Here is a 922,746-nt window from a genome sequence, read left to right as displayed (position 1 = left end):
TATAATGTATGACGAGGTGAAGCCTGACCTTATTCTGATGGATATAAAAATGCCGAATCTGGATGGTCTGGAAGCTACGAAAATCATTCGCGAACTATCTGCAACTGTTCCTATTATCGCTCAAAGTGCTTTTGCTTACGAACAGGATCGGAAGGCGGCACAGGAAGCCGGATGCAATGATTTTATAGCTAAACCGATAGCGCAGGACAAGCTAAAGGCGATGATTAAGAAATGGCTGTCGACATCATAAGAGTGTAGTGTTTCTAATATGCCCCTCTAATATGCAGCCTGCGTGACAGACTGTACGACAGACAGATAAATAATATATTAATAACTAATTGCGGTATACTATTCAATAAACAACTTATAAGATTAGATGAGAGCCTTTTACAGACTATTTTACTACATATCTATCCTGCTGACCGGCGTCTTGGCAGGCGTAACAATAGCCGGTGCCTTTGCAGGCAACGCCACTCCGGACAGTTTCAAATTTATGCCTTTCATCGGTTTAGGTCTGCCTGTGCTTTTGTTGGCAAACCTGGCCATTGCCATTTATTGGACTGCCCGTTGGCGGTGCTGGGTTTTCATTCCTTTGATTGCTATATTTTGCAACTGGGGATATATCAGTAGTGTGCTCCAGTTTCCTCTTTTCAGCCCGGCTTCGAAGCCGATGGTCAAAATGGGGGCATATACTCCGGGAATACTGACCGTGGCGACCTATAATGTCGATGCCTTCAACCACGAGCATACGGGCTATTCATGCAAAGAAATCGCTGCTTACATGAAGAGCCAGCAAGCGGATATTCTTTGTTTTCAGGAGTTTGGCATTAATAGTGAATTTGGTATTGACAGTCTTTGCGTGGCTCTCTCCCACTGGTCTTACCATTACATACCTTCTTCTCCCGAAGGGGAGCAGTTGTTGCAACTGGCTGTATTCAGCCGCTATCCTATCAAAGAGGAGCATCTTATCATCTATCCTGACTCCAAGAATTGCAGTCTTTGGTGTGATATTGAGGTCAACGGGCGAATGATTCGCCTGTTCAATAATCATCTCCAGACTACAGAAGTGAGCCGTAACAAGCGCAAGCTGGAAAAGGAACTTCGTACGGATAATACGCAACGGGCAGAGCGTGCGGCTCTTACTCTAATGGACGGGCTGCATGAGAACTTTGAAAAACGCGCCGTCCAAGCTAATATTCTTAACCTGTTGATTTCAGAATCCCCCTATCCTACTCTGGTCTGCGGTGACTTTAACTCCCTGCCTTCGTCGTATGTGTATCACACGGTGAAAGGTGATAAGTTGCAGGATGGGTTCAAGACAAGCGGACACGGGTATATGTACACTTTCAAGTATTTCAAACATCTGCTGAGAATCGACTATATTCTCCATTCACCGGAATTGAAGAGTATAGATTATTTTTCACCGGAATTGAATTATAGCGACCATAATCCGGTGGTGATGAGGGTGAAGATGTAAAAATTCGGAATTAAACTCATAAATAACACAAAAAAGGCTGCCCTTGCATTTGAAGGCAGCCTTTTGTCTTTATACATATAAAGCCAGTCCTATTAATGGAAAATATAACGAAGGCTGAATTGAACAGAGTATGTTGACCTGAAATCTTTATACTTGGTATATGTCTCTGTCAACCTTTTACCACTACTCTTTTGGAATGTATATCCCTTACCTTCTCCGGTAGTACTATTTCCTTTATCATAAGCCAAAAGATTCGTATTATTTAATGTCTTATACAATCCCCAATCCGAATTTAATAAATTCAAGAAGTTCTTGATGTCTACACCAAATTGGAGAGTATGACGTTTGCCACCTACTTTCAGATAAAAATCTTGCATGAATTTCAAATCTAATTGATGATGCCAAGGCATTGTAACTCCGCCACGTTCCACATACTCTCCTTTGTGCTTTTTCAAATAGCTATCTTGATTGATGTATGCCCAGAAGTCATCTTTCTGCTGATCGGCTGTATAAATCTGACCGTCCAGTTTATAGTCATCATATGTTCTGTTTACACTATTGTATGTTTTTTCCGCAAATGTCCAATTGTTCAACTCTTCTCTTGATGCCGGGACATATAATAAGCTGTTTGCTCCACCATCACCGACTATATTGCCGGCAAATGTGTAAGAATAACGGGCATAGCCATAGCCACCTGCATATCCCATATTCATTCCTTCATAAATGAAGGATAAGGAAGAGGCGAATCTTTTAGCATATTCCAAACGATAACCGGCCGACGCAACAACACGATGAGGAGAAACGTAAGTACCATAACCTGTTTCATGCTCATTAATACCATTTATGGAATATGTATTTGTCTTATAAGCAGAGGTGACTTGATCACCAATACCGTCACTGTATGATTTCGCTTTAGAATGTGTATAAGCCGCAGATAAATATAAACCAAAATCAAATGATTTGGCCAATTGGGCTGTTATTGAGTAATAATAAGCTTTATGACCACCATTCTCTATAAAATAGACATTCTGCTTTCCATCTTTATTAGTCCAGGAAGGATCGGTGTACTTGGAATATGAATTACGCGTATCATTCGGATTAAATGTCTGGGTTACTTCAGAAGGTTTATATGCCTTATTGGAAATAACAGCAGGATTAATATCTTTATTAAATATACTTTCTATTGAAAAATCAATGTCACCGGGAAGTTTGGCGTCGAATGCTAAAGACGTTTTCCATGTAGAAGGCATCTTCAAATCTTTATCAATAATCGTAGGATCTTTCGGAGATGTGATGTCAGTAGTCCTGCCATTCGGATACAATTCATTTAAAACTCCCGACACAGAAGGCTGGAAATAGGGTTTCAAAGCAGCAGTAGCCGCATTTGTGTAATAATACTGATGCTGTCCTACATTTGAATTGCCAACAGCGGACACCAACCATACAAATGGCAAACGACCGACATAGATACCTGTACCACCACGAAGAACGTATTTACGCTCACCGGTAATATCCCAGTTGAATCCTACACGAGGAGATACAGAAATCTTGGCAGAAGGCAACTGATCTGTAGAATAACTGACTCCGCCGAAATCGCAACGCGCAAAATCTTCGTTATAATTATTCTTCAGTGAAGGATACTTAGGCATTTCAAGACGAATACCGGCTGTCAATTTGAAGTTCTCGCTAATATTCATCTGATCCTGCAAATATAATGAGTATTGCATCGTTTTCATTTCTGCCTTAAACTGACTGTAATCAGCGGCATTAGAGTGCGTTATCGCAAAAGCCTTAGGATAATTATTATTTTTGAAGCTATCCCACGATTCATATACATAGAATCCATTGCCGGCTTGCTGAAAACCATTTGTAGCTTTGTTGTATTCAAACTGGAAGCCTGCCAATAAATTATGGACACCTGCTGTATATGACAACTCGTCTGTCAGGACAAATGTCCTGGCCTGAGCTAAATTTCCCGGTGAAAACACATCAGGACCAATACGGGCATATACAGCGCCATCTTCCAGAATATCAATAGTCGGGAAATCGGCTGCGCCGTCATAGCTCCTTGGTTCATCCTGAAAAGAGTAAGTCACACGTGTTACATTATTCAATCTGCCGTCCATCCATTTAGAGTTCCACTCTGAAGCGTATGACGTGAAATTATATTCTTTGAAATATCGAGAGTTCTCAAAATACATAGCGGCATTATGATTCACATTACCGGAACCCTTTGAAGCTGCCGCGCCGCCATCATAAATATCTGTTGCATAGAAAGGGGAAACGGAAGAGGTAGGTCCGCTATTATCTTTAGAATGAGCGCGTGTGAAACGGAAATTCAATTTATTGTTATCGTTTATATTCCAGTCCAAGCGTGCCATCAGCTTATAAGCCGGAGTTTTGATGGAATATCCTTGATAACGTCCCGGATCATAGTCATACTTGTCAATAAAATAATTACGGATTTCATCCATTTTACCTACTGTGGGACGGTTTACATTGGCTGTATTAGCCCCCCAATCATCATTTTCGCTCAAACGCGCTCTACTTTTGGGACCTGCCGTCACATTATCTTCATATTCACCGTTCACAAAGAAAAATAGCTTATTCTTAATGATAGCACCACCAAAACTGGCACCATAAAGATATTTTTGTGATTTTTCGCGTATCAATTCCAAATCGCCTACCTTATTCCCATTCAGGTTCTCATTGTTCAAGTAGGTGTAGGCTGTCGCATAAAAATCGTTTGTACCGCTTTTAGTCACGGCATTAATTGCTCCACCGATAAAGCCGCTTTGACGTACATCAAACGGAGTTACAGAGACAGCGATTTGTTCCAAAGCATCTAAAGAAATAGGAGAACCACCGCCCGGCAAGTTTGAACCGATACCGAATGAATTGCTAAAAGCAGCACCATCGACTGTTACAGACGATTGGCGGTAGTTACCACCACCCACTGCAAAACCATTTCCTGTATTTGCGCCTTGCGGAGTCAAACGCATGATGTCATTCATACTACGCCCTACAGTTGGAATCATAGCCATCTGCTCTTCTCCAATATTAGTTATAGCACCTGCACGGTCACTCTTCATATTGCTGTTTTTAGAAGCCGTCACCACAATCTCGTCCAACAGTTCCGAACTTTCTTTCAAGGAAACATTCAAGACATAATTTTCCCCCAACGCAAGAGTGACACCCCTGTAAATGGCTGTTTGATAACCGACATAAGAGATTTCCACTTTGTATGGACCACCGGTACGCATACCTTGCAGGTTGAATTGTCCGCTTACATTTGTCACAGTACCATAACGAGTTCCTGACGGCTCATGGATGGCTACAACTGTCGCACCGATGATCGGTTCGTCTTGTGCGGTTACTTTACCGCTCATTGTAGCGGTAGTGACTTGGGCACTGATACCCACAGCTGCCAAAAGGGTAATAACCGTAAGAATAAATCTTAATCTTTTTAACATAAGTAGTTTTAATATTTGTCCTCTATTATATTATAACTCTCTAAATCAGCGGCAAATATAAGTAAAATAAGACAGATATATATTATAGTCGTATTACATTTTTTAAGGGTTGAATAAAAAAGGTTTAGAACAAGTCTAAACCTAAAAAAAGCATCGGAGAGGATAAAGACCTCTCCGATGCTATATAATCTACCGGCAGAATGAGCGTTTATTACTCTGTTTTTTTATCTCAATTCTGCTTTTACATCCAGTTATTCCTGAATTGACAGATTCTTGATTTCCGTCGTAGTGGCAACAGCAAGGTCACTTCTATAGCGGAATGCAATGCGAATATTCTGATCCTTATATGCACTCAAGTCAACAGGTGTCACAGTCGAGAAGTCCCATGAGTCTCCTGCCGGCATACCTTCTACTGTCAATTCAGTCCAGTCAGCTTCTGTTACATCACCGGCATAGTTGGTTGATATCATCACATTGAGGTTCTTTGCAAGTTCGCCATCATTCAAGTAGTTGATGGCAATATCAAACTTCAATACCGGTAGAGCCGATTTCTTCAGGCTAATTTCCGGTGAAACAAGCCAACTTTCGGTTACTTTATTACCGCCAGAGTAACCGGAACCTTTCCAACCATAGGCTTTATCCAACTTCCAAATGCTCTTCAAGTCACTCAATTCAATATCTTGGGTAAAGAAACCACCATCATCATCATTCAGGAATGAAGAGGAATAGTAAACTTTTGCTTCTGTCCATACACCTTGTGATTTCAAGAATACAATGACACTCGGTGTAGAAACCGTAGTCTGAGCCCAAGCAGCACCGTCATAAACAAATTCAGTAGCCGTTATTACCAAGTCTGAATTTGAATAATAAACTACTGCCATAATATCGTCTTTCTTAGCATACGGATAGTTCTGCTTCAAGTAGATTGGCAATGTTTCAGCAGGTTTGGATACATAAGTACTGCCTATTGATGTGTAATCACCCGGCTGAAGAACTGCTACACTTGCTACTTCAGAAGTATATGCTCTCCACTTAGAGGTAGTTGCATCGTAACGATAAACTGCGGATGTATTAGGTTTGGAAGTAATAGCACGAGTCATGCCAAAAGCTCTGAGATTAGTTGCTGTTACTTCTGCAACGGATGTAACCATTGTATTGATTGTTTCACTTTTCGCTTCAAGCAGGTATCCATATACAACAACCTGCTTGCCATTGAGACTTTGGTCTATCGCAGCATCATCTGCATATGAGAAAGAAGCCTTGGCAGTAGTGGCACCGTCTATTTCTATATTATAGGAATTATAGCTGCCTTTATTTTCTATAGTCAATAGACCGGTGTAGGTAGCATAAACCACACGTGGAGCAGCTATATAATTATCCATATCCTCACCAGTCATCACCTGAGCAACCAAACCATCAACGGCTGTATTGCCTTCCGACTCCTTAATAACCGACAAGCCATTATTTCCAAACTGCATCAATCCATTACGCGCTGCAGTTGTTCCAGATACAGATACAATATCACCTATCTTAGAGGTCGGAAGTTTATTTTCATATACCAAAATATTACCTGTACCATCAGTCAGCATAAAGCCTCGTGTATAGGTAGCCGCAACCACACCTCTCGCTGTATATGCACCGCCAGCAGACAAAGCTATCAGCCCTACCGGTGTAGTAGCAGTTCCGGAGCCATCAGCAGAAACTACTGACGTAGCGATAGTATTCACAAATTTACCACTACTTGCGCCAACTGCATATCCGGTCACTTTCACTTTCTTACCATCCAAAGTATTATCAATTGCTATCGGATACTGAATGCTACCAACAGCTGTAGCAGTACCTTCAACTGCAACATTAAAGTATTTACCGTCCGAAATAGTTAATGTTCCTTCATAAGTTACATATTCTACAGGTTGAGTAGTAAGATAAGCATCCATATCGGATGCGGTCATATTTTTCGGTGACGTAGGATATGCAAATGTCGTTTTACGCTCTACAACTGCTATCTCTGCATCTTTAGAGAACTGGAACGGAGCACCTTTATATGAACTGATAACACCAGAAACCGTCACCACATCTCCTAAAGAATATGTTGGCAATGCGCTTAGATACACCATTATAATGCCCGTATCATCCTTTACCAGAATACTTTTAGCATTGGCTGCTACAACCTCGCCTTTTACATCATAAGTACCGGCACCTGAATTGATAGCATCAGCAATATTTGTATAGGTAGGTTCCGGTTCTTCACCACCGCCGCCTGTGCTCGGTTCTGTTTCAGAATAAGCATAATTGACCAGACGCATAGCGCCATCAGCAGGATTCTTCACTGCTTCTGCCAGAAGGTCAGGTATTTGTCTTACTGTGGACGGAGACAGGAAGGAAGCTGATACTGTTTCACCCCATACTGCCTTGTAATCGTCAGAAGTCAAGTCGTATTTAGAAACGCTGTTAAAGTCCTTCAGATACTCGGGAAGTTCTTCAAAGTTGTTGTAATTGACAGTTACTTTAGAACCATCGCTCAGATAAGGATGTTTATCGTTGATGTATGCAGGGAGATACCATGCGGCAGGTGCGTCTTCTGTGAAGAATTTATTTTTGCCTACTGCCTCCAAAGCTTTTGCATAAGTTTCTCCTTCTGGGTCTTTCGATAACGCCAGTTCTTTATTTGCGGCAATGCCTGCAATAGTTTTGTATTCGGCGTCTTCGAGCGTTAACGTAACGTTCTGTACATCCGTGGCATTAGTGAGGTCATCATACCCCGGAAAATTGTCTTCGTTGTAGTCGCAACTTGCCAAAAGCAGCAAGCCGGCGCACATACTAAATAATATATTTTTCTTCATAATCTGTCTTGGTTTAGAAATTGAACTTCAATCTTACAGAATAGGTACGACCGAAACCATAGAGTACGCGTGTAGCCGATTCCCAATCATGACTGTTACCGTCACGGGCGTCAGCAATATATTCCTGATCTAAGAGGTTGTTGACATTACCGCTCAAAGTAGCACGTACCTTTCCGAAATCAAATGTGTAGCCCGCACTCAAATCAAAAGTACTGTATGATGGTATCTGCCATGGATTGCTTATCAAAATTTCCTGCCCCATTTTTGCACTTCCTGCATCAATATCATAATCGGCATAGTTGCGTGCAAAGAAGTTCCAGTCTGCCGCAAGGCGCACACCTTTCATCGGACGGAAAGTAACGCCTAATGCTGCTGTAGTCTGAGCGGAACCACCGACATGGACATTGTCCATCTTGATGTTAGCTTTATACTGCTCAGCCTGAGACATATCTATTACAACAGTACCTTCCTTAGGGTCTGACAACATCTGACCCGATGAATTGAAGTAGTAACCGGTAGCATTGCCATTCCAACGCCAATCTCCCCATGAGAACATACCGTTAACTTCCATCCATGAGAATGGTTTGGCCAGAAAGTCCAACTCAATCCCCCAATGGTCTGCATTGGCGCCAATCATATTCAATGTATAGCGTTCGCTGTTTCTCATATCACCGGAGTCATACATAGCCTTGTCCATCCAACGTGTGTAATATGCGTTCAAGTTAGCTGTAAAGAAACCGCTACGGAAACCATAACCTACTTCGAAGGACATGATTTTCTCGTTCTTGGCATCATTGTTACGCGCATGGGAAGTCTGTGAGTTTAGAAATGATGTATCGAACATCGGAGCACGGCTGATATAGCCTGCATTGGCGAATACGTTGTTACGTTCGTTGAGATTGTAGTTGATACCACCTTTGATATTTCCACCTAAATAATTTTTAGTGGATGATTTGGCCTTGTCTTTGCTATAATAAAGACGGTCGTAACGCCAGTAGCCTGTGTTTGAAAGTCCACCGGAAACAAAAGCGCTGAGTTTGTCCTGATTGTATTCCAACTGCGCGAAAACACCTTCCTGCAATACCAGACCGTCATAGTCGCGTCTCAAAACATCTCCTACACCTAACTTGGCATTCTTAAAATTAGGGTCGGAAGCTATTGGGTTATTCTCGGCAGATACATTTTTACGGTTGTATGAATCCACAAAGTATTTACCGCCAAACAAGTCGGTAAGAATATCCTGGTGCAAGCCTTTGTAATAACGAAGGTCGATACCACCATAGAAGTCGAAATATTCACCGAATTTTGTTGTATAAGTAGATAGTAATCCATACCACAAGTGATTGTTCATCATCTTACTCATCACCATCTTTGAGCCTGTGGTGCTTTCTGCATTCATCTTCTCAACCGTATCGTAATCAAACGTTCCGTCGGGTCTGCGGAAATCGTTATTCACCAACCCGTTCGTTGAACCATACCATTTGTTGCTGTAATCGCTATCTCCTGTACCTCTAAAGCCGTCACCACGACCGATTGATACATAAGCAGCAGTACTCAGGCTAGATTTTTGGTCGATTTGCCACAAGTGGTTTAATGAAATCTGCGGTTTGTGATAAGAGTTTCTGGAAGAGTTATAAACTTGCCCGTTTCTATAACCGAAAGTAGAGTTGTACTTATAAGGACTATCATCGCCCATATATTGTTTCACACGCTGCCATTCCTTAATGCTAAGACCATTCTGGTTGCTACGTTGGTTGTGCCACTGGGGAGCGCCGAAAGCTGTTAAAGTCAACTGATGATTGTCATTGAAACGCTTAGCGATACTGGCAAACCAAGTGTAACCTTCAAATTCTGTACCTTGAATGTATCCGTCACCCCAAGTTTTACCACCCAGCAAAGTGAACGCCCATCCGTCTTTGGAAAGGCCGGAAGATACACTGAACAAAATCTTGTTGTAACCGTCATTACCCATACCGTAAGACACGAAACCGCCTTTCTTTGCATCTGTACTCTTGGTTATGATATTGATGGAACCACCGACAGCCGGAGATGAGACTTTGGATGCACCCAAGCCACGTTGTACCTGCATGCTGCGGGTCACATCGGACAGACCTGCCCAGTTGGACCAATATACTTTTTGATTCTCCATACCGTTCATCGGTACACCGTTAATCATCATCGCTACATTTTCGCTCTTGAAACCACGTACATTGGTTTTAGAGTCACCGTAGCCGCCACCGTCTTTTGTGGTATATATACCCGGAGTGGATTTCAGAATCTCAGGAAATTCTTGTGAGCCCAACTTTTCTTCTATGAATACCGGGTCGATTGTAGAGACTGCTACCGGAGTTTTACGCGCAACAGCAACAGAGGAAGTAATCGTGACGTCTGCCAACATCACTGCATCCGGCTGCATCTTAATAATACCTAATTCCACAGAAGCGCCTTTCTGCGTAATTTTCTTTTTTTGATCCTTGTAACCCACATACTTAAATAATAAGGTGGAATTCGAAGCAACGCTTTGCTTGAAATAACCGTCAATGTCGGTTGTAGACCCTTGCGTAGTACCTTCTACCATTACGGCAGCTCCTACCAGCGGCTCACCAGTCTCTGAATCGACCAGCTGACCACGCACTGTAGTTTGGGCGAATGCAGCAGTACTAAATACTGACAGCACAGCAACTAACAGGACTTGAATTAGAAATCTTCTCATAATTCTGCTTTTAGTTAATAGATAATGTTAATCAACCTTTAAAATGTGTTCTAAAGATGCAAATATAGTATTATTAAATAAGATAATCATTACAATTGTACTACATTTTTTTAAGGAGTTAAAGCATTGTTGAAGTTTGTTAAAGCAAAAAAGCTCTGCAATTATCTGCAGAGCTTTCTTTCTATTACAAATGTGAGAAATTTACTTTCAATATAAAACCTAATCCTAGTCAGTCATTAGCTTTCTATAACGAACGCGTTTCGGTTCTTCATTTCCCAAACGTTTCAATTTATTTTCTTCGTACTCTGAATAAGAGCCTTCGAAGTAGAATACATTGGAGTCTCCTTCGAAAGCAAGAATGTGTGTACAGATACGGTCGAGGAACCAACGGTCGTGCGAAATAACTACCGCGCAACCAGCGAAGTCTTCCAGACCTTCTTCCAGTGCACGCAATGTATTTACGTCGATGTCATTGGTAGGCTCATCGAGCAGTAATACGTTGCCTTCTTCTTTCAAAGCCATCGCCAGGTGCAAGCGGTTTCTTTCACCACCGGAAAGGACGCCGCAGAGTTTTTCCTGGTCGCCGCCTGAAAAGTTGAAACGGGAAAGGTAGGCACGGGCATTTACATCGCGTCCACCCATACGAATCAATTCATTACCGCCGGAGATGACTTGATAAACGCTTTTGTTCGGGTCGATGTCACGGTGTTGCTGGTCTACATAAGCTACTTTTACAGTCTCCCCTACTTCAAATTCGCCTTTATCTACCGTATCCAACCCCATAATCAGGCGGAACAAAGTAGTTTTTCCTGCACCATTGGGGCCGATTACGCCGACGATGCCGTTAGGTGGAAGCATGAAGTTCAAGTCGTCAAAGAGAAGTTTGTCGCCGTAGGCTTTGGCTACATGTTTGGCTTCAATTACTTTGTTACCCAAGCGAGGACCGTTCGGAATAAAGATTTCGAGTTTCTCTTCTTTCTCTTTTACGTCTTCATTCAGCAATTTGTCGTAAGAGTTAAGACGGGCTTTGCCCTTTGCCTGACGGGCTTTCGGAGCCATACGCACCCACTCCAGCTCGCGTTCCAACGTTTTACGACGTTTGCTGACTGTTTTCTCTTCCATTTCCATACGTTTGGTTTTCTGTTCCAGCCAAGAAGAGTAGTTACCTTTCCAGGGAATACCTTCGCCACGGTCGAGTTCAAGAATCCATCCGGCAACGTGGTCAAGGAAGTAGCGGTCGTGAGTTACGGCGATAACTGTTCCTTCGTATTGTTGCAAGTGCTGTTCCAGCCAGTCGATAGATTCTGCGTCCAGATGGTTGGTAGGTTCGTCCAGCAACAGGATGTCAGGTTTCTGCAATAGTAGACGACAGAGGGCTACACGGCGACGTTCACCACCGGAAAGATTGACTACCGGTTGGTCTTCGGGCGGACAGCGAAGGGCGTCCATTGCGCGTTCCAGTTTGCTGTCGAGATTCCATGCGTCTGTTGCGTCAATAATATCCTGTAATTCGCCTTGACGGGTAAAGAGGGCGTCCATCTTGTCCTGGTCCTCATAGTACTCCGGCAGACCGAATTTTTGGTTGATTTCTTCGTATTCTGTTAGTGCGTCAACAATAGGTTGCACGCCTTCCATTACTACTTCTTTTACTGTTTTTGTGTTGTCCAAATGAGGTTCCTGTGCCAAGTAACCTACAGAATATCCGGGTGAGAATACTACTTCTCCCTGATAGGATTTTTCCAAACCTGCGATAATCTTCAATAAAGTTGATTTACCGGAACCGTTCAAACCGATAATTCCGATTTTCGCTCCATAAAAGAATGACAAGTAAATGTCTTTCAGCACATTCTTATTGGGTGTAAAAGCTTTGCTTACCCCCACCATCGAGAAGATTATTTTTTTATCGTCAGCCATATGTAAGATTATATATTGTTGATAATGGCACAAAGATAAGAAAAATGTTTGAAATCCTTTGGAGTTCTAAAAAAATGTTCTACCTTTGCACCCGCATTCGAAAGAAAGCAAATAAGGATTGATTCAGTAGCTCAGCAGGTAGAGCACAACACTTTTAATGTTGGGGTCCTGGGTTCGAGCCCCAGCTGGATCACATAAGAACAAAGCCAAACGGCGACAAAAAAGAGACAAGTCCTACAATATCAATGTATTGTAGGACTTTTTTCATTGTTTCAGTCTTGCTTGAAAGGCAAAAAGGGGCACGAAAAGACACACTTTAGTATCCAAATCGTACCCCCTTCCCCCAAAAAACGATTAGGGGTAACAAAAATAAATCACTAATTACCTCAATAAATCAGAACGAAGTTGTTTTATACTTGAACAGATTGACAAGGCAATTCGATTACAAAAGTACTGCCTATACCCAGTTGGGAATCTATCAATATCCGTCCGTTCATTTTATCGACAATAGATTTACAGATAGACAAGCCCAGCCCTGCACCTTGGGCAAAAGAGTCTACTTTCTCAAATCTTTCGAATATCTTTTCCCTCATATTTTGAGCTATTCCACGTCCAGTATCGCTGACGCCGATACGTACACAACAGGAATCTATTTCATAGAATACTTCTATGTGCCCTCGAGTTGTGTTCTTGAGAGAATTCGAGAGGAAGTTGTTCAATATCTGTTTGATACGCAACCTGTCTAAATCCACTAAGAAGTCCTGCTCGGGATAGTTAGTACGAAGTTCGATGCCAGAAGGCACTTGACAGGCATATTCTGCGACGCTCTCGTTAAGAAGTTCTGCCAAGTTAAACCAATTAGGATGCAGTTCCAAATAACCGGATTCTATCTTGGAAAGGTCAAGGACATCGTTTATCAGATTGAGCAAGAGCTCGTTGTTGTGGCTGATGAGTGAATTATATAGTTCTTTCTCCGCCACATCTTCCGTACTTGCCAACAGACTTGAAAAGCCGACGATAGCATTCAAGGGAGTACGTATCTCATGGCTCATATTAGCCAGAAAAGCAGATTTCAGACGGTCGGACGCTTCGGCTTTATCGCGGGCCTTGACAAGTTTCTCTTCCGTTTCCTTCAGTTCGGTAATATCATAGTTGATACCGATTAGCTCGATAATATTATCTTGCGGAGCATATTTCTTGACTAGCAGGTTGACATGCGTCCATGTATATGCACCATCTGCCCTAAGAACACGTATTTCATGGTTAAATTTGACAGCTGCGCCTTTCCGCGCATCTTCCAGAAAACGAATCATTGATTCACGGTCGTCGGGATGAAAATGCCGGTAGATACCAAAGATTTCAGACAATGGCGTGCCGTCCGCTTCACCTATATTCCTATACCAACTTTTTTGGGCATACCCCTGCCCGCTCAAAATATTATAATGGACATAACCCACTTTAGCGTAATCACCGACCAGTTCGAAGAACTCCTCAAATTCCTGAATCTTATTATAAGCGACAGTCGTTTCCGTCTTATCTGCATTAATCAGCAGATAACTTACCGGATTATGATTATCATCATACAGGGTAGTTACTTTTGTTACTAAATCAATCGTTCCTTCTTTCTTCGAATTCGGATAATACTGCCCTACTTTCGAGAAATCATAGCGGAAAGTAAAATCGGCATCTTCATTATTACGCAGCCGTTTTTTCATTTCTTCCGGGAAAATAGGATTGTCGAATATGTTGATGCCCAGGATATCTTCCTTTTTATCGACATGAAACATTTCGAGTTCCTTATCGTTCAGGTCCATCAAAATTCCATTTTTATTGTATAGTTCGATACCTACGGGCAGGTGTTTGAAGATTTTGCGCAGGAGTCGTTCGCTATATTGCAAAGCCTGATATGCCGATGCCATATCGGGAGCGTCCTGTATTTCGACTATGCCGTAAACTATTGTATTTCCTTCTTCGTCCGTTTCTTTAAAGCAAACTTTGCTCCGTACCCATACAGCACCTCTCTTTGTGTCGAGCAAATATACGGATTCCGGTATTTGAAGCACACCTAAAGCATAGATTGCCGTGAGGTGCTGTTCCCCTTTCAGTATGCGTTTATCGAAGTCCTCGAAACTGATAATCCCAGTTTTATCCAAACCTAAAAGTTCTGCTATATGTTCAGAACATTCATAACTCAATGTTGCTAAATTGGCTTTCCACCATCCCATATTAGCGCAAGCCATTAGCTTCGAGAAAAATGTAAAATCTTTCTGTTTATTCATAACATCCACCAATCAGTTCAACATAGTTAAAGCGCGCAAAATTAAAAATTCCAATTAATTATAACTTTCTGAAAACACACTTTTTAGTATATTATAAGAAGATTATGCGTCATTAAACAAAAAAATTTCCGGCTGTAAAGCTCTCGGAAAGAGAACATTACAGCCGGAAATTTTGTGATTATTGTATTTCGTTTTACTTTTTCAAAGCCTGATAAACGGCTTTTGCCATTATTTCAGCTCCCGCTTCGTTCGGATGAATCTTGTCCGGGAAAAGCTGGGGCATTCCGTCCATTGCCGTATGAAGGTCGATAACAGACAGGTTGTTTTTCTTGGCAACCTTCCTTATCATCGGAATGATTTCTTTTGAAATAATATCATCGTTGATATTGTCACCAGTCTGATAAGCTTTGGAAGGATAACAGAGATAAATTTTAGGTTGGACCGGAAGGGCTTTGAAAGCATCTACCATTGTTTGCAGGTCTTTTGTGAAGTCTGCCTTATACTTCCAGTTGAATGATTTGCTGTCGTTCGTTCCAAGTTTGATGACTACGATATTGGGGTTGAAAGCCAATGCGTCCTGATAGGCTTTTTCATTCATATAAGGATGGTCGCCCTTATTTAATAAGGTGCGGGCACTTACTCCGAAATTCTTCACCCAATATGCACCACCCATCATACGTCCCAATACGGCAGGGTAACTGTCGCGGTTGCGGTTCTTGATGCGGGCTCCGTAGGTAATGCTATTGCCGATGCAAGCAACACGAATCGCATCCTTATGAGGTACTTTGAAGCTATTCAGCCAGGAAGTCAGCTCGTTCAGCATTTCATTCTTATAAAGGAAGTTCTCACGGATTCCCCAGCCATGTCCGCCGGAAGGATAGATATGAAGGACGGCAGGGACTTTGTGCTTGTTCAGAGCGAGGTAATAGTTCACTCCGTTGGCGGGTGGAACAGCCTTGTCGTCGTCACTATAAACGATAAAGGCACGGGGCGTATCCTTCGTCACTTGCTTTTCATTGGAATATTCAGCTTCCAGTTCGGCGGACGCATCCTGACCCAAAAGATTGTTGTGAGAACCCATGTGAGTATAAGATTTATCCATCGTAATCACCGGATAGAAAAGAATCTGGAAATTCGGACGGAGTTCGGGTTTGGCATGGGTAGCGATGGTCGATGCCAAGTGACCACCGGCGGAAGACCCCATGATACCAATGTCATTCGGATTCAGGTTCCATACATCCGCACTGTCACGAACTATCTTCATGGCAGCTTCGGCATCTGAGATAGGAAGCGTGCGGTCGCCTTTCGGCATGCGGTATTTCAAGACAATCAGTGCAATACCTTGTTTGTTGAAATACGGTGCCCAGTCATAACCTTCGTGATCGACAGCCAAATGAGAATATCCGCCACCCGGACATGCCACCACAGCACGACCCGTTGCCAGTTCCGGTGCAGGAAGGAATACACGAAGCGAAGGTTGTTCAATATCAAATGGTTTCGGAGCATTTTGAGCTACCACCCGGGAACCTGCCAACAAAAGAAGTAACAGGAAAAAAATAGTAGAAAATTTCTGTTTCATAGTATCTATGTACTTTGATTAATGAATAATTAGATGTGCGAAGATAGTAATTTTGTGTATCTTTGCACCCCATTTTGATTATAAAAAATTATATGCAAGGAATAAAGAATCTTACGCAAGGCCCTATCAACCGTCAACTGTTCAATCTGGCAATGCCTATCATGGCAACTTCATTCATTCAGATGGCATATAGTCTTACGGATATGGCTTGGGTGGGACGACTGGGAAGTGAAGCCGTAGCCGCCATTGGCTCTGTCGGTATCCTGACGTGGATGTCCGGTTCTATCTCCTTATTAAATAAGGTAGGTTCCGAAGTCAGTGTCGGACAGTCCATCGGTGCACAGAGTCAGGAAGACGCACGGAACTTCGCATCTCACAATATTACAATTGCATTGATTATTTCCTTGTGTTGGGGGACATTGCTTTTCGTTTTCGCAGAGCCTATCATACGTATCTATGAGCTTGAAGAGCATATTACCGCCAATGCCGTACAATACCTACGGATTGTTTCGACCGGATTGCCGTTCGTATTCCTCTCCGCCGCCTTCACAGGTATTTATAATGCGGCAGGACGCAGTAAAGTTCCCTTCTTTATAAGCGGCACGGGATTGATACTGAACATCATCCTCGACCCTCTGTTCATATTCGGATTCGGACTGGGAACAAACGGCGCAGCTTATGCTACCTGGATTGCAGAAGCGAGTGTATTTCTTATTTTCATCTATCAGTTACGTCACAGAGATGCCCTGCTCGGCGGATTCCCCTTCTTTACCCGTCTGAAGAAAAAATACACACGGAGAATCTTAAAGTTGGGACTCCCCGTAGCGACTTTGAACACTCTATTTGCTTTCGTCAATATGTTCCTTTGCCGCACAGCTTCAGAGCAGGGCGGACATATCGGCCTGATGACTTTCACCACCGGCGGACAGATAGAAGCCATCACTTGGAATACTTCGCAAGGGTTCTCCACCGCACTAAGTGCCTTTATCGCCCAAAACTATGCGGCCGGACGAATCGAGCGGGTACTTAGAGCCTGGCACACAACCTTATGGATGACAGGAATTTTCGGAACATTCTGCACATTGCTTTTTGTTTTCTTCGGAAATGAGGTCTTCTCTATTTTTGTCCCTGAACAAGCGGCTTACGAAGCCGGAGGTGTATTCCTGCGTATCGACGGGTATTCGCAGCTCTTTATGATGCTCGAAATCACCATGCAGGGAGTATTCTATGGTATCGGACGTACAATACCGCCTGCTGTTATCAGTATCGTATGCAACTATATGCGTATCCCGCTTGCCATCCTGTTTGTACGGATGGGTATGGGAGTAGAAGGCATTTGGTGGGCTGTCTGCGTCACTACGGTTGCCAAAGGACTGATTCTTTTAAGCTGGTTTGTCATCATCAAGAAAAAGTGCCTGAATATCCGTAGTGTGGCCAAAGGATAGCTTTTAGTTCTCCTCATTAACACACAAAAAGAACCGTCCGAGTTATTTTAACTTAAAAAGTACATGCTTGCCAAATAATATGTATCTTTGCGGTGTTATTTATTATACGATGTGATTCGTATAAAACTATATTTATAAACCTATTTTTTTAAAACATCAACATTATGAACAAGATGAAATTTATGGTTCTCTTCATGAGTATAGCCATGATATTTGGTAGTTGTGGAAGTATGAACAACACTGGTAAAGGTGCTGCTATCGGTGGTGGTTCGGGCGCTGCACTGGGTGCAATCCTCGGTGGTGTTATCGGCAAAGGCAAAGGTGCCGCTATCGGTGCTGCCATTGGTACGGCAGTAGGTGCGGGAACCGGTGCTCTTATCGGCAAGAAGATGGATAAGGCAGCGGCGGAAGCAAAACAAATCGAAGGCGCACAAGTAGAACAGATAACAGACAACAACGGACTGCAAGCCGTGAAAGTTACATTCGATTCAGGAATTCTTTTCACTACGGGTAATGCAACTCTGAGTGCTGCCGCCAAATCTGCTCTGAGCAAATTTGCCAACAACGTACTCAACCAGAACCGTGACATGGACGTATCCATTTATGGATATACCGACAACCAGGGTTGGAAGAACAGTACTGCCGCACAAAGCCAGCAAAAGAACCTGAACCTGTCACAGGAACGTGCACAGAGTGTATCCAGCTACCTGTTGAGTTGTGGTGTTTCTACCAATCAGATTAAAGGTGTACAAGGAATGGGCGAAAGCGACCCAGTTGCAAACAATGACACAGCAGCCGGCCGTGAACAGAACCGTCGTGTAGAAGTTTACATGTACGCTAGTGAGCAAATGATTAGAGATGCACAAGCAGCTTCTCATTAAGAAATTACTGCGTTATACGCGCAACCTGCTGATATTCTTCTTTGCATCGACCTTACTGACGGTCATTATCTATCGGTTTATGCCGGTTTATATCACTCCGTTGATGGTTATCCGAAGCGTTCAGCAGATTTTCTCAGGAGATAAACCCACGTGGAAACACACGTGGGTTTCTTTTGATAAGATATCTCCCAACCTGCCGATGGCAGTCATCGCTTCCGAAGACAACCGTTTTGCCGAGCATAACGGGTTCGATTTCGTAGAAATCAAGAAAGCGATGAAAGAGAATGAAACACGCAAACGGAAACGGGGCGCAAGCACCATCAGTCAGCAGACAGCCAAGAACGTCTTCTTATGGCCGCAGTCTTCGTGGGTACGGAAAGGGCTTGAAGTTTATTTCACGTTCCTTATCGAAACATTCTGGTCGAAAGAACGAATCATGGAAGTCTATCTCAACTCTATTGAAATGGGAAACGGCATCTACGGAGCGCAAGCTACCGCAAAAAACAAGTTCGGCACGACAGCCGCCAAACTAACGAAAGGTCAATGTGCCCTCATAGCCGCCACTCTTCCCAATCCGATACGGTTTAATTCGGCGAAGCCTTCGCCTTACATACTAAAACGGCAAAATCAAATCTTACGGTTGATGAACCTGGTTCCCAAGTTCCCGCCGGAAGAGAAAACTACAGAAAAGAAAAGTAGCAAAAGCAAGAAAAAGAAGAAACGGTAGGCAGATACCGTGACTATTCATCTATATCCTTATTATATAAGGAAAAAGAAGAAGGAGCAACGAGAATCTTATTCTCTTGCTCCTTTTATGTCTATAAGCTTGTTTGTATGTGTTATCCTCATTATACGAAGTCCTTCAATTCTTGTTGTAAACGTTGGCGCGTGAAGAAAATGCGGCTCTTCACTGTGCCTAATGGCAAACCTAATTTCTCTGCAATCTCACGGTATTTGAAACCGGATACGTGCATGGAAAAAGGCACCTTATACTCTTTTGGCAATGCATTGACAATGCGGTGCATTTCCTTCAAGTCATAGGCACCTTCCGTGCTTTCGAATCCTGAATCCTGAGGCAGGTTCAAGTGATAATAATTATCGGTGGGGTCTACGAAAGTCTGGTCGCGTACGATTTTCCGGTAGTTATTAATAAAGATGTTACGCATGATAGTATACATCCATCCCTTGAAATTTGTGTCCGGAGCAAATTTTTCCTCATTATCCAAGGCTTTTAAAGATGTTTCCTGCAACAAATCGTTCGCTTCTTCGCGGTTGGCCGTTAGTTTATAAGCGAAACGAAGCAACTCCTCCTGAACTCCAATTAAATCTTTTCTGAAACTTAAACTTTTCATACTTTAAGGGTTTTATGGTTAATATTTCGTTTTTCTCGTCGGTTGCAAGTTTAAAGGTATTTCGCGTCTCACACAGGGGTATTTTAATCATTTCTTAGGGGTTATTTCTATCAAATGATAGTTTTTCGGTGCTTTCTGATAGTTTTCGGGTGGTATTTGAAGAAAAAGCTCCCATTCATTTGCTTAAAAGAATCAAATAGATTACTTTTGATTAACATTAATCTAATAAATTAAAAGACGATGACTATACTTATTGTTGTAGGAATTATTGTATTGTTGGGCATCATTTTTGCATCCATGTACAATTCGCTAGTGAGACTGAGAAACAATCGTGAAAACGCGTTTGCCGACATTGACGTGCAGTTGAAGCAACGCCATGACTTGATTCCGCAATTGGTAGATACCGTGAAAGGATATGCCGCACACGAAAAAGAGACACTCGACCGTGTGATTCAGGCACGTAACGGCGCTGTCAACGCCAAGACTATCGACGATAAGATAGCGGCTGAAAATCAGCTAAGCTCTGCTCTTGCAGGACTGAAAATCACACTGGAAGCCTATCCCGACCTAAAGGCAAATCAGAATTTCCTGCAATTACAGGAAGAAATATCCGACGTGGAGAATAAGCTGGCTGCTGTCCGCCGTTATTTCAACTCGGCTACCAAAGAATATAATAACGCCGTGCAGACATTCCCTTCTAATATCATAGCAGGCATGACCGGATTCCAAAGAGAAATCATGTTCGATTTGGGAAAGAATGAACGCGCTAATCTGGAACAGGCTCCCAAAATCAATTTCTAAATCTCCAGTCACCGTTCACTCACTGCATAAATCAAACACGCGATGCAATACGTCGGAATCCAAACACAGCAAAGCCGGAACAACATACGTTCCGCGTTCCTATTAATCCTTTTTCCCTGTCTGGTAACAGCGCTTCTTTATCTATCCTGTTACCTATTGATTCTTTTCGGATATGGAAAAAGCATGGAAGTCGAAATGATGCCTATGGTCAATCATTTCTTCCTCTCTTCCCTACCCTATACCTTAGGAGTGGTGGCAATCTGGTTTCTTATCGCCTATTGGGCAAATACAAGAATCATTAATTCCGCCACAGGTTCCAAGCCGCTGGACCGCAAGGAGAACAAACGCGTTTACAACCTGGTGGAGAATCTCTGTATGTCTCAGGGCATGAGTATGCCGAAGATAAATATCATTTATGATGATTCACTGAATGCATTTGCAAGCGGAATCAATGACCGCACATATACGATTACTCTTTCGAGAGGTATCATCAAAAAGCTGAATGATGAAGAGCTGGAAGCCGTAATCGGTCATGAGCTTACCCATATCCGTAACCGGGACGTGCGTTTGTTGATTATCTCCATCGTATTTGTAGGTATCTTCTCCATGCTGACGGAAATCACGTTCTATGCCATCACGCATATACGTGTACGCAGCAACAGTAAAGGCAGCGGGGGAATTTTCCTCTTCATGATAGTCGCTTTATTGATAGCTGCCATCGGTTTCCTTTTCGCCAGCTTGATGCGTTTTGCCATTTCACGCAAGCGCGAATACATGGCAGATGCAGGTTCGGCAGAAATGACGAAGAATCCGTTGGCGCTCGCCAGTGCTTTGCGCAAAATTTCTGTCGACCCGGCAATAGAAGCTGTGGAACGAAAAGACGTAGCCCAATTATTTATTCAAAATCCTAAAAAGAAAACAAAAGGGTTATACAGCCAACTAAGTGGTTTGTTCGCCACTCATCCCCCTATTGAAAAGCGGATTGAGATATTGGAACAGTTCTAAGTTCCCTTATATAAGTTTAAATTCTCCTTATATATAAGGTATAGGCAAGACATATCGGGACATAAGGTAAGATATACATTATGGTAAAGGTCAGGATTTCTGTTTAATTTTCATTAAAGAAAAGAGAAGAGTTCCTGACTTTTTAGTATATTTGATTGTTATATATGTATATATCAACCTAAATGCAACTGATATGAAAACGAAGAAACAAATCTTAATGTTGCTGCTAGCCTTGCTAGTAGGCTTCCCAACCCTTTCGGCTCAAAGTAAAAAGGAGAAAAAGGAACAAAAGAAAGAAGCTGTAAAAAAGCTCATCGCATCCGAGAACTACAAGATAGATGTACAGACCGCCCTGCCGATGCGCGGACGTTCCATCCCTCTGACATCTCCCTACTCACTGGAAATCAGAAATGATTCGGTTATCTCTTATCTGCCTTATTTCGGACGGGCTTACAGCATCCCTTATGGTGGCGGAGACGGACTGAACTTCCGGGCGCCCCTCAAGGAATATACCATGGAAATGGATAAAAAAGGGAATGCTGTTATCAAGTTCATAGCCCGAAATCCTGAAGACAGGTATGAATTCAGGGCAAAAGTATACTCCAATGGTTCAACAAGCATTGATGTCAATATGCAGAATCGTCAATCCATCAGTTTTCAGGGAGAATTGGATATAAAAGACGAATAAGTATCCCCTACTCCTCTTTTACATCTTCTTTTATATCTTCCCCACCTTTTAATATAGGCAGGCAGATATGATATTTTACAGCCAGGATGCGGGTCAGGAATACTGCCGAACCGCCAATGAGCTGGCATCCGTACGACTCAAGTCCCGCGACATCGCAAAGCCAGTAGGCAATGCCGCCTACCACACAGGCCATTGCGTAAATCTCTTTTCGGAATATCAGGGGAATTTCGTTGATAAAGACATCACGAATCACACCACCTGCCGCTCCCGTGATGCTACCCATAATGATTGCTACCCAAAAAGGATAGCCCAAGGCAATACTTTTGCCCACACCTACCACAGTGAACAGCGCCAGTCCGATAGAGTCGAAAATAAAGAACGTATTATTGAGCCGGATAAGCCAGCGTCCGAAGCAAATCACCCACAGCAAAGCCAGTCCCGTACAAATCAGATAAATGGGATTTGTCATCCATCCCGGAGTAACATCGAGCAGGACATCACGAAGAGTACCACCGCCGATAGCCGTAGCAAGTCCTACAACATAGGCTCCGAACCAGTCGAAACGTTTTGCCGAAGCAAGCCGGATACCACTAATAGCAAAGGCAAATGTGCCTATAAAATCAAGAATTTGAACGAATGTGGGCATATATTTGTTATTTTGTATGCAAAGTAACGAATAAATTCCGTAAGAAAATGTACATTTGCTTCACGAATTAAACCGAATATGATAGAAACAATATGAAAATAACAATTGTTGCCGGGGCACGCCCCAATTTCATGAAGATAGCTCCCATTACACGCGCTATTGAAGCCGCACGGGCGCTGGGTAAAAGTATCTCTTACCGACTGGTCTATACGGGCAGAAAAGATGATACGAGTCTGGATGCTTCTCTCTTTTCGGATCTCGACATGAAAGCTCCCGATGTCTATCTGGGAGTGGAAAGCAGTAATCCAACGAGTTTGACAGCAGGAATCATGGTGGCTTTCGAACAGGAGCTGACCGAAAACCCGGCACACGTCGTTCTTGTGGTGGACGACCTGACCGCAACCATGAGTTGCGCCATCGTTGCCAAAAAGCAAGGAATCAAAGTGGCACACCTCGTAGCCGGAACCCGTTCCTTCGACATGAAAATGCCGAAAGAAGTGAACCGCATGATTACGGACGGACTATCCGACTACCTGTTTACGGCCGGCATGGTCGCCAACCGCAACCTGAATCAGACAGGAACGGAGAGTGAAAACGTATATTATGTAGGCAATATCCTTATAGATGCCATCCGCTACAACCGCAATCGGTTACTCAAACCAATATGGTTCTCCGTGCTGGGATTGCAGGAAGGCAATTATCTCCTGCTTACTCTCAACCGCCGCGTATTGCTCAATGACAGAGAGAATCTGAAACAACTGATGGAAACAATCATTGAAAAGTCTGCCGGCATACCCATCGTAGCACCGCTGCACACCTATGTGCGCAATGCTATCAAAGAACTTGGTATCGAAGCTCCGAACCTGCATATCATGCCGCCACAGAATTATCTTTTCTTCGGCTACCTGATTAATAAAGCAAAAGGTATTATTACCGACTCCGGCAATGTGGCAGAGGAAGCAACCTTCCTAGGTATTCCTTGTATCACTCTCAATACGTATGCCGAACACCCCGAAACGTGGCGCATGGGAACAAACGAACTTGTTGGAGAAGACCCGATTCTACTCGCCAAAGCAATGGATACGCTGATGAAAGGCGATTGGAAGCGCGGCGAGCTGCCCGAACGTTGGGACGGACGCACTGCAGAACGTATCGTACAGATTCTATCAAGCAAATAACAGTCACCTTACTTGTCCCATTCCGTCACACGGCATGAGACAAGTAGTTTCATGCCGTGAAACTATTAGTTTCTCGGTGTGAAACCAATAGTTTCATTACTTGAAACCAACAGTTTCAAGGCATGAAACAAAAAGTTTCAACGGTTGAAACTAAATCTGAAACCAGGTGTTAAATATATATGCCAAGGTTAATTCGTTTGACCATTGGACGGTATATGCTTGTAAACAACCAAAAACGATGGGTAAAAAAAGTTATATATTCTCTCATCATGAGAGTTATTTGTTAACTTTGCGCCCTACTACGAACGTTATGAGACAACGATATAACAAAATACTTATACTGCTCTTACTTGTATTGGCAGCTTCAAATGCGTTTGCACAGCAAATAAAGGGGGTAGTTACTGATTCAGTGACACATGAACCATTGATGTATATCTCTGTTTACTATCAGGAAAAAAGAGATATGGGTACTATCACCAATATTGACGGGGAATATAGTCTTGAAGCACGCAGAAATGGGGGAACACTTGTTTTCTCCGCTGTCGGTTATGTCAGTAAAACTGTGAAAGTCAGCTATGGCAACCAAACGGTCAACGTGCAGTTAGCCCCGGACAATGTAATCCTGAATGAAGTCGTTGTAAAACCACAAAAAGAAAAATACTCCCGCAAGAACAATCCGGCAGTCGAATTCATGAAAAAAGTTATCGAGCACAAGAAGGCGCAAGTCCTCGAAGTGAACGACTACTATCAGTACGACAAGTACGAGAAGATGAAAATGTCTATCAACGACCTCACCCCGGAGAAACTCGAAAAAGGTATCTACAAGAAATATTCCTTCCTCAAAGACCAGGTGGAAGTGTCGGAAACAACGAATAAGTTGATTCTTCCGATTTCCGTACAGGAGACGGCTTCGCAGACTATCTTCCGCAAAGACCCCGAAAGCAAGAAAACCATCATCAAAGGAAAAAACTCCAACGGTATCGAAGAATTCTTCTCAACGGGAGATATGCTCGGCACTGTATTGAAAGACGTCTTTGCCGATATTAATATTTACGATGATGACATCCGTCTGCTTCAACAGCGTTTCGTGAGTCCTATCGGCAATAATGCCATTTCTTTCTATAAATATTATCTGATGGACACATTGATGGTAGACAAGCGCGAATGTGTACATCTGACTTTCGTTCCACAGAATTCGCAGGACTTCGGATTCACCGGACATCTGTATGTGCTGAACGACTCTACGTATGCCGTCCAGAAATGTACGATGAACCTTCCCAAAAAGACCGGAGTAAACTTCGTCAACCGCATGGATATCGTACAACAGTACGAACAGCTTCCCAACGGTAACTGGGTATTGTCCGACGATAATATGACCGTAGACCTTTCCTGGAGTTCCAACAAAACAGCAGGCGGATTGCAGGTGGAGCGAATAACGAAATATAGTGATTACAAATTCGACCCTATCGAGCAACGACTTTTCCGATTGAAAGGAAGCGTAATAAAGGAAGCGGATATGCTTTCAAAAAGTGATGAATACTGGGCAAGCGTCCGACAGGTGCCGCTGACGAAGAAAGAAAGTACAATGGACGTATTCGTCAACCGTCTCGAACAAATTCCGGGATTCAAATATATCATCTTCGGAGCAAAAGCCCTGATTGAGAACTTTGTGGAGACAGGCAGCAAAGGACATCCGAGTAAGGTGGACATCGGTCCAATCAATACGATGATTTCAAGCAACTACATTGACGGAACCCGTTTCCGGTTGAGCGGTATGACTACGGCTCATTTCGACAAACATTGGTTCTTGAGTGGCTATGGTGCCTACGGTCTTAAAGACGAGCGATGGAAATACAGCGGTACGCTGACTTATTCGTTCAACAAACGTGATTATGTGGTTTGGGAATTCCCGAAGCATTATATTTCAGCAACGTATAGTTATGATGTAATGTCGCCGATGGACAAGTTCCTGTTTACGGATAAGGACAATATCTTCCTGTCATTGAAAACGACGACGGTAGACCAAATGTCTTACATGCGTGACGCGACCATCAACTACGAACTCGAAACGCTTACGGGATTCGGAGTGAAAGCGATGCTCCGCCACCGCAACGACGAGCCTACCGGAAAATTGGAATATCTGCGTAACGACGCTGCGCAAACCCGTGTACATGACGTTACGACTACCGAAGCGAGTCTGACGCTGCGTTATGCGCCGGGCGAGTCTTTCGTCAATTCCAAGCAACGCCGTGTGCCGGTATCGCTGGATGCTCCTATCTTTACGCTTACTCATGCGATGGGATTCAAAGGTGTATTGGGCGGAGAATATAACTTTAACCGTACAGAAGCAAGTGTGTGGAAACGTTTCTGGCTTCCTGCTTCCTGGGGGAAGATAGATTGTAGCCTGAAAGCAGGGGCGGAATGGAATACAGTTCCTTTCCCGCTGTTGATTCTGCCGGAAGCCAACTTATCGTACATCACGCAGCGCGAGACGTTCAACCTTATCAATAACATGGAATTCCTGAACGACCGTTTCGCTTCCATGTCCGTGTCATACGATATGAATGGAAAATTATTCAACCGTATTCCGCTTATCAAAAACTTGAAGTGGAGAGAGATGTTCCGCGTCCGTGCATTGTGGGGGACGTTGACAGATAAGAACAATCCGTTCAAGAGTGATAATCCTGATTTATTCCGTTTCCCGACACGCGATGGTAAATTTACCAGTTTCGTGATGGACCCGAAAGTGCCGTATGTCGAAGCAAGTGTCGGCATCTACAACATTTTCAAGTTACTGCACGTTGAATATGTACATCGTTTCACCTACCGTGACAATCCGGGTATCAACAAAAACGGTATTCGTTTCATGGTATTAATGGTATTCTAAGAATTATGCAACCTTTAGCAGAGAGGCTACGGCCGAAGACTTTAGACGATTATATCGGCCAAAAACATTTAGTTGGGGCGGGTGCTGTTTTGCGCAAGATGATTGATGCAGGACGCATCTCTTCTTTTATCCTTTGGGGTCCTCCCGGAGTGGGTAAAACAACGTTGGCACAAATCATTGCCAATAAACTGGAGACTCCGTTTTATACATTGAGTGCCGTAACTTCCGGCGTGAAGGATGTGCGCGAAGTGATAGAGCGTGCCAAGAGCAATCGTTTCTTTTCACAGTCCAGCCCTATTCTGTTTATTGATGAAATTCATCGGTTCAGTAAGTCACAGCAGGATTCTTTGTTGGGAGCGGTGGAGAACGGAACTGTCACGCTGATTGGCGCGACAACGGAGAATCCGTCGTTCGAGGTTATCCGCCCTCTCCTATCCCGTTGTCAGCTTTATGTGCTCAAATCGTTGGAGAAGGAAGATTTATTGGAACTTCTGCAACGTGCCATTGCTACGGATGCCATACTGAAGGAACGCAAAATCGAATTGAAAGAAACAACGGCCATGTTGCGCTTCTCCGGTGGAGATGCCCGCAAATTGCTTAATATACTGGAGCTTGTCGTCCAGTCGGAAACAGAAGAAACGGTGGTTATCACCGATGAGATGGTGACTGAACGGTTGCAGCAGAATCCGCTGGCATACGATAAGGACGGGGAAATGCATTATGACATTATTTCTGCTTTTATCAAGTCGATTCGCGGAAGTGATCCGGATGGAGCTATTTACTGGCTTGCCCGTATGGTGGAAGGTGGCGAAGATCCTGCTTTCATTGCTCGTCGGCTTGTCATTTCGGCTTCGGAAGATATTGGACTGGCCAATCCGAATGCTTTACTTATTGCGAATGCCTGCTTTGATACGTTGATGAAAATCGGTTGGCCGGAAGGACGCATTCCTTTAGCGGAAGCTACGATTTATCTGGCAACGAGCCCTAAAAGCAATTCGGCATATAGTGCGATTAATGACGCACTGGAGCTAGTTCGTTCTACTGGAAATCTGCCTGTTCCGTTACATCTGCGCAATGCGCCTACAAAATTGATGAAACAATTAGGATACGGACAGGAATATAAATATGCGCATAGTTATGAGGGCAACTTTGTAAAGCAACAATTCTTGCCGGATGAATTGAAAGATAAACGGATATGGCAACCGCAAAATAATGCTGCGGAACAGAAACATACCGAACGGATGATACAATTGTGGGGAGACAAGTTCAAGAAATAAAGCTATCAGTGAAATAAAACAAACTATTATATTAGCGAAAACAAAACAATAAGGAAAGACGTATAACATATTATTAATATAAAAATTGAAATGAAGATTGTAGTTTTAGACGGTTTTGCCGCCAATCCCGGTGATTTGTCCTGGGAAGGTATAAAAGCTCTCGGAGAATGCACGATTTATGATCGTACCGCTCCCGAAGAAGTATTAGAACGTGCAGCCGGAGCAGAAGTGCTTCTGACTAATAAAGTAATCATCAACGCAGACCACATGGCTGCACTGCCCGAACTGAAATATATCGGCGTATTAGCTACCGGATACAATGTAGTCGACACTGCTGCTGCCAAAGAACGGGGAATTATCGTTACCAATATTCCTTCATACAGCACCGCTTCTGTTGCGCAGATGGTATTTGCACATATTCTGAATATCACTCAACAAGTACAACATCACTCTGAAGAAGTGCACAAAGGCCGTTGGACAAACAGCAAGGACTTCTGCTTTTGGGATACTCCGCTGATGGAACTTAGAGAAAAGAAAATCGGACTGGTCGGATTGGGAAATACCGGATACACGACTGCACGTGTCGCCATCGGTTTTGGTATGCAAGTATATGCACTGACTTCAAAATCACACTTCCAGTTGCCGCCGGAAATCAAGAAGATGGATTTAGACCAGTTGTTCAGCGAGTGTGATATTATCAGCTTGCACTGCCCGCTTACTCCTGAGACACACGAAATGGTGAATGCCCGTCGTCTTGCTATGATGAAGCCGACTGCTATTCTAATCAATACAGGTCGCGGCCCTCTGGTCAATGAACAAGATTTGGCAGATGCCCTGAACAGCGGCAAGATTTACGCAGCCGGAGTAGACGTTCTTTCTACGGAACCACCTCGCGCTGACAATCCGTTGCTGACAGCAAAGAACTGCTATATCACTCCGCATATCGCATGGGCAACGCTCGAAGCTCGCGAACGCTTGATGAATATCGCGACCAGCAACATACAGGCATACATTGCCGGAACACCGGAAAATGTAGTAAATAAGTAAGATAGTACAAGGACTGGCAATAAAAGAGAAGGGTGTCAAAAAAGGAAAACCATATTCCTTTTGACACCCTTCGTTTATTTTCATTATTACCTGTTTATCAGGCTTTTCTTCTAGTATGAATGTCCGCCTTCGTCCATCTCTTTCTCCGTAATCTTGTGACGGTCGATGCTACGCCAAGCATAGAAGATATAAGCAATCACAAACGGAACAAGAATAGAAACATAAGCCATTGTCTTCAGAGTAAACTCACTGGAACAGCTATTAGCCAAAGTCAATGAGCTTTGCAGGTCTGTATAAGACGGATAATAAGCCGTATTATTATATCCTGCCACCAACAATAAAGACAAGACTGTCAATACCGTACCAATTCCCGTAAACCAAATACCTTTATCGAACGTCTTTTTGAGTAAAGTCTTTCCAATGCCGAATAGAACCAAAACAACTCCTATCAGAAATAAGACAAGAATTATCGGCATTTCGATAAAATTAGTGAAATATTTGAATGGCTGCATATAAATCTCCTGCGTATCCGGATTCACAGCAAAACCATCGGATACTAACGTACGGATAACGAATGACAAGAAGAATACCAGAAACAAGACTGTATTATTCCGTACCGCACGGCGACACTTGTCCGTCAGTTCCTTATCCGCTATATTATTAATAAAGTAAAGCGCACCCAAGACACGGGCAAGGAAGAATACAGCCAGCCCTAAAATCACATTCCAGATATTAGTCAACGCATCCAGTCCGTGCCATCCATTTCCCCAATGGCTGATAACCGGCATAATGGTATCCGTCATATTTGCTTTATTGATATAGAAATCAGAACCAGTGAAGAAAGTAGCAACTGCTCCACCAAGCAATAACGGTCCTACTACTCCATTTATCACCAGAAAAGTCTGATACGTCTTTTTGCCTAACAGATTTCCCGCTTTACTTTGAAATTCATAGCTGACAGCCTGCAATACAAAACTGAAAAGGATTATCATCCAAAGCCAATAAGCACCACCGAAGCTGGTACTATAAAATAATGGAAAGGAAGCAAAGAAAGCACCACCGAAAGTTACTAACGTAGTAAACGTAAACTCCCACTTACGTCCGGTAGAGTTCACCATCATTTTACGATGTTCTTCCGTCTTACCGAGACAGAACAACAATGAATTACCGCCCTGCACAAACAATAAAAACACGAGGATAGCTCCCAGCAAGGAAACGACAAGCCACCAATATTGTTGTAGAAATATATACATAGTCTTTACGATTAATGGTTAATATTAGCATTATCTCCCGTATCCGGGCCTTTCTTGATGGCCTTTACCATGATTCCGGCACCTGCAATCAACATTACCGTAAACAAGAGCAGGAAGATAAAGAAAGTTATCTGCACGGAGCTTACATCCAGTTTAGAGATAGCGGCCGACGTAGGCAGCATGTCACGGATAGCCCACGGCTGACGACCACATTCGGCAACCACCCATCCGGCTTGTCCGGCAATGTATCCCAAAGGAATAGTCAATAAAGCAATCCAGTGCATCCATCTCATTTTACTCAAATCCTTCTTATAGACAAAGAAAAGGACAACGATAAAGAATAAGATAAAATATCCACCCAAAATCACCATTATACGGAATGCGTAGAAATTCAGGGGAACATTCGGAACCAACTGGTTCACATCTTTAATATATCCGTAACCGAAATAAGGAATATTTTCTTGTAAAACTTTGTAAGCCACTTGCGCATCTTCTTCATTCTTTGCACTCTTGGCGGCACGATAGGCAGCCAAGGCACCGATAGCCGTTTTTCCCCGTTCAATCTTCTCGGCAGCCGAAAGGGCTTTTGTACCGTCTTTCATCTGATAACCGCCTTCGATGATATTTGCGATGCCCGGAACGTAACCGTCTACATCACGCTCAGCAAGGAAAGAAAGCATACTTGGTATTTCAATACGGAAGAGGAATGGGTCTTTTCCGTCGTTATAAGTTTTCTTTTCAGGATTCAGCATGCCGATTCCTACCAGTCCGACATTCGTTCCCCCTTCATACAAACCTTCCACAGCAGCCAACTTCATCGGCTGCGTCTGTGCAATCTGATAACCGGAACCGTCGCCCGTCCAGGCAGACAATAAGGATGCTACTAATCCGAAGATGGCACCGATCTTGATACTGGCAAGTGCAAACTCACGATTGCGTTTCTTCAGTAAATACCAACAACTGATACCGACTACAAAGACCGCGCCAAGTACCCAACCGGACAGCACAGTATGAAAGAATTTATTAACAGCAACGGGTGAAGTTGCCACTGCCCAAAAATCGACCATCTCATTACGAACGGTATCGGGATTGAATTCCATCCCTACCGGATGTTGCATCCATGCGTTGGCAACGAGAATCCACCACGCAGAAATCGTTGCTCCCAATCCTGTGAGCCAGGTAGAAGCCAGATGGAAACGTTTGCTTACTTTTCCCCAGCCAAAGAACATCACGGCAATAAACGTGGCTTCCATAAAGAATGCCAAAATTCCCTCAATAGCCAATGGGGCACCGAAAATATCTCCTACAAACCAGGAATAATTACTCCAGTTCGTACCAAACTCAAACTCAAGGATCAAGCCGGTTGCCACCCCGATGGCGAAGTTGATACCGAATAGCTTCATCCAGAACATCGCGGTTTTCTTCCAAAATTCTTTGCCTGTTTTATAATACAGCGTCTCCATGATGCCCATCACCACTGCCAGTCCGAGTGTGAGAGGAACAAAAATCCAGTGGTACATAGCTGTCATCGCAAATTGGGCTCTCGACCAATCTATCAGCGAAGTGTCAATACTTTCAATCATAATCTTATGTAGTTTAAGAGTTAAAAATCAATTGATTTCTGAGGAAGAGCGCGTTGTATCAGTTCATTGCCCACATAGGTTCCCTTGTCGGCATCCGTAGGATGGTCGCCGAGGAAATCAGGAAAAAAGAACAGTTTGAGGATGAAGAACATGACGAATAATTTCAGCAGAATAATAATCCACAGCGTACGACCGAGTGTCATACTACGGAAACCTTCCAGATAGAAGTTCCAAATAGAAAGTAGTGTATTCTTCATATGTCGGCATTATAGTTTGTAATGAGTACAAATATACAATTTTTATAATTAAAACAAACAAATACCCCGAATTGTTGCAGGATTTGTTGTGTTTTTCTGAAAAAATCGACCTATCGACAGAAAAAAAACATTTAACGGCAAAATTCCGTATTCCGTCTATCGCTTTTGCAGCTAATATAATATGTACGTACCTTCGTTACCAGTAAATCAATAGAAGTATGAATATGATAAATGTAAGAAGATTGACAGTGATGGCATTTCTTGGCGCAGGTATGCTTCCGGGCATATCTGCACAAGAATCTCCGCTGCAAGCCGATACACAGAACGAAGTGAATCTCCCTGCCCAATGGGATTTGCAATCGTGTATCGACTATGCTTTGGAACAGAATATTACGATTCGCAAAAACCGTGTGGCTGCGGAAAGTACACAGATTGACGTGAAGACAGCTAAAGCTGCTTTGTTTCCGAGCCTTTCGTTCTCTACCAGTCAGCAGGTGGTGAACCGTCCGTATCAGGAATCGAGTAGCCGGGTGAGCGGTAGCGAGATTATCAGCAGTAACAGTAAAACCAGTTATAACGGTAATTATGGCCTGAATACTTCGTGGACTATATATAATGGTAGCAAACGGTTGAAGACCATTAAGCAGGAACAACTGAACAATCAGGTAGCCGGACTTGATGTGGCGACTTCCGAGAATACTATCCAGGAATCCATCGCGCAGGTTTACATTCAGATTCTTTATGCGGCCGAGTCTGTCAGAGTAAACGAGAATACGCTGCAAGTTTCCATTGCGCAGCGTAATCGCGGAGAACAACTGCTGAATGCGGGAAGTATTGCAAAAAGTGATTTTGCGCAACTGGAAGCTCAGGTCAGTACCGACCGTTATCAACTTGTGACAGCGCAAGCCACCCTGCAAGATTACAAATTACAACTGAAACAACTGCTCGAACTGGATGGAGAGAATGAGATGAATGTCTATCTCCCCGCCCTGTCCGACGAGAATGTGCTTGCACCGTTGCCCACCAAGAAAGATGTGTATGTAAGCGCCCTCGCCATTCGTCCGGAGATTGAAGCAAGCAAACTCAATGTAGAAGCTTCCGAACTGGGGATTGATATTGCAAAATCCGGTTATTTCCCGACCGTCAGCCTTAGCGCGGGCATCGGGACGAATCATACGAGCGGCAGCGACTTTACTTTCGGTGAGCAGGTGAAGAACGGATGGAACAATTCCATCGGCTTGTCTGTCAGTGTGCCTATCTTCAATAACCGTCAGACAAAGAGCGCGGTACAAAAGGCTAAGTTGCAACGCGAAACGAGCATGTTGTCGTTGCTTGACGAACAAAAGGCTTTGTACAAGACGATTGAAGGCCTTTGGCTGGATGCCAACAGTGCACAGCAACGTTATGCGGCAGCCAACGAGAAGCTGAGGAGTACACAAATCAGCTACGACCTGATTAGCGAGCAGTTCAACTTGGGAATGAAAAATACCGTGGAACTTCTTACCGAGAAGAATAACTTGCTGCAAGCGCAACAGGAACAACTTCAAGCTAAATATATGGCTATACTGAATACTCAGTTGCTGAAGTTCTATCAAGGGGATAAATTAGCATTATAATAAATAAGTAAAAGCATAATAAACGAATGAAAACGAAAAAGATTATCTTAATCGCCGTGGCAGTCGTTGTGGTAGCAGGTGCAGGAATCTGGTTCTTTGCAGGTTCACCCGCCAAACACAAAGTCACATATGCCACTGTTACCGTGAGCAAAGGCGATATTTCCAATTCGGTGACTGCTACCGGAACCATCGAACCGGTGACGGAAGTAGAAGTTGGTACGCAGGTATCAGGTATCATTGACAAGATTTATGTAGACTATAACTCGGCAGTTACCAAAGGGCAGTTGATTGCTGAAATGGACCGTGCCACTTTGCAAAGTGAACTGGCTTCCCAGCAGGCCACTTACGATAGTGCCAAAGCTGAATATGAATACCAGAAGAAGAATTATGAACGCAGCAAAGGGCTGCACGAGAAGTCTCTGATTAGTGATACGGATTTCGAACAGGCTCTCTATAACTATCAGAAAGCTAAAAGTAGTTATGACAGCAGCAAGGCGTCTTTGGCAAAAGCGGAACGTAACCTGTCTTACGCAACAATTACTTCGCCGATTGACGGAGTCGTTATCAGCCGTGATGTGGAAGCCGGCCAGACGGTTGCTTCCGGATTCGAAACCCCGACGCTTTTCACCATTGCTGCGGATTTGACGCAGATGCAGGTGGTAGCCGATGTGGATGAAGCCGATATAGGCGGTGTGGAAGAAGGACAACGTGCCAGCTTTACAGTAGATGCCTATCCGAATGATACGTTCGATGGTGTAGTGACGCAGATTCGCTTGGGAGATGCAAGCAGTACGAGCAGTACAAGTAGCAGCACAAGCACGGTAGTTACTTATGAAGTAGTAATCTCCGCTCCTAATCCCGAACAAAAGCTGAAACCACGTTTGACAGCGAATGTTACTATCTATATTCTTGATAAAAAGGATGTATTGTCCGTTCCGAACAAAGCCTTGCGTTTCGTACCGGAAAAACCTCTGATCGGTGCTAATGACATCGTAAAAGATTGCGAAGGCGAACATAAACTTTGGACGCGTGAAGGAATGACATTCACAGCCCATCCGGTAGAAATCGGAATCAGTAACGGTATGTCTACGGAAATTGTCAGTGGTCTCTCCGAAGGAACGAAAGTAGTGTCCGAAGCTACCATAGGTGCATTGCCGGGTGAAAAAATGGGGGCTGAACCCAATAATGAAAGCAGTGGGGAAAGAAGCCCGTTCATGCCAAGTCGTCCGGGAGACAACAAAAAAAAGAACAATAAGTGACAACCATGAAGAAAGTAATTGAAATACAAAATATCAAACGGGACTTCCAGGTGGGAGACGAAACCGTCCATGCGTTACGGGGCGTTTCGTTTACTATCAACGAAGGGGAGTTTGTCACCATTATGGGTACTTCCGGCTCGGGAAAGTCCACGCTGCTTAATATATTAGGCTGCCTGGACACTCCGACAAGCGGAGAGTATCTGCTCGACGACATTCCCGTCCGCACGATGAGCAAGCCTCAACGTGCGGTACTGAGAAACCGTAAGATTGGGTTCGTGTTCCAAAGTTACAATCTGCTGCCTAAAACGACCGCAGTGGAGAACGTGGAACTGCCGCTGATGTACAACTCGTCCGTCAGTGCTACCGAACGTCGCCGCCGGGCCATCGAATCTTTGCAGGCTGTGGGACTGGGCGACCGTCTGGAACATAAATCCAACCAGATGTCCGGTGGACAGATGCAACGTGTTGCCATTGCGCGTGCGTTGGTGAATAATCCTGCAGTGATTCTTGCGGATGAAGCGACCGGAAATCTCGACAGCCGTACCTCTTTCGAGATACTTGTCCTGTTTCAGAAACTTCACGCGGAAGGACGCACGATTATTTTCGTAACGCACAATCCCGAAATCGCGCAATACAGCAGCCGGAATATCCGCTTGCGCGACGGTCACGTTATAGAGGATACTCCTAATCCGAAGATTCTGTCCGCTGCCGAAGCACTGGCTGCGTTGCCGAAAAACGACGAGGATTAATTATTATTCAATGTGCCGATGCGCTAATGCTCCAACAGGCTACGTAATCATATAGCCGGGAAATTAGTTAATCAGCATATTGACCAATTAGCAAATTTTTTATTATGAATGGAACTAATTTATTCAAGATAGCTCTCCGGGCGTTGGCGAACAATAAGCTGCGTGCTTTTCTCACCATGCTCGGTATCATTATCGGTGTTGCTTCCGTCATCACAATGCTCGCCATCGGACAGGGTTCGAAGAAAAGCATCCAGCAGCAGATTTCCGAGATGGGGTCGAACATGATTATGATTCATCCGGGAGCTGATATGCGTGGTGGTGTACGGCAAGACCCGTCGGCCATGCAGACCTTGAAGCTTACCGATTATGAAGCCTTGCGCGATGAGACAAGTTTCTTGTCTGCCGTGAGTCCCAATGTTTCTTCATCGGGACAGCTTATTGCCGGCAACAATAACTATCCGGCATCTGTGAATGGCGTAGGAACGGAATATCTCGATATTCGCCAGTTGACGGTGGAAAATGGGGAGATGTTTACGGAAGCCGACATACAGAGTTCGGCAAAAGTATGCGTGATAGGAAAGACGATAGTGGACAATCTTTTCCCGGACGGAAGTGATCCGGTAGGCAAGATTATCCGTTTCAGCAAGATACCCTTCCGGGTGGTAGGTGTACTCAAAGCAAAGGGGTACAACTCTATGGGACAAGACCAGGATGCCGTAGTGCTTGCTCCTTATACTACCGTAATGAAACGTTTGCTTGCCGTCACGTACTTGCAGGGAGTGTTTGCTTCTGCCCTCACTGAAGATATGACGGAGTATGCTACGGATGAAATCAGTACGATTCTTCGCCGTAACCATAAGCTGAAAGCAACGGACGATGATGATTTCACCATCCGTACACAACAGGAATTGAGTACGATGCTCAACTCCACTACCGATTTGATGACGACTCTGCTTGCTTGTATTGCGGGTATCTCGCTGGTGGTAGGTGGTATCGGAATTATGAATATCATGTATGTATCTGTAACGGAACGTACCCGCGAAATCGGCCTGCGCATGTCAGTCGGCGCGAGAGGGGTCGATATTCTGAGCCAGTTCCTTATCGAAGCCATTATGATTAGTATCACGGGCGGTATCATCGGAGTGATAATCGGCTGCGGAGCCAGTTGGATTGTGAAAAGCGTGGCACATTGGCCTATCTATATCCAGCCGTGGAGTGTATTCCTTTCTTTTGCGGTATGTACCGTCACCGGAGTCTTCTTCGGATGGTATCCTGCCAAGAAAGCAGCAGATTTAGACCCGATAGAGGCCATCAGATACGAATAAAAAACTATCTTTGTCTTTATGAAACAAACCTTTACATCCGCACGTCGTCCCCTGGAGATACTGATACACATTATCGGCTGGGGGATTATGTTCGGTTTCCCGTTCTTTTTTGTTGAACGCGGGAACGGGAATATTAACTGGATGGCGTATATACGCCATCTTGCCGTACCACTATCTTTCATGATTGTGTTCTACGCCAATTATTTCTTTTTGGTTCCCCGTTATCTTTTCCAAAGTCAGGCTAAAAGATATGTTATCTATAATATTATCTTCCTATGCGTTATCGGACTTTTACTTCATCTATGGCAAAGTCTGACGTTCGACCCATCCTTTGCGCCCAGACCCAAAAGACCGGGTATGCCGCCGGGATGGTTATTCTTCCTCAGGGATATGCTGAGTCTCGTCTTTACCATCGGACTGAGTGCCGCCATTCGTATGAGTGCCCGATGGACGCAGAACGAAGCCGCCCGTAAAGAAGCGGAACGGAATCGTGCGGAAGCCGAACTGAAAAACCTGCGGAACCAACTGAATCCTCATTTCTTGCTGAATACGCTGAATAATATCTATGCTCTGATTGCATTTGATTCGGACAAAGCGCAGGAAGCTGTGCAGGAGTTGAGCAAACTTCTCCGATATGTATTGTATGATAATCAGCAGATGTATGTACCTCTTTGCAAGGAAGTGGACTTTATCCGCAATTACATTGAATTGATGCGTATCCGCCTGTCGGCTAATGTACAGATGACTACTCAATTCGAGATTCAACCGGATAGTCAGACACTTATTGCACCGCTTATCTTTATCTCGTTGATAGAGAATGCATTCAAGCATGGCATCTCCTCTACCGAACCGAGTTTTATCAGTATTCATATTTCAGAGAATGATAAGGAAGTGGTTTGTGAAATCCGCAACAGCAATCATCCCAAGACGGTGGAAGATAAAAGTGGTTCGGGTGTGGGGTTAGAACAGGTAAGCCGACGGCTGGAGATACTTTATCCCGGGGCTTACACCTGGTCGAAAGGCAGCTCGGAAGACGAGTCTGTCTATGAATCGAGACTGAGCATTAAAATCAAAGAGTAGGTAGAGAACGTTTAGTATAAAACTTTAGATATAGAATAGTATGGTATTACGTTGTGCAATTGTTGATGATGAGCCTTTAGCTCTCAGCCTGTTAGAAAGTTACGTGAACAAGACTCCGTTCCTGCAACTCGTGGGAAAGTATTCCAGTGCAGTTCAGGCAATGAAGGAGTTGCCCGATGAAGAGGTGGATCTTCTGTTTCTGGACATTCAGATGCCGGAGCTTAACGGACTGGAGTTCTCGAAGATGGTAGACTCCCGCACCCGTATCGTATTTACTACTGCTTTCGGGCAGTATGCTATCGACGGTTATCGCGTCAATGCACTCGATTACCTGCTGAAACCTATCTCATACGTTGATTTCCTGCAAGCGGCAAACAAAGCGCTTCAGTGGTTTGAACTGGTGCAGAAGCCGGAAGAGATAGACAGCATCTTCGTGAAAAGCGACTATAAACTGGTACAGGTAGACCTGAAGAAAATCATGTATATCGAAGGTTTGAAGGATTACATCAAAATCTATACAGAAGATACTCCCAAACCCATCCTGTCGCTTATGAGCATGAAAGCTATGGAAGAGCTTTTGCCTTCCAGCCGTTTCATACGCGTGCATCGTTCTTTCATTGTTCAGAAAGATAAGATACGTGTGATAGACCGTGGTCGTATCGTTTTCGACAAGACATATATTCCCATCAGCGATAGTTACAAGCTAGTTTTCCAGACTTTTCTGGATGAAAGGAGCTAATGTTGGCTATTTTATCGGTGAAAAGAAGATTTTTGTCGATTATTATTTGTCAAAACCCGTTTTATCCCTACCTTTGCAGAGAACAGAAAGGGATTGTGAAATTCCGAGAATAGAATAGTTTAGTTAAGTCTAGTTTAGTTTTTGTGTTGAGTGCTTCCTCGTCGGCGGACGAACAAGGAAGCACTTTTTATATTTTACAAGAATAATATTGCACAAAATATACATATTTTCCATAACTTTGCAGCGACAAAATATCACACAAATGGAATATGCTGTAGAAGAGTTGAAAAGCGCGTTAATTGAGCTATGCGAAAGTGAGGGAATATTGTATGCAATGGTTGCGGTAGACCGTCGTACAAAAGAGATAATTCTTCCTGATACTTTACAAGGAGCGTTGCAACATCCTGAATACTTCGTATGTACTTGCAAGAAAGTGAAAGATAATTATATAGTAGAGGAGATTACAAAGGCGTAACTCTCCTCTAGTCTTTTTCTATATTTCTTTATTCTTTTATTCGCCAAGTTCCCCTAGCAAATCGTAGGAAGGAACAAAGAATAGTGTTCCCGTTATTGCTGTACTAAAGTCCAACAGACGGTCGGTATTACCCACCGGATTGCCGATAAACATACTTTCCAACATTTGGCGGGTTGTACTGAAAGTACTTGCATAACCGATGAAGTATGTGCCATATTCTCCTTTAGAGGTATTGGCAAACGGCATGTTGGCACGTACAATCTTCAAATCATCACCAATATTGGTAACAGCATTGTGCGCGTTCTGTGGTTTCTCCTCGTCAGAGAGTTCGACGTCGTTGAACTTGCGACGGCCAATCACTTTCTCTTGTTCTTCCACAGGCAACGAGTTCCAGGCAACCATGTCATGGATGTATTTCTGTACAAAGACATAGCTTCCACCTGCGAAACCGGCATCTTCCTCACCTATCACCGCAAAGTGATAAGGATTTTCGTCTACGGCAGGATTTTCCGTCCCGTCCACGAAACCGATAATTGCTTTGCCGTCCATGTATCTGAAGCCATGAGTTTCATCGACAGACTCTACCACACCTTTAAGTTTCTCATCAATAATGGAAGCAAACTCAAAGCATAACCCCATCTGCTTGGCACGAATATGAAATAACAAGTCGCCCGGAGTGGAAACAGCGGTGTACTTCTCTCCTTTTATTTCCTGAAAGGTAACCAGTTCCTTCGGCTTGCCCTGTTCCGGGAAAAGACGGCTCCATGCATCAGCGCCAAATCCCATTGTGCAAGAGAATTGCAGATCGGGGAAACGATTGCGCATACTGCGAATCATTGCCGAGAAATTGGCACACACATCTTTCACCTTGTCAGGCATATCGGGAGACTCCTTCAATTTGTAGACTATAAATATAACGTTCTCCCCTTGCTTTCCTGCTACATCCTGCGGTATGTTACCGTGAAATGGATTTTGATTAGGATTCATATCTTTCTATTTTATCTTTTAGCTGCGCTAACGGATGATTTTATTTTAGTTCACATCCTTTTTACTCTGATCTTCAATATACAAAGCTGCCCCTTTATCCATAAACAGTTCTACATTCTGTGCATGATGGGCAATGTAGGCTGCCGGCCCTGTATCTCCCGAATTGCAGATTTCCTCTACTATATCCGCTTTACTTTTCCCCGTTATCAGGAAAATGACATGACGGGCATTCAGAATAGGATAACCGGTCATTGCAATGCGTTTTTGTCCGTTGCGGGGATGGGTGCTGACTACATAAATAGAACTGGAAGTCAGCAAATTTTCTTGTCCGGGAAAAATAGAGGAAGTATGTCCGTCGTCTCCAGCACCCAACAAGATTATATCAAATTCCGGCCAGCCTTGTTTGAGCGGTACCTGCTGCCTGACTAATTCAGAATAACGAAGAGCTTCCTTCGCCGGTTTTGCTTCGCCGCGAATACGGAAGACATTCTCATATGGAATGGGAGTCAATCCTAAAAGAAGATTGCGCATCATCCCATAGTTACTGTCCGAATCATCGGGCGGCACACAACGTTCGTCCACCCAATAGATATGCATACGATTCCAGGGAGTAATATCCATATACTCGTTCGCCCATAAATCAAACATCAGAGCAGGGGTGTTCCCACCGCTCACCGCAATATTGAACACCTTACCCGGTTCTTCTTTCATAATTTCCACCAAGCGGAGTATCAACTCACGAGACGTCTCTATGGACGAGGGAAAAACTTCTAGTTTCATAATTCACAATATTGATCTGTGTTCGTCAAATTCTTACAAGGATTAGTCCAGTCAGCTCCATGCTCGTGCATCATAGCTTCACTTTCCAATGGCCCCCACGTGCCTGCGGGATAACCGTAAAGAGGTGCGTCGGGATTCTCTTTCCAATAGCGGAGTACCGGATCGAAGAAATTCCATGAGGCTTCCACTGCATCGCTTCGAGTAAATAAGGTCGGATCGCCCTGGATACAGTCGTCTATCAGACGTGCATAAGCGTCGCCGCTAGGCACTCCACCCAACTGGGCATAACTGAAGTCCATCGTCACCTGGCGGACTTCAAAACCTGCGCCGGGAACTTTCATTCCGATCTTGAGCACTATTCCTTCGTTTGGCTGCAAACGAAGAATCAACTTATTCGCCCGTGGACAGTTGCCACTGGCACAATGAAACATCTGATGAGGTGTTTCGCGGAAATGAACTACGATTTCCGTCACCTTTGTCGGCATCTGCTTGCCTGTGCGGATATAGAACGGAACACCGCTCCAGCGCCAATTGCTGATACCCAGCTTCATGGCAATATAAGTTTCTGTACGCGAATCAGGAGATACGCCTTTTTCTTCACGATAACCTTTCTTATTGCCGGAAGCTGTATATTGCCCGCGAACGATATGTTCGTTCAAGTCGACTTCATTCAACGGAGTCAGAGATTCATAGACTTTCACGACTTCATTACGGAAGTTGTCCGCATTGAATACAGCGGGCGGTTCCATAGCCGTGAGTGCCACAAGCTGGATAAGATGATTCTGCACCATATCACGCAGGGCTCCTGCCGTTTCGTAGAATCCGCCGCGTTGTTCGATACCGAGATTCTCAACTGCTGTGATTTCTACGTAGTCGATATAATTCCTGTTCCAAAGGGGTTCGAAGATACCGTTGGCAAAACGGAAAGCCAGTACGTTTTGGGCAGTCTCTTTACCAAGGAAATGGTCGATACGGTAAATCTGCTGTTCGTTGAAGACCGAAGCATAGATTTTGTTCAGTTCACGTGCCGATTCGAGGTCGTAGCCGAAGGGCTTCTCTACGATGATACGTGAATGAGGAGTATTCAGTCCGGCTGCTTTCAGATGCAAGGGTACTACACCGTAAAGTGACGGCGGAGTGGCAAGATAGAACAGCAGGTTGTCAGGGTCTACCTCGTTGGTCAACTCTACCAGCCGTTGACGAAGTGTCGGGTAACCTTCTTCTTTTGCCGGGTCCATTGGCAGGTAATACAAATGAGAGACAAAGGCATCCATCAATGCCGCATCCTGTTCTTCAGACTTCACAAAAGTCTGAAGTTCACCTAATATATATGAACGGTAATCCTCGTCAGAGTAGATTGTACGCCCGATACCCACGATACAATAATCTCCGGTCAACCGCTTTTCACGGAAGAGAGAGTAAAGGGCAGGCATTAACTTACGCTTGGTAAGGTCGCCGGACGCACCGAAAATAATCATTGCAAATTTATCCATTGTCGCTTTTTTATTTCTTATTTATAAAACAATCTTATTACTCATCATATCCTGTTAAACGTTGTACGTGCCCGACTTCGTATCACCACCATGTCCTGTCCAGTTTTCGTGGAAGAACTGTCCGCGCAACTCGTCTTTACGTTCGAAAGTGTGCGCGCCGAAGTAGTCACGCTGTGCCTGTACGAGGTTGGCGGGCAAATCGGCAGAAGTGAGCGAATAGAAATAATTCAAGGCGGAAGAGAAAGCGGGAACGGGAAGTTCTTCTTTCATAGCTTCGGCCACGAGGCTCTTCCAACCGGGGAGCAACGTTTTCATCTCTTCTTTGAAATAAGGAGCCAACAACAAGTGTTTAGGCTTGTCGGTGGCTTCGAAGGCGGCTGCAATGTCGTTCAGGAATATGCTGCGGATGATGCATCCACCACGCCACATACGGGCGATGGAAGCCAGGTCGAGATGCCAAGCGAAAGCGTCGGAAGCGCGTTGCAACACGGCGAATCCCTGGGCATAGGAGACGAGCTTGGAAGCATAAAGGGCAGAGAAAATGTTCTTGACAAGTTCCACCTTATTATATATAGGTTGTGTATGTTGGCACTGGAATTGTTTGGAAGCCAGGCGGCGCAAATCTTTCTGGGCGGAGAGACTGCGTTCGAACACGGCCGTAGCAATCAGTCCTAACGGCATGCCGAGTTCCATAGCATTGATGACCGACCATTTGCCTGTTCCTTTCTGTCCGGCAGCGTCCAGAATCTTATCAATGAGATAACCGCCAGCTTTGTCTTTATGACGCAAGATGTTGGCAGTAATTTCGATAAGGTAACTGCGAAGTTTGCCTTCGTTCCAACGGGCAAAGACGTCTGCCATTTCCTCGTTGTTCAAATCGAGCAGTTTCTTCATTACCCAATAGGCTTCGGCAATCAACTGCATGTCGCCATATTCGATACCGTTGTGAATCATCTTCACGAAGTGGCCGGAACCTGCCGGGCCTACCCATTGGCAGCAAGGAGTACCGTCCGGCGCTTTTGCCGCAATGCTTTGAAGAATCGGTTTCACTTCCGGCCATGCTTGTTCCGAACCGCCGGGCATGATGGAAGCACCGTTCAAAGCTCCTTCTTCACCGCCGGACACGCCACTGCCGACGAAAAGGAAACCTTTCGATTCGGCAAGCTCGACACGGCGGTTGGTATCCTCGTAATTGGAATTACCACCGTCGATAAGAATATCACCGGGTGAGAGCAACGGGAAAAGCTGCTCCATCAGTTCGTCTACCGGACTTCCGGCACGAACCATCATCATTATTTTCCGGGGGGTAGCTATTGAGTCTACAAAAGCTTTTATATCTGTGAATCCTTCGATATTTTTGCCTTTTGCCCGGCCGTTCATAAAACGGTCTACTACTCCTTCTTCCACTCCGGGGACGGTACGGTTATAAACCGATACATGCCATCCCTTACTCTCCATGTTTAAAGCTAGATTCTCGCCCATCACAGCCAAGCCGATAAGTCCGATATCTGTTTTATTCTGATTTGCCATAACTTGTATATTTTGTAATAATGTTTACCATAGTAACAATTGAAATGAACATTTGTTCGATATATTTAGATTAAAATATTATTTTTGCGGGCAACAAATAGAAACAGAAATGAAGAAAATCAAAATCGGTTTACTGGCCCGTATTGTCATCGCTATCATTCTAGGCATTGCCATCGGCACTTTTTTCCCGGCTCCGCTGGTACGGATATTCGTCACTTTCAACGGCATTTTCAGTGAGTTTCTGAATTTCTCCATTCCGTTGATTATCCTCGGACTGGTCACTGTGGCTATTGCCGACATTGGCAAAGGCGCGGGAAAGATGCTGCTCATCACCGCTCTGATTGCTTACGGGGCTACTCTGTTTTCGGGTTTCCTCTCCTATTTCACCGGAGTCACGATATTTCCGTCACTCATCGAACCGGGTGCGCCACTCGAAGAGGTGAGCGAGGCACAAGGGATTCTCCCCTACTTCTCCGTATCCATCCCCCCGCTGATGAATGTGATGACGGCTTTGATTCTCGCTTTCACGCTAGGGTTAGGGCTCGCTTCGCTGAACAACGATGCTTTGAAGAATGTGGCACGGGATTTTCAGGAGATTATCGTCCGTATGATTAGTGCCGTGATTCTGCCTTTATTGCCGCTTTACATCTTCGGCATTTTCCTGAATATGACACATTCGGGACAAGTCTATTCTATCTTGATGGTATTTATCAAAATCATCGGAGTAATCTTTGTCCTGCATATATTCCTGTTAGTCTTCCAATACTCCATTGCGGCACTGTTTGTACGCAAGAATCCGTTCAAGCTGCTCGGCAAGATGATGCCGGCTTATTTCACGGCGTTGGGTACGCAATCATCGGCGGCTACCATCCCCGTAACGCTGGAACAGACGAAGAAAAACGGGGTATCGGCAGATATTGCAGGATTTGTGATTCCACTGTGTGCCACGATTCATCTGTCGGGCAGTACGCTGAAAATCGTAGCTTGTGCACTGGCGTTGATGATGATGCAGGGAATGCCGTTCGACTTCCCTCTCTTTGCCGGTTTTATCTTTATGCTGGGAATCACGATGGTGGCGGCACCGGGTGTTCCGGGCGGGGCTATCATGGCTGCCCTGGGAATCCTGCAATCCATGCTCGGCTTCGATGAATCGGCGCAGGCTTTGATGATTGCTCTTTACATCGCAATGGATAGTTTCGGGACCGCCTGCAACGTCACCGGAGACGGAGCTATTGCGCTGATTATCGACAAAATGATGGGCAAAAACCGTGCTGAACGACTGTGCTGAAAAATAAATGGAAACAGGTTTGCATATGCAGCAAAAAATGACGACATTTGCACCCACATTTTCAATTATTAAATACATAGCGTATGAAAAAAGCCCTAATTTCAGGCATCACCGGGCAGGATGGTTCTTATCTTGCCGAGTTTCTATTGCAAAAAGGTTACGAAGTACACGGTATTCTCCGTCGTTCTTCTTCGTTCAATACAGGACGTATTGAACATTTGTATTTTGACGAGTGGGTGCGCGACATGAAACAAAAACGTACTATTAATCTGCATTATGGGGATATGACAGATTCTAGTTCGTTAATCCGTATTATCCAACAGGTGCAACCGGATGAAATCTACAATCTGGCTGCTCAAAGCCACGTAAAGGTTTCGTTCGACGTGCCCGAGTACACTGCCGAAGCGGATGCCATCGGCACACTGCGTATGCTCGAAGCTGTACGCATCCTGGGACTGGAAAAGAAAACCCGCATCTATCAGGCTTCTACTTCCGAATTGTTCGGAAAGGTGCAGGAAGTTCCACAAAAAGAGACAACTCCGTTCTATCCCCGTTCTCCGTACGGGGTAGCCAAACAATATGGTTTTTGGATTACTAAGAATTACCGTGAAAGTTACGGAATGTTTGCCGTAAACGGTATCTTGTTCAATCATGAGAGCGAACGCCGCGGCGAGACTTTCGTTACCCGCAAGATTTCTCTGGCTGCCGCACGTATTGCGCAGGGCGAACAGGACAAGCTGTATTTAGGTAATCTGGACGCACGCCGTGACTGGGGATATGCCAAGGATTACGTGGAATGTATGTGGCTGATTCTGCAACATGACGTTCCCGAAGATTTCGTGATTGCTACGGGAGAAATGCACACTGTACGCGAGTTTGCGACACTGGCTTTCAAAGAGGCAGGCATCGAACTTCGTTGGGAAGGTGAAGGCGTGAATGAAAAAGGTATCGACGTAGTTACCGGAAAGACAATGGTAGAAGTTGACCCTAAATATTTCCGTCCGTCGGAAGTGGAACAATTGCTGGGCGACCCGACTAAAGCGAGAACTTTATTGGGATGGAATCCGTGCAAGACTTCATTCGAAGAACTGGTAAGTATCATGGTCCGCCACGATATGGAGAAGGTGAAACGCATGATAGCCAACAAACATTAATACTTGTTTCACCACAGATTAACACAGATTTCCACAGAATATGTTCTTTATATCTGTGAAAATCTGCGTTAATCTGTGGTGAGAATAAAAAAAGATAGAATGGAAAAGAATGCAAAGATATACGTAGCGGGACACCACGGTCTTGTAGGGTCTGCTATCTGGAAAAATTTGCAAGATAAAGGATATACCAATCTGATAGGTCGCTCCCATAAGGAGCTTGACTTACTGGACGGTGTGGCTGTCCGCAAATTCTTTGATGAAGAAAAGCCGGAATATGTTTTCCTTGCCGCCGCTTTTGTAGGCGGTATCATGGCAAACAGCATCTACCGTGCCGACTTTATCTACAAGAACCTGCAGATTCAGCAGAATGTGATTGGAGAAAGTTTCCGTCACAATGTGAAGAAGCTGCTTTTCCTGGGTAGCACGTGTATTTACCCGCGTGATGCCGAACAGCCAATGAAAGAAGATGTGCTGCTCACTTCTCCGCTGGAATATACCAACGAACCGTATGCAATTTCTAAAATTGCAGGATTAAAGATGTGCGAGAGCTTCAACCTGCAATATGGTACAAACTATATCGCTGTGATGCCGACCAATCTCTACGGCCCGAATGATAATTTCGATTTGGAACGCAGTCATGTATTGCCTGCCATGATTCGCAAGATTCATCTGGCTCACTGTCTGAAAGAGGGTGACTGGGAAGCTGTGCGCAAGGATATGAACCTGCGTCCGGTAGAAGGTGTCGATGGCGACAGTCCAAAAGAAGAAATCCTTGCTATCTTGAAGAAATATGGTATCAGCGACACGGAAGTGACTCTTTGGGGTACTGGTACTCCGCTTCGTGAATTCCTTTGGAGCGAAGAAATGGCAGACGCCAGTGTATTCGTCATGGAGCACGTTGATTTCAAGGATACCTACAAAGAAGGTGACAAGGACATCCGTAACTGCCACATTAACATCGGAACCGGCAAGGAAATCACTATCCGCCAGCTTGCGGAACGCATCGTAGAAACCGTAGGTTATCAAGGCAAACTGACTTTCGATAGCAGTAAACCGGACGGTACTATGCGGAAACTGACCGATCCTTCAAAGCTGCATGCTCTCGGATGGCATCATAAAATCGAAATCGAGGAAGGCGTACGGAAAATGTACGAATGGTACTTGAAATAAGAAGTAAAAACAATCTGTTGATATGCTATCAGCATCATTATTTTAGCTTATAGCATAATTGATTTTCATTATAGCATATCTGATTTTCATTATAGCATAATTAATTATCATTATAGCATATCTGATTATCATTATAGCATATAAGAATCAGCTCATAGCATATCACAGATTTACTCCCTCTCCCACCCCATTTCCAAAAATTCTTCACTCATAGTTCTTCATTCTTAATTTAATTGCTATATTTGCACAATTTAATACCAAATGTGCAAAAACAATGGAACAGAGTTTTATAGCTTACATTGAAAATAGTATCAAGAATAATTGGGACTTGGATGCCCTGACCGATTACAAGGGTGCCACCCTACAGTATAAAGACGTAGCTCGCAAAATCGAAAAACTCCATATCATTTTTGAGGAAAGTGGAATCCGCAAGGGAGACAAGATTGCCGTATGCGGAAGAAACAGTTCGCATTGGGGGGTAACTTTCCTTGCTACGCTGACGTATGGAGCGGTTATCGTACCTATTCTCCATGAGTTTAAAGCAGACAATGTGCACAACATCGTCAACCACTCCGAAGCGAAATTATTACTCGTAGGAGACATGGTATGGGAAAATCTGAACGAATCGGCAATGCCGCTACTGGAAGGTATCCTAATGATGAACGATTTCAGTCTGCTGGTATCACGCAGCGAACGTCTGACTTACGCCCGCGAACATCTGAATGAAATGTTCGGTAAGAAATATCCCAAAAACTTCCGCAAAGAGCATGTCGCATACCATAAAGACGAACCCGAAGAATTAGCCGTCATCAATTATACTTCAGGTACGACCAGCTATTCCAAAGGAGTAATGCTTCCCTATCGCAGTTTGTGGTCGAATACCAAATTCGCATTCGAAGTGTTGGAATTGGAAGCCGGGGACAAAATCGTATCCATGCTTCCTATGGCACACATGTACGGATTGGCGTTCGAATTTCTTTATGAGTTTGCCGTCGGATGCCATATTTACTTCCTTACCCGCATGCCGAGTCCGAAAATTATCTTCCAGGCATTTGAAGAAGTTAAACCCAGTCTGATTATAGCCGTCCCGCTTATCATCGAGAAAATCATAAAGAAGAGCGTACTTCCGAAACTGGAAACTCCCGCTATGAAGATATTGTTGAAAGTGCCTATCATCAATGATAAAATCAAAGCTACGGTACGCGAGGAAATGATAAAAGCGTTCGGCGGGAACTTTAAAGAAATTATCGTCGGTGGAGCTGCATTCAACCAGGAAGTGGAACAATTCCTGAAAATGATTGATTTCCCTTATACGGTAGGATATGGAATGACGGAATGTGGCCCGATTATCTGCTACGAAGACTGGACAAAATTCAAGCCGGGTTCTTGCGGAAAGGCTGCACCCCGTATGGATGTACGGATTCTGTCTTCCGACCCGGCGAATATCGTCGGAGAAATTGTTTGTAAAGGCCCGAATGTGATGTTGGGGTATTATAAGAACGAGGAAGCTACACAGGAAGTTATCGATAAAGACGGTTGGCTGCACACAGGCGACCTCGCATTGATGGATGCCGAAGGCAATGTAACTATCAAGGGACGCAGCAAAAACCTGCTTCTCAGTGCAAGCGGGCAGAATATCTATCCTGAGGAAATCGAAGATAAACTGAATAATATGCCATACGTAGCCGAAAGTATCATCGTTCAGCAGAACGAAAAGCTCGTCGGTCTTGTTTATCCGGATTTTGACGACGCTTTCGCTCACGGTCTGAAGAATGAGGACATCGAAAGGGTAATGGAAGAAAACCGGGTGACACTGAATACAATGCTGCCGGCGTATAGCCAGGTTTCAAAGATGAAGATTTATCCCGAGGAATTTGAAAAGACACCGAAAAAGAGTATCAAACGGTATTTGTATCAGGAAGCTAAAGGTTGAGGCAACTAAGCTTAGCGTAGAAGAATATAACTTAAACCGAAGATAAAGAGACATAAGAATGAAAATAAAGAAGACAATAATCACGGCAGCTATCCTAATGGCTGCCGTTTGTTTACCAGCACAGAACAAGAGTGCCGGTATTAATATTTCCATTTGGAAAGATATTTGTACGCAACCGCATGACAGTACGCAGACCACTTATGTGAATATCGGTCTGTTGTCTACCATGAATCGTCTGAATGGTGTAGGAATCAATGCATTGGGAAGCGTAATTCACGGTGATATGAATGGTGTTCAGATTACAGGATTGGCCAACCTGGCAGGGGGAACAATGCGAGGCGTTCAAATAGCCGGTGTCAGCAATATCAGCGGAGACAATACGGTGGGATTTTCCACTGCCGGACTGGTTAATATAACCGGTGACGGTACACGTGGAGTAACCATTGCCGGACTTACCGGTATCGGTGGAGATAATAGCTCAGGAGTAATGATAAGCGGTTTTATGAATGTGACAGGAAACATGGCTTCGGGTATTCATTTCTCTGGCGCAGCGAATATCACGGGACAAAGTTTCAATGGTATGATGACTTCCGGACTCTTGAATGTGGTAGGCGAAAACATGAATGGTTTACAAATAGCCGGCATTGCCAATATTACGGCTACAAAATTGAATGGTGTACAGATAGCATTGTGCAATTACGCTACAAAAGTCCGTGGACTGCAGATTGGTCTGGTCAATTATTACAGGGAAGACATGAAAGGACTTCAATTAGGATTGGTCAACGCAAATCCTAATACAAGAATACAGATGATGGTATATGGTGGTAATGCGACTCCTGCCAATATAGGTGTACGTTTCAAGAACCAATTATTCTATACGATTCTAGGAGTGGGTTCCATGTACCAGGGATTGAATGACAAGTTTTCTATGAGTGCGTCCTATCGTGCCGGCCTGTCCTTTCCTATCTATAAGGGACTCTCTATCAGTGGTGACCTCGGATACCAGCATATAGAAGCCTGTGATAATAAGGATGAAGTAATTCCAAGACGCCTGTACGCATTGCAGGCACGTGCTAATTTGGAATATCAGTTCACTAAGAAATTCGGTGTTTTCGCGACAGGCGGCTACGGCTTGACCCGATTCTATAATAAATCTAGTAATTACGATAAAGGAGCGATTGTAGAAGCGGGTATTGTTCTTTTCTAAATTATTCTCTTTTAATAGAAGGAAATAGGCAAACTACAAGTTCCCCAAAAACAAAATAAAAGAATAAGCCCTGTAAGAGTGAAACTTCAATTTCATCGTTCTTACAGGGCTTATTTATGATATAATGTACGACTTTATCTATTACACCTTTTCCTTTATCAAACCGGTACGATAAGCGACAAGTAACTTTTTCAAATCTTGAATCTGCGTCACAAGTTCTTTCCCTTTATCGGTATCCTTCACCATCATCCGCTGGGAGTTAAACTCTAAAACAAAGTTAGTCGATTTTATATCCAAGCCCTCTTCAATAGCTTTCTGACGAGACTGGAACGGTTCATGCTGCACGAGCTGCATACCGTGAGAGTGATAAACAAGCGTATATCCCGCAATTCCCGTTTCCGGCTGATAAGCTTTTGAGAATCCGCCATCAATAACGAAAAGCTTGCCATTGGCTTTCATCGGTTGCTCTCCCTGAATCGTTTTCACAGGTACGTGACCATTGATAATATGCGAATGAGGACCTAAAGCCCCGAACTCAGCCAGTATCTGGTCACATATATCTTCCCGGTTACGCAGCGTATAATAATAACCTTTCTTCTCCTTATGCAACTCTTTGTCGTCCACAAAGTAACGTTCAAAAGTAGCCATTTTATCCTTGTCAAACAAAGGAGCTTCCGGACCACACCACATATACCAGATATAATCCATTGCAAATTCCTTATCCTCTTCCCCGTCTTCATCGAAATAAGCGGTACGAATCAATTGGTCGGCTTTATCCAGCAGCTTGCGTCCCCAGTATTCTTTCCCCCGTATCTTGACATGCTTAAAACTGCCATCTTCATTCAAAGGTACGGAAGCATGATAGAGAAGGTTAGAGTTGGAAACCAGATACATTCCGCCATATGTAAACAGGCAGCGCATATGTTTCTTCAGTTTCTCACTATTCATAAATGAATAATGAATTTTCTCCACCAATTCGCGCTCTTCATCCGTCAAACGATAAGGGTCGGCAGGGTCGATGGTCGGGAAGTTCGTATCGCGGAGTGCATACTCTTTCCCTTCATAAACAAAGATGCCACGCTCAAAATCTATTTTCTCCAGCAGTTTGCGGTTTGCCATTCCAAACTCTGGACGACGGTCGATAATCTCGGCTTCCAGTTTAAACTGGATAATAGTGATAGCTTTGTGCATTTGGGTAATCAGACGCAAAGTCTTCTCATTATAGTGAGTATCCGCAAAATTCATTTTGGGCATGAAGATAGAGCAAGGGTCATCGGCATAAGTATCCATAGCGAAAGTAGCCAATGGAAGCAGATTGATTCCATAACCATCTTCCAGTGTACCCAGATTGCCATAACGCATAGACATACGGATAACGTTGGCGATGCAACTGTCGTTGCCGGAAGCAGCGCCCATCCAAAGAATGTCATGGTTACCCCATTGAATATCAAAGTTATGATAGTTGCACAAAGTATCCATAATAATGTGAGCGCCCGGGCCACGGTCGTAGATATCACCTACGATATGAAGAGAGTCGATAGTGAGACGCTGAATCAGGTTGCACATGGCAATGATAAAATCATCCGCACGCTTTGTAGTAATAATCGTACTGATAATCACATTGATATAAGCATGCTTATTCGGCTCGATGGAAGATTCGTGCAACAGTTCCTGTATGATATAAGAAAATTCGGCAGGAAGGGATTTGCGCACTTTGGAGCGGGTGTACTTGGACGATACATTCTGGCAGACTTTCACCAGTTGGTTCAACGTTATCAGATACCAGTCGTCCAAATCCTTTTCACGCGCTTTCACGAGTTGGAGCTTTTCTTCGGGATAGTAAATCAGAGTACAGATTTCTTTCTTTTCCGCCTCACGGAGAGTATTACCGAATATTTCATTCACTTTACGTTTTACCGCACCCGACGCATTTTTCAGCACATGTTGAAAGGCTTCGTATTCACCATGTATATCTGTCAAGAAATGCTCCGTCCCCTTAGGTAGATTCAAGATAGCTTCCAGGTTGATTATTTCCGTACTTGCATCAGCAATCGTAGGAAAACTTCGGGAAAGCAATTGCAGATAGCGAAGGTCGCTCACAATACTTTCAGGAGTTATATTACTTTGAGCAGTCATTTTATTTTATTACAATTTACTAATTACCAATTATTTTGCTTCTTATGTTCTTTGTTTGGAATCATACGATTCGGTTATTCGTTATAAATATAGTACTTTTTATTCACAAGTCTATTATTTCTCAATTTTTAATTCTCAATTATCAATTTAACAAGAACATCAACAACACTTGCGCGATAATCACCCGCAGAAACATACACAGCGGGTATACTGTCGCATAAGCTACGGACGGATTGTCACCGGGGATTGTATCATTTGCATAATTCAACGCCATCGGATTCGCCATACTTCCGCACAACATACCGGACACCGTACCGAAATCTATCTTCATCATCTTGAAGGCTATAAAGCCTACCAAGACTGTCGGAACAATCGTCAGTCCTGCTCCCAAAGCAATCCATAACAAGCCTTCCGGGCGGAATACAGTATCGAAGAAATGCGCTCCGGCATCCAGTCCCAAACAGGCAAGATACATGGAAAGTCCCAGTGCGCGCAACATCAGATTTGCGCTGCGGGTGGTATAGGTAATCATATGTATCCGTGGTCCGAATGTACCCAAAAGGATACCGACAATAATCGGTCCACCCGCCAATCCCAGCTTCACGGGAGTGCTGACTCCCGGAATGGAAAAAGGAATAGCACCCAATGCCAATCCCAACACGATACCGATAAATATAACCACCAGATTAGGTTCTTTCAAGCTCTTGACAGCATTACCCAGTACTTTCTCTACATTTTGGATAGCTGCCTTCTCTCCTACCACTGTCAAGCGGTCGCCCAACTGAAGTATCAGTCCCGGAGTGGCAAGCAACTGTACGCCCGAACGGTAAACGCGGCTGATATTAATCCCATAATGATTTCTCAACCGGAGAGCGCCCAGTTTCTTTCCGTTCAGTTCAGGACGAGTGACGACGATACGTTGGGAAACCAGTTCGCTGTCAATCGCATTCCAGTCAATATCCTCTTTGTTCCAATCCGTATTTTCCTGCTCCCCGAAAAGAACAGTCAAGGCTAAAGCATCTTTCTCTGCGGTTATCACCAGCAGGCGGTCTCCTTCCTTCAATACTTTATCGGAAGTCGGGATGCTGACATGCCCGTCCCGCCATAAACGGGAGATGACAAACTTCGGGTAACTCATATGAGCAATATCCTTTATACTCTTATTGAAAATAGCAGGATTGTGTACTTGAAACGCTGCAATATAAGTTTTGTTCGCATCATCTTTCTCTTTTATCTCCAAATCTTCTTTACGAACCAGTACTTTACGGATTAATAAAACGGCAAGAATTACGCCGACTACTCCCATCGGATATGCCACCGCACATCCCAGGGCAGGCGTACTGCTCTCCATTCCCATCTGTTTCAAAGTTTGCTGCGCAGCTCCCAATGCCGGAGTATTGGTCGTTGCGCCACAAAGAATACCAACCATATCGGGAAGAGACACACCCGTGGCATAACTGGCTACCACCGTCAGCAATGTTCCTAAAAGAACGACTCCGAGCGCCAACATGTTCAGCGTCACTCCGCCTTTACGAAAAGAGCTGAAGAAACCGGGCCCCACTTGCAGCCCAAGGGAATAAACAAATATGACGAGTCCGAAACTTTCTGCATAATTCAACATCTGCGCATCCACCGAAAGCCCGAAATGCCCGGCAAGAATACCCGCAAAAAAAACAAAAGTGACTCCCAGGGAAACTCCCCAGAAATGCACTCTTCCCAGCCCCAGACCTATTGCCGAAATCAGCGAAAGTACCACAACAGCCTGTAAGGCAGAATGTTCGAGAAATAAACTATATAACCACTCCATGTATATTCAAACTAATAGGGCGCAAAGATAAAAACTATTTAGTCCCATTCAAAACTTTTAGCTTTCATTTCGCGCCCCATATATGGTCTGATTCTTAATATCCTGAAATCTTATTGGCAACCCTTTTACCGCCTTACCTATTATTTTGTTTTTAATCTTTGTAAAACTTCTGTCTTTACTTTATTATCCTTTCTCTTTTTACCCGCATATTGACATTTACGTACTTTTCACCTATTATCCCATTACATATTCTTTGTTATCTTTTCCCCTGATATTCCACAAAGTTATTCCGTCCGTCCAGATAACCGCTCAACCTGTTGCCACCGATATATACGTCATCCAGATATGATACATCATTCGGTCCATAAGACATACGGATAGAGGTCTGTGCGTAGTTATCCCAGCTCCAACGGAATTTATATTCAAATTCCTCTACATATCCGTTGGGATACTTCACCCGTATGTAGTCAATCCCTGTACGATCTAAAAAGAAGTCTAGTTCCTGACGGCAATAGTTACCATCTATATCCCAATAAGAACTCGCCCACGTGCGGCTGCATAAATCGACAGAACGATTGTAATAACCTCCGCTAATATTGTCATCATCATAAAAGCTGTCAATTTCTACTTCGCAAGAAGTAAAGCTTATCATCAATACGGCCATCAAAGCCAAGCCTAAGTATCTGAATGTGTTCGTTTTCATATTCCTTTATTTTTAATGGTTATTTATTATTATCTATCATTTATCTTTCGATATGACAAAAGTATAGAATGAAATTTCCCCATAAAACTGAAAATTCCTACTTGTCGAGAGGAAATCCCCTAAAGCTTCCGGAACTGATAAAATTCGTTTCAAGGAATTATGAAGTTCATTTCAAGGAATTCTTGTATCTTTGTCCCCCACTGACAACACATAAAATCATCTGTCGCATGAAGTCTATCAAATCGCATATCACCCAATTACTAAAGTCTCTCAACGAGGGAGTATTTGAAAAGGAACATACCATCGCACTTTCCCTGCTATCAGCTATGGCAGGTGAGAGCATCTTTCTGTTGGGTCCCCCGGGGGTAGCCAAGAGTCTGGTGGCTCGAAGGCTCAAGCTTGCTTTCAAGAATGCGGACGCTTTCGAGTATCTGATGTCCCGTTTCAGTACACCCGACGAAATATTCGGTCCAGTTTCCATATCCAAGTTGAAAGACGAAGATACATACGAACGCATCACAAAAGGGTATTTACCCACGGCTGCGATTGTTTTCCTGGATGAAATATGGAAAGCCGGGCCTGCCATTCAGAATTCACTTCTGACGGTTATCAATGAAAAGATATATCGCAACGGACAGTTCACGGTTCGTGTACCTCTGAAAGCCCTGATTGCCGCTTCCAACGAACTACCCGCCAAAGGTGAGGGACTGGAAGCTCTGTACGACCGTTTCCTGGTTCGCCAGTTTGTGGGATGCATCGAACAGGAATATGCTTTCGACCAGATGATTTCTTCCACGAAAGAGATGGAACCCGAAATTCCCGGGGAACTCCAGATAGATGATGAGTTATACTCTAAGATACAAGCTGAAAGTGAAAAAGTAGGAATCCATTATACAATCTTTGAACTGATTCATAATATCAAACGGGAAATAGAGCTGTATAACACAGGACGCGATGAAAACACCCCGCCCATCTATATATCCGACCGCCGCTGGAAGAAAATAGTAGGCCTGCTCCGCACTTCCGCCTATCTGAACGAGTCTGCGGGAATCCACTTCTCCGATTGTCTCTTGATGAGTGCCTGCCTGTGGGATGAAGTCTCCCAATTGCCCATTATCGAAGAAATGGTAGAGCAATCCATAACACGGGGTATCAATGCTTATCTGTTAGGCGAAAAAAGGCTGGAGCAGAAACTGGATAGCTTGAAAGAAAACATGAAATCCGAACATAGTTTGCGGGAACTCAGCGACCCGGGAATCCAGGTGGTAGATACATTTTATCATCGCATCGAGGGATATCATATTGCCGGAAACCTGCTTATATTTGCTTCGGACTACCAATCTCTGAAAAAAGACAGCAACCGGCTATTCTATATCCAGCAAGACAAGTTTCGCCCTGTCAACAAAATCCTGAAAGCCTACGACTTTGTAAAAAACAGGAACGTTGCACAAAAGAACATCTATTCTCTCCGAAAAGGAAGACGCTCTGTTTTTGTCAACAACCAAGAGTATCCGCTATTATGCTACGATAATTGCGACCCTCTGCCGGCACAGCAAGATGACAGTACTCCGTTCGAATTCACCTTGCAGGAAGTCATCGACCTGCTCCATCAGATGGAAGTAGAATATAAGACGATTTCAGAACGGGAGACTGCATACACGAAAGAACATCTTTTCCTGAGTCCGTCGCAGAAAAGCAAGATTAGACGGATTTTAGGAGAAACTGCACATATCATCGAAAACTACCGGAACGAGCTTCGCATCATCGCCCATGCCCATGAACAAGAGAACAGAGAGTATTAGGCTCAAACATCTGCAAGACATCTACTACGAGAAATTGCAGGGAATAGCCTACGACGTGTACGATGAACAACTGCACAACCTGATTATCCGCCCCGAAGAACTGGATGCGGATATTCATCAGTATTTTCGCCATACACAACCCTCTTTGCAGGATTTCTATTCCCGTTATGCATCGCAATGGGAATATTTCCACGAAATGGATGAAGCGTCCGATGCCAAGTTTCTTCAATTTATGAAGAACAGCGCTTATCCCTTTTCCATGAAATATCACCTGGTAGACCTGAACGTGAAATATTATCTCCAACGTTTTGCCGTTATCAGCCCCCGTTCCAAGGAATGGAAAGCTCTGCGTGCTCTCTTTTTCGACAAATGGCATACATTTCTCTCGAACAACGAGTTCAACTACCAGATGGAACATATCGGACAGCTCTGTGATGACTTTTACCGCCTTCAACTGTCACTTTCCAAAAATCTTCCGGTACGCGGCGGTTCACGCCTCGTCTGGCTGCTCCGTAACCACAAACAGATAGCGGAGCAAATCCTGGAATACGAAGAAACTATCAAACGGAATCCAGTAATCCGCGAATTGGTGGAGATATTGGGAAAGAAGCATCAAAGCAGCCGGAAACGTTTCAAAATGACTGCGGGCATTCATCGGGAGCAAATCGTATCCCATGCCACACGTAGTGATATTACAGGCATTTGTGAAGGAAACGATTTGAACAGCCTTCTCCCTCTGGAGTATTGCTATCTGGCAGAAAAAAGCCTGCAAACCGTATTCTTCGAACGTTTTATAGAGAAACGGCTTCAAGTTATCGATTACCAATCGCACGAAAAGCAAGATATCAATGACAAGAAAACGGCAGGAAATGAAGTCTCCGAAGAAGTCGAAGGTCCTTTCATCGTCTGCCTGGACACTTCCGGTTCTATGGCGGGAGAACGGGAAAGAATTGCGAAGTCAACCCTACTCGCCATTGCCGAACTGACGGAAGTGCAACATCGGAAATGCTATATCATCCTTTTCTCGGATGATATTGAATGTATTGAAATTACCGATTTGGGAAGTAACTTCGACCGTCTTGTCGATTTCCTGAGCCAGTCTTTTCATGGCGGCACAGATATGGAACCCGTCATCACTCATGCCTTGCGGAAAATCAGCGAGGAAGGATATATGGAAGCAGACATCATCACAGTGTCCGACTTTGAAATGCGTCCTGTCGATAATATGTTAGCCAAAAGCATAGAACGGGCGAAAGCCAAACAGACAAAGATGTATGCCATTTCCTTAGGTGGTAAAAGCGCTGAAGCCAGTTATCTGAAATTATGTGATAAATATTGGGAATATAGCATTCAGAGCGCCGAAAAACTTAATAAAAATAGAATTGAAGAATCAAATATTTAATCAATGTTATAAAACATGCGTTTTTCCTTGTTTTATTTGCTAATTTCACAGAAGTCCGTATATTTGCAATGTGTTTTTCATAGTATTAGATTTAAGGTTAACAAAAAAGATTGGCTGTCTGGGATAGATAGCCTTTTTTTATGCCCTTTCCTCTGCTCTTTTTTTCTGTATTCATCAGATTTACATAAAATCCCTTATTTATTAAAACTCAATAGAAACTGAATATAACATCAATATCCAATCAATTATAGTTCCTGATTTCACAAAGATACTGTTACTACCATAAGCGGATAGCGTTAATATGTTTCAACTTCCTTCCCTATCAACAAAAAAAATCAAAGACACCGAAAAAAAATTTCTCCCGTTTAACATTTGAAACATAGCAGGTTATCTCATTTCCCGAAAAAACGGTAAAAAAAATCTTGCTAAAAGATTTGCATAGTCAAAAACTTCCCCCTATCTTTGCACCGCATTTGAGAGAGAATGTGGGTTCAAGGAAGTTTGGGTGAGTGGCTGAAACCACCAGTTTGCTAAACTGACGTACTCGTAAGGGTACCGGGGGTTCGAATCCCCCAGCTTCCGCAAAATCTCAATATAAAAAAGAGCTAAGTTTTAGGACTTAGCTCTTTTTAAATCAATCAAACTCCGGTGGGTTCGTCTAACGGTTAGGACACATGCCTCTCACGCATGTAATACGAGTTCGATTCTCGTACCCACTACTATCTAATTATTAGCCCCTTACAAGTAGTAAGGGGCTTTTTTATTACCTTATATTTATTTCAAAGTATCGTTTTTAGGCGTTATAAATGGATATTTTCAAAAGAAAAATGCAAATTGTATGCAAATTGTAGTTCTGACTACATTCCCTCTTCTAATTTATATATCTCAAAGAAAGACTCCTTATCAATCCTTAGCCGAATTCTGTCTTCCCGCTTCTGTCCTGCCAGATTCACAAACAAGTTGAAATATAGCTGGCTGAAAGAAAGGTTGGAACGATTATATTCTATGTCGAATGTCCAGGTTCTACGGAAAGAGTCGAAATTGGCAAATGATTGCTCCCCGCCTTTACACATGAAGACTTCCGGGAAAGAGGTAGGCGGATACGGCTGAAACAAGCTCGCCAGTTGAGCATAAACAAAGTCAATCATCCATTCATCCCCTGACAAGGTTAATTCGCCTTTCAGGCGAAGCTTTACTGCATAAGCCGTGGTTACATCCGGCGAGGTATAGACAGGAACCTGGCTTTCTTCCGGATAGTTGCCATCCTTGTAGCCAAGGCTCATCGTCAATCCCGATTTACCGATTCCATTAAACCCGTTTGCTTCCTGACCAGCCAATTGATTTTTCAGATTCACCATAAATGTCAGTTTGCCGAGGGTAGGATTCCCCGGATATTGCGCTACTGTGTCCAGCACATAATCTTCAGCATTATAACTCCGGGCAACCAATTCACCCCTTCCATCTTCCAAAGCCGGACCGCCTTTCTCGACATTCACATTGCCTACCGGATAATATATAGCGTCATTATCCCTCGCACAGCTACAGAAACAAAGCAGTAACACTGCCAATCCTATTATCTTATTCATTCCGTTTTACATATTGATTTTAAAGGGCAAATATACATCTTTTTTGCACCACACTTGATTTATGTCAACCGTTTTTAGTATTTTTGCACACATCAAGACAGAAAAGACATGGATACACTATTAAGAGATACCGTAAATGCCGTTGTAAACTCCCGTTTTCCCGAGATGAGTATAGAAGGAAGGCGACAGATAGAAAGCATGCTGATTCGTGAAGAATTCCCTAAAGGCGCCATCGCGCTGAATGAAGGAGAAGTTGCCCACGAAATCGTATTTGTCGGCAAAGGAATGCTCAGGCAGTACTACTATAAGAATGGAAAAGACGTCACCGAACACTTCTCCTATGAAGGCTGCATCGTCATGTGCATCGAAAGCTTTCTGAAGCAAGTACCTACACGGCTGATAGTAGAAACTCTGGAACCTTCCATCATCTACCTGTTCCCCCGGGACATGATACAGAAACTGGCAAGAGAGAACTGGGAAATCAACATGTTCTATCAGAAAATATTGGAATACTCCCTCATCGTATCACAGGTAAAAGCAGACTCCTGGCGTTTTGAATCCGCCCGCGAACGCTACAACCTCTTGCTAGAAACCCATCCCGAAATCATCAAACGGGCTCCATTGGCGCACATAGCCTCCTACCTGCTGATGACGCCCGAAACATTAAGCCGCGTACGTTCCGGCGTTTTATAAAGACATTCCCATCTGCGATAACGGAATTTCCCGTTATCGACTTTTCCTGTTATCAAAACTTTCTGTTATCGGCTTTTCCTATATTCCTTGGGAGACATGCCCGTATAATGTTTGAAATACTTCCCGAAGAAAGACTGGTTCGCAAAATTCAACCGGTCGGCAATCTCCTGTATATTCATACTTGAAGAATTCAACAGCGCTTTCGCTTCCAGAATAACAAATTCGTCAATCCACTCTCCTACTGTTTTTCCACTAATCTCTTTCACCACGCCCGATAAATGCTTGGGCGTCAGACAAAGCTGGTCCGCATAAAACTTCACACTACGCTCAGACTGATAAGACTCAACCAACGATTCATAAAAACGCTCGAAGATATACTCTTTCCTACTTTTAGTTTTAGGCGCGGCGGCAGCCACAGGAGCATGATTATTAAAGATATTGCACAGTTCGAAGAAAAAGCCCTGCATCAGTCCCATCACAGCTTCCCTGCGGTATGTCCCCTCTTTGTCCCTCAACCGCTTCCTCATAAACACATGATATTCCTTAACCACTTCCTGTTCATGCGGAGTAAGATTGAAACACGGGTAATCCTTCAGATAGAAAAACAATGAAAGCATACTCCCCACTTTAGGCAACGTCTCCAATACATTCTTCGACACGGCAAAGAATATACCTTTATAGTCAGGACTGAAATACCGGTGTTCTATAATCTGATTCGGCAACGCCACCACCATCACCCCCGGCGACAGTTGAAACTCACGTAAACTGATATTAAAAGCCCCCTCACCTTCCAGACAAAGCCCTATCGTCAACACTTCCATCTTGCTGGGGCCATTGTACAAGGAAATAACGCTCTCCGTATCGAAGAGCGCTATATCATTATCGACAACATCTATCTTGTTGAAATCTATATGCTTAGAATGAACTACCGAAGAAATACCAATCTTCGGAACACTTTGAATATCCATGTTCTCTCTCTTTTTTCCGACAAATATACCAGCAATAAATCAGAAATACAAGCCAAGACAGGATATTACAAGACAAAATGAACATTTTTTGCTACTTATTGACCACCCCGAACAAATACTCGGAATCACGCCTGGCAGCAGGCACTGTCCACTCTTCCGGAACGAATTTCCACTGATTCAACGCTTTCGGGTCCATCACTCCCTTCTTCTCGATGTAATTCATCAGATAGAAACGAAGGTCCTTATCCGTAGAAAAAATGATCCGGTCTTTCAACTTCTCCTGAGGAATCCCCGACCCTTTCGTCAACAACTCTCCGCCACCGTTACCCCGGTAAGAGTTCAGTGCTACCTTGTAAATCTTATCCAAATGGAAAGGAGAGCCATCCGCCATACTGACAATCGTCACCTTCTTCCCTTGCGGTTTCGTGACATCTACCGTATAAACAATACCCGAAGCCGAATCGAAATTGAAGCTGAAATTCTGGAAAGAAGCCCTGTCCTCTGCACCCTCACGACGTTTCTCCTTGAACCAGAGTAAATGGTCGTCCGGCGACTTCATCCGGTTAGTCCACATATAATACGACATTTCCAGAAAATCCTTGATTTCTTTTCCCGACAATGTCATCACATACAACATATTCTCATACTTATATAAGTTGAACATATCGCTGACGTACACATCCCCCTTCTTTATCTCCGAGTCGAACGAAAGCGGGGCGGCAAAGGAAATCTCAGCCCCCGTAATGTCAAGCTGCAACGTATGAATCAAGTCGATAAAAGCAGAAGGGCCGAAGAAAGAAGGATGCGTAGAAATATCCTCGGTAAACGTGCCAATCTTCTTGGAGACGAACTTCTGCACCGCCTCATATTGCGGAGCGAAACGCTTCATAAAGTCCTCGCTGACACCATAATCCTTCGTAGCCGTCAGTACTCCCTGAATATCCTTACCCACTACCTTGCCGTCTTTCATTCTGACAGTGACATCAACATTGGACAAAACAACCCCATTGCTTGCCGGGTCGATAACCAATACCGAATCTCCGACAACATTCACCACTTTCTTACATTCACGGGCATGGTCGTGTCCCATCAACACCATATCAAAACCCGGTACATTCTTCGCTACATTCAAAGATGCATTCTCATTATATTTTCCCGACATCTTGAACGCTTCCTGTCCCGCATGGAACAGTCCGATTACCAAGTCCGGTTTTTCCGTTTCACGGATAATCTTCATCCACTTGCGTGCCGTCTCTTCCATATCGTCGAAACGCAAACCCTTCCACAGATTTTCAGAAAGCCATGCCGGGATAGCGGGCGTAATCATGCCAAGAACGACAATCTTCACACCGTCACGTTCCAGCACCTTATAAGGCGGAAGATGCGTCTTTCCCGTAGAAGTATCTATGATATTGGCGCCCAGCACAGGAAAGTCACAAGTACCAATCCAACGGTCGAATACCGCGCGTCCCGTTTCCACATCATGGTTACCCATGTTGCCGGCATCATATTTCATATAATTCATCATTTCCGCGCAAAGATGCGGAGACACGGTATCAATGTAATTATAATAATAAGCGGTAGGCTGCCCTTGCAGAATATCCCCGTTGTCCAACAATATCAAGTTGTCCTTATACTGCTGCCGTTCTTTCTGCACAAACGAGTAGATGCGCGCCAGACTGCCTTTCCACTCCTGGCGGGTAATAAAATTGTAAGGATAATAATTGCCGTGCACGTCGCTTGTTTGTACAATCTTCAGCTTTACTACTTTCTCCTGCGCTGCCACCGACAGCACAAGGCATAAAAGCCAGAAATAAATCAATGTAATCCGTTTCATTCTTTTTCTATTTTTAGCGGATGCGAGAATACGAAGCGAGCCCCACCGGTATAGTCGGAATCAATCCATATAGCACCCTTCCATTTATACACAATCAATTTGCAGATAGACAATCCCAGTCCTGTTCCCTGGGCATACTCGTTCAGCTTTTCAAAACGTTCGAACACAAGTCCTTGCTTCTCTTTCGGGATGCCGCATCCTGTGTCCGTCACTGAGAAGACAGCCATTTGCTTCTCCTCATCTATCGAAAAGTCCAAGGTAATCTTTCCTTTTTTCGTAAACTTATCAGCATTAGACAAGAGATTGATAATCACCTGCTGCATACGCTGCACATCCGTCACCATGCGGTAAGTCTCAAAACTCGAAGTAAACAAGAACTGGTTGTCCGACGACTGCCGCGAGAAACTGACCGAAGCGACAACCTGCCTGCATAACTGCACCACGTCGCACTCTTCCCAAGTCAAAGTCACCCGGTTGGCTTCCAGGCGCGAAAGGTCGAGAATATCATTAATCAGTCGAAGCAACAAGTCCGAGTTCGTTTTGATAATCTGATAATAAGTCTGCTGCTCCTCTTCCGTACTGCCGCCCACGGCAAGCACATCCGAGAATCCGACAATCGAATTCAACGGAGTCCGTATCTCATGACTCATATTAGCCAGGAAAGCACTTTTCAGGCGATTGGATTCTTCCGCCCTGTCCTTCGCCACGCGCAAATCCTTGTCCGACTTCAACAGTTCATCTTTCAGACGCTTGGTACGGAAATAAAAGAAAAGAGAAATGAACAGTCCCAACGTCACTATCACAAACAGCGCACACGCCGACCATATCTGATACGTATATTGCTGATAAAACGAAACCGGCTGATTGACAAGCTGCACATCAAAAGGCAACACTTTCGGATTCAGCCCCCACTCTTTCGCCTTCCGGCTATCGAGCACCGCCTTACAACCGATAATCTCCAGATGTTTCTCCACATCATCGCCCGCTTGACTATCCAGACGGATGGATTCTATAGCCATTTCTCCGCCCACCTTCCGATAATCCGGCAGCACGCCGCCGATAGCCCAATATCCCAAACTCACCGACGAAGGCGTAAAAGCCGGGATAGTAGAAGTCACTTCCATCATCGCGTACGTGGCATTCCTCATGAAATATCCCTCGTTCATATCCACCCGCCAGGTTCCCACCATAATCACCGTATTTTCCGGCAGATGCCTCAGTTCCTCGACAATAGTGTAAATCGTATGCTTCCGCCCGTCCATCAGAATCAAGTCCAAATCGGGAAATTTCTTCATCTCCTTCCGCACTAACGCCTGCATGGTCACCCCGCCGTAGGTATTGTCCGAGATAAAAGCAATATGCTCCGTCTTCGGATAAAACGCCTGAATCATGCGGATATTATCTTCTATATTATAATGGTTGATAAAGCCCGATTTCAATTCGGGGATATTCAGATGGTCATCAAAGATATCGACCGATTCGGGCATCCAGCTATCGAGGTTCGCCATCGTATCCTTCGGCAATATCACTACATTGCTGCTGACCAGGCTGCATATCACAGGCACTTTCACCTGCATCGAATCCCTCTGCGACAAATAAGCCGCCCATGCTTCCTGCCCTAGCAGAATAATCTGAGCCGGATGGTTCTCCCCCTTATATTTAGAAAGAATCTGCGTCATCATATCGCTCCACAAAGGAGACTCGGAGAAACTTTTGCAGTTCATGTTCTCGATGATAATATCTCGCTTCCCGTCCAACTTTTTATACTCTTCCATATAATCGGAAATCGTTACCGAAGTCTGGTGCGCAGCCGGATTATAAGAACAGATAATCAGAATCGGATTCTTATCTTTAGGGGCAGCAAAAGCTTCCATTGACTGTAGAAGCCAAATGAAGAAGATATAAAGATATCCGGAATATCTTGGCATAATCATGCAGTTTTGATGTGTCAATTCATTTATTTAAGCCGCAAATATAATAAAACTTGTCGGGTTTATGAGATTTATATGTATTTTTGTCGCTCATTCATTTTCAAAAAACTGTTTATGGAATTATTTCACAAAATGATTTCCGGACTGCTGGGAATACCGGAAAGACAAATAAGCAGCACACTCCGCCTTTTGGGTGAAGGTGCTACGATTCCTTTTATCAGCCGCTACCGTAAAGAAGTTACGGGCGGGCTGGATGAAGTCCAGATAGAGCAAATCAAGGAGCAACACGATAAGTTGTGCGACATAGCCAAACGGAAAGAGACGATTCTCAGCACCATCACCGAACAGGGAAAGCTGACCGCCGAGCTGGAAAAACGTATCAACGACACCTGGAACCCGACGGAACTGGAAGACATCTATCTCCCCTACAAGCCCAAACGGAAGACACGTGCCGAAGCAGCCCGCCAGAAAGGACTGGAACCGCTTGCCACTATCTTGATGTTACAAAGAGAAAACAACCTCGACGCCCGTGCCGCATCCTTCGTGAAAGGTGAAGTGAAAGACGTGGAAGACGCCCTGAAAGGAGCCCGTGACATCATCGCCGAACAAGTGAACGAAGACGAACGTGCCCGTAATGCCGTACGTAACCAATTCGCCCGCCAGGCTGAAATCAGCGCCAAAGTAGTGAAAGGCAAAGAGGAAGAAGCCGCCAAGTACCGTGATTACTTCGACTTCTCCGAACCGCTGAAACGCTGCACTTCCCACCGCCTGCTAGCCATCCGCCGGGCAGAATCGGAAGGACTGCTGAAAGTCTCCATCACCCCGGACGACGAAGCATGCATCGAACGCCTGGAACGCCAGTTCGTACGCGGCAACAACGAATGTAGCCGACAAGTGAACGAAGCCACCATCGACGCTTACAAACGCCTGCTCAAACCTTCCATCGAAACGGAATTTGCCGCCCAATCGAAAGAGAAGGCGGACGATGAAGCCATCCGCGTATTTGCCGAAAACCTTCGCCAGTTACTTCTCGCGGCTCCATTGGGGCAGAAACGGGTGCTCGCCATCGACCCCGGATTCCGTACCGGATGCAAGGTCGTCTGTCTCGACGCACAAGGAAATCTGCTGCACAACGAAAATATCTACCCGCATCCGCCGGTCAACAAAACCAGTGAGGCGGCAGCAAAACTCCGTAAGATGGTCGAAGCCTATCAGATAGAAGCTATCTCTATCGGCAACGGAACGGCAAGCCGTGAAACGGAAGACTTCATCAGCCGCCAAAGTTTCGACCGCCAGATTCCCGTATTTGTAGTCAGCGAGCAGGGAGCTTCCATCTATTCGGCTTCCAAAATTGCTCGCGACGAATTTCCCGAATATGATGTGACAGTCAGAGGAGCCGTTTCCATCGGACGCCGGCTGATGGACCCGTTGGCGGAATTAGTCAAGATAGACCCTAAATCCATCGGAGTCGGTCAGTACCAGCATGACGTAGACCAGGCGAAACTGAAGAAAGCGCTCGACCAGACCGTAGAAAACTGCGTGAACCTCGTCGGAGTCAACCTGAACACGGCAAGCAGCCATCTGCTGACCTATATTTCCGGTTTAGGCCCGCAACTGGCGCAAAACATCGTCAACTACCGGGCAGAGAACGGCGCCTTCGGCTCACGCAAAGAACTGATGAAAGTCCCGCGTATGGGCGCGAAAGCCTTCGAGCAATGTGCAGGATTCCTACGTATCCCCGGAGCAAAGAACCCGCTGGACAACACAGCCGTGCATCCCGAAAGCTACCACATCGTAGAGCAGATGGCAAAAGACCTGAAATGTACCGTCGACGAACTGATAGCCGGCAAGGAACTTCGCCAGAAGATTAACATCTCCGACTATATCACTCCCACCGTCGGTCTGCCTACCTTACAGGATATTCTGCAAGAGCTTGACAAACCGGGGCGTGACCCGCGTAAAGCTATCAAGGTATTCGAATTTGACAAGAACGTGCGCACCATAACCGATTTGCGCGAAGGCATGATTCTTCCGGGCATTATCGGCAATATCACCAATTTCGGTGCTTTCGTCGATATAGGAATCAAGGAGAACGGACTCGTGCATCTCTCCCAACTAGCCGAACGTTTCATCTCCGACCCGACGGAAGTCGTATCCATCCATCAGCAAGTCATGGTGAGAGTGATGAACGTAGATACCGACCGGAAACGGATTCAACTCAGCATGATTGGGGTACCGCAAGACTGATTGCCTCTCTCTTCTCTCCCCACCAGACTATCAGAATCGTAAATACTATCATAAGTACTGTGCAAATGAGCGAGCCTTCAAAACCGAAGGCTCCGCCATTCAGCACATTTTCTTCGGGCATATGCAATTTCAGCATCGTAGACATGAAATTGTTTCCGCTCACCTGGTAGCCCAGAATCGGGCCTTGTATCCAGTTCCAGAAAAGATGCAACGAGATGGGGAAACAAAGATTCCGGGTATATAAATAGGAAGCTCCCAGCAACATGCCTGCCAGCACAAGATTTATCATCGGCAGGAAGTCTATCTCCGGATTAAAGATATGCAGGAATGCGAATAACGCCGCCGAAATGAACAGTGACAGGAATTTATTTAAACGGGTATGCAGCAGATGTCCGAGAATATACCCGCGCATCAGAATCTCTTCAAACAGCGCGACTAACAGAAAAAACAGCAACGCCCCCAGTAAATCCAACGGCTTGAACTGAAAACCGGTCACTTCCACTTCTCCCATAACCAGGGACAACCCGAAGCCTACCAGATACAGCAAAACAGCCATCAGAAAACCATACCACAACCCTTTGGCATGCCCCTTGACGGACAATCCCAAATCGGAGAACGGACGCCGCTCCAACCGGAGCATAATGACAGCAGCAGTAAGAACAGCCAGCAGCATACTGCCTTCGAGCAGAATATACCCCACCATCCCCGGATGACGTGCTTCCACACCAAGAACCAATGACAAGAACCCGCGAGCTAATGTACCATACAATCCCATAAATACAAAAAACACCACAATGAACAGTGGGATGCACGCCCATACGGGGAGTCTTTTAGGCTCTTTTTTCTCTACAATGTTGTCTGCCGTCATTTTTACAATTTGTTAATCCGGCTACAAAATTAGATATAAAACATAAAAAAACATCATGTAATCTCTATTTTTCCTATATTTGTCAGAACAAATCCGCAAAATTATGAAAATTAAACTACTATTGATAAGCTTCTTATTGGCTGCCAACTCATTAGGAGTCACAGCCCAGGTAAGTAAAACGTATTATGTAAGCAAACCGGGAACACTGATTTCCATGATGACGGAAGACGAAGCCAACGCCGTCACCCACCTCACCCTTACGGGAAAACTGAATGCCGAAGATTTCAGACACCTGCGTGATGAGTTCGATAACCTGAAAGTGCTGGATATTTCGAATGCCGAAATAAAAATGTACAGCGGGAAATCGGGAACCTATCCCAACGGCAAGTTCTACATTTATATGCCGAACTTTATCCCTGCCTATGCTTTCTCCAGTGTAGTGGACGGAGTGACCAAAGGCAAACAAACTTTAGAAAAAGTAATCCTCTCCGAAAAGACCAAGAATATCGAAGACGCCGCTTTCAAAGGCTGCGAGAATCTGAAAATCTGCCAGATTCGCAAAAAGACAGCTCCCAACCTGTTGCCGGAAGCATTGGCAGACAGCGTTACCGCTATCTTCGTCCCTCTGGGCAGCAGCGACGCTTACCGCTACAAGGACAGATGGCAGAACTTTGCTTTCATCGAAGGCGAACCGGTAGAAGCTACTTTGCAGGTAGGACTTATGGGCAAACTGGAAGAAGAGATTCTGAAAGCAGGACTGCAACCCCGCGACATCAACTTCCTGACTGTTGAAGGTAAACTGGACAATGCCGATTTCAAACTTATCCGCGATTATATGCCTAATTTGGTATCAGTCGATATTTCCAAGACAAATGCAACAGCTATCCCCGATTTTACTTTCGCGCAGAAGAAGTATCTATTGAATATGAAATTACCGCATAATCTGAAATCTATCGGGCAGCGTGTGTTCAGCAATTGCGGTCGCCTTTGCGGTACATTGGAGCTGCCGGCCAGTGTGACGGCTATCGAGTTCGGTGCGTTTATGGGATGCGATAATCTGCGTTACGTGTTGGCTACGGGAGATAAGATTACAACGCTGGGCGATAGTTTGTTTGGAGACGGTGTGCCGAGCAAGTTGGTTTATAAGAAATAAGAAGAAAAAGAATTGCCCTGATATAAACTCGTTATTAATGAGTTTATATCAGGGGAATTCAAGATAAGGCACATTCATTTACCAATCTCTAAAAATAAGACATCACAATTACATCGAACCTCTTTTATTTTCTGATAGAGTTCTTCTTTTAATTGAATCAAGTTTATTTTCATCAGACAAATCCCAATACCACCACTTGTCAGGATTGTTTTTTTCTTTCTGAAAACGCCTGTTATATCCTATTTTAAATAAATTCAGAAATAAGACCAGTGCCTTTTCTAATTCATAATCAGGAAGTTCTATGATTTTTCTTAAATTATGATATTTTGTACCGCCTTTTTTCAAAAGTACACAAGGGGTAAAAGTCTCCCTTAGATGACTATTTTCTATTGCTCGTGAAATATCCGAATCTTCAGATTTAGATTGAATAATAAGAGATACCAAATGATTTAAATACATTTTCCTGTCATCTGGTTCTAATATCTTATTATAATCTTCTACCAATGTTTCAATCGGCACAAGGTTCTGACCATATTGGTTGATTAATAGTTCTTGTTCCAAAGTCATAATAACATTTTTTAGACGCTATAATTTATATATGTATTTGTTATCCTCAGCGCACACATATAGTATATCATCTTGGATATTAAAGTTTTCAATTAAATCTGTCTTCATATCTTGAATAATTTTCCCATTAGGATCAATTGTTCTAATATAAGTTTCTTCTAAAATAAGTATTTTATCATCATCTATTTGATAAATGCCAATCAATGGACTTGTTAGGTCTATTTCCTCTATAACTTTACATTCCTTATTATCAATAAAATATACGAAAGAATCAAAACTTACAATTACAATATTCTTATTTATCCAAAAACATATACTTATATTTTCTTTAGTGAAGTCACTGCTAAATGATAATGTAAGCTCTTTTTCTTGCGTAATTGAATTGTAAAACACATAACAATAATACAGTTCTTCATACGTGTTTTCTAGTACTAATTGTTTCTGGTTATTTATATTATCTAAAAACAATGCTTGTTCCTGATATGAGCCAAAACAATATTCTTTTACGTATATGTTTTTTATAATTGTCTTCATATTACTTACAAATAGTTTATAGCTATCAATGTTATTTTCCTATATATTTAGAATTATCTTGATATAAATCAATCCTTAATCAACTTGTATCAGGGTAAGATAATCTTCATGAATTACTTGAAATTTTACTTCCTTCGTCTCCATGAACGGTAATATATGCAATGCTTCTTGTCTATAATCACAGTATCCGACAAATTTAATGAATTATATTCGATTTACCCAATACCCTAACATGAGAATGATTATGTTCTATGTTAGGGTAATTATTATTTGTTATCGCAAAAACATATAAGATGAGATTGCCAACGATATGCAAATTGAAGAAAATGCTTGAATACGCATATCAGTAACTAAAAAAGGCGGGAAGTAGCACGCGTACTTCCCGCCGAAATGCAGGTTACAGATTCATCGCATTACCACCCACAACGCCCAACACTGCCGAAGCCACTGCGATAACTACTTTCAGGATCATGTCCCAAAGGGATTTCTTGACTGCCATAACTTTACACACCTCCTTTCTGATACTTTAAAAGATTAGTTACTCTTTTTCTTAGTCACTCTTGTTCCTGAAAACTCGTCTTTCACCTCAAAGCACGGGCACGCCTTGATCCATTCTTCCGGTTCTATTTCCCCGTTTCCGTTGCGGTCGGGCGAGAGGTCGCGATGGCCGCACACGCGGCAGCCGGGGAATTTCTCAAGCAGCAGATTCACCAGTTGCCACAGCGAAGACCATTGAGCCGGTGTCCGCGTGTCCGCCGGGCATCCCCGGCAGTTCAGACCACCTTCGTAGCAGATGCCTATCGACTGAGCGTTGAAACCTCGGGCGTGTGCCCCGATACGGTCAATCGGACGGGTGAGGTGAACTGTGCCATCCTTGCGGATGTAGTAGTGATAGCCCGTGCCGTTGAATCCGCGGCGGCGGTGCATCGTTTCCAAGTCATCCGGGGTGAGCGAACGGTCTTCGCGTGTGGCGGAACAATGGATCACGATTAAGTCAATCTTTCTCATGGTGTAGCTGATATTTCAATTGCTGATTGCTGATTACTGATTGCCGGTTGTTGATTGTTGATTGCCGGTTGCCAGTTGTTGATTGCCGGTTGCCGATTGTTGATTGTCGGTTACCGATAGCTTATGCTGCCGGATCCGGAGTTTCTCCACCGCCGTCATCGGGGTCAGGTGTTTCGCCGCCACCGTCCGGAGTTCCGCCGCCCTCGTTTTTCGTTTTGGGCGCATCGAGATCCAGAAACTCGATTTTTTCTCCGGCACGGGTAGATGTCAGGTTGGGACGGACACTGCTCGAAGGACGGAAGTTGATATTCACAGCCTTGATGTTTTTCATCGTGCACTTGTCCTTCGTGTCCACTCCCAGCGTGGTGGCGGAAAGGCTGAATACACCGAAGTCACGGATATTGACGGATTTGCCGTCGAACAGTGCCGCACGCATCGCTTCTACGAGATTGGTCAGCACACTCTGGATATCGCCCAGCGACAAGGAACTTTTGTCCTTCATGGTGTAAGCGAGTTTATCCAGGTCTACACTCTGTCCCTGCGTCACAAGTTGCGGGTGAAACTTCACCACCCCGTCAACCTTTCTCGGGTCTTTACGACCCATTCTTTTAAATGGTATTGCCATGATAATTTTTTTAAATTAAAAATTGAGAATTAAAAATTAAAAAATAAATGTTACAGATTGCGGTTGCCGCAATGGGTATCGGGAGAGGTGAACGAGCTCTGTTTCTTTCTCTTTCGATACCTCAAAGGTACTATATCACAGTGGGATGAGATGACGTACTTTGTCTCCGTTTGTCTTACTTTGATTCAGTTTCATTTAGAGTGTATTTACTTTAATTCGGATTGATTTTATTTTACTTATACAGTTGGCTTTCCGGGGGATTTTTCGTATATTTGGAATACGATAAAATCAATTTTCCGAAGACATGAAAGCAGAAAAGGAAGAGGCGGCGGAAGAGCCGTTTGTCATACGACCGTATTTGAAGTCGGAGCTGGCACATCTATACAATCCTTATGTACCGTTGGTGTATGCCATGCGGAAAATGAGGGAGTGGATCAGAAATAACAAGGAATTGTATGACGCAATGTATAGCGGCGGCGAAGGTAAGAATGACCACGCTTACAGCGCAAGGCAGGTGAGGCTCATCGTGAAGTATCTGGATGAGCCGTGAATCTTTTTATAGTGGATTTCGATGGGCCATAATGAAAAAAAATCGACTATAATGAAATTCAGATTAGCTATAATGAAATCCGGATTAGCTATAATGATAATCAGATATGCTATAATGAAAAAAAGATTTGCTATAATGAAACCGGGATTAGCGATAGAAGAAAATAAAAGCGGCTATAATGGAATTCCGTTCAACACATAACGTGTTGAGGACAGGCAGGCTGTGGGGGCCTTATAAAGTGATAGGGAACTTCTTATAAAGCACTGGGGGATTCTTATAAAATGCTGTGGAGTTCCTTATAAGTAATGTACGCGAGCGCGGGCGCGATAGATTACTTTATTTATAAAGAAAAAAGCGTGTATTCGAGGGTGAGGTGCTCACCCTCGAATACACGCTTTTTCCATCAAATAAAATATATAAGAGAATAAACAGGATAAGTAAATGAAAGAAACAAGATAAAACGTACCTTTGCGTCTTTTTAAAACTACATTTTTTAACATCGGACAAAAAACACTTAAAATCATGAGAAAAAAGACATTTTTTCCGAAGGCTTCGTTTACCAAAACAAGCAGGCTGTAACGCTCGAAAAAGGAGAGTTCCCCAAAGTATCCCGGTTCATCACACAAACGCTTGATACTGTCAATAATTTGTATACCAACAGGATAGAGGTTAGCCCGCGCGACCGCAAGGAGTTTCTCCTTCCCATTGTCCATCTCTGCTATAACCGTGACTCTCCCTTTAACATTAAAGGCCCCAAGTTCTTCGCAGAGTGGTTGTTTCTGGCTGTTAATTTCAAGAAATCTGATGATTCGGACGAATCATTAAGTGTGGAAGAGATTGATTGTGAGATACAAAGGCTGAAGAGAACGCTTCTTGATGATTGATGGTTAAGAGCCAAATGTTAAAAAACTGCTTTTTGGGTACAAAAAGCAGTTTTTTTATTCTACACAAAAAGCCGTCCTTTGCAGCGTGTTACTATTGGCACAATTTAAATACATATCAACAAGTAAAATGAAAAATATCGTAATAACCACATACAGAGGACTATCACTCGTATCGGGAAGTATAAGTATCCAGCAATTGTTCGAATTTATCCGGGGGAATGTTTATCGCGACAGAATCCGGAGACTTCGGGAAGCTATGGAAGAGGGAGACACCACGAAGGCAGACCGCATGAAGAAGCAACTGCCCTACCACACCATCACGGCTACCTACATAAAGGAAAGACTGGCTTACAGTCTCGACACATATCAGGACATCATCACGCTTGACTGTGACGACATGCCGGCAGAAAAGCTCCCGGAATTCCGCCGACTGGTGAATGACTGTCCCGACACGTTAGGGGATTTCGTCAGCCCCCGCATGCACGGGCTGAAAATCTTCGTCTATCTCACCGGTGAAGAGGCGGAAGCCTTACGCGCCGAACTGAACGCGCTGGGAACTGTCGACTTCCCCACACTCGAACGATACCATCACCGCATGTACGCCCTGGCAAGCGACAAATACGAAAAGCTGCTCAATACGAAAGTGGATACAAGCGGAAGCGACCCGGGACGCGGATTCTTCGTGTCGCATGACCCGGACGCCTTCCTCTCTCCCGAACGGCTGGAAAACGTAAAGCCGCTCACCGTGAAGGTGACACTCCCCACCGAGGAAGAGTGCAAGAACAAGAAACGCAAGACTCCCCGTGAACGCTCCCCGCTCCTTCCCGTGCAGGAGAACGCGTCGCCCATCGACCTGCAAGTGCAGCTCGACTTCCGCAAGGCACTGGAATACACCCGGCGCAAAGAACGTCTTGAGACGGGCAACCGCGACAATTTCTTCTATTGCCTTGGCACTCAGTGTTACCGTCGCCATATCACGGAACAGGAAGCCGTCAGCCTGGCACACAGTCATTTCGGCGACAACCTTCCCGACTTCGACCTCGAACTCCCCCTGCACAATGCCTACCAATACACCTCAAAGACCGACCGGGCGGAAGAAGAAGAGAAGGAACCGAAAATCTGCCAGATAATCAAATTTATGGACGAACACTACGAAATCAGGAGAAACGTAGTGAAAGAGCAAATCGAGTTCCGGAAGAAAACGCCCGCCAGCCCCGAAGCAGGATTGCCGCCTTTCAACGCACTTCGTGTAAAGGATTTCAACACATTCTATGTCAACGCACATACAAAGAATATCAACTGCACGCAAACTGATTTGAAAGCAGTGGTAGACTCGGACTACGCAGAACCGTTCAACCCGTTTGTCCATTATTTCACCTCACGCAAGGCATGGGACGGGAAAACGGACTTCATCGGCCAAATAACGAAAACGGTGAAGGCGGCAGACCAGGCTTTTTTCGAAGACAGTTTCCGCCGGTGGCTCGTGGGAATGGTGGCGTGCGCCATCGACGACGATGCGCAAAACCACATATTGATACTACTCCACGGTGCACAGGGAAAGGGAAAGAGTACCTTTATCCGCCACCTTCTCCCGCCGGAACTTAAGGATTATTATCGCAACGGTATGATCAATCCCGACAACAAAGACCATCTGCTGCAAATGTCGTCTTGCTTGCTCATCAATCTGGATGAATTTGACACGCTCTCCCCCGAGCGTATGCAGAGCTTGAAAAGTCTTATCACACAAGATGTCGTAAACGAGCGCAAGGCCTATGACATCCAGAACTATACGTACATCCGCCGCGCGTCGTTCATTGCCAGTACCAACAACCCTCACTGCCTGCCGGACATCGGTCAGAACAGGCGTATCGCGTTCAACACTCTTCTGGACATAGACTATCACACGCCTGTCAATCATGAGGGGATATACGCACAGGCATACGCGCTCTACCGGCAAGGATTCCAATACTGGTATGAGAACGAGGAGATTACGTTTCTCAACAACCGCAATGAGGCGTTCCGCCAAAAAGACCCGTTAGAGGAAAATCTTTTCTTCTATTTCCGGGCTGCCAGGCCGAACGATATACATGCGCAATGGTTTCCTGCCGCCTACCTGATGTCGGTATTGAGCCTGAACGGGCGCACACAGTCCAACGCGCAGATGAAACAAATGCTGGTCACAGTACTGGAAAATAACCATTTCCACTCACGGAAGACCGACAACAAGGTGACAGAATATTGTGTGGTGGAGTATACGCCCCAAGAACGTACAGAAAACTCGATACGCCCGCAACTGCCGGTTCAGAAGGGGTTGGAGTTGTAATTTTCCCGTAAGACGGCAGTTTTTTACGAAATGGCGGATGAACGGATAAATTAGTGACATCAAGAGTGCCACATTCATCTGTTTTTCCGTATATTTGCTTCAATTATGAATGATGAATAAAGAAAGGAATCGCAATATGCTGAAGCAAATACCATACGGATTGACGGACTTCGGAGCCATTATTAAAGATGGCTTCTATTACGTGGACAAAACCATGTTTATTGAGAAAATAGAGAAGCAGCCCCGTTACCTGTTTCTGATTCGTCCCCGGCGTTTCGGGAAAAGCCTCACGCTGGCTATGCTGGAAGCTTATTATGATGTCCGGTATGCCGACCAGTTCGACGAATTGTTCGGCAATCTGTATATCGGGAAGCATCCTACGCCGATACATAACCAGTTTCTCATCATGAGATTTAATTTCTCTGAGGTGAGCTCGAATATCAATGAGGTGGAAGAATCTTTCCGGTTGCATTGCTGCGGGAAACTCAGACATTTTCTGCAAAAGTACGAGCATATATTGGGAAAGGAAATCTGGGATGTGCTGAACGCGGAGACACTCGAAGAACCGGGAGCATTGCTGTCCGCTATCAATTCGTACGCTACTCTCAAGGGAGATATCAAGATTTATCTCCTGATTGATGAATATGATAATTTTACGAATACTATTCTTTCAACTTACGGCACGGACCTTTACCGGAAAGCGACGCATGGCGAAGGATATATCCGGAGATTCTTTAATGTAATCAAAGCTGCCACGACGGGAATGGGTTCTGCCGTCAACCGTTTGTTCATCACGGGAGTAAGCCCGGTGACGATGGACGACGTGACTAGCGGATTCAACATCGGCACGAATATCACTACCGACCCTTGGTTTAACGACCTTGTAGGTTTCAGCGAGAAGGAACTACGCGAGATGCTGACGTATTACACAGAGCAAGGGGCTTTGCCTTTGTCGGTAGATGACGCGGTAACTATGATGAAACCCAATTATGACAATTATTGCTTTAGCAGAAACAAATTGGCGGATTGCATGTTCAACTCGGACATGGTGCTCTACTGTATGAAGTCATTGATATTGCACGGAGTTAAGCCGGACGAGATTGTGGACCCCAATATCCGTACGGACTTTAACAAGCTGGCCTATCTCGTCCGCCTTGACCACGGACTGGGAGAAAATTTCTCCGTCATCAAGGAGATTGCGGAAAAGGGAGAGATAGTGACTGATATCGTCACTCATTTCTCTGCATTGGAAATGACGGACGTGAGCAACTTCAAATCCCTGCTGTTCTATTTCGGACTGCTTTCCATCAAAGGGGTGGATATGATGGGACGCCCTATCCTGCACGTTCCCAATCTGGTGGTTCGCGAACAGCTATTCAATTTTCTGATTCAGGGATATGCCCGCCATGATGTCTTCAAGCTCGACGTGAACCGGCTGTTCTCCTTGTTTGAGAATATGTCTTTCAAGGGAGATTGGAAGCCATTGTTCGAATTTGTTGCCGGAGCTATCCGCGAGCAGAGCCGCATCCGCGAGTATATAGAAGGAGAAGCACATATCAAGGGTTTTCTTCTCGCCTATCTGAGTATGTTCCGCTATTATCAACTGTATCCGGAATATGAGATGAACAAAGGGTTTGCCGATTTCTTCTTTAAACCCAGTCCGGCAGTACCCGTAATGCCGCCGTACACTTATCTGCTGGAAGTGAAGTATGCGAAAGCCGGTGCGTCGGAAAAGGAGATTAGGATGCTTGCCGATGATGCGCGGGAGCAGTTGATTCGTTATAGTGGGGATGAATGCGTGGCGGAAGCTCGGGAGAAAGGGGGGCTGAAACTGATAACTGTTGTATGGCGCAGTTGGGAATTGGCGCTGGCGGAAGAAGTAGAGGTATAGGGAGCCTTAATCACACGAGAGGTATAAGAAGACTTAATCACTTGAGAAGTATAGAGAAACTTATCACATGAGAAGTATAGGGAAACTTATCACATGAAATGTGTGAGTGGGGCTTATCAATAAAAATCAGACACGGATTGCTAAATAAAAAATTAGGCGCGGATTACGCGGATTTCACGGTTTTTGTTAATCAAAAATGATTAGTTATCGTGTTATCCGCGTAATCCGCGCCTTAGTTTTATGGCTATGGCTAAGCGTTAGCGTGATTATTTGTCACCGTACATCTTCGCTCTCAGTTCCTTGATATGGTCTGACGTGATATATTCGTCATATTCCATCATCTTGTCGATGATGCCGTTCGGAGTCAGTTCGATGATGCGGTTGGCAACGGTCTGGATGAATTCGTGGTCATGGGAAGAGAAGAGGATATTTCCCTTGTACGTCTTCAAGTTGTTGTTGAATGCCTGGATAGATTCCAAGTCCAAGTGGTTGGTAGGAGTATCCAGAATCAGACAGTTGGCGTTGCGGAGCTGCATGCGGGCAATCATACAACGCATCTTCTCTCCACCGGAGAGTACGCTGACTTTCTTCAGCACTTCTTCGCCGGAGAACAGCATACGGCCGAGGAAGCCTTTCATATATACTTCGTTGCCTTCGCCGAACTGGCTGAGCCAGTCTACGAGGTTGAGGTCGGTGTTGAAGAAGTCGGTGTTGTCCAACGGCAGGTAGGCGGTGGTGATAGTCACGCCCCAGTTGAAGGTTCCCGCATCCGGCTTTATGTTTCCGTTGATGATTTCGAAGAAGGCAGTCATGGCACGCGGGTTGCGTGAAAGGAATACTATTTTGTCGCCTTTCTCTACGTTGAAATTCACGTCGTTGAAGAGCACTACGCCTTCTTCCGTCTTCTTGCTCAGTCCGGAGACTTCCAGAATCTGGTTGCCCGGTTCGCGTTCGGGAGTGAAGATGATGCCCGGATATTTGCGTGAAGAGGGTTTGATTTCTTCTACGTTCAGTTTCTCCAACATCTTCTTGCGGCTTGTGGTCTGCTTGCTCTTCGCTACGTTGGCGCTGAATCGGCGGATGAACTCTTCCAGTTCTTTCTTCTTCTCTTCAGCCTTCGCCTTCTGGTTCTGCTGCTGGCGGAGTGCCAACTGGCTTGATTCGTACCAGAAGCTATAGTTACCGGCAAACATGTTGATTTTTCCGTAGTCGATGTCTACCGTATGCGTACACACGGAGTCGAGGAAGTGACGGTCGTGGCTTACTACGAGCACCGTGTGTTCGAAGTTGGAGAGATATTCTTCCAGCCAGGTCACAGTTTCCATATCGAGGTCATTGGTAGGCTCGTCCAGCAGCAGGTTGTCCGGGTTTCCGTACAAGGCTTGCGCCAACATCACACGAACTTTTTCCTTACCGCTCAGTTCACCCATCAATGTGTAATGCTTGTCTTCCTTAATGCCCAGTCCGCTCAACAGCATGGCTGCGTCACTTTCCGCATTCCATCCGTCCAGCTCGGCAAATCTTTCTTCGAGTTCGGATACTTTCAGTCCGTCTTCGTCCGTGAAATCTTCTTTGGCATACAATACTTCGCGTTGTTTCATTATGTCCCACAACACGGTATGCCCCATCATTACGGTATCCATCACGGTAAAGGCGTCCCACTTGAAGTGGTCCTGGCTCAATACGGAGAGGCGTTCGCCCGGTCCCAGGGCAATCGAACCGGTAGTGGGGTCCAAATCCCCGTATATCGTACGAAGGAATGTAGATTTTCCCGCACCGTTCGCACCGATAATACCATAACAATTACCACTCGTAAACTTCAGGTTTACGTCATTAAACAACACTCTTTTACCAAACTGTACCGAAACATTCGAAACTGTAATCATCTTACCTTTTTCTATTTAACTTTAAACTTTTTCGCTTTGAAGCCGCAAAGGTAGGCAATTAAAATGAATTATGAGCTATCCGGTATGTGCCAATCTGACATAAAAGTGTTACCTTTGCAGCGTTTTTGGCAAAAACGCCAACTTGGCAAAGTTTTTGCTTGGGAAATTGATATTACGAATAAAAATAAAAAAAGATATGAATCCGAAAGAAAAAAAGGTGAAGGAAGAAGAGATGAATGTGGAAGACATTCTGAACAATGGTGCGGAAGACCAGCCGCAGAACGAACAGGCTGAGGACGCGGCTCCGCTGACGCACGAGGAAGAGCTCGCGCAGGAGTTGGGAAAGGCTCAGGAGACGATTGAGGAGCAGAAAGACAAGTATCTGCGCCTGTCTGCCGAGTTCGACAATTACCGCAAACGCACCATGAAGGAGAAAGCCGAGCTGATTCTGAACGGTGGCGAAAAGAGCCTGAGCAGTATTCTTCCGGTAGTGGATGACTTCGAACGTGCCATCAAGACGATGGAGACGGCAACGGATGTGAATGCCGTGAAAGAGGGCATCGAGCTGATTTACAATAAGTTTCTGGCTGTGTTGGCACAAAACGGGGTGAAGGTCATCGAGACGAAAGACCAGCCGTTGGATACGGATTATCACGAAGCCATCGCAGTAATCCCTGCGCCGTCGGAAGCACAGAAGGGCAAGATTCTGGATTGTGTGCAGACGGGATATACATTGAACGACAAGGTGTTGCGGCACGCTAAAGTAGTGGTAGGGGAATAAGATTAATTTGTAATTGACAAAGAAGCATGGCAGAAAAAAGAGATTATTACGAAATACTGGAAGTGACGAAGACCGCCACAGTAGAAGAAATTAAAAAGGCTTACCGCAAAAAGGCGATTCAGTATCACCCTGACAAGAATCCGGGGGATAAAGAAGCGGAAGAGAAGTTCAAGGAAGCGGCCGAGGCTTATGATGTGTTGAGTAATCCGGATAAGCGTTCGCGGTATGACCAGTTCGGTCATGCGGGTGTGAGCGGTGCGGCAGGCAATGGCGGGCCGTTCGGCGGTTTCGGTGGCGAAGGTATGTCGATGGATGATATTTTCTCTATGTTCGGCGATATTTTCGGTGGTCGTGGCGGTGGCTTCGGCGGCGGATTCAGCGGTTTTGGCGGATTCGGTGGCGGTGGCGGCGGTTCACAACAGCGCCGGTATCGCGGTAGTGACCTTCGCGTGAAAGTGAAACTGACTTTGAAGGAAATCTCCGAAGGGGTGGAAAAGAAGTTCAAACTCAAGAAATATGTGCCGTGTGACCAGTGTCATGGTTCGGGTGCCGAGGGTGACGGCGGTTCGGAGACGTGTCCTACTTGTAAGGGTAGCGGCTCGGTGATTCGCAACCAGCAGACGATTCTGGGCACTATGCAGACGCGTGTCACTTGTTCTACTTGTAACGGTGAAGGTAAGATTATCAAGAACAAGTGTAAGAAGTGCGGTGGCGACGGAATCATTTACGGTGAAGAAGTGGTGACGGTGCAAATCCCTGCCGGAGTGGCAGAGGGTATGCAGCTCGCTATGGGTGGCAAGGGTAATGCCGGAAAACATAATGGCGTGCCGGGCGATTTGCTGATACTTGTAGAGGAAGAACCGCATCAGGACTTGATTCGCGATGAGAATGACTTGATTTACAATTTGTTGTTGAGTTTCCCGACGGCTGCGTTGGGCGGCGCTGTGGAGATTCCGACGATTGACGGTAAGGTGAAAGTGAAGATTGATTCGGGTACTCAGCCGGGGAAAGTGCTTCGCCTTCGTGGAAAGGGGTTGCCGAACGTGAATGGATATGGAACGGGGGATTTGCTCGTGAATATCAGTATTTATGTGCCGGAAGCTCTTAACAAAGAAGAGAAAGCTACGCTGGAGAAAATGGATGCTTCGGATAACTTCAAGCCGAGCACTTCGGTGAAGGAGAAGATTTTCAAGAAGTTCAAGAGCTTCTTCGATTGATTTTTTGCTGTTATATATAGATAAAAGGTATAAGTGAGCTGTAATTTTTTTTGCGGCTCACTTATACTTTATATAAGGTAAGGTGAAATGGAAATGACTGGATGAATTAAATAATTTGAAGATATGGCAGAGCCTTTTAAGAACATGTACAATGAGCAGTTTTTCGATAGATTTACGAAAGACTTGAAACTTGTTATCAACGATTTTGACGCCCGCGGGTTTGTGGCCCGGATAATGGATGATGAATGGGAAAAAAGAGAATTAAAACAACGTTGCAGACATATTACGGCTGTTCTGAAAGAGTTTTTGCCGGCTGATTACAAAGATGCAATCGCCAAAATACTCGAACTGTTGGATTATGTAAAAAGTACGTATCCTGACTTCTCGGTCATAGACGATGAGAAGTTCGGGCTGACACTGGAATATGGGGCGATTCTGGATAATTATGTCGAACAATATGGGTTGGACGACTACGAAACTTCTGTCAGGGCGATTGAGAATATCACTCAGTTCACCAGTTGCGAGTTTGCTGTCCATCCTTTTATTATTAAATATCCGGACGAGATGATGAAGCAAATGCTGGTCTGGTCCAAGCACGAACATTGGGGAGTGAGACGGCTTGCGTCAGAGGGTTGCCGCCCGCGCCTTCCCTGGGCAATGGCGTTGCCGAACTTGAAAGAGAATCCTGCGCCAATCATTCCTATTCTGGAAAATCTCAAAAATGACCCGTCTAGGTTTGTACGATTGAGCGTTGCCAATAATCTGAATGATATTGCGAAAGATAATCCCGAAACGGTGATTGACTTGGTGAAAAAATGGCGGGGAGAGTCGAAAGAGGTGGATTGGATTATTAAACACGGCTGTCGGACTCTCTTGAAACAGGGTAATCCGGAAATGATGGAGCTGTTCGGCTTTGACTCTGTTATAGAAAATATCAGTATTGATAATTTCCAAATCCCAACGCCCAAAGTGAAAGTCGGAGATTCGTTGGAGTTTAGTTTTAAGCTGCTGAATCATAATGATAAAAAGGTCAGGATACGACTTGAATATGGCATCTATTACCAAAAAGCGAATGGAACGTTGACGAAAAAAGTGCATAAAATCAGCGAAAAAGAATATGCCGGAGATTCTGTTACACAAATAACCAGAAAACACTCTTTTCGGGTAGTGACAACGAGGAAGTTTCATCTCGGACTTCATCAAATCGCTGTAATAATCAACGGAAATGAGTTTGAAAAGTATAGTTTCGAATTGGTGGATTGAATCAGATGAGGTATAATGATTCTTCAAAGGTATCATAAATAAGTCTCAATTCATTTGCAGATACAATATTAAGTACTTATATTTGTACTTATCAAAAGGAAGATTATGAGAACAACCAATTATTCAGAACTAAGAAATAACCTCAAGAGTTATCTCGATGCGGTTATCAATGACAGTGAACCATTAATCGTTCATCGTTCAGGAAACGAAAGTGTAGTCGTTATTTCTTTGGAAGAATACAATTCTATCAAAGAGACTGAATACATCATGAAATCCCCCGCCATGATGGATATCATCAGAAAGGGAGACGATGAAATAAAAAATGGCGGCGGTACTTCGGTTGATATTGAAAATCTATGGAAATAAAACTTCTTGAACAGGCTAGAATAGACCTTGAGTACTGGAAAAAGACTGGGAACAAAGTCATTATGAATAAAATAACGGCTTTGCTCAGAGATATTTCAGAGCATCCATATACCGGTATAGGTAAACCGGAACCGCTAAAATATGAACTTGCGGGCAAATGGTCAAGACGTATTAACTCAGAACATCGAATCATCTATTCCGTACATGAAGATACGATTGAAATATATGTATTTTCTATGAGATATCACTATATGAAGAAATAAAAGGGAGTGACTCTCCCCTATAAATAATAAAACGCCCCATGAATGTTTGGTAACACATGGGGCGTTTACTATAAATTTCACTTAGTATCCCGGATTCTGCTTCAAATTCGTATTCATTACCCGTATCTTCTCCGGGATAGGAAACACGGTTGTATAGCCGCTTGCTTCATCCGGTAATTGCGGACGGCTGCTGTACGCTCTTGTAAACTTTCCGAAGCGAATCAGGTCTTGACGTCTCCAACCTTCCCAGGCCAGTTCAAGCTGACGTTCGGCAAGTATGTTTTCTAAAGTGGCGGAACGGGGAGCGGCGTTCACACGATTACGGACTTCGTTCAGTTCATTATCGCCGTTTTCACCGTTTCGTACTTTTGCTTCGCTCTTCATCAGTAAGGCATCGGCGTAGCGGAAGAGGACGATGTCGTTTTCCATCAGTTTACCGTCTTTGGTGGCGGTCGGGTCTACTTCGTACTTTTTCATGCGGGCGCCTGCCGTTTGTTCATAAGGGGTGTCGGTGATGTCCAGTTTTACGTCCCAGGGAAGATATTCCAGGACAGTGCCGTCGTCCAGTTTGATAACGTTTCCTTTGAGGTCACGCACGATGCCGGCGAAGTAACAGATGTCGAAGCGGGGGTCTTGGGTTGACTTCTCGTATTCGAAGGTTTCGAGGGCTTCAATCGTTGCGCTAGGACCGTTCTCGCCGCTTAAGCCGTAGGCTTTGGCGTGGTTATAGTGGCGGGAACGGAAAAGGTATTGCATTTGATTGGTGTATAAGGTTTTGTTCATCGGGATGGTGAAGATGTTCTCTATCGACGGTTCGTTGAAGACGGAGAAGTTTGTTTCGTATTTCGGTTCCAGTTTATAGCCGAGGGATTTTAGTTGGTCGCAGTAGTAGATGGTTGTTTCCCAGGCGTTGAGCTCGGTGCCGTTTACGGTGAATTTGATGTTCTTTCCGTCCGGGCGTTGGGTGTCCGTCCAGTCGTTGTCGGTGTAGACTTCGGCGTTCAGGGCTAGTTTGGCTAACAGGAAAGTGACTACGGGACGGGTGATACGACCGTAATAAGGGCCGGATTGGTTGCTGTGCACGTCACTGAGTAAAGGCTCGGCTTCCTGCAATTCGCGGAAGATAAATTCAAAGACGGTTTTGCGGTCGCTTTGGAGTACGTCTTTCATGGCTACGGAAGAAGATTGCACCAAGGGGATGCGGGCGAATAAGTCCATTAGGTAGTAATAGTACATGGCACGCATGGCTTGCACTTCGGCACGGTAGGCGGGGAGTTCCGCGTCGGAGTGGGTTTCGCTGAATTTATCTATTATTTCTAGTGATTTGTTGCTGAGCATTACGACTTTGTAGAGGTATTCCCAGGTGGCTTGGATGGCGTCATTTTCGATTCCCCAGTCATGCAGGTAGAGCCCTTGCCAGAAGCCGCCGTCGTACCAGTCGCCGCCACGTGTAGGGATGATGGCTTCGTCGGTGGTGAAGGTGTTCAGGTCGTAGACTCCCCTACCCGTTCCTTGCAGGCCTTGGCTGTCGCTGTAACCGCCGACGTAGGTGTAGAGTGAGGCTACGGCGTTGAGATATACGTCGGACAGTTTGTTGTAAACATCACCGGCGGGAAGTTTGTCCTTTGGATTTTCTTCCAGAAATTTATCGCACGAAAAGAGAGTCATACACATGATAAGAATAAGTCCTGTTATTCTTGTAAGTCCTGTTATTCTTGTTATTAACGGCTGTTTCATCCTCTTTGAGCATTGTTCTATTTCTTTTGAGCATTGTTCTATCTTCTTTGAGCATTGTTCCATCTTCTTTGAGCGTTGTTCCGTTACTTCGGAAAATTGCTCTATATTTTTCAACTGTTTTTTCATCATGTCGTCCTCTGTTTTTAGAAGTTAATACTTAGTCCCAGTATGTAGGTACGGGCTAACGGGTAGCCGCGTTTGTCGTCCACGCCTAAAGTTGAGTTTACGGTGGAGCTGTTAATCATGGGCGAGAGTCCCGAATAGCCGGAGATGGTCGCCAAGTTGTTGACGGTGAACGCCAGGCGCAGGGAACGGACGTACTTTTTGAGTTTCTGCACTTTCTCTATGGGGACGTTCCAGCCTAGGGTCACGTAGTCGAAGTTGACGTAATCCCCCTTTTCCAGCCAGTAGTCCGTGGCGGTCTGGTCTTTTATGTTCTGCTTCGGGGCTGCTTTCATGACGTTGTAGTCGGGGAAGATATTCATGTTCATGTAAGTCAGAGAAGTTCCGTTGTAGATTTTGTGACCGAAGGCTCCGTTAATCTGGACGGAGAGGTCGAAGCGTTTGTAACGGAAACTGATGTTGGAACCAAGAATCGTTTTCGGGACGGCTTGCCCGGCTACGTAACGGTCTTCGCCGTCTTCAAGGCTGACACCGCCGCCGTTTAAATCAGCGATGCCGTAGGTGTATCCGCCGTTGCCGTCGGATTCCAGTCCTGTGCTATGGGGAAGGTAGAAGACGCCTAGCGGTTGGCCTACCATTTGGTAGACGATGTGGTTGTATCCGCCGTGGAAGCCGGCGCCGTCAAGACTGGCAAGACTTTTGTATTCGGGGGCGGAAATCATTTCGCCGTTGTACATACCGCTCAGGGAGAGCAGTTTGTTGCGTTGGAAGGTGATGTTGGCGTTGATGTTCAGTTCCATGTCCCGGGTTTTCAGAGGGGTGATGCCGATAGCGATTTCAGTACCCCAGTTGCGCATGGAGCCGATGTTCGCCAACAGGGTGTTGTAGGTGAATGGCGGCACGCTGACATTGTAGAGGTAGAGCATATCGGTGGTGCGGGAGTTGTAATAGTTGGCGGAGAGCAGCAGGCGGTTGCCGAACAGGGCTACGTCGATGCCGGTGTTGAAGGTATGCTTTACTTCCCATTTCAAGTCGGGGTTGGTGTTCCGCAAGTCGCCCAGGGAGACGATGGCGGAGTTTCCTACGGGAACGACACCGTTCGGTTTGACGAGGTTCAGCGTTGTGTAGGAGTCTATTCCGCTTTGGTTACCTGCAAGGCCGTAGCCGATACGGAATTTCAGATTGTCTACCATAGGGAGCTGTTTCATGAATTTCTCTTCACTAATCACCCAGGCGGCGGATGCGGAAGGGAAAAATCCCCATTTATTGTTAGCGCCGAATTTTGAGGATGCGTCGGTACGGGCGTTGAGGGTGAGTATGTAACGGTCGGCGTAGGTGTAGTTGAAGCGTCCCATGAAGGAAGCAAGGCGGGGTTGCTCGTAGTAGGAGTTTGTACCTTCCCACAGGCGGAGCGCGCCTGCTTGCAAGTTATTGTAGCCGAATTTGTCGGTGCTGAAGTTGGTTACTGTGGTGTAGTATCCGGTATAGGTTTCTTTCTGGAGTTCGGCGAGGGCGAGGGCGTCGAAGAAATGTTTCTTCCAGTGCTTCTTGTAGGTCAGCATCATATTGCCTAACAGGGATTCACGTTTTTTAGTTCCTTTGTAGGCTTGCCCGTTTGCCCAGACGGATGTGGGGAGATATTGGGAGTTTTCGACGATGTTGTAGGTGTAGGCGCCGAAGAGTGTGAGTTTCAGTTCCTTCATCAAGTTGAATGTCAGGCGGGCGTGGGTGCTGATATGCGAGGTGGCGTCGTCGTCCTGCACTTCCATCCATGCCAGTGGATTGGTGATTTGACTGGCGGTGGTGATGCCGTCCCAAGAGTTGGTGACGGGGTCTTTATGGTTGGGATAAGTTGGGTTGAAGGTGGCTGCCGAGTAGAATGTCTTCTGATAATCTACCAGGTTATGGTTCTTGAGGATGGAGCCGAACATTCCCAGTTCGCAGTTTAAGAAACCGTCGAACATACGCTGGTTCATGTTCATGTTGGAAGTGAAGTTCTTCATGTCTTCGTTCAAGATAACTCCCTGGCGGTCCATGAAACCGAGGGAGACACGATAGTTGGACTCACTGGAACCGCCGTAGAAAGCGATGTGGTGGTTCTGCTGCAAGCCGGTTTGTTCGATTTCTTTTTGGAAGTTGGTGTTGTAGCCTTTGTCGAGGATGGAGATACCACGTTCCGAGGCAACTTGGCGGAATTCGTTGCCGGAGAGCATTTTCAAGTTTTTGTAGACGGTGGAGATGCCGAAGCTGCCATTGTAGGCTACTTGCGTCTTGCCTTGCATCCCTTTTTTCGTGGTGACTTCTATGACACCGGAAGCACCGCGCGAGCCGTACTGGGCGGTTTCGGAAGCGTCTTTCAAGATGGTGAAGCTTTCGATGTCAGTGGGGTAAATAGAGGTCAGCATGCTGAGGTCGCCGAATACTCCGTCGACGATAATCAGCGGGTCATTGCCACTGGTGAGAGAGGTCGTTCCCCGCAGGCGAACAGCGTCGAGGGCGGCAGGCCCGTTACTTCCCCGTTGGATGGTCAGACCGGGGACACGGCCGCGAATCGCTTCCAAAGGATTCGTTATCTGGTCTTTGTTCATCTGTCTTTCCGTGATTTTCTCTACGGAGCCGGAGATAGTTTTCAGACTTCCGGTGGCGTATCCTACCGTGATTAGGGAATCTATGGGAACAGTTACAGGAATCTTCTGCGCAAACAAGCTGCTGCAAGAGGTTATCAGAAGAAGACCGAGAAAAGTTAGTTTACCGTGTCGTCGTACCATGCTGATTAGTTTTTTAAGGTAATATTACAAATATAACAAAAAAAGAGGGAATCTGGTTGAGTAGATTCCCTCTTTTATTCATATATAGTATGAAATTAGGCACGGATTACACGGATTTCACTGTTGTTATATAATACCGATATTCAGATAAATCGTGAAAACTGTGAAAATCGTGAAAACTGTGAAAACCGTGTAATCTGTGTAATCCGTGCCTGAATATCTATTTCACGATTATCTCATCGGTAAATATCCAGCCACCGAACTCTTTTCCGGCTTGTGCCTGATAGCGTACATATCTTCCTTGCGCATTTCCTTCCCAAGAGATGTCCGTGAATTTAATAGGGACTTCTTTGGTTACTTCAAAGGTTTGATGTTTCAACTCGGTGAAGTTGGTTCCGTCATCGGAAATAGAAATCGTGACAGATGCGGGCAGGAATACTTCCGCGCCTACTACTTGCATAAAGGTAGCGATAATGGAGTGGACGGAAACGTCGGCTTCCATGTCAATGGTTACGTCCAGGCGGTTCTTTGAAATAAAACCTTGCCATGCACCGTCACCGTATGTCCAGTCACCGCGTATGCCGTCCGTCAATGTCACGTCGCCTTTCGCCGCATAAGAAGAGTTGTACGGAGCGTTATAAGTCACTTTTTTCCCTAATGCCAAATGCGTAACGGGACAGGTAGATTCCGGGCGACTACCGATTTCGTTTTTAAGGTCGAAAGGATGGTAGCCTTTTGCCTGCAAATCCGATACGGCTTTCAAAGCACGGGCATGGAAGTCCGGCCATGATTTACGTTCGGGAGCCGACCAGGCAACTTCCGCCAACGCCAATGTGCGGGGATATAACATATACTCTACATGTTCGGGAGTCGGAACATATTCTGTAAAAAGGTTAACTTGTGCGCCATACACAAGTTTCGCCTGTTCCGCTGACAATGAAGCGGCAACCGGATTGTAAGCATAGACCTTTTTCAGAGGCAGGTATCCGCCGATGGCTTCCGGCTGGGAGTACGGGGCATCCTGATAACTGTCCAGATAGCAGTGGCTTCCCGGCGTCATGACAGCCCGATGACCGGAAGTAACAGCAGCAATGCCGCCTTCTTCGCCACGCCATGACATGACTGTCGCATTAGGAGCCAGACCGCCTTTAAGTATCTCGTCCCAGCCCAGCAAACGACGGCCGCGGGCGTTCAGAAACTTTTCTATCCGGTGAATCAGGTAGCTTTGCAGTTCGTCTACGTGAGAGAGGTGCTCGTCCTTCATTCTCTTCTGACATTTCGGGCAGGTTTTCCATGCTGCCATACCGGCTTCGTCACCGCCTATATGAATGTATTCGGAAGGGAAAAGTTCGAGGACTTCGGTCAGTACATTTTCAAGGAAAGTGAATGTCTCTTCGTTGCCGACACAGAAGTCCGCATTCTTATAGGGTTCACCCGCACAAGAGAGTTGCGGATAAGCTGCCAGTACTTCTTCCGAGTGGGCAGGCATTTCAATCTCCGGAATAACCGTGATAAAATGCTGACGGGCATATTCTACGATTTCACGGATATCATCCTGGGTATAGTAACCGCCGGAAGCTCCGGGTTCGTCGAAACGGACGTATTTGCGGTCGCCATTCCACCATTTTTTCCAGTTGGCATCGGTACGCCAGGCTGCAAATTCTGTCAGCAGAGGGTATTTCTTGATTTCAATCCGCCAGCCTGCCGCATCCGTGAGGTGCAGATGCAGACGGTTGATTTTATAGAATGCCAGTGCGTCTATCTGTTTCTTCACAAATTCCTTGGTGAAGAAGTGGCGGGATACGTCGAGCATCAATCCGCGATAAGCGAAACGGGGCGTGTCCTGCACTTCAACGGCAGAAACGGTGATGACGCCCGCGCCCGAAGAAACCGATAGCTGCAAGAGTGTCTGAATCCCGTAGAAGAGTCCGGCTCCCGAAGTTGCTTGAATCTGGATTCGCTCCGGTGTGACGGACAGCGTATAACTTTCAGGAGTGGGCAACTGTCCGCTCTTTTCCGTTATCAATAGAGAAAGTACATTCTGCGTATCTTTCTTTTTCCCTTTCTTGAGATGAACCGGCAATGCTTGCAGGCAATTCTCCAGAAGCTGCGCTTCTCCACCTTGTAGGTTTGTATAAAGTTTTGTTTTCTCTGACAGTAAAAAAGAGCCCGTCCCCTGCTCCATTTTCAACGGGACAGGAATGACGGACTGTGCTTTGAGGGAATGTGCGGTCAAGCACATTCCCAATACCCATAAGAAAAGACAAACTTTAGCGTATCTATTTCTTATATTCATTAATCTATCGTGATTTCGTCTACAAACAAGAATGCCGGATTATCTTTGCCACCATGCCATGCTGGTATTTTACTTTCAGACAGGGCAACCACTTTCACGTATTGAGTTTTTACCGGGCTGAATGACAGTTTATGTTCGTAGATACCATTCTTATCGCTTTCTTTCATAGCAGGATACTCCTCGGAAGCGACTTTGGTAAAGTTCTTGCCATCGTCCGAAACTTCTACGGAGAGTCCTCTCGCGTCAAACACCCAGTCGCCCTTCTCCACGCAAGTAGAAATAGCAACGCTCGAAATCTCGGTGGGCTGCTGAAGGTCGATAGTCATATCCATATCGTTCTTGTAGAATGCAATCCAACGACCGGTCTTGTAATTGCCGTTTCCTTTCAAGCCGTCTACCAGTGTAGATTCGCCTTTGAACATGTATTGCTTATTGACAGGTTGGTTGGCTACAATCGGCTTCATGCTGGATTTGCTGAAATTAATCTTTTCAGAAACCACACGGCTGTTTCCGGTAGGACGGACAGCAATGGCAGAGAAGGTTACATTCTCCTTGATTTTCAGCGGGCTTTCATAAAGCGGAGAAGCGGCGGTAGGTTCCGTGCCGTCCAAAGTGTAGTGGATAGGCGCATTGTCGATGGTAGACAAGGTGATGTCCAGCGTACCGTCTGCCGGGTTCGGAGTGTATTCGGCAGTAACGTTGAATACATGTTTACCATAATTGTATCCTTCCGCATCGTACCACTTAATCAAGCGCGGCAGACGGGACAGGAAGTCTTCATAATTCTTCTTTTCGGGAGCCGACCACTGGATTTCGGACAAGGCAGCCCAACGGGGTAATACCATATACTGGGCATGAGAGAAAGTAGGAATGTATTCAGTCCAGAGGTTAGCCTGCACGCCTTTGATATATTTCTGTTCTTCCGGAGTGAGGGAAGCCGGCATCGGCTCGTAGCTATACACTCTTTCAAGAGGCAGGTAACCACCAATACCGAGAGGTTCGTTCTCCGTGTCTTTTGTCTGGTAGTAGTCGAAATACAGGTAAGTGTTCGGTGTCATGATAACATCATGTTTCTGTTTTGCCGCTTCGATACCACCGCTCTCGCCACGCCATGACATGACAGTCGCGTTCGGTGCAAGCCCGCCTTCGAGGATTTCATCCCAACCGATAATCTGACGTCCGTGGTCGTTGAGGAATTTTTCGATATGGTTGATTACAAAGCTCTGCAAACGTTCTTCCTTGCTATGCTTACCATCCGATTTCAAGCCCAGCGCCTTGATACGTGCCTGGCATTTCGGACATTTCTCCCAACGTACTTTCGGACATTCGTCACCGCCTACATGGATATATTCCGACGGGAAGATTTCAATCAGTTCGGCATATACGTCTTCGAGGAATTTCAATACCTGGTCGTTTCCGGCACAGAGCACGTCTTCGGATACACCCCATTGTCTCCATACTTCGTACGGGCCACCTGTACATCCGAGTTCCGGATAAGCGGCAAGAGCAGCCTGCATATGTCCCGGCAGGTCGATTTCGGGGATAACCGTGATATAACGTTCGGCAGCATAAGCTACTATGTCTTTCGCCTGTTCCTGAGTGTAGAAACCGCCGTAAGGTTTGCCGTCATATTCACCGGAGTTGCGTCCGATAACTGTCTCCGTTCTCTTGGAACCGATTTCCGTCAGTTTCGGGTATTTCTTGATTTCCAAACGCCAGCCCTGGTCTTCAGTAATATGCCAGTGGAAACGGTTCATATTGTGCAAAGCCATCATGTCGATATATGTCTTCACTTCATCTACGGTAAAGAAATGGCGGCTGGTGTCGAAATGCGCGCCACGATAAGAGAAACGGGGAGCATCCTTTATCTCTACTGCCGGCAAGGATATATCCGCACCCACTGCAACGGGCAAGGATTTGCGCAAAGACTGGATTCCGTAGAATACTCCGGCTTCCGTAGGACCGGTGATAGTGATTCCGTCACCTGCTACTTTCAACTGGTAGGATTCGGGATTTTCGGCTTCCGCTCCCAATGCCAGTACAATAGCGTTCTTGCCTTCTGTTCCGGCTTCGATGGCAAAGTCTTTTCCGGTAGCTGTTTTCAGATAGTCTGCCAGAAACTTTGCGTTGCGTTGCATCTTTTCGTTACCTTCCGGATAAAGGATTTTCACTCCGCTCTTCAAGATGAAGGGACTTCCCTGAGCTGTAACGATTTCCTGCGGCAAGGGGATGATTTGGTAATCAGCTTCTTGTTGCGCGGATTGGCACGAAGCAAAAAGTCCCGCCACTGCCAGGCATCCGGTTAGTTTTAAAAGTTGTTTCATAAACTAAAAAATTAGGTGTTAAGTTACTAATAGATATTTAATTATAGGTTTCACGAATATGTTTGAGTCTCAATGACAACTCTTCCCCTTTCTTTATTTGGGGAGAAGTGATGACGACCGTTTTACGCTCTCCGGGCAGAAGGTCGAAGAAGTTGTCGCTGAAACGGGCACCCTGCAAAGGTACTTCGATAAAGACATCTTTTGCCAGAGCGGGAGAAAGAAGTGTCAGTTCGCATTTGCCGTCTGTCTGCTTCATCTTGCAGGTGATGGTCGTTTCGGGCAGGAGCAGGTCTTTGGTCTTCTCGAAGAAGTAGACTGTTTCGGCTACCGTATGACCGGCTTTGTCTTTCAAGGTCAGTTGCATGAAGCAATGGCGGAGTGCTTCCGAAAGCCGTTTTTCCACAGAAGATTGAGACGTTTCCGAGGATTTACGCTCTATTAAAGAGAGCAAATCGCCGGGCTTCGCCTTGTACACGCATTGGGAAGTATTTGCCGGAATCGACAAGGATTTCAGTTGTATCGGCTTTCCTGCCTTTTTCCCTTCAAAATCTGTTATCTTCATTTCCAATGTCATCTTCTCCATCGTATCGAGACGGTCTGAAAGAAGATAAACGCACAGGCTGTCATTCTGCCGGATGGGGTTGATATGGATAGGGGCGAAAGCTCGTTTCGCCTGATAATGCAGGGCTTTCCAGTTGCCGTAATAGTCGATGCCCGACCAGGAGACAACAGGCCAACTGTCGTTCAATTGCCAGTATAATGTACCCATGCAATAGGGGCGGTTGCGACGATGGGCTTCCAGTCCGTGGCGCATGCCTTGTCCTTGCAATACAAGTCCGACGTAGACGAAGTCCTCAAATTTCTCAGGTACGATATAATCGCGTTCCATATAGGTACGAATCAAAGCATTGCCGATGCTGCTCTTCTGATGGGAGTTCATCACTTCCGATTCGATTTGGTAATCTTCGGGGGATGCGAATGTGGCAATGGTTTTCATTTCGGGGAAGGACTGGAAACCGAATTCGCTCATGAAACGCGGCAAATCGGTGTCTAAGGATTCAAAGGGTTTCTTTCCATACCAGACGCCCCAGTTGTGGCTATCCCCTATTCCCCATGATTCGGGACGTCCCCAGTTGGCGAGATAGGGAGAGCTGTGGATGTAGAAGCGGTCTGCGTCGAGTTCTTTCACTTTGGCGGGAAGCAACTCACGGAAGAGTTTGTCGTAGCCGGTCATCATTTCCTGGTAGATTTCCGGAGTGTATTTTTTCTGATAGCCCCAGTATTTCAAGGCTTCGAGTATTTCGTTGTTGCCGCACCACATGGCTAACGAAGGGTGGTTGCGGAGACGGCGGATGTTGTAGCAGGCTTCCGCCTCTACCCTCTTCAAGAAGGTGGGGTCGGACGGATAAGGGGTGCAGGCAAACATGAAGTCCTGCCATACCAGTATTCCGTTCTCGTCTGCCAGATTGTAGAAGCGGTCGTCTTCATAGGTTCCCCCGCCCCATACGCGGATGACGTTCATGTTCGCTTCCTTGATGTCGCGGAACAATGTCTGATAGCGTTCGGTAGTCACATTCGTCAATAGCGCGTCCTGGGGTATGTAGTTGGCTCCCTTGGCAAACATCGGGATACCGTTTACTTCAAAATAGAAGGATTCTCCGTCCACGTCCTTTTCGTTCACCAGGCGGACGGTGCGAAGTCCGATTTTGTGAGATTGTTCGGCTACGACGTTGCCTTCGGTGATGATTTGGGCGGAGAAGTCGTATAAGGTCGGAGCTCCCCAGCCGTTCGGCATCCAGCGTACCGGTGAGACGACTTCCGTAGGGATACATATGCGGTTGATTCCGGGTTGCAGGGTGACGGTTTGGGTGATGGCGGATTCCTGTTCCCCTTCGAGCGAGGTTTTTATTTTTATTTCTGCTTGAAGCGGATGGGGAAGTATGTTGTTTATTTCCAGTTCATTGGATAGCTTCGCTACCTGGTCGGTCAGGGATAGTTGCTTCACGTGGTAGTCGCTGATTGAGGCGGCATCGTAGAAGCGGATAGTTACCGGACGCCAGACGCCGCTGGTCACCATGCGGATTCCCCAGTCCCAGCCGTAGCTGTAAGGGGCTTTGCGGGAGAATACACTCAGGTGTTTCTCGTGGTGGTCGTTGTCGGCGGGATAGTTGAATCCGTTGGAAGCGTATTGGGGTAATGTCTGCCGGATGGGCGAATGAAAATATATGTGAAGGAGATTTTCTCCGGAACGAAGGTATTGTTTTACGGGGATTGTATAGCCGACGAACATGTTGTCGGCTTTTAATAGCAATGCTCCGTTGAGGTAGACGTCAGCGTAGGTGTCGAGCCCTTCAAAGGTAAGTTGGGCGTCGTCACGTTTCAGTTGGTCGGGGGTGATTGTGAAAGCCGTCCTGTATTCCCAGTCTTCATTTTCTATCCATTGGATTTTCTGTTCGTTGGTACCGTAGAAGGGATTGGGAATGAGGTTATGATGAATAAGGTCTTGATGTACCGTGCCGGGGACTACGGCTGTGCGCCATACCTCTGTCCCCACTTGGGAAAATTCCCAGCCTGTGTGCAAAGTTAGAACTTCTGAATTGTCATTGCTCTGGGCATAGGCCATGCTGCAACAGCAGAGTAATCCACACGCTATTTGAGCTTTTTTTCCGGTTAAATTAATCATCATAGTGGGGGCATTAGATATTAACGGTGTCAAAGATATTATTTTTCCGCCAATTTTCCCTGATAATTTAACAAAATATAGATTACAAGCGGCATTGTTTTTATTATTCGATTATTATCCTGATTATTTCGGGAGTGCGGACACCCGGCTTCAATTCTCCGTTTATGTTGTAATAAGTTTTATCCCATCCTGCCAATGCTGCTCCGGCACGGGCTGTTTGCGGGGTACGGGCGACTTCCTGCCATGTGTTTTGACTGATATTATATATTAATATACGGTCATTGAATTTGTACCATTCGGCTGGATGAAGAAGATAGTCCTTTTCGGGCTGTCGGAGAGCTGCGAGGAAGATATCTTTATTCACTCCGCCTGTACAGAGAATCAGGTTTTCATTGATGGCGATAGCTGTTCCGCCACCTAAGGAGATGGTTTCACCGTCGTTTCCTGTCGGGGTGGCTATGGAAGTCCATTGCCGGGATGCGGATGAGTAGCAATAGCCGTCGGTGGAAAGTGTTGCCGGTTTGCCATCGGTGGAAGCGGCGAATCCGCCCCATAGGAAGATACGGGCTTCACCGTCTTTAAGCTGTCCGGCACAGACGGCTTGCGTCCGTGCATCTCCGGGAAAATCCGGTAACTCCTGCCAACCGGTCTCAAGATTATCCAAGTCGAGACAAAGGAATGAGTTGGAAGGTTTGCCGTTTTTGTTGCCGCCTGCAACGAACAGTTGCCCGCCTGTCAATGTACCACACATGTTGTCTAGTGTATAAGGCAATGCAGGAAGAGTTTCTATCTTGACTTTCCCTTGCTTTGCAGCCTTCGGATTGTCCCCAAAACAGATTTTATAGACAGATGTCAGCGCATCTTTTCCATCAGTTCCCCCTATGCAGATGATACCGTCCGGACAAGATACAGAAACTCCGTAAGCGGAAGCGACCGGCAACTCTCCTACCTTACGCCAGGCAAGTACCGTATCGGGATTCATCGTTGCCGCATAAATTCCCCGATAGAATTTCTTCTTTCCACCATCGCTGGCAGGAACACCGGGAAAATTGCAACCGCCCGCCATCAGCAGATTGCCGCTCAGGATTCCTGAGTAGCAGGCGGAAACGCCTAGTTTGAAGCCTTTCTCCGATTGGGGGAATCCTTCCATTTTCTGCAAGTGAATGTCCGTAATGAACCGTTCGGGTGCTTCCGCACGAAAGGTTGAAGCCGGCAGGCCTGCTTCATTCACCAGATTTGCCCGTGTGAAAGGCTGCCAACCGTAGCGGACGTATTGCGGATGCTTTACTTGTTCACTATATACTTTTATCCGACCGTCTATTATCTCCGCAACGGCAGGGGAATAAATGCCGTCCGTCTCGGCGACTTCAAACGTGCGCAAAGGATGACCGTCCGAAATCTTTAAGCCTTTGCCGTAATTGAAAGTTAGATATACGGCATTTTCACGAAAATCGGCTTGGTGAAATAACGGGCCGGATGGCAGTATATGGTTCATGCCATACGTCTTATTCAATGCCCAACGGGCAAGACGTTCGCCAATCGGTTTCTTATTTCTAGGGTGTACGTCTAATGAGTCGCCATAATCACTAGATACCGTCATACCCGTATTCGGTATTTCGTTCATCATCCTGCGCTGGCTGTCACGGAACCACGGCCAGGAAGGACGGGTTATACTGGAAAGCTGAACGTAGTAGAACGGCAGTTCTTCATTCTCCCAGTTCTTGCGCCAACTGCTTATCAAGAGTTTGAAGAGTTTCTCGTGCGCTTCGTAATTATGGGCGTTCGATTCCCCCTGATACCAAATCACACCTTTGACCGGATACTGCGCTAACGGACGAATACCGGACTCGTACAAATAACAAGGTTCGTAAGGGTGGCGTTGGAATTTCTCTTTCGATTGTTTGATGTTTAATGCAGCGCGTCCACGTACCCAGTCTTGTATAAAGTCATTGTGTGTCCAGTCTTTCAATATAGCCGGGAAGTGGTATTCCAACGTATTCCGGTCTATCCATGATTCGGTAGGCGAACCGCCGATTGCATTGCATATCAGCCCTACCGGAACTTTCAAGCTATCCCGCAACATCCGACCGAAATAAGATGCTATCGCCGAGAAACGGGCGGCATTGTCGGGAGTACAGGTTTGCCATTCTGTGTCTTTATAATATTGAAGATGATTCAGGGAGTCGAGGACGGAAGCGTCCCATTGTAGCGCGTCCGTGCGCCAACGGGCTTTCATGTCATACAGGCGCAACTGTTCGTCGGCAGCTTGAGGAATGTCTTTTTTGCCGGTAGTGGCTTGGCTCAACATAAATTCCATGTTCGACTGACCGGAGCATAGCCAGACTTCTCCTGCCAGGACGTTGGTGTATTTCAAGGTTCTTTTTGAGGTAGAGATTACCAGTGTATAAGGACCGCCTGCTTTCAACGGTGATAATTTCACTGACCATTTCCCGTCCGGTGTAGTTTTTGTAATCCACTGCTGACGGTCTATGCGGACTGTTACTTGTTCTCCTGCGTTGGCTGTTCCCTGTATCAGCAAGGGGGTATCACGTTGGAGAACCATATTATCCGTGTAAAGCGGGGATAATTTCAAGCCGCCATAATCTCCGGTTATAGCCGAATAAACTGTTTTTGCCATGATGACTGCCCCTTCGGCAGTAGGATGAACGGCATCCGGCAGCAAGAAAGGATATGGATAAAGCGGTTCGTGGAAATCTATCAACTGCACACCGGCATAACGCGCTACTGTTTCGATAGCCGTCTGTATCTCGCCGTGCCAGTCACGGGTTCCCGAAAGGAAACGGTTATGGCGGTCGGCAATCGGGGTCATTCGCGCTATGATAATCCGTACGTCGGGATTGGCTTTGCGGAATGTATCAATCAGACTCAGATAGTCTTTCACAAAGAAATCACGGTAGTTTGCCCAGTCACGGGGGTCGGTATCATTGATTCCCAAATGAATGACGACAATGTCTCCTGCAAAATCCAATGCTTTCTGATATTCTTCCTGCCGGGTATAGGGGCGGTGCCCTTGATTGAGCAGGGTAGCGCCGGGCTTCCCGAAGTTTTCGACTTCATATCGCTCTCCCAGTAGTTTCTGCAACTGTACGGGGTAAGATTGCGTTGCACGGTCGGATAATCCGGTTCCGTAGGTGATGCTGTTTCCGACGCATGCAACTTTCATCCGTTGTTGGGCAGACAGTGCGCAACAAACGAACAGACAGACGGATAGTATCAGAATCTTTTTCATTTATTTTCTTCCGGTGTTTAGTTTTCTCTGATATTTAGTTGTTTCAGATATTTAGTAGTTTCAGATATTTACTTCTTCCCAATGTAAGGTTTCACAATCTCCACCCATTTCAGATAACCTTTTCCGAGAAGATGCAGACCGTCATTGGTGTAGGCAGTGTTCATCTTTCCGGTTTGCCCGTCTATAAAGTGAGAGTACAAGTCTATATAAGTCAATCCTTCCTTCTCTGCGAGGCGGACTAATCCTTTATTGATTTCGGGGATAACCTGCCAACGGGAAGTATGCCCCTTGAACATATTGTAATGGTCGGTGACGGGAAGAACACTTTGCAGATATAACTTTGTCTTCGGAGAATCAGCCTTTATCTTTTGGGCAATCATTCCGATACGGGATACAATCGTATCGGCAGGAGTTCCGCGACTCACATCATTAATACCAATCAGAAGAAATATTTTAGCCGGTTTTCCTTTCAGGATGGCGTCCAGACGGTCATATACTCCCATGCAAATATCGCCGCTGATTCCACGGTTTTTCACGTGTTTATTTTGAAACAGTTCCGCCCATTCGGCACCGTTCGTGATACTGTTTCCGAGGAAAATAATGTCGTTGGAAGTAACAGGTAGTTCTTCAAACAACGTAGCACGCTGGTAATAAAACGTAGAATATTTGCGTTCCTGAGCATGGCATGCCAAAGTCAAGGTCAATATGACCATTAAAAAAAAGTTCTTCTTCATGGCTATCCTTTTTATTTATCAATTAGTATATCCGTTTTTCATTATAGCATATCTGTATTTCATTATAGCATATTTTCTTTTCATTATAGCATATCTTTTTTTCATTATAGCATATTCAAATTAGCTCATGGCATATTCATAAAAGTCCTTCCCTTTATGATTGGTATGTCACTTTAGTGTTTTATCCGGTGAGTAGACGAGTCCGTCTACCGCCTTCTGTCCGTCGAGGGTAACAAAGACGGTGGTGAACATCCATTTTACCAACCGGACTTCGGGAGTAGTAAACTTCCCTACCGGCAATTTCAGCAATACCTTGTTCCACCCTTTTTGCAGATGAACTTTCAAAGGGGGACGTGCTACACAGTTTTCATTGCCCAATGCTATTTCGTTGCTTTTAGTCCGGTGGGTGGCTGTCCAGACTGGTGGGATTATTTCCTGTCCATTTATCCAGATACGGCTTTCTTTATAATCCCATTTTCCCGGCAAGGGTGGCAGGTCTGCTTCGGAACGTCCGTAATTCTGAAATTCAGCCCACAGGCCGACGGTCTGTTCTTTCGGCGAATAGACATAGGTGTAGGCATAGGCCGTATGGTTCTCTTTCGGTTCTTTGTAGAATCCGGGGATAAGCGTGCCCCATACATGACGGAGATAGATTCCCGCACCAATGGCGGGACGTACATTATATGTCTTTCCTGCGTAGCTGTAACTATCCTGCAAAGTTTCTTCCGGTGGAAAAGCCTTTGCCAAATCCCCTTCATTCGGGAAAGGGTCTGTTATGTTCCATTTCACATTTGTCTGACGGACATATGCAAACGGATAGCCGGTAAAAGTGTGTTCTTTATGCCATAATAAGCGACGTTCAAAATCGACAAAGTTCTTGAACAGTTCCGACTGTTCGTCGGTGGGAAGTATTGTGCCGTTCTTATCGAAGTACTCTGTCCCACCGCCTTTCCAGGCACGTTCTGCCATAGCCAGCATATTGGGATAGAAATTATTTTCGATAATCATACCCCATTCGGTATCGACTAACCGGTCATTCCAAATAGCCAGAATCGTGCCTGCGAGGTCGTCACTTCCTTGTTCCTTATTATAAATACGGCTATTGTACAATGCGATAATATCACCGAAGGTATCGAAATGGTTCAGATAATGGAAACGCGAGTCAATGGCGGGAATACCTTCCTGCGCCTTTCCCCGATAACTCCAAAGTTGGGTCATGTCAATTTCTCCGGGTTTATAGTGCCATCCCGGATTCCATGAGATTACTTTCTTGCCTTTGGAACGTACATAGGACACCATTTCCGGTACGAACCGGGGATTGGTAAACTGGACTTCATCCGTACCGATATGCAAATAAGGTACGTCAAACGTTTCACAGACTTCATCCAACAGGAGTTTTAATATCTTCATCCCTTCAGGGCTTTGCATATCATGGCGGAAGGTGCGTATGAATGCGGCGCTGTGTCCGGGCATATCTATTTCGGGAATTAGCGTCATGTGGTGTGCCTTACAGAAAGCGACCAGTTCTTTGGCTTCTTCCAGCGTGTAATATTTGCCGGGCATCCGGGTGGTGTTTACGCTATCATTCAACATCGGGAATATCTTGCTTTCCAAACGCCAGGATTGATTCTCGGTCAGATGCCAGTGGAAAACATTGATTTTGAATTTGGCGAGCGCGGCGATTTCACGCTTGAGTTCTTCCAGAGATATGTAGCTACGTCCTACGTCCTGCATGAATCCACGGATGCGGAAAGCAGGCCAGTCAACGATTTCGGCTCCTTGAATCTGTGTTTTTGAGTTTCTTTTCTCTGCCAGTTGCCGTAAAGTCTGCATAGCCCAATAAACGCCGCGTTCGGTCACAGCCTCAACGGTTATCCGTTTCCTGGTTACATTCAGGCGGTAAGCCTCATCCTGGTTCATCGGTATTCCGGGGAGAGAAGGCAGTAGTTTCACCTCAATGACGGCAGTTGCCTTCGGAGAGACAGTTCCGCCCATTTCAACGATAAAAGCTTCCCACTCCTGTTGAAGCACAGGAGTGGAAAGCATCACCTTATTCACTTGAAAGTTTGTATAAGAGGGGGTAAACTTTTGTGGCTGGGGGAGCAGGTGATTATCACCTGCTTTTGCCACTGAAACTGTGTATAAGTTAATTATAAAGTATATTAATAGTATTAATTTGTTTTTCATGATTACAGGTCGTATGGTAAGTACCAGTTTTAAATGAGTACTTGGTGTCTATTTTATTATATCCCTTAGCCGGACAGCCTGGAAAGTCATGTGAGCTACACTACTTTCATACAATATGCCAACTGTCTCCTTATCAATCATAGTCAGACAAGAATATCCCCATCCATCGGCTTCGTCCAACATTACCTGATGTTCGGGCAGCCATGTGATGCCGCCGTCCAGACTAGCCTTAATCGTGATATGATTACGACCTTTTACCGTATTCGGGTTGGAGAACAAAAGGATATCCTTATTTAATGCATTGTCTTTCGCTTTCACGCTGATTAAACTTGCCATACAAACCGGTTCCTGCAAGGCTTTGCGGGATGAGGGATGTTCTGTCCAAGTTTTGCCGAAATCCTTAGTAGTAGAGATAGCACGGCTACCGCCACGGTTATCTCTCATGTTCAGCATCAACACGCCCGGTTCTACTTCCGCCACTTGGGCTTCTGTTGTATTGGTACGTGCGTAGTTATGGATTTTCCATGTCTCGCCACGGTCTTTGCTGTACATGATTCCCGCATTCGGAACACGGGTAGAGTCGATAAACTGAATCGGGAATACCAATGTGCCGTCTTGCGTAGTGATGCCACGTCCCGGTCCTTGCAGAAGGAAATACCAGGAAGGGTCTTTCACCTGCTCTGTAATATTGATAGGCTTAGACCACGTTTTACCGTCGTCCGTACTCTTTGACAGTACCAACTGGGCTGTATGATTCATATCCATTCCCGGATATGAGCTCCACCAGGCACGTTGATTGCCCATTCCGTGTGTCCAGGCTGCCACCACCCATACTGTGTTGGTCTTGGTATCCACCAGGATGGAAGGGTCGCCGACACCATTCTGCGCAGCAGGCAAATCACCCGTTTCGCCGAAAGCCAAAGGCAAGCGCATCTTCTCCCAGGTCTTGCCACCGTCTACGCTGCGGCTCAAACCTACGTCTACATGCTCCTGCAAATCGACACTACTATTATAGCGTACATCATATACTCCGAGCAATGTTCCCTTATTGGTAGTCACCAATCCCGGAATACGGAAAGCGGCTGAACCGTCGTCACCGGCATGGCGCACGCCTACCCCTACTCTATGAGCTATATTTTCCGGAGAAACTGTGTGTACAAGGGCTTCTTTGTTATCAACTTTAATCGTAGCAATCTTAGCCGAAACCTTATCCAATAAAGAAGCATCCGGCTTCATCTGCAAACTAATCCAGAAATAGTTGATTCCGGGAAAAAGCTTCTGATTAGCTTTCAATGCAACTTTCTGCTTCGGATTATCCACTTGCGACTTATTAATCGAATAAGAAGGATTCGCGGCCAGTGTCTTTCCCGGCGTATGACTGGAAATATAAGATACAGGAGCAAAGAAATTCTTACCGTAGTTCTGTCTGGCTTCCGTACCACTATAATATAACTTAACGGACTGTATATCCGCCATATTAACATCTTTGCCAAAATTCAAAACTACTTCATCCAGGCTACGACTCTCTTTTGCATTCAAACGCAGCATAAACAACACATTATCCTGTCGTTCAATCAAAAAAGGAATCTGAGTTTCACGCACAAATACAGTATCCGATGCGATAGCCTGCAAGGTTCCGCAGACACACAAAAAAAGGATAGACGATAATAAAAGCAGGTTTCTTTTCATGGTATTATTAATTGTTTGGATGCAAAGATATAAATTTATCATATTACTAGCAAATAATTAAATATTTTATTATATACAAGAGCATTAATAAATCCACTTTGATATACCATTTCTTTCTTCAAAAAGAAAAATAAGATAAAAAGCAAGACAGGCAAATTAGCACCTATCCCGCTTTTTATCACAATGTACTAACTTTTATTCCGGCTGCTGCTTATAAGTGTCATATCCCGGCGTCTGATAAATCAGCGGGTCGTTGCCCAGCAGAGTGATATCTACCGGCCAAAGCACTTTATGAGCTTCCGTTTCTTCCTTTAGTACGGGCTGGTCTGTTCCTATATTTCCTTCTTTACAGAAAACCAGATGTTTGCCGCCTTTTGTCAAAGTCATACGGCGAAGATCCCACCAGCGTTGTCCTTCCTGAACAAACTCTTTATCCTTTTCATGTAATATAGCTAACTCATTCGTTGTGAAATCCGCATTTTTATAACCATAAGTTTCTTCATCCCAATTATCTCCATAAGCACGTTGGCGAACTTTGTTTATATAGGCAGCAACGTCTCCTCCCTGCATATTCTCAATTTCAGCAAGAGTCAACCATACCCATGGCAAACGGTAAATAATATAATCGCCACAATAAATACGTGCACCTTGGGCATTTACATAACCGATATTCTTGCATACGTGGGTACCATACAAAGATAGCTCACCAGTCTCAGCATCTTTGTTGTAGGAAGCAATAAACGTAGCATCTTTACGTGTATCTTTATCATCAAAACTATTATAAAGTTCTATTTTATATTCTAACTGCTGGCTGCCTGTATTGCCAATGTTCAATGCATCCAAAAACTTCTCTCCATCCTTTTTGTATCTGTCTTTCGTGCTACCGGTAGCCATAGCATAAGTAAAGAGATTATTACTATTAGTAGCCTCTCCCTCGGCATAACGAACCGCAAAAATTATTTCTTTATTCCCTTTATTATTTTTAGCCTCAAAAACATTCTCAAAGTTATCCATTCTCTCAAGCCCGTAGCTATTTAAAACATTCAGCAAATGCGTCTTTGCTGTAGCCAGATTACTTTCATCGGCAGCATCATTACCAGTAGTCACTTTGGAAATCCAGAGATATACTTCTCCCATCAGACATTCTGTGGCTGCTTTAGACCAATATCCTTTTTTATTCCCTCTGTTATTAGGGTCAAAAGAATTGTTATCTCCAAAACATTCCATAGATTTATTCAAGTCTTTCTTTATCTGCGCCATCACTTCCTGTGGAGTCGCACGTCCTAAATAAAGTTGGTTGGGATCAATTACACCTTCCACCACATCTGCCGTAAGACGCAAAGGCACTCCGCCATACGTGCGGTACAAGTCAAAATAATAAAATGCCCTCAATCCATAAGCCTGCCCCAGATAATACCCTTTCTTTGCTTCATCAATATAAGTAGCGTCCGTCACACGGGCAATAAAGAGGTTGATATTGGTGAGGCGTCCGAAAACATCTCCAAAGCCCGTAACTCCGGTATGAGCCTCATCGAAATTTTGCAGCTTGATATCTCCATATAGCATACCCATGCCATCCGAACTGGTACCGGTAGTAATCAAATTTCCCCCGCGCGCTTCTCCCCATAAAAACGTATGCTGGAATGCAGCATCACGAAGATGCTTATGAATGCCGTCCATATATCCAATCACGTGCGCTTCGGTCTTCCAATATGAACCGCTTCCATAGTAATCAATAGGAGAAAGATCCAACTTGTCAGCGCAAGAAGTACAAATTCCTCCCGCTACTGCAACAAACAGTACAGCAGATAGTATATTCAATTTTTTCATAAATTCTTTCTTTTAAAGTTAGTTACTTAAAACGTCACATTCAATCCGAATAAAAGAGTTCGCGGCAAAGCATAGCCCGAACCGGCACTGGATACTTCGGGAGTTGCCACATTGGCAGCAGTTATATAACCCAGATTCTGTCCGGTAATAGACACATCTACTTTCTGACAAAATACTTTTTTAGCCCAAAGCTCAGGAAGTGAATAAGTGAGAGACAACTCACGGATAGCCAGATAATTGCCCTTATAAGCAAACATCGTAGAGTTACGGGCATAATTGGCATTCGTCAAAACATCGGCATAAGCATACCGAGGATATTTTGCGTTCGGGTTATCTTCCGACCATGTGTTATATACATCCGTTGTCGTATTATAAGTACCTTGCGCACAAGCAAGGAATATCTCCGGAGTAGTATGGTCGTAAATCCAATAGTCCAAAGCAAAGTCGAAACGTCCGTAAAGTTGCAAGTTCTTCCAGCGTAGTGTCGTATTAAAACCACCCGTCCAATGCGGAATAGTATTGCCCAATTCCACTTGGTCGTACTGGTCGATTATTTTATCACCATTGATATCTTTCCACTTCATATCACCAGGCATAATCGGCAAAGCATTCTTTTGCTCCGCTTTTGTCAGTTTTTTCCACGCATCAGGTCCGTACAGTTTCTTTCCGTAATAATTTCCTGACGTTACAACCAAATCACCGGGAATTTCATCCCAGCTACGATATACACCTTCTGATTTATAAACGACCATAGTTCCAGGTTCCATACCTACCTGCGTACCACCAACCCAACGTTTTACATATTCAATCTCACCATTCTCTTTCGTTATTTTTTCTCCCGTATAAATCTGTTGCCCGCCTTGACGATTACGTTCCAGACCATTATCCGGTAAAGATATCACCTTATTCTTATTGTAGGAGATATTGCCCGACATACTCCATTTCCAGTCTTTCGTATTAATAATCTTTCCGGAAAGTTCTATTTCCAAACCTCTGTTACGGAATTCTCCATTATTATTTTTAATAGAAGAAAAACCCGTCGTTGAAGGAAGGCTAAAGTTGGCATACTTATCCGAAGTCAAACGATTATAGAAAGTAAAGTTAGCATTCAATCGATTATCAAAGAAACTCAAATCCAAACCGACTTCAGCCGTTTTCGTTTTCTCCCATCTCAAGCCGGGGTTAGGCAGCGAACCTATCAGGAAACCTGTATTGCCATTGTAAGTAGCCGGGCTATAAGAGCCCTGCAAGGTATAAGCACCGATTCCCGTAGCATTACCATTCACACCATAACTGGCACGCAATTTACCAAACGACAGGAAAGGGACAGCATCTTTAACAAACTGCTCTTGCCCGAAAATCCAACCGGCAGAGACACCCGGGAAGAATCCCCAACGATTATCCCCCAACAAAGAAGAATAACCATCATGCCGGAACACTGCCGAAAGTAAATATTTACCTTTATAATCGTAATTCAACCGTCCGAAGTAAGATAAAATACGATATTGTTCGTGCCAAGAGTCGATAGCACGCTTTCCTTCGCCTTTATCCGTCAAAGCCAAATCCGCGAAATCATCTGTCGGAGCACCGGAACCTGAACCCGAAAATCCACGTTTCTCGTTCGCATAATATTCCATACCCAACATAAGGTTTACATTATGGTCTTTTACGAACGTCTGAGAATAATTCAGTACCGCATTATAGGTCTGCGCAAAATTACGCTCGAATTTAGCAGATGTACTGCGGGTTTTCGTATAATGGTTCGTCAACATATTATCCAGATAATCCTTTGTGAAGCTTTCATACAAACCTTCTGAATAATACCAGTTGGCGGTTCCTTTCACAAATAATCCCTTCATTATATCAATCTGGAAAGATTGAATCATCGTGAACTTATCCGTTTGATTGAAGTTTGTCCATTTCTCCGGTTGGAAAGCCTGATTACCGTCTGCAACACCAGGTCCTAAAGTCGGGTTGCCGTATTCATCTTCATAACGTGACGTAGGAGGCGTAGACATAATACGTCCGAAATAGTTGCCCTCACTCGTATTTGATCCCGGCATATTTTTCCAGTTCGCACGATTATAATTAAAATTAGAAGTTGATGTCAACCAGTCTGTAACTTTATAACTTGCATTCAGAATAAAGCTATACCTCTCATAATAGGTATCAATAGGCAACCCTTCCTGGCGATTATAGCCAATACCGGCATAATAAGCAGCCCTATCTCCGCCTCCAGACATATTCACATTATAATCTTGCGAGAAAGAAGGATTATTCAAGTTATAATCAGCAGGATTAATATCCTTATATATAATTGTTTGTGTCGGGTCAAGAGGATCTGTCATTTCTTTCCATCCATGCTGCTGTACCAGATAAGCATTATCCGCAGTTTTACCCATAACGTTCCATGCCGATTTGCCTAATTCATTGCCCAAGCCAAAAGGAGATGCACTCGTCAGATTACTCAAAGGTGCTATAGAGGCATATTCTCCGTCGCTATAATAATAACCGGACTTTGAATATGTAGTACGCAGAGTCCTAATATATTCCTCTCCATTCAAGAATTCATACGGGTTATTGACATAATTCAACCCCATCTTAACTTTCAGATTGATTTCACGATGTCCTTTTTTTCCGCTTTTTGTAGTAATAAGAATCACACCATTACTTGCACGGGCACCGTATAAAGCAGTTGCTCCCGCATCTTTCAGGACTTCCATCGATTCGATATCCTCTGGATTGATATCACTCAATCCATCACGTAGCTGACCGTCAATAATAACCAATGGAGAACCCGAACCGTTAAAATCCGTACCACCACGAAGGACAATAGTAGGAGTAGCACCCGGACTCCCCGAGGCTTGCGTCACTTTCAATCCGGCAACTGCACCAGAGAGTGCCTGAGCCGGATTGGAAAACAAACCGACTTTCAACGATTCTTCGCTTACTTTAGAAATAGAGTTAGTAACCTTTGTACGCAACTGTTTACCTCCATAACCCGTCACGACCACTTCTTCCAACATTTCAGAATCTTCTTTCATTTGAATTTTTAAAGAAGTCCTTCCCCTTAGATCAATAGTCTGCGCCTGATATCCGATATACGAAACTTTAATTTTTCCATTCGGATTCATGTTTAATGTAAATTTACCATCAATGTCGGTAATGATACCATTTGTAGTACCGACCTCGACAACACTCGCACCAATAATTGGCTCGCCGGTCCCATCCGTCACCACACCGGTAATTGATTTCGACTGCGCCATTGCTCCTATGGAGCAGAAAAAGCACAAGATTAACAAAAGGATGCTTTTCTTCATAAGGATAGTTTTTTAGAATAAATAAAAGGTAATTTAAATAATCGCTTGAGTTCTTTCAGAACTTGGTCAATATCCTTCCCTATCCTTATATCTATATATAGATATTATTGATTATGCATTTTTCTCATAAAATCATTAGATTAATATATTTTTTTCTACCTGGAAAGTTGATATGTTAGTTCAATTAATAAATGGCTTATATTAACGCAATCATTGCTTTTTTTATTTCCACATCGATATATAAATAATATTTTTATTAATTAGTTTGATATTATTAATATTATATTTATATTTGCAGCGAATTACAGAAACAAAGCCTGCATGTTAACCATTTTATATATATAAAAATGAAAAATACTAATAATACAAATAGCCAAGTTCTGAAAGGACTAATTTAGTATTATATCAATTTGTATCAGCTGATGTTATAAAGCAGTTATTAATATCAGTTCAATTAAAGTGGGTAGCACAAAGAGCAGGGTTGTCCCCCTTCTTCCGGTTAATCATAGTATATTGTCAACGCATCCAAATCTTCCGGTAAATTCTCCGAATTTTTCTTTTCCTTTGATATTATTTTATGCAATGAATACGAAATAAGTTCCTGATCTGCCAGCGTAGGATCAACAGGTTCTTCATGTACCTTTATTTCCACTACATATTCATATCCCTCTTCGTAATCAAAACCCTCAATATAAATACAAAAGAAACGCCACTTATCATCTTCCATATTTTTAGCTAAATAATAAGGGGCCAAACTTCCTGTCCCACCAGCGTACCACATCCTCTTTTCCGAGGCAATAGTTAAAGTGATAATTTTATCTTTCTCATCTTCATCTTTACCACATCCGGTAAAGACAATAAAAAAAGGTAGGAGTAAAAATATATATTTCATAAATATTGATTTAAATGTTGAGTCTACCTTAAAAAGTTAGTTCTATCATGAAGTTACTCCCAACTTTCTAAAGCAGACTCAAATGTTGTTAGCTGTAAAAAACGACAATCTTAATACCTATTCCTGTTCATATCCCGGAGTTTGCTCCAGCAATGGATTGATATTCATTGTACTAATATCCAACGGCCATAAGAGTTTATGCTTTTCACTCACACTAATCAAAGGAGAAGTAGCCGGATAGTTGGCTGCTGCGGAAAATGCCAACGAATTGTGAGATGCATCCTGCATACGCACAACATCAAACCATCGTTTGCCTTCCCATACAAATTCCTTATCACGTTCGTGTAATATAGCCAGTTCGTTTTCCTCAAAACTACCATCAGTGTATTCATGTCCGGCATAGTCGTCACCATAAGCACGTTTACGTACATCATTAATATAAGTGCTACAAGATTCACCCAGCCCGTTCGCAACTTCAGCCATCATAAGCAAAGCGTCCGCATAACGATATACGATGACATCTGTATCATAAATACGGTTATTATTAGAATTAATCGAACCGATACATTTCTTCAACACACATCCGAAACTTGAAGGGTCTTTATCTTCTTGGGTATAGTACTCCAGGAATGTAGCATCACGACGAATATCTTTTTCATCATAAGCAGACCAGAAAGCATGAGTATATTCGTGCCGGAATACACCACCAGTCCCCTTTAAATTTAATGTATCCGTTTCTATCCGCTTGCTGTCACGTCCATATACTTGTCCGATAAATACTGCATCCTGATACAGGAACTGCCCTCCCCAGTTAGTTGCTTCGCCATCCGCAAAATGTAAAGTGAAAATAACTTCCTTATTATTACGGTTGGAAGTATTAAATACATTCTCAAAGTCAGACAGCAATTCGAACTTACCTATAATCTGATTCAAAGCAGACTGGGCTACTTTTAAATCCGTTGTTCCGGTAGCCGTATGCCCGGTAATAGAGACTTTGGCAGCCCACATATATATTTCAGCTTTTAGCATCAGAGTAGCGGCTTTAGACCATATCGTTTTATCGTAACCATTTGCCACCGTGACATCCGAATAATTATTCTCAGACTTTACAATATCACCCTTTATGAACTCCAGTGTCGCTTCCGGCGTCGAACGTTCTACATAAAACTTATCAGCCGTCACCTTACCATTCAGTAATTCAACTTCGGTTACAATAGGTACGCCGCCATATGTTTTGTAAAGCATGAAATAATATAACGCTCTTAATCCGTAAGCTTGGGCTAAATAATGTTTCCTGTTTGTATCATCCAAAAAGCTACATTCATTCTCCACTTTTTGAATAAAATGGTTTACTTGCATGATTGGAGAATAAAGCCCATACCAGTTGCTAATGCCCGGTCTGTCCTGATCGATGACGTTCGAACGCAAGTTTGCATAATTCAAGCTAGTATTCTCGGATGAAGTTCCTACACGCTGTGTGCCGCCGCGAACCTCGCCCAAAACATAGAACATATCATAATAACTCCTCAGTTGAGAATGCATACCTGTCATATATCCATCCACCTGTGCTTCATTATTCCAATAGTTTCCACTCCCGAAATAATCTTCAGGAGCAAGGTCCAAAGCATCACACGATGTATAAAGGACAGTAGATACAAATAAAGAAATGATGTATATTATTTTTTTCATAATCTGTCTTATTTATATGTTAGAAAGAAACGTTTATACCAAAAATCACAGTACGAGGCAACGGATAGCCACCGTTGTTATCCGCCTTTTCAGGTGAGAACAAATGCTTCGCTTCTGTCAGATAACCCAGGTTTTGTCCTGTCACGGACAATTCGACATTACTTAACTTAGCCTTTTGCGCCCATATTGACGGCAACCGATAAGTAAGCGACAATTCACGAAGTGCCAGATAATTACCATTATATACAAACATGGAAGAACTACGGCAATAGTTTCTTTTTCCTAACTGATCTGCCCAAACATAGGTAGGGTATTTGGCATTCGGATTATCCGGTGTCCAAGTATCCTTAGTTTCCTGAATAGTATTGTACGTACCTTGTGCGCAAGCCATGATCCACATTGATTTCCAGTCTACTGCCTTAAATCCTAAAGCATAATCGAAACGCGCTGATAATGTCAGGTCTTTCCAGCTCACAGTAGTATTGAAACCACCTGTCCATTTCGGCACTGTATTTCCGACCTTCACCATATCATAATTGTCAATCACTCCGTCTCCGTTGACATCTTTCCATTTCACATCGCCCGGCTGGATAGGCAACGCATTTCCTTTCTGACTGTCTGACAATTTATTGTAACCTTCTGCTCCTCCATATAAAGGTCTGCCAGTCGAACCGTTATTACCGGAAGTTATATCGATTAATCCTGCCGGTATCTCATCTTGTGATTTATAGATGCCTTCAGCAATAAACATATACAAGTCGCCCGGACGTTGTCCTTCCTGATAACCTCCAACCCACATTTTTGCATCGCCATAACCGGTATATACCTGATAGGAATCCTGCCGATTGCGGTCCAGTCCGTTATCCGGCAAAGCCACGACCTTATTCTTATTCAATGCACCATTCCAATTCAAGTTCCATTTCCAGTCTTTCCGGTCAATTATACGGAAAGCCAGTTCAAACTCAAAACCCTGATTTTGGAATTTACCGTTATTGGAAACTACAGAGCCGACGCCTGAAGTGGAAGGTACTGTGATATTGGCATATTTATCACTTGTCAAACGGTTATAATAGGTAAAATTGGCATTAATACGATTTTCGAGGAAACCTAAATCAAGACCTACCTCAAAAGTCCTGGATTTCTCCCACATCAGATATGGATTAGGGATGCTTCCCAAAAGGAATCCTGTAACACCATTATAAGTGTTACTGCCATATGAACCCTGTACGGTATAATTGCCTACAAAATTCTTGTTGACATTACCGTTCAGACCGAAACTTGCACGTAATTTACCAAATGAAAGTATATCGCTTGTGTTTGCCATAAATTCTTCTTTGCTGAAAACCCATCCGGCGGATACACCGGGAAATACTCCCCAACGGTTTTCTTTCGCTAATTTTGAATATCCGTCTTTTCTAAGGACTAACGACAACAGATATTTTGCCTGATAATCGTAATTCACACGTCCGAAGAAAGACATGATACGCTGGCGTGAATGCCAGGAATCAATAGAACGTTTTCCTTCTTCTTTTGAGGTGTATTGCAAATCCATAAAGTCGTCGGTAGGAGCTCCCGAACCGGATGCGTTGAAACCTTTGTTATAAGAATCATAATACTCAAAACCGGCCATCGCATCCAGATAATGGTCTTTATTAATCTGGTAATTATAATTCAATACGGCATTATAAGTTTGATCTAATGTACGGTCATAGGAAGCGGAAGTACTGCGTGACGTAACCTTATTCCCCGGAGAGCTTAGGTAATCTTTATTAAAGCTTTCATCCTTCTCTTCCTGATAATACCAGATTGCACCTAGCTTCAGCGAGAGCCCTTTCATAAAATTAATAGTGAAGGACTGGTTCATTGTAAACTTATCGGTATTTTGATCACGGACAAATTTATCAAAATTGTATTGTTGATTACCATCTCCCGAGTTGGGTCCCAACAACATTTCTCCATCTGCATTATAACCGCGGAAAGTAGGCGGCAGTGACAAGCAACGTGAGAAGTAATTTGCTTCTGCCGTCTGAGTGGCAGGCAGCCCATTCCAGGTAGCGTCCGCAAAATTAAAACTGGAACTGGAAGTCAGCCATTCTTTCAACTTATAATCAGCATTGAAGGTGAAAGTGATACGCTTATACCAGTTGCCGTATGCCGTACCATCACTTTTATTATAGCCTAATCCGGCATAATAACTTCCTTTTTCATTTCCACCACTTACACTTAAATTATAATCCTGAGAAAATGCAGGAGTCTGTACGTTGAAATCCGCAATATTGGTATTCTTATAAATAAGCTTATCTCCATAAATAGGATCAACCATAGTCTGCCAACCCTGGTCGAGCAGAAAAGCCAGATTATCAGCATATTTCATCGTACTCCAAATAGCAGAACTTGTTTTGTTCCCATCCAAAGGAGTCACTCCGTCGTTTGCAAAATAGGCATTACCGGTACCGTAAGGAGTGGCACTTGTCAACCCACTGAGAGAAGACCACGCCTTCACCGCGCTTCCGTCGGGATGTTTCATATCACCCATATAGGCATTCTTATATCCCATGCGCATCCAATAAATATAGTCTCCGGCATCCAGGAACTCATAAGAGTTCTTGAAGTAATTCAATCCGAACTTAGCTTTCAAGGTAACTTCCGCCCTTCCGCTTTTTCCGCGTTTGGTTGTAATAAGAATCACACCGTCGTTAGCACGGGCACCGTAAATGGCAGTTGCTCCGGCATCTTTCAAGACTTCCATTGATTCAATATCATCCGGATTGATATCGCTCAAAGAAGAGCGCACCTGACCGTCAATCAAGATAAGAGGTGAACCCGAACCGTCAAAGTTAGTTCCCCCACGAAGCACTAAAGTCGGGGTACTGCCCGGATTACCGGAAGTCTGGCTGACAGACAAACCGGCAACGGCTCCGGACAATGCCTGACCTGGATTTGAATACAAACCCTGCTTCAATGTTTCTTCTTTTACTTTGGAAATTGAGTTAGTGACTTTAGTGCGTAACTGTTTGCCGCCATAACCGGTTACGACCACTTCTTCCAACATCTCGGAATCTTCTTTCATTTGTATCCGGAAAGAAGTTTTTCCCTTAAGGTCAATCGTTTGCACCTGATATCCGATGTACGAGACTCTGATTTTCCCGTCCGGATTCATGTTTAATACAAATTTACCATCAATGTCGGTAATGGTACCATTTGTCGTACCCACTTCGACAACACTCGCTCCGATGATTGGCTCACCAGTAGCATCGCTTACCACACCGGTAATTGTTTTTGTCTGTGCCACGGCTCCTATGGAGCAGAAAAGACACAACACAAGCAAAAGGATGTCTTTTTTCATTAGTATTACTTTTAGTTAATAATTAAGATAATTTAAATACTTATCCAAGTCCGATTAGAACTAATCTTTCAGTAATACCTCGCCTTCTTACCCCAGACTCTCCTTTAAAATTTTAATCAAAAGCAAAAGCATATTCGTAAAATCAATCTATTTTCTACCTACTTATTATATTATTCTGTCTCTCTATCTGCCGATTTGATAATACATCTTTTCGCATTTAGCAGCATATATAAGAAAATAATTTATTAAATACTTTGTTATTATTAATAATATAGATATATTTGCAGCGATTTAAAATCATACATATTATAATTAACGACCAAATTATCTATAAGATAGAAGAGAATATTAATAAATAACTCAACTAAGTTCTAATCGAACTTATGCATCCATTAATAATCACTACCCATTATTTTAATAATAATACTTATAAAGACAAGCTGTTATTTATTGGCAACACTACACTTATTCAAGTTTCTAGGAGTTATTAGATAAACATAATCAATTACCGGTATGATGACAAATAACATAAGCCAAACAAAGTTTTTGATATAAGTGTAGTAGAAATAGGTATCACAAATGATACAGATTCTTTTAGTTCACCCGATACTTATTGGAGATTAGAAGAACTGTGTCGAAAAATTGCTCATTTCAGTACGTTGTGCTCTAATGTGGGTTCCCTAGCTATGTTGTTTAGGGAAACATAAGTTATGAAGTAAGGAAGTGTTAGTTATCTTGCCTTTATCTTTGCGTTAGGCTGCCGGTATTCTTTCATTAGATTACCGGTATTGTTATCTCACCACGGCCGTGGTAACTATTCGTCACGGCCGTGGTAGGTTCTCTTCACAGCCGTGGTAGGAATTCGTCACGGCCGTGACGAATTAGTGATACCGGTAATCTAACGAAAGGATAACGAAGAGATAACGTTAAAATCCCGTTAGTATATCCTATGTTTTATAGGGGAATGAGATGATAGTACCCTGAGAGTAACTTTTGCTATCAGGGTGCTATCATAACCTGCTCTCATAGCTGAAGCCACGATGAATAAAGGCTTTGAAGATATTTATGAGAGTATGAGGGTAAATCGTGAAAACTTTTGTTTGGAGTGCGTGTTTATTTCTAAAATTGACTTAGTTCATTTTCGCACGAATTTGAACTAATTGCGTGTGCTATTAATCAATATATAAACATCAAATATTTACTCTAAATGTTTCTTTAACCAAGGAAGAACTAATTCCGATTTAAAATAATGATTAGGACCATCTACGTTCACTAATTTATAAAACTCATCTCTATCGAGCCCTTCCGGCAATGCGTCAAAGTCCGTTCGATTATGCGGACTGGCGTACTTAGGATAATGGTGTATCTCGATATTCTCCGGGTGTCCGGCAATCTTATATGCGGCACGTACAAGATTCAAGTCACGGTCCAGTCCTCCTTCCGTCAATATCACAGGACGGGGAGCCAAGGCAGCTACAATATCAGGGAAGTTGAATTTACGCCAAAAGTCAGGTATCAGATGGCGGATAGAGTTAGGGAAAGGTCGTGTGCCATCCTTATCAGGCACGGTCATTACCAATGCGCGTTCTTGTGTTTGGCACAAAAAATCATTGTAAACAAAAGCATAGAGTGACGTATCCAGCGTTCCCAGTACCATTAACGGCTCTGTCCCCAGAGAAAAGCCACTTACGATAATCCGGTCTTTACGGATATAGGTCTGTGCTTTCATCCATTGAAGAACTTGCATATCAAGATAAGAAGTATAACCGAGATAACTCCATCCCAATTCTAACAGAACTCGCGACACCAAATCGTAGTTATAATTTCTTCCGCGTGCATAACGTTCCAAATCCGAGGATTCACCGGCTGCCGGATTATCTACGGCTACCGCCACATAACCTGCTTTCGCAAAATTCCGTGCCATTGTTACCTTGGGATTCTGATAATCATCATTCAGCTTCGGGAAAACGCCCGGCTCGCCCGCCAATCCTTCTTTACTGCCACCGGAACCGGGAATACATAAAACAGCAGGAACTGGCTGCTGCAAAGAATCCGGTATCAATACTAGAAAAGTAGATACACATTCGGGCAAAGGATAAAATTCCCACTTCTCCAGTTTGTAGCCGTCACGTTGTTTGCTGTATAGTCGTTTAGGTGACGGCATGTCCTTTATTTCGGGGAAGTTCATAATTTCCTGCATTGACTTCCGTACTTTATGTTGCCATTCACGGAATTCTTCCAAAGTCATATCCGGTTGAAATGCACATTCCGGTTTTATGTGTGAAAGCATTGCGTGAACAACTCCGTAAGTACTCAGGAAGCGTCCATCCTGTCGTTCTGATTGAATGATATTATGTTCACGACCTATTACTTCCGGAGTTTGGGCGGAAATAACGCTACTGTGAACTGTCAGCATTAATAAACCAGCTATTATACTTTTTCTCATTGTAATGTTGTATTATAAAAAAGGTCACTCCTATCGTCCTATAATGAAAAGAATCCTTGGCATGATTTGGATAAAGCACGCCAAGGATTTATTAAGTGAAAAGTTATTATTTAGTTTGCGGTATTGTCTTTCATACAACGGACACCAAAACCAAATGTGCGCTTATTTCCTTTAGGAGTATTACAATTCGTTGCATCATAATAGAACTGTGTTCCAAAGTCTTTTTTGGTTGCAGCATTACTCCATAAGCTTATGCATCCGTTACTTGCAGGGGCAACCCGCTGCAGTGCACCGTTATTGATAAAACCGGTACTAGGATAAATAGCCGTTCCACCATTAGCGAAAGTAACACCACCCTGTTTCGTTATATCACCAGAAGCACTAGTAGTAACAGCACCTGTTTTATGATTACCGCCACTGACTGTTGATGTAAATCCACTCCATACATAAGGATGAGGAACACGATATCCCGGTGGGCATGGGTCGTAAATTGATTTCGAACCGGTAGAGCCATCTCCACCATTGCTATCATACACGGCCGAATTTCCCCATAAATCATAAGCATCTTCATTCAGCCAATTATCTCCCTTGATATACTTCATCGGATATTTTGCTATATCTTCTCTTGAGAGCAATGTCGCCACTGTAAAGTCCCAACTTACAACCTCATTGTCCTTATCATAAACTGTGGCGTGTACACTTGCAGCGTCATCACTCGGACCAATAATCGGGTCTTTACGTCCCCATTGATAGAATAAGCCGTGTGAACCCTTAGGATCGGTAGCCGTTGACCACAACTTATCATCCGTTGCACCTAAATTACGATCCATCATCATAGGCGACTGGTAATTGAGGAATGCTCCATAATCAGCATGTACAGTATATGTTTGTACCTTAGCGTTCAAATCCACATCTGTTACCCAAATATGCCAACTCCAGACAATAGTTCCTGCACCGTCATAAGCGGCAATAACGGCATTACCTGCTTCCAACGCCGTTTCATCCGAACCGTTCAGGGTAAAGTAAATATAATCATTTTTCAGTTTTACGCCGGATATCAGGCTTCTTTCGCTCTGCCAAAGAATTGAAGCCGATACAGGAGTTAACGGAGAAGGAGTGATACCCTTCTTTGTTTCATCCCCCTCTACTGCCGGAGTAATCGCTCCATTACCCATAACGGTAGCCTTAAAGCGATATTCCTGTCCTGCCTTGCCTGCCACATAGCAGTTTGCAGTTTCTGTCGCGCTTAAATCGATAGACAAGTCTTCCAAAAGTTCGGCAGTCAGATTATCCAGTTCCAGATTCAATGTGTTAATGCTGCCTGCAAGTATATTGATAGAAGCAATCGTACCAGTCAGGCTAAGGTCATCCTCACCGACTTTTTCAATCGCTACTTTTACATTGCATCGTTTCGTCGACAAGTCCATAGGATTCATAGACATATATCCGTGAAAGACCTCGTTCGCAGCAAGTGCCGGAGCATTGTCCACTCTCAACTGTATTTTGGAAGAGCCGTCAGCTATGTTGAATTGCCCGGTAGTAAGGTCAAATTTGTAATCACCGGCTAAAGCAATGCCGTCTTCTGTAGAAAAATCGATAGATTTCACTTTCCAACCGATATACTTGGTAGCCGTCTTGCAACTGATGTCCAAATATCCCAAAGCATGCTTGAAGGTCATCGGAATGGCAGTTTCCACTTCGGCAGACTTAGCTGTCGCATATGTCAGGGCAGTGTTCGTCAAATGAGTGTTCGACGTGCCCGACTGCAATTGTGAGTTACTCAAAACCCCGGCAACAGCTTTCGCTGATGTATTGTCCTTATTATAAGGAGTGTAAGCATAGAAAGTATGTTCTCCTGCTTCTTTGTCCCACGCTACCTGTGTGTAGAACATTCCCTCGGTCTGTCCCACAAAAGGAGCTGCAACTCCCACAGCAAGATTGGTTGTTTTTGTCTGCTCACAGAAGAAACCAATTTTACTATCTGCCGCCCAAGCCGTCTTATTATCACCCAACTGTGACTGGCAATTGAGGAAAATTTGATTTCCCCCCGCCGGACGCGTAAAATCAGTCTGGGTATAGTCATCGTCACTGCATGCAGTGGCAAGAAACGCTGCACAGAGTCCTAAGACCGGAAATATAGATTGTTTTTTCATCTTTGTATGATTTAAATTTTAATGAATGATATGAATCTGACAGGCAGATTAATAACCCGGTGTCTGCTGTACCAACGGGTCTTTCGACATTACAGTAGCATCGACAGGCCATAACAGATGCTTCTCAACAAGGTCGCCCGAAACGCTAATCTGAAGAGACTTAGCCAATTCTCCATCCTTCATACGGCGGATGTCATACCAACGCTTACCTTCACCAACAAACTCTTTAGAACGTTCTTCCAGAATCGCATCTTCTGCTGTTTCACCACTACGGGGGTATTTGTTGGCAGCATAAGCGGAACCGTATGCACGTTCACGGACACTATTGATATATGCAGCAGGATCGCCTCCCTGCAATGCTACGATTTCAGCCAGCATCAACTGCAAATCCGCATAGCGATAGACGGGCCAGTCGTTCGTGAACTTACGTATATCATTGTCCAGTTCTCCTTTATATTTATTCAAGAGTATAGCTGCCGCTCCACCGTCTACCTTATATACATCAAAGAAAGTGGCGCTACGACGAATATCGCTTTCACTGAACGTATCAAAGAACTCTTTTGCATACTGATAGTTGGATGCAGTACCATTCAGTTTCAAAGGATTCACATTATCGCCTTTGTACTCTACACCATCTGCATTCTCGAAACCTACCAGATTGGTATTCGTAGGATACATGAATTTGCTAAAGAAATTTTCTTTCTCATTCAGCATGTAGCGAATAACGAATATCATTTCTTTATTATCTTTCTTCGTTACGTCAAAAACCTCTTCAAAGCTGGTCTTGGAAGCAAAGCCGTACTTGCCGCAATCTATAATATCCTGCAACGCTTGTTTGGCTGCTGCCAGGTCGGCCGGTATATTTTTTGAGTAGACGCTTCCACCGCCAATGGGTTTTACCTCGCATCCCCACAACAGGATTTCGGCTCTCAACATCTTTGTTGCCGCCTTGCTCCAATAAGAGCTTTTGTCTGTGGAATTGATGGAAAATGCATCATCTGCGAAATAATCTTCCGATGCCTTGATGTCTCTTACAAGGAAATTGTAGACTTCTTCTTCCGTAGCCCGCGGCTGATTCAAGTCGGAAGGGGTGAAACCACCGTCCATCACGCGTGCGGTTTCAATCAGAGGAACTCCGCCATAGGTACGGAACAGATGGAAGTAATAGAAACTTCTCAATCCGTGCAACACACCCATATAATAGTTCTTTTCTGTTTCATTCAAGGCAGAACTGCCGGGGACGGACTGGATGGCATGGTTAATCTGCATGATGTCCATATAGAAGTTGCCCCAGTTGCTTATCACATAATTAGCTTCAGTGAGATTGTTTGTCACAGCCGGCACATCACTAATAGTCTGATTGAACAAAGAAGAGTTTGAGCCGTAAAAAGTTCCACCTCTAAGTTCACCCATTTTGAACAGCGCTTCCTGACGCTCGCGAACACGATAATGCAAACCGCGCACAAAGCGTTCCGCCTGATCTTTGGTACTCCAGTAATTACTGATACCATAGGAGTCTACCGGACTCAAGTCCAAATAATCGCAAGACTGCATGACTCCTATCAACAACACTAATAATGTATATTTTATATTTTTCATAATGCTATCTTTCTTTATGATTTTAGAACACGACCTTTAATCCCATCAGAACTGTCTTAGGCAAAGCGTATCCGCCTTTATCGCCGCTAGTAGTTCCATATTCGGGAGTGTAGAGACGATTGTCCGTTATATAGAACAAATTCTGTCCGGTAAGCGTCACTGTCACTTTATCCATCAGGACTTTTCTCGTCCACTGCGAAGGTAAATCGTAGCTCAAAGAAATCTCACGTGCACACAAATAGGAAGCATCTTCCCAGAACAATGAAGTGTTACGGGTATAGTTCTTTTTAAAGTTAGTGTCGTTAGTCATCAATACCGGAAGTTCCGCACCCGGATTATCTTCCGTCCATGTCTTTTTAGCCAAATCCGGGACATTGAAGTGACCGGAAGTGATACCCATGAAATATTGATAACCGCTATTCCATTTCTTATATCCCAGTGCATAGTCGAATCGGGCAAACAAGGTCAGACCTTTCCATGTAACGGACGTATTGAAACCACCCATCCACTTTGGAATTTCGTTGCCAAGCTTCACTTGGTCGTACGTGTCGATAGTTCCGTCACCATTCACATCGTACCATACAGCATCACCCGGAGCTAACTGCTGTGCATTTTTCTGCTGCTCAACTGTCAACTGTGCATAAGCTGCCGGGCCATATACCGGTTTAGAGGGAATCTTGTCCACGTAATAAGCATAGTTTGCCAAATCGGCTTCGTCACGCACGACATTCATCATCTTAAATCCGTAGATATCACCGTAAGACTGTCCTTCCTGTATTCCACCCTTCCACACGGTTTCATTACTACCTTTGCCTTTGTAAACTTCCGTTCCGCCCTGGCGGTTGTTTTCGTTACCGTTATCGGGCAATTGCAGGATTTTGGATTTCACGAAAGTGATGTTGGCGCCTACATTCCACTTAAAGTCCTTACGATCAAAAATGCGGTAATTGACTTCAAGTTCCATACCCTGGCTACGCACAGCACCGTTGTTTGTCGTCATCGAGCCTACACCGGATGAAGAAGCCAAAGGTACATTGGCAATCAAGTCGGTAGTCTTCTTGTTGAAGTAGCCTACGCTCAAGTCTACCTTATTAAATAATCCTAATTCTATCGCAGTATCAAAAGAAGTCGTCTTCTCCCAACGCAATCCGGGATAAGCAATATCGTTAATCAACAGACCGTAAATACCGTTGTAGTTACCGGCATTTGCATAGCTGCCCTGCAATTCGTACAGCCCGATACCGTTCACGTTACCATTCTGTCCATACCCCATACGAACCTTTATGTTGGAAAATATATCCAGATATTTCTCCATGAATTCTTCACGATACACATTCCATGCGGCACTGACACCGGGGAAAAATCCCCAACGGTTGTCTACCAACTTGGAATAGCCGTCGTAACGTCCGGAAAAAGAGAAAAGATACTTGCTCTTATAATCGTAGGTCGCATTTACGAAACCGGACATGATACGCTCCTGTGTATGAGTGGTAGACATGTTACGGGTAGATTTCCCATTGGCATCCAACGGGGCAGTAAACTGCAACCCGATAAAGTCGTCGGAAGTAGCTCCCTGACCTGAGGCCGAGAGTCCGTAGCTATATTTGTCTATTATTTCAAAACCACCGACTGCACTGACGTTATGGTCACCGAATGAGGCATTATAATTAAGAATGGCGTTATAAGTCTGATCCAGTTTGCGCGCATAAGTGGCAGAGGCCTTGCGGGTAGCATTCAACTTACCGGGAGCAGTAGGCAACTCTTTATCAAAAGATTCAGTTTCTTTCATCCAAAGATACCACATACCACTCAGTTTCAGGCTCAGTCCTTTCATCAAATCCACTTGGAAAGAAGTTCCCAACGTGGTCTTATAAGCCGTATTTCTGCGATAGTAGTAGTTCTTCATCTCATTCCAGTTGGCATTCTGGGTATTATTGAGCAGTGTAATAACTGTTCCGTCCAGATTAGCCCCTTTGAAAGTAGGCGGAGCCGCAGCCACCACACTCCAGAAATTAGCGTCGCTCATGTAGTTAGGACTAGTCTCCGAACGTGAAAAGTTTACGAAACCGGAAGCTTTCAACCAACTCTTAATCTTATATTCACCGTTTAAGTTAAAAGACAAACGCTGGTATCCCGACTCCAGTGGGAAACCCGTTTCATCATAATATCCGATGCTTGAGTAATACTTGCCTTTATCGTTTCCGCCGGAGAATGAAACATTATAATCCTGCGTCCAGGCATCCTGTGTGTTCAACTTCATAAAATCAGTTTCCTTGAACAATAGATAATTGTCTGATGCAGGATCTTTCATCGATTGCCAGCCGTAGTCCAGAAGATATTTGTTCTTATCCGTCAGAATAGATGTACTATAGATACCATTGCTGCTTTTATTTCCGTCGGCGGTAATGTCATTTCCTGTACCCCATCCGTTCACCAGATTCAAATCGTCTCCACTACGCTTTGCCGCCATACGCTCCCAATACAGATAGTCACGGGCATTCATAAAATCATAGTTGTCGCGGGCAAAACCTTTACCGATATTTACGTTCAAAGTTACAGTTGTTTTTCCCACATGGCCGCTCTTGGTAGTCACCAATACTACACCATTGTTGGCACGTGCTCCATACAACGCTGTCGCAGCAGCATCTTTCAAGACTTCGATAGACTCAATATCGTTGCTGTTGATATCGTTCATATCGGATTTCTGCACACCGTCGATTATATACAACGGGCTACCGGAACCGTTCAAAGAAGCACCTGCACGTACCTGAATAGAAGGTCCTGCTCCCGGCTGACCGGAAGTTTGTGTAACACGTACACCGGTAACCGTACCTGCCAAAGCTGTCAACGGATTGGAACGTACACCTTTCTCCAAAACTTCGGAAGACACTTTGGATATAGCTGCCGTCAGTTTATCTTTAGTAACGGTTTTACCATAACCCGTGACAATAACTTCCTGCAAACCTATGGCATCATCTTTCAGCACTACCATAATATTCTTACGTCCATCCACCGGAATATTCTGCTGGGCATAGCCTATGTATGAAAAAGCAAGAATCGATTTGCTCTTCGTCAACGTTAACGTATATTTCCCATCCAAATCTGTAATAGCACCATTTGATGTGCCCACTTCCAATACAGAGACACCAATCAAAGGCTCTCCCGCAACATCTTTCACAACACCACTTACCGCTTGCCCGACTTGTGCATACATGCTGCCGATGGAACAAAGCATGGCCACTACCATGAAAATTACTTCCCGGCAGTACTTTAAATGTCTTTTTCTCATATTAAAGAGGTTATTTAGTAGATAATATAAACAGTTCCAATCTCATCCATCCGACCGGACGAGTTGATAGCTTTTGGAATCCCGGCTCATTACCGAGTTCGGCAATAACAGCCATGTCACCATCAGGCAAAAGAGCCATACATGTATACCCTGCTGCTTTGTCATAAAGCACTATCTGACCTGCGGGGTCAAATGTATGCGAATGCCCACCAAAGAATTTAGCTTTAGCCAAATATAATATACCGCGATCATCGTGAGCATCTGTTGCAGTAATCCCTTTCGGTCCGCAATAATACAGCCAGTCATCTTTTACTATAACACTTCCTGCACAGCCTTTGTCAGGAGTAGGTAGTGCTGTCGGAGCATAATCTGAAAAAGAAGGCCATTTGGCTCCACCATCTGTACTTACATAGTTTTGACGGTATCCGTTATAACGGATATTTCCAATCAATGCACCATCAGGAGCTTCCGTAACTGTCCATTCACCGGATTTATTAGGTTGCCCGGTTTCCCATGTCACCCCGTTATTATCCGACCACATAGCTGTATTTCCACCATTTGAAACGGTTCCAGCAGCTTCATCCACTTTGAAAGTGCGTATGGGAACAATCAGACGGTTCTTATATTGTTCACTCGATGTCATTTGTACCCCAGAACCAGGACCGAAGCTACCAATCATTCTTTTCGCACCGCTAAAAACCCCAATTGTCACCTCGTCTGTGAGATCTTTTCTTGTCCAATTTAATCCATCATCTTCCGAAGTGTACATAATAGCTCTATTATTATAACCTTGCTTGGCAGACTCTTTACCTACGGCATCCCATAAAGAGGTAAACAAAAAGATTTTCCCTGTAACTTGGTCAACAACAACAGTCGGATCCATATATGACAACTTTGACGAAGTAGCTTGATTGGTTAAATTCTTTTCAGTCCATGTTACTCCCTTATCAGTAGTACGCTTCATCAGAATATCTGTCCGACCCGCCTTGTCTTGCCAAGTCCCATAGCGAGCTTCACAAAAAACGAGTATGCTACCTTTCTTTGTAACCGCTATGGCAGGAACACGATATGAAATGTCATTACTTGCTTTTGAATTGAATACGGTAATTGTTGGAGAAGTTACCTCCCATACCGGTTCTGAATCAGGGTCAGGATCAGGATTTGGGTCCACAACTTCATCCGGATAAGGTACCGGACTGAAGTCATTAACGTTATCATCTGAGCAGGCATTAAAAAAGAACAATCCAATGCTTAAAACTAGAGCATTAAATAAGTATTTCATAAATAAAAAAATTAAAGATTAATAATAGGCACTAAAATTAAATCTAGCTTCATCCAGTCAGCCGGACGTTTAAGAGGTTTTATATTAGGTAATGATTTACGAGTAAACGATTGCGTATCTGCTGTCTCAAAGATTATCGCCATCCGTCCGTCCGGTAGCAAAGCCATACAGCTGTATCCGGAAGCTTTGTCATACAAAAGCAGACCATCATTCCAAGTTTTCCCGCCATTACAGCTTTTATATAAAGTCAATCCAGCTCTTTCGTCATATTCCGGTGTTTCCGGAATTCCCTTTATTCCAGAGAAATAAAGATGTGCATTTTTCCCTAACACACTAGCTTGGCAGCCTTTAGACACGCCAGGCAGAGCCGGCTCTTTCACAGCTTTACTCCAAGTCATGCCGCCGTCTTTGCTATATGCTACCATACGTGCACCTGATACCCGGGCATTATACACTAAAACTCCATTTGGAGATTCTGCAATCTGGAACTCATTATCTGTATCTCCATTTCCGCCTACTGTCCACGTTTCACCATGATTGTCAGAGAAAATAGCAACGTCATGTGCAGTTTTTCTTTCTGCATCTGAAATACGGGCTGGCAGAATTAAACGTCCTTTGTACTTCTCACCTACCATCTGCAATCCTGCTCCCGGACCAAAACCATATATATAACGTCCATCAGGTATCAAAGATGCAGTAACATCGGCAGGAGTAGACCATGTCTGACCATTATCATCCGAAGTGATAAGGATGGCACGGTTGCCAGCTCCTGAATGATCCTTTGCCGGCCAGAAAGTCGTAAAAAGAAAGACTTTGCCAGTGTTTGAATCCAAAATGGGGGTTGGATCCATATAAGCACCGGTAGTTCCCTTTGTCAAATCTTGCATAACCGACCATGTCTGACCATTATCTGTGCTACGCTTCACTACTATATCTGTACGACTTTTATCTTGCCAACTTTCTCTACGCGCTTCACAAAATACAATCAAAGAACCATCTTTAGCTGTCAATAATGAAGGAATACGATAACTATTCACATTATCATCCCCGGCAGAAAACACGGTGTATTTAGGAAACTCAGAAAAAGTGTTTTTAGCGCCGGACTGCGCTTCTCCTTTCATACAAGAAAAGAGAAGCATAAGTCCTGCTAATAATATGCTTTTCAATATACGCATAGTAATAGTTTTAGATTTTATCTTTAAAAGCTACGTAATATTTCAAAGAAGTTCCTTGCAAAGCATATAACTACGAATCATCATACGAGGTATATGGAAAGGACCTTTAAAGAGATTCCCTTTGGCGGGTTGGGCTACGGTACCGTCACGATGAAGATAACCATACCATTCTCCGTACTCCGTATCGGGGAAAAGAGCATACGTCCAATCACTGATCTGCTTGTGCATCTGAAGATATTTCTCATCTCCGGTAGCTTGATAAGCATATAAAGTAGCAATAATAGCTTCTGTTTGCGGCCACCAGAATTTCATATCCTGAGAATAGTCTTGAACCGGAAGATTACGGCAGTCACGGAAATTGATGATTCCACCGAACTCCTTGTCCCATCCCCATTCCCAAGACCAATCAAGAATTTGAAGAGCCAATTGGAGTAAATCCTTATCCCAGTTGCGATATTTAGCTTCTTCCATGATGAACCAGGCTGTTTCAATACAATGTCCCGGATTTATGAGACGTCCGTTACAAGTATCAATAAATTCACCATTGGGTCCTACCATCTCAAGCAAAGCTTTGAATTCGGGATGGATGAAGTATTGACGCAATGCTGCAATCGAACGGTCGATCTGTTCTGTCAACACCGGGTCATCAACAACCATACGGATTCGAGAAGCTGTGTTTATCAAGATCATCGTTATTGAATGACCTCGTGCTTCCAATGAAGGCAGATATTTCGGTTCCAGCAAACCGGGAGTTTCTAAGAAATGCTGTATGCTCTTGAAAATCTCCAAAGCTCTTTCTGCATATTTTTTATCACCGGTTGCCAAAGCATATTCAGCCATTGCAATAGCAGCAAACCCCTCGGAGAACACATAACGACGTTTACGCAAAGGAGTACCTTCTTCCGTTACTTCAAAAAACATGTGTCCGTCCGTATCAAAGCAATGGGCTTCTATAAAGTCAATACAACTTTTCGAAGCGGAAAGCCATTCGGGATTCTTCTCTATATTATTATATGCAAATGCTGCTATGAAACCAAAACGTCCCTGAAACCATACAGACTTCGTAGTATCTATTATACTACCATCGCGATTGACGCAAGTATAGACACCGCCATGCTTACGATCCAAGCCATGCTTCATCCAGAACGGCATAATGTTATTCATTATGTCGTCCTTATAGGATATAGCCCATTGATTTATGTATTCTGTTACGTTCATGACCTGTACGATTAGAGTTTATTGCAACGTTCGAAAAAATGGATTGCTTCCAATTCTGCTTTCATCTGCGCCTCTTCCGCATCTGTCATATTCTGGAACGGAGTACGGTTCTTACCTAAATCAAGACCTATCAATTTCATGATGCGTTTTCCGCCGACTATATTTCCACGGAAATGGCAGATGACGTTAATCACTTCCTGTGAGAAGTTTTGGCGTTCGCGGGCTGTCTCCAAATCACCGGCTTTCCATGCATCAATAATACCGACTAATTCTTTTCCGTTATAATTGGTAGTTCCGCCAATGCCACCCTGAGCACCGCCCATAGCCAGACAAGGAAGAATCGTTTCGTCCTGGCCATGCAACATATCAAACTTACCATTCTTATATAAACGACACTGATTGTACTCATACATGCTTTCAAAAGTATATTTGATACCCGCGAAATTAGGAATACGTCCGTCTACTGCTTCCAACAGTTTAACCATTGGCAAAAAAGCGCCATTAAATGCCGGAATATGATAATAATAGAAAGGAAGTTCGGGTGCACCGGATGCAATCTCTTCGATGTACTTAACTAATTCTTCAATACGTCCAATCTTCGGAAAGGGTGGAGCCATAGCACCAATCCCCCATGCACCAATTTTTTGTGCATGTTCGGCCAGCATACGGCTCGCCTTCACACAGCAACTACCAACATGCACGATTACTTTAAAACCTTCGGGTGCAACAGATACCCAGCGTTCGGCCAGTTGCATGCGTTCTTCTTCTGTCAGCATATAGCCTTCACCGGAAGATCCATTGATAAAAACTCCTTGCAGCCCATTCTTTACCAACATTTTGGCGTATGCTTCAATTGGTTCTAAATTTATTTCACCATTTTCATAAAAAGGAGTAAACGGTGCATCAATAAGTCCTTTAATTCGTTCCATCATTTTATTTTTTATAAAGTTAGTATTATTCTCAATCTACCATATTATCTGTCTTCGGTCTTAAGAAATAGATTTGAAGTACCAATGCCACAGTCACTACAATACTTAACATGGCAAATCCTTGTCCCAAGCTTCCACCATCTGTCCATTTGCCAAGAAGTTCGGTCACGGCAGCTCCGGCAAATACTCCGGTCATATTCATTATGCCATAAGCAGTTGCACGGTGTTTTGCCGAGACAAACTGACATAGGATAGGCATATTATTTGCATCAAATATTCCAAAACCAATACCAAAGAGCAGACCCGCACCAATCACACTGATAAAACTATGACCAAAACCGAGCAAAAGCAACGCCGGTATAGTCATTCCCAGGCCAATAGCTCCAGTATAAATACGTCCACGAATATTTTTTTGCACCCAACGGTCGGACAATATTCCACCTAGAATAACACCGATAAAAGACGATACTGCAATTGTTATGGTAGAGATCGGACCTGCCTCGGCCATAGGAATATTCAGGCTATCTGCAAACAATGTCGGAAGCCAGTTTTTTGTAGCCCATCCCGGAAGGCTGGGAGCAGCAAAATAGATAAGAATTATCCAAAATGCCCAGTTAGTAAATAGTAAAGAAAGACCACTTATAACAGAGGGTTTCTTCTCTTTAGGAGCATTGCCTATTTCCTTAATAGCAATATTATGGATAGGATTTTCTTTCAAAAATAATATAAGTACCAAAGAATAGGCGATACCAACAATACCAAACCAGTGAAAAGTAGCTTGCCAAGAAAAAGCCGCAGCCGCCGTAGCTCCGAAACCACCGATAGCCTGTCCTACATACAATCCCGTCATATGTACTCCTACCGCTAAAGAACGCGATTTCCCTTCATGCCAGTCAGCAATCAACGACAAAGCCGATGGAATATACAACGCTTCACTGACTCCCATTATAGCACGCAACCAATAAAGTTCGTGAAAATCTTGAGCATATCCCATCAAGAAAGTAACAGCAGACCAAACAAAAAGACTGCCAACCACCAACCATTTACGATTTACCCTATCTGCTATTATCCCGGCAACAGGACTCATAAAACCATATATCCACAAGAAAATAGCCATCAAAGCACCAAAAGCCTCTGCTTTATTCAACTCCACAATATCGACTTTCATAGCTTCTTGCATAGTAGAAAGCATCTGACGATCCATATAATTAAGAAGCGCCACTATCCACAATAAACCAACTACCACCCAGGGATAAATACTCTTGTTTTTCATATAAAGTAATTTTTTATGTTTCACTCGTATTAAACCACTTGCAAACATAGCGACATTTTTATTATTATCCAAACATTTAATTAAATATTTTATTATATAGTCACAGATTAATTAATAAGCAATGCATAACAATAGCCTACACAACTAAAAAGGTAGCGTTACTACAAATAAATAACGCTACCTTTTTTTTGCATTGAAAAGCAAACCAATAGTAAATCAAAGCTTGACTTTAGCTATTAACTTACGAATTTTACCATGACCGATAACCGGCGCATGAGGATCTTCCGGATATACAATCACAAATTGCCCCGGCAGCAGATTAACATAAGTAGTAGGACGATCTGAATATAAGGCACATTCTTCCTCTTTAGAATATGCCTTAACCTCATTTTGCAAATCCTCTAAAGCTTTCCAGCCAATCGTCTCTGCGCCCTCTAACAGAATATGCACATCAATGTAATCGTGATGCAACTCTAAAACCTGCTTATCAGGAGCTACACACTCCGGATTTACATTATTAATAAACAGGCGCTCACCATCAATCTCAATACGCCCCAAATCCGCATGAAGTAAATCATGCGTTTTCACATAATCAAACAGAAGCCCAAACATAGGATGGAGCCCTTCAATGCGCTGACTATTTTGCAGATTAGATACAATCATATTTCTCCTTTCATTTATAGTAAAACAATATCTGCACAAATATAGGGCTAATATTTAATATACACACCTATATTAATAAATTTATTTATTATATCAATTTATGAAACCAGATATTTTGCATTAGTCATTTATGCCAAAGAAGAATACAGAAATGGACATTACAACAAATTCAAATTCGTCAAACGCCTATTAATAAATAAATTTATTATCTTTGTGGAAAAGGTGCGACAAGAGGTCGTCTAAGTAATTGTTCGAGATTACAATCGAACCTATTGTTCCGTCAATAGTAGCCTACGAAGGCGTGCTTAGCTGGTAACGGCTTGGTGCGAAGCCCTTCAGACAACGACATCTTCGATGAGGAAGAATGAACCGTAAGGTACATTCAACAAATACAAATATCCTGTAATTGAGATGGCCAGGCTGACCGATATGAACAACAGATGTGAATCGTTACACCATCGTCACAAAGAAAAGGCTTACGGATATTAATAAGCCTTGACCAAAAGGTAAGCAGACAGGATAGTCCTCTCTTTTTTAGGGCTACACGGATGCAGTTCTGCCGGTGGATAGACGGGTTCTAAGTCGGTCATGAGTTACTTGTACGAAACTTGGTAAGCCCGTATATCTCCTGTTCTTTTTAAGAGCGGGTAAGCCGCCCGTAAGGAACGCCGAATGATATGCGGGTAAAGGATTGCGGAGAAAGCGAATGCCCCCTTGTAATGAGGAGGATAGAGGTTCAAACATCACCTCACGTGAAAACGGGCAGACTTCCGCAAGATAATTCTTTGCTAAAGGAATGTGGAACTTTTGTAATGAAGAAACAGCAAATGGGCGGAGTGAAAACGAAGTGTGCGTCTTCAACCAGAAACGCAAGCGGATGGAACAGTATTGACTGGAACAGATGCGAACGCAAGGTACGAAAGCTGCAAGTCCGCATAGCAAAGGCTCAGAAAGAAAAGAGATATAACAAGGTGCAAGCCCTGCAACATCTCTTGGTTATCTCTTTTGGAGCCAAGGCATTGGCTGTAAAACGAGTGACATCCAATAAAGGAAAACGAACATCGGGAGTGGATAAAGTAAAATGGGCTACTCCTACAGATAAGCTGAACGCAATTCGTTCTTTGAAAAGACGTGGGTATCGTCCCAGTCCGCTGAAAAGAGTGTATATCGCCAAAAGTAACGGGAAGAAACGTCCGCTGGGAATACCGACCATGAGGGACAGAGCCATGCAGGCGCTTTATCTGATGGCGTTAGAACCCATAACAGAAACAACGGCAGACGACAATTCTTACGGTTTCCGTAAGTACCGTGGCACCGCCGATGCGATAGATGCCCTGCATAGATGGTTAAGCAGAGATTGTTCCCCACAGTGGATACTGGAAGGAGACATCAAGGGATGCTTCGACCACATCAGTCATGAATGGCTTCTCGGTAACGTACGAACTGACAAGACCGTACTCAGGAAGTGGCTCAAATGTGGTGTGGTATTCAATAAATTGCTTATCCCCACCGTGGAGGGCACTCCGCAAGGAGGCATCATCTCCCCGACCTTGGCGAACACCACGCTGGACGGAATGGAAAAGCTGCTGGAAGAAAGATATGCCAAAAAGTATATGAATGGAAAGTTATACTATCCGAAAGTGCATCTTGTAAGGTATGCCGATGATTTTTGTGTCACGGCAGATAAACGGAAGACACTGGAAGAGATTAAGGCATTGCTGAACGACTTTCTGGCAGAAAGGGGATTGACACTCTCGCAGGAGAAGACGAAGATTACGCATGTGAAAGACGGTTTTGACTTTTTAGGCTTTAATATCCGGAAATACAACGGAACATTATTAATCAAGCCATCGAAGAAGAGTCAGAAACGGTTCACAGAGAAGCTGCATGATATTATATTTAGTCATAAATCGGTATCACAGCAGGTTTTGATAGAAGAACTCAACCCCGTATTAAGAGGCTGGGGAAACTATTACAAACATGTAGTATCAAAGCGAGTGTTCAGCAAGACAGACCACATCTTGACCTTACAGTTAAAGAGATGGTCATATAGAAGGCATACAAACAAGTCGAGGAAATGGATAAAGGACAAATACTTTATTAAGATAGGTTCAAGAGACTGGATGTTTGGCTTTAATTATGAGGATTGCGATAAAAAGTATACCTTTGTATTATTGAAGTTGGCAGACATATCGATTGAACGGTACATTAAGATAAAGAAAGAAGCCAATCCATTTGACACAACTTGGGATGCCTACTTTGAAAGACGACAAAAGAAAGGTTGGCGGGTTCGTTCCGCGAAAGTGGATACTTTATCGGAAAGCGCATTAATAATGTGACTGAACCGATTTAATTTTGTGAGAATTAAATTTAGAATTATCGGAGCTGTATGCGGGGAAACTCGCACGTACAGTTCTTAATGGGGAAAGCGGGGGAAACCTCGCTGACCTACATAACAATAAAGAAGAACTAAGATGAAACAACATTTACTGAAAGAAATAGAAGCAGGAACCAAAAATGCTCTTCTCAAGAAGAAGATTATTACGCATTATATATATAATGGTAGTTCTACTATTACAGATTTAGCAAAAGAGCTAGATCTTAGTGTCCCAACTGTCACAAAATTCATTAGTGAAATGTGTGAAGAAGGCTATATTAATGATTATGGCAAATTGGAGACAAGTGGCGGACGTTACCCCAGCCTGTATGGTCTTAACCCCGAATCCGGATACTTCATTGGAGTAGACATCAAGAAATTTGCGATTAATATAGGTTTAATCAATTTCAAAGGTGATATGGTAGAATTAAAAATGAATATCCCTTTTAAATCTGAAAATACTTCAGAAGCACTTGATGAGCTATGCAGACTTATTCTTCAATTTATAAAGAAAGTAGATGTTGATAATGATAAAATATTAAATATCAATATCAATGTTTCCGGCAGAGTAAATCCTGAATCCGGTTATAGTTTCAGTCTATTTAATTTCGAAGAAAGACCCTTAGCAGAAGTACTAACTGAGAAAATTGGATTTCGGGTAACAATAGATAATGATACACGCGCCATGACCTATGGAGAATACATGAAGGGATGCGTAAAAGGAGAAAAAGATATTATCTTTGTAAATGTTAGTTGGGGATTAGGCATCGGCATTATTATTGACGGGAAAATATATACTGGAAAATCGGGCTTTTCCGGAGAATTTGGACATACAAATGTCTTTGATAACGAAATCATTTGTCATTGCGGAAAAAAAGGATGTCTGGAAACCGAAGCGTCCGGTTCCGCCCTTCATAGAATATTAATCGAACGTATTCAAAATGGAGAGAGTTCTATTTTATCAAACAGAATCTTATCAAAAGATAATGCATTGACTCTTGATGAAATTATCGCTGCCGTGAATAAAGAGGATTTGCTCTGTATCGAGATAGTAGAAGAGATCGGACAGAAACTTGGAAAACAGATTGCAGGATTAATAAATATCTTTAATCCCGAATTGGTTATCATAGGCGGAACCCTATCATTAACCGGTGACTATATCACCCAGCCTATCAAAACAGCAGTACGCAAGTATTCTCTAAATCTGGTCAATAAAGATTCAGCCATCATGACTTCCAAATTGAAGGATAAAGCTGGCATTGTAGGGGCTTGCATGCTGGCACGCAGCAGAATGTTCGAGAGTTGATTCTATCTTCTGCGCCGAGAGAGAAAGTTATCTATAAAACGAACAATATAGACTACGGCAACTCCGGCAACAACTAAAACAATAATACGGCTTAACATAGATTGTATTTTTATATTTCACATAAAATCCAGACAAAGAAACATTCCTAGTCATACAAAAGGAATTCTGTAAGAAAAACGAAACGCTGATTATTTGATTAATAATCAGCGTTTTCTAATTTGAGAGCCGCTAGCCAGACTTGAACTGGCGACCTACGCGTTACGAAGTCCCGTGTAGCGGCTTTAATACCAAGCTGATTACTAATATATTAGACATCCTTTTCTAAGCTTTTCAAAAAACAATCTACTATACAATTGCTATTTTTAAGGTAGAATTGAAATGTTAATAATATATTTTATAAAGTTGACTAATAAAATTTGAATCCTATTTAAAGTCCCTTACATCATAGCTAGTTCCATCTATAAAGATGGAATTTCCAATTGTAGTGAATGAAACTTGCTCTCTTACCATTCCGCCATACGAATTCTTTGCCCCGTAATCTAATTCCCAATTTACTGTATATTCTCCATCTTTAGTATATTTCTCGTCATATACCGTAAAAGAGTCAGGGTCCTTTAATATATGTTTAAAATACGCTTTGTATATTCTCCTACCATTTGATACACCTTCATCACATGATGATAATGATACTACCACAATAGCCATCATTAACAATAAAATCTTTTTCATCTCGTTTAATTTTTAATTTGTTTGTAAATCATTAAATAGATTGATATACTTCACAGTTTCATGTATTTATTCAATGGATACAGTTGTGTTATTTGCAACAGTTGCATCGAATTCATATCCCATTTTCATTTCCGCTTTAGAACCACAAGGAAGAGGAACACAGGTACAACAGAATATTACCACCGATAAAGGCGTGCGGTTTTTTCCGGTAATATAAACTTCAGAAGAAGTAAAATTCACTATATCCCCAGAGGGCAAGGTTAGAAATCGAACCTTAATACCTAAACGTCCCTTTGTTCCAAACCAAGCAGACCTCTTTGCTTCACTTACAACCCCTTTGGCAATCGTACCTGCCGGAATAGCTACTGTTTTATTAATAAGAATATCTCTTGATACTTTGAAGTCGATATTTTGTCCCTCATGCACCTGGGACGCCTTTACATTACTAATAGCTTCTAACGGAACTATAGTGCCAGCCTTAATAACTATTTCTTGCTTCTCTTGGGCTTTGGATGTTATACATGCCAATGTAACCATCAATAGAAATAAAATCTTTTTCATTGCGCGTATTTATTTAGTTTGTTCTTTAATTCATTGAATAAATTGGGGAACTAATAACTATGTAGATGAAACACTATTTCTTTTTATTACCCCTGTAACTTTGTATATAATTTTAATAGCTGGAATCGGAATTTCAAATGGAGGATAAAAATAGTCACCTTCCATAGGGCCATCTGTATGTTTTATATGATTGTCTGACATGCATATAAGTGCTGTTTTGTCCTTATTGTAATAGAGCCTTTTAATATATCTGTTTGATTCTGTTTGCACAACATATACGCTTCCCGGTTCTATAAAAGATTCATTAAGTGGACGTATTCCGATAAGACTTCCAGGAGGATATCCTGGTATCATACTATTTCCATAAACATACAGAGATGCCTCGCTATCTTTTAGTAAATCTCCGACATTTATCCACCCTGTACGAGAACCGCACATATCTATATTCGCATTACCGGCAGCAGCTTTTGCATTATATACCGGCACGAGTTTCCCTGTATGAGTTGAATTTGTGACAATCTCAATACCCTTCGTAAAGTCTTCGTAGTCTAATTTCATAATTCCTGCTATTTTCGCAGTTTCCTCTTCTGTTAGTGTTGTGAGTTGTTTGTTCAATAGATTTCTTTCTATTTCTTGGTAGTTTAAATAGCTATAATAATCTTTGAAGAAGTCTATAACTGTATAGTCGTACTCAAAAGGTGGAATCACTTGAATAGATGATTCTGTTTTGATAGAGTTGTTTTCAACTGAGGATTCTTCTTGCTTCTTCAATGGCTCCCCTCTACCTGTTAATATGTAGTCGGAGTTTATATCATTTCTATTTTCGCATATAGCAGAAAGGATGTCAGATGGAAGTGATTTATCCTTCCCTCCGGTAGTCTTTCCATCTCTCATCTGAGATATTTTAGATTGAGCAGATTTTACGCCATATTTTTTTTCTATTTCATAAGGGGTTATTCCTGCCTTATCTATTGTCTCAAAAAAACGTTCAATCATTCCCATAATATTCAAAGTATTATTTTGGCTTTATAATTATAAAGTATACATTTGCATCGAAATCAAGTTGCGGATGATTTCAACTAATATGTTTAACTGCTCCCGTAAGGGACTATATAGGCGACTTTACTTCAAACCGCAACTTTGGAGTTGGTCGCTTTACTTTATTGCTTATGGAAAGACCTATTATTCCATTCTGTGAATTGGATAAAGATAATCATATTCCAGATCCACGATCAATCATCCAGATTGCAGTTTCAGATTATAGGAATAGTAATATATCTGATAAAGAACTTTCTGAACATATATGTGATTCTCTTGCATTACTTATGAAAGATTATCAATTGAATATTGAATGTTATAATGATACATCCCACTTAATTTTTAGAGAAAATAAGGATTGAGGCGACTACGATTGATACTATCCATGATACGGCTTCAATATATTGATGTAGGCGTATAATGGATTCCTGATGCCTTATTTTCTTTTTATAGTTCAATTCTTCATTTTGTAATCTTAGGTTTTCTGACATTAACTTATCCAATTCATTCTTTCTGTTAATTTCATCCTCATGCTCCTTTTGTAATGCTTGAAAGCCTCCTATCTCTATAAAATCTTTACCTTTTTGGGTTGCCGTGCATATATAGTGGTCCGGCATGCATAATCGCATTGGTTTTTCGATTAACCCTTCTGGAAATAGAAACTCGTCAATAATAGACATTCCTCTTTTAGTATCAATAGAGATGCAATCTTTTGATATAATCTCTATCAATATATCATCTTTTTCTTTTGCTGAATATATATCCATGTCTCCATATTATAATAAGGTATAAAGTGGCCTAATAGTTAAATGATGTTTAATACTATATAATTCTAAAGCATTTATTGTTATGCTTTAGAATTATATAGTATATTTGCATCATCAATCAATCACGAAGCAAAGGTAGCGTATTGAGTTGAGTAATGCAATAGTACATACATATTAAAATACACGATTATGAGCACGAATTTTAAAAATCAGATGAAAGAGGTCATGAGCCTTGCTTGGCGCTTCTTTAAAGTAACAGGCGAAAGTTTCTCTGAATGCCTGAAAAAAGCTTGGCAAGTTTGCCGGCTTGCCAAAGAGATGAAAACTAAAACAGTTCAATTTTTCTATCAAAAAGTGAATGGTGAAATCAGACAAGCTTTCGGTACGATGAAAAAAGAAAAGATTCACGATAAGATAAAAGGTACTGGTGTGCGAAAGAATGAAGACCTTTTCAATTATTGGGATACCGAAGTAGGTGGCTGGCGTTCTTTCAAGAAGTTTAACCTTATAAAAATAGTATGATTATGACACACTACGAATTAGAACAAGGCTTGAACGCCTTATACAGAGACTTGGATAATGTTCAGAATATGGATGAAGCAACAGCCTGTAAAGTTTACAACGTAGATTGCAAGGCTGATATTATCGAAGTGATGCAAGAAGAAATAGAGACTTACAAAGCAATTCTAGGACTTGATGCTAAAGAAGACGATGGTATGGATTACGATGCCCTCTGTATGGTTCAAGGATTGAGCCGATACGCATAACACCCCTACCCTGCTGACGGATTGAACGGCAGCCGATAGCGAGAATCGGGCAGGGTTCTATTGATTAGTTCTTTGACATTTTGGTTAATACGAAAAGAAATTCAACCATAGCAGAAATGCCGTGACCGGTTGAAGGTTTGAATTAGTTATAAACATCACTTGGAAGTCCGAAAAGTCTTTATCAGTAAGCATATAGCAGGTTAGGCGAGCTATAACGCTATCTAAGTGATTCATCATATAGCCCTATTGACAGCTTGAAACTGGCAACTGATAGTGAGAATCAGATAGGGCACAAATTTTAAATTATACGATTATGTCACATTATTATTCAAAAGTAGATGCTGATAGTTTATTATCACTTGTAAATGCATCTGATTGCGTAGAGTATTTCGATACATCTAGTTTGGTTTCTGAAATGGATGAAACAGAAGTCCTAAATCAGATAAGCGAAGATACTATAATTAGTTATCTCGAAGATAAAGGGTTTAAAATCGAAAAGGAGGATTGAATATGAAACTAATCCAGTTTATTTTATCCATAATTTTAGCCTTATGTGCTATTGGTATGCTATATGGGGCTATTACGACATCTAGCCCCATGAAATTAATGTCTATTGTTATAATGGGTATTATATGTATTGGGACTTTCGTCTTTGTCAGAATTGCCTATATAGAATTACACGAATAAGTTCAAATTAATAGAAAGGAGTAGGATTATGGGAGTATTTGAAAGAAAAGCATATGGATTGTCTTGTGATGTATGCCAGAAGGTGTATATAAATGAATATCTAGACAAAAGTCTTTGGTGGAATGAAAATTCGGCAAAGGAAGATGCAGAAAACAAAGGATGCTGGTTAATAAAAGATGAAAAGTGCTATTGCCCTGCCTGCTATGAGATTGATAAGGATGATAATGTGACTATCAAGGAGAAAAAAGAATAATCAAATAAAGAATAGTAATGAATGAAATTATAATTATTAACGGCTATGAGTATACAAAGGATGAATTTGATACCATAGCGGCATTTATAGGAAGCGATATTAATTAACTAATAACATAAATAAGTATGAATAGAGGGCAAGAAGTCGAACTGGCAGCAAATGCCGAAGTAGATGGTTTGAATGGCTTAGAAGGCTTTGATAGAACCGATATGATAAATATGTTTGGTTCTGGCGTTACTTGGGCAGATGCTCATCCTGAAGAAATCGAAGGGTGTGACTTCTGCAAACAAGAAAGAGTTGCTACCCATAAGTCAAAAGAGTGTGATTTAAGTTACGATGGTGAAACTCTATGCGTAGACATTGATATACCCTTAACTTGGGGTAGTGCAACTGGTTATTATGGCTTTAATATTAACTACTGCCCGTTTTGTGGCAGAAAATTAAAGTAGCTTATGAACTCAATAAACGAAAACGGTTGCAGCGTATGTCAAATAAAGTAATGAATCAAGAAAGAACATTGCCCTTTGGCAAGTACAAAGGACAAGAAATAAAATATATCATACTTACCCACATAGGGTATATCATGTGGTGCTTTGAAAATATTAGTTGGTTTAAGTTAACCGATGAAGAGCAGGCGATATATGATGCAGTTGCGATAATGATTAAGAAAGATAACCTCGAAATGACTTTTCCGGTTGAGTTAATGTATAAGCATATAAGGAATAGAGAAGCATTTGAGCGATTGGAAACACCATTTATTGATAACAATAGCTATACATCCTTTAAAACGATAGACAAAGATAATCCAATTTGCAAAAGTGTAGAAAAATACATAACATCTACAGAATTACATAAGATACCGTCATTTCCTGATTTGTGTAGTGGACTTTTACATTCTATGAATAAAGAGGTTGATAGAGCCTATTGTAACGGAGAGGCTGATGAAGATATATTTGATTATTAAAAAACTAGAAATCCGCAAAAAGGTAGACCGATAATCCGGCATAAGGTTCCTGCAATAAGTCAGTACTGTGAGTAAGGGAAACCAGCCGGGCGGATTCTGAAAAATATAGTAGTTTTATCGTGTTTTATTTTGTGTTTGTGTTGTACGGGTGCGCGGTCTGTGAAGATAGCGCATCTTTTTATTTGAAGGAATGGCGGAATTGGCAGATGCGGTAAAGCTTGGCATTCCCGGTTCGAGTCCGGGTTCCTTCACTAAGTTTATTTTATGTTTAACCAATGATGCCGACGAAAAGGACGTCGTAGGGTTTAAGCCCCTGTATTTATTTGATTTTTAAATGTTCTGCATCTATCCCGGTGTCCGTTGATTCGGTATCCGGGAACAAAGTAGCTCGTGAGAGTGAATGTTTATCAATAAAAGAACAAGAATATCAAAGTCCACATTAGAGCGCTAATGTGGCAATCATGGATAAGTGGCGGAATTGGAAGACGCACGGAACGTATGCCGGGACTCTCGCTTATTGGCAGTAAAGCCCATCCCCGTTCGAATCGGGGCTTATCCACAATCACTAATAAAAACAGCTTATGGAAAAAGTAAGTAGCAAAGAAAAAATGAAAACCATGAAGAAAGGAGCAACAATCAAGTTGCCAATATCTTCATTAGAGACAATTCGTAACAATGTATCCCTTTTGAACGCCAAGCATTACAGTGAAGGCAAGAAATGGAAGTCTGAATCATTCAAAGAAAAAGGCATTGTTATAGTTACCAGAACTGCGTAACCAATCAACTTACACGATTATGGAAAGAGTATTAACAGAACTTACACCTGAATGTGAAGTTACAGCACGAATGTACGCACAGGGGTATGAGAAGAAGGAAATAGCTTCGATGAAATGCAGGGCGTTGAGCACGATAAATAACCAACTGCAAGAGGCTTTCAGAATTCTTCGAATTAGAAACGGAAGAGAGTTGGCGACAATGTTTTATGAACGAATGACAGGAATGAAATTTACTATGGACTTCTCTCCTGTTGCACGTTCTGCAGTTGCTTGCTGTTTTTTATGCCTTTTTTCTTTTTCACTTTATCACGAACAGAGTGATATGAGAAGGGCAAGAAGAACAAGAGTTGAAACTATCGAAAGAGTAAGGAGGTCAGAATGAATGCAGAAGCAAAACTAAATACTCTGTATCGAATAGGTAGCAGAGTTTCTCTCAACAAAGAGCAGGCAAAAGAGTTTGTAGGCGGTCGTTATAGGCTTGAAAAGCTGATAGCAGAAAAGAAAATACGGGCAGAAAAGACCGGAACCACGAAAATGTCTCCTTATGCAATCAATGCTTGTGATGTGCTTCTTTACGCTATTGATTCTAAAGAACAAAGAATATAATTAACCCTTTAATTTTTACGATTATGAATGAAAAAGAATTGGCTATTAGAGAAAAAGAATCTTCCTTCGAGATTCAAGCAGCAGATTTGAGCAAAAATGAACTCCCATCTTTAGAGGATGCTCAAGAGCTTCCGATAGACTTGTGCGGCAATTATTGGTCTCCAGAACATGCGGGAGAATTCAAGAAAATGTTTTTTGCAGAAATCAAACCACAAAAGGTATTGAGTGCTACCAATCCAGATGAATTAATAGATTTGGATTGTGCTTTCTTTTTGGAAAGAAAGGAGGATGGAACAGTTCAAACTATAACCAACGGCTCCCGAAGATTAGTAGGTATTTTGGAGCAGTACATCGAGAATGGTGCTCTCAAAAGAGGTACTCCTCTAAAAATCACCTACATGGGTAAAAGAAAGAATAAGACCAATAATTTCCAGTCAGACAATTGGTCTGTTAAGCCTTTGCTTATAAACTTACCTGTTGCCGGATAATGGAAACGTTTGACTTAAATGTATTTGCAGAAGGGGAAGAACTTAACCCTTCTGCCTATAACCCGGAAGACTATCCCACAAAAGAGGAAATGCTTGATTTCATATATTCAAACTTTCACAAACCACCTATTAATATAGACTTGAAAGGATTAAGTGTTAACGGAGTGGTAAAACGTGACCCGATGGATATGTATTTGAAAAGCAAGCATATTTCTTCTTCTAACCTAAAGAACGCTCTCAAGACTCCCCGCTCATTTTATTATGATTACGAAAGGGTGTTTGAGGAAAAAGAAAAGCCTTGCTTTCAGTTAGGGACATTTGCTCACATGGCATTCTTGGAACCACGTTTATTTGAGCTTGTAAAAGTAGAACCTAAATACAGTCAATCATCCAAAGAAGGAGTGATTGGAATGATTAAGTTCTACAACGATTTACTTTCAAATGATAAAAATTATATTCCAGATGTTGAAGAAGAAATACCTTCTGAAAGATGGAATTTTAATGACTTGAAAGAGCATCGTGACTACAAGAAGCAGAAATGTATAGACTTGGGATATTCCTTTATTAGTGAAGATATGAGCATGGTGATAAAGGCTCTTGAAAGAAACTATTATTGGTATGGCGGTGGTATTATCCCTCAGTTATTGAAAGGGGCTTATTCAGAAGTGTCTTTTTATGGCAAAGATGAAGAAACCGGATTGAATGTACGGGTAAGACCGGATTATTTCAATGTAGAGGAAAACATCGGTGTAAACGCTGTCATTTCCTTCAAGACCACACGAGCCGACGAACTCGGCAAGTTTTATTATGATTGTGGCAAACTCAAGTATGAGTTATCCGAAGGTATGTATCAGGAAGTAATGAGCGGTATCACCTGCCGGAACTTCAACGTAACTATAATGATTATGTTGCAGACAGTAGAACCTTACGATGTGGCTGTTCTTTTCTGGTCTCCTGACGATTTGGCAAATGGGAAATACAAATACCACTATGCTCTTTCGATTGTAAAAGATTGCTTTGATAAGAACTGGTTTCCGGGATACGATGCCAAAGCAGAAGAAGGAGCTAGAGGTATTATTGATATGCAGTTGCCTGAATGGAGTCAAAAGACGCTTCATCCGGTTGCTATTGATGATTTTTAATAATGAATTTATGTAAAACAGATATTCAAATAATAGAGCGTTTACTTATGCAGTGCTCTGATAGAATAGAGAAATACGCTTCCAAAACATCTCCCGACCAGGATTTGTGTAGAAGGTGCAAGAAAATGCTTAAGAAATTAAAAACTAAGAAATAATGATTGATTTAAAAGATTATGTACCGGAGGAACTTAAATTCAAGCTTCCTTCCACAGTAAAATTCCCCGAAGTTATTTTCTCTGATTGCGTCTGTATGGACGACGTTAAAAAGAAGTTGTCAGAGCATTTTGTAACCATCCAAGAAAAAGATGTAATTGCTAACCGGGTGATGGATGATTATGAAATCTCAACTATTCGTGCGAACTATGGCGAGATTGCCGAGGAACAGATGCCGGAACTTGAAGCACAGTTCGAAGCTTTGAAAATCAAGTTCAACACAGAGAAGAAAGACTTTGAGGCAAAGATTTCTGCATTACATACCCAATTCAAAGACCTTGTGAACTTGGCAAAGAAAGGCATTAAGGATTATCCTTTAAAAATGATTGATACCTTCCGTATTCCTGTGATGGGGCATTACCTGTATTATTCATGGGTAAATGATACATTTCGTCTGGCGTTGGTTCAGGAAATACCGAAGCATGAATACAATGACCTTTTCAATTCAGGTGAAATGAATCAGGCAGCCTTTAAAACACTTGGCTATGAATTACCAGATATAGATGTGAAGGATACTAGAAAGAACCTTCGAAAGTTTGGCAAGGATGAAAATATTGTTGAAGTCTGGGAAGAAGATGGTCAGGATGTTTGGTTAGAACACTGGATTGAAGACTTCTTGAATGAAGGTAGTGGTGAGATTGTTCCTATCCAACGCCATGAATGGCATAGAGTACCAATAGAAGAAAGTCCATGGAGAAAGGAGGAAGAAAATGACGAGACTGGCGCACAAGAAGGGGCGACCGACGAAGTATCGGCAGAGTCTGAGAAATAATCCTTATTGGGAAGAGGTAAAACGCAAGGTTAGAATTCGCGATGGTCATAGATGTCAGGTGTGCGGTAAGACATACAATTTGGAAGTCCATCACAAGGTCTATGACATTGCAGGATATTCCATAGTTGGACATGAATTAGAGTTCCTGTATTGTCTTGAGATTTTATGTGAGGATTGCCATCGAATGAAACATGGTAAGTAACTTTGTTAACCTGCCTGCTTGTCTGCAAGATATAGTGGGCAGACATGGAGAAGTGGCAGAATTGGTATTGTTAAGTAACCGCCCGTCAGCGGTGAAAAGGATGGACGTAAATAGCCTGACGGCGTAGAATATCATCCGATTGCGGGTTCGAGTCCCGCCTTCCTCCACATGGGGAACGTTGTTTTTCGCTCTATTTTCGGATTCCTTCAATAAAAACATTGAAATGAGCGCGGTTAGTTTTTGCTGTTTTTAATTCCGTAAATAAAACAGCACACGGGCGGTGTGGTCTGCTATAAGTACCGGTGCACCCTTATAGTTCTGGTTCAAATCCAGACCGTCCACAAACCTTAGAGAGAGAAGCATATAAAAGCGGGAATTCAGCTTATACAAAGTACGGGGGCTGGCTGATGATTGCCGGTGACACGACTGAAAAGAAGCCGAAGCTTTGTATAAGTTCCTGTTAGTAGTGTGTTTCGTTGGAATAAATGTTGAATCGCCCCGAAGAATACGCTTCGGGGCTTTTAATTAGAAACCTATAAATATTAGATATGAAACAGGTAAGCAGTAAACAAGCTCAGAGAAACAGAGAAGTTGCTAAAATAAAGCAGTCACTTTCTCCCTCTTGTGCAATATGTGGTAAGCCGGCTGTAGATGCCGCACATTTGATTCCTAAGAGCATGTATCCGGAACACTACACCAATCCTCAGAACATTGTAGGATTTTGTCGGGAATGCCATAATAAGTACGATAATAACTTGGCATTCAGACAGCGGCAAAAGCGTCTCATAGAGCGTGTGAAGTCTTTTGATGAATGTGCAGCAAATAGATATTTCCGTTTATGAATAGTTATCAACTAATATCCAAGCTCCGAAAGGTTCGGGATGATACCTATCTCACAACAGCCGCCCAAGCTCTTTATCACGAACTTGTAGCCATCTGTAATGAAATGAAGTGGAAGGATGTTTTTAAAAAGAAGAACTCTGATTTGTGTTCTATTCTGAATATGTCAGAGAAAACCTTAATAAAATCAAGGGGTGATTTGAGCGATGCCGGATTACTTTACTTCCAATCGACAAAAGACAAGCGAATAGGTTGTTATTACTCATTTACTACTGTAATATCATCCGTCTATTTTCCAGATGAAAGTACAGATGATTCTACAGATGAAAGTTCAGATGATAATAACGAAGGTGGAGAAATACCACCTGTAGAATCATCTGTAGAAACACCTGTAAAATGCTTAGATGATAATTTGGCATCATCTGAACTATCATCTGGAAAATGTTTAGATGAAACGAAAATTCCACCTATTATAGATATTAAAACTATAAACAAAGAAGAGAGTCTCGCGCATACGCACGAGAATCCCCCACCCGATAAGAAGAAATCCCGAAAGGAAAAAGGAGATGAAACTCCGTTAGTTTACCCTTTCACTTCTATGGCTTTTATATCAGCTTGGGAAGCACTCCGTAAAACTCCGAAATGGAAAAAGAAGCTCAACTACGCCCTTCAACTTTCGCTTGATAAACTTTCCAAGTTTGAAGAAGAGTTTGCCATCCGGCAGATTGAAAGAGCTATTGAATCTAATTGGACTGGGGTTGTATTTACGGGAACTGAACGAGATTATCAAGAATGGTTAAAATTAAAGCATGGAAACAATCAGAAATCAAATCAATCCTCAGAGTGTGCCGTTAAAGTTCGGACGGTCAAGTTATGATGCAGTTGCTTTCAGGAATTCTTCAGCTCTTTTCCGTAGGTGCTGTTTATTGGCATGTCCCGAATTCACTGTTGATGAAAGAAATCGTGATTTTATGAACGAGCTTTTTTTATATCTCATCAAGGGATCGGAAAAACTAGATGGAAACAAAGGTTTATTACTGTATGGTCCTGTTGGAACTGGTAAATCCACGATATTGAAAATTGTCCAATTGTACGACAGGTATAGCAATGGTAAAGACGAAACCGGATATTACTTATCTGGTGGATTTCCTATTGAATCAGCTACATTCATTTCTAATCAATACACCAGAAAGGGAGTTGATGGTATTTCTAAATACGATGGGTTAAACGGAATTGCCCTAGGTATTGACGAAGTAGGGAAAGAACCAAGGGTAAAATACTTTGGTTCTGAAATGGATATAATACAGTATATTCTCCAATCCAGATACGACAATCGTAGGATATGCAAAACGTTTATGACTACCAATATGCAGCCGGAAGAGTTTGAGCCTAAATATGGGGAATATATCGCAGACCGAATCAATGAAATGTTTAATGTAATCGAAATCAAAGGAAAAAGCAGACGATGAAATCACTTAAATACTTATTGGCCGTATTCTCCATCATTGGACTATATGCGGCCTTTTATTTTATCCTTTATTGGATAGTTGAATATTGCTTACGAAATTTAATATAAAGAAAGAAATGAGCAAAAAAATCTCCATAAAAGTAACTGAAGCACAACCGCTTCCTTGCCCTTATTGCGATGGTTTTTACGGTTATCAGTATAGTGATCTGTTTAGAATGAGTTACACGAGTGTGCATAATTCCGACGGCATATATTCCGGTGGGGAATATTCCGATGGGGGTTCCTTAAACAGGGGTAAAACAGCTTATTGTGTGAATTGTGGTGCCAAACTACCTTTTACCCTAATACGTGAAGGTGAGGAACAAGTCGAATAATTAAAAATAAGAACAGATATGAAGAAAATCATGTTCAATGATAAATACGGCTTAACGAAGGCTGTATTGGATGGTCGGAAACGAATTACAAGGAGAATAATTGCGGATAAGAAGCTGAATTACTATGCATCTATCAATTCCAACTTTGTATTAGTTCCTGTTCCTGACAGCCAAAAGACAAATCCAAAGGATGAAAATATCTATTTTGGTATAAAGGATAAGATAACAGATAATTACTTCTGTGATACTATAACTTCTCCACTCCGGATAGGTGAAGTTTTGGTGGTGGCAATGAGCTACGAATATGTTTTCTATGAACTTCATTGCGGTCTGCCTGATAAGTGCAGTACTGGCGCAGGATGGAAAAACAAAATGTTTGTCAAGGCTGAACATATGCCATATAAAATCAGAATTACCAATGTCGGAGTAGAACGTTTACAAGACATATCAGATGAAGATTGCTTAAAAGAAGGAATTGAAGAACATTTAAAGGGTGTACAATACGGATTTACTTCAAATATTGGATATATAGGTCAGTATCCATTTTCTACTCCCCGTGAAGCCTTTGCCGCTTTGATAAACAAAGTATCCGGAAGAGGGACATGGGAACATAATCCTTTTGTTTGGGTGTATGAATTTAAATTGTTTGACTAATAACCGAAATAGATATGAATCTAAATCAAATATATAATGCAGAATGTCTTACTTGGTTGCAATCACTTCCAGATAAGAGTATTAATTGCTGTGTTACTTCTCCACCATATTACGGGCTACGTGACTATGGCAATGAAGCTCAAATAGGACTTGAAAAAACTCCGGAAGAATATATTGAGAAATTAGTGAATGTATTCCATGAGGTTTATCGGGTTTTAAAAAACGATGGTACATTGTGGGTGAATATCGGAGACAGCTATGCTGGTTCCATGAAAGGTGCAGCGCGTTTCCCAGATAATGCAATGAATTATAAGCAAGGAACAAATAGAGGGACACTTGGCAAAGCTACATTGGTAAAACAGTGTACGGGATGCAAAAATAAAGATTTAATAGGCATTCCGTGGATGCTTGCTTTTGCTCTTCGTGCCGATGGTTGGTATTTGCGGCAGGATATCATTTGGAGTAAACCTAATCCGATGCCGGAAAGTGTTACGGATAGATGTACGAAGTCGCATGAATACATCTTTCTCTTATCAAAGAGTAAAAAATACTATTTTGATAGTAAATCTATTCAGCAGACAGCTTCTCAAAGCGTAAAAAGTAGGCTTGGCAAAGTTGAGAATGTAGGATATAAGGCTTTTGCGACTGCTAACAGTTTGGAGGAATCCAATCCGATGTTCCGGAAGAGTACGACACGTGAATATCAGTATGCAGACAAAGCTAATAAACGTTCAGTTTGGCACATTCCAACATCCTCTTATAAAGATGCACACTTTGCAGTATTTCCAGAGAATTTGATAGTTGATTGCATTAAAGCGGGCTGCCCTGAAGATGGTATCGTAATTGACCCGTTCATGGGTTCTGGTACTACGGCCGTAGTTGCCAGGAAGCTCAACCGCTATTATGTAGGAGCTGAGCTTAATCCTAACTATATAGGCATAGCAAAAAAGAGACTAAGTAAAGAATTGGGATTTTTTAAATAATACAAATCAGAATAGAAATGAAAGCAATAACAATAAAACAACCGTGGGCCTCTTTGATAGTCCACGGCATCAAGGATATTGAGAACCGGAGTTGGCGAACAAATTTCCGTGGACGTGTCCTTATTCATGCTTCCGGTTCCCATGGTAGAAAGTTTAGCGTTGACCTAACTGATGCGCAGACAAAGGCAGCATTTGCTACAATAGCTAAAGAAACCATGTTTGGAAATATGCCTTTTGGCTCCATCATCGGCAGTGTGGAGATTGTAGACTGCGTGCAAAACCATCCATCCATTTGGGCGGATAAAGGAGTTTATAACTGGGTATTGGCTAATCCTGTGTTATTCAAAAAGCCTATTCCGGCAAAAGGGAGACTATCATTTTGGGAATATGACAATCTATCAGAGGATGCAAGGAATGTTGTTGATGATGTGATTAAGAAACTTAAATCAGAATAGAAATGAATAAAAAAGTAATATTGCCATGCCCATTTTGTGGTGAAATACCAGTGTTAGAACGTCAATATTTACCTGCATCACTCTGTTTATCATGTAAGAATGATAATTGCTATGTAAATCCTGCTATAGAGATTACTGTATTTTGCAAGAAAAATAGCGACGGTTTTACGTTTGCGCCTCAATTTGAGCAGCATGAAAATGAAATTATTGAAAAATGGAATAAAAGAAACGTTTAAAAGAAAAAAGATATGAGTAAACAGTCAGAAAACAGAGAAAAGCAGGGTTTTCAGAAGAAGTGCCCTTGCTGTGGTAATTGTCTTCACTTTACGAGTGAAATAGTGAAAGAACCTTCTTTTATGCCCGGAAGTTATTGGGAGCGTGAAAAGAATCTCCGTTGTGGAATTGGTGATTTCAAAGTTGGAAAATCAAACTGGTGTCAGGAGCATAAGTTTAATAAATGACAAAAAAGGCGGGCAACTCAATACCCGCCTCTAAAATCCACTAATTTGGTAAATTTTGCAATAAGTGACTGTCTCTCTACAAAATTACAAAAAATACCCAAAAAACCAAGTTGCTAACCCTTTAAAATGATACGACCAAAGCATTATCAGTATTACAACCTGTCCCCACCCGCACAGCGAGAAAGGACTACATTAACCACTTCCGGAGCGAGAAGCCCTTAGAAGGAATCTATTTCACTGACTTCATCCGGGATGTACTTGAAAAGCGAAGCAGACGCAAGTCTGAACACTATGCAGCCGTTTATGATGCGATAATAAAGCACATAGATAACTTCTCATTAGAGTTTGACTGTGATATATTCACCAATTCGGTGACGGCTGAGTTCCTAGACGATTTCATCATTTACCTGGAAGACCAAGGATTAAGACATAACACGATAGTAGGATATATCCTGAAAGTGCAAACACTTGTCCGTAGAGCATCGCAATACAATTATGCAGTAGATGTTACCTACGATGAGATTGATTTGAAATGCGAGCCTACAAATGCGGTTTTTCTCTCAATGAATGAAATCACTAGGATATACTACTACAAGTTTGAGAAACAGGACAAGAGAAAGGCGAAAGAGCGTATCCGTGACCTGTTTGTTATTGGTTGCCTGACTGCGCTAAGATATTCCGACTATTCCACATTGACGGCAACCAACCTGCAAAACGGATACATTGTAAAACGAACCAAGAAAACGAATGTTAATGTGAAAGTTCCGGCACATGACTATGTGAAAGAGATATTCGAGAAGTACAACGGATTTGTTCCTTGCGGCCTCTGTATTCAGTACTTCAACAAGTACCTGAAAGTGATAATGAAAGAAATCGGCCTAAATGATAAAATCACTTTTTCCTATACAGAAGGCGGCGAACTAAGAACTGTTACCCGTGAGAAATGGGAGCTAATCAGCAGTCACACAGCCCGAAGGAGTGCGGCGACAAATATGTATCTGACCGGGCGGATGAAAACACTGGAAATAATGAGGTTAACTGGGCATCGGACAGAGCAAAACTTCTTCCGGTATATCCGGTTGACTGGTGATGATACGGCAAGGTCAATTAGCGGTGATTTGTTTTTTAAAAAGTAAAATCAATAACTAATATGGATAATAATATCGACCAACACTTGTATGCTGAATCAATGCAAAAAGCATTACAGGTTGATTTTCTCATAAATAGTGAGGAACTAAGATTGTATGCAACGTCTATCTATAATGCTTCAATATGGAGTAGAGAAATGGATAAAAGAAATAAAGCAATTCTTAAAAATAGAAGGCTTTTAAAATAGAAAAGGAGAACCAGCGAGCACGACCAAGCTTAATTCTCCCAAATCTTACACGATTATGATGCAAATATACTATTTACTTTTAAAATAATCGTGCTATGGTAAAAGAATTTTCAGTAGTTTCGGAACTCAAGGCTATACGTGAACAAAAATCAAGACTTTCAGAGAGAGAAAATGAATTATCGGCACCAGTGTTGTCGGATTTGGAACTTATCCCAGTGATATATGAATGGTTCAAAGAGGTATTGTCAGAGATGGCCTTCCCACCACAGGTAGAATGTATTACTCAGAGAAAGAAGTTTCTTTTCATCGTTCTTTTCCTCTTTTCCCCCAGTGTATTAGCCGGTGGTCGTATGCCTAATGGAGTTAGAAAGAGCTTGGAAGAAGTGTTTCCTAACGTAAAACCATGCACAATATCGAACAATTTGGCAGATGTTGTTTTTCTCTATCAACAATATAAAGACTTTAGACAGGATATAGAGTATATTTACACCGAAATCGTAAGTCGGTTGAAATTCAAAGGGCTAATCAATTAATGAGCCGGGGCTTAGTGCTCCGGCTTTTCTGTTTGGTTCACAAAATCAAATTTCAAATAAAACTCTTGTCTGAACAATCTTTTTAAGGCTGCTAAATATTTAACCATATCATCATATAGTTTTTCTTCTTTTTCTTTTATGTCGTTTTCAAATTCATTCCTTATTTTCTTCCATTGCTCTATGCTATCTATTGCCATTTTAGATAATGCGGAATTGTTTGGGTCTTGATTGGATAAATCAAAAAATGTCTTCCAATCAGAAAGAGAACTTATAGCATTGCTCGCAATATAACATATAAATGTGACATAATGCTGTGAACTATCTACAAGGTTATTAATGCGTTTTATTGTATACTCATCGTCAATAGAAACCATCAGCAAACGGTTTTCGTGATTTAATTTCAACAATGTTTTGTTCGCATCATTTATCAATGTTGATAGCTTTTCTACTGAATGTTTATCATATAAATAATATAAAAGTTGATTTTTGTATAATTGTAGTTCTTCTGCTAAATGTAGGATTTCTATAAAGCGGGTAGTTCTTTGCTCAATATAGGAATGTTTTCTTTGATTTTCAAAAGATATTTCATTCTTTATGATTTCCATTCCTTTAGTTATTTCTTCAATATCTTCTTTGGTTGCAAGATTTTTGCCTTTTTCGGTTTCATAAGATATACTCTGTGCCGATTCTTTGGTTGCTTCATTTTTTGTTCTTTCTGCTATTAATGTTATTTCGCGTATATCGGATTTAGTAGCCATGTTTTTCCCTAATTCTGTAAGCATTGCGATTTCTTTAGAATCTTCTTTAAGAGCTATATTTTCACCTTTCTTCTCTGCGTAAGATTGATAAAATAAAAAGGCAATACTCCAAATGGCATTTCCTACAAAGAATAGTATTCCAATTATTAAATAGTCCATATTATTCTCCTTTCTCTAATTTAATTTTCTTTCCGCAGTGTGGGCAAGTGATAGCGTTTTCTTCCTTGTCTTCATTCAGCAAATCAGTTATTCCTACACCTAAAGCCTTTGCTATTTCTCCTAACTTCCCAATGGTAGGGTTGCCGGACACGGCGGCATACAGGGCTTGATATGTCACTCCCATTCTTTTAGCAAGGTCTTGCATGGTAATACCCTGCTGTTTGCAGATTTCTTGTACTCTTAGCATGATATTCAAATTATAATTTGATGCAAAGATAGGAATAGTTTTCAAATTATACATAGAATATATAAGAATAGTATCAAAAAATAATTTGAAAATTTTTCTATCAAAATTTGGTTTATTCAAAATAAAGTTTGATATTTGCGTCGTAATAATCAAAACATAGTTTGAATAACAATTAAAAGATATACGATAATGAAAGCAACAGACCTTTTTAATTATAGAAAAGAAGATTTTGAGACTATTGAATCATTCTCAAAGAGGGTATATGAGACAGCAAAGAGATATAGAAGTTCTTTACACTTTACACCGCAAGAAAGCTATCATGTACTAACTATACTCGCAAAATATTATAATGAAAGCGCGTCTGATATTCTTTCTGCTATAAGAGATATTGAATTTAGATGTGCTTCAAGAAAGTATAGAATACAATGGGTTAAATGCTTAGCAGACCATTACTTAGTGATAGATAAAAGATAAGTTTAACCAGCAGGGTGAAAGCCCTGCGTAATATGCACGATTATGAATACAAAAGAAATAGAAATTGGTTTGAGATACAGAGTTTCAGGTGATTTAGCTAACGGTCACTATGCAGATGGCACACCGTGTATAGTACACGAAGATGTAGTAAGGGTGATAAAGAGAGTCACAGATACTCATGTTATTTGCGAGTGCGGTCGTAGATTTATTATTAATGATAATCTCAAAATCGAGAAGTTCTAAGTTTAACCGGTAGCCTTCGGGCTACCACAATATACACGATTATGAAAGCAACAGTCATCAGACAGAGAACAATAGAGAAATTTATTATGTCAGAGTTTGTACAAGGCAATTTAGATACAGAAGAGCAAGTAAGTTGCATGCTTATTCTGATTCAGAAGAAACTAGATATGTCAGTAGAAGAAGCTGGCGAGTTTTTGAGAAATGCAATTGGTATTAACACTTAAATATACGATTATGACAAAACAAGAACTTGAAAACAACATGACTAGGGTAGCCGGTTTGCCGGTTGAAATTACAGTAAGAGGCAAACGTTCATTCACCTTCTCTTTTGAGGGCAAGAACGAAACAGCAGCAATGAAGATACAGCAATACTTTGTACCTGTATCGCTTGAATATGATTACGATGAAGAATGTGACCTGACTTGTTTATATATGAATCTTTAATAACACTCTTATGAAAATAGGTACAATACAGGTGCAGATTTATGCCCCTAAACTTTTGGATTGCCAGCCTGATTTAAACAATCTGCCTTTTGCTACAGATGAACATAATAAAGATAGAGTATTCACCGAAGAAGAATATCACCGTATTTTTAAGAGTTACCCGTATCCATTTGTAGACGGTGTTTATGTACACCGTTTCAAATCAAATGGTTATGATTGTTATACTAAGTACATATTTATCGAACAAATAAATTAAACGATTATGAACTCAATAAACAAAAACGGCTGCAGTGTATGCGCCCCTGGTAAAGAAAACTACTGTACCTACAACACCAAGCTGAAAGGTAAGAAAGTGAGAATGTATCAGTATGACTATCGTACTGAAAATGGTGATTTGTTCGCCTGTTGTGCGCCAAGTTTAGAGGCATGCAGAGAAAAGCGTGATATTTGGCTAAGGTCACGACAATAGCAAACCTTTTATATATTGTTTGTTCTGTATTACCAGATAATTTCGTTATCTTTGGTTGCGGTAGTACCTTTGGGGTACTATCGCGGGTTAGAGCAGTGGGCAGCTCGTCACTTTGACTTGGTGAAGGTCAGCGGTTCGAATCCGTTACCCGCAACTATTTAATTATTAATTTAAAAGACACGATTATGAACGTATTAACGCTTTCGATTAAGCAAAAGTATTTCGATGAAATTTTAGCAGGTAAAAAAACTCATGAATACCGCGAAATTAGACCTACCAACGCAAAGAAGTATATAACTTATTTATGTGGTGGTAAAGAATATAAGGCTGACGAAGAACTTCCCGAAGAGGGTGAAATCGAATTGAAGCCTATCAAGTACGATGCTATTAAACTTCTTACAGGCGAATACAAGGGCAAACGCCCGTATATGATTATAGAGGTAAAGAGTGCAGAAGCAGTTATTCTCACAGACGATAATGGGGATGATATTGTTTATGAGTATCAAGGTGAAGAGTACCTCGCAGCCCAGATGGACTATACTTTAGGCAAGGTATTAGAGAAACATATAGATTGATTGTTTAATTTAAAATTATTGCTGAGTCGCAAGAAGAGTAAACAGAGTAGCCGGACCGCGCAGAAATATGAATGGTGCAGGTGCTGGCGGTAGATTAGTTGCTAATCGTAGGGGGACGGCAAGTGCCACCCAGTTAGGTTCACGTAGACAACGTTACAGTGACCTTCGTGTTTCATTTGGATTATCAGGTGGTTAGCTATGAATAAGGTAGAGCAAGCGAACCGGTATATAGACCTCATTCGGGTAAAATCGAATGAGGCTTTACTGTTTTTATCCTTGGGTAAAGACTCGCTTGTCTTACTTGATTTAATCTATCCAAAGTTTGACCGGATTGTTTGTGTGTTCATGTACTTCGTTAAAGACCTGGAGCACATAAACAGGTGGATTGGCTGGACAAAAGCCAAATATCCAAAGATTGAGTTTGTACAAGCGCCTCACTGGAATCTTACTTACATTCTTCGTGGTGGGCTGTATTGTGTCCCTAATCCAAAAGTAAAGTTACTGAAACTTGCGGATATAGTACAAGCTATGCAGCTAAAGTATGGTGCTTATTACACATTCTTGGGAATGAAGAAAGCCGATGGCATGAATAGGCGTTTGATGCTGAAAGGATATGAAGCTAATGGATATGAGAATAACGGCTTATGTTATCCTTTGGCTGATTGGACGCAGATGGATATTCTTGCATACATGAGACAACACGCGTTGCCAGAACCGGTTAGATATTCTTTAAAAGCTAGTTCAGGAGTGGGTTTTAATCTTGATTGTATGCTTTGGTTAAAAGAGAACTATCCGCAGGATTTACAACGAATCTATCGGGTATTTCCAATGAGTGAAAGAATTTTATTTGAGTATAATAATAAAAACAAATAGCCGAGTCAGAAATAGAAGAAGAGGAAGAATGAAAAGTGCTGCCGATATAGGCGTACAAACTAATCGTTTGAGTAATGCTGCAGCCAGTAATCCAGGAAGGCAGGCAAGAATTAACAGTATCGGTGGTGCCATGTATCGTAATTTAAGCCGTTTAAATTATGCTGGGAATCGAAGTAATTATCAACGATATTCAAGGTCTGCTCGTCAAGGACGCAGTGGTGGATTAGGGTTAAGTAATGGATGATAAGAAAGGAGAATTGCCGAGTCAGAAGAAGAAATAAAACAGCATCACAAATAACAGCTCAAGCCTCTCGATTACAACGAGAAGCTGAAAGTCGGTATGGTACGAGATTTACAAGGCGTAACTTAAGTATAGTGAATGCATATAATAGCACAATGGGAAAACTAGCGCGTAGACAGGTAGCTAATCGTGCAACAGGTTTAAGCAATGGATAACATGGAGCTTTCAAAGTATATCAAAAGTGAATCGGTAGAACTAAATCGTTCTGCCATTCACTTTGCAAATTATAATCCCCGAAAACTTTCCGATGAATCACGAAAGACATTAAAACGTGGTATCAAGAAATTCGGGTTAGTCGGTGGAATTGTCGTGAACAAGCGAACCGGGTTAACCGTAGTTAGTGGACACCAACGTTTGTCTGTCATGGATGAGTTGCAGAAGTTCCCCGATAACGACTACCGCATCCGAGTCGACGTAATTGATGTGGACGAAAAACAGGAGAAGGAATTAAATATTCTGATGAATAACCCAAACGCACAAGGTACTTGGGATTTTGATGCTCTTGCACAGATTGTTCCTGACATTGATTGGAAAGACGCGGGCTTGACCGATGCCGACCTAAACATGATTGGTGTTGATTACCTATTACAAACCGAAGAAGAAAACTCTTTGGCTAATGCTTTGTCAGATATGATGACACCCGTCATCGAACAGAAGGAAGCAGATAAAGCCGCCAAGCAATTAGAGCGTGCCGAAAAGGTAGCCCACATGAAAGATGTCAAACAACAGGTAAAGGAGAATGCACAGAAGCAAGCCGAGGATATGGATGCTTATGTGATGCTATCCTTTGATACCTATGAAGCAAAAGCTGCTTTCTGTGAACGGTTCGGTTATGAGCCGGACATGAAGTTTATCAAGGGAGAGGTGTTTGATGGCCAAGTAGAAAGGATAGATTAATAATTAAAAATTTGGAGGAAAGCTGAGTTAAAAAAAGACAGAGAAGTTTTAGTGAAATCCTTGCAACAACAAAGAGGTTGAGAAGAACCTATGCCACAGGCAGAAATATTGCAAGAAATATTGCAAACAATCAGCGTATCACACGTGCAGGTAGAAATGTAACTCAAAGATTGGCAAAAAACCTAAAAGTAGATTCTTCGTTGCTTTCTTATCCTAATTTTAGAGATAGAAAAGGCTACACATCTGCAAGTAGAGGTTTAAGTAATGGATAAGTGATATGAGCAATAGTGAATCTCAAAATATAAAAGGTCGTGGAGGAAGAAAGCCTAAGTTTGATTATACAAGCGAAGACTTTCTTTCTCTCATAGAAAAGTATGCCCAAAAGGGATTCACGGATAAGGAAATAGCTTTGGCTATTGGATTGTCACCACAAAAGTTCTGTGAGAAGAAAGGGCAATACAAAGAATTAAGTGAAGTATTAGTGCGTGGGCGGGCAACGATTACTGCAGCCGTAAGGGCAAAATACCTTGCAATGGCTATGGGGGGAGTTAAGGTTAAGAGTGAAACCCGTAGATTCATTCAAGAGAAATGTCATTGTATGGGAGAAGATGAAAAATGTCCAGATTGTGGTGGGACTGGATGGGTAACACTTACCGATAAATCCATTGTTCAAGAAACAATAAGCGAACTTGCTCCGAGTTTACAGGCTCAATCAGTTATTCTGTACCACTATGATGAAGACTGGAAGAAAACAGAGCGTAAGCTTGACGAAGAAGCTGACATTCCTACCGACATAAACCACGGTATCAGTATTGATTCATGGATTAAAGACAAACTGAAATGATAGAACCCCAGGCGATATACCACCCTCTGTACACCGATAATGAGAAATTCATTATCCTTATCACCGGTGGTCGTGGTTCCGGCAAGTCCTTCAATGCTTCCACTTTTATCGAACGGCTGACCTTTGAAATGACGGAAGCCGAAAAAATAGTCCATCAAATACTCTATACTCGTTACACGATGGTTTCTGCCGGTATGTCTATCATCCCCGAAATGATGGAGAAGATAGAGTTAGACGGGACAACTAAATATTTCAAGACCACCAAGACGGATATAGTCAACAAGATGACTAAAAGCCGTATCATGTTCCGTGGTATCAAGACTTCATCTGGAAATCAGACGGCAAAATTGAAGTCTATTCAAGGTATCACTACTTTTGTCTGCGATGAAGCGGAAGAGTGGACCAATGAAGAAGAGTTCGACAAGATAATGCTCTCCATTCGTAAAAAAGGTATTCAGAACCGGATTATTATCATAATGAATCCGTGCGACTCCAATCACTTCATCTATAAGAAGTACATTGAGAAAACTAACAAGTTGGTAGAGATTGACGGTGTACAGGTTCAAATCTCCACTCATCCGAACGTACTTCATATTCATACTACCTATCTGGATAACTTAGAGAACCTTTCACCGGAGTTCCTGAAAGAGGTTGAGGATATGAAGGTGAGCAATCCCGAAAAGTATGCTCATGTGGTTATCGGTCGCTGGGCTGACGTTGCGGAAGGTGCTGTGTTCAAGAAGTGGGGCATTGTTGATGAGTTCCCGGTTTGGGCAAAGAAGGTGGCTTTCGGGCAAGACTTCGGTTATACACATGACCCGTCCGCTTCCATTCGTTGTGGTATCGTTGATAACGCCCTTTACTTGGATGAAGTGGATTACCGTACTGGATTGCTTTCTTCTGATATTATCAAAACGCTTCGACCGTGGGGATTGAAGGTTATTGCCGATAGCGCAGACCCTCGTTTGATTCAAGAAATACATAACGGAGGTATCAAGATATATGCGGTGGAAAAAGGTGCAGGCTCCATTAGCGCAGGTATTGATAAGATGCAGGGCATGGAGATATACATAACCAAGCATTCGTATAACTTACAAAGCGAGTTCCGAAAGTATGTGTGGGCGAAGGACAAGGATGGAAAGTATATCAATGACCCCGAAGACCATGACAACCACGGGATAGATGCTGCCCGTTATTATGTTTTGGGTGAGCTTCTGGGAAAGATTCAGAAGCCGAAAGATTTAACTGGAATATTCACACACTAAAAATATAGATTATGCCATTAACGCTTGAAGAAATATTAGCATTGCCTGACATCGGGCAGAAAATAAGCTACTTGAAGAAAGGTAGAAAAACCGAGCTTCCTGACCGTTGCAAATTGTGGGACGACTGGAATCCGGAGCGCCACGAAATCATGGTGGATAAAGAGAGGTATCCGGATAGAAAAGTGCTTGAAAAGGAAGCAGAGAAGGTTTTCGATGAAAAGACCGGCAAGACCTACGAGATTGAAGCGCAATACAAGACCGAACCGGTGAACCGTATCTCCATACCCCTGGAGCAGGACATCGTGAACATTCAAACGGCTTTCACTGTAGGCACCGAACCTTCAATAGATTGTACTCCAACAGATGATGATGAAAAGAAGCTGCTGGATGCTGTCAAGGCTGTATTCAAGTCCAATAAAATCAAGTATCAGAACAAAAAAATAGTTCGTTCCTGGTTATCCGAGCAAGAGGTAGCCGAGTATTGGTATGCGACCGATGATGATTCGTTTTGGGCAAAGTTCTGGAAAAAGGTTAAGACTACCTTTGGAGGCAAGGTAAAACCTACCAAGAAGTTGAAAAGCGTGTTATGGTCACCATTCCGAGGTGATAAACTTTATCCGTTTTTCAACGATGAAGGTAAGATGATAGCTTTCTCCCGTGAGTACAAGAAAAGGCTCATGGATGATTCGGAAATTATCTGCTTTATGACTATTACGGACAAGATGGTTTACCAGTGGGATTTATCCAAGGGTTATGAGGAAAGAACAACTTTCGCTCATGGATTCCCAAAGCTTCCTGTAGATTACGCTTATCGCCCCGAAGCATACTGTACGAAGATTAATACCTTCCGGGTAAGGTTGGAGAAACTTCTTTCTAACTATGCCGATTGTATAGATTATCATTTCTTTCCCATTTTGGAATTGATTGGTGAGGTAATCGGATTCACAGGCAAGACAAAAGATAGAACAGTAAAACTGGAAGGAGAAGGAGCCGGTGCGCGGTATCTGACATGGGACCAAGTTCCAGATACGATTAAATTTGAAGCCGAAACCCTTACCAACATGGCATATGATATGTCAAACACTCCACGCATTTCTTTTGAGACACTAAAAGGTATTGGCAAGGCTTCCGGTACAGCTTTTCGTTTCATGTTTATGGGAGCGCATATGGCAGTCGAAAATCATGCTGAGGTAATAGGCGAGTTTATGCAAAGACGTGTAAATTTCATAGTTTCCGCTTTAGGGGCTATCAATCCATCCGAGTTTAGTAAGGCATCCCAAACCATCGACATTGAAACAGATTTGGTTCCATATATGATTGATGATTTGAATGACAAGGTTACTACTGCTGTTTCTGCTGTCAGTGGTGGAGTATGGTCCAGGCGTGAGGGGATTATGTTTGCTGGAAATGCTGATAGAATTGATGAAGAGTTGAAAGAAATCGAGGAAGAACAGGCAACTAAAAATACTAAAACCGGAGAAATAGGACAGAAAAATGCTTCGTAGTCAGAAAAATCACGAGGGTTATAATTTTAGTACATGAAAAATAGAACATTTTAATCATGGGAAAGAAAAAAGGTTCAAAGAAAAAGGGTAAGGGCTGTTAAGCTCTCCTTTGGGATAGCGGTGACTCGATAGGATTTCCGCTACCACTTTGTTAAAAGTAACAAAAACGTTATTTTTATATGCAATACACTTGCACAATAGTAACAAAAACGTTATCTTTGTGTTGAATTTAAAAGCTCATTGAAATTATGAAAGTATCAGAGTTAGTGAGGGTGCTAACGAAGGCTGGCTGTTTTATTCATCGTCATGGTGCTAATCATGATATTTGGTATAGTCCGATAACCAAACAGACTTTTCCAGTATCAAGACATGGTAGCCAAGAGTTGAGAGATGGCACGCTGAAAAGCATTAAAGAGATGGCGGGGATTTAATCCCTGCCACTCACTACCCTATGAGAACCCATATTTCAGAGCTTTTAAATTTCAAATAAAAACGAAGAGTCATGAAGATACTTGCTATTATTGAAAAGGGAGCAGATGGTTTATACTCCATCTATTCGAATGATATGTTACTTAATCATGGATTGGGTGGATATGGTTCAAGCGTGGAAGAGGCGAAGGCTGATTTCTTTGAAAGTATTAAAGAAGCAAAGGAGATGATAGCCGAAGAAGGTAAAGTTCTTCCTAGTGGAGTTGAAGCAATTGATGTAACATTCAAGTATGACCTCCAGTCATTCTTTAATTATTTTGACTGGATTAATGTAAGCCAGTTTGCCAAGAAGGCGGGAATAAACGAATCAAAGATGCGCCAGTACAAAAATGGATTGGCATTCGCTGGAGAATCAACCACAAAGAAGATTCTCGATACTATAAAGAATATCGGAGCGGAATTACAATCTGCTACTTTATAAATTCAAAGCTTTTAAATTCAAAATGAAAGCCGTGTTCCTATATGGGTTCACGGCTTTTTAATTTTTTACTCCTCAACTAATTTAAGTCTTGTACCACACTTCGGGCAAGTAAGCCCTATTTCCTTCTCAAACAAATCACCGGTGTTGACTCCAAGAATCTCGGAGACTTTATAAAGTGTTTCAACAGTCGGATTTCCGTTCAGCATCTTAGAGAGATTACCTTGTGCCATTCCCATCTTCTCCGCAAGTTCAGTGATAGTAATCTCTTTCTCCTTGCACACTTCTTTCACTCGTAACATATACTATAATATTTTGATGTTCCTATCACAAAGATATTTATTTATATACTATGCGCATATAAATAGCTTTTAAACATATATCATATTATATATTATTAACATTATACATTACCTCGATTATATACTAAAAGCATATATTTGCAATATGAAAATATAATATAATATATAACATATAAGATTATGAAAACTTTAAAAGAACAAGTAGATGAGATTATAAAGAGCAACAAGTCAAAACAGACAAAATCTGTATCATTGGTAAAGTTAGGTTTGTCGCCTTATGAAGTAAGTTTGTTGTTAGGCTCTATCAAGGTTCAGAAAGGGTGCAAGTTCAATGCTAACAATTTGACTTTTGGTGTTGAATGTGAAACTTACAATGTATTACGTGACGCTCTGATAAGAGAGGTAGAGCAAAGAAACATTGCTATTCAATCAGAGGGTTATAACCATAGAGATAATAATCACTACTATAAGATTGTTTCTGATGCTTCTATTGAGGGGGCAAACGGTAATGAGATAGTAAGTCCTATCTTAAAAGGTAAACAAGGGTTAAACAGCTTGAAAATGATTTGTGATTCTTTGAATGCCATCGGTGCAAAGGTTAATAAGTCCACTGGTCTTCATATTCATTTTGACGCTTCAAAAATTGGTGATGCACATTTTGTTCAGATTTTCAAGAACTATCAAAAGTTAGAAGGTGTGATTGATTCATTTATGCCAGTGTCACGTAGAGCGCAAAATAATGGCTATTGTCGGTCTATTCTAGGTCTTAATTACGATGCTTGCACGACTAAATCAGACATTATCAGAGTAAACGGTACACGTTATCGCAAGGTAAATGCAGAAAGCTATATTTCTCATAAAACAATAGAATTTCGCCAGCATTCAGGTACAACCGATTACGATAAGATTGCTAATTGGATAAATTTTCTGAGAAAACTGATTCAATACTCATTTGAAAATGAAATTCAAGAATGCATTTTAATAGAACAAGTGCCATTCTTAACAGAGACAGAGAAACAATATTTTATTAATCGCAGAGAGGCTCTTAATTGAGCCTTTCTTTAAATTTGAAGACTATGTGTGTAATCATTTACAAGCCTGCAGGGGTAGATTTACCCTCACAGATATTACTTTCTAAGGCTCAAAGAGCAAATCCTCACGGGTGTGGTTTATGTTCGCCCACAGTGACTTATAAGGGGCTTTCTTTTAATTCATTTATGAAAGTATTGAAAAGAGTGCCCAAAGAAGAACCTTTGCTTATACATTTTAGGCTGGCTACTCATGGCAGCATAAAACGTTCTAATTGTCACCCGTTCTATGATTCTGAAACAAACACTCACTTTATGCATAATGGGATACTATATGGAATTCGACCATACCAGGATAAAACAGATTCAGAGTGCGCTTTTGAATGCTTTTTGCAGCCTACTATCAAAAAATACGGGCTACATTCTGACGAACTAAGCATGGAGGTGGATAATGTTATAGGATATTCTAAGTTTGCTTTTATGCAAGGCAAAGAAGTAAGATTGTTTGGTGATTTTATTTTTCGTGATAGTCTTTACTTCTCAAATTTGCGTTTTCTGTAATCAACTATTCTATGTGTTTTAGGCTCTACTACTTTGGTTTTAGAGCCTTTCTTGTTTATTATCAAACCTTTTCTCAATTGTTTGGTATCGTTCATCCTTATATTTCAAAAACAGCTACTTACTATCTACTTTTATACCACGAATTTTGATATAATAATTTAATTCATACGGTATGACAATTATAGAACAAATTTTAGCAGGACTTCAAACCAAATTTACTGGGGTGGATGCTGCTATTCTTACCCGAATAGCCACTAAAAAGGCTGAGGGTGTAACGGACGCAAGCCAAGTACCTACCATTGTGGAGGGAGTAGGCTTTACGGACGTGCTAACAAATTATGGCGATTTCCGCGCCGGGGATGCCTCTTTCAAATCAGTTCAGAACTACGAGAAGAAGCATAACCTTAAAGACGGTAAACCAGTCGAGAACCCTAATCCCAATCCTACCCCAAATCCAAAGCCGGAAGACAAATCGGATATAGCTAAAATCATTGCCGATGCAGTGAATGCTGCTGTCAAGCCTCTTTCCGATGAACTCGCTCAGTTTAAGGCTGAGAAGTCACAGGCTACCCGGCAAGAACAGATTTTGGCAAAGGCAAAGGAATACGGTATTCCCGAATCACAAGCAAAACGTTATTCGATTCCTAATGACGCGGACTTAGATACTTATTTCAAGGACGTAAAACAGGAACTTACGAATGAAGGTTTTGAAGGTGTGAAAACTCCTGAGACTGGCGAACAGACTTTGGAGAAAGAGACAAGTGCCATTGCTAAAATGATTAGTGATGGTACAAAAGAGATTGTTGAACAAAACAAGAATTAATTATGTCAGCAGGATTTAAGTATGATTATGCTCCGCCTGTTGAGCTTGAGGAACGCTACGATGTCCAAACCGGTATCCGTAGACGTGGACCATACAAGCTCGACACAACGAACTTGACAGAGGGGAATAACCTCTCCTCTTTTACTCCGGTCTACGCAAATTTAAAAACCAAGTTTGCCTATCCGGTAAGAAACATGAAAGTAATTGAAGCTTATGCTTCCGGTACAGCTATCAAAATAGCTAAAAACTCTTTAGCCTATGTAGGTATGTTTATCGGTAACGGCTCCAAAGGAGCGAAAGTAACCGATATCGACAAGTCTAACAAGGCTTATGACGTATTAACGACCGAATCAGCTTTCGGTGAAGCTATTGCAAAAGACACTGTTCTTTTCGAAGCTACTGCCGTTGATGGAGCGATACAGAAGTATGTGGCAAACTCCGCTCTCTATGAGAGAACGAAAGTAGAAAGCGGTATTGTGTTAGTGGCATTGCTCCGTACAGCCGCAGAAATAGAACCTGACAAGTTAGCGGTGCCGTTCTCCAAGAATGACAAAGAGAACTTGAAAGGTTGGTTTGAATTTAACGAATAAGGAGGTAAGCTATGTTTTTGACTATTGAAACCCTATTTAGTGATGCCGGCATTGTAAGTGCCATCATCCAGCGTGTTAATCAGACACGTAAAGATACGATTTACTGGCAGCAGTATCTTACCTTCCGTCAAGTGACTACCCGCGTATTCAAAGATTATATCGGTCAGATTTCCGGTGTGATGGCTGGTTCTATTAATTCCCGCTTTGGTGAAAAGCCGATTCGTGAACGTAGAAACATCGGCTCCGGATATGGTGAAATCGCCTATTTGGGTGATGCTTATCAGATGTCTATTGACCGTTTGTCTGAATTGCAGGATTTGATTGACAAGTTCAATCAAGCCAAGACTACAGACCAAGCCACTGCCATGAACGAGATTGTGAACTTTATCCAAGATGATTTCCGTCAGACTATGCTTGCAGCTCACAAGCGTATGGATATTGTCGTAGCTTCTCTTATCATGACTGGTTCAGCTACAGTGAAGAATAAAGATGCTGCAAAGGAAAATCAGAATGCACCGGATTTGTTAGAAATCGACCTTCCGTTCAACTTCATTACTCCGGCAGCTTCCGATGTGATTGTTGACTCGAAGAATATGTTTATCTCTTATTTGAGAGAGAAACTGAATGCTATCGCTCCTGACTATGGACGTTATCAGAAGATGATTATGACCCGCGCAACGTTCAATAAGAACATTCTTGGCTCTTCTGAATTTGGAGAAAGCTACAAGATGATTCTTGGTTCCAACGAGATGAACTTGAGCACAGGTTTGATTTCTTCCGCTTTAGCATCCCAGGTATTCACCGGTATCGGTTTGCCGTCCATTGAAATCAAGGAAGATTACGTAAAAGACCAAACCGGTAAGAACGTGCAAATTTATGCAGACAACCGCATCTCCCTGTTGCCTACCGACCAAATTGGCTACATGCGCCATCATACTCCATACGAAAAGACCGACCCGGTACAAGGACGTACTTATAACCAGGCAGACGGTCAGATGCTCATCTCTAACTATCGTGACAAGAACGGTCGTTACATGGAGTACACGGCAGAGTGGATTCCTCAGATTAGCAATCCTAATCTGATTACGAACTTCGATTTGACAACTCTTAATAACATTCCGCAGGGATAAGGAGGTAAAGATGAAAGTACAAGTAATAACAGAGTTCCGTGATAAGTTCACTGGCAAATTGTACCAGCCGGGTGAAGTCCTTGTAATTGAGGATGAAGCCCGTGTAGAAGACCTTGCAAATCGTGAGTTGGCTAAACCTGTCGAGGAAAAGAAAGAGCCGAAAGGCATCTCCCTCTTTGAAAAGGAATTTGAGAAAAAGGCTTTGGTTGATGCGTTGAAGGGTATTGGTGTTCAAGTGACTGGAAACATGGGAGAGAAAACTCTTCTTGATAAAGTTGCTGAACTTGATGAAGAATCAACCGTCAAACTGAAAATTGCTCTTGGTATTGAGTAAAATGTTAGGGTGTGGGAAACTACACCCTGCCAAATGTATAATTTATAAATCAAGAAAAGATGAAAAAATTTATTTGTTTTCTGTTTTGCTCGTTTATGATGCTGTTTACATCTCTAGGTGTGCAAGCGTCCAGTTTTAGTGAACCAATCCCGTCTAAGTCTGTAGATGCGCCTATTAGCTTTGTTGATACGCCTACCGTTCAAGCTGGTATCATTTCTATTGCTCCGATGAACGTTCTTGCGATAAATATCGCTCCACCTCTATGCGGTATTGAAATTATAACCATCGAGAACAGACCAACCGTAGTGCCTAAATGTCCGTTCCGATACTTATATAGGTCGAAGTATTGCACGCATTATAGTTACACTTCCTGTAGCCGACTGATTACACCATATTGACATGACAGTAAACGACTACATACAACAGAGGTTTCAGACTTTCGGCATTCAGGTGTCGGAGGCTGACCTTTTGGATATGTGTCTTAACTCGAAGATAAGCGGAGAGGATGAGATGAATGAGGATAACCGCATGCGGGTGTCGGTGGCTATCGCAAAATTCATCCCCTCTCTCCTACTCCGTGCCACTTCAATCAGTGAAAGTGGTTTCTCTATGTCTTGGAACATCGAAGGGATTAAGCAATATTACTCTTTCCTCTGTAAGCAGTACGGTTTGAAAGACGAATTGAGCAACAAGCCTAAATGCACCTTCTTATGATATCCGCTCCACACATATTACAGGTTAAGGTAATCACCCCGATGGATAAGGATGAGTTCGGTAGACCTATCCCCGGTACCGGTGGTGAAAGCTGGCAAGATGTATGCAAGTGCCGATGTGATGAGAACACTACGAAAGAGTTTTCATCTGACAATGGCTCTGTATATCGACCTAATTTCCATGTGGTGTGCGAGAAGAGAATCACTGTTAAGGCAGGTGATGAAGTCCGTTGTATGGATGGCGATAACGTGCGAGGTCAAGGCGAGGTTTACACGGTGAAGAATACCAATTTCTTTAACTACTCGGAGTTATGGATGTAAGATGTGATGCTGATTTTTCCGATGTTGACCAATTCCTTAAAGACGGGGAATGGGAAGTTGAGAAGAAGAAGATTGATGTGGGTGATGAAGCCGTGAAATACGCAGAGGAACATGGCGATTACAAGGACCATACGCTCACTTTGAGAACGTCCAATGATTACGATGTTGACAAAGACGGTTTGACACTGAAAAACGAAGCGGAATACGCTTCATTCGTGGAATCTAAGGGATATGATGTTTTGAGTAGTGCTGCTTTATATGCGGAGAAACGATTAAAAGAAGAAATTGAATGATAGTAACTACCGACATAGGAAACATTCTCTATCGGGATTGCAAGGCTTTTGGAATCGACATCGTTCCCAATGGTGAAACTCTGACGGGTGAATTGAAGTCCGAAAGAATCGTTATCCACGCAAAGAAGCAACAGCCGGGGACTTATTGGAAAAAATCTTTTGCGGAAGTGAATCTTTGCGTTCCTGATTTAAGCGAGAATGAAGCGAACACCATCCGTTTGAATGAACTCGAAAGAGAAGCCATGAAACGGTTTGATGATGTAGTAAGTTCCTATGACGGCACTCGTTATCGTTATTCAATTGATTCAATCGGTACAGAAGCGGACACTGCTTTGAAGTGTCATTATGTGAATGTGAGAATTTTGTTTGAAGTATTAAATGTAAAGTGATATGATTACAGCAGTAGAAATTGAAGAATTGTATTATTCTGACCCCATAGCAACAGTTGCAAATAAAGCAACAGGGTTGACCGGTGCGGAAATAGCAGCCATTTTGAAAGATGCTAAAACAAAGCAGGTAAAGAATGTACATGGCGATACCTTCCAATATGAGGAATCAGAAGCAAATGTGTCAAGGTATAAAAACGCCTTGAATGGTGAATATTATCGTGAAACATCCGAACCGGGAGAAGTCAAGCTTAACTTCACCATTGGCGAGTATGATTATGCCACAAAGGCTGATTTGCAAGGTGGAACCGCCACTGATAAGTCTTGGGAAAGAGGTAAATATAAACCCATCCATAAATGTATCATCGGTAAAACCAAAGACGGTGTATATGTTGTATTTCCGAAGGCAGCTATTAATGGACGTGGTGCCAATACAGATAAAGCTATTGGCTTGGCAGTATCTGCATCCCCACTGTCTACCGGAGTGGACGGTTTGGCTTCCGAGAAATGGTTCGATGAATCGGAAGTGGTAGTACCGGAAGGTTAAGGTAGTAAGATTGGATAACTCAAAGGGTGGAAGTGGCTTGGTCCACCTTCACCCTTTTTAATTATAGTGATATGAGCGAAGGTTCAAAGATTATATCAGCGTCAATAGTTGGAGCTGATTTTGTGAATGTAATTGTAAACAATAAAATTTACTCCATTTTCCCTCCTACAATACATAAATTAGCTGGTGCAGGGTTATATTTATCAGATTTAGGAAATGAAGAAAGCGTCCGAGATATAATCAAGAGCATTAACGATGCAGATAAACTAGCTCATGCTTTGTCATGGTTTGTAAGTGGGAATGATAATTTGTATAAAGAACTCGTACAAGGCACATTTGATGAGTTGGTCGATGCTATAAGTCAAGCCTATTCTTTAGTATCTGTCGAAAATTTTATGAAGCTATCAACTTTAGCGAAGAACGTAGCGACGTTGATAGCAAATCAGAAGTAGCAGGGAATAACTGTTTACTCGGGCAAATAGCATCGTTCGTTGAAAATCTGCATTTGTCTTATCATGAAGTAGTATATGAAATTCCTTATCGGAATTTAGTTATCATGCAGAAGGATAAATTACATGTTGTGTATGGGAAAAAAGTGAATAAAACTTCTGGAAAAAATATATTAAGGAGGAAGAATAGATGAGTAAATTATATTTTAAAGTCGGTGCTGACTATGATAAAGTTATTAGGCTTCGTGATGAAATCGCCAAATTAAGAAGAGAGTTGCTTTCAATGAATATGGTAGCTAATTCAAGTAACTTCTCCGCTCTTGAGAGACAGCTAAATAGGACAACTCAAGAATTTGACAGGTTGATTCAACAAGCGGCAACAGCCGCCACTCAGATGCAAAATACGACAATTAATATCAATCATACGACCAGTAGCCTTGGCGGAATGAACTCTATGTTGGCGAAGATTGGAGGAACCGTTGCTTTATCAAAACTTGCTTCTGATATTATCCGTGTCCGCAGTGAGTTCCAGGCTGCTGATACGGCTATTCAAACCCTGTTAGGCAGCAAAGAAAAAGCAGATGCTTTAATGAAACAAGTACGCGAATATGCAAAGATTTCCCCACTTGAGTTTTCCGATGTAACTGCGGCTACACAGATGATGCTAGGGTTCAATATCGAAGCGGAAAAGGTTCCTCGTTTCATCTCCGCCATCGGTGATGTTTCTATGGGGGAAGCTCAAAAATTCAACTCTTTAACTTTGGCGTTTTCTCAAATGTCGGCAACAGGAAAACTGATGGGACAAGATTTGAACCAGATGATTAATGCTGGATTCAATCCACTGCAACAAATTGCGCAGACTACCGGAAAATCAATCGCCACACTCAAAGAAGAAATGTCAAAGGGTGCTATCTCTACCGAAATGGTACAGAAAGCGTTCATAGATGCCACGAGTGCCGGAGGTAAGTTCTATCAAATGTCCGAAAATGCGTCCAAGACTATTAATGGGCAACTCTCTATGATGCAAGATGCTATGGATGCGGCATTTAACGAGATGGGGCAAAAGTCGGAAGGTATAATTATGTCTGGTATTCAATTGACCACTTCCCTGATAGAAAACTATGAAACTATAGGTAAAGTGCTTGTAGGAATGATTGCCACCTATGGCGTTTATAAAACCGCCCTTATCACAAACATTGCACTAACTCGTGGCTGGGCAGTAGCAGCACGAGCTGATGCAACAGCAAAAGGAATACAGGCTATTGCAACTAAAGCGCAGACCGTAGCTCAACTAGCCTTGAATGCTGCAATGAAAGCAAATCCTTATGTTTTGGCTGCAACGCTCCTAGTAGGGGTGGCAACTGCTATGTGGGCTTTTAGTGATTCTACTACTGCAGCGGAAAGGGCTCAAAAGAAATACAACAAGACAAAAGCAGATTCTTTACAGAAAGAAGAAGAACATAAATCTAGGTTAGAGGATTTAATAGCAACCATTCAAAACGAATATACCTCTTCCATGAACAGAGTGAAGGCTATAGAGGCCATAAAAAAAGAGTATCCTTCTCTGTTTCAAAAATACATAGACGAGAAAGGGCATATAAAAGACCTTATCGGATTATGGAAAGAGTATAATGAGGAAGTTACCAAAAATAAGGTAGAGACAAATAAAAAGAATCTTAGTGATTCTACAACGAAGATTGAAGAATATGAGAAGATGTTATCACTATGGAAGAAGTTAGGTGAAAACCCTTATTATCGTAAGAAGAGACTATCTAAGGAAGAGTTCGAATTGGCTGAAAAATACAAAGGAGAAACAGAGTCTTCTTTAAGGAGAAAATTAGAACTCGCAAAACCGTCAAGAGACTTGTATCAGAAAGAGGTTCGCTCTGATGAACTAGCACAATGGCAACTTGATTTAAAGAAATCCACAGATATTCAAATCAAAACAGAACTTGAGGAGATGAAACGACTCCAACAAGCTCGAAAAAACAATAAACGGTATTCTTTAAATGTAGGAGTTGGTTCATTGAAAGGCTCAACTACAGAGAGTGAATTGGCTAACAGAATAGACGTTCTCCAATCCGAATACAACTCACGAAGTAAGACCACCTACAAAGTAGATTATGAAAAAGCCAAGAAAGAATGGAATGAAGCCAAAAAAACTTTATCTGAGATAGAAAAAGATAAATCCAAGTTCACCTCAAAACAATATGAAGATGCTAAAAAACGATCGGAGACTACTGAAAAAGCCTACAAAGATTTAGGGGGTGTTACTGGTAGTGCTCTTACCAAGCAAGAATCCGCTGCCGAAAAACGAAAGAAAGAAGCTGAAAAGCAAAAAAAAGAACAACAAAAATCAACCGAAGAACTTCTTACCCTTCGTCACCAAAATCAACAAGATGAAATTAATCTCATGAAGGATGGTACGGAGAAGAAATTGAAACAAATAGAGCTGGATTATCAAAAAGAACTTGATTCCATTAGAAAGCAAGAAAGTAAGTGGAGTAAAGAGCAAGGTGGAAAACTGACACAAGAACAATCTATTGAGATTTCAACCCGTTATACCAATGCTGAGAATAAAAAGGAGAAAGATATTGCCGATGTAACCAAAGAACAACTAAAAGCCGAGCAACAAGCTTTAAATGATTATCTGAAAGACTATGGCACATTCCAGCAACAGAAACTAGCCATTGCCCAGGAATATGCCGAAAAGATTAAAAAGGCGCAAGAAGAAAATGGCATAAATAGTACACAAGTTAAATTGCTGGAAAAGCAACGGGATGTTGCCATACAGAACAAAGAGACAGAAGCCATAAAAGCAAACATTGATTGGGTAACTGTTTTCGGTGAGTTTGGTGGTATGTTTAATGATATGATAAGACCTACACTTGAAGAGGCGAAAAAGTATGTTCAGACAGATAAGTTCAAAAACTCCGACCAAGCAAGCCAAAAAGCCTTGATTGATGCAATAGGTCAAATGGAGAAGTCTCTTGGTGGCGTTGGAGGATTAAACTTCAAGAAGCTAGGTCAAGATATGCAGACATATCAAAATTCACTCCGTGAACTGAACGATGCTAAAAATGAGGAAGCGGAAGCTATCAATAAACTTGTAAAGGCACAAGAAGATTATGAGAAAGCCATAAAAAGTGGCACCGAAGAAGAAAAACAAGCTGCGAAAGATGCTCGTGATACAGCACAACAAAATGCAGATATCGCGTCAGCTAATGTTCAAACACAAACTAATGTAGCCAATGAGAGTCAACAGAATCTTACCGATACAGCAACAAAGCTAAAGGTTAATATGGATAACGTGGTCGAGGGGTTATCGAAACTTGCATCTGGCGGAATAAGTAGTGCTTATCAGGGATTATTACAAGCCGGTTCAGCCATGAAAGGGGCTATTGGTGAAGTAACAAAGAACTTAAAAGATGTTCCTATTATTGGTTGGATAGTAGCTATCATTGATGTTTTCAAAGATGGATTAAGTAATTTAGTCGGTGGGCTACTTGACGCCATATTTAACGCTGTTAGTGGCATCCTTGGCGATATATTATCTGGTGATTTATTTGTAACTATTGGTAAATCTTTAAGAGATGGTATAGGAAATATCTTAAATTCAATCTCCTTTGGTGGTTGGGATTCTCTAATGAATAAGATTAGTGGAAGCAATGCTAAAGAGGTTCAAGAAGCAATTGATAAGTTAACAGACCGAAATGAAACCTTAGGAAAGTCTATTGATAGGCTTACCGAAGTGATGGACAAGGCGGCAGGCTCTAAATCCATATCGGCATATGAACAAGCGTTTAAATATCAGCAGGAGCAGATTACCAACACACTTAAAATAGCCCAGGAACAAGCAGGGTATCATAGTTCACATCATAGTTGGCAATATTATATGGAATGGAATAATGAACAATTAAGTTGGGCTCGTGAAAATGTAGATAAGAACTTTTCTGGTACCGATTCTTTATGGAATTTGACTCCCGAACAGATGCGATTGCTTCTTAGCAATGCCGATATTTACGATGATATTAAAAGTGCTGGTAAAGGTGGATATGGTGGGCGTGTCATGGAGAAGTTGGAAGCGTATGCCGACCAAGCTGGCAAATTGGATGAACTTACAGAGAAGATAAACGAATCACTCATGCAGGTTTCTTTTGATAGCTTGCGTGATAGTTTTTTGGAAGCATTGATGGATATGGATAAAGATGCTAAAAACTTCTCTGAAGATTTTTCCGAGTATATGCAACGTGCTTTACTCAATTTCTCGATGGGAGAGTTATTTGATGATAAATTGAAAAAATGGTATAATGGCATTGCCAAACTCTTGAAAGAACAAAAAGGAAAGCTCACTAATCAGCAACTAGAAGATGCAAGAAAGGAATACGATTCAATAGTCCAGGATGCATTGAACGAAAGAGATACGATTTCAGAAATTACGGGATATGAAGGTGATTCCTCTTCTTCCCAAGAATCTACAAAGAAAGGCTTTGCGGCAGCTTCCCAAGATTCAATAGACGAACTTAACGGTCGTTTTACTGCTTTGCAGATTGCAGGTGAAGAGATAAAGAATCAAAATATTCTTCAATCCCAATCACTCAATATTTTGACCGTTAAAGCTGATTCGATTCTTTCAGTGAATACTGATACTCGGAATATTGCCGACGAAATACGCACTATTCAAGTAAATTCCTTTTTAGAATTACAGGAAATCAGAGAGAATACCGGAGCTATTATTAAACCTATTAAGGATATGGCTGCGGACATTGCAGAGGTAAAAAAGAATACATCAAAATTATAAATTATGGCAGATTTAATCATCAATGGCAGAGACGCTCTTCAAGTGTGGGGTGTTAGAATGGGAGACAAATTTCTTGATGTACTCGGTGCATCGTCACCCATGAAAGAGTATATAGAGAACAAGAGCCGTTTGGAGAATGGAAAGCGTGTCATAGTAGCCAATCCCAAGTTAGATTCTCGTGAAATAACTTTAGGTTTTACGATTGAAGGAGAAACTCCAAGCGATTTTAAAGATAAGAAAAAGCAATTCTATGATGAGCTATACAAAGGAGAGTTGACAATGCAAGTTCCTGAAAATGGGAACGAAGTGTATCGCTTGGTATATTTAGGGAAAAGTGCAACTTATGGGCAAAGCCTAGACCGGACTTTCGGCAAGATTTCAGCGAAGTTTTGTGAGTATAATCCAGCAAAACGTGACGAATAGCAAACTTTCTTTCCCTTGTTTGTAATGGAAGCTCTTATTTTTAGGGCTTCTTTTTTTTATCTCCGAACTTTGGTGTGTTATGCAATTAGTAGACATCAAAGACATATCCGGCAATCTTCGTTTCTCGACACCCATCAATGAGGGTTCGAAAAGACACTTCCTTTTGATGAAGGAAGACTATGTTATGCTAAAGTTTTCTCTTGCCAATCCTATTTATTTTCATTTGGGAGACGGGATAGATAATGAACTGGGGATATTTGAACTGGTAGATTTATATAAGCCAAACTACAATACGACTACTGGTGCATACGACTACGAACTCCGGCTGGATGCCTACTACTGGAAATGGAAAAACAAAAAGTTCTTCTACACACCGGAGACAACCGGGCGGGAAGCTAGTTGGAATCTTACAGCTACCCTTGACACGCACTTGAATGTCTTTCTTGACAACCTGAAAGCACTTGGATACAAGTTCAGAGACGAAAAATTTATTCCCGAGATTGACAGTACAGTAGCAAACACTTCCAAACTCGTTTCTTACGACAACGTGAACCTTATCGACGCACTTACTCAGATGGCGGAGACATGGGAGTGCGAATGGTGGATAGAAAATCATAAGATTCGTTTTGGCCGCTGTGAATACAGTTCCCCAGTTGATTTCAAAGCCGGTGATTTGACAGACACAGAGAATGTGAATGTCAACTCCATGCAGAGAAGTGACAGTCAAGCTACATACGCTACGCGTGTCTACGCTTTTGGTTCTACACGTAATATCCCTGTTAGCTACCGAAAGAGCCTGATATTTGACGTGAAAGAGGTCAAAGGGCGGGATATATCCGATACGGCAAGACCGTTGGATATAAAGTTCTTTCCTTCAAGAGATTTAATCGCTAAAAAAACTGTAAAAGGGGACATTAACATTGATAAAGTTATTGCCCAAGGAAGCCGACAATTTAAATGCACTGTAATAAGTTCATTAACCAAGGGAACTTATTCAGTATTAACGACTTCTGTCCCATTTATGATTAGTGGAATAACAGGTACAGGTTCAAATGAGTACTATCCTCCTAAAGGGACGTATAATTATCAGCTAGATTTATGCTATACGAAGTCTGGTGTATCTCATACAGTGTGCAATGCCAATGGAGAGCACCGCATTACTGATAATACGATAAACGGATTCAAGGATACACTTAATCTTCCTTCTTCCATCGACATTGTGGAAGACGCTGACAGTTTGGAAGCAGTACTGACAGTGAATGTACAAACAGACGCGGCACCTCGTGGCGTTTCTGTATATATTTCGTTTAGCTTGGCATTGGAAAACAAATCAAACTCAGCAAATACTTCTGTGACATTCCTCTCTGGTTCCAATGCCGGACAGACATTTGCGGCTGTTTATAACCCAGATTTACTCACAGGAGACAATTCAAATGTTATCCGGCTACCCGAAGGTATAACAGCTTCCATGGGTGACAGATATACGATTGGCAACATTATCAAAGGCAAAGTACCCGATAACTATTTCAGTAAGGACGATAAAGAACTCACCTTGAACGGTGTTGTTCAGAAACGCCTTATGCTCCCGGAAGGTATTCCCTATGTGGATGCTTACAGATACAGCCCTACAGGGGAAAGAATCGACATCGGAGATGAACGCTACGACAATCCCGACAACGTGGAAATGCCGGAAGAAGAAGCTATTGAAGAGATTGTTACATTTGAGGATGAATACCCCAAGTATATCGGCTCTATATACAGTATCAGCCATGAGGAAAAGGAAGAAATAGATGAAGAAACAAAGAAGCCAACCGGAAACAAGTATCCTATATACACTTTCAAGGATACCGGTCTAAAGAACTTTAATAAGAAAGATTTCGTAATAGATGAACTTCGTTTGATTTTTCAGACAGGTAAGCTAGCTGGACTAGACTTTGCTCTCGATGTAAAAGAGAGTGACAGCACTGGCACAACCGTTGAAATTGTTCGCAATGAAGACTATGGCCGCTATCTCCCAGATGATACGCTATTCCCACAAGCCGCCCACAAGGAAGAAAGTAAAGATGTTCCCGCAGATACATATGTCCTTTACGGCTTTGATACGGCATTCATTTCCGAACAAATGTTACCGAATTCAGAGCAAGCACTTCTGAAAAAGGCAAAAGATTATGTAAAGAAGTCCATGATAGACCCGTCCACCTATGATTGCGAGATGGATGCTGATTTCATCTACAATAACGGTAATATCCGGACATACGAGGTTGGGGCTAAAGTAAACCTGATTAATAAAGCGTTTTTCCCCGAAGGACGGCAATCCCGCATAATTGGTTTTGAATGGCCGCTTGATATTCCTTACGACCATCCAATTTATACAATCGGTGAAACAGCCGCATATTCGCGTATCGGTGAGATAGAAAGCAAGATTGATTCTCTTACCTACAAGGGACAAACTTACTCCGGTTCCGTGGTTGGTGGTGGCGGAACGAGCGTGTATGTTATCGGAGTGAATGACAAAACGCTTCCTTCTGATAAGAATGTTTTTTCAGCAAAGAGAGTACTTCAGGAAATAATAGCATATGCTATCAGTAAGACTAAAGATGATACAGCAGAAGGGCTGATTACATTCCTGAATGGAATTAACGTCACAAATGGTATTGTAACAGATGATATTATCGCAACAGAATTAACTACCAATATCCTAGAGGTATTTGATAAGTTAGTAGCGAAATCAGCTACCTTTTCCGGTGATATATCTTCGAATGATTATGCCGAGGGCTTAATCGGTTGGTTAATCGGTGAAGACGGTCATGTAGACGCTAAATCTCTTCGCCTACGTGATTTCCTCGAAGTTCCCGAACTACGATACAATCGCGTATCAATCATTTCGGGCGAAGAGTGGAACGCTCCGGGCGGTGGAATTATTGAATCAGTCGATTTGGATAATCAGATTCTTTATTTAAAGCTAGAACCGGGCGAATCCGCTCAAATCGAGATTGACGATATTTGCAAAGGTATATTCAACAACCTAACCGGATTTCAAACTACATATTTTCGCATAACGGAGAAGCTAGGCGATTCCACTTTCAAATACGCACTCCGTTCCGGCACGTCTGCACATCCTTGCAAGGCTATGCACTTCGTCGCGTACGGTAACTTCACGAATGAAGAACGGCAAAAATCGAGCTATTCAACGCAAAGTTACATCCGTTATCTTACAGGTGTAAACGGTTGGGAAATAGAATCGCATATGATAGCGATGCAACTTGGTGACCTGTCAAACTTGAAACTGTTTGGCATCGACATGACCGGACACAGCGCGTATCTCCGTAATGTCTACATGACCGGAGTAATCAAGCAGATATCCGGTGACGGAATAACAGAAAGCCGTGTTCCCTGTTTCAAGGGTGAATGGAAAGCCGGGACTTATTACTACTATGACGAAGTAACTCATAACGGTGCATCATGGCTCTGTATCTCCGAGAAACCGACAACGCAGGAACCGGGCGAAGGCGTTGTGGATTGGTTGGAGAAGTCAGCAGCGGGAAAGGATGCTGTTATAGTTAATATAATGAGCAGTAACGGGAACATCTTTCAAAACGGTTCTGTAGCTACCACTTTAACCGCTTACGTGATAAAAGGAGATACGGATATAACAGATAGCGTTCCGGCTTCCCGTTTTTCTTGGGAGAAGGAAAGCAATAATAAAGACACAGATCAAATCTTTAACGAGACGCATGTCGGGCACGGGCATGTGCTTATACTTACCCCGGATGATGTTTGGGGGCGTGCCACATTTAATTGTATTGTTTCACTTTAAAAAATAAGAATAATGAAAACAGAAGTAAAAAAAGAAAATGGAGTATTTGAACTTAATTTTTCAAATATCAAGAATGCCGAAGATGTTAAAGAAGCAATCTGCCAGTGCCGACTTGTAGAGAGTCAATTATCTGGCAGCAGAGGTGATTTATCGGCAAGTAACCGTATTTCTCGTGGAAGTATAGAAATATTGGATAGTAATAGATATGGAGCTATCCTTGTTCCGACTGGCGTATGGCTGTTTGAACCCACATTGAAGAAAACTGATCAATGTGACCACACGTAATACAATTTACTGTGATAACAGGAGCTAGTTTCTGTAAATCATTCAATGCAATGTCTGGATTATTGCGAAACACATTCTCAATTTCATCCACGCATTCGGTTGTAATGCCTAATTGTTTATTCCCACAAATAGGACATTTGTAGTTAATGGTTTGATTAAATTTTTGAAGAAAATTAGCTGAAAGTTCTCTTTCTGTTTTCATAACTATAAAATTTTAAAATTCGACATAAACAAAAGTAGTAATAAAAAGATAAGGGCGCATTCATTTACGTAATAATTTTAAAATTCGACACTTTATTTTTATTCGGATGCGCCCTTTATTAGAAATGAGAAGAAATAAAATTGTTTCACTTTAAAAATAAATTATTATGCCAATCGCAAGAGGACAAATTACCATCGTCGATTTAAATGACGCGAAATCAATGAGTATGTATCTAGGCTCTAATCAGCCTTTAACCCAAATCTTTAACAAAGAAAACAGTTCATATGTACCGAATTGGACGGCTTCACCGTTCTTGGTCGTTACTCCTGAATTGTATGTTTCCGGCACGACTACAAACGTTATCAGCCGCTTGAAAGCCGTACCGACCTATACGATTAATGGTGGGGCTATTAGTGCATTTGGGGGTACGGTTGCAGCTGCATCTCCTTATGCTCTTACTATCAAAAACAACATGACTTCGGCGTCACAGTTGAAGATAGAATGTTCCGGTATCTATGTTGACCCTGATACGAAGTTGGAAACTCCGGTTAAGGCAGTTATCAACTACACCAAAACGGAGAACGCCGGGCAGCTTATTTGTGCTATCGCTTACGCACCAAAGGGGAATGTTTTCAAGAACGACCAATCTTCAACATTAACCGCTCATTGCGACATGTGGCGCGGTAGTAGTATTGACGCTGACAAAGTCTCATACCAGTGGCACAAATTGAAATCTGACGGTACATGGGAATCATTAGCAGCTTCTAATGCTTACGGTATAACCGGAACCACGACGAATGAAATTTCTATTCCTGCTAGTGCAGTGCTCAACTTCGAATCGTTCAAGTGTGTGATTAAAGACACGGATACAGCGAGCGGCACGTATAACACGTCAGTAAGTGATATTATTTCGTTCTCTGACCTTTCCGACCCGTATGTAATCGAGGTGTCTTCTACTACTGGCGACAAGCTCGTCAACGGTCAGGGAAGCACTACCATTAAAGCAACGGTTTGGCAGAATGGAGAAGCCTTTGCGGATAGTGCAGCCGATACGAAATTTACTTTCGACTGGAAGAAGTACAAGAAGGACGGAACACAGGATACCGCTTGGGGAACAAGTGGAGTAAAAACGGGGAAATCTATCACCGTTACAGCGTCCGAGGTAGATGTAAAGGCAACCTTTGTAGTTGAACTTTCATTAAAATAACGGCATGATAGTAGCAAGAGGGCAAATAACGATTAGCGTAACGAAAGACGGGCAATATTCCGTACAAGAATACGCAAAATCCACATCCGGCACCGTTGCGCCTGTAAGTGGGTGGGGTAAAACTCCGCCTTCTTGCGGCACAAATGAATACCTATGGATGCGCACGGGCGTAGTTATTCCCCCGGCTACGTCTCCCACATCGTGGACGAGCGTTCGTATCGGTGCGATAAATGGTGCAACAGGGGCAAAAGGCGAGAAAGGAGATGTGGGACCGACTGGCTCTCAAGGTATTCCGGGTACTTCACAGTATTTTCACGTGAAGTACTCCGCTAACTCAAACGGAAATCCGATGTCAGATACTCCTAATACTTACATCGGTACGGCAGTAACGACAAGCTCGATCGCTCCAACTTCTTATACCTCGTATAAGTGGGTACAGTTAAAAGGCTCACAAGGAGAAAAGGGAAGTCAAGGAATCCCCGGAGCCGCCGGAGCGGATGGGCGAACTTCTTATTTGCACATCAAGTATTCGGATAATGGTACTAGCTTCACCGCTAACAACGGCGAGACTCCCGGCGCTTGGATAGGGCAATATGTTGATTTTGTCGCGGCAGACAGTACTACTTTCTCTAAGTATATTTGGACGAAAGTAAAAGGCGATAAAGGCGAGCAGGGAGATAAGGGCGAACAAGGCGATAAGGGGGAAACTGGGGACAAAGGCGAAACCGGACTCCCTGGCGCTCTAATCCGCCCGCGCGGCGAGTGGAAAGCAAATACTAACTACGTCAATAATACGCAGTATCGGGATACTGTTATCTATAACGGAAATACTTATTCATGCCGGACGAATCATACTTCTGGCTCTTCTTTCGATGCAACGAAATGGACTTTGTTTAACGACTTTGTAAATGTCGCTACGCAGTTGTTAGTAGCTCAAAATGCAACGATCGACATACTCGGTACGTCTGGTCTGTTTATCGGTAATCAAGCAAAAACGCAAGGTTGGTTAATGACAGGCGGTTCGATAAAACACAATGTTACGGGGGTAGAATTGACGGCAGACGGGAAATTATCACTCCCTTCAACGGGCGCGATGCTGGTTGGAAATAAGACGTTTATCAGCAGCGGAAAAATTGTAACGGATTTTATTGACGTTGAAAATTTGAAGGTTAAGAAGTTAGATGGTGCGACGGGAACATTTAAAAAACTACAGGGAATAGATGGCAATAATATTGTTAAATGCGCAATTGGGTTTAGCCCTAGTGATGGAAAGATGTATTTCGAAGGTGACATGCAGCATCAAGGTGTTTACAAAAATCCAAACGGAACAGAAAGAAGTTATAGATTTTACACTTCCGATTTGTGGTGTAGAGGACAATTCGGACATTGGCAACTAACGACTCTTGAACTCTCATTGAGTTATACGAGTAATGTCTATTTTCACCTTTATGGTTCTGGGACAGATACTAATTTTCATAAATATTCAGAACCCGGTAAACCGATAGATTGCATTGTCTGCAAGGGCGATGGAAACTATTATGTTAGGGTTTGCGATTCGGTCAAATACAAGATGATTGTTATTGTAAATTCATCAGAGGTCGATAAAAGAGTAGTATGCAATGTTGATAACACATTCTTGGTGACTGTTAAGCCTTGGAGGTGTCAGCTATTTATTACATCTGAAACTAGATACAATTCAGCGGTTTATGCTTATACCGTAGATTTACTTCCTGTATCTATTTAACAAAAAATACAATTATTCATGAAAATAGACTTTAGAAAAATTCAAGTAAAAGACATCGAAGGAAATAACAGTACCGTCGATATTGCAAAAATGTTAGGTAATACTATCTATCAAAAAACTGCCGATTTGGGCGAGTTAGAACTAGCTCAAGACATCTACAAGAATGGTGAAGTAGAATTATCGCCGGAACAGGTAGAACGCATCAAAGAATACGTAAAAACAAACTTTGTCGCAGTTGTGCAGATTGCGGTTAATGAGGCTTTATCGGCTGAATAAAGAAGAATGTATATGGAAGAAAAAGCAATTCATCAGGCGGTAGCCGGCATATTTGCTCCGATAGCCGGAAGTTTCGTAATAGATAGTTTGCAGATGATGATTCCTTGGCTAATAGCAATGTTCTGCGTGATAATTTGCGACTTGGTAACAGGAGTTAGGAAGAGTTTATTAACGCACGAACATGTAAGGTTTAGCCGGGCATGGCGTGCCACTATGGGAAAGATGGTTACTTATTTCTCTTTCGTGGTGATGGTCGTTATGGTGCAGAAAGCTTCTGGAATGACCATACGTATTGATACTTATGCCTGTCTGTTTGTCTGCTTCATTGAAGGCTGTTCTATAATCAGTAATATATTGAAGCCGAAAGGATATAACTTCAACCTGGCTGCTGCTATTGGTGTATTTGCTAAGAAGGTGTTTAGCGTTGATAAAGAAGATATGGAAGATGTAATAACTAAAAAAGATAATCAAAATGAAAGTACTAATTGATAACGGTCATGGTGAGAACACTCCGGGTAAACGTTCACCAGACGGAAGATTGAGAGAGTGGTCCTATACAAGAGAGATTGCTAATATGGTAGTATCCGGTTTGCGCAAGTTAGGGATTGATGCAGAACGTATCGTGAAAGAAGATACAGACGTTCCTTTGTCCGAGCGATGTCGACGGGCGAATGCTATTTATAAAGAAACAGGGAAGAAAGCTATCCTTGTATCTATTCATTGTAATGCTGCCGGCAATGGCAGTTTTTGGATGAGTGCAAAAGGTTGGAGCGTATTTGTATCGAATAATGCTTCAAGTAACAGCAGAAAGTTAGCTGATTGCTTGGGGCAAGTAGCAGAATGTATTCCGGTTCCCGTCCGAAAGCAGACACCCGGACGGGAATACTGGGAACAGAATCTTGCCATCTGTCGGGATACGAACTGTCCGGCAGTGTTAACAGAGAACTTCTTCCAGGACAATAAAGAGGATGTTGAGTACCTTTTGTCTCGGGAGGGCAAAGAGGATATTGCTCGGATTCATATTGAGGGTATTGTTAAATATCTGGGGCTATGAAAGCCTTGATTTATATAACCATGTTCCTGATGTCGGGAATATGGTTTGCTTCATGCCGAACTCAATATGTACCGGTAGAGACTGTGAGAACCGAATATAAGACACGTGATAGCATCCGGGTTGATAGCATCTATAATCAGGATAGCATTTATGTACTTGTCAAAGGAGATACCATTTACCAGTATAGATATAAGTACCTGTACAAGTATCAATATCTCAATAGGACGGATACAGTGATTAAGATTGATTCAGTGCAGGTTCCTTATCCAGTCGAAAAGCAGTTAAGCCGGTGGCAATCTATTAAACAAGATATTGGTGGTATAGCCATAGGGATGATAGTTGCTTTGCTTTTCATCATTGTCTGGCTACTCCGTCGAAAGAAATAACTACTAAAAAATAACACTAAGATTCATAATAAAAAAACTTTGGAATACCTCGGCTTGGGAAAGTCGGGGTGTTTTACTTTATTTTCTCTCAATTCTTGCTTTATATTTTTTTCTCCATACAATTTGCTAATCCGATATTGATTTGTATTTTTGTAAAAATTAAAATCTAACAATTATGAAAAATGTATTAGCTGTATTATTACTCATATTTTCATTTTCATTGTATGCGCAGGAAGATGTAACCAAATTCCTAGGTATTCCTGTGGATGGGAGTAAATCTGAAATGATAAGCAAACTTAAAGCGAAAGGTTTTCGGAGTGACCCGACAAGTGATGCTTTAATTGGTGAGTTTAATGGTGCAAATGTTAATGTATTGGTGGTAACGAATAACAATAAAGTTTGCCGTATTATGGTAACTGATGCCAATCGTGTTAATGAGAGTTCCATTCAAATAAGGTTTAATAAACTATGTAAGCAATTTGCAAATAATGCAAAGTACGTGTCAGTGCAAGACTATACTATACCTGAAGAAGAAGATATTGCCTATGAAATAACTGTTAATAAAAAGCGTTATGAAGCTGTTTATTATCAACAGCCTGCTGCTATAGATACAGTTACCGTTGTAGAAAAAATGAAATCAATTCTATTGTCTAAATATACGAAAGAGCAATTAGCAAATCCAACAGAAGAGTTGCAACAAGATATTGTTAAACTCTCTACAGAATATGTATTAGAACAATATACTAAAAAACCTGTTTGGTTTATAATATCAGACTATTATGGAAAATATTATATAACAATGTTCTACGATAATGAATATAATCGTGCAAACGGAGAAGATTTATAATTATAGAAAAATTTGTAGTAATAAGTAGTTCAACAAATTGCCTATATCTTTTATCTCATAATTATTTCCCCTTAATATTATTATCATTACCAGTAAATGATAAAATACTTATGATTGAAAGAGGTAGCCGAATAAGCTACCTCTTTATGCTCTCTGTAAAATAGTTGAATCAGTTGGGACTTTCTTAATAAAGTCGCTCTCTATTATATATGCATCCATCTTGTCAGCTTCATAAGGCTGCTTGATATATCTATCTTATGTAATGCTATTTGCTTTTTCATAACTCTGCTTCTTTGCATTAAAACAAAAGAGGTCAGGGTTTGCTCATTGCAGATACTTTTTTTTAATTATAAATAGTCTTTTCCCAATCGTCCAGCACAGTTACATCCCATTTTGGAAGGTCTGGATTAATATAGGTGACAGATTTACCATATACAGAGAAACTTTTCCCAAGAAATTCGCTGATAGCTTCATCTTCTCCTTTCTGCAAGCAGATATTCATAAAGATATGCATTTCATCCCAGTTGGTAGGTCCGATGAATAGAGATTCAATAAGCCTACCTTTAACGGGAGCACCGACAACTTGGTTTTTTATCCGCTCAAAAAGAGATATAGCTTCTTCAAATGTCATATAGATGATTTTCCGGCAAATATAAGAAAAAGGTTTGGTTATCCTTTCATCAACATAATATCTGCCCTCATCTCTATATATTCAGTATATTTTTCTGGATTGTTGGTATAGTCTACCACCCTGTTTATGGCTATTTCTGCTTGCTTCTGCTTTACCTTCGTATAATATCGGATAACTCCCCTACTCTTGTCCGAATGACCAAGACAATAATCTATTACTCCGTCAGGAATACCAAGTTCAGAGGCAAATTGCGCAAAGGTTTTACGAGCAGAATAGAAACACAACGTCTGTTTAATCCCTAAGTGCTCCTTTAGTTCCCTCATGCAAAGATTGATGTACTTTTGCAAATTTGAATAGGTATAAGAATACCCCAAATCCAAAAATCCTCTTTTATTTATGTACTTACTGATAATTGCTTTCGCTTCGCTATGTATAGGTATCGTTATGACTGATTTCCCAGTTTTAGCATGAACAGTCTTGATTCTTTCAAAAGAAAGTATATCCACCGACAAATCAACAGATAATAAATCTTTCAGGTTGATACCGCACAAATAGAAAGATAGTAAAAACATATCCCTACCTAAATTCAATCTTTTCCCTTCGACTTCCGCCCTTTGTATTTTCTGAAATTCTTCTATTAAAAGGTCACATTCCTTAGGTTCGGCTGTTGGTATTTTCGTGTACGCAAATGGGTGCACATCCGTTTTCAGAACACCTGATTTTATCAGCTCGTTTATCCGGGCTTTCAGATGGGTTAATCTCAATCCGATGTTTCCATTAGCATAGCCTTTCTTTATCATCCACTTTTTAAAATGCTCTACCAATAAAGTATTAATTGCAGGAATAGGTACATCTCCTTCCGCATTAGTAAACACCCGTACAGTCTCTTCATTCATTTTGGCATAGCTTTCCCTACCCTCTTCCCTAATTTCATTTATGCGTTGTTTCCAAAACTCCAAAAACGAGATGTGCGAAGGGCGTTCTTTGGACATTATAATCCGTTTTATCTGAATCGCAGAAAAATAGTCTATGCATTCAATAGAATCGAATTTCTCTTTGTATTGTGAAAACACAAATTCAAGCCTTTTATTCATGACGTTCGCATCCTTCCGGTAAGCGACTTTACCGTTATCGAATTCTGCAATATCATCTAACAGAAACTCTGTTTTGATATAGGCACGTTCTTTCTTTTGGGAGATGCAGACTAAGATAGGGAGCCTGCCATCATGTTCCTTAATGGAACTTAAAACTGTTAATCTGATTGTTGCCATAGTTGAATAATCAAAACACAATTCTACTATACAATTTTGTGCAAATATATACGCAGATTTATGTTTTTTTTATTCGGAATTGAATTTTCAGAAAAGAGAAACGCTGATTAAACAGTTAATAATCAGCGTTTTATTTGAGAGCCGCTAGCCAGACTTGAACTGGCGACCTACGCGTTACGAATGCGTTGCTCTACCAACTGAGCTATAGCGGCGTTTGTCTCTCGTTTACGGCGTGCAAAATTACAGCTTTATTTGAGAAAACAAAAAGAATCCGACTATTTTTTGAGTTTAAATTTTAAATCGGCTTTTGTTGACTAAATCTAAAACTTCTCTTTATGGTCAAATTTCCCCTCATCGGTATAGTATTTCCACGTACCTTTAGGTTTGTTATTGGCATACTTTCCACGAAGTTTCAAGGTACCATCTTCGTAATATTCACGATAGCGTCCATGCCGTTTTCCTTCTTTGACTTCCGACTCGCTCTTCAATGCTCCTTCAGGATAAAACTCTCGCAAAACATTTCCTTCGAACTTTTCGACATAGAAACGTTTCAATTCGCTCATCTGTTCTTTTTCGGTTTCAGCATCTTCGTTCATTTCTTCGTCATCCTCATCAGTTGCAACAGCAACAGTCTCTTCAGGCTCATAGGGCGCATAGTCCATAACATATTGCAAAGAAGCCGACTGGCTATCCCCTATCACCTGCATCGTCCAATAAGGGAATGAATACAAAACATCTTTATTAGATTGTATCTCGTTCCATGTACTCGCATTCATCATAGGCTTCAACTGAGAATAGAACTTATGCATATCTGTATACAAGAAAATAGTAGAACTGGATTTCATATATGAAAGTGCATCCTTAAATCCCTGATTATTTTTCAACAAGTTCTTTTGTTCGTAATCCTCTACAAAGGAAAGCAAAGAAGAAGCCTTATTACTGAAAACTACATAATCATCCACGTAAGTATAATATGGCTTCTCAAACTTATCAAATAACTTTCCGAAAAACAGGCGGAAGAAGCCCTTCATCTCGACATAATTGATCTCAAAGTCTTTATAATTAACCGTCTTAACCTTAACCGGAGTACGCCGCTTTATCTTCTTCTCAATAAACTCCATATTTTTACGGGCATCTTTTATACTTTTAGCCCTGACAGCCAAAATAAGTTCAGGATCGTGTCCCAACAAACCCGGTTCAGATTGTGTAATGGCAAATTCGCCAGACATCCAACTCAGAAAGTTATCCTCTAAAGAGATACCAAACAATCCTTCAATCTTTTTCCGGGAACTTTGATAAGAATCATATAACTGTTTATCATGCACAGAAAGCGCATTTTCCAACTCTTTCACAAAAGTCACAGGATTATTGAAACCTATATTTGTATAAAGAGCCGTTCGCCCGGAAAGAATCTCATGCGCCTTCATCTTATGCTTTCCCGAATTCAACAAAGCAGTAACATAGGGATCGGCAGAGTCTTTTCGTAAGGTATACCCCTTCACCTCCATTCTGTCTTTGTTTGCATTCAGATAAAGGCCGGCAAAGTTCATAGAGTTACTAAAGAGATCAACATATTCGTTTCTCGTCCCTAAATAAATAGACATAAACTGAGGAACGCGTACATAATTGATAAAGACTCTTACAAGCCCCTTGCCTGAAACTAATTTCTCCGTTTCGATAAAGGACTGGTCGAGTCCGATTTTGGGTTTATTGCGCGAATCAATAGCCGATTCGACAAGAGTGGATGTATAAGAACCTACCAAGTGATTATCCACAAAAGCTATGTAGAAAATATCACGCGTATCAGGATCGCGCATTTCAAGTATATTGATACCATTATGCATTCGGTTAGTAACCTTAAAGCCACTCATAACCAATACCGTTTCAACCTGATCTTTCAATAAATCCATCTTTGACGCTTTCTGCATATCCAGGATAAGCAGAAAATCCCAATTAGTAGGACGGGTTTTATGAAGTGAAATCAGCATGTCTCTTTCACCGACAAGAGACAATAATACTTTATTGCTTTTTACCACCGAGTCGAGCTTTTCCACACTCGCGGTTACTTCTTCAAAAGATTTCGCTTTCTTCAGACATTGCCATGTCTCACTTCCGCTGAACTTTTCCCAATCTTCAATCGGAGCGGATGACTGTATAATAAATGCAGCATCTTCGGGAACCAGATAAATCTGCTGGATATTACGATCGGGCGAGACAAACAGATAAACTATGGAATATACAACATATACCGCCAAGGCTAATCCTGCCACTAACAAAGTTCTCTTTACTATTTTCTGCGTATTCTTTTTCTTAGCGGGTTCAGCATATTGCTCTTGTTGCCCGTTGTTTAATTCATCCATCATGTTCCGTTATTGAGTTGAGCGGGCAAAATTACTAAAAAAAACGAGATTAATTGATTCGTCCTGATTCATTTAGCAAAATTATGTACTAACTTTACCGCATGAAAAAGAAATTCCAACTCGAAGTTCCCGGCGGAGCCGACAAAATCTTACTTCATACCTGTTGTGCTCCCTGTTCGTCAGCTATCATCGAATGTCTGATGCAACACCATATAACTCCTGTCATTTACTACTGTAATCCCAATATTTATCCACTGGAAGAATACAATATAAGAAAAGATGAATGTACACGCTATGCACAATCATTAGGACTGGAAATTATTGATGCCGATTACAACCACGAGGCCTGGCGATGCCAAATGGCAGGAATGGAGCAGGAACCCGAAAGAGGGGGACGTTGCCTGCGGTGTTTCAAAGTCCGTCTGTTGGAAACAGCCCGCTATGCACACGAGCATGGATTTTCCGTCATTACCACCACCCTTGCTTCCAGTCGCTGGAAAAGCCTGGAGCAGATAAATGAAGCCGGACAATATGCCACGGCACACTATCCCGATGTCACATACTGGGAACAGAATTGGCGTAAAGGCGGACTAAGCGAACGCCGTATCGCCATCATCAAAGAATATAATTTCTACAACCAGCAATATTGTGGTTGTGAATTCAGCATGAGAAAAGAAGAGTAAAACCAACACACCCTTATCACCAACCAATCAATGAATCGAAGTAAAAAAGGTAAAAGCAGAAAATTATTCAAAAAGAAATCACGCTCTAATTATAAATTAGGATGCATTATCGTCCTCATTGCATTTATTCCTATTCTTTATGGCGTCTATTTATATTGTCAACAAATTAACAACACAAAAAAGGAAGAGCCGCAAGCAAACATATCATTTCAAATTCCATCCGGCAAAGAGTTGAAAATTCCGGTATCACTAACTCCGCGACAAGAACAAATAATCCACCATACCGGATACACCGTTTCTTATAATAAAGACTTAAAGCTTCCCAATTGGGTTTCCTATGAGTTAACCCGGAAAGAAACAAAGGGAAAAGAAAAAAGAAACGATCGTTTTATTGCCGATCCGCTGGTAACAGGCTCGATTGCAACTAATGCTGATTATACACGTTCGGGATACGACAAAGGGCACATGGCACCGGCGGCAGATATGAAATGGAGCCCACAGGCAATGAAAGAATCATTCTATTTCAGTAATATGTGTCCGCAACACCCGCAATTAAACAGGAGAGGATGGAAAAACCTGGAAGAGAAAATCCGGGATTGGGCTATTGCAGACAGCGCAATTATCATTATATGTGGGCCTATTGTAGCCAAACAACCAAAAACAATCGGAAAAAATAAGGTTGTAGTACCCCAACAGTTTTTCAAAGTAGTCCTCTCTCCCTTCGTCAAACCAATGCGAGCTATCGGCTTCCTGTTCAACAACAAACAATCCGTAGAGCCGCTTTCCACCTACGTAGTAACCATAGACAGCATCGAACGCCTTACGAACATGGACTTCTTCGCGCCCCTACCCGATGAAATAGAGAATAAGATAGAAGCAGAAGCAAACTATTTCCAATGGCCGAATTAATCAAAAACACCGCATAATTTCTTAAAATCATGTGGTAACCTTACTAGTTTCTTTCCTATCAATTAATGCAATCCTTTCAGTATATTAATAAAATCTACTGGGATATTAAGCTATTACACTTGTGCAACAGACCTGATGCTGTTGTGTAACTTACCAGTTGCACTTGTTCTTTCCCATAGTTACTCCACTGCAACTTAACAAATCGGTATAGACACACATAAAAGCAAGCAATCACCTCATTAACAACACATTGTATAAAAAGTGCAATTTTCTCCTTCAAAAAACAGAAATCATTTAGATGATTTTTGTAAACTTATCTTAAACACACTCTGTTTACGCACATAATCATCTGATTATCAACGCTGCAACATTTTTGTTTTTCCGGGTATAATACTTAATATAAGAGCAAAAATGTTGCAAAGGAAAGATTCATCTCAGAAAGAAATCACTCCTATCCAAATTCTTGTTATCTTTGACGCTGCAAAAAATAACGTCTCATAAGATGAAGAAAAAAAAGAGAAACATTTTATTATCCATTCTGATCGGAGCATTCCTTCTTTGTGCCATTGCCGGAGGAACTGTTTATTATTACCTGTTTGCTCCTCAATTCCATCCGTCTAAAACCGTATATATCTATGTAGACCGGGATGATACAGCAGACTCCATATATAATAAAATAAGGAAGTCCGGACATGTCAATAAATTCACCGGATTTGACTGGATGGCTAAATATAAGGATTTCAAACAGAATATCCATACCGGGCGCTACGCTATTCGCCCGAATGACAATGTCTATCATGTATACAGCCGCTTTTCGAGAGGTTATCAGGAAGCCGTCAACCTCACAATCGGAAGCGTCCGGACATTAGACCGACTGGCACGAAGCATCGGCAAACAACTTATGATAGACTCCGCTGAAATCGCCGGGCAACTGTTTGACCCTACTTTTCAAAATAAAATGGGATACACGGAGACAACCCTTCCCAGCCTTTTCATCCCGGAGACTTATCAAGTATACTGGGATATAAGCGTAGATGATTTTTTCAAGCGTATACAAAAGGAACACGAACGTTTTTGGGACAAAGAACGCCTCGCTCAAGCCACTGCCATCGGAATGACGCCGGAAGAGATAAGTACACTGGCATCCATTGTCGAGGAAGAAACCAACAACAATGAAGAAAAGCCAATGGTAGCCGGACTGTATATCAATCGTTTGCATAAGGATATGCCTTTACAAGCAGACCCTACCATAAAATTTGCCCTGCAAGATTTTGGCTTGCGCCGTATCACCAACGAACATCTGAAAGTTAATTCACCCTATAATACCTATATAAATACCGGATTGCCACCAGGTCCTATCCGTATCCCTTCCAAGAAAGGAATAGACAGTGTATTGAACTATACCAAACATAACTATATCTATATGTGTGCCAAAGAAGATTTTTCAGGAACCCATAATTTTGCATCCAATTATGCCGACCATATGGCAAATGCAAGAAAATATTGGAAAGCACTGAATGAAAGAAAGATTTTCAAGTAAATTTGTGATAAAACGAACTGAAAAGCCTATCTTTGCGCAATAGATTAACAAACTGTGATCAACACTAAATAACAAAAATATATGAGCAAACAACTCTTACTTGGCGATGAAGCCATTGCACAAGCTGCACTGGATGCCGGACTTTCGGGTGTTTATGCCTATCCCGGTACTCCTTCAACTGAGATTACTGAATATATTCAAATGGCCCCTATAACGACCGAACAGAATATACACAACCGTTGGTCTGCCAACGAAAAAACAGCGATGGAAGCTGCATTGGGTATGTCTTTCGTTGGCAAACGGGCATTAGTTTGTATGAAGCATGTAGGCATGAACGTAGCCGCCGACTGTTTCGTCAATTCTGCCATCACCGGCGTGAAAGGCGGGTTGATCGTGATAGTAGCGGATGACCCCAGTATGCACTCTTCTCAGAATGAACAGGATAGCCGTTTCTACGGAGATTTTTCACTGATCCCTATGTACGAGCCCAGCAATCAGCAAGAAGCGTATGACATGGTGTACAGCGGTTTCGAATTCTCTGAAAAACTAGGCGAACCTATTTTAATGCGCATGGTAACACGCCTTGCCCACTCCCGTTCCGGAGTAGAACGCAAAGAGCAAAAGCCACAGAACGGTATATCTTTCAGCGAAGATCCACGCCAGTTCATCCTGTTGCCGGGAAATGCCCGCAAACGCTACAAGGTATTACTCTCCCGCCAGGACGAGTTTATCAAAGCTTCAGAAGAATCACCTTACAACAAATACACAGATGGTCCTAACAAGAAATTAGGAATCATTGCTTGTGGTATCGGCTACAATTACCTGATGGAAAATTATCCTGAAGGTTGTGAATACCCGGTACTCAAAATCGGCCAATATCCGTTGCCTAAAAAACAATTGCATCAATTAATCGAATCTTGCGACGAAATTCTCGTTTTGGAAGACGGTCAACCATTTGTAGAGAAGCAATTGAAAGGTTATCTGGGCATTGGCATCAAAGTAAAAGGACGCTTGGACGGTACTCTTTCGCAAGATGGAGAATTAAATCCCGACTCGGTAGCCCGCGCAGTAGGAAAAGAGAATAAATCAGAATTCGGTATTCCTTCCGTAGTAGAAATGCGTCCACCCGCACTTTGTGAAGGATGCGGACACCGCGATATGTATATCACATTGACTGAAGTTCTTAAAGAAGAATATCCCTCTCATAAAGTATTCAGTGACATCGGCTGCTACACGCTGGGGGCTAATGCGCCATTCAACGCCATCAACTCATGTGTAGACATGGGTGCTTCTATCACTATGGCGAAAGGCGCCGCCGACGGTGGTCTTTATCCGGCCGTAGCCGTCATCGGAGACTCTACCTTCACTCATTCGGGAATGACTGGGTTACTGGACTGCGTCAATGAAAGCTCCAATGTAACCATCGTGATCTCCGACAATGAAACCACTGCTATGACAGGCGGACAGGATTCTGCCGGAACAGGACGCATTGAAGCTATATGCGCAGGTCTTGGAGTAGAACCCGCTCATATCCGCGTAGTCATCCCATTGAAGAAAAACTACGAAGAGATGAAGCAAATCATACGCGAAGAAATCGAATACCGTGGTGTATCTGTCATTATCCCACGCAGAGAGTGTATCCAAACATTAGCACGCAAAAAAAGAAGTAAGTAAGCCATGAAAAAAGACATTATATTATCAGGAGTAGGTGGACAGGGAATTTTGTCCATCGCTACAGTAATCGGCAAAGCTGCCTTGAAAGAAGGACTTTACATGAAACAGGCAGAAGTGCACGGAATGAGCCAGCGTGGTGGAGACGTTCAATCCAATCTCCGCATCAGCGACCAACCGATTGCTTCAGACTTGATCCCTTCCGGCAAATGTGATCTTATCATCTCTCTGGAACCTATGGAAGGATTGCGTTATCTCCCCTACCTTAGCCCCGAAGGCTGGTTGGTGACTAACGAAACTCCGTTTGTCAACATTCCCAATTATCCGGAGGCAGACAAAGTAATGGCGGAAATCAATAAACTACCCCATAAAATTGTATTGAACGTAGACAAAGTAGCAAAGGAAACAGGTTCTGCCCGAGTTGCTAATATCGTCTTACTGGGAGCAACGATTCCATTCCTTGGCATTGATTACGAAAAAATACAAGACAGCATTCGTGAAATCTTCCTGCGTAAGGGAGAAGCAATTGTAGAAATGAATCTTAAAGCATTAGCTGCCGGCAAGGATATTGCCGAAAAGTTAATGCAATAACAGGCATTACCATGAGTACACAATACTGGGAAGAAGAATTAGAAACCATGAGCCGTGAGAAGTTGCAGGAATTGCAGCTTCAACGGCTTAAAAAAACAATCAATATAGCTGCAAACGCTCCTTACTACAAAGAAGTTTTCAGCAAACATGGCATTACCGCAGATAGCATACAGTCATTGGATGACATCCGCAAAGTGCCTTTTACCACTAAATCCGACATGCGCTCCCGCTACCCTTTCGGACTAGTGGCAGGTGATATGAGCAATGATGGTGTACGTATCCACTCTTCCAGTGGTACTACCGGAAATCCAACCGTAATTGTCCATTCACAACATGACCTCGACTCTTGGGCGAACCTGGTTGCCCGATGCCTGTATGCCGTAGGTATCCGCAAGACCGATGTTTTTCAAAACAGTTCGGGATATGGTATGTTTACCGGTGGATTAGGTTTCCAATACGGTGCCGAGCGTCTCGGCTGCCTGACGGTTCCTGCTGCTGCCGGAAACAGTAAGCGACAGATCAAATTCATCAATGACTTTAAAACGACCGCCTTACACGCCATCCCCAGCTATGCTATCCGCCTTGCTGAAGTTTTCCAGGAAGAAGGTCTCGACCCGACAAAAACCACGCTAAAAACGTTGGTTATCGGCGCTGAACCTCATACAGACGAACAACGCCGAAAAATAGAACGTATGTTAGGCGTGAAAGCATACAACAGCTTCGGTATGACTGAAATGAACGGCCCCGGTGTCGCTTTCGAATGTCAGGAACAGAACGGAATGCACTTTTGGGAAGACTGCTATCTGGTAGAAATCATTGACCCTGAAACAGGTGAACCTATGCCCGAAGGAGAAATCGGAGAGTTAGTACTCACCACTCTCGATCGCGAAATGATGCCGTTGATCCGATATCGTACTCGCGATTTAACCTGTATCCTCCCTGGAAAATGTCCCTGCGGGCGTACACATATCCGCATCGACCGTATCAAAGGGCGCAGTGATGATATGTTTATTATCAAGGGAGTCAACATCTTCCCGATGCAGGTTGAAAAAATTCTGGTACAGTTCCCCGAATTAGGTAGCAACTACTTAATCACTCTGGAGACCGTCAACAACCAAGACGAAATGATTGTCGAGGTAGAATTGAGTGACCTCTCCACCGACAACTATATTGAGCTGGAAAAAATCCGTAAGGATATTACCCGCCAATTGAAAGATGAAATTCTGGTTACACCAAAAGTGAAACTAGTAAAGAAAGGTTCTCTCCCGCAAAGCGAGGGAAAAGCCGTTCGCGTGAAAGACTTACGAAACAACAAGTAAACTATTTAAATTGTCTATGTGCTAATATACCATCCGCAACTTTCATTAAACGGAATGGCATATTAGCACATTATTAATTAATATCATATAGCATGCAATTACTTAAAAAGAGAATTCTGCAAGACGGAAAATGCTACGAAGGAGGTATCCTGAAAGTAGACGGTTTTATCAATCATCAAATGGATCCTGTTTTGATGAAATCAATCGGAGTTGAGTTTGTCCGCCGTTTTGCAGCCACAAACGTAAATAAGATTATGACAATCGAAGCCAGTGGTATCGCCCCTGCTATCATGACAGGCTACTTAATGGATCTACCTGTCGTATTTGCCAAGAAAAAATCTCCTAAAACCATTCAGAATGCACTGAGCACCACTGTCCATTCATTTACCAAAGACCGTGATTATGAAGTTGTTATCAGTGCCGATTTTCTCACTCCCAATGATAATATACTCTTCGTTGATGACTTCCTTGCATACGGAAACGCAGCATTAGGAGTTCTCGACCTCATCAAGCAATCCGGAGCTAATTTGGTAGGAATGGGGTTCATAATCGAAAAAGCCTTCCAAAACGGCCGCAAAATATTAGAAGAACAAGGAGTTAGAGTAGAAAGCCTTGCTATTATTGAGGACTTATCTCACTGCTGTATTAAAATCAAAGATCAATAACCGGAATTGGGATTGAAATATTGCCCCTTCCTTTTTGTTCTTTTTCCATATTGCACCGCTTGTTGAGGACATACGTGATAACATGCCAGACAGGAGGTGCAATCCTTTCCCCACACAGGCTTTCCTTCCGAAAGGGTGATATTCTTCACCGGGCAACTCTTCTCACAGCGCCTGCATCCAATACAGGTATCCGTAGCATAAAAGTTCTTAGGTGACATTTGAAAACTATTAAATAAAGGATTGATAATCCTTGTCTTGATAAAAGGTATACTCCCTTCATGGCAGGAAAACACATTCTCTTTCCGACTAATCAAAGTGTTTACCCTTTTAAGGCTTGGGATACTTTCCGCCAACTTCTCCCGTTCCAGTTCCTTGCTATCCACATCAAACCCCGGAAGCAATACATAATTATTAGGCATAGTCACAGAAAAGCCGGCATGACACTCCCATCCTTTAGACTTCAACGCCTTCGTCAACACCTGCTGCGTAAGTCCGGTATCATCTCCACATGAACAGACAAAGAACAAATACTGTTTATTATATCCTTTCAGAGAAAGCTTCTGAATAAAGTTCAATACAATTTCAGGCGGTGCCCATGAATAGATTGGAAACACAAATCCTATCTTCTCATCTTCCTGCAGACAAAACTCCAACGTTTCATTCCTTAATGCGTCGGGAATGAAAACCAATTCTTCTTTCTGTTCCTTGGATAGCTGCAGGGCGATCCACTTGGAATTACCTGTACCTGAAAAATAAAATATCATAGGAAAGTATATAAGAAAGCCGTACCGACGATGTGATGAAACTCTGATAGAACAAGATTTGAGCGCTCGCCCTCTTTGTAATCCACCGGCTTAAAGCTGTCCCGAAGGATGTGGCCCGCCATTGAAGAACGAAGCTTTCTCGGTGCATCAGATTAATTTGAAGAGTTTCCCGATCCAGTCGATACGGCTAATATTTTTGTATCACAAATGTAATAAGAATCCCTGAGATTAGCAAGAAAAAAAAGGATTTTGTTTGCATACTAACATTTTTTTTATTCCCTTTCATCTGCCTAACAAAAGGAAAGTGCCAGTTACTAGCTTAGTAACTGACACTTTGTAAATCGTAAACTGTTGAAACTTAAGCAGCTTTTGCTTTTGCAACTACAGCTTTGAAAGCTTCCGGGTGATTCATTGCTAAATCAGCCAAAACCTTACGGTTTATTTCGATACCGGCTTTGTGCAAACCGCCCATCAATTTAGAATAAGACATTCCTTCAAGACGTGCAGCAGCGTTGATACGTTGTATCCAAAGAGCGCGGAAGTTTCTTTTCTTATTTCTACGGTCACGGAACGCGTAAGTCAAACCCTTTTCCCAAGTGTTTTTAGCTACGGTCCATACATTTTTTCTTGCACCAAAGTAACCTCTGGTTAATTTCAAAATTTTCTTTCTTCTTGCTTTTGAAGCAACATGATTTACTGATCTTGGCATAGTTTTACTTTTTTTGAATGTTAGCGCCGCTACTTCACGCAGCGAACTTCAGGCTAATGCATTCGGTTAATACTTTAATAATACTTTTACGCTTTTGATTACTTCATTGCTAAGAGTTCCTTAACCTGGCTTACATTTGTTGCATCAACAGTTGTAGAGTAGCACAGATTTCTTTTTCTTTTCTTGGATTTCTTAGTCAAAATGTGACTGTGAAAAGCGTGCTTTCTTTTGATTTTACCTGTTCCGGTAAGGGTAAACCTTTTTTTAGAACCGGAGTTAGTCTTCATCTTTGGCATCTTACTTGTTTTTAAATTATTAAATTATATAATGGCAACGCACTATACCTGCGCGTTACGCACTTTTTCTTATTCTTCTCCAGCTTCCGGCTTTTCTGCTTTCTGCACAGGAGCAGCAGGTTTCGTAGCTACCGGCTTTTTAGGAATATCTTTCTTTTTCGGAGAAAGTTGTATAGTCATACGCTTTCCTTCAAGCATTGGCATCTGGTCTACTTTTGCATAGTCTTCAAGGTCATTGGCAAAACGAAGCAGCAATACTTCACCTTGTTCCTTGAAAAGGATGGAACGACCTTTAAAAAACACATAAGCCTTCACCTTATCACCGTCTTCCAGAAATCCTTTGGCATGCTTCAACTTAAAGTTGTAGTCATGGTCATCTGTCTGAGGTCCGAAGCGAATCTCTTTCACATTAACCTTCACCTGCTTTGCTTTCTGTTCCTTCTGACGTTTCTTTAACTGATAAAGAAATTTAGAATAATCAATTATACGGCAAACAGGGGGTTGAGCATTCGGAGAAATTTCCACTAAATCCAACTCTTTCTCTTCGGCCATTTTCAAAGCCTGAAAGATAGGATATACTTTCGGTTCAATATCGTCGCTTACTATGCGAACTTCCTTGGCACGAATCTGTTCATTGATTCTATATTGCCCTTTTAGAGTGTCATTCTTCATTAAAAACGTTTACTTCCTAGTTTGATCTTTTAATTGTTATACTAAATATTTTATTCTGAAACGGCTGCAAAGTTACCATTTATTTATCATATTCTGAACTTCTTCATTCAAAATTTTAGCAAATTCTTCAAATTTCATGGTTCCCTTGTCACCTTCGCCTTGTCTGCGAACAGAAACTTCACCATTTTCAGCCTCTTTCTCACCGACAATCAGCATGTAAGGAATGCGCTTCATTTCATTATCGCGAATCTTACGGCCAATCTTCTCATTACGATCATCTACAATCGCACGGATTTCATGAATCTTCAGATACATCTTCACTTGTTCTGCATATTCATTGAATTTTTCACTGATCGGCAGAATAACCACCTGTTCCGGTGTCAACCACAATGGGAACTTACCGGCAGTGTGTTCAATCAACACGGCAACAAAACGCTCCATAGATCCGAACGGAGCACGATGAATCATTACAGGACGATGCTTCTGATTGTCAGAACCCATATATTCAAGTTCAAAACGTTCCGGCAAATTGTAGTCAACCTGGATAGTACCCAACTGCCAACGACGACCGATAGCGTCTTTTACCATAAAGTCGAGCTTAGGACCATAGAAAGCAGCTTCTCCATACTCAATCTTAGCAGGCAAGCCTTTTTCCGCACAAGCTTCGATAATAGCCTGTTCAGCTTTTTCCCAGTTATCATCGCTACCGATATACTTCTCGCGGTTCACTTTATCACGCAATGATATCTGAGCTTCAAAATTCTGAAAATCCATAGAACGAAACACGATAGATATAATATCCATCACACGAAGGAATTCATCTTTCACTTGTTCAGGACGGCAGAAGATATGTGCGTCATCCTGCGTAAAGCTGCGAACACGAGTTAAACCGTGCAACTCACCACTTTGTTCATAACGGCAAACTGTTCCGAATTCTGCAATACGCAAAGGCAGATCCTTATACGAACGTGGGAAGTTCTTGTAAATCTCACAGTGATGAGGGCAGTTCATTGGTTTCAAGAAGTACTCTTCACCTTCTTCCGGTGTATGGATAGGTTGAAATGCATCCTTGCCATATTTTGCATAGTGACCGGAAGTCACATACAGCAGTTTATTACCAATCGGCGGAGTAATCACTTCCTGATAATCGTAGCGGGTCTGAATACGACGCAAGAATTCCTGCAGACGCAGACGCAACGCAGTACCTTTCGGCAACCACATTGGAAGTCCCTTTCCAACCGTTTCAGAGAACATGAACAATTGCATCTCCTTACCAATCTTACGGTGGTCACGTTTCTTCGCTTCTTCCAGCAATACCAGATATTCATCCAGCATTTTCTTTTTCGGGAACGTAATACCATAGATACGGGTCAGCATCTTACGATCTTCGTGACCACGCCAGTAAGCACCGGCAACAGTAGTCAGTTTGATAGCCTTTATCGGAGCTGTCGTCATCAAGTGAGGACCACGGCAAAGGTCAGTAAATGCACCCTGTGTATACGTAGTAATGTGTCCGTCTTCCAATTCGGAAATCAATTCACATTTATAAGTTTCCCCACGATCGCCAAACATCTTCAAAGCATCTGTTTTAGCAATGCTCTTTCTGACTACATCCTCTTTCTTTGCAGCCAATTCCAGCATTTTAGCTTCAACAGCAGGCAGGTCACTTTCTTTAATCACAGCTTCTCCCGGATCCACATCATAGTAGAATCCGTTTTCAATAGCCGGACCGATACCAAACTGGATACCCGGATAAAGTTCCTGCAAAGCTTCAGCCAGCAAGTGGGCACTTGTATGCCAAAAGGCATGTTTACCTTCTTCATCATCCCATTTATAAAGTACGAAATTTGCATCTTCATTAATAGGACGTCCTAAATCATAAGTTTCACCATTCACGCCACATGCCAATACATCCTGTGCCAAACGCGAACTGATACTTTCTGCAATCTGTAAACCGTTCACTCCTTCGTTATACTCACGAATGGAGCCATCGGGAAATGTTATTTTTATCATAATATGATTATGTTATATTTTCACAATTTGAACGCAAAAGTAACTAAATCTTTTGAGTTTTCCATTTTTTATCAAAAAAATGTTATTCCGTTTGATCCGTAAAACGCTTGATTACATTATAAGCGGAAACAATACCCAGCTCGCCTGCTTTACTTAGATCAGAAATACCCAGCTTATTATTACCTAAGAAAATATGAGTAAGCCCTCTGTTGAAATAAGCATCCGCAAAATCAGGATTCAGTTCAATAGCCTTGTCATAGTCAGCCACGGCAGCACGATAATCTTTCAGCATGGCAGATACATTCGCACGATTATAATAAGCATAAACAAAATCCGGTGCCAAATTGATTACTTTATCCAAATCTTTTCTCACCACTTCATAATCTACCGCAGTAATCTCCTTGCGTTTATCGCCCAAAGTTTCCGTTTCGGCAGCTTGTTCTGCCTTCTGATACTCAAGTTGTTTGCAACGGATAAGAGCACGCATAAAGTATGCCGGGAAAAAATCCCCGTCCAGCAGAATCGTTTGTGTCAAATCGGAAACTGCGCTTGAGAAATCCTGTACCAAATAAAAATCAATTGCACGGGCAAAACGTTTTGGAGCACTCTTTTCATCTGCTACAATAGCCGATGTATGCGTATCAATCAAAGCAAAGTGAAATTTCACCTGTTCTTCCGTCAACGGAGCTTCCATATTCGTTATACGAAGACGTTTCGAAAGTACCCCCGAGCTATTCAAATCCTCAATATATTTGTGGAAATTCACCGAACGCTTCACATCACTCATTTTCTCATAATAAGTCAATGCGAACATGGGCTCCAGTGTAATATTTACGTTCTTATCCTGCACACGTCCACGATAATCGCTCGTGTAGCGTTGATCAGCTTCAGAGTCGTCCGCAATGACTATCTTACGATAGTTATTCATATTCTTATCCGACTTCTTACGGGTCTTTTCTCCCTCTTCGTCTTCTCCTTCTTTTCCTTTATTCTGATTCTGGGCTACATCCTTATTCGTCACACCGTTCTGCTTGTCGATCTGTGCCTTCATGACTTTAAACTCGTCCTGTTCCGCCCCTTTCTTGTCACCAATCTTCCGTCTGGCTTCCGAACGCTGATAATATCCGGCCAGGAAGTTAGGATACTGGTCTATAACAGTTGTATAGTCTTTTATCGCGCCACGATAGTCACCCGTCTGCGCACGAAGCAAACCACGATTAAATATAGCCATCATATTATCCGGCTCCATCTGGATCACAAAGTCGAAATCCTCAATCGCCCGGTTGTCATCACCTACCTGCGCACGAAGCAAACCACGGTTATAATGCCCGATAAAATTATTAGGATCAATATCCAGTGCCAGGTCATAATCGCTCATGGCTCCCCGAAGATTTTTCTGGTGGAATCGTGCCAATGCACGGTTGATATAATTTCCGGAATTCTTGGCACTTAAATGAATAGCCCGATCAAAATCCGACTCAGCTTCCGCATACTTAGACTGCTGCAATTTCACAATTGCTCTTGCAGACCATGCGTCCGGGTCATACTTATCCAGTTCGAGCGCTTTATTAAAGTCATTCAAAGCAGCAATCGTATCCTTTTGCTGCAAGGATACCTCGCCCCTCATCAGGTACGCACGAGTATAACGCGGAGCCACCTTCAGCAAACTCTCCAAATCTTCTTTCGCTGAACTATAATCTTTCTTCTGAATATGGGATAATGTCAGATTATGCCACAGAGTAATGTTCTCCGGATCATAATGCAGAGCTTTCTGATAATCTTCAATAGCTCCGTCAAATTTACTCTGACGAATCCTTGCCAAACCACGAACCTGATAAGCGCCTACTACAAACGGATTCCGCTGGATAGCAGCGTCACAGTCCATTTCAGCACCTTGAAAATCTTCCAGGTTCAGTTTAGCCAGCGCCCTGAAAAAATAAGGTTCATACAGATAAGGCTTCGCATTAATCACCTGATTAAAATACTGAATAGAAAGTACATAATCCTCGAAATAAAGAGCGTTTCGGGCGATAGTCATCACCCGATCCGTATTTATCTGAGCACATACCAGCGTGGGGAACAGTAATAATACTGTTAATATTCTTTTTATCATCGACATTTTATGCTTGTAAACGAAGCAAAAATAATGCTTTTCGTTTACTTAACAGGGATATAAACGTTTTTTATCTTTATTTCACCTGTTTCATCTTATAAGAACTGCGTGCTTTTCCTTTCAGCATCGTATTCAGCTTTCCTTTAATCATCTGCTTACGAAGCGCAGAGATATGGTCAATGAACATCTTACCGTCCAAATGGTCGAATTCATGCTGCATGACACGAGCCAGATAGCCTTCTACTACCTCCTCATGTTCCACAAAATTCTCGTCCATATATTTCACGCGAATCTTATCTCCTCTTTTCACTGTTTCATGGATACCGGGAAGGCTCAAACAGCCTTCTTCCATACTCACTTCTTCACCAGCCACTTCCAGTATATGCGGATTTATATAAGCCTTATTAAAATCCTTAAATTCAGGATAATCTTCCGAAAGCGGATCCAATGTGATGGTGACAACACGGATAGGCAAGCCTATCTGTGGAGCAGCCAGTCCTACACCGTCTGCGTGCACCATTGTTTCAAACATATTCGCTATCAACTCTTTCAAATTCGGATAATCCGGTGTTATGTCCTCTGCCACCTTTCTCAAAACAGGCTGTCCATATACATAAATAGGTAAAATCATATCTTTATATTCTACTGATAAATTAAATTATTCTATTGTCATCTACTAAATAAAACGTTTACTCTCCAAATATGTTTGCAAAATAATCGTAGCGCTTATCTCATCTACCAATGCTTTGTTCTGGCGGTCCTTCTTTTTCAGCCCCGCTTCCAACATTGTGCGATGCGCCAGAACAGACGTAAAACGTTCATCCACATACTCAACCGGAATATCTGGGAAACGCTTCTTCAGTGAACGGACAAAAGGTTCTATATTTTTCATATTCTCCGAAACCTCATTATTCATCTGCTTAGGCAATCCGATAATAATTCGTTCTACCGGTTCTTTCGCTACGTAATCACCGATAAACTTCAGAAGCTCATGCGTAGGCACTGTTGTCAACCCGTTTGCAATCAACTGCATAGTATCACTGACAGCTATTCCTGTGCGCTTTCTTCCATAATCTATTGCTACAATTCTGCTCATGGGGCACAAAAATACAAAAAAGACGCTTCCCGTGAAAGGAAACGTCTCTTTTATTATAATATTTCAAATGTATATTATTCTTCAACAATAGCTACACGGCTCAGTTTAGCGCTGTCATAGAACATATTGCTTACACCACCCTTGTAATCAACCTTCAATTGAGAAGCAGGAACACCAAATTCGTTAACCATCAAGTCACGAACAGCTTCAGCTCTCTTCTTACTCAACTTCATGTTGTACTCAGCAGAACCAGTACCCTTATCAGCATATCCTGTTACAGTATATACTTTACCAGAGTTTTCTTTGATAGCTTTAGCCATAGTCTCGATGTTCATGTATTCTCTCTTAGCGATATTACTCTTACCGATATTGAATACAACAACCAGACGTGGGATAGCAGATACAACTTCTTTCTTAACGATAACTTCCGGTTTCTTGTTACGTGCTTCAACCAAGTCACGTTTCAGAGATTCGTTTTCACCCTTCAAAGAGTTAACTCTGTCTCTCAGGTCGTTCAACTGGCTTTCCGGAACCATCGGTACAGTAGGAACTGCATCCCAACCACGTTTTTTGAACTTATAAGTTACACCTACAGTCACACCACCCATAGCTTCTTTGCTTTTGCCGCCAAATGCGTCCTTCATCAATAATCCACGCAATTCTACGTTAAGATCCAAAGCCGGAGACAAACGGAAACGGTTAATCAAACCAGCGTTAATACCTAAGTTATTTTCTGTCGGTTTTGACCATGAATGTACCAATCCGGCACCTACATAAGGAATAAATGAATAAACACGTTCTTCATTATATCCACAGAACATATTAGACAGATTTAACATTACATCACCATGGAAGTTAGCAACATTCCATTTTTGTTTGTAATATCCGTTAGAGAAAGTACCACCCTTTGCATAAACATCGTTAGCATTAGGAGTAGCGCCTTTAGCCTGAAGGCCATTGTAAGCAATACGCAACCCGATACCCGGAGTGAACCACTTACCTACAGCAATGTCAAGTGCCGGAGAAATACGATCTCCAAAACCTGCCTTGCTGTCATTATCACCGAAGTACATTTGTGCACCCACGCCACCGCTAATAAACCAATTAGCGCCGAACGTATTTGTCTCTACTCTGTAGCTCTTTGCAGCTTTTTCTTTTTCCTGAGCAGGCAGACATACTGAGACTGCTGCCAATAAAATAAACAATAAACCCTTTTTCATCTCAATTTATTTTAGTAAATAATATATTTCAATTGTCTTTCAGAATGACAATAAACCCGAATGTCCATTCCTAACCAAGAGACAATAATGATCGTCCTTTCCTCTAAAATTAATGCAAATATAGATATTTAATATAACACAAACAAAAAATCACGTAAATTTTCATTCGGACATAGTTTTTTATGGAATGATAAAAGTGTCATATAAGTCCAGAAGCCTTCTGAGGGCATTTATTACAGAAGAATCAAAACAAAAAAATAACCGATAGTAAATCATACCATCGGTCATTTCTCATATTTTGGTTGTACCTTCTATTAATATACCAACTTCACATTATCAATCCACAATGAATTTCCCGGCGAACCGATATAGGCACCTCCATGACTGGACGTAAACTGAAGACACATATGAGTCGGAACATCCTCCTCATTTCCCCAAGCCACTTCATGAATAGGCACGCTTTCTCCTTTGCTGTTCACCGTATAACTTTCGGTAGCCTGCAAACGCATCATATGAGCTTTGTATTCCGGCCGTCCTGTAATGTCACCGTACATGATTTCATAAGAAACGTTATTCTTCCAATCCGTTGAATGATAATAGTAGGTCACCATTGTACCTATACGCTTTGCAAACACATTCCCGTCCGCGTCTTCCCAACGCTTCTGTAAAAGCAGGATAGCTGCCGGATAATCTTTACCGGGAACATCCGTTATCTTACTGAAACCGGTAGCACGGATACGATTCTCCCGGTCAGACATCTTCACTTTGTAATCAAACTGAAGGGCAACCGGTTTTTTGGTAAACGGGACACCCGTCTGCAACATTTTCTGCGGATTCTTAGTACCTTTAATCGGCTCATGTACCGAACCGGTAAAAATAGAGCCAGCCGCCAATACTGTAATATTAACGAGTCCCAGCACCTTCACACTTTCCATACGTGTATCCAATCGCGCGCAGTATCCGTCTCCCCTCTTTTCCGGGAAAACCGAAGTATTTGTCTTCGTAACACCTGCCACCTTTGCCATCACATTGGAAGTAGCCCAAGGCGACCCACCCATATTCTTATAAACCTGATCTCCCTTGATTACAGACGTCGGCCCTATCGCATATACATTCTTTGTATTCCCACCAATAATGCCCGATTCCTTTATCTGACGGTCTACCCACTGATCCATGTCTCCAAAAGGAACCATTTCCACTCTATGTTGCGCCATCAAAGACAAGGAAGAAAAAAATGCCACGAAACCTGTCATCAACAGGCGATGAACGATTTTCTGAATCATTACTTTCCTTTCTTTTTTCTTCTTATAAATTATAATTCCATTGCTTCAAAGCAAAATCCCAGTTTTCTTCTACCAATTGAATTGTCCGGTCATCATATTTATACTTATTCTTTTTATACCCCTTCTTGCCGCCTACGTACTTTTCTATATCTCCGCGTGCTTCGGCAAATCCGGGGATGGAAAGAGACTTATAAATATTCTCCGTCATACCCATTGCGTCTGCTTCAAAATCTTCAAACTTCACTTCCATCAAGTTCCCTTCAGGAATAAACTGTTTATCTGATTCATACTTATGATAAAGCTTTGCATAAATAGAAAGGATATTTTCTTCTAATTGTTCATTACTTACATCCTGCAATTTCAGCGGTTGAATCGTATTTGTAAAGAAACTTCGTGTAGATTCGAATACAGTATACGGATTACGCATCAAATAGATAAACTTAGCGTTCGGGAACATTTTCACCAATTCCTTCACCCTGCCTGTATGCGGCGGGTTCTTACTAAGAAACTGCGTCCCCTGCGTATTCCACAAAGAAATCTTAATCAGTTTTGTAAACACCTCCTCAAAAACCTTCAATTCAGCATCCGTAATGTCGTCAAATAGCAGGTACTTATCGGCATACTGCTGTTGATATTTCGGCAAGAACCAAAAATTATAATACGTATATGGCATCATATTCGACAATGCGAATTCCTCTTCCTGGGGAAGATCCACAGCCAGTTCCATATTATCCGTCGGGCGCTTGTCCGGCATCAGCCAACTCATATTCTTCTTGAAGAAAGGCTGTCCCCACATCATCAAATGAGGGAATACAGTCTGATACGTTGTATTATACCCAAAATGCTTGTCGCACGAGAACACGTTATGCACGAAAGTCGTTCCGCTCCGCCAATGCCCCAGAATAAATACCGGGTCATGTTCCAACGGTTGGTTAGCCAACAGCTTTTCATACCGGCTATTTTGCAGTCCGGCCAATGGAGAAAGCAAACGGCATACAGCCTTTGTCAGTCGGTATTTACCCTTATAGGCCGCATCAATTTCACGACCGGCAGTGATTGCCTTAAACGTTTTCCAGTCGGCACCTACCAGTGTATTAATCGGAAGTTTGTTAAATTCGAGTAATCCCATACTATCTTATTTTATTATTTTCACGGCAAATCCCTGGCGTTCCAGCTCTTTCGCCGCTTTTTCTATAGCTTCATAATGTTCCGGCTCAATCCCCAGCTTTGACAAATCCAATACAGGAATATCATCCGTATTGCTCATATCCTTCATCTCCACCCGGTCAATAATCATGCCCACTGCTGAAGTATTATTGGTTATCGGGTCAATCAGAATGAACGAGCCACAAGATTTATTCTTTTTATAGGGGTCAAAGAACAATTCCTTCGCAGTAGTCAGCACCACGCGGGCAATCTGATTCAGTTGCAAAGGCAAAGTTTCTTTTGTCAATTGTCCATTATCCAAAGACAGATGTTCCATTGTGTTCACATCCACCTTGTACTTAATCGCATCAATACGTGTACGGCTCAAATTGGTAGTCTGCTTGATAAAGAACGATTTATTAACATCCATCGGTTCCTCATCCATCCATACCATCATCGTTTCGAAATTACGGTCGACAATTGGCAAGTTGTCAGGATGCACAAGCATTTCGCCACGGGACACGTCGATTTCATCTTCCAGTGTCAGCGTCACAGACTGTGGCGGGAAAGCATAATCCAATTCTCCGTCATAAGTTACAATGCTTTTCACCTTAGACGTTTTGCCTGAAGGAAGTGCCATCACTGTATCTCCCTTACGGATGATACCGGACGCAACTTTACCACAGAATCCTCTAAAGTCCAAATTCGGGCGAAGCACATATTGAACCGGGAAACGGAAATCAGTCAGATTATGGTCATTGTCAATATGGACAGTTTCCAGGAAATCCAACAGGGAAGTCCCTTTATACCACGGAGTGCGTTCAGATAAATCTACAACATTGTCTCCATCCAACGCAGAAAGAGGAATACAGTTCACATCAGGAATTCCCAACGGAGCCACAAACTTCTTGTACTCTGCAACGATTTCATTAAAGCGTTCTTCTGAGAAGTCCACCAAGTCCATCTTGTTGACAGCCAATACCACATGCTTGATACCCAGTAAAGACACCAGGAAAGTATGGCGGCGTGTCTGCGTAATCACTCCCGTACGGGCATCCACCAGAATAATCGCCAGGTTGGCCGTAGAACCACCGGTAATCATATTACGTGTATATTGTTCATGTCCCGGAGTATCTGCTATGATAAACTTACGACCATTGGTAGAAAAATAACGGTAAGCCACGTCAATCGTAATTCCCTGTTCACGTTCCGCTTTCAAACCGTCGAGCAGCAATGCATAGTCGATATGTTCACCCGCATTCCCCACACGTTTACTGTCGCGTTCCAACGCATCCAACTGATCCTCATATAATTTCTTACTGTCAAACAACAAGCGTCCGATCAGCGTTGATTTTCCATCATCTACCGAACCGGCGGTCAACAGTCTCAGCAAGTCTTTCTGTTCATCCTTGTCCAGGAAAGCCTTTATATCTAATTTATTATCTGCCATTTCTAGTTAAAATTAAAAGTATCCTTCACGTTTCTTTTGCTCCATACTACCTTCTTGGTCAAAATCAATCACACGGGTTGTACGCTCACTCTTAGTAGTAGTCATCATCTCTTCCACAATCTCTTCGATGGTATCAGCACCACTTTCTACCGCACCTGTCAATGGCCAGCAACCCAATGTACGGAAACGAACCATTTTCATTTCAATCTGGTCACGATACTTTTCAGGCAGACGTTCATCATCCGCCATAATGATATTTCCATCCAAGTTGATAACAGGACGTTCTTTGGCATAATAAAGCGGAACAATCGGAATATTCTCCAAACGAATATACTGCCAAATATCCAATTCTGTCCAGTTACTAATCGGGAATACGCGGATACTTTCCCCCTTATGCACACGGGCATTATAAATATCCCACAACTCGGGACGCTGATTTTTCGGATCCCACTGATGGAATTTATCACGGAATGAGAAGATACGTTCTTTGGCACGTGACTTTTCTTCATCACGGCGAGCACCACCGAATGCAGCGTCAAACTTATATTTATCCAGTGCATGGAGCAACGCTTGTGTCTTCATCAAGTCCGTGTGTACTTTACTTCCATGCGTGAAAGGCCCTACGCCTGCATGAAAAGCTTCCATATTACTTTCCACAATCAGATTCCATCCGTATTTCTTTGCATATTCATCACGGAACTGAATCATCTCTTTGAACTTCCATTTCGAATCGATATGCATCAACGGGAATGGCACTTTACCCGGATAAAACGCTTTTTCAGCCAAGCGCACCATCACCGAAGAATCCTTTCCGATACTATAAAGCATCACCGGATTCTCAAATTCCGCAGCCACCTCGCGGATGATATGAATAGACTCTGCTTCGAGCTCCTTCAAGTGGCTTAATTTATATTCTTCCATTACTAAAATAATGATTTTATTCTTCTACTAAACATTCTTTTTTACTTTGGGCAAAATCAGCTCCAGCAAACGATTTACCGACTCTTCCAAGCTCAACTTAGAAGTATCCAATGATAAGGCCGGATGCTCCGGAACTTCAAACGGAGCAGAAATTCCTGTAAAGTTCTGAATCTCTCCTTTACGTGCTTTCGCATACAACCCCTTTACATCGCGCTTTTCACACTCTTCCAACGGAGTACTTACGAAAATCTCCAGGAAATCTTCCTTGCCGATAATATTTGCCGCCATTTCACGAATATCGTTATTCGGACTGATAAACGCTGCAATCGTAATAATACCGCTATCCAAAAACAATTTGGAAACCTCGGCTATACGACGGATATTTTCCACCCGGTCAGTCTCCGAGAATCCCAGGTTATTATTAATTCCACTACGGATATTATCACCATCCAAGATACGGCAAAGCAATCCACGCTTATGAAGTTCACGTTCCAGCGCAATAGCGATTGTACTCTTCCCCGACCCGCTCAGTCCGGTAAACCAAATCATCACGCTATGCTGTCCCAGGAGTTCCTCTTTATCCTGCCGTGTCATCATGCGGTCGAATATGGGATATATATGATTCTTTTCTTCCATTTATAAATTAGTTTTATTAAAAGTTCCAAATCATCGGAATCAAAATTACAGAGATCAAGAAGGTAATGATATTAAGCGGCAAACCGATGCGGACAAAATCCGTAAACTTATAGTTACCGATACCTTGCACAATCAAATTAGTCTGATAACCGATAGGCGTAGAGAAACTGGCAGATGCGGCCATACAGATCACGACAAAGAAAGGCGTCGGGCTTACCCCCAATTGGGCGGCAATCGACAGTGCCAACGGGAATGCCAAAGCGGCAGCCGCATTGTTCGTAATCAACTCTGTAAACAAATTCGTGATGATAAACAACATGGCAAGCAATACATGCGGCCCGTAATCATCACTTAACCCGATAATGAACTTCGCTACGCAATCAGCCACACCCGAATTCACCATCGCCTTACTGATAGCAAACGCGCAGGCAATAGTAATCAGGATATCCCACGATATATATTTAGTATATTTACGGGCAGGGAACAGATTCGTCCATGCCATGATAATAGTAGTAATAGAAACAAAGAAAAACATATCCAGCTTGATGTCCGGAAACAATTCCTTCGTTATCGGAAGCTCTCCCACTGTTGCACCGACAATCATCAACACCAATAACAGTAAAGCAAACCAGCGTTTCTTCTTTCCGGTAGTATCCGGTTCATTACCGTTTGTCAGCAGCACGAATACCGAAGACTCACCCCATGTCGGGATAAACGTATCATCCGCCATCACTACCAACGTGTCACCTTCGTGAAGCACCACATCGTCCAGATTATCCACGAACCGCTGTCCGCTACGTGTCTTGATTTCTTTCACTTCGGCACCGTAATGACGTTGGAAATTAAAGTCCTTCAATTTTTTATTGATACCCGGGAAACGGGCACCCAAAACAGCTTCCACCCTGTGCAATTTTTCTCCTTCTTCCACATCTTCATCAGGTACAGCCGTATCCGGACGTGCATCCGGCAACAGGCGTTTAGAGAAAAGAAATATATAAATAATCCCGGCAATTGCGATAAAGATTCCCACCTTTCCAAGTTCAAACATCGAAAAGCCCTCAAACCCGGCTTCCAATATCATCCCGTGCACCACCAGATTGGTAGAAGTACCGATCAGCGTACAAATACCACCCAAAATAGTCACATACGAAAGAGGAATCAAAAACTTAGTAGCAGGGAGTTTTACCGACTTTGCCCAATGCTTGATAATCGGAGCAAAAATAACCACAACAGGGGTATTATTCAGGAAAGCAGAGATAAACGCGACCGAAGGCAAGATACGCAACTGCGCCTTAAACACTGTCGTCTTGCCCTGAGGTAGCAATTTCTTAATCACCTGCCCCAGTGTGCCCGACTGACGAATACCTTCACTTACCAGAAACAGCAAAGCAACAGTAATCATACCCTTGTTGCTAAACCCTTCAAGCATCTCTTTAGGAGTCAGAATCCCGACACACAAAAATAATACCACTACCGAAAAAAGTATCATGCCCGGGCGCATCTTATCCGCAACCAAGGCAGCTACCATTCCTAATAGGGATAATAGTACAAATACAATTTCAAATGTCATATAAACATTAATTAGTGTTCTCTTTTGGGCTCAACGATAAACCACGGATTCAATAAGTCTTCCTTGTTATATCGTAGAGGTTCGTTTTTTCCGGCCTGATACACTTCCATTCCAGCGGCACGAGCTATCGCATGTCCGGCAGCCGTGTCCCATTCCATTGTCGGAGCGAAACGCGGATACACATCAGCCTTTCCTTCCGCAACCAGACAGATCTTGATAGAACTTCCGCTGGATATCAACTCAACGCTACCATGTTTTTTCTTCAAATCTGCGATATATTCTTCCGTTTCCGGCGAGAGGTGCGAACGGGAAGCCACCACTATAAAATGATCGCGAGCATCTTCCAACGGCATCCGCTCCGATTCCTTTATCAACTGTTCCAATGACACTCCGTCATCTTCCAGACTGACAATACCGGAACATTTATAAGCTCCCACTCCTTCAACTGCAAAATAAAGTTCTTTTCTTACCGGTACATAAATAACCCCCATCACAGGTACGCAATTCTGCACCAAAGCTATATTTACAGTAAATTCGCCGTTGCGCTTGATAAACTCTTTTGTCCCGTCCAGCGGATCTACAATCCATAAAGTATCCCATGTACGGCGGACTTCATAATCCAGATGCTTCCCTTCTTCACTAAGAACAGGAAAAGGAGTCCCGTCCAAAATAGCGACAATCGCCTCATGCGCCTTCCTGTCTGCTATTGTCAGCGGAGAGTTATCAGCCTTTCGTTCTATCTCGAAATCCGATGCCGGATCCTCATAAATAGAAAGTATTTCTTTACCAGCTTTTAATGCCGCGTCGATAGCAGCCATTACATATTTTTGTTCCATTCAATCCCTTCATTAATACCTTATTTCCATTAAGGTTGTGAATCATCCAAATTAAGAGTTGACAAAAGTAAAAACTTTATTTGCTATAAAAGTTTCCCCACTATCATTTATAACTTCTTTTAGTAGAATGATAAAAATATCTAAACGGAATGACCCATTTCTCTCTCAATAAAAAAGCAGTAACTTCCCAGTTACCGCCTTCTTATTTGGAAAAAACGTTTGTCCTTTCCAATATATATTACCAAAAAGAAATCAATATACACGATACAGCAACCAAGCTCCCTGGAAATCCGAACGGTTCGGATACTTAGCCTTGAATGCGTCGCGAGCTTCAGCAGCAGCCATCTTATCAGCAAATGAGCTGACAATCACGCGATACATTGCCTTGTCTGCATTAAATGCGATAGTAGAATGATAACCTTGTGCATCCAACCAGTCTTTCAGACCTTCGGCATTTGCCTTTACACCAAAGCTACCAGCCACAATGCTGTAATCTTTCAATCCTTCATTGCCGGAAACCACTGTAACCTTTTCCTGGCGAACGCCGGATGTATCTGCCACTTTAGGCGTTGTCACAGGAGCTGCAACTACCGGAGTCACTTCTACCGGAGCTTCCACTTGCGGTTCTGCCAATTCCTGCTGTTTTGCTTTCTCATAAGCTTTCTTATAGGCACTTTCGCTGGATTTACAAGATGTAAATGCCAGAACCAAGCATACTCCCATTCCTAATACGACTAATTTTTTCATAATCCTATACTCTGTTTTAATTAATAATTCAACGTTCCCGTCTATCTATATTTAGTTTCGGGCAACAAAATAATAGAAATTTTATCATCCGGCAAAGAAATCCGTCAAAAAAACGTCTATTCCTGCTTTTTCTTATACGAAATAGTACCTGTTGCCTGATTTGTTGGCATCAAAAGCACTTCCGCAATCTGAATATGCTCCGGAGCCGATGCTGCAAAATAAACCGTTTCGGCGATATCATCTCCTGTCAACGGACGGATTCCTTTATAGAAATTATCAGCAGCTTCTTTATCACCCCGATAACGCACTACCGAGAAATTAGTCTCCACCATACCCGGCTTGATATTCGTAACCCTCAACGGAGTATCTACCAAATCAATCCGCAAGCCATCCGAAAGAGCTTTCACGGCAGCCTTAGTGGCGCAATACACGCTTCCACCCGGATAAGCGGCATCACCGGCAATGGAACCGATATTGATAACATGTCCCCGTCCGCGTTCTATCATACCAGGAACCACAAGACGCGTCATTGCCAATAATCCCTTTATATTCGTATCAATCATGATATCCCATTCGTCCAGACTACCTTCGAACTCCTTGTCCACTCCGATCACCAGTCCGGCATTGTTTATCAGCAAATCGATTTCAGCCCATTCCGGCGGTAACTCTTCCAGTGACGCCTCAATCTTTTTACGACTACGCACGTCACAAAGAAACGACCACGTCACTACTTTGGGAAATTCTACCTCTAACTCATATATCAACTTCTCCAATTTTGAAGCATTACGGGCGTTCAAAATCAAGTCCCATCCTTCTTTCGCAAATTTACGGGCACAAGCTTTACCAATTCCACTGGTTGCGCCGGTTATTAAAACAATTTTATTATCCATTATGTTTTGGTTTATAATATTCGGTAGCAAAAGTACGCCTTAAGTCATATTGGTTAGTCTCCGAAGCCCGTTAAATAAGATTAAACCATAAAAGAAAAAAAGAATTATAAAACTAAGCACTTTTTTTTCGTTTTCATGAACAACCTTTTGATAAAAATGTTATATTTGTTGTATCGTAATCATTTTAAACATTACAAATTATGAAAGGATTGAATGTATTAGCAGCTTTTTTGGGTGGTGCAGCCGTAGGCGCAGCCCTTGGTATTTTGTTTGCTCCTGAAAAGGGAGAAGATACCCGTCATAAGATCGCCGAGATTCTCCGTAAGAAAGGAATCAAGCTCAACCGCAGTGAAATGGAAAATCTCGTGGATGAGATTGCAGCCGAAATGAAAGGAGAAATAGCAGAGTAAGTGAGTAACAAAGGACTAAAACAGAGCGACCATGTTTGCAGACGATAAAAGTATTGAGAATTTTCAGCAGTTATTTTTCGAGTTCAAGAAGTACTTAGAACTTCAAAAAGAATATACCAAATTAGAATTAACGGAAAAGTTAACCATACTTTTCTCAACGTTAATCATGATATTAGTACTTATTATCCTTGGCATGGTGGCCCTGTTTTACTTGCTTTTCGCATTAGCTTACATTTTGGAACCATTGGTAGGTGGGCTCATGGCAAGTTTTGCCATCATTGCAGGCATCAATGTTGTCCTCATCGCCCTGGTCATTATTTTCCGCAAGCAGCTCATCATCTCTCCGATGGTGAACTTCCTCGCCAATTTATTTTTAACCGATTCAAATAAATAAATTATGAGTGCGCAGACACCACCAAAGAAATTTACGTTAGAAGAGATTGCCGAACGCAAAAAGAAACTCTTGAATGAGATTCATGCTCAGAAAAGAGCCATGACTGCTACGACACGTGAGATATTTGCCCCGATTGCTCCGGCAACTAATAAGGCGGATGCCATCATGCGGTCGTTCAATACGGGGATGGCGGTCTTTGATGGAGTAATGATGGGGATTAAGATTATGCGGAAGGTGCGGGCGTATTTCAGGAATTTGAGATAAATATTTTTTCAATACGGGTATGAAAAACCTAAAATCTTATATTCTTTGGATTCATCTATCCGGTATATAAGGAAAAGCGAAAGGATTTATTTCTATAATTTTAAAACAATGTCTTAGTTCTGAGAGAAATTTTTGCCGCACTTGAAATCCCCATTCCATTAATAAAAAATCAATAACAGAATCAATACATTCTTCTGTTCTAGGAGATATAATGAGATTATACTGGCCCATTATTTATACTTATTCATAAAAGTAGAAACACTACGGCATTCCCCTCTTTTGTATTGTTCTAATCCTATACGGATATCTTCTTTCACATAATCAGGCGCTTCCTTTGTATAAGACATACTGGAATAATAAGCAGTCTCTTGCTCTTTAGCTGTTTTAGGTACAGACTTTCTTTCTTTTTTATGTGAATAATCTTCTGACATTTGCTTCTTTGTTTTTTTGCAAAGTTACCTCTTTTATATTGATTCTAATTTATTTTCCTCTTTTTATTTTATGAAATTCGAAGAATAGTTAAACGCCAAACAGTATACCCTATAAAACGAGTATATCAACCATCTTCACAGACAGTTGATATACCTTACACACATATCAGCTTTCATGCTGACATGAGGGAAATAAATTAGGAATATACCGCTGTATCTTCCTAATCCACATAGTGTAGGGAACTCATAAAGTTATCATGAGTTCAGGGACCTACATATCTTTTCATAATTAGTTATTTATACTCCTCCATACAGATACTTATCTATTCTTATACATATCCTCGTAATAGTTCTCATAGGCACCACTGGTGATATTATCCATCCACTCCTGATTATCCAGATACCACTGCACCGTCTTCTCAATCCCCTCTTCAAACTGCAGACTAGGCTCCCAGCCCAATTCATTCTTCAGTTTCGTAGAGTCAATAGCATAGCGTAAGTCATGTCCCATACGGTCCATTACATAAGTAATCAGTTCCTCACTATATCCCTTCGGATTACCTAACAATCTATCCACTGTCTTAATAATAACATGGATAATATCTATATTCTTCCACTCGTTAAAACCACCGATATTGTATGTATCCGCCACCTTACCATTGTGGAAAATCACGTCTATAGCCCTTGCATGATCCACCACATAAAGCCAGTCGCGCACATTTTCGCCTTTACCATACACTGGTAGCGGCTTGCGGTGACGAATATTGTTGATAAACAATGGAATCAACTTCTCGGGAAACTGATAAGGCCCATAGTTGTTCGAGCAGTTCGTCACCACAGTCGGCATGCCATAGGTATCGTGGAAAGCACGCACAAAGTGGTCACTACTCGCCTTCGAAGCTGAATAGGGCGAGTGTGGATTATACTTCGTAGTCTCCTTGAAGAACTCAGTACCATACACCTCGTGAGCGGAAATTTCAGACTGCATACCTTCGGGATGAGTCAACTCCAATGCACCATATACTTCGTCTGTAGAGATGTGATAAAAACGTTTTCCCTCATATTTTTCAGGTTGAGCCTCCCAATACAGTTTAGCTGCTTGTAGCAGTGCCAACGTACCCATCACATTCGTGCGAGCAAAGATAAAAGGATCTTTGATACTACGATCCACATGGCTCTCAGCAGCCAAGTGAATAATGCCATCCACCTTATACTCCTCCATCAACTTCAACATCATTTCAAAGTCGCAGATATCCGCTTTCATAAAGGTATAGTTAGGTTTATCCTCTACATCCTTCAGGTTAGCCAGATTTCCCGCATAGGTCAGCTTATCCAAATTGATTATGTGATAATCAGGATACTTGTTCACAAACAAGCGTACCACGTGGCTACCAATAAATCCGGCGCCACCGGTAATGATAATATTTCTTTTATTCATAAATTACTCTTTCCTGTGCGTTCCACTTCTTCTACCACCTGCAACAGATATTGTCCATATTGATTCTTCAACATCGGTTTTGCCGGTTCACGCATTTTGTCGGTATCAATCCATCCTTGTCTAAAGGCAATGCCCTCCAGGCAAGCCACATTCACCACCTCGTTGGGGTAGAAATAAAGCCCCACCACCGCATAATTCGATTTCGGCTGTGCCGGCTTCTCCTCAATGCTCAGGCGGTTGCCCTCATCATCAAACTCCGCCACACCATACCGTTCAGGGTCGCTCACCCAGTAGCCAAACACGTAGCTTTCTGCTCCTCTTCCGCTGTGTGCACCGCCTCCTTTAGCATGGAGCTAAAGCCATTGCCGTGAAAAATGTTATCACCCAGCACCAAGCAGGCTGAGTCGTCACTAATAAAATCCTCGCCAATGATAAAAGCCTGCGCTAACCCATCAGGCGACGGTTGCTCTGCATATTCAAACCTCACGCCATAGTCACTACCATCGCCTAGCAAGCGCTTAAACCCCGGTAGGTCGTGCGGAGTAGAAATAATCAATATCTCACGGATACCTGCCAACATCAACACCGAGATAGGGTAGTAAATCATCGGTTTATCAAAAATGGGAATCACTGCTTGCTGATGCCCTTAGTGATGGGGTACAAGCGTGTACCGCTACCACCGGCTAAAACAATTCCTTTCATAAATTATCTAATAATTTCCTTTCACATTTCATAAGATGGTCATTAGCGTTTCAACAATGCTAATACAAACTGTGGGACTTTCCATGCCATTTTCTCTAGCTTTGTCAGCGTAGGAGCCATACCATGCGAAGCATACACCCGTATATCCTCATCCCACATCCTTTTACGCTTAGTTCTGTCAGTAGAAAGCCCGCCCATACGCATCTTTACAATATATTCTTCCAAATAGGTTATCGTGAGTCCACCCGTAATAAGATAACGCAGCAGCAATTCACTATCCGCAGCAATCTTATAACTCTCATTATAAAGACCTAGTCTCATCATTACCTCGCGCCGAATATAACAAGTAGGATGTAATGGAAGCCAGCCATGACGTACCTTCCACAAACGATAATTACCGCCAATCCAGTTACGTACTATCTTGTCAGTATTATCGGGATTCACAAAAAGTCCGTCACCATACAGAAAATCTGCTCGAGTAGTCTTCATATGCTTTACAATGCGGCTTATGACCCCATTATCATAGAAAAAATCATCCGAATGTAACAACCCTATTACATCACCTGTAGCCACACGAATTCCCTTATTGATTGCTTCATACATTCCATGATCAGGCTCCGAAATAATAGTTGAGATACGGCCTTCATATTCTCTAATAATCTCTAACGAACCATCCGTACTCGCCCCATCTACAACAATAAACTCTATATTATTATAATCCTGCGCCAAGACACTTTCTATGGCACCACGAATCGTCGCCGCACGATTAAAGCACGACGTTATTATAGATACTTTCATAAACTTTTATTATACATCAAAGACACTACACATATCAAAAAATCATAAGAATTTCTCTTTCAAATATGTCTTTATCATTTCTTCATTCCACCCACATTGCTTCTTCAGCTCATACACCTTTGCATCCACCAGCATTCTGTACCAAAAACCTTGTAAGATGTGCCAGATGAAACCTTCTTTTCCATCAAGAAAACCGCCTTTCAAAATATAACGGATAGTAAAGTTGACAAAAGGCCGTATGAAGAGAGGTGACTTAATATATTTTATCTTTAGCCAACGTTTGCGCTGTTCCTCCGTTCCAAAAAGTTTAGGTACTACTTCCTGTGCTTTAGCATCCATGGCATACTCCATCATCAGCATATCAGCCATTTCACGAGTTGCATATCCGTTATGCTTTTCCGTCCACCAAGTCAAATCATTCAGATTGGCATCCACCTGATTACCTTCATTCACAGTGATCGCTTTACCATCAAAGAGGCGGATATGCTCATCCATCCATCTATTTTCACAGTCACCATGTCCCTTACGAAACACCTTTAAGTGATATGATGGATACCAACCACCATGTAACAACGGACGCCCCATGAAGTCTATACGTTTACGCACATACACTCCATTTACATCTGCTACACAAATAGCCAAAGTTTTCTTCATAACCTTTCCTAAATCCCCCTCTAAAAACTCGTCAGCATCAATACGCCAAATCCATTCCGATTGAATATCACACTCATATACCCCATAATTAAATTGCGTAGCATAATTCTTCCATGGATTTTTATACACTCGCGCACCCATACTTTGAGCTAATTCACACGTGTTATCTATACTAAATGAATCCACTACAATAATCTCATCACACACCTCTTGTAACGACTGTATGCAACGTACAATATGTTTCGCTTCATTTTTCGTTAAAATGATAGCGGCAATAGTGTTGTTCATATTTATTCAATAAATAAAGAACGTTTACCAGTCAAAATACGTACAAGTTTACCTAAAGCATAAAAAAACTTCACCCCAAGTAACATACGTGCTCCTATTTCTATTCTTTTCTTTATCGACATTGGTAGAAAACGCTTGGCTGCTTTGTCATACCCTTCATTTTTCAAACATTCAAAAAAATCATCCGAGCAAGAAGGTTTTGAAATAGGTACTTTCAAATGAGGTTGACTTGAGGCTAATTCAGCAAAGTATCGCTCCTCATATTGAATTTCCGAGTTCTGTATTAAAACTTCTCCATGTTCATTATTCACCATCACTCCAGTGAAACCAAGTGGACGTTCTTTCTCATGCTCAAATTTTTTCTTATTACCAATATTTCGATAGTCAGCCAGAGTAATATCTGCATATCTTGGCATTGTTGCATATTGACATTTATAACAACTATCGCGAAGAAATACACTAGATATAAATCCATGATAAAAAGAATTATCCTTAAATCGTTCTATCCTAACGCCAGATTTTAGAGTATTAAAAACAATCAATAAATTTGCCTCAACCCCATTTCGCTTATCTCGAAAATTAATATTCACTATATCAGACCCATATTTCGTTTCCATTCGTTTAATATACTCCTCAAACACAAAAGGCGAGGGTACACCATGACAAATAAAGTCTACCGTATAGAGGTTATCATATTGATGATTGCGCAAAAAAGCATATAAACCTGCAATCTGGCAAGGAGTCCCGCTAAATAATACTAATCGTCCATCTTGCAAAAATTTCTTAGCCTCTATATAACTTTTGCCTATATCACTTTGCACATATTTGGAACGACGCAAAGCATCCAACTCCATTCTCTGCGTAATACCGATATGTTTTATTTTACATTTGGTAGTAACAGCAGCACCAAATACCACTCCTCGTTGTTCCAACACATAATCTGCCAATGCAGAGAATGCTCCTCCCGAGCTACTTTTCCACCGTACCTCCATATCCTTGTGCCAAGCTGCTAAAGTGCGTGGTTCTAGCTTATTCTTAACCCATACTGAATTAAGTATTGGACATATAATCTCACATAAGCCACATTCAATACAAGCCTTCTCGTCAACATACGGGTGAATAAATCCATGTTGGTTTTGAATAGGTCGAAGCGCTTGATGTTTACATGCTTGAATACATGCTTGACAACCCGTACATTCCTCATATTTGCAAAGTGTAGGCATACATTATTTTATTAGATTATTCTTAAGATATTCGAATGCAGCTACTTGTAAGGTTCTTAATTTTGTACCCACGGCTGCATAATCAATGACAGGCATTTGAACATTATCAATCTGATCTTCGTCGACCAAACAATACTGAAGGTCGAACAGTTCCAACAAGCTCTCAAAACGAGCCATACCTCGTTGCTTATTGCCAATCACCAAGAAAGGCTTATGAAAAATGATACTAAACACACAAGCATGAAAACTATCCGTAATAACACAATCTGCATCATCGAACGATTTTAACCATTGTTCTACAGGCATTTGTATTCTTTCGAAAGGAGGCAATGATTTATCATCAATATTTGAATTAGTATGAAAACTTTCAAGCCCCTTTGCATTCGATATTTTTTCTACTAATTTGTTTACCGATTCACTCTCATCCAGTACATAACACATCAAACCTTTATAGGTAGTAAGCGTTTTTTTATACGCAGCTACCAATTTCCGATAATCATCAGCCATCAACAATAGAGTGGGGTCAATCAACTGAATAGCATTCACGCCCAAGTCATCTTTGCAAATAGCTATACCTGACTTCTCCCGAACAGATATCGCTTTATATTTTTTCAAAAGTACTTTAACCTCCTCTTTATAGGCTTTCGGATAATCATCAATATTGTCTTTGCCAAACGAAGCCGCATACGAAAGTCGAGTCACATCCCAGTCTTGGGTAAAATCAAGAAAAGTACGCCAGTCAAAAGTACGTTCAAAGTATCGCCATAATTGGTCAGAGCCAGTGATAAAGGCATCAAAATCCGTTGCTAATAGTTTAGATATCGGTTTAGGATAGTAGCTCACATACTTATAAATAAACTGATAGGTATTTTTTGAGATAACAGCCTTACTTAACGGACGATTAATAGCATCCGGCAATCGATAATACATCCATTTCTGCACACCTTTAGGAAGCAAATTCATACATTGTACTAAAGATTGCTGAAGCAGTTTTGCCTTGGGGTAAGGTATAGTCCACCAACACAGTTGGTAACACTTGTGTCCCATATCTTTCACTACTTTCTGTAAAGCGTATGCTTGCAGAACACCGCCCATATTCGCATACGGCTGCAAAGTTATAATTGCAACATTCATCTTCTAATTGTTTTTATCCTTTAATATTCTCTTTTTAAGGAACTTAGCAGGATTACCGCCTACTATCGTCCAAGCCTCCACGTCTTTTACAACAACTGCTCTTGCCGCACATACCACCCCATCGCATAAAGTAACACCCGGTCCAATAAAACAATCAGAAGCGACCCATACTCTATCTCCTAATGTAATAGGCCTAGTGACAAGAGCCATCATAGGATCGGACGTGTCATGCGAAGCTGTGCAGAGATAAGTTCCTTGCGAAACCACAGAATTGCTACCTATTTCGATTTTATCCTTATTATAAATGGTCGTATTCGGACCAATACAAGTGTATTTACCCACCTTGAGATTCCAAGGTGCCCAAATGGTGCACGAAGGATAAATCATACAATGCCATTCGATATCAGCACCAAACAATTTGAGTATAGAGTTTCGTACCCGATACAGTTTTACGCCTGGTATACAACGAAATAAAGTATGATTAATAAAACGCCAAAAAAGTTGCTTCCAACGATATTCTTTTTTCTCGGTATATTGATTTAAATTCATATTCTATTTATTGTTTCACTTTTTCCCAACTAACTGAAAATATTTTATTATATATTAGTGCCATTTACTCCATAGCCACTCAACATCAAGAAAATAGCTACACCTATTTCACGAATTGGGCCAGTCTGAATAGAAGGATTCATAAAATAAATGGTATGTCCCATCACAATAAGAAAGATCGCCAGACCTTTCAGAGCTGTTGTATATTTTAAATCCATTCTATTTATAGCGACTTAAAAAGTGAATACCATTGTTTCATTATGTTCTCAATCAGATAATCTTTCGACTTTTGAAGTGCATTGCCAGCTATCTCTTGCCGTTTACCGTCATCATCCATTAGTGCTTTCAAACACTTCACCGTCTTCTCTTTCGAGTATGGCATGGAAGTGATAAAACCATTTTTACTGTTATCAATAATGTCATATACCGACACATAGCTACCATAAATTACAGGAATCACACCATAGCTCATACCCTCCACGATAACCAAACCAAACCCTTCGAGATCGGATGTCAGCATTAGTACCGATGATTGCTTGTAGTATTCCGTAGGCTCTTCCTTGACGAAGCCGGTAAAGGCAACACTCCCTATGCCATGTTCTTTCACATACTTTTCCAACTGTTTTTTATGGGGGCCATCACCTACCAACACCAATTTCCAATCGGAATATTCTTGATAGAGAACTTCCCAAGCCTCGATAATACGGTTTACCCGCTTATTCTCCATATCCATCCGACCTACATACAGAATTTGCTTCTTCTTACCGCTGATATAATCATTTTCAAAATCTGTAGGAATGGTAATCGGATTACCAATAGAAAGCAATTTAGGCGTGTGTTTTAGTCCAGTATAATCACGAAAAGCTTGTATAAACCCTTTCGAGAGTACTATATATCGGTCACTATGTTTATACACATACCGTATACTTTGCTTTATCACCACATGATAAACAATTAATTTTAGTTTTGCTATTGATTTGGTTATTCCATTCGATGCCGCTTTCACCGCATCTTCTGCTAGAATCACTGTCTTACTTTTGTCGGGCACGCCATGCAATACAGAAAGCAATTTGCAATCCGTCCCCTTGCGAGCTTTGTTAATCATACGAGTCGTAGAGAAAGGCAAACACCATTGATTAAAAATAATGTCAATTTGAGAGTTTCTGATAATATGTGCTAAAACCTCTATATTCTTTCTGTTACTTACAGGATATTCCAAGTAATGCAATTTTATTGCTGGAGCAAGCTCTTCCCTTGATTCAGGATGTGGTTGTTCAAACGATGCAATATGTACATTACATCCCATGCTCGTAAAGTTGTTAGCCAATACAGTCGTTACCTTCTCTGTACCACCATAATTAGGGTATTTACCAATAACAAATAGTATATTTTTCATCATGACACCATTGTTTTATACATTTCTACCATCTCCTCCGCCACTTTCTGAGCAGAATACTTCTTCTCCACAAGTTTACGACCATTACACCCCATCACCTCCAGTTCTGCTTCTTTCAGAGCCAAGAACTCACGCAGTGCGTTTACTGTAGGTTTCGTGCCCACTTCCGTCCACCAACCGCAATGTTCACTCTCCAACTCATCCCAAGGTGTACCTTTCGTGGTTATGACCGGTATGCCGCTTGCTAACGCCTCCGCCACCACAATGCCAAAGTTCTCACTGTGGGTAGGTAAGACGAAGAGATCTGCCTGCCGGAAGAGCTCCCATTTGCGATCACCATATACACCACCCTCGAAATGAATCATAGCACCTACACCACAGCTGGCAGCAAGTTGCTTCAATTCTTCAATATAAGCAACATCCCCTTCACCGGCTATGCGAACTGTATAGTCCTGCATCTCCACTTTCAGTTGTGCCACTGCCTCAATCAAGAAATCGATTCCTTTCTTCACATGTACACGACTTAAAAAAAGAATTTCTTTGTTACGTTTCCATGCTTTCTTCATCACGATACTCTCCACATCAATGCCATTGGCGATGACGGTGATCCGGTCGTTATAACCCAATCGGAGTAAGTTCACTTTCTCGCTCCCGGCCGTGGCATGCAAGTGGTTAGCATTTACAACCGCCGCCTTTTGGTAGATCAACAAAGCTGGTACTTTCTTCGTCCAGTAATGCCGCTTCATAATCCATGGCTCCAACATACCGTGCGGAGTTAAGATTACCTTGTAACCTTTAGCCTGTGCCCACTTTTGTGTAAGAGCACTCCCCGGCATCCAGCAACAGTTTTCATGCACTAGATTGGGATGCAGCATATCCAGTAACGCACACCACTCACGCTTCATCTGTCCTATTTGCTTAATGCCTCCGACGATAAAGTGCAGCTCCGCATTCGGAATTTCGAGCATATTGGGCGACCGGTGTGTCACTACATGCAGCTCGACAAGATTGCCAAGTTCTTTGGCTAGCAATTGGATGTATGCCCCCACCCCACCTGAGGTGCGGTCAATGGAAGGAATATAATGTATTATCTTCACAATCAACTATCTATTTACTATTTGTTGCATAAAGTATTTCGCTACTGCTTTACCTGATATATGTTCTTTGCTCCATGCAATGCGTACATCTGCCGTTGTCCTAATCCAATCACGCTTAGCTATACAAGTACTTATCACGTTATTCAAACTGTCAGCAGTCTCTAAACTGAACACTTTACCTTGTTGCTCCTCTTTAAGTAAATACGAAGCACCACAATGATTACTACAAATGACATAAAGCCCTAACGTCAGCGCCTCATTCACCACTGCACCCCAGCCATCATGTTTCGAAGGAAGAATCAGCACATCATACTCCTGCATGATTTCCGGAATCATCTTCATCGGCTGCATACCATACATCACCACCTTAGCCTTTGCATTCAGTATCATTTGTTCAATGGTGGCACGTTGTTCCCCATCACCCACGATACCTATTTCAAGTTTAGCCTTTTGACTCAACACCTCAAAAGCCGAAGCTACATTCTTTCTATCACTCAAACTACCCACAAAAAGTACCTTGAGCTGCTCAGAAGTAGGAATTGGCAAGGAGCGTTCTTTCCACTCCGTGCAATAGATAAAAGGCGACACCTTCCAATGCTTGCTCCACTTTTCGTAGTAAGGCACAAATCCATCACCCATCACCAATACTTGATTGAAATATTTCACATAGCGCCAGTCTTTCAATGCAAATCTCAGCTTATGTTGCCACAATGGATGATTATAGAGCAACGGAGGCTCCGTAATCATTCCCCGCTTGAAAGGATACTTCAAAGAGAACTTCATCCAAGCCACAATCTCCTTGAAAGCATTAATACCTAAAAAAAAACAATGAGTTTCCGTCCCTTTACATGAGTCATATAGTACAGCTACCTGTTCTAAAGAAGGAGCAATAACAAACTCCACCCCCTCAACATCGAGTAGAGAAGAAGCCTGCCACCCCATCAGCTTTCGGTCGTCATAGTCCACACGAGGCGATACCACAACTACTCTATCCACTTCAGTTATGGCAGGTAGCTCCTTGATATAAGGCATCTGATGCGGACTGACGCAATTCTGTAAGAAAATTAAATTCATTATTTTAAAATATTATTTTGTAAACGTTTGGTTACTACCGACATCGAATAGGCCAAAAGCAAACTAATCAAGATAATCATCGAAGCAGAAACAAAACTCTGTACCGAGCCCAACAGTTGCATATGAACCAAATAAAGTTCATAGGATAATATACCACAAAGAACTAGAAAAGGATTCATAACCCATGGTGTAGGCAGAAGCCATAGAAGAATCATTACTCCCAGTCCCAAAGGTAACTTAATACCAAGCTCCACAGCACTGTAAAGATAGGTACCCATATAAGCACGAATTTCAGGAAGTTGTTTTACAGCCAAGCAAATGATGCCAAAGACTATCAAAGCCAGAGCCCATTTCATCATTCCTCCCCTAGAAGCATGCTCTAGCACAGAATACTTCTCTGAAAGAAGTATTCCTAAAGGAAAACTCAAACATTGTTCTGCTCGTATCATCCCCATTCCGAAGAAGGTATAACAAGAAAAGGCTGCCAATATCCACCAGCGGTATTTATACGCAAAACGATATGCACCCCAGAACACCAAATAGCAACGCAACATGTAATGTACATACCAATAATCATCCTGTCTAATGCTGAACACATTTAAAAAAAAGAGTTTATAATCACACTTTTCGTGCAGGAGATACACCACTACATAAAAAAGAAAGTAAGGCAACCATACCCTCCACAACTTCTTGGTCACAAATCCGTTGATTCCTTTTTTCTTAAAAGATTCGCTAAGACCAAAACCTGAAAGTATCAAAAAAATAGCTACACCGATACCTCCAAAAGGTGTAAACAGATTCGTACCAAATTCTCCTGCACAATGTTGAATCACTACCATTAAGATGGCTACTCCTCTATAAGCGTTCGTTAGATAAATATTGAATATTTTCACCCTTTCCGATGGGATTTTGGAAAAGTAGACAGAAATAATAGTTGTGACAAAGAGAATGCTTATCAACATAAAAGATTGAATCATAACACTGTGTTTTATTTTAATAGAAGATCTTTGCGCATCTGTTCATAAAGGAAACGTTGTCCTTTTTCATTCAAATGGATAACATCACGATACATATCCTCTTTGATACCTCGTTCTAACTCCAAAGTCAAAGGCACACTGTTTTGATGACACCATTGAATAATTTCTTTGCCCTGACTATTATAAGTACCCTTTTGTAACTCACACAATTCAGCATGCAGATAGACATAAAGAGGAATATCCATGCTATCAGCCATGGCTTTGAGTTCATCAAATCCGGGATTAAACCCGACGCCTTTTTTTCTTATCCCCTCTACCACTTTCTGATCGGGATCTAGTTCAGCTTTCTTCAGATTTTTGAATAGAATACCTAATCTTGGCAAAAGATATCTATCCAGCAACTCCCACCATGCGATAGCATACTCCTTATCAGGATATGTAGGATGTACGCCCACAACAGGAGTAAAATCCATAATATCATGAGCATCATGGCTACTCACAACTAAATACATAGCCTTTGCTTTAAAGAAGCCATTTTCCTTAAGATAAGCCGCACAATTATCAGGACCCCAACTTCCAGCTGCAATATTTAGCATTTGCCAATCAGCATCCATCGAAAACAGAGTTGAAGCTATACTATCTTGGTCAATCAAGGTGCCACCATAAAGCACAGAGTCCCCCAAACCAAGAATTTTCTTTTTAGAAGGATCAGGCTCATCACTGCGCTGAGAAAATGAATTGTACCTAGAATGAGCTCGAAATCTAAACCTATTCTGATTTGGAGCTGCTATATATTCATAATTATCACTTACAACGAACAATGGTGCATCACAAAAGCCCCACACCATACGCAATACAAATTCACCAACAATTGCCAATACGACAACTATAGTACAACAAATCAAAACTGTCTTTTTCATTGATGACAAACTAACTTACTAAGCCATTTGGATTTACCACTCAAGATTGGTATATAACGATTTACAATAACAATTGGTACAATCAAAATTACAATTACCCCTACAGCTTCCCATAAGAATATTATTGAATCGGGAAGAAATCCAAGATAATGGACATTTATCCGCTTTAAGAAATCCAACACTTGCTTGTGAAAGAAATAAATAAGTAAGCTATTAGACCCTAAATAAGTTATAAAACGATATGAAGGAATCTTATTATATACGATATACAAACAAGCCAAAGCCATTATAGAACTTAACACAAAGAAGTAGATATCAGAAAAGATATTTAAAGCAAATACCACATTATTGTGCACCCAAGCATAATCTAATGCCACTAATGTAAAATATATGGTGCCTATCATACTAATTACATATTTATTCCTCAAGACAAATGAGAACATCGATTCATACTTTCGGAATGAATATCCTAAAGTCATAAAAAAATAAGCTACAAAAGCAATGTTGATACACCATGCCCGTTCACCAGGAAGCGATAGCGGGGTTAACTTCCATACCAGCAATGAAAATACTCCGCTGCATAAAATAACCTTTGCATTGCGCGAAACACTTAAACAAGCTATCATCAACAATTCAGCACAAAGCAAGCAAGATATAAACCATAACTTTTTACCCTCAACAAATGATTCCATCCAATGAGTAAGTATTGCTATCACAGTTTCGCCTTTAAAGAGTTCAGCTACAACAAACGAAGCTATCCAATAGATTAAGTATGGAATGAGCAAACTTTCAATAAGCCTTACAATCTTTAGCTTCAACAGGAATGGTTTATCTGGATTTTGAAAAAGATAGCCCGAAGCAAAGAAAAATGAAGTAAGAAAAAAAGGTGTAAAAAAACACTCCAACCATAAAGGAACATGTTCAGCATGTGATAACACTACTAAGAACATAGCCACTCCTTTCATGGCATCTAACCAAAATAAATGCTGCATATCAATAATAAATAAGGCCTTTAATAGTTCGAGTTCTATCGTTAGGTAAGGTACGATCGATATTACAGGCTATAACTAGCCATAAAATAAGCGTCAATATTTGACCTGAAGTATTAACATAACCTTCAAAATTCATATGAAATAATATCATAATAAATAACGAAAAGAATAAAAAATCAATTGGATCACCCGTAGACTTTACCTTTCGCAATCCCATTTTAGCACCTTTCCATAATAATAGGATAAATACAAGAAAACCTAATAGACCATTTTGAGAAAGTACTCCCAAATAAGAAGATCCTAATTCAACAACACCTGTTACTGCATCATAAGGATTGAAATATTTATCACTATTATAGATTGTGGTATCTACAGCAAATGATCCGACACCCAATATCGGATTACGTTTAAATTCTTCAATGCGAGTAGCCCATAGCGCGGTCCTACTTGCTGTAAAGCTACCTTTTTCCACACCATACGCCATCTTATTCTCAATGCCTTCTGTATACTCACCTAAGAATGGATAAGCCAGTACAAGAGCTACAACACATACCATCAACACTGAGATATATTTACCTTGTTTTTTACCAAAATAGAATTTAAGGTAGGCAAGGACTCCCACAGCTGTACACAGAAGCGCACTTCTTGATGAAGCCAATAATAAGATAATAAAACTAGCTCCCAGACCAACTATTAAAATCAACGAAAGTTTTTTATTATACTTTCTTCGTTCCGTACGTTTCAATCCTTTCTGCAACAGCAAGTGAGTCAAAAAAATGGTACTAAGCATTCCCAATAATCCTAAGATATTACCGTGAAAAGCAACACCCCAAAAGCCTACTCCTCCAGTCCAAACACCAAAACCACCAACGTAACTCAGAAAAGATAACATTGTCATTATTACAGCTACAGTACATACATTTAACAAAAGAACTCTACGGAAACGTATAGCTTTCCATGTACCCACCAAGGCTGAACAACCAATCATCAAAGCTGTCCAAAGAAGAAACCGTTGCCCGGCTTTAAAAAATACAGGGATATCATTCATCATAATACTCAATAGACCAACAAGAATAAACATCATTGTCATCCTATTGAAATTGCCAAAACACGACAACGTATAGAGTACACAAATACCTAACACGACATAGTGTAATACACTAAATGGCAACAAAGAAATTTGTGATAAAGTCATTATCGCCAAAAGCAATACTGCTAAAAACTTATTCATGACACTTTAATCTGATAGTTTAGAAACCTCATTCAGAAACGCTGGTATCAATTTGTTTATATCATATTCATGAACCAGATGCTGCTCATATTGATGATGCATATATTGCTTTATTAAAGCTGCCAATTGTTCATAATCCCCTACAGGGAATGTCCATTGTGTAGCATCTTTTTCCAGTAGATACTCACAAATGGCCTGACCTTTACAAGCCATAAATGGCACTCCACAGGCATAAGCCTCAGTAAATACACAGCCTAGTCCTTCAAAGAAAGACGGCAAAACAAATAAATCAAGGCTGTTGTAAAAATCGCGCAACTCTTCGTGTTTCACCTCATGACGGAATTCTAAGATATTACTTAATCCATGCGCCTCGACATATGTCTGACAAGTATGTAAATAAGGACCGCTACCTATCAGGACAAACTTGATATATTCATTTCGAAGCAACTCTGCCGCTTTAATCAAAGTAATCTGATCCTTTAGTTCTGTAAAGTTAGCAATACACCCTACAACAAATCCATCATGAGTAATATGAGAATCTTGGTAAAAGATTGATGTATTCACTCCATTATAGAGCAAGCATTCGCTTTTAATCCTTGGATGTGGCAACCCTTTTACCTTTTCGGCTCTATCAATATATTTTTGATACACAATATCTTTAGATACATTGGGAAATAGACGAACTGTTTCAAGCACATGCTCACTTACTCCAACATGACAATCAATCTTAGAGAACAATCCCACCAGCCAGCTGCAATTCATCCTTAAATTCCAACGATAGTTCGATTTATCACTTAAAATGATATTATAAGGATCCAAATCATGATGTTGCAACAAAGTCTTGATTGTAGGATTGGCTTCTTTCAAAACTAAAGCATACATAGCATTATAAGAAACATGTGCATGCGCTATGCCAACCTTGCTTAAGTCAACTCCAACTTGCTCTATGCGATGCAGAAAAGAACGAATATTTCTCTTCGCATAAAAATTAACAATAAAGTTAGCTGGCAGATATTTAGCCTTAAAAGTATATACATTTATACCATCGAAAGTGTATTCATCATCTTCAGATCCAGGTTTAAACACATAGATATTTTTATATCTATGTGTATACACTATGGCTTTTATTTGGTCATAAATAAAAGAGCCTCTAAAACTTTTTTGGGTAGGAAAAAAAGGAGTTATAACAATATAATCCATTACTATTGTTGATCTATGTTATCTAATAAATTCACCCATCTTTCTCCAATAACCTTTGGCGAGAATTTCTGAACAGAACAATAGGCTTTTTCGGCCATTGCATTACGAAGCTCTACGTCTTTCATCAGCAAAGACAATTTGGCTGCATAAGCATCTAAGTCGAAAGGCTCAATCAAAAAGCCATCCACCCCGGTCTCTATGATTTCAGATGCTATTGAATAGCTATTGAAAGCCATCGGAACTACTTTATGCTGCATGGCCTCTGTAAGCACCATACCAAAACTTTCAAAAGAGGAAGTCATACACAAAATAGAGCCGCGTTGATAATAAGAAATAGGATTTTGTATCCCTTCAAATGAATAGTTCTGTAAACCTAACTCACAGGCCATCTCTTCCAGATAGATACGATCATCACCATCACCCACAATCTTCAAATTCCAATCCGGGTGCTCATTAAACACCCGTTTCCAGATATTTAGCAAATAGTCAGCTTTTTTGTGGATGATTTGCATCCGCCCTACAAAAAGTACAGTCTTCTCTTTTGGTAGTATCTCCGTCTTTTCATAAGCATTAAAATTGGGGATTATTACAAATTTAGAAGAATCATTGTTTCGAGTGAAAAACTGGTACTCTGGTATAAATTTCTTAGAGAAAAGAATTATCTTATCACTATCCTGATATACAGTTTTAAGCATTCTACTGATTACCCACTTCCATTTCATCAGTCTCAATTTACCAAAAGGTAAAGTCTTGTACATAGCATAATAAGAATCATGAATCACCGAAATCACCTTAATGTTTTTAGGCACTTTTTTTCGAGGGAGAAATGAAAAGAAGCCAAACTGATTTATGATAACATCAATATGCTTCTCTCGCAAAACAGTCAAAATTTGATTCTTACGTTCTTTCTTATTATCAGTTAGATGTATCTCTTCAGTAACCGTTGTGTAAGGATTGTCTGAAGTTCTATCTTTCACTAAATAAGTAACGGAATAACCATGTTTAATAAGTAATCGAGCCAAAGCATCAGTTACACGTTCAACACCGCCCATAGAGGTGTTAATCTCTCTTGGCGAGTAAATAAGAATATTTTTCATACAAAGAAAGAGATGTGTTTAAGAAATCCAGTTTGCCAAGGAATCAGATGGACCAGTACAATGGTTATAATACTAAATATTACTAAATTCCTCCCATTTATTAATGGATATTCTATCATATTTAAGGTATTTCGTCCTATGTATACACCCAAAACAAAATAGATTTGGAAAACTAAGATGTGGGCCAAAGGGAACAAAGGAACAACCGTATAATATCCCTTTGCATAAAAATAAGAGCCTATAGGGTAAACCAATATTGCCCATCCCAAATAGTACCACTTTAGTCGATACTTATCTATCACATATTGAATCATATTGAATAGGAATAGTGCCACTAAAAACCAAGTAATACTCCCTTTTTGTGCTAAGTCCAACTTCATCAAGAAAGAAGCCGAAGCAAAATCCTTATCATCTCTCCATCCTATCAAAACGAAAGACAATATAGTAAAGTATACGGCAGGCACTAAAAGTGTGCGCAATCTTGAACGCAATAGAGGCATTAACTCCTTCTTTTCACTCCACAATGCTCCAGACAAAAAGAAGAACACCGGCATCTGCACCGAAGCAAAAAGATAGCTGGGTAGTTCCATATGCATCCATACCACCCACAATATAGTAAACCCTTTCGCTATGTCAATATAATCTTTTCGAACTTGTGCCATATTCAGATAGTCTTTAGCAGTTCTTCCCACTCATCAGTAATCAAGTCTATATTATACTGTTTAGAGTTTGCCTTACAAGTTTCACTCATTCCCTCCCACTGAGTATCATTATTCATCAAAGTCACCATCTTATAAGCATAAAGTTGCTTATCGAAAGGAGGAATTACATAACCAGTCTCACCCTCTTGGACTAGGAATTTTGATGCAGAGAAAGTTCCGTAAAGCATAGGCACTACACCATGTTGCATAGCCTCAATTATAACCATAGGACTTCCTTCTTGTATAGAAGAGAGAGTAAGAATTTTAGCTTTAGCATAATATGACGAAGAATCTTTAAATCCTTCAAAACTCACATTTAAAATCTGATGTTTTTTACAATATTCCTGCAGTCTTTCTTTGTCAGGTCCATCGCCTACAATTTCTAACCGCCAGTTTTTAATTTGTTGAGTTACTAACTTCCAAACATCTAGAAGATAATCCACTCGTTTCTGTTCAAAATTAAGCCTACCAACAAATATCACTACATTCTCTTTAATTTGACTATCTTCAGTTTGCTTATAGGTGTTAGGATTTAGCATAGCCTTACAAACATGCCTTTTATCCTCAATTCCAGCTATTTCTAAATAGTCTGACACATAAGAAGGAGCTAACAAAATAACCCTATCAGAATGCTCGTACATATAACAGTACCGCTGTCGGGTATATTTCAAGAGGTTATATCTATTCAAAGGAGCCTTCACCCATTTCAACAGATTCACCATACCCTCCACGGGCTTAAATAATTTGAAAGGAAGATGTAGTGAACGATAAAAGTATTTATATTGCAAATAGGGATTAAAATGCAGATGAGTAATAATCTTCACTTTGGTAAAATGTTCTTTACTAAATAAATAGATATCATCTGTATTTCCCCCTTCGTTGATAATAATATCAATCTGATGTTGGTTAATCAAGTCGTTTATATATGCAATATTACGTCCTGTATTACCCACTTCATCTGGCAAAAAATAACAAGGGATATCATACTCTCCACCGACTTTTCGTCTTGATAAGTAGTAAATGCCGTATCCACGTGTACGTAAAGCATGAGCTAGATTATCGGCTACACGTTCCGTACCACCATACATTGGATTTATCTGATTCTCGAAATAAAAGAGTATATTCATCGTCTTAGTTTACTATCAGAGATATGAAGTATAATAGGATATTCATAGATATCTATATACGATATAAGCAAGGTTGAACATTCCTTTACTCATTAGTATATATTGAAGCCGAAAGCGTCCGCCTGCAATGTTAAGAATTTCCTTTATATAAGCCTTAGTTATAGCATCATTGAAAATTTGTTTGAATGGTTTTGTACGGTCAGTCCATTTCGTAGCATGCAAGGACTGACCAAATACTACAGAAATCTTCGCTGCCATCACGCGCATAACCTGCTCATGAGAATAATCAGAAAGCCCAAGCCTCATATCCATAAGGTCAAGCATTTTAAATAGGCTATTGATGGAAGGATAGAGATCTCTAACCCCTCTTCTAACAACAGGATTGTAATCCAACCCCATACGATAGTGATAGCCAATAAAAGGAATTAAACTAATACTCGACTGATGGCAAAGGCACTGAAGCACGAAATAAAAATCCTCGAAAACAATCATTCCTTTCAAAAATTTCACATTGTGCTGCCGCAAGAAAGAAGCTCTATAGCTCTTCAAGCAACTTGATTCCATGTTCATCGTGTTCAACAAATAGCCTATTTCAGAATGAAGGTTTGCAGATGAAATATGGCGATACACAGGAGTCCCCTTAATCTCTGAATAAAAGATATTACCATTATTGCCCTCATGATCTTGAGTGATGCCTACAATATACATATCAGCATCGTCATCCATATAATTCCTTATTTGTTGCAAATAATCCGGCTCAATCCAATCGTCACTATCCACAAACATCACATATTCTCCTTGAGCTTCAGCTAATCCGACATTGCGCGCATTCGAAACGCCTTCATTAGGTATATGAAAGGCCTTGATGCGGTTATCACTCTTAGCATACTCTTCGATGATTTCCGAAGTGTTGTCTTTGGAGCCATCATCCACAATGATAAGCTCCCAATTAGTATATGTCTGCTTAAGCACACTATCAATGCATTGGCGTATAGCATCTCCTGTATTGTAAGCAGGTACTATGATAGAATGTTTTAGATTGTTCATTTATAATAAATCTTCTAATGCCTTATCTACAAATTCATCGAAGCTCTTGAATGGGGCTTTGTGCTCCTTTTTCCATATATCATGATATCCTGCAGTCTGTTGAGCCACAGAGAACTTCAAACGATGATCATCTTCATCTCCCTCCATCCAAAGCGAAAACTCTTCATACATCTGCTCAACCGTAGGGCGCTTTCCATGCTTCTCATATGTGATGTTATCGTGCGTCAGTAGAAGGAAATTTTCAAGTATTGTACAATTATCCCCAATTTCTACAAGCAAAGGACGAGTTACATCAACACATTTATTTCCTGAAAGCAGTCTCAAAATAAGCCTTTTCCCCCTCTCTATCACACTTCTAATACAACAAAATATCATGTCTCTGATTGAATATAATTACAACTTCGTAAATTTCTGGATTTTGACTTTGAGATACATAGAATAAGGATTATTTTTCCATCCATTATACCATTTTGAGAGATGTTGAAAGTTCTTCTCGCTATACTTCTGTATGATTGTATCTCCAAACCATAACCTCGCAACTTGTGGGGTTAATGGAGCTAAAAGACTTAAAAAGTATGACAACATTAAAGTTTCAAAATCAGAACTACTAACATTAAGTTTTTGGTAATTCTCAAAAATCCTTTTACTAAACAATAATGCATCATTGACATTAAGAGAATACTTCTTCTGGTCATCAATTTCACCTTTCTGCCAATAATAGAAGTATCCATTGCGAACCTCAAGAGAACAGCACTGAGAAAATAATTCGAGCACAAAAACGGTATCTTCTCCAATCTTTTGTCCTTCAATGAATCGAATATTTCCTAATGCTTTTCTCCGAATGAATTTTCCCCAAGGAGTCTTAAACAGACCCTTAGCTAGGTTCTCTTTCAGTACCTTTTCATATTCGGATGGACACGATGCACAAACAGACTGAATAGGCTCATTCATAACATCAGCTCCACTTCCTGTGTGTATATACTTATCAACTACAATAATATCAACGTCTCTACCTATAGTTGCTTCACAATAATTTGCACTGATATAATCGTCAGCATCGACAAAACTGACCCATTCTCCAATAGCTTTTTCTATTCCAAAATTTCGAGCAGAACTGACACCTCCATTTTCCTTGTGAAAAACCTTAATTCTTGGTTCCTTTAATGCATACTCGTCACAGATGGTGCCAGAGTTATCAGGAGATCCATCATCTATTAACAACAATTCCCAATCTTTATAGGTCTGCTTAATGATGCTCTCAATACAACGAGAAAGAAATTTCTCCGCTTTATAAATTGGTACAATTATTGATATCATGATTAAAGTAGATTTGAAGCAATATACTCAGTAGATTTCTTTCGCTCTCTATTTAGTACATCTTCTGTGTTTGTAAAATATTTCATCTTATAACCGATAAATTTCACCCCGGAAGGGGAACCATCCAAAATGATTTTCAAGTGTATCACTTTGGCTGTTTCCATCACGATATAGGAACCAAGACTGCTTAGAGACTTCTTCACGCAAGCTGCGGATCTTATCTGTCAGGTTATAAATTATTTCTTGAAGACGGATCACCTGAGACTACAAGGATTCATTATGTTTCTCAAAAGCTACATTGCACTCCTCAGAAGACTTCATCGAAGTTTTCAGCGGAGAATAAGACTCCTTGTCCAAGGCATGGAGATAATGGATACCCATTATCATCCCATCAAGATCCGTTTCAGAATATTTAAGTAATGCCACTAAATACTTGAAGTCGAGTGGGAAATGAGTGACACAACCATCTTCATATACAGGATGCATAAACTTGTAACCACATTCATACTCCAGTTCATAAAGCATATATACGGTTTTCATATCTGACCAATTTCATCAATTGCCTATTCTTGGACATGAAAGCGAACATATCTCCATTATAAGGATTTGGGAAACGATCCTTTACAATATCTATCAGGTGACGACGCCTCATATGCATATCGTTTATATTGGAGATGAACCAGATATTCATACTACCGGTGATGGCTAACATAGAACTTCCAGCTTCTCTATTATACCACATAAGGACTGATAGTTCAAGTTATGGTGACTAACCTCAAGACCATTCGAAAACACGATATTGACATGAGTGACACTCACGACAGAGGAACAATCATTAAACCAGCAATTATTGGAAAAGAAAAGTAAGTCAAAATCTGTAACTTCATGAAGAATGGTCTCTACACAATCAGGTGCACCCCAATCATCCGAATCAACAAAAGCGATATACTCAGTTTGTGCTTTTTCAATACCTACATTACGAGCAATATTAACCTCTTCATTTTTTTTGTGAATTACTTGGATACTAGGATATTTACCGTTAGCATTGAATAACGCACAGCATATTCATCACAAATAAAACCACTTTTATCAGGAGAGCCATCATCTACAAGGATAATTTCAAAATCTGTTACAGTTTGTTTTATTAGACTTTCAATGCGATCGAGCAAAAAAACTTCCGCCGCGTAAACTGGAACAATAATAGATAGTTGACCTGCCATAATTATCTCTTTCTGAATTCGTTCAGTTTGGCCATAAACAAAGCATACATTCTACTTACAAAAAATTTCATTCCTGATGTGAAGATATAAAACATAGTGAATACTGTTATTACAACCTCTAAAAAGACAGTCAAGCCACATTGTATCAACTTTTCATACGAATCTATGGATTCAAAGTCTATAAAAGAAGTAGCGAAATATAATACTAGAAAACATATTCCAATGATTGCGCAACGCCCTAAAAAGGGAATGAAATAGTTTAAAGAAGATTCTTTTATCCCCTCTGTAAAAAGAAAATAAGGCTTCCAAACCCCGATAAAAATCGATTGACTGATTATACCTCCTAATAGAACGCCTTCTATTCCCCAATAATACCCTAAAGTCACCGATGCAATTAAATTAATAATAGATTCTGTAATCGGAGCCCAAATATCATGAAATAAGCCACTCCCACAAATAAAAGAATCTATCGTAGTCCTATTTGCTACAATGGAGAAGGAAACCAACATGATAATCAACAATTCCTTACTTAAAAGATAATCATCTCCCAACCATACCCTAATGAAAGGCTCTATCAAGTAATAAATGCAAAAAAGAGCCGTAAATGAAATAAATAGTCTAGAATCAAACAATTCCCAAAAAACCTTTTTAATGCGTTCCTTATCACCACTTGCGATAAGATTTCCAATTGCTGCCCCAGTACTTCCAAATACAGTGCTCAACAATTGTGACATTTTAGTTATTACCAATATATAATTACCATAGTATGCAATTATTGTAAAAGAAGTATATGCGTACATTATCAATGGAGCAGCCTGATTTAATATCGTTTCTGAAATTCGATGAATAAATACTTGTTTTGTTTTCTTCATTACATCCGGATATTTATGAAGAAGACTTTTTCCATCATACCCCTTTACCGAAAGCCACGGATATTCTTTCTTCAGTACCTTGTTCAGCCAAACACATCCAAATAGATACCCCACCGTATTGGTTAAAAGATAAAAGACAAAAGGGGATGATACTATTGGCAATAATAATATAAGTAATATTTTTAAAAAGGCACCAGCTCCCTGCGTCACAATTGTAACTTTATATGTTTTTTGATCTGCACCTAATACTATCATTTTATAGTTGATAAAATATCCGAGCATAGAACCAAATAACATCACTAAAAATGTAGCATATACACACCACAAAGGGATAGTAGATTTAGCAAATATCAATGGAAAAAATCCCATTAAAACAGCTGCCGCACATATTATAACATAAGCAATGCGACGATATACCCATCCCTCTAATGCTACGATCTCAGTGACAGTTTTTGTATCATTGTCATACAGTGGTTTATATAAGAAAAATCCAACAGCAGTGCTAATGCCCATTTCGGCAAGATTCAAGAAACTAAGTAAATTAGTTGCCGTTGTATCAAGTCCTAAAATCTCACTCCCTAAATATTCAAAAAAGACTTTTCTCGACCAAAAGCCTAGTATTAGCTGCACAAAATAATAAAACATGGAAATTTGTGCATTCTTTATACTTTTTTGTGTTCTATCTGCCATCACATCAATAGGGTAAAGCGTCTATCTTTATTTAATTCATATAATCGCTCGCCACCAAACGGTACAATCATATAGGCTAATACATCGAAGACACTTATTTTTTATTTTAATTTACTCTATACATTACGCTTCACCAATTCTGCCAGCCCCTGTTCAGAAATAGGCATTTCACCTGCTTTCAGTTTATTGATTTTATTTGCAGCTACATCCACGCAAGTTACAGTGGCATCCATTTCGGCAAAACAAGTGCTAGATACCAAGTCTACATAGCCTGTGTCTACAATTGCTATATTCACATATTGTTATTGTAAAGTTCTTACCTTTTTAGATATTTATTCTCCCGTTACTTTATTCTCTCCATAGCCATAACCGTAACCATAACGCTTGCCATAACCATAATACTTGCCATATTTACCATAACCATAGTAATAACCATATTTTTTCTTCTGAAGATCAAGACCATTGATTACAGTACAAAGGTTCGGGAGTTTATTAGCAGACGCAAATTCATTTACCAAAGTAAACTCGGCTTTCCGTGTATAGTCCGCACGGCAGACATATACAGACAAGTCAGCTACACGACCTATTAATAAAGTATCTGTTACCATACCAACGGGAGCGGTATCTAAAATCACATAATCAAATTCTTTTCTCAATATAGCAACCGCTTTCTCCAGTCCGTCACGTGCAAGTAGCTCGGTCGGATTAGGCGGTACTGTTCCACCGGGAATAATATACAGGCTCTTACTTATATCCGAAGGCTGGACAAAATCCATTAGATTCTTTTCAGGATCAGAAAGATATTGAGTAATTCCCTGCTCCTTTCGAGATATATTAAAGACCTTATTCAAACCAGGTTTACGGATATCAAGCCCAACAATCACCACTTTCTTTCCCAATAAAGATAGACTGATAGCAAGATTGGCAGAAATGAATGATTTACCTTCACCACTGATTGTTGAAGTTACCAAAATCACTTTTTGCTCTTTCTCAAGCATGAACTGAAGATTGGTACGGATATTACGGAAAGTCTCACTCATTAATGTGTTTTGATTCTCAAATACAGCTATAGAACCGGTTTTATCTGTCGTCAATGGCACATCACCCACAATGGGTAGACGAGTCAATTTCTCAATATCGCCACGACCTTCTATTTTAAGTTTGGTCAAGCCAATCAAGAAAATGATACCAACGGGCAGACCTACTCCAACCACCAAAGCAATCATATAAATCATTTTAGGTTTAGGAGAAAGGGGACCACCTGAAGCTACCGGTTCATCAATAATCTTTGCATTATTCGCAGTAGCAGCCAAAGTAATGGCATTCTCTTCACGCTTTTGTAAAAGCATCAGATAAAGCCCTGCTTTGATTTCCTGCTGACGTGCAATACTTACATACTGGCGTTCTTGTCCCGGAGCATCACTGATACGGCGGGAAAAGCGGCCGGCTTCACGGTCCAAATCAGCTTTCATAATCAGCAATCCCTGTAATGTACCATTAATAGCAGCTTGTACATTTGCCTTCATAGCACGAATGCTCGTATCCAAATTTACAATCATCGGATTACTTTCCGTAGAAGTACGAAGCAAACGTTTGCGCTCAGTCACCAACTCATTATAACGTTCTATCTGAGTGGTCAGTCCATTATCCTCCAAACCGATATTACCAGGTAATACCTCATACTCATTTGAGGGATTATTTATGTATTTGGTTAGGTCGCGGACCAAATTTATCTGAGTACCGTTTTCCACACGTTTTTTCTCATATTCCGCATTTCCCGATACAGCCAGTTGGGCGTCGCTGCTAATATCCGTCAATCCCGCATTTCTTTTAAACGCTTCCAGTTTGTCCTCTGTACTTCCCAGTTCTTCATCAATAATCTTGATACGTTCATTGATAAACTCCCTGGTCTTTTCCGCCACTTCATTCTTGTCATTGTTCGTATTCCGGTTATACATCTCCATCAATTTGTTAATGAAGTCCTGAGCACGCTGTATATTCGTATTCATTAATGAGACTACAGCTACAGAAGTTGCCTTAGAAGTCGGAGCTATATTTAATGCCCCCTGATATCCCTTTGCCACTCCGAATGGCTGACTGACTACAGCACTAATATGCCGTTCCCCCTTCTGCCCCTCTATTTTACCATTTGTCAATGAGTCTTTCAACGCAAACCCAAACGTCCCCGCATCCGTAGGTAACACGGCAGGCAGTCTATCGAAATGCTGATTATACTCATTCAAACCAACTTTTAGATTTACATTCAAACCGCCTTCAGGAGAAATTTTCATGTCAATCAAAGCCGCGTCCGGCAGTTTGTCCGCTTCTTGAGCTGTCAGGTTTACTATAACCGGAGACGTCTTATACATCTCTTTTTTCGGAAATTCATCCTCGTCATTATAAGTAATATAAAGCTCCAGATTATTAACGACTTCTTTCAATATCGTTTTTGAGCGTAAGACTTCTATTTCATTATCAATACTCTGTGTAGAAGTAATTACTCCGCCTATTCCCAAGTTTTCCAAATCGGTAGAACCGCCACTCTTCTTATCATCCTTAATCATGATGGAAGCGGAAACCTGATAAACGGGAGTCTGAAAATGTAAATACACCCAGGCTACAATCAAACATAGCATAATAGAAGCGACAAACCAAGGCCAGTGGATGATATATCGAAAAAGAAGTTCCCGATAGTCCACCTTCTCTTCATCCTGTTCACTCATATTATTGTCGTACGAATTTTCTTTCATTATTGGTCGCTTATTTTATTGATTTATCTTAATATACTTATCAGCAGGTTAGTAATCGAGAGCAAAATAGAAACACCGGAAAACCAGAGTCCGGTAGTGGTCCCAATGTCCGAGTTCTTAGCCTTAGCCTTGTTGGGAGTCACATAAATAATGTCATTCTGTTGCAACTGATAATAAGGGGAGAATACCGTTTCAGCCTTGTTCAGGTCAAAAGTTATAATCTCCTGTTTGTTATCTTGACCCGTCCGAATCAGTCGCACGTTATCCCGTCTGCCATAAAGCGTCAGGTCACCCGCCATGGCCAATGCTTCCAACAAATTTATTTTTTCATTGGAAACTATAAAACTCCCCGGTCCATTTACTTCCCCTAATACTGATATGCGATAATTAACGATACGCACAGTGACAAGCGGAACTTCTTTCAAATAAACCTTTAGCCGGTCAATAATCTGATTCTCTATTTCTGTTTTCGTAAGTCCGCCTACATGAATTTCTCCTAACATTGGGAAATTGATATTCCCTTGATTATCTACCAAGTATTGCTGTGGAGCAGAATCAGCGTTTGGATTCACTAAATTAAAAGGCGCCGCCAACTCCGGAGTGGAACATGATACAACAATTGACAATAAATCCTTGGGAACAACCTTCACTCCTATCTGTCGGACCTTTTGTTCCATATGATTCACCAAATTCGTATCCTGCAAATAAGGCACTTGTCTAGACGATCTACATGAAACAAACAAAAAAGTCAGTAACAAACAAAGAGTCAATCCTGTCAATCTTCTCATAATCACTTCTATTTTCAAATTTCAACCTTTCATTTTTAATAAGCCTCTTTATCACCACGAAGCACGTTGTACACAGTTTTATACATGATATATAAATCCAAAAGAAATGTCCAATGCTCAATATACCAGATGTCACGCTGCACACGACCTTCCATCTGCCAAAGTTCTTTCGTTTCGCCACGATAGCCCGTCACTTGTGCCCAACCCGTGATACCCGGTTTAACGAAATGACGTACCATATACTTGTTTATCAAATGGGAATATTCTTCCGTATGCTTCAACATATGCGGGCGGGGACCTACGATAGACATATCGCCTTTCAATACATTTATAAATTGAGGAAGCTCGTCAATATTCGTTTTACGAATCAGATCACCAATACGTGTTTTACGAGGATCGCATTCCGTAGCCTGAAGCGTATCACTTTGAGCGTTCACCCGCATCGAACGGAACTTATAGCACCAGAATTCACGGCCATCTTCACCGCTTCGTTTCTGTTTGAAAAATACAGGTCCCGGAGAACTGATCTTTATGGCCAAACCTACAATGATATATATAATCGGAAAAAAAGTACAGAGGAACAATAGAGAGCAAACAATGTCAAAGCCACGTTTCACGATACGATTTTCCAAAAGTTCAAGCGGCTCACGACGGATAGTAAGAACCGGAACATTTCCCAACATCTCAAAATACATTCTGCGTTTCAGATAGTTCCGAACAGTGGGAACACTAAAGAAACGAACCAGATGATTCTCGCAATAATTAATCAAAGGTATGATTTCCTCACTACGCGCTGAAGGAAGACTGCAATAAAGTTGGTCTACTTTTCCTACATTACATGTCAGATACTCAAGCGCTTCCTTTGGCTTTCCTAAATAAAGGACATTATCAGGATAACGGCTGGATGGAGCATCTTCAAAATATCCCTCTACCCGGTAACCGGACGTCGGATCGTCCGTCATGCAATGATAAAGTTCCTGCATATTCTCATGACTACCTACCAACACTACCTTACGGACATTTTCACCACTCTTACGGTAAAGTTCCAGAATATAACGGAACGTCAGCCGATAGATGATGACAACTATAATAAGAACTACATAAAATGCTCCCAGCCGATGCAAACTAATACATTCGAAATGGAAAATATACGAGAGTCCCAATACCATCAATACAAAAGGAATCATGTTCCGTACCACCCTGAGCATAATCTGTTCCGGACGAACCACCGGACGATGAAGGATCACCCCCGACCGGATATTACAAATCAGATAACACAAACTCATCAGTGCCATGCTCTGGAAAAGAGGCATGGAATACTCAAAGAGAGACCTGTGCCCCAAAAGAGAATCAAATATCCACAACAGCAAGTTCAGTATGATGATGTCCCCTAAAAGGACAAGAGATTTTAGGACTTTATTAAAACGTTGGACTTCCTGCATATTACTATTTATACTTTTGCCGCATCTATTTCTTTTATATCATGTTTCTCCCTATACTTGATATAAAGCGCTTCGAACTCTTGAACTTTCTTATGAAATTCTTCTTTATTAAGGTTATCATAATAATAATCAAGCATTTTGATATAATAACTTATCCGTTTATCAGAGCCCCTTTTATCTCGTAATAAATGCCTGTTCCTATATGTACCTCTTTACACATAGTTCCAATCGCCAGGTTTGCACGCATACGCTGCTCATCAATAAAAAGCCCGAGGGCATAATGATACTCTACTTTTCTCATGTTTCTACTTTTGTAAATTGTTAAAAGTCTATGTTATATGTTATTTTCATTCACAATCTTGCTGACATGTCAGTAAGACTAATTTCCTGCTTTTCCGAAATTCGCCCCGCGTTTTGAATATTCAAGGCGATAATCAAAAAATTAGATATGTTATGACAAACGATTTTAGAATGTCTTATTTCATGCCGCCTATCGCTCCCATCAAGGATGAGCAAGGACGGATTGTTACTCCTGCAACGCTCACTCCTTTCTGCGAAGTCTCGATAGAGCAAGTTTACGAAATGATTACCTGCAACGAGAATCTCAGGATTCTGACCGAACAGGTACGCAATGACGGAGATATACGGGCGGCAAAAGCATCACTGCTACCCTATGTGACTCCTTGCGGCACGTTCACTCGCCGCAGCAGCAAGTGTTTAGTAGCTCCTTCACATCTGGTAGTGGTAGATATAGACAATCTCGACTCCTATCAGGAAGCAGTGGAGATGCGCAGTACATTGTTCAATGACCGTCTTCTCCGCCCTGTACTCACGTTTATCAGTCCCAGCGGAAGGGGCGTAAAAGCATTCGTCCCCTGGTATCACTCAAACATAGCCGATGAAGCAGACTGCATTAGGGAAAACATGAAATGGGCAATGGCGTACTTAGTGTTATTACATGGTACAGGAAAAACTGTTCCTTTCGGAGAAAAGCCCAAAGGCGTAGATCTTTCCGGTAAGGACATTGTGAGATCCTGTTTCCTTAGCCATGACCCGGGAGCATTATTTAGAACCACGAATGAATAATTATCAATTAAATATTATCAATTAAAATTATGACAGATTTTGAGTCTTTACGCCGCCTCACAGAGGCGGTTGAAATTGCGGGAGCAGATATTGCGCCCACGTATGCCGAATATGTACAATTGGCGTTCGCCATCGCAACGGATTGTGGTGAAGCGGGACGCGAGTTTTTTCATCGTTTGTGCCGGGTGTCCGCCAAGTACCAACGCGAACATGCCGAACGGGTATTCTCTAATGCGCTTACGACCCGCCATGGAGAAGTGCACCTGGGCACGGTATTCCATCTTGCCGAAACGGCAGGGGTGAATCTTTCCAAAGAGAACATGGCAGACAACCGGGAAAATACGAAAAATACAGAAAATACACCGTCCAAGAATCTCACACACGCACGCGTATATAATAAGGTGGATGATGACGCTCCGGACGAATCCGAGGAACTGCTGAACGGCAGCGAACCGAACCAGCCATTGCCTACTTTCCCCGATGCGGACTGGCCGAAAATATTGTTGCTTATCATGAGCTATGCCACCAGTCCTATGCAGCGGGATATCATGTTGCTCGGAGCGTTGACTGCTATGGGCGCCAGCATGGAACGATACGTAAGATGCCCTTATGCCGGCAAATACCAATCGCCCTGCCTGCAAAGTTTCATTGTAGCTCCTTCCGCTTCGGGTAAGGGAATTCTTTCGCTTATCCGTCTGCTTGTCGAACCTATCCACGACGAGCTCCGCCAGCAGGTGGCAGAAGGAGTAAAGGCGTACAAGAAAGAAAAAGCCGCTTACGATGTTATGGGCAAGGACCGTGCCAAGGTAGAAGTTCCTCAGATGCCCAAGAACAAGATGTTCCTCATCTCGGGAAACAACACCGGAACAGGTATCCTGCAAAATATCATGGATGCCAACGGCACAGGACTTATCTGCGAGACTGAAGCGGATACCATTTCGGCTGCCATCGGTTCGGAATACGGACACTGGAGCGATACACTCCGCAAAGCGTTCGACCACGACCGGTTGTCGTACAACCGACGTACCGACCAGGAATACCGGGAAGTTAAAAAGAGCTATCTTTCCGTCCTGCTTTCCGGTACGCCCGCACAAGTGAAACCACTGATTCCCTCTACAGAGAACGGACTGTTCTCGCGCCAATTGTTTTATTATATGCATGGCATATGGGCATGGGTCGATCAATTTGAGAGCGGCGAAGCCGATCTGGAAGCTATCTTCACAGGCATAGGAATGGAATGGAAACAAAAATTGGATCTGCTGAAGGAGCATGGACTCCATACGCTCCGACTCACCGATGAGCAAAAGCAGGAGTTCAACGCTCTCTTTTCCGATTTGTTTTTCCGCTCGGGTCTTGCCAACGATAATGAAATGAGTAGTTCCATTGTCCGCCTGGCTGTCAATGCGTGCCGCATCATGGCAGAAGTAGCCATGCTCCGTGCACTGGAATGTGATTATCCCTATCAGTTTCAAAATTATTCCAGTCCTCTGCTGACTCCTGACAAGGAGATTGCTGCCGATAATATCAAGGACGGCATTATCACCCGTTGGGATGTAACCATCACGAACGAGGACTTTGAAGCGGTCCTGGGACTTGTAACTCCTCTCTATCGTCATACTACGCATATCTTGTCTTTTCTTCCTTCCACGGAAATCAAACACAGGGCCAACGCCGACCGGGACGCACTTTTCGCACTTCTGGATACCCAGTTTACCCGTGCCCAACTGTTGGATCAGGCTGCGTTGATGAATATTAAACCTAACACTGCTCTCGGATGGCTGAATCGCCTGATAAAAAAAGGATTGATCAGTAATGCGGACAGCAAGGGTATATATACGCGCACGCATGTGCGTGTGTGTTAAGGGAGACGGGATAAAAGTGTATCTTTTGTATTCGTATAATAACATGGCGTTTTATGAATCCTAAAGCTTAGCTTTAGAGGTGGTAAAGCGTAGCTTTAGCGATTGCAAAGCGATGCTTTATCACCTTAATATATTAACCAGCAAACTGGCAATAGATACCAAAACTGAAAAGCCTGAAATCCACAATGTAGTGCTTTGTCCTATACCTGCGCCTTGCGCCTTGACTTTGTTTGGAGTGACATACAAGATGTCGTTCTGTTGCAACCGGTAATAGGGAGATAATAATAAATCCGCGTCGTTCAGGTTGAGTGTGACAAACTGTTTACGTCCGTCTTGATCTTCGCGGATTAGTTTTACATTATCGCGTACGCCATAAATGGTCAAGTCTCCTGCCATGGCAAGCGCTTCGAGCACATTTATCTGCTCGTTCACCACCGGATAAACACCGGGGGATGCCACTTCTCCTAAAACCGAGACTTTAAAGCCGGACATACGGACTACTACGGTCGGTCTTTCCTTGACATAGGCTTTGAGTCTCTCCGTTATCAAGTTTTCCGCTTCACGGCTTGTCAATCCGCTCATGGATAATTTTCCCAACACCGGATAATTGATGTTTCCCTCATTATCCAGCAAGAATGTATTTCCTTGTGCATTGAAAGGCTGTGAAACGACCGGGTCTGAGGTAGAAACGAGTATGGAGATTTCATCACCCGGCATCAGTTTGGCATCCTGCATAGGCGCAACTTGCGTATTTGCCTGCTTCAAAACTTCCGCATCCTGTAGATAAGGAACTTTCTTATATGACTGGCAAGCAGAAAATAAGAGAGAAAGGAAAATCAGCGTAAAGGCACAAGATGATTTCATATTCATATAAGATTGTGGATAGATGGAATGAGACTAGTTTTTCTCACTGACAGCTTCGACGTAGCCGATAGGCATATTGACGCAAGCGCAGCCCAGCATATTCAAACGAACGGCAATCTTGCTTTTACCATCGACATTGACGAGTTCACCCACAAGTCCTGTCAGAGGTCCTTTGACAACACGGACTTTTTCACCACGCGCCAAAGGGGAGCTGTTCATACAAATAGCTTCTTCGGAATAATCAAGCATAAAACGGAAACGAGCCATCTGCTCATCAGGAATCACCGCCGGCGTGCTCTCACCTCGCATCACCATATAGCGACTAACAGTAGAAAAACCCAGAACCTCTTTGCGTTCTTTCGGGTCAACGTGTACAAATACCATCATTGGAAGAAGGACAGACTCAACCACTTTACGGCGGTCGCTCCATTGATGAACTTCCTGTTGCACGGGAACGAAATGTTCGATTCCCATCTTATCCAAACGCTCGGCTACTTTCTTTTCGTGATGCATACGAACCATAGCTACATACCAGCGTTTAGAGTGTGCTACGCCTTCCCCTGTCCCATTGCTAGGCCCAGCACTAATTGATTTTGGTTTTGTTAAAATCATATTTTTTTACCCCATATGTATCCGTTACTTCTTAGGTAACGGATAATACACACACGAGCAATCAAAATGGAAATTATACATACAGACAGGGCGTAATAAGGAAACTGCCTCATATTCAGCGAGAAAGTTCTTGAATTTAGGCAATAGAAAGTTAGAGCATGAAAAATCTATTATTTCATGTTCGGATAGTTTTTTTGCCCTATGTCTCAGATAAAACGAAAAAAGTGCAGGATTATTTGTTTACTATCTATATTTTTGTCTATCTTTGCGTCAAATTTAATTCCGTTACCTAAGAAGTAACACACATGTTTTATTTCTGTTTATCAGCGCTTTACTATTTTTCATCTGCCTACATAGCAGTTTTTAACGTAAGATAAATTCCCTTTATTCACCTCTGTACGTTCTTTAAGTCCGAAGCCTTTCAAGTAAATTTGCGTAGTTTTTATAGATTTGTGTCCCAATGATTCACTAATCATTTCAATTGTAACTCCCCGATACTTGGCAGTAGTAGCCCAAGAATGGCGAAGCGTGTAGGAAGTGACCGGAGATTTCAAGTGCAATGCTCTCGCCAAGTCCTTCAGGCAATTATTGAACCGCCGGAGAGCGGACTGGTATTCCCGGTAAGCCCGCTCATCCTTCCGTCTCTTATCCCCACGAAGAATATCAAACAGATAATCGGGATAATCGGGTTGTGAATCCTGACTGTTGCGAAGCTGCATAATAATATCCTTGGCACTGTCCAGCACTTCTACGCTCATAGGAGTCTTAGTCTTGATGCGATTGTATCGCAACATATTATTTTCCAAAGCTGATTTCTCCAAATGAGCCAAATCGGCGAACGACATTCCACAAAACTGAAACATCAAAGCGGCGATAGATTGTGTACGACGTAGACGTTCCGACTTCGGATCGTCATACAGAAGCTTATGCAATTCGGCAACAGGCAAGGCTTTTTTCTGCCGGACATCCACCCCCGTATAAACATCATGAAACAATCGAGGCACATAAGGAGCATATCCCCCTTCCACTCCCCGATTGTAAATGCTACGAAGCATACGCATATACGTAGAAATCGTATTGGGCTTCAACCCACTCTCATAAAGATGCTGACCGTAGCATCGTAAACACTCCCGGTTCACTTGCTCGAACGCCACATGTGACGTTCCGCAAAACTTGCTGAAAGAGAAAAGAGCATTCTTGTAGACGTGTGCCGTAGAATGGCGCCCTTCCTTTCGCAAATGACCGATGTAGCGCTCTCCACATCGGCTAAATCCATTTCTGTTCTTCATTTACATCAATTAGTTATTTTATAAATATTGCCACTTGGCAAGCGACAAAAGAACAAATCTTTTTGTGTGTTCAGCGCAAACTTATTGATAAAGATAGTTAAATGATATCTACCAGAATTCTCACTATATACAATAAAAAAGTCATCCGGCTTTGCCCGCCATTATAACGGGACAAAGTCGGATGACCTTAACTATATACAAAATAAGATTACACGTATGTTTCCAGCAGCTTCACATTTCCACCTTCGGGAGTAATAGTGACATCCTGAGTAGTAGCGGGAAGCAGGATAGATTCTCCCGCACTGACTGTCAGCTCGTTACCTTCATTATCCCTCATTTTACATGCACCTTCCATGCAGATAAAAATCACAAATGAATCGAGTTCCGAGTAGTCGCAAGTGATTTCTTCAGTCATGTCATACAAGGAAGTCGTAAAGTAAGGGCAGGCAACCAGTTCTACCGGTTCATCCTTCACCGCATCATATTTAGTGCGGTAGTCATCCAATACTTCGTAGTTGATGGCTTCGCGGGCTAAATCGGTGTGAAGTTCACGAGTTTTGCCGTTCGCGTCCTTGCGGTTGAAGTCGTAGATGCGGTAGGTTATGTCAGAGGTCTGTTGGATCTCTGCGATAAACGACCCCGCTCCGATGCTGTGCACACGTCCGGCGGGAAGGAAGAATACATCTCCCGGATGGACTTCATACTCTTGCAATACGTCGGTAATCGTGTTGTTCAACACACGCTCCTTATATTCTTTCGAGGTAATCTGTTCAGAAAATCCCGAACACAATTTAGCACCTTTGTCGGCATCTACCACATACCACATTTCAGTTTTTCCCATCGAGTTATGGCGTTTCTTCGCCAAGTCGTCTGCCGGGTGCACCTGGATTGACAAATCCTGTTGGGCATCGATAAACTTAATGAGCAACGGGAATTTATTACCGAAGCGCGCATAGTTAGCTTCGCCCACCAATTCCTCGCGATACCTTCTTACCATATCGGCTAAGGTTAAACCTTTATCCGGGCCATTAGCCACTACGGATTCATTGTCTTCAACGCCGGAAATCTCCCAGCTCTCTCCTACTCCTTTCAAGTCTGAGTTCAAATGCTTGAACGGAATAATTTTGTCGCCCCCCCAAAGCGTCTGCTTCAGAATCGGTTCGAATTTTAATGGATACATTTTTGTTTTTCTTGTTATAAACTTAGATTAAATTCGCTCGGATTGTTACAATCCGGGAACAAACATACAAAAAATAGTTTAGTTTTTAAGAAAAGAATCTCGAAATTTCATTTAAGAAAGATTCTTTCTTTTCCATGCGGTTATTTCTTCCGCATCTTCATCACTTTTTCCATCTCCGCAAGATTGTTCCGGGCTGCTTCACTCCCTTTCTGAATAGCTTTATTAAACTCGGCAATGGCTTGTTCGGGCTGACCGTCCAGCAGATAGTAAGCCCCGTTGTTATTGGCGTATTCGGCTGTTTGGGGATTCGATTTATCCAAATATTGCCGGGCGGCAGGCAGATTTCTCGCGGATAAGGCATCGGCTGCCATATTCAGATTGGTATCTTCAGCGTCGGCTTGCGCGGCGACGGTAATATCAGTGGTATAATCGACACGGCAATTCACCTTACGGAGTGCCGGATAGAGTTCTCTTAACATGACACGGTAGGGAGCACCACCATTTACATTTTTCAGTTTCTGTTTCCGAAGGGCGATGTCGGGAGTATGCTCGATAATGTCGAGCAAAGTGGCTTTCTCTTTCAGGGTGGAAGATTCCAATGCTTTCAGCAGTCCGTCCCAGTTTTCTCCGCCGAAAGAGACGTGACAAAGCCCGGCAGGTATCTGTCCTTGTACGGACAGATAGTTTTTCAGCGCTTCGGCACGTTTTACGGACAGTTGTTCGTTGAGTCTCAACGCACCTTCGGGCGAAGCAAAACCTTCGATATAAATGCCTTTGACATTCAGCCCCTTATCATTCAGTGTCTCGGAGAGCATCTTCTGAATATTCTGCAATTCTGATTTATTATCCATATAATCCGGCAGAATGACGGCTTTGTTCACCGGGAATTCAAGGTGGGCTTCGTATTGTTTGCTGCGTACTTCCAGTCTGTCGGCAGGTAACTGGATATGTGACAGTATGGGGTGCAGAGCAGAAAGACGTTTGATTTCGGTGGAGATTTCATTCGGAATCGGTTCTTGCGCCAATACTTCCTGATGACCGCCACAGCCGCACAGATTTTCTTCAAGAGCCAGGGACGCATTTTCCATCCAGGGCTGATATGGAATGACTTGTGTATAGCTCAACACTTCCTTTTTATTAGACGGCACTCCCAGGTTGGTTTCGCTGTTCAATGCCATGGAACGAACATAGGCTTTCTGTCTTCTGCGGCCGTTGATAATGATTTCGGGCAGCACAAGGTTGCGGTCGGCACTCACTAGCATTGGCGTGAGCGTCAGTGTACGGTCGTTGTCGACTTTCAGGTTTCTCATATCTATCTGCATATCTATATAGAGTGATTCCCCCTGTTGCCACAACGAGACATCGGTGATGCCGATAGCACCGTTATAATATTTCTGTGCGGCGACCGGAAGAGCCATAGTCAGGCACAACACAACGTATATCAGTTTCTTTTTCATGACTATCTTATTTTATGGTGTATATAATGTTGATACCCGCCTTGGTAGGGCCAAAGTAATTTTTGTGCCCGCTATTGAGCTTGCTCCCGCAATGACCACAATTATATTTATCATAGTCAATGCGGGCGTAGCCTACTCCGATGGTAGCTTCCATGCTCCAGCGTTTGTTCAGTATCCATTGGTATCCGTAAGAGATACCGGCTCCGTAAAGGTTCCCCTGATAGCGATGATGCCCTAAACCAAAAATATCCAGGTTGCTCACATTAAATTGCGCATAATGGGCATGTACACCAAAAAAATGTCCGTAAAACCGTTCGCACAGCCAGTAACGAAGTTCCGGCTGCACCATCCAATGTTTGATTTGTTTATTATCCGAGAATTTCCACGGATTATAGTTGCCGGATACGTCAAGAGTCAGTTTCTTGCCGAGTCCGACTTCAAACCCGAGATTGGCAGTGGTGGTAGCCCAATACAGCGCATTTGTCTTAATCGCAAATTTCGGCATATAGTAGCTTTTTTCCTGCCCATACATGCCACCGGTGAATGTGAACACCAGGATAGCTATCAGGAGAGATTTGAATATTTTCATATCATTTCGTTTTTATTATTTTAATACAATGGCCGGATGTTGAAGCAGTTCTTCCACCCGGTAGGCAGCCGTATAGCCTTGCAGGGTGAACCTGACGACATCACTGGCTTTAGAACCGGCGGCTATCGTGAACGAATAGTTGCTCCGGCTGTTGACCGTAAAAGTAGGTACAATGCTCGTGTCCGATGAGGTAACCCTGTAATTAGGGATTTGGAGCAGGTAATTGTTCTGATACACCCGGATGGTGTTGGTGACAGCCACTCCATGTGACAGCACCGTCCCGACACCGATGGTCGTAGGACTGAATCCCGGAGCAGAGATGACGATGTTCTCGTCACTTATCGCATTCACGGAAGTAAATGTAATTGTCTGGATACCGGAAGGCTGTGACGCATAAGTGTGCTGGTAACCGCCTTCCACAGCCGTCCATCCGCTTTGCGTCGTATGCAGTTTTTCGGTTGCAATGAACACCGTCAGCGGATAAGTGACCGGGTAATCGGGATACGACGGAACGGCAAACATGACTTGGGCGGTACTGTTGATACCGTAATTCACCAGATTGCTGCCGTTGACAGCCACGTCGGTGAAGTGCCGTGACTTCACTTCTATTTCCTGTGTCTTGAAGATATCATTGGCTATCAGGATAGTCTCATCGCTATTCTCCAGACTCGTACGGAAATTCAGTATCTTGGTTCCGGGTTCGGTTGCCCAATAGACATATTGGTAACCGCCGTCGGTGTACTCTATCTGCAAATTCTTGTTGGGAGCTACCGGATAAAGATTGGCAGTAGTGATAGTACACTTCAACGGATAGAGATAAGAAGGTATGTTGGCGGGGATAGTAAACTGCAACGTCATATCCTGGTCGCGTGCCGTATATACTTCCGGTGACAGGGAAGCGGGAGCAAACTGATAGAGCTCACTCGATACCACGGTGATGGTACGGGACAACACCCCGGCTTTCACGGTGATGGTGGCTCCCTGCTGCCCCGCAATGATGCGGGAGACATCGGTGGTAATTGTGCCGTTGCCGTCATAACTCAGGTTACGGAGTATATTTCCCTGGTCTTCCGCCAGGACTACGCTGATTTTCGAATTATCGGTCACTCCGTTTTGCGTATATTGTGCCGATACGTTTAAAGTACCGCCCCGAACAAACAGGAAATGAAGACGGCTCACTGTCAGCACATTGTTATTATTGTCGGCAATGGTAGGAGAATCCTTGAAAATCTCCGCATATATATTGTTGGAAGATTCCGCACTCTTGGCATCGTCAAAGGTCGTACTTCCGTTGGCGTTTTCACTAAAGGATTTTATCACCACTCTGTAGTGGTAATTTCTGACAATAGAATATGGTTTCTTATTGCTGTCGAGAAGCTGAATCTTATAATATAGTACATCAGTTTTTCCCTTCAGACGACCACTGATGATGATATAAGTCTGGTCGTTGAAATAGTTTTCGTTTTCGAACATATATTTCGGTTCCATGGTGCAGTCGTCAGAAGTCTGACTGGCTTTAGGAGTGGAACCATGCGCCAGGGTCGGTTTGCCGTCTATAATCACAAATGGAGTGACGGCTGCGTCCGGATTGAATGGAGCTGCCGTACCGCTACTTGCATAATTACAGATGGCGTATCCCGTTACTTCAAAATTATCGGCTTCGTTTTCTACGGTCACTTTAGCCTGGTTGCGATAAAGAATGATATGGGGTGAATCACTGGCCGAAGCAAGAACTTGCCTGCCCCAAAATACCATTTTAGTACTGGTGAAAGAAGGAATCAATTCTCTTTCATCTTTCTGCAAAGCGGCACGTTCGTCAAAGCTATCCCATTGGTCATAGTTGGCTATGAGATGGACAATGCCCGTATTATCGGGGATTTCTGCCTGAAAGGCTCCGACTCCACTATCATAACCAATCAGCAGGGACGGATGCACCCGTCCGATGAAAAGTCCGTCGGCATCAAAGGCCATCAGCCAAAGATCATTTACCGTATTTTCACTGCCCGTGGCACGACTAAGTATTGTTTTATAATCGGGTATGTCGACTGAAAAACGAAAAGTAGTCCCGTGCTTTTCCGTTGACTGATTTTCCGGGCTATCCTCGTATGTGCACGAAGCCAGCAGAAGTCCGAAGAGGGTTATATAATAGATAAATCTTTTCATACATTTCTAATTTTATTCCAATTGTTGTGTTACCGGATGTCACGCACACAGCGCACAGCTGCGTTCAGAGGACCGAAACTGTTTCCATTTCCCACCCGGGGATCCATAAAACGGACGGCACTGGCAGCATTCGAACTCCAGTAATAATGTCCTTCCAAAATTGCTTTCACTTCAGCGACTTTAACATTTTGCAGAATGTCTATCAGATAGATTTCCGCTTGTGTAGGCATACGCCAGTCGGAGTAGGTTTCACCGGTGGTGGCGTCTCTTTCCACATAATCACGGCATTTGATTCTTGACTTGGCATATGAATCCGCCGTTGTTGTCCCATATTGCGAAGCAAGCATCATATGCGGAGAGATTCTCCGGTTGTTTTCTTCCGTATCGATACTGGCTCCTTCACTATCCCTCAAAGGATAGCCCAGCACAGCATTGTCACGTATATAGTCTGTATAGGATTTTCCCAATTCAGGATCCGGGTCGTAATGGGAGAAGCCGGTGTCAAACAGTTCGTCAAATTCATCCGGATAGGGAAGCGCAGAGAAATCGGCTACAAACGAGTTTATGATATACATTTTCGTATTGTTCTGTCCGTCGCTTCCACCGGGTACGTCTGCCGATGTATCTGAACCAAGGTATAAAGCCGGATATTGTGAGACGGTAACCTTTTGCGTCAATCCTACTCCATTCTTTACCTGAAAAGTTATCTCTTTCGCCAGAAAATTTTCAGGAAGCGGACTAGTGATACTGATTGTTCCTGATTTCGCATTCGGTGTAGATACGATTTTTATATCTTTGCCCCCATTGGCTACGGAAGCTCCATTCACAGTAATGCTATTTATCTCCACGTCCGGTGTAGAGGACTGGAAAGTGGTAGTGAATTGGGTACTGTTGGGCATGGAAATCTTTGTATCCTTCACGTAGATAAAATTGACACCTTCTACAGATACCAGAACTTCATGGGTAGTCCAGTCCTGTATAGTATAGCTACCATTCAATTGTACGGCAGAATGAGGATCAGTATCTCCTTGCTTATCTATATTTACCAAGATGTCATAGAGATGATTGCGTTCAAGTTTATAGAGGCCTTCTTCCTGCCCGGCAGTTCCGTCCGGCAGACGATAATTGACCGGTACACGATAATAGTTCTGCATTATCGTATGGTTGCCCGCATCTTTTACGGGGACGTTGATAAGCACATACGTTTCGCGGCTGATATCTTTCGTCCAGTCGTTGGCATATGAATATAGGATAAATTGTCCATTATATCCTGCACCTGTATTGAGGGCAGTAAACGAATTCATGGCTTGCAACTGCGGGGGCATTACTGCTCCCTGTGCAATGGATGAACCGTCAGCGGCATAATTTACTATTTTCTTGGAAGGCTGTTCACCGTCCAGCGGAGTGAATCCATTCACATAGTTCAGCGTGATTCTTATCTTAGCGGCAGCGCGCCGGAGAGTGACGGGAATCTCCTTGTTGGTGATGATTCCGTCATTCAAGACCATCGTCTGTTCGCCGTCCATAAGGAAAGTATCTTGTTTTTTATCTGCATCCAATACAGGTGCGGCCAATGCTTTCAGTTGGGTAAGGGTTAATCCGGCTTCGGGAATGGTCGCCGTATGGTTAGCAATAACGTAGACAGTATGTTTCACATTCAATGCAAATCTTTCCTGTGCCACATCGAGTATTTCCAAGTGTTCGCCGGTTCCGGTCAGTTGCGGAGAAAGGGCGAAGTGCTGGTAGAACAGACAGTCGTCTGCTCCTTCCCGGTAAATGAAAACATCGAGTGTTTTTATCGCATTCTCATTCAGCGCGTCTTCGCCGGCTTCTTCCGTAGCTGCCGCCCTGGAAACAACCGGACGTGGGATGGAAAGTTTCAGAGTGATTCCGTTCACGTCTGCTACTCCGGCAGATTCCACCGGAGATTCACTCTCACAAGAAGTGATACCCCAAAGTAGTAAGAGCATGAACGGAAGTATATATAGTTTGTTTTGTTTCATAATTCAAGCTATTTATATTCAGTTTGACTGATTAGTATATCCGTATCGTTATCGCCCGGAAATTGACGGGTACCGTTTTGCAACGGGTTAATTTTAAGTTTCACACCATCTACGGTGATATAGAACAAGGTACGCCTTGCGGTTCCATTCCAAGGTTTGGTGGCACCTATTTTTATTTCGTAGGCGGCATCCCGGGCTATTCCTTTCGAGACAGCCGGAGTTCCGGCTACGGAACCGTTCGTTCCGAACGTAAAGTCGAGGCCGTTGGTCAATGTGGCTGTCCATACGGCACCTACGGGTGCTGTCAGGCTGAAACTATAATCAGCGTAGGACGTTTCATTGCGGGCTTCGCCATTCCATATATACGGGAATTGCACGACTCCGGTAGTGGCTCCGGTATCGTTGCCATTGAAAGGTCGGAGAAGGTAATCGCCTTCCTTCACTTCATGGCCAATTTCGGAAGATACAACGGTCCATGGATAAGGAGTTGTTTTGATTATCAACTGATTATCAGGATGGTCAAGCATAGCCATCACACGATAGACCGTATTATGCAGCAGGCTGTATTTGTTGGCAGTCTGTCCCTGGTCTGTGAGATACCCCCGGTATGTATAACTTATCCCGTTGAATAATGCCGTTATACGGATGTAAGGGGTACTTGCATCCGGTTTACCGCTGGAAACGATATTCCGGTATGTGTAGAACGAAGCATTGGCGTTCGCCGGAATAATTTCCGACAAATCCGACGGCATAGGTTGCAGGGTTCCGTTTTCAGTAATCGGAAAGGTTACATTTTGCAATCGGGCAGTTGCAGGCATTGCCATGCTTCCCGGGTTGGCATAAGTGTCGAGTACCTGGTTGACAAATTCAATCGAGGTCACAGTGACGGTAGACTGTTCCAATCCCTGGTTCTTGAACATATAAATGTCCAGCCGTGCAACCAGCCGTTCCATCGGAATTTCGGCAACGACGTATTCGCTGTTAATCGGAACTTCCTTTTTTCCAACCATCAGGATACTGTTGTCATTGAAGCCATTGCCGGATACAGTCAGGCTTTCCAGTTGCTCCATTGTCAGATTGGAAGCAATGGGGATGGAAAACGCCTTGTCCGGGTCATTGTAATTGGCTATTGCATAAATAATTTTTGTTTGCGGTGATACATTGACTGAGCGTGATAGTTCCTGCAGCCTTTGCGGAGTAAATTCCGGTATCAGTTCCGAATACTCGCAATACCCGTCCGCCTTATTGAATATATAAAGGGCAAGGCTGGAGAAGCTGCCGTCATTTCCTTTGGTCAGCACGCCTTCTTTCGGTGTGGTACTGACCAGAAAATTAAGTCGGGCCTGATTGTTGGTTGCATCTGATACCGGCGCCTCGCTTTCACTACATGAATAAAGAAAGAGTGCAAGGACGAACATCTGTAAACTTAGCCGATATTTTACTATTAGTTTCATATTCTATGTTGGGGTTATTGCCCCGGTCTGATTGTTTCTTCGTCCCAGGGTTTTACTGTTATGGCGGTTCCATTGAAACGGATACGGATTCCCACCGTCACTTCATTGATACCGTCTACGGTAATGTCATTTTCCTTCATGAAGTCTTTCAATTGCAGGGTGTACAGTTTTTCATTGCTCTGTGTATTGTACAACTGAAGATTTACTTCATTCTCATTATTAAATCGTAACACGTTGAACTTCGCGCCAAACTTTTGTGTGCCGGAATTATAATTAAGCACCGGGTAATAAGAGATTTGTTCTTTCGAAAACGATTTGGCGAAATCCACTGTCGGGCTCAAATTCCCCATTTCTATACTGACGGGCGAAACGGCCGTTCGTGTATCGCTGACATCCAGTCCTTCCAATTCTACAAGCATCTTGATATGTGCGCTGCTGAAAGGAACGGTGTCTACCTGATAGTCTTCGTTGCGTATTATAATCTCCTTTTCTCCAAAATACAGGCTGTCATTCGTCGTTATCAGTTCTTTGGTGAAGTAATGGGGGGCTCCGACAAGATTCTCGTTCGGCGAAGCACCTTCATTTATCCGCGTATCGCTAAGGGAGTTTCCCCAACAAACAACATGATATTGACCGCTTGGCAAAGTCAAGGTGGTGCCCTGTTGGCGATGCAGCTCGCTCTTATCGAGGGCAGTTTTCTGCACACATACGTTATTTTCATTGTATATGTACATATCCACCTTTTCTATTTTCTGAAGAAAGATATCCCGTGTTCCGTCACCCAGATAGTCGAAGTACAAAATCGTCTCACAATCATCCAGATTTTCTTTTATACACCCTGTCACCGTTACCAGCAACAAGGTGTACAGCATTATCACCTTCTTCATATTTTTTGTTTATGGTTCTGCCGGAGCTTACTGTTCCAAGTCAAATCCCGGAGTGATTGTTTCTTCATTCCACGGAGCAACAGTGACGTGTACCAGTACGTTATACTGTATATTACCCAGATCATTGTCCAACATCGGTATCAATTCGATTTCCATGTTATAAAGTGTACCAGGCTTGAAGTCAGCAGCCGTTAATTCGGTATTTATACTTTTGTAATATTTCACAATATTGGCGAAACGCGCGGTGTTGGCAAGTTCGGGGTTGAACACTTCCGGATCGGTAGAGGCGAGCTCGCCAATTACCAGGTCGGCAAGGTCAAGATGCAGTTGCGGTATAGCTGTACCCGGGAAAAAGTTGAAAGCATAGCATTTACCGGACAGGTCGAGCGGCAGGTTGCCGTAAGTATCGTCTGCCGAATTATAGATGGCGTAGCTGGCAAAAGGCGCGGCATCGAGAATCGGAGTGGTGTCGAATGTCCACATTCCGGCTTGGATATGTCCTTCGGCGGTTGAATTCAGCAACAGGTTTTCCAATGTTCCCGGTTGGTTGAAAGTGTTATAGAAGTTATTCATATAAAGACCTTTCACGTTTCCGGAGAACTGTGTCCATGTAACGGTTGCCTTCTTATTCGCTCCACCGATAGAACGGGTAAAATCAAAGCTGCCTGCATTCTTGAAGGAGATTTTTGTAATTTGCAGACGGGCTACAACCGGCGCTATGGTCACTTCTGCCGTATAGGTCTTTCCGGCTGTCGGAGTCGGCTCTATCGGCTCGTTAACAATCGGCGTCAAATCGTCGTCCATTCCGTAATAAAGCACCGCACTACCTTGCTGCTCGGCCAGTTTGGTATTGATTACATTATCTTTTACGGCATTTCCCGGATTACCGTAAACGTACACTTTTGAAACAGATTGAGGAATATTGATAAATTTCAACCCTTTGGAAGTATCTGTGAGTTTATTCCAGTCTGAGTTGAGCACATCGTCTTTAGTCACAGATTTGGAAGTGATAACTTTGTCATTGGCATCCGTCAGATTAATCAGAACGCTGTTCACATCCTTTACACTCGATGTGATAATATCCGTCGGAGAAGAAGCTCTCGAACCGACTTCGCTCTTGATTCCGCTCAATGATACCGAAAGGGATTTTATTTCGTTCTGCGCAACAGAGACGTCGTCTTTGTCACTACAGGAGAATAGGAACATACCTGCAACTCCTGCTAATAATAGCTGTTTAATTTTCATGTCTTCTAAAAAATAAATGTTTATAATTTTATCCAAGTCTATTTTTATATACGTACGTCGAGCTTGGATAATTAGAACAACGCCTAAATGGAAAAGTTCCCGCCATCTGTTCTATTTTGGTATGATTCAGGACTAGAACGGGGCTTTTAATGTTTTTTATCCAATTATGTATCCATTACAGTTCGATTCTTCCCCCGAAAAGGAACAATAAGTAAGAAAGCTAAACTTTCCTAAACCACCTCTTATATTTAGTCGGAATAATTTGTGAGTAAGAAAGAATTTCCTTTTATTTGCAGGAAATTTTAATAATACCAGACATGAATAACACATTCCCAACAGAAGGGAATCTTTCAGGGCTCAGCCGTGAAGATTTCCAAAAGGAGATAAACGATAAGAAAACAGATTTATTTATCCTCAAAAACACAAAGGGAATGGAAGTAGCTGTAACCAATTACGGATGCGCCATTCTTTCTATTATGGTACCGGACAAAAACGGTAAGTATGCCAATGTGATTCTCGGTCACGACAGTATCGACCATGTGGTCAACAGCCCGGAACCTTTCTTGAGTACGACTATCGGACGCTACGGTAACCGTATCGCCAAAGGTAAATTCACTCTATTCGGCGAAGAGCACGAACTCACCATCAACAATGGGCCTAACTCCCTGCATGGTGGTCCCACTGGTTTCCACGCCCGCGTTTGGGATGCTATCCAGATTGATGAGAGTACAGTACAATTCAACTATGTTTCTACTGACGGTGAGGAGGGTTTCCCCGGTAATCTCGAAGTAGAAATGACCTATCGGTTGGAAAACGAAGTAAACGCATTGACTATCGAATATCGTGCTACAACAGACAAAGCCACAGTGGTAAATCTGACTAACCATGGTTTCTTCAACCTCGCCGGCATCGCCAACCCTACTCCTACCGTTAACAATCACATTGTCACTATCAACGCTGACTTCTATACGCCCATCGACGAAGTATCTATCCCGACAGGAGAAATTGCCAAAGTAGAAGGCACTCCGATGGATTTCCGTACTGCGCATACCGTAGGCGAACGTATCGACGATAAATTCCAGCAACTGGTATTCGGTGCAGGATACGACCACTGCTACGTACTGAACAAGATTGAAAGCGGTTCGCTCGACCTGGCCGCTACTTGCAAAGACCCGGAAAGCGGACGTATCATGGAAGTGTATACCACCGAAGCCGGCGTACAACTTTATACGGGCAACTGGCTCAACGGATTCGAAGGTGCACACGGCGCCACATTCCCTGCAAGAAGTGCTATCTGCTTCGAAGCACAGTGTTTCCCGGATACTCCGAACAAACCTCATTTCCCATCGGCTACTTTGCTGCCGGGTGATGAATATCAACAAATCACTGTCTACAAATTTGCGGTAGAAGAATAATAATCAAAAAAATAACTAACCTAATTTTATAAACTAACATTTTTTTTGAACCATGAATCAAGGAAAAAAGAACGGTAATCTCATCGCGATTATAACAATGTTCTTCTTATTTGCGATGATCTCTTTCGTGACAAATCTTGCCGCGCCTTTCGGTACCATTTGGAAAAATGAATACGCAGGCTCAAGCACATTAGGTATGATGGGAAATATGATGAACTTCCTGGCTTATCTGTTTATGGGTATTCCCGCCGGTAACATGCTTGTAAAAATCGGCTATAAGAAAACAGCTCTTATTGCAATGGCAGTAGGTGTTGTCGGATTGTTTATCCAGTATCTTTCCAGTGTGATAGGTGCAAGTACCGACGTTTTCGCTTTCGGTGAATATGCCATCAAACTGAACTTCATCATCTATCTGCTCGGTGCATTCGTCTGCGGTTTCTGCGTATGTATGCTTAACACCGTTGTAAACCCGATGCTTAACCTTCTCGGTGGCGGTGGTAACAAGGGTAACCAATTGATCCAGACGGGTGGAGCGCTTAACTCTTTGTCCGGAACGTTGACTCCGCTCTTCGTAGGTGCTTTGATCGGTACGGTAACTGACAAGACAGCAATGTCCGACGTAGCTCCTCTCCTTTTCGTTGCAATGGGAGTATTTGTAGCTGCATTCATCATTATTTCATTTGTTGCCATTCCCGAACCTCATCTTCAGAAAGCAGGAGCTACTAAAGAAAAATTCTCTCACAGCCCCTGGAGCTTCCGTCACACGGTATTGGGTGTAATTGGTATCTTTATTTATGTAGGTATCGAAATCGGTATTCCGGGTACATTGAACTTTTACCTTGCCGACTCAAGCGACAAAGGTGCCGGTATATTGATGAACGGAGCTGCTATCGGTGGTGCAATTGCTGCTATCTACTGGCTGTTGATGCTTGTCGGACGTACTGCAAGTAGCGCTATCAGCGGTAAGGTTTCAAGCCGCACACAGTTGATTGTCGTATCGGTTACTGCTATCATCTTTGTTTTGATTGCTATTTTCACTCCGAAAGACGTAACAGTATCTATGCCGGGTTATTCGGTAGGCGAAGGGTTTATGATGGCTCAGGTTCCTGTCAGTGCATTGTTCCTCGTTCTTTGCGGTCTTTGTACTTCTGTAATGTGGGGCGGTATCTTCAACCTTGCCGTAGAAGGCTTGGGAAAATATACGGCACAGGCTTCCGGTATCTTCATGATGATGGTTGTCGGTGGCGGTGTATTGCCGTTGATCCAACAAAGTATCTCAGATGCTGCCGGTTACATGGCTAGCTACTGGCTGATTATCGCTGCCCTTGCTTATCTGCTGTTCTACGGCCTGGTAGGTTGCAAAAATGTCAATAAGGATATTCCTGTGGAATAATCATATATAATTTATTCACCTTTAAACTATTAATATCATGGATACAGAATACGTAAGAAGTCGATTCATTAAACACTTTGACGGAACTACCGGATTTTTATATGCTTCTCCGGGTCGCATTAACCTGATTGGCGAACATACCGACTACAATGGTGGATTCGTTTTTCCGGGTGCAGTAGACAAAGGTATGATTGCTGAAATCAAACCGAACGGTACTGACAAAGTGAAGGCTTACTCTATCGACTTGAAGGATTATGTAGAATTTGGCTTGAACGAAGAAGATGCTCCACGCGCTAGCTGGGCAAGATATATTTTCGGTGTTTGCCGTGAAATGATTAAACGTGGCGTTGACGTGAAGGGATTCAATACTGCTTTCGCAGGTGATGTGCCTCTGGGTGCAGGTATGTCTTCTTCCGCTGCTTTGGAAAGTACATATGCTTTCGCATTGAACGAACTGTTCGGCGAAAATAAGATTGATAAATTCGAATTGGCTAAGGTGGGTCAGGCTACAGAACATAACTACTGTGGTGTGAACTGCGGTATCATGGACCAGTTTGCTTCCGTATTCGGTAAAGCAGGCAGCTTGATCCGTTTGGATTGCCGTTCACTGGAATATGAGTACTTCCCATTCCATCCGGACGGTTACCGTTTGGTTTTGATGGATTCAGTTGTTAAACACGAATTGGCTTCTTCTGCTTACAACAAGCGTCGCCAAAGTTGTGAAGCTGCTGTAGCCGCTATCCAAAAGAATCATCCGCACGTTGAATTCCTGCGTGACTGTACAATGGCCATGCTTGAAGAAGCAAAAGCTGATATCAGCGCTGAAGACTATATGCGTGCAGAATATGTAATCGAAGAAATCCAACGTGTACTTGACGTTTGCGAAGCATTGGAAAAAGATGATTACGAAACTGTAGGTCAGAAGATGTACGAAACTCATCACGGTATGAGCAAGCTGTACGAAGTAAGCTGCGAAGAACTCGACTTCCTGAATGACTGCGCTAAAGAATACGGTGTGACCGGTTCACGCGTTATGGGTGGCGGTTTTGGTGGTTGTACTATCAACCTTGTCAAGAACGAATTGTATGACAACTTCGTTGAAAAGACAAAAGAGGCTTTCAAAGCTAAATTCGGCAGAAGCCCGAAAGTGTATGACGTAGTAATCGGTGACGGTTCTCGTAGACTGGAATAAGAGATTATTCAAGATTAAATAATTAAGAAGGGCGGCTTCCATCACGGGAGCCGCCCTTTCTTTCTCAAATTAACAAAAACCTAAAACCTATTATCTATTGATTTAACTAACCCTAAATCCTTATTATTCTTTTTACTGTACGCCTTCTGTCGTCATCTGTATCCTTTTCATTGTACCGTCTTCATTATAATACAAACGGTCGATGCAGACGGAACGGCGGAAACTGCCACCGGCGGTGTTGATACCACCATTGTGGTAAATGAAATACCAGTCTCCTTTAAATTCAATGATAGCCTGATGGTTGGTATTGGAGTTACCCGCTATTTCATTCAGGATACCTTTATATTCCCAAGGTCCTGTAATGCTACGGCTCATTGCATAGCAAATCTTTTCAGGGAATTCGGAAGCATAAGAGAGGTAATACCAGTCTCCACGTTTATGTATCCAGGGAGCTTCCGTAAAACGAGGAAGATTGACCGGCATAATCGGGCCGTCCAGTTCGATCATGTTCTTTTTCAGTCTGGCATAATAGCATTGGGTATTTCCCCAACATAGATATGCCTGACCGTCATCGTCAATAAAAACTGTCGGATCAATATCGTCCCACCGGATTTTCGTATATTCGGTAGTCATGTCATTGGTGACCAATGCTGAACCGCGGGCATCTGCAAAAGGACCTGTCGGGGAATCCGAAACGGCTACGCCGATAGATTTACCGGGAATCGTTTTGTGCTCTACTGTCACATACCAATAGAACTTGCCGTCACGTTCAATCACCTGGCTTGCCCACGCCTCGCCTTTTGCCCAACTGAAATCCTTGGCTTTCAAAGGAACGGGGTGTTCCGTCCATGTTTTCATGTCGGGAGAGGAAAAGACACACCATTCATTCAGCAGGTAATGCTCTTTGGGTGACGGACATTCATCGTGTCCGGCGTAGATATATACTTTTCCGTCATGTACCATGGCTCCCGGATCAGCCGTATATTTATATTTAATGATGGGATTGCCATTGGCTATAAAAGTAGTGTCATTCTGCGCTGACAGCCCGGAGAAGGCTGTCAACGCGAATGAGAAAACTACGAATCTAATCTTATTTATCATTTCTTCGTAAATTTATAAACCGCAAATGTATTCGGTTCCAATTCGGCTGTAAACACATGTCCTTCAATGGATACCGGAGTCTCCTGCGGAGTAATGGCAAAAGGTTGTTCAAGCGTATTATCTTTGTCCAAATCAAGTGAGCGAAGCTTGATGCAACGGCCATCCGATAATACGTCTTGTTTCTTCAATCCTGCGAAGTTCAACGAAACAGGTTGGGCAGTATTCGAAGTGTTGGCAACCTTTACAATCATTTCATTCTTATCCTTATCATATACGGCACTGGCAAAGAGTCCGTTCTGTCCTTCGGCACCTGTCACGTTTTTCTTATCCATGGTGAGTGGAAGTACATTCGTACCTTTGTTCTGTGCATACAGTTGCTGCACATAGTAGCTTACGGTACGGACCGAATTCAGATTGTCAAACCAAATCATATCCGGACGCCATTGCCAGCCTTCCACATGGGCGAAAAGCGGAGCATAAGTAGCCATATGGACAATGTCAGCGTTACGTTCCAGTCCGGTCATGAAAGCAGCTTCGAGCAAGGCGGCATTGAAATGGTTCCATTTCTTTCCTTTTCCGTGGCAGGCATATTCACCGGCAAAGACTTTCGGACCTTTACGGTCGTAGTTGTCATAACGTGCGCCTTGGGCTAAGAACCAGCTTTCGGGACGATAGAAGTGTTCGTCCACCAAATCGGCTTTCAGGCGTTTCATTTCGGGCCACAGGTAATCGAATTCCTTACCTTCGGAATTAGGGCCGGAGCTGCCTACAATCTTCATATCGGGATACACCTTACGGATAGCCTTGATAAACGGTTCGAGACGTTCGGGATATTCTTTGCCCCATTGTTCGTTACCAATACCGACAAATTTCAGATTGAAAGGAGCCGGATGCCCCATATCGGCACGGACTTTTCCCCAAGTTGTGTTCGCATCGCCATTGGCAAATTCAATCAGGTCGAGCGCATCCTGGATATAGTGTTCCAAATCGCAGACTGCTACGTGAGCTTTCGGGTCGTCATTCTGATATTGGCAAGACAAACCGCAGTTCAGAATTGGAAGAGGTTCCGCGCCCATTTCTTCGGACAGCAGGAAGTATTCATAAAATCCCAGTCCGTAGCTTTGATAATAATCCGGGAAGAAACGGTGGGTAAAAGTATATTGCCAACGGTTCTCATTCAAAGGACGGTTTTCTACCGGACCTACTGACTTCTTCCAGTCGTAACGGGTTTCCAAGTCTGTACCTTCTACAATACAGCCGCCGGGAAAACGGAAGACTCCCGGATGAATATCCGCCAAAGCCTGTGCAAGGTCTTTGCGGAGTCCGTTTTCATGTCCTTTCCAAGTATCTACCGGAAAAAGAGAAATGTGTTCCAGGTCTACGGTTCCTTTGGAAGTAAGGAAAATGCGGAGCGTGGATTTGGGATTGGTTACTTCCGGTTTCAGGATAATCTGATATTTCTTCCATTCTTTTGAGTCAATGGTAAGATTCTGTGTGGCAAAAGCCTGGCGTTCGCCCATTGATTTGGTATCTACGAGTTCAATCCGCAATGTTTCTTTTGTACTTCCCTGTGGCAGGCGTGCCCAAACAGAGAAACGATACTCCTCTCCTTTCTTGACGCCGATACCGAAAAAACCTTCGTTATCAAGTCCGGTATGCTTATGTGCGTGTCCCGGATCGGAAAGGCGTACATAATGAGGATTGCGTTCGAAAGGTCCGTCGTCCATCAATGACACTTTTCCGTAGGTATTCCATCCCATCAGGTGTTGGGGAAATTCGAATGAACGGTTCTTGACCAGTTCGGCATAGAGTCCACCGTCCGCAGCATAGTTGATGTCCTCAAAAAAGAGTCCGTACATGGTAGGTTGGATTTCCGCTCCCAACTTCTTGGTTTGTATCACCATTTCATTGGTTTGCGCATGAAGTGCCATTCCGGCAGAGATGGCTAATGCAGCCAAGATTTCTGTGTATCTTCTCATGGTTTTCAATATAAAATTATAGTTGGTTTATTTGATTCTTTTTCCCCAGACAGAACGTCCCCGACTATCGAGCCCGGTAAAGAGAATGGTTTCCGTTTCATTCTCCCAATCGTGTCCTGCAAAGATAATCAGATTCTTAATTTCCTCTTTGTCCAATCTTACCATTAATAGGTGTTTTTCGGTCAAAAAGGACCAGTTTCCATTCATTTGCACAATTTTCCATTCATCATCATCCGTTATCTCCCCTTTGCAGGTTCCGTCCTTTAATAAACTGATACGGGTTGAAAGATTCCACTCACCGTCTTTCAATTCACCTTCGCCCCAGAGGATTTGTCCGGCTTCCAACTGACGTTCGTACTTGGGTTCCTGCACACGGATGATTTCCCACTCTCCTGCCAGGTCCGCTTCGGTAAACTTACGGGGAGCTGTCCCTGCATATCTTTCGGGAGAAACGACCGGCCATCCGTCCGGTGTAAAGAACAACTGGCGGATATGCAATACCATTAGTTGGTTTTGCGGAGAAAGACGCCCTTGGTGAGCCATGAAATAGTTTCCTTCGCCATCGGAGAAAACTCCGCAATGCGCTGTGCCTGCCCATCCGGGATGATTCTCAAAACGGTAGGGAGCGGTCAGTATCGGGAAATTGTTGGTCGTATCTTTCACCGCCTTTCCCGAATAATCGACGAACGGACCTTCGGCGACATCCGAACGGCTGACACGTACATTATAGGTTGTCATCAACGGGTCATAGGAAGTAAACAGATAATATTGTTTCAAATCAGGGTTGTACATTATTTCCGGCGCTTCGAGATTATCTTTCCGGTAATTAGCGCGACGGGCTACAAGATGTCCCAAGTCTCCGTTTTTCAGAGGCAATCCGGTTTCAGGATTCAGTTCTACACAGTATAATCCACCAAAGAAAGAACCGTAGTGCATCCACCATTTTCCGGTGACCTCGTCTGCTATGACACTTGGGTCGATGGCGTTCATGGCAGTAGAATCATCTGTCTTTACGGTACAACCGACTTGCGTCCACGGTCCTTCGGGAGAATCGGATTCTGCAAGTCCGATATAGGAAGTCTTGCGCCCGAATGCAGATACGCAATAGTACAGACGATATTTATCTTTGTAGGAGATGATATAGGGAGCCCAGATATTTGTAGCCCCATGTCCGCCCGCATGAGTCTGTACCCACCGGACTGCTTCTTCAGGTATCTCGGGAAAAGCCCATCCTAGAAATTCCCAATGTACCAGGTCTTTGGAACGGCGCATCTGGATATATCCCAAAGGAACTTCTTTCTCTTTGGCTTCCTTCCGGTTTTCACCGAAAATAGCGTCGGTGGAATACATATAATAATAATCGCCCAGCTTACGGCAGGACGGGTCGTGTACATTATATGTTCCCCATTGGCGATAATCTTCCATTTTAGCTACAGATAAATAATTATCATCCCAAGGATTCGCAGAAGGGGTCGGTGTAAACACAGCAGAAGTGCAACCTGCGAACAAGCTGCCTGCTATTAAAAAGACGGGCAAAAACAAGTTTTTCATAACATCAGTGTATTCGTTCATCAATCATGTTACAAAAATACGGCCTGTTTCACCTATTGAAGGTGGACATACGAACACGATTGGTGGACAATCCTGCATTCAGCTGAAAAGAAGCCCGTTCCGCTTTTGCGATTTGAGATTATCTTTTAACTTTGCTCCTATTAATACGTACTCATATGAAAAAACACCTATTATTCTTTAATCTATTTTGGAGTTTTCTATCATTCACCGGAATAATTCCGGCACAAGAACGTTTTGCCGATCGCTACAATATCACTTATGTCACCATGAACGACGGATTGCCTCATAACTTTATCGACGATTTATATAAAGACAGCAGAGGCTTCTTATGGATATCGACAGCCGGCGGTGGACTTTCCCGCTTCGATGGCTATGAATTCGTGAATTATAATCCTAATACTCCTTATTGCAAGCTAAAAAGTAATTTCATACGCAACGTCTGCGAAGATGATCATCAACGCCTTTGGATGGTTTCCGAAGGCGGGACGGATATTATCGACTTATCTACCTTAAAAACGGTTATTCCCCGTAATCCGAAGGGGATACTTTTCAAGATTCTAGAACAACCTGCTACCCGTGTATTCAAAGATACACAAGGCTGCATATGGCTTTACTGTGCCAATGAGCTTCACCGTATCGAGTTCAATGAAAAAGGGGAAATAAAGACAATCTCCACTCTTCATCCTATTTTTCTGAATGGTCCCGACATTGCCCTGCAAGATATTGACGGAGACGGAAAAATATGGATGGGAGCTAATGAAGAAATTCAGAAAGTATCTTTAAACCAACAAGGGGAACTGGCAGCTACCCCCATTGCCGAATGTCTGAAGTTCGCGGCAGGAACTTACATCTCCGACTTTCTTATCAAGGAGAATGAGGTCTGGATCTCTACCGACCGTGGATTATTCCGGTACAACAAAAATGGGAATGCCATCAAACAGTATCAGCATGATCCTTCTGACCCTAATTCGCTTTCCCAAAATTATCTGACTGACTTAGCTATCACTCATGACAAACAACTGGTTATTGCCACTCTCCGCGGTATCAATATCTACAATCCGATGACGGATAATTTTGAGCGTATTGCCAATGATCTTCCTGATAACGGTTCTAACATACTGAACAGTAATTTTATCAATTGCATACTGACAGAAGAGGATCATATTTGGTTCGGGACGGAAACGGGCGGTATCAACCTGTTAAATCCACGGCGTTTATCTATCCGTAATTATCGGCACGATAAAGAAAATGCGTCAAGCCTGTCCCGTAATCCGGTTAATGCCATCTACGAAGATACATATGGTACTTTATGGGTGGGAACAGTAGAGGGTGGATTGAACCGCAAAGAGCGTAACAGCGAACACTTTACACACTACACCCGCGAACATGGCGGATTGAGCCATAACTCCGTAAGTGCACTCACTGCCGACCCCAATAATCATCTTTGGGTGGGAACTTGGGGTGGCGGTATTAATCTGCTTGATAAAAAAAATCCCGGGCAAGTTATCAAAACAATCTCTTCACAGACAGAAGGCGGTTTTCCTATCGACTTCATCGGAGCACTGACTTATGACCCTATCAATAAAGGTATATGGATAGGAGCCAATCAGGGACTCTACTTCTACGATCTCACAAAAGCCCAACTCATTTCTCCACTTGCCGGCAAAGCTGCCGAGAATATACATGGCAGCATCGGTTCCATTATTGACAAAGATGGTAAACTTTGGTTGGGATGCCTGGAAGGAGTGTATATCATCGACCTTCATTCGCGGTCATCGGAAGGAGAATTCCAATACAGACATCTGAATTATAAACTGGATGACCCGAATTCCCGTCTGATAGAAAAAATCACCTGCTTTTACGAAGACCAAGACGGAACTCTATGGTTGGGAAGTAACGGATATGGTATCTATAAGCGGATAATTGATACTCAAGGAAAAGAGCAGTTCATCTCTTATAGTACTACAAATGGATTACCCAACAACAGTGTCCGGGGACTTTTGGGAGATAGTAATGGGAATATATGGATAGGCACCAACAACGGGCTTTCCTGTTATCATCCTACAGAAAACCGTTTTGTCAACTACACGAAACATGATGGTTTGATTGATACTCAGTTCTATTGGAACGCTTCCTGCCGTTCTTCGCATGACCTGCTCTATTTCGGCAGTGTAGGCGGATTAGTCGCAATTGAAAGCAATCGTCCGGGCATGTCTGTTCCTATGGCCAAAGTCCGTTTTACACGTTTACGGATAGGCAATGAAGAAATATTACCCGGAAACGAATATTTGCCACAAGACATTGCTACGACTACAGAAATCAAAATACATGAAAAAGAGAAATCCTTTTCACTGGAGTTTTCCGCACTTAACTTTGAGGCAAGCAATGCGGCTATTTACAGCTACCGGTTAGTAGGATTCGACGATAAGTGGATACAAGTTCCCGGCAACCGCCGTTTTGCCAGTTATACAAATTTGCCACCGGGCAATTATACGCTGCAAGTACGATATACACCCGACGGAGAGAATGAAGGGGAAAACATTACGGAACTTAAAATAACAATCGTTCCTTATCTCTATAAAAGCGCCTGGTTTATTTTGTCGGTAATCATCCTTATATTAATAGGTATATGGCAATTTTACCAATGGCGGATTCGTACACTGAAACACCAAAAAGAATATCTGCACCGCACAGTAGAGGAGCGGACCCATGAACTGGAACAGCAAAAGCATCTACTGGAAGACCAGACCGAGGAACTCTCACGGCAAAACCGGATGCTGACACAACAAAATGAGAAAATCACAAAACAGAAAGCGCAACTTGTCCGCATGTCACGCAAAGTGCAGGAATTAACGTTGGATAAAATTTCTTTCTTTACCAATATCACTCATGAGTTCCGTACACCGATAACATTAATAATCGGTCCCATCGAACGTGCTTTGAAATTAAGTTATAATCCACAGGTTATTGAGCAATTGAACTTTGTAGAACGTAATTCTAAATATCTGTTATCCTTAGTCAATCAATTGATGGACTTCCGGAAAGTGGAATCCGGAAAATTGGAGATTGTAAAGACACGGGGGAATTTCCTGAAATTCATAGATTCGCTGATTACTCCGTTTGAAGTATTCGCCGGAGAACGTAATATCGTTTTAAAACGATATTACCGGATGGAGACACCGGATGTCTTATACGATGAAGAGGCAATGCGTAAAGTAGTCACCAATCTATTGAGCAATGCCATCAAATTCACTCCAAACGGGGGAAGCGTTTCGCTTTATATATCGGCTCTTACTTCTGCAGACGAGCAGAAAAAAATGTATATTTGTGTCAAGGACACCGGTTCGGGAATACCGGAAGATGATCTCAACCGGATTTTCAACCGCTTCTACCAGTCACAGAACCAAGTGAAATATCCGGTTTACGGACAAGCGGGTACAGGCATAGGGCTCTATCTCTGCAAACGGATTGTACAAATGCACGGCGGAGAAATTAAAGCATTCAACAACCGGCATGCCGGTTGCTCATTCCGGATACTCCTTCCCCTGCAGCAAGAAAACGAGAAGGATGATAAAACTATTATTATCGATCATAATAGTATGGAAGCAATCACTCCGTCATCTTCTGATTCTCCCAAAGAGAAAGAGACATTGACCATTCTGGTGGTAGAGGATAATACAGATATGCGGGGATATATACGTTCCATCCTGTGCGAACAATATAATGTTCTGGAAGCTGCAAACGGAGAAGAAGCATTGCATATACTTAGCAGCAATCCGGTAGACTTCATCGTCAGTGACCTGATGATGCCCGTAATGGATGGCATCGAACTGTCGCGGAAGGTAAAAGAGACATTTGCCATTTCGCATATTCCTTTCCTTATGCTGACAGCAAAAACATCTCAAGAGGCACGGTTGGAAAGTTACCGCATGGGAGTGGATGAATATCTGCTGAAACCTTTTGACGAAACACTATTATTGACCCGCATCCAAAATATCCTGGAAAACCGGAAACGGTATCAACGGAAGTTTACGCTGGACATGGACGTGAATGTGTTGAATATGGAAGAAGAGTCCGGTGATAAGAAATTCCTGAATCAAGTAATGGAAGTTATCAAGGAGAACTATAAGAATTCCTATTTTGAGGTCAGCGATTTCAGCGAAGCTGTCGGTGTTAGCAAGAGTTTGCTGAACAAGAAGATGCAAAGCCTCATCGGACAATCAGCCGGACAGTTTATACGGAATTACCGTTTGAACATAGCACGGGAACTAATTCTGAAGAGTCGGGAAACGAAGAATATGAATATTGCGGAAGTAGCTTATGAAGTGGGATTCAATGATCCTAAATATTTCACCCGCTGCTTCACCAAACAGTTCAATGTGACTCCGAGTTCACTACTTAATAAGGAAGAATAGTTTTACCTAAAACAATAATTCCACATAATAAGCTGTATCTTTTTACACTTAAAATACTTTTATCCACCTCTAAAACACGTTTGTCCACCCTCATTTACAATCAATGCCATATTTTTGCCGTGCAATTGGTGCTCAATCCTTTGGGAGAGAACCATGCATTTAAAGTTTATCTAATATTAATATTATGAAGAATGACAAGAAAATGGCTGTCGCATCGTGCATAGCATCGGCTGAATTCAACCTTTCCCCTATTGCACAACAATCTAATCCATCAAATTTACAACCTTAATACTTTTAAAAATGAGGAAACATTTATTTTTTTCCGTAATGCTTAGTCTGTGTACCTTTGGCGGCATAGCGGTGTATCCTACACCTGCAATGGCTACCGTGGCACAATCTCCGACTATCAAGGTTCGTGGTCAAGTTATCGACGAACAAGGTGAACCCATGCCAGGGGCTACCGTCAGGGTTAAAAATGGACAAGGCGGAACCATCACCGACTTAGACGGAAACTTCCAACTGGAGGTTCCCGGAAACGCTACCCTTTTGATAAGCTATGTGGGCTTCAAGGAACGTGAAGTGGCTGTTCGCAATCGTGCCATTATTGAAGGCATCCAGTTGCAAGCCGATAATAAGATGCTTGAACAAGTGGTTGTCGTAGGTTACGGTACACAAAAGAAATCCGACTTAACCGGTTCTGTTGCCGTGGTAGATGCGGAAGCCTTGAAACAGACATCAAACTCCAACATCTCCACCATGCTCGAAGGTAAGGTTTCCGGCGTGCAAGTCACCTCCGACGGACAGCCTGGTGCCGATCCCACCGTTCGCATCCGTGGTGTCGGGTCTTTCGGCGACACCTCTCCTCTTTATGTTATCGACGGTGTTCCCATGGGAACTTCCATTCGCGATTTCTCCTCAAACGATATTGAAACCATCCAAGTGCTGAAGGATGCTTCGGCTGCTGCCATCTACGGTTCGCGCGCCGCCAATGGTGTGATTATCATCACTACCAAACGCGGACAAAAAGACCAACCGCTGAAAGTGGATTACAATGGATACTTCGGTGTGGATAATATCCCTAAGGGTGTCTATGATGTAATGAATGCTGACCAGTACAGCCAGTACATCGGTCAGGCGGCCGCAAACTCCAACACTCCGTTGCCAACGGGATACAAGCTTGACAGCGAAACCGGAAAATACCATTTCCAAGATGACACCAACACTAACTGGTTTGACGAAGTATTCAAAACGGGTATCCGTCAAAACCACAATGTGAACCTCTCCGGAGGTGGTGCCCATAACACCTATAATATATCATTAGACTATTTCAACCAAAAAGGGACTCTCGAAGGTGCCGGCCCTAACTACGAACGTTACACGGCGCGTGTCAACAACACCATGGAGACCAAGTTCATAAAGTTCCATACCAGCCTTGTTTACTCCCACTCCGACCAGGACAACATGGGCTTGTCGAATGCTTCCGAATACGTTCAAGGCTTGTATGGCGATGTAACCAACGTGCTGCGCGGCACCTTACTGATGCAGCCCACCATCAAGGCATACGATTCTTCTACATGGGTACTTGATAACTTGGTGGGAATCGCCAACAACTTCAATTATGACGCTTACGGCTATGGCGTATACTACGATACCGTGCATGGTGACATCTCCGCTTCCAACCCGTTGCTGGTAAATAACCTGCTGAAACGCAACACTCGCGTGGATCGTTTCGTGGGAACCGGATCTGCCGATGTGGATATCCTCAAAATGATTGGCGTTGACAACAAAAATCATAAGCTCAACTATAAAGTCAACCTCTCTTACAGCAAAACCCATTGTAAGGACTTTACTTGGATTCCGGCATGGGTGCAAAGCAACCGTGTGTATTTGGCCAAGAGCAACGAACGACTCACCAAAGGGTCGCGCGACTATTCGGATGCTTTAATAGAGAACGTGATTACTTACGATGGCACGATAGGCAAGCATCATATCAACGTATTAGCAGGCCAGACTTACGAAGAAGAAGATACCGACCTGCTGACCGGATGGGGAATCAACTTCACCGAACCTTATTTCCTACAGCTTCAGAATGCTTCCGATACGTATTCTGAAAGCTACGAATACAAGCATTCAATCCTCTCTTACATCGGTCGTATCAATTACAATTACGATGACAGATACTTATTCTCGGCAACAGTGCGCCGGGATGGCAGTTCCCGCCTGACCAGAAATATCCGTTGGGGAACTTTCCCTTCCGTCTCTGTGGGTTGGCGTTTCGACAAGGAAAAATTCTTCCCTTTCGACCAAAATGTCGTAAACCTGTTCAAGGTTCGTGCCAGCTATGGTGAACTCGGTAACGAGAATATCGGTGAGTATATGTATCAGGCTGTGATGTCACGCAACAACATGACTTACAATTTCAACGGTAACGTAGTGACCGGTTCTGCCGTTTCCACTTTTGTAGACAATAACTTGGCATGGGAGAAAAAGAAGACCTACAACGTGGGTGTCGACCTTGCCTTGTTTAACAATCGCTTGGAATTCACAGCCGAATGGTACAAGAATACCAGCGAAGACCTGCTGTATGCTGTCCCAGTTCCCGAACAGGCCGGTGTATCCAATACCACCGTTACGATGAATGCCGCCTCGATGAACAACTCCGGTTTTGAGTTCTCGGCTACCTACCGTAACCGCGATCGTGACTTCAAGTATGAAATTTCGGCCAACCTCAGCACGTTGCGCAACCGCGTAACTTCGCTAGGCTTTGGTACCGACTCTTACATCTCCGGAGCATACATTACCAATGTAGGCCAAGAAATAGGCCAGTTCTACGGCTGGGCTTATGAGGGCATTGCCCGCACACAGGAAGACTTGGACAACCACGCCACTCAAGAGGGTGCCCAGATTGGCGACTGCCTCTATAAGGACGTAAGCGGACCGGACGGTAAACCCGACGGTAAAATAGACGCCAACGACCAAGTGGTGCTGGGCAGCGGTATGCCTAAGATTCATTTCGGTCTTAATGCCCGTTTTGAGTACAAGCGCTTCGACCTGAGCATTGCTACCTTCGGCGCACTGAACTATCACGTCAGCGACGACATCTACAACTCGCTTAACTCTTGCTACGGCTGGGGAAACAAAGAGGTGGGTATGCTCGATGCCAACCGCTTTAGCGAAGACGGCAGCACTTACCTTTCCAACGTGCCACGCACCTATGTCACCAACAGTGCCAGCTTGGGCTGGAACGACCTCTTCAGCTCACGCAAGATTCAGAACGCAGCCTACTGGAAGATTGCCAATGTAGAATTGGGCTACAATTTCCCCAACGAGTGGTTCGGCAAATATGTATCTGATGTACGTTTATACGTATCAGCACAGAATCTTCACACATTCACCGGCTATCACGGTTATAATGTAGACTATGCAGGAGGAACTTTCACCCCGGGATACAACTTCTGTTCTTATCCTACTGCACGCACTTTCATGTGTGGCGTTCACTTTACATTCTAATCGTTACTATCTAGTACCAAATACTAAAAACATTTCTTATGAAACTAAATAAATATTCACTTGCTCTCATTTTGGGATTTAGCACGCTGTTTTCTTGCAGTGACAGAATGGATTTGTTGAATCCCAACCAGCAAACCTCAAGTACTTTCGGCTTCAATGCCGATGATTTGGAGGAAAGCGTGATTGCTGCCTACAACCACATCCGTATGGAGGGTTCCTATGCCCGTGTAGGCTACACCATCGACGTGTGCCGTGGCGATGAAGCCTGGAACTCTTCACAAGTGTGGTATCTGCCTTTCGATGACCTTAACGCAGAAGTCACCTCGGACATCACATGGTGGCCTTGGCGGGAATGGTACTACACCATCAACGTATGCAACTTCGCCATTTCGCGTTGCGGTGAGGACAACAGCCTACTTTCTGATAAAATGAAACGCATCAAAGGACAAGTGCTTTTCCTGCGCGGCTTGTCGTATTACAACTTGGTTGGTTATTATCAGAATCCGCCCCTCATCACAGATTATGCCACCTATTCTTCATTGGACGGACTTTATACCTCCAACAGCACCTACAATGACGTACTCGACCAAGTGGAAAAAGATTTCCACGAGGCAATGGAATTGCTTCCTTCCCGTGATGAAGGCGGCGAATGGGCCGGTGGACGTGCCACCTGCGGCGCTGCGGCGGGTTATTATGCCCGCGCCTTGATGATGCGCCAAAAATACAGTGATGCACTCACAGTGTTGAAAGATATCATCGGCAAAACATACGGCACCTATCGGCTGATGCCCAACTATGGTGATAACTTCCGCGAAGGTTCGGCATACGAGAACAATGCAGAAAGCCTCTTCGAAGTGCAGTACCTCGACTATGGTTCGCAAGGCACCGACGACGAGTGGACTCCGGTTAATACAAGCCCCAATGCTACACAAGGTTCGGCCATTGAGAGCAACTTTGGTCCCGGTAACTATGGCGGTTGGGCCGACATCTCGGCTTCGCCCTGGCTCTATCAGCTCTTCAAAAGCGAACGCACTACCAATGGTAAACTCGATCCCAGGCTCTATTGGACTATCGGAACCTACGAAAATGACTGGGCGGATTTCGAGTATGGCAATGTAGCTTATACGCATACACTTACAGCCACCGACAATATCGTGACCAACAACACTTACGGCGGTCTGCCGATTGCCAAATTCACGAATCTCCGTACCGGTCTGTACAGCACCATCGTTACAGGATTGCACGATGGCATCAACCTGCGCCTGATGCGCTATTCCGATGTGCTGCTACGTGCTGCCGAATGCGAAAACGAGGTCAATGGTCCCACACAGCAAGCTATCGACTGGATCAACGAGGTGCGTGGCCGCGCCGGTCTGACAGACTTAGAACTCGAAGACTTCGACACAGCTGACAAACTCTTTGAACAGATAGCCAATGTGGAACGTCCTAAGGAGTTCGGCTGCGAATTCGGCCGAGGCTTCGACCTCATCCGCTGGGGCTTCTTCTACGACAGCGGCCGCTTGCAGCAACTCAAGGAACACGGCACAGTACGCCGCTCTACAGTGGGAGTAAAGAATCCTGTGAACTACAGCGATATAGCAAACGATTCTGAGCTGAAGAGCACTTTCGACACCTATATATCGGGACACGAATTCCTGCCCATTGTGCAGCAGTTGATGAACAACAACCCGAATCTGAAAGGCAACTCTGCCAACTATAGTACAGATAATTCCACTTACTTCCGGGAAAGCGGATGTAAAGTGCGTCCGGTTGTAAATTTAAGCAAGTAAACAAACTTAGAAAAGGCTTCAACCCATTACCAATTAAAAATTAAGACAATGAGATTACTAAAAAAAATAGCATACGCTTGTTATTCCATAACCTTTGGGTTACTGGCATTGACAGGCTGTACGGATGGCGAACTTTATGACGTAAACGCCCCCGACTGGATTTCCGATAAGATACAGGAAATTGAAGATTCGAAGAAACAACCGGAAGAGGAGGTGCTTGAGGGGATGCAGGAAGATGTGTACACCATCGGAAATACAGATTTCACCTCCGGTTGGTGGGCTGCTTTCTCCAAGTATTACGTGGTACCCGATGGCGAGAAGTGGAATGCGGTGTTCAACCTCCACATCAACCCGACCGATAACACGTATTACAAGAATTATGCCGTTATAGTCACCAACGATGTGGATCGCGGAGGTACAGGATACACTGAATATGGAGCTATCCGTTTTGACGTCACAGGTAGTCCTGAAACTTACAATTCCCAGTGGGGCGATCATATCGATTACCAGTACATCTCAGGCACGTTGCTTCTCAATCCCGATGAGAACAATGCAGACCCTAACATACAGAAGTTGGGCGGTAAGGTGACACTTACCATAGACCGAACCAGCGAAAGTGCTTTCACCTTAAAGATGACCAACGGTGTAGCCACCAAGACTTACGAGCAACCATACAAGGAAGAAAACCTGAACGCTGATGCAAGCAACACCAACATCCGTTGCTTCTTAGTACCCGAAGGTTCTTACATCGACTTCTTACAAACCAACATCGTCCCTATAGGCGGCCTTACATCTGCCCTAGACAAGATTCCGGTATCGATGGTACTGCAGGACGTACCCGACCAAGTCAATGTAGGTACTCCGCTCGAAGAGGCCATGGCCAATGTCTCGGCCATCGTTACCTTTGAAGAGGGAGTGACCAAAACTGTACCGGCTACCGAACTCACTTTCTCTACCATCCCCGATATGGAACAACCGGGCGTGAAAACTCTTGTGGCCATCTACAACAAGACCTTTAAGGGTGAGAATTGCGATAAGCCGATTATGGCTAATACAACTTTTGAAGTGGTGGAACAGATTGCATCCATCGAGGTGACTACCCCACCCTTGCACACACAATACTTTTATTACACCTCGGCAGCCACCGAGAATTTGGCGAACCGGACGATGGTCTTCGACCCAACAGGTATGGTAGTTACGGCAACTTACACCGACCAAAGTACAAGAATCATTGACAACGCGAGACTCAGCTTCTCTTCCGTTTCTGCAAAGAGCGGCGCTCAGACTGTTACCATTACCGCTGAAGAAGGAATCACCGCAACGGTAGAGGTTACTGTCTCCGAATCTACAGCTTCTGAAGTGAGAAACACAACTAGCATGGTAGGAGCCGCAGACAACTCAACGGGCTTCGGGGCAGCTTTCTCAGACTACTTCAGCATACCTATGGGCAAGACAAAGTCCATCGCCTTCACCAACTACAGCAATCTAGCTAACTTCTGGAACAACTTCGTTGTGGTTCTCCGTAAAGCCAATCATATTGACGAATACGCATTTGTTCGCGCTGACAACTGGGGAACGGGCAACGGATATGATGCCTGCGTTCACAGCGGAACACAAGGCGACTTGAACACTTGGCTTGCCGGTATGAATGGAGCCAAAGTCACGGTCTACGTGACCAACTGCGGTAATAGCACAGCCGACGTTCAAGCAGTGATGGAAGGTACTGCAGGTACAACTTCTACCCAGTACTATTTAGGTATCACCACAGTGGATCCCAGCGACCTAAATTTCGCATTGACCGTTGACGGTTGTCATCTCATCTTCAATGAAAATTAATTTCTTCATCATCCATATCATTCCTCTTTATCAGAAGAATGATATGGTTCTCAAAAACTTACCAATCAAATGAAAAAACTAACATTTTTCTTAATATCCTTGCTGGCGGTCTTTGCTTTTGCAGCTTGCTCCGATGGGCTGGACAATATCGAATACAATAGAAACAGTGATATAGCCATAGCCACTCCCGAAGTAACTGCAACCACAGGTACCTCGCTGGCTGTCACTTCTTTGGTCACCGGTAATCTGAATAACGTAGTCAAGAAGGGCTTTTGCTACAGTGTCAATGCACAGAACCCAACCATCAAAGATAACATAGTGGATGCCGACGAGAATTTCAGCGCCACGATTTCCGGCTTGACGGGCAATACCTCTTACTATATCCGTGCTTATGTCTACGGTAACAGCCGTTATACCTATTCGGATGTGCTCACGGCAACAACAGAAAGCCAAAGCCTTGACGAACAACTCAAAAACTACGTGGCACCCACCTATGAAGACAATTACGTGGACATAGCTGCCTGGAACCAACGCAGTAAATGGAACTTGGCCAACGTTCATGACCCCACAGTGATGAAAGCAGATGACGGATATTATTATATGTATCAGACAGACGCTTCCTATGGAAATGCGCATAGCGGAAACGGACACTTCCACGCACGTCGCTCCAAAGACTTAGTCAACTGGGAATATTTGGGAGCAACCATGAGCGAAACTCCCCCGGCATGGATTAAAGAAAAGCTGAATGCGTATCGTCAGGAAATGGGTTTAGATCCGATTGACAATCCTTCTTACGGATATTGGGCACCGGTGGCACGAAAAGTATCCGCAGGCAAGTATCGTATGTATTACTCTATCGTTATAACCAACTATATCAAAACCGGTAAACCGGAAATTGAAAACAACGGAAACTTCGATGGTTCATGGACGGAACGCGCCTTTATCGGATTAATGGAAACGTCTGACCCAGCAAGCAATATATGGGAGGATAAAGGTTATGTAGTATGTTCTGCCAGTGATAAAGGAATGACGGATTACGGACGTAGCAGTACGGGGGATTGGAATGCATATTTCAAAATCAATGCAATCGACCCTGCCTATATTATAACTACCAATAATGAACATTGGTTGATCTATGGTTCATGGCATAGTGGTATCGCTGCTTTACAACTAAATCCGGAAGACGGAAAGCCACTAAATGCTTTAGGCAAACCCTGGAATATTACGGGAGATGATAACTCCGGCTATGGCAAAATTATTGCTATACGTGGAAATAGCCGTTGGCAGGCTTCCGAAGGTCCCGAAGTGATATACCGTGACGGTTATTATTATCTTTTTCTGGCTTATGGACAATTGGATGTAGAGTACAACACACGTGTTTGCCGCTCTGCCAACATTTATGGGCCTTACGTAGATATAAATGAAAGTTCTGCCATGGGTAGCAGTGAGCTATATCCGATACTGACAGCTCCTTACAAATTCAATAATAGCTACGGTTGGGTGGGTATCTCCCACTGTGGTATATTTGATGATGGAAAAGGCAACTGGTTCTACACTTCCCAAGGTCGTTTCCCAAAAAATGTCGGTGGAAATGAATATTCAAATGCTATCATGATGGGACATGTCCGCAGTATTCGTTGGGATGCCAATGGTTGGCCTCTCGTTATGCCCGAAAGATACGGAGCAGTGCCACAAGTGCCTATCACAGAAGCTGAAATAGCAGGAGATTGGGAACATTTAGCATTAACAACCAATACAGGCAACCAAAGAACTTCTGAGACAATGACTTATGACCTCAGTACCCACAAAATAACTTCCAGTAGCTGGAATAATGTAACATGGACTTTTAATGAAGAGGCACAAACAATAACCACAAGCTCCGGAGTTGTACTTTACCTGCAACGTGAAGTAGACTGGGAAGCAACTCCCAGAACACATACCATCGTTTACGCTGCACAAGGTAATAAAAAGACCTATTGGGGAAAGAAAATCCAATAAACGATCATTGATAATCTTCAAGAAACTGCTTCCGGAATTTTGATACCCGGAAGTAGTTTTTTTCTCTTTTATGCTGCATAACATATAAGAGTGTATTTGATACACCGAACTAAAGTGTTACTTTTACACCCAAATTAAGATAAGCATCTCATTTACATTAAAAATAAAACCATGAAAAAACATTTTCTACTTGCAGGAATTGCAGCGCTGATGCTGTCAGCATGCAATAACAAGTCGGCTTCCGAGCTGACTTTATCCGGTCTTGACCCGGTAAATTTTCAAACAGAAGTGAACAATGCCCAAACGAATCTTTATACATTAAAGAATAAGGCAGGCATGGAAGTATGCATCACTAACTTCGGGGGACGCATCGTGTCTATCATGGTGCCGGACAAAAACGGAAAGATGCAGGATGTAGTTTTAGGTTTTGACAGCATTGCTGATTATATTAATGTACCGAGCGACTTTGGCGCTTCTATCGGACGTTATGCCAACCGTATCAACCAGGGACGTTTTGTCTTAGACGGTGACACTATCCAGTTGCCGCAAAATAACTTCGGTCACTGTCTGCACGGCGGTCCGAAAGGCTGGCAATATCAGGTTTACGAAGCCAACCTTATTGACCCGATGACATTGGAACTGACCCGTATTTCACCCGATGGCGATGAAAACTTCCCGGGCAATGTGACTGCTAAAGTGACTTACCAACTGACCGAAGACAACGCTATCGACATCAAATATAACGCCACTACTGATAAAAAGACGATTATCAACATGACCAACCACTCTTACTTCAACCTGGCAGGTAATCCGTCGAAAGCTTCAACTGATAATATCATGTATGTAAACGCAGACTACTATACCCCAGTAGACAGCACCTTTATGACAACAGGCGAGATAGCCCCGGTAAAAGACACTCCGATGGACTTCACTACTCCGAAAGCTGTAGGACAGGAAATCAATAACTACGATTTCGTCCAGTTGAAGAACGGAAACGGATATGACCATAACTGGGTACTGAACACGAAAGGCGACATTTCCCTGGTAGCAGCCAAACTGACTTCTCCTGAAAGCGGCATTACCCTGGAAGTCTATACCAACGAGCCGGGTATCCAGGTTTACACAGGCAACTTCCTCGATGGAACCGTAACCGGAAAGAAAGGTATCGTCTACAACCAACGTGCTTCCGTATGTCTGGAAACACAGCATTATCCTGACAGTCCCAACAAGGCAGACTGGCCTTCAGTAGTTCTGGAACCGGGACAAACATACAACAGCGAATGTATTTTCAAATTCTCAGTAGAGAAATAATATTAACTTATAAATCATATTTATTGTGGAAGCATTAGATTGGCTAGTAATTGGAGTCTTCTTTTTGGCTCTAATCGGTATTATCGTCTGGGTAGTCAGACAAAAACAAAATGACTCGGCAGATTATTTCTTAGGCGGACGCGACGCGACATGGCTCGCAATCGGTGCCTCTATCTTCGCCTCAAACATCGGTTCGGAACACTTAATCGGACTGGCGGGAGCCGGAGCATCCAGCGGTATGGCTATGGCACACTGGGAAATCCAGGGATGGATGATTTTGATTTTGGGATGGGTATTCGTTCCTTTCTATACACGAAGCATGGTATATACGATGCCTGAATTCCTGGAACGCCGTTATAATCCTCAGTCACGTACCATCTTGTCAGTAATTTCTTTAGTAAGTTACGTATTGACAAAAGTGGCTGTTACCGTATATGCCGGCGGTCTGGTATTCCAGCAGGTATTCGGTATCAAAGAACTTTGGGGAATCGACTTCTTCTGGATTGCAGCAATCGGACTGGTAGTGCTGACCGCACTTTATACAATCTTCGGTGGTATGAAATCCGTATTGTACACTTCCGTACTTCAGACTCCTATCCTTCTGTTAGGTTCATTAATCATACTTGTACTTGGTTTTAAAGAACTCGGCGGATGGGACGAAATGATGAAAGTTTGTGGTGCTGTAACCGTTAATGATTACGGTGATACAATGACTAACCTCATTCGTAGTAATGATGACGCGAACTTCCCTTGGTTGGGTGCACTTATTGGTTCCGCCATTATCGGTTTCTGGTACTGGTGTACCGACCAGTTTATTGTACAACGTGTACTTTCCGGAAAGAATGAAAAGGAAGCTCGTCGTGGTACTATCTTCGGTGCTTACCTGAAGTTGCTGCCTGTATTCCTGTTCCTGATTCCGGGTATGATTGCTTTTGCTTTACATCAGAAATATATCGGTGCCGGTGGTGAAGGTTTCCTTCCGATGCTTGCAAACGGTACGGCAAATGCCGATGCCGCTTTCCCGACATTAGTTGCCAAGTTACTTCCTGCCGGTGTGAAAGGCTTGGTAGTATGTGGTATTCTCGCAGCTTTGATGAGCTCTTTGGCTTCTTTGTTCAACTCATCCGCCATGTTGTTTACAATCGACTTCTACAAGCGTTTCAGACCGAAAACACCGGAAAAGAAACTGGTAGGTATCGGTCAGATTGCAACAGTTGTTATCGTAATTTTGGGTATTCTTTGGATTCCCATCATGCGTAGCGTTGGCGATGTACTTTATACATATTTGCAGGACGTTCAGTCTGTGCTGGCTCCGGGTATTGCCGCTGCCTTCTTGCTGGGTATCTGCTGGAAACGTACTTCCGCCCAAGGTGGTATGTGGGGATTGATTTCCGGTATGGTGATTGGTTTAACCCGCTTGGGGGCTAAAGTATATTACAGTAATGCCGGCGAAGTAGCAGACTCTACATTCAAATATTTGTTCTACGATATGAACTGGTTGTTCTTCTGCGGATGGATGTTCCTGTTCTGTATCATCGTAGTAATCGTAGTCAGCCTGGCGACAGAAGCTCCGACAGCCGAAAAAATCCAGGGACTGGTATTCGGTACGGCTACCAAAGAACAAAAGGCAGCTACACGTGCAAGCTGGAATCACTGGGATATTATCCATACAGTTATTATCCTGGCTATCACAGGCGCTTTCTACTGGTATTTCTGGTAATTAAATAAAAACTCATATTAACAAAACAATGAATAACTATTATAGCTCGAATCCTACCTTTTATCTTGGTATCGACTGTATCATCTTCGGCTTTAATGAAGGTGAATTAAGCCTGCTGTTGCTGAAAAGAAATTTTGAACCGGCAATGGGCGAATGGTCATTGATGGGCGGATTCGTGCAAAACAATGAAAGCGTGGACGATGCTGCCAAGCGTGTACTAGCGGAACTTACCGGACTGGAAAACGTGTATATGGAACAGGTGGGAACCTTCGGGGCGGTTGATCGCGACCCGGGAGAACGGGTAATCTCCGTTGCATACTATGCGCTCATCAACATCAATGAATACGACCGGAAACTGGTAAAGAAACATAATGCTTACTGGGTTAATATCAATGAACTTCCCCAACTGATTTTCGACCATCCCGAGATGGTGGCACAAGCACGGGAGTTAATGAAACAGAAAGCATCTTCTGAGCCAATCGGTTTCAATTTATTGCCGAAACTCTTCACGTTGTCCCAATTACAAAGCCTGTATGAAGCCATTTACGGCGAGGAGATGGACAAGCGGAATTTCCGTAAGCGTGTTGCAGGAATGGACTATATAGAAAAGACGGACAAAATAGATAAACTGGGTTCCAAGCGCGGTGCGGCCTTGTATAAGTTTAACAGCAAAGTTTACCGCAAAGACCCGAAATTTAAATTATAATCAATATGCTGGAAGAACTGAAAGAAAAAGTATTTCATGCCAATCTTGAATTGGTAAAGCATGGATTAGTCATCTTTACCTGGGGAAATGTTTCTGCCATCGACCGTGAAAGCGGGCTGGTAGTAATCAAGCCCAGCGGTGTAAGTTATGATGATATGAAAGCAGAAGATATGGTAGTAGTGGATTTGGAAGGTAAAGTCGTCGAAGGACGGCTGAAGCCTTCCTCTGATACGCCTACTCACGTGGTGCTTTACAAAGCATTCCCGGAAATCGGCGGAGTGGTACACACCCACTCTACTTATGCGACAGCTTGGGCACAAGCCGGCTGTGACATTCCGAATATCGGAACTACTCATGCAGACTATTTCCATGATGCCATCCCTTGTACGGCAGATATGACGGAAGCGGAAGTGAAGGGTGCCTACGAACTGGAAACCGGAAACGTGATTGTAAAACGCTTCGAAGGATTGAATCCCGTACATACACCGGGAGTTCTGGTAAAGAACCACGGCCCTTTCTCCTGGGGAAAAGACGCCCACGACGCAGTGCACAATGCCGTAGTAATGGAGCAGGTAGCCAAGATGGCAAGCATCGCTTATGCCGTCAACCCGAATTTAACAATGAACCCGTTGCTGGTGGAAAAACATTTCAGCCGCAAGCATGGCCCGAACGCTTATTACGGACAATAAATAATTAAAGATTAACAACTTAAAATTGAATAAAGATATGAACGTATTTGACCAATATGAAGTATGGTTCGTAACAGGAGCACAGCTTTTGTACGGAGGTGACGCAGTAATCGCAGTAGACGCACACTCTAATGAAATGGTAAACGGACTGAATGAATCCGGCAAACTTCCTGTTAAAGTGGTATATAAAGGAACGGCAAACTCTTCCAAAGAGGTGGAAACTGTTTTCAAAGCTGCAAATAACGATGATAAATGTATCGGTGTCATCACTTGGATGCATACTTTCTCTCCTGCCAAAATGTGGATTCACGGTCTGCAACAACTGAAGAAACCGTTGCTGCACCTGCACACCCAGTTCAACAAGGAAATTCCCTGGGATACAATGGACATGGACTTCATGAACTTGAACCAGTCAGCTCATGGCGACCGCGAATTCGGGCATATCTGTACCCGCATGCGTATCCGCCGCAAAGTAGTGGTAGGTTACTGGAAAGAAGAAGACACACAGCATAAGATTGCCGTTTGGATGCGCGTTTGCGCCGGTTGGGCAGACTCTCAGGATATGCTGATTATCCGTTTTGGCGACCAGATGAACAATGTAGCCGTAACCGACGGCGACAAAGTGGAAGCCGAACAACGCATGGGTTACCACGTAGACTACTGCCCGGTAAGCGAACTGATGGAATATCACAAAGAAATCAAGAATGAAGAGGTAGATGCACTGGTAGCTACTTACTTCAAGGAATACGACCATGATGCTTCTTTGGAAGACAAATCGACCGAAGCTTATCAGAAAGTATGGAACGCCGCTAAAGCAGAACTTGCAATGCGTGCCATCCTGAAAGCGAAAGGCGCTAAAGGATTCACAACCAACTTCGACGACTTGGGTGATATCGAATACAATGGTTTCGACCAAATTCCGGGATTGGCTTCCCAACGCCTGATGGCGGAAGGCTACGGATTCGGTGCCGAAGGCGACTGGAAATCGGCTGCTCTTTACCGCACTGTATGGGTAATGAATCAGGGACTTCCGAAAGGCTGCTCATTCCTTGAAGATTATACTCTGAACTTCGACGGTGCCAACAGCTCTATCCTGCAATCACACATGTTGGAAATCTGCCCGCTCATCGCTGCCAACAAACCACGCCTGGAAGTACACTTCCTCGGTATTGGTATCCGCAAGAGCCAGACTGCACGTCTTGTATTTACCTCAAAAGTTGGTACAGGCTGCACCGCTACGGTAGTAGATATGGGTAACCGTTTCCGCCTGATTGTAAACGACGTAGAATGTATCGAGCCGAAACCGCTGCCTAAACTGCCGGTTGCTTCCGCTCTCTGGATTCCGATGCCTAACCTTGAAGTAGGTGCAGGCGCATGGATTCTGGCAGGTGGTACTCACCACTCTTGCTTCTCTTACGACCTGACAGCCGAATACTGGGAAGATTATGCGGAAATCGCAGGCATCGAAATGGTACACATCAATAAAGATACTACTATCAGTTGCTTCAAGAAAGAACTGCGCATGAATGAGGTGTATTATATGCTGAATAAAGCGCTTTGTTAATGATTAACGGAGATTAGTTAACGATTAACGGAGTAGTGATTAGTGATTAATGGCTGCGCAATATGTTGCATGGCGTTCATCACTAATCACTAAACACTAAACATTATTCAACATGAAATTAGATGCAAAATCAACAATCGAGACAGGCAAAGCCATTCTGGGCATAGAACTCGGTTCAACGCGAATAAAAGCAGTTTTGATTGACCAGGAAAACAAGCCAATCGCCCAAGGCAGCCACACATGGGAGAACCAGTTGGTAGACGGACTTTGGACTTATAGCATTGAAGCTATCTGGTCAGGGTTGCAGGATTGCTATGCCGACCTTCGTTCCAACATAAAGAACTTATACGGTGACGTAGAAATCGAAAAACTGGCAGCTATCGGTGTCAGTGCCATGATGCACGGGTATATGCCGTTCAATGAAAAAGAAGAAATCCTCGTGCCTTTCCGCACTTGGAGAAATACCAATACGGGGCGGGCAGCAGCAGCCTTGTCCGAACTATTTGTCTACAATATTCCTCTGAGATGGAGCATTTCACACTTATATCAAGCCATCCTGGACAACGAAGCGCACGTCAAAGACATCAAGTTCCTGACAACCCTTGCAGGCTATGTGCATTGGCAGATAACAGGCGAAAAGGTGTTGGGCATCGGTGACGCATCGGGCATGCTCCCCATAGACCCGGCTACCAACAACTATTCCGCAGAAATGGTGGCAAAGTTCGACAATCTCGTTGCTCCGAAGAAATATGACTGGAAGCTGGAAGACATTCTGCCTAAAGTTTTATCGGCAGGTGAAAATGCCGGTGTCCTCACACAAGAAGGAAGTAAGAAACTCGACGTTTCGGGTCATTTGAAAGCAGGAATACCGGTCTGCCCGCCGGAAGGAGACGCGGGAACGGGCATGGTTGCAACCAATGCTGTCAAGCAGCGTACCGGAAACGTATCGGCAGGTACTTCCTCATTCTCTATGATTGTATTGGAGAAAGAATTATCGAAGCCGTACGAAATGATTGATATGGTTACTACTCCCGACGGAAGTCCAGTTGCCATGGTACATTGCAATAACTGTACGTCCGACCTCAACGCATGGGTCAACCTGTTCAAAGAATACCAGGAGCTTCTGGGCATCCCTGTAAATATGGATGAAATTTACAGTAAGCTCTACAATATTGCGCTCACAGGTGATGCCGACTGCGGTGGCCTTCTCTCCTACAATTACATCTCCGGCGAGCCTGTAACAGGTATTGCTGACGGAAGACCGCTATTCGTACGTTCGGCAAATGACAAGTTCAGCCTGGCAAACTTTATGCGGACTCATTTATACGCTTCAGTCGGAGTTCTTAAGATTGGCAACGACATTTTGTTCAACGAAGAGAAAGTCAAGGTTGACAGAATTACAGGACACGGCGGATTATTCAAGACCAAAGGAGTAGGTCAGAGAGTGCTTGCAGCAGCCATCAACTCACCTATTTCCGTAATGGAAACAGCAGGTGAAGGTGGTGCCTGGGGTATTGCCCTTTTAGGCTCTTACCTCGTGAACAATGAAAAGGAACAATCCCTTGCCGATTTCCTGGACGAAAGTGTATTTGTCGGTGACGCCGGTGTCGAAATATCTCCCGTGCCCGAAGATGTAGCCGGTTTTAACGCATACATTGAAAACTACAAGGCAGGACTGCCTATCGAGGAAGCGGCAGCCAAATTCAAATAAGCCCCATCACAGGGCTTCTTCGCTCCTTTCTCAATCATCATTTTAAGTATTAACATAAACTATCCCCATCCCCTCTCCTTTTGGAGAGGGACAAGGGGAAATCTACCATCATGAAAACCACCTCGTTCATACTTGCCCTTATTCTATCCGTTTCATTGGGAAAAGCACAAAACCGGCAACAAGTTTCGTACTTTCCCTTACAAGATGTGAAGCTGTTGGAAAGTCCTTTTCTACAAGCTCAACAGACTGATTTACATTATATACTATCAATGAATCCCGACCGCCTGCTCGCCCCTTTTCTTCGTGAAGCAGGACTGACACCCAAAGCTCCGAGCTACACCAATTGGGAAAATACAGGATTGGACGGGCACATCGGCGGACATTATTTATCCGCACTCTCCATGATGTATGCTGCAACCGGAGACACCGCAGTCTACAACCGTCTCAACTATATGCTGAATGAGCTCCACCGTGCACAACAAGCTGTCGGAACAGGATTTATCGGCGGAACTCCGGGCAGTCTCCAACTTTGGAAAGAAATTAAAGCGGGAAATATCCGTGCCGGTGGTTTCGACCTTAACGGCAAATGGGTGCCCCTCTATAACATACACAAGACTTATGCCGGGCTGCGGGACGCTTATCTTTATGCAGGAAGCGACCTCGCCCGACAAATGCTGGTTGATTTTACCGACTGGATGATTGATATCACTTCCGGTCTGAGTGACAAGCAAATGCAGGACATGCTTCGCAGCGAACATGGCGGTTTGAATGAAACCTTTGCCGACGTAGCCGGAATTACAGGTGACAAGAAATACCTGGAATTGGCGCGACGATTCTCGCACAAAATCATCCTCGACCCGCTAATCAAAGATGAAGACCGATTGACAGGCATGCACGCCAATACACAAATACCAAAAGTCATTGGGTACAAACGGGTAGCCGAATTATCTCAAGATGACAAGGATTGGAACCATGCAAACGAATGGAACCACGCAGCCCGTTTTTTCTGGAATACGGTAGTCAATCACCGTTCTGTATGTATCGGCGGAAATAGTGTACGCGAGCACTTCCATCCGGCAGACAACTTCACACCTATGCTGAATGATGTCCAAGGCCCGGAGACTTGCAATACTTATAATATGCTCCGGCTTACCAAAATGCTTTATCAAGATTCTCCTGAAACGAATTTCGCCGACTATTACGAGCGTGCACTCTATAATCATATTTTAGCGTCACAAGAACCGGACAAAGGTGGTTTTGTCTATTTCACCCCCATGCGTCCCGGACATTACCGGGTTTACTCACAACCGGAGACATCCATGTGGTGCTGCGTCGGCTCAGGACTGGAAAATCATACCAAGTATGGTGAATTTATTTATGCACATCAAAAAGATACGCTGTACGTCAACCTATTCATCCCGTCACAACTGACCTGGAAAGAAAAGGGAGTTACTTTGACACAAGAAACCAGTTTCCCCGATGACGGAAAAGTGACATTACGCATTGATAAAGCACCGAAGAAAGGGTTCACTCTGAAAATACGCCAACCCCAATGGGCCGAACACAGCAAAGAATACAATGTGAAAATCAACGGTAAAAGCGAGACATCTATCATAGGAGAAAACAGTAATTATCTGACTCTCCACCGTAAATGGAAAAAAGGAGATGTAATTACCTTTAATCTGCCAATGAAAGTCAACCTTGAGCAGATACCCGACAAGAAAGACTATTACGCTTTCTTATACGGCCCTATTGTCCTTTCGGCTTCTACGGGCACTGAACATCTCGACGGTTTGTACGCAGACGACAGCCGTGGCGGACACATCGCCCATGGCAAACAAATTCCTTTGCAGGAAGTGCCGATGTTGATTGGGAATCCCGAAGCAATCCGTAATTCCCTTCACAAAAAGGACGGTAACCAGTTAACATTCACCTTCGACGGGAACGTGTATCCTGTACAAGACAAAGCATTGGAACTTGTCCCGTTCTTCCGTTTGCACAATGCCCGCTACGCTATTTACTTCCGTCAGGCAAACGAAGAACAATTCAAAGCCATCCAGAAAGAGATGGCAACAGCCGAAAGAAAAGCAACAGAATTAGCGAACCAAACCGTCGACTTGATTTTCCCCGGTGAACAGCAACCGGAATCCGACCACGGAATCCAATACGAGCAGGCAGAAACCGGAACAAATAAAGACCGCCACTTCCGTCGTGCCAAAGGTTGGTTCAGCTATAATCTGAAAGTAAAAGAAGAGGCAAGCCGGATTACAATTACCATACAGAAGAATGACCGTAACAAGGTAACTATCCTATTGAATAATGAGAAACTGGCAGTCAATCCTACCATCAGCGAAGCAGATAAAGACGGATTTATTACCCTCTCCTGGCTTCTGCCACAGAAATTGAAAGCAGGAAGTTGCCCGATACGCTTCACCCCTGACGGGACAGAGTGGACGCCCGCCATTTATGAAGTACGTTTACTAAAATAAAAGCCACCACAGATTACACGGATTAACACAGATTATTTATATTCCATAACATAATGCTATACCTGAATAAAATATCAATCTGTGATAATCTGTGTAATCTGTGGTAAAAATAATCATTTAAACAAATACCATTTTATGAAAGCAAAACTATTAGCCAGCACGGTCTTTTTGGCAGCGTCAGTATCTCTTTCCGCACAGAAGAGCGCTACCATCACCGTACATGCCGACCAAGGCAAAGAAATCATCCCGAAAGAAATCTACGGCCAGTTTGCCGAACACCTGGGTTCATGTATCTACGGTGGTCTTTGGGTAGGCGAAAATTCGGATATTCCTAATATCAAAGGATACCGCACGGACGTATTCAATGCATTGAAAGACTTGGCAGTCCCCGTTCTCCGTTGGCCGGGCGGCTGTTTCGCTGACGAATATCACTGGATGGACGGTATCGGCCCGAAAGAAAACCGTCCGAAGATGGTTAACAATAACTGGGGCGGAACAATCGAAGACAACAGTTTCGGTACACATGAATTCCTGAATCTCTGCGAAATGTTGGGCTGCGAACCTTACGTAAGCGGAAATGTAGGTAGCGGCACTGTGGAAGAGCTGGCCAAATGGGTAGAATACATGACATCGGACGGCGACTCTCCAATGGCAAATCTCCGCCGTAAGAACGGTCGTGACAAGGCATGGAAAGTAAAATACCTCGGCGTAGGGAATGAAAGCTGGGGATGCGGCGGCAGCATGCGTCCGGAATACTATGCAGACCTCTATCGCCGTTATTCCACCTATTGCCGCAACTATGACGGCAACCGCCTATTCAAAATCGCCAGCGGTGCCAGCGACTACGATTACAATTGGACAGATGTATTGATGAACCGCGTAGGACATCGTATGGACGGTCTTTCCCTGCACTATTATACAGTGACGGGATGGAGCGGCAGCAAAACATCCGCAACCCAGTTCAATAAGGACGATTATTACTGGACAATGGGCAAATGCCTTGAAGTGGAAGACGTACTCAAAAAGCATTGCGCCATTATGGACAAATACGACAAGAACAAGAAAATCGCCCTCTTGCTTGACGAATGGGGAACCTGGTGGGATGAAGAACCGGGAACCGTCCGCGGACACCTTTACCAGCAAAACACACTGCGTGACGCTTTCGTTGCCTCTTTGAGCCTTGACGTATTCCACAAATACACCGACCGTCTGAAGATGGCAAACATCGCACAGATAGTCAACGTACTCCAATCCATGATTCTGACGAAAGACAAAGAGATGGTGCTCACTCCTACTTATTACGTCTTCAAAATGTACAAAGTACACCAGGATGCCACTTATCTCCCAATCGAGCTGAACTGTGAAAAGATAAATGTACGCGACAACCGCACCGTGCCTATAGTAAGCGCAACCGCATCAAAAGACAAGAACGGAGTTATCCATATTTCCCTCTCGAATGTGAACGCTGACGAAGCACAGGAAATAACCGTCAACCTCGGGGATACAAAAGCGAAAAAAGCTGTCGGAGAAATCCTGACCTCAGCCAAGCTGACCGATTACAATTCTTTTGAGAATCCTAATATTGTAAAACCGGCGCCTTTCAAAGAGGTAAAAATCAATAAAGGTACAATGAAGGTAAAACTTCCTGCTAAGTCTATTGTTACTTTAGAGTTACAGTAATTTAGAGGCTGTTACTTATTGTACCACAAACAAGAAGACTGTTAAAATGGTAATAAAAAAGATGGCACTTTTGGATTGTTAAATCCACATAAAGAGTTATCTTTGCCGGAAATCTGACAGAAATCAATTAAATTTTAATGATATGAACGATAACAAACTTATGAATCGTGCAGCGGATAACATCCGTATTCTTGCTGCTTCAATGGTTGAAAAAGCCAATTCCGGTCATCCGGGTGGTGCCATGGGTGGTGCTGACTTTGTAAATGTACTCTTTTCTGAGTTTCTAGTATACGACCCCGAGAATCCCCGTTGGGAAGGACGCGACCGCTTCTTCCTCGATCCAGGGCATATGTCTCCGATGCTTTATTCTACGCTGGCACTGACAGGAAAATTCACTTTGGATGAACTGAAAGAATTCCGCCAATGGGGAAGCCCTACTCCGGGACATCCCGAAGTAGACATCATGCGCGGCATTGAAAACACTTCCGGCCCGCTGGGACAGGGACATACTTTCGCCGTAGGTGCCGCTATTGCCGCCAAATTCCTGAAAGCCCGTTTCGACGAGGTGATGAACCAGACAATCTATGCTTACATCTCCGACGGTGGTATCCAGGAAGAAATCTCCCAAGGTTCCGGACGTATTGCCGGCGCACTGGGACTGGACAACCTGATTATGTTCTATGACTCCAACGACATTCAGCTTTCTACTGAAACGAAAGATGTGACCGTTGAAGACACAGCCATGAAATATGAAGCATGGGGATGGAAAGTAATCAGCATCAACGGTAATGACCCTGACGAAATCCGTGCTGCCATCAAGGAAGCACAGGCTGAAAAAGAACGCCCGACACTGATTATCGGTAAGACCGTAATGGGTAAAGGCGCACGCAAGGCAGACGGCAGCAGCTATGAAGCCAACTGTGCTACTCACGGCGCTCCGCTCGGTGGCGACGCTTACGTAAATACAATCAACAACCTGGGCGGTGACCCTACCAACCCGTTCGTAATCTTCCCGGAAGTAGCCGAACTGTATGCAAAACGTGCAGAAGAACTGAAGAAAATCGTAGCTGAAAGATACGCAGTAAAAGCCGCATGGGCAAAAGCCAATCCGGAACTGGCTGCCAAACTGGAAGCTTTCTTCTCCGGCAAAGCTCCGAAAGTGGACTGGGCTGCTATCGAACAGAAAGCAGGCAGCGCAACCCGTGCCGCATCCGCCACTGTATTGGGCGCACTTGCTACCCAAGTAGAAAACATGATTGTTGCCTCTGCCGACCTTTCCAACTCCGACAAGACTGACGGCTTCCTGAAGAAAACCCATTCTTTCAAGAAAGGTGATTTCAGCGGAGCATTCTTCCAGGCTGGTGTATCCGAGTTGTCAATGGCTTGTATCTGTATCGGTATGTCACTTCACGGTGGTGTTATCGCTGCTTGCGGTACATTCTTCGTATTCTCCGACTATATGAAACCTGCCGTACGTATGGCTGCGCTGATGGAACAACCCGTAAAATTCATCTGGACGCACGATGCATTCCGTGTAGGTGAAGACGGTCCTACTCACGAACCGGTAGAACAGGAAGCACAAATCCGCCTGATGGAGAAACTGAAAAACCATAAGGGACACAACTCTATGTTGGTACTTCGCCCGGCTGATGTGGAAGAAACAACCATCGCATGGAAACTTGCCATGGAAAATATGTCCACTCCGACCGGCTTGATTTTCTCCCGTCAGAATATCGCCAACCTTCCGGCAGGAACCGATTACGAACAAGCAGCCAAAGGTGCTTATATCGTAGCAGGTTCTGACGAAAACCCCGATGTTATTTTGGTAGCTTCCGGCTCTGAAGTCGCTACTTTGGTGGCCGGCACAGAACTGCTTCGCAAAGATGGCGTAAAGGTACGTATCGTATCCGCTCCATCCGAAGGCCTGTTCCGCAGCCAGCCTAAAGAATATCAGGAAGCGATTCTTCCGTCAGACGCAAAAATCTTCGGTATGACTGCCGGCTTGCCTGTCACTCTTCAAGGTCTGGTAGGTTGCCACGGTAAGGTTTGGGGATTGGAATCTTTCGGTTTCTCCGCTCCTTACACAGTATTGGACGAGAAACTTGGATTTACAGCCGAGAACGTATATAACCAAGTAAAAGCAATGCTCTAATGAAAACAATCGGATTAGCATGCGACCATGCCGGCTTTGAACTGAAAGAATATGTTCGCGGCTGGCTGGAAGCAAAAGGCTGGGCTTACAAAGACTTCGGAACAAACTCTACCGCAAGCGTAGACTATCCGGACTATGCCCATCCGCTTGCCCTCGCAGTGGAATCGGGCGAATGTTATCCCGGTATCGCTATCTGTGGCAGCGGAAACGGAATCAATATGACGCTGAACAAGCATCAGGGAATTCGTGCCGCACTCTGCTGGAACGCAGAAATCGCACACTTGGCCCGTCAGCACAATGACGCCAATATTCTGGTGATGCCGGGACGCTTTATCAGCACTGAAGAAGCGGACATGATTTTGACAGAGTTCTTCTCTACACAGTTTGAAGGCGGACGCCATCAGAACCGTATTGATAAGATTCCGGTAAAATAAAGCCTGAAGATAAATCAAACAGATATGAAGCTGTTCTTCTTTTTGAAGGGCAGCTTTATTTTTATACCTGTTTCAAGATTACAAAAGAGAGACAATATCGTCTTTATATAAGACGAACCAAAAAAAAGAAATTATGGGCAAACTGAATATGAAAGAATGGATTAGCCAGGCGGTTCAAAGTAAAGAAACGCTTGCTATTCCTATCATGACACATCCGGGTATCGAATTTATCAGAAAAACAGTGCATGACGCAGTGACAAACGGACAAGTTCATTATGAAGCGATAAAAGCTCTTTGTGATAAATATCCTGCCGCAGCGGCAACTGTTATCATGGATTTGACAGTAGAAGCGGAAGCCTTCGGAGCAGAAATAATCTTTCCTGAAAATGAAGTTCCCAGTGTGTCCGGTCGTTTGCTGGCAGACGAAGATGCGATTGAAAGGCTGGAGATTCCGGCATTAAATAAAGGAAGAATCCCAGAGTATCTGAAAGCGAACATGCTGGCCGCCAAAAATATCACCGACCGCCCTGTGTTTGCGGGTTGCATCGGCCCCTACTCACTGGCAGGACGTTTGTATGACATGTCGGAAATCATGATGCTGATTTATATCAATCCTGAAGCAGCTAATACGTTACTGAGAAAATGCAGTGATTTCATTACCCGTTATTGCATGGCTTTGAAAGCAACCGGAGTAAACGGGGTAGTAATGGCGGAACCTGCTGCCGGATTATTGTCCAATGAAGATTGCCTGCAATATTCTTCCTTGTTTGTCAAGGAAATAGTAGAAAAAGTGCAGGATGACAACTTCACCGTGGTACTTCATAACTGCGGAAACACGGGAAACTGTACGCAAGCTATGGTTTATACCGGCGCGGCGGCCTATCATTTCGGGAACAAGGTTAAGATGGAAGAAGCCTTGAAGGAAGTTCCTTCCGATGCCCTTGCAATGGGTAATTTAGACCCCGTAAGTCTTTTCAAGATGGCAGGGCCGGAAGAGATGAAGCAGGCAACACTGCAATTACTGGAAACCACCCGTGAATATCCGAACTTCGTATTGTCAAGCGGTTGCGATATACCACCCCATACGCCATTAGCGAATATAGATGCATTTTATTCAGCATTGGAAGAATTCAACAAATCCCGGATTCAATAATTATATCCGGTTAATGCTACATAATTAATGCTTGAACAAGAGCTTACTTATAAAGATTTACAAATCCCATCGTCCGAAATCTACGAGGCGATGGGATATAAAGATTCTATGCCTGACCAAATGGTTATAGAAGAAACCGACGCTTTACAACAACGCGTCACTCCCCTTCTCCATCCCCGTTTCTTCTTTTTCATTACTGACGGGACACTTGATGTATCAAAAGAGACACTTACCGTAGAAGATACAGTATTTTCTATCGGCAAAACCATTGCACGCCAATTACGAGGTTCGGAATCTTATGCTTTCTTTGTCGCAACTGCCGGAACTGAATTTGAGGAGTTCCAGCACGTCCTTCAAAAAGAAGACGATATGGTGAAAGTTTATATAGCGGACTCATTAGGAAGCATCATAGCGGAAAAGACAGCAGATTACATGGAAAAGGAGTTGGCGGAATTTATGAAAGATAAAGGTTGGAAGCATACCAACCGATACAGTCCCGGTTATTGTGGCTGGCACGTATCGGAACAACAGAAGCTATTCTCCTTATTTCCGGATGGCTCACCATGTGGTATCCGGTTGACAGATTCCAGTCTGATGGTTCCTATCAAATCTGTGAGCGGTGTTATTGGAATAGGTTCCAATGTCCGCAAGCAGGAATATACTTGCGGACTGTGTACCTATGAAAATTGTTTTCGTAAAAGAAAACATAACTAGCATTTTCCATTCTTAGCTGGAGAGTTTCTGCTAGTGACCATTGAAGAAGACATAAAGTCCAATCATTGTCACTATAAGCAATCCCCACATGACAAGCACTATCCGTGCAGGCTTTTCTTCAATCTTTTCCATATTCAATATCCCCAGTTGAGGAGTTTTATCCAACAAGCTGACCACTATCATACCGATACCGATGAATACAAACAAGTAGAAAGACAACAACATAAAATGCGGCCATGCTGTGTACTCTTCCGCCGGAAACACCCATAGATACAGAACTCCCACTCCGATACTAAAAACGGTTCCCAACGTCAAAGCCATATTAGCAGCCAAAGTAGTCGTGCGTTTCCAAAATACGCCGAAGAGGAATACCGCTGCCATCGGCGGAGCTATAAATCCCAATACAGACTGGAAAACATTAAACAGGTTCAGGCCTTTGATGCTGTCAATAGCTATCGTTATAATGACAGATACCAATGCCCCGACTACTGTAACTACTTGACCAACCCTGATTATCTCTTTCTGTTTTGCCTGAGGTCTGATTTTCTTCACATAGATATCCATAGTGAACACCGTACTCAATGCATTCAGAGCAGAACCGATGGTACTAACCAGCGCTGCCGTCAATACAGCCAATACCAGACCGACCATGCCTACCGGAAACAAATGGGTAACCATCGTCATATAAGCCTCATCCGGATTTTCCAGTTGAGGGAAAAGAGCCAGGCAGATAATACCGGGAAGAATGTAAAGAGGTACGTCCAATATTTTCAGCCATCCGGTAAAGTTCGTTCCCGCCTGACCTTCTTTCAGGCTTTTGGCTGCCAGAACAGGCTGTACCATTGACTGGTCTGTACACCAAAACCAGACTCCCATCACAGGATACCCCAGAATAATAGGCAACCATGGAAAGGCGGGGTCGTCATTCGAACGGAAAAGATTCCAGTAGTCTGCCGGAACCGCATCCACCAATGCTCCTACACCGCCTACCTTATAGATTCCCATGATAGCCAATGTCGCTGATACCACAATTAACAATATCATTTGATAGACATTCGTATATGCCACCGCTTTCAAGCCGCCCAACATCGTAAAGAAGGCGGAAATGACAAGTAACAACAATGCCGACTGCCACATAGGAATATCAAATACCTGGCGAATCAGAACTCCACCGGCAAACAACGTCAGTGCCAGCCATGAAATAAGAATCGTGACAATAGTGTACCACGCCAATATATTACGGGTAGACTGCCCGAAACGTTTTCCCATAAACTCGGGCAACGTCGTGACACGGCTCCCCAAATACCGGGGAGCGAAGACAAAGGCAAGCAGACAGATAAAGACAAATGCATACCAGGCATAATTACCCGAAACGATGCCGGTAGTAAATCCGGCACTTGCGGATGCAATCAACATGGATGGCCCTACATTTGTCCCCCACATGGAGAATCCGATGTGATACCACCTCAACGAGTTTTCCGCAAGGAAAAGACTGCTTCCTTTTTTTCGTTTCGAACTTGCCCATATACCAATGGCTATCAGAATCAGGAAGTAAGCAATCAGAATACCCCAGTCTAATGTATCTAAGAATTTCACGTGCATAATTCAAGTATTAAATAAGTAACGTAAATTTAAATCTAATTTTCTTTTAGGCGCGGATTACACGGATTTCACGGTTTTAAGAGGCTACGCAATTAAGAGCCGTGTTAATCCGTGTAATCCGTGCCTTTTCTTCTATTTTTTATTCCCTATCAGTTCTTTGGCAACTGCCACGGCTGTATTGGCATTATCACTATATCCGTCCGCTCCAATTTCATCCGCAAATCCCTGGCTCACGGGTGCTCCGCCAATCATGACTTTCACTTGTTCACGAATCCCGGCATCTTCCAATGCCTGAATAACGTCTTTCATGTAAGTCATGGTAGTAGTTAATAAAGCGCTCATGCATAATATATCGGCATGGTTCTCTTTCACAGCTTCCACAAACTTGTCACAGGTCACATCAATGCCGATGTTGATTACTTCAAATCCACAACCTTCGAGCATGGAAGCCACTAGATTCTTACCAATATCATGCAAATCACCTTTCACCGTACCAATCACTATTTTGCCGATTGTGGTCGAAGCACTGCCAGCCAGCAACGGTTTCAGCAGTTCCAAAGCACCTTTCATGGCACGTCCCGCCATCAATAGTTGGGGAACAAAAGCTTTCCCATCCTGGAAACGTTGCCCTACTTCACCCATCGCCTTTATCATATAGTTATTGATAATCTCCTGAGGAACTGCTCCGTCGGCAATAGCCTGCTTGGTGACTTCCACCGCAGGTTCCAACTTTCCGGCAACGATTGCTTCATACAGAGGTTTCAGTTTATCCTCTTCTTCGTGTTGTTCTTCTTTTATACAAATGCTCTCCTGCCCGATAGCTAAACCTGTATCCGGTTGAGATTCATTGGTGACAGCAGATGCGGAAGAACCTGTATATTCTTCTATAATCCGCATTGCCTGTTCCACTTCCTTTTCATTATGGAAGTCCATCTCCAAGTGTACACCGTCCGCTCCGATAGTATCCAATAAAGGTTTCAGTTCATCCAATGTCACCCAACAAGCCATCACGCTCTTTCCGCCTGCCAGTATCTTCTTGTATAAATCGTACCATTTCGGAGAGCCCCCTTGCGGTTCACCCACACCGGGAGTCCATTGGATAGCGTTCAGTTCTTCTATTTCAAGCAAGGCAGGCAGATGATGCATGGCTCCTACTCCGTCCAAGTGATAAAGAGTATAGTCAATCTTCTGACATTGCTCACGGATGAACGGTTGTACAAACCGACGGTAGTCATCCTGGCTAATCATGGTCGAAATATCACTTTGCAGCTTGCTCATCTTTCCGGGAGCCCACGATGAGAAATAACAGAAAGCCATCTCGTCCCCCTCACGGATAATATCGTACAATTCATCAAACACTTTGAAATAGATGTCGTTGATTTGCTGCATCTGCTGTTCGAGAATTTCGGGTTGCATTACCGTATCCAGCAATACTTTATCTGTTCCTTTCAATGCCGCCAGGACATCCAGCCCTTCCATCAAGTCGGGCATACCCACAAAGTAGTTGTCATTGGCCTTCGCCTTGCAGGCTTTCAGAAGTTCTTTGTGAAGAATCCAGTTCGGATGCTCGGGATTGAAAATGATTTCATCAGTAAAGTCCGGGTCGGGATGAATCCAGATAGTATCTTCTCCCCCTTCAAAAACACCGCCCAGGATAGCTGCCAAAGAACCGGGGCCCAGTTGGGTATTTGCCACTGGAAGGATATCCGCCATCAAGCTGCTGTGTGCCACATACCAGTCTAAGTATTCCGCTCTCCATTGAGGGTCGAACCACTTCTGCGACAAATCCTTTGCCGGTACGGGCGGTGCAATCTCGGCATGCGGCTGCACTCCTTCCTGGAAGTGCTCCCACATATTGAGAATGATTCCTTTATGATTCCACCAGTTTATATAACGTTGTTTTGTTTCTTCCAAATTAGTTTTCCATGTTTTCATACTCTGCCATTTTTTATTTATTCTATTTTATCTATTCCAGAATCCCTTGTAATTCCTGTCAATGTGTAGGGATATGCTCTTGCTTAAATCCATTTCGTCCGTGCAGTCCACGTCTTCCGGATATATCGGTAGTTCGGCATCCTCACGTACATATACCGGCATTTCTTCCAACGGCACATATACATCTTTCAACCAGCATGCTCCTTCCAGACGTTCGCCCGTAAAGAAGTTCACCCATTTGCCTTCGGGAAGATAGACATCTCTTCGGTTCTCACTATTCATCACCGGAGCGACCAGAAAGTCATTGCCAAAGTAATACTCGTCATCTATATGCCAGCAGAGCTTATCTTCCGGGTGATGCAGGATAAGCGCCTGCAACAATGGATAGCCACTTTCTATGGCAATCCTGCTCTGTTCCACGATATATGGAATCAGCGAATAGCGTAACTTCCACCATTTCTTCACCAACGGGGCAATTGCCGGATAATGCCAGGGCTCGCGTTTGTTGGTTCCGTGATAACGGATATGTGACGTGAATACACCGAATTGCGTCCAACGCATATATACATCGTCCGCTACGATTGAATTCATAAAATTGGGCAATGTATGGAAACCGGGAACATCATGGCTCCAAAAAGCAAAGCCCGACAGTCCGAAATGCAGCCCGCCTTTGAGAGAACCCGCCATTCCGTCCCATGAACTGCACGAATCGCCACCCCAATGCAAAGGATACCGCTGACATCCCGCCCATGCGGCACGTGCCCATACAATGCCATCACCAGTCACTTCTTTCGTTATTTCGTATGCGGCTTTCTGATAGAGCAAAGCATAGAGGTTATTCAGCAATTCCGGTTTCATGCCTTTGTAAAGAGCGTCCATATGGATATTCTCACCGAAATCGGTTTTGATACAGGTCACTCCCATGTCCAAAAGCTGTTTCAATAATCCTTTGTACCATTCGGTTGCTTTCGGATAGGTGAAGTCGATAGTTCCTGCATAATCCAAGGCGGAGAAATTGGAGCCGTCCGTATCCTGCTGTTTCGTCAGCGGGGCGATATAGTCATTCGCTTTCGCTTCGTCAATCTGTTCCGCATTTTCCGCCACATAAGGAAGTTGCCACAAGGAGACACGATAACCATTCCTTTTTATTCGTTGAATGAAACCTTTCGGGTCAGGGAAGCGTTCCTCATTGAATTTCCATTCACAAAGCCAGTCGGTTCTGAACCATCCGGTATCCAGGTGGATTACATCACAAGGATAATGTTCGGCACGCATACGGTCGCATATTTCATTTACTTCATCGGCACTGAAATAAGTCATACGGCTCATCCATACGCCGAAACTCCACAAGGGCGGCATAGACGGATAACCGGTCAGGTCACGGTAGCCGCGAAGAATCTCTTCCATCGTATCTCCGGCTATCACAAATGCATCCAGCAATGCCTGGTCACTCATGAATTGGACGGAACGGGTGGAATGTCCTGCCAGTGAAAGTTTGCTATGGGCACACGTATGATAAAACGTTCCGTACATACGGCTGGATAAGTAGAAAGGTATATTCTTATAAGTACGACGGTTATTCACTCCTTGTCCGTCCTGATTCTTCAGAAAAAGAGTCTGTCCACTTAAATCCATCTTGAAGAAACGTTCGCCCGTACCGGCAAAACATTCATCGGGTTTACATTCGAAAGAAAGGGTTGCACGTTCTTTCCGTCCATCGCGTTTGCAGAAGCCCACAGGCAGCGCATCATAACGAGGGGGTGAGAAATGGTCGTACCCCGCCAGACGGACTTCACGTTTTCCGTCAGGATACAAAGTTATATCCAGTGTTTCCTGCGGGTCGGGCAATAATTCACTCCATCGGTCCAATACTGGTTCTTCTACATTGATGACGACACGTTTGATTCCGTCTTCCGTCGAAAGAATCCATTTGCCTTTCCGCTCTTGTATCAACAAAGGCACTTTCCGAATCCTGCTACTGAATTGCAGCATTTCCGACCGGTCTGTCAACTCATACTCACCGAATCCGATAAATAAACGGGTGATGCCTATATTATACTGACGTATGATTAATGTGTATTCTTCCCGGGATACGGCGGTATCCGCCATCATATCATTAGCCAACTGCTGTTTCTGAAAAGGAACTGTTACATAAATATCTCCATCCTTTTCGTAAACGGCTGTCGGTCTGTACGCTTTCCAAAGCGATTCATCCCTCGACAGTTCGGTATCGAAATCAAGGAAATCAAATAAATGGTAATTTGTGGGTTTCATCTATTATCTATTTTTAGTTTTTATACGTCCTGCGCTGTTCTTTATGCTATCTGCCACTTGAGGGCCGTTATTCTTCCATACATTATTCTTTCCGGGGCGGTTGGAGTCGAAACGTTCCGTCGGACACCAGTTGTTTTCCATTGTATATCCGTCCGTCGCCTCATCCAGATAAATATAAAATGCTCGGTCATTCGTAGCGTATGGTGCTTCAATCAAATGTTCTATCCGGTTATTCCGCATGACGGAACCCGGCTGGTTGGACAACGTATAAAGTCCGCCAGCATCATAAAGCCGACGGGCAAAATGATGGACATAATTCCCTTCGATGCGGTTATTCCGCATGACGCTTTCCGAAGATGTCCATCCCCAGCCGACACAAATCCCCGAATAATTAAGATGGCAGACTTCATTATGAGAAATATCAATGTCCCTGACATACCCGGCACCGATACCGACGCATCCCCAATCCTCATTGGTAACATTGCTTATGAGGTTATTCCTAACAGAAATATTCGTGCATAACTCCCGCTCATTGGAAGGAACAAAAGGAATATGTGTCTCGAACCCGCCGTCAGGAAAAGCCCCCATCAACAGGGCTGTACCACCAATATCCGTAAAGTGGCAATCTTCAACGGCAGATGCAGTGACCGCCCATTCATAATCCAGTCCGGTAGAAGCCAGATTCCGAAACGTACAATGACGGAAATCAATATATTCGGCACCTTTCACCCGTATCGCCGTTTCGGGACGGGCAATCCATGCCTGATTCTCCAGTTCCGCCTTTTCCGGCAGTCCCGGCTCATGCAGTTTATAGGCATCCAGTAAAGGAAATCCACCTTGCAAAGTGACATGTCCCTGGTAAGAAGGGCGCATCCAGGAAGTATGTGCAAAAGTGATTCCTTCAAACCGTACATGTTTTACTGGACGTTCCAACGTGCCGTCTACCGTCATTAAAGTTTCCAAGGCAGGAATAATGACTTCCGCCGTTTCCATAGTATCTTCCGGTCGCGGATAATAGTATATCGTGCCGGAAGGATATTCCTGGAACCATTCACCGGGTTCGTCCAGTAACTCCAATGCATTGGTAAGGCAGAATGATGAGTTACCTTTCTCTCCACTCTCTCCGTTCTTCCCACCGATTATGGGTTGCGGCCAGGGGTGGGCAAATTCCAAATGACTTTCGGGGTCGTGAAAACGAATGACGGACTGCCCGCCTTTCACATCTATACTTTTCACCCGCAAGATGGCAATCGCCCAACGCTGATGAACAATCATTTCCAATTGCCCGGCATCTTGCAGACCAATTATATCTTGTAGCTTTCGGGAATTATCCGTATAAGAAGTGGGAATAGTTATCGTTTGCTCTTTCGGATTAAAATCAATCATCCGTTCCATCATCCCTTCCGGGAATTGTGATGCCCGTTGAGCCTTGTTACCGTTCACCCAAAGCTGCCGGGTTTCTACCCTTCTGTTTCCTACCATCGGGGCTTTGGCAGTCCATATCTTCCGTCTCAAATCTTCGGGAATCCTTGAATCGTCGCATCCTTGCCGCCAACCGGTAACTGCGATTCCACCACTAATCACGGGATTCGCATCATCCCCCACGGCACAAATTACAGTGGGAGAATCGGGCGTACCGCTATCTTCCGGTCTGATAAATAAAGGAGTATATCGGGAATACACACCGTTTTCCAACCGTATATAAATCCCACCTGCAACTTCCGGACGTTTGAGCCGTCGCCACTCACGAGCCTGTTTTACCGCACGGTCTAATGTATAAAAAGGAGCTTTCCTCGTTCCGGGATTCTTATCACTTCCACGGGGAGAAACATAAATCTCTCCCGCAAAAAGAGTAGAAAACAGACCAAAGAAAGAACTAAGGATAAGATAAATAAAAGTCTTTTTCATGTACTATCTCAATGTGCTATTTCAATAAAGACGAACGCACATTGATTTAGTACTCTATTTCAGTACAATAGATATACTATATAGACGAATGTTTTACAACATTAAATTGATTTACCGGACGAGTCCGACTATAAACTGATAGCAGAAATAACCGCAGACAACAAACTTCAGCAAAGTGCCGAGGATGAATCCGAGCAATGAGCCGAACCCGGACTTGAGTGCCTGGGAAAACTCCTTATTCCCTAATAACTCACCAATCACAGCACCGAGAAAGGGGCCGAGAATGATTCCCCAAGGCAAGAAAAGAAGTCCGACCAGCGTTCCGATGATACATCCCCAGTTTCCCCATTTGCTGCCGCCGCTATACTTACTGCCAAGCATCGGCGTGAAGTAATCCAATACCTGCAATACAGCTACAATCAATAACCATACGATTAATTGCGTCGTGGTATATTGCACTTTATCCGTGAAATGGAGAATCACCAGTCCCAGGTAAGCAATAGGTGGTCCCGGAAGAAACGGAAGAATACAACCGGCCAATCCGGCTAGCATACAAAGACCACTTATTATAATCAGAATGACGTCCAGCATAATCTATTTATTTTAAGAGAGTATTTCTTCACACACCCTCATCTCCATACCTTTATATACCACAACGATTTTGTGCAATATGGTGGTACCGACAGCACGTTTCACCGTATCGGTATCGGCATAGCGATTCGCCTGAGCAATACCTTCCGTCCGCAATTCATCCACGCGGCTTTCGGGGTCGCGATACTTGGCGTATTTCAGTTCGATGATGTAGCTGTGCCTCATATCGGGATAGATGTCCAGCAACGGGGAGAGGAAGATGTCGACATATCCCGCCTGCGTATCTGCCTCGGAAATGGGGCGATAGAAGCGGTTCTGTGCTGTCATCGCCAAGGTAAAGCCGTGAACGAAGAACTCGCCCTTCTGCTTGTCGCGCTGCGAGGCGTAACGCTGCAGGCAGGCAGCGATATAATCGAAGTAGGATTGCCAGGCACCGTCATAAGCCAAACTAGAGGCAAGTTCGCTTTTCTCATAACTGCTGAAACTCAAGTCGGCCTCATTATACGTATTCAGCAGATAGGTATAAAGTTGTTCCTGCACCACCTGATTGGGGATAGTAAGTTTGGTCTTTCCCTTATGCATGCCACTGATGGTAAGCATACCGAAATAGTAGAGCAGGCTCACGAAGTTGTCGGGATCCACAATGTTGACGGCTGGGAATCCTTCTTTCAGTTCACCGGTAATGTACCCCTGGCTCACCAAGGTCTGTATGATAGAGGCGTCGTGGGCGAACTCCTTGTCCTTGCGGATGAGCATGCGCAACTTTTCGTAGTCGATGCGGATATTGCTTTCTATCATATTTCTCGGCACTTCACCATACCGGATATAATTCTTGACGAAATAAAGCACCATATTAGAGTTATACAGGGTAGTCTCTCCATAACATCTCTGCGCAAAGCAATAGTTGTCATACCAAGGCTTCATCAGTTCTATCAGTTCGTCGATAGTGTGGTGGAAAGTAGCGGTAGTGGAATAGTAGGTCAGCATTTCGCGCACTTCCTCTTCCGTGAATCCCATCAATTGGTTGAAATCGGGTGTGAGGGAGTAGTTGGTGCCGATGTTGAATCCGCTGGTCAGATCGTCCATCGTCACAGGGCTGACGCCGGTGATGAAGCAGCGCTTGATACTGGAATAGGTTCCGGCCTTCACCTTGTTGAAGAAGGCGCGCAGGTAACCTTCTTTGTGCGTCTCTTCGGTGTATCGGTACAGGCTTTCGGCATCAGAAAGTATGGCGTTGGTGAAGTGGTCGTACTCGTCGATGAAGAGATACATTTGCTGGCCGGCACGGGCACATGCCTGATAAAGAAAATCCAGCTGCTCCACCGCACCTCTTGCCTCACGCAACCCTTCCAAGGTATCTTGCGGCAAGTAGTCGGCATATATCTTGCAGAAATTTTCGAAAGTGATGCCGCAATGCGAGTCCAGCCCTTTGCGGTAATTGTGCAGTTCGCCATCAATGCCGGAAAAATTGAGATACAATACCAGATAACTGTTACGATCTTGCGTAGGATGTTTTCCTATATAAAGGTCACCAAACAAATCATCAAACAAATCTTTTGTATGCACATCATAATAATGTTGCAGCATATTCAGCGTCAGGCTCTTGCCGAAGCGGCGGGGACGGATGAAAAAGAAGAAACGATCCGATTGCTCAATTAGTGGGATAAACGATGTCTTGTCCACATAATAATAATTATCGAGACGAATATCCTTGAAGTTCATCATGCCGTATGGCAGCAACTTTCTGTCTGATGATATATAATCCATAAATCGTTCCATATCAATACATGTTGAATTAGTGAAAACAAAGATACATCCTTTCCTCTACTTTCACAAACAAACGGCTTTACTTTTTTGTCTGATGCTGCATCTGATATGTTATCATAAGTGGTCGAAATATTTTCGACTCCCGACTTTTTTATATTCCATTATTCTCCATTTTATGGGAAACCTCTCACTACATTTATAATAATTAGCGGGAAAGATTGCTGATTATCAACTCTATGAACTATCTTTGCAGAAAGATTGTCACAAAGAACTTGTTAAACCACAGAAAAAGAGATAGCCGTATGAGATATTTAGACCCCAAAGCCGACCTGACGTTCAAACGCGTCTTCGGTGAACACCCCGACCTCGTGATGAGCCTGCTCAACGCACTGCTTCCCCTTGCCCCCGGGCAGGAAGTGACCGAAATAGAATACCTTCCTGTGGAGCTTGTGCCGGACAACCCGCTACGCAAAAACAGCATTGTGGACGTTCGCTGCCGTGACTGTCAGGGGCGTGTCTTCCTGGTGGAGATGCAAATGATATGGTCACCAGAGTTCAAGCAACGCGTACTGTTCAATGCCTCAAAGGCATACGTGCGCCAGCTCAATACCGGAGAGGAATATGAATTGCTGCAACCGGTGTACTCGCTCAACCTGGTAAACGACATCTTCGAATCCGATCTGGCGCAGGAGTACTACCACTACTACCGCCTGGTGCACGTAGAGCATACGGACCGGGTGATAGAGGGTCTGCACCTGATATTTGTAGAACTTCCCAAATTCACTCCCCACAACTATAGTGAGAAGAAGATGCAAGTGTTGTGGCTCCGGTACCTGACCGAAATCAACGAACATACCCGTGAAGTGCCTGAAGAGCTCCTTGCAAACCCGGAAGTAAAAAAGGCGGTGCACGCTCTCGAAGAATCTGCATTTACCGATGCGCAGTTGGCAGGGTATGAAAAGTTCTGGGATATTATCAGCGTAGAGAAAACGCTTTATAACAGCGCTGAACGAAGAGGCATGAAGAAAGGACTTGAAGAAGGCAGGCAAGAAGGCAGGCAAGAAGGACTTGAAGAAGGCAGGCAAGAAGGCAGACAAGAAGGCAGGCAAGAAGGCAGACAAGAAGGACTTGAAGAAGGCATGGAGAAAGAACGTTTATCCAATGCCCGCCGAATGAAAGAGAAAGGATTGGATCCCGCCCTGATTGCCGACATTACCGGTCTGACCTGCGAAGAGATAGAGAAGCTGTAACAGCTTCCCGGTAGAGAGGTCAGACTGTTCTCCCTCACCGTTTTCGTCCCCCCGCCACCACTCACACAACAAGTGGTGGCAGGGGAATTTCTTTGTTTCCATACGACAAGAACAGACAGATTTATAATCATAAGCGTTAAAAAGATTTAATTCGGGATGGATTCCCCAATTATATGCTTGTATTTAGGACGGGTAAAGATATCTATCCAATCGACAACGATAGAAGTAACAAAATATAATTCATCTAAAACTCGATTCGCAGTATCCATTGATATACTAATTTGATTAGAGAGAATAAATGTACGATTTAAATCGAAAGAGACAAAGGATTTTAAACGTTCGGAGAAGACAGGCGGATTATAAATCCTGATACGAAAGACCAGCGGATTATAAATCCGCTGGGACGGGGATAAATTTATAAATAGAAAAATAGGTCAAAAAGCAGACACCGCCCGCACATCGTACGTACGGTCCTTACCGTACCAATCCACGTAGCCGCCGTAGAAGTCCACACGGTACGCGGAGCTGCTGTAGTCCGAGTACTCCGAAGAGGACCAGTAATACCAAATTGTACTGAACCATTTTATATAAGAACTCTCGAGTTTACTACCCAAGGCTTGAATGCGGGCAGCCAAATCTGAACGGTTCTCATATAAGTAACTCAACTGACCGGCTGAAGGTAAAAACCAACCGCTACTATTTGTGGGGGCAGCGTACACCGTCTGCCAGCCATAAAGACTTTGGTCTGTTCCGTATAGCAAGCAACCGTTGGCAGCGGGAAAGTCTGTTATTGCCCAACCGCCACTGTTTTCGGCTACATACTGCTTTATTGCTTGGGTATTACTATAACCGTTCCAATCGCTATCACTAGTGGAAGTACCGACTTGCTGATTGTATTTGTTGTCACTACTCCTGTATTCCCATCTCAGACGGTCGTTACTACCTGTGTTCACATCCGTCAATGCCATCACATAACCATGACATTGCTTTTGACCAATCTTCGTAGTGGAATAGTCAGTCTTATCATCAGGGTGACGACCTACATAAAATACCAAGCCGACACAAGAAGATAGGTTGATGATAGAAACGGCTTCTCCCGGAACGAGATAACCTGTACCGTCATCTGCACGGCAATAAAAATCACCAACGCATGCATTATCTAAACTATAAGTACCAATATCCAAAATCGGGGCGAGTGTATAACGGGTATTAGCTGATAATTCCGTACTTCCCATCGTACCGCTATGCATGGCGCCGCCGTATGCACAAAGCCAACGGGCATCCGTCGTTTGCGGAGAAACAATTATCCGATGGCGGCCATCGTCTGCACAGTAAGGCAAAAGAGGTTCTGTGCCGATGGTGAAACTTGCGTCACTAACTGAGGAAGGGACATAGCTTGTTTCTGCTCCATTGATTTTGCACTTTATCGAAGGCGACAACGAAAGCGAGGAATAAGCATGGGTAAATGCTATCGCCAGTGTCTTTGACGGAGTGCCGGAAAACGTTTTGCTCCACACCAGCAGGTCGGAAGCACGGTAAGCAGCTTTCGTACGTTGGTCGTACTGGGGCGGGAATTTCTCTTTCAGACCGGCTATATCGGTTACGCCATTCGCTTCTTTACTGTACGGGAAGTAAGCAAGGTAAGTCAGATTCACGGCTTTATTGTCGTAGTAGATGGCTGTTTTACCTTCGCTGTTAGTGGCGTCAAAGCTCCATGCGTTGCCGTTGTATTTATAAGGTATATTATCGGATAGCACATTGTTACTGTTATCCAGCACGATGATGCCGATACAGTCGCCATTCTCGAAAGAGGTAATGTTGCCGTTGTCGGTGGCACGGGTAGCGGTGTTGTTGCTGCCGTTACTATTGCCGACATCGCCACGGGTGGTGGCGAAGTCGCTTGCGCTGACTTCGATACGAAGCTCGGCAGACGAAGTGTTGCCGCCACCGTCGCCCGGCAGGGCATCGTTGTCGGGGCTGCAAGCAGAAAGCAGCAACAGCGACAGAAATGTTCCCAAGCCATGCTTGCGGAACAGGGAAAGAGAAGGATATTCGGATAAGAACATATCGTTTTTGTTTTTCGACCCGCCGGGCGGGTTGTTTTTAATAGATAAATTTATAAATAGAAAAATAGGTCAAAAAGCGGACACCGCCCGCACAGCGCCCGTATAGTCCTTATAGCCCCAATCCACGCCGCCGCTGCCGAAGTCCACATCGTACGCGCGGTAGCTGCGGTCCGAGCCCTCCGAAGAGGACCAGTAATAGTAACCTGTACTGAACCATTTTATATAAGAACTGCCGGGTTTACTACCCAAGGCTTGAATGCGGGCAGCCAAATCTGAACGATTCTGATATAAGTACTTCAACTGACCGGCTGAAGGTAAAAACCAACCGCTACTATTTGTGGGGGCAGCGTACACCTTCTGCCAGCCATAAAGACTTTGGTCTGTTCCGTATAGCAAGCAACCGTTGGCAGCGGGAAAGTCTGTCATTACCCAATCGTCACTATGTTCGGCTACATACTGCTTTATTGCCTGGGTATTACTATAACCGTTCCAATCGCTATCACTAGTGGAAGCACCGACTCGCTGGTCGTATTTGTTGTCACGACTCCTGTATTCCCATCTCAGATGGTCGTTACTAGTGTTCACATCCGTCAATGCCATCACGTAACCATGACATTGCCTTTGACCAATCTTCGTAGTGGAATAGTCAGTATTATCACTAGGGTGATGACCTACATAAAATACCAAGCCGACACAGGGGTATTGGTCGATGATAGAAACGGCGTCTCCCGGAACGAGATAACCTCTGCCGTTATCTGCACGGCAGTAGAAATCGCCCACTTGAGCGTCTGCCAATGAATATTCGACTAAGAGGTCGCTTTTCAGGGTATAGGTGGTGCCGTCACCGGCTACGTCGTAAAGCCCTTTTACACCGATACGCGGACCGTTATCGTTGGTGATGCTGACGGCGTTCCCGCCCGACAAGGTGTAAGAGCCATTGCCGTTATTGGTTAAACGGCCGCCGGAAGCTGCCGCTATCGTCACTCCTTTGCTGGGGGCGGTGATGCGAAAGGCGAAATCGGCATCGGGAGTGGTGTCGATGGGTGTGTCCGTCCATGCGGTGCCGTTGCCTGTCACCGTTACGTCGAGTCCTGCTTTCTTCACGGTGATGGTATAGGCGTATTGTTTTCCGGCTACGAGGTTGGCGTCATTATCTCCTGCGGGGGTATAGTAGTAATCGCGGGCACCGATGGTTACTTTGATAAACTGCTGCCCCCGCATCTGCTGCGGGATAAGCAAGGCGGTGTAGGTGGTTGCAGTTGTCGTTTCCGTTTTCGGACTAATCTCACCGTTGCCACCGCTGCCCGTCATGCCGCTATAGCCCAAAGCACCTGCGGTATAGCCCATCAGACGGACGGTAGCGCCGGAAATCTCATCGTCCGTGAAGTCGTTTTTTCCTTCCTCTTTCTTTAGCGTAACCTTCACCTTTGCCAACGCGTGGCGGAAGTTGAAAGCAACGTTGCCGCCGCTACTGTATGTATAGTCCTTCGCCGGGGCATGAAGTATATTCTCCAAAGTACCGAAACCGGAACTCTGGTCGGTGATGTTTACTTCACTGCCGCCGGTGCTGCTGCCGATGGTGCAACTCACTGGATGCCATGCCGCAAGGGTTTTCTTTTCGTTGGACTTCTGCCAATAGAGGGTGTTTCCATCGCCATTGGGAACCATCGAACCGTCGGTTGTATTGCTTATCTTATATTCTTTATGGTTCGCGCCGCCGTCCATGCTGATGGCTACGGGGTCGTTCGCTTCCCACGAGGTTTCTCCATCGGCACTGGTTGTGGCACGGGTAGCGGTCAATCCGTCCACGCTGCCACTGAACATCATGGGATATTTCCCGTCGAGCAGCCGATTGTCGGCATCGCTGTCGTCACTGCACGAGGCACAGGCGAGGCAAAGGATGCCCGCCACCACTAAATGTCTGAATGTAATCAACTTGCCTGTCATATCATTGTCTTTTTTTCTGTTTTCTTGTTTTTGATCCTTTTATCTTTCTCTCTCCTCTATCGTGCCACCGACCACAGCGACGTGGTCAGTGTACTACCTATGCGGGTTATTCACTCCGGGCTTACGCATTGGCGCCCGGCGGTGGCTGTTGCTTTTTTATTGGATTCGTTTATTGCATGGTGGCGTCACCGCTTTCGTTATGCTCTTCTCCCCATCCTTCAATGGTACTACTATTTACCACCAAGCCGGTCTTTTTCACCGTGATGGTGTAGGTGTTGGAAGTAGAAGCAGCAAGAGTCGGAGTGATATCCTTCGCATAAGTCTGTCCACCGATGACTGCCTTGAATGTCAAAGTCGGCTGGTCTTGCGGATAGAATATCATGCTGTAAGTACGTTGGCTATTCGCATCCTGAGCTGTAGCAGTGATTGTCCAGTCATCGGTGGCACTGCCGGTAGCTGTTGCCGTTCCGTCCGCTGTGCCGAAAGTACCGCTATGCTTGATGCCGCTAATGGAATAAGTACCATTTAGTACATCCCCCACCTCGAAACCGTCCGTAGCGGAAGTGGTGATTTTCAAAATCAGGCGGCTCATCTTATGCTTGAAGATAGAAGCTCCCGTGAAGCTGATAGTCGGGCTTGCGTAAGTGGTCTTTGTAGTGGCATACAGGTAATCAAAATCTTTTTGTTGGGTTTGATTTTCGGTTGTTACATCGCTGATTATTCCTGCCGATTTTTTTTCTGTACCGCTAAAAGGATAATAGGCGGAGAAAGTAACTTCTTCCGTTCCTTGGAAGAAGATGCCGCTTTTGGTACCGCCCTCATGGGTGAAAGTTCCGTCACCGGTAGTCACATACCTCATGTTGGCATAATTGGTATTCGTGCTGCTGCAGGAAATACCGATAGCGTCATTATTCTCCCACGATGCGTCCATCGCACGGGTTAATACACCATTGATACCGGCAGTGACTTGTGCGGCCACCGGGCCGTCATAAACTTGGGCTTCAATACCGTCGTTGCCGCAGGAAGTTAATGCTAATGTCAGCATTGTGCCTGCAAGCAGGCTGTAATTTCTTAATTGTTTCATATCCCTATTTTTATTGATTAAGTTTTTATTTTCGTATATAGCTAATGAGTTATCCGGTTACATGCCGGCATCAATTATATGGTTCTTTTCTTTCCACGGGGAAATTGTGGATGTGCCCACGGTCAGACCTGTCTTGTTCAGGTTGACAGTGATGTTGTACTGCGTGCCGGCTTTCAGCTCGTTCACATCGTTGCCGGGGACTTGGCTCAGGTCGATTTCGGCAGAATAGGTATTGCCACCGGTTTCTGCCGCAAAACTCAGGTTACCGGCTGTAGACGGGAATACCTGCGGGAAAAGAATCAGGGTGTATGATACGGAAGATTCCGGTTCGTTCTCAGAAACAGTAGGGGTATTGAATTCTTCTTCGCCCGCTGCTGCGTTGTTGGCGAAAACCCACATTCCACTCGGCTCGCCGGTAGCTGTGGCTATACCTGTCGTGCGGTCGAAAGTTCCTTCATGCAGGAAGTTTTCCAAAGAGCAAGCGGCACGCTCCACATCAGCGTAGGTCATGTCAGCGCCGGCCTTGACGGTCAGCACTAGTTTCACCATACGGTGGGTAAAGTTGAAGTCCACTTTCTTATCCTTTCCGCCCTCTGCCTGAGCGTAGAGGAAGTCGAACTTCTTCTGGTCTGCCTGTCCCCATGTGTCAGCACTGATAGTGGCACTCCCGGTCAGGCTTGCGTTCCACGGGTAGTACGCCGTGAAAGTAACATCCTGGTCATCCTGATAGTAGATTTTATCCCCGGCCGCAGTAAACGTTTCATCACCGCTGCCAGCATAATTGTAGGGGATATTCGTATAGGTCTTACCACCGGTGGTGCCGGAGATACCAATCTGGTCACCGCTTTCCCACGTCTGGTCGAAGGCACGGGTGTGGGCGGCTTCGATGTTGCCTGTAAAAAGGGCGGCATCTGGCTCCCCATTAATCGCATTTCCTGTTTCGTCGTTGCTGCATGCCGTCATTCCCACTAATAAGGCGGTTGCCAACCAATACTCTTTTTTCATTGTTCTATAAGTTTAAAAATTAATAGTTCTATTTTTGTACGCTCGTTAATGGGCGTCGATTATCAGGTCGTTGCATTGTTCCCATCCGCTGATTGTGCCGTGGAAATCGCCGGCGGTGGGCAGTTCAAGCGTGGCGTCAAGCACCAGAGGTTCCATACCCGCGCCTGTATTGAAGTTCCTCAGCACTTCCGACAGGTCGGTGGTGACGGTATGCACGTATCCGTCCGTCAGGGTGATGGCGAGCGTCAGCGTCTGATGCTCTGCGGGCATTACACCCAGCAGGCGAAGGGTGGCAACAAGTGCCGGAGCTTCGGCGGAACGTATATCCGAGCTGTACGTGCCGATGCTAAAAATCGGGGCGACCGTTTTGCCGACGGTAGCGGTAATCGTACCGTCCCTTAAAGCAATGGCGGAAGCGATGCCCGTCAGCGTGGCAGAAGTCGTGGATATACGGTCTTCGTCACCGGGTGTCAGCTTTAATACCAGTGTCAGGCGGCGGATGCGCTGCTCCATGTTCACAGTCACACGCAGGGTGTCGTCTTTTACTATTTCAAGTGACTTCGTTCCCGAAAACAGGTAACCGGGCATGGGTTCCAACGTGCCGTCAGCCAGTGTATTTACCGTGGCGGTATGGCCGGAAAGGGTGATGCCGTCCGCACCGTGGCAGACCAGCAGGTCTTGGCGACCCGGCTCGAACAGTGCGTTGAAAGCGTTGCTTGTTCCGGTGACCGTCTGTTCCTCAGTGCCGATACGCAAGATGTAACTCTGCGGAAGCACAGCGTCTGAAGAGGCGGCCGACCAGTCGGTCGTGATTCGCACCGCTCCCTTGTCGGGATGCGGGGTATTGTAAAGGTCGTCTTTCACGCAGCCGGCCAGTTGCAGCGTGGCGAGTGCAAATATCAGCAACTTGCCGGTGAAGGAAAATTTTATTATTGGAATTGCACGTTTGTCCGTGCGGATGGTCAGTTTGTCCATGTGAACGGTATTTTTATATCATTTTATTAATTTCCATACCAGAGTGATGCCGAGTTGGTTGATGCCCCAGTAGTTTTTCGTTTCGCTGCCTTGGCGGACACGGGTACTTTCCACTACCTTATATTGGTCGTATTCGGAACGGGTGTAGCCGAGGCCTGCATGAAAGTCCAGTGACAAGGCACGGTTAAGGTCGAGCAGGTAGCCGCCTGTCAGTCCCCCGCCCTGGTAGTCACCTTGGCGTCCGGTTTTGCCGAGCTTGTAGTGGAATTCGCCTGTGTGGTACAGGACGCCGAGGAAGCCTTTGCCTTGTTTACCAAGATAATAGCGTACTTCGGGAGAGACTTTCCACAGGGCGTAGCGGCGGTTCTTGTTGTCCCAACTCCACGAAGTCCAACTGCCGTTGACGAGGATGCTCACATGACGGTGGATGCGCCATTCCAAACCGAGGTCGGGGGTGAGGGTAGCCCAACGAAGCAGGTTGGCACGGAGCGAGAAGGGATGAGATGATGGATATGACGAAACAGAAGAGACGTCAGAGGCGGATTGAAAATCCTGATACTCGGAGACGTCGGATTGCAAATCCGACGAAGCTGTTTTCCCCGCTGCTACCGTTTTTCCCGTCTTTCCGCTCTCTGCAGTGGTGGCAATTTTTGCCGATTCGCGTGGGGCGGCAATCTGTACCCGCACCGTCACCCAATTGCCCTTGTCGGCATGGTTATGTGTGACAAAGCATTTTTCCGTCAGTTCCTGATGTACAATCAGTTCCGACTTCACCCGGTTGGCACGTATCCGGGCGATGGCTAAGTTCTGCGATTCATCGGGCATGGAGTTGCAGTAACCGTCCACATAGAGCGGCATCCGCCCGTTTTCTATGGCGTCTTTATGTTCCGCCACGAAGGACGACAATCGTTCCAGCTCCTTATGGTTGTCACCGTAGGGAATGAAAAACATATCTTTCTGCGGTACAAAGCGGAACTCGTACACACGTTCTTTCTTCTCTTGTGCGCCTGTGCACAAAGCAAACAGCAGGAGAAAAGAAGGCAACATTAATTTTTTCAACATATTTTGGATCATTTGAATCAAACATTGTGTCGTTTAGTCTCACAAACTTAGCGCTAACCTAAATACAAACCAAAAAACAGGTACCCCCTAAATTGACAATTGTTGTTTTAGGTGTGTATTTTTGTTGTTTTAATAATGGATTTGTTGTTTCAATAATTATTTTGTTGTTATTTCAAGGCATTCCGGCATTTTTGATGGATAATAAAAACAACGTTTTTGGGATTTTGCTACCTTTGCAGGCGATAGGATTTATATTAAAATGGAAATAGTTTATCATAATATACAACTGGTATCTTTCCCGTTGACATTTGTATACGGGTTGTTTTTTCTGCTTGATCCGGCTCCCGGGGATGTGTTCCGGAATCATGCTTTAGCCCGCCGCCTCTTTGGAGCGACATTGATCATCTGGGCAGTGTATATCGCCATTACCTGGTTTTTAGGCGGGGAATTGAAAGATCCGGTCGTTAAGATATCTGTCAATCTCTCCCGCTTCTATATCTTCGGCTCCCTGCTGGAGATTGCATTTTCAGCCTTGGTAGACAACCGTTTTCCCATTGTACGGAAAACGCGCAACAGGATTATTCTGTGGGGCGTGTTTATGGCTGCCATGGCTTTGAATATCCTGTTTGTGCCGGCACCGGTCCAAAAGTACGTGGTCATAGTGGCCGCGCTCTACTATGCCTACGAGGTTTATGCTATTCTGCGCCGCTATTACAGGGTATATTTCAACATGAAGCGCGATATGGATAATTATTATTCCGAGAATGTCTCCAACTTCACCCACTGGATGCTTCTCAGCTCACATGGTCTGGGAATAATCGGTTTTTCAGGCATCGGCCTGGCATTCGCGCCCACCCTGGGGCTGCTTATATATATGGTGGCGGGGATTATCTTTTTCACCTACATGTCTTATTCGCTGTACCGATACACCCTGTCGGTGGGGCATATCAAGGAGATTGTGATGCCTGCCGAAAATGAGGCGGAAGATAAGGAACAAACGGAAGAGCAGCACCCGCCCGTCGGCGAAGACGCCAATCCGACATTCATCGCATTAGAGGAAAAAGTGAATGCATGGATTGAAAATCAAGGCTATACAGCCCCCGCACTGACCATACAGCAACTTGCGGTGGAACTGGGGACGAACCGGACATACCTGTCCGACTATGTAAACTCGAAGTATTCCCTCACCTTCCGGAACTGGATCGCGCAACTGCGCGTCGACTACTCGAAGCGGCTGCTTATCGGGAGTAGCGCTCTTCCAATCAATACGATTGCCGAAATGACGGGCTACTCCTATAACAACTTCATCACGGTGTTCACCAAAATGAACCGCATCTCTCCCTCGCAGTGGAGAAAGAACCATGTAAAAGAGGAGAGGTAATTGGAATCTCATGATATATTTTCATTTTGTCAAAGTGATATTCTTAACCCTGTATAATCGGCTGGTTGCGGAAGGGGTTGGCAGATTGTGCGAAAAACAGCTTCTTGAGGCAACAGCGTGTGCCGCATTGTTTGAAATATACTATATTTTATAGCATATTGATTGAATATATTGTATACATAGTCTGTTGCGTTTGTATAATTCAGTAATTCTGTTCTTCTTTCTATTCTGTTCTCGTTTGAAAATTGATTGCAATTAGCATAAAAAAAGTGTGTTTTTAGGGATTAATATTTTTCTCGGTGAGTCTCATATCGTTCCTCGGTGAGTTTCTTATCGTTCCTCGGTGAGGAACCGAACTTTTCCCGGTGTCAAAAGTAAGTAATGATGCCGAGATAAATGAATATACATGCACGCAAAACAGCAAATATACAGTATATATTGAATATATTTACACTTATTTATGCAATAGGCTTTCTGGTTGCCTTTTTTTCTTCAAATGTGTGTTAGCAAAATTAGATATATCAACGCAAAATGACACGAAATATTCGTTTTAGAAAACATTACCGGAAAGGGTAGCTCTTTATGAGGAATTTGGAGAGAAAAAGTGAAGAGAATGCTAAAAATGCACAATAAGCTATGCACTTTTTCAATAGAAATGCATATTCTATTGTGCATTTTTGTATATTTGCTTTCTAAATATAGAACAATAATGGAATCACTTTACCGCACTTTTCAGTTACAATTGGAGCATACATCCACAGCTTTTGTCCGCTACTTGCACGACCACATAGCTTGGAACAGTCGTCTTATTGCCATATTGGGAGCAAGAGGAGTAGGCAAAACCACTTTACTGCTACAGCACATCAAGCTACATGAAAAATTGGATGAAACCCTGTTTATCATGGCGGACGACTTCTATTTTACCACCCATCGACTGTTTGACTTAGCTTATCAATTTTATAGCAATGGCGGGAAGAAACTTTATATTGATGAAATCCACAAATACAAAGGATGGTCCAGAGAAGTAAAAAATATCTATGACCAGATTCCAGGTCTTCAAGTAGTCTATACAGGCTCATCCGTACTCGATTTGGAAAAAGGTGGAGCCGACCTAAGCCGTCGTAAAGTGGAATATAAACTACCCGGGCTCTCCTTTCGTGAATATCTCAACATTTCACAAGGCTGGAATCTACCTGCTTATTCCTTAAATGATATATTAACCGGAAAAGTGGAATTTCCTTTCGACAAGGAACGCCCCCTCAAGCTATTCAAAGAATATATAATGTACGGGTACTATCCCTTTTTCAGTGATACGGAATATCTCTTGCGCTTGCGAAGTGTTATCGCTCAAATGATAGAATCGGATATTCCGGTATTCGCTGACATGAACGTAGCTTCAGCTGTAAAGCTAAAGAAACTACTTTACGTTCTGGCACAAAGCGTTCCTTTTAAACCCAACTATGCAAAACTGGAACGCGATTTGGAAATCAGTCGCAATACATTGCCTGATTATGTCACTTATTTAGAAAAAGCTGGTATTATTAATCTACTTCGTGAAAAAGCCCAGGGGCTCAAATTGCTGGAAAAAGTGGAAAAGGTTTACTTGAACAATACCAATATGGCCTACGCTATTTCGGAAGAGACACCGGACACAGGCAACTTAAGAGAAACGGTTTTCTTTTCATGGATGCGCGTGGGGTATTTAGTGACTTCCTCTCCTGTCTCAGATTTCGAGATAGACGGAAAAACATTTGAAGTAGGCGGAAAGAGCAAAACTACCCGGCAAATTAAACAGGTAGCAGAAGGATATGTGGTTAAGGACGATACGGAATATGTCTTCCGTAATATCATTCCGCTCTGGATGTTTGGTTTTATCTATTAAAGCTAATAACTAAATCCATTTACCATGAAATATTTATTGGTATTGTAGAAAGTCCTTATATGGGTAGCTTCAATCCAGCATATATATTGGATGGTACAAATCAAATCATTTGGAATGTAGCAGATTTATTTATTGCAACTTATGGCAAAAAATATTGCGGTGGAGTTAAACTACATTTTATAGATGTCATAAATGAAAATGAAACTTTATGTTTCATCATCAATATAGCAAATTGCGATTTTCGCTTCTCGATAAACATAAAGACAGGAGAAATAGGACGATTAATAGAGACAAGATAAAAGAATGATAGAATAAAAAAAGGGAATATAATAGTCAAACATCAAGCGGATACATAGCTGACGAAATAAAAAAGGCAGTTCTTCAACCGCCCCTTTAAAAGATTGCATCATGCTCTATACTATTCTCTATCTTAGCCATCACATAGCAGGATTTAGCTCAACTGTCATCCCTAAAGCTGAAGCAATACGATAAAAAGTAGAAACTTTAGGTTCCGTCTTTCCCGTTTCAACACGGGAAATATAAGATTTATTAGTTCCTATCTTTTCAGCAAGTTCCGCTTGTGTCATCTTAGCTTTCTTTCTAGCCTCTTCAATTATCTGCCCAGTAAAGAAAGCATTAGCCCTATCCTCGGCAGCTCTACGTTCCGGGGTTCCTTCTTTGCCAAATGCAGCATCTAATTGCGCATCGACATCAAACATCTTTAGTTCTTTTTCGCTCATAACCTTATAGTAGTTTTCGTATGCTATTATCTTTCTGTTCATATAGCAAAGATATGAAAAGTTAATCAGTTGAGCAACTTTTCAGCGGCTATTTTTAGTTTTCTCCTATCCTAATTATTTATTCACCCAATATGCAATAAACTCAAAACGATGCAAATTTCCGTCCACGTTTGCCCCATTTACACAAATAAAAACTATCTTTGCGTTTCAGAATCCCGAAAGACGAAAGAAATGGAGCAAATAGACAACCTAAAAGAGCTTATCAATCAGGGGGACGTGGACACAGCGATTAAGCAATTGGACCAGCTTCTCCAAGACAATTCTGTCGAAAAAGAGAAAGATACTCTTTACTATTTACGGGGAAATGCCTACCGGAAAAAAGGAGATTGGAAACGGGCACTGGATAATTACCAGTATGCCATCGAACTCAATCCTGACAGTCCTGCCGTCCAGGCAAGGAAAATGGCGATAGATATCCTCAACTTCTACCACAAGGATATGTTCAATCAATAAAATCAATAATCGTACTCAAAGATAACGTAATAAATAAAGATTATGGCAAAAATCAAAGGAGCAATCGTAGTCGACACGGAGCGTTGCAAAGGATGCAACCTGTGTGTAGTGGCGTGTCCGCTCGATGTAATCGCCCTCAACAAAGAGGTAAATATGAAAGGCTATAACTATGCCTGGCAAGTGAAAGAAGATACCTGCAACGGATGCAGCTCGTGCGCAACGGTTTGTCCGGACGGATGTATCTCAGTGTATAAAGTAAAAGTAGAATAAAAGAAAAGAATATGGCAGAAGAAGTTGTATTAATGAAAGGAAACGAAGCCATCGCCCACGCAGCCATCCGTTGCGGTGCGGACGGATACTTCGGTTATCCTATTACTCCCCAATCGGAAGTGTTGGAAACGCTTGCCGAACTGAAACCCTGGGAAACAACCGGCATGGTAGTACTTCAGGCAGAAAGTGAAGTGGCAGCTATCAATATGGTATATGGCGGCGCAGGCAGCGGAAAGATGGTACTGACATCATCCTCAAGCCCCGGTGTGAGCTTGAAACAGGAAGGTATCTCCTACATCGCAGGTGCCGAACTTCCTTGTCTGATTGTAAACGTGATGCGTGGCGGCCCCGGACTGGGAACTATCCAGCCGAGCCAGGCAGACTACTTCCAGACAGTAAAAGGCGGTGGTCACGGTGACTACCGACTGATTGCCCTCGCTCCGGCATCCGTACAGGAAATGGCGGATTTCGTTGCATTGGGATTCGAACTGGCATTCAAATACCGCAACCCGGCTATCATCCTTGCCGACGGTGTTATCGGACAGATGATGGAGAAAGTGGTTCTTCCCGCACAGAAACCACGCCGTACGGATGAAGAAGTGATTGCACAATGCCCATGGGCTACCACCGGAAAGGCAAAAGGTCGTAAGCCAAATATTATCACTTCCCTCGAACTGAAACCGGAAGCGATGGAAATAAACAATCTCCGTTTCCAGGCCAAATACCGTGAAATAGAAGAAAACGAAGTACGCTTCGAAGAAATAAACTGCGAAGATGCAGAATATCTGATTATTGCTTTCGGTTCAATGGCACGTATCGGTCAGAAAGCAATGGAACTGGCACGCGAAAAAGGTATCAAAGTAGGTATCCTTCGCCCTATCACATTGTGGCCGTTCCCTACAAAAGCAATTGCCGCTTACGCTGACAAGGTGAAAGGCATGCTCGTTACGGAACTGAATGCGGGACAGATGATTGAAGATGTCCGCCTGGCTGTGAATGGTAAAATTAAGGTAGAGCATTTCGGACGTCTCGGTGGTATTGTTCCCGACCCGGACGAGATTGTAACTGCCTTGGAAGAAAAAATAATCAAATAACGAAACGATGAATCCCGATAAAATAAGAAACGTACTGAACATTCTCTTTATGATACTGGCACTTGCTGCCATTATCACTTACTTCGTCGTAGGAAAGGAAGATTTTAAAATGTTTATCTACGTATGCGGCGCGGCAATCTTTGTCAAGCTGATGGAGTTTTTTATACGGTTCACCAACAGATAAGGAGAAGAAGTTATGACTAAAGAAGAAATAATCAAACCCGAGAATCTGGTTTATAAGAAACCGACTCTGATGAACGATAATGCCATGCACTACTGTCCGGGTTGCAGTCATGGTGTGGCGCACAAGCTCATTGCCGAAGTGATAGAGGAAATGGGTATGGAAGATAAAACGGTGGGAATCTCTCCGGTAGGATGCGCAGTTTTCGCTTACAACTATCTGGATATTGACTGGCAGGAAGCAGCGCACGGACGTGCTCCTGCTGTGGCAACTGCCGTGAAACGCCTGTGGCCGGACCGTCTCGTTTTCACTTATCAGGGCGATGGTGACTTGGCTTGTATCGGTACAGCCGAAACAATCCACGCATTGAACCGCGGCGAGAATATCACGATTATCTTTATCAACAATGCTATCTACGGCATGACCGGTGGTCAGATGGCGCCGACTACGCTAGTAGGTATGAAAAGTTCGACTTGCCCTTACGGACGTGATGTCGAACTTCACGGTTATCCTTTAAAGATTACCGAAATCGCCGCCCAACTGGAAGGAACCGCTTACGTGACCCGCCAGTCCGTACAATCCGTACCGGCTATCCGTAAGGCAAAGAAAGCAATCCGCAAGGCTTTCGAGAATTCCATGAGCGGTAAAGGTTCCAATTTGGTAGAAATCGTTTCAACTTGTAGTTCAGGTTGGAAGATGACTCCTGAAAAATCGAACAAATGGATGGAAGAACATATGTTCCCGTTCTATCCGCTGGGTGATTTAAAAGATAAAGAATAACGCTAAAAGTCAACAGAACAATGAAAGAAGAAATAATTATAGCAGGCTTCGGTGGACAAGGCGTATTGTCTATGGGTAAGATTCTGGCTTATTCCGGTCTGATGGAAGGCAAGGAAGTGAGCTGGATGCCGGCATACGGTCCTGAACAACGCGGTGGAACAGCCAACGTTACAGTAATTGTAAGCGATGACAAGGTTTCTTCACCCATCTTGAGCAAATATGACACTGCCATCATTCTGAACCAGCCTTCACTCGAAAAGTTTGAAAGCAAGGTGAAGCCCGGCGGTATCCTTATTTACGACGGTTACGGTATCATTAACCCGCCTACCCGCAAGGACATCAAAGTATATCGTATCGACGCGATGGACGCAGCCAATGAGATGAACAATGCCAAGGCATTCAACATGATTGTACTCGGCGGTTTATTGAAGCTCCGCCCGATTGTCACGCTGGAAAATGTAATCAAAGGACTGAAGAAAACCCTGCCGGAACGCCACCACCACTTGATTCCTATGAATGAGGAAGCTATCAAGAAAGGTATGGAGTTAATCCGTGAGGTTTGATAAATTAAAAATTGAGAATTGAGAATTAAGAAATAATTGCTCGGTAAGTAAAGGATGCAACATATTTTTCAATTCTCAATTCTCAATTCTCAATTAAAGTAAGTATCTTTGTCCCCAATTATGAGACGAATCTTACTATTATATATACTGCTTTCCGTTATAGGTTTGACAACTGTCCATGCGCAGTTCGATAATGGTCGACAAAGAGTGGACGAAAACGGATACGACCAATATGGTAATCAGGTAGACCCTGCTATGATTCCGGACAAACTGGATAGTGCAAACGTTGAAGTACAGGGACTTCCGCCTACATTATATATGTGGCGTATCAAAAATCAATTGGGTGACCGGACTATCATTCCGGCGGATACAGCCTACCATCACTTTCAAAACACGAACCTTACAGACGGGCTGACCGGACATTATAATTATTTGGGCAATATGGGTTCTCCCCGTATGTCCCGTATCTTCTTTGACCGCCGCGACCCAGAACCGACCATTTTCATGGAGCCTTTCTCCAGTTTCTTTATCCGTCCAACGGAATTCAACTTTACAAACAGTAATGTACCTTTCACTAATCTGACCTATCACAAAGCGGGTAATAAGGTGAACGGTGAAGAACGTTTCAAATCATACTTCTCTGTCAATGTCAACAAAAAACTGGCTTTCGGTTTTAATATAGACTACCTGTACGGACGGGGATATTACAATAATCAGAATACGGCATACTTCAATGCTGCCTTTTTTGGTAGTTACATTGGTGATAAATATCAGATGCAAGCCATATACAGCAACAACTACCTGAAGACAAACGAAAACGGCGGTATTACTGATGACAGATATATCACAGCTCCCGAAGAAATGGCGGAAGGGCAAAGGGAATATGAATCAACCAATATCCCGACCAAACTAAACGCAACAACCAATCGTAATCACGATTTTTATGTATTCCTGACCCAACGCTACAATTTGGGATTCAAACGTGATATTGTACAGGCTGAAAATGACACCACTCCTGCTAAACAGGAATTCATACCGGTCACCAGCTTCATACACACGATTCAAGTAGAGCGTGCACGGCATACCTTCAACTCTAATGACGATATGCGGGAGAAAAACTATTATCAGAATACTTATCTTGACCCCGACAATCCGATTGCCCACGACAGTACCACCTATGTAGGAATCAAGAATACCGTCGGTATCGCTTTGCTCGAAGGATTCAACAAATATGCCAAAGCCGGTCTGACCGCATTTGCTTCCTATAAAATCAGCAAGTACACACTGATGAATATGAATGGCAGCCCGTCTCCCGATAAATATAATGAGAACGAAATATTTGTGGGCGGTGAACTTTCCAAACGCGAAGGAAATGTGCTTCATTATCATGCTATCGGTGAAGTGGGGCTGGCAGGAAAAGCCATCGGGCAGTTCAACGTGAAAGGGGATATTGACCTTAACTTCCCTTTGTGGAAAGATACGGTAAGTCTCATAGCCCGTGGTGAAGTCAGCAATAAACTTGCCCCTTTCTATATGCGTCATTATCATTCCAAACATTTCTTGTGGGACAATGACATGGATAAAGAATTCCGTACCCGCATCGAAGGGGAACTGAGCATTGCCCGTTGGAGAACACGGCTGAAAGCAGGAGTTGAAAACATCAAGAACTATACTTACTTCAACCAACAGGCAACGCCCGAACAGAAAAGCGGAAGCCTGCAAGTATTATCGGCAAGCCTCAGCCAAGACTTCAAGCTCGGAATATTCCATCTGGACAATGAAGTAACCTGGCAGAAGTCCAGTGACCAGACGGTGCTTCCCTTGCCCGACCTCTCACTGTATCACAACTTCTACATGCAATTCAAACTGGCGAAGAAAGTACTTAGCGTGCAGTTGGGTGCCGATGTACGATACTTCACCAAATATAATGCCCCTGCGTATATGCCTGCCATTCAGAACTTCCACCTGCAACCGGCAAACGACCAGGTAGAGATTGGCGGTTATCCGATTGTGAATGTTTACGCGAACCTGCATTTAAAGCGTACACGTTTCTATGTGATGATGTACCACGTGAACCAGGGTATGAGCAGACCGAATTACTTCCTGTCTCCCCACTACCCTATCAACCCGCGTGTACTGAAATTCGGTCTTTCGTGGAATTTCTATGATTAACAAAACCTTTATGGCTTATGGAGACACGCCCCAAATTGAGACTGTTCAGATATTTAGTACCTGTCGTTATTGTACTGGCCATCCTCTTTTCTGCCCGCCAATGCGGTAGTAAACAGGAAAAGCCGTCGGGACACCCGCGTGACTACGCCGCCATTGCCAAAGAAGGGATATTGCGTGTAGCAACCGAATACAACTCCATCAGTTTCTATGTAGATGGTGACACCGTTTCCGGTTTCCATTATGAACTGATAGAAGCATTTGCCCGCGACAAAGGACTGAAAGCCGAGATAACACCTCTCATGAGTTTTGAAGAACGGTTGAAAGGGTTGGCGGAAGGACGTTTCGATGTTATCGCTTTCGGTATATTAGCCACCAGCGCACTAAAAGATTCCCTGCTCCTCACCTCTCCCATCGTACTCAACAAGCAAGTGTTGGTACAGCGGAAAGAAAACGGAGAAGACGATTCACTTTATATTCATAGCCAGTTGGACTTAGCGCAACAAACCCTTCATGTAGTGAAAGGCTCTCCTTCCATTCTGCGCATCCAAAACCTGGGAAATGAAATCGGAGACACTATCTATATTAAGGAGATAGAGAAATACGGTCCCGAGCAATTGATTTCGATGGTAGCTCATGGAGACATCGACTACGCCGTTTGTGACGAAAGCATCGCACAAGCGGTTGCAGATTCTTTGCCGCAAATTGATATTAATACGGCAATCAGCTTTACGCAGTTCTACTCATGGGCAGTCAGCAAACAATCACCCGCCTTACTCGATAGTTTGAATACATGGCTGGATGCATTCCAAAAGGAAGAGGAATATCAAAAGATTTACAAGAAATACTATGATAAAAAATAACCTTATCACCCTATTTACCAAAAGAAAACAACAATATACTTTTTACCTATTTATCTTCATCTCTCTATTGTCTTTTGGTAACTCCCATTCATACGCGGAAGAAAACCGGGCATTCAACTTTTCAACAATTAATCTGAATAACGGATTATCCCAGTTATCGGTACTTGACATCTGCCAGGATGCCAAAGGATATATATGGTTTGCCACCCGCAACGGACTGAATAAATATGACGGAGCCACTTTTACCGTCTATAAACACAGTAACCAGGACGCCAATTCCCTAACGGACAATCACATCACCAAATTACTGCCGGACGATATTCATGGCGGTCTTTGGATTGGTACCAACAACGGACTGAATTATCTGAATCAAAAGACAAACCTTATCACCAACTATCAGATAGCGGACTATCCGTCACTTCCCAGCAATAGCATACTTTCACTCTGCCTGAACAAATCGGGGGAACTATGGATAGGAACCCGCCTGGGACTCTGCCGCTGGATGCCGGACAGCAATACATTCAAACTGATAACCTTTGACGGACAATTGGAGCGGGAACCAATTACCTCTTTATATATGGACAAAGAGGAACGGCTCTACATAGGCACACATAATAAAGGTCTGCTGATATGTGACAAGAACCTGAATATCCTGCAAAAGCTGAATAAAGAGAGTACCCCTTCCCTTTCCGATAATGCCATCAGTTGTATTTTTGAAGATTCACATCATCAGATATGGATAGGTACGGATATGAAAGGGCTGAATAAGTGGAACCCGAACCAACAGACAATCTCCACCTTCCTGGAACACAACAGCGGACTGACCGATAATTATATCCGTTGTATCCAGGAACAAAGCCAACGACTGATTATCGGAACATTCGACGGTTTGAGTGTACTCGACCTGAAGGATGACGCCATCACCAAATACAATACGTTCGAGGCAAACCGCAATAACCTAAGCCATTTCTCAGTCCGCAGCCTGTGTGTAGACCGTGCCGGGACATTATGGGTAGGAACCTATTCCGGCGGAGTCAATTATTACAATCCGCTCAATAACCGTTTTGTATTCTATCATCCTTTAGGAAATAGCGAACAAAAGCTATACAACATTTTCGGCCCGATGGTATATAGCGCAAACTCCCTTTGGATAGCGACAGAAGGCGGCGGGTTACTGCAATTCAATCCGGTCACCAAAGAATACGCCAATTATTTGTTGGAAGAACGTCCTGTCGGGATGCACAACAAGAACATTATCAAATCCCTGATGATGGAAGGAGAAAACATTTGGTGTGGCACGAATAACGGTGGACTGTATTGTTTCCACATTCCTACGAAACGCTTTTCGCTTATCCACCAGTTCAATGAGAAGAACTTAGGTATTTATACAATTTATCGCGATGCCAAAGGAGATATTTGGTTAGGGACTACTTCCCGCCAGGGACTCGTTAAAATCACCAAAGATAAGAAAGTAACCCGCAAGTTCCCTGTTGGAGAAAAAGAAGAAGAAATCAGCTTTTCCAGCATCCGGGCATTTCTGCCGCTTCGCGAGAATGTATATCTGATTGGGACACGCTCATTCGGACTTTACGAATATGATGTAGAAAAAAGAACACTGATACAGTATTCAACAGAAGAGAAAGATCCGTCCCGTAAACTGGAAAACAATTACATCACCAGTATTCTGAGAAAAAAGAACGGTGAGATATGGGTAAGCACTTTTGGTGCAGGGATTTATCAGTATCAGGAAGGGAAAGGAATCGTCCGCCATATCGGTACGGAAGAAGGACTAACCAATGAAGAAGTATATACCCTGGTGGAATATAATCAGAATATATGGGCCAGTATAGATAACGGCATTGCCGAAATAAATACCAAAACGGGACAGGTATATGCCTACGACTGTTTCGCCGGACTCGAAACACTGGAGTTCACACCACAGGGCGGTATCTGCCTGCCTAATGGGGAAGTCTATTTCAGCGGCAGCAACGGATTTCTGTCCTTCACTCCCCGCTCATTGATAAAGAACAATATGATGCCGCCGGTAGTACTTACCCAGTTGACGGTCAACAACAAAGTGATACAACCGGGCGACAAGAGCCGCTTGCTGGAAGCCAATCCCGACGATGCGACAACAGTTACCCTCGCCTACAATCAGAATAATTTCTCTATTGCATACTGCGCCCTGAACTATATTCTGCACGAACAGAACCAGTATGCTTATAAATTACTCGGTCATGATGAAGACTGGAACTATGTAGGAACCCGTAAAGAAGCTTTCTACACCAATATTGCCCCCGGCAAATATACATTCCACGTGATTGCTTCCAACAATGACGGCGTATGGAACTCCCAAGGGAAAACATTGGAAATAGTTATCCTTTCTCCCTGGTGGAAAACAACTTGGGCGTATATTATTTATGCATTGTTGTTTATAGGAATCACCTACACCATCGGATATTATATGTACAGCAAACACAAGTTGGAACTGAACCTGCGGATGCGACAGATGGAAAAGCAACGGATGGAAGAATTTCATCAAACCAAAATCCGGCTTTTCACCAACTTCTCGCATGAACTGCGCACGCCATTGACTCTTATTATCAGTCCTATTGACGAACTGGTGCGTCAGGCAGAAGTTCCCCTTTTTATCAAAACTAAACTAGACTTAGTTTTGAAGAATGCCCGCCGTCTGCTGTTAATCGTCAATCAATTAATGGATTTGCAAAAGAACCAAAGCGGCAGTCTCACGTTGCGATTAACCCATTCGGATTTGAATGCCTTCCTTCTTGAAATCTATTATACCTTCAAGCAGATAGCGGAAAGCAAACAGATTACTTTCCAATACGAAGCTCCCGAAGGGGAAATCTCTGCTTATTTCGACCAAAGCCTGTTGGAAAAGGCCGTATTCAATCTGCTCTCAAATGCTTTCAAGTTCACTTCTCCGGGAGAAACGATTTCTTTAAGGCTGACGGCTGTTCCCAATAAAGAAGTACTCCAACAGGAGTTCAGCACAGCAATATCGGGCGACCCGGCTTTCACCATTCCCGCGGATTCGGATAAACATTTCATCATCCAGGTGGCAGACACCGGAAAAGGAATCCCCGAAGCTGCCCGCGCGCATATTTTCGACCCGTTCTATCAAGTCAGCACTCCGCAGGCAGCCAATGACAACGTGAACGGAACCGGTATCGGGTTGAGCCTGACACAATCCGTCGTGCACTTACACCATGGGGCTATCTGTGTAGATTCCAACCGACCGAAAGGAAGTATCTTCACCATTGTGCTGCCGGACAACGAACATTCGCAACCGGTGGAAGAAAGTGTGAAGAACAATCTATCCGAGGACGAACGGGAAGAACAGGCAGTTGTCGGACAGGTTCTTGAATCCAAAGAAGAACTTCCTTTCCTGGAAGGCAAAACCATTCTGCTGGTGGAAGATAACGAGGACATACGCAGTTATGTGAAAGAACACCTTGAACGCCATTACCGGGTACTCGAGGCAGACAATGGTGCCGAAGCCTTCAATATTGTTCTGAAAGAATTTCCCGATTTAGTCGTGACGGATATTATGATGCCGGGAGTAGACGGGCTGGAACTCTGCTCCATGATAAAGAATGATTTGCAGACGGGACATATTCCGGTGATTCTGCTCACAGCCCGCACGATGGTGATGCACGTCAAAGAAGGTTTCCTTTCGGGCGCTGATGATTATGTAGTGAAACCATTCAATGTAGATGTGCTGCTAGTACGAATCTACAATCTGCTGGTTCAACGGGAGAAACTGAAATCCATGTACGGAAAAAACTTCTCGCTTCAGTCGATGGGCATTGAAGCCAGTTCTGCCGATGATAAATTCATGCAGAAGCTATTCGAGATTATACAGAACCATCTTGCCAATCCGGATTTGAAAGTCGACATGATATGCGATGAGATGGGATTCAGCCGGAGTAACTTCTATCGCAAACTCAAGGCAGTGACAGACTTATCCCTGAACGACCTCATTCGTCACAAACGTCTTGAAGTAGCCGTGCAGTTACTGAAAGAAGCGGACATGAACGTGACGGAAGTTTCAATCGCCACGGGGTTCAGTACCCTTGCCTATTTCACCAAATGCTTCAAGTCAGCCTATGGAGTTTCGCCCACCGAATACATCAAAGGGCAGCTGGAAGAGTAGCTCTAAATTGGTTCTATAAATGGGATTTTTTTAGGCACGGATTACACGGATTTCACGGTTTTTAGAAATATGATTGCATAAAGCAACAGCGTAATCCGTGTAATCCGTGCCTAAAATGACAACATCCCGCAAGGAAACCTTGCCGGGGCGCTACGCCCCTAAATTATCATTTAATTATTGAGTTTGCAAAATCATCCCAAGTTATAAATATCGTTTCAGAAACGATACAGCAACGATTATCCCAATCAAATTGGGATGATTTTGCAAACTTACGGCACTACCAGACAAACCAATTTCATTCAGTTTCCATACATTTGCAACATCACGCTTAGAAATAATAATATGGAAACAAATATGAAACATTATCTTTTAGCCCTTAGTATCGGAGCAGCAACTTTAGCCGGTTGCCAATCTCCCAAAGAGCCAAACCTGGTTGCTTCTAATTTCACTTTTGCTGAACAACAGCTCAAGTACGCGTTCCCTAAAATAGATGAAGCACGCGCGAACGAAGCACAAGAAAGCAGAGACAAAAGAATCGCCAGGCAGTGGGGAGAACTCACCAACCCACGCAACACCGAACCGGACGGTTCTTTACGCCTTGTACCTTCCAAAGACTGGACGAGTGGATTCTTCCCCGGAGAACTTTGGTATGTATATGAATACACGCACGACTCTTTTTGGAAAGAGAAAGCCGAGAAGCACACCGAAATGCTGGAACGTGAAAAGAAGAACGGCACTACACACGACATGGGATTCAAGATGTATTGCAGCTATGGCAACGGTTACCGTCTGACCGGAAACCCTACCTATAAAGATATACTTATCGAATCCGCACGCACGCTGATTACCCGTTTCAAACCGAACGTCGGCTGCATCCGTTCATGGGACCACCACGCCGACCAATGGGAATGTCCCGTTATCATCGACAATATGCTGAACCTGGAATTATTGTTTTGGGCTTCACGCGAAACGAACGATTCCACCTTTTATAATATAGCTGTCAGCCACGCACGTACGACCATGAAGAATCATTTCCGTGACGACTTCAGCACGTATCACGTCGTTAACTACGACACCATCACCGGTAGCCCGATTTGCAAAGTCACCCACCAGGGATATTCCGATGATTCCGCATGGGCACGCGGACAAGCATGGGCGCTCTACGGCTATACCCTATGTTACCGTGAAACCGGACTCCCTGAATTCCTTGAACAAGCGAAGCATATCGAAAGATATATCTTCACCCACCCCAACCTGCCGGAAGACCTGATTCCCTACTGGGATTTCAATGCTCCCGAAATACCCAACGAGCCACGGGACGCATCCGCCGCCACCTGCATCGCTTCCGCACTCTATGAACTAAGCACTTACGTGCCGGAACAGAAAGACCTCTACAAGCAGGAAGCCGACCGGATTTTGGAGAATCTCACCGCCAACTACCGCACGCAACAGAACGGCGACAACGGATTCCTGCTTCTCCATAGCACCGGTTCCAAACCTCACGACAGCGAAATAGACGTCCCTATCGTCTACGCCGACTATTACTTCCTCGAAGCCCTGCTTCGTAAAAACAAACTGGAAAAAGGAGAAAAACTTTAATCATCACAACTCATACAGACCATGAAAAGACCCATTATCTATATACTGACAGCCCTTATAACACTCGCCCTTCCGGCAAGTGCCAGGATTCCGGCCAGCCAAAGAATCCGCCTGACCAACCAATGGGAATACCTCAAAGGTGACCTCGGAAGCATATGGGAAGCTGTACGCGCAGCAGCCCCCGGCTCTTCGGAAGCCGTCCCCATCTGGCAGCCGGTCACCCTTCCCCACTGCTTCAATGCGGAAGATGCCGTAGACCCGGATGTCAACTATTACCAGGGGCCCGGATGGTATCGTACCTTGCTCGATATTCAGAATCCGGCAGCCAACGGCCGCACAATTCTCGAATTTGAAGGAGCCGGACAGAAAACGGAAGTATATATCTATACACAGAAAGTCGGCAGCCACACAGGTGGTTACGACGAATGGAGCGTTGACATTACAGATGCCGTCCAACAAGCATTATCCAACCCCGACTGCCGGAAACGTTTCAACGGCAAAGTTCCTTTGTCCATCCGTTGCGACAATTCGAGAGATACGGAGATGATTCCCTCGGACTTATCGGACTTCAACGTTTACGGCGGACTCTACCGATACGTCAACCTGATTTATCAGCCTGCCCTTTCTTTCAGCAGCTTCAAACTGGAGACTCCGGTACAGAAAGACCTGAAGAACGCAGCCCTGAAAGTGCAGGCCAACTTCTACAACCCGAACGACACCCGCCAGGCCACAGTGCACTTCACACTGAAAGACCCGAACGGTAAGAAAGTAACCGAACAGACAGCCACGGATATTCTTCCCCTGGGAGAAGTGCAACTATTCGACATCGCCATCAAGAATCCGATGCTTTGGAGTCCTGAACAGCCTCAGCTTTATACCTGCGAGTTCACCCTCAAAACTACTGAAGGCGAACAGACCGTAACAGAACAAATCGGCTTCCGTCATTTTGAGTTTGTAGACTACGGACCTTTCAAGCTGAACGGCAAACGCCTGTTACTGAAAGGCACTCACCGCCACGAAGACCATGCCGGCGTAGCCGCTGCCATGACCGAAGAACAGATGGTGACAGAAATAAAGATGATGAAAGAAATGGGCATCAACTTCATCCGCCTGGGGCATTACCAACAATCGGATATCATTCTCCGTTTGTGTGACGAACTGGGTATTCTCGTTTGGGAAGAAATCCCCTGGTGCCGCGGTGGACTGGGTGGCGAAACCTACAAAGCACAAGCCCGCCGGATGCTTACCAACATGATTAACCAGCACCACAACCATCCTTCCGTGATTCTTTGGGGACTGGGTAATGAGAATGACTGGCCGAATGACTTCCCGACTTTCGAGCAATCACAGATACGCGCCTTTATGAAAGAACTGAACGACCTGGCACACCGCCTCGACCCGTCACGCGTTACTTCCATCCGCCGGTGCGACTTCTGCAAAGATATTGTCGATGTATATTCCCCTTCCATTTGGGCGGGCTGGTATCGCGGTCAATTCACCGACTATAAATCCACCTCTGAAAAGGAGATGAAGCGTGTGAAACACTTCCTGCACGTAGAATGGGGCGGCGACTCCCACGCAAGACGCCATGCTGAAGACCCGTTCAAATCCCTGGGTGGTATTCCTGTCGGAGCCGGTGCCGATGAACGGGCGGGCGATTTTTCTCTCGTCGGTGGTGATGCCCGTGCATCAAGAGACGGAGACTGGTCGGAATCCTACATCGTGAAACTGGTAGACTGGCACCTGAAAGAGCAAGAAACCATGTCCTGGCTGACAGGCACGGCATACTGGCCTTTCAAAGACTTCTCCACTCCCCTGCGCCCGGAGAACCCGGTTCCTTATGTAAACCAAAAGGGAGTCATCGAACGGGACTTCACCAGGAAGGAAGTATTCTATGTCTTCCAGTCTTATTGGACAGAGAAACCGATGATACACATCTACGGTCACACATGGCCGACACGCTGGGGAACGGAGAACGAACCCAAAGAAATACTGGTTTACTCCAACTGCCCGGCAGTAGAACTGTTTGTCAACGGTGTGAGCCAGGGCGTCAAGCAACGGAACAGCCAGGATTTCCCGGCAGCCGGACTTCATTGGAAAAGCGTATTGCGCGAAGGAGAGAATCACTTGAAAGCAGTAGCCGTAAAAAGCAAGGAAGCCGTTTCCGATGAAATCACCGTTGCTTATCAAACCGCACAATGGGGAGAACCGAAACAGTTGAAAATAGCGAGTTACCCCGAAGGAAACAATATCATTCGTGTGGAAGCACAGTTGACAGATGAAAAAGGCATTCCTTGCCTGGATGCAGCCAACCTCATTTCATTTGAAATTGCCGGAGACGGAAAGCTTCTCCAAAACCTGGGAACTTCGACCGGCTCGCGCAAGGTACAAACCTACAACGGAAAAGCAATGATACGCGCCCAAGTAACCGACGCTTGCTACGTTTCCGTTCAATCGGACGGAATAAAGACCGTTTTATACTCAATCAAATGATAATTATAATTTAGGCACGGATTACGCGGATTACACGGTTTTAGAAATATGATAACATAAAGCAACAGCGTAATCCGTGTTATCCGTGCCTAAAAATTCCCATTTATAAAACTAATTATGAATAATTATTTAGGATTATTAATAGTACTCTTTAGTCTCACTACGGTGACGGCTAAGGAAGACGTGACCGACCAGATACGTCAACTCCTGCAAGCGGAAACCCTGCAACGGGCGGATGCTGGACTGGAGTCCGTGCCTGTGACCGTCACCGCTACCCGTGCCGAAAGAAGCGCAGGGGGTATACACGACTTTTACTCCGAAGGTGACTACTGGTGGGCGAACCCGCAAGACCCGAACGGCCCGTTCATCCGCCGCGACGGAGAAACGAACCCGGACAATTTTACCGCTCACCGTCACGCCATGATACGATTCAGCCAGTTGGTCGGCGACCTGACTTCCGCCTGGATACTGACAGGCGACAAGAAATATACTGATGCCGCCATGCGCCATATCCGCGCTTGGTTCATCAACCAGAAAACGATGATGAATCCGAACCTGCTGTATGCACAAGCCATCAAAGGAATAGCTACCGGACGCGGAATCGGAATCATCGACACGATTCATCTGATTGAAGTCGTGCAGTCACTCCGGCTGATGGAAGCCCGGGGGATTATCGAAGAAAAGGAACTGAAAACCATCCGCTTATGGTTCTCCGACTATCTGACCTGGATGTCTACCCACCGTTACGGAATCAACGAGATGGAAGCCAAGAATAATCATGGTACCTGTTGGGCTATGCAAGCCGCCGCTTTCGCCTTGTTCACACAGAATGAAGAAATGATTCGTTTCTGCCGTGAACGTTACCGGACGGTATTGTTACCCAATCAGATGGCCACTGATGGCAGTTTCCCCCTGGAACTGGAACGCACCAAGCCTTACGGCTATTCTCTCTTCAACCTCGATGCCATGAGCACTCTCTGCCATCTACTGACAACTCCCGAAGAAAACCTGTGGGACTACACAACAGCAGACGGACGGAATATCGAAAAAGGAATTGCCTGGCTGTTCCCCTTTGTGAAAGACAAAGGTTCGTGGAAACACCAACCGGATATCATGTTTTGGGAAAAATGGCCTGTGGCACACCCGTTCCTGTTATTCGGCAGTATGCACCACTACCGGAAAGATTATTTCCGGACATGGAAGAAGCTGGAACATTTCCCCACCAACGAGGAAGTGATACGCAATCTTCCTATCCGTCACCCTTTATTATGGTTAAACTAATTCGCTTAAAATAGAATCATTATGAGAAACTTACTATTGAGTGCTTTCGCACTGGTTTGCCTGCTTCCGATGAACGCACAGACCGTCAACACCCGCATCTACCCGGCAGAAAAGCTGGCTAAAGTGAAGGCTAAAGCCGATACCCCTACATATGCCCCGGCTATCAAAACTTTAATGAAAGACGCTGACAAGGCAATGAACCTGACTCCACCTTCCGTAATGGACAAGAGCATGGTAGCATCTAGCGGCGACAAACATGACTACATGAGCATGGGCCCTTACTGGTGGCCCGACCCTTCCAAACCGGACGGATTGCCTTACATTCGCAAAGACGGGCAACGCAATCCCGAACTGTCCAAGCTAGACCGTAACCGGTTGGGAGATATGGCAAAGGCTGTCACTACTTTGGGAATCGCCTACTATTTCTCAGGCAACGAGCAATATGCAAAGAAAGCCGCCGACTTCCTGAAAGTATGGTTCCTGGACGCCAAGACAAAGATGAATCCGAACTTAAATTACGGTCAGACTATCCCCGGCCGCAGAGAGGGTCTGGGACGCGGAACAGGTATGATTGATACATACTGCTTTGTAGAAATGCTAGACGCGCTTGCTTTGCTTGATAACTCAAAAGCGATGACACCCGCCATCAAGAAAGGTATGAAAGAATGGTTCACACAGTTCGTTGAATGGATACAGACCAGTCCGGTGGCTGCCGAGGAAAACGCAGCGAAGAACAATCATGGCCTGGCATATGATGTACAGTTGACTGCTTATGCACTCTATATCGGCAAAAAGGAACTGGCAGCACAGGTATTGAAATCATTCCCGGAAAAGCGCCTGTTCTCTCAGATTGAACCGGACGGCAAACAACCGTTGGAACTGGAACGCACCACTGCTTTCGGTTATACTCTCTTTAATCTGACCCATATGCTGGATATGTCTTTCATCGCTTCTACGGAAGGAATGGATATTTATAACGCCGCCAGTGGAGACGGACGTTCCATCACCGCCGCATTGAAGTTTGTCATTCCTTACATCGGCAAGCCTCAGAGCGAATGGCCTTACCAACAAATCAAGGAATGGGACAAAAAACAGGACGAAGCCTGCTGGGTACTTCGCAAAGCCTCTTTCTTCGACCCGAAAGCCGGATACGAAGCTATCGGTGCCAAGCACCGCACGACTTCCGCATCCAACCGTCTGAATTTAATGTATAGTTTAGAATAACCCTTTTTTAAATCCTAATATTATGAGGAATAAATCGTTTTATTATCCTTTAATGATAGCTATACTGCTATTGTTATGTACCCCGTTCGTAACGGTTGTCTACGCACAATCATTTACTGTCACCGGTACAGTAGCCGACAGTCAGGGCGGTGTTCCCGGAGTAAATGTGAAGGTGAAAGGAAGTACCACCGGTACTATCACCGATATGGACGGTAAATTTACGTTGAGCATCCCCTCTTCCAAGTCGGTCCTCGTCATTTCATACATCGGATACGTGACACAGGAAGTGCCCGTCAATAATCAGAAAACACTGAATATCAATTTAAAGGAAGACACGAAAGTGTTGGACGAAGTAGTAGTGGTAGGTTACGGTGTGCAGAAGAAATCCCACCTGACCGGTTCGGTATCCAAGATGGATGTCAACAGCCTGACGGATATTCCCGTGACACAGGTAGACCAACTGCTGCAAGGAAAGATTGCCGGCGTTAATATCCAGAACTCCACTTCCGAAGCCGGAGCCGCTCCGCAAATCCGTGTTCGTGGTATGGGTTCTATCAGTGCCGACAGTTCTCCGCTAATTGTTATCGACGGTTATCCCGTTCCCGAAGGACTTTCCACACTCGACATGGCGGATATCGCTTCTATCGAAGTACTGAAAGATGCCGCTTCCGCCGCTATCTACGGTTCGCGTGCAGCCAACGGCGTTATCCTCGTAACTACCAAAGAAGGAAATGCCAGTAAAGCCAAATACAGCGTGAAAGCCTCTACCGGATTGAAGTGGGCGTACAAACTGCACCCTATCATGAGTTCCAAAGACTATTATAACATGATGGGCTACGAAGCTGCCTTGCAAAACAAAACCATAGCCGCCAATGACGAAGCCTTCGGACTTATCAATAATTACACCGACTGGCAACGCGAAGGTTTGCAGGATACTCCACAGATTCACCAGGTACAACTCTCCGTATCGGGTGGTAAGAAAGATATTACTTACTATGTTTCCGGTAACTACGCACAGGAAGACGGTATCATGATTAACAGTAACTACAAGCGTCTGAATCTCCGTTCACGTATCAACGCGAAGTTATCCAAACGTGTAGACCTCAGCCTGAATATCGCCCCGTCTTACACCAAGACAGAAACTCCGTCGACCAACTTTATCGACTTCTACCGTACGCCGTCATTCATGCCGGTACGCCATACGGCGGAAACGGCCGCCCTCACCGGCAAAGCCATCGGTTCATGGGCACGCGGCAGCGACTTCAGCAATATCATGTACACACGCGAAGACGGCACACAAGTGAAAGCCAGTCCTTTCAACACCAGTAACAACAATCCCAAATCATTGATGGATACCGAAGAGCGCTTCAAAGAAGACTATAACCTGCAAGCCAATTCCTCTATCAATGTGCAAATAATGAAAGGTCTTACCTTTACTACTTCCAACGGTTTCTACATCAAATACCGTCAGAACAACGAGTACCGCAACTACGAATCCCGCAAAGACGAGGAATCGGCTATGGGTACTTACAAAAACCGTCTCTACGTCGACCTGTTAAGTGAAAATACACTGAACTATATCGGCAAGAAAGGCAAGCATGACTATGCCGCCTTACTGGGTTACACCGCACAAACTACATCGGAAACCACTGCGAGTATCGTAGGTTTGGGCTTCCCGACCGATTATGTCCACACACTCAATGCGGCTACTTCTTTTGATGTCAGCCAGACGAATACGGTAAAATTCCGTACCGCCATGATGTCCGCCCTTGCACGTGTCAATTACAGCTATGCAGACAAGTACCTGCTCTCCGCCAGTATCCGTACAGACGGTAGTTCTCTCTTTGCCGACGGTAAGCAATGGGGTTGGTTCCCTTCCGTATCTCTCGGATGGCGTGCTTCGGAAGAATCCTTCCTGAAAGGTATCAGTTGGCTGAATATGCTGAAACTGCGTGCCAGCTTCGGTGTGACGGGTAACAATAATATCCCCGCCAACTCTTACTACAACCTGCTATACGCCAGCAACTACGCACTGGGTAGCGGAACGGGCGCTCTCGTCCCCGGATTGGGCAAGACGACCTCTACGAAAGGTAACTACGACATCACCTGGGAACAGACCTACGAATACAATGCCGGTATCGACTTCAGCGCACTGGACAACCGTATCAGCCTGACCCTGGAAGGTTACTACTCTATCACCAAGCAACTTCTGTTCAAGCAACCGGTCGTTTCCTTCATGGGTTACCGCGATTACTGGAACAACATCGGACGTATCCGCAACAGCGGTATCGAAATCGAATTGAACACGCACAACATTCGCACCAAGAACTTCGAATGGACTACTTCGTTCAACATTTCGTCCAACTTCAACAAGCTGCTCGAACTCTCCGGCGAAGAAAGGCTGATTTCTACCGGAGAGCGTAACGAAACATATTTGGCACAAGTCGGTCATCGCGCTATCTCATTCTTCGGATACAAGACGGACGGCGTTTACCTCAGTCAGGCCGACCTGGATGCTTCACCGCACCTGGCAAGCGCCACTCCGGGCAGTCTTAAAATTGTAGACATCAACGACGACGGTGTCATCAATGACAAAGACCGTACCGTCATCGGCAACCCGTTCCCGAAAGCAACCTGGGGTATCTCCAACACCTTCAGATGGAAAGGATTCGACCTTTATTTCCTGATTCAGGGTGTCAGCGGACTGGATGTATTCAACGGTGACGGATACTACACCGAGTCCAAGAAGTTCAATCGCAACTACGTGAAAGACCGTTGGATTAGTGCCGAATATCCGGGCGACGGACGCACTCCGACAGTAGGTTCCGCCGGAATCTCCTGGGAATTCACCGACTATATGATTGAAAATGGTTCATTCGTTGCACTGCGCGACGTGGTTTTAGGTTATACATTTGATAAGAAGAAACTGAAAAAGGCAGGACTCAACTCGCTTCGCCTGTATGCTTCCGGTCAGAACTTGCTCTATTTCTGGGGAAAAGACTACCGGGGTATCAATCCTGAAGCCCGTGTGACAAGCGGTTCGTACGCTTCACCACTGGTGAACGGATACCAACGCGGCGGATTCCCGATTCAGTCTACCGTCAACTTCGGATTCGAACTTAATTTCTAATCATCTTAAAACGTACAGAAATGAAACTAAAACATACATTTATCGCTAGTCTGTCCGCTTGCTTGCTGGGGCTCTCTTCCTGTGACCTCAACATTACGCCGGACTCCTATATCCCCGACGGTTCGTTCTACAAGAATGAAGCTGAAATGAATACTGCCGTTATCGGCTGCTACGGTGGAATGCAGGCTCCGTTGAACATCGAATGGACGCTTACCGAACTGCGTGCGGACAATACCCGCATGAACAGCAACAGTTCCACCAACGATGCGTTCCTGCAACAGCAGGCGCTTGACCTTGGTACAATGGATGCCAGCAACGCGAACATACGTACTTATTGGGAAGCAACTTACAGCAATATCAACAGTTGCAACAATGTACTCGCCCCTGAAAACCTGGCTGTTGTAGCCAATGAGAAGAAACGGGCACAATTTGAGGGAGAAGTACGTTTCATCCGTGCCTATCATTACTTCAACCTGGTGCGTCTTTTCGGCCCTACTTTCATCGTGACGGAAGAGTTGAGCGTGGCAGAAGCCATGAAGAAAGACCGTAGCAGTGTGGAAGCTACTTACAAGCAGATTATCGACGACCTTCAGACAGCCGTTGACGACCTGGAAGGCGTAACGTATGACGTTGCCGATTTAGGACGTGTCACTCAGGTAGCAGCTCAATCCCTATTAGCCAAAGTCTATCTGACTATCGGGAAATATACGGAAGCCAAAGGATTGCTCAAATCAGTAGTAGACGTAAAAGGTGACCGGTTAACCATCAGTTATTCCGACGTATTCGACATATCCAAGGAAATGAATGATGAGATTATCTTCGCTGTCCGTTACAAATCGGGTAGTCTAGGTATTGGCTCTCCTTTCGCCAATACTTTCGCTCCGACCAAAAGTGGCGCGAATGTAGTGACGGGTGATGGTGACGGACGTAACTATCCGACTACCGAGGTGTTGGGTATTTATCCGGAAGGAGATTTACGTAAAGATGCCAGTGTAAGCGACCATTATATTGACCCGGGCAAGAAAGACCCGGTGGTCATTTCAGACCAGTCAGCGTATATCAAGAAGTTTGTTTCTCCTGTCAGCGTACGCTATGATGCTGAAAACGACTGGCCTGTTATTCGTCATGCAGACGTACTGTTGATGTATGCCGAAGTACTGAACGAAACGGATGGCCCTGCCACCGGACTGCCATATCTCAACGAAGTGCGCCGACGTGCCGGATTGGATGCTATTGATGCTTCCGAAGTACCTGTCCGCTCCGCTTTCCGCGAGAGACTCGAAAAAGAACGCCGTCTGGAACTGGCTTTCGAAAATCAGCGGTGGTTCGACCTCGTGCGTTGGGGAAAAGCGGTGGAAACAATCAATAAACAAATCACGGAAACAGAAGGCTTCTATGACAAGTATGCCTTCACGGTTAATAAGATTGATAACTGGCAATTGTTGCTTCCTATCCCACAAAGTGTGATAGATAATAATCCGAGCATTGTTACCCAGAATCCGAATTACTAATCCATCAAACGAAAATAGTATGAAAAATAAACTATATAATCTATTGGTTCTCTTTGTACTTGTCATGCTGACGAGTTGCAACGAAAAGTTAAATATTGAGACTGAGACACAGGGCGCACCGGAAATCAGCGAGTTTGCTCCCGCAAGCGGGAAAGCCGGTACGGAGGTGACTGTCAAAGGTAGTAACTTGCGCGATATAGTGTCCGCCACCGTCGGTGGTGTGGAAGCACAGATACTTTATAAGCTGTCACAGCAGGAAATTGTTATCGTAGTGCCACGTGAAGGCACAAAGAGCGGAAAGATTGTTCTTTCTACTTCGCGTAAAGACGACTCCAGCCAAGGCGCACGTGCGGAGAGCACACAATCGTTCACAGTGATTTATCCGACTCCAAGTGTGACGAGTTTCCCGAAAAGCGGAAGAGTGGGCAACAATGTTGAAATTCTAGGCAGCAATCTTGATATTATCTCCAAAGTCCTTATGGGCGGAGAAGAGGGAGAAATTATCTATCAGAGTGAAAAAGAGATTGCTGTAAAAGTGCCTTTTATCATTGATGATAATGCAACCGTTGCTTTGAAATATACGAATCAGACAGGTGGTGAATCTGAAGTTAAAGGGGAATCCGACGACTTCGCCGTAGAAAAAGATGAACCGGAAATAGAGAAGATAGACCAGGCAAGCCTGATGGAAAGAAGCCTGCTCACATTGAGCGGTAAATATCTCAACCTGATTGAGTATATTTATTTCGGAGAAGAAAAGTGTGCGCCGGTCAGCCGGGAAGAGAATGTAATTGTGTTCAGAGTGCCGACTTTGGCGGAGACAAGCACAGTGAAAATCAAAGTGACGTATTATAAGGAGACGAAGGAAATTACTCTGTCCGATGCTTGCCAGGTGATTCGCATGAAGAACTTGTTCAGTGCCAATCAGGCGATAGGGACACGTAACAGTAAGTATGGTTATGGCAGTATGCTGAATGGTAATTCTGCCGACGGCAATCCTATCTGTACTCCTTGCGTTCTGAAAGATGAAGAGAATTTTGACAAGATAGACTTTGCGGGTTATGTGAACAGCGGACTGGACTTTGCATTCAACTCACCGGATGCCATTCTTAATCCCGACCCGGCAAATACGAAGAATAATCTGAAGAATTACTGGTGTGGAACGGCTGCTGTACCTAATGCGGAGAACTTCACGATATTCGCACCTTTCACGGCAGTACAAACGAGGTTCTTTGTATTGAACGCAACAACTCATGCAGCGCTTATCGAACAAATCAGGGCAGGAAGAGACCAGTTGGAAATTACTCCATCGCTCTTTACCAGTCTGAATATAACCAAGAGTTCTGCCCGTACACGTAAATCATCAGAAGCGGCGGGTACAGTGAGCGAACAGATATTTGATGCCGGCAGTGTAGTTGTATTCTACAATAACCACAAGGATAAATACGGTATTCTCGACATTCTGGAAGTACACGTAGATTATGGTCAGGCCAACAACATCAATAATGGCGATAAGAATAATCAGGGTATTGCTTACATCACATTCGACCTTTACTATCAACGCTAAAAAAGAAAGAACATGAAAAAAAGAAATTATACATTAACCACCGCATTGACGGCAGCCCTGTGCTGCCTGATATGCCTGCTGAACGGATGTACCCGCGATAATGACATTGACATTCCGCAGACCTCTATCAACACGATAGGAGCAACCACCGTGCAACCGGGAGAGACAATCACTCTGACAGGTGCGAATATGCATCTTATCTCTAAAGTGTATTTCGGTGACGCCACTACGATTGACATCAAGACACCGCAAGCAGAGCGTGACCATCAATCACTCACGGTTTATGTACCTACCGAAGTGTTCGAAGAGACAAAAGTCGTTCCTCTCGCTGTATTGTACAATTCCGTGCATCGTCTTGTCGTATGCGAGGAACTGACTGTTTATATCGCACCTGTTATTCCTACAACTTCCACTACCCTATCGGGTGAAGTGAAACCGGGCGATATTATCACTATTACTGGAACAGACTTAGGTATCATCAAAGCTCTGCAAGCTAACGGAGAGTCGATTACGATTGATAATAAGAAAGCAACGGAAATAACTTTCAAAGCCCCGGAAGTAGATACGGATACCGAATTTACAATCATTCTTGTTTATGATAATTCATTGGGTAACGACCAGAAGTTGGTTGTACCGGGTAAGTTTACGGTCAAAGAGGTTGTTCCCGGCGGCAGCGTAACCAGCGAAACACAGGAAGTAGAAACCGGAAAAGACATCACGATTGAAGGAACAAATCTGAATGTTGTGAAAGCAGTCCGCCTGACAAAAGCGGGTGGCGCATCATCTGACATTACTATTACGAATCCTGAAGCAACCGGATTTACTTTTAAAGCTCCGGAAGTGGAAGAGGATACAGAATTTACTGTGACGCTGATTTATGGAAAGAGTGATAAAGAAAGTGCTTCTATCGGTACGGTGAAGGTGAAGAAAGCCACGGTAGTACTATCTTATTATCATTGGGAAAATGTAACATTAGGAGCTCCGGCAACTGAATGTGCTCTTTTCGATGCTTCTGCAGGCCATACAATTACCCCTTGTGATTTGTTTGATAATCAAGCAAATGTAGACTTTGCCATGGATGCCACTACTACCGCAGCAGCACGTCTGCTTAACCCGGCCAACATCAATGATAATTTCATGAAGGCACAAATATGTGGTGAATCAACCCTTTTCAGTGATGGCAAAGATTATTCAACTGTACGTACTTCGCTAAAAACTCAATTCAAGTTATTAAGTTCGGGCAACACAACAGAAAACGCCTTGATTCAGAAAGTATTGAATGGAGAAATCACAGATATAAAAGAAGATATTGGCAGCATAAATCCCACAACAAACACTCCTACCGTAGCCGAAAATAATGTTCTTGTCTTCAAAAATACGAGCAAAAATAAAATGGGAATTATATGGATAAAGAGTGTTACTCTTGGCGAAAAGAAGGAGCTTAATACTATCTCCATGAATGTATATTACGAAAAATAAACTCCCGAAGACTTGACTTTCGCTTCCGAATGTCGTATCTTTACAGAGTTAATGATAAAGTAGTTTCAATTAAACTACACGTAAAGGCGGGAATTGCCATTCCCGCCTTTCTTTTTTCCCAAAAGGAATAAATCTCCCCTCACCCCGGCTTTCTGCCTTGCTTTCCCCCGGACTTACCGCTTCTCACCCCTGGGTTTACCTCTACTCACCTTCCTTCTTATCACCAATAGAGTGTGTATTCCCCTCAAACAGAGGCTCTGTTCACCCGAAACGGAGTGTCTATTCTACTAAAACAGAACATCTGTTTCAGTGAAATGCAACGTTCATTTCCCAAACTTCTCTTCTAAGTTAATAATCAATAAAGTTGCTCTTGACAAAAAATAGCTTTATCTTTGGGGTTTGTTTAAAACAGGCACAATAGGTAATAACATTATGAGTGAAAAGATTATTAAATGGGGCTTCATCGGTTGCGGAGAAGTTACGAAAACAAAAAGTGGCCCTGCTTTCCAAAAAGTAGACCATTCGGAAGTCGTGGCAGTAATGAGCCGTGACGGTGCGAAAGCGAAGGCTTATGCCAAAGAGAGAGGTATTAAGAAATGGTATGATGACGCACAAGAGTTGATAGACGATCCGGAAGTAAATGCTATTTATATCGCTACTCCCCCTTCTTCACATGCCACTTATGCAATCATGTCCATGAAAGCAGGTAAGCCGGCCTATATTGAGAAGCCGATGGCCGTCACTTATGAAGAATGTACCCGCATCAACCGCATATCCAAAGAAACGGGTGTCCCCTGTTTCGTCGCATATTACCGTCGTTATCTTCCTTATTTTCAGAAAGTAAAGGAACTGGTAGAGAACGGGACTATCGGTAATGTTATCAATGTACAGATTCGTTTTGCCCAACCGCCGCGCGATTTGGATTATAATCGCGAAAATCTTCCCTGGCGCGTACAAGCGGATATTGCCGGTGGTGGTTACTTTTATGACCTAGCCCCGCATCAGATTGATTTATTGCAGGATATGTTCGGTTGTATCCTCGAAGCTAGTGGATACAAGAGCAATCGGGGCGGACTCTATCCTGCCGAAGATACATTGAGCGCCTGCTTCCAGTTCGACAACGGATTGGTGGGTAGCGGTTCATGGTGTTTCGTCGCCCATGATTCCGCCCGCGAAGACCGTATAGAGATTATCGGTGACAAGGGAATGATTTGTTTCTCTGTCTTTACTTACGAGCCTATCGGACTGCATACCGAAAAGGGACGCGAAGAAATCTGCATCGGCAACCCTGAACATGTGCAACAGCCGCTTATCCAGGCGGTAGTAGACCACCTATTAGGTAAGTCCGTTTGCTCCTGCGACGGTGAAAGCGCCACGTTGACCAATTGGGTAATGGATAAGATTCTTGGTAAACTCTAAAAGAACGCCCTGCAAATCTTTATTTAGCATACAGAAAGTGCCGGCCATTTTGCATGATACAGCAACTAGCCGGCACTTTTTTTACACAACTACAAAAAAAATTCTTTTTGATGTCACGTTTTGCTTTCCCTACCGTCTTATCTGTGTAAATGGAACTCAAGCAATTTAAAATAACCGTTCTACCTCTTCGCGACAAACTGTTGAATTATGCCCGAAGATTGACTGAGGATTCTTCGGATGCCGAAGATGCCGTGCAAGAGGTCATGCTGAAGTTATGGAACCTGCGCCAAAAGCTCGATGAATACCGGAGTATCGAAGCCGTAGCCATGACGATGACGCATCATCTTTGCATGGATATGTGGCGGGCCAGGCGTCCGGACACAGTACCGATCGAGCAGGTACAGGCAGCGGCATCCGCGGGTACTCCGGAACGGTTATTGGAAGAAAGGGACGAATTCAAGTTAATGCAGGAAATAATCGACTCTTTACCCACATTGCAGCGAACAATTATTCGCATGAAGGATATAGAGGAATATGAAACGGAAGAGATTGCAGAGATTACCGGATGCAATGCCGAAGCAATCCGAAGCAATCTATCGAGAGCCCGCAAGAAAGTGAGAGAAATCTATTTGCTCACCATACAAGAACGAAAAAAGAGGAACGAAGCATGAAAGATATAGAAGAATTATTGAATAAATATTTTGAAGGCGAAACCACCTGTGAAGAAGAACGCGAATTGCGCCGTTTCTTTACCGAAGGGCTCGTGCCGGAACATCTTCAGATGTATCGTCCGATGTTTGCCTTCTTTGAAGCGGAACATACCCAATATGTACAGGCATCCGCAACCGCCCGGTCTGAGAAAAAGAATAAGACGTTCAGGTATTATCTGACTTACAGCTTGGGCACTGTGGCGGCCACCTTATTATTAGTATTAGGCGTATCGGGTGTTTATCGCCACTTGTCCCCCGCATCGTCCAGTTATGTCATCATCGACGGCAAGCAATATACAGATGCCGCCTTAATCCGTGAACAGGCGAAAGCCGCTTTCCGTGACGTCAGTTTCAGTGAAGAGGAAGTGTTCGTCACCTTATTTGAGGAATAATATAAAAACAGCATAAGAATATGATGAATAAATTCATTCGTACCGCCCTGCTCATCCTGTTGCTTGCTTTTGCCACTCATGCGGCAGCCCAGCAAGGACTGCAAATTGCCACCGTCTTTCAGAAATACGGGAAGCAAAAAGGAGTGACTATGGTAGAATTGTCCAAAGAAGTGTTGGACGCCTATCAAATGAATCTCTATAAGAGCCTTGTCTTCAAGGATGCAGGAGACGCACTCCCTACCATTCTCCGCTGCCTGGAAGCTGATAAAAAGAAAGCTAAGAAGGTAAAAGAAGTTGTTTCCGGCGGACAAATCCAGTCAGGCTATTACCAACTGCCGCAACTCAAGGAAGATGTTAACCGCTTCATTCTCTTTAAAACGGGGAAGAAAGGTTCTGCCACTCTTATTTATATTGAAGGGGAACTGGATGCCGACGATTTGGTTACTATGTTATTTATGAAGAAAGAATAAGAACACATTAAAAGAATATCTATGAAACAGTTATTATTACTACTATTCATAATCGCTCCAATGGGCATTATGGCACAAAATGAGAATCTCGCCCAAGACACGACCCTCTACCTCAACGGAAGGAAAATCGTTATCAAGGAACATGGCGACAAGATTAAGGTAAAGCTCTACGAAAGCACATTGAACGGAAATACCATAGCCAACACCAAAATCTTCGAAGGTGTCTACCTGAACGGTCAGAGTATGGAAAGCCGTACTGTTCTGGATGCACTTCCTTTCTCCAAACGTAACAGAAAGACAGACCGATTCGAACCTCATGCCGGCGGGCTCTATATCGGATACACGCAACTGTCGAACGACTTTTTCTCTTTCAATCCTTCCAACCGTGCCAGCCTGAATACAGGACATTCCTGGGAAATAGGCGGCAACCTGTTCACGGGTTACCATGCCTTTGCTCCCACCTATAATTGGGGTGTCACTATCGGACTGGGATGGGGCTACCGCAGCATGCGTCTGGACGGTAATTATGCTTTCCGCGAGATAGATGGCATCACTCAAATCTATCCCGGTAAAATGGCTGAAGAGCCGACAGAATATAGCAAAAGCCGTTTGCGCTATTTCTATTTCCGTATTCCGCTTTCTATCGAATGGCAAACGAGGATTAACGGCAGAGGTCCTTTATTCTTCGCAGTCGGCCCCGAAGCTGAAATCCGTCATGGGGTGAAATCGAAAGGAAAAATAAATGGCGTAAAAAAGACTTTTGATAAGGGACTGAATGTACGCCCGTTGGGAATAAATGTGTTGGCACAGGCTGGCTACGCTGATTTAGGGGTCTACATGCGCTACTCTACCTATGGACTCTTTGAGAAGAATAAAGGTCCCGAACTTTACCCGTTCTCTTTCGGCGTTTGCTGGTACTGGTAAAAAATTAATAGAAACACTCCATTGTATATTGTTAGTTTTTTCTATCTTTGTAAAAGAAGGTGCGACAAGAGGTCGTCTAAGTAATTGTTCGAGATTACAATCGAACCTATTGTTCCGTCAATAGTAGCCTACGAAGGCGTGCTTAGCTGGTAACGGCTTGGTGCGAAGCCCTTCAGACAACGACATCTTCGATGAGGAAGAATGAACCGTAAGGTACATTCAACAAATACAAATATCCTGTAATTGAGATGGCCAGGCTGACCGATATGAACAACAGATGTGAATCGTTACACCATCGTCACAAAGAAAAGGCTTACGGATATTAATAAGCCTTGACCAAAAGGTAAGCAGACAGGATAGTCCTCTCTTTTTTAGGGCTACACGGATGCAGTTCTGCCGGTGGATAGACGGGTTCTAAGTCGGTCATGAGTTACTTGTACGAAACTTGGTAAGCCCGTATATCTCCTGTTCTTTTTAAGAGCGGGTAAGCCGCCCGTAAGGAACGCCGAATGATATGCGGGTAAAGGATTGCGGAGAAAGCGAATGCCCCCTTGTAATGAGGAGGATAGAGGTTCAAACATCACCTCACGTGAAAACGGGCAGACTTCCGCAAGATAATTCTTTGCTAAAGGAATGTGGAACTTTTGTAATGAAGAAACAGCAAATGGGCGGAGTGAAAACGAAGTGTGCGTCTTCAACCAGAAACGCAAGCGGATGGAACAGTATTGACTGGAACAGATGCGAACGCAAGGTACGAAAGCTGCAAGTCCGCATAGCAAAGGCTCAGAAAGAAAAGAGATATAACAAGGTGCAAGCCCTGCAACATCTCTTGGTTATCTCTTTTGGAGCCAAGGCATTGGCTGTAAAACGAGTGACATCCAATAAAGGAAAACGAACATCGGGAGTGGATAAAGTAAAATGGGCTACTCCTACAGATAAGCTGAACGCAATTCGTTCTTTGAAAAGACGTGGGTATCGTCCCAGTCCGCTGAAAAGAGTGTATATCGCCAAAAGTAACGGGAAGAAACGTCCGCTGGGAATACCGACCATGAGGGACAGAGCCATGCAGGCGCTTTATCTGATGGCGTTAGAACCCATAACAGAAACAACGGCAGACGACAATTCTTACGGTTTCCGTAAGTACCGTGGCACCGCCGATGCGATAGATGCCCTGCATAGATGGTTAAGCAGAGATTGTTCCCCACAGTGGATACTGGAAGGAGACATCAAGGGATGCTTCGACCACATCAGTCATGAATGGCTTCTCGGTAACGTACGAACTGACAAGACCGTACTCAGGAAGTGGCTCAAATGTGGTGTGGTATTCAATAAATTGCTTATCCCCACCGTGGAGGGCACTCCGCAAGGAGGCATCATCTCCCCGACCTTGGCGAACACCACGCTGGACGGAATGGAAAAGCTGCTGGAAGAAAGATATGCCAAAAAGTATATGAATGGAAAGTTATACTATCCGAAAGTGCATCTTGTAAGGTATGCCGATGATTTTTGTGTCACGGCAGATAAACGGAAGACACTGGAAGAGATTAAGGCATTGCTGAACGACTTTCTGGCAGAAAGGGGATTGACACTCTCGCAGGAGAAGACGAAGATTACGCATGTGAAAGACGGTTTTGACTTTTTAGGCTTTAATATCCGGAAATACAACGGAACATTATTAATCAAGCCATCGAAGAAGAGTCAGAAACGGTTCACAGAGAAGCTGCATGATATTATATTTAGTCATAAATCGGTATCACAGCAGGTTTTGATAGAAGAACTCAACCCCGTATTAAGAGGCTGGGGAAACTATTACAAACATGTAGTATCAAAGCGAGTGTTCAGCAAGACAGACCACATCTTGACCTTACAGTTAAAGAGATGGTCATATAGAAGGCATACAAACAAGTCGAGGAAATGGATAAAGGACAAATACTTTATTAAGATAGGTTCAAGAGACTGGATGTTTGGCTTTAATTATGAGGATTGCGATAAAAAGTATACCTTTGTATTATTGAAGTTGGCAGACATATCGATTGAACGGTACATTAAGATAAAGAAAGAAGCCAATCCATTTGACACAACTTGGGATGCCTACTTTGAAAGACGACAAAAGAAAGGTTGGCGGGTTCGTTCCGCGAAAGTGGATACTTTATCGGAAAGCGCATTAATAATGTGACTGAACCGATTTAATTTTGTGAGAATTAAATTTAGAATTATCGGAGCTGTATGCGGGGAAACTCGCACGTACAGTTCTTAATGGGGAAAGCGGGGGAAACCTCGCTGACCTACATAACAGATTAGAATAAAACTAACAATATATTTTTTGTGCTATGACAAAAGAAGAATTAATGCGGAAAGCAATCGAGCTTTCTAAGGAGAACATTGAAAATGGTGGTGGCCCTTTCGGCGCTGTGATTGCTACGAAAGAGGGGGAAATAGTTGCAACGGGTGTGAACCGCGTTACTTCATCTTGCGACCCTACTGCTCACGCTGAAGTGAGTGCCATACGTGCCGCGGCTGCGAAGCTCGGAACTTTCAATCTTAGCGGATATGAAATATATACTTCCTGCGAGCCTTGTCCGATGTGTCTGGGTGCTATCTATTGGGCACGACTGGACAAGATGTATTATGGCAATAATAAGACGGATGCCAAAGATATCGGTTTTGATGACTCTTTTATTTATGACGAACTGGAACTTAAACCTGAAAACAGAAAACTCCCCTCTGAAATCTTACTACACAATGAAGCCCTTACTGCCTTCAAAGCCTGGGCGGCCAAAGAAGACAAGATAGAATATTAAAGTAAACCTCTCACTATTATTAACCTATTAATTTACCCCTCACATGAAGAAAAACCTTCTCTTTTTTTTAGCGGCATCATGCCTGTTTAGTTGTCAGCAACAAGATGAACAACAAGAACCCAGCAAGAAAGCTTTCAGCTTTTCTGCTTCTATCGACAATGAAAGTATCACTGATGCTCTTACACGTAGTAGCAGCACTCTTTCTCTTCCTGCAAAAAGTAGTTTCTCGGATGGAGATATCATCTCGATGTCTGCTTCCGAGCAGGATTATCTACCGTTTACCATAGGTATGGAGAACCCAGCCTGGGATGTGATAGATACGGATGCGGAAGCTGTTACTTTTTATGCTCATTATCCCGAATTGTCCGATGATGTTGCTACACGTTCGTTCGGTAGCCGTTATCGTGGTATTACAGGTGGTAAAGAGTTTTTGTTCGGAATGACACAAGCTGCCAAAGGTTCCTGGAACGTTGCTCTTAAATTCAAGCGAATGACGGTGCCCGTTATCCTGCTTGATGAGAAGAGACAACCGTATGAAGGTAATGCAATCGTTAAGCTTTTCCTGAAGAATAAAGGTGTACAAGACCTGTTCAATGGTAAAATCGAAGCAGACAAGGATGCAAAACCTGAATACATTAACATCCGGAAAATATCGGAAGGTATCCTGACTAACCTGCTCCCACAACGGATTAAGGCCGGCGAGACGATAGGAACGGTTATCGTAGATGATAAGGAAGAGCCTATTATCGTGGATAAGGATATCGAGTTAACTCCCGATACTCCTATTGCCATCAGCCTTTACAGAGGTCGTGGTATTATTGACGAACGGACTCCATTGCGCAGATAAAACAAAAAATTAAAAGTGATACTAATAAAAATCCCCGGAACCGCTGTAGACACTCAGCATTCCTGGGATTTTTCACACACAAAAGTTATTATAGAAATTGAAAACTGTCTTTGTTAGATTAGAAGCGTAAACCTAATGTTAATAGTACTTGACTACGTGTATTGGTTACTTTGGTTGCTTGCGGAGTTACTATTTCCCAAACTCCCGGTGAAGTTTCCAAGTCATTATAAAATGGGTAGAACTTCTCTTTATACATAGAATATTGATAAGCTAAATCAGCATAAAAGGCCTTTCCACGATATCCTATTCCGATTGTATAATTACTATGCGACTGGGAATTTGCAAAGTCTGTATCTGTCAAAGTAGAATTAGCCGGTATCCACTTATAAGCATCATCTTCTTTAAAAGCAGTAGTACTGTAATTATAACCTAAACGGAAGGCAAACTCAGGTATTACTTTATACTCAGCACCGATACGGAATGTATGTACACCTTTCATGAAGTCTTTAATCGTACTATTCTGATCTACCATTTCATCTCCTTCAGGATAACTGAATTTCATAGATGAATAATCTTCATATTCATACTCGGCTCCCAATGCTAAAGAAGTGCCAACCGTATAACCCAAACTCGCATTAAATCTCCACGGAGTAGACAGGCGGAAATCCTGTTCTATCCTTCTTCCATCATTTGCATCAAAAGACTTTCTGGTTGTAATAGCATCTTTACCAGGCTTATCGTCACGTACATAAAATGTCTTATTGTCATCTTGTACTTCTTTCAAGTAAACATCCGAGGTCATACTTGCACCATTCTCGTATGTCAAATTATAAAATGCAGGTGTATGTATCGCAAAACCAATGCGGAAAGGAGAAGACTCAAACGGACGGAAAATTGCACCAAACTTCACATCTACTCCCGATCCTTTAATACGATTGAATGAAGCCAATTCATAACCTTCACCATTTCCATAATCTTCATCATATAGAGTGGTTTTCTTATAATTCACATCGTATGCACCAATCGTTAATCCTAAATAAACACGATCGTTCACATTTAGCGCGACATTAAAGTCATACTGACTGATTCCCCCTTTTTCATTGGAGTTGAAATAAGCTTCAGCCTCATCTGGGACTACAGGAACGTATCTATCATAACCATTATCATCCCGGACTGAATTTGTCAGATAACCTTGGTATCCCATAATTCCCAACCAACCAAGTCGATTATTATTATAAGCGTCAGAATTACCAAAATCATAGTTCTCTCTATCATATGATACAACGTCTGTAGCCTGTTGCCCCATCTGATTAACCTGAGATACAAAAATCTTATCATCTACGGCTCCCATCAATCCGCCCATTGTCATATTCTTATAGAAAGACTTGGTGCGCTTATAGTTAAAGCCAAAGTTCACATAACGCAATGCCGTCTGATTTCCTATTTTGGAAGCGAACACAAAGCCTATGTTATCAAACGACCATTGGTTCTTATCATTATTAAAAGTCTGTCCCAAGTATTTGCTCTCCGTACCGTAAGCAGAATAGCTGAAAGAGGTCATGATGTCATTACTACGATAAATACCGATACCGGCAGGGTTAGTCCCCATCGTAGAAATATCACCACCCAAAGCGCCCATCGCCCCGCCCATACCTACAAAACGGGCGGTTCCATTCAAGTCTCGCTCTGCCAACTTCGCTGCATCATATATTGTCTGTGCACTGACACCTGCGACAAAACACAAGGCGCAAGCAACTGCGATTATCTTTTTCATAACGTTGTCTTATATTACAGAGTTAATATATAGTATTGATTATCTTCTTCCGCTTCTGCTAGAACCGCCTCCACCGCCACTTGAGCGTGAAGAACCACCACCTGAATAGCTGCCACTGGAACGAGAGCTACTACTGCTACTTGGTGAATAGCTGCTACGAGAAGAAGAACGGCTACCACTATCGTATGAACGGCTAGAGCTTCTACTACTGCTTCTAGTAGACGGACTGCTGGTTGAAGTCCCTCTATTGTAAGTAGAAGAAGACCTTCTTGTAGTTCCGTATGATGAAGAAGAAGATGATGACCGTGAAGGAGACGAAGCACTACGACGAACGGAACCTTCACGATTACTATTGTAAGTTGAGGAGCTACGCGTACTGCTTGGACGTGTGTAGTTACTACTTCTACGAGTAGAAGAAGCGTCACTGCGGGTAGTTACCCCAGTACGTCCGGTACTGACGCGGGTTGCTTCACGTCTTGTTCCAACAGTTCTACCGGTATAAGAGCTTGAAGAACTACGGCGATCTGTACCGATTGCCGATCTACGGTCTGAATATGATCCACTTCTCCGTGAAGAAGAGAAATTATTGTAGCCATAAGAACGACGATTCGTATAGGTGTTGCGTGCCCAATGGTTTCCACCGCCGCCCCAGCCCCAGCTAGGACCACCGTGCCAATGATGATGATGTCCCCAGTAGCCACCGCCACCATACCAGCCACCCCAGTAGCCGCCGCCCCAGTAACCCGGAGAGTAACCCCAAGAATAGTAAGGACGATTCCATCCCCAACCATAGTTCCAACCCCAGCCATAAGAACCATAGCGCCAGTCCCACCACATCGGGTTACTGAACGTCGGGAATGCGTAAGCATACATACCGTCGGTATATACGTTCCAGTCCCAGGAGTTCGGTCCGTAAACTACGTCCCAGTAGAGCGGGCTGCTGATGCTGATTGCGAAACGCGGATTGCGGAAACGGATGATACGTTCTGCGTATTCATAGTCGTCTTGCGTACCATTGAATTCGCCGGTCACCCATTCTCCGTCCAAATCCGGATTAGATTTTTCTTTTATGTATAAGGTATCATTATCCATTACGAATTCATTTTCACGTGCATCGTAACGGCGGTTATATTCATCTACGTCCCGTGTTCTGCCCTTGCGGTCCTGAACAACTACGGTAGTACCCGGTGAAGTATAGATGTTGGTCACCTGTTTCTTCGGTTCCTTCCGGACTGGAGTTTCTTTTTTCTCCTGTTTGTCTTTGGAAGGTACGAAGTAAAGGTCGTCATCAACGCTTTGTGCCATCAAGCCTATCGGGAGGCACAAGGCAAATAGCAAGAAGTAAACAATCTTTTTCATATCATCTCGGTTTATGTAATTACTTAAACTTATTCACGTTACAAAGATAAGGAAGAGATTTTTCGTCCGGGGGAGATTTTCCCCAAAGGATAATAGGGAAATCCCTATTTCTAACTATCTTTGCACATTATTTATTAGAAAAAGAAAACAACCATGAAGTATTTTGAGTTCACATTCCATACCAATCCTTGCACTGAAACAGTTAATGACGTACTGGCTGCCGTGCTCGGCGAAGTAGGATTCGAGAGTTTTGTTGAATGTGAAAGCGGGTTGACCGCCTATATCCAACAATCATTATATGACGAAACCGCTATTAAGATTGCAATCACCGAGTTCCCCCTGCCCGATACGGAAATCACATTTACCTATGCAGAAGCGGAAGACAAGGACTGGAACGAGGAATGGGAAAAGAATTTCTTCCAGCCGATTATCATTGGTGACCGTTGTGTGATTCACAGCACTTTCCATCAGGACGTACCTAAAGCGGAATATGATATTGTCATTAACCCGCAAATGGCTTTCGGAACAGGACATCACGAAACAACAAGCCTTATCATTGAGGAACTGCTGGATAGCGAGTTGAAAGATAAATCTCTGCTCGATATGGGGTGCGGCACTTCAATTCTCGCCATCCTTGCACGAATGAGAGGTGCGCGTCCGTGTACGGCTATCGACATTGACGAATGGTGTGTGCGAAACTCTATCGAAAACATTGAACTGAATCATGTAGATGATATTGCCGTTTTTCAAGGAGACGCTTCGTCCCTTACCGGGAAAGGTCCGTTTGATGTTATTATTGCCAATATCAACCGGAATATTCTGTTGAATGACATGAAACACTATGTTGCCTGTATGCATCCGGGGTCTGAATTGTATATGAGCGGATTCTATGTAGATGACATTACAGTTATTCGTGAGGAAGCGGAAAAGAACGGATTGACTTACGTTCATTACAAAGAGAAGAACCGTTGGGCAGAGGTGAAGTTTGTTTATAAAGCCTGATAGCTCTTTATCTGCTCCACAAAGACATAGACGGCTTATCATTAAAACAAGCCTGCAACTAATCGTTAAGATTCAAAAGACGAGATGCTCATCCCGTACAATACCGGATGCTCATCCCGTCATGCTCCAGATGCTCATCCGGTAATGTACGGGATGAGCATCTGGCATATGGTATCCTTTAATGAAAAAGAATATTACTTGAACTCCTTCTTCACCTGCTCACACCAATCCTTGATTTTCTTTTTCGCCTGTTCCGACTGATTATCCAAGTCAATAACCAATCCGCACCAATGATCGCCGCGCAATGCTTTGGAACGCTCGAAAGTATATCCTTCGGAAGAAGTGAAACCTACCAAGGTAGCCCCATCCCCTTCGAAAACTTCCGCCAGCAGTCCGATACCATCCGCAAAGTTTTCGGGATAACGTATCTGGTCGCCCAAACCGAAAACAGCCACTTTCTTTCCTTTTAAATCCATTGTACGAAGTTCCGGCAACAGTTCGTCCCAATAGGTGGGAAGTTCGCCGTCAAACCAGGTGGAAGCGCCGACTATAAAACAATTATAAGCGGCAAAATCATTCTCCCAGGCTTGTTCTATGGGTACTACTTCTATCTTACCTTCACCAAATTCCTGCTGAATCTTCTCTGCTACCCAACTCGTCTTTTCAGCCTTCGCTGCATAAAATAAACCTATCTTTTTCATAATCCATACTATTTTAATATTCTAATAATTTCCTGGCGGCTTCATAGATTTTAGCCTCATCCGGCAGAATCTCTTTTTCAAGAATCGGGTTAAAGCCGACAGGGGTAAATGTAGAACCTACACGTTGCACAGGCCCGTCCAAATAACGGAACATCTCTCCGCCAATCATTGCGGCAAGTTCCGCACCAAAGCCGGAGAATACTTTATCCTCATGGACAACCAACACTTTACTCGTCTTCTTCACCGACTCAAAGATAGCTTCCTTATCCAACGGAATCAAAGAACGAATGTCGATGACTTCCACTTTCCAGCCGCCCTCTTTCTCCAATCGTTCCGCTGCGTGCAGACAGAAATGGGTGGTATTGCCATACGTGATAATACTTAAATCTGTTCCTTCCCGACGGATACGCGCTTTACCGAAAGGTACTTCAAAGTCTTCCGGCACAACGGCAGCCGCTTCTACGGAGTTATACAATGCCTTCGGTTCGAGAAATAAAGTGAATCCTTTGGAGCGAATACTGGTACGGAGCAATCCGGCTGCATCATCCGCAAAGGAAGGACAGACGATACGTGCTCCCGGCAAAGTCGTCAAAGCGCCTTCTATATTTTGGGAATGATAAAGTCCGCCACCGATATAGCCGCCGGAAGCCAGACGCAAAGTGATGTTCGGAGCAAACTTACCATTGCTGCGCCAATACTCATGCGTACATTCTACATATTGCTCGACGGCAGGCCAAAAGTAATCGGCAAACTCCGCCCCTTCTATTACTACATGAATTTTAGGGTCAAAGCGACTCATTCCGTTGGCTGTACCTACAATATAATCTTCGGCTATCGGCGCACTGAATACACGGGAGTCACCAAACTCCTGCTGCATCCCCTTCGTCACATTAAATACACCGCCTTTTTCCTTATTCGCTACGTCCTGCCCCCAAATAAAAGTATCAGGATTGTGACGGAATTCGGATTTCAATGTTTCATTAATGGCGTTGACCATGAAGGTCTTTTCGCCTTCTGCCTCATGCGTACCGTCTTTGTACTTCTGTGGTTGATAAGGTTCGGGCATTACGAAATCGTAGATGCTTTTAGGGTCAGGGTCGGGAGCAGCCAAAGCCTTCCGGTTGGCAGCAGACAATTCTTTTTTGGCTGCCGCTTCTATTTGTTGCAGTTCTTCTTCAGTCAGACGCTTATAGCGAAGCAGCATCCGGCGGAATTTCATCAAAGGGTCAGCTTCCTTTACGTATTCCAGTTCGTTTTCATCCCGGTAAAGGGTATGCTTGTCGGAATTGGAATGAGAACCGATACGGACACAATTCGCCTGTACAATCACCGGATTACGGGTACTGATGGCATATTCGCGGGCTTCGGTCATGGCGTTCATCGAATCGAATACATCTTTTCCATTGCAATAGATGATTTTCAGGTTCTTGAAGCCGGAAAAGTTTTCCGCTACCTTGCGGTTGGCAGTCTGTTCCGATTTGGGAACAGAGATGCCGTAACCGTTATCCTGAATGACAAAAATCACCGGAAGACGTTCAAGGCTGGCACCATTGATAGCTTCATAGACAAAACCTTCGGATGTAGCCGATTCTCCGTGAGAAGTGATGGCAACTCCTTTATGTCCGTAATAGACCATCGCTCTGGCTACGCCTGCCGCATGAAGGTCATGTGTTCCCGTCGCGGAAGAAATGTTTTCGATGTGCCATTCCGGTTTGGCGAAATGGTTCGACATATGACGTCCGCCGCTTCCGGGGTCTGTCGCTTTGGAAATACCGTTCAGGATAATCTCTTCCGGAGTCATTCCGGCGGAGAGTACGGTCAGCATATCCCGGTAGTAGGGAAACAGGAAGTCTTCTCCGAGAGTAAAGACTTGCCCGACCGCCAGTTGGATACCATCATGCCCCGCATAGGGTGCATGGTAAGACCAACCTAAAGATTGCAACTGGTAAGATGGAGCCTTTTCGTCCAGGGCGCGTCCCAATGCCATCAGATGATACCACTTCTTCAGGGTTTCGACATCTGTATTTTTTATATCATACTTTTTCATGGTTAATGAAGTTCTTAATGAATGAAACAATCAGTTATCAGCCTTTCCAGTTTTCCAGATAATCGGCTATAAAATGCAGGAAGTTGCCGCCCAACATTCCGTCCACTACCCGATGGTCGTAAGACAGGGAAAGGTACATCTTATGACGGATAGCAATCGTATCTCCTTCAGGGGTTTCTATGACGGCAGGTTTCTTTTCGATATAGCCTACTCCCAAGATAGCCACCTGGGGCTGATTAATAATCGGCGTACCGAACAAACTCTTGAATGTACCGAAGTTGGTGATGGTAAATGTACCGCCGTCAATGTCGTCGGGCATTAGCTTGTTATCTCTCGCTTTCAGAGCCAGGGAATCAATGGCAACAGCCAGTCCGTTCAAATTCAGACGGTCGGCATCGTGTACCACAGGCACAATCAGATTTCCATCGTTCAAAGAGACAGCAATACCCACATTGATATGTTTCTTGAAAAGAATATTGTATCCGTCCACCGATACATTCACCTGCGGATAGGTTGCCAATGCTTTCGCTACGGCTTCCGTAATCACGGGCATATAAGTCAGCTTGACACCTTCACGACGGAAGAAAGCGTCTTTGTTCTTTTCGCGCCAGCGCACCAGACGGGTGACATCTACTTCTACCACATTAGTGACATGCGGAGATACTTTTTTAGACATGACCATATGATCGGCAATAATCCGGCGGACACGGTCCATCTCTTTCACTTCCACACCCGGCATAGTGACAGGAGCGGATGATTTGGACTCAACCGGAGCAGCCGGAGAAGATTTCGGGCTTACCGGTGCGGAAGCAGCAACCGATGGTTTGCTTGCAACCGGAGCAGCAACGGATGCTGACGGTTTGGAATCCCCACTGGCTCCTCTTTTCTTCTTGTCGATATAATCTTTTATATCCTTCTTGCTCAATCGTCCTTCGTAGCCGGTTCCCTGTATGGAGTCCAGTTCTTCTTTCGGAATCTTCGCTTCTCTTGCGAGTTGAATCACAACCGGCGAATACCAACGTTCTTCCTCGGCAACAACCGGTTTGGCAGCTTCTTGTTGAGCCGGAGACTGGCTTGCAGGAACTTCTTCTTTGACGGTTTCTTCATGGGCAGTTTCCCCTTCGGCAGTGCCTTCGCCATCCAAATCAATAATGGCTACAACAGTACCTACCGCAACGGTATCCCCTTCTTTATATAAAATCTCGACTACCTTTCCCGCTACCGGAGAAGGTATTTCGGCACTTACTTTAGCAGTATTTACTTCAAAAAGAACATCGTCTTCCTGAATCATATCACCCACTTTTACAGACCAGGAGACGATTGTCCCTTCGGTTATACTCTCGCCCAACTTGGGCATTTTTATTTCGAATCTTGACATAGACAGTAAATTTATTTATTCAACCTTGATATAATAGAACAATGGGCTGAAATAGAAAGTTTTATGTTAAGGTATTTTTAACCGGACGCTGATAAACATAACTTATATTTCAACGATTATATATCCACTCTTTCTGAATATACTTTTCTTTCCGAAGCTGATTAATAGCCACAATCTCTTCGCCACTGAATGAACTGACCCTTTGCGATTTGCTGAAATACTGAAAAGCATTTTCTTTAAAATCATCCACAGTCCCTACCGACAAGTGCTTACGAATATTGGTCACTTCACTCCGAACGGACGGAACGGCGTATACGGAAGACAAAGTTCCGTCATCAACTAACGGCTCCGGGTTCAATACCTTATTCAGCATCGTAAGATTGGTATCATACAGCAAAGTGCAATGATATAATACCCTGGCTTTATGTACACATTGTGCACTTCCTGATATTTTTATTCCATCCAGATAGATACCGAGTCGTTCATCCCCCTTTGCCATTACACCGATGGATGCCAAAAAGTCCAATGTCCGCTGAAGATAAGTGATAAACTCAGGCAGGCGCGGAGCCGTTTCGATAAAAGTCAGATTGACATTACCCAAATCATGATACACCGTTCCCCCACCCGAAAAACGGCGGGCAATATGTATCTGTTCCTGTTCCGCCCACTCCGTATCCACTTCCGACCGCAGACGCTGATGTTTACCTATCACTACAGAGGGAGTATCCTGCCAAAGCATAAAAACGTCATCGTTTCCTTGCTTCAACAAATACTCTTCTGCCGCCAAGTGAAAATAAATATCAGTATAAGGACTATATATACATCGAATCATAGATTGGCCGGGATAAAAATTAAAACATAATCTCGTGATAAATCTCTCCAACCGTAGGATGTGGGAATACGGTCTTTTGAAATTCTTCCACCGTATATCCTCTCTGAATGGCAATGCCGGCTATCACAATGAGTTCTGATGCAGGATTTCCCAACATATGGCAACCGATGATTTTTCCTTCTTCATCCTGAATCAGCTTGCAAAGTCCGTTGCCCTGTTCATTCTCCGCTACAAATCGTCCTGAATAAGCCATAGGCAATTTAGAGACACGATAAGGAAGTCCCAGTTTTATCAGTTCTTCTTCGGTCTTTCCGACTCCTGCAACTTCGGGATTGGTATAAACTACGCCCGGCACACAATTGTAATTCATATGGTCTTCGACTCCCAAAATGTGATTGATGGCAACTTCCGCTTCGCGGATCGCGGTATGCGCCAATAAGGAATATCCCGTAATATCTCCGCAAGCATATACATGGGGATGGGAAGTTTGTAGATATTCATCCACTTTCACTCCGTTCCGCAGGAGTTCAATGTTTAGTTTATCCAGTCCTACACCGGACAAATTTGCCTTACGGCCTACGCTAAGTAATATCTTTTCCGCTTCAATAGTAGAAGCTTTCCCGTCTTTCTCTATCACAACTCCATCAGGTTTCACTTCCACCACTTTCGTATTCAGGTAGAAAGTAACTCCCCGTTTGGCGTATTCGGTACGGAGCATACCACTCGTTTCCTTATCCATTGCTCCCAAAATCTCGGGCATCATTTCCACAACATGTACCTTTACGCCCATGCTGTTGAAGAAAGAGGCAAATTCCATCCCGATTACTCCGCCGCCAATGATAACTAGCGTTTGGGGAAGTTCCTTTATTTCCAATGCTTCTTTAGAAGTCCAGTAACTGACATCCGACAATCCCGGTATCGGGGGAATCACCGTATCTGAACCTGTACAGACCAGCAGATATCTGGCGAAGTAAGTCTCGCCGTCACAAGTGATGCGAATCAATCCGTCTTTCTCTCCTTCTATGAATGCTTCTTTCTCTACGATTGTCACCCCATAAGAGTTTACAGTCATCTTCACACCCCCTGTCAGCATTTTCACTGTCTTATCTTTACGGTTCATGATTTTGGATAAATCGAAAGAAGGAGATTCGGCGGAAACGCCATATTTGGAAGCAGTCTTTATGCTATCCAGTATTTTAGCAGAATATAACAAAGTTTTAGTAGGGATACATCCTTCGTTGAGACATACTCCACCTATTGCTTTCTTCTCGAAAAGAACGGCTTTCAATCCGTTTGCCCCTGCCCTTTCGGCGGCTGTATAACCGGCAGGGCCGCCGCCAATAATAGCTATATCAAAGTTCATAATCGTATTTTTTTTAAGTAATAATACGATTATAACAAATAAGAGAAGAGATAAGTTGTTTGGAAAGGAAATACCTGTTATTTAATTGTCAGCTTTCTCAGGTCTTCCAATGTGCCGTTAAATACATTCAGGTCTACGTCTTCCTTGATTCCGGGCACATTTCCTACATCCGTATGTTGCCAGAAGTCCCATTTGCCCTGATACCTCACGGAGTCAACATAGTAATGGGCAATCCAGTAAGGATATGCGTTGAAAATGGAATCGTCCAGATAACGTGTCTTAAATTTATAGGAGGTATAAAGAATCGGCTTCACCCCGTAATGAGATTCCACACGGTCGAGCCAGCGTTTGATGCCTTGCTGCAATTCTGTTTTTTCTTTTCGTCCGGTCACTTCCACATCAAGTACAGGGGGTAAATCGCCGGTATCCAACTTTACAGTACGGATAAAAAAGTCGGCTTGTTTCAAAGCGTCCGTACTCGGAATATAAAAATGATAGGCACCCCGGATAAATCCGTGATTACGGGCATTGGCAAAGTTAGCCGAGAAAGTAGTATCGCCATGGTCCCCGCCTTCCGTGGCCTTCATAAAGATGAAGTGCAAAGGAGTCACCGTTTCTTTGTTCTGCCGGAGTTTCGGCCAGTCTATTTTTCCTTGATAATGGGAAATATCAATTCCGTGAATATCATATCCTGCCGGAATACAGACGCCATATTCTTTTAAGCCGTGACAAGGTTTCCAACGGTAAGCATAAGGACGGATAAAGAAATAATAAAAAGCAATGGAGAAACAACCGACAATCATCACTGCCAGGATATTGCGAAGCCAAACAGGCATAATATGACTATGCTTCGCCTGTACCTTTTTCGGGGTACGGGGAGATTTGGAAGAAGAAGCCGTTCCTTTCTTTCGGGTAGTGGAAACAGTTTTTTTCTTCTGTACGGCAGACATCGGGTTGTTGCGTGGCGGCATTTACTTCAAATGATAAATATTTAGAGATAGGCACGGATTACACGGAATACACGGTTTATAAGAAATAGGATAACTAAAAACCGTGTTAATCCGCGTAATCCGTGCCTGAAAAAACTTTCATTGCAACTGTGGTATCACAACCGCTCTGAAGTATATTTATTTAGCTTGTTCCAGCTGCAAAGTCTTGGTTGCCTGGTCGCAAACTTCTGTAGGACCAAAGTACTGAATCGGACCCGGATATACATAATCCGTTTCAACAGCCCAACGGTCACGTTGTGCAGCGAATGCCTTGAAAGGAGCACCGTCCAGTTTCACCAATGCTTTCTGGATAACGGGTTTCATTTCACCGTGGCGACGTTCCATGTTCATCATCATTGTGATAGGCACACCACCTGCAATCCATTCGGCAGCAGGAGCAGTTGTGTTGCGTACAGAAGACATATAACCAGTCTTGCCGTTAGCAATCAACATAGAAGCTGTGTAACCCAAAGAGTAGCAGTAGTCAGCATCGAAGTTTGACGGAGCAGCGCAACGTCCTTCGTAACCGAAGAAGTGGTGCTGTGCAGCAAACTTACCTACATACTTGCCTTCTTCTTTCCATGTAGCCAACTTGGTAGCTACCATTTCAGACAACAGTTTTTCAGTTTCAATCAGTGATACCTGTACGTTTCCGTGCGGGTCACGATCCAACGTCAACTGACGGGCAACACCTTCCGGCAGACTTGCATAGATAGCAGAGTTTTCCGGAGAAAGTTTGCGGATGATATAATCACGTTGGTGAGACTTCTTGATTTGAGCGAATTCTTCCGCGTTAGCAGCCAGGAAGTCATTCAATTCAGCAATCAGGCGTTTCATAGCCGGGATGAATTCTACCAATCCTTCAGGAATCAACACTGTACCGAAGTTGTGTCCCTGTGCGGCACGGTCTGCTACCACTTTAGCGATGTATGTTACTACATCATCCAAAGACATATCTTTTGTTTCCACTTCTTCAGAGATGATACAAACGTTAGGCTGTACCTGCAAAGCACATTCCAGAGCGATGTGAGAAGCCGAACGACCCATCAATTTGATGAAGTGCCAGTATTTGCGTGCAGAGTTACAGTCACGTTGGATGTTACCGATTACTTCTGCGTAAGTCTTACAAGCTGTATCGAAACCGAAAGAAGTTTCAATCATATCGTTCTTCAAGTCACCGTCGATAGTCTTCGGGCAACCGATTACCTGTACACCATACTTCTTGGCAGCATAGTATTCAGCCAATACACAAGCATTTGTGTTGGAGTCATCACCACCAATGATAACCAATGCCTTGATGCCCAGTTCCTTGATGATTTCAAGACCTTTTTCGAATTGGCTTTCAGCTTCCAGTTTCGTACGTCCCGAACCGATGATGTCGAAACCGCCTGTATTACGATATTCGTCGATGATGTCAGCAGTCAGTTCCATATAGTTATGGTCTACCAGACCGCCAGGACCCAGGATGAAACCAAATAATTTGTTTTCCGGATTCAGTTTCTTGATACCGTCGAACAAACCGGAGATTACATTGTGTCCACCGGGAGCTTGTCCGCCTGAAAGGATTACACCCACATTCATAGCAGGAAGAGCAACAGCTTCACCGGCTTCGAATGTAATTAACGGCATTCCGTACGTGTTAGGGAATAATGCTTTGATAGCTTCCTGATCGGCAACGGACTGTGTAGCAGCACCCGCTACAGCTTTAACGGCTCCTGATGCCAATGCTTTCGGAAGTTTGGGCTGATAAGCAGCCCTTGCGATTTGCAATGCACTTTTAGTCATTTTCTTTAATTTTTTATTTAAAGGTGTTAGTAAGTTTCTTGTCAAACTTGAAAAGCGTTGCAAATTTCGCACTTTTTTCCGAATTATGAAAGTAGGCGGTGAACTTTTATTTCCGACACAAGAAATACAAAGCAGTTAATATTCCGCACATGTCATTAAATGCTAACAAAAGATATGGTACTTTATACTATCTATTTTTCTTCCACTATCCATTTCTCGATATTACGGGTTTCCGCACTGAAGTTTACGCCGATTTTAAAGAGTTTTCGTCCGTCCATTTCGAAAGGAAGGGCGTAATGCTTGTCGTTAATCTGCTGCAAAGCATCTTCCGCCGTACCGTTCAGTTTAAATTCCATTATATAGATGAACTTATCAGTCTGCAAGACAAGGTCGATGCGCCCGTCATTCGTGTTATATTCCACATTAACATAGAAACCGACCAGTTTGAAAACGATGAAAAGCACGTTTTCGTAATGCAATTCCTGGTCGCGGATCACTTCGTAAGTGGTATCCGCAAAGAAACTCTGCAAGCGACGAAAGAAAGAATTATAATCTCCCGATTCCACTTCACGGACAAACTTCTGAATCTCAAACGGGGACTCTACCTTATTTACATTCGCATAAAAAGGAAGCAGAAAACGAATAAAACCCTCTTCCACTTCACGGTTGGGAAAACCTAAACGATACATGCCAAAACGTTCATCATATCCCTTAATAGTGAGGTAGCCGCTCTGATAAATCACCGGAATGGGATTGGTGGATTCAGAGTCTATGCTGTTCAAGACCTGGGCATCGGTTTCTTCATGCGCCATCCGTTCCAGGTCATAATGATGTTTTTTCAGTAACTTCACTAAATAGGTAGGCGTACCCGTCTCAAACCAATAACTGCCGAACTCCTTACGTTTGAAAGCGTTAAGCAGACTAAACGGATTGTACATGCCGATTGAATTGTGCGTAAAGTGATAGCCGTCATAGCACTCTCTCAGTTCTTCACAAAGTTTGTCATACGTTATTCCTCGTGCTGCGGCAAATTCATGAAGTTCCGTTTCCAGATTTTCGTGAATTTCACGCTCGCTGACACCACATATTTCGATGTACTCATTCCACATTGAAATATCATCCAGATTATTCAAATCACTGAATACACTGACTTTGCCAAACTTTGTCACACCAGTGAGAAGGGCAAACTTGATACAACCGTCCTTAGTCTTCAAAGCTCCATAGAATGGTTTCAGGGTATTTCGGAATTGTTTCTGTAATTCCTCATTACCTATAGCTTGCAGCATAGGCTTGTCATATTCATCAACCAAAATAACTACCCGCTGTCCCGTCTTCTCGCAAGCACGCTGAATGATACCTGCAAAACGTAGAGAAAAAGAAGTCTCGGACGGACGGCTGCCGTATTGGCTTTCCCAATATTCCAGATTATCATTCAATATCTTATCCAAACTTTCCAGTGTATCATATTTCTCGATATTAAGATCCAGATGCAATATAGGATATTTAATCCAGTCCTTTTCCAACTTTTCTATTGCTAATCCTTCAAACAAGTCCTTTTTTCCTTGAAAGTAGGCTTCTAAGGTAGAGATGAGCAGACTCTTTCCGAAACGGCGCGGACGACTCAAGAAATAATAACTTCCCGTCTTGACCATTTGGTATATCAAGGCGGTTTTATCAATATAGAAATAACCGTCATTACGAATCTTTTCAAAATTCTGAATACCGATAGGATATATTTTATTGCTCATATTCGCTTCCTTTATAAATCAACATCTGTCTCGCAAAGATATATATTTTTAATAGAACTCTTTATCATGGCAAGTTAAAAGATTATTCTCCGCAATTTATATCCTACAATTTTCTCATAGAAACCTCACAGATTAATCGGTTAATATTCTACACATATCATTAAAAGCCAACAAGAGATATTATGTCATCAATTTTGATAATAAATAGCCATTATCCATAAAATCATCGTTGGGCAACGGCAAATTTACCGTTGGGCAACCGTGAATTCACCGTTGCCCAACGGCGATTTGGAAGGTTTCGGACGAATATGACAAAAAAAATGAGGGAAGCTTTCCAGTTTCCCTCATTCGTTTAGCTTAAAATAAATAAAAAAGATCAAACAGAAGGGTCCGGTGTTTCACCTTCGGAGCCACCACCCGGATTATCGGGTTTCCCTTTGTCTTCCCCTCCATCTTTCGACGTATTAGAGAAAGATTCTTTACTCACTCCACCCAGCATCTGCTGGAATTTGTTTCCCGGAGTAAAAACAATCTTTACTCTGGATATTGTGTCCGAGTCTACATCTTCTTCTTTATCCTGGCTTTTGGCTTGAATGGACGGACGGAATGAACCGAACTCTCCCAACTTCACCGAAAAGCCTTCTTCTAAAAAAGAAATCATAGTGTCTTGAACACCCTTTAATACAACATCTACTATGCCCCGATGCATCCCAGTACGCTGGTTTACTTCATCACAGAGTTTGTTGTAACCGATACTACCAATAACTACATTAGTAGCAACGTACTTTGACAACGGATTTTCCTTGTCGAATTGAAGTACGATTTTTCTTTTCCTATATTTAACGCTCATAGCGCATAATATATTAAATGAAATTGCTCACTTGCAACTCCGATGACAAAGATACGATAATATTTTGAGTCTCCAATAAAGACCTTACATTTTATTTGCTTCTTAGAAAAAATATGGCTATTTTTGCGAAGTGAAAGTATGTATAGCGATACATTTGTTTTTTTAAAGAAGTTATTGTAAGAAGCGTTGTGCTTCATTCTTGTTTTTGAAAACCTGAGAAATTTTCGCGACACACAAGAATGACATATGCGGTTCTCGCGCTAAACAGCGCGGGTCTGCTGTCTATTCATAAGTGTGTCGGGTTTTCTCAGGACCTTCAAAAACAATGAATAGCACGCAGTTCCGCGTTTTCTTTTTTTCACTAAAATCCTTATTGGAACTAGAGGATGAAAAAACAAAATTATGAGAACTATTATTACGACTATTTTATTGATTTTCACCGTTTTTGTAATGGCACAGAAGACTGACCTACAAAAAGAAAAAATAAAAGGGCATGTTATATCCATGACAGAAACATACTACAATTTCGCGTTTAAATTCGGAGAGTATATTAAGCAAGATATGGACAAATATAGTCGAACATTTTACGATGAAAATGGTAATATCTATAAAAAAACAGCAAATAAAATAGAAAAAAGAACTTTCTACGACAAAATAACCAATAAAGAGGATATTATACATTATATCTATGACAAAAGTCTTAAACTCAATACCATTATTATCCTAAGAGACAAAACTATCTTGGATAAAGAAACCCATATAGAAGAAATAGTCAAAGACACCCTACAACAAACAGAATATATTTATGATGCAAACGGAAAACTCATTGAGACAAACACCTATGATTATGACCTTAAGGATTCAAGCAAAAAAACATTATCTCAGAAAGTGAAATACTCTTACTCATTTGCTGAAAACACTATTGAAACTTATAACGGGAATGGTGAATTGTCCGCAAAAAAAATAATTACTCAAAATGGTAAGAAACATACTGAAAATGCAGGTGGAATACTCGTTGCAACAGAATACAATTCAATAGACCAACCTCTAAAATCAATATTATATTTAGGAACAAACAATGGTTCTGCAGCTTCACAAACGACCTATCAATATAATAAATATGGCGACATACTACAAAAGAATAGCGAAATTGGACTAACGATCAACCATAAGGATGAGCACCATATCACCACTGAAACATACAAATATATATACGATTCGCATCAAAATTGGATTTGTCGAAAGACATACAAAAAAAATGAAATGACAGAATGGATAGAACGAACATATACATATGCGAATACATCTGACGAACTAATAGAAGCACGGTTACTAAATATAAAACAAGAACAAATGGAAGCACAACAAAAGCATAATGACTATCATAAAAAAATTGAGCATGCAAGGCAGATACAGAAAGAAAAAGCTATCGCCCAACACTTGCAAGACTCCATCCGTCATGAAAAAGAAAAATTCTATGAACTAATAAAAACTGTACTCAAAAAGAACATTATGAGAATTTCAGCAGGAGGAGGATACAAACGCTATAAGACTTCAAACTGTATTCAAACTATTAAAAAAGTATTTGTAGAACAGCAAGCCGTTACTTTCACATTAAAAGATAATACAGAATTACCTCCCATCAAATTAGTTTCAAAAGAAGAAGTACCTACAGGTGGATTTATGGAACACTGTACTATTTCTTATTCTGCAGACAAAAACTTTATTTTATTACTTATAAACGGAAATGATTATCTGAATGAAGCCGGAGTTTTAATCCATCGCCTTCCCCACGATATGCATCAAGTTTACAACCTAAGCGATAAGGCAATATCCAGTTCGAAAAAAGAAAAGAATATAGATAAAATAAACAGAACAGCAACCAATGCGTTGAGGTTTATCAATAAATTGAGATAAAACTTAGACCATGATAAATAAATTATGTAACATGAAACACCTATCTTTACTTAAAAAATTATTTTTTACAGCTATTACTTGTATAAACATAATAGCATGCAGCAGCGATAACCATGAAATTGAGTCTGATATATTCGTTGAAGCAAATGTGGCACGAATCCACGTGACACAGGCCGGGACTTTATCTGAGTTAATGAATGGTTATGAAAAAAACAAGATAGAAGACTTAACATTATCCGGCTATTTGAACGGGAGTGACATCTTGTATTTGAAGGAGGAATTAAGCAAAACATTGCTGAAATTAAATTTATCAGATGCGAAAATCGTAGAAGGAGGTGAACCGTATGCAATGGTAACAGAAAAATATTATACGAAAAATGATGAAATCTCCGATTATTTTTTTTCTACCCATTCATACCCTAAATTACAAACCATCCATCTTCCTAAAGACTGCACACGTATAGGAAAGTATTCATTAGCTAGTCTTACTAATCTTTCTTTTGTAGAGCTACCTAATGCATTAGAAGAAATAGATAATGTAGCATTATATAACTGTTTAAGTCTGAAATCTGTAATTTTTCCTAGTTCTTTACTAAGTATTGGAGACTTTTGTTTTCAAAATTGCCAAGAGCTTGCCTCCATTCAATTTAATAATTCCTTGCAAAAAATAGGTATTCATGCATTCATAAATTGCAAGTCACTTACAAATGTAAACTTTCCCAAGTCATTAAGTTCGATAGGCCAGAGTGCATTCGACGGATGCTCCAACTTATCAACAATAACAATATCTGAAGGCATCACCGAAATACAATATGGCACCTTTAGAAATTGTGTCAATCTTTCATCAGTCAACTTGCCCACTTCACTTAATGCAATATCTATCTCAGCCTTTGAAGGATGCCTCAGTCTAAAAACTATAACTATTCCTCAAAACGTTAATAAAATAGAATATAATACATTTCAAGGTTGTAATAACTTACAGGAAATTCACCTAAAAGGAACAACCCCTCCTGATATTTCATATTGGTCAAATGACTATATGAGTCATTGTACACTATTTATACCAAAAGGTTCACTAGCTGCCTATAAAAAGACAAACTATTGGTCATTGTTTTATGACATCATTGAAGAATAAAAGTTGTTATTTTCTCAATCAATATAAACAAAGAACTATTTATTAACTATAAAACCATTAAAAGTATGAAATCAATGAAGAATTTATTTGTAATTGGATTAACTCTCGTAATTTGTGCCGGATTTACGGCTTGTGGTAATGATGATGATAAGCAAGAAGTAACATTGCCAACAATATTCGAAGGTAAAAGAATCACTCAATGCGAATCTACAGCCAACGGTTATAGAAATGCGTATAGCTACAGTAACGGAAAGCTCATCTCTTATAGTGAGTATGAGATTAGTAACAAAGAAACTATTGAAGATAAATATACCATCGATTATGAAAATAATCAAGTTCGAATTTCATGGAAAGACGGCAATGACAGTGAAATTTGCACATACTCCTTAAATGAAAACGGCTTTGCAACCTCTGCAATATTAGTCACTAAAGAAGATGAGGATGTATGGAATACGCATTATACTTTCGAATATGACGCAAATGGTTATCTAATCCAAATTACGGAAGGAAACGATGGAGAAGAACCGGAAATAATAGAAATAGAGCGAAATGACGGTGACGTACTATCATTCAGTTACGATGACAGTCAATATACATATACCTATACTTCAAATATAAACAAAGGCGGAATCCTTCCGGTTGATAACGGCTGGCTTAATATGGAAGCAGAACTTCATATTGCATATTATGCAGGAATCTTGGGTAAACCCACAAAACACCTGATTGCATCACAAAAAGATAAATTCGGCTACAGAAGCAATGAAGAAACCTATGAATATGAATTAGATGCTGATAAATACGTGAAATCCTGTACAATAACAGACAACAAAGGTGATGTTTCTTCCTATAATTATACTTTTAAATAAAATTTCCACTCTATAAATATATAATGCAGTGATACGAACTTTTCATACAAAAAGTTCATAACACTGCATTATTCATTCTCCAAAAAGCAGATCAAAAAATTGGCTAGAGTATCTTGAATATGAAACATTTCAATACTATCAAAACACTCTCATGAAATAAGTTGTCTGCCCTTATCCGTAAGTCTCAACTTCTGATTTCGATTATTCGGAACATTTGAAATACTATACTTCTAATCATTTTTCCAACCACCACCTAAAGCTTTATAAAGTTGCACGACAGTAATCAACTCGTCACGAATCGCATTGCTCAAACCAATCTGGGCATCGAAGTATCCACGCTGGGCATCCAGCACATCCAGATAATTGATAACGCCATTAATGTATTGAAGTTGCGCAAGATCCATGTAACTCTTCGCCGAACGTTCAAGGTTGGCTCGAAGCTCATATACCTCTTTTATCTTATTGAAATTTACAATTGCGTTGCGTGTTTCCTTAAAGGCTTGTAATACAGACTTCTCATAATTGTGTACTTCGGCTTCATAAGCCGCTTTCTTCGCTTTCAGTGCCGCACGATTCTTGCCCCAACCAAAGATAGGAGTCAACAGAGCTCCTTCCATAACGGCATAGGGAGATTTCAAGAGGCTGGACAGAGAAGTACTTTCCGTACCGAAACCACCGGTCAGTGCCAGGCGAGGGAACATATTCGTATAAGCCACTCCCACTTTCGCATTGGCGGCAATCAATTTCTGTTCTGCTTGGCGAACGTCGGGACGACGTTCCAACAAAGTGGACGGTAAGCCTACCGGCAGCATCTTCGGAGAATTGAACTCCTGAAGCAAACGGGAACGGGCTATCTTGTTAGGATACTCACCTGCAAGAAAAGCAATATCGTTTTCTTTCAGAGAGATTTTACGTTCCAAGTCCGGCACTAATGTTGCCGTACGCGCCAATTCCACTTGTGACTGACGGTAAGAAGTCTCTGAAGTCAATCCCCCGGCAAAACGGATACGCGCCAGGCGGACACCTTCTTCACGGGCTTTCAAAGTCTGTTTTACAATATCCAGTTCCGTATCCAAAGCCACCAGTTCATAATAAGCCTGTGCCACTTCCGCTACAATCGTCATCCTAAGTGCCCGTTGCGCTTCTATGGATTGCAGGTATTCGGCAACACTGGCGGAACGCGCCCAACGCAAGTTTCCCCAAAGGTCGAGTTCCCACGAAACCAGGAACTGGGCTTCGAACGTATCCGATCTCTTGAAAGCATCTCCCCCATGATTCTCCAGTTCACGTTCTGCGGTCACTTTCCCTTTAATGTCCGGTAGCAGTGCCGCGGTAGAGATTCGTTTCTGAGCAGCCATTTCCTGCACACGGGCGGCGGCTATCAGCATATCTTTATTATGATTCAATGCACGTTCTATCAAGCTTCGCAAAGTAGAATCCGTGTATATATCTTTCCAATCCTGGTCGCCGAAGCTGGCTGAATCCTGATGTTGCGCCAGACTATCGGGCAGATGAAGGTCGGGACGGACATAGCTTTTTCCTACCTTGCAGGAAGTCAAGACTCCTGCAAGCAATAAGACAGCAATATATAGTTTCTTTCGTTTCATTATTTCTTATGTCTTAAGATTTTCGACTTCGTCTTATATACCATCACAAAGAAGAACGGTACGAGAATGATACCGAATACAATGGCAAATATCATTCCGAAGAATACACCCGTACCAATTGCCTGCCGGCTTGCCGAACCGGGACCGCTTGCCAATACCATCGGAAGCATACCAAGAACGAACGCAAGGGATGTCATCAGAATCGGACGGAAACGCAACCGGGCTGCATAAATGGCCGACTGCACCAAATCTTCTCCCTTATCCACCTGTACCTTGGCAAACTCTACAATCAGAATCGCATTCTTGGCGGCAAGCCCTACCAACATTACCAATCCGATTTGGAAATAAATATCGTTTTCCAACCCGCAAATCCAAACTCCCAAATAGGCTCCCAAAGCGGCAACCGGCAAAGAAAGCAATACCGCGATAGGCACTGTCCAACTCTCATATTGTGCGGCAAGGAAAAGAAAAACAAACAGGAACACTAACGCCATCACCATACCTGTCTGACCGCCAGCCTGCTTTTCCTGATAAGAAAGTCCACTCCATTCCAAACCGATATTATCGGGAAGATGGTCACGGGCAATCTGCTCCATTATCTCCATAGCCTGTCCGGAACTGTATCCTTGCGCAGCTGCTCCGCGAATGACGGCTGCAGTAAACATATTAAAACGCTTGATACTGCCCGGTCCTGTGGTATAGGACGCGTTTCCTAAAGAAGTCAGCGGCACCATAGCTCCATTGGACGCCTTCACAAAAAATAAATTGATATTATCCTTATGTTCACGATAAGGAGCTTCCGCCTGGATATATACCTTATATATACGGTTGAACATATTAAAGTCATTCACGTACACCGAACCGGTATAGGCTTTCATTGTAGAAAACACATCGGCCAAAGGTACACCCAGCATCTTCACTTTGTCACGGTCTACATCAAAGTAGAGTTGCGGTATCTCCGATTGCAGGGAAGAGGACAAACCTGCCAGTTCCTTGCGCTTGGACGCGTAATACATCAATGTATCCGCCGCATCCACCAAATTATCAAAAGTTGCTTCGCCACGGGCTTCCAACTGCATTTCAAAACCACCCGAGCTACCCAATCCCGGTATTACCGGCGGAGTGGAAAGATAAACTTTACATTCCGGGTATTCCCTGAGGTGCTTTTCCACCGTATCCATTATCTTTTCAATACTGGTGTTCTTGCGTTCTTCCCAAGGCTTGAGAATAACCGTCAGTTCGGCACGTCCCTGGTTGCTTCCTACACGCGGGCTGCTTCCCGTCACATTCTGTATATATTCGATATATGGATTCTTTTCCAAGTAAGCAATGGCACGTTCTGTTACGATGCGCGTACGTTCCAAAGTAGCTCCCTCAGGCAATTCGAGTTCAATCTTGAAATATCCCTGGTCTTCTACCGGCAGAAAACTGGTCGGAATAAAACGGTGAATCAGCAAAATCGCAATCAATACCATTCCGAAAGCACTCAATACCCGACGTGGATGTTTGATAGTACGGGTTACGGCAGCTACATATTTATTGCTGCCAATGCCCAGCCATTCATTGATTTTCCTGAAAACAATATTTTTCTTTTTTCCACTATCCGGCTTTAATATCAGAGAACACATGACAGGACTAAGTGTCAACGCCACCACCGTAGAGATAAGCACGGACACCACAATCGTCACCGTAAACTGACGGTATAGCTGTCCCGTTATTCCACTCAGAAAACTAACCGGAACAAATACTGCCGCCAAAACCAGCGAAGTGGCAATCAATGCACTTGACAGCCCGGTCATTGCTTTCTTTGTGGCTTCGTAAGGGCTCAACTTTTCCGTTTCCATAATATGCTCCACGCCTTCCACTACCACAATCGCATCATCAACAACGATACCGATGGCAAGGATTAATCCGAGCAATGTCAGGATATTCAGTGAGAAACCGAAAATCAGCATAAACCCGAAAGTGCCAATTAATGAAATAGGTACTGCCACTACCGGAATCAGCGTTGCACGCCAACTCTGTAAGGACAGATAAACAACAAGCACCACCAATGCCAATGCTTCAAACAACGTCTTATATACTTCATGAATTGATTCGGAAATATAAGTCGTCATATCAAACGGAATCTCATAGCTTAATCCTTCGGGAAAGTTTTTGCTAATCTCATTCATCGCTTCTTTCACTCTCCCGGCAACTTCCATAGCATTGGCGCCCGGCAACATATAAATGCCAAGTATAGCGGCATTTTCACCGTTGATACCACTCTCCGTATTATAAGAAGAAGCTTCCAGTGATACACGCGCCACATCTTTCAATCGGATGATGGAACCGTTCGCATTGGCACGCACCACAATATCTTCAAACTGTCCGACTGTGGAAAGACGTCCCTGTGTCGTAATAGGAATCGTAATATCCAATCCCTGCACCGGTTGTTGTCCGAGCACACCTGCCGCCGATTCACGGTTCTGGTCTTTCAATGCATTCTGCAAATCCTGTACGGTCAGTCCGAAATTTGCCAGTTTATCGGGTTGTGCCCATATCTGCATCGCATAGTAACGGCTACCGATATTCGAGACACGCCCTACTCCCGGAATACGACGAATCACATCGAGCACGTTGATTGTAGCAAAGTTACTCAAATAAATTTCGTCGAACTTCGGGTCGGTAGAAGTCAGACAGAGAGTCATCAACTGACTGGGAGCCTGCTTTTCTACTGAAATACCATTCTGAATCACTTCCGCCGGCAAACGGGATTCCGCCAACTTCACACGGTTCTGAATCTCAACAGCCGCCAAATCCGGATCGGCAGAAACATCGAACGTAACCGTTGCCGAAAAACCACCGGAGTTGGAACTGGTCGATTCCATATAAAGCATCCCCGGCGTACCGTTAATTTCCTGCTCAATCGGGGTGGCTACCGCTTGTGACACGGTAAGCGCACTCGCGCCGGGGTAGGATGCGCTGATTTTCACCACCGGGGGCGTAATCTGCGGATATTGATCCACCGGAAGCATTGTCAGACCGATAATGCCAACAATTACAATCACGATGGAGATTACAGCCGAAAAGACCGGCCTGTCTATAAAAAAAGTAACTTTCATCGTCTATTCTCCTTTCGCGTTATCCTTCATTCCGGTAGTACTGTCTTCTACCCCAACTACTTCATTTTTTGTCGTTACTATACTATCTCCGGCTTCTACATCCGGCTGGCTTACCCGTACTTTCATCCCCGGAGTCAATTTATGGAAGCCTTCTACAACAACCATTTCTCCTTCTGCCAGTCCTCTTTCCACCACTACATTATTCCCTACTTCAGGTCCCAATTCGATAAAACGTTTTTCTGCCGTATTATCCTTACGCATAGTATAAATATAAGCTCCACCCTTTTCGATGGTAACCGCTTTCATAGGAACAACAAGCGCACCCTCACGGACATCCAACAGTAATTTCACTTTCGTAAACTGTCCGGGCAATAATACTTGTTTCGGATTAGGCATTTCCGCACGAACGGAGAAAGTACCGGTCTGCGGGTCGACCTGCGGCTCGGCAAAGTCTACATAACCTTTATATGGATAAACGGTGTTATCAGCCAATGTAATAGTAATATTCGGCTGCCAGGAACGGGTGGAATCCTGCTGTCCCAAATTAATGTTTCTTTCCTTACTCTTTAGATAATCAAGTGCCGTCATATTAAAGTCTACCAGCACCGTATCACTCTTCACAATGGTAGCAAGCAATGATTTTCCGCCGGGACCGACCAATGTACCCAAGTCCACATTTCTTTCACTGATATGTCCGGCCAGGGGCGAACGAACAATGGTATACCCCAATTCAAGTTCCGCCTGTGCCAAGTCTGCTTCACTCATCGCTACGGTTGCTTCCGCACTCTCATAGGCAGCTTCCGCATTATCCAAGTCCAACTGGCTCGCAGCGTTCTGTTCAAACAAAGGACGGATACGTTTCAAGTCACGGTCCGCTTTCAAAGCCTGCGCCTCGTCTTTTTTCAACTGGGCTCTGGCTTTATCTGCTTTGGCACGATACTGGTCCTGGTTAATCACAAATAAGACCTGGTTCTTATTTACATACGTACCTTCGGCAAAAAGCATATTCTCCAGATAGCCTTCCACACGGGCACGTACTTCGACGAACTGCTGGGCGCGGATACGTCCCACATATTCCCCATATATTTCTACATCGTCTTTCACTACCGGTTCAACAATGACTGTCGGCATCTCCGGCTCAGCCTTCTGAGGTCGGGTCAGTATCCAATACACGCCCAACACAACTACCACACAGATAATAGCAGCAATGGTTCTCTTTCTCCTCAGTTTCAACTCATGTTTCGAAAAGAATAATCTCATATCGAATCTTATTATTAAATTTAACTTATGTTTGTTCTATACTCCTTTTTATGCAATTCTCATGCCAAAACTCCTTATTCTACCTATTTACTGGCGTTCAGCCTTTTATATTCCGTCATACCGGATGTATAAATGTGGAATTTGCCGGGTGATGTGTAGAAATAATCCACAATTCCGACTTTTGGAACATTTTTTTTAATTCGCATTTCAACAACTAAACAAATTATGCCCTACATTTGTATTATAATAAAAACAACAACACTAGACCATGTCCTAATGAAAAAACAAATCTTTTCAACATTAGTTTTGTCAATCTGCATCTTATTGCCTTTTTCTTTGCATTCACAGGAGCAACGCAAAAAGGTGGGAGTAGTTTTGAGCGGTGGCGGCGCCAAAGGAATGGCGCACATCAAAGCATTGAAAGTGATTGAGGAAGCTGGAATCCCTATTGACTACATAGCCGGAACCAGTATGGGTGCTATCGTGGGCGGTCTTTACGCCATCGGCTACACGCCGGAACAACTGGACAGTATGGTACGGAAACAGAACTGGACATTCCTGCTCAGTGACCGTGTCAAACGAAGCACGATGTCATTGACCGACCGTGAACGTTCCGAGAAGTACGTCATCTCCGTACCTTTTACCAAAACTCCCAAAGACGCAGTTGCAGGGGGAATTATGAAAGGGCAGAATCTTGCGAATTTATTCTCGGACCTGACGATGGGGTATCATGATTCTATCGACTTCAATAAACTTCCCATTCCCTTTGCTTGTGTAGCGGCTGATATCGTAAACGGAGATCAGATTGTATTCCGGGACGGGATACTTTCTACCGCCATGCGTGCCAGTATGGCTATTCCCGGCGCATTCACCCCGGTACGGCAAGATAGCATGGTATTGGTGGACGGTGGCATTGTCAATAATTATCCGGCCGATGTAGTAAAGGCAATGGGAGCTGATATTATTATCGGGGTTGATGTGCAAAATGCTTTGAAAACAGCAGATAAACTAAATAGCGTTCCCGATATTCTAGGACAGATTGTAGATATTACCTGCCAGACGAACCATGAAAAGAATGTAGACCTCACAGATACTTACATCCGTGTGAATGTGGAAGGCTATTCTTCCGCCAGTTTCACTCCTGCCGCCATCGATAGCTTGATGCGAAGAGGTGAAGAAGCGGCAAGGGAACAATGGAATTCCCTGCTTGCCTTGAAAAAGAAAATAGGGATAACGGATGATTATAAACCCAAACAACATGGGCCCTACTCTTCTCTTTCTAATGTACGCACTGTCTATGTAACGGACATTTCCTTCACCGGTGTGGAAGTCGACGACAAGAAATGGTTGATGAAGAAGTGTAATTTGAAAGAAAACAGCGACATCTCCACCCAACAGATAGAACAAGCCTTGTTCCAGTTACGCGGAAGCCAGTCTTATTCCAGTGCCAGCTATACATTGACCGAGACTCCCGAAGGCTACCACCTTAACTTTCTGTTGCAGGCGAAATATGAAAAAAGAATCAATTTGGGGATTCGTTTCGATTCGGAAGAAATCGCGTCTCTACTGCTCAATGCAACGGCAGACCTCAAAACCCATATTCCGTCCCGCCTGTCCCTTACCGGACGATTGGGTAAACGGTATGCCGCCCGTATAGATTATACGCTCGAACCGATGCAACAGCGCAATTTTAACTTCTCGTACATGTTCCAATACAATGATATCAACATATACGAGGAAGGCGACCGTGCCTATAATACTACTTATAAGTATCATTTAGCCGAATTTGGTTTCTCCGACGTATGGTACAAGAATTTCCGCTTCGGGCTCGGACTCCGTTTCGAGTATTACAAATACAAGGATTTCCTGTTCAAGAAACCGGAATTTATTGGTTTGGACGTAGAATCCGAGCATTTTCTGAGTTACTTTGCGCAAGTGCAGTATAATACTTACGACAAGGGATATTTCCCCGCCAAGGGAAGTGACTTCAAAGCCGCCTACTCACTCTATACGGATAACATGGCACAATACAACGAACATGCCCCGTTTTCAGCATTGAGCGCTTCGTGGGCAAGTGTCATTCCCATCACCCGTCGTTTTTCCGTCATTCCTTCCATTTACGGACGTATCTTGATTGGAAAAGGATTTCCATATCCTTTACAAAATGCGATTGGTGGCGAAGTACCCGGTTTCTATATTCCACAGCAATTGCCATTTGCAGGAGTCAATAATCTGGAGTTGATGGACAACACTCTCATGATTGCGTCCGTAAAATTCAGACAGCGCATGGGTTCTATTCATTACCTCACCCTGACAGGGAATTATGGACTAACGGAAAGCAATTTCTTTGAGATTTTGAAAGGTAAACAATTATTCGGTATCAGCGCAGGCTATGGAATGGACAGCATCTTCGGACCGCTGGAAATATCATTGGGATATTCCAATCAGACGGATAAGGGGAGTTGCTTTGTGAATTTGGGATATTATTTCTAAAGTAACACTGCGTTGTCATTCAAGACAAAAGAGGAAACCGCTTCACAGCGACTTCCTCCTTCTATACTCTATATGAACATGCCCCAAAGGGTTTATTAGTGAAGGGGCATGTTCAAAAGGGTTTTATCTTAAAAATTAAATCTTAAAAACTTATCGTACCTAGATTAGTCCGACAGACAGTATCTAAAATTATATCAACGATCTTCACAGACAGTTGATATTTTGGGAAATATGCATCAAAATAAAATCTGATGCACGGGCCAAATTAGGAATGATGTACCTCTGTATACTTTCCTAATCAGCGTAAAGCAGGGATTCATTGCTACAAATGAATTTAGGGCCCTGCTTATCTCCAATTAGATTTTAAATACTACCTCCCTTACCTCCGCTATGTGTCGGATTATAAGTTACTGTTTTATATTGTTGGTCAGTACCTGTATAGCGTTTAGCGGAGATAGATATTGTTTTTGTCTGCCCGTTATATATAACTTTTGTCGTCAATGTAGTCGTACGGGTCTTAGCGTAACAAGTATAATTCATCTCGGTGTAACCATTTACATTTACTGTATTATATGTACGTTCAGTTGTAACAATTCCGGATGTTGAGCCCATTAATGAGTACATACGAGTTTTTAGGTAAGCAGCCATTGCGTTAACAGTTGCTTCCGGAGCGTCACTTCCTAATGCGTTCTTTATAATCTGGGCAATATCACCGACATAGTCCCAACCAGCCTTTTCTGTATATTTCAAGACGATGCCTGTCACGGCTTTTGCATTCTCGCTATTATCACGGCTTGCCTGTCCTAGAGCTTCATCTTTCTGAATTACTTCTTTTTCAATCTTACTATTCACGATATTTTCTATTGCATAGGCAGAGAAGTGTGTAACAGGAGCCTTATAATTGTTATTATCATCCAAAGAAACCTCTACTTTTTTATTATCTTCCTGTCTTTCTACTTCCCATTTTCCAGATTCTGGATTCAGATAAGTAAGTTGCATATAATCGTCAGGAAAAGCTATGCCCGGAATAGGATTAGGAATAGAAATAATAACAGGATTTTCTTTTTCAAACTGCAAGCCATCAGGTTTAAATTGCGCAGCAGCCAAAGGAATCCCCTTATCTACACTCTCTTCTTTAGCTGGTTCAACTTCGGTAACAACTTCTTGGGGAGCAGGAACAAATGTAGTTACACTAATTTCTACTTTGCCATCATCCACAATTCCACTTACAGTCTGGTTTTCTTCTTTAATGGCACCTTTGGGGATCTCCATTTCCACTTTTGCAAGAGGTATATCCTCAACAACGTTCTCCGGTTCAACCTTTCCAAAATCTTCTGTTTTTGTAGGAATAGCCTCATTCGACGCACTAGAATCTTCTATCTTAACTGGTTCGTCCATTTCGTCCAATTTCACTTCTGTTTTCTGGCTCTCTTCTGTCAAAGCGAAAGCCACTGTCAGCACACTACGATTTTCCGCATTATCAGCTATTGTCACAGAAGTTTTCTGAGAGAGATAACCGTTAGGAGCAACAGACACTTCATAAGTTCCCACGTTACTTTCCGTTACAGAGAACTTACCATCCGCATCCGTCGTGCAATTCTTATCACCGACTTTGACTGTCACCCCATTCTTTCCTACCCCTTTTGAAGTTACAGTACCCATGATGTAATACTCCACCACCGGTTTCGGAGTTTCAATTACTTCTCCTTCTTCCGGTTTGGGATCGTCATCATCGTCGTGACAAGCAATCGTACCAAAAGATAACATGCCAAAGGCTATCGCCAAGGCGCTTACATACAACCATTTTACACTTTTCATAATGTTTCAATTTTGTTTAAAATACAAGTTCATTTATCAATCATGTTTCATTTCTCACTCGTTCTAATCAAATAATAACGGATATAATCCGGCTGCCAAAAACGTGAATTCCCGGCAGACTTAGGTTCGGTATTATAGCTTTCACCCAACGAACGGTGGGCATATTCATTTCCACTACGCATATCGTACTGAAAAGCAAAATACTCGGGGAGCATCACCCGCAACGCATGACGCTTGCGTTTCTTTCCCGGCAATGGAATAGAGAAGTTAAAACCGGCATTCTTTGCTCCATCCGTATACATACCATATATACCTACAATATATTCACCGAAATAACGTGAAAGCGTTCCACATATTCCATAATCCCCATAAATAAAACGGGCTCCTTCCACTCTTAGCTGCGTATTCACTTCCGGCACATAATACCCTACACTAAGCCGTCCGTTAACTCTTTTCCACTTACTCATCTTCCAGTCGCTACCATAGAAATGCGAAGAGCCCGTAATTCCTCCTTCACCTTCCACCGTCCAACGACCATTCGATGAAAAATAGCCGACTCCCGCAGCAAGTCCCATGCGATCATCCGAAAAATTACCACCGGTAAGATGTCCTTTCCAATGGTCAGCCAGTCGGAAGTCCTGGCGTAAAGTCATGAATCCCAAACGAACACAATCCCACTTTCCGTCTTCATTATTCACAATAGGCAGGCAGACTTGCATCCGTAGTGAAGCTCCCTTCCACAATTGCATCTCCAGGGCGGGTTGTAAGTCAAGAGCTGCCTTATACAATTTATAAGTTACATTATTGACCAGCATCACACCGGGATATAACACCAAATCCACTTTGCCGAAAGTACTGTCTTCCCGTTTCGCACCTTTCAAGTGATGCATGGCAGTTCCGGTAGAGGTTGTCATTCCCATATCACGATACACTTCATCCAACGTACATTCACCGGACTGATACTTTTCAATCAGTTCTGCAGGAAGAGTTATGCATAATTGAGGGATTGCATTATCCAATATAACCAACTGCAAAGTCTGTACTTCCGGCATGACAATCAAATGACGTATGGCAATACCGATTCCATTATAAGCTCCTCTATATACAGAAGTCTCAAAAGCCGCAGTTATCGTGTCACTTTTCTCTACAACAGAGATATTCTCCATCTCCAGTTCCTTCAAAGCTCCGGTCACACGGACGGACTGCGCATGTAATGAAATCCCTCCACAGAGAAAAATACATATTATGCCAACTATTCTTTTCATCTTCATTTAATGTATTAATGTACATTCATACCGTAAACCGGCAGACACGCATGTAAATTCGCGGGTAAACACATTGACGGACAAATGTTTCCAAAAGCGCATAGTGGCACCGATGTTCCAACCATGCGTATCATATTCCGCCATGAATTTCAGTTCCCTGCAAAAAGAGGGAGTATAACGAATTCCTCCGAAAGGCCCTTCATTATATACAGGCTTGTCGCCTTGATGAAAATACCAACCTGCCGTAACCGCCAGTTGATGTCCCGAACGAAATCTGATTGTTTTAGTAAGTACACCGTAATAAGCTCCCCAATACGGAGTTGCTCCTTCAGTCAGAAGATCATCCGCGCCTACCACAACAGCCGGAATGTAACGGCTTTCCTTTATCGGGCGGATACGGATAGTATTGGAGCGGTCTTGATTGTGATAACCTGTTCTCCCCGTAGCAGTTGTCATTTTGAGTAATGTCATCCGATAAGTAAATTCTATAAAAGAGAACAAGGTCATATCCACGAAGTAATTCATAGTGGGAAAGCTGAAAACGGAAGGAGTTACCTGTTCGGGAAGAAAGTTTGCTCCTCCCATAAATGTACCGGTTTCCTGCATCTCGGCAGTGGGTATCATCAATTGTCCCGTTGTTCCCAAGGAATATTGTGCACGAGCCAAACTGGTCGTCAGAATGAAAATCAGAAGTAGAATAATGCCTTTTAATAAGATAAGAGGCTTATCTTTGAAAACCGCTTTAGTTTGTTCCATTGTTATTTGTATGTTGTTCCCCAATAGAGATTTACCAGATAACCGATTAATCTACTATTTTTACTATTCTATTTTCTGTTACTTCTTAGGTAACAGAATACACACAATCGAAACCAACCGGAATGAAAATAAAGAAAAACATCGACAAATGTAGAGGAAAAGGTTTTCAGACCTTAGTGAAGGCAGAGATTCTTTTAAATTTAAAGCTAAGGAATGGCAGGGCATGAAGATTAGTTTATTTCATGTTCATATATTTTTTTGCCCTATGTTTCAGATAAAACGAAAAAAAATGGAAGAATATTTGTTTGCTATTTCTTTTTTTATCTATCTTTGCGCCAGATTAATTTCTGTTACCTAAGAAGTAACAGACATATTTTATCATTGGTTACTAACACTTTACATTTTTACCATCTACCTACATAGCAATTTTTGACGTAAGATAAATTCATTTTGTTTATTTCTGTACGTTCTTGCAAATTGAAGCCTTTCAGATAGATTTGTGTTGTTTTTATAGATTTATGACCTAACGATTCACTTATCATTTCAATAGGCACTCCGCGATATTTGGCAGTTGTTGCCCAAGAGTGACGAAATGTATAAGAGGACACGGGAGAGTTCAGATGAAGCGCCCTTGCCAAATCCTTCAAGCGGTTATTAAACTTTCGAAGTGCAGACTGATATTCCCGATAGGTCCTTTCATCTTTCCGTTTCTTGTCGCCGGACAGAATATCAAATAGATAATCGGGACAGCCGGAAAGCGCCACATGATTATTTCGAAGTTGATTAATCATCTCTTTCGCAGTATCGAGCACTTCCACACTCATAGGAGTTTTGGTCTTGATACGATTATACCGTAGCACATTCCTGTCTAAAGAAGATTTTTCCAAATGAGCCAAATCAGCAAATGACATTCCACAAAACTGAAACATCAAAGCAGCGACAACTTGTGTATGCCGTAAACGTTCTGATTTGGGATCCTCATACAAAAGCCTGTGTAGCTCGGCAACGGGTAAGGCTTTCTTTTGCCGAATATCTACTCCAGTATAGACTTCACGAAACAACCGGTGCACATAAGGCGCACTTCCCGATTCCACACCCTTATTATAAATGCTGCGAAGCATGCGCATATACGTAGAAACCGTATTAGGCTTCAAGCCACATTCATAAAGATACTGCCCGTAGCAACGTAAACGCTCCCGGGTTATTTGGCTGAACGATACATTCAGTGTACCGCAAAACGTAGTGAACGATAACAGTGCATTCTTGTAGACATGCGCCGTAGAATAGCGTCCTTCTTTCTTTAAACACTCGATGTACATCTCCGCACATCGTCTAAATCCATTTTTGCTCATCTTTTGCATCTCAAATTATTTTATATTATACATTATAAGAGAAAGAACAAAAATAAGCCACTTTATGATTTTAACGGCTATAAAAATAAAAAAGTAAAAGAATTCTCAGTACTACAGCGATAAATACCTTGTACTTGTCTTTCGCAACTCTCCTATATCATTTGGCTAAATGCAGTACTTGTCACCAACAAGTCTCCTATATGTTTTTTCCTATTCAAGTACCTGTTTTTACCCCTCCGAATATATAATACAAAAGTCGCTTTCAGGTCTGGTTTGAGCGTTGAAACGACTTAATAGAAGGCGATTCGGCTGAAAGCACACCCTGAAAGGGAGTCATTTCGCCTTCAGCCATCTTTTTTGTAGGCACGTACTCACTCATGTGCCGGCAAAGCTTTGCTAACACGTAGGCAGAACTTTACTAAGCAGCCGGCAAAAGGCTGCCCACACGTGGACTGGCATTCGCTAATGCCCGGGCGTAATATAGCCGAAGAGTGTATATGGAAACAAAAAGAAAACAGAGGCTCTATTTGTGTAAAACAGAGGCTCTGTTTCAGTCGAACAGACCCTCTGTTTGGAGTAAACAAAGGCTCTAAAAAACAGGCTGAAAGCTATCCTTTTCATTTTAAAGGCGGTTTCAGCCAAATCGTTCGATGAAATGGAGCATTTTGAAAGAAACTGAAGGCTGAAAGCGGTTTCATGAACTTATTATTAGTCCGTATAATATAGCCCATCAATAGAGTTAATCTAAATTAGATTTATATATTAAAGCAGTTATGTATTAGAATTAAAAAAGGGTTGTCCTTCACCCGCTATCTCCTATCAAATTAGGGATACAGCAAGAAGATGCAGGCTTGAATAATGTTTTTTTCGATTATTTATTCGCCTGAATCAAAGAAAGTGCCTATCTTTACCGCAAGTATTTTTATTATTCACCATTAAATATAAAGATTATGGCAAGTAGAAGAGAACTCAAAAAGAACGTAAACTATATCGCAGGAGAATTATTCACCGAGTGTTTAATCAACACCATGTTTATCCCTGGAACTGACAAGGCTAAAGCTGATGAGTTGATGGCTGAAGTACTGAAGATGCAGGATGAATTTGTAACCCGTATCAGCCATACGGAACCGGGCAATGTGAAAGGTTTTTATAAGAAATTCCGTGCAGACTTTAATGCAAAGGTAAACGAGATTATTGAAGCTATAGGAAAATTGAACTAAAAAAAGAATGAAGAAAGCAATTTATAGCTTTATCTATTACCGCCTGTTAGGGTGGAAGACAAACGTTACGGTACCTAATTATGATAAATGCGTGATATGTGCCGCTCCACACACAACGAACTTTGACTTATTTATTGGAAAACTGTTTTACGGCTCTTTAGGCCGCAAGACAAGTTTCATGATGAAAAAAGAATGGTTTTTCTTTCCGCTCGGATTGTTTTTCAGAGCAGTGGGCGGGATTCCTGTAGATCGTAGCCGGAAGACTTCGTTAGTCGACCAGATGGTCCGCCATTTTGCCGAGTGCAAAAAGTTCCACCTGGCTATCACTCCCGAAGGAACCCGCAAAGCGAATCCAAATTGGAAGAAAGGTTTTTATTTTATCGCCCAGAAGGCTCAGGTCCCTATTGTTCTAATCGGTATTGATTACAGCAAAAAGACAATCTCGGCAACAAAAGCTATCATGCCGTCGGGAGATATCAGCAAGGATATGAGAGAAATCAAACTTTATTTCAAGGATTTCAAAGGAAAACATCCTGAGAATTTTGCTCTTGGCGAACTTTAAATATTAAGTATAGAGGTATTCAATTATGGAGTCTATCCGTATTTCCATAGTACAAACCGATATCGTTTGGGAAAATAAACAAGAAAATCTCCGTTTGCTCCACGAAAAGCTGCAAAGCCTCCGTGGAACAACGGAGATTGTTGTTTTACCGGAGATGTTCTCTACCGGATTCAGTATGCAGAGCAAAATGTTGGCAGAATCAAGCTCCGGCGAGACAATCACAGTTCTCAAGCAATGGGCTTCACGATTTCAACTGGCTATCTGCGGAAGTTATATAGCGGCAGAAAACGGACAGTTTTATAACCGCGCCTTCTTTCTGACTCCCGAAGGAGAAGAATTCTATTATGACAAACGACATCTGTTCCGCATGGGACGGGAAGCAGAGCATTTTTCAGCCGGTGACAAACGGCTTATTATCCCCTACCACGGATGGAATATCTGCCTGCTCGTCTGCTATGACCTTCGTTTCCCGGTATGGAGCCGGAATGTAAACAACGAATATGACCTATTAATATATGTAGCAAACTGGCCCATTCCCCGCCGCCTGGCATGGGATACCCTGCTGCGTGCGCGTGCGCTCGAGAATCAATGCTATGTATGCGGTGTGAACAGAACAGGAACCGACGGATATCACTTGGAATATAACGGCGGCAGCAAAGTTTACTCGGCTTATGGCGAAGAAGTAGCTTCTCTGCCCGACGGACAAGAGGGAATAGCTACGACAACGCTCAATCTGGCTTCTCTCAACCAATTCAGAGAAAAGTTTCCGGTATGGAAAGATGCCGACGAATTTCATCTATAGGATACGCTACAAAACAAATGTTAAAAACGGATTGAAACGACAACAATACCTAGAAGTAGGTAGTTAATAATATAGACTTCTTTTGTATCTTTGTCGTGAAAATACAGTCGTAAGGACGCTAATCTTACATAACTTAATTAACAACTTTATGAAAACAAATCTTAGTTCTCAAATCAGTCTCCACCGGGTCTCCCCCAGATACTACAGACCGGAGAATGCATTTGAAAAATCAGTCTTGACAAGACTCGAAAAAATCCCTACGGACATCTATGAATCCGTAGAAGAAGGCGCTAACTACATTGCTCGCGAAATAGCACAAACCATCCGCGAAAAACAAAAAGCAGGACGTTTCTGCGTATTGGCACTGCCTGGCGGCGATTCACCCAGACATGTATATACGGAACTTATCCGCATGCACAAGGAAGAAGGACTCAGCTTCCGCAACGTGATCGTATTTAACATGTACGAATATTATCCGTTGTCTCCCGATGCTGTCAACAGCAACTTCAATGCTTTGAAAAGCATGTTGCTGGATCATATTGACATCGACAAGCAGAATATATTCACTCCGGACGGAAGCATTGCCAAAGATACTATCTTTGAATATTGCCGTCTGTACGAACAACGTATCGAAAGCTTTGGCGGTATCGATATTGCTTTGCTGGGTATCGGTCGTGTAGGTAATATCGCATTCAACGAACCGGGTTCACGCCTGAACTCTACCACTCGTTTGATTTTGCTGGATAATGCATCACGCAATGAAGCAGCCAAGATTTTCGGAACGATGGACAATACTCCGATCAGCTCTATCACGATGGGTGTAGCTACCATTCTCGGTGCAAAGAAGGTTTATCTACTTGCATGGGGTGAAAATAAGGCAGCCATGATTAAAGAATGTGTGGAAGGTGCCATCACTGACACAATTCCTGCATCTTATCTGCAAACTCACAACAACGCGCATGTAGCTCTCGACCTTTCGGCAGCTATGAACCTGACACGTATCCAACGTCCGTGGTTGGTAACTTCCTGCGAATGGAATGACAAACTGATCCGCAGCGCCATCGTCTGGTTATGTCAGTTGACAGGCAAGCCTATCTTGAAATTGACAAATAAGGACTATAACGAAAACGGTTTGAGTGAGCTGTTGGCACTTTTCGGTTCTGCATACAATGTAAATATCAAGATTTTCAATGATTTGCAGCATACCATCACCGGATGGCCGGGTGGCAAACCGAATGCCGATGATACTTACCGTCCCGAACGCGCCAAACCGTTCCCGAAACGTGTGATAATCTTCTCTCCGCACCCGGATGATGACGTTATCTCCATGGGTGGAACACTCCGCCGTCTGGTAGAGCAAAAACACGAAGTACATGTAGCTTACGAAACTTCCGGCAATATCGCCGTAGGTGATGAAGAAGTGGTGCGTTTCATGCATTTCATCAACGGATTCAATCAGATTTTCAATAATAGCGAGGATCAGATTATCAATGAGAAGTATACGGAGATACGTAACTTCTTGAAAAATAAGAAAGACGGCGATATGGACAGCCGTGACATTCTGACTATCAAAGGTCTGATTCGTCGTGGTGAAGCCCGTACAGCTTCTTCTTATAATAATATTCCGTTGGATCGCGTACACTTCCTTGACCTGCCATTCTACGAAACAGGTAAGATTCAGAAAAATCCTATCAGCGAAGCAGATGTGGAAATCGTACGTAACTTGCTCCGTGAAGTGAAGCCTCATCAGATATTCGTAGCCGGTGACTTGGCTGACCCGCATGGAACACACCGTGTATGTACAGATGCCGTATTTGCAGCTGTCGACCTCGAGAAAGAAGAGGGTGCAAAATGGTTGAAAGACTGTCGTATCTGGATGTATCGTGGTGCGTGGGCTGAATGGGAAATTGAAAACATCGAAATGGCAGTGCCTATCAGTCCGGAAGAACTTCGTGCAAAACGCAACTCTATCCTGAAACATCAGTCTCAGATGGAAAGCGCTCCATTCCTGGGTAACGACGAACGTTTGTTCTGGCAACGCAGTGAAGACCGTAACCGTGGTACAGCTACTTTGTACGACCAGTTAGGACTGGCTTCTTACGAAGCAATGGAAGCATTCGTGGAGTATATTCCACTATAAGGAAAAACATTCTTAATTAAGAGAATATAAAACAATGAAAGAAGAGTGGGAAGTTTGGATACTTCTCACTCTTTTTTGTTTATTTTTGCGGGCAATCTGTGATAAATGACCTAAAAGAATTGAATGATGAAAAAAATAATAGTGTTTTTTCTATGCCTTACACTCGGCGCAAATTTCCTTTTTGCGCAGGATATTGAAAGGAATGTAAAAGAACGGTTAACGGATTATTTCAGCAAATATACCGCAACAGCTAAAATCAGCACACCAAAGCTGAACAGTATCGACATTAATTATGACCGCAAGACAATTGCTGTCTATGCTTCGGAGAGCTTCGCCTATCAGCCTTTCCGGCCGGAAACCGTAGAGGCGATTTATAACCAGGTGAAAGAATTGCTCCCGGGCCCCGTCCACTATTACCAATTGACGATTTATGCGGATGGAAAGCCTATCGAAGAACTAGTTCCTAATTTCTACCGGAACAAGAAAAAGGATAAGGAACGAATGTCCCTGAACGTTGATTATAAAGGAGCCCCCTGGGTGAAAAACATCTCACGTCCTAATGATATTTCACGCGGATTACAAGACCGTCACATCGCAATCTGGCAAAGCCATGGCAACTATTTCAAGAATGACAAGAACGAATGGGGATGGCAACGTCCCCGCTTGTTCTGCACTACAGAAGATTTGTTTACTCAATCTTTCGTTCTGCCCTATGTGATTCCCATGCTGGAGAATGCAGGCGCTATCGTTTATACTCCCCGTGAACGGGATACACAAAAGAATGAAATCATAGTGGATAACGATACGCCCAACGCTTCCCTTTATCTGGAAGTAGGAAGTAAAAAAGCGAAGTGGGCAATGGCTCCTGTAAAAGGATTCGCCCAAAAGAAAAAGATTTATAGGGATGGGGAAAATCCTTTTGCCGACGGTACTTGCCGTTTCATCCCCACCGAAAGAAAGAAAAAAAAGAATAAAGATCAGGCATTTGCCGAATGGGTACCTACCCTGCCGGCAACAGGTGAATATGCCGTTTATGTTTCTTATCAGACATTGCCTAATAGTGTAAGTGACGCCAAGTATCTCGTTTTTCACAATGGCGGAGTTACCGAATTTAAGGTAAATCAAAAAATAGGTGCCGGTACATGGGTGTATCTCGGTACATTTGAATTTGATAAAGGAAACAATGACTATGGAATGGTCATACTAAGTAATGAGAGCAGTGAGCACGGCGTAGTATGTGCCGATGCGGTACGTTTCGGCGGGGGAATGGGAAATATTTCCCGGGGTGGAAAGATCAGCGGACTGCCACGTTATCTGGAAGGAGCACGTTATTCTGCCCAATGGGCAGGAATGCCATACGATGTATATGCCGGACGCAAAGGTGAAAATGATTATGTGGATGACATTAATACACGTTCCAACACTGTCAATTACTTATCCGGAGGTTCCGTATATAATCCGGACCAACCGGGGCTACGTGTACCATTGGAAATGACAATGGCACTGCACAGCGATGCAGGATGCAGTAAAACGGATGGCCTGATCGGTTCACTCGGCATTTATACCACCGATTTCAATAATGGCAAACTGAACACAGGAACAGACCGGTATGCATCTCGTGACTTAACGGATATTCTGCTGTCACAGATTCAGAAAGACATTCATTCGAGTTATAACCTGCCTTGGACACGCCGGAGTATGTGGAACCGGAATTATAGCGAGACGAGACTTCCCGCCACTCCTTCTACGATTATCGAATTGCTTTCTCATCAAAACTTTGCAGATATGCAGTTAGGGCATGACCCGAATTTCAAGTTTACCGTAGGACGTGCCATCTATAAAGGTATTTTGCAGTTTATCACTAGCCAACATGATAAAGAATATGTGGTACAACCACTGCCTGTAAGCAATTTCGCCGTTCGTTTCGGTAAAAAGAAGAATACGTTGGAACTTTCATGGAAAGGGGAAGATGATCCGCAAGAACCTACTGCCCGCCCACGAGAATACATTGTATATACACGCATCGGTTATGGCGGCTTTGATAATGGAACATTGGTCAGCAAGTCCTCATACACCATCAAGATAGAACCGGGACTTGTCTATTCATTTAAAGTAACTGCCGTAAACAGGGGTGGAGAAAGTTTCCCTTCCGAAATTCTTTCTGCATATAAGGCGAAACGGGAACGGGAAAAAGTATTAATCATCAATGGGTTTGACAGAATCAGCGGTCCGGCTATTATTAATACTTCTGATAAAGCGGGATTTGACTTGGAGCAAGATCCCGGGGTTCCATATCTGTCGAATATTTCATTCAGCGGCGCACAGGAAGGTTTCGACCGCTCGCAGGCAGGTAAAGAAGGAAAAGGAAGCCTGGGACATAGCGGAAGCGAATTAGAGGGAATGAAAATTGCGGGAAATACGTTTGACTATCCTTTTATTCATGGAAAGGCTATCCAAGCAGCCGGAAAATATAGTTTCGTGTCATGCAGTGATGAAGCGATAGAGAACGGACTGGTATCACTGGAAGACTATCCGATTGTGGATTATATTCTGGGGCTGGAAAAGGAAGATCCTGTAAACAAAGCATATTATAAGACATTTTCTTCGGCCATGCAACGGATTATCACCAGCTATTGCCAGTCGGGCGGTAACTTATTCGTCAGCGGAGCGTATGTGGGAAGCGATATGAGCGGCACACAGGGAAATCGGGAGTTTACGGAGAAGATATTGAAATACGGTTATCAGAGCACTCTGACGGACAAGACTTCGAATCGGATCAATGGATTGGGACGCACGATTACGATTCCGCGTGTCCCCAATGAAGATAGTTACGCTGTCCCGGCACCGGATTGCATCGTCCCGGTAGATACTGCTTTTCCGGTATTCACGTATGCTCCCGGCAACCAGAGTGCAGGTATCGCTTATAAAGGGAACTACCGCACTTTCGTATTGGGCTTTCCTTTTGAAAGTATCCAGTCGGAAGCTGACCGGGCAACGATTATGGCAGGCATATTGGAATTCTTTATTCAGAAATAAAAAATATCCCATTTTTTAATATGTTTCTCATTTTATATTCTATCTTTGCTACTGTAATAACCCTTAAAACTAAAAAACAATGTATACTATACAAGCAAATCCCAGCGGTACACGCAGCATAGAAGTATCTAACGAAAACTTGAGAACCATTGAAAAATATGCTCTGTTCCGCCACCTCATTGACAGCACCGGTATTGTAGATGAAAGCGTACTGGACAAGTTGAAACTAAACATCCGTTCTCTCATCGCCAGCCAGGAAGAGGACAGCAAAGACTTGCTGGATCTCTGCATCGACGTGATTTATCACAATAATATGAAAGCATTCGGCTTACAGCAGCTTATCAAGCTCTATCTCACCTGGCTTTCCAGTCCGGAAACGGAAGAAGAGGAATAACGATGATTACGGTAGATACTCGCGGAACGACAGCTTACAGCCCGCTGATTCCTGCAATAAAAGCTATATGTGGTGCTTCTCCCGGTGAGACGATAGAGATTATCATGGACCATGCCGACGCATTTCAGGATTTGAAAGAGTATCTTTCTGAGCAAGGTATCGGTTTTCGTGAAATCTATGACGGAGAACAAATGACATTAGAGTTCACAATCAATGAGAAGTTTTGAAAAAACATCCTAATGATTGAAGTTAAACATCCCAATGAATAAAAAAATCATTGGGATGTTTTTTTATTATCCGTATCTTTGCGGCATGAAAGAATATCGTTTGACTGATTGGTTACCCACTACTAAGAAAGAAGTGGAACTTCGCGGATGGAATGAATTGGATGTTATTCTCTTCAGCGCGGACGCTTATGTGGATCATCCTTCTTTTGGCGCTGCTGTTATAGGGCGTATTCTCGAAGCGGAAGGTTTGAAAATAGCCATCGTACCTCAACCTAACTGGCGTGATGACTTGCGTGATTTCAAGAAACTGGGACGTCCCCGTCTGTTTTTCGGTATCTCCGGCGGATGCATGGACTCGATGGTAAACAAATATACAGCCAACAAACGACTGCGTAGTGAGGATGCTTATACCCCGGACGGTCGCCCGGATATGCGTCCGGACTACCCTTCTACCGTTTACAGTCAAATTCTGAAAAGACTTTATCCCGATGTTCCCGTTATCTTGGGCGGTATTGAAGCCAGTTTGAGACGATTAAGTCATTACGATTATTGGCAGGACAAAGTACAAAAGAGTATATTATGTGAAAGCGGTGCGGATTTACTTATTTACGGAATGGGAGAAAAACCGATTGCGGAGTTAATCCGAAAGATGAAAAGCCTGCTTACCGATGAAGAGACTTTATTGACAAACAGTAAATTCAAAACAATCATCGGAACGATTCCACAAACAGCCTACCTTTGCCGTGAGACAGAGTGGACTTCTGCCGAAGATGATCTTCAACTCCATTCACATGAAGAATGTCTGGCGGATAAGAAAAAACAAGCAAGCAATTTTCGGCATATTGAAGAAGAATCTAATAAATATTCGGCTTCACGTATCACACAAGCTGTCGGAAATAAGATTGTTGTGGTAAATCCGCCTTATCCACCTATGAGTCAAAAGGACTTGGATCGTTCTTTCGATTTGCCATATACCCGTATGCCGCATCCTAAATATAAAGGCAAACGGATTCCGGCTTATGATATGATTAAATTTTCCATTAATATCCATCGGGGATGCTTCGGTGGCTGTGCTTTCTGTACTATTTCCGCGCATCAGGGAAAGTTTATCGTTAGTCGTAGCAAAGAATCTATTCTGAAAGAAGTAAAAGAGGTTATTCAGTTACCGGACTTCAAAGGATATTTAAGTGATTTGGGTGGCCCTTCTGCCAATATGTATCAGATGAAAGGGAAAGATGAATCTATCTGCAAGAAGTGCAAACGCCCGTCATGTATTCACCCGAAAGTTTGTCCGAATCTAAACTCCGACCATCGCCCGTTACTGGATATTTATCATGCGGTAGATGCCTTGCCCGGCATTAAGAAATCCTTTATCGGCAGCGGAGTACGCTACGACTTATTACTTCATCAAAGTAAAGACCCTGAAACGAATCGCAGTACTGCTGAATATACTCGTGAGCTGATTATCAACCATGTTAGTGGGCGTCTGAAAGTGGCTCCCGAACATACCAGTGACCGTGTATTATCCATTATGCGCAAACCATCTTTCGAACAGTTTACAACATTCAAGAAAATATTCGACCGTATTAACAGAGAGGAAAATCTACGTCAGCAACTGATTCCTTACTTCATTTCTTCGCATCCGGGTTGTAAGGAAGAAGATATGGCAGAACTTGCCGTTATCACCAAACAACTGGACTTTCATTTGGAACAAGTGCAGGACTTCACTCCTACTCCGATGACAGTTGCTACTGAAGCATGGTATACCGGATTTCATCCATACACGTTAGAACCGACATTCAGTGCTAAAACTCAACGGGAGAAACTTTCTCAACGTCAGTTCTTCTTTTGGTATAAACCGGAAGAACGGAAGAACATCATTAATGAGTTGAGACGTATCGGACGTTCTGACTTGATAGACAAGTTATACGGTAAGAAAAAATAAATTCTTAAAAAGGCGCTTTACCAGGGTCTTGGCGGGTATCAAAGACAGCTTCCACTAAAATATATTCGTCAAGTACCCTATAATATACCCTAAAATAATCACAATGAAAAACACGTACATTAGGCACAGAGGTAGCTTTGTACATATATGGATATTTGGCAACTAACTTTAGAACATCGTTTATCATTCTATAGATAGAACGACTATATTGCGAATTTCCGTTTCTAACACGGTAGAAAGTCAAAATCTGTTGCAAAATAATTGTAGCAGTTTCTGTCCATACAATCTTTAATCCAACCATTGTTTCACCTGCTTATTTACTTCTTCCTGAGTATACAACCTACCCTCTTCATAATCCTTTTCCGAACGCATTATAATTTCCCGTTCGTATTCTGTAGGAACATAAAGATTCGTATCGGAAGTTGCACTTTGATAAGCAGCCACCGGTTCATTGACCTGTTCCGGCTTTTTATTTTCCAGTGATTTATATTTAGCAGCCATATTTGTGACACCTTATTATTATGAGTTCAAAGATAGACAGACTTATGCAATAAAACAAACTTATTATTTTTTAATTTCATCAGAGAACAGAAACTATCCGACTCCTTCTTTTACCGGCAATGCCACAATCTCCTGCAACACACTGACTGCTGTCTCTACATTCAATACATCCTTAATCAACATACTCCGTCTTCCATTCTGTTCCCTCAAATCACAACGACGGGTATATTTCATCATATAGTCTATCACCTTACCAAAAGCCTGGCTCTGATAGAACGGACTATCCGGATTGGATATAAAGAACAGGGTCATGCGCCCACCTTTCAAGAATATTTTTTCCGCCCCCAAACGTGCTGCCAAGCGGCGGAGAGGAACGATACGCAGCAACTCTTGTGTTTCCGGTGGAACAGGACCGAAACGGTCTTCCAGTCGTGAACGAAAGGCATCTACATCCTTATCTAATGTCAATCCATCCAATTCGCGATAGAGCAACATACGTTCGCTACTACCGGTTACGTAATTAGCCGGTAATAAAAGCTCAAGATCGCTTTCCACCTGACATTCGTCAACAAATCCTTCACCACTAATCTGTCCTTCACTCTTGATTTCATCTGCATACAAATCTGCAAATTCGTCGTTCTTCAGTTCATGGACAGCTTCGGAAAGAATTTTCTGATACGTTTCATATCCCAAATCCGCAACGAATCCACTTTGTTCCGCACCGAGCAGATTTCCTGCTCCACGAATATCCAAATCCTGCATGGCAATATGGATTCCGCTTCCAAGGTCACTAAAGTTCTCGATTGCCTGAAGTCGTCGTTTTCCTTCTGCGGTAAGGCTGCTCAATGGCGGAGCCAACAGATAGCAGAAGGCTTTCTTGTTGCTACGTCCTACCCGTCCACGCATTTGGTGAAGATCGCTCAATCCAAAATTTTGTGCTTGATTAATGATGATCGTATTGGCATTCGGAATATCAATACCACTTTCAATGATAGTCGTCGCCAAAAGTACATCATAATCATAGTTGACAAAGTCCAGGATGATTTTCTCCAGTTGTGACGGTTCCATCTGCCCATGACCGATTGCCACACGACAATCCGGAATGTGTCGTTCAATCATCGCTTTTAATTCCGGTAAATTAGCGATTCGGTTATTGACAAAGAAAACCTGACCGTTACGGCTCATTTCAAAATTAATCGCATCCGTGATTACTTCTTCATTGAAGGTGTGCACTTCGGTCTGAATCGGATAACGGTTGGGCGGCGGGGTAGAAATAACACTCAGGTCACGCGCACCCATCAATGAGAATTGAAGTGTACGGGGAATCGGGGTGGCGGTCATTGTCAATGTATCTACATTCACTTTTAGTTGACGCAGCTTCTCCTTTACAGAAACTCCGAATTTCTGTTCCTCATCAACAATCAGCAATCCCAAGTCTTTAAATTGAACATCTTTTCCCAGGATACGGTGAGTACCTATAAGGATACCGATTTCCCCATCTTTCAACCCTTTCAGAACCGCTTTGGATTGTGCAGCCGTACGTGCGCGACTTAGATAATCTACCCGGCAAGGCAATCCTTTCAGACGCTCGCGGAATGTCTGGAAATGCTGGTAGGCAAGCACCGTTGTCGGCACCAGAACAGCTACCTGTTTATTATCGGCTACCGCTTTGAAGGCGGCACGGATAGCCACTTCCGTCTTTCCAAAACCTACGTCCCCGCAAACAAGGCGATCCATCGGTCGATCACTTTCCATGTCCGCCTTTACGTCAACAGTCGCTTTGCTCTGATCCGGCGTATCTTCATAAATGAAGGATGCTTCCAACTCACGCTGCAAGAAGCTATCGGGGCTATAAGAGAAACCTTTCTCCTGCCGACGTTGCGAATACAACTTAATCAAATCACGGGCAATATCCTTTATCTTGCTCTTTGTACGTTCTTTCAGTTTCTCCCATGCACCCGTACCCAACTTATTAAGTCGCGGAGCTTCACCTTCCTTTCCTTTATATTTAGAAACCTTATGCAGGGAATGAATAGAAACAAATACAACATCTTCATTCTGAAAGACCAGCTTCAGAACTTCCTGCGTAGTATCTCCATTCGGAATACGTACCAAGCCGGAAAAACGACCGATACCATGATCCGTATGTACGACATAATCGCCCGGAGTAAACTGGTTCAATTCTTTCAAAGAAAGAGCCACTTTTCCCGAACGGGCTTTATCGCTTTTTAGATTATATTTATGGAAACGGTCGAACAACTGATGGTCTGTAAAGATACAGAGCCGTAAAGTGTTATCTACAAATCCTTCGTGAATGGTACGTTCAACAGGTGTGAATTGTATCTTATCGCCACGGTCTTCAAAAATAGCCCTGATACGATCCGTCTGTTTCATACTGTCACTACAGATATAAAGCGAATATCCTTTTTCCTGATAATCCTTGAAAGAACCGGCTACCAAATCGAAATTCTTATGAAAGATAGGCTGGACGGAAGTGCTGAAAGTCACACTGGCATTCGGCGTACCAGTCGGCTTGTTACCAAATTCCAAACGGCGGAAATCAAGCGCACGTACCGTAAATTCACTGCCGTCTATCAACTTCCCTTCCAACGTAATACCGCCATTTTCTTCGGCTTCCTGAACGGCTATCGCCTGCGGTGTCAACGCATCGTCATGCACCACTTGAATCCGCTCGCGCAACCAAAGAAAATCACGCATCGCCAAAGTCGTATCTTTCGGAATAAAATCAAGGAAAGAAGTAGTCACATCACCTGTCACAGCCAAATCGGGCACGATAGATACTCCATCCTTCTTCTCACGGGATAATTGGGTTTCAACTTCAAAGGTACGGACACTTTCTACCTCATCACCAAAGAAGTCGATACGATAGGGATATTCCGAAGCAAAAGAAAAAACATCTATAATGCTACCACGAACGGCATATTGTCCCGGTTCATAGACATAATCCACATATTCAAAACCGTAGCTATGCAGAATGTCCGTTATAAAAATGGTATCTACCTTCTCGCCTACGTTCAGTTTCAACGTTTTATTGCTCAGTTCCTTGCGGGACACGACTTTCTCCGCCAACGCATCCGGATAGGTAACGATACACAGCCCCTTCTCCCCTTTCTGCAAACGGCTCAATACTTCCGTACGCAAAATCTCATTGGCCGCATCTTTTTGCCCATACTTGATGGAACGACGAAAAGAAGAGGGGAAGAAAAGTACCGTCTCCGTACCCAATATCTGTGTCAGGTCGTGATAGAAATATCCGGCTTCCTCAAGATCACCTAAAATAAAAACAAACGGGCAACCACCCTCTTGCACCAATACAGAAGAAAAAAGGGAAGCAGCAGATGCGCACAGTCCACCACAAAAGATAGTTTGAACAGAAGTGTCCTTCAACAAGCGCTTCATTACTGCCGTATTGGGGTGGGCAGCATATTGTTGTTGCAACTCAGTTATTGTCATACCTATTAAGAATTTCACCGCAAAAGTACAAAAAAAGCGGAACAAGACCTTAAATAAGTCGGAAAAGAAGAGTTCACAAGTAACATAGAGGCGAAGCGTATAACCACTCCACAGTTTGCATTAAAAGAAAACATAACCGAGATGAGCATCTCGTACATCCCCAGATGAGCATCTCGTACATTCCCAGATGAGCATCTTGTACATCCCCGGATGAGCATCCCGGATACCACTCGTTTTAAGACTTCTGCACAATCATTTATAAGTAACAGTTCGTTCTTTACCAACACCGGCTAGTTACAGAGCCTTAATCTTCACGTTAAATATTCCTTAGTTCATCCGTAACTAAAGGAAAAGAGCTACTTTTGTTTCTAAATTTATAGAAACTATATGCAAACATCGGATAGCATCGTAATTATCCCCACCTATAATGAACGGGAGAACATAGAAAATATCATCCGTGCCGTTTTCGGACTTCCCAAAGTATTCCATATTCTGGTAATAGAAGACGGATCGCCGGACGGAACGGCAACTATCGTAAAGACCTTGCAACAAGAATTTCCCGAACGTCTTTTCATGATCGAACGTAAAGGAAAACTGGGACTGGGCACTGCCTACATTACCGGTTTCAAATGGGCACTGGAACACGCATACGAATATATCTTCGAAATGGATGCCGATTTCAGCCATAACCCGAACGATTTACCCCGTTTATATCAGGCTTGCTCGGAACAGGGTGGAGATGTATCTATCGGCTCCCGCTACGTCAGCGGAGTGAACGTAGTGAACTGGCCGATGGGACGGGTACTGATGTCCTATTTCGCATCCAAATATGTGAGATTTATCACAGGCATTCCCGTACACGATACAACCGCCGGATTTGTTTGTTACCGCCGCCAGGTATTGGAAACGATTGATTTAGACCATATTCGTTTTAAAGGATACGCTTTTCAGATTGAAATGAAATTCACCGCTTATAAATGCGGCTTCAAAATCATCGAAGTTCCCGTTATCTTCATCAATCGCGAACTGGGTACTTCCAAGATGAACAGCAGTATCTTCGGAGAAGCCATATTCGGTGTGATTAAATTAAAAGTAAATAGTTGGTTCCATAAATTCCCACAAAAGAAATGAAACGTACACTGATTCAAAATGCCGTTATTGTCAACGAAGGAAGAAAAGTACTGGGTTCGGTTGTAATCGAAGACGAAAAAATCGCCGAAATATTGGCAGGCGAAGAAAAAGCAACTGCGCCTTGTGACGAAATCATAGATGCAACCGGATGTTACCTTTTGCCGGGTGCCATCGACGAACATGTACATTTCCGTGATCCGGGACTGACTCATAAGGCAGATATTACCACAGAAAGCCATGCCGCGGCAGCCGGTGGCATCACTTCCATCATGGATATGCCGAATACCAATCCGCAAACCACCACTTTGGAAGCCCTGGACGAGAAATTTGCTCTACTGGGCGAAAAGTCGTCAGTCAACTACTCCTGCTATTTCGGAGCAACCAATAATAACTATACCCAGTTTACAAAGTTAGACAAACACCGTGTCTGTGGTGTGAAGTTGTTTATGGGGTCAAGTACCGGCAATATGCTGGTAGACCGCATGGCCAGCCTGCGCAATATCTTCGGCGGAACGGATCTGCTTATCGCCGCCCATTGCGAAGATCAGGGAATCATCAAAGAAAATACGGATAAATATAAAAAAGAATACGGAGACGATGTACCTCTGGCTCTCCATCCTGTGATCCGCTCAGAAGAGGCCTGCTACCGCTCTTCCGAACTGGCAGTGAAACTGGCACGTGAAACCAACGCGCGTCTGCATATCATGCATATCTCCACCGCTAAAGAATTGAGTTTGTTCTCCAACGCTCCTTTGGCACAAAAGAGAATCACAGCAGAAGCCTGCGACTCCCACTTGCTTTTTACCGAAGAAGATTATCAGACGCTAGGGGCACGTATCAAATGTAACCCTGCCATCAAGACAGCCGAAGACCGGAAAGCATTGCAGGAAGCAGTCAATAGCGGTCTTATTGACGCTATTGCAACAGATCATGCTCCGCACTTGCTAAGTGAGAAAGAGGGAGGAGCACTGAAAGCCATGTCCGGTATGCCGATGATTCAATTCTCATTAGTCAGTATGCTTGAACTGGTTGACAAAGGAGCGTTTACCATTGAAAAAATAGTAGAAAAGATGGCTCACGCACCTGCGCAAATGTACGAAATACAAAATCGCGGATTCATTCGTAAAGGTTATCAAGCAGACCTTGTTTTGGTACGCCCTGACAATAAGTGGACAGTAACAACCGGCTGTATTTTAAGCAAATGTAAATGGAGCCCGCTGGAAGGGTATACTTTCAACTGGAAAGTGGAGAAAACATTTGCAAACGGACATCTGTTATACAACAACGGAGAGATAGACGAAACTTATCGCGGACAAGAGTTGTTCTTTGAACGATAAATAAGATTTTTCAGGCACGGATTACGCAGATTACGCTGTCGTTCTATGTAATCCATTTTCTAAAAACCGTGAAATCCGTGTAATCCGCGCCTAAATATTTAATTATATGGCTTATGATTCTACCTTATAAAATACATAACGTCACCCCATACATCAACTGGATTTACTTCTTTCATGCATGGGGTTTCCAACCACGTTTTGCGGCTATTGCCAACATTCATGGATGCGATGCCTGCCGTGCCATGTGGCTGGCCAGCTTCCCCGAAGAAGAGCGTAGCAAAGCCGCCGAAGCCATGCAATTATTCAAAGAGGCCAACCGGATGCTGGATTCGCTCGACCGTGACTATGAAGTAAAGACAATCTTCAAACTCTGCAAGGCAAATTCCGATGGAGATAACCTGTTGATTGAGAAGGAGGAAGGACAGTTCATTACCTTCCCTTTACTTCGTCAGCAAACGCCTAAAAAGGACGGTAGTCCCTTTGTCTGTTTAAGCGACTTTATCCGTCCGCTGTCTTCCGGCATCCCGGATACTATCGGTGCTTTTGCTTCTTCTATTGACGCAGATATGGAAGGACTGTATGAACAGGATCCATATAAACATTTACTCGTCCAAACCCTCTCCGACCGACTTGCGGAAGCAGCTACGGAGAAGATGCATGAATATGTACGAAAAGAAGCATGGGGATATGCCAAGAATGAAAATTTAGGTATGGCAGATTTGCTGGTTGAGAAATATCAGGGAATCCGCCCGGCAGTCGGTTATCCTTCTTTGCCGGATCAATCCGTCAACTTCCTGCTAGACGACCTCTTAGATATGAAACAGATAGGTATTTCGCTGACTGAAAACGGAGCAATGTATCCTCACGCATCCGTTTGCGGACTGATGTTCGCGCATCCGGCAGCCGAATATTTCTCTGTTGGCAAGATTGGTGAAGACCAACTCGAAGATTATGCCCGTCGCCGGGGAAAGAACGTAGAAGAAATCCGTAAATTCCTGGCAGCCAATTTACAATAGCTTCCATTTACTGTGATTTTTCTCCTTTTCTCACGACTAACTAACCAAAAAAGCAATTATAAACTCCATGAGAGAACGAGCAACAGAGGCAAATAACCCCATTGAGCAAGAGTTCTTGTCGGTCATCCGTGAATATGAACGGGTTATCTACAAAGTATGCTATCTGTATGCCAATCCGAACGCTCCTCTCAACGATCTCTATCAGGATGTGATACTGAATATTTGGAAAGCTTTTCCCAAATTCAGAAAAGAATGTAAGATTTCCACATGGATTTACCGTATTGCCCTCAACACCTGTATCAGTTTTTATCGTAAAGAGAAAAATGTACCGGAAATCGTCAGCCTTACCCATGAGATTGACTGGACAAGCGAAGCACACGACCCGATCAATGAAATGCTGAAACAGCTCTATCGGATGATTAACCAACTGGGACAACTCGACAAGTCAATCATCCTGCTTTATCTCGAAGATAAAAGTTATGAGGAAATCGCAGAAATCACGGGGTTGACGGTAACGAACGTGGCGACCAAGCTAAGTCGTATCAAAGACAAACTTAAAAGAATGAAAAAGGAGGAATAAGATATATGGAACTGGAAGAACTGAAAAAATCCTGGAATGCCCTCGATGAGCACTTGAAAGACAAGGAGCTTATCAAGGAAGAAGAGCTTTCGAAGCTGATAGGACATGCTGACAAAGGTATCCATGCCATTGCCAACCTGAATATCAAGCTGATCCTGATTTCTCTGCCGGTATTAATATTGTTTTTAGCGGAAGTATTGTTACACAACCGTTTGAATCCAATCTATATCATCATCCTTCTTGCCTGGATTCCGGCACTTTGCTGGGACATCGTCACCACCCGTTTTCTCCAACGGACTCAAATAGACGAAATGCCGCTTGTGGAAGTGATTGGCCGCGTCAACCGTATCCATCGGTGGACTATCAGAGAACGGTTGTTTGCCATTATCTTTCTTCTGATACTGGCTGTACTTTCATTTATTTACTGGCAAGTATGGCAATATGGAATAAGTATGATGCTCTTTTTCTTTCTGTTATGGGGTGGCGGACTTGGCTTGATCCTATGGATTTACCGCAAGAAATTCCTTAACCGTATTCACGAAATCAAAAAGAACCTGAGCGAATTAAATGAATTGATATAAAAATAGAGACTCTAAATATATTAACTCCGAATCAGCATGTTACAACGTTTATTTATATTCCTGCTATTGTTTCTGATCCTACCGGATATATATCTGTATCTTCGTTTTATCGTCCGGCTCACAGCAAAGCGATGGTTGCGAATCCTCTATTGGATACCGAGTGTCCTTATCCTTGCGGGACTGGTGTATCTGGTATTTTTTGCCAATAATCCTTTCTCCGAAAGCCATACGAGGGATATCGGATGGTTTTCTGTCTTCTTCTTCCTGTTTGCAGCTCCCAAACTGCTATTGGCTGTCTGCACTGTCATTGGGATTCCTTTTCATAAATGGCTCCGGGTGCCACGTACTCCGTTTATCTGTACAGGATTGACATTAGCTGTCATCTGTATTATTATGATTCTCTACGGTTCTTTCATCGGACGAAGCCGGTTTGAGGTCAAAGAAGTCACCTACTCCTCTCCCCGGCTTCCCCAAGCTTTTGACGGATACCGCATTGTACAGCTTTCAGACTTACATATCGGTAGTTGGATAGGAAATGCACCTGATATCGAGAAAATGGTAAACCTGGTAAACGCTCAACAGCCCGATCTTATTGTCTTCACCGGAGACTTGGTAAATCACCGTGCGAAGGAATTGGACGGTTTTCAGGAAATACTAGCCCGGTTGAAAGCTAAAGACGGGGTTTACTCCATCTTGGGAAATCACGATTACGGTCCTTATTTCCGTTGGAAAAGCAAGCAGGAGCAAGACGATAATCTGATTGATTTAGAGCAAAGGCAGGTAGCTATGGGATGGAAACTGCTGAATAACTCACATTCCATTCTGATTCAGGGAAATGACAGTATTGCCCTTATCGGAGTAGAAAATGAAGGTGAACCGCCCTTCTCCCAACATGGCGATCTCGCCGGGGCAAAAGCCGGCACTGACGGTATGTTCCAAATACTGTTGAGCCACAATCCTACGCACTGGCGGCGGGAAGTGTTACCCAAATCGGACGTAGATTTAATGTTGGCAGGACATACTCACGCCATGCAGCTTCAATTCGGTAACTACTCTCCTTCTGTATATGTCTATCCCGAATGGGGTGGAATGTACTTGGAAGGTACACGTGGCTTATATGTCAATGTTGGAATCGGTTATGTAGGATTACCTTTCCGCTTCGGTGCATGGCCGGAAATAACGGTGCTCACCCTACGACGGTGAGCACACTTTTTCCATTCACTTTCTTATGTACCTGTACCTGAACGGAAATCCGTTCACTCATTTCCTGCACATGAGAAATAACTCCGATTTTTCTTCCTTGCATTTGCAGTTGTTCCAACGCTTCCATAGCTGTTCGCAGACTTTCCGCATCCAAAGAGCCGAATCCTTCATCAATGAAAAGGGATTCCACTTTCAGATTATTGCTGGATAAGGACGACAATCCCAATGCCAATGCTAAAGAGATCAGGAAGGATTCTCCCCCGGAAAGGGAATATACAGTCCGCACCTCATCACACATATCACAGTCGATGACCTGAAGTGCCAATGTGCCGGGAACTTGCTGTAATTTATAGCGTTTGGAGAGATAGGACAAATGCTTGTTGGCATGAAGCAACAGTAAATTCAAAGTATAACTTTGCGCGATAACTTTGAATTTCGCTCCGTCCGCACTTCCAATCAGCTTGTTCAGCTTCGCCCAGCGTTCCGCTACAGCTTGTTTCTCAGCCAGTTCTTTGGCTATTTTTTCTACTGTTTCCTTATTCTTTATCTGTTGCAATAATCGGGCTTCAATAGTAGAAAAGGTTCGTTCCGTATTCAGATTTTCTTCCTGTTGCTTCTTGATTATTTCAGGAAGTTGTTCGGGGAATTCAATCTGTTTTTGTTGTTCCCGCAATTCTCCAATAGCTAAAGTTATCTGCTTTATTTCTCCTTGTAACCCGGAAAGACGATTCTGTGCTGTCTCTACTTCTCTACGTGCTTGTTCCAAAGCAAGATTCAGCTCTTTTTCCCTTCTCGCTACGGCAGCTTCCGCTTCGTCCGCACTCTTGCCCTTCAATAAGACCGAACGTTCCTGACGTAGTGTGTTCAATGCTTTCTCCATCACTTCAAATCGTTTCTGTTCGGCTGCGACTGCGTTTTGCAAAATAGTCAGTTGTTCTTTGTCAGACGATACTTTCTGCATTGCCAAACGGCATTGGGAGACATTTTCTCGCAGAGCCTCACAATAGGCACGCATTTTCTTAATCTCTTCATCGCTATGTTGCCATTCCGCATAAAGATTGCGGTACTCTAAAATGAGTTTAGCCAACTCTTCCAGACGATGCTGTATCTGTTCTTCGTCACCAACATCCAAACCTTCTTTCTGCAATGTAGCCAACTGCTCACGTACCTGTTCTTCAATCGTTTTCTGATGTGTCAAATCACGTTGCAGGGCAATACTACGGTTATTGTTCTGTTGACAAGCAGCTACCGCTGTATTATATTCCTGCTCTATATTCCGAAAAAGAGTATCTATTACCTCGTGTTCCTGATGATAAGGATGCGATGTGCTACCGCAAACCGGACAGGCTTCGCCTTCTTGCAACTGCCGGCGCAAAGCCTTCACATCTTTTCCTACCGCCATACGGGCATTTTCATAAAGCCGTTGGACTGTTTTCAGTGCAGTATCCTGTTCTGCCAGTTGCTTTAAACAATCGGCCGTTTCTTTCTCTAATCTTTCGATTTCCGTCTTGGCTTTCGTTTGCGTTTCAGTTAACTGCCGAATGGTCTGTTGCCGCGTCTGTTCTTTCTGCAACTTCACTTGTTCTTCAGCCAATGACGGATAGCCAAAAGAATTCAATCGTTCCAACCGTTCTTCGTTCGCCTTTACTCCGGCATTTAACACATCTTCTTCCTGCCGCAAGATTGTCTCCACCTGTTCAAGTTGCAAAGTTTCTTCTACTCCTGCATGATTCAACAAGCGATTCAAAGAACGATAAGATAATTGCAAGTGCTCCGTAGCTGTCCGCATCTTTTTTTCCTGTTCTGTCACCTGCCCGCAGGCTGTCTGTAAAATCTGTTGTGACTGTATATATCCGCCTTGCTGTGACTGTATTTGTACGTCCAACTGGCGCGCCTTTTTCAAATCCGGCTGTATGGCTTCCCATTGAGTTTTAAAATGCGCTAGTCCTTCCTCTTGTGAAGCAAGCCTTTCCAAGGACACTTTCAGTTTCGCCTGCTCACCCTGTTCTTCTTCCTGTTTCTTCTTCCGAAGTTCTTCCTGCATCTTTAATGAGCGGACAACATTCAATTGTGTATTCTGCTCCGCCAGTAATTTTATTCCCGCCGCACGTTTTTCAATCAATGATTCTTTTTCTTGGTGTAAAGCCGACAGTTCATCTTCCGGTATCAGTTCAATCACACTCATTCTATTATGAATCAGAGCCACTTCCTCTTGTGCTGCTTTGTTCCGGATAAAAATTTCCTGTGAAATCTGCGAATAAACACTCGTTCCCGTCAGCTTTTCAAGTAATTCCGCTTTTGCCGCTCCTTTCGATTTCAGGAAAGTAGCAAAATCATTCTGCGCCAACAATATCGTACGGGTAAACTGCTCATACGTCAAACCGATCAAATCGACCAATTGAGCCAACAGTTCTTTTTTAGTACCTTGAAATTCTTTTTCCGTATCCAGTTCTTTCACTTCCAACGCCTGTGGTTGCAAAGAGCCGCTCACCTTATTTCTTGTTCGTCTTACCGACCAATGGGAACGATAGCGATGTCCGTCTATTCCTAAAAAATCGACTTCCGCATAACCGTCGCTCGTTCCGCGACGCAACAGGTTTCTGACATCGGACTGGTTAATCTGATTATCTCCCACATCCGCCAGATTTACACTTTCCACCGAAGTGGCAAAACGGGGCGCTTTATCATATAATGCCAGACATAGTGCATCTAGTAAAGTAGATTTACCCGCTCCCGTAGGTCCCGAAATGGCGAAAATTCCTGCTGAATGTAAAGGCTCGGAAGTAAAATCCACTTCAACCGTTCCTTCTATCGAAGTCAAATTCTTCAATCGTATCGCTAATATTTTCATCCTTCTTCCTCCTCTTCTTTACGGGTAGCAGCCAGGTAGGCTTCCTGAAATAGTTCTGTTAGTTCTTCAGGCATTTCCGCTTGATAAATCTTCTCAAAGGTAGATTGCGCAATTTGCAAAGGGGACATCTCTTGTAATCCCCTTTTCCAATCCGTTTCCTCTTTTTCCACCCTTCCCGCATCATTGTGATACGTGGAAACAATGCGTGCCAACCGATAGTTTTTATCTGCCAGAGCTTCCTCTATCGCCTGCCGAAGCATAGGCTCCGGTTCTTCCAACAGCACCTTCACTTCCAGATAAGGAGCCATTTCCTCTGCCACCGGTAAATCTTTCAAAGCATCCAGTACAACTTCCGGTAATGCAGGTTCTCCATTCGGTACACTCACCAAAGGGACTAACTTCGGGCATTCAATCCGTTCTATATCTACCGCACAACCACCGTCAAAAGTTACCATCACCACTCCATGATGATAATGTTTCTCTGCAAAAGACATCGGAATAGGACTCCCCGCATAGCGTACATTCTCGCGTCCGGATACTCGCTGGGCCTTATGAATATGTCCCAAGGCAGTGTAGGCTATCTGTTCTGAAAAAGCATCCGGCGATACACACTCCAAACCGCCAATGACCGTACGTTCACTGTAATCTTTCTCTGCAATCTCCGATCCGGTAGCCTGCAAATGACCGATGGCAAGAATCGACTGGTTGGCTTTCCTTCGCTTCCATAATCTTTGCAGGAGTTGCGTATAAAGTTCACGAACTCCTTCCGCATACTGATTACCTTCCGTTTGTAGAGACGGGTAATCCCCCTGACGCAAGAAAGGAACTGCCATGCAAAGCAGCTCTACTTCTCCCTGGCGATTCTTCAGTTCCACACATAAATGGTCATAATCTATCTCTCCACCTTCCCGTTTGCGCACCACTCCTCTGACCTCTGTCCGCATAGCCTGCAATAAAGGCAGAGGAGCCTCCAGACGTGCCGCCGAATCATGGTTGCCGGCAACAATCACAATCTGCAAGTTCGGATTCTCTGCCGTTACCCGGTAAATAAATTGATAATACATGCTTTGGGACGCAGCCGAAGGATTGGAGACATCAAAAACGTCCCCGGCTATAATCAATGCATCAATCTCTTTCTGACGAATTTCTTCTGACAGCCAATTCAAAAACACCTCATGTTCTACGGCACGATCATAGCCGAAGAAGGTTTGTCCAAGGTGCCAGTCGGCAGTATGTAATATACGTATCATATTTTTGTAACTATCTCTAATAACAAGAGACAAAAATAACACAATCGAAAAGATAATATAGCATCTGCATCTCTTTTTTACCAATAATCATGTATATTTGCAGGATAATAATCCAACCCTATGAAGATACTGTATTATATTTATCAGATTTGCATCGCTTTGCCTATTTTATTAGTGTTGACTATCCTTACGGCACTCGTCACTATTGCAGGTTCCCTTTTGGGTGGAGCCCACTTCTGGGGATATCATCCGGGGAAGATATGGTCACAATTAATTTGTCTTTTCCTGTTGATTCCCGTAAAGATTCGCGGGCGTGAAAAGTTACATAATAAAACTTCTTATATTTTCGTACCTAACCATCAGGGTTCATTCGATATTTTCCTAATCTATGGCTTTATCGGAAGAAACTTCAAGTGGATGATGAAAAAGAGCCTGCGTAAATTGCCATTCGTCGGAAAAGCTTGTGAGAGTGCAGGACATATCTTTGTTGACCGTTCCGGTCCGAAGAAAGTACTGGAGACTATCCGACAAGCAAAAGACTCTCTGAAAGACGGGGTTTCTTTAGTGGTTTTTCCGGAAGGGGCACGTACATTCACAGGACATATGGGATATTTCAAGAAAGGAGCTTTCCAGTTGGCCGATGATTTACAACTGGCAGTGGTGCCTGTCACCATCGACGGTTCATTTGAAATTCTACCACGTACAGGGAAGTGGATACATCGTCATCGTATGATTCTGACAATTCACGACCCTATTCCACCCAAAGGAAAAGGCATGGATAATATCAAAGCTACTATGGCAGAGGCTTATGCTGCGGTTGAAAGCGCACTTCCCGAAAAGTACAAGGGTATGGTGAAAAACGAAGATCAAGACCGGTGATACGGATACTAAATGTGGGGATACTCACGCACCCCCACATTCCTAACCAGTTTTTATGCATTAAATTATTAAAACTAGAAATTTAGATATTTTGATATGTGATAATTTGGTTAGACATCATTTGTAATTCCTGAAAAGTCAGCCTGAAAGCCTTCTTTATATCTTTCTCAAGACTTTCCAACGAGAAATATTCATCTTTCATACCATTTATCCTACCTCTAAAACGGTTATTATATTGACTACGGAATGTATCAGGGGTAACCAGTCCACCCAGTCCGTAATCTCCTACTACAATCACTGGTTTCCGGCGTGCCACCCCTTCATACGCTGTAATCCCCGAACCGATAATCAGATCCGCCTCTTCAATCAGTTTACCTGTTTCACTTCCAGAAGATATATAAATTGTTTGATATTCCGGGTTTTCACTCAATAAAACTTCCACTCTTATTTTTATACGGGGATTAGCAATCCCGACAACAATGCAGGCTTTCTGTTCCGCAAACTGCAAATTACTCTCCTTATAAGAAGAAGTAACGGATAACTCATTAAAATTTTTCATATAGCTATTTGGTTTTTGTCTGTCCAAAAGTACGGCATATTTCGAAAAACGCCAAAAAAGTTACCCGGACAAATTTAGCATACAGAACAAAACTTAAATAACTAATAATCAACAAAGTATAAATACTATTTAAAAATAGAACCGGACAATTCATTTTTTATTTATCAAAATCCACCCAAATAAACAGCCAAATCATCTTGTGAAGAAATACCTAAACGCCCTTTTAACCTCCCCTTTGCTTTAGTTACAGAGTCGGAAGAAGTTTGGAAAATACGTGCCAGCTCTTCATTATTCAGTCCGAACTTGAGGTAGCAACAGATTTCAAGATCACGTTTAGTCAAGGAAGGAGTTTTTTCAAGTAAACGGGTTACATAATTACAGTAGAGCAAATCGAACAAGCTTAATAATTTATAACGCTCTCCATCCGACAATTTACCTCTCAGCGTACCCTCTCTTATAGCGAGCAATAAACGAAAAGCTGATATATATTGCTCGGAAGAAACTCCTACTGTCAATTCTCCCCCTAATTCCTTGAGCAGTCCCGATAATGTCTTATTCTGCATGCTCAAAAGAATGATTTTGCCATTCAGTTCACCAACTTTCAGTCGGGTTTCTTCGAGCATCCTGTTCTCTTCCAACATTTGCTTCTTTGATTTCTGAATTTCATCTATTTCCTGCTGATAACATTTTATTTGTTCCTCATTTTCTTTGATTTGCGATTCTATTTCGATAATTTTATTCTTATGTTCCCGATTCTTGCAATAATAATAGCACATACAAGAGGCTACCGCCAAAAAAGCAACGACACTCCACAGAGTGAAGCTCGTATACTGTATCTTCATCCGCAAGTTATCATTCTGAAGTTTCTCTTTCTCATATTGCTTCTGCAATTGAGTAATCAATTCGCCGGAGTTTACCGCTTCCATTGCATTCGTTATGGAATCTGCCTTCTCATGATAGACAATGGCTTCTTCAAAATTATCTATGTCTTTTTCCAGAAAATATAAATAGGTATAAGCATCAATCCGCGTATATGCATGGGTAGAGTTCATGCTCATCTTTAGATAGTTCCTGGCATCCTGCACTCTCCCCATCTGCATATACAGATAGCCTAAAGACAGACATTCCATATACTTCTTTTCTTCATCGCTTTCTTTCTGATAAGCGGAAAGAAAATAAGGTTCGGCAGCATTCAAATCTCCCATTGAACGGTATAATATCCCCAGTTCATGCAAAATTGAAATTTCAAAAGGATATTTCTTTAACTCAGTAAGTTCTAAAGCGTAGTTATAATAGTAGTGGCTACTGTCCCATTGGTTCTCAAACAAAAAGGAACGCGCCATATGGAGACTGGCCCGTACGATTCCCATAGAGTCTTTCAATTGCCGATGTATGGCAAATGCTCCCCGGAAATCAGCCAAAGCCTCGGCATGCTTCTTCTGCTTCCGGCTTATTTTTCCTGTTTCTTCGGCAATCAAGGCCAGTATCTTATAGTTTCGGACACTTTTAAAATATTCTTTTGCAGCAAGGAAATATCCTAAGGCTTCTTCTGCTTTATCCGATTCCAGCAACACCCGTCCATAGTAGAACTGGGCTTTTGCACACATGTCAGGCTCTCTCTTATCCACTGAGTAGTAATTCAAAGCCAGTGCAATCAATGAATCCGAACTAAACTTCATATAGTTCTTATCCATGGCCTGCGTCATCAAGAGTGCATAGTCGGCTCCCGCTTTACCACGCAACTCATCCGGATTTGGAATTGAATTTAATATATACAAGGCTGTGTCCGGGCAGATGTCCATATACTCTTCCACTTTAGAAAAAGTCCCACCGAGGACATCCGAATCCTTATGACACGAAATTGATAAGACAGAAATAAAAAAGAAAGCGGCATATACCGAAATAGTCGTTTTCATTTTACTTGAGTTTTGCACAAAAATACGCAAAAAACTCAAAGTTTACTTATTTGTCGGAGTATTTTGTTCTAAACGTTGATGTTCTTCTATCAATTTCATATTCTCTTTCGCTTTGGAAAGGAATTCACGCACGAGCTTGTTGCTCTTGAAAGAATAAGGAGCATCTTTTATTATATCATCTATTTGAGGAGTCATAACAGGATATGGCAAGGAGCTGCAAAGCATCATAAATACACTTGGGCCCAGCACATTCTCATAATTGGTCGAGATGAAAGTTTTTACATACTGGTTCATTTCTTTCATCAGTGAATCGCCCTCCACCATCAGTTGTGAATGGATTTCTTCCAGGTCACCGCCATCCATCACCATGCGGGTTTCTTTCTGCTCCAACTCACCAATGCTTTCTTCCAGCTTATTTCTTTTGTCGATGAACTCATACAATGCCGCATTCAAGGGCGTACCCACTGCTTTCAGGTCGGTATTGCTGATAGTTACCGTAATCTTGCCATTTTCCAGCACAATCGGCATGATGCTTTCATTATCCATGTAGAGTGTTACCATCTGCACGGAATCTATTTTCCCTTTCATGGAGAATCCCCCATGCACCACTTCGGCGGAATCCAGTTTTATCCATTCGCCGTCATTCAGGGATTTAAGATACAACATTTTTCCATCCAGACTGTTTACTGAAGATGTTCCTTCAATCTTGTACTTGCTGGTGCAAGAAGCCAGAAACGGAAGCATAAGCAAAAAAGGCAAAATTTTATTCACGTTCATCTATTCATTAAAATTCTGTGTGCAAAGGTACAACTGATTCAGAATTCAAGGAAACATTTTATCAATATTTAAATCTTGTAAGTCTCTTTTCTTTAATAATCCTTATAAACATACGTATAAGGGACTTTTTTTCATTTAGTTTATCTAATTTTGTAGTCATGAAAACATCAACTTATGCCCCTTTTGCCAAACCGCTTTATGTGATGGTAAAGCCAGTAGGTGCCGTATGCAATCTTGCATGCGATTATTGCTACTATCTGGAGAAGGCAAATCTATACAAAGACAATCCGAAACACGTAATGAGCGATGAACTTCTTGAAAAGTTTATCGACGAGTATATCAACTCACAGACCATGCCACAGGTGCTTTTCACCTGGCACGGTGGAGAAACGCTGATGCGCCCGCTCTCTTTCTACAAAAGGGCAATGGAACTGCAAAAGAAGTATGCCCGTGGACGTACGATTGACAACTGTATCCAAACCAACGGAACAATGCTCACCGATGAATGGTGCGAGTTTTTCCATGATAACAACTGGTTGGTAGGTGTCTCTATCGACGGACCGCAGGAGTTCCATGATGAGTATCGCAAAAACAAGATGGGAAAACCCTCTTTCGTGAAAGTGATGCAGGGCATCAATCTACTGAAAAAGCATGAAGTAGAATGGAATGCAATGGCCGTTATCAATGACTTCAATGCCGACTATCCATTGGATTTTTACAATTTCTTCAAAGAGATAGGCTGTCACTATATTCAGTTTACCCCTATCGTAGAGCGTATCCTTCCACATCAGGACGGACGGCACCTAGCCTCTCTTGCAGAAAACAAGGAAGGAACATTGGCTGACTTCTCAATCACTCCGGAGCAGTGGGGTAAATTCCTCTGTACCCTTTTCGACGAATGGGTAAAAGAAGATGTAGGCAACTACTATATACAGATATTCGACTCTACCCTCGCCAACTGGATGGGCGAACAACCCGGTATATGTACGATGGCAAAAACCTGCGGACATGCCGGTGTGATGGAATTTAACGGAGATGTTTATTCCTGTGACCATTTTGTGTTCCCCGAATATAAATTGGGAAATATCTACAACCAAACGCTCGTGGAAATGATGCACAGCGAACACCAGCATAACTTCGGAAACATGAAATATCAGTCTCTCCCTGCTCAATGCAAGGAATGTGAATTCCTCTTTGCCTGCAACGGGGAGTGTCCGAAGAATCGTTTCAGGCAAACATCAGAAGGCGAACCCGGCTTGAATTACTTATGCAAAGGATACTATCAGTTCTTCAAGCATGTAGCTCCATACATGGACTTCATGAAAAACGAACTGATGAACCAACGTCCACCGGCAAACATCATGGAAGCGCTGAAGAACGGAACATTCAAAGCAGAATAATAAGAAACAGAACATATTAACAATCATATATTTAATTTTTATCACTTAATTAATGAATAGACTAAGACTTTATTTATTGGCGCTGACTGCGCTGATCGTATGTTCCGCCAAGGCGGATGAAGGTATGTGGTTATTGCAACTGATGCAGCAGCAACATTCCATAGATATGATGAAGAAACAAGGTTTGAAGTTGGAAGCCCAAGATTTATATAATCCTAACGGTGTCTCTCTAAAGGATGCTGTCGGCATATTCGGTGGAGGATGTACGGGAGAAATCATCTCACCGGAAGGTCTGATCCTGACAAACCATCACTGTGGTTATGCTTCCATCCAACAACACAGTAGCGTTGAGCACGATTACCTGACTGACGGTTTCTGGGCTACTTCCCGAGATAAAGAGCTCCCTACTCCGGGATTGAAATTCACCTTTATCGAACGCATTGAAGATATTACCGATATTGTCAACGCAAAAATTGCTGCTAAAGAAATCACCGAATCTGAATCATTCACTGGTGCGTTCCTTCAGAAACTGGCAGAAGAACTTTACTCTAAAAGTGATCTGAAAGACAAAAAGGGAATTGTGCCGCAAGCACTTCCGTTCTATGCCGGAAATAAATTCTACATGTTTTATAAAAAAATATATCCGGACGTACGTATGGTTGCCGCACCACCTTCTTCTATCGGTAAGTTTGGCGGCGAAACGGATAACTGGATGTGGCCGCGTCACACAGGTGACTTCTCCATATTCCGTATCTATGCAGACGCTAACGGTGAACCGGCAGAATACAGTGCCGACAATACTCCTCTGAAAACCAAGAAACATTTGTCTATCTCCATCAAAGGTCTGAAAGAAGGAGATTATGCAATGATTATGGGATTCCCCGGAAGTACAAGCCGTTATCTGACTGTATCGGAAGTGAAAGAACGTATGGAATCTGAAAACGAACCGCGTATCCGCATCCGGGGTGCCCGCCTGGCTGTTCTGAAAGAAGTAATGAATGCCAGCGACAAAATCCGTATCCAGTATGCCAACAAGTATGCCGGTTCCAGCAACTACTGGAAGAACTCCATCGGAATGAACAAAGCGATTATTGATAATGACGTGTTGGGTACAAAAACTGCACAGGAAGCTAAATTCGCAGAATTTGCCAAAGAAAAGAACAATGCCGAATATGCGGAAGTAGTAAAGAAGATAGATGACCTGGTAGCTAAAACCGCTCCTCTCAACTATCAATTCACTTGTCTAAGAGAGACATTCTTCGGCGCTATCGAATTTGGTAGTACCCTGCTATCAAAAACACGGGAAGCACTGGTTGAAAAGAATGACTCTTTAATCAACGCACGCATAGAAGCTCTGAAAGAAACCTATGACGGTATCCATAATAAGGACTACGATCACGAAGTAGACCGTAAGGTAGCCAAAGCTCTGTTTCCGCTTTATGCAGAAATGATTCCGGCTGACCAGCGTCCGTCTATCTATAAGGTGATCGAACAGAAATACAAAGGCGACTATGACAAGTTTATCGACGATATGTATGATAACTCCATCTTCGCCAACCGTGAAAACTTTGAGAAGTTCATCAAAAAGCCGACAGTGAAAGCTATCGACAATGACCTGGCTTTACAATACTGTCAATCCAAATATGACTTATTCGAGCAAATTGTTTCACAACTGAAAGATATGGATCAGGAACTTGCCTTACTGCACAAAACGTACATTCGCGGTCTTGGCGATATGAAATTACCCGTTCCTTCTTACCCGGACGCTAACTTTACAATTCGTCTGACTTACGGTAACGTGAAACCTTATGACCCGAAAGACGGCGTACACTACAACTATTACACTACTACCAAAGGTATTCTTGAAAAAGAAAACCCGGAAGATCGCGAATTCGTTGTACCTGCCAAACTGAAAGAACTGATAGAAAAGAAGGATTATGGACGTTATGCTTTGCCGAACGGCGATATGCCGGTTTGCTTCCTGTCTACCAATGACATCACCGGTGGTAACTCCGGCAGCCCGGTATTGAATGAAAACGGAGAACTGATTGGTTGCGCTTTCGACGGCAACTGGGAATCGTTGAGCGGTGATATCAACTTTGACAACAACCTGCAACGCTGCATCAACCTGGATATCCGTTATGTCCTGTTCATCCTTGAGAAACTGGGCAACTGCGGACATCTGATTAACGAAATGACAATCGTAGAATAAATGAGAAAACAAATCCTATTTGTCCTATTTTCACTGGCAGCTTTTAGCATCCACGCCGACGAAGGGATGTGGATGCTGCCTGACCTGAAAACTCAGAATGCAGTTGCCATGCGTGAACTTGGTCTTGAAATTCCTGTCGAAGAGGTATACAACGCAAACGGTCTTTCTCTGAAAGATGCGGTTGTACACTTTGGCGGTGGATGCACGGGAGAAGTTATTTCTTCCGAAGGACTGGTTCTGACGAACCATCATTGCGGTTATGGAGCTATTCAGCAACATAGCAATGTAGAGCATGATTACCTGACTGAAGGCTTTTGGGCTATGAACCGCGAGGCGGAACTTCCTACTCCGGGACTTACCGTCACATATATCGATCGTATTCTCGATGTGACCGATTATGTCACAGAACAACTAAAGAAAGATCCGGATCCGGAAGGAGTTAACTACCTGTCACCAAGCTATCTTAGCAAAGTGGCAGAACGTTTTGCCAAAGCCGAGAATATAGAAATCATCCCCGCCACCAAACTGGAGCTTAAGGCTTTCTATGGTGGAAACAAATACTATATGTTCATCAAAACGGTGTACAGCGATATTCGTATGGTAGGTGCTCCTCCTTCTTCTATCGGTAAGTTTGGAGCAGATACGGATAACTGGATGTGGCCGCGTCACACGGGGGATTTCTCTCTTTTCCGCATTTACGCGGATAAAGATGGGAAACCGGCAGCCTATTCTAAAGACAACATTCCTTTGAAAGTAAAGAAACATCTGACTATCAGCCTCGCCGGAGTACAGGAAGGTGATTTCACCTTTGTCATGGGATTCCCCGGACGCAACTGGAGATACATGATTTCCGATGAAGTGGAAGAACGCATGCAGACTACCAACTTTATGCGTCAGCATGTACGTGGAGCCCGTCAAAAGGTACTTATGGAACAAATGCTGAAAGATCCCGCCGTACGTATTCATTATGCCAGCAAATATGCATCATCTGCCAACTATTGGAAAAATGCTATCGGCATGAACGAAGGTCTGATACGTCTCAACGTACTAGATACCAAACGTGCACAACAAGAAGAACTTTTGGCACGTGGCCGTGAAAAGGGAGATGATTCTTATCAGAAAGCTTTCGATGAAATCCGTTCTATCGTAGCTCACCGTCGTGATGCTCTCTATCATCAGCAGGCTATTAATGAAGCATTGGTAACTGCTCTCGATTTTATGCGTATTCCTTCTACAATGGAAATAGTTGCTGCCTTGAAATCTAAAGATAAAGAGAAGATAAAAGAAGCAAAGCTAAACCTGAAAAAAGAAGCTGATAAATATTTTGCCAATGTTCCTTTCCCGGAAGTGGAGAAAAAGGTCGGCAAAGAGATGCTGAAAACTTATGCCAAATATATTCCGGCAGAACAGCGGATTAATATCTTTGAGATTATCAATTCCCGTTTTAAAGGCAATATCGACGCATTCGTTGATGAGTGCTTCGAACATTCCATCTTCGGCAATCCCCAAAATTTTGAAAAGTTTATCAAAAAACCGAGCTTGTATAAAATAGGATACGACTGGATGGTATTATTCAAATATTCCATTACTGACGGAATATTGAAAACGGCTATCGCCATGAAAGAAGCAAATCAGAACTACGATGCTGCTCACAAAGTATGGGTGAAAGGTATGATGGATATGAGACAGGAAAAAAGTATTCCTATTTATCCGGATGCAAATTCGACTTTACGGTTGACATACGGGCAGGTACTTTCTTATGAACCGTTCGACGGTGCTATTTATGATGCCCATACCACTCTTAAAGGAGTAATGGAGAAAGAAGATCAGGGAAACTGGGAATTTGTTGTGCCTCAAAAACTGAAAGAGTTATACGCAGCCAAAGACTATGGACGCTATGGCAAAAACGGTGAAATGCCTGTCTGCTTTATTGTAAACACTGATAATACAGGCGGGAACTCCGGCAGCCCGGTTTTCAACGGTAAAGGTCAGTTGGTAGGAACTGCTTTCGACCGTAACTTTGAAGGCTTGACGGGCGACATTGCTTTCCGCCCTTCATCACAGCGTGCCGCTTGTGTCGATATTCGCTATACACTCTTTATCATAGATAAATTTGCGGGAGCTTCCCATATCATTGATGAATTGACTATTGCGGAATAATTAGAAATATCATTCATAAAGAAGAAATGGATAATGAAGCTGATATGTTTTATATCATCATTCATTATCCATTTTTCCAGTCCTCCATTAATCAGACAAAGTCTTTCATGATTATTATATCATAAATTATCGCCAAAACATCCGGAACTAATCATTACATTCACGCAAGACCTTAAAGAATTGCAGCAACCTTCCTGACCTGAGCCAATCGTTCCATGAAAGAACGGTCTTTTTGAACAACCTGCATATTGTACCTCATTTGAAGGCGCAATAGAGGTTCTGCATTAACATTCAAAGCAGCCTCGAAAAGCAGCGCAGTTTTTTCTGTCAAAGGCCTGCGTTCGTTCAAAATCTCATTTAGGGCAGAATAGGCAATTCCCATATTTTTAGCCAACTGCCGCTGAGAAATTCCCCGATATTCGATTTCTTCTTTCAGAATCGCTCCCGGGTGTGTTGGGTATACAGGGAGCATATTGTTTGCCACCATATCGGACGGAAATTTTTTCTTACTCATATTCTTTCACTTATAATGATTCGATAATTCTGTAATATTGCAGATTGTGGCAACAGTCTTGCCATCCTCTGTTTCTCACATTATCTTCGTCTCTCATCAGGTCAATGACCCGAATATACTTTTTGACGACTTGTGGCTGAAAACGATGTTTCTTGTCCGCTTTACCTGCGAGATACAAATCTCGCAAATACATCTCATTGAAATTGATTTCCATTTCATCAACTGTTCTTGTTTCATCCACAAAGATAATTCTTTCATTCCAATCTTCACAATTTTTGCGAATATTATTTTCAATTACTGACTTTGTTTCACAATGAGTTCCCTACCACTACTATTTTGTGAACAAAAACAGTTTTTTCCCGTTATATTAATGAAATAGAATTTGTATTTGCAGTCTTCAATGGCTGCCATTTAACTTTAAGAAAGGAAAGATTATGGAAAAGTTTGAAGATTTAATAAAGTCACCGGTACCCGTTTTGGTTGATTTCTTTGCTGAATGGTGTGGACCTTGTAAAGCAATGAAACCCGTTTTGGAAGAACTGAAATTAGTTGTAGGTGACAAAGCCCGGATCGTAAAGATAGACGTTGACCAGCACGAAGAACTGGCTACTAAATATCGTATACAGGCCGTACCTACCTTTATAGTATTCAAGGATGGGGAAGCGGTATGGAGACATTCCGGCGTAATCCATAGCAGTGAACTGCAAGGGGTTATCGAGAAGCATTATACATAAAAAGATAAAGATAACGAATGAAAAAAGTATTAGTAATGGTGGCTCTTGTCATGGTAAGTGTGATTGTGTACGCTTTCAATGATAAAGCAGAAACCAATCAAGGTAAAAAAGAGGTAACAGGTAACGGTGAAGTCGTCGTAATGAACAAGGAAATGTTTCTGAAAGACGTCTTCGATTATGAAAAATCAAAGGAGTGGAAATACAAAGGTGACAAGCCTGCCATCATCGACTTATATGCTGATTGGTGCGGACCTTGCCGCCAGACAGCTCCTATCATGAAAGAATTAGCAAAGGAATATGCAGGGAAAATAACAATCTACAAAGTAAATGTGGATAAACAAAAAGAACTGGCAGCCCTGTTCAATGCAACCAGTATTCCATTGTTCGTATTCATCCCCATGAAAGGAGATCCACAGCTTTTCCGTGGGGCTGCTGACAAAGCAACCTATAAGAAAGCAATCGATGAGTTTTTATTAAAGTAAAAAAAGGAAAAAGATAGTGACGCCATCCGGTAAGGATAGTGACGCTATAATGGACAAATAGTGACGGTATCCCGCGAGGATAGCGTCACTATTTTTATATACCTATCGATCCTTATTTAAAGTACCCTACAGGATGGTTCATCATAGGAATCTGAGTGTCTTTCAGCTTCAGGACTTTCTTCAATTGATTATTATCCATCGAAGCACGTGGCACTGTAGCCAAATTTGCAGCAGAACAGAAAATTGAAATATTCTGTGAAACAATACCTGCATCCATAGCCCCCATCAACTGGGTATGTGCATTTTTCGTATCTCCGAAACGGGAAAGGTCGCTAATCAGCACTAAAGAAACCGGAGCCGATTTCACAAAAGCCTGCCCACCAGCAACTGCACCCCGGTAATCTCCTTCAGCTATCAAATTCAACTGGTGATTCTTTGCATCGTACAAGTAACTACCTTCCGGCAACACTACATATACGTCCACATCCTGCTTGTTCAAAGCCGACGGAGCCGTCCGTTTACCTGAATCTTTCCGATTGACGCCATTAGCAGCCCATAACAAATCCGACAAATCAGCCAGGTTCAGAGCTTTTGAAGCAAACTCTCTGGTTGAATGACGTTCGGACAACGCTTTCATTACCGTACCTGTACGGTTTAAATTAGGCTGTGGCAACTTAATCACTTTATCAGCAGCAAAAGCAGCTGCCGAAAGCACTAAACAAACTAACAATAGTTGTACTCTTTTCATAACTGTGGTATTAAAAGTTGATGAGCAAATATAAACAAAAAAGGTCTGCATTCATTTTCGAATACAGACCTTTTAAGAGTTATTATGAGGTTTGATTATTTATCGCCGAAATAACGGTTGTACAGACCTTCAAAACCTTTACCGTGACGAGCTTCGTCCTTGCACATTTCGTGTACAGTGTCATGGATAGCATCCAGGTTCAAAGCTTTAGCACGAGTTGCGATACGTTTTTTGTCTTCGCATGCACCTTGTTCAGCATCCTTACGTTTCTGCAGGTTAGTCTTAGTATCCCATACACAGTCACCCAGCAACTCTGCGAATTTAGAAGCATGTTCAGCTTCTTCCCAAGCGTAGCGTTTGAAAGCTTCAGCTACTTCAGGATAACCTTCGCGGTCTGCCTGACGGCTCATAGCCAGATACATACCTACTTCAGTACATTCGCCCATGAAGTGGTTGTTCAGGTCTTTAATCATTTCTTCGTCACAACCTTTTGCAACACCGATAACGTGCTCGTCAGCAAAAGTCAATGCACCACCCTCTACTTCAACAACTTCTACGAACTTGCTGGCAGGAGCTTTACACAAAGGACATTTCTCAGGAGCTGCGTCACCTTCATAAACGTAACCGCAAACAGTACATCTAAATTTTTTCATTTTCTTCTCAATTTTAAATTAATTAGTCAATACGTGTTTCTTTATCTTTTCTTAAGCAATTCTTGCATATACCTTTATAATAATAATGCACTTCCGATACCTGATGGCCGTCCATCTCCAAGCTCTCTACCTTTTTTATCGCTTCCGGACATTGCAAGTCATAAATGTGTCCGCAACGTTTGCAAAGGAAATGAGAATGAATGGAAGTATCCGCATCAAAATTAGTATTCTTCTCATCAATAGTAAGCATCTGAGCCGCTCCTTGTTCTGAAAACAGTTTCAAAGTATTGTAAACTGTCGTCTTTGAAAGTGTAGGCATCGAAGGAGACAATGCAGTATAAATATCATCAGCCGACGGATGGATGGGATGCTCCATCAAATATTGCATGATAGCAATACGCTGCATCGAAGGCTTTATATTATGTTCTAATAATCTTTCGTACGGTTTCATCATTTATCCCTTTCTTTCCAAACTTGTATTCATTACAATTATAAATCTAATGCAAAGATAAAGAGTAATTCCGAATTATCAAACTAATTAAGAGAAAAAGTTCGGATATCCAACTTAATTGTATATCCGAACTTTTTTAGGCTTACTAATAAACTAATTCAATATTCATGACCTTGCGACTCATCCTTTATAAAGGAAGGCACATCATCACATCGAATATATTTGGATACATCATCTGCATCATCTTTAACAATCCAAACCATAGCTCCCGAAGACGAAAGTTCTGTAACAATGTACGAATTATTCCAACGTCCTCCTAGACTGTAGTCATATTTCCCGGTAATGATATATCCTAGATAATCATCTTTCTCTATATCAAATGAGCCGGTTAGAAAACGTGCATACATACTGTCGAACTTCTGATACATCTTAAAAGTTTTATCTTTGCGGACAAAAGTAATATAACAATAAGTTCCTTCCGCCAACGGTTGTCCGTTCCACTCTGTCAGTTGCCATGTACCATTTAAATTAGCGGGAGTTACCTCCAAAGTTCTCCCTTTCGTTTCTTCTTCATCATCACAAGCTATAAAGCTGGTCAGAAATATCGATAATATCATTATTCTGAAAAGAATTTTCATACTGTAGTTTTTATATATGATTAATAAACAAAATTATTATTGAATACGATTGATAATCACATTAACCAACCGATCAGACAGCGGCGCATCTACCCCTTCTACAATAAAAGTAAAACGTAACTTATCAGGGGCCTTTTCTGGTAACTTATGTCCATCCACCGTTATCACCAGGTCACCTTCTTGTCCTGGTGGAATAACATTCGGCTCGCTATGGAAACCTGCATATGGCGGAAGCATACGAGCCGAAAGTTTCAAAGGATTTTTACTAGTGTTGGCACAAAGTATACGCTCCGACGGACGAATGGATGATGTTACTTCCGAAAAGACCACTTGCTTGCGTTTCATCCGTACAGCACCCATAGCATATGGAAGATAATCCCATTCATCAGAGCAAACGACCTCACCAGTCAATGTAAGACGCACTACCGGATATTTGGCAGAAACGGTTGTATATACAAATGCATATGTTTTTACCGTACCGATATTATTCTTAGGATTGTATACCAATACCACGCTACCTTCGGCTCCCGGAGTTATCGTTTTAGAATTAACAGTTGCCGCAGTACATCCACATGAAGTGGATACCTTGGTAATCCGCACATCCGAAGAACTCACATTGCGAAACCGAAATGTATAGGTACGGGGTGCATCACTATCATAAAGCTTACCAATATGGATATCCAATGAATCGAAATGCAGTACCTGTCCCCCTTCTTTCAGCAACGATGGATTAACCAAAGAATCCGCCACCGCAGAGTGGAATCCTCCTCCCTGCGCTCCAAGCTGGGCTACAGGGAAAAAGCTCCACAACATACAAAGCAAATAATATGTATACGGTTTATTCTTCATGGGTCTGCTTCAACGTTATCACATCCATCCGGTATCGCTCGCATTTTTGCGCACAGTGATGGTAAAAGCCTGCGTTTTTCCATCACTGGCCTTTACCATAGCACTGGTCATGCCTGCTGCAAGACCTTTAACTGTTAGACGGCTATTTTGAAGTGTAATTTGCACCTTTGACGCATTATTTACCGTACATTCGTAAGTCAGGTTTTCGCCATTGGCAAAATAACGCGCAAAGTCAATTACGACTCCTTTATCTATTGCCACATACAAATTGGGAACTTTCATGTCGGAACCGCTTCCTGCAATAGCATGTAACAGTGCACCGGCATCAATCAATTTCCCCATTTTACCGCGGTAGGAAGGAAGGTCCATTTTGGTAGGTGTAAAGCCCGGCGACACATGCAGGTAATTGTACTTCTTATAACCCTTGTAGTAACCGTCTACTTCGCGAGCTGTAGATTTCATTAAATCAAGGAATTCCTGTGCCTTGAAATGCCGGCGTTTCTGCACTGCATACGACAAGCCCAGTGCTGCTACACCCGACACATGCGGACATGCCATCGAAGTTCCTTCATTATAGCCGTAAGCAGGTTTGGCATTTACCACTAATGTGGAAAGAATCATACCCTGATCTATAGTTGTATCTTCATTATCCTGTTCTACACCCGTAGCACCATAATAGTCACTGTCACCACCTGGCGCACAAAAGTCTACTTCTGCTCCGTAGTTTGTAAAGGAGGACGGCGTGTAATCTGCCGCAATGGCAGCAACCGAAACACAACCTTCATAAGCCGCCGGATAAGAAGATATGGCTGAATATTCATTGCCGGAAGCAAAAATAGCCAGTCCGCCTTCAATAACTCCACTGGGGGAACCGGCGTTATGAATGAAATAATCCAAAGCATCTTTTTCGAGCGGATAAAGCTGTCCCCATTCTTCATCGGTAGCCGGTCCCGGTATGTACACCAGTGGGCTGGAATAGGCAGAATTGTATCCCCAGCTACACTGAAGAATAACGGCACCATTGTCGGCCGCATACTTAATTGCTTTTGCTTCCGCCGCCATCGTTACTCCCGCCTCACCTTCAAAAACTTGGCAAGTCATAATCCGCACGCCTTTATGGGTACCATCACCTCCGGCAATACTGCTGACTCCTATGCCGTTATTGTTAACAGCTGCTATGGTGCCGGCCACATGTGTGCCGTGTCCTGTGTCTTCAGCATTTTGCCAGGAAATAATTCCGGTATTCTTTACAAAATTGTAGCCATACCTGTCTCCTTTATATCCATTGTTGTCGGCATCCCTATCGGAACCCAGTTCTTCACTTTCGTTCACCCACATATTGGCTTCCAAATCGGGATGACTCCACATAACGCCTTCATCCAGCACAGCCACAATGATTTCAGGATCACCCGTACATAAATCCCATGCTTCCTTACAATTAACATCGGCGCCTGCAATAGCAGGAGCAATGTATGAGAAGTCATAACTCCCCTGATTAATATACCCCCACTGCCGCGGCAACAGTTCATCATTAAACGGAAAGTCATTATCAGTAGCACGGGTTTTCATTTTACTCAGAGATGCTTCGTTAACCACCACCATCTTCTTTTTAGGATCATAAACCCGCTGAATAGTAGGGTTGCACTGAATTTTCGATATCTCTCCTAATTTGGAGAGTCTCTCCATTGCTTCATTCAGATCCGTATTTTTATCGAAGCGTACAATGTACCACAGGTGCATGCCTGCCCTGCGTGCCTGTTCCTCAGTACGTACATCTACCGGAAAGACTCGCTCAAATTCGTATGCTCCCAGTATAGAAAGTACCTCGTCTGTGGAAGGAATGCCGGAGCGTGTGGCAGCGCCCGCAGCACGTGTCTTAAATGTCCGGTCGAGTAAATCGCTCATTTCCGGAACAAACTTAATCAATAATTCACCGTCGGCAGCCCCTTCAGGTATCGTTGTACCGGGAGTGCCCGGAGTTGCCGGAGCCTGCTCGACCAAGTCATGGTCACTACAAGCTCCTGCCACCAAGGCGAATATCAAGATGTATATATATAGCCTTTTCATCTTTTATTTTTTAGTTTGATATTTTTTTCTGAATTTTGGAAATGCATCATAATAATAATCCAAGGTAGCAGGCTCGTTGTCAAAACGGGCTTTCTTCCCTTCAGTGTCTATACCTGTTTCTTGATTAAAGATCAATACTTCCGGATTCCACTCTATTAAGTGCGGATGGTATAATAGCCAATCGGGCAGCTTTCCGGTGAAAAAGTTCAAATTCAAAGACAGCACCCTAGCTTTAGGAAGTATCTTAGGTATTTCAGGATGGTCATACAAATACTGTATGGTGTCTCCAAACACCTCTATATCTTCATCTGTATAACCGGTCACTCCATCCTCTCCAACCTTAAAGTCGGGTATGGTACCTTCCATATAATTATAGGATAAACGTAATTCCTCCAACGTATCCCACAATAATAACCTCCGTAATGAAGGGTCTTTTTCTGTATTAAAGAACATACCGATACCATTAGGATATTTGGTAGCATTATCTTTCTCTCTAAGGTCGGTAAGTACCATTCGCCGATTAGTTCTCAAATCCAAGATCTTTAGTACAGGGAAGTTTTCTTTGGTCAAAATATCAGGTATCAAATCAAAATTATTGCTGCTTATATCCAAAAGTTCCAATTGATTGCCTAGCTTCTCAGCAAGGTCATCTGTTATTTCCGTCAGACCGTAGGCACTCACCGTCAACTTTTTCAAATACTTCAAGCCGCATACATCATTTTCCAATTTGATGCTTTTAGTTGCCGTATTGGTATTGCTAAAGAAATATAAGGACTCTACATAAGTGAGATAGTGAACTTCCTGCGGAATGGACTCCTTGGTATCAAACAAAGTGAAATTAACAGAACGTATACGTCCCACAGCCTTATCATCGGGAAGGCCTTTATCGCCTTCTTCCCACAAGACCACATCTTCCCAGTTTCTCATATTCTCACTGGGGTCCCAATTATTACCCGCTCCCATGCGTTCTCTGATAGTAAGCAATGTCAAGGAATCACCCGTTCGGTTATCTTCAATTTTAGGAGCGGCTTTTTGAGTAACAGTCATCGATACCGGCTGTTCCAGTTCATCTTCTGTTTTCTGAGGCAGGAAGTTAATTTTGGCTACACGAGTATCAAAATCTGGATTCATCATCCAGTCCACACGGATTTTAGTAGTTCGCGGACGCGATCCCCTATCCAGGTCGACAGTAGTCTTTGTTGGTAAAATAATCCAGCCCGTATTGTCGGGATTCACATACTCCACACTCATTTGGAAAGCAACGTTTGTCGTTACGGTAACATCGAAATGACGCTCTTCATATTTGGCGGAAGATTCTATTTCGATATCCTTCTTTTCGATATGGATCATTTTACCATATCCCGTTTGATGTACGGTCATCACACCCGGAGCCTGTCCACGGGGAGTAAAGCGAATTTCTGCCGTGCGCATTCCTTTTATGAGGGTAGAGTCGATGGCAATCGCACACTCGGTTACCCCGCTACCACTGGCAGGTGAGATACTTACCCACGGCTCCGAAGAACTTGCCGTCCATTCGCCTCCCGAAGAAACAGTTACTACGTCTGTGCCCCCGTCAGCGCCCATCGTGATATCCTCCTTGTCTATCGCGAAGCCTGCAATACCACTATCATCATCATCTTTACAGGCTGCTATAGCAACCATGTAAACGAATAATCCTAATGCTATTTTTATTAAATATTTCATTGATATTTCTCTTATTTGTTTATTTATCCAGGTCTAGTGCATCACAGCCGCGAATATCCTGCGTCTTATCATAAATCAACCTATATTGTCCGGCTTGGATATAGGGACATACAGTGCTTAAGTTGATTGAGATATTAGGATTATCCTTAATATCAAACGTAGAAATAAATGGTGAGATAGTATCCTCTATCTTGCGTAAATCATTAGAGCTGATATAGAAAGCTTTCAGACTAGGATTCTTATAAAGCCCCGTAGGCCATTCACGTAATATTCTGTTTCCATCCGCATCCCGTTGATTAGTGATACCGAATACAGCCAAATAATTGATTGATAACGGCTGAGTAGGGAATTTAGAGAAACAATTGTAACTAAGGTCTATTCCATATAACACAGGCATATTGATTACGTAGAAGTCATCGGTCAGTTCGGACAGTTTGTTGTGAGTGAGGTCCAGGCTGGTAAGAGCCTCCCGTACCATCTTTCCGGACAGTGCCCCCTTAGGAATGGTCTTCATCCCATTGCCCGAGAGCATCAACATCTGCATAGGAGATTCTTTCTTGGCTAAGATAGCTGGAAATTCCTCTAAGCAGTTATTGCTCAAGTTGATGGAGCCAGCGTTAATCCCCTTGTGTTCATCATTATTCTCAAATCCACTAATCATATTATTAGAGAAGTCAACGGCACCCATCACATATTTAGACTTCGCATTAAAGATATCCGGAACTTTCGTCAACTGATTGTGCGTGCAACTGAAGGTTTCCAAATCATTCCATCCGAAGAAGAAGTTCGTTTCAGTGGCATTATCGTAGATATAGGGAATATCAGTAATCTGATTATAATCCAAATAAAACTTCACTAGTTGAATTTCTTTTCCAAAAGGTTGCAACGTATGGATTTTATTATTCGTGCAATCCAACAATCCCAATTTAACCATCTTTTTGAGATGATCGTTGTCCGGAAATTCTTCCAGATTATTGAATCCCATATAGAGAAGCTGGATTTTATCCGCCGATTTTCCTTCAGTGATTGCTTCCCAGTCCAATTTAAGTTGGTATCCGGGGATACCTTGGTTGCAAGCAATGTTAAGTGAAATCACTTCGGTCAACTCACTTAGCATTTCCGTGGGTAAGCTCGTCAGTTTGGGGCAGTTGTATATTTCAATATCCGTCAGAGCAGCCATATCCGCCCACTTCCAATCATCCTTTTCTTCATAATAAGGAGAGTCCGGCTTCACATCCACAAAGAAATGATCACTTTTAATGGGACAATTACCCACAAAAAGCTGTTCTAACTTTGTCAGTCTCATGACAGCTCTGGATATACCGGTCAATTTATTCGTCATGACGCCAGCCTGAATATCTTTCAAAGATACGCGGCTGCTCTTAATCGGCTTCATCTTGGGATTGTCGTTAATCCCTTTTTTCAGAATGTCTGATAATCCTTCGCGCGGGTCTTTAGCCAGGAATTTGGTATCATAATCCATTCTTATGGCTTTACGCTGTTCTTCGGTCATGTTGACGGAGTAGTTATCGAGTAGATGTCCTCCGAGTTTTTCGTCATGTGTACCCAATGACAAGGTTCGCAACTCGGTGAGTTGTCCTATTTCGTCGGGCAAGTCACCCTCGATGCCAAAACCCACAAGGGATAATAGCGCCACACGTCCGTTTTCCAACAGTTGCACGCCCGGCTGTTGTCCCCACAGGTCGATGTCCTTATTAAAGTTCCAGTTACTACCTATCGGAGCGGTTTCACCGTAGTATTTCCAATTTGAGCCTCCCATCTTTTCCCAAATGGCTTTCAATGCCTGGTAGTCCTTGATGTATTCGGCAGTTTCGGAAAGGCGCACGGGGACTTCCGCATCCTCGGTTTTCTCATTATCCTTTACTACAAATGGCTTCACCGCTTTCACAGAAGCTGTTTCCAGTGTATACTTGCCGTCTTTGTCGGAATAGGTGGTGTAACTGCTAACTTCATAAGTTCCGGCTTTCAGCCATACCACTGTATCACATTTGGCATATGAGGTTTCCTGATTTCTGTCGGTATACCCGTCGGCAGGTTTATCAGTAAAGTCCTGTTCATGATTGACACGAAGATTGTTTATTGTAACTAGCTCCTGCGTGAACAGGTTCTTTACTACAACCTTAATCAACTCAATATTACCAAACGGATAAGCATTGTCCTCTTCGCTACGAGTTTTGCCAAAGTCCTTGACTAACTTAAATGTCACCATGCCCCGAGCTACTGCATCCACCACCAAGGGTTGTGCATGCAGTCCGCCCGCAACAACAGTAAACATACAACTCTCACCACCGGGACCTGCATATAATACTTGATCCAGCTTATCGTATAAATAAAAGCCTATAATGGTATAATTTCCCGCCAGCAACTCCAACTTATTACTACGTAATCCAAATTCTGCATTTCCCGCATTATACGAGTTTAAGGGTAGAGTTTGAGTAATGGTGGAGCCGTTATATTGCATAACGACTTTCACTTTCTGTGCTTCGCCCAACATTTCCAGTTTATCGGTAGGCGTCGTTGCACGTGTAGTCGAAGCATTTCCGAAAGATGCACTCTTCAACAACTTAAACTGCACATATCCGTAACCGGATTGCAATTGTTCGTCATCATCGGAGCATCCTGTCACCATACACATCGTCAAAAAACTGACGAGGAGAGGGACAAAGAATAATATGGAATATATTTTCTTATTCATCTATTCAATGATTAGTTATAATTTGGAGTAATAATAAGCACTTTCAGAGTCTCACCGCTTTCTTTATTAATAATACTAAGGTGCAATTCTTCTGTTAAAGAAGTAGGGTCTTCAAGATAAATATTACAAGAAGATTCTGAGCCTTCAATAATTTCGCTCTCATTGGATAGATCGACATCACCACGCATCAATTTAAATATCCATACATCTTCATAATCCCCCTCTAACGGGTCGACCGTAAATGAATTAGCATCAGGCCATTCCATCGTATAGATATCATTAATACCAGGATATTGATCCTTTATATCCGAATCGGTGACTTTTGTACAATCTACTTCTTGAGTTACCCAATCAGCATCAAAATATGTAATTTTAAACGCTTGTTCATCTACCTGCTTCTTCTGTTTTTGAACAATATTAATCAGCAGATTGCTTTGTTGATAAGAAAACTTGATGTCCTGTTCGTATGTTTCCGGATCCCTCTCAATCAGATTTCCCCATAGGTCATCTTTAATATCCTGATACAAAGCGCTGGGAATTACCAATACAAAACCTTCCCTTTCTTCAAAACCTTCATCAATTTTAAGTCTCACATTCCCCTTTTCACCTGTCAGATGCATCCAATCAACAACTTCACCCTCATCACCGTTAATAAGCATACGCGTCATTCCATACTCTGTCTTCTTTTCAATATAAACCACTTCAAAGTCATCATTGAATGCCTGTATAGTAAACGGCACGAAGTTTCTATATGTGGAACTTGAGGTGCTGCCACTTGCCCCCGAGCTGCTTGTCTGCGTAAATGTTTTACCATCCAGTGATACTTCCCAATTCCAAGGATTAGAATTAATAATTTTAATCCCCTTAGGATTCATGCCTTTATATACTAATGGGAATTCATAAGATTCAATTCCCTCTTCATCGGTAAAAGTAAGTTTACCATTTTGCGCATATTTCGCATATTGAGGTTCATTAATCACCTTAACACTTCCTTCCACCCTTTCATTAATAGAACCTACAATAGCATTTCCATTAATATCCAACCATTCGGGTCTGTTAGTTGCTGCAAACCGGAAGTTAGCTTCCACTTTAAAAGACAAGTAATCGTCATATCCAACCTCTATCTCTTGGATTTCATTACCCTCCATATCATATATTTTAAGGCTGCGATTCTTACTTCCGCGTACCACGTCGGCAATAATCGCTTTATCAGCCCCAATCATCATAACCAGTTGTGCAGTAGTGGGCGCTTCAAACTCTACTGCTTCATCTGTTATTCTGAGCTTCACAGTCTGTGTTCCGGCAGTTCCGGACAATGAATAATTCTCCATTTCGCCTGTCACAAAGCGGCACCATGTAGCCGAAGAGGTTAGTTGCCAGTTTGCATTGGCTTTAAAAGTAAATTCTTTATCATCACCGGCTTTACAATTCACTGTTTGTTTTTCAGGGAAAACCGATGCGGCATCATCCTCATCATCATCCGAGCAGGCACTCATGCAAAAAGCCATGAACAGAATGGCTAAAAAGCCATTTAAGCTGAACTTCCTCATAAGCATAAGCGATGTTTCTTGTTTAAACTTTTTCATATACTTGTTATTTATTATTATTTTAATGAGTTATTAATTCCCTCTTCTATCAGCTTTTGAGCTTCGTCGTCACTAATCCATCTAACGGCGTTGGCATAAGTACCCACCTCATCCTTACCTGCCGGCATACCGGGTACATGCAATGTCATATATTGGAAGATGAACTTCTCACAAGTGCTATAATAAGAAAGATAAGCCCCTGCCTGATAGGCCCAGATTTCTCCGTCGCCATAAATCGTATTGAATGCATCGGGCGTGTATGCAAAGCGCTGGTCTTCCATCTCAATCAACGGATTCAGCAGGTCATTGGTAGTAAACTTCACTTTGAGGTCATATCCCTTGTAGAAGTAATCCTTCATAATAACCGTATTTTCCTCATTCTTATCTATTTCCGTGCGAATCAACCGCTGGTCAACATCCTTCATGTATGAAGTGAAGTAACTGGAAATAACAACGGCGTAGCCACTGAACACATTGATATCAAACGGACATACCTTCTGCAAAATCACCTTTGTTTCAATTCCGTAAATATCCCATTGGGATTCTTTTTCGGTAACAAGGTGAAGCACAAAGCCCAGTGAGTCCGTTACGGCTATGTTATCATAAATACCACGTACATGCACATTTGCCGCGTATTCCCCGGCTTTAATCGTTACCGTATTCGATTCGAGCGCATAGTGCTCACCTTCCACGGCGTTGCTCTTTTTGTCGATGATTTCCACACCTAGTGTACGGTCATAATCACATACTTCGGTAGCCGATACGGCAATATCAAAGTATTCCTTATTGTTTTGCACGGGAAGTACGGACAGTGTATCGGAAAACATGATGTAATTAGGACCACTATATTTTACGTATTCGGAATCACAACTTACCAATCCGAGCACGAGAATGAAAATAGCCGATAATCCGATAAAAATCTTTTTCATGCTTATAGTTTTTTTTAAACTGTTATTTATTGCTTTCATTCGGTTCGATATTTGTTCCCGGCGCATCCAGCTCATTTTGCGGAATAGGCCATACAAACCTCGCATCGTCTTTCTCCACTTTCAGGCTGCTCCCGTTATTTAGTGACTCGCTTTGAGGTTTCCGTTCAAAGCCTTTATGCCAGCGTTTAAGGTCTTGCAGGCGGAAGCCTTCCATGTAAAGCTCTTTTATGCGTTCTTTCTCTATAACGTCCATAGCATTGTTTTTCGAAAGCGTAGTGCCGCTACCGTAGGACATATAACGCGCCAGGCGCAAAGCGGAGATATCCTTGCCTGCACTGCCATAATTGGGATTCTCTTTCTGGCAATAAGCTTCCGCTCTAATCAGGTATTGCTCGGACAAGCGGAACACCTTGGGCATGGAAGTGTGCCGGATGTTGTAACTCTCAAATAAGCTTTGATTACCCCAATATTTTTGAAGCAACGGCCATTGCAAGGCGTGTGGGTATCCGGTAAGGTAGGACTGAAAGAAGACCACATACCGATAGTCCATCGAATCATACAAATCCAACGCCCACTTTGCAGGTACATAGTCGGGACGCACCGTTGAATAATCATAATTAAAAAAGATGGTTCCCAGGGCACCTCCGTAAGACGTCGGCGTAAAACCTACTTTCAGGATAATTTCCGTAGAGTTGTCATTTGTCCACATATACTGGTAGTAACTCTGACCGGTATTTCCGTATACGGTGCTAGCGCTTGAAAGCACGTAGTATCCGCTATCAATCACCTTACTCGAATACTTGATTGCATCCTCATAGTTTTTCATATAGAGCGCCACCCGGGCACGCAGGGCATACACGGTGTATTCGTTAAAATAAGAAGTATTGTAAAGGTCGTTTTTAGTCACTTCGTCTTCATCTATTTTCAAATAAACTACCGCCTGCTCCAGATCGTCCAGTACAAACTGATAGGAATCTTTCAGGGAAGCGCGCTTTAGATTAGTGGTTGTATTATATTCCGATGTCAATACTACACCCAGCTCATCGGCTGCCGCCGCATCGCTTTCGTAGGACTTACAGAAGAGTTTAATCAATTCGGAATAGCACAATGCACGTGCAAACAGCGCCTCTCCGTGAATCATGTCTAACTTATCCAGCGCATCGTCGTCTGTTTCTGCCGCCTGCACGCGCGGGATATAACCCAACAGAAAATTACAGCGGTTGATTACGGCATACAAACCTCCGTAAACAGCTTGTATATCTTCGTTAGTAGATAATATGTTCCATCGCCATACATCACCGTATTGATTTGTATAACCTGTTACTGCATACACCAAATCGGCTTGTAAATCGGGCAGTAGTGTAAGGTTGCCGCTATAGAGCGAAGCATCTTTAAATGCGGCATAGATACCGATGATTGCCTGATTGGCATCGTCCACCGTGTTGATAGCTTGACCTGCTTGAATGGCGTCTTCGGGATATTTGTCCAGACAGGAAACGGAACCTATCCCCCAAACAGCCAACAACAAATATATCTTTATTTTATTCTTCATTTTTTTATATGTTGTATTTTAGAATGAAACTTCCAGACCGAAAGTGAATTGCCGGGTGGCGGGATATTGTGCCTGATACATATTGTTAGTACCTTCGGGGTCGAGTCCCGTAAACTTGGTAAACGTCAGCAAATTCTGTCCTTGTGCGTATACACGCAAGTTTGTCAGGAAATTTGTTTTTCTGAGCAATGACTGCGGAAAGCTATAACTCAACATCAGGTTCTTCAGCCTCAAGAATGAAGCATCTTCCAGAAAGCGTGAATCCATCTGTGGAGTAATGCCATAACGGGGAATATCCGTTATGTCACCCGGTTTCTTCCAACGGTCATACAGCAATCGGCGGGATTGATTGTATGCTTCGAAAAGCCCATTGCTCTCATCCATGAAGCGGTCATTGTTAAACACCCAGCGGTCGGCTACCCAACTAAACTGTGCCGCCAGTGAAATGCCTTTCCAAGTGAGTGTAGTGCCGAAACCACCTTGCCAGGGAGCAACAAAACTCTTGTTTACCAGCACTTTGTCCGCATCCCTGAATTCCGTAGTCACTTCACCGTCCTTTGTATACCACAATGCGTCACCATTTGCAGGATTGACTCCAGCGAAGCGATTGATATAAAATTCCGTAGCAGAATGACCCACTACATACTTAATATTGGTACCTGCAATCTCGTACTCATCCACTCCATTATAAAGTTCTGTGATTTTGTTCTTGTTATAGGATAAGTTAGCGCTGAGGTTCCATGAAAAATCTTTTGTACGGATGACATCGCCATTCACCGAGAGTTCCGCACCCCTGTTAACCATGGCTCCGATATTGTCCCGGTATTTACCCGAACCATTCACTGCATAAGATTGAGGAACCAACATTAACATATTAGTTGTCTTTTTATTGTACAACTCCACATCCAGATTCAACCTGTTCCAAAAGCCTAGATGCAAAGCCAGATTGGTAGACCATGTTTGCTCCCAACTTAAATCGGGATTACCGTTTTGTGAAGGGTAAATGCCCGTCTCCCCCATGTAGTCCATCCCGCCTTTCACCAAAGACTGAGCATCATAATAACCAATTTCGGAGTTACCCGAGGTACCTGTGCTAAGTGCAATCTGCATCATCGTCAGCCAGTCATATTTCTTCATGAAATTCTCTTTCTGTATGTCCCACATCAATCCGACCGACCAGAAAGTTCCCCATCTGTTGTCCTTGCCAAAACGGGAAGAGGCATCGGCACGAACAGAGAAATCAGCATAGTAACGACCTGCATAATTATACTCGCCTCTTCCGAAGAATGAAAGATAAGAATAGGAATATGCATCACCCGTATCCGACCATGCGGCAGCCAGCGTACCATTGGTAATATTCGTCAGAAGGTCATTGTTTTGTCCTCGCATGGTGACAGTAAACCCTTCTGAACGTGCATCCACTCCTTCTTGTCCCAACAGGAAATTGAACGAATGTTTATCCTCCAATGTAAACTGATAATTTGCGGTATTAGTAATTGTCAAACTCAGCCTATCGGTCGAACTACGTCCCGCATTACCTGATCCGTTGTTGGTGGGAAAACTAGGAAAAGATTGTTTGAATGCCGTCATGTGTGCATAGTCTGCCGCAAACTGCGAGCGGATAGTTAATCCCTTAACAGGATTCACTTCAGCATAGAGTGTAGACAATATTTTATACTTCTTATACTTTACGGGATTGTTTTCCATCCATTCTAGCGGATTCTGATTGGTGCCTTTCCAACTGCCGTCAGAGGGAGAAGCCAGGGAACCGTCTTCTTTGTAAGGATTCCAATAAGGCATCATGAAGTGTGAAGCGGAGATAGGTGTTACCGAGGTATACTCCCCCGACTGTGCTTGCTCTATCTCTTGGTAGGATACAGTAGAAGTGGTGCCCACCTTGAGCCAGTTGCTTGCCTTGACATCCGCATTAGCGCGCATATTGTAACGTCTGAAACCGGAACCTTGTGCTATACCGTCCTGGTCGAAGAAATTGCCCGAAACGTAATAATTCAACCGATCGGTGGCACGATTGACTGATACTTCGTAATTCTGTAACATTGCCTTGTCGTTAAACACCACATCACACCAATTGATATCGATATCACGAAGAAGGTTATAGTCTTTTCCCTTATCCAAACCTACTTCCTTCTCAAATAAAATGCGTTCTGCAGTATTCATCTGGCTCCACTCTTTCTGAGTCAACTGTGAAATACCCCATTGGGCGCGGAATGTGACCTTTGCCTTGTCAATGGCAAGCCCGCGCTTCGTGGTAATTACCACCACACCGTTGGCTGCACGCGCACCGTAGATAGAAGTGGAAGATGCATCTTTCAATACGGAAATCGATTCGATATCACTCGGATTAAGCGCATTGAAGTCGCCGCTGGAAACGGGTACTCCGTCAAGGATAAACAGCGGTGAGGTACCCGAATTTAATGAATTCATGCCTCTGATTTGGAAGGAAGCCGCCACACTGGGTTCACCGGTATTGGACATCACCATCAATCCCGGTGCCTGTCCCTGCAATGCCTGGTCAAAACTGGCAGCGGGTACATTTTCCATTTTCTCCGCCTTCACAGTTGATACAGAACCAGCAATTGTTCCTTTCTTACGCACACCATATGCAACGACCACTACCTCATCCACCATCTGCGCATCACTTTCCATAGTCAAGTTTATACGAGTAGAGGCAGTCACCTGCTTATCTATCGTTTTCATACCGACATAAGAGAACTGCAAAGTGGCAGGAGACTTAGTCACTGTGATACTGTAATTACCATCTATATCGGTAATTACTCCGTTTGTTGTACCTTTCTCCATAATGGACACGCCAATCATCGGCTGGTTATCTTCCGCCGAAATGATATGTCCTTTTACCTGATATCCGCCCTGTGCGAAAAGCAACAGGGGGATATTCGTCAGAGTAAAGAGTACAAACAAGAGAATTGATTTTCTCATCTTTGATACTTAAATTAAAATTAATGAAATTGATTTATTTTATAGATTTGTCTACAAGTGAAATACGCGTATTCCATTTTCACTCAAGAAAGAATAATACGCTCCTCTCCCACAGGGCAACTCTCAAAGCATAACTTTTCATTGACCTTGGGCAGGATATTTTCTCTAAAAACAAAATAGGAAATACTAACTTGGCTGATTTTTAATGTTACGCCAAATATCCAAATAGAATTTTCGTGTTACCGCTGTGTGAATTGAATGTATGCTCATCTGCGCTCTCTTAAATTATAAATTAAAAACTAACATCATTCGTTCTGTTTAGGTGCTCTATTTTTCTAATTATGTTTTATTTGGCTACAAATATAAATATTATAGTTAAATAAAAGAAACTAAAAGTCGTATATTTTATACCAAATTTCTATCAATATCTTTTTGTCATCCTTTTAAGCGCATATAAGATTATAAAAAAACAAACAACTCGACTGATTAGACAGATATCGGGTTTTAGCTTTCATATTGATACCTGATTTAATTGTTTAAACAACAGTCCACAATTCACACAAAATACCTCATTGAGAGGATTCACTATGGAAAAGATAAATATTCAAAACTATTTTCCTATTTTTGCACCCACTATATATAAATAAGGTATAAGATGAACTACGGATTCGTAAAAGTAGCAGCAGCTGTGCCACACATCAAAGTGGCTGACTGTAAATTCAATGTAGAAAGAATAGAAAGTCTGATTGCAGTGGCCGAAGGAAAGGGAGTGCAGATCATAATCTTCCCGGAAATGAGTATTACCGGATACACTTGTGGTGACTTATTCGGGCAACAGCTTTTATTGGAAGAAGCAGAAATGGGAATCATGCAGATTCTGAATAATACGCGCCAGTTGGATATTATCTCTATTGTCGGTATGCCGGTAGTTGTCAATTCGACGGTTATTAACGGGGCTGTAGTCATTCAGAAAGGAAAAGTATTAGGTATTGCTGCCAAAACTTACCTTCCCAATTATAAAGAGTTTTATGAGCAGCGTTGGTTCACTTCTGCCCTACAGCTCACAACAGATAATGTGCGTTTGTGCGGACAAATTGTTCCCATAGGCGCAAACCTACTTTTCGAAACTTCGGATACCACTTTCGGAATTGAAGTTTGTGAAGACCTTTGGTCTACAATTCCTCCCAGCTCTTCACTTGCACTGCAAGGGGCGGAAATCTTATTCAATATGTCGGCAGATAATGAAGGTATTGGAAAGCATAATTATCTGTGTTCTCTTATCAGTCAGCAATCTGCACGCTGCATCGCGGGATATGTATTTTCATCTTGCGGCTTCGGAGAGTCTACTACTGATGTAGTTTTCGCAGGAAATGGATTGATTTACGAGAATGGCAGTCTTCTTGCATGCAGTGAACGTTTCAGCATGGAAGAACAACTTATTATCAGCGAGATTGATGTAGAACGTATACGTGCAGAACGTAGAATCAATACAACTTTTGCTGCTAACCAGGCTAATTTAGGAGATAAGAAGGCAGTTTCTATTGCTACGGAATTTGTAAACAGCAAAGAACTGACACTGACCCGAAGTTTCAATCCGCATCCTTTTGTCCCACAAGGGAAGGAGCTAAACGAACACTGCGAAGATGTTTTTTCTATTCAAGTAGCAGGATTGGCACAACGCCTCGTTCATACCGGAGCTAAGACTGCCGTAGTCGGCATTTCCGGGGGATTGGATTCAACACTGGCATTACTTGTTTGTGTGAAGACTTTCGATAAACTGGGATTATCCAGAAAAGGAATTCTCGGCATTACAATGCCCGGCTTCGGGACCACTGACCGGACTTACCACAATGCTATTGACTTAATGAAGTCATTAGGAATATCTATCCGTGAAATCAGCATCAAAGATGCCTGTATACAGCATTTCAAAGATATAGACCACGATATAAATGTACATGACGTTACGTATGAGAACTCACAAGCACGCGAACGTACACAAATATTAATGGACGTAGCCAACCAAACCTGGGGAATGGTAGTAGGCACAGGTGACTTATCAGAACTCGCTTTGGGGTGGGCAACCTACAATGGGGACCATATGTCAATGTACGGTGTCAATGCAAGCGTGCCCAAAACACTCGTTAAATATCTGGTGCAGTGGGTGGCAGAAAATGGTGTGGATGAAGATTCAAAAGCGACTTTACTCGATATAGTGGATACACCTATCAGCCCGGAATTGATTCCTGCTGATGAAAATGGAGACATCAAACAAAAAACGGAAGATTTGGTAGGTCCTTACGAGCTGCATGACTTCTTTCTTTATTATTTCCTGCGTTTCGGCTTCCGTCCGTCAAAGATTTATTATCTGGCGAATATCGCATTCAAAGACAGTTATGATGAAGAAACAATTAAGAAATGGTTATCCATCTTCTTCCGTCGTTTCTTCAATCAACAGTTCAAACGTTCATGCCTGCCTGACGGACCGAAAGTTGGTAGTATTTCTATTAGTCCGAGAGGAGATTGGCGAATGCCGAGTGATGCCAGTTCGGCGATGTGGCTTAAAGAAATAGAGAACTTATAATCTTCTTAATAGACAGTTTATTGTGGCAGGCATTTTTGTCTGCCACATTTTTGTGTTTATTTTAAGTATTATAGGGGGAAAAACAAAAATGTCACAGCGCTATATATCAACAATTTAGGTATAAAAACGGGCTTATTTTAAGAGAAGTTCACAAAAAACATGCGGTTGTTTTTGGCTTTTTGGAGATAAAAACTGCACTTTTCTCGTAATATACTATATTCCAACGCATTAGTATCTATTATAAATAACTATTCGGACAGACTTGTGCAACTGTTCAGTTACACAAGTCCGTCCGGGTAGTTACCCAAGTCCATTTGCACCGTTACACAAGTGCAACAGGATAATACTAGCTGTTGAATTAGTTAATAGATGAGGAGAAAACATTAGTTCATGCAATAGAAGTTTCTAATTCTTCCTTATGATTTGACTAAATCATACAGTCAATTGAATTATTGCATCACCTCTTTCTTTATTCGCTCTATATCCGCTTCTTTGATTCTTCGAATTATATTTTTATAAATACGGTGAAAACCAAAACCTCCTTCAGTCATTTCGCGAATTGCATCTTCTTTGGAGACATTCTGAAATACAATGCGGTAGAGCGCACAAACAGCTCCTGTACGGTCGGAACCATGATGACAATGGATTACAATTGGAGCTTTGCGATTCTTTATGATACGCAATGCTCTTATTAATTGCTCCTCACTGACTGAGTGCGCCTTCATCTTTACCCGATGAAGTTTCACGGCTGTTCCTGCCGCTTCGTCATCATCACTATGCCTGTTACGAAGATTAAGAGACTCTTTGATGCCATACATTTCGAGAGCTTTAAAATCGGCAGACGAAGGTTGCTCCGAACGGTATACTCCCGAATCTATCTTATACAAATTGGTCAGTTCACTATCAGGAAGAATTATCTTCTCTGTTTTCAGGTTTTGGCTGAAAACAGAGACAGAGTAGATTATCCCTAAAAGCAGACTCAATAAGATTCGTTTTTGCATAAATCTATGAGGTCATAATTATAAATTAGCGATGATTCAAAGCACTCCTTTACTGGATGGAAGTTCGAAATGATAGATATCACGTTTCAAAGCCATCTTGAAAGCGCGGGCTAATGCTTTGAAGATTCCTTCTATCTTATGATGTTCATTCTGTCCTTCAGCCTTGATGTTCAGATTCATTTTTGCGGCATCACTCAATGACTTAAAGAAATGCAGGAACATTTCAGTCGGCATCTCCCCTATCTTCTCACGTTTGAACTCCGCATCCCATACCAACCAGGGGCGGCCACCGAAATCCAGGCATACCTGGCAAAGACAATCGTCCATCGGTAAAGCATATCCATAACGTTCAATTCCCCGTTTGTTGCCTAAAGCCTGATAGATACATTCGCCTAAAGCAATGGCAGTATCTTCGATAGTATGGTGTTCGTCTACCTCCAAGTCTCCTTTTACACGAATTGTCAAATCCATACCGGAGTGTTTCCCAATCTGTTCGAGCATATGATCGAAGAAACCAAGCCCGGTAGAAATATCGCAAACACCATTTCCGTCCAGATTCAAGGCAACATAAATATCAGTCTCTTTCGTGGTACGGCGCACTTCCGCTTTCCGTTCACCGGCAAACAGGAATTCAGCTATCTGATCCCAGTCTGTTGTGGCGAGAGCGCAAACATCTTCCAATCCTTTTTCTTTCAGACCTTCTGTTGAATCTTGTAGATAGATGGCACGACAACCCAGATTTTTGGCAAGCTCCACATCTGTAGGACGGTCACCGATAACAAAACTTCCGGGCAGATCGTATTCAGGATTATTCAGATATTTCGTCAACATTCCGGTACGTGGTTTACGCGTCGGCGCATTATCTTCAGGAAAACTACGGTCTATCAGTATTTCATCAAAAGTAATTCCTTCGCCTTCCAATGTTTTAAGCATCAGGTTATGGGTAGGCCAGAATGTTTCTTCCGGGAAGGAAGATGTACCCAGTCCGTCCTGATTGGTGACCATTGCAAATTCAAAATCGAGTTTGCTACGGATAAATCCCAAATTACGGAATACTTTCGGATAGAATTCCAATTTCTCTAAGGAGTCGAGTTGATAGTCAACCGGCGGTTCAATAACCAGTGTCCCGTCTCTGTCTATAAATAAAACTTTTTTCTTCATAATCTATCCTGGGTATTTTTTAAGGACTTCCAATAGGGTGTTATTCTCTGTACGAGTACCAACCGTCACGCGCAAGCAGTTACAACAGAGTGAAACGGTATGACGATTACGGACAATAATCCCCTCGCCTACCAAATAATTATAGATTTTCACTGCATCCGTTACTTTAACCAAAAAGAAATTAGCATCGGACGGGAATAACTTAATGGTACATGGAAGTTTTTCAAACTCTTCTTCCAAATAATCACGCTCTTCCTTCAATGTCTTGACCCAACGTTCTATCTCATAATGCTTATGAAGCATACTGATAGCCTGCTGTTGAGTGAGTTGGTTAACGTTATAGGGATACTTGATTTTACTCAAAATACCAATGATTTCTTCGGATGCAAAAGCCATTCCCAAACGGATAGCAGCACATCCCCAGGCTTTAGAGAATGTCTGGAATACGACAAGGTTAGAATATTTGTCCAACTCTCCCAGGAAAGATGGAGCTTTGGAAAAATCACTGTAAGCCTCATCCAGTATCACCAATCCTTCAAACAGATTCAGAATCTTTTCTATTTCGGAACGAAGCAGATCGTTTCCTGTCGGATTATTGGGTGAGCAAAGGAAAATAAGTTTGGTATGTTCGTCTGTGGCAGCCAGTAACTTATCAGCAGAAAACTGGAAGTCATCATCCAATAGCACTTTCCGGTATTCAACGTTGTTCACATCTGCACAAACCTGATACATCCCGTAAGTAGGATCGATAGCTACTACATTATCTTTGCCCGGTTCGCAGAAAGCACGAAAGACCAAATCAATGGCTTCGTCGCTACCATTTCCGAGGAAGATATGTTCGGGAGCTACTTTCTTGATTTTCGACAGCAGTGTTTTCAGTTCGCATTGCATAGGATCCGGGTAACGATTGTGAGGCGTATTGTACGGATTCTCATTGGCATCCAAAAAGACAGAAGCTGTCACTCCTTTATATTCATCACGGGCCGAAGAATATGGTTTTAGTTTCCAAATGTTCGGACGGGTTAGTTCTTGTAACGTTTTCACTTCTTTGATTTTTTAAATTATGAATTTTGAATAGCTTTGAGACGGACAGTAACTGCGTTCTTATGTGCATCCAAAAGTTCGTTAGCTGCCATTTCTTCAATAGCCGGGCCAATGGCTTTTATTCCTGCCGGAAGAATCTCCTGGAATGTTATCTTGCGGATGAAACTATCCAAACTTACACCGCTATAGGCTTTGGCATATCCGTTGGTCGGCAAAGTATGGTTAGTGCCCGAAGCATAGTCACCTGCACTCTCGGGAGTTAATGAGCCGAGAAATACAGAACCGGCATTGATGACACGTTCTGCCACTTCCAAATAGTTTTCTGTCTCGATGATTAAATGTTCGGGAGCATAGGCATTGGTTAGTTCCAGTGCTTCATCCAAATCCTGAACCAAAATCAGTTTACTGTTTTCCAACGATTTTGCAGCTATCTCACGACGGGGTAATTCTGCCAGTTGACGCTCCACTTCTGCCATCACTTCTGTTTGGAGTTTCTCGGAAGTTGTTATCAACATGGCCTGGCTGTCAGCTCCATGTTCTGCCTGGGACAGTAAATCCGCAGCCACGAAAACCGGATTTGCGGATGCGTCAGCCAGTACTTCTACTTCGGAAGGGCCGGCAGGCATATCAATGGCAACATCACGCAGACTTACCAATTGTTTTGCTGCTGTCACATACTGATTTCCGGGACCGAAGATCTTATATACTTTTGGAACGCTTTCTGTTCCATAAGCCATGGCGGCAATCGCCTGTACACCGCCTGCCTTGAAGATTTTGCTAACTCCGGCCAGTTGGGCGGCAAAGAGAATGGCAGGGTGGATATTTCCATTTTTATCGGGGGGAGTACAAAGTACAATTTCCTTGCATCCTGCTATTCTAGCAGGAACGGCGAGCATCAATACAGTGGAAAAAAGTGGTGCTGTTCCTCCCGGAATGTATAGTCCGACCTTTTCAATACCCACTGCTTTTTGCCAACAGGTTACGCCATTCATCGTTTCCACCTTCTTTCCCGCAAAACGTTGGGAAGAGTGAAAGGTTTCAATATTTTGTTTTGCCAGAGAGATAGCGGCTTTCAGTTCATCACTTACTAATGTTTCGGCAACCTGCACTTCTTCAGGAGTCACTGCAAGCGCAGACAAAGTAACTTTATCAAAGGCAGCTTCATATTCCAGTACAGCTTTGTCACCTTCTGCCCTCACCTTATTTATAATGGTACGAACCGTATCGAACAAGTTCTCCGTATTCAGTGCCGGACGTTTCAAAAGTTCTGCCCATTGTTCTTTTGATGGATATTTAATCAATTTCATGGTTTATCACGGATTATACAGACTTCCACAGATTATTTATCTCAACACGTTTTACACAATCATCTTTTCAATCGGTAATACCAGGATACCTTCTGCTCCCAGTGCTTTGAGTTTTCCGATAATTTCCCAAAAACGTTTTTCATCAAGTACTGTATGAACGGAACACCAGCCTTCTTGTGCCAACGGCATCACGGTAGGACTCTTCATGCCCGGTAATACGTCAATAATTTCTTCCAGTTTATCTTTCGGAGCATTCATCAATACGTATTTCTTATCCTCGGCAGTTTTTACAGCGTTCATACGAAACAACAGTTCTTCCAACACTGCTTTTTTCTCATCACTCATGTTTTTGTAGCCAATCAACAGAGCTTCCGATTTCATCACTACTTCCACTTCTTTCAGGCGATTGCTAACCAAAGTAGAACCGGAACTTACAATATCAAAAATGGCATCAGCCAATCCTATACCCGGAGATACTTCTACCGAACCGGTAATGACATGAATTTCTGCTTTTACACCATTTTTTTTCAAGAAGTTGCGAAGGATAACAGGATAAGAGGTCGCAATCTTTTTTCCGTTGAACCATGACAGTCCGGGATATTCCAAATCTTTCGGCATAGCCAATGACAAACGACACTTACTGAATCCCAAACGTTTGATGATTTCCGCGTCTTCTTCTTTTTCCATAAATTCGTTCTCACCAACAATTCCTAAATCAGCTACTCCGGTAGCTACTGTCTGTGGTATGTCATCATCACGAAGGAAAAGAACTTCGATGGGGAAATTAGGAGATTGCACCAGTAAGGTACGTTTAGTAGTGCTCAACTTGATATCCGACTCTTCTAAAAGTGCCATTGTCTCTTCGAAGAGACGTCCTTTGGCTTGTACTGCGATTCTTAACATGACTTTATTTTATTATTTATTATTAATTACAAGTATAGTACGTTGAAAAATAAAAAAAGGCTTACCGTATTCGGCAAGCCTTCGTTATCGTTATATAGAGTATACACAATATCATCTATGCCCACCGGTTATTCGTTAGGAAAATGATGATGATGATGTGTAGCTGTATATTTCATATTTCTTTTATTAACTGCGACAAAAGTAAAGTATTTGTTTGATACTACCAAACATTTATCACAAAAACTTGAGTTTTCATTTCAAATTAAAGGCAGAATCTCTTCCGGCTCTACATCGCAGTGAGTAAAATGCATTTCATCCTTCGACTTTTCTTTCGAGAAAGTGAAGTAAGTGCAAACGGCTTCCGTACATACTTCGCCATCCTTATTATATAGCTTGGCTTCAATAATTACAATGTTACGTTTCACCTCTTTAATGGATGCACGCAGCACGATATGAGAATCTTTCGTATCAATCGACTTCCGGTAGCGAGTCTCCATTTTTGAAGTAACCCCTGTTGTCTGCAACTTACGAAGTACCGCCCAAGCACAAATTTCATCCAACAAAACTGCCTGTATGCCACCGTGCAATGTATCAATCCAACCCTGATATTCAGGACGGGGCTTCCAGATACTTACGATTTCATCACCGTCTTCATAAAATTCCATCTTTGCACCAGATGCATTATGTGAAGCACAACCAAAACAGTTGTACCCTTCCAGACCTTTCCAGGGATTTATTATCTTCTTCATGGTTCTCTCTTTTTAGTTTTTCTTCCCAAATATAAGCAAAATATGAAAAAAAAGAATCATTTCTGTGGATTTACTTTCGGATACAGCGGATTGCAAAAGCTTTCGTGTCAATACCAGCCTTAGCCTCTCCCATCGTATTCGCGTCACTTTTCAGATAAAAAACCATTTCAGCCATTTCTTGTTTTTCATCATTTAAAGTCCAATATCCCAAGAATTTACCTTCAAAGACTGATTGTTTTGTTTCAACAAACATACCTGTAGGAATTCCATTAAAGCCCGATAGATTATTAACTGAAACGACTGCATCACCTGGATTCACAGGTAGCCAAGTACCTGATTTAAGTAAAGCGGCATCCTCTTTTAAATATTTACTTAAAACATTCCAGTCTTTCCATGTAGGAATATCCCAATGAACTGGCAGAAAATTACGAGACAATGCTGTACTAGCAGTATAAAAATAATATTCTGTTGCAGATTGTAAATATCCGGCTATATTTCCTACTACTGTGGTCAACTCGGGAATTTCAGAACCATCTATATATAAAGAAGTCTCCAAATTACTCCGCATCCAGTATTGAGTACCAATTTTCACCAATGGATAATTATGAATCATCCCTCCACGCACATCGCGGGCAACATCCTCCAATGCCAAAACAGGTAAAACATTGTCTGCCACAGTTACCGATAATGAGATTTTCCCATCTGCCAACACATAAACATTATTACGGGCAGTCGAAGTTCCGGCAACATAAGTTAAAGAATTGTCTTCCAAATTCCATGAAACGCTTCCACCATGAATTTTGCCTTTACCTATCTCTCCCAATAATTGCGCAACAATTCCTTGTGATAAGTCAACACTACCATCTTCTTTCATCGGATAGGCAACAATCGCTTGAGAGGAAAATTCAGGAGTAACCAAGTACTCTTTGCATATTTCAGCAACTTGCTTTCCTGAATTTAAGACCCTATACACATTTGATTTTTCAAAAGTCAGCTTCGATACATCTACATATTTATGAAGAGTTACTGATTCGGTCTGATCTACCTCAGTTCCATCCCAATCGCCGATTTCTCCACTGACTTTACTCATTAATATATCTTCATCTGCTACAAATGTTATTTCCAGTTCTCTTTGCTTACCGCTTGTCAGTTGTAAAGTAGAAGGTAACAAGCTAGTATATGGTTTTCCCCCAGCTTCCAGTGTTATATATTGGTATCCAACAGTCGCTTCCTGTGGTATCAGAATAAGTTCTTTTCCTACCAAACGTCCCTCTTTTATTTCCCATTCACCTGCAGGAGTAATTTCTTTCTCTTCAGAATAAGCAGAAAAAGTATTTTTCTGAAAATCGTAAATTGCCTTAGTATAAAAGCCACTTATAGAAAGTGCAGGATTGGCAGATAACATATCTTCTACATTTTCCCCTTCACCGGGAACAAGAGCAACTTTCAAGCGAAAAAATTGATGATTATAAGTCAGAGCTACAGCTTCTTTACTAGCTAATACGTCTTCTTTGGATGCAATTAAAAAATCCGAATGTGAATAATCTTCAGGTTTATTCTGACTTGTTACAACCGATACTTGCATGGTACTTTCACCCATTACCACTCCTTCTTCTTGATATGGATAATAACTGATCAAATTCAATGTTACTCCATCGTCCGGATAGTAAACCGATTCATCAGATACAAATTCACCACTGGAAGAACGCACAAAATGAAGATTATCTGCATAACGTTCTTCCTGCATTGTAGTATTCCCCGCGAGTGCAAACAAACCAACTTCGTCCCCTTCTTCAAAATTATTATTTGCCACACGAGTGTTGACTACTTCATGAATATCAGCTACAAATTTCAATGGAATATCTCCATTATTGATTATTTCCCCTTCTTCTTCTGAAATGTGATTTACACAAGCAGTTAGTAAAACTGCACAAAAAAGAAATGAGCCTATTCCCATTGATAGGTCATGACATGTTTTCATTATAATTGTCTATTAGTCAAAATTAGAAATCTCTGATTGAGCAGAAGAATGGCATAAGGGGAAGTATTCGCTTTCGGTTATGAGACACTATACAACACGTCTGTTGCTACTGTAGAATCGTTAATTTCAGCATTCCATTTTGAAATGCCGGGAGCGAAAGTACACATTATAATTAAGATAAGACATATTTTTATTAAGAAATATCCATATTATTATTTAACACACAAATAATCAATCTTTTATATATTCCAGTGTATTAATCCAATTAAAACCTACACCTTATTATATAAGCAGCCCACTATTTTCAGAAAGAATAAACCACCTCTATTCCGGCAATATGTTTTCCCCGTGAAGATTCATACTGATAACAATAAAACGCGTCTAATGACCAGCGTTTGGCTAAATCAAATTCTACTCCCGGGCGATAGCGCATACGAGCAGCTCTCCAAAAAGAGGCATCGTCCAGACTTTGATAAATTTCGAGAGAAAAATAAGGTGAAACAATTCCTTTTGTAGGTGCATAGGCTAATTTTAAACGGGAACGCAGACGCGTCTCCGAATCTCCAAGGTCAAAAGTCTGCTGAAATCTCTCCCGCAAAGATACTTTCAACCATTGATAACGGAAACTTGCAACTGCACTGATATGATAACGATGTCTGAGTTTCCAATCTGAATCACCCAAATTCCGAAAATGAGTTTCATAACCGACGCCAAAGTTCAAGAAAGAATATGCATGATAGACACCACCGACGGTAAGCCCCCAACGATCCATCCTGCTCATATCCTCTTTCGTGCGCAGTTCCAAATCACCGGAGACAGAGAACCGGGAATCAATCTTATGATTCACTTTAAACTTGGTCCATGTAGTGAAATCATCACTTTGTGCCCATACGGTGGACGCCATTCCAACTAATAAAACAAACAGCCAAGTCTTAGCATTAAATAATATTCTACTCATTGATTATCGGGTTAAAGTTGCAAAGATAGCAAATTATCTTCGGCAAAGAAAAATCATGATACTGAAATAAATCTGAAAAAGATTAGCGACTTCTTTCCTTTTTTATTTCCCGGATTTTACGTACGTTTGTGACATTCTAACAATCCCTTTGTGAATTGAAACCTAAAATGCTATATGTGCGCAACAAATATTCCCGGTAATGAACGTTCGCTTGTCATCCGCTTGATAGCCGGAGATGAAGATGCATTCTGTGAACTTTATGCGGCTTATAAAAATCGCTTGATATATTTTGCGATGCGTTTTCTTAAATCACGCGAATACGCAGAGGATATCTTTCAGGATGCCTTCACTGTAATTTGGGAAAGTCGTCGTTTTATTAATCCCGACACATCTTTTTCTTCTTATTTATATACAATCATGCGCAATCGGATTCTAAACCATTTGCGCGAACTGGCAAGCGAAGACCGGCTAAAAGAGCAAATCCTTTCACAAGCTATAGACTACAGTAATGAGACGAACAATGAAATCATTACCAATGATTTGCAGAGGCTTATATCTCATGCACTGGAACAACTGACTTCCCGCCAGCGGGAAATATTCGAAATGAGCCGTGAGAAACAAATGTCTCATAAAGAAATAGCAGAAGCATTGGGGATTTCTGTCAATACGGTACAAGAACACATCTCATCTTCTTTGCGTTCGCTTCGTACGTATTTGGAAAAACACTCCGTTACCAGCACTGACCTGATTTTACTTCTTATCTGCCTCAATCTTTAGCGGGAGATAGTTTCTAACGGCACATACAGTTAAAGGAAGTTAACTATACCCTAGACATTCTTTTTCTTTGTGTACTAATTATACAAAGGGGAAATTAAGATATACCCGAATTCTAAATAACAGAATATGAAGAATACAGAAAATAATAAAAAACTATATCGCCGTTATCTGGACGATCTCTATACAACAGAGGATGCCCGGCAACTACTAAACAGCCTGCACGACCCGGATAATCATGAAACACTCAATGAGTTATCTTCCGATGTCTGGGAAGAAGCCGCCACACAGCAACCTCATACGGATCTTGAACGTGAACACTATAAACGGGAAGCTCGCCAATTATTGAAACGTATAGAACATAAAAAACGTACCTGGCTCCGTCGTATCGCAGTTGCTACTGTCAGCACAGCAGCAATCGTTTGCCTGGTACTGGGCGGAATTCATTATCTGGAACATCTGAATGAACGGCAGATTATCTATCTGGAAGCCTCAACCTCTTATGGCGAACGCAAACAGATTCTTCTGCCCGACGGCACCCAACTGACACTAAATTCCTGCTCACATGTCCGGTATCCGAATAGTTTCACAGGAGAAGAGCGTAAAATAGTATTGGAAGGTGAAGGATATTTTCAGGTACACAGAAATGAAAAACAACCTTTCATTGTCAGTACCGGCCGTTTCAATGTACGTGTACTGGGAACCTGCTTTGATATAAAATCCTATTCTTCTGATGAAATCGTTTCTGTAGAAGTGGAAAGCGGAAAGGTGCAGGTGGACTTGCCGGAAGCAATGATGCGGCTAAAAGGCAAAGAGCAGGTACTTTTCAATACCATTTCGGGCGAATACAGCAAACGACGGGAAGATCGCCCGGTAGCCATATGGAAAAAAGGCGGACTGCGTTTCAACAGTACTCCGATACGTGACGTGGCAAAGGAACTGGAACGAATGTACAATTGCCGTATTACATTTGCCGACGGTAAATTCAACAATCTGATTTCCGGGGAGCACGATAACAAGAGCCTGGAAGCAGTTCTTCAATCTATCGAATATACAAGTGGTATCCGGTATAAGAAGGAAGGAAACCGCATACTGTTATATAAACAGTAAAAAGATGTTAAGCACACCCCAGTATATAGTTTACAGTGTGTATTACCTTATAGAACCTTGAATATTTAACTTATAACTTAAAAAAGACATATTATGAAAGCACCCGGTTAAACCCATCTCAAAAAAATAGGAGCCGTCTCTCAGAGAAGCCCCTATTCCGTAATCCGGACGGATATTCATTCGTTTCGACCCGTGTGAATAACGTATCGCGTATTACGAGCCTTTGTTTTAAATAATCTATTCAATTACTAAAACGTACAAATTTATGAATAATCTTCCTAATATAAAAAGGAAAGGCAGAAATGTACATTCATTTTTAGCTTTTTTACTATTCGTATGCTTGTCATCATTGCCTTATTATACACAGGCACAGGAAAAGAAAAACATTACGCTGGATGTCAAGAATGAAACTGTAGAAAATGTATTCAATCAATTGAGCAAGCAGACCGGCTACAAATTCTTTTATGACCAGGAAATTGTAAATGCCGCTCCACGTATTTCAATCAAAGCACGCAATAGCTCGTTAGAAAATATTTTAAGCAAGATAACGGTACAGACCAATTTATATTTCAATAGGAAAAACAATACCATCTCCGTCGGCAAACAAAAAAGCCGGGAAACAACAAAATCAACAAGAGTCAAAACCGTCAACGGAACAGTTACAGACCAGAACGGTGAACCCATTATCGGTGCCAATGTATTAGTAAAAGGTACGACAAACGGTATCATTACCGATATTAACGGAAACTATTCTTTGGCAAACGTAACCGAAGATGCTACCATTCAGTTCTCATACATCGGGTATCAAACAACCGAGGTCAAAGCGAACAGTAAAGAGTTGGCGCGTATCATACTAAAAGAAGACAGCGAGCTGCTGGACGAAGTAATAGTAGTAGGTTACGGTGTGCAGAAACGCAGTGATGTCACAGGCGCTATATCTTCCGTAACTTCCGAGAAACTGAATTCCACCCCCTCTTCCAGCCTGGGTGAAATGCTGAGAGGACAAGCTGCCGGTGTGCAGGTTACCATGTCCAATGCCGCTCCCGGTGGCAGTTCAAATATTCTGATCCGGGGACGTCGTTCGCTTTCCGGCGGAAATGATCCTCTTTATATTGTGGACGGTGTTCCGATGACTAGTATAGATGATATAAACTCCAACGATATAGCATCGCTCGAAGTTCTGAAAGACGCTTCTTCCCAATCAATCTATGGCGCACGCGCAGCCAATGGTGTCATACTGATCACTACCAAACGGGGACAGACTGGAAAGATGAAAATCAGTTATAACACCTACGCTGCTTCACAAAGTATCCATAAGAACTTTGAGTTTTACAATGGAGAGGAATGGGCTGCTTTACGTAAGGAAGCATACTATAATGCCAATCTTAGCTATGATGAAGCCGACTGTTTCAGAGGGTTGATGCTCGACGTTCTTAAATCAGGAGAGTATGTTGACTGGGAAAAGCTAATGATAAGCTCCGCCTGGCAACAAAAGCACGACATCTTGATACAATCTGGCGGGGACAAAACAAAGTACGCCCTGGGACTGGGATATTTTGACCAGAACGGTATGGTTCCTAATTCGGGATTCCAACGTTTGAGCGGGCGATTGAACATCGACCACAAACTACTGAAAAACCTGACAATAGGCACGAACTTCTTATACACCAAATCATGGAAGAAAACAGCAGACGGCTCTTTCAACTCATTTATCACCATGCCGCCTCTGGCAAAAGTATATAATGACGACGGTTCCTTGCGCGAAGATGTAACCGAAGCCGGAGAATCCCACTACAACCCTCTATGGAATATCGACTACTCAAACAATAAAAGCCAGACCGACCGGTTATTGATTAACTTCTTCGTGGACTGGAAAATCACAAAGGACTTGTCATACCGTGCAAACGGAAGTTTGAATACCAGGACTGTCCATAGCAACACTTATCAGGGGACAAAACATACGACAGGACGCAATAACAATGGAAAAGCAACTGCCGGCACAAGTTTCTCCAACGACTACCTGTTTGAGAATATAGTCAACTACGTAAAGGATTTCAATAAGAACCATCATTTCGACGCAACCTTTATGCAAAGTGTCAATGTCATCGAATGGAAAAATCTGGGAATAAACGGTACCGGATTCGCAAACGACGACCTGACTTATAATGCGATAGGCTCTGCCAATGACTACGGTACGCCTACCTGGGAATTGTCCGATAGAAAACTTCTATCTTTCTTGGGACGTGTCAGATATAACCTGTTCGAGAAATACTTGTTCACCTTTGCCTTGCGTGTGGACGGTTCTTCCGTTTTCGGAAAGAATAACAAATACGGTTATTTCCCTTCGGGAGCCTTTGCCTGGCGGATAAATGAAGAATCATTCTTAAAAGAAGCCAAATGGCTGTCCAACCTGAAACTCCGTTTAAGTTACGGTGCGGTCGGCAACCAGGGTGTCACTCCTTATAAGTCGCTGGGCTTGACAGACAGATACCTGACTGAATTCGGAGACAAGACTGTCATCGGTTATCTGCCCGGAACGGAATTGACCAACCCTAACTTGAAATGGGAAACGTCCACTTCCGGCAATATCGGACTTGATTTCGGATTCTTCAACGGAAGAATCAATGGTACGATAGAATACTATAATACCAAGACTACCGACCTGCTTGTCACCAAGTCTATCCCAAGCTCGCTCGGATATTCCACCCAGACTGTGAACCTGGCGGAAATGAAGAATAATGGTATCGAAATAACGCTGAATACCACTCCCGTCAAAATCAAGGATTTCAGATGGGATGTCAACTTCACTTTCACCAAGAACAAGAATGAAATTAAAAAGATAGACGGACAAGTCGACGAGAATGGAAAACCGCTTGATGACGTGAACAACAAATGGTTTGTCGGATATCCGATGAATGTATATTACGACTATGTATTTGACGGCATCTGGCAAAAAGATGACGATATCGCCAATTCTCATATGCCGACAGCTACTCCGGGCAGCATCAAACTGCGCGATGTCAACAACGACAATCAGATAACAGCCGATGACAGAGTAGTGATGCAACGTGACCCCAAATGGATAGGTACGGTCGGCACATCTTTCAGCTACAAAGGATTCGACTTATCCGCCGACCTGTATATCTCTCATGGAGGAACGATATACAACCCTTATCTGACTACATTCGAGAATGGTGGCGACTTGACTGCCAAGCGGAATGGTATCCGACGCAATTACTGGACACAGAATAACCCGTCCAATGAAGCCCCTGCACCCAACATGACGCAAGCTCCCGCATATATCAGTTCATTGGGTTATCAGGATGCCTCGTATGTCCGTCTGCGAAACGTTACTTTCGGATACAACTTCCCCCGTGCCCTTATCAGCAAAGCATACATGCAAAGTCTGAGACTCTATATGACACTGTCCAACTTCTGGACGAAAACCGATGTACAGGCTTACGGTCCGGAACAAACTCCGGGAGATTATCCCGAACCCAGGACTGTATTATTTGGATTGAATGTGACATTTTAATAAGATAAAATCATGAAAAAGAATATATTATTTATATTTACAGCCTGCTTCCTCTTTACTACTTCCTGCTCCGACTTCCTGGATGAAGAGCACAAGACGAAGTATAGCTCCGAATATGTATTCGGAACACCGGAAGGGCTAAAACTCGCGGTCAATGCACTATACGCATTGCAACGTTACTACGCAAATGATACTGAAAATGCCACCATCTTCGCTTTGGAAAGAGGTACGGACTTAGCTGTAACCAACGGCGGAACCGGTAACTTTTACGGCATCTATGACCCTAATTATTTAAAGCCGTCTGCCGGTCAGGTAGGATTCATGTGGCGTACAATGTATCAAATCATAGGCAAAGCCAATGAAATAATCGCCGCAGCCGAGGACTTGGAAGATACCCCTTCCTTACGGGCTACCGTCTCAGAAGCCAAATGTTTCAGAGCGCAGTCTTATTTCCTATTATACCGCACATTCGACAGGATATGGCTGAACATACAGCCGACTACTGCCGAAAACGTCAACGATCCGAGGGATTTTCATGCTGCTTCCGAGAAAGAAGTGTTCGACTTGATTTACGAGGATTTGGAGTATGCCATTACAAACCTCGACTGGGTATCCGATGAAGCGGGAAGATTCACCCAGGCTGCCGCCCGTCATATGAAAGCCAAAGCCGCATTATGGCTCAAAGACTGGGATACGACTCTGGAACAAGTGGAAGAAATAGAGAAATCGGGACATTTTGACTTGATTGCATTAAATGAAGTATTTAATGCCGGAGACTTGAATCATAAAGAAGCGCTGATGGTGCAACAGTGGAGTAAAAATCCGGGTGGTAATTTATCCAATGCCACTCCAAAAGGCAATTACTATGCAGCCTACTTCATCGCCCAATACCGTACCGAAATCGGTGGAACTGCAGAATATGCCTGTTCTTATGACAACTGGGGATATACTTACGGAAGATGTCTCCCCAGCCCCTATTTATTCTCACTGTATGACAAGGCTAAGGACAAACGTTATCAGGAGTACTACATACACCAGTACAAAAATACGACTGATAAAAACATCACATACGGTTCGGCTACTGTAAAACCCGGAGATTATTTCCCATTATATAAGAATGGAAGCATCAATAAGAATGTATATCCGGGATGCATCAAGTACGGGGATAAATGGACGCGCACTGCTTCGGAGACACGCAGTTATAAAGATGTGATAGTGTACCGTCTTGCCGAATCCTATATAATGGCAGCCGAGGCAGCTTTGATGAAGAACGACCAGACGTTAGCTAAATACTACTTTAACAAAACATGGGAAAGAGCCGGGAACGACAAATTCACCGGTGTGCTAACCATGAAAGATATTATGGATGAACAAGCCCGCGAGTTGTCTTTCGAAGGCGACAGATGGTATTTCCTGAAGCGTCTTGGAATACTTATTGAACAAATCAAGGCATACGCCGGAGATCCGGAAATCCCTGCATCCATTCTCGGACGTAACAATCTGCCCGCCAACCCTCACTTCGTGAGATGGCCGATACCCGAAGCGGAAGTTATCAATATGGGAGCCGAAAATTTCCCGCAAAATATAGGATACAAATAATCACTGAAACAACATACATATAATAAGATGAGAAAGAAAATTACCATATTAACACTGCTTTTCTGTTCTTTCGTTACAGGCTTGTTTGCCAATACTCCACAATATGACATTTGTATATATGGAGAGTCAGCTTCCGGAGTAATTGCTGCAATACAAGGCGCACGTATGGGTAAGAAAGTAGTGCTTATATCGAAAAACGACCATGTAGGCGGTCTTGTCACGTCAGGACTGACCGCTACCGACATGAACCGTAATGACCTGATAGGTGGTATAACAAAAGAATTCTACAACAAAATATACAACTACTATCTGCAACCTGAAGTATGGCGCAACCAAGACAGGGAATCATTCATGGTTTCGACATTAAAGCGCACATATAGAGGGAAAAATGATGAAAGGCAGATACAATGGGTCTATGAATCCTCAGTAGCCGAACGAATTATGCGGGATATGCTGAAGACGGCAGGAGTAGAAATTCTTTTCAATCACCGGCTCGACCTGGATAAGAACGTCCGGAAAGAAGAGAATATAATCCGGAGCATCCAACTGGAGAATGGAAAGGTAGTTGAGGCTAAAATGTTTATAGACGCTTCCTACGAAGGGGATCTTCTGGCACGTGCAGGAATATCCTACACAGTAGGACGCGAATCAAACCTGCAATACGGGGAAACCTATAACGGCATCCGCATTAATTATGACCAAGGGAAAGACCTGACAAAAATAAGCCCCTACATCAAGGAAGGGAATGTAAAATCAGGCACTTTACCTTACGTGACAGCCCAGAAATGGGGCAAGCAAGGGGATGCGGACAAACGCGTGCAAGCCTATTGTTACAGAATGACTCTGACAAACGACCCCAACAACCGTATATCCATCCAAAAGCCGAAGAATTATAATCCGTTATGGTATGAGATATATGTACGTATGTTGAAACTGGAACCGGAAACAAAACTCCAGCAAATTATAACATTGACTCCTATGCCTAACAAGAAAACGGATACCAACCATCTGGACTTCTTCGGAGCAAGCTACGACTATGCAGAAGCCGACTATAAGACCAGGCAGGAAATAGAGCAGTTGCATAAAGATTATGCGTTGGGCATGTTGTGGTTTCTGGGACATGACAAGCGTGTACCGGAACATATCCGCAAGGAGATGCTGGATTGGGGATTGCCAAAAGACGAATTCACCGACACCCGGAATTTCCCTTATCAAATATACGTGCGGGAAGCCCGCAGGATGATTGGAACATTTGTAATGACAGAAAAGAATGTACGCAAAACAGACCGTACACCAGCCGGACATTCGGTGGGACTGGGTTCTTATGCCCTTGACTGCCATTATGTATCCCGCGTCATCGACCAGGAAGGCAAGTTAAGAAACGAGGGCACTATATTTGCCCCTACCATTCCCTACCCCATCAGCTATTACTCACTGACTCCCAAAGAGGAAGAATGTGCCAACCTATTGGCAACCGTGTGTTTGTCATCTTCCCATGTTGCCTATAGTACAATCAGGATGGAACCGGTATATATGATATTAGGACAATCGGCAGCCACTGCCGCCGCTCTGGCGATAGATTCGGATTTACCTGTCCAGAAAATATCTTATGATGTATTGAAGTATAAATTACTACAGGACGGACAATTATTATCAGTACCCACTAAAAAATAAAGTTATGAAACTAAAATACCTATTTACCTCATTCTTTGTGCTTGCCGCTGTCCTGAACGCTTCGTGTTCAGACAATGACAACTATACAATCCCCAAAGGTTCTTTTGAAGAAAAGCCGATTGTTCCCCCCGTTAAAGTAGAGACATCAAAAGTAGACGGGAAATGGAGATTACTGGTAGACGGTCAGGAACTATATGTCAGAGGAGCCGCATGTAACAACTTCTATGCTGAAGCAGCCGACTTCGGAGCCAATGTTGTCAGGACATACGGAGTGTCCGACAAGAGTAAAGCCATTCTGGATGCCGCTCAGGAAAAAGGACTCTATGTCAATTTCGGGCTTTACGTAAAAAGAGAAACCGACGGTTTCGATTACAACAACGAAGCGGCGGTAAAAGCTCAATTTGATGAAATGAAAGCGGCAGTCGAACGTTTCAAAGACCATCCGGCACTTTTGATCTGGTCGATAGGGAATGAAGCGGAAGCAAGCTACACCAATCTCAAACTATGGGATGCCATCAATGATATAGCCAAGATGATTCATGAAACCGACCCTAATCATCCTACTACAACGACATTGGCATCCTCTAATGTGAACCATATCAAGAATATTATAGAAAAGGCACCGCATATAGATATTCTTTCGGTCAATACGTATGCGCCTAACCTGCCGGGAGTATTGGGTAATCTTCAGTCCGCAGGCTGGACCAAGCCGTATATGATTACGGAGTTCGGACCTCGCGGTACGTGGCAAATGAATCCGGAACCCGAAAGAGTGCTGCCGTGGGGTGGCTTGGTAGAACAGACCAGCAGTGAAAAAGAAGCCGACTATCTGAAAGCCTATCAGGAGAATATAGCCGCCAATAAGGACAACGGTTGCTTAGGTTCATTTGTATTCTTATGGGGATACCAGACTCACGGAGAAGTACTGACCTGGTACGGGCTGTTTGACAAGAAAGGATATACCTTCCCGGCAGTCGATGCCATGCAATATGCATGGACAGGAAGTTATCCGAAGAACCGGGCTCCGGTAATAGCAACCCGTAATGATATGCTGATGAATGGCAAGAAAGCGGAAGACGCTATTATTGTCAGCCCGAACTCATCCAACGAAGCTAAAGTCACAGCCACCGACCCGGATGGGGATGCGCTGACCTACGACTGGATGATTATGAAGGAAAAGACAGCTTCTTCAGATGGTAGCCTGCCGGATGGTATCACCGGATTAATAGATGATAATACCAAAAAGGGAATTACATTCAAGGCTCCCTCAACAGTCGGCAATTATCGTCTGATAGTCTTTGTGCGCGATGTGAAAAACAAGAAAGTAGCAAGTGCGGTTATTCCATTTTCTGTTCAATAAAAAAATTATCGACTATGAAACTATTAAAATATAAATTAGGCATTTTGTTGTGTCTCACAGCTATCTTCTTCATTGCATGTGACAGTGACGACGAAAACATACAACAGAACCCGAAACCGACTATCAAATTCACGAAAGTCGGAAACGAACCAGTCATTGCCTATCCAGGAACAGAACTCAGTTTTTCTGTTGAGATGGCGGGCACAGCCGGTATTAAAAGAGTCGTTACCATGCTCGACTCACAAGAAATCCCCGGAAGTGCCAAAGAATATCCAGAAAATACGGATAAAGGCTCATACAGCGTATCATACACCATAAAATCAGAGGAAGTGGGTAAAACACTGAACTTTGTAATACAGGCAACTGATAATGAAGAAAAGAAATCCACTGCCGAATATGCCGTTTACATCCAGGCAGCCAAACCGGAAATTGAAATAAGGATTCCTGATACCGCACCGGAAACGGTCACTGCGGGAGAAGTGGTAGCGTTCGACATTGAGATTACTTCCGCAACAACATTAAGAAGCATAAAAACATATCTCGAAGGCTTAGAAATTACAGATTTAGCCAAAGAGACATTTGAGAATCCCAACAGCGATACCTATGTATTCTCATACATAACTACAGATTTAAATGCCGGACAAAACCTGTCATTCACATTTGAAGTGATGGATGCCAACGGCGGTATCGTAAGAAGCGAATACAGCGTAGAGGTAACGAGAGCGGTGGAATTGGATATAAACGAATTCTACACACTAAAAATCGGAGCACAAATCAGTACGGATGCAGGACCTTTCCTGAATACTACGAACGGAGAAATTTATGTACGAGAGGGAGCTGCTGCCAAATCTGCCAATATCGACATTACCCTATTCTACAGCAACGGTTCATACGGCTATTATTTCGTATCTCCGTCTGACGCAAGTATCGAAGCTATTTTCAAAGCACCGGATGCAATAACAACTTGGGAACATCGTAACAGTACGAAACTGAAAGTTATCCAAATAACGCCGGACGAGTTCCTGGCAATCAATTCTGCTGAAATGATTCAAAATCTCTACACCAATTCATCCGAAGCAGAAGTAGAGAAACTGACAGACAAACTGGGAGTAGGCTCTATCATCGGATTCAAAACTGTTGCCGACAAATATGGCATTATGATTGTCAGGTCATTTGCCAGCGGCAGTTCGAAAGGAAATGTCACCATCGACATGAAAGTGGAAAAATAACCCGGTTCTCAAAATAAATTAATTCTTAACCGCCCTTATTTAAGACAAAAATAGGGGCGGATTAGAAATTATTATCTATAAAACAATGAAAATAAAATTATTATCCATCCTGTTAATTGCTTTTCAGCCCTTAGTATTCGGGGCTAATGACATACCTGAACGACCGCTCTATCTTGATTCTTCCCTGCCAGTCCGGACAAGAGTGGAAAATCTGATGTCCTTGATGACCCTGCAAGAAAAGGTTGCCCAAATGTGCCAGTATGTAGGGCTGGAACATATGCGCGACGCGGAGAAGAATATCACAGAAGAAGAATTACTGAACGGTCATGCCAGAGGATTCTATAAAGGATTGCACTCCACAGGAGTAGAACGGATGGTCACACGGGGAGAAATCGGTTCATTCCTTCATGTCCTGACTCCGGCGGAAGCCAACCATCTGCAAAAACTGGCGGAGAAAAGCCGCTTGAAGATTCCCCTGCTGATAGGGATTGATGCCATACATGGAAACGGGCTTGTCAGTGGTTCTACCATTTACCCGTCTCCCATAGGAATGGCTTCCACATTTGCGCCTGATTTAATAGAACAGGCAAGCAGGCAGACAGCCCTCGAAATGCGTGCAACAGGTTCTCATTGGGCTTTCACTCCCAACATAGAAATAGCTTGCGATGCCCGTTGGGGAAGGGTCGGAGAAACATTCGGTGAAGACCCGTATCTGGTATCCCGCATGGGAGTAGCATCTATCAAAGGTCTACAAACAGACAATCTTACAGGGTTAAATACCGTATTGGCTTGTGCCAAGCATCTCGTCGCAGGGGGAATAGCCAATAACGGAACCAATGCCGGTCCGGTAGAATTGAGTGAAGGCAAACTGAGAAACTTCTTCTTGCCCCCATTCAAAGCAGCCATACAAGAAGCCAAACCTTTTACCCTTATGCCGGCACACAACGAATTAAATGGAGTCCCGTGCCATGCAAACAAATGGTTGATGACCGACATCATACGCAATGAATACGGATTCGACGGGTTTATTGTAAGCGATTGGATGGATATGGAAGCAATCAGCACACGCCACCGGATAGCCGAAAATACGACTGACGCATTCTTCCTGTCCGTAGATGGCGGAGTAGACATGCATATGCATGGTCCTGTTTTTTCCGATGCCATCCTGAAACTTATAAAAGAAGGAAAACTGACGGAAGAAAGAATTAATAAGGCATGCGCCAAGATACTGGAAGCCAAGTTCCAGCTAGGATTATTCGAGAACCGGTATGTTACGGAAGCCGACATAAAGAAAACGGTTTTCAGCAAAGCACATCAGCAGACGGCACTTGAAATCGCCCGGCGCTCCATCGTCCTTTTGAAAAATGAGACTCTGCTTCCCGTTGACACCCGAAAGTTCAAAAAGATACTCGTGACAGGCCCTAACGCCAACAACCAGTCAATCATGGGCGACTGGGTATTTGAGCAACCGGAGAAGAATGTCTCAACCATACTGAAAGGCATAAAAGAGGAAGCATCCGGCGCACAGATAAATTATGTAGATGTCGGCTGGAATCTGAGAGCATTGGACAGTGCCAAAATAGAAGAAGCTGTACAAACAGCAAAGTCTTCGGATTTGGCAATCGTCGTAGTCGGTGAGGACTCTTTCCGGCAACATTGGAAAGAGAAAACATGCGGAGAAAACAGGGACCGTATGGACATCACCCTTTGGGGTAAACAGCATTATCTTGTGGAATCTATCTATAAGACAGGAGTCCCTACTATTGTCATCCTGGTAAACGGACGCCCCCTTGCCACCGGATGGATTGCTGAAAATATCCCGGCTATTATTGAAGCCTGGGAACCGGGGTCAATGGGAGGAAAGGCTATTGCGGAAATCCTCTTCGGCAAAGTTAATCCCAGCGGAAAGTTACCAATTACTATTCCACGGCACGTAGGTCAGATTTCAACGGTATATAATCACAAACCGTCCCAATTTCTCCATCCTTATATCGACGGGGATAAAACACCGCTTTATCCTTTCGGGTATGGTCTAAGTTATACTTCTTTCAAATACAGCCAACTTAAAGCAGACAAGACGGATTATGATGCCAACGAAGAAATAGAGGTTACAGTGAATGTCAGCAACACAGGAGAAAGGCAAGGGGAAGAAATCGTCCAACTTTATATTCGGGATGATTACAGTAACACCACCCGTCCGGTGAAAGAACTGAAACGTTTTCAACGTATTCTTCTGGAAAAGGGAGAAAGCAAAGTGGTATCATTCCGCTTGAACAGAGAAGACCTGTCCTACTATAATCATAAAGCCGAATATGTACTCGAACCGGGCACGTTCACCGTCATGGTGGGCGGCAGTTCTTTGGACAAAGAGCTACAAAAAGTTAAGTTTAACGTAAAATGAAAACGGATATGAAGAAACTTATTCTATTATTGACCGTTCTTACTTTTCTGTCCAGTTGTAAAAGCAACCTGGAAGAAGAGTACGACATATGTATCTATGGCGGCACTTCCGCCGGAGTAATAGCAGCATACTCTGCCAAGATGTTAGGTAAGAAGGTGTTGCTTATCGAACCGCAAAGCCGCCTCGGCGGACTGACTTCCGGCGGGCTTGGTTTCACCGATATAGGCAACAAACAAGTAGTGACCGGATTATCAAAAGACTTTTACCGCCGTTTGGGAGCTCATTACGGCAAACTGGAACAATGGATATTCGAACCCAAAGTAGCGGACAGCATCTTTAATGACTACATTAAGCGGGCAGGCGTCGAGGTTTTATACAATTACAGAATCACAGACACTCAACTTGCTAACGGATATATAAAAAATATCATCCTTGAAAGTTCCAACGGAACAAAACCCAGCAAATCCATAGTTGCCAAAGTATTCATCGACTGTACTTATGAGGGCGACCTGATGGCTAAAGCAGGAGTTTCCTACACGATAGGGCGGGAAGATAACAAGCTATATAATGAAACTTACAATGGCGTCCAATTGATGAAAGGACACCAGTTCCCGGACGGAATAGACCCCTACAAGATAAAAGGCGATTCCACGAGCGGATTATTATGGGGAATCAGTCCTGCTGCACTTTTACCGGACGGTACGGGCGACAAGTTAGTGCAAGCCTATAATTACCGTATTTGCCTCACCGATAATCCAGCTAACAAAATAGAAATCACCCGACCGGAAAATTATGACTCCACCAAGTATGAGTTGCTATTACGCCTGTTTGACGCCCAACCCGATAAAAGAAAACTAAACCATTATTTTATCTGGAGCCGGATGCCAAACAATAAGACGGATATAAATAACCGGGGAGGATTTTCTACTGATATGATCGGAATGAACCATAACTATCCGGAAGCATCCTACGAAGAAAGGGCGAAAATCATTAAAGCACATAAAGACTATACCCAGGGATTACTTTATTTCTACAAGACCGATCCCAGGGTTCCGCAAGAATTAAGAGATGAAATACAGGCATGGGGCTATCCCAAAGACGAATATACAGAGGACAACCATTGGTCGCCTCAACTATATATCAGGGAAAGCCGCAGGATGATAGGGGATTATGTAATGACGCAAGCACATTGCGAAGGACGGGAAACGGTCACCGATGGTATTGGTATGGCCGCATATACCATGGACTCACACAACTGTCAACGGATACTCGTAGAAAAAGACGGCAAGTATATGGTAAAAAATGAAGGAAATGTAGAAATCGGCGGCGGACTCCCCTATCCCATATCCTATCGCTCCATCATCCCCAAGGAAGAAGAATGTAAGAACTTGCTCGTTCCCGTTTGTCTCTCTGCCAGTCATATCGCCTATGGTTCTATCCGTATGGAGCCGGTATTTATGGTATTGGCACAGTCTGCCGCAATCGCCGCAGCAGAAGCCATAAACACAGGAAGCGTACAGACCGTCGATATAAAGAAAGTACAGGCATTGCTACACGAAAATCCTTTATTGGACGGTAGTTTTTCCGAGATACTGATAGACGACAACGAACTGGACTTATCCGTCAATAATGATTGGGAGATTATAAAAAAGCAAGGAGGATATGGTCCCACTTTCCTGAAATCCAAAGTCCACAATGGTTCGCCCGTCCGTTTCACCCCACATATGGAACATGAAGGAAAATACAAAGTCTATACTTATTATCACATGAGAAAAGACATATCACCCGCTATCACATATTCCATCTCGGACGGAACCGATAGTTGGACAAAAGTCATACATAAAGACAGCGTGAGAATAGAAGGACAGACTACGGGAGAATGGGTGGAACTGGGGACATACAATTTTCAGAAAAATCCCATGCCCTATGTAGAAATATCCACCGGAGACACAAGCGGGACGGTCATTGCCGACGCTGTACTGTTCATACCCGTAAAATAAGACTTATATGTATATGAAAAAGATTTTGTGTTTGCTATATCTGTTATCAATATTTTGTTTTTCCCATGCCCAGAATGAGAATACGTATTTAGAACAAAATATTGATTCAACCCTATCGGGTATGACTATCCGTGAAAAAGCAGGGCAGTTGAATCAGCTTGACGGACGCGGTACAATTGAGAATCTGAAGATATTGATACGAAAAGGAGAAATCGGTTCGGTAATGAATGTTACCGAACCCGAAGTCGTCAATGAATTACAAGAAATCGCCTGCAAGCAATCAAGAACCGGTATCCCCCTGGTTTTCACACGCGACGTTGTGCATGGTTTCAAGACCATGCTGCCCATTCCGTTAGGGCAAGCTGCCACTTTCCATCCGGAACTGATACAGGAAGGAGCACGAATCGCAGCCATAGAAGCCACGGAGCATGGTGTTAAATGGTCATTTGCCCCCATGATAGACATATCCAGAGATGCCCGGTGGGGACGCATAGCCGAAAGTTTCGGTGAAGATACTTATCTCACGGAACAGATGGCTATTGCCGTAGTAAACGGATTCCAAGGTGATGATTTATCAAATCCGCAATCAATGGCTGCCTGCGCCAAGCATTTTATCGGATATGGGGCTGTAGAAGGAGGGCGTGATTATAATTCAACCCATATTCCCGAAAGGCAGTTGCGAGATGTCTATCTTCCGCCTTTCGAGAAAGCCGTAAAAGCCAACTGTTCCAGTATCATGACTTCGTTCAATGATAACGACGGGATTCCGGCTACAGGAAACAAAAAACTATTAAAGGATATTCTCCGCAAAGAATGGAATTTCGACGGAGTTGTCGTTTCTGACTGGGGCTCTGTGACAGAAATGATAAAACATGGCTTCGCTGAAGACCGGAAAGATGCAGCCCGAAAAGCGATAGAAGCCGGACTGGACATGGATATGTCTTCCAAAGCATTTATTCAGAATATAGAGGAATTAATCGCCAAAGGGATCGTTTCCGAAGAGACATTGAACAATGCGGTGCGAAATGTGCTAAGATTAAAATTCAGGCTCGGACTGTTTGATAATCCGTACACTGATATCAATAAGAGAAAAGAAACCTACTCGGACAAACATCTGGCTATTGCAAAGAAAATAGCGGAAGAGTCTGTTGTTTTATTAAAAAATGAGAGCCACACATTACCGCTATCTTCGGAAATAAAAAGTATCCTGATAGTAGGCCCATTGTCCGACGCTCCTCACGACCAACTCGGAACCTGGACAATGGATGGAGAAACAGAGAGAACACAGACGCCTGTAAAAGCACTACGTGAAATGTATGGCGACAAAGTGAAAATTCATTTTGTGAAAGGTCTGGAGTACAGCAGAGATAAAAATAAGACGAACTTCAATAAGGTATTGGCAGAAGCACACCAGGCAGATGCCATTATAGCTTTTATCGGCGAAGAAGCCATCCTATCGGGTGAAGCGCATTGTCTGGCTGATATAAAGCTGCAAGGAGCGCAATCCGAACTTATCAAGATATTAAGCGGAACAAATAAGCCGCTCATTACAGTTATAATGGCGGGACGCCCGTTGATTATCAATGAGGAAGTAAGCCTGTCCGATGCTGTATTATATGCCTGGCATCCCGGAACGATGGGCGGTAACGCACTGGCGGATATTTTATTTGGCAAGGTCACACCTGGCGGCAAACTACCCGTTACTTTCCCAAAAGCAACAGGACAAATTCCCATCTACTATAATCACACCAATACCGGGCGTCCGGCTACAGGAAAAGAAAAACCTTTAGACGAAATACCTTTAAATGCCAAACAGTCCGTATTAGGACACTCCTCTTATTATCTCGATTTAGGAGCGCAACCTTTATTCCCGTTCGGATATGGTCTGTCATACACTTCTTTCGAATATTCCGATTTAAAAACAGACCGCGCCGTGCTCACCCTGAAAGATACACTTTCAATCAGCGTCAAAGTGAAAAACACAGGGCAATATAAAGGAACAGAAGTGGTTCAACTCTATGTATCGGATCTTTTCGGTTCCGTCACCCGTCCGGTAAAGGAACTAAAAGGATTTAAAAAGATAGAGTTAAGTCCCAATGAAGAAAAGATGGTAATATTCGAACTTCCCTTATACGAGCTGGGCTTTTGGAATATTGATATGAAAAAAGAGGTAGAACCGGGTAAGTTCAAAATAAGGATCGGCACTGACAGCCAAAGCGGGCCGGAAACCTTTTTCGAAGTAAAGTAGTAGCAGCGATAGAATAAAGAACTTCCATGATTAATCATCGTCAAGAACTTTATCCCCTCTTCCATTGTTATTACTAACAGTAAAGTGCAAACAAATCGCACAACAAAGTTCTATTTAAAAAAGAAAGGAAGATTATGAAAAAAGTAATCGACAGAGCTTCGTCAAGAGGCTATTTCAATCACGGCTGGCTCAAGACTCATCACACATTCAGTTTTGCCAACTATTACAATCCGGAAAGGATTCATTTCGGAGCATTGAGAGTGCTGAATGATGATAGTGTAGACCCTTCAATGGGATTTGATACACATCCGCATAAAAATATGGAAGTTATTTCCATCCCTCTGAAAGGATACCTGAAGCATGGTGACAGTGTACAAAACACAAAAACCATTACTCCGGGAGACATTCAGGTGATGAGTACAGGTAGCGGGATTTATCATAGTGAATACAACGGAAGTGACAAGGAACAACTGGAATTCCTGCAAATATGGGTATTTCCACAAGTTGAAAACACGAAGCCGGAGTATAATAACTTCGATATCCGCTCGTTGCTGAAACAGAACGAACTGTCACTGATTCTTTCTCCTAACGGTAAGACGCCCGCTTCCATCAAACAGGATGCATGGTTCTCTATGGGACATTTCGATATGGAGAAAACGATAGAGTATAAGATGCACCAGGAAGGAAACGGAGTATATATCTTCGTCATTGAAGGAGAAATCACTGTGGCGGAAGAACGTCTGTCAAAGCGTGATGGTATCGGTATCTGGGATACTAAATCATTCCCGATACATATATCAAAAGGCACCCAACTTCTGCTAATGGAAGTACCGATGTAATTTCATCAACATTTCAATCTATTCTATTCAAAAAGCGGCCTCACCGAAAGGATGAGGCCGCTTTTCTATTATCAGTCTATCAGGAAAACTGTTGTTATTTCCCTTTTTTATAGTTTTCCAATCCTGTCTGCAAGAACTCGATGTACTTAGGAATATCCTCGTTGTAAGCATACGACTTGTTCAAAGGTTTACCCTGATTATCGAGCAATACATAGAAAGGCTGGGCGTTCGCACCAAACTTCACACGTTGCAGATAACTCCATTTATCACCGACAGTACGCAAGGTACGTTCTGTTCCGTTCTCTACAATCTTCACAGTTTCAGTCAACGGAGTCTTGTTGTCCACGTACAGTGTAATCAATACATAGTCGTTATTAATCAAATCACTCACTTTCGGGTCAGTCCATACTGCTGCTTCCATCTTACGGCAGTTTACACAACCATATCCAGTAAAGTCGAGCATAACAGGCTTTCCATTCAGACGCGCATATTCCATACCTAAATCATAGTCGTCGAATTTTGCATGTACGTCATTCTTATACAAATTGAAGTCCTGCGTCTGCATAGGCGGAGCAAATGCACTTACCGCTTTCAAAGGTGCTCCCCACAAACCGGGAACCATATATACGGCAAATGCCAAAGAGATCAGCGCCATAAAGAAGCGGCTAACTCCTACCTTATTATCATCGTCATCATGCGGGAATTTAATCTTACCCAACAGATAGAATCCAAGCAAAGCAAAAATAACAATCCACAAAGCAAGGAATGTTTCACGGTCAAGCAGTCTCCATCCATAGGCCAGGTCGGCTACTGATAAGAATTTAAGCGCGAATGCCAGTTCAAGGAAACCCAGCGTTACTTTGATAACATTCATCCATCCGCCTGATTTCGGCATAGATTTCAGCCATGACGGGAACAATGCGAACAGGGTGAACGGCAAAGCCAATGCAATGGCGAAGCCCAGCATACCGATTGCCGGAGCCACAACGCTTCCTGTCGTAGATACCTGTACCAGCAAGAATCCGATAATCGGACCTGTGCAAGAGAAAGAAACCAATGAAAGCGTGAAAGCCATCAGAAAAATACTCAGTAATCCGGTGGTGGATTCCGCTTTGCTATCTACCGCATTTCCCCACTTCGACGGTAGTCTGATTTCGAATGCTCCAAAGAACGAAGCTGCGAAAATCACCAGCATCAGGAAGAAAAGAATATTAAAGATGGCATTGGTAGACAAAGCATTCAACGCGCTGGCACCGAAAATCAATGTAATAGCCAATCCCAACACTACATAAATCACAACGATGGACGCACCATATGTCCACGCATCCCGGATACCTTTCTTTTTATCTTTACTGCGTTTCAGGAAGAAGCTGACTGTCATAGGGATAATCGGCCACACACAAGGAGTGAATAAAGCGATTAATCCGCCAAGGAAACCTGTTATAAAAATATAGATCCAGGACATATCTTCCTGACCATGTTCTTCGCCCAATGCTTGCAAGTCGCTGATAACTGGCTTCCAAAGTTCACTGGATGCAACGGCAGGCTGAATATCCGTAGCCGCATCCGCCGGAGTGGCGGGCACCAGTTCCATCATAGCGGCAGAATCTTTCACTTCGGCAGGAGCGGGAGCAGGTTCTTCCTTTTTCTCCGGTTCTTTTTTCTCCGGTTGTTCTGTCTTAACCGCAGCCGCATTTCCGGCTTTCGTTACCCCGGAGAACTTGAACGGAACCTCGGTAGGCGGAAGGCAACTCTCGTCGTCGCAAGCTCCATACTCCAGATATCCTTCTATTTCATAAGCTCCACCTGTGAGTTTTACTTTCTGAATGAACTTTGCAGTATTCTCAAAGTAGCGCACTTTCATTTCAAACAATTTGTCGAAAGTAGCCACTTCCTTGCCAACCGGTTTCAATTTTCCGGCAAGCTCCAGACCACTCTTCTTATCAACATTGAATGTCGCAGAAATAGGTCCGCCATCTCCAAGTTCGGTAGAATAAACATGCCACCCGTTATCAATGGTAGCGGTAAATACAATCTCCGCTTCCGTATCAGAAAGAGTATTCAACTCAGTCTTGAACTTTACCGGATCTTTGATCTGTGCCTGCAAAGCATAAACCACAAAGCTTAAAAGCAGAAAAGAAATAAACTTTTTCATTTTCAATAATTGGGGGGTTATAATTCATAATCTACACACGCACGGCTTTCCTTCGTCTCAGCCAGAATCTTACCGGCAGCTACATGGTCGGGATGCGTCGCATAGTATTTCACGTCTTCCAGAGTATCAAACTCACTATAAAGTGCAATATTCCACGTTTCTCCGGGATTCATATTCAATCCGACTTCAACTTTCCGGATTACGGAGATTTTAGCAGGAAGCGCTTCTATTGCTTCCTTGAATTTTGTCATAACTGCCCGCTTCTCTTCGGCAGAAACTTCGTCTTTTAACTTAAATAATACAATGTGTTTTACCATTACGTTGTTATTTTAATGAATTGTTTCTATATTTGTCTTGTTAATACTTTGCATAAACAATGCAAATTTACTCTATTTGGTTCAAATATACACTTAAAGAGATGTTAATTATAGGAATAGCAGGCGGAACTGGCTCCGGAAAGACCACCGTCGTACGAAAAATCGTAGAAAGCCTCCCCGCAGGGGAAGTAGTATTATTACCTCAGGACTCATACTACAAGGATAGTAGCCACGTCCCGGTCGAAGAACGCCAGAATATTAATTTTGACCATCCGGATGCTTTTGAATGGAGTTTGCTCTCCAAACATGTCATGACACTGAAAGAAGGAAAGAGCATCGAACAGCCCACCTATTCTTATCTGACATGCACCCGCCAGCCCGAAACTATTCATATCGAGCCACGAGAAGTCGTTATTATCGAAGGAATCCTTGCCTTATGCGACAAGAAACTACGTAATATGATGGACCTTAAAATATTCGTAGATGCCGATCCCGACGAACGTTTGATACGTGTTATCCAAAGAGATGTCATCGAGCGCGGACGTACCGCCGAAGCTGTAATGGAACGCTACACACGGGTTCTGAAGCCGATGCACCTGCAATTTATCGAACCTTGCAAACGTTATGCCGACCTTATTGTGCCCGAAGGCGGTAGCAACAAGGTAGCTATTGATATACTGACCATGTACATCAAGAAGCACTTGAAGAGTTGAGAATGGAGAGTTGAGAGTTAAAAACCAAAATGTCAGGTATGAATGTCAAGACACTGATTATCCCTTTATTCCTTGTATTATTCTGCTGTGTAATCGGATGCCGGAACAAGCAACATAGTAAGACGGACGAATCCGCACGCGATCTTTCGCAAATAAAAGATAGCGGCGAATTGGTTGTATTGACATTGTATAGCTCCACTTCATATTTCATATACCGGGGACAGGAGATGGGATTCCAGTATGAACTCAGCGAACAGTTTGCCAAAAGCCTGGGATTAAAACTCAGAATCGAAGTCGCCAATAACGTCGACGAACTGATCCGGAAATTACTGGCAGGTGAAGGGGACATGATTGCCTACAACTTACCCATAACTAAAGAATGGAAAGACAGCCTTCTTTATTGCGGCGAAGATGTGATTACCCATCAAGTGATTGTTCAGCAAGGAAGAGGAAAACAGAAACCTTTGAAAGATGTCACCGAACTGATTGGAAAAGATGTCTATGTGAAACCCGGAAAGTATTATGACCGCCTTGTCAACCTGAACAGCGAACTGGGCGGCGGCATCCAAATCCATGAAGTGAACAATGACAGTATCACTACCGAGGACTTAATCACACAAGTGGCGCAAGGTAAAATACCATATACTGTGGCCGACAATGATTTGGCAAAACTTAATAAGACGTATTATCCCAATCTGGACATAAACCTGTCTATCAGCTTCGACCAGCGTTCTTCCTGGGCGGTACGGAAAGACAGCCCGGAACTAGCCGAAGCCGCCACTAAATGGCATCAGGAGAACATGACTTCTCCTGCCTATACTGCCAGTATGAAACGTTACTTTGAAAACAGTAAAATGATGCCCCACTCTCCTATCCTTTCATTGAGAGAGGGAAAGATTTCCCATTATGATGAACTATTCAAAAAGTATTCCAAAGACATCGGATGGGATTGGCGTATGCTTGCGTCTCTGGCTTATACGGAATCCAATTTTGACACAACAGCCGTATCCTGGGCAGGCGCCAAAGGACTCATGCAGCTAATGCCTGCTACTGCCCGGGCAATGGGAGTGCCACCTGGAAAAGAACAAAACCCGGAAGAGAGTGTCAAGGCCGCTATCAAGTATATCACTGCCACCGACCGTAGTTTCAGCATGATTCCCGATAAAGAGGAACGTCTCAACTTTATCCTCGCTTCCTACAATGCCGGTTTAGGACATATTTACGATGCCATGGCACTAGCCGAGAAATACGGGAAAAACAAACTGGTATGGAAAGATAATGTAGAAAACTTCATCTTACTCAAAAGCAATGAAGAATACTTCACCGACCCCGTTTGTAAAAACGGTTACTTCCGTGGCATAGAGACTTACAATTTCGTTCGCGATATTATGTCGCGCTATGAATCTTATAAAAAGAAAATCAAAGCGTAAAGAAAGTAACTCAATACCTGTTTTTATAGGTTAGCAAACTAACCGCGACAATAGCTAATACCGATAAAGGCAGAGCAAACAATATCGGGTCAATGACCGGGAAAGGATAAGTGGTAATCAACACATCCCGTCCGAACAGAGCCTTGCAGACACCCAATGCGGCAGATTCTTTCTGATGCAGGAATACGAGAGCGAACAAACTGCCGACAGTTCCCACCCAAAGACTTGCCATTACCCCCTGTTTGGTAGCTTTCTTCCAATATAAAGCACAGAAATAAGCCGGCAGGAAAGCAGCCGCACAGATTCCCATAAAGATAGAAGTTCCACGGGCAATAATATCATGGGGCAACATATAGCAAATAATATAGCTGACTAAAATAGAAAACAATACGCCAAGACGGATTACATTAGTAAGTTTACCCCGTGAGCGCGGTTTATAAGTTCCGTAAATATCCGAACCTACCGAAGCTCCCATCGTATGAAACTGTGAACTAAGTGTAGACATACTGGCTGAAAGGATGCACAACATAAAGAGTGCTGCAAACCAGTCGGGCATTGCCTTATTAATAAAATATGGAATAATCTTATCAATATCCTCTACTACCTCCGTTGCAACCGCCCCTTCTGTCTTCAGGAAGAAAAGATTGCTCAACGCTCCGGCATGATAGATGGCGCCTACCGTTATAATCAGAAAGAAACAACCGATAAACACACCACGATTCAACTGTTTGCCACTCTCCACAGTCATAAAACGAACTACTAGCTGCGGTTGCGCAAGACAGCCGATTCCAACTCCTAAAATAAGAGAAGTAACCAATGAATACCATTGTGGAGAACCCGTCACAGGCATAGCCGTCCATCCCTGATGCCCCAACGCCTTAAACTTTTCCGGGACTAGCGGAGCAATGGCAGTCAATTCTTTATTAGCCTCCACAAAATTCATATCAAGTACCTGATATAAAGAGAACAACAGAAACAGCATACACCCAAACATGATAACTGCCTGTAAAGCATCCGTGTACATTACACCTTTCATACCGCCTGCAATAACATAAGCGGCAATCACCAATGTAAATATCAATAAGGAGATATTGAAGTCTATCTGAAAGATCTGCTCGATAAACACTGCTCCGCCTTTCATTACAACTGCCGCATAAAGTGGCATCCCAATGAAAATAACAGCAGCAATAAATACCTGTATATTACGTGAACGGAAATGCCGGCCTAATAATTGAGGGAAAGTGCTCACGTTTAGTTTTGCCCCCATACGCCGGGTGCGTAACCCGAAGAAAATAAAGGCTATGACAACTCCGATAAACATATTAAGGAAACACAGCCACTGGATACCCATTCCGAAAGCAGCAGCCACGCCTCCAAAACCCACGATAGCAGATGCGGAAATAAACGTAGCACCATAAGAGAGTGCCATTACGATAGGATTCATCTGTCGTCCCCCTACCAAGTAATCACTGGTAGACGTCGTTTTCTTATATCCTAAAAAGCCTAAGTAAGCAAGTGACAGCAGATAAGCCACCACAATCAGCCCAAGTGTAAAAGTATTCATCGAGTTTCGTCTTTTTCGTCGTCCTTATTCCAATATTTCAGCCCGAACCAGGCAGCAAAAATCACGCATACCACCGAAAGCAGGTATGGCATAATGATAAAAGGGTCTTCTATTCCAAACATTTGCGTATCAGATTTTAATCAATTAAGGCGCAAATGTAAGGAATTTATTGAAAAGACAAAACTTTTGTTTACTAATACTGATTATAATGTATCTTTTTCTCGTCAAATTTCTGTTTCGGGTTCTCTTTTGTAGCCGGATAGCCAAAAGGAATGACACAAAGCGGAAGAATATTCTCCGGAAGCCCGGTATACTTGCGTACTACCTGCATACGGTCTTCATAAGGATAAGCTGCTGTCCATACAGCCCCCAATCCCAGGCTTTCGGCAGCCAGCAGAATATTCTGGGTGGCAGCAGAGCAGTCTAAGTACCAATAAGACGAACGTGCAGAGTCCCCACAAACAACAATGGCATTACGAGCCTGCGTCAACATTTTAGCATAAGGAAGTGCGGCAGCCATCGAATCCAGCTTGGCACGGTCGGTCACTACGACAAACTCCCAGGGACGTACGTCCTTTCCCGAAGGCGCAGCCATTCCGGCACGAAGCATTAAGTCGATTTTCTCTTTCTCCACTCCTTTATTCAGATAAGTGCGCACGCTTTTGCGCTCGAAGATATTATCCAATGCAGCATTTCCCGAAGAAGTTTGCGTCTTTTGCAGTGAAGATTCACAAGAGATAAAAAAGATTCCCCCTATAACAAACATAAAGAAAGAAAACAGTTTAAAGTTTCTCATCATTATTTTCCATTTAAAATTTAGGGTAAAGATAATAGATTTTCGGTTAAAAACAAAAAAAAGAATTTATGCAAAAGAAATCCCCCTGTCTCATTTCTCTACTTATTTATATAATAGAGAATAGAAACAGAGGGATAGCAAATTAAGAGGTCATTTCACTGTTTTACGGCAATAACTGTATTCTTATTTCATACAAGCGTTGTGCTGCCGGCTTACCGTCAGGACGCCGGGCAATGTTAGTAACCAGATATCTGCGTGGTTGGCTAAAATCATTAGGTACTCCCAAAGTCGGAGCATCTCCTACGGGGTCAATCTGAAAACCTCCATTTGTGTCAGACATCACAATAGCCACTACTAGTTGTTTTATATCCACCGGCATTTTGATATACCCACTTTGAGTGACAGAAGCATCCAACGGATTACCGTCCTTATCGACTAGTTTAAAATCACCGGTGAACTTCGAAGCATCAAACAGATAACTACCGGATGTATAGTGATTGTAAATTGCATATTTATCTGCAAAAGCATTGATTACGTACACTTTTCCATCTGGAGCGGAAGAATCATCTTCCGTAGTAAGCGTATTCTTCACTTTCACCGTTGCACCCGGAGCAATGGCCTGTCCCAAAATCGTAAGAGAAGTAGATGTATTATTAGTATAATCTTTCTCACTCTGATAATTGCCGATAGTAGCCTGGGCAACATACTCCTCCACCCATCGGTCCCAGTTTTTAGCATAAATCTGATTGTTGAAGAACTGCCTGGAGTAAATATTGCACATATTTGTTCCCAGCTCTACATTATTATATACATTTTCCGGCACTTCCTCGTATTCGAGTCCTGCTTCACATCCTGCAAGTACCATAGGAACTATCAAAAGGAAATATAATTTCGTCAATATTTTCATTTCATTCATATATTATCAGTTAAACATTTATTTATAGTTAAATCCTGTCCATCCCGGATTTTGCACCAATCCACTGTAACTGCTAATCATAGATTCCGAGAATGGTACAAAATAATAGCGCGCATTATCAAATTTCTTTTGATAATTATCATAAGTAAGTATGACCGTCTCTATTTTAGGAACAAAGTAACCTTCCTCGCCTACTTCTGCCGGAGTTCCGGGCTTAAAGTTTTTCGTCTGTGCCTCGTCTGTCGGCCTTTCCTGTCCTTTTCTGAATATACGCATAGTTTTGGGGCCTCTGTTCAATTCCGGAATTACCGACTTGCCATCAGCTTCTCCCCAACGGAGCAAATCAAAATAACGTTGCGCAGGCACTTCGAATGCAAATTCCACACGACGCTGCAATTGATATTCTTCCCATAAATCATGTCCTACTACAGCCGCATCAAATTTATCCAATCCTGCACGGTCACGAATTTCATTAAGTTTACTTTCGGCATCCCCTTCGCCCAATTTGATAGAAGCCTCCACATAATTCAACAGAACTTCTGCATAACGAATATGAAAATAGCAAGTCTGCCGTTGTTCCCGATTCAGTGTACCGTCATCATTGTATTTATCGAAATGAGCATACTTACGCATATAGTAACCGGTAATCGAACTGGCTCTCCCTCCCGGAGCATCCATATTGGCAGTCACCCGATATCCTGTATGTAAAGCACTGTTATCCATTAATTCATCCTGATCTGTTGTATTGTCTATCCATGTTTGTATCAGATACATATCTTTCCGGTTGTCCGACGCACTCAAATAAGAGCCATCATAAACAACAGTAGCATAAAAACGTTCATCACGATCCGTATAAAGCAGTCTGCGATAATCGGCGGACGTTCCCGAGTAAGTGCCGTTCTCTCCGGCAGTAATACCCATATCCCGTGCCTGACTGGTTTTCCACCATTGTTTCCATTTGCCGTCAGCAGCATCCTTCTGATAATAACATTCTACCAAATCTTCAGTCGGAAAAGCTCCGAACTCCGCTCCCCATTTCTTATCCGTGCCATAATACAATCCATTGTCGGGTCCCACCCCGACTTTACCTGTCGGATTAAACCTGGCCACATTCTTATTAAACATCACCGGCCAGATAGATTCAGTAGACTTATAACTTGTTTCTGAAGTGAACAGATCCTCATAATTCCTTTCCAAGCTATATTTTCCAACCAATGCCCCGGCAGCATTAAAAGCCAACCGGTAATAATCGGAAGCCGGCTTTGAAAAAGCAAAAAGTTTGCCGGACTCATCATTTCCATAAAGTCCTTTTGCTGAAGCTTCGGCGGCACAAGCTGCATAAAGAGCCACACGCGATTTTATCGCCGTAGCTACATCAGCACTTATCATTCCATAGGAAGACTGGTTTCCACTCTCATTAAACAGTGCAGTAGCCTGATCCATATCAGACAATATCTTATCAAAAATGAATTCACGGGAAGAACGCGGAATCATTGTTTCATCAAATATCGAAAGTGACTTGTCCACATAAGGCACTCCTCCATAATATTTCTCCAACTCAAAATAGAACCATCCCCGGAAGAAATAGCATTCAGCCAATAATTGCTTTCTATCATTTTCCTTCAAATACTGGCTCCCCGAAATTCGTTCAATACCTAAATTTGCACTACGGATTCTCTTATATACATCATTCCATATATTGCTCCAGGAAAAACAACTGACAGTGTTCAACGGGTCATAATGGCGTAGATTAAAATCAATCTGCCGGTATGTATCTCTTTGCGTATCCAGCCATCCCGTTGCATTATCCGACCATTGTTCCATCTGAAAGGTATCACCGGTAGCCCCCGGAACGAATAAATAAAATTGATTGACATAAGAGCGTGACAACTGTGCATCTTCCCAAAAACGGTCTTCATCCACAATAGTAGTCGGTTCCATCCCCAGAGGATCACAAGCGGCCAGACATGCCGTTAAAATGGCACCGGATAAAATTGTCCTTAGATTATATTTGTTTTTCATATTCTATATCTCATTAGTTTATATCATTATAAGGTAACTGTCACACCAAAAGTAAATTGGCGCTGTGTAGGATAACTGCCCAATTTCCCATGATCACTCCAATAGTGGTCGTCGGAGGTTATAAATTCCGGATCCTGCAGTCCTTTCAAAGGATACGATTTCTTCGTCCATGTAAAAGCGTTTGTCACGACAAAACTGGCCTCCAGTCCTTTAATTAAAGCAAAATTTTTGAGCAGTTTGTGCTTGAAATCGTAACGTACACTGATATTCTTCAATTTCAAATAAGTTGCGTCAAAAGCCCAACGTTCTGTATATCCGGTAAATGACTGTCCCACGGTTGACGGCATAGGCAATGCAGCCTCTACGTCCGGGTTGCCCGGCATATAAGCATTCTGGAAAGCATAGCGGCCATAATTCCACATATAATCATTAGCTGCACCACGCAAAGGCTCCGGCATCGTTCCCGACACATTCGTAGCCCCCTGCAAGAAGACTTCGACATCAAATCCATTCCAACTGGCCCCTACCGTGATACCGTACTGAGTAAGCGGAGTAGTCGAAGCCTTTTCAGTTACCACATAATCCCCTCCATTAATCAGTCCGTCACCGTTCTGGTCAATAACAACAAAATTTCCCAAATGAGTATTTCTGGCAGTATTAACCCATACTGAATTATACACATCATTCCATGACCCCGCCAATCTATCCATTGTAGGTATAGCGGCCGAATATGTCGGATGCATATTTCTTTTACCTACTGTATCCCAATTGGGATAGTACCAATCAGTGCTCTTATCTGTGTGCCGGGTTACCCGTTCATCCCAGAATGAGAAGTTACCACCAATCCAGTACGTCACTTTACCTATTTTGTCTCTCCAGTTCAAAGATATCTCATATCCTCCTTTACGGCTTGTTTCATAAGGCGCATTGATTTTAGGCGTATTAGGAGCTCCGATAATATCGGTACGTATAATGTCCTGGTTCATGTCGATATCTTGACCATTATTCATATAAAGAAATACATCCACCGAACCGGTCAGACGTTCATTGAGAAATCCGAAATCAACGCCACCACTAATCTGACGGCTCTTCGACCACGTCAAGTCACTTGCCAGTTTGGATTCATGCCATGCTACGTTCTCTTTCATATCTCCGAACAAAATATGGTCTGTCAATTGTGCATATTGATTGATGAAATCAAAAGGAGAACCGATTTCACCACCTACAATTCCGTATCCGCCACGTATTTTCAACGAGCTGACAAATTTCTTATCGATAGCATTCTTAAACCAGTTTTCTTCTGAAATCATCCAACCGGCCGATACAGCCTGGAAAAAGCCCCAGCGTTTGGAAGGGCTATAACTTAACGATGCATTGTAATTGGCGCTGTATTGTATCATATACTTATTGTCATAGTCATAGCTAATCCTCCCTACCCAGGAAGCAGATCCCCAATCAGTCGCATTTCCGCCAACTCCACTGTTATCAACAGACGTACCTAACTCTACTTGTGGAGTGAGGATAGTAGGATAACCATATCTTTTAGCCGAAGTCCAGTTGGTATGTCTCGTCTGACTTTGATAATTTACCATACCTGCTACATTATGTTTTCCGAAACTACGTGCGTAATCCACCTGAAATATTCCGGTAAGTAACTTATAATTGCTCCATTTCTGGTAAACCTTCGTGGCATCTGCATTATACGTAGAAAAATCGGTAGAAGCCGGTGTATCATACACTTCTGTGGCATTATGTTCAAAGACCTTATTCATACTATAACTCGTATTGAAATTCACACTGGCGCTGACAGCCAGCCCCTCAACCCAAGGAAGATTCCACTTCAATCCGGTACTCAACTGAAGACGGTAATCTTCTGTATTATTAAAACCGGTATTCAGCATTGAATTCACAGAACCGCCTCTTCCCTTTCCGGTGCTCCAACCATTGGGACGCCATGCAAAAGGCTGTCCGTACATGGCTTCATTAAATACACCTTCACCCGCTTTAGGTTGCTTCTTGGTTGAAGTATTAGCATTGATATTCAAAGTGAATTTCAAACTTTTATCTTTCAGCAAATAAGCATCTGTATTTAAAATGGCATTTACCTGTTCGTAATTGAAAGTGTCACTGATACCTTTCTGGTTAAGATAGCTTAAACTAGAGTAGTATTTTACACGATCACTTCCTCCACGGATACTAACATTGGTTTGATACATCGGTTGGGTATGATTAAACATTTCCCAAGGGTCATAATAAGAATAATAATCTTGTATATTACCGCCATTTAACCAACCGGTACTCGGACTCTTCACCGGGTCAAACAAATCCATAATAGACTGGGCTGTGTAATTTTGATTAAACTGTTCATTAATACTGCCAGCCATTCCCGCCACATCTGCCGGAGAGTAACCTTTATACCATAAGTCACCCATATAAAATTTGGACATAACAGCATTATTATAATACGGAGAATCTGCACCACTAGCCCACGCAAGCTCATTCATAGAACGTGCATAATCATAGGTACTCATTCCTTTGGCATGATAAGAAGGAGACATGATAGAAACTTTCTGGTCAATGGTTATTTCCGGAGGACCATCCTGACCACGTTTTGTCTGAATCACGACAACACCATCGTTTGCACGGGGACCGTACACAGCAGTAGCCGAAGCATCTTTCAAGATAGACATAGAAGCTATATCATCCGGACGCAGACGGTTGAAGAAAATCTCTCCCTGATCTGTTTCCATTACCACGTCATCGATTACATATAGGATTTTAGAACCGCCACGAATCCAGATTTTGGCTGTTTCACCGGGAGCACCGGAGGATTGCTGGGTAATGACACCCGTCACACGACCACCCAGTCCTTCTGAAATACTTGTAACCGGTAACTTGGCAATTTGGTCTACTTTAACCGTAACTGCCGCCGCAGTCATTGTCTTAGCCTTTTGTACTCCGCCATAACCGGTAACAACAACTTCCTGAAGAGTTTGCAAGTCTTCTTCCAATGTCACTTTCAAAAACTCACCTGTCGCTTTCACCTCTTTTGTTACATATCCCACAAAAGATAATTGAAGAATAGCTCCTCTTTTCACATTAGAAAGTGTGAAATTTCCATCCATGTCTGTAATAGTACCGTTCGTCGTACCTTTTACTGCTACACTCACACCAATAATCGTTTCGCCCGTATTGTCTGCTACATTCCCCTTCACTGTGATGTTCTGGGCCACCAATGTCATCGGGAGAGACAATAGAATGAGCATCAAGACTTTCTTGAATAAACAAAAGTCTACTTTCCTGTTTTTTTTCATTCGTACATTTTTTGGTTAAACAATAGATATTAGATTCGATAAGGACTAAGTTCCACTAGAACTTAATACGTCGAACAAGATACAAGCAAACAACTAAAAAAAGAGGCAATGATTGATTACAGGCAATAAAATGACACTAAAAAAGGAGATAGTTGTATTTACACCCAATTATGATACTATCTTATAAATAAAATAACAACAGTAGTTCCTGTCTCAAAACAAAATTTTCTTATTCTATAGTGTGATTAATGAAAATATTTATATATTTGCAACACATATATTAACAATAATCAAACTAAAACAGAATTATATGACACATAATTAGAACAAAACAAAAGAAATATCACTAAGTTCTAGTGGAACTTAGTTTATTTTTTGTATCATCTATTTATGTATAAACATCAATAAAAAGTCTGTTTGGCAATCAAACAGACTTACAATTATATATTATCCAAGAAATAAAGATAAATTACAATCAGAGTTTTCTACCACTCCAGCTTTAATTTATTTTTTCTTGATTCTTCCAATGAAACGGTTTCACGCTTCATCAGGCCGCTCTTTTCACGAAGCGTCTCATATTCAGTTTTCAATTCGTTCACCAATTCGACTTTCGCCTGCGGATTCAGTAGTTTGGCGGCAACACCTGCATTCAATGACGCATCTTTGAGATGCACCACCGGGGCATGATATACAGGAGCAATCTTCAATGCAGTATGCATCTTTGAAGTAGTAGCTCCTCCAATCAGAAGAGGTATATCCAATCCGGCCTTTTCCAATTCAACAGCTACGTGAGCCATTTCTTCCAGAGAAGGAGTTATCAGACCGCTCAATCCAATCATGTCTACCTTTTCTTCAATGGCACGCCGAATGATAGTTTCTGCGGGCACCATCACTCCTAAGTCAACAATATCATAACCGTTGCAGGCCATCACCACAGCAACGATATTCTTCCCGATATCGTGCACGTCGCCTTTCACAGTAGCAAGCAATATTTTTCCGGCAGAGGTTGCTCCATCAGTTTTCTCCGATTCAATGACAGGCTGAAGGATAGCAACGGCTTTCTTCATTGTCCGGGCAGTCTTTACTACTTGCGGAAGAAACATTTTACCTGCTCCGAAAAGTTCACCGACATAATTCATCCCATCCATCAACGGGCCTTCAATCACATTGACCGCTTTATCGTAAAGCGGCAGAGCTTCTGCCAAATCCTGTTCGAGAAAATCGCCAATCCCTTTCATCAAAGCGTATTTCAAACGTTCCTGAACAGAGCCTTCTCTCCAAGCATCCTGTTTGACAGCCGATTCTCCTGCAGTCCCACTCATTGTCGCTTTCAGAGATTCTGCCAATTCAATGAGATGTTCCGCTGCATCGGGGCGGCGGTTCAAAACAACATCTTCGATTTTCTCCAGCACATCCGCCGGAATATCGCTATAAAGAACGGAAGTCCCCGGATTCACAATACCCATATCCATCCCTTGCTGGATGGCATGATAAAGGAACACGGCATGCATGGCTTCACGGATATAATTATTACCACGGAAAGAGAAAGAAAGATTACTTACTCCACCACTGATGTGCGCACCGGGAAGATTTTTTTTAATCCATCCGGTAGCTTCAATGAAGTCTACCGCATAGTTGTTATGTTCTTCGATTCCCGTAGCCACAGCAAGCACGTTGGGGTCAAAGATAATATCATGGGGATTAAAATTGATTTTATCGACCAACAGGCGGTATGCACGTTGACACACTTCTATTTTGCGGGCAGCGGTATCTGCCTGGCCTTTTTCATCAAAAGCCATTACTACGGCGGCAGCTCCATATTGTTTGATAGTCCGGGCATGTTCGAGGAATACCTCTTCCCCTTCTTTCAAAGAAATAGAGTTGACGATTGATTTACCTTGCAGGCATTTCAGTCCGGCAACAATCACTTCCCATTTGGAAGAATCAATCATAACCGGGACACGGGCTATTTCCGGTTCGGACATGATAAGATTCAGGAAGGTAGTCATTTCTGTCTTGGCATCCAATAGACCGTCATCCATATTGACGTCAATTACTAAAGCGCCGTCTTCTACCTGTTGGCGGGCAATGGAAAGAGCTTCATCGTATTTCTTTTCATTGATAAGACGAAGGAATTTACGCGAACCGGCTACGTTACAGCGTTCACCGACATTCACAAAATTAATCTCCGGCTTCACTTCGAGCAGTTCAAGGCCGGAAAGCCACATACAATCCGGTTTTGCGGCTGGGATGTGTGGTTGAGCACCTTCTATCAGGGCTGAATATTCGGCGATATAGGCGTCTGTCGTTCCACAACAACCACCGATAATATTGATTAATCTTTCGTCGATATATTCTTTCACTTCGTGAGCCATGTCCGCAGGTGTCTGATCGTACTTACCGAGACTATTCGGTAATCCGGCATTCGGATAGGCACTAATATAATAAGGTGCACGGGCAGCCAATTGCTCAAGGAAAGGTTTCAACTGACGGGCTCCGAACGAGCAGTTCAAGCCGACAGAGAATATATTGGCATGTTGTACGGAAGCGAGAAATGCTTCCAATGTTTGTCCTGACAGAGTTCGTCCGCCAATATCGGATACAGTCACTGATAACATGACAGGCACTTCGACACCTGTCACTTTCATTGCCTGTTCAGCAGCAAAAATAGCCGTTTTAGCATTCAGCGTATCAAATATCGTTTCAATCAGAATGGCGTCTACCCCACCTTCAAGCATTGCTTCCATCTGTTGCTGATAGGCGGCGGCCAGTTCGTCGTAGCTCAAAGCACGATACGCCGGATTGTTCACGTCCGGACTCATGGAGCAAGTTTTATTCGTAGGGCCTACGGAACCGGCTACAAAACGAGGTTTGTCGGGATTCTTTGCAGTATATTCGTCCGCTAGTTCACGGGCCAGCTTCACTGCGGCAAGATTCATTTCACGCACATATTCTTCTACGTGATAATCGGCCATAGAAACGGTGGTCGAACTGAATGTATTGGTTTCGATAATGTCTGCCCCTGCTTCCAGGTATTTACGGTGAATATCCCGAATCACGTCGGGACGTGTCAGACACAACAAGTCATTATTCCCTTTCAACTGTCCGGGAATATGCGCGAAACGTTCACCACGAAAATCTTCTTCTTTGAGATTATATTGTTGAATCATTGTACCCATTGCCCCATCCAAAATAAGGATGCGCTCGGATACGATCTGCGAAATAGTCTTTTTCATTTATCCTATCATGTCATCGTTTGAACATTCTTGCCATATCTCTACGGTCATCTTTTTCCTTTATGGATTCTCGTTTATCATATTCTTTCTTACCTTTCGCCAAAGCGATCACCAGTTTCGCCAAACCTTTTTCATTGATAAACAAGCGTACGGGGACAATCGTAAAACCGGGATTCTTCATTTCCCGCTGGAGTTTCTCCAATTCTTTCTTACTAAGCAACAACTTCCTCTCTCTACGCGCCGTATGATTATTATACGAACCATAGAAGTACTCGGCGATGTGCATATTCTTCACCCACAATTCGCCTTTCGCAAAATAACAAAACGTATCTACCAGGCTGGCTTTTCCCAAACGAATGGATTTGATTTCAGTACCGGTCAGTACAATACCTGCTGTGTAGGTATCTATCAGTTCGTAATCAAACGTAGCCCGTTTATTCTTAATATTTACAGAGGGTTGTTTCATCTTCACACATTAATTAAGTATGGCCGTCAGTTTATTAAACACAAATTGAATCAACGTCGGACATAGTATTAACAATACAGACGACAAAAGGGTGTATCTCAATCGTTGTTTTTCTTCTACTCCCATCAGTATAGGAGCTCCTTCCCATACTATATAGACGATGTAGAACTGTAATAGCCAAGCAATAATTCTAAAATCAGGTAATAGTCCGGTTACGATTTGAAGCAAGAAAGGTACAACAAGGGCATATCCCGCAAACTGTTGTGTCAGCGGCATATTGCTATACATGCCAAACATTCTTGTCCCCATCTCATTAATGGCATAAGCTGCCAGAAAGTAGCCACCGAACAAGGCTACAGCTACGGCACAACAATTGGTCATAGCTATCTGGAAACTTTGCGGACCGCCCCATCCATTCGTCAATAATGACCCGATGAACACGGACAGACCGCATAAACCAATCATAGGATAGACAAAAGCCATATATACTTTTCGCCTATCCTCTTCCATAGAAATTTCCTCCCAAGCCTTGGCCGGAGAGGAAATCAATTTCATTGCTATGTTAAATAGTTCTTTGTAGTTCAATGTTACTGTGTAATCTTTGAATAATCTATTTCAAATGATCCATCCTTAGTATTAGCATGTTTCAAATCATAAGAGGATGAATTAATTTTAGCTTTTATCGTTATCTTTTTCAATTTTCCTCCAAATTTACTTAGAAGGTCGCTAAAATCATAGGCTTGATGTTTTACAGTTAAAACTTTACGTTCTGCTTCCTTGTCTTCTGTAATCACATCATTCAAATGCAGAATAAGTTCAGTATCTCCTGCTTCTATTTCATCATAAGTTAACTTTAACGAATGTTTTTTTGAATCTTCAGCAACTTCAGCATCAGTTGTCCCTTTAGCCCAAATCATGGCAGGAATAACCAAAGTATTCTTATCAAACAAATAAGGATAGACATTTTGATATTCAAGAGCATATAAGGTTATATCTGGCGTTACTTCTGTACTAGATATATATGTTCCATCAATATTAGAACTTGAAGCTAAAGTAAAAGTGATAGCACCTGCATTAACGTCTACATCCTCATTATTATATTGACCAGTAACTGCATACATCCCCGAACTCATAGGCATGTTAATACTACTAGCGGCCGTAGGAACTAATTTAGTACCGTCTATCATTTTAAAGTAACCGGAATATGAGGTTTCCAACTTAGCAACAACACCTATAGGAAAAGGACCATTATTTTCTTCCCCATTCATACAAGAAGTAACCGATATACCCATCACCACAGCCATCAAAGCTACCAATAAAAATTTCATCTGTTTCATAAACATATTTTTTAGATTTTGCAAAGATATAAATTCTAATTCACAATTAATAAATGCAGATACTTAAAAAATACTGCATCCGTTACTTTATTATTTTTGCAAAAAGTTCCAAATGGTCATCTACATAACTTGCAATCAATGCCGTAACCTGTTCTTCCATCTCTAAATAAGACTCTTCCAATTCATCAAAGGCTTCGTATTGCTCATACATAGCCATGAATTCATCATCCGTCCGTTCCTTCTCCAGGTCTTTCCGGTTGGCATCAAATATTTTCTTTGCTTTATAGATTAACTTCGAGAATTCATCCACTCCCCACAAACGCATTACTTTAGCAAACGGATTATCAAAGATATATCCACCATAACCGTTCTGAATCAACTGACAGAATCCACCAGCCATCACCTCATCACGAAATATCTGATAGGCCAGCAAAGAATGTTGTTCTCCCGTCAACAAAGGCATTGTCTCCGCAGTCAGTTCACCACCAATCACCTCTTTATATTTATCTGTAAACGCCTGGATAAATTCATCCATTCCTTCACCCGCAGCCTTTTGTAAAGCTGATTCTACAACTTCAATCATAATCTTCTTTATAAATAATGCAGCAAAGCTACGAATTTTATTCTACATCCAGTAATAATCCCTCCACAATCTTACCAATCTTAACTTCATTATCCGCCCTCCATTTTCTTCACACGCCCCATATCATCTCATTTACAGACGTTTCCGGTGAACAATTCGTATAAAATACAGTATTCATCTCTATTCACCCCTTCACAAGATATGTATTTTACAATCTTACAATATAGCGAGAAGTAATATTTGCCACATTATAGAAACAGGCAGATAGTGTATATATTCCGAATAGAAAATGTTTGTTCAATAATGGCCGACTCCAGTTGACTATCTAGCCAACTCTAGTCAGCGAATTAGCCAACTATAGTTGTCTAGTAGGACGACTATAGCCGGCCGATAAGAATATTGTAAGATGATTTACGAATATCAGACTCTATTCAGACAGTTCATCATGCATGTAAACGCATACCTAAATACATACCTATAAAATAAGGTATAAGCCAGATGCACCAAACCACAATGCTGAAACGGTTAAAATGCCGTTTCGCCTGTGCCGAACCTTTCACGTAAGTCCATATCGCCCATGAAGCGTGTACAAACATAAGAAGAATGGCAATCGTACCGGTCACCGTATGAATCTCGTCATGCAAATGAGTTAGTTCGGCAATATGTTCCATCAAACTTGTGCCAACCGCATCAGCAATCAAACCCAGAAGAAAAAAAACAATATGCCAAAACTTTAATTTCTTTTGGAGACGTTCTCCCCAAACGCCAATCGTATAAAAAATAAGCGCAGATGAAATAACGCAAATTGCCGCAATTAAATAATGTATATCTATTTGGTTCAGTTCCATAATTTTTGGTTTTCCAATAATAACAAAGCAACAAATAGATAGTTCGTTCGCCCCCAATCTTCCGCAAATGCAATCCCGACTTTACAAACTGCGAAAAAACGTAAACTGAATTGTCACTTTTCACAAAAAAGTAATAAAAGGCGATTTGCAGAAACAAATAAATCGACTACCTTTGTGGGCGATTTAGAGAATCGTGACTACGTATTTTTAATTATATCACTTAAAAAAAAGAGCTAATTATGACTTATTCACACGAAGTGGAACACATGTGTGTTGTAAAGAAGGGTCCTAACCACGGACCGGCTCCCATACCCGAAGAAGGCAAATGGGTAAAATCTAAAGAAATCGTTGATATTTCTGGTTTGACACACGGTATCGGTTGGTGCGCTCCTCAACAAGGTGCTTGTAAACTGACACTGAACGTTAAAGAAGGTATCATCCAGGAAGCTTTGATCGAAACAATCGGTTGCTCTGGTATGACTCACTCAGCTGCTATGGCTTCTGAAATCCTTCCGGGTAAAACAGTTCTTGAAGCGCTGAACACTGACCTTGTTTGCGACGCTATCAATACAGCTATGCGCGAACTGTTCCTGCAAATCGTTTACGGACGTACTCAATCAGCTTTCTCTGAAGGTGGTTTGATCATCGGTGCAGGTTTGGAAGACTTGGGTAAAGGTCTGCGTAGCCAAGTAGGTACTCTTTATGGTACTTTGGCTAAAGGTCCCCGTTACCTTGAAATGGCAGAAGGTTATATCAAACAAATCTTCTTGGACAAGAACGACGAAATCTGCGGATACGAATTCGTACACATGGGCAAGTTCATGGACGAAATCAAGAAAGGTACTGATGCTAACGAAGCATTGAAGAAAGTTACAGGTACTTATGGTCGCGTAACAGCAGAACAGGGAGCAGTTAAATCTATTGATCCACGTCACGAATAATATAAGGAGGAAAGAAACTATGATTAGAGAAGTAAAATTCGAAAGCCAAGACCGTCGTATCAAAGGTATCATTGAAGCCTTGAACGCTAACGGCATCAAAGACATCGAAGAAGCTAACGCTATCTGCGAAGCTGCCGGACTTGATCCTTATAAAACGTGTGAAGAAACTCAGCCTATCTGTTTTGAAAACGCAAAATGGGCTTATGTTGTAGGTACTGCAATCGCTCTTAAGAAGAACTGCACAAATGCTGCTGAAGCTGCTGAAGCTATCGGTATCGGTCTGCAAGCATTCTGTATCCCGGGTTCTGTAGCTGACGACCGTAAGGTTGGTATCGGTCACGGTAACTTGGCTGCTATGTTGCTGCGCGAAGAAACTAAATGTTTCGCATTCCTGGCAGGTCACGAATCTTTCGCTGCTGCTGAAGGTGCTATCAAAATTGCTGCAAAAGCAGACAAAGTACGTAAAGAACCGTTGCGTTGCATCCTGAACGGTCTTGGAAAAGACGCCGCTCAGATCATCTCTCGTATCAACGGCTTTACTTATGTTCAGACTCAATTCGATTACTTTACAGGTGAACTGAAAGTTGTTCGCGAAATCGCTTACTCTGACGGTCCTCGTGCAAAAGTAAAATGCTACGGCGCTGATGATGTTCGCGAAGGTGTAGCTATCATGTGGAAAGAAGGCGTAGACGTATCTATCACAGGTAACTCTACTAACCCGACTCGTTTCCAACACCCGGTTGCAGGTACTTACAAGAAAGAACGTGTTCTTGCTGGCAAACCTTATTTCTCAGTAGCTTCAGGTGGTGGTACAGGTCGTACTCTTCACCCGGATAACATGGCTGCCGGACCAGCTTCATACGGCATGACAGACACAATGGGTCGTATGCACTCAGACGCTCAGTTCGCTGGTTCTTCATCAGTTCCTGCTCACGTAGAAATGATGGGATTCCTGGGAATTGGTAACAATCCTATGGTAGGTTGTACTGTGGCTTGTGCTGTAGACGTAGCTCAGGCTTTGGGCAAGTAATTTAAGTTACTTTTATATAAGGAGAGTAGATTTTTGTTCTACTCTCCTATTTTTATTTAAAACAATAAACTTTTGGAATAGCGTTTCCATTCTCATACTTATTAAAAGATATTTGAGCTTTTAGCTCTTATTCTCCAATCTGAAAACCGCCAAAATGAAGATACACGGGAATAAGTAACTGAAGGTTCACGCTCTCTAGGCGTGAACTATTCGTACTTATTTGTGTAATGGTGCTTGGCGGTACCTCAGATTGAAATAAGCTTCGAATGGTTCCGCCTTTTTTATTGCCATGATACACATCGGGAAACTTATAGAAGAAGAACTTCGCCGTCAAGAACGTTCTGTCAGTTGGTTCGCTAAAAAACTCTATTGCGATAGGACTAACGTATATAGTATATTTAAAAGATCAAGCATTGATACAGAGTTACTGCTTCGCATATCTATTATTCTTAATAGAAATTTCTTTTCATATTATCTTCAGGAACTTAACAATTGTAAGGTAATAACAACAATAACGTGACTTTTCTTCTACTATAAAAAAATGTGAGAATTATATTATTCCATACTTTTGTCTGACAGTAAAATTCATTAAAAAAGTAAACAACATGTCAGAGTATTCATCTATAACTTATTTCATTAGAATCATAGCAAAGTTTCTTTCCTTCGGAGGTATGGCAATCTTCGTTTTGGGATATTGGATATTTGATTCTTTTTGGCTGGGAGCCGGCATTGGCGCAGCTTCATATATCATAGGTATAATAATACTCTCAACAACTGATAGCCCTATGAAATGTCCTCATAGTCACAGTGTGAAGGTAGAATATATCAGCGAAATAAAAAAAAGATGGAATGACTTTCAAAGGACATGGTTGGAAATGCAACCATTGTGGAAATAAATTTGATGGCGAATATAAAGCCAAAATAGGAGAGTAAACATGGACTATGAAGTGGTAACAATACATCTTATTCACCTCTAAAATGACTATATACTATGGAAAACACCCAAATATCTACACAGGGGCGGCTCTTTGCCTTGATGCTCACTTATGGATGCAATTTAAATTGCGTCTATTGTTTTGAGAAGTATAAAGACCCTACTAAAATAATGTCAATAGAAACTGCCCGTAATATTATAATAAAAGAATTCAACCATTTCAATCATTCCAATAACATTGGTAAACTAAAAATAGATTTTTTTGGTGGAGAACCATTGCTTAATTTCGATGTGATAAAGAATACAACCGAATGGATACTTGCAGAAAGAAAGAATCAAAATCCTGACTTCTGCATAAAATTCGAATTATCTGTCACCACTAATGGTACTCTATTGGATAGTGCGAAAAGAGAGTGGTTCAAATTGCACAAAGAATACATCTCGCTAATCCTATCTGTAGATGGTAAGCCGGATATGCAAATACAGAATAGAGGATGTAAATCGGAGAAACTCCCTATTGACTTTGTACATGAGACATGGCCAGACCAGATGTTAAAGATGACTGTTTCCAGAGAAACTCTCCCCTATTTTGCAGAAGGCGCTATCTTTTTTCATTCAAAGAAGTATGCTATTTCCGGTAGTCTTGCAGTTGGAGTTAGATGGCAAAAAGGAGATGAACTAATCTACAAAAAGCAATTACAAACTTTAGCCGAATATTATCTCAGCCATATAAACATAAAACCTATACCACTTTTCACAAAGATATTTGCAGAACTAACAGATTCCCGCATTAGGGAACTACCGCATAAAAATTGTGGTACAGGAACAACAATGGTAGCTTATGACACTGATGGAACACCTTATCCTTGCCATATGTTTGTGCCTTTAGTTACCGGAAGAAGTAATAATGAAGACATTAATAAAATAGATTTCAATAATTACGAATCGCTAATAGAGGAAGATTGTAAGATGTGCAAGCTACTAAAAATATGTCGTACTTGCTATGGATTCAATTATAACCAACGCAAGAATGTGAAACATCGTGATAAATCAACATGCAAAATGATACTGGCAGAAGCACAAATTATAAGTGCTTTTCAAATAGAATACTATTTAAAAAAGAAACAAGTCTATGGGATTTTGAGCAACGAAGACTTAACGTCATTAAAAGCTGCAATAAAATGCTATGAAATGTTTGAGGACTACAAGCTACCTATTTTATCATAGAATAAATTTTATTAATTAAAAATCAGGAGAATTAAAACATGAAAGTAAACAAAGAATTGCTACTACTAGCAAAACAATTAGTAGAAGAAAATGCAGAGAACATCAATAGTTTCGAGATTTCTATTGCCCCCGGCTGTAGTTTCTGTGGATTAGGCTGTTCGGGGATAGTAGGTTAAGCTTCCAACTTCCAGTAAGAAACCGGAAATAAACACAGAGTTTCTATTCTTATTTCCGGTTTCTTATAAGTTATATTTCAATTAGATATCTATTAAAATCTAATTACAAAACAACACTCTAAAAATACAAATATCATGTTCATTATTTTAATAGTCATAGGCGTAATTATAGTATTGTATATACTATTCAATAGTAATTCCAGTTCTTCTTCAAGTTCTGATGAAGGTCCCCGGTGTCCCAAATGTGGTAGGAAAGTAGGAACAGCTTGTACTGTACATCTGGATGAAGATCAATACGCTAATTTGGATTACACATGCCCACATTGCGGGCATCGGTTCGAAATCTAAATAGTTATATATTATGAAATTAATAGCCAAATCATTATGGGAAACTTCATTGGAACATTAGTGACAGCAGCAATTATCTCAATATTGCTTTATGCAATCATAAGATTTATCACAGAACGCTATCCAATTGTGCTATACATACTGGCTATAGCATTAGGAATAGGTTCCGGTATATTCACGGAACGATGGTGGGTAGGGGTAATAGCAGCCCTTCTCTTTGCAGGAGGTTTTCAGAAGTACGTTGACGGAGAAGATAGAGAATATACTTTCTCAAATGGAGCATGGAAAGAAGATAATGCCCATACTGGCTGTTTCATATTACCTGTAATATTCTTATTTATTATTATAGTAAAAGCTTGTACAAGTTAGAAATTCTTTTTTATATCATTCCGTTTCATATATAACGTTCAGGGAATCATTTTTGTATATTAAATTTAGATAATACCATCAAATATACCAAAGAATGAAATAAATACAATTTATCAACTGAATGTTGTTGGATATAAACTAAATAACCATTTGCATAAACTCATAATCATAGAAATTATGGAATACATCAACGAATTTCACAAGCAATGGATAGAGCGAACCCGCCAATCAATAGCATCTTGGAGCAGGCAGCCTGCATCGTTAGAAGAAGCAAAGAAGCAGCAGGAACGCTTGAACCAACAGAGAGCTATAAGAGAGGGCAAATCAAAGAACTAATTTCATTAGCCAACTCAAATAATTTATGGATAGACTTCAATAATATTCGTTCTACCTATTTAGATAAAGGAGGTGAAAATGAAGTCTTCTATGATGGTGCAGCAACCATATATAAGCTGAACAACTTTGAATATGCAGGCGATGATTTAGAGAATTTCTTCATTCGTATCTCTGCACATAACAAGTTCTTTAGCAATGTCTCTTATCAAATGATAGGTTTTGCCTACAATAGTCAGCAGGAGTTTTGTGCTGTTTTAATCCAACCTCATATACAGGCGAGCGTGAAGCTACAGAAGATGAAATTGCAGAACATATGGAAGCACTTGGTTTTGAGATAGACTACATAGATGAGTTTCATAACGAAGAATATGAAGTGTTCGATGCTGTTCCTAACAATGTATTATATGGAATAGACAATGAATTATACTTCATTGATACGCAAATCAGATTAAGGTATCAATCCTATTAAGTCATTCCGTTTTATATATAACGTTTAGAGAATCATTTTTGCATATTGAATATAATTATTATTTAGGTTTTATCATATAGTAATCTTTCTAACAGAACTATTATGTCAACCAAGTTGTTTATATAAAATAATCAAAACATTATACACCACACATAAAATTTTGTAAGTCACTGCAACTTATACCTTTTATAGTTGTTTAATACTAATGAATTGGTTACTTTTGCATAAACAAATCATTGATTATCATGTGCAAATATGCTGAAATAGAAAATATCAGACTGTCCAATGGAAAAACCATCAAACAAGTTAATGCAGAAGTAAGTGAAGAGGTTGAACGCATTTATTTAGAAGGATGGACCAAAGGGATTGCTATACCTTTTAGAGATAATAAAGGAAATATTTATTTGGCTAATCCTGATGGAAGTGAAGACTTAGTAGATTTTAATCGCAAGGAGAGAAGCTATAAAGTAATTTCGCGAGTGGCAGACAAAGGACAAGGTAGATATGCTTATTTATTAAATAAATAAATAAATGGAAGCGCGTCCGGAATTCACAGTTATCGCAGGACCCAATGGAGCTGGAAAAAGCAGATTGTGTCCTTACTATCTTCATTGTAAATCTTTTGACGGTGATTTACTTGCACTTAGTCTTCGTAAAGAACACCCTGAATGGGAAGGACGTTGGATAAGCGGTACTGTGGCAGGTGAACTGCAAAAGCAAAAAGATTTTGCCATTGCTTCACATAAAGATTTTGCTTTTGAAACTAATTTCTCCAATGATCTTATTCTAGATATGATCAATGAATTCCGGGAAGCTGGATATAAAACAACCCTTTTCTATTTTGGATTAGCATCTTTAGACGATAGTACCTACAGGGTAATGCAAAGGAAAATGTTCGGAGGTCATGATGTAGCAGACGAAATCATAGAATTTAATTTCTATGAGGGAATTAAACGGATACAAAAAAATCTACGTTTATTTGACAATATAACTTTTGTGGACGGTAATTCTAACTTTGGCGAAATCGTCGCTATTTATATAAAGAAATCCTCAAAACATGAAGTAACCAATCATTGTTACGAATGGTTCAATCAATTCTTTGCAAAAGAATTTGACAAGCTAAAATAATATCAAACATTGAACAACCATGCTACTGACTTTCTTAAATATGCTCGCTACTATCATCAGCGTTATAAGTCTGCTGATTGTCACCTATGGAGTTTTTGTCGGCATCATTGCCTTTATGCGCAATGAAATAAAACGGTTCAACGGAACATATACCATCAATAACATCCGGCAGCTTAGGGCTGATTTCGGCAGTTATCTTTTACTCGGTTTGGAGTTTCTGATCGCATCCGATATACTGAAAACTGTGGTTGATCCGACTTTAGATGAATTGGCAATCTTAGGCGGAGTAGTTGTGGTAAGAACTGTGCTTTCTGTCTTTCTGAATAAAGAGATCAAAGAATTAGCAGAAAATGAATCTTTAAAACTCTAAAGAGAATATATGCTCAATCATCGCGTTTATCATATATAGCTAATGCCCATCTAGGAATGACATCTACGTACTGCTTTACCAATCTACCTTCCTTCAGCCGAAAAAGGAGTTGTGCATCCACATCTTCAATTGAATTATCATAGATATAAGCCCGATCTACAAACTCCGATACAATGCTACTATTAGCAATTGACTTATCGTACCTGGAAATTATTTTAGTAATAGGCACATCATGTCCACCTTCCATAACTCTACGTGCGATACGAGCAGCATTAATAGTAGGATGTTCTGTGCAGACAAAAAAGAAACGAATAAAAAAACCAGCTTCTTTCGCTCGCAAAATATAATCAATCTTATCTTCCACAGACAAAACGGTTTCAAAAATAAGACTTTTATGCTCTACAAGACATTGTTCTCTTAGCTCCTCACAATATCTCACTGCCTGCATCACCGCATCTTTTGAGTTCCAATTGCCATACTTCTCTTGAGCTATGATATCAGGATTTATATAAACCGCATCTTCCATCCACTCATGATGAAGAATTTTAGAAGTAACAGAAGTTTTACCGGAACCATTAGGTCCGGCAATCACAATCAAAACAGGATTATGCATAGAGTGATTCATTATTTCACTATTTTATTACGTTTTTGCATCCATTCTTTTTTTCGCAATGCAACAGTCTCATCCAAACGCTTAAAGAGTTTATCTGTTGCTTCCACTCCCTTACGTTTAGCTTCTTCCGCAACCTCTCTCATTAAGGTAGCAAGCATTTGATCAGTAGGTTCTTCCATACTAGTCAAACGATAGGAATTCATTTCTTTTTCAGACATAGCTATCAATATTTAGTATTACAAATATAATCATTCCAATGATAGATATAACAATCTGAAGACCATTTTTGCATATTAAAATTGATTATTAGCATATTCATCATTAACAATAAGTAGTTCGAAGCAGATTTCGGAAGTTATCCTTCACTTAGTTTCGAGTTTCTGCCCGCACTCTATTGTCTGATATGACTAAATTACTTATCTTTGTTTCATTGACTTTTCAATTAAAATAAGGGAAAATTAGAAACACGTCATATAAACATGGGAATACTACATTTATCAATTGAACTCACACTTGATTTGATTGCACTGATATCAGGAATTATTCTTATTTTCCGAGCTAAAGATAATTACCCAAAATTATATTGGGGAATTATAGCAGCATGTATAGGGCTTATGTTTTCATGGGAAAATATCGGATGGCTGACAATTGTTACAGATACTCCGGAATATAATTTCATCGATCTGCTTAATATCGAGAAGATGATCAAATGGTACGCTTTAGCCAATATTGTCGCACTATTCCCCATTGCTTCTCTATCTCCGGGGTATCTTAACCACTTCAGAATATTTACATTCCTATTGCCACCTATCATTACAATAACCGTAGGTATCTGTTATTTAGGGTTCAACGGTGTCATAACTCCCATTTATTCATTGAATGAAATAATACCGAATGTAAACAATACGGATGTCAAACTTAGGATTTGCATATTCTTGCTTTCTGTTTTAACACCCCTCTTTATTCTTATTTATGCAATATTCAGCACTAAGACCTATCGCAGAATAAATAAGAATATGCACTTATTCATAGGTTTCCTGTTCTTGTTTTTAGGAATATACACTCTGTTTACGCTGAGTATCAACGAATTTATATTCAATTTATTCGGCATAACGGCAATTGTTTTCACCGTTTTATTTTCAGTACTATATTTACGACATGAGAATCCATTCTCGGATCATATCAGTATGGTATATAACACAGGAAAAGAGATGCTCCACATAGAAAACTCACCTCAGCCTCTCCCACTCTTCTCAACAATTGAAACCTATCTTAAAGAAAAGCATCCTTATACAGATCAACTGTATAACATGAAAGATTTAGCAAAATCCTTAAACGAAAAGGAGCATGATATTTCGATGGCAATAAAAAGTCAGGGGTTTAGCGGCTTCCGGGAATATATAAATTGTAACCGCCTGGAATATTTCAGACGGTTAGCAGTCGAGAATCCGGGAAAAAGCATGAAAGAATTAATGTTCGCATCCGGGTTTAGTTCGCGGGCAACTTTCTATCGGAACTTTTCCGACAAGTATGGTGTATCACCCAGTAAGTTCCTTGAAAATCAGAATAATGAAGGATAAAAACTCATTTTAAATACTATCAATACTACTATGTAAAAGTGTCTCATTTCGGGAATGAGACACTTTTTATTTTTACAATTAAGAGTAATGCACTACTTTTGACTGAAAGTAAATATGACATAAGCTGTATAGACAAGTAAATCACATGGACAATAAAGAGACACACACCGAGCATTGTAATCATACAATCGTCGAAAAAAATCAAGAGAACATTTTCTTATACACTACTATTACCGGAAATTTGCAACTGGTTCATTTAGAAGAAATCGGTTACTTCCGCTATAACTCCAAAAGTAAATTGTGGGAAGTTGTATTGTATAATAAGCACACCTTACTATTAAAGAGAAATACAAACTCACAGAAAATACTGAACTTGCATCCTTGTTTGGTTCAGATTAGCCAGTCTTATATTATCAATATTACTTATCTGTCATCAATTGAAGATAACAACTGTCTATTACTTTCTCCCTTCAGCAACTCAGAAACTCTGCAAGTAAGCAAAACCTTTTTGAAAAAGCTGAAAGAAAGATATCCTTGTCTCTGACAATCAAAAGCCCTGCCTTTATGCAACAGCCAATAGTTCCACTTCGAATACCAATGTTGAGTAAGCCGGTATAGAATCAGTATTTTTATTACCGTATCCCAGTGTATAAGGTATATAAATGATCCATTTATCACCAACGTGCATTTTTTGAAGTGCCACCTGCCAACCTTCTATCACATCACTAAGACGCAAGGCATCCGGACAATTGCGCTCATAAGAATTATCAAATATCCGGCCGTCAATCAGACTTCCCGTATAATGCACGGTGACAATACTCCGCGCACCCGGAGAAATCGTACCTTCACCAGTCTCCAAAACTTTATAATAGATACCACCCGGCAATGCGGAAACACCTTCTTGAAAAGCCAATTTTTTCAGGAATCGGCGGTTAGCTTCTTTGTATTCTTTCTTTTTTCCCATAAACAATCTTATTAGAGCGTACAAAAATAAGTAGATTTGAAAAGAATCTATCATAAAAACAGTATATTTGTTCATTGAATTATAAAACTTCTTCGCTATGGGACAAATTAAAACTAGATGTAGCAGCATTGCTACCGGATTATTCTTCTTTTTAATGATGATTGTGAGTTTTTCCGCATGTACGCACAGTCAAAAAGACATTATCCCTTCCGCAGAATATGCGCCATACGTTAACGCTTATACAGGTGGAGTTATTTCACAAGGCTCGACCATACGCATCGAACTGACGCACGACCAGCCAATGGTGGATATGAACAATGAATTGAAAGATAATCCGTTCAGTTTCTCGCCCTCATTGAAAGGAAAAGCATATTGGGTCAGCAATAATACCATTGAATTTGTTCCGGAAGAAGGTACACTGAAACCGGGAGCATTTTATGAGGGGACTTTCCAACTCGGAGATTTTATTGAAGTCGATAAGCAGCTGAAGGAGTTCAACTTCTCATTCCGGGTGCAGGAGCGTAACTTTACTATCCATACAGAACCTGTAACGATCACAGCTACCCAACCCGATGAAGTAAGCATAAAAGGAGAAATACGTTTCAGTGATGTAGTGAAGAAAGAAGAGGTGGAGAAAATGCTGACAGCCGGCAATGGGAAAAGCAAAAACTATCCGGTAGAAGTTACTTCCACCGACAACTCCACCCGTTATGAATTCAATATCAACCGGATTCCACGAGAGACGGAAGATTACCAACTGGAGATAAAGGCAAACGGGAAACCCGCACGGATCGACCGGACACAAAGCGAAGAGATTCTAATTCCGGCAAAAGACAGTTTCCGCTTTCTGACTGCCGAACGCATTGACCAACCGGAGAATGGGATTGAAATCGTATTCTCCACTCCTGTATCCAACACACAAGACTTGAAAGGACTGATTGAGATACCGGAAGTATCTTCCTCTATCACTCAAATTAAGGACAACAAAGTATTTATCTATTTCGAAACGAACAAGGTTAATAAACTGACTTTAAATATCCATGAAGGAGTAAAAAGCAATCAGGATCAGACTTTAGGAACTTCACATTCTATCTCGTTCAGTGAACTGAATCTGAAGCCACAAGTAGAAATGTCTACTTCGGCTGCCATTCTCCCCGATTCGAAAAGCCTGATTATCCCGTTCCGGGCTGTCAATCTGTATGCGGTGGATTTGAGCGTGATCCGTATTTTCGAGAATAATGTATTGATGTTCATGCAGAGCAATTCACTGGCTTCTGCCAATGAGTTGCGCCGTTCGGGACGATTGGTTTATAAGAAAACATTGTGGCTGGGCAAAGATTCATCCAAAGACGTTCACCGTTGGGAAGATTACTCGATAGACCTTGCCGGACTGATTCATCAGGAGCCGGGTGCTATCTACCGGGTTGTTTTATCTTTCCGGCAAGAGTATTCGGCTTATCCTTGCGGTGGAAATGATAATCAGGAAATGAAGTTTGCCGACAGTGCTTCCGATGGTTTGACAAAAGTCAGCGGAAGTGTTTTATCGGAAGAAGATGAAGCAATGTGGAATGTTCCCGAAGCTTATTATTACTATTACGGTGCAACAATGGACTGGAGCTTGTACCGATGGAGAGAGCGGGATAATCCTTGCCATCCATCTTACTATATGGAGTCGAACCGGACAGCATCCTGCAATGTCTTTGCTTCCAATTTGGGAATGATAGTGAAGAAAAACTCCCTGAATAATTTATGGATTGCAGTCAGCAATATTTTGGATACCAAACCGGTCGGAAAAGCACAAGTCACCGTTTACAACTTCCAGTTGCAAGTGATAGGCAAAGGGGAAACAAACGGAGAAGGCCTGGCAGAAATCGCTCCGAAAGGCGCACCTTTTATTGTCGTGGCAGAATCGGACAAGCAAAAAGCTTATGTACGTGTGGTAGACGGAGAAGAACAGTCCGTCAGCCGGTTCGATGTGGGCGGAAAAGATATTCAGAAAGGGTTGAAGGGATTTATATACGGTGAAAGAGGTGTATGGCGACCGGGAGATACCTTGCATATATCCTTCATCCTGGAAGACCGTGAAAAAAGAATACCGGACAAGCATCCGGTAGCACTGGAGATTTACAATCCGAAAGGACAGTTCTATACCAAGATGATTTCGACACAGGGAATGAACGGCTTCTACACCTTTGATGTCCCGACTCAAGCCGATGACCCCACCGGACTTTGGAATGCATACGTAAAAGTAGGCGGAACTACTTTCCATAAAGGGTTGCGCATTGAAACGATAAAGCCTAACCGGCTCAAAATAACACTGGCACTGCCCAGAGTACTTCAGGCAACGGACAAAGAATTTTATGCTCCGCTTACTTCCGCATGGTTGACAGGAGCAACCGCTTCACGCCTGAAAACCAAAGTAGAAATGTCATTGTCCAGAGTTAACACACAATTCAAGAACTACGGACAATATATCTTCAATAATCCGGCTACGGATTTCTCAACCATCAAAACGGATGTATTCGATGGTGTGCTCGATGCGGAAGGAAGAGCGGGAGTTACTCTGAAACTACCGGTGGCAACCAATGCGCCGGGTATGTTGAACGCTTCTTTCATTACCCGTGTATTTGAACCGGGCGGAGACGCGAGCATATACACACAAAGCGTTCCTTTCTCACCGTTCACATCGTATGTGGGTATCAACCTGAATCAGCCGAAAGGGAAATACATTGAAACGGATAAAGACCATGTATTTGACGTTGTTACTGTAAATCCTGAAGGAAAACCGGTAAGCCGTTCGAATTTGGAATATAAAATATACCGTATCAGTTGGAGCTGGTGGTGGGAGAACAGTGACGAATCTTTCAGCTCATATATAAACAGCAGTTCCATCACTCCGGTAGCCAGTGGAAACCTGCAAACCAACGGTGGAAAGGCTTCCTTCAAGTTCCGTGTCGATTATCCGAGTTGGGGACGTTATCTCGTATATGTGAAAGATAAAGAGAGCGGACACGCCACCGGTGGTACAATCTATGTAGACTGGCCGGATTGGAGAGGACGTTCAAGCAAATCTGACCCCAGCGGTATCAAAATGCTTGCATTCTCACTGAATAAGGATTCTTACGAAATAGGCGAAACAGCTACAGCCATTATCCCCGCAGCAGCCGGTGGTCGTGCGTTGGTATCCATCGAAAACGGTTCGACGGTACTTAAACAGGAATGGATAGAGGTATCCAATCAGGGAGATACGAAATATAGCTTTAAGGTTACGCCGGAAATGGCACCGAACGTATATTTGCACATCAGCCTGTTGCAACCTCATGCACAAACGGTCAATGACTTGCCGATTCGTATGTATGGTGTTGTCCCGGTATTCGTGACTAACAACCAGACTATACTGCAACCGCAGATACAGATGCCGGAAGTGTTGCGACCGGAAACGAGTTTCAATGTCACCGTCAGCGAAAAGAGCGGGAAGCCGATGACTTATACATTGGCTATCGTGGACGACGGTTTGCTGGATTTAACGAACTTCAAAACTCCCGACCCCTGGAACGACTTCTATTCACGTGAAGCACTCGGCATCCGGACATGGGATATGTATGATAATGTATTGGGAGCTTCCGCAGGAAGTTACAGTTCTCTATTCAGTACAGGTGGCGACGCTTCATTGAAGCCGGCGGATGCCAAAGCGAACCGTTTCAAACCGGTTGTTAAATTCATAGGGCCTTTCTATTTGGGCAAAGGCAAGCACGAGACACATACGTTGAAGTTGCCGATGTATGTAGGTTCGGTACGTGCCATGGTAGTGGCAGGACAGGACGGAGCTTATGGCAATGCGGAAAAGACGTCTTATGTACGGACACCGTTAATGCTGCTGTCTACTTTACCGCGCGTACTTAGTATTCAAGAGGAGATTACCGTTCCGGTAAATATCTTTGCCATGGAAAATCAGGTGAAGAATGTTACAGTATCTATCCAGGCTACCGGTGGCGGTGTTCAGATTGTCGGTTCTCCGCAACAGTCACTGACCTTCAATCAGCCGGGCGACCAACTTGCTTTCTTTACATTAAAGACGGGCAGCAAGACGGGAAAAGCAACCATCCATCTTACAGCAAGCGGCGGCGGACAGCAGACGAAAGAAACCATTGAAATAGAAGTACGCAACCCGAACCCGATTGTGACATTACGCAACAGCCAATGGGTAGAGAGCGGACAGAGCGGGGAACTGTCATACAGCCTTGCCGGCTCTTCCGACGATAATCATATCCAACTGGAAGTTTCCCGTATTCCATCGGTAGACATCAGCCGTCGATTCGACTTCTTGTACAACTACCAGCACCATTGCACGGAGCAGTTGACTTCCAAAGCCCTGCCACTCTTATTCGTCTCCCAATTCAAAGCGGTGGACGAGCAGGAAGCAGAGAAAATAAAAACAAATGTGCAGGAAGCCATCCGTCAGATTTATGCCCGCCAACTTCCGAACGGCGGATTTATCTATTGGCCGGGAAATGCCGTTGCAGACGAATGGATTAGTTCATATACAGGAATGTTTCTCACGCTGGCACAAGAGAAAGGCTATGCCGTTCACTCCAATGTATTGAATAAGTGGAAACGTTTCCAACGTGCGGCGGCTCAAAACTGGCGCATGCCGCAGGATGCAAGTGGCTGGCAACAATGGCAGTCGGAATTGATGCAGGCTTTCCGCCTATATACTTTGGCATTGGCAGGTGCACCGGAATACGGAGCAATGAACAGGATGAAAGAGCAACAAGGATTGTCTATCCAGGCAAAATGGAGACTGGCAGCCGCCTATGCTTTAACAGGCAAGATGAAACCTGCCGAGGAACTAGTGTACAATGCCGAGACTACCGTTATCCCCTATTCTTCGATGAATCTGATTTACGGTTCATCCGACCGGGATGAAGCGATGATTCTGGAAACATTGATTCTGATGAACCGCGAACGGGATGCGCTTCAACAGGCGAAGAAAGTCTCACGGAATCTATCACAAGAGAACTGGTTCAGCACTCAATCCACCGCCTTCGCCCTTATGGCAATGGGACGGTTGGCTGAAAAGTTATCAGGTACATTGGATTTCACATGGACATGGAACGGCAAACAACAACCTGCGGTAAAATCTGCCAAGGCTGTATTTGAGAAAGAGATTTCCACTTCCCCGAAATCCGGTACAATTTCGATAAAGAATCAAGGCAAGGGAGCACTGGGCGTAGATATTATCACACGTACACAGTTGCTGAATGATACGCTACCGGCTATTTCGGACAATATCCGGATGGATATAAGATATGCAGACATGAACGGTACGCCTATATCAATAGATGATATCAGGCAAGGTACTGATTTTATCGCTATTGCCGCCATATCCAATATCAGTGGCACTTCGGACTATATCAACCTGGCACTGACGCATATCATACCGTCCGGATGGGAGATATACAATGAACGAATGTTGGTTGCTGATACAGAGAACGCCGCCAGTGCAACCAGCACTCCAAGAAACTCAGTCAGCAAGTATTCCTATCAGGATATTCGCGACGACCGTGTATTGACTTATTTCAATCTACGCCGTGGAGAAACGAAAGTGTTTACAGTCAGGCTGCAAGCCACTTATGCAGGTAACTTTATCCTTCCGGCTATTCAATGCGAAGCCATGTATGACGCAACCGTGCAGGCACGAAGCAAAGCGGGAAGAACGACGGTGAGCAAGTAAATTTCAGGCACGGATTACACGGATTTCACGGTTCTAGTTAACGAGTAGAACCGTGAAATCCGTGTAATCCGTGCCTAATCATTCGTCATAAATATATATCCTAACTTTTGCCACTCAATGATTTCTATCTATAAATTCTTCAAACGATTATCTGTATTCAGGAAAGTAATGCTTGGCATCCTTACTTTCCTGCTGATTGGATATATATTTTGTCTTCCCCGGCAACTGTTTCATGTCCCCTATTCTACTGTCGTCACCGACCGTAACGATGAATTGCTGGGAGCACGCATTGCTTCCGACGGGCAGTGGCGGTTTCCCCCACGCGAGACAACACCGGAGAAAATCAAACAATGTCTCATAACATTTGAAGACAAGCATTTCTATCACCATTGGGGTGTCAATCCGTTGTCTGTCGGAAGAGCTATCTATCAGAACACCAAGCACAAACGTATTATCAGTGGTGGAAGTACACTGACTATGCAAACCATCCGTCTTGCCCGGAATGAATCGAGGACTTTCGGAGAGAAAGTTATCGAAATGATTTGGGCTACCCGGCTCGAATTCCGGGCTTCCAAAGAAGAAATCTTATCCATGTATGTATCTCATGCACCTTTCGGCGGCAATGTAGTAGGACTGGATGCAGCAGCCTGGCGGTATTTCGGGCATTCGGCGGAAGACCTGTCATGGGCGGAATCTGCCATGCTTGCCGTACTTCCCAATGCTCCCGCTATGATTCATCTATCCAAAGGACGGAAGATGCTGCTTTCCAAACGAAACCGATTATTGAAACAACTCCTGGAAAAGAAAATCATAGATTCATCGACCTATGAACTGGCTATTACCGAACCGCTTCCCGACGAGCCGCATCCTCTTCCGCAGATAGCTCCCCATTTGGTCAGCCGTTTTTATAAGGAGAGAAACGGACAATATACCCGTTCTACCATCGACCGGGGAATGCAGACTCACATAGAGGAGTTAGCAGAACGTTGGAGCAATGAGTTCAACCGGAGTGATATTCGTAATTTGGCTGTTCTAGTGATTGATATACCCGCCAATCAGGTGATAGCTTATTGTGGGAATGTACATTTCGACCGAAAGCAGGGTGGCAATCAAGTTGACGTGATTCAAGCTCCCAGGAGTACAGGCAGTATTTTAAAACCTTTTCTATATTATGCCATGTTGCAGGAAGGTTCTTTATTGCCCGATATGTTATTGCCGGATATACCTATTAATATAAACGGCTTTACTCCTCAGAATTTCAGCATGCAATATGAAGGAGCTGTCCCGGCTTCGGAAGCGCTTGCCCGTTCATTGAATATTCCCGCCGTGACGATGCTGCAAAAATATGGAGTACCTAAGTTTCATAATTTCCTGCAACAGACCGGATTCAAGACAATCACCCGGTCTTCGTCTCATTATGGATTATCTTTAATTTTAGGGGGAGCGGAAGCGACCTTATGGAATGTGACGAATGCCTATGCCCAAATGGGACAGAGCCTCATTCCTCACCCGGATTCAAAGCTCTCTGAAAAGAAAGAATCTGTGATGATAATGGCGAAAGGAGAAGAGAAAGAAGAAGAAAACGAAACTATTCAGAAAGGTACTCAGAAGAATTTCATTTGGGACAAAGGCGCTGTGTGGCAAACATTCGATGCCCTGAAAGAAGTCAATCGTCCCGAAGAAATCGACTGGAAATCTATCCCGTCCATGCAAACCATTGCCTGGAAGACAGGAACCAGTTATGGATTCCGGGATGCCTGGGCAGTCGGGGTCACCCCTCGCTATGCAGTCGGGGTATGGGTAGGAAATGCAACCGGTGAAGGAAAGCCGGGACTGGTCGGTGCGCAAACGGCAGGCCCCGTATTATTTGATATATTCAATTATCTTCCTGCTTCATCCTGGTTTGAACGCCCGACCGGTGTTTTTGTGGATGCAGAAGTATGCCGCCAGTCAGGGCATTTGAAAGGTAGATTCTGCGAAGAAACGGACACAATCCTTATTCTTCCTGCCGGACTGCGCACGGACGCTTGCCCCTACCATCATCTAATCACATTATCCGCCGACGAAAAGCACCGTGTCTATGAGAACTGTGCCAACACAGAACCTACCCTTCAAAAGTCATGGTTTACCCTTCCCCCCGTATGGGAATGGTATTATAAGCAACACCATCCCGAATACAGCCCCCTCCCCCCTTTCAAAGCAGGTTGCGGGGAAGACACTTTCCAGCCTATGCAATTCATCTATCCCCCGATAAATGCGCACATCAAATTGCCGAAACAACTGGACGGCAGCAAAGGATTCATGACCGTCGAATTGGCACACAACGACCCCAATGCCACCTTATTCTGGCATCTCGATGACACCTATCTGACGCAAACGCAGGATTTCCACAAGATTTCCCTGCAACCCGCTCCCGGAAAACATTCTTTGACAGCAGTAGACGGGGAAGGCAATACAGTTTCCACTACTTTCTTCATTGAGTGAGCATCAATTTTACTATCTTTGCGGCATGAAACAGCCATTAAAAGAAAACGGGGGACTACCGGCGTCTATCCTCTGGACACTTGCTATCGTGGCGGGTATCTCGGTAGCCAATATCTATTATGTCCAACCTCTTCTGAATATGATACGCCATGAACTCGGTATATCAGAGTTCCGAACCAACCTGATTGCCATGGTCACACAGATTGGCTATGCAGCCGGACTGTTGTTTATCACTCCCTTAGGTGATTTGTGCCAACGGAAGAAAATCATTCTCGCCAACTTTACCGTCCTGATATTCTCCCTGCTGACTATTGCCTTGACGCATAACATCCACCTGATACTTGTTGCCTCATTCCTTACGGGAGCCTGTTCCATGATTCCGCAGATATTCATTCCCATAGCCGCCCAATTCTCACGTCCCGAACATAAAGGCAGGAACGTAGGAATCGTACTTTCAGGACTGCTGACCGGCATACTGGCTTCACGCGTCGTCAGCGGATTTGTCGGCGAGCTGTTCGGTTGGCGTGAAATGTACTATATCGCCGCAGGCATGATGTTGGTCTGCGCGATTATTGTATTGAAAGTCCTTCCTGATATTCAGACTAACTTTAAAGGGAAATACAGCGACCTGATGAAATCCCTGGTAGCTTTGGTAAAAGAGTTTCCGCAACTACGCATTTATTCCATCCGGGCAGCGCTGAACTTCGGTTCGCTTCTAGCCATGTGGTCTTGCCTGGCTTTCAAGATGGGGCAAGCTCCATTCTTCGCCAACAGTGACGTTATCGGACTGCTGGGACTTTGTGGAGTAGCCGGTGCGTTGACGGCATCTTTTGTAGGAAGATACGTAAAGCAGGTAGGTGTACGCCGCTTCAACTTTATCGGCTGCGGATTGATTCTTTTCGCCTGGTTGCTGCTTTATGTGGGAGAAAGTACATATATAGGTATTATTGCCGGCATTATCATTATTGATATAGGTATGCAGTGCATCCAGCTTAGTAATCAGACGAGTATCTTCGAGCTTTCTCCCCGCGCTTCGAACCGTATCAACACCGTCTTTATGACAACTTACTTTATAGGTGGTTCTATGGGGACATTCCTTGCCGGCAGCTTCTGGCATCTGTATGGTTGGCACGGTGTTATTGGTGTCGGAGTCATTTTAACCGTGATTTCTTTATTAATTACGCTTTTCTACAAGAAATGAGTCAACAAAATGAACGGTCAAACCGTTTATTACAAAACTAAAGCCAATGAAATACGGAGTTAACAAGCAAATCTTACTAATCACAGCCGGCACAGTTTGGATTATCGCCGGTGCCAACATCTTACGAATAGGAATTGTGACTTGGCTGAACAGCTCTCAAGAGTGGATGTTCAAAATTGGAGAAGCAACTGTTGTTTTCTTATTATTCTTTGTCTTGATTTTCAGAAGACTTTATTATAAACATACCCGCCGGATTGAAGAAAAGAAAGAAACCCGCAACTGTCCTTTCTCTTTCTTCGATGTGAAAAGCTGGATAGTGATGATATTCATGATTTCTTTGGGAATCACCATCCGAAGTTTCCATCTGTTGCCGGACAGTTTCATTTCTGTATTTTACACAGGACTGTCCATAGCACTGATTCTCACCGGAATACTTTTCATCCGCTATTGGTGGATAAAGCGTAAGGCAATTCTTGACTAACCCTCACATCTGCCTATATTCCAAGAAAATATAAACTTATAATAATTTTTATTGCTCTATCCCGCAATGCAAAAGATTTCGACCATTTTGTACTATCTTTGCAGACTAAAATAATAATAGGAATGAATTTGGTTCAACAAGACATTAATAACTTCATTCGTTTTCAACGGAATGAAATTACCGAAAGTATTCTATACGAGCGGCTTGCGCTGATAGAAAAAGACACAAACAACAGCAGGACGCTCAAACTGATTGCCGCGGAAGAAAAGTCACATTATAACATTCTCAAAAAATATACAGGAAAAGATGTTGCTCCTGATTATAAACGTATTGCCCGCTTCTATCTTTTGGCACGCACGCTAGGGCTTACTTTCGCTATCAAACTGATGGAGTCAAGCGAGGAAAATGCCCACAGCAATTATGACAAATACGCGAATATTCCCGATTTGCAACGTCTTGCCCAGGACGAAGAGGTGCACGAGCAGAAGTTGATTGCACTTATCAATGAAGAACGGCTGGAATATATGGGTTCCGTCGTGTTGGGATTGAATGACGCATTAGTGGAGTTTACCGGTGCACTGGCAGGATTCACACTGGCTTTGAACGATAGTAAGCTAATCGCACTTACCGGTAGTATCACAGGAATTGCCGCTGCATTATCCATGGCTTCATCCGAGTATCTTTCGACCAAGTCGGAAGGGGACGATAAGAAACATCCTGTAAAAGCAGCCGTTTACACAGGTATTGCCTATCTGATTACAGTTGTGTCATTAGTCGCTCCGTTTATACTTATCAGTAATGTAATCATAGCCCTGGCAGTGATGCTAAGCATGGCACTTGTCATTATAGCGCTTTTCAATTACTATTACTCGGTAGCCCGCGGAGAAAGTTTCCGAAAGCGGTTTACCGAAATGGCCGTACTTAGTTTCAGTGTAGCAGGCATCAGCTTCCTGATTGGCTACGCCTTGAAAACGTTTACCGGCATTGATGCTTGATAATTGATAATGTCTTACTAATTAATAATGTCTTAATAAAGAAGAAAGTACCGGAGAACTTAATATGAAAAAAGCTCCTTCCCCTATTGTATCGCTGATACCGATTATCGTACTCATATTAATGTTAGTGGCCACTATTCACACTTTCGGCAGTGATGCTCTAAGTGGTGGAAGCCAAGTATCATTGCTTAGCACTACCGCTGTGTGCATCCTTATCGGTATGGCTTTTTACAAAATTCCGTGGAAAGATTACGAGATAGCAATTACCAACAATGTGGCCGGAGTGACAACAGCTATCATTATTCTGCTCATTATCGGTGCACTAAGCGGTGTATGGATGATTAGCGGCATAGTACCTACCCTGATTTATTATGGAATGCAAATCATTCATCCCAGTTTCTTCCTCGCATCTACCTGCATCATTTGTGTTCTCATCTCCGTCATGACCGGTAGTTCGTGGACGACAATTGCTACCATCGGTATCGCATTGATGGGTATCGGCAGGGCACAAGGATTTGAGGATGGATGGATTGCGGGAGCCATCATCTCCGGTGCTTATTTTGGAGATAAGGTTTCACCTCTATCGGAAACGACCATATTAGCTGCTTCCGTAACGGATACTCCCCTATTCAGGCATATCCGCTATATGATGATAACGACCGTTCCTTCCCTCATTATCACGCTGATTATTTTCACCGTGGCGGGATTCTCGCACGACGCGAGCAATACGCAGCATATCACGGAAGTGGCAGCCGCACTAAATGCGAAGTTTCATATCACACCTTGGCTATTGATAGTCCCTGTGGCAACGGGAATATTGATTGCCCGGAAAGTTCCTTCCATTATTACCTTGTTTCTGTCTACACTGTTGGCTGGTATTTTTGCTTTAATTTTTCAGCCGGATTTGTTGCGGGAGATTTCAGGGATGATGACTTCCGGTGCCGATTCTCTGTTTAAAGGTCTGATGATGACTGTCTATGGAGCGACTAATTTGCATTCTGACAATGCCGTTCTGACAGATTTAATTGCCACGCGCGGTATGTCGGGGATGATGAATACCGTTTGGTTGATTTTATGTGCGATGTGTTTTGGTGGGGCGATGACAGCCAGTGGCATGCTGGGAAGTATCACTTCCATCTTTGTCCGCTTCATGAAGAAGACAGTCAGTGTGGTTACTGCAACGGTTTGTTCCGGTCTTTTTCTCAATCTGGCAACTGCCGACCAATATATCAGCATCATTCTCACCGGTAATATGTTCCGCGACATTTATGCTAAAAAAGGTTACGAAAGCTGCTTGCTGAGCCGGACTACGGAAGATTCAGTAACCGTTACATCCGTGCTGATTCCATGGAATACCTGCGGAATGACTCAGGCTACAATCCTGAGTGTGCCGACGCTTGTGTACCTCCCCTATTGTTTTTTCAACATTATCAGCCCTTTAATGAGTATTGCCGTCGCAGCTATCGGATATAAAATTGCAAGGCGCTCATGAACAATCTGGCATAGACTTTGTTTTTGCAATAAACGGACAACGTATTAAACCTAAACAAAAAAAAGTTATGAAAAAGTTTATTGCATTATTAGCATTAGTATTAGTGAGTGCAAGCACGATGATGTATGCACAGGAAAGTAACGCAGCAGTACGCCGCGCAGACAGAAAAGCTCAAAGAGATGCGGAAAGAGCAAAACTCCGCGCCGAAGAACAGGTGCAGGACATGGCAGCCTATCAGCAAGCTGTACAGGCTTTGAAGAACAAGCAATTTGTATTGGAAGCCAATCAGGTAATCTTCCGTAATGGTATGAGTGCGTTTGTGACTTCAAACACCAACTTCGTTCTGATGAATGGTAACAGAGCTACCGTACAGACTGCTTTCAACACTCCTTATCCCGGCCCTAACGGTATCGGTGGTGTTACAGTAGATGGTAATTCTTCAGATATGAAGATGAATGTCGACAAGAAAGGGAATGTGAACTGCTCTTTCAGCGTTCAGGGTATCGGCATCTCCGCCCAGGTATTTATCACCATGAGCAGTGGAGATAACAATGCTTCAGTTACAATCAGCCCTAACTTCAGCAACAATAACCTGACACTGAACGGAAATATCGTTCCGCTCGACCAGTCAAACATCTTCAAAGGACGTTCCTGGTAATCGGGTTACAAGAATCTTATCACAACTCCGCTGCAAATCGCGCAAAATGCGTACATTTGTAGCGGAGTTTTTTATTTATCCGTTCTTAAATTATGAGAGAATTCATCATCGCAGACAATCAGGATATCAGCAAGGCAGGAATGATGTTTCTGCTAAGCAAGCAAAAAGATGTATCCGCTCTTCTTGAAGCTGACAATAAGGCAGAGCTGATTCAGCAACTACGATTGTATCCGCAAGCGGTGATTGTTCTGGATTATACACTGTTCGACTTTGCCGGAGCGGATGAACTTATCGTCCTGCAAGAGCGATTCAAAGAAGCCGACTGGATTCTATTCTCTGACGAGCTTAGTCTTGGCTTTCTTCGGCAAATACTATTCAGCAGCATGGCTTTCGGGGTAGTGATGAAAGATAACTCCAAGGAAGAAATAATAACTTCCATCCAATGCGCTACCCGCAAACAGCGATATATCTGTAATCATGTCAGCAATCTACTGCTTTCTGGTAATGCTTCTCCGATAGCTGCACCAGTGGTAGACGACCATTTGCTGACGCAAACGGAAAAGAATATCCTAAAAGAAATTGCGTTAGGAAAAACAACCAAGGAGATTGCGGCAGAGAAGAATCTTAGTTTCCACACGATTAATAGCCATCGCAAGAATATCTTTCGTAAGTTGGGGGTGAATAATGTGCATGAAGCTACCAAATATGCGATGCGGGCGGGGATTGTGGATTTGGCGGAATACTATATCTGAGAGTAATCTATTTCAGTCCATTCTGTTTCAAAAGCTGCTCAATTTCCTTTTCGGATATAGAAGCCCTATCTGCTTTATCATAAATATAGAGAAGATTTAAAACTGCATCCTGTTGGGAAACAACTAAAGTAAAAGTAATAACTCTCGCTCCTCCACTTTTACCCTTACCTTTTGAAGTTATTTTCATTCGAACCTTACGCAAGCCATGCCCCAAGTCCGTCCCAAGTTGAGGATTCTGTTCCAGTTCATCTATTAATGAGGTAAAATCCTCTTTAAAAGAGGAATAATGCTTCGCCAACTTCTTAGCTTCTCGCTGAAATGTCGGCTTAACTATAATTTCATAATTCATCGATAAACTCCCTTGCAGTCTTTATATCCAATTTACCTTCCATTGAAAGTTTTACTTCTTTCAGTCCGGCATCAATCCCTGCTAGAATTTCTTCTTTAGTGATTTCCTCTTCTTTTTCAGCTTCCATCTTTTTAAGTCGTTTCAAATAGTTCTTTACCCGATTGAGCATTTCTTTATCATTCAAACTCAGGAGTTCTTCCACCAAGTCCATTTTCAGGCTTTTCAATTCCATTGTTGTCATAATCAATCCTCCTTTATTTAATATTCTACGAAACAAAAGTAGTGAAAAATATCCTGATTAGCCAATCTTCACCATTCAAAAAGAACTATTTAACAGAAGATTTCCCCGCTCCCCACACAAATTTCCGCAGCTTCATCGTAAACAACTCCAAACTGTCCCGGAGCAATGCCCTGTAACTTTTCAGAAGATAAGATGCGAAATTGTTTTTCTCCTTCCTGCACTAGTTTACCTTTGGTAAATTCCGGAGTATGACGGATTTTAAAGGTTATGTCCAATTCCTTATTCTGTTCTGTCCAGGGGTTGTCCGTAATAAAATGGAAGTCGTTGATTCGGAACTCATTGCCATATTGCGTTTCCACGCCATAACCGTGGGATACATAAATAATATTTTCCTGAATATCTTTCTTTATTACAAACCAGGGGCCACCACTCAACCCAAGTCCCTTGCGCTGTCCGATGGTATGGAACCAATAGCCGCGATGTGTACCTATTTTCTTTCCTGTTTCAAGTTCAATTATCGCCCCTTCCTTTTCTCCAAGGAAACGACGGACAAAATCATTATAGTCTATCTTTCCGAGAAAGCAAATACCCTGACTATCTTTTCTCCGGGCACTCGGCAATCCCGCATTTAGCGCTATTTCGCGCACTTCATGCTTCATCAGTCCACCAATAGGGAACATCAGTTTGGAGACTTGCAGGTAATCAATTTGTGCAAGGAAGTCAGTCTGGTCTTTTATGGGGTCTTTGGCAGTGCCAAGCCAGGTTTTGCCATTACGTTCCAAGGTAGTAGCGTAATGACCGGTCGCTGTATAGTCGAAATCCTTTCCGATACGCTGTTCAAAACAACCGAACTTAATCAGCTTGTTACACATTACATCGGGGTTCGGCGTCAGCCCTTTCTTAATCTTGTCAATAGCGTATGCCGCCACATTGTCCCAATACTCCCGATGCAAATCCACCACTTCCAAAGACAGACCGTACTTTCGGGCCGTAGCAGCAGACAACTCAATATCTTCCTCTGCCGAGCAATCCATATACTCCGCTCCGTCCATGCCAATCTTAATATAGAAAAGAGTCGGCTTGTATCCCTGTTCGCAAAGGAGATGTACGACAACCGAACTGTCGACACCCCCTGATAATAATGCAGCTATATCCATGAAAAATAATTCGTCTATTAATAACTTACTCTATAACAATTAAAGACCTAATAATAACCAATACCTATTGAAAACTTTAACGATACAAAGATAAGGCTGAATTCTCTAACAGCCAATCACACATTAAAGGCATTTTTATACCATAAATGTGGTAGATAAGCAAAGTATTTCCTACATTTGCACAGTGAAAAGCTTTTTATAATGACAAATTTAAGAAAGATAATCCTTATACCTGCCCTGGTTATCGTATTTATCAGCGGCTTTTTCTCCTGCGGTGTCGACCGTTGGCCAGAGTATGCCCACATGACTGCATTGGACACGTGGATGTACGACATCATGCAACAGAATTATCTGTGGTATCAAGACCTACCTTCCTATGATGATGTGAACCTGTTTCAGGAACCTGCTACGTTCCTGTCTAAAGTAAAATCGAAAAACGACAGTTATTCGTTCGTGGATTCCGTGATGGAGACTCCGCTGCCTAGTTACGGATTTGATTATTCACTAGTCCGCAACCCGGATATAGATACAGCTTACAATGCATTGATTACTTATGTTATTCCCGGTTCGCCAGCAGCTACCGTACTGAAACGAGGTGACTGGATTGTAAAAGTAGACACCTCTTATATTAGTAAAAAATATGAGAGCCAACTGCTACAAGGAATAAAACCTTTGGAAGTAACTTTGGGCAAATATCAACTTGTGCCCCCCACAGAGCCTCCAGTAGAAGGTGAGGAAGAAGAAGATATTTACCGGGTTGTACCGGTAGGCGAACCGGTAGAAATAGGTGCAGCCGTACCGCTAGTTGACAACCCAATTCACTGCAAGGAAATTTTAACGCTGACTGACGGCACAAAAGCAGGTTATTTGATGTACAACAGTTTTACAGCAGGGACGAAAGATAATCTGGAAAAATACAATACCGAATTACGCGAATGGTCGAACGAACTCTATCAAAAGAATATCAATAAAGTGATACTCGACTTGCGATATAATAAAGGGGGGAGCATTGAATGTGCGCAACTATTAAGCACCATGCTTGTATCTTCCTATTATCTTAACCAAACAATGGCATTCCTTGAATATAATGATAAAAACACAGATAAGGATGTGACTCTGACATTTGATTCGGAACTATTAAGTCCTTCCGGCAAAAATCTGGATTTAGCAACCCTTATCGTTCTGATTAGTGGAGAAACAACAGGGGCTCCGGAAATGTTGATGCACTGCCTAAACGGAAAGATTCAGAAATTAATAGCTATCGGTAGTTCAACTAAAGGACAAAATGTAGCTACGGAACAATTCATCAACGAAGAATTCCAATGGTCAGTCAATCCGGTTGTAGCTACTATCTATGACTCTGAGCATGATACTTATCCCGGATTCAAACCAACATACGCAGTCAATGCTTCAACAGACTACTTAACTTTCCTGCCTTTCGGTGATGAAAAAGAAGCTTTGTTGAGTGTCGCTCTCGGAGTATTGAACGGGACTTATCCACCTAAAGAAGAAGAAACCGAAGAAACGACAAAAGCACAATTCAAAATAGAGAAAAGTGCAATAAGCCCGGCAAGCAGACGGTTTACCGGTGGATTACGACTAAAATAAGAAGGAATGAAAAAAATAGTTGTTTTATTACTGGCAATATTGGCATTCAGTTGTTCGGATGATGAAAAGGAGACAGGAGAAGGTAACAGACAATGGTCTATGATTTTCAACGAAAACGTCAAGAACGATTCAAAACCTGTAGACAAAACAGAGAAATTCACGTTCGATGGAGAGTGCCTGATCCAACATATTATAAAGCAACGATATTTCGAAGAAGAAATCAGCCACGAAGTAAATTTGAGCTACTCTGACAATCTAGTAACAGTTGCTAGTGACTATCTCACTTTAATATATACATTGAACAGTGAAAGCTATGCCAGCCAATGCACATATACTTCGTCTTCGCAAAATCGTATCTATTTATTTTCTTACTCTATAGAAGGATATTTAACCGGAATTACCGAAAGCATTGATGGAACAGAATATTCATCAACATCACTAACCTACGATAATGGAGATATAACATCTATCAGTTCCACCTTGAACGGCTTTGAAAATAAGTTCATTTATGAACCGGGAGAGGAAAGTTCAAAATACCATCTGCCATGTCTAGGTTTATTAGAGATACATCCTCTGACATTCCATATTGAAGCTCTTTATGCAGGATTATTAGGTAAGGCTCCGCGCCATTTCACAGCACGTAGTTTTCCGGCAGAAGGCGATAATGAACAAACGATCTATACATATGAGTTTGATAAAGAAGGAAATCCCCAAAAGATGGGTTGTCAAACTACCTATGCCAAAGGAGAGTCCGGTTATTATCCATACACACGCAACATCTCCATTTCTTTCGAATAATTTTTCATTCCGAACAGCAACCCACAGTATAAACCAGCAGAGTCACTCCATTTTTGTCAAGAGCAGAATTACAAATTCTTAACCAATAAAGGTTCTTTTCATGCCTCAACCTTATTTATTACCAAACAAAGCGTCGGTTTTCATCTGATAGAGCGTCTGTTTTCACCGAACAGAGCATCTGATTCTACTTAACAAAGCGTCTGATTTACCATCATCCGGCAGCTAAAACCTCTTTACCCGCGGGTTTACCCCCGTTATAAGCCGGGAGAAAGCTCTCCGTTCCTTTGGCATACAACAAAAAAGGAGAAAGCTCTCACTTTCTCCTTCTATCGTAGTTTAACCTCAATCTATTTTATGATTATGTATCCAAAGATACGACATCAAAAAGCGAAAGTCAAGTATTAGCCTTTTTATTTCTTGAAAAACTTATCGAAGAACAGGATTTGGTAATCAATAGAGTTATTCCAATACTTTCCGGTATGTCCGCCCGGACGGGTAGTGAAATCATGATTAATCTTTCTAGCCAGCAGGCGGTTGTGCAAATCCTTGTTCACATTCAGAAAAAAGTCCGATTCACCACAGTCGATAATGATTGCCAAATCCCCGTTCTCTATCTTGTCAATCTGATTGATAACCGTATGTTCGTCCCATGACTTCTTATTATGTGCAAATTCCCCCAACTGCTTCGCCATCTCCCAGTTTAACGGGAACGGACGAATATCCATTCCACCACTGGTACTTCCGCCTGCACCAAACGTATCTTTATGACGGATAGCATTCCACATCGCCCCGTGTCCGCCCATGCTCAAGCCGGTGATGGCACGTCCTTTCCGGTCGGCAATCGTCTTGTAATGCTCGTCAATATACTTCACCAGTTCCGATGAGACAAAGGTTTCGTAACGGTAAGACGGATTTTTCGGACTATCCCAGTACCAGCTATTCTTTCCGTCCGGACAAACAAAGATAATTCCTTTTTCATCCGCAATCTGCGGAAGATTCGGCTTTACCTGAATCCATGTCTTTGCATTTCCGCCGTAACCGTGCAACAGATAGATGACGGGACAAGCCACTGCTTTCTTCCCCAGTGCAACATCTGGAGTAACGACTATCACCTGCACATCTTTATTCATGGAAGGACTTTTAACTAATAAGGTATCTACCCGGGCAGCAAAAGAAGGCGCTACCAGTACTAATAATAATAAAGCTAACAGAAAATTTCTCTTATTCATTATGTGTATATAGTTAGATAAAGTTTCATTCTTCCTTTTTCTTCGAAGGCGGGAATTTGGAAACAGGCATATCAAAATTCTTATGACAACGTCTACAAGTATATTCCCAACTCTTGTTTCCCAGTAGGACCATTCCCATAAATATCGCAGAAATTATCGCGCCAATCGCACGCAACCGTTTCCCTTTTTTTAGCACCATCTTTATATCCGGTGTACCACAATAGGGACAAAGCGTCAATTCTTCCGGCCAACTCTCGTTATCCTTCAGCACCTGAACTGCCTTTTCATAGTCTTCCTCTATCACTAAAATATCCACTCCTGCTATGCTGTTCACACAATTCCGATATAAGGATGAGAAGTTCTCATTATGCAGAACAGACTCAATCCCCTCATTCTCCAACGCTCCCTGTAGGATATGCGCCTGCATCGCGTCATTGCAAGTTATCAATTTTACAGTCTTCATAAGGAATCTGTTTTTAATATGTCCTACAAAAATAAAACATATAAATGAAATGTGAAACAAAATCCTGCTAACTTTCCCCTATCTAAACCAAGAGTAACCAAAAAGATACATATTTTATTTTAAATTACGAAAGATGCTATTCCGTACTACTTTTTTCGTATTTTTGCAGCACTTAACTATAATTGTATGAAAAGACTTCTGACACTTTTCTTTTTTTGCACCTTATTACTCCCCCTGCTGCAAGCACAGCCTGTGCATCAAATAAAGGGAACAGTGATTGACAAGAACAGTCGTCAACCATTGGAGTTCATCAATGTGATGGTTATCGGGCTGAACAAAGGCGGTGTCACCGATGCAGAAGGACATTTCACGATTGAACAAGTACCTCCCGGCATCTATCGCCTACAAGCAACAGCCATCGGCTATAAAAGTGTCACCACTCCCGAATACATTCTTTCCACCCGAAACCTGAATATCCCGATTGAGATGGAAGAGAACCTGACCGAACTCGAAGGAGTCACCGTCACCGCATCTCCTTTCCGCCGTGATATGGAAAGTCCCGTCAGTCTGCGTATTATCGGACTACAAGAAATAGAAAAGAGCCCGGGAGCTAACCGTGACATTTCACGTATCGTACAGTCTTATCCCGGAGTCGCCTTCTCACCGATAGGCTACCGCAATGACCTTATCGTGCGTGGCGGTTCTCCTTTCGAAAACCGCTTTTATCTGGACGGAGTGGAAATACCCAATATTAATCATTTCAGCACACAAGGAGCATCCGGCGGTCCCGTAGGCATCCTCAATGCCGACTTGATACGTGAAGTGAACTTCTACACCGGAGCTTTCCCCACCGACAAAGGAAATGCGCTCAGTTCGGTGCTCGACTTCAAACTGCGTGACGGAGATATGGAACGCAACTCACTGAAGGCAACTCTCGGTGCTTCCGAAGTCTCCCTCGCTTCCAACGGGCATATAGGGAAAAAGACCTCTTATCTGGTATCCGTGCGCCAATCCTACTTGCAATTCCTGTTTGACATGCTCGACCTGCCTTTCCTGCCGACTTTCACCGACGCCCAATTCAAACTGAAAACCCGCTTCGACGAACGGAACGAACTCACCGTACTGGGACTGGGCGGCATCGACAACATGCGTCTGAATACGAAAGCCGACAGCGAAGACAACGAATATATTCTCAGCTATCTGCCCAAAATCAAACAGGAGACATTTACGCTGGGCGCTGTATATCGCCATTATGCAGGCGCGCATGTACAATCACTGGTTGTCAGCCACAGTTATCTGAACAACCGCAACACGAAATATCGCCAGAACGACGAAAGCATTCCAGAGAATCTGATGCTCCGCCTTCGTTCCACCGAACAGGAAACCAAATTCCGTTTCGAGAACAATTCTTCTTTCCGAAATTGGAAAATCAATCTTGGAGTGAATCTGGATTACAGCCAATATTCCAATACTACCTTCCAGAAAGTATATACCAACCAGGCACAAACGTTCGACTATCACACCTATTTAGGTATTTTGCGCTGGGGACTTTTCGGAACCATCAGTTATTCGTCAATGGACGACCGTTTCACGGCCTCTTTAGGACTAAGAGCGGATGCCAATAATTATTCGTCGGCAATGAAGTCGCTCTCCGACCAACTGTCTCCACGCATATCACTCTCTTACCAACTGACCGACCACTGGTTTGTCAGCGGAAACGCGGGACTTTACTACCAGCTTCCCCCTTACACGGCTCTCGGCTTTAAGAACAATAACGGGACGTATGCCAACAAATACAATCTCCGCTACATGAAAGTCAGCCAGGAAAGCCTGGGGATCAGTTGGCGCAAAGGAGATTCGTTCGAAGTCTCCGTCGAAGGATTCTACAAAGATTATGATAAGATACCCCTCTCTATTGCAGACGGGATTCCGCTTGCCTGCAAAGGGAATGACTACGGAGTAGTCGGAAATGAATTACTGGCTTCCACCGCGCAGGGACGTTCCTACGGCGCAGAGATTCTAGTGAAATGGCTCATTGCCAAGAAGCTTAACCTTGCTTCTTCCTTTACCTTATTTAAAAGTGAATACCGCAACGACAAAGAGAGCGAGTACATCGCGTCTGCATGGGACAACCGGTTTATCTTCAACCTGCGCGGGACTTATAATCTCCCCCATCAATGGAGCGTCGGAATGAAAGTGAGTTGTATCGGCGGTGCTCCCTACACGCCTTATGACGAGAAGAAATCATCGCTTGTATCCGCATGGGATGCGCAAGGAAAAGCGTACTATGATTATTCGAGATACAATAAAGAACGCCTTCCCGCTTTTGCACAGGCAGACATCCGCATCGACAAGACATTCTATCTGAAACATTGTATGCTGGGATTTTATATCGACCTGCAAAATATCACCATGAGTAAACTGAAACAGCAGGATGTACTTATGAGCACGGGGATTGTCGAAAACCCGGAAGCTCCCGCCGATAGCAGGCACTATCGGATGAAGCGGATTGAACAATCGAGCGGGACATTACTACCAACCTTAGGAATCACATTTGAATATTAATTTTATAATTGAACATTAATTAAAAGAGTATGAAAAGACAAATTGCTATGATTGCCTTGGTTTTATTAGGCATGGGAATGACAGCTTCCGCACAGTTCGGAAAGAAATTTAATGTAGGGAAAGCCCTGCAAGCAGGAAAAGACGTAGTATCGGCAGTTACTTTATCGGATGCCGACATCGCCAACATGAGTAAGGAATATATGGTATGGATGGACGCGCATAATCCACTGACAAAACCTGACACAGAGTATGGCAAACGTTTAGAGAAACTGACCGGGAACATCAAAGAGATGGACGGGCTGAAACTGGACTTCGGTGTTTATGAAGTAGTAGACGTCAATGCCTTTGCCTGTGGCGACGGTAGTGTACGCATCTGTGCCGGACTGATGGACGTTATGACTGACGAAGAAGTGATGGCAGTGATCGGACATGAAATCGGTCACGTGGTTCACACAGACTCTAAAGACGCAATGAAGAACGCCTATCTCCGCTCGGCAGTGAAGAATGCAGCGGGAGCAGCTAGCGACAAGGTTGCCAAACTGACCGACTCTGAACTGGGAGCTATGGCAGAAGCTCTTGCCGGCGCACAGTATTCACAAAAGCAAGAAAACGAAGCAGACGAATATGGCGTTGAATTCTGCGTAAAAAACAACATCGACCCTTACGCTATGGCTAATTCATTAACCAAACTGGCTGAACTGGCAAAGGGTGCTCCGCAATCTTCTTACGTGCAGAGAATGTTCTCCTCTCACCCGGATACTGCGAAACGTATCGAACGCGCCAAAGCTAAAGCAGACAGCTACGCTAAGAAATAAGGAGTTTATCTCTTTATAATATAATAAGGAAGGGAATACCGGAGTGCTCTGCCATTTCGGTATTCCCTTTCCCGTTTCTAATACAAAAAAAGACAACACGATTATTAAATTTTCATTAATATGTTACATAGATTTGCATAGTGTCGTGATTTCATGTAATTTCGAAGCAATAACCATTTAAATCCATTTATGGAATTTCTTATTATTCTTCTCTTACTCATACTGAATGGCGTATTTGCCATGTATGAAATTGCGCTGGTATCTTCCAGCAAAGCACGTCTCGAAACCCTCGTAGCCAAAGGCAATAAATCCGCACGCGGAGTATTAAAACAACTGGAAGAACCGGAAAAGTTCTTGTCTACTATCCAAATCGGCATTACCCTTATCGGTATCGTATCCGGTGCTTATGGTGGAGTAGCCATCGCGGACGACCTGGTTCCTCTGTTCTCTCTTATTCCGGGAGCAGAAGCGTACGCACGCAATCTGGCTATGGTTACTACCGTAGCAATCATCACTTATCTTTCCCTTATCATCGGAGAGTTGGTTCCTAAATCCATCGCTCTCAGCAACCCGGAAAGGTATGCAATCTTATTCAGCCCTATTATGATTCTGCTGACAAAGGTATCCTATCCTTTTGTCTGGTTACTCAGTATCTCCACCCGACTGCTGAACAGGCTTATCGGCTTGAAAAGCGAAGAGCGCCCCATGACGCAGGAAGAGATAAAGATGATTCTCCACCAAAGTTCGGAACAGGGGGTGATTGACAAGGAAGAGACGGAAATGATACGCGACGTGTTCCGCTTTTCGGACAAACGCGCCAACGAACTAATGACACACCGCAGGGACCTCATCATCCTTCATCCGGACGATACGCGGGAAAAGGTGATGAAAGTCATTGAAGAAGAACATTACAGTAAATATCTGCTGGTGGACGAACGGAAAGACGAGATTATCGGAGTGGTTTCCGTAAAGGATATTATCTTGATGATGGGCAATTTGAAGGAGTTCAATCTGCGTGAGATAGCCCGCCCGCCCCTCTTTATACCGGAAAGTTTGTATGCAAATAAAGTTTTAGAGCTATTCAAGAAGAACAAAAATAAGTTCGGAGTTGTTGTTAACGAGTATGGCAGTACAGAAGGCATTATCACACTGCACGACCTGACCGAAAGTATCTTTGGAGACATCCTCGAAGAGGACGAAACGGAAGAAGAAGAAATCGTCACAAGGCAGGACGGTTCGATGCTGGTGGAAGCTTCGATGAACATCGACGACTTCATGGAAGAGATGGGAATCCTGTCTTATGAAGACTTGGAATCGGAAGACTTCACCACGTTAGGCGGACTGGCAATGTTTCTGATAGGCCGTATCCCGAAAGCCGGAGACATCTTTACTTACAAGAACCTGCAATTCGAAGTAGTAGACATGGACCGGGGACGAGTAGACAAACTGCTGGTCATCAAACGGGATGAAGAATAATGATAAACCGAGCGTATAGCTCACTATTTTATATTAATTTAAAGCACTTAACGATGAAAAAAGTAATTATGTTAGCAGCCGTCGTAGCTGCTTTGGCATCTTGCCAATCAAAAGCCAACAAAACCGCAGAGGCAGAAGCAGACAGTCTTGCCATTGCCATGACTCCAATCACTGAAATGACTGAAGTTTACGCTGGTACTCTCCCTGCTGCCGACGGTCCGGGCATCGACTATGTACTGACCCTGAACGCTGCAACCGACGGTGTAGATACCACTTATACACTGGATATGACTTACCTCGATGCAGAAGGTCAAGGCAAAAACAAAACTTTCACTTCTAAAGGAAAACAGCAGACTGTACACAAAGTCGTGAACAAAAAACCTGTAACTGCTGTTAAGTTAACTCCGAAGGATAGTAATGACGAGCCGATGTATTTCGTAGTTGTAAACGATACTACTCTCCGTCTGGTGAACGATAGCTTACAGGAAGCTGTCAGCGATTTGAATTATGACATCATCAAGGTGAAACAATAATAAATAAACAACCTGACCCCTAACCAGTAAAAATGCTCTGCAGAGAATGAATAGTTCTTGCAGAGCATTTCTTTTTCAGACTTTGTCCCAGTCTTTTTATTCAAGTTCTTTCTTGTTCAAGTACTTTCTTGTTTTAAACTCTTTCTTGCTCAAATCCTTTTTTATCCAAGCACTCCCTGTCCTTCCTGCAGGCGTTTCAATCTCAGCAATGCTTCGATGTAATAGTAATCCGCATAGATGATGGATGCATCAATTTCCGAATGGTTCGGCCAATGCCCTACGCTATGCAGCAGGAATGAGGGTTTGCTTTTACCACTCTGATAGCTATCAGAATCCAAGCTTGTCAACATCTCGACAGCCGCATCCTTATAGCGTTTTCCCGTTCCGTTCGGAAGATATGTAGACAGTTCGAGCAAAGCGGAAGCAACCACCGAAGCTGCCGAAGCATCACGGGGAGCGTTCGGAATACTCGGGTCGTCAAAATCCCAGTAGGGCACTTTGTCTTCGGGAAGCCTTTCCAAATAGACATCGGTCACTTTCTGCGCAAAGTCAAGATATTTAGGGTCTTTCGTTTCACGATAGACTACGGTATATCCATAGATTGCCCATGCCTGCCCTCGTGCCCACATAGTGCTGTCAGCATATCCCTGATGGGTGACTCCTTTAATCAGATTTCCTGTAATGGTATCATATACAGCTACATGGTACGAAGTATAATCGGGACGGAACTGGCATTTCATAGTCTTATCCGCATGAGCTACCGCTACATCATACAGGTAGGGGTTGCCGCCATTCTTTGCCGCCCAAAAGAGCATTTCGAGGTTAATCATGTTGTCCATGATTGTATTGTGCGGCCAGTTGCGTGGTTTCACTTCGCGAGGCCATGAAAGGATTGTCCCTACTGTCGGATTGAATAATGTAGCCAATGTGTCGGCTGTGTCCAGAATTACTTGCTTGTACGCCGGATTCTTGGTCAGGCGATAACCGTTCCCATAACTGCAAAAGACGAGGAATCCCAAATCATGGTCGAAAGCCGGAGTCTTGGAAAGAAACTCCAGGGAGTTTGTGAACTTCTCCGCTTCTTCCCGAATCTTCTTATCCTTTGTATATTCGTAATCGTACCACAGCACTCCCGGCCAGAAACCGGCACACCATTCTTCTTTCGTAGCTTTACGACAGTTCCAGTGTTGTTCGTCCGCCATGATATTACGCGGCATCATCGTATAGTCAATCCCGGAATCTGTTTTCAGTTCCGCAAGCGTACGTTGTGTCTGCTCTGCACAGTAATCCAATGCCTTGTTCACATCCAATGTACCGGAAGGCCGATGAGCACACGTACAAAACCCTAACATCACAGCCAGACCTACTACAATTTTTTTCATCTTAATCTAATATCTTCGTGTTAATTCTTAATTTTTAATTTACTCTAAACCAGTCTACATCTGCCCAACCACGATTGCCATCGTTAGGAGTTACACAGAATACACCGACCTTGGCTCCAATCCATTTGCCCTGGCGGGCGGTGAAAGGTTCTCCTACTGTCGTATATTTCTTTCCGTCCAAGCTATAAGCAAATGTACAAACAGCACCTTTACGGACTTTGACCTGCAAGTAAACTGTTTTCCATTCATTATCTGCTACACCGGGCATCTTCAGATATTCTACCGGAATACTTGCCAATTCTTTCACTTGTTCGGGATTCTGCTGTTCCGCATCTTTGCAGACTGCCTGTTGCAGAATAAACTTATCACCAGCCTTACGGATAGAAAGATAACTGTAATCCCACCCCATCACGATAAGTCCGGCTTGTTCGCCATCCTGTTTTGCGGTAAACGTCAACTTGGTAGTGGCTGCAAATTCTTCCGCAGGAAACTTCTGCATCAACAGGTTCGGCACTTCCCAAAAGTTCACAAACTCTTTTGAAAGGCTGCCCGCATACAGGCGGATATATCCCAAGTCGGTAGTGAATCCGTAAGTATCTTGCTTATTAGCATGCCATTGCCACTGTAATCCTAAATGGCGGGTATTGAATTCATCACTTTCCGGCGGAGTAGCTACCGGATAAGTCTTTCCTACATTCGGCTTCTTATATATAGTCACCGGTTCACCACAACCGTCTTTATCTTTATCCACTCCGATTACCGGCCAGTTATTTACCCAAGTCATCGGATTCAGGTGAATCACACGCCCGTAAGCCCCTTTATCTTGAAAATTAACGAACCAGGATTCACCTGTATGAGTATCTACCCAACCGCCTTGATGAGGACCGTTTATATTCGTTTTGCCTTGTGCCATCACGATTTTTGATTCGTAAGGGCCATAGATGTTCTTTGAGCGAAGCACCAGTTGCCAACCGGCAGCCACGCCACCTGCCGGAGCAAAAATATAATAGTATCCGTTCCTCTTGTAAAGTTTCGGACCTTCTACTGTATGGTTCTTTCCATCGTTACCGTCGAATACCATTACCGGGTCGGAGATAACTTCCGTTCCTTCCGCATTCAGTTCAGAAATCACAAGGATACTGTTCACTCCGCTACGGCTTCCCGCATAAGCGTATATCAAATATACCTTTCCGTCTTCGTCCCACAAAGGAGTGGCGTCAATCATCCCTTTTCCGGCTTTCACCAATAAGGGCTTGCTCCATTTTCCTTTCGGGTCTTCCGCCTTTATCATGTAGATTCCATAGTCCGGATCGCCCCAATAGATATAAAACTCCCCGTTATGAAAACGGATAGAAGGCGCCCATACGCCCTTGCCGTGCTGTGCCTTATCGAAAAATTCTTTCGGTTCCTGCACCGGCAACGCATAGTTCACCAGCGACCAATTCACCAAATCTTTGGAGTGAAGGATAGGAATTCCGGGAATACAATTAAAACTGGATGCCGTCATATAGAAATCTTCTCCGACTGCACATACATCCGGGTCGGAATAATCAGCATGAAGAACCGGGTTCTGATAAGTTCCATTTCCCTTATCAGCCACCCAGGTCTTAGAGATTTCTTGTGCGCCTGCCCATGTACAGCAAGCCATCATCCCTGCCAAAAACAGAATCTTTTTACGCATATACCTTACTAATCAATTTCATTCAAAATTCAATTGTTATTCCTAAAAACAGGTTCTTTCTACCTTTATAAAAAACGAATCATCTCTTGAAAACCGAATCTAATATCTTTTCTTTCAAACAATCTATTTACTGACCTATTTGCTTATATATACGAAGGGGATTAGGTAAATACCTAATCCCCTTCACTATTTTTTCTATAAATCTTCTAACCTATCGGTTTTCTCTCTTCAAGTCCGGCTTATTCATCAGTTTACCCGGAAAGATTTCCTAACCATATAACCACTGACTTAATAATATCCCGGATTCTGTGTCATTTCCGGATATTGTATCGAGATTGCCTTAGGAATCGGGAGTAACGAGTTCTTAGGAGACTGATAGCCAAACTTGTTTCCAATCTTTGCATCCAGTATTCCCCAGCGTCTCCAAGTCAAATATTCCAAGCCTTCATGTTGCAAATAGGTATCAAACAATGTATTAATATATTTTCTGATTTCTTCCTTAGTAGAACCTGCAGGTGCTATTTCCGCTTTTCCTTCTGCCAGCATTATTTGATTTAAAGGAGCTATTGCCTCCGCTATCTTACCCAATTCATTAGCCGCTTCCGACTTCATCAAAAGGACTTCCTGATAACGGAGAAGGTGGTAATAAGTTCCTTTAGCCAAAGTCAGGTTATCATCTTTATAACCACTCCAAAGTACTGATTTATTCGTCTGGCTGGCAAATACGTCCTTGTTTGGAACAAGTCCATACCGCTCCATAGCTATCACTCTCTCGCAATACTCATATGCCTTATTATATTCTTTCTGATTCAGGTAAACCCTTGCGGCTATCGCATAAGCAGCTCCCTTCTGTTGTTCCGAAAGCTCTTGCACCACTTTATCCAAAGATTGAATCAAAGCGTTCGTATCACTTACAAATCTATCACTTCCGGCATCCCATATCATAGCCTTACTATAAAATCCCAGAATATCAGCATAAATCAAACTCATGTCTATTTGTACTGAATTGGAGAAGTCCTTCCAGGAAGAACCTACATTTGCACCTTTCTTTTGCAGACGTACGCCTAAATCAATTGCCTTATAAGCCGTTCTCCAATACTCATAAGAACAGGAATCAATATCGTTACGATATGAGAAATTGCCAAATCCATAACACAACTTCTGATTAAGTACACGGTTCTGGTCGTAGAAATTCTTAATGCAAGACTGCCACTGCTCCTTTGCCTCATCCAATGGCATTTCATCATCCGCCTGTTCTTTCATGAAGCAGCTTTCTGTTTTGTTTCCGCTAGCAGTGTAGATGACCATATTCAATCCCCCTTCCGGTATCAGTTCGTTCTCGTCAATCTTACCGTCGACATTCCAGTCAACATACGTTTGATAACCGGCTTTATACAACTGATAGAAAATGGTATCGGAAGCATGACTGATTGTCACTTCACCCGAACTATTTGTTTCATAACGAGCCAACGAATCCCTGGTGCTGTTCAACGCTTTTACAACAACGCCTTCCAATGGCGAGGAAGTACCATAATCATCTCCTGTCAATTTCCTAACCTTAAGAGTGGTATAATGCAATATCGGCTCGGATGAACCGGGTTCACGTGCCGGTATCACTTTAGGAACAACATAGATATAACTGTCACCCGCCTGTACCGGTTCTCCGGCTACAACGACACCGTTTATAGAAATTTCGTCGCCTGCCTTGGAAACCAGTAATTGTTCACCGCTCACACTTGTCAACTCCTGTCCGTCCGTCAGTTCTTCTTTTTTATGAGTACCGACAACGATATGACGTTTCACCGACACTGTATCCAGCCCCACATTCGCTCTTGTGTTAGTTAGTTCATTCCTAACGGCAAATACGGTAATCTTTTCGGCAGTAACTCCTGTCAAATCGGCTTTCTTCAACACTTCAACAAAGTCACTTGCCTGAGGCACCGTCTCTTCCAAAGTCTCCACCACTTCCGTTATTACTTCCGGTGTTTCTTTGGGTTGTTCTTGTGGTTTCGTCTGTTCATCTTCATTATCGGAGCAGGCAGCCATAAAGCATATCACTACACCGCATAAATACATTAATAGTCTTTTATTCATACGACATTAGATTAATAAAATACAACACTTGTGGCAAAATTAATATATTTTTCTGAAAAATGTATCTTGCTTTTTCGGAAACAAGGTTGTTTCCCAAGAAAGTAAGATATAATTGATAGCCCTGAAATAAAAAAACGGGGAGATTTTGCTTTGTGCACTCTCCCCGTTTATACTTCATCCGGTACGGAATCTTTTATTATTTATTCTTTGGCAAACATCAATGTACCGAAACCTAATTGGTCATAGCCACCGCTATTAGGTCCGTAATCACCGGCTCCGCCATCTGAATTTCCGCGACCAGCGTTCTCACGCATCTTATCTACCCACATCTTGGCATAGATACTTGATTTTCCATAATCCTGTGCCAGACGGTTCACTAATTCCCATGCAGGACGCACCTCACCACGGGAATCTTTTCCTTCTCTTCTTTCCTGTGCCGAGATAGTATCCCAGCTACCACTACAATTAGTATAGGTAGTATAAGGCAAGTCATTATCCGTATATCTAAAACCGGTCATCTTCCAACTAGCACTTGAGCTACCAGTTTCAGCACCACCGATATTGTATTTAGCCACATACTCACACATAGCTAATGCACGTCCGTCATCGAATATGAAAAGGTCTTCACCCACATTCTTTGCCATCTGGCAGAAAGCGCCTAACAAGCTGACACACAAAGTAGCATGTCCCTGGTCACGACCTGATTCCTGACATTGTCCCAACATTTCATTACTATCCGGGTCCAGGTGTGTAAACGGAACACTGTTTCCTATATTTCCCGAACCGATACCAAACTTAAAGTATTGAATGGCTTCATTGATTTTGAAGTTATCATCTGTCAGAATACCGATAGAAAGCAATGCAGTCATTGCAGATAAATCCCAGTTCAGCCAATAATGAAGCGCACATTCGTTGCCATTGTGCGTGGACAGGAATTTCGTAATATGGGGATAGAACACATCAGCTATCCATGATTTGAACTTTGCAAGGTCAGCTTCCTGCCATCCGGAGTAAGAGCGCATTATTTCCGCTGCATTTGCTATTTGATGCACTTGTATAAAAATCAGGAACTCGTTCGGGTCTATAAATTCCCCTTTATCGTTCACGATAAAGCCGGTACAGGTTTTAGCCCAATCATTCAGAATAGCAATAGCTGCATCTGCATATTGTGTGCCATCCGTCTCCGACAATTTCCATCGAAGAGCCAATTGATAGGCGGCTGCAGCATCTCTCATCAATTTCGTGTAATTATTCCAGTCATTAGGATATTTACCCGCCCAGTTATTTTGGTCGAGACGTGCCAACAATTTCACAGGAGATGCCTTATAGCCGGATTGCGACAAGTTGTTTCCACCACGAGTTAAATGGTCGAATGCGTTCTTCCAAGGCTGTGCACCGGATTGTACCTTTCCTTTTACGAACTCAAAATCCGTTTCCGTATGGAGCATGCAAGGATGCTCCAAGGTCGTAACATAATCTTTTACTTCCGGCCAACTGCTCATATCATTAGAGCCGTCTTCTATCTCACTGCATGCGAAAAGTGCAGTAGAAGTCAGGGCGAAAAGCCCTGCTCCTATTATTGTATGTATTTTCATCTTATTCATGGTAGTTATTCGTTAGTATTGTTTTCACTATCTACAAAAGCTTGAAGTTCCTCTATGGATTTGAAAGAACGAATCCAGTAAAGATCATAAGTCTGAGCAGTTTCCGGGAAATCGGCAATTACAAACTTACATTGCACTAAATCAAATACCTGATTCCAATCTGTAGGAGTCACAGTTTTATATCTTGACTGTAAGTCGTAATATAAGACATTTGGCTCCGTAGTCAAAATCTCACTTGCACCCAGAATCTCGTATCTATTATTAGCATCTCCGCCTGTTCCAAAATATTCAGGACCGATTTTCTTAATGCCATCATCAAAAATCTCTAATTTAATACAACCATTGGGTTTGTTCTTTCCTGGTATCAATTGAGATTTAAATCCTATCTTAATGGCAAAATATCTATAATCAGCAGGAGTTACATTTACAATTTTTCCTTTACCACTTCTTGCAAGCCATAAGTCGCCACGGTATCCGGAGCCCATCTGAACAGTAGTCTTATTTCCGTCAGATGAAACGACAGACGCATTGTTGCCATCCAAATACCAATTATTATCCAGTCCGTTACCCAAACCATTACCTAATGAATACCAGAAACGTCCATCGGCAACTGTGACAGTTACATTTTGTACAACAGGGCCATAAGAAGCTGTTATCACAGCAGAAGTAGCCTTAGTAGTATGTACTTTCAATTTTCCTGTTTTATCCACACTAATCACCTCCGGATTATCACTCGTCCAAGTCAGCAGCGAAGCAGTAGCATCTACCGGTTCCAACGTGTACTTAATCTGATATTCCTGTCCATATCCCAATTGATTTAGTTCCGCATCTTCAGTAAACGTCATTCCGGTAATTGGAGTTACTATCTTAACCCCTATCTCGCAACTTGCAGACACCGGATTTGAACTGAAATCATCAGCCGTCACTGTAATAGTCGCATCCCCTTTGCTGATTCCAGTCACCAATCCTGTCTTCTCATCCACCGTAGCTATCTCCGGGTTACTACTTGTCCATTTATAACGCTTGAACGTAGTAGTTTCCGGTTCTGAAGAAACAGTTAATTGATATTCATCGCCTGCCGCAATCTCCTCTGCCGGAACATTAGTTATATTGATGGTCGACATATAAGTATATTCGTCCATAACTTCAACTGTTCTGGTGACGATAGTCGCCTCAGGTCCGAAGCCTATTTCCGGTGTCATTGTTATGATAGCTTTTCCCGCTTTATCTTTAGTCATAACCAGACCTTCCTGTGTAACTGTCGCAACAGATTCATCAGACGATGTCCATTGTACATTCGTATTGGTCGCACTCTCGGGCATGATACTCCAAGAGAGCTGAAGTTCCTTATTCTTTAGCAAACAAATCGTTTTATTTCCTGCGTCATATTGAGTATCTTCAAGAGTAATGGCAGATATTGTAATCATCTCATCCATCTTCTCTCCCAAATCCTTATCATCATCACATGCAGTCAGACCTAAAAGCGAACAAGCAGCCAGTCCGACAAAATATTTTATATAATCTCTTTTCATAATTCTTATTCTTTAAGTTATTTCTGAATTGATTATTGCCATCCCGGATTCTGTCCCAAATTCGGATTCAACTGGCATTGGTCTACCGGAAGCGGATACAGGTCGTTCTTACTACCCCAACGACGACCGCCTTCCAAAATCAAACAACCTTCCGAATCTTTTGCCATAGTAGAAGCACCCGCCCATGAAGTAGCAAAGTCCGTTCCTGTCCATTTCACCCCAAGAATAGGTTTCGGCATCTCTACAATAGCAGTATTCCAACGCTTCAAATCATCAACTCGGAAACCTTCATTATACAATTCGATGGTACGTTCACGGCGAATTTCTTCCCGCATATCCAGACTGTTTTCCGAAACAAAAGAAGTTGTAAGTTTAGGCATATCAGGGTTCACACGGAGACGAACCAGATTTAACGAAATGTTCAATGCATCGTCCAGAGCTTTGCCGGTAGTCCCTAATTCGTACATGGCTTCCGCATAATTCAACAAAACCTCTGCATAACGGATAATCGGGAAGTCATAACCTTCAAATGTATCGGCAACTTTACGCTCCGTACCCCATTTCTGATTCTGATAGCCGGAACCTTGGAAAACATTGCATGTGATAGCATTCGTCGCATCTTCTCCTTCCATGCCTTTCCAGTCGATACGCGGTTTGTCGTTATCCCAATATTTGGTTCCGTGAGCCAGAAGACAGTTCTTCATGCGGTTATCACGGTTCTCGAATTCTGTAGTCAGTCCGCCGTATCCTTTAAATACATCGGCACTCTTTGCATGCTCAATCGGCAATCCATTGCTGCACAAGTACATATTCACAAACTTGCGATTGATATATTGCACGTTAGCCACGCAACCGTGAGTGATATTAGTCCCGATGGGAGCGATCGTTTCATCATGGCGGCGATAGAATATATACTCTTTATTAGCACTTTTAGTCAGATTGGCAGGATTGGACTGCACATTCTCCAATATAAACAGATATTTGTAAGCCATATCACCCAAAGAAGCGGGTTTGAAAAGTTCGAACTGCTTGCTGTCGATTACTTTCTTCGCCGCATCCACAGCAATGCCCAACAATGCTTTGCCACGTTCTTCATTATTGCGGTTTTGTTGCCATGTGCCTTCATATAAAGCGACACGTGAAAGGAATGCATAAGCTCCCCATTTTGAAATACGTCCTTCATCATCCGTTGCAATAGTTTCCGGCAATACTTCAGCCGCATCCTTCAAATCCTGAATCACGAAGTCAATCACTTCGCTACGGTCATTGCGGCTCATGCGTAACTCGGGTGAAGTAATATCCAGCGGTTCTTTAGTGATAATCACATCTCCGAACAACTGCACCAAATCAAAGTAAGAATAAGCACGGAAAAACTTGGCTTCCGCTACATAGCGGCTGATATCACCGTTACCGGAAAAAGACGCTGCCTTTTGCAGCAACAGGTTACAGCGGCGGATATGAGCATAATTGCTTGTATAGTTACCGTCGGAAGTCGGAATCGGATTGCTACCGTTACTGTACATATTTACGGAACTGGAAGTCATCAAGTCCGAACGCCAGTCGGAATGTGCACCGTCAGAAATAACTGACTTGAAATCACGTGTCCAACCATAAAAATTGGTTGCAAAATATTTAAAATCATCTGCTGCTCCCCACAAATTACCATCCGCCAACTGATCCTGCGGATCAAGGTCCAGACACGAATTCAGTGTCAAGCCAAGCGATACAATCAAAAGGGCTTTCTTATATAGTTTCATAATCTTCATACATTAAAAAGTTAGATTTAATCCAAAAGTCACTGTGCGGACAAAGGGGAAACGTCCTGCGGCTGTCACTTTGCGACTTGCTTCCGGATCCCAGCCGTCATTAATCTTAGAGTATTCCCAAAGGTCGGCTCCTGCTACGTAGACACGGCATGAACTGATTGCCTTCGTTTTAGCCAGAAACGCGGAAGGCACGTTGTATCCCAGCGTCACATTCTTCAGACGAATGTAAGAGCCATCCTCTACCGACCAGGAAGAAGCCTGGTAGTTATAATCGTTAATCTCATTCTTATTGCTATATGTAGGATAATGAGCGCCCCGGTTGTCAGGACTCCATGTATTGCCCACAGACTGGTTCGAAGTATTCAGGTACAATGCTTTCATCGGTATACGCCATATCTCATTACCGTTATTATCTCCCGTACGGAAAATAGTACGTTTTGCAGCTCCCTGGAAAACCAGTGACAAATCGAATCCTTTCCATTCTGCTCCTACATTAAATGAGAAGGAGATTTTCGGATCGTCCGTACCCAGATAAACAATGTCATTCTGATCCAATTTACCGTCATTGTTTACATCGGCATACATATTATCTCCCAGACGGAAGTTTTGTTCGGTCAGTCCGATAGTGTTTCCGGCAAGGAATCTATATAAGTACTTCTGGCGTTCTTCTTCCGTCTGTGCCTTGCCGGCATAACGCAGGCCGAAGATACTGTTCAACGGATAGCCTTGTTGCTTGTCAACGAAACCGGATTTCAGAACTGATACCGCACCGATATCCGTCAGTTTGTTGGTATTGAAGGAGTAAGTACCTCCTACGTGGTAAGTGAAGTCCTTTCCAATCTTATCAGACCAGTTCAGCATCACTTCCCAACCATGCGACTTAAACTTCCCATTGTTGGACATACCGGCGTTATCACCCAGAACTCCCGGATAAGAGATGTTTATCAGCATATTGTCATTGCGCTTCATATATACCTCGGCAGTACCTGTAAGGCGGGAATTCAATAAGGAGAAATCCAATCCCAGGTTATAATTCTTAATGCGTTCCCATTCACGTCCCAAAGAAGCGATTTTGCCGTTCGTATCTATGATAGTGCCTTTGTTGGGACCGATATAAGCTCCGCTTTGGGATTCAAACTTGTAGAACTGTGTGCCGTCATAGCGGTCGATACCGCTCTGGTTGCCCACTTCACCGTATGAAAGACGGATTTTCAAGTCATTGAGCCACTTGACGTTCTTCATGAACGCTTCTTCCGTAATACGCCATCCACCGGATATTCCATAAAAGAAGTCCCAGCGGTTTTCCGGTTTGAACTTGGAAGAACCATCATAACGCATATTTACTTCCAGCAAGTATTTAGACTTATAATTATAATTCAAACGGGAATAATAGGACATCACAGCCTCATGCCATTTCGTACCATGTTTGTCTGTCAGATTCACAAGCCCTGCACCATTTACCGTTTCCAATGAGTTCTGGATATCTTTCACCGATACACCAAAATAATCGTATTCTTTCAATTCGTATTGGGCACCGACCATCGCACTTACATTGTGGTGTTGCGCAAACGTGTTATGATAGTCAACATAACCTGTCATAGAGTAGAAATCGGTACGTGAACTCGTTTTTTCGTAAGACGATTCTTCCTGCTTGTAACCGTCGGCTTTAGTATTTATTTTAGTTCCGGCATAATTATAGGACGTTATAGCCATCTTTTTGATGTCACGTGAAGCTACTCCGGAGTTATAACCAAGATTGGCTACCACGTCCAGGTGCTTATTGATATTGTAAGTGAACTTCTCGCTGATATTGATTTCGGATACTTTCAATTTATTATCGCCACCCAGTTCGGCAAACCAAATCGGTGACAGCCAAGTTCCCCACGAATACGGTTTCCCGTCGATGGTAGAAGCCGGAAGGCCCGGTTGCGGATAACTGGAAGTCAGCGTCCTATTCAGTTGGGATGGAGCTACCTGGTCCTGACGGTTATAAGCTATGACAGATTCAATAGCGAAGTTATCAAAGACTTTCAGTTTGTTAGTCAGACGAAGGTTGAAACGCTGATTGTTATTATTCCCCCATTTCAAGTTACTGTCATCATACATATATCCTACGGACAAACGGTACAAGTTCTTCTCCGTACCTCCGGAAATAGCCAGGTCATGCTGCGTGGAGTAAGAGTTGCCGAACAATACATCTTGCCAGTTGGTATCCATAAATACGAAGTCCATTACATCCGAATAACTGGGAGCAAAAGGATTGGCGCTATGATCCAAATCAATATATTTGCCTTCGTTTGCCAATGCCATTTTCGCATATTTAACCCATGAATACGAGTCGGGCTGACCATCATTCTGGCAAGTTTGCAGTACTGCATTCGCCCACTCGTTCATAGACATCAGTTCCGGCTGCAACCCTACCATTTTATAAGTGTACGAACCACTGTACTCAATTCTTGCTTTGCCTTCCTTTGCCTGCTTAGTTGTCACCAATACTACACCGCCCGCAGCCCGCGAACCGTAGATAGCCGCTGACGCATCCTTCAAAAAGTTGATGGACTGGATATCGGAAGGGTTGATATTTCGCAACGCATTTACACCGTCATAAGCCACTCCGTCAATTACAATCAATGGCTCTGCATTATTTGCCGAAACAGAACCGCGCAATTTCAAGCCCCAGCTTTCATCACCGGGAGCCGCTGAGTTACGGGTAATCGTCACGCCCGGAACCTGTCCCTGCATTGCCTGCAATGGACTGGACATTGTTCCTTTATTCTTCAGCATTTTATCGGATACCACCGTTACGGCACCGGTCAATGTTTCTTTCTTCTGCGAGCCATATCCCACTACCACCACTTCGTCCAGCACTTCGCTGTCTTCTTGCAATTTTACATTAATCACCGTTTGCGCAGCTACGTCTATAATCTGGTCTTTATAGCCGATATAGCTGAATTTCAGTCTGGCTCCGGCAGGGACACTAATCGTATAATTTCCATCAATATCGGTAATGGTTCCTTCCGTTCCGCCTACCACACTTATATTCACGCCAATCAACGGCTCGCCCGTGGCATCAACCACTTGACCTTTCACTTTCTTCTGAGCCTGCGCCACCACTTGGCTATCGTTCATATTCGTATCGGCCCATGCCTTTGAAACAGGACAAAGTCCCAGCATTAATCCTAACGCAAACACTGCTGTCTTGTTAGGTCGCGAATTAAAAATTAATCCTCTTCGTTTCATAAAATTAAATTTGAGGTTTAAAAATAGTATTTATTTCTTGTTTTCTAAAATTAAATGAGGCATCGGGATGTCTCTTCATAGATTCTTTTTCCATAAGCACAAAGGATTATATATTAAATAAATAAGATTAAATACATTTTCTGAAGAATTCACGCATTTCGCGACGACCTATAAATAAGTGGTTCTCTACCGTACGACGGCTAAGTTGCATTTCTTCCGCTATTTCGGCAGATGACTTGTCTTCATAACGACTCAATGTGTAGACTATCCGACGCTGTTCGGGGAAGAGAGCAAGTTGCCGCTGTTCAACGGAAGCCAAATCGTCGGCAATAATCGTTTCTTCCGTCTCATTGGACGAGGTAACGGCAAAGTCATACATATAGCTGTCTATCTCCTGCTTCTTATAATAACGGCGGATGTAATCGGTTACTATATTGCGTGCAATGGTGAACAGGAAATACTTCACTGTATCCGGGCGGAGCATTTGTTTATAGTCCAGCAGACGTACGAATACATCTTGGGTCAAATCCTCAGCTTCGTAGCGATGAGTGATACGATAAGTAATATAGGTAAGAATCACCTGGTAATATTCTTTATAAGAATTGGTGATAATGCTGTCGGAAGTGTTAGTCGTTGTATCCATAATACTATCTTTTTCGGTTTTAATCACGATGCAAATATAAAGGGGATTCCGGAGATAACAGCCGGAAATCAAGGCGTATCAATCTCATCGAATCGAGATAGACTTCTTTTAAATTATACCATTCATTATCAGAATATTACATTTATATTTCATTGAGTCTCATTTTATAAAATGAGACTCAATTATCCCCATTTAGAGAATCTTGGAGAACATTTCTGATAACTCGCGGTTATTTAGCAAAGCATAGCACTACAAGGCAGAACTGTATTCAGGAAAATAAGCCTATCAATGGCCTTCCAATAATTCGTAATTAATAATTACTATATAAAGGTTTTCGAATTAACATTTGATATGACAGTAACAAATTACATATATGAAAGTTAACTTCGTAGACAAAACCACTATAAAATACTATATATCAAGATAATAAATAAGAAATTCGCTAAAAAGTTACTGCCACAACTGTCAACTGCCAACTATGGGCTTATTTATTTGATAAATATAGCTATGTTAAAAGGGTATTTGTATTCAAATATTACTTTTATTCATTTTTATCGCATACTATCCTATATTTCTCTGCAAAGCAGCAAATAATTAATTTATATAAACATTATACATAACAAAAGGCTACTGCCAAAAAATTAATAAATGAAATATTCTATAGTATTTAGCCGAATCACAAAAATAGATAACTAATTAATTATCAACAAACTACAAAGACATAGGAAGAAAATCTACTGACAAACAAGCCTAAAGTGGCAGTTGACAGTAGTGGCAGTAGAAAATGCGGCCATAAGTAGTGCAAAATACATACAAAAACTAATTAAAATCCAAGCAAGTACAAGAGTAAAGCAAAACAAGTGCAAGAAAGAAGATAAACAAGTAGAACATTTGAGTAAATCAAGTACTGGATATCAGTGAAAGATGTACATGAAACCGATAAAAGAAGTACTTACTCTTCTTTGGCAGTTCCACCGATGCTACGGATATATTCGTTCGGAGTGACTCCCGTACTCTTTTTGAATGACCGGAAGAAAGAAGCACGTGAGCTGAATCCGCAAAGTTCTGCCAATGCGGTTAACGTATAGCGGGAATAGTGGCTGTCCTCTACCATTTTCTTGAATTGAGCGACGCGGTATTCATTGATAAAGTCGTAGTAGGACTGGTTCAGATACTGGTTCAAAAGATACGATAACGAATGTGAAGAAGTATCCAATGCGGAAGCCAGGTCACCCATTTTCAAGTCGGGATTAATATAAGGCTTTTCTTTCTCTACATAAGTCACCAGTTTCTTATGAAGCTCTTTGCATTCCTCTTCAGTCAGCCTGTTGGTCTTATACTTCTCTTCGGTAGCGACGGACGGTTGTTCAGAAATCACTTCCGGTTGCTCGGTAATCGTTTCCGGCTGTTCCGTCACTTGTTCTTTCCGGGATATTTCCTCAGCCGGTGTAGAAACCACCTGAGCGGGAGAGGGAAGCAAGCGGCGCATACGTTTCCAGACATAATAGCGTATAAAGGCTACAATTCCTATGATTAATAAGATAGAAAGCGCCCATCCCCACCAAGGAATCATAGGACGTACCGTCACTTGGCAGATAGCTTCCGAATGTTCATTTCCCGGAAGGCGGACACGGAATGTATAAGTCCCGGAAGGAAGTCCATAATAAGAGACTTCGTTCTGCGCAGCCAATAGTTTCCAGTCCTTATCAATCCCTTCCAACTGATATTCGTACAGCAAGGCAGAAGGCAATCCGTAGGCAAAATCCGTAAAGCAGAAGGTCAGATTATTCTGATTATATTTCAAGGACGAACCGGTAAAGGAAACGCCGTTAGCCAATATATCCGTAAATACTATCGGACGCGCCTTGCCACGTACTTCATCCACACGCTTCGGGTCGACGTAAATCAATCCTTTGGTATTACCGAACCATAGTATTCCTTTATCGTCTTTATAGGCAGCCCCGTTGGTGAAAGTCGGCCCGGGCACTCCGTCATTGAAAGTGAAAGCGTCATACTCCTCCCCTTCTTTCCTTATACGCAGCAAACCGTCATTACAGCCTACCCACAACCAACCCTGATTATCCTCTACAATCGCCATCAGCGAATTGTCAGGAAGCGTGGAAAATACGGACTGGTTACGGAAACGGTCCATTGTCAGCGTAGACGTAAACAGACTCCCTTTCTCACGGATAAAATAAAGGTTATGTTCGGAGTCTTCATAAATCGTCCGTACTTTGTCCTTGTTCACGAATCCTTCAGGAAAGACATTGGAACGCAAGCTCTGGGAAGCCGGGTCATAAATACACATACCGGTTTCTGTGGCAATCCACCCTTTGCCGGTAGAGTCGAAACTGACCTCATATACATTGCCTTCCGGCAGTTGGGAGTTGGCGCTGGTAAAGTGCTTAATCTGTTTTGCCTGCCCATTATAGCTGAACAGTCCTTGCGAAGTGCCTATCCAGAGATTTCCTTTTGTATCCGGTTTCACACAGAAGATATGTCCTTTCTGAAAAAGCTCGGTATCACTTTGGGCAAAATATTTTAGGGATAACGTCTCCGGATTCAATACCATCATGCCGCCGCCATACGTACCGATATAATATTCTCCTTGATAGAAGCTGATGGTCAGTATCAAATCCGAGGTCAGGACGGGTTTTACAAAGCTTTTCACTGTTCCCGTAGCTTCGTTTATATAAAACAAACCGTCGCGTGAACCGATAACTTTCTCTTGCCCCCTGCTTATGAAAGAGCGGATGGAAAGGTTTGCCGAATTGAACGAAGGCGGATAGGCATATGTACGGAAAAGTCCGTTCTGGTAGAGTGAATAATCCAAGCCTGCCTGGAAATGTCCTACCCATACGGCACCTCTGTCATCAACGAGCAAGGAGTAGACAGAATTACTGCGAATCCCTTCCTTATCGCTTACATCATGGTAGAAACGACGCGTCACCTGCTGGTCTTTATGTGAAAGGAAGTGGACGCCATTGCCGTCGGTAGCTATATAGACGGTTTCTTTTCCATCACTGGAGATGTCGGAGATAACATCGCATCCTAAAGATACGGTATGGGAGAATGCCTTTTTCTTCATATCGAAACGTAGTACCCCCTGGCTCATTGTCCCCAAGTAGAGCGTCTCCCCGATACGGGTAAGGCAACGGAAGTAATCGGCTTCGGGCACATTCTCCTGAAAATGCCAGGAATCAATCTTTCCGTCTTTCAATGAATAGGAGAACAGTCCTTGCACCGTAGCCAACCACAGTGCGGTTTTATCTTCATTCAGACAAATATCCATGATTCTGTTACAGGCAGCCAACATATTCCGGTCGGTCAATACTTGGAGCAACTGCCCGTCTTTATGAATGAACAAGCCTTTCTCCGTACCGATATAAAGAATATCTCCGTCGGACAGCAACGTATTGACAGCAAAGTCTATCTTTTCGGGGACAATCCTCTCCAATTGGCTGCTTGCACGGTTCAACCGCCAGAGTCCGATACCATTTCCCACCCAAAGTTGCTTATTGGCCGTTTCCGTGACCGTATTAACACGCTTTTTTCTTCCCGACTCAATGCCCCGGAATTCAAAATGGCGCACTTTCACACCATCAAAACGGTCGAGACAGTTATCTGTCCCCAACCATACAAAACCTTCGGAATCTTTATAAATGGCATTCACCAACAGTCCGGACAGCCCGTCGGACATGACGACATTACGGAATGTGTAATTCTGGGCTTGCAGTTTCATACCACAAGCCAAATATATTAATATAAGAATCAGATATTTAATCGTGTTCTTCACTTACAACTGCTTCCTTTCATATTAAACATGTGCACAAACATACATAAAAATCTCCAAAAGAGCACATTCCTTTTCCTAAAAAAGTAACCCCTTCGTATTTGTTGTACATGACAAACAAATACGAAGGGGCGGGATTATTTACTCAATGCTATTGAAAATTTTATTTGCACCTGCTTTAATAACAGTCTTAATCTGAACCTTTTTCTACCAATTCAATCATATAGCTATAAGTATATTTCTTGTCAAGCAAGCGATATTTATTGTGCGGATACATTCCCCAACTATTATCGCCGCCTAACCCGCGTTGCTTCAAGTCAACGTGCAGAAAGATATTCTTTTGCGGAACAATGTCGATAGTATGCTGCAATTTACGAGTCAGACCAGGGTCAAGGTCTTCCGGTGAGAAATGTAAAGCGGAAAATGCGATAGGTTGCAAGCCTGTAATTCTCACTCCTTGCCCTTCGCTATCCAATAAGGTCAGCCAACGAACGTCTGTCTTATTTCCTGTTTCCTGCGGACGTATATACCAATAGAACTGATTTTCAACCTTATCCTCATATCGTCCGATGAAGGAACTCGAATAACGGTCGATATAATTCTCCAAAGGCCCTCTACCGTAATAGGTCAAGTTTTCATAAGGTTGATGCAATTCCATACGCATACCAAAACGGGGAAGTTCGGGAAGTTTCGTTCCTGTCAGGTCAATACTCCCTGTCACAATGATAGTTCCATTATCCCGTATCAAATATTCCATCGTATAAGGCACTTGAATATCGCTTAAGACCCAATCAACCCTTACGGATAACCCTTTTTCATTCTTCTCCCCTATTGTCACTTTCTTCACATAGCGGTTGACATGAGCCGTCCGCCAGACACCTGCCAAAACGGGCATTTTATTCCCAAAATCATTATCAACCGGAGCACGCCAAAAGGCAGGTTCGGGATATTGCCTGATAGGTTGCTTGCCATTTATCATATAATCAAACAAGATTCCCTTTTTCAAATCAATCTTACCTGAAACGGCACCCGATTGAAAAGACAAAATATTATCTTTCGTTTCATAAGACAGTTTTCCCGAGCAAGACGGGAGCGATGTGAAGAAACTACTTTTATTTAATTGCATCTGCTCTCTAGCTACTTCATAGCCGGCAGGTACTAAATCGGTAGCAACCCGGGTGTGTGCATAGAGATTAAGGAAATACTCGTTCCCGTCTTCCGGTATAACGGGAAGAGATAAACGTATCTCTTTCTCTTCGTGAGGTTTTAAATCAACGTTGAAATCCCCTGCAGATATTTTTTCTCCGTTTTTGTATATTTCCCACATGTAAGCATACTTATCCAGATTGGTAAAGTCATAACGGTTTTTAATGGAAATAATTCCTTTCCCCAAGTCTTTCGCGCTAAACTGAATGTACTGATACACTTTCTTCACTTCATACGCTTGTGGTTTGGGAATACCATTGGCAGAAATCAAACCGTCAGTTCCCGTGTTTAGTTCCCCTTTCTTATCTTCCAGCCATTTATAGCTACCCATCTTACCATTATACGTCCAATAAGTACGTCCGTCTCTTGGTTCGGTCTTTACCTTAAATCCCTGATCCATAAAATCCCAGATAAAACCGCCTTGCAAGTTAGGGCTGTCATAAATAATATCCCAAAGGTCTTTAAAATTGCCATTGCTGTTTCCTTGGGCGTGAGCATACTCACACATGATAAACGGTCGCTGTTTGCCGGACTTCCCGTATTCTGTTATTTTCCACATATTGGGGTACATCGGACAGACAATATCTGTATTCCAATCTTCCCAGGCCTGCTCGAACTGTACAAAACGACCGGGGTCATATTTCTTCAAACGCTTATACTCATCGTGGAACACGATTCCATTACCACATTCGTTTCCCAATGACCATCCGATGATACATGGATGATTTTTATCCCTTTCCACCATTCGGGTGATACGGTCGACGTGGGCTGCATACCATTCGGGACGATAAGCAGGATGCGGGATGGTATCTTTGAAATAAGGAACCGAACCCATTCCATGAGTTTCAATATTGGCTTCATCCACTACATAGATACCATATTGGTCACACAATTGATAGAATAACGGATGATTTGGATAATGGCTGGTACGAATGGCATTCATGTTCAGTTGTTTAATCAGTCGCAAATCATTCATTAAGATTTCGCGGGTCTGCACATGTCCCAACGTATCATTATGCTCGTGACGGTTGACACCTTTTATATAGGTAGGTACACCATTCACCAGTAGCCGTGCATTCTTTATCTCAATGCGGCGGAATCCGACTTTATGAGCCACTACCGTCTGTTGCTTGTCGCCATCGGCTCGAAGTGTCAGGATACAGTCGTAGAGCGAAGGGTGTTCGGCGCTCCATTTCCGCACATTGCGCACAGTGCCTTCGAAAGCAAGTGTAGTACTTATGTCTGAGATACAATATGCTTTCTGCGCAGATAGGACAGTCTTCCCCCCTGCGTCCTTCAATTCGAGTGTAAGCGTCCCCTTTTGCAGGGTTGCATTGGTATTGAACGAACGCAAGTCTACAGTAGCCCGGAATTGCCCGTGTCGGTAGGTTTCGTCCAGTCCTGCATGCAGAAAGAAATCCCAAATGGTCGTTTGGGGATAGGCGGTCAGGAAAACATCGCGTTCGATACCGCTTAGACGCCAAAAATCCTGGTCTTCCATATAGCTGCCATCGTGCCAGCGATACACCTGTACAGCAAGCAAGTTCTCTCCTTTTTTCAAATAGTTTGTCACATTAAATTCTGCCGGAGTCTTGGATGCTTTAGTCATCCCCACCTGCTGCCCGTTCACATAGATACGGGCGTAGCCGCTGATGGAACCGAAGTGCAACAACACTTCACGCCCCTGCCAGTTTTGAGGAACCGTAAATGTGCGCCGGTAAGTCCCCACAGGATTATCAACGTCGATATAAGGTGGATTGGGTGAAAACACATACTGAATGTTGCGGATTATCGGCTCACCGAATCCTTGGATTTCCCAGTTGGAAGGGACAATAATTGTATCCCAATCATTGTCGGATAAATCTGTACGATAAAAATCTCTTATGCTTTCTGCGATAGAGGGAGCATAAACAAATTTCCACGTACCATTCAACGAATATTGCCAAGGCGTTTTTTGGGGATTATCGTTCACTGCATCATCTGCGCGCTCGTAGAGGCGGAAGTCAGCGTGTGGTTTCTCTTTGTTCCACTCATATTGGGTGGGATTTTCCCACTCGTTGTTTTGCGCCTTTGCCGTTGGGGACAAACCACAAAAAAGACAGGAAAGGAATAATAAGGTAGAAAATAATCTATTTATCATAAGATAAAGGGTTGTAAGGGTTTCCATTGAGTAACGTCAAGGAGTTAAGAAGCCTAACCTCTTAACTCCTTGAAATCAGTAGGAAAATCTCAAAAAGTTATTCTTCAGTATACAATAATGTTCCAAACCCCAAATCACCGGCTTCGGCAGTACCACGCTCGCCATATCCTTCGGGGCGTTCTTTTTCGGCAAAAGCTTGCGAATATGGAGCATTCATACCTTTCACCTTGGCATAATGGTTGTAAAGGAGTTCCCATCCCGGACGGGCACGCCCCTTACCGTCGGCCGACACCTTCTCGTGCCAACCGTATTTGGGGTGATAGTAAGGTTCGAAAGGCATTTCCACATCTTCGGCCGAAGTTAAGTTGTACTTAGCCGTATATTCGCAGAGGTCGAGAATGATGTTGTCGTTGTAGGCAAAAAGGTCGATGCCCATGTTATAAGCTGTACGACAGAAGTAAGCGTGCAAGCCTACGTTGAGAGTAGCGTGCCCCTGGTCGCGTCCCATCTCCTGGCTCTGTGCCAAATGTCTGCCTTTCACTTTTCCCGCAGGATCCTCGTGCATACCTTTCACCGACCATTCGATACAGCCCATACCTTTTCCGTGATAGAAAAACTCCAAGGCTTGTTTAATCTTGGCATCGTCATCGTTCAGCACGCCGATAGAAAGAATGGTGAGCATGGCGGGCAAATCCCAACTCATCCAGCCAGAAATGGCTGAAGAATTAAAGTGGTTATCCAAGAAATCATCACAAATGGGATAGAACGTTTTATCCATCCATTTCTTGAAAACTTCAAAATCTTCGGTTTTCCAGCCTTCGTAATCCCGCATCAATTCAGCTGGAGCAGCAAACTGGTATCCGATAAATCCGGCGGCAAGCAGGCGATGGCTGTCGTCTGGCCATGTTTTATAATTCACCCCCTTACAAGTCTTAGCCCATCCGTTCAGAATTTTAACAGCTGCCTTGGCATAATCTTCATCTCCCGAAATTTTCCAGCGTACAGCCAACTGATAAGCGGCACCGGCATCGAAAGCGGCCGTATTGAAGTTGCCGCCTTGCGAGTGACGTACAATTTCTTCTTGCGGGTTTGCGTTGTAGCTCAGTTGGGCAAATCGGCTTTCGCACAATTTTTCCCAACCGCTAATCCAAGGTTCGGCACGTTCGTTCACTTTGCGGCGTGCGCGTTCAAAATCGGCTTCGGTGTTCACCAGACAAGGATGCTTGATGGTGTACTCATAATTTTCATTGGGGTTGATTTCGCGTTGCCATGGTTCGGGAGTTCCGTTCTCGAACTCAGCACTACAGCCGGTCAGCAACACAAGCGTTACGCTGCCCACGAAGGTATAAATCAGATTTTTCATACATTCAATTTTCATTTTGTTATTCAATCAGTTTCCAGAGAAAGTAAGATGCTATTGTTTACCACTTTCGTTCTTTATCAAATCTTTCAGTTCTTGTTCCGATTCGAAAGTCTTTATCCAATCCACATAGATGCTACCTGTTTCATTGGCTTCATACCAGATTTTCCAAAATTGAAGTTCCACCGTGTCGTACTTCGTCAATGAGGTAGGCATATACTGTTGGTTTTTGCCGAGGAATTTCTTCGTGAAGTCGGCGTAGAATACTTTGTATTCGCCGCAATCTACCACAGTCATGGCATTTTTTCCTTTATCGGTATCTTCGCCATATTTACCGGCTACGGTAATGCCGCTTCCGCCCCAAATGTCGAGATACCACTCTATACTTGTCGATGCTTCGAACACATTTTCGGGGAATTTCATTTTAAAGGCCAAGATGGGATAGTTGGTTACATTGAACCCAAAACCGCCGGTGCGACAAATGCGGACAGCTTTGTAAGTCTTATCTTCACCGGGGAAAATACGAAGTACTCCGTCATTCTCCATCCATTCAAATTCCCGGTGAGTGAAGTTTCCGAATGGCTGCCAGATGTTCTCGACAGTAAACTGGTCGTTCATTAAACCTTCGCTCACGTTGACACTCATCGTAGCTTTAACAGGTTTACCGTCACCATAGTCGGCCAAAGCGGTAATTACTGCATTGCCATAAGCCTTCGCCACGAACCGGCCTTTTTCATCAATCTCTACAACATCCGGTTTACTGCTTTCCCATACGATGTACGAAAGCGTAGCATCTATCGGCGTTACATTCATCTGCGGAGTGTAGGTTTCGCCCAAAGCCAGCTTGTCTGCTTCTTTCACAAATTCCATACTTTCGATATAGATAATGGGCTTCACCTTAATTTCAAACTCTTTCGTGAAATGTTTGTCGTCGGTAGCGGTAACTTGGATGCGTGCCTTTCCTTCGGCTATGCCCTTCACCTCGCCTTTTTCATTGACGGTGGCTTTATCGGGAGTAAGGCTTTTCCAAATCAACCCGGGGTAAGTGGGGTCGGCCGGGGTAGTCTGCCAAGTGAGGGGCAAAGTTGAGGTTACAAACACTTCGAGGTCTTCGTTAGTGAGATTGATATCAGTGATGTGAATAATTTCGTTTACTACCTTCACATTAATGGTCGAAGTGGCAGAATAGCCCACAGCCGGCTTGGCCGAAATTACCGTACTACCGGCCTTCACTGCCGTGATGCGTCCTTCGGCATCTACGGTAGCCACATCGGGCACAGTCGATTTCCATACCACCTCTTTGTTGAAAGCCTCATCAGGGCCTACGGTATATTTTATCAAAGTGTCAGTGCCTATCAGCAGAGGCAGTTCGGGGGTCACTTCAAGGTTGATTTCCTTAACGAGCACTCTCTCTTCTAAAACAGGGGATACATCGTCATCGTTGCACGAAACGGTCATCATTAAGCCAGCCGTCATCAGTGCTGCAAACGCACCCTTTTGAAGTATATTTTTGTATGTCATAATTCGATTACTTTATAAATGAACAATGAATGGATTATTGGTTCCAACCCGGATTTTGTTTCAAGTTGGAGTTCAGTTTGAGCTGGTCGGTGGGCAGTGGCAATAAGTAATGCTTTTCGTGCCAGTTGCGTCCTTTCTCGTGGATAATGCAACCTTCGCCATCTTTGTCCTTAAAGGAAGCATCAGGCCATCTGTTTTCAAAATCGGTACCTTTCCACTTCACACCGGTGAGGTTCATCGGCATTTCGTCTTCGGCCGTTTTCCAACGCTTCAGATCATCAATGCGGAAATTCTCATCGAAAAATTCGATGGTACGCTCACGACGAATCTCTGTGCGCATATCCAAATTATTTGCCGTAACAAAGTCGTTAGTCAAGTCAGGCATTTCGGGGTTGATGCGTTTGCGTGTCAGGTTCAAACTGATGGCTAAGTCTTCATCCGATATTTGTCCATCGCGTTCAAACACGGCTTCGGCATAGTTCAGCAATACCTCAGCATAGCGGATAACGGGGAAGTCATAGGCTTCCATACCGGTAGGCACTCCGTCGCGTTCGCTACACCACTTGTGGGGAAAGTAGCCTGTACCCGTTTGAGGCATGAAGTTCCTATGCGAGGCATTGGCTATTTCGGCAGCATTGCCGCTCCAATCGATGCGTCCGCCGTTTGTACCCCAGTAAGTCTGTCCGGGCACCATAAGCTGATTGTTCATGCGGTTGTCGCGATTTTTATATTCATCATCCACTTTCGTGTAATTCCACGTTTGGGGATTGATGGGCAATCCATTGCTTTGCAGATACATATTAGCCATTTTTCGAGTAACGTACAAGGCATTGCCCAAACGCCCTTGTGTGATGTTGAAGCCGATAGAATTGATTACAGGGTCGTGGCGGCGGGTAAAGATATACTCTTTATTACCTGTTTTATTGATACTGGCAGGATTCGACTTTTCATTCTCCAAGATAAAGAGATATTTGTAGGCTTCCGTACCCAATTCTTGAGGAGCAAAAAGCTCGAATGCTCCGCCCACCATTACATCATGAGCCGCCTGTGCTGCGGTATTGAGCAAATCTTTTATACGTTCGGTATTTTGACCACCATTATGGAATTTCTCCCATGTACCTTCATAGAGGGCTACACGTGAAAGAAATGCCAAAGCAGCTTCGCTGGAGAGGCGACCTTCGTCGCTGCTGCTGATAGCCTTATCGACGGGTAATAGTTTAGCGGCTTCTTTCAAGTCGTCAATGATGAAGTCAGCCACCTCGGTACGCGGATTGCGGGCCTTCTGCATCTCAGGCGAGTCGATGTCGAGCGGCGTGCGGGTAATGATAAGGTCACCGTAGGCCTGCAACAACTCGAAGTAACAATAAGCACGGAAGAAACGGGCTTCCCCCACCGAAATGGCGATGTCGGCTTGTTGTTCATACGCATCGGCTTGTTGCAATAAAGTATTGGTTTGACGAATACGATTGTAATTGTCGGTATAATGTTTGTCGGATGACGGAATACTGTTCGTTCCATTACTATAGATATTCACCGTGCTACCGGCAAACAAGTCCGAGCGAATATCAGCGTGCTGACTGTCGTCGAGCCATCGAAAGTCGGCCGACCAGCCGTAGAACTGGGTAGCAAAAAGTTTGAAGTGTTCGGGCGACTTCCAATAGTTGGTATCCGCCAATTGCGTCTTGGGCTCAAGGTCTAAACACGACTGCATGGTCATGGCGCAAATGATTCCTAAAATATATGCTATTTTTTTCATTGTTATCTTCAATATTAAGAATAAAAATTAGAATGTGGCATTCACACCGAAAGTCACGGTGCGGTTAAACGGATAGCGTTGCTTGTTTTCCACTTTGCGGGTGGCTTCGGGATCCCAACCATCGGTGATATACGATTTTTCCCACAAGTCAGCGCCCGATACATAAATGCGCAGGTTGCTGATGAAACCGCTCTTATTCATCCATGCCTTTGGCAATGTGTAACCTAGTACAATCTCTTTGAGACGCAGATAAGCTCCGTTATCGGCCGACCAGGTAGAGGGAATGTAGTTGTAGTTATTGATGTCATTACTGTTTGAATAAGTAGGAAAATGATTGTTAGGAGTTTCAGGACTCCATACATTACCTACCGACTGGTTGGTAGTGTTCAGCCAAATAGCTTTGAAAGGCACTTTCCAAGAGTCAATTTCACGATAGATGGTACGCTTGCCCACACCTTGAAACACGGTATTGAAATCGAATCCTTTCCACTCGCATCCGAAATTAAACGAGAACGAATATTTGGGGTCGTCGGAACCGAGAAATACAAGGTCGTCTTGTGTCAGTTTGCCGTCTTTGTTCACATCTTCATACATGTGGTCGCCCAAACGCAAGTTGGCAGGTAGGGCGATAGAATTGCTGCCCACATATTTGTCCACGTAATAGTCCAGTTGTTCTTGGTTTTGTACTTTGCCCACGTAGCGGTAGCCAAACACCGAGTTGAGTGGATAGCCATTCACAGCTTCGTTATAACCTGCGCTCACTACGATGTTACCTCCATCAACGAGTTTGTTGGTCATATAGGTTAACGTACCGCCAACGTGGTAGTTGAAACCGCCTATCTTGTCACGCCAAGTCAAGCTGGCATCGTAACCATTGGCTTCAAACTTACCGCTATTAGTACTGGGAGCGGTTCCACCCAATACACCGGGGTGCAGACGCGAAACCAGCATATTGTCGTTTTTCTTTTTAAAGACCTCGAACGTACCCGTAAGGCGATTGTTGAGGAATCCAAAGTCAATACCCAAGTTATAGTTGTAGATACGTTCCCAAGTACGCACGGTGCTCACCAGTCCGGCAGATTCCACATAGGTTCCTTTCGAGTTGCCCAACAAAGCGCCGCTGTTCGATTTGTAGTTGTAAAGTTGGATGCCGTCATAGCGTCCGATACCATTTTGGTTACCTACCTCACCATATGAGGCACGTAGTTTCAGTTCATTCACATAGTCACGCAAGTTCTCCATGAATTTTTCTTCAGTGATACGCCATCCGGCTGATGCGCCCCAGAAGAAGTTCCAGCGATTCTTGGGCAAAAATTTCGAAGAGCCGTCGTAACGAGCATTCACTTCGACCATATATCTCGACTTGTAGTTATAATTCAAGCGACCGAAATAAGAGAGAATGGCTTCCTCCCAACGGTCTACTTTGTCTATGTAGATTTGTCCTTTACCGTTAAGCGATTCGATTGCCGCTTCCACGTCCATTGCTTTGGTGCCGCTATAATCGTAAGCGGCATAGTCGTATTGCACACCTCCCATAAGCGATATGTCATGAACCTCATCAAATAATTTCTTATAAGTGAGGAAAGCTGATGCCGTGTAATTGTCGGTACGCGCAGAACTTTTAGTATACGATGATTTTTCTTTTGCGGGATAGGGAGAGTTCTCATTCAGAATTGGAGTGCCGTCGTATTGATACCAATCAACCGAAAGATATTGTTCGTCACGGGCCGCATTGTTCGTTGAGTATCCCAAAGTTCCCTGAAAATCAAGACCATCCAAAATGTTCACTTTCAAAATCTCGTTCACATTCATTGTGGTCACCACAAGTTTGTTGTCACCACCCAATTCGGCAGACCAGTTGGGGGTATGAATGCCTCCCCACGCATACGGTTTGCCATCAATAGTCGAAACCGGTAGCCCAGGCTGCGGTATGCTGCTACCCAATATACTACCAATCTGTGTAGGAGCCACTTGATGCTGACGACTAGCTGACATATTGGTTTCCAAGCTGATACGGTTGTTTATCTTGAAACTGTTGAATAAACGTACGTTATAGCGTTCGTTCGAGTTGTTCCCCCATTGCAGCGTCCCTTGGTCGTTCAAATACCCCAACGAAAGTCGGTAGGTCGATTTTTCCGAACCTCCGCTTACGCTGAGGTTATGCTGGGTAGAAGTGGCGTTTCCCCACAGCACATCAGTCCAGTTCATATCGTGAAACACAAAGTCGGCCACACCACGGAATCCTCCCGGAATGGGATCTTCATCGGGGTTGTTTCCACCATGCAGATTAATCCAACTCCCCTTCATCGCTTTGGCCAAACGGGCATAGCGCACCCAGTTGTCGTCTTCGCCATAGCCGTCATTCAAACGGGCTTGGAGCACACCGTCCGTCCATTCGTCCATGCTCATCATGCGAGGCTGCAAACCCACAATTTTACGTGTAACCGAACCGCTATATTCCACTCTGGTTTTGCCGGCATCGGGACGTTTGGTAGTTACCAAAATCACACCACCCGCTGCTTTTGCGCCATAAATAGCAGCCGAAGCATCTTTCAGGAAGTTAATGGTTTCGATGTCGTCGGCATTGAGTTGAGCCATCTCGCTGACACCACTGGCTGGTACACCGTCAATAATCAAAAGAGGTTCTACCTTGTTCTTTGAGACAGAGCCACGGATTGAGACACCCCATCCTTCTTCGCCGGGAGCAGCCGACGAGCGGGTGATGCGTAAGCCCGGAACCTGACCTTGCATAGCCGAGAGCGGATTGGCCACTGTACCTTTGTCCTTAAAAAGTTTTTGGTCGACCACTGTTACCGAGCCTGTCAACGATTCTTTTTTCTGAGTACCATAACCTACCACAACAACTTCATCCAGCACCTCTGTATCTTCGTGCATGATAATTTTAGCCAGATTCGTCCCTTTTACAGAAACTTCCAACGTCTTATAACCAATAAAAGAAATCACTAACGTACCACCTGATACATTATTCAAAGTAAAGTTTCCATTCATATCCGTTATCGTACCATTGGTAGTGCCTTTCACTTTGACATTGGCACCAATAACAGGTTCGCCATAGGAATCCACGATTTTACCTTTGATTGCCCCAGTCTGCGAAACAGCCTGCACTTCTCCCACATTGGCAAATACCGCCTGCGGAGCACCTGTTACAAGGGCAGAGGCCATCACCGTAGAGAATAGAAATCTTCTCGATGAGAATCTGAAGAGATTTTTTTTCATATACATAAAATTTAAAACTAACATTTATACTATTTATTCTAATATTAGATACACTGTTGGATATACTCACGGATTTCTTTCCGACTGATAAACAAGTGGTTTTCCACCGTACGGGAAGAAATTCCCAATTGGGCGGCAATATCAGCCGAGGATTTATTTTCGAAACGACTCATGATATAAATCTTCCGACGTTGTTCAGGAAGCTGATTGGCTCTCTCCCATTCACATGTCAATAGATTATTGGCAATGATCTGGCTCTCCACTTCATTGGTACAAGTAGGAATCCGGTCGAAAAGATATGATGTTACTTCTTGAGCTTTGTAAAAACGACGCAAATAGTCCGTTACCAGATTCCGGCAAATCGCGAATATAAAATGTTTCACTGTTTCCGGACGCAATATCTGCTTATAGTCCATCAAACGCAAAAAGACATCTTGTGACAGGTCTTTTGCTTCTTCGTCCTTACCTATTTTATAATAGATATAAAGATAAACGGAATGATGATAACTCTTATAAGAGTCAGCAACCAGTTGAGTGGATTTCATGTTTATATTTTCCATTGCTTAGATTTTTGTTTATCATTACGCTGGCAAATATAAATGGTAAATACGGAAAAGAAACAATAAAAAAGGGCGGATAGATTTCATCCTATTGGAAGGGAAACAGAAGTCATAATACCTACTGGTAATCAATTAATTAGACAACAGTAAGCTAGAGTCTCAAATTATTATATGAGACTCCGGCAATCAATCTTCATTAGTTCGTCCTATACTTTGGACGTATTCGTTCGGGGTTATTCCAGTCGTCTTTTTAAAATAACGGAAAAAGGAAGTACGAGAACTAAAACCACACAGTTCAGCTAAAGCACTTAAGGTATATTTTGAATATTCATCCTCATTAAGCAACCGTTTAAACTCAGCTATACGGTAATCATTCAGATAATCATAATAATTCTTGTTCAAGAACTGATTAAACACGTAGGACAATGTATATGGAGAGACGTTCAATACTGACGCCAAATCCGCAATCTTTAAATCAGGGTTAACATACAGTCTTTTTTCCTGCATCAGCATATCCAGTTCGTTTGCCAGCCGATGACATTCTTCCATACTCACATTGCTCTTTCTGTATTTTTCTTCAACTATCGGTTTTCCGGTTTCTATGGCGTCCGCCGCAAGAGCCGGAGAGTTCTTTTTTCTCCGGTAATAAGCATAGCTTAAGCATATTATTGCAATCAATAATAGAATTATTCCCCATAAGGTCGCGTTAAAAGAGGAAGCAATAGTCACTGATAAACAGATTTCCGAACCGGGCTCACCAATCCGACGGATTTTGAATTGATATTTCCCGGAAGACAGGTCATAATAAGTCAGTTCGGATTTACCACCCAACAACTGCCAATCATCATCCATCCCTTCCATTTTATATTCATAAGACATATATGCAGGATCGGAATAAGTAAATCCGGAGAAACAGATAGTCAGATTCTTGTGCGACGGTTCCAAAGAGACTTTATAGAGATGCTGTTCTCTCTGTATAGCAGGATGATAAGGTTCTTTACCATTCACATATACATCTGTAATAGCCAGGGGATAACTATTTTCTTCATTTATATCACGTAAATCCCTGGTCAAATAAATCAATCCTTTGGAATTACCAAACCAGATTGTTCCCGAAGCATCTATTACAGGGAAACAGGTGATAAAAACAGAGCTCGGCAAGCCGTCCACAAAAGTATAAGGAACAATTGTATTTTTTTTATCATAACGGTACAAGCCCTGATTCGTACCAATCCACAGCCACCCTTCACGGTCTTCGATCATAAACATGGCGTCTTTCCCTTCCAAAAGAGTACCCGGCTGGAATCTTCGGAAATGAGTCATTGACAAATCGGAAATAAAAATGGGGCCTTTATCCGGAAGGAAATAGAGTTCGTGGGAAGAATCTTCATATACTGTCCTGATTTTCTCTTTATGTATAAAGCCTTCGGGGAATACATCTGATTTTATACTACGAGTGGAAGGATCCCAGATACATAAACCGGTAGCCGTACAAATCCAGCCCTTTCCTGTAGAATCAAAGCATATATCAAGCACATTCCCTTCCGGCAGTTTGGAGTTCGAACTGGTATAGTGATTGAGTTGTTCGCCATCTTTATACTGATACAAGCCCATTGAAGTGGCAATCCACAGACAACCGTCATTGTCCGACTTGATGCAGAAAACATGTCCTTTCACAAAAGGAGACTCCGAAGGTTCAAAATCACGGATAGTTAATGTAGAAGAATCCAGTATATACATGCCACCACCATACGTACCGATATAATACTTTCCTTGAAACGGGTAAATGCACATTATCATATTAGAGCGTAATTGGGGTGACTTGAAACTCCTAAAACGCCGATTCGTCTCATCAACATAAAAGAGGCCATTGCGGGAACCTATCAATCTTTCATTCTCATTGATAGCTATGGCCCGTACCGGTATGTCTTTTGAGTCAAAATAAGGAGAATAAGAATAGGTAGAGAAAAGCCCGCTCTGATACAGTGTATAATCAAGTCCCAACTGATAGAATCCAACCCATATCAATCCTTCCCTGTCCACCAGCAATGAATAGACAGAGTTAGAGCGGATTCCGCCATTAGTACCGGGTTCATAGCGGAAAGATTTCATAACCTTATTTTCCTTGACAGATACAAAATGCACTCCATTTCCATCTGTTCCAACATAAAGTATATCTTTTCCGTCACCCGACAGAGAGGAAATTACATTGCATCCCAAATCAATCCAATTATCCCTGAACTTCCCTGTCGGTATATCGAAAACAACCACTCCATGTTCCATTGTCCCTAAATAGAGCCTGGAACCAATTCGTGCCATTTTCCGATAAGTATAATCCTGTCTATCATTGTCACCGCATGGACATAAAGTTATTTTTCGGGTAGACAGATTCATTGAATATAGTTTGGAGCGAGTCAGAATCCATAATGTATCCTTTTCTCCCATATTCAAATCGACTATGAAATTATCCGATGACCACATATCCGCATTAATAGTAATCTGCTCCATTTCATTATTTTTGCAGACAAACAATCCTTTTTCACTGCCAATATATAAGGTTCCCTGCGCATCGGTCAATAAAGAACGAACTCCGAATTTTATCACTTCAGCAACAAACGGTTCTAATTTACCGGATTCTTTATTTATCCGCCAAAGGCCCATATCGTTTCCCACCCAAATCCGGTTGCCTTGCGTTTCTGCAATCACATTCACCCATTTCAGTTTCTCATCATCTCCGAATATCGGATAATGCTTAAAACGAAAGCCATCAAAACATTCAACTGACGTAGCTGTTCCAATCCAAAGATAACCTACGGAGTCTTTATACAAGGCACTGACCGTTAAATCAGATAATCCATTTGTTTCTGACAGGCCACGGAAGGAATAAGAAATCGGATAGGCAGACAGAGAAAAAGAAATAAATATAAGGCTTGTTATATGTCGTATCAGATTATTCATAGGATTCATATTTGATGAAACAATGCAAACCTACATAAAATATCCCGAATTTTATGTAGGTTTATACAAAAACAAAACACATTCCTCATTAAAAATGAGTGTTAATCTACCAGCTTTATACTCAATTGGGATTGTTTATAAACAACAGGAATTCTCTTATTATTAACCTCTACTCTTATTGGCTTCTTCTTACTCCTGAAACTAGCATTTATCTTCGGCTGTCCGTCTGTCCAAAGATTCAGCTTCTTATCCTCTTCCTTTTGGATGACAAACAACTTAGCCAAAGAAGAAAAATAGGTTTCTTTATCACGCCTTAATGCACTGCCATGACAGATAAAGAAATCTTTGGCGTCTTTGGCTTCCGTTCCTTCGGGATAAGAAACTGCAAACATATAGGCATCTGTCATCCAGCCGTCCGGCATAATCCATGAGTTGCTGTGCATCAGTCTGCCGTCTGCTAATTGATTAATATAAAGATCAGTCACTTTCCCTTTATGACGGATACGAAGCCCAATCCAATCTTGTCCTTCCCGCCGTTCCATTTGCGGCAGGTCTTTTTCATTGGGAGTCTCCTTCAAAATAATAGCTGTCAGCCCTTTTACTCGATTGACTTCTGCCGGCAAATGAAATGAATAATAGGTTTCAGTACCTTTCAAATCTTCAGTTGGAGCCTGTATTTCTTCCCAATACAAATCCTCCGGATAGTCGTGTACAAAACCAGACTTAGCAAGCAAACGGGGATAAAGAGGACGAATCACAACGGAAGAATTACCATTCGTCACATTCACGTCAACTCCCGACTTCTTATAAGTCCCGTTGGTATGCCACAGCCATTCAAAACGGCCGACCTTATGCGTCTTTAAATCATCAATCATATAAATCACATTATCCATCCAAAGGAAATGGCGGAAATTACGACTGAAATTATTAGATACAGGACCTGTTCCATTAGCCAGGACATATTTCACATTTCCCGCATCCAAAAGATGATGTAAATATCCTCTCAAAGTAGAACCGCTGTACTGCTGCTCACGGGGTTGTCCCTCGCCATTGAACAGTACTACATTATGCGCCTGGCTTTGAAAGAAATAATTCCGATAAGCAGGATTAGGATACCAACAGTTTCCCCCGTCTTTAATAATATCTACCCCTTTATGAAAGACAATAAATGAATTGGCATCTGCGTGAGAATGATTCCATGTATGACCGCTTTTTACTGCCAACATAGTAGCATTCTTTTCCCACGAATTACGCATCGTAGCCCAACCAAAATCTGCAAATAATTGGGAAGTTGGCAGTTGAGGGACAGCGGGCGCCTTACTCAAATCAGGAGTGTAAAGGAAGCCCATAGGACGATTCAGGAAAAAGCCATCACGATGTTGTCCTTGTTCCACATGGGATATATACCACAAAATAGTTGGATCTTTCATCCCCAATGCATACAATAGCATCATACTGGATTCTGCCGATACATTTTTATGGCTATCTCCAAAATTCAAACTATGCAGCATACCCGTACGTGGGTAGCAGACTTGTGAGAAGTAACTCGGCAATTTTGCCAATTGAGGAATATCACCCGGATTCTGTCCGGGATGAGTGTTTATCCAAGCTATCCTAAACAACAAAGCTTCCTGAATACCAAAGTTAGCATAATTCAGACTTTCATACATTCCACCGGCCTCATCAAAACTCTTTGCTTTCTGTTGCAATACATCACCGGCAAAATCGAACCATTCAGGAAGTGATTCGTGAAGTTGCTCCACCCATTCTTTTACTTCGGGAAGTTCATTTTGAAGACTCAAAGCCAATATTCCACCCTGACAAACACAGGAGGTCCACCAGTTATGTCCCATCGAATTCAATGAGTGAATACGGGTCGGCTCCAACAACCAGTCTCCCAATGCCGGTTCCACGGCTAACCGTTTCAATCCTTCGGCTATCTTTTTTCTTTCTGAAGAAGACATGACATTGTATGCAGCATCATACCCCACTGCGGAAAGAAAACTCTTATGAGCCATACCCAGTTGTGAACGCCATGCAGGAATACGTGCCATCATTTCCACATCTCCCCATGATTCGGCTTCCACAGTTTTCAGGAGGATTTCTTTGATTGCGTCTGCATACTCCTTATTATCAGTCATCAAATAAGCTAATGACAAATAGTCTAATCGATTAAAATCTTTCTTTTGCAAAGCTTCATCTGCTGTTTTCTTAATATCTCCCCATGCTTCCTGCAATTTAGGTTCATGCTGCATACGTTGTTTCACTTGCTGTATGCGTTGTGGAGTATACAGTAATGAAGGATGATTTATTTTTTGTGCTTGTATATATAATGAAGAAACACACAAAAAACAGATAACAGCAATAATAGTTTGTTTCATGGTACTTAGTCTATTCTATATATAATCAGTTACAATATTATTCTTTATTGAACGTTTTTCAAAAATTCTTCCAATGCTGCATTAAATTCTTCCGGGCGTTCCATATTCAGCATGTGTCCGCAATCGTCAATTACTTTCAGTTTTCCATTGGGAAGATATTGTAAAATGGGAGGTTCTTTTGAGAATCGGTTGCCGGAAGAATGACCTTCAACAATTAAAGCAGGTACATCGGGATGATTCTTTTTCAATTTCTCGATGGCATCCAAGCCAGCTACCACCCGTACTTCTTTGTGTAAAGGTTGCCACGCATCCCACTCATCGATCATTTGCCATAGAGACTCACGCATTCGTTCCCGCTGACTTCCTCCTGACTTCATCAATCCTTCAAACCACTCTTTCTTCATCACATCTACCCCTTTCTCTTTCAAAGCAGCAATCTCCTTATCACGTACTCTTGCTTCTTCCGGAGTCATCGGTTCACTTGGGCCTTTCGATTTCCGAATGTTTCCACTGGCTAAAAAAGCAGATAACATCCGATCCGGGAAGTACGCCAACATATCGGCAGTAATAAAACCACCTAAAGAAAGTCCGACGATATGTGCTTTCTTAATGTGCAAAGAATCCATCAAAGTAACTAAATCTTCAGCGTGTGTAAATTGATAGTCTTCCGTTTGTGAAGACGAAATGCCATATCCTCTCAAATCATAGCGGATCACACGATATTTTTTTGCCAGTACGGAAAATTGTTCATCCCACATACGATGATCCAAAGAATGACCATGAACAAAGATGACGGGAGCACCTGTGCCGGCTTCCTCATAGTAAAGAGAACCGTTGCCCACTTCAACGCGGCCTTGTTTCACAACCAACGGATGTCCCTTTACAATCTCTGAAACAGTTCTCGAAATTACAGGACTACCATAAAAAGACGAGAAACCATCTTCTTTACTGGAAGCACCGACTACATGAGCAATAAAGAAGCCATAAACATTCTCCCGTTTATTGATCCACGGGTAAGCGCCAGCCCATCCTGGTGAACTAATCTGATAAGCTTCACCTGTCTTCTTATCGATTAATTCACGCCATTCTCCCAATCCGTAGATTCCATTGTGGGATTGTCCTAGCCCTTTCGCTACATAATTATCCGAGTTATTCGAAGGGATTATTGCGTCTTTCACTTGGTCGGCCTGCATTTCTTTTACAGTTTGTGCAGATATAATCCGCTTATCGTTATACATTCCATCATGATAAATCATGGATAGGAAATGAATATAATCGTTCAAGGTAGTACACAGACCACCACCTAACATCGGGGCATGTCCGCCATCTGTATTTATCGGAGTAAAATGAGAATTCTTCATTTCCAATGGTTGCGCCAATAGTTCTTGAAAGAGAGTTTCAAACTCTTTCCCCATTGCCACTTCCGCCATTCTTCCGGCAATCTGCATGGCAAGCCCTCCATACTGGAACCGGCTTCCCGGAGTAAAAACCGTATCTAACGGCAATATCTCAATAATGGCGGAATCCAGATGATTGTAATTATCTACGCGCGGTTCAGGAAGATAGGGACGCACTCCGGAAGTATGAGATAACAATTGTCGCAAAAGGATTTTTCCTTTGGCATCTCCCTTAAATTCCGGCAACCACTTTTCCACAGGGTCATCCCAGTCCAAACTGGTACTGTCCACAACCGCTCCGATAACAGCAGCCGCCACCCATTTTCCGGCAGAGGCTACGTATACTTTTGTATTAGGAGTATAGCTACCGTAGTTCTTCTGAAAAATGACAGAATCATTCTTTACTACACAGATAGAAGCACCGGGATAGTACTCTTTACTCACCCAGCCTTGAATAACAGAATCTAATGAAGAGAAGTTATAACGACTCCCTTGTACGGATGATACATTGCAGGAACCTGCAATAAAACAGATACTTATAAAAATTACTATTAATAATCTTCCCTTCATTTTCGTTATCTATTAACTTCGTATTAAACACAAATTACACGAACTACGCTGTTGTTTGATGCAATTATAATTATAAAACCGCGTAATTCGTGTAATTCGTTCTTAAATTTTTCTATTTCGACTGCAAATCCCAATATACCACATAACGCTGATGATGCAAATCATAAAGCGGACGAATCACATCTCCTTGTTCTGTTGTAAATTCCAGTTCTTTTCCTGTACGCTGCAAAGTACGTTCCGGATGTTTCATATCTACTTTCAATGAGGTACGCAAATCGGCAGGTACATGGAAATTATAAGTATAATAATCATTATAAAGAGCAGGATTAGAGAAAGGTGCGGGAGCCTGCATACCTTCCGTACCCCGTTCTCCGGCAAGCACTAACGGGCCATACACTAAAGCCACTTTATTCGGATTATCGGGAGTGGCTTCCAATTCAATCTGCATCGGGTAAGTAGCCGAGATACGGTCATTATCTTTCCAGTCACGGGTGATAGCGATGTAAGAACCCGGCTTTTGTTTTACTGCTACTTTTTTACCGTTCACAAGAACTTCCGCTTTTTTACTCCATGAAGGATATCTTAGATAAACAGTAGTGCGAACCGGTTTCTCGGCACGAATAGTAAATTGGGTCGTTTCCTCTTTCGGAAATTCCGTTTCCTGGAGAAGGGTTAATCCTTTTTCTTTCCAGGTGACTTGGGAAGGAATAAACAGATTTACATAGATTCCCTGGTTGTTGTGGTAGTAGATAGCTTCTCCATATTTAGCATGATTTTCGAATCCGCTGCCGACACAACACCAAAAAGAGTTCTCTTTAGTACTATACAGTTTATGTGAGCCCGAAAGTAAGGGTAAGAAATAAGTGACCATTCCTGTTTCCGGATCTTGCTGTCCCAGGATATGATTATATAGTGCCCTTTCATAATAATCGGCAATAGATGAATCGCCCGTCCAACAGAAAAGATGACGGCTAAGCTTCAACATATTATAAGTACAGCAGGTTTCTCCGGTATAGCCAGTCAAGTGTTTAGAGAATTTCTTCGGGTCGAAAAAATGCTCCTTATCACTACTGCATCCCGGAGCAAAAGTATGGTGGTCAATCATGGTATGCCAGAAGAATTCCGAGAGCTTTTTGCTGGTCTCATTCTCTGTCAGTTCATAGTTACGCGCTTCGGCTATGACTTTCGGAATAAACGTATTCGTATGTTTGGTTCCCAAATCGTCCCGAAGTTCTTTCAACGGGTCAATTACATCATTATGGTAGAAATATTCGGCCAACCAACGGTAACGTTCATCTCCTGTGATAGCATACAAATTGTAGAATGATTCGTTGACACCTCCAAACTCATTGCGTATCATGAGTTTGCGGGTTTCTTCACTAAGTGGTTTCAGTTTGTTATAAGCCCAGTCGCCCATTTTGCTCACTGTTTTCAAAGCCTGCTGATTATCTGCATACAGATATTGGTCTATCAGCCCGGAATAAAGCTTATGCAAGGTGTACCAAGGTGCCCAAACACTCTTTCCCCGGATATTACGGTTTATCAGTTCTTCGGGAAAAGCACTTAAATATCCGCCTTTCAAAGCGTTCTGAACTTCGGTCAGCCCGTTGACAAGGCTATCCCCTTTCAGCTTGAAAATCTCACTTCCGGTAGCGGCATACATCAAAGCGTAAGCCGAAAGCAGATGTCCGGTAGTATGTCCGCGAAGCTCACAGTCCAAGGATTCCCAGCCACCAAGTTTTTTCACTGTCATATAACCGCCTTCACGACCGGCAAAGACTCCGGCATTTGTCCGGAAACTATGCAACAGACGACTTACGTCGATAGAGGTCATCCAAGCGGAATCCCGCAACATATTGTCACGAAAGCGACTCGGTAATAAACGGACGTCTTTCAAATCAAAACTTTCTACCCGAACAGGAACCACTGTCTCTTTTTTCATTTTCCCCTGGTGCTGTCCGGGGTACACAGATTGAGCCGACGATATAGCCGATACTGCCAATAATGCGATTGCAACTAAAGATTTCTTATTCATAATCATTTTTAATATCCTTATTTATTATTGGATACGAATAGACTCCGCCTATTACTCAATGCAAAAATACGAATTTAATATTTCATGGATAAATGAAGAAACTCCGTTCTACCGGTTCGGCAGTCTGTACTTCTCCTGCCAATCCATATTGCCATGCCACCACAGTCACTTTCAACGGGAACTTACTGCGTGGGGGAATTCGAGTAAATACCAACTTGTTTCCCTCTATTTCTGCCGGCCCTTCTTTCACGTAGTAATATACGGGTAGCCCACAATCGGAAGTCGCATATAAAGATATAGCTTCCGTACCTTTCTTCACATCGTCAAGACCCGGAAAAAGAATATGCTGGCGTTTACCTTCCGTATTGCGATAGGGAATCCGGAAAGTAAGTTCCTGAACTGTGCTTTTATAGTGCTTGTCACCATCATTGCTGGCTAGAAGGCAAATATCTCCCGTACGGCGCTGATTGTACATTCCCATACGGTAGAAACGGACAGTAAAAGTAGTGTCGTTCACTTTTTGAACCGGGCCACAGATACGGGTTATTTCAGGAGAAGTGAGCGAATGTTCGTCAGAAATTGCAGTATGTAAGCTATCCGTATATACAGCTTTCAGATGAAAAGTCAATCCGTCTTTTTCCGGCAGGAAGCGGGCGGCAACTTTCACATGGGATTGGGGATTATATGTGAGTAATTGCCCCTTTTGTACAAAACCTAAATATTGTGGTTTCTTCCCTCTCTCCCGGCGATAGCGTTCTTCCGTCATTTCAGCCATTTCCTTATCGAAATACCAGAATGCATCGTGCGAGTCTCCTTTATACTCTTTATAAGGAGCAGCTTTTGCACGTTTCTTCTGATTCGGATGCCACCTTTCGGCAAGCCAGCCATTCTGCGGATTCAGCTTCTTCAATTCCACAGGCTTATTCAAATCATACGTTGCAGGCATACGATATTCCAGTGCTTTCTTTAAGAACAACGCAATATAACCAGCGGTGCGGTCGGCTATATCGAAATGTCCTCGTCCTGTGTCGCAAAGGAAAGAGACGCAACTTTTAGGATACATCATACGGAATGCCAAAGCCGGATTTACACGGTCTTCCCACCATTCGTATTCGCCTTCAATCATCAATCCAGGGATGCCGTCAATCGTACGTTTCCCCCACTCCATATTGTCACGACCATATCCGGTAAGGTTAGTGCGTGGCGCATCTCCATGCAAAGAGATAATGGCTAATGTGCGGTCGGGATTCCAGGCTGCGAAGTTCCACGGATAGGTAGCCATTGCCGAATGTCCGAACGGAACAATCGGAGCATATTTCAATTCGTTATATCCGCTAACAGAAGCAAAGTCATCCAGCATTTGTTCAAATGCCTTCTGGCTTCCGGCAGTTATGTCCCATTTCTGATCCCACCCCGGAGTAATCCATATCAGTGCCAGACCTATTTCAGACATTTTTTCCCGAAACAAGGCACTCTCAAACAGAGTTTCTTCCGTCATATTATGAGTACCTATCATAACCCCTTTCACCTGGACACAATCAGACGGTATCCATAAAAAAGCCTGCGGATGGTCATTCGTTTCGTTGGAAACAATACCTGAAATCTGCACGGACCACTGCCATTCGGCAGCTATGCTACTTGGCAATAAACTAACAGCCAATATTACAAATATAAAAAACCGAAGTAGTTTCATGTTTAATTCATTTATCATTCTTCCATATAATACGCAGTAATGACTACATATACTCAACCGAAAAATATAAAAAAACTATTATTATCGGAAGTCTTTCATCAACTATTTCACAAAAACGTTGTATCTTTATTCTCAATTAAGAAAGGAGTTATATGGATTTACGTACAGCAAATGTCACAAGATATATTCTTCCCCTGCGGGAAGGGGGCTCATTACCGGCATTGGCCGAAGCTGACGATGAATTTAAGTATGTGGTAAAGTTCAGAGGGGCAGGACACGGGACGAAAGCGCTGATTGCCGAACTGATTGGCGGGGAAATTGCCCGTACGTTGGGGTTCAGAGTACCGGAGATTGTTTTTCTGAACCTGGACGAGGCTTTCGGACGGACGGAAGCGGACGAAGAAATACAGGATTTACTGCAATGGAGCCGCGGGTTGAATCTGGGGCTGCATTTTCTGTCGGGAGCATTAACGTTCGACCCCGTTGTGCATAAAGTAGACGGCAAGACAGCCTCGCAAATTGTGTGGCTGGATGCCTTATTGACCAATGTAGACCGTACTATCAAAAATACGAATATGCTGATGTGGCATAAGGAACTGTGGTTGATTGACCATGGGGCTTCCCTCTATTTTCACCATTCATGGACTACTTGGCAAAAGCATGCGCTTAGTCCGTTCGTGCAGATAAAAGACCATGTGCTGTTGCCGTTTGCCGATAAACTGGAAGAGGCGGATGCTGAGTTCAAGCAACTGCTGACTTCTGATAAAATCCGGGAAATAGTCAATGCAGTTCCCGATGACTGGCTGAACTGGACGGACGGACAGGAAACTCCGCAAGACCTGAGAGATATTTATATTCAATTTTTAGAAGAAAGGATAAACCATTCCGAAACATTTGTAAATGAAGCGCAAAATGCAAGAAAGGCACTTATATGAATACGCAGTCATCCGTTTCGTCCCCAGGGTTGAACGTGAGGAATTTATTAATGTAGGTATTGTACTGTTTTCCAAACGGTGCAAGTATCTTAAATCCCTTTATACAATAAATGAAAATAAATTGAAACTGTTTTCTTCCGAATTGGACGTTAGTTGTTTGAAAGAGGGATTACAGGTCTTTGATAAGATATGTCTGGGGAATAAGGAAGGGGGAGCGATAGCTAATATGGATATTCCAGACAGATTCCGCTGGCTGACTGCGGTGAAAAGTTCCTGCATACAGGTATCCCGTCCGCATCCGGGATTTTCCGCTGACTTGGACAGGACTTTGGAAAGACTGTTTGAAGAGCTCGTATTATAAATAATAGAGGTCTTACTCCCTTTGGGATAAGACCTCTAAACACACATAAACCTAATATATTGATATACCAAGTTTCTAATATATACTTCATTTACCCTTATTAATCTTGCAATATCCGTTTTAAGTTCTGTTTCGGGACAAAGGTAGACAAAAAGAAGAAACGTCCTTATCCGGCACAAGGTTGTTCTATTAATAAACGAACCTTGTTTCTACGAAAGAGTGTATTCATTCATAATACTTCTTTTAATTGATTTAACTTCATATACGACGAATCCGGAGAACAAAACACTCCCAAAACAACTATATATAAGAGAGATTATATGTAATGACAGGGTTATCCGTAAAAATGGTAGCAAAACCAGTAATTTATATAGGAGCAGATTAGCTTTTACAGGATAACTTTGCATACAGGAGATTAACGTTAGAATTATGCTTTTATTTTAATATAGCTTGATTATGGAAAAGGTAAAATTGAACAATGGCATTGAAATGCCTATTTTGGGTTATGGTGTTTATCAGGTTACTCCTGAAGAGTGTGAACGTTGCGTATCGGATGCAATCAGTGTAGGATATCGCTCTATTGATACGGCACAAGCCTATCATAATGAGGAAGGTGTAGGAAATGCAATCAGCAAATGCGGTGTGCCACGTGACGAACTGTTCATCACTACGAAAGTGTGGATTTCAAATGCCGGTTATGATAAGGCTAAAGCTTCTATTGATGAGTCGCTGCGCAAGTTAAAGAGCGATTATATTGACTTATTGCTCATTCATCAGCCATTCGGTGATTATTACGGAACGTACCGGGCTATGGAAGAAGCATACAAGGCCGGAAAAGTTCGTGCTATCGGCGTCAGCAACTTCTATCCCGACCGTTTTGTAGACTTGGCGGAATTCTGTGAAATCACTCCTGCCGTCAACCAAGTGGAGACGCACGTTTTCAATCAACAGATAAAGTTACAGGAAGTAATGAAGGAATATGGCACTAAGATTATGTCATGGGGACCGTTTGCCGAAGGAAGGAACGACTTCTTTACCAATACAACCCTTCAGGAAATCGGGAAAGAATATGGTAAGTCTGTGGCACAGGTTGCACTGCGTTATCTGATTCAACGCGATATTATCGTAATTCCCAAGTCTACCCACAAAGAACGTATGATTGAGAATTTCAATGTATTCGACTTTGCGTTAACACCTGACGATATGGCGGCTATTGCCGAGCTTGATACAGCCAAGACTCTCTTCTTCTCCCACTATGACCCGGAAATGGTGAAGTGGCTGATTAATTATAGTAAATAACAGTTCACTATAATTTTCTTTTTCAGGCACGGATTACACAGATTACACTGTTGCTTTATGTTATCATAATTCATAAAACCGTGGAATCCATGTAATCCGTGCCTTAAAGGGATAATTATTAACTAGCTTACTTAAGCGGAGTAAAATGCAACGCAGCTCCGCCACTTGCCTTCAACTTCAAGACAAGTTTGTCGCCTGCCTTTATTTTCTTATGAGTACTGTGTACTTTCGTCCGTGTATTCAGCTTGTCGTCATCTTCATACAGATGAAGCATATACTTCTTTCCCGGTTCCAGGAAATCCGTAGTCAATGTGACAGTGCGGGCTTCCGTGTTTGTCATTGCTCCAACAAACCAGTCACTTCCCGAACGACGTGCCTGAACGATATATTCACCAATTTCTCCGTCAAGCGCACGGCTATCGTCCCATACACTCGGAATGGCTTTCCAAAATTCGAGTTCTTCTTCTCCTTTATAAAATTCAGGCCGGTCATACCAGAACATAAACTGCAAAGGACTGTAATACACTGCTGCCATTGCTAACTGATGCGCTTTCGTATTCTTCACTCTGCCATTAAAATAACACAGTGTATAATCCGCAGCGCCTGCCAGGAAACGTGTATACGGAAGAATCGTGTTATGTAAAGCATCCGGCATCTCTTCATTGCCACCGATGCCTTCCTGTGTCATCAAGTTAGGATAAGTACGGCTGAAACCTGTCGGACGATATTCATCGTGAATATCCACCATCAGACCGTATTCTCCACATTTGCGGACTGCATCATGCAGCCAGGTACTCCAACGCTGATTACCAATCTGTACAAAACCGAACTTGATACCTTTCAATCCCCACTTCTTATATAAAGGTAATAAAGTATCCAATTGCTGCACCAATGCACGCAGATTGACGTATACCATAAGTCCGATTCCCTTCGATTCGGCATACTGGCACAAAGCAGGTATATCAAGGTCTTTATCCGGAGAAACGGTAGTAGCGTCCGAACTCATCTTCATTTCCGGCCCATACCAACCTGCATCCATATGCACATACTGAATACCGCGCTCTGCCGCAAAGTCAATAGCCGCTTTCACTCTTTCTTGCTTCAAGTCGCCCGAACGGAATACTTTTCCCGGTTTAATCCAGGAAGTATCAGCCAGTTTACAAGCCGGATTCAGATTCAAGACAATATCATTGTTGTTAATCAAATCGACCGGACGTTCGCCAGCCATGATAACACGCCACGGAGTGCTATAAGGAGAAATTATATCGACACTGCTATACAGGCTTGTCTCCAAAGTAGAAGGTTTGTCTGCTGACAAACGGAATTTGCCACGGGCATAATCCACCATTTCCGCTTCCAACAGGGCAACTGATAATCCGTCGGGCAGTTTCAATGTCAAAGGACGTTCACTTTCTTCTTTTCCCCAACCTTCCAACGGACGAAGTGCATAAGGCCCTTGTGCCCAACGCTCATAATAAGCCATTGTTCCCTGAGGCATTGTGAAACTGGTTTGCTCGCCTATGATATGCAGGAAAAGCCCGTTTGTTGTTTCCGGGAAATGATAACGGAAAGCGACTCCTTCATTATAGGCACGCACTATGATATTCATAAAGTAATTCTTGCGCTTATCATAGCCACCTTCCTGTGCTCCGTCTCCTTCACCTTTCTTGAATTTCAAGGTCATCTCATTATAACAGTCACGAATCTCGGCACGTTCCCCATATACAGGTTTCCATGTTTCATCCGCTTTCCGTCGCTCTGTTCCCGTCAACTTCAGATTCTCACACCAGAAATGACAAGTATCATTCGGAACACCCAGTGCCGACTCGAACAACTGATTTTCAATCAGAACTCCCAATTTACTTTCTTCAATTACCGGACGGTTCTTGTAAGTCAAGGTGTAATACATTTGTGCATTATCCTCTCCCACCGCACGTTGATAGAAGGTAAAACGATAAGCTCCGTCAGGAGATGTCAATTCCTGGCGGGTTCCTGTCATTACATCCTGCGCTTTCAACAATGCCGGTATCACCAGCAATAAAAGCAAAATTCTTTTCTTCATTCTATTTACGTTCATGTTTATTCTTCTTTCCTATTAGATACGAACGAGAAGGAAATTATACTCAAACAAATTATTCCCCGGAAAGATTATTCCATCTGCTCCCTATAAAAAGTAGGTGTCATCCCAGTCACCCGCTTGAAGATGCGGTTAAAATGCACAGGGGATTCGAATCCGCATGTCGCGCTGATTTGCGAAACATTCATCATACTACTATTCAATAGCTTACAAGCATAGCCGATACGCATATCAAGTACATATTCTTTGAATGTCTTTCCTGTGTTTTCCTTGAAATAACGGCAGAAGGCGGTAGGATTCATGGCTGTATAAGAAGCTATTTCATCCAGACCGAGAGACTCGGTATAATGTTTGTTAAGATAGGCAATCACCTTTTCCATTCTTTCGTTACGCATAATGGAAGGGGACGGGGTATAATGGGAAGTAGTCAGATATTTCCTGTTATCATTGGTAGCCATTATTTGCAGAAGTGAAAGCAACAGGATGATTTGTTCCGCTCCTTTGGCAGAAGGTATCTGTTTTAATAGCTTGATGATTTTTCCCGAACGGGAAACGGTGAACCTAATTCCCCGGCAAGCATCTTCCAATAAGTTCCTGATAGGAATAAACTGGGAATATTGGGAAATGGAGTAATGCATAAAGTCTTTCTCAAACTGGATATTCACGCCTTTTACTTTCAATACGGATTCTTCTCCGTTATCCGGCGGACTCTGCATGCTATGGGGAAGTTCCGAACCGAAAAGAATCAAATCCCCTTTTGCATAAGAGATAATGCTGTCACCCACCAGGCAATCCCCCTCTCCTTTCTCCACATAGATAATTTCATACTCACTATGGAAATGCCACGGGTAAGTGAAACGCGGATATTCATAAAAGCGGGCACGGACAGGATTGGAAGTCGTAATAGTCAACTTCTCGTTCATTATCTTCTTCATAAATTCTCCTTTCTAAACTACTTTTGCAAAGATAGGTAAATATCTTGCAAAGATACGCATCATAGTGTGTGTAAAAACCCGCTATTTTTGCATCAATTCATAAAAACATTTGATAGAACCATGAACGAATTATTTAGTATTGCCGGTAAAGTAGCTGTTATTACCGGAGCAGGTGGTGTACTGGGTGGAAATATTGCCCAACACTTTGTACAGCAGGGAGCAAAAGTAGTAGCTATCGACATTCGTCAGGAACAACTGGACAACCGGGTAGCAGAACTGAAACAATATGGAGAAGATGTAATCGGTATCATCGGTAATGTGCTGGACATCGCCAGCCTGGAAAAAGTAGCGGAAGAAATCGTTGCCAAATGGGGACGGATTGATATCCTGTTGAACATTGCCGGTGGAAACATGCCGGGAGCTACTCTCGAACCGGAACAGAACTTTTACGATATGGACATCTCCTGTTGGGAGAAAGTGACTAATCTGAATATGAACGGAACGGTTTATCCGTCCATGATATTCGGAAAGGTTATGGCTAAACAAGGCAAAGGATGCATCATTAATGTATCATCAATGGCCGCATACAGTGCTATCACCCGTGTTCCGGGATACTCTGCCGCCAAAACTGCCGTAGCCAACTTCACCCAATGGCTGGCCTGCGAAATGGCACTGAAATATGGTGACGGTATTCGTGTTAACGCCATTGCTCCGGGCTTCTTCATCGGCGACCAGAACCGCCGCGTGCTTATCAATCCGGACGGTTCACTGACGGATAGAAGCAAAAAAGTATTGGCTAAAACTCCGATGAAACGTTTTGGTGACATTAAAGAGCTGAATGGTGCCGTACATTTCCTGTGTAGTGATGCTGCCAGTTTCGTAACCGGAGCTATGTTGCCTATCGACGGTGGTTTCAGTGCTTTCAGCGGTGTATAAATAATTGCTCCTAAATAAAGAAAAGAAGCTATGATGGAAAAGACATGGAGATGGTTCGGTAAAAAAGACAAGATAACTTTGCCGATGCTCCGACAAATAGGCGTAGAAGGTATTGTCACTGCTTTGCATGACGTACCGAACGGAGAAATCTGGACTGTAGAGGATATCAATGATTTGAAGTCTTACATCGAATATTATGGTTTGCGTTGGTCAGTAGTAGAAAGTCTCCCCGTATGCGAGGCAATCAAATATGCGGGGGCGGAACGTGAACTGTTGATTGAGAATTATAAAGTAAGCCTTGCCAACTTGGGCAAATGCGGAATAAAAACCGTATGTTACAACTTCATGCCTGTCATCGACTGGATACGTACTGACTTGCAGCACGCCTGGCCGGACGGAACCAGTTCCTTATACTACGACCGTATTCGCTTTGCTTATTTCGATATCCGGATTCTGGAACGCGAAGGAGCAGAAAACGACTATACTGAAGAAGAGCTTCATAAAGTAACCGAACTGGATAAAGTAATTACAGAAGCGGAGAAAGATGCCTTGATTGATACAATCATTGTCAAGACACAAGGTTTCGTTAACGGCAATATCAAGGAAGGGGATAAAAATCCGGTTGCTATCTTCAAGCGCCTACTCGCCTTATACAAAGATATTGACCGCGATACTTTGCGTGATAATATGCGTTACTTCTTATCTGCAATCATGCCCGTATGCGAAGAGTATGGCGTCAATATGTGCGTGCATCCCGACGACCCGCCATTCCAAGTCCTAGGCTTACCGCGTATCGTCACCAATGAAAGTGATATTGAATGGTTCCTGAACGCAGTAGATAATCCACATAACGGATTGACTTTCTGCGCAGGTTCTTTGAGTGCAGGCGAACATAATGATACCCGTGAACTGGCAAAGAAATTTGCCAAACGTACCCACTTCGTACACCTGCGTAGTACGGCTGCCATACCAGGTGGAAACTTCATTGAAAGCTCCCATCTCACAGGAAGGGGGCATTTGATTGACCTTATCCGTATCTTCGAAAATGAAAATCCGGGACTCCCCATGCGTGTAGACCACGGACGGATGATGCTTGGAGACGAAGACAAAGGTTATAATCCGGGATATTCTTTCCACGGACGTATGCTGGCTCTGGCACAAGTGGAAGGGATGATGGCTGTGGTGGATGATGAAAAAGGACGGCAGATGATATAACGGAACAATATAAAAAAAGATGTGATGAGGCAACTATAGACACAAGATGCCATCATCACATCTTTTTCATCCATGTAGATGCGCCAGAAACTATTTCTTCTTATTCTTCCGCCAATAATTTTCCAATTTATCAGCTTCTTCAGCAGTCAGATGAATAACCGCACCATGCTTGGGAGCACTATAATTGGTTGTTTTCATCACCCCTTCATTGAAACGTCCGAGGTTTTTAAAGTTCACAAAGTCCGATGTTTCAATAAAGCCGAAATTATGAGGAGTCACGCTATACACGTCATACATCAGTACCCATTTATCTTCACCGATCCGTTTCCAAACGGTAGGAGCTTCACAAGCCTTAGGCTCAAAATCATACCAACGCGGATCGTACTCATAATCTCCGTTCACACGAGTCGAAACCGCCAGCTTGATTCCTGCACCCCCGTCATGGGCAACATAAAACAAGTGATACTTATCTCCTACTTTCGTAATGTCCCCGTCAATAGCAGAGACACCCTCATTAGGATATTCGAACAAAATCTGCGGAATACTTTCAATGGTATCAAAGTCATCATTTACATATACATAATATAGTTTGTTCGCTTCATTTCTAAAACGCATCGTGTAATAAATCATCAACTTTCCCTTCTTCTCATCATATGTTACTTCGGGAGCCCATGCACAACCTATTTCACCCAATCCTGCGGATAATTTGTCAAAACGGATATTCGCACGTTTCCAGTTAACCAAATCCCAGGATTTCAACAGCACCAGCCCACGGTTATTTCCCCAACCATATATTTTTCCATCACGTTCCCATTCGGTTTCCCGATAGCCGTCCCGCTTCGCAAACACGTGCAAGTCTGTCATTGCCAGATAAAAAGCGCCATCCGGACCGCGAAAAATATGAGGGTCACGAATTCCTTTCTGACAGGCAATCGTATCTCCGGCGATAACCGGCTCCGCATCATTCAATGCCGTAAACGTATAACCGTCACGACTGACAGCCATATAAAGCCCATGTGTTTCGTCTTTATGGAATACCATCAGATAAGCACTCATGTCTTTTTCCTTTGGAACAGAATTCTTATAACGGAATTGCTTGAATCCCGCACTTCCCTTTCCGGCAGAAAACAACCCGATGCGTAAAGCATAAAATCCCTTATAAGTATTGTGATGCATCTGCGAAACATCTATATTTTCCGCAAGTGTTATCCACTCCTCGTTATCCTTGCTTACCGTTATCCGGAGAGTATTACCGTAATTATGTATTTTTGCAATAAAACGGCTGCCTAGTTTGTTAGGCAACTCTATTTTCTTATTCGCATCCTGATATACCGTAAATTTATCACCATCAGAAACGACCCCTGCAAAAGCTTTTTCATTATAGAATAAAAGAAGCCCGGCAATATTTCCGTTGCTGATATTTATTTCAACTTGGGCTTCGTAGTTCTTATCTTCAGCAGTTGTTAAAAGCAGACGCCCGTTGGCGGGGCTATTTCCTTTCGCTTTCACCCAAAGATTCCCATTGTCAAAAACAAGGGATTTCGGAGCATACTCTTTCCAGAAAGTCCATTGAAGTCCCAATTCCGATCCGCTAAAATCATCTGACAATTCCAAGCCATGACTTATCTGCTTGTCCGGCTTTATCGGAGTAGCAGTGGATTTGGTACGAAACCAACCGTCAGCCGTCCATTCAATAGGTTCAATCAAAGTCTGGCGTCCCAAAGTATGATAACCTTTCGCATAAGCGTGATATACAATCCACCAATTTCCATTTACATCGTCAATCAATGTACCATGCCCTTTAGACCACCAATTCTCACGTGAACTATATGTATGCACTACGGGATTATAGGGAGAATTCTCCCATGGTCCGAGAGGACTTTTAGAGCGTGCGGCAACAACCATATGGCTGGTAGCCGGACCTGCGGTTCCTCCTTGGGCGGAAGTCATATAATAATAACCATCTTTATAGTTCAGTTTCGGAGATTCCAAACACATACATTCGGTATTCCATTCTTTAGGATATTCCCAGCCGGCATAGACCGGTCTTTTTTCTCCGATAGTAGCCAATCCATCATCAGTCAGACGAATCACTTCACCCTCATTGACATAAAGATAGCGGTTACCATTCTCATCCACAATATGCCCCGGGTCAATGCCACCTATTTTTAAATCCACAGGTTTGCTCCATGGTCCCCTGATATTATCAGCACAAGTTACCCAATTTGTCCCGGCGGCGGGATAATATATATAATACCTGTCTTTGTACTTTACTAAATCAGGTGCCATAGCAGAACCCTTCCAATCGGTCAAAGCACGGCAGACCGGTTCCCAGTTTATCAAATCCTGTGAATGCCAGATTAAAAAACCGGGAGCATAATAGAATGGAGAATGAGTCATATAATATTCCTTCCCGTCCCTTATAATACTAGGGTCAGCATAGTCTCCCGAAATAATAGCCTTCGGATACTCCTGTGCATAAAGTCCCCAACTTATCAATGTTAATAAAAACAATAAAGTAAATTTTCTCATTGTATTCAAGTCTTATTCAAATTAGTAAATATTACAATATAGTTATGTGTTCTCATATAAAATACGAACAAAAGCCATTATACACTTACTTACTAATCCTATCTGCAACCACCAAATCTTTATTTAAGAATTCCTATTCTATAAAACAGATGAGGCAAAAAGTACGAATACTGCTATTTGCCGCATTTTCCATATGTTCATTTCTCTATATTATCACAAGAAAAACCAAAATATTCATTTATTCCCTGACTCTAAAGAAATAACTACCTGACGAAAGTTCCAATATCACCTTTCCATTTTCCATGCCGACATACTCCACTCCTTTACTCTTTTTTAAAGGCTTATTCCTTTCAGTAATCTTCTTTACTGAAACAGCCGGCAAATATAACCGGGCGGTCGTATTGGCAGGAACGGTAAATTGATAGACTGTCTTATCGTCTTCCTGCTTCCAACTGCTTTCGATACGCCCATACATCGAATCATAATATCCCTTTACGTAAGTCATGCCACCAGTCGTATCTACTTCCGGTCTCAGCACAAAGTGTTTGAATCCGGGGAAGTTTTCATCCCGTTCGATGCCTAAAGAACGGTTATACATCCATGCACCAACCGCGCCAAATGAATAATGATTGAAAGAATTCATGCGGTTATTTCCGCCAAATCCGTCTTCGTGGGTATAAGAGTTCAATCTTTCCCAAATAGTAGTGGCTCCCTGCTCTACCGAATATAGCCAGGATGGATAACTCGTCTGCTGCAATAACTTATATGCCACATCACTAAAACCATTATCAGACAGCGCCTTGCTAATCCATGCTGTTCCGATAAAACCTGTCATTAGCGAATAGGAAGGACATAACCTGCCTTTTTCCGTCTTGTTTTCTCTGCTAATGGTTTCTATCAAGTTATTAATGAACTGCGGTTTATTGCCTTCATCAATGATACCAAAAACTAATGGGAGTACATAAGACGTTTGTGTATCTACCAATATTCCTTTCTTTTCGGGGATAAAGGCAGAAAAGACTGTTTTGCAAGTACCCGGCTGTATATAGGTTTCGTTGAAGAAAGCCTTTCTGGTGGAATGGAGTTTCCTATACCATTCAGCGTCAGCGGTCTTACCCAAGACGGTTGCTATCTTGTGCATCAATTCCAAATCATAGATAAAATAGACTTCCCACAAGAGTGATTTATCATTTCGGGAGTCTTCAAGCCCCAACCAGTCACATAAATCTCCCCATGCCCTGTATTGCACAAGCAAATTTGTTTTCGGGTCGATTGTTTCATTCAGAATGTAGGAAATATAGCGTTTCATTGAGTCATAATGCTCATTCAGAAGTACTTTATCTCCATATTGCTGATAACATTCCCAAGGTACTGTAATTCCGGCACTTCCCCACAATACACCGCCAAATCCACCGCCCAAGGGGGCAATATCTGGAAAACGCCCGTCCTCACGCTGCACATCGCGCATAGACCGGAGATATCTTCTCAGAAATTGCGAAACATCCGCCAAATAGCTGGCAGTACGGGAGAATACGGAGATATCCCCTGCCCAACCCAAACGCTCGTTCCTCTGCGGACAATCGGTAGGAATAGACATGAAATTGGCGTAGGAAGACCAGGTGATATTTTCCCAAAGCTTGTTTACTTTCGCATTGGACGTTTCATAATGAGAAGAAAGTTCATGAATGGAACTAAGCACTATGCCTTTCACTGCTTCTACCGGCAATGGGGCTTCAATACCTGTAATTTCTACAAAGCGATAGCCGTGATACGTAAAACGGGGAAGGATTGTTTCCTCACCGCCTTTCGTTATATAAATATCCTGCGCCATAGCTGCACGGATATTCTCAAGCATTATCATACCGGTATTACTTTCATACTCGGGGAGTTCGGGATATTTCACTTCCGCAAAGCGCAAATTAATCTTCGTTCCGGGCTTCATTCCGGAAAGACTGATTTTAGGTACACCCGCCATATTCTGCCCCATATCATAAACAAATACACCCGGACGGACTTCTTCGACAGAGAGAGCCGGCAATTCTTTTATAGCTTTCACCGTCTGACCGTATTGACCTGTCAATGCAAAATCAGAGTAATTATCCACTTTGGGCTTGTTCGGATTTCCCTCTGTACTGACATTGCCGTCCAAGACGACCTCACAAGCCGGATGCCAGCCGGACGCATCATAGGCAGCCGTACTCCATCCTTCTATTTCCGCATCTTTTGCAGCATCATATACTTCTCCCTGAAAGAAACTGCCATAAAGTACAGGCCCTTTATCGAAATATTGCCAGGTAGACGGTTCGGAGACAATCACTTTCTCTCGTCCGTCTGCATAAGTAATGACCAACTTTGCCAATAAAGATTGACGGTCGCCGAAGAAGTTCCAGTTATCTCCTGTGAAAGTTGCACCGCCACTCCACCAACCTTCGGACAATATAGCGCCAAGTGCGTTTTTGCCGGAATGAAGATAATCAGTAATATCAAAGGTCTGATACATATGCGTCTTGTTGTATTGGGTAAGTCCGGGATTGAAGTAATCGTTTCCTACCCGTTTGCCATTCAGATAGATTTCATAGATACCACGAGAGGTTACATACAGACGTGCTTTAGCTATCCTTGTATCCGAAGTTACAAAAACCGTCCTAAGCATAGGAACTGAATTTCCCTGCGGAGTGAATGTCTTAAAAATGCCGGAACTACCACCATCTATCCGGTTATCTTCATCCTGTACCGTTGCTATCACATTCGAAGGGCTTCTAAAATTAGCAATTTCCACTTTGGAGAAAGAAGCGGACTGCCCGGCGGGAACAGAATAACCGACATCTCCTACTACCGGAAAAGCTATAAAATCCCCTCCTCTCCCTAATGGATTCAGATTGACCGAACCTATTTCCTTGCCGGCATTACCTATATAAAAACGCGTAAAGCCCAATTCAGAAGTAAGGCTTATACGATGACATTCGTATTTATTGTTCTCATTAATGACTTCCAAAGGTACAGCCAGACTTTTATAAGGAACATTTTCTCTGTCATTCGGATGATAACCTACCCTATATACATTCAGCACAGCCTCTTTGCCGGAAGATAAGGGAGTGATATCCAGTTCCACTTTAATGTATGATTCATCTTTCTTATTCTCCAAATGAGACAGGTTCTTATATTGCCCCATCAAACGCTCATCATTAGCTCCATAGATAAATCCCGCACAGGTACTCTTTGAAGTCGCATCCAATTTCAGTGAGAAGTTCAGTTTGAAAACAGGAAGGTAGTGGGAATATAGCATCCTGTCGTCATCTCCCCCACCAATCCATTTGGCATCGCTCCATCCCTGATAGGCACGGTCACTGCTCATCAATCCGGTTTCGAACCAGGAAGAAGCGGAAACTTCCCTATTTTTATTATCCCATACACGGACTGTCCATGAATAGCGCGTAGCAGCTCGCAAAGAAAGTCCGGCATATTCGATATTCAATGATTTATCATCGGTTATCTTTTGGGAATCCCATACTTGCGTACCAGCCTCATCGGTTACTATGATTTGCCGGGCTGTTTGTGTCAACTCTCTCTCATCTGTCCCCCCTTCCATCTGCCAACTGAACCGGGGCTTCTCCACATCAATCCCTAACGGGGTTGTCGCATATTCCACTTGTAGTTTTTTCAGCCGAAAAGAAGTAGCGGCGGCGCTTGATAAGCTATTTATTAATATAAAGAATAAAAGGCAAATATAGTTCTTCATTGTTTTCAAGATTTATCAAATTTCTATTTGGTTAATACATAACACAATACGCCTCATTATATTCTCAAACAATTCTCACTACTATGAGAAAAAATACTCATCGCGATGAGAAAAAATTCTCATAGGAATGAGTATTAATTCTCATCACCGTGAGAAAATATTCTTATCACGATAAGAAAATATTCGATTTGTCTTCATGCATTTCCGCATCGAATTAGAAAAATTACTTGATATTCACTTTATCTACAAAATCCTTCATATTGACGTTCAAATCTTCCAGTGAAGTCACCCGCTTACCATTCAATACAATATTCTCGAACAGGATATTTCCGATTCTGCGATTCTTATCATACCCTTCTATCAGCGAAGGATTGATATACTTGCCCGTACAAGATATATTACGGAACACGATATTCTTTATACCCCGCCCCGGCCCCGTGTTATACTTTTGATTGTACATCACACGGAGATGGAACAACTGACCTTCCTGGATATTTTCCACACGAATATCTTCAAAAGTGATATTCCGTGCCAAGTTATGGTCACCTACGTTGATAGCCATACATCCCTGATAATCGCGGTCATCCTCATCATGTTCCAGTATATCAATATTCTTGAATAGTATATCTTCCAACACTTCGTCTCCGGTTTTCGTATTGCCATGTGTGCCTATGTTGATAGGGTGCGCGATGTCCGCCCAAAGAGTGGAATTGAGTACGCGGATATTACGACAATCCCCATAATAATTCCAACGATGTGTATAGAGAGCTATGCAATCATCCGAATTACGGAGAAATACATCATCAATCGTCACATCCGAGCAAGACATAAAATCCAGTCCGTCACTCCATCCCTGATAGCTGAATGATTTCAAGTTCTTGATGGTTATTCCCGTAGATTGTCCACCGGAGACTGTATAATGGCGCGAATTAACAACTGTAATGCCATCAATCAACACATTTTTGGAATAGGCAACCGAGATTCCCTGTTGAGGTTCAAGCAACATTCCATGTCCCAGGATTTTCACGTTCTCCACGCTGTCACAGTTCAGGCAACCTTTCAGCACTGCACCGCCTTCCAGATAAACCGTCGTATTGGAAGGAATACGGAAACACTTGCCTGCCGCATCGGTAGGTTCATGAATGCCGGACTCAAAGTACATCACGTTCGGGTCATTCTTGTCCGGAACATTTTCAATAATCGGATTGGCAAATATATGCAAGTTATTCAAACGGTCGCCATTGAATTCTACGGAGAGTTTTTGCGGTTTGTCCAATGTAAACAGAAGGAAGTTTCCGTCTATCTCCGGCTGAATACCTTTGGAGAGGGGACGCACTACTGCCGAACGGATTTCTCCGTTGTTCTTTTGTACCAATACTTCTACTTTTCCGGAGAAATCAAACTGCACCATGGTCGCATCGGACTTGGTATCCATATCCACCTTCACGTTGTATTCGAAAAGGTCTACCCAATCTTTTTCACCTACTTGTCGCACTTTTACTGTATAGTCATCGTTGTGACGGGCATAGTAGATGCCTTGCGGCACAGGATAGATGACAATTTCCGCTCGCAAAGTCTCTGCAACCATGACAAGCAGACTAATTATTATAAAATTCAACTTTTTCATTCCTAAAAAACTAAAACCATTAAGATTAAAAATACCCGGTATCCTTCGCTTCAAGTTTTCAAAAGAAATAGGAAAAGCATCAAACGAAGATACCGGTAGAAAAACTATTTGTTTTTATCTCGCAAACATTAAAGTTCCGAACCCAAGAGCGTCGAAGCCTCCACTGGTTTCACCATAATTACCACCTCCGCCTTCGGGAAATGCCCTATCACGACCTATCTGCGAATATTTTACTTTTGTATCCAGTACGTTCTTCACCTTGGCGTAATGATAGTAAGGAAGCGCCCATATAGGTCTTAGGTTTCCGCGTCCGGTCGTTCCCAACTCCGGTTGTTCTACCGGAGATATGCCGCCCCATGCATTCTGTTGGTTCCAGGTGTACAATGTATAAGGTACCCCGTCATTCGTGTAGTTGAAACATGCCGCATATTCACATGCTTTCAAGAACATATTATCCCGATACGCAAAGAAGTCATCTCCCTGATTATATGCAAGTTGGCAAATAGTCCCGAGCAGCCCCACGCACATCAATGTATGTCCCTGGTCGCGACCACTCTCCTGCAATTGCGCAAAGTTGGCATAAGCTCCGTCGTACACATGATAGATGGCCAGGGTGATACGACCGTTTGTTTCACCGATTTGGAAATGCTCGATAGCTTCATTGTAAATGTCACGGCGGTCTGTCAGAATACCGATTGCCATTGTAGAAGCAATGTTACATAAGCCCCAGTTAGCCCAATAATGCAAAGGATTCGTTCCGTGATGACGCACCAGAAAGTCTTTATTTGCCGGATAAAAGACGGAAAGCATCCATTGTTGGTATGCGGCAAAATCTTTGGGAGCCCATCCGGCATATCCTCTCAGCAACTCTCCTGCTATGGCAAATTCATGTCCATAGATTCCGGCACCCAAAGAGACGTTGGAGTCTCCCCCCAGTCCAATACAAGTTTGAGCCCACTTATTCAGAATTTCCACTGCTTTCTTTGCGTATTGCCCGTTCTCTTCTATCTTCCAGCGTAGCGCCAGTTGATAAGCGGCGGCAGCCCCACGGGCTGCGTTCATATAGTTTTCGCCACTGCCTCCACCTCTGACAATAATCTCGGTAGGATAAGTCTGGAAACTCAACTGGGCATATTTGCTATTCTTCAACAACTCATATCCTTCTACCCAGGGAGATTCTCCGGCTTTCAACTTTTCACGGATACGCTCGAAATCTTCTTCCGTATGCAGACCGCCTACGTGCTCCATCGCCACTGATACGTCTTTTGATTCCACTTCTACCAGACTTGTTTCCGGCAGAGGTATTTTATATAAATCGGTTTCTACTCCCACTTCCGGGAAATTGAATCCGTCGCCACATGATGTCATTGATACAAATGCCAATGCTGCAACTAAGTAATATAATTTTTTCATAATGTCTTTCTTTTTAATTTAAGATAATCATTCTCCAAGCCAAACGGTACTGATTGCCGATACTTTCATACCGCCTTGACCACCCAGCATGGTAAGGAATCCCATCGTTATTTCCGTCGTTTCGGTTAATTCAAATTCAACCTCTACTTTTTGAGGAGTCGTGCCTAAACTAATTCTCAAATTAGAAAGCAATGACTCTGCCAGCACGATGTGATCCGGGTCATCATATACCCAATGCTTACCTGCACCTGTATTCTCTTCTCTCACATAATCAGGGAATGTATTATTTCCTTTAGTTACCAGGAAGTGAATTGTAAAACGTCCATTATTAAAGAAAACTTCCGCAATATCCAGCACAAACTTATATTTCCCTTTAGGAAGTGTCTTGACTTGATAGAGTTTTCCATTCTCTTTCTTCCCTTCATCCCAACCGGACTGGCACTGCAAATAGGTAATTCCATTATTCAAAACCATTCCCCGGTCTTTATAAGGGTCATTGCATGACCATCCCAAAGGAGCAGACAATCCTTTGTATGCAGTTCCCGCCGATATAAACGGCTGCTTGTAATTCTGCAATACACATTCCGTCACATCCAAACCTTCAGTCAATAAAACCAACTCATCGTCACTGACGATAGGAATAGAAATCTCCTTGAAAGTCAAGACTACCGCACCACCGGTAAATCCACTCGGTATTGTCGCTTTAAATTCTGTATTGTTGATGAATTCCGGTTCCACCTTTATACCACCAACCGTTACTAGCGCGTCAGATGTAAGCCCTCTTCCGGTAACAGTTATCTCATCTCCTATCCGAACCAGTTTATCACCCAGCAGATTGGCAGAAGCCACAGAAATGATATAAGGAGTTTCTTTCACTGTGAATTTACCGGTGTAGAAAGTTACGTCGGACACCGATACCGTCAAATCGACCTCTCCATACACACCATCTTCCGGAGCAGGTACTTTCACAACCAATTCTGTCTTTGAATTAGAAACGATAACAGCTTCACCACCGCCAAACAAAACTTTCACATCTCCGGCTTCTTCCGGGAAGTTCTCGCCGGTAATGGTTACTTCCGCACCTATATACTCCTCATTACTGGAGACGCCGGTAATTTTCGGAGAAGGAAGCACGTTGAATACATAAACCGCCTCTATCAGTTCATATGCAGTTTCTACCATCACGCCGTTATCACCGGTCGTTGCTTCTTCCGGAACAATTATCACAATCTCCGTATCCGTAGAGCTGACCACTTCAGCTTCGACATCTCCGAAATATACTTTCAGAGGTTTCTCCCCGGTTCCTATAAAGCCTTCCCCCTTCAACGTAACCTTAGCACCACGATAGCCGCTTTCGGAAGATACTCCTGTAAATGAAGCATGTTGCAGCACGGTGAACTTACCGGATTCGCCGCTTAGAGGAGTGTTGACGTGTTGTTTAGAGATGGTCAGGTCGACAGGCCCGGTCGTAGCTTTAGCCGGTACTTTCACTACAATCTTCGTATTCTCGCATGAAACGACCTGAGCAGTTTCTTTCGTTCCGGTGAATACTAATTTCACCGCAGAAAGGGTGGAACCCAAGTTTTTGCCGGTAATCGTAATTTCATCTCCAGGAAAGGCCATTATAGGAGAAATCTCCGTCACAGACGGTTTTCCGAGTACCTCGTAAGTAAGTCCCGATACATGCGTATCGCCCAACAGATTTATTATGATTTTTCCGGTTGTCGCTCCTTCCAGCACTTTCACTACCAGCCGTTCTTCCGAGCACGAGATGATTTCCGTCTGATTCTCACCAATGAAAACTTTCATCAACTCCGGAGAAACTCCGAACTGTTCTCCGTTGATTGTCAGTTCCTCGCCGATATAACCTGCCACCGGAGATATGCTGGACACGCTGACCGCGCGTCCCTCATACTTCAGGTCTACTATCTCTTCTCCACCTTTATCACATGATGTCCATATAAACAAGGACAACAATAAGAATAAGCTATAATATATTTTTTTCATAAATCTGCTTTTTAATCTTGGTTATCAATAGCTTTCTCTCTATTAATTTTGATTGCCGAAAGTTTTACCGTTCCCTTATTATTCAACTGGGTTACAAATCCCATAGTCAGTTGCTTTGTTTCATCCAAATGAACGGCGATTTCTTTTGTATGCGGATCCATAGTGCCCGTGATACCGTAAGACGTGATTACTTTATCTATATTCTCACCAGTGAGTTGGTCGCCATTGGCTACCAGGTCAGGAATAGTTCCATCACCTTCGGCTATCACAAAATGCACACCAAAACGACCGGCTTCTTTCTGTATCTGAACAAAATCCAATTCGAATACATAGTCACCTTTCGGCAAGGTAGTCACTTGATATATCTTCGCATTTTCCTTCTTATTGCTGCCCCAACATTCCAATACGAACAAGCCGTCGGGATTCTCTTCCGTGAACTGTATAGTCGTTGCGCCAACAAAACCGCCGGTTGTATGCCAGCCGGTAGCTATCGCCCAAGTTCCTACAGCACCACTCGGACTGAACGGGGCTACGCTGTTCTGCAAGAAGATAGATGTCACGTCGCCCGTTGCTTGCGGATCCATCAGTCCCGTACCGGTGAGTGTCATGCTATTGGCGTTTGCTTCGGGACGGATAGTAACGGTGACAAGTCCCGACGTATATGCCGGAGTTTTGACAACAATCTGTTCGTCTACCAGAGACTCTATCGGAGCTACCGTTCCGTTAAACTTCACTTCAACCAGAGTCTTGTCAGTACCGAAGTTTGCTCCTTTTATTGTTACCAGGTCGCCTTCGACAGCCATATTCGAGCCGTATTCCGCATTGTGCGAAAAAATCTCTTCTATGATAGGAGTGGGATATACCTTGAATGTTCCTACGGTAACAGGTTCATTGTTCCATGTCTGCAAAGTCACGTCGCCCGCTACTGCTCCTTCGGGCACTTCCACCACTACGCAGTTGTTGTTGCAAGACAGAATGTTACTTACCGCCACTCCTCCGAAAGCTACTTTCAGGGCTTCTTTGCGGTCGCCGAAGTTGGTTCCTACAAACGTGACCTTCTCTGCCGCATATCCCAGCGTCGGATACATCTCCGATATTTCTGCCGTAGGATATACATATGTCTTAAATTTAGCGTCCTGCTCGCATCCGGTAAACAGCATCGGAAAAGAGATCAAAGCCAACAGACCGAACGCATTTTTTATTAATGAGTATTTCATATCGTTCATATATATAGATTAGTAAGTTATTTAGTAACCCGGATTCTGCTTGAGATTAGGATTCAAGTTAATCTGATGTTGCGGAATGGGATACAGGTAATGACGTGAGGAAAGTGAACTGTCCGCTTTCTTGGAGAGAAGCACGCACGATAGTTCACCGTGTCCCGTCTCTACTTTCAACTCACCGTTAACATAAGCGCTGGAGTTGTAAGCAGAAAGATTGTTGCCGTTGGCATCTTTGAAGGTAGTGGCATAGCCTACTCCGCCCAGTACTCTGCCGCAACGGGGTTGGTTCAGTTCACGTTCCAATAGGCCCCAACGTTTCAAATCGTCGTAACGGAAACCTTCCATATAAAGTTCCACCGCCCGCTCGCGACGAATTTCGTCCATCATCACTTCTTCGTGTGATTTAGTCGAGTTGGTCAGTGTAATAATCTGCCCTACCAAAGCATTCGTAAGCGAAGCTACATTGGCACGTCTGCGTAGATTATTGATGGAAGCGTCCAGTTGAGTGTCCTCTATCTTATTGTAGCGTGTCATTACCGCTTCTGCATAGTTCAAATAGACCTCCGCAAGACGAAGTATTGAATAATTGGCAGACTCTTCACGTTCTTGTGCAGGCTTGTAGGTAATGAATTTCATGTTTCCATAACCCGATGTTCCGTTTAAAGACATATTATCCGCATTTTTTCCTACATATGCTTCCATGCGATAGTCGCGATTCTTATATTCGGATGTCGGGGTGTAGTAACCGCCGAACTGCTCGTTACCTTCACAAACCGGAAGTCCGTTTTTACAAAGGAACATATCCATAAGCTTTCTGCTAGGATAGACATACGACATATTCAGATTCAACTGGAACTTGCCGGGAGCAGCGTCACGGTCGAACACGGAATAGATGATGAATTCCTTATTCGTATCTCTTCCATAACCGCCGGGGTTACTTTCGGCATCTTCGATGCAGAAAAGGTAACGGCTGCTCATATTGTTCATTCGCGCATCACCGTTATAGTTCCACAAAGAGTAAGCCTGGTCTTTCATCACTTCTTCGGACAAAGCGATACTTTCTTCGAGGAATACGTTCACCTGGTCGGACGCCGGGCCTGCCGAACCTTCAAAATCCGCTTTTGTACCTACATTCTTGCGCCATGTGGCTTCGTAGAGCAATACGCGTGCCTTGAAAGCTTTTGCCGCCTGCTTGCTGATATGACCTTTATCAGAGGAACTGATATTCTGCTCGATCGGCAGTTTGTCTATGGCGTTCTGAAGGTCGGCAAGAATCAAATCTATCACTTCATAGCGGCTGTTACGGGGATAATATAGTTCGGGAGACTCCGTATCGAGAGACTTGGTCACAATAGGTACTCCTCCGAAGTATTGCAACAGATAGAAATAATTGTAAGCACGGAAGAAATACGCTTCGCCGATATATTGTGTAAGTGCAGACTGGTCACCTGCGTATGCCGCCGCTTTCTCCAACAACATATTGTCTGCCCGGATATTGCCGTAAAGGCTTGTCCAACGACTGTCATCATACCCTACACTGATAGTTCCGTGACCGATATTCCACTGATTGGACGGGTTCGTTATAAGGTCGGACTGGATATCCATGTGGTCAAGAATGCCCGAACGCCATCCAAGCAACTGAGAATATAGACCATTGGCGTATTCACGGAAGTGTTCCGGCGTCTTAAAATAAACCGCATCTGTCTTCGAGTCCAAAGGATCCAAATCAAGGAATGTGTTCTGGCAGGCAGTGAGTCCCAACAAACAGCTACATACCAATATATAAATTATCTTCTTCATACTATTTTCTTTTTATCGATTTGTTCATATTATAAGGTAACATTCAACCCGAACGACCAAGTACGGGCAAACGGATATCCACCGGTATTGGAAGCAGCTCCCATTTCAGGGTCGAAACCGTCGCGGATACTGGTTGCTTCCCATAAGTCGTTGCCAGAGAAGTAGAGCCGTACTTTTTCGAGTTTTACCTTGCGCGTCCATATCTGCGGCAATGTGTAACCGACAATCAACGTTTTCAGACGGATATAGCGGCTGTTCTGAAGCATATAATCATTGTTCTCATAGTTCCACTGAGCCAACGTGGAGTTGGTGGTCAGACGGGGAAATTCTGCGTTGGGATTATCTTTTGTCCATGTCTTGCCAAGATAGGTCGGGTTTTGGTTGGTGGTACGCATACGGAACGGATAAGCCATATAGTCTTTACGCAAAATATACTGTTTTCCCACTCCCTGGAACATGGCACTAAGATCGACACCTTTCCATGAAAATCCGACATTCAATCCGAATACAAAATGCGGAGACGCATCTCCGACATACTGCAAGTCACTATTGGCACTTCCATCAGCAGTAATTTTATAGTCGCCATTCAGGTCGAGACGTTTCACGTCTCCCGGACGCAACTGCCTGTCACTGTTCTTTCCGACATTCAATAGGTCGCCTTTTCCGCCATACAGTGCATAGTAGCGGTCTACTTCTTCCTGGTCTTTAAAGAAACCATCGGTACGGTAAAGGAAGAAAGCGCCCAACGGATAACCGTTTACATTATTCGTTCCTGCCGTATAAGTATCGGCTCCTTCTACATTTTTCAGTAAAGTCTTGTTATCTCCGATGTTAAAGTTGGCATAGTAAGAGAAATCCCGGACTTGGTCGCGCCATCCTACCGTAACTTCCCATCCTTTTACGTTCAGGCGTCCGCTGTTGGTCTTGGGAGCCGTTCCACCCAATACACCGGGATAAGTAACATTGGAAAGCATCCCGATATTATCCTTGATAAAGTAGTCGAAAGACGCAGTCAGGCGATTGTTCAGGAAGTTCAAATCTATACCGATATTTTTCTGTTCCACACGTTCCCATGTGGTATCATAACTAATCAGTCCGCCGTTGGCAAAACCGGAAGATACTTGTTGGGATACGCTGGTACCGAAGGCTGTATTACCTTGACTTATCAAAGACAGGTAGGCAAAGTCGCCCAAACCACCATTATTACCGGAGTTACCGTAGCTTAAACGGACTTTACCGAAACTGACAACCGGAGTGATGAAGTTCATAAAATCTTCGGCCGTGAAAACCCAACCCAAAGAACCGGAGAAAAAGTTACGGAACTTATATCCTTTGGCAAAACGGGAATCGCCGTCCCGACGTCCCAGGATTTCTGCCAAGTACTTCTCCGCATAGTTGTAGTTCAATCTCATAAGATAAGAGTAAGTACCACTCTGCGTCTTTCCTCCGCTACTGTTTTTCTTTCCGCTAGCCAGTTCGAGGTCATACACGCCTGAATCCTCCATCGTTTCGCGGGCAGCCGAAAGTTTCTTCACCATCCATTTCTCGGCATTGATACCCAAGGTAGCCGATACGTTGTGCATATCGGCAAACGTGCGGTTATATTTCAGCAAACCGGAATAGTATTGATAAAGCTGATTGTTGGCTTCCATCAGGTATGCCGGATTGTTGGTATCCTTCAAAGGGAAAACGCCACCCGAATTATCCATAGTCTGCTGGGTAGCCACAATGGTACGCACGGGATTTCCAAACCAGTCGTACACCTGTACCGGAATGACGTAGCGGTCGCGGCGAAACTCTTCATTCTGGAAGGAAGCCATACCCTCGAAACTGATTCCTTTCCAAATATCAATCGTAGCTTTCAAGTCCACACGGGTAGTCAGGTTCGTTCTGTCGTCGCGTCCACCGTCCGAAATGGCAGCTACCGGTTGACGCTCTCCTCTGCTTCCGAAGATAGAATACCACTGTCCGTAGGGATTCTTAGCAGGAAAGAAAGGCGGGTCGTAGGCATACATGTTGGCGTCGATGCCTGTTGAGGGAGTGCTTGTATCTGTTTTAATCATGCTGGCGGAAGTTTCCAGTTTGAACCAGTCCGTCAGTTTTATTCCGTAATTCAGACGCAAATTGAGCTGTGTCTGTCCGTCATAGGCTACAGCCAGGTTAGCCTGGTTGTCGGCATATGCCAGAGAGATGCGGTAATCGGATTTTTCCGTCGAGCCCGACACGCTCAGGTTGTGCTGATAGGAATAACGGCGGGCAAACAGTTCTTCCAAACGATTGGCGTTGCCTATAAAAAGGTCACCCCATCCTGCGTCAACGGTATGATAGATTCCTTCATATCCGGTCTGCATTTTCCGTAAAGTCTCTTCTCCCCAATTCCACCAATCCTTGGTTTCCATTTCATTATTGGCTTCTATCCACATAGAGGCATACTCTTGCATGGACGGAGAATAAGACATTATACCGTTGGTAGTGAAACGCATATTGAAGTTATAATCTACCGTCGCTTTGCCTTTACCTTTCTTCGTTGTGACAAGGATAACGCCGTTGGCAGCCTTCGCTCCATAGATAGATGCCGCACCGTCCTTCAAGACACTGATGTTTTCTACATCATCCATGTTCAGGTTTTGAAAAGAAACGGAATTCAATGCAGGTACTCCGTCGATAACAATCAGTGGACTGCCGCCGTTGATAGATGTCGCGCCACGAATCTGGAAATTCAGACCTTCATTACCCGGACGGGTAGATGAACGGGTAACGACCAGCCCCGGAGTGGCTCCCTGCAAGGCTGCTCCCACATTGGTGATGGCACGGCTCTGCAATGTCTTACTGCTCACCGATTCCACCGCACCCGTCAACGTCGCCTTTTTCTGTGTACCGTAACCTACGACAACTACTTCATCCAGCGCATTGTTATCTTCTTTCAATACAACCTTGAAATCGGAACGGTCGTTCAAGTTGACAATCTGGTCTACATATCCGATATAGCTAATTTTGATTTGCTTCGCATCAGCAGGAATATTCAGTGAGAATTTACCGTCCATATCGGTAATCACTCCCGCATTTCCTCCGACAACCACTACATTACAACCAATCAGCGGTTCGCCGTTAGCATCCGTAACAAGACCTTTGATGGTACGACCTGCCTGGGCGACAATCAAACTTTCTTCTACAGATTCATTTGCATAGAGCACTATACCGGGTGAGCCACCCAGCAGCACGGCAAAAGCCAATGCGACTCCTCTACTACATAAGAATTTGGATTTAATTTCCATAATACTATTAAATTGTTAAAGTTAATATGTGTTTTTCCGAATCTGGTATCTAACCGACTTTGGAGAATTCATCTTTCAAATATGTACGTACTGTTTTGCGAGCCAGTAACAGTTGGCACTCTACCGTACGGGGAGATAAGGATAGCTTATCGGCAATAGCCGGACAGGAGAGTTCGTGGTGAAAGCTCAACTCATAAATCCGGCGACGTTTAGAGGGAAGAGTTCCGACTACCTTATTGTGCAACCGCTTTAATTCACCATATTGCACGGCTTCTTCAGTAGTATTCCGTGTTTTATCTTCTACATTATTATATATATAGGAGACAAAATCTTCCTGCCGATAGTAACGGCGGATTTTATCCGTCACCATATTACGTGCAATAGTGATTAGTAAAGACCAGACGGTATCCTTGTTCACAAATGCCCTGTGTTCCCATAAACGGACAAAAACATCTTGTGCCAAATCTTCCGCCTCGTATGGATGACAAATACGGATAGCGATATAGTTCTTGATGAAACCCTGGTATTTCAGGTAACATTCCGAGAAGAATTCGTCAAATGTAGAAGGTTGCTTATTCATGGTATTAAGTTTATCCGTTAATCGATGTTACAAAAGTAGAGATAAGAAACAGAAACGGATATAAGAAAAGTAACAGATGACAACGCTATCGTAACAAGCCCGTTTTTTTCATGGATTTCCCCATTTCATCGGTGTTTTTCTGTATGGCAGTACAATAAAAAAGGGGATATCGTTATTTCTAACGACTCCCCTGTTCTTAAATTTGTATAGAGTATGTTACCTCATCTACAATTATCTTATTTGCCTTGCTGCTGTTCCTGAAAGTCCGGTATGCGCTTTACATTCGCCCCTTTCATTACACCTCTTTTGATAGCTTCGTTCGTATCCGTAATTTCTTTCTTGACATGTTTATAATACTCTTTGGTCAAGCCTTTCTCGGTAGCATCCGATTCTGTGGCAGCCCAGAAGTATTGATAATCCATCAACATCAAATCGGGAGCAACAACTTTAAAGAATATACTGTCGCCCGCAAACTTCTCACGTAAGTCGCCCAAGTAAATAGTATCTGCCGGATTTACCTCCTGAGTGTTCGCGTTACTTTTCGAACCACTACCTCCACAAGATGCCAACAACAAACTTCCTACCAATGAAATAAAAACTAGTACTTTCATATACATATAAATTATAGATAAAAACGTTTTGAATATTTCTTATTAATCTGACAATTACCCCAACTAATGGATGCAAAAGTAACAATTTATATCGTAATCCGGTTATTTTCCTATCATTCTTTTTTCTCATGCTCTTCTACATACTGTTTGGGCAGCATGCCGAACATCTCTTTGAAGCACTTTGAAAAATAACTCGGTGAACTGAATCCCACCCGGTTCGCTACCTCTACAATCGGCAGGCGGCTGCCTTGCAGCAACTGTGCCGCACGTTTCAGGCGAATATTGCGAATAAAGTCTGTCGGCGTGTCTCCCGTTATCGACTGCAACTTGCGGTAAAGGCTCATACGTGCCATTCCCAAATCACGGCTTAACTCTTCCACCCCATATTCCGGATTATCCATATTCTTTTCCAGATATTCCAGACTTTTCTGTATCAACTGCTCATCCACCGAGGTAATCGTAATCGCACTCGGATTCACCTCTATATTCTTACGGAACTCCTGTTTCCTCTTTTCCTGTTGCTCTATCAGCTTTTCAATGCGTACCATCAGCATGTCAAAGTTGAATGGCTTCGACATATAAGAATCCGCGCCTACCTCATAACTGTTGATTTTAATATCATCCGCCGTACGTGCCGTCAGCAATATCACCGGGATATGAGAAGTCTGCACATTGGTCTTGATACGCCGGCAAAGTTCGATGCCGTCTACTTTCGGCATCATAATATCGCTGATAATCAAGTCCGGATTTTCGTCGATTGCACACTTCTCCCCTTCTTCACCGTCGCCGGCTTCCACAATCTGATAAAAATCTTCCAGTTGCTCTTTCAGGAAGGTGCGGAATTCTTTGTTATCTTCTACCAACAGTAGTTTCTTCCGGTTCTCATCCGAAGAGGATTTTCTCTCTATTATATCATCGTCAGCTTTTTCTTCCTGAACGATTTCTTCTGATAGTTCTTCCATTTCCAACTTTAAATCCGTCGGCAGCCATACGGTAAATGTGCTTCCGCAGTCTATCCGGCTATCCACTATGACTCTTCCTTCGTGAATATTCACATATTCTCTAACTAGATGAAGCCCGATACCGCTTCCCAGCTTTTCATCCCCCTGGTTTCCGACTTGATAAAAACGGTCGAAAATATAGGGCAAGTCTGATTCCGAAATGCCGATGCCCGTATCAGAAACTTCTATTTTTACGTAATTCCTTTGTTCTATTTCCTCTGTGGAAAGTGTCAAGTGAACCGTGCCGCCTTCGGGAGTGAATTTAAAAGCATTAGACAGAAGATTATTCACTATCTTATGCACTTTATCACTATCAAAAAACATATAAAGAGGTTTATGCAGTGTCTGAGTGACAAAATTGAGATGCTTCTCCACTGCCATCGGCGCAAAGTTGTTGGATGCGGAAAGGATGAACTCCTCCATATCTCCATTCATCAAATGCAGTTTCTCGCCTTTCATCTCCAATTTACGGAAATCCAGCAGTTGGTTGACTAATGACAACAGATTCTGCGCATTCTTATAAATCGTATTCAACTGTTTCTTCATCGTGTCATCCGCCACCTTGCGTAACATCATGTCGAGAGGAGTAATAATCAGTGTCAACGGTGTACGGAGTTCATGGCTGATATTCGTAAAGAAACGGAACTTCATCTGGTCCAGTTCTTCTTTCTGTTTCAACGCTTCCTGATGCTGCATACTGATAATACGCTGACGGTTACGCCTGTTGATACTATAAATCAGACCGGTAACCAACAGAATAGAAAGAATAATATAAAAGATACGTGCCGCAAATGTATCCCAGAAAGGCGGATGAATGACAATCGTAAATTCCGACTCCGGTCCCCACACGCGGTCATTCCCGGCCGCCAGTACCCGGAAAACGTATTCACCCGGCGGGAGATTGTTGTAGGTGACACGTCCCTGCCCGTTTTCAAACAAAGACTCCGTCCATTCTTTATCGAATCCTTCCAACTGATAACGGAAAGAGGTCTGGGAAGGATTAGGGAAGTTTAATCCGGAAAATTCAAGAGTCACGAAGTTCTCATCATAATCCAGAGATACCTTATCCGAATAACTGAGTGCCTTGTCAAACAATATCCGTCCATTATATTCTTCTCCTGAAGCTACCGGAACATTAAAAAGCCGGAAGGAAGTGAACAAAGGGCGATTGACACATTGGTTGTCAACCATATGCTCCGGAGAAAAGGTGATGAATCCATTCATCAATCCGAAAAAGAGCTGGTTGTCCCGGGTAGCCAATGAAGGGAAACTGAATAAATCATCTTGCCGGATTTCCGCTTCGGAAAGATAACTGATTACATGAAAAACATATCCTTCCGGTTTTCTGTCAACCTTAACTTTATAGATAGAAGTAACAGTAGAAATCCATATATCATGGTTCTTATCTTCCACTACATTCAATATGGCACTGGATAAACCTTCCTCTTTTCCTAAAGTATAGCTACGTCCGTCACGGGTTAATATGCTCAATCCATACTGTGTGGCAAACCACAAAGTCCCTTCGTAATCCTTAAATATCTGGTTATACTTTATACTGCCCCGGTTGAAGATAGAATTGGCTTGCCCGTCCTGTTCGGGTATCCAAATTGTTTTCTTGTCGGAATCATAAATATATAACCCGTTGTCACTCCCGACAATCAACCGCGACTGATTATCCACCGCCAATGCATTGGCTACTTTATACTTTTTCAGTTCAGGGAATTGCTCCGACAATAGACTGATTTCTCCATTCTCCGTATTGAATAACCCGACGCCTCCGTATATACTTACCCATAACCGCCCGGACTGGTCTTCCACCATCGTACGTATATTGGTAAAGTCCAGTTCGTTCTGATAATCCGTGTTAGGATAAGCGTATGCATGAACTTTCCCGTTCTCTATGCAATATAATCCGTCGTGATATGTACCTACCCAGATTCTTTTTTTACTGTCTTCATAAAGCAAGCGACAATTCTTCTGATTGAATTCTTTATAAAGTATATCCATACGTTGAATTCCCGGTTCATAACGATAAAGTCCCTGAGTGGTACCCATCAGTATTTCCCCTTTCGAAGTTTCAAGCATACATCTGACTTCTTCCCCATTCCAGGAACCGTCCACTACCTTTTTATTACAAAGCAGCAACTTGTTCATGCTGGGATGATAATAACAAATGCCCTGATTGAACAGTCCTATCCAGACCGAATTATTCTCCTGGTCACAATAAATACTTTGAATACCATTTTGAAGAGATTTACCTGATAACAGGGGAATATTCAGTGTAGAGGTCACTGAGAAATTGTGCATGTCGATTACATAGAAACCGTCCATCACAGTTCCGACCCATGCATTTCCTCCTTTGTCTACATCCATAGAAGTAAACCAGGAATAATGCCCCAATTTAATGCCGGAGATTTGGTTCCACTTTTTATTATATACATCGTAATAGCCTATCCCTCTATCCCACATTATCCAGAAATCGCCATTAGCAAGTATTTTCAATATTGCCCGGTCGTCCGGTTTCAGTTGTCCTTCCAAAAAATCGACTTGCTTGACAAATCTCTTTTTCTCCAGGTCATAACAACGGATAACTCCTTTCTGATGAACCATCCAGCTATAATTTCCTTTACTCTCCACACCCAGCAATCCGCCGTAATATTCTGTAAATTCATCGTTCCTGCAAATCAAATCCAATGTCCCCGTCCTGCTATCATACATATAGACAGAAGAATCGGGCGTCAGAAACCAGCAATGCTTTTCCGAATCTATGAAAACATCTGAAATCTTTTCTTTCAATCCGAACCCGGACAATAAAGAATCGACATTATAGATATATTGCTCTGTGGTTAAATCAAAGACACGAAGCCCTCCACGTTCTTTCATCCATAAACGTTTCTCCGCATCCATGTATTGTTCAGGAATGATATGATTATAGGAAATCGGATATTCTCCCCGGAGATTGAAAGGGAAGTTGGAATAGTTGGCTCCGTCATACAAGCTAAGCAACACCGTACTCCGAATACCAATACGCCCGTCGGGTATAGGAAAAACTCCTTTGACGTAATTATCCGGCAACCCGTCGGTAACCCCTATGTGACGGAAGACATACGAAGTCTCCTGCGAATACATACGACCCGAAAACAAAACTCCCAATAAGACTGCCAACAAGTATATCCGTGTCTTCATAATCATCTTTTTTAATCTGTCCCTGTTATAGATACGAACCATAAATCAAATCCACGTATTCTATCTCACAATTATTTTTCGCATTGTCAAAAGGACTTTATCCCAAATGATAAGCAAAGATAACATTTAGCAGATAAAATCGGCTAAAAACCAACAAGAACCGACAAAACTTTCATCCCCTAATTTGTTTTTATCAAATAGAAAGATGTATTTTTGTAACAAGAACATTAATTGGCAAATATATGAGCAACAAGATTTATCCTATCGGCATACAAAATTTCGAGAAAATCCGCACAGACGGTTATTTCTATGTTGATAAAACAGCATTGATTTATCAAATGGTGAAAACCGGTAGTTATTATTTCTTAAGCCGCCCCCGTCGTTTTGGTAAAAGTCTGCTTATCTCCACACTCGAAGCCTATTTTTCAGGAAAGAAAGAACTCTTTGCGGGATTAGCTATGGAGAAACTGGAGAAAGAGTGGATAAAACATCCCATCATTCATCTTGACCTGAATGCCAAAAAGTTCGATACGGAAGATGATTTGATTCGTTTGGTAGACCGCCAGTTGCTTGTTTACGAGTCCCTATATGGTTCATGCTCTAAGGATGAAACCATAGACGACCGTTTTGTGACACTTATTCGTTTAGCAGCAGAGAAAACCGGACAGCGTGTGGTGATTCTTGTCGATGAGTACGATAAGCCCATGTTGCAAACGATTGGAAAGGATGCATTGCAAGAAGAATATAGGAACACATTGAAAGCTTTTTATGGTGTCATGAAGTCAATGGATGGTTATATTAAGTTCGCGATGTTGACAGGAGTTACTAAATTTGGAAAGGTGAGTGTGTTCAGCGATTTGAATAATTTGGATGACATCTCCATGTGGAACCAATATATAGATATTTGCGGAATCAGCGAACAAGAACTTCATGATAATCTGGAAAAAGAATTGCATGAATTTGCAGATAACAAGAATACTACGTATGACGAAATCTGCAAAGAACTTCGAGAATGCTATGACGGCTATCATTTCACACATAACTCTATCGGTATATACAATCCGTTCAGTCTGCTCAATGCTTTTAAACGAAAAGAGTTTGGCAACTATTGGTTTGAAACGGGAACTCCGACTTATTTGGTGGAATTACTTAAAAAACATCATTACAACCTACAACGAATAACACATGAAGAAACCAGTGCGGAAGTACTGAATAGCATTGATTCGACTTCGGACAATCCTATTCCTGTGATTTATCAAAGCGGTTATCTCACTATCAAAGGATATGACCCGGAATTTGGTATATACCGTCTAGGATTCCCCAACCGGGAAGTAGAAGAAGGGTTTGTCAAATTCTTACTACCTTTTTATGCTAATACCAATGCAGTAGAATCTCCATTTGAAATACAGAAGTTTGTTCGTGAGGTACGTTCCGGAGACTATGAATCATTCTTCCGACGCCTGCAAAGTTTCTTTGCAGATACGCCTTATGAACTAATCCGGGATTTGGAACTGCACTACCAAAATGTACTCTTCATCGTCTTCAAACTCGTCGGATTCTATACTAAGGCGGAATATCATACAAGCGAAGGACGCATAGACCTTGTCTTACAGACGGATAAGTTTATTTATATCATGGAATTCAAACTGGACGGTACAGCAGAAGAAGCCATGCAACAGATAAATGAAAAGAATTATGCACAACCATTTGAGCAGGATGAGCGCAGACTCTTTAAGATTGGCGTAAATTTTAGTGCAAAAACACGGAATATAGAGAAATGGATTGTTGAGGTAAATCAAAAGAAATAAGAAAAACTGAAATAGTACCGACTACTAATTGACTTACAACGATCGAAGTAACAATATAATACACACATATATTCTATCTAATAGCATTCTCTTTAAGTTAGTAACAGTAAGAATCCGAAGGACTTATAGCAACGACTTACTCGTTTGTAAAGAATTCTATTGTATTTTAGTCTATACATGAAAAATTCACCGTTAGCCAACGATAATTTCACCGTTGGCTAACGGTGAATTTGCCGTTGGCCAACGGCGATTTTGTACATTTCGACAGAAAAGTCAAAAAAAAGGGAAGAAATCATTCATCTCTTCCCTTTCAAAACTTTATAAAATAAACCCTACGTTGCCGAACCCAGTGCGGTATAGACACACTGTATTCCTTTCTTTTGTTCAAAGTTCAATACAAATTTCATTTCCATATATTTCAGCAACATAATTAAAAGAATCTATAGTTCAACAATTAATATAAGCTACTCTCTTGACTCAATACAAAGATACGATAAATAATGAATACCCTCTCATTGCTAGCACATAATATGTATGACATGTAATTGATTGTCAGTTTGCACGGTTTTATTCATCACTATTCAATTACAAGTACACCACCACGGGGAAGACAATCTATAAAACGTTCTTATCTGCTTTTATTGGAAAGTAGGCATCTTGAATCGGTATAACAATCCGCACACCATAGAAGCTACGCGGTCAGGTCTTCCCTGCTCGATACCATCGTATGTATCCGTACGGATACCCACTTTAGGTTCGGCATACAAATAGACGGAAGAAGCTACCCGCAGTTTGAACTGCACACCGGCATCCAGTCCCGGTACAACCTTAAACTCACCGTTACGACGTGCCAGACCGGCAGTAACTCCCATAAAAGGAACGACATCTATCACATGGTCGGGACTATATCCTTTCGCTAACGTAGCCAAACTCATCATGTAGTCCATACCCAAGCCGGCATAATGCAAAGGCAATTTATTCTGTGCTTTCGACTTATACAGGATTGTTCCGTTTATACGCCATGCCGACAGCGGAGTGTACCATTTGCCAAAACTTCCCTTCGCTTCCACGCCTGCGTTCTTCACCAAATCCTTGTTGCCAACCAGCAAGCTACCCATTCCGAGTGCTCCTGATACGAAGTAACGTTTGTCATCCTTACCAAATTCACTGCGATTCGCTGCTTTTGAGTAAGGGACGAAGCGGTAATGGAAACCGGCATTGACGCCTACCAATACGTCTTTCTGCAGAAAGCCCAAGTTTCCTTCAATGAACTTGTCGCCATACAGTCTGACTTGCGGTTCGATATACAGACCGAGGAACTCATTCACATGCCATAGTGTCTGTATACCCGCATTAATGCCCGGTTGGAATTTATGGTCTGACTTGGAAGTATAAGCCAGATTGACACCTACTGAACCTATTAAATCAAAGATACGGTCAGGATTGTATCCACTCATGGTAGACGTAATATTCCACAAATAATCAAGACCACCGCTGACGCTGATATGCCTTAGCTTGCCCTCTTTTACATTGCCAGGAACTACATAGTTCGTAAAGAATCCACCTGTACCCACCAGTCGCAAACCGGAATAGGCACTTAGCCACTTACCGAGAGAGACAGAAGCCTGCGGACCTACAGAGCCGAGGTTTTCAATATTCGTTTTATTCAGGAACATTTGCAGACCGACTCCCGAAGTCATAAACAGATTGTCTGCGATATGGCTGCTTGAGAATCCGTTTGCCGGACGTGCCGCACGGTCAATCGTATGATAGGTCAAACCTAAATTCAACTCTCCGAGCTGGTCTGTATTGCCGCCAAATCCACGACCACCTGCATATCTCTTGTGATAAACGTTGAGACGAGGTTCTATGAATAAATCTACGGAACGGTTGAGACGGAAACTTCCCTGTACGCCCACTCCTATCCCCGGAGCATACTTGGCTGAATTTTCCACTCCTTTTGTTCCTGACAGGTTAACACCCGCAATACCAATCAAGCTGAATATTCTCTCTTCATCATATCCCCAAAGGACATTATTGATATTCAACATATAGTCCGCGTGCAAATCAATATGTTTAAAATACCGACCTATACTACCGGCAGGTGTATCCGAAACTCCCACCGTCCCCGACAAACGCAGACCGGAAGAAGGGCTGAACCATTTACCGATTCCGGCAGAGAACTGGGGGCCTAAACCTTTGACCGTATTCTTGATTCCCGAAACTTTCAGCGTACTGATACCACCGGATAAGGAAATAAACATATGATTCAGGAACGAGCTATTATCGAAATCATCGAAATGAATCTTAGTCCCCATCGGAGCAGCAGGCATATACGTCAGACCAACCAAGACCGAACCGCCCATCTGATAGTTTCTCCAACTTTCCGTATGCGCGAAACCGTCATTATACCAGCCAATCCGTGGTTCTACGAACAAATCCAATGTACGGGAAAGACGTACATTTCCCTGTAAACCAATATGGGCGCCATAATAAAATTCACCCCCGCCTTTCAAATTCGGGTATTTTTCAGAACGTCCACTGTTATCGCCGACCTTAGAATAACCGGCTTCTATACCAGCTATTCCCAATAACTCAAAACGACGGTTGGCATTATATCCGTATGCCAAAGAAGACATATTCAGCAGATAGTCCAGACTACCGCCCCCCATCTTTATTTTAGAATCGTATATTTTCGACGGCAGATAACCCATGTTCACCCCTATCCTGAGTCCGTGAACCGGAGTAATCCACTTTCCCATAAAGAGATGAGCAGTCATACCTAATCCGTCCTGGGCATCCTTACCCGAAAGCAAGCTATACGGGCCTACACCGGCAGAGAAAAAAAGACGTTCATTGAACTTATTACTCTCAAACTTCTCATTCGCAGGTCTTTTCTGCAACATATATTGCAATGCGCCATAATCCTGTGCCTGTAAGGTAGCAGCAAGCATCAGAAATAACGCCACCGCCACATATTTATTTTTGATTCTGAGGATATTCATCGTTTACTCTTGTTGTATTATCATTATTTAAGTTTCTGCTCTTCCGGCAGCAAGTCAATAATATCACCGTCCACTCTTGCTGTTTCCAGTAAGGATGGGTCAAGTTCAAGGGCTTTCTCAATACTCATAATAGCATCACCCACTTTCTCCAAACGGTTAGCGGCAATCGCTTTCACATAATATTCGCGGGCTGTTGTCACATTCATGGCAGAAATCTTCTCCCATGCTTCCTCATTTCTCTTCATCGCCAGCAACATCACCACCTCATTGAAAGGACTGGTAGCCGCCACCTTTTCGAAAGCATCCTTATAGTAACCAGCCAAAGCCTGTACAATGGCTTGCAAATCCTCAGAAACAACTCCTTCGGGAACCAATGTCAATACGGAATCCGCCTTGGTATATTTTCCTTCATGCAGCAGGGCGATAGCCTGATTGGACAACAATTCTACCGGTGCAGACTTGCTGACAAACAGTTTGAGAATACGTGAATCCGGCGCATCTTTCTGTATGGTCGCTACCGCCAGTTCATTGGCCGCATACGTAAAGTTATCGTAAAGTTCAAGAGCTTCCCTACAATACTTCTCCCTCTCATCCGGAGTTTTCGCCATCGTAATCATGCGATAATATTCGAAACGGGTCAGTTCCTTCGGGTTCCTGTTGTAAAGCCCCCTAATCTCATCGTCAGTCAAGAAACGGAAGATTGAATAACCATACGTATATTGCACCTTTCTCAGTTTAGGCAGATAGGTAGCAGATATTTCCTTGTAGAAAGGTTTCAATTTCAATACATTATTCAAGCGGTAAGGAACGGATTCGTATTGCTTGATTAAATCCTCTACTTCCTTGGCAATTTCCGGTTTAGCGTCTTTCTTCAGTAATTCCGCCACTTCTTTCCATGAAGCTACCGCCGCATCCGATTTCACTTCCAGCAGCTTGCGCGTTTCCGGGTCCAGTTGTGACAGGATACGCTCCAATGCCTTGTTCGTACGCAGTTTCGCCAGTTGCAAGTTCCTCTCGTATGAACCGTCCGGTGAAGCCACGCCCGTGATATGGAAACTCTTCAAAGAAGCATCCGGGTTCGTCTCAATAGCACGAAGCTCCTGGTTCAAGCGGTTCAGTTCCACTTGGTTCTGAGGATTCTTGTCGTCCAAATCGGCTTTACCTACCAAGAATGTGAGGTTTACTTCCCCTTTCGTATCCCGTAGCTGCATGACAGGTTTCGGAAGATACTTCTCATCCGTCAGATTGAAAGCGGAAAACTTGTACTCCAGGAAACGCAGCGGGTTGACAGTTCCGCGTGCAATGGAGAAAGAATCACGATAAATGATATTCCGGTAGTTCTCCATCGCAAGGTGCACGTCCGCACGGTAATCATGTTGCAGATACTCTATATAAATAGAATCATGGTAGGCGATAACATCCCCCTTGCGTGAAGAAGTCGTTTTCACCTGAATATATTCATGCAAAGGGTCTTTGTCCAAATCATAATCGTACATACGGTTTTGCGTCGTATTGTAAGTACCGCCGTCGAATACCACAGGACGCATCAACAGACGTTTTTTGAGTGTTACATCATAAATGGAAGGCTGCAATACCAACCGGCGATGCGAGTTAAACATCTCCTTAGGCACCGGGACACGGGTTTTCAGATGGAAATAATTACCTTTGATTTCGATGTCCGTCGGTTCCGGAATCACTTTATCTTTTACTTTGGAAGTAATCGTCACTTCATCCAGTTCGATGACAGCATCTTTCAGCACTACATTAAGAATCTGCTTTCCTGCCACCTTCACCGTTCTGTCTTCATAACCTACACACGTAAACTTCAACGAGCCGTTCTTCTCCACCAATACGCTGTAACGGCCATCCTCGTCGGACATTTCTATACGTTCGTCATTGACAGGATTGAGCACATTCACATTCGGAACACTTTTCCCCTGCGGGTTTGTGATATGTCCTTGTACACGGATACGTTGGGCAGATGCATCCATGCCGACCAACATCATCGCCACGAGAAGCACACCTATTAATCTATCACGTTTCAAATTGATTTTCATTCTCTTTTCTGACTAGCTAATGTTCGTTCTAATTATCGAATAATATAAACAAAGGATACCCCCAGTTTGACAGGCGCAATGGTAGTCTTAGTATCGTTGACCGCACCCGGTTTCGGAGTACCCTTATCGTATTTAAACTGACGGTAGCGCAACACGCCTACGCCGGCAGTCGCTTCGATGTTCCAGTGGTCACCCAGTACCCATGCATATCCATAGGTCAACCCGGCAGCGTATGCATCTCCTTTGTGATGCACATCCTTCACCATCATATTAAAATTATTCACGAAAGCGGTGATTCCAAGAAAATGGCTCACCATCGGACGATTTAGCCAATAACGTACTTCCGGCTGAAAATGCGTGAAAGTAGTTTTGAAATTGTCAGTACTGATTGGGTTTGCGACAATCCCCATATTCAAGGAGATATGACGTCCCAAAACGAATTCGGCTTCAACGTTAGGACTGGCTGTCAACCATCCCAATGCATTTGTTTTTACAGCCACCCGTTGTGCGTGTACATGTACACCACAAAACAATAATAGAAATGATAACGCAGCAATTACCCTGCGACCATTCCTCATCACATATACCATAATTTATTTCCCACTAAATATTTCCCACTAAAATATTCACCCACAAAAAAAGGGCTTACTGTCCATACTATATACAAGTTGGACAGAAAGCCGCAAAATTAGAAAAAATATAGCATTAAAAACGTTTAAATACGCTTTTTTTGTTTTTTATTGCAACATTTTCCCATCTTAGACCGCAATATACCATATTGCGCATAAAATATACAATTTTTCTTTCTTATAAACGAAACATCAGATACGCAATAATATAGGTTCCGATACCGCATCGGATTTCACTTTTTTACCATTGATAACGACCGTGCAAGGAGCAGAAGAAATAATATACCATTTTCCCGCTTTCTTTTCGAGCAGCACATTGGCAGCCTTGTCAGCCTGAACCGTTATTCCGGGCACAACCAATTGCGTTCCATTTCCCAGGAAGAGCGTCTGGTTTCCCGCATACTCATTGCTGATAACTGCATAGTCCGCTTTCACTTTCATTCCCTGGTAAGTAGCAGCCTGCCCAGCATCGGACAAGGAGAAAATATGGTCTACACGCCCATTCCTACTCTTCACGCAGATTCCTGCAAAGTCTTTCAAACCCGGTTCTTCCGCATCAAAGTAAGAGACGGACTGAATAGCGGACGGCTCGTTCTTCGTACTCGGCTCGTAGATAGAAACAAAAGGACGATTCCACGCTTCCCCATGCTGCCGGGCAACAAAAGTCAGCGTCGGTTGCTCCTTTATATTATAAGGCATATTCGGTGTACGGCTCAACCCTTCAGTCATCGGCGACAATGCCGTAAAGACTTCGCGTTCCGGTTCACCCTTCATCCAAAGATTCATATATATGTCGTCACCGCCTTTATCCTTCATGTCTATGGTGAAAGTCGCTTTGACATCCTTGTCGGTAGCAGCCATTTTCTTATCATATAAATAGGAATAAGCATAAAGATGCGCACCGGCAAAAGCCAGTTCTTCCGTGGGCTGAAGATTCAAGTCAGTACCATCTGCCGCCGTCAATGTCAAAGACTGTCCGAGGTTATGATAGAAATAATCGTGCATCTTGTCTCCCCCCTTTTCCTTTCGGCTGCGGAACACATCGACATAATACCCCGTCTCCGCCCCGGTAGTAACGATACTCATCATACGCGTCTGGTCTGCCCTGCTCTCCGGTTCACGGAAATAAAGATTGCCGTAAGTGACGGACGTAAATCCCTTGCCCGGTTCCGCCGAAGCAGGGAAACAAGAAAGCAGCTCAAAAGAATGATTACTTTTCATCACCGGATAGCTCGATATACCATCCACACATACAGTATTATGACTGGGGAACTGAGAATAATACTCCGCATAATCCAGCCCGCTATACAAGAATAGTCCGATACCTGCATCCGGCCCCAACACATAGCCTTTTCCGTAAAGTTCCATCGAGATACCGTTGGCATGCATATGATTCCCTTCGCTGCCATTCAACGAAATCATCAGACTGTTGCGCGGATGCATACCGTTGCGCTGTACCAGCCAAGACACATTGGGAGCATAAAATAAAGGAGAAACATAATCCTCTATCTTTCCCGGCTGCACTTTCGGGTTTAAAACCAACGGTTTATCCTCAAAGAAAGAACTGACAGATACACGTACGTTCTTCTTTTCCTTTTTATCATTTCCCATCTCCGGGTTCAGGCATTTCAGCAAAGCGGTAAAATATTTCTCCTGTTCCTTTTTCCCATTCGCCTGCGCGTTCTGTATCATGCGGATAAAGAAATTCGTATTCAGATACCCCGGATGCGTATCCCCAAAGCCGCAAATCATACGGTTAGGAAACAGATATTGGGGCGTGGTCGCCACCGCTTTCGACAATACAGGCATCGCTTTCACCAAATCATATTGCAGATTCGTGTCAAACTGGTTCACGAAATTGGCATAATCATTGATTACCACACTACTATACCCCGGACATTCCGCCCAAATCCCCGTATTGGAATCAAAGCCATAATCCGCAAGACGTGTCAGACTCCACTGGCGGATACTGGAACGGTTCATCACATAGTCGATATAATATTCGCGTCCTTTTCCATCAGCATATTCCTTGTTATCTTCCAAAACCAAACCAACACTCATAATATAACGTGCCTGCAACAAATCCCAGTTGTTATGAGGCACACCGTTCGCTATGATATTATCCGCCCATTTCTTGAAAGCTCCCGCATAGATTTTCATCTTGTCCGGATAATTAGCCTTCAGATAATTATACAGAAAATCATACAAGGGAACAGCAACATGAAGCGCATCTTCATGGATTACCTCGAAAGAAGTCAATCCCACCAATGTCTGCTGATGACCGTGATTCAAGTCAACAGGCACATTCCGGTAATAAATCCCCGTCATATACGTGTCAAAAACACCTGCGGCTAGTTTGGCAAACTTCTCTTCATCCGTCATCCAATAAAGAAAGGCAGCGTCATGGGCAATTCCCAGAATTTCGCGGTTCAGACTCTCTATATTCCGCCCGGTCTTGGACGGGTGCACACTCTCCATCGGACGATTGGGAAGGGCATTATTACAGAAAGTGACGTTCCCGCTCTCGTCATCATCATAAGGCACAACATCCGCCAACTTGGGACGACCGTGAGTGGCAGCCGTTCCACGCGTTCCCGTATAGCGCACCGTAGGATAAGGAGCTTTCTCGCCACCGGCATGGTCGAACGCTTCACCTTTTACATATACTTCCGTGGCATGAGACTTCCAATACATCGCCAGGCGGGACAGCAACCAGGACGGTTGAGCATCCGTCAGGTTCGTATAAACTTCCGTCCGTTCCTTCAACTTATTGAAAACATCTTTCGCCCATTCTTCCTTTTTAATAAGTTCCCATGTTTCCTGTTTTCCCGCCGGAGTAGTCAGCACCCGCGGATGCTCCTGCGGCATCTTCTCCGGCAAGGGAATCTCCTGCCCCGACGCACTGCCCAAAAAGGATAAAAAACATAGTCCCAGTAAAATTCGTCTCATACTTCAATCTATTTTTTAGGTTTGATACCTATTAAATACGAAGATAGAGATTTATTTACCTAATCCGACCGGCAAAGACTGTTTTTATTTGTCCGAAACTATACTCTTATTCCAAACAAAGAATTATATTTGCAAAAAACCTACTAACAATTCTGATACTTATGAAAATCTTATCTATCCATGATTTGGCTACAATCAGGAAGAGAGCGGAACACAAACTTTCATTACGTGAAGAAAGTAATGAAAAAGTCACCGAAAAGTGTTGCGGACTGGCATCCGGCACACAGCATCTTCAGATTTTAATCTGCGGTGGTACAGGTTGCAAAGCCTCTTCGAGCCAAGGAATTACGGACAATCTCCGGTCAGCCATCCAAAAGAACGGCATTACCGACAAAGTGGAAGTTATCACCGTGGGCTGCTTCGGCTTCTGCGAAAAAGGCCCTATCGTGAAAATCATCCCCGACAACACCTTCTACACACAAGTCACCCCCGAAGACGCGGAAGACATCATCACCGAACATATCATCGGCGGTCGGAAAATAGAAAGGCTGCTGTACATAGACCCTAAAACGGAACACACCGTCAGCGACTCCAAACACATGGATTTCTACCGGAAACAACTACGCATCGCCTTGCGCAACTGCGGCTTTATCGACCCGGAAAATATCGAGGAATACATCGCCCGCGAAGGATATCACGCGTTGGCGGACTGCCTTCTCAACAAACAACCGACGGACGTTATCGACCTCATCAAACGCTCCGGCCTGCGCGGACGCGGTGGCGGCGGCTTTCCCACAGGCTTGAAATGGGAATTTACCCATAAGCAGCAGTCGGACACCAAATACGTGGTATGTAACGCTGACGAGGGCGACCCCGGCGCATTCATGGACCGTTCCATCATGGAAGGCGACCCTCACTCTATCGTAGAAGCCATGTGCGTCTGCGGTTACTCCATCGGCTCCAGCAAAGGGCTGGTGTATATCCGTGCCGAATATCCGCTTGCCATCAGCCGTCTGAAAATAGCCATCGAGCAAGCCCGCAACTACGGTCTGCTGGGAGACAATATCTTAGGAACGGATTTCTGTTTCGACATCGAGATACGTTACGGGGCAGGCGCCTTCGTATGCGGTGAAGAAACCGCACTGATTCACTCCATGGAAGGAAAACGCGGTGAACCGACTCTCAAACCACCCTTCCCCGCCGAATCCGGCTACCTGAGCAAACCTACCAACGTAAATAATGTAGAGACGCTCGCCAATATCCCCATCATCCTGACGAAAGGAGCCGAATGGTTCGCGACGATTGGAACGGAGCGTTCCAAAGGCACGAAAGTATTCGCCCTCGCAGGAAAGATTAACAATGTCGGGCTGATTGAAGTACCGATGGGAACTACGCTCCGCGAAGTAATCTACGAAATCGGCGGCGGCATCAAAGGCGGAAAGAAATTCAAGGCGGTGCAGACAGGCGGCCCGTCGGGCGGCTGCCTGACAGAGAAACACCTGGATACTCCTATCGACTTTGACAATCTCCTGGCGGCAGGCTCCATGATGGGTTCCGGCGGTATGATTGTAATGGACGAAGACGACTGCATGGTATCCGTCGCCCGTTTCTACCTGGACTTTACCGTAGAAGAATCCTGCGGGAAATGCACCCCGTGCCGCATCGGCAACAAACGCCTGCTTGAATTGCTGAACAAGATAACCGAAGGAAGGGGAACGGGAAAAGACCTGGATACCCTCGCCACTTTGGGACAAGTCATCAAGGACACCGCTCTCTGCGGACTGGGGCAGACTTCCCCGAACCCGGTTCTGTCTACGCTGGACAATTTCTACGACGAATATCTGGAGCACGTCCGCGACAAGACCTGCCGTGCCAAACAGTGCAAATCCCTGCTGACCTACACCATCAATCCCGAACTTTGCATCGGCTGCCACCTGTGCGCCAAAAACTGTCCGGCGGACGCAATCATCGGACTGGTACGCAAACCGCACATCATCAGCCCCGACAAATGTATCAAATGCGGAATGTGCATGGCACGCTGCAAGTTCAAAGCTATTCTCGTCTGCTAAAATCTATTTACTATGGAAGAAAAACAAATTACTCTCCAAATAGACGGTCACTTTATCACCGTCCCCGAAGGAAGCACCATCCTCGAAGCTGCCAACAAAATAGGCATCAACATACCTACTTTGTGCCACATTGACTTGAAAGGAACCTGTATAAAAAACAATCCCGCTTCCTGCCGCATCTGTGTGGTCGAAGTCATAGGACGGCGCAACCTGGCTCCCGCCTGCGCCACCCGTTGCACGGAAGGCATGGTAGTCAAGACCAGTACCCTGCGTGTGATGAACGCCCGCAAGGTAGTAGCCGAGCTGATTCTTTCCGACCATCCCAACGACTGCCTCACCTGTCCGAAATGCGGTAACTGCGAGCTTCAGACACTGGCTCTGCGCTTCAATATCCGGGAGATGCCTTTCAATGGCGGCGAGTTGTCTCCCCGCAAACGGGAAATCACCGCTTCTATCGTCCGCAACATGGACAAATGTATTTTCTGCCGCCGTTGCGAAAGTGTCTGCAACGATGTGCAGACAGTTGGCGCGCTCGGTGCCATCCGCCGCGGTTTCAACACAACGATAGCTCCCGCTTTCGACCGCATGATGACAGAGAGTGAATGTACCTATTGCGGTCAGTGTGTAGCTGTCTGCCCGGTAGGTGCGTTGACCGAACGTGATTACACCAACCGCCTGCTAGACGACTTGGCCAACCCGAACAAGGTAGTCATCGTGCAGACCGCACCCGCCGTACGCGCCGCCCTGGGAGAAGAATTCGGATTTCCCCCCGGCACACTGGTTACCGGAAAAATGGTCTACGCCCTGCGCGAACTGGGATTCGATTACGTATTCGACACCGATTTCGCAGCCGACCTCACCATCATGGAAGAAGGCTCCGAAATTCTGAACCGTCTGACGCGCTATCTCAAGGGAGACAAATCTGTCCGCCTGCCCATCCTCACCTCCTGTTGTCCGGCATGGGTGAACTTCTTCGAGCATCATTTTCCGGATATGTTGGATATACCTTCCACCGCCCGCTCTCCGCAACAGATGTTCGGCTCCATCGCCAAATCTTACTGGGCGGAGAAAATGGGAATCCCCAGGGAGAAGTTAGTCGTCGTATCCATCATGCCCTGCCTGGCAAAGAAATACGAATGTGACCGCGACGAATTCAAAGTAAACGGCATCCCCGACGTAGACTATTCCATCTCCACCCGCGAACTGGCACGACTGATTAAACGCGCTAACATCGGCTTCCCGCTCGTACTGGACAGCCCGTTCGACAACCCGATGGGCGAATCGACAGGTGCCGGCGTCATCTTCGGCACCACAGGCGGTGTGATGGAAGCCGCCCTGCGCTCCGTCTACGAAATCTACACCGGAGAACCTCTCCAGAATGTAAACTTCGAACAAGTACGCGGACTGAACGGAGTCCGCCGCGCCACCATCAACCTGAACGGATTTGAACTAAAAGTAGGCATCGCACACGGACTGGGCAACGCCCGCCATCTACTGGAAGATATACGAAACGGGCACAACGAATATCACGTCATCGAAATCATGGCTTGCCCCGGCGGTTGTATCGGCGGTGGCGGCCAGCCGCTGCACCATGGCAATTCGGAAGTATTATACGCCCGCGCCAACGCCCTTTATCGCGAAGACGCCAACAAGCCGCTGCGCAAGTCGCACGACAACCCGTATATCAAGAAACTGTACGAAGAATATCTCGGCAAACCTCTGGGCGAGATATCGGAAACGCTATTGCACACGCACTATTTCAACAAATCTATGGATTAACTTTAAACGAAGAGTATTATGTCAGATATAAAACTAGCCTGCGATGTGGCAGAACAAGTCCGAACGATTTGCGACAAGCACGGAAACAACCCGGGCGAACTAATCAATATTTTGCACGAAGCGCAACACCTGCACGGCTACCTGCCCGAAGAGATGCAACGCATCATCGCTTCCAAGCTCAATATCCCCGTATCGAAAGTATATGGAGTGGTCACCTTCTATACCTTCTTCACCATGACCCCGAAAGGAAAACATCCCATCTCCGTCTGCATGGGTACGGCATGTTACGTGCGTGGCTCCGAGAAGTTGCTCGAAGAATTCAAGCGCGTACTAGGCATCGAAGTCGGTGAAACTACACCGGATGGAAAATTCTCATTGGACTGCCTGCGCTGCGTAGGCGCCTGCGGACTGGCTCCGGTCGTGATGATTGGCGAGAAAGTGTACGGAAGATTGCAACCGATAGATGTGAAGAAGATTATCGAGGAGTTGGAATAAATGTCCGGAATAAAAACGGCTGCTTTGAAAAATCAAGGCAGCCGCTTTAAAACATTTTTTTAACAACAAACAAAAAAGCGGAGAGAACGAGATTCGAACTCGTGATACCCTTTAGGGGTATACACGCTTTCCAGGCGTGCCTCTTCAACCACTCGAGCACCTCTCCTTGTTCGGGGCGCAAAAGTACAGGAAGTTTCCGTAACTCGCAAATATTTGGGAAAAATAATTCTACATTTTTTATGATTCGCATCCCTGGATAGGCAGCAAGCCGTTAATGCCCTTTCTGAAATTCCCTGAAAGTCATTCCCGCACATTGCTTGAACACACGGCTGAAAGAAGAAGCATGTGTGAATCCTGACATTTCGGCTATTTGCTCCTGCGTCATTTCGGGAGACTCACGAAACAGTTCTTGTGCATATTCAATCCGTTTCCTATTTATGAACTCAGAAAAGTTACACTGAAATTCCTCTTTGATAAAACGTGAAATATAGGTTCGATTCGTATGGAGCAGCCGTGCAAGGTCATCCAGCCGAAGATCGTTCTGCAAATACACCTTATCTTCTTCAATTACCTGCGTCAGTTGGGGAAGCAACTTTGCGCGGAGCATATTTCCAGTATCAGCATTTCCAAAATCATCCTCACCCATTATCCCATATCCATTCTCCAGTGCTTCTTCATCAGAGAGTTTCAATTCCATAATAAAATTGTCGGCAGAATAAGAAATGAAATATACATGATAGCAGAGATAGAAAATAACTCCCCCCAACAGGAACAAAAAGACAAGAACCATAAAACCAAAATCGACATACAGCAAATTCCCCGACCCGGCAATAGCAATCACAAGTATTAAAAATAACATAAGCCCTTTCAAAGTAGCACGATGGTGGTCCATTGATTTTCCCTCAAGATTGGAAAAGAAATCATCCAACTGCTTGCGATACATTAAAATATTGCGTCCGGCATAGATAAAAACGAGCACCGCCTGAACAACCAGAAATGCACTGTACGTATAGACATTAATACACATATAGACATATCTGTATTCATAAAACCCGGGAGACAACGCCCCGTCATGCTCCACGATATATTTGAAAAACTCAGCCGCCCGCTCCTCACCGACTATCAGATAGAAAAGAACAGTCGAACCACCCATAAGGACAGGCGGTATGAAAAGCAGAATCTTTCTAAAAATCTGTCCTTTCTTTTTCACTCCTGTCAACCGCTCAAAATACAGGAAAACCACCGGAATAAACGAAAGAGTAGAAATTGTTTCGAGCACATCCAATTTATATATAAGACTATAATCTTCATAATCATGCCAATAAAGAGCCGCTATGGACATGGAGTTGGACAAAAGCAACAGAGCCACAGCCCATATGTTTTGCGAACGGGAATTACGCTTCCATCTCATCATAAAGAGCAACGCCCAAAATAATGAAACAAATGCAGGAAACAATATGACGAAATTTCTCAGCATAAACAATTCTTTTTTTAATCCATTAAAGAAACAACCGACAGAGATTCTGCCAATCTACCGGTAAAAGCTCATTGGGCAAGAGATATAGCGGTCACCCCGACCGATATACCGAGAACAAGAAATTGTATTAATAGAAGATAAGTCGTATTTCAAAACATGCAAAAGACTGTCCGGCAAGAATAAAATAAAAATACCCAATTCTACATTTCCTAAGTAATGTATAACTGGGTATTATTCCTCAAAACTTACTTAAATTTCAGTTTTCCAGCGGAGAGGGAGGGATTCGAACCCCCGGAAGTGTTACCTTCAACGGTTTTCAAGACCGCCGCAATCGACCACTCTGCCACCTCTCCAAAACTTCTTCATCAGAAGTGCTTTTCGTTAAAAGCGGTGCAAAGGTACGAAGTTTTTTTAAACATGCAAGAGTTAACACGAAAAAAAATTCCGGGAAGATTTCCAAAGGATAGCAATATCTAGGTATTTTATGTTGAAAAGCATAAAACATGGCATATTTATGCTGATTATATGAAAAATGATTGTAACTTTGTGCGCTCTAAAGAAAAGGATAACTACAACCTCTAATTTTATCATTTATGGAATTAAATAAGATCTTTAAAGACGGTCTTTGGAGCAGCGAAATCAACGTCAGGGATTTCGTAAGTCATAACATTACTCCGTATTACGGAGATGCTTCTTTCCTCGAAGGACCCACCGAACGCACAAAAGCCGTATGGAACATCTGCCTCGAAGCACTGGCAGAAGAAAGAGCAAACAACGGCGTCCGCTCACTTGATAATGCTACCGTATCTACCATCTCGTCTCACAAAGCCGGATATATCGACAAGGAAAACGAACTGATTGTCGGTCTGCAAACAGATGAACTGCTGAAACGTGCCATCAAGCCTTTCGGCGGTATCAACGTAGTGAGCAAGGCTTGCCACGAAAACGGTGTGGAAGTGGACGACCGCGTAAAAGACATATTCACTCACTACCGCAAGACACACAACGACGGCGTATTCGACGTATATACCGAAGAAATCCGCTCGTTCCGCTCACTGGGATTCCTTACCGGACTTCCTGACAACTACGCCCGCGGACGTATCATCGGCGACTACCGCCGTATGGCTCTTTACGGTATCGACCGACTGATTGAAGCCAAGAAAGAAGACCTTCACAACCTGACCGGCCCGATGACCGACGCCCGTATCCGCCTTCGCGAAGAAGTGGCAGAGCAAATCAAAGCACTGAAGGAAATGAAAGTAATGGGCGAATACTACGGACTCGACTTGAGCCGCCCCGCCTACACTGCACAAGAAGCCGTTCAATGGGTATATATGGCTTACCTTGCTGCCGTTAAGGAACAAGACGGAGCAGCCATGTCACTAGGAAATGTTTCTTCTTTCCTCGACATCTACATGGAATATGAACTGAGCAAAGGAACCATCACCGAATCTTTCGCACAGGAACTTATCGACCAGTTCGTCATCAAACTGCGCATGGTACGCCATCTGCGCATGCAATCATACAACGATATCTTTGCCGGCGACCCGACCTGGGTAACCGAATCTCTGGGTGGACGTCTCAACGACGGACGCACCAAAGTGACAAAGACTTCCTTCCGCTTCCTGCAAACACTGTACAACCTCGGCCCTTCACCGGAACCGAACCTGACTGTATTGTGGAGCCCGGAACTGCCGGAAGGTTTCAAAGAATTCTGTGCAAAGGTATCTATCGACACTTCTTCCATCCAGTACGAAAACGACGACCTGATGCGCGAAGTACGCCAGTCGGACGACTACGGAATCGCCTGCTGTGTATCTTACCAAGAGATAGGAAAGCAAATCCAGTTCTTCGGCGCACGCTGCAACCTGGCTAAAGCCCTGCTGCTTGCCATCAACGGCGGACGTTGCGAAAACACAGGTACAGTCATGGTGAAAAATATCCCCGTACTGACCAGCGACACGCTGAAATTCGAAGAAGTAATGGACAACTACAAGAAGGTATTGATTGAAATCGCCCGTGTTTACAACGAAGCGATGAACATTATCCATTATATGCACGATAAGTATTACTACGAAAAGGCACAGATGGCTCTCGTAGATACCAACCCGCGCATCAACCTTGCATACGGCGTAGCCGGACTTTCCATCGCGCTCGACTCACTGTCAGCTATCAAATATGCGAAAGTCACTGCCCGCCGCAACGACATCGGCCTGACGGAAGGTTTCGACATCGAAGGCGAATTCCCTTGCTTCGGAAATGACAATGACAAGGTAGACCACCTGGGCGTTGACCTGGTATATTTCTTCAGCGAAGAATTGAAGAAGTTGCCTGTTTACAAGAATGCCCGTCCTACCCTTTCATTGCTGACAATCACTTCTAACGTGATGTACGGTAAAAAGACCGGAGCCACTCCCGACGGACGCGCCAAAGGCGTTGCCTTCGCTCCGGGTGCCAATCCGATGCACGGACGCGACAAGAACGGTGCTATCGCCTCTCTGAGCTCCGTAGCGAAACTTCGTTACCGTGACTCACAAGATGGTATCAGCAACACCTTCTCCATCGTTCCGAAATCACTGGGAGCTACCGCAGAAGACCGTATAGACAACTTGGTCACTATGATGGACGGCTACTTCACCAAAGGCGCTCACCACTTGAACGTAAACGTTCTGAACCGTGACATGCTTTATGACGCAATGGAACATCCTGAGAAATATCCGCAGCTTACAATCCGCGTTTCCGGTTATGCCGTAAACTTCGTGAAGTTGAGCCGCGAACACCAACTGGAAGTTATCAGCCGTAGCTTCCACGAACGTATGTAATCTATCTACTCTATATGACGATAAACGTACATTCATACGAAAGTATGGGAACATTCGACGGGCCGGGCTTACGGCTCGTCGTTTTTCTTCAAGGTTGCAATTTCCGCTGCCTGTATTGCGCCAATCCCGACACGATAGCCGGCAAAGGCGGTACGCCCACCCCACCGGAAGAGATTGTCCGCATGGCTATGAGCCAGCGTCCATTCTTCGGAAAGCGCGGCGGAGTCACTTTTTCAGGCGGAGAACCTACGTTTCAGGCGAAAGCGCTAGTCCTGCTGGTTCGCGAACTGAAAGAGAAAGGGATTCACGTCTGCATAGACAGCAACGGCGGCATCTGGAATGAAGATGTGGAAGAGCTTTTCAAACTGACCGACCTCGTATTGCTTGATATCAAAGAGTTCAACCCCGCCCGCCATCAGACACTGACCGGAAGAAGCAACGAACAGACCATCCGCACGGCGGCATGGCTCGAAGAGAACGGAAAACCGTTTTGGCTGCGATATGTGTTAGTGCCCGGATACAGCGATTTTGAAGAGGATATCCGCCAACTGGGAGCAGCTTTGGGAAAGTACAAGATGATTCAGCGGGTAGAAGTACTGCCTTACCATACGCTGGGTGTACACAAATACGAAGCCATGGAGCAGGAATACAAGCTGAAAGATGTAAAAGAAAATACCCCCGAACAACTTGAAAAAGCTGCGGGAGTATTCAAAGAGTATTTTGCTACTGTGGTGGTCAATTAACCGCCACAGTAATAAATAGAGAGAATCACCATGTCTCTGCTTTCACCTCGAAGCAGGGACATTCTTTTATCCGCTCCCAAGGGTCAACAATTCCATTATAATTGGTGTCAGGACTCAAATCACGGTGCCCCACCACCTTTGCTTCCGGATAACGCTGCAACAGTTCACCCACCAGGCGACGCAAGGCTTCCTTCTGCCGGGGAGTGCGCGTATCCGCAGCCTTCCCGTTCTCATCCAGTCCGCCTTCATAGCACACCCCTAAACTGACCGCATTGTAACCACGTGCATGAGCGCCCACCGTATCTTCGTCACGCATCGGTTCTATCTGTCCCGACTTGCGCACGTAGTAATGATACCCCCAGCACGAGAATCCCCGGAAGCGGTGAGCCGTGTCCACATCCCGCGCCGTAAAATCACGGTCGGCACGGGTGGCAGAACAATGAATCACAATCAGGCTAATCTTCCGCATCATCCCTCTTCCTTTCTGTCGTCTTCACGTTGCACACTTCCTTGTGCGTAGTATTGTAACGCACCTCTCTCACTACCCTATCACGCTTTCTCTTCCCCAAAAAAGGAATGATGTACATGATAACTTCCAAAATCTTGCTTACGATTTCTTTCATCTTTTCTCTAAAATTAATAGGTTATCAAAAAAGGAGAATATTAAGCAGCCGGGTCTGGTGTTTCACCATCATCGCCCGAACCGCCGCCACCGTCGGGGTCTTTATCATCCTTGCCGGTATCACTGCCCGATTGAGCCACCGCACGCGTCGACACTTGCTGATAACTTAGGATTTTCAGCAGTTCCGCCAACGTCTTTCCGGGACGGAAAATGATATGTGCCCCTTTAATCATCGAGCTTGAGAACTCTTTGACCGATGTGGCGCCTTCACTATTCAAACCGATTTGCAGACTGCCCAAATCACCCAACCGCACGATACGCCCGGCTTTCAACGAGCGTTTTGCCTCATAAAGGATTCCGGAAATCGAAGCCCGCACATCCGTCTCCGTACAGGTGGAACGACTGGTAATCGCCTCGCATAATTCTTCGAAATCCAACTCACCGGCTGCCTGCGCCTGTGCGTAATACTTTGCCGCTTCATCCTTCTTTGCAGGATTCTTGCGCGGTACTACCGAATAAGAAACTGTCATTGCCATAATAAATTAATTTTAAGTTTACGTACATTCGAAATGCATTTCCTTCTTGTTAACGACACAAATATACCACTTCTTTCACAGCCCATATTCCCCAACGAAGTTTCTTGATTTCCAACGAATAAAAGCGATGCCAATCCTTTAATAAACCTGTTATTTTCAGTAACTTTATAGCATATTACAAGAACAAACCGATATGAATTACAAAGAAAATTCCTTTATTATCCGCACCTATACGAAAGCGGAACTGGCTCACCTTTACAACCCCACCATTGGTATAAAAGTAGCTTTACAAATTCTCCGCCGATGGATTATGCATAACCCCACTCTCCTACACGAACTCGAAGAAGAAGGGTATCACGCACGCAACCGTCTGCTCTCTCCCCGCCAAGTGGCAACCATTGTACGTTATTTAGGCGAACCCTAATCCTAATAACTTCTGCCCATAATGTCAAAAGTTCTTTTACACCTCGCGACAAAGAAGTTCCTTTGCAACCGCAAATAAAAAAACAACTAAAGAATGAAACATTTTACCATCTTCCTTGACTTCTACCGTATCATAGCAGAAATGACCGAAGAAGAGATTGTATCCACCATCGGCAGTTCCAAGTATCGGGATATGGTCGAGGAAATACGCCGCACTTTTCAAGAGCAAGGCGAAAAAGCAGCCAACGAGAAGAAGAAAGAGCTGCCATCCGTCACATTCTCAGCCAGCTACCGGGGTGGACGCTCAAGTGCGACACTCATCAGCTATCAAGGATATATCGTCATAGATATCGACCACCTGAATCCAGAAGAGTTGACACGCATCCTGTCCCTGGCGAAAGAATGTAAACATACCCGCATCGCCTTCGTCAGCCCCAAAGGTATGGGACTGAAAATCATAGTACGCGTATGCCACCCGGACGGGACATTGCCCGAAACGATTCAGGAAATAGAAGATTTCCACAATGCCGCCTACAACAAAGTAGCTTCTTTCTACGCCCAACTTTGCCAGGTAGAGATTGACACGTCCGGCCAAGATGTGGGGCGCACCTGCCTGTTCTCGCACGACCCTCATATTTACTTCAATCCCGATGCCAGTGCTTTCGTAGTGGAACAGCCGCCCATGTTCTATAAATCGCAAAAGAAGAGGAAGAAAGCCCTCGTAAAGGAAAAGCAAGGAACAACAAAAGGCAAAAATCCGGTGAATGAGGAAACTGCGCTCAACTATCACTTTGCGCACGTTTCACTAATGGTCACTCTGAATTATTATCATAACAAATCCGAAGAGTACACCACCGGAAACCGGAACAATTATCTGCATCATCTGGCATGTACATACAACAGGCACGGAATCCCGCAGGAAGAAGCGGCAACCTTTATTAAAAGCCAGTTCACCGACTTGCCTGCGGACGAAACGGATTCATTGATTGACAGTGCGTACTCGCACAGTGAAGAGTTCAATACACGCAAACTGAACAGTACCCAAAAACGGATGCTGCAAATAGAACAGCACATCAGTGAGTGTTATGAAACCCGCTACAATGAATTGCTTCATATCATGGAGTATCGCCGAAGGCTCCCCGACACCGAACAGCCGGAGCCTTTCCGCATACTGGATGAGATGATGGAAAATAGCATCTGGATGGAGATGAACGAACTGGGCTATGCTTGTAACGTAAAGACGATTCAGAACTTAATTTACTCTGATTTCAGCGCAAGCTACCACCCTATCCGTGAGTATTTTGATTCATTGCCCGAATGGGACGGGACAGACTATATCCGTATCCTGGCGGACAGCGTACGGACAAGCCGCCAGAGTTTCTGGCAAGAATGTCTGGAACGGTATTTGGTAGCCATGTGTGCAGCCGCTACCCGCGATGAGATTGTAAACCATACGGTTCTGCTGCTTTGCAGCGAGGTGCAGAATATAGGTAAGACAACTTTTATCAACAACCTGCTCCCGCCCGAACTACGTGCTTATCTTTCCACAGGCCTGATTAACCCGAACAACAAAGATGATTTGGCTAGAGTAGCCCAGGCAATGCTCATCAATCTCGATGAGTTTGAAGGAATGAGTGGACGTGACATGAGTGCGTTCAAAGACTTGGTCACCCGTAAAGTGATTAGTATCCGCCTGCCATACGCACGCCGTTCGCAGAATTTTCCACATTCCGCTTCCTTTGCAGGAACGTGCAATTATCAGGAGATACTTCACGACACAACGGGCAACCGCCGCTATCTTTGTTTTCATGCCGACTCTATCGAGTTTATAAAAATCAATTACACGCAGCTATATGCACAGATAAAGTATCTGCTCAATAAACCGGGGTATCAATATTGGTTCACGCAGGAAGACAATGCACGGCTTGAAGCAAACAACGAGGGCTTCTTGTTTCACACGCCCGAAGAGGAACTTGTACTGACCCATATCCGCCAACCGGAACGTTTTGAAACGGTACAGCATCTCACAGTCAGCGAGATTGCCGAGTTAATTCACGAACGCACCGGTTATCAGTATTCAACCGGTTCGAAGATTCAAATTGGCAAGGTAATGGCAAAGCATAATTTTGAGTTCAAGAATGGAAGAAACGGGAGAAGATATGCTGTATATGTTATCAGTACGGAACAGATAAGGTCGAACAGGCTATATGAATAAGAGGAAGTGTTTATAACATAAATGCAGAGCTGTCTTTTACAACTCTGCATTTTTTGTTTCTATAGATTCATCGAAAATTCGATTCTACAACCCAAAGCATTCATTATCCGATAGAAAGTAGATACCTTAGGCTCAGTCTGCCCACTCTCCACTCTTGATATATAAGAGCGGTCGGAACCGATACGCCGGGCTAATTCAGCCTGACTGATTTTAGCCTTTTTCCGCGCATCCTCAATAATCTGTCCCGTGTAAAAAGCATAAGCTTTTTCTTCTGCTTCCGCACGTTCGGGAGTACCTTCTACGCCGAATTTGGCGTCAAGAACAGCATCATAATCTACTATTTGATGATTGTTTATCTGCATAATATTCCTCCTTTATTTTTACTGCTTTATCAATTTCACAACCGGGTGTCTTTTGGGACTTCTTTTGAAAGCCATTGAACAATACGACAATTTTGCCTTCATCAAAAATAAAAAATACCCGATATATGTTACTATTATACTCTGTACGAAGTTCAAAAACTCCATCCCGAATAAACTTCACAAATTTAGCGGAGAGTCTTTCTTGTGTTTTCAACAAGAGTAATCCATATTGGATCTTATCTTGTTCCTTTTCGGTTAAAGTCTCCATGAAAGCCTCAAAGTAACCTCCGTATGTACGGATCTTACGTTTCTTTTCCATATTGCAAATATAAGATTTGTTGTTCAACTATACAACAAATCAGCCTGTTTTATATTATTTTTCATTCTATTTACCGCATAAGTGTGAGGGGTGTGAGGGAGGAATTGCAACCTTTTACTCTTATATTTTATTTTTTCCTATCTATATTTTCTAATAAAATAGACACGAATGTTAGAAATCCTCCCTCACACCCCTCACACTTTCTCTTTTTCTTCTTTAAAAAGACGGCGGGAAATCCGAAAAATACAACCGTCTTTTTCAGATTTCCCGCCATCTTTTTAAAGTTAAGTTCGAAGCTATACTCCCAACACTATATTAGCATCAATATTCAATTTCCTACTTATCTCACGAGCCACTTTTAATGTCGGCTCACACTTACCCGAAATATAGTCACTAAGACGTGAAGGACTGACTCCTATTAACTGAGATAGTGACTTTTGATTAAGTCCCATCTCGTACATACGAAGTTTCAGGACATCGACAAGTGAAGGCTCTCCCAAAGAAAAATGTTCTTCAGAATAGTCAGCAACAAGATTAGAAAGAAGTTCCAACTCTATGCTGTTAGGGTCATCCAAAGGAGTATCATCTTTCACCAACGGAAGAAGCTCCTCTACTCTTTTTACAGCCCATTCATATTGGGTTTGGTTCTCTATCTTCGTCATACTTTCAAATATTAGAACAATCTATCATTTGTAACTTGAAACAAAAATAATCATTATCCTTGAATATAGTGCTTACATAATAGATTAAAAAAAGGCTGAAAGTGGCAGAAATCCGACAATGATTATGTTTTCAGATTTCCCGCCACGTTTTCTAATCAGCTTCCAGGCCACCCCGGACTATTCAAAATCCCCTTCCGAATAATCTTTAAACTCTCCGGAACGCTCTTTCTTCTCATAAGAAACCAACGTCTCCACACTAAGCGCTTTCCCATTTTTAGGACTTATGACATCTATCACATTCGCCAAAGAACGAAAAGTCTGTTCGCAGTTTGCTACTCCGTCATACGTAAGACGACCGTGATCGATAGCAGCCAGCACTACGGAAATGTACTGCTTCGGGTCGCCCAGATATTCGATAGTGGCAGGCGTATGCGATTCAAGCTCCCGAACCAACAGACCGACTAATCTTTTTTTTGGTCGAACAGCTCAATTAGTTTTTCACTCTGCACATTGATTTGTGCATCTACTTCACGAAGTTCATTTTTCAATGAACAAAACAATTCATCATTACATGAATTTTCCATAAAACTATTATTTAATTGATTATAAAAAAGCCATTCCGGGAAGAAAAGTAATCATTACTTACTTCCCGGAATGGTGACTAATACCTCGAAAACAAAAATTTGTATTCTAACCTAACATTCTTATTTTAAACATCTGCCTTTTTTGACTTTGCATTCCAAACGAACAAGGCAAACAATACTGAAAGCAATGCCGCACCAATCCAAAACCAATTGATATAGGTGAAGTCGTAAACATCGACTCCATTCTGAACGGTTTTGTGACCTTCTATTAGAATACCGCTCATCACATCTTGCAGTCCGGCTCCGATGTAGCTGGCAATGCCGACTACTCCCAAAGCAGCACCCGAAGCATTACGGGGAGCAATATCCACTGCCATCAAACCACCCAGAAAACAAATCAGCACTCCGATACCTAAACCAAAAAGTACCATTGCCAACACGTCTATCCAAAAATGAACTCCCGGGACTAAGAGAAACAAACAAAGTGCTACTACATTCATTACCCCAAATACTAAAGCCGGAATATTACGACTGCCGGAAAACATTTTATCGGAAATGATACCTGAAAATACCGTGCCAATGATTCCACAGATAGAACTGATTGATATTATAAAACTGGCATCCAACGTAGAATAGCCCTTTTGAGCTTCCAGATAGAAAACGCCCCAACTGTTCACAGCATAGCGACTGATATACATAAATGCACTTGACAAAGCCAAAATCCAAATTGCGGGATTCTTCAAAACAGCCTTTTGTGCTTTGTTGAAATCTTCCGTTTGTTTACCAGGCAAAGAATGGGAATCCACAGGTGAAGAATCTTTGTCCAATAAGAATCCCTGGCTCTGTGGCGTATCACGCATAAAAACAAGCATCATCAGGAATCCCAGGATACCAATTACTCCAGCTCCAATCATTCCATATCTCCACCCCATCCCACTGACTAGCAATGCTATGGAGATAAACGTCAATGCTTCGCCCAAATTATGACTGGCAGACCAAAAACCATAGAAAGTCCCCCGCTCCTTACTGCTATACCACCGGGTCAGCGAAACGACACCGGACGCTGCCCCCATTGACTGAAACCAACCATTCAGCCCCCAAAGTATGACAAAAGCATAAAAGGAGCTAGTGAAACCCAAACACAGGTTTATCAAAGCGGAACATAATAATCCGGTAGACATAAAACGCCGTACATTGCTACGGTCGGCAAGAAATCCATTCGTCAGCTTACCCACTGCATACACGAAGAACAGGCAGGAACCTATGATTCCTAATTGAGTTTCGGAGAATATTCCTTCCTCTACAATCGGTTTGCGCACTACGTTCATACTGAGACGGCAAACATAGTAGATGCCATATCCGGTAGTAGCGGACAGGAACGTAGCCCAACGGATACGCTTGAAGCGTGAAGAACGTTCGGAATCAGTCTCTCCCCCAGCTAGCGGGGAAGAGATTTTATAAAAATCCAATATTTTAAATGACATAACCGAAGTTTACATATTAATGAAAGGCGTCTATCTTATGCTCATTACGTTTCTTACGGGCTTGCAAGTATTCCAGTAAATAAGCGGTACGATCGGTCTGAATGATGGTTGCTCCAAGTTTATCTATCAAATATCCATATCCTTCATCCGGATTTTCCAACGATTTATCATCGTCATGCCCGCCTGCCATTGTATCCCAAAGGGTATTATACCAAATTTTACTTTTTCCTTCAAGTTTAGCCCTCACCTGTTTAGGAAGTTGGCAAGTATCCAATTCGAACAGCAACTCAAAAGCTGCGGGATGAAGTTCTTTCATAAAATCATCTATTTGCTGCATAGCTCCCGGTCGATCCAAATGTACGATAGGCATATATATAATCCGGTCTAAATATTTTCCCAAATCCTTCTTTACTTCCGCAACAGGTTTTGAGCCTTTCATAATGACCTGCCCCACGGTTCCGGTTTTCTCCAAGATGGGAAAAATCTCATCGAATATCGGATATGCCTTATCCAAATTTACCATCACACACCCTTTAGCTGTCAATAACGCTTCTTCCAATGTAGGCACACGGTGTTTTGTTTTCAAAGCCGCACCATTCTTCAGACGGAGTGTCCGGATGGAATCCAGTGTCCATTCGGCAATCTTGCCCTTTCCGGTGGTCGTTCTATCCAAAGTCTTATCATGCATAAGAATCAACTGTCCATCTTTTGTCTTCTGAATGTCCAGCTCTACTACGTCGGCTCCCAACCGGATAGAGCTTTCAATCGCTGCCAGCGAATTTTCAGGTGCAAAGCGCCAGTCTGCCCGGTGGGCAACGACAGTGATTTCTTTATTATCGGGATTTGTTATCTTTGCGAAAATAGCCTTTACCGGTTCATCTGCAAACAGGCAGAAAGGAAACAGCAGGACAATTACTATGATTATATATTTCTTCATATTCATTCTTGTTATCTATATTCTTTAGATTTCAAATACTTGGCTGCCACTTCGACATAATCAGTCTGTACAATATTAATGCGCTTGTTTATCATACCTACAAGCCCCGAATAGTTCTCTGACAGCATATTCGTATCATTCGCCCCTACAATATTGGAGAAAAGAAGCCAACCTTTAGATTTAATATCTTCGGTCATTGCGCCCGAAATAGCATCCGAGGTAGATAGTTGCATCATCTGTACATTGTCCGTATAGGAAGAAGCAAAGTAAGTAATATCGTCCGCCGCTTTTGCCATCGGATGCAGTAACAGACTGCCGTTTGCCGCTTTCAAATCATACGCATAATTGCGATTGTTCGATACATACAACAGAACTTCGCTTTCCATGTCGAGTTTTTTAAGTAATGACACCATTGTAGCTACGGTAACGTCTTTGTTGACAATATCCAAATTGAAATACACCTTTCCTTTCCCCTTTTTCAATGCGTCCTCTAAAGTCGGAATACGTTCGCCCGTCAGGTTGCCTGCCGCATCTTTAAGATAGAACTGTTGTAGTTGCTGATAGGTATAATTTCCTACCGCGCCGCTTCCGTTGGTGGTTCTGTCGATGCTATTATCGTGCATCAGCACCAATATCCCGTCCGAGGTGGGACGTGCATCCAGTTCGATCATCTCTACTCCGGCATTGATGGCATATTCTATGGAAGGCAATGAATTTTCCGGTATGCCGTTGGCTATGCCCTTCTGTGTGTTTGCCCGATGGGCACAGAGCCAGACTTTATATGAGCTATCCTCAAACAGGTTCTTTAAATCGGCCTTCAGATTTCCCGTGATGGGGAGTTGTCCGCCCGGCTCACCGCCCGGATTTTCGCCCGAACCGCCCAACTGTGCACTAGAATGACGGCTGTCTTTCCCTTTCATCGGCCACGCGGAAGCTGCACTTCCGGTGATACCTTCATCTTCCAAGGCTACCAAAACACTCTTTGACGGATCTACGGTATTCGTGACACCGATATAAATTGTGCCGTCCGGCCCGATTGTCGGTGAGCTCCATACCTTTCCGATACCTGCTTCCCAGTTGTCTTTCAGAGGGGAATCACTTTCATTAATCAGTGCGGCGAGGTCTTTTTTCAGGATTAGCTGTTCTTCCGATGCTTCGGGTTTAATGATATAATAATTACCGGACTGGGTTCCAAAATGAATATTTCCGGCCTGGTCGATTGCCGCACATCCACTGACATCTTCCGGCACACCGTAATGCCATTGAATAACTCCATTAGGAGACAAAGACACCACCCCGCCCGTAGCTTCGCCCGGAGCACGTTTTACAGTTACAATGATGCTTCCGTCCAGACCTATCACAACGCCACCTTGATCCAATGTTCCTACATTTCCCAACGAGGTGCGCCATTTTTCGACTCCGTCACTTCCCATGGCAAAGGCACTGCTTCCTATTCCAGGGAATGTGGCAATCCCATAGATTGTTCCGGCTCCATCCACTGCTACGGAACCATTCATATTTTCCGAAGGTTTGTCATTCCCCGAACTATATACCTGCCATGCCCACGTCACATTACCGCCTGCATTCAACGCAGATGCCGAAGCACCGAATAATCCATTCTTTCCGCCTGACCAAATCAACGTGTTGTTCGCCAATGCCATTCCGGCGGATACTCCGCCCGACGGTCCACCCGAATTGTCCGCGTTTGCCACATAACCTACTCTGTATCCGGTGTTCTTATCAACGGCAAGCACCGAACCGGTAGAGCCGCCATTACCCATATAGACGTGGTTTTCTCCAATCGCGCAGGTCAGGTAATTGATACGGGGTGTGGAAGCCTGCCCTTTATTCCAGAATCCTTTTTCGGCATCTCCGGCAACTACCCATTTCTTTGTTCCATTGGGATTAACGGCATATACACGCCCTACTTTACCACTTGTGTCACCAGTTCCTACATAAACAGTACCATCCGTATCAATGCTCGGAGTTGTATGCGTATTGCCGGACGGAGAATCGCCATCGGCGGAAGTCCATAAATCGAATTCCCAAAGCTGTTCGCCTGTTGCGGCGGAGAATTTACGTAAATAATGGTCATTGGAAGTCATATACACATTATTATCATCACTGACTGCAGGAGCCGTGGAACGTATTTCTCCCAGTATATGGGCACCTACCCACTTCAGTTTCACATTCCCGACTTCGGGCAGAGGTTCTGCTTCAATCGTCAGCAATTTATGAGCCATTGCGTAATTTCCTTTGCCATCTTTGACGTGCAGAGTCACTGTATAGGCACCATTCGTTTCATAAATTACTTTAGGGGCAATCTCGGTCGAAGTCTTTCCGTCCCCCAAATCCCATTGGCAGGTATAGTTGCCTTCTCCGCCCATCGTTTCATTCGTGATACTGACTTCTTCGCCTACATAATAGGTCGTCTTGTCAAAAGCAAATTTAGCTGTCAGTGCATTTTCTTTCCAATCATCCGAACATGCCGAAAGTACCAGCAGGCAGATGAAAAACGTCACAAATATTTTTATATTCTTCATACTCTGTTCTTTCTAAGATAATTAATAACCTGGATTTTGAGGATAATTTTCTTCTCCCGCCAAGTCGCGTTCCGACTGGGGCACCGGATAGTACATCAGATAGTTTCTGCCGTTCAAGGAAGTAAACAAGTCCAGACGATTGGTTCGTTTCAAATCATACCATCGCTGACCTTCCGCGTACAGTTCACGGTGACGCTCATCAAGTATCTGGTTCTGAAATTCAGTATCAGTCATGCTTGAGGGCAGCGAAACGGTGGCGTAACGTTTGTTCATAAACTCTTTCAGTGTAGACAATCCGTTGGCGGATCCCAGTGCTTCTGCTTTAATCAGATACATCTCTGCCACGCGGGTAACTACAATCGGTGTTTGAGACGGTTGTTCATTGGTGACAAACTGACCGGTACTTCCATTCGGGAATTTGATAATGCGGCTATTATCCGCACCAAACACAGCTTTTGCACGTATATCTTGTTTCTTGACGGTTGTGTCATCGTAGAGATGTCCGTAACAGTCAGTAGAGGGAGAATAATCCCAGGCAGAATCAATGTCGTTCACCGTTTGGTAGAATAGCAGCAGACTAGTGCTGCGTTTGTTGGCTAGTGCAAAGACCAGTTCTTTGCTACTGCTGTTGGAGACAAAAGCATTGGCATACCCGGTCGATGTAGCACTCAATGCAAAGCCGGATTTAGCAATCACCTTGTCGGCATAGGCGGCTGCGTTCGTATAGTCTTTCAAAGACAGGCATACTTTGGCATTGAGCGCGTCACAAGCACTCAGAGAGACATAAAAGCGGTCTGTAAATTCGGGCAGCAGTCCTTCCGCTTTCGCCAAGTCTTCTTTTATAAAACTCCACACTTCTGCTTCGGGAGAGATGGGAACAACATCATAGGTACGTTTACGTAAGATAGGAGCTCCACCCCAACGAGTGACCAGATGATAGTAAATCAAAGCTCTGAAATAGTATCCGGTGCCACCTGTCTGCTTCAGCATCTGGCTCTCTTTATTGGATGATGCCTCGTATGTTTCGACCAGAAAATTAACTTGCTTCAAAGATGTGAAACATTTCTGCCACTGGCTCAATACCTCTTTAGAACCGGGAGCCATCAACATCGGATCGTTCAGCGAGAAGGCGGGGCCTGCCTTGAAATTCTCACCTTTTATATCACCGTCCATATAGAACTTGAATATCAGTTCTTCCATTTCGGCGTACACTCCGTTCAATAGCTTTTCCAAATCGGATTCGCTCAACATATCTTGAGGTATCTGATCCTTAGGACGCATATCGTCGAGCATCCCCGAACAACCTGTCATCCACAAAAGGCAAATGCTACACAGCAAATAGTTGATTATAGTATAATATCGTTTCATACATCTATGTTTTTAAAAGTTTAGATTCAGACCAAAAATAAATGTTCTCAAGACAGGTTGTAGACCGAAGTCAACTCCATAATTTGAATCTCCCGGGCTACCGGAAAATGACGTTTCGGGGTCATAACCGGAATATTTGGTGAGAGTCAGCAAGTTATCAGCCGACACATAGACTCTTAAAGAGTTCACTCGGAGTTTCTTAACAACCGATTCCGGCAAAGTGTAGCCCAAGGTCACAGTTTTCAATTTAAAATAGGAAGCATCTTCCAAATAACGCGTAGAGGTCTGTACGTTGTAGTCATAATCGTATCCGGTATGCACTCCGATTCGTACAGGACGGGGGATCGTGTTGCTTGTTCCTTCTCCGCGCCAGTATCCGTTGGCTACTTCTTTGCTTACATTAAAGTATTGTTCCACAGATTCGCCCCGGTCGCTTACTTTTACATTCGATAGTGCGAGCCCCAAATGGTCGGTACCTTCGGAACTATTCACTCCCCGCCATGCCGACATTACTTTGCCGCCTACGGAGAATTGCCCGAACAGAGACAGGTCAAAACCTTTGTAGGAGAAATTGGAAGTGATACCTCCATAAAAGTCAGGAATAGCTTTTCCTACATTCATTCGGTCGGCATCGGAAATGTCTCCGTCTTCGTTGTAATCGAAATATTTCACGTCGCCGGCACGCACCCCTTTAGCATACAGTTTCGCAGGCACTTCGTCATCACGCTGGTAGATACCTTCCATCTTTAGCATATAGAATGTACTGATAGGCTGTCCGTTAATCAACGCGTGCATCGAACCGCCCAAGAGGTTACTTCCGCTACTGGGAACTATATACATATCATTTCCTTCGATGAGGGAAAGCAGTTTGTTCTTCACGAAAGAGATGTTTCCGCCCAAATCCCATTTGAACTTTCCGGTAAGAATTTTGCCGTTCAAAGCCAATTCGAGTCCTTTATTCTCCAATGAACCGATATTGGACTGCAAGGTGGTATATCCGGTGGTCGCATTGACCGGTTTTTTGAACAGCAGGTCGGTGGTCTTTTGATAGAACATATCTACGTTCAAAGTCAAACGAGACTGAAACATCTCTATATCAAATCCAAGATTGAACTGACTGGCTTTCTCCCAAGTCAAGGCACGGGCATCTTGCGAAATCTGGAATCCGGCGGAACCATTGTAGGAAGCGCCGCCCGCACTGATAAGTGACAGCGGAGCATAATTGCTCACTCCTGCCATGCTTCCTGTCATACCCCAGCTTAGTCTTAACTTGGCGTCATTGACGTATTTGTTTTTCGGGAAGAATCCTTCATTGGATGCCCGCCACGCAAAAGAAGCAGAGGGGAAATAACCGTATCTCTTGTTCTTTGCAAAACGGGAAGAGCCGTCACTACGCAATGAGGTATTCAGTATATATTTGTTGTCCCAGTTCAAAGCGATTCGTCCGAAATAGGATTCTAAAGCGTAAGAGGTATAGCTGATGTTTCCGGCATAAATATTGGGGCCTGCATTGATTAAATCAAAGTTTGAGGAAGGAAATGCGCCGTTGGCGTAGTTGTCACTCTTTGCGCCGAATTGCTCATAAGTGTATTTTTCAAACGAGTGTCCCAACATGACGGAATAGATCAGTTTGTTCCATTCATTGTTGTAAGAGAATATATTGTCTATCACATAGCGGAAGCTCTGGTCTTTTTGTTCCGCCAATGCTCCCCAACCGCTGCTGTTTTTGCGGGCGTCATGTTTGTCCGACAGTTTCTTAGAGGTGTTATCCAAAATGCCATATACACTTACTGTCGGTGTGTATTTGAATCCTTTGAAGGGGGTGACGTCTATGCTGAACACGCCGGATAGTTGATATTTCTTGGCTACCCAGTCTTCTTCGTTTATCAGCATTACGGGATTGTGGCGCAGAATATCCGTTCCATTCACTTTGTAGGATGTTCCGTCTTCTTTGTAGGGTGAATACCAAGGTTGTTCTTCACGTGCCGTACGCAGCACTTTCAGACTGGTACTTGTTTCTTCCAACAGGTCTGAACGGCTGACGGAACCTGCCAAGTTCATATTCAGTTTGAAGATGTTATTGATCTTATGGGTGAACTTTGCGCGCATATTATATTGGTCATAGCTGCTTTTATTCAAATATCCTTCCTGCGTGTTGGCTCCCAAAGAGGCGAAAAAGGTGGTCTTTTCATTTCCACCGGAGATGCTGATGGAGCCGGTACCTGTCTTTGAGTTTTTTCTTGATATTTCTTTCACCCAGTTGGTTTCCTGAATGTGGGAAGGAATATACAGTTGAAGGTTAGCTCCCATCTGTACATTGTAATTGTCGATGGCGGCTTGCATAGTGTTCATATATTCTGTCGAATTGGCCATTTCAATGTCATTGGCAAGGTAGGCAAATCCGTAGCGGCCGGACACTTCTATCTTTGTCTTGCCTTGCTGACCTGATTTAGTGGTTATCAACACGACTCCGGCATTGGCACGCGAACCATAGATGGCAGCGGCGGAAGCGTCTTTCAAGACTTCCATACTTTCAATGTCATTCGGATTCAGGTTGGGATATTTTTCACTCGGGATACCGTCAACAACATAAAGCGGCGAACTTCCTCCACTGACGGAGCCGATGCCGCGAACGGTTACATTGGGGCTTTCGCCCGGAGTGCCGGAAGCTGAGGATATATTCACACCTGCCACACGTCCTTGCAGCATTTTTATCGGGTTATAGTCATTACCTTGGTCTATATTCTCCATCTTTACTTTACTGATGGAAGTTGTCACCAGTTTTTGTGACTGTACTCCGTAGCCGACAACGACGACTTCATCAATCATTTTGCTATCTTCCTGAAGTACGACTTTCACTAATGTCTGACCGCCCACAGGTAGATCGACTGTCTTATATCCTATATAGGAGATTGTCAATATACCTTTTTCCGGCACATCTGCCAATGTGAATTTTCCATCGAAATCTGTTATCGTCCCATGTGACTCACCTTTGACCACAATGCTTGCTCCGATAATAGGTTCTCCCTTTTCATCTACAACGGTGCCTGTTACTTTTTTGGCTACTGACTTGTCCTGAGCTTTACGAATCAATACAATCACATTGTCTTGTTCTTTTTTATAGGTCAGTTCCATTCTGCCCAGAAGTTGTTCCATCGTTTGGGCGATTGTCGCATTTTGAACATTCAGCGATATTTTCTGATTTAATTCAGGAAGACTTTCACTGTAGAAAAATTTGTAATTACTTACTTGCTCGATTTTCTTTAAAGAGGCTCTTAAAGAAATGTCTTTCACATTCACCGTTATCTGGGAATAAGCGACAAAAGAGATGCTTAAAAACAACAGCAGGCATATAGCCCGTAGTGTTCTCCAGTTCTTACTTCCCTCAGTATGGGTTTGAGGGAGTTTCACAAAGGTTTTTCTGTTTTCCATATATCAAAACTTTTAAGTTGTTTGATAGGTATACAGACTGCTATATCCTCCCGTCCAAGCGCCTATCAGACTTTAACTCTCGTTAACTTATTCAAATTAGAGAATAAAAAAGCCATTCCAAAGAAGCGGGCTCCGGAATGGCTCTATTCTATGTTTTACTCAATAAACGATTATATTACTTTGTATTCACCAATATTACGTTCTTCTGCATTAAAGGAGACACCGACTTTTACTAGCTCACGCCCGTCTGTACGGTAAGGTAACAAATAACCTTTTTCATCTATTTGCCTCAGAGCTTCGTCTACTGTTCCTTCCAGTTTAAACTCAAAAACATAAATACGGTCTTTCGTTTTCACCACGGCATCGGCACGACCTTTTGCGCTACGGACTTCTGCATCTACATATTGTCCCATCAACTTAAAGACGAGATAAAAGATAACCTGATAATGACGTTCGGTCTTTGTATTCAATTCATAGGGAATGTCGGCAAAGAATGATTTCATACGTTCCATAAAAGAATGAACATCGCCCGATTGAAGTTCGCGGACAAACTTAACAGCATTAAAATCTGTTTCATCGGAAGAGATGGGAGTATAATAGGGTATCAAGAATTTAAGAAAACCATATTTCACCTCATCATTCGGAAAACCTAGCGTATATAGATTCAATGATTTATCAAAGTTTTTAATAGTCAGATAGCCACTTTGGTAGATCATCGGAAGGGGATTCTTTGTCTCTGCACGGTATTCGGCAAATCCGGAACTTCCTACTTCCAAGCCATCTATCAGCAAACGCAAGTCATAGTCACTTTGCTTCAACAGGTCTACAAGATAGGTAGGAGTACCGGTCTGGAACCAGTAATTATCAAACATTAATCCATCAAAAACATTGAGTACACTGAAGGGATTAAATAGTCCTTCTTCGCTGTATGTAAAGTGATAGCCATCGTACATCGCTGTCATTTTATCGACTGTATCTTCAAAGGACATCTCCTGCACTTCTGCCAACCGCTCCAACTCGGGAGTAAATGTCGATACTAATTCTTTTTTAGTAATACCACAGATATTGGCGTATGGAATCTTCATGCTAATATCATTCAGTTGATTCAAATCACTGAACACACTTACTTGGGCAAATTTAGTGACTCCTGTCAAGAATATAAACCGAAGATAGCGGTCGGAACTTTTCAGCACACCATAAAAGGCTTTCAGAATACGACGGTATTCATCCAACAGGTTCTCGTCCAAAAGAGCTTGCAGCAATGGTTTATCATACTCATCAACCAATACCACAACTCCTTTTCCTGTTTTCAGGCAGGCTTGCTCAATGACATAACTAAAACGTTCTTCAGGGCTGCGGTCTTTTTTCTCGTCACCATAGATGGCTTCCCATTTCTCTAAATATTGGTTTAGCATGGCAACCAAATCTGCCACCGTCTCATATTTCTTCGCATTCAAATCAAGATGCAGAACTGGGTATTGCTCCCACTTTGTCTCTAACTTTTCAATTGCCAGGCCTTCAAAAAGGTCTTTACGGCCTTGAAAGTAGGCTTCAAAAGTAGAAATTAGCAGACTTTTGCCAAAACGACGGGGACGACTAAGGAAATAGGGCACTTTAGTAGCTGCTATCTGATATATAATGGTTGTTTTATCCACATACAAACACCCCTCTGCACGCATCTTTTCAAACGTTTGTATCCCTATCGGCAATTTACGCTCCAATGTATTCATTGCATCTTCAAATTAGTGTACCACAAATATAGATGTTATTCGATGAATAAACAAAGATACTCTATGAAAGTTCCACTTATTTTTCCTTCAAGACAATCACTGAACCGTCCATTTCATAATAGAAAGGTGAAGTAAGCATCAGGATATTCAATGCATTCTGTATACCACCACCCGGTATGGTTCCGGTGAAATATTCATTAGGCAGTTTATTGGAATCGAAGCGAATCTCCACGTCATAAATACGTGAAAGAGTTTTCATTATATTCTCCAAAGATTCTTTCTCGAAATAGATATTTCCTTTCGTCCATTCAATGTAGTCATTTGGGTGCACTTGAGTGGCTGTTATCTTATGGGTGGCTTTATTATATTCTATTTTGTCGCCGGGCTTCATGATATGCGACGTTTTCTGCGCATAGACTCCCACTTTTCCTTCCAAAAGAACGACTGTCACGTCTTTGGCGTCTCCATAGGCTGATACATTGAAAGAAGTACCGAGTACTTTCACTTCCAAATCGCCAACTTGCACAATAAAGGCATGCTTTTCATCATGGGCTACTTTGAAATAAGCTTCACCATTCAGTTGCACACGACGCACTTTTTCTCCGAAGTTATTCAGGTAGCTTAATTGTGAAGCTGAATTGAGAACGACATTCGTTCCGTCCGGCAGTTCGATAGTTGCTTTGTCTCCTTTATCGGCTTTTACTATAAAGGGAGCACCCTGTGTTTGAGAAAAATCTATAAGATAATAGGTGAAGAAGGCGATAGTTATAGGCAAAAGGATGGCGGCAGCCCATTTCCAAGGATTCATACGGATGATTCTTGGTTTCTCTTTCTCTTGTGTTTCTTCTTTGATTCGGGCGAATAGTTTGTCACGCAATACCGGATTGATGTCGGCATCCGATTTGGAAAACTCCTCTTCCCACCAGCTTTGTAAGCGGCGGTCATTCTTTATCCAATCGGAAAGCTCCTTAATCTCAGCATCCGTTATATTTCCTTCGAAATATTTCTCAATCAGCTCTTTATAATATATTTTATCCATCTTCTTACTTATTTACAGGTATACATTTTCATCCTATCTACTATCCAAAAACGTGTATTACAATTACATTTCATTAACAAAGAAGGCGAGCAGAAGCGCAATTACCTTATCGTAATGCTTCATCAACTGTTCACGCATAAACTTCACAGCCAAAGATAATTGTGTGGCGACCGTGCTTTCGGAAATCCCCATCATCTCGGCAATTTCCTTATTCGTATAGTTCTGACGCTTGCTTAGGATAAAGATTTTCTTTCGCTGTGCAGGCAATTCCTCTGCCAATGAGTCGATATAGTCGTTCAAAAAACGAAGGTCGATAGCATCTTCTGTCTGCGAATCACGGTCTACCCCACTTTTTAGCAGATATTCATTGTAAACATATTCAACAGTCTGACGCTGATACATATTCATCAGTAAGTTTTTGGCTATCGTACAGAGAAAAGAAATAAATGAAGCGTCGGAATCGACTTTCTCACGTACTTCCCATATACGAATGAAAGTGGATTGCACCACTTCTTCAGCCATATATTGATTGCCGGAAGAAAGCCGCATAATGAAATTGTACAGTTTGCCACTATACATCGTATATAACTTTTCAAATGCCTGAAAAGAACCTTCCTTTAACTTGATTAATAAAAGTTTTTCAGCAGTAGAGTCAATCATATTTTAGAGTTTTGTGACAAAGGTATGTTACTGTTGGTCTGAAACTGGTGACAATATTATTAATATTTTCTCAATTATCCGATTTTTCGGAAAGGTTTCTGCATAAAAACTCTAAAAGCGATATTCTATCCTTGGTGATAAAATATCGCTTTTAGAGGTATATAGAGATAAAAACAGGTTGTACACTAATAAGTCAAACGAATACCTGCCTGTATATTGAAGTTGAACGGATTCTCTTTACGGATGGTCTGTGTATCCGAACCGTCATCAAAGTAATAAGCTACACCCGGCTCTACATAGATACCGACACGCTTCGTTGCATTCAACTGCGCACCTACCGCACCGGATACTGAGAATTGGAGAGGTTTCACTGTCTCCTTTTCAGAGCCGAGCTTTCCATAGACACATTTCTCAACCATACCGCCACCGGACACATAAAGAGTTACGAGTTTCTTATCAAGGAAGTTCCAGTTGGCACGCAACGGAATACCGATATAGTGGAGTTTCTGCTCTATCTTCTGGTCAGCATCTGCCAGTTTGGCATCCGAGGAAAGTAACGTATAAGTCAAACCTGACTCCAGGGAAAAACCTCTGCCTAGAGCTTTACGAACGGATAATCCGAAAGAGATAGGTTGATGATGTTCGATATCGACTACCTGTTTTGCCTGGCGCAAGTAAGGTACTCCGTCCTCAAAGACTACAGTTTGGTCATTAGGAATCTGCAACAAGCCATTTGAAACAGAAAGCATGCTGACGCGAGAAGGATATACACCCGAACCTACTTCTGAAGAAGCACCACCCGAATTCCCGACTCCCAGTCCCATCGACCAAGTACCTTTCCGGGAAGATGCTTTCTCGGTCGGAATATGATATTTATCTTTACTGGAAGGACGTCGCGGTCTGTTGCTCGCTGTCGGTCGTTCCGTATCTTTCGCTTGAGTTTGAGTTTGACCGGCATTTGTTTCTTCGGTCGGTTTTACCTCATCTACGGCTTTTCCGGGTTCGTTTTCTTCAATTACAGATTCCGGTTTGTCTTTCACTATAGGTTCATCATCTACCTGTGTTTTATGTTCCGGGACATTCCGGTCTGCTTTCGCCAATCGGTCTTCACGAGTAACAGGTCGCAGAACAGGTTCGACGGAAGTGCCTTGCATGTCCGGTTGTTGCACGCCCGGCAAAGCATCGGGCGTAGAAGCCAATGTCGGTGTTTGTATATGACGCATTTCATCCGCCGCAGGTGTACCCAGGAAATACAGGCTTACTGACGAAACGACAGCTAGCAATATAACAGCCGCAGCCGCCATCATCCATTTTCGATAAGGATATATCTTCCTCTCCACAGGGGGCATAAGCTCTTTCTCCAGTTGTTCCCAACCGGAAGCAGGTGTCGGCTCGGAATAATCCGCAAGCTTCTCCTTCAACTTATTCATCCACAATTCTTTCTCTTCCATCTCTATCTATCCATTATTCATTATCCATTCTTTTACTCTTTTTGCCAATACCGTCTTCGCGCGAAACAGTTGCGAAGCCGAAGATTTCTCATTAATACCTAATACCTGAGCGATTTCTTTGTGTGATTTGTCCTCGAACGTATAAAGGTTGAACACTGTGCGATACCCCGCCGGCAGTTCTTCAATAAACTGCATCAACACCTTTTGTGGTATCGCTTCCACATCGGAAGCATCCGGCTCTTCATATTCTTCGGGCAACTCTTCCAATGACGCTGCCTGATTGATTACATCATTCTTCCGGAGATACTGCAAAGCGGTATTGACCACCACCCGCTCCATCCAAGCCCGCAGGGAGCCTTCACCCCGCCAGGTGAATTTGTCGAAAGAGTCGAATATCTTTATAAAACTGTCGTGAAGCAGGTCCTGGGCCGTATCACGGTCGCCGGTATAGCGTAGACAGATGCCAAGCATACGCCCCGCATACTGCTCATACAGTTCCTTGCGGGCCCGGTTCTTTCCTTGCCTGCATTGTTCCGACAACTCAAATTCTTCCATTCGCTTATACACGTGTTTACCTTATAAATGCAGCAAAGATAGAAATACTGCATAGAGAGAACAACTCTTTTGCCACTTTTGTTTCTTTAACAGATGCAGATGCAATATTTTGGGTTCCCGTGCATTTTCTGAATACAAAGCAATAATATTAATCAATCTAAAACCTAGTTTATATATGAAGAAATTTAAATTCATTGCCTTTATCTTTGCTATTATGACCACAATGCCGATTTTCCAGTCATGCCTGGACGACGATGACAGTCCGTCCGACTTACTGGTTATCAGTACAATAAATATGATGAGCCAGGATAGCAAGGATTTTTATTTCACCTTGGATGATGGAAAAAAGATGTATCCAAGTAACGGACAAGGATGGAGTAACGCGGATTTTGTGGATGGGCAGCGCGCCTTTGTCATGTTCAACGAACTGGAAGAGCCGGTAGGTGGATATGACTATAATGTTCAGGTAAAACAGATAAAAGAAATCCTGACCAAGGATATCGTCACTATGGATGAGGAAGAAAACAATGAGGAGAAAATCGGAGACGATAAGATTAACGCTACTTATATGTGGATTAACAAGGATAAGAAATATCTGACTATCGAATTCCAATATTATGGTACGCATAGCGAAGATAAGAAACATTTCCTGAATCTGGTTATCAATAATCTCACCCCGGCTCCTACCGCAGATGAGGAGAGTGAAGAGGATGAGTTTATCAATCTGGAATTCCGCCACAACAGTGAAGGGGATTATCCTCAGACTTTAGGCGAAGGATATGTATCTTTCAAGCTGGACAAAATCAAGGAACAGATGGAAGGAAAGAAAGGGCTAAGAGTCCGTGTCAATACCCTATATGGCAAAATAAAAACATATGAAGTGAAATTTCCCTAATCTGCTAAAATCTGAGAAATATGGAAGACACTCTTTTTTAATATTATATATTAATTACGCAAAAGAGGGCGGTAGTTGTGAAACTCCCGCCCTTCTTACTTTTAATACTTCGTTATTTTATCCTCTAAAAAAAGAAAGTTTATTTCTTATCTCCAAGATAATTCCATACTCCTGCGCTCAAAGCTGCTCCTACAAACGGGGCAATGATGAACAACCATAATTGTGAAAGGGCTTCTCCACCCTGGAACAATGCCGGAGCAATACTACGTGCCGGATTGACGGATGTACCTGTGATAGGGATACATACGATATGTACCAGTACTAAAGTAAGACCGATGGCAAGTCCGGCAAGATTGCCTGCGCCTTTCTTCGGATCGGTAGAGCCCAAAACGACTAATACGAAGATGAATGTGAATACTGCTTCGGCAATGAATGCTTGCAGCATTTCTCCATCACCAAAGCCGTTCGAGCCTGTTGCCGTAGGGCCGTCGTGAGCTCCGGTAGACACCAAAGCGTAAAGAATAGCCGAGCCGATAATTGCTCCTATCACTTGGAAGATCATATACATTCCCGCGTCTTTTCCATTCATACGTCCACTCAGGAATACTCCTAATGTAATAGCAGGATTAATGTGACAGCCCGAAATACCACCGATAGCATATGCCATCGCTACTACGGACAAACCAAAGGCCAAAGCCACGCCGATCGTTCCCACGCCAGCGCCTACTGTATCGGCCAAACCACCTGCAAAGACGGCACTACCACATCCCATAAGGACGAGTACCATCGTTCCAATCATTTCTGCAATGTACTTTTTCATACTTAATCAATAAATTGTTTATTTGTTTATTAGTTTATCTTTCAAAAGTAGATAATTAACTCCGGAAATCAAAGTCTATATGTATAATTATGATTAACTTTGCGGCATTTTTCGAATATAGAAAATTACATCAATGAAAAAAGGACTTTTTTATGCTATACTGGCCTCTGTGTTATGGGCTATTGTCAATCCGTTTATCAAACAAGGACTAAGCTACGATTTTACTCCGATGAACTTTGCCGGAATTCGTTTCGCGACTGTGGGGATTATCCTTTTCGCCTATACGTGGCACAAGGGGATGTGGAAAGAAATACGTCAGCACAGCAGATTGTTTCTTAATCTGATTCTTATCAATATGTTTATGGGATACACGGCTTTCTACTTCGGCGTGGATTTTGTGAGTGGCGCCATCTCGTCCATTATCATGGGGATGACTCCACTTATCAATGTGCTCTTGGCACATTTGCTTGCTAGTAATGACAGACTGAATGTTCATAAAATAATCAGTCTTGTGGTCAGCCTTATCGGTCTGTTCCTGATTATAGGAATGGGGAGTGACGGTGCGCCGCTCGATTGGAAAGGAATTACCGGTATTGTACTATTGCTGCTCAGTATTATTTTTCAAGGGTATTCCGCTATCTCCGTTTCGGAAGATAAGGGGAAGGTGAACCCTATTTTCCTGAATGCTGTTCAGATGTTTTTTGGTGGTCTACTTATATATATGGTAGGACTGGGCACGGAAGGTTATCATTCTTTTATCGGAAAACCGGGCGGGTTCTATATCAGTCTTGGTATCCTGGTGTTTATTTCTGTCTTTGCTTTCAGCTTTTGGTTTATTGCTTTGCAGAGCAAGGGCGCGAAGGTCAGCGATATTAATATGTGCCGGTTGATTAATCCGATCCTCGGCGCAGTATTGAGTTGGATGATGCTCCCGGATGAATATCCGACATTCAGTACGGTGGCAGGGATGATTATTATCGTCAGCTCCCTGATTATTTATTTCAAAGGAGCTGAGATAAGTCAATGGTTCAAGAAGATTAATGCATAAAAGGAATCCGGACAGGTTATAAAAACACTTGTACGGAATAGCATATTGCATTTGAAGCACAACATACATCAGTTCTACAACAAGTTCCAGAGCTATAACAAGTTTCGGGTTATAACAAGCATTGCATAGAGTGCAAGCATGGAGTTACAATAAACATTGGATAGACTGTAAGGTCAGCATTTCTTTAGGTACTGCCGCTTTTATCTCTTCTTTCAGTACGCAGAGAAGGCTGTGACGCACGAAATCTTTGCTTGTAGCTAGTACAACCTGACGCGTCGGACGCGGAATGGCGAATGGGCGTACCAGCTTCCGTTGTTCTTCCGTCAACTGGGATACTGCCAGTTCGGGAATAAAGGTTATCCCTTTCCCACTTTCTACCATGCGCATAAAGGTTTCCATGCTCCCCAGACGGTAAGCCATCTGACTTACTTTTACTGCTTCCATCTGGCAGAAACGGACGAGTTGGTCACGGAAGCAATGTCCTTCATCCAGCAGCCAAAGGCGTTCGCCGGTTATATCGGAAGTACGGACAACATCATGTTTAAAAGAGGGCTCTTTCTTGGATACGTAGGCGTAAAATTGTTCGTAGAACAGTGTTTCTTCCGTTAGGAAAGTATCTTCCAGTTTGCTGGCTATAATCCCTGCATCCAAATCTCCGCTATGCAGTGCTTGCTGAATATCCTGCGTTTTCATTTCCGTGACACGAATATCCAGTTCAGGGTATTTCTCCATCAGTTGCGGAAAGAAGCGTGGAAGCAGATAGGGCGCAATAGTCGGCAATACTCCTAAACGGAATACACCGGATAGTGATTGCTTTTCTTCACTAATGATTTCTTTGACCTGGGCTGCTTGTGCCAGTATCACACGAGCTTGGTCTATTACTTTTTGCCCGATAGCTGTCGGGCAAACGGGTTGCACAGTCCGGTCGAACAGTTTCACTCCGAGTTCATCTTCCAGTTTCTGAATCATGGCGCTCAATGTGGGTTGTGTCACCCTGCAATATTCGGCTGCACGGGCGAAATGCCGGAACTGGTCAACAGCCAATATATATTCTAATTGTTGTATAGTCATCTATCAAATCATATTAAGTTATAGATTTCTTCTATGCAAAGATAGAAATTTTCAGTTTGACAGCAAGCACTTTTCGCCTTATCTTTGCAATACAGAAAAAAGAAAATTAATATAAATCATTAAAAATAATAAGATTATGAAGACTTTAGAATTTATCAAATTGAACGAATCAGGAGCAAACAACGTAGTAGCATCTTTGCAACAACTATTAGCAGACTTCCAAGTGTATTACACGAATCTTCGTGGTTTCCACTGGAATATCAAAGGACATAACTTCTTCGTTCTCCACAGCCAGTTCGAAAAGATGTATGACGACACTGCCGAAAAGGTGGACGAAATCGCAGAACGTATCCTTATGCTGGGCGGCACTCCCGCCAATAAGTTCAGCGATTATCTGAAAGTTGCCAATATCAACGAAGTGGATAAGGTGAGCAATGGAGACGAAGCACTGAACAGCATCCTTCAGTCTATCAGTTATCTGATTGGTGAGGAACGCAAGATTCTGTCTATCGCTTCACAAGCCGGAGACGAAGTAACCGTTTCGATGATGAGCGATTACTTGAAAGAACAGGAGAAATTGGTTTGGATGTTGGTGGCTTATAATAGCAAGTAATTTAGATAAAAGGTTTAGGTTTTAAGTGAAGAAGAGAGAATACTTCCATAATATGGGGTATTCTCTCTTTCTTCTTTATTATAATGTCAATGCAGTAAATCTATATTCCAGGTTTATTTATCAAATCTGACATTGGGTTCCCATTCTGTTATAACGCTTGCCGAAGTAGCCGTTGCAGTATGCCCGTTACCTGTTATGTCAGTAAAGGAAAGTCCAGTACCTTCATCCATAGGCCAATAAGCAATCAAATCAGGATTGTCCGGACTAATGGCAAAAAATAGATTATTCTTGATTTGGTTAGGGGTTCTTGCAACTTTCCACAAACGCACCTGACTCATGCCGCACTTATCCGGGAAGTAACTGCCGCTGGATATCATTTCTACAAGATCCATACGTACTTCGCCATTCTTTGGTGAAGGGGGATCGAACTTAACATCCGGTTCACCATTACGGTAAATAGTAAAGGTAGTTCCATCATAAACAAATGCCAGATGATACCAGGTATTAGGTACGAAATCACGTGCTGTTTCCACCTGTCCACCCAATGTCTTAACCTGAAGATAGTTGTATGGGCCATTGGCGTCTCCAAAACGGATATAGATTTCGTGGTCGCTACTACCAAGATTAAAGATAGCCTGATTGTTTTTGCTGAAAGCCGACATGCGAACCCAACATTCCAAACTCCATTGTGCAACACCGATTCCCCATTTTTCTTCAGGAAGAGTAGTTATCTTACCTTGAGTACCTGTCATTACCGGTACGGATACAATCAACGGTTTAGCCAGTAAATATATAAATTTGGACTGGGTAACCGACATATCGACATTTCCGGTGACTACATCTCCCAATTCAATAGGAAAAGCATAGTTTTTTCCCTGGGTATCAAAGTTATCAATGTGGATTCTGTATCCTGCGCTAATATCTCCTGCCGGAATAGTAACCTTCGCATTTTCAGGCAGTTTATAGCTGGATAAAAGTTCGTATTCCGTACTGTTCTGCTCATTATATTCTGCCAGCAAAGCAGGATTCAATTTTAGTGTCACTTCCGTATCACGTTCCATTTTTTTAGCAAGCCGTACAATGATGTTTATATCAGCTCCCGTCGTCTCAATAAATACCGTAGTAGACTTGGATGAAGAAGCTGCATCAGCAATATAAACGCTATTGCTTTTCGTACTATACTCGGCGTTATCACAGCCAAAGAATATCATTGCAAATAGTACGGTCAAGATGCTCGATTGATATATTCTTTTCATAATTTATTATTTTTAATTCAACAATCCGGGTTTGTTCATCACTCTTCCGGTGCAGGTTCTACAGGATTCAGTCTCTCTTTATATATGGTATACATATTAGTTATTCCCTGGCGCAGGAAATAGTATTCGGGAGAACCATTATAATCACCTTTCCCTTGATTATAATCAAAACCTGAACGATAAAGTCCACATCCGCCTATCTGCTCATTGATATCATTTTTATTATAAACGTACTTGGACATTCCCAGGAATCCACCTCCTGTACCGGCATACGACTCAAAGTTTTCGGTAAAGATGGTTCTTCTCACAATCTCGTCCTTCGTAATGGTGCCGTCATTCACCCAATTCTCCATATCAGTGAAAACTCCTTCCAGACGGGTAGTCAAATTACTGGCTGATGTAACTCCATAAGCCTGAAGAACAAAATAATCTACATAATAAGAAACCCAGTCTTTATCCATACGACCTCTGACACCAATTTCACCATCGATGATGAATAATAATCCCGGTTTAGCCGGTTTACGTCCATCACGGTCTGTCCGCTGTGAACCTTTACCAAACCAATAGCTAAGTTCCTCTACGAAAATTCTTCTTTGCACTTTATTAGTCCACAGGTAATTGCTGGAGCCACCGCCGCCCTGCGGTTCGTAATCCCAGTCGTAGCCATCATATCCGGATTCTATCACATGATCGTAGATAGCTTCGGCATAAGTGCGGATAGCCGGTCTTACCACAGCTTCATCACTGCTATTGCCAATATTATATATAGGCAGTTCGGGCATATCATCTCCGACCTGTGCAGAGAAAAGGGTAACTACCACTTTCGTACCTTTTACTTTTTGCACATATTCCATATCTGCACGACGTTCCGGACTTAGGTTGAACTTTGGATGACCTCCCCAGTTGGAAGCTATCGTTACGGAATCCGGCAAACCCCTCAGACTATTCTCACCCGTGGGAGAAGTTCCTGTCCAGTTGTCGAACCAAACAAATATCTGAGGCAGATTCGGAGTACTTTTCCATTCGCGTAAAGCTGCATAATCAGCTTCAGTTTTCGTAGTCCCATTTAAATCCGACTCTCCAAATTTTATAGGTTCAATCTCTACCCAATCGCTGCATCCCGCTAAAATCATGCAGGCGAAAGTTATATAGAACGATATATTTAAATATTTCATCTTCATAATATTACATTTTTAAGATTTAATTCTTACGTGCCCACCAAAGATCCGTAGCTCCCGTATCGGCTCCTCCCAACAAGTTGGCTACAGCAGCCTCGACATTCTGTGTATTGCCGGAGTATTCAGAAACAGGATAAGGCAAACGACGTACCAGGCGAGTCTTGGAATTAGTAATACTACCTATGGAATTGGCAGAACTTAGATTACTCTGAGCTGTAATCATCTGCGGATATCCTGTACGACGATGGTCTGCCCAAGCTTCAAATCCCAATGGATAGTTGGCAAGCCATTTCTGGGTGATGATCTTTTCCAATTTCATAGTTGTGGTAGCCGAGCCATTATCCCAGGATACTGTAATAGAGCTAAAACTCGGGGCATTCACGTTTCCGTTAGGATCGTTATACCTGGTTGCAGATGTAGTACCAGACAAATAAGTACCTATCGCTACACCATGTTGCTCCATTGAAGTAGTAATCCCTTGCTCATAATAGATTTTACTTTGGCTTGTTCCACCGGGAATCCATCCTTGTAATGCCGCTTCGGCCTTCAGGAAGAATGTCTCTGCCGCACAATAAACCAATAAAGGAGAATCCTTTTTGAATGCCGGCTTCGAATATTGAGCTGTTCCGTAAATGCCTTTATTAATATTAGGAATACCTATACGAACACCACGATAAACATCATCCGCCGTCTTGAGCATATAAACAGAACGACGAGGATCGTTATATCCATTCATGTAAGCAGACATCATGGCATTCATGGCAAGATCTCCCCAGTCATTGGATGCCTTGTAGTAAGGATTATCAGAGGTAGGCAAGAAAGCATTATCGCCATTAGACTCAATAACACCGGCTGCAATCGCCTTTGTCATCACTTCTTTTGCATAATCCGTATCCACATTGGCTATACGAACTGCCATACGAAACTTCAAAGAATTGGCAAACCGCACCCATTTACTAAAATCACCGTCGTAAATCAGGTCAAATTCTGCGATTGGAATTTTCTTTCCCTTATTTTCTTCCAAAAAGACTGTCAATGCATTAATGCTCTCATCCAGGTCATCAATCATCTTATGATATACATCTTCTACGCTATCATATTCAACAGCAAACTGTCCGCCACCCATCTTTGAATATGGAATAGGTCCATAAGTATCCACAACACGCAGCATTACTGCTACCCGAATGATATTAACCCATGAAAAGACATATCCTTTTCCTTCAGTCACATCTTTAATAGTCAGATAGTTGGAATAGAATTTAGTAAACAGTGTGTTGAAAGGATACTCCACCCAGTTGGCCGGCGGATTGAAAGTGCCGAAATTAGTACCTTGCCAGTTATTGGTCGTAGCAAAGTATCCTCCGTATTGTCCACCCACCATTTGCTCAATCATCTGATTCTGATTCTCCTGAAAATTATGCATCAGATAAAGCATACTGGGAATCAGTGTACCTACCCTTTCTGCTTCAGTCATATCTTTTGTAGGATCCGGGTTAGTCGGATGAGTATTCAACTCCTCAAAATTACCCGTACACGATGCGAATAGTACTGCACAGCAGATACTCATCGCTACTATTATCGTTGTTTTAAATCTATATTGTTTCATGATTTAATATCAGTTTAGAATTGTAATTTAAGACTAAAGCCGATGTTTCTTAAACTCGGTTGCATGAAGTAATCCACACCGGTATAGTAAGTATTCGTTGCCGAAGCCACTAATTCCGGATCGAAAGGAGCCTTACAATAGATCATACCTAAATTATTTCCAACTACTCCCAACGTTACATCAGCAATATTGTACAGTTTCTTTCTTGGTATCGTATATTCAACACTGACTTCCTGAAGACGGATATTGGTTGCCTTATAGATATAATGGGCTCCTTGTCCCGTACCGGCAGCCACGATGTTAAGATAATCACGAGCCGATATCTTCTTTTGGTTGATAGTGATGTTATCCTGTTCACGCAACTTGGCACTATATTCCGAAACTCCGTATCTGTCAAGAACAGCCTGCGTATTCGAAACAACATTTCCTCCGAATCGTCCGGTCAACAAAACGTTGAGTCTGACACCTTTATAGGAGAATGAATTTCTCCATCCCATATTAACTTTCGGAAGCAGGGAACCTACCTTTTTATATTCTGTATTCACCATTGATGGCAGGAATGTGGTAGGATTAAGGTAAACATATCCATTGTCATCACGTTGAAAATCGCGGTTTACATAGATATCACCCATCGTACCGCCTTCTGTCAGCCTGACAATAGGAGAACCTGTACTTCCCAATGTAGCTTTATCCACATAAGGCATCTGGATCAATTCACCGGTCACTGTATTTCTAACACCGTCCGCCAGTTTCTTTACCTTATTCTTGTTATAGGTAAAAGTTACGTTTGATGCCCAGGAGAAACCTGCCCATTCATTTTGATAGCCCAAAGCCATTTCAATACCTTTATTCTGTACATTACCAGCCTGTATGTTTACTCCTTCATAACCTGAACCGGCAGGAAGAGAAGCAACAAACGTCTGATGACGGGTGTCCGACTGATAATAGGTAACATCAAAATTAAGCGAGCCGTTAAAGAACTTCATATTAAGTCCCGCTTCAAACGAGTTCGTTATTTCCGGCTTCAGATAGCGATTCGGATAAAGTGATTTCGCTTCATACTGGTTGGCCTGATCATTATATTCGTAATACTCTCTTGTCAGATAGGGCGCATACGAACTACCAACCGACGTGAAAGAAAGACGAGCTTTCAAGAATGTAAACCAATCCGGTAACTTGACAACTTCACTGATTATACCGGAAAGCCCCACTGAAGGATACATGAAGGACTTATCTCCTGATTCAGAGAATGCCAATGCCGAATCCCAGTCATTACGCGCCGTAAGAGTAAGATATAAGAAATGTCTATACCCTAATTCCACGTTGGCAAAGATTGACTGTGTCTGACGTTTCAGTCCGTCATCATCAATCTTGAAGTTTCCTGTACGGTCCATATTCTCAGCAGTAAAGAAATTGGTAGCGTTTTTAAGGTCACCGATCAGCGAATTTGATTCCATCCGTATATCCTTTATAGATGCTCCCAAGTTGGCTGACAGTGAAAAGTCATTGAATGTTTTATTAATATTAGCCAGAACATCTGCATAGATTTGCCTGTCACTGCGCGTACCCTGAGAGTATCGTCCTTTAGATCCGGCAAACGTAGCCAATGTACCTGCATAACGTTCTTCAGTATTGCGATAATCTGAATTATCGACATTGACACGTCCCTGCACATTCAACCAATCCGTAATAATATATTGCAAACCGGCAGCCAATTTATAACGTCTTTTTTCAGACTTGCTATCCATCCGGTTCATAATCCAATAAGGATTCTGAATAGATAATCCCTGATCTCCGTATGGCCAATACTGATTGTTCACTCCCATCAACTCATCATAACGCTCATAGATTCTCACTTCACCAAAATCTTCTCCACGAGGGAACAGATAAAGAGCAGGAAGAGGATTGAAATATTGTCCTTGGGAAACCATGTTCTTGCTATTCTGAATAACATAATTTGCGCTGACATCCAAAACAAGTTTATTGTTTATAAAAGAGGTTGTATTACGGAACAGGAAGTTATATCTGTTATACTTATTGTTCGGTAGAATACCGGCTGAATTATTCACTGATGCTGAAATATAGGTCTGACTCTTGTCATTTCCCGTGGCCAGTGAAACAGAATTAGAAACATTACTACCAGTGTTGAAGAACTTCTTGGGATCATATCGGTAATCAGTCTTTTCACCCCAGCTTGTTGTTTCACCTGTCACATTTCCATATGTATTCTGGAATTTAGGCATCATGAGCGGACTACTGAATGTGGTATTATTACTAAAAGTAAGCACGGTCTTATCCGCACGCCCTTTCTTCGTAGTGATCAGCACAACTCCATTGGCTCCTTCATATCCGTAAAGGGCAGCCGCCGACGGACCGGTCAGCAAAGTCATACTTTCGATGTCATCCGGATTAATGTCTGCCGCAGATTCACTACCCGGTTGTACGGATAACGCTCCTTCGCTGACATCATTATTCACACTCGAATTATACATAGGAATACCATCAATCACATAAAGTGCATTGTTACTTTGAGAGATGGACTTGGCACCACGCATAACCACCTTTACGGCTCCACCGGGACCGGATGCACTTGTATTGATTGTTGCTCCGGCTACCTTTCCGACAAGCGCGTTCATAAAGTTGGCGCTTTTCACAGTAGTCAGTTCATCGCTCTTCACTTGTTGTACATTGTAACTCAAAGCCTTTTCAGCACGTTTAATACCCAATGCTGTTACAACAACTTCATCAAGAACTTTCGTATCGGGAATTAATGTTATGTTATAAATATCCCTATCCTGAACTTTGATGCTCTGAGTAGCATAACCTATATAGGAAATCTTCAAAGTAGCATTCTTAAATGCCTGTATCGAAAACTCCCCGTCAATATTAGTTATAGTACCTGCGTCTGTTCCGTCAACGGAAACATTCACCCCAATCAGCGCTTCGCCTTGTTCGTCAACCACTTTACCTCTGATCTGCTTAGCCACCGGAGTGTCTTGTTTGACAGGAGTTATCATGATGTAACCACCCTTCAGTTTATAACCAAATCCTGTTCCTTTCAAGATAGCATCAAGAGCTTGTTCTAAAGTTTGATTATTGATATTCAGCGAGATACGTTTATTGCTTCCCAATTGTGATTCATTGTAAGCAACGGACATTTTAGATTGTTTTTCAATCTCCGTCAGAGCCTCCCGTAATGTAATTTCATTCCCTTTCAGGTTTATCCTCACATTGCCTTGGGCAAATAGAGCTGTCTGCATGAATAACAAACAGCAAAAAAATGTTATACATTTAGCTTTTAATAGATATAAATTCATATCTTCGTAGCGTTTTTAGTGTTAAACTCATAATATTATATTCGTCAAAAATTAAGCTATTGGCTTTAATACTAAAAAGACATTTCATATCCGGAATCAGGCGGCATCCTTTTTCCGGATACTTTTTTTCATGATGGTAGTGTTTATAAGGTTAAACAATATATTATTTCAATTCATTATTTCTTATTTTTTATATAGCATACATTTCCTTCTATTTTATAGTTAAATCCTCCCACTATCTCTCCCATAACATTCATTATTTCTTCGATGCTGGCATTCTGTCGGAAACTGAAGTTATATTTATCATTACTGAAACTACTTATATTACATTGGAAAGTAACATTAAACCGTCGTTCTAAAGTAAACAGAATCTCTTTCATTGTTTTTCCTCTAAATACAAACAATCCTTTCTGCCAGGCAGTCACATCCTCCATATTCGCATTGGCAAGATAGCTTTGGGATGTAGTATTCTGATAAACAATCTGTTCTCCGGGGTTCAATATATAGCTATTCTTCCCCCCATTACAGTCTACTTTTATTTTACCAGTCAGCAATGTTGCTATTATCTCATTAGTCTCCGGGTATGCTGCCACATTAAATTCTGTACCTAAAGCTGTGACAGATACTATACCCGACTTCACGATAAAGGGTTTATCAGGATTCTTCATCACCCGGAAATTTGCTTCCCCTATCAGATATACGGTACGTGTATCTCCTTTGAATATTTCCGGGTAGAGCAGTAAAGTCCCCGAGTTTGTCTGTACTTTACTCCCATCGGGCAGTTCAATTACATTCATATTGCCGGCAGAAGTAAAGTTCTCTACCATGGCTGCTTCCGAATATTTATTCTTTGTCAAGAAGAACGTCCCGGAAATCGAGATTGCGAAAATCACAACCGCGGCAGCCGTATATTGCCATACCCGTATTCGGAACCCTCGCGTTTTCTTTTGTTCGTTTACACCTACTTTATCATATACTTCAGAAAGGGAGTTCCATGTGTCTGTGTTGATTTTTCCCTCTGTTTCCTCCCATAACGTATGCAGTGCAGCATCTTTTTCATCCGCATGCTTCTCATCCACTAACCATTGATGAACTTCTTTGGTCAGTATCTCATTGTGCCGGGAAGCTGTAAATGCACTAATAATTCTTTGAATATAATCCTTCATTTTTTATTGCTTATATAATATAGACAACTAGCTAAAAGAGACTACTCAACCGAAATACAAAAAAAATGCAATTAATATGACTTTTTTTAGTTCTTGCAGTGCCAAATAGATATGGCGCTCCACTGTACGGACTGAAAGTTGCAGATTATCAGCTATTTCCTGATTACTCAGTCCTTCCTTCCGACTCATAATAAAAACTTTTTTTCGCTGTTCCGGCATGCTGTCCAATGCCAATTTTAATAATAGTTCGATTTCTTTTGCGTACAGTTCGTCATGAATATCTGTCTCGAAAGATGGAGAATCTTCCTGTGCCAATTGCTCCTGATAGTTGAACTCGACAGATTTATGTTTTATGAAATTATAGATGTGATTACGCACCATCGTATAAATATAACTATTCCATGTATCTTGTTTTTCCCAAATCTCCGGATTATCCCATAATTTGACAAACACATCCTGCGCGATGTCTTCCGCATCATCTTCCGATTTTAGAATCTTCCACGCAAAAGCCTTGACTTTCGGGAAAGTAACAATAAAAAATCGTTCGAATTTCTTTTTTCTTTCTTGTTCGTCCAGGTAGTTCATCTTAGATTTTAGGTTATTATTATTTATATAGGAGTCAAATGTAGATTGTTTAAACGGAAAAAACAAATAATGGGACAATAAAAAAAACATCTTGTTTTTGCGTATCCGGGATAGTATATACTATCCCGGATACGCAAAAACAGGCTTAAAACAGCCATAAACCTATCAAAACATATGTTCTATCAAATGTACTTGCTCTAAAGTTATTCTCCTTTCGTTTCATTTTTTGGAAGTTTGTGCTTCCATCCTTACAACATAATAGGCGTCTTTATCTACAAGTATTTACAGTCCGAACAAGACAGGGGTTAAACCTGCATAAGCACTTATTGCATGGTTAAAAAAGGGAAACTGCCGGCAACGGCAATTCCCCTTTTTTTAATTAGCAATACATTCTATTTATAACATACTTAATTATCAGGACAACGTACTCCTTCCGTCCACGACACGCTTCCGGTAACAGTTACGTCCCAACCATTGCCCGACCAGTCTTTTATTGCTTTTCCGGTGCCCTCATTACATCTCCAATAAGCGAGAAGACCGTCGGATGTAGGATCTACATAGCAGATATTATTAGCAATATCAGCCTCACTTAGAGCTTTTGTCCATACACGCACCTCACTGACGGCACCCTTCAATTGGCGACCGCCTGCAGAGTATCCAACATAAAATCCCTTGGAAGCAGCCAAATCTATCGGACCACGAGGAGCATCAGTCGTAGCATTCAACTCTCCATTGATATATAATTTGATCTGTGCCCCATCATAGGTTACAGCCACGTGATACCATTTATTCGTTTCGAATTGTAAAGTACCTGTAACAGGGAATTTTCCACCTGCCAACTGAATCTGGTTCTTATCAATATTCACATCACCAAATCTCAAAAGGAAATTCTCTTCAATACCCATAATAGAACTAATAAACGGATTACTCCCCTTAAATTCTTTCACATAGACTCGGGCTTCCATAGTAACCTGAGGTACAGATTGCAGACTCTCGTCATCTGAAAATGGTACAGCAAAATATCCACTTCCACCAAAATCGGTAGCATAAGTAATGATAGTCTGATTAATAACAGCATATACAGTTCTTGAGCTTTCCAATACCGGCAACCCGCCTTCTACGCTTACAATAGAAATCGGTAGACAATAAGTCACACCTTCTTCAAAATCCTCCACAGAAGTAATGGACAGACGCAATGGGTTGGAAACATACTTACCTTCTGCAAGCACTAATGATGTAGCAGATAATTGATAACACCCTTTGGGTAGAGGCTTATAATTTTTGGCGTACTCCTTATTATAAGACTCAACTAGTTCCGGCCTCACTTGCACTTGAGCCGTCACATCATTCTTCACTTTACAAGAAGCTGAAATGCTAATACCAATATCCGACGGACCATCTATCGAATATTTAGTCGTAGGAGTTGTTTCGGTTCCCGTAAAATATATCACATCTCGAAAATCTTCTTCATTCTTGCAACCTGTAAACAAAGCGACAATAGCTGCTATAATCAATAATTTCATTTTCATAATATTATTCCTTTCATTGAAAAATTAATGAGCCGCAGGATTCATAATCTGAATAGCCTGACGGAGAAACTTATATTCCTCGTCCGTATGATTATACTCATACTCCATATGATAAGAGCCACATCCTCCTTTCTTCCCTTGAGTAGGATGGAAACGTGCCATTCCGATCAGTGAAGCCATAACATTCCCCTCCTCATCTTTATAATCCGTTTCACCGCCGGTTCTCCAGCTCTTCTCAAAGTCTTCGGTGAAAATATATTGTTTCGGCTTCCAACCATTCTTGTCCGCATTGTCAAATCTGTCCTGCAAATCCGTATAAGAATGGCAATAGTATGCCTGTACAATGCCGTAGTCAAATAATTCCGCCAAACCTAAATTCAGATGATAAGGTACTCCGTCAATAGCCAGCAGTTTACCCGTCCCGGAAGCCGGGCCTAAGCGTTCACTAAGCTTTCTTACAAAAATTTCCATATTATCCATATGCCCCTCCCATGATACCAACGGACCTTTTCCACCAAATCCCGGTTCATAGTCCAAATCCAATCCATCATATCCATACTTGGAAACAGAATCACAAAGGGCAGAGGCATAAGCCTCTATTCCTTCTTTTGTAACATCAAATGGTTCGGGAATCTCATGAGCAAATACGGTAAACATCACTTTAGTTCCTTTTACTTCCTGTACATATCTTAAATCGGCAATCTGCTCGGGGTTCAAGTTAGACCAAGCTCCCCAAATAGATATTAAGTCGACACTATCCGGTACCGAAGTCAAGTATTTCGATAGAGCGGCTCCTTTAGCAGTCCAACCACCAAACCAGCCAAATGCCAGTTGGTGTTCACTCTTCTTATAAGCTCTCAAATTAGCATAATATTCTTCAGTTTTTATCTCAGGCTTCTGAAGTTGTAGTGGTTCAATATCCGTATCGCAAGCAGTAAAGCATACTACAGCAAATAAAGCCACAGCTATATTTTTCAACAGTTTTTTCATAACTATTCTATATTAAAAAGATCATTTTCTTACTTTCTTATCCCACCATAATTTGGTTCCACCATTATCATTTCCTCCAAGAAGTTGGATGGCTTTACTTACTTCTTCTTCATTCGTATCATATTCTGATTGAGGGAAAGGCAAGCGGCGAACCTGTAATTCAGTATCAATCACGCTACTATTTCTATTTGTAAGTACCGGAAAAACTTTGGGGTATCCTGTACGGCGAAATTCAGTCCATGCTTCCTGTCCGTCAGGATATATAGCCAACCACTTTTGCGTCAGAATCCGCTCCAACTTTACTTCAAAATCATCATTCTCGACCCAAGGAACCGTGATGGTAGGCAATAATGAATTGCTAGCCGAGACAGAGCCCGAACCGGCTTTTGCAACGAAGGCTGCCGGCTTAGCCGTACTATTCGTCAGATAACTACCCAATGAGGCCTTCCACTGTTCGAAAGAAGTACGTATACCATCTTCATACAGTTTTTTTGCGTCGCCGTTCATCGCCCAACCTCTGATAGCGCCTTCAGCACGAAGGAAATACATCTCTGCCGCAACCATCCATTGTACCGGAGTATTTTCCATCACATTGGGAGAAGATAGTTTTTCGTAAGCAGTTTTGTTATAGATGCTATTTCCCAATCTTGCCCCATGATAACCGCCTAATGCCGATTCCTGAAAATACATAGGCAGACGGGTATCATTATATCCGACCAGGAAACTCTCCATGAGTGCTCCCATTCGTATATCGCTATAACTATCCCAACATATTTTCAACGGGTTAAATACAGAAATCCCCAAATTGGACTTTAAAAAAGCATTTTCTGCATTTGTCTGCATAACTCCCGATTTCACAGCTTCTTCAGCATATTGCTGGGCCAGCTTCGGTTCCACATACACCAAACGCATAGCCAAACGCAATTTCAAAGAATTGGCAAACGTAATCCATTTAGCAAAATCACCGCCATAAATCATGTCATATTTTTTCAGTGGTTTTGAAGAAGGATAATTCGCCACGTAATTCTTCAACGTAGTTATCGCCTTGTCCAAATCGTCGAAGAAAGATTTATAAATCACTTCCTGAGAATCATAAGGAGTGGTAATCTCTCCATGTCCGAATTTCAAATATGGCAAAGGACCGTAAATATCTGTAATGCGATGCATAGCTTCAACTTTTATGATTTCTGCAACTGCAAAAACCTCGGGATATTCTTCACGGCTTTTGTCCTTCACTTCTTTCCATGCCGGCATCACCTTCCTGAAAGCTACAGAAAAAGCCACATCATTCCAACGGTCATACGCCAGATTATACTGCGATGCATTATTCCCGTAATTCCAAGTACCAATAGCTGCCATATATCCGGAATGGATATCTCCCGCCAAATTCTGTGCACGCTGAAATTCATTGGCATCTACATCACTGGTAGGCACCACATCAGCCTGCATAGTTGGAAAGAAAGCTCCGATCTTAATCAGTCCGGCCAACATCTCGTCAGTGGCCTCATACTGATTTGTATTATATTCATCAAAATTGCTGGTACATGAGTACATCATAGACAAAAAACACAATGCACCAATCGCATATTTCCAATTTAATCTATTTTTCATGGTTATCAAGCCTTAATTAACATCAATATTGAAATTTCACACTAAATCCTATGCTTCTCAAACTCGGTTGCATAAAGTAGTCAAAGCCTTGATAATAAGTTCCCGTAGAAGCAGTAATTTCCGGGTCGAACGGGGCCTTATTATGGAACATGAACAAATTCTTTCCAATCAACGAAACAGTCAGATTATTTATCGCGTTATTGAACCATTCGGTAGGGAAAGTATAGCCCAGAGAGAGTTCTCTCAACCGGACATTCGTCATACTGTATGTATAATGTGCCAAAGCTCCTGTAGAACCTGAACCGACTACTGAATAGTAATCTTTCGCTGTCATCATATGGCCGTTCACCATCACACCGCCGTTATCCCTTGCAATGGCAGTAGTCGTCGATGTTCCGAAACGATCCATCAATGCCTGAGTGGCCGAAACTCCAACTCCACCGATGCGGGCGTCAATCAAGAAACCTAAGTTGAAACCTGCATAGCTAAAGCTATTATTCCATCCCCAATTGAAACGGGGGGCATTGCTACCTGCTTTAATCCAAGTTAACGGATCCGTACTGATTGCTCCGGTCTGCGGATTTACTTTTACGTTACCCTGATGGTCTATAGCCAATCCTGTCACATAAATATCGTTCATCGTTCCTCCTTCTTTCAGTATCATTTTATAACTACCCTGGGGACTGAACGGCTCTATTTCTTTCACATTCATCAACGCTCCTGTGACCGGATTTCTCATATCTTTCGGCAATAGTTCTTTGATCTCATTACGGTTCATCGTAAATGTGAGATTAGAGCGCCAATTCACTGGCCCTAATTTGGTTTTCACACCTAAACTGGCTTCAATACCCCAGTTATTTACTTTACCGGCATTCACATAGTATTGGTTGTATCCGCTGCTCGGCGGCATTGTGAATGTAAAGAACTGATTATAAGTATTGGTGTTATAATAGGTCACATCCAGATTCAGAAGGTCATGGAACATCCGTATATTGGCTCCAAGTTCAAAAGCTTTCGTACGTTCCGGCTTCAGGAAAGTAGCCGGGATATTAGGCAATGTCTGCAATTTACCTCCATCCAACTCATAAGTTGCGGAAGTTACATATCGTACAGGTGCATTGCCGACTTCACTGTATGAAGCTCTCAATTTCAAGAATGAAATTCCTGCTTTTGACAAATCCGCCATTTCTGTAATCACCGTTGACAAACCCGCAGAATAATAAAAGAAACCTTTATTCTTATTCTTTGTAAAAGCGAGAGAAGAGTACCAGTCATTACGCCCGGTCAAGTCCAGAAATGCCCAACTCTTATATGCTAATTGGAATGTCGCAAATACCGCCTGTGAATTATCATGATAACCACTCTGAATCGGTTTGGTTTGAGCACCGTTACGATCTATATTAGAATAAGAGAATAAATTGGGAACAGTCAAAAGATGCCCTTCGTATCCAATCACTTCATTGGTCTGATCTGTGAAACTTCCGCCGACATTAGCGTTTATTCCCCAGTCCTTCCAACGTTTATTGATTTGAGCCATCACATCACCATACGTATTTTTATATTCAGTCTTCATATTCATGTAGTTACCAAACTCAGAAGCAAACAATGTGCTTGAAGAAGCTGATATTTTACGAGTATAAGTATCATTGCTATTATCCACGCGCAGACGTCCTACAATGTTCAACCACTCCGTCACTTTATAATTAGCAGAAGCCGTAAATGTGTAGCGTGATTTCTTATTAGCAAAGTTTTCCCGATTAGTTATCCAATACGGATTTTGCATGCCCAGCCCTTGCTCTTTGTAAGGCCAGAACTGAGTGTCGTAATACAGCTCAGGATTATAACGCTCAAAGACCTTATACTTATTCATATCGTCTCCACGCGGAAATAAATACAATGGAACCAGCGGATTATGATATTGCCCCTGTGACAGCATATTATTATTGTTAGTCATAATATATGATGCGCTCATATCCAGAGTTAGTTTATCTTTAATCAGCTCAGTTGTATTACGCAACGTAAAGTTGTAACGATTATAGGTATTATGCGGAATGATACCCCGTGCATTGGTAGAAGCAGCCGAAAAGTAAGTTTGATTGCGACTATTTCCTGCCGACAAGCTCAAAGAGTTAGTCTCACTGAAACCGGTTTGAAAAAAATCTTTTGGTTCCCATGATGAGGGAGTATTCATTTTCGCCCCCCAACTAGAGAATGTTTCTTCAGGAGAACCATATGTGTTTTGAAATTCAGGCATCACAAATGGAGACATAAACTGTGTGTCATTGGAATAACTCACCCGTAGTTTACCTTCTTCTCCTTTCTTTGTAGTGACCAGTATCACACCGTTTGCCCCTTGTGTTCCATACAGTGCCGCAGCCGCCGCACCGGTCAGTACAGACATGGATTCAATATCATCCGGATTGATGCCGGAGATTCCATCACTATCGCCGCCATCGGGTGATTCATAGAAATTAGCTTCCTGATTGCTACGCATATCAGCCAAAGGAATACCATCCACTACATACAAAGCGTTGTTTCCTCCAAAAAGAGACTTGGTACCACGCATAACAACACGTGCCGACCCGCCTATACCCGAAGCGTTCTGATTAATCGTGACACCTGCCACTTTCCCGGCCAGACTATTAATAAAGTTAGCATCTTTTACACTCGTCAAATCTGCAGCTTTCATTTCCTGCACATTATAAGTCAAAGATTTCGTCTCACGTTTAATACCCAGCGCAGTCACTACGACTTCACTAAGCACTTGATTGTCTTCTACCATCACGATAGCTAAATTCGGATTATCCGTGACCTTCAACTCCTGCTGTGTATACCCGATATAGGAAACCTCCAGCACTGCATTTCTCTCTGCCTGAAGTGTAAACTGCCCATCCATATCTGTAATAGCGCCGACTGTCGAACCTTTCACCTTGATATTTACACCAATCAAAGGTTCTCCTTTCGTATCCTTCACTACACCTTTTATCTGAATCAACGGGTTCTGCTGAACAACCTGTATTTTATTTGTAGAAAGGATAATCTGTTTATCCACCACGGTGTAAGCAATATTCGTCCCTTGGAAAATTTCACTAAGAATATCCAATATTTTTCCTGACTTATTACTTACAGAAACGACACGATCCGTTTGAATCGTCTTATCATTATAAAGGAATACGTACTCCGACATTTCCTCTATTTTATTCAACACTTGCTCTATTGTAGCATTGGACATAGAAATAGCTATTCGTGTTCGCTGGGCATAGCTATTCTCAGCTGAAAGCTGTAAAATCACAGCAAAAAGTAGTACCAGACTGATCCTCATAACTAAAGGTAGTTTTAGATTTAAAGCATATTTAGGATATAATGCAATAAATGAATGATTTTTTTTCATACATTTGCGGTTAACTAAAGTTTATTACTATAATGAACTATGGTTTGATTCCGGTTAGCGTTTGCAAGACTCTTTTACCGTGAATCTGAAAAATCGGGGGAAGACAGCTGTTGGTAGCAGCTTTCTTCCTTTTTTTTGTAATTACTGTGTTATATCATAGGCTATCATTTTTTTAAAAGGTTACTAATATAAATCTACTATTATTTTTTTCTTTGTAAACGTATCATCTTCTTGCTGCACTGCTTCTTCTGTTCTCCATTTCAAAGCAGCGGATTTAGCAAGGTAATCCAATATTTGAGGCAAGGTTTCATTTCTGAAAGTTGCACGATATTTATATTCTTTTCCCGATATATTATTGAACTGAATATCTACATTAAAATGTCGTTCCAAACGTTCAAAGATTTCGCCTAATTCTGTATTACGGAATATCAACTTTCCATCTTTCCATGCCACCTTTTCATATACGTCGACCTTGTTTTTCGATAGTTCTCGTTCCAGTTTATTATAGCGCAATTGTTCTCCCGGCACTAACTGAGCTATTGTTTTTCCATCAGGAGAAATGACATTCACTTTACCTTTCTCCAATACAGTTTCAACATAACTATCATCTTCATAAGCATTTACATTAAATTTTGTTCCATAAACATAAACACTTAAACCACCCGGAGTATTTACATAAAAAGGACGTTCATGGTCTGCTTCAACTTCAAAATATGCTTCTCCTTTCAACTCCACATTTCGATTATCTTTTTTGAAAACTGTAGGATAGCGCAACGTACTTCCAGAATTCAGCCAAACAACCGAATGGTCAGGGAGCTCATAACGAATAATCGAACCTCTGGCAGCCATTACTTCGGCATACTTTTCTCCTGTTTCCTCTCCACCCCAATACAAATATCCCAGTATTAAAGATGATAACAACAATGGTATAGTTAAAAAAGCAGCATAACGCATTAACTGATTATACATTTTCTTTCTCCTATCCTCTATTATTTTAGCTTGTGCCTGACGATAGGCACCCAATACATCAATGGACTCCATTTCTTTAATATCATCTCCCAACATTTGCGCTCTACGGAGCAATGATTCCGGATTCATATTTTCCATATTTTCTTTCAACATCTTTATCTTTTTAATTGCAATTACATTTATAATACAAATGACTCTTTCAAAAAAGGACAGGTAAAACAAACTTTTTTTATTTTTTTTCGCCCTACATCTAATTGGAATGACAATACAATCCTAAAAGACAAAAAAAAATAGCATATTTTGGATTAGCTTGTTATCTTGTTATATATTTGCAGCGAAAATGAAAAACAACAGAATCTCTAAATAATGAAAATATCTTTTTCAAAACAGGCCAAAGAACTGACTTTCAAGCAACTTTATGAGGAATACTACGCCCCATTCTGCCTGTATGCTAAAAGGTTTGTTGACGATAAAGACATACGTCAGGATATTGTTTCGGACGTGTTCACTTCATTATGGGACAAGTTGGATACCGATTCTTTTGACTTACAGTCGGACACAGCATTAGGATATATCAAAATGTGTGTGAAAAATAGCTGTCTGAACTTTCTGAAACATCAGGAATATGAATGGAGTTATGCTGAAAATATACAAAAGAAGGCTCCTATTTATGAATCAGAGCCGGATAGCGTATATACACTCGATGAATTGTACAGGATGCTATACGAAACATTGACCAAACTTCCCGAGAATTATCGCAATGTGTTTATGAAAAGCTTCTTTGAAGGAAAAACTCATGTGGAGATTGCGGAAGAAATGAATCTTAGCGTAAAATCTATCAATCGGTACAAACAAAAGACTATGGAACTTTTGCGAGAAGAACTTAAAGATTATTTGCCACTACTTCTCTTACTATTTTCTTATCCGGAATAGTTTTCATGCACAATTTACTCTCATACCCTCACTCCCTCTCTCTTTCCCCCTGTTTATCGGTGTTTCAGCTATGAGAGCAAGCATGGTAGTCCCCCTGAGAGTAAAAGTTACCCTCACTCTCATCTATACAAAAAGCAGGATGCTAATATCTGACATACAGGGTATTAACAGTTATTGCGTCAAGTATTAACACTCTAAACGTCAGCTATTAATAGTTGGAAAATCAGGTATTAATAGCTGGGAAATGATATAATAATGACTGAAAGATGAAGTAGTGTGCCCCGAAATAATAAGTTGAATGAAAGAATAGATGCGGGCTAAATAATCGTAAGCAATCGTCACGTGTAGGCAAAATAATCGCAACGTGTAGAGATACGACGAGTTTCAAGGCTCGAAACTAGAGTTTCACACATAGGAAACTAAAGTTTCACCTGTTTGAAACTTTAGTTCCAATTGCTTGAAACCATTAGTTTTTTACCGATGAAACTCTAGTTTCTCTTTGTTGAAACTAAAGTTTCAAACAAAGGAACTAACTTGGAACTTGCTTCTAAAAGAGGAAGCAAGAAAAGGTGTGACAGCAAAAGTACTGTCACCGTGCTATCACATGCTGCTGTCACAGCACTACTCATTCACAATCAGATATTTAAATATAAACATGTGACAGATGACAGCAAATTTTTACTTTTTAATTCTCTAGTAGGATTGAGAGATTATAGTTCGGCATTTCCATATAGTTCAACCTATCTTTGCACCCAATGGCTACTCCTCAAACATATATAGAAATTCCCTCTCTTTTTTTGGCAATACCCAACAAATCTCTTATCTTTGTCCCTTGAAAGCCGAAGAGAAATGCGGCGTATTGAAACGTTTTTTGCGCTAAGAAAACTACCAATTTTATTATAAACAAAAAACATGGTCTCAATAAATCTGTTTCATACGTGCGACCTAAGGTCGGGCGTGTGAACATATTTATTAGATCGTGTGGGTATTGGTAGTACCTCTTAGCGGATAAATATGGACTCAGCGCCCGACTTCTTATATAAATAAGGTATATATCAGGATCAGGATGCGAGTGTTCAATCATGTTGAATCACCCTAAAAGGTATATATTTTATGGCACACTGGAAAACAATCAAGCAAGTATCAGAGAAATACGGCATTGCCGAAACGACTCTCCGCGGATGGACTAAGTTAGGTTACATCACACATTCCATTATCAATAATGTCGTAATGCTGGATGATGAGAGTATGACCCGCCATCTGGATACTCACCAAGTCAAAGGGTTGAGTGACGATGATTTAAACAAATTAATCAAAGAAAAAGAATGGGAACGCGAAGTGATTCTTTCTCGGTTTGATGATGAACTTTTCCTGTTGAAAACCCAAAAACTCTATGAACCGCTTTTCCATATCCTTATCAAAGAACTCGGTCAATTGATTACCGACAACGATCAACGGGATTTATTCCTTACTATCTCTTCCGGCGAACCTATTTCACGGGTAGCTGTACGCCACCAGATGACATATGACGAAGTTGTGGCAAAATATAGCTCTATCCTCGATAAGCTAGGCAGGAATCAAGAAAGAATCGCTACGCTCCGAACTCAGGCAATGGCCCCCTTTAGCAAATATGAAACCGACAATCCGTTGGAGATTCACTTATCCCGATTTATCAACGACCGTGCATGCCATATTTTACGTAAACTGGAAATATATACCGTGTACCAGCTTCTGCAACATACTTCGAAATATGGATGGCCCAGCTTGAAACGTCTCGATGGTATGGGAGCAATCACTTACAACGAGATAATAAACTCATTGTATAATGCCAATTTTATTGTTATCAATAAAGACAAAACAATCACATTATCGCCTGAAATAGCGACATTAGTGCTGTAAGGCTCATAATAAATAATACAACAGAACGATATCTCTAGAAAAAAAACTATCTTTGCTAGATAATTGTTCTAAAGAACAAAAAATAATAGAAGAAAATGGAAGCAGTGAAAGGAATTCCTTATGGCATGTCCAATTTTACGGATGTAATAGAGCAGAATCGTTATTATGTAGATAAAACGATGTACATTCCTATGTTGGAAGATCAAGCAAACTATTTGATTTTTATCCGTCCGCGCCGTTTCGGAAAGAGTTTGCTCCTAAGTATGCTGCGTGCCTACTACGACCTTTCATCAAAGGATAAATTTCAGCAACTATTCGGCAATCTTTGGATTGGGCAACAGCCCACTCCTTTGCAGGGAACTTATCAAATGCTCTATCTTGACTTCTCCAAAATAGGGGGAAATATAGACGAACTACCGCAAAGGTTCGATTCTTATAGTGCAGTGCAACTTGACGATTTTCTAAATCGATATCGGGAGTATTACACAGACGAATTTATATCCCGTTTTAGTTCTGCCGAAAAGGGCATTGACAAATTACATATATTGGATGCAGAGGCACGCCGTTTGGGCTATCCTCTATACCTTATTATTGATGAATACGACAACTTTACCAATGTTGTACTCAATGAACTGGGAAATAAAATTTATCATAACATCACTCATGCCAGCGGATTCTACCGGGATGCTTTCAAGAATTATAAAGGCATGTTCGACCGTATCTTTATGATAGGCGTAAGTCCCGTCACTTTGGACGACTTGACAAGCGGATTCAATATCGGATGGAATATCAGTACCAATCCGTTATTCAATCAGATGCTAGGTTTTTCGGAAGAAGATATACGTACTATGTTCCGCTATTATCAGGAAGCCGGACAGTTGGATGCCAATATCGAAGAAATGATTCTGGAGATGAAACCGTGGTATGATAATTACTGTTTTGCACGTCAAAGTTTGGATTCGGATACAAAAATGTTTAACTGTGACATGGTGCTTTATTATTTACGCAACCGAATGCAACTAGGAATATCTCCTGAGCAAATGGTAGACCCCAACACCCGTACAGATTACAGTAAGATGAAAAAACTTATCCAACTCGACCGTCTCGACGGAGATCGTAAAGGGGTGATCAGGCGCATTGTCGAAGAGGGGCAAATACTGACAGAGTTATTCAACTCCTTCTCTGCTGACCAAATCACGAAACCGGAAATATTCCCCAGTCTGCTTTTCTATTACGGAATGCTGACTATCATCGGAAAACGTGGTGACCGTACCCTGTTAGGAATTCCGAATAACAATGTCCGTAAACAGTATTATGAATATCTGTTGGAAGAATATCAATCTAAAAACGAGATAAATTTCAACCACTTGAAAGACCTTTATGACGATATGGCTTTCGACGGTCGTTGGCAACCGGCATTGGATTTCATCGCCAAAGCATATAAAGAGAATTCTTCCGTACGCAGCAATATCGAAGGCGAACGTAATATACAGGGTTTTCTCACTGCCTATCTTAGCATAAATTCCTATTACCTGACTGCACCGGAAATAGAGTTAAGCCACGGTTTCTGCGACATGTTCCTCATGCCCGATTTACAACGCTATCCCGAAGTGAATCATAGCTACATTCTTGAATTAAAATACCTGTCTAAAGATAAGTTTGAAATACAAGCTGCAGAACAATGGGAAGCGGCTATCAATCAGATTCATAATTATACGGCAGATTCGAAAGTGCGCCAATTATGCCAACACACGCAGCTCCATTGCATCGTTATGCAATTCTGCGGATGGGAATTGGCACGAATAGAAGAAGTATAACAACTACAATAGTTTCTCCGCTAACGTGCGGCATTCGACACGGTTGATTTTACCATTCCCCGTTTGAGGAATAAAGTCCACCATTCGAATATACTTAGGACAATCATAAGGTGGCAGTATCTCCTGCACCTTATTTTTTAGTTCTTCCATATCCAACTGACCTTCGATTAATAAAGTAACCGCTTGCCCCAAACGAGGATCCGGAACAGAAGTGATGACAAACGGCATAGGGATATACGGACGAAGGACTTTTTCTATTTCCTCTGCTTGTATTTTGATTCCACCACTATTGATAACGTTATCTTTTCGCCCTAAAATAGTAAAGCTGTCATCGGGATAGATGCGGGCAATATCATTAGTTTGCAAAATGTCATCACAGACCAAAGGGGCTTTAATGATTAATGTATTTTCGGGAGACAAGGACAGTTCGACCGAAGGAAAAGGATAATAATGTCCGGACGCCGAATTTCCGTTCAGACGACGCAGGGCGATATGGGATAATGTTTCTGTCATGCCATAAGTGGAATAGACAGCTATCGGGAGAGATTTTATTTCTGCTTCCAAAGCCTCATCTACTGCTCCGCCACCTATAATCAGAATCTCCGTTTGCTTCAACTGTTCTTTTTCTTCGGGAGTATGAAGAGTATTATAAACCTGCAAGGGAACCATTGCCGCAAATTTCAGCGGTTCGCTTATATCAGAAAGAGGATGACCGGAAGCAGGACGCACTATCAGATTCAACCCTGCGACCAGAGAACGCACCACTACCATCATGGCTCCGATATAGCGGAGATTCATACATAACAAAGCAGTGTCTCCCGCTTGCAGATTCAGAAATTCGCAAGTCAGGCGTGCGCTTTGCATCATTTGGTCTTTGCGTGCAACCAGTTCTTTCGGCGTACCTGTGGAACCCGAAGTATGGACAGTTATGACAGAAGAATCATTGAACCACTCGTTCAGGAAAAGATATAAATCCCATATCGCAGAAGGATAGTTTTCTGCTCCTTCTGCTACAAAACGGGCTATATCATCAGAAGTATATTCTTTTCCTTCCAATAGCAAACGTTGCTGTTTTCGGTCGAATATCATCGGATATTATTAAATTGCGTCATTACAAAACCACAAGCAGTCTTTTCTTATTTCAAGGGGCATTTCTACGTTGTCCGTAAAAAGTTGCCCTGTTCCCAAGCCTTGTGGCAGCGGATTGTCGAAAGTGGCACACCATTGGGCGATGGCATTCAGACCGATATTTGATTCCAGGGCAGAAGTAATCCACCAGCCGATATGCCGTTTTTCCGCTTCGGTAATCCATTCGTTACCCCCGCATATTCCACCGTGAAGAGAAGGTTTGAGAATTATATATTGCGGACGGATGGCTGAAAGTAACTTTTGTTTTTCTTCCAAAATGTTACATCCTATCAGTTCTTCATCCAAAGCTATCGGCAACGGAGATTCGGAAGTGAGACGTGCCATTTCTTCCCATTGTCCGGCACGGATAGGTTGTTCGATAGAATGTAAGTCGAGTTCGGACAGGCGTTTCAGTTTATCCATTGCATCAGCCGGAGAGAAAGCGCCGTTGGCGTCTACACGCAGTTCTATTTCTTTAGAAGAAAAGTGGGCGCGGATATGGCGGAGCAATGCCAGTTCCTCTTCAAAGTTGATGGCACCAATCTTTAGTTTGATACAACGGAATCCGGCTTCCATTTTCTTTTCTATCTGGGAAAGCATCTTATCAAAATCTCCCATCCAGATAAGCCCGTTTATCGGAATCCCAGCTTCTCCGCGTGAAAAAGCCGTATCACATAACGCCCAACTCCCCGCAAAGAAATGGCGGATAGCCGTCTCCAAGCCAAACAGGATAGAGGGATAGTCAGATAAAGAATCGACATCCAGTATTCCCTGCCGTTCTTCTACCCGGCGACAGGCTTTAATCAATATATTCTCGTAATCGGGAAGGTCGTCACAGCTCAATGCAGGCAAAGGAGCGCACTCTCCTATCCCTACCCTGCCCGGAAAGTCGGGAGAAATCAGATGAAGATACCAGACCTTTCGTGTCGTATATGTGCCTCGGGAAGTCCCTGCCGGTTGCTTGAAATGAAGCAACCGGGGGATAATTTCTATCTTGCAGTCCATTTATTAAAAGGGAACTTGTTATTAAAGGAATTTGTTATCAAGAGAACTTGGGATTAAGGGAACTTGGGATACTGTTTGAAGTTCGGTTTGCGTTTTTCCAAAAACGCATTCTTTCCTTCCTGAGCTTCATCCGTCAGATAATAAAGCAGCGTTGCGTCACCTGCCAGTTCCTGAATACCTGCCTGACCGTCCAGTTCGGCATTCAATCCGGCTTTAATCATCCGCAAAGCCAACGGGCTGAGCTGCATCATTTCTTCCGCCCATTGCACATATTCGTCTTCCAGTTGCTCCAAGGGGACTACTTTATTCACCAGTCCCATATCCAGCGCTTCCTGCGCATTGTATTTCCGGCAGAGGAACCAGATTTCACGCGCTTTCTTCTGACCTACCACACGTGCCAGGTAAGATGCGCCGAATCCGGCGTCAAAGCTACCCACACGAGGGCCTGTCTGACCGAAGATGGCATTTTCCGAAGCGATAGACAAGTCACACACTACATGAAGCACGTGCCCGCCACCGATGGCAAATCCGTTCACGGCAGCAATCACCGGTTTCGGGATACTGCGGATTTGTTTTTGCACGTCCAGCACACTCAGACGGGGAACGCCGTCTTTGCCGATATAGCCGCCACGTCCTTTCACATTCTGGTCACCGCCCGAACAGAAGGCTTTATCTCCGGCTCCGGTGATGACAATCACATCAATATCCGCTTCTTCGCGGCAAATGCGCAATGCGTCACTCATTTCGGCAGTAGTAGTCGGGGTGAATGCATTCCGATAACGTTCACGGTTGATGGTGATACGGGCAATTCCATTATAGTAATCAAAGAGAATATCGTCGTATTCTCTGATGGTTGTCCACTCTCTTTGTGTTGACATAATCTATTTTTGTTTTAATTGGTGATAATAATTTTTCAGCATTCGTGCGTCTTTGTTCTTGCTGGTGAACACTTCCAATAATACAGGGCGTTCCTTCGCTTCCGGTTGAGTAAAAATCTGCATGGTTTCAGCCAGTTCTTCCTCATTCTCCGCTTGCAGATAAAGGAATCCGCGTTCTTCCGCCCAACCTTTGGCAGTTGTTTGATGAACGGCTACAATAAACTTCTGCGAAGTACCCGACATCTTGAGTCCCGGCAAGGTATGGAAAATCTCCCCGCCACCATTATTCAACAAAAGAATACGCAGGTTGGGACGGACATTCACATTCCACAACGCATTCATGTCGTAGAAGAAACTCAAATCCCCGATGGCTATAAAATTCAGCTTATCGGAAGCTGCCGCATAGCCGACAGCCGTAGAAAGCGAACCTTCAATGCCACTCGTTCCCCGGTTGCAGCAAACTTCAATCGTAGAAGGAATGGCATATAACTGGGCATAACGGACGACCGAACTATTCGCCAGATGCAAGGCGCATGATTCCGGCAAGGACTTTATCAATGCACCGACAGCCGCCATCTCCGAATAGGCAAATTCCGGTTCGGGGATGATTTTGCAATAATTCTCCCACACACGGGGGTATTCAGGAGTACGATTGTCGAGCAGGCTCGCTATCTTTTCCAAGAATTCGAACGGGTCCATTTCAATCACGGTAGTCAATGAACCGTAGAGGTCGACCACTTCACCGTCCGGCGATACGTGCCAATGTTCTTTGGGCGGATGCTGGCGAAGGAACTTCTTCAATCGTTTGGAGACGACGTGCCCGCCATAAGTAATCAGCAGTTCGGGAGACATCTGGTCTATTTTCTCTTCGGGCATGGCATAAAGCGCCGCGTCGAAGTTCTTCACCGGGATACCGGGAACAGTCTGATTGCCGATATGCTCCGTCAGCCAGGCAAAGTGCTTATATAATAATTTGGTATATCTCTTTTCAAACAGATAGATAAGGTTCATCTGACCGACAATAATCATCCGTTTCTGATATTTGTTCATGCGGTCGATGAGGTCGTTGTAATCACGGTCGTAGACGTTCAAGCCTTGATAACGCGTGATGACACGCACTTCGGGCAGGGCATCCGCCGTAAACTGGAACAACGGTTCGGAAATAGGGACATTGATATGAACCGGTCCCTTTCCGTGATGGTTCATCTCCAATAGGGCTTCATTTATCAGGCGGTTGCAGTACCATTCATCTTCATCCGTGTGAATCTCCGGAAGATTGACCGACTTCTTGACCAGCGACTGGAATACACCCGGTTGCGGAAGTGTCTGCCCGTCCATTTGCCCTATCCAGGCTGCGGGACGGTCGGCAGAAATGACAACCAGAGGAACATTCTGATAGAAGGCTTCTGCCACAGCCGGATGGAGATTCAATAATGCCGTTCCGGAAGTGCAGCAGATTGCGGCAGGCTTGCCACCATTCAACGTAAGCCCGATGGCGAAATACCCCGCACTCCTTTCATCTGTCACCGCATAACAGGTAAAATCAGGATGGTTGGACAAGGTATGCACGATAGGTACGTTACGGCTGCCCGGACACAATACAATTTTAGTAATCCCGTGCGCCTGAAGCAACGCAACCAGTTGGAGTATGTTCTTCTTATCTGTGTACATGATGGTTAGTGATTAGTGAATTAGTGATTAATAAGCTATCAGCCGTTTCATGGTCTGCAACTTCTTTTCCGTTTCCAGCCATTCGTCATCCAGTTCCGAAGAAGCCAGTAATCCGCCGCCGGCATAAAGGGTCAGTTGCTCGTCTTCGATATGCATACAGCGCAGGTTCACATACAAATCCGTCCTTCCGTCGGGGTCGAGCCATCCGATAAAACCGGAATAGTAACGGCGGTCGTAACCTTCGTTTTCCAATATGAACTGATAGGCTTCTTCCTTGGGAAGCCCGCATACGGCAGGTGTCGGGTGCAGAACTTTCAGAAGATTTCCCAAATCCTTATTATCTTTCAAAGAGAAATGAAAATCCGTTTTCAGATGCGACAATGCTCCGGCATAGGCAGGATAAGGCCCGTTCTCCGTAGAACGGATGCCTAATGAAAGAAGTTGCCGACGGATATAGGATGCTACATAATCCTGCTCTTTCCGGTTCTTCTCATCCCACGCTTGCGGCAATTTGCCGTCCTGCAAAGGCTGCGTTCCGGCCAGTGCGACGGTGTTCCATCCGTCTTTTTCGCCCGACAGGATGATTTCGGGCGTGCTACCTAGCCAGATACCCGTCTGAGGGGTATAGCATAGGTATATATAAGAATGGATATACCGTTTGCAAGCCGCACGGAACACTGATGAGGGAGAGAAATCCGGCATCTGACCGATAACGAGTTCGCGGGATAGCACTAATTTGTCAAAAGTCTCGTCGCGTAAGGCATTTATGAACGTATGGAAGCACGCGGCATACTTATCCGTACAAGTATTCAGAAAAGTTTCCTGCCCTTGCGTCTGCCCGGCTTTCTCCTGTTCTCCGTCCGTATCCACGTCCATCGGCAAGGGCTGTCCCGATTGGTCCGGTTGTATCAGCACAATCGGACATGTCTCGCTCACCCGGAACGGGGCGATGACAAATCCCCGCTGCCCGTTCAGGTCTTTGAGGTCGTAGATTAAGCGGACAGTTCCCCCGGCCTGTGTCAGCAGACGAGGGGTTTTCTCCCCGGGAATACGGTAAACGGCAAACGGCTGTTTTTGCCGGATGAATGTATCAATAGCTGTCAGATTACTTATTTCTTCGTCAATCATCTTTTTTTCATAACACTGTTGACTACCCGTATGGAAGACACCAGTTTGTTAGTTGAGGTAAAGACGTCTACATTCCATACATGGGATGAACGTCCTTTGTGTACAATGGTCGCTACTGCCCGCACGGTATCTCCTTCGTGGGCAGAAGAGATGTGGTTTCCACTGACTTGCATTCCTACTACAATTTCGTCAGGCTGGCAAAGAATCATTGAACCCAGTCCGGCAACCGTCTCCCCCAACGCAAGAGTAGCACCGCCATGCAATATTCCGAAAGGTTGACGTGTACGATGGTCTACGGGCATTGTGGCTTCTACACGGTCTTCATCAGCATAGGTATATTGGATTCCCAAGTTTCCCATTAATGCGTGGCGTGCCTGTGCATTCAACTGGTCAAGGGGGATTTCCGCTGCACGGACTTCGGCGATAATCGCTTTTTCGACAGCAAGAGCTACTCCGTCTTCTTCATTTGAAGTTGTTACATAGTCGGCACAAGCCTTCACCGAATCCTGAGAATGTCCCATAGCTACACCCAGTCCGGCCAATTGAAGCATGGTTACGTCACACACGCCGTCGCCGATGGCAATCACTTCTTCGCGTGTCACGCCCAGCACTTCGAGCAGGGCGCCTAACGTATTCGCTTTGTCAATGGCACAGGGAACTACCTCGAGGAAGTACGGCTCGGAACGGAAGACATCCAATGCTCCGTTCAGGCGTCTCTTCCAATGTTCTTCCAAGCCGACAAGCGCTTCTTCGTCATCGCTGACGAGCATACATTTGCAGGGAGCGAAATCAATGGCTGCGGAAAATTCGTCTTCCCGAATCACTTGCAGGTTGTTCAGTCGGGCTTCACTTTGGATATGTTCGTTTTCGGGAGAATCCGTAATAATCGTATCATCGTGATACGTGAATAACGCGAAGCCATTCTTGCGGGCTTTCTTTTCCAGGTAAGGAAGCATTTCGGGGTTGATACGGCGTTCGAACAGGATTTCTCCGTTCTGTGCATTGATTATCTGGCAACCGTTATAAGAAAGGAGAAAGCCGCCATAGTTTCCAAGTTCAAGAGACTTCGCCAGCGGCAGCAAACCATAAGTCGGTCTGCCCGAAGCCAGCACGATACGTACTCCCATCTGCTGAATTTTCAACAAAGCGGCCAGTGTACGTTTACTAATTTCTTTCGCATCATTAAGCAGTGTTCCGTCTACATCCAGGACCAATAATTTATACTTCATGGCTACACGATTTTGATTTAGATTACAAAGGTAGGAAATTGAGTGAACGACAGAAAGCGTAAACAGATAAAAATTACTTTAATTTCACTCTTTCAGACGCATTTCCAAATAATCGCGAAGGATTCGGGCATGATTGTACACCGGTTCTTTTGAAGCATAAAGGAGTGTCACCACCGGATGCGGCTTGATAAGGGACAGAAAATCGGTCACTGCCTGAGACGCATCCAGCTCTTTCAGATACAGGACGGAGAAATCATTCCAGTGTCCCGGTATATCTTCGTGAAACCACCTGCGCAGGGCGGCGGACGGTGTTATGTCTTTTGCCCAATAATCACATTTCAGCCATTCTTTTTTAATGCCGCGCGGCCATAGCTTGTCTACCAATACTCTGTATCCGTCTGTTTCTGAAAAATCCTCGTACACTCGCTTTATCCTAACTTGTAACATTACTATATTTATTTAATTAACTTTATAGTAATAAACCGAAAAAGCCGGAAATTGTTCCGGTAAACGAAACATTACTCCAGTTTTTGCCTGTATTCGGCAGGCGAAATCCCATAGCGTTTTATAAAGGAACGATAGAAAGTTGTATATGACGAATAGCCCACTTCTTCGGCAATAACAAACATGCATTGTTCTTCTTCCGATTGCAGCCTGTCTACAAACTCGGATATGCGCAAGGTATCAATATACTCAGAGAGAGTCTGCCCGATGGACTGACGGACGCAACCACTTATATAGGTGCGGTTGGTTCTTAGATGTTGCGCCAGGATACTCCGGTTTAATGAAGGATTTCGATACAGTTTTTCTTCACGTATTAGCAAATCAAGTTGCTTAAACAAGTTCAGTTTATGAACTTCCATTGTCAGACAATTTACATTTTCCATTTCCCTAATTTTGTATGAAGCAAAAATAATAGAAACGAAAATACATCCGGTTTGCAATGGCGCAATTACACTTTACAAATCCACAATTTAACGTCCCAAAATAGCAATTAATGTGGGACAGCCGCTTTTTTCTGTATTTTTTGGTAATTTATCGGTCTTATTTCATATTGTTACAGCATATGGCATTTCACCATACTTGTCAAAGTGCCTCTTGCGCTTTCTTAAATTCATAGGGTGTCATGCCAGTTTTTTTCTTAAAAAGATTATATAATATCGGGGTACTGTTGAACCCGGATTCAACAGCTATGGCACGTATCGTATAATGAGGATGAGTCTTTAACAGTTTGATTGCATAATTCACACGAAGTTCGTTTATATAGCCATTGAAATTAGTTCCTGTGCACGCTCTTATCATTCGGGCGAAACGTGCATTATTCAAGTGTACTATGTGAGCCAAATCTTCCCTTGACAGTTCCGGCGAAAGATATAATTGGTCTTGGACGACTACCCGGTTCAACTCTTGGAATATTTTCCTGTTCTCTTCTTCTTCCCCGCTGACTTCACCTGTTTCGTCGTCCGAAAGCTCTTCCAATTCTTCGGATGAGATTAATTCCGGTTCTATCTCCGATATGACAGCTTGCTGTCCGTATGCTTCCGACAACTGGTTGCCGTCTTTCCTATTGGCGAATTTCTCGTTTATAAGCCGGGCAAGCGTCCTGTTCTTATACTCGACTATATGATTGAAACGCCACAAACGCCATACAATAAACAAAGTCAATACAACAATACATGCAAGGAACCAGAGAGTTATATTTCTTATTCTCAGTTGAAAGGCCTGTTCGGCGATATATTCTTCTTTTTCAGAGGCGCCATACATTGCATTCAATTCCAATGCGGCATTGTTCCTATCGCGGGTATTGATGCTGTCCGTTATGGCTAAAATTGTTTCACGTATCTCCGCAACTTCTTTGTATTTATGCATACCCAAGTATGCCTTCACTTCATGCCGGAGGACAGTCAGATATTGTTCGTTCAAAGTGTCCTGCTGGGTTTTCATCAGTTCCTTAAACCCTCTGCAGTTATCAATGACTTTTTCATATTGCCCGGAAAGCATCAAATAAGGGACTGAATACATTTTTCCATCCGGAGTATGTGATTCTTTCTTTGACAAGTATTTCTGATAATATTGCTCCGCCTTCTCATTTTTCTTCGCAGTGCAATAGATGTAGGCCAATTTGGCATATAAATAACTATATTGGCCGTCTACATAACCGTCGGGAATTTTAGGTAATGCTTGAAGTCGTCCAATCAGCTTCTCACGCTCAAAAGCAATTTCCAAAGCCTCATCAATTCGGGAATCAGTCATCAGAAAGCTCATTTCCGCTCCATAATAATATGAAAGCAACATCATTTCCCGCATCTCCTTTGAGCCACGCAGCAGTTCAATAGTCCGGTTGAAATAATCATATGCCTTATCTTTAAAAGATAATCTCCAGTTATTCTCTCCCATGCAGAAGAACAACCTGGCTTTCGCCTCCCTGTTCTCTAACTCTTGTGCCCGCCCGATTCCTTCCAATGCATAATGCATACTTTCATTATATTTGCTCATCATTGCCGAGAATTCAGCCAAATATACTATCATTTTCAGCATGTGTTCCGGGTCTTTCTGGTATATGGAATCAAGCAAATAAGCTTTTCTTGCATACATAAATGCGAGTTTGTTCATATACATATTACTATATGACAAACTACGCAATTCGTTTATAACCCGCAAAGAAATTGTTTTCCTGTTCTCCGCTTCGTCCAGTAATTGCAGGGCACGCTTAGAGTCGGAGATATAAATATCCCTGATATACTTTTCAGTATAGAGAGAGTCACCATTTATAGTTTTATCAGCCCTCGAAAATTGATTGTGTACAAATAAAAGCACTAAAATACATACCAAAAAACGCATAAAATCTTACCGTGTTTAATCATTCAGCATCCAAAGGTATGTATTTTCTATAAAAAGTGCAAGAAGGAATTTAATTTTAAGCAACCTAAATTGCCTTCTTTACCCAGACAGCCAGGTTACGGGCATCAACGGAAAATTCACCGTTCCCTTCTTCATCCAAAGTGACTTCTTCCCCAATGCTTCCGGTTATTTCGTGCCATATCTCACCCTTATGCCCTTCACCCAAGCTCATCGTCTTACTGCCGGCTTCATCATTGGACATTAAAAAGACCAGTCCCGAACCCGTATGCTCCTCATCTCCTGTGCGAATAAAACCGATAGTGGAGGGATGATCGAAATATTCAACCTGGTCGCCATAAGCATATTTTCTTCTGGCGTCCAACAAAATGTCCAAGATCTTGGTATGTGGGGATTTCTCTCCTTTTATTCCATAGTAATCCCCATAAAACAGGCAAGGATAACCATCTTTCATCAAGAGAATAAGTCCATATGCCAACGGTTTGAACCAGTCTTCTATTTGGGACTCCAGCGAACTTCCCAACTGCGAGTCGTGATTATCGACAAATGTCACAGCCAAATCACAATGATGTTCGACCAGTGTATCCTTCAGGATATTCCGCAAATCATATTCTTTACCTTCCTGTGCTGCCTGAAACATATTATAATGTAACGGGACATCAAACAGATTCACCTTATGCCCTACCGTTTCCACATAGGCGTCGAGTGTTTCCAAGTCACCGTTCCAGTATTCACCTACGGCATAAAAATCATCTCCCCGCTCACTTCTCACCGCATCAAGAAATTGTGCGATAAACTGGTCTTTCATATGCTTGATAGCATCCAACCGGAATCCGTCGAGTCCAAGTTCACCGGTAACCCATTTCCCCCAACGGTTCAACTCGGATACAACCTCAGGATGGTCCAAATCAATATCATTACACAACAAAAAATCATAATTGCCATTCTCATTGTCCACTCCCTCGCTCCAGGCTTTTCCTTCTCCCTGGATCTGAAAGACTCCGCTACGTTTCTTGGCGTCGTCAAATCCCGTACCGGAGAAGTGATACCAGTGCCACTTAAAATCCGAATACTTGTCCTTACGTCCATGGAAGCTATATCCGGTCCAGCCCTGTATCTCATACGGTTCGCCCAACGCCTTGTTCCTTTCTTTGGGGTCAACCTCCACGACCATAAACTTTTCGGTAAAATCACCGCCTGCCTTATGGTTCAGCACTACATCCAGATAAACCGCAATATGATTTTTGTGCAATTCGCCAATCATCTCTTTCAGTTCATCCTTCGTTCCGTACTTTGTCCGTACTGTCCCTTTTTGCTCAAATTCACCCAAATCATACAAATCATAAGTTGCATATCCTTCATCCTGCTGCTCGTCGGCTTTATAAGCAGGCGGAATCCATACTGCGGTTACGCCAATATCATGAAGATGCGACGCGTCTTCCTTTAATTGTTTCCATAACTTCCCGTCATTCGGGAGATGCCATTCAAAATACTGCATCATTACACCATTTTCCATATTCTATTTTTTTTAATTGACGAGTATAGAACAAGTTGCAATGGAATAAAGTTCCTTCACAAGTATGAATTATTAGCAAAATGGTAGGAATTTGCCCATAAACCGAACGAACAAATGCTAAACAGCAGAAAGTTCAAGAATATGGTTCATGCAACGACGAAAAATATCTTAATAATCCTTTTTATATCCATATTTACCGGGATGACAGCAATAAATTCTGTTTGTTCTGTTGTTTCTCATCATACCAAACAAGAACATACCGGTTCATTTACACCACATAGGCATTGATTATTTTAAACAGTATTAATATAAAATTGAATGTATGAGAAAATTAAAAAATCATCCGTCCGCAGACCAATTGGAGTCGTATGACAAGTATCCATGTTATGATGGGAATGATCTCGAATTGGTCTATACACCCGAACAATCCGTTTTTACACTTTGGGCGCCGAGCGCGGACAGGGTTCGTTTAAACCTGTACCCCGCCAGCGAAGGAGGAGAAAAAGAAGAACAACTGGATATGGACATGGCAGAGAATGGCACCTGGCGTATCAATGTCAACCGTGACCTGAAAGGTTCTTTCTACACCTTCCAAATAGAGAAAGACGGCAAATGGCTGGACGAAACGCCCGGCATTTGGGCTAAAGCTGTCGGTATCAATGGTAACCGTGCGGCTGTAATCGACTGGAATGAAACGAATCCGGAAGATTGGGAGTCTGACCAATCCCCCGAGCTGAAGATGTACTCCGACATTATTCTCTATGAATTGCATCATCGCGATTTTAGTATTGATCCGAATTCGGGCATCAAGAATAAAGGAAAGTTCCTTGCTCTGACGGAAACCGGAACCAAGACACCCGAAGGGGAAGCTTCCGGCTTAGATCACTTGAAAGAACTGGGCGTAACACATATCCATATCCTGCCTTCATTTGATTTCGCCACGGTAGATGAGACGAGCCTGGAAGAAAATAAATACAATTGGGGATATGACCCGAAAAATTATAATGTGCCCGACGGAAGTTATTCCACCGACCCGGCTAATCCCGTCACCCGCATCCGTGAGTTTAAAGAAATGGTGAAGAGCCTTCATCAGAACGGCTTCCGCATTGTACTCGACGTGGTATATAACCATACCGCTTCCACCGATCATTCAAATTTCGAACTGACCGTCCCCGGATATTTTTACCGTCAAAATCCTGACGGGTCTTATTCCAATGCATCCGGCTGCGGAAATGAGACGGCATCAGAGCGCGAAATGGTTCGCCGTTATATCATCGAATCTGTAAAGTTCTGGGCGAAAGAATACCATATCGACGGTTTCCGGTTTGACCTTATGGGGATACACGACATTGAAACGATGAACCACTTGAGAGAAGAACTGCTGAAAATTGACCCGACAATCTTCGTTTACGGTGAAGGTTGGGTAGCAGCAGATTCCCCATTGCCTTTCGAGCGGCGGGCAGTAAAGGAGAATGTCGGACAGATGGAAGGTATTGCCGTATTTAATGATGAGTTTCGGGACGGACTGAAAGGAAGTACCTTCGACGAACAAGAACCCGGATATGCCTCCGGAAATATAAACGGACATTTCGAACCGGTTAAATATGGTATCGTCGGCGGCACGCAGCACCCGCAGGTGGACTATGGCGGATTGCTTTATTGTGATGCCCCTTACGCCGGTGCTCCCTCGCAAATGATTAATTTCGTGTCGTGCCATGACGGATACACTTTGGTAGACAAGTTAAGGCTATCCGTAAAGGGCGAACATGCTGAAGAGGAATTACCCTCTATCGACAAATTGGTACATACGGTACTTCTGACCTCACAAGGAATCCCTTTCATCCGTGGTGGCGAAGAAATCATGCAAGATAAACAAGGAGAACCAAACAGCTACAAGTCACCGGACTCTGTCAACCAAATCGACTGGGCTTTGAAAGCCAAGAACCGTGATATTTTTGATTATATCAGAGGATTGATTGCACTCCGTAAAGCGCATCCAGCCTTTCGCATTCCAACAGTAGAGGGATTGGAGCAATGGCTCCATTTCCTTGATACGGGTGATTCCGGTGTAATTGCTTATACATTGGGCGAATATGCCAATGGTGACGAGTGGAAAGAAATCCTCGTAGCTTACAACGGTAACCGGAATCAGGCGGAAATCAATATTCCGGAACAGGACTGGATAGTGGTTTGCAAAGACGGACAGATTCATTTGGATAGTCAGGAGCATTGGCCGGGAGGAGATATTTCTATCACAGCCTCATCCGCTCTCATCCTGTATAGACAGTAGAACCGGAACCAGTTTTTAAAATGTACAATTAAAAAAACAGTTAGAATATGTTAGAAAATGAATTCTTAGGAAATACAATCCAGAACTGGATTATTTCCATAGCTTTTATCATAGGAGCAATTATTATCGTAAAACTGATATCGTTATTAAGCAAGAAAGTTCTGAAACCATTAATAGGCCGGACTAAGAATCATCTGGATGATGTTATTTTTTATTCTTTAGAACCACCCTTCAAGTTTGCCATTATCCTGTTGGGTATCTGGCTGGCCATTCACCGATTGGTTTATCCGGACAGTTTTGTGAAGGTGGTAGACACAGCCTATAGCATTTTAATCGTTCTGGACATCACTTGGTTTTTCGGTCGCCTGTGCAGTGGCTTGCTCCAGGTTTATTGGGGACATCAGCCCGATAGGCATGCCAATAAAATGATGCCGATCATCAAAAGGACTATCCTGGTTATTGTCTGGATTATTGGTATTATAATGGCATTGAGTAACGTCGGTGTCAATATCAGCGCACTATTGGGAACTCTCGGTATCGGTGGTATTGCATTCGCTCTGGCGGCACAAGACACAGTAAAGAATATCTTCGGTGCTTTCACCATCCTGACGGACAAGCCTTTCAGCATCGGAGATACGATTCGTGTGGATAACTTTGAGGGAACAGTCGTTGATGTAGGCGTCCGAAGCACAAAGGTTATGAACTACGACAAACGTATCATCACTTTCCCGAATTATAAGATTATCGATGCTTCTATCATCAATATCTCTTCCGAACCCATGCGCCGGGTAGTGCTGAATCTCGGACTGACGTATGACACAACTGCCGAAAAGATGAAAGAGGCCTTGGAGATTTTAAAAGCTCTTCCACAAAAAGTGGAAAATGTTTCTTCCAGCCCATCCGATGTGGTTGCTGTCTTTACAGAATATTCAGACTCTGCACTGGATATCATGTATATCTACTACATCGAGAAGCAAGGAGATATATTAGGAGTGACTTCAAATATGAATATGGAGATTCTGGCTTCTTTCAATAAGGCAGGGCTTGACTTTGCATTTCCTACAAGGACGGTTTATATACAAAAAGATGAGCCGGAAGACAGTACAGAAGATGCCGATATATGATAAATAAAAGTATCCGGATCACTTAATCCGGATGCTTTTGTTATTTTAATACTATACGTTACCCTGTTTCTATCTTTTCAACTAATATACACTAGCCGATTGAATAACAATCTTTTCCAATAATTCCTGCATTTTTCCAATCACCGGTTCGTTATCAAGCCCGTATCCTGCCGCCATCACTCCCATCTGTGGGAATGCCACCCACACACTGCCTTTTTCATCTTCCCATGCGGAAATTTTCAGTGGTAATTCGATAGAGATGCTTGGATTGTCCTGCATCAATTTAGTTCCCACTTTAGGGGAGCCAAAGACAATTACTTGATTCGGACGTAGTTCAAGACCTACATCTTGCGCATTCTTACCATGGTCGAATTTCGCAAATACGGGGATTCCCCTATTTTTCAATATCTGTTCGAGACGTGCCATCGTTTCTGCTACACTGAATTGGCTTTCATAAGTGTAAAGCAAGTTATCATTGGTACCCGTCCCCATTTTGCCGCTATCAAAAGCGGCCGCTATCTTACGTCCCAGATTCGTTAAATCAACACCTTCTTTATTGGCAAGGAGAGTGACACAAACCAGCTCGGAAGCATCAGTGAAGCGACTCAAGAAAGCGGAATGCCCGGAAACATTTCCTTTGATATCCATCAGACCTTTATGGTTATAGAACTGCCAACCGGCTATGGCAGGAACTATTTTTCCATTCGCAAGCTTCGTAGGCTTATAAATCAAGTCACGATTCTCTGGCTTGGCAATCAGGACACCTCCCGCAAGAGCAATATCCCAATGACTCACGTTTTCTGCAGACGCACAGACATCTGAGAAACCTTTCATTGCTGTCGGGCTCACAGAAGGAGCCTTTACCAGTTTCCCATCTTTCTCTATATATCCGGTAGTCGTTTCCGACGGGTTGATGTAGTCTTTGTCCTTTTTAAAAGCCTGATGTACATTAGCGGTAGTCGTTACATCTTCCTGTTTCACTTTTGCCAAATCCTCACCGAAATAAGTTTGTTGCAGACCAAGGTAGTCAATTTGATATTTTTTCACGAAATCATGATACGGCATTTTGCCCGCTTTTTCAATGATAGAAGTCAGTAGCAAAAAGTTTGTCGCACTTTGCTTCACATCGGTACCGGGTTCAAAAGCCAAGGGAATACTTTCGACTGTCTTAATAAGTTGCAAAGGCTGATAGTTTTCCGACACATTGAATCCTGCCTGCGCACGGTAATCCGCAATGCCGGAACTGTGTTGCAACAATTGAAGGATACTAATACTTTTCCAGTTTTCCGGAATATCCTTGAGATACTTTCCGACAGGGTCGTTCAGTTCCAATTTGCCTTTTTCATACAGCTGCATAGCCGCTACAGCCGCATAACCTTGTGAAACAGGCCCTACAGGCCAAAGTGTTTTTACCGCAGCCAGATTACCTTTTTCTAAATCCGTAACCCCATAGCCTGCTACACGCGGAATGTAAGGAGCCTGCACAATGGCAAGCGTCATGCCCGGTATCCCCTGCTCTTCCATAAATTCATAGATCATCTGGTCAATAGCTTTTCCTTGATAGGCTACACGTACACTTCCTCTTCCTTCCTGTGGCAGTTGATTTTCATACTTCTTCATAATATTTTCTCCTTCCTGAGCTAACACCGTTCCCGATATTAATAGTGCTGTTAAAAATAACAATTTCTTTCTCATAATTTTCCGTTTAACAATTAAGTTATTCCATTGTTTTCTGATGTTGCAAAGATAGGGGGGTAAAAGTCGAGGTGAAATGACGATATGGCATATATAGTTAGCTATTATTCCCGATAGAGGGTATTATAGCTAACTTTTGTGGCTTTTCAATAAAATAACCTTAATATAATAATGTTTCTAGAGGAAACTGAATAGTTGAAAGCAGAATAATTGCTACATTATCTATCATATTGATAACGTCACTAAAATAGAGATAATATTTGCAGTAAGACAGACATAAGAGGATAAAAAAAATAGTCCTGCAAATCGTTGAATTTGCAGGACTATTTACTTCTTCTCTTCGGACTTGTCCGAATATTTCAGCGGAGAGGGAGGGTATTGAACCCATCCATCTAACCACCTATATTTCAGCGTCTTTAGCTTCCAATATTTCAAATAGGTAACGAAACAGTAACGATTTTTGCAGGGTTATTTGTCCGGCTTTGTCCGCTGTTTGTCTGCCTATCTCACGGGTTCAAAGATACAACTCTTTTCTGAATTGCGCAAATGTCTGAATATAAATGTTTAGCGATTAGTGCAAGGTGCAAGCTATATATCTATATATACTTGCACCTTGCACTTAAAGTTCTTTCTTATATCTTGTGGGGTTTAACCCAAAGTGTTTTCTAAAAAATTTATTGAAAGCACTTTGAGTTTCAAAACCTAACAAAAAAGAAATTTCAACTAATGATATATTCTCTTTTAAGTATTTGTTTGCTAATTCTTTTCTCACATCATCAAGAATTCTTTGGTATGAAGTGTTTTCAGATAACAACTTTCGTTGAAGAGTACGGTCACTCATATTCAAATCACGAGCAACACTTTTCAAACTGAGATTTATTCCCGGAATAGTTTGAAGCATGTACCTACGAACAATAGATGAAACGGATTGCGGCTGTTCCTTATCAAGTAGCCCAGAAATCAACTGCTCGGCTATAAACAGCATTTCAGGATTTGCATTGGTGATATGAGTTTCCAGTATCTCCTTTTCAAAAATCATTATAAATGGCTCATTGAACTTTACCGGACACTGCATCAGAGTTTCCAGCAAATCAGGTGTAGTTTCTTGCTTATATGGAGAACAAACCGATACAGGAATAATATGTTTCCCAGTCAAAGCATAGATAAGTTGAAGTATGATACCATATTGAGACTCGTAAATATGCCTTGTTGCGATTGGATAGTTTTCCGAAAATTCGTTTGCAACTCGCATTGAATGATAAAAATATCGTTTATCAGAATGGTTACTAAATAAACATACCGTATTGACGGCAGGAGCATAAAGAGGTGATTTTTGAAATACATCTTTCAAAGTACGGCAGTTCTGATATATATTAAGTATTACTCCCATTACGGACACGGGAAAGTTAAAACCCATTTTAAGTCCTATACGTATGTTAGGTCTTTGACTTGCAATATATTCAAGAAACCGACCTACAATGCTGCCATCAACCTTATTTGTCGTTTTCTCAAATAATGAACTATCAATACCTAACACGCTGAACACCTCTGCTTCGTCCATTTCAAGCAGACTTACCTGTCGTAGTATAATATTAAATGTCCCTGCTGTTAAATACATAAATCAAACATTGGCGTGATTGGACAAATTTATGGCTTAAAATTCAATTCTCCAAACACAGAGCGAAGTAACTTTGCAAATAATTTGTAAAACAATAAAATTAAAGATTATGAATGAATTAGAACTAATTGTAAGCCTATTCCCTATCGTTTTTATGCTTCACGAATTTGAGGAAATTATCGGCTTTAAAACTTGGGTCATTAAAGACGGATTATGGATTGCAAAGAAGTACCCCAAAGTAGCTAAACAAATTTCGATTTATGAGCGATTATCAGTTCCGGCATTTGCATTAGCTGTATTGGAAGAATTTATACTTATTGGCATTGTAACAGCTTTGGCTTTAACCTTACAATGGTATAGTGTATGGATTGCCGTATTCTTGGGATTTTCACTTCACATTTTCATCCATATAGGTCAGTGGATGATGGTTAGAAAATATATCCCCATTATTATTACATCGCTTTTATCTCTACCCTATATTTTTTTGGGAACACACAAAATTTTCTCGGAATTTTCTTTAAGTATGATTATTACATGCTTTGTCATTGGAACAATAGTGCTAATAGTTAATCTACGCTTCGTTCACAAATTAGCTTTACGATACGATAAAATCAGGAAGAAATGAAAATAGTTCTATTGATTAATCATAACGGTAAAATTAAGAAAGGTAAGAATGTGTTTGATGCAATCACTCTTGATTGCAGATTATATTTTGAATAAAAGTATGAAACAATACACTGATAATATATTGTTTAAAATCAACGCAGAGATAGAAATATCTTGTATAGATAGTGATGTTTCTTCCGATAAAGCTCTATATATGATTGATTTCATTAGACCATTATTTGAAGAACTAAGAGAGTTTATCCACCAATATACTTTTCAGGATGCTAATGAAGAAATATTATTCTTCAAGGATATTAAGCCATTCATTTTAAGCAAACTGATATATTTTAATGACATATACCTACTTGAATTAAGAAAGCCGAATGGCAGTAAAGAAGTCCTAAAAGAGTATTATAAGAAAAAACAAACGGCAATAACAGAGTTTTGCAATGCTAATCTTGACTTCTACCAATATTATCGTTCTAAAGCCACCCACTTAGATAGATATTATTTCCTTAGAGAACATGAGAATTACAAATTATGCCATAACTGTGGTATGTTTGATAAAGACCCATTGTTTTCAACTTGCTGCGACCATAGGGTTGCTAAGATGTTGGCTTATGATATGCTGGAAATATATCTGCAACAACGATTACAGGAACTTGAAAGGAAAGAAGTAATAGAGAATAGCAGAACTTCATTACCTGACAATCCTTTCCTATGGACGGGTACAAAAATAGCTGCTATCGAATTGGGATATGCCATCTATGCTGCCGGAGTGCTTAATAATGGAAACGCTGATATAAAAGAGATAATGACTTATATAGAAGCATCATTCAAAATAGATTTAGGAGATTATTACCGGACTTATCTTGCAATAAGAGAAAGGAAGAAAGATAAGACATCATTCCTTACCAACCTTATAAATAAGCTCCTGCGAAAAATGGACGAAGACGATAAGTTATAATAAACTTCCTTTAAAAAACTACCAAGTTACTACCAACTTGGTAGTTTTTTATGCCCTATTCTAAAGTAGATTTTCACCCTCTTTTCTCCTTGTTTCACCCTGTTTTAGCATCAATTCCCACAAAAAAATAAATCAACCAACTTGGTAGTATCTTGTAAGTTTTGTCTTTTGCAACTCCCGACCTTTGCAGCAAATCAATTAGTTAGCAAAATGGAGATAATAACATTCGAGTCAAAAGCCTATAAGGATTTAGACAACAAAATTACCGCTATCGCCGATTATATATTCAATCATACAGAAGCGGAAAATACCAACGAAGATGAAATTTGGGTGGACAGTTACGAGGTCTGCACATTTTTAAAAATCAGTGAAAAGACACTCCAACGTCTGCGAGTGGCTGGAACTATTGCCTACTCTAATATTCGTGGGCGTTACTTCTACAAAATCAGCGAAGTAAAACGGATGCTGGAAGAACGCCTGATAAAAAGCAACAAGGATAATATTAACGACCTAATAACCAACCACCAACTATATGTTAAGGAAAGAAGAAATATTAGAAAGGACAAGTAACGGGCTATCTGTGTTCAAGCACTATGTACCCGGTAATTGGCGGATAGGTAGAAATTTCTTAAATCCGCTTTATGAAGATAATAAAGCATCCTGTAACATCTATTTCGACCGCCGTAATGGTATCTATAAGATGAAAGATTTCGGCAACGATAGTTATAGCGGTGATTGTTTCTTTTTCGTGGGGCAACTTAAAGGGATGGACTGCAATAATTCGATGGATTTTGTGGAGATACTGGAAACCATCGACCGGGATTTGGGATTGGGACTGGCAACAGGCAATCCGATACCTGTTACCCGTACTTCTTGTCGTATAGTAGATGATATACCGGAAGAAACACCTGAAAGAGAAAGCAAACCTTACCAGTTCAGGGAACAAAAGTTTCCGCTTGCAGAATTGATGTACTGGCAACAATACGGTATTACACCGGGAGTATTGGAATTATTCAAGGTCTGTTCTTTACGGGAATTTCAGAGTGTAACAGCGGATGGAACACCGTTTACTTATACTTCATCTGTAACAGAACCTATGTACGGATATAAAAGTAAGCGGTATATAAAGCTATATCGTCCGTTCTCGAAAACTCGTTTCCTCTATGGTGGTAATTTTGGCGATAATTATTGTTTCGGTTTGGAACAACTACCCGCAAAAGGTGATACGCTGTTTATTACGGGTGGCGAAAAAGATGTCATGTCATTAGCTGCACATGGTTTTCATGCTATCTGCTTCAACAGTGAAACGGTGACTGTTCCGCCTACCCTGGTTTATAAACTGACGTTCCGTTTTAAACATATCATCCTATTGTATGATACCGATAAAACGGGAAAGGAAAGCGCACGTAAACAGGAAAAACAGTTGGAAGAATTTTCTGTAAAACGATTGGTTTTACCGCTTTCCGGCACAAAAGAGGAAAAGGATATTTCCGATTATTTCAAAGAGGGTAATACCCGTGAAGATTTCCTGAAACTGTTTATTGAATTTTTAGACAACCTATATAGTGATACATTGATTATGCTTAAATCGTGCGAAATAGACTTCAACAATCCCCCTGCAAAAGCACAGGTGATAATCTCTGCCGGGGACGTTCCACTGGGGACACAAGGAAACCTGTTCGGCATTACGGGTGGTGAGGGAACAGGTAAAAGTAATTATATCGCTGCTATGTTAACGGGCTGTATTTGCCAGCCAAATAAGGAAGTTGATACTCTCGGTATACAGATAACAGCCAACAGTAAACGCAAAGCGGTATTACTCTATGATACAGAACAGTCCGAAGTACAACTGTTCAAGAATGTAAGTAACCTGTTGGCACGTGCGAAGCAACCAGACAAACCGGAAGAACTGAAAGCGTTCTGTCTGACGGGTATGTCCCGAAAAGAGCGTCTGCACGCTATTGTTCAGAGTATGGATAAATTTTATTATCAATATGGGGGCATACAGTTAGTAGTGATAGACGGTATCGCCGACCTTGTGAAAAGTGCCAATGATGAAGCGGAAAGCGTGGCTGTGATAGATGAACTCTATCGATTGGCAGGAATTTATAATACTTGTATTCTCTGCGTACTACACTTCGTACCTAACGGATTGAAGCTACGGGGGCATTTAGGCTCGGAACTACAACGCAAAGCGGCAACTATCCTTTCTATTGAAAAGGATGAAGAACCCACACAATCTGTGGTAAAAGCCCTGAAAGTCCGTGACGGTAGCCCTTTGGACGTTCCTTTGATGCTTTTTGCATGGGACAAAGCAGCCGGGATGCACCTTTACAAAGGGGAAAAGCCACGAGAGGAAAAAGAGAAACGCAAGGAAAAGGAACTGGTAAGCGTTGCCCGTGATATTTTCGGACGGCAGACACATATCACCTATATAGACCTGTGCGAACAGTTGCAGCAGATTTTGGACGTAAAAGAACGTACTGCAAAAAGCTATGTCCGCTTCATGCGGGAACGGGATATTATCATTAAAGACCCGTCCAACCAAAGTTATTTTATGATTGGTTTAATTTAATCAGGTAGCCTTATGTATATAGATAAAGATGATTTTACCGCATGGATGGAACGTATCATGGATAGGTTCGATATGCAGGACAAGAAGATAGACCGGGTGATAAAAGGACGTAATTGTTTGGATGGGGAAGAACTACTGGATAATCAGGATTTATGTTTGCTTCTGAAAGTAGCCCCCCGAACACTGACCCGTTACCGGAAAAAAGGAATACTCCCTTACCTTATGCTGGACGGTAGATGTTATTACCGGGCAACGGATGTACACAAGTTAATCCGTGAGAAAACCGACTAATTTTTTCTTTTCTAATAGCTTTTAATCCTGTTTTGTCGTGAGATAAGGCAGGATTTTCTTTTTACTGTTCGGGAATATCCGGGACTTTGAGTATATTTGCAACTATTTCATTAGACAAGAACAGTAGAAGTTAAAAAACTTCTACCCTTATATATAACATAACGTTCGCAAAACGTCTCATTACGAAAACTGGTAATTTTCAAAAGAGAAGAGATACTATGCGCAATGTTCATGCTATACTTTCGTATAGCGTGGGCTTGCCTGTTTCTTCTCTTAGGTATACCAGTGCCTCGTAATGGAACAGTGTAGGTTCACGCTTCTTTTTTAGACGGACTAGCGAACAGTTTATTAGTACAAACTGTTAAATACCCAATTATGAAACAATTAAAAGCCTGTATTGCTGTATCTCTTGATGGCTTCATAGCCCGAAAAGATAACGATTTGGATTGGATGCCTGAAAGCGTAGGAAAAGAGATTTCAGCAATGCATGAACTGCCCGGCGTACTTCTTGCCGGATTAAATACCTATAACATGATTTTTGAGCGTTGGGGCGGATGGCCGTACAAAAGTAAAAAGACTTTTGTAGTGTCCCACTACGACACCAATGTGACCGAAAAGGAGAATGTAACCTTTCTTACCGATATGCCTTTACGGGCAATCAATGAACTTAAATCAAGTTCGGAAACCGACATTCAGGTTATTGGCGGCGGTAAGTTTATAACCTCGCTGATTGAAGCGTCCCTGCTGGATGAAATAACGCTGTATATCGTTCCGGTCATGCTGGGGGACGGTATCAAGTATATAGGCAAGACTTTCGGGTCGAAGTGGGAACTGACCGGACACCGGGTTATAGACAATCAGGTCGTTTGCCTGACCTACCAGTATAAAGGAGAATGATTAAAAAAAGCACCCGGTGTCCCTCCGGGTGCTTCAACCACAAAAATTTCAATTATAAATCTATCTATAATGAAACTTTCTGTGGCAAATATAACTATTTCCGTCTTATTTCTTCGGTTTGCCTTTCTTTTCAGGGAATACGAAAGTAACATTAAACTGCTCGTCAAAAGCAAGTGAAGCGTCAAAGACTTTGCCGTTCTTGCTTTTAAAGCCTTTGATTAGCCCGGTTTTCCCGGTAGTCACCAGTTCGGTAATCTGTTTGTCCGTTAGCTGCTTGTCGCTCTTGTTGCGGAAGATGGTAACGGAACAATCCACATTGGAACATTTGGCGACTTTCGGATAGAAAAGGATGTGTCCGGTCTTGCATTTCGGGCAGATACAACCACTACCCGAAGCGAAAGAAAGCTGAACGTCCAAAAGTTCAGCCGTGATTTGCCGTGCATACACCTCGATACCTTTACGGAACGTGTCGGGGTTCATTTCTCCGCTTTCGATTTTGGCAAGCGTGTTTTCCCACATTCCCGTCATTTCAACGTCTGCTATCTTCTTGTCCCGGATGATGTTGTAAACGGCAAGACCCTTTTCGGTCGGGACAAGGTTCTTTTTCTCCCGAACGATATACTGGCGGGAAAACAGCGTTTCGATAATGGCTGCCCGTGTTGCGGGCGTGCCTATACCCGTATCTTTCATGCTGGCTTTCAGGTCGGCGTTTTCCAGTTCCTTACCCGCTGTTTCCATCGAAGAAAGCAAACAGCTTTCCGTGTGTAACGGCTTGGGCTTGGTCTGTTTCTCCAGTAGTTCAATGCCGGAAAGCGGTAAACTATCTCCGTCCTGCATGGCGGGCAGGGTGGCGTTATCTTCCCCGTTCTCTTTCTCGCCGAATACGGCACGCCATCCGGCGGACTTGATTACAGACCCTTTGACCGTGAAAAGTGAACCGGAACAATCCAGTACAACACTGGTAATGTCTTTGACACATTTTTCAGAAAAGGCTTCCAACATTCGTCCGGCTATCAGTTCATAGATTGCCTGTTCGTCCGTTTCCAGTTTACCGGGCAGGTTTTCCGTTACTATCAGGGCGTGGTGGTCTGTTACCTTGCCATCGTTCACGGAACGGGAATTTAAGGCTTTGCCTTTCATTCCGGCAGCATACCCGGCAAAACGGGCGTATTGTTCCAAATTGACAAGACGTTCCGGGATTTCCTCGAACACGTCCTGTGAGATATAACGGCTTCCGGTTCGGGGGTAGCTGATTAGTTTACCCTCGTATAACTTTTGTGCGATGGATAGGGTTTTGTCTGCGGAAAAGTTCAGTTTCGTATTCGCTTCTTTTTGGAGCGTGGTTAAATCATAGAGTAACGGCGGTTCTTGGTTCACTTCCTTACGTTCTACGGTTTTCACCTGTACTGTTTCCGCTTCCTTTATCCTTTGCAGCGTGTCGATGGCGGGCTGCTGCATATCGTACTTTTCTGTGGATAGTGCCGTAAAAGTTACATTGTCCTTAGTTGTCTGTAATTTCAGTTGCCAATACTTTTGCGGGACAAAGTTCTTGTTCTCTAAAAAGCGGGTACATATCATTGCCAACGTGGGCGACTGTACCCGTCCCAAAGAAAAAATGCCTTGTCCGGCTGCCACGCTTAAAGCCTGTGTACCGTTTATGCCAATTAAATAATCCGCTTCGCTGCGTGCCTGCGCCGAAAGGAATAGGTTATCATACAGGCTACCGGCTTTCAGGTTTTGCAGTCCCTCACGGATTGACTTGTCCGTAAGACTGCTTATCCATAAACGGACAAAAGGCTTGTTGCATCCGATATACTGGTAGATGTAGCGAAAGATAAGTTCTCCCTCTCTCCCTGCATCGGTAGCGACAATTATCTTATCCGACTGGTCGAATACTTCTTTGATTACCTTTAGTTGTTTCAATGCGCCGGGGTCTGCCTTGTACCCTTTTTCCGCTTTCACTTGTCGGGGTGTAAGTTGAAAACTATCCGGGATAATAGGCAGACTTTCCCGGCGGAAACTCTGTATGCCGTATGCTTCCGGCATTGCCAAACCTACAAGATGGCCGAACGCCCAGGTAACGAGATACCCGTTACCTGAAAGATAGCCATCCTGTTTTTCACTCGCTCCTAAAATACGGGCAATGTCCCTTGCCACACTTGGTTTTTCTCCGATTACTGCAATCATTCTAATTTTGATTTTAATTGTTCCACTTCTTTTTGTCTTAGGATTTTCCGGTCATAGTAGATGTGATAGCCATCTATATAATATTGTCGGTTCTGCTCGTCTATGGCTTTCCAGTCTGTTTTGTAACAGGTGAAGAAAAACAGAGCGAAACCGACAACCGGGATAAGGATTAATACCGCTATCATCTTTTGCGTCCCCTGCTCTGTTTGGGTTTGTCCGCCTGCTCCTGCTTCTCCTTTTTATCCTGCTTGGTTTTTTGTTTTTCAGTGGGCTTGTCCTGACCCTTTTTCAAGGGTTCTTTCACTTTCTTGGTGGCTTCGTTGGTCTTGCCCTCCGAATTGACCGCTACCTGTGTGCGGTTCTTGCTTGCCGGGGTAATTTCTTTCACGGCGGAACGGTCAAAGCTGGGATTGTCACTGTAAAAGCCTAACTTCTTCTTATCATGGTTCACCTGAATATAAGCATCGTACTCGACCCCCCGCTTGTCTTTCAGCCCGGCAACAAAGATGGTCTTGTCATTGACTAAATCCTGCTGTTGCTGGCGGGATAGCTCTATTCCTGAAATGCTTTTGGGAATGGTTACACCGTCACTGGTGACAAGGCTGTTCTGCTGCGTCTGTTTCTGCCCTTGCTCCTGTGACTGTTTGGTATTGGGATAGATAAATTCCAGACTTTTCTTGTCCGCATTGACCTGAACAGTTGCGGAAAAGGGATTTTTACGGTTGGAAATCATATTTTCAAGGAATACCCCTTTTCCTTCCCGTAAGGCTTGCTGCTGTTCCTTGTTCAGTTTGACACCCTTTATTTCATCCGGTATTTGGACGCTGCTTGCACGCATGGAAACCAGTTCGTTTGTTACCTTATCCACGCTGACGAAAGAGGGTATCATTTCTTCCGTGATATAGTTTTTCAGGTTTACTACCCGTCCCATGTTTCCCGTTTCAAGAAGATTGGCTTTGTCCTCTTTAGAAAATTCATGTCCGAAAAACGGGCGTTCAAGTTCCGGCTTTTGTCGGATGCCGTGTATCGCCAAAACTACATTCCCGTCTTTGTCGTGCCGGAAAGATAAACGTGCGTCCAGTTTCATAATGGCTGAATTGTAGTTTCCGGCGATGGTAAACGCTCCGGGCGACTTGTACCCCCTTAGCATGGGTTCTAAAGCCTTTGACTTTTCAAGCTGTTCTTTGGATAGACCGAAGTTTTTCAGGGCTTCCCAGTCCACCTTATCCGGGTCGATAACATACTTGCTTTTGTCGGGCTGCTGCGGTGCTTGCGCCGTTGCTCCCGTTTCTTTGGCTGGCTGCTGTGGTTGTTGGGTTTGGGTTTCCTGCTGTTCTTTCTTCGCTTCCTGCTTCACGGTTTCAGGTGTTACCCGGTAACGCTCTATGCCCGCTTCGTTTTCAGGTGTCGGATGATTGAAGTTATCCCTGATTATCGGCTCGATTTTGGGAAGTTCAATCTTAGGGATTTTGAAGAAGTTAAAACGGGTCGGGTTCTTCAACTGGTTCATCATGTTGGAAAAGAAGTTGGAAAAGAAATCACCGTGACGGTCGAATTTCAGAAGTTCACTGTTGTTCTCCGGTGGTACGGTTTGGAGTTCCCCGTTTTCATCTACGCCTTTTACTGCGCTGATTGTCTTTTTCTCCTTATCCAGTACAAGAAGAATATCCATCATCTGTTCATCAGTGGTGGATTGGCTGGCTGTGTTTACATCCATAACTTTTTGAATTTTAGTGAATAAATAAAAATTTCGGAAGTAAAAGTAAGGATGAAATAGAGTATATTTAAGGATTTGGGAACGGGTGGCTTCATTAGTCCTCGTTTGTCCTTATTTGTCCACAAAGCATAAAAAAAGAGTGTTGGTATTAGGCAACACTCTTAGTAATATATGAGACTTTTTTAAATAGAAATAGAGACAGGGATAGATATTTTATTTTTTATCTCTTGATAAACTGGGATGTTTATATTTTCTGCAACTTCCAATGTAACTACTAAAGAATATTGTATTGGTAGTTTAATCACATCCGCATCATTCTTACAGATCACTTTTATATTTAATGAATCGTCATCCGCAAAAGGCATAGCTTGACTTCCAACAAAAACTTCATGTTGAATAGTTCCTTTTCTTACAGCATGCCAGTCTGCATTATCTCTGGAAACACCTATTATCTCATTAGTCGCTTCAAAATATAAACTTGCCACTCTATATTTTTGAGTGGTTGATTTTATTGGAGAAAACCAAGCGAGAGTAATTGTTAATCTTCTATTTTCCATCTTTGATGATAGTGATTGAGGTAAAGGCAATTTGAATAAATGAACTTCATCTGGCATCAATTCACCGAAACCTATTACAGTTGCTCGCTGCTCCGTGCATTGTTTTACTTTATTAATATCAGGTAATCCATATCCAATCCATTTTGTAATGATCTTCTTAATTTCTGTATTTGAATATATATCATTAAGCATATTTCTTAAATTTTCTCCTATATTATCCCATGAACATCCATGAATTAACATTGATTTTATCATGATAGGAATATATCGAGAATATTGGTGAGACTGTAATAAACCGTCATTTATATTATATAAAACGTCAATAATACTTGCGGCATTACGACTCATTAATGCAGTAGCATTGCTGGTTCCTCTTGTAAAGTTAACCTTATCTCGTTCTGGACTTGGTGCTGCTACTTTTTGTCCCGGAGGTGTATTTAAGAAACTAAATTCTATAGGAGTAGGATTATTGTCTAACATTGGTTCTTTTATAAAAATTCTTCCACCATAAAAAACTGCATCAGGCTTAATGGAGTTTCTATAACCATTACCAAATCCTGAAAAAAGACTTGGCAATAACTTTAATGTTGGATTTAATCGTCTATCATATGGTTGCAACGGTGAAATGTCAAAATGAGCAGAACCTATTGATAAATTGTTTATACTTTCAGATGGTGATAATAGTTTTCTATTGCGTATATCAGAAATTATTTTTTTATATATGCGCTTTTCTTTTTCATCAGAGGAGAGCACTTTGAAGTCTCTATATAATTCTTCTAATTCTAATGGTTCTATATGATTACCTGTACTTATAATAAAGAGAACTCCATATTTATAACTCAACCAATCAAGCAATTTTGCTAGAGGACTAATAGAGCCGTAGAATAGACACGCAGGATCGCCTATCGAAAAGTTGATAACTTTAATCGATTTAAGAGCTTTAGCATCCGATTCTCCTTCAAATATTCTTTTTACAGCCCTATGTATTAAATCAACAATCAAAACATCATCTGGCACATTCTCAACTTTTTTATTGAAATAGTCTTTCAATTTCATAATTGGTCTAACATATAATGGAGTATTTAATGGTGATTCTAAATTGTTTAAATCTCCATGAATAATAAGAGAGCTCATTGCTGTTCCATGTAACCGATATTGGCTTTCATAGTCATCTTGAAAAGAATCAGGATCATCAATGATTAATCTATCATCTAGTAAAGTATGATTACTCATAGGCATACCATCAAGTAGAGCTATAACAGGCTCTGCCAAAGATGGTAAAGGTTGCTCTCTTTGTACTTGCTCAAAATTATTTGTATCACCATTTTCTTCTATTACAATTTGTCCAGAAGGGCGGAAAAACATAATATTATCACATCTAACAAGTTCTGTATCATGAGTTTCTATTATCGTTCTTATCTCATTTGCTGGTAATTGCACTAATAGAGAATGATATGATATTTCGGATATATGACAGGAACTGATAATTTGCCCATTTAGATTCGAAATTAGAAGACGGATATTAGCTTCTGTTCTTTCTCTTTTTAAAGGAGAAGAACTATACCATAATTGAATTTCTATGTTTATTTTGTCTGGGTTCTCATTTAATGATTCTATCCAATAGCCAATTGTATTTGACTCTAGCAGTCTATCTTGTACTCCCCATCTCCTTATATCTTTAAGTTGTTGGAAAACATATTTAAACTTAGTAAAGCCTCTTTCAAATTGTACTTTAGGATTATTCTTGTATCTATTCCATAATGAAATTAATTCAGATAAAGCCCTCTGGTTGGACATTATAAGAAATAATCTGCCTGATAAAAGATTTTGAGGATTATCGATTTGATAAAAATCTTGATCTGGTTGAATAGAATCAATTTCTATTTCACCTAACCATTCCATTCCGTCGACTTTTTTAACAGCACTGACGAAATTATCTATTGTTCCTATTGTTTCAAACACCAATACTTGCTCCGGATCAATTCCTTCTGCACTCTGTTGAATATTGGTATATTGTTCATTAAATACTCTTTGAAGTTCTGCCAATTTAGGAGATAGTCTCTGATCCTGCCTATTTATGTTTGGGTATGATATAGTTTTAGGCGGAAATTTACGCTTCTCTCTTTCTAAGCGTTCTGGACGTGGAAATATTAACAAAGGATGATCAGCCATAATATTCTTTTATTTAATAGTTTCGCTTTTAGAATTTCTCATATCCCATTGTTTAAGTTCTTCTGTAACAATGTTCTTTATATTAGAATTAGGAAGATTTAGTACGTGTTTCCTTAGAATAGACATCCCAAATTCTTCAATTTCTGCAAAATTACTTCCTAATAGTTTTTTGGCTATGGTTTCTTCAGCCAAGCCAAAACTAATTTTGTGTTTATTCTGAAAGTGAGCTAACCAAGTGCAAATATTAACACGGGTCGGCATTGGCAGATTCAACCTTATTTGAAATCTTCTCCAAACGGCTCTATCAAGTAATTCAGGATGATTTGTAGCTCCAATAATTGTAACATAACTTGGTAAATTATCTATTTGCAGTAAGAGAGAACTTACAACTCTTTTTATTTCACCTGTTTCATGAGTATCGCCACGCTCTTTCCCTAAAGTCTCGAATTCATCCAGAAATAACACACATTTTCGTGTACTTACATAATCTATCATTTTTTTTAATCGAAGAGCAGTCTCTCCTAAATATGCTCCGATTATATTTTCATATTTAACTACATACATGGGAACCATTAAAGATTCAGCTATTGCTTCAGCTAAAGATGTTTTACCATTACCAGGAGAACCAACTAATAAAATGCGATTCCTAGGTTCTAAACCATATGAACGCAATAGATCTACTCTATATTGCTCTTGTATAAATTGTTCACAAATAGATATAATATCTTTAGGTAAAACTAAATCCGTAATTTTTTTCTGCGGAGAAATTTCATTTAGTAAGCTCTCCGCATTAGCTTCAACTTGACCTTTCGGAATATTTCCTAAAACATTAGCCGTAAAATCATTTTGAGTTTTATTCAATTCTGATTCTAACTTATTCGCTAATATTGTATGCTGCTTATTTCTTTCTTCTACAATAACTGCTTCCGCTATTTTTCTTATCATAGGCTTATTGCCCGCTATTGCATATTTTATTAAATCCACTAGCAAATCTGCTCTTGCCATAATATTCTTTTATTTAGTCTTATTTAAAAGTTCTCTTATATCAACATCTAAGACGAGTGCAATTTGATAAAGTGTCTCAATAGATGGCTGATTTTCATTTGTACACCAACGTGATACCGTTGCTTCATTTTTGCTCAAAGTTTCAGCAAGCCATTTATTTGTTTTCTTTTTATCCACTAACACTGTTTTTATTCTATTTAGCTGAATGCCCATTAGTTTGAATTTTGATGTTATTTGCAAATATAATGATAAATAATGATATTATCAGTTAGAATGGCAATTTTTTTATTCTTTATTACCTTGAATTAAATGCTTCAAATTAGGGTCGTTCTTTATCCGTTCCATTTCGTCCATGACAATCTGCTGGACTTCTTGCTTGACCCGGTTGTAATTCGCCTGTATTTCTTCCTGCATCCGGTCGTTCCCGTCCTCGTCCCTGAAATCTATGATTTGGGGTAGCTTCTTATATTGGGCTGTTTCCCGTTTCACCTTATTATTATCTACCACAATTTCGCAATGGAATATTTTCTGCTCTATCCTTTCATCGAAATTGTCACTGACCGCACCCACAAACATACCCTGTGTTAAGTTGGATATTTTACTGGGTGGTATCAAGCTATCCATCTGCGTACTGATTGAGGTTGATTTGTCATTCCGGTTGATAGTCATGCTTTGGCGTTTCTGCAAGACCTTTCCGAAACGGTCTGAAAGCGTTTTTGCCGTTTCAGAAACCACCTGACCAGAAAAGATATTACCCACAGTATTTTCGATAACTTTGCTTTCCTTGTCCCCATAATCCCGGCGTAACTGGCTGAAATCCTGAAAGCCCAAACAGACCGCCACTTTGTTGCTTCGTGCCGTTGCTATCAAGTTATCCAGTCCCCGAAAATAGATGGTCGGTAACTCGTCAATAATTACAGAACTTTTCAGTTGATGCTTCTTGTTTATCAGCTTCACGATACGGGAATTATACAATCCCAAAGCACAGGAATAGATATTCTGACGGTCGGGATTATTGCCTACTACCAAAATCTTAGGTTCTTCCGGGTTATTTATATCCAGTGAAAAATCATCCCCTGTCATTACCCAATATAAAGCCGGGCTTATCATGCGGGAAAGAGGAATTTTAGCGGATGCAAGCTGCCCCTGCAACTGGTCTTGCGCATTCGATTCCCATGCGTCCATGAACGGTGAAAGGTAGTTTTCCAGTTCGGGATAACTGGTTAAAATCGTAAATGTATCGGAGTATTTCTTATTCAGGAACTCGATGGCGTGTGGGAATGTACAATACTTTCCACCCTGATAGATTTTCAAAAACCAAATGATAGAAGCCAACAGGATAATAGGACTTTCTACAAAGAAGTCCCCTTGCTTGGTTATCCAACTGCGGTTTAAATTTAACATGATGGTATAACTGGCTTCGTATGCGTCCGATATGTCCGTCATAAACGCCGGATTTATCGGGTTGCATCGGTGACTTTTACGTGGGTCGTCAAAGTTAATCATGTAGAATTTAGGCTTTACCTTATACCCATCTAAATGGTTGATTAGGTGATTATATGCTATCTCCGAAAGGTCGGGAAATTTGTAGTCATAAATATAAACAGCAAAGCCTTTTTCGATTTGCTGTTTTATGTAATTATTGACTATTGCATACGATTTTCCCGAACCGGGTGTGCCTAAAACCATGCTTGCCCTGAACGGGTTTACAATGTTTATCCACCCGTCATTCCATTTCTTTTTATAGTAGAACCGGGTAGGTAGATTGATAGAATATTCGTTTTCTATTAATCGTGTTTCCTGTGCGAAACTTTCGTTCTCCAAATTAAACACATCATCCATCAGGTTATTTTTCAACAGGCGGGAAATCCATACTCCGGCAGCCAACAGGGAAAGATACCCGGCTGTCATGGCAAAGATATACAATGCCGTGTTTGCCGCCAGTGGTAACGGTAAAACCAATAACCACCAGTTCAGGAAGAACAGGATAAAACCGATTGTCAGGAATACATAAATCTTGTTCCATGTGATTTTTTCCTCTTTCACTCCCTTTGTTCCCAAACAGGAAAGCGCAAGGAATACCACTGAAAAAAGTTTGGTATATAGGATATTGGAGAACAGCCCGGCGGTACGCTGGAAGTTCAACAGTATTTTATCGACTACCCCGATATTGATACCCCACTCCCTGAACGACTGGTAACAAAACCAATAAATGTTTATCACTACAAATAAAATACTGATTGCCCGCATAAAGTCCATGACCTTTGCAAGTCCCCTTAAATCATCTTCATTCTGCATAATTGAAATTTTTATAGTTATTAAATACGTCTTTGTTTCTTCTTCTTTTTCTTCTTGGGTGGTGGAATTTGGCTGTTGTCGGGTGGTGTATCGTCCCCACCGGATAACAGACTGAATAGTCCCGCAATGGCTTTACCTGTATTTTCAAGATGTCCGGTCGGGTTATATTCCGGTTTTTGTTCCTGCGTTTCCTGTTTACTGTTTCCCGTCAAAGTACGGGAGCCGGAAAACAGGTCATTGAACACATTGGCGGAAAAGTCTTTTCCCAACCGTGAACCGTTCAGGACGGTACGGTTTTCGTGGTCGATGAATGTTACACCGTATATCCTGCCTGTATCGTTCTGCCGGAAAAGAACATCTATACCTTTCTTTTTCAGTTCTTGTTCCAGTTCCTTACGATTATGGGCGGATTTCATCACTGCGCCGACTGTCCGGCGGGTACGCTCTTTCAGGTTCTTGTCCTGAATGTCCTTTGTGGATTTCTTGATGTGTCGCTGAATGGCTTCGTAACCTACCGACTTACCCAAAGAAGAAGATTTGAACGGGTTTCCCTGCTTTTCTCCCTTGTCATTGGTCGCCGAATAGACAATGCCGTTATAGGGTTTACCGTTCACTTCCCCTTTCACTTCTTCCGCCTGTACATTATATATAGATAGCAACGCTTTGTATTCCGTGAAACTTTGGAAACGGTAGCTGCTGGCAAGGGCTTTCACCGTATTGGATAACTGGTGCTTTACGTCCCCTGCCCGGTAATCCACCTTTTTAAGTTCGGGGCGGTCGGCTGCCTGTTTCTTCTCTGCCGGATGCAGCCCGTACTTCTGTTCCAGTTCACGGGTGATTTGTTTGCTGCGGATATGCTCGAACTTGTCGTTTATCTTTTTGCCCGTATCATCCACCCGGATGGAAACGATATGTATATGATGCCTTGCAATATCTTCGTGCTTATACACCATATACGGCTGGTTGCCGTACCCCAACTTATCCATATACTCTTTGGCAATATCCGCCAACTGGCTGTCGGAAAGTACATCGTCCGGGTGCGGGTTCAGGGAGATATGAATAATTGGCTTTTCCGTTTTCAGGTCTGCGGGCAGGTGCATATCGAAACATTCCATACAACGCCGGATGCTGAAATTTCCGTCCTCACTTTCAAACATACGGTTACTTAAAAGTACCTTTCCCTGTTCTTCGTCCACCTTGTTTTGATTGTAAGAAAGCGCACCGAACAGGGAACTGCCTACGCTTATCTTTGCAACCATCTTGTTTCAAACTCACGGGTCAGTTCAATAATTTGGCGGTTCAGGTCGGCAAGTTCCATCGTTGCCTTTTCCAGTTTATAGAGAAATGCGAGTGCTTTCTTCTCGGAGAAATTGGTATTGAGAGCCTTTACCACCTGATTATAATTCACGGCTATACCCCTGTACTGGGAATATAAAGCGGTCAGCCGGGTATAATATTCTACCGCCGCCTTGTCGATTTTAATCACTTTGAACGGTTCGCCGAAGATACGGGCGGTGATAAAATGCGCTTTCGTGCGCATACCGGACTGGTCGAACAACGCCAAAAAGCGGGCGTGGTCTATCGCATTGAAGCTGATAGAGTACCTGAACACTGCCGGGTCTGCTTTGGGTTTTCGTCCTGCGCCACCCGGACGGGGCGCATTTTCATTTTTCTGTTTCATGCTACATTTCTTTAAAGGGTTACGACTTCGGAGTGACCCTATTCCGGCTTCGTCCGGGCAAGGCGTTCAAAGCTGCTGAAAGAATTTCAAGCTGCTTAGAACACACCTTGCTATTTGCCAGTGCAAATAAAAATCCGCCTACGGACGGATTGGAGTTAGCGGAGATTGGAACGCTCCCGACACCGGGGGCTTGGTTAGCTTGACCGATACCTTTCGGTTGCAAAGTAACAGGTATTAAAAATGCTGTGAAATAGCGGGTTATAGGACAAATGAGGACAAACGGGGACATTTGAGGACACATCTCGAAAGGGGTTGTTTTTCTACGTTTATTTGTCCCGGATTTCAAGAAAGAAAGCAATATGGATAGATGGATAGATGTAACGGAAAGCGGACGGAAAGAAAGCGGTTTTGAAAACTTGAAAACAAGATTTCAAGATTGCAATCTTTCAAGAAAGCAGGAAAGCAAACCGGATGGAATGATTGAAAGAAAACTGTCATTCAATCGGGAAAGCAAACTTTCTGCAAAGAAAACAAGCTGTCTTTGCAGAAAGATAACAAGAAACAAGGAAAGAGAAAAAGAAGTCATTCCGGCTTTCGAGCTTTCAACATGGAACGAAAGAAAACCATCCGTCAATCTGTACGGATGGAATGAAATAAAGATGTATCACAAAAAAGAATTATTACAATGAAGAAAGAAACCTTGTATGTGGCTTTCTCCACCCAAAAGGGCGGGGTCGGCAAAACAACATTCACCGTTTTGGTAGCAAGTTATCTGTATTATCTCAAAGGGTATAACGTGGCGGTCGTGGATTGCGATTACCCGCAGCACAGTATCAGTGCCATGCGCAAACGGGATGCCGAACAGGTGAACGGTGACGATTATTACAAACAGCTTGCTTTCAGCCAGTTCAAAACACTGGGAAAGAAAGCGTACCCGGTGTTGTGTAGTTCACCGGACGAAGCGATAAAAACGGCGGATGAATTTCTTGCGTCTGCCGGGTCGGATTATGATGTGGTCTTTTTCGACCTGCCCGGAACGGTGAACAGTGAGGGTGTTATCAATTCGCTTTCAGGGGTGGACTACATTTTCACTCCCATAGCCGCCGACCGGGTGGTATTGGAAAGCAGCCTTTCCTTTGCGGTAGCTATCAACAAACTGCTGGTAAAGAATGAAGCGTGCCGACTGAAAGGGCTGCACCTGTTTTGGAACATGGTAGATGGACGGGAAAAAACAGACCTGTACACCCTGTATGAACAGACCATCGGGGAACTGGAACTACCCCTTATGAAAGTATTTATCCCGGACACCAAAAGGTTTAAAAAAGAACTGGACGCACAGCGTAAAACCGTGTTCCGTTCTACGCTGTTCCCGGCGGACAAACGGCTGGTAAAGGGCAGCAACATGGAAGAACTGATAACTGAAATCGCATACCTTATTAAATTGTAACGATATGGCAAAGCAAAGCGGCGGGAAACCGCAAATTGACGAGGATTTTATGAAAGAGATTATTTCACAGGGTTTGCCCGTGAAAAAACAGGAAACACCATCGGTAACAGTAGAAACACCGGATAAGCCGGAAACTGTGAATAAGGAAGAAATCAAGGCAGAACCAAAGGAAGAAAAGGCGGTGAAAGAACCTGCCCGCCGGAAAAAGAACACTCCGGGCGACTACCGGGAAATCTATTTCGGGCGGGTGGACTTGACCGACCGACAACCGTTATATGTCAGCCGTACCACACACGAAAAGCTAATGAAGATAGTAACCGTTATCGGCGGACGCAAGGCAACCGTGAGCAGCTATGTAGAAAATATCCTGCTCCGGCATTTCGACCAGTTTCAGGACGAGATAAACGAACTGTACGAAAGCAAATTTGAAAAGCCGTTCTGATATGTTGAAATGGTTTATTATCGGAACACTCCTGTATTACGCCGTTCTCTTATGGCGATACAGGGATAGCTTGGGAACATGGTTCACGGGTGGAAAAAAGCAGCCGGAGCAGCCCAAAAGCAAACCGACCGTGAAAGCCGGAAACGGTGATTGTCTTGTAGGTGCAAGCCGTTACCGGATGGGACAAATGAGGACAAACGGGGACATCTTAGGACACCTTTCAAAAGGGGTTGATAATGCTTCTATATTTGTCCCGCAAAGCGATGAAACGGTAACTGAAACACCTGCTGCGCAAGCGATTGATACTGAATTTGAAATGGAATTTGAAGCGGAAGAAACGGACGTTTTGCCGAATGAAATCGAAGCGGAAGAAATCGCCTGCTACATGGGTGACGGTGAGCCGGAAATGGCACAGGGTATCACGCTGGGTGAGCTGGGGCAAATGGTTCAGGTCATTCAGATAAAACAAGCGTCCGACACAGAGGAACGGCAAGCCGTTCAAACCATCTGCCGGACGGAAACAAACCTGTTTCATTCGCTGGTGGAGCAGATAAACGGGGGCAGGTCACGGGTGGCGGAACTTTTACAAAAGCATGAGATACCCGTGCCCGCCACCGTCCCGGTTGCCGGAAGTAATGAAATGGCAGATTTTGACATGAACGATTTTCTTTAATGGTAAACTTTAAATAATAAGATGATGAAACAAAGAGATTACGGTTAGGACAAACCTTTGCATCAACGGGGAATACTCCCCGCAACCACAAAAATTCAATTATTAATCACTTCGTCGGGCGGACTATCCAACCGTCCGGCAATTTAAAAATCAATGTATTTATAATGAAAAAGAAAGTTCTCTTTTCGGCAGTCGCTCTATTGGCTGCATCCGCCACGTTCGCACAGGGCAACGGCATGGCGGGTATTACAGAAGCTACCAACATGGTAACGAGCTATTTCGACCCGGCAACAAAGTTAATTTACGCCATCGGTGCAGTGGTTGGGCTTATCGGGGGCGTAAAAGTGTACGGAAAATTCTCTTCGGGCGACCCTGACACCAGTAAAACGGCGGCTTCTTGGTTTGGTGCTTGTATCTTTTTGATTGTCGCTGCCACTATCCTACGTTCATTCTTCCTCTAAAGAAATGGACTATGGCAGACTATCCGATTAACAGGGGGATAGGCAAGCCAGTTGAGTTTAAAGGGTTGAAAAGTCAATATCTTTTCATTTTTGCGGGCGGGCTGTTAGCCCTGTTCGTGCTTTTCATCATCATGTACATGGTAGGCATTAACCAGTGGGTGTGTATCATCTTCGGCGTTACTTCGGCAACGCTGCTTGTATGGCTCACATTCCGGTTAAATGAAAAGTACGGGACACACGGGTTAATGAAATTGTCCGCACGCAAAAGCCACCCTTTCCATATCATCAACCGAAAAGCCATATCCCGATTATTCCATTTAAAACAAGCATCGAAATGAGAAATATATTAAAAGCTACTACGCTGGAAAACAAGTTTCCACTGTTCACGGTGGAAAACGGCTGTATCGTTTCCAAAGATGCCGACATAACGGTGGCGTTCCGGGTGGAACTGCCCGAACTGTTCACCGTCACGGCAGCCGAATACGAAGCGATACATTCCGCTTGGAACAAGGCGGTAAAGGTGCTGCCTGATTACAGCATCGTACACAAACAGGACTGGTTCATCAAAGAAAACTATGCGCCTGACATCCAAAAGGCTGATTTGAGTTTCCTTTCCCGTTCCTTTGAACGGCATTTCAATGAACGACCGTTCTTAAATCATACCTGCTACCTGTTCCTGACGAAAACGACAAAGGAACGCAGCCGGATGCAGAGTAATTTTTCCACCCTTTGCCGGGGCTTCCTTGTCCCCAAAGAGATAAAGGACAAGGAAACGGTTACAAAGTTCCTCGAAGCGGTGGGGCAGTTTGAAAGCATTATGAACGATAGCGGTTTCATTACCCTTACCCGCCTGAACTCGGACGAAATCACCGGAACAAGGGAAACGGCGGGTATCGTGGAGAAATACTTTTCACTCTCGCAAACGTACACCACCACATTGAAAGATATTTCACTGGGTGCTGACGAAATGAAGATTGGCGACAATATCCTTTGCCTGCATACCCTTTCGGATGCGGAAGATATGCCGGGCAAGGTGGGAACTGATACCCGCTATGAAAAGCTATCCACCGACCGGAGCGATTGCAGGTTATCTTTTGCTTCTCCGGTGGGCGTGTTGCTTTCCTGTAACCATATATATAACCAGTACATCTTCATTGACGACCATACAGAGAACCTGAAACAGTTTGAAAAGATGGCTCGCAATATGCACTCCCTTTCCAAATACAGCCGTGCCAATCAAATAAATAAGTCTTGGATTGAGGAATATTTGAATGAAGCACATTCACAGGGGCTTATCTCCGTGCGATGTCATTGTAATATCATGGCTTGGAGTGACGACCGGGACGAATTAAAGCACATTAAAAATGATGTGGGATCACAGCTCGCACTTATGGAGTGCAAGCCACGCCATAACACCACCGACACGCCGACCCTGTTTTGGGCGGGAATACCCGGCAATCAGGCGGATTTCCCGGCGGAAGAAAGTTTCTATACATTCATCGAACAGGCTCTTTGCCTGTTCACCGAAGAAACGAACTACAAAAGTTCGCTTTCCCCCTTTGGTATCAAGATGGTGGATAGGGTCACGGGAAAGCCGTTGCACATTGATATTTCAGACCTGCCCATGAAAAAAGGTATCATTACCAATCGCAACAAGTTTATACTTGGGCCGAGTGGTAGCGGTAAATCATTTTTCACCAATCACATGGTGCGCCAATATTACGAACAAAATGCGCACGTCCTGCTGGTTGATACCGGAAACAGTTATTTAGGTCTATGTGAAATGATAAATAGGAAAACGCACGGGGAAGATGGGATTTACTTTACCTATACCACTGAAAACCCGATAGCGTTTAATCCTTTCTATGTGGAAGATGGGGTATTCGATATTGAAAAGAAAGAGAGTATCAAAACGCTTATCCTGACCCTGTGGAAAAGGGACGATGAAGCACCCACACGGGCGGAAGAAGTGGCTTTATCAAACGCCGTAAGTTCCTATATCGAACTGATTACTAAGGATAGTTCGGTTACTCCCTGCTTCAATACGTTCTACGAGTATGTGAAAACCGATTACCGGGAACACCTGCAAGAAAAGAACGTCCGGGAAAAGGATTTCGATATAGACAATTTCCTGAATGTATTAGAACCTTACTACAAAGGGGGTGAATATGATTACCTGCTGAACTCCGACAAGGAGCTTGATTTGCTACATAAACGCTTCATTGTCTTTGAGTTGGATAATATCAAAGACCACAAAATTTTATTCCCGATTACTACGATTATCATCATGGAAGTATTTATTTCCAAAATGCGTAAACTAAAGGGTATCAGGAAATTAATATTGATAGAAGAAGCGTGGAAAGCGATTGCATCGGCGAACATGGCGGACTATATTAAGTACCTCTATAAAACAGTTAGAAAGTATTTCGGCGAAGCGATTGTAGTTACGCAAGAGGTCGAAGATATTATTTCCTCGCCCATTGTAAAAGAGAGTATTATAAACAATTCTGATTGTAAGATACTGCTCGACCAAAGGAAATACCTTAATAAATTCGATAGCATACAGAACCTTTTGGGACTGACCGATAAAGAGCGTTCACAGGTGCTTTCCATCAACCTTGCCAATCATCCGGGTAGAAAATACAAGGAAGTTTGGATAGGCTTAGGCGGTACACAGTCAGCCGTATATGCCACAGAAGTGAGTTTGGAAGAATATTTTACATACACCACCGAAGAAACGGAAAAGATGGAACTATTCGCCTTGTCCGAAAAGTTGGGCGGTAATCTCGAACTTGCTATCAAACGGCTTGCTTTCAGCAAGCGCAATCCCGAAAAATAATCAATTAACAATTTAAAAATCATTCAGTATGAAACATTTAAAATTCCTGTTTCCGGTGCTGTTATGCACTTTGTTATTGGGGCTTTCTTCCTGTAAGGAAACAAACACCGACCGTCTTAGGGCGATGTGTGGTGACTGGGAAAGCGTGAAAAAACGTCCTGCGTTCTCTCTCTTTGAGGAAAACGGGCATTACCGGGTAACGACCTATCGAAAGACCTACCGGGGAACTATCCAAACGGAAACCTATCAGATTTCAGAACAAGACGGAAACCTGTTCATCGAAACGGGGTTGTCCGTCCTGCTGACTTATGACAAAGAGAATGACCGGATTCTGCTTTCACCCGGCGGAGAATACAAACGGAGTAACCAACCAATAAAGAAGTAAGCGTATGAAAACAAAGATTATAATGCTGCTCGTAGTATGCAGCCTGTTTGCCGGAAAGGTAAACGCACAGTGGGTGGTGAGTGACCCCGGCAATTTGGCACAAGGGATTATCAATGCGTCAAAGAACATCATTCAGACTTCTTCGACCGCACAGAATATGATAAAGAATTTTCAGGAAACGGTAAAGATTTATCAACAGGGTAAGGAATACTACGACATGCTTAAATCAGTGCATAACCTTGTCAAAGATGCCCGGAAAGTACAAAAGTCTATCCTGCTTATCGGTGAGATTTCCGACATCTACGTGAACAGTTTTCAGAAGATGCTTTCGGATGAAAACTATACGCCGGACGAACTTTCAGCCATCGCCTACGGATATACCCAACTGTTGCAGGAAAGTTCCGATGTGCTGGAAGAAATGAAAAGCGTGGTGAACATCAACGGGCTTTCCATGTCGGATAAAGAACGGATGGACGTTATCGACCGGACGTATAACTCCATCAGGAACTACCGGGATTTGGTGAGTTACTATACCCGCAAGAATATTTCCGTTTCCTACCTGCGGGCGAAAAAGAAAAAGGACACCGACCGGGTAATGGCTCTTTATGGTTCGGCGGATGAACGTTACTGGTAACTTCAAATAAATCAAAGATATGTTATTAGCAATCGAATTTGATAATCTGCATCAGATTTTACGAAGTCTGTACACGGATATGATGCCACTTTGCGCAAACATGGCGGGGGTAGCCAAAGGAATAGCGGGACTGGGGGCTTTGTTTTATGTGGCTGCCAAAGTATGGCAGTCGCTCGCCAGTGCCGAACCGATAGACGTTTACCCTTTGCTCCGTCCTTTTGTGATTGGTTTCTGTATTATGTTCTTTCCCACATTCGTACTGGGTACGATTAACAGCGTGATGTCGCCAGTAGTCAAGGGGTGTAACAATATGCTCGAAACGCAAACTTTCGATATGAACGCCTACCGGGAACAAAAGGACAAACTGGAATATGAAGCGATGGTGCGCAATCCGGAAACGGCTTACCTTGTTTCGGATGAAGCATTTGATAAACAGATTGACGAATTGGGATGGTCTGCCAAAGATATTGCCACAATGGGCGGTATGTACATGGATAGGGCAGCCCACAATATCAAGCAATCCGTCCGGGATTGGTTCAGGGAATTGTTGGAACTGCTTTTTCAATCGGCAGCCCTTGTGATAGATACTATCCGAACCTTTTTCTTGATTGTCCTTTCCATACTGGGTCCGATAGCCTTTGCCATCAGTGTATATGATGGCTTTCAGGCGACACTGACCCAATGGATAACAAGGTACATTTCCGTTTACCTGTGGCTGCCCGTTTCAGACCTGTTCAGTTCCATTCTTGCCCGAATACAGGTGCTTATGTTGCAAAAGGATATTCAGGAGCTATCAGACCCCAATTTCGTACCCGATAGCAGCAATTCAGTTTATATAATATTTATGATAATCGGTATCATCGGTTACTTCACCATCCCCACCGTATCGAACTGGATTATTCAGGCGGGCGGAATGGGTAACATGAGCCGGAATATAAACAGTGCAGCTAACAAAACGGGTAGCGGAGTGGGTGCAGTAGCCGGAGCAGCAACCGGAAACGCTGGCGGCAGGGTCGGCGGTAAATTAATCAAAAGTAACCAATAATTAAAAATCAAGATGGAATTTAAAAGTTTAAAGAACATTGAAACCAGTTTCAAACAGATACGGCTTTTCGGGATTGTGTTTGTCGTTATGTGTACCCTGATAACGGGTTATGCCGTTTGGAACTCCTACACGTTTGCCGAAGCGCAACGGCAGAAGATTTATGTGCTGGACGGTGGCAAGTCGTTGATGCTTGCGCTTTCGCAAGACCTGACACAAAACCGTCCGGTCGAAGCAAGGGAACACGTAAAGCGTTTTCACGAACTGTTTTTCACATTGTCACCGGATAAGAACGCTATCGAAAGCAATATCAAACGGTCGCTGTTCCTCGCCGATAAGAGCGCATTTAACTATTACCGTGACCTCTCGGAAAAGGGATATTACAACCGTATCATTTCGGGCAATATCAGCCAGACCATACAGATAGACAGCGTTTCTTGCAATTTCGATGTGTACCCGTATGCGGTGGCTACCTATGCCCGCCAAATGATTATCCGTGAAAGCAGCGTGACGGAAAGAAGCCTTGTCACCCGTTGCCGGTTATTGAACGCTGTGCGCTCGGATAATAACCCGCACGGCTTTATGATGGAAAGTTTCGAGATAACGGAAAACAAGGACTTGAACACCATAAAGCGGTAAGCCATGATACGGAAAATTCTCTCTCCGGTGAATCAGGCAATTACCCATGTGCAGGACTGGGCGGATGAAAAACTCCGCCACCTGTGCGGGCGCATGACACCGGAAATAAGGCTGGCAGTCATACTGCTTATGCTTCTGTTCTTCGGCGGGCTATCCATCTACTTTACGGTATCATCCATTTACCGGATAGGAAAAGAGGATGGCGAAACCATACGGATAGAACACATCAGGCAGTTGCAGTTACAAAGTAAAGACAGTACGAACATTTTTAATCAGTCAGACAATGGAAGAAAAAGAAGTGAAGAATGAAGTTCCCGCACCGGAAACGGACAGGAAGAAAGAACCTGAAAAACAGGTAAAGGAAAAAAAAGAACTGACCCCGCAGCAGATACAGCAGCGAAAGAAGATGCTGGTTTACCCGCTTATGGGACTGGTTTTCTTGGGGTCTATGTACCTGATTTTCGCACCGTCCGATAAGGACGAAGCAAAGGTGGAAAACGTGGGCGGATTTAATGCCGATATTCCGCAACCCAAAGGGGACGGGATAATCAGCGATAAAAAGACCGCCTACGAACAGGAGCAAATGGAGAACAAACAGGCGGACAAAATGCGCTCCTTACAGGATTTTGCCTTTTCGCTTGGAGAGGAAAACGGGAACGGGGAAGAAATGACCCTGATAGATGATGCTCCGGCGGAAAAACCGAAAACCAATGTAATAGACTTCGGGGCGGGTGCGCCTAACAATAGCCCTTCCTCTATCCAATCTTCGGCGGCAGCTTACCGGGACATGAACCGACAGTTAGGCAGTTTCTACGAAACGCCGAAAGAGGACAAGGAAAAAGAGGAACTGAAACGTCAGGTGAAAGAACTCACAGCCCGGCTCGATGCGAAAGAAAACGGTGCGGGCGGCATGGATGAACAGGTGGCTCTTATGGAAAAATCCTACGAACTGGCGGCAAAATACATGAACGGACAGAACGGGCAAAGCGTACCACCGCAACCGGGACAGATTGCACAGGTCGCACCGTCCGCACCTGTTCAGGGAAGTGGAAATGCCACACCTGTAAAATCGGTATCGGACAGGACGGTTTCAGGATTACAGCAGCCTATGAGCAACGCCGAATTTATCGCCGAATACAGCAAGCCACGCAATTACGGGTTTAATACGGCGGTCGGCAGTGGTTATTCGATGGGGAAAAATACTATCCGGGCGTGTGTGCATAACGACCAAACACTTATGGACGGGCAGACCGTCAAGCTCCGGCTGTTAGAACCACTGCAAGCGGGGAACGTGATTGTCCCGAAAAACAGCCTTGTTTCAGGAAGTGCCAAAGTGCAGGGGGAACGGCTCGACATACTGGTTTCCTCGCTCGAATATGCGGGTAATATCATTCCGGTGGAACTTGCCGTTTACGACAGTGACGGGCAAAAGGGGCTTTCCGTCCCCTCGTCACTGGAACAGGAAGCGGCAAAAGAAGCGATGGCGAATATCGGTGCGGGGCTGGGTACGAGCATTTCCTTTGCGCAAAGTGCCGGGCAGCAGGTCGCAATGGATATTACAAGGGGTTTGATGCAAGGTGGGTCGCAATACCTTGCCAAGAAATTCAGAACGGTAAAAGTCCATCTGAAAGCGAACTATCAGGTAATGCTTTACGCCAAACAACAGTAATTTATTTATCAACCATAAAAATTTCAATCCAAAATGAAAAAGTTAATTATCATGTTTGCCCTGCTTTTGGGCGTGGTTTCAATGAAAGCACAAAGTAATGACTTGTATCAAGGCATTACAAAGAAGCTCCCTTACCGCCAAATGGTGACACCTTACGGTGTACAGGTGACGTTCTCCAAAACAGTACATATCATTTTCCCGTCTGCCGTTAAATACGTGGACTTAGGCAGTAACTACATTATTGCCGGAAAAGCGGACGGGGCGGAAAATGTTGTCAGGGTGAAAGCCACAACAGAGGGCTTTCCCGGTGAAACCAATTTTTCCGTTATCTGTGAGGATGGTAGCTTTTACAGTTTTAATGCAAAGTACGCACATGAACCGGAAATGCTGAACATCGAAATGAAAGACTTCTTGGAGAATGAGGACACAACGGATTTCAGCCATACCCGGATGAACATCTATTTCCGTGAACTGGGTAACGAAAGCCCGCTTTTGGTAAAGCTGATTATGCAGTCCATCTACAAAAACAATGACCGGGAAATAAAGCATTTGGGATGCAAACGGTTCGGAGTGCAGTTCTTGGTAAAGGGCATTTATTCGCATAACGGGCTGTTCTACTTCCACACACAAACAAAGAACAGTTCAAACGTGCCGTTTGATACCGACTTTATCCGTTTCAAGATTGTGGATAAGAAAGTAGCCAAAAGAACGGCTATTCAGGAAACGGTGATTGACCCGGTACGGAGCTATAACGAAATACTGGTTATCGGTGGTAAAAGTACAGTCCGCACCGTGTACACCGTTCCACAGTTCACTATCCCGGATGATAAGATATTAGTTATCGAACTGGTAGAAAAGAACGGGGGCAGACACCAAACTATCCGGGTGGAGAACTCCGACATTGTGGCTGCCAAAGTGATTAATGAACTTAAAATCAAATGAACATGAAAAGGATATGCTGTATTATATCCCTTTTTGTGCTGTGCCTGACTTTCAACCAGGCACACGCACAAAGATGTCTGCCGGGAATGAAAGGCTTGCAGGTTACGGGCGGCATGGCGGACGGTGTTCACTGGAACAGTAAAAGTGATTTCGCTTATTACTTCGGGGCTGCCATGAGTGCCTATACCAAAAACGGGAACAGGTGGGTTGTCGGCGGGGAATATCTCGAAAAGCATTACCCCTATAAGGATTTACAGATACCCGTAAGCCAGTTTACAGGTGAGGGCGGTTACTATCTGAATTTCCTTTCAGATAGGAAGAAAACCTTTTTTCTTTCGCTTGGATTGTCCGCACTTGCCGGGTACGAAACAAGCAACTGGGGCGATAAATTGCTGCCCGATGGTTCGACCCTGACCGATAAGGACGGTTTTGTCTATGGCGGTGCGCTGACGCTGGAACTGGAGAGTTACATTACCGACCGGGTGGTGTTCCTGATTAACGCAAGGGAAAGATGCCTGTTCGGTTCTTCAGTCGGAAAGTTCCACACACAGTTTGGCGTGGGACTGAAATTTATAATGTGATAAACTAACCTATTATATATAATGTATATGAGAAATGTAATTTATAAGATGCTAACAGGGTGCTACATGATGGTTGCCTTGTTATTAGTGGGTGCGTGTAATGACGATGTGGATATACAGCAGTCTTACCCGTTTAGTATCGAAACGATGCCAGTGCCGAAAAAATTAAAGGTGGGTGAAACCGCCGAAATCAGGTACCAGCTTCACCGGGACGGGCGGTTTGAGGAAACAAAGTATTTCATCCGCTATTTCCAGCCGGACGGGGCGGGAACGCTGAAAATGTCCAATGGGACGGTTTTATTGCCGAATGACCTGTACCCGCTTCCGGGCGAAACATTCCGGCTTTACTATACTTCCGCATCGACCGACCAACAAACGGTAGATGTGTATTTTCAGGATAGCTTCGGGGAGATACAACAGCTTACCTTTTCGTTCAATAACGATAACAGTAAAGAAAAACAGGAAGAATAAAAATGGAAACATGAGTTACATACCTTGTACTTCTCGCTCTCTTTTTGAGGTACACTGTATTTGAACTGAAAAATGCCCCTACCGATGTGGAACTATGGGGTGAAATACTGGGATAAAACTCTATAAAAGTCTGATAAATTATGTATTATCAGACTTTTATTTTATTTTTGAAGTACAAAAAAGCAACTGATTATGGGAAAAGGTGATATAAAGAGTAAAAGAGGTAAAATATTTAATAAGTCTTATGGTGTTAGGAGACCTCAGAAAAAGAAGAAACACAATACAAATATCTCGAATAGAAAATGTGTATATTGTGGCATTTCACTACTAAAGAGAAGTGAGGCAGCTAAATTTCAGGCAAAAAACAAATATTATCCTGATAATGGCGCAACACGTGACCATGTTCCACAACAATGTTTATTTGAAGGATATAGTGATAATTTTAAAAAGAATAGATTTGTTGTTCCATGTTGTCACAAATGTAATCTCGAATTTTCCAAAAACGAACAAGAATTACGAAATCTTATTGGAATAGCTAATGAAAATGATGAAATGCAGGATGCTATAACACAGAGTGCCGTTAAATCAATTCTTTCTAAAAAAGACTACGAAAAGGGATTATTTATTGATATTTGCGGAAATGTACAGGGGGTAGAATTTGATTTAGACAAATTATCTCCCAATCATATTAAAAACTTCAAAGGCGTGTACTATAAAAAATATAAAAAAGTATTTCCTAAAGGATTTGATGTACATGTAGTAGATATGAAATTAAGTAGCAATTTTGAGGAAATAGCATTAGACTTTCTAAATAGAAACTCTGAATGGCAATATTCAGGACATAAAGATATTTTCAAATATAGGATAGAGTTGGGAAAAATAGGTTCCGATAGCGAATTAGTAAAAACAAACGACATAAAGCAAGCAATAATAGTGTTATGTCATTTATGTTATCATAAAAGATTTGACATTTTAGTTATTGCAAATAAGAAACAATTAGGCTATATAAAAAAATAATATCACGCACCATTTTGTCGTAAAAAATAGAAGCTTTTTAGAGAAAAACCACAAATATAATTTTAACTACTTTTTTACAAATTACCCGGATATGGAATACCAAACATATCTAATAAATTAATATATGCTTTTGTATTATACTTTGCTTCATCAAGCATTTTTGCCCGCCGTTCTCCTTCTTCTTTTGTTGGCGCATTAGCTTTTACCACTGTCTTGATTGCTTCAAACTGTACTTCAAATTGCTGTTCTTGTATATTGTCCATAATTGTCTATTATAAAATTATTTTCAAAGATAAAGTTTTAATTTGAAAATCAGAGGAATAAAAAAGGTTTCTTTGCTATCTTTCTTTTTCCGCTTCGGCTCACGGAAAGAAAGTAGCGGCGGCAAATGCCGCCGTTCTTCATTAACCGATTATAATGTCCTTTATGGGTGTGTTATGTTCCAACCATTCTTTTACACATTCCATATTATATTCACTCGTTATAACTGCCTTATCTACGTCTATGGACGTGAAACGGGTGCTTTCGTAGCTATCTATCCAGCCTTTCAGGGAACAGACACCCCACGTTTTCACATCTTCAAAAATACCGTCCAGTGTGCCGATAGGGTCGCCGAAAGTAACTATCATTGCATCGAATGTCGTTTCGTCGGGCAACAGTTCCAAATATTTCAAAGACCCGAAACCGTCCGTCTTACGTCCGAAAGACCAGTCATAGGAATAAAGTTCATCCCCCCATTGGTGCGGCGTGTCAAAACGTACTTTCACCTGCACGGAATGTTCGTTTTCTTCTACGGCTTCAATAATACCTGTTACCAGTAAGCCCGTAAATATGCACTTGCAACGTCTGCCGATAATCCTTTTATTTACTTCTGTCGTTTTCATAAATGTAGCTTTTAAATTGTTATTGTACCTTTTCTTTTTTCGCCATCCATTCATCCCGCCGTTTGCGGCACTCGTCAAGTGTTTTGGCAAGGGTGCTGAACAGTTCGCCGTCTGTATGGCGGTAATCATATTGATAATAGATTTGACCCCTAAATGCGCCTAAACAGCATTTTACATATTTTTCTTCTCCCGGTGTTTGGGTAATGCTTACCCCGTTTTTGTTTAAACTTTCCATATTGTTATAATTTAAAATGAGTTGTCAGATAATCAGAAGTGAAAGCAGGACAATGAAAATAAAAGCCATACAAAACAGGTAAACGGCGGATATAAACAGCCGGAGAACGAACCGGAGAATAAAAAAGCCTATGATTAGGGCTATCCACATTCCGGCGGTGCTGGTGGCTGCCTGATAGATGATAAAAGCCAATATAGACCATCGTAAAAAAGTCGTTATCTTATTATATACTTTCATTGTCTTGGTGTGTTGTGGGTGGATTGCTCCACCCGGTTAGTAATCAGGCGCAACGGAAAACAAAGCCGTTATCCATCCAGTAATCAGTCATAAACAGGTCACGGGCAAAAGCCGAATAATCAAAGTAGGTCTTTGCGAACTCCGGCAGGTCGTAACATTCCTCTACGATTTCATAGGCGTAATCTTCCTCGTCTTTATATTCTCCCTGATATTCATCCTCAAAAGAAGAAATAAGGTCGTCCGCATCTTCTTCGCTTATATCGCTGTTGTGGTGGTCGCACCATACGAAAAACGCTTCCTGCTCGGTTTCGCTTAGTTTCTCGATGGCATCCCGAAGCTCAAAGAACTTATCGGAAAGCCAACATTCGGTAATCAGGGCTTCCGGGATATTCTCGTAATCCTGAAACATAAATTCCGGGTCTTGCTCGTCCTTGTGCAGTTCCCGGCACGCTTCCATAAATTCGTCCTTGTCCGAATAATCGGAAAGGTCTAACCACTTGCCGAAAAGTGAACCACTGTTATACTTGTTGTAAGTACCTACATAAACTCTTGCTTCTGATAATGTTACCGCTTCCATGACTTTTGAATTTTAATCGTTTACATCGCTTGTCGCCCACCACATAAATTTTTCCTTTAACTGAATGGGAACATTGTCTTTTCAAAGGTTCGGGAATGGTACAGGGCAAATTATTATTTATGAAATACTACCCGTAGGTGTGGAGATTTCTAAAAAATAATTTGAACAGTAACAGGCACGGATATACCTTTGACAATGTTCCAATCAGTTTTAGGGAAAATTTTTCTCTTGTTTAAGAGGATAGAAGTAAAAGCCATCAGGCTTTTTGTATTGGGTAATGAGAGAGTAAAAAAAGGGCTTATAAAAGCCCCTCGTCTGTGAAACTGTAATAGCTTTCTTCTGTCAAGATGATATGGTCTAATAGGTGTAAATCCAAGACCTTGCAGGCTTCTTTTATTTTTGAGGTGATTTGCTTGTCCGGTTCACTCGGACGTAGATTGCCCGATGGGTGGTTATGTGAGAGGATTATGCCCGAAGCATGGACTTTTAAGGCGGTTTGCAGGATGATTTTCACGTCCATTACTGTTTCAGCCATGCCGCCTTTAGAGATAAGGGAAACGCCTAAAGCCTTATTTGCCCGATTGAGGAACATTACATAACTTTCTTCGTGGTGTTCCATACATTCGGAATAGAAAGGTTTTAAGTAAGAATAAGAAGTTTGAGAAGAAAGTATTTTCATTCTTTCGGATGCTTTTACATTGTCTTTATAAGAGATAGTGATTTCCGGCATGGTAAATTCTGTTGTTTTCATAACACTTGAATTTTAAATTAAACAATAAGAAATTTTGCCGGACACCCACAGTTTGGCGGGGACTTCAACCTAATCTTTTCAAAAAATACGACCCGCAGGTGTGGAGATTTTTTAGAAAACCGGAACGGCTCGGATTTGGTATTTGTCCCCGCCGGGCCGTAACTTTGCTAAAATTTGTGATTGAGATACATTACTTTAGGGAACTGAAAAAGGGGTATCACTGGTGACACCCCTTAGACAACCGAATACCTTAAACAGTTATTCGTCATAGGTTCTATATCCTATCGGTTTGCGTGGCTTCGGTTCGGGTTTGCTTAATAACTGGGTCAATGCTTGGTACACTTCGCTGAATTGTGCATCCGTACTCTGTTCCAGTTCTTCGATGCGTTTAAGAAGTTCCTCGTAACCGATTGACATTTGCCGCATGAGGACGAAAGCACGCATGATGGAAATATTCACGTCTATGGCAGTCTGACTGCGTAAGACACTACTAAGCATGGCGACACCCTGCTCCAAAAATGCGAGAGGCGAGGTCGGTGTGTGCCGGATATTTTCAGGGAACTTATCACAATTTGTGATAAGTCCCTGCCATTCATCCTTTGTTAGCTGAAAAGCAAAGTCACTGGGAAAACGGGATAAGTTTCTTTTAACTGCCTGTTTCAAAGCTCTTGTTTCAACTTGATAAAGTTCTGCCAAATGGAAATCGAGCATGACCCGGCAACCTCTGACCTCAAAGATTTTGTTTTGGATGATTTGTAAGTCCATAATGTTATTATTTAATGGTGAGTAATTGGAAGCATAAAGGGACTTATCACAATTTGTGATAAGTTCCCCTATATACCTATTTCATAGATACTTCTTTGTAGATTTTTTCAATGCCGACAAATTTCTTGTCAAGTCCCTGCATATCGTTACTTATCTTGTTATTGGTAATGCGGGCGTATATCTGTGTGGTTTCTATATTGGTGTGTCCCAGCATCTTACTAACAGTTTCAACGGGTACACCTTTTGCAAGAGTAGTTGTCGTTGCAAAAGTATGCCTCGCAAGGTGAAATGTCAAGTTCTTTTTAATCCCGCAAACATCCGCAATTTCTTTCAAATACGCATTTAATTTCTGATTGCTGATTACAGGAAGTATCTTACCATCAGGCAAATTACCTTTATACTTCTTCAATATCATTTTGGGAATATCCAGCAAAGGAACATTTACGTCCGTGTTAGTTTTTTGACGTTTGGTGATTATCCATAAATTACCGTCAAAGGATTTACGAATATTATCTTGCGTAAGATTGGCAACATCTATGTAAGCCAAACCAGTGAAGCAGGAAAAGATAAACAAGTCCCTGACGTTTTCCAACCGTTCAGAAACCATCTTCTTTTTAAGGATGATTTTTATTTCATCCTCTGACAAGTAACCCCTATCCACTTTTTCCAAACGTATTTTATAACTGGCGAATGGGTCGCCTATCAAAATGCCATTATTACGGGCAATCAGGATGATACGTTTGAAAAACTGCATGAACTTGGCGGTCGTGTTATAACCACATTTACAGGTAGTACGCAAATATAACTCGAAGTCTGTAATGAACATCGGTGTTATTTCATTTATCGCAAAATCCGATACATTATATTTGCTTTGGATGAACTCGGCAAGATGGCGGCGGGTCACTTCATATTTACGGTAGGTAGCAATCGTTTTAGATATGCCGACCAACTGCTTAACATCATCATTATGCTTTTTGAAAAGGGTAAGGACGGTTTCGTGTTTCTCACTGTGTCCCAAAAATTCATTCTTCACCTTTTCGGCTGTTACATAATTGTCACGCCGTTGTTGTTCGTGGTAGATATTGTTCAGGGATGCTTTTATATCATCTAATAAAGCATTGATTTTACCTGCATCCTTACCTTTGGCTTTTCCTGCTGCGATATTCCAGCTATCAGGCAAAATGCTTTGTTTTGTGCTGAACTGGCAAAGTTTACCGTCAATGGTAATTCTTGCCATAATCATAACTTCACCGTTCTTTTTTTCAGAGCCTTTCTTTAAATAGAAAAGGACTTTAAATGTACTCTTCATAACCTCACATTTTTAAGTTGCAAAACTACTAATAACTTGTTAAATGTGAGATAGATAGACGGTGGACAAATTCAGACTTTCTGCGGTCATTTCGGGACAAATCGTTACCGTTTTTGTCTGGTAGGGAATAGGTAACGATTTAGTAACGAAACTATGTCTTTTATAGTCCTTTTGTTGTCTTGGAAACAGGACTTATAGGCAATAAAAAAACCTACAAATCGCTGATTTGTAGGTTTTTGTCCACTTACTGTCCAGTTTTGTCCAGTAGGTTCTGCGGAGAGGGAGGGATTCGAACCCCCGGTACCTCGCAGTACAACGGTTTTCAAGACCGCCGCAATCGACCACTCTGCCACCTCTCCAAAACTCCTTTATCAGAAGTGCTTTCCGTTGAAAGCGGTGCAAAGGTACGAATCATTTTTAAATCTGCAAACAATCTGATATTTTTTTCGCGAATAAATCGTATTTTTGCAGACCATTAGTAAGAACAAAGATATGATATACCCTCAAAATTTTGAGCAAAAGATAGGATTCGACCAGATCAGGCAGTTACTGAAAGATAAATGTCTCAGCACTTTAGGTGAAGAGCGGGTGATGGATATGACCTTTTCCGAACAACATGAAGAAGTAGAAGAGCAATTAAACCAGGTAACTGAGTTTGTTCGTATCATTCAGGAAGAGGACGGATTTCCCGACCAGTTTTTCTTTGATGTCCGCCCGTCGCTGAAACGTGTGCGGATAGAAGGCATGTATCTGGACGAGCAGGAACTGTTTGACCTGCGGCGTTCATTAGAAACCATTCGAGACATCGTACGTTTTCTGCACCGGAGTGAAGATGAAGAAGAAAACGATGCCCCCTACCCTAGTCTGAAAAGACTGGCGGGAGATATTGCCGTATTCCCACAACTAATCGGGAAGATAGACGGTATCCTTAATAAATATGGTAAAATCAAGGATAACGCTTCTACTGAGTTAGCCCGCATACGCCGTGAGCTTGCCAGCACAATGGGAAGTATCTCACGCTCTTTGAACAGTATCCTGCGTAATGCACAGTCCGAAGGCTATGTGGATAAAGACGTAGCTCCCACCATGCGCGACGGCCGCTTGGTAATCCCCGTTGCACCGGGATTGAAACGAAAAATCAAAGGAATCGTACATGATGAATCCGCCAGTGGAAAGACAGTATTTATAGAACCTGCCGAAGTGGTAGAAGCCAATAACCGTATCCGCGAACTCGAAGGAGACGAACGACGCGAGATTATCCGTATTCTCGTCGAGTTTTCAAACATACTCCGCCCGTCTATCCCGGAAATTCTTCAATCGTATGAGTTCCTGGCAGAGGTTGATTTTATCCGTGCGAAAAGTTATTTTGCGATACAGACGAATAGCCTGAAACCTTCTGTAGAAAATGAACAACTGCTGGATTGGACGATGGCTGTACATCCGCTACTACAACTTTCACTAGCCAAGCATGGCAAGAAAGTCGTACCGCTGGATATGGAACTTAATCAGAAACAGCGCATTCTTATTATATCCGGCCCGAATGCCGGCGGTAAATCGGTCTGTCTGAAAACAGTCGGGTTACTACAATATATGTTGCAATGCGGTATGTTGATTCCTCTGCACGAACGCAGTCATGCAGGTATATTCAGCAGCATCTTTATTGATATCGGTGATGAACAGTCCATCGAAGACGACCTGAGTACTTACTCTTCTCACCTGACCAATATGAAGATTATGATGAAGAGCTGTAACGAACGCAGCCTTATTCTGATTGATGAATTTGGTGGTGGTACGGAACCACAGATTGGTGGCGCCATCGCCGAAGCCGTATTGAAGCGTTTCAATCAGAAGCGGACATTCGGAGTTATCACCACTCACTATCAGAATCTGAAGCATTTTGCCGAAGACCATGAAGGAGTAGTGAACGGAGCTATGCTTTATGACCGCCATCTGATGCAAGCGCTTTTCCAACTGCAAATCGGAAATCCGGGAAGTTCATTCGCCGTAGAAATTGCCCGAAAAATCGGATTGCCGGAAGATGTCATTGCCGATGCTTCGGAAATCGTAGGAAGCGAGTATATCAATGCCGACAAATATCTCCAGGATATTGTCCGCGACAAGCGTTACTGGGAAGGCAAACGTCAAACCATCCGCCAACGGGAAAAGCATATGGAAGAGACTATCACCCGCTATCAGACGGAAATAGAAGAATTGCAGAAATCACGGAAAGAGATTATCAAGCAGGCAAAAGAAGAAGCGGAACGAATGTTGCAAGAATCGAATGCCCGCATTGAAAATACGATTCGTACCATCAAGGAAGCACAGGCCGAAAAGGAAAAGACACGCCTGGCACGTCAAGAACTGACCGACTTCCGCACTTCCCTGGATACATTGGCTTCCAAAGAGCAGGAAGAGAAGATGGTACGAAAGATGGAGAAACTGAAAGAGAAGCAGGAACGGAAGAAGAACAAGAAAAACGAACCGAAAGTCGCAGCTTCCTCTCCTTCAAGTACTCCCAAAGCAACCCCTATTGCAGTTGGCGAAAATGTAAAAATCAAGGGACAGACCAGCATCGGGCAGGTGATGGAAATCAGCGGCAAAAACGCGACTGTCGCTTTCGGAAGCATTAAGACAACCGTAAAATTAGACCGTCTCGAACGTAGTAATGCCGTTCAAAAAACGGAAGGTATTGCCAAAAGCACCTTTGTCAGCAGTCAGACGCATGACCAGATGTATGAGAAGAAACTTAGTTTCAAACAAGACATCGATGTCCGGGGAATGCGTGGAGACGAAGCACTACAAGCTGTCACTTATTTTGTTGATGACGCTATATTAGTCGGCATGGACCGTGTACGTATCCTCCACGGCACAGGAACCGGAATACTTCGTACTCTTATCCGTCAATATCTGTCCACCGTACCGGGAGTCAGTCATTATGCTGACGAACATGTTCAGTTCGGTGGTGCCGGAATCACGGTAGTCGATTTTGACTAATCTGTAAACAAAACGTCTAAAGAACTTGTTCTCATTTAGAAAACCACTACCTTTGCTACGGTGGTTTTCTAAAACGAGAATAAAGCATGAAAAATAACCTGTTAAGCGAAAAGCTTATTTACACCGGAGACAGCCTGACTCCTACCCACATCCATCTTTGTACGTACAACACTACTGAGATGCAGGAAAACTCCGGCGATACATTTCAATCCGTCAAAGATACATTGGACAATTCACGAATCAACTGGTTGCAAGTGCACGGATTGAAAGATACGGAAACTATCCGTGAAATTTGCAGTCATTTTGAAATAGATTTCCTTGTATTACAGGACATTCTGAACTCTGACCACCCTACCAAAATCGAAGAACATGACAAGTATATTGTCCTGATTCTAAAATTATTCTACCCCAATACGCATAAAGAGGAAGACGAACTGGACGAATTGCTCCAACAACAGGTATGTATTATCCTCGGAAGCAATTACGTGCTTACTTTCCTCGAAAAGGAAACCGACTTCTTCGATGACGTCAATTCTGCTCTGCGCAACGATGTCCTGAAAATACGTAGCCGTCAGACGGATTACCTGCTTAGCGTATTACTGAACAGTGTAATGGCAAACTATATCTCGATCATCTCCTCCATTGACGACGCACTCGAAGACCTGGAAGAGGAACTGCTCACTATCACCGAAGGAAACGACATCGGTGTCCAGATTCAGGCACTCCGACGCCAATATATGCTGATGAAGAAATCTATTCTTCCATTGAAAGAGCAATATGTAAAACTGTTACGTGCAGAAAACCTACTCATTCATAAGGTGAACCGCGCTTTCTTCAATGACGTGAACGACCACTTGCAGTTTGTCTTGCAAACCATTGAAATCTGCCGGGAAACGCTTTCTTCATTAGTAGACCTTTATATCTCCAATAATGACTTACGGATGAACAACATCATGAAACGGCTGACCATCGTGTCCACCATTTTCATACCTCTGACCTTTTTAGCCGGAGTATGGGGGATGAACTATAAATGGATGCCCGAACTGGATTGGCGTTATGGTTATTTATTTGCCTGGTTTGTGATGGGGATTATCGGTATTATCGTATATTTGTTCTTCAAAAAGAAAAATTGGTATTAATAAAAACACACCTTCAGTCATGAAATCAATCAAAGAGCTATATAGGATAGGCACAGGTCCTTCCAGTAGCCACACAATGGGACCACGTAAAGCTGCTGAAATGTTTCTGGAACGCCATCCGGATGCCGCTTCTTTCAAAGTTACTCTTTATGGCAGTTTAGCCGCTACGGGCAAAGGGCACATGACAGATGTAGCTATCATAGATACTCTGCAGCCTACTGCTCCGGTGGAAATCGTATGGCAACCCAAAGTATTCCTGCCTTTCCATCCGAACGGGATGACTTTTGCCGCCCTTGATGCCAATAATAAGATAACCGAGAATTGGACTGTCTACAGCATAGGCGGCGGCGCGTTAGCAGAAAACAATGATAATCCGACTATCGAAAGCCCGGAAGTGTATGGCATGAACAATATGACCGAAATACTGCAATGGTGCGAACATACCGGGAAAAGTTATTGGGAATATGTGAAGGAATGCGAGAATGAAGATATATGGGATTATCTGGCAGAGGTATGGACTACCATGAAAGATGCAATCCACCGCGGACTGGAAGCGGAAGGCGTATTGCCCGGACCGCTAAACCTGAGACGTAAAGCTTCCACCTATTATATACGTGCCACCGGTTATAAGCAATCTCTCCAATCCAGAGGACTTGTCTTTTCATATGCCCTGGCAGTAAGTGAAGAGAATGCTTCCGGCGGAAAGATTGTAACCGCACCGACCTGCGGTTCGTGCGGTGTGATGCCTGCCGTGCTTTATCATTTACAAAAAAGTCGCGAGTTCAGCGATATGCGTATCTTACGCGCATTGGCTACTGCCGGATTAATCGGAAACATTGTCAAATTCAATGCATCTATCTCCGGTGCGGAAGTAGGCTGTCAGGGAGAAGTAGGCGTTGCCTGCGCCATGGCTTCGGCTGCTGCCAATCAATTATTCGGTGGCAGTCCAGCACAGATCGAATATGCTGCCGAAATGGGACTTGAACACCATTTGGGTATGACTTGCGACCCTGTCTGCGGCTTGGTACAAATTCCCTGTATCGAACGTAATGCTTATGCCGCCGCTCGTGCATTGGATGCCAACATTTATTCATCTTTTACAGATGGTATGCACCGCGTCTCATTCGACAAAGTAGTGCAAGTCATGAAACAGACCGGACACGACCTGCCGTCACTCTACAAAGAAACAAGTGAAGGCGGATTGGCTAAAGATTACCAACAGATGTAGTTATAAACAATAACGGGTTATTTCTTTCAAGGAAATAACCCGTTATTGTTATTATTCAAACCACTTCGTTTCTCATCGAAAAACTATTCAGTAGGCGGCCAATTGGTATCATCTCCGTTACTGATATCTTTTTTATGCAGCAATCCACCTTCCTGTGAGAAATAAAGCGAATATCGTTGACTACCCAGTTTCACCTGAATCACGGATTCCGTCGGATTCTGCGGATACGTCAATACATAGACATCCGTTACTACCCACGCACTATAATCCGAATTTTGGAAAGCCGTATAAACTGCCGGTACCAACTGGTCGATGCTATCCAGTTCATTCTCGGTCATCACCCAATTCGCGTTGGCGTCAAACCAAACATCCAGTTCATCACCGGTCACCCAGCAGTCGGCCACATAATAGTCCCCTTTCATTTCCCATTCTATATTCTGTGCAGCCGGATACAGTTGCTTCAAAGCCTCAGTAATATTACTGGGCGGCACCAAGGCAGGATCATCGTCATCGTCACTACATGCGCTGAACGAAAGGGCGGTCATCATCAACACTACCGCCCATGCGCCAAACTTAAATTTCCACATAGCTATCTTCTTGTTTAGGTTTATCTATTACTATTATTCAATCAATCGTCAGCCTTCAAAAACTTTCCTTTTTTATCAAATTTGAAAGAAACTCCCGTAGATAATTCTACTTCATATCCTTTACGGTCACGTTCGACTTTCGTCACGCCCTCACTTACAAAATTATGCGCTTTCAGATAATCGACAGCAAATCCCGGAATTATACTTGCGGGAACAGACTGTCCTTTCTTTGCACTTACTTCTTCCCAGTTTCCTTTGCTATCAAAATCAATCTCCGTACCGTCCACCAACAACACTTCGTATTTGGTAGACTCCATCAAATCTTTATCAATCTTAATCTGAGCAACTTCAGGCTTCGTGAAATGACGATTGATAAAATTGCGTGCAGGAAGCGGCAATTGATTCATGTCTTTCGTTATCACATCAGTTGCGAATGAGAATTGTACGGCTACAATAGCCAACACAAGTAAAGATAGAATTTTCTTCATAATCGTTATTCTTTTTAGCGTTAATACTATACTTAGTTTTTATACTGCAAATAACGATACAGATTCTGGAAAGATTTAGGAATACTATGAGTTTGCTCATTTTTTGTATTCTTTAACCGTTCCCTTTACTTTGCCTTGTCAAAAGCCGGACTATAAATTATGATTTCTTATGCAGAAAGCGTTTAGCCAGATATTTTCGTATGGGTTCATCATACAGTTTCAAGCATAGATAAGCCAATACAACACTCAAGACGTAAACGCATAAAGCAACTTCCCAGGTTTCTCCCAAAGTGTAGAGCTGATTTTTAATCAACCATGCATAGAACAAATACATAATTGGATAATGGATCACATAAACCGGATAAGATATATCTCCCAGGAACTTGCATATCACAGTTGACTTTTTATCCGTAGTGGTTCCCGACGCTCCCAACCAGACAAGGATGGGGAAAGCTATGATCACACAAAATGCTTCATAAGCACCGTTGGTACAAAACTGCTCCGTACCTTCCAGATAAGGCACCGAAAACAAAGCGATCAATATAAGTGTACATATCCAAAATGCGCCCCTTATTTTAACAGGTTTGAAGTTACGCGACAAAAGCATACCCAGAGAGAAAGGAAAAAGCATTCTCAATGAGCCGCCTAAAAAGTTCACACCGTCCAATGTCCAGCCTACTCCTATATTTCCATAGCCGGAGACATTGAAGACAGCGAATAATGCCAAGGCAATTCCCAACAATACTACAAGTACAGTCAATGCCTTATTCGATAAACGACGAATAAACAAAGCATAAAGTATATTACCTATATATTCAAAGAACAACGACCAGCAAGGACCGTTCAAGGGAAACATTTCACCATTACCGCGAACTTCATAGCCCACACCCGGCATCGCAGGAATAAAGAATATCGTACAGAGAAGTGACAACATCACCATTGATATGGCAACGTGTGTTCCATCCCATTGCACACACCCCTGAAGATAGAATGTAACAGCGCCCAGAACAGCACCCATGATTACCATAGGATGAAGACGTATCAAACGACGTTTAAAGAAATTCTTCATTGTAAGGCTCTTACCCCAACGGTCATCATAAGCATAACCGATAACGAACCCCGAAAGGATAAAGAAAAAATCTACGGCCAAGTATCCGTGATTGAAGGTCTCAATCATACCACTACCAGCGGAATTAGTGACTTCTGCAAAAGCGTAGCCTTCAAATATATGATACCATATAACCATGAGGGCTGCCACGCCACGAAGTCCGTCAAGAAGATCATAATGTGCTTTAGTGTCTGCAAAAGCTGAGGAAGAAATGTTCGACATCTGTTTTTTTATTATTTAATTAATATTTTCAGATGGCAAAGATACAGCTTGCCGAACGAAGTTCTTTTGCTCAAAAGCAAAAAAGACCGGAGAATATCTATTTTTTAGCACGCACCCGGCTTAGTGTATAAATGGAAATACCCAAAAAAGCGGCTACATACTTCAATTTCACCCTATTTATCAGCCCGGGATAACGCCGGTTAAACTGTTCGTATCTCTCTCCAGGCGAAAGCTGAAGTCTTTCCACAAACATATGACTTAGTTCCTTGTTTACATCCTGATGCAAAATTCTTCCCCAATTGGCTATATCAATATATGTTTCGTAAAGGGCATTCAGTTTATCGATATGGATAACATAGATTTGACAATCCGTAAGAGTTTCAATGCTCTCTATTGACGGCTGTTTGTAATACAACGAATCCATACCAAAAGTTACGTCACCTTCCTGGCTGAACCAAGTAGTAGTGTCCTGCCCGTTATGATGAAATACGGAACGGGCAACACCTTCTTCTATAAAATAAACCAAACGGTCCGTTACTCCCGACTGCACTATATATGTATTCTTGGGATAATACCGGACCTGCATATTCTCCTGCAATGCCTGAAGCGCTTCGTCGGAAACCGGATAAATTTGCCTGATTTTACTAATGATGTTTTTCATTGAACTTGAAGAGGAATCCAATATATTATTCTTATTCTATCCACCACTCGCCTATCGTACAACGTTCGCTATCAAAATTGACAGCCACTTTCACGACAGGTAATCCGCACAAAGCAAAACGTTCCGGATAATTCTTCAAATCAATCTGTTCCATCGCCATATCCGCATTTTTATCCAGTTTCAACTCCATCACATATAATGTAGTCTTTGTGCGCAGCACCATATCTACCCGTCCGCGGGGAGTACGGACTTCCACGTCTACATAGAAGTTCAATAAACTGAATATGACATAAAACTTCTGCTGATAATGACCTTCATACTTCGTATTGTCACATTGGGGAATAGTAGACAAGAATGTCTGCAAACGACACAATGCGGCATCCATATCACCATTTCGGATATCACGTGAAAGATAAGCTACCATAGTATTAGCTTCCTCAGCATTATTGGCAACATAATGAGGAAGAAGACTCTCCATCAATCCTAATCGCACTTCTTTATTGGGAATATCAAGTGTATAGATATCCAGTTCCTTATCATAGTCTTTAATTGTGATATAACCACTCTGATATAGTAATGGAGTAATGGCAGTCATCGTTTCGGTAGGAGCATCAAAAGCAGAAGCTTTTGCCTGCTTGCGTCCTATTTCAGAAGGTTCCACGTTAAACTTATCCAACATCTTTAACAGATATGTAGGCGTGCCGCTGCTAAACCAGTAAGAATTAAATTTTCTATCAGCAAAAGCATTAAGCAAACTAAATGGATTATATACATCAGGAGATGGATAAGTGAAATGATAACCGTCGTAGTTTTCTTTCAACTTCACAACTACTTCTTCAAACCCGACATCCATTTTTCTCGCCAACTGCTCTATATCATCTTTCATTTGGGTAAGCATCTCATCTTGCGTAATGCCACAAATAGCGGCATAAGGCTCATCCATACTAACATTCTTAATGTTATTCAATTCGCTAAAGATACTAAGTTGGGAGAATTTAGTAATACCAGTCAGGAATACATAACGAAGATAGGGGTCACAAGCCTTCAAAGGGCTATAAAAATTGCGCATTATATTACGCAACACGCCAAGGTTCTCCCGTTCATGCATCACATCAAGCAAAGGAGCATCGTATTCGTCAATAAGAACAACTACTTTTTTGCCAGTCTGTTTGTAAGCACGCTTGATCAACCCCATCAGACGTTGATTAGGATTAACTTCGTCCTCATCCTTTCCATAGAAGGACTCATAATCAGCAAGTTTCAGATTTAATTCTTGCAACAGTTGCTCCTTATCCACATGCTTGGCCGTACTCATATCAAAATGCAACACCGGATATTCAGTCCACTCCTTCTCCAATTTCTCCATAACCAGCCCACGGAATAGCTCTCTACAACCGGAAAAATAGCTATGCAATGTAGAAGTCAACAGTGACTTACCGAAACGTCGTGGACGACTCAAGAACATATAGCTAGAAGCAGAATGTGTCATCCGGTAAACATATTCCGTTTTATCAATATAGAGAAAATTATCCTCGCGTATCTTCGAGAATGTCTGTATCCCAATGGGATATAATCTTTGCAAATCTTCCATATCAGTAATCTTTGTCACAAAGCTACGAAAAAATATCGAATTCTACCGATATACCCCCTAAAACAAATATATCAACTATCTTCACAGACAGTTGATATATTTCACATACAAACACATATCAGTTTTTACACCAATATGAGGGGATAAGTCAGGAATATACCGCTGTATTCTTCCCAACTCATATAATGCAGGGAATTCATGAATATATCATGAGTTCAGGGACCTACATATTTCTTTAATATTCTTCCACATATTCTCTTGCATTATAATAAATGCCCCGACTATTATTTCACAATCGCTTCTTTTATTTTCTCTACGATATAATACACATCATCATCAGTCACATACGGTCCGGCAGGAAGGCAAAATCCAACTTTGAAGATTTCCTCTTCTACTCCGTTCGTATAGAAAGGAGCATCCGCATAAACCGGTTGTTTGTGCATCGGCTTCCATACAGGACGTGCCTCAATCCTCTTGGAAAGCATGAATACACGGAGTGCCTCCACATTCTCATTAGGCTGACAATCAGTCGTGGCACTATCTACAGCCTTGATCACACCGGCAGCACCACCTACAGCCGTTTTAACAACTTCCTTATAAGCATTCTCCTGACCAACAATCTTTACATCTGGGTCAATAGTGGCCGTACATAACCAAAAGTTAGAATCATAGCGCGAATCCACAGGCTGCTTGTGGATATGAACACCTTCCACATCCTTCAACAGTTCCTCATACAATGCCTGAACATACTTGTGGTGAGCAATATGAGCATCCGCAACAGTCATTTGCCCACGACCAATACCGGCACAAATGTTACTCATACGATAATTATAACCGATAGCTGTATGTTGATAGTAAGGATAAGCGTCACGAGCTTGGGTCGCATACCACATAATAGTATTTTTGTCCTCTGCATTCCGGCAAATCAAAGCACCACCACCCGATGTGGTTATCATCTTATTACCGTTAAATGACAACACACCAAACCTTCCAAAGGTACCCAACACCTTACCATCGAATTTGCTACCAAATCCCTCTGCGGCATCCTCAACAACAGGTATCTCATATTTGTTTGCAATCTCCATGATTTTCTCGCAATCGTAAGGCATACCATAAAGTGCCACAGGAACAATAGCCTTCGGTTTCTTACCGGTTTTGGCGATACGATCTTTTATAGCCTCCTCCAATAATATCGGATGCATGTTCCAAGTATCCTTTTCGGAGCCAATGAACACAGGCTTTGCACCAAGATAAGTTATCGGATGAGACGAAGCACAAAAGGTAAAGCTTTGTACCAGTACTTCATCACCCGCCTGAACACCACAGCCAATCAATGCCAGATGAACAGCTGCCGTACCTGCCGAAAGTGCAACAACCTCATTCTGTCCGCCTACAAAGTTCTTCAAATCTTCTTCGAAAGCATTTACGTTAGGTCCCAAAGGAACCACCCAGTTGGTATCAAATGCTTCCTTTACATATTTCTGTTCTATTCCGTCTTCGCTCATGTGAGCAAGACATAGATAAATTGTTTTTTCAGGAATGTAACTCATAATCTTATACGCTGTTTATACCTTACAATTTTAATCATTCGCCTACATTCAGTAGAATATCGCACTTCGAGAACATCTTACCATATTTTGGGAAAAACATCTCATTGGCAACATCCTCACCTTGCGCCCATGCAACAATAGCTTTAGGCATATTTACACCAGCCTCCTGTGAAAAAGGATAACCGCCACCAAAACGAGGGTTCAGTTCCAACACATAAAACTCACCATCACGTTCCAACACATCACAATCAAGATTTCCGATGTGCTTCAGAGCCCTACCAATTGTAGCTCCAATCTCGCGAATTTTGGCATTATCAACAGTTATAGCTTTATCTGTTTCACCACTGCGCATAGCTAACTTTTGTTTTACAGATACACCACGATACTTACCTTTTAGGTCATTTGCAATGTCCAAGCCATATTCAGGACCTTTGATAACCTCTTGAATCAACAGAAAGTTATCATCGACCGATGCAGTAGCAAGGATAGACTTCATCACTTTCTTACGTTCAAGTTTATATACCATTTCAAGTTCCTCTAAGTCATCTACAAATTCTAAACCAATAGAACCAGATCCCCAACGAGGCTTAATAATGAGGGGGAACTTCAATTCACCATCCTTTATGGCAGCTACCGCTTCATTATAATCCACATATGTTCTAGGTGTCTTCAACCCAAGACTTTCAATAAACCCTGCGGTCTTATACTTATCAAAACAGACATCTATCACATTGGGGTCAGATACAATAACCTTCACTCCCAATGCCTCAAAATCTGCCTTGCATTTTGACAAAATGGGCAACTCCAGATCATTGAGTGATATAAGAACATCAATTTTCTGTTCCTTACATATCTCCAATGTTTTGGGAATATAATCTTCTGCATATACACGAGGCACCTGAATTTTAACATCAGCAATCGTAAGCGCGGGAGCACTTAACTGCATATCGGTAGCGACAATGTTGCCACCCTCTCCAATAACTTCCTTGAAATACTTCAGCAGGTAACGACGACGACCTGCACAGGTAAACAGTATGTTCATAAACTATAATGTATATAAAGCTACAACATCGTCAATTGTTTGCCGACGTCGTACTATAAAGGTTTTATCATCATTATCCATGACACCTATTATAGGTGATATGAAATTTATAAAAGTCGGTGTAAGTACAATTGTATACGCCCCCACACCATCAATTTTCACATAATCACCATATTCAATGCCTTCCGGAACCTCAACCTCTTTAAGAATCACATCTTTCTCCATACATGTAGACCCCACCAGGTTAGCAATACAAGTTTTATTACAACATTCTTTTGTATAAAATATATGAGGTAAGTTGCTACTATGAAGTGTAGGTTTAATATCAAAGACTGTTCCATCCGTCGTCAAAAACTTTTGTTTCGCAATTTCTTTCACCTGAAAGATTTTTGATACATAACTGAACACATTTGCTACCACAGATACTCCAGGCTCTATCACAATAGCCGGCTGCACTTGCTTAAACCATTCATTTGATAGACAAGCACCTAAAATACAATTGGCATAATTCTCATACTTTGGCTTGTTACTTACATCAATCCCTTTAGCTGCTGCACCAAAGAATCCACCACCAACATCAAAATATTGCAAATCATTTAATTCCAGACACTCACAAACTTGAAGCATCTGTAACACTATCAAGTTATAGTTTGCAACAGCTCTATCAGAGGACGAAGTATGACCGTGTAACGATACTATTTTGATGCCATTATCACGCAATAATGAAACAATTCCTTTCATCATTGTCTGTGAAAAGCCAAATCTTCCTACACGTAAACCACATTGTACCTTTGATACTCCATTCTCATCAGTCAGATCAATATTAAGTCGAAGTCCTACCGAAACTTCTTCTTCAGGATATTCCGACTTATATTTCAGCACTGTACCCAATTCATAGCCAGAGTCAAGGTTTATTACGGCCTTATCTTTTAAGGCTGTAATTAGAACAGACTCTTTTTTTATCGGTCCATTAAATATGATATGCTCAAAACCTAATCGTTTTGCCAATACATACTCCATTTCAGAAACGACCTCGGCATAACATCCTGCCTCCTTCGCTATCTTACATAACGCAGGCACATAATTAGTCTTAAACGAATAACCAACAATCAGTCTGTTATATCTCGGTTTGAAGGCCTCTTGAAAAGCTTTAATATTAGCTAAAAACATGCCACCATCCATCAAATAGTAAGGTGTACCATGTTTTCTTGCGATTTTGTCTAATTGTACAAAGTTCATATAAAGTATATCAATTCTTTATTTTATCAGCCTCCTCAATTGGGCCCCACATTAGTTCTACAGGATTTGATAGAAGTTCCTGTTTCATATCATCACAAGCAGCTTCCCAAGTCCACCGCGGTTTCCATCCTAATACTTCCAAACTTTTTTTACCAGATAATAATATCTGTGGTGTATCTGGCATTTCAGGTTTATGTGCCTTCTTTGCACCCTCTGTTGCAAAAGTTTTCATAATTCCATCAACCATCTCATCTAAAGAATATGGCTTATATCCCGGAAGATTAAAAATACCACATATATGTGTGCCTGCCGCCCTAACAACAGCTGCGGCAAAATCCTTTATATATAACAACTCTTTCAAACGTGAAGAATCACCATAGATGTCTATACCTTGTCCGTTTATACAGCGTCTAATCATATATCTCCATGGCAACATTTTCTTTTCACCATTAAGATAGTAATATGCGTCCGGATGCCAGCCATACACCATAAAATGTCTAAATACACAAGGTTCAAAACCATTGACAATCTTCATGTGCTCCAGAATATCAGTAGCTGCTCTTTTACAAATAGCATATACAGCATGGTCATTTCCATTCTTAGGAAATGAGCGAATAGCATCATCATCTATTGGTTCCGTTGTTCCCCAATGTTCAGCAACATCGCTTGGTGTCGTATTAAACACAATTCGTTTACTACCATTTTGCTTCATCCAATTACAAAGATTGACTGCACCAACTATAATACTCTGAACATATGGCATCATATTCATATCAGCATGAGCAGGCATAGTTCCTGCCATATTCACTACAACATCAAAATAATTGTTTGGAAGAAGTTCAAATGACTTTTCATTAGCTATATCAAAGCCACCAATGAACTCTATTCCTTTTGTGGCATAAAAGCCCCCATCCGAATTCCTTCGCCCTACAGCTATAACTTCATAGCCATTTTCACTAAGAGAAAGTGCGCTATAACATCCAAGTTGACCTGTAGCGCCTAAAACTATTGCCTTTTTCATTTTATATAAAAGTTATTTACCCTTTCGTTTTCTATATGTATCTAATGCTTCTACCCCGGTAACTTCTACAGATTCCCTTTTTAGTACCGATTTGATAGTTTTAAATATTATCTTCAAATCTGTACTCAGTGAAACATGATTTGCATACCACACATCCATCGCCAATTTATCATCCCATGTCACGGCATTACGACCATGACATTGTGCATAACCTGTTATTCCAGGCCTGACATCATGTCTATGCTTTTCTTCTTCTGTATACCACGGAAGATATCTTGGTAACAGTGGACGAGGACCTATTAAAGCCATATCCCCAACCAGCACATTCCAAAACTGTGGAAATTCATCAATGGAAGTTGAACGCACAAATTTTCCGACTTTTGTCAAACGCATTTCATCAGGTAACAAGATACCATTAGCGTCACGCTCATCGGTCATGGTTTTGAACTTAACTATTTTAAAGATTTTGCCATCTTTTCCGGGACGCTCCTGAAAAAAGAATGCTCCGGCACCTTTATTGGCGAAATGAAGCCACAGGGTTACAATCACCAAAGGCAATGCCAATACACTTAAAACAACGAAAGCTATACAGAAGTCTATAATACGCTTAAAAAAATATTTATACATATAGTTTACTGACATGTCGCAGATTCTAATCTAATATTTCTTCATAAAAATCATATAGGCACTGACACACATAACCCTGTTCGTATCTTGACATAATCAACTTGCGAGCATTCCCAGCCAAGAAATTACGATAACCTGTATTGAGCATACGCTTCATGGAATTATAGAGCGCCCCAACACTTTTTGAAGGAACAATAATTCCATTTTCACCCTCTATAATGATTTCTCGTGCACCATTTATATCAGTAACTATTTGAGGAAGCCCCATAGCACCTGCTTCAATTACCACATTTGGAAATCCCTCTCGATAAGACGCAAGCACAGCAACATCTGAAGCTGCCAACCAAGGACGTACGTCATTTTGCTGACCAACATATTCAATAGCATCACAACTGTCAATCAATTTATATGTTTCCATTCTAAGAGGATCAAGATTATCTTCATAACACCCTACAAGGATTAAACGTGTATCATCATTTTCTTTATTTAGCTTAACAAAAGCTTCAACCAATTCATTGATCCCTTTATCACCAACCAAACGTCCCACAGTGATAAAAGTACAAATACCATCTTTACGCAGCTGTACGGCTCGTTCCATTACCTCTGAGGTTTTATTAAATCGTTCGAGATCAATACCTCGACAACTGCCATATCCCAATACCTTAATGGGCTTTTTAGTAATGCCATTGTTCAACAAATCATTTTTTACCCCCTCCCCTTCGGAAATGATATGTGTAGCACAAGCACAAGTAAGCCAGTCTGTTGCCATCAATATTTTCTTTTTCAGCCCAATGGAAGTAGGAAATACTAAACCTGTAAAGGTATGCACACGTACAGGTACACCAGCCATCCGAGCCGCAAGCATACAAAGCAAACCCGCTTTTGGAGTCATTGAATGCACCATCTTCGGTTTTTCCGTACAGAATGTACGCCACAACCGCCACAAAGATTTTATATCCTTGATGGGAGAAATGTGACGTTCCATATCCACCTCTATGCACTTGACATCAGGATGCAATCTACGTACCTCTTCCCATTCTAGACCAGAAGATGACAATAACACTACTTCATACTTTTTTTGCAAATCGGGAAGCATTCCCGTCACAAAACCCAAAGATTGGGGAACTGTGCAGGCACGAATTATTTTCTGTTTTGCCATTTTTCTATTATTAAAAAATATCTATCCTATCATTTACCAATCAAATCCAGATGAATGATATATCTGATTATTCACATCCTTCACCCTATACTAATCAATTTATTCCCAACAACTTACAGTGAACAGTTAGTATTTTTCCACTCTTCATACCCTTCACTTATCGAATCCCAGCTTCTTTCATTACAATGGCCGACTATAGTTGTCTGCTTGGTCGACTATAGTCAGCCGTCCAGCCGACTACAGTCGGCAAAGTGGACAACTATAGTCGTCTACTTATATATCAAGACATTTAACCAAATAAAATATAGTCAGTCGACAGTTTTGTAGCATGAAGATAAAAGTCCGTGAAGGTGTGAAGGATAGATATTTTCTTCATTTCTTCACAGAATATATCTGTTAAACAGATAATTATCTCCTCGTGAAGGAAGTGAAGGTTCAGAATTCAACTTTATTACACCTTTAGCTAGTTCCAATTTGATTGTAAGCACTCACTGTATGGCTAAGCTGTAACTACAAATTCGCTACCATCTATTATGTAATAAATAACATTAGGAGAAAGTAGAATATGACGAACTTCCACTCCTGTCGCAAGTAAAGAGAAAACTACAAATTCTTATGCAATAAAACTACGTTAGAGCCCCACATTTCTCAATCAACAGCTGACATTCTTTCAACAACGCGTCCCATATCATTTTTTGCTCATAACGTGAAGCAATCAGTTGGCGAGTATTTGCAGCCATACGCTCTACCATTTTCGGCTGTTCCACAAAATCTTTCATGACGCTATAGAGTACCCCTTCATCTCGTGAAGGAATAATTACCCCATTTATATTTGGGATAATAAATTCATTGCTTCCATTAATATCCGTCACGATAAATTGCAATCCCATTGCACCAGCTTCCAACACAACATTCGGAAAACCTTCCCGATAAGAAGGAAATACAAATACATCGGATGCTGCCAAATGAGGACGTATATCTTGTTGCTGCCCCATATATAAAATACCAGTATAATGTTTGATTTAGTCCATCGTTTCAGGCAATAACGGATCAAGATTCTCTTCAAAAGAACCTACTAACATTAACCGGACATCATCTCTCTTCTCGTATAATTTAGCAAAAGAAGATACTAACTCATTAATGCCTTTATCTTTCACTAAACGCCCAACAAAGCAAAAAATAAAAGTTCCTTTTTGCTTTATTCTGGAAACTTTCTCCATCACCTCTTGAGTACGATTGTAATAACTCATATCTACTCCCCGTACATTACCATTAGCTATTATATGCAGCGGCTTTGAAGTAATCCGAAAGCGTTGCAAGTCCCGCTTACCCCTTCGCCTTCAGGATTAATATAAGTGGCACAATAACACGTGATACGATCCATCATAACTAAAAGCCTCTGCATCATTCCTGTAGCTGTTGGAAACACAAGTCCTGTAAAAGTATGCATACGGACAGGGACACGGGTGATCCATGCAGCAATCATCGAAAGTAATCCTGCTTTAGGAGTCATGGAATGAACAATGTACGGTCGTTCTTTAGCAAAGAACATTATCAGGCGAATCAAAGAAATAAAATCACGTAACAATGAAATATGCCGTTCCATCGGAACAGCTACTGTACGTACCCTTTCCTGCTTTCCTAATTCATCAAGTTCTACATCAGGAGAAGAAACTGCAACGACCTCAAAATGAAAAGATAACATTTCAAGTTGTCCTCTTAAAAAAGTATTTAAAGAAGTGGGAACAGTAGAAATACGAATAAGTTTTCTCATATAAAACGTAACAACGGAAACAGTTTATTAAAAACGTATCTCAATGTTTTCTTTTCGTCAGCCACCTTTCGGCAGTATATTAATAAGCTCTCTATATCTTTCTTCTTCAAATAGGTGAAAGATTCTTTATCATATTCTATTCCTATAGTAATTTCATCTACAAATCCCATCACTATTTCTTTCACAATAAATGAACGTACTTCTTTCTCTGTTTTTCCAAATCGATACATTTGTATTAAATTAGAACATAACACATTACACATCTCAATTTTTGCCGAACGTTCTCCCTTTTTATATTCATATTTTTCAATCATTTCCTTTTTTAAATAATACTGTTCTTTAAGATCATAATACAAAGTGGGATTAAAATTTGAAGTCATACCACCATACCGATAATAATAAACATTATCATTCAAAACCACATATTTCTTTACATAAGGGAAAATCTGCATATTAGTTATCAGATCCTCTCCCATTCTAAATCTATTAGGCTTCACTTTTGACACTTCAAATAACTCTTTTCTATACAGCTTGCCCCATAACTGAACACCTAACATATTAACGCCAAAGAACGTTATGAAATAGTCATAAAACAATTCCGGTTGTGTGATCTCCATCACATTTTTATCCTTTTTTCGTTTAATAATTCCCCAACTATCATAGACTCTCACAAAGTTTCCTTCTACAATATCCGCTCCGGTTTTGTTCATTGCACCATAAAGTGTTTCTACTGCATCCAAAGAAATGAAATCATCTGAATCAACAAACATAATATACTCTCCAGATACTACTTTCATTCCTTGAAATCTTGCTCTATTAAGCCCTTGATTTTCCACCAAATCTACAATTTTGATTCGATTATCTTTCTCTGCATACTTTTTACAAATCTTCAATGAATTATCTGGTGATCCATCATTGACCAATATGATTTCCAAATTCTTGTAAGTCTGCTTTATAAGTGACAAAACACATTGAGCGATATACTTTTCTACCTTATATACAGTTACTATAATAGATATTAGAGGCTCCCTCTCGTTGACTTTTTTACACATATTCATTAATTAAAACCTTATACTCTTTCTCATACTCATCCACCATCTTAAAAATATCATATTTCTTCGCTCGTTTCATGCATTTATCAGCTACGGTTTTATAATATTCTCTATCGTCCATTAATTGCTCAATTTCCTTTGCTAATTGCCGTACATCACCATGTGGAAACAAAATACCTGCCCCCATAGTAATCTCTCTTAATCCATCTACATCACTTGCTAGAAAAGGCTTTTCAACTGCCATTCCTTCAATACTCGACAAAGATAAACCTTCAAAATGAGAGGACATCACAACTATATCCGCAGCCTTCAAAATCTGTGGAATATCATTCCTCACTCCAAGAAAACGAACATTATCTTTTAGATTCTTTTCATCAACCAACTGTTCTAAAATCTGTCTTCGCTCTCCATCTCCGACCAACCATAATTCATATTTATCTTTTGGAAGATATCCAAATGCCTTAATTAAAGTATCTTGGTCTTTTTGGTAACGAAATCCTGCGACCATTACTACCACAGCCTTCCCAACTGTTTGTTTTTTCAATGCCGTTTCCGCCTTCGCATCTATAAAACTCTGAAAATTGACCCCGTTATAAATAGTAGTTATATTGGTATGATAATGGTCAAGATACTTCTTCAAATTATTTTCTGCCGCATCAGAAATACAGATAACTGACTGATAACGATTATACATCCACCGGTCTATCAGCCAATACCACCGCCAACCGCGTCTGCGGTTGGCGGTGGTATGCTCGGTGGTGACAAGCACCACCGAGCATAACACGCTACCTATAGCAGCGAATAACTGTGGTGCAGTATTATGAGTATGAACAATATCATATTTCTTCAAAAAGGGTAGCAATCTAAAGATGTACAACGGATTATACACCGAACCACCTTTACCAAACTCATATACACATATCCCATTATCCAACAAATTCTGCTTAAAAGCCGTTTCTGTTCCATCAAACAAAAGCACATCCACTTGATGCCCTTTATCCCTCAATAAAGGAGTAATCTCTGTTATTAACTTTTCCGCACCTCCAATATTCATGGAAGTTATAACCTGAAGTATCTTCACTATTATCTATATCGGTTTTTGAATTTTTTTATTTTTAGCCACTTTCCTTTTTATCATCCTATACAATAGGTATCCAAACGGAATTGCTAATACAGTCATCAACTTATTCGGGCTTTCTTTAATAAACCTTTTGTTTCGACTTATAATAGAACTGGATACATAATGTACACATACAATAAATCTTCTTTTCAAACTATGCGTTACCTGCATTTCTGTTTTTCGAAAAAACGCAAATCCTTTGGGATTATTCCAGTACTGCCTATACATATTAATACTAGAACCATCATCTTGATAGTCTACAATCACCAAAGGCTCATTTATTGTAAGCAATGTATAATCTTGATCGATCAGCATATATTTATAAGCAAGCCCCACATATTTTTCTCCCTCAAAAATAGGATACTCAGGATATTTACATATAACATCTGTACGATATACTATTTTCTTATCACCTTTTCCCCCTTGCTCATAATATCCCTGTAAAGTGGTTTCTGTCATCTCCAACGGAAATTCTGTACCTATAATTCCACCTGCATGCGCTTTATCCAAGCCTACAATACCAGCATACTTCTCCGAACGATATTTTTTCCAAAAAGAAACAATCTTTTCCACTGCATCATCCGGCATATAATCATCCGAATCTATACATGTATTCAGTTCCGTATCTATATTTCGATAAGCAGTGTTGTGTGCTCCGTGCATCCCCTGATTTTGTTGATAGATGTAACGAATAGGAATTTTATCTTCCTTAATCCATTTTGCTACCAATTCTTTCGTATTATCTACAGAACCATCATCTACCACCAACCAACAAAAATCCTTTGATGTCTGCCTACATAAACTTTCATACGTCCGCCCAATAGTATGTGCACGATTGTAAGCAGGAGTAAAAATAGTCAGTGTCTTCTTTTGCATTATTAGTCTACAATTATCATTTTAACCTTTAATTAACCACATAAAGTATGTAAATAACACATGTGCCATTAATATCATTCCCGTTTTCTTCCCTTGATCTTTCCATATCGGTAAAGTTAGTAATGGATAAGCCAATACTAATGGATACATAAACCAAGACAAATAAGCAAAACGATTAGAAAAAGAAGAACGAATAAGCATGACCCAAAAAGCATTGCATAGAATGTATGTATTGAGCAATAATTGGTAATTCTGACTCACTATCTTCTTTTTGAATATCACATACCATCCTAGCCAGATAGGCATCACACTATAAAGCAGGAAATCCCACCGAAATCCTGTGCTACTAAAAGAATCGTCATATTGATGGCTATTGATATATCCATTCAGTCGGTCGTCAAACCCTAAACCAGAGAAGAAATTCTCCACTATTCCACCAGCTACCAAACTTACAACTATAGAGAACAACCAAAAATACATCACCATGCGAGTGTTTCTATAAACATAGGCGATTATCATACACAGAATAGGCAATGCAGTAGAATGGTGTATATTGTAGGCACAGAAACACAGTACTCCAGCTATAATCTTTTCCTTCTTTGTTCCCAAGACAAAAGACAAAGCCAATAATATCAAACTACATGCCATCCCATTACGAATACCATTGACTCCGTATGAAAAGAATGAGAAAGCCCCTAAACAGAATAACATGGCTATACTTCCATTTTTAGAAACCAAACGCATACACGCCCAAAGCATAGGGACAATATAAAAGAATTCGATTATTAAAAAGAAATATTGCACATTCATCACATGTGAAGCCCTCGACATCATTCCATTGAATAGCCACTCCGAGGATTCGGGGTCACACAATGTTGTGCCACGCTGATAACCATAATACATATGTGCATAACTCACCGTATCTCCAAAATGATAAGATACAGGTCTCAGACCTACTAGAATAATAAAAGCAATACAATACACTACCATCCCCCCTATACCTTTTCTAGTAGAAAGTAATGCATATTGAGAAGTAGACTGTAAACTTATACATTGCACTATAGACAATAATAAAACTGAATAAATAAAAAACGGATAATAATGTTGTGCAGAAAGCATGAAATTACTTTTTCAAGATACTTTTAATTGCCGAAAAGCAGTTAACTCCAAAATAGCGATGACACAAACGGATTAATTTAGTTTTTAAAGGTGATGTAGGAATCCATGTTTTTGAATACCAATGAATACTTCTTGTATTAGGAGTTATTTTTAAACGTCCAGTGGCATCATCCAAAGGATTAAAATAATCTGCTGGATAAACTGTTATACCTTGAACATCCTGAATACAAGCTTTCCTTTGTAATCCATATTTTAGTAAAGCCGCAGTCGTAATACGCACTATTGCAAGCGGATTCATCTCACCATTTTTTAAATAAAAAGGTAATCCATTATACATTTCCAATAAATACTGATACAACGGATGATGTGGCTCAATAGCAATACCCAATCCTGGTGCCACTGCGAAAGTTTCCGGTTGATCTATTTCACAACCCATAAAGCCTCCCCTATTTAATATGTCCTCCATAGATTTTACTACCTCTACATCTGTATCAAAATATACACCTCCATAGTGATATAACACCCAAAAACGAGCATAATCGCTTACAAAAGCATATTTTTTAGCTTCATAAGCAGCCTTTGTATAAGGAATAATAGCAATATCAAAATTATCTTCATTCCATTCTTTTATGTCATAATCAGGAAAATATTTCCGCCAACTATCAATACATTTTTGTGCAGATTTTGGTAATGGATTTCCGCCAAACCAACAATAATGAATTATTTTAGGAATCATAACACTTAACAGCCTATTATATATTTACTAAAAGGAAACTTCGATATCCATTTAACCACCAAATAGGATAATAAAACAGTAGATATTGTACACAAAGGAATTTGTACAATATACGGAAGCGATCGTAATATTCCCCACTCCCATAATATATACCGCATTATAAAAATATGAATTAAATAAATACCAAATGACATTCTTGAGAAATCAGTCAAAACACATGTTATTATATTCTTTTTTCTGAATAAGGGGATACTCTGAATCATGACAAACCAACCGATACACATTATAGATACTCCTATAGAAAGATACCAAAACAAAAAATAAAAATCAATGTTCCAATCATTCATCTTACACAGTATTGGTGGAAGAAATACAATTAAACTCCCAACAGCCATATAAAAATATTTCCACCCAGATTTTCTAATGCCCTTTCTGTTATAATTATCCAAATAATATCCCAATAAGAAATAACCTGCATACCCTGAAAAATAAAAAAATATATTCTCCTCTTTCAATGGAATGTCCAATATCAAACGGATAAATGGATAACAAAGCGTAACAGTCCAAAATAATAAATACAATTTAATCATCCTTTCATTAACTTTTTCTATCCATGCGCTTAAAATAGGAGTTAACAGATAGAGTCCGATCAAAGTATACATAAACCAAAGAACACCATTCCCCTGCGCTGCAAAGGGTAATCCTAATAATGATTTAACAAGATCTAAATTTTCAATCTTTCCTGTTATCAAATTACAAAGAACATAAAATAAAGACCAAAATAATGTAGGATAGATTATTTTATTTAAACGTTTTGTTAAAAATAAACTAGGAGTATCTTTAATCGGTAGTAATAAAGCTCCAGAAACCATAAAAAATAATCCAATACAAGGAGCTGTAAAATAACTTATAGCTCCCAACAGCAAACTATTTTCTTCATCTGTATTTGGAATAGGAGAATGCATCACAATTACCATAATACAAGCCAAGGTCCTAATTATATCTAAATAATAACTCCGCTCTCTTATCATCCTTCTGTCAGATTGTAAATTTTTACAACTTCGCTTTCGTTACCATAATCATGAGTTTTCATATAATTAACAAACTCTCGTTGCAAAGAAATATTCTTAATAAAATCCACAATCCCCCTTGCAGCAGAATCATTATCTAATGGGACAATTACCCCATCTATCCCATCACGTATCTGACTCTTTGCTGTAGGAAAATTTGTTATCACTACGGGTTTGCAAAGAATTTGAGCCTCTCTCACAGTCACTGCCTTCCCCTCATATCGGGAAGGTTGTATATATATATCACATGTTTTTATATAAGGATAAGGATTTATTTGTTTTCCTAATAAAATTACATAATCCTCCATACCACACTTCTGAATAGACTGTTTAATCAATGATTCATCTCCCCCATATCCAACAATAAACCACTTCACCGCAACACCCTGTTCTAATATTTTCTTACAAATATAAGGAACATTATCAAAATTCTTCGGATAAGTGAAACGTCCCACTGAACAAAGCTTCACTGTCCCTTCTTCCACCTTCATCTCATTCATAACATTCTGCAATTCTGCTTGTTCACGAACAAATACAGAAGAAAGAATATTCTCAATCAATACAATTTTATCTGCTAAGGAAGGAAAAGTCTTCAAAAAAGCAGTGGTTACCTCCTCTGATATAGATGCAATGTAATCATATTGTCTCCATATTTTCAGTTCCTGAACAGCATTCACTTGTATTGTAGAATAATCTGTATGAATCCAAGCTATTTTCTTTTTAGCTTTCACTTTATTTAATACAATATTATGAGGAGTCAAAAAACTTATCGCCAAATCATATTCTCCATATTGATGAAGAGATGATAACAAAGGAGTAACAGCCTCTGCCACATACTGAAAAATAGAAGAACCATCTTTTAAATTATTCTTCTTGACATAGTTTCTACACCTCCACTTCGCCAACAATCGAGCCAGAATAATATCACAATATCCCCTCTTCAAGACCTGTCTCATTGGAGCTTCAATGGATGCATATCGTTTATTTTCGTTTAATAAATGAACGTTCCGTGGAACTAGTGGCATAAACTCTCCTGTATGCTGATGAATAAACAAATCCACATCACATTTTTGAGTATTTATTGCATTCAATAATCCTAATAGACTACGTTCCGCCCCACCTATTTCTAAATAATGAATAACTATTAAAATACGCAAATTCACACTATATTACATTCTTTCTAAAAAGATTATCCACATCTCTCAATAAACTATCCACATTAAGCATTTTCCCTCGTTCTTGTGACAATAACTTGTACTTTAAAAGCATATTTTTATTAGTCATTAATTGTTTTAAGGCTTTATACAGTCCATTTTCTGTATTCTCACATAATAATCCATATTTTCCAAAAGCTAACAATTCATTGGGACCAGAACAATCAGTACTGACAACAGGAATCCCTAAAACCATGCTCTCAGCAATAGCTAAACTGTATCCTTCACATCTAGAGGAACATACAAAAAGATCCATTTGAGCAAGATATATGTACGGATTTTTCTTAAAACCTAATAAAGTTACGTATTCTCCCAGTTTATTTTTTAAAATTAGAGATTGCAAATTATCACATTCTTCTCCTTCTCCTATTAAATATAAACGAAACCGAACCTCCAATTCATCTCGTAACATTACACAAATTTTTATTAAACGATCATATCCTTTCTGAGGTACTAGCCTTCCAATAGAAATCATATTAAAAACATTTTTATTTATGGACAAATTAGTTTTCTCCAAAGATCTATCTTTTATAATCTCTGAATCAACTATATTATATATACGCACCACATTATTTAAGCCATAGTATGAAATCATTACTTTTTTAACAGAATCCGACACACACACAACCTTATTAAATATTTGATACACTTTCTTTTCCTCTTCCCAGTTCTTATAAATTCGCTGCTGTAAAGGCCACGCATTTTCCATCAAATCAGTATGCACCCAAGCAACCCTCAAAGCTTTCTTATTTGAAGATGCAGATAAAATTTTCGTTGCATACCCCTCAACAAATGCAACTTCTACATCACTCTTCTTTGGTAAATAAATGTTATAAACATATTTTGGAGGCAAGTAATTATACATAAGCTTATAATTAATTTTGTACTTTATTCTCTGAAGAAAATTCCCTTTTCCTGTCCCCAAAATAGAAGTATACGATATATCTAAATTTTTTATATCATTTAAATATATACCCGTATCAACTAAAGTGACTAATTGTATATCATAATTACTTAAGTTTAATTTCTTTAGCAATGTTACTAAAACTTTTTCTGCTCCTCCACCTGCCAAAGATTCTATAAAAAATAATATTTTCCTTCTCATTAACTTCAAATTTTACAAAATTCTTTCTTAGCCACAAACATAGGGATATGTTTATTCATTATAATAATGCAAGGATAAAGCAAAACCAAAGTCATAATTGTTTCAAGAGCACCCCCAAAAATAGTTGTTTCACCTAAATTCCAATTAATTATAATTTTAATACATGTTTGTATAATCTCATGAAATCCTAAAACAATAATAGAATTCATCCCAAAAAATTTGAATATATACATAATTTTATACTTATACATATTCTTCATCAGTACGATCATTATAAATATTAACGAGAAAATATTAATCATATCAAATAATTCCAACTCCCATTCTTTTGCCAAAAAAGACTTAGCAAAAACACCTAGTAAAAAAACTGAGACACTAAGTAATAACAACAAAATCTCATGCTTTCTTTCGTTTATATATTCCAACAATGTTTTTCCAACAACAAATCCTATAACATAATATATAAAATATCTCAAACATCTACCAAACATAAAATAAGTTGGTACATCCTGAATAACAAACATTCCTAATAAACTAATTATTGAAGCTATTAAAAGTAAACAAAAAACATTTGATATATATTTTCTAAAAACATACAATAACAACTGTAAATTAATTAGACCACACAAGAACCATAAAGGCGGATTAATTGTAAAACTCTCCGTTCCAACATAAGGGTTAAAAAGATCTCCAATGACAGCATAATTTATTACATATAAATCCTTATATTTACAGTAATTGAGAAATAAATAGAAAAGATAGTATAATAGATAGAAAAAAATAAAAGGAATAACTATTTGATTAATTTTTTTCTTCAAAAACACAGGAATATCATATAATTTAAAAAATATTCCAGAAATAAAATAGAATAGAGGTATTCTAAACGAATAATCCACAAAATCAGGATGTTTTGCATGATACCAAACGACCCACATGACTGTCAAACCTCTTAAATAGTCAATATATTCTATTCTCTTTTTCTTTACATGTGCCATAATCTCACACCAATAGGCTCAAAAAGTTATCAACATCTGTTTCCTCAAACGGAGTAGCATCCTGTACAGTATTTGTTCCAGTTCCCATAAGTACTTTTATAATCCCTCCTGCAAGCTCATCTGCCGACATTTCCACAATCAAACTATTACTTCTTTTATCTAATTGTTCTTTTGCTCCAGTAAAACAAGTTGCGACAATAGGGTTTGTAAAAACTCTAGCTTCAGCTAACGTTATACAATAACCTTCATGTCTTGATGGCTGAACATAAATATCACATTTTTTCATATATGGATATGGATTTACCTTAGTACCAAGAAAAACTATATAGTCTGAGATATTTAACGAAACAGCTAAGCTTCTACATTCATCTTTCAACTCACCATCTCCTATAAAATACCACTTCACGTCATATCCTTTATCTAATAATATTTTCAAAGCATGAATAGCAATATCTTGACCTTTTTCTTTTGATAAACGGCCTACCGTTAACAGACGTACTCCCTTATAATTATCCTCAAAGCCATCATGTTCATTGGCCATTGTCCCTATTTGCCTAGTATTCAAAACATTATAAAACACCTCGGTTTTATTACTAAATTGGGGAAAGACTCCGTCAAAAACTTTTTTTGCAGTTTTTGATACAATAAAAATTTTCTGATAATTTTTATATAGTAGTCTCGTCATCCCTTTATCTATTCCAAATTTTGAAATATCAAAATGAATCCAGCCGCACTTCACACAAGCATCTACCCGTTTATTAATATACCAGTCTATCATTTGAGAAGGTCCTGCATAAGCAACTGCTAAATCATATCTACCATCCAACATAGGTTCCTTTCGCATTATATACTGATAAAACCAATACCTGTTAGATGTTACTCTAAAATAAACATATAACAGAAAATGCACACATGCATCTAATAGCTTTCCTTGACGTATTAATCCTTTGATTACTTTTAAAGGAGGATCATTTATAAATTCTTTGTTTTGATCATAACATTGCACCTGATGTATATTAATATTTTTCGGTAGATAACTTAAATAGCCACCATCTTCTTTCAACAAAGCCAAATGTATTTCATATTTTTCAATTGGAATTATGGATAATAACCCTAATAAAGCTTTTTCCACCCCACCAATATTCATTGAGCTCAATAAAAATAAAATACTTTTTTTTTCATTGCCATTCTTCATTTTCGTTTCTTTTTTAGTCTCCAAAGAATACATAAGAACGAATAAAAACGATATCCTATCACTTTGGGTAAATTAAAATATAAATAAGCAAAACATTCTTTTTTTGATAAATAACCGCGCACATAAAGTTGATACACATCAACATAATTTACATCTATAATATTTTTAAAAATATTATAACTCAGTGAACCACAAATTCGGAATCCATCAATATTCACCAATAGATTAGTTAAGAAATATCTACTCACACCATCATTTTCTGATAAATTATTATCAATAATATACGTTCTAAGGAGGGCATTTATACATAAGAATTCATCCCATCTTTTTTTCTCTTTTAACACACTATTTAAAGTTGACCCTTGACGTACATAGTAATTATAAGTTGGTTCTTTTAATATTCCCATTGAATTTATCCGAGTAGCAAGTTGAAAACTCCACAATTCATCCTCTAAAATATGTCCTTCTGCAAAATATAAATCATTATTTTCTATTATATCTCTACGGACTAATTTATTCCACGGTTGATTATACCATTTCCGCTGAGTAAATGTATCCAGTATTTCTTTACCATACAATCTGTCCTTTTCTACATCCACCCTTACAATTTTCTTCTCTCCGTTTGAAACAATATAATTTTCCCCTAACACTAAAGATAAATTATCAGACTCTGCAATATACACCAAATCATTTATACAATTAACAACAATATCATCATCACTATCCAATAAATAAACATATTTACCTATAGCATTTTTTAATCCACAATTTCTTGCAGCAGATTGTCCTTGATTTACAGGAAAATCCAATAATTTTATAGAAACATCATTATATTCTTTTATATACTGCTCTATCAAATATCTAGAATTGTCAGTACTGCAATCATTAATCACAATAACTTCTATATTTTTACAAGACTGCATACGTACCGAATCTAAACATGCATATAAATATGGAGCTGCATTATAAACCGGAATTATAATTGAAACGATAGGTGTCATATTCAAATTATCTTTTCTATTATTTGAGATTCATACTTAATATCAATTCTATCATCAGTAATAAAACGCTCACTACTTTCTGCAACGTATTTATTTAATACAGGAACCCTAGAAGTAGCTTTCATTCTGAACCACTCATATTCTATATCAACGTGTCCTATATCTATTGCCCAATACCCCTTTTTCGATAAATCATAAGCTAAACATGTAGCTGTCATCCCTAAAGCTATTAAAATTAATGTCTCTCGAGATAAAGTAACGACTTTCTTTATAATTTGGTCATAGACATCAAATGCATTTATTGCTGGACAAATTATGCGAACAATATCTTGAGCATTATCAAACAAATCATTTCCAACCCCCAAACGACTATATTCTCCTTCTATAATGCAAATAGATTGTTTATTCCAAATTTCTTTTATTAATGGAAATACTTTTCGAGCATTAGAATCATTTCTGTAATCTATATAGAATCTAGTAAAACTTGCATCATAGTATTTTTTATTCATATCAATTAGCGGAAGGATTGTATTTAAATTACAATTCAAATATGAACTCCAATATTCAAAAACTTGATATTTGAAAGAACAAAGAGACTTCCAAGGATGTGGTAAACATACAATATGATTATCTTCATCTGAATGTAGAACCTCATGCAATTTATTAATCATTCTCAAGTTTACATTCTGAAAATCAGTATCGCAACCAGACAATAATTTTAATTCTCCATCTCCAAATCGACTAACTGAAACATGATTCTCCAATATATATATCAAGGTATTCACATTATTCTCAATATGGATATTTCTTAATTGCCTGAATTTTTTTTCGAACAAATAATGAAATAAAAAATAAAGAATATAATTCACCCGGTTTTGTAATCTCTGTTTCATATTATGGTTGTAAAAAAGTTATTATTTTATTATTTCCAATAGAGTCTGCAATAAATTGTAACAATTCACTATATCCCTTTAGTTTTAGTCGCTTATTTACCCAAACAAAAAGCACTAAAACTATTATTCCTCCCAATAATAACCGTAAAATTGATTTCAACCAAATTGCTAATGTTGTAAGACTCAAAATATTCTTTAGAACAAAATCCTCTAAACTAGCTCCCAATACTATAAATATTGCAACCAATATATATGGAATTAAATCTTTAATCAAAGACAAAAATGAATATTTCACTAACTTATTAATAAAATGAGAATACAAAAACAATTCACAGACACTCACTATTATTTGCCCATACATCATCCATTCAATACCAAATTGCCATGTAATTCCAAGGACTGCAATAACAAACACCTTACGTACTATAGAAATAAATAGAAATTTACCAGACTGTCCTTTAGCTAATAAAACTGATTCTAGTATTGAAACTATAGGTAATAATAAAGATGCCAAACATGCTATTCTGAAAAAAGGAATAGCACTATCCCACTTCGTTGAATACAAGAAACGAAACAAAGGCTCAGCTAATACAAATAATGCTAACATTACAGTAAAAATAATCATTGAAACAATAATTAAGAAACGCCTTATATTTAGAATTAATCGTTCATTATCGTCTTGCATTCTCACGAAAACAGGAAATGTCACACCACTAAAAACATTAAAAAAAGTATCCTTAAAAATACCAGAAGTTGAATATGCACGATTGTACAATGCCAAATTGGCAGCAGAATATTTACGTCCAATTACTATATCATATATTTTATTAAATCCATAGTCAAGCATACTCGACAATAAAGTCTTTGAACCAAATCTGAATAAAACTTTTAATCTAGCAAGTGAAAAACTGAAAGTGGGTTTCCAATCTGAAATCAACCAGTTCAAACAACTTCCCATAAATGTTTGTATTAGCCCTTGAAAAACTAAAGCCCAAACCCCATAGCCATAAACAGCTAAAAGAACAGCTACAACAAATGCTACTAATTGGGTAACAAAATTACGGATAGTCATTTTCTTATATTCTATATTCTTTTTAAATATGATGCCTTGAACTTGCCCAAAGGCTAAAAAAATTACCCCTAACGAAGATATACGTATAATTGAAATCAACCGTACCTCATTAAAAAATTCAGCACATAACGGTGCTAGAAAGTACAGCAAAACGTAAATAACCCCACATATAAATAAATTAAAATAAAATACACTGCAATAATCCAAAGAATCTGCATCTTTCTTTTGTACAAGAGCATTTCCAAATCCGCCATCTGCTAATTGATATGCAACATTTGTAAAAATAGCTGCCATAGCTATTAATCCGTATTCTGACGGAGATAATAGCCTTGTCAATATCATTGCGGGCACTATACTTAATAATTGTGTAGTGAACTTATTCACATAACTCCATAGTACACCATAAAATGTTTTCTTTCTTAGATTTTCTTCCATATAGTAATTCAATATAACTATAAGCACTTTTCTTTATTAGAATAAACCCTAATTACGATATTGTCTGCTTCATTAATCACACCATCTCTCTAATTTACACAGAACTTTAATTCATCATACGTGGATAAAACATTCTAAATTAGTACCTTTATAATTTCAATATATTCTTCAACCTTTTATTCACCCATGCCAAAGGGGAGATATGTAACATACACAACATGTCCTTATTTGGTATCCCATATGGTCGCAAAGTTCGCATGAATAGCTAACACCATAACCATCGAAACAATACACAACAACTCAATATTTGAAAATCTCATCCCTCTTTTATTTGTGTATATAATCTAACTCTACAAACCGTGAATTTTTAGATATAAATTCCGGCACTATCCGCTTCATTAATTTCACAGTTTCTATAATCTGCACTGTCCGAGAAAGTTTCTCAAACTCATCATAAGTAGTTAATATATCTTCATACTCATATCTCCGAACCTTAGCTATCTTTATCTTCTTATGATGGGTAGGAATAGTATTCTCCTCGTTACTCAAAACTTCCTCATACAATTTCTCTCCCGGACGAAGACCTGTAAATTGGATTTCAATATCTTCTCCCGGCTTATATCCCGCCAGTTCTATCATACGAGTAGCCAAGTCCACAATCTTCACAGGTTTGCCCATCTCGAACACAAAGATTTCATTACCTTTCCCCATAGTAGCTGCTTCCATCACCAAGCGACACGCCTCAGGGATAGTCATAAAATAGCGTATGATATCGGGATGTGTCACTGTGACGGGACCGCCATTTTCTATTTGTTCCTTGAAACGGGGAATCACCGAACCATTACTGCCTAGGACATTGCCGAAACGGGTAGTGATAAATTTGGTTTTACCCTCTATCTTACCTTCTTTAATTGCATAACTCAAACTCTGTACATAGATTTCCGCCAGTCGTTTGGAACACCCCATCACATTGGTAGGATTGACAGCCTTGTCCGTGGAAACCATTACCATCTTCTCTGCACCATACTTCACTGCCATATCCGCTACCTGACGACTACCTGTAACATTCACCAATACAGCTTCACAAGGATTTTCTTCCATCAACGGAACATGCTTATAGGCTGCTGCATGGAAAATGATTTGAGGATGATAAGTTTCAAACACCATACGCAGACGGTCTATCACACGGACATCTCCTATCACCGGAACAAAATCAAGGTTAGGGTACTTTCGTTCACATTCAAGACGAATGTTATGCAAAGGAGTCTCGGCAGAATCAAACATAATCAGTTTACTGATATTCATCTGCGCCAGTTGGCGGCATAATTCACTACCGATACTACCGGCAGCTCCTGTAACCATGACCACCTTTCCACTGAATTCATCTGCGACCTCACTCATATTAATATTAATTTCAGGGCGTCCTAGTAAATCTTCGATTTTTACCGGACGTACCCATTGATGAAAATTCCCGTCTTCATCAGCTTCACTGATAGAAGGAGCAATGAGTGTCTTTATATGGTTATCCTTGCAGTATTGAAGCAAACGGGTCTCTTCTGCCCGGGTCGACTCATTATGAGCAAACAGGATACCTTGAATATGACGTTTATGGACTAGTTGCTGAAAATCCCGCTCGTTTGTAAAATAATAGATAGGCAATTCCGCCAGTCGACGATGCTTATAGATCGTACCATAGCAATAAAAACCTACTACCTTATAATGAGAACTATGTAACAAACGGGGTTTTAATGCTACACTTTTATCATCTGTACCATAAATCAGAATTCGCATATTCTCCTTATTCATCATCTCTATCAAGGTTTCATAGATCATAATCATGACCATTCGGGAAGTGGCAAACGCTATTACGGTCAACATCCCATCGAATAGTATAAACAGAAGTTTCTGATTGACCGATAAGCCGACAGAAGTCAGGAAGGTAAAGACAGCAATTCCTATACATACCATCTTAAACAATGAACTACAAATGAGCGGCCATAAACAGCGTAGTTGAGAGTAACGAACCGTATTACGGTATGTGTGAAACAGATAGGAAGCTAACGTAGTAGCAACAGCTGCTAAAGCCCCGACCTGAATCATTCCCCAACCATTCAGTAATGTACGCGTAAGATAATGTATCCACCAATAAGTGAAACAGGTGGAAGTCACCGAAATGACTAAGTCAATTCCCCATATTATCCAGTAACTAAAATAAGTCCTGCTTATATACCGGATAAATTTGTCCAAATTTTGTTTCATCTCTATTATTTATATTCCCCATATTTATAACCATACCCGTAGCCATAACCATACGCGTAACCGTACCCATACTTTTTCTTTTCAATATGGCTGTCATTCAATACAATACACAAGTGATTAAACTTACCTTCTTTGTGCAGTCGTTCCAATTCCGGAAGATAGCGTCGGTCAAGCTGTCCGTCACGGATGACATACAAAGTCAGTTCCGCTACACGATTCACAATGGCGGCATCTGCCACGACTTGTGCCGGAACATTATCCAATATGATATAGTCATAGCGTTTCTTCAGTTCCTCTATTAATTTCTCCAACCGGTCACTCATCAATAGTTCGGAAGGATTAGGCGGAATAGGACCAACAAACAGGGAGTCGACAGACGGATGAATCAGTCCTTTATCCAAAATGCTGTCAACATCATTATGTTGTCCTGACAGGTATGTACTCAACCCGTCTTTATGTTTAATTCCCGCCAATTTACTTTGCGTTCTCTTACGCATATCAGTATCAACCAATACCACTTTTTTCCCGGCAATTGCGATTGCCACTGCCAGATTACGGGATACGAACGACTTTCCTTCTCCGGGCATAGTAGAAGTGAACATGAGAACACGCACATCTTTCGCTACAAAGTTTATATTGGCACGAAGCAGACGGAACGATTCGGAAATAAGATCATTCTTCTTATCGTCTACCACGATAGCATCGTCTGCCATATCTTCTTTACGAGAAGGGATCTCACCCAAAAGTGGAATTGTTGTATAATCTTCAATATCCTTTCTACCGCGGACGGACGTATTCCATAACATGATTAGTATTTGAATTCCCAACGGAATAGCCAGTCCTACAACAAAAGCTGCCAACAAAAAAGTAGTAGGATGGGGAGCGATAGGAGCATTGGAACCAAATGGAGATTCCACCACACGGATATTTGCTTCCGTTACTGCCAGTTGCAGTGCGTTTTCTTCACGCTTATTTAACAGGAAAGTATATAATGCCTCTTTGATGGATTGCTGACGGATAATGCTTAATGCCATCTTCTCCTGCTTCGGAACAGCTTGAATTTCAGAGTTAATCTGACGTTCTACCGCACGAGCTTTTTCCAGTCGCAGATGAAGATTTTTGATATAATTATCCATGGAGCCGGAAATTACCGTACGCATTTCTGCCAAATTCTTATCTGTTGTTTGCACAACCGGGTTCTTCGCACCGGATTCAGCTAACAGATGGTTGCGTTGAAGCATCAGTTCGTTGTATGCAGTTATCTGACTTTGAACGCTTGCGTCTCCAACACCGGATACGTTAGGTATTAACTGATTGTTTCGGGTAGCATCCAATAAATAGCTTTTAATGGATTGGGCAATGGATAATTCCGTTTCCATCTGAAGGGTTTCTGTTTTCATACGGCTGCTTTCTGCAAGAAATTGTGTTCCGTTTCCTTCCGAGCCTATAATCCGGTTACGCTGCTTGAAGTCTGTCAGTTCTTCTTCTACATCGCCCAATTCTTTACCGATTACCGCAATACGTTCATCTATAAACTTGGCGGTGTTTACCGCTATACGGTTCTTGTCTTCGATGATGGTTTCATTATAAACATTAATCAAGGCATTCAAGATCGCATCGGCACGAGATATATTATCTCCGGTGCAAGTAATCTGCACCATAGTAGTACCTTTACCTGCAAGTGAAGTCGAGATACCACCTTTATATATAGCTGCCGCTGTTTCGGGGCTTATTCGTGTTACCGAAACAGGCTTACCTATGTAAGCACTTAAATTTTCCGGTTTCAAATTCACAACTATTCTTCCCGCTTCTGTCTGAATAGTATCCCCATAAGCATATTTTTCACCTAAAATGGTGTAATTCTTTACATCCAATGGAGTAACTTTCGTATGGTAATAAGCATGATACGGATCTATGAAATTTACTTCAACCGGAGATTCCGCATATAAAGATGTATTACGGAAAAAGCCATCTTTCTCATATGACACATCTAAATGCAGCCGATTGACAACCTCTCGTACCAGTTGATGGGAACGGAGTATAAACATTTCATTTTCAACACCACTACCGGTAATTCCGCCTTGCAACTCCAACATAGCCGAAATGTCGGAATTTGCATTCTTTCCTCCCGTCTTTACCAACATTACAGCCTGACGTTGATAAACGGGGACTAAGGTACGGGTATATAGATAAGCGACACTCAAACAAATAAACACTGAAAGAGCAAACCAGTACCAATTAGCTATGATTAATTCTACAATATCACGCAAGTTAATATTGAATCCGCTTTCCTTGACTGTTTTCTCATTATTTTCCTGTGTATATTCCATCTTATTATTTCGTAAGAATAAATACTAATGATAATATAGAAGCTAATACGCCGATAATACTACTACCGGCAGACAGATAGGTAAGTGAGGAACTTCCTTTCACATTAATAGCCTTGTTGGGTTCCACATAGACCACATCATTCTGCTGAAGATAAAAAACAGGGGAGTTCAAGATATCTTCTCCCGAAGTAAGATCGACGCTATAACTCTTACGTTCACCATTTTCCTCCCGGATAACCAGAATATTCTCCCGATGGGCTGTCGGCGGTAAATCACCTGCCAATCCGATAGCTTCGAGTATGGTAACACGTTCACCAGGCAAGTCTTTTACTCCGGGACTGCCCACTTCACCAAGCACTACTATTTTTGCACCTTTAAAGCGTACTAATACGGTAGGATCCTTGATATACTCACCTTCGACAAGCTTGTTTTTAATCGCATCCGCCAATTCCTGGCGTGTCAACCCTGCTGCCTGCATCTCACCTAGAACTGGAATTTCTATTTTTCCACTTTGGCTGACTAAAAGGCCGGTACTTTCCTGGGTATTCGTAGACGAACTTGAACCTAATACCTGACTGTTCGCGAAAGGAGTCAATAGCTCCGGAGCCTTACTGTTAATCGTAATCAAAAGCTGGTCATCCGGTTTGATACGCAATTCATAATTACTTTCTATTTTCTGTGGATTCTCATGCAGTTTATCAGCGCCTTGCAGATAAAGCATTTTTTTGGATGACACACAAGAAGTCATCCCACCCAAAACACATGCCAATAGCATAAAAAGGAAAGAAACTCTACAGATTTTCATATTCATTACAAATTGAGGATAAAATAAAAGAGAGGGGAATTAGTTTTTCTCGCTGATTGCCTCTACATAACCAATAGGCATATCAACACAAGCACAACCAAGCATATTCAGACGAACGGCAATCTTACTTTTACCGTCAACATTGACAAGCTCACCGACAAGTCCGGACAAAGGGCCTTTGACAACACGGACTTTTTCACCACGTGCCAAAGGAGAACTGTTCATACAGATTGCTTCTTCGGAATAATCAAGCATAAAACGGAAACGAGCCATTTGATCATCAGGAATCACCGCCGGTCTACTCTCACCCCGCATCACCATATAGCGACTCACTGTAGAAAAGCTCAAAACTTCCATGCGTTCTTTCGGATCAGCATGCACAAACACCATCATTGGAAGAAGAACAGATTCGACCATTTTGCGACGGTCACTCCATTGATGAATTTCCTGTTGAACAGGAACGAAATTTTCGATCCCCATTTTCTCTAAACGTTCAGCAACTTTCTTTTCGTGATGCATACGAACCAAAGCTACATACCAACGTTTAGAGTGTGCTACGCCTTCCCCTGTCCCATTACTAGGCCCAGCAATTACTGATTTTGCTTTTGTTAAAATCATGTTTTTTTACCCCATATTTGTCCGTTACTTCTTAGGTAACGGATAGAGTACACACAACAATGAAAAGGGAAATTACACACATAGACAGGGCACGAGAAAAGCAACTGCCTAATATTCAGCGAGAAAGTTCCTGAATTTAGGCAATAAAAAGTTGGAGCATGAAATTTATATTATTTCATGTTCAGGTAGTTTTTTACCCTATGTTTCAGATAAAACTAAAAAAAGTGAAGAAATATTTGTGTGCTATCTATGTTTTTGTCTATCTTTGTCCCGAATTTAAATCCGTTACCTAAGAAGTAACGGGTGATTATTATCACTGATTACCAATACATTATATTATATTTATCTGCTAGCGCAGTAGTTCTTTACGTAAGATAAATTCCCTTTATTTACCTCAGTACGTTCTTTAAGCCCGAAGCCTTTCAAGTAAATTTGTGTGGTTTTTATAGATTTGTGCCCTAATGATTCGCTAATCATTTCAATCGCGACTCCCCGGTACTTGGCGGTAGTAGCCCAGGAATGGCGGAACGTGTAGGAAGAAACCGGAGACTTCAGATGCAACACCCTTGCCAAATCTTTCAGGCTATTATTAAACCGACGAAGGGCGGACTGATATTCACGATAAGCACATTCATCTTTCCGTTTCTTGTCACCACGGAGAATATCGAATAGATAATTAGGGCAATCGGGCAGAGAATCCTGCTTGTTCCGCAATTGATCAATCATTTCCTTTGCACTGTCCAACACCTCCACACTCATGGGAGTTTTGGTTTTGATACGGCTATAACGCAGCACATTGCTTTCCAAAGCCGATTTCTCCAGATGAGCCAAATCAGCGAATGACATTCCGCAAAACTGGAACATCAAGGCGGCGATAGATTGTGTACGGCGCAAACGCTCTGACTTCGGGTCTTCATAAAGAAGTCTGTGCAGTTCGGCAGCAGGCAAAGCTTTTTTCTGACGGACATCCACACCCGTATAGACATCACTGAACAATCGAGGCACGTAAGAGGCATTCCCCGCTTCCACTCCTCGATTGTAAATGCTACGGAGCATGCGCATATACGTAGAAATCGTATTGGGCTTCAACCCACACTCGTAAAGATACTGCCCGTAAAGTCGTAAACGCTCACGGGTGACTTGCCTGAACGACACATTGGATATGCCGCAGAACTTGCTGAAAGAAAAGAGGGCGTTCTTGTAGACGTGCGCCGTAGAGTGGCGTCCCTCTTTTCGCAAACGACCGATGTAGAGTTCCCCACACCGGCTAAATCCATTTTTACTCATCATTTACATCACTAGTTATTTTATACATATATACCATTTGGCAAGCGGCAAAAGAACGAATCTTTTTGCATAACTGGAACGTATATGCCAAACGGCATGTGATTATTGACATTTTTTAATATTGATAGAATTAATTAATATGCAATACTAAAGAGCGGATAATTTCTCATCATTATGAGAACTTTTTCTCACGGTGATAAGAATTTATACTCATACCTATGAGAATATTTTCTCATCGCGATGAGTATTTTTTCTCATAACAATGAAAATTGTTTGAGAATATAAAAGGTATATTATACTGTGTATCAACTAGATTCACACAAACAAAAATATCCGGATGCCCACTGAAGAACATCCGGATATCACTTTCTCTTTACCTTTTTGACTAATTTACCTTTCTGAATAGTTTGCCAGATTGTAACATACCGGCTTCGTATTATTACCTACACGGTAAATACCGAATTTAAAATAGTAGCCGTCTTTGTCGTTACGTCCAATCAGGATTTTCTCATTATCCACGATATGTTTACTAACCTTTTTCCCCTTTTCCTGATAGTCCATCTGTACATCGAGCATACCCGGCTTCACGATTGTTTCGGCTTCTTTCCCATAGACCGTCCAGTCGATATGGATGCGGAATGTAATCCAACAATCTTTTGGAAAGTCTGCGAAAGGCATTTTATAGGCGATGGTAGATGCTTTATATTCGGACGTTACAGGTTTCATAATTTGAGTTCTTTCTACATTTGCGTTGCAACGGTCATCTTTGTCTGTCAACCATTTACGGTCGGAGTTTGCTTTGATATAGAACCAGCCGCCGGAGAATCCGAACGCCAGTGGCGGGTATCCGCCCTGTTCAACCAGCCATCCGTTAGCCTTACCGGCTACGTACACCGGATTGCCTTGTTTGTCTTTTACCGGATTGCCTTGCTTGTCCAGTTTGACTTTTTTCTCGTGTCCTGCGTTTTTCTTGAAGATAGTAGTCTTTTCCAGTTCGATGAATTCGTCAACTGTCAGTGTCTTCACTTCGCCCTGCGGAGTCTGTACCAAAGTACGGTCGGGCATTCCGTGCCATTGGGCGAAAATTGTCGAAACATCACTGCCCAATGCAGAAGGGATATATACCGAGAACTCATAGTCGCGGGAAGAACCTTGCGGACAAGCCCCTTTGCCATGATGATATACTGTTTTCATTATTTGTGCTTTCTTATAGGTATCGGCAGGCTCTCCTTTGAAATCGTCGGAAGTTGCATAACAATAAGAGAATTCCGCACGCCCTTTTGTTTCCCCTTTAGCGTAGCCCGACAACGTGTTATCATCTTCTTTCAGTTCAAAACGATAAGAAGGTTTGCCGTTGAACATACGGGTGAAGTCGCGTTGAATGGCATGCGGCTTTTTTGTTCCGACTGCTACCCAGCAGCCGTCTATTATTTGGTCGACGCGTGCCGAATCTGCCTGTACGTTTACACGCTCGGTCAGCGGAACCAGTGCTTGAGTATTATTAGTCTGGGCGGTCAGTGCCGTGCATCCTGCTGCTACCACACAGATAGCTAAAATGTTTTTCTTCATTCTATTCGGTATTAAGTTTGTTGACAGTGCAAAAGTACGAAAGGCAACCTCTTCGGCTGCCTTTCTTTTGTCTCAAATGTTTTCACATTTGTGTAATTCTGCTGTCAACACCAGCTCACAGGCTTAATTGGAAGGTTCGTCGTCATATTCTTCTTCAAGCATATCCACTTTTTGTATGCTCATTTTTCCGTCGGCGGTAATGGTGATAGAAAGAGGCATATACAAATCTGTCTGCGGATAACATACACTTGCGGCATACACTATTCCCTGCGGAGTGGTCTTATCATATACGATTCCTTCCAGGACGGAGTTCGACAGGAATTTAGCATCTACTACGGCTGAAAAATCATTCTTGGTAAATGTTTTATCAAACACTTTCTCGTTGCCACGCGTCAGACGCAGCACGATTTTATTATCGACATAGGTATCTCCCATTTCGTTCGTGACATGAGGCAGACTTTCGTCCGGTGTACGCGAAACCACAGAATGATAGTCTTTCCCTTTAAACTTAAAGTCTGTTTCGCTTTTGGAAGTTTGCATACGTTGCAGTCCGTGAGCATCCACACTGTCCATTGTTGCCAACGTCGATTCATTATTTGAAGTTCCTTTTTTACCGCCACATGCAGTCACAGCCACTGCCAATGGCAACAAAAGCAAATAAATTAGTTTTCTCATACGTAAGTTTTCTGTTTATAAATAGGTAACAAAGGAACAAAAAGAGCGGGATATTTACAAGTGTAACCGACATTTTTCCTACATTTGCGAAATAAATCTTGCAAACCTGATACCATGTACCGACGAATTAGATTGATTCTTTTACTCATTCTCATAGGCTGCATCCATTATGGTGCATATGGGCAAAAAGTGAATTATCAGCAATTCGACAATATTTATCTCGGTGCCGAAGCTTCGGTTATCAGTTGTTTCCTGCAGGACAGCGAGGGGCTGATATGGATAGGTTCTAATAAAGGCTTGTTCAGTTACGACGGTTATTCCACCCAGCAGCACTTCACTTATGGCGAACGCACTAACACGCGTATCTACTGCGGTATCATCGCAGACAATACTTATCTATATTTAGGAACTGATAACGGAATACTTGTTTACAACTACCGTACAGACAAATACGAACAGCCGGAGACGGATTTCCCCACTGATGTACGTACTATGGTACTTCAGGGAGATATTTTGTGGATAGGTTCGCTAAACGGACTCTATACTTATCAATTAAAAGACCGCAAGTTGTCCCGTTTCGACAGTAAACATAGCGGTTTGTCTCATAATACAGTCTATTCTGTTATCCACACGAAAGATAGTCAGATTTATGTAGGTACTTATAATGGTTTGTGCCGTTATATACCGGAAAAGGGGAAATTTGAGAGTATTTTTCTGCCCGTCAACCGGGCGATAAGTAATCTGTTTGTCAACTCCTTACTGGAAGATACCATCCGGCAATGTATTTGGATTGGTATGGAAGGTTATCTCTTTCAATACATTCCTGCGACGGGAAAGATGAATGCGATAGAAGTTTTCCATAATAACTCCATCAAATCACTGGCTTTGGACGGGGACGGAAATTTATTGGCAGGTACGGACAACGGGCTTTATGTATATAAGAACGATAAAGAGCCTTTGCAGCATATCATTCATGACTCACGTAATATCCAGTCATTGACCAACAACATTGTCTGGAATATCTTTTCCGATCAGGAACAGAATATTTGGTTGGGAACCGATTATGGAATCTCTCTGTCACGCTATAACAGCGCCCTGCAATTCGTACCCATCTCTCAAATCACCGGTACGGGAGACGGAAATCAATTCTACTCATTGTTCCGGGATTCAAAAGGCTTTTACTGGTTTGGCGGCACGAACGGCTTGCTCCGTTTTATTCATCCCACCGGGAGCAGGCATGAAGCTGCCTGGTATAGAATGGGAGATAAAATACATCCTTTATCCCACAACCGCATCCGACATATTTATGAAGATAAAGAACAGCAATTATGGATAGCCACGGATGGTAGCGTCAACCGTTACGACTATGCCACTCAGCAGTTTATACACTACAACATTATCGACAGTACAGGAACTTATAATACAAACTGGGCTTATTACATCTTTGAAGACAACACCGGGCATCTATGGATTGCCACTTGCCTGGGTGGGATTTTTGTAGTAGACAAGCATAAATTAATGCAATCCACCGGCGGACAATACATAGCCGAACAGAACTACTCTACTCACAACGGACTGTCGGGCATGTTTATCAATCAAATTATCCCCGATAAAGAAGGGAATGTATGGGTATTACTATATAACAGTAAAGGGCTGGATAAAATCGACCCGCGCACGGGGCAAGTCACCAAACTCTTTGCCGACGAGTTGAGCGGGGAAAAGAGTCCAAACTACCTGCTTTGTGATGCAGACGGTATGCTTTGGGTAGGATTTCACGGGGGAGTGATGCGTATTAATCCTAAAGATTCCAACCGCCAAAGCATTTCATTCGGAAGTTTCAATAATAACGAGATTCTGTCCATGACATCAGTGAAAGACCATATTTGGGTTTCCACCACCAACGGACTATGGATTATCGACCGGAAAACAATGGATGCACGTCAGCAGAATATGACGGACAAACGTTTTACCAGTTTACTGTTTGATTCGAAAGACGGGAATATCTATTTGGGCGGCGCCGACGGCTTTGCCATTTCTCACCCGGAAATACAAGCAATGCATCATCCGGAACGTCCCGTTCTCCTGACGGCTCTGTACATCAATAATCAATTGATGAATCCATCCACCACGGATATCCCCAATATCCGCTACACAAACGCCATTAAATTGAAGCATGACCAGAACAACCTGGCTTTTGAGTTGTCCGACCTTCCCTACTCTCTCGAAGAAAAGAACAAATTCGTTTACCGGCTCGAAGGGATGGATAAAGAATGGAACTCTCTGAAATCCAACACAAATCGCATCACTTACAGCAATTTAAGCTATGGAGATTATCAGTTGCTTATCAGTAAAGTAGAAAAGAACGGATTTCCTTCCGAGCATCCTTATATACTGGATATAAAGATTCTGCCACCCTGGTATTACACGCTTTGGGCGAAAATACTCTACTGTCTTTTACTTCTGAGCCTTATTGCCTGGACAATCAACTTTTTCCGGGTTAAAAACCGGTTGAAGATGGAACGTCTGGAGAAAGAGAAGATTCTGGAACAGTCCCGTCAGAAAATGGCGTTCTTCACCAATCTGTCTAATGAACTGAAAACACCTCTCAGCCGGATTATCGCTCCCGTCAGCCAGTTACTGCCTGCCACGGAAGAGCTACACGAAAAGCAAACTTTGGAAGAAGTGCAGCGCAACGCCATGAAGATAAACTCATTGATTCATCAGGTGCTTAACTTCAACCGAATTGAGGACAATGCGGATTCATTGCTAATATTGTCGCGCATCGAACTGGTATCCTTCAGTCACAGCCTGTTCTCCGTTTACGAAGAAAACCCGCGGCTTACGTTCCATTTTGAAGCAAACAAAGCCAAGATTTACGCGGATATGGATGCTATCAAACTGGGAGTGATACTGGACAACCTGCTTTCAAATGCCGTGAAGTTTACTCCGGACGGCGGAAGTGTACGGCTCTCCCTTTTCTATTCGCAGGAAACCGGACAACTGGATATTTGTGTGTCGGACACCGGAACCGGAATTCCGCAACAAGACATTCCATATATCTTCCAGCGCTTTTACCAGTCTCCCCGCTCGGGACATAAGGATGGTACAGGTATCGGACTTTATCTGGTGAAAACTTATACGGAACTGCATGGCGGACATATCAACGGTGTCACTTCCGAAGAGAACCAGGGAACGAGCGTAGGACTGAGTATCCCTGTCGCTGCCATCGAAGAGGAAGAAATCCCGGCCAATCTGACGAAGAAGTCGCTGGAGTCATTACCTGTGCTCAAACCGATTGAAGCTGAATCGCAGGATGAGAAATTCCTGTCGAATATCATCCGTCTGATTGAAGACCATCTTTCCGACGCAGACCTGAACGTAAATGCTTTGTGTGAATTGTCTGGTTTCAGCAACAAGCAGATTTACCGGAAGATAAAACAGTTGACCGGAATGTCGCCGGTGGAATATATCAAATCCATCCGGATGAAAAAGGCGGCGATGTTGCTACAACAAAAGAAATTCACCGTCGCCGAAGTGATGTATATGGTAGGTTTTTCAAATCACTCTTATTTCTCCAAATGTTTCCAGGCGGAGTTCGGAGAAACACCCCGTCAATACTTAAATAAAGAGGCGTAGGGGTATTCTAGTGCGTTTCGTCCTATTTTTATCCTTATATGTCCAATCTGTGCTTTCAGTGGATTTGCCAATAAATTACCTTTGTCGCTATCAATAAACCGATAAATTTGATAGCATGAAAAGACTGTTTATCCTTACTTTCATTAGTTTGTTATTCTCCTTTGTCAATACACAGGCGAAATCAACTTCCACACCTATTATATATATAGACGGAAACGGAGTGATGCGCTGGAGCGACACCCGCGAGGAAGCTTCTTTCTTCGGAGTGAACTATACCCTGCCTTTTGCCCATGCCTACCGCGCACTCGGTTATTTGGGACTTGACCGCAAAACTGCCATAGATAAAGATGTATATCATATCTCCCACCTGGGACTAAATGCTTACCGTATTCATCTATGGGATGTGGAACTGACCGACGGGCAAGGAAATCTCCTTGAAAACGAACATCTCGACCTCATGGATTACCTGATTGCCAAACTCAAAGAGCGCAATATCCATATTGTCATCACTGCACAGACTAACTTTGGAAACGGATACCCCGAACGGAATATACAGACCGGTGGTTTCTCTTATAAATATGATAAATGCGATATGCACTCCAACCCGGAAGCTATCGCCGCACAGGAAACGTATCTTTACGACCTCGTGAAACATACCAATCCTTACACCGGATTGGCTTATAAGGATGACCCGTCCATAGTAGGATTCGAGATTAATAACGAACCTTGCCACTCCGGCACAAAAGAAGACGTTAAGGCATATATCAACCGGATGCTGAAAGCGGTCGATAAAACAGGAAACCGTAAGCCTGTATTCTATAATGTAAGCCACAACGGATATGTGGTAGATGCTTACTACGAGACAGCCATTCAAGGAACGACCTACCAGTGGTATCCTATCGGGCTGGTATCCGGACAGACGCAACAAGGGAATTTTCTCCCTTACGTAGACCGTTATGACATTCCTTTCGCTGATAAGGTGAAAGGATTCAACAAGAAAGCACGGATGATTTATGAATTTGACCCGGCGGATATTATGTATTCTTATATGTATCCGGCTATGGCGCGTACTTTCCGCACAGCAGGTTTCCAATGGATTACGCAGTTTGCCTACGACCCGATAGACATTGCGTCCGCCAATACGGAGTATCAGACTCATTTTCTGAATCTCGCCTATACCCCGAATAAGGCTATCAGTATGAAAATCGCTGCTGAAGCTGCACGAAGTTTGAAAAGAGGAGAATCGTATGGGAGCTATCCACAGGATACTATATTCGGTGACGGCTTTCGCGTCAGTTATACGGAAGATTTGAGTGAGTTGAACAATGGAGAGAAGTTTTACTACTCCAATCAGACAAATACACAGCCCAGAGATGCATCAAAGCTGGTTTCAATTGCCGGATGCGGCAGTTCACCGGTAGTAGGCTATGAGGGTACGGGAGCTTATTTTATTGATTGTCTTGAAGCGGGGATATGGCGGCTCGAAGTAATGCCGGACGCGATAGTAGTCAATGACCCTTTTGCTAAACCGTCACTCGAAAAAGAAGTAGTCAGCATCATCTATGGCACTTGGGACATGGCTTTACAAATTCCTGATTTGGGAAAGACGTTTACTCTTACTGCTCTCAATAAGGAGAATGACCGAAAGGAAGAAAAGGTAACGAACGGAGTGATTCATGACCTTCGTCCGGGTGTTTATCTGTTGAAGCGCAACGATTGTACCCCGAAGCAGAGTTGGAATGCTGATTCCCAATGGAATTCGATTCGAATCGGAGAGTTTTTCGCTCCCGCTCCCCGCACTATGGATTATAAAGTCACTCATACTCCAGCAACAACTGTTGAGGCAGGCAAAGCGTTGACTATTAACGCACAAGTAATAGGAAACGTTTTTCCGGATTCCGTCATTATCTATACGGACAAAGCTTCTTTCTGGAACGAGTATAATCCGTACATAAAGATGAAACGTACAAGTGGCTATACATATCAGGCAATCCTGCCTGCCACAGAAATAAAAGAAGGTTGTTTCAGGTATAACATCATCGTCTGCCGGGGCGACAGCACCCGTACTTATCCCGTAGGAAACTCCGTCACCGGAAGTTCTTCGGGAATCAAAGGAACTCCATTGGACTGGAACTACACTTCCGATTCATACTGGACTACCCGTGTTGTCGCCCCAGGCAGTGCGATACAACTACTGGCAATCACGGATACATATAGCAAAATAGAAGCATATACGCTTCCCGAATGGAACGACCTGCAACGTACGTTGCTTGATTCTTCTCCGATTGAGAAGCCGTTGCTCCGATTCTGTTTCACACCGAAAGGAGAGAATCCGCAATACTTTCTCCGCACATTTGTAAAAGATAAAATCGAAGGAAGAAAAGATAAAGCAAGAACCTGCACTACACTCTGCATCCGTGTAAACCGCGACAAGCCTCTTCCGCAAGGATTCAGCGCAGGGTTCGTCACTTCGGACGGATACACTTACAAAAGTCTCTGCTCTGCTCCGTCAGCAGACGGTATCATACGGATACCTCTGAAAGAGTTGCGTCAGACGGATACGGCTTTGTTGCCCATAGCTTATCCGACATTCCTGAAACAATATTTCCACCCGAAGACGGAAATTCCTTTCCAACCGGAAAAGATTGAGAAACTGGAATTATCAATATCAGGAAAAGATAAGACAAAAGCAACAATAGAGATTGGGGAAATCTGGTTGGAATAAGAGAGCTGCCGATTCCTCGGTGTCGAAGCACCCGTTCCTCGGTGAGCAACGGGTCGTTCCCCGGTGAGGAACGATGCCTTCCTCGGTGCCGAACCGAAACCTTTCGCAGGATACTTGTGAAGGGGTATAAAAAGCAAATAAGGAGAAAATGCTTTTTAAAAACCATGAAGATAAAAATAATAACAAATAAATATCAATAACACACTAATTATGAACAGTAACATCTTAAATCTACGCCATCTGACTGTACTACTAATGTTGTGTACAGCCTTTTTAGGGGGCACGATTCCTGCCTTTGCCCAACAGGCAGGAAAGAAAATCACCGGACAAGTGATTGATGAGAACAAAGAACCGATGATTGGAGTAAGTATCCTTATCGTGGGCACTTCCACCGGTACGGTTACCGACTTTGACGGTAACTACACATTGAACGTACCGCAAGGCAACAAAGAGTTGCAATTCTCTTACGTAGGATACGAAACAAAAGTCGTAGCCCTTCCTGCAAGCGGCTCTGTATTGAACGTACAGATGAAAAGCGATTCACAGGTATTAAGTGACGTAGTCGTTATCGGATATGGTACGCAACGCAAGAGTGACCTGACCGGTTCGGTTACAAACGTCAGCAGCAAAGATTTCAATATGGGACTGGTCAGCTCTCCCGAGCAACTGATTAACGGTAAAATCTCCGGTGTGCAGATTATGTCCAACAGCGGTTCGCCCACGGCGGGAAGTACGATTCGCGTACGCGGCGGTGCGTCACTGAATGCCAGCAACGACCCGCTGATTGTATTGGACGGTGTTCCTTTGGAACAGGGCGGTATCAGCGGCAACGACGGAAACTTCCTGAGCCTCATCAACCCGAACGACATTGAAAGCATGACTATTCTGAAAGATGCTTCTTCCACCGCTATCTACGGCTCGCGTGCATCCAACGGGGTAATCCTCATCACTACCAAGAAAGGGACTTCGGACAAACTGCAAATCACATTCAGCACTACCAACTCCATTCAGACACGTACCAAACTGGCGGATATGTTGAGCTACGACCAGTTTGTCAACACGATTCGGACACAAGGAACTTCTGCGCAGCAAGCTCTCTTGGGGACAGCCCGCACGGATTGGAACGATGAGATTTATCAAAATGCTTTCGGTACGGACAACAATCTGAGCATCTCCGGAAAGATTGCCAGGAACTGGCCGTTCCGTGTGTCGGTAGGTTATTATAACCAAAGCGGTCTGCTACGCACAGACAATGCGGAACGCTATACGGGAAGCATTATGCTGACTCCTTCTTTCTTCAAAGACCACCTGAAGTTGAACATCAACGCCAAAGGTTCTATCAATAACAACACATTCGGAAACACATCCGCTATTTGGGCTGCCACTACCATGAACCCGACCATCCCTGTTTATTCAGGACTGGATACCTTCGGCGGATATACGGAAGCGACGGACAACACGGGCGCTCCTGTCAACGGAGCCGTGATGAATCCCGTAGGACTTATCAAGATGAATGATTCTCAAAGTAACGTAAGACGTTTTATCGGAAATGTCGACGCGGATTACCGTGTTCATTTCTTCCCCGACCTGAAACTGCACGCTACGCTGGGTTATGACTATGCGCAAGGTAAAGGCAGCGTATATGTCCCGGCAGAAGCGGCACAGAACTACAATACTTCCGGTCTGGATTACAGCTACGGACCTGAAAAGAAAGAGAACCGCCTGCTCACCCTATACGCCAATTACAACAAACTCGTCGAATCTATCAATAGCAGTTTTGACATGACAGCCGGTTATGACTATCAGTACTGGAAATCGACCACTCCGCTTTATAGCGAAATGAATACATTGGGAGAAATACAAAAGACATCCAAAGCGAAGGACGAACGCCACGTATTACTCTCCTACTACGGTCGTCTGAATTATTCATTCAACTCACGCTATATGCTGACTACTACCGTACGCCGGGACGCTACTTCACGCTTTGCCAAGAATGTGCGTTGGGGTACTTTCCCTTCGGTAGCTTTGGGTTGGAGAGTGATGGAAGAGTCTTTCCTGAAAGAGAATAAGGTATTGAGCAACCTGAAAATCCGTGCCAGCTACGGTGTGACCGGACAGCAGGACGGCATCGGCAACTACAATTACCTGCCTATCTACACTCAGAGCCAGAATGGCGCGGAAGCCAGTATGGGAAACGGATACATTCATACCTATCGTCCCAGTTCGTACGTGCCCGATTTGAAATGGGAAACGACTACTTCCTGGAATGTCGGATTCGACTTCGGGTTTCTGAAAGACCGGATTACGGGTAGCTTCGACTACTACACCCGCCAGACAAAGGACTTGATTGCCACGGTTCCCGCTGCTGCCGGAACGACTTTCGACCGTAATATCACTACGAACGTAGGAAATGTGGACAGCCAGGGTATCGAATTCAGTATAAACGCAACACCTGTTCAGACAAAAGACTGGAACTGGGATGTCAGTTTCAATATGACATGGCAGAAGATGAAAGTAAAGAACCTGTCGCTCGTTGCCGGTGCTGCCGCCACAAATACTTCAGTCGGCCCAACCATCGACAGCTATCAAGTGCAGACATTGACCGAAGGATACGCTCCTTATATGTTCTACGTGTATCACCAACTCTATGACGAAAAGACCGGGAAGCCCGTAGAAGGCGCTTACGTCGACCTTAATGGAGACGGGGAAATCAACACGGAAGACTTATACCGTTACCACTCTCCCGCTCCCGACTATATCCTCGGTTTCAGCACTTCCCTTCGCTGGAAGAAATGGACATTAAACACCAGTCTGCGTGCCAATATTGGTAACTACGTCTACAATGCCATGGCAATGAATGCCGGAGCTTGGGAAACAGTGAGCTACAACTCTTATCAGTTGAACAACCTGTCGACCAGTTATCTGGAAACCGGATTCAAGTCCCGCCAATACTTGTCCGATTATTATATAGAGAATGCTTCTTTCCTGAAAATGGATAACTTGTCACTGAACTACAACTTCGGGAAAATTTGCAAGGGATGCAGCCTGAATGTCAGTGCAATGGTTCAGAATGTATTCTGCATCACGAAGTACAGCGGCGTAGACCCGGAAGTGCCCGACGGAGTGGATAATTCCTTCTACCCTCGTCCACGTACATTCTCACTTAATGTAGGTTTCAACTTCTAAATCCTTTAAAAACAAGCGAATCATGAAAAAGATATTATATACAGCCTTCTATTTTTGCAGCGCATTGCTATTGAGTTCCTGTATAGGCGACTTAGACCAATATCCGCATGAAGACGAAACATCTTCTACGATTTATACAAGCGCCGATAATTATAAAGCCGTTTTAGGCAAAATATACGCTGCCATGGTGACCACAGGTCAGGAAAAAAGCGGTGACCCGGATTTGAGCAGTAACAGTGGACAGGATTATATGCGTTGCTTCTTCAATCTACAGGAATGTGGAACAGACGAAGTAGCTTCTACCTGGCTGTCGGGCGATAACGTTACCGGTCTGACTTACTTGAGTTGGGATGCCAACGACCCTTGGGTATCAGATATGTACTACCGTATTTATTACAACATTGCATTGTGCAACGAATTTCTCCGCAATACTACGGATGAAACAATTGCCCGGTTCACAGAGCAGGAACAGACTGAAATCCGCCATTACCGTGCCGAAGCCCGTTTCATGCGTGCCTTGTTCTACTATCATGCAATGGATTTGTTCCGCAATATCCCGTTTGTAACAGAGAATGACCCGACTGTCGGCTATCTGCCCCCGCGCTATACGGCTGCACAGGTTTTCAGCTATATTGAATCGGAACTGACAAGCATCACCGGTGATATGCTCGACAAAGCCGACTGTCCTTACGGACGGGCTTCCCAAGGAGCTGCTTACACCTTATTAGCTAAACTGTATCTGAATGCGGAAGTTTACATCAATACACCGAAATATACCGAATGCATCAGCGCTTGCAAAGAAGTCATCAAACAGGGATACTCGCTGGAAGATGATTATAGCAAGTTATTCAACGCTGATAATGATAAACGTACTGCTAACGAAATTATCTTTACCTTACCGGTAGACGCTACGCATACCGTATCATGGGGTTCTTCCACTTACATTGTCTGTGGTGCGGTAAGTAATACTTCGGACTTGCAGAAACCGGAAGATTACGGAGTGAAAAGCGGTTGGGGCATGTTCCGTGTACGTGGAGAAATCCCTTCCCTGTTCACGGGAGAAGAAGATAAACGAGCTATGTTCTTCACCGACGGGCAAACGCTGAACCTGGATAAGATAGATGACCAGAGTAACGGTTACTTTGTAGAGAAATGGACTAATCTGACTGACGCAGGAGAAACAGCTTCGAATACGGCAGACGGTGGCGTCAATACGGACTATCCTCTTTTCCGCCTGGCAGATGTGTATCTGATGATGGCAGAAGCCTTTGTACGGGGTGGAAGCGGGACAACATCAACAGAAGTTGCAGGTTATATCAACCAAATCCAGGAAAGGGCTTATGGTGACGACAGCAATAATAAAGAGGAAGGTCAAATCACCCTGTCATTTATTTTGGACGAACGCGCCCGCGAGCTTTACTGGGAAGGACATCGCCGTACAGACTTAATCCGCTACGGAGTATTCACCACCAATGGCTACCTATGGCAATGGAAAGGCGGCGTAAAAGAGGGAACAGCGGTAAACAGCCGGTACAACATTTACCCGATACCGACTACCGAGTTGACCGCCAACCCGAATCTATACAATGAAAACTATTAACCATGCTTATTCGATACAACAATATGAAAAAAATAAATACCCTGTTGGCTTTACTTTCCGCACTCCTGTTATTAGGAGCGTGTGAGAAAGACGGAGACAAATTCTATCTCTCCAGTCCGGTGGAAAGTGACTTGATTGCTTCTACCAATGCCGTTATACTGACGGAAGCTACCGCAAAACTCTATGCATTGTCCCTTGCCTGGAGCGACCAGACATTGCAAATCAGCGACCCGAGGTATCAAGTGACCAGCGGTATTCAAACTACCGTACAAGTATCCCGGTCTGAAGATTTTTCAGGCAGCATTATCGAGTCTACGGAAAACGGAGTTTCCAAAAGTTACACAGTCGCTGCCCTGAATATCATTGCTTACAAACTGGATGCACCGGCAGAAGAAGCCGCCCCTCTCTATTTCCGACTGGCAGGAAGCAATGGTAGTAACATCGCTCCTGTATATAGCAATACAGTGGCAGTCACAGTAACTCCTTATCCTATTGACATGCATTACGCCAGCATTATCAACAAGAGTAGTGGTCAAGATTCCGGTCTGGACTTCTATTCAGCAAATGCTGACGGACAGTACAGCGGATTCCTCGGAGCGGCAGCCTGGGAAGGCATCTACGTACAGGAAGCTGACGGAACGACCTGGCATACAGCCCAATCCGGCGGAGTAGGAACTCCATTCTTGCTGACAACAGACGCAGCAGAAGGAACATGGGATATGTGGTTCCCCGGTCAGTCGGGATGTTATTTCGTGAATGTAAATACGACTCAGAAGCAATGGAACGCCTTGTTGATGCCCGAACTGAATGTAAGCGGCATAGATGGTATCAGCATGCAATACAACCGTGCGGACAACCAATGGAAAGGTGTATTTACGGGTACGGAAGGTACGAATATCAACATTCAGCTTCAAGGAACAGGCAAGTTCTACAACAATACCAGTGTCAGCGGTTCCGATAATGCCATTGACGATACAAAAGCCAAAGACACTCCATTTGCTTTTGGTGGAACTACCGGGCAACTGACATTCAGCACTGGAGAAGCTGCAACAGCAGGAAATATAACGGTCAGTGTTCCGGCTACGGGAGAATGTACGCTGATTATCGACCTCAATAATCCGGAGCAATGGACGGTTAGCGTGGAAGCCGGAGCAGCAGAACCGGAACCGGAAGCGGCACCATACATCTACTTCCCCGGCATCGGGCCTGCCGTCAACGGCGCTTGGGCTTATGACCACAAAATTGCAATCTATAACGAAGACGAACTCAAGTATGCAGGGGTTGTTAATGTAGACTCTGAATGGGGAGATTATGCAATAAGTACTACAGACTACTGGGATGAGAGTCAACTGTACACCCTGGTCAGTGACGATGCGACAAGTACAGCCGAGAACGGAGTGCTTTTCCAAGGAAACGGAAAAAACATACCGGCTCCGGTGGACGGATTATATCTATTTGAAGTGTCATTAAAAGAACCTATGAGTTACAAGAGTAATGCAGTCAACAATGTATATTGTTATCTCGGTATAGACGGTGAAGGTTTGGTCGCTCTACAAGCCGGCGAAACAGCAGGAACATATACCGGAAGCATTACATTGGGACAGGACAGCCAATGGGGACTCAAATTTGTGATAAATGATTGGACAGGCTCTTACGGTGGCTATGACGGAACGCTGTACTATGGTGCCAATGACGGAATCAAACCGGTAGAGGCAGGCACATACAATGTTACAGTCGACCTGATAAACGGAACTTACACCATTAACAATCAATAATAAAAATGACAATGAAACGATTTAAACAGATTCTATTTATAGCTTCCGCCCTGCTTGGCGGAAGCCTCTTCACCGCTTGCAGCGATGATAACGACACGCCGACTTTCCCGGAAAAGGAAGAAGTAACTTATGACATGTCAGGTTTCGCCAGAGGGGCCGACGTCAGTTGGTTGACGGAAATGGAAAGTTCCGGATATAAATTCTATACTGCCGAAGAAAAAGAACAGGAATGTATGTACCTGTTGCGTGATTTGGGAATGAACGCCATCCGCCTGCGTGTATGGGTAAACCCGGAGAATGACACTGACGATGTGAGAGGCTGGTGCAACAAGGGAGATGTATTGCTCAAAGCATGGAGAGCGCACAACCTGGGTTACCGCATCATGATTGATTTCCATTACAGCGACCGTTGGGCTGACCCCGGACAGCAAGCCAAGCCCAAGGCATGGGCGGATTACTCCGTAGAGCAATTGAAGCAAGCTATCGCCGACCACACGAAGGATGTGCTCAACGCATTGAAAGAGAAAGGAATTGATGTAGAATGGGTGCAAGTAGGTAACGAAACACACCAAGGAATGCTGTTCCCTACCGGGCAAACCACAAGTGAAGAGGGAAGAATTAATTTCGCAGGCTTTGTCACAGCCGGTTACGATGCAGTAAAAGAGGTCTACCCGGAAGCCAAGGTTATTGTTCATCTCGACAAGGGAAATGATGCCAGCCTGTACAATCGTATCTTCGGCTACCTGTACGAAAACAATGCAAAATGGGACATTATCGGTATGTCACTTTATCCGGACATATCAACCGAAGACGGGCATACACCGGACGACTGGGAAGCGATGAACGACGCTTGCATCGCCAATATGAAAGCGTTAATAGCCAAATACAATACTCCAGTAATGATGTGCGAAATCGGTATCAGTTGGGATTACGAAGAAGCGGAAGCCTTCTATACAGACTTTGTTACCAAAGCCAAAGAAGTAGAGCAATGCCTGGGGGTATTTACCTGGGAACCTCAATGTTACGGGAATTGGAAAGGTTATAGCAAAGGGATGTTTGACGACAGCGGCAAACCCACTCATTCATTTAATGCCTTTAAGAGATAAATTTATTGGAAGCTTTTTTATATCTTTACCCCGAATCCAAAATTATTTATACCTGAAAAGCGAAAATGAATATGAAACACCAAAAACAGTTAGTAGCTGTACTTTTGATGGGAGCCGCTTGCAGCCTGCAAGCGCAACGCAGTGAGACGCTGCTCGAAAAGAACTGGAAGTTCAGTAAAGGAGATTTTAAAGAGGCTAGTCAGCCGGAGTTTAATGACACAAAATGGGAATCGGTCGTCATTCCGCACGACTGGGCTATTTTCGGTCCTTTCGACATGAATAACGACCTTCAGAATGTTGCCGTCACACAGAACTTCGAGAAAAAGGCATCCTTGAAAACAGGACGTACCGGGGGACTACCTTATGTAGGCTCCGGTTGGTATCGCACGAGTTTTGATACTCCTGCCGACAAGGAAGTAACCCTGCTCTTCGACGGCGCCATGAGTGAAGCCCGTGTCTATGTGAATGGCAAAGAAGCTTGTTTCTGGCCTTTCGGTTACAATTCTTTCCATTGCAACGTCACTCCTTTCCTGAATAAAGACGGAAAGAGTAATATACTGGCCGTACGTCTGGAAAATCGTCCGCAGTCTTCGCGCTGGTATCCGGGAGCGGGCTTGTATCGCAACGTGCACTTGATTGTTACTGATAAAGTCCACGTGCCTGTATGGGGAACACAGATTACAACTCCTCACGTGAGCAAGGAATTTGCAGCCGTACGCCTGCAGACGAAGATAGACAACGCCGGTGAGAAAACGCAAATCCGCATAGAGACGGATATTCTTGCTCCGGACGGAAAGGTAGTTACCCGCAAAGAGAATACAAGCCGTATCAATCACGGGCAGCCGTTTGAACAGAATTTCATTGTAAATGCACCTGAGCTCTGGTCACCGGAAAGCCCGTCACTCTACAAAGCGGTTTCCAAAATCTATGCAGACAACAAGCTGGTAGATACATATACTACCCGTTTCGGTATCCGTAGCATCGAATACATCGCCGATAAAGGTTTCTACCTGAACGGAGAACACCGTAAATTCCAGGGAGTATGCAATCATCACGATTTAGGTCCATTGGGAGCGGCTATCAATGTAGCGGCACTCCGCCACCAACTTACTCTTTTGAAAGATATGGGTTGTGACGCTGTCCGTACATCACATAACATGCCGGCTCCCGAACTCGTTGAATTATGTGACGAAATGGGATTTATGATGATGATTGAACCGTTCGACGAATGGGACATTGCCAAATGTGACAACGGTTACCACCGTTATTTCGACGAATGGGCGGAACGCGACATGGTGAATATGCTTCACAATTACCGCAATAATCCTTGTGTAGTGATGTGGAGTATCGGCAATGAAGTGCCTACTCAATGCAGCCCCGTCGGTTATAAAGTGGCTAAGTTCTTGCAGGACATCTGCCACCGTGAAGACCCGACTCGTCCTGTGACTTGCGGAATGGATCAGGTAACTTGCGTACTTGCCAACGGCTTTGCGGCTATGATTGACATTCCGGGACTTAATTATCGTACACAACGTTATAAAGAATCTTATGACCAGCTTCCGCAGAACCTGATTTTGGGTAGTGAAACTGCTTCTACCGTCAGTTCAAGAGGAGTCTATAAATTCCCGGTGGAAGATAAGAAAGGCGCTAAATATGAAGACCATCAATGTTCTTCGTATGACGTGGAAGCATGTCCGTGGTCGAATATTCCGGATGAAGATTTCGCCTTGGCCGATGATAACCACTGGACTATCGGGCAATTCGTATGGACAGGATTCGATTACTTGGGCGAACCTTCACCTTATGATGTCGATTCATGGCCGAATCATAGTTCCATGTTTGGCATTATCGACCTTGCCAGTATTCCTAAAGACCGTTACTATCTCTATCGTAGCGTATGGAACAAAAATGCAGAGACGCTGCATATTCTTCCTCATTGGACTTGGCCGGGACGTGAAGGTGAAGTAACTCCGGTATTCGTATATACCAACTACCCGACAGCCGAACTGTTTATCAACGGAAAAAGCTATGGCAAACAAAGCAAGAACAACAGTTCCTTGAAAAGCCGTTACCGCTTGATGTGGATGGATGCTGTATATGAACCGGGCAAAGTTAAAGTAGTAGCCTATAACAAAGACGGAAAAGTTGCAGCAGAAAAGACAGTCCGCACTGCCGGAAAGCCTCATCATATCGAATTGGTCAGCAACCGCAACGAACTGGCTGCTGACGGAAAAGACTTGGCTTATGTCACTGTGAAAGTAGTAGACAAAGACGGTAACCTCTGCCCTGCCGACAGCCGCCTGATAAACTTCTCTGTAAAAGGATCCGGGAAATTCCGGGCAGTAGCCAATGGAGACCCCACCAATCTGGAACAATTCCATCTCCCGAAGATGCACGCTTTCTACGGAATGTTGACAGCCATTGTACAGACAGATGAGACAGCCGGAGAAATTGTACTGACTGCCAAGGCAAGCGGTGTGAAAGCTGGAAATATTCGTATTCAAACGAAATAATACATACCAAACAATATTGAGTATAACCACCAGATTCACTCCTACAGGAAGTAATCTGGTGGTTTTTTTAATTATAAATCCATACAGGAATTCTACTTTTACAAGAAAAGGACTTTATAAATACAAGTTAATATCTATCTTTGCAAGAGAAAAAGTCACGGATATGTCACACAGGATTTATTTCCTTATCCTAACAGGGTTATTGCCCATATTCTGTTCATGCCGCAAAGATACCAACAGGTTTGAATGGAAAGTTGTACAGAGACACTTGGAAGTATCCCTGAATAGAGAATCCGACTCACTCTATGTTATCCGCCTAAACACAGACCGTCCCAGTCACTCTACATGGAAATTGCCCTACCCTGTCTATCAATTCGATTACGGAGATATCACAGGAAACGGTGTGCCCGAAATCGTAGTCGGAGTTATCAAACCGACAAGGTTTGACCCTAAACCGAACAAACGATTATTTATCTACCGGATTGCAGATGAGGCTTATATCCGCCCGCTTTGGTTGGGTTCAAGAGTAGCGCAGCCATTGGAAGACTTTAGAATCGTCCGTGAAGAAACTCCCGTACGAATACGAACTATGGAACGGGAACGTAGCGGGAATTTTCTAATTGCAGAATATATATGGAGAGGATTCGGTCTGGACTTCAAACGATATCTGAAACGAGAAGTTGAAAAACGAGAGGCTGTACGTATTCTCAAACATTAAGTGATATTATCTTAACATACAGAGCCATTAATAGAATATAAATAAACATGAAACAACTATTATTATTCACCTGTACGCTGTTACTTGTTCTCTGCGGATGCAAGAATAAAAACAAAAGTAACCAAACGACATCTGTGTCTGTACAGACAGATACAGTTGCACGTTCCACTTCCTGGTTGTTGACTGATACTGTTCTGCCCCAATCTATTGATTTGAAGCAGGATATCAGCCGTTACTCTTTTCAGGAACTGCGGTTATTGCGTAGTTATCCGTATGCTATGCACGGCTATCATTTCATGGAAGCAGATATTAATGCTTTTTTCTCCGCCAATACGAAATGGTACAGTGAACTTGTATGGAGTTTATGGGATAATATAGACCCGAATATAAAGTTCCCCGAAAGTTATGAGGAAGTCAACCTTACCCCCGAAGAAAAAACTTTCGTAGAGCGCGTTGATGCACGCATGACAGAATTACGCCAACAACAATTCACGCAACGAGATTCCTACTATTTGGGAAATACGGACAACATCGTCAATCTGTTCCAATTCGAGAATCTCGACCAAGAGCTGCTGGATAAATTACAACAGAACAATTTCGTCATAACAGAAGGTAACAATTTACAGTTATTTCATGCCTACGAAGAAAATGACTATCGCCAAGTGCCTAACTTTATCACCACCGACCTGTATTTGCAAGCATTTCATATGTATTTTTCCTATATCCTGAAAAGTCTGGAAAAACAACATATCATCCCCACACTTGAAACACTGTGCCGATACTTCAATGAAACCTGTGTGAAACAGGCTGAACAGACGGAAGACGAGTCACTGAAAGATATGGCGGAATATGCAGCTACCTTCTATGCCATTCCTTATTATCTGCTGACGAATAAAACGATTACAGTCCCCGCCAAATATGAAAAAGAATATCAGGAGGAAATAAAACGTATTAATGCACAAGAAGACAACTTCTCCGAATTTCTTTCATACAAGGATGCATATTTCCCGTATAGTCTTTTCAAACCTCGCGGACATTATACACGAGAACCGCAATTACAGGCATACTTCAAAGCGATGATGTGGCTTCAGACAGCTTGTTTTTGCAGAGAACAACAAGAGCAATTAAAACATGCCATCTTTCAGGCAGCCGTACTTTGTACCTATAAAAGTGCTGATAAAACGCCACTGAAAGAACTGTATCAACGTATCTATACTCCGCTTACCTTCCTAATGGGGGAAACTGACAACCTGTCTATCTCTGATATCGCCCAAATCCTGGAAAAGAATAATGCCGGACATATTGAAGATGCACTGGCACCGGAACAAATAGAGAAAGTAAACCAAGCTCTTGTTGATTTAGCCAAACGAAAAAACAAAATAAAGCCCAAAATAGAAGTCTCTTGCCGGGATAAAATAAACTTTATGCCGCAGCGGTATCTCGCAGACAATGAAGTGATTCAAGAGTTGGTAGATGTCAATCCCAATAGCCAACGAGCCTATCCGAAAGGCTTGGATGTATTTGCAGCCTTCGGAGTAAGTTCTGCTGAAACCTTGCTGACCGACTTTTACAAAGAACCAGATAACTGGAGCGAATATTCCAAAGAATTGCAGAAGCTGAAAGATAAATTCAAGACGACTAAGCCCACACAGGTTTCAGCCTATGAACTATGGATGAAAAGCTTGTTCACCATGCAACAAACGGACAAAAATAATCCGGGATTCATGCAAACGCCCGAATGGGGATATAAGAACTTGAATACCGCCCTGGCATCCTGGGTAGAACTGAAACATGATGCCATACTCTACGGAGAACAGCCAATGGCAGCAGAATGTGGAGGCGCCGGACCTCCCGACCCAATTGTAGTAGGGTATGTAGAACCCAATCTGCCTTTCTGGAAAAAAATGTCAAACATTCTTCTGGCAACCCGCTTAATCTTACAACAGAGCAACTGCCTGACTGACGACTTGAAAGGAAAGACCGAACAACTCAACGATTATATTAACTTTTTGATTCAAGTAACCGAAAAAGAATTGAGGGGTGAAAAACTTACAGAACCGGAATACCGGACGCTCGAGTATATGGGTAGCAGCATTGAATACTTTACCCTATCTGTTATTGACCCCGATTTACATTTGGATAACTGGTCATTAGTACAAGGACCGGACAAGTCGATAGCTGTAGTTGCCGATATCTACACCCGTAATATAGTGGGCTGCAATAAGAACGGTATACTGCACGTTGCAACAGGAAACGCCAACAACATTTATGTAGTAGTAGAAATAGAAGGCAATCTCTACCTCACTCGTGGCGCTACCTTCAGTTATTATGAGTTTGTCCAGCCGTTAGACAAAAGGCTTACTGACGAAGAATGGCAGAAAATGCTGGAAGAAAAAAAAGCACCTGCTGTACCGGAATGGATGAAAAATATCCTGATAGAGAAAGAGCCTCATGTCAATGATAGAATCTTTTATAGCTCCGGTTGCTAATGAACTTTCACAGGATTAGCCGGATAACAGGTTGTATCGTAATAGCATTATTAATGCTGACTGCCTGTCAACACCCTTCGGAAGAATGTCTCTCAGTCGCTTTTACGGGAGATGTTCTTCTGGACAGAGGTGTACGCCAGCAAATTCAGAAAAAGGGTATCGAGCATTTGTTTGAATCGGTAACACCTCTTTTTCGTTCCTTGGATGCAACAGTCATCAATTTGGAATGTCCTGTAACTTCCGTTCGTTCACCACTGCACAAAAAATACATCTTCCGTGCCGAACCGATATGGGCGGAGGCTTTAGCCCAAGCTGGTATCACTCATGCCACTATGGCAAACAATCATACCATGGACCAGGGACGAAGCGGATTAACAGATACTTATCATCATCTTCTATCCGCCGGAATCACTCCGATAGGTTATGGAGAGACTGCTTCCGAAAGTTGCCAACCTATACTCATCCAGAAAAAAAAGATAAAAGTAGTCCTCTATAATTCTGTAATGCTCCCTTTGGAAAACTGGGTATATCTGGAAAATAGTCCCGGTGTCTGCCAACAACCTATAGAAGAATTGGAAGCAGAAATAAGAAACTTCAAACGGCAGAATCCCGAAAGCTATGTAATAGTTGTTCTCCATTGGGGAGTGGAATATCAACGCTTACCTACCCTTTCCCAAAGAAAAGGGGCACATCTGCTTATCCGTGCCGGAGCAGACGCTATCATCGGACATCACCCGCACATCATTCAGCAAGAAGAATACTATGAAGGTAAACCTATCTTTTACAGCTTGGGAAATTTTGTATTCGACCAGCGAAAACCGGAAACCTCACAAAGTGTAATTGTGCAGCTAAACTTAACGACCACGAAATGTAGTGTTAAACTTCATCCCGTGGTCATTAAGCATTGCAAACCGGAACTACAATAACCGGACAAGTCTTAGGTATATTTCCGATAAGGTCTTATTATTTGCCAATGAATGTCACCAACAATCCTTTATGATCTGTCGGCCACACATCAAGCGGCAATATAAACTTATCTTTTGACGTTTCCTCTACACGCTGGGCGCGGACGATAGATTCTTTCGGACCAAATAAAACTGCTTTCTTCGCCTTCAAGCCTTTTCCTTTATAGAAGATAAAGTCGATGCGGTCCCGTTCGTCCGCTTTAGGAGCCCATGTTATCTTTTCCGGAGTTTTTGCCAAGTTATCCGAAGGATAGGTAAATCCCGGATGCGTCAGAGGATTAGGATAAATCTTGCGATAGCTGTCAATAAAGCCAGCTTCTTCCAGTAAAGTAGTTACTGTCCAGGGAACAACAAAACCGTTATGGTCATACAAATTCTTGTTTTCCTCTATCCAGTCTCGATGGGAAGGTTCGTTAAAGTCACCGCCTACAATCACCTGATAGCCGTTAGCAAGGTCTTTTTCAGCTTGGACTATGAACATACGAATCGCGTCGTCCCTTTGAGAAGCTACATTCATCTTCAAAATTTCCTCTACTGACGCAGGTAACTGAGTTTCTTTCCATGTAGAGCCGTCATAACCACGGGCATTGTAATATGCACAATCCAGATAATCCAGGTGTGCCGTATAAACCGCTACCTTTTTCCCGTTCACGGAGCTTGTCAGACGATAAATACTTCCATGGTCGTCCTTCTCTGGGAAAACGGTCAAAGAATCCGTAATAGGGTGTTTACTTAACAGACCGGTGTCATAGCTATAAAAAGAATAATACTTCAATCCTTTTTCCTGAAGTGATGTACACACACGTGCCGTAAAATTCGTTTTATTATAATTCCGTACTTCACTGAAAGTCACAAAATCGGGTTTCAAACGGACTATCTCATTGATGATAGCATCATATCCGCCCGGTATCATAGTACCTTCCTGCCACACATTCCATTGTAACACCGTAAATTCATTACTTTTTTGTGCCTTCACAAAAACAGAAACCAACAGCAAAATAGCTGGCAATAATAGTCTTCTTAATCGCATTTTATTTTATAAGTTAACATGAATAATCATCAAATAGCTTTCCAAAAAGACTGGAAATCCCGGTATTTACCGTAGCAAACCAGTTCATCTCCCTCTTCTACTTTCTCGTTCTCCGGCAGTTCGTTCTTCACATGAAGTTCCGTCAGAGAAACACCCAGACAATTGGTTACTTTATCCGCCCGTTTCAGTCCGATAAGTTTCAGGTGGAATTCCTCATACAAGTTCAGTTCATTGACAAAGTATCCCACAAACTTTTTCGGCACAGTGAACTTTACGACATAGTATTCCGAATCAATACGGAAACCTTCCATGTTTGTTCCGAAATCAAGCAATTGCACCAGGCTGCGGGCAGCATCTTCTTCCGGTGTCAATATCTTCTCCAGACTGAAAGCTTCCAGTACCGCCTTATGCACACCGTCAATCGCACGGGCATAGATACGGTCCACTTTCTTCTGTTTCAACAAGGCTACTACACGTACAGACGCACCGAAATTCTCGCCAATCGCGACAATGACCACGTCCACACTATTCAACGGAAGTACTGATAAAGATTGTTCATCCGTTGCGTCAATCACAAATGCAGTGGCAATCTTATCTTTGATACTGTCCACACGGCTCTCACTTATATCCGCACCAATAATCTCGTGTCCCAATGCGGACAATTCTTCGGCCAACACATAGCCGTAATTTCCTAAACCGATAATAATATACTTCATATCTTTAGTTTATGATTATGTTATCACTCGGATAACGGTATTTTGTATTCTTTTTCTGTTTCACAATTCCGAGCATCAACGTAATCAAGCCCACACGTCCGATAAACATCAATAATGCCACTAATAATTTGCTTGCATCACATAATTTGGGAGTCAGGTTCAGACTGGAACCTACCGTACTAAGCGCCGAGACACATTCGAAAGTCAACGCCATCAATGATGCCTGCGGTTCAAGGATGCTCAATATAAAGATAAAAAGGAACAGTACTCCCAGTGACATGACCACCGTCGCATTAGAACGCCGGATAGAATCGTGAGAGAGTTCTCTGCCGAATACTTCCACCCGCTCTGAACCACGTAACACAGCTACAAGATTCAGGACGACGACCGCAAAAGCATTTACCTTGACACCACCGGCAGTAGATTGTGCCCCACCACCAATCCACATCAATACCAGATAAACCAATAATGTCTGTACACTCAAAGAAGCCAGGTCGACACTGCTGAAGCCGGCTGTTCTGGGACAAGTTGCATTAAAGAAAGCCTGCGTCCATTTATCTGCGACGGGCATTCCGGCAAAAGAAGCATTCCATTCAAAAGCAGCAATTGCCAGTGTACCTATAACCAGCAGCAGGAAAGTCATTATCAATACAATCTTCGTATTCAGATTATAAAGATGGAGCATTCTGTGCTTTTCCAGCTTGCGGGTACGTACAAACTTCCAAAAATGGCGCAAATGATACAATACTATATCCTTGAAATTTACCAGAATAGGGAAACCGATACCGCCCAGAATAATCAGCAAAGAAACGGATATAAACAACCAATTATGATTAGTCATAACCATGGAATTTCCCAAATTCCCGGAAAGTGTGGAGAATCCTGCATTACAAAAGGCGGAAATAGAATGGAAAGCGGAGAAAGCCAATTCATCTTCAAGATTCATTCCAAGCGTACCGTGAATACTGAACCAAATAGAAATCATGCCGATACCTTCAATCACCAAGGTAAATCCCAGTATATATAATAAAGTGGACAACAACGAACCTAATGAATTGGAGCTGACCATATCACGGACAACCAACTGATTGTAGAGGGAAGTATTTCCCATAAAGAACATGGCAAAGAAGCTGGTCAAAGTCATAACTCCCAATCCGCCTATCTGAATCAATAAGATGATGACAACAAGGCCACCGGTAGTAAATGTAGTCGAGACATCCACCGGAACCAACCCCGTGACACATACCGCACTCGTAGCCGTGAACAACGAATCTACCCAGGTTATACCGTTCACCGTACATCGTGGCAACATCAACAGCCCTGTACCAATCAGGATAATAGCAAGAAAACTGACAGCCAATATCAAAGACGGATTGGTACGGCGCCCTAACAGGCGTACCAGTCCGTTGGAGAGGTTTAACAAAGAAAAAATCAACAGTAATACCAAATGATAAAACTTGCCATGCAGAAATTCCCAAAGTTGCAGAATAGCCCCTTCTTCTTCCGGTCGATGGAAAATGACGGGTATCAAAGTGAGATACAACAAGCCGCTCAATATCCATGCCAACCTCCGGTATTGCTTTTTGGTACTCCGGTATTCAAGAGAAATGTGCAGGGTAACATCAATCAGAAAAATAACCCATACGGCTTTATACAGGACTTGTATTTTCGCTATTTCATCTACTGATAGCGGAAAGCCATGCTCGTAAATAACTCCGACAATTAGCGCAAGGGACGCTAAGTAGGTTAATGCTTCTACCAAGCCTAGTATAATACGTATATAAGGTTTTAGTAGTTTGTTTTGGTATAACAGAAATTTATGATAAATCTTCATATCATATTTTTTATAACGTCGTGCAAACTTAACTAAAATAACAATCGAAACCGATTCTTTGTTGACAAAATTATCCGAATATTAAAAATTTTGTCTACATTTGGCAGCAGAAAATTAAAAACCACAATATTATGAGTGACAAAAGAAAACGGTATATCCTACCGGAAGAAGAAATTCCACACTACTGGTACAACATTCAGGCTGACATGGTAAACAAACCGATGCCGCCGTTGCATCCGGGAACCAAGCAACCACTGAAAGCAGAAGACCTGTTTCCTATTTTCGCGGAAGAACTATCCCGCCAGGAACTGAACCAGACTGACGCATGGATTGAAATACCGGAAGAAGTTCGCGAAATGTACAAATATTACCGCAGTACTCCGTTGGTACGTGCCTACGGACTGGAAAAAGCACTCGGTACTCCGGCGCATATTTATTTCAAGAATGAAAGTGTGAGTCCTATCGGTTCTCATAAGCTGAATTCAGCTTTGGCACAGGCTTATTACTGCAAACAGGAAGGTGTAACCAATATCACCACTGAAACCGGTGCCGGACAATGGGGAGCAGCCCTTTCTTACGCAGCAAAGGTCTTCGGTCTGGAAGCTGCCGTTTATCAGGTAAAAGTCAGTTACGAACAAAAACCTTACCGCCGCAGCATCATGCAGACTTTCGGAGCACAGGTCACTCCTTCTCCGTCCATGTCTACCCGTGCCGGTAAAGATATTCTGACCAAGCACCCCACTTATCAAGGTTCGCTGGGTACAGCTATCTCGGAAGCTATCGAACTGGCACAAATGACTCCCAACTGTAAATACACACTCGGTTCGGTACTTAGCCACGTGGCTCTGCACCAAACAATTATCGGTCTGGAAGCTGAAAAGCAAATGGAAATGGCCGGTGAATATCCGGATGTAGTTATCGGATGTTTCGGTGGTGGTTCCAACTTCGGCGGTATCTCCTTCCCTTTCATGCGCCACAACATCCTGGAAGGAAAGAAAACCCGCTTCGTTGCTGCCGAACCTGCTTCTTGTCCGAAACTGACACGCGGTAAATTCCAATATGATTTCGGTGACGAAGCAGGATATACCCCGTTGTTGCCTATGTTTACATTAGGACACAACTTTGCTCCGGCTCACATCCATGCCGGTGGCCTTCGTTATCACGGTGCAGGTGTTATCGTTTCCCAGTTGCTCAAAGACGGATTGATGGAAGCAGTGGATATTCAGCAGTTGGAATCGTTCGAAACCGGTTGTCTGTTTGCACAAATGGAAGGTATTATTCCGGCACCGGAATCCTGCCACGCTATCGCAGCCGCTGTTCGTGAAGCCAATAAGTGCAAAGAAACAGGAGAAGAAAAAGTTATCCTGTTCAACCTCTCCGGTCATGGATTGATTGATATGGTTTCTTATGACAAATACTTAGCAGGTGATTTGGTCAACTACGCATTGACAGATGAAGATATTCAGAAGAATTTGGATGAAATAGGCGATTTAGCTAAATAGTCTTTCTGATTTCAAAAGCCAATCATATATAGAACAAGCCCGGTACATTCATTTGGCCGGGCTTATTTATTTTCTTTGGTAAGCATCTCCATATATTCGCTCGGAGACATTTTTTCCACATTGGCAAAATAGCGGTAAAAACTGGAACGCGAGGTAAAGCCGCTCAAATACATTAATTCTTTCACCGACAAATTCTTCTGCAACCGTGCTTGTTCCTTGAAATACTGCAAACGGTAGAAGTTTATATAGTCCCTGAAACCGGAGAATCCTTCGTAATGAAGTGCTTTGTTGAACCGATGTTCATTGGTATTCAGGTCATTCAGAAGGTCTTCCAAAGAATATTCAGAATTGGTGAACGGTGTATTCTGTTTCATAAGCCTCTGCATCCGGCTGGACACATCCAGTACAACAGGTGACACGGCTATCTCCCGTATAGCTTCTATTTCATCTGTCTTCAATTCGTCGACAGGTTGCGGTGGGAGTGAAAGCGGGTTTTCATTGCGGAGATATAGTACATTCAGAAAAATGGTCGGGAGAATGACAATATAGCCGAATACATTAAAGGACAGTCCACCGGTACCTAACATCAACCAAATATAGCCGGACATTATCACTCCAAAACAACACATATAAATCAGCATCGCCCTGCTCTGCTTTCGGCGGACAGGTATCAATCGTCTCATATAAGGAAAAAGGAAATTTACCGAAGGGGTAATGACACTTATTATAAATAGCATCAACCGCACCCGCACGTCCTGTTTATCAAGGTTCTCCCAAATGGCGTCAAATGATTTCAGCTCCGTATAATTGCCATTGAAAAATTGATAACAACAAGCAATGCAGACTATCAGTAAGATAGGAATACACAAACTGACAACTCTCGATAACGTAATCCATCCCGGCTTCAAAGAAACCATAGGAAAAAGTGAGAAGAACTGAAAAAAAACAATTACCCGGACAATATGCCAAATGGAAAGATGATTCATAGGCAATTCGGTGAAACGCGGAATGGTTTCTTCACCGCCTTTACTGAAAATCCACATCCATTCAAGGTTGTCACATAACAAAAGAAGGGATAAAGTAATGGCTAACACTCCCCACGCTTTCTGAAGCCCATTGTCCGAGGAACGTGAATAGACACATATACCTAATATCAACCCAACGACATCCAGCAGTAATTCAACGGAGAGAACAATTACATTTACCATTCTTATTTTGTTTTGAGGAGCAAAAATAAATCTTTTCAGGAAAAAACAAAAATCATTTATCAGCTAAAACATGTCCCATTCTAAGGATTTTCAGTAAAACGGGAAGAAATTCAGTCTAATTAATTTCCTGTTCTTAACATAAAGTCCTACATTTGTCGAAACATTGCAATCAAAACAAAAGCCATTATATATGACACGATACTTAAAAAACATGGAAAAAGAGATCATCATTGACAATCAATTGGATGAAGTTACAAGAATCGCCCAGTTTATAGAAGAATTAGGAATGTCGCTACAACTCCCCGCAAGTATTACTATGAGTATCAATCTTGCCATAGAAGAAGCTGTTACCAACATAATCCGTTACGGGTATCCTCCCAATCTAAAAAGTGAAATCACTCTGCGGACTTCGGTTGCTCCCGGCATGCTTGTTGCCCGTATTATCGACGAAGGTGCCTCATTCGACCCTACGGAAAAGGAAACTTCCGACAATGTGCAATCGCTCGACCAACAGTTGACTAAAGGATTGGGGCTTTTCCTGATCCGGCGCACGATGGATAAAGTAGAATACCACTCTGTCGATAATCACAATGAACTGATTCTGACTAAAAACATAGATATGAATTTCGAGCCGGAAGCGACTCTGAAAACCAACTTATGCAAGATAGAGGAAGTAACGATACTTACCGTTGAAGGTAGATTGGATACAGCCAATACCAATACATTCAATACGGTCATGCAGCCGCTTCTGAATATGGAGAACCCTAATATTATTGTGAATTGCGAGGCTTTATCGTTTATTAGCAGTTCCGGCTTGCGCAGTATGATTACACTTCAAAAAAGCATCACGCAACATAACGGACAACTTGTCCTGGAAGCTATGAAACCGGAAATACGGAAAATATTCGATATGACAGGCTGTTCCAGTCTTTTCACCGTCCGTTAATTCCGACAATATGAAAGCTATTCATATCATTAGCGCTGTACTGTCAGTTGTGTTTTCGCTGACAGTTACAGCAAATGCGCAATCCATTACCTTAATACCCAAATGGACAGCACAAGCACAATTTGCAGGTTATTATGTAGCCGAAAAAATGGGCTTTTATAAAGAGGAAGGACTTGATGTACATGTCAAACACCCGTCCCATTCCGAAAATTCATTCCTCTATCTCGAAGAAGAAGAACCGCAAGCGATTATCACTAATCTATCGCAAGCTTTAATGGAATGTCTTGCCGGCAAACAAATCGTGAATGTCATGCAAACGTCTCAGAGAAACAGCCTAATGCTCGTCAGCCATTCACCTCTAAAAGGAATTTCATCCTTACAATACAAAGAAATAGCTGTATGGAACCATCTCAGCCAGGAACTGCTGGATCAAGTTGCCAATAAGTATCTGCTTCAAGTCAACTGGATACGTTTCAACAGTGGCATCAATCTCTTCCTGGCAAAAGCAGTGGACATTTGTATGATAGGAAGTTATAATGAGTTTCCGCAACTGGCAGAATGTGGCATGCAGATAGATTCTACCCACGTCATGCGTTTTGCCGATTACGGATACGATTTGCCTGAGGACGGGCTCTATGTAACCGAACAGCTCTACAAGAAGCATCCGGAAACGATACAGAAACTGGTACGGGCTTCCATCCGTGGATGGAACTGGGCGTATGAGCATCGTGAAGAGGCATTGGATATCGTAATGGAACAAGTACATCGCTACAATATAGGAACCAACCGGTATCATCAAAGCAAAATGCTGGATGAAATACTCTGGCTTCAAACGGACAAAAACGGTGAACGCCCCTATCGGCTGAGCCGTGAAGGGTTCAATATGGCAACCGATATTTTATTCCCTGCCGATGCCAAAAAGGCAAATACTCTCCTTTACGAGAACTTTGTTAAATAACTACCGCACAATGAAACACACATACTCCCGTTCTTTTGCAACCCGGCTCAGTATTTACGTACTGTCGTTCACACTGATTGTCTTTGCCACAATCATGGGACTATTTTATAAATATAGCCATGAGAAAGTAACGAATTTCGCCATTGAACGTACTCACAGCCTATTGAACAACATCACCACGGAAATAACCAGCCAGTTAAATTCTGTAGAAACCACCATCAACCAGTCCATATGGGTACTGGAAAAGAACATAGAGCAACCGGACTCACTGCATAATATCATTACCTCTATCATAAAGAACAATCCGCTCATCGTAGGAAGCGGCATAGCGTTCGTGCCGGATTATTATAAAGAGAAGGGTAGATATTTCATGCCTTATGTTTCATTCCGTAATAATAAAATCGCCTATCAAGTGCTCGGAAGCCAGAATTATGACTATCTGCACATGGATTGGTATCTTATTCCCAAAATGCTGAAACAAGACTACTGGAGTGAACCTTATTATGATGACGGCGGTGGAAATATCATTATGAGCACTTACTCCAAGCCGCTGTATAATAATCGTGGCGAATTATATGCTATATTTATCGCCAGCATATCACTGTCACAATTCACAGACAATATCAGTGCACTGAAACCCTACCCCACCAGCTATACCTACCTGCTTAGCCGTAACGGAAGTTTTCTGACACACGAGAATCGGAGCAAGATTCTGAACGAAACTGTATTTACCGAAGCTTTCTCTACTGAGAATCATGCACAGGAACATATCGGACGAGAAATGCTGGCAGGACAGACCGGAACCATGCATATTGATAATTTAGGAACGGATTCATATGCTTTCTACACGGCTATACCGGGAATCGGCTGGTCGATATGTACAGTTTGCCCGAGTAAGATAATTCTTCAGGAACTGGACAGCACTTCCCGAAAGATCATTTATACTTTTCTAACCGGTATCCTGGTCCTGTTTATCATTGTATATAGCATTATCTGCCGGCTTGTCCGCCCTTTGAAGAGATTCTCCGAATCAGCCCGTGAAATTGCGACCGGACGATTTGATGTAACATTACCACAGGTACATTCGAAAGATGAAATCAGAGATTTACATGATTCGTTGGCCTATATGCAAAAGTCCCTGTCTACTTACGTCAATGAATTGAAAGAAACGACTGCCAGCAAAGAACGGATCGAGAGTGAACTTTCCATAGCCAGGGATATACAGATGGGGATGCTTCCTAAAATATTTCCACCTTATCCCGACCGTAACGATGTGGACTTACATGCCATATTGAAACCTGCCAAGGAAGTCGGCGGTGACCTATATGACTTCTATATGGATGGCAACCGTCTTTACTTCCTGATTGGTGATGTGTCCGGGAAAGGGGTGCCCGCTTCTCTGTTTATGGCTATCACCCGCAGCTTATTCCGCACCCTGTCCCATCAGGTGCTTTCACCGGCGAAGATTGTGACTGAGATGAATAACTCCATTTCCGATAATAATGAATCCAATATGTTTGTCACACTTATTGTCGGGATACTTGATTTGGAAACTGGTGTGATGAAACTTTGCAATGCCGGACATAACCCGCCTATACTTATTCTTCCTGACAAACATGTGTCATTCATGGAATTCCCTACTCAGATATTTGTCGGGGTCATTGAGGATTTCACCTATACGGACGCGGAAATCACACTGGAAAAGGGAAGCAAATTATTCCTTTATACCGATGGTATAACAGAAGCCGAAAATACAGAAAAAGAATTATACGGAGACGACAAATTACTGGAAGTCCTATCCGCTAATACTTCGTCGAATGTACGTACCACAGTTGACGTTATTGTCAGCTCTATCGCAGATCATGTCAAAGAAGCTGAAGCCAGCGATGACCTGACCATTTTACTCATTCAATATGAACCCGAAGAAAAAACAGTTAAGTAACACACTATTATGGAAAAAGAAATAAGAATCTCAAACGATCTGAACGAAATTACTGTTTTAGCCAGTTTTATAGAAGAAGTAGGTGAAGAATTGTCTTTATCCGCCGAAACGACCATGAATATCAATCTCGCATTAGAAGAAGCCGTAGCTAACATTATTATGTATGCTTATCCACCTCAGGAACAGCATACGATTCTGCTGAAAGTCAACTCTACCGACAAGCAGCTTATTTTCCTTCTTACGGACAAAGGAGCTTCTTTTGACCCGACACAAGTAGAAGATATAGATATCACACTCCCTATCGAGGAACGTCCCATCGGTGGTTTGGGGATATTTCTCATCCGCAGCATTATGAATGAAATATCTTACCAACGTATCGACAACGAAAATCGACTAATAATGAAAAAAGACATTTAACATAATCCGGGAAAAATAGTATAGTTTCCCGGCCAAATTACACAGCATACAAAAGATTTTATTATCTTTGGTGCCATTATTAATCTTATGACCTAATAATGAGCTACCTTAAAAATATAGTAATCTGTTTGTTCTTTCTGTGTATAGGAACTAATTCTGCCTTTTCTCAAATTCCGGAGCAAATCAATTTTTCCTATATTTCCATCAATGAAGGATTGTCGCAAAGTACCGTATTCGCCATTGATCAGGACAAGCGTGGCAATATGTGGTTTGCTACTTATGACGGTGTGAACAAATATGACGGGTATGCATTTACGGTTTACCAGCATAATGAAGACGATCCTAACAGTATCGCCAATGACATTTCACGAATCGTAAAGACAGATAGTCAGGGACGGGTTTGGATAGGTACGCGGGACGGCTTGTCATGGTATGATGAAGAAAAAGACCAATTCAAAAACTTTTTCTACGAGAAGAAAGGCAAGCGGCAACAGATCAACGGTATCGCTGAAATATCACCGGAACAGTTGCTTATAAGCACACTGGAAGGGCTTATCATGTTCGATATAAAAGAATCCAAATTCGTGGACGATTCTTTCAGCACAGCCATGCACAAGATTATAGCTACCGCCCTCTACAGGCATGGCGATGTAATCTATATCGGCACGATGGAGAACGGGCTTTACAGCTACTCCATCCCTCAGAAGAGCCTGGAAAAGGTAACTCCTATATTGGATACCAAACGGATTCAATCTATCCTGCAACAATCTCCTACCCGTATATGGATAGCTACCGAAGGAGCCGGCCTGCTTCTGTTCAATCCGAAAACCAAAGAAGTAAAGACATATCTCCATTCCTCTTCCAATCCTAAGAGTATCAGTTCCAATTATATCCGTTCGCTGGCACTGGATTCACAAAACCGTTTATGGATAGGAACATTCAATGATTTGAATATTTATCGTGAGGCAAGTGATTCGTTTATTTCGTATAGTAGCAGTCCGGTAGAAAGAGGTAGCTTGTCGCAACGCTCGGTGCGCAGTATCTTCATGGATTCCCAGGGAGGTATGTGGCTCGGGACTTATTTTGGCGGACTAAACTATTACCATCCTATTCGCAACCGGTTCAAGACTATACAGCGTATTCCTTATAAGAATTCATTGAGCGACAATGTAGTAAGCTGCATTGTGGAAGATAAGGATAAGAATCTGTGGATAGGAACCAATGATGGCGGTCTGAATCTGTATAATACTAAAACGCAACAGTTCACCCATTATGCGTTACAGGAAAATGAACGGGAAATAGGAATTGGTTCCAATAATATAAAAGCCGTATATGTAGATGAGCAAAAATCACTTGTTTATATCGGTACCCATGCCGGCGGGCTGACTGTCCTTCACCGTAACAGCGGACGAATGGAAAGTTTCAACCAGACTAACAGCCAGTTGGTAAATGAAAATGTATATGCTATTATCCCTGACGAGGGCGGCAATCTCCTGTTAGGAACATTGAGTGCTTTAGTCAGTTTCAATCCCGATAAACAAAGTTTCACGACCATAGATAAAGAAAAGGATAGTACTCCATTCACTTCCCAGCAAATCACGACTTTATTCAGAGACTCACGCAAACGGCTTTGGATTGGTGGCGAGGAAGGCGTATCGGTCTTTCAGCAACAAGGATTAGAGATACAAAAAGCTCCTGTTCTCCCTGCATCTCCTGTCACCAAGATGTTCACCAACTGCATTTATGAAGCTAATAACGGTATCGTTTGGGTAGGTACACGCGAAGGAGTTTATTGTTTTAATGAAAAAGAGAAGAAAATCAAACGATATACTACGTCCAATGGCCTGCCTAATAATGTAGTCTATGGTATTTTGGAAGATACCTTCGGACGTCTTTGGCTAAGTACCAACCGGGGTATTTCCTGCTTTAACCCGGAGAGTGAAAAGTTCCGTAACTTTACTGAATCAGATGGTTTGCAAAGTAATCAGTTTAATACTTCCTCGTACTGCCGTACTTCCAGCGGGCAGATGTATTTCGGTGGTATCAACGGTATCACAACTTTCCGTCCGGAATTACTACTGGACAACCCTTATACTCCGCCAGTAGTAATAACCAAACTGCAACTGTTCAACAAAACAGTCCGTCCGGATGACGAGACTGGTATTCTGACCAAAAACATCAATGAAACGGAAAGTATCACATTGAAATCATGGCAAACAGCTTTTACTATCGAGTTCGTTGTATCCAACTATATTTCGGGACAGCACAATACATTTGCCTATAAGCTGGAAGGTTATGACAAAGAGTGGTATTATCTGACAGACAAACGTTCTGTCTCCTACTCCAACCTACCGCAAGGTACTTATCATTTCCTCGTAAAGGCTGCCAATAGCGACGGAAAATGGAATATGACTCCCACCGTACTCGAAATCATAGTCCTGCCCATATGGTACAAGACTTGGTGGGCGATACTTCTTTTCCTCGCCACTTTCATCGGTTTCATCACTTTCGTATTCCGTTTCTTCTGGATGCGGAAAAGCATGGAAGCGGAACTGGAAATAGAACGCAGGGACAAGGAACACCAGGAAGAAATCAACCAGATGAAGATGCGTTTCTTCATCAATATTTCTCATGAGTTGCGTACTCCGCTGACCCTCATCTTAGCTCCTTTACAGGAAATTATCAACAAGATAAGCGACCGCTGGACAAGGAACCAACTGGAGTATATCCAGCGAAATGCCAATCGTCTGCTGCATCTTGTCAATCAGTTGATGGATTATCGCCGGGCTGAACTTGGAGTATTCGAATTAAAGGTGAAGAAAGAGAATGCCCACCAGTTGATACATGATAATTTCCTGTTCTATGACAAGCTGGCGCGCCACAAAAAGATAACCTATACTCTCCATTCCGAATTGGAAGACAAAGAAGAACTTTTCGATCCTAATTACTTGGAACTGATAGTCAATAACCTGCTTTCAAATGCTTTCAAATATACAGAAGGCGGGCAAAGTATCACCGTGACTCTGAAAGAGGAAGATAATTGCCTGGTACTGCAAGTCAGCGATACCGGTATCGGTATTCCTATCAACAAACAGGGAAAGATATTCGAACGCTTCTATCAGGTTGAAAGTGAGCATGTAGGAAGTGGTATAGGTCTTTCATTGGTACAACGTTTGGTAGAGTTGCATCATGGCCGTATCGAATTGGATAGTGAAGAGGGACAAGGCAGTACATTCTCCGTATATCTTCCGCAGGATATAAATACCTACAAGCCATCCGAATTAGCTTCCAATGATAGCAAAAACGAAGAAGAACAGGTATATTCTACCAATTCCAAAGAGATGTATTTCATTGATACGGAAAAGGTGGAAAATGAAGCCATAGAATCAGGTGACAAGAAACGGGGAACGATTCTTATCGTAGAAGACAATAACGAAATCCGACATTATCTCAGCAGCGGACTTTCTGAGCTATTCAATACGCTGGAAGCCGGAAACGGTGAGGAAGCTCTGGAGAAACTGAAAGATAATGAAGTCGATATCATTGTTACTGATGTGATGATGCCTGTAATGGATGGCATCAAACTATGTAAAAATGTGAAGCAGAATATCCGTACTTGTCATATCCCGGTTATTATCCTGTCAGCCAAAAGCGAAACCAAGGATCAAATGGAAGGTTTGCAAATGGGTGCGGATGACTATATCCCCAAACCATTCTCTCTTGCCATACTGACTACGAAGATACAGAACATGATGCGTACCCGCAGACGTATGCTCGAACGCTATTCCAAATCGTTGGAAGTAGAACCGGAGAAGATTACGTTCAACGCTATGGATGAAGCGCTGCTGAAACGTGCTGTTACTATTGTAGAAAAGAACATGGACAATATAGAATTCTCTACCGACGAATTTGCCAGAGAAATGAATATGAGTCGTTCCAATCTGCACCTGAAGTTAAAAGCTATCACAGGTGAATCTACTATCGACTTTATACGCAAGATTCGCTTTAATGAGGCTGCCAAACTACTGAAGGACGGACGTTATACAGTAGCGGAAGTAAGTACGATGGTAGGATTCAATACACCGTCTTACTTTGCTACAAGCTTCAAGAAGTATTTCGGATGCTTGCCTACGGAGTATATCAAGAAGGCTAAAGGATAAATAAACAACAACGCAAATCCAAAAATATCATGATTTTTACGGAATATAATCCATAAAAACCATGATATTTTTGGATTTTAAGAAAAAAAGTTCGAAATTTGTTATTAGATAAAAGAGGATAATTATGATAATAAGAGCATTAGAACAAACGATTCAGGAAAAGTTATGGCAAGGTAAGGCTATTATAATAATGGGACCCCGACAAGTTGGGAAGACTACCTTGCTAAAACAAATGTTCAAAGACAACAGCGATATTCTCTGGTTAAACGGAGATGAACAGGACACCCGCAGCCTGTTCGAGAATATATCAGCAACCCGCTTAAAATATATATTCGGGCAAAAGAAAATCATCATTATCGATGAAGCCCAGCGCATCGAAAATATAGGATTACGTCTGAAACTAATTACTGACCAGATAAGCGGAATACAATTAATTGCTACAGGAAGTTCATCATTCGACTTAGCCAACAAAGTAAACGAACCTCTTACCGGAAGAAAATGGGAATATAAAATGTATCCTCTTTCTTTCAAAGAAATGGTCAATCACCATGGTTTATTGGATGAGAAACGTCTTATCCCCCATCGCTTGATTTATGGTTACTACCCGGATGTAGTCACGCATCCCGGTTCGGAAGGTGAAATACTAAAACAGCTTTCCGACAGTTATCTTTATAAAGATATCCTGGATTGGGAGCATATCAAAAAGGCTGACAAAATTATAAAGCTTCTCCAAGCGCTAGCCTTTCAAATAGGATCGGAAGTTTCCTACAATGAGTTAGGGCAACTGTGTGACCTCGATCCTAAGACAGTAGAACGATATGTGATATTACTCGAACAATCATATATAATCTTCCGACTGGGTTCATTCAGCAGAAATCTAAGAAATGAGTTAAAAAGTAGCAGAAAAATATATTTCTACGATAACGGAATACGCAATGCTGTAATTGCGAACTTCTCATTAGCGGAAACCCGCTCGGATATAGAAGCTTTATTCGAGAACTTTTTGGTTTCAGAACGTATCAAATATCTTCAATATAAACGTTTATGGCACAATACATGGTTTTGGCGCACTACGGCTATGCAAGAAATAGATTTAATAGAAGAAGGAGATGGAAAACTAATGACCTACGAATTCAAATGGAATCCCAAACGTTCTGCCAAATTCCCCAAAGCCTTTGCAGATAACTATCCGGAAGCAACTTTCACTGTAATTACTCCCGAAAATATGGAAGATTTCCTATTGTAAATACAATGAAACAAGACTTTTGCATCTGCCACATTTTTGTATTTATACTAAGTATTATACGGGGAAATACAAAAATGTGGCAAAGCTCATAATCAATGGTTTAAGCCCCAATATAGGGTAAAATCAAGATTAGTTTACAAAAAACAATAGGATGATTTTGCTTTTTTCAGACGGAAAACTGTATTTTTCGCTGAATCCACTACCTATCAACACATTACCTATAATCTCCGCCTGTTTTTTACCATTAGTGAATTACAGTTGTGCAATCGCCAAGTTGCACTTGTCCTTTCAGGCAGATACACAACTGCAACTCACAAGTTACTCAACTGTAACCAGACAATTCTATTAGAAGAAAACATTAAAAGGATAGTATGATTTATACAATTCAATTAGATAAAGTCACCAAAACTTCTGCATAATTTGGAGAAAGAATACAGCCCTTTATACATTTCAAACAGTATCATTGCACAAATTAGGTATACTATTCGATAAAACTATTAACAACAAGAATACTTACCAAATTGATTTAAAGAAAGGAGAAGAAGTGTTCATTTCCCAAAAATGAGAAGAGACGGAGTTTATTATCTCCCCGATTCCCCATACTTCCAAAAATCATTTTGGATTAAAAATCATCCAATAAGACATCTAAGAATGCACAAAAGCAATCTTGTAAGTACAATAGATACTGATTACATTATGGCACATAATAAGCCCGAAATCAAAGATATAACAGTCTTTTTAAACATAAGTAATATATGATTCAACAAATTTAATATCAAAAAAATCATTTTTGAACAAAGCTTGAACAACACAACCTAATTATCATAAATAAACAGACTACATTTGCAAACAGTAAAATATAACTTTTAATAATTAAAACCTAATAAAGCATGAAAAACATTTTTCTTATTTGTTCATGTGCGTTTTTAACATTCTCAGGGTGCATTGATAATGTAAATGAGCTACTAACAAGTAACAATATTGATGTTACTTCATCTTATGACACACAAATTTGTCATACAACATTAAATGATACCATTGAAACTAGATTATTCGATGTTATCAACCTTAACTATCCTGGATTAGAAAAAGTAAGAGAATTCTATGAAGCAGGTAAATTTTATAATGCAACAAGTGCATTATTAGAATACTATAGAAATAGAACCGAAGTTAATAATCCCAATATTAATTTAGTAAATCCAACTATTTCACCCTTCAATCAAAATATTGCAGACCAAGCATTAGAATATAAATTCTATGTTCGCAGTTTCTATGAAAGTAAAGATGAGAATGGCATTGAATCTTATTACTCTTTTTGGGACGAGAATCAAAAAAAGATAAATTGGAATGCCAACTTGGATAAAGAAACAAGTCAAGAATTCAAATACCAACTTCATCGCCACCAATGGATGCTTCCTCAAGCAATAGCTTATTTTATAAGTAAAGATGAAAAATACATTCAATCATGGATCGAAGTCTATAGTGACTGGTTAAATACATTTCCACATGAACCTGGAACTGTTTTTCCTCCAGAAGGTGGAGCAGGTAACGACAAAGATTACCAATGGAAAGGATTACAAGTAGCGGAACGTGTCACATCACAAGTGGATATTATGCCTTATTTCATCCATTCTATAAACTTTACCCCTGAATGGCTTTCGATTTTCTTATCTACATTTGAAAAAGAAGTAGAGTCTATTCGGCTCAATTATTATTTAAGTAGTAATCATTCTCTTTCGCAGGCACAAGCTATAACCACAGCAGGTATTTTAATGCCTGAATTTAAAAATTCAGAAGTATGGGCAACAGAAGGAGCATCAAAAATGAATGAAGAAATGGATAAACAGCTTTTAGAAGATGGAGTCCATTTTGAATTAGATCCTAGTTATCACATAGCATCCATATCAAGTTTTCGAGAAATTTACGATCTTGCCAAAGTAAACAACAAAGTAAATTTGCTTCCGGCTTCTTATATTAGCAAACTCAAGAAAGCTACAGAATTTGTAAAAGATATTATTTATCCTAATTATACTCTTGACAACTTTAATGATACACGCGCTAGCTCATATACCAAAAGTGTGTTACTTAAGAATTTTAAAATATATGCAAGTATGTATCCAGACGATCAAGAAATGTTATGGATGTCCACTGAAGGTAAAAAAGGAACAGCCCCTACTCATCTCACAAGTGCATATGAAGAATCAGGTTATTATATGCTCCGCAACGGTTGGGGGAAATCTTCAACAATGATGATATTAAAAAACAACAACAATCCTGATCAACAATGGCATTGTCAACCGGACAATGGGACATTTGGTTTATATCGTAATACACGCAATTTTTTCCCAGATGCAGGTGTTTATAGTTATAATACAGATAGTAATCGTGCTAATTATAGAGCTACCAAAAATCATAATACTTTGACGGTCATGAGTAAAACTATAGGAGAAGAACAAGGTGGAGTTACGGAAGGCAAATTACTAAAATTAGAGACTCTAAATAATATAGATATTCTAGTAACTGAGAATGCATCATACAATAATATAACTCATCGTAGAGCCATTTTTTATGTAAATAAAAACTTTTTTGTCATAGCAGATGAAGGCTATGGTTCAATAGGAAGCAATAAAGTTAATCTTAATTTCCATATGCTAACAGATAAAACATATCCAACAGTATATGATGATCTAAAGTCATCTAAACAGTACGGGGCCCATACTACATTCACAGATAATAATAACATGTTAATCAGAACTTTTTCAGAAACAGAACAAGACTTCTCTGTCACAACGTCAACAAGTAAAATATCCAACAAATTAGGAGATAATACGGCTGGTTCAAGAGCAGGTTATCAGTACACTATTCGACAACCTAAAACCACGGAATCAATTCCCATCACAGCCGCACGTTTCATATCAGTTATTTATCCGTTTGGAGATATTTCCGAAATTAATAATCTAAATATTGATGCTAAATTTATTGATAATGAAAATTCAGCTCCAGGAACTTTTCATCCCAAAGGTATTTCTATCAAAGTAACGATTAATGGACAAGAATATGATTTATCATATTCTCTATAATTCTTAGTGTAAAAACGTTTTCATTTATAGTAGCTATAACATTTTTATTTATTTAAAAATCCAAAAGTATGAAGAACATTTTCTTTATTTGTATAGTCTCTCTACTCGCATTCACTGGATGCACAGATGATGATGAGAATCTTATTCTTAAGGGTGATGGTAACATTACCTATCCTCAACAAAAGCCAAACAACGTTATTAATGAAAGGCTTTTTGATGTGATCAACCTAGATTATCCTGGCTTAGAAAAAGCTAAAGCACATTATGAAGCTGGTGACTTGTATTTTGCAGCAGAAGCTCTATTGAAATATTATCAAACAAGAACAGATGCGCCAGTGAATCCAACTCTAAATTTAATGAATATTACTAAGACAGAAGAAGATCAAACGAAGGCTGATCAAGCATTGACATACCGATTTTATGTTAAGAACTTCACTGATCCCAAAGATGGATTACCATATCAGCTTAGTAAAACCGATGGCAAACTTAACTGGGAGAATCGTCCAAGTGATACTAGTGACGAATACCCCAAACAACTACATCGTCATCAATGGTTTATTCCTCAAGCAAAAGTATATCGTTGCTCAAATGATGAAAAATATATTCAATCATGGATAGAAGTCTATGGTGATTGGATTTTCCAAAATCCAAAACCTGAAACTGAAGCAGATGGAATCAAACCTTGGTGGCAATTACAAACCGCATCTCGATTAGCCGATCAAGTAGAACTATTTGAATATTACAAAAACTCCATTAATTTCACTCCAGAATGGTTTTCTATTTTCATGACCAGCTTTGCAGACCATTGTGATTATCTAACACAATACCCATATAAAGAAGGTGGTAACATATTAGCAACACAAGGTAGCGCATTAGCTTTTGCAGGAACATTATATCCAGAATTCAAGGATTCGAAAAAATGGGCAGAAACCGGCTTCAATTATATTGGGAATCAATTTTTAGAAGATGGCATGCACCATGAATTAGATTTAAGTTATCATATCGACGTAGTCAATACTTGCTATAAACTTATTAAACTAATTGATGCTAATGATCTCGGTGATAAATTAGCCCCTGATATAAAATCATCTCTTCAAAAAGCTGCAGACATAATAATGCAATTCACCTTCCCAAACTATTGCGAAGGGACAAATTTCGATGTGAAAGATTACAATAATAAGAATTTTTACGTACCGGGATTCAACGATACGCGACAAGTGTCATGGAATCGCAGTGTTCTTAATAATAACTTCAAAAGATTTGCTGAACTCTTCCCTGATAATGAAGAATTTAAATACATGGCTGCTTATGGGAAAAACAACATTGGAGCATGTCCTGACATAGAACCTAAAATATTTCCTAACTCAGGCTATTACATATTACGTAACGGTTGGGAAAAAACATCTACAATGATGATATTAAGCAATAATAATTCAGGAAGTACAGTTCTTCAGCCGTGGTCTCATAATCAACCGGATAACGGAACATTTGAACTATATTATAATGGACGCAATTTCTTTCCTGATTCAGGTGTACGTGATTACTATACATATAGTGGTTCGGATGCTTCTACTGTTAATGCAAGACGCGCCGAATTCCGTCAAAGTAAGATGCATAATACTTTAATTTTGGGTGGAGAGAACTACACCAAAACTCAAGGCAAATATTTAAGTGCCGGCAAAATAGAAAATAATACAGAAGTTGTTGTATTTGAAAATCCAGGATATTCAAATTTAACTCATCGCCGTTATATCTTCTTTGTAGAAAAGAAATTCTTTGTTATTGTTGACGAAGGAATCGGAGAAGGTACTAAGACCAAACCGGTAAGCATACACTTCAATTTATGTGAAGGGACAAATAATGAAGTTATTATTGACAAGGATGAAAAAGGTGCACATACGAACTTTGCAAGTGGAAGTAATATTCTCGTTCGTACCATAGCAACCAATGATAATGATAACATTTCACTCACAAAAACCACAGGTAAAGTTTCCTATAACACAATAGCAGAACTATCCTTTAATCGCCCGGCTTATTATATTGATATGGCAGCAGGAAAAAGAGATGCTGCTCGTTTCTTAACTGTAATATATCCGGTAGACGGCAGTACAGATGGAATTAATATTACCGGTAGTATGAAACAAGAATACGATGCCAATGGAGTTTCCTGTTCGGTAGCCGTTGGTGATAAAACTTATAGCTTGAATTATCAAATCCAATAAACTTAAAATAGTAGATATGAACCTTAAAACATTATTTAGTTGGGGACTGATGGTCTTAGTGATCGTCTTGTCGGGACACTTTGTCACCTCTTGTACAGACCCGGAAACAACTGATTCTACCAAATTTGCCATTTTTTACTCAGGAGTGACAGATATCGGGCCTTCTATGAACTTTAATCTCAATTCACCGACATATATCGGTGCTACTCCCTCAGATTTCGCAATCACGAAGATTACGCTTGACGATGAAATGTACAGTACAGATTGCTTTGTAATCGACACCAATAGTGGTTCCATCTCTTTGCAAAATACAGAGAACCTACCCGTAGGCATATATAAACTAACAATATCCTGTACATCAAACGGCAATCGTCACGAATTCAAAGATGCAGTAACAGTAAACATGCTGGCTCCCGTACCTGATGGAATTACTGTAGAACCTAGTGAAGTTACTATCGACTTTGCAGATATTGATAATGAAGATGCAACCGCCCAGGTGACAACAGACAAGGATACCCATGTATCCATCACCAAACATGAAATTATTCAGGAAGAAGGAAAAGAGTACTTCGCTATCACCAAAACTGGAAAAATCAGTATTAATAGAGATTACGAAGGTGAAATACCTCCAGGAAAATATATACTGAACCTAAAACTAACTACTGGTGCAGGGACGGGTATATTTGAGAATGCAGTAACTTTCAATATTACATCTAAACCATTATCACTGTTATATACCCCCAATTCAGTCAGAGCAGAAAAGAATACGGCATACGTTTCTACCGCACCAGTATTGAAAGGCTCTTTAGAAGAACTGGTTTACAGCATCAAGTCTATCACACCCGAAAATGCACCTATCACCATAGATCCAGCAACAGGTATCTTGTCATTAAGTGAAAACAGTGAATTAGAAATTGATACAGAATGTAAGGTAAACGTATCAGTTACCAACAAATATGGAAGTACTGATTTCGACGAAGCTTTCATTATAACCATCGTCGCATTTATTAATCCTATCACTACTTTTTCTTATGATAATCAAGAAGGAATTCAAGGTACAGCATTTTCATTCTCTCCTACTGAAATAGATGGCGATGAAGTCAGTTACGAATTTGTGAATCTTCCAGCAGAATTGGATAAAAAGTTGAATATCGAAGGACATTCGGGAGTAATATCTACCAAAAAAGGCAATACCATTCCAATAAATGACTATACTATTCAGGTAAAAGCCCGCAATACTAAAAATGAAAAGATCACTTCTTTCAACCTGAGCATCAAAGAAAATAAAAATTACTTTACTTATATCCGTTATGGGAACAATCTTGGTCTGGATGAAGCTGTTGAAGCAAGTCAATATAGAGTAAATGACAACAATGAACTGGCAGGATTGAATCTCAAACCTAAGACAGATGCAAAAGATGGCGTTCAACTCACATGGAGTGTAGTTATCAAACACCAAATGAAAAATACAACCATAAATCCTGCAAACGGAGAACTGACATTGAAAGGTTATAAAGCCAACCAATGTGGTATGATTATAGTAACCGCAACAGCGGGGAAAGACACGCCAGCCGAAGTATCTGTCAGCACTCCTGTGTTCTTTAATTTTCCTGCCACAAGTGGAATTATTGTAAAATATTCCCCATTTGCGTTCAGAGTAAATCCGACAAAGGGAGGGATCTCTAAGGCTCCGGTCATTGAAGGTGTAAGTGACCTATCCCAGTTCGCTATGGACTATAGAAGAACATTCAATTATTACAGTGTAGATGGTAATTCCATTGATGGACAGCCAGTAAAAGGCAACGGCTCTTTTGCAACTTATATTTGGGAAACTTATTATAAATCTATCGGCAAAGAAGCCGCAGTTAATTATGGAGCAAGACCACCAATGTCTTACTATGATAACAGCAGTAATCTTACCCAAGCATATGCTTACGTGGATCCGACATCAAATTGGGCTGTAAGAGTGAATCCAGGCAAATGGAAAGACAAAAATGAGGTTTATGCCAACGGTGCGATGATTGGACAAATGACTTTTATCACTGAAGGAGATAGTGGCAAAGTTGGAGATGGTACTCAAATATTCCCATTCATCATTTGGTTTGACCCCAATTTTTAAATGCTAACGAATCATATAAATAACAATGAATATGTTTAAATTAATAAACAATACTATGAGTAAAAGAGGGCATATCACCCTCGTGGCTCTCTTCATCACCCTCATGGCGTTTGCACAAGATATTAATGTAAAAGGTGTGATATTAGATGAAACTGATACTCCTTTAATTGGAGCAACTATACAAGTAAAGGGAAGCAAGGCAGGTACAATAACAGACTTTGACGGTAATTTTTCAATAAATGCTCCAAAAAACGGAGTCCTGTCGGTTAGCTATATTGGCTATAAGACTCAGGATATAAAGATTCAAGGAAGAACAAAGCTTTCTGTAAAACTGACTCCAGATAATGCCATGTTGGACGAAGTTGTCGTTGTCGGTTACGGAACCATGAAAAAGAACGACTTGACTGGTTCCGTAGCTTCCATAGGTACTAAAAATATAGAAGGTTTTAAGACAGGTTCTGTAATGGCTACATTAGGAGGACAAATTGCTGGTGTACAAGTTACATCAACTGACGGAACACCAGGAGCGGGTTTCGACATCAAGATTCGTGGTGTAGGTACCGTAACCGGAGATGCTTCACCACTTTTCATTGTAGACGGTTTTGAAGTAAGCAGTCTTGATTATTTGTCCAATTCCGACATTCAAAATATGGAATTTCTGAAAGATGCATCCGCTGCGGCTATCTACGGAGCCCGTGCAGCAAATGGCGTTGTATTGGTTACGACCAAATCCGGAAAAGAAGGAAAACCGGTTATTACCTATAATGGTTCAGCCAGCTATCGCAAAATTTCAAAAATGCTAGATCAACTATCTCCATATGAATTCGTTCAATTACAAATGGAAATTAACCCAACGAAATATGCAACTACTTATTTTCAGGAAGGAGTTGATAAAAAAGGAGTTCCATACATCCATCAAACAATTGACGACTATTTAACAGACCTAGGAGTGGACTGGCAAAAAGAGTCTTTTGCCCCGACATGGTCACAAGATCACAATCTGTCTATCACTGGTGGTAATAAAGAAAGTAAATATTCAGCCTCTTTTTCACGTTATGATGAAAATGGTATCTTTACAAACAGCGGTTTTCAGAAAACAACCGGGAAACTCCGTCTAATTCAGCAAGTCACTAAAGCGGTGTCATTCGATGCGACTGTCAACTACGCTAATACAGTGAAAAAAGGAGTAGGTACTTCAGGCGATAACGGACGTTTCAACATGCTTTCCATGATTTTACGTGCACGCCCTACTCCCGGCAACAGTATGACAAATGAAGAATTTCTAGCTGCCGCCATTGACCCGTTAATACTCTCGGATACCGAAAGCATCTCACAGGTAAACCCTATCATCCAAGCCAAATCCGTCAACAGTCGAAAACAGGCAGAATTATGGGGAACAAATCTTGCCGTTACTGTGAAACTGACCAAAGATCTAACATTTAAAACAGCCGGAACTTACAATACAACCAACACTCGCGACGATATTTTTTACACAGAATCATCTCGTGAAGCATATCGTAATGGCAATAGTGCTTATGGACAGACACAAATGACAAAAGCATTGCGCTGGGCAAATAACAATACACTGACATATAATAAGAAATTCAAGAAGAAGCATACGCTTAATGTCATGATTGGGCATGAATTTGTCTTCAATAGCAGTGAATACCTACAAGGTCAGGCCAAAGATTTTCCTTTCGACAATCTGGGAAGTAACAATTTAGGCATCGGCGCAACTCCGAGTAAAGTAAATACCTATAAAAGCGAAAAGAAACTACTCTCTTTCTTTGCCCGTGGAAATTATAATTTCGACAACCGTTACTTGTTAACAGCAACCGTACGTGCAGACGGCTCTACTGTATTCGCAAAAAATAATAAATGGGGTTACTTTCCTTCTTTCTCTGCTGCATGGCGCATTTCCGAAGAGAAGTTTATGAAAGGCATCAAACCTATATCCAACCTGAAACTTCGCTTCGGATGGGGTACGGTTGGTAACGACCGCATTGCTAATAATCTATCAATGGATTTATATACTATGAGTAAATATGGACTCGGAAACCAACTGATTACAGTATTGAATCCTAAACAACTACCCAATACAAACCTCAAATGGGAAGGTTCAACAACTACTAACTTAGGGGTTGACTTGGGATTATTTGAAAACCGGCTGAATGTCTCCGCTGATTTCTTCGTGAAAAACACGAAAGACTTATTGTTGGCTCAAAGTCTGGCATATGTTACAGGATTCGGTTCGCAATACCAGAATATTGGCAAGATACAAAATAAAGGTATTGAGTTGAGCCTAAACAGTACGAATATCCAGACTAAAAATTTCCTGTGGCAAACCGATTTCAACATCTCATTCCTCAAGAATACATTGAAATCTTTGCAGCCTGGTACTACTACGATGTATGCTCGTACGGGATTTAGTTCAGACTTTACAGACTACGATTATATAGCAACAATAGGTTCTTCTTTGGGACAGATTTATGGCTATAAATATGACGGCGTATACCAGACTTCAGACTTCAATGTGACTCCGGATGGAAAAATGATATTGAAACCTGGGATTACTGATATAAGTGAGCATGCGGGAAAAGCTGTAGAACCTGGTATGGTAAAGTATACAGATATTGATGGAGATGGTGTTATTACTACCAAAGACCTTACGGTAATCGGAAATGGTATTCCTAAATGGTATGGTGGTATAACCAATACATTCAATTATAAACAAATAGACTTTAGTTTTATGTTCCAGTTCAACTATGGAAACGATGTTTATAACGCAACCCGTCTCTTCAGTACACAAACTCAAGACGAACGCTATAACCAATTGGCAGAAGTAGCAGACAGATGGACACCCACTCACGCATCCAATCGTGTTCCTTCAGCCAAAGGTTATGTAAAGAATGAATTGTACTCACGTTTTATTGAAGACGGTTCTTTCCTTCGTTTGAAAAATGTTGTATTAGGATACACATTGCCCAATAAATGGACTAAGAAATTCTACATTTCACGCCTACGTGCCTATGCTTCTGCACAAAATCTGTTTTGCATATCTAAATATAGTGGATATGATCCAGAAGTATCTATGGGAGCCAACAACCCGATGACTCCAGGACTTGACTGGGGTGCTTATCCAAAGAGTAGGGTATATACTTTCGGTCTTGAAATTCAGTTCTAATTTATAAAAACAGAAAAAATGAAAAAACTAATATACTATATGTTATTTCTAAGCTGTGTATTTTCATCTTGTTCACTAGATGAGCAAACTTACACAGAAGTGAACAAGGAAACTTACATGAAAAATGCTGCTGAAGCGCAGAATGTTTTATTAGGTGTTTACAGAGACATGATTCAAGGCGGCATTTACGGATACCAATTATCACTTTTATTCACAATCCCCACCGATCTTGCCAAATGTGAAGGAAATAGTACCAATGGAATCCGTTTGGTTCCGGCTAACGCATATACCGCCACCCAATCGGAAGTTCAAAGTACTTGGTCGGCACTCTACAACTCCATTTACGATGCAAATGACTTTATGGAAACATTGCAAAGTAACGTGAACCAATTTACAGATGAAGATAAACAAAAAGCTCTTGTTTATATGGCGGAAGCACGAGCCTTACGTGCATTGTACTATTTTGAATTGGTACGTTGGTATGGAAACATAGCACTGATAACCAACACCGCTCAATCTTACCAACATCCTTCTACTTTTGTACAAGCAGCACCAGAAGATGTGTATGCATTCATTGAAGATGATTTGCAGTTTGCGATAAACAATCTACCATATGCACAGGATGACAAGATACGTTCCAACAACAGTTTTCGTTTTTCAAAAGGAGGTGCACTTGGCTTATTGACTAAAGTATACGCCACATGGGCTGGAAATCCGATAAATAATAAAGAAAAATGGGAAGACGCCGCAAAAATGGCTAAAGTCCTTGTAGAATCAGGTAAACATCAACTGTTAAGTGACTATGAACAACTTTGGCGTAACACTTGTAACGGAATTTGGAATTCGGACGAAAGCTTGATCGAAGCTAGTTTCTACGCTCCAACTGTGACAGGAACTTCTTCTCAAGACCCTTGCGGACGCATTGGTAAATGGAATGGTGTTTCTGCATCCGGTATCAGAGGCGTACGTAATGCAGGAAACTGGAGAGTGGTAAGTACGTTCCTACGCGATTGGAAAGATCGTCAAAGCGATAAACGATGGGCTATATCTTTCTCTGATTATAAATATGGAAAGAATGAAGCGACTGGCGAAAACGGAGTAAAAATACCTATCAATGCCGAATCTTTTGAAACGGCTATTTCCGATGCAGGTACAGCAAAAGCAAAAAAAGCTTACGACAATGGGTGTTGCCCGGCTAAATGGGACACTGAAAAGTATGTAAATGCCAGCAATTATCTGGTCAATGCAGACTTCTCAAACATCAACTGGTATGTATTACGCTACGCAGACGTATTACTACTATATGCAGAAGCATTAAATGAATGGAAAGGTAGTCCTACTACAGAGGCCTATGAAGCTATCAATATGGTACGTCGCCGTGGATTCGGTTTACCTGTAAATACAGCAAACAGTTCATCCGACCTCGCAGCCGGAATGGATCACGATACATTCCAACAAGCTATTCGTGACGAACGTGCATATGAATTGGCTTATGAGGGACATAGACGTCAGGATTTAATTCGTTGGGGAATTTATTACGAGAGCATTCGTAAAACAGCACAGGACTTGGTGGACTGGTGCAGTGATCCTAATTATATCTGTGTAGACTTCACCAAAAAAGGTAAACATGAATTATTGCCAATTCCACAACGAGATATGAAGTTAATGACATCTTTCGAACAAAATCCAGGCTGGAAATAATTCTTTGTAATGAACGTTTAGAATCCCCCAATAAAGTTGTGTCAAAAGTAAATCGTAATAATATTAGCTTACGGCACAACCTTATTGGAGAATTTTAAAACCTTTTTCAACAAAATCAAAACTGGAAAAGCAGAGTTCAAACACCTTTTGGACAATCCTGCAACGCAAAGTTAAGCCTTTCCGCTACTTTTGTATCAGTTACAAAACTTCTAAAAACAATCACTTAAAATGAATAACATGAAAAAGAAACTTGTTCTCTTTGCTTCGGTTACTATCGCACTTGCATCGTGCCAGACAGCCCCAAAGGAAGACTACAGTTGGATTAAAAAAGGACTGGATGTAGCTTCTGCACAATTACAACTTTCAGCAGAAGAAGTTGACGGTACAGGTCAGCTTCCACGTTCTATCCGCACAGGTTATGATATGGATTTCCTTTGTCGCCAGTTGGAAAGAGACTCACTGACGTTCAAAGATTCACTCCGCGCACAACCGACTGCCGAACAATTAGGCAAACGCCGTCTTTGCGGTGTTTATGACTGGACAAGCGGTTTCTTCCCCGGTTCTTTGTGGTACGCATACGAGCTGACAGGAAACGACACACTGAAAGCGGAAGCTATTCAATATACCAATCTTCTGAATCCGGTACGCTATTATAAAGGTACACACGATTTGGGATTCATGATTAATTGCAGCTATGGTAATGCAGAACGTCTTGCGCCCAATGACACTATCGCAGCAGTAATGAGAGAAACAGCAGACAATCTTTGCGGACGTTTCAACGATTCTATCGGTGCTATCCGCTCATGGGATTTCGGAACATGGAACTTCCCGGTAATCATCGACAATATGATGAACCTTGATCTTCTGTTCAACGTAGCCAAAGCAACCGGTGACAACAAATATAAAGATATTGCTATCAAGCATGCCATGACTACCATGCACAACCACTTCCGTCCTGACTATACTTGCTGGCACGTAGTAAGCTATAATAATGACGGAACCGTTGAACGCAAACAAACTCACCAGGGAAAGAACGACGATTCTTCATGGGCACGCGGACAAGCATGGGCTGTATATGGTTACACAGCTTGCTACCGTGAAACAAACGACAGTACTTTCTTGAACTTCGCTGTAAAAATAGCCGATATGATTATGGATCGTGTAAAAACAGACGACGCTATTCCTTATTGGGATTACGATGCTCCCGTGACAGAAGAAACTCCGCGCGACGCTTCGGCTGCTTCTGTTACTGCTTCGGCATTAATCGAATTAAGCACAATGGTTCCCGACGGAAAGAAATACTTGGATTACGCAGAGAAAATTCTGAAGAGCTTGTCAAGCGATGCATACCTTGCAAAAGTTGGCGACAACCAGGGATTCATCTTGATGCACTCTGTAGGTTCACTGCCTAACGGTTCTGAAATTGATACTCCACTGAATTATGCTGACTACTACTATCTGGAAGCATTGAAGAGATTCATGGAGTTAAAGAAGTTGAGAGTGGAGAATGGAGAGTTGAGAGTGATCCAATAGTACAAAAGTAGGAGTATTCTCAATCGTAAATAGTAAATTGTAAAATCGTAAATTATATCATGAATAAAACTTTAAAGTATATCGTTCTGCTGGCAATCGTTTGTTTTGTAGGCAGAGCTAGCGCCCAGGAGTTGAAAAGCGAAGTATTTTCACTTCTCAACCTGGACTATCCGGGACTGGAAAAAGTGAAAACGCTGCACCAGGAAGGTAAAGACGAAGATGCCGCAAAAGCATTGCTCGACTACTACCGTGCACGTACCAACGTGAAAACTCCGGATATTAATCTGAAAAAGGTTACTATCGGCAAAGAAGAGCAACAATGGGCAGACGATGCACTGAAACATACTTTCTTTGTTCATAAAGGTTATCAGCCTTCTTACAATTACGGAGAAGACATTAACTGGCAGTACTGGCCGGTAAAGGATAACGAACTTCGCTGGCAACTTCACCGTCACAAATGGTTCACTCCGATGGGTAAAGCTTATCGTGTATCCGGTGACGAAAAATATGCCAAAGAATGGGCACACCAATACATCGACTGGATTAAAAAGAATCCGTTGGTGAAGATGGACAAGAAAGAATATGAAATGGTTAGCGACGGAAAAATCAAGGGCGAAGTAGAAAACGTACGTTTCGCATGGCGTCCCCTGGAAGTGAGCAATCGTCTGCAAGACCAGACTTCACAGTTCCAGTTGTTCCTGCCTTCTCCTTCTTTCACTCCGGACTTCCTGACTGAGTTCTTAGTGAATTATTACAAGCATGCCATACATATCTTAGGCAACTACTCCGACCAGGGTAACCACTTGCTATTCGAAGCTCAACGCATGATTTATGCCGGCGCTTTCTTCCCGGAATTCAAAGATGCTCCGGCTTGGAGAAAGAGTGGCATCGACATCCTGAACCGTGAAATTCATGTACAGGTATATGAAGATGGCGGACAGTTCGAACTCGACCCGCACTATCACCTCGCTGCTATCAATATTTTCTGCAAGGCATTAGGTATCGCTGACGCTAACGGATTCCGTAAGGAATTCCCACAGGACTATTTGGATACAATCGAAAGCATGATTATGTTCTATGCAAACATTTCTTTCCCGGATTACACAAACCCATGTTTCAGCGACGCTAAGTTGACAACTAAGAAGGAAATGGTGAAGAACTACAAATCATGGAGCAAACTGTTCCCGAAAAATCAGGCTATCAAATACTTTGCAACAGAAGGTAAAGAAGGCGCATTGCCGGATTATATGTCTAAGGGATTCTTGAAATCAGGTTTCTTCGTATTCCGTAATTCCTGGGGGATGGATGCTACCCAAATGGTAGTAAAAGCCGGTCCGAAAGCATTCTGGCACTGCCAGCCGGACAACGGTACATTCGAACTTTGGTTCAATGGCAAAAACTTGTTCCCGGATTCAGGTTCATATGTATATGCAGGAGAAGGTGAAGTGATGGAACAACGCAACTGGCATCGTCAGACTTGTGTACACAATACTGTAACCCTGAACAACAAAAACCTGGATACTACAGAATCAGTTACCAAACTGTGGCAGCCGGAAGGTGCCATCCAAACTTTGGTTACCGAAAATCCAAGTTACAAGAACTTGAAGCATCGCCGTTCCGTATTCTTCGTTGATAACACTTACTTTGTTATTGTAGACGAAATGGCAGGCAGCGCCAAAGGTTCCATCAACCTTCACTACCAGATGCCGAAAGGAGAAATCGCAAACAGCCGCGAAGACATGACATTCCTTACTCAGTTTGAAGATGGAAGCAACATGAAACTGCAATGTTTTGGTCCTGACGGTATGAGTATGAAAAAAGAACCCGGATGGTGTTCAACTGCTTACCGCAAACGTTACAAACGTATGAATGTATCATTCAACGTGAAGAAAGACGGCGAAGAAGCTGTACGTTATATCACTGTTATCTACCCGGTTAAGAAGAGTGCAGATGCCCCTAAATTTGCAGCTAAGTTCAAGAACAAAGCGTTCGACGAAAACGGACTGGAAGTAGAAGTGAAAGTGAACGGAAAGAAACAGTCATTAAAATATAAACTCTGATAAACAGGCATTAACCAATGCCGGTCAGAGCGTAGCGAAGAATCTCCTCTCTACGTTATAAAGAGAGGAGATTTTTCGTCACTACGCATCCCCTGAATGACAGTCATATCCGGCTATTATTCGTTTATTAATATCACATTCTCCTCTAAATACTCTTTATTATGAGAAACAATCCCTCTACCCTACTCCTTCCATTAGCTGCACTAAGCCTTGCTTCCTGCGGCAATCAGAAGAAAGAAGAAACTAAACGACCGAACATCATCTTTATGATGACGGACGACCATACCACTCAAGCCATGTCCTGCTATGGCGGAAACTTGATTCAGACTCCCAACATGGACCGGATTGCCAACGAAGGTATCCGTTTTGACAACTGTTATGCAGTCAACGCCCTCTCCGGTCCGTCACGCGCTTGTATCCTCACCGGCAAATTCAGCCACGAAAACGGTTTTACCGATAACGCAAGCACATTCAACGGTGACCAACAGACATTCCCCAAACTTCTCCAACAAGCCGGATACCAGACCGCAATGATTGGTAAATGGCATCTTATCAGCGAACCGCAAGGCTTCGACCATTGGAGCATCCTTAGCGGTCAGCACGAACAGGGCGATTATTACGACCCCGACTTCTGGGAAGACGGCAAGCATATCGTAGAAAAAGGATATGCAACAGATATTATCACTGACAAAGCCATCGAATTCCTTGAAGGCCGTGATAAGAATAAACCGTTCTGCATGATGTATCACCAGAAAGCACCGCACCGCAACTGGATGCCTGCTCCCCGCTATCTCGGCATCTTCAACAATACTACTTTCCCCGAACCCGCCAACCTGTTCGATGACTACGAAGGTCGTGGAAGAGCAGCCCGCGAACAAGACATGTCTATCGAGCACACACTGACGAATGACTGGGATCTCAAACTATTGACCCGCGAAGAGATGTTGAAAGATACGACAAACCGTCTTTACAGCGTATATAAGCGTATGCCTCTCGAAGTACAGGATAAATGGGATTCCGTATATGCACAGCGTATCGCAGAATATCGCAAAGGCGATTTGAAAGGCAAAGCATTAATCAGTTGGAAGTATCAACAGTATATGCGCGACTATCTGGCTACCACATTAGCGGTAGATGAAAATATCGGTCGCCTGATGAATTATCTCGAAAAGATTGGTGAACTGGACAACACCATTATTGTCTACACTTCCGACCAAGGTTTCTTCCTTGGCGAACACGGCTGGTTCGACAAACGCTTCATGTACGAAGAATGTCAACGTATGCCGCTTATTATCCGTTATCCGAAAGCTATCAAAGCAGGAAGCACCAGCAACGCCATCAGCATGAACGTGGACTTCGCCCCTACTTTCCTTGACTTTGCCGGAGTGGAAATCCCGTCTGATATCCAAGGCGCATCCTTGAAACCGATATTGGCAAACGAAGGCAAAACTCCCGCCGACTGGCGCAAAGCCGCTTACTACCATTACTACGAATATCCGGCTGAACATTCTGTAAAGCGCCACTATGGTATCCGTACACAAGATTTCAAACTCATTCATTTCTACAACGACATTGACGAATGGGAAATGTATGATATGAAAGCCGACCCGAGAGAAATGAACAACGTCTTTGGTAAGCCGGAATATGCAGAGAAGCAAAAGGAATTGATGCAGCTTCTCCAGGATACCCAAAAGCAATATAAGGACACTGACCCCGATGAAAAGGAAAAAGTTCTTTTCCAAGGCGACAGAAGACTGATGAAAAATAGATAAAGATTAACCAAAAACAATTATATCATGGATAGAAGAAGTTTTTTAAAAAACACAGGCTGGTCTTTCCTCGGATTGGCAGCTTCGGGCAGTTTACTGGGTGCTTGCGCACCAGGAAGCAAGGATGCCAAAAAAATTATGCCATCAGCAAGCAACCTCAAAATGTATTGGGGCGACTTACATAACCACTGTAACATCACATACGGACACGGCGATATGCGCGACGCTTTTGAAGCGGCGAAAGGACAATTGGATTTTGTCAGTGTAACCCCTCATGCCATGTGGCCGGATATTCCCGGTGCGGACGACCCTCGTCTGAAATGGGTAATCGACTACCACACAGGCGCTTTCAAACGTTTACGTGAAGGCGGTTACGAGAAATATGTAAAAATGACGAATGAGTACAACAAGGAAGGTGAATTCCTGACTTTCGTAGGATACGAAGCTCATAGCATGGAACATGGGGATCATGTTGCACTGAACTATGATTTGGATGCACCGCTTGTAGAATGTACTTCAATCGAGGACTGGAAAGAAAAGGCTAAAGGACATAAGGTATTCGTTACTCCGCATCATATGGGATACCAGGGCGGCTACCGCGGTTACAACTGGAAATGCTTTACCGAAGGTGATATTACTCCGTTCGTAGAAATGTACTCCCGCCACGGTCTGGCAGAAAGCGACCAGGGCGATTACCCTTACCTGCATGATATGGGACCGCGCCAATGGGAAGGGACCATCCAATATGGTCTTGAACTAGGTAACAAATTCGGTATTATGGCTTCCACCGACCAGCACTCCGGTTATCCGGGAAGTTATGGCGATGGACGTATCGGCGTACTGGCTCCGTCACTGACCCGTGACGCTATCTGGGAAGCACTCCGCACCCGTCACGTATGCGCTGCGACAGGTGATAAGATTCTTATAGATTTCCGTTTGAACGATGCTCTTATGGGAGATGTAGTTCGTGGTAACAGCCGTCGCATCTATCTGAACGTAACGGGTGAAAGCTGTATCGACTATGTAGATATTGTAAAGAACGGACAGATTCTGGCTCGTATGAACGGCCCGTTGACTCCGGTTGCTCCGGAAGGTGATACGGTACGTTGCAAAGTTAAAGTTGATTTCGGTTGGAATCGTGAAGAGAAATACGTACATTGGCAGGGCAAATTGTCATTAGACAAAGGACAACTCCATGGCGTGACTCCTTGTTTCCGTGGTGCAGCTTTCACTTCTCCGCAAGAAGGTGAAACAGAGTTCCACACACACGTCAACCGCATCGTGTCTGTTGGCGACAAGGAAACCGAACTGGATATGTATAGCAGCAAGAATCCGAATACGACGACTGCGGCCATGCAAGCAGTAATCCTTGATGTTGAGATGCCGAAAGACGGTAAGATTATCGCTGAATTCAACGGCAAGAAGTTTGAACATACATTGGGCGAATTGCTCGAAGGTTCACGTTCACACTTCATGATCGGCTGGTTGAGCGAAGCAATCCTCTTCAACCGTGCTATGCCGGAAAGCTGCTTCACAGTAGAGCACTACATGGAAGACAAGGAGCCTCAACGTGATACGGATTATTACTATGTACGCGCCCGCCAACGTGACGGACAATGGGCTTGGAGTTCACCAATATGGGCAGAAAGAGTGTGATTTTCAAGTATTAAGTAATAAGTATCAAGCATTACTTTGCAGATATGGAAAAAGAATACGCTATAGGGATAGACCTTGGCGGAACTTCTGTGAAATACGCCCTTATTGATAATGAAGGCGTATTTCATTTTCAAGGGAAGTTGCCGTCGAAAGCCGATGTATCAGCAGAAGCTGTCATCGGGCAGTTGGTTGCCGCCATCAATGAAGTGAAGGCTTTTGCAGAAAAGCAAGGACTAAAGGTGGACGGTATAGGAATCGGAACACCGGGAATCGTAGACTGTACGAACCATATTGTTCTGGGTGGTGCGGAAAATATCAAAGGCTGGGAAAACCTGCACTTGGCAGACCGCATTGAATCGGAAACCGGTATTCCGGCTTTATTGGGAAATGACGCTAATCTGATGGGATTGGGCGAAACGATGTATGGAGCCGGGCAAGGTGCTACCCATGTTGTGTTCTTAACGGTAGGAACCGGCATCGGCGGTGCGGTAGTCATCGACGGCAAACTGTTCAATGGCTATGCCAACCGCGGAACGGAATTGGGACATGTGCCTTTAATTGCCAATGGCGAACCTTGCGCCTGTGGTTCTGTCGGCTGCCTGGAGCATTATGCTTCTACTTCTGCTTTGGTGAGACGCTTCAGCCAACGGATAACGGAAGCCGGTATTTCTTATCCGGGTGAAGAAATTAACGGAGAATTGATTGTACGTCTTTACAAAGAAGGTGACAGGATTGCCACCGAATCCCTCGAAGAACATTGTGATTTCCTGGGGCATGGAATTGCCGGATTTATCAATATCTTCAGCCCGCAAAAGGTTGTGATAGGCGGTGGATTATCGGAAGCCGGAGACTTCTATATCCGGAAAGTCAGTGAGAAAGCTCACCGCTATGCCATCTCCGACTGTGCCGTGAATACGGAAATCATGGCTGCCGCATTAGGCAACAAAGCCGGAAGTATCGGAGCCGCCTCACTTATATTTACTCAATTTTCCGCTCCCAATCTAATTAAATTATGAAAAGAAATTTAGGAATGCTGGCGCTGATTATGGCGTTCTGGTTCACCATCTCATTCATTACTAATATCCTGGGACCACTCATTCCGGACATTATTCACAATTTCAACCTGAGCGACCTGGCGATGGCGGGATTTATCCCGACTTCTTTCTTCCTGGCTTACGCCATCATGTCCATCCCTGCCGGACTGCTTATCGACCGTTTCGGTGAAAAGCCTGTACTATTCGGTGGATTCCTGATGCCGTTTATCGGAACAATCTTGTTTGCCTGTATGCACACCTATCCGATGTTGCTGGCTTCTTCTTTCATTATCGGATTGGGAATGGCTATGTTGCAAACTGTATTGAATCCGCTTCAACGTACCGTAGGCGGCGAAGAAAACTATGCTTTCGTTGCCGAACTGGCACAATTCATGTTTGGAATCGCTTCCTTCCTGAGCCCATTGGTATATACGTACTTGATTCGGGAACTCGACCCTGTAACTTACACAGCCGGAAAAGGATTCTTTATTGATTTACTGGCAGACATAACCCCACGTGAAATGCCTTGGGTATCTCTTTACTGGGTATTCGCATTGATTCTGCTGGTAATGTTAATCGCTGTCAGTGTATCCCGTTTCCCGAAAATCGAATTGAAAGAAGACGAAAAAAGCGGTTCCAAGGACTCATACCTGGCTTTATTCAAACAGAAATATGTCTGGTTGTTTTTCTTGGGAATCTTCTGCTATGTAAGCACGGAACAGGGAACATCTATCTTTATGAGCACATTCCTTGAACAATATCATGGAGTGAACCCGCAGACCGACGGCGCGCAAGCTGTAAGCTACTTTTGGGGATTGATGACTGCCGGATGCCTGGTAGGCATGGTGTTATTAAAGTTGATTGACAGCAAACGATTGTTGCAGTTCTCAGGAGTATTGACGGTTGTACTGTTGCTCTCCGCACTGTTCGGAAACAAAGAAATATCGTTAATTGCCTTCCCTGCTATCGGATTCAGCATTTCGATGATGTATTCCATCGTATTCTCATTGGCACTGAATTCCGCCTCACAGCATCACGGTTCTTTTGCCGGCATCCTGTGTTCAGCAATCGTAGGCGGAGCCGGTGGGCCGATGATTGTCAGTACAATAGCGGATGCGACATCACTTCGTACAGGTATGCTGTTTATCCTCGTTTTTGTAGGATACATCACCTTTATCGGTTTCTGGGCTCGCCCGTTGATTAACAACAAGACGGTGAAATTGAAAGAGTTGTTTAAAAGACGATGAACGATTAGTTATAAATAATATAATAATGAAACAACGAACCTATATTTTCCTATTGTTCTCCATCCTGCTGTCTGCAAACGGATATGCACAGAAAGGCATCATGCATCTGAGTCAACAGACATTAATGCATGAAGTCCGCGAAACGCCTTCTCCACTGGACGGACAGCATATAACAGTCAATCCGCCACGCTTCATGTGGCCGGACAAGTTTCCTCATCTCGGTGCTGTTCTCGACGGTGTAGAAGAAGAGGATTACAAACCGGAAGTGACTTACCGTATCCGTATTGCGCGCGATTCAGAGTTCAAATCAGAAGTAATTACTGCGGAAAGAAAGTGGGCTTTCTTCAACCCTTTCAAGTTGTTCGGGAAAGGGAAATGGTATTGGCAGCACGCCTATGTAGACAAAGACGGAAAGGAAGAATGGTCACCTGTTTACCATTTTTATGTAGACGACCAGACACGAACGTTCAATCCGCCTTCGCTGCAAGAAGTATTGGCTAAATTGCCTAAAACTCATCCCCGCATCTTGCTTGATGCCAACGACTGGGATAATATTATCGAACGGAATAAGAATAACCCGGAAGCACACGCGTATATCAAGAAAGCCAACAAATGCCTCAATCATCCGTTGAAACATCTGGAAGAAGAGATTGATACGACACAAGTTGTCAAACTGACCAATATTGTACAGTATCGCTCCGCCCTGATTCGTGAGAGCCGGAAGATTGTAGACCGTGAAGAAGCGAATATCGAAGCAATGGTACGCGCCTATTTGCTGACTAAAGATGAAGTGTATTATAAAGAAGGTATCAAACGCCTTTCCGAAATTCTTTCCTGGAAGAATAGTAAATATTTCGCAGGAGACTTCAATCGTTCCACTATCCTGTCCATGAGTACTTCGGCTTATGACGCATGGTATAACCTGCTGACACCAGAAGAGAAAAAACTGCTTATAAGAACCATCCGTGACAACGGCAAGAAGTTCTATCACGAATACGTCAACCACCTAGAAAACCGTATTGCCGACAACCACGTTTGGCAAATGACGTTCCGTATTCTGAATATGGCAGCCTTTGCTACATATGGGGAACTTCCGATGGCTTCCACTTGGGTGGATTATTGCTACAATGAATGGGTATCCCGTCTGCCGGGACTTAATACCGACGGTGGATGGCACAACGGTGATTCTTATTTCCAGGTCAACCTGCGTACGCTAATCGAAGTCCCCGCTTTCTACTCCCGTATCAGCGGATTCGACTTCTTTGCCGACCCCTGGTATAACAATAACGCACTTTACGTTATTTACCAGCAACCGCCATTCTCGAAATCTGCCGGACAAGGTAATTCGCACGAGTCAAAGCTAAGACCGAACGGAACACGGGTAGGTTATGCGGATGCATTGGCACGCGAATGTAACAATCCATGGGCGGCCGCTTATGTACGCACGATATTGGAAAAAGAACCGGATATTATGAAGAAAACACTCTTAGGAAAATCCGGTGACTTGACTTGGTATCGTTGTACGACAAAGAAATCTTTGCCGGAAGAAGAGCATTCATTGGCTGAACTTCCCATGGCAAAGGTGTTTAATGAAACAGGAATTGCAACAATGAATACCTCTTTGGGAGAAATAGATAAGAATGCAATGCTTTCATTCCGTTCCAGCCCTTACGGTTCTACTTCTCATGCACTTGCCAATCAGAACGCTTTCAATACATTCTATGGTGGAAATGCAATTTTCTACAGTAGCGGACACCGCACGGGATTCACAGACGACCATTGCATGTACTCCTATCGTAACACACGTGCGCATAACAGTATCCTCGTCAACGGAATGACCCAGAAGATAGGTACGGAAGGATACGGATGGATTCCACGCTGGTATGAAGGGGAAAAGATTTCGTATATGGTCGGAGATGCGTCCAACGCTTATGGCAAGGTGACTTCTCCCCTATGGCTGAAGCGCGGTGAACTCTCCGGCACTCAATACACACCTGAAAAAGGCTGGGATGAGAACAAAGTAAATATGTTCCGTCGCCACATCATTCAATTGGGAACTACCGGAGTATATGTAATCTATGATGAACTGGAAGGAAAAGAAGCTGTAACATGGAGTTATCTTCTGCATACGGTAGAACTTCCTATGGAAATGCAGGAAATGCCCAACGAAGTAAAAATCACTGGAAAGAACAAGGCCGGCGGTATTTCCGTTGCCCATCTATTCAGTTCGGCAAAGACGGGACAAGCCATCGTAGATACTTTCTTCTGCGCTCCGACCAACTGGAAGAATGTAACGAATGCTCAGGGAAAAGCTCTGAAATATCCCAATCACTGGCATTTCTCCTCTACAACGGTTCCTTGCAAGACTGCCCGTTTCTTAACGGTTATGGATACACACGGGAACAACCGTTCGGACATGGAAGTGATTCGTAAAGGCAATACCATACAGGTAGGCGATTGGACTATCACTTGTAATCTGACAGATAAAGGAAAAGCCGCTATCAGTGTCACTAATAAGGCTGAAAAGGTTTCTTTGAATTATGATGCAGGTAAAAAGGAAGGTGCAACGGTTGTTACTGACCAGGTGAAAGGCAAACAGGTCAACAAGGTTCTGACGGACTATTTACCTGATTTTGAGATATAATCAATATCCTTTAATACAAAAAAATGTCCCATTCTCCTTTTGACAATAAAAGAAGAATGGGACATTTTTATAGATATATGATTTTATAAATCATAAATAGACAATCTCGGATATTTTGAATAAAGTCCGGTATTCTGCAACTCTTCCTTTTCAGGAATACGGAACAAGTAATACTTACTATTCGGAACAAAGGGAGTATTATCCGGCAGACTGATAATAGTATGTCCCTTAACGGATATTTCTTTATCACCCACTGTAATCTTTCCATTATATTCCTTACGCTCTACCGATTGCTGGTTACGAATGAGGTCAGTCAAAGCAAAACCTTCTCCCCACAATTCCTTACGGCGCTCTTTCCATATTTCCTGTATCAACGCATCACCGGTTTCCGTAACCGCCGTTGCCGTTTTACCTTCCTTCATGCGGGCATCACGCAAAGTCTTCAATAGTTGTTGTGCTTCACCCGCCTTACCGGCCAGATGAGCAGCCGCCTCAGCTTTAATCAAATACATCTCCGATGTACGCATCATCACTAAATCCGCCAACATATTGTCGAGGTCTTTGAATATGAATTTCTTATTCAACATAGCCCAGTCTCCATAAGCCGTCTGTCCCCAGTCGAATAAATCCTTGCGGTAGTCACCCTCTTCAAACTCTTCCTTGAAATAAGGATCGACATTAAGACTTGTATAAGCGTCGGATGTGCAGTCTTTGAAATAAAACAGATAACAGGGCATATTGTCATCAATCGTACATGACAAGCCCCACATCCACTCTTTATTGGTATAATCATTGAATCCACTCTTATATTCATTCTCATTCATCAAATAAGAGTTAATTGCCAAGGCATCTGATGCATAGTCATATGCCTTCTGCCAGTTACGAGCATACAGATGAGTACGTGCCAGCAAGCCCAGCGTTACAGAATAATCAATCTGATACTGGGCATTTGCGTCATTTCCATGTGAGTAGTTTTCCGGAATCAGCAACAAGGCATCCTCCAAATCACTCAAAGCCTGAGCAAAAACTTCTGATACACTGGAAGCCGGTTTTCCCGTCAAAGCAACTTCGTTATCCGTCGGTTCAGTATATATTGGAACGCAAACAGCATTCGGATCTTTATCAATGGCAAAAGAATAATGCGTAGCCAAAATCATATATGCATACCCACGTGTAGCAAATGCTTGTCCCTTGATCCGGGCCTTATCTTCTTTCGTACCTGCCGCATCATCTATATACTTCAATATGCCGTTACAGTTATTAATCGGATCATACATCAAATCCCAAAGCACCCCATTATACTCACCACGAGCATACCCGTTTGTCAAGTTATAACTTCCGGAGAAACCGTAGCTTCTTGTCCTTACAGCGTCCGAACCGGCAAAATCGTCATTCAGCATTATAGAACCCATGCCAATGGATGCATAGGTAGAACCCGAATTAAAAATATAGTTCCACGCACCCCTCAACACACGTTCCGCATTCTTCGTATCTTTATATACATTCGGAGCGTCTAATGAAGTGGTAGGAGTAGTATCCAAATCACATGACACCACCGCACATACCATCAAAATAACTCCACATACATTTTTAAGGTTTATCTTCATTGTTGTATTCATTTTAAAGTTTTACATTGATACCAAATGAAATTGTCTTCATAGCCGGATAACGGAAAGAAGCCATACCACTGACCGGCTGTTCCGGGTCAAGTCCCTGCTGTTTGCTGAATGTCAGCATATTTTCACCTTGAACAAACACGCTTGCATCCTTTAAAGTCAGCGGGTGCAACCATTTCTTCGGTAAGTTATAGTTGAGTGTTATTGTCTTTAAACGAAGGAAAGAACGGTCTACCAGCCAACGCGTAGAAGAAGAGGTAAACTTGCTTGTACCATCCTGCGTCAACCGTGGAATATCTGTATTTGTATTTTCCGGTGTCCAGCGGTTCAAGAGCTCTTTACTCATGCTATCTCCGTTACCACCGTTTACTCTCATCAGCATCGTTATATCATTATTATAGATTTTTCCACCGATACCATAAGAGAACAACATAGATAACGACAGGTCTTTCCATGTAAGGTCTGACTGGAAACCACCACTCAATTTCGGTAAAGAGCTACCGGCTTTCACTTTCTTATCAGAAGTCAGAGCCGAATAGTCATCGGTCAAATGCCTCGTACCGTCAGCGTCATAATAAGCCCATTGTGCATCTCCGGTTTCGGGATCTACACCTCCCCATTCATACAGCCAGAAGTCATACAATGAACCGCCTTGTACCCATTTCTTGCTGCCTTGCCACATTACTTCCGTAGGTAATTGCACTATTTTATTTTTATAAGTCGTCATATTTACCGACAACCGCCATGTCCAGTCACGAGTCAATACAGGTGTAGCATTCACAGTAAATTCCCAACCATAGTTTTTCAATTTACCAATATTCGCATCAATGGAACTGAAACCGGAAGAAGATACCAAATCACGACTGAACAACAAATCTTTGGACGCACGGTTAAAGTATTCAATCGTACCATTGATACGGTTATTCAAGAAGCCGAAATCCAGACCGATATTAAAGTTCAAATTCGTTTCCCACGACAAATCAGGAGTTGCCAGACGGGAAGCGTGAAGAGTAGTCTCACCCAGGAAGCTACCGATACCATATAATTCCTGATAAGCATAATAACCTACATTATCATTGCCTTGAGCACCATAACTGGCACGAAGACTCAGGTTTGACAGCCATCTGTCGGCTACACTTTTCATAAAAGACTCCTGATGGATTTTCCAGGAAGCACCGAACGACCAGAATGTTCCCCAACGATTGTCGGGATGAAAACGTGACGATCCGTCGGTACGCATGGATGCCGATAAGAAATAACGCTGGTTGAAAGAATATTCGGCACTTCCGAAATAACTGAGCAGTTTATACTGGTCGCTATTTCCACTGAAACCCGTCAATGTAGAAGCTGCGTCCGGTTCAAAAAAGCCATCAGTGATAACACCGGAACGTGATCCTCCGAAGTTGGAAGTGTTATATTCATAATACTCCTGACCTGCCATCAAACGGATATTGTGAAGCTCTTTAAAATTATGCTCCCAGTTTACCACATTATTAAATGTCATACCTGTAGTCCGGTAATTATGTTTGCTCACCGAACCCACCAAAGGCTCCTTTCCATAAGTGGGATTTGTGTAATCATGCGAAAACTTACTGTTGTAATCTATACTCAAGGACATCTTATAAGTCAGTCCCTTAAGCGGAGCTACCTGCAAATATCCACGTACCGAAGCCGCATCTCTCTTTATTTCATTTTTGTCATAAGGCATGGATTGGACAAAATTATACCCGCGATAGGAACTCTTACGATAATTTCCGTAGTCATAGATTTTATTTCCATCGTCATCCCGCAAATATTCGCCGTTATCAGGATTCCGTTCATATACCGGATAAAAAGAAGGTAATGAACGCGCAGCCAATACGATGTTACCGATTGCGGTATCATTCTGCTTCGGATAATCCTGAATAGAATGAGTTCCCGAAACATTCAAGCCGACCTGTAACCAGTCGCGCAAATCAGAAGTGATATTAGTACGTAATGTATAACGCTTGAAGCCTGAGCAGATATATGCACCCTGATCGTCCAGATACCCCAATGAGAAATAATATTTCGTCTTCTTACTTCCACCTGAGATTCGGGCGCTTAAATCCGTATAGTGAGCGTCTTGCGTCAAAGCGTCCTCCCAACTATCGTCCCACAAGGGCGTAGCTCCTGCCACCAGTTTACCGTCAATACCCACCGGCTGGCCATACTTGCTTCCATAAGGATTGATACCGATAGTAGATATCAACTCGGACGAAGATCTCTGCGCAGCATCTTCTGTCGAATGACCGTCATCCATGTATTTATTGCGCATAGCTTCCCATTGTAGCGTGAAATAATCATTCGTGCTTAACTGGTCATAATCTCTTACCGCACGACTTGAGAAACCATACTTGGCAGACAACTCGATAACCGGAGCAGAGTCAACACCTTGTTTGGTGGTAATCATAATCACACCGTTCGCAGCACGTGAACCGTATAACGTAGCAGCGGCAGCATCTTTCAACACCGTGATAGAAGCAATATCTTGTGAAGAGATGGAAGACAAAGCCCCATCGTAAGGAACGCCATCCACTACATAAAGCGGATTGGTAGACGCATTGGCCGAACCGATACCACGAATATATATACTGGCATCTTCTCCGGGTTGCCCGCTCGTTGAGAATGATTGCAGACCTGCCACACTACCTTGCAATGCTTTCGAAACACTACTGACTTGTGATGATGCAATCAACTTTTTATCAACCACTCCGGCAGAACCGGTGAAGGTGGATTTCTTGACAGTTCCGTAAGGTACGGTAATGACTACTTCATCAACTGCCAGAGAGGTTTCCTTCATCTCTACATTGACAGTTGTACGTCCTTTTACCGGAACTTCCATCGTTTCATAGCCTATATACGAAAAGACAAGAGATCCTTTCCCATCGACTTTCAATAAGTAATCGCCATCAATGGATGTTATTGTACCTTGCCGTCCATTACTGTCTTTCACAACAATGGTCACACCTGCCATTCCCTCTCCATGAGAAGTGACTTTTCCCCGCACAGTAACATCTTGCGCATAGGTAGTCATACACAAGAAAAGAGCACAAAAAGTTCCGATAATTTTAATAGGGACTGCATTCAAAGAATAAAATAAAGACTTGCGAGCTTTGTAATTCATTTGCGTGTTATTTGTAGCTTATAGCCTCCCCGGATTGAGCGGTAAATATAAAAAAGGCATGGGAGTCTGTACTTTTGCTTATCCCGAACTCAGGCTCTCGCATTGCCCATCTACAAGGATAAGCAACGCCAGCTAGCCCACGCCAAGATGAAATATGCAGAACACTACGCATAGCGTAATGTTTGATAAAACACCCTAAGTGGACGCTTTCCGTTGCCTTATCTTCTTGTAGATTTCAAATTTGCGAGATTTGAGTTCAGAAGATAACGTTTGGTAAACGCCTTTCTTAAATAAAATGTCCCGCCGCCCCCTCTGGGGCTAGCTGGACGTGCAAATATAGAGAGTTAAATTAAGACAGACAAACTTTATTTTACTTTTCTTGTTTCTTTTCCGTTAGGCAGACTTTCTTAATAGCTTATATGCGGAATAACAAAAAAAACAGGAGAGTTTATTATCACTCTCCTGTTTTCCCTATTCTTTCCTTTTTTCAAAGTTCATTGAATTTAATGCTACGCATTCTTTACTATATCCGTAAAATCAGACCAGTTTTCTACTTTGTAACCTCTAATATCACGGACAGATTTTTTAAACCAATCTATTTTAGACAAGTCCATGATCGCTTTAATTACATTTCCCAAATCATCACTTTCGGTTAGATAAGTACTACCTTGCACCCAGTTAAAGCCATTTCGTCTTAAAACTTCCTTTATTTCAAAATAAGCATTATTGTAAGGTTCACCATAATGCTTTTTGAGATTTGAAATGACCATATCGAAACTTATTGCAAACATTCCTCTTCTTTTAGTGGTTTAAACAAATCTTTCTGCCCGAAAAAGATAACTCCCTTATCTGTCTTTGCAGAGATGACAATGCCAATAAAGGGATTGTTTTCAACCTCTATCACCGTTGCCGGCGTCCAGTCGGCAAGCATAGTCAAATCGGGTGATACTAATACTTTGTCTCCTACTTTCATAACGAGTTACCATTTAATTTATGAGAACAAAGATAAGTACTTAAATTTGCACGAACAAACGTTTTACTAATTATTATCCTATCAATAAAAAACAGGAAAGCTTATTATCACTCTCCTGTTTCATTATGAAAATGTAGAAATTGTCCTTTACTAATCTGAAATTATCTCACAAAAGCGTGTTGCTCATAATATTCATACACGCTTCCATCTTCTTTCTCTTTTTCACGAAGTTCATACACTAGCTCTGTCTCAGTCATCTTGGTCACCGTCCAAACTTCTGTATATCCTTCGTCGTCAGCATCAATCATGGTAAGCTTATTACCTGAATATGTCCATGTTCCATGATAATAATTAGTACCACCTGAAAGATTATAGACATCTTTCTCTACGTAAGTTCCATCTTCTTTGAATTCAATAGAATAGCGATTGGTACCATTCACAAAATCCTCTTTATGGTTATTCACCATTTCACCATCCTCCCATTCCTGGTCGAGATAGTACACACCATTCCAAGTTCCAAGTAACAAATCACGTGAACCCACCGAATCTTCATCATCATCGCCACAAGAACATACACTAAACGATAACAGCACTACTGCCATACATGCAGCCATTTTCCATAAAATTTGCTTCATAATACATTCATTTTACTAATTGTTTATACTAAAAAATCACTCATTCCCAACATTCATTCAAGAAAACCTCATTCATAAACTAAGTTAATATCATTAGTCACAAAATCAATCTCCCAATGAGCGCCTTCTCCACTCTCCCACTGATAATACTCCGCCATACGATTCCACCAGTCCTGAAACTTGGCTCCAGTCTCGCCTAAGTCCTTCACTAATTTCTCATATAAAGCATCGTTATCAGCAGATACAATTTTAGCTAATTCATTCAAGCCATTCTGACGTTCAAAGAGTTGTTGAATTTCACACTTCTCTTCCTCTGTCACTTTTCCAACTACTTTTCTCATTTCTTTATTATATCAAAAGGATCCAGATACCTTATTTCTTTTATTTCTACGTTTTTCATACAAACATTCCCTGATTGACGGGTAACAGCTAATAATGCACGTGCCGCATTTCGTTCCAGATGTGAAACAACACATTGTTCATGCGAAGGAGTATTTACTTCCAACGTAGTTTTCCTGTTTAGATAAATACAACGTTTACACTGATAAGCATCACAGATACGGCACAGAGGAGCATAATCCAAACGATAAAGTTGCGGATTCTTGATGTCAAGACCTTTTTTCAAATCTCCTATGGCAGCTTCTTCACCTTCCAGATAAAAAGCGGGACAAACATAAAACTTCCCATCAGGTGCCAATGTTATGCTTTCCCATCCGGCATTGCAATTGTTCATCCTGTCTAACATGATACGGTCAGTCAGCAAATTAAGTTGCGGATTCTCTCCCTGAGCATAACATGCCGAAATCATCTTCGAAATAGCTTGTAATACTTGCTTGTAAATAGTAAAGTCTACATCTGTAAAGTCGGCTATATCAGTAAATACGATATTTAAACGATATATCCTTGGTAGAATACAATCTAAAGACAAATACTTATCAAAGAAATCCTTTTTTGATGTTCGAAGCACATAAGTTTGACCTGAAGCAAACTGAAAACTCAAAAATGTGTTCCAGTCATTGAAAACCATCACATCTGCTTCTTCCCGACAACCGACGGGAACAATCTTGCTATGGTCAATAGTTTCAATAGTTTCCTTATACTCATCAGGAAGTTCGTAATCGGGATACACAAACTGAATCGATAAATTTTGTTTCATAGCAAAAAATATACCTGCTTTCAAATCATCCAAAGCTATCAGCCTACGTGCCTTACCGCTATTTTCATAATAACAGAAAGACGTACTTGTATCGTCTAATTGTATAATCAGATATTGAATCATAGCGTTAACAAATTACATTGTTTGACATCTTTTGCCTTTTCCCAAACTCATCACACTCACCCTCCAATTCCAGTTTACGGAAAAGCTTGTTCCAGTAATAGTTATTGGCATGAACGCGTGCCTTGTGCATTTTGCAGATAGCAGTGCTCCGCTGATAAATAGTTGGAGTGTCGGCAGCATCGTAGTTCTCACCTTGACACCATGCACAGCCACTAGCTACCTCACAATCAATACATTCTTTCGCACTCTGCGTACAACGGTCAAGAGTTAAGAATGGACGAAGCTTGTTTTTGTCAATGCCATCATGAATATTTCCGATAATCCATGCTTTCTTACTGCGCAAAGAGTATTGGGCAAAACGAGTACAAGGATAGAAATTACCTGCTGCATCCACAGCAAGCATCATACCGGCTCCACACCAATTCTGATTATCCAGTACACAATCCATAGGTTTGCCTATATGTTCTGTAAAAAACGAACAAGTGTAATCCTGATAATATCCTCCATCTATAATCACATCGGCCAACTGTATAAGTTGTTCCTCAAAAAGAGCCTCATCTCCTTGTTTCCAGACGGGTTCAAAAACACAGTTTATGTTAACTTCGTGTATGCCAATACTATACAGGTGGAGAACACTTTCTTTAATGTAAGGAATGTCCGCACTACTGATAGTTACTTTCGTTCCCGCATTTGGGAACTGTTCCAACCATAATGGTATATTACGCGCCACATCTTTATAAGAACCCCGATCCGTTATTTTATACACACGATTCAGGTCATGTTTCATCTCCGTACCGTCTATAGTGATGCCGATACTTAAATGCTCTCTATTCTTCTTGATAAAATTCTGCACTTTCTCTTCATGGTAATTAATGCCATTAGTAGAGAACGAGAAACGATAAGAGTTAAACCAATGGTGGTTTCGCCGGAACAGTTCCACCTTAATATAATCGCATATCCTATCTATCAAACCTATTTCCAAAAAGGGTTCTCCTCCGATAAAATCCCAGACAACGGATTCTTCCCGGAATTCTTCTTCCCGTTCCAAAATATAGTCAACAGCTTGCCTAGCTACTTCCCAAGACATGCGTTCTTTTGTATTCTTACCTACAAGATAACAGTACTTGCAAGCAAGCTGGCAGTCTTTTGTGACAATGAAAGTAATATTCTTTGTCCTTCCAAACTGCCAACCGGCATCTTGTTCTTTTATTTCCATTCAGCAATTATCATTTACTTGAATTCTTACATGTACCCGTACAACTGGAATAACATTCTCCTTTGCAACTGTGGTTACAACTGGAAGGAATAGTAAGCGCTTTTCCCCTACATGAAGTTGCGCAAGTTCTCGTACACTGCCCGCTGCAAGTATCCTTGCATTTCCCACTACAATCCGAACAACCTCCTCCAGTATCATCCAAAGGCGGTTCATCAATTTCACATGAAGTGAGAATACTTGGTAATGCAGTCAATGCTATTGCCGGAAGTACAAGTCCTGCCGCTTTCTTAAAAAACTGTCTTCTGGAAATTAGTTCGTCGTTGTTATTTTTCTTTTTCATAAATATAATCCTTTAAATATTAGAAATAAAAACCTGTCTTTACATAAAAATGAGAAGAGCCTTTATCGTTCCCGAACTTCTGTAAGCCACAACTAAGAGTGAACTTTTTGTACTTTATGCCTGGTCCGAATTCGCAATAGAAAGAAGTTTTGCCACCTGACGGCTTCAGCGAGTGCCCTGCACCCAATGCCAAATCCACGAACGGTGAAAAGTCAGAGGTCACAGGATAAAAACCCCGCAAATCGACGTAACCCGTCATGGCAAAACGCAAACCCTGCCCCTTGTAATAATGCGTCAACATATGAGCATCTACACCAATTGATGTCTGAAGATAATCCCCCCACATGATTCCATGAAGCATTCCCAACATGGCACGGGCAGAATAAGTCTTCACATCGTTCACTGTCGAACTCGTTCCATAACCAATATGCATCCCTCCTGCATATTTAGGTGTCCAATCGATTGCATGGCACAACGAAGGAAACACAGCCAGCATAAAGCAAAACAGTCCGACTTTCTTTAAGAACCGACTATGCAAGCCGTTTCTCTGTTTCTGATTCTTTTTCATAAATAATTAATTTAAGTGAATACTAATGTTAGTTCAATACTATTTGATTTCTCGTACAAGCATTCCCGGATAAAAATCGCCACCACTAACCTTGACAAAAGTTGTAGCTTTCAAATCAGCTCCATAAGCCCCCTCTTCCGCTGCCATATAACGGTTATCCCATATTTTATCGGCAACAGGTTTAATAATGCCCATCCGTTTGTATTCAATCTTACCCTCTACTTCTCTGGCTTCAAGAACTTCAAATCTGGAATTTTTGTCGATGCCTTCTTTTTTTCCTATCTGCACAGTAATAGCCGGCTCCACATTCAAGACTGGAGCTTTTATTTTAAACTGTTCATATTTCTTTTGTAAGTCAGCCACATTTTCATCAATAGCCCGTTGGCAGGCTTTACGAATCATTTGCAAGGGTTCTTCTTCTTTTATACCCAAGAAAGACGTTTTAGCACCACTGGATTCCACTTCACCAACATATTTCATCTGAAACGCCCTCCGATTCTTCTCGAAGGTAAACTTCTTTTGCTCATCCGCTTTCTCCGAGTAGTAAAGAGTATAAAACTGATTTGCAATTTCTTCATTCCATATCAGTTGATAAAGACGGGTATGTATTTTCACAGAGAAGCCCTTCAGTGTAGCTACAATATCACCATAATTTTGTCCCAATTTTACATAATCGCTATTGCCGGTGGCCATTCCGGCAACACCACCAAGTACAGTCAAAGCCAGTCCCCATGTTTTGGCACGGGCATTTTTATCTATATAGCGAACCTCATTTACCAATAAGTAGGTATTTCCTATTAAATCCTCTCCAGCATCTTGCAACATGGCTATCCCCCTCTTTGAGCGTTTTGCCAGTTCCTTATCAAATTCAGACGCATTATAAAGACCACGTTCTTTTACCAGTTCCATGTCACACTCTCCCGTTAGAATGTTCCTATTAAACCATTTCCCTACAAGTCGGCTGGCTATATGGTTACGATTGATAAAGTCCGTAATATCTTCTGTGTATTTTCCTTTACAGTCTACAACAACAGCATTTATACTCAACCCATGATCATTATATTTATCAGGAACGGGAATCGCCAGGAACTGTTCTTTTATCTCGTCACAGAAGTCCTGTTCGCTATGGCTTACAAGTATGCTATAGATAGAACTACGACGATATTTCATATCTTGTTGAACGGTTTCCTGTGCCCCAGACTCAGAAAACACGAACGTTACCAATAGTACCGTTATCAAAAGTCTTACTTTTCTCATTTCTTTATTCTTTAATAGTCCCACATATCATTTTCAATAGTTCCTGTCAATTCACATTTATTGCGCTCCTGATTGTTTCTAATCATAAATTTGTAAGTATCTATTTCTGTCCATACTCCCATCTTTTGATTGAGCATCTGCGAATAAGCCTTCATTGCCAAGTTTCCATTTGGCATTATACAAGGAACCAAGACTTTACCATCAGAAGAAATACAACCGACCTTATTGTTCTTGTCCCAGACTACCGCAACTCCCTCAAAATCTCTATTAAAGTTTCTAAAGCCCGTATATCCTGCATTAAAGGCTAATTGGTTTGTTTCGGTTGACAGGCAGTACCATAAACCTTTGTTTTCTTTCTGCACCCACATTAGTTTTGGTTTCCATTCTTCTTTTGCGGCTGTATTATTCCACTTACATTCCACAGCCATCTTATTATCCGGTTCTATTTCGCCCCAACCGGATTTTGTTCGCACGCTAGCCCAACCATATTTAAATGATTGTGCAGATTCGTACATAGCTGGAATAACAAATTCCCCTTTTTTATCAAGGAATCCATACAACCCGCCTTTATTCTTTTGTGCACACATAAGTCCTTCACTTACAGGACTGATCAGATTATAAGAAGGAGATATGATTTCATGTCCGAGGCTATCTATAATGCCGCATTTATCACCATTCTTGACTACATATACGCTCTCCCTCATAGGAAGAATCAAACTATAATCTTTAGAAATCTTACGACCTTCTTTATCTATCAGATATTGTTCTTTATGAGTAGCGATGACAGCATTTCCCTTTTCAAAAGGAGTGACTACCTCAACGTCTATCCAATCCTTAAAAAGTAATTTGCCCGATTCTATAGTATAATAATTAGACTGAACTCTTTTCTTCTTCTCACGAGCTACAGTAATAAATCCATTATTAGGGCTATAAGCCAAATCATACTTATCCGGTGGCAGCAACATGGTACCATTCCCATCAAATATGCCTATTTTATGAAAAAACTTCTCATTCGACTTATGATAATTATATTTATGCATTTCTCCATTCAGACTAGAGAAACCAAACTTATTAGATACTACAATGTAAGTGTTTTCAGTCATGGATAACTTGCTAAACTTTTTCGGAGACAGGAAACTATATGTCAATAATTCAAAGCTACCACATTCTTCCGCTAATTTCCGGTCTGCCTCTGACATTTTCTCCAGATATGACTCATTCAACTCTTTCGTATGGCTCTCCACATATTCTTTCGTTTTCGAAAAATCAAACTCGGAAGATACATCAAAACTAAACTTAAATATATTAGGAGTGTACCGCATTAACGCATAACCGTCTTTCCTTATTTTTCTAAGTTGCTTGATGTATTCCGGATCATTATAAATTGAAGCCATCAATGGATTCGCATCCGGTGCTAACTCGTCAAAAACTCCGATAGCTTTGTATTTTACAGGAACGACAAGGTCGCCATTGCGTTTGTACACACCAAACTTTCCGCCTTTCACAACATCCTTGTTCTTTTTCTTATCAAATTTGCCACCTTCGTTTACCCAACAATACCCACGTTCGTTGAAGGTTCCGACCGCAGTATATTTACAAGGAATAAAAACATGGAAACTATCATCTATATAACCATATTTTCCGCCTTTCATTACATAGGCAAGACCATCCTTAAACAGACCAATCTCGTCATACTCAGCTTTCATAATAATATCTCCCCGCCGATTGATATATCCCCATTTTGCGCCGGTGAGAATACCGTCTTTTACACTTCCGCCTTCCGCAATTTTGCAATAATCGCCATTCCACTCATACATCTCCGAGTACTTAATCTTTATTGCCTCTTTGCCTTTTGTATCAATATATCCCCACTTCTCCCCTTTTTTAACTTTCGCCTTACCATCTATAAAAGGATAAGCCTCCTTGAATTTGTAATCAATTACTTTCTTGCCGTCAAGGTCTACATATCCCCATTTCCCTTTCCCGTTTTGTTCGGGAATAAGAGTTTGCGCATTCAAAATTGATGTCCCCATCACTAGATAGAAAACAATCATCCAACAAATACGATTCATATTATCAGTCTTTTAGTTACATACTATTTTATCACATTAATCTCCGTCTGCTGTCCTTTGCCGTAAGCCATTCCGATTTCCTTTGCAGCATTTATCTGTTCTTTTACCAAATCAACGTTGTCGTCATAAACCTTCATTTCATGTTGTACCTCTACCTGTACCCGTCCTTTTATCTCGGCATAGAGTGATTCAGCCTTAGAATAAGCAGAAGACTTAGGATCTATCAAAGACAACCAATAGCAAGCTTCCCCGGCAGCAGCCCCTGTTTGATTGGCTGTCCATATCCTACGGGCTTTCTTCAAATAATTCTCACCTATTTTATCCCGTGCTTTCGGATAAATGGCTATTATCTCACGAGTCACTTCATCATATCGGTTACAACATTCCGGCACAGAAGCCAGCAAGTTAAAAGCTTCTTCATATTTTTCCAGACCGCCCAGCCGATGTGCCTGTGACACAATCTGCACCGTATGCTGATTGTAATAGGCCAAAACTTTACCTTTTGCCCCTTTGATGAAATCCAGCAATTTCTTGTTTTGCGGATTTATTAACCGTATGGCATTCCTTATGGCTTTCTCCTCTGTGGCACCTGCCCCTCTTACATTGACAACCTGAGTTGCCATAGTTTTCATACCTGCCCTATCCACCAGTTTGAGAATAATGTCACATTGACAAGTCGCACTTGCCGGAATAGTAGGCACGGCCTCATTCTGCATTCCTACGACATCTGCCGTAAGAAAGAACTGAGTATAAAAGAAATCGGATGAAATACCTTGGGAAACAATCAACTGCTCCATTTTAGAACGCAAATATTCTTGCTGCACTTCATTCATCCCGTCAATACGCTCCGCCATTAACACAGCGATAGGAGTGTCACATTCCTCTTGCGCTGATATTCCATTGAAAGACATCAGCAACACAATAAATACACCTATAATCTTTTTCATGATATTCTCTATTTATCTCCTATAACCAATTGACATCTTCCCAATCCAGAAGGAATTACCTTACAAACAAGATTATACGGTGGCTTGCGCAACATCTTTCTCAATTCTTTCACAAAATCTTCCGTATCTATCGCTTTGCCATTTTCATTTACCATTGGAATTCGAACCTGGTTGAACATGGCAAAATTCTCCGAGCCTTCTGCTTTCGAGAACCGTCCTTTTACACAATGCTTTTCCAGCCATTCTTCAATCACATCAATCAACTCATTTTCACCGTACTCGGTTTCCAGATCAATACCCGCTCCCGTATCGAACACATTTATATCAATAGAGACTTCCCTACCATTTTCAAACAAATTATCGAAGTGAGCCTGCAATTGTGAAGTAAAATTATCCATATTGACTAGAATGGCTTCTTCGACCAATACAGGTATCTCGGCCGAAAAAGAGGGTTGGCCTGTTCCTTGTGCACCTGCAACCTGCATATTGGTGTAAGCATCTATCCCGCGCAAATTATAGGTTACCGATTTCTTCGGCCCCAACACATTCACGCTCCAGTCAACTTCCAGAATGATGTCACATTTAGCAGTCCGTTTCAAAACATCAAGCGCTGTTTCCGTCAACACGGCACCCGAATTCTTACTCAAAGTCATGGCATTCCGGGCATTTATCATTTCCATATTTTTTATAGAAGCAGAAAGGTCTTTCAAAGGAAATCCTTTATCAGCCATCAAAATACCTATCTTAGAAATGACATTCATCAAATCCTTATCCTGCGCCAGTGCTTTTTTGTAGTCCGGAAGCGTTTCACTTCCCAATTCTGTCGTTCTTTCAAATACATATCCCTTTTCATTACACCAAGGTAAACTGGGAACGACCATAAGTTCCGGTTTCTTTGCTTGTCCCAATAAGTTCAATGAAAAGAAGAGTAGGACAAATACATAATATATCCGTTTCATATGCTGAGATTTTATAGTTACATATTAAAAGCCCGAAGACAATCCTCTGATAATATGATCGGTTTCCAATTGTTTTCGCAACTGATCTTTTGCCACAGAAATCACAGCACCTATTTTATATTGCCGCTTTGTTACTTTGACACGTTCAAACGTACCTTCTACAATAGTGGCAAAATTCAAATAGGCATTTTTCTTTTCGAAAAACTCATCAAAATATTCCTTGTTTTCTTCCTCTACAGATAAGCTTTTGGCAAATGGTTTCTGACCGCCGCATTTCGTGCTACCAGTCACCCCCTTAAATATAATTCCATGAACAGCATATTTCCGGAGTGTCTCCGGTTTCAGATTAAGTTTGTTTGCATACACCCAAACTTTTACAAGGTAAGTACCTTCTACTCCATTTCCTTCACAAATGATGTCATATCTTCTATCAATGTTTTGCTTCACATTCTGCCCGTACATTGATATAGACTTAATGGAAAAGAGGCACAGAGCAATAACTATCAAGTAATTACGTCGTTTCATTCCCGCTTTTTGTTTTGTCTGCTTATAGCCTCCCCGGATTGGGCAATAAATAAAAAAAAGGCATGGGAGTCTGTACTGTTGCTTATCTCAGTCTCAGGCTCTCGCATTGCCCGTCTGTAAGGATAAGCAACGCAGCTAGCCCACGCCTAGATGAGATATATAGAACACTATGCATAGCATAATGTTTAATCACACCTATAGTGGACGTTCTCCGTTGCCATATCCGCTTACAGACTAAGAATTTGCGAGATTCGAGACTGAAAGATATGTTTGGTAAACGCCTTTTTTCTAAAAATCCCCGCCGCCCCCTCTAGGGCTAGCTGGATGCTGCAAATATAGAAAGTTAAATTTAGACTGACAAACTTTATTTTACTTTTCTTGTTTCTTTTCCGCCATACAGCTTTTTCCAATACTTTACATAATAACAACAAGCTCATAACTGTGCAGAAATGAACTAATCCGCATTGAAATGAAGCCTAATGTAATATTCACGGCTACTATAAAGTTTAAAAGTGTGCAAGTATCTGCAACGCTGCAACAAAACGGCGTTAATACATTAGTATATAGATGGTTATAGTGTTGCAGATACCTGTTGCAGATGGTTGCAGATATCCCTTATCTGCAACACGTATCGTGCGGTTAGGGGCAGATATCCCCTTAAGGAAAAGCTGGAGGCATTACATTGATGTCAGTATCCGCATAGGGAAACTGGAGTATCTATACTCAGAAACTCCAATTTCCCTATGCGGACACTCTCGTTTCCATGCTTGGAAACTGGAGTTTCCAGCCTGGGAACGGGAGTTTAGACGTAGGGAACTACTATATCATATATATGATTGTACGGTTTGCAATAAAAGATTTATTGTTTTATACAGTGTGGCAGATAAAAGACATCTGCGACCATCTGCAACAGCTATCTGCAACGCTGTAACCATCTATCTATTAATATATTACTCCCGTTTTGTTGCAGCGTTGCAGATACCTGCACACTTTTAAACTTTATAGTAGTGAGAAAATCACATCAATTAGCTCAAAATCGTGCAGGAAATGAGCCAAATGCAATATTCGGGCTACAAAAAAGGTGCCAAAAGCTGATATTATCCCATCAGACTTTTGGCACCTTTCCTTTCAATTACTAAGTTCTCTTCTACTTGATTTCCCTAATCAACATACCTTCGAAGAAGTCGCTACCACTAACCTTCTTGAAAGTAGTATATTTAAGTTTTGAATTAAGTGTCTGGTCTTCGGCAGCCATATACCGGTTATCCCAGATTTTTCCGGATACAGGTTCTATCACCCCTACTCTTTTATAGGTTGTCTTTCCTGTACTTTCATCCAAGTTCTTCTCCAACACTTCATATTTTGATTCCTGGCTGACGCCTTCTTTCAGTCCTACCTGAGCATAAACCTCTTTTCCATTGACACCATAAAGCGGAGTCTTCACCTTAAACACATCAAAGCTACGTTGAAGTTCCAATACGGATTCGTCCAACGCACGGCAAACAACCTTACGAATCATATCAGCCGGTTCATAATTGCTGGACATCGTTGTTTTATTGGAACGTACCGACTGCTTTCCTATAAACTTGAGTTTGAAAGTTCCATTGTCTTTCAAGAATTCTTCGGCTTTCACCTTATCAGGACCATCCAAATAATACTGCGTATAGAATTTATTAGCGACATCGTCATTCCACTCCAATTTATAAAGATAAGAGTTCACAATCACTTTGAATCCTTTGATACTCTCTGCCAAAGCAGCCGCATTTTCACCCATATCTGCAAAATTCACTCCTGTAGCAATAGTAGCGACACTACCCAACAAACGTATTCCCATACCAAATGCTTTCGAAGTATTCTCTTTATCTACATAACGGATATCATTCACCATGATAAACGTATTAGAGATTAATTCTTCGCCGGCGTCCGAAAGAGTCGCTACTCCTCTTGCTGTCTTCCGTGCCAAACGCACGTCCAGGTCAGTCGCATTATACTGTCCTCTCTCTGAAATCAGCTTCATATCACATACGCCCGTTTCTTTATTTCGTTCAAACCATTTTGCCACCAGTCTCTTCGCAACCTGATTTTTTTCCAGAAAACGGGTAATCTCTTCTTCCTGTTGTTTTTCATCCGTTGTCTCAACCAGGCGCACATTCAGATTATGATTATCATATTTGTCCGGGACCGGCAACTTCAGATATTCTTCCATTATTTCATTACCAAATTTCTTTTCTGTATGTCGTACGAGCATCGAATAAATAGAACTCCGCCTATACTTGGCTGCTTGTTCATCATTCTGCTCTTGCGCTCCTATCGTAGAGCTAACCAATAACATGAGGCAACTTACGATGAATATATTTTTTTTCATAACCGACTAATTCTTTATATTGATAAATTAAAATTCCTAATTCTATTTTCCCTTATTATTTCATCTAAAAATCCCACAATTCCTCAGGGATTACTTCACTTACTTTAAACCGGTTGTAATTTACAATATAATATCCCGGGTGCTTCATCAGGTATTCAATATCATCGGCAGACACCTTTTTCTGTCCATATTGCCCGATAACAACCTGATAGGCTGATAATGGAGAAACCGGGCAATAAGCTTCGATGATAACCTGTCCATCTTTTGACACAGCTCCCCAAAGCGATTCACCAATAAACTTCTCAGGAGCAAAGGTGCCTCCCTTTTCCATTTTCTTCATCACTTTACCTTTCACTTTATCCATATCTATACCCAGATTAGCATAGAGATTAGAATCAAGCAACCCTTTTTGAGATTCCCCCATAATATATTCTTTCATTATATCAGCGGCTTTCTTGCAGTTATCTTTAGTGACCTTTTGGGAAACGATATAAATGCCATGCTGACTATCCAATCCAAGGAAATCGAATGTAGGAGATAAAATTTCTTTTTCTTCAAAATTCAACAGTCCGAACTTTCCGGCATTAGCCAATATCTTATTTCCAAATTCATCATAGAAATTCGACAGGTCTTCATAAGCCGGAGCCAACAGAACAGTTCCTTTAGCATCCTTAATTCCCCATTTGCCGTTCTCTTTATAATTGAATTTTCCTTTATGCACGGAAGATACCATTTCATAATTAAAAGGCATCGCCTCTTTCCCATCCAGTGAAATAAATCCTGCCTTACCGCCTTTCATTGCCGGAATCAAGCCTTCTGAATAAACGCCCAAATAATCCATATCGGTGGTAAGGGTTACGTTGTTTTTCGAATCAATCACATACCATTTGTTCTGTTTGCAGACCGATGCGTATCCATCATTAAAAGCGGAAGTCTTATCGTACTCAAAAGGAATCAGGACATCACCGGTTTTAGACAAATATCCGAAGCCGGAACCGTTTTCCGAAGCAATGGTATAATCTGTATAGTCGCCCAATACTTTATATTTAGGTTCAATCATCAACTTTCCATCCCGCCGTACGTAACCGGATTTATCACCGATAGTGTATCTTTCTATTTCATTATTGAATTTAAAATCCAGCGCCCCTGCTTCAAGTTTTGTAATCTTGCCGTTTTCATTATGCAAAAAATAAGATTTTCCGGTACTTATATCCAGAGCAGACGCCCAGTTATGCTGGTTCATGGCAATAGCATTATAAACAAAGTCTTCCAGTACCATGCCTCTTGTATCTAAAATGCCATAGAACATTCCTTTCTTTCCGGTCTTACTTTCTTTCTTATGCAGCATTTTCTGCTGGATAATAATGCCGTTACGGGCATTGTTATTGGTATAAGAGTCTTCGCTTATCACCATTCCCTGCTTATTGATGTAACTATAACGCATTGGTCCTGTTCCAACCCAAGCCACTCCTTCACAAAATTCTCCGGCTGAACGGTACTTTACCTTTATGACGATACGCCCACCATCATCAACAAATCCCCATTTACCATTTTCCAACTGTCCGCTTTTACCTATTTTCCCACCTTTGCATACACGTGCCATGCCATCAATCAACTCACCTATTTCAGTATATTCCGGTTTAATCAACTCTTGTCCATACCTGGAAACCCAACCATATACTTTGCCTTTTTTGGTCTTGGCAATATTAAACTTATTAAAATACTCTATATCATCATATATGGGCTTTATAAGGATTTCACCATTATCTTCCACATATCCCCATTTACCGCCTTCCAGGTCATCTGTATTCTTATTATATTTGGCGCCAATACAAATTTTAGCTACACCATCGACGAAATCTTCAATCACCGAATATTGCACTTTCAGTACAACATCACCTTTTTCATTGATGAATCCAAATTTATCTTTGATACGTACTTTAGCGAGTCCACCTTCAAAATTCCCTATCTCATCGTACTTAGGTTTAACAACGAACTTGCCTTTTGCATCTACAAGACCAACTCTACCTTTTTTATCACGCTGGAGCGTTAAATCCTGAGCAAATAAAGTGCCTGAGCTCCCCAATGTGATGAAAGCTATCAAACCTATCAATATACTTTTCTTCATTTTGCCATAAATATTTTAATTCAACAAATTCTTTCTATTTTATCACGTTTATTTCGGTCTGCTGTCCTTTGCCATAAGCCATTCCTATTTCCTTGGCAGCATTTATCTGTTGTTTTATCAAGTCAACATTATCGTCATAGACCTTCATTTCATGCTGCACCTCTTCTTTCACTCTACCTTTTATTTCAGCATACAGCCTTTCTCCACCGGGATAAGCCGAAGATTTCGGATCAATCAACGATAACCAATAGCATGCTTCCTCTGCAGCGGCGCCAGTCTGGTCGACAGTCCATATCCTACGTGCTTCTTTCAGGAATTTTTCTCCGACTTTATCCCTTGCTTTCGGATAAATGGCTATTATCTCACGAGTCACTTCATTATACTGGTTACAACATTCGGGAACAGATGCCAGTAAATTGAACGCTTCTTCATATTTATCCAGATTAGCCAACCGACGGGACTGGGATACGATTTGCGGCACATGCTGATTATAATAGGCAAGAACTTTACTCTTCGCTCCTTTTATAAAATCAATAAGATTCTTGTTTTGCGGATTGATTAGCCGCAATGCGTTCTGCATCGCCTTCGCTTCCGTACTACCGGCACCACGCACATTCACGCTTTGCACTGCCATCGTTTTCATCCCTGCCCTGTCTACTAATTTGAAAACGACATCATATTGGCAAGTAACACTGGAAGGAATAGTAGGCACAACATCTTTCTGCATACCAGACACGTCGGCTGTCAAAACGAATTGTGTATAAGAGAAATCAGAAGAAACTCCTTGTGAGACGACCAACTGTTCCATTTTAGAACACAGATAGCTTTTTTGCGCTTCATTCAGTCCTTCTATATGTTCCGGCATCGCCACGGTGATAGGAGTATCACATTCCTGCGCAGACATTCCCCTGAAGAATATCAGCGACACGATTAATATACTTATAAATCTTTTCATGATTCTGTCTTTTTATTTATCACCTATTATCAGTTGACATCTTCCCAACCCACGGGGAACAACTTTACAAGTCAGATTGTAAGGAGCTTTGCGCAATACTTTCCTCAGCTCTTTTACGAAATCTTCCGTATCCATCGCTTTGCCGTTTTCGTTCATCATCGGTATTCTGACCTGATTGAACATTGCGAAATTCTCCGAACCTTCCGTTTTACTGAAACGCCCCTTCACGCAGTTTTTCTCCAACCACTCTTCTATCACATCTATCAGCTCATTGTCTCCATATTCTGTTTCCAAATCAATGCCTTGTCCTGTATCGAATACGTTAATATCAATAGCCACTTCTCTACCATTCTCGAAGAGGTTGTCAAAGTGAGTTTGCAACTGTGATGTGAAGTTATCCATGTTAGCCGAAATAGCTTCTTCTATCAATACCGGAATTTCGGCCGAAAAAGAGGGCTGCCCCGTTCCTTGTGCACCTGCGACTTGCATATTGGTGTAAGCATCAATTCCACGGAGATTGTACGTAACCGACTTTTTCGGTCCTGTGGTATTAACGCTCCAATCGACTTCCAAAACAATATCACATTTGGCTGTCCGTTTCAGCATATCCAGCGCACTCTCTGCCAATGCCGCACCTGAATTCTTGCTTAAGGTCATCGCATTTTGGGCATTAATAATCTCCATATTCTTAATCGAAGCGGAAAGGTCTTTCAGCGGGAATCCCTTATCAGCCATTAAAATGCCTATTTTAGAAATAACATTCATCAAGTCTTTGTCTTGCGCAAGGGCTTTCTTATAATCCGGCAAAATCTCACTGCCCAGTTCTGTCTGTCTTTCAACAACGTATCCTCTTTCATTACACCATGGCAAACTGGGTACAACCATTAACTCCGGTTTCTTGGCTTGCCCGAACATATTGATGGAATAAATCAATAAAACAAAAGCATAATATATCTTTTTCATATACAAATAGTTTATTCACCTATTAAAACCCCGTGGACAACCCTCTGATTATGCCATCTGCTTCCAATTGCTTGCGCAACTGGTCTTTGGAAACGGATACGACGGCGCCTATTTTATATTGCCGTTTGGTCACCTTCACACGTTCAAATGTTCCTTCCACGATAGTGGCAAAATTGAGATAGGCATTCTTCTTTTCAAAGAATTCATCGAAGTACTTCTTATTCTCTTCTTCCACAGATAAGCTTTTAGCGAACGGCTTCTGTCCGTTACATTTTGCACTGCCTGTCACACCTTTAAATATAACCCCATGAATGGCATACTTCCGCAATTGCTCCGGTTTGAGATTCTGTTTATTGGCATATACCCAGACGCGGACCAGATAAGTACCTTCAACTCCATTTCCTTCGCAGATAATATCATATCGTCTGTCAATGTTTTGATCCACATCCTGTGCATGGAGTGGTATGTCAGCAAAGAAGAAAAGAAACAATCCGATGGTTAATGATGGTAAAACGACGTTTACACAATGGAATAATTTTAATAATGCGTTCTTCATAATAATCTATTTTAGCTTATATTTTTTACTATTATTCTATAACTTCCCTTATAATACAAAGGTATTTGATTTATCCGAGCAAAAAAAAGCGCAAAGTCCCGCTTTGAGAGTAAACGGTACAAAAGCATGCTTAAGCATGCAAAAATCGTGATTATACAGACATTATTTTACTACCAGGAGAATATGATAAACAAACATATAGTTCCGGAAAAACGTTATATTTGCATATTAGAATCAAAAAAGGAACAAAGTATGAAGTATATCGGAGCACATGTAAGCGCATCCGGTGGCGTAGAATTCGCCCCCGTCAATGCGCATGAGATAGGAGCAAATGCTTTTGCGTTATTCACCAAGAACCAACGCCAATGGGTAAGCAAACCTTTGACAGAAGAAAGTATCAGTCTTTTCAAGGAGAATTGCAAGAAGTTCGGTTTTCAGCCGGAATATATCCTGCCTCATGACAGTTACCTTATTAATCTGGGACACCCCGAGGAAGAAGGATTGGCAAAAAGCCGCGCCGCCTTTCTGGATGAAATGCAACGTTGCGAACAACTCGGATTGAAACTTCTAAATTTTCATCCCGGCAGTTCTCTCAATAAAATATCAATAGAAGATTGCCTGGCACTTATTGCGGAAAGTATTAATATCACTTTGGAAAAGACAAAAGGAGTGACAGCCGTTATCGAAAATACTGCCGGACAAGGTAGTAATCTGGGGAGCGAATTCTGGCAACTAAAATATATTATTGACCGGGTAAATGACAAAAGCCGGGTAGGCATTTGTCTTGATACTTGCCATACATATACAGCAGGTTATGATATAGTGAACGATTACGATAAGGTATTCGATGAATTCGAAAAGGAAGTAGGATTCAATTATCTACGCGGCATGCACTTGAATGACTCAAAGAAAGCACTAGGTACCCATGTAGACCGCCACGACAGTATCGGCGAAGGACTGATTGGAAAAGCATTTTTTGAAAGATTAATGCAGGATTCAAGATTCGACAATATGCCGCTAATACTCGAAACTCCTGATGAGAGTAAGTGGGCGGAAGAGATTGCCTGGTTAAGAAGCGTCGAGTAAAAGACCGGAAAATACAAGTTATAGAACACATTTTCGAAAAAATATTCAACTTTATGTTATAATATTGAATATTATATGTATTTTTGCACCCGTAAACCTTTGGATTTCAAAGTGCTTACGGGTATTTTTATTGCAAAACAAACATTTTAGTAATCGCATAAACAAAAAAGCAACGTATATGAAAAAGTTTTGGTTAGCATGCACAATGGTCATCGCAGTGGGTATAAGCGGTTGTGTAGACAGTGATAAAGACTTATACCAGGAAGCTCCGGAAAAAGAAAGTAACCCATCTGATTTTTCGACAACAACAACGGTACAGGCAAACATTGATTATGCCATTGCTGATTCAAAAATCCCTTTCTATATTTATGACAAGGATCCCTTAATTGAACAAGAGGGTAGTTCATCATTCACATTAAATGAAAACATTAAATATCTGGATGCTGCCCGCACAGACGAAAATGGTAAATTCAATGGAGAATTAAATTTACCAAGTTATGTTTCAGATGTATATATTATTTCAACAGCTTTCAATGTACCTGCACGGTTGGAAGGAAAAATTGAAAACGGTATTTTAAAGATTGCATCTGAATCTGATGAGAACTCATCGACAAGAGCAGTAACAAGGCGAACTAGTTATAGTTATGATAACAACCGGTTCAACCATTTATTAGGTTGGCATAACAATCTTGGAAGTTTTGATTCCAAAACCGGAATGATTGATTATGCTTATACGGGTAAAGAAACAGAATTAACTTTAAGCAAAACTGAATTAACGAACTTACGTAATACCGTATATGCAGTACTAAACAGGGCAGGAACATGCCCGGAAGATTATCGTACTTCCGCTGATTTAAGGACTAAGGATGATAATACAGCCGTTGTATTAACAGCAATCGGTGGAGAAACTTGTTGGAATAATTCTTTAGGCTATTACTACTACAAAGATAAAGCCCCAGCGAGCATTGAAACGGCAAAAGTCTTCACAATATTCCCGAATGCTCAAACTTATTGGCAACAAAACGGTTTGTCATCTTATCCCAGAGGAGTTAAAGAAGGTACAGCTGTTAAATTGTTATTCTACGGAGAGGATGGACAAGAAACAGTAGGCAAGAATTTCCCCGCCGGATATAAAATAGGCTTCGTGCTTGCATGTAACGCTTGGAATACTTATTTCACAGGTTATGCTTCTCATACACAAACCGGAAAATATTATTCTAGTTCCACTAAAGACTTGAGTACTACAATTACAGATGATATAAATGTACATACAGCTATGTTTAAAGACAAGAAATCCGGTAATATAGCTATCGCTTTTGAAGATTTCAAAGACGACCAGAATTTCACAGACGTAGTTTTTGCCTTAAAGTCAAATCCTGAAATTGAAATTGACGATAAAGTAGAAGTCGACCCGGACTTGAATACAACAATTGAAAAAACAGGAGTTTATGCTTTTGAAGATGAATGGCCTGCTGCTAAAGATTATGATATGAATGATGTAATAGCACAATATACTTATCAGAAAACGTTTGATGCAGACAATAAGATTGTAAAGGAATCATTTACATTCAAAACCTTTGAAAACTGGGCTGTATTTAGAAATGGACTGGGCATTGTACTTAACAATGCCGGTACAGCTACTCCGGAAGATTCTATCAGATATAGTGGAGATAAGAAATTCACTCCAATCAAGTTTACACATGAAGACGGAAACGTAGTTATATTAACGAAGAATGTAAAAGATAACATAAATGCTGAGTACAAAGTCTCATTAGACTATGGAAAAGATTCTAAAAAAGTTAAGGAAACAACTGTCAATCCATTCATTTTCAGGGAAGAGAGTAACAATTTGCGACGTGAAATTCATTGCCCGATGCAAAGACCGACTGTAAAAGCAGATGTATCTTTCTTTGGTCAAATGGATGACCGTTCAGTACCGGAAGAGGGTAAATACTATGTGTCCGACAAAGACAATATATATCCTTTTGCTTTCTACTTAAACAACGCTACCGTAGAAGATATTACCCCACTTTTAGACAAAAATAACGAAAAGAAAGCAATCAGCGAGCTTTATCCAGGTTTCATTGACTGGGCTAAATTCGGAAAGAACCCTGACTGGTACAAGAAGAAATAATATCGAAATGCATTGATATATAAAAATAGCTGGTAGACAGAATCTACCAGCTATTTTTATATATATCAGGCATAATGCCAATAATCTTAAATTCCTATTTACTTCCCATGCTTATCCAGATTCCCTTCCCACAAATATTTACGAGTCTCCTTCACCGCCACTCCCGAAAGGAAGATAAGTGATATCAGATTGGGAATTGCCATTAACGCATTCATACCATCAGCCAGATTCCATACCAGCGAAAGGTTCATAACGGAACCTATATAGATAGCAATAATCCAAAGCACACGATAGACTTTAATCCAACGTTTGCCACCCAGATACTCTACAGCCTTTTCTGCATAATAACTCCACCCCAGGATGGTGGAGAAAGCAAAAGTAACAATACCGACAGTGAGGATTAACGTTCCGACAAAAGGAATTTTACCAAATGCAGCTTTGGTCAACGCACCGCCTTGCGTATGGTCAATATCGGGGAAAGCAATAATACTGCTCACAAGTACAAGCCCTGTAAGAGCACAAATAACAACTGTATCCCAAAATGTTCCGGTGGAAGAAACCAACGCTTGTCTTACAGGATTACGGGTTTGTGCGGCAGCGGCCACAATCGGGGCAGAACCCAGTCCCGATTCATTAGAGAACAATCCGCGGGCAATACCGTAACGGGCCGCCATCATAACAGTAGTCCCGACAAAACCACCACCTGCTGCGCGGGCGCTAAAGGCGGAGTCTACTATCAGGCAAACAGCGTCTTTCAAGTAAGCGGCATTCAGAAAGAGGATATACAAGCAGCCTAATACGTAGAATAACGCCATGAAAGGAACAAGTGTCGTACATACTTTAGCGATTCCTTTCACTCCGAAAAGAATAACTAAGGCGATTAATACGCTAATGATTCCGCCGGTTATGTGAGGAGAGATTCCGCAAGTTTCGTCCAGTAATAGAGAGATAGAATTGGTTTGTACGGTATTTCCGATTCCAAATGCAGCTACGGCCGTGAATATACAGAACAGGATAGCAAGCCAACGTAATTTCAGACCACGCTCCAAAGCATACATCGGTCCGCCCAGCATTTCGCCGTTTTCTGTTTGTACCCGGTATTTTATAGCCAGTAATCCTTCGGCATATTTGGTGGCAATTCCCAATACTCCGGTCAGCCAACACCAAAAGACAGCGCCGGGACCACCTAAAGAAACGGCGGTAGCTACTCCAATGATATTTCCCGTGCCGATAGTAGCAGCCAGTGAGGTAGCCAATGCTCCGAATTGGCTCACGTCTCCCGCCGCTCCTTTATCTTTCGTGACCGAAAGGCGGATAGCAGTAAATATCTTACGTTGCGGAAAACGCAGACGAATCGTTAGAAACAGGTGAGTGCCCAACAACATTATAATCATCGGCCATCCCCATAACCATGTACTTACTTGAGCAAAAAAATGGTCGAGTGCATCCATAGATTTTCTTTATCGTGTTAATATTCGACAAAGATAAGCATTTTGCCATTAACAATGGCAATAACAAAGCAATTAGATACTTAATAAATATTCGCCATACTGACTAAAGGTTCATACAATTTTTCTATATCTTGCGAATCCATTTCTATTTGTACCTGGTCGCCGGGCATTAGTTTCTGCCCTTTAGGAGCCCAGTCTTTCCGGTCACGGTGGACATTGATGATGATGCATCGCTCCGGCAGACGAAGTTCGTCTACAATCTTTCCGTCCAGATAAGAACCGCTCATGACTTCAACCGATAATGTATAGCGTGCTTCTTCTTTGAATGCGGGCGAGTGAATCATGTCCTCGTATAAAGTCACATTGAGAGGTTTTATTTGAAGCATTTCCGTGAAATAATAAGTTAATCCCCCAACTACGATAGAAGGATAGAAAACTTCCAGATGTCCTGTTATCTCGGTTATCAGTACGATAGCCGTCAATGGGGTACGGACTACCGCCACAAGAAAGGCGGACATACAAATCAACATGATATAACTGATATTCTCGTGAGCGATAAGTCCCTGTTGCACCATAATCAATGCTATGATTTGTCCGAGAAGCCCTCCTGTCACCAATGTAGGAATAAAATTACCGCCCGGCAAGCCTGAAGAAAAAGAGAATATGCTAAAAACCAAGTGTAATAGCATCATACCGACAATCCAGAGAATATGTGTATCCGGATGCATTGCCTGCGAAAGCAAGAATTGTTCTCCTCCACCGGTCAGGTTGAATTCTGCCATAGAGATAAGGAAAGCTATAAAAAGCAGATAGAGCATCTTCACATATTCCGGATGTTTAATGGCAGGATAGATACGTTTGACTTGAAGGGTGGTGATAGAAAAGAACTTTCCGAAAATGGAAACTACGGCAGCCAACAGAAGAAACAGTTTCACCTGCCCCCAAAAAGTCATTCCCGGTACAATGGCGTCTATATGAAAATAAGGATTCATGGGAAAAATCCAACTGGCTACCCCGCCGGCGACCACTCCTGCCAGAAGCGTGGTAATAGCCGTTTTAGGCGCATCGAACCGTTCGATGGATTCGATAACCAACAGTGATGAAGCCAACGGCGCAGCAAAAGCAGCCGCCAATCCCGCACCCGCACCGGCAGCCAATAATTGTTTCCGCTCACCACTAAGTACCCGTCCCCATTTGGATACCAAGTATCCCACATACGAGCCTATCTGTACGGAAGGACCTTCACGCCCCAAAGATAATCCGGTACTTAATGCGAGTATTCCACCCACAAACTTGGCTATCAATTCCCGAAAAGGATGTTTATAATCAACCCGTCCGTTAATGACTCCACGCGTCTGCGGAATCCCGCCGCCCGTAATGAGAGGCATTTTCTTTACCATCCAGGAGACGAATATAAGAATCCCCCACATCAACAGAAAAAGAGGAATATACCAATACCACTTCAAATGGGCATCAAAGAAATCGTGACGAAGATTGAAGAAAAACTGTAATAGATAATGGTAGGGCACGGCAATAAGTCCTGTCAGCAGTCCCACGAAGATACTGACAAAGTAAAGCCGCGCATCAATCAACTTCAACTTAAAGATTCGCCAACGGCCCTTATCCTTCAATTTATTGACAAAATCAAACATTCGGCAAGGTTTTCATTGTTTTCACGTAGGACAACAACAATCAAAACCCTGTTGTGGTTTTCAAACAAACAGAAATTTAAATTATCGTCCCATCATATTCAGACGAAGAATAGCGTGCACCATGAAATAGGAACCCAGCGCGTTGTAGTCGGTATCACGAATGGCAGTGGCGGTAATCGTACGTATCATTGAAACGTCCTGATGAAGGATATCATATATTTTGAAACGGAGCAACAATTGTTTCCGTTTCAGGAAGGCTTTTGACAACTGGCAGTTCCACATAAAGTTCTCGCGGGCATAGCCACTGTATCCATAGCCGGAACGTTGGAAATAAGTAAGATCGCTGAATAGTTCTATCCCCCACGGGAAGTAATATTGCATTTCCGTACCGAAACGGTAGTCGTACGTTTCGGTACGTGTCTCTTTCACATTATTATGGGAATTGTTGTAAAGCAATTCTGCACGGGCACTGATTTCCATTTGTTTCGTGCGGTATGTTAATTGCAGGCGTTGACGCGCCGTGAGATGCTTTACTGTACTCTTTACAGGCTCTTCCTTGTTTATGGTGCTATATCCGTTCTGATTTCTGTATTGCAGGTATGAATACGTGCGGAATATCCAGCTACGGTTTTTGAAAGGGGTATTGAGAGAAAAAGAGCCCAAAGCCCGCCAGTTACCGTTCAGATTGAGCGGAGTAGTGGTTCGCACTCCTGTTTCGCTGTCATAGGTCACTTGATTGGTCACACTGTTAATGGTGTTTTCTACCAGTGCGGTAGCAACTATATTCCGTTGATGTTTCGTATTATAGGAATTGAAATTCAATGTAAACGTGTTGATATAAGAAGGCTTCAGAGAGGGATTACCCACACGGATATTTAACGGGTTGGTACGGTCGGTCACGGGCTGAAGGTCGCGTATATTGGGCTGGCGGCTCTTTCCCCGATATACAATCTGCAAACGGGTACGTTTGGAGAACTTATAGCGGAAGTTGACAGTAGGTGAAAAATTAAAGACTGTCCTTTTCAACTGGTTCTCCGGGTCATTCTTCAGGATGGAATGGCTTATGGATTTCTGAGGTTCAAAGTCGGCACCGATATTATAATTGTATTTCTTCCGGGAAGTGCGGACAGCAAGGTTAAACAGGTGATTGCTGTACTGATTTTCAAATTGGTTGCTTGCTTCTTCATCATAGTCGGGAGTAAATTCTTCCAGTTCCTTATCCCAGTTGTAGACGAAATGGTCGGAGTTGTTCACCCGATATTGATAGCTATAACGGAACTGAAGAAAGTGCAACCAGGGTAACGGTTCTACATAGACTAACTGCAAACGGTAGTTGTAACCGTCTACGTCGTCTTCTATCCTTTGGTTTTGGACTTTTTCCGTATTATTCTTAAAATAGTGTGTAGTAGAAAGATTCTGTCTGTCTGTTGAAGAAGCATTCGTGCCATAATCTACTTTCAATGCTACGTTTCTTCCCATCCGGCTGAGTTTCCGGCTAAGTTGCAGCATCATCGTCATATTATAGGAAGAGTTATGATTCGTTCCTGATGATTCTTTTTCATTGAGCAGGACATCATTCTCCCACCCTTGCTGAAAACTTTCATTCCTTCTGTCGTTGACTGCCGTACGATATTGGGGACGGAAAATCAATGTGGTTACAGAGTCCATTTTCCATTCCAGAGATGCGTTCGCTATCAGATTATCATTTTTCAACCGGTTGCGGCCGGTGCTCTGAGTGATGGACTTGTCCTGACGGAGAAAATTATCGACCGTTGTATGGCTGTCTTCCAGACGGTCTGTTCCAACATACTGGATATTCGAACGGAACTTGACCCGCTGCCAGTCATAAGTAGCATTCACACCCAAGGAACGGGAAGTGGTCAGCCCTTTTTGCGTGCGCAGATTGCCGCTGGAACTGGCGGATTCTCTCTGCATCTCGGAAAAGCCCTGATTATTCGTATTGTTCAGGTTTCCGATAATTGTCAGTTGGGAGTTGTCCCGAAAGCGGTTCAGGGTATTGGCAAGTTCGTAACGGTCTTTACTACCATATCCGCCCATAAAGTTCTCCATCCAACCCAACTTCATGTTTTTCTTTACCGACAGGTCGAGAATCATTTCTTCTTCCCCATCGTCAATACCGGTAAGACGCGCCAGGTCGGATTTACGTTCATATGCTTTCAACTTTTCTACCATTTCTACTGGAAGATTCTTGAGTGCCGCTTTCGGGTCGTCGGAAAAGAATTCTTTTCCGTCTACCAGTATCTTCTTCACTTCTTTTCCGTGAATCAGCAGTTTTCCATCCGCATCAATCTCGCCACCGGGAAGTTGTTTCACTAAATCTTCCAGCATCGAACCTTCGGGAGTGCGATAAGCAGACGCATTAAAAACGGTTGTATCTCCTTCGGTCACAGCCATAGGCGCCTGACCTACCACAACTGTTTCATCCAAAGCGATTGCTTCTGAGTTTAAAGGAATATCACCTAAAGCATTCTTATTGCCATTTGCCGCAGGTGAAACAGCGCGATAAACCGGAGTGTATCCGATAAAAGAGACATGAAGTAGCAAAGCCTTATTCTTAGGAGCAGTGGCGGCTAACTGGAATTTTCCCTGTGCATCGGTTGCCCCGCCCGCCAACATTGCACTATCCGGTAAAGCCAAAAGCCGGACCGTAGCAAACGGTACCGGCTCATAGGTTTCTGAGTCAACAACACGTCCGGCAAAACGCTCTCCACCGGACTGCGCATAAACAGCCAAACTAATCAGTAAGAAGACATAACAACTAATCAAACGGTACTGAAAAGAATACTTATGACTGCCTATGTTCAAATTGTGTTGATTTAGTAAAATAAAACTCTAATAAAATAAACCTAGTCTCTGCTTTTAACTTTGACGCGGAGAGCGAGATTTCTGTCCCTGATGGTGGTGTCCTTGTCCGGGCTTCTGTCCTTTTCTACGGTCAAACTCTTTTTTGAACTTATTCGCATTGCTTTTCTCCTGCTGATAAACCTTCATTATCTGCTTCTGAGACAGTATCTTGCTGAATTCATTGTAATATTTTTCACGAACATCGAGCATCTTACGGCTTTGGGCAAACTGGTTTTTCAGCATCGTTGCTATTTCAGCATCAGTCATAGCCGGTCTTTGACCTTCTTTTTTTGCGTCCGCTTCCGTACCCTGCGGCTTTTCTGCTCTTGGTTTGCGATTCATCACACGACATTCGCGCAATTCTTTCAGATATTTCTCATAAACCGGAGTAAACTTAGCAGCAGTCGCATCATCCAGCATCAATGTCTTAACCATCTGATTGGTTTGCATCTGCACTATTTGTTCCGGTGTAGGACGCTGCTTCCTCTCTTTATTGTCTTTGTTTTGAGCAGAAAGGGACATTTGGCTTCCTATCAAAAGAGCAGCCAAAATTACATAAATAAATTTCATCTTCATAATCTTCACGTTTTAATAATTGATTGATTCACTTAATTCAAAAATATATCGTTTTCAGAGAAGCTGACGAGCTCTTCCAACTCCTCATCCGATAGTTCTTTAATCCATTTGTCTTCAGTATCCGTGCCTTTGCTTCTTTCAACAGCCAATACATTCGACGAAGACGGCTTGACATCATCTGTCTGATAAAAAGACGGAACGAACAAAAGCCCTGCCAACATAGCCGCTATGGCAACTGCCGTAGAAATGACCAGCTTCATGTGGGATTTCCGCTGCTGTTTCATTCCGGTACGCTCCATTACCTTCCGCTGCATATCCTCGAAGAAGCCGTCGGGGGTAGTGTAAGGTGTCCGTTTACCAATATCGTCAAAATCAAAATCTTTTTTCATCGTTCTATCTGTTTAATATATATTCCTTTATCTTCTCCTTCGCATAGTGGTAATTCACTTTGAGTGTTTCCACTTTACTATCCAGCACACGCGCAATCTCATCGTATTCAAGTTCATCATAATAACGTAAGTTGAATACAAGCCGTTGCTTTTCCGGCAAACTCAAAATGGCTTCCTGAAACTTCACTGCCAGTTCATTTTCATAATCAATGTAATCGGAAGCTTTCAGTTTGCCCATCAACTCTTCCTGTACATCTTCCGCAGAAACGACTCCTTCTTCTTTACGACTGTTCAACAAGCGTAAACTTTCATTTGTCGCAATCCGGTAAATCCAGGTTGACAGTGAACTTTCTTCGCGAAACTGGTCGATATGCCGGAATACCCGGATAAAGACTTCCTGAAGTACATCTTCCGCATCTTCGTGGGATACGACCAGTCTACGGATATAATTGTATATCGGCACCTGGAAAGAGTCCATCAGCATCTTGAATCCCCGTTCGCGATTCGAGGCACAAGCTTCACGAATTTTATTCTCGTTTATCATCAATTCTTTTTCTGAGCTTTATTAGTTAGAACGCAGAAGGATATGGAAGTTAAATACGGGATTTCGTATTTTGCTTTTATTAACAGGAGAAGAGGAAAAAGAAAGGTTGCGGGCAGAGAAAGAAAGAGGATATATCAAAAATCAATCATCTATAATAATATTCAGGCACGGATTACGCGCCTGAATAAAAGACATAAAGGAGCTGTGACACACCCTTATTTATAAACCGTAAAACAGGAAGATTATTACCAGAACTTATTATATTCCGCACTATATTCGAAACCAACAGCTTTCAACTGATTCACTAACTCATCCTTATTTACGTCCATATCTTCACAAAGTTCATCAAGCGAAGAATAACAGTCTCTCAATTTCATATTGACAACGCTGAACAGCATCATCGGGTCTTTTGGTAATTCCATAACATACAATCTTTTTAAACCGGATGCAAAGTTACAGCAATCCCATCGAACGGCAAAACAAATCAATCACCTATTTCTTCTATCTTCAAAGAGACTTTTTCTATCAGTTTGCTGATTTCCGCCTCCAACGGAATGACATTGAATTCCTTCCAAAAATCTTCGTCATATTTGAAGTTCGTATCAGAAAAGATGGTACGGGTGGGCAACCTGTCCGTGCGGGGAAATGCCGTCACTTGTTCGGTATCCACTTTACAAGTAATCATCTCGAACCATATATGCAGGTCCTGATTACTGAAGAGCATACGTCTCCGTTTAACCTTAAAATGAAGGTCGCCACGAATGTGATGGATATAATAAGTTCCCTGCCAGGGCTTATAAGAAATGGTATATACCACTTTTTGCGGAATTATCCGGATATTGCGCGTACTTCTTTCTACAAACATGCCGGATGCATCTTTTACATATTTCGGATGGACTTCCAAACGAGCCTGCAATAGAGCGCACGTTTCAGAATCAAGATACAGTTCACCGCAGAAAAGAGGTTCGGTTATTCCTTTTCTTTGCTCGAAATGTACAATATTAACAAAGCGGTTATCCAGAAACGCCATTCCTTCCGAAGTATAGGTGTAGGTGTTATTTTCTACATTAGGAATCATAAATGCGGGCATATCTTTAATCAAATCCATCTGCAGGCAAGCCTGAATCCCGGATTTTATCTTCACGAGCAGGCTATCCTTCACTTCGACATTGCTGAGGCGGCTCATTTTCAACAGCTTCACCTGGTCTGACACAAAAGAAGAAGAGAATGTCTTATAAACTTTGAATACGGCTTCGGAAAGATTCTGAAACTTATTTTTCAGTTGAACTCCTTCGCGGTAAAAGGTTGTCAGATAGATGGGGGCATGAGAGTAATTCCGTTCCCGCCGTTCAATCATCTCCCGCAACAGTTTCTTAGGCTCACTTCTACGGATTACGACTTCCTGCAAAGGGACTACTTTCGGTTCGAGAGCAAGTATATTGTGCCGGCCCAGCAACACCGAAAGTTCTATATCCTGAGAGATATAGCCTATATGCGAAAATGCGATTGGAGCTTGCTCCAAAGAGTCCGGCAGAGACAGTTTGAACTCCCCGTTTTGATTGGTTATGCTGCCTACGGATGTTCCCCGGACTCCGACGGTAGCAGAAGGTATGGGTATTCCCGTTTCCTTATCCAGCAAAGTGCCGGCAATTATTAAATTCACGGTCTGCTGAACCGGAAGAGAATCTTGTGGTATTTGGTTGTTTTTCTCAGAAGGGGAAGTTATCAGGATATGAGTGCCCAGGACTTTAAATTCCAGACTGATGTCTCCTATTATATCATAGACAGCCTGACGAACGGTACGCTTTCCTTCTTTTATTTTCACTACGGCATCATTGTCTATGAGTTTGCTATCATAGATAAACATATATCCCGATTGTTGAGAAATATCACTCAGAAGGGAATATACCGTTGCTTTTGTTTTGGGTAACCGGACTATCTGATTCAACACATCTCCCCCATCCGCCCTCATCGTATCAATTACGAAAAAGAGCAGTAGCAAGACAAGGAGATAGTGATAAGCCGATTTCATTTTTTCTGGTTTTAAAGAGTTTTATTCCGACAAGTAATAGGCATTATCCTGTCGGATACATTTCAAATTGAGTGCATTGGCTATCAAGTTAGCAATCACTTCAGGGGATTCGTCGGAGAACTCTACAGTCAGCCTGCGTTCTTCCAATGCGGGTGAATCAACTAGAATCCGCAAACTATCCGAACTCAGATTCATCACCTTTAAAATATTAGCCAAAGTTTCATCCTTAAAACGTATATGCTTGAAGAAACGGTTCCAGTCTTCTGATTCTTTATCAACGGACTGTACTACCAGTTTTTGAGATTGTACGGTAACCGTTTCTCCGGCTTTTACATAACATTCCTGGTTCCCTTTTTTAAGGGAAACCCTTACGGTTCCTCTCTGCACAGACAGACGGAATGGAGCATTTTCATTACTTTGTACACTAAAAGCAGTTCCCAAAACTTCGATTTTAACTTCTTCCGTATTTATCAAGAAAGGTTGTCCTTGCTTTTTAGCTATATCAAAGAAGGCGTTTCCTTCCATACTGACTTCCCGTTTGTCTGCAATAAAATGTTCCGGGTACAATAACGATGTTTCTTCAGCCAAAAGTACAACAGAACCGTCTTCAAGGGTAGTTGCCAACGTAAAGGCACTCAGGTTTTCCTGCGTAAGCAGATTCGGTACAGGTTCTTTGAAACTCAATGCCCAATACATCGCTGTTCCGCAAACAATGCCAATTAATACTGCGGCAACTGCGCCATAGCGTTTCCACGATGATAGTGTACGTGTATGGCGGCCTTCATCAACTTTCGCAAGTAAATGGTCATTATCCAACCGATTATATAACCGATTCCACGCCTTATCTGTCTTTATTTTATAAATATCTGTTTTCATCACTCCATGTGAATATAAGTTTCAACTTCTTTTCGCAACGTCCGCAGGGCCTTTGTCATTTCAGCTTCCACTGTTTTGACCGAAAGGGAAAGCCGGACTGCTATCTCCGAATACTTCCGCCCTTCCATACGATGCATTTCAAAAATCTGCCGCCTGCGGACAGGCAGTTTCTCAAGGGTATTATTTATGAATTTCTGTAATTCCTCATACTCCATTTGTTGATGAGGGTCGGTTGGCTGTTCCGAAGCGGACGTAGCCAACACTGACTCACGATAGCGGTTTCGCACCTCTTCATGTTCGCAATATTGAAGGGACTGGTTGCGTATCGCTCTATAAAGATAGCTTTTGACGGACTGGAAAATCTGCAAATGTTCCCTATCTTTCCAAAGTACATAAAAGAGTTCTTCGACTATTTCTTCCGCCACTTCCATTTGCCCGGTAATGCCTGCCGCATAACAGCAAAGAGGGAAATAATAACAGCGGAAGAGGTCTTCGAACGCTTTCATGTCGCCTTCCTTTATCTTTTTTAGTATGAGCAGTTCATTCAGCATACGTGCTTCTCCATTATGATTGACCTCAAATATAAGAAAACTATCCCTATTTTATTCTAGTTAGATTGCTTTTTCAGTTTATCCACGGCGTGTTCCAAAGATTCCGTAGGTTCGATTATATTATAATTCCCCCAAAAACCTTCATGCCAGTATTCGTCCACTTTATCATAGAATATTTGATTCAGGCTGAAGGCTTCCTTGTTGGGTATAGTTTCCAATGAACCTTCTTTTCTGTCGGTCACGACCATTTCCGAAGTTATTGCATAACTTGTGGAAAAGAGTTTTCGTTTCCAATCACATTTAAAACGAATCGTATTACGGATATAGTTCAGGTAAGTCCTTCCGTCTACAGTTTTATAGGTAATCAGATAAGAGAGCTCCTGCGGCTTAAACCTTAACCCGAGAGGTTTCTTATAGAGAATTGCCGTGGTTGCCTTCGACTTATTCTGCATATCCAGGCTCATTTCGACACGGGTGAATGACAGCCGTTCACGGTCGATATACAGTTTGCCGTACAATAAAGCATACATAAGAATCACTTTCGGACGGAAATTTATTACATATTGCATACGATTGTCTATAAGAACAGACTCTGCCATCCAAAACTCATAATTGTTCAATTCTGCAAAATCGAGCAATGCGTCATTGTTTTTCACCACATCCAATGTTACACTCAGATTAGGTCCGCCAACTACTTTAACAGCCAGCGTATCGCTTGCCTTCTGGCTAAGCAGGCGACGACCTTTCATCACCCGCACTTTATCATAATTGATATTTCGATTGGTATATGCAGTCTTGGATACATCAAGCACTGCTTCCGATATACCGATATATCGCCGGCCTTTCTGCACCGTTTCCCGGTAAAATCCTGTAAGCATATCACGTTTGTCACTGTAATTCTGCGAAATCTTACTGATAGCTTTCTCCACAATCATACGCGGGTCGTTGGCATACACTACCACTTCATTCAGTAAGTTGGCATGAGGTGTCATCCATACTGTCAATTTTGCAGGAGCTTCTTTCTCGATAGAGACATGGCTATTGGCATAGCCGATATGAGAAATTTCAAGTTCACTCGGTGCATCCGTCTTTTTGAGTTTCAAAGCAAACTCTCCTTCCGCATTTGTCACCGTACCGATGTTACTTCCGTGTACAGATACATTCACATTCTCCAGAGCTTTTTTATTTTGCTTATCCTTCACCATGCCCACAATCGTGAGATAATCTCCGGCATCTCCTTGCGCCCACACAGGAAAGCTGCAAAGTAACAAACAAATCGTCAGCCATCCAACCAGGTGTTTTTCTACATTCTTCATACTGATGCTTTTTTAAAAGGTAAATAAATTGCGTTTCTACTAATAAGAGCGCTCAGACAGGAAATACCCTACGGTTTTTACAAAAAAAAGAAAAAGAAATCGGATTCCAATACAATATCCGGGAATTAATAGTAAATTCCCGGCAAATTAACGATAAGAATTATCGCCATGATACGCAAATTAGACAAGACTGAATACGAACAGGCAGCAGCATTAGCCCTGGATGTCTATATACAATGTGGAGCAGATGACTTCAATGAAGAAGGACTCATCTCTTTCAAAAGTTTTATCTTTAGTGAGCAACTGATGAATGAACTGGCTATCTATGGGGCTTTTGAAGATAAGCACCTGGTCGGTATCATGGGGACAAAGCATGAAGGAAAACATCTTTCTTTATTCTTTATCCGAAAAGAACACCAATGCAAAGGTATCGGCAAGCAATTATTCTGTTTCGCTATCAATGATTGTCCGGTAGATGAAATGACTGTAAATTCATCCACATACGCCATCCGCTTTTATCAAAGCCTGGGATTTGAAAAGACCAATGAGAAGCAATGTACTAACGGGATAACTTATACGCCGATGATATTGAAAAGGAAAGCCAGAATCAGTTCTATTGCGCCTTGTGGAATGGACTGCGCATTATGTCATGCTTTTCAAGATGCGAAAAAGCCTTGCCCCGGTTGTAGAAGCCAGGCAGGAGAAATTCGGAAAAGTTGCCAAAACTGTATCATTCTTTCATGCGATAAGAAAAAGTATTATTGTTTTGAATGTACTACTTTCCCTTGCAAACGATTAAAAGCACTAGATGCCAGATACCGAACCAAATATAACATGAGTATGATTGTGAATCTTACTTTCATAAAAGAAAAGGGAGAAGAAAGCTTCTTAATAGGGCAAAATCATAAATATATCTGTCCCAAATGCGGAAAACTGCGAACTGTGCATTATGACTACTGTATTTATTGTAAGCAACAAGAATGAACGTGACTACTAAATAGCCCGCCAATATGACATATACCATTATTGAAATAAAGACTGAAATTGATATACCCCAAACGCCGCGTCACTATTTGTTTGAGATATTACCCAAAATTTAATGACTATACGGAGTTATCGCTGATATAAATATGAATCGTTTATTTGCCGTTCTTATTTCACTTCCTCGAAGTCAACTTGATATATCTATCAGCGACTTGCGTACACGTGTTGCAAATATAACGCAAAACCCAAATAAGCATCCATAAACGACAACAGCTCTTGCCTACAAAAGTACGATTTTTATTCATAAACAACAGGATGTAAACACATTAAAATCAAAAGAAAGCGGTGATTTTGACAGATTCTTCGGTTTAATCCTTACCTTTGTAAGTAATATTGGAGTGTTATACCCAAATCATAATAAGAAAACAATGCAGATACATAACAATACATTGATAGCAAAATGTTCGTCTTACGACTTCAAGGAAATGTTGAAACATCGGAAAGTAAAGTCATGGCTTAAATCCGTGTCGGCTTTTGCCAATACGGATGGTGGTAGTTTGTTCTATGGAGTAAATGATGACGGAGTGATTGTAGGTTTAGAGAATCCACAAGCCGATGCCGACTTTATCAGCGAAACAATCAAGGCAAGACTTGACTCTGTTCCGGAAGTACAACTTATCCCGATTGAACACGAAGGACATCCCCTGCTTGAAGTGAAAGTAAAGGCCGGAACACTAACACCTTATTATTATCAAGACGGAGCACGCACAGCTTATACAAGAGTGGGTAGTGAAAGTGTTGAATGTAATTCTCAACAATTACTTTCGTTGATATTGAAGGGCACGCACATGACATGGGATTCACTCCCTACCCAAGTGGACGCCAACAAACACTCTTTCGTTATCCTTGCCAATACCTTCCGTGAGCAAACCCATCAGGAGTGGAACGATAAATATTTGGAATCATTCGGTCTGGTAACATCGAACGGTAAGCTGACTAATGCCGGATTATTGTTTGTGGATAATTGCACCGTCTTCCAATCACGTATCTTCTGTACCCGTTGGACCGGATTATATAAAGATGACGCCATCAGTTCCATAGAACATCGGGCAAACTTTGTGCAGCTCTTAAAATATGGCATAGATTTTATCAAAAACTACACCATGAGTGGCTGGGTGAAGATGCCCAGCTATCGCCTTAACCTACCTGATTATTCCGACCGTGCTATCTTTGAAGGATTGGTAAATCATCTTATTCATAGAGATTACACAATAATGGGCGGTGAGGTACATATTGACATTTCTGATGACCGTGTAGAATTGGTATCCCCCGGTGCAATGTTTGACGGTACGCCAATTCAGGACAGAGACATATACAATGTTCCTTCTTTACGTCGTAACCCTGTCATTGCTGATATGTTTACCCAACTTGACCATATGGAAAAACGTGGCTCCGGTTTGCGCAAGATGCGTGAATTGACAGAGAAACTACCAAACTTCCTACTTGGTAAAGAACCATATTACAAAACAGAAGCATCCTCTTTCTTCACGACTTTGTATAATCTGAATTGGAGTGAGAATGGCAGAATACCTGTGAAAGAAGTTGCTAACAGAGTAAACAATACTATTGAAAAGTATACAATAAATAAAGAAAAGTTCAGAGAAAACACAGAAAGTTCGGAGAAAATGTTCGGAGAGGCTGCGAATAAACCTAAGAACATAGGTAAAACTGTACAGAAGATTATCGATCTCGTCATTTCCGATCCCTCTATGTCAGCCGAAATTATGGCCTATAAAATAGGTATAAGATCCCATGCTGTAGAAAAACAAATCGCAAAGTTACGTTCAATGGGGATATTGTCTCGTGAAGGTGCAGACTTTGGTGGGTTACTGGCGCATTATTATTAATCCTCAAATTAAAAAATAAGTATATGGGAATACTTCTCAAACCACTCGATGTTATAATAACTGTCCTGCTTATCGCCTTCTTATTTACCTCTTTGCCGCAAGTAAACCATAAAACGCGATATGTAGTGCTTTATCCCATTTGTGGGCATACGGATAAATTACCCAGCCAAAACTCAAAAGACAATTATCTGATTGTCCAAACATTCGATATTGCAGCAGGATATTTCTGCATGCATATTGCTGCTCTGCTGAAATTCAATGCGCTTAAGTACAAGAACATAGAATTGGAGAATTAGGGTGAGAAGGGAAAAAGACAACAATTACAAGTAAGTTTATTTGGACTCATTTTGATATATAATTCAATATAAAATCGTTTTTCGATATATATATTAAAAATATCAATTTAGAAATCTGAGATTTACTCTTGAAGTGCTAAAATAAAAAAATAAAAACAATGCTGATGAAATTAGGAATATACGAGCAAATTATCAATCAATTGTTTGAAAAGAAAATTTCTTCGATTGACCAAACCCGTTTTTATATCGGAGAACGAACTATTGAAAAGAATGAAGTAGTAAAACTGCTCTCTCTGTACCTAAGTGGCATCTTCGAACAAATGCTAATGAATGTGGTTGACACAGCTACTGACATAGAGGCAAATGAAGAGGCTACAAAAACACAAGCCTTAAAAAAAAGTATTGATTTGACCAATGCCATTATCGGCAAACTGGTAAAAGATTTTCATTTGGAATCTGGAAATCTTGTGTCGGCGCAAGCCAAGATTCTAACAGCTGTTATCGACAAGACGCAATCCGATTATCCAAATTTATCTAAACGGTTAGAAGAAATAATACCTATTAAGGGGTTCATAAATGGAGAACTGTTTACTGGCAAAGGCGTCAAATTGTATACAGAACTACAAAAGGAAATATGTTCTGCTAACGAAATCCACCTAATGGTATCGTTCATCAAAAAACGTGGTCTTGCATTACTGCTACCACAACTGAAGGAATTTACCAACAGAGGAGGCTTGCTAAAAATAATAACTACTACTTACATGAAAGCTACTGATTTTGAAGCAATAAAGCAATTAGCAGCCCTAAAAAATACTGAAATCAAAATAACTTACGACGAAACATCAGAGCGCCTACATGCAAAAGCTTATGTTTTTCTGCGTGAAACTGGTTTCAACACAGCTTATATAGGCTCGTCAAATATGTCTGAGCAGGCTCTTGATACGGGTGCTGAGTGGAACGTTAAAGTGACTCAAATGGAACAACCTCGTATGATGAAAACCATTATAGGAGCTTTTGATGCTTCATGGTGGGCTGAAGGCTATGAGACTTTTGTAAACGGCGAAGATGACATACGACTAAAAGCTGCCCTTGACGAAAATTCGGATAACGAAATTGACTTTAATATACTTCAATTGATACGTCCGTTTGATTACCAACAAGAAATATTGGAAAGCTTACAGATGGAGCGTAAGGTGAGAGGGCACTGGCGAAATCTTGTAATAGCTGCAACAGGTACAGGCAAAACAGTGATGGCAGCGAGCGATTATAAGATATTTGCTAATAGCCACGAACGGGCACGTTTGTTGTTTGTAGCCCATCGTGAAGAAATCCTAAGACAAAGTCTACGGACATTTCAACAAGTACTTTGTGATTACAACTTTGGTGAGAAATGGTATGGAGGCAAAGAACCAGCCAATTATGAACATGTGTTTGCTTCCAAGGACACGTTAAACAATCGTTTGAATGATTTGCATCTACCAGAAGACTATTATGACTATATTGTCATTGACGAGGTGCACCACGTGGCTGCAGGGTCTTATCGAAAAATTATAGATTATTTCAAACCAAAGATACTCTTAGGTTTGACTGCAACACCAGAGCGAATGGATGGTTATGACATTACACAAGACTTTGATGGAACCATATCTGCGGAGATTCGCCTTGACGATGCTTTGAATAAGGGACTATTAGCCCCGTTTCATTATTACGGAATAACAGATTCGGTGGACTATTCTGAAGTGACATGGAACAGAGGGCAATATGTGGCATCAGAACTCTCACGTATATATACATATAATGATGCTCGTACCGGTGTTATATTGAGATCTTTAGAAACATACCTAACTAAATCCAATATCAGTAACGTTAGGGCATTATGCTTCTGTGTTGACCAGGAACATGCCAAATATATGGAAGCAAAATTTACGCTATGTGGATTGAAAGCAGATGTACTGACTAGCGAAAATGCTCAGATGCGTGCAATATTATACAGGAAATTAAGGAACAAAGAGATCAACTACTTGTTTGTAGTGGATATGTTCAATGAGGGAGTAGATATTCCCGAAGTAGATACCATTTTATTCCTTCGTCCAACAGAGAGTCTCACCGTGTTTATTCAGCAGTTCGGACGTGGTCTACGTAAGGCAGAGAAAAAAACTCATGTGGATATTTTTGATTATGTTGGAAACTGTCGTACTGAATTTAATTATACAGACCGTATGCGTGCAATAATCGGGCGAACATCAATGAGTGTGGAGGAAGAAATGGAACGCAACTGTCCTCACTTACCCTTGGGATGTAAAATTACACTTGAACTAAAGGCCAAGGAGTATATTATAAGAAACATCAAGGGGGCAATAAAACGATTTACTACACAACATATCATTTCATTAGTACAAAATTTTGAGAGACATCATTCTGTACCACTTACGCTTACCAATTTTGTCAGGATATATCAGATTCCCTTAAATAAATTATATCGTGACAGGACATGGAACCAACTTTTGTATGAAACTGGAATAGAACATCAACAGTCCCGATTCAATACAGAACTACGCCGTGCTGTACTTCGTAAATGGTTAGCTACAGATTCGTATAGCTATCTAAGTTTTATTAAGGATCTGGTGCAGAAAGATTTTAAGATAAAGGTAGATATGCTGACTCCTGTCGACCAAAAACGTCTATTGATGTTCTATTATGATTTATTTGAAAATGCAGGATATTTTGACAATCTTCAGAAAATGGTGGATGAATTTGCAGCCGACCATTATTTCTGTATAGAACTTAAAGAAATAATAATACTGTTACTTCAAAGAAACAAGGCATATGAAAAATCGGATAATTCAATGTTGCCTAATTTCCCATTAAAATTACATGGAGTATATACAAAAGCTCAAATTCAAGTAGCCATAGGAACGTCTACAATTGAAAGAAAATCTCCATCTCGCGAAGGAGTAGAACGTAACAAGGAATTGAAACTAGAAGCAATGTTTGTCGATATTATTAAAAATCGCGAAGAAGGATCTACAACAGATTATGACGACAAAGCACTTTCTCCCTACCTGTTTCAATGGGATACACAGAATCGTGTAAAACCAGAGTCCAATGAAGGAAAAGCATATATCAACCAAACGCAAACAATGCTTTTGTTTGTTCGCGAACAGAAAAACTTTATGGAAGACAAATCACGCACAATGGGGTATGTCTATTTGGGACGTGTTACACTGAAAAAATGGGAGTACAAAAACTTAGGTACTCGAAAGCAGATGCAAATAGTTTGGAATATGATTGAACCAATTCCTGGCTGTGTAATGCATTTTGCAAGAATGAAGGAAATTATATAAATATTATGAAGAAAATAGAAGTTGTTGCTGCCATCATCTCTAAGGGAGATAAAATTCTTGCCACTCAAAGAGGATATGGAGAATGGAAAGATTGGTGGGAATTTCCTGGCGGAAAAATAGAAGGTACAGAAACTCCCAAGAATGCATTGGTACGTGAAATTCGTGAAGAGCTCTCAGCGGATATAAGTGTGAATAATTTTCTATGTACCGTGGAATATGACTACCCCTCATTCCACCTTACAATGCATTGCTATTTTTGCTCTCTCCTAACAGATGTTTGGAATCTAAACGAGCATAAAGCTGCATGTTGGCTTTCAAAAGAAGAATTAGATAATGTAAAATGGTTACCAGCTGATTTACAGATTCTTCCAATATTAAAATAGATAGAGTAAGTTTATAGTTAACAATCTTGTAATTGTATAGCAAAGCAATTTGAAATAAGAGATAAAGCAACTCGTTCCTAACAATTTATTCTGGAAAGGAAAGATTACGACACACAAGCAATATATAAAGATAAAACCATCCGAACAGCCCAGAAGACTATGGCATATTGTTTATAATATCGGGCTATATCTAAAAAACATCTTTCAAATAGTAGAATTATATAAAGAAGCAAGAGGGTATCCGAAACCGGGTACCCTCTTACTATTATATACTACTTGTTTATTTAGATCTTTACTTCACTTCCTCAAAGTCAGCATCCTGAACGTTATCTCCGTGCTTGCTATTGTCTTGTTGACCAGCACCACCGTTCATATCAGGACCAGCCTGTGCACCACCTTGAGCACCACCGCCTTGAGCATACATTTCAGCACTTGCAGCCTGGAAAGCTGTATTTACTTCTGCCATAGCAGTATCGATAGCAGCCAAATCCTGAGCCTTGTGAGCGTCTTTCAGTTTCTGCAGAGCAGCTTCAATCGGAGCTTTCTTGTCAGCAGACAACTTATCGCCTAATTCTTTCAACTGATTTTCAGTCTGGAAGATTACGCTGTCAGCTTGATTCAACTTATCAATCTTTTCACGTTCTTTCTTGTCTGCTTCTGCATTAGCTTCAGCTTCAGCTTTCATCTTTTCGATTTCTTCCTTGCTCAAACCGCTGGAAGCTTCGATACGGATAGCTTGTTCTTTACCGGTAGCCTTATCTTTTGCAGACACTTTCAAGATACCGTTAGCATCAATATCGAATGTAACCTCAATCTGAGGAACACCACGACGAGCCGGAGCAATACCTGACAAGTTGAACTGACCGATTGATTTGTTCTGAGCAGCCATCGGACGTTCTCCCTGCAATACATGGATAGTAACCTCACTCTGGTTATCGGCAGCAGTAGAGAAAGTTTCACTCTTACGAGCCGGAATGGTAGTGTTAGCGTCAATCAACTTAGTCATTACACCACCCAGTGTTTCAATACCCATTGACAACGGAGTAACATCCAACAATACTACGCCCTTGATTTCGTCTGTCAAAACAGCACCCTGCACAGCAGCACCGATAGCTACTACTTCATCCGGATTCACACCCTTAGAAGGAGCTTTACCGAAGAAATCTTCCACTAATTTCTGTACAGCCGGAATACGTGAAGAACCACCTACAAGGATTACTTCGTCAATATCAGCATTGTTCAAACCAGCATCACTCATTGCCTTCTTACACGGCTCAAGACAAGCCTGAATCAATCCGTGAGCCAGAGATTCGAATTTAGCACGAGTCAGAGTCTTCACCAAGTGCTTGGGCACACCGTTTACCGGCATGATATACGGCAAGTTGATTTCTGTGCTTGTAGAAGAAGACAACTCAATCTTAGCTTTTTCAGCAGCTTCTTTCAGACGTTGCAAAGCCATCGGATCCTGAGTCAGGTCAGCACCTTCGTCATTCTTGAATTCTTCTGCCAACCAGTTGATGATTACCTGGTCGAAGTCGTCACCACCAAGGTGAGTATCACCGTTTGTAGAAAGCACTTCGAATACGCCACCACCAAATTCGAGGATAGAAATATCAAATGTACCACCACCAAGGTCGAATACAGCAATCTTCATATCTTTGTGAGCCTTATCCAGACCGTAAGCAAGAGCAGCGGCTGTCGGTTCGTTTACAATACGTTTTACTTCCAGACCGGCAATCTGTCCGGCTTCTTTTGTAGCCTGACGCTGAGAGTCAGAGAAATATGCAGGAACGGTGATGACTGCTTCCGTCACTTCCTGTCCCAGATAATCTTCGGCAGTCTTCTTCATCTTCTGAAGAATCATTGCAGAAATTTCCTGCGGAGTGTACAAGCGTCCGTCGATGTCAACACGCGGAGTGTTGTTTTCACCTTTCACTACTTTATAAGGAACGCGGGCAACTTCTTTTTGTACCTGATCCCAATTTTCACCCATGAAACGTTTGATAGAGAAAATTGTACGTGTCGGATTGGTAATAGCCTGACGTTTAGCAGGATCACCTACTTTACGTTCGCCACCATCCACAAAAGCAACTACCGAAGGAGTTGTACGTTTACCTTCGCTGTTTGCAATTACTACCGGTTCGTTACCTTCAAATACGGCAACACAAGAGTTTGTTGTTCCTAAGTCAATACCAATAATTTTTCCCATGATCGTTATTTTTTTTATTTATTATTATTCAATGATTTCTTTTTGTCCGGTTGTTTCTCCACTCCTTTCATGAAGTTTCGTCCCGAACGGACGCTTATTAAAAAGCAAACCGTGTGCCAAAAAGAAATTATACGAATGCATGACATAATATCTGCCAAAAAGACAGTTTTAATAAATAAACACTGCTGACATAGTCACACCCGGACCTAATCAGTAACTGCTTCATTAAACAAATGCAGGCGGCTCTGGTTCAATGCCGGAAAAAAAATATGCCTATGTCGTCATGTGCGACATAGGCATACCTTATTATATATAGATTACTCTTATTTATTTCTTTTCCAAAACAAGAACCAATGCACTGTTTGCATCATACAAACCGATACCGCCACCGGCTAATACATCAAATGATTTCACCTCATTCATTGCTTTCAGAATCTTGCCTTCTGTTTCCATATCGGGACAAGCCATCATTGTGCTTGCCACACCTGGGAAAGAGATTGATTTAGCATTGCTTGTACTGGTTTCAAAGCCACCATTTATCAGGTTACATCCGGCATTACCGTGAATCGTCTTTTTCTTCACGTCAAAAGCGATGAAAGGTTGCTTTTCCATACCGGAAGGAATTGCTTCGCCATTCACTTCCTTCACTTTCCATTCTCCGTTCAATACCGACAATTTCACATCAGCCTCCTTTTTTTCCAAAGTTATAACCGGACGATTGGACGCATTGCAAAGATACAGTTTGTCTTTGCCGGCTTTCTTATATCCTTTCACTTGTGCAAGGGCACTCAATACATTTCTCTCGGTAGTCATATCCGGACACATCATCCGGGTGCCGGCCATAGCGCCGAGTTCAAGGCTTCCCGGTTTTGCGTTTACATCGAAACTACCCATCATACGGTTACATCCGCTACTACCGGATACACGCCCCGTTGCAGTATCAAAAGTAATGAAAGGAAGGGTTCTGCTTTCGCCCGGAGTTATTTTCGAGCCATTGACTTCTATAATATTCCACTCACCGTTGATAGATGACAAAGGAATTGCCTTCTCAACCGAACGGCATGATGACATTGCAAGTGCTGCACCGGCAATGCAAATTGAAACTAATACTTTCTTCATATTGTTATAACGTTTAAGTTAAATTGGGGGCAAAGATATCAAAAAGATTGGGAAATAACACCCAATACAATATAAAATATATACATTTGCCATTGAATGTACAACAAATGAACAATTTACATAGTTCACAAAAAGTAAATAAATATGAGAATCATCGCTCTCTCTCTGATTTTATTCTGTTGTGGTACGTCTCATATCATAGCACAAAATGACTATATTGTCACTACTCCTTCCACCCGGGAAATTCCCGTAAGTGAAGAAGAGCAGTTTGTCAAAAGCAACTTCCCGTTGCAGCCTTTGTGTAAATGGACGCCCGGAATGAAATTCATGTTTGCTCCATCCTCACGGGATATGTTTCTGCCTACCCTTTCCAAATATGACACTGATAAGGGAGTGGACAACAGTTCACTGAAATACAAAATCCTCACTTTCACCGGAACTGAGGAAAAATCCCAAAACATAGCAAGCAGCACGCACTATTCCACCCGTTTCATTTTTGAGTGTGAAGGAGAAAAGTACTATTATGATATAAAGAATATGCGGCTGGATGAAATCTGCGAGAAAGATCCCCGCGCATGTATTAACGGATTAGTCTACTTGAAAGATGTAGATACAGCAAAGAATCTGTTGATAGGAAAAACGATCTATGTGCAGTCCGAAACTGCCCGCGTGGACGATGCCAACAGTTATTCCGGCTATCGGGACGTAGCTATTGCTGTCAATACCGAAGCAACAATTACCGCTGTCGGAGTCGGTAGTCAGACATACCCTGCCAAAATTGTATTTAAAGATACGCAAGGACATTCTTACTATCTCGAAGTCGCCCTCTCACGAACCAACTCAGGCATGGATTTGAATGACTTTCAGGGCGAAAAGAGAATGAAATATTTTCCAAATGCAATCAGCTTTACCAATAAAAGTTCGGATAATATCGAAGGACTGAAAAACAAATATCTGGGGCTGACCGTTTATCCTAAAAAGGTATTGGCTGCCCAAAGGAGCATATCCCTTGAAGGCAAACAGATGGAATCGCGTGTCCACTTGCCCCGATATACGGTCTTGAAAATAGAAGGGATGAAATTGGCTCCGTCCGGCAGTCTGGCTATCCTGTCATTAAAAGACAAAGGTGGAATCATTTATGAAGTGGAAGCCGACTTGAAATATGATGTTATCGTCAGAAATGATAATTATATCGAAGACCTTTTCGGATTTGAAGATATACAGAAGAAATATCCGGGCATTACCGAAAAGCGTTGGCAGATCATCTCCCGGGGTGACTTGGAAGTAGGTATGAGCACCGAAGAATGCCGTTTGTCTATTGGCGACCCGGTAGAAATCGAGTTGAAAAAAGATAATCGTTTTGAAACTTGGTTCTATAATGGCAAAACGCTGGAATTTGAAAACGGTACCTTGCGGCGATACAAATAAAAAGGAGTATCGACGAATGATTATCTGAAAATAATCACGTATATTTGCTCCATAAACAATTCTAATATTCTTAATTTTTAATTCGCAATTTAAAGAAATGGGTAGAGTTCTTATTATTGGTGCAGGCGGTGTTGGCACTGTCGTTGCGCACAAAGTGGCACAAAATGCCGATGTATTTACAGATATCATGATTGCCAGCCGTACAAAAGAGAAATGCGACAAAATTGTCGAGGCAATAGGGAATCCCACTATAAAGACGGCCAAAGTCGACGCAGATAATGTGGAAGAACTGGTAGCCTTATTCAACGATTTCAAACCGGAAATGGTGATTAACGTCGCTCTTCCTTACCAAGACCTGACCATCATGGAAGCTTGCCTGAAAGCTGGAGTGAACTATCTGGACACCGCCAATTATGAGCCGAAGGATGAAGCTCATTTTGAATATAGCTGGCAGTGGGCTTATCATGACCGCTTCAAGGAAGCCGGTTTGACAGCTATCCTCGGTTGCGGATTCGACCCGGGAGTAAGCGGCATCTATACGGCTTATGCAGCCAAACATTATTTTGACGAAATTCAATACCTGGATATTGTAGACTGTAATGCCGGAAATCATCATAAGGCATTTGCCACTAACTTCAATCCGGAAATCAATATCCGCGAAATTACGCAGAACGGACGTTATTATGAAAACGGCAAGTGGGTAACCACCGGCCCGTTGGAAATTCATAAAGACCTGACTTATCCGAATATCGGCCCCCGTGACTCCTATCTTCTTTATCACGAAGAACTGGAATCATTGGTGAAACACTTCCCGACTATCAAACGTGCCCGCTTCTGGATGACTTTCGGACAAGAATATTTAACCCACTTACGTGTTATTCAGAATATCGGCATGGCTCGTATTGATGAAGTCGACTATAACGGGGTGAAGATTGTACCTCTGCAATTCTTGAAAGCTGTATTGCCTAATCCACAGGATTTAGGTGAGAACTATGAAGGTGAAACTTCCATCGGTTGCCGTATCCGTGGCCTGAAAGACGGAAAAGAGCGCACTTACTATGTTTACAATAATTGTAGCCATCAGGAAGCATATAAGGAAACGGGTATGCAGGGAGTAAGCTACACCACCGGAGTTCCGGCAATGATCGGAGCTATGATGTTCTTCAAAGGAGAATGGAAACGTCCGGGTGTAAACAATGTAGAGGAGTTCAATCCGGATCCGTTTATGGAGCAACTGAACAAACAGGGTTTGCCTTGGCATGAAGTAATCGACCGGGATTTGGAATTGTAAGACATTCACTAAAAAGAAAGTTATGATTAACGTTGGAGATAAAGCACCGGAAGTATTAGGCATCAATGAAAAAGGTGAAGAAATCCGTTTGAGTGCTTACAAAGGAAAAAAGATTGTGCTGTATTTCTACCCGAAGGACAGCACATCGGGTTGTACAGCGCAAGCGTGCAATCTGCGCGATAATTATTCCGACCTGCGTAAAGCCGGTTATGAAGTAATCGGTGTCAGTGTAGACAATGAAAAGTCGCATCAGAAATTCATAGAGAAAAACAATCTTCCTTTCACACTGATTGCCGACACAGACAAGAAGTTGGTAGAAGAATTTGGCGTATGGGGAGAAAAGAAACTGTACGGACGTGCATATATGGGTACTTTCCGCACTACTTTCCTGATTAACGAAGAAGGAATCGTAGAACGGATTATCACTCCGAAAGAAGTGAAAACCAAAGAACATGCCTCACAGATTTTAAATCAATAAATCCATTAATTATAGAATAAGGTATGGCAAAGAAAGACGAACTTAATTTTGAAACAGATAATAAAATGGCATCAAGCGAAAAACTAAAAGCCTTACAGGCTGCCATGGAAAAGATAGAAAAGAGCTTCGGTAAAGGTTCTATCATGAAAATGGGTGACGATAGTGTTGAACAGATAGAAGTGATCCCGACAGGCTCTATTGCCTTGAACGTGGCACTTGGCGTAGGTGGTTACCCAAGAGGTAGAATAATCGAAATATACGGCCCGGAATCTTCCGGTAAAACGACATTGGCTATTCATGCCATTGCTGAAGCACAGAAGGCCGGCGGTATCGCTGCTTTCATTGATGCAGAACATGCTTTCGACCGTTTCTACGCTTCCAAACTGGGAGTAGACGTAGACAACCTCTGGATTTCTCAACCGGATAACGGAGAACAGGCTTTGGAAATAGCCGAGCAATTGATTCGTTCTTCCGCTATTGACATTATTGTTATTGACTCCGTTGCCGCATTGACTCCCAAAGCGGAGATTGAAGGTGATATGGGCGACAATAAGGTAGGTTTGCAAGCACGTTTGATGTCGCAGGCATTACGTAAGTTGACCGGTACAGTCAGCAAGACGCGTACAACTTGTATCTTTATCAACCAGTTGCGTGAAAAAATCGGTGTAATGTTCGGTAATCCGGAAACAACCACCGGTGGTAATGCTCTGAAATTCTATGCTTCCGTCCGTATAGATATTCGTGGTAGCCAGGCTATCAAAGATGGTGAAGAAATTCTTGGTAAACTGACTAAAGTGAAAGTAGTGAAGAATAAAGTAGCTCCTCCTTTCCGTAGAGCCGAATTTGACATCATGTTTGGTGAAGGTATCTCCCACTCCGGTGAAATCATCGACTTGGGTGCTGAACTGGGAATCATCAAAAAGAGTGGTTCATGGTATAGCTACAACGACACTAAGTTAGGGCAGGGACGCGATGCAGCAAAACAATGTATCATGGATAATCCAGAGCTTGCGGAAGAACTGGAAGGACTGATTTTCGAAGAACTGAAAAAGAAATAACAATCAGCCTCATCTTCAGGACAGAGACTGTATCAAAAGGAAGTGGGAGAATATCGTATGGCACGAATATTCTCCCACTTTTCTATATATATTATTTGTGTTTCCTCTCTTTATACAAAATAAATATAAGCCAACGTACTCAAACTAATCACTATCCAAAGCAAAACTCCCTGAACTAATGGCTTGACCCCGACTGCTTTCAACACATCAATAGAAAGAGAAGCACCGATAAAGAACATAGTAATCGTCAATGTCTTGCGAGCAATTCCGTTGATAGCCATTCCTAATTGTGGTACTCCATCCAGTAAATAAGTATTTACCACCATTGCCAATACAAAAAAGAAAATAAACCATGGAATACTGATTTTCTGTCCCTTGCTCTTAAAGATAAATGAAGTGGCAAAAGCCATAGGGATTATCCAGAGCGCACGAGTCAGTTTGATAGTAGTAGCTACCTTCAGGGCTTCTTCACCGTATGCTGCACCTGCACCGACTACCGAACTTGTATCGTGGATGGCAATTGCCGCCCATGTTCCAAACTGCTGTTGATCCATATTCAAGGCATGACCAATCATCGGGAAGATAAAGAGTGCGATTGCGTTCAGGATAAAAATAGTGCCCAGTGCAACAGACATTTCACTATCCTTCGCTCTCAGCACCGGTCCTACTGCCGCAATGGCACTACCACCACAGATAGCAGTTCCCGAACTGATAAGATAAGCGGTATTCCGGTCTATCTTGAACAACTTACGTCCGATAAACCAACCAATCACTAAAGTACCGATAACAGAAATTACAGTAAACTCCATACCTTCCTTACCGGAAGCTAAAGCCGAATGAAGATTCATTCCGAATCCCAGTCCAACAACTGAATATTGCAATAAATACTTAGATGTTTTCTTATTAAATTTCGGATGTGCCTGTCCGCAAGTCAATGCAAAAATAAGTCCGAGAAACAGAGCAACCGGTGGAGTCACCCATGCCGACCATGCTTCCAATCCCGGAATATAATCTAAAAACAGAAAGAAAGTCAAAGTAAAAAGTAACGCAACATAGATTGTCTTGTTGTTTGTCTGCAACGTTTTTGTAGCTGTTGAAATCATATAATTTTATCTTTAATTGTTTTCGGGGTGCAAAGGTACGGGAAACAATCAAGACATGCCAATAGTTTCTAATTATGCATTATAACTTTTGGTTATAAGTGATCCACGCCAAACTATCTTCACACAGTTACAATATCCTTTCCAAAAGGTGACAATGCTAATGCTGCCAGCTTAAAGTGCTGCAAACCAAAAGGAATCCCAATAATAGTTATACACAGAACCGCTCCAAAAACCAAATGTGACAAACAAATCCAGATACCGCCCACAAATAGCCATATCACATTCATCAGGATATAAAGGCAACCGCTGGAACGGCTCCCGCTTCTCACCTCTTTGCCAAAAGGCCACAAAGCGAGTCCTGCCAACTTTAACGTTTGCATTCCGAAGGGAATACCGATAATAGTAATCATCATCAATATACTTGAAATAAGGTATTCCACTGCCGTAAAAATACCGCCAAGCAACAGCCATAAAAGATTCATCAAACAGCCCATAACAATAACATTTTATTATTTATCCAACATTCTTTTTGTCATCTCATCCGTTTCGCTCCGATAATATTGTTCTATCACCTGCTGAAACAAACCATCAGGAGCAACCTCATTAAAAAGCGTCATGCACGAAAGTACCTTCATCGCATCCAACGCGCCGAAAACGTCCTGCGCCGTCTTACCTTTCAATTGCAGAAAAGCCGATGTTATTTCTCTTAGTCTTTCACCCAGAATCGGATGCGCCAGATATGCTTCAGCCTCTTCTTTGCCACTGATTCCATAATACTGTGAATTATAACTCATTCCCAACCCTTTCAGTTGAGGAAATATATACCAAACCCAATGGGAATATTTCCGCCCGTTTCTAACTTCTGCAAGGGCACGTTCATAATCACCTTGTTGGGCGTCAAGAAATCGCTGCAAATTATAGTCTCCCATATCATTATTTTATCTTAAAGATTATCAGTTACTTATTCTCTAACATTATCATCCATTTCCAAATGGGAATTACCTCTATTGTAAAACCATCCTGCTCAACTGTGCGTTCCTCATTACGAGTCACAATTTGCAACTTCTCCGCTTTTAAGAATTTTGCCGTTTTCAAAAGCCCATTCACTTCACGGGTAAAAGTTTGAGTATCAGAAATATTATATGAAGCTTGAACAAGCCATTTCTGATCAGGAATATAAAAATCAACTTCTACATTCTGATTATAGAAATATAGTTCTTTTCCAAAAATTCTATATAAAGAGACAGCTACTAAATTCTCCAACAACAAAGTTTCCGGATTAAAGATGAACAGATTCAAAATACCATTATCTATAAAATAATATTTCCTGTTACTCTCTCTTTCGGCAAAACGAGCAGCATAATTCTCAATACTGAATATCAGCCAAGTTTCTTCCAAATATCTCACATAGTCAATGACAGTTCGTACTCCCACGCTCTCTCCCGCTGAAGATACAATATTTTTAAGTCGATTGTAAGAAGAGGGTTGCATAACACTTTCCGCAAGTTTCTTCACCAACAAACTCATCGAATCCGAATTACGTAGTGCATAACGAGCTACCAAATCACCAAAGAATATTTTCTGATAAAGTCCACTCAACCAAGAACGTTTATCTTTAAATGCTATCAATTCCGGAAATCCTCCATTATAGAAATAAGCATCAAAAGTACGTACCACTTCATTACGCAAACTTGGAGTATAAAGCCAGTTTGTCGTTAATCTTATATCCTGCGAAAGAAGGAACTCACGAAAAGAAAACGGATATACTTCCTGGATAAGAAAACGCCCGCCTAATGTCGTAGCAATTTCACTACTCAACATTTTCGCATTACTTCCAGTCACATATACACGATATTTTTTATCTACCAACCGACGAACGAACTTTTCCCACCCGTCTACAACTTGTATCTCATCCAAAAAGAAGATAGGCTGATAGGGAAAAGTCTCTTCATAAGCCAATTTTATATCGTCCAACTCTTCTGATTTCAAGCCGATAAAACGTTCATCCTCAAAATTGATATAAAGTATTTCTTCTATCTTATGCCCTTTCTTCAGAAGTTGGTGTATCCGCTGATACATCAAATAGGATTTTCCGGCCCGGCGAATACCTAAAAACACATAATTACCCGCATCCTCAAAAGTAAAAGGACGTTCCATGAATGTTATATTCTTCACAAACTCTTGATTTTCACCTATTATATGCCTAATTTGTTCCTTATCCATATCACACATATTGTTTTGTATACAGAATACAAATATAGTATTTTTGTTTCATATACAAAACACATAGCGATTTGTTTCATCCAAAAAATTAAAGAGCATGATTAACTCGTGTACAAAATGACAAAGTATAGAAACTATGGAAAAATAGAGTATTTTGAATTCAAAAAGATTAAGATTTTTCTTTATTCTTTGGAATTTTTCTCTCCAATAAAAGTAACAAGAAAACGGCAACTAATATATCTACTAGATTCCAAACTTCACGTCCTAATGGTATTTTTATTACAGGCTGAAACAGTCCTACCAAGATTACGCAAATCATACAAAGTGTTTTTTGATTCTTACCATAGTCATACGCCATAATAGTAAATACAATAGCCGATAAATATCGAATCAAGGTATAATAGCCATAAGGCATTGGAGCTAAACAAATCAGTAGAAGAATGATCAATATTATTTTTATTCTGTTCATTTAAAAAAAATCAATAAAGTTCTTCTCTATGTCCAACAAGATTCAATTATAAGATTATAATTCCCCTATTATAATAATGTAAAATCCATAAATGTTCCATATTAATCTTTCATTGTTATATAAGATTTTATTACATCAATACTCCAAGCATAATTCAAATTTGCTTGTGAACCATCATAAAATGTTCCAGATGTAATCCCTATAACTTCCCCATATTCATTTATTAATGCTCCTCCACTACTACCATGATCGATAAGCGCACTTATTTGCATCAAATTTTGATCCCGCCACTGCGATACTTCTCCTGAAGAAAAAGTATTTTCGAGTCCACGTGGACTACCTATTGCAAAAACTTTTTCTCCAACTTTGGGTTTATTCGTTGCTATCGGAATATAATTTGTGTTATCACAATTAACTTTAAAAATAACAAAATCCCTGTCAATACTCTTTTGTATTATATCCGTCACCTTATATGTAACATCACTTCCTGCTAACTTAATCTCCTCAATTCCAATGCCAGTACCTTTAAACACATGGTAATTACTTACAGCCAAGCCATGATTATTTATGAAAAAGCCAGATCCTTGATAAGTATTTCTTCCATCAGATGTAAATACCATAAAAACAGCAGAAGTGTATTTCCTGAAAATCTCAGGACCTTCCATTTTTCCCCCTTTACGTTTTATTGTTTTAGCATAGTTATCCAATCTCCCATTCTCTTTTTGAACACCCTCACTCTTATAATTTGAACTTATCATTACTCTTTCACCATGTCCTGACTTATGAGCGCAAGCACACATAAGTAAAGTAATAAATACAAATATATCACATCTATTTATCTTCTTCATTTTCTAATATATTTTTAGGAAGTATATGAATCAAAAATCTCTGATTTAAAATTTCGCTTTCCTCTCGCATTGAATTTGTTTCCAATTCTCCATCTCCACTTCCAGCTATTTGTACTTCACAATTATCTCCAAAATTCAACTTCCTATCTTTACACCAATATTTCATCAAACCTAACGCACGTTGATAACTTAATTCATAGTTAAGTTTATAACTATCTTTAGATGCTTGACCTTCAATTATAAGAATATATTTATTCTCATGATTACGCTCCAAAAAAGATTGTACTTCCTTACCTGCTTGATATAAATCTTCCAAACATTTTTCTTTATCGGAAACATCCATCTGAGTAATATCACTAATACCGACTGGATAAGACACAGCAATATTCAGTACGTATTTTTTATAATCAGGTCGATAAGTAAAATATTTCCTATCCAAATCTTGAGTAGACTGTTCTACTTTTTTTATTTCCGCTAATTGGCGTTCTGTTACTTCCATACGTTTATGTAGCAAAACTATAACCAAAATAAATAACACAAGCATTATAAAAAAAAGACTAGTCATCAAATCCGAATAACTTGTCCAGAAAAAAGATTCCTTCTTTTGTGACATAATAGAATTTCTTTTTATTATAGCTGTTTTTTATTTACTGTATCATTACTTATTTCAGACTCACCTCTACCTCCATTATACTTTTCTGGATTCACATTTTTCATTTCTTCTATCTTTGAAACTTCTCCTACATTATTATCTATCATCTCCGTTTTAGAAATATCTTTCGGAATCACATTATAGACAGTATTAGTAACACAAGCAAGAGCTATTATTATTATAGAAACTACAATAGTCCAATTAATCCAAGAAGGAAAAACTCTAGGAGAATCGCTCGTAACTCTTTCTTTATTATATACATATTCAACCGGCTGAGATTTTTTACTCATAATCTGCGAAATCTCATGAGAAAACGAATTATTCGACTGCTCTATTTTATTAAATAACTTATCCAATTGAATAGGAATATTTGCAATTGGCTCTAAGCTTTTAATGAGCGTTGGAATTTGCTGTATCTGACTACCAAATTGAGACTTCATTTCCTTATTAAATTCTGCAAATGATGCTATATTATCACTAATATATTGATGGAATTGTCCTTTTAGCTCCTCATTCAATTTTTCAAATGATTCCTTTTCCTCAGCTAAAATCTTCTTAAAAACTTCTGATTGTACAATAAGCTGTTTATTTAATTCTCCGACATTAGAGGCAGAGGAATCCTTTATTGCTAATAAAGCTTCCTTTAGAGCCACATCTGCATCTGCTGTATCTTTTGCAATTTCAGCTTTATGTCGCATAAAAAATTGCTGAATTTCTTCAAGCACATGCAATCTATTACTCTCTTGCTGAAACAATGTTGTAAAAGTATTAATCGCAGCTGTATAACCATGAATATTATCAAGATATGAATTAAACAGTTCCAATTTATCGGTGCACTGCTGCAATTTCTCTAGAACTTGCACATTTGCCTTAGCCATTTTCATAACATCCATATCGTGCACTGTTTGTATAATGTCCGATTGAATTTTATAGGCACTATTAACCTTAATAAGTGTACTTTTAAGTTCAGCTGTATTACCCGCAAAAGTGCTATTAAAATTATTAAGATTCCGAACAAGTCTATTCAATGCATCAGATGTGTCTGAAGGGAGTTCCGGCAATAAACGAGATTGCATCCAAGCCAAAAAAGAACTCTTGCCTCTTTCCTCTTTCAATTTACAGCTCTTGAATAAAAGTGAATTAATAGTTGTCAACAAAATACCACAAATACTAGCTGCCATTGCCCAAGCTACTCCAGCCAATAATTCATTAATGCCAGAAGCAGCTAAATTATCCATTTCTTCCTTTGTTATACCATCTGAAAGCTCACCACCTAAAAGATAAATTAAAGCTCCTGATAATATTAATGGCACTAATCCTAGAATCACACCAGCCATTGTCCCCATAAGTCCGCAATATAAAGGAATTGGAGTTTGTGTATTTATATCATTTTCTACCGAGTCACAATGACGATCTGCTGCATCTTTCAATAAGTGAAAATCAATAACAGAGCCCGAATTATTCTCCAAATATTTATTGATTGACAACTTTATTGAATCAAAAACATTGTTACCCGCTCCTTCTATACCAAATACAAAGCCTGTATCCTCACTCTTTTCAATTCTCCAAGAAGGTTCATGCTTGAATATATCTCTAAATTCATGCATTCGTATTAAATTAAGCACAAAAAACAATATCTGTATGCAAATAATTGTAATTACTATTATAGGTACTATAAGACTCATATATGTATATTATTTCTTTAATTTTATTTTAACAGGAGATTTGATATCCCAAGTCCCGCTATCCTTATTCTTATTCACCTTACCCTTTTCTATTACATAAAAAGAAGAAGCATCAGACAATGAAACCTCGTCATCTATATAATCAACAGCCTTTTCTATGCCATCAATAGAACGAATGCGATTCAAATTCACAGGTTCAAACTCAGCTTCTGTTTCAGCACTATTAAAACAAACTTTAAACCGACATTCGTCTTGATTAGAATTGTATACATCATTAAAGAAACCTTTCCCTTTCACCATACCAAAATATCCTTCTTTATTAGGCTTTATTTCTCGAGGAGTCAAAGGTTTGGAAGTTTCTTTTGTTGTTTCATTTTGGCTATGTACTAGCTTTGCTGTATTTAATTCATTTGTAAGCCTATCCAACTCATTTTGAAGTTGTACCATATTTACTTCTATAGACTCAATCTTCGCATATTTTTTGTTGCTATTCTTCAACTCATCATTATTATTACGCCTCATCGCTTTATGCAATCTTTCAATATCATCCTCAACTCTATAACGCACTCTTTTAATTATAAACATAGATATCAAGGTAGAAACTATAATAGAAACTATAATAGAAACTATAATCACACCGATCAACCACCAATAATGTATCTCAAGCTTTTCATTTTGATTCTCCTTAAGATTTTCAATTACAGTATTCTGTTTTTCTATTTGCAAATCAAATGTTTCAATATTTTTATTTGCCATTTTTATTTGCGCCTTTAATGAATCCATTTCATTAACAAGAGCCGCAATCTGACTACTATTCGTTTTGTCAGAGTTAGAAGATGTTTGGTTAGCTTTACATCCCATAATGCATAAACAAAATGAGAATAAAAATGATATTACATAAATTTTCATATCAGTCTATATTTTCAGTATTACTTTGTAATGATTCATATATTGCCTGTGAAAGTGCATTTAAAGCTCCCTTTATTGGATAAAAGAAAAATGTTTCCTCTATTTTATCTTGTCCCTCAGCTTCCTCTCTGCGTTGGGCAATTCCTTTTTCTAAGAAAGTTGAAAGGTCTTTATAGCAGATGCATTTAGCTATCTTCAAAGAATTTAAAGTTACACCAAAATTTTCATCAAAATTAAAGTCAGCGTTCATTGTATTTAGTGCAAAATCAAAAAAGCCACAGACAGATTTTATCGTATTTTGTATATAACTATTATCTACATGATCATAAGTATCAGATTCTTCTACAAATCCACTACTACCTTTAAATATGATGATTTTACTGCGAGCATCGTTATCCTTAACGCCTATGATTCCACCTTTACAAGTCGCCTCTTTAGGATTAGCATCTTTATCTAATCCTAAAATATCCAAATCACCCATATATTTTTCTCCTGTCACTTTTTCAAATATAAGCTTCGTATACTTCGCCAATAATTTGCTATCAGTAGACACAACTTTTATAAGCTTACTTCCATTTCCACTAAAAGTGATATGGCGAGGAACTGCCAGTCCTTTCTCCTTAATAATTTTGGCTATATGATATATAATGGAAGTATAGAATAATATGAATACAATTTTAAAATCCTCATCTTCCTGTAAGATATAATTAAAATCAATAGATTTGGAGTCTACTTCCTTAGCCATAGAATTATTCTTCAATGAAAATAAAAACGAAGCTAAATTTGCAGGATTTAAATTATTAGGACTCCTAAAAATTCTATCTAATTCTGTCAATTTCTTATCCTTCAATAATTGTAATATATCATTTTTATACCGATCTACAATGCCATTATCCTTATCCAAATCAGAGAAAGGATTTTCAAATAAAGTATTTGACGCAAATTTAAAGGAAGTGACAAATTGAATCTCCTTATTTTTAGCAAATGCAATGTCCGTAGTCCCTCCTCCAATATCAATATTTACCAAATTAGTAGCAGTAGCATATCTTCTAAAAAAGTATTGTATAGGAGCAGCAGATTCTGTCATGTAGTTTGTCGTGCCTTTACCAAAATATTTTTCATAAGAGGCATCCCAAGTTTGTTGTAACTTACGCAATCTTTTAGGAGCCATACTAATAGGATAAAACCACGTGATCTTAGTATGTTTCAGATTTCCATTATTCAATAGAACTTTATTCCTAATCATCAACATTAAACAGTTGACATAAGACTCAATGACACGATGTTCCTCCCCTTTACCCCATTTAATATTATATTTAATATTATTATATTGTAAATCACGGCGTTTATCATAAGTCAACGGTATATTAAATAACCCATAAGGTTCAATAACACCAGTCCAATCAATTGTTTTTGAACAAGATAATATTGTCCTTGTAGGAAATACGAAATCACCTTCACCAACTTCTGCTGGCAGAAAATCCTTTTCTATTAACTGCTCTTCCTCAATCAAGTCATCTTGCTCACCTTTACCTTCTACCAAAGAAGGGACAAACATTTCACATACTTGATTATCTTTTTTATCAAAATCAAAAACTTTAGGATCTTCCCCTTCTTTACAATATTCAATATGAGTATTAGAAGTCCCCAAATCAATAGCAAATTCAAAAGTATCAACATTTCTTTGATTCTTATATTTAGGAAGTAACACACCGCAAAAGCCATTTCTATCACTTACTTGAATATAATCAAAGTTATGCTTTTCTATTGTATATGTTTCTGCTTTATATGTTTCTAAATTATCTTCATTCCTACAAGTCATGAGAATAGAGTTTATTTTATCCATACCACTAAAAAACTCTAAATTGAATTTTCTTGAAAACGTACTAATGCATGAAACTGTATAATAAGCATCCTCCTGATTATTAAATTTAACAATAGGCATTACAAGTCCCGTAAAGTTAAATTCAGTCATTCCTCCTTCATTTCGTTGTATATCAGCCACCCTTTCCTTATAATAAGACCGGCTATATTCTATATACGAAACGGTAGCATTTCCTACAATTGGAATCCTTAACACAACTCTGACGGAACCACCTGCTACAGTTTGCATTTCGAGCATTGATTTGCCATTAGATAATGGAGTCAACAAATCTAACACGCTAAAATATTTAAAGAACAATATCTTGAGCGGTAATAAATATGATAATTTTGCTTCATCAATCACAATGTTACCGTCATAAAAGCTCTCTTTATTCAGCGTATGTGGAACTCTGATTATTGTATCTTCAAGAAAGTCACTAATAGTCAAATAAGGACTTTGAGCACCGTCAAAAGGTAGGAAACGTTTATTCAAATCTACCACATCATCAACATAAGGAGCCACATTGGCAGTTCCCCATTTGCCTGTTGTGTATTGAAGTTTACTGTATTTATTACCAGCCTCTATGGGTAACACTAAAGGTAAAGTTCCACTGTCAGTTTTTCCATTCAAGCATATTGTAAATTCACTTTTCTCGGTTGCTGGCTTATTTGATTTTTTATACAAAACATGACCGAGAACTTCTACTGAATTATTTTGTTGTTGGGAAACAACATCAATAGTCGAAAATAAATCCACACTTGCAGCAGTCAGATTATTCAACTCATTCTTTTGTTTAGTATCCGTTATCGCTTTGAAGGTTAAATTCAAATACATTTCCAGTTCAGGAAACAGAGTAGAAAAGGAGGGTATAGCTTTACGTAAAGTAAACCAAACCTTTACATATTCAAAGTCCCTTTTATATAATGGCTGAAATTCGGAATCAAACGGTCTGTCTTCTGCAAAATAAATATCATTGATATAGTCTAACTTATTTGCAGAACTAAAAAATAATGTCGCTGGTGAAGTAGCTCCAATAATATTCAATTCATCAGGTCCATCAATATAGTTAAGCAAATATATATTCTGCAATTGATCAAAGTTATAGGTTTTGGAATCTGACTTCATATATTTTTGCAAAGCATCTGCAAGATACAGATGTCCATCGCTACCATCGCACTGCAACGCGTTAATCATTATTGAGGGGTCCCAAGAGATAATCTCAATCTTATTCTGATATTTGTCTATATTAAAGAATATTTCACCAACATCTAATGCATCAGAAATCATTTTATGAAAAATAGTCTTTCCATCAAGTTCAACTTTTTTAGTTTTCCTATCAAGTTTACACACCTCTTTAAAAGCAGTTTTCACCAAATCAATACGGGCAAATGGTGAAGGTATTGAAGTTATTTCATTTCTTGCAGAAGCTCCGTCGGGATCATCAATTGTATCTCTGTTTGCAGAGTTATATGGAAAAGCAGGCGTCTCATTCCAACATGTATAAGTACTTGTTCCCTCCTTATATAGTCTAAATATTTTTGACATAACAATTACATTTTAAATTTTTCTTTCGCCAGTGTTTTTGTTCCTAAATAGAACATCTCGAGAAACTTATTCTCCATACCTTTACTCTTACATTTTTTTACTGCAGAATTAAGCCGACCTATTATTAAATTATAATCAGAATAAAGACTTGGGATTTTAGCAGGTTTAATCCCCGTAACCACATCAAAAGGTTTGTCTCCTGTTTTCAAATTAAACAAATCTAATGAGCGCTTATTTTCCTTCATTTCTTTAAGCCACTCCAGATATTTAACAAACATTCCCCTTAATTCAGACATAAATGTACCATCATATAAATCCTGAAAATTGCTATTATTAGCATTAAAAGCCGTAGAACTAAAATAATCAAACTTATTATTCAAACAATTGGCCATCAATATAAACTGCGTTAGAGGGGTAAACAGCAATCGTTTTTGGATATCATAAAAAGAACCGAAAGAAACTGTATCTTCCACATCTTTCAATCCCAATTCTTTATTTACTGTATTTGGATGCTGCTTATTACTAAAATCAACAATAGCAGTAGCAGCTAGAAATTCAATAAGATGAGCATCATTTTCTTGTGCTGTACCGCCTTCATGATTATCATAAGTATTCGTTATGTCATCTGCAAGATAATATAGGGCATTAATTGAACCGTTCTTACTAATATTATTCTCATAATAAGCTAATGCAGATTTCGTCTTTGAAATAAATGTTGATGAATCAATCTCGCTTTCTTCATCACTTTTCAATTTAAAATATGGCAAAATAGTAATAGCGCCAATCTCTGCATTATTAATCAAATCATGATTTGAAAAAGAATCACCAGTTCTTAATGTTTTTAATAATAACGGAAAGCCACTAGCACCGGTTCCCCCGAAAATTGAGCTTATGATAAATATCTTATCATCAGCTTCAAATGAATTGGCAAAGTCTTCAAAATCTTCTGACCTAACAATCTGATTAAGTACAACACTGCCAATATTGGGATTTCCTTTAAAACCGATATCCATTGACGAGTTCAAATTCTTGTCTGAAAACAAGATTTTCATCATTGCCTTGTTTACTTTATCCATTGAGGGCAAGTCTATGAACTGCTGAAAAGTCTTATCGTCAGTATCATTTATCCTCAAAGTATAATTACCTAATACTTGAGTCAGTTCTTTCCGAAAAAACTGACTTTCATTTTCTTCATCAAATTGTAACTCCGAATGTATCGCACGATAAGTGTTCATCAGTTGGACCGTACGGGTTAAGTCTGCATTCGAGACATCTGGATCTATTATTATAGGCACAATTTCGTTAACTCCAATCTTGACTCCGGCAGCCAACATCATTGTAAAAGAACGAAGTACTCTTGATCCCGTTCCCCCTATTCCAAAAATATATAGTTTTGACATACAAATATTTATTTTACAAATGGTGCTGCGGAAACATTAGTACTCCACCATTTAATGATACATGAAATTATAAAGAAAGCCAATACAGACAATATCATATTTGAGATTCCAAAACAAATACAATTTGATTCATAAATATTCAAAGGAACTTGCTGATTAGTCAATGGGTCTACATTATACATCTTACCTGCATAATAATCAGTCAAAACCCATTGACAACCCATAATACCATTAAAGACTGCATTTAATAGAAGAAAGATAAACCAACCCCACCAATGATTTAGTTGTGGATGATTTACGACGTAATAAAAAATGGCAGCCATAGTAAATGAAATTCCTAACATCCATAAACCAATTCCTATAAAAAGATTGGTTGTTTGCTCAGGGGAAGCTAATCCCCACATGTAATTTGCTAGTTCTAACCCAAAAAAATCTTCAAACCAGCAATAGATACTTCCAAAAAATTGTCCCATAAGAATCTCTTTTTATTTTTTACTAATTACAAATCTCATCTCAGCTAACTCACTGTTAGTTTTATATGCATCAGCCACTCCCTGTACTATATATTTAATTCCTGTCGTTTTATCCATACTTTTAGTCACATCTTTACCCGAATCATCATTAACAGACTCCAACCAGTCTGGATGTTTTAATGAATTCAAAGAAAGCTTCTCACCAGCAGACTTTAATTCTCTCTTATCTACAACAAGCGTTAGTAAATGGGTATACAATGACCTTTTTGCTAAAATTCTGTCAATTTTCTCCACGTTGACAAAAGAGTTCAATTTCTCGTAATTTTCAATATCACAAAGAATCTGGTCATCTTGCAATGTAGAACCCATGTTAGCCTTTAATAAAATCCGATATTTACCATCTGATTCGGGATTGCATATACAAAGATTCTCACTACTAATCCCCGCTTTATTAGTTATTTCAAAAGGAACTTTACTAGTTGTAGAGTATGCAAAATAGTTTTTTATCCCATGTTGTATTTCTGAAAATGGAACATTTTTATTCAATTGAACCAGATTATGTTTATTCCCTATTACCCACATATAATAAGGACGTTTAACATCTTTCAAATACTCTTTTCCTTGATTATAATAATACCAACCATTAAACGTTGATTCTAGTTGAAAAATTTCGACTCCCAAATTTTCGTATCTATTCAACTGTTTTATAAACGCATTCTGTATATCGATCTGTCGATTTACAAAAAACTTAGAAGCACTGCCTCCTGGAACATCAAGAATACAATCTGAGACAAATATGGATACAACGTTATCACCTGTATTTGCTAATATTTTCTCAAACATATCTGCTATATCAGAATTTCCGGTATTACCACCTGCATGATGAAAAGATAAAGGATTCAAATCCCTTATAAAAGATTTCAATCCTTTCTTGTAGGGAATTATTTGAGAATTTATATAATTTAGCTCTGTAGTATCGGAAAAACTATTCAATTTGCTGACATATCCATATATAGCATCTTTCAACTCTGCGCCATCACACATATATCCATCCATGCTTCCAGAATTTTCTATATAAACTTTTAATAGTGTTTTGTTTATTTCATCTGGTGATTTAACCGATTGCCATTTTATCTCTATCTTACTACAACTTGATACACATAACAATACGGCAAATAATAGAACTACAGATAATATGCGAAATAGATTAGTCTGCATAATCAACAGTCGTGTTCTTTCACTCATAAATATTCCTTCTGTTGCCCGCAGATTCCCGAACCGGACGGTTCATAATTAGAATAGTTAACCATCATATAAAGAAAAAGCGCGGGAATCTGTACCTGTTACTCGTCCCGCACTTCGAGGCCTTCGCATTGCCCATCATCGTCTGAACGAGCAACGCAGAAGCCCACGCCGATATGTATAACAAACCATATATACCTTATATCTAAAGTACATCTGGGGTATAAACACATCCCGCAGCCATCTACTGTTGCTTTGCTTTTGACGATGATTCAAAATTTGCGAAGTTTCGAAGTGTCAAAGACAAAGCGTTTAGTAAACGCCTTTCTTTATATAATACATTCCCCACACCACCCTACCCTCACGAATTGAGGTATCGGCGTGAGAAACATTGCAAAACTATAAAAATAAATTTTAATATCCTACTTCATGTCATTCTTTTTTCATAAATACGTATATTCTTCAACAAATACCCTTTCCATTCTTCTAAAACATTATCTCCTACTACTTCCCTCCCAAACTATTAATAGAAAACTTCTTCTTTATTAAGGATAAACTTCTTTTTATCAAATAGAAAACTTACCTTTGCATAAGAGTAAACTATAAACGCAAGCTTTGATTATAAAAACAAAACTTTCATTTACAGTTTATATTTAACGAAAAGGAACTTTGCAATTAGAGGAAAGGAAGTTTACTCTTAATACAAAAGAACTTATCTATTAATACTTTAAACAACAGATAGTATAGTATGGCACGATACATTATGGATGAGATGCCCGACATCCAGAAAACAGGCAAAAGAATTACTTATCCCAAATTTGCGCGGATAGATAATGCAAGCATGAAAGAGTTGGCGAAACGGGTGGGCGACGTGAGTGGTTTCAGCGCAGGAGATATAGAAGGCGTACTGCTTCAGACAGCCATTGAAATGGCACGCCTGATGGCAGAAGGACGTTCGGTAAAGATAGACGGAATAGGGACATTTACTCCGTCACTTACTTTGGGCAGAGACAAGGAACGGGAAGAAGCGGAAGGCGGAAAACATCGTAACGCACAAAGTATCTTTATAAAAGGTGTGAATTTCCGGGTAGACAGAACAATGGTCAGAAACATTAGTGAAAGATGCCGACTGGAACGAGCACCTTGGAAACGAAAACGTTCCTCAGAAAAATTCACACCGGAACAACGGCTGGCATTAGCAATAAAGTATCTCGACGAACATCCTTTCCTCACCGTTCTGAACTATCGCAGACTAACAGGATTACTTCAAACCGCAGCTACCAATGAACTGCGACAGTGGGGACACGAACCTGACTCCGGAATAGAAATCACCGGTAGAGGAGCACATAGAGTATATATAAAGAAGAAAACAGTAGAAGAGGGGCAATAAAAGTATGAGAAATACCTTAAAAGGGTATGAGAAATAACCGTTTTAAGAGCTAATTTGCTTGAAAATGATGAGAAATGCATTTTTTCAAAAGCATTTCTCATACACTAATATATTGATTACAGGAGAGCTACAGCAAAATCATGAGAATATGAGAAATGAAAATGTTTTCTCTTTTCTGGGAGCGAGCTGTGAATTTCTGAATTCAGCTAAGGCTGACCTCACAAGCTTTTGCTGTGATGTCCCGCAAACCGCATAAAGACTTGAGACAACCCTCCCTCCTGCCCTTGCAGTTGCACAAAGTTAAATTCGCGCTGCATAGGCATTTCCTTAATCTCAATCACACGCAAATTGCCGGCGACAAGTTCTTTGTGTACGGAACGGATAGAGACAATCCCCATACAATCAGCATGTTCGATAAAAAGTTTGATGCTTTCCGTACTGCCGAGATACATCATTACATTCAAAGAAGACAGTTTCAAGTTATGCTGCGACAGGGCACGCTCGAATACATCCAGTGTTCCGGATCCTCTTTCACGCAAGACTAATGGAATGTTCAACAAGTCTTCCGGAGATATTTCATCCTGAATATCCAGTTTGGTATGTGCATGTACCACTGCCACAAGTTCGTCTTGCAGGAATGAAGTATATTTTAAGTTAGGCAGACGGAAAATACCTTCCACCAGACCTAAATCTATCCGGTGTTCCTGCAAAGCAGTTTCCACTCCCCGCGAATTTCCATTGATTAGGGAAAGGGTGACTTGTGGAAATTTAGCAATGAAACTTCCCAATAAAGGTGGAAGGACATATTGGGCAATCGTAGTACTGGCGCCCAGTTTCAATTCGCCGATATACTCGTTGTGCAGCAAATGCATTTCATATTCTAGTTGCTTGTAATCATCCAGAATCTTCTCACTATGCTTCAACAGCAATTCGCCGGCATCGGTCAGCGAGATTTTACTTCCCTGACGCTCAAATAAACGAGCCTGATAATAAGTCTCCAACTCCTGGATATGCTTGGTAATAGCAGGTTGGCTAACAAACAGCTCTTGCGAAGCTTTTGTAAAACTCAAGTTCTTCGCCACACTCTGAAACACTTTTAAACGAAAATCGGACATGGGGCTAAATTTTAAGTATTAAGTATTAGATATCAAGCAGCGGGCATGGGGCTATTAAAGTTCATCAGCTTTAATTCCCAATGCCTGCATAACGGGGAAAGCCAACATATCCCATTTATACATCAACGGAGTATCTGGCTCGTTCATCCGGAACTGAATAATTTCCTTACCTTTTATCTCATTCAGTGCATCAGTTACCTTCTTCCCATATTCCTCATTGAAAGAAATCACAATCATCCTTTTCACATCAGCCGAATCGGCAACGATGGACAACAAATCAAGAAACAAATCTTCTCTTGTCACCATTCCCTCCGAGGGTACACTTGCGAATGAATACTCCCCATAAGGACTTTGAAAAGCTACTCCATTCAGTTCCTCCTCCAAATCGGAAGGTTGGCAATGCACAAGCTGCCCCGACTCCTTATCGTAAACAAAAAGAAATTGCACTTCATTTTTTCCTTCTGTAATTCCTGCATCCAAAGTCAGATAGGTAGTCAGTATCGAAAGGTCTATCTCTTGCAGAGAACGCTGCAAAGTCTTTTCAAAATATCCCTTCATATCTGTAATTACAAAGTTCAGAAAAGCTGCATCAATCAATACTACTGTTTCAGACAGTTTTATTTGAGGTTTATCGTTCATATCTTTTTCTTAATATTATTACAGCCGATAAAGATACTACAATACTTTTATTTATCACCCTCATTTCGCAGCAAATTCGTCAGTCGTACATAAGAGAAAGAGGTCATTTTGTCCTTTAACTCCTTAAAAATCATGCTATTTTGTCATATTTTCCTACTTGGCAAATCTTTTGCGCCCTTTTAGGTGTTATTAGAAACGTGAAATAAGAAAGGAGAACAACGATATGAACTTTAACAATTTTACTATCAAATCCCAAGAAGCGGTTCAGGAAGCCGTGAACCTCGTAAAAAGCCGGGAACAACAGGCTATTGAGCCTGCCCACATCATGCAAGGAGTGATGAAAGTAGGTGAGAATGTCACCAACTTTATCTTCCAAAAACTTGGCATGAACGGGCAGCAAGTAGCTCTTGTTGTTGATAAACAGATTGATTCACTGCCGAAAGTATCCGGTGGGGAGCCATATTTGAGCCGTGAATCGAATGAAGTATTGCAGAAAGCAACACAGTATTCCAAAGAAATGGGGGATGAATTCGTTTCATTGGAACATATTATACTAGCATTGTTGACTGTAAAAAGCACCGTATCCACCATCCTAAAGGATGCAGGTATGACGGAAAAAGAACTGCGCAATGCTATCAGCGAATTGAGAAAAGGAGAAAAGGTTACGTCGCAATCCAGTGAGGATACCTACCAATCACTGGAAAAGTATGCTACCAACCTGAACGAGGCTGCCCGTAGCGGCAAACTGGATCCAGTGATTGGTCGTGACGAAGAAATCCGTCGGGTACTTCAGATATTGAGCCGCCGTACAAAGAATAATCCGATTCTGATTGGTGAACCGGGTACAGGTAAGACTGCCATCGTAGAAGGTTTGGCGCATCGTATCCTTCGTGGGGACGTACCTGAAAACCTAAAGAATAAACAGGTTTATTCATTGGATATGGGTGCACTTGTTGCAGGTGCAAAGTATAAAGGTGAATTTGAGGAACGACTGAAATCGGTTGTCAATGAAGTAAAGAAATCAGAAGGTGATATAATTCTGTTTATTGATGAAATCCACACTTTGGTGGGAGCTGGAAAAGGTGAAGGCGCCATGGATGCGGCCAATATCCTGAAACCCGCCCTCGCACGTGGAGAATTACGTTCTATTGGTGCGACAACTCTCGACGAGTATCAAAAATACTTCGAGAAGGATAAAGCGCTGGAACGTCGTTTCCAAATCGTACAGGTGGATGAGCCGGATAATTTGAGCACCATCTCTATTCTCCGCGGATTGAAGGAACGCTACGAGAATCACCACCATGTACGTATCAAAGACGATGCGATTATCGCTGCCGTGGAATTGAGTAGCCGTTATATCACCGACCGTTTCCTGCCGGATAAAGCTATCGACCTGATGGACGAAGCTGCCGCCAAATTGCGTATGGAAGTAGACTCCGTTCCGGAAGAACTGGATGAAATTTCCCGTAAAATCAAGCAGTTGGAAATTGAGCGTGAAGCCATCAAACGTGAGAATGACAAGCCTAAACTGGAAATCATCGGCAAGGAGCTTGCCGAGCTTAAAGAACAGGAAAAGTCCTTCAAAGCTAAGTGGCAGAGCGAAAAGACGTTAATGGATAAGATTCAGCAGAATAAGGTAGAAATAGAAAATCTGAAATTTGAGGCTGAAAAGGCTGAACGCGAAGGTGACTACGGAAAGGTAGCCGAAATCCGTTATGGTAAACTTCAGGCTCTGGATAAAGAGATAGAAGAAACGCAACAGAAACTTCGTGGAATGCAAGGCGATAAAGCCATGATTAAAGAGGAAGTAGATGCTGAAGATATTGCGGATGTCGTATCTCGTTGGACGGGTATTCCTGTCAGTAAGATGTTGCAAAGTGAGAAAGATAAGTTATTGCATTTGGAAGAAGAACTTCACCAACGGGTGATCGGTCAGGATGAAGCAATTGAAGCGGTTGCAGATGCTGTGCGTCGTAGTCGTGCCGGATTGCAAGATCCGAAACGTCCGATAGGTTCATTTATCTTCCTCGGAACAACCGGTGTGGGTAAGACCGAGCTGGCAAAGGCTTTGGCTGAGTTTCTGTTTGATGACGAAACGATGATGACCCGTATCGATATGAGTGAATATCAGGAGAAACACAGTGTTTCCCGCTTGGTCGGAGCACCTCCGGGATATGTAGGATACGATGAAGGTGGTCAGTTGACGGAAGCTATCCGGCGGAAACCCTACTCAGTTGTACTGTTTGATGAAATAGAGAAAGCTCACCCGGATGTCTTCAATATCCTGTTGCAAGTATTGGATGACGGACGATTGACAGATAATAAAGGAAGGGTGGTTAATTTCAAGAATACAATCATCATTATGACTTCGAATATGGGTAGTTCTTATATACAAAGTCAGATGGAAAAACTGAATGGCGCTAATAAGGAAGAAGTAATCGAAGAAACGAAAAAGGAAGTGATGAATATGCTGAAAAAGACCATTCGTCCCGAATTCCTGAATCGTATTGACGAAACAATCATGTTCTTGCCGTTAACGGAAAAGGAAATCAAGCAAATCGTACTTTTGCAGATTAAGAGTGTACAGAAAATGCTTGCTGAAAACGGAGTAGAACTGGAAATGACGGAAGCCGCTTTGGACTTCTTATCCCAGGTAGGATACGATCCCGAATTCGGAGCACGTCCGGTCAAGAGAGCTATTCAACGTTACTTGTTGAATGACTTGTCCAAGAAGCTACTTTCCCAGGAAGTGGATCGAAGCAAAGCAATCATCGTTGACGCAGGCGGCGACGGACTGATATTCAGAAATTAAGGAACACCAGGCATAAATAAAAAGTCGGCAGGTATACAAAGAAACCTACCGACTTTTTTATATTCATACATATATAACTCTTCTAACTTCAGGCTGACAGTTCGGATGACTCATCACTAAAACATAAGTACCATGTTTTGGTATTGTTATGGTAAGTGAAGGGATAGCAAACTGATGTTTCCCCTTTAGCTCACCTTGAGAATCATATAAGAATACCATTGTACCTGCCAGCAAACCTGTCAAGCATAATGTTCCTGCTTCTTTGTCCAAATGGACATTTACTCCTTTATTTGTTATTGTCTCCATCCCCTTATATAATTCTATTTTTCTCAAGTATTAATTTATCCACGCCCAAAATTTATGGATATTATGAACCGTTGCAAAGATACATAAAAAAGCATCATTATTTACAATATAAGCAGAAGATATTTATTTAAAGAAAAGATAACTCAATTAATACTAATTTTTTCTTTAACAAACAAGCATCTATATAAAAGAAAAACATGACAATCATATAAATGATTATCATGTTTTTAGTCTCATAAAATAAACTGCACCGATTATTCCGCAGCCGCCTCTTCTTCTTTAGCTTCTTCTGACTTGAATTCTGTAATTCCATTAGAAACCAAGAGATTATACCAGGAAACCAGCTTCTTGATGTCTGCTACATACACACGTTCTCGATCGAAGTTCGGCAGTACTTCAGCCAAATATTCACGCAATTGTTCGGGAGTAGCTTTCTTAGGATCGATAGAAGCTGCCGCTGACTGTTCTTTTTCCTTGATTGCTTCCAGCACATCGTACAAAGGAACTTCTGCGTCATCCGTGTACATTGCTATATCTGCCAGTGAGATAATTTTTTCATTACCATAAGCGGGGAAACGTTTCTTTTCAGCATTGATTGATTCAACAATCAACATATTTTTTCCTTGCGAAATAAGTTTGTACAATCCCGGTTTACCGGAGATAGACAAGATAGTCTTCAACATAGTATGTATCTTTTTGTTTATTAATTATTTTTTGCGGGGCAAAGGTAATGATTATTTTTAGATAGCAAAGAAATAAGCTCCAAAACCTGTGGAATTAACGGTGTTTCATCATCATTCACAATCACATAATCAGCATGATTTCTCTTAGTCTCATCACTCATTTGCGACTCGATGCGTTTCATCACCAATTCTCTTGATGAACAGTCACGCTTTATAGCACGCTCTACCCTTACTTCCAACGGCGCATAGACCATTATCAGAAAATCGACTTCACTCCTAAAACCAGCTTCAATGAGAATGGCGGACTCCATGCCTACCAATGGTTCACTCCCTCGCCGGATTACCCACTGACGAAAATCTTCTTTTACTTGCGGGTGAATGATACTGTTCACTTCTTTCACATGATCAGGATGCCCGAACATATAGGATGCAAGCAGAGGTCGATTTAATTCGCCATCTTGAAAAACGTCGCTACCGACCAGGTCACAAAGTCCCCGACGGATCACTTCATCCGTATGTGTAATACGCTTCGCTTCCATATCCGATATATAAACAGGGATTCCCATTATTTCCAGCAGTCTGGAAACCACACTCTTTCCACTGCCTATACCACCGGTTATACCAATCTTAATCGCCATCTGAAGTTACTTGTTCTATCAAAAAATCAACTTGCTCGGGAGTAATGCGAATTTGATTGATTCCACTCGGGAATGATTTCAGTTTAACCGTATATTTATCCGAACCTAGCTTCAGCAATTCTTCATAAGAAACATTAATCACAAAATCGCTTGCTTTTATACTACGAAATCGTTTCAGTCCTACCTGAAAAGTAATCTGAACCTTTGAGGGAAAGGCACGCAATACTTTATCCGCCGGAAAATTGATTCCATACAGGGGTACTTCCACTGTTTTCTCCGTATAAATATCCACCGGAAATGTCACCTCAACCGAACCCGGAACAAACTTCACTCCTCTTTCCGAAGCCAAAGAAATCCGTCGGCGGGTGGTATCGGATATATTCTCCAGGTTTATCTTTTGAGTATAAGCAGTGGTTATCGTATCCAAAATCCCTTCCGGGGCATAGACCAATACTGAATCGGGACTGCAAATCGTATCCGACACATAATATTGAAGTCCGGCTGTCACTTTTCCTTGAAGGCGAACAGGCACTAACTTGGATTTCCCTTCAGAATAGATATAATCCAATGTATCGGGCTTTATAGAAAGAATCTTGGAAGAAACATTCAACTGACTCAATATCTTTTTCTCAAAATCGGATGCGTAAATCTTCACATGATTATTCTTCCCTTTATAATCGGGAAAACTCAGGTTTACCGGAAAGAAACTCTTTCCCAGCATATAATTAAGGAGAACAGTACCTTTATCTTTCACTCTGACACGAAGTTCGGAAGGGGGTTCCGAAGTCAGTACTACATTATTAGGAAGATCTTTAATCCGCACCGGGATAGAAAATTCCGCTTCATAATCACTGTTCAATGTCTGAAGCAGCCAAAATCCACCGGCAATCAGGAAGAAAAATAAAAAAATTAAGAATTCTCTACTCTTATCACTGAGCAGAAAATCCTTAATTCTCTTAGATAGCTTTAAATACGTATATCTTATTTTCCTACGATCAAACATAGGCACTTTTTTACCAACGATTTACTTAGATTGATTGCTAGCCGCTGAAGCATCAGCGAAAATAGAATTCTTATCTATCTTAATCTTCACGTTAGAAGCTATTTCAAGTACAATATAATCATCTGTGATTTCCTTGATTACACCGTGGATACCACCAGCAGTAATCACATTCTGATTTACCTGCAGAGATTTACGGAAATTAGCTATTTCTTTTTGCTTCTTATTTTGAGGACGGATCATAAAGAAATACATGATAACAAACATTGCTATCAGCATGATCCACATCATACTTCCACCTCCAGCAGCAGGAGCTTGCAATAATACAGTCAATACGTTCATAAATAATCAGTTTTAGTTTCTATTATATATACAAAGGTATTAGTTTTTAGTCAACTTACCTTCTTTTTTCAATTGATTAACTATTCCATCCAATGTTCCGTTGATAAAGCTACCGCTCTTGGCGGTGCTATATAACTTCGCAATTTCTACATATTCATTTAACGAAACACTAACCGGAATGTTCGGGAAACTTAATATTTCCGCCAATGCCGTTTGCATAATGATAACATCCATAAATGCAATACGATCCAGCTCCCAGTTTTTTGTATTCTCACTTACCAGGTGACGGTAGTAGTCTGAATTCAAAATAGTACGACGGAACAGACGACGCGCAAATTCCTGGTCTTCATCATCCTTGAATTCTGGAAGCAGTTCCTGGTTCGCGCCTTTTTTCTCATCAAAGCGCTTGATTGTTTTCAATACGAATGTATCTACTATTTCTTTATCGTCATTCCAGTACAAGCTCTGGTCTTCCAGTACCTGATCGAGAGAATCGTTATTAAAGATATATGTCTTATAGATCTTTCTCCATAATTCACGGTCCGCTTCATACGATTTGTCGTCAGAAGCCATATACTCTTTATAGATGTCGGTTTCCACAATTTTCTCGTAGAGTTCTTTCACGAAATCCTGGTCGTTCACCCAAGTTCTCTTCTGATTGGCGATAAACTCCACCAATTGCTTATTGACCTCCAATTGGGCAATAAACTTGTTGTCCACAAACTTTGTGTTGGGATATAACTCTTCTTTCGTAGGTGCCAATTTGGCTTTTGCCGCGTCAATGCGTTTTTGTGCATACTCCGTCAATGCTATCATCAGCATTAGCAAATAGTTGTAAAGGTCATACGCCTTTGAAAGACTAAAGAATAACTCTTTCTCCGCTGAGTCTAGATTTTTGCTGCCATTCTGATAATAGGCATATACTATTTGTATAATCTTAAGACGAATAAGAACTCTGTTGATCATAATTCAATTTAATACTGTTGTTATCGAACTGCAAAAGTAGATATTTTTAGCGAGTTTCCACAAATAAATCACATTTTTTAATGCAGTATTTGATTCTCTGCGCTTTTTCTTTTGACAGTTTAAAAAAAATATCCAATTTTGAAGCCGATTATAAACAGATCGTAAGATATGGAAGATTTAAAAAAGAAAATGAGCGCAGACATGAATGACAAAGAGATTGTATTCTCCAAGTCTATCAAAGCAGGTAAACGCATCTACTATCTCGACGTAAAAAAGAATCGTAAAGATGAGATGTTCCTGGCTATTACAGAGAGTAAGAAAGTGATAACGGGAGAAGGTGATGATTCTCAAGTTAGTTTCGAGAAACACAAAATCTTCTTATACCGGGAAGACTTTCAGAAGTTCATGGCAGGGCTGACAGAAGCTATCGACTTCATTGACTGCAATGACATGAACGACTATATCAGTCGCCTGAACCAGAAAGCAGATGAAGAAGATGAACTAAAAGCTGCCGAAGAAACACAAGAGGACAAATTGGAAAGCGAAATTAAGATTGATATCGACTTTTAAGAAAGTAAATCTTTGATAATTCAAAAAAAAGACGTACTTTTGCACCGCTTTTTTGCAACATCGTGTGATAATCCACATCGTGTGATGGTGAATTAAGCAAAATAACTTAATTTAGAGTAACACAATTTTTTAAAGAAATGAAATCAATTGAAGTAAAAGGAACTGCAAGAGCAATTGCAGAACGCTCTTCAGAACAAGCAAGAGCTTTGAAAGAAATCCGTAAGAACGGTGGTGTACCTTGTGTACTTTATGGTGGTAATGAAGTAGTTCACTTCACAGTGACTAGCGAAGGCCTTCGTAATCTTGTTTACACTCCGCACATCTACATAGTAGACCTGGACATCGATGGCAAAAAAGTAAACGCTATCCTGAAAGATATTCAGTTCCACCCTGTAAAAGATACCATCCTGCACGTTGACTTTTATCAAATCGATGAAGCTAAACCTATCGTAATGGAAGTTCCTGTACAGTTGGAAGGTCTTGCAGAAGGTGTTAAAGCCGGTGGTAAGTTAGCATTGCAGATGCGTAAGATCAAAGTGAAAGCTTTGTACAACATCATCCCTGAGAAACTGACTGTAAACGTTGCTCACCTTGGATTGGGTAAGACTGTTAAGGTTGGCGAACTGAGCTTTGAAGGTCTTGAACTGATGAGTGCTAAAGAAGCCGTTGTATGCGTTGTTAAGTTGACTCGTGCAGCAAGAGGTGCAGCAGCAACCGCTGGCAAGTAATCTGAGATTATCCCTGTAAAAAGAGATATACTACAAACGCAGATTAATGCAGATTAAAGCAGATGTTCAGTCTGCATTAATTTGTATTAATCTGCGTTTCTCTTTCCAATTAATGAACTGTTTTACCGAAAAGCAATGATAAAATATTTAATTGTCGGACTGGGAAACATTGGTCCCGAGTATTACGAAACCCGGCATAATATCGGATTCATGACGGTAGAAGCATTGGCAAGAATCAACAATGCGCCGCCTTTCATCGACGGACGCTACGGTTTCACTACCAGCTTCTCTGTCAAAGGGCGACAGTTGACACTGCTCAAACCGTCGACTTTTATGAACCTAAGCGGGCTAGCTGTCCGCTACTGGATGCAGAAGGAAAATATTCCATTGGAGAATGTACTGATCGTAGTGGACGATCTGGCTCTCCCTTTCGGTACGTTACGCCTGAAAGGCAAAGGAAGTGATGCCGGACATAACGGACTAAAGAATATCGCCGCTACCCTAGGCACCCAAAACTATGCCCGACTGCGTTTCGGCATCGGAAGCGATTTTCCACGTGGCGGACAGATTGATTATGTACTCGGACATTTCACCGATGAAGACCGGAAGACGATGGATGAAAGGCTGGAAATGGCGGGAGACATTATCAAGAGTTTCTGCCTGGCCGGAATCGACATCACGATGAACCAGTTCAACAAAAAATGAAGATAGTGGTTAATGATTAGTGATTAACGATTAGTTCGTTAATCGCTTACCAACCACTAATCATTAAGCACTAGTAATCATTAACCACTAGCCAATTAATCACTAACCAGCTAATCATTAAAAATATGGCTGAAGCAAGAATAGATAAATGGATGTGGGCTGTCCGCATCTTCAAGACACGCACAATTGCAGCAGAAGCCTGCAAAAAAGGACGTGTCACCATCAATGGCTCCCTGGTCAAGGCTGCGCGTATGGTGAAACCGGGAGATGTCATTCAAGTGAAAAAGCCGCCTATCACCTATTCCTTCAAAGTACTGCAAGCTATCGAAAAGCGTATAGGCGCAAAGCTCGTACCGGAAGTGATGGAGAACGTGACTACCCCTGACCAATACGAACTATTGGAGATGAGCAAAATCAGCGGATTCATAGACCGTGCACGCGGCACCGGACGTCCTACCAAAAAAGACCGCCGGGAACTGGAAGATTTCACAGCGCCGGAGTTTATAGATGATTTTGACTTTGATTTCGATTTTGATAGTAAAGAATAGTAAATGGGAGTTTAGGGGCGTAGCGCCCCAACAAGATTTCCATTCGGCATGTTATCGTTTTAGGCATACCCTGAAAGGGCGGAACTGTATATGATTATGCTCTTTGGGAATACCGAATGGAAACCTTGCTCCGGCGCTACGCCGGTAAATTATCATTTATAGATGTGCTTTTACAGCATCAATTAATTCCTGATATTCTTCATCTGTCAGATAAACCTTTCCCGGATTCATTTGGAATACACCACCATAATCAGGCCCATCCACATATTTAGGTGCCAAATGGAAGTGCAAATGGGATAGTTTATCAGAGTAAGCGCCATAATTTATCTTTTCCGGCTGGAAAGCTTTTTGCATGGCACGGGTAACGCGTGCTACGTCAGCCATAAAAGCATTACGGTCTTCGTCACTCAACTCATTCAAATCATTCGCATGGTCTTTGTATGCTACAAGGCAACGTCCACGATATGTTTGTTCCTTAAACAGGAATACACGTGACACACTCAACTGCGCAATCTCAATCATCAGATTATGCAGCGTTTCATTGTTCTGACAATACAGACACTCTTTTGGATCGCTCTTCATGATATTATTATAATTTTAAGTTTTTATCGCCACAAAAATAAGGATTCCATTCTTATCCGGCTTGTACTTTTTCGTTTTTTTGATTGACTAATTGGTACACATCCTCTTTTTCCCCTACTAACCATACCACATCACCTTCTTTGAGAGCTGTATTTACGTCGGGCACCATCAATGTCCCGTCCTCACTTTCTATCCCTGCTATCATGCAATGATATTTATCCCGGATACCCGATTCACGTATCGTTTTGCCCAAGAAAACAGAATCACCATCAATGATAAACTGTTTCAAGGTCATTTCACTCTTTTCGTATATCTCCCAGTCCACCTTCGCTCCATTCTGCATCGCTTCATTGAACACATTCAACTGTTCATCCGTCCCTATTACCTGTATTTTATCCATCGGAAACAGGCGAACAGAGCCACCCGGAATATTAATCCGCCTCTTCCCCCGAAGAATGGAAGCCACATGAACGCCAAACTTCTTTCCCAAATTCAACTCCATCAATGTCTTTCCCGCCCAATTGGATTCTCCCGGAATTTCCATATCCGCCAGATGCAGGTCATGCGACAACAAACGTCCGGCATATTCCGGTTTTTTCTCTCCCAAATACTCCGCACGTACCTCCCTGGAACGCAGATTTTGAAAGAAACGACGTTCAATCGAAATAGATTGCTTTTTCAAGCGGCGCGACCATACCATCAACAATACGACAAGCACAGCTACACCAATAACCAATCCGATAGACGCTTTGAACAAACCGGAAATCACAAAGATGACAAAGAGTGCCGCTATCATAATACGGATAACGATTGTCGATACTAAAGGAGCACGATTCGCACGACTGTCATGCCACAAAGTCATAAATTCCACCGAATGGTTTTTCTTCACCATTATAGCCCGCAAGAAGGGAGCAATACAAAGAATGATAAATACCGCCCCCAACAATGAAGCCCAAAAATGCGGCAAATTCTCCTTGAAGAAAGGGACGACGAAACGGAAAGAAAGCGCAATAACCGATATACTGACAATGGAATAAACCACCGTAATACGCACCATTGCCAATATCAGCTTCTTCCACAAATTCTCATGGTTGAGCGCAGTCTGTGAGCCGGAAGAGTAACGCATCAGAAGCTTCCTCCACGAAGCGGGAAGATGAGCGTCAACAAAAGAAGAAGCAGGTTCGGCAAAGCGAATCATATAAGGAGTAAGAAAGGTAGTAATGACGGAAACCGCTACCACTATCGGATACAGAAAGTCGCTCGTCACATGCAACGAGACACCCAGAGATGCAATAATAAACGCGAACTCACCAATCTGCGTCAAACTGAATCCGCACTGCATAGCCGTCTTTAAAGGTTTACCGGAGAGTATCACTCCAAAAGTCCCGAAGATAGATTGCCCTAAAATAACAGCCACAGTAATCACAATAATAGGCACAGCATATTCCACAATCATCGCAGGATCCACCATCATACCCACCGATACGAAAAAGATAGCTCCGAAAAGGTCTTTTACAGGTTTCACCAACCGGTCTATGGATTCCGCCTCAATCGTTTCCGCCAGGATAGAGCCCATGATAAACGCACCGAATGCAGCAGAGAATCCGGTATTGGCAGCCATCACTACCATACCGAAACATAGCGCCAACGACACGATAAGCAGAGTCTCCTCCCCCATTAACTTACGGCAACGCTTCAGAAATTCCGGAATCAGGTAGATACCAACTACAAACCACAAAATAAGGAAGAATAATAATTTACCGATACTCTCCAACATCTCCGTGCCTTCAAAATTGTGGCTCACCGCCATAGTAGAAAGCATCACCATCAACACGATAGCCAAAATATCCTCCAAAATCAAGATACTCAATACCAATCCGGTAAATTGCTTTTTCCTTAGTCCGAGATCATCGAAAGCCTTATAAATAATGGTAGTGGAAGACATTGCAATCATACCACCCAGAAACAGGCTATCCATCCTGTGCCAACCAAAACCCATGCCGACACCTATTCCCAACAAAATCATACAGAAGATAATAGTACAGGCAGCAATAATAGCAGAGCCGCCCACTTTCACAATCTTCTTAAAACTAAATTCAAGTCCGAGGGCAAACAGCAAGAAGATAACACCTATATCCGCCCATGTTTTGATATTCGCAGTATCCATCACCGAAGGCGTATAAGGCATATGCGGACTTGCCAGAAAGCCGGCAACAACATACCCCAAGACTAGAGGTTGCTTTAACTTCTTAAATAATAGAGTCATAATACCCGCACATATCAATATCAGTGCGAGGTCGGCTATAAGCGTAGGTAATTGAGACATTATTTCATCGTATTTGATGACAAAATTATAATAAATCTATGGTATAAACAACATATTAAGGGATATGTTTCGGGATAATCGCCATAAAAACAATTAGCCCCGGAAAACGTCGAAACTTATCCGGGGCTAAAGTATAAAATGAGTTTTATTCTTATTTTCTAAAAGGTGGCTTTACCACTACCGCTTTCAATTTACGTCCACGCATATCAATGCAGATTTCCGTACCAACCTTGCTATATTCAGGCTTCACATACCCCATACCGATACCGATCTTGCGAGTAGGCGACATAGTACCCGAAGTCACTACACCAATCTTCTCACCTTCCGGATTCACCAGTTCATAGTCATGACGAGGAATCCCCCGGTCAATCATTTCAAAACCGACTAATTTACGGGTAACACCTTCCGTTTTCTGCTTTTCCAGCATAGGACGGTTGATGAAATTCTTACCGTCCACGAACTTAGTAATCCATCCCAATCCGGCTTCTATCGGAGAGGTTGTATCATCCAAGTCGTTTCCATACAGACAGAATCCCATCTCCAGCCGAAGCGTATCACGAGCTCCCAAACCGATAGGCTTGATACCATACTCTTCACCTGCTTCGAAAACAGCCTGCCAAATAGCATCAGCAGCATCCGGATAGAAATACAGCTCAAAACCTCCCGCACCTGTATAGCCCGTATTGGAGATTATCACATTCTCTTTGCCCGCAAACTTTCCTACCTTAAACGTATAATACGGAATAGCCGACAAATCAATATCCGTCAACTTCTGCAAAGCAAGAATCGCTTTCGGACCCTGCACAGCAAGCTGCCCGATATTATCCGAAGAATTTTCCAGTTCCGCACCCTCCGTATTATGGGAAACGCACCAGTTCCAGTCCTTCTCCATATTGGCAGCATTGACTACCAACATATATTTTTCCGGTTCAAAATGATAAACCAGCAAGTCATCTACGATACCACCTTCTTCATTAGGAAAACAAGTATACTGTATCTTGCCCGGAGCCAGCGCCGCCACATTATTGGAAGTCACTTTTTGAAGAAAAGCCAACGCATTCGGCCCTTTCACCCAAAATTCTCCCATATGGGACACATCGAACACACCGACATTCTGACAAACAGTGAGATGTTCGTCAATGATACCGGAGTATTCAATAGGCATATTATAACCTGCAAATTCATGCATCTTAGCACCAAGTGCTATATGTTTCTCTGTAAACGGAGTGGTTTTCATTATTTTAAGTATTAAGTTTCAAGTATTAAGTATTATGTGCTATCAGAAAGCAGTCCAAGCAAGATTTTTTATTTGGAAGCGACCAGTTCGGCAATCTTCACAATGACTTTCATAGCCTTTTCCATGTTCTGAACAGGAACAAACTCGTAGCGTCCGTGGAAATTCAGACCACCGGCAAAGATGTTCGGGCAAGGCAACCCTTTGAAAGAAAGTTGCGCGCCATCCGTACCGCCACGAATCGGTTTCACATTCGGCTTCACACCAACGGCTTCCATTGCGGCAAAAGCAGTGTCGATGATATGCATTACCGGCTCTATCTTCTCACGCATATTATAATATTGGTCGCGCAACTCAAGAGTTACCGTACCTGCGCCATATTCTTCATTCATTTGAGCCACCAGGCGTTCTATCTCCTTCTTGCGGTCTTCAAATTTAGCACGGTCATGGTCGCGGATGATATAAGAAACAGTACTTTGTTCCACTTCACCCTGAATTCCTATCAGATGATAGAAACCTTCATATCCCGTAGTATGTTCGGGCCTTTCCTGTGCAGGAAGCAAGGTTATAAACCGGTTGGCAAGGAAGATAGAATTAATCATCTTATTCTTGGCATAGCCAGGATGCACATTGCGCCCTTTAAAGATAACTTTGGCAGCAGCAGCATTGAAGTTCTCAAACTCCAGCTCTCCCACTTCACCGCCATCCATTGTATATCCCCACTCACAACCGAATTTCTCTACATCGAACTTATGGGCACCCTCACCGATTTCTTCATCGGGATTGAATCCGATACGAATCTTTCCATGCTTGATTTCGGGATGTTCTTTCAGATAAACCATTGCCGAAACGATTTCCGCAATACCCGCCTTATCGTCAGCACCGAGCAAAGTTTTTCCATTGGTCACAATCAGGTCTTCGCCCTTATGATCCAGCAATTCGGGGAATTGCGCAGGAGAAAGGATTACATTCTCTTCCGCACAAAGCACAATGTCCGAGCCATCGTACTTTTCAACGATACGCGGAGTCACATCCTTACCGCTCATATCAGGACTTGTATCCATATGGGCAATAAAACCGATAGTCGGCACTTCTTTATCTATATTGGCAGGAAGCGTAGCAAAAAGATAACCATGCCCGTCCAAAGTAATATCTTCCAATCCCAAAGATTCCAATTCCGCTTTCAGGTATTCGGCGAATATCATCTGTTTCGGAGTACTGGGAGTAAGCCCTGTCGATTCGTCAGATTGCGTATCGAAGCTCACATACTTTAAAAATCTGTCTACTAAAGTCATTTTATTTACGATTTAACGATTTACTACTTACTATTTGATAGTTTACAATGCCGTAAAGGTAAAAAAAGAGCCGTGAATTACAAAGCAATTCACGGCTCTTTTTTATTGTATAATCTTTTTTAAAAGTGACTACTGCCATCAAAGCAGTGTGTACACACTTTACACTTGGGCAATCCGATAGCTTCAATCAGTGTTTCCAGCGTATTGAACTTCAAGGAAGACAGGCCGAAACGTTCGGCAATGATGCTGACCATCTTTTCATATTCGGGAGAACCGGTAGTAGCATATTTTTCCAAATTCTTATTTTCGTCACCTTCCAGTTCCTGAATAATACGGCGGGTAATCAATTCCAATGCATTCTTGGAAGCAGAGAATCCCACAAACGGGCAAGCATAAATCAACGGCGGACAGGCGATACGCATATGCACCTCTTTTGCTCCATAATCATATAGAATCTTCACATTGTCACGTAGCTGCGTACCGCGAACTATTGAATCGTCACAGAACAACAGACGTTTTCCCTGAAGCATTGCACGGTTCGGAATCAACTTCATCTTGGCAACCAACGAACGCATTTCCTGATTGCTGGGTGTAAAGCTGCGAGGCCATGTCGGCGTATATTTTGAGATGGCGCGATGATAGGGAACTCCCTTTCCTTCTGCATACCCCAAAGCCATACCTACTCCCGAATCAGGGATACCACAGGCACAATCCACTTCCGATTCATCCGTCTGCCCCATCTTCAATCCGCTTGTGAAACGGACTTCTTCCACATTCTTGCCTTCGTAGCAAGAAGTCGGAAAACCATAGTACACCCACAGGAAAGAACAAATCTGCATATCCTCGTTCGGTTTGCGAAGCTGTTCAATATGGTCATCATACATACGGACAATTTCACCCGGTCCCAAATATTTCTCAATCTCATAATCCAGATTCGGGAAACTGGATGATTCGCTTGTCGCAGCATAAGCACCGTCTTTCTTGCCGATTACAACAGGAGTACGTCCCCACTGGTCGCGGGCGGCGATGATACTTCCATCTTCCGTCAGGATAAGCATGGAACAAGAACCTTTGATATGCTTGAACACATTTTCGACACCTTCGACAAAGTTTCTACCTTGTATTATAAGCAGTGCGATAAGTTCCGTTTGATTAGTGTTGCTCGAACTTAGTTCGGCGAAGTGCATATTTTGACTGAGAAGTTCATCCTCCAGTTGTTGGATATTGACTATTTTTGCGACGGTGATAATGGCGAAGCGGCCGAGGTGAGAGTTGATAATGATAGGTTGTGCGTCTGTGTCACTGATAATGCCGATGCCGGCGTTTCCTTTAAACTTGTCCAGTTCTCCTTCGAACTTGGTTCGAAAATAGGTACTTTCCAAATTATGAATGGAACGGATAAACCCTTTTTCCTTACTATATGTCGCGAGTCCTCCCCGCTTTGTACCCAGATGTGAGTTATAATCTGTACCGTAGAATAAATCAGTCACGCAACTAGTTTTCGAGACTGTTCCGAAAAAACCTCCCATGTCGTTCTCTTTATTGATGATGTTTTAAAAAAGATGCGCAAAAGTACAAAAAAGAATCCGTCTGATAAAAAAAGAGCCCCGCAAAGTTTAATATTTCTTTGCGGGGCAACAACTAATATTTATTAAAAGCGGGGAATCCGGGAACAATCCCTCTACCTGAATCTTATTTCCATTTCTTAATTATCTTCTTGTCTGCCGGGGTTGCTTCAATCAGACTCAACGCAAATCCTCCGCTCCGGGCAAGTTTCGCTGAGATACGGGTTTTAGCGGTTACGATGCCCTTCTTTATTTGATAAGAAGTAGGATTCTTTTCAAAATCCGCGTCTTTACCATCTTCATACAGCGTAGCTACATATTGCTTTCCCGGTTCAAGGAAATCGAGTGCAAACGTAGAAGTGCGGGGATTTTCGTCGGTGATACCACCCACAAACCAGTTATCAGTACCTTTTGCCTTACGGGCTACAGTGATATAATCTCCCGGTTCCGCTTCCAGATATTTACTGTCATCCCAATCAAGCGCCACATCTTTAATAAATTGGAAAGCATCCAGGTGGCGTTCATAATTCTCCGGAAAATCGGCTGCCATCTGCAACGGGCTATACATCGTAACATAAAGAGCCAGTTGTTTAGCCAACGTAGTACGCACAAAACTATGGTCGCCTTGCAGGAAAGAGAGTTTTGTATCGAAGATACCCGGAGTATAATCCATCGGGCCGCCAATCTGACGGGTGAAAGGAAGCAGCGTCGTATGGAACGGCTTATTGCCTGCGAAGGCTTCATATTCCGTACCGCGTGCCGATTCATTGCCAATCAGATTGGGATAAGTACGGCATAATCCGGTCGGGCGAACCGCTTCGTGCGCATTTACACAAATCTTGTAATCCGCCGCTTTCTTCACTGCATACAGATAATGATCATTCATCCATTGTCCGTAGTGATGTTCTCCGCGAGGAATGATATTACCTACATAACCACTCTTGACAGCATCATATCCATTATCTACCATAAATTGATAAGCAGTATCCAAATGACGTTCATAGTTGCGTGCAGAAGCAGAGGTTTCATGATGCATCATCAACTTCACTCCTTTTGCTTTCGCATAGGCATTGAGCATTTTCAAATCGAAGTCGGGATAAGGAGTTATGAAATCAAATACATAATCTTTCGAATTGCCGAACCAGTCTTCCCAACCTTCGTTCCAGCCTTCCACCAATACCTGGTCGAATCCATGTTGGGACGCAAAGTCAATATAACGTTTCACATTGTCATTATTCGCAGCGTGCCGTCCGTTCGGCTTTGTCTTTGAATAATCCGTCTCACCGAGTTTCACGGAATAAACATCGTCCGTATATGCCCATGAGCTTTTTCCACTAATCATTTCCCACCACACACCGATATACTTCACAGGCTTAATCCAGGAAACATCTTCGTAGGCACAAGGCTCGTTCAGGTTCAACGTCAACTTGGAAGCCAGAATATCACGGGCATCATCACTAACAATCACCGTGCGCCAGGGCGACCGGCAAGGAGCTTGCATATATCCTTTATCTCCCTGCGAATCCGGTGTCAGCCATGATTCAAAAATCAAATTCTTATCGTCGAGATTCAAATGCATGCAAGAATAGTCTACCAAAGCAGCTTCGTGCAAGTTGATATACAAGCCGTCGGCTGTTTTCATTTGCAGAGAAGTCTGTACACCTGTTGGCGAGAAAGAGGTTTGAGAAGCATTTCCGGTAATTGCTCCCTGTAATAATCCACGGATTTCCGAAAGTTTGGATTCGGTATAGTCATATTCCTGCGTATCATAGTCACCGGGAATCCAAAAGGCTGTATGATCCCCTGTCATGGCAAACTGCGAATGTTCTTCCTTAATAACAAAGTAATTCAAATTCTTTTGTAGCGGAAACTCGTAGCGAAATCCCAAACCATCATTATAAAGACGAAAGCAGATAGTAATATTGCGATCCTGTGCCTTTTGATTCAAGGTAACAGCCATTTCATTATAATGATTGCGTATTGATTTTACCTCTCCCCACACCGGTTCCCAAGTTTCATCAAAAGTAGAAGTTTTGGTATCGACCAAAATAAATCCATTCATTAACCCCGGATCATTCTTCAGTTCCAATCCCAGTTTGGAAGGTTTAATCACATCCTTTCCCTTATAAGAAAGTCTATACACGGGTTCTCCTTGTGCGTTGACGGAGAAATTAAGCTTCAATTGCCCATCGGGAGAAGTAATACTTTCAGCTTTTGCTGATGTACCGACTAAAAAAGCAAGCAGCAGGCAAAGCCACATTGCGGTTCTTGTTTTCATGTTCTTCATGATATAAATACGTTAGTTAATAATCGTATGGCAAAGATAGACAGGAAACATGGCGACTGTTTTTCTTTATAATCAAAATATAGATGCCAAGAGTATCACATATTACATAAGACACTAATTATAAGCAAATTGCAAGACATACTAAGAAGAGAAAATATAGTAGCTTTGCCGAATAAAATAGAATGATAACATTCATATATCGCAGTTTCTTTCTATATTTGCAAGCAATTATTTATTTCTCTAAAGGTTATACAATCTATTATTTAAGTTATGAAGCAACACCTTAAATTTATTATCTTATTCGCATTCTCCCTATCCGCCTGCCATATCTCCGCCCAGTCCTTGCGAAAGTTAATGGAACGTCCGTTCGGAATCGTTGAATCAAAATGGGAAACGGACACACAGGGTAACCAGGAACTGAATTACTACAACGAGGATTATTGCGACTATTATCTATATCGCATGAGTGACCGTTCATACAATCTGACTCCCGGAAAAAATACCATATTCAAAATAGAAAAGAATGCATCGTTCGATAATCCGTTCAAGAGTGCATCGAGCTACAAACACTATCGCGGTAAGTTTCCTGCAAACTTTCAAATCAACACTCCTTATGCCTTACCTGTGAAAGACGGGCAAAAAACGGGCTGGCAAACCGACCCGCGAGAATCAGTAAAGACGCTCAACTTCCGCATAAAAGAAGGTGACTTAGTTTATGCCACCCGCAGCGGAATAGCCTGCAAGACAACCAATCCACGGCAATTGCTTGTCTATCACGCCGACCAGACTTTCTCGGCTTATCTGGTAATGAGCGAGAATTTCATTCAGCCGGGTGAAGAAGTACATGTCGGACAACCCGTAGGAAAAGCAGGACCTTCGAGAGTTTCCATCTCCTTCTTCTTTTTGGATGAGAATAAATTCAAAGGCGGAGAATCTTCGGGATATCCTTATTCCCACTTCATACCTGTGTTTCGTACAACAGAAGGAGACGTTAAGCTCAAAGAGAAAACAATCTATCAGGCAGTTGTCGATGATGAACTTATCATGCAGGATATGAGCAAACGCGACAAAAAGAAATATATGAAACATAAGAATCAGAAATAACAGTAATATCATTATGCGTGTACTTTCTCTTCTTTTTTCGTTTTTTATCTTTTACAGTCTGCTCAATGCGCAAACCGTCAAAATAGAGTATAGCGGTGACCCGCTCCCTGATAAAGACCGTCGAGATATCGAGCAATTTATCAGTCACGAAGTCAACTTCTATACGCAATTCGGATTACCCGATACGCTTACCCTTCAGTTGCATGTATTCGAGGATAGAAAAGAGGCTTTAAAATATCTTGAAAGTGTAAACATATCCCTGCCATTCAAAGCAAGCGGCGTATATTCACCCAAACTGCAAAAGGCATTCATACTGGGACGAGAGAAAGGACGGGAACGAAGCCTCGCTATAATTTATCACGAACTCAGCCATCATTTCGTCCGGCAAATCCTGGGGAAATTCCCGCCTAGCTGGCTCAACGAAGGCTTATCTGAATATTTCGAGCATTGCAAAGTGACGAAGAAAGGACTCCGCCATACCTTTACCGAATACGAACAAGGCAGAATCCGCACAATGTATATGCTGGGAGAAGTCGATCTCCCTACATTCTTAAATAGCGGACACGGCAAATTCATGAAACGACAGGCAACTGACGAGCAATATTCATATATTCTTGCGCACGCGCTTGTCACATTCTGGATAGAAACAGTCTCCAAGGACATACTAAAAAGCCTCATCGCTTCCCTGCAAAACAAAAATGACTCGTCAACCGTTTCTGAACGGATAGACCGTATCTATCCCGGTGGCTTCCGGCAATTCGAGAAGGACTTTGAAGCCGCATATAAATAATACAAATATCCAAAATCAAATGAGTAAAGAAATTATCTATATCTTTATCGGGGGCGGCACCGGCAGTGCGTTACGCTATTGCGTCCAGTTGTTCATGCACGAACGGATTGTCCCCTACCATTTTCCATGGGCTACGTTCACCGTCAATCTGCTTGGCAGTTTCCTTATCGGCCTGTTTTATGCCCTTTCAGAACGGTTCCATCTTCCTTTCGAAGTCCGCCTATTTCTGACAACGGGATTGTGCGGTGGTTTCACCACCTTCTCCACTTTTTCCAGTGACGGTATAGGTCTGTTGAAAGGAGAATTCTACGGAACATTCATCCTCTATACCTTATTAAGTATAGGAATAGGACTGGCTGCCGCACTGGCCGGTGGATATGTGGGAAAGCAAATCTAAATATCCGAATATAAAAGCTATCTTTACGGCATGATAAAAAGAAATTCAGCAAAACCCGTCCGCGTAGTTCCACCCATGACGGAAGAACAGGAAATCAGTACAAACACCTTGCAAGAGTGGCTCGACAGAGAAGAAACCATCTCCCATCTTCTATTCTGTAAAGGAAGAGAAGAAGGTATCGACAAATCCTACAAGAGCTTCAAGAACTGTACTTTCCGGCATCAGACCTTTAGCGAATGTAAGTTCCGTTCTTCCCAGTTGACCGATGTCCGGTTTGAGAATTGCGATTTATCAAACATCTCTTTTGCCGAAAGTTCCCTTTACCGGGTAGAATTTATCTCCTGCAAACTCTTAGGAACCAATCTATCCGAGACAACCATGAATCATGTCCTGCTACACGATTGCAATGCGGGATACGTCAACCTGGCAATGAGTAAGATGAATCAGGTACGTTTTGCACACAGCCAGCTTCGAAACGGAAGTTTGAACGACTGCCGTTTTTCATCCGTCGCTTTCGATAGCTGCGACCTGGTAGAAGCCGACTTCTCGCATGCCCCGCTTCGCGGAATAGACTTGCGCACTTCCCGTATCAGCGGAATCACGCTTAATATCAGTGACCTGAAAGGGGCTATCATCACCTCTCTGCAAGCGATGGATTTACTTCCGCTGCTAGGCGTTGTCATCGAGGATTAAAATCCTGCAAATTTCACCCCGTTACGCTCAAACAAAAAGCATCGTCCCGTTGTTATATTATAAGGTTGGACTAACGACATATAGGGAATAGGAACGAAAAGAATACCTATTTATAGTGATTTCTCACTCCCCGTCAAGTCCGTACTTTTGCAAAATCTTATTCAAAAACAATAGAAACGATGAAAATTGAAAAAATTGTAGCTCGAGAAATTCTCGATTCAAGAGGTAACCCCACAGTAGAAGTTGACGTAGTATTGGAATCAGGCATTATGGGACGCGCATCAGTGCCGTCAGGTGCTTCCACAGGTGAACACGAAGCGTTGGAGCTTCGCGATGGTGACAAACAACGCTACGGTGGAAAAGGTGTACAAAAAGCGGTTGACAATGTAAATAAAATCATTGCCCCGAAACTGGTCGGAATGTCTTCACTCAATCAGAGAGGAATCGACTACGCTATGTTGGCATTGGATGGCACCAAAACTAAATCAAACTTAGGCGCCAACGCTATTCTCGGTGTATCTCTTGCCGTAGCCAAAGCTGCTGCCAATTATTTAGACCTTCCTTTATATCGCTATATCGGTGGAACAAATACCTATGTAATGCCTGTGCCGATGATGAATATCATCAATGGCGGTTCACATAGTGATGCTCCTATCGCATTCCAGGAATTTATGATTCGCCCGGTAGGTGCTCCTTCTTTCAGAGAAGGTTTGCGTATGGGTGCTGAAGTATTCCATGCATTGAAGAAAGTATTGAAAGACCGTGGTCTTAGCACTGCCGTAGGTGACGAAGGTGGTTTCGCTCCTAACCTGGAAGGCACGGAAGACGCTTTGAATTCTATTCTCGCCGCTATTAAAGCAGCAGGATACGAACCTGGCAAAGACGTAATGATCGGTATGGACTGTGCTGCTTCTGAATTCTACCATGACGGTATTTACGACTACACTAAGTTTGAAGGCGAAAAAGGAAAGAAACGCACTTCCGACGAGCAAGTTGACTACTTGGAAGAGCTAATCAACAAATTCCCTATCGACTCTATCGAAGACGGTATGAACGAAAACGACTGGGAAGGCTGGAAGAAACTGACCGAACGTATCGGCGACCGTTGCCAATTGGTAGGTGACGACCTGTTCGTGACAAACGTCGATTTCCTTGCAATGGGTATCGAAAAAGGTTGCGCCAACTCTATCCTGATTAAAGTAAACCAGATCGGTTCATTGACTGAAACATTGAACGCTATCGAAATGGCTCACCGTCACGGCTATACTACCGTTACTTCTCACCGTTCCGGTGAAACGGAAGATGCTACTATCGCCGACATCGCAGTAGCTACCAACAGCGGACAAATCAAGACTGGTTCTTTGAGCCGCTCTGACCGTATGGCTAAATACAATCAACTGCTTCGTATCGAAGAAGAGCTTGGTGATTTGGCTGTGTATGGATATAAGAGAATTAAGTAAATAGATTCTTACTTAGCTTGAAATATTAAAAAGGATAGGTTGCCTGAAAATCTATCCTTTTCTGTTTGCCCCTCTTTAATCTAGATAATAGTAACACACATCCTCTCAAAGTACACACCGCAATTTATACCTTTATACAACTTTATATAACGTAGTAATAAAGCATTATTTAATTTCCTCACTAAATATACAGCAAAATCATAAGCCACATTCAATAAGGTATCAAACTACCCTTTCTTCTCATCGTCTTCGTCCAATTTGGTTCTTGTATTACCGTCAGGATCTACGAACCACACACAACCCTCATTATCATATACTCCATCCGTTTTTTGTTCTGCTTCTCTCCATTTTTGTCGTAACGACTCACCTTTTATCGCCTGTTCCCACAACTTTTCATTTCTTTTTCTTTCTCTCCATTGATTATACCAGTAACAAACAAGCCCGGGAATTAAAAAACCTAATATAGCTAATAACGTTTCCAACTTATTCACCTCCAATTAAATTAATATTCATTATAAAAGACACTCTATCGGGCTACAAATCCCGTTGAACTGGGAAGAATAACCGCTGTCAATCTGCCACGCAACGCATAGGAAGAGCTTTAACAGGATTACCAAAAGCAGTTTGAATTACACCGCCACCCAATACACCGTAGTCGTCTTCAGATATCGTGAAGTAAGTAAGAATATCACTCCCCACCATTTGTGGAACAGTCCAATACATCATACTGGAATATTCAAGACTTCCATTGCCTTCCCATGTACCATTTCTACCTCCACGAAAACCGCAAGCAGGTAAAAAAATGGAGTTACCGTTACTTTTATCAGTAAATTTACAACCCAATCTACCATTTCTCGTTGTCCGCATATATGCTACCTTATCTTTATCAAACAACAAAGTAACCTCGTCAATTGTCGGCACATGGTAACCTTTTGGACTTGGATCATTTTCATTTCCCCATAAATAATACATGTGCCCTTCTTCATCGGAAATTTCTACAGACACCGATTTCCAATCACTAATTTCTCCACTGGCAGACCAAGCCACTTTACTATTCCATTGGTAAAACATACCAGCATCATCGGGACTTTTAGCAAATGTGCCGGGTGCATCGACGTTACACGTTGCCCAACGCACACCATTGATAAGGACAGACTGGGCATTCACACTAAGACTCATGCAGCCGAGAATAGCTGCGAATAAGAAAAACTTTTTCATCATATTATCGTTCATTTTTCGTCTACTTTTTTAAGTTTTTCACCTTAGAGCAAACAATAATATTTCATAAGTTATAGATATTATTATTTTTTACATTGAGATGGGAAACACTTACCAATTTGAGTAATCACTATAATAGCAATAATTTGAGAACTGGTCAAACAATAATTCTCCACTCGAACTACAATAATCACCTCCGAATGCAGTATTTAGCGTCATATCCCCACTGTCAGCAAATTTTGCTAAGAAAGAAATATAGTTTATCTCAATTTTTGCCCTGCCGGATCGGTTATAGATGTTGGTAGCCTCACCGTTACTACCACCGTTCACTTTGTAGATCTTACCATTCCGAATATACCATTCACCGTATTGAGTCCCTTCATCATCAGGAATAGACCACGATATTGAATTTCCTGAAACTTTAATATTATACCCTTCTCGAATACCACCAAGATATTTAATCTTAATAAGCAAATGACTATCCTGAACAGTGATTTTGATATTACCAAAAGTGCCATTACGCTTCGTCGGACTCCAAACTCCAACAAACTTTTGCAAGTCAGGCGTCTGCGCCATAGACGCACATGCGAATAGAACAAAGATTAGTGTACTGATTATACTCCGCAACACATGATTATTCACATTTCTCATATTCTTTAATTTAAAATTATATCCTTGAGTTGATAAATAGTAAAATCCTGAATTTCATTTAGCAGTTACTCCAAATAGTATAAACAACGCAACTCACGAATCTCTATCTCTGCCTAACAAAACTTCTCTTCGATAAATTTACCATGTTCTATTGCTTATTAATTGATACAATACAAAGAACGCGAAAAAGCTCCAAAGAAACTTACATAGCATATAGCAGGAATGATACACTATTGTATCATATTTGATACATTAGACTCTTTTTCCAACTCAATCGAATATAATTGGAAGAAATCATAATCCAACGCACGGGAAATGCGGAGTAACAGTCGGGTATCGATGCTATCCTTTTCGAAAAGCCGGTAGAGATTAGAACGTTCACAAGAAAGCAGACGAGCGAGATGGGAAACAGTCATTCCCCGTTCCGTCAATCGCGCTTTGACAAGCTGGCCGATAGGTTTCATAGTTTTATTTGCGTGTCATAATCTGCAAGCCCTATGCAGAGTCCTTATTCATTATATTATGTATAGGACTTAGACTTTTCCCGACTGATACACTTACTTCTATTTGGCGATTTTTCAGATATAGGAGCAAGAAAAGCATACATAATAATATTTCATTATTACATGAAAAAAGCGTGAACTCACTTTTTTTATTCATATCTGAAGGTATCGCCAAACACCCGAATCGTCAAATAAAAGAAAGTAAAGCCCACGCCGTAAGCGTGAGCACCAGACTTTACTCCTTTGACGATTCTGTTAAATTGGCGATTTTTCAGACATCAAAAAGTTAAAGCTAATGCTTTATTCATATTTTCTAAACTAATGCAAATATAATGCTTCTGCACTTATTTACAAAATATAAGTTCAAGGTTTAACGACATCATTATCCAATTATAAAGGAGTAGAAGCTCCGCAACATAACTCTTACGACCTATAAACACAAAATAATTCTCCTTTTTTCGTATATTTGATAATTCGTAAACGACCGGAAGTATTTTATTACGTATCATATTATAAACAAGGATAAATAATGATGAATCAGGAAGAAATACAGAAGTTGGTAGACCGGAGTCGACGGGGCGATAAAGAAGCATTTGGTCGTTTGGTTTCCGAGTTCCAGTCATTGGTATTCCGGCTTTCCTTCCGATTACTTTGCGATGAGGATGAAGCTAGAGACATAACGCAGGAAACATTTATCAAAGTCTGGCTATCACTGAAATCATATGATAGAGAAAAGCGCTTTTCTACCTGGCTATATAAAATCACCTGTAATGCTTGCTACGACCGTTTACGTTCATTAAACCATTCACCATTGGACAAAGAATCTTCATTTTCTGATTCAGCAAATATTCCTTCTAACGACAATATTGAAATATCACTCGCCAACAGACAGTTGAAAGAATTGATATTGCGCTATACCGACGAACTGCCCGCACAACAGAAAGTAGTCTTTATGCTTCGGGATGTCGAAGAGCTGGAAGTGGCGGAAGTTCAGAGTATCACAGGATTATCCCCAGAAAAGATAAAGAGTACCTTGTATCTGGCACGGAAGAATATACGTAATAAAATGAACCAATTAGACCCCGACTTATGAAACAAGAAGATAAACAGTATGAAGAATGGCTGTCCGAACTCAAAAACAAACAGCCAATATTGAAAAACCCGGAAGAGTTGACGACAGCTATTCTGAATAGTATCTCTCCATCCCCGTCCCGTTCAAAACCCGGAAGGAGAAAGTTTCTGATTGGCGCCTGGCTGTCAGGACTTGCTGCCGCAGTGTTACTCCTACTATTTATAAACGACACCTATCTTTCTCCCATACCTCAACAAAACGAATATGAAGACTGGCAAAATAGTACTTCATTCTCATTGCCGGAGAATTGGAAAGAGATGGGACTTCAGGAGAAAAACAATTATCTGTCTTCTCAATTCACGCGACATCGGCAACTCCGGCAGACGCGTATTATCCAGTTAATCAAAGAAAACCGATCTAAATAAATTAAGATATGAAAACTAATCATTTATTCATAGCAGCATTGTTGCTACTCGGCACAGCCTCTTGTGGCACCAATTACCGAATGACTTCGCAGATAGGAAGCGACGGAAGCATATACAGGGAAGTCTATGCGCGAGGTGATTCCGCTTTCATCGCAGGAGATAAGACTCACAATCCATATATGTTTCAGATAGATGCAGACTGGCAAGTAGTAAAGCTAGACTCTGCCATCAAATTCAACTTTTGGGGGGAGAAAGAAAACCTGAACGTAAAAGTTTGCAGAAAACTACCGATTGTAGATGGAGAATACTTTTCCGTCACAAAAGGAAAAGAATATATGTATCCCTTAGCCATACCCACAGAACGAGTGAAGAAAAGCTTCAGGTGGTTTTATACCTATTATACATACACCGCCACCTACAAAGAACTTATGGATAAAGGGCCTGTACCCCTCAGCAATTACATGAACAAAGAAGAGCAAATCATTTGGTTTTGCGGAGACAACAGTGCTTACAACGGACTAAGTGGAATGGAATTGAAAGACAAACTGGACGGAATCGAAAGCAAATTTGGAGAATGGTATAGCCGTAGCCAGTACGAAATCAACTGGGAAGTAATTCGTGATTTCATTTTGGCGCAGGGCGACACAACCAATATACACCGTTTGGACGAATCAAAAGAAGCAGTTTATAAAAACCACTTCTCCACCCAAGACACTTGGGGAGATGCCCAAATAGATGTTCTCTGCAATATTTTTGATATAATCAACCAAACAAAATACTATTCGGAACTTTATCTAAAGAATAAAGAAGCCATGAATAATATGGCCGAGGAAAAAATCAAAATTGCCGAAGTGCTCTATAACTCCATACAATTTGAGTTATCAATGCCCGGCAAACTACTTTCTTCCAACGCAAGAACACTAAATAACAATTCAGCCATTTGGAAAATAGACGGCTTCCGGCTCCTGGCAGACAATTACACCCTCAACGCAGAATCACGGGTTATCAATTATTGGGCATTCGGAGTTACATTATTAATTATTCTGTTGATTTTAGGAGCCTTTGTAAAATTGTACAGGCGTACCCGATAGACATATGCATAAAAAAAGCATCCAGAAAATACCTGAATGCTTTTTTTGAGCCTCTTGTCGGATTCGAACCAACGACACTTATCTGGTGCTGCATCTCAAGAATTCACCTCCTCACAAACTCTCATTTCCATGCCTTTATACACTACCACAATCTTGTGTAGTTGCGTAGTGCCAATAGCATTCTTCACCCTGTCAGTGTCAGCATAGCGGTTGGCCTGGGCAATGCCTTCCACCCGCAATTCCTCCACACGACTTTCGGGATCTTTGTATCTGGCATACTTCAGCTCGATGATGTAGCTATGACTCATGTCAGGGTAAATCTCCAGCATGGGAGACAGGAAAATGTCAACATATCCGGCTTGCGTGTCTGCTTCGGAGATGGGACGGTAGAAACGGTTTTGCGCCGTCATGGCAAGAGTGAAGCCATGTACGAAGTATTCTCCTTTCTGCTTGTCGCGCTGAGCGGCATAGCGTCTTAGACAATCGGAGATGTAGTTGAAGTAAGATTGCCATGCACCACGATATGCTAAGGCGGAAGATAACTCATCTTTTTCATGGTTGCTGAAACTAAGGTCGGCTTCATTGTAAGTGTTCAGCAGATAAGTATAGAGTTGTTCGCGCACCACTTGATTGGGGATGATGAGTTTAGTCTTGCCTTCGAATGTTCCGCTCACGGTGAGCATACCGAAATAATAGAGCAGGCTCACAAAATTGTCGGAATCTACAATATTGGCCGCTGGAAAACCGTCTTTCAACTCGCCGGTGATGTATCCCTGGCTCACTAAGGTCTGGATAATGGAGGCATCGTGTGCAAACTCTTTATCCTTGCGGATAAGCATACGCAGTTTTTCGTAATCGATGCGAATGTTGCTTTCTATCATATTTCGCGGTGCTCTTCCATCATTATCAATATAGTTCTTGACGAAATAAAGCACCATATTGGAGTTGTATAAGGTCGGCTGATTGTAGCACTCCTGTGCAAAGCAATAGTTGTCGTACCACGGTTTCATAAGTTCTATCAACTCATCTACAGTGTGATGGAATGGAGCTTTTGTAGAATAATAAGTCAACATTTCGCGGACTTCGTCCTCGGTAAAACCCATCATTGCGTTGAATTTCGGTGCGAGGGAGTAATTGGTGCCGATATTGAATCCGCTGGTAAGGTCATCCATCGTGACGGGACTCACTCCGGTGATGAAGCAGCGCTTGATGCTGGAATAGGTTCCGGCTTTCACTCTATTGAAGAAGGCGCGCAGGTAGCCTTCCTTGTGAGTCTCTTCCGTATATCGGTGTATGCTTTCGGCATCCGAGAGGATGGCGTTGGTGAAGTGGTCATATTCGTCAATAAAGAGATAGATTTGCTGTCCGGCACGTTCACACTGATGGTATAGATAATCCAACTGCTCTACAGCTCCTGCTTTTTCATTCAATACCTCCTTAATGCCTTGAGGCAGATATTCTGCGTAAATATCACAGAAATAATCGAAACTGATATTGCAATGTGCGTCCAACCCTTGACGGTAGTTGTGCAGTTCTCCACTAATTCCTGAGAAATTGAGATACAGCACCAGATAGCTGTTGCGGTCTCGTGTGGGATGCTTTCCGATATAGAGGTCTCCAAACAGAGCATCGAACTTGTCACGTGTACGCACATCATAATAGTGTTGCAACATGTTCAGCGTAAGGCTCTTGCCGAATCGGCGCGGACGGATGAAAAAGAAGAATCTGTCCGATTGTTCTATTATAGGGATAAACGAGGTTTTATCCACGTAGTAATAATTATCGAGACGAATATCTGCAAAATTCATCATGCCGTATGGCAGCAACTTCCTTTCTGATGATACATATTCCATAATCCGGTGTATTTATGAGTTCACTTTTTATCAGCGCAAACAAAGATACGCTCTTTCCGCTACTTTCACAAACAAATGGTTTTAAAAAAGCAGATACTCGTGGCCTGCGCTTAGATACATCTTGAAATAGACAAGGGAGAACCTATTCTCATGAAAACTGCCACTACTTATTTTTACGATTACTAAATTACCGGGCATTCGGGATTACCCCATCAATCATCCTGCTGATTCCTGGAATTTTCATTTCATCAAGTAAATCATTCCATTCATCAGATAAATTTGAGTACGGCAAAATACAAAAGTAATTTTG

The 922,746-nt window shown here is 42.3% G+C and carries 735 protein-coding genes, 9 tRNA genes and 6 pseudogenes (1 of these 750 cut by a window edge); 335 read left to right on the top strand and 415 right to left on the bottom strand.

What is annotated here, in order from left to right; all coding sequences use genetic code 11:
• Positions 1-250 carry the 3' end of a hybrid sensor histidine kinase/response regulator gene (locus tag BacF7301_RS16830; protein ID WP_167964595.1) on the top strand. The gene continues 2,423 nt to the left of window position 1, outside the view, so only the last 250 of its 2,673 coding nucleotides appear in the window; its start codon lies off the left edge, out of view; it ends in the stop codon at positions 248-250.
• A gap of 126 nt (positions 251-376) precedes the next feature.
• Positions 377-1,477: an endonuclease/exonuclease/phosphatase family protein gene (locus tag BacF7301_RS16825; RefSeq protein WP_167964593.1), complete on the top strand. Its 1,101-nt coding sequence runs from the start codon at positions 377-379 to the stop codon at positions 1,475-1,477.
• 92 nt (positions 1,478-1,569) lie between these two features.
• On the opposite strand, the gene BacF7301_RS16820 is transcribed toward BacF7301_RS16825, so the two are convergent.
• The 4 genes from BacF7301_RS16820 to ettA form a co-directional block, all read right to left on the bottom strand.
• The gene (locus BacF7301_RS16820) at positions 1,570-4,950 is read right to left on the bottom strand and encodes a TonB-dependent receptor (RefSeq protein WP_167964591.1); all 3,381 of its coding nucleotides are present in this window, start codon (positions 4,948-4,950) and stop codon (positions 1,570-1,572) included.
• A 251-nt stretch (positions 4,951-5,201) separates the two neighbouring features.
• Positions 5,202-7,793: a choice-of-anchor J domain-containing protein gene (locus BacF7301_RS16815; RefSeq protein ID WP_167964589.1), complete on the bottom strand. Its 2,592-nt coding sequence runs from the start codon at positions 7,791-7,793 to the stop codon at positions 5,202-5,204.
• A gap of 13 nt (positions 7,794-7,806) precedes the next feature.
• Positions 7,807-10,506 carry a TonB-dependent receptor gene (locus BacF7301_RS16810; protein WP_022140220.1) on the bottom strand — a complete coding sequence of 900 codons (2,700 nt, stop codon included), beginning with the start codon at positions 10,504-10,506 and terminating at the stop codon, positions 7,807-7,809.
• Between the two features lie 225 nt (positions 10,507-10,731).
• Positions 10,732-12,420 carry an energy-dependent translational throttle protein EttA gene (ettA, locus tag BacF7301_RS16805; RefSeq protein ID WP_167964587.1) on the bottom strand — a complete coding sequence of 563 codons (1,689 nt, stop codon included), beginning with the start codon at positions 12,418-12,420 and terminating at the stop codon, positions 10,732-10,734.
• Between the two features lie 120 nt (positions 12,421-12,540).
• On the opposite strand from ettA, the gene BacF7301_RS16800 reads away from it, so the two are divergent.
• Positions 12,541-12,613 (top strand) — tRNA-Lys (locus BacF7301_RS16800).
• A 217-nt stretch (positions 12,614-12,830) separates the two neighbouring features.
• Here the strand turns inward: BacF7301_RS16800 and BacF7301_RS16795 are convergent.
• Together BacF7301_RS16795 and BacF7301_RS16790 are read right to left on the bottom strand one after the other, a co-directional pair.
• Positions 12,831-14,699: a PAS domain-containing sensor histidine kinase gene (locus BacF7301_RS16795; protein WP_167964585.1), complete on the bottom strand. Its 1,869-nt coding sequence runs from the start codon at positions 14,697-14,699 to the stop codon at positions 12,831-12,833.
• Between the two features lie 193 nt (positions 14,700-14,892).
• The gene (locus BacF7301_RS16790; RefSeq protein ID WP_167964583.1) at positions 14,893-16,278 is read right to left on the bottom strand and encodes a GDSL-type esterase/lipase family protein; all 1,386 of its coding nucleotides are present in this window, start codon (positions 16,276-16,278) and stop codon (positions 14,893-14,895) included.
• Between the two features lie 92 nt (positions 16,279-16,370).
• On the opposite strand from BacF7301_RS16790, the gene BacF7301_RS16785 reads away from it, so the two are divergent.
• The 3 genes from BacF7301_RS16785 to mtgA all read left to right on the top strand — a co-directional run bounded on the left by BacF7301_RS16785 (position 16,371) and on the right by mtgA (position 19,331).
• Positions 16,371-17,723: an MATE family efflux transporter gene (locus BacF7301_RS16785; RefSeq protein WP_167964581.1), complete on the top strand. Its 1,353-nt coding sequence runs from the start codon at positions 16,371-16,373 to the stop codon at positions 17,721-17,723.
• 164 nt (positions 17,724-17,887) lie between these two features.
• Entirely contained in the window at positions 17,888-18,604 is a 717-nt protein-coding gene (locus BacF7301_RS16780) for a YiaD family glycine zipper/OmpA-like lipoprotein (RefSeq protein WP_167964579.1), read from the top strand.
• Entirely contained in the window at positions 18,582-19,331 is a 750-nt protein-coding gene (gene mtgA / locus BacF7301_RS16775; protein WP_167964577.1) for a monofunctional biosynthetic peptidoglycan transglycosylase, read from the top strand. Before BacF7301_RS16780 ends, mtgA begins: the two co-directional genes overlap by 23 nt.
• Before the next feature lie 121 nt (positions 19,332-19,452).
• Here the strand turns inward: mtgA and BacF7301_RS16770 are convergent, their stop codons facing one another.
• The gene (locus BacF7301_RS16770; protein WP_022140214.1) at positions 19,453-19,956 is read right to left on the bottom strand and encodes an RNA polymerase sigma factor; all 504 of its coding nucleotides are present in this window, start codon (positions 19,954-19,956) and stop codon (positions 19,453-19,455) included.
• A 240-nt stretch (positions 19,957-20,196) separates the two neighbouring features.
• Between BacF7301_RS16770 and BacF7301_RS16765 the strand changes: the two genes are divergently transcribed.
• From BacF7301_RS16765 to BacF7301_RS16755, 3 genes are all read left to right on the top strand, one after another.
• Positions 20,197-20,757: a LemA family protein gene (locus tag BacF7301_RS16765; protein ID WP_167964575.1), complete on the top strand. Its 561-nt coding sequence runs from the start codon at positions 20,197-20,199 to the stop codon at positions 20,755-20,757.
• Between the two features lie 42 nt (positions 20,758-20,799).
• Positions 20,800-21,762, top strand: coding sequence for a M48 family metallopeptidase (locus tag BacF7301_RS16760; RefSeq protein ID WP_167964573.1), 963 nt, complete (start codon positions 20,800-20,802; stop codon positions 21,760-21,762).
• A gap of 193 nt (positions 21,763-21,955) precedes the next feature.
• A complete protein-coding gene (locus BacF7301_RS16755; RefSeq protein WP_167964571.1) occupies positions 21,956-22,450 on the top strand; it encodes a DUF4251 domain-containing protein in 495 nt (164 codons plus the stop codon).
• Positions 22,451-22,457: 7 nt separating this feature from the next.
• On the opposite strand, the gene BacF7301_RS16750 is transcribed toward BacF7301_RS16755, so the two are convergent.
• Positions 22,458-23,096, bottom strand: a complete 639-nt coding sequence (locus BacF7301_RS16750) for a trimeric intracellular cation channel family protein (protein ID WP_167964569.1) — start codon at positions 23,094-23,096, stop codon at positions 22,458-22,460.
• 92 nt (positions 23,097-23,188) lie between these two features.
• Between BacF7301_RS16750 and wecB the strand changes: the two genes are divergently transcribed.
• The 4 genes from wecB to BacF7301_RS16730 all read left to right on the top strand — a co-directional run bounded on the left by wecB (position 23,189) and on the right by BacF7301_RS16730 (position 29,485).
• The gene (gene wecB, locus BacF7301_RS16745) at positions 23,189-24,274 is read left to right on the top strand and encodes a non-hydrolyzing UDP-N-acetylglucosamine 2-epimerase (RefSeq protein WP_167964567.1); all 1,086 of its coding nucleotides are present in this window, start codon (positions 23,189-23,191) and stop codon (positions 24,272-24,274) included.
• A gap of 310 nt (positions 24,275-24,584) precedes the next feature.
• Positions 24,585-27,161 (top strand): DUF5686 and carboxypeptidase-like regulatory domain-containing protein, encoded by a 2,577-nt coding sequence (locus tag BacF7301_RS16740; RefSeq protein ID WP_167964565.1) that lies wholly within the window; start codon positions 24,585-24,587, stop codon positions 27,159-27,161.
• Between the two features lie 5 nt (positions 27,162-27,166).
• Positions 27,167-28,438, top strand: coding sequence for a replication-associated recombination protein A (locus tag BacF7301_RS16735; RefSeq protein WP_167964563.1), 1,272 nt, complete (start codon positions 27,167-27,169; stop codon positions 28,436-28,438).
• 90 nt (positions 28,439-28,528) lie between these two features.
• A complete protein-coding gene (locus tag BacF7301_RS16730; RefSeq protein WP_167964561.1) occupies positions 28,529-29,485 on the top strand; it encodes a D-2-hydroxyacid dehydrogenase in 957 nt (318 codons plus the stop codon).
• A 110-nt stretch (positions 29,486-29,595) separates the two neighbouring features.
• Here BacF7301_RS16730 and cydB read toward each other — a convergent pair whose 3' ends face one another.
• Genes cydB through BacF7301_RS16715 form a run of 3 tightly spaced genes read right to left on the bottom strand, consistent with a single transcriptional unit; the run spans position 29,596 to position 32,578 of the window.
• Positions 29,596-30,738 carry a cytochrome d ubiquinol oxidase subunit II gene (cydB, locus tag BacF7301_RS16725; protein ID WP_167964559.1) on the bottom strand — a complete coding sequence of 381 codons (1,143 nt, stop codon included), beginning with the start codon at positions 30,736-30,738 and terminating at the stop codon, positions 29,596-29,598.
• 11 nt (positions 30,739-30,749) lie between these two features.
• Positions 30,750-32,321, bottom strand: coding sequence for a cytochrome ubiquinol oxidase subunit I (locus BacF7301_RS16720; protein WP_167964557.1), 1,572 nt, complete (start codon positions 32,319-32,321; stop codon positions 30,750-30,752).
• A gap of 20 nt (positions 32,322-32,341) precedes the next feature.
• Positions 32,342-32,578, bottom strand: a complete 237-nt coding sequence (locus tag BacF7301_RS16715) for a DUF4492 domain-containing protein (RefSeq protein WP_167964555.1) — start codon at positions 32,576-32,578, stop codon at positions 32,342-32,344.
• Between the two features lie 218 nt (positions 32,579-32,796).
• On the opposite strand from BacF7301_RS16715, the gene BacF7301_RS16710 reads away from it, so the two are divergent.
• From BacF7301_RS16710 to BacF7301_RS16680, 7 genes are all read left to right on the top strand, one after another.
• Positions 32,797-34,194, top strand: a complete 1,398-nt coding sequence (locus tag BacF7301_RS16710) for a TolC family protein (protein ID WP_209319456.1) — start codon at positions 32,797-32,799, stop codon at positions 34,192-34,194.
• Between the two features lie 26 nt (positions 34,195-34,220).
• The gene (locus BacF7301_RS16705; RefSeq protein WP_167964553.1) at positions 34,221-35,453 is read left to right on the top strand and encodes an efflux RND transporter periplasmic adaptor subunit; all 1,233 of its coding nucleotides are present in this window, start codon (positions 34,221-34,223) and stop codon (positions 35,451-35,453) included.
• Positions 35,454-35,458: 5 nt separating this feature from the next.
• Complete coding sequence (locus BacF7301_RS16700; RefSeq protein WP_167964551.1) at positions 35,459-36,202, top strand: ABC transporter ATP-binding protein; 744 nt, start codon at positions 35,459-35,461, stop codon at positions 36,200-36,202.
• A gap of 104 nt (positions 36,203-36,306) precedes the next feature.
• Positions 36,307-37,527 (top strand): ABC transporter permease, encoded by a 1,221-nt coding sequence (locus BacF7301_RS16695; protein WP_167964549.1) that lies wholly within the window; start codon positions 36,307-36,309, stop codon positions 37,525-37,527.
• An 18-nt stretch (positions 37,528-37,545) separates the two neighbouring features.
• A complete protein-coding gene (locus tag BacF7301_RS16690; protein ID WP_167964547.1) occupies positions 37,546-38,607 on the top strand; it encodes a sensor histidine kinase in 1,062 nt (353 codons plus the stop codon).
• A gap of 40 nt (positions 38,608-38,647) precedes the next feature.
• Positions 38,648-39,346 (top strand): LytR/AlgR family response regulator transcription factor, encoded by a 699-nt coding sequence (locus tag BacF7301_RS16685; RefSeq protein ID WP_167964545.1) that lies wholly within the window; start codon positions 38,648-38,650, stop codon positions 39,344-39,346.
• A gap of 262 nt (positions 39,347-39,608) precedes the next feature.
• On the top strand, positions 39,609-39,821 hold the full coding sequence (locus BacF7301_RS16680) for a hypothetical protein (protein ID WP_167964543.1): 213 nt from the start codon (positions 39,609-39,611) through the stop codon (positions 39,819-39,821).
• Positions 39,822-39,857: 36 nt separating this feature from the next.
• Here BacF7301_RS16680 and BacF7301_RS16675 read toward each other — a convergent pair whose 3' ends face one another.
• From BacF7301_RS16675 to gnd, 4 genes are read right to left on the bottom strand one after another with little or no spacing between them, the layout of a single operon-like run.
• A complete protein-coding gene (locus BacF7301_RS16675; protein WP_167964541.1) occupies positions 39,858-40,808 on the bottom strand; it encodes a Dyp-type peroxidase in 951 nt (316 codons plus the stop codon).
• 45 nt (positions 40,809-40,853) lie between these two features.
• Positions 40,854-41,588 (bottom strand): 6-phosphogluconolactonase, encoded by a 735-nt coding sequence (gene pgl / locus BacF7301_RS16670; RefSeq protein WP_167964539.1) that lies wholly within the window; start codon positions 41,586-41,588, stop codon positions 40,854-40,856.
• Positions 41,585-43,081 (bottom strand): glucose-6-phosphate dehydrogenase, encoded by a 1,497-nt coding sequence (gene zwf / locus BacF7301_RS16665; RefSeq protein ID WP_167964537.1) that lies wholly within the window; start codon positions 43,079-43,081, stop codon positions 41,585-41,587. The genes pgl and zwf overlap by 4 nt, the downstream gene beginning before the upstream one ends.
• 54 nt (positions 43,082-43,135) lie before the next feature.
• On the bottom strand, positions 43,136-44,611 hold the full coding sequence (gnd, locus tag BacF7301_RS16660; RefSeq protein ID WP_167964535.1) for a decarboxylating NADP(+)-dependent phosphogluconate dehydrogenase: 1,476 nt from the start codon (positions 44,609-44,611) through the stop codon (positions 43,136-43,138).
• A 109-nt stretch (positions 44,612-44,720) separates the two neighbouring features.
• On the opposite strand from gnd, the gene BacF7301_RS16655 reads away from it, so the two are divergent.
• The 5 genes from BacF7301_RS16655 (at position 44,721) to BacF7301_RS16635 (ending at position 51,363) form a co-directional block, all read left to right on the top strand.
• Positions 44,721-45,899 carry a dicarboxylate/amino acid:cation symporter gene (locus tag BacF7301_RS16655; protein ID WP_167964533.1) on the top strand — a complete coding sequence of 393 codons (1,179 nt, stop codon included), beginning with the start codon at positions 44,721-44,723 and terminating at the stop codon, positions 45,897-45,899.
• Positions 45,900-45,982: 83 nt separating this feature from the next.
• Positions 45,983-47,053 carry a GDP-mannose 4,6-dehydratase gene (gene gmd / locus BacF7301_RS16650; RefSeq protein ID WP_167964531.1) on the top strand — a complete coding sequence of 357 codons (1,071 nt, stop codon included), beginning with the start codon at positions 45,983-45,985 and terminating at the stop codon, positions 47,051-47,053.
• A 99-nt stretch (positions 47,054-47,152) separates the two neighbouring features.
• Positions 47,153-48,223, top strand: a complete 1,071-nt coding sequence (locus tag BacF7301_RS16645) for a GDP-L-fucose synthase family protein (RefSeq protein ID WP_167964529.1) — start codon at positions 47,153-47,155, stop codon at positions 48,221-48,223.
• A 274-nt stretch (positions 48,224-48,497) separates the two neighbouring features.
• Positions 48,498-50,156, top strand: a complete 1,659-nt coding sequence (locus BacF7301_RS16640; protein WP_167964527.1) for a long-chain fatty acid--CoA ligase — start codon at positions 48,498-48,500, stop codon at positions 50,154-50,156.
• 58 nt (positions 50,157-50,214) lie between these two features.
• Positions 50,215-51,363 (top strand): LA_2272 family surface repeat-containing protein, encoded by a 1,149-nt coding sequence (locus tag BacF7301_RS16635; RefSeq protein WP_167964525.1) that lies wholly within the window; start codon positions 50,215-50,217, stop codon positions 51,361-51,363.
• 141 nt (positions 51,364-51,504) lie between these two features.
• On the opposite strand, the gene BacF7301_RS16630 is transcribed toward BacF7301_RS16635, so the two are convergent.
• From BacF7301_RS16630 to BacF7301_RS16620, 3 genes are all read right to left on the bottom strand, one after another.
• Positions 51,505-53,499, bottom strand: coding sequence for a fructose-1,6-bisphosphatase (locus tag BacF7301_RS16630; RefSeq protein WP_167964523.1), 1,995 nt, complete (start codon positions 53,497-53,499; stop codon positions 51,505-51,507).
• A 142-nt stretch (positions 53,500-53,641) separates the two neighbouring features.
• Positions 53,642-55,306, bottom strand: coding sequence for a putative transporter (locus tag BacF7301_RS16625; RefSeq protein ID WP_167964521.1), 1,665 nt, complete (start codon positions 55,304-55,306; stop codon positions 53,642-53,644).
• Positions 55,307-55,562: 256 nt separating this feature from the next.
• Positions 55,563-56,009 carry a hypothetical protein gene (locus BacF7301_RS16620; protein ID WP_167964519.1) on the bottom strand — a complete coding sequence of 149 codons (447 nt, stop codon included), beginning with the start codon at positions 56,007-56,009 and terminating at the stop codon, positions 55,563-55,565.
• 227 nt (positions 56,010-56,236) lie between these two features.
• Between BacF7301_RS16620 and BacF7301_RS16615 the strand changes: the two genes are divergently transcribed.
• The 4 genes from BacF7301_RS16615 to BacF7301_RS16600 all read left to right on the top strand — a co-directional run bounded on the left by BacF7301_RS16615 (position 56,237) and on the right by BacF7301_RS16600 (position 59,932).
• A complete protein-coding gene (locus BacF7301_RS16615) occupies positions 56,237-57,811 on the top strand; it encodes an AAA family ATPase (RefSeq protein WP_167964517.1) in 1,575 nt (524 codons plus the stop codon).
• Positions 57,786-59,213 (top strand): VWA domain-containing protein, encoded by a 1,428-nt coding sequence (locus tag BacF7301_RS16610; protein ID WP_209319455.1) that lies wholly within the window; start codon positions 57,786-57,788, stop codon positions 59,211-59,213. Before BacF7301_RS16615 ends, BacF7301_RS16610 begins: the two co-directional genes overlap by 26 nt.
• 495 nt (positions 59,214-59,708) lie before the next feature.
• Positions 59,709-59,795: transfer RNA gene (locus BacF7301_RS16605), tRNA-Ser, on the top strand.
• A gap of 65 nt (positions 59,796-59,860) precedes the next feature.
• A tRNA-Glu gene (locus tag BacF7301_RS16600) sits at positions 59,861-59,932 on the top strand.
• 138 nt (positions 59,933-60,070) lie between these two features.
• On the opposite strand, the gene BacF7301_RS16595 is transcribed toward BacF7301_RS16600, so the two are convergent.
• The gene (locus BacF7301_RS16595; RefSeq protein ID WP_167964513.1) at positions 60,071-60,799 is read right to left on the bottom strand and encodes a DUF3845 domain-containing protein; all 729 of its coding nucleotides are present in this window, start codon (positions 60,797-60,799) and stop codon (positions 60,071-60,073) included.
• 108 nt (positions 60,800-60,907) lie between these two features.
• On the opposite strand from BacF7301_RS16595, the gene BacF7301_RS16590 reads away from it, so the two are divergent.
• The gene (locus BacF7301_RS16590; protein WP_167964511.1) at positions 60,908-61,492 is read left to right on the top strand and encodes a Crp/Fnr family transcriptional regulator; all 585 of its coding nucleotides are present in this window, start codon (positions 60,908-60,910) and stop codon (positions 61,490-61,492) included.
• Between the two features lie 65 nt (positions 61,493-61,557).
• Here the strand turns inward: BacF7301_RS16590 and BacF7301_RS16585 are convergent, their stop codons facing one another.
• The 3 genes from BacF7301_RS16585 to BacF7301_RS16575 all read right to left on the bottom strand — a co-directional run bounded on the left by BacF7301_RS16585 (position 61,558) and on the right by BacF7301_RS16575 (position 66,225).
• On the bottom strand, positions 61,558-62,460 hold the full coding sequence (locus BacF7301_RS16585) for a helix-turn-helix domain-containing protein (RefSeq protein WP_167964509.1): 903 nt from the start codon (positions 62,458-62,460) through the stop codon (positions 61,558-61,560).
• Positions 62,461-62,551: 91 nt separating this feature from the next.
• Entirely contained in the window at positions 62,552-64,297 is a 1,746-nt protein-coding gene (locus BacF7301_RS16580) for a bifunctional metallophosphatase/5'-nucleotidase (protein ID WP_167964508.1), read from the bottom strand.
• Positions 64,294-66,225: a sensor histidine kinase gene (locus tag BacF7301_RS16575; protein ID WP_167964507.1), complete on the bottom strand. Its 1,932-nt coding sequence runs from the start codon at positions 66,223-66,225 to the stop codon at positions 64,294-64,296. The genes BacF7301_RS16580 and BacF7301_RS16575 overlap by 4 nt, the downstream gene beginning before the upstream one ends.
• Positions 66,226-66,342: 117 nt before the next feature.
• Between BacF7301_RS16575 and BacF7301_RS16570 the strand changes: the two genes are divergently transcribed.
• Entirely contained in the window at positions 66,343-68,475 is a 2,133-nt protein-coding gene (locus BacF7301_RS16570) for a Tex family protein (RefSeq protein WP_167964506.1), read from the top strand.
• Here BacF7301_RS16570 and BacF7301_RS16565 read toward each other — a convergent pair.
• Positions 68,447-69,343: a CPBP family intramembrane glutamic endopeptidase gene (locus BacF7301_RS16565; RefSeq protein WP_167964505.1), complete on the bottom strand. Its 897-nt coding sequence runs from the start codon at positions 69,341-69,343 to the stop codon at positions 68,447-68,449. The genes BacF7301_RS16570 and BacF7301_RS16565 overlap by 29 nt on opposite strands.
• Positions 69,344-69,446: 103 nt before the next feature.
• Between BacF7301_RS16565 and BacF7301_RS16560 the strand changes: the two genes are divergently transcribed.
• Positions 69,447-70,496 carry a leucine-rich repeat domain-containing protein gene (locus BacF7301_RS16560; protein ID WP_167964504.1) on the top strand — a complete coding sequence of 350 codons (1,050 nt, stop codon included), beginning with the start codon at positions 69,447-69,449 and terminating at the stop codon, positions 70,494-70,496.
• A 108-nt stretch (positions 70,497-70,604) separates the two neighbouring features.
• On the opposite strand, the gene BacF7301_RS16555 is transcribed toward BacF7301_RS16560, so the two are convergent.
• The 5 genes from BacF7301_RS16555 to BacF7301_RS16535 all read right to left on the bottom strand — a co-directional run bounded on the left by BacF7301_RS16555 (position 70,605) and on the right by BacF7301_RS16535 (position 73,230).
• Positions 70,605-71,063: a DUF5958 family protein gene (locus BacF7301_RS16555; RefSeq protein WP_167964503.1), complete on the bottom strand. Its 459-nt coding sequence runs from the start codon at positions 71,061-71,063 to the stop codon at positions 70,605-70,607.
• Positions 71,064-71,081: 18 nt separating this feature from the next.
• A complete protein-coding gene (locus BacF7301_RS16550; protein WP_167964502.1) occupies positions 71,082-71,597 on the bottom strand; it encodes a hypothetical protein in 516 nt (171 codons plus the stop codon).
• A 397-nt stretch (positions 71,598-71,994) separates the two neighbouring features.
• Positions 71,995-72,096 (bottom strand): smalltalk protein, encoded by a 102-nt coding sequence (locus BacF7301_RS16545; protein ID WP_159102168.1) that lies wholly within the window; start codon positions 72,094-72,096, stop codon positions 71,995-71,997.
• Positions 72,097-72,131: 35 nt separating this feature from the next.
• A complete protein-coding gene (locus BacF7301_RS16540) occupies positions 72,132-72,605 on the bottom strand; it encodes an N-acetylmuramoyl-L-alanine amidase (RefSeq protein WP_167964500.1) in 474 nt (157 codons plus the stop codon).
• Positions 72,606-72,726: 121 nt separating this feature from the next.
• Positions 72,727-73,230: an HU family DNA-binding protein gene (locus tag BacF7301_RS16535; protein ID WP_167964498.1), complete on the bottom strand. Its 504-nt coding sequence runs from the start codon at positions 73,228-73,230 to the stop codon at positions 72,727-72,729.
• A 304-nt stretch (positions 73,231-73,534) separates the two neighbouring features.
• Here BacF7301_RS16535 and BacF7301_RS16530 point away from each other — a divergent pair, with 304 nt between their 5' ends.
• The 4 genes from BacF7301_RS16530 (at position 73,535) to BacF7301_RS16515 (ending at position 78,878) form a co-directional block, all read left to right on the top strand.
• Positions 73,535-73,780: a DUF4248 domain-containing protein gene (locus tag BacF7301_RS16530; protein ID WP_167964496.1), complete on the top strand. Its 246-nt coding sequence runs from the start codon at positions 73,535-73,537 to the stop codon at positions 73,778-73,780.
• A gap of 647 nt (positions 73,781-74,427) precedes the next feature.
• Positions 74,428-74,664 (top strand): hypothetical protein, encoded by a 237-nt coding sequence (locus BacF7301_RS16525; protein ID WP_167959399.1) that lies wholly within the window; start codon positions 74,428-74,430, stop codon positions 74,662-74,664.
• A gap of 127 nt (positions 74,665-74,791) precedes the next feature.
• Positions 74,792-76,987 carry a VapE domain-containing protein gene (locus BacF7301_RS16520; protein ID WP_167964494.1) on the top strand — a complete coding sequence of 732 codons (2,196 nt, stop codon included), beginning with the start codon at positions 74,792-74,794 and terminating at the stop codon, positions 76,985-76,987.
• A gap of 136 nt (positions 76,988-77,123) precedes the next feature.
• Complete coding sequence (locus BacF7301_RS16515; RefSeq protein ID WP_167964492.1) at positions 77,124-78,878, top strand: ATP-binding protein; 1,755 nt, start codon at positions 77,124-77,126, stop codon at positions 78,876-78,878.
• Between the two features lie 266 nt (positions 78,879-79,144).
• Here BacF7301_RS16515 and BacF7301_RS16510 read toward each other — a convergent pair whose 3' ends face one another.
• On the bottom strand, positions 79,145-80,764 hold the full coding sequence (locus BacF7301_RS16510; RefSeq protein ID WP_167964490.1) for an ABC-F family ATP-binding cassette domain-containing protein: 1,620 nt from the start codon (positions 80,762-80,764) through the stop codon (positions 79,145-79,147).
• Positions 80,765-80,960: 196 nt separating this feature from the next.
• Here BacF7301_RS16510 and BacF7301_RS16505 point away from each other — a divergent pair, with 196 nt between their 5' ends.
• From BacF7301_RS16505 to BacF7301_RS16485, 5 genes are all read left to right on the top strand, one after another.
• Positions 80,961-81,545, top strand: a complete 585-nt coding sequence (locus tag BacF7301_RS16505) for a nucleotide exchange factor GrpE (protein ID WP_167964488.1) — start codon at positions 80,961-80,963, stop codon at positions 81,543-81,545.
• Between the two features lie 26 nt (positions 81,546-81,571).
• A complete protein-coding gene (gene dnaJ / locus BacF7301_RS16500) occupies positions 81,572-82,762 on the top strand; it encodes a molecular chaperone DnaJ (protein ID WP_167964486.1) in 1,191 nt (396 codons plus the stop codon).
• Positions 82,763-82,885: 123 nt separating this feature from the next.
• Complete coding sequence (locus BacF7301_RS16495; protein ID WP_167964484.1) at positions 82,886-84,025, top strand: DNA alkylation repair protein; 1,140 nt, start codon at positions 82,886-82,888, stop codon at positions 84,023-84,025.
• Positions 84,026-84,130: 105 nt separating this feature from the next.
• Positions 84,131-84,391, top strand: coding sequence for a type II toxin-antitoxin system Phd/YefM family antitoxin (locus BacF7301_RS16490; protein WP_022139717.1), 261 nt, complete (start codon positions 84,131-84,133; stop codon positions 84,389-84,391).
• A complete protein-coding gene (locus BacF7301_RS16485; protein ID WP_167964482.1) occupies positions 84,382-84,654 on the top strand; it encodes a Txe/YoeB family addiction module toxin in 273 nt (90 codons plus the stop codon). Before BacF7301_RS16490 ends, BacF7301_RS16485 begins: the two co-directional genes overlap by 10 nt.
• Positions 84,655-84,735: 81 nt before the next feature.
• Here the strand turns inward: BacF7301_RS16485 and BacF7301_RS16480 are convergent, their stop codons facing one another.
• From BacF7301_RS16480 to BacF7301_RS16365, 24 genes are all read right to left on the bottom strand, one after another.
• A complete protein-coding gene (locus BacF7301_RS16480) occupies positions 84,736-86,328 on the bottom strand; it encodes a RagB/SusD family nutrient uptake outer membrane protein (protein WP_245208484.1) in 1,593 nt (530 codons plus the stop codon).
• 206 nt (positions 86,329-86,534) lie between these two features.
• Positions 86,535-89,282 (bottom strand): SusC/RagA family TonB-linked outer membrane protein, encoded by a 2,748-nt coding sequence (locus BacF7301_RS16475; protein ID WP_167964478.1) that lies wholly within the window; start codon positions 89,280-89,282, stop codon positions 86,535-86,537.
• A gap of 220 nt (positions 89,283-89,502) precedes the next feature.
• A complete protein-coding gene (locus tag BacF7301_RS16470; RefSeq protein WP_167964476.1) occupies positions 89,503-91,578 on the bottom strand; it encodes a glycoside hydrolase family 20 protein in 2,076 nt (691 codons plus the stop codon).
• Positions 91,578-93,902, bottom strand: a complete 2,325-nt coding sequence (locus BacF7301_RS16465; RefSeq protein WP_167964474.1) for a glycoside hydrolase family 20 protein — start codon at positions 93,900-93,902, stop codon at positions 91,578-91,580. Before BacF7301_RS16465 ends, BacF7301_RS16470 begins: the two co-directional genes overlap by 1 nt.
• A gap of 37 nt (positions 93,903-93,939) precedes the next feature.
• Entirely contained in the window at positions 93,940-96,588 is a 2,649-nt protein-coding gene (locus BacF7301_RS16460; protein ID WP_167964472.1) for a beta-mannosidase, read from the bottom strand.
• A gap of 100 nt (positions 96,589-96,688) precedes the next feature.
• The gene (locus tag BacF7301_RS16455) at positions 96,689-99,835 is read right to left on the bottom strand and encodes a cyclically-permuted mutarotase family protein (protein ID WP_167964470.1); all 3,147 of its coding nucleotides are present in this window, start codon (positions 99,833-99,835) and stop codon (positions 96,689-96,691) included.
• Between the two features lie 68 nt (positions 99,836-99,903).
• Positions 99,904-100,569: an SGNH/GDSL hydrolase family protein gene (locus tag BacF7301_RS16450; RefSeq protein WP_167964468.1), complete on the bottom strand. Its 666-nt coding sequence runs from the start codon at positions 100,567-100,569 to the stop codon at positions 99,904-99,906.
• Positions 100,570-100,737: 168 nt separating this feature from the next.
• Complete coding sequence (locus BacF7301_RS16445) at positions 100,738-102,756, bottom strand: beta-N-acetylhexosaminidase (protein WP_167964466.1); 2,019 nt, start codon at positions 102,754-102,756, stop codon at positions 100,738-100,740.
• A 48-nt stretch (positions 102,757-102,804) separates the two neighbouring features.
• On the bottom strand, positions 102,805-104,445 hold the full coding sequence (locus BacF7301_RS16440) for a sialidase family protein (RefSeq protein WP_167964464.1): 1,641 nt from the start codon (positions 104,443-104,445) through the stop codon (positions 102,805-102,807).
• 195 nt (positions 104,446-104,640) lie between these two features.
• Positions 104,641-106,275, bottom strand: a complete 1,635-nt coding sequence (locus BacF7301_RS16435) for a RagB/SusD family nutrient uptake outer membrane protein (RefSeq protein WP_167964462.1) — start codon at positions 106,273-106,275, stop codon at positions 104,641-104,643.
• Positions 106,276-106,301: 26 nt separating this feature from the next.
• The gene (locus tag BacF7301_RS16430; RefSeq protein ID WP_167964460.1) at positions 106,302-109,595 is read right to left on the bottom strand and encodes a SusC/RagA family TonB-linked outer membrane protein; all 3,294 of its coding nucleotides are present in this window, start codon (positions 109,593-109,595) and stop codon (positions 106,302-106,304) included.
• 499 nt (positions 109,596-110,094) lie between these two features.
• On the bottom strand, positions 110,095-110,487 hold the full coding sequence (locus tag BacF7301_RS16425; protein ID WP_167964458.1) for a DUF4377 domain-containing protein: 393 nt from the start codon (positions 110,485-110,487) through the stop codon (positions 110,095-110,097).
• 117 nt (positions 110,488-110,604) lie between these two features.
• Entirely contained in the window at positions 110,605-112,176 is a 1,572-nt protein-coding gene (locus BacF7301_RS16420) for a RagB/SusD family nutrient uptake outer membrane protein (protein WP_167964456.1), read from the bottom strand.
• Positions 112,177-112,195: 19 nt separating this feature from the next.
• A complete protein-coding gene (locus BacF7301_RS16415) occupies positions 112,196-115,522 on the bottom strand; it encodes a SusC/RagA family TonB-linked outer membrane protein (protein WP_167964454.1) in 3,327 nt (1,108 codons plus the stop codon).
• Positions 115,523-116,720: 1,198 nt separating this feature from the next.
• On the bottom strand, positions 116,721-117,938 hold the full coding sequence (locus BacF7301_RS16410) for an alpha/beta hydrolase family protein (protein WP_245208483.1): 1,218 nt from the start codon (positions 117,936-117,938) through the stop codon (positions 116,721-116,723).
• A 140-nt stretch (positions 117,939-118,078) separates the two neighbouring features.
• Positions 118,079-120,121 (bottom strand): fimbrillin family protein, encoded by a 2,043-nt coding sequence (locus tag BacF7301_RS16405; RefSeq protein ID WP_167964451.1) that lies wholly within the window; start codon positions 120,119-120,121, stop codon positions 118,079-118,081.
• 48 nt (positions 120,122-120,169) lie between these two features.
• On the bottom strand, positions 120,170-121,720 hold the full coding sequence (locus BacF7301_RS16400; RefSeq protein WP_167964450.1) for a RagB/SusD family nutrient uptake outer membrane protein: 1,551 nt from the start codon (positions 121,718-121,720) through the stop codon (positions 120,170-120,172).
• A 22-nt stretch (positions 121,721-121,742) separates the two neighbouring features.
• Entirely contained in the window at positions 121,743-125,009 is a 3,267-nt protein-coding gene (locus BacF7301_RS16395) for a SusC/RagA family TonB-linked outer membrane protein (RefSeq protein ID WP_167964449.1), read from the bottom strand.
• Between the two features lie 10 nt (positions 125,010-125,019).
• On the bottom strand, positions 125,020-126,291 hold the full coding sequence (locus BacF7301_RS16390; RefSeq protein WP_167964448.1) for a sialidase family protein: 1,272 nt from the start codon (positions 126,289-126,291) through the stop codon (positions 125,020-125,022).
• Positions 126,292-126,302: 11 nt separating this feature from the next.
• Positions 126,303-127,466 (bottom strand): sialidase family protein, encoded by a 1,164-nt coding sequence (locus BacF7301_RS16385; protein ID WP_167964447.1) that lies wholly within the window; start codon positions 127,464-127,466, stop codon positions 126,303-126,305.
• A 42-nt stretch (positions 127,467-127,508) separates the two neighbouring features.
• On the bottom strand, positions 127,509-128,684 hold the full coding sequence (locus BacF7301_RS16380; RefSeq protein WP_167964446.1) for an AGE family epimerase/isomerase: 1,176 nt from the start codon (positions 128,682-128,684) through the stop codon (positions 127,509-127,511).
• An 11-nt stretch (positions 128,685-128,695) separates the two neighbouring features.
• Positions 128,696-129,613, bottom strand: coding sequence for a dihydrodipicolinate synthase family protein (locus tag BacF7301_RS16375; protein WP_167967228.1), 918 nt, complete (start codon positions 129,611-129,613; stop codon positions 128,696-128,698).
• A 31-nt stretch (positions 129,614-129,644) separates the two neighbouring features.
• Positions 129,645-130,886, bottom strand: a complete 1,242-nt coding sequence (locus BacF7301_RS16370; protein WP_167964445.1) for an MFS transporter — start codon at positions 130,884-130,886, stop codon at positions 129,645-129,647.
• A 216-nt stretch (positions 130,887-131,102) separates the two neighbouring features.
• Complete coding sequence (locus BacF7301_RS16365) at positions 131,103-131,549, bottom strand: NanQ anomerase/TabA/YiaL family protein (RefSeq protein WP_167964444.1); 447 nt, start codon at positions 131,547-131,549, stop codon at positions 131,103-131,105.
• 812 nt (positions 131,550-132,361) lie between these two features.
• Here BacF7301_RS16365 and ltrA (BacF7301_RS16360) point away from each other — a divergent pair.
• Both ltrA (BacF7301_RS16360) and BacF7301_RS16355 read left to right on the top strand, forming a co-directional pair.
• Entirely contained in the window at positions 132,362-133,888 is a 1,527-nt protein-coding gene (ltrA, locus tag BacF7301_RS16360) for a group II intron reverse transcriptase/maturase (RefSeq protein WP_245208245.1), read from the top strand.
• A 135-nt stretch (positions 133,889-134,023) separates the two neighbouring features.
• Entirely contained in the window at positions 134,024-135,232 is a 1,209-nt protein-coding gene (locus BacF7301_RS16355) for an ROK family transcriptional regulator (RefSeq protein ID WP_167964442.1), read from the top strand.
• A 423-nt stretch (positions 135,233-135,655) separates the two neighbouring features.
• On the opposite strand, the gene BacF7301_RS16350 is transcribed toward BacF7301_RS16355, so the two are convergent.
• The 4 genes from BacF7301_RS16350 to BacF7301_RS16335 form a co-directional block, all read right to left on the bottom strand.
• Complete coding sequence (locus BacF7301_RS16350) at positions 135,656-135,961, bottom strand: hypothetical protein (RefSeq protein WP_167964440.1); 306 nt, start codon at positions 135,959-135,961, stop codon at positions 135,656-135,658.
• A 66-nt stretch (positions 135,962-136,027) separates the two neighbouring features.
• Entirely contained in the window at positions 136,028-136,522 is a 495-nt protein-coding gene (locus tag BacF7301_RS16345) for a hypothetical protein (protein WP_167964438.1), read from the bottom strand.
• Positions 136,523-136,579: 57 nt separating this feature from the next.
• The gene (locus BacF7301_RS16340) at positions 136,580-137,524 is read right to left on the bottom strand and encodes a S24 family peptidase (RefSeq protein WP_167964436.1); all 945 of its coding nucleotides are present in this window, start codon (positions 137,522-137,524) and stop codon (positions 136,580-136,582) included.
• A gap of 371 nt (positions 137,525-137,895) precedes the next feature.
• Positions 137,896-138,327 (bottom strand): hypothetical protein, encoded by a 432-nt coding sequence (locus BacF7301_RS16335; protein WP_167964434.1) that lies wholly within the window; start codon positions 138,325-138,327, stop codon positions 137,896-137,898.
• A gap of 213 nt (positions 138,328-138,540) precedes the next feature.
• On the opposite strand from BacF7301_RS16335, the gene BacF7301_RS16330 reads away from it, so the two are divergent.
• The 26 genes from BacF7301_RS16330 (at position 138,541) to BacF7301_RS16200 (ending at position 152,301) form a co-directional block, all read left to right on the top strand.
• The gene (locus tag BacF7301_RS16330; RefSeq protein WP_245208252.1) at positions 138,541-138,849 is read left to right on the top strand and encodes an SH3 beta-barrel fold-containing protein; all 309 of its coding nucleotides are present in this window, start codon (positions 138,541-138,543) and stop codon (positions 138,847-138,849) included.
• 2 nt (positions 138,850-138,851) lie between these two features.
• Positions 138,852-139,094: a hypothetical protein gene (locus tag BacF7301_RS16325; protein WP_167964430.1), complete on the top strand. Its 243-nt coding sequence runs from the start codon at positions 138,852-138,854 to the stop codon at positions 139,092-139,094.
• Positions 139,095-139,407: 313 nt separating this feature from the next.
• Complete coding sequence (locus BacF7301_RS16320) at positions 139,408-139,602, top strand: hypothetical protein (protein ID WP_118496584.1); 195 nt, start codon at positions 139,408-139,410, stop codon at positions 139,600-139,602.
• Positions 139,603-139,809: 207 nt separating this feature from the next.
• Positions 139,810-140,034 (top strand): hypothetical protein, encoded by a 225-nt coding sequence (locus BacF7301_RS16315; protein ID WP_167964428.1) that lies wholly within the window; start codon positions 139,810-139,812, stop codon positions 140,032-140,034.
• A 125-nt stretch (positions 140,035-140,159) separates the two neighbouring features.
• On the top strand, positions 140,160-140,483 hold the full coding sequence (locus BacF7301_RS16310; RefSeq protein ID WP_167964426.1) for a hypothetical protein: 324 nt from the start codon (positions 140,160-140,162) through the stop codon (positions 140,481-140,483).
• A gap of 35 nt (positions 140,484-140,518) precedes the next feature.
• Positions 140,519-140,998 (top strand): exodeoxyribonuclease X C-terminal domain-containing protein, encoded by a 480-nt coding sequence (locus BacF7301_RS16305; protein WP_167964424.1) that lies wholly within the window; start codon positions 140,519-140,521, stop codon positions 140,996-140,998.
• A gap of 184 nt (positions 140,999-141,182) precedes the next feature.
• A tRNA-OTHER gene (locus BacF7301_RS16300) sits at positions 141,183-141,249 on the top strand.
• Between the two features lie 330 nt (positions 141,250-141,579).
• A complete protein-coding gene (locus tag BacF7301_RS16295; protein WP_118299779.1) occupies positions 141,580-141,774 on the top strand; it encodes a hypothetical protein in 195 nt (64 codons plus the stop codon).
• A gap of 19 nt (positions 141,775-141,793) precedes the next feature.
• Positions 141,794-142,156 (top strand): helix-turn-helix domain-containing protein, encoded by a 363-nt coding sequence (locus BacF7301_RS16290; protein WP_167964422.1) that lies wholly within the window; start codon positions 141,794-141,796, stop codon positions 142,154-142,156.
• On the top strand, positions 142,153-142,380 hold the full coding sequence (locus BacF7301_RS16285; protein ID WP_055167878.1) for a hypothetical protein: 228 nt from the start codon (positions 142,153-142,155) through the stop codon (positions 142,378-142,380). Before BacF7301_RS16290 ends, BacF7301_RS16285 begins: the two co-directional genes overlap by 4 nt.
• A gap of 23 nt (positions 142,381-142,403) precedes the next feature.
• Positions 142,404-142,868: a hypothetical protein gene (locus tag BacF7301_RS16280; RefSeq protein ID WP_167964420.1), complete on the top strand. Its 465-nt coding sequence runs from the start codon at positions 142,404-142,406 to the stop codon at positions 142,866-142,868.
• Complete coding sequence (locus BacF7301_RS16275; RefSeq protein ID WP_167964418.1) at positions 142,868-144,010, top strand: PD-(D/E)XK nuclease-like domain-containing protein; 1,143 nt, start codon at positions 142,868-142,870, stop codon at positions 144,008-144,010. The genes BacF7301_RS16280 and BacF7301_RS16275 overlap by 1 nt, the downstream gene beginning before the upstream one ends.
• Positions 144,011-144,164: 154 nt before the next feature.
• On the top strand, positions 144,165-144,995 hold the full coding sequence (locus BacF7301_RS16270) for a hypothetical protein (RefSeq protein ID WP_167964416.1): 831 nt from the start codon (positions 144,165-144,167) through the stop codon (positions 144,993-144,995).
• Entirely contained in the window at positions 144,934-145,197 is a 264-nt protein-coding gene (locus tag BacF7301_RS26120) for an HNH endonuclease (RefSeq protein WP_167964414.1), read from the top strand. The genes BacF7301_RS16270 and BacF7301_RS26120 overlap by 62 nt, the downstream gene beginning before the upstream one ends.
• The gene (locus tag BacF7301_RS16260) at positions 145,187-145,324 is read left to right on the top strand and encodes a hypothetical protein (protein WP_167964412.1); all 138 of its coding nucleotides are present in this window, start codon (positions 145,187-145,189) and stop codon (positions 145,322-145,324) included. Before BacF7301_RS26120 ends, BacF7301_RS16260 begins: the two co-directional genes overlap by 11 nt.
• A gap of 421 nt (positions 145,325-145,745) precedes the next feature.
• Positions 145,746-146,039 carry an HNH endonuclease gene (locus BacF7301_RS16255; RefSeq protein WP_167964411.1) on the top strand — a complete coding sequence of 98 codons (294 nt, stop codon included), beginning with the start codon at positions 145,746-145,748 and terminating at the stop codon, positions 146,037-146,039.
• Positions 146,036-146,914 (top strand): hypothetical protein, encoded by an 879-nt coding sequence (locus BacF7301_RS16250; protein ID WP_167964409.1) that lies wholly within the window; start codon positions 146,036-146,038, stop codon positions 146,912-146,914. The genes BacF7301_RS16255 and BacF7301_RS16250 overlap by 4 nt, the downstream gene beginning before the upstream one ends.
• The gene (locus tag BacF7301_RS16245) at positions 146,847-147,506 is read left to right on the top strand and encodes a P-loop NTPase family protein (protein WP_245208251.1); all 660 of its coding nucleotides are present in this window, start codon (positions 146,847-146,849) and stop codon (positions 147,504-147,506) included. The genes BacF7301_RS16250 and BacF7301_RS16245 overlap by 68 nt, the downstream gene beginning before the upstream one ends.
• Before the next feature lie 391 nt (positions 147,507-147,897).
• Positions 147,898-148,533 carry a hypothetical protein gene (locus tag BacF7301_RS16235; protein ID WP_167964405.1) on the top strand — a complete coding sequence of 212 codons (636 nt, stop codon included), beginning with the start codon at positions 147,898-147,900 and terminating at the stop codon, positions 148,531-148,533.
• Between the two features lie 14 nt (positions 148,534-148,547).
• Positions 148,548-149,516: a DNA-methyltransferase gene (locus BacF7301_RS16230; protein WP_117578438.1), complete on the top strand. Its 969-nt coding sequence runs from the start codon at positions 148,548-148,550 to the stop codon at positions 149,514-149,516.
• A 17-nt stretch (positions 149,517-149,533) separates the two neighbouring features.
• Positions 149,534-149,971, top strand: a complete 438-nt coding sequence (locus BacF7301_RS16225; protein ID WP_167964403.1) for an ASCH domain-containing protein — start codon at positions 149,534-149,536, stop codon at positions 149,969-149,971.
• Between the two features lie 2 nt (positions 149,972-149,973).
• On the top strand, positions 149,974-150,207 hold the full coding sequence (locus BacF7301_RS16220; RefSeq protein WP_008765943.1) for a Lar family restriction alleviation protein: 234 nt from the start codon (positions 149,974-149,976) through the stop codon (positions 150,205-150,207).
• Positions 150,208-150,219: 12 nt separating this feature from the next.
• Positions 150,220-150,432: a hypothetical protein gene (locus BacF7301_RS16215; protein WP_167964401.1), complete on the top strand. Its 213-nt coding sequence runs from the start codon at positions 150,220-150,222 to the stop codon at positions 150,430-150,432.
• Positions 150,433-150,623: 191 nt separating this feature from the next.
• On the top strand, positions 150,624-151,568 hold the full coding sequence (locus BacF7301_RS16210; protein ID WP_167967226.1) for a phage integrase SAM-like domain-containing protein: 945 nt from the start codon (positions 150,624-150,626) through the stop codon (positions 151,566-151,568).
• A 14-nt stretch (positions 151,569-151,582) separates the two neighbouring features.
• The gene (locus tag BacF7301_RS16205) at positions 151,583-151,768 is read left to right on the top strand and encodes a hypothetical protein (protein WP_167964399.1); all 186 of its coding nucleotides are present in this window, start codon (positions 151,583-151,585) and stop codon (positions 151,766-151,768) included.
• Between the two features lie 95 nt (positions 151,769-151,863).
• On the top strand, positions 151,864-152,301 hold the full coding sequence (locus tag BacF7301_RS16200; RefSeq protein ID WP_167964397.1) for a hypothetical protein: 438 nt from the start codon (positions 151,864-151,866) through the stop codon (positions 152,299-152,301).
• A gap of 11 nt (positions 152,302-152,312) precedes the next feature.
• Here the strand turns inward: BacF7301_RS16200 and BacF7301_RS16195 are convergent, their stop codons facing one another.
• Positions 152,313-153,218, bottom strand: coding sequence for a V-type ATP synthase subunit I domain-containing protein (locus tag BacF7301_RS16195; protein WP_167964395.1), 906 nt, complete (start codon positions 153,216-153,218; stop codon positions 152,313-152,315).
• 1 nt (position 153,219) lies between these two features.
• On the bottom strand, positions 153,220-153,465 hold the full coding sequence (locus BacF7301_RS16190) for a helix-turn-helix domain-containing protein (RefSeq protein ID WP_245208250.1): 246 nt from the start codon (positions 153,463-153,465) through the stop codon (positions 153,220-153,222).
• A gap of 189 nt (positions 153,466-153,654) precedes the next feature.
• On the opposite strand from BacF7301_RS16190, the gene BacF7301_RS16185 reads away from it, so the two are divergent.
• From BacF7301_RS16185 to BacF7301_RS16105, 17 genes are all read left to right on the top strand, one after another.
• Positions 153,655-153,939 (top strand): hypothetical protein, encoded by a 285-nt coding sequence (locus BacF7301_RS16185; RefSeq protein ID WP_118440029.1) that lies wholly within the window; start codon positions 153,655-153,657, stop codon positions 153,937-153,939.
• A 42-nt stretch (positions 153,940-153,981) separates the two neighbouring features.
• Positions 153,982-154,182 carry a hypothetical protein gene (locus BacF7301_RS16180; protein ID WP_118307238.1) on the top strand — a complete coding sequence of 67 codons (201 nt, stop codon included), beginning with the start codon at positions 153,982-153,984 and terminating at the stop codon, positions 154,180-154,182.
• Between the two features lie 41 nt (positions 154,183-154,223).
• Positions 154,224-154,406 (top strand): hypothetical protein, encoded by a 183-nt coding sequence (locus tag BacF7301_RS16175; protein WP_167964393.1) that lies wholly within the window; start codon positions 154,224-154,226, stop codon positions 154,404-154,406.
• Between the two features lie 10 nt (positions 154,407-154,416).
• Positions 154,417-154,626, top strand: a complete 210-nt coding sequence (locus tag BacF7301_RS16170) for a hypothetical protein (protein ID WP_167964391.1) — start codon at positions 154,417-154,419, stop codon at positions 154,624-154,626.
• A 10-nt stretch (positions 154,627-154,636) separates the two neighbouring features.
• Positions 154,637-154,882: a hypothetical protein gene (locus tag BacF7301_RS16165; protein WP_167964389.1), complete on the top strand. Its 246-nt coding sequence runs from the start codon at positions 154,637-154,639 to the stop codon at positions 154,880-154,882.
• Between the two features lie 6 nt (positions 154,883-154,888).
• The gene (locus tag BacF7301_RS16160) at positions 154,889-155,095 is read left to right on the top strand and encodes a DUF3873 family protein (protein ID WP_167964387.1); all 207 of its coding nucleotides are present in this window, start codon (positions 154,889-154,891) and stop codon (positions 155,093-155,095) included.
• An 81-nt stretch (positions 155,096-155,176) separates the two neighbouring features.
• Positions 155,177-155,249, top strand: a tRNA-Val gene (locus BacF7301_RS16155).
• 31 nt (positions 155,250-155,280) lie between these two features.
• On the top strand, positions 155,281-155,670 hold the full coding sequence (locus tag BacF7301_RS16150; RefSeq protein WP_005862452.1) for an ASCH domain-containing protein: 390 nt from the start codon (positions 155,281-155,283) through the stop codon (positions 155,668-155,670).
• Positions 155,671-155,868: 198 nt separating this feature from the next.
• On the top strand, positions 155,869-156,543 hold the full coding sequence (locus BacF7301_RS16145) for a phosphoadenosine phosphosulfate reductase domain-containing protein (RefSeq protein WP_167964385.1): 675 nt from the start codon (positions 155,869-155,871) through the stop codon (positions 156,541-156,543).
• A 28-nt stretch (positions 156,544-156,571) separates the two neighbouring features.
• Positions 156,572-156,787 carry a hypothetical protein gene (locus BacF7301_RS16140; protein WP_167964384.1) on the top strand — a complete coding sequence of 72 codons (216 nt, stop codon included), beginning with the start codon at positions 156,572-156,574 and terminating at the stop codon, positions 156,785-156,787.
• A 213-nt stretch (positions 156,788-157,000) separates the two neighbouring features.
• Complete coding sequence (locus tag BacF7301_RS16135; protein ID WP_167967224.1) at positions 157,001-157,741, top strand: ParB N-terminal domain-containing protein; 741 nt, start codon at positions 157,001-157,003, stop codon at positions 157,739-157,741.
• 77 nt (positions 157,742-157,818) lie between these two features.
• Positions 157,819-158,013, top strand: a complete 195-nt coding sequence (locus tag BacF7301_RS16130) for a hypothetical protein (protein WP_167964382.1) — start codon at positions 157,819-157,821, stop codon at positions 158,011-158,013.
• A gap of 5 nt (positions 158,014-158,018) precedes the next feature.
• Complete coding sequence (locus BacF7301_RS16125) at positions 158,019-158,585, top strand: hypothetical protein (RefSeq protein WP_167964380.1); 567 nt, start codon at positions 158,019-158,021, stop codon at positions 158,583-158,585.
• Entirely contained in the window at positions 158,582-159,850 is a 1,269-nt protein-coding gene (locus BacF7301_RS16120; protein ID WP_167964378.1) for a PBSX family phage terminase large subunit, read from the top strand. Before BacF7301_RS16125 ends, BacF7301_RS16120 begins: the two co-directional genes overlap by 4 nt.
• A gap of 11 nt (positions 159,851-159,861) precedes the next feature.
• Positions 159,862-161,355 carry a phage portal protein gene (locus BacF7301_RS16115; RefSeq protein ID WP_167964376.1) on the top strand — a complete coding sequence of 498 codons (1,494 nt, stop codon included), beginning with the start codon at positions 159,862-159,864 and terminating at the stop codon, positions 161,353-161,355.
• A 248-nt stretch (positions 161,356-161,603) separates the two neighbouring features.
• Positions 161,604-161,786: a type II toxin-antitoxin system HicA family toxin gene (locus tag BacF7301_RS16110; RefSeq protein WP_167964375.1), complete on the top strand. Its 183-nt coding sequence runs from the start codon at positions 161,604-161,606 to the stop codon at positions 161,784-161,786.
• A 71-nt stretch (positions 161,787-161,857) separates the two neighbouring features.
• On the top strand, positions 161,858-162,265 hold the full coding sequence (locus BacF7301_RS16105; RefSeq protein WP_167964374.1) for a type II toxin-antitoxin system HicB family antitoxin: 408 nt from the start codon (positions 161,858-161,860) through the stop codon (positions 162,263-162,265).
• Positions 162,266-162,330: 65 nt separating this feature from the next.
• On the opposite strand, the gene BacF7301_RS16100 is transcribed toward BacF7301_RS16105, so the two are convergent.
• A complete protein-coding gene (locus BacF7301_RS16100; RefSeq protein ID WP_167964373.1) occupies positions 162,331-162,564 on the bottom strand; it encodes a helix-turn-helix domain-containing protein in 234 nt (77 codons plus the stop codon).
• Between the two features lie 180 nt (positions 162,565-162,744).
• On the opposite strand from BacF7301_RS16100, the gene BacF7301_RS16095 reads away from it, so the two are divergent.
• From BacF7301_RS16095 to BacF7301_RS15985, 23 genes are all read left to right on the top strand, one after another.
• Positions 162,745-163,617 carry an amidoligase family protein gene (locus BacF7301_RS16095; RefSeq protein WP_167964372.1) on the top strand — a complete coding sequence of 291 codons (873 nt, stop codon included), beginning with the start codon at positions 162,745-162,747 and terminating at the stop codon, positions 163,615-163,617.
• A 23-nt stretch (positions 163,618-163,640) separates the two neighbouring features.
• Positions 163,641-164,153 (top strand): class II glutamine amidotransferase, encoded by a 513-nt coding sequence (locus BacF7301_RS16090; protein ID WP_167964371.1) that lies wholly within the window; start codon positions 163,641-163,643, stop codon positions 164,151-164,153.
• Between the two features lie 172 nt (positions 164,154-164,325).
• The gene (locus BacF7301_RS16085) at positions 164,326-164,976 is read left to right on the top strand and encodes a hypothetical protein (RefSeq protein ID WP_167964370.1); all 651 of its coding nucleotides are present in this window, start codon (positions 164,326-164,328) and stop codon (positions 164,974-164,976) included.
• A 2-nt stretch (positions 164,977-164,978) separates the two neighbouring features.
• Positions 164,979-165,566 carry a head fiber protein gene (locus BacF7301_RS16080; protein ID WP_167964369.1) on the top strand — a complete coding sequence of 196 codons (588 nt, stop codon included), beginning with the start codon at positions 164,979-164,981 and terminating at the stop codon, positions 165,564-165,566.
• A gap of 11 nt (positions 165,567-165,577) precedes the next feature.
• Positions 165,578-166,696 (top strand): hypothetical protein, encoded by a 1,119-nt coding sequence (locus tag BacF7301_RS16075; protein ID WP_167964368.1) that lies wholly within the window; start codon positions 165,578-165,580, stop codon positions 166,694-166,696.
• Between the two features lie 10 nt (positions 166,697-166,706).
• Entirely contained in the window at positions 166,707-167,030 is a 324-nt protein-coding gene (locus tag BacF7301_RS16070; protein WP_167964367.1) for a hypothetical protein, read from the top strand.
• A 399-nt stretch (positions 167,031-167,429) separates the two neighbouring features.
• On the top strand, positions 167,430-167,744 hold the full coding sequence (locus BacF7301_RS16065; protein ID WP_167964365.1) for a DUF6706 family protein: 315 nt from the start codon (positions 167,430-167,432) through the stop codon (positions 167,742-167,744).
• Positions 167,741-168,064, top strand: a complete 324-nt coding sequence (locus BacF7301_RS16060) for a hypothetical protein (RefSeq protein WP_167964363.1) — start codon at positions 167,741-167,743, stop codon at positions 168,062-168,064. The genes BacF7301_RS16065 and BacF7301_RS16060 overlap by 4 nt, the downstream gene beginning before the upstream one ends.
• Entirely contained in the window at positions 168,055-168,357 is a 303-nt protein-coding gene (locus BacF7301_RS16055; RefSeq protein ID WP_167964361.1) for a hypothetical protein, read from the top strand. The genes BacF7301_RS16060 and BacF7301_RS16055 overlap by 10 nt, the downstream gene beginning before the upstream one ends.
• Positions 168,354-168,746: a hypothetical protein gene (locus BacF7301_RS16050; RefSeq protein WP_167964359.1), complete on the top strand. Its 393-nt coding sequence runs from the start codon at positions 168,354-168,356 to the stop codon at positions 168,744-168,746. Before BacF7301_RS16055 ends, BacF7301_RS16050 begins: the two co-directional genes overlap by 4 nt.
• 1 nt (position 168,747) lies before the next feature.
• Positions 168,748-169,290 carry a hypothetical protein gene (locus BacF7301_RS16045; RefSeq protein ID WP_167964357.1) on the top strand — a complete coding sequence of 181 codons (543 nt, stop codon included), beginning with the start codon at positions 168,748-168,750 and terminating at the stop codon, positions 169,288-169,290.
• 71 nt (positions 169,291-169,361) lie between these two features.
• Positions 169,362-169,742 (top strand): hypothetical protein, encoded by a 381-nt coding sequence (locus tag BacF7301_RS16040; protein ID WP_167964355.1) that lies wholly within the window; start codon positions 169,362-169,364, stop codon positions 169,740-169,742.
• Positions 169,743-169,929: 187 nt separating this feature from the next.
• Positions 169,930-174,540 (top strand): tape measure protein, encoded by a 4,611-nt coding sequence (locus BacF7301_RS16035; protein WP_167964353.1) that lies wholly within the window; start codon positions 169,930-169,932, stop codon positions 174,538-174,540.
• A gap of 3 nt (positions 174,541-174,543) precedes the next feature.
• Complete coding sequence (locus tag BacF7301_RS16030) at positions 174,544-174,963, top strand: hypothetical protein (RefSeq protein WP_209319454.1); 420 nt, start codon at positions 174,544-174,546, stop codon at positions 174,961-174,963.
• A gap of 79 nt (positions 174,964-175,042) precedes the next feature.
• Positions 175,043-178,780 (top strand): hypothetical protein, encoded by a 3,738-nt coding sequence (locus BacF7301_RS16025; protein ID WP_245208248.1) that lies wholly within the window; start codon positions 175,043-175,045, stop codon positions 178,778-178,780.
• A gap of 12 nt (positions 178,781-178,792) precedes the next feature.
• A complete protein-coding gene (locus BacF7301_RS16020; protein ID WP_167964351.1) occupies positions 178,793-179,065 on the top strand; it encodes a hypothetical protein in 273 nt (90 codons plus the stop codon).
• 368 nt (positions 179,066-179,433) lie between these two features.
• On the top strand, positions 179,434-180,474 hold the full coding sequence (locus BacF7301_RS16015; RefSeq protein WP_245208247.1) for a hypothetical protein: 1,041 nt from the start codon (positions 179,434-179,436) through the stop codon (positions 180,472-180,474).
• Positions 180,475-180,478: 4 nt separating this feature from the next.
• Positions 180,479-182,218, top strand: coding sequence for a collagen-like protein (locus BacF7301_RS16010; RefSeq protein WP_167964349.1), 1,740 nt, complete (start codon positions 180,479-180,481; stop codon positions 182,216-182,218).
• 18 nt (positions 182,219-182,236) lie between these two features.
• A complete protein-coding gene (locus BacF7301_RS16005) occupies positions 182,237-182,494 on the top strand; it encodes a hypothetical protein (protein WP_167964347.1) in 258 nt (85 codons plus the stop codon).
• 12 nt (positions 182,495-182,506) lie between these two features.
• Entirely contained in the window at positions 182,507-182,983 is a 477-nt protein-coding gene (locus BacF7301_RS16000; RefSeq protein WP_167964345.1) for a phage holin family protein, read from the top strand.
• On the top strand, positions 182,967-183,548 hold the full coding sequence (locus BacF7301_RS15995) for an N-acetylmuramoyl-L-alanine amidase (protein WP_167964344.1): 582 nt from the start codon (positions 182,967-182,969) through the stop codon (positions 183,546-183,548). The genes BacF7301_RS16000 and BacF7301_RS15995 overlap by 17 nt, the downstream gene beginning before the upstream one ends.
• Positions 183,545-183,934: a hypothetical protein gene (locus BacF7301_RS15990; RefSeq protein ID WP_167964342.1), complete on the top strand. Its 390-nt coding sequence runs from the start codon at positions 183,545-183,547 to the stop codon at positions 183,932-183,934. Before BacF7301_RS15995 ends, BacF7301_RS15990 begins: the two co-directional genes overlap by 4 nt.
• A gap of 175 nt (positions 183,935-184,109) precedes the next feature.
• The gene (locus BacF7301_RS15985) at positions 184,110-184,781 is read left to right on the top strand and encodes a hypothetical protein (protein WP_167964340.1); all 672 of its coding nucleotides are present in this window, start codon (positions 184,110-184,112) and stop codon (positions 184,779-184,781) included.
• A gap of 343 nt (positions 184,782-185,124) precedes the next feature.
• On the opposite strand, the gene BacF7301_RS15980 is transcribed toward BacF7301_RS15985, so the two are convergent.
• The 4 genes from BacF7301_RS15980 to BacF7301_RS15965 form a co-directional block, all read right to left on the bottom strand.
• On the bottom strand, positions 185,125-185,412 hold the full coding sequence (locus tag BacF7301_RS15980; protein ID WP_167964338.1) for a hypothetical protein: 288 nt from the start codon (positions 185,410-185,412) through the stop codon (positions 185,125-185,127).
• Between the two features lie 38 nt (positions 185,413-185,450).
• Complete coding sequence (locus BacF7301_RS15975) at positions 185,451-186,683, bottom strand: tyrosine-type recombinase/integrase (RefSeq protein WP_167964336.1); 1,233 nt, start codon at positions 186,681-186,683, stop codon at positions 185,451-185,453.
• A 139-nt stretch (positions 186,684-186,822) separates the two neighbouring features.
• Positions 186,823-186,895, bottom strand: a tRNA-Thr gene (locus tag BacF7301_RS15970).
• Positions 186,896-187,003: 108 nt separating this feature from the next.
• A complete protein-coding gene (locus BacF7301_RS15965) occupies positions 187,004-189,043 on the bottom strand; it encodes a toxin-antitoxin system YwqK family antitoxin (protein ID WP_167967221.1) in 2,040 nt (679 codons plus the stop codon).
• Positions 189,044-189,144: 101 nt separating this feature from the next.
• Between BacF7301_RS15965 and BacF7301_RS15960 the strand changes: the two genes are divergently transcribed.
• The 7 genes from BacF7301_RS15960 (at position 189,145) to xpt (ending at position 196,421) form a co-directional block, all read left to right on the top strand.
• The gene (locus tag BacF7301_RS15960; protein WP_167964334.1) at positions 189,145-189,726 is read left to right on the top strand and encodes an epoxyqueuosine reductase QueH; all 582 of its coding nucleotides are present in this window, start codon (positions 189,145-189,147) and stop codon (positions 189,724-189,726) included.
• A 30-nt stretch (positions 189,727-189,756) separates the two neighbouring features.
• Complete coding sequence (locus BacF7301_RS15955) at positions 189,757-190,635, top strand: DNA/RNA non-specific endonuclease (RefSeq protein WP_167964332.1); 879 nt, start codon at positions 189,757-189,759, stop codon at positions 190,633-190,635.
• 502 nt (positions 190,636-191,137) lie between these two features.
• Positions 191,138-192,175, top strand: coding sequence for an endolytic transglycosylase MltG (gene mltG / locus BacF7301_RS15950; RefSeq protein ID WP_167964330.1), 1,038 nt, complete (start codon positions 191,138-191,140; stop codon positions 192,173-192,175).
• A gap of 81 nt (positions 192,176-192,256) precedes the next feature.
• A complete protein-coding gene (locus tag BacF7301_RS15945; RefSeq protein ID WP_167964328.1) occupies positions 192,257-193,849 on the top strand; it encodes a thiamine pyrophosphate-dependent enzyme in 1,593 nt (530 codons plus the stop codon).
• A 3-nt stretch (positions 193,850-193,852) separates the two neighbouring features.
• Entirely contained in the window at positions 193,853-194,437 is a 585-nt protein-coding gene (locus BacF7301_RS15940) for an indolepyruvate oxidoreductase subunit beta (RefSeq protein ID WP_167964326.1), read from the top strand.
• An 11-nt stretch (positions 194,438-194,448) separates the two neighbouring features.
• Positions 194,449-195,756, top strand: coding sequence for a phenylacetate--CoA ligase (locus tag BacF7301_RS15935; protein ID WP_167964324.1), 1,308 nt, complete (start codon positions 194,449-194,451; stop codon positions 195,754-195,756).
• A 92-nt stretch (positions 195,757-195,848) separates the two neighbouring features.
• Positions 195,849-196,421, top strand: coding sequence for a xanthine phosphoribosyltransferase (gene xpt, locus BacF7301_RS15930; protein ID WP_022136608.1), 573 nt, complete (start codon positions 195,849-195,851; stop codon positions 196,419-196,421).
• Here xpt and BacF7301_RS15925 read toward each other — a convergent pair.
• The 18 genes from BacF7301_RS15925 to BacF7301_RS15840 all read right to left on the bottom strand — a co-directional run bounded on the left by BacF7301_RS15925 (position 196,415) and on the right by BacF7301_RS15840 (position 214,783).
• Complete coding sequence (locus BacF7301_RS15925; protein WP_167964322.1) at positions 196,415-197,185, bottom strand: EFR1 family ferrodoxin; 771 nt, start codon at positions 197,183-197,185, stop codon at positions 196,415-196,417. The two genes, xpt and BacF7301_RS15925, sit on opposite strands and share 7 nt — an antisense overlap.
• 358 nt (positions 197,186-197,543) lie before the next feature.
• Positions 197,544-197,894 carry a 50S ribosomal protein L20 gene (rplT, locus tag BacF7301_RS15920; protein WP_004297540.1) on the bottom strand — a complete coding sequence of 117 codons (351 nt, stop codon included), beginning with the start codon at positions 197,892-197,894 and terminating at the stop codon, positions 197,544-197,546.
• 98 nt (positions 197,895-197,992) lie between these two features.
• Positions 197,993-198,190 carry a 50S ribosomal protein L35 gene (gene rpmI / locus BacF7301_RS15915; protein WP_024988256.1) on the bottom strand — a complete coding sequence of 66 codons (198 nt, stop codon included), beginning with the start codon at positions 198,188-198,190 and terminating at the stop codon, positions 197,993-197,995.
• Between the two features lie 69 nt (positions 198,191-198,259).
• Complete coding sequence (gene infC, locus BacF7301_RS15910; RefSeq protein ID WP_167964320.1) at positions 198,260-198,862, bottom strand: translation initiation factor IF-3; 603 nt, start codon at positions 198,860-198,862, stop codon at positions 198,260-198,262.
• Positions 198,863-198,934: 72 nt separating this feature from the next.
• Positions 198,935-200,875: a threonine--tRNA ligase gene (gene thrS, locus BacF7301_RS15905; protein ID WP_167964318.1), complete on the bottom strand. Its 1,941-nt coding sequence runs from the start codon at positions 200,873-200,875 to the stop codon at positions 198,935-198,937.
• Positions 200,876-200,957: 82 nt separating this feature from the next.
• Positions 200,958-202,988, bottom strand: a complete 2,031-nt coding sequence (locus tag BacF7301_RS15900) for a tetratricopeptide repeat protein (protein ID WP_167964316.1) — start codon at positions 202,986-202,988, stop codon at positions 200,958-200,960.
• 76 nt (positions 202,989-203,064) lie between these two features.
• A complete protein-coding gene (def, locus tag BacF7301_RS15895; protein ID WP_167964314.1) occupies positions 203,065-203,619 on the bottom strand; it encodes a peptide deformylase in 555 nt (184 codons plus the stop codon).
• Positions 203,620-203,664: 45 nt separating this feature from the next.
• Positions 203,665-204,084 (bottom strand): Holliday junction resolvase RuvX, encoded by a 420-nt coding sequence (gene ruvX / locus BacF7301_RS15890; RefSeq protein WP_167964312.1) that lies wholly within the window; start codon positions 204,082-204,084, stop codon positions 203,665-203,667.
• Positions 204,085-204,158: 74 nt separating this feature from the next.
• The gene (locus BacF7301_RS15885; protein WP_167964310.1) at positions 204,159-205,304 is read right to left on the bottom strand and encodes an OmpA family protein; all 1,146 of its coding nucleotides are present in this window, start codon (positions 205,302-205,304) and stop codon (positions 204,159-204,161) included.
• Between the two features lie 314 nt (positions 205,305-205,618).
• Entirely contained in the window at positions 205,619-206,587 is a 969-nt protein-coding gene (locus BacF7301_RS15880) for a PCMD domain-containing protein (RefSeq protein WP_167964309.1), read from the bottom strand.
• 22 nt (positions 206,588-206,609) lie between these two features.
• Positions 206,610-207,716 carry a cholesterol-responsive sulfotransferase gene (locus BacF7301_RS15875; RefSeq protein WP_167964307.1) on the bottom strand — a complete coding sequence of 369 codons (1,107 nt, stop codon included), beginning with the start codon at positions 207,714-207,716 and terminating at the stop codon, positions 206,610-206,612.
• Positions 207,717-207,722: 6 nt separating this feature from the next.
• Positions 207,723-209,183 carry a sulfate adenylyltransferase subunit CysN gene (gene cysN, locus BacF7301_RS15870; protein ID WP_167964305.1) on the bottom strand — a complete coding sequence of 487 codons (1,461 nt, stop codon included), beginning with the start codon at positions 209,181-209,183 and terminating at the stop codon, positions 207,723-207,725.
• A gap of 12 nt (positions 209,184-209,195) precedes the next feature.
• Entirely contained in the window at positions 209,196-210,104 is a 909-nt protein-coding gene (cysD, locus tag BacF7301_RS15865; RefSeq protein ID WP_167964303.1) for a sulfate adenylyltransferase subunit CysD, read from the bottom strand.
• A 27-nt stretch (positions 210,105-210,131) separates the two neighbouring features.
• Positions 210,132-210,740 (bottom strand): adenylyl-sulfate kinase, encoded by a 609-nt coding sequence (cysC, locus tag BacF7301_RS15860; RefSeq protein WP_167964301.1) that lies wholly within the window; start codon positions 210,738-210,740, stop codon positions 210,132-210,134.
• Between the two features lie 16 nt (positions 210,741-210,756).
• On the bottom strand, positions 210,757-212,310 hold the full coding sequence (locus BacF7301_RS15855) for an SLC13 family permease (RefSeq protein WP_167964299.1): 1,554 nt from the start codon (positions 212,308-212,310) through the stop codon (positions 210,757-210,759).
• Positions 212,311-212,321: 11 nt separating this feature from the next.
• Positions 212,322-213,146, bottom strand: a complete 825-nt coding sequence (gene cysQ / locus BacF7301_RS15850; RefSeq protein WP_167964297.1) for a 3'(2'),5'-bisphosphate nucleotidase CysQ — start codon at positions 213,144-213,146, stop codon at positions 212,322-212,324.
• A 252-nt stretch (positions 213,147-213,398) separates the two neighbouring features.
• Positions 213,399-213,893: an SPOR domain-containing protein gene (locus tag BacF7301_RS15845; RefSeq protein ID WP_044653391.1), complete on the bottom strand. Its 495-nt coding sequence runs from the start codon at positions 213,891-213,893 to the stop codon at positions 213,399-213,401.
• A 116-nt stretch (positions 213,894-214,009) separates the two neighbouring features.
• Entirely contained in the window at positions 214,010-214,783 is a 774-nt protein-coding gene (locus tag BacF7301_RS15840) for an SDR family oxidoreductase (RefSeq protein ID WP_167964295.1), read from the bottom strand.
• Positions 214,784-214,983: 200 nt separating this feature from the next.
• Between BacF7301_RS15840 and BacF7301_RS15835 the strand changes: the two genes are divergently transcribed.
• Genes BacF7301_RS15835 through BacF7301_RS15825 form a run of 3 tightly spaced genes read left to right on the top strand, consistent with a single transcriptional unit; the run spans position 214,984 to position 215,851 of the window.
• Complete coding sequence (locus tag BacF7301_RS15835) at positions 214,984-215,193, top strand: YtxH domain-containing protein (protein ID WP_005677876.1); 210 nt, start codon at positions 214,984-214,986, stop codon at positions 215,191-215,193.
• Between the two features lie 31 nt (positions 215,194-215,224).
• Entirely contained in the window at positions 215,225-215,587 is a 363-nt protein-coding gene (locus BacF7301_RS15830; RefSeq protein ID WP_167964293.1) for a phage holin family protein, read from the top strand.
• 3 nt (positions 215,588-215,590) lie between these two features.
• Positions 215,591-215,851 (top strand): hypothetical protein, encoded by a 261-nt coding sequence (locus tag BacF7301_RS15825; RefSeq protein ID WP_167964291.1) that lies wholly within the window; start codon positions 215,591-215,593, stop codon positions 215,849-215,851.
• A 230-nt stretch (positions 215,852-216,081) separates the two neighbouring features.
• On the opposite strand, the gene BacF7301_RS15820 is transcribed toward BacF7301_RS15825, so the two are convergent.
• From BacF7301_RS15820 to BacF7301_RS15660, 33 genes and pseudogenes are all read right to left on the bottom strand, one after another.
• On the bottom strand, positions 216,082-216,282 hold the full coding sequence (locus BacF7301_RS15820; RefSeq protein WP_167964289.1) for a hypothetical protein: 201 nt from the start codon (positions 216,280-216,282) through the stop codon (positions 216,082-216,084).
• 319 nt (positions 216,283-216,601) lie between these two features.
• The gene (gene rfbB, locus BacF7301_RS15815) at positions 216,602-217,720 is read right to left on the bottom strand and encodes a dTDP-glucose 4,6-dehydratase (protein ID WP_167964287.1); all 1,119 of its coding nucleotides are present in this window, start codon (positions 217,718-217,720) and stop codon (positions 216,602-216,604) included.
• A pseudogene (locus BacF7301_RS15810) lies at positions 217,717-218,422 on the bottom strand (sugar nucleotidyltransferase). The gene rfbB and the pseudogene BacF7301_RS15810 overlap by 4 nt, the downstream one beginning before the upstream one ends.
• Before the next feature lie 42 nt (positions 218,423-218,464).
• Positions 218,465-219,220 (bottom strand): glycosyltransferase family 2 protein, encoded by a 756-nt coding sequence (locus BacF7301_RS15805; protein ID WP_167964285.1) that lies wholly within the window; start codon positions 219,218-219,220, stop codon positions 218,465-218,467.
• A gap of 42 nt (positions 219,221-219,262) precedes the next feature.
• Positions 219,263-220,162, bottom strand: a complete 900-nt coding sequence (locus BacF7301_RS15800) for a glycosyltransferase family 2 protein (protein ID WP_167964283.1) — start codon at positions 220,160-220,162, stop codon at positions 219,263-219,265.
• 2 nt (positions 220,163-220,164) lie between these two features.
• On the bottom strand, positions 220,165-221,385 hold the full coding sequence (locus BacF7301_RS15795; protein ID WP_167964281.1) for a Coenzyme F420 hydrogenase/dehydrogenase, beta subunit C-terminal domain: 1,221 nt from the start codon (positions 221,383-221,385) through the stop codon (positions 220,165-220,167).
• A 3-nt stretch (positions 221,386-221,388) separates the two neighbouring features.
• Positions 221,389-222,519, bottom strand: coding sequence for a polysaccharide pyruvyl transferase family protein (locus BacF7301_RS15790; RefSeq protein WP_167964279.1), 1,131 nt, complete (start codon positions 222,517-222,519; stop codon positions 221,389-221,391).
• A gap of 3 nt (positions 222,520-222,522) precedes the next feature.
• On the bottom strand, positions 222,523-223,068 hold the full coding sequence (locus BacF7301_RS15785; RefSeq protein WP_167964277.1) for an LbetaH domain-containing protein: 546 nt from the start codon (positions 223,066-223,068) through the stop codon (positions 222,523-222,525).
• Positions 223,069-223,115: 47 nt separating this feature from the next.
• Positions 223,116-223,286, bottom strand: coding sequence for an acyltransferase family protein (locus BacF7301_RS15780; protein ID WP_167964275.1), 171 nt, complete (start codon positions 223,284-223,286; stop codon positions 223,116-223,118).
• A 5-nt stretch (positions 223,287-223,291) separates the two neighbouring features.
• Positions 223,292-224,467, bottom strand: coding sequence for a glycosyltransferase (locus tag BacF7301_RS15775; RefSeq protein WP_245208246.1), 1,176 nt, complete (start codon positions 224,465-224,467; stop codon positions 223,292-223,294).
• Positions 224,464-225,561, bottom strand: coding sequence for a glycosyltransferase (locus BacF7301_RS15770; RefSeq protein WP_167964274.1), 1,098 nt, complete (start codon positions 225,559-225,561; stop codon positions 224,464-224,466). The genes BacF7301_RS15775 and BacF7301_RS15770 overlap by 4 nt, the downstream gene beginning before the upstream one ends.
• Before the next feature lie 6 nt (positions 225,562-225,567).
• Complete coding sequence (locus BacF7301_RS15765) at positions 225,568-226,635, bottom strand: glycosyltransferase (protein ID WP_167964272.1); 1,068 nt, start codon at positions 226,633-226,635, stop codon at positions 225,568-225,570.
• Positions 226,635-227,612 (bottom strand): acyltransferase family protein, encoded by a 978-nt coding sequence (locus BacF7301_RS15760; RefSeq protein ID WP_167964270.1) that lies wholly within the window; start codon positions 227,610-227,612, stop codon positions 226,635-226,637. The genes BacF7301_RS15765 and BacF7301_RS15760 overlap by 1 nt, the downstream gene beginning before the upstream one ends.
• 11 nt (positions 227,613-227,623) lie before the next feature.
• Positions 227,624-228,532 (bottom strand): hypothetical protein, encoded by a 909-nt coding sequence (locus BacF7301_RS15755; RefSeq protein ID WP_167964268.1) that lies wholly within the window; start codon positions 228,530-228,532, stop codon positions 227,624-227,626.
• On the bottom strand, positions 228,529-229,524 hold the full coding sequence (locus BacF7301_RS15750; RefSeq protein ID WP_167964266.1) for an acyltransferase family protein: 996 nt from the start codon (positions 229,522-229,524) through the stop codon (positions 228,529-228,531). Before BacF7301_RS15750 ends, BacF7301_RS15755 begins: the two co-directional genes overlap by 4 nt.
• Position 229,525: 1 nt before the next feature.
• The gene (locus tag BacF7301_RS15745) at positions 229,526-230,755 is read right to left on the bottom strand and encodes an O-antigen ligase family protein (RefSeq protein WP_167964264.1); all 1,230 of its coding nucleotides are present in this window, start codon (positions 230,753-230,755) and stop codon (positions 229,526-229,528) included.
• A 6-nt stretch (positions 230,756-230,761) separates the two neighbouring features.
• Positions 230,762-231,955, bottom strand: a complete 1,194-nt coding sequence (locus BacF7301_RS15740) for a glycosyltransferase (RefSeq protein ID WP_167964262.1) — start codon at positions 231,953-231,955, stop codon at positions 230,762-230,764.
• Positions 231,956-231,957: 2 nt separating this feature from the next.
• Positions 231,958-233,052: a glycosyltransferase gene (locus tag BacF7301_RS15735; protein WP_167964260.1), complete on the bottom strand. Its 1,095-nt coding sequence runs from the start codon at positions 233,050-233,052 to the stop codon at positions 231,958-231,960.
• Positions 233,049-233,714, bottom strand: coding sequence for an acyltransferase family protein (locus BacF7301_RS15730; RefSeq protein ID WP_167964258.1), 666 nt, complete (start codon positions 233,712-233,714; stop codon positions 233,049-233,051). The genes BacF7301_RS15735 and BacF7301_RS15730 overlap by 4 nt, the downstream gene beginning before the upstream one ends.
• 2 nt (positions 233,715-233,716) lie before the next feature.
• Positions 233,717-234,880: a glycosyltransferase gene (locus BacF7301_RS15725; protein WP_167964256.1), complete on the bottom strand. Its 1,164-nt coding sequence runs from the start codon at positions 234,878-234,880 to the stop codon at positions 233,717-233,719.
• Between the two features lie 42 nt (positions 234,881-234,922).
• Complete coding sequence (locus BacF7301_RS15720; protein WP_167964254.1) at positions 234,923-235,927, bottom strand: glycosyltransferase family 2 protein; 1,005 nt, start codon at positions 235,925-235,927, stop codon at positions 234,923-234,925.
• The gene (locus BacF7301_RS15715; protein ID WP_167964252.1) at positions 235,928-236,278 is read right to left on the bottom strand and encodes a hypothetical protein; all 351 of its coding nucleotides are present in this window, start codon (positions 236,276-236,278) and stop codon (positions 235,928-235,930) included.
• 42 nt (positions 236,279-236,320) lie between these two features.
• Positions 236,321-237,244, bottom strand: a complete 924-nt coding sequence (locus BacF7301_RS15710; protein WP_167964250.1) for a glycosyltransferase family 2 protein — start codon at positions 237,242-237,244, stop codon at positions 236,321-236,323.
• Positions 237,245-237,508: 264 nt separating this feature from the next.
• A complete protein-coding gene (locus tag BacF7301_RS15705) occupies positions 237,509-237,784 on the bottom strand; it encodes a hypothetical protein (protein WP_167964248.1) in 276 nt (91 codons plus the stop codon).
• Positions 237,759-237,986 carry a transposase gene (locus BacF7301_RS15700; protein WP_167964246.1) on the bottom strand — a complete coding sequence of 76 codons (228 nt, stop codon included), beginning with the start codon at positions 237,984-237,986 and terminating at the stop codon, positions 237,759-237,761. The genes BacF7301_RS15705 and BacF7301_RS15700 overlap by 26 nt, the downstream gene beginning before the upstream one ends.
• On the bottom strand, positions 237,950-238,231 hold the full coding sequence (locus tag BacF7301_RS26115; protein ID WP_369805657.1) for a glycosyltransferase family A protein: 282 nt from the start codon (positions 238,229-238,231) through the stop codon (positions 237,950-237,952). Before BacF7301_RS26115 ends, BacF7301_RS15700 begins: the two co-directional genes overlap by 37 nt.
• 26 nt (positions 238,232-238,257) lie before the next feature.
• Positions 238,258-238,464 (bottom strand): glycosyltransferase, encoded by a 207-nt coding sequence (locus BacF7301_RS26055; RefSeq protein ID WP_167964244.1) that lies wholly within the window; start codon positions 238,462-238,464, stop codon positions 238,258-238,260.
• Positions 238,465-238,466: 2 nt separating this feature from the next.
• Positions 238,467-240,026, bottom strand: coding sequence for a lipopolysaccharide biosynthesis protein (locus BacF7301_RS15685; RefSeq protein ID WP_167964242.1), 1,560 nt, complete (start codon positions 240,024-240,026; stop codon positions 238,467-238,469).
• 119 nt (positions 240,027-240,145) lie between these two features.
• Positions 240,146-240,322 (bottom strand): annotated as a pseudogene (locus BacF7301_RS15680) (UDP-glucose 6-dehydrogenase); the annotation flags it as partial.
• 36 nt (positions 240,323-240,358) lie between these two features.
• Positions 240,359-242,776: a GumC family protein gene (locus BacF7301_RS15675; RefSeq protein WP_167964240.1), complete on the bottom strand. Its 2,418-nt coding sequence runs from the start codon at positions 242,774-242,776 to the stop codon at positions 240,359-240,361.
• Between the two features lie 23 nt (positions 242,777-242,799).
• Entirely contained in the window at positions 242,800-243,564 is a 765-nt protein-coding gene (locus BacF7301_RS15670) for a polysaccharide biosynthesis/export family protein (protein ID WP_167964238.1), read from the bottom strand.
• A 35-nt stretch (positions 243,565-243,599) separates the two neighbouring features.
• Positions 243,600-245,006 (bottom strand): undecaprenyl-phosphate glucose phosphotransferase, encoded by a 1,407-nt coding sequence (locus tag BacF7301_RS15665; protein ID WP_167964236.1) that lies wholly within the window; start codon positions 245,004-245,006, stop codon positions 243,600-243,602.
• 151 nt (positions 245,007-245,157) lie between these two features.
• Positions 245,158-245,307, bottom strand: coding sequence for a hypothetical protein (locus tag BacF7301_RS15660; protein WP_167964234.1), 150 nt, complete (start codon positions 245,305-245,307; stop codon positions 245,158-245,160).
• Between the two features lie 152 nt (positions 245,308-245,459).
• On the opposite strand from BacF7301_RS15660, the gene BacF7301_RS15655 reads away from it, so the two are divergent.
• Together BacF7301_RS15655 and BacF7301_RS15650 are read left to right on the top strand one after the other, a co-directional pair.
• On the top strand, positions 245,460-246,092 hold the full coding sequence (locus BacF7301_RS15655) for a BT4734/BF3469 family protein (RefSeq protein WP_167964232.1): 633 nt from the start codon (positions 245,460-245,462) through the stop codon (positions 246,090-246,092).
• Between the two features lie 29 nt (positions 246,093-246,121).
• Complete coding sequence (locus BacF7301_RS15650; protein WP_167964230.1) at positions 246,122-247,954, top strand: DUF3987 domain-containing protein; 1,833 nt, start codon at positions 246,122-246,124, stop codon at positions 247,952-247,954.
• 120 nt (positions 247,955-248,074) lie between these two features.
• On the opposite strand, the gene BacF7301_RS15645 is transcribed toward BacF7301_RS15650, so the two are convergent.
• The 11 genes from BacF7301_RS15645 to BacF7301_RS15595 all read right to left on the bottom strand — a co-directional run bounded on the left by BacF7301_RS15645 (position 248,075) and on the right by BacF7301_RS15595 (position 261,697).
• On the bottom strand, positions 248,075-248,824 hold the full coding sequence (locus tag BacF7301_RS15645) for a polysaccharide biosynthesis/export family protein (protein ID WP_167964229.1): 750 nt from the start codon (positions 248,822-248,824) through the stop codon (positions 248,075-248,077).
• Positions 248,825-248,851: 27 nt separating this feature from the next.
• On the bottom strand, positions 248,852-249,430 hold the full coding sequence (locus BacF7301_RS15640) for a UpxY family transcription antiterminator (protein ID WP_167964227.1): 579 nt from the start codon (positions 249,428-249,430) through the stop codon (positions 248,852-248,854).
• Between the two features lie 341 nt (positions 249,431-249,771).
• Complete coding sequence (locus tag BacF7301_RS15635; RefSeq protein WP_167964225.1) at positions 249,772-250,719, bottom strand: tyrosine-type DNA invertase cluster 3b; 948 nt, start codon at positions 250,717-250,719, stop codon at positions 249,772-249,774.
• 208 nt (positions 250,720-250,927) lie between these two features.
• The gene (locus BacF7301_RS15630) at positions 250,928-251,899 is read right to left on the bottom strand and encodes a type I phosphomannose isomerase catalytic subunit (protein WP_167964223.1); all 972 of its coding nucleotides are present in this window, start codon (positions 251,897-251,899) and stop codon (positions 250,928-250,930) included.
• Between the two features lie 140 nt (positions 251,900-252,039).
• Entirely contained in the window at positions 252,040-253,356 is a 1,317-nt protein-coding gene (locus BacF7301_RS15625) for a DUF3868 domain-containing protein (RefSeq protein ID WP_167964221.1), read from the bottom strand.
• 7 nt (positions 253,357-253,363) lie between these two features.
• On the bottom strand, positions 253,364-253,945 hold the full coding sequence (locus BacF7301_RS15620) for a DUF3575 domain-containing protein (protein ID WP_167964219.1): 582 nt from the start codon (positions 253,943-253,945) through the stop codon (positions 253,364-253,366).
• Positions 253,946-253,960: 15 nt separating this feature from the next.
• Positions 253,961-256,108, bottom strand: coding sequence for a FimE-like fimbrial tip protein (locus tag BacF7301_RS15615; RefSeq protein ID WP_167964217.1), 2,148 nt, complete (start codon positions 256,106-256,108; stop codon positions 253,961-253,963).
• 29 nt (positions 256,109-256,137) lie between these two features.
• Positions 256,138-258,111, bottom strand: a complete 1,974-nt coding sequence (gene fimD, locus BacF7301_RS15610; protein WP_167964215.1) for a fimbrial tip adhesin FimD — start codon at positions 258,109-258,111, stop codon at positions 256,138-256,140.
• A gap of 8 nt (positions 258,112-258,119) precedes the next feature.
• Complete coding sequence (locus tag BacF7301_RS15605) at positions 258,120-259,565, bottom strand: DUF4906 domain-containing protein (protein WP_167964213.1); 1,446 nt, start codon at positions 259,563-259,565, stop codon at positions 258,120-258,122.
• 14 nt (positions 259,566-259,579) lie between these two features.
• Complete coding sequence (locus BacF7301_RS15600; RefSeq protein WP_167964211.1) at positions 259,580-260,452, bottom strand: FimB/Mfa2 family fimbrial subunit; 873 nt, start codon at positions 260,450-260,452, stop codon at positions 259,580-259,582.
• A gap of 27 nt (positions 260,453-260,479) precedes the next feature.
• The gene (locus tag BacF7301_RS15595; protein WP_167964209.1) at positions 260,480-261,697 is read right to left on the bottom strand and encodes a hypothetical protein; all 1,218 of its coding nucleotides are present in this window, start codon (positions 261,695-261,697) and stop codon (positions 260,480-260,482) included.
• A 317-nt stretch (positions 261,698-262,014) separates the two neighbouring features.
• Here BacF7301_RS15595 and BacF7301_RS15590 point away from each other — a divergent pair, with 317 nt between their 5' ends.
• The 3 genes from BacF7301_RS15590 to galK are packed head-to-tail and all read left to right on the top strand — an operon-like array spanning position 262,015 to position 265,697.
• Positions 262,015-263,112, top strand: coding sequence for an aldose epimerase family protein (locus tag BacF7301_RS15590; RefSeq protein WP_167964207.1), 1,098 nt, complete (start codon positions 262,015-262,017; stop codon positions 263,110-263,112).
• Positions 263,113-263,164: 52 nt separating this feature from the next.
• Complete coding sequence (locus tag BacF7301_RS15585) at positions 263,165-264,505, top strand: MFS transporter (RefSeq protein ID WP_167964205.1); 1,341 nt, start codon at positions 263,165-263,167, stop codon at positions 264,503-264,505.
• A 37-nt stretch (positions 264,506-264,542) separates the two neighbouring features.
• Positions 264,543-265,697 carry a galactokinase gene (gene galK, locus BacF7301_RS15580; RefSeq protein WP_167964203.1) on the top strand — a complete coding sequence of 385 codons (1,155 nt, stop codon included), beginning with the start codon at positions 264,543-264,545 and terminating at the stop codon, positions 265,695-265,697.
• Positions 265,698-265,829: 132 nt separating this feature from the next.
• Here the strand turns inward: galK and BacF7301_RS15575 are convergent, their stop codons facing one another.
• From BacF7301_RS15575 to BacF7301_RS15565, 3 genes are read right to left on the bottom strand one after another with little or no spacing between them, the layout of a single operon-like run.
• A complete protein-coding gene (locus BacF7301_RS15575; RefSeq protein WP_167964201.1) occupies positions 265,830-266,798 on the bottom strand; it encodes a glycoside hydrolase family 43 protein in 969 nt (322 codons plus the stop codon).
• Positions 266,795-268,777 (bottom strand): alpha-L-arabinofuranosidase family protein, encoded by a 1,983-nt coding sequence (locus BacF7301_RS15570; protein ID WP_167964199.1) that lies wholly within the window; start codon positions 268,775-268,777, stop codon positions 266,795-266,797. The genes BacF7301_RS15575 and BacF7301_RS15570 overlap by 4 nt, the downstream gene beginning before the upstream one ends.
• Before the next feature lie 27 nt (positions 268,778-268,804).
• A complete protein-coding gene (locus tag BacF7301_RS15565; RefSeq protein ID WP_167964197.1) occupies positions 268,805-270,349 on the bottom strand; it encodes an arabinan endo-1,5-alpha-L-arabinosidase in 1,545 nt (514 codons plus the stop codon).
• Positions 270,350-270,504: 155 nt separating this feature from the next.
• On the opposite strand from BacF7301_RS15565, the gene BacF7301_RS15560 reads away from it, so the two are divergent.
• The 17 genes from BacF7301_RS15560 (at position 270,505) to BacF7301_RS15480 (ending at position 300,221) form a co-directional block, all read left to right on the top strand.
• A complete protein-coding gene (locus tag BacF7301_RS15560) occupies positions 270,505-274,764 on the top strand; it encodes a two-component regulator propeller domain-containing protein (protein ID WP_167964195.1) in 4,260 nt (1,419 codons plus the stop codon).
• A gap of 300 nt (positions 274,765-275,064) precedes the next feature.
• Positions 275,065-278,274 carry a SusC/RagA family TonB-linked outer membrane protein gene (locus BacF7301_RS15555; protein WP_167964193.1) on the top strand — a complete coding sequence of 1,070 codons (3,210 nt, stop codon included), beginning with the start codon at positions 275,065-275,067 and terminating at the stop codon, positions 278,272-278,274.
• A gap of 38 nt (positions 278,275-278,312) precedes the next feature.
• Positions 278,313-280,064: a RagB/SusD family nutrient uptake outer membrane protein gene (locus BacF7301_RS15550; protein ID WP_167964191.1), complete on the top strand. Its 1,752-nt coding sequence runs from the start codon at positions 278,313-278,315 to the stop codon at positions 280,062-280,064.
• A gap of 48 nt (positions 280,065-280,112) precedes the next feature.
• Positions 280,113-281,900: a bacterial Ig-like domain-containing protein gene (locus tag BacF7301_RS15545; protein WP_167964189.1), complete on the top strand. Its 1,788-nt coding sequence runs from the start codon at positions 280,113-280,115 to the stop codon at positions 281,898-281,900.
• A 69-nt stretch (positions 281,901-281,969) separates the two neighbouring features.
• A complete protein-coding gene (locus BacF7301_RS15540; RefSeq protein ID WP_167964187.1) occupies positions 281,970-283,898 on the top strand; it encodes an arabinan endo-1,5-alpha-L-arabinosidase in 1,929 nt (642 codons plus the stop codon).
• 171 nt (positions 283,899-284,069) lie between these two features.
• Positions 284,070-285,209 carry an aldose epimerase family protein gene (locus BacF7301_RS15535; protein WP_167964185.1) on the top strand — a complete coding sequence of 380 codons (1,140 nt, stop codon included), beginning with the start codon at positions 284,070-284,072 and terminating at the stop codon, positions 285,207-285,209.
• Between the two features lie 25 nt (positions 285,210-285,234).
• Complete coding sequence (locus BacF7301_RS15530; RefSeq protein ID WP_167964183.1) at positions 285,235-286,929, top strand: sodium:solute symporter; 1,695 nt, start codon at positions 285,235-285,237, stop codon at positions 286,927-286,929.
• 28 nt (positions 286,930-286,957) lie between these two features.
• A complete protein-coding gene (locus BacF7301_RS15525) occupies positions 286,958-287,635 on the top strand; it encodes an NUDIX hydrolase (protein ID WP_167964181.1) in 678 nt (225 codons plus the stop codon).
• A 5-nt stretch (positions 287,636-287,640) separates the two neighbouring features.
• Complete coding sequence (locus tag BacF7301_RS15520; protein WP_024986648.1) at positions 287,641-288,324, top strand: L-ribulose-5-phosphate 4-epimerase; 684 nt, start codon at positions 287,641-287,643, stop codon at positions 288,322-288,324.
• Positions 288,325-288,361: 37 nt separating this feature from the next.
• Complete coding sequence (gene araA / locus BacF7301_RS15515; protein WP_167964179.1) at positions 288,362-289,888, top strand: L-arabinose isomerase; 1,527 nt, start codon at positions 288,362-288,364, stop codon at positions 289,886-289,888.
• Positions 289,889-290,000: 112 nt separating this feature from the next.
• Complete coding sequence (locus BacF7301_RS15510; protein ID WP_167964177.1) at positions 290,001-291,599, top strand: xylulokinase; 1,599 nt, start codon at positions 290,001-290,003, stop codon at positions 291,597-291,599.
• A 110-nt stretch (positions 291,600-291,709) separates the two neighbouring features.
• The gene (locus BacF7301_RS15505; protein ID WP_167964175.1) at positions 291,710-294,088 is read left to right on the top strand and encodes a beta-L-arabinofuranosidase; all 2,379 of its coding nucleotides are present in this window, start codon (positions 291,710-291,712) and stop codon (positions 294,086-294,088) included.
• 135 nt (positions 294,089-294,223) lie between these two features.
• Complete coding sequence (locus BacF7301_RS15500; protein WP_167964173.1) at positions 294,224-295,768, top strand: alpha-N-arabinofuranosidase; 1,545 nt, start codon at positions 294,224-294,226, stop codon at positions 295,766-295,768.
• 142 nt (positions 295,769-295,910) lie between these two features.
• Complete coding sequence (locus BacF7301_RS15495; RefSeq protein WP_167964171.1) at positions 295,911-297,920, top strand: transketolase family protein; 2,010 nt, start codon at positions 295,911-295,913, stop codon at positions 297,918-297,920.
• A complete protein-coding gene (rpiB, locus tag BacF7301_RS15490) occupies positions 297,920-298,354 on the top strand; it encodes a ribose 5-phosphate isomerase B (RefSeq protein WP_167964169.1) in 435 nt (144 codons plus the stop codon). The genes BacF7301_RS15495 and rpiB overlap by 1 nt, the downstream gene beginning before the upstream one ends.
• Positions 298,355-298,487: 133 nt before the next feature.
• Positions 298,488-299,507 carry a uroporphyrinogen decarboxylase family protein gene (locus BacF7301_RS15485; protein ID WP_167964167.1) on the top strand — a complete coding sequence of 340 codons (1,020 nt, stop codon included), beginning with the start codon at positions 298,488-298,490 and terminating at the stop codon, positions 299,505-299,507.
• 27 nt (positions 299,508-299,534) lie between these two features.
• Positions 299,535-300,221 (top strand): vitamin B12 dependent-methionine synthase activation domain-containing protein, encoded by a 687-nt coding sequence (locus tag BacF7301_RS15480; protein WP_167964165.1) that lies wholly within the window; start codon positions 299,535-299,537, stop codon positions 300,219-300,221.
• Positions 300,222-300,251: 30 nt separating this feature from the next.
• On the opposite strand, the gene BacF7301_RS15475 is transcribed toward BacF7301_RS15480, so the two are convergent.
• From BacF7301_RS15475 to BacF7301_RS15450, 6 genes are all read right to left on the bottom strand, one after another.
• Complete coding sequence (locus BacF7301_RS15475) at positions 300,252-301,823, bottom strand: sodium:solute symporter (RefSeq protein WP_167964163.1); 1,572 nt, start codon at positions 301,821-301,823, stop codon at positions 300,252-300,254.
• A gap of 132 nt (positions 301,824-301,955) precedes the next feature.
• Complete coding sequence (locus BacF7301_RS15470; protein WP_167964161.1) at positions 301,956-303,758, bottom strand: corrinoid protein; 1,803 nt, start codon at positions 303,756-303,758, stop codon at positions 301,956-301,958.
• A gap of 27 nt (positions 303,759-303,785) precedes the next feature.
• On the bottom strand, positions 303,786-306,032 hold the full coding sequence (locus BacF7301_RS15465) for a glycoside hydrolase family 31 protein (RefSeq protein WP_167964159.1): 2,247 nt from the start codon (positions 306,030-306,032) through the stop codon (positions 303,786-303,788).
• 3 nt (positions 306,033-306,035) lie between these two features.
• Positions 306,036-307,940 carry a right-handed parallel beta-helix repeat-containing protein gene (locus BacF7301_RS15460; RefSeq protein ID WP_167964157.1) on the bottom strand — a complete coding sequence of 635 codons (1,905 nt, stop codon included), beginning with the start codon at positions 307,938-307,940 and terminating at the stop codon, positions 306,036-306,038.
• Positions 307,941-308,051: 111 nt separating this feature from the next.
• The gene (locus tag BacF7301_RS15455; RefSeq protein ID WP_167964155.1) at positions 308,052-308,531 is read right to left on the bottom strand and encodes a DUF456 domain-containing protein; all 480 of its coding nucleotides are present in this window, start codon (positions 308,529-308,531) and stop codon (positions 308,052-308,054) included.
• Between the two features lie 12 nt (positions 308,532-308,543).
• The gene (locus tag BacF7301_RS15450; protein ID WP_167967218.1) at positions 308,544-310,298 is read right to left on the bottom strand and encodes an AAA family ATPase; all 1,755 of its coding nucleotides are present in this window, start codon (positions 310,296-310,298) and stop codon (positions 308,544-308,546) included.
• A 302-nt stretch (positions 310,299-310,600) separates the two neighbouring features.
• Between BacF7301_RS15450 and BacF7301_RS15445 the strand changes: the two genes are divergently transcribed.
• The gene (locus BacF7301_RS15445) at positions 310,601-311,548 is read left to right on the top strand and encodes an Rpn family recombination-promoting nuclease/putative transposase (RefSeq protein WP_167964153.1); all 948 of its coding nucleotides are present in this window, start codon (positions 310,601-310,603) and stop codon (positions 311,546-311,548) included.
• Positions 311,549-311,982: 434 nt separating this feature from the next.
• Here BacF7301_RS15445 and BacF7301_RS15440 read toward each other — a convergent pair whose 3' ends face one another.
• The 6 genes from BacF7301_RS15440 to BacF7301_RS15415 form a co-directional block, all read right to left on the bottom strand.
• Positions 311,983-313,614, bottom strand: a complete 1,632-nt coding sequence (locus tag BacF7301_RS15440) for a fimbrillin family protein (RefSeq protein ID WP_167964151.1) — start codon at positions 313,612-313,614, stop codon at positions 311,983-311,985.
• A gap of 69 nt (positions 313,615-313,683) precedes the next feature.
• Positions 313,684-315,561 (bottom strand): fimbrillin family protein, encoded by a 1,878-nt coding sequence (locus BacF7301_RS15435; RefSeq protein ID WP_167964149.1) that lies wholly within the window; start codon positions 315,559-315,561, stop codon positions 313,684-313,686.
• A gap of 169 nt (positions 315,562-315,730) precedes the next feature.
• Positions 315,731-316,645: a fimbrillin family protein gene (locus tag BacF7301_RS15430; protein ID WP_167964147.1), complete on the bottom strand. Its 915-nt coding sequence runs from the start codon at positions 316,643-316,645 to the stop codon at positions 315,731-315,733.
• Between the two features lie 57 nt (positions 316,646-316,702).
• The gene (locus BacF7301_RS15425; protein ID WP_167964145.1) at positions 316,703-317,650 is read right to left on the bottom strand and encodes a fimbrillin family protein; all 948 of its coding nucleotides are present in this window, start codon (positions 317,648-317,650) and stop codon (positions 316,703-316,705) included.
• A 45-nt stretch (positions 317,651-317,695) separates the two neighbouring features.
• Positions 317,696-318,625, bottom strand: a complete 930-nt coding sequence (locus BacF7301_RS15420; protein WP_167964143.1) for a FimB/Mfa2 family fimbrial subunit — start codon at positions 318,623-318,625, stop codon at positions 317,696-317,698.
• A gap of 18 nt (positions 318,626-318,643) precedes the next feature.
• Positions 318,644-319,687: a DUF3575 domain-containing protein gene (locus BacF7301_RS15415; RefSeq protein WP_167964141.1), complete on the bottom strand. Its 1,044-nt coding sequence runs from the start codon at positions 319,685-319,687 to the stop codon at positions 318,644-318,646.
• 259 nt (positions 319,688-319,946) lie between these two features.
• Between BacF7301_RS15415 and BacF7301_RS15410 the strand changes: the two genes are divergently transcribed.
• The 3 genes from BacF7301_RS15410 (at position 319,947) to BacF7301_RS15400 (ending at position 323,249) form a co-directional block, all read left to right on the top strand.
• Positions 319,947-321,068 carry a helix-turn-helix domain-containing protein gene (locus BacF7301_RS15410; protein WP_167964139.1) on the top strand — a complete coding sequence of 374 codons (1,122 nt, stop codon included), beginning with the start codon at positions 319,947-319,949 and terminating at the stop codon, positions 321,066-321,068.
• 709 nt (positions 321,069-321,777) lie between these two features.
• The gene (locus BacF7301_RS15405; RefSeq protein WP_167964137.1) at positions 321,778-322,950 is read left to right on the top strand and encodes an ATP-binding protein; all 1,173 of its coding nucleotides are present in this window, start codon (positions 321,778-321,780) and stop codon (positions 322,948-322,950) included.
• Positions 322,951-323,009: 59 nt separating this feature from the next.
• Positions 323,010-323,249, top strand: a complete 240-nt coding sequence (locus tag BacF7301_RS15400; protein ID WP_167964135.1) for a hypothetical protein — start codon at positions 323,010-323,012, stop codon at positions 323,247-323,249.
• A 138-nt stretch (positions 323,250-323,387) separates the two neighbouring features.
• Here BacF7301_RS15400 and BacF7301_RS15395 read toward each other — a convergent pair whose 3' ends face one another.
• Positions 323,388-323,690 carry a helix-turn-helix domain-containing protein gene (locus tag BacF7301_RS15395; protein ID WP_167967217.1) on the bottom strand — a complete coding sequence of 101 codons (303 nt, stop codon included), beginning with the start codon at positions 323,688-323,690 and terminating at the stop codon, positions 323,388-323,390.
• A gap of 231 nt (positions 323,691-323,921) precedes the next feature.
• On the opposite strand from BacF7301_RS15395, the gene BacF7301_RS15390 reads away from it, so the two are divergent.
• From BacF7301_RS15390 to BacF7301_RS15270, 25 genes are all read left to right on the top strand, one after another.
• Positions 323,922-324,203 carry a tetratricopeptide repeat protein gene (locus BacF7301_RS15390; protein WP_167964133.1) on the top strand — a complete coding sequence of 94 codons (282 nt, stop codon included), beginning with the start codon at positions 323,922-323,924 and terminating at the stop codon, positions 324,201-324,203.
• A gap of 42 nt (positions 324,204-324,245) precedes the next feature.
• Entirely contained in the window at positions 324,246-324,473 is a 228-nt protein-coding gene (locus BacF7301_RS15385) for a 4Fe-4S dicluster domain-containing protein (RefSeq protein ID WP_004297419.1), read from the top strand.
• Positions 324,474-324,484: 11 nt separating this feature from the next.
• Positions 324,485-325,567: a 3-methyl-2-oxobutanoate dehydrogenase subunit VorB gene (locus BacF7301_RS15380; RefSeq protein ID WP_167964131.1), complete on the top strand. Its 1,083-nt coding sequence runs from the start codon at positions 324,485-324,487 to the stop codon at positions 325,565-325,567.
• 7 nt (positions 325,568-325,574) lie between these two features.
• Entirely contained in the window at positions 325,575-325,751 is a 177-nt protein-coding gene (locus BacF7301_RS15375) for a hypothetical protein (protein WP_005677853.1), read from the top strand.
• A gap of 12 nt (positions 325,752-325,763) precedes the next feature.
• Complete coding sequence (locus BacF7301_RS15370; protein ID WP_167964129.1) at positions 325,764-326,528, top strand: thiamine pyrophosphate-dependent enzyme; 765 nt, start codon at positions 325,764-325,766, stop codon at positions 326,526-326,528.
• Between the two features lie 20 nt (positions 326,529-326,548).
• Entirely contained in the window at positions 326,549-327,091 is a 543-nt protein-coding gene (locus tag BacF7301_RS15365) for a 2-oxoacid:ferredoxin oxidoreductase subunit gamma family protein (RefSeq protein WP_167964127.1), read from the top strand.
• Between the two features lie 120 nt (positions 327,092-327,211).
• Positions 327,212-329,263 (top strand): putative porin, encoded by a 2,052-nt coding sequence (locus BacF7301_RS15360; protein ID WP_167964125.1) that lies wholly within the window; start codon positions 327,212-327,214, stop codon positions 329,261-329,263.
• 17 nt (positions 329,264-329,280) lie between these two features.
• Positions 329,281-330,123, top strand: a complete 843-nt coding sequence (locus tag BacF7301_RS15355; RefSeq protein ID WP_167964123.1) for a transporter substrate-binding domain-containing protein — start codon at positions 329,281-329,283, stop codon at positions 330,121-330,123.
• Positions 330,110-334,300 (top strand): hybrid sensor histidine kinase/response regulator transcription factor, encoded by a 4,191-nt coding sequence (locus BacF7301_RS15350; RefSeq protein WP_167964121.1) that lies wholly within the window; start codon positions 330,110-330,112, stop codon positions 334,298-334,300. Before BacF7301_RS15355 ends, BacF7301_RS15350 begins: the two co-directional genes overlap by 14 nt.
• 342 nt (positions 334,301-334,642) lie before the next feature.
• A complete protein-coding gene (locus BacF7301_RS15345; protein WP_167964119.1) occupies positions 334,643-335,899 on the top strand; it encodes a glycoside hydrolase family 88 protein in 1,257 nt (418 codons plus the stop codon).
• Positions 335,900-335,920: 21 nt separating this feature from the next.
• On the top strand, positions 335,921-338,392 hold the full coding sequence (locus BacF7301_RS15340) for a glycoside hydrolase family 2 protein (RefSeq protein WP_167964117.1): 2,472 nt from the start codon (positions 335,921-335,923) through the stop codon (positions 338,390-338,392).
• Positions 338,393-338,509: 117 nt separating this feature from the next.
• Positions 338,510-339,673, top strand: a complete 1,164-nt coding sequence (locus BacF7301_RS15335; RefSeq protein WP_167964115.1) for an alginate lyase family protein — start codon at positions 338,510-338,512, stop codon at positions 339,671-339,673.
• A gap of 21 nt (positions 339,674-339,694) precedes the next feature.
• Entirely contained in the window at positions 339,695-340,897 is a 1,203-nt protein-coding gene (locus BacF7301_RS15330; protein ID WP_167964113.1) for an alginate lyase family protein, read from the top strand.
• Between the two features lie 22 nt (positions 340,898-340,919).
• Positions 340,920-344,027, top strand: coding sequence for a SusC/RagA family TonB-linked outer membrane protein (locus BacF7301_RS15325; protein WP_167964111.1), 3,108 nt, complete (start codon positions 340,920-340,922; stop codon positions 344,025-344,027).
• Positions 344,028-344,047: 20 nt separating this feature from the next.
• Entirely contained in the window at positions 344,048-345,538 is a 1,491-nt protein-coding gene (locus BacF7301_RS15320; protein ID WP_167964109.1) for a RagB/SusD family nutrient uptake outer membrane protein, read from the top strand.
• A gap of 19 nt (positions 345,539-345,557) precedes the next feature.
• Positions 345,558-347,102, top strand: a complete 1,545-nt coding sequence (locus BacF7301_RS15315; RefSeq protein ID WP_167964107.1) for an IPT/TIG domain-containing protein — start codon at positions 345,558-345,560, stop codon at positions 347,100-347,102.
• A 12-nt stretch (positions 347,103-347,114) separates the two neighbouring features.
• Positions 347,115-348,581, top strand: a complete 1,467-nt coding sequence (locus tag BacF7301_RS15310) for a hypothetical protein (RefSeq protein ID WP_167964105.1) — start codon at positions 347,115-347,117, stop codon at positions 348,579-348,581.
• 432 nt (positions 348,582-349,013) lie between these two features.
• Positions 349,014-350,000 carry a Gfo/Idh/MocA family protein gene (locus BacF7301_RS15305; protein ID WP_167964103.1) on the top strand — a complete coding sequence of 329 codons (987 nt, stop codon included), beginning with the start codon at positions 349,014-349,016 and terminating at the stop codon, positions 349,998-350,000.
• A gap of 149 nt (positions 350,001-350,149) precedes the next feature.
• Complete coding sequence (locus BacF7301_RS15300) at positions 350,150-350,671, top strand: GFO_1088 family ECF-type sigma factor (protein WP_167964101.1); 522 nt, start codon at positions 350,150-350,152, stop codon at positions 350,669-350,671.
• Positions 350,668-351,102, top strand: a complete 435-nt coding sequence (locus BacF7301_RS15295; RefSeq protein ID WP_167964099.1) for a PG0215 family putative anti-sigma factor — start codon at positions 350,668-350,670, stop codon at positions 351,100-351,102. The genes BacF7301_RS15300 and BacF7301_RS15295 overlap by 4 nt, the downstream gene beginning before the upstream one ends.
• Positions 351,103-351,125: 23 nt before the next feature.
• A complete protein-coding gene (locus BacF7301_RS15290; protein ID WP_167967216.1) occupies positions 351,126-351,572 on the top strand; it encodes a DUF6108 family protein in 447 nt (148 codons plus the stop codon).
• Between the two features lie 21 nt (positions 351,573-351,593).
• On the top strand, positions 351,594-352,496 hold the full coding sequence (locus BacF7301_RS15285; RefSeq protein WP_167964097.1) for a hypothetical protein: 903 nt from the start codon (positions 351,594-351,596) through the stop codon (positions 352,494-352,496).
• A gap of 649 nt (positions 352,497-353,145) precedes the next feature.
• Positions 353,146-354,672 carry a group II intron reverse transcriptase/maturase gene (gene ltrA / locus BacF7301_RS15280; protein WP_245208245.1) on the top strand — a complete coding sequence of 509 codons (1,527 nt, stop codon included), beginning with the start codon at positions 353,146-353,148 and terminating at the stop codon, positions 354,670-354,672.
• 154 nt (positions 354,673-354,826) lie between these two features.
• The gene (locus tag BacF7301_RS15275) at positions 354,827-355,297 is read left to right on the top strand and encodes a nucleoside deaminase (RefSeq protein ID WP_167964095.1); all 471 of its coding nucleotides are present in this window, start codon (positions 354,827-354,829) and stop codon (positions 355,295-355,297) included.
• Positions 355,298-355,340: 43 nt separating this feature from the next.
• Positions 355,341-356,144, top strand: coding sequence for a fimbrillin family protein (locus BacF7301_RS15270; RefSeq protein WP_167964093.1), 804 nt, complete (start codon positions 355,341-355,343; stop codon positions 356,142-356,144).
• 118 nt (positions 356,145-356,262) lie between these two features.
• On the opposite strand, the gene BacF7301_RS15265 is transcribed toward BacF7301_RS15270, so the two are convergent.
• Complete coding sequence (locus BacF7301_RS15265; protein WP_167964091.1) at positions 356,263-357,918, bottom strand: OmpP1/FadL family transporter; 1,656 nt, start codon at positions 357,916-357,918, stop codon at positions 356,263-356,265.
• Positions 357,919-357,957: 39 nt separating this feature from the next.
• On the bottom strand, positions 357,958-359,277 hold the full coding sequence (locus BacF7301_RS15260; RefSeq protein ID WP_167964089.1) for a hypothetical protein: 1,320 nt from the start codon (positions 359,275-359,277) through the stop codon (positions 357,958-357,960).
• Between the two features lie 153 nt (positions 359,278-359,430).
• Here BacF7301_RS15260 and prmA point away from each other — a divergent pair, with 153 nt between their 5' ends.
• On the top strand, positions 359,431-360,279 hold the full coding sequence (gene prmA, locus BacF7301_RS15255; protein WP_167964087.1) for a 50S ribosomal protein L11 methyltransferase: 849 nt from the start codon (positions 359,431-359,433) through the stop codon (positions 360,277-360,279).
• A 194-nt stretch (positions 360,280-360,473) separates the two neighbouring features.
• On the opposite strand, the gene BacF7301_RS15250 is transcribed toward prmA, so the two are convergent.
• The 9 genes from BacF7301_RS15250 to BacF7301_RS15210 all read right to left on the bottom strand — a co-directional run bounded on the left by BacF7301_RS15250 (position 360,474) and on the right by BacF7301_RS15210 (position 371,972).
• The gene (locus BacF7301_RS15250) at positions 360,474-360,980 is read right to left on the bottom strand and encodes a flavodoxin (protein WP_167964085.1); all 507 of its coding nucleotides are present in this window, start codon (positions 360,978-360,980) and stop codon (positions 360,474-360,476) included.
• 13 nt (positions 360,981-360,993) lie between these two features.
• Complete coding sequence (locus tag BacF7301_RS15245) at positions 360,994-363,027, bottom strand: alpha-ketoacid dehydrogenase subunit alpha/beta (protein ID WP_167964083.1); 2,034 nt, start codon at positions 363,025-363,027, stop codon at positions 360,994-360,996.
• Between the two features lie 37 nt (positions 363,028-363,064).
• The gene (locus tag BacF7301_RS15240; protein ID WP_167964081.1) at positions 363,065-364,405 is read right to left on the bottom strand and encodes a dihydrolipoamide acetyltransferase family protein; all 1,341 of its coding nucleotides are present in this window, start codon (positions 364,403-364,405) and stop codon (positions 363,065-363,067) included.
• Positions 364,406-364,514: 109 nt separating this feature from the next.
• Positions 364,515-365,237 (bottom strand): lipoate--protein ligase family protein, encoded by a 723-nt coding sequence (locus BacF7301_RS15235; protein WP_167964079.1) that lies wholly within the window; start codon positions 365,235-365,237, stop codon positions 364,515-364,517.
• Positions 365,238-365,256: 19 nt separating this feature from the next.
• Positions 365,257-366,600, bottom strand: a complete 1,344-nt coding sequence (lpdA, locus tag BacF7301_RS15230) for a dihydrolipoyl dehydrogenase (protein ID WP_167964077.1) — start codon at positions 366,598-366,600, stop codon at positions 365,257-365,259.
• 77 nt (positions 366,601-366,677) lie between these two features.
• Complete coding sequence (locus BacF7301_RS15225; RefSeq protein ID WP_167964075.1) at positions 366,678-367,571, bottom strand: glycoside hydrolase family 25 protein; 894 nt, start codon at positions 367,569-367,571, stop codon at positions 366,678-366,680.
• A gap of 156 nt (positions 367,572-367,727) precedes the next feature.
• Entirely contained in the window at positions 367,728-369,374 is a 1,647-nt protein-coding gene (locus BacF7301_RS15220) for a diphosphate--fructose-6-phosphate 1-phosphotransferase (RefSeq protein ID WP_167964073.1), read from the bottom strand.
• Positions 369,375-369,565: 191 nt separating this feature from the next.
• Positions 369,566-371,122, bottom strand: a complete 1,557-nt coding sequence (locus BacF7301_RS15215; RefSeq protein WP_167964071.1) for an ATP-binding protein — start codon at positions 371,120-371,122, stop codon at positions 369,566-369,568.
• Positions 371,123-371,498: 376 nt separating this feature from the next.
• Positions 371,499-371,972: an HU family DNA-binding protein gene (locus BacF7301_RS15210; RefSeq protein WP_167964069.1), complete on the bottom strand. Its 474-nt coding sequence runs from the start codon at positions 371,970-371,972 to the stop codon at positions 371,499-371,501.
• Between the two features lie 402 nt (positions 371,973-372,374).
• On the opposite strand from BacF7301_RS15210, the gene BacF7301_RS15205 reads away from it, so the two are divergent.
• The 3 genes from BacF7301_RS15205 to BacF7301_RS15195 all read left to right on the top strand — a co-directional run bounded on the left by BacF7301_RS15205 (position 372,375) and on the right by BacF7301_RS15195 (position 375,890).
• Complete coding sequence (locus BacF7301_RS15205; RefSeq protein ID WP_167964067.1) at positions 372,375-373,889, top strand: hypothetical protein; 1,515 nt, start codon at positions 372,375-372,377, stop codon at positions 373,887-373,889.
• Positions 373,890-373,899: 10 nt separating this feature from the next.
• Positions 373,900-375,024, top strand: a complete 1,125-nt coding sequence (locus tag BacF7301_RS15200; RefSeq protein WP_167964065.1) for a leucine-rich repeat domain-containing protein — start codon at positions 373,900-373,902, stop codon at positions 375,022-375,024.
• A 74-nt stretch (positions 375,025-375,098) separates the two neighbouring features.
• Positions 375,099-375,890, top strand: a complete 792-nt coding sequence (locus BacF7301_RS15195; protein ID WP_167964063.1) for a DUF4595 domain-containing protein — start codon at positions 375,099-375,101, stop codon at positions 375,888-375,890.
• A 230-nt stretch (positions 375,891-376,120) separates the two neighbouring features.
• On the opposite strand, the gene BacF7301_RS15190 is transcribed toward BacF7301_RS15195, so the two are convergent.
• From BacF7301_RS15190 to BacF7301_RS15180, 3 genes are read right to left on the bottom strand one after another with little or no spacing between them, the layout of a single operon-like run.
• Positions 376,121-377,497 carry an efflux transporter outer membrane subunit gene (locus BacF7301_RS15190; protein ID WP_167964061.1) on the bottom strand — a complete coding sequence of 459 codons (1,377 nt, stop codon included), beginning with the start codon at positions 377,495-377,497 and terminating at the stop codon, positions 376,121-376,123.
• Positions 377,497-380,601: an efflux RND transporter permease subunit gene (locus BacF7301_RS15185; RefSeq protein WP_167964059.1), complete on the bottom strand. Its 3,105-nt coding sequence runs from the start codon at positions 380,599-380,601 to the stop codon at positions 377,497-377,499. The genes BacF7301_RS15190 and BacF7301_RS15185 overlap by 1 nt, the downstream gene beginning before the upstream one ends.
• A gap of 3 nt (positions 380,602-380,604) precedes the next feature.
• The gene (locus BacF7301_RS15180) at positions 380,605-381,861 is read right to left on the bottom strand and encodes an efflux RND transporter periplasmic adaptor subunit (RefSeq protein WP_167964057.1); all 1,257 of its coding nucleotides are present in this window, start codon (positions 381,859-381,861) and stop codon (positions 380,605-380,607) included.
• 276 nt (positions 381,862-382,137) lie between these two features.
• On the opposite strand from BacF7301_RS15180, the gene BacF7301_RS15175 reads away from it, so the two are divergent.
• On the top strand, positions 382,138-384,354 hold the full coding sequence (locus BacF7301_RS15175; protein WP_167964055.1) for a patatin-like phospholipase family protein: 2,217 nt from the start codon (positions 382,138-382,140) through the stop codon (positions 384,352-384,354).
• Positions 384,355-384,717: 363 nt separating this feature from the next.
• On the opposite strand, the gene BacF7301_RS15170 is transcribed toward BacF7301_RS15175, so the two are convergent.
• From BacF7301_RS15170 to BacF7301_RS15155, 4 genes are all read right to left on the bottom strand, one after another.
• On the bottom strand, positions 384,718-386,172 hold the full coding sequence (locus tag BacF7301_RS15170; RefSeq protein ID WP_167964053.1) for a carboxypeptidase regulatory-like domain-containing protein: 1,455 nt from the start codon (positions 386,170-386,172) through the stop codon (positions 384,718-384,720).
• A gap of 47 nt (positions 386,173-386,219) precedes the next feature.
• On the bottom strand, positions 386,220-387,437 hold the full coding sequence (locus tag BacF7301_RS15165; RefSeq protein WP_167964051.1) for a YjbH domain-containing protein: 1,218 nt from the start codon (positions 387,435-387,437) through the stop codon (positions 386,220-386,222).
• 6 nt (positions 387,438-387,443) lie between these two features.
• Positions 387,444-388,193 carry a YjbH domain-containing protein gene (locus tag BacF7301_RS15160; protein WP_167964049.1) on the bottom strand — a complete coding sequence of 250 codons (750 nt, stop codon included), beginning with the start codon at positions 388,191-388,193 and terminating at the stop codon, positions 387,444-387,446.
• 404 nt (positions 388,194-388,597) lie between these two features.
• On the bottom strand, positions 388,598-389,554 hold the full coding sequence (locus BacF7301_RS15155) for a tyrosine-type DNA invertase cluster 3b (protein WP_167964047.1): 957 nt from the start codon (positions 389,552-389,554) through the stop codon (positions 388,598-388,600).
• 941 nt (positions 389,555-390,495) lie between these two features.
• Here BacF7301_RS15155 and BacF7301_RS15150 point away from each other — a divergent pair.
• From BacF7301_RS15150 to BacF7301_RS15115, 8 genes are all read left to right on the top strand, one after another.
• Complete coding sequence (locus BacF7301_RS15150) at positions 390,496-390,765, top strand: hypothetical protein (protein ID WP_073348315.1); 270 nt, start codon at positions 390,496-390,498, stop codon at positions 390,763-390,765.
• A 7-nt stretch (positions 390,766-390,772) separates the two neighbouring features.
• Positions 390,773-391,327 carry a 1-acyl-sn-glycerol-3-phosphate acyltransferase gene (locus BacF7301_RS15145; RefSeq protein ID WP_167964045.1) on the top strand — a complete coding sequence of 185 codons (555 nt, stop codon included), beginning with the start codon at positions 390,773-390,775 and terminating at the stop codon, positions 391,325-391,327.
• 25 nt (positions 391,328-391,352) lie between these two features.
• Complete coding sequence (locus BacF7301_RS15140) at positions 391,353-392,129, top strand: amidohydrolase (protein WP_167964043.1); 777 nt, start codon at positions 391,353-391,355, stop codon at positions 392,127-392,129.
• 148 nt (positions 392,130-392,277) lie between these two features.
• Positions 392,278-394,269 (top strand): glucosamine-6-phosphate deaminase, encoded by a 1,992-nt coding sequence (locus BacF7301_RS15135; protein ID WP_167964041.1) that lies wholly within the window; start codon positions 392,278-392,280, stop codon positions 394,267-394,269.
• 126 nt (positions 394,270-394,395) lie between these two features.
• Positions 394,396-397,305, top strand: a complete 2,910-nt coding sequence (locus BacF7301_RS15130) for a golvesin C-terminal-like domain-containing protein (protein WP_167964039.1) — start codon at positions 394,396-394,398, stop codon at positions 397,303-397,305.
• Positions 397,306-397,384: 79 nt separating this feature from the next.
• The gene (locus tag BacF7301_RS15125) at positions 397,385-397,699 is read left to right on the top strand and encodes a DUF8442 family protein (protein ID WP_022139508.1); all 315 of its coding nucleotides are present in this window, start codon (positions 397,385-397,387) and stop codon (positions 397,697-397,699) included.
• Positions 397,700-397,701: 2 nt separating this feature from the next.
• Positions 397,702-397,926 carry a sulfurtransferase TusA family protein gene (locus tag BacF7301_RS15120; RefSeq protein WP_167964037.1) on the top strand — a complete coding sequence of 75 codons (225 nt, stop codon included), beginning with the start codon at positions 397,702-397,704 and terminating at the stop codon, positions 397,924-397,926.
• 85 nt (positions 397,927-398,011) lie between these two features.
• Positions 398,012-399,871 carry a YgiQ family radical SAM protein gene (locus BacF7301_RS15115; RefSeq protein ID WP_167967214.1) on the top strand — a complete coding sequence of 620 codons (1,860 nt, stop codon included), beginning with the start codon at positions 398,012-398,014 and terminating at the stop codon, positions 399,869-399,871.
• Between the two features lie 4 nt (positions 399,872-399,875).
• Here BacF7301_RS15115 and BacF7301_RS15110 read toward each other — a convergent pair whose 3' ends face one another.
• The 3 genes from BacF7301_RS15110 to mfd all read right to left on the bottom strand — a co-directional run bounded on the left by BacF7301_RS15110 (position 399,876) and on the right by mfd (position 403,846).
• Entirely contained in the window at positions 399,876-400,172 is a 297-nt protein-coding gene (locus BacF7301_RS15110) for a type II toxin-antitoxin system RelE/ParE family toxin (RefSeq protein ID WP_167964035.1), read from the bottom strand.
• Positions 400,160-400,372 (bottom strand): hypothetical protein, encoded by a 213-nt coding sequence (locus BacF7301_RS15105; RefSeq protein ID WP_167964033.1) that lies wholly within the window; start codon positions 400,370-400,372, stop codon positions 400,160-400,162. The genes BacF7301_RS15110 and BacF7301_RS15105 overlap by 13 nt, the downstream gene beginning before the upstream one ends.
• Positions 400,373-400,465: 93 nt before the next feature.
• The gene (gene mfd / locus BacF7301_RS15100) at positions 400,466-403,846 is read right to left on the bottom strand and encodes a transcription-repair coupling factor (RefSeq protein ID WP_167964031.1); all 3,381 of its coding nucleotides are present in this window, start codon (positions 403,844-403,846) and stop codon (positions 400,466-400,468) included.
• 387 nt (positions 403,847-404,233) lie between these two features.
• Here mfd and BacF7301_RS15095 point away from each other — a divergent pair, with 387 nt between their 5' ends.
• The 6 genes from BacF7301_RS15095 to BacF7301_RS15070 all read left to right on the top strand — a co-directional run bounded on the left by BacF7301_RS15095 (position 404,234) and on the right by BacF7301_RS15070 (position 409,694).
• A complete protein-coding gene (locus BacF7301_RS15095) occupies positions 404,234-404,977 on the top strand; it encodes a polyprenol monophosphomannose synthase (protein WP_167964029.1) in 744 nt (247 codons plus the stop codon).
• Positions 404,974-406,314: a dihydroorotase gene (locus BacF7301_RS15090; RefSeq protein WP_167964027.1), complete on the top strand. Its 1,341-nt coding sequence runs from the start codon at positions 404,974-404,976 to the stop codon at positions 406,312-406,314. Before BacF7301_RS15095 ends, BacF7301_RS15090 begins: the two co-directional genes overlap by 4 nt.
• 113 nt (positions 406,315-406,427) lie before the next feature.
• Positions 406,428-407,330 carry a vitamin B12 dependent-methionine synthase activation domain-containing protein gene (locus BacF7301_RS15085; protein ID WP_167964025.1) on the top strand — a complete coding sequence of 301 codons (903 nt, stop codon included), beginning with the start codon at positions 406,428-406,430 and terminating at the stop codon, positions 407,328-407,330.
• A 67-nt stretch (positions 407,331-407,397) separates the two neighbouring features.
• Positions 407,398-407,910, top strand: coding sequence for an RNA polymerase sigma factor (locus tag BacF7301_RS15080; protein ID WP_022139515.1), 513 nt, complete (start codon positions 407,398-407,400; stop codon positions 407,908-407,910).
• Positions 407,911-407,915: 5 nt separating this feature from the next.
• Positions 407,916-408,491 carry a hypothetical protein gene (locus tag BacF7301_RS15075; RefSeq protein WP_167964023.1) on the top strand — a complete coding sequence of 192 codons (576 nt, stop codon included), beginning with the start codon at positions 407,916-407,918 and terminating at the stop codon, positions 408,489-408,491.
• 36 nt (positions 408,492-408,527) lie between these two features.
• Complete coding sequence (locus BacF7301_RS15070; protein ID WP_167964021.1) at positions 408,528-409,694, top strand: metallophosphoesterase; 1,167 nt, start codon at positions 408,528-408,530, stop codon at positions 409,692-409,694.
• On the opposite strand, the gene BacF7301_RS15065 is transcribed toward BacF7301_RS15070, so the two are convergent.
• Together BacF7301_RS15065 and BacF7301_RS15060 are read right to left on the bottom strand one after the other, a co-directional pair.
• Positions 409,678-412,545, bottom strand: coding sequence for an AAA family ATPase (locus BacF7301_RS15065; protein ID WP_167964019.1), 2,868 nt, complete (start codon positions 412,543-412,545; stop codon positions 409,678-409,680). The genes BacF7301_RS15070 and BacF7301_RS15065 overlap by 17 nt on opposite strands.
• Positions 412,542-413,795 (bottom strand): exonuclease SbcCD subunit D, encoded by a 1,254-nt coding sequence (locus tag BacF7301_RS15060; RefSeq protein ID WP_167964017.1) that lies wholly within the window; start codon positions 413,793-413,795, stop codon positions 412,542-412,544. The genes BacF7301_RS15065 and BacF7301_RS15060 overlap by 4 nt, the downstream gene beginning before the upstream one ends.
• 120 nt (positions 413,796-413,915) lie before the next feature.
• Between BacF7301_RS15060 and BacF7301_RS15055 the strand changes: the two genes are divergently transcribed.
• Entirely contained in the window at positions 413,916-414,674 is a 759-nt protein-coding gene (locus BacF7301_RS15055; protein WP_167964015.1) for a lysophospholipid acyltransferase family protein, read from the top strand.
• An 82-nt stretch (positions 414,675-414,756) separates the two neighbouring features.
• On the opposite strand, the gene BacF7301_RS15050 is transcribed toward BacF7301_RS15055, so the two are convergent.
• The 3 genes from BacF7301_RS15050 to BacF7301_RS15040 form a co-directional block, all read right to left on the bottom strand.
• Entirely contained in the window at positions 414,757-415,233 is a 477-nt protein-coding gene (locus BacF7301_RS15050) for a polysaccharide deacetylase (protein ID WP_167964013.1), read from the bottom strand.
• Between the two features lie 164 nt (positions 415,234-415,397).
• Positions 415,398-417,149, bottom strand: coding sequence for a tetratricopeptide repeat protein (locus BacF7301_RS15045; protein WP_167964011.1), 1,752 nt, complete (start codon positions 417,147-417,149; stop codon positions 415,398-415,400).
• A gap of 42 nt (positions 417,150-417,191) precedes the next feature.
• Complete coding sequence (locus tag BacF7301_RS15040) at positions 417,192-417,926, bottom strand: DUF4369 domain-containing protein (RefSeq protein ID WP_167964009.1); 735 nt, start codon at positions 417,924-417,926, stop codon at positions 417,192-417,194.
• 158 nt (positions 417,927-418,084) lie between these two features.
• Between BacF7301_RS15040 and BacF7301_RS15035 the strand changes: the two genes are divergently transcribed.
• The 3 genes from BacF7301_RS15035 to BacF7301_RS15025 are packed head-to-tail and all read left to right on the top strand — an operon-like array spanning position 418,085 to position 423,698.
• Positions 418,085-419,326 (top strand): anaerobic sulfatase-maturation protein, encoded by a 1,242-nt coding sequence (locus BacF7301_RS15035; protein WP_167964007.1) that lies wholly within the window; start codon positions 418,085-418,087, stop codon positions 419,324-419,326.
• 52 nt (positions 419,327-419,378) lie between these two features.
• Positions 419,379-421,538, top strand: coding sequence for a S46 family peptidase (locus BacF7301_RS15030; RefSeq protein ID WP_167964006.1), 2,160 nt, complete (start codon positions 419,379-419,381; stop codon positions 421,536-421,538).
• Complete coding sequence (locus tag BacF7301_RS15025) at positions 421,539-423,698, top strand: S46 family peptidase (RefSeq protein ID WP_167964004.1); 2,160 nt, start codon at positions 421,539-421,541, stop codon at positions 423,696-423,698.
• Between the two features lie 172 nt (positions 423,699-423,870).
• Here the strand turns inward: BacF7301_RS15025 and BacF7301_RS15020 are convergent, their stop codons facing one another.
• The gene (locus tag BacF7301_RS15020; protein ID WP_167964002.1) at positions 423,871-424,212 is read right to left on the bottom strand and encodes a HigA family addiction module antitoxin; all 342 of its coding nucleotides are present in this window, start codon (positions 424,210-424,212) and stop codon (positions 423,871-423,873) included.
• 10 nt (positions 424,213-424,222) lie between these two features.
• Positions 424,223-424,453, bottom strand: coding sequence for a hypothetical protein (locus tag BacF7301_RS15015; RefSeq protein WP_369805490.1), 231 nt, complete (start codon positions 424,451-424,453; stop codon positions 424,223-424,225).
• Positions 424,454-424,646: 193 nt separating this feature from the next.
• Here BacF7301_RS15015 and trxA point away from each other — a divergent pair, with 193 nt between their 5' ends.
• Together trxA and BacF7301_RS15005 are read left to right on the top strand one after the other, a co-directional pair.
• On the top strand, positions 424,647-424,946 hold the full coding sequence (gene trxA, locus BacF7301_RS15010; RefSeq protein WP_022139528.1) for a thioredoxin: 300 nt from the start codon (positions 424,647-424,649) through the stop codon (positions 424,944-424,946).
• Between the two features lie 17 nt (positions 424,947-424,963).
• On the top strand, positions 424,964-425,428 hold the full coding sequence (locus BacF7301_RS15005) for a thioredoxin family protein (protein WP_167964000.1): 465 nt from the start codon (positions 424,964-424,966) through the stop codon (positions 425,426-425,428).
• 112 nt (positions 425,429-425,540) lie between these two features.
• Here BacF7301_RS15005 and BacF7301_RS15000 read toward each other — a convergent pair whose 3' ends face one another.
• The 12 genes from BacF7301_RS15000 to BacF7301_RS14945 form a co-directional block, all read right to left on the bottom strand.
• Positions 425,541-426,176, bottom strand: a complete 636-nt coding sequence (locus BacF7301_RS15000) for a SagB/ThcOx family dehydrogenase (RefSeq protein WP_167963998.1) — start codon at positions 426,174-426,176, stop codon at positions 425,541-425,543.
• A gap of 95 nt (positions 426,177-426,271) precedes the next feature.
• Positions 426,272-426,829: an NADH peroxidase gene (locus tag BacF7301_RS14995; protein WP_167963996.1), complete on the bottom strand. Its 558-nt coding sequence runs from the start codon at positions 426,827-426,829 to the stop codon at positions 426,272-426,274.
• A gap of 22 nt (positions 426,830-426,851) precedes the next feature.
• Positions 426,852-427,280 carry a Fur family transcriptional regulator gene (locus tag BacF7301_RS14990; protein WP_073348540.1) on the bottom strand — a complete coding sequence of 143 codons (429 nt, stop codon included), beginning with the start codon at positions 427,278-427,280 and terminating at the stop codon, positions 426,852-426,854.
• A 158-nt stretch (positions 427,281-427,438) separates the two neighbouring features.
• On the bottom strand, positions 427,439-427,918 hold the full coding sequence (locus tag BacF7301_RS14985) for a lipocalin-like domain-containing protein (RefSeq protein WP_167963994.1): 480 nt from the start codon (positions 427,916-427,918) through the stop codon (positions 427,439-427,441).
• Positions 427,919-427,954: 36 nt separating this feature from the next.
• A complete protein-coding gene (locus BacF7301_RS14980) occupies positions 427,955-428,767 on the bottom strand; it encodes a DUF1573 domain-containing protein (RefSeq protein WP_167963992.1) in 813 nt (270 codons plus the stop codon).
• A gap of 18 nt (positions 428,768-428,785) precedes the next feature.
• A complete protein-coding gene (locus BacF7301_RS14975) occupies positions 428,786-430,834 on the bottom strand; it encodes a S8 family peptidase (RefSeq protein WP_167963990.1) in 2,049 nt (682 codons plus the stop codon).
• 3 nt (positions 430,835-430,837) lie between these two features.
• Positions 430,838-432,538: a BACON domain-containing protein gene (locus BacF7301_RS14970; protein WP_167963989.1), complete on the bottom strand. Its 1,701-nt coding sequence runs from the start codon at positions 432,536-432,538 to the stop codon at positions 430,838-430,840.
• A 19-nt stretch (positions 432,539-432,557) separates the two neighbouring features.
• On the bottom strand, positions 432,558-435,254 hold the full coding sequence (locus BacF7301_RS14965) for a DUF4458 domain-containing protein (RefSeq protein ID WP_167963987.1): 2,697 nt from the start codon (positions 435,252-435,254) through the stop codon (positions 432,558-432,560).
• A gap of 11 nt (positions 435,255-435,265) precedes the next feature.
• Positions 435,266-436,840: a DUF8477 domain-containing protein gene (locus tag BacF7301_RS14960; protein WP_167963985.1), complete on the bottom strand. Its 1,575-nt coding sequence runs from the start codon at positions 436,838-436,840 to the stop codon at positions 435,266-435,268.
• A 17-nt stretch (positions 436,841-436,857) separates the two neighbouring features.
• Entirely contained in the window at positions 436,858-437,769 is a 912-nt protein-coding gene (locus BacF7301_RS14955) for a DUF4984 domain-containing protein (protein WP_167963983.1), read from the bottom strand.
• A 22-nt stretch (positions 437,770-437,791) separates the two neighbouring features.
• On the bottom strand, positions 437,792-439,321 hold the full coding sequence (locus BacF7301_RS14950; protein ID WP_167963981.1) for a RagB/SusD family nutrient uptake outer membrane protein: 1,530 nt from the start codon (positions 439,319-439,321) through the stop codon (positions 437,792-437,794).
• Between the two features lie 18 nt (positions 439,322-439,339).
• Positions 439,340-442,279 carry a SusC/RagA family TonB-linked outer membrane protein gene (locus BacF7301_RS14945; RefSeq protein WP_167963979.1) on the bottom strand — a complete coding sequence of 980 codons (2,940 nt, stop codon included), beginning with the start codon at positions 442,277-442,279 and terminating at the stop codon, positions 439,340-439,342.
• A gap of 655 nt (positions 442,280-442,934) precedes the next feature.
• Here BacF7301_RS14945 and BacF7301_RS14940 point away from each other — a divergent pair.
• Positions 442,935-444,860, top strand: a complete 1,926-nt coding sequence (locus tag BacF7301_RS14940; protein WP_167963977.1) for an NAD(+) synthase — start codon at positions 442,935-442,937, stop codon at positions 444,858-444,860.
• Between the two features lie 449 nt (positions 444,861-445,309).
• Here BacF7301_RS14940 and BacF7301_RS14935 read toward each other — a convergent pair whose 3' ends face one another.
• From BacF7301_RS14935 to BacF7301_RS14900, 8 genes are all read right to left on the bottom strand, one after another.
• Positions 445,310-445,861 (bottom strand): dual specificity protein phosphatase family protein, encoded by a 552-nt coding sequence (locus tag BacF7301_RS14935; protein WP_167963975.1) that lies wholly within the window; start codon positions 445,859-445,861, stop codon positions 445,310-445,312.
• 36 nt (positions 445,862-445,897) lie between these two features.
• Complete coding sequence (gene hisB / locus BacF7301_RS14930) at positions 445,898-447,022, bottom strand: bifunctional histidinol-phosphatase/imidazoleglycerol-phosphate dehydratase HisB (protein WP_167963973.1); 1,125 nt, start codon at positions 447,020-447,022, stop codon at positions 445,898-445,900.
• Positions 447,023-447,025: 3 nt separating this feature from the next.
• On the bottom strand, positions 447,026-448,066 hold the full coding sequence (hisC, locus tag BacF7301_RS14925) for a histidinol-phosphate transaminase (protein WP_167963971.1): 1,041 nt from the start codon (positions 448,064-448,066) through the stop codon (positions 447,026-447,028).
• A gap of 17 nt (positions 448,067-448,083) precedes the next feature.
• The gene (gene hisD, locus BacF7301_RS14920) at positions 448,084-449,373 is read right to left on the bottom strand and encodes a histidinol dehydrogenase (protein WP_167963969.1); all 1,290 of its coding nucleotides are present in this window, start codon (positions 449,371-449,373) and stop codon (positions 448,084-448,086) included.
• A 51-nt stretch (positions 449,374-449,424) separates the two neighbouring features.
• Complete coding sequence (hisG, locus tag BacF7301_RS14915; protein WP_167963967.1) at positions 449,425-450,276, bottom strand: ATP phosphoribosyltransferase; 852 nt, start codon at positions 450,274-450,276, stop codon at positions 449,425-449,427.
• A 257-nt stretch (positions 450,277-450,533) separates the two neighbouring features.
• Positions 450,534-451,025 carry a PaaI family thioesterase gene (locus BacF7301_RS14910; protein WP_167963965.1) on the bottom strand — a complete coding sequence of 164 codons (492 nt, stop codon included), beginning with the start codon at positions 451,023-451,025 and terminating at the stop codon, positions 450,534-450,536.
• A 70-nt stretch (positions 451,026-451,095) separates the two neighbouring features.
• Complete coding sequence (locus tag BacF7301_RS14905; protein ID WP_167963963.1) at positions 451,096-453,006, bottom strand: fimbrillin family protein; 1,911 nt, start codon at positions 453,004-453,006, stop codon at positions 451,096-451,098.
• Positions 453,007-453,310: 304 nt separating this feature from the next.
• Positions 453,311-453,964 carry a DUF2490 domain-containing protein gene (locus BacF7301_RS14900; protein WP_167963961.1) on the bottom strand — a complete coding sequence of 218 codons (654 nt, stop codon included), beginning with the start codon at positions 453,962-453,964 and terminating at the stop codon, positions 453,311-453,313.
• A gap of 174 nt (positions 453,965-454,138) precedes the next feature.
• On the opposite strand from BacF7301_RS14900, the gene BacF7301_RS14895 reads away from it, so the two are divergent.
• The 11 genes from BacF7301_RS14895 to BacF7301_RS14845 all read left to right on the top strand — a co-directional run bounded on the left by BacF7301_RS14895 (position 454,139) and on the right by BacF7301_RS14845 (position 472,733).
• The gene (locus BacF7301_RS14895; protein WP_167963959.1) at positions 454,139-454,741 is read left to right on the top strand and encodes an RNA polymerase sigma-70 factor; all 603 of its coding nucleotides are present in this window, start codon (positions 454,139-454,141) and stop codon (positions 454,739-454,741) included.
• A gap of 126 nt (positions 454,742-454,867) precedes the next feature.
• Complete coding sequence (locus tag BacF7301_RS14890; protein WP_167963957.1) at positions 454,868-455,848, top strand: FecR family protein; 981 nt, start codon at positions 454,868-454,870, stop codon at positions 455,846-455,848.
• 265 nt (positions 455,849-456,113) lie between these two features.
• Positions 456,114-459,383, top strand: a complete 3,270-nt coding sequence (locus BacF7301_RS14885; RefSeq protein WP_167963956.1) for a TonB-dependent receptor — start codon at positions 456,114-456,116, stop codon at positions 459,381-459,383.
• 12 nt (positions 459,384-459,395) lie between these two features.
• Positions 459,396-460,982, top strand: a complete 1,587-nt coding sequence (locus BacF7301_RS14880; protein ID WP_167963955.1) for a RagB/SusD family nutrient uptake outer membrane protein — start codon at positions 459,396-459,398, stop codon at positions 460,980-460,982.
• Positions 460,983-461,009: 27 nt separating this feature from the next.
• Positions 461,010-462,656: an FAD-dependent oxidoreductase gene (locus BacF7301_RS14875; RefSeq protein ID WP_167963953.1), complete on the top strand. Its 1,647-nt coding sequence runs from the start codon at positions 461,010-461,012 to the stop codon at positions 462,654-462,656.
• A gap of 4 nt (positions 462,657-462,660) precedes the next feature.
• Complete coding sequence (locus tag BacF7301_RS14870) at positions 462,661-464,016, top strand: glycoside hydrolase family 2 TIM barrel-domain containing protein (RefSeq protein ID WP_167963951.1); 1,356 nt, start codon at positions 462,661-462,663, stop codon at positions 464,014-464,016.
• Between the two features lie 14 nt (positions 464,017-464,030).
• The gene (locus tag BacF7301_RS14865) at positions 464,031-465,245 is read left to right on the top strand and encodes a hypothetical protein (protein ID WP_167963949.1); all 1,215 of its coding nucleotides are present in this window, start codon (positions 464,031-464,033) and stop codon (positions 465,243-465,245) included.
• 85 nt (positions 465,246-465,330) lie between these two features.
• Positions 465,331-467,646, top strand: a complete 2,316-nt coding sequence (locus BacF7301_RS14860) for a glycoside hydrolase family 3 N-terminal domain-containing protein (protein ID WP_167963947.1) — start codon at positions 465,331-465,333, stop codon at positions 467,644-467,646.
• 8 nt (positions 467,647-467,654) lie between these two features.
• The gene (locus BacF7301_RS14855; protein WP_167963945.1) at positions 467,655-469,646 is read left to right on the top strand and encodes an FAD-dependent oxidoreductase; all 1,992 of its coding nucleotides are present in this window, start codon (positions 467,655-467,657) and stop codon (positions 469,644-469,646) included.
• A gap of 7 nt (positions 469,647-469,653) precedes the next feature.
• The gene (bglX, locus tag BacF7301_RS14850; RefSeq protein ID WP_167963943.1) at positions 469,654-471,894 is read left to right on the top strand and encodes a beta-glucosidase BglX; all 2,241 of its coding nucleotides are present in this window, start codon (positions 469,654-469,656) and stop codon (positions 471,892-471,894) included.
• Between the two features lie 134 nt (positions 471,895-472,028).
• Positions 472,029-472,733: a pirin family protein gene (locus BacF7301_RS14845; protein WP_167963941.1), complete on the top strand. Its 705-nt coding sequence runs from the start codon at positions 472,029-472,031 to the stop codon at positions 472,731-472,733.
• Positions 472,734-472,827: 94 nt separating this feature from the next.
• On the opposite strand, the gene BacF7301_RS14840 is transcribed toward BacF7301_RS14845, so the two are convergent.
• Both BacF7301_RS14840 and BacF7301_RS14835 read right to left on the bottom strand, forming a co-directional pair.
• Positions 472,828-474,888 (bottom strand): protein-disulfide reductase DsbD family protein, encoded by a 2,061-nt coding sequence (locus tag BacF7301_RS14840; RefSeq protein ID WP_167963939.1) that lies wholly within the window; start codon positions 474,886-474,888, stop codon positions 472,828-472,830.
• A gap of 17 nt (positions 474,889-474,905) precedes the next feature.
• Positions 474,906-475,205: a Dabb family protein gene (locus BacF7301_RS14835; RefSeq protein ID WP_024987726.1), complete on the bottom strand. Its 300-nt coding sequence runs from the start codon at positions 475,203-475,205 to the stop codon at positions 474,906-474,908.
• Positions 475,206-475,306: 101 nt separating this feature from the next.
• Here BacF7301_RS14835 and udk point away from each other — a divergent pair, with 101 nt between their 5' ends.
• Positions 475,307-475,918, top strand: a complete 612-nt coding sequence (gene udk, locus BacF7301_RS14830; RefSeq protein ID WP_167963937.1) for a uridine kinase — start codon at positions 475,307-475,309, stop codon at positions 475,916-475,918.
• Positions 475,919-475,956: 38 nt separating this feature from the next.
• Entirely contained in the window at positions 475,957-477,348 is a 1,392-nt protein-coding gene (locus tag BacF7301_RS14825; protein WP_167963935.1) for an MltF family protein, read from the top strand.
• 10 nt (positions 477,349-477,358) lie between these two features.
• Here BacF7301_RS14825 and BacF7301_RS14820 read toward each other — a convergent pair whose 3' ends face one another.
• The 12 genes from BacF7301_RS14820 to BacF7301_RS14770 form a co-directional block, all read right to left on the bottom strand.
• The gene (locus BacF7301_RS14820) at positions 477,359-478,912 is read right to left on the bottom strand and encodes a sodium:solute symporter family protein (protein WP_167963933.1); all 1,554 of its coding nucleotides are present in this window, start codon (positions 478,910-478,912) and stop codon (positions 477,359-477,361) included.
• Positions 478,909-479,034: a symporter small accessory protein gene (locus tag BacF7301_RS26050; protein ID WP_022139562.1), complete on the bottom strand. Its 126-nt coding sequence runs from the start codon at positions 479,032-479,034 to the stop codon at positions 478,909-478,911. The genes BacF7301_RS14820 and BacF7301_RS26050 overlap by 4 nt, the downstream gene beginning before the upstream one ends.
• Before the next feature lie 71 nt (positions 479,035-479,105).
• Positions 479,106-479,678, bottom strand: coding sequence for a nitroreductase family protein (locus BacF7301_RS14815; protein ID WP_209319536.1), 573 nt, complete (start codon positions 479,676-479,678; stop codon positions 479,106-479,108).
• A gap of 193 nt (positions 479,679-479,871) precedes the next feature.
• The gene (locus BacF7301_RS14810) at positions 479,872-480,624 is read right to left on the bottom strand and encodes a hypothetical protein (protein ID WP_167963929.1); all 753 of its coding nucleotides are present in this window, start codon (positions 480,622-480,624) and stop codon (positions 479,872-479,874) included.
• Positions 480,625-480,642: 18 nt separating this feature from the next.
• A complete protein-coding gene (locus tag BacF7301_RS14805) occupies positions 480,643-482,646 on the bottom strand; it encodes a RagB/SusD family nutrient uptake outer membrane protein (protein WP_167963927.1) in 2,004 nt (667 codons plus the stop codon).
• 26 nt (positions 482,647-482,672) lie between these two features.
• Positions 482,673-485,960 (bottom strand): SusC/RagA family TonB-linked outer membrane protein, encoded by a 3,288-nt coding sequence (locus BacF7301_RS14800; RefSeq protein ID WP_167963925.1) that lies wholly within the window; start codon positions 485,958-485,960, stop codon positions 482,673-482,675.
• 485 nt (positions 485,961-486,445) lie between these two features.
• Positions 486,446-489,196 (bottom strand): methionine synthase, encoded by a 2,751-nt coding sequence (gene metH, locus BacF7301_RS14795; RefSeq protein ID WP_167963923.1) that lies wholly within the window; start codon positions 489,194-489,196, stop codon positions 486,446-486,448.
• Between the two features lie 13 nt (positions 489,197-489,209).
• Positions 489,210-489,662, bottom strand: coding sequence for an SsrA-binding protein (gene smpB, locus BacF7301_RS14790; RefSeq protein ID WP_167963921.1), 453 nt, complete (start codon positions 489,660-489,662; stop codon positions 489,210-489,212).
• Between the two features lie 9 nt (positions 489,663-489,671).
• Positions 489,672-490,217, bottom strand: coding sequence for a Yip1 family protein (locus BacF7301_RS14785; protein WP_167963919.1), 546 nt, complete (start codon positions 490,215-490,217; stop codon positions 489,672-489,674).
• Between the two features lie 32 nt (positions 490,218-490,249).
• On the bottom strand, positions 490,250-490,999 hold the full coding sequence (locus BacF7301_RS14780) for a hypothetical protein (protein ID WP_167963917.1): 750 nt from the start codon (positions 490,997-490,999) through the stop codon (positions 490,250-490,252).
• Positions 491,000-491,081: 82 nt separating this feature from the next.
• Positions 491,082-491,582, bottom strand: a complete 501-nt coding sequence (locus tag BacF7301_RS14775) for a DMP19 family protein (protein WP_167963915.1) — start codon at positions 491,580-491,582, stop codon at positions 491,082-491,084.
• A gap of 443 nt (positions 491,583-492,025) precedes the next feature.
• The gene (locus BacF7301_RS14770; RefSeq protein ID WP_167963913.1) at positions 492,026-492,430 is read right to left on the bottom strand and encodes an HsmA family protein; all 405 of its coding nucleotides are present in this window, start codon (positions 492,428-492,430) and stop codon (positions 492,026-492,028) included.
• A 239-nt stretch (positions 492,431-492,669) separates the two neighbouring features.
• Between BacF7301_RS14770 and BacF7301_RS14765 the strand changes: the two genes are divergently transcribed.
• From BacF7301_RS14765 to BacF7301_RS14730, 9 genes and pseudogenes are all read left to right on the top strand, one after another.
• Positions 492,670-493,371, top strand: a complete 702-nt coding sequence (locus BacF7301_RS14765) for an iron-sulfur cluster assembly scaffold protein (protein ID WP_004296942.1) — start codon at positions 492,670-492,672, stop codon at positions 493,369-493,371.
• A 19-nt stretch (positions 493,372-493,390) separates the two neighbouring features.
• Positions 493,391-494,401, top strand: coding sequence for a GGGtGRT protein (locus BacF7301_RS14760; protein ID WP_004296943.1), 1,011 nt, complete (start codon positions 493,391-493,393; stop codon positions 494,399-494,401).
• 289 nt (positions 494,402-494,690) lie between these two features.
• Positions 494,691-494,921: an XRE family transcriptional regulator gene (locus tag BacF7301_RS25940; RefSeq protein WP_245208243.1), complete on the top strand. Its 231-nt coding sequence runs from the start codon at positions 494,691-494,693 to the stop codon at positions 494,919-494,921.
• 471 nt (positions 494,922-495,392) lie between these two features.
• Positions 495,393-496,562 (top strand): radical SAM/SPASM domain-containing protein, encoded by a 1,170-nt coding sequence (locus BacF7301_RS14755; RefSeq protein WP_167963911.1) that lies wholly within the window; start codon positions 495,393-495,395, stop codon positions 496,560-496,562.
• A 560-nt stretch (positions 496,563-497,122) separates the two neighbouring features.
• A complete protein-coding gene (locus BacF7301_RS14750) occupies positions 497,123-497,455 on the top strand; it encodes a hypothetical protein (protein WP_167963909.1) in 333 nt (110 codons plus the stop codon).
• Positions 497,456-497,661: 206 nt separating this feature from the next.
• Positions 497,662-498,260: pseudogene (locus tag BacF7301_RS14745) on the top strand (putative polyvalent protein kinase domain-containing protein).
• Positions 498,261-498,505: 245 nt separating this feature from the next.
• A complete protein-coding gene (locus BacF7301_RS14740) occupies positions 498,506-498,787 on the top strand; it encodes a xenobiotic reductase B (protein ID WP_167963907.1) in 282 nt (93 codons plus the stop codon).
• Positions 498,788-498,791: 4 nt separating this feature from the next.
• Entirely contained in the window at positions 498,792-499,388 is a 597-nt protein-coding gene (locus BacF7301_RS14735) for a hypothetical protein (protein WP_167963905.1), read from the top strand.
• Between the two features lie 19 nt (positions 499,389-499,407).
• On the top strand, positions 499,408-499,758 hold the full coding sequence (locus BacF7301_RS14730) for a DUF1622 domain-containing protein (RefSeq protein ID WP_167963903.1): 351 nt from the start codon (positions 499,408-499,410) through the stop codon (positions 499,756-499,758).
• Between the two features lie 13 nt (positions 499,759-499,771).
• On the opposite strand, the gene BacF7301_RS14725 is transcribed toward BacF7301_RS14730, so the two are convergent.
• Complete coding sequence (locus tag BacF7301_RS14725) at positions 499,772-500,383, bottom strand: ATPase (RefSeq protein WP_167963901.1); 612 nt, start codon at positions 500,381-500,383, stop codon at positions 499,772-499,774.
• The gene (locus BacF7301_RS14720) at positions 500,383-500,589 is read right to left on the bottom strand and encodes a hypothetical protein (RefSeq protein ID WP_167959398.1); all 207 of its coding nucleotides are present in this window, start codon (positions 500,587-500,589) and stop codon (positions 500,383-500,385) included. The genes BacF7301_RS14725 and BacF7301_RS14720 overlap by 1 nt, the downstream gene beginning before the upstream one ends.
• Positions 500,590-500,850: 261 nt before the next feature.
• On the opposite strand from BacF7301_RS14720, the gene BacF7301_RS14715 reads away from it, so the two are divergent.
• Both BacF7301_RS14715 and BacF7301_RS14710 read left to right on the top strand, forming a co-directional pair.
• On the top strand, positions 500,851-501,951 hold the full coding sequence (locus tag BacF7301_RS14715; protein WP_167963899.1) for an AraC family transcriptional regulator: 1,101 nt from the start codon (positions 500,851-500,853) through the stop codon (positions 501,949-501,951).
• Positions 501,952-502,096: 145 nt separating this feature from the next.
• Positions 502,097-502,495 (top strand): LytTR family DNA-binding domain-containing protein, encoded by a 399-nt coding sequence (locus BacF7301_RS14710; protein WP_167963897.1) that lies wholly within the window; start codon positions 502,097-502,099, stop codon positions 502,493-502,495.
• A gap of 18 nt (positions 502,496-502,513) precedes the next feature.
• Here the strand turns inward: BacF7301_RS14710 and bamJ are convergent, their stop codons facing one another.
• A complete protein-coding gene (bamJ, locus tag BacF7301_RS14705; protein WP_167963895.1) occupies positions 502,514-502,915 on the bottom strand; it encodes a BamJ family beta-barrel-assembly machinery protein in 402 nt (133 codons plus the stop codon).
• A gap of 97 nt (positions 502,916-503,012) precedes the next feature.
• Here bamJ and BacF7301_RS14700 point away from each other — a divergent pair, with 97 nt between their 5' ends.
• The 8 genes from BacF7301_RS14700 (at position 503,013) to BacF7301_RS14665 (ending at position 516,712) form a co-directional block, all read left to right on the top strand.
• Complete coding sequence (locus tag BacF7301_RS14700; RefSeq protein ID WP_167963893.1) at positions 503,013-508,649, top strand: alpha-2-macroglobulin family protein; 5,637 nt, start codon at positions 503,013-503,015, stop codon at positions 508,647-508,649.
• Positions 508,650-508,766: 117 nt separating this feature from the next.
• Complete coding sequence (gene pbpC / locus BacF7301_RS14695; RefSeq protein ID WP_167963891.1) at positions 508,767-511,133, top strand: penicillin-binding protein 1C; 2,367 nt, start codon at positions 508,767-508,769, stop codon at positions 511,131-511,133.
• 25 nt (positions 511,134-511,158) lie between these two features.
• Positions 511,159-512,334: an MFS transporter gene (locus BacF7301_RS14690; RefSeq protein WP_167963889.1), complete on the top strand. Its 1,176-nt coding sequence runs from the start codon at positions 511,159-511,161 to the stop codon at positions 512,332-512,334.
• A gap of 46 nt (positions 512,335-512,380) precedes the next feature.
• Positions 512,381-512,815, top strand: a complete 435-nt coding sequence (locus BacF7301_RS14685) for a hypothetical protein (RefSeq protein WP_167963887.1) — start codon at positions 512,381-512,383, stop codon at positions 512,813-512,815.
• 122 nt (positions 512,816-512,937) lie between these two features.
• Complete coding sequence (locus tag BacF7301_RS14680; protein ID WP_167963885.1) at positions 512,938-513,810, top strand: VIT1/CCC1 transporter family protein; 873 nt, start codon at positions 512,938-512,940, stop codon at positions 513,808-513,810.
• Positions 513,811-513,874: 64 nt separating this feature from the next.
• Positions 513,875-515,302 (top strand): Na+/H+ antiporter NhaC family protein, encoded by a 1,428-nt coding sequence (locus BacF7301_RS14675; RefSeq protein ID WP_167963883.1) that lies wholly within the window; start codon positions 513,875-513,877, stop codon positions 515,300-515,302.
• Positions 515,303-515,369: 67 nt separating this feature from the next.
• Positions 515,370-515,960, top strand: coding sequence for a DUF4251 domain-containing protein (locus BacF7301_RS14670; protein WP_167963881.1), 591 nt, complete (start codon positions 515,370-515,372; stop codon positions 515,958-515,960).
• Between the two features lie 92 nt (positions 515,961-516,052).
• Entirely contained in the window at positions 516,053-516,712 is a 660-nt protein-coding gene (locus tag BacF7301_RS14665; RefSeq protein ID WP_167963879.1) for a helix-turn-helix transcriptional regulator, read from the top strand.
• A 7-nt stretch (positions 516,713-516,719) separates the two neighbouring features.
• Here BacF7301_RS14665 and BacF7301_RS14660 read toward each other — a convergent pair whose 3' ends face one another.
• The 3 genes from BacF7301_RS14660 to mnmA form a co-directional block, all read right to left on the bottom strand.
• Complete coding sequence (locus tag BacF7301_RS14660; RefSeq protein WP_167963877.1) at positions 516,720-517,061, bottom strand: type II toxin-antitoxin system RelE/ParE family toxin; 342 nt, start codon at positions 517,059-517,061, stop codon at positions 516,720-516,722.
• Complete coding sequence (locus BacF7301_RS14655; protein WP_167963875.1) at positions 517,051-517,302, bottom strand: hypothetical protein; 252 nt, start codon at positions 517,300-517,302, stop codon at positions 517,051-517,053. The genes BacF7301_RS14660 and BacF7301_RS14655 overlap by 11 nt, the downstream gene beginning before the upstream one ends.
• Positions 517,303-517,391: 89 nt before the next feature.
• Entirely contained in the window at positions 517,392-518,459 is a 1,068-nt protein-coding gene (gene mnmA / locus BacF7301_RS14650) for a tRNA 2-thiouridine(34) synthase MnmA (protein ID WP_167963873.1), read from the bottom strand.
• Positions 518,460-518,657: 198 nt separating this feature from the next.
• Between mnmA and BacF7301_RS14645 the strand changes: the two genes are divergently transcribed.
• Together BacF7301_RS14645 and BacF7301_RS14640 are read left to right on the top strand one after the other, a co-directional pair.
• Positions 518,658-520,067 carry a S41 family peptidase gene (locus tag BacF7301_RS14645; RefSeq protein ID WP_245208482.1) on the top strand — a complete coding sequence of 470 codons (1,410 nt, stop codon included), beginning with the start codon at positions 518,658-518,660 and terminating at the stop codon, positions 520,065-520,067.
• A gap of 6 nt (positions 520,068-520,073) precedes the next feature.
• Complete coding sequence (locus BacF7301_RS14640) at positions 520,074-520,865, top strand: DUF4595 domain-containing protein (RefSeq protein ID WP_167963870.1); 792 nt, start codon at positions 520,074-520,076, stop codon at positions 520,863-520,865.
• A gap of 410 nt (positions 520,866-521,275) precedes the next feature.
• Here the strand turns inward: BacF7301_RS14640 and BacF7301_RS14635 are convergent, their stop codons facing one another.
• Both BacF7301_RS14635 and BacF7301_RS14630 read right to left on the bottom strand, forming a co-directional pair.
• Complete coding sequence (locus BacF7301_RS14635) at positions 521,276-522,094, bottom strand: alpha/beta hydrolase (RefSeq protein WP_167963869.1); 819 nt, start codon at positions 522,092-522,094, stop codon at positions 521,276-521,278.
• Positions 522,095-522,119: 25 nt separating this feature from the next.
• A complete protein-coding gene (locus tag BacF7301_RS14630; protein WP_167963868.1) occupies positions 522,120-522,557 on the bottom strand; it encodes a putative signal transducing protein in 438 nt (145 codons plus the stop codon).
• 186 nt (positions 522,558-522,743) lie between these two features.
• Here BacF7301_RS14630 and BacF7301_RS14625 point away from each other — a divergent pair, with 186 nt between their 5' ends.
• The 4 genes from BacF7301_RS14625 to BacF7301_RS14610 all read left to right on the top strand — a co-directional run bounded on the left by BacF7301_RS14625 (position 522,744) and on the right by BacF7301_RS14610 (position 527,946).
• Complete coding sequence (locus BacF7301_RS14625) at positions 522,744-525,122, top strand: TonB-dependent receptor (protein WP_167963867.1); 2,379 nt, start codon at positions 522,744-522,746, stop codon at positions 525,120-525,122.
• A gap of 29 nt (positions 525,123-525,151) precedes the next feature.
• Complete coding sequence (locus BacF7301_RS14620; RefSeq protein ID WP_167963866.1) at positions 525,152-525,937, top strand: M48 family metallopeptidase; 786 nt, start codon at positions 525,152-525,154, stop codon at positions 525,935-525,937.
• Positions 525,938-526,126: 189 nt separating this feature from the next.
• Positions 526,127-527,413, top strand: coding sequence for a hemolysin family protein (locus BacF7301_RS14615; protein ID WP_167963865.1), 1,287 nt, complete (start codon positions 526,127-526,129; stop codon positions 527,411-527,413).
• Between the two features lie 53 nt (positions 527,414-527,466).
• Complete coding sequence (locus BacF7301_RS14610) at positions 527,467-527,946, top strand: copper resistance protein NlpE (RefSeq protein WP_167963864.1); 480 nt, start codon at positions 527,467-527,469, stop codon at positions 527,944-527,946.
• Positions 527,947-528,107: 161 nt separating this feature from the next.
• On the opposite strand, the gene BacF7301_RS14605 is transcribed toward BacF7301_RS14610, so the two are convergent.
• From BacF7301_RS14605 to BacF7301_RS14510, 20 genes are all read right to left on the bottom strand, one after another.
• Entirely contained in the window at positions 528,108-529,328 is a 1,221-nt protein-coding gene (locus tag BacF7301_RS14605) for a glycoside hydrolase family 88 protein (RefSeq protein ID WP_167963863.1), read from the bottom strand.
• Between the two features lie 34 nt (positions 529,329-529,362).
• On the bottom strand, positions 529,363-531,009 hold the full coding sequence (locus BacF7301_RS14600; RefSeq protein WP_167963862.1) for a glycoside hydrolase family 43 protein: 1,647 nt from the start codon (positions 531,007-531,009) through the stop codon (positions 529,363-529,365).
• 288 nt (positions 531,010-531,297) lie between these two features.
• Positions 531,298-533,103: a fasciclin domain-containing protein gene (locus BacF7301_RS14595; protein WP_167963861.1), complete on the bottom strand. Its 1,806-nt coding sequence runs from the start codon at positions 533,101-533,103 to the stop codon at positions 531,298-531,300.
• Positions 533,104-533,303: 200 nt separating this feature from the next.
• On the bottom strand, positions 533,304-534,707 hold the full coding sequence (locus BacF7301_RS14590; RefSeq protein ID WP_167963859.1) for an alginate lyase family protein: 1,404 nt from the start codon (positions 534,705-534,707) through the stop codon (positions 533,304-533,306).
• Between the two features lie 5 nt (positions 534,708-534,712).
• Positions 534,713-536,239 carry an Ig-like domain-containing protein gene (locus BacF7301_RS14585; protein WP_167963858.1) on the bottom strand — a complete coding sequence of 509 codons (1,527 nt, stop codon included), beginning with the start codon at positions 536,237-536,239 and terminating at the stop codon, positions 534,713-534,715.
• A 32-nt stretch (positions 536,240-536,271) separates the two neighbouring features.
• Positions 536,272-538,005, bottom strand: a complete 1,734-nt coding sequence (locus BacF7301_RS14580) for a RagB/SusD family nutrient uptake outer membrane protein (protein WP_167963857.1) — start codon at positions 538,003-538,005, stop codon at positions 536,272-536,274.
• A 3-nt stretch (positions 538,006-538,008) separates the two neighbouring features.
• Entirely contained in the window at positions 538,009-541,245 is a 3,237-nt protein-coding gene (locus BacF7301_RS14575) for a SusC/RagA family TonB-linked outer membrane protein (protein WP_209319452.1), read from the bottom strand.
• Between the two features lie 127 nt (positions 541,246-541,372).
• A complete protein-coding gene (locus BacF7301_RS14570) occupies positions 541,373-541,888 on the bottom strand; it encodes a sigma-70 family RNA polymerase sigma factor (protein WP_167963856.1) in 516 nt (171 codons plus the stop codon).
• A 952-nt stretch (positions 541,889-542,840) separates the two neighbouring features.
• A complete protein-coding gene (locus tag BacF7301_RS14565) occupies positions 542,841-545,684 on the bottom strand; it encodes a ligand-binding sensor domain-containing protein (RefSeq protein ID WP_167963855.1) in 2,844 nt (947 codons plus the stop codon).
• Between the two features lie 187 nt (positions 545,685-545,871).
• Positions 545,872-549,027 carry a glycoside hydrolase family 2 TIM barrel-domain containing protein gene (locus BacF7301_RS14560; RefSeq protein WP_167963854.1) on the bottom strand — a complete coding sequence of 1,052 codons (3,156 nt, stop codon included), beginning with the start codon at positions 549,025-549,027 and terminating at the stop codon, positions 545,872-545,874.
• A gap of 97 nt (positions 549,028-549,124) precedes the next feature.
• Positions 549,125-550,390: an alginate lyase family protein gene (locus BacF7301_RS14555; protein WP_245208242.1), complete on the bottom strand. Its 1,266-nt coding sequence runs from the start codon at positions 550,388-550,390 to the stop codon at positions 549,125-549,127.
• A gap of 51 nt (positions 550,391-550,441) precedes the next feature.
• Positions 550,442-551,908 carry an Ig-like domain-containing protein gene (locus BacF7301_RS14550; RefSeq protein WP_167963852.1) on the bottom strand — a complete coding sequence of 489 codons (1,467 nt, stop codon included), beginning with the start codon at positions 551,906-551,908 and terminating at the stop codon, positions 550,442-550,444.
• Positions 551,909-551,942: 34 nt separating this feature from the next.
• Entirely contained in the window at positions 551,943-553,664 is a 1,722-nt protein-coding gene (locus BacF7301_RS14545; RefSeq protein ID WP_167963850.1) for a RagB/SusD family nutrient uptake outer membrane protein, read from the bottom strand.
• A gap of 27 nt (positions 553,665-553,691) precedes the next feature.
• Positions 553,692-556,901, bottom strand: coding sequence for a SusC/RagA family TonB-linked outer membrane protein (locus tag BacF7301_RS14540; RefSeq protein ID WP_209319451.1), 3,210 nt, complete (start codon positions 556,899-556,901; stop codon positions 553,692-553,694).
• 44 nt (positions 556,902-556,945) lie between these two features.
• Positions 556,946-557,461 carry a sigma-70 family RNA polymerase sigma factor gene (locus BacF7301_RS14535; RefSeq protein WP_008021644.1) on the bottom strand — a complete coding sequence of 172 codons (516 nt, stop codon included), beginning with the start codon at positions 557,459-557,461 and terminating at the stop codon, positions 556,946-556,948.
• A 186-nt stretch (positions 557,462-557,647) separates the two neighbouring features.
• On the bottom strand, positions 557,648-560,419 hold the full coding sequence (locus BacF7301_RS14530; RefSeq protein ID WP_167963846.1) for a two-component regulator propeller domain-containing protein: 2,772 nt from the start codon (positions 560,417-560,419) through the stop codon (positions 557,648-557,650).
• A 101-nt stretch (positions 560,420-560,520) separates the two neighbouring features.
• A complete protein-coding gene (locus tag BacF7301_RS14525; protein WP_167963844.1) occupies positions 560,521-562,800 on the bottom strand; it encodes a heparinase II/III domain-containing protein in 2,280 nt (759 codons plus the stop codon).
• A 44-nt stretch (positions 562,801-562,844) separates the two neighbouring features.
• Positions 562,845-564,767 carry an alpha/beta fold hydrolase gene (locus BacF7301_RS14520; RefSeq protein ID WP_167963842.1) on the bottom strand — a complete coding sequence of 641 codons (1,923 nt, stop codon included), beginning with the start codon at positions 564,765-564,767 and terminating at the stop codon, positions 562,845-562,847.
• Between the two features lie 112 nt (positions 564,768-564,879).
• Positions 564,880-566,802, bottom strand: a complete 1,923-nt coding sequence (locus tag BacF7301_RS14515; protein ID WP_167963840.1) for a glycoside hydrolase family 127 protein — start codon at positions 566,800-566,802, stop codon at positions 564,880-564,882.
• An 82-nt stretch (positions 566,803-566,884) separates the two neighbouring features.
• Complete coding sequence (locus tag BacF7301_RS14510) at positions 566,885-568,495, bottom strand: hypothetical protein (RefSeq protein WP_167963838.1); 1,611 nt, start codon at positions 568,493-568,495, stop codon at positions 566,885-566,887.
• Positions 568,496-568,647: 152 nt separating this feature from the next.
• Between BacF7301_RS14510 and BacF7301_RS14505 the strand changes: the two genes are divergently transcribed.
• From BacF7301_RS14505 to BacF7301_RS14495, 3 genes are all read left to right on the top strand, one after another.
• On the top strand, positions 568,648-569,430 hold the full coding sequence (locus BacF7301_RS14505; protein WP_122365245.1) for a HipA family kinase: 783 nt from the start codon (positions 568,648-568,650) through the stop codon (positions 569,428-569,430).
• Positions 569,408-569,791, top strand: a complete 384-nt coding sequence (locus BacF7301_RS14500; protein WP_122365246.1) for a DUF3037 domain-containing protein — start codon at positions 569,408-569,410, stop codon at positions 569,789-569,791. Before BacF7301_RS14505 ends, BacF7301_RS14500 begins: the two co-directional genes overlap by 23 nt.
• A gap of 456 nt (positions 569,792-570,247) precedes the next feature.
• Positions 570,248-571,090 carry an aldo/keto reductase gene (locus BacF7301_RS14495; RefSeq protein WP_122365247.1) on the top strand — a complete coding sequence of 281 codons (843 nt, stop codon included), beginning with the start codon at positions 570,248-570,250 and terminating at the stop codon, positions 571,088-571,090.
• 127 nt (positions 571,091-571,217) lie between these two features.
• On the opposite strand, the gene BacF7301_RS14490 is transcribed toward BacF7301_RS14495, so the two are convergent.
• The gene (locus tag BacF7301_RS14490; RefSeq protein ID WP_167963836.1) at positions 571,218-573,167 is read right to left on the bottom strand and encodes a glycoside hydrolase family 97 protein; all 1,950 of its coding nucleotides are present in this window, start codon (positions 573,165-573,167) and stop codon (positions 571,218-571,220) included.
• A 71-nt stretch (positions 573,168-573,238) separates the two neighbouring features.
• On the bottom strand, positions 573,239-574,102 hold the full coding sequence (locus BacF7301_RS14485) for an AraC family transcriptional regulator (protein WP_167963834.1): 864 nt from the start codon (positions 574,100-574,102) through the stop codon (positions 573,239-573,241).
• 120 nt (positions 574,103-574,222) lie between these two features.
• On the opposite strand from BacF7301_RS14485, the gene BacF7301_RS14480 reads away from it, so the two are divergent.
• Positions 574,223-575,038, top strand: a complete 816-nt coding sequence (locus tag BacF7301_RS14480; RefSeq protein ID WP_167963832.1) for an SDR family oxidoreductase — start codon at positions 574,223-574,225, stop codon at positions 575,036-575,038.
• A gap of 30 nt (positions 575,039-575,068) precedes the next feature.
• Positions 575,069-576,253: a mannonate dehydratase gene (gene uxuA, locus BacF7301_RS14475; protein WP_209319450.1), complete on the top strand. Its 1,185-nt coding sequence runs from the start codon at positions 575,069-575,071 to the stop codon at positions 576,251-576,253.
• Between the two features lie 90 nt (positions 576,254-576,343).
• Here the strand turns inward: uxuA and BacF7301_RS14470 are convergent, their stop codons facing one another.
• The 11 genes from BacF7301_RS14470 to BacF7301_RS14420 all read right to left on the bottom strand — a co-directional run bounded on the left by BacF7301_RS14470 (position 576,344) and on the right by BacF7301_RS14420 (position 599,247).
• Positions 576,344-578,785, bottom strand: coding sequence for a family 43 glycosylhydrolase (locus tag BacF7301_RS14470; RefSeq protein ID WP_167963830.1), 2,442 nt, complete (start codon positions 578,783-578,785; stop codon positions 576,344-576,346).
• Between the two features lie 238 nt (positions 578,786-579,023).
• Positions 579,024-582,524, bottom strand: coding sequence for a family 78 glycoside hydrolase catalytic domain (locus BacF7301_RS14465; protein WP_167963828.1), 3,501 nt, complete (start codon positions 582,522-582,524; stop codon positions 579,024-579,026).
• Between the two features lie 223 nt (positions 582,525-582,747).
• Positions 582,748-584,151 carry a glycosyl hydrolase family 28 protein gene (locus tag BacF7301_RS14460; protein WP_167963826.1) on the bottom strand — a complete coding sequence of 468 codons (1,404 nt, stop codon included), beginning with the start codon at positions 584,149-584,151 and terminating at the stop codon, positions 582,748-582,750.
• Positions 584,152-584,265: 114 nt separating this feature from the next.
• Complete coding sequence (locus BacF7301_RS14455) at positions 584,266-585,564, bottom strand: alginate lyase family protein (protein WP_167963824.1); 1,299 nt, start codon at positions 585,562-585,564, stop codon at positions 584,266-584,268.
• A 27-nt stretch (positions 585,565-585,591) separates the two neighbouring features.
• Positions 585,592-587,571 (bottom strand): IPT/TIG domain-containing protein, encoded by a 1,980-nt coding sequence (locus BacF7301_RS14450; protein ID WP_167963823.1) that lies wholly within the window; start codon positions 587,569-587,571, stop codon positions 585,592-585,594.
• Positions 587,572-587,582: 11 nt separating this feature from the next.
• On the bottom strand, positions 587,583-588,788 hold the full coding sequence (locus BacF7301_RS14445; protein WP_245208241.1) for an IPT/TIG domain-containing protein: 1,206 nt from the start codon (positions 588,786-588,788) through the stop codon (positions 587,583-587,585).
• A gap of 30 nt (positions 588,789-588,818) precedes the next feature.
• Complete coding sequence (locus tag BacF7301_RS14440; protein ID WP_167963819.1) at positions 588,819-590,594, bottom strand: RagB/SusD family nutrient uptake outer membrane protein; 1,776 nt, start codon at positions 590,592-590,594, stop codon at positions 588,819-588,821.
• A 29-nt stretch (positions 590,595-590,623) separates the two neighbouring features.
• A complete protein-coding gene (locus BacF7301_RS14435) occupies positions 590,624-593,869 on the bottom strand; it encodes a SusC/RagA family TonB-linked outer membrane protein (RefSeq protein WP_167963817.1) in 3,246 nt (1,081 codons plus the stop codon).
• Between the two features lie 49 nt (positions 593,870-593,918).
• Positions 593,919-594,449: a sigma-70 family RNA polymerase sigma factor gene (locus BacF7301_RS14430; RefSeq protein ID WP_167963815.1), complete on the bottom strand. Its 531-nt coding sequence runs from the start codon at positions 594,447-594,449 to the stop codon at positions 593,919-593,921.
• Between the two features lie 236 nt (positions 594,450-594,685).
• Positions 594,686-595,060, bottom strand: coding sequence for a hypothetical protein (locus BacF7301_RS14425; RefSeq protein ID WP_167963813.1), 375 nt, complete (start codon positions 595,058-595,060; stop codon positions 594,686-594,688).
• Between the two features lie 113 nt (positions 595,061-595,173).
• Positions 595,174-599,247, bottom strand: a complete 4,074-nt coding sequence (locus BacF7301_RS14420; protein WP_167963811.1) for a hybrid sensor histidine kinase/response regulator transcription factor — start codon at positions 599,245-599,247, stop codon at positions 595,174-595,176.
• Between the two features lie 242 nt (positions 599,248-599,489).
• Here BacF7301_RS14420 and BacF7301_RS14415 point away from each other — a divergent pair, with 242 nt between their 5' ends.
• Positions 599,490-601,055 carry an ATP-binding protein gene (locus tag BacF7301_RS14415; protein ID WP_167963809.1) on the top strand — a complete coding sequence of 522 codons (1,566 nt, stop codon included), beginning with the start codon at positions 599,490-599,492 and terminating at the stop codon, positions 601,053-601,055.
• 638 nt (positions 601,056-601,693) lie between these two features.
• On the opposite strand, the gene BacF7301_RS14410 is transcribed toward BacF7301_RS14415, so the two are convergent.
• The 4 genes from BacF7301_RS14410 to BacF7301_RS14395 all read right to left on the bottom strand — a co-directional run bounded on the left by BacF7301_RS14410 (position 601,694) and on the right by BacF7301_RS14395 (position 609,695).
• On the bottom strand, positions 601,694-604,060 hold the full coding sequence (locus BacF7301_RS14410; protein WP_167963807.1) for a hypothetical protein: 2,367 nt from the start codon (positions 604,058-604,060) through the stop codon (positions 601,694-601,696).
• Between the two features lie 23 nt (positions 604,061-604,083).
• Positions 604,084-606,117, bottom strand: coding sequence for a carboxypeptidase-like regulatory domain-containing protein (locus BacF7301_RS14405; RefSeq protein WP_167963805.1), 2,034 nt, complete (start codon positions 606,115-606,117; stop codon positions 604,084-604,086).
• 32 nt (positions 606,118-606,149) lie between these two features.
• The gene (locus tag BacF7301_RS14400) at positions 606,150-606,695 is read right to left on the bottom strand and encodes a DUF3575 domain-containing protein (RefSeq protein WP_167967211.1); all 546 of its coding nucleotides are present in this window, start codon (positions 606,693-606,695) and stop codon (positions 606,150-606,152) included.
• Positions 606,696-606,938: 243 nt separating this feature from the next.
• Positions 606,939-609,695, bottom strand: a complete 2,757-nt coding sequence (locus tag BacF7301_RS14395) for an endo-acting ulvan lysase-like protein (RefSeq protein ID WP_167963803.1) — start codon at positions 609,693-609,695, stop codon at positions 606,939-606,941.
• A gap of 161 nt (positions 609,696-609,856) precedes the next feature.
• Here BacF7301_RS14395 and BacF7301_RS14390 point away from each other — a divergent pair, with 161 nt between their 5' ends.
• The 3 genes from BacF7301_RS14390 to nuoE are packed head-to-tail and all read left to right on the top strand — an operon-like array spanning position 609,857 to position 614,038.
• Positions 609,857-611,764, top strand: coding sequence for an NADH-quinone oxidoreductase subunit NuoF (locus tag BacF7301_RS14390; protein ID WP_167963801.1), 1,908 nt, complete (start codon positions 609,857-609,859; stop codon positions 611,762-611,764).
• A gap of 12 nt (positions 611,765-611,776) precedes the next feature.
• Positions 611,777-613,543 carry an NADH-dependent [FeFe] hydrogenase, group A6 gene (locus tag BacF7301_RS14385; protein ID WP_167963799.1) on the top strand — a complete coding sequence of 589 codons (1,767 nt, stop codon included), beginning with the start codon at positions 611,777-611,779 and terminating at the stop codon, positions 613,541-613,543.
• A gap of 18 nt (positions 613,544-613,561) precedes the next feature.
• Positions 613,562-614,038, top strand: coding sequence for an NADH-quinone oxidoreductase subunit NuoE (gene nuoE, locus BacF7301_RS14380; RefSeq protein ID WP_008021615.1), 477 nt, complete (start codon positions 613,562-613,564; stop codon positions 614,036-614,038).
• 78 nt (positions 614,039-614,116) lie between these two features.
• On the opposite strand, the gene BacF7301_RS14375 is transcribed toward nuoE, so the two are convergent.
• From BacF7301_RS14375 to BacF7301_RS14365, 3 genes are all read right to left on the bottom strand, one after another.
• Positions 614,117-614,204, bottom strand: a tRNA-Ser gene (locus BacF7301_RS14375).
• A gap of 105 nt (positions 614,205-614,309) precedes the next feature.
• Positions 614,310-615,515, bottom strand: coding sequence for a helix-turn-helix domain-containing protein (locus BacF7301_RS14370; protein ID WP_167963797.1), 1,206 nt, complete (start codon positions 615,513-615,515; stop codon positions 614,310-614,312).
• Between the two features lie 268 nt (positions 615,516-615,783).
• Positions 615,784-615,868, bottom strand: a tRNA-Ser gene (locus BacF7301_RS14365).
• Between the two features lie 240 nt (positions 615,869-616,108).
• On the opposite strand from BacF7301_RS14365, the gene pflB reads away from it, so the two are divergent.
• Both pflB and pflA read left to right on the top strand, forming a co-directional pair.
• Positions 616,109-618,337: a formate C-acetyltransferase gene (gene pflB / locus BacF7301_RS14360; RefSeq protein ID WP_167963795.1), complete on the top strand. Its 2,229-nt coding sequence runs from the start codon at positions 616,109-616,111 to the stop codon at positions 618,335-618,337.
• A gap of 14 nt (positions 618,338-618,351) precedes the next feature.
• Complete coding sequence (gene pflA / locus BacF7301_RS14355; RefSeq protein WP_167963793.1) at positions 618,352-619,080, top strand: pyruvate formate-lyase-activating protein; 729 nt, start codon at positions 618,352-618,354, stop codon at positions 619,078-619,080.
• A gap of 25 nt (positions 619,081-619,105) precedes the next feature.
• Here the strand turns inward: pflA and BacF7301_RS14350 are convergent, their stop codons facing one another.
• The 3 genes from BacF7301_RS14350 to BacF7301_RS14340 are packed head-to-tail and all read right to left on the bottom strand — an operon-like array spanning position 619,106 to position 620,238.
• Positions 619,106-619,549: an N-acetylmuramoyl-L-alanine amidase gene (locus BacF7301_RS14350; protein ID WP_167967210.1), complete on the bottom strand. Its 444-nt coding sequence runs from the start codon at positions 619,547-619,549 to the stop codon at positions 619,106-619,108.
• Complete coding sequence (locus BacF7301_RS14345) at positions 619,536-619,703, bottom strand: hypothetical protein (RefSeq protein WP_167963791.1); 168 nt, start codon at positions 619,701-619,703, stop codon at positions 619,536-619,538. Before BacF7301_RS14345 ends, BacF7301_RS14350 begins: the two co-directional genes overlap by 14 nt.
• Positions 619,704-619,743: 40 nt before the next feature.
• A complete protein-coding gene (locus BacF7301_RS14340; protein ID WP_167963789.1) occupies positions 619,744-620,238 on the bottom strand; it encodes an HU family DNA-binding protein in 495 nt (164 codons plus the stop codon).
• A 193-nt stretch (positions 620,239-620,431) separates the two neighbouring features.
• On the opposite strand from BacF7301_RS14340, the gene BacF7301_RS14335 reads away from it, so the two are divergent.
• Together BacF7301_RS14335 and BacF7301_RS14330 are read left to right on the top strand one after the other, a co-directional pair.
• Positions 620,432-620,662 carry a DUF4248 domain-containing protein gene (locus BacF7301_RS14335; RefSeq protein WP_167963787.1) on the top strand — a complete coding sequence of 77 codons (231 nt, stop codon included), beginning with the start codon at positions 620,432-620,434 and terminating at the stop codon, positions 620,660-620,662.
• A gap of 93 nt (positions 620,663-620,755) precedes the next feature.
• Entirely contained in the window at positions 620,756-622,876 is a 2,121-nt protein-coding gene (locus tag BacF7301_RS14330; RefSeq protein WP_167963786.1) for a virulence-associated E family protein, read from the top strand.
• 59 nt (positions 622,877-622,935) lie between these two features.
• On the opposite strand, the gene BacF7301_RS14325 is transcribed toward BacF7301_RS14330, so the two are convergent.
• The 15 genes from BacF7301_RS14325 to BacF7301_RS14260 form a co-directional block, all read right to left on the bottom strand.
• Positions 622,936-623,238, bottom strand: coding sequence for a helix-turn-helix domain-containing protein (locus tag BacF7301_RS14325; protein WP_167963784.1), 303 nt, complete (start codon positions 623,236-623,238; stop codon positions 622,936-622,938).
• The gene (locus tag BacF7301_RS14320; protein WP_167963782.1) at positions 623,204-623,557 is read right to left on the bottom strand and encodes a type II toxin-antitoxin system RelE/ParE family toxin; all 354 of its coding nucleotides are present in this window, start codon (positions 623,555-623,557) and stop codon (positions 623,204-623,206) included. The genes BacF7301_RS14325 and BacF7301_RS14320 overlap by 35 nt, the downstream gene beginning before the upstream one ends.
• A gap of 296 nt (positions 623,558-623,853) precedes the next feature.
• Positions 623,854-624,219: a helix-turn-helix domain-containing protein gene (locus BacF7301_RS14315; protein ID WP_073348210.1), complete on the bottom strand. Its 366-nt coding sequence runs from the start codon at positions 624,217-624,219 to the stop codon at positions 623,854-623,856.
• Between the two features lie 177 nt (positions 624,220-624,396).
• Positions 624,397-624,672, bottom strand: coding sequence for a hypothetical protein (locus BacF7301_RS14310; protein WP_167963780.1), 276 nt, complete (start codon positions 624,670-624,672; stop codon positions 624,397-624,399).
• A gap of 8 nt (positions 624,673-624,680) precedes the next feature.
• Positions 624,681-624,803: a hypothetical protein gene (locus tag BacF7301_RS26045; RefSeq protein WP_256380237.1), complete on the bottom strand. Its 123-nt coding sequence runs from the start codon at positions 624,801-624,803 to the stop codon at positions 624,681-624,683.
• 125 nt (positions 624,804-624,928) lie between these two features.
• The gene (locus BacF7301_RS14305; protein WP_167963778.1) at positions 624,929-626,287 is read right to left on the bottom strand and encodes an MFS transporter; all 1,359 of its coding nucleotides are present in this window, start codon (positions 626,285-626,287) and stop codon (positions 624,929-624,931) included.
• 16 nt (positions 626,288-626,303) lie between these two features.
• On the bottom strand, positions 626,304-627,224 hold the full coding sequence (locus BacF7301_RS14300) for a glycerophosphodiester phosphodiesterase family protein (protein WP_167963777.1): 921 nt from the start codon (positions 627,222-627,224) through the stop codon (positions 626,304-626,306).
• Positions 627,225-627,235: 11 nt separating this feature from the next.
• Positions 627,236-629,767, bottom strand: coding sequence for a glycerophosphodiester phosphodiesterase family protein (locus BacF7301_RS14295; RefSeq protein WP_167963776.1), 2,532 nt, complete (start codon positions 629,765-629,767; stop codon positions 627,236-627,238).
• A gap of 21 nt (positions 629,768-629,788) precedes the next feature.
• Positions 629,789-631,135, bottom strand: a complete 1,347-nt coding sequence (locus BacF7301_RS14290) for a RagB/SusD family nutrient uptake outer membrane protein (RefSeq protein WP_167963775.1) — start codon at positions 631,133-631,135, stop codon at positions 629,789-629,791.
• A gap of 12 nt (positions 631,136-631,147) precedes the next feature.
• Positions 631,148-634,567 (bottom strand): TonB-dependent receptor, encoded by a 3,420-nt coding sequence (locus BacF7301_RS14285; RefSeq protein ID WP_167963774.1) that lies wholly within the window; start codon positions 634,565-634,567, stop codon positions 631,148-631,150.
• Between the two features lie 170 nt (positions 634,568-634,737).
• Positions 634,738-636,297 carry an ATP-binding protein gene (locus tag BacF7301_RS14280; RefSeq protein WP_209319449.1) on the bottom strand — a complete coding sequence of 520 codons (1,560 nt, stop codon included), beginning with the start codon at positions 636,295-636,297 and terminating at the stop codon, positions 634,738-634,740.
• Between the two features lie 76 nt (positions 636,298-636,373).
• Entirely contained in the window at positions 636,374-637,336 is a 963-nt protein-coding gene (locus BacF7301_RS14275) for a FecR family protein (protein WP_167963773.1), read from the bottom strand.
• A 63-nt stretch (positions 637,337-637,399) separates the two neighbouring features.
• On the bottom strand, positions 637,400-637,996 hold the full coding sequence (locus BacF7301_RS14270; protein ID WP_167963772.1) for an RNA polymerase sigma-70 factor: 597 nt from the start codon (positions 637,994-637,996) through the stop codon (positions 637,400-637,402).
• Positions 637,997-638,181: 185 nt separating this feature from the next.
• Positions 638,182-639,447, bottom strand: coding sequence for a porin family protein (locus BacF7301_RS14265; RefSeq protein ID WP_167963771.1), 1,266 nt, complete (start codon positions 639,445-639,447; stop codon positions 638,182-638,184).
• 6 nt (positions 639,448-639,453) lie between these two features.
• Complete coding sequence (locus BacF7301_RS14260) at positions 639,454-640,002, bottom strand: RNA polymerase sigma factor (RefSeq protein WP_167963770.1); 549 nt, start codon at positions 640,000-640,002, stop codon at positions 639,454-639,456.
• Between the two features lie 175 nt (positions 640,003-640,177).
• Here BacF7301_RS14260 and BacF7301_RS14255 point away from each other — a divergent pair, with 175 nt between their 5' ends.
• On the top strand, positions 640,178-640,897 hold the full coding sequence (locus BacF7301_RS14255) for a NigD1/NigD2 family lipoprotein (protein ID WP_167963769.1): 720 nt from the start codon (positions 640,178-640,180) through the stop codon (positions 640,895-640,897).
• Between the two features lie 139 nt (positions 640,898-641,036).
• On the opposite strand, the gene BacF7301_RS14250 is transcribed toward BacF7301_RS14255, so the two are convergent.
• A complete protein-coding gene (locus tag BacF7301_RS14250) occupies positions 641,037-641,717 on the bottom strand; it encodes an MIP family channel protein (RefSeq protein WP_167963768.1) in 681 nt (226 codons plus the stop codon).
• A gap of 133 nt (positions 641,718-641,850) precedes the next feature.
• Between BacF7301_RS14250 and BacF7301_RS14245 the strand changes: the two genes are divergently transcribed.
• A complete protein-coding gene (locus tag BacF7301_RS14245; protein ID WP_167963767.1) occupies positions 641,851-642,765 on the top strand; it encodes a DMT family transporter in 915 nt (304 codons plus the stop codon).
• Positions 642,766-642,909: 144 nt separating this feature from the next.
• On the opposite strand, the gene BacF7301_RS14240 is transcribed toward BacF7301_RS14245, so the two are convergent.
• The gene (locus tag BacF7301_RS14240) at positions 642,910-643,836 is read right to left on the bottom strand and encodes a hydrogen peroxide-inducible genes activator (RefSeq protein ID WP_167963766.1); all 927 of its coding nucleotides are present in this window, start codon (positions 643,834-643,836) and stop codon (positions 642,910-642,912) included.
• A gap of 136 nt (positions 643,837-643,972) precedes the next feature.
• On the opposite strand from BacF7301_RS14240, the gene BacF7301_RS14235 reads away from it, so the two are divergent.
• The gene (locus tag BacF7301_RS14235; protein WP_007754058.1) at positions 643,973-644,449 is read left to right on the top strand and encodes a Dps family protein; all 477 of its coding nucleotides are present in this window, start codon (positions 643,973-643,975) and stop codon (positions 644,447-644,449) included.
• Positions 644,450-644,562: 113 nt separating this feature from the next.
• Here the strand turns inward: BacF7301_RS14235 and BacF7301_RS14230 are convergent, their stop codons facing one another.
• The 11 genes from BacF7301_RS14230 to BacF7301_RS14180 all read right to left on the bottom strand — a co-directional run bounded on the left by BacF7301_RS14230 (position 644,563) and on the right by BacF7301_RS14180 (position 662,185).
• Positions 644,563-645,705, bottom strand: a complete 1,143-nt coding sequence (locus BacF7301_RS14230) for a DUF1735 and LamG domain-containing protein (RefSeq protein ID WP_167963765.1) — start codon at positions 645,703-645,705, stop codon at positions 644,563-644,565.
• Positions 645,706-645,743: 38 nt separating this feature from the next.
• The gene (locus BacF7301_RS14225; protein WP_167963764.1) at positions 645,744-646,886 is read right to left on the bottom strand and encodes a glycoside hydrolase family 18; all 1,143 of its coding nucleotides are present in this window, start codon (positions 646,884-646,886) and stop codon (positions 645,744-645,746) included.
• 19 nt (positions 646,887-646,905) lie between these two features.
• Positions 646,906-648,489: a SusD/RagB family nutrient-binding outer membrane lipoprotein gene (locus BacF7301_RS14220; protein ID WP_167963763.1), complete on the bottom strand. Its 1,584-nt coding sequence runs from the start codon at positions 648,487-648,489 to the stop codon at positions 646,906-646,908.
• A 14-nt stretch (positions 648,490-648,503) separates the two neighbouring features.
• A complete protein-coding gene (locus BacF7301_RS14215; RefSeq protein ID WP_167963762.1) occupies positions 648,504-651,749 on the bottom strand; it encodes a SusC/RagA family TonB-linked outer membrane protein in 3,246 nt (1,081 codons plus the stop codon).
• Between the two features lie 233 nt (positions 651,750-651,982).
• Positions 651,983-652,972, bottom strand: coding sequence for a FecR family protein (locus tag BacF7301_RS14210; protein ID WP_167963761.1), 990 nt, complete (start codon positions 652,970-652,972; stop codon positions 651,983-651,985).
• 45 nt (positions 652,973-653,017) lie between these two features.
• Positions 653,018-653,557: an RNA polymerase sigma-70 factor gene (locus tag BacF7301_RS14205; RefSeq protein WP_167963760.1), complete on the bottom strand. Its 540-nt coding sequence runs from the start codon at positions 653,555-653,557 to the stop codon at positions 653,018-653,020.
• A gap of 407 nt (positions 653,558-653,964) precedes the next feature.
• Positions 653,965-655,086, bottom strand: coding sequence for a DUF1735 and LamG domain-containing protein (locus tag BacF7301_RS14200; RefSeq protein ID WP_167963758.1), 1,122 nt, complete (start codon positions 655,084-655,086; stop codon positions 653,965-653,967).
• A gap of 24 nt (positions 655,087-655,110) precedes the next feature.
• Positions 655,111-656,076, bottom strand: a complete 966-nt coding sequence (locus BacF7301_RS14195; RefSeq protein ID WP_167963756.1) for a glycoside hydrolase family 18 — start codon at positions 656,074-656,076, stop codon at positions 655,111-655,113.
• 21 nt (positions 656,077-656,097) lie between these two features.
• Positions 656,098-657,687: a RagB/SusD family nutrient uptake outer membrane protein gene (locus BacF7301_RS14190; protein WP_167963754.1), complete on the bottom strand. Its 1,590-nt coding sequence runs from the start codon at positions 657,685-657,687 to the stop codon at positions 656,098-656,100.
• A 22-nt stretch (positions 657,688-657,709) separates the two neighbouring features.
• Positions 657,710-661,009, bottom strand: coding sequence for a TonB-dependent receptor (locus BacF7301_RS14185; protein WP_167963752.1), 3,300 nt, complete (start codon positions 661,007-661,009; stop codon positions 657,710-657,712).
• 252 nt (positions 661,010-661,261) lie between these two features.
• On the bottom strand, positions 661,262-662,185 hold the full coding sequence (locus tag BacF7301_RS14180; protein WP_167967208.1) for a FecR family protein: 924 nt from the start codon (positions 662,183-662,185) through the stop codon (positions 661,262-661,264).
• A gap of 228 nt (positions 662,186-662,413) precedes the next feature.
• On the opposite strand from BacF7301_RS14180, the gene BacF7301_RS14175 reads away from it, so the two are divergent.
• From BacF7301_RS14175 to BacF7301_RS14165, 3 genes are all read left to right on the top strand, one after another.
• The gene (locus tag BacF7301_RS14175; protein ID WP_167963750.1) at positions 662,414-662,980 is read left to right on the top strand and encodes an RNA polymerase sigma-70 factor; all 567 of its coding nucleotides are present in this window, start codon (positions 662,414-662,416) and stop codon (positions 662,978-662,980) included.
• Between the two features lie 1,113 nt (positions 662,981-664,093).
• A complete protein-coding gene (locus tag BacF7301_RS14170) occupies positions 664,094-664,879 on the top strand; it encodes a DNA-binding protein (RefSeq protein WP_167963748.1) in 786 nt (261 codons plus the stop codon).
• 95 nt (positions 664,880-664,974) lie between these two features.
• Positions 664,975-666,696, top strand: coding sequence for an ATP-binding protein (locus BacF7301_RS14165; protein ID WP_167963746.1), 1,722 nt, complete (start codon positions 664,975-664,977; stop codon positions 666,694-666,696).
• A 3-nt stretch (positions 666,697-666,699) separates the two neighbouring features.
• Here BacF7301_RS14165 and BacF7301_RS14160 read toward each other — a convergent pair whose 3' ends face one another.
• The 10 genes from BacF7301_RS14160 to BacF7301_RS14115 all read right to left on the bottom strand — a co-directional run bounded on the left by BacF7301_RS14160 (position 666,700) and on the right by BacF7301_RS14115 (position 678,110).
• Entirely contained in the window at positions 666,700-667,785 is a 1,086-nt protein-coding gene (locus tag BacF7301_RS14160) for an AMP-binding protein (protein WP_167963744.1), read from the bottom strand.
• 9 nt (positions 667,786-667,794) lie between these two features.
• Positions 667,795-668,829: an o-succinylbenzoate synthase gene (locus BacF7301_RS14155; RefSeq protein ID WP_167963742.1), complete on the bottom strand. Its 1,035-nt coding sequence runs from the start codon at positions 668,827-668,829 to the stop codon at positions 667,795-667,797.
• 53 nt (positions 668,830-668,882) lie between these two features.
• Positions 668,883-669,707, bottom strand: a complete 825-nt coding sequence (gene menB, locus BacF7301_RS14150; protein WP_024986206.1) for a 1,4-dihydroxy-2-naphthoyl-CoA synthase — start codon at positions 669,705-669,707, stop codon at positions 668,883-668,885.
• A gap of 3 nt (positions 669,708-669,710) precedes the next feature.
• On the bottom strand, positions 669,711-671,378 hold the full coding sequence (menD, locus tag BacF7301_RS14145; RefSeq protein WP_167963740.1) for a 2-succinyl-5-enolpyruvyl-6-hydroxy-3-cyclohexene-1-carboxylic-acid synthase: 1,668 nt from the start codon (positions 671,376-671,378) through the stop codon (positions 669,711-669,713).
• A 27-nt stretch (positions 671,379-671,405) separates the two neighbouring features.
• The gene (locus BacF7301_RS14140) at positions 671,406-672,506 is read right to left on the bottom strand and encodes an isochorismate synthase (RefSeq protein WP_167963738.1); all 1,101 of its coding nucleotides are present in this window, start codon (positions 672,504-672,506) and stop codon (positions 671,406-671,408) included.
• Positions 672,503-673,735 carry a Cof-type HAD-IIB family hydrolase gene (locus BacF7301_RS14135; protein WP_167963736.1) on the bottom strand — a complete coding sequence of 411 codons (1,233 nt, stop codon included), beginning with the start codon at positions 673,733-673,735 and terminating at the stop codon, positions 672,503-672,505. Before BacF7301_RS14135 ends, BacF7301_RS14140 begins: the two co-directional genes overlap by 4 nt.
• Before the next feature lie 84 nt (positions 673,736-673,819).
• A complete protein-coding gene (locus BacF7301_RS14130) occupies positions 673,820-674,182 on the bottom strand; it encodes a DUF488 domain-containing protein (RefSeq protein ID WP_167963734.1) in 363 nt (120 codons plus the stop codon).
• A gap of 71 nt (positions 674,183-674,253) precedes the next feature.
• The gene (locus tag BacF7301_RS14125) at positions 674,254-674,622 is read right to left on the bottom strand and encodes a helix-turn-helix domain-containing protein (protein WP_167963732.1); all 369 of its coding nucleotides are present in this window, start codon (positions 674,620-674,622) and stop codon (positions 674,254-674,256) included.
• A 199-nt stretch (positions 674,623-674,821) separates the two neighbouring features.
• A complete protein-coding gene (locus BacF7301_RS14120; RefSeq protein ID WP_167963730.1) occupies positions 674,822-676,576 on the bottom strand; it encodes a helix-turn-helix domain-containing protein in 1,755 nt (584 codons plus the stop codon).
• Positions 676,577-676,661: 85 nt separating this feature from the next.
• Positions 676,662-678,110: an alpha-amylase gene (locus BacF7301_RS14115; RefSeq protein ID WP_167963728.1), complete on the bottom strand. Its 1,449-nt coding sequence runs from the start codon at positions 678,108-678,110 to the stop codon at positions 676,662-676,664.
• A 322-nt stretch (positions 678,111-678,432) separates the two neighbouring features.
• Here BacF7301_RS14115 and pulA point away from each other — a divergent pair, with 322 nt between their 5' ends.
• Positions 678,433-680,400 (top strand): type I pullulanase, encoded by a 1,968-nt coding sequence (pulA, locus tag BacF7301_RS14110; RefSeq protein WP_167963726.1) that lies wholly within the window; start codon positions 678,433-678,435, stop codon positions 680,398-680,400.
• Positions 680,401-680,447: 47 nt separating this feature from the next.
• Positions 680,448-681,524, top strand: a complete 1,077-nt coding sequence (locus BacF7301_RS14105; protein ID WP_167963724.1) for a mechanosensitive ion channel family protein — start codon at positions 680,448-680,450, stop codon at positions 681,522-681,524.
• 81 nt (positions 681,525-681,605) lie between these two features.
• Here BacF7301_RS14105 and BacF7301_RS14100 read toward each other — a convergent pair whose 3' ends face one another.
• Together BacF7301_RS14100 and BacF7301_RS14095 are read right to left on the bottom strand one after the other, a co-directional pair.
• Positions 681,606-683,219, bottom strand: coding sequence for a serine hydrolase (locus tag BacF7301_RS14100; protein ID WP_167963722.1), 1,614 nt, complete (start codon positions 683,217-683,219; stop codon positions 681,606-681,608).
• Positions 683,220-683,838: 619 nt separating this feature from the next.
• Positions 683,839-684,780, bottom strand: a complete 942-nt coding sequence (locus tag BacF7301_RS14095) for a helix-turn-helix domain-containing protein (protein ID WP_167963720.1) — start codon at positions 684,778-684,780, stop codon at positions 683,839-683,841.
• Between the two features lie 166 nt (positions 684,781-684,946).
• Between BacF7301_RS14095 and BacF7301_RS14090 the strand changes: the two genes are divergently transcribed.
• From BacF7301_RS14090 to BacF7301_RS14065, 6 genes are all read left to right on the top strand, one after another.
• Entirely contained in the window at positions 684,947-685,462 is a 516-nt protein-coding gene (locus tag BacF7301_RS14090; protein ID WP_167963718.1) for an HXXEE domain-containing protein, read from the top strand.
• A 99-nt stretch (positions 685,463-685,561) separates the two neighbouring features.
• Positions 685,562-686,410: an RteC domain-containing protein gene (locus BacF7301_RS14085; protein ID WP_048693609.1), complete on the top strand. Its 849-nt coding sequence runs from the start codon at positions 685,562-685,564 to the stop codon at positions 686,408-686,410.
• 210 nt (positions 686,411-686,620) lie between these two features.
• Positions 686,621-686,980, top strand: a complete 360-nt coding sequence (locus BacF7301_RS14080; RefSeq protein WP_048693537.1) for a helix-turn-helix domain-containing protein — start codon at positions 686,621-686,623, stop codon at positions 686,978-686,980.
• Positions 686,943-688,985, top strand: coding sequence for a bifunctional DNA primase/helicase (locus tag BacF7301_RS14075; RefSeq protein ID WP_048693534.1), 2,043 nt, complete (start codon positions 686,943-686,945; stop codon positions 688,983-688,985). Before BacF7301_RS14080 ends, BacF7301_RS14075 begins: the two co-directional genes overlap by 38 nt.
• 12 nt (positions 688,986-688,997) lie before the next feature.
• Complete coding sequence (locus BacF7301_RS14070; protein WP_048693531.1) at positions 688,998-689,276, top strand: helix-turn-helix domain-containing protein; 279 nt, start codon at positions 688,998-689,000, stop codon at positions 689,274-689,276.
• A 375-nt stretch (positions 689,277-689,651) separates the two neighbouring features.
• Positions 689,652-690,173, top strand: coding sequence for a dihydrofolate reductase family protein (locus tag BacF7301_RS14065; protein WP_048693528.1), 522 nt, complete (start codon positions 689,652-689,654; stop codon positions 690,171-690,173).
• Between the two features lie 105 nt (positions 690,174-690,278).
• On the opposite strand, the gene BacF7301_RS14060 is transcribed toward BacF7301_RS14065, so the two are convergent.
• The 10 genes from BacF7301_RS14060 to BacF7301_RS14015 all read right to left on the bottom strand — a co-directional run bounded on the left by BacF7301_RS14060 (position 690,279) and on the right by BacF7301_RS14015 (position 702,079).
• Positions 690,279-692,360: a type IA DNA topoisomerase gene (locus tag BacF7301_RS14060; RefSeq protein WP_048693525.1), complete on the bottom strand. Its 2,082-nt coding sequence runs from the start codon at positions 692,358-692,360 to the stop codon at positions 690,279-690,281.
• Positions 692,357-692,545 carry a hypothetical protein gene (locus BacF7301_RS14055; protein WP_048693522.1) on the bottom strand — a complete coding sequence of 63 codons (189 nt, stop codon included), beginning with the start codon at positions 692,543-692,545 and terminating at the stop codon, positions 692,357-692,359. Before BacF7301_RS14055 ends, BacF7301_RS14060 begins: the two co-directional genes overlap by 4 nt.
• Positions 692,542-694,077, bottom strand: a complete 1,536-nt coding sequence (locus BacF7301_RS14050) for a DUF3945 domain-containing protein (protein WP_048693519.1) — start codon at positions 694,075-694,077, stop codon at positions 692,542-692,544. The genes BacF7301_RS14055 and BacF7301_RS14050 overlap by 4 nt, the downstream gene beginning before the upstream one ends.
• A 182-nt stretch (positions 694,078-694,259) precedes the next feature.
• Positions 694,260-696,806 (bottom strand): S8 family peptidase, encoded by a 2,547-nt coding sequence (locus BacF7301_RS14045; protein WP_048693516.1) that lies wholly within the window; start codon positions 696,804-696,806, stop codon positions 694,260-694,262.
• A 9-nt stretch (positions 696,807-696,815) separates the two neighbouring features.
• Positions 696,816-697,811, bottom strand: a complete 996-nt coding sequence (locus BacF7301_RS14040; RefSeq protein ID WP_048693512.1) for an AAA family ATPase — start codon at positions 697,809-697,811, stop codon at positions 696,816-696,818.
• Between the two features lie 9 nt (positions 697,812-697,820).
• Positions 697,821-698,024: a helix-turn-helix transcriptional regulator gene (locus BacF7301_RS14035; RefSeq protein WP_004319765.1), complete on the bottom strand. Its 204-nt coding sequence runs from the start codon at positions 698,022-698,024 to the stop codon at positions 697,821-697,823.
• A gap of 72 nt (positions 698,025-698,096) precedes the next feature.
• The gene (gene mobC, locus BacF7301_RS14030) at positions 698,097-700,109 is read right to left on the bottom strand and encodes a conjugal transfer protein MobC (RefSeq protein WP_048693503.1); all 2,013 of its coding nucleotides are present in this window, start codon (positions 700,107-700,109) and stop codon (positions 698,097-698,099) included.
• A gap of 20 nt (positions 700,110-700,129) precedes the next feature.
• On the bottom strand, positions 700,130-701,368 hold the full coding sequence (gene mobB, locus BacF7301_RS14025) for a conjugal transfer protein MobB (RefSeq protein WP_048693500.1): 1,239 nt from the start codon (positions 701,366-701,368) through the stop codon (positions 700,130-700,132).
• Positions 701,353-701,790 (bottom strand): conjugal transfer protein MobA, encoded by a 438-nt coding sequence (gene mobA / locus BacF7301_RS14020; RefSeq protein WP_005926230.1) that lies wholly within the window; start codon positions 701,788-701,790, stop codon positions 701,353-701,355. The genes mobB and mobA overlap by 16 nt, the downstream gene beginning before the upstream one ends.
• A gap of 19 nt (positions 701,791-701,809) precedes the next feature.
• The gene (locus BacF7301_RS14015) at positions 701,810-702,079 is read right to left on the bottom strand and encodes a hypothetical protein (RefSeq protein WP_245208240.1); all 270 of its coding nucleotides are present in this window, start codon (positions 702,077-702,079) and stop codon (positions 701,810-701,812) included.
• Positions 702,080-702,149: 70 nt separating this feature from the next.
• Between BacF7301_RS14015 and BacF7301_RS14010 the strand changes: the two genes are divergently transcribed.
• The 17 genes from BacF7301_RS14010 to BacF7301_RS25830 all read left to right on the top strand — a co-directional run bounded on the left by BacF7301_RS14010 (position 702,150) and on the right by BacF7301_RS25830 (position 715,032).
• The gene (locus tag BacF7301_RS14010; protein WP_048693487.1) at positions 702,150-702,479 is read left to right on the top strand and encodes a hypothetical protein; all 330 of its coding nucleotides are present in this window, start codon (positions 702,150-702,152) and stop codon (positions 702,477-702,479) included.
• Positions 702,476-703,237 carry a ParA family protein gene (locus BacF7301_RS14005; RefSeq protein ID WP_048693484.1) on the top strand — a complete coding sequence of 254 codons (762 nt, stop codon included), beginning with the start codon at positions 702,476-702,478 and terminating at the stop codon, positions 703,235-703,237. Before BacF7301_RS14010 ends, BacF7301_RS14005 begins: the two co-directional genes overlap by 4 nt.
• Before the next feature lie 4 nt (positions 703,238-703,241).
• Complete coding sequence (locus tag BacF7301_RS14000) at positions 703,242-703,679, top strand: DUF3408 domain-containing protein (protein ID WP_048693481.1); 438 nt, start codon at positions 703,242-703,244, stop codon at positions 703,677-703,679.
• A 1-nt stretch (position 703,680) separates the two neighbouring features.
• The gene (locus BacF7301_RS13995; protein ID WP_167963716.1) at positions 703,681-704,352 is read left to right on the top strand and encodes a hypothetical protein; all 672 of its coding nucleotides are present in this window, start codon (positions 703,681-703,683) and stop codon (positions 704,350-704,352) included.
• A 164-nt stretch (positions 704,353-704,516) separates the two neighbouring features.
• Positions 704,517-704,813, top strand: coding sequence for a DUF4134 domain-containing protein (locus BacF7301_RS13990; RefSeq protein ID WP_011107106.1), 297 nt, complete (start codon positions 704,517-704,519; stop codon positions 704,811-704,813).
• A gap of 11 nt (positions 704,814-704,824) precedes the next feature.
• A complete protein-coding gene (locus BacF7301_RS13985; RefSeq protein ID WP_032529744.1) occupies positions 704,825-705,151 on the top strand; it encodes a DUF4133 domain-containing protein in 327 nt (108 codons plus the stop codon).
• A complete protein-coding gene (locus BacF7301_RS13980; protein ID WP_167963714.1) occupies positions 705,148-707,652 on the top strand; it encodes a TraG family conjugative transposon ATPase in 2,505 nt (834 codons plus the stop codon). The genes BacF7301_RS13985 and BacF7301_RS13980 overlap by 4 nt, the downstream gene beginning before the upstream one ends.
• A 28-nt stretch (positions 707,653-707,680) precedes the next feature.
• Entirely contained in the window at positions 707,681-708,037 is a 357-nt protein-coding gene (locus BacF7301_RS13975; protein WP_048693466.1) for a DUF3876 domain-containing protein, read from the top strand.
• Between the two features lie 4 nt (positions 708,038-708,041).
• The gene (locus BacF7301_RS13970) at positions 708,042-708,671 is read left to right on the top strand and encodes a DUF4141 domain-containing protein (RefSeq protein WP_080979785.1); all 630 of its coding nucleotides are present in this window, start codon (positions 708,042-708,044) and stop codon (positions 708,669-708,671) included.
• 19 nt (positions 708,672-708,690) lie between these two features.
• The gene (gene traJ / locus BacF7301_RS13965) at positions 708,691-709,716 is read left to right on the top strand and encodes a conjugative transposon protein TraJ (protein WP_048693459.1); all 1,026 of its coding nucleotides are present in this window, start codon (positions 708,691-708,693) and stop codon (positions 709,714-709,716) included.
• 12 nt (positions 709,717-709,728) lie between these two features.
• Entirely contained in the window at positions 709,729-710,352 is a 624-nt protein-coding gene (gene traK / locus BacF7301_RS13960) for a conjugative transposon protein TraK (RefSeq protein WP_015532621.1), read from the top strand.
• Between the two features lie 3 nt (positions 710,353-710,355).
• Entirely contained in the window at positions 710,356-710,661 is a 306-nt protein-coding gene (locus tag BacF7301_RS13955) for a TraL conjugative transposon family protein (protein ID WP_007665549.1), read from the top strand.
• Positions 710,636-712,021 carry a conjugative transposon protein TraM gene (gene traM, locus BacF7301_RS13950; protein WP_048693449.1) on the top strand — a complete coding sequence of 462 codons (1,386 nt, stop codon included), beginning with the start codon at positions 710,636-710,638 and terminating at the stop codon, positions 712,019-712,021. Before BacF7301_RS13955 ends, traM begins: the two co-directional genes overlap by 26 nt.
• 33 nt (positions 712,022-712,054) lie before the next feature.
• On the top strand, positions 712,055-712,963 hold the full coding sequence (gene traN, locus BacF7301_RS13945) for a conjugative transposon protein TraN (protein ID WP_048693446.1): 909 nt from the start codon (positions 712,055-712,057) through the stop codon (positions 712,961-712,963).
• Between the two features lie 2 nt (positions 712,964-712,965).
• On the top strand, positions 712,966-713,544 hold the full coding sequence (locus BacF7301_RS13940; RefSeq protein ID WP_048693606.1) for a conjugal transfer protein TraO: 579 nt from the start codon (positions 712,966-712,968) through the stop codon (positions 713,542-713,544).
• A 21-nt stretch (positions 713,545-713,565) separates the two neighbouring features.
• Entirely contained in the window at positions 713,566-714,015 is a 450-nt protein-coding gene (locus BacF7301_RS13935) for a DUF3872 domain-containing protein (RefSeq protein WP_048693444.1), read from the top strand.
• Between the two features lie 192 nt (positions 714,016-714,207).
• On the top strand, positions 714,208-715,032 hold the full coding sequence (locus tag BacF7301_RS25830; RefSeq protein ID WP_048693441.1) for a 30S ribosomal protein THX: 825 nt from the start codon (positions 714,208-714,210) through the stop codon (positions 715,030-715,032).
• 74 nt (positions 715,033-715,106) lie between these two features.
• Here BacF7301_RS25830 and BacF7301_RS13925 read toward each other — a convergent pair whose 3' ends face one another.
• The 9 genes from BacF7301_RS13925 to BacF7301_RS13885 all read right to left on the bottom strand — a co-directional run bounded on the left by BacF7301_RS13925 (position 715,107) and on the right by BacF7301_RS13885 (position 720,149).
• On the bottom strand, positions 715,107-715,295 hold the full coding sequence (locus BacF7301_RS13925) for a hypothetical protein (protein ID WP_048693439.1): 189 nt from the start codon (positions 715,293-715,295) through the stop codon (positions 715,107-715,109).
• Positions 715,296-715,436: 141 nt separating this feature from the next.
• Positions 715,437-715,916, bottom strand: coding sequence for a DUF7258 domain-containing protein (locus BacF7301_RS13920; RefSeq protein WP_048693436.1), 480 nt, complete (start codon positions 715,914-715,916; stop codon positions 715,437-715,439).
• Between the two features lie 19 nt (positions 715,917-715,935).
• Entirely contained in the window at positions 715,936-716,151 is a 216-nt protein-coding gene (locus BacF7301_RS13915) for a DUF3873 domain-containing protein (protein WP_007483934.1), read from the bottom strand.
• A gap of 24 nt (positions 716,152-716,175) precedes the next feature.
• Positions 716,176-716,388: a hypothetical protein gene (locus tag BacF7301_RS13910; RefSeq protein WP_048693430.1), complete on the bottom strand. Its 213-nt coding sequence runs from the start codon at positions 716,386-716,388 to the stop codon at positions 716,176-716,178.
• Positions 716,389-716,431: 43 nt separating this feature from the next.
• Complete coding sequence (locus BacF7301_RS13905) at positions 716,432-716,965, bottom strand: antirestriction protein ArdA (protein WP_167963712.1); 534 nt, start codon at positions 716,963-716,965, stop codon at positions 716,432-716,434.
• A 298-nt stretch (positions 716,966-717,263) separates the two neighbouring features.
• Complete coding sequence (locus BacF7301_RS13900) at positions 717,264-717,716, bottom strand: JAB domain-containing protein (protein ID WP_117981696.1); 453 nt, start codon at positions 717,714-717,716, stop codon at positions 717,264-717,266.
• Positions 717,717-717,974: 258 nt separating this feature from the next.
• Positions 717,975-718,481: an ORF6N domain-containing protein gene (locus tag BacF7301_RS13895; protein ID WP_167963710.1), complete on the bottom strand. Its 507-nt coding sequence runs from the start codon at positions 718,479-718,481 to the stop codon at positions 717,975-717,977.
• A 76-nt stretch (positions 718,482-718,557) separates the two neighbouring features.
• Positions 718,558-719,790, bottom strand: a complete 1,233-nt coding sequence (locus BacF7301_RS13890) for a site-specific integrase (RefSeq protein ID WP_011107088.1) — start codon at positions 719,788-719,790, stop codon at positions 718,558-718,560.
• Positions 719,791-720,064: 274 nt separating this feature from the next.
• Positions 720,065-720,149: transfer RNA gene (locus BacF7301_RS13885), tRNA-Ser, on the bottom strand.
• 133 nt (positions 720,150-720,282) lie between these two features.
• On the opposite strand from BacF7301_RS13885, the gene BacF7301_RS13880 reads away from it, so the two are divergent.
• The 3 genes from BacF7301_RS13880 (at position 720,283) to BacF7301_RS13870 (ending at position 725,151) form a co-directional block, all read left to right on the top strand.
• Complete coding sequence (locus BacF7301_RS13880) at positions 720,283-722,784, top strand: endonuclease MutS2 (RefSeq protein ID WP_167963708.1); 2,502 nt, start codon at positions 720,283-720,285, stop codon at positions 722,782-722,784.
• 86 nt (positions 722,785-722,870) lie between these two features.
• On the top strand, positions 722,871-723,923 hold the full coding sequence (corA, locus tag BacF7301_RS13875) for a magnesium/cobalt transporter CorA (protein WP_167963706.1): 1,053 nt from the start codon (positions 722,871-722,873) through the stop codon (positions 723,921-723,923).
• 19 nt (positions 723,924-723,942) lie between these two features.
• Positions 723,943-725,151 (top strand): L-serine ammonia-lyase, encoded by a 1,209-nt coding sequence (locus tag BacF7301_RS13870; RefSeq protein WP_167963704.1) that lies wholly within the window; start codon positions 723,943-723,945, stop codon positions 725,149-725,151.
• 83 nt (positions 725,152-725,234) lie between these two features.
• Here BacF7301_RS13870 and BacF7301_RS13865 read toward each other — a convergent pair whose 3' ends face one another.
• The 32 genes and pseudogenes from BacF7301_RS13865 to BacF7301_RS13710 all read right to left on the bottom strand — a co-directional run bounded on the left by BacF7301_RS13865 (position 725,235) and on the right by BacF7301_RS13710 (position 761,646).
• On the bottom strand, positions 725,235-725,738 hold the full coding sequence (locus BacF7301_RS13865; protein ID WP_167963702.1) for a PepSY-like domain-containing protein: 504 nt from the start codon (positions 725,736-725,738) through the stop codon (positions 725,235-725,237).
• Positions 725,739-725,779: 41 nt separating this feature from the next.
• Entirely contained in the window at positions 725,780-726,226 is a 447-nt protein-coding gene (locus tag BacF7301_RS13860) for a PepSY-like domain-containing protein (protein WP_022139573.1), read from the bottom strand.
• A gap of 157 nt (positions 726,227-726,383) precedes the next feature.
• A complete protein-coding gene (locus tag BacF7301_RS13855) occupies positions 726,384-727,556 on the bottom strand; it encodes an acyltransferase family protein (RefSeq protein ID WP_167963700.1) in 1,173 nt (390 codons plus the stop codon).
• A 97-nt stretch (positions 727,557-727,653) separates the two neighbouring features.
• Positions 727,654-728,217: a Crp/Fnr family transcriptional regulator gene (locus BacF7301_RS13850; protein WP_167963698.1), complete on the bottom strand. Its 564-nt coding sequence runs from the start codon at positions 728,215-728,217 to the stop codon at positions 727,654-727,656.
• Between the two features lie 31 nt (positions 728,218-728,248).
• Positions 728,249-729,808, bottom strand: coding sequence for an ATP-binding protein (locus BacF7301_RS13845; RefSeq protein ID WP_167963696.1), 1,560 nt, complete (start codon positions 729,806-729,808; stop codon positions 728,249-728,251).
• Positions 729,809-730,092: 284 nt separating this feature from the next.
• Entirely contained in the window at positions 730,093-731,358 is a 1,266-nt protein-coding gene (locus BacF7301_RS13840; RefSeq protein ID WP_167963694.1) for a DegT/DnrJ/EryC1/StrS family aminotransferase, read from the bottom strand.
• 34 nt (positions 731,359-731,392) lie between these two features.
• A complete protein-coding gene (locus BacF7301_RS13835) occupies positions 731,393-732,400 on the bottom strand; it encodes an ATP-grasp domain-containing protein (RefSeq protein WP_167963692.1) in 1,008 nt (335 codons plus the stop codon).
• Between the two features lie 3 nt (positions 732,401-732,403).
• Positions 732,404-733,639, bottom strand: a complete 1,236-nt coding sequence (locus tag BacF7301_RS13830; RefSeq protein WP_167963690.1) for a type III PLP-dependent enzyme domain-containing protein — start codon at positions 733,637-733,639, stop codon at positions 732,404-732,406.
• Between the two features lie 10 nt (positions 733,640-733,649).
• The gene (locus BacF7301_RS13825; RefSeq protein WP_167963688.1) at positions 733,650-734,660 is read right to left on the bottom strand and encodes an NAD-dependent epimerase/dehydratase family protein; all 1,011 of its coding nucleotides are present in this window, start codon (positions 734,658-734,660) and stop codon (positions 733,650-733,652) included.
• A 12-nt stretch (positions 734,661-734,672) separates the two neighbouring features.
• On the bottom strand, positions 734,673-735,287 hold the full coding sequence (locus tag BacF7301_RS13820) for a sugar transferase (protein WP_167967207.1): 615 nt from the start codon (positions 735,285-735,287) through the stop codon (positions 734,673-734,675).
• A 25-nt stretch (positions 735,288-735,312) separates the two neighbouring features.
• Positions 735,313-736,446 carry a glycosyltransferase family 4 protein gene (locus BacF7301_RS13815; RefSeq protein WP_167963686.1) on the bottom strand — a complete coding sequence of 378 codons (1,134 nt, stop codon included), beginning with the start codon at positions 736,444-736,446 and terminating at the stop codon, positions 735,313-735,315.
• 626 nt (positions 736,447-737,072) lie between these two features.
• Positions 737,073-738,220: pseudogene (locus tag BacF7301_RS13810) on the bottom strand (glycosyltransferase family 4 protein).
• Positions 738,217-739,272: a glycosyltransferase family 2 protein gene (locus BacF7301_RS13805; protein WP_167963684.1), complete on the bottom strand. Its 1,056-nt coding sequence runs from the start codon at positions 739,270-739,272 to the stop codon at positions 738,217-738,219. The pseudogene BacF7301_RS13810 and the gene BacF7301_RS13805 overlap by 4 nt, the downstream one beginning before the upstream one ends.
• Positions 739,265-740,353 carry a glycosyltransferase gene (locus BacF7301_RS13800; protein WP_167963682.1) on the bottom strand — a complete coding sequence of 363 codons (1,089 nt, stop codon included), beginning with the start codon at positions 740,351-740,353 and terminating at the stop codon, positions 739,265-739,267. The genes BacF7301_RS13805 and BacF7301_RS13800 overlap by 8 nt, the downstream gene beginning before the upstream one ends.
• A gap of 6 nt (positions 740,354-740,359) precedes the next feature.
• Positions 740,360-741,268, bottom strand: coding sequence for a glycosyltransferase family A protein (locus BacF7301_RS13795; RefSeq protein WP_209319448.1), 909 nt, complete (start codon positions 741,266-741,268; stop codon positions 740,360-740,362).
• 21 nt (positions 741,269-741,289) lie between these two features.
• The gene (locus BacF7301_RS13790) at positions 741,290-742,258 is read right to left on the bottom strand and encodes an EpsG family protein (RefSeq protein ID WP_245208239.1); all 969 of its coding nucleotides are present in this window, start codon (positions 742,256-742,258) and stop codon (positions 741,290-741,292) included.
• Positions 742,259-742,391: 133 nt separating this feature from the next.
• Positions 742,392-743,123, bottom strand: coding sequence for a glycosyltransferase family 32 protein (locus BacF7301_RS13785; protein ID WP_167963678.1), 732 nt, complete (start codon positions 743,121-743,123; stop codon positions 742,392-742,394).
• Between the two features lie 5 nt (positions 743,124-743,128).
• Complete coding sequence (locus BacF7301_RS13780; RefSeq protein WP_167963676.1) at positions 743,129-744,154, bottom strand: acyltransferase; 1,026 nt, start codon at positions 744,152-744,154, stop codon at positions 743,129-743,131.
• Positions 744,151-745,356, bottom strand: coding sequence for a glycosyltransferase (locus BacF7301_RS13775; RefSeq protein ID WP_167963674.1), 1,206 nt, complete (start codon positions 745,354-745,356; stop codon positions 744,151-744,153). Before BacF7301_RS13775 ends, BacF7301_RS13780 begins: the two co-directional genes overlap by 4 nt.
• Position 745,357: 1 nt before the next feature.
• Complete coding sequence (locus BacF7301_RS13770; RefSeq protein WP_167963672.1) at positions 745,358-746,512, bottom strand: glycosyltransferase; 1,155 nt, start codon at positions 746,510-746,512, stop codon at positions 745,358-745,360.
• A 5-nt stretch (positions 746,513-746,517) separates the two neighbouring features.
• Complete coding sequence (locus BacF7301_RS13765) at positions 746,518-747,507, bottom strand: acyltransferase family protein (protein WP_167963670.1); 990 nt, start codon at positions 747,505-747,507, stop codon at positions 746,518-746,520.
• A gap of 4 nt (positions 747,508-747,511) precedes the next feature.
• Positions 747,512-748,702 carry a glycosyltransferase gene (locus tag BacF7301_RS13760; protein WP_167963668.1) on the bottom strand — a complete coding sequence of 397 codons (1,191 nt, stop codon included), beginning with the start codon at positions 748,700-748,702 and terminating at the stop codon, positions 747,512-747,514.
• A complete protein-coding gene (locus BacF7301_RS13755) occupies positions 748,699-749,703 on the bottom strand; it encodes a glycosyltransferase family 2 protein (protein WP_167963666.1) in 1,005 nt (334 codons plus the stop codon). The genes BacF7301_RS13760 and BacF7301_RS13755 overlap by 4 nt, the downstream gene beginning before the upstream one ends.
• A 2-nt stretch (positions 749,704-749,705) precedes the next feature.
• Complete coding sequence (locus tag BacF7301_RS13750) at positions 749,706-750,596, bottom strand: GT-D fold domain-containing glycosyltransferase (protein WP_167963664.1); 891 nt, start codon at positions 750,594-750,596, stop codon at positions 749,706-749,708.
• A 1-nt stretch (position 750,597) separates the two neighbouring features.
• Positions 750,598-752,103, bottom strand: coding sequence for a lipopolysaccharide biosynthesis protein (locus BacF7301_RS13745; protein WP_167963662.1), 1,506 nt, complete (start codon positions 752,101-752,103; stop codon positions 750,598-750,600).
• Positions 752,104-752,430: 327 nt separating this feature from the next.
• Entirely contained in the window at positions 752,431-754,362 is a 1,932-nt protein-coding gene (locus BacF7301_RS13740; protein WP_167963660.1) for a polysaccharide biosynthesis protein, read from the bottom strand.
• Positions 754,363-754,367: 5 nt separating this feature from the next.
• Positions 754,368-756,692 carry a GumC family protein gene (locus BacF7301_RS13735; protein ID WP_167963657.1) on the bottom strand — a complete coding sequence of 775 codons (2,325 nt, stop codon included), beginning with the start codon at positions 756,690-756,692 and terminating at the stop codon, positions 754,368-754,370.
• Positions 756,693-756,696: 4 nt separating this feature from the next.
• Positions 756,697-757,497, bottom strand: coding sequence for a polysaccharide biosynthesis/export family protein (locus BacF7301_RS13730; protein WP_167963655.1), 801 nt, complete (start codon positions 757,495-757,497; stop codon positions 756,697-756,699).
• A 39-nt stretch (positions 757,498-757,536) separates the two neighbouring features.
• Positions 757,537-758,115 (bottom strand): UpxY family transcription antiterminator, encoded by a 579-nt coding sequence (locus BacF7301_RS13725; RefSeq protein ID WP_167963653.1) that lies wholly within the window; start codon positions 758,113-758,115, stop codon positions 757,537-757,539.
• A gap of 342 nt (positions 758,116-758,457) precedes the next feature.
• Positions 758,458-759,405, bottom strand: a complete 948-nt coding sequence (locus BacF7301_RS13720) for a tyrosine-type DNA invertase cluster 3b (protein WP_167963651.1) — start codon at positions 759,403-759,405, stop codon at positions 758,458-758,460.
• Positions 759,406-759,792: 387 nt separating this feature from the next.
• Positions 759,793-760,971 (bottom strand): heparin lyase I family protein, encoded by a 1,179-nt coding sequence (locus BacF7301_RS13715; RefSeq protein WP_167963649.1) that lies wholly within the window; start codon positions 760,969-760,971, stop codon positions 759,793-759,795.
• A gap of 123 nt (positions 760,972-761,094) precedes the next feature.
• Positions 761,095-761,646, bottom strand: a complete 552-nt coding sequence (locus BacF7301_RS13710; protein ID WP_167963647.1) for a DUF4738 domain-containing protein — start codon at positions 761,644-761,646, stop codon at positions 761,095-761,097.
• Positions 761,647-761,760: 114 nt separating this feature from the next.
• Here BacF7301_RS13710 and BacF7301_RS13705 point away from each other — a divergent pair, with 114 nt between their 5' ends.
• The 10 genes from BacF7301_RS13705 (at position 761,761) to BacF7301_RS13660 (ending at position 782,320) form a co-directional block, all read left to right on the top strand.
• Positions 761,761-765,282, top strand: a complete 3,522-nt coding sequence (locus tag BacF7301_RS13705) for a two-component regulator propeller domain-containing protein (RefSeq protein WP_167963645.1) — start codon at positions 761,761-761,763, stop codon at positions 765,280-765,282.
• A gap of 115 nt (positions 765,283-765,397) precedes the next feature.
• Positions 765,398-768,007, top strand: coding sequence for a glycoside hydrolase 5 family protein (locus tag BacF7301_RS13700; RefSeq protein ID WP_167963643.1), 2,610 nt, complete (start codon positions 765,398-765,400; stop codon positions 768,005-768,007).
• 210 nt (positions 768,008-768,217) lie between these two features.
• Positions 768,218-771,193 (top strand): SusC/RagA family TonB-linked outer membrane protein, encoded by a 2,976-nt coding sequence (locus BacF7301_RS13695; protein ID WP_167963641.1) that lies wholly within the window; start codon positions 768,218-768,220, stop codon positions 771,191-771,193.
• A 22-nt stretch (positions 771,194-771,215) separates the two neighbouring features.
• Complete coding sequence (locus tag BacF7301_RS13690) at positions 771,216-772,793, top strand: RagB/SusD family nutrient uptake outer membrane protein (RefSeq protein ID WP_167963639.1); 1,578 nt, start codon at positions 771,216-771,218, stop codon at positions 772,791-772,793.
• Positions 772,794-772,816: 23 nt separating this feature from the next.
• Complete coding sequence (locus BacF7301_RS13685; RefSeq protein WP_167963637.1) at positions 772,817-774,568, top strand: DUF5114 domain-containing protein; 1,752 nt, start codon at positions 772,817-772,819, stop codon at positions 774,566-774,568.
• Positions 774,569-774,579: 11 nt separating this feature from the next.
• Positions 774,580-775,674, top strand: coding sequence for a glycoside hydrolase family 53 protein (locus tag BacF7301_RS13680; RefSeq protein WP_167963635.1), 1,095 nt, complete (start codon positions 774,580-774,582; stop codon positions 775,672-775,674).
• A 65-nt stretch (positions 775,675-775,739) separates the two neighbouring features.
• Positions 775,740-778,187: a beta-galactosidase GalB gene (galB, locus tag BacF7301_RS13675; RefSeq protein ID WP_369805482.1), complete on the top strand. Its 2,448-nt coding sequence runs from the start codon at positions 775,740-775,742 to the stop codon at positions 778,185-778,187.
• A gap of 268 nt (positions 778,188-778,455) precedes the next feature.
• A complete protein-coding gene (locus tag BacF7301_RS13670; RefSeq protein ID WP_167967205.1) occupies positions 778,456-778,905 on the top strand; it encodes a nuclear receptor-binding factor 2 in 450 nt (149 codons plus the stop codon).
• Between the two features lie 47 nt (positions 778,906-778,952).
• A complete protein-coding gene (locus BacF7301_RS13665) occupies positions 778,953-781,394 on the top strand; it encodes a DUF3160 domain-containing protein (RefSeq protein WP_167963631.1) in 2,442 nt (813 codons plus the stop codon).
• Complete coding sequence (locus BacF7301_RS13660) at positions 781,394-782,320, top strand: CapA family protein (RefSeq protein WP_167963629.1); 927 nt, start codon at positions 781,394-781,396, stop codon at positions 782,318-782,320. Before BacF7301_RS13665 ends, BacF7301_RS13660 begins: the two co-directional genes overlap by 1 nt.
• Positions 782,321-782,357: 37 nt before the next feature.
• On the opposite strand, the gene BacF7301_RS13655 is transcribed toward BacF7301_RS13660, so the two are convergent.
• Genes BacF7301_RS13655 through BacF7301_RS13645 form a run of 3 tightly spaced genes read right to left on the bottom strand, consistent with a single transcriptional unit; the run spans position 782,358 to position 785,939 of the window.
• Positions 782,358-783,389 (bottom strand): endonuclease/exonuclease/phosphatase family protein, encoded by a 1,032-nt coding sequence (locus BacF7301_RS13655; protein ID WP_167963627.1) that lies wholly within the window; start codon positions 783,387-783,389, stop codon positions 782,358-782,360.
• 29 nt (positions 783,390-783,418) lie between these two features.
• Positions 783,419-784,105, bottom strand: coding sequence for a potassium channel family protein (locus BacF7301_RS13650; RefSeq protein ID WP_167963625.1), 687 nt, complete (start codon positions 784,103-784,105; stop codon positions 783,419-783,421).
• Between the two features lie 4 nt (positions 784,106-784,109).
• Positions 784,110-785,939, bottom strand: a complete 1,830-nt coding sequence (locus tag BacF7301_RS13645; protein ID WP_167963623.1) for a TrkH family potassium uptake protein — start codon at positions 785,937-785,939, stop codon at positions 784,110-784,112.
• 131 nt (positions 785,940-786,070) lie between these two features.
• On the opposite strand from BacF7301_RS13645, the gene BacF7301_RS13640 reads away from it, so the two are divergent.
• Positions 786,071-787,441: a TrpB-like pyridoxal phosphate-dependent enzyme gene (locus tag BacF7301_RS13640; protein ID WP_167963621.1), complete on the top strand. Its 1,371-nt coding sequence runs from the start codon at positions 786,071-786,073 to the stop codon at positions 787,439-787,441.
• 62 nt (positions 787,442-787,503) lie between these two features.
• Here BacF7301_RS13640 and BacF7301_RS13635 read toward each other — a convergent pair whose 3' ends face one another.
• Positions 787,504-788,649 (bottom strand): helix-turn-helix domain-containing protein, encoded by a 1,146-nt coding sequence (locus BacF7301_RS13635; RefSeq protein ID WP_167963619.1) that lies wholly within the window; start codon positions 788,647-788,649, stop codon positions 787,504-787,506.
• A 211-nt stretch (positions 788,650-788,860) separates the two neighbouring features.
• Here BacF7301_RS13635 and BacF7301_RS13630 point away from each other — a divergent pair, with 211 nt between their 5' ends.
• The 18 genes from BacF7301_RS13630 to BacF7301_RS13545 all read left to right on the top strand — a co-directional run bounded on the left by BacF7301_RS13630 (position 788,861) and on the right by BacF7301_RS13545 (position 822,567).
• Complete coding sequence (locus BacF7301_RS13630; RefSeq protein ID WP_167963617.1) at positions 788,861-789,595, top strand: anti-sigma factor antagonist; 735 nt, start codon at positions 788,861-788,863, stop codon at positions 789,593-789,595.
• Positions 789,596-789,605: 10 nt separating this feature from the next.
• On the top strand, positions 789,606-790,553 hold the full coding sequence (locus BacF7301_RS13625) for an ABC transporter substrate-binding protein (RefSeq protein ID WP_167963614.1): 948 nt from the start codon (positions 789,606-789,608) through the stop codon (positions 790,551-790,553).
• A 10-nt stretch (positions 790,554-790,563) separates the two neighbouring features.
• Positions 790,564-792,495 carry a SpoIIE family protein phosphatase gene (locus tag BacF7301_RS13620; protein WP_167963612.1) on the top strand — a complete coding sequence of 644 codons (1,932 nt, stop codon included), beginning with the start codon at positions 790,564-790,566 and terminating at the stop codon, positions 792,493-792,495.
• Between the two features lie 9 nt (positions 792,496-792,504).
• Positions 792,505-792,912, top strand: a complete 408-nt coding sequence (locus BacF7301_RS13615; RefSeq protein ID WP_167963610.1) for an ATP-binding protein — start codon at positions 792,505-792,507, stop codon at positions 792,910-792,912.
• Positions 792,913-793,010: 98 nt separating this feature from the next.
• A complete protein-coding gene (locus BacF7301_RS13610; protein ID WP_167963608.1) occupies positions 793,011-797,072 on the top strand; it encodes a hybrid sensor histidine kinase/response regulator transcription factor in 4,062 nt (1,353 codons plus the stop codon).
• Between the two features lie 124 nt (positions 797,073-797,196).
• A complete protein-coding gene (locus BacF7301_RS13605) occupies positions 797,197-798,318 on the top strand; it encodes an ATP-binding protein (protein WP_167963606.1) in 1,122 nt (373 codons plus the stop codon).
• 890 nt (positions 798,319-799,208) lie between these two features.
• On the top strand, positions 799,209-801,398 hold the full coding sequence (gene hepC, locus BacF7301_RS13600; RefSeq protein WP_167963604.1) for a heparin-sulfate lyase HepC: 2,190 nt from the start codon (positions 799,209-799,211) through the stop codon (positions 801,396-801,398).
• A gap of 68 nt (positions 801,399-801,466) precedes the next feature.
• The gene (gene hepC, locus BacF7301_RS13595; RefSeq protein WP_167963602.1) at positions 801,467-803,620 is read left to right on the top strand and encodes a heparin-sulfate lyase HepC; all 2,154 of its coding nucleotides are present in this window, start codon (positions 801,467-801,469) and stop codon (positions 803,618-803,620) included.
• Positions 803,621-803,636: 16 nt separating this feature from the next.
• Positions 803,637-805,739, top strand: coding sequence for a surface glycan-binding family protein (locus BacF7301_RS13590; RefSeq protein ID WP_167963600.1), 2,103 nt, complete (start codon positions 803,637-803,639; stop codon positions 805,737-805,739).
• Between the two features lie 31 nt (positions 805,740-805,770).
• The gene (locus BacF7301_RS13585) at positions 805,771-808,923 is read left to right on the top strand and encodes a SusC/RagA family TonB-linked outer membrane protein (RefSeq protein ID WP_167963598.1); all 3,153 of its coding nucleotides are present in this window, start codon (positions 805,771-805,773) and stop codon (positions 808,921-808,923) included.
• Positions 808,924-808,941: 18 nt separating this feature from the next.
• Entirely contained in the window at positions 808,942-810,624 is a 1,683-nt protein-coding gene (locus BacF7301_RS13580; protein WP_167963596.1) for a RagB/SusD family nutrient uptake outer membrane protein, read from the top strand.
• A gap of 228 nt (positions 810,625-810,852) precedes the next feature.
• Entirely contained in the window at positions 810,853-812,157 is a 1,305-nt protein-coding gene (locus BacF7301_RS13575; RefSeq protein ID WP_167963594.1) for a DUF4995 domain-containing protein, read from the top strand.
• A gap of 59 nt (positions 812,158-812,216) precedes the next feature.
• The gene (hepC, locus tag BacF7301_RS13570) at positions 812,217-814,217 is read left to right on the top strand and encodes a heparin-sulfate lyase HepC (protein ID WP_167963592.1); all 2,001 of its coding nucleotides are present in this window, start codon (positions 812,217-812,219) and stop codon (positions 814,215-814,217) included.
• 161 nt (positions 814,218-814,378) lie between these two features.
• Positions 814,379-815,989 carry a sulfatase family protein gene (locus tag BacF7301_RS13565; RefSeq protein WP_167963590.1) on the top strand — a complete coding sequence of 537 codons (1,611 nt, stop codon included), beginning with the start codon at positions 814,379-814,381 and terminating at the stop codon, positions 815,987-815,989.
• 24 nt (positions 815,990-816,013) lie between these two features.
• A complete protein-coding gene (locus tag BacF7301_RS13560) occupies positions 816,014-817,642 on the top strand; it encodes a PHP domain-containing protein (RefSeq protein WP_167963588.1) in 1,629 nt (542 codons plus the stop codon).
• A gap of 44 nt (positions 817,643-817,686) precedes the next feature.
• On the top strand, positions 817,687-818,658 hold the full coding sequence (locus tag BacF7301_RS13555) for an ROK family protein (protein WP_167963586.1): 972 nt from the start codon (positions 817,687-817,689) through the stop codon (positions 818,656-818,658).
• Positions 818,655-819,923, top strand: a complete 1,269-nt coding sequence (locus BacF7301_RS13550; RefSeq protein ID WP_167963584.1) for a sugar MFS transporter — start codon at positions 818,655-818,657, stop codon at positions 819,921-819,923. Before BacF7301_RS13555 ends, BacF7301_RS13550 begins: the two co-directional genes overlap by 4 nt.
• A 25-nt stretch (positions 819,924-819,948) precedes the next feature.
• Positions 819,949-822,567, top strand: coding sequence for a DUF4962 domain-containing protein (locus BacF7301_RS13545; protein WP_167963582.1), 2,619 nt, complete (start codon positions 819,949-819,951; stop codon positions 822,565-822,567).
• Between the two features lie 83 nt (positions 822,568-822,650).
• Here the strand turns inward: BacF7301_RS13545 and BacF7301_RS13540 are convergent, their stop codons facing one another.
• The 20 genes from BacF7301_RS13540 to BacF7301_RS13445 form a co-directional block, all read right to left on the bottom strand.
• Positions 822,651-824,174, bottom strand: a complete 1,524-nt coding sequence (locus BacF7301_RS13540) for a RagB/SusD family nutrient uptake outer membrane protein (protein ID WP_167963580.1) — start codon at positions 824,172-824,174, stop codon at positions 822,651-822,653.
• A gap of 13 nt (positions 824,175-824,187) precedes the next feature.
• A complete protein-coding gene (locus BacF7301_RS13535) occupies positions 824,188-827,328 on the bottom strand; it encodes a SusC/RagA family TonB-linked outer membrane protein (protein ID WP_245208237.1) in 3,141 nt (1,046 codons plus the stop codon).
• Between the two features lie 509 nt (positions 827,329-827,837).
• Positions 827,838-828,119 carry a virulence protein gene (locus BacF7301_RS13530; protein ID WP_167963578.1) on the bottom strand — a complete coding sequence of 94 codons (282 nt, stop codon included), beginning with the start codon at positions 828,117-828,119 and terminating at the stop codon, positions 827,838-827,840.
• On the bottom strand, positions 828,107-828,301 hold the full coding sequence (locus tag BacF7301_RS13525; protein ID WP_167963576.1) for a transcriptional regulator: 195 nt from the start codon (positions 828,299-828,301) through the stop codon (positions 828,107-828,109). Before BacF7301_RS13525 ends, BacF7301_RS13530 begins: the two co-directional genes overlap by 13 nt.
• 161 nt (positions 828,302-828,462) lie before the next feature.
• Positions 828,463-828,936 (bottom strand): lipocalin-like domain-containing protein, encoded by a 474-nt coding sequence (locus BacF7301_RS13520; RefSeq protein WP_245208236.1) that lies wholly within the window; start codon positions 828,934-828,936, stop codon positions 828,463-828,465.
• A gap of 68 nt (positions 828,937-829,004) precedes the next feature.
• Complete coding sequence (locus tag BacF7301_RS13515) at positions 829,005-829,277, bottom strand: CXXX repeat peptide modification system protein (RefSeq protein WP_073348064.1); 273 nt, start codon at positions 829,275-829,277, stop codon at positions 829,005-829,007.
• On the bottom strand, positions 829,274-830,215 hold the full coding sequence (locus BacF7301_RS13510) for a CXXX repeat peptide maturase (protein ID WP_167963574.1): 942 nt from the start codon (positions 830,213-830,215) through the stop codon (positions 829,274-829,276). The genes BacF7301_RS13515 and BacF7301_RS13510 overlap by 4 nt, the downstream gene beginning before the upstream one ends.
• Before the next feature lie 4 nt (positions 830,216-830,219).
• Complete coding sequence (locus tag BacF7301_RS13505; protein ID WP_167963572.1) at positions 830,220-831,431, bottom strand: radical SAM peptide maturase, CXXX-repeat target family; 1,212 nt, start codon at positions 831,429-831,431, stop codon at positions 830,220-830,222.
• A 10-nt stretch (positions 831,432-831,441) separates the two neighbouring features.
• The gene (locus BacF7301_RS13500; RefSeq protein WP_167963570.1) at positions 831,442-831,771 is read right to left on the bottom strand and encodes a hypothetical protein; all 330 of its coding nucleotides are present in this window, start codon (positions 831,769-831,771) and stop codon (positions 831,442-831,444) included.
• A gap of 19 nt (positions 831,772-831,790) precedes the next feature.
• The gene (locus tag BacF7301_RS13495; protein ID WP_167963568.1) at positions 831,791-832,339 is read right to left on the bottom strand and encodes a hypothetical protein; all 549 of its coding nucleotides are present in this window, start codon (positions 832,337-832,339) and stop codon (positions 831,791-831,793) included.
• Between the two features lie 39 nt (positions 832,340-832,378).
• Positions 832,379-833,596, bottom strand: a complete 1,218-nt coding sequence (locus tag BacF7301_RS13490; protein ID WP_245208235.1) for a hypothetical protein — start codon at positions 833,594-833,596, stop codon at positions 832,379-832,381.
• Between the two features lie 11 nt (positions 833,597-833,607).
• Entirely contained in the window at positions 833,608-835,668 is a 2,061-nt protein-coding gene (locus tag BacF7301_RS13485; protein WP_167963566.1) for a WG repeat-containing protein, read from the bottom strand.
• Positions 835,669-835,691: 23 nt separating this feature from the next.
• Positions 835,692-836,615, bottom strand: a complete 924-nt coding sequence (locus BacF7301_RS13480; protein WP_167963564.1) for a hypothetical protein — start codon at positions 836,613-836,615, stop codon at positions 835,692-835,694.
• A gap of 8 nt (positions 836,616-836,623) precedes the next feature.
• On the bottom strand, positions 836,624-837,574 hold the full coding sequence (locus BacF7301_RS13475; protein ID WP_167963562.1) for a DUF6175 family protein: 951 nt from the start codon (positions 837,572-837,574) through the stop codon (positions 836,624-836,626).
• A 24-nt stretch (positions 837,575-837,598) separates the two neighbouring features.
• Positions 837,599-838,099: a hypothetical protein gene (locus tag BacF7301_RS13470; RefSeq protein ID WP_167963560.1), complete on the bottom strand. Its 501-nt coding sequence runs from the start codon at positions 838,097-838,099 to the stop codon at positions 837,599-837,601.
• 1,147 nt (positions 838,100-839,246) lie between these two features.
• The gene (locus tag BacF7301_RS13465) at positions 839,247-840,464 is read right to left on the bottom strand and encodes a hypothetical protein (protein ID WP_245208234.1); all 1,218 of its coding nucleotides are present in this window, start codon (positions 840,462-840,464) and stop codon (positions 839,247-839,249) included.
• A gap of 64 nt (positions 840,465-840,528) precedes the next feature.
• Positions 840,529-842,592 (bottom strand): WG repeat-containing protein, encoded by a 2,064-nt coding sequence (locus tag BacF7301_RS13460; protein ID WP_167963558.1) that lies wholly within the window; start codon positions 842,590-842,592, stop codon positions 840,529-840,531.
• A gap of 34 nt (positions 842,593-842,626) precedes the next feature.
• Positions 842,627-843,547, bottom strand: coding sequence for a hypothetical protein (locus BacF7301_RS13455; protein ID WP_167963556.1), 921 nt, complete (start codon positions 843,545-843,547; stop codon positions 842,627-842,629).
• Between the two features lie 12 nt (positions 843,548-843,559).
• Positions 843,560-844,510, bottom strand: coding sequence for a DUF6175 family protein (locus BacF7301_RS13450; RefSeq protein WP_167963554.1), 951 nt, complete (start codon positions 844,508-844,510; stop codon positions 843,560-843,562).
• A gap of 22 nt (positions 844,511-844,532) precedes the next feature.
• Positions 844,533-845,066, bottom strand: a complete 534-nt coding sequence (locus tag BacF7301_RS13445; RefSeq protein ID WP_167963552.1) for a hypothetical protein — start codon at positions 845,064-845,066, stop codon at positions 844,533-844,535.
• A gap of 252 nt (positions 845,067-845,318) precedes the next feature.
• On the opposite strand from BacF7301_RS13445, the gene nfo reads away from it, so the two are divergent.
• A complete protein-coding gene (gene nfo, locus BacF7301_RS13440) occupies positions 845,319-846,152 on the top strand; it encodes a deoxyribonuclease IV (RefSeq protein ID WP_167963550.1) in 834 nt (277 codons plus the stop codon).
• Positions 846,153-846,330: 178 nt separating this feature from the next.
• Positions 846,331-848,286 (top strand): LruC domain-containing protein, encoded by a 1,956-nt coding sequence (locus BacF7301_RS13435; protein ID WP_167963548.1) that lies wholly within the window; start codon positions 846,331-846,333, stop codon positions 848,284-848,286.
• A 98-nt stretch (positions 848,287-848,384) separates the two neighbouring features.
• Here the strand turns inward: BacF7301_RS13435 and BacF7301_RS13430 are convergent, their stop codons facing one another.
• From BacF7301_RS13430 to BacF7301_RS13380, 11 genes are all read right to left on the bottom strand, one after another.
• Complete coding sequence (locus BacF7301_RS13430) at positions 848,385-849,737, bottom strand: alanine/glycine:cation symporter family protein (RefSeq protein WP_167963546.1); 1,353 nt, start codon at positions 849,735-849,737, stop codon at positions 848,385-848,387.
• An 80-nt stretch (positions 849,738-849,817) separates the two neighbouring features.
• Complete coding sequence (locus BacF7301_RS13425) at positions 849,818-851,389, bottom strand: ClC family H(+)/Cl(-) exchange transporter (RefSeq protein WP_167963544.1); 1,572 nt, start codon at positions 851,387-851,389, stop codon at positions 849,818-849,820.
• An 81-nt stretch (positions 851,390-851,470) separates the two neighbouring features.
• Complete coding sequence (locus BacF7301_RS13420) at positions 851,471-854,215, bottom strand: TonB-dependent receptor (RefSeq protein ID WP_167963542.1); 2,745 nt, start codon at positions 854,213-854,215, stop codon at positions 851,471-851,473.
• A 54-nt stretch (positions 854,216-854,269) separates the two neighbouring features.
• Positions 854,270-854,830, bottom strand: a complete 561-nt coding sequence (locus BacF7301_RS13415; RefSeq protein WP_167963540.1) for a DUF4890 domain-containing protein — start codon at positions 854,828-854,830, stop codon at positions 854,270-854,272.
• Positions 854,831-854,862: 32 nt separating this feature from the next.
• The gene (locus BacF7301_RS13410; protein ID WP_167963538.1) at positions 854,863-855,219 is read right to left on the bottom strand and encodes a hypothetical protein; all 357 of its coding nucleotides are present in this window, start codon (positions 855,217-855,219) and stop codon (positions 854,863-854,865) included.
• Between the two features lie 4 nt (positions 855,220-855,223).
• Positions 855,224-855,763 (bottom strand): RNA polymerase sigma factor, encoded by a 540-nt coding sequence (locus BacF7301_RS13405; RefSeq protein WP_167963536.1) that lies wholly within the window; start codon positions 855,761-855,763, stop codon positions 855,224-855,226.
• A gap of 245 nt (positions 855,764-856,008) precedes the next feature.
• On the bottom strand, positions 856,009-856,185 hold the full coding sequence (locus BacF7301_RS13400; RefSeq protein ID WP_167963534.1) for a DUF4250 domain-containing protein: 177 nt from the start codon (positions 856,183-856,185) through the stop codon (positions 856,009-856,011).
• 62 nt (positions 856,186-856,247) lie between these two features.
• Complete coding sequence (locus BacF7301_RS13395; protein ID WP_167963532.1) at positions 856,248-857,795, bottom strand: carboxypeptidase-like regulatory domain-containing protein; 1,548 nt, start codon at positions 857,793-857,795, stop codon at positions 856,248-856,250.
• A gap of 21 nt (positions 857,796-857,816) precedes the next feature.
• Positions 857,817-858,671, bottom strand: coding sequence for a FecR family protein (locus BacF7301_RS13390; protein WP_167963530.1), 855 nt, complete (start codon positions 858,669-858,671; stop codon positions 857,817-857,819).
• Positions 858,671-859,222, bottom strand: coding sequence for an RNA polymerase sigma-70 factor (locus BacF7301_RS13385; RefSeq protein ID WP_167963528.1), 552 nt, complete (start codon positions 859,220-859,222; stop codon positions 858,671-858,673). The genes BacF7301_RS13390 and BacF7301_RS13385 overlap by 1 nt, the downstream gene beginning before the upstream one ends.
• A gap of 56 nt (positions 859,223-859,278) precedes the next feature.
• On the bottom strand, positions 859,279-860,538 hold the full coding sequence (locus BacF7301_RS13380) for a carboxypeptidase-like regulatory domain-containing protein (RefSeq protein ID WP_167963526.1): 1,260 nt from the start codon (positions 860,536-860,538) through the stop codon (positions 859,279-859,281).
• 168 nt (positions 860,539-860,706) lie between these two features.
• Between BacF7301_RS13380 and BacF7301_RS13375 the strand changes: the two genes are divergently transcribed.
• The 5 genes and pseudogenes from BacF7301_RS13375 to BacF7301_RS13355 all read left to right on the top strand — a co-directional run bounded on the left by BacF7301_RS13375 (position 860,707) and on the right by BacF7301_RS13355 (position 867,452).
• The gene (locus BacF7301_RS13375; RefSeq protein ID WP_167963524.1) at positions 860,707-861,522 is read left to right on the top strand and encodes a GNAT family N-acetyltransferase; all 816 of its coding nucleotides are present in this window, start codon (positions 860,707-860,709) and stop codon (positions 861,520-861,522) included.
• A 428-nt stretch (positions 861,523-861,950) separates the two neighbouring features.
• Positions 861,951-863,448, top strand: a pseudogene (locus BacF7301_RS13370) (RNA-binding domain-containing protein).
• 4 nt (positions 863,449-863,452) lie between these two features.
• A pseudogene (locus tag BacF7301_RS13365) lies at positions 863,453-863,722 on the top strand (hypothetical protein); the annotation flags it as partial.
• Between the two features lie 167 nt (positions 863,723-863,889).
• On the top strand, positions 863,890-867,069 hold the full coding sequence (locus BacF7301_RS13360) for a DUF3427 domain-containing protein (protein WP_167963522.1): 3,180 nt from the start codon (positions 863,890-863,892) through the stop codon (positions 867,067-867,069).
• Positions 867,070-867,074: 5 nt separating this feature from the next.
• A complete protein-coding gene (locus BacF7301_RS13355) occupies positions 867,075-867,452 on the top strand; it encodes a (deoxy)nucleoside triphosphate pyrophosphohydrolase (protein WP_167963520.1) in 378 nt (125 codons plus the stop codon).
• Positions 867,453-867,744: 292 nt separating this feature from the next.
• Here BacF7301_RS13355 and dnaK read toward each other — a convergent pair whose 3' ends face one another.
• Both dnaK and BacF7301_RS13345 read right to left on the bottom strand, forming a co-directional pair.
• Positions 867,745-869,661, bottom strand: a complete 1,917-nt coding sequence (dnaK, locus tag BacF7301_RS13350; protein ID WP_167963518.1) for a molecular chaperone DnaK — start codon at positions 869,659-869,661, stop codon at positions 867,745-867,747.
• Positions 869,662-869,988: 327 nt separating this feature from the next.
• On the bottom strand, positions 869,989-870,780 hold the full coding sequence (locus BacF7301_RS13345) for an META domain-containing protein (protein WP_167963516.1): 792 nt from the start codon (positions 870,778-870,780) through the stop codon (positions 869,989-869,991).
• A gap of 144 nt (positions 870,781-870,924) precedes the next feature.
• Here BacF7301_RS13345 and BacF7301_RS13340 point away from each other — a divergent pair, with 144 nt between their 5' ends.
• From BacF7301_RS13340 to recA, 4 genes are all read left to right on the top strand, one after another.
• A complete protein-coding gene (locus BacF7301_RS13340; RefSeq protein ID WP_167963515.1) occupies positions 870,925-872,208 on the top strand; it encodes a hypothetical protein in 1,284 nt (427 codons plus the stop codon).
• Between the two features lie 97 nt (positions 872,209-872,305).
• Positions 872,306-873,499, top strand: a complete 1,194-nt coding sequence (locus tag BacF7301_RS13335; protein WP_167963514.1) for a saccharopine dehydrogenase family protein — start codon at positions 872,306-872,308, stop codon at positions 873,497-873,499.
• Positions 873,500-873,521: 22 nt separating this feature from the next.
• On the top strand, positions 873,522-873,977 hold the full coding sequence (gene bcp, locus BacF7301_RS13330; RefSeq protein WP_073348043.1) for a thioredoxin-dependent thiol peroxidase: 456 nt from the start codon (positions 873,522-873,524) through the stop codon (positions 873,975-873,977).
• Between the two features lie 23 nt (positions 873,978-874,000).
• On the top strand, positions 874,001-875,035 hold the full coding sequence (gene recA / locus BacF7301_RS13325; protein WP_167963513.1) for a recombinase RecA: 1,035 nt from the start codon (positions 874,001-874,003) through the stop codon (positions 875,033-875,035).
• 110 nt (positions 875,036-875,145) lie between these two features.
• Here the strand turns inward: recA and BacF7301_RS13320 are convergent, their stop codons facing one another.
• From BacF7301_RS13320 to BacF7301_RS13260, 13 genes are all read right to left on the bottom strand, one after another.
• Complete coding sequence (locus tag BacF7301_RS13320; protein WP_167963512.1) at positions 875,146-876,138, bottom strand: YeiH family protein; 993 nt, start codon at positions 876,136-876,138, stop codon at positions 875,146-875,148.
• Between the two features lie 119 nt (positions 876,139-876,257).
• Positions 876,258-876,632: a YccF domain-containing protein gene (locus BacF7301_RS13315; protein ID WP_167963511.1), complete on the bottom strand. Its 375-nt coding sequence runs from the start codon at positions 876,630-876,632 to the stop codon at positions 876,258-876,260.
• A 15-nt stretch (positions 876,633-876,647) separates the two neighbouring features.
• Complete coding sequence (locus BacF7301_RS13310) at positions 876,648-877,067, bottom strand: DUF1810 domain-containing protein (RefSeq protein ID WP_167963509.1); 420 nt, start codon at positions 877,065-877,067, stop codon at positions 876,648-876,650.
• A gap of 28 nt (positions 877,068-877,095) precedes the next feature.
• Entirely contained in the window at positions 877,096-878,361 is a 1,266-nt protein-coding gene (locus tag BacF7301_RS13305) for an ATP-binding protein (protein WP_167963508.1), read from the bottom strand.
• Between the two features lie 169 nt (positions 878,362-878,530).
• Positions 878,531-878,830, bottom strand: a complete 300-nt coding sequence (locus BacF7301_RS13300) for a DUF6804 family protein (RefSeq protein WP_245208232.1) — start codon at positions 878,828-878,830, stop codon at positions 878,531-878,533.
• 101 nt (positions 878,831-878,931) lie between these two features.
• The gene (locus tag BacF7301_RS13295; protein WP_167963507.1) at positions 878,932-879,678 is read right to left on the bottom strand and encodes a S1C family serine protease; all 747 of its coding nucleotides are present in this window, start codon (positions 879,676-879,678) and stop codon (positions 878,932-878,934) included.
• Entirely contained in the window at positions 879,662-880,177 is a 516-nt protein-coding gene (locus BacF7301_RS13290) for a hypothetical protein (RefSeq protein ID WP_225450350.1), read from the bottom strand. The genes BacF7301_RS13295 and BacF7301_RS13290 overlap by 17 nt, the downstream gene beginning before the upstream one ends.
• A 131-nt stretch (positions 880,178-880,308) precedes the next feature.
• Positions 880,309-882,015, bottom strand: a complete 1,707-nt coding sequence (locus BacF7301_RS13285; protein ID WP_167963506.1) for a hypothetical protein — start codon at positions 882,013-882,015, stop codon at positions 880,309-880,311.
• 9 nt (positions 882,016-882,024) lie between these two features.
• Positions 882,025-882,924 (bottom strand): coiled-coil domain-containing protein, encoded by a 900-nt coding sequence (locus tag BacF7301_RS13280; RefSeq protein ID WP_167963505.1) that lies wholly within the window; start codon positions 882,922-882,924, stop codon positions 882,025-882,027.
• A 1-nt stretch (position 882,925) separates the two neighbouring features.
• Positions 882,926-886,333, bottom strand: a complete 3,408-nt coding sequence (locus tag BacF7301_RS13275; protein WP_167963504.1) for a hypothetical protein — start codon at positions 886,331-886,333, stop codon at positions 882,926-882,928.
• 5 nt (positions 886,334-886,338) lie between these two features.
• The gene (locus BacF7301_RS13270; RefSeq protein WP_167963503.1) at positions 886,339-887,733 is read right to left on the bottom strand and encodes a hypothetical protein; all 1,395 of its coding nucleotides are present in this window, start codon (positions 887,731-887,733) and stop codon (positions 886,339-886,341) included.
• 8 nt (positions 887,734-887,741) lie between these two features.
• Positions 887,742-888,206, bottom strand: a complete 465-nt coding sequence (locus BacF7301_RS13265; protein ID WP_167963502.1) for a hypothetical protein — start codon at positions 888,204-888,206, stop codon at positions 887,742-887,744.
• A 12-nt stretch (positions 888,207-888,218) separates the two neighbouring features.
• On the bottom strand, positions 888,219-889,451 hold the full coding sequence (locus tag BacF7301_RS13260) for a hypothetical protein (protein ID WP_167963501.1): 1,233 nt from the start codon (positions 889,449-889,451) through the stop codon (positions 888,219-888,221).
• Positions 889,452-890,196: 745 nt separating this feature from the next.
• On the opposite strand from BacF7301_RS13260, the gene BacF7301_RS13255 reads away from it, so the two are divergent.
• Positions 890,197-890,838: an HU family DNA-binding protein gene (locus tag BacF7301_RS13255; protein ID WP_167963500.1), complete on the top strand. Its 642-nt coding sequence runs from the start codon at positions 890,197-890,199 to the stop codon at positions 890,836-890,838.
• Between the two features lie 218 nt (positions 890,839-891,056).
• Here BacF7301_RS13255 and BacF7301_RS13250 read toward each other — a convergent pair whose 3' ends face one another.
• On the bottom strand, positions 891,057-891,953 hold the full coding sequence (locus tag BacF7301_RS13250) for a LysR substrate-binding domain-containing protein (RefSeq protein WP_167963499.1): 897 nt from the start codon (positions 891,951-891,953) through the stop codon (positions 891,057-891,059).
• A 54-nt stretch (positions 891,954-892,007) separates the two neighbouring features.
• On the bottom strand, positions 892,008-892,592 hold the full coding sequence (locus BacF7301_RS13245) for a DUF6621 family protein (RefSeq protein ID WP_167963498.1): 585 nt from the start codon (positions 892,590-892,592) through the stop codon (positions 892,008-892,010).
• A 223-nt stretch (positions 892,593-892,815) separates the two neighbouring features.
• Here BacF7301_RS13245 and clpB point away from each other — a divergent pair, with 223 nt between their 5' ends.
• Positions 892,816-895,404: an ATP-dependent chaperone ClpB gene (gene clpB, locus BacF7301_RS13240; RefSeq protein WP_167963497.1), complete on the top strand. Its 2,589-nt coding sequence runs from the start codon at positions 892,816-892,818 to the stop codon at positions 895,402-895,404.
• Positions 895,405-895,467: 63 nt separating this feature from the next.
• Here clpB and BacF7301_RS13235 read toward each other — a convergent pair whose 3' ends face one another.
• The 6 genes from BacF7301_RS13235 to nusB form a co-directional block, all read right to left on the bottom strand.
• Entirely contained in the window at positions 895,468-895,710 is a 243-nt protein-coding gene (locus BacF7301_RS13235) for a hypothetical protein (RefSeq protein ID WP_167963496.1), read from the bottom strand.
• 254 nt (positions 895,711-895,964) lie between these two features.
• The gene (locus tag BacF7301_RS13230; protein ID WP_167963495.1) at positions 895,965-896,393 is read right to left on the bottom strand and encodes a DUF5606 family protein; all 429 of its coding nucleotides are present in this window, start codon (positions 896,391-896,393) and stop codon (positions 895,965-895,967) included.
• A 20-nt stretch (positions 896,394-896,413) separates the two neighbouring features.
• Positions 896,414-897,031, bottom strand: coding sequence for a dephospho-CoA kinase (gene coaE / locus BacF7301_RS13225; protein ID WP_167963494.1), 618 nt, complete (start codon positions 897,029-897,031; stop codon positions 896,414-896,416).
• A complete protein-coding gene (locus BacF7301_RS13220; protein WP_167963492.1) occupies positions 897,021-898,034 on the bottom strand; it encodes a CdaR family protein in 1,014 nt (337 codons plus the stop codon). Before BacF7301_RS13220 ends, coaE begins: the two co-directional genes overlap by 11 nt.
• A gap of 21 nt (positions 898,035-898,055) precedes the next feature.
• The gene (gene yajC, locus BacF7301_RS13215; protein ID WP_167963490.1) at positions 898,056-898,373 is read right to left on the bottom strand and encodes a preprotein translocase subunit YajC; all 318 of its coding nucleotides are present in this window, start codon (positions 898,371-898,373) and stop codon (positions 898,056-898,058) included.
• Between the two features lie 39 nt (positions 898,374-898,412).
• Complete coding sequence (gene nusB, locus BacF7301_RS13210; RefSeq protein WP_167963488.1) at positions 898,413-899,339, bottom strand: transcription antitermination factor NusB; 927 nt, start codon at positions 899,337-899,339, stop codon at positions 898,413-898,415.
• A gap of 168 nt (positions 899,340-899,507) precedes the next feature.
• Here nusB and BacF7301_RS13205 point away from each other — a divergent pair, with 168 nt between their 5' ends.
• The 4 genes from BacF7301_RS13205 to BacF7301_RS13190 all read left to right on the top strand — a co-directional run bounded on the left by BacF7301_RS13205 (position 899,508) and on the right by BacF7301_RS13190 (position 901,890).
• The gene (locus tag BacF7301_RS13205; protein WP_167963486.1) at positions 899,508-899,909 is read left to right on the top strand and encodes a PUR family DNA/RNA-binding protein; all 402 of its coding nucleotides are present in this window, start codon (positions 899,508-899,510) and stop codon (positions 899,907-899,909) included.
• A 137-nt stretch (positions 899,910-900,046) separates the two neighbouring features.
• Positions 900,047-900,637 carry a 50S ribosomal protein L25/general stress protein Ctc gene (locus BacF7301_RS13200; RefSeq protein ID WP_167963484.1) on the top strand — a complete coding sequence of 197 codons (591 nt, stop codon included), beginning with the start codon at positions 900,047-900,049 and terminating at the stop codon, positions 900,635-900,637.
• 138 nt (positions 900,638-900,775) lie between these two features.
• A complete protein-coding gene (gene pth / locus BacF7301_RS13195) occupies positions 900,776-901,342 on the top strand; it encodes an aminoacyl-tRNA hydrolase (protein ID WP_167967199.1) in 567 nt (188 codons plus the stop codon).
• A 125-nt stretch (positions 901,343-901,467) separates the two neighbouring features.
• Positions 901,468-901,890 (top strand): RNA-binding S4 domain-containing protein, encoded by a 423-nt coding sequence (locus BacF7301_RS13190; RefSeq protein ID WP_167963482.1) that lies wholly within the window; start codon positions 901,468-901,470, stop codon positions 901,888-901,890.
• Between the two features lie 156 nt (positions 901,891-902,046).
• On the opposite strand, the gene BacF7301_RS13185 is transcribed toward BacF7301_RS13190, so the two are convergent.
• From BacF7301_RS13185 to BacF7301_RS13160, 6 genes are all read right to left on the bottom strand, one after another.
• On the bottom strand, positions 902,047-902,472 hold the full coding sequence (locus BacF7301_RS13185; protein WP_167963480.1) for an HIT family protein: 426 nt from the start codon (positions 902,470-902,472) through the stop codon (positions 902,047-902,049).
• A gap of 52 nt (positions 902,473-902,524) precedes the next feature.
• Complete coding sequence (locus tag BacF7301_RS13180; RefSeq protein ID WP_167963478.1) at positions 902,525-904,798, bottom strand: monovalent cation:proton antiporter family protein; 2,274 nt, start codon at positions 904,796-904,798, stop codon at positions 902,525-902,527.
• Between the two features lie 151 nt (positions 904,799-904,949).
• Entirely contained in the window at positions 904,950-906,035 is a 1,086-nt protein-coding gene (gcvT, locus tag BacF7301_RS13175; protein WP_167963476.1) for a glycine cleavage system aminomethyltransferase GcvT, read from the bottom strand.
• 68 nt (positions 906,036-906,103) lie between these two features.
• Positions 906,104-907,327 (bottom strand): peptidase T, encoded by a 1,224-nt coding sequence (gene pepT, locus BacF7301_RS13170; RefSeq protein WP_167963474.1) that lies wholly within the window; start codon positions 907,325-907,327, stop codon positions 906,104-906,106.
• Positions 907,328-907,446: 119 nt separating this feature from the next.
• Positions 907,447-908,856 (bottom strand): amidophosphoribosyltransferase, encoded by a 1,410-nt coding sequence (locus BacF7301_RS13165; protein WP_167963472.1) that lies wholly within the window; start codon positions 908,854-908,856, stop codon positions 907,447-907,449.
• A 163-nt stretch (positions 908,857-909,019) separates the two neighbouring features.
• Positions 909,020-911,179, bottom strand: coding sequence for a glycoside hydrolase family 97 protein (locus tag BacF7301_RS13160; protein ID WP_167963470.1), 2,160 nt, complete (start codon positions 911,177-911,179; stop codon positions 909,020-909,022).
• A 270-nt stretch (positions 911,180-911,449) separates the two neighbouring features.
• Between BacF7301_RS13160 and BacF7301_RS13155 the strand changes: the two genes are divergently transcribed.
• The 5 genes from BacF7301_RS13155 to eno all read left to right on the top strand — a co-directional run bounded on the left by BacF7301_RS13155 (position 911,450) and on the right by eno (position 915,623).
• Positions 911,450-912,283, top strand: coding sequence for a M23 family metallopeptidase (locus tag BacF7301_RS13155; RefSeq protein WP_167963468.1), 834 nt, complete (start codon positions 911,450-911,452; stop codon positions 912,281-912,283).
• Positions 912,284-912,296: 13 nt separating this feature from the next.
• Positions 912,297-913,073 (top strand): hypothetical protein, encoded by a 777-nt coding sequence (locus BacF7301_RS13150; RefSeq protein WP_167963466.1) that lies wholly within the window; start codon positions 912,297-912,299, stop codon positions 913,071-913,073.
• A 19-nt stretch (positions 913,074-913,092) separates the two neighbouring features.
• A complete protein-coding gene (gene crcB, locus BacF7301_RS13145) occupies positions 913,093-913,470 on the top strand; it encodes a fluoride efflux transporter CrcB (protein WP_167963464.1) in 378 nt (125 codons plus the stop codon).
• A gap of 30 nt (positions 913,471-913,500) precedes the next feature.
• Positions 913,501-914,163 (top strand): pentapeptide repeat-containing protein, encoded by a 663-nt coding sequence (locus tag BacF7301_RS13140; RefSeq protein ID WP_167963462.1) that lies wholly within the window; start codon positions 913,501-913,503, stop codon positions 914,161-914,163.
• 179 nt (positions 914,164-914,342) lie between these two features.
• Positions 914,343-915,623 (top strand): phosphopyruvate hydratase, encoded by a 1,281-nt coding sequence (gene eno / locus BacF7301_RS13135; protein WP_167963460.1) that lies wholly within the window; start codon positions 914,343-914,345, stop codon positions 915,621-915,623.
• A 227-nt stretch (positions 915,624-915,850) separates the two neighbouring features.
• Here eno and BacF7301_RS13130 read toward each other — a convergent pair whose 3' ends face one another.
• From BacF7301_RS13130 to BacF7301_RS13115, 4 genes are all read right to left on the bottom strand, one after another.
• The gene (locus BacF7301_RS13130) at positions 915,851-916,105 is read right to left on the bottom strand and encodes a hypothetical protein (protein WP_167963458.1); all 255 of its coding nucleotides are present in this window, start codon (positions 916,103-916,105) and stop codon (positions 915,851-915,853) included.
• Positions 916,106-916,193: 88 nt separating this feature from the next.
• Positions 916,194-916,856, bottom strand: coding sequence for a hypothetical protein (locus tag BacF7301_RS13125; protein ID WP_167963456.1), 663 nt, complete (start codon positions 916,854-916,856; stop codon positions 916,194-916,196).
• A 96-nt stretch (positions 916,857-916,952) separates the two neighbouring features.
• Complete coding sequence (locus tag BacF7301_RS13120; RefSeq protein WP_167963454.1) at positions 916,953-917,492, bottom strand: hypothetical protein; 540 nt, start codon at positions 917,490-917,492, stop codon at positions 916,953-916,955.
• Between the two features lie 230 nt (positions 917,493-917,722).
• A complete protein-coding gene (locus tag BacF7301_RS13115; RefSeq protein ID WP_167963452.1) occupies positions 917,723-917,956 on the bottom strand; it encodes a helix-turn-helix domain-containing protein in 234 nt (77 codons plus the stop codon).
• Between the two features lie 568 nt (positions 917,957-918,524).
• On the opposite strand from BacF7301_RS13115, the gene BacF7301_RS13110 reads away from it, so the two are divergent.
• From BacF7301_RS13110 to BacF7301_RS13100, 3 genes are read left to right on the top strand one after another with little or no spacing between them, the layout of a single operon-like run.
• Entirely contained in the window at positions 918,525-919,088 is a 564-nt protein-coding gene (locus tag BacF7301_RS13110) for an RNA polymerase sigma factor (protein ID WP_167963450.1), read from the top strand.
• Positions 919,085-919,492: a hypothetical protein gene (locus BacF7301_RS13105; RefSeq protein WP_167963448.1), complete on the top strand. Its 408-nt coding sequence runs from the start codon at positions 919,085-919,087 to the stop codon at positions 919,490-919,492. Before BacF7301_RS13110 ends, BacF7301_RS13105 begins: the two co-directional genes overlap by 4 nt.
• An 8-nt stretch (positions 919,493-919,500) precedes the next feature.
• Complete coding sequence (locus BacF7301_RS13100; RefSeq protein WP_167963446.1) at positions 919,501-920,583, top strand: hypothetical protein; 1,083 nt, start codon at positions 919,501-919,503, stop codon at positions 920,581-920,583.
• A gap of 95 nt (positions 920,584-920,678) precedes the next feature.
• Here the strand turns inward: BacF7301_RS13100 and BacF7301_RS13095 are convergent, their stop codons facing one another.
• Positions 920,679-922,436: an AAA family ATPase gene (locus BacF7301_RS13095; protein ID WP_167963444.1), complete on the bottom strand. Its 1,758-nt coding sequence runs from the start codon at positions 922,434-922,436 to the stop codon at positions 920,679-920,681.
• Between the last annotated feature and the right edge of the window lie 310 nt (positions 922,437-922,746).

The organism is Bacteroides faecium, from assembly GCF_012113595.1.
Classification (GTDB): domain Bacteria; phylum Bacteroidota; class Bacteroidia; order Bacteroidales; family Bacteroidaceae; genus Bacteroides; species Bacteroides faecium.
This window is presented reverse-complemented; position numbering and strand designations above follow the sequence as displayed.

Coding starts and splice junctions, on each gene's coding strand:
- BacF7301_RS16825 (WP_167964593.1), top strand. CDS start 377: ATGAGAGCCTTTTACAGACTATTTTACTACATATCTATCCTGCTGACC.
- BacF7301_RS16820 (WP_167964591.1), bottom strand. CDS start 4,950: ATGTTAAAAAGATTAAGATTTATTCTTACGGTTATTACCCTTTTGGCA.
- BacF7301_RS16815 (WP_167964589.1), bottom strand. CDS start 7,793: ATGAAGAAAAATATATTATTTAGTATGTGCGCCGGCTTGCTGCTTTTG.
- BacF7301_RS16810 (WP_022140220.1), bottom strand. CDS start 10,506: ATGAGAAGATTTCTAATTCAAGTCCTGTTAGTTGCTGTGCTGTCAGTA.
- ettA (WP_167964587.1), bottom strand. CDS start 12,420: ATGGCTGACGATAAAAAAATAATCTTCTCGATGGTGGGGGTAAGCAAA.
- BacF7301_RS16795 (WP_167964585.1), bottom strand. CDS start 14,699: ATGAATAAACAGAAAGATTTTACATTTTTCTCGAAGCTAATGGCTTGC.
- BacF7301_RS16790 (WP_167964583.1), bottom strand. CDS start 16,278: ATGAAACAGAAATTTTCTACTATTTTTTTCCTGTTACTTCTTTTGTTG.
- BacF7301_RS16785 (WP_167964581.1), top strand. CDS start 16,371: ATGCAAGGAATAAAGAATCTTACGCAAGGCCCTATCAACCGTCAACTG.
- BacF7301_RS16780 (WP_167964579.1), top strand. CDS start 17,888: ATGAACAAGATGAAATTTATGGTTCTCTTCATGAGTATAGCCATGATA.
- mtgA (WP_167964577.1), top strand. CDS start 18,582: ATGCACAAGCAGCTTCTCATTAAGAAATTACTGCGTTATACGCGCAAC.
- BacF7301_RS16770 (WP_022140214.1), bottom strand. CDS start 19,956: ATGAAAAGTTTAAGTTTCAGAAAAGATTTAATTGGAGTTCAGGAGGAG.
- BacF7301_RS16765 (WP_167964575.1), top strand. CDS start 20,197: ATGACTATACTTATTGTTGTAGGAATTATTGTATTGTTGGGCATCATT.
- BacF7301_RS16760 (WP_167964573.1), top strand. CDS start 20,800: ATGCAATACGTCGGAATCCAAACACAGCAAAGCCGGAACAACATACGT.
- BacF7301_RS16755 (WP_167964571.1), top strand. CDS start 21,956: ATGAAAACGAAGAAACAAATCTTAATGTTGCTGCTAGCCTTGCTAGTA.
- BacF7301_RS16750 (WP_167964569.1), bottom strand. CDS start 23,096: ATGCCCACATTCGTTCAAATTCTTGATTTTATAGGCACATTTGCCTTT.
- wecB (WP_167964567.1), top strand. CDS start 23,189: ATGAAAATAACAATTGTTGCCGGGGCACGCCCCAATTTCATGAAGATA.
- BacF7301_RS16740 (WP_167964565.1), top strand. CDS start 24,585: ATGAGACAACGATATAACAAAATACTTATACTGCTCTTACTTGTATTG.
- BacF7301_RS16735 (WP_167964563.1), top strand. CDS start 27,167: ATGCAACCTTTAGCAGAGAGGCTACGGCCGAAGACTTTAGACGATTAT.
- BacF7301_RS16730 (WP_167964561.1), top strand. CDS start 28,529: ATGAAGATTGTAGTTTTAGACGGTTTTGCCGCCAATCCCGGTGATTTG.
- cydB (WP_167964559.1), bottom strand. CDS start 30,738: ATGTATATATTTCTACAACAATATTGGTGGCTTGTCGTTTCCTTGCTG.
- BacF7301_RS16720 (WP_167964557.1), bottom strand. CDS start 32,321: ATGATTGAAAGTATTGACACTTCGCTGATAGATTGGTCGAGAGCCCAA.
- BacF7301_RS16715 (WP_167964555.1), bottom strand. CDS start 32,578: ATGAAGAATACACTACTTTCTATTTGGAACTTCTATCTGGAAGGTTTC.
- BacF7301_RS16710 (WP_209319456.1), top strand. CDS start 32,797: ATGAATATGATAAATGTAAGAAGATTGACAGTGATGGCATTTCTTGGC.
- BacF7301_RS16705 (WP_167964553.1), top strand. CDS start 34,221: ATGAAAACGAAAAAGATTATCTTAATCGCCGTGGCAGTCGTTGTGGTA.
- BacF7301_RS16700 (WP_167964551.1), top strand. CDS start 35,459: ATGAAGAAAGTAATTGAAATACAAAATATCAAACGGGACTTCCAGGTG.
- BacF7301_RS16695 (WP_167964549.1), top strand. CDS start 36,307: ATGAATGGAACTAATTTATTCAAGATAGCTCTCCGGGCGTTGGCGAAC.
- BacF7301_RS16690 (WP_167964547.1), top strand. CDS start 37,546: ATGAAACAAACCTTTACATCCGCACGTCGTCCCCTGGAGATACTGATA.
- BacF7301_RS16685 (WP_167964545.1), top strand. CDS start 38,648: ATGGTATTACGTTGTGCAATTGTTGATGATGAGCCTTTAGCTCTCAGC.
- BacF7301_RS16680 (WP_167964543.1), top strand. CDS start 39,609: ATGGAATATGCTGTAGAAGAGTTGAAAAGCGCGTTAATTGAGCTATGC.
- BacF7301_RS16675 (WP_167964541.1), bottom strand. CDS start 40,808: ATGAATCCTAATCAAAATCCATTTCACGGTAACATACCGCAGGATGTA.
- pgl (WP_167964539.1), bottom strand. CDS start 41,588: ATGAAACTAGAAGTTTTTCCCTCGTCCATAGAGACGTCTCGTGAGTTG.
- zwf (WP_167964537.1), bottom strand. CDS start 43,081: ATGGATAAATTTGCAATGATTATTTTCGGTGCGTCCGGCGACCTTACC.
- gnd (WP_167964535.1), bottom strand. CDS start 44,611: ATGGCAAATCAGAATAAAACAGATATCGGACTTATCGGCTTGGCTGTG.
- BacF7301_RS16655 (WP_167964533.1), top strand. CDS start 44,721: ATGAAGAAAATCAAAATCGGTTTACTGGCCCGTATTGTCATCGCTATC.
- gmd (WP_167964531.1), top strand. CDS start 45,983: ATGAAAAAAGCCCTAATTTCAGGCATCACCGGGCAGGATGGTTCTTAT.
- BacF7301_RS16645 (WP_167964529.1), top strand. CDS start 47,153: ATGGAAAAGAATGCAAAGATATACGTAGCGGGACACCACGGTCTTGTA.
- BacF7301_RS16640 (WP_167964527.1), top strand. CDS start 48,498: ATGGAACAGAGTTTTATAGCTTACATTGAAAATAGTATCAAGAATAAT.
- BacF7301_RS16635 (WP_167964525.1), top strand. CDS start 50,215: ATGAAAATAAAGAAGACAATAATCACGGCAGCTATCCTAATGGCTGCC.
- BacF7301_RS16630 (WP_167964523.1), bottom strand. CDS start 53,499: ATGACTGCTCAAAGTAATATAACTCCTGAAAGTATTGTGAGCGACCTT.
- BacF7301_RS16625 (WP_167964521.1), bottom strand. CDS start 55,306: ATGGAGTGGTTATATAGTTTATTTCTCGAACATTCTGCCTTACAGGCT.
- BacF7301_RS16620 (WP_167964519.1), bottom strand. CDS start 56,009: ATGAAAACGAACACATTCAGATACTTAGGCTTGGCTTTGATGGCCGTA.
- BacF7301_RS16615 (WP_167964517.1), top strand. CDS start 56,237: ATGAAGTCTATCAAATCGCATATCACCCAATTACTAAAGTCTCTCAAC.
- BacF7301_RS16610 (WP_209319455.1), top strand. CDS start 57,786: ATGAACAAGAGAACAGAGAGTATTAGGCTCAAACATCTGCAAGACATC.
- BacF7301_RS16595 (WP_167964513.1), bottom strand. CDS start 60,799: ATGAATAAGATAATAGGATTGGCAGTGTTACTGCTTTGTTTCTGTAGC.
- BacF7301_RS16590 (WP_167964511.1), top strand. CDS start 60,908: ATGGATACACTATTAAGAGATACCGTAAATGCCGTTGTAAACTCCCGT.
- BacF7301_RS16585 (WP_167964509.1), bottom strand. CDS start 62,460: ATGGATATTCAAAGTGTTCCGAAGATTGGTATTTCTTCGGTAGTTCAT.
- BacF7301_RS16580 (WP_167964508.1), bottom strand. CDS start 64,297: ATGAAACGGATTACATTGATTTATTTCTGGCTTTTATGCCTTGTGCTG.
- BacF7301_RS16575 (WP_167964507.1), bottom strand. CDS start 66,225: ATGCCAAGATATTCCGGATATCTTTATATCTTCTTCATTTGGCTTCTA.
- BacF7301_RS16570 (WP_167964506.1), top strand. CDS start 66,343: ATGGAATTATTTCACAAAATGATTTCCGGACTGCTGGGAATACCGGAA.
- BacF7301_RS16565 (WP_167964505.1), bottom strand. CDS start 69,343: ATGACGGCAGACAACATTGTAGAGAAAAAAGAGCCTAAAAGACTCCCC.
- BacF7301_RS16560 (WP_167964504.1), top strand. CDS start 69,447: ATGAAAATTAAACTACTATTGATAAGCTTCTTATTGGCTGCCAACTCA.
- BacF7301_RS16555 (WP_167964503.1), bottom strand. CDS start 71,063: ATGACTTTGGAACAAGAACTATTAATCAACCAATATGGTCAGAACCTT.
- BacF7301_RS16550 (WP_167964502.1), bottom strand. CDS start 71,597: ATGAAGACAATTATAAAAAACATATACGTAAAAGAATATTGTTTTGGC.
- BacF7301_RS16545 (WP_159102168.1), bottom strand. CDS start 72,096: ATGGCAGTCAAGAAATCCCTTTGGGACATGATCCTGAAAGTAGTTATC.
- BacF7301_RS16540 (WP_167964500.1), bottom strand. CDS start 72,605: ATGAGAAAGATTGACTTAATCGTGATCCATTGTTCCGCCACACGCGAA.
- BacF7301_RS16535 (WP_167964498.1), bottom strand. CDS start 73,230: ATGGCAATACCATTTAAAAGAATGGGTCGTAAAGACCCGAGAAAGGTT.
- BacF7301_RS16530 (WP_167964496.1), top strand. CDS start 73,535: ATGAAAGCAGAAAAGGAAGAGGCGGCGGAAGAGCCGTTTGTCATACGA.
- BacF7301_RS16520 (WP_167964494.1), top strand. CDS start 74,792: ATGAAAAATATCGTAATAACCACATACAGAGGACTATCACTCGTATCG.
- BacF7301_RS16515 (WP_167964492.1), top strand. CDS start 77,124: ATGCTGAAGCAAATACCATACGGATTGACGGACTTCGGAGCCATTATT.
- BacF7301_RS16510 (WP_167964490.1), bottom strand. CDS start 80,764: ATGATTACAGTTTCGAATGTTTCGGTACAGTTTGGTAAAAGAGTGTTG.
- BacF7301_RS16505 (WP_167964488.1), top strand. CDS start 80,961: ATGAATCCGAAAGAAAAAAAGGTGAAGGAAGAAGAGATGAATGTGGAA.
- dnaJ (WP_167964486.1), top strand. CDS start 81,572: ATGGCAGAAAAAAGAGATTATTACGAAATACTGGAAGTGACGAAGACC.
- BacF7301_RS16495 (WP_167964484.1), top strand. CDS start 82,886: ATGGCAGAGCCTTTTAAGAACATGTACAATGAGCAGTTTTTCGATAGA.
- BacF7301_RS16490 (WP_022139717.1), top strand. CDS start 84,131: ATGAGAACAACCAATTATTCAGAACTAAGAAATAACCTCAAGAGTTAT.
- BacF7301_RS16485 (WP_167964482.1), top strand. CDS start 84,382: ATGGAAATAAAACTTCTTGAACAGGCTAGAATAGACCTTGAGTACTGG.
- BacF7301_RS16480 (WP_245208484.1), bottom strand. CDS start 86,328: ATGTGTATGACTCTCTTTTCGTGCGATAAATTTCTGGAAGAAAATCCA.
- BacF7301_RS16475 (WP_167964478.1), bottom strand. CDS start 89,282: ATGGTACGACGACACGGTAAACTAACTTTTCTCGGTCTTCTTCTGATA.
- BacF7301_RS16470 (WP_167964476.1), bottom strand. CDS start 91,578: ATGAATATAAGAAATAGATACGCTAAAGTTTGTCTTTTCTTATGGGTA.
- BacF7301_RS16465 (WP_167964474.1), bottom strand. CDS start 93,902: ATGAAACAACTTTTAAAACTAACCGGATGCCTGGCAGTGGCGGGACTT.
- BacF7301_RS16460 (WP_167964472.1), bottom strand. CDS start 96,588: ATGATGATTAATTTAACCGGAAAAAAAGCTCAAATAGCGTGTGGATTA.
- BacF7301_RS16455 (WP_167964470.1), bottom strand. CDS start 99,835: ATGAAAAAGATTCTGATACTATCCGTCTGTCTGTTCGTTTGTTGCGCA.
- BacF7301_RS16450 (WP_167964468.1), bottom strand. CDS start 100,569: ATGAAGAAGAACTTTTTTTTAATGGTCATATTGACCTTGACTTTGGCA.
- BacF7301_RS16445 (WP_167964466.1), bottom strand. CDS start 102,756: ATGAAAAACAAATTAATACTATTAATATACTTTATAATTAACTTATAC.
- BacF7301_RS16440 (WP_167964464.1), bottom strand. CDS start 104,445: ATGAAAAGAAACCTGCTTTTATTATCGTCTATCCTTTTTTTGTGTGTC.
- BacF7301_RS16435 (WP_167964462.1), bottom strand. CDS start 106,275: ATGAAAAAATTGAATATACTATCTGCTGTACTGTTTGTTGCAGTAGCG.
- BacF7301_RS16430 (WP_167964460.1), bottom strand. CDS start 109,595: ATGAAGAAAAGCATCCTTTTGTTAATCTTGTGCTTTTTCTGCTCCATA.
- BacF7301_RS16425 (WP_167964458.1), bottom strand. CDS start 110,487: ATGAAATATATATTTTTACTCCTACCTTTTTTTATTGTCTTTACCGGA.
- BacF7301_RS16420 (WP_167964456.1), bottom strand. CDS start 112,176: ATGAAAAAAATAATATACATCATTTCTTTATTTGTATCTACTGTCCTT.
- BacF7301_RS16415 (WP_167964454.1), bottom strand. CDS start 115,522: ATGAAAAAAGACATCCTTTTGCTTGTGTTGTGTCTTTTCTGCTCCATA.
- BacF7301_RS16410 (WP_245208483.1), bottom strand. CDS start 117,938: ATGCTGACAGTTCACAGTAGCGTTATTTCCGCCCAAACTCCGGAAGTA.
- BacF7301_RS16405 (WP_167964451.1), bottom strand. CDS start 120,121: ATGAAAAAACAATCTATATTTCCGGTCTTAGGACTCTGTGCAGCGTTT.
- BacF7301_RS16400 (WP_167964450.1), bottom strand. CDS start 121,720: ATGAAAAATATAAAATATACATTATTAGTGTTGTTGATAGGAGTCATG.
- BacF7301_RS16395 (WP_167964449.1), bottom strand. CDS start 125,009: ATGAGAAAAAGACATTTAAAGTACTGCCGGGAAGTAATTTTCATGGTA.
- BacF7301_RS16390 (WP_167964448.1), bottom strand. CDS start 126,291: ATGAAATACTTATTTAATGCTCTAGTTTTAAGCATTGGATTGTTCTTT.
- BacF7301_RS16385 (WP_167964447.1), bottom strand. CDS start 127,466: ATGCGTATATTGAAAAGCATATTATTAGCAGGACTTATGCTTCTCTTT.
- BacF7301_RS16380 (WP_167964446.1), bottom strand. CDS start 128,684: ATGAACGTAACAGAATACATAAATCAATGGGCTATATCCTATAAGGAC.
- BacF7301_RS16375 (WP_167967228.1), bottom strand. CDS start 129,613: ATGGAACGAATTAAAGGACTTATTGATGCACCGTTTACTCCTTTTTAT.
- BacF7301_RS16370 (WP_167964445.1), bottom strand. CDS start 130,886: ATGAAAAACAAGAGTATTTATCCCTGGGTGGTAGTTGGTTTATTGTGG.
- BacF7301_RS16365 (WP_167964444.1), bottom strand. CDS start 131,549: ATGATTGTATCTAATCTGCAAAATAGTCAGCGCATTGAAGGGCTCCAT.
- ltrA (WP_245208245.1), top strand. CDS start 132,362: ATGAAGAAACAGCAAATGGGCGGAGTGAAAACGAAGTGTGCGTCTTCA.
- BacF7301_RS16355 (WP_167964442.1), top strand. CDS start 134,024: ATGAAACAACATTTACTGAAAGAAATAGAAGCAGGAACCAAAAATGCT.
- BacF7301_RS16350 (WP_167964440.1), bottom strand. CDS start 135,961: ATGAAAAAGATTTTATTGTTAATGATGGCTATTGTGGTAGTATCATTA.
- BacF7301_RS16345 (WP_167964438.1), bottom strand. CDS start 136,522: ATGAAAAAGATTTTATTTCTATTGATGGTTACATTGGCATGTATAACA.
- BacF7301_RS16340 (WP_167964436.1), bottom strand. CDS start 137,524: ATGGGAATGATTGAACGTTTTTTTGAGACAATAGATAAGGCAGGAATA.
- BacF7301_RS16335 (WP_167964434.1), bottom strand. CDS start 138,327: ATGGATATATATTCAGCAAAAGAAAAAGATGATATATTGATAGAGATT.
- BacF7301_RS16330 (WP_245208252.1), top strand. CDS start 138,541: ATGAAAGAGGTCATGAGCCTTGCTTGGCGCTTCTTTAAAGTAACAGGC.
- BacF7301_RS16325 (WP_167964430.1), top strand. CDS start 138,852: ATGACACACTACGAATTAGAACAAGGCTTGAACGCCTTATACAGAGAC.
- BacF7301_RS16320 (WP_118496584.1), top strand. CDS start 139,408: ATGTCACATTATTATTCAAAAGTAGATGCTGATAGTTTATTATCACTT.
- BacF7301_RS16315 (WP_167964428.1), top strand. CDS start 139,810: ATGGGAGTATTTGAAAGAAAAGCATATGGATTGTCTTGTGATGTATGC.
- BacF7301_RS16310 (WP_167964426.1), top strand. CDS start 140,160: ATGAATAGAGGGCAAGAAGTCGAACTGGCAGCAAATGCCGAAGTAGAT.
- BacF7301_RS16305 (WP_167964424.1), top strand. CDS start 140,519: ATGTCAAATAAAGTAATGAATCAAGAAAGAACATTGCCCTTTGGCAAG.
- BacF7301_RS16295 (WP_118299779.1), top strand. CDS start 141,580: ATGGAAAAAGTAAGTAGCAAAGAAAAAATGAAAACCATGAAGAAAGGA.
- BacF7301_RS16290 (WP_167964422.1), top strand. CDS start 141,794: ATGGAAAGAGTATTAACAGAACTTACACCTGAATGTGAAGTTACAGCA.
- BacF7301_RS16285 (WP_055167878.1), top strand. CDS start 142,153: ATGAATGCAGAAGCAAAACTAAATACTCTGTATCGAATAGGTAGCAGA.
- BacF7301_RS16280 (WP_167964420.1), top strand. CDS start 142,404: ATGAATGAAAAAGAATTGGCTATTAGAGAAAAAGAATCTTCCTTCGAG.
- BacF7301_RS16275 (WP_167964418.1), top strand. CDS start 142,868: ATGGAAACGTTTGACTTAAATGTATTTGCAGAAGGGGAAGAACTTAAC.
- BacF7301_RS16270 (WP_167964416.1), top strand. CDS start 144,165: ATGATTGATTTAAAAGATTATGTACCGGAGGAACTTAAATTCAAGCTT.
- BacF7301_RS26120 (WP_167964414.1), top strand. CDS start 144,934: ATGACGAGACTGGCGCACAAGAAGGGGCGACCGACGAAGTATCGGCAG.
- BacF7301_RS16260 (WP_167964412.1), top strand. CDS start 145,187: ATGGTAAGTAACTTTGTTAACCTGCCTGCTTGTCTGCAAGATATAGTG.
- BacF7301_RS16255 (WP_167964411.1), top strand. CDS start 145,746: ATGAAACAGGTAAGCAGTAAACAAGCTCAGAGAAACAGAGAAGTTGCT.
- BacF7301_RS16250 (WP_167964409.1), top strand. CDS start 146,036: ATGAATAGTTATCAACTAATATCCAAGCTCCGAAAGGTTCGGGATGAT.
- BacF7301_RS16245 (WP_245208251.1), top strand. CDS start 146,847: ATGGAAACAATCAGAAATCAAATCAATCCTCAGAGTGTGCCGTTAAAG.
- BacF7301_RS16235 (WP_167964405.1), top strand. CDS start 147,898: ATGAAGAAAATCATGTTCAATGATAAATACGGCTTAACGAAGGCTGTA.
- BacF7301_RS16230 (WP_117578438.1), top strand. CDS start 148,548: ATGAATCTAAATCAAATATATAATGCAGAATGTCTTACTTGGTTGCAA.
- BacF7301_RS16225 (WP_167964403.1), top strand. CDS start 149,534: ATGAAAGCAATAACAATAAAACAACCGTGGGCCTCTTTGATAGTCCAC.
- BacF7301_RS16220 (WP_008765943.1), top strand. CDS start 149,974: ATGAATAAAAAAGTAATATTGCCATGCCCATTTTGTGGTGAAATACCA.
- BacF7301_RS16215 (WP_167964401.1), top strand. CDS start 150,220: ATGAGTAAACAGTCAGAAAACAGAGAAAAGCAGGGTTTTCAGAAGAAG.
- BacF7301_RS16205 (WP_167964399.1), top strand. CDS start 151,583: ATGGATAATAATATCGACCAACACTTGTATGCTGAATCAATGCAAAAA.
- BacF7301_RS16200 (WP_167964397.1), top strand. CDS start 151,864: ATGGTAAAAGAATTTTCAGTAGTTTCGGAACTCAAGGCTATACGTGAA.
- BacF7301_RS16195 (WP_167964395.1), bottom strand. CDS start 153,218: ATGGACTATTTAATAATTGGAATACTATTCTTTGTAGGAAATGCCATT.
- BacF7301_RS16190 (WP_245208250.1), bottom strand. CDS start 153,465: ATGCTAAGAGTACAAGAAATCTGCAAACAGCAGGGTATTACCATGCAA.
- BacF7301_RS16185 (WP_118440029.1), top strand. CDS start 153,655: ATGAAAGCAACAGACCTTTTTAATTATAGAAAAGAAGATTTTGAGACT.
- BacF7301_RS16180 (WP_118307238.1), top strand. CDS start 153,982: ATGAATACAAAAGAAATAGAAATTGGTTTGAGATACAGAGTTTCAGGT.
- BacF7301_RS16175 (WP_167964393.1), top strand. CDS start 154,224: ATGAAAGCAACAGTCATCAGACAGAGAACAATAGAGAAATTTATTATG.
- BacF7301_RS16170 (WP_167964391.1), top strand. CDS start 154,417: ATGACAAAACAAGAACTTGAAAACAACATGACTAGGGTAGCCGGTTTG.
- BacF7301_RS16165 (WP_167964389.1), top strand. CDS start 154,637: ATGAAAATAGGTACAATACAGGTGCAGATTTATGCCCCTAAACTTTTG.
- BacF7301_RS16160 (WP_167964387.1), top strand. CDS start 154,889: ATGAACTCAATAAACAAAAACGGCTGCAGTGTATGCGCCCCTGGTAAA.
- BacF7301_RS16150 (WP_005862452.1), top strand. CDS start 155,281: ATGAACGTATTAACGCTTTCGATTAAGCAAAAGTATTTCGATGAAATT.
- BacF7301_RS16145 (WP_167964385.1), top strand. CDS start 155,869: ATGAATAAGGTAGAGCAAGCGAACCGGTATATAGACCTCATTCGGGTA.
- BacF7301_RS16140 (WP_167964384.1), top strand. CDS start 156,572: ATGAAAAGTGCTGCCGATATAGGCGTACAAACTAATCGTTTGAGTAAT.
- BacF7301_RS16135 (WP_167967224.1), top strand. CDS start 157,001: ATGGAGCTTTCAAAGTATATCAAAAGTGAATCGGTAGAACTAAATCGT.
- BacF7301_RS16125 (WP_167964380.1), top strand. CDS start 158,019: ATGAGCAATAGTGAATCTCAAAATATAAAAGGTCGTGGAGGAAGAAAG.
- BacF7301_RS16120 (WP_167964378.1), top strand. CDS start 158,582: ATGATAGAACCCCAGGCGATATACCACCCTCTGTACACCGATAATGAG.
- BacF7301_RS16115 (WP_167964376.1), top strand. CDS start 159,862: ATGCCATTAACGCTTGAAGAAATATTAGCATTGCCTGACATCGGGCAG.
- BacF7301_RS16110 (WP_167964375.1), top strand. CDS start 161,604: ATGAAAGTATCAGAGTTAGTGAGGGTGCTAACGAAGGCTGGCTGTTTT.
- BacF7301_RS16105 (WP_167964374.1), top strand. CDS start 161,858: ATGAAGATACTTGCTATTATTGAAAAGGGAGCAGATGGTTTATACTCC.
- BacF7301_RS16100 (WP_167964373.1), bottom strand. CDS start 162,564: ATGTTACGAGTGAAAGAAGTGTGCAAGGAGAAAGAGATTACTATCACT.
- BacF7301_RS16095 (WP_167964372.1), top strand. CDS start 162,745: ATGAAAACTTTAAAAGAACAAGTAGATGAGATTATAAAGAGCAACAAG.
- BacF7301_RS16090 (WP_167964371.1), top strand. CDS start 163,641: ATGTGTGTAATCATTTACAAGCCTGCAGGGGTAGATTTACCCTCACAG.
- BacF7301_RS16085 (WP_167964370.1), top strand. CDS start 164,326: ATGACAATTATAGAACAAATTTTAGCAGGACTTCAAACCAAATTTACT.
- BacF7301_RS16080 (WP_167964369.1), top strand. CDS start 164,979: ATGTCAGCAGGATTTAAGTATGATTATGCTCCGCCTGTTGAGCTTGAG.
- BacF7301_RS16075 (WP_167964368.1), top strand. CDS start 165,578: ATGTTTTTGACTATTGAAACCCTATTTAGTGATGCCGGCATTGTAAGT.
- BacF7301_RS16070 (WP_167964367.1), top strand. CDS start 166,707: ATGAAAGTACAAGTAATAACAGAGTTCCGTGATAAGTTCACTGGCAAA.
- BacF7301_RS16065 (WP_167964365.1), top strand. CDS start 167,430: ATGACAGTAAACGACTACATACAACAGAGGTTTCAGACTTTCGGCATT.
- BacF7301_RS16060 (WP_167964363.1), top strand. CDS start 167,741: ATGATATCCGCTCCACACATATTACAGGTTAAGGTAATCACCCCGATG.
- BacF7301_RS16055 (WP_167964361.1), top strand. CDS start 168,055: ATGGATGTAAGATGTGATGCTGATTTTTCCGATGTTGACCAATTCCTT.
- BacF7301_RS16050 (WP_167964359.1), top strand. CDS start 168,354: ATGATAGTAACTACCGACATAGGAAACATTCTCTATCGGGATTGCAAG.
- BacF7301_RS16045 (WP_167964357.1), top strand. CDS start 168,748: ATGATTACAGCAGTAGAAATTGAAGAATTGTATTATTCTGACCCCATA.
- BacF7301_RS16040 (WP_167964355.1), top strand. CDS start 169,362: ATGAGCGAAGGTTCAAAGATTATATCAGCGTCAATAGTTGGAGCTGAT.
- BacF7301_RS16035 (WP_167964353.1), top strand. CDS start 169,930: ATGAGTAAATTATATTTTAAAGTCGGTGCTGACTATGATAAAGTTATT.
- BacF7301_RS16030 (WP_209319454.1), top strand. CDS start 174,544: ATGGCAGATTTAATCATCAATGGCAGAGACGCTCTTCAAGTGTGGGGT.
- BacF7301_RS16025 (WP_245208248.1), top strand. CDS start 175,043: ATGCAATTAGTAGACATCAAAGACATATCCGGCAATCTTCGTTTCTCG.
- BacF7301_RS16020 (WP_167964351.1), top strand. CDS start 178,793: ATGAAAACAGAAGTAAAAAAAGAAAATGGAGTATTTGAACTTAATTTT.
- BacF7301_RS16015 (WP_245208247.1), top strand. CDS start 179,434: ATGCCAATCGCAAGAGGACAAATTACCATCGTCGATTTAAATGACGCG.
- BacF7301_RS16010 (WP_167964349.1), top strand. CDS start 180,479: ATGATAGTAGCAAGAGGGCAAATAACGATTAGCGTAACGAAAGACGGG.
- BacF7301_RS16005 (WP_167964347.1), top strand. CDS start 182,237: ATGAAAATAGACTTTAGAAAAATTCAAGTAAAAGACATCGAAGGAAAT.
- BacF7301_RS16000 (WP_167964345.1), top strand. CDS start 182,507: ATGGAAGAAAAAGCAATTCATCAGGCGGTAGCCGGCATATTTGCTCCG.
- BacF7301_RS15995 (WP_167964344.1), top strand. CDS start 182,967: ATGAAAGTACTAATTGATAACGGTCATGGTGAGAACACTCCGGGTAAA.
- BacF7301_RS15990 (WP_167964342.1), top strand. CDS start 183,545: ATGAAAGCCTTGATTTATATAACCATGTTCCTGATGTCGGGAATATGG.
- BacF7301_RS15985 (WP_167964340.1), top strand. CDS start 184,110: ATGAAAAATGTATTAGCTGTATTATTACTCATATTTTCATTTTCATTG.
- BacF7301_RS15980 (WP_167964338.1), bottom strand. CDS start 185,412: ATGACATTTGAAGAAGCTATATCTCTTTTTGAGCGGATAAAAAACCAA.
- BacF7301_RS15975 (WP_167964336.1), bottom strand. CDS start 186,683: ATGGCAACAATCAGATTAACAGTTTTAAGTTCCATTAAGGAACATGAT.
- BacF7301_RS15965 (WP_167967221.1), bottom strand. CDS start 189,043: ATGGATGAATTAAACAACGGGCAACAAGAGCAATATGCTGAACCCGCT.
- BacF7301_RS15960 (WP_167964334.1), top strand. CDS start 189,145: ATGAAAAAGAAATTCCAACTCGAAGTTCCCGGCGGAGCCGACAAAATC.
- BacF7301_RS15955 (WP_167964332.1), top strand. CDS start 189,757: ATGAATCGAAGTAAAAAAGGTAAAAGCAGAAAATTATTCAAAAAGAAA.
- mltG (WP_167964330.1), top strand. CDS start 191,138: ATGAAGAAAAAAAAGAGAAACATTTTATTATCCATTCTGATCGGAGCA.
- BacF7301_RS15945 (WP_167964328.1), top strand. CDS start 192,257: ATGAGCAAACAACTCTTACTTGGCGATGAAGCCATTGCACAAGCTGCA.
- BacF7301_RS15940 (WP_167964326.1), top strand. CDS start 193,853: ATGAAAAAAGACATTATATTATCAGGAGTAGGTGGACAGGGAATTTTG.
- BacF7301_RS15935 (WP_167964324.1), top strand. CDS start 194,449: ATGAGTACACAATACTGGGAAGAAGAATTAGAAACCATGAGCCGTGAG.
- xpt (WP_022136608.1), top strand. CDS start 195,849: ATGCAATTACTTAAAAAGAGAATTCTGCAAGACGGAAAATGCTACGAA.
- BacF7301_RS15925 (WP_167964322.1), bottom strand. CDS start 197,185: ATGATATTTTATTTTTCAGGTACAGGTAATTCCAAGTGGATCGCCCTG.
- rplT (WP_004297540.1), bottom strand. CDS start 197,894: ATGCCAAGATCAGTAAATCATGTTGCTTCAAAAGCAAGAAGAAAGAAA.
- rpmI (WP_024988256.1), bottom strand. CDS start 198,190: ATGCCAAAGATGAAGACTAACTCCGGTTCTAAAAAAAGGTTTACCCTT.
- infC (WP_167964320.1), bottom strand. CDS start 198,862: ATGAAGAATGACACTCTAAAAGGGCAATATAGAATCAATGAACAGATT.
- thrS (WP_167964318.1), bottom strand. CDS start 200,875: ATGATAAAAATAACATTTCCCGATGGCTCCATTCGTGAGTATAACGAA.
- BacF7301_RS15900 (WP_167964316.1), bottom strand. CDS start 202,988: ATGATAAAAAGAATATTAACAGTATTATTACTGTTCCCCACGCTGGTA.
- def (WP_167964314.1), bottom strand. CDS start 203,619: ATGATTTTACCTATTTATGTATATGGACAGCCTGTTTTGAGAAAGGTG.
- ruvX (WP_167964312.1), bottom strand. CDS start 204,084: ATGAGCAGAATTGTAGCAATAGATTATGGAAGAAAGCGCACAGGAATA.
- BacF7301_RS15885 (WP_167964310.1), bottom strand. CDS start 205,304: ATGAAAAAGGGTTTATTGTTTATTTTATTGGCAGCAGTCTCAGTATGT.
- BacF7301_RS15880 (WP_167964309.1), bottom strand. CDS start 206,587: ATGATTCAGAAAATCGTTCATCGCCTGTTGATGACAGGTTTCGTGGCA.
- BacF7301_RS15875 (WP_167964307.1), bottom strand. CDS start 207,716: ATGGGATTACTCGAATTTAACAAACTTCCGATTAATACACTGGTAGGT.
- cysN (WP_167964305.1), bottom strand. CDS start 209,183: ATGGCAGATAATAAATTAGATATAAAGGCTTTCCTGGACAAGGATGAA.
- cysD (WP_167964303.1), bottom strand. CDS start 210,104: ATGGAAGAATATAAATTAAGCCACTTGAAGGAGCTCGAAGCAGAGTCT.
- cysC (WP_167964301.1), bottom strand. CDS start 210,740: ATGGAAGAAAAGAATCATATATATCCCATATTCGACCGCATGATGACA.
- BacF7301_RS15855 (WP_167964299.1), bottom strand. CDS start 212,310: ATGACATTTGAAATTGTATTTGTACTATTATCCCTATTAGGAATGGTA.
- cysQ (WP_167964297.1), bottom strand. CDS start 213,146: ATGGAACAAAAATATGTAATGGCTGCTATCGACGCGGCATTAAAAGCT.
- BacF7301_RS15845 (WP_044653391.1), bottom strand. CDS start 213,893: ATGAAAAAATTAGTCGTATTAGGAATGGGAGTATGCTTGGTTCTGGCA.
- BacF7301_RS15840 (WP_167964295.1), bottom strand. CDS start 214,783: ATGGATAATAAAATTGTTTTAATAACCGGCGCAACCAGTGGAATTGGT.
- BacF7301_RS15835 (WP_005677876.1), top strand. CDS start 214,984: ATGAAAGGATTGAATGTATTAGCAGCTTTTTTGGGTGGTGCAGCCGTA.
- BacF7301_RS15830 (WP_167964293.1), top strand. CDS start 215,225: ATGTTTGCAGACGATAAAAGTATTGAGAATTTTCAGCAGTTATTTTTC.
- BacF7301_RS15825 (WP_167964291.1), top strand. CDS start 215,591: ATGAGTGCGCAGACACCACCAAAGAAATTTACGTTAGAAGAGATTGCC.
- BacF7301_RS15820 (WP_167964289.1), bottom strand. CDS start 216,282: ATGTCAGAAGATTATTCACATAAAAAAGAAAGAAAGTCTGTACCTAAA.
- rfbB (WP_167964287.1), bottom strand. CDS start 217,720: ATGAATAAAAGAAATATTATCATTACCGGTGGCGCCGGATTTATTGGT.
- BacF7301_RS15805 (WP_167964285.1), bottom strand. CDS start 219,220: ATGAAAGTATCTATAATAACGTCGTGCTTTAATCGTGCGGCGACGATT.
- BacF7301_RS15800 (WP_167964283.1), bottom strand. CDS start 220,162: ATGAACAACACTATTGCCGCTATCATTTTAACGAAAAATGAAGCGAAA.
- BacF7301_RS15795 (WP_167964281.1), bottom strand. CDS start 221,385: ATGCCTACACTTTGCAAATATGAGGAATGTACGGGTTGTCAAGCATGT.
- BacF7301_RS15790 (WP_167964279.1), bottom strand. CDS start 222,519: ATGAATGTTGCAATTATAACTTTGCAGCCGTATGCGAATATGGGCGGT.
- BacF7301_RS15785 (WP_167964277.1), bottom strand. CDS start 223,068: ATGAATTTAAATCAATATACCGAGAAAAAAGAATATCGTTGGAAGCAA.
- BacF7301_RS15780 (WP_167964275.1), bottom strand. CDS start 223,286: ATGGATTTAAAATATACAACAGCTCTGAAAGGTCTGGCGATCTTTCTT.
- BacF7301_RS15775 (WP_245208246.1), bottom strand. CDS start 224,467: ATGATGAAAAATATACTATTTGTTATTGGTAAATACCCTAATTATGGT.
- BacF7301_RS15765 (WP_167964272.1), bottom strand. CDS start 226,635: ATGAATTTAATTTTCTTACAGAATTGCGTCAGTCCGCATCAGATGCCT.
- BacF7301_RS15760 (WP_167964270.1), bottom strand. CDS start 227,612: ATGATTCAATCTTTTATGTTGATAAGCATTCTCTTTGTCACAACTATT.
- BacF7301_RS15755 (WP_167964268.1), bottom strand. CDS start 228,532: ATGAAAAAGACAGTTTTGATTTGTTGTACTATAGTTGTCGTATTGGCA.
- BacF7301_RS15750 (WP_167964266.1), bottom strand. CDS start 229,524: ATGCAGCATTTATTTTGGTTAGATGCCATGAAAGGAGTGGCTATGTTC.
- BacF7301_RS15745 (WP_167964264.1), bottom strand. CDS start 230,755: ATGAATAAGTTTTTAGCAGTATTGCTTTTGGCGATAATGACTTTATCA.
- BacF7301_RS15740 (WP_167964262.1), bottom strand. CDS start 231,955: ATGGATTATATTGTTATAACTCCTTTTTTTCCTACCCAAAAAAGTTTT.
- BacF7301_RS15735 (WP_167964260.1), bottom strand. CDS start 233,052: ATGAAAAATATTCTTATTTACTCGCCAAGAGAGATTAACACCTCTATG.
- BacF7301_RS15730 (WP_167964258.1), bottom strand. CDS start 233,714: ATGGCACAAGTTCGAAAAGATTATATTGACATAGCGAAAGGGTTTACT.
- BacF7301_RS15725 (WP_167964256.1), bottom strand. CDS start 234,880: ATGAATATACTCTTTTATTTCGAGAATCAGATAAATCCAATGTATGGT.
- BacF7301_RS15720 (WP_167964254.1), bottom strand. CDS start 235,927: ATGAACAATCTAAAACATTCTATCATAGTACCTGCTTACAATACAGGA.
- BacF7301_RS15710 (WP_167964250.1), bottom strand. CDS start 237,244: ATGATATCAATAATTGTACCAATTTATAAAGCGGAGAAATTTCTTTCT.
- BacF7301_RS15705 (WP_167964248.1), bottom strand. CDS start 237,784: ATGAAAACCGTATATATGCTTTATGAACTGGAGTATGAATGTGGTTAC.
- BacF7301_RS15700 (WP_167964246.1), bottom strand. CDS start 237,986: ATGTGGTATAATAGAGAAGCTGGAAGTTCTATGTTAGCCATCACCGGT.
- BacF7301_RS26055 (WP_167964244.1), bottom strand. CDS start 238,464: ATGGCAGGTCAACTATCTATTATTGTTCCAGTTTACGCGGCGGAAGTT.
- BacF7301_RS15685 (WP_167964242.1), bottom strand. CDS start 240,026: ATGGCAGATAGAACACAAAAAAGTATAAAGAATGCACAAATTTCCATG.
- BacF7301_RS15675 (WP_167964240.1), bottom strand. CDS start 242,776: ATGAAAGAAAATTCGTACGACAATAATATGAGTGAACAGGATGAAGAG.
- BacF7301_RS15670 (WP_167964238.1), bottom strand. CDS start 243,564: ATGAGAAGATTGACAGGATTGACTCTTTGTTTGTTACTGACTTTTTTG.
- BacF7301_RS15665 (WP_167964236.1), bottom strand. CDS start 245,006: ATGCAGGAAGTCCAACGTTTTAATAAAGTCCTAAAATCTCTTGTCCTT.
- BacF7301_RS15660 (WP_167964234.1), bottom strand. CDS start 245,307: ATGAGAAAAGTAGAGTATCATTATGCCCTCGGGCTTTTTATTGATGAG.
- BacF7301_RS15655 (WP_167964232.1), top strand. CDS start 245,460: ATGACAAACGATTTTAGAATGTCTTATTTCATGCCGCCTATCGCTCCC.
- BacF7301_RS15650 (WP_167964230.1), top strand. CDS start 246,122: ATGACAGATTTTGAGTCTTTACGCCGCCTCACAGAGGCGGTTGAAATT.
- BacF7301_RS15645 (WP_167964229.1), bottom strand. CDS start 248,824: ATGAATATGAAATCATCTTGTGCCTTTACGCTGATTTTCCTTTCTCTC.
- BacF7301_RS15640 (WP_167964227.1), bottom strand. CDS start 249,430: ATGATTTTAACAAAACCAAAATCAATTAGTGCTGGGCCTAGCAATGGG.
- BacF7301_RS15635 (WP_167964225.1), bottom strand. CDS start 250,719: ATGAAGAACAGAAATGGATTTAGCCGATGTGGAGAGCGCTACATCGGT.
- BacF7301_RS15630 (WP_167964223.1), bottom strand. CDS start 251,899: ATGTATCCATTAAAATTCGAACCGATTCTGAAGCAGACGCTTTGGGGG.
- BacF7301_RS15625 (WP_167964221.1), bottom strand. CDS start 253,356: ATGAAAAAGAAACTGATATACGTTGTGTTGTGCCTGACTATGGCTCTT.
- BacF7301_RS15620 (WP_167964219.1), bottom strand. CDS start 253,945: ATGAAAATATTCAAATCTCTCCTGATAGCTATCCTGGTGTTCACATTC.
- BacF7301_RS15615 (WP_167964217.1), bottom strand. CDS start 256,108: ATGAAAAGATTTATCTATTATATAACCCTCTTCGGACTTCTGCTGGCT.
- fimD (WP_167964215.1), bottom strand. CDS start 258,111: ATGAAACAAAACAAACTATATATACTTCCGTTCATGCTCTTACTACTT.
- BacF7301_RS15605 (WP_167964213.1), bottom strand. CDS start 259,565: ATGAAACTAATAGTAAAATATCGGCTAAGTTTACAGATGTTCGTCCTT.
- BacF7301_RS15600 (WP_167964211.1), bottom strand. CDS start 260,452: ATGAAGAAGGTGATAATGCTGTACACCTTGTTGCTGGTAACGGTGACA.
- BacF7301_RS15595 (WP_167964209.1), bottom strand. CDS start 261,697: ATGAAAATTAAACAGCTATTATTAGCAGGAGTTGCAGGTATGTTCCTA.
- BacF7301_RS15590 (WP_167964207.1), top strand. CDS start 262,015: ATGAATAACACATTCCCAACAGAAGGGAATCTTTCAGGGCTCAGCCGT.
- BacF7301_RS15585 (WP_167964205.1), top strand. CDS start 263,165: ATGAATCAAGGAAAAAAGAACGGTAATCTCATCGCGATTATAACAATG.
- galK (WP_167964203.1), top strand. CDS start 264,543: ATGGATACAGAATACGTAAGAAGTCGATTCATTAAACACTTTGACGGA.
- BacF7301_RS15575 (WP_167964201.1), bottom strand. CDS start 266,798: ATGATAAATAAGATTAGATTCGTAGTTTTCTCATTCGCGTTGACAGCC.
- BacF7301_RS15570 (WP_167964199.1), bottom strand. CDS start 268,777: ATGAGAAGATACACAGAAATCTTGGCTGCATTAGCCATCTCTGCCGGA.
- BacF7301_RS15565 (WP_167964197.1), bottom strand. CDS start 270,349: ATGAACGAATACACTGATGTTATGAAAAACTTGTTTTTGCCCGTCTTT.
- BacF7301_RS15560 (WP_167964195.1), top strand. CDS start 270,505: ATGAAAAAACACCTATTATTCTTTAATCTATTTTGGAGTTTTCTATCA.
- BacF7301_RS15555 (WP_167964193.1), top strand. CDS start 275,065: ATGAGGAAACATTTATTTTTTTCCGTAATGCTTAGTCTGTGTACCTTT.
- BacF7301_RS15550 (WP_167964191.1), top strand. CDS start 278,313: ATGAAACTAAATAAATATTCACTTGCTCTCATTTTGGGATTTAGCACG.
- BacF7301_RS15545 (WP_167964189.1), top strand. CDS start 280,113: ATGAGATTACTAAAAAAAATAGCATACGCTTGTTATTCCATAACCTTT.
- BacF7301_RS15540 (WP_167964187.1), top strand. CDS start 281,970: ATGAAAAAACTAACATTTTTCTTAATATCCTTGCTGGCGGTCTTTGCT.
- BacF7301_RS15535 (WP_167964185.1), top strand. CDS start 284,070: ATGAAAAAACATTTTCTACTTGCAGGAATTGCAGCGCTGATGCTGTCA.
- BacF7301_RS15525 (WP_167964181.1), top strand. CDS start 286,958: ATGAATAACTATTATAGCTCGAATCCTACCTTTTATCTTGGTATCGAC.
- BacF7301_RS15520 (WP_024986648.1), top strand. CDS start 287,641: ATGCTGGAAGAACTGAAAGAAAAAGTATTTCATGCCAATCTTGAATTG.
- araA (WP_167964179.1), top strand. CDS start 288,362: ATGAACGTATTTGACCAATATGAAGTATGGTTCGTAACAGGAGCACAG.
- BacF7301_RS15510 (WP_167964177.1), top strand. CDS start 290,001: ATGAAATTAGATGCAAAATCAACAATCGAGACAGGCAAAGCCATTCTG.
- BacF7301_RS15505 (WP_167964175.1), top strand. CDS start 291,710: ATGAAAACCACCTCGTTCATACTTGCCCTTATTCTATCCGTTTCATTG.
- BacF7301_RS15500 (WP_167964173.1), top strand. CDS start 294,224: ATGAAAGCAAAACTATTAGCCAGCACGGTCTTTTTGGCAGCGTCAGTA.
- BacF7301_RS15495 (WP_167964171.1), top strand. CDS start 295,911: ATGAACGATAACAAACTTATGAATCGTGCAGCGGATAACATCCGTATT.
- rpiB (WP_167964169.1), top strand. CDS start 297,920: ATGAAAACAATCGGATTAGCATGCGACCATGCCGGCTTTGAACTGAAA.
- BacF7301_RS15485 (WP_167964167.1), top strand. CDS start 298,488: ATGGGCAAACTGAATATGAAAGAATGGATTAGCCAGGCGGTTCAAAGT.
- BacF7301_RS15480 (WP_167964165.1), top strand. CDS start 299,535: ATGCTTGAACAAGAGCTTACTTATAAAGATTTACAAATCCCATCGTCC.
- BacF7301_RS15475 (WP_167964163.1), bottom strand. CDS start 301,823: ATGCACGTGAAATTCTTAGATACATTAGACTGGGGTATTCTGATTGCT.
- BacF7301_RS15470 (WP_167964161.1), bottom strand. CDS start 303,758: ATGAAAACATGGAAAACTAATTTGGAAGAAACAAAACAACGTTATATA.
- BacF7301_RS15465 (WP_167964159.1), bottom strand. CDS start 306,032: ATGAAACCCACAAATTACCATTTATTTGATTTCCTTGATTTCGATACC.
- BacF7301_RS15460 (WP_167964157.1), bottom strand. CDS start 307,940: ATGAAAAAGACTTTTATTTATCTTATCCTTAGTTCTTTCTTTGGTCTG.
- BacF7301_RS15455 (WP_167964155.1), bottom strand. CDS start 308,531: ATGCTGGACGTCATTCTGATTATAATAAGTGGTCTTTGTATGCTAGCC.
- BacF7301_RS15450 (WP_167967218.1), bottom strand. CDS start 310,298: ATGGATTATATATCATCAGACAGAAAGTTGCTGCCATACGGCATGATG.
- BacF7301_RS15445 (WP_167964153.1), top strand. CDS start 310,601: ATGAGATATTTAGACCCCAAAGCCGACCTGACGTTCAAACGCGTCTTC.
- BacF7301_RS15440 (WP_167964151.1), bottom strand. CDS start 313,614: ATGTTCTTATCCGAATATCCTTCTCTTTCCCTGTTCCGCAAGCATGGC.
- BacF7301_RS15435 (WP_167964149.1), bottom strand. CDS start 315,561: ATGACAGGCAAGTTGATTACATTCAGACATTTAGTGGTGGCGGGCATC.
- BacF7301_RS15430 (WP_167964147.1), bottom strand. CDS start 316,645: ATGAAACAATTAAGAAATTACAGCCTGCTTGCAGGCACAATGCTGACA.
- BacF7301_RS15425 (WP_167964145.1), bottom strand. CDS start 317,650: ATGAAAAAAGAGTATTGGTTGGCAACCGCCTTATTAGTGGGAATGACG.
- BacF7301_RS15420 (WP_167964143.1), bottom strand. CDS start 318,625: ATGGACAAACTGACCATCCGCACGGACAAACGTGCAATTCCAATAATA.
- BacF7301_RS15415 (WP_167964141.1), bottom strand. CDS start 319,687: ATGTTGAAAAAATTAATGTTGCCTTCTTTTCTCCTGCTGTTTGCTTTG.
- BacF7301_RS15410 (WP_167964139.1), top strand. CDS start 319,947: ATGGAAATAGTTTATCATAATATACAACTGGTATCTTTCCCGTTGACA.
- BacF7301_RS15405 (WP_167964137.1), top strand. CDS start 321,778: ATGGAATCACTTTACCGCACTTTTCAGTTACAATTGGAGCATACATCC.
- BacF7301_RS15400 (WP_167964135.1), top strand. CDS start 323,010: ATGGGTAGCTTCAATCCAGCATATATATTGGATGGTACAAATCAAATC.
- BacF7301_RS15395 (WP_167967217.1), bottom strand. CDS start 323,690: ATGAGCGAAAAAGAACTAAAGATGTTTGATGTCGATGCGCAATTAGAT.
- BacF7301_RS15390 (WP_167964133.1), top strand. CDS start 323,922: ATGGAGCAAATAGACAACCTAAAAGAGCTTATCAATCAGGGGGACGTG.
- BacF7301_RS15385 (WP_004297419.1), top strand. CDS start 324,246: ATGGCAAAAATCAAAGGAGCAATCGTAGTCGACACGGAGCGTTGCAAA.
- BacF7301_RS15380 (WP_167964131.1), top strand. CDS start 324,485: ATGGCAGAAGAAGTTGTATTAATGAAAGGAAACGAAGCCATCGCCCAC.
- BacF7301_RS15375 (WP_005677853.1), top strand. CDS start 325,575: ATGAATCCCGATAAAATAAGAAACGTACTGAACATTCTCTTTATGATA.
- BacF7301_RS15370 (WP_167964129.1), top strand. CDS start 325,764: ATGACTAAAGAAGAAATAATCAAACCCGAGAATCTGGTTTATAAGAAA.
- BacF7301_RS15365 (WP_167964127.1), top strand. CDS start 326,549: ATGAAAGAAGAAATAATTATAGCAGGCTTCGGTGGACAAGGCGTATTG.
- BacF7301_RS15360 (WP_167964125.1), top strand. CDS start 327,212: ATGAGACGAATCTTACTATTATATATACTGCTTTCCGTTATAGGTTTG.
- BacF7301_RS15355 (WP_167964123.1), top strand. CDS start 329,281: ATGGAGACACGCCCCAAATTGAGACTGTTCAGATATTTAGTACCTGTC.
- BacF7301_RS15350 (WP_167964121.1), top strand. CDS start 330,110: ATGATAAAAAATAACCTTATCACCCTATTTACCAAAAGAAAACAACAA.
- BacF7301_RS15345 (WP_167964119.1), top strand. CDS start 334,643: ATGGAAACAAATATGAAACATTATCTTTTAGCCCTTAGTATCGGAGCA.
- BacF7301_RS15340 (WP_167964117.1), top strand. CDS start 335,921: ATGAAAAGACCCATTATCTATATACTGACAGCCCTTATAACACTCGCC.
- BacF7301_RS15335 (WP_167964115.1), top strand. CDS start 338,510: ATGAATAATTATTTAGGATTATTAATAGTACTCTTTAGTCTCACTACG.
- BacF7301_RS15330 (WP_167964113.1), top strand. CDS start 339,695: ATGAGAAACTTACTATTGAGTGCTTTCGCACTGGTTTGCCTGCTTCCG.
- BacF7301_RS15325 (WP_167964111.1), top strand. CDS start 340,920: ATGAGGAATAAATCGTTTTATTATCCTTTAATGATAGCTATACTGCTA.
- BacF7301_RS15320 (WP_167964109.1), top strand. CDS start 344,048: ATGAAACTAAAACATACATTTATCGCTAGTCTGTCCGCTTGCTTGCTG.
- BacF7301_RS15315 (WP_167964107.1), top strand. CDS start 345,558: ATGAAAAATAAACTATATAATCTATTGGTTCTCTTTGTACTTGTCATG.
- BacF7301_RS15310 (WP_167964105.1), top strand. CDS start 347,115: ATGAAAAAAAGAAATTATACATTAACCACCGCATTGACGGCAGCCCTG.
- BacF7301_RS15305 (WP_167964103.1), top strand. CDS start 349,014: ATGAGTGAAAAGATTATTAAATGGGGCTTCATCGGTTGCGGAGAAGTT.
- BacF7301_RS15300 (WP_167964101.1), top strand. CDS start 350,150: ATGGAACTCAAGCAATTTAAAATAACCGTTCTACCTCTTCGCGACAAA.
- BacF7301_RS15295 (WP_167964099.1), top strand. CDS start 350,668: ATGAAAGATATAGAAGAATTATTGAATAAATATTTTGAAGGCGAAACC.
- BacF7301_RS15290 (WP_167967216.1), top strand. CDS start 351,126: ATGAATAAATTCATTCGTACCGCCCTGCTCATCCTGTTGCTTGCTTTT.
- BacF7301_RS15285 (WP_167964097.1), top strand. CDS start 351,594: ATGAAACAGTTATTATTACTACTATTCATAATCGCTCCAATGGGCATT.
- ltrA (WP_245208245.1), top strand. CDS start 353,146: ATGAAGAAACAGCAAATGGGCGGAGTGAAAACGAAGTGTGCGTCTTCA.
- BacF7301_RS15275 (WP_167964095.1), top strand. CDS start 354,827: ATGACAAAAGAAGAATTAATGCGGAAAGCAATCGAGCTTTCTAAGGAG.
- BacF7301_RS15270 (WP_167964093.1), top strand. CDS start 355,341: ATGAAGAAAAACCTTCTCTTTTTTTTAGCGGCATCATGCCTGTTTAGT.
- BacF7301_RS15265 (WP_167964091.1), bottom strand. CDS start 357,918: ATGAAAAAGATAATCGCAGTTGCTTGCGCCTTGTGTTTTGTCGCAGGT.
- BacF7301_RS15260 (WP_167964089.1), bottom strand. CDS start 359,277: ATGAAAAAGATTGTTTACTTCTTGCTATTTGCCTTGTGCCTCCCGATA.
- prmA (WP_167964087.1), top strand. CDS start 359,431: ATGAAGTATTTTGAGTTCACATTCCATACCAATCCTTGCACTGAAACA.
- BacF7301_RS15250 (WP_167964085.1), bottom strand. CDS start 360,980: ATGAAAAAGATAGGTTTATTTTATGCAGCGAAGGCTGAAAAGACGAGT.
- BacF7301_RS15245 (WP_167964083.1), bottom strand. CDS start 363,027: ATGAAAAAGTATGATATAAAAAATACAGATGTCGAAACCCTGAAGAAG.
- BacF7301_RS15240 (WP_167964081.1), bottom strand. CDS start 364,405: ATGTCAAGATTCGAAATAAAAATGCCCAAGTTGGGCGAGAGTATAACC.
- BacF7301_RS15235 (WP_167964079.1), bottom strand. CDS start 365,237: ATGATTCGATGTATATATAGTCCTTATACTGATATTTATTTTCACTTG.
- lpdA (WP_167964077.1), bottom strand. CDS start 366,600: ATGAACTTTGATATAGCTATTATTGGCGGCGGCCCTGCCGGTTATACA.
- BacF7301_RS15225 (WP_167964075.1), bottom strand. CDS start 367,571: ATGCCGCCACGCAACAACCCGATGTCTGCCGTACAGAAGAAAAAAACT.
- BacF7301_RS15220 (WP_167964073.1), bottom strand. CDS start 369,374: ATGACTAAAAGTGCATTGCAAATCGCAAGGGCTGCTTATCAGCCCAAA.
- BacF7301_RS15215 (WP_167964071.1), bottom strand. CDS start 371,122: ATGAGCAATAAAATATATCCTATCGGTATTCAGAATTTTGAAAAGATT.
- BacF7301_RS15210 (WP_167964069.1), bottom strand. CDS start 371,972: ATGAGCGTTAAATATAGGAAAAGAAAAATCGTACTTCAATTCGACAAG.
- BacF7301_RS15205 (WP_167964067.1), top strand. CDS start 372,375: ATGAGAACTATTATTACGACTATTTTATTGATTTTCACCGTTTTTGTA.
- BacF7301_RS15200 (WP_167964065.1), top strand. CDS start 373,900: ATGATAAATAAATTATGTAACATGAAACACCTATCTTTACTTAAAAAA.
- BacF7301_RS15195 (WP_167964063.1), top strand. CDS start 375,099: ATGAAGAATTTATTTGTAATTGGATTAACTCTCGTAATTTGTGCCGGA.
- BacF7301_RS15190 (WP_167964061.1), bottom strand. CDS start 377,497: ATGAAACGAAAGAAACTATATATTGCTGTCTTATTGCTTGCAGGAGTC.
- BacF7301_RS15185 (WP_167964059.1), bottom strand. CDS start 380,601: ATGAAAGTTACTTTTTTTATAGACAGGCCGGTCTTTTCGGCTGTAATC.
- BacF7301_RS15180 (WP_167964057.1), bottom strand. CDS start 381,861: ATGAGATTATTCTTTTCGAAACATGAGTTGAAACTGAGGAGAAAGAGA.
- BacF7301_RS15175 (WP_167964055.1), top strand. CDS start 382,138: ATGAAAAAACAAATCTTTTCAACATTAGTTTTGTCAATCTGCATCTTA.
- BacF7301_RS15170 (WP_167964053.1), bottom strand. CDS start 386,172: ATGAAAAGTGTAAAATGGTTGTATGTAAGCGCCTTGGCGATAGCCTTT.
- BacF7301_RS15165 (WP_167964051.1), bottom strand. CDS start 387,437: ATGAAAAGAATAGTTGGCATAATATGTATTTTTCTCTGTGGAGGGATT.
- BacF7301_RS15160 (WP_167964049.1), bottom strand. CDS start 388,193: ATGGAACAAACTAAAGCGGTTTTCAAAGATAAGCCTCTTATCTTATTA.
- BacF7301_RS15155 (WP_167964047.1), bottom strand. CDS start 389,554: ATGCAAAAGATGAGCAAAAATGGATTTAGACGATGTGCGGAGATGTAC.
- BacF7301_RS15150 (WP_073348315.1), top strand. CDS start 390,496: ATGGCAAGTAGAAGAGAACTCAAAAAGAACGTAAACTATATCGCAGGA.
- BacF7301_RS15145 (WP_167964045.1), top strand. CDS start 390,773: ATGAAGAAAGCAATTTATAGCTTTATCTATTACCGCCTGTTAGGGTGG.
- BacF7301_RS15140 (WP_167964043.1), top strand. CDS start 391,353: ATGGAGTCTATCCGTATTTCCATAGTACAAACCGATATCGTTTGGGAA.
- BacF7301_RS15135 (WP_167964041.1), top strand. CDS start 392,278: ATGAAAACAAATCTTAGTTCTCAAATCAGTCTCCACCGGGTCTCCCCC.
- BacF7301_RS15130 (WP_167964039.1), top strand. CDS start 394,396: ATGAAAAAAATAATAGTGTTTTTTCTATGCCTTACACTCGGCGCAAAT.
- BacF7301_RS15125 (WP_022139508.1), top strand. CDS start 397,385: ATGTATACTATACAAGCAAATCCCAGCGGTACACGCAGCATAGAAGTA.
- BacF7301_RS15120 (WP_167964037.1), top strand. CDS start 397,702: ATGATTACGGTAGATACTCGCGGAACGACAGCTTACAGCCCGCTGATT.
- BacF7301_RS15115 (WP_167967214.1), top strand. CDS start 398,012: ATGAAAGAATATCGTTTGACTGATTGGTTACCCACTACTAAGAAAGAA.
- BacF7301_RS15110 (WP_167964035.1), bottom strand. CDS start 400,172: ATGGTTGGATTAAAGATTGTATGGACAGAAACTGCTACAATTATTTTG.
- BacF7301_RS15105 (WP_167964033.1), bottom strand. CDS start 400,372: ATGGCTGCTAAATATAAATCACTGGAAAATAAAAAGCCGGAACAGGTC.
- mfd (WP_167964031.1), bottom strand. CDS start 403,846: ATGACAATAACTGAGTTGCAACAACAATATGCTGCCCACCCCAATACG.
- BacF7301_RS15095 (WP_167964029.1), top strand. CDS start 404,234: ATGCAAACATCGGATAGCATCGTAATTATCCCCACCTATAATGAACGG.
- BacF7301_RS15090 (WP_167964027.1), top strand. CDS start 404,974: ATGAAACGTACACTGATTCAAAATGCCGTTATTGTCAACGAAGGAAGA.
- BacF7301_RS15085 (WP_167964025.1), top strand. CDS start 406,428: ATGATTCTACCTTATAAAATACATAACGTCACCCCATACATCAACTGG.
- BacF7301_RS15080 (WP_022139515.1), top strand. CDS start 407,398: ATGAGAGAACGAGCAACAGAGGCAAATAACCCCATTGAGCAAGAGTTC.
- BacF7301_RS15075 (WP_167964023.1), top strand. CDS start 407,916: ATGGAACTGGAAGAACTGAAAAAATCCTGGAATGCCCTCGATGAGCAC.
- BacF7301_RS15070 (WP_167964021.1), top strand. CDS start 408,528: ATGTTACAACGTTTATTTATATTCCTGCTATTGTTTCTGATCCTACCG.
- BacF7301_RS15065 (WP_167964019.1), bottom strand. CDS start 412,545: ATGAAAATATTAGCGATACGATTGAAGAATTTGACTTCGATAGAAGGA.
- BacF7301_RS15060 (WP_167964017.1), bottom strand. CDS start 413,795: ATGATACGTATATTACATACTGCCGACTGGCACCTTGGACAAACCTTC.
- BacF7301_RS15055 (WP_167964015.1), top strand. CDS start 413,916: ATGAAGATACTGTATTATATTTATCAGATTTGCATCGCTTTGCCTATT.
- BacF7301_RS15050 (WP_167964013.1), bottom strand. CDS start 415,233: ATGAAAAATTTTAATGAGTTATCCGTTACTTCTTCTTATAAGGAGAGT.
- BacF7301_RS15045 (WP_167964011.1), bottom strand. CDS start 417,149: ATGAAAACGACTATTTCGGTATATGCCGCTTTCTTTTTTATTTCTGTC.
- BacF7301_RS15040 (WP_167964009.1), bottom strand. CDS start 417,926: ATGAACGTGAATAAAATTTTGCCTTTTTTGCTTATGCTTCCGTTTCTG.
- BacF7301_RS15035 (WP_167964007.1), top strand. CDS start 418,085: ATGAAAACATCAACTTATGCCCCTTTTGCCAAACCGCTTTATGTGATG.
- BacF7301_RS15030 (WP_167964006.1), top strand. CDS start 419,379: ATGAATAGACTAAGACTTTATTTATTGGCGCTGACTGCGCTGATCGTA.
- BacF7301_RS15025 (WP_167964004.1), top strand. CDS start 421,539: ATGAGAAAACAAATCCTATTTGTCCTATTTTCACTGGCAGCTTTTAGC.
- BacF7301_RS15020 (WP_167964002.1), bottom strand. CDS start 424,212: ATGAGTAAGAAAAAATTTCCGTCCGATATGGTGGCAAACAATATGCTC.
- trxA (WP_022139528.1), top strand. CDS start 424,647: ATGGAAAAGTTTGAAGATTTAATAAAGTCACCGGTACCCGTTTTGGTT.
- BacF7301_RS15005 (WP_167964000.1), top strand. CDS start 424,964: ATGAAAAAAGTATTAGTAATGGTGGCTCTTGTCATGGTAAGTGTGATT.
- BacF7301_RS15000 (WP_167963998.1), bottom strand. CDS start 426,176: ATGAAAAGAGTACAACTATTGTTAGTTTGTTTAGTGCTTTCGGCAGCT.
- BacF7301_RS14995 (WP_167963996.1), bottom strand. CDS start 426,829: ATGAAAAAATTTAGATGTACTGTTTGCGGTTACGTTTATGAAGGTGAC.
- BacF7301_RS14990 (WP_073348540.1), bottom strand. CDS start 427,280: ATGAAACCGTACGAAAGATTATTAGAACATAATATAAAGCCTTCGATG.
- BacF7301_RS14985 (WP_167963994.1), bottom strand. CDS start 427,918: ATGAAAATTCTTTTCAGAATAATGATATTATCGATATTTCTGACCAGC.
- BacF7301_RS14980 (WP_167963992.1), bottom strand. CDS start 428,767: ATGAAGAATAAACCGTATACATATTATTTGCTTTGTATGTTGTGGAGC.
- BacF7301_RS14975 (WP_167963990.1), bottom strand. CDS start 430,834: ATGAAAAGGCTATATATATACATCTTGATATTCGCCTTGGTGGCAGGA.
- BacF7301_RS14970 (WP_167963989.1), bottom strand. CDS start 432,538: ATGAAATATTTAATAAAAATAGCATTAGGATTATTCGTTTACATGGTT.
- BacF7301_RS14965 (WP_167963987.1), bottom strand. CDS start 435,254: ATGAATAAGAAAATATATTCCATATTATTCTTTGTCCCTCTCCTCGTC.
- BacF7301_RS14960 (WP_167963985.1), bottom strand. CDS start 436,840: ATGAAAAAGTTTAAACAAGAAACATCGCTTATGCTTATGAGGAAGTTC.
- BacF7301_RS14955 (WP_167963983.1), bottom strand. CDS start 437,769: ATGAAAAAGATTTTTATCGGATTATCGGCTATTTTCATTCTCGTGCTC.
- BacF7301_RS14950 (WP_167963981.1), bottom strand. CDS start 439,321: ATGAAGAATAAAATAAAGATATATTTGTTGTTGGCTGTTTGGGGGATA.
- BacF7301_RS14945 (WP_167963979.1), bottom strand. CDS start 442,279: ATGAGAAAATCAATTCTCTTGTTTGTACTCTTTACTCTGACGAATATC.
- BacF7301_RS14940 (WP_167963977.1), top strand. CDS start 442,935: ATGAACTACGGATTCGTAAAAGTAGCAGCAGCTGTGCCACACATCAAA.
- BacF7301_RS14935 (WP_167963975.1), bottom strand. CDS start 445,861: ATGCAAAAACGAATCTTATTGAGTCTGCTTTTAGGGATAATCTACTCT.
- hisB (WP_167963973.1), bottom strand. CDS start 447,022: ATGAAGAAAAAAGTTTTATTTATAGACAGAGACGGGACACTGGTTATT.
- hisD (WP_167963969.1), bottom strand. CDS start 449,373: ATGAAATTGATTAAATATCCATCAAAAGAACAATGGGCAGAACTTTTG.
- hisG (WP_167963967.1), bottom strand. CDS start 450,276: ATGTTAAGAATCGCAGTACAAGCCAAAGGACGTCTCTTCGAAGAGACA.
- BacF7301_RS14910 (WP_167963965.1), bottom strand. CDS start 451,025: ATGAAGAAGATAATAAATCCCTGGAAAGGTCTGGAAGGGTACAACTGT.
- BacF7301_RS14905 (WP_167963963.1), bottom strand. CDS start 453,006: ATGAAAACATGTCATGACCTATCAATGGGAATAGGCTCATTTCTTTTT.
- BacF7301_RS14900 (WP_167963961.1), bottom strand. CDS start 453,964: ATGAGTAGAATATTATTTAATGCTAAGACTTGGCTGTTTGTTTTATTA.
- BacF7301_RS14895 (WP_167963959.1), top strand. CDS start 454,139: ATGTGCGCAACAAATATTCCCGGTAATGAACGTTCGCTTGTCATCCGC.
- BacF7301_RS14890 (WP_167963957.1), top strand. CDS start 454,868: ATGAAGAATACAGAAAATAATAAAAAACTATATCGCCGTTATCTGGAC.
- BacF7301_RS14885 (WP_167963956.1), top strand. CDS start 456,114: ATGAATAATCTTCCTAATATAAAAAGGAAAGGCAGAAATGTACATTCA.
- BacF7301_RS14880 (WP_167963955.1), top strand. CDS start 459,396: ATGAAAAAGAATATATTATTTATATTTACAGCCTGCTTCCTCTTTACT.
- BacF7301_RS14875 (WP_167963953.1), top strand. CDS start 461,010: ATGAGAAAGAAAATTACCATATTAACACTGCTTTTCTGTTCTTTCGTT.
- BacF7301_RS14870 (WP_167963951.1), top strand. CDS start 462,661: ATGAAACTAAAATACCTATTTACCTCATTCTTTGTGCTTGCCGCTGTC.
- BacF7301_RS14865 (WP_167963949.1), top strand. CDS start 464,031: ATGAAACTATTAAAATATAAATTAGGCATTTTGTTGTGTCTCACAGCT.
- BacF7301_RS14860 (WP_167963947.1), top strand. CDS start 465,331: ATGAAAATAAAATTATTATCCATCCTGTTAATTGCTTTTCAGCCCTTA.
- BacF7301_RS14855 (WP_167963945.1), top strand. CDS start 467,655: ATGAAGAAACTTATTCTATTATTGACCGTTCTTACTTTTCTGTCCAGT.
- bglX (WP_167963943.1), top strand. CDS start 469,654: ATGTATATGAAAAAGATTTTGTGTTTGCTATATCTGTTATCAATATTT.
- BacF7301_RS14845 (WP_167963941.1), top strand. CDS start 472,029: ATGAAAAAAGTAATCGACAGAGCTTCGTCAAGAGGCTATTTCAATCAC.
- BacF7301_RS14840 (WP_167963939.1), bottom strand. CDS start 474,888: ATGAAAAAGTTTATTTCTTTTCTGCTTTTAAGCTTTGTGGTTTATGCT.
- BacF7301_RS14835 (WP_024987726.1), bottom strand. CDS start 475,205: ATGGTAAAACACATTGTATTATTTAAGTTAAAAGACGAAGTTTCTGCC.
- udk (WP_167963937.1), top strand. CDS start 475,307: ATGTTAATTATAGGAATAGCAGGCGGAACTGGCTCCGGAAAGACCACC.
- BacF7301_RS14825 (WP_167963935.1), top strand. CDS start 475,957: ATGAATGTCAAGACACTGATTATCCCTTTATTCCTTGTATTATTCTGC.
- BacF7301_RS14820 (WP_167963933.1), bottom strand. CDS start 478,912: ATGAATACTTTTACACTTGGGCTGATTGTGGTGGCTTATCTGCTGTCA.
- BacF7301_RS26050 (WP_022139562.1), bottom strand. CDS start 479,034: ATGTTTGGAATAGAAGACCCTTTTATCATTATGCCATACCTGCTTTCG.
- BacF7301_RS14815 (WP_209319536.1), bottom strand. CDS start 479,678: ATGTTTGTTATAGGGGGAATCTTTTTTATCTCTTGTGAATCTTCACTG.
- BacF7301_RS14810 (WP_167963929.1), bottom strand. CDS start 480,624: ATGAATGAAATGAAAATATTGACGAAATTATATTTCCTTTTGATAGTT.
- BacF7301_RS14805 (WP_167963927.1), bottom strand. CDS start 482,646: ATGAAAAACAAATATAATCTAAGGACAATTTTATCCGGTGCCATTTTA.
- BacF7301_RS14800 (WP_167963925.1), bottom strand. CDS start 485,960: ATGAAAAAAAACAGGAAAGTAGACTTTTGTTTATTCAAGAAAGTCTTG.
- metH (WP_167963923.1), bottom strand. CDS start 489,196: ATGAAAAAGACTATTTCGCAGATCGTATCCGAGCGCATCCTTATTTTG.
- smpB (WP_167963921.1), bottom strand. CDS start 489,662: ATGAAACAACCCTCTGTAAATATTAAGAATAAACGGGCTACGTTTGAT.
- BacF7301_RS14785 (WP_167963919.1), bottom strand. CDS start 490,217: ATGAAATTGATTTCCTCTCCGGCCAAGGCTTGGGAGGAAATTTCTATG.
- BacF7301_RS14780 (WP_167963917.1), bottom strand. CDS start 490,999: ATGAAACAGATGAAATTTTTATTGGTAGCTTTGATGGCTGTGGTGATG.
- BacF7301_RS14775 (WP_167963915.1), bottom strand. CDS start 491,582: ATGATTGAAGTTGTAGAATCAGCTTTACAAAAGGCTGCGGGTGAAGGA.
- BacF7301_RS14770 (WP_167963913.1), bottom strand. CDS start 492,430: ATGGAACTGAACCAAATAGATATACATTATTTAATTGCGGCAATTTGC.
- BacF7301_RS14765 (WP_004296942.1), top strand. CDS start 492,670: ATGACTTATTCACACGAAGTGGAACACATGTGTGTTGTAAAGAAGGGT.
- BacF7301_RS14760 (WP_004296943.1), top strand. CDS start 493,391: ATGATTAGAGAAGTAAAATTCGAAAGCCAAGACCGTCGTATCAAAGGT.
- BacF7301_RS25940 (WP_245208243.1), top strand. CDS start 494,691: ATGATACACATCGGGAAACTTATAGAAGAAGAACTTCGCCGTCAAGAA.
- BacF7301_RS14755 (WP_167963911.1), top strand. CDS start 495,393: ATGGAAAACACCCAAATATCTACACAGGGGCGGCTCTTTGCCTTGATG.
- BacF7301_RS14750 (WP_167963909.1), top strand. CDS start 497,123: ATGGGAAACTTCATTGGAACATTAGTGACAGCAGCAATTATCTCAATA.
- BacF7301_RS14740 (WP_167963907.1), top strand. CDS start 498,506: ATGTGCAAATATGCTGAAATAGAAAATATCAGACTGTCCAATGGAAAA.
- BacF7301_RS14735 (WP_167963905.1), top strand. CDS start 498,792: ATGGAAGCGCGTCCGGAATTCACAGTTATCGCAGGACCCAATGGAGCT.
- BacF7301_RS14730 (WP_167963903.1), top strand. CDS start 499,408: ATGCTACTGACTTTCTTAAATATGCTCGCTACTATCATCAGCGTTATA.
- BacF7301_RS14725 (WP_167963901.1), bottom strand. CDS start 500,383: ATGAATCACTCTATGCATAATCCTGTTTTGATTGTGATTGCCGGACCT.
- BacF7301_RS14720 (WP_167959398.1), bottom strand. CDS start 500,589: ATGTCTGAAAAAGAAATGAATTCCTATCGTTTGACTAGTATGGAAGAA.
- BacF7301_RS14715 (WP_167963899.1), top strand. CDS start 500,851: ATGGGAATACTACATTTATCAATTGAACTCACACTTGATTTGATTGCA.
- BacF7301_RS14710 (WP_167963897.1), top strand. CDS start 502,097: ATGGACAATAAAGAGACACACACCGAGCATTGTAATCATACAATCGTC.
- bamJ (WP_167963895.1), bottom strand. CDS start 502,915: ATGGGAAAAAAGAAAGAATACAAAGAAGCTAACCGCCGATTCCTGAAA.
- BacF7301_RS14700 (WP_167963893.1), top strand. CDS start 503,013: ATGGGACAAATTAAAACTAGATGTAGCAGCATTGCTACCGGATTATTC.
- pbpC (WP_167963891.1), top strand. CDS start 508,767: ATGATTTCTATCTATAAATTCTTCAAACGATTATCTGTATTCAGGAAA.
- BacF7301_RS14690 (WP_167963889.1), top strand. CDS start 511,159: ATGAAACAGCCATTAAAAGAAAACGGGGGACTACCGGCGTCTATCCTC.
- BacF7301_RS14685 (WP_167963887.1), top strand. CDS start 512,381: ATGAAATACGGAGTTAACAAGCAAATCTTACTAATCACAGCCGGCACA.
- BacF7301_RS14680 (WP_167963885.1), top strand. CDS start 512,938: ATGAATTTGGTTCAACAAGACATTAATAACTTCATTCGTTTTCAACGG.
- BacF7301_RS14675 (WP_167963883.1), top strand. CDS start 513,875: ATGAAAAAAGCTCCTTCCCCTATTGTATCGCTGATACCGATTATCGTA.
- BacF7301_RS14670 (WP_167963881.1), top strand. CDS start 515,370: ATGAAAAAGTTTATTGCATTATTAGCATTAGTATTAGTGAGTGCAAGC.
- BacF7301_RS14665 (WP_167963879.1), top strand. CDS start 516,053: ATGAGAGAATTCATCATCGCAGACAATCAGGATATCAGCAAGGCAGGA.
- BacF7301_RS14660 (WP_167963877.1), bottom strand. CDS start 517,061: ATGAATTATGAAATTATAGTTAAGCCGACATTTCAGCGAGAAGCTAAG.
- BacF7301_RS14655 (WP_167963875.1), bottom strand. CDS start 517,302: ATGACAACAATGGAATTGAAAAGCCTGAAAATGGACTTGGTGGAAGAA.
- mnmA (WP_167963873.1), bottom strand. CDS start 518,459: ATGGATATAGCTGCATTATTATCAGGGGGTGTCGACAGTTCGGTTGTC.
- BacF7301_RS14640 (WP_167963870.1), top strand. CDS start 520,074: ATGAAAAAAATAGTTGTTTTATTACTGGCAATATTGGCATTCAGTTGT.
- BacF7301_RS14635 (WP_167963869.1), bottom strand. CDS start 522,094: ATGAATAAGAGAAATTTTCTGTTAGCTTTATTATTATTAGTACTGGTA.
- BacF7301_RS14630 (WP_167963868.1), bottom strand. CDS start 522,557: ATGAAGACTGTAAAATTGATAACTTGCAATGACGCGATGCAGGCGCAT.
- BacF7301_RS14625 (WP_167963867.1), top strand. CDS start 522,744: ATGAAAAGACTTCTGACACTTTTCTTTTTTTGCACCTTATTACTCCCC.
- BacF7301_RS14620 (WP_167963866.1), top strand. CDS start 525,152: ATGAAAAGACAAATTGCTATGATTGCCTTGGTTTTATTAGGCATGGGA.
- BacF7301_RS14615 (WP_167963865.1), top strand. CDS start 526,127: ATGGAATTTCTTATTATTCTTCTCTTACTCATACTGAATGGCGTATTT.
- BacF7301_RS14610 (WP_167963864.1), top strand. CDS start 527,467: ATGAAAAAAGTAATTATGTTAGCAGCCGTCGTAGCTGCTTTGGCATCT.
- BacF7301_RS14605 (WP_167963863.1), bottom strand. CDS start 529,328: ATGAAAAAAATTGTAGTAGGTCTGGCTGTGATGTTAGGGTTTTGTACG.
- BacF7301_RS14600 (WP_167963862.1), bottom strand. CDS start 531,009: ATGCGTAAAAAGATTCTGTTTTTGGCAGGGATGATGGCTTGCTGTACA.
- BacF7301_RS14595 (WP_167963861.1), bottom strand. CDS start 533,103: ATGAATAAAAGACTATTAATGTATTTATGCGGTGTAGTGATATGCTTT.
- BacF7301_RS14590 (WP_167963859.1), bottom strand. CDS start 534,707: ATGAATAAGATGAAAATACATACAATAATAGGAGCAGGGCTTTTCGCC.
- BacF7301_RS14585 (WP_167963858.1), bottom strand. CDS start 536,239: ATGAAAAGAGATTATATAAAATATTTTGTCGGACTGGCTGCTTGTTCG.
- BacF7301_RS14580 (WP_167963857.1), bottom strand. CDS start 538,005: ATGAAGATTATGAAACTATATAAGAAAGCCCTTTTGATTGTATCGCTT.
- BacF7301_RS14575 (WP_209319452.1), bottom strand. CDS start 541,245: ATGAAACGAAGAGGATTAATTTTTAATTCGCGACCTAACAAGACAGCA.
- BacF7301_RS14570 (WP_167963856.1), bottom strand. CDS start 541,888: ATGGATACAACGACTAACACTTCCGACAGCATTATCACCAATTCTTAT.
- BacF7301_RS14560 (WP_167963854.1), bottom strand. CDS start 549,027: ATGATAAATAGATTATTTTCTACCTTATTATTCCTTTCCTGTCTTTTT.
- BacF7301_RS14555 (WP_245208242.1), bottom strand. CDS start 550,390: ATGAAAAATCTGATTTATACCTTCGTGGGCAGCGTAACGCTTGTGTTG.
- BacF7301_RS14550 (WP_167963852.1), bottom strand. CDS start 551,908: ATGACATACAAAAATATACTTCAAAAGGGTGCGTTTGCAGCACTGATG.
- BacF7301_RS14545 (WP_167963850.1), bottom strand. CDS start 553,664: ATGAAAAAAATAGCATATATTTTAGGAATCATTTGCGCCATGACCATG.
- BacF7301_RS14540 (WP_209319451.1), bottom strand. CDS start 556,901: ATGAAAAAAAATCTCTTCAGATTCTCATCGAGAAGATTTCTATTCTCT.
- BacF7301_RS14535 (WP_008021644.1), bottom strand. CDS start 557,461: ATGGAAAATATAAACATGAAATCCACTCAACTGGTTGCTGACTCTTAT.
- BacF7301_RS14530 (WP_167963846.1), bottom strand. CDS start 560,419: ATGAATAATCTGATACGACATATAACAAGCCTTATATTTATTTCTTTT.
- BacF7301_RS14525 (WP_167963844.1), bottom strand. CDS start 562,800: ATGAAACAAACTATTATTGCTGTTATCTGTTTTTTGTGTGTTTCTTCA.
- BacF7301_RS14520 (WP_167963842.1), bottom strand. CDS start 564,767: ATGAAGGGAAGATTATTAATAGTAATTTTTATAAGTATCTGTTTTATT.
- BacF7301_RS14515 (WP_167963840.1), bottom strand. CDS start 566,802: ATGAATAAGAAATCTTTAGTTGCAATCGCATTATTGGCAGTATCGGCT.
- BacF7301_RS14510 (WP_167963838.1), bottom strand. CDS start 568,495: ATGAAACTACTTCGGTTTTTTATATTTGTAATATTGGCTGTTAGTTTA.
- BacF7301_RS14505 (WP_122365245.1), top strand. CDS start 568,648: ATGGATTTACGTACAGCAAATGTCACAAGATATATTCTTCCCCTGCGG.
- BacF7301_RS14500 (WP_122365246.1), top strand. CDS start 569,408: ATGCAAGAAAGGCACTTATATGAATACGCAGTCATCCGTTTCGTCCCC.
- BacF7301_RS14495 (WP_122365247.1), top strand. CDS start 570,248: ATGGAAAAGGTAAAATTGAACAATGGCATTGAAATGCCTATTTTGGGT.
- BacF7301_RS14490 (WP_167963836.1), bottom strand. CDS start 573,167: ATGAACGTAAATAGAATGAAGAAAAGAATTTTGCTTTTATTGCTGGTG.
- BacF7301_RS14485 (WP_167963834.1), bottom strand. CDS start 574,102: ATGAAGAAGATAATGAACGAGAAGTTGACTATTACGACTTCCAATCCT.
- BacF7301_RS14480 (WP_167963832.1), top strand. CDS start 574,223: ATGAACGAATTATTTAGTATTGCCGGTAAAGTAGCTGTTATTACCGGA.
- uxuA (WP_209319450.1), top strand. CDS start 575,069: ATGATGGAAAAGACATGGAGATGGTTCGGTAAAAAAGACAAGATAACT.
- BacF7301_RS14470 (WP_167963830.1), bottom strand. CDS start 578,785: ATGAGAAAATTTACTTTATTGTTTTTATTAACATTGATAAGTTGGGGA.
- BacF7301_RS14465 (WP_167963828.1), bottom strand. CDS start 582,524: ATGAAGAACTATATTTGCCTTTTATTCTTTATATTAATAAATAGCTTA.
- BacF7301_RS14460 (WP_167963826.1), bottom strand. CDS start 584,151: ATGAAAAAGTTGAATTTTATAATAATTAGTCTGCTTGTCATGGTTGCA.
- BacF7301_RS14455 (WP_167963824.1), bottom strand. CDS start 585,564: ATGAAAAAATTATATTACTTAGTTGCAGCATTGGCATTTGTATCAATG.
- BacF7301_RS14450 (WP_167963823.1), bottom strand. CDS start 587,571: ATGAAAAAAATATATTATAGCTTATTCTTATTGTTGTCCTTGTTTATA.
- BacF7301_RS14445 (WP_245208241.1), bottom strand. CDS start 588,788: ATGAAATACTCATTAATAAAAAATGCGTTCGGTCTGTTGGCTTTGATC.
- BacF7301_RS14440 (WP_167963819.1), bottom strand. CDS start 590,594: ATGAAGAAGATAATTTATATATTGGTATGTAGCTGTTTGTTGGGACTC.
- BacF7301_RS14435 (WP_167963817.1), bottom strand. CDS start 593,869: ATGGAAATTAAATCCAAATTCTTATGTAGTAGAGGAGTCGCATTGGCT.
- BacF7301_RS14430 (WP_167963815.1), bottom strand. CDS start 594,449: ATGAATAAGCAACCTTCTACATTTGACGAATTCTTCTCGGAATGTTAC.
- BacF7301_RS14425 (WP_167963813.1), bottom strand. CDS start 595,060: ATGAAAGTACTAGTTTTTATTTCATTGGTAGGAAGTTTGTTGTTGGCA.
- BacF7301_RS14420 (WP_167963811.1), bottom strand. CDS start 599,247: ATGAAGACACGGATATACTTGTTGGCAGTCTTATTGGGAGTTTTGTTT.
- BacF7301_RS14415 (WP_167963809.1), top strand. CDS start 599,490: ATGAGCAACAAGATTTATCCTATCGGCATACAAAATTTCGAGAAAATC.
- BacF7301_RS14410 (WP_167963807.1), bottom strand. CDS start 604,060: ATGAATATCCTCAGAATCAAAAATAAATATGTGGCGGTGGCGTTATTT.
- BacF7301_RS14405 (WP_167963805.1), bottom strand. CDS start 606,117: ATGAAAATCAATTTGAAACGTGATAGATTAATAGGTGTGCTTCTCGTG.
- BacF7301_RS14400 (WP_167967211.1), bottom strand. CDS start 606,695: ATGAGGAATGGTCGCAGGGTAATTGCTGCGTTATCATTTCTATTATTG.
- BacF7301_RS14395 (WP_167963803.1), bottom strand. CDS start 609,695: ATGAGACGAATTTTACTGGGACTATGTTTTTTATCCTTTTTGGGCAGT.
- BacF7301_RS14390 (WP_167963801.1), top strand. CDS start 609,857: ATGAAAATCTTATCTATCCATGATTTGGCTACAATCAGGAAGAGAGCG.
- BacF7301_RS14385 (WP_167963799.1), top strand. CDS start 611,777: ATGGAAGAAAAACAAATTACTCTCCAAATAGACGGTCACTTTATCACC.
- nuoE (WP_008021615.1), top strand. CDS start 613,562: ATGTCAGATATAAAACTAGCCTGCGATGTGGCAGAACAAGTCCGAACG.
- BacF7301_RS14370 (WP_167963797.1), bottom strand. CDS start 615,515: ATGCTGAGAAATTTCGTCATATTGTTTCCTGCATTTGTTTCATTATTT.
- pflB (WP_167963795.1), top strand. CDS start 616,109: ATGGAATTAAATAAGATCTTTAAAGACGGTCTTTGGAGCAGCGAAATC.
- pflA (WP_167963793.1), top strand. CDS start 618,352: ATGACGATAAACGTACATTCATACGAAAGTATGGGAACATTCGACGGG.
- BacF7301_RS14350 (WP_167967210.1), bottom strand. CDS start 619,549: ATGCGGAAGATTAGCCTGATTGTGATTCATTGTTCTGCCACCCGTGCC.
- BacF7301_RS14345 (WP_167963791.1), bottom strand. CDS start 619,703: ATGAAAGAAATCGTAAGCAAGATTTTGGAAGTTATCATGTACATCATT.
- BacF7301_RS14340 (WP_167963789.1), bottom strand. CDS start 620,238: ATGGCAATGACAGTTTCTTATTCGGTAGTACCGCGCAAGAATCCTGCA.
- BacF7301_RS14335 (WP_167963787.1), top strand. CDS start 620,432: ATGAATTACAAAGAAAATTCCTTTATTATCCGCACCTATACGAAAGCG.
- BacF7301_RS14330 (WP_167963786.1), top strand. CDS start 620,756: ATGAAACATTTTACCATCTTCCTTGACTTCTACCGTATCATAGCAGAA.
- BacF7301_RS14325 (WP_167963784.1), bottom strand. CDS start 623,238: ATGCAGATAAACAATCATCAAATAGTAGATTATGATGCTGTTCTTGAC.
- BacF7301_RS14320 (WP_167963782.1), bottom strand. CDS start 623,557: ATGGAAAAGAAACGTAAGATCCGTACATACGGAGGTTACTTTGAGGCT.
- BacF7301_RS14315 (WP_073348210.1), bottom strand. CDS start 624,219: ATGACGAAGATAGAGAACCAAACCCAATATGAATGGGCTGTAAAAAGA.
- BacF7301_RS26045 (WP_256380237.1), bottom strand. CDS start 624,803: ATGGAAAATTCATGTAATGATGAATTGTTTTGTTCATTGAAAAATGAA.
- BacF7301_RS14305 (WP_167963778.1), bottom strand. CDS start 626,287: ATGTCATTTAAAATATTGGATTTTTATAAAATCTCTTCCCCGCTAGCT.
- BacF7301_RS14300 (WP_167963777.1), bottom strand. CDS start 627,224: ATGAAGAAATATATAATCATAGTAATTGTCCTGCTGTTTCCTTTCTGC.
- BacF7301_RS14295 (WP_167963776.1), bottom strand. CDS start 629,767: ATGAAGAATATAAAAATATTTGTGACGTTTTTCATCTGCCTGCTGGTA.
- BacF7301_RS14290 (WP_167963775.1), bottom strand. CDS start 631,135: ATGAAACGATATTATACTATAATCAACTATTTGCTGTGTAGCATTTGC.
- BacF7301_RS14285 (WP_167963774.1), bottom strand. CDS start 634,567: ATGGAAAACAGAAAAACCTTTGTGAAACTCCCTCAAACCCATACTGAG.
- BacF7301_RS14280 (WP_209319449.1), bottom strand. CDS start 636,297: ATGAATACATTGGAGCGTAAATTGCCGATAGGGATACAAACGTTTGAA.
- BacF7301_RS14275 (WP_167963773.1), bottom strand. CDS start 637,336: ATGGATAAAATATATTATAAAGAGCTGATTGAGAAATATTTCGAAGGA.
- BacF7301_RS14270 (WP_167963772.1), bottom strand. CDS start 637,996: ATGATTGACTCTACTGCTGAAAAACTTTTATTAATCAAGTTAAAGGAA.
- BacF7301_RS14265 (WP_167963771.1), bottom strand. CDS start 639,447: ATGGAAGAGAAAGAATTGTGGATGAATAAGTTGAAGGAGAAGCTTGCG.
- BacF7301_RS14260 (WP_167963770.1), bottom strand. CDS start 640,002: ATGGAAGAATTTGAGTTGTCGGAACAATGCAGGCAAGGAAAGAACCGG.
- BacF7301_RS14255 (WP_167963769.1), top strand. CDS start 640,178: ATGAAGAAATTTAAATTCATTGCCTTTATCTTTGCTATTATGACCACA.
- BacF7301_RS14250 (WP_167963768.1), bottom strand. CDS start 641,717: ATGAAAAAGTACATTGCAGAAATGATTGGAACGATGGTACTCGTCCTT.
- BacF7301_RS14245 (WP_167963767.1), top strand. CDS start 641,851: ATGAAAAAAGGACTTTTTTATGCTATACTGGCCTCTGTGTTATGGGCT.
- BacF7301_RS14240 (WP_167963766.1), bottom strand. CDS start 643,836: ATGACTATACAACAATTAGAATATATATTGGCTGTTGACCAGTTCCGG.
- BacF7301_RS14235 (WP_007754058.1), top strand. CDS start 643,973: ATGAAGACTTTAGAATTTATCAAATTGAACGAATCAGGAGCAAACAAC.
- BacF7301_RS14230 (WP_167963765.1), bottom strand. CDS start 645,705: ATGAAAAGAATATATCAATCGAGCATCTTGACCGTACTATTTGCAATG.
- BacF7301_RS14225 (WP_167963764.1), bottom strand. CDS start 646,886: ATGAAGATGAAATATTTAAATATATCGTTCTATATAACTTTCGCCTGC.
- BacF7301_RS14220 (WP_167963763.1), bottom strand. CDS start 648,489: ATGAAACAATATAGATTTAAAACAACGATAATAGTAGCGATGAGTATC.
- BacF7301_RS14215 (WP_167963762.1), bottom strand. CDS start 651,749: ATGCAGACAGCTCTATTTGCCCAAGGCAATGTGAGGATAAACCTGAAA.
- BacF7301_RS14210 (WP_167963761.1), bottom strand. CDS start 652,972: ATGAAGGATTATATTCAAAGAATTATTAGTGCATTTACAGCTTCCCGG.
- BacF7301_RS14205 (WP_167963760.1), bottom strand. CDS start 653,557: ATGAACTACCTGGACGAACAAGAAAGAAAAAAGAAATTCGAACGATTT.
- BacF7301_RS14200 (WP_167963758.1), bottom strand. CDS start 655,086: ATGAAAATGAAATTATTGATTATAGCAGCTATTGTCGCTTTGTTTACA.
- BacF7301_RS14195 (WP_167963756.1), bottom strand. CDS start 656,076: ATGAAAAAACTGTTGAAAAATATAGCTGTGGCTTTATTTGCTGTAGTA.
- BacF7301_RS14190 (WP_167963754.1), bottom strand. CDS start 657,687: ATGAAAAATAGATTAAATTGGAAATATGCGATTGGTGCATTGTGTTTT.
- BacF7301_RS14185 (WP_167963752.1), bottom strand. CDS start 661,009: ATGAGGATCAGTCTGGTACTACTTTTTGCTGTGATTTTACAGCTTTCA.
- BacF7301_RS14180 (WP_167967208.1), bottom strand. CDS start 662,185: ATGGAAAATATGAATCCGGAATCATTGCTCCGTAGAGCGCAAATGTTG.
- BacF7301_RS14175 (WP_167963750.1), top strand. CDS start 662,414: ATGAAAATATCTTTTTCAAAACAGGCCAAAGAACTGACTTTCAAGCAA.
- BacF7301_RS14170 (WP_167963748.1), top strand. CDS start 664,094: ATGGCACACTGGAAAACAATCAAGCAAGTATCAGAGAAATACGGCATT.
- BacF7301_RS14165 (WP_167963746.1), top strand. CDS start 664,975: ATGGAAGCAGTGAAAGGAATTCCTTATGGCATGTCCAATTTTACGGAT.
- BacF7301_RS14160 (WP_167963744.1), bottom strand. CDS start 667,785: ATGATATTCGACCGAAAACAGCAACGTTTGCTATTGGAAGGAAAAGAA.
- BacF7301_RS14155 (WP_167963742.1), bottom strand. CDS start 668,829: ATGGACTGCAAGATAGAAATTATCCCCCGGTTGCTTCATTTCAAGCAA.
- menB (WP_024986206.1), bottom strand. CDS start 669,707: ATGTCAACACAAAGAGAGTGGACAACCATCAGAGAATACGACGATATT.
- menD (WP_167963740.1), bottom strand. CDS start 671,378: ATGTACACAGATAAGAAGAACATACTCCAACTGGTTGCGTTGCTTCAG.
- BacF7301_RS14140 (WP_167963738.1), bottom strand. CDS start 672,506: ATGATTGACGAAGAAATAAGTAATCTGACAGCTATTGATACATTCATC.
- BacF7301_RS14135 (WP_167963736.1), bottom strand. CDS start 673,735: ATGAAGTATAAATTATTGGTCCTGGATGTAGACGGAACACTGCTTAAT.
- BacF7301_RS14130 (WP_167963734.1), bottom strand. CDS start 674,182: ATGTTACAAGTTAGGATAAAGCGAGTGTACGAGGATTTTTCAGAAACA.
- BacF7301_RS14125 (WP_167963732.1), bottom strand. CDS start 674,622: ATGGAAAATGTAAATTGTCTGACAATGGAAGTTCATAAACTGAACTTG.
- BacF7301_RS14120 (WP_167963730.1), bottom strand. CDS start 676,576: ATGCGTTTTTTGGTATGTATTTTAGTGCTTTTATTTGTACACAATCAA.
- BacF7301_RS14115 (WP_167963728.1), bottom strand. CDS start 678,110: ATGGAAAATGGTGTAATGATGCAGTATTTTGAATGGCATCTCCCGAAT.
- pulA (WP_167963726.1), top strand. CDS start 678,433: ATGAGAAAATTAAAAAATCATCCGTCCGCAGACCAATTGGAGTCGTAT.
- BacF7301_RS14105 (WP_167963724.1), top strand. CDS start 680,448: ATGTTAGAAAATGAATTCTTAGGAAATACAATCCAGAACTGGATTATT.
- BacF7301_RS14100 (WP_167963722.1), bottom strand. CDS start 683,219: ATGAGAAAGAAATTGTTATTTTTAACAGCACTATTAATATCGGGAACG.
- BacF7301_RS14095 (WP_167963720.1), bottom strand. CDS start 684,780: ATGGACGAAGCAGAGGTGTTCAGCGTGTTAGGTATTGATAGTTCATTA.
- BacF7301_RS14090 (WP_167963718.1), top strand. CDS start 684,947: ATGAATGAATTAGAACTAATTGTAAGCCTATTCCCTATCGTTTTTATG.
- BacF7301_RS14085 (WP_048693609.1), top strand. CDS start 685,562: ATGAAACAATACACTGATAATATATTGTTTAAAATCAACGCAGAGATA.
- BacF7301_RS14080 (WP_048693537.1), top strand. CDS start 686,621: ATGGAGATAATAACATTCGAGTCAAAAGCCTATAAGGATTTAGACAAC.
- BacF7301_RS14075 (WP_048693534.1), top strand. CDS start 686,943: ATGTTAAGGAAAGAAGAAATATTAGAAAGGACAAGTAACGGGCTATCT.
- BacF7301_RS14070 (WP_048693531.1), top strand. CDS start 688,998: ATGTATATAGATAAAGATGATTTTACCGCATGGATGGAACGTATCATG.
- BacF7301_RS14065 (WP_048693528.1), top strand. CDS start 689,652: ATGAAACAATTAAAAGCCTGTATTGCTGTATCTCTTGATGGCTTCATA.
- BacF7301_RS14060 (WP_048693525.1), bottom strand. CDS start 692,360: ATGATTGCAGTAATCGGAGAAAAACCAAGTGTGGCAAGGGACATTGCC.
- BacF7301_RS14055 (WP_048693522.1), bottom strand. CDS start 692,545: ATGATAGCGGTATTAATCCTTATCCCGGTTGTCGGTTTCGCTCTGTTT.
- BacF7301_RS14050 (WP_048693519.1), bottom strand. CDS start 694,077: ATGGATGTAAACACAGCCAGCCAATCCACCACTGATGAACAGATGATG.
- BacF7301_RS14045 (WP_048693516.1), bottom strand. CDS start 696,806: ATGGCTGATCATCCTTTGTTAATATTTCCACGTCCAGAACGCTTAGAA.
- BacF7301_RS14040 (WP_048693512.1), bottom strand. CDS start 697,811: ATGGCAAGAGCAGATTTGCTAGTGGATTTAATAAAATATGCAATAGCG.
- BacF7301_RS14035 (WP_004319765.1), bottom strand. CDS start 698,024: ATGGGCATTCAGCTAAATAGAATAAAAACAGTGTTAGTGGATAAAAAG.
- mobC (WP_048693503.1), bottom strand. CDS start 700,109: ATGCAGAATGAAGATGATTTAAGGGGACTTGCAAAGGTCATGGACTTT.
- mobB (WP_048693500.1), bottom strand. CDS start 701,368: ATGGTTGCAAAGATAAGCGTAGGCAGTTCCCTGTTCGGTGCGCTTTCT.
- mobA (WP_005926230.1), bottom strand. CDS start 701,790: ATGAAACAGAAAAATGAAAATGCGCCCCGTCCGGGTGGCGCAGGACGA.
- BacF7301_RS14015 (WP_245208240.1), bottom strand. CDS start 702,079: ATGTCCCCGTTTGTCCTCATTTGTCCTATAACCCGCTATTTCACAGCA.
- BacF7301_RS14010 (WP_048693487.1), top strand. CDS start 702,150: ATGGATAGATGGATAGATGTAACGGAAAGCGGACGGAAAGAAAGCGGT.
- BacF7301_RS14005 (WP_048693484.1), top strand. CDS start 702,476: ATGAAGAAAGAAACCTTGTATGTGGCTTTCTCCACCCAAAAGGGCGGG.
- BacF7301_RS14000 (WP_048693481.1), top strand. CDS start 703,242: ATGGCAAAGCAAAGCGGCGGGAAACCGCAAATTGACGAGGATTTTATG.
- BacF7301_RS13995 (WP_167963716.1), top strand. CDS start 703,681: ATGTTGAAATGGTTTATTATCGGAACACTCCTGTATTACGCCGTTCTC.
- BacF7301_RS13990 (WP_011107106.1), top strand. CDS start 704,517: ATGAAAAAGAAAGTTCTCTTTTCGGCAGTCGCTCTATTGGCTGCATCC.
- BacF7301_RS13985 (WP_032529744.1), top strand. CDS start 704,825: ATGGCAGACTATCCGATTAACAGGGGGATAGGCAAGCCAGTTGAGTTT.
- BacF7301_RS13980 (WP_167963714.1), top strand. CDS start 705,148: ATGAGAAATATATTAAAAGCTACTACGCTGGAAAACAAGTTTCCACTG.
- BacF7301_RS13975 (WP_048693466.1), top strand. CDS start 707,681: ATGAAACATTTAAAATTCCTGTTTCCGGTGCTGTTATGCACTTTGTTA.
- BacF7301_RS13970 (WP_080979785.1), top strand. CDS start 708,042: ATGAAAACAAAGATTATAATGCTGCTCGTAGTATGCAGCCTGTTTGCC.
- traJ (WP_048693459.1), top strand. CDS start 708,691: ATGTTATTAGCAATCGAATTTGATAATCTGCATCAGATTTTACGAAGT.
- traK (WP_015532621.1), top strand. CDS start 709,729: ATGGAATTTAAAAGTTTAAAGAACATTGAAACCAGTTTCAAACAGATA.
- BacF7301_RS13955 (WP_007665549.1), top strand. CDS start 710,356: ATGATACGGAAAATTCTCTCTCCGGTGAATCAGGCAATTACCCATGTG.
- traM (WP_048693449.1), top strand. CDS start 710,636: ATGGAAGAAAAAGAAGTGAAGAATGAAGTTCCCGCACCGGAAACGGAC.
- traN (WP_048693446.1), top strand. CDS start 712,055: ATGAAAAAGTTAATTATCATGTTTGCCCTGCTTTTGGGCGTGGTTTCA.
- BacF7301_RS13940 (WP_048693606.1), top strand. CDS start 712,966: ATGAAAAGGATATGCTGTATTATATCCCTTTTTGTGCTGTGCCTGACT.
- BacF7301_RS13935 (WP_048693444.1), top strand. CDS start 713,566: ATGTATATGAGAAATGTAATTTATAAGATGCTAACAGGGTGCTACATG.
- BacF7301_RS25830 (WP_048693441.1), top strand. CDS start 714,208: ATGGGAAAAGGTGATATAAAGAGTAAAAGAGGTAAAATATTTAATAAG.
- BacF7301_RS13925 (WP_048693439.1), bottom strand. CDS start 715,295: ATGGACAATATACAAGAACAGCAATTTGAAGTACAGTTTGAAGCAATC.
- BacF7301_RS13920 (WP_048693436.1), bottom strand. CDS start 715,916: ATGAAAACGACAGAAGTAAATAAAAGGATTATCGGCAGACGTTGCAAG.
- BacF7301_RS13915 (WP_007483934.1), bottom strand. CDS start 716,151: ATGGAAAGTTTAAACAAAAACGGGGTAAGCATTACCCAAACACCGGGA.
- BacF7301_RS13910 (WP_048693430.1), bottom strand. CDS start 716,388: ATGAAAGTATATAATAAGATAACGACTTTTTTACGATGGTCTATATTG.
- BacF7301_RS13905 (WP_167963712.1), bottom strand. CDS start 716,965: ATGGAAGCGGTAACATTATCAGAAGCAAGAGTTTATGTAGGTACTTAC.
- BacF7301_RS13900 (WP_117981696.1), bottom strand. CDS start 717,716: ATGAAAACAACAGAATTTACCATGCCGGAAATCACTATCTCTTATAAA.
- BacF7301_RS13895 (WP_167963710.1), bottom strand. CDS start 718,481: ATGGACTTACAAATCATCCAAAACAAAATCTTTGAGGTCAGAGGTTGC.
- BacF7301_RS13890 (WP_011107088.1), bottom strand. CDS start 719,790: ATGAAGAGTACATTTAAAGTCCTTTTCTATTTAAAGAAAGGCTCTGAA.
- BacF7301_RS13880 (WP_167963708.1), top strand. CDS start 720,283: ATGATATACCCTCAAAATTTTGAGCAAAAGATAGGATTCGACCAGATC.
- corA (WP_167963706.1), top strand. CDS start 722,871: ATGAAAAATAACCTGTTAAGCGAAAAGCTTATTTACACCGGAGACAGC.
- BacF7301_RS13870 (WP_167963704.1), top strand. CDS start 723,943: ATGAAATCAATCAAAGAGCTATATAGGATAGGCACAGGTCCTTCCAGT.
- BacF7301_RS13865 (WP_167963702.1), bottom strand. CDS start 725,738: ATGTGGAAATTTAAGTTTGGCGCATGGGCGGTAGTGTTGATGATGACC.
- BacF7301_RS13860 (WP_022139573.1), bottom strand. CDS start 726,226: ATGAAGAAAATTCTATCTTTACTTGTGTTGGCTATTGTAGCCGTACAA.
- BacF7301_RS13855 (WP_167963700.1), bottom strand. CDS start 727,556: ATGTCGAACATTTCTTCCTCAGCTTTTGCAGACACTAAAGCACATTAT.
- BacF7301_RS13850 (WP_167963698.1), bottom strand. CDS start 728,217: ATGAAAAACATCATTAGTAAAATCAGGCAAATTTATCCGGTTTCCGAC.
- BacF7301_RS13845 (WP_167963696.1), bottom strand. CDS start 729,808: ATGGAAGATTTGCAAAGATTATATCCCATTGGGATACAGACATTCTCG.
- BacF7301_RS13840 (WP_167963694.1), bottom strand. CDS start 731,358: ATGAGTTACATTCCTGAAAAAACAATTTATCTATGTCTTGCTCACATG.
- BacF7301_RS13835 (WP_167963692.1), bottom strand. CDS start 732,400: ATGAACATACTGTTTACCTGTGCAGGTCGTCGTCGTTACCTGCTGAAG.
- BacF7301_RS13830 (WP_167963690.1), bottom strand. CDS start 733,639: ATGAACTTTGTACAATTAGACAAAATCGCAAGAAAACATGGTACACCT.
- BacF7301_RS13825 (WP_167963688.1), bottom strand. CDS start 734,660: ATGAAAAAGGCAATAGTTTTAGGCGCTACAGGTCAACTTGGATGTTAT.
- BacF7301_RS13820 (WP_167967207.1), bottom strand. CDS start 735,287: ATGTATAAATATTTTTTTAAGCGTATTATAGACTTCTGTATAGCTTTC.
- BacF7301_RS13815 (WP_167963686.1), bottom strand. CDS start 736,446: ATGGCAAAACAGAAAATAATTCGTGCCTGCACAGTTCCCCAATCTTTG.
- BacF7301_RS13805 (WP_167963684.1), bottom strand. CDS start 739,272: ATGTGTAAAAAAGTCAACGAGAGGGAGCCTCTAATATCTATTATAGTA.
- BacF7301_RS13795 (WP_209319448.1), bottom strand. CDS start 741,268: ATGCAAAAGAAGACACTGACTATTTTTACTCCTGCTTACAATCGTGCA.
- BacF7301_RS13790 (WP_245208239.1), bottom strand. CDS start 742,258: ATGGTAGTGTATTGTATTGCTTTTATTATTCTAGTAGGTCTGAGACCT.
- BacF7301_RS13785 (WP_167963678.1), bottom strand. CDS start 743,123: ATGATTCCTAAAATAATTCATTATTGTTGGTTTGGCGGAAATCCATTA.
- BacF7301_RS13780 (WP_167963676.1), bottom strand. CDS start 744,154: ATGATAAGAGAGCGGAGTTATTATTTAGATATAATTAGGACCTTGGCT.
- BacF7301_RS13770 (WP_167963672.1), bottom strand. CDS start 746,512: ATGAGAAGGAAAATATTATTTTTTATAGAATCTTTGGCAGGTGGAGGA.
- BacF7301_RS13765 (WP_167963670.1), bottom strand. CDS start 747,507: ATGGCACATGTAAAGAAAAAGAGAATAGAATATATTGACTATTTAAGA.
- BacF7301_RS13760 (WP_167963668.1), bottom strand. CDS start 748,702: ATGAAGAATGGCAATGAAAAAAAAAGTATTTTATTTTTATTGAGCTCA.
- BacF7301_RS13755 (WP_167963666.1), bottom strand. CDS start 749,703: ATGACACCTATCGTTTCAATTATAATTCCGGTTTATAATGCAGCTCCA.
- BacF7301_RS13750 (WP_167963664.1), bottom strand. CDS start 750,596: ATGAAACAGAGATTACAAAACCGGGTGAATTATATTCTTTATTTTTTA.
- BacF7301_RS13745 (WP_167963662.1), bottom strand. CDS start 752,103: ATGGAAGAAAATCTAAGAAAGAAAACATTTTATGGTGTACTATGGAGT.
- BacF7301_RS13740 (WP_167963660.1), bottom strand. CDS start 754,362: ATGAAACAAAATTTGGACAAATTTATCCGGTATATAAGCAGGACTTAT.
- BacF7301_RS13735 (WP_167963657.1), bottom strand. CDS start 756,692: ATGGAATATACACAGGAAAATAATGAGAAAACAGTCAAGGAAAGCGGA.
- BacF7301_RS13730 (WP_167963655.1), bottom strand. CDS start 757,497: ATGAAAATCTGTAGAGTTTCTTTCCTTTTTATGCTATTGGCATGTGTT.
- BacF7301_RS13725 (WP_167963653.1), bottom strand. CDS start 758,115: ATGATTTTAACAAAAGCAAAATCAGTAATTGCTGGGCCTAGTAATGGG.
- BacF7301_RS13720 (WP_167963651.1), bottom strand. CDS start 759,405: ATGATGAGTAAAAATGGATTTAGCCGGTGTGGGGAACTCTACATCGGT.
- BacF7301_RS13715 (WP_167963649.1), bottom strand. CDS start 760,971: ATGAAGAAAAACATTTTAGCTATCTGTGTGGTAGCAGCAGGATGCACG.
- BacF7301_RS13710 (WP_167963647.1), bottom strand. CDS start 761,646: ATGAGAAAACTAATTTATTTGCTTTTGTTGCCATTGGCAGTGGCTGTG.
- BacF7301_RS13705 (WP_167963645.1), top strand. CDS start 761,761: ATGTACCGACGAATTAGATTGATTCTTTTACTCATTCTCATAGGCTGC.
- BacF7301_RS13700 (WP_167963643.1), top strand. CDS start 765,398: ATGAAAAGACTGTTTATCCTTACTTTCATTAGTTTGTTATTCTCCTTT.
- BacF7301_RS13695 (WP_167963641.1), top strand. CDS start 768,218: ATGAACAGTAACATCTTAAATCTACGCCATCTGACTGTACTACTAATG.
- BacF7301_RS13690 (WP_167963639.1), top strand. CDS start 771,216: ATGAAAAAGATATTATATACAGCCTTCTATTTTTGCAGCGCATTGCTA.
- BacF7301_RS13685 (WP_167963637.1), top strand. CDS start 772,817: ATGAAAAAAATAAATACCCTGTTGGCTTTACTTTCCGCACTCCTGTTA.
- BacF7301_RS13680 (WP_167963635.1), top strand. CDS start 774,580: ATGAAACGATTTAAACAGATTCTATTTATAGCTTCCGCCCTGCTTGGC.
- galB (WP_369805482.1), top strand. CDS start 775,740: ATGAATATGAAACACCAAAAACAGTTAGTAGCTGTACTTTTGATGGGA.
- BacF7301_RS13665 (WP_167963631.1), top strand. CDS start 778,953: ATGAAACAACTATTATTATTCACCTGTACGCTGTTACTTGTTCTCTGC.
- BacF7301_RS13660 (WP_167963629.1), top strand. CDS start 781,394: ATGAACTTTCACAGGATTAGCCGGATAACAGGTTGTATCGTAATAGCA.
- BacF7301_RS13655 (WP_167963627.1), bottom strand. CDS start 783,389: ATGCGATTAAGAAGACTATTATTGCCAGCTATTTTGCTGTTGGTTTCT.
- BacF7301_RS13650 (WP_167963625.1), bottom strand. CDS start 784,105: ATGAAGTATATTATTATCGGTTTAGGAAATTACGGCTATGTGTTGGCC.
- BacF7301_RS13645 (WP_167963623.1), bottom strand. CDS start 785,939: ATGAAGATTTATCATAAATTTCTGTTATACCAAAACAAACTACTAAAA.
- BacF7301_RS13640 (WP_167963621.1), top strand. CDS start 786,071: ATGAGTGACAAAAGAAAACGGTATATCCTACCGGAAGAAGAAATTCCA.
- BacF7301_RS13635 (WP_167963619.1), bottom strand. CDS start 788,649: ATGGTAAATGTAATTGTTCTCTCCGTTGAATTACTGCTGGATGTCGTT.
- BacF7301_RS13630 (WP_167963617.1), top strand. CDS start 788,861: ATGGAAAAAGAGATCATCATTGACAATCAATTGGATGAAGTTACAAGA.
- BacF7301_RS13625 (WP_167963614.1), top strand. CDS start 789,606: ATGAAAGCTATTCATATCATTAGCGCTGTACTGTCAGTTGTGTTTTCG.
- BacF7301_RS13620 (WP_167963612.1), top strand. CDS start 790,564: ATGAAACACACATACTCCCGTTCTTTTGCAACCCGGCTCAGTATTTAC.
- BacF7301_RS13615 (WP_167963610.1), top strand. CDS start 792,505: ATGGAAAAAGAAATAAGAATCTCAAACGATCTGAACGAAATTACTGTT.
- BacF7301_RS13610 (WP_167963608.1), top strand. CDS start 793,011: ATGAGCTACCTTAAAAATATAGTAATCTGTTTGTTCTTTCTGTGTATA.
- BacF7301_RS13605 (WP_167963606.1), top strand. CDS start 797,197: ATGATAATAAGAGCATTAGAACAAACGATTCAGGAAAAGTTATGGCAA.
- hepC (WP_167963604.1), top strand. CDS start 799,209: ATGAAAAACATTTTTCTTATTTGTTCATGTGCGTTTTTAACATTCTCA.
- hepC (WP_167963602.1), top strand. CDS start 801,467: ATGAAGAACATTTTCTTTATTTGTATAGTCTCTCTACTCGCATTCACT.
- BacF7301_RS13590 (WP_167963600.1), top strand. CDS start 803,637: ATGAACCTTAAAACATTATTTAGTTGGGGACTGATGGTCTTAGTGATC.
- BacF7301_RS13585 (WP_167963598.1), top strand. CDS start 805,771: ATGTTTAAATTAATAAACAATACTATGAGTAAAAGAGGGCATATCACC.
- BacF7301_RS13580 (WP_167963596.1), top strand. CDS start 808,942: ATGAAAAAACTAATATACTATATGTTATTTCTAAGCTGTGTATTTTCA.
- BacF7301_RS13575 (WP_167963594.1), top strand. CDS start 810,853: ATGAATAACATGAAAAAGAAACTTGTTCTCTTTGCTTCGGTTACTATC.
- hepC (WP_167963592.1), top strand. CDS start 812,217: ATGAATAAAACTTTAAAGTATATCGTTCTGCTGGCAATCGTTTGTTTT.
- BacF7301_RS13565 (WP_167963590.1), top strand. CDS start 814,379: ATGAGAAACAATCCCTCTACCCTACTCCTTCCATTAGCTGCACTAAGC.
- BacF7301_RS13560 (WP_167963588.1), top strand. CDS start 816,014: ATGGATAGAAGAAGTTTTTTAAAAAACACAGGCTGGTCTTTCCTCGGA.
- BacF7301_RS13555 (WP_167963586.1), top strand. CDS start 817,687: ATGGAAAAAGAATACGCTATAGGGATAGACCTTGGCGGAACTTCTGTG.
- BacF7301_RS13550 (WP_167963584.1), top strand. CDS start 818,655: ATGAAAAGAAATTTAGGAATGCTGGCGCTGATTATGGCGTTCTGGTTC.
- BacF7301_RS13545 (WP_167963582.1), top strand. CDS start 819,949: ATGAAACAACGAACCTATATTTTCCTATTGTTCTCCATCCTGCTGTCT.
- BacF7301_RS13540 (WP_167963580.1), bottom strand. CDS start 824,174: ATGAAGATAAACCTTAAAAATGTATGTGGAGTTATTTTGATGGTATGT.
- BacF7301_RS13535 (WP_245208237.1), bottom strand. CDS start 827,328: ATGAATTACAAAGCTCGCAAGTCTTTATTTTATTCTTTGAATGCAGTC.
- BacF7301_RS13530 (WP_167963578.1), bottom strand. CDS start 828,119: ATGTTTGCAATAAGTTTCGATATGGTCATTTCAAATCTCAAAAAGCAT.
- BacF7301_RS13525 (WP_167963576.1), bottom strand. CDS start 828,301: ATGAAAGTAGGAGACAAAGTATTAGTATCACCCGATTTGACTATGCTT.
- BacF7301_RS13520 (WP_245208236.1), bottom strand. CDS start 828,936: ATGAAGCAAATTTTATGGAAAATGGCTGCATGTATGGCAGTAGTGCTG.
- BacF7301_RS13515 (WP_073348064.1), bottom strand. CDS start 829,277: ATGAGAAAAGTAGTTGGAAAAGTGACAGAGGAAGAGAAGTGTGAAATT.
- BacF7301_RS13510 (WP_167963574.1), bottom strand. CDS start 830,215: ATGATTCAATATCTGATTATACAATTAGACGATACAAGTACGTCTTTC.
- BacF7301_RS13505 (WP_167963572.1), bottom strand. CDS start 831,431: ATGGAAATAAAAGAACAAGATGCCGGTTGGCAGTTTGGAAGGACAAAG.
- BacF7301_RS13500 (WP_167963570.1), bottom strand. CDS start 831,771: ATGAAAAAGAAAAATAACAACGACGAACTAATTTCCAGAAGACAGTTT.
- BacF7301_RS13495 (WP_167963568.1), bottom strand. CDS start 832,339: ATGAAAAAGAATCAGAAACAGAGAAACGGCTTGCATAGTCGGTTCTTA.
- BacF7301_RS13490 (WP_245208235.1), bottom strand. CDS start 833,596: ATGAGAAAAGTAAGACTTTTGATAACGGTACTATTGGTAACGTTCGTG.
- BacF7301_RS13485 (WP_167963566.1), bottom strand. CDS start 835,668: ATGAATCGTATTTGTTGGATGATTGTTTTCTATCTAGTGATGGGGACA.
- BacF7301_RS13480 (WP_167963564.1), bottom strand. CDS start 836,615: ATGAAAAAGATTATAGGTGTATTTATTGTGTTGCTGATGTCTTTCAAT.
- BacF7301_RS13475 (WP_167963562.1), bottom strand. CDS start 837,574: ATGAAACGGATATATTATGTATTTGTCCTACTCTTCTTTTCATTGAAC.
- BacF7301_RS13470 (WP_167963560.1), bottom strand. CDS start 838,099: ATGAAACGACGTAATTACTTGATAGTTATTGCTCTGTGCCTCTTTTCC.
- BacF7301_RS13465 (WP_245208234.1), bottom strand. CDS start 840,464: ATGAAAAAAAATATATTCATCGTAAGTTGCCTCATGTTATTGGTTAGC.
- BacF7301_RS13460 (WP_167963558.1), bottom strand. CDS start 842,592: ATGAAGAAAAGTATATTGATAGGTTTGATAGCTTTCATCACATTGGGG.
- BacF7301_RS13455 (WP_167963556.1), bottom strand. CDS start 843,547: ATGAAAAGATTTATAAGTATATTAATCGTGTCGCTGATATTCTTCAGG.
- BacF7301_RS13450 (WP_167963554.1), bottom strand. CDS start 844,510: ATGAAAAAGATATATTATGCTTTTGTTTTATTGATTTATTCCATCAAT.
- BacF7301_RS13445 (WP_167963552.1), bottom strand. CDS start 845,066: ATGAAGAACGCATTATTAAAATTATTCCATTGTGTAAACGTCGTTTTA.
- nfo (WP_167963550.1), top strand. CDS start 845,319: ATGAAGTATATCGGAGCACATGTAAGCGCATCCGGTGGCGTAGAATTC.
- BacF7301_RS13435 (WP_167963548.1), top strand. CDS start 846,331: ATGAAAAAGTTTTGGTTAGCATGCACAATGGTCATCGCAGTGGGTATA.
- BacF7301_RS13430 (WP_167963546.1), bottom strand. CDS start 849,737: ATGGATGCACTCGACCATTTTTTTGCTCAAGTAAGTACATGGTTATGG.
- BacF7301_RS13425 (WP_167963544.1), bottom strand. CDS start 851,389: ATGTTTGATTTTGTCAATAAATTGAAGGATAAGGGCCGTTGGCGAATC.
- BacF7301_RS13415 (WP_167963540.1), bottom strand. CDS start 854,830: ATGAAGATGAAATTTATTTATGTAATTTTGGCTGCTCTTTTGATAGGA.
- BacF7301_RS13410 (WP_167963538.1), bottom strand. CDS start 855,219: ATGAAAAAAGATTTTGATTTTGACGATATTGGTAAACGGACACCTTAC.
- BacF7301_RS13405 (WP_167963536.1), bottom strand. CDS start 855,763: ATGATAAACGAGAATAAAATTCGTGAAGCTTGTGCCTCGAATCGCGAA.
- BacF7301_RS13400 (WP_167963534.1), bottom strand. CDS start 856,185: ATGGAATTACCAAAAGACCCGATGATGCTGTTCAGCGTTGTCAATATG.
- BacF7301_RS13395 (WP_167963532.1), bottom strand. CDS start 857,795: ATGAAATCGGCTTATCACTATCTCCTTGTCTTGCTACTGCTCTTTTTC.
- BacF7301_RS13390 (WP_167963530.1), bottom strand. CDS start 858,671: ATGAAAACAGATATTTATAAAATAAAGACAGATAAGGCGTGGAATCGG.
- BacF7301_RS13385 (WP_167963528.1), bottom strand. CDS start 859,222: ATGCTGAATGAACTGCTCATACTAAAAAAGATAAAGGAAGGCGACATG.
- BacF7301_RS13380 (WP_167963526.1), bottom strand. CDS start 860,538: ATGAAGAATGTAGAAAAACACCTGGTTGGATGGCTGACGATTTGTTTG.
- BacF7301_RS13375 (WP_167963524.1), top strand. CDS start 860,707: ATGATACGCAAATTAGACAAGACTGAATACGAACAGGCAGCAGCATTA.
- BacF7301_RS13360 (WP_167963522.1), top strand. CDS start 863,890: ATGAAATTAGGAATATACGAGCAAATTATCAATCAATTGTTTGAAAAG.
- BacF7301_RS13355 (WP_167963520.1), top strand. CDS start 867,075: ATGAAGAAAATAGAAGTTGTTGCTGCCATCATCTCTAAGGGAGATAAA.
- dnaK (WP_167963518.1), bottom strand. CDS start 869,661: ATGGGAAAAATTATTGGTATTGACTTAGGAACAACAAACTCTTGTGTT.
- BacF7301_RS13345 (WP_167963516.1), bottom strand. CDS start 870,780: ATGAAGAAAGTATTAGTTTCAATTTGCATTGCCGGTGCAGCACTTGCA.
- BacF7301_RS13340 (WP_167963515.1), top strand. CDS start 870,925: ATGAGAATCATCGCTCTCTCTCTGATTTTATTCTGTTGTGGTACGTCT.
- BacF7301_RS13335 (WP_167963514.1), top strand. CDS start 872,306: ATGGGTAGAGTTCTTATTATTGGTGCAGGCGGTGTTGGCACTGTCGTT.
- bcp (WP_073348043.1), top strand. CDS start 873,522: ATGATTAACGTTGGAGATAAAGCACCGGAAGTATTAGGCATCAATGAA.
- recA (WP_167963513.1), top strand. CDS start 874,001: ATGGCAAAGAAAGACGAACTTAATTTTGAAACAGATAATAAAATGGCA.
- BacF7301_RS13320 (WP_167963512.1), bottom strand. CDS start 876,138: ATGATTTCAACAGCTACAAAAACGTTGCAGACAAACAACAAGACAATC.
- BacF7301_RS13315 (WP_167963511.1), bottom strand. CDS start 876,632: ATGGGCTGTTTGATGAATCTTTTATGGCTGTTGCTTGGCGGTATTTTT.
- BacF7301_RS13310 (WP_167963509.1), bottom strand. CDS start 877,067: ATGGGAGACTATAATTTGCAGCGATTTCTTGACGCCCAACAAGGTGAT.
- BacF7301_RS13305 (WP_167963508.1), bottom strand. CDS start 878,361: ATGGATAAGGAACAAATTAGGCATATAATAGGTGAAAATCAAGAGTTT.
- BacF7301_RS13300 (WP_245208232.1), bottom strand. CDS start 878,830: ATGAACAGAATAAAAATAATATTGATCATTCTTCTACTGATTTGTTTA.
- BacF7301_RS13295 (WP_167963507.1), bottom strand. CDS start 879,678: ATGAAGAAGATAAATAGATGTGATATATTTGTATTTATTACTTTACTT.
- BacF7301_RS13290 (WP_225450350.1), bottom strand. CDS start 880,177: ATGGAAGTAACAGAACGCCAATTAGCGGAAATAAAAAAAGTAGAACAG.
- BacF7301_RS13285 (WP_167963506.1), bottom strand. CDS start 882,015: ATGAGTCTTATAGTACCTATAATAGTAATTACAATTATTTGCATACAG.
- BacF7301_RS13280 (WP_167963505.1), bottom strand. CDS start 882,924: ATGAAAATTTATGTAATATCATTTTTATTCTCATTTTGTTTATGCATT.
- BacF7301_RS13275 (WP_167963504.1), bottom strand. CDS start 886,333: ATGTCAAAAATATTTAGACTATATAAGGAGGGAACAAGTACTTATACA.
- BacF7301_RS13270 (WP_167963503.1), bottom strand. CDS start 887,733: ATGTCAAAACTATATATTTTTGGAATAGGGGGAACGGGATCAAGAGTA.
- BacF7301_RS13265 (WP_167963502.1), bottom strand. CDS start 888,206: ATGGGACAATTTTTTGGAAGTATCTATTGCTGGTTTGAAGATTTTTTT.
- BacF7301_RS13260 (WP_167963501.1), bottom strand. CDS start 889,451: ATGAGTGAAAGAACACGACTGTTGATTATGCAGACTAATCTATTTCGC.
- BacF7301_RS13255 (WP_167963500.1), top strand. CDS start 890,197: ATGGCACGATACATTATGGATGAGATGCCCGACATCCAGAAAACAGGC.
- BacF7301_RS13250 (WP_167963499.1), bottom strand. CDS start 891,953: ATGTCCGATTTTCGTTTAAAAGTGTTTCAGAGTGTGGCGAAGAACTTG.
- BacF7301_RS13245 (WP_167963498.1), bottom strand. CDS start 892,592: ATGAACGATAAACCTCAAATAAAACTGTCTGAAACAGTAGTATTGATT.
- clpB (WP_167963497.1), top strand. CDS start 892,816: ATGAACTTTAACAATTTTACTATCAAATCCCAAGAAGCGGTTCAGGAA.
- BacF7301_RS13235 (WP_167963496.1), bottom strand. CDS start 895,710: ATGGAGACAATAACAAATAAAGGAGTAAATGTCCATTTGGACAAAGAA.
- BacF7301_RS13230 (WP_167963495.1), bottom strand. CDS start 896,393: ATGTTGAAGACTATCTTGTCTATCTCCGGTAAACCGGGATTGTACAAA.
- coaE (WP_167963494.1), bottom strand. CDS start 897,031: ATGGCGATTAAGATTGGTATAACCGGTGGTATAGGCAGTGGAAAGAGT.
- BacF7301_RS13220 (WP_167963492.1), bottom strand. CDS start 898,034: ATGTTTGATCGTAGGAAAATAAGATATACGTATTTAAAGCTATCTAAG.
- yajC (WP_167963490.1), bottom strand. CDS start 898,373: ATGAACGTATTGACTGTATTATTGCAAGCTCCTGCTGCTGGAGGTGGA.
- nusB (WP_167963488.1), bottom strand. CDS start 899,339: ATGATCAACAGAGTTCTTATTCGTCTTAAGATTATACAAATAGTATAT.
- BacF7301_RS13205 (WP_167963486.1), top strand. CDS start 899,508: ATGGAAGATTTAAAAAAGAAAATGAGCGCAGACATGAATGACAAAGAG.
- BacF7301_RS13200 (WP_167963484.1), top strand. CDS start 900,047: ATGAAATCAATTGAAGTAAAAGGAACTGCAAGAGCAATTGCAGAACGC.
- BacF7301_RS13190 (WP_167963482.1), top strand. CDS start 901,468: ATGGCTGAAGCAAGAATAGATAAATGGATGTGGGCTGTCCGCATCTTC.
- BacF7301_RS13185 (WP_167963480.1), bottom strand. CDS start 902,472: ATGAAGAGCGATCCAAAAGAGTGTCTGTATTGTCAGAACAATGAAACG.
- BacF7301_RS13180 (WP_167963478.1), bottom strand. CDS start 904,798: ATGTCTCAATTACCTACGCTTATAGCCGACCTCGCACTGATATTGATA.
- gcvT (WP_167963476.1), bottom strand. CDS start 906,035: ATGAAAACCACTCCGTTTACAGAGAAACATATAGCACTTGGTGCTAAG.
- pepT (WP_167963474.1), bottom strand. CDS start 907,327: ATGACTTTAGTAGACAGATTTTTAAAGTATGTGAGCTTCGATACGCAA.
- BacF7301_RS13165 (WP_167963472.1), bottom strand. CDS start 908,856: ATGGGAGGTTTTTTCGGAACAGTCTCGAAAACTAGTTGCGTGACTGAT.
- BacF7301_RS13160 (WP_167963470.1), bottom strand. CDS start 911,179: ATGAAGAACATGAAAACAAGAACCGCAATGTGGCTTTGCCTGCTGCTT.
- BacF7301_RS13155 (WP_167963468.1), top strand. CDS start 911,450: ATGAAGCAACACCTTAAATTTATTATCTTATTCGCATTCTCCCTATCC.
- BacF7301_RS13150 (WP_167963466.1), top strand. CDS start 912,297: ATGCGTGTACTTTCTCTTCTTTTTTCGTTTTTTATCTTTTACAGTCTG.
- crcB (WP_167963464.1), top strand. CDS start 913,093: ATGAGTAAAGAAATTATCTATATCTTTATCGGGGGCGGCACCGGCAGT.
- BacF7301_RS13140 (WP_167963462.1), top strand. CDS start 913,501: ATGATAAAAAGAAATTCAGCAAAACCCGTCCGCGTAGTTCCACCCATG.
- eno (WP_167963460.1), top strand. CDS start 914,343: ATGAAAATTGAAAAAATTGTAGCTCGAGAAATTCTCGATTCAAGAGGT.
- BacF7301_RS13125 (WP_167963456.1), bottom strand. CDS start 916,856: ATGAACGATAATATGATGAAAAAGTTTTTCTTATTCGCAGCTATTCTC.
- BacF7301_RS13120 (WP_167963454.1), bottom strand. CDS start 917,492: ATGAGAAATGTGAATAATCATGTGTTGCGGAGTATAATCAGTACACTA.
- BacF7301_RS13115 (WP_167963452.1), bottom strand. CDS start 917,956: ATGAAACCTATCGGCCAGCTTGTCAAAGCGCGATTGACGGAACGGGGA.
- BacF7301_RS13110 (WP_167963450.1), top strand. CDS start 918,525: ATGATGAATCAGGAAGAAATACAGAAGTTGGTAGACCGGAGTCGACGG.
- BacF7301_RS13105 (WP_167963448.1), top strand. CDS start 919,085: ATGAAACAAGAAGATAAACAGTATGAAGAATGGCTGTCCGAACTCAAA.
- BacF7301_RS13100 (WP_167963446.1), top strand. CDS start 919,501: ATGAAAACTAATCATTTATTCATAGCAGCATTGTTGCTACTCGGCACA.
- BacF7301_RS13095 (WP_167963444.1), bottom strand. CDS start 922,436: ATGGAATATGTATCATCAGAAAGGAAGTTGCTGCCATACGGCATGATG.